The following is a 922746-nucleotide window of genomic DNA, read 5'->3' as shown; positions in this document are numbered from 1 at the left end:
ACATCTTCTGTTCCTGCGTTTGCTTCTATTGCCTCAACTGTCTCAGCCACTGGGTGCTCATCGCGCCATATCACGAAAGGGACCCAACGCGATTTACCCGGCTCCTGTCCGCCCCGCTCACCCTCACAGCAAATGATTTCTCGGGGCTGCTCAGCAGCAACAGCATGAATTCGCAGGCCTGCAGTGGCATACCGATATGTCCAAGAAGCCGTTTTTTGCACTTTAGCTTTGCGTAACGCCTTCATCCAGCCGTATCCAGGCTCTGAATAAAGTGCGATCTGCTCACCAGCTAGCGTGCCGCTTAACGGAAACCATTCGTGTTCCTCAATACCCTCGAAGCTTACCTGCTCAAAGCCGATATCCAGACCCATCGTATTGTAATCAAACGTTCTGCCTCCCGAAACTCCGAATCCATCAAGAATATATGCATCCACGCCGTTTGGACTACTAACGACCCAGCACCAACGTTCGAGCTGAGATCCGATATTTGCATCCTCATTTGCCATGCCTGCACCTTGCAGCAGCCGACCTTCATAGTGACCCAACTGACGTGAATATGAAGGTTGCTGATTGTGTCCGTCAACGACTACCAAGGAACAAGCGGCCGTATGTGTCTCCCAGGCATCAAATTTCGGATTCATCCACGTGAACGGATATCCGCCTGCCGCTGCTAGCAAATGATATCCATAAGCACCAATCCACAGGCCGAGCTTGTCGCCATGCATATGGCCAGCGGAAGGCGGTCCGTAAAGGACGACATGCTTGCAAGTCCTTGAGTCGGAACCTGCTCGCAGCACGCTAATCTGCGAGTCCTGTGCCAAGTAGGATCTAGGTACACGTCCGGCACCACTGCCTCTGTCGTCCGAAAAGGCTGACAGTTCAGCTTGATTCGGCGCCGTCGCTAATAACAGGAGCGCATGCTTCACGTTCGTACGTTCCACGCTCTGGATCCTCGCCGTAAGCAGATCTTGCTCCGAAAGATTTGCCAGCAGCGCACCGAGCTGTTTGCGCAGGGAAGGCATTCTTCGGAATGCAATGTCGTAGGCGGGGCTGTATCGAATCCCTCCGGCTGCTCTGCTCGGATCTATCGGCTCCGCGTTGTCGGCAAGGGTATCACCGAACATCGGATTCAGCTGCCCACACATTGTGTTTACGGTGAATTCGATGACAGATCGTATACCATATCGGGGATCCTCGAACATATCGATACCGCTTGTCGCATAACTAGCATTGAGAAATCGGTAATTATTGTTCGCCAGCAGCGCCACCTGCTCGCCGATTTGAGCCAAATAACCGAAGGAGTCGTAAATATAACGACCATCACGGAAGAACAAATTGCGAATTTTGGCTAACAACGAATGAGGGCCGCTGCCTAGCACCTCTAGCATGAGGGCGCTATTTTCAAATATGGAGGCGATTAGCAGTTCAAGATTTAAATAGCGCAGCGACCAATCGGCATTTCGCGTTCTTTCGATTTCGCAGCTATACACAATATACGGCACCATCTCATGGATGGCTTTATTGATGGAGAAAGGCACAGACCTTCGCTGGCGCTCCGCATCGGGCTTGTCGGCAAAGAATGCTTGAAGCTTCGGCTCCTGCGTTTCAATAACGTCAAATAATAGATCATACGCCTCAAAAAAATTGACAAGCCAATGGCACTCCGTCGTTGTCGGTTCAGAAATCTGAACTGTATCGTAATAGCCGGAACCCCAGTTGCCGTTCATATATGGGATAAGTTCCGCCATTCGACCGATTAGCAGGAGTGCTTTGTACGCATAAATCGGTTGCCGGGTAAGCTGATAGGCAAAAGCCAGATTCGGGATGGCGGCTGCGAACCGGTCACCAGTAGTCTCCGGACAAACAGACGTATCCGTCAGTACAGCGCAATATGGCTTGCCAAGGAGCATCGACCAAAGAAATAGCCGGTATGAGGCTGTGAACATATATCGGGCTCCTGGAACGGGAAAACCGTCCGGCGCGACGAAGCCGCGACCGTCATCCCATAGGACTAACTCTTCGCCGGTCGTTGGATTTACGAGCGTCATCCCATTGCTCCACCAGGTGCGCGTCGACGGGTTGTAATAGTGATAGGGACGTTCCAGACATAGCTCAAAAGCGGTTCGTTTGCCGCCATGCAGCGGGTCGCCAAAAAATTGACCAACTGATAGCGCTCGAGGATTCCCGTCCGGAACGAGCGCAAACAGCTCGTCATCGGATTTCGCTGCCCAATAATCGGCTACCTCCAGCACGGTAGAGCGAATTCCTTGTCCCCATGACGTCTGTTCAGCATTCGCACGCGACACTTGAAGATCGTCAGCGTTAAGCCTCCCAGTCAATCCGCGCCTTTTTATTGCCATCAAGTCGTAAATGCGCTGCGGAATATGCCGCTTTTCCCACCGGGTAAAAAATAGGCTGCCTGCCTCTCCCGCTTTGGATGCCCAATGACCAATTTCATCCTGATTAAGTCCGTGCGTCAGCAATAAGTTCCCAGTACCGATGCCACTTGCAGGCCGGTCTCCGCGAACCCCGGACCAAGAGATGAACGTTCCGCTCAAATTGTTTGTTCCTTGCGTTTCCAGCGTTCGTACGACATTAAAACCGACAATCCTCTCATTTGCACTGCCGATGCGCAAATGCTCCATTGGAACTACAAGCTCGGCGATTGGATCGGCCCCGACCGTACTCCGCGATACCTTGATAAACGGGGGTAGCGAAAGAACCTCTACTTCATACCGGTGCTCTAGGTACTGGACGCTTTCATCCGGCAGAAGCTTGATCTCGAACATATTGTGCCTTTTCCGTTTTGTTGCTCCACGGTCGAATTGAATGGCGATTTCCCCGCCTTCTGTTTCGTACCGTACCTTAATCCTAATTTCATTGCCACTCGTAAAAGCCATGAAAGCGATTCGGTGCTCAGAGCGTTCAAGCTGAGCTTTGCTCCCTCGAAACTGCTGATCTGCAACCACGAAAGGTGAAGACCACTCCGCTTCCTCCTCCCTTTCTGGAACAAGATAGACGGGATAATCAAAATTCCGATACTCCGCCATTGCCATCCTCCTATTCTCATTTGTCAGCTGCGGCCTGGCACAGATCCCTTTCCAGAAATGATATACGAGCTTCGTTTACAGTCAACGCCGAATCGGAGCTCAGTCAGATGATCGTCAATGCTTTTACACTCTCCCTCGTCCAGCGGTTCCCAGACGACGAAGCGAGGTACCGTTGTACCCGAATCATCACCACGTAGTAAAACATCGCCGTTTGCATCTCGTCCAATAATAGTAAAGCTGCGGCGTAGCTGCAGCCATTCAACGATCGCTTTGCCAGTCCAAAAATCAAAGCCTTCTTCCTTGGCCGTCAGAACGAATCTGTGCAAGGAATTCCGCACAGCCGGATCGCTGTGAATGCGTCCTTGATGAAATAAAAAATGAGCGACGCCGTGGACTCTCGCAACCTGACGTAAAAGCGGTACAACAACGCTGAAATCGGTGAAAGAGCCAAGGTCCTGCGATAAAAATCCGATTTCTAGTACATTGTACAATCGATTTTGCTCATCCGACCACGCTATAGGGAAATAAGGATGACAGGTACCGAATAAAAAACCGACGGTTCCCCGCTTGCTCGGCCCCCGTGTTTGATCACTTGCAAGTCCGCAAGCTTCGCACCATCGATACAGTTCGCCCCAACCCTCGAAGCGCGTAAAATGATTTTTATTGCTTACCACAGCCCCATTGCCGACCGTTCGCACAAACCATTCGTGTTGACGCTGAAACGCCGCTTCTGACCAGCTTCCTCCTTCATTCTCATTGGCATTGAAATGGAGGGCTAACTCATGCCCCGCCTTCTGAATACCATCATACAGAGATACGCTGTACCCGGGCTTCATCATGCACCAGGTACTCGTAACCCCGCAATCTGCCAGCTCACGAAGAGTCGTGATCGCATCCTCATCGTGATTGCGGTCACTGTCATGAGAAATTAATGCGACCTGCCCAACGCCGTCAGGCCAGTACGCGATAAATGGAAGTGTCCGTCCGATGGAGAGAGCGCTTCGGAGTAAATGGCCAATGATCGACTCCTTCCACAAATCGGCGTATGGATAAGCAAAGTATGTCGCACCCGTCTCCGTTTGCACGCGATCGTGCTGCCAATCAAGCGTTATCGTATCCTCGGCTTTGAGCAATCCATCATCTAAACCTGCAGTGCCGTCCGCAGCCGGTGCGCCGTCCTCTAACAGAGGACTGAGACCTTGCTGCAGCCCGACAAGTGTATCGGCAACACGGACGGACCATCGCTCAATTCTGCCGCGATCAACCGGAATTTGCAGCAGCGTCGCTAAAGGCGTCTGACTAACACTTTGTCTACTGGGAGGAGATAAGTAAAGCTCACCAAAAGCCTGATGCGTCTTTGGAGAATCGTCTCTTAATGCCCACGGCTCGGCTGCCAGAAAACGTAATGGCCGATCTTCCGCATGCACAAACGGCATGCTGGCATACCCCGGCCCGATAGAGCCGCAGCGCCGAAAGCCGAGGCTCCGCGCAAGCCCATTCAAGCCACCATAGGAGATCACAATACCGCCACGTGCCGCAAACCGCATCAACGTGTCCAAATCATCTTGTTCCTCTCCAGGCAAAGCTGCGATTACAATATCAATTCCTTGCTCTAGCACTTGCCTCGTTTCATCCAGCCACTCAAACGGCAAGCCGGCATGCGCTAACATTTCGCCGACCCAGCGGTCGAAAACGTTCAAACCGTAGGCCCACCGGCGCATTGCTGCCCGCCGATCGAGCAAGATGGCGATTCGAGCTATTTTTCGGGTCAAATCGCCTCACCTCTCCCTCTCGTCATGACGTTCAGCCTATTGAAATCTCCGTTTGATCTCGAAAGAGTGGAAGCAACAGCTTGCTAACACGCTCCGCTTCTTCCAAGTGCGGAAAGCCAGAGATAATGAAATGACTAACTCCGGCATCGATGTACTCTTGCAGTCCTTCCTTCACCTGCTCGGGCGTGCCGACGACCGCGGTTCCGGCTCCTTTGCGCACACGCCCGATACCTGCCCATTTATACTTACCGAATCGATAATCACCTTGCAGGAGACGGCTCATTCGGCCTTGCGCCACCGAATCGGCTTGCTGGTAGTAGCGCGACATACGCGCTTCCACTTCCGGATCAATTTCCGATACGAGACTTTCGGCGAATTCCCAAGCTTCACGTTCCGTTTCTCTAACAATGACGTGTATCCGCACACCGAACTCCACCGTTCGACCCAAAGCGGCTGCTCGCTGTCTCACGTCCTCTATCTGGGCCTTCACTTCTTCAATCGGTTCGCCCCATTGTAAATAAACATTACCGAATTCAGCGGTAATCTGTTTAGCTGATTCCGAGGAACCACCGAAGTAGATGGGGATTTTTCCTTGCCGATTCGGTGGCACGAGGTTACCATCCTTAATCGCATAGTGCGATCCTTTATAATTGAAGCCTCGTTCTTCCCACAGCTTGTTTAAGACAGTCATAAAATCCCGGGCACGCTCATAACGCTCGTCATGTGAGACAAAATCTCCGTCTTGACCAAGCTCGTGCGGCGAGCCTCCAGCTACAATATTAATGTCAATTCTGCCACCGCTAAACTGATCTAGCGTAGCCGCCATTTTGGCCGACAACGATGGGGCAATGAAGCCGGGCCGGATGGCTATAAGAGGCCGGATCCGCTTCGTATGGTGCACAAGAGCTGATCCGACCATCCAGGAATCCAGAAACGGGGTGCCGACCGGCACAAGAATACCATCAAAACCTGCCTGCTCGGCCGTTTGAGCGACTCGAATCAAATAAGACAGATCGGGCTCCCGCTCCGGTTGTTTGAGACCAATATGAGCGCCGTCACCATTCGTTGGCGTAAACCAAGAAAATCGAATACTCATCTAGAGTACCTCCCTTTCAGTAGCTGTAAAGATTTCTAATGACGTACTTCACAGATAAACCGTTTTGCCGGTTAACCGGCTTTCGTTAACCGCTTCGATAAACCGAATCAACTCCAGCGTTTCTTCAGGCGCAATATCCGGTACTCCGCTTTGAAAAAATACAAGCAGCCGTTCTAGCAAAGTTGCATATTTAGACTTTTGCTCAACGGCTGTATCGAGCCATACGGTACCTCGCTGGCGATGCAGCAGCAGCCCGTGGTTGTTATTGGGCCCGCGGTTGCCGCGTAATTGAACGGTACGGCCATCCCCCCACACGCCAGTAACTACTTCTTGCCGCTGATCCGCCGTAGCTGTCACTTTCTTGCATCCCGTTCCAAGTGCCGCATACGCGGTTTCCACAATATGAATGCCATACCAGTACCAGTCCGGAAGTTCCGGCAGCAAATCAAGCGGGCCGTAGGCTTCGGCCCCTACGACTTCTCCGCCTTCAAGTGAAGCAAGCGCCTCAACTAGCGATGCGGCATAGCGGCGTACGGAGCTGCTCATCCAGGACAGCCCATAACGGGAAGCCACTTCCGCCATGCCCTGTGAGTCGCTCTGCGAGACAGCGAACGGCTTATCGACGAATGTCGGCTTGCCGAAAGGCGCGATGCGGCGGAACAGTTCTGGATGCGTTCGTCCGTCTACGGCTGTCAGGAGCAGGCCATCCACCTGCTCCGCTACCGCTTCCGGCGAGTCAAGCATTTCAATGCCGTATGCTGTACGCAGCTCCTGCTTGTATCCTTCGACACGGTTGGCGCTTACTTGAACATCAGGCGAACCGCCAGAAAAGGCGGCTACAATTCTTGCGCCAGGCACATAATGCGGGTGATCGGGATTCATGAGCAACTCGCTGAACAACTTGACATGCGATGTGTCTAACCCGATCAAGCCAAGACGAAGCACACTGGATGATTTTAAGCTTTCGTCCATTGGTCAACCCCCAGCCCTTCATAGACTTTGACAACGGCTTCTGCAATATCTTCAGCATCTCGTTCCGTCAGTGTCGGACTAATTGGGATGTGAACATAGCGGGACAGTAGATCCTCTGCAACCGGACACATCCCCGGTTTGTAAGCCACCGGATGACGGAACGGAAAATCAAACGGAAAATTATTCTTTTCCGCCGTGCGTTGATGGAGCAAAAACGGTGTCATATAGATGGGACGGCCCCCGTACATGCGGAAGCATGTGACGCCCTCGGCTTCGACAGCCTGCGCGAAACGCACCGCTGTTTCTGCATCTGGCAGAAACAGGCCGAGTACCGAGCCGGTATCTCCAGCGGGGTCAGGAGACTTTCGAAACCGCACCTGTGGCAGGCGTGCTTCGATTGCTCTACGGGCGGCCTGTTGTCTATGACGCATGACGGATATAATCGGGTCCAGCTTCTTCCATTGAGCGAGCAAAACAGCTCCGGTTAATTCGCTCATCCTGTAGTTCTGACCGGCGAACGCCTGCTGCTCGCCAGTTTCGAAGCCATAGCGCATTTTTTCCCGGAAGCTGCCTTGATCGTGGTAGCGCACGGCCCGCTCAAACAACCCAGCGTCGTGCGTAATGATAGCTCCGCCTTCACCGGCGGTAATGGTTTTTTGCATTTGGAAGCTAAAGGTTCCGATATGGCCGATCGAACCGGCAAATCTACCCTTGTACGTCGTTCCGAGTGATTGGGCCACGTCCTCGATCACGTAGATTCCTTTCTCTCGGGCAAACGCCATAATGCCATCCATATCACAGGGGGTCCCGTTGATGGGCACCGCGATAATCGCCTTAACCTCGTTATCATACACCCGCTCTAAATCATGGGGATCTAGATTCATAGATTCATCGATGTCGGCGTATACCGGGACCGCATTCGCGCAGATGACCGCGCCCGCTGTTGCTGTAAACGTATTCGCAGGCACAATGACTTTGTCTCCGTATCCAATGCCTAACGCCTTCAACGCAACGATGAGTGCAGCAGTGCCGGAAGTTACGCCCAGCGCATAAGGAACGTTCGCTTCTTGGGCGATCTGGTGTTCCAGACGCTCGACGCAGTGCTGCACATCATTGCCGTAATATCGGAATAAGGCTTTACTGTCAATGACCCGGTCGACTTCCTCTTTCTCCTCGCCGCCGATGACGAGCGCTCCGCGCAGCAATGGAGGCAAGGGTATACTGCGAACGGCCGTTCCTCCATGGATAGCTAATTTTGGGTTCATGCTGTCTTTCCTCCCCGCAAGTCTATTCTTTTAAGGATCCCACATAAGCGCCTTTGACGAAATATTTTTGCAAAAACGGATATACCGCAACAATAGGCAAAATAGCGACTATGATGACGCCTGCCTGAAGCGTTTCCGCAGAGTATGTCGTGTCAACATTGACGACCCATCCGGCCATATCCGCATTGACAATCATGCCACGCAAAACAATTTGAATCGGGTACAGCTCCTTCGAGCGAATAAAAATCAGCGCATAAAAATAAGAATTCCATTGTCCTACGGCATGAAATAAGCCGATTGTTGCAAAGACTGGCTTGGAAAGCGGAATTGCGAGCCTGTAGAAAATTCCGAATTCGCTGCAGCCGTCAATTGAACCGGCATCGAAAATTTCACTCGAGAGCCCTTGAAAAAATGTTTTCATAATGATGACATTGAAGGCACCCAACGCGGTAGGCAGCATAATGGACCACAACGTATTCAACATATGGAGCGAATTCACTGTCAAGAAATACGGAATTAGCGGCACCGAGAAAATAAATGTAATGACGATTCCTTTCATAATAAGCGGTTTGCCTGGCATACGGGGGCGAGATAATGCATAGGCAAGTGTAGATGTAAAAAATAACGAAATCAGCGTGCCTAAAACCGTGATATATACAGTTACACCTAGCGAGCGCCAAATTCGGGTTTCGCCCATGATCTTTTTGTAAGAATCCAGTGTAAATCCTTGAGGCAGCAGACCAATGTGTCCCGTTGTGGCATGATGTGAATCGCTTAACGATAACGCGATCACATGCAGCATCGGTACCAGCATAATGATGCCCATGACGATGAAGAACAGTGCTAGCCCCGCCTGAAACCAGCGTTCCGATCGGTAAATTGGCATGTGCTCAGCCTCCTTTTCTCAATAGATGCTCTCGCCTGTCGTTTTCTTGGCCAATCGGTTCAAACCGACGATCAAAATGAAGCCAACGACAGATTTGAACATCCCGATTGCCGTTGTGTAGCTATACTGGGCGTCCATCAAACCGACCCGATATACGTAAGTATCGATAACTTCGGCCACATTGCGCACTAACGGATTGGAGAACATCAGCACTTCCTCTGCTCCAGAGTCAAGCAAATGACCGATCCGCAGTAATAAAAGCACGATGATAGCCGGCATCAGCGCCGGTAAGGTCACATGCCGCATTCGCTGCCAGCGGTTGGCGCCGTCTACCATCGCCGCTTCGTATAAGTTTGGATTCACACCTGCAATAGCAGCCAAATAGATAATCGTTCCCCAGCCCGCTTCCTTCCATATGCCTGACGTGACAAGTATCGTCCGGAAATACGCGACCTGCTGCAGCCAGTAGGTGCGTTCCAGCCCAAAGAGCGAAAGCAAGTCATTCACCATTCCATCAAAGTGCAGCAATCGGATAAATATTCCACCGACGATGACCCATGATAAGAAATGCGGGAAATAAAGAACCGTCTGCACTGTTCGCTTAAACGTCGTATGAATAATCTCGTTGAGCAGCAGCGCTAGAAGAAGCGGAGCAGGGAAGGCGAACACCAGCCGGTAAAAGCTGAGAATGACCGTGTTTTTCAAGATGTTCGCGAAATCCGCATATTGAAACATCGTCACGAAATGGTCCAAGCCGACCCAAAGGCTGCCGGATATGCCCCGGAACATGTCATATTTCTGAAAAGCGATGACGTTCCCGAGCAGTGGTACATATTTAAAAATAATAAAGTGCAGCATCCCCGGCAGCGCGATGATGAACAGCGCGAGCGGAGCGTTCGATTGCAGTTTGCGCAGCATGTCAGTACTCCTCCCGCCGTCTGCGTCGGCCCTTATTTTTTCTTCGTTTTGTTATACCAGTCCGTCGCTTCCTTGATGGCGTCGTCGCCACCGCGTTTTTTCCAGTCGGACACAAATTTATCGAAAGCGGTGTCCGTGTTTTCTTTTCCAGATACGACTTTGGCGAACATATCTAGGAACAGTGATCCGGCATCAATGCCTAACTCCGGCTTCGTTTTAATCGACTCCAGGGCCGGCATGTTAAGCGCCTGATTGTCCCCCAGATTCGTTTCGGTATATCCTATTGCGCGTTGTAGCGCAGCTTTATCCACGGTTCCGGTTTTCTCGACGACAGCTAAATCCATACGGGCATCCCAAGACGGGTTCATCATCGTTTGATAAAACACTTTGTCGTCCTTGTTTTCAGGACCGAATGCGTTCCATTCAATTTTTCCGTCTTTTTTTGCAAAGTTTTGACCTTCGATCCCAAAATCGAAGAATTCCGTTTTCTTCGCGTCATCCGAATAGATCCAATTCATATACTCGACGAACCGTTCCGGATTTTTCGATTTGGCGTTAATCATAAATACTTTCGCGACGCCAAGACCTCGGTCGCCGATATTAATTTTCCCTTGCGCGTTTTTCGGACCTGGCAGAAAGTCGACCTTCGCTGATTTGCCGGCGAATTTCTCAGTTGTATAATCGGCAACGTTACGCAGATCGTACGTCCAAAGCGCCGCCTTATCGGACAAGATCAGCTTAGACCAGTCGGCCGCATTGATCGTTGCGAAATCTTTGTTGATGTACCCTTTGTCATACAACTGTTTATAAAAGGCGATCGCTTGCTTCATTTCCGGTCGGATAATGTCCGGGATGAATTTCCCGTCCGTGAAGGTCCAGCTGCCTGGATTTGCACCGAAATAACCGAAGAATGAATCGCCAAAGTTGATTCCGCCACGCAGTGGATAGCCGATTTCATCGGCTTGGCCGTTGCCGTTCGGGTCTTTCGTTTTAACCGCTTCGAAATAGGCGAGATAGTCTTCCAGTGTCTCAGGCGGTTTCAAACCGAGCTTATCCAACCAGTCTTTGCGGTAGTAAAGCCCTTTGGGATTGAGCGGGGTCAGCAGCTTCGGAATCGCGTAAATTTTACCGTCACGGCTGATGCTCGGATTATCCCAAACATATTGCGGCACCTTTTTCTTAATATTTTGGCCGTATTTGTCTAGCAGTTCGTTTAGGGGTAAAAACGCACCGTTCTCCACTGCAGTCGGATGACCTTTGTCGGTAATTGACGTAGAGGAGATGACTTCCGTCAAATCGTTCGATGCGAATCGGACCGATAACAACTGTGAGTAGGTTGCAGCATCCAGATACTGCCAGTTAACCGTTGTCGGCTTGCCGCTGAATTCGCTGAACAGCCGTGACGCTTCCTTAAAATACTTGTCATCCGGTTTGACTTGTTTGGCATATGGATTTCCGCCGTCATTCGATAATATTGTAAAACTCGCAGGCTGTGCGGGTTTGCTGGTGGCTGCTGCCTGACCTTGAGCTGGTTCGTTATTTGAGGATGTGCATGCGGTCAATACGCTTGTCATTAGGGCAGCGGCCGTGACGCCGGTCCATATGCGTTGATTTGCTTTCATTGGTATCTCTCCCTTGATTAGACTGAATAATAAGGCTGAATACTAAGACTTTTCCTGTGATTCGTTAATAAATTTTGACGTTTTGCCGGATAGCGTCGACGGCGGCATATATACTGCCAATTAATTCCGCGTCCACCCCGAACCGGGCCGTTTCCAATTGCGGAGCCCGCCCGTTGATCCGCTTCAATATAGTGTTGATCCGATCTATCGCACCTCCCCGGCCAATGAGCAGTTCGCCACCGATGAAAAGCCGATCTGGAGCAAACAGACAAACGATATTAGCCAAGCAACAAGCGATTTTATAATCGAGATCCTCGCCCTGACGCTCATTCATCCAGCGTTCGAAATAGCCGCCTTCCTGGCTATAGCCGCTCGCGAGCTGCCGTTCTGCGCTAACCAGCATATCGCCGATTTCACCTGCAGCGAATTGGCTGCCCCGGTACACTCGGCCGTCGATCCACATGCCTAGGCCGATCAGATTGTCGATGCGGACAAAAGCCAAACTGCTGCCGCTTGCGGCAGAGAGGGCGTAAGCTTCACCATATACGCCCATATAAACATCATTATCAATCAAGATGGGCACGCGGTATTGTCGCTGCAGCGCCGCTTTCAATCCCGTCCCTACCAGAAAGGGGAAATTTCTTGAACTGACGATGCGCCCTGTTCTTGCATCTGTGATCCCGGCGACCGCTACACTGACGGCCGCGACGGTGGAATGGGTTATGCCCGCCGAATGGAGCAACTCACTCGAAGCGTTGATGAGCACATCCATCATTTCCTGAAACGTCCCCGGCGTTGCAAGCTCTTGCCGCACAAGCACGTTGCCGAGATTATCGACAATCGCTAATTTGACAGAAGGATAAGACAAATGAATGCCGATCAGATGCATATTCCGATTGAGCTGCAGCAGGATCGGCCGCTTGCCCCCCTTCGATTGTCCTTCCCCAATTTCCACAATGACACGTCTGTTCACGAGCTCCCCAACCAGCTTGGAAATCGTCGGCCGGCTAATCTGCAGCGCTTTAGCGATGTCAGCCCGAGAAATCGGGCCTTCCTGTCGGACAAGATCCAGAATCATCGTCTCATTGATCTTTTTAAGCAAAGCAGGTTTGCCCGTTAAAATAAGTTGCCACCCCTTTCGGCATTCGATTGTTAGCTTTACTATCAAAGTTGGCGTAAAACAAAAAAAAGACACAACAAGGGATGTCGTGTCTCTGGTTTACCAGTCAACTCTTTCGTATTTTTCCTATTGGAATAGTATGTTATGAATCTTAGCACCGCAATTTGATTTCGTCAACCCTAGTTTTTCTTTTTTTCTTGATGAAGAATTGCTCTGGATCTGCTGCAGCGGTAACAATTCGAATCTGTGCAAAGCAAGGCGTTTTTGTCTTTCTGAAGCAAGTCAAGGGTGACATCGATTACGGCTTGCCCTGGCATCCACTGCGCTAGCGCTTTGCCGATGAGCCCGTCTTTTATTGACCCTCTTTGGCGAAGTGGAGCCTCCACGGTACCGAATGCCCTGCTGCAGCCCGGATGTTCGTCAAGGTAAACTTCCAGCTGCCCTCTCCCTTGGCCTGCAATTTGAATTGGATTCGGCCAATTCGGGGTAAAAGGAACGTGTAGGAAAGGCAGTCTGGCATAGGATTCACCCACATGAATGGTAGAATTGGACGTATGCCCTACCCCGATTAGCAGAACGCCCCCCCCTTCTTTCGCCGCTCGATCCAACGGGCTATCGATGCCAAGACCTGGCACTTGATGATGGCCCTCGCAGATGCGAGCTGCCTCCTTCCCGCTAGCTGCAACCGAGTGGGTGGGATGCAGCGAACGTACCGAGGGGCTGCGTTTGCGGAAAACTTCCGTTAATGCACCGGTCAGGCTCTTTGATTTATCAGGATCAAAGCCAGGATTGTCATAAGTAAAAGTAGGCATGATTAGCAGCCCGTCTTTACCTAAATATGCTAGTAAGGCATCCAGCACCGTATCCGCCCCGCCATCAACTGGCCCCAAACTACGCAGAGAACTGTGGACGACAATCGGTTTTCCCTGCTGGATTCCTATCCGTCTAAACGATTCAATGAGTGCTTGTTGAGTCAGCATGCGATTTACCTGCTTTCCGCGTTTCCATTTTCTGCATGCTTGACGTCCGTATACGTAGCGTGAATCGCAAGCTTACCTGTAATACCTGTTAAATCAATCGTTTCTGTGTTTGGATCGAATTGCAAGTAAGGCTTTCCGTTCACTTCTACGCCGGTTAACCGGTTGCCTTCGGGAACCCGCAGCCGCAGCTGCAAGCTGTTGATCGGCAATCGATCTGGCAGCTGGAGATCGGCATTCACTTGTTTGTGCTTGATTTCAGAGCGGATTGTATAGCTAACCGGCCCAAACAGAGTCGGGGAGGATTGTACCTTGATTTGCTTACCGTCCTCTAACCAATCTCTCGGTGTGGAGAACGCGAGATTTAAGCTTTGCGGATCTCCTTGATCATTTGTCACTTCATGAATCAGAATGCTTCTAAGCAGCTTTAGAAAGAAGCCATTGTTTGCGCTGTTGGGTGACAGGTACATACCTCGGTAGTATTCACCTGGCAACCAGCCGTTTTCGTAGGTTGGCGGCGTGCAGGGAGAGTAACCAGTCGCACAATATGAATCGTGTTTTGATCTTTTTTCTTTACATCCAGCGTATAATCGAGCTCATTCTGATTGAAAACGGCGCCAGGGCTAAAATAAAGGTGAGTGCGGCCCTGATCGTCGACCAGTCGATTGCCTTCCGGATGCAAATTGCAGTTCTCGCACACCTGGACCCGAACATGCGTGGACGACTCCTTCGACTTACCGCGATCTGCTGTTATTTCCACAAAGCTAGCTATATAATCTGTACCTGGCAGTAAGGTCGCTAAGGACTCTTGTTGGTACTCGATCGAGTTAGCATCTTTATAATGAAGCTCGAGCACAGGTAAATAATTGTTATACAACTCAGGCGTATCGAGATTTGCCAGGCACGACCCAAATTGTTCTTGACCGCCGGTTCCTACAAAAATCCGCGTGCTCAGCCCGCCAAATTTATTGGAGATGATCTGGCTACCGTCCGCAACGGTTAAAGCGACATCGCCGGGAAGCGTCGACTGCTTTGGCTGTCCGAAGGGTATGTAATACACACCTGTATCCGTTTGAAATCCACCTTGAGCGGCTGGCGCTATTGAATACATAATTGGCGACAGAAAATCCTTAACGCCATTATATGTCGGTCCTCCCGGCGCCTCTAACTGTTGCTGTCCATACACGTCTTGTGCGGTTGTCAACGCTCCGGCAATACGGCTCTTATATGCATCATTTAGACTCGGGAGGCTTATGCCCTCCGGGCAGCCGACGGAACTCGGCCGAAGGCCGAAAGCATAAGGTTCCGCCGCATATGCTGGTAAAACGGTTACCAAACTTATGCAGAAGAGAACTACATAAATAAGTGCAAAACGGCGTATTGTTCTCATTGCTTAGAATCATCCTCTCTAAGTTATTAGGGTGTGAGCCTGGAATAGCTGCTTATGCTTACTCCGATACGACCTTACCCAACGTGCGTGGATCGCTCTCACCTTGCGCCCAGCCCGTTTCCTGATTGAAGGCAATGCCCTGCAGGGTTCCGATCGCCGGCTTGATCAGCACCTCATGCCCTAATTCGGTTAAGGCTTGGGTAATTTGTTCATCACCATCCTCAATCCAGACTGGCTCCATCGTCTCCACATGGAAGCGCGCTGCCGCTAATGCTTGCGATAAACTGTACCCGAGATCAATGACATGGGTTAGTACTGTATAAATCGTGTTCAGGATTGTACGCCCACCAGCAGCACCGAGCGCAAGCGATGGACGGCCGTTATGGAGAGCTAGCAGCGGCGCCATGTTGTGGAGCGGCTGTTTATGCGGAGCGACGGAATTAGGCCAGCCAGGACGGGGATCGAATCTGCACATCCCGTGACCAAGCACGATCCCTGTGCCAGGAACAGCCAGCAGAGAGCCGAAACCAGCGCCATGAGTAGTTGTCAGCGACACGACATTTCCTTTGGCATCCGCTGTAGCGAAATGGATCGTACCGGTTCCCGGATCAGGCGCAATGATCCTTCCCTTCTGGGGATTCTGCAGCGCTACCGCAACTTCTTGACGCAGCTGCTCGATCAGCGTATCGCCAAGCTCTTGTTCGGTCAGCGTTTCCGCTGTCGGGAGATCGCCGTACTTGGTAAGCCGTTCGCGGAATACCACCTTGGCGACTTCAATGAGTAGATGAAGCAGCCGTGCTCCGCCGCCTGTAGCCGCTACATCGAAGCCTTCAAGCACTCGCAGCGCTTGGAGAACGGTTAGACCGCCTGCAGAAAGCGGTGGTGTGTAGATGTCATGTCCCCGATATTGGATATGAATCGGCTTAACGATGCGCGCTTGATAAGCAGCCAAGTCCTCCAAGGTCAACAGCCCACCATGCCCTTGTACTGTCTCAACGATTTGCTGTGCGATCTTTCCTTCATAGAAGGCTGTTGATCCGCCTTCGGCGATAAGCTCGAGCGTGTCCGCCAGTTCGGAATTCGTAAGAATTTCTCCCTCCAGAGGAGGTCTACCATTAATCGTATGAAGACGATAAACCTCGGGAAACGCATGTGCGTTTGCAGCGAGCGTGCCAGCAATGGACGCGGCTAGAGCCTTACAGACCGGGAAGCCCTCGCGAGCTGCGCGAATTGCCGGTTGCAGGACGGTGCGAAGCGGCAACGTACCGAACTCTCGCTGTGCCAGCACGAGTCCAGCTACGGTACCAGGCACATCCACGGCTAGAGCTCCATGCGCGTTCACCTTCTCCGGTACCCGGAACCCGCCATCATCATGATGCTCAACGGGAAATAGATCCTCACGGGCGGAGCCTGGCGCTCGGCTGTTGTAATCAATGGCCAGCACCTCTTTCCTATCGGCTAAATAAAATACAATTGCACCAGCATAGCCCGCGACTCCGCAATTATCGGGCGTAACTACTGTATGCATAAAAGCCGCAGCTACAGCCGCATCGATGGCGTTCCCGCCGGCCTTCAGGATCTCCATTCCTGCATCGGCGGTAAGGGGATTCGGTGTGGCAACAACTCCATAGGATTGTTGCTGTAGAGTTGACCTTGTCATTCTAGAAATCACTCCTTCTTTTTAACTTAGTTAGATTTACTACCAAAGTCGGCACAAAAAAAAGACATCGCAGCCCGCTCGTCAAATGCAGGTTTCGTGTCTCCGGTGTTCCGGTCAACCAATTATTCAGTTGGATTTCTGCTCAGTCCCTACCCAGAAAGCGTCTTACGCGTTCAGAACCGGCACTTGGTTGTACTGATATACTTTATAAAGTGCATGTGTGCCGCTATTTTCTTCACCTATCTCAGCAAGCTGTTCGTATAAAGCCCGCGCGAGCGACAATCCTGGCAGCTTCAATCCCAACTCTTTCGAGGAATCCAAAGCGATTTGCATATCTTTAATAAAATGTTTGACATAAAATCCTGGCGCATAATCCTCTTGGATGATCCTTGGAGCGAGATTGCTCAGCGTCCAGCTGCCGGCCGCGCCAAATTCGATGCTGCGAAGCACAGTAGCTGGATCCAGCCCAGACGCTTCTGCGTATTTTATCGATTCGCATACGCCAACCATTTTGGCAGCGATGGCGATTTGATTACACATCTTGGTATATTGTCCGGATCCGGAAGGTCCTTGATGAACAATTGTCGTGCCAATCACTTCCAGTACAGGGACTGCATTCTCAAAAGCTTCCTCGCTGCCTCCAACCATGATGGACAGTCGAGCTTCTCTCGCTCCGATATCCCCTCCGGATACAGGAGCATCCAGAAATTGAAGCTCACGCTCTAGTGCTTTGCGTTCAATTTCCTTAGCTAGAGCTGGAATTGAGGTTGTCAGATCAATGAGTAGGCTGCCGGGTCGGACGTGATGGATAACTCCGTGCTCACCCAGATACACATCCTCAACGTCTTTCGGATAGCCTACCATTGTCAAAATCACATCGGCTGCTTGCGCTAACGAAGCTGGTGAATCATGCCAGATGGCTCCCTGTTGAATAAGCGATTCAGCTTTCGCTTTTGTTCGACTGTAGACATGAAGCGAAAACCCATTTTTGAGTAAATGACCAGCCATACTCAGTCCCATTACCCCCGTACCTATAAAACCAATTACCGAGTTGTCTATGGTTCGTTTCAATTAAACTGCTCCTTTCCCTTTCTTTCGATCAACCAGAAGCAAAACAAAAAAAGGCCCTTCAAATCCTTTAACGCAGGATGTGAGGACCTTCAGTGAACTGATCGGCATCGTTTTTTTTCATATCTCTCTTAGTTTATTCGTACTAATCCTACTTGTCAACACGGAAATTATAATTCAATTGCCTTGCTTGGCTATCCTTAACTCATCAAACTTACTAATCCTTCTAAGGAATGGCGGTACTCAGTCGGAGAAAACTTGTAATACTTCTTAAAAACTTTAGCAAATGAGCATATTCATAGCCGAACGCATAGGCAACCTCATACACCTTATTGTTCCGATCACTCAAAAGCTCGATCGACTTGTTCATTCATAATTTGACTATATACTGTGTGTAACTAATGCTAGCATTGGGCTTCAGTTATGGGCTCAAGGACTTACTTGAAGCACTGTTGGATGATGCGGTCGAGGATGCATGGGGCGCCAAGCGGTCTCATTTTACCGTTATCTTTTTCGATAAGCTTCCGTCTGACATTCTTGGGACAATAATTTTTCAGTCTGTTTTGGATTTCACTCACTGATTGGTTAGTCCATCTGTACCTGGTGACTTTGATCCTTTATTGGACTTTATCGTAAGGTAGCTAACAAGATGTTGTCTCTGGATGTGACGATTTCATAGAGACGCGAAAATATCTCATTGTTAGCTGATCTTTCTTTGCAACGTCCCTTACTTTCCAAGTACTTACAGCCTAGCTATCTTTTCGAACTTAGGTGCGCCCTCTAGCCTGTGAGATGATCCGCCATAGTTCGGCATAGCGTATTTCATAGAGAAAAGTCTTACTTTACGCCTCTCCACCCCATCGTTTGACGGTACATACGTTTCTGCATGCTCTAACTTTAGACCTTACATTCGAAGTTCGTCATGCCGCTTCATTGCGAAAATTCTCACCATATCCAGTTTTTCAGCCGCGCGACATATCCGTTGGCATACCTTTTTTATTCGAATAGCTACAGCCTTCGCTCTGTCGAATCTACCTGTACTTCACACTGATGTTCTGTTAAACATGACGCGTGCAGGAGTATTGGCGGGATGATCAGGATATATGGTTCCGTCATTCTCATCCTCGGTTGAAAAGTTAAGATTACTGATGTAATCTCCTGCTTTTCGCAGGAATACATTGAACAAACGGGCTCCGACCCATTCCGTTAGAAAGACCGACCTCCACCCCTTAGATAGATATGACGAAAGATTGTAAGGGAAATGACCCGTTGAGACATGGGAGTGAAAATCGCTAAGGGCACCGGGGAGAATACGTGCAGCATTTGGAATGAATTGGGTGATTCAAACTCACCTCTGTTCCCGCATGCCTTTTTAACGAAACATTCTAATATTATCTCGGTAACCTTTATTCATCTTCGAAATCTAAAGGATGAAATCCTGCGAATAGACGAGCTTGCGTGAGAGAATTAGATTTTACCGAGGGAGTTTAACACTGCCGCGTGAGTCTAATACTTTTTCCTCAGTCTACATCTTTTTTCCCTAGTCTTTATTTTCTTTCGACAGAAAGAGCGATAATATTGCTGATCAAATCGGCTATATGTCACCCAGCTATTTCACCAAACATTTTCATGCTTATACAGGACATACACCTATGCAGTTCAGACAGCTGCAAGAAAATAAATAAACCAGTCGCCGATTTACATATGAAAAGGGTATGTCCTCTGTTTCCAGAGAAAACATACCCTAATTTTCATTTATTTTAACCGGGCTAGCAGCGGCTCCATAAACTTGGCGAGATTATACCCAATTTCAATCATGCCGTGATCTCCTGGGTGCAGGATGTCACTGGATAAACCTTTCATGGATTGAAGCAAATCCCGACCATCTACATAGTGCACATTGCGTCCCTTATGTGCTTCAACTCCAGCAATTCTTTTCAGAGCCGTGCGGTATTCATCTGGGGTCGAAACTGGATTACGCTCCGGCCAGCGGTAGTTCAGGTCCAGAAAAGACGGAAATATCCCAATGCAGACAATGGGTTTGGTAGGATGCGCGGAGGCAATAGACTGGACCATATTGCCAGCAGCCAGCTCAAAATCTTCCACTGAGACGCCCTGGTTCAGCATATTGACAGATGCGCAAATCGAGGCGATGTCCCAATCCTGTAAGGAAGCCATGTACTCCGCCAAGGCGGGCTCACAATAGGCAGTCCCCGCCATGCCGAGATTCATGACATCCGCCCCGATGCGCCACCCTGTCTGACGAACATAGGTCAAATCCGGCTGGGTAGCCGATTCGCCCTGTGTAATGGAAGTCCCATAGGCGAGATAACGAAGTGCAGGCAATTCTTCCGGCTTCGGCGGCCTGACAGAGACTCCATCCACATCGAGCAAATGCAGTTCGCCTCCCCCGCTTACTAGACGCATCACTTTCGGATCAAACCTTAGCGACAACTTCGTCACAGGAAAGTCAGGACTCTGCAAAAATGCAGGAGTAGGCGGAGTCAGTTCTATGGTAACCGGTTCTTTACCGACCGTGTAGCTGCGCACGGCAAAATCTCCACAGTGATAGTACACACGTGTTGGCCCGCTGTAGCTCACCAGTGTCACCTTGACCGGATTCCAATCACTGACGAATCGTATCTCACAGCCTGCCGCTTCACGGCATTTCATTTGCGTAGCCTCCCGCGTACGAATCCGAACATCTTCGGGAACCCGTTGCAGAAGCACGCCCTCTCTACCCGGCACTCGTATGGCTTCAGCTACATTATGCAATTCGACTTGCCCATAAATCATCGAAGCTCCCCCTAAAGTAACATGATTAAGCCCTGCTTACTGAGCCTCCAACATGGAAGGTTCGGATATACTATACTTAATCAGACTTCGGAAGTCTACCCTTCGTATCTATATTCCTGACCTTCTTCCCCCCACCCACTTTTCCTGACGCCACTGCGTTGGTGTTCTCAGCTTTCTGCGTTTGAAGCTGGTAGCAAAATGCTGACTTGTCGCAAATCCGAGCTCCATCGCGATCTCAGTAATTCTAAAGTTCGTTGTCTCTAGCAGACGGCAGGCTTCCTCTATACGTAAATTATTCATATAGTCCCATGGTGTAAATCCGGTGTGCTCCTGAAAAACTCGGAAGAAATGAGCTTCACTCAGACCCATATGCCGCACCATCTCCGGAACGGACAACGGTTCATGCAGACTGTGGGCCATACGACAGCAGAGCTCGTCGATAAGATCAGCTGTCACCGATGTGTCATCGTTCACATGGTCTCTGCTACGAATCAAAAGCAATATTAGCTCCAGGACGGCGGTGCATGTCTTCATCCGAGTGAGCGGGCCTCCTTGCTCTATCGCTTGACGCATGCGACGAAAGATGACCCCTGCCTCCGAACCTACGTTAATCACTCTGGGCAACGCCCACATCTCATTAATGAAGGAGGCTATTTCCGACTCGTCTGGCTGGAGCCACCATCTCGTAGGGTAATGGAGTGCTGGAGCCTCCAGGATGAGCCACCAGAACCGACTAGGCTCGATAATGTCATATCGTCCCTTATGTATCTCATCAGGCTTGGTAATGAATACCTCCCCAGCTCCTGTCCCGTAGACTTGCTCCTCTACTTGCCAGGCTGCTCTTCCCCGCTCCATCCAGACGAATTCAAAGGCACCCTCATGACTATGCTCCTTGAGTCTGATCGCTTCGGTAAGGTCATCATATCCGACTAACTTAATCTCTGGAAGGACGTCGCCTCCCCTATACGTCCAACGGTTCATTTGTTCTCCTTTCTGTTTTTTTGTTTCAAATTCTATCACTTAGTGAAATGGACGTCAAAGACTGTGCTTTGAGATAAGCTACATGTAGATCAAAATAAGGAGGAAATGAGTAGATGTCCATCATTACTACGACCATGACGAACGATGATCTTCACTTTTATCGGGACAAGGGCTATTGGATCTCCCCTAAGCTGTTAACCGACGAACAGATTATCGCATTACGCCAAGCCCATGACCGAGTGTGGTCAAATGAATATGATAGCCATGGCTATCCTGTTGGAGGATCCTGGAGTCCTTCCAAGGATCCGTTGAAAATTAGAAAGAAGGACAATGGGTGGCTTGTCAATGAAACGATACGCCAGGTCGTGACTAGCAAGGAACTCGGGAGGATAGCTGCTTTCCTCATGGAATGTGACGGTGTGCGATTATGGCATGATCAAGTCATTCTGAAGCCTGGGGCCGGTGAACAAGAGACTGCCTTAGGTAATGTCGGCTGGCACCAAGACTACGGCTATTGGCAATGTGCCAGCACCACCAATATGGTAACTGTATGGATCGCACTACAAGATACGGATTTGACGAATGGCGGAATGAAAACGATTGAAGAATCTCATCATTGGGGGTTAATTCCTGATAGTAACACCTTCTTCGATCAGGATATGGATGCCTTGAAAAACAAATATGCAAGTAACGAGCACCGTTGGTCCGAGGTACCCACGATTCTTAAGGCAGGGCATGCGAGCTTCCACCATTCCCTTACCTTCCATGGATCAGGCCCTAATCTGACCAATCAGGACCGATTGTCTATCGTCGCACATCTGATGCCTGACGGAACCTGCTATCGCTCGGGAATCCAGTGGCATCCGAATATACCTTTGCTGGGACCTTGGCCTGCCGAAGGCCAACCGTTCGATGGACCAAATTTTCCACTGTTATACAGCAAGCATCGGGACGATCTATAACAGTTATATGAACCCGTCAAACCACATTGTTTTTTCTGTTCCAAGGCAAAGAGCAGCAACCAAATGGGTTGCTGCCTTTTGAATTTTTTGTAGAGCAAAAATTAGACAATATATTCCACCATTCATAACAATAATTTCCATCGTCACTAGATGGGTTGATTTCTTATAATCGTTTTAGTAAACGTTTTCAAATTTGTGCAAACGTTTGCTTTGAAGAAAAAGGTTCGAATTCCCCAAATCTTAAGGAGGTATTAGTTCATGTTTCAAGTTATGCGATCATGTGTTAACCGAATTCGTAAGTATGCAGCTGCACCGCTCACTGTTATTCTTGCAGCTTCCATCGTCTTACCGGCAACTCAAGCCGATGCATCCAGCATCCGCAGTGATTACAAAGCTTATGTGATGGCTCCGCTTACCAAGATAACGGATTGGAATGCATTCCGCAACCAACTGACGACACTTAAGAATAACAATGTTTATGCCCTCACAACCGACGTCTGGTGGGGTGATGTTGAGAATGGCGGCGACAACGTATTTGACTGGTCGTACTACAAAACTTATGCCGATACGGTGCGCGCTTCGGGGCTGAAGTGGATTCCGATTATCTCCACGCATCAATGCGGAGGCAACGTCGGTGATGATTGCAATATTAAACTTCCTTCCTGGCTATGGAACAAGGGCACGCAAGATCAGATGACGATGCGCAGTGAAACCGGCTATTACAATAACGAAACATTGTCTCCTTGGTGGACAGGCACATCGACGCAATATGATGAGCTCTTTGCCTCGTTTGCATCGAATTTCAGCTCTTACAAAGATATTATCTCCAAAATCTACCTCTCTGGAGGCCCTGCGGGTGAGCTGCGTTTCCCATCCTATAATGCGGCGGACGGCTGGAGCTACCCAGGGCGTGGCAAGCTGCAAGCGTACACGGATACGGCAAAGCAAGATTTCCGGAATAGCATGCAATCTAAATACGGCACCATCTCAGCTCTCAACAGCGCTTGGGGAACGAGCCTAACTGCTTTCTCTCAAGTAAATCCGCCAAGCGATGGGGATAATTTTTTCATCAACGGCGTAAAATCCACGTATGGTAAGGACTTCATGAATTGGTATCAAGGTGTGTTGGTGAAACATCTGAGCGCCATTGCTTCTAAAGCTCACAGCCGTTTCGATTCCGTATTCGGTGTTCCAATCGGTGCAAAGGTGGCCGGAATTCATTGGCTGATGAACAACCCTTCCATGCCGCATGGGGCTGAATATGGGGCAGGATACTACAACTATAGCACGCTCTTAGACCAGTTTAAGACATCAAATCTAGATTTGACTTTTACCTGTTTGGAAATGACCGACAGCCAAGCTAATACAAGCCCTTACTATTCCGCCCCTAAATCGTTAGTCATTCAAGTAGCGAACCTGGCGAACCAGAAGGGTATTCGCATCAATGGAGAGAATGCATTGCCGATCACCGACGGAAGCGGCTATCAAAATGTGGCAGAAATGCTGTTCAACTACAATTTCGGCGGTTTCACCCTCCTTCGCATGGCAAACCTCGTCAATGCCGATGGCTCAAAGACCAGCATGTTGGATTATTACCGGGATGCGATTGCAATGACTCCGATTCAAGTCACGTTTATTGTGAAGAACGCGCCTACTGCAACGGGGGACAACGTATATATTTCGGGAAGCCGTTGGGAAATGAGCAACTGGACAACTGGCCTTTATCCGCTCAAGCTGACGTACAGCAGCTCCACGGCAGATTGGCGAGGTACAGCTTACATCGGAGCTTCCCGCTATTATGAATTCAAAGCAATCATTAAGGATAGCGGAGGCAATCTTAAAAGCTGGGAGCCTGGAGCCAACAATACATGGACGACGCCTACAGCAGGAACGAGCTATACCATTACTTGGTGATTTCATGCAACTGCAAGAGCTTCCGTAGAGCTTAGCAAGCGTCTTTTTAAAAATTTGCAAAGGTGCCCTGGTTCAGAGAACGCTCGACGTTCTTGGAACTGAGGCACCTTTGCCTGTTTTAATCCCTTACTTTTCGTTTGCTGGTTGTCGCTCTCATCCTTGTCTCCCACCTTAGTTTGTCATCTTTGCAGCTTATATGATGATGGAGCCGCCCCCCTGCATGGTTCTTCGAAGCTCCTGCGTGTCAATGTCGGCAAAGCCCTTCTCCTGCGTCAGACCAAGATATGGGCCTCATCGTCGATATCGAGCATCCGCCCTGCTATGATGACATTGGAATAAGGACCTAAAGGCAGCAGGCTGCGGTAAGGGATTTGGTAAAACGTCGGATTAGTCGGAGTCGGCTCTCTCCACCGGCTAATTTCTCTTGGATAACCGGGACGAAGATACGCTTGCTGCCCATCCAAGTATTTAAACGTCAGACCCGGCTTCTCCTGATGATGAATATCGATGCGAAAGCAGTAATAAGAAAAGTTTTTGAAAATCAGTATTATCAGGTATATCTTTATATCCCTCCGAAAAGACCACTGTCGTATCAGAATTATCAATTATGTTTTCGGCAATAATCTCGTACTTAAAGTTATATTTCCCGTGAAGAAGTGATGATAAAAAATAAGGATATTGATTTTCTATTTCGACCGTATTTAATTGTCCGTTCCAACTCACTTTTGCCCCAAGTGCCTCAGCAAGAGTTCTCGTTGAAGTCATTGTCGTTCCATCATCAGATACTTGAACATTGGTAGTGAGCAACTGACCATTAATAAAAACCTGTCTCACGGCTTGAATAGTGTCTGAAGCATATACTGCTGTCGTTGCAGTTAAAACAATGCCAAGGGTTAAACCGATAGCAAACTTTTTCAAGAATAAATCACTCCCACTATTAATGTCTAATAAGTTAGACGGAGGGAATAAGTAAAAAGTTTCCATTTCAGAACTTTTCTTTTTTGCAAGCTATTTCACAAAACTGCCCGTTAGCCATTCATGCAGCGCAAGAGCAGCGCTGCACCACAGAGGATGAAAATGGATAAAATCCGTCAATACTTCTACTACGGCTGGGTGAGGAAGGTCGATCAACTATGGTGCGTTAGAGCCCAACCGTTAGTCTGACCCCACCAACCACGGTGCATCACAGAATGTCGCTCCTTCGGGAAGCACTCATGGTAGATTAATCCTATTTTGGTTGTTGCACCAGCCCATATTCAGGCTGTAGAAAGGAAAATTTTAATGGATATTATCATTGAGCGAGCATGTGGCATGGATGTTCATAAGGATTCTATTACTGCATGTACAATGACACCAGAAGGAAAGGAGATTCAAACATTCTCTACTAAAACAGTATTTCTCCTACAGTTAATTGACTGGATTAAGAAGCATGGATGTACTCATGTTGCAATGGAGAGTACAGGCGTATTCTGAAAACCAATTGTTAACTTGTTAGAAGCTGAGGATATTCAGTTTCTTGTCGTGAATGCTCAGCATATGAAAGCTTTGCCAGGGCGTAAAACGGATGTCAAGGACGCGGAATGGATTGCCCAACTTCTTCGTCATGGTCTTCTCACAGCTAGTTTTATACCAAACCGAATTCAACGTGAATTACGTGAATTAGTTCGTTATCGCCGAAGCATTATTGAAGAACGTGCCAGGCATCATAATCGAATTCAAAAAGTGCTAGAGGGTGCAAACATTAAACTCGGCTCTGTGGTTACAGATATTATGGGAGTCTCATCTAAGGACATGCTTCATGCCATCGCAGAAGGTGAAGATGATCCAAAAAAACTAGCCAGCCTCGCTCGGCGATCAATGAAAAAGAAAAATGATGAACTTGAACTCGCTCTTCGAGGTTACGTTAATCCTCATCAACGTATGATGCTTAAAACCATTTTAGCTCATATTGACTTCCTCACTGAGCAAATTGAGTTATTAGATCAAGAGGTTTCACAGAGTGTTGTCTCAAATCAGGAGGACATCGAGCGATTAGACTCTATTCCTGGAATTGCCACTCGAATGGCTGAACAAATTTTAGCTGAAATAGGAACAAACATTAAAGACCAATTTCCAAGCGCAGCTCACTTGTGTTCGTGGGCAGCACTCGTACCTGGACATAATGAGAGCGCAGGCAAAAGAAAGTCTTCTAAAGGCAAGAAAGGAAACAAATATCTTAAATCTGCACTAACAGAAGCCGCACACTCCGTAGGTGCCTCCAAAAATTACCTTGGGGCTATGTACAGGCGAACATTAGCACGAAAAGGCAGGAAACGAGCAGCTATTGTAGTAGCACATGCCATGCTAAGAATTGCATATTATCTGCTGACAAGAAAAGAAATGTATGTAGATTTAGGTGAAGATTATTTTGATAAGCAAAAGCTTGGATCTATTGTAAGGAATTCAGTCCGAAGACTTGAAACCTTAGGCTACAACGTAACAATTTCTGAAGTCTCCTGATCTCTCGGTTTACCAAGATACTAAACGCGCAGTTTTTTAAAAAGAGACTGAGCCGCGTTTTATTTAGTGATGTCTTTTTCTTCGACTGCCAGCTTTCTAATTTTCATGGTAGTTGAGCAAAATCAACCGAATATGGCCGTATATCCTTTGTATTTGTTTGAGCCTGTATTTCGCATCGCTTTGTATCTATATTAACTTGTATGAAAGCTGAATTTTGGGATATGAAGATGTATAGTATTATGTTAATTAGACCAATAATCTGTATCGTTTTACTACTACGGGGAAGCTAACAACTTAGTGTCCTTTATTGGAAAACAATACAACTTCTTATCTTTTAGAAAAGACAAGAAGTTGTATCCATAAAATAAAAAATCCGCTCAAATTGCGGATTCAAATGGATATATGATCTTGTCCTCCTACATTTTTTGATTGTTACTAGTAATAACACTTAAATAATGCTTTAAAATTCCCAAATGACATCATTAATTTGCTTTGCGTTTGAATCTAGAAAAACTTCGAATATCTCCACATCACACTCTAATAAAAGATTTAATAATGCAAGAGTTCTTACTTGTGCTGTATTTAGTTTGTCGTTGGTATCTTGTCTCTTCACTTCAACAAACTTAATTTCTGAAAAATCAGGTTTATAAATAAGTAAATCAGGTAACTCAAGCCTAACTTTTTCGTTAAATGAAGGGTACAACGTCCTGCTTTTAACAAAAAAATCTTCTCCGAATCGATTTTTAATAACTAAATCTCCATCTGGGAATGTACCAATCTTATTGCCACCAAAAATGCCAAACCTATGCAGATATTTATATCCGCGATCTTCGTAATGTTTTCCAACGATATATTCTCCAAAACCCTTTGTTCCAGACAAAGTACGCAAATATTCATCGGTACAATTTTCTCTTAATCCATTACGCCAATCATCCCTCTCTGATGCTTTGAATGTTAATAGCCGCGTTGGAATTGTTATTTTGATTCCCACATTTGCACCTCATAAAATTAAATCTTAATGAATCATTGAAAGTAATGAATCATTGAAAGTATTATTTCATTCCTAACGATCCCTCAAGTTTCGTTAAAATTATATTGTATGCTTTCTCTAGATCTTCACCGAACCAAAGAATCTTTTTTGGTCGATCTGCTTCATACAGTACGTACAACTCGTGCGATTCTGAAACAATTACTTTTTCATCAACTTTTCACTGTATAATTACAATAAAACTATCCTTTTATTAATTATTTAATACACCAATAAAGTCCCATCTAACATAGTTGGAGATCTCATATATTTGATTATATTCTGTAATGAACCTCTTACCAAATACAACTTTGTTGTGTTCATTTTTAATAACTTGCTTCATTTTTCTTTCAATTAGCTTCCCACTGTATCGAGCTGAGGAAGTATTGGTGTTGATGGCAGTTAATTGCATTCCATGAACGTTTGCATCTTTTTCTTTTAGCATTACAGACTTTTCATTAGGCTTTAAAAGCATATCAACAAATAATGGAACAACAGTTATTTGATCATTGTCATTATATTTTTTCGCCCATTCAGTAATGAATTTATCCATATCATAGGAAATGATCTTAGTCTTACCTTTATTTTCTCTATAAGAAATTTTATATGGCATTGTCATGTAGCAAACTACTTTTGAACACAACTTATTTTCCAAACATTTTTGACCCAATTGAATCATTTGTAATATATCAAGTCTCAACTTAGGCTCCTTAGCTCCATGGTAATCTAGACTCGATTTTGCCATCCCAAGAATAAGAGTACTGTTATTGTTGTTCATTAGTTAACTCCTCTCATTAAAATATCTATTTCATAGTTACTTCAATAAATCATCAAGACGATTTTTAAATTCTTTCTATCTGCCTCTGATATCCAGTATAATTCCGACACATGCATGATTGTGAATCAATTCCCTTATTTTGAATGGCCCTTCGGTTTCTTGCCGCTCCATCTTTCGTCTACCTCCTCGTTCATCGACTGATATCTCGCATCCACACTGATCCGGTACTGGTTCGTCGTATTTTCAAGGGAACAGTGCATCAAGAACATTCCAAAAATGAGTACATCGCCTGCTTGAAATTCCGTTGTTGCCCATTGGCCGCCAAATTTCTCAGTAATGACCAGAGGATCATCTGAATAGTGACTAACCCCATCACGATCAGAATCCTTGGAACCGTAGGACGCCTTCAAATTCTCGAAACGATGTGAGCCGAGGCAGATCGCTAGACCGCCCATTTCATAAGGTACATCTCCCAGTGGGGACCACACCGTATATACATTATGGGTTCCTCTCCCCATGTACACAATATCGTAGTGAGCCCCTGTGAAATCACCTTTCCCGACGGCTCGCAGCCACTTGTAATGATAGGTTAACGATTTGTCTCCAAGAAAATCATCAAAGAAGCGCATAATATGGTCGCCATTCAAGACATTCAAGAGCGCGGGCAAATCTTCATTCGTGCCCCCCATGAAAATGGATTTGCTGCCGTCGGCCATCACGCCATCTTCAAGAAGTGTGTCGCGATTCAGCTTCCCCATCTGACCCATTTTCAGTAAAATACTCGTACGAGCTTCCAACACCTTCTCCCGATCATGAAATCCACGAATAAGTAAGTACCCATCCTCCTCCATTCGTTCACGCAATGCTCCGATATCATGTAAAATATCATTGGAGCTTCTTAGTTCAGTTAAATGCTCTCCATGCATTTCTAATTCGCGGCTGCCTACTTTTACTAACATCTTGATACGCTCCTTCGTTATTTCCTATTACTTATAAGCTAAGTATAGGGTGAATAGCGGGTTTCAACCATGGATTTGCGTAATCGTTTCATGTATAATCGTACAATAATACTAAACGGAGGAGTACGCCATGACCTTTATCAACATCCCCTATGAGTTAGAAAAGAAGGACGTTCCTCTACCCGTACTTCACTCCATCTGGAACGTTCATGCCGATAAGAGCTACGATGTATCAAAACGGGATGGCTTTGAGTTTCCATGCCTATTCATCACTTATGATGGGAATGGCAGCGTTACACTGGCTAATCACACATATGAGCTGCAGAAAAACACCTTTTTCTTCGTGGAGAAAGGCATTCCTGCCATGTACAAATGTCTTAGTAACGATTGGAAGTTTTATTTTCTCGATTTCAACCAACTGAACATGACCCAATATCTTCAACTTCCTGTTAGGGAAGTCATCTCTACCGGGAAAATAGCAGAAGCTATGCAACTATGTGAGCGGATGATCGATAGCTTAATTGTTCAGAACATTGGCTACGAATATGCTTCCAACATCCTTTTGCAAGAAATCATTTTGCTGTTTACAAGAGAACATACCGTGGTTGGACTTACTTATCACACGGAACTCAATAAAATCCTCATCTACATGCATCGGAATTTGGACAAACAAATTCGAATTGAAGACCTGCTTCAGCTCAGCGGTTGGTCGAGAACGACCTTCTTCTCACGATTCCGTACACTGACAGGCTTGTCTCCTACTGATTATCTGTTAAAACTAAAGCTTGCGTCAGCGAGAGTTTTTCTTGAAACCACTAGCTTATCTTTGAAAGAAATTGCAGTCAAACTGCAATTTTATGATGAGTTTCATTTTTCCAAATTATTTAAGAAAGCATTCGGTCAGTCCCCCAGCACGTACCGCAAGCTGAAAGTAATGGTTTCTGAGAACTTCTGATGCTCCGCTTCCTAAACCTTTGGGTGGAATATAAGCTGTGAAAGGTACCAGCTGAAGCCCCAGTGTACGAAAACTACTGCAGGTCATCGCGAAGTTAAAGTGAGCATGAACTATTTGAGATTAAAGAATCATGCACGTGAAAAACTCCGTAGCGAATACGGTTACGCCCTAGCGGTTCGACGAATGATCGAGCCTGAGCCTGTGTTTGGTGATATGAGGAAAAACCGTGGATTTAGGTGATTCCTGCTTCGAGGCTTACCCAAAGTAAATCTGGAGGTCGGGTGGCTTTCCCATGCCCATGCCCATATAACCCTGGCTATCTATGTTTAGCTCCTTACCTGCAGCTTGATTCAATTGAGTTCAATAATCCATGTCCAATCAACATCCTCATAAGGCAACATTGATACATGCGTTCTACCAAGCAATTCCGTCGTAACAAGACTGCGATTTCTTTATAAAAAAGTAGGTGTAAGGACATTGGACTTCTTAAGCTATCATTTCTATGCCAGCGGCAGTGCGGAGGATAGTGATGCTTACATTTACAATAGGATATATAACGGGAGCAGTCCGATGAGTGGCGGACTCGCCAAGCATACGAAGGATATTCGTGATATTTTGACAGCTGAAAGCCCGAAACGGTCGATTGGTTTATGGCTGGATGAATATAACATCAGCTGGTCTTGGAACATCAACGACTCACGGATGCGTAATGTGAAAGGCGCCGTGTTCGATGCCCTCGCGATGATTTATGCACACAAGAACGGAGCGGACGCGACGATGGCATGGAACGAGAAGGATGGCACCTACGGAAAAATCGACAGCGACAACCATCTGCGGGTCTCAGCGCAGGTATTTCATTTGTTTAATAGCTTTTTAATTGGAAAGCAAGTAGTGGACAAAACCTCGAATGAGGAGAATATTGTGTCATTCGCAGTTAAAAATGCAGATTCCAAGCAATACGCTACAGCATTAGTTAACCGCGGAGCGGAAGATCGAGTGGTACAGTTGTCCATGTTGAACTGGAAGCCCGCAGACATAGTAATTAGCGGATAGCGCTGCTTTAATTTTCGCTTCGTCCCAGCGCTTATTCGCATAGTCGATCCATCCATCGGGAGAGGTTGCAGAATCCCCCATCATGGAATAGCTATGGTAGCGCACAATTCCGGGATTCAGCGTCCCCAGCGCTTGCAAATAAGCCGGGTTGGACAACGCAACTGGATTATAAGCACTAAAGAGATTAATTCCATACTGCAGAGGAGAGACATTCCCCACATCACTTGCCCAATCAACGACTACGTCGACGGGTTTCAGACGGGTACTAAGATCAGAGAACGTCCCCAAACGTAATTCTGAATTGGAGCCGCTGCTCATAGCAATTCCGTAATAGGCAGTTGACGGGAGCTCTATGATAACGGGATTCCCAGCTTGCTTCCATACGACACCATCTGCCGAATAATAGCCGATGACGGAGCCACCGTCACGCACCAGCTTTAAGTATTGGGGTGTAAATGCTGTTTGCACGGGAAGCATCGTGGTGTCCCCGCCTTTGACCGCACGATTCTGAAACTGCAGCTTTCCATCGGCTGTAATTGCAAGCATGACGTTCGCACTATCATATGCAGACACATCGCTGCGAATCATAAGACCGGCTTTGGCACCTGTCTTATCTGTGGCCTGCAGGCTGCCAATTTTCACTTGGATGTCGCCTGAGCCGCTCAGCGGCATATTGGCGAAGCCGAAGGAATCCTCTGTCCCACTTATATCTGTGCCAGCACTTTTACCCGTAATCACACCATTCTGAAGCACATAACTCCCAGGAGGTGTTGTCAACACTTGCATCTCAGCCAAGTTTACATAACCTTCTGGCTTTGAATAATAACGTATGTATCGATACGGCGTTGGATCCGTAATAAGTAACTCATTCCAACCATCTATAACGCTTTCCACCGTTGCCAAATCCTTATAATCGTCCGTCGCACTCGTATTGGAGCCTTGAAATTTACCACCGACAACACGTCCGTTGTTGCCTACCCGTGCGGCAAATTTGATCTTCGTGACAGTCTTTGCCATGCCAGGTCCGAAATCTAGCCCAACATAACCGTTGCTGCCGTATAGATAGTCATAGAATGTATTTAGATTTCCGTCGAACACTTTGTCATAGGTACTCTCGTTCCAATGCTCGGGTAAGCCGAACGGGGTTCCCGTCGTCACATCCCTCACTAGATCACTGACGCTCCAAGGCTTGGGAAGGGCCAATACATCAACATTATGACTCTTTATTTTCCCATTCGTGCTTATCGTCACAGTTGCTGTACCAGGTCCTGCAGCCATAATTAAACCTTGGTTTGATACGGAAGCAATTTCCGGATGGTTGGACGAATAGCTTGCTGTATTGGTCAAATTCAATTGTGAGCCATCTGAGAAGATACCACTGACGGCAAGCTGCTTTGTTTCGCCGATTAAGAGTTCTGCGTTGCTGGGGTTTACAACCATTTGATTCATTCGAACTGGAACCGGTTGGTCAGACGTATAGAACTCGGCTTCCGCCAAGTTCACATAACCCCCATCTGCAGATAGGTACCGCAAATACCGATACGTGCTGTTCGATGAGAGATAAATCTCATTCCAGCCACTACTTACACTACTATCTAGTGTATACAAGTCCTCGAAGCCGCTGCTTGGACTTAGGTTAGAGCCCTGAAACTTTCCGCCTACCATACGGTATTGAATAACCCAATCCCCTTCACGCGGGTAAAATCGAATCTTGGTTACCTTCTTGGCAGCATTGGCGCCAAGGTCAATTCCAGCATAACCGCCGCTTCCTTCTTTGTAATCGTAGAAGGTATCCGTCTTACCATCGAACATGGTATCAAAGGAGCCTTCACCCCAATGTTCAACTAAACCAAATATAGTACCGCTTAGCTTATATTCCTCTGTAAAAGAGGTGTCGATTTCTGCGAGCGCAACTGGAACAGATGACATTAATAAGGAACAACTCAAAATCATACAAAGCAGCCAACGATATATTTTTATTTGTTTAATTTTCAATGTATCTCCTCCTGGACTATTTTTATAGAATAAAGCCCTGTCTCTGTCAAACTTGCAAAATGGCAACACCATGGGCAGGCAACTCGATATTTTGGGTAACACGTTTCCCGCTTAAGAGCTCAAATGAGGATGGCAGGCCCGTATTAGCAACGAATGAAGTGTTATTGTGGTTGATGAGAAACAGATAGTTCCTGCCATCCTTTACCCTTCTTGATGCTTCAATTCCCTGCTGTTGAAAAGGAAGGAGTGACTCAATCCCTTTTTCCTTGCAAATATACTCCAGCAATTTAACTAAGAATGGCTTTTCTGGGCTCGTAGCTACATAATAAGCCAACCCTTGTCCGTACCGATTAACCGTCAATGCAGGCATGCCCGCGTAGAAATCCTCGCCATAAGTGGCCATCACCTCCGCGGTCTCCGTATGAATAAGTTCACATAGGAAGGAGCAGGAGAATGTGCCCTGAAGCTCTTGGATAGCTCCGTTCATGACGAGTTCATTCGTATCTTCAGGATACAGCGCATCGATCTCTTCCGCCCAAATACCAAGAACCTTACGGAGCTCACCCGGATATCCTCCCGTCACGGCAAGGTCCGTTTCATTGACAATACCGCTGAAATAAGTCGTCAGGAAAGTGCCACCCGCTTCAACGAAGCTCTCTACCTTGGCTGCGAAGCCCGGCTTGATCATGTACAGGAGTGGCGCAATAATTACCTCGTATCGGTTGAAATCCCCATTCAAACCCACCATATCTACGGGGATATGCAAATCGTACAGCGCATCGTAATATTTGTGTACCTCCTTAACATAGTTAAGATCGTTGCTGGGGCCGCTGGACAACTCTACCGCCCAACGATTCTCCCAATCGTATAAAATGCCAACCTGTGCATCGGGTCGTGCGTCAATCAGCACATCGCCGAGCCTGCCGAGCTCTTCCCCAAGCTCGGCGCATTCCCTGAACACCCGGGTGTTGCCATGTCCAACATGCTCAATGACCGCTCCATGCATCTTCTCGCACGACCCAAGCGATTTACGAAGCTGAAAGAACATAACCGTATCTGCACCATGAGCCACTGCCTGATAGCTCCACTTTTTCATCTCCCCCGGACGTTTCAGCTTACAATATGGCTGCCAATTGGCAACACTCGGCGTCTGCTCCATCAGCATGAACGGCTGGCCATCTTTTAATCCACGCATGAGGTCATGCGTCATTGCATTCATACTTGGAGGCTGATTTGGTGCCGGGTAGCTGTCCCAGGATATGACATCAATATAAGGTGCCCAGTCAAAATAGTTCATTTCCTTATATGTCCCCATAAAATTCGTTGTGATCGGAATGTTTCTTGAATGCTTGCGAATTGCTTCTACTTCAAGCTTGTAGCACGCAAGGAGGCTGTCGGAACCGAATCGGAAATAATCAAGCGAGATACTAGTTTGGTTGCTGCGTTGCCAGTTCCAGTGCACCCCCTCGCTTAATAGATTTGGCGGAACGATCTCATTCCAGTCGTAGAAGGTATGTCCCCAAAATGCGGTATACCATACTTTATTCAGTGTTTCGATCGTACCGTAACGTTTCTTAAGCCATACTCGGAATGCCTTGGCGCAATTATCGCAATAACAATATCCTCCCATTTCATTGTTGACGTGCCAGAGTAGCAATCCGGGATGATTGCCGTAACGCTCAGCCAGCTTTTCGGCGAGGGCAGCAGCATAATTGCGGTATGTGGGGCTGTTTGGACACGAATTATGCCGACCGCCATAAGTGCGCTTACGTCCCTCCCAATCTACCCGAAGAATATCTGGATATCGGGCAGCCATCCATGCTGGATGTGCAGCCGTGCTGGTGCCAAGAATTATGCCGATATTACCTTCCTGTAATTTCTCCATGATGCTATCGAGCATGGAAAAATCATATTCGTCTTCCGCCGGCTGTAAGAGCGGCCAGGAGAATACATTGACTGTAGCTACGTCAATTCCTGCAAGCTGAAACAATCGTACATCTTCATCCCAATACCTTTTGTCCCACTGCTCTGGATTGTAATCTCCGCCATACCAGACTTTTTTCAATTTATTGTTAATCGGCATTTCAACTATTCTCCTTTATGGATACAGACAGAATGGGAATCACTTAGAAGTGTGTTTATCGGAAGAAGATCGCCGACCACTAGGCAAGCCAGATGGTTCGAGGCAATCTTCCTCGTCCTTTCAATTCAATTTACGAACCGAATGCTTTCAGCTCATACAAGCTCGCCCATACACCCCAGGGCAATCCTGTCACTGTAACTCGTAGGTATCGCTTGCCATTTTGAGTAAAGGATAAGTTTTGAACGATACTTGAGCTAGTAGTGGCTGTATTATCCACAGCCAAAGTCCAATTCACATGATCTGCTGATACCTCAACTTTGTACTTATAATTCGCAGACTGCTCCCATACCAATTGGGCACCGGTTAAATTACGGCTTGTTCCAAGATCGACTTCCAACCAATGTCCTGTACTGCTATCTGCTGCGCACCAGCGGGTACTCGTACTTCCGTCAGTACCGTTCGAGGCGGGATTCCATGATTCTGAGCTGTCCGCTGTAGCTGTCTTGCCCTTGGCGAGGTTGCTCTCCAAGCTTTTATTATTTTCATCGATCACAAGTACAGCAACAGAATCTGCACCAAGCGGGAAGCCTGCGCTTCCAGTCAGTTGATCTAATGTGGTGCTTTCGTACACGACACCCCATCCGTAAATTCGCTTAACTGTAAATTTCGTATCCGGCGACATGGTAGTGGACCAGCCTCCGATCGATAACTGAACCGACTGGTCCAACCCCGACCGGTTGATTAGCATTACTTTCTTCCAGTTGTTCGTCATAACAGCAAGTAAATCAATCTTAGAGGAATCGCCTACACTGCTTGTAACGATGTCACCCTTCATATCGGTGTTCATGATCTCATAGAGGAACGAGGAAGCCCTACGATTATAAGGAGCCCAACCTTCCAGCTTTCCGTACCAGCCATCTGATTCATTCCAAGCCATTGAACCCGCAGCACCTGCTTTAGCAATTGCAGTCACGGCAAGTGCATCGTAAATCATGCCCTTCTCATTGTTCATTCGGCCATCGGGTGGATTCCAACTTATATTGAACTCGTCATGGAAAATTGGGATGTTGGCGGTCGTATAGCTGGCAATAATCGATTTGAAATCGGCTGTATGCGATCCTAGTGCTTGTGCTTTCGTCCAAATAGTTGCATTCGTGTCAGCCGTGCTCCCACTGCTATACGTATGGAAAGAGATGAAATCCAACTTTGTGTAAGCGTTTGCTACAAAGGTAGTAACACGAGCCGTTAAGTCAGGTCTGGCGAAGGCCGGTCCTCCTATCTTAATTGTGGCGCTCTTGGCACGCATAGCGGTATAAACTTTATTGTAAATTGTGGCCAGTTCCACCATATTTGTGCTGTAGGTGTCATCCTTTTCGTTCAACACTTCGAAATATTGAATGCCAAGCCCAAGATTAATGTTTGTAATCTGCACCAGTTGTGCACAGAAAGCCGCATAGGCATCATACATGTCGGTACGCAGCTTCCCTGTTCCATCATCCATGTAGGAAGGCCAATTTGCGATATTTACCATACGCACCGGATTGTTGCTGAACGTTTGCGACAATATATTGTTGATCTTGCTGGAATCCCATGCATAGGTTGAAATGCCAGGATTAGTTACCCAACCATTGCCCGTAGTCGATTCGCCCATCTGATCCGCGCGGTGATACCGTACGATACCTGGCTTCATGGCCGCAACGTTATTTTTGTAGGTGGCATCTGATGCAACGCCTTCTTGTGCTTTGTAAATGTTGAGACCATACGCATAATCGCCTGCCGTCTTGCCTGTGGGGGAGCTCCAATTAATTGATCCGCTCACACTTGATGCAGCAGCTGTCTGTGGAGAAGACAACGAGACTGCCCCTATCGCTAAAGTAACTGCCATTGCAATAAGCGATGTTTTCTTCCAAGTGCGCGCTAATCCAAATCGTTTGGTCCGTTCTTGATCCATTAATACAACACCCTCCATCCAAATTCTTACTTGGCATTAAGAACCCAGCCTAACTGAAATCAATCCGTAAGTGTCCCTCCATTTCTTCGATTCCGAACTATCGTTCCCATAGAGGTTAGGCTCTCTCGGAAAACTCAGTTCGTGTACTAACTATATCAACCTACATTCCTGGCAACAACGGAGGTAAATCAACGAATATCTACACTAAATCCATGTGATATAGAGAGGCAATGGTTGCGAGGCATTAATCCTTGTTGAATGGCTCTTCAAATTAGAAAGGAGGTGCACTTATCTCTCATAAGTACACCTCCTTATCGTTATCTTGGAAAATACTATTTACCCAGCTTCTTCAAGTTGCTTGCCCAAATTTTCGTACCGTATTGAAGCAGTTTATCGTACCCGGCATTGTTAACGTCATTCTTCCATGTGTCGAACAGCTTGTTGAATTCATCGTCGCTCTTGGCATATACGATTTTGGCAACGTAATCCTCATTTATTTTCTTAATCGTTTTCCAAATCGTGTCTTCTTCGGAATTCGTCGGATAATTGCCAGTTCCCTCTAGCTCGTTGCCTAGGTAACGGTTGTACTTACCGTAGAATTCACCTGCTTTATCGGACCATTTCTTATTAGAAGCGTCCTGATTGATGGCTGCTTGGCTAATAACGCCGTTCCTCCATGATCCTTCTGGTGTAAAGTCACCGAACTTCAAGTTAGCCTTCTGATCGCTCGTCAATTGCTTATACTTATCGTTCCAGATTGGGACTCCCTTATCTCCTTCTTGATCATAGTACACACCCTTCGGACCGTAGTTCAGGAACTTGATACCTTCGTCACTTAACATCCAATCAAAGAAAGCAAAGATCTTCTCCGGATTTTTAGCACTCGTAGTAATCACATTGAAGTTCCAACCCGTCGTGCCGCCGGCTTCAAGAATAATATTGTCAGGATTGACACCAGCCTTATGAATCCAAGGCCAGTAATCATAGCCTGCATTCGGATCTTTGGCCTGAATAATATCATTGGCTTGCTGACCATGCGATGGCGCGTCGTAAATTCCCGCTATAGCAATCTTGCCCGTGTTCAGCTTTTCTTTGAACTGTTCTAGTTTTTGTGTAAACGTGTCCTGCGTTAACAGCTTCTCGCGGAAGAACAGATTCGTCCATTTGAACGACTCCCTCAACGCAGGGTCATCGAATACAGACGTATACTTCTTGTCGTTAAAATTCGGAATCCGGAAATCGGCGTCTGGCTTCCCCCAGTAAATTTGATGACCCTCGGCCGCTCCCACATAGAGCATGTTCTGCACCTGAACAGTCGGACCGCCTGCATTGCCTGTATCTAGAGGTACTACGTCAGGATATTTAGATTTAACCATTTTCAAATAATTATATAAGTCATCAAAGGTTTCCAGCTTAGGCTTGCCTAACTCCTCATAAATCTTCCGATTTACAAGCCAGCCTTTGTTGTTGGACTGCGTACCTTGGCCCTTCGGGGCTCCGAACCAATTCGGAATGCCGTACAGCTTGCCGTCTTTGCTCCGAAGCATTTTGTCCGCTTCCGGATCCAAAAACTTCTTTAAATTTGGATACTTCGGGTCGTTTAAGAACGGATCAATGGCAACAAGCTTGCCCTGTTCCACGAGCTTCTCGAAGTTCGCTCCACGGTCCATCTGCATGACATCCGGGAATTCATTGGAAGCGACGATTGTGCCAAATTTCTGGGCATCGTTTCCATTGGAGCTAATTTCCTCAATATCAAGCTTGTATTGATCTTTGAGGGCTTTGGTAACGAATGTATTGCCATACCCTTTTGGCGCATACCAGCCATAATTCACATAGAAGCTGAATTTAAGCGGTTCTGCTCCGAAAGTGTTCTTGCCAGAATCAGTAGGTTTAGCTGAGGTTTGAGGAGCCGACTGCGTAGATGTCGGAGCCGGTGTGTTACTGTTGCCATTGCTGCATGCAGCCATGATGGACCCCATGCTTAACAACAGTACAAGAGCTGTAGAATATGTAAGAAATCTCTTTTTCATGTGAATCCCCTCTCTATTTCGTAAAATAGGGATAATCGCTGCCGCTCCAGACGTCTTGAAGCACACGCGACCTTGCCCATTATTTAAAAGCCTTTCGGCTCTTAAAGTCTTAATAATGGCTCTGCGTCAGCCCTTCAGGGAACCAACGAGAACACCCTTGACAAAATACTTCTGTATGAACGGATATACCAGCACAATCGGAAGTGTCGACACCATTAAGGTAGCCATCTGCAGGGAACGACCAGTAACTGTCGTCTGCTGCAAGCCTGATGAGATTCCAGTCATCTGCGCCATCTGCGAAGCGTAATTGCTGGAATTAAGCACGTTAAGCAAATAATTCTGTACAGGCAGCTTATTCACATTGCTCATATAGATACCAGCATTAAACCAGTCATTCCAAAGACCAACTGCTGTGAACAAAGATAGGGTAGCGATTACGGGACCCGATACGGGGATAACAATTCGGAAGAAAATACCGAAGGTGCTGCAGCCGTCCAACTTAGCTGACTCTTCCAAACCCGCCGGAAGCTCCATGAAGAAAGTCCGGAAAATAATCATATTGTACACACTAACCATACCAGGTACGATCAGCACCCAAAATGTATTCAACATATGCAGATCACGAATGAGCAAATACGTAGGGATCAGACCTCCGCCGAAGTACATTGTGACAAGGGAGAGGATCATATAAAATTTGCGATTCGGAAGCTCCCGTCGTGACATCCCATAACCAAACATGGCAGTGAAGAAGATAGAAAGCGTTGTACCCGCAACCGCTCTTGCCACAGAGATACCCATTGCCCGGAAGAATGCAGGATCTTGGAATACGGCCTTATAATTATCAAGGGTAAACGCCCTCGGCCAGACTGTTAACCCTCCCGTTGCTGTGTCGAGCCCCGAATTGAAAGATATAACAAATGAATTCCAAAACGTATAAACCGTAATAACGGATAACATCGCCAGGATAAGATAACAGAACCATTCCAGTAATCGATCGCTTAGGCTTAGTTTCATAATCACCATTCCTTATCAGTATTCGGCAGTTTCAGAAAAGCGAGCTCCGCCCTAGCCTTCGGGCGACCCCATTTGCCGCAAACAGAAGGAATACGTTAATCACCGATTTAAAGAGCCCCACCGCAGCGCCGTATGAATACCGCTGATCCCCTAGTCCGATTTTGTAAGCATACGTATCGATCACTTCAGCAACATTATTGACAATAGAATTGATTCCATTATTAGTGAGCACAAGGATATCTTCAAAGCCTGCATCGAGAATTCGCCCCAATTGAAGGATCAGGAATACCGAGATGACCGGAGATATACAAGGAATCGTTACTAGGAAAATCTGTTTCGTCCGGCTCGCTCCGTCAACGGATGCAGCCTCATACAGATGCGGATCCACTCCTGCAATCGCTGCCAGATACACGATAGAACCGAAACCAACCTCTTTCCATAGGTTCGTGCTAATCAATATGGTCCAGAAGTAATTCGAAATGGAGAGCCAATTCATCGGTTCCTGAATCAAATTCAGTTTCATCAGCGTTATGTTCAGGGTCCCGTTGTCCACAGCCAAGAACGAAGCCACGAACCCGCCGATAATAACCCAGGAAAGGAAGTGGGGCAAATATGTAATCGTTTGCACCACGCGTTTGAAAGATTGTTTACGAATCTCGTTAAGCATGAGTGCAAGAATGATAGGCGCCGGAAACAGGATGAGCAGCCGTAGGAAGGAAATCACCACCGTGTTCCTCATAATATCCCAGAATACAGGTGCATCCAGGAGTGCTCTGACATGCTTTAGACCCACCCATGGACTGTGAAGAAATCCTGCGAATATATCATAATCCTGGAAAGCGAACAGCACTCCCCACATCGGGATATAGCTCATAATAAGGATGAAAACAATTGAGGGCAGGACCATCACCTGCAATTCCCAATGACGTAATATTCTGTGTCGTCCTTTTTTCTGAATTCGCTGCTTGAAAGACGTTTTAACCATCTCCATCGTTTGTTTTCACCTCCTCTCTCAACTTGTCTGTAATTTAAGTATATGAGATGGAAGCTGCGCCGACAACGAAGGGAATTCAACGATAACCTGCATGAAATCATCGTTATTCAAAGTCTGGGAGAAAAGGATACTATGTCGGTTGATAGTCCAGCTCCCCCAGCTTCAGATACAGTAAGAACGCCAATGTGAATCCGTTTATCGCCGTCATCAAACATTGCGCCATCCAATCCTTTCAGCTGGTTACGCTATTCTTTAATGGTAAAGTTCTGGCTGTCACCCTTATTTTCCCTATTCAAAGTATCTTTCAGCGGCTTCGCGGTACGTACGATTCGGTTCATCTGGTAGACACGTTCGGCGAATTTACTGATTCTTGTATCATGCTCGCCCGCAACAGTAGAATGAAAAGTGTCCCGCACGGGCTCCAGCCATTTCTGAGGCAAATTCCGATAGCCCGCCATAACACCCGCTATACAACCGGCCGTTGCGCCAGAGCTATCGCAATCCCAGCCTTGCATAACCTGCATGCAGATTACTTTCTCAAAGTCTACTTGTCCGTAAGCATCCACACCGTGAACGATGGAATTCACGATGGCCGCACTCTCGTTAAAAGTCCCGTTGAAGCCTAAATAGCCCCATTTGTCGTTGATTCTGCTCCATACCTTCAACCAATCCGGTTCATTCACAGACCAATCGAGCACCTCTTGCATGGCCTCATAATATCTAGATCGCTTAGGAAGCTGTGCATTGGCTGCTTGAATCACTTTTACCGGATCCGTCTCGTGGAAGGCGGCTGCCACTGCCGCTGCGACCCACATCTCCGCATAAAGTCCAGTCTTGCCATGGGTCAGTCTGCCGTCTCTCCAAGCTAACTCTGCTGCATAGGCCGTACGTCCCGGGTTGACCAATCCGAACGTATCCCCGCGTATCATCGCGCCAATCAGTTCTTCTCCGTCATTGAATAATGCTACAAACTGATCCCACTCCTTACCTTGCGGAATATGTCCGTACCCCCACCACAAGCAAGAAAGAAGACACAGCCTCGTATGCTCAGGCCCCCATGTCCAGCCGTAAGGGATGTTCTCTCTCCACATCCAGGCCATATCCTGCGTGGTGAAATCAGGTCCGAACTGCTCCAACACCTTTAATCCCATGATCATGTAGTTAATATCATCATCCGATTGGACATGGGTAACGTGCCCTTTGGTGCTTTCGATACAATCTCTGCGCAGGTGGGTCACCTGAGTCGGACTAAACGACGGGACAAAATCATTTAGTGGCCACGCGCCCGCACCTTCCAGGTAACCCTGGATGAGTGGCAAATCCCAGCCCATTTCCAGCGGCTTACCCAGTATGCATCCTAGCATTTTTCCATACACTCCGCCAAATACGCGATCTCGAATCTCTAATTCATTTAAATAACCGGGAATGACATCCACAGCCCCCTCGGGACGCTCCGAATGAATCGCAACAAGATCATTGGGCTCATCATAAGGAAAATCTGCACGCATCGGAACCTCATTCAACTCATATCCGAATTTCAGAATAGCATCGTAGCCAGCAGGTATTGCATCTAGCTTCTCCTTCAGTCCTGTCACATCATGACCTTGCGTTTCAAGCATTCGGATTCGGCCTTCGCAAGAACGTCGTAACTCGTGTATAGGTATTAACATGGTTTTATCCTCCTAATGGTATCGTGATCGATCCAGTTAACGTATATCTATCTTTAAAAATCGTTAAGCTTTCAGCTGTAGTTAATGGCAAACGAATGTCCAGTGCAGAGGGCAGACGCTCCAATTCATGGAAAGTAACATGCAATTCGAACTGTCCATGGTGAACACCCTCGATGCTAACATCAACATAACCAAAAGATGTGGGCATATGCTCGAAAGCAATTCTGGCATCTAGCGCAAACCAATCCTTCGGAATGCCTGCTCCAATAATTAGCCGATCCTCGCTCTCATACAGCAACATATCTCTTAGCAGCATATGAAGTTCAGCGGATACCCAACCATGCGGTTGACGAGACGGCAATCGATACCATCCTTCGATTTTACTCCAAAATTCAGCAATATCATGATTGTCTTCCAGCCAGCCGTACAAGCCCTCGACATCATGATTCGCGAGATAATGATCTACAGTTTGATTCACTTTTTCTCGCTCTCCGAGAAGCAAATAATTATGCGCCTGTCCAAGTTCGAAATACTTCCACATTGGCTCCGCACGATAGTTCCCATCCTTTTGCCGCATTGTGTTCCACCACTGCTCATATTCGGAACGAATGTGCGGATCGTTTGGCGAAAATGTTCGGCTCGGCCATATAGCACAAACCAGGTCTCTCTCATTGCGTCCAAACTCCTTATTCGCGTAAGAAGTCAACGCCTTATTCAGTTTTAGGGCCTCTGAGGCATACAATTCGGCTTCCTGCTCATAACCAAGCTTTGCTGCAATTTCTGAAGCCGCATTCAATCCCATGAATGAGAAGGCATTCACCCAAATCAAAGGCCGATGTCCGTCCATTCTCCCGATCATCAAGCCTTCCCGAGCTGGCTCAACAATAAGATCATTGTCAGGGGCATGGCGGTCACCAGGTACACGCATATCCGTATCCGCATACAAATATTGCTCCGTATGGACGCACTTAATAATCCAATCGGCGCGTTTCTTCACATATGGATACACGTCCGAGAGCCACGATACGTCACCTGTTAATTGGTAATGCCTGTGAAATGGCCAAATAGCTTCTCCGAAAGCATCCGGTTCGGCCCCGAAGCCGCCTGCAAAGATTCGATCCTTGAGAATGTCCAGTTGCTTCCTTGCCTCTTCATGAAATCCTGCCTGATCAAGGGATACGGTAATGTATACACCATCACGAATCCACAACAAGGGGTAAGTAATCGTAGCGATTCTCGGTTGATGATCCACAGTTGCCATCAGCATTTGGGCCAATGTAGAATAGTATGCTGCTGCAAAAGCTTGATTAGGCAACTGTAGCTTAACCTTATGCAACAACTTTTTCCAATTGTTTACAAATTTTGTTCTTTTACTCATGTAATCTTGTTGATGGTAAGCCTCGAAAGCCAACATGTATTCCTTCTCCAAGGGGTGTACATAGAGGTCAAATTCGAGTTCAGCCGTTTCCCCTGGCAGCAATTGTAGTTCATACGCCAACGCGCCGCTGCATAAACCATCCCGATCCTTCGCACGGGAGTTGCTTGGAAACAATCCTTGTTTGAGCATGGACGATATTTCCATCCCATCGTATTCATAGCTCAATGCCCCGAACATGTGGGCTTTTGTTTTAGCTAAAAGCACGGTTTTGCCATTGACCGAAATCGAGCTTTCACGTCCCACTAAATCATGGATGCGACCTCCCGCTGGTCCATAGGGGCGTATGACGGCATAGACCGTCACTGTTTGCAGCTTAGTTCCATGATTAGTTAAGGTAGTCCTCCACGAATTCACGATATTGTGCAAATCCTTCAGGGAGGTGGAGAATAGCTCCTGCTGAACTAGACAATCTCCTGCCAGCCAAGTGGATTGGAGCAAAGGCACATAGCCCTCATACCAATTCCAATCAAGCCCTTCGGCAGCATAAAGCTCGGGAGCAAGGAGCTCCTTATTCTGATGGTCATAAATCCAGAGTGTGATACCGAAGCTGGCAACGCCTGGTGAGAAGCTTCCACCTGGTTCGGCGAAAGTTTTGCGATGATCTCGCGTATTGGGTACAGCCAGCACGGTATGCTGGTCTGAGCGAGGCTGTATCCATTCCGGATGTTGTTCAAGCAAGTTTTTGAGAATGCTCATTGGATGTTTGATCCCCTCCTTATTTCACACAAGTGTAGCTTAGTGCCAAATCAATTGTCATTGTACGGATGTAACAAAGCATTATACAAATGTAGTATAATTACGATGAGAATAGGAGGATACGAATGATACGCTTCGAACAATTACCTCTATCCGATTTAGATCATCTATTCCTGAGCACTCACTTGCAATGCGTCTATATGCATCTTGCCGAGCAAGATGACCGTTGGGAGTGCACACGGCATACTCACGACCATATCGAGTTTGGGTATATACATAAAGGCCATGGACAATACCATATTGGGGAAATAGAGTATCGCGCCGAGACTGGAGATATCTTCGTCATCCCCCCTGGCGTTACTCATTTCGAGGTGCATGATGCAGAGCACCCCTTCGAAATCATGTTTCTCATGGTGAAGCACCACGGAGATCGAGCAGCAGAGTTAAGTCAACTTATGGAACGATTGCAAGGCAAAATCCGTGCTAAGCAACAACACAAGCTGAAGCAGATTATGAATGATATATATGCTGAAATTATGAATCGCGAGCAAGGATATGTTTCATCCATCGATGCCAAGTTAAAAACACTATATGTGCAGTTGCAACGTGAAGTATTCCCCCATCAGCCGCGCCTTGCTGCTCCTTCCGCCTTCGCAGCAAATGAGGAACGCAATTCAATCATTTTGACTGAAATCAAGGAATTCGTTTCATCACACCTGGATCAGAAATGTACAGTCGCTCAAGTGGCTCAACACTTTTTTTATCATCCTAAATATGTATCCCTGCTTTTTAAGAAAGAAACAGGCCAGTCCCTTTCCGATTACATCATGGCTGCCAAACTAGAACGTGCTCGCGAGTTGCTGACCCAGACGAACGAATCTGTTGAAACAATTGCCAACATGCTCGGATTTTCCAGCCTGCAGCACTTGTACAAATGGTTTAAGCAGCATACATCCATTACTCCTTTACAATATCGGAATCAATATAAGTCATCGAAAAGCAACCAATCCGAACAATGAGAAAAGCAGCTATCCAATGATCAATCATGGGATAGCTGCTTAGCTCTCTAACATTACATATACTTAAATCACTCCTTGCTTTGGTATCGTAATGCGAACGGCTGTACCAATACCAGGACCGCTGCATATGGTGACACCATAGCCCTTGCCGAAATGCAACTTAATCCGCTCATCTACATTGCGAATACCGTATCCGCCCCCATTTACAGCCTGCGGCTTAAGCAACTCATCAGCCTTCTCCTGCTTCATTCCTACTCCGTCGTCGATTACGCTCAGTACAATCGTTCCCTTATGCTCCCGAGCGGTGATTCGTATGTTAATTGTATCCTCAAAGAGCGCATGTTTGGTGACATTCTCTACAAAGGGTTGCAAAATCAACTTTACCGTATAATAGGATAGAACACTCTCCTCCACATCATAGGTGACGCGCAATCGATCAACATATTTAACCGATTGAATATCCAAATAAGTGCGCACCTGAGCCAGTTCGTTCTCTAGTCGAATCATAGTCTTCCCGTCATTTAACGTTAGTCGATAAAATTTTGCAAGCCCTACGATCATCTTCACCAACTTGTCGGTATCGCCAAAGGTAGCCAAGCTTTTCATAGTGGACAAGGTATTATAAAGAAAATGCGGACTAATCTGGGACTGCAGCATCTCCAATTCGGTCTCCTTCTTGCGGATACCGCTTATGTACACTTCCTTAATCAGCCTCTCGATCTCGTCAGCCATCCTGTTAAAGGCCATAGCAATGCGAGCAAATTCGTCCTTCCCGGTGAAATACGCTCGTTTATGGAAATCACCCTCCTGAAAATGGGACAAGCTTGAGACGATTTTCTGTACCCTGCGGGAATAATGGCGCGACAACAGCCATACTGCAAATGCGATTAGGATAAAGCTGACGAAACAGATAATTAGGGTCACATTGCGAACTCTTTTCGCCTCTTTCATTAACGGATCTTTAGGTACTATCGCGATGAGCCGTAGACCCGTCTTATCCAGTTCTTCTTGAAAATATAAAAAGTGAGGGTCATCTTCCTGCCTGTAATCGGTTCCAATTCGGTCCTTCAGGTTACTGTAGATGACTCGGCCTTGTTCTCCTTTCACTACTAACAGCGTTGTCCCTTCGCTGACCGTAAAGGAATGAACAGAGCTAAAAAGCTTGTCCATTTTGGCGGTTATGCGAAGCAGTCCAATTGGTTCCGACGTATCAAAATAAATCATTTGCCGAACCAGCGACAAATTGCCAAATATATCGTCGTTGTCTACCTGCTCCCATACATTTTCAAATTTGTGTGACTGCTCTATCGATTTAAACCAATCTGCTTGATTAATGCGTGTCAAATAGTAAATGCTGAAACTTCTCCCGAATGCTACGGGATCTCCTAAGGTTTGGTAGATTTCATTAAACCTCTTGTTTCGAATATAAAGCGATACACTCATATTATTAATAGGCATTTGTACAACCGTCTGAAGCCTTGGAAACAGGTTATTAAAGGATAATTGGTGAATGGCATAGCCAGTCTCGCTCGTCTGTAAAATTTGCTGAAGATTCACGTCGTTAAACAGTTGTTCAGAAATACGACCCATGTCGGCAAATTGATTGGTAGCGTTTTCACGAATTTGTTCCAGCGATCTGCTAATGTTAACTTTGGCATAATCGGTTTTGGATTGAATTGAGCTGAAATATGCATAATATCCAATCGTCATGACCGCCAACAGTACCAAAAAAAGGTTAAGTATCATGAATTTGTAGGCAAATGGCAAGTAACGGATGTTCTCTTGGGGTTTGAGCATTCCCTTATACCTTCTGTTTCTTGCGGAATTCACTTGGTGTCAGTCCAACATAATCCTTAAATTGCCTGCTAAAATAGATAATATTCTTATATCCAACACGATGGGTAATCTCATAAATCTTTATGCTCGGATCCATCAGCATCCCACGTGCTGCTTCCATCCGTGTCCGTATTAGGAAATCACTAAATGTCTCACCCGTCTCTTCCTTGAAGAGAAACCCCAAATAATTCGGTGAGAATGCAAAGCGGTTTGCTACGTCCTTTAGCGTGATTTTGCCATTAAGATGCTCCAATACGTACTCCCTTACCTTATGAATAATAATTCGATCCTGACTCCGGCTCTTGATCATCATCTTCTCCGACAGCTCGAACAGTTTCCGCCGCAGCCAAGATTTAATATCTTCCGTTGTTTCTAGGCGATAGAGCTCGTCTAGCTTGCCAAATGGAAGCTCCCAAAGCTCGTGCTGTTCACCGCTTTTATTGTTATTCATGTCCTCAAGTCTTGTAAGTACATACATAACGAAATTATAAACGCTAAGCCGTGTTCCTAATGATTTTACCTGCCGGAACATGTCCTCCAAGCAATCGTCAATACCGACCAGGTTGTAGCTCTGCAAGCAGTCAAAAATCGCATCAAGCTTGCGGTTCACTTGACCGAGTTGCTGCTCAAAACCTAGCTCGCCTTGCGGATCGTACACGATGATTCGGCTTTTGCCTTCGAACATCTTTTGGTCTAATGCTTTCTTCGCCTGTTCGTAGGATACGATCCACTGCTTGGCGGTACTAGCCTCGTTTCCAAAACCTATCGTTATGGTAAAATGGGTCTCCACCCGCACCCTCTCTACCAACGATGCCAATCGACTCCACACTTCCGATTGCCTGCCTTTAAAAAGGCCCACATAACGATATGGAGAGGACCGGAACGCGATGCCGTTTGATGGCGTGAATAATAGGTTCTTTTGCATGAAATCGTGGAACTGCTCCAACCGTTGCTCTCGTTCGTCAACGTCCATAGCGGCTAATTTCCACTGTGCATCATCCAGTTCGATAACAACGACGATGACTTCTCCCTCATCTTTTAATTCCTTGTGCAGCTGCAAAAGATCGGCTCCTTCACCCTCCGGGAGCGTCCCCTCAAGCCATTGATGAAGCACTTCATGTTTTATAATTGGTAGTGCTTTCTCAACAATCTGTTTCTCTTGCTCTCCCAATCTCTCTTGCATTAGCTTTGCTGCCAAAGAACGAAGCATTTGGTGAAGTTCCAGATCGTCCACAGGCTTTAGCACGTAACCGAACGCTTGAATAATAATCGCCTGCTTAGCGTATTCGAATTCTTCATGACCGCTTACAAAGACGACGCTAAGCTTAGGTTGAATCTGCTTCGCTTTACGCGCTAGTTCCAAACCTGACATGATCGGCATTCGAATATCCGACACCAAAATATCGATTGATTCCTTCTCCAATATCTTCAGGGCGTTAAATGCACTGTTTGCAGTCCCGACCAACGTCATCCCCAAATCGTCCCAAGGCACTGTCCTCTGCAAGTAGTTTAAATCAATCATTTCATCATCTACTAATAGCACTCGGAAGGTCATTCAGTTCACTCCTTCATGAATCAATAAAAAAATATACATATTCAACATAAGTATATCTCTTTAACGGAAAAACGTGGTAAATAACTTAAGTATAGCCGTAACCAAAACCTAAAACAACGATACGAATTCAACGATACCGGTCACTGATTCAATGATAACGAAAGGATTGAGCAGCCTTCTTTGGTTGAAATTGAACTAATGTGCTTATGTTAGTTGAATGTTGGATGAATATTTAACGATGAGATAGAACACTTACTCACCACCTTAGTACATCACCTTATTAAGTTATCTATTTCAGTAAATAGCGACCTGCGTAACCAATTTTTGCCTGTCCACACTCTCTACATATTCAAGGAACCAAATCTTTATTTGGTCTCCAACTTTAACGGTATTAACTGCTGAGAGAACCCCATCTTTCCATACTTGCTGAGGTGCTGCCGCGAAGCAAGCCCCTCAACTATCGTTCTCCGTTCGATGAATCCCTTCTACTGTTCACTCTATATATACCTGAATTTGAGAAATTGAGTTGTTTTCATAGCCCATTACATTCCATTCCGCTTGAAGGGGCTGGATATTACCCTTGTCATCAGTCGCCTTTACCATAATAAGGTAGGTTCCAGGTACAGGTACATTCCAATCCCATCCCCACCTTCTCCAGCTGTACTTTTCCTCTGAATCAAGCCATGTCACTAAGTTCCATGTTCCTCCATGATCAAGACTAATCTCAACCATTTTAACAGATCCCTGACCTGACCATGCTGTACCTGTAATGAAATGCTTTCCTCGTCTCAAAACAGTTTGATCCGTGGGTTGGGATATAACGGAATTCACCTTCATTAGAGTAACTGGTCTGCGCTGAGAATCTTTCTTCGAACGGTATACTACATAATCAATATTTTGAAAGGGACCTTTAAAAACTTGATCTGTAGCCACTATACGGTAAAGCCATTTGACCGAAGCCATACCGTACCAATTCGGAACGATTAATCTTGCTGGGTGTCCATGTTTGTAGGAAATAGGTTTTCCGTTCATACAGAGAGCAATCAGTGTATCGGGATGCATAGCTTTTTCTACAGGAAGGCTTCGGGCAAATCGGAAAGTGCCTGGGAGGTCTATTCGTTCACCTGTATCCATTCCTTCAAATATGACTTCCCGAACATTAGGCATTATTCCAGCTACCTGTAAAAGAGTTCGAAGTGGCACTCCAGTCCAGAGCGCATGGCTGACAGCCCCCTGTTCCCATTGAACCCCTCTGGCTTTAGGTTGGAAATACGCTCTTTTGTTTCCTGAACATTCCATAGTAACTGGCAATATGATTTGAGGAAATTGACATAACGCTTGATAATTCAGGAGAATTGGCTTTTGAACAAGTCCCTCTATTTTAAGCGCCCAATCATTTAATGGCAATGCGGGATAAGGGAAATGATTGCGGATATAATACTTGTTTTCTGGTGTAACCCAGCTTGAAAGAGATAACATGGGAAATTCCTGATTCTCAGGAATAATAGAGCGGGGAATTCGCTTGGGGTCATACAGATTCATTTAAGGCTCCTTTCCTAAGCAAGGATTCCCTATTTTATGAAATTCTGGCTCCATCCATTCTTGGTTGGCCATAATTGTTTGATGGTCAAACTATCCAGCCAGTAGAAGGTAGTAAACGTGACTGACCTCATAGAAGTAACTACCCTCACTATTTTTGAGAATGTGAATACCAATAGAAATGCCATCAACGTTAGCTTTCAAACTTTGAACAACCTCGTAAACAGATTCAATATCCGCATGAACATTCTCCAGTTCGGATAAATTTTACATGATCTATGCCCCTCCAATTCTCATCAAAAGACCAGTATTCTGCAATCAGCGGGATCTTGGCTCATTACTTTACAACAGCGATTCGGCACCGTCAATGAACAATTCCGTACCGGTAATATGATTAGAAGCGTCTGAGGCAAGAAAAGCAACCAGATTGGCAACTTGCTCTGGTTGTCCTGGCGCGTGTTCCAATGGCTGGCTGCCCTCCGGGTACTTGATCGGAATTTTAATTTTATCGAGCTCCGGCGTTGGTTGCGTATTTTCTCCAATATTTGTCTTGATAGAACCCGGGCAGATCGCATTGACGCGAATTTTATATTGGGCCAATTCTAACGCAGCCATTTTTGCAAATGCAATTTGCGCTGCTTTTGATGCGCTGTAGGCCGTCATACCAAATCCAGAGAAGGTTCGACTTCCGTTAATCGAACTCGTGATAACGATGCTGCCACCCTTTTCTTTCATATGAGGAATTGCATGTTTCACGCAAAGAAACGTTCCTTTTAAATTAACGTTAAGCGTGCGATCCCAGTCCTCTGAATTCAAGTTTTCAATGGGTGCCAAAACCCCGTTAATGCCGGCATTCGCGAAAACAAAGTTTATCCTCCCCAATGTTTTGGCCGCTTGCTCAAACGCCTGTTCAACGCTGTTCGGATCAGAGATGTCGATGTCAACGGTGATTGCCTTGCCACCTGCTAATTCTATCTCTTTCTTCGTCTGCTCTAGTCGGTCGTCTTTTAAATCTACGAGGCATAAGTTCATTCCTTGCTGTGCCAGCAGTATGGCGGCAGCCCGTCCAATACCGGATCCTGCTCCGGTGATCAAAGCAACCTTGTCCTTTAAATCCGGCAGGACCATCAAAGATTTCTGTAATGTTTGCACGCTCATGCTTTTCACTCCTAACCTGTATGGGTGGTCCAAAGAAACCCTTCTTGGTTTTCCCATTTCGTCTAGAAACCATGTAAAAAATGGGACGGTTGTACTGAGCTTTAATAATGATTTCGTTGGACATGATTATTTGCTCCCGTCTCTATAGAAGATTAGGCATTCACCCTGCATAAGGCGAATATCTTAATGGGAAGTACATTTTTTAAAATTGAGGTGATACAACACTTGGGATACTTCGTAACTGTGGAACCAGGCGTAAAAGTATTTATAGAGGACATCAATCCGAAAGGAAATAAAACGATACTTTTTATACATGGATGGCCGTTAAATCATAATCAGTTCGAATATCAGTTCAATTTCCTTCCTAAGCTCGGATATAGGTGTATAGGAATGGACTGGAGAGGATACGGCAATTCGGATAAACCATTCGACGGCTACGGTTTCGACAGATTAGCAGATGATCTTCGAATGGTCATCGAAGCGTTACAGCTAAAAAACATAACACTTGCAGGACACTCTACAGGAGGCGCGATCTCGATTCGCTATATGGCTCGTTACCAAGGGTACGGGGTATCTAAACTCGTCCTGATCGACGCTGCCTCTCCATTAAGCGTTCCAAAAGAATTTACGAATAAAATCATCGAAGAAACAAACAATGACCGTCCGAAAATGCTGCAAGACCAAACGGGAATTTTTTTCTTTCAGTACAATTCCGTACCGAAATCCGAATGGTTCTTTCTAATGGGTTTACAAGCTGCGAATTGGTCGACTTCCGCCATTATGGTCACGCTAAGAGACGAAAATGTTTACAACGATCTTGGACAGATCGAAGTGCCCACATTAATTATTCATGGCATTCATGATAAAGTCGTTCCGTTTACCCAAGCTCAGGAAACAAATAAGCTGATTAAAAATTCGCAGTTAGTTCCGTTCCAATACAGTGGCCACTGCCCTTTTTTGGAGGAGCGCGATAGATTCAACCAACTATTATCTTCTTTTGCATGAGCGCCTCGGATCAAGCTCTTGTCAATAACAAAGGGATTGTGAGTCCTGGCGACGATATTCTAGCATGCAAATAGAGCCTGCCCGATCGCTTAGCGTGGGTAGGCTCTTTGCATATTTCGCATGTGGGATAGGACAAATATCATCAATCAGTACTTCGCCAACTATTACCCCTTTAAAGATCCTGCCATAACGCCCGCTACGAAATATCGCTGCAAGAACAGGAACATCACAACCATCGGCACTGCAGTAATGACAACACCCGTTAGCAGCATGGGGTAATCCGTCATATATTCGCCGCGGAACTGCAGCATGGCCAAAGGCAGTGTTAATTTGGATTTACTATTGATCAGCAGCATTGGAATTAATAAATCATTCCAAACCATAACGAATAAAAACGTGGCTGTTGCTGCTAAGGATGGCGCAGACAATGGCAAAGCAATGCGTGCGTATAGTTTCCACTCGCTGGCCCCATCTATACTACCCGCTTCCAAAATTTCTTTATTCAGCACCTGCATAAAGCCCTTTAGCATGAAAACCGTCAAAGGCATGAGCATCGCCACTGAGACTAGAACAAGTCCATATAAATCATCCGACCAGCCAAGCTTGTGTGTTAATGAATAAATTGGCAGCATGTTAACCTGGGAAGGCACGATAAGTCCTGCTAGGAATATGCCGAAGACTAATTTGGCAATCAGCCCTCCAAAGCGAAATATCGCGTAAGCGATCAAGCTCCCCAATGCAAGCTCAATAACCACGGTTCCTAGGGTTACTTCCACGCTGTTGAAGAAGTACTTCCCCATCGTTTGTCCCTTGAAAATACCCTCAAAATTGCCAAACGTGAACGGCTTTGGCCAGCCGAGCGGCGAGGCGAAGAAGCGTTGTGTCATTTTGAAGGAAGAGACGACTACAAAATATAAAGGCGCTGCGATCAATAAAGCGTACAGCCCTAAGATCAAGCGACCGAACCATTTCATCCCCATAGTGGTTAGTACCTCATTTAATTTAGTAGGAAACACGATCCGCCCGCAACGCTTTGAACTGCAGGATCGTTAATACGGATAATAAAATGAGAAACAAAACTGAACCCGCTGATGCCATGCCGAACGAATAGTTCGCAAAAGCTGTGTGATAGATATAGGTAGTCAAAATTTCTGTTGCGTAATTAGGTCCACCGTCTGTCATGGTAAAAATTAGATCAAACGCTTTAAAAGATTGAATCGTTGTATAAGCAATCACAATCGTCGCAGAAGGCGCGAGAAGCGGCCAAGTGACCTTACGAAATATTTGAAACCTATTACCTCCATCGATCCTCGCAGCTTCGTAAAGTTCCTCAGGGATAGCGTGCAGGCCTGCTACAAATACAATCATCATCTGCCCCGCATGCGCCCAAACTTGGACACCCGCAATGGCATACAGAGCAATTTTTACGCCGCCAATCCAATTTTGACCGTACGCACCTAATCCGATTTCCTTCAAAAGCGTATTAATAAGCCCTAGCGACGGGTCGTACATAAATGACCAGATCAACCCTACAGCCACGGAGGATAGAATCGTCGGAAAAAAATATAGCGCACGCAGGAATACGTTAATTTTCTTATTTTTAACGAGAAGAAGTGCCAATGCAAGCGATATGACCGTCTGTGCAATGACAACCGCAAGCATGAATTTCGTGTTATTCCATAACGCTTTTTGAAAAACGATATTATGCAAGGTTTTCGCGTAATTGTTTAGACCAACAAGCTGATAGGACGGCGAGATGCCGTCCCAATCAGTGAAGGAGTAAAACAATCCGTATAGTGTTGGTACCATGAACAATGCCAGATAAAGCAGCGTACCCGGCAGGAGAAACAACCATAAGACGGATCGATTGTGACTCATCTTATTTCACGAGGTGCTGATCGATAATCGCTTGCGCTTCTTTCGCTGCATCTTGAGGCGATTTACCGCTTAGCACGGCTTGAATGGAGTTGGTAACGGCTTTTTGATTGTCCGCATTGGTGATGCTGAAACGCGGTTGGAACAATGTTTTCTTGCTTGACCATTCCGTCGCCACTTGCAGCTCAGGCGTGGTATATTGCACATCTTTCACAGTCACGTTCTGCCCGGTTTCGTTGGCGTAGGTCCCTGCAATGTCCTTTTTGCTCAAAAACTCAATGAATTTCTTCGCTTCCGCAGGATGCTTAGACTTGCTGTTCACGGCTAACATAAATGTACTTGTATGTACACCTTCGAATTTCGCCTGGTCTGCAGCGACAGTGATTGGTGCTAATAACTTTTGTTCCAGGTTCGAATTTTGCTTTTTGTTTTGAGCCAATTGATAGGATCCACTAGCGAGAATGGCTGCTTTTTCTTGAATGAACAGCGCGCCGGCCGCTGCATCTTTCGTACCAAGGGCATCAGGCTGCAAATAGCCTTTGTCATTTAACTCTTTAAACTGCGTCAACGTTTTCACCCAGAACTCATCTGTTAGTTTCGCTTGACCTGCTTCTACTTTGGTGAAAATATCTGTGCTTGGTTCATTGTTCATGACCATCGTGTTCATGAATTGACCAGGACCGATATCCGCGCCTGCAAATGCGATCGGGATGATGCCATTCTTTTTCAATGTTTCACAAAGAGCCAAGAAGCCAGCCCAATCCTTCGGTGGTGTTAGATTATATTTTTGGAACAGTTTCACATTGTAAATGGGATCATTGTAAACAAGCTGGTACGGAACAGCTACCTGTTTGCCGTCTTTTTTACCCACTTGAATCAAGGTGTCGTTAAAATTACTTAGAAACTTTTCGCTGGATAGATCGGTGAAAATGCCCGCTTTCGCCAACGCCTCGAACTGTGCGCCTGGGAACGATGTGAACACATCGCCTACTGAACCGTCAGCAAGCTTCGCTTGGGCTGTCGATTGATATTGCTCGGATGGCATCGTCTGCATTTCCACTTTGATGTTAGGGTTCTCAGCTTGGAATTTCGTGATAATGCCATTCAATGAGTTCACGTCCTCCCCACGCCAGTGTAGGAAGGAGATTGTCACGGGCTTTGCGGACGTTGTTGCCGCCGCCGTGCTTGATGCTGTAGATACCGCTGAAGCCGCAGGACTAGCTCCTGTCGAGGAGGATGAACCGCAAGCCGTAAGAAAGGAAATGATAGAGAGTGAGGCAACAAGGAAACTGTATCTTAAACTGGATTTACGCATGAGTTAGACCCTCCTAAATAATTAAATGGTAGTGGTGGATTGTTCATCTTGTATGGCAAGTTTGTGCTGCCATTTCTCTCTGAAAAGAGGAAGAGCCCCCTGCCCGAAGGTTTCTGCTTCTTCTAAATGGGGATACCCCGATAAAATGAAGGATGAAATGCCCAGCTCGGCATATTCAACCAAACGATCGGCAACTTGATCAGCCGTACCGACAATGAGAATGGCGCCGCCCGAGCGAACGAGTGATAACCCTGTCCACAAGTTAGGACCAACGACAAACTGTTGGTTCTTCGACTGCTCGCGAAGATCGTTTTGACGCTGTTGATTCGTTGCATCTGTTTTGGCAAAAGCCTGCTGTGCTTGCTCGATTGCTTCTGGAGATACCTTGGAGATGCACTCCCAAGCCGCCGCCCAGGCATCTTCCTCGGTGTCGCGCACTAAAACTTGTGCGCGAAGCCCGTACCGAAGGGGCCGGTCTATCCCCGTTTCTTCGCGGTACGCTGTCCGTACCGTTTCGATTTCAACCATTTGCTGACGAATCCAATCGTGCGGTTCGCCCCACATGAGGTAGGTATCCGCAACTTCCACAGCCAAGCGCTTGGCAACAGGGGAACTTCCCCCTAGATAGAAGGGCGGATGCGGTTTCTGCACCGTTAGCGGCGAACTGACAGGACGATTAAACTGATAGTATTTTCCTTGATACAGCTTCTGCTCTTTGGCGGTTCCTGTTTTTGTGGTGTCCACAAACTCAGAAGCAGAGAGAATATCGGTTTCTGTCCAAGCCTGCTGCATAACTTCTACATATTCTCTAGCTCTTGCATATCGCTCATCATGCGCATGCGCTAGCGGGTCACCTAGTTCTTCCAAATCCTGTACGGAGCTGCCGGTCACCACGTTAATCATTGCACGACCACCTGATAGAACATCCAAAGCCGCCCCCATTCGAGCTGCTAACACGGGAGCTACGAGGCCTGGTCGCACCGCAACCAGTGGACGTAAGGTTGTTGTGTGACTCATGATGGCCGATCCAACGACCCACGCATCCAAACATGCTCCGCCTGTAGGAATAAGGACAAATTCAAAACCCGATTTCTCTGCGGTTTGTGCAACTTGGATTAAGTAATCTAATGTTGCTTCTCTCTCTGGGGCAACCCCTACATACTTGCCATCACCCGAGGTTGGTAGAAACCAACCAAATTCAACTTCTTTATGTTGTGTCATCTCAGGCTCTCCTGTCGACTAGATAGTATTGTGCAATCTGCTGTGAATGTTAGTTATTCTCATATCTACATGCAATGCGCGCTCATTGCCTTCACCAGTTATCTGGTAGAAATGGACTATATCCTACAAAAAAGGTAGGAATAGAATGTATTAGTATCATATCAGCGGTTGCCCTCTAGGGTCAATGTCATTTCGTGTTTATTTTCATTTGTCATTTTGTGGGTTATCAGCTAAAGGAATGATTGTCATCCTCTACTTTTCCCGTTACTATGAGAAGAAAAGGGATGTGAAAATGAGTTGTTTCCTTTAAAGAAAGATATGCGGGAAGACTATCATGAATTCTTAGAAATTCATTTTTTTACTCCCTCTGACTTTGAAAAGACAGGGAACGTCTGGCCAATTCGACTCGGAACGAATATCGCCAAGAGCAATTATCATATCGGTCCGCGGACCACGCCTTACTATTATTTGATATTCGTGCTAGAAGGAGCGGGTACTTTTACGCAAAATCATGTGACGTATCACTTAGGCAAAAATGATATGTTTTGTCTCCTGCCAGGCGTAACGCATGAATATTTCACTGAAGAAGATCACCTGCTTCAAAAGATTTTCGTTGCTTTTGACGGCAAACAAGCCCTCCATCTCCTAGAGCGTATTGGACTTAGCCCTCAATCGCCTTATCGAAAAGGCGGACTTACAGATGAAACGAATAAACTGATGTGGGAGTTCATGAATCTTGTGAGAGATGAGCGTCAAGCGAGTGATTTGTCGCGGTTAGCACAGTTTTATCAGATTTTCGATAAACTCTCTATTGCTTATCACTCCCTTTCTACGCAGGAGAACCGTTCCCTTTCCTGGCTGCAGCAAGGTCTTGACTATATTCAAATCCACTATGCAGAAGGAATTACGGTTGAGCGAGTTTCGGCCTATGTCGGGGTGGAACGAACGCATTTCACGAAGCAGTTCAAGAAGGTGTATGGGGTGCCGCCGATGCAGTACATGCAAGATTTGAAAATGAATGAAGCGAAGCATCTCTTAGTCCAAACAGACTACACGCTGACAGAGATAGCGAACTCCGTTGGTTATCCTGATTTATTTAGTTTTTCAAAAGCGTTTAAGAAACACCTTGGTGTGCCTCCAACACAGTACCGGCGTGACCAAGCCATGACATAACCATATACCAGATAACGTCACGCCACTTTGCTAGTGTTGACTTCGTATGCGAAACTCTTTAGTTGCAGTTTTTACACCAATATGTCCTGTCTCCATTTTCTGAATAATGTCAAACTTCTCCGAAGCCGTATATTTCCTTTGGTACATAAAAATGCTCCCCTTAACAGTAACAGGTTTTTATTATTTCACCTGTCTACCGTATGGGGAGCATATCACTTATGGGACAGCCGCCTCTTTTTTTACGATCCTAACCTAACTCTCGAAATACAACTAAGCATCCTGCTGCATCGTTCGGTTGAACCCAAACATCACCTTGTAATCCTAAGTGGAACACTACACCAGAAGTACGCAGGATATCCTTTACTAGCCCTAAATCGTTAACAGCCAGAACAATTCCTAAGAAACCAGTACTCGCCTTGGTTACCAACCCTGGGAAACGTAATCGAATACCATCTGTATTCAGAATAGTGAGTTTCTCACACCAGGTTGGGGTATCCTTTAAGGGGTTTACCTGACAATTAACATAAGACATTTGAGCATATCGTTCGATTGCCTCATCTAAGTCATTGACAAGAAGTAAAACCTCTACAAGTCCATACACGCCGTTCGGTTGAACAATCCGTTTAGGCTGATAAATCAATTCAGGTGTATGATGTTGAACCACACAGACGAGCCCCTCTGGAAATGTCTGTTCATTAAAGCCAAACCATTCGAAAGCAGCAGTTCCGGTTCGCTCTCCGTGTGCAGCATACCGAGTAGAAAGAAATACCTTTCCAGGGTCCAAACCATTTCGCTTAAATATCTCAAAGCTAGCCTGTGCCTGTCCAGATGCCATAGCCAAAATATGCATGCCCTCATACTTCTGCACATAATCAGCCAAGTGATCTGTCCCTTTGGAAGCAATTAATTCCATATAACCAAAATTAAAAACAAAATGTGCATTTTGCGAAGCTGGCTGATCGTTGGTGTCTCCTAGGTCTAAACTTGTGACTCCAGTTGTATGAAATCCGAGCTTAGCAAAAGCGTTAATCATAGATTCGAGGTTACTTCCAACAATCCCAATATGATCGATGGGAATATGCAGTATGTGTTCACCCATTAAATAACAGCGATTGCTTCCATTTCAAGAAGCAGTTCAGGATAGTAGAGACCATTTATAGGAATTGTACCACTTGCGGGAACAGCGCCTTTGAACATTTCGTTGCGAATTTCAGCTACAATTGGCATATGCGTAATATCTACCAGATACCACGTCGTTTTTACAACATCAGCTAACGTAGCTCCAGCGGCTTCCAATATAAGCTCTAAGTTCTCTATTGTTTTCCTTGTTTGCTCACGAATATCTCCAGCGCCAACAACATTCCAATTCACATCTAGTGCAGTAATTGTTCCTGTATAGATGGTTGAGCTTACATTACTCACTTTGATGGCTTGCGCATATGGACCTCTTGGTGGAAGTACCTTTGGATTAAAAACAACTTCTTTATTTGCTGCCATGATGCTTCACTCCTTAGATGTTAGTTCTATTTCCAATAATCTGGTTTCGAAAAGCCTTTTGCTTTCTCATCATTTTCTACGAAAGTTCTGAATTCTTTGGATTTATACGCTTCAGCAAGATCTTTGGCAAACGGCTTATCTTTATCTGCTCCACGCACTGCAAGAATAATTTGATAGATGGCCGGTGGATCTTCAAGAAGTAATGAATCTGAAAGCTTCATACCGGCTGCGATGACATGATTGCCAGTAATTATGGAATAATCAACGTCAGCTAAGGAACGTGGAAGCTGTGGTGCATCTAACGGAACGATTTTTATTTTCTTAGGGTTTTCCGTAATATCTTTTTCTGTTGCTTTTAAAGGATCAATATCGGGTTTAATTTTAATCAAACCTGCTTGCTGTAACAGAACTAACGACCTTGCTAGGTTCGAAGCATCACTAGAAAGGGATACTTGGGCGCCTTCTTTTAATTCTGATAATTTTTTAAACTTGTTGGAATATATACCTAAAGGCGCAGTAGGAACTTTAATCAATTCAACGATATCGGATTTATCTTTTTCATTAATGCCTTTGAGATAACCTATGTGCTGAAATACGTTAGCATCGATAGAACCATCGGTTAATGAAGAGTTAGGTTGGACCGCATTGCTGAATTCAACGATCTCTACTTTGTAACCCTTCTTTTCTAGAATAGGCTGGACAGCGCGCTTGAACTGATCACTGTAAGGTCCAGCCAAAAAGCCAACTTTAATGTTTTTCTTTTCTGAGTTTTGATTTGTTTTCCCACATGCGGTCACACTTAATGTAAGAGCTAACGCAAGTACAACTACGGATACCTTTTTACAAAAGTTGAATGAGTTCATTTCCTTTGTCCCCTCCAGGAATATTTTAATTTCTTTTATCTAAGCGGCTGGCTAATGATGTGCCAACCGATTGTACCAATTGCACGAGAATCAACAGCAGTACGATACATGCTACCATAATGTCCGTCTGAAAACGGTAATAGCCATAACGGATAGCTAAATCCCCAACTCCTCCACCGCCAACGGCACCTGCCATTGCCGAGTAGGAAATGAAACTAACAATCGTAACGGTGAGTCCCGATACGAGACTTGGACGGGCTTCGGTTAACAATACCCGACGAATGATAAACCACGTATTAGCTCCAGTAGAAATCGCAGCTTCTATAATGCCTCGGGGAACTTCGCGCAAGCTTTGCTCGACAAGTCTGCCAAAGAATGGAATGGCAGCAACGGATAGCGAAACAGAAGCAGCAATAGGTCCTATCGTGGTACCTGTTACTAATCTTGTTAACGGAATAAGGGAAAGTAATAAGATAATAAACGGAAAGGAGCGAATGAGATTTACTAAATAATTCATAATGCGATTTAAGGTACGACTCTCATGTAAATTGTTCTCCGATGTTAAGTACAGAAGAATACCTAGCGGTCCACCGAAAATGACAGCAGCGGAAATTGAGATGAGCACCATGATAATGGTCTGTTCAATCGCTTTTAAAATCTCAGGGAGCATGGATATAATATTATTCATAAGTTACCATCTCCTTCGTCCATCCTCCCGCTGTTTCAAAAAGAAACTTTCCTAGAGATGTATAGGGTTGGACGTCGCCATTACTTAGGTCTAGACGTTCAATAATACTTCCATTTTCCATAACGGCAACCTTGTTGCAAATATACTTCACAACATTAATTTCGTGTGTAACGATAACAATCGTGACATTCATTTCTCGGTTTATTCGTTCTAGAAATTTCAGAATGGAAAGCGTTGTGTGGGGGTCAAGTGAAGATGTAGGCTCATCACATAACAATACTTTGGGATTGTTTGCAAGTGACCTCGCAATGGCAACACGCTGCTTCTGACCTCCGCTTAATCTCGCTGGATACTCATGTGCTTTGTTTGAAAGACCAACGATATCCAAACACTCAGCAGCACGCTTCTTCCTTTCCGTTGATGGTATACCCGCTACCTCAAGCGCAAACTCAACGTTTTGTAGGCACGTCTGATTGCTCAATAAGTTAAAGTGCTGAAAGATCATGCCAATGGAATGTCTCGCTTCACGAAGCTCCTTTGGAGAGAGAGACGTCAGATCTTGTCCATTCACATAAATCGTTCCTGTCGTCGGCTGTTCCAATCGATTAATAAGCCGAAGCAACGTTGATTTCCCTGCACCGCTGAAACCAATAAGTCCATAGATATCGCCTTTACTTACCTCAAGTGATGTTGGAGAGACAGCTTGCAAGGTAGTTTTATCGGTGATGTAGGTTTTACTCACATTATGCAAGTGAATCATTACTAAATACCGCCTTTTCTTATGAAATTACTTGGCTTTAATTAAGTTATCATGAAAATTGCATTATTTCAACTAAATTCGTCATTATATGTCGAAAAATAAAAAAATTATCTGAATACCTCTATTAATTTCTGTATTACTCATTCTGGCTTGTTACCTAATTTGAAGATCTGCAATGGAATATAAAACTGCCGATCCGCTGATGGTTACCCTGTCACTAGCAGCAGGATTTCCTTCAAATAATTTCTCAGCAAACGCATCTACGACGTAACATTTCATTATTGAATTAACCTCCTTTTTTTTAGCGTACCATATTTAGAAACAATATTGCAGAAATTTCTCTTTTGAATACCCGATGCCTTCGGCAAATTTGCAAGATCCATATTCTTTGGCTTTTTTCTATCTCTGATTTAGTTTAGTTACATGCGTTTAGATTCTGACAAAAATGGACAAAAAGATACGTATTACAAACAAGGAGCACTTGCTCATGGATTCCAATTCCAAATCTATGGACTCACCCCAATATATCTCTGACAAACTTGAAGACAATCTACGTGAACTCAATACTATCTATAATAAATGTCATGATATCCACATTCACACATTTGACATCGGTCAAACTACCAAAGCTTTTGTGATTTATATTGAGGGGCTGGTTGACCTTGAAATATTAAACAAAGACGTATTAACACCTTTAATAAGAGAACCCGAAGCCGAATGGGATCATACCGTCAAAGATCTATCTGCACTCATCTCTATCTCCAATATCAGCGAAATTGTGCGTATGAATGAATTGGTCTCGCATTTGTCTTTAGGCTCTGTAGGACTTTTCGTGCAGGGCGTCTCTTCCTGTTTCGCACTTGGCATTGCCAAGTGGGAAAAGCGCGGTATCGATGAGCCAAGTGCAGAATCTGTCGTACGGGGACCGCGCGAGGGGTTCACAGAAACGTTGGCTATCAATACCTCTATGCTTCGCAGGAAAATCAAGAGTCCTGCAATGAAAATGATCCCCTACAAAATTGGAACTCACACGCAAACCTCGGTTATTGCTGTATACATGGAAGGAATTGCTAGAGACTCGCTTATCGAAGAGGTCCATCAGCGAATTAGTGACATTCGAATCGACGGTATTTTGGAAAGTGGGTACATTGAGGGGCTTATCGAGGATAGTCCTTTTTCCCCATTCCCACAAATTCAAGTGACCGAGCGTCCTGACGTTGTTTGTGCTGCACTTCTAGTAGGTAAAGTTTCAATCCTTGTAGATGGCACGCCTTTCGCTTTGATTGCACCCGCGACACTTTTTTCCATGCTTCAGTCACCTGAAGACTATTATCAACGGTTTATGATTGGCACATTAATACGCTGGTTGCGATATGTATTTTTCATCATAACCTTATTGCTTCCGTCTCTTTATATAGCAATTCTGACCTTCCATCAAGAGATGGTGCCAACTTCCCTGTTGCTTAGTATTGCGAAGTCGCGAGAGGACATTCCATTTCCCGCACTGGTAGAGGCGTTACTCATGGAGGTTTGTTTCGAAGCATTGCGTGAGGCAGGGGTGCGCCTCCCTAAGCAAGTTGGCGCCGCAGTCTCCATCGTTGGGGCTTTAGTCATTGGACAAGCAGCTACTTCAGCTGGGTTAGTTTCCGCTCCCATGGTCATGGTTGTAGCCATTACCGGCATTGCGTCATTTATGATGCCACAATATGCGACCGGAATCGCACTTCGCATGCTGCGTTTCCCAATAATGTTCCTGTCTGGCATGTTAGGGTTATTAGGTCTGATGTTAGGGTTTATCGTGATTGTTATCCACCTTTGTTCACTTCGTTCATTAGGCGTACCTTACCTTCAGCCTCTCGCTCCTATGAAAGGCAGCGAAATGAAGGATGTTCTCGTCCGTGCACCGATTTGGTATATGAGAAGAAGACCGCTATTTTCCAATAAAGTGAACATCAAACGCCAGCCCATAGGGCAGAAACCAGAACATATCAAAGGGAATGATACAAATGATCGAGAAGGGTAAAATATCCCCCCAGCAAATGGCGCTCATTATGCATCCGACAATTCTATCTACGGCAGCGCTCATTGTACCCTCTATTACAATGAGACAGGCAGGCTCAGATATGTGGATATCACCAATCCTGTCTTCGTTTGTCGGCTACCTAACTGTTTATATTTTGTACCGCTTGCACACCCAATTTCCAAGCGATACGTTTGTGCAATATGTTCCAAAAATTTTGGGGAAATATGTAGGATTATCGATTTCCATAATGTACCTTGTAGCTATTTTCTATTCCAATAGTCTAACAATTAGAGAATATGGCGAGTTTATCACTGGTAATTTTTTAAATAACACACCAATGATCATTGTCGTCATTGCAATTATTTCCGTGTGTGCTTATGCGTTATATGAAGGTTTGGAAGTCATCGCAAGATCCACACAAATTATGGTTCCTATTGCTATTTGTATCATTCTCCTCATGGTGGTTACCTTAATCCCAGACTTTCATATTAAAGAAATGATGCCCATCTTCGGAAATGGGTTGTTGCCACCGATACTAGGATCTATCGTGCCCGCATCATGGTATTCCCAGTTTTTCATCATTTCCTTTTTATTTCCTTTTCTAACGAAAAAGGATTTGGGAATGAAATGGAGTTTGTTTAGTGTAACCGTCGTTTTGCTCACCACGTTAGCCATTAATGTACCAGTTTTACTCACCTTTGGTTCACTAACAACTTCCTTTAATTATCCATTTCTAGTTGCTGTTCGTTATATAGCTCTTTCTGATTTTATTGAACACATCGAATCCCTATTGATGGCTATTTGGATTATGGGTATCTATATAAAAATTTCGATCATTTATTATTTAGTCACCATTGGAACCGCTCAGATCTTTAAGCTGGATGATTACCGTACCTTAATTATACCAATGGGTTTTCTAATCATCCTCGGCAGCATTTGGGTGTCGCCTAATTTCCAGGAAATGAATCATGCTTTGAGCACGACGATACCCTTCTTCGCCTTATTCATGCAAGTCGTTGTCCCAGCTCTTCTTCTAATTGTGGTAATGATAAAGGGGAGACTCAAGCGATGAGGGCTTTTACAATGTACCATGTCCTCTCCATATCCCTTGTATCGTGCCTTCTCCTTATCCTCACTGGATGCTGGGATCGAACGGAGGTTAACGATGTAGCACTGATTACAGGGGCAGCCATTGACAAAATTGATGAGTCCTCTATTCTGTTATCAGTTCAAATATTTATCCCACGTACCGCCTCAAGTGGCGGGATGAGTGGACAGTCGGCGAACGTTGGTAATCAAGCATCCTTTGTTTCCTCTGCGAAGGGAGCAAACATTGCAGATGCCCTTTCCCACATCCAAGAGAAGCTACCAAGGAAACTTTTTTGGGGGCATGCTGAGGTGTTTATTTTAAGTGAAGAGGTTGCCAAGGATGGTATTCGTGATGAAGTCGACTATTTAATGCGTGCACCTCAACCTAGAGAGAGAGCCTACATGTTTGTTGTTAAAGGAAAAGCTCGCCAATTACTTGATGCACAATCCATGCTTGAAAGAAACACAGCAGAAGTTATGCGCGAAGTCGCGAAGAGTAAGCTTTCCCTCAGTGTGACATTAGCTGATTTAGCACAAATGCTTGTCGATGAAACTGGCGCCGCGGCAATTCCGTGGATTGAGCTATTGCCTGCATCCTCTAGTCGTAACAATGACAAACTACCTAGCCCCGTTATTGGCTCTGCGATTTTTAAGGAAGGTAAAATGATTGGTAAAATCGATGAGTTTACAACGAAGGGCGTCCTTTGGATCAAGGACGAAATTAAACATGCAGTTATTACTGTGAATCCAACGGAAAGCTTTGGCACCGTTTCTCTCCGACTTTTAACAAGTCGTACCAAACTAAAGCCACTCATTAAAGATGGTAAATGGTCCATAAACATCCAAATTCGAGCAGAAAATAACGCCCTTCAAAACTCAACTTCACTCAAAATAAGTCAGGACCCCCAAGCGATTAAAATTGTTGAAAACTCTATGAACAAGGATATTGAAGAACGCATCCGTGTCGCACTGAATAAAGTTCAGAAGGAAATGGGTGCAGATATTTTTGATTTCGGAGGGACGTTTCATCGAGCTTATCCTAAAGAATGGAAACTAAATAAGGCACATTGGGGCGAGATTTTCACTAATTTAGATGTAACCATTAACCCTCATGCCACGATACAACGCCCAGGGCTTACAAGTATTAAAGATGTTGAATTGAAGGAGGAAACAGGTAAATGACGCCAACTGTCATTCCCTGGCTCATGTTGATTTGTTTCATTATCTCCGTCTTTCAGTGGTTGCATATACGACAGATGCCAGTTAGGGTGAGAATAAGTTATCTATCTGTTCTGAGCTTATGTTGGATTCTTGCAATAGCTCTCTTTATTAATCCAGGGCTACCAAGTCCAACAAGTTTGATTAATTTTATTTTCGCTCCATTGGGTAACCTTATTAATGAGTAGAGGAGAATGGAATTGCGAATTAGTGGAACACAATTATTTTGGATGATAGCCACCATGCAGGTCAGCATGACCATTCTGCTTACCATTAAACCCGCTATTATGACAGCTAAGCAAGATTCATGGATATCCATCTTAGGTGCGACTTTAATCGGCATGTTTATTGCCTTTGTGTGTACACGTATTAATCGTGAGTATCCTGGTCAAACCTTGGTTACTTATTTGCCAAAGATCGTAGGTAATTGGCTCGGCAGATTTATCATTTTCATCTATGGTGCCTTCTGGTATATCGTGCTTGCGATGGTATTACGACAATATTCGGATTTTATTGTTTCTACCATCCTTCCGCGAACACCAATCATGATTCCTGTATTCGCTATGCTCCTTGCAGCAGTCTATGTAACGCGAATTGGAATCGAAGGGATTGCAAGATGCAGTCAAATATTAGGTCCATTCCTATTGATTATAATAACCTTAACTTTGCTGCTGAGTATAAGAGATATACAGTTAAAGCGTGTTCTCCCCTTTTATGTCGATTCAGGGTGGAACGTAATTCTTCAAGGCGCTCTACCCACTGCTACATTTCAAGGAGACTGTATTCTGCTCCTCATCTTGCTAGCCTTCATTTCCAATCCTGATCAAGGGACAAAACCCGCTGTATTCGGGGTTGCACTTGTAGGATTACTCACTTGTGCAGCGACGTTCGTCATTGTGACTGTGTTTGGGGATAACATGGCCGCTGCACAAACCTATCCCTATTTCAACTTAGTTCGCTATATTTCTATTTACAACTTCTTTCAAAATTTAGATGCCTTCCTTATTCCGATATGGATTATTGGCGTTTTCATGAAAGTATCTCTATACTTTTTTGTATGTACGTACGGCACCGCGCAAGTATTTAAAGTGACGAAATGGCAGCGTATGCTTTGGGTCGTAGTCCCTATCATCTTACTCCTGTCCATGGTGCCGCGTAACTATTATGATAGCTCCTTATTTTTTCCGCAAAAAATCGCTGTTCCTTTCCTATTTCCCATACACATGCTTGGGGTTCCACTTCTTTTATGGATAATATCATGGCTAAAAAACAAGAAAAAACGCACTACTCACCCGTGAACGAGAACTCTGGCTAAGTGCCGTCAACCAGATCGTTGCAATCAATTATTTGACTAGAGCATCGAACACATTCGCTTCACCTGCGCCGTAAAAGGCATCATTACCGGTTGGGCCGTAATCAATCGCCACCGAGGAAGTTAGCTTTTAAATCGGGATGATTGGCATCAATACCGCTGTCGATAATGCCTGATTGCATTAACCATTTATTCCCGTTTTTTTACCGAGTTAATTTGAAGGATTGGTGCATCCTAATCTTGGAAACGAACTAAAATCAGGAGGCAACAATGAGAACGATCCTAACTTTTTGTATTTGTTTTTTCGTATTTCAGTCTGTTGGTTACGCTGCTCCTCAAAAAGACCGGTTTTATTATGAAACGCGTGGAGAAGTCGTCTGGGAAGTATCTACCGATGAGAAAGTGATCGCCTTAACATTCGATGACGGACCTCATCCGAGTCAAACACCGCAGATCCTGGACTTGCTCAAACAGTATCATGCTAAAGCCACTTTTTTTGTGGTTGGGAATAAAATAAAACTGTATCCTGACGTGCTCAAACGAGAAGTAGACGAAGGACATGAGATAGCCAATCATACATATACCCATGCTTTTCTTTCTAAACGGACAAACATGAAAAAAGAAATTAATAAAACAGATGAAATCATTTACTCCGTCGCTGGGATTCGGTGTCATTTATTTCGTCCCCCTGGGGGCTTTTATAACGAGAGGTTAGTTAATATAGTCAAGCAAGAAGGACATAAAATGATCATGTGGTCATGGCATTTGGATCCGAGGGATTGGAGTACGCCAGGGGTTAATAAAATTGTAAATAAAGTTTTAAACAACTCGAGCAGCGGGGATATCGTACTGTTCCACGATTACGTGGAAGGTAAAACACAGACCATCGAGGCGCTACAAGAGATTTTGCCTGAATTGGAAAAGAGGGGGTATCGGTTTGTTACCGTCTCCGAGTTGTTAACCTATCGGAAGGCAGTCCCTGCTAAGAAACCGTGAACGATCAAGAGGCATGCCGCTGATGCGGCATGCCTTATTTTATATCCTAGTTCGAGAAGTTAATAATGGCTCAATCTATACCCGTTGTGCTGGTTTTCAACTCTTCACCTTTGTTTATATTCAGTTTAAATTACTACGTTACAATCCATGTATATCAAATAGATTTCGATCAAGGAGGAATGACAAGTGGAATTCAAAAAGGAAAACAACACCGACTGGGCCGTTGAAGCTCGTGGTCTCGTCAAAGCATTTGGCGAGAATCGCGCGGTGGATGGCGTGAATTTGAACGTGCCTACGGGTTCGATTTACGGGGTGCTTGGTCCTAATGGTGCCGGCAAAACAACAACAATTAATATGCTGGCGACACTGCTGCGTCCTGATGCGGGGACAGCGAAGATTTTCGGGCATGATGTGGTGAAAGAATCACAGATTGTACGTCAATTAATTGGGGTTACTGGTCAATATGCCTCTGTCGATGAGTCGCTTAGCGCAACGGAAAATTTAATGATCTTCTCTCGCCTACTCGGCTTGAGCCGTGCGGAAGCTAAAAAGAAAACATGGGATCTGCTCGAAGAGTTCGGATTAACCGAAGCAGCCAAACGCCCACTGAAGAATTTCTCTGGCGGGATGCGTCGCCGTCTAGATTTGGCGGCAAGTCTCATCGCGCAGCCTCCCCTCATCTTCCTAGATGAGCCAACGACTGGCTTGGATCCGCGAACGCGTTCACAGATGTGGGAGACGATTCGCCGTCTGGTGAACACGGGATCGACGATCCTCCTGACCACGCAGTATCTCGAAGAAGCCGATCAATTAGCTGACCGTGTCGCCGTTATTGATCGCGGCCACGTTGTTGCGGAAGGAACGGTCGATGAGCTGAAAGGATCTGTCGGCACGTCCTCCCTACACTTGCACGTTCAGAATACATCGGATATCGCGAAAGCTAGCCGTTTAGTGGAGCAGGTGCTCAAGGCTACAGCGAATGTGTCCGGTGGCAAAATCACTGCTCCAATGACAGATGCGGATCGCGTCACGGATCTGCTCATTACCCTGCGCGAAGCAGGTATTCACCTGGCTGAATTAAGTGTGCAGAAGCCAACGCTTGATGAAGTATTTTTAACCATAACAGGTCACGGCGCTGAGGAACAAACTTCAGGTTCTGAAGAATTCAAATCCTATCAGGAGGCACGTGCATGAATACGACATCTATTAAACCAGGCGCCGAGCGGCAGCTGAAAAATCACACAAGTTTCTCCCAATCCGTACGTAATTCCTTAACGATGGCCTTTCGCGGCATTCTCAAAATTCGCCGAACACCCGAACAATTATTTGATGTAACGCTGCAACCGATCATTTTTACACTAATGTTTACGTACATCTTCGGTGGTGCCATCTCGGGCGATGTCGCAAGCTATTTACCCGTCATTATTCCTGGTATTCTCGTTCAGACGGTGATCACTACGTCGATTGTCACTGGAGTCCAATTGCGAGAGGATATGGATAAAGGGGTCTTCGACCGATTCAAATCGCTGCCGATCGCGCGAATTGCGCCTCTAGCAGGCGCCTTGCTGGCAGACACCATTCGTTACACAATCGCAACGGTACTTACTTTTTCCATGGGCTTCATTATGGGTTATCGACCTGAAGGCGGGCTAGGAAGTGTTGCTCTCGCCGCGTTACTCGTCATTTTCTGCTCATGGGCGATCTCCTGGATCTTTGCGTTCTTCGGTGTCATTGCACGTACAGCTTCGAGTGTGCAAGGGATTTCCATGCTCGTATTGTTCCCTTTAACGTTCCTATCTAATGCGTTCGTACCTGTTGAAACAATGCCGAATTGGCTGCAATGGTTTGTCAAACTCAATCCGATTTCCCATCTCGTCTCAGCTGCTCGACAATTAGCGAATACAGGAACCGTCGGCTGGGATCTCACGATTTCCTTAATCGGAGCTATTGTCATCGTCGCGATTTTCGCACCAATCACAGTGGTCGCCTACATGCGCCGCACATAACAGAAACAAAAAAGATCTCCATAGCGGAGATCTTTTCTCATTATTCCGTGTAATAACGAATAAAAGCAACGAGTGCTAACAAGCCAGCAGCAATTGAAACGACATACAGCGCAGTTAGACGCACCCATTTGAGACCTGTTTTCTGAAAATACGTCTGATCCCCTACTCGATTCTTATTCGAAAAGCCGATCATCACCGTAGCGATTAAGCCAACCAGGAGAATGATGGAGAAAATCACAAAATAGATGGTCGTATTCATTCCGCTTCCTCGACGTTATGATAGACCTGTTGCACATCTTCAAGGTCTTCTAAAGCATTAATAATTTTATCAAATTGCACTTGCGCATCATCAGCGAGCGTTATGTAGTTTTGAGCCAACATGCTTAACTCAGCTACGGCAAACTCTGTGATTCCGGCATTTTTCAATGCGTCTTGAACGACTTGGAACTGATCTGGCTCCGCATACACCATCACCATTTCGTCCTCTTCCGTCAAATCACGCACATTGGCATCCGCTTCCAGCAGAATCTCCATTACTTGGTCAAGTGACTTGCCTTCGATACCGAATACAGCTGTTTGGTCAAACATGTACGTAACAGAACCGCTGACACCCATATTTCCGCCATTTTTGCTAAAAGCAGCACGCACCGTCGAAGCGGTACGATTCACATTATTCGTTAACGTATCCACGATAATCATGGAACCCGCTGGACCATACCCTTCGTAACGAAGCTCCACGTAATTTTCTTCCGAGCCGCCTTTCGCTTTCTCAATGGCACGATCAATGATAGCACGCGGCACATTATACGTCTTAGCTCTCTCAAGAACAAAGCGAAGCGCTTGGTTTGATTCTGGATTCGGCTCGCCTTTGCGAGCAGCAACATAAATTTCTAGACCGAATTTGGCATAAATTCGACTCGTATTCGCATCTTTCGAAGCTTTTTTCTCTTTAATATTATTCCACTTGCGTCCCATTGGATCTACCACTTTCTTTTCATTTTTATCTATTATACCGCTTTCAGAGCAGGAAATAAAACTAGTACACACAAAAGTCACGAATTTGAAATATTTTCTTTCATATATTTGGTGTCGAACGGTGTAAAATAAAGAGAAGTTATGGCCTCATTACCCGATTTTTGTATAGCGCAAAGGAGGATTATTCGAATGTCACAAACAACTTCGGTTCAAGAAGTACCAACTACACTAGCTGCTCAGTCTAAATCTCTAGACGTTCTTGACCAATTATTAAAACCAGAGGTGCAGCAATCCCTCACGGTATTGGTAGATAATTTACCTAAATTGGCTGAAATGGTTACTTTGTTGACCAAAGCTTACGATTTCGCTCAAAGTGTTGCGACAGACAAAGTGTTGATCAACGATTTTGCTCAAGGGATTGGCGAGTTCGTTAAACCTGTACAGGAAAAAGCGAAAGACATTACATCCGCGGCAATTGAAGCAAGTGAGCGTTCACAAGCTGATGCTGGCGCAACGATCGGCCTTTTCGGCATGCTGAAAATGTTGAAAGACCCTGAAGTTCAGAAAACGCTCCGCTTTGCACAAGCATTCTTAAACGTACTTGCTGAACGTAAAAACTAACACAGACAAGGGATGATAACGAATGGCTAAACACATACTTATTTTGGGCGGCGGTTATGGCGGTCTCTTGACAGCTCTAACAGCTCGTAAACATTTGACGGCTGCAGAAGCCACAATTACAATCATTAATCGTTTTTCTACCCACCAAATTATTACGGAATTGCACCGCTTAGCTGGCGGTACGATCAAGGAGAAAGCCGTTGCTCTTCCGCTTCAGAAACTACTTGGCGACAAACAAGTTAACATTGTTGTTGACAATATCTTAGAAATTAAACCCAACGAGAAGCAAGTGTTAACGAGCAGCGGCGCAGTACATACGTATGATCAACTTGTCGTTGCACTTGGAAGTGAAACGAACTATTTTGGTATCCCTGGACTTGAAGAGAACAGCATGATTCTGAAATCAGCCCACGATGCGAACCGTATTCGCGAGCACGTTGAAGCTCGTCTAGATGCTTACAAAACTTCGGGTAACAAAGCTGATGCGACTATCGTAGTTGGCGGCGGCGGTCTGACAGGCGTTGAGCTAGTTGGTGAGTTTGCTGATAAATTGCCTGAAGTTTGCCGCAGTAAAGGGATTGATTTCAACGATGTTTCCATCTACTGCGTGGAAGCTGGCCCAGCGATTCTTCCTGTGTTCCCTAAAGTGCTGATCGAGCGTGCGGTATCGAGCTTAGAGAAACGCGGCGTGACATTCTTAACGGGTGTTGCCATTACGGAAGCTACGAAAAATACCGTTTCCTTGAAAAGTGGTCAAACAATCGAAACGAACACCATCATTTGGACTGGCGGCGTAAAAGGAAATGCAGTCGTTGGCTCTTGCGGAATTGCTGAAGATCGCGGTCGTGCTACTGTAACATCAACGCTTCAATCGACATCGCATCCTGATGTTTTCCTTGCTGGCGACTGTGCCGTTGTATTCCCAGAAGGCAGCGAAAGACCTTTCCCACCAACAGCCCAGCTTGCATGGCAAATGGGTGAAACGGTTGGTTACAACCTCGCTGTCGCGCTTAAAGGCGGCGTTATGGACAAGTTCTCCCCTGTGTTCTCAGGTACGCTGGGCAGCCTTGGCCGTAAAGACGGTATCGGAACAATTGGCGGTAACAACACGCAACTCAAAGGCTTACCTGCAACCTTAATGAAAGAAGCGAGCAACGTTCGTTACCTTTCCCATATTCATGGACTGTTCGCACTAGCTTACTAATTTATATAAAGGTGCTCGTTCCGAGTCGATAGACTTGGTGCGAGTATTTTTTTGCTATTTGAGATCATATTGTTGTAATTTCCGAGCAAAAAGTTCCGCTGAAACGTAAGGCATGCCAACGCTTATGCGCATAATTTCATCGCTGCTCCCCGTATTGATCCCTTCCTTGGTCGTGAAAAATAACGAGAACCCCAGTACTCTCGCCTCATTGAGCGTCGTCTGGTTGTATTCCCCCATTGGAAAACAGAACAAAGAAAGCTGATTATGAAGCTTCGCTTTCAAGTACGCTTCCCCAACGAGCAAATCCTCCCGAACGCGTGCCTTCCGTTCTTCTTCCGTTTCCGCTCTGCTTTGATTAGCAAGATAAAGCCGATTTGTTAGGGGTGGGACCAGATTGCCAGCTTCGTCACGCTTCTTCTGATGGAGATCATAACTATGCGAGTAAAAGCTAAAACCATCTCGCTTCATTTCCAGGATCTGCTCCCACGACAGGAACGGCAAGGACGGATAATCAGAATTAACGTCGTTAATTATTAAGAAATTGGTCGCGGGATAGCCCGTTTTTTTCAATAACGGATATGCTTTTTCATAAAAGGACCGATAGCCATCATCAAACGTAATAACAACCGCATTCGGCGGCAACGTTTTCCGATGGTTATGAAAGCAAACATAATCCTCAATGGGGATTACGTTATAATGTTTGTCTTTTAACACCTGTAGGTGCTGTTTAAACTTCGCTGGTGTAATCGTAATGTACGATTCCTGTTCGTCCAGATGATGATAGGTCAAGAATAGTGCTTTATTCGTGTAATGAATGACGGACGTGTCGATCGGAGGCTGCTTGGCCGCAGTTGCCGATTGTACGGTACAAACATCGTTTACCGCTCGTTCCTGCTGCTGTGCAGGAGACAAACTGCCCATGAGCAATACCATGAGGAGCATGTAAACTGGCACGTGTTAATCCCCTCCTCCATCTAACTTCAACTAGCAGCTAAATTAGATTGGAACTTCCCTACAATATACTCGAACGCTCATGAGTTAGAACGATGAGGATCATGTAATTTTCGGAAGCTGTAAAAAAAGCTGACATAACTTGTGTTATGTAAACAAGAAAAAGATTAGCCACATTAACTTTACTTCGATCAACAAAATAATTAATCTCATTAATTAAAAATTAAGTTTACATAAAATAAGTTATGTAAACTTTACTTCGAAAGAAATACCCTTACCACACGTAAGGGCACGTTTTATAATGATTTATCATTAACTTTCTCTATTTACTCGTGTTGTGTTATAACCGCCGTCCATTTCTCGCTTTCCCACGCGATTTCCGCCCCCAATGCCTCACTAACGAAGCGAAGCGGCACGTAGGTAGAACCTTCGGCCGATAGGAATGGCGCTACTGACAAGCTGTGCCAGCTGCCATTCATCCAAGCTTGGCTAATCCCAATCGTCAGAACAATTGTTCGCGCCCCCTTAGTAATGGTAATTTCCTTCCGTGTTCCATCCCAAGTGACAGAGGCTCCCATCTTCTCGAACACACCGCGAAGCGGAATCATCGTGCTGCCGTTTATGATTTTCGCTTTTGGCGAGAGCGTAATGATCGTGCCATTCAATCGAATTCCCACGTCATTACTGTTGAATTGTTTGGGCAGGTCCGTTTTTACAGGACTCGTTACAGGGTCTTGTTTAGGTGCATTCGGGTTCTGCATGGTTGTGAACGACCACGTCTCTCCTTCGACCGTAACGGTATAGGTTTCACCGTAGGTGAGCACGTTTTTCGGGATCATATGCCAGGCATTCGTATCGCCCAGTTCTTGTTTCAACGTTAGAATATCGACAGGTTGATTACTTGAATTTATTAAGGACGCCGAAATCGAGGTTTTCTCTTGAGCGACGCCCGCGTACGTAATAAAATAGCCTGATTGCGACAAATGAAGCTGCTCCAGCGGATTCGGCATTTCAAAACCGTAAAACCCAATTGGAACCCCTGTTTGCCCATCATACGGATACTTCCCGACTCCTGAGTGCGTGTACCATTTTTTAGCAGGATTCATTACGATCGCGTGATTGTTATACCCAACACCTAATAGCGTCATATCCGGCAAAATTAAACTTGATCGATGCAGCGGCGCATCTAAAAGCGACTGAACGCCAGCTTCTGGCGAATCCGTATTGAATGAGACATCCTCGAAGACTCCGAACGATTCCGTATCAAACCCTACAGCTGACGCCCGATCCCATGGCCATTCACCTGTGTACCCTTGCTTGCCTGATGTTTCTGAGTGACCGTTCTCGTCGTTTGCGAGGAGATAATTCGCATGATTGCTAGAAGCTTTCGTTAGTTTCGCATCTAACGACATGACTGGAATGCCCATCTGCGAACGTACCCCATTCAAATATTGAATGGCGGCATTAGCAGGATCCGTGGCTGACGAACCTCCAGCCGCCGAAACCTCGAGGCCAGGGTAACTTAGTAGAAGTGAGCTTGCAGCGAGCACGACTATCAGTGCCATTTTCATCTTATATGAACGTTTCATAGTTCCTCCACTATGTTTTACTACTCTTTTCAACTCCTCTTTTACTTCGACATATTCCTTTAAAATCCTGCATTTTTAGCTCTTCGGCTACTTACAGAACCACGCTGTGAAACGTAAAAACCCACAGAGCAAGGGGCTCTGTGGGTGTGAGACTAACCATTTTTCGTTCAAAATGCTGCGCCTTCCACTCTCGCTTTCCGTATGCGGTCTTAATAATGAAGTGTGGCTTTCCATTTCGTTGCTCAGTCAGTAACATAGATCCACTTGCCATCTGTACTCGTTCCAATAAAATTTTCGTCAGGCTTTAGGAGAATGTTCATAGGGCTAATTTGTCCCGTGTCTGCATCAAAAATCGACAGCTTACTCCCCCTATCCGCCAGAAATTCAAGTATGAGCAATTGATGTGAGTTGTTAACCCAGGTCCCGTACATAACGGGAGTTGGTTGTTTCTGCTTAACGCCATTTTTATAAACCTCGCCCCTCCCAGAGAGCCGATAGACGCCGTCACTCGTCATATTATTTTCCCACCAAATTTCACCGTCCGGGGATACCCATGGCTGTACCGTGCGATTTTCCCAATTGAATGCGTACTGTTCGTAACCCCAAGGATTTTTGTTCTCCATCATGAAAGTGACCTGCTTGCCGTCATCTTGAAACGTGATGGGCATTGTACCGTCACTGACTTGGTTCGCAGGAGCATATCCTTTCATTGCTTTTGCGTATACGTCTTTCTGACCGGTCTCTAAGTTTAGAAAAACCAAATCAAAGTCGGTTTTCTGATCTTTCTCTCCGACCGCGACCAACGCATAACGGCGGTCTTTGCTGATGCCAGTGCCAAATATATAACCATCCAGCGAAATGTGATACTCCGTACTGCTCTCTGGCATTTTCAAATCTTTGGGATTTCTATAGAAAAATCCTTTCGAGTCAGCAAAAAAATCGCCTTCTCCACTGTAACTATAAAACAGTTCAACCGGATACGATACATGTGTTTGCTGTTCGTAATCAAACAAATCGTACAGCACTTCGCTTCTCGCATCGCACTCACAGTAATATGTTGACTGTGTGGTGAAGATATAGCCAGAATCATTCAGCACCTTATTAAACATATAGGGTTTATCAAACGAACTTAACTTCTCCCTGGACTTTCCATCGAACGAAATTCGGTAAATTTGCTTGATTTCACCTACGATTGCCCTGAACACACTGGCGCCTGCCAACTTATTCCCTGTAGAAGTCAACGCATCGTTAACGGATAATGTGAAAATAATTCGGTTGTCCTCCAGCTCAGTTGACTGTAATGACGTTGTGACCTTCAACTGCCGATCATTCACCCACTCAAATTGGATGTTGACTGCGTTTATTTTGATGTCTTCTGGCAACAGGTTTCGTTTCATCGTGTCTTCTACGGATGTTCGATTCATGGGTTCGCTGAACTCGATAATCCAATGTTTCGGCGTACTCGACACGCGTGCAGAGGCATTCGTTGGCATGCGCGGCTCTTCCTGTAGCGTAATCTTTACTTTATCAATGGATAAACTCGATGGTTGCGGTATTGGGGATGTGGTTAGTTCTGTCGGTCGTGGAGGAGATGGAGATACGTTTGCTGTTGGCGAAGAAGTGGCGGTGGGCGTTGCTGTTGAAAGCGTTTCGGTACGATCCTCACAACCCACGAGACAATATATCGTTGACAGCATAAAAATAAAGCCTCCCAAGTATTTACGCAACGGGGCATCCTCCCTCTTATTCACTTACATGATATTGACGTTATATCTGGCATCTAAGTTTCAGTTTTTACAAAAATAAAAGGAGTTGCCCCAAGGCAATCTCCCATGCGCTCACCGCCGAATCGTAACCTGCGTTCCGATGGGAACAAGCTCTGCGAGCTGAAGCACATCCTCATTGTACATGCGGATACAACCGTGACTAACTTCCCTTCCGATCGAGGATGGAACATTCGTTCCATGGATGCCGTAGTGCGGTTTAGATAAGCCCATCCAGAAAGCTCCGAATGGCCCCCCAGGGTTCTCTTGCTTATTTATAATCGTAAATTCGCCTCTCGGCGTTTTCGTTAGCATTTTACCGACTCCTATAGGAAATCCCCGGACTACGATATTTCCATCTAGCAAATATAGCATGCGGTCAGATAAATCGACGATAATACGATACTTTGGCATCTTTTTCCCCTCCTAACACCCATGCTATGCATGATCCGATGAATCAGTCCGAGGAAAAAATGGGAAGATTATAATGGAACAATCTACCCCACTTTGAAAAAGCGAGGCTATTATGAATTCAATCAATCACATTCGATTATTTGTCGCAGTGCCCATTCCCTCCAGCATTAAACAAGCGATCGACACCTGGATGGAAGAAATCAAACCGCATTTTCCATTTCGAAAATGGGTCCACCCCTCTGATCTGCATATCACGCTGCAATTTCTTGGGGATACACCGGCGGATCTTGCCCCTCAGATCATGCTAGCTCTGGAGCAAATATCAAAAGAATCGTCTCCACTCACGTTACGTTTGGCACCTCTCGGCACATTCGGCCGACCGCCCCATCCTTCCGTACTTTGGGCTGGTATTAGCGGCGACGTTGAAGGACTGCACAGCTTACAACAACAGGTTGTCAGAGCCCTTATACCCATGGGCTTCACGCCAGAGGAGCGTACCTTTCACCCGCATATGACGCTTGCACGCAACTACGCTAGTACGATTCCCTTTGATCGTACGAAGTTGAGTGATTTTCCAGTGCCTTCTTCGCCTGAAGGTAAAGGTCTCCAGTGGACAGCCGACGAGATTACGCTGTATCGGAGCCATTTGAACAGGAGGCCTATGTATGAGGTGGTGACCTCATAATAAAAGGGTGGACTATGTAAACGTCCACCCATCATAACCATTTTCTATTCTTCTTCTGTTTCAGTAACCCTAGCCCATTTCAGCTCCCACTCAAAACCAAACGAGGGGAAGAAAACGCCATCAACGTTCGGTTTCTTTACATAAAGCCGGCTGCGGAAGTACAAAGGTCCGATCGGCATCTCTTCCATCAACAGCTTCTCGGCATCGACAAGCAGCTTAGATCTCGTTAATGGATCGTCTTCCTGACGAGCAGCGTTTATTAATTGATCATATTCTGTGTTGGACCAATCGACTTCATTAAATTCAACCCCTGTTTCCCACATATCAAGGAACGTCATGGGGTCGTTGTAGTCAGCACCCCATAATGCAAGGCTCGCATCGAAGTCGTGTTTGAATTGATTATCAACACGTTTTGTATGCGGTAATGGCTCTGTTGTCACGGTAATACCGAGATTTGTTTTCCATTGCTTCTGAATAAAGGTAAGCGTACTCTTGCCTGTCTCCGTGTCATCTGCGGATAGCTTAAATGGCGGCAACGATGTCAATCCAAGCTCATGTAAACCTTCAGCAAGCAACTCCTTGGCGATCTGCGGATCGAACTTCGGTTCAACGTCATCCCCCGCAATTGAACGGAATAGATGATTGTTGCCGTCAAGCGTTCCGTTAGGGATATATCCTGTCGACGGAAGTGATCCATTTGTAATTATCAAAGCAATAAGTGCCTCACGATCAATGCTAGACATTAACGCTTTCCGTATTTTGGCATTAGCGAAAGCAGGGAATTTCTCTTCTTGAAACATCACATACGATGTGGTTAATTCAGGCTTTCGAATCACATCAGGCTTTCCTTTATACAGATTCATGATGGACGAATTGATCTCTGAGATATCAGCGATATCCGATTCATAAAGCACGATGCCCGTAGTTGCGTCTTTCACGATGTTGACGACAAACTTGTTTAGTTTTACATTAGCTGCGTCCCAATAGTTCTCATTTTTCACAAACTTTAGAGATTCACCGTGATCCCATTTGACTAATTTAAAAGGACCAGCACCCATCACTTTATCTGCTTCGGCGCCATATCGGTCACCTTGCGCGGCGATAAAATCTGCCCTTTGCGGAAAAAATATTGGAAATGCAAGCATGCTCGTAAAGTAAGTAATCGGACGTTCTAAATTGATTTCAAGCGTCTGATCGTTAATTGCTCTTACACCAAGCGCATTTTGTGCTTTTTCTACGTCGGAAACGGATCTGGCTTTCGTTACAGCTTCTCCGCCTTTAATCCATGTCAGTATAAAACTGTATGACGCTCTGGTAGCAGGATCGAGAGTCCGTTTCCAAGAAGCTACGAAGTCTGAAGCCTTGACTGGAGTTCCATCATTCCATTTCGCATCGCGCAGAGTAATGGTGTATGTTAAGCCGTTATTTGTTATTTTCGGCAAATCCTTCGCGAGCCCTAGTTGTACTTTCCCGTCTTTATCCAGACGATACAACCCTTCGTTAAACGCATTTATCATGGAGAAGGCCGCAGTTGCAGTTGCTTTAGAGCTATCCAGAACAGGGGGTTCAGCCGAGAAGTTAATGCCTATTTCCTGCGTCTCTGCTTTATTAATGACAGGAACACCGTTCTTGAATAATCCTTTAAAGGCAATACTGCCATCCTCTTCGTATTGAACACCTTGTCCATTCGCTAAATCATTATGGAATTCACCTTCAAAATGGATCTTTCCATTGGCGTAGTAAGATTTCCCCTGCCCTTCTAATTGAAAGTCCTTAAATTGACCGTCAAAGGCAAGCGTTCCGCTTGGATTCAATAATTCCCCTGTACCAGTGCCAGATCCATCCACAAATTCACCTTTATAAATCCAACCGTTACTAAAATATAAAGTCCCATTACCTTCTATGCTGTTGTCGAGCATTGTTATTTTTTCGTACAAAAGGGTTCCGTCTTCATTGTAGATATTTCCCGTTCCGTTCATAAGATCGTTATACCATTGACCTTCATAGCGTTTCTGACCACCCAGCCAAAAAAGAGTGCCGTTACCGCTCCTCTTATTATCTTTGAAATCGCCATCATACACAATTTTTCCGTCTGCGGAGATGGTACCATGACCGTCTTTCTGATTACCCGTATAGGCCAGATGGTTACTTGGCTGATTGAGGGTATTCCTCATATAACTAGATAGCCCATCACGAATCAAAACTGAGTGACGTTTATCATCCCAAATCACTTTCTTACCGCTAGTTTCACTAATGAATCGAAGCGGGACAAACGTGTTCCCGTCTTTGATGATCGGAGCTGTGGATAGCACTTTGGATGAGCCATTCACCCTCGCGGAAGTACTGCCAATTTGGAGTTTAATGATTAATTCACTGGTAGAACCTGTAACCGTCTGAGACTCCCCACTCCAATTCACGTCAAAGCCTAGTTTTTCGAAAATAGTCCGAAATGGCACCATCGTTGTACCATCTTCAATAAATGGGGGTACTTCAAAAACGAGCTCTTCTCCATTTAATAGGACGGGAATTGACGTTGCAGCCTTCGATATGTTGGGGGTGCTGACAAGCAATGCTAAAGATAGTAGAACTGAGATGAGCTTCTTTTTCACACAGACAACCCTTTCGATCATTTTTTGCAAAAAACTAGGCGTAACTTGCACCGGTTCTTTGTATGCCAAGTATTACATAGTTCTTGCAAACGTGTAAAGATCATAGAAATAAAAGCTGACAAACGAATTGTGTCCACGATACGATTTCGAAAAATTAGAAACTTTTCTCAATTTTGTACGTAATAGTTAACGGAATCATTTTCCAAAATATAGAAAATAGGAGTGAATGGATTGAAATTAATGAAACGAACGTTAAGAACGGTCGGAATGTCAATGTGTATAACGGTTATTGGAGTAAGTGTCCTCTCCTCACAGGCACTGGCCGCTGATATCGGTATTGCGACGTCAACAAAAGCTGCGGCTTCAACGAACGCTCCGAATACGAATGCAAATCCTGTTGATGCGAAAATTTCAAAAGATGAAGCCGTTGAGCGGATAAGAAAACTTTTTCCTCTGTTACAAGATGCTGATACGCAATCTGTAAATTTCGGAGATCCTTACACATACCCTCCAAGTAAAGACAAAGTATGGACCATTCAGTGGCAACTCAAAACAGAGAATGGAGGTTTTGGTTTCAGCAGCAAAGTGGATGCGATGAATGGCGATATCCTGCAAATGTATGTTCCAACTTTGAACGATCCGCGCAGCAATATCAGCCATTTCCCTCCCAAGGTGACCAGAGAACAAGCGAAGCAGCTAGCTAAAGATTATGTCATACAGTTAGCTCCTTCCATTACGTCCGATGCTTTGCAAATAAATGATGATTTTACACCCTATCAAGGCTTGACTTCCTTGTTTGCTCCTGTTCAATATGCATTCAATTTCAATATAATGATTCATGGCGTGAAATTAAATGATGGCGGTATTCAAATAACGCTAGATGGAGAAGGTAATGTCTTAAATTTCCACAAAAACCCGCAATTAGACAGTTACCCTTCCACTGATCCGAAAATAACGTTGGAACAAGCAACGCAATTCGCAAAGGAACATCAAGCTGTAGATTTACAATACATACCGATCCGTAAAGGAAACAAAATTGAATCCTGGTGGTTGGGATACGTGCCCCTACTTCCACCAATTGATGGACAAACGGGACAATTTGTAACACTTGGTATGCCACGCAACGCCCTAGGGTCAAACTATGTTCCCATTTCTAAAAGAGACAAAGTATTCACCCCTCTCACGAAAACTGGGGAAATAACAGTCGAAGAAGCTGCTCAAATCGTAGAAAATGCTTTCCCTCAACTTAAAGAAAAAAAGTTACAGCAAAAATCCCTAAATGATGGCTGGAACGGTGATAATCATAAAGTCTGGACGTTATCTTGGGGAAATAACGAGCCTATGATGGGTCCAATCGGATCAAATAGCGCGACCTTAGATGCGCAAACTGGCATTATACTAAATTATTCAACAAATACCTTCGGTCCTTACCCGCCTGCTGCTGCAACGGCATCAACTGAACCCGCTATCTCCAAGGATGCAGCTCAGCAGCGTGCTGAAGAAGTGATTAATCTGGTTTATCCTAATGCAAGCGAAGACTTGAAACGGATCGATCCTGCCATTAGCTTGGTCGTTTCAACGAACCCGCCGCAACAATATTCCTATACATTTCAGCGATTTTATAAGGGGCTTGCTGTCAGCGGAGATACAGTGAATTTAATTTTAGATTTAAGTGGGAATGTTATGAATTATTTCGCCCATATATCCACTCTGGATGACCAAGTTATGTCTAAATTAAAGCAAAATGTATCCAAGGAGCAAGCACTGGAGAAAATTTGGGAATCTGAGAAACTCGAGTTAAATTTAAATTCTTTTGGTGGATACGTATCCAATACGACGTATGAGCAGCCAGTTGCTAAATTAGTGTACAATCAAGTTTTGAAAAGCGGCAGCTTGAATGCCGAAGCCTTGGACGCAACGGATGGCACATGGAAACCTGTTTGGTTTGAGAAGACCTCACAGCCTTCTGTAAACCCAAGCGATATAGCTGGCCACTGGGCACAACAAGATTTGGAGACCATGCTGCAATATCAAGTCCTTACGACGGATGACTCGGGTCATGTAAACCCAGACCAAACGATCACAGTTGGAGATTGGTTGACGATGATGTCTTCAGCCTGGTCGCCTCAATACAAAAATTTCTACAATGGAAACCGTAACGATAAGCCCTATTTTGCCGATATCAATGAAAGCAGCCCTTATTATGATGCTGTCCGAACTTTCATACAACTGAAATGGCTAACTGCGGAGTCGACTCGAAATTTTAACGCAGATCAAGCTTTAACACGCGAAGCCTTGGCATCCTCCGTTATTCACATTCTTAAATACAATAAACTGTCAAGCCTCTTGGCTCCAACCGTAACAGAATTACCTTTCACAGACAGCAATTTGATTACAAATAAATCAGATGTAGCATTAGCCCTTGAATTAGGAATTATGGAAGGATCCGATGGTGCTTTTGAGCCATTAGCTACAGTAACCAAAGCGCAAGCAGCCGTTGTCCTGATGCGTCTAGTCCACTTGCAAGGCAAACTTGATCAGAATATCGGACAATAATAGAAAAGAAAAAGAGCTGATCCTCAAGTCACTTTTTGACGAAGATCAGCTCTCTTCCTATTCAATATAAGTACGCTAACCCTCAATCCCTACCCCGCTCCGTTTCCTTCGCAATAGGATCATTCCGCCGAACACAACCACACACGTGAGTGAAACGCCTGAGCTATACAGGAACACCTGCCGCATTCCGTACGCTGCGCTCAATATGCCGCCCAAGAAACTGCCGATAATTCGCGCAGCGCCGAGGCTGAGCAGGCCGTTAAGCGTTTGACCGCTAGCCTTCCACTCGGGAGGCACCTCGCGATTGATGAACGTGGCGAGTGTCACGGACAACACGATAAAGATGGCACCGTGCAATACCTGGACAGGCAGCAGCCAATGCGGATCGTAGATTTGTGAGAACAAGTACCATCGCAGTGAAGAGGCTAAGCCTGCCATGAGCAGAAGCACGGATATCGGAACTCTCTTGAAGATTTTGGCCGAGAATAGGAGAAATGGCAGCTCACTCATCGACGAAATCACCATCGACCAGCCTAACAATGCGCTATCTCCGCCAAGCTCTTTCATGTAGATGGGGAAAAATGCATAATAATAGCCTAATGTAATTTGGATAATAAAATTAATGCTTAAGTAGAACATCAGTTTGCCATTGTGGAATAGCTCTCGAAACTTCTTCTCCATGACATTCGTCACACGACCGACGGCTGGAGGGAATCGCCATAAACACACCAAAGCAGCAGCCATTGTGCCCGCATACACGAGGAACATCGTATCAATATGCTTCTTGGCAACAAGGCCGAAAATGAGTGACATCAGAGCGAAGCCCACTGTGCCTCCCAAGCGAATCCACCCGAAGTTCCACGTAGGACGTCTATCTAATTCTTCTAGCGTGATCGCATCGCTCAGAGCGAAGATCGACGTTTGGAAAAAGGTGAATAGGCAGAGCATCGCCATCACAAATACGAATTGCGTCGAAAGCGGTAAGAATAACATCGACACACCGCTTCCGATGAGGAGAAGTGTTAGAACGCGATTTTTCGTCTTCGCGCGATCCCCTAGTGCCCCCCAGATCGGCTGCCCGATCATGGCAATCAACGGCCCAAAGCTTAATAAAATACCAATTTGCTCCTGCGAAAATTTCGCATTGTTTAAGTACACGGGCATGAACGTCCCATACACCGCGTTCCCCATATAAATGAGGGCATAAAAGAGTAAGAATGCGATCAGCTTCGTTGTCAGTTCCTTCTTTCTGTTACGCCTCGATGTGAATGCAAAGTTAACGGCGCTTTATTTTAAACAATACGATGTGCTCACCTGTGCGCGTCACAAAAAAAGCTCAACCGATGTGGATGAGCTTTCGTTGGGCGCTATTAACGAACATGCGCATGTAATCGCGTCTCAAGGTGAAAAATGCCTTTATCCTGTGACGCATCTTTCGCCATCTGCTGAATACGTTTCAACCAGTCGCTAGCCGTGTAATTCAACGTTTTGGCTTGGACCAGACGCTCCGCGTGATCATAACAGGTGTCATAGCCACCTAATTTACGAATGACCTCGGCATAATCTACAACAAGCTTGCGAGCACCTTGCGGACTGAAGCCGAAATGCTGAACCAGTGCTTCAACAATACCGCGTTCATACAGATTCAGCCGAACTTGTGTTGTCATGATAGGTCCACCTGCCTCCCGTAAAAATGTTATAACCAACGAAACGAAGCGAAGTCGCCCATTTCTCCGAGGAGAAAACCACCTGATTGCCTAGTCGTAAGGCATCCAGTTTCCTGCCGCGAGTCGTTCGTAAAATTTGATCATAAAACCAATGTACATCTTTATTTAATTGTACTGCTTCTTCAATAATTCGTCCAGTATCCCCATCAGCCATTGGGCCAATAATGATGTCTGGATGTGCTTTGCAAGGGTCGGGTTGACTTTTTATCGTCACCTTGCGATGAGCCATAACAAATTCAGCCCAAGCCAACGAATCGCTGAGAAAAATTAACGGCACCATCGAAGCTGGCACTTGCGTGAGCTCAATTTCCAATACGCAGGGCCGCTCATCGCCACGCAGTGATCTGCTTGCAGCTCGATGAGCCCAGATACGCGCTTGCGCCGCTGAGATCGTGGTGTAGAACCCTTCTCCGAAATCGCGGCCAGGCCGCCAGTAACATTGATCGAGCAATCTTTCCTTAAAATGCCCGACAAGATTATGGGTAGTGCCGTGAAACAAACGCTGTGGTGTTATTATATCCATCTTGCGTCCTCCTGAGACGGGGTGCTTACCTTGGTTAGTAAGGGCCTCGAATATGATTCTTCACGGCAGAATCATAGAAGTCTCTCAAGCGAGCAAGTTCAGTCTCAGAGTAACTCTGTACTTCAAGTGTCGCAAGATTAGCTTGGATCTGGTTCACGCTCTTGAAGCCCGGAATGACACACGTAATGTGGGGGTTGTCCAAAATCCAACGTATGGAAGCCGAAGCCATCGTCTCACGGCCATCTGCAATCCAAGCGAGCTGGTCAGCAAGCTCCACACCTTTCGCAAATGGAAGACCTGCAAACGTTTCACCTACATTAAAATGTTCTCCATTGGCATTGAAATGGCGATGATCATCTGGCGCAAATGTGCTGTCTGTCTTGAACTTGCCAGTGAGCAGCCCGCTAGCCAGCGGCAGACGAACGAGAATGCCTACACCTGCTTGATGAGCTTGCGGAAACAGGTGTTCTGATGGCTTTTGACGGAATAAATTATAGATCACTTGCAGCGCTTTAACGCTTGGTACCCCGAGGCAAAATAATCCTTCCTCTACGGTTTCCACGCTCACGCCGTAATGACGAATTTTCCCTTCCGCTTTCAGCTTATCCAGCACTTCGAAGACGCTGCCATCTTGCAAGATCGCAAGCGGAGGACAATGAATCTGATACAGATCAATCCGCTCTCGATCTAAACGCTTTAAGCTACTCTCACAGTAAGCGCGCACCGTTTCTTCCGAATACGTCTGCGGATCATAAATATCACCAGCCCGGCAAAACTTCGTCGCTATGTAAATGTCATCTTCTTTCCCTTTCGTTGCTTGGGCTAGCAGTTCTTCCGCATGACCCGCGCCGTATACATCCGCTGTATCAAAGAAATTAACGCCAGCCTCCATCGCAGTCTGTAACCCCCGAATGGCCTCCGCATCGTTCACATCTCCCCAGCTGCCGCCGATGGCCCACGTCCCAAAGCTAACTTCACTAACCTGCAGTTCGGTATTTCCTAATTGACGATATTTCAAATGATTTCCTCCTTCGCATGCACGTAATCATAAGTGTAAACAGACTGACCTTTGAGATCAAGTTTTGTTGTGCTTGCGTCGATTATACCCTGCCTCATCGTACGGCTGGAGCTTCTCCAGCCAGAGTTCCAGTAAAGCATCAACCTCACTGCGGTAATTTCGCAGCTCTGATGCATCTACCATGACGTCCTCCCGCGGCTGAATACGATCCAACTCTTCAAAAACAAAGCTGTCCGCACCGTAAGTCAGCCAATCCCTCTGAATTTCATGTGTCGTGTTCAGCCTCGTTTGCTGACAAAATTCAAAGCGATTGCGGGCGCCATCCAAATCCATTGTCCCAGCTACGAGCACCTTGTTATTTTTCACATTGCGAATTTGGTATACACCCATTAATCGAAAGGTTTGCGTATAGTCCGCAGCCAGTTCCTTTTTCTTCTGTTTATCTAACACGATCGATTAATACCCCATTTCTTTTAAAATGCGTGAAAGCGTCCGCAGACGTTCTCCGATCAGCTCATCGTCATCGCTTAAACTTTGACTGAACAAACGGATGTCTTCGTTAATTTTCTCGTTATCCGTGCAGACCTCAACCGTCATGGCATCGCCTTGCAGTCCGATCCGGTCAATGACAGGTTGATTCTCGTCGTAGAAGTTCTCATAGCGATATGCCTCTTGGAAGTGCAGCTTAGCGCGGCTAATCAGAATGGCCAGATCTAACACGCGATGAAGTGGGAGCTCCTCAGATTGTCTCGACCACTTCTCACCTGTGTAGCGCCATACTTTGGCGGAAATGTCGACTTTCCCGCGATCATTCCACTGCGCTAATCCTAGGGAAAGTCCCTCGGCGTCGGATTTATCCGCGTATCTGCCATCAATCTGTTTATAGTTCTCCGAAACGATGACGGGTTTATGTTTTAAAGTCGTTGGAATTTTCATCGTGATTCCTCCTAAAATGGGGTTGCGCTACACTTTTATTTAGTAATTTACTAATTTACTAAATAACTAAATCTAAAACAAAGTATACGCATGCCGGTTCCAGAAGTCAATGTTCACTAAAGAAAAGCGTGAATCAAAAACAACACAGCAAATGCTAGTCCACACCTCATATGCCATTTCTTATCGAGTCTTCTGTATCGAAACATACCCGAAATCGGTACTGGTAACAGAACGACTAGAGCAAGAAGGCCGCTAATGTTGTTGAAATCCCATTTAAAACCGTACATAAAAACGGCAACTGTATGGAGAACAATAAGTGCAATAGCTAGAATGGCGATAGAAGTATGATATTTTTTGACATAGCGAAGCAGCACGACCAAACCTTTTTTCAGATGAGCTAATCTCCCCCATATGCGCTGTTTAATAAGAAATGCTAAAACGTAATTTGCTAAAACCACGAATAAAGCGATCCGGGCATTGGAGCCATAATCTTTGAAGGTATGCTCAAAACGCCGGTTATGCCATGTTGATGACGGTAAATGAAACAAACTCCAAAGCTGCCACATTACATAAATTGCAGACACTGCCATCGCACCAAATACCCATATGCGTTCTTTCTTAGGAATCCATGGTTGTTTTACTTCTTGATTTTGCTTAGCAGCCATTTTACTTTCTCCTCTTCTTATTAATAGTTGTACTATACCCCATCATTCTGAAAATGAGATGAGAAACACAAAAAACAGCCATCAAAGTAAATGGCTGCTCTCAATCTAATTATATGTAATTTTCAAGCCTAATTCTGCAGCCCGGACAAGAGCCGTGTCAGAGAATTTCGGTTTTTTGTAACGCTCTTCAAACTCTTCTTTCGTGAGGGGAACCCAAGTAAACTCACGGTTCTGATACACATACGTCTTTTTTCCCCAATCCACATGAACCGTACGGCTCGCTACCTTTTTCACAACACCGATTTCAAGAATGACACCCGTTTTTCCAAACATTTTGGCACAGTATTTCCCAACCATTTCGCTCATGCCCGCACCTCTTTACTTTGTTTCAAATCTGCGATGATGTGACCTGCAACCTCAAGCGACTCCCCGCTTGGGACGTACAAATCTAGGAATGCTTTCGTTATAATGCGATCGATGGCTTGTGCCAAAGCAGTTTCATCCAGCGCATCCAAATGCTTGGTCACATAAATCGTAATGCTGCGAGATTCCGTATCATACTCATCGTCCTGCCCGTCCATTTCAATAAAATGAACAGGATCCCACGCATCGATACGCGCCTTCACGATCTTCATGATCGGAGATGGATCGTAGTCTAGCGATGCTAGATACTTCTCTTCTTTTCGTATCTCTTGCTGTAAACTCCACATCATATAATTCATTCGCGTTTCTGGCGAAACCGCTCGAAATTTCAACTCGATTTCCCTCCTAAAATGGCACTTAGAACATACAATTACCTGGCTACCTTATGATTCCAATAGTTTACCATGAACCGCAAGGAAATGCGAAAGCTTGTCCATCCGCTTGCACTAAATGAAAGGAGCAAGCCTTTCCATCAAGGCCTGCTCCTGCCAAAATCACGCTAACTTCACGTATATGTGTAAAATCCTTGGCCCGATTTCCGGCCTAATCGCCCTGCTTTTACATACTTCCGAAGCAATGGACATGGTCTGTACTTGCTGTCTTTAAAGCCCTCATAGAGGATATCCATGATCGCCAGGCACGTGTCCAAGCCAATTAAATCCGCCAATTCCAATGGCCCCATCGGATGCCGCATCCCCAGCTTCATAACGGTATCCACCGCTTCAGCGGTTGCTACTCCTTCATAGACGGTAAAAACAGCTTCGTTGATCATCGGCATCAGGATTCGATTCGAAACAAAGCCTGGGAAATCCTGCACTTCTACGGGTGTTTTGCCTAGTTCAAGGCTGAGTTGAACAATTGAATCATACACCGTTTGTGTGGTTTCCAATCCGCGTATAACTTCAACTAAGCGCATGACAGGCACAGGATTCATGAAATGCATCCCTATCACATGCGAAGCGCGGGACGTCACCGCTGCGATTTCAGTAATGGGCAATGATGAGGTGTTCGTTGCTAGAATGGTGCCTTCTGTGCATACCTCATCGAGTTCACGAAATAGAGCTTGCTTCACCGACATGTTCTCGGCGATTGCTTCGATCACAAGCTCACATTCACTAGCTTCCTGCAAGGAGGCCGTAAGCTGTACCTGGGACAGAATTGCGGATTTGTCATCCTGATTCCGAATCCCTTTCGCAACGCTTCGCTCCAGCTGTTGATCTAGATATGCTATGCCTTTCCCGAGCATCGCGGATGAAATATCCATCCATCGCACCTGTTTTCCCGCTTCGGCCGCAACCTGCACAATGCCGCGACCCATCTGCCCAGCGCCGATCACCATAATAGTACCGATGCTCATGACTTCTCACCTCGAATCTAAACTCTGCTTCTATCATCTATATCTGATGCGGTTGTTGGCTTATACATCGACACGTACTAAGATGGCATCTCCCTGCGCCGTTCCGCTGCAAATGGCAGCAATTCCGTACCCGCCTCCATGTCGGCGCAGCTCGTTAATTAATGTCAACACAATGCGGGTCCCGCTGGCTCCGATCGGATGCCCCAAAGCAATGGCACCGCCGTTCACGTTTACGCGGTCCCGCTCCCATCCCAGTATGTGCTCACAGGTGAGCAATACGGCGGCAAAAGCTTCATTGACCTCAAATCGGTCAATTTGCTGGGAGCTCATCCCTGCTTGATTCAGCAGCTTGGCAACCGCAAGTGCTGGCGCCATGGCAATGTATGGCGCTCGCTCACCAACCGTGGCATGCCCTACAATGGTTGCCAGCGGTGTAAGCCCTTCGGCATGCGCACGCGCTTTGTCCATAACGACCAATGCAGCGGCGCCGTCATTGACGCCCGGCGCATTCCCAGCGGTAATGGTACCGCCGCTGTCAAACACAGGCGAGAGCGCCGCGAGCTTCGCCAGACTCGTGTCGCTGCGAGGACCTTCATCGCGATCTACGACGCGCTCGCCTTGCTTACTGACGACGCGTACAGGCACGATTTCCTCCGCGAAGTAGCCTTTCGCCATGGCCGCTATCGCTCGCTCATGGCTGCGTAACGCCCAAGCATCTTGCGCACCACGTGTGATGCGAAATTCCGCAGCGACTTGGCTGCCGTGATTGACCATATGCACGCCGTGAAACGGGCAGGTTAGCCCGTCACGCAGCATACTGTCGACCAGCGTTTGATCGCCCATACGTGAGCCCCATCTCGCTTGCGGCACGAGATAGGGGGCCTGACTCATACTTTCCATGCCTCCTACAACTAAGAGGGAAGCATCACCAGAACGAATCATCTGATCGGCTAACGTGATACTCCGCATGCCTGATGCGCAAACCTTATTGATCGTCTCCGAAGTAACCGGCCAATCCAGACCCGCACGACGAGCCGCTTGCCGAGAGGGGACCTGGCCTGCACCGCTCTGCAGAACCATGCCCATCACCACATGCTCGATGGCTTGCGGATCAGCGCGCGATCGGCGAATCGCTTCTTGAATGGCGATGCCGCCGAGATCGACCGCTGCCATCTCTTGCAGCGCACCGCCGAACTTGCCGAAAGGCGTTCGTGCCCCCCCCACAATAACCGTTTCTCTCATAGGAATGTCCACGCTCCCTTACGTTTGCAAGTAATGCGAGATCGTGATTCTTAACTCTTCCTGCATGGTTTCAATAAGCTGAAGCATTTTGGCATCCCGCAGATAGCGCTCCACTGGGAAATCCTTGGTGTAGCCATAACCGCCGAATATTTGCAAGGCTTCAATGGCGACATTGACGGCTGTTGTACCAGCAAAATGACAAACAGGCACATAGTCCACCTGTGGTGTTGGATGCTCTTGGCAAGCCGTTTGATACATTAGCAGCCTTGCCGCTTCAATTTGCGTTGCCATATTCGCCAGCTTGAAGGCAATCGCTTGCTGGGATGCTATCGGCTTCCCGAATTGCTTTCGCATCGATGCATAGGCCAAAGCCGCTTCCATAGCAGCCTGGGCCACGCCAATCGCTTGCGCAGCGAGTGAGCTGCGTGCGTTATGAAGGGTCGCTGCGGCGATCCGTAAGCCGTCCCCTTCTTCACCAAGACGCTGACTGGCGGGTACTCGGCATTGCTCAAAGTGAACCTGTCTCATCGAAGAGGAGCGGGTTCCTAATGTGTTCTCTTTTTCCCCAAGTCGAACCCCGAACTGGTCTTTCTTGATTACGAAAGCGCTGCAACCTCTTCCTTTCAATGAGGGCTCCGTCCAAGCGTAAATGACCCATATATCCGCATCTCCTGCGTTCGTTAGCATATTTTTAATGCCATTAATTATATACGTATCCTCTTCACGTAACGCGTGCAACTGCCCTAGTCCATTCAGCGTTTCCATCTCAGCGGCGGCTCCAAGCAGCTTTCCTTGTGCTAACGGCTGCAAATAGATTTGCTTCTGTTCTTCCGTCCCGAACTCTGCAATCGGTGCACACGCCAATGCTGAATGCACATACAGGCTATGAGCCGTAGAAGCACAGGACTTCGCAAGCTCCTCCAGTACCAAACTCAGCGTGATACGATCTGCACCGAGCCCTCCATCACTCTCCTTCCAAGGGATGCCGGTTAGTCCGAGTTCCGCCATAAGTATATACAGACGCTGATCGAATCGTGCCTGCTCGTCACGCTTTGCCGCACTTGGCGCGACTTCATGCTGGGCAAAATCACGAACCATCGTGCGAATCATGTCCCATTCATCCTCGTAACTGAAATCCATGCCAGTCACGCCCCTTATGCAAGTCACACTAGCTCACGTTTGACGACGCTATATTCACAGATTGCTGCTCACGGGGGCTTGCACTTGCACTTACACTTACACATACACATACACTTACATTTACATTTACACTTGCTCATCCAGAATCGTCTTTGCAATCCGCCCGTCCAACGCTTCATATTCCTCATAACGAATCGCTGCGTACAGCTCCTTACGGGTTTGCATCGACGGTAGGGAGGATTGCTGTGACCCATGTAACCGAATGTCGTCAAATACACGTTCAATCGCCTTAGCGGCAACGCGAAGCGAGGTGACGGGATACAAAATCATTTGAAAACCGAAGCTCGCAAACTGGTCTGCTGTCCAATACGGCGTTCGGCCGAATTCGGTCATATTAGCCAGCAACGGCACATCAACAGCGGAACGAAATAAGCGAAACTCCTCTTCGCGCTCCAGGGCTTCAGGGAAAATCGCATCTGCGCCAGCTGCCACATATCGTTGCGCACGTTCGATGGCATCCTGCATGCCCGTCACACCTTTGGCATCCGTACGCGCAATCAGATACAGTGTCGGAGCGACTTCCTTAATTGTCTTTATTTTCTGCACCATTTCATCGGCGGTGACAAGCTTCTTGCCATTCAGATGCCCGCATTTCTTTGGCATCTCTTGATCTTCAAGCTGTACAGCGGCTGCTTTAGCTTCAACCATCTCCTTCGCTGTCCGGGCGACTTGCAGGATGCCGCCGAATCCCGTATCAATGTCGACGAGAAGCGGGAGTCCAGATGCCCGAACTAATTCACGTGCGCGATCAGCAACCTCGTTCGAATAATGCACGCCAAGATCGGGCAGCCCTCGACTCGCGCTGAAAGCCGCACCAGAAAGATAAATAGCTTGGAAATTCGCAAGCTTAGCTAACCGTGCTGACATCCCATCGTGGGTGCCAGGAATTTGCACAATCGGACCTGCTGTCACCAGCTGCTTGAAATCGGCCGCAAGACGACGCTGATCCGGCTCTTCTTCAATCAGCCAGGACATGGCGACCTCCTTTCATGGCATGGAAATGTGCTACTTCAAGCTTCCGAAATCCACCACATGGCGCTGGCTCGGTAGGCTTGTTGTACGCTGTACAACATGATCGAGAAATAAGCACATTTGACTTGTATGCTGTAAACGGTACAACATTTTCGCCGCAAATGACGCGGTTAGCTAGATTGATGTTCTTTTTTGTTGCACAAAGTACAAGATGGGGCACCAATTGAGCCTCACACAGCACAAAATGTTGCACATGCAGCAACATAGCGCTTCACCACCAATAATCCGTACAGAAAATCCTATGTCGATGTCGTAAACAAAGAAAGAAACGCCGGCGCAGGCATCGCAAGCAGCTCCTCATAAGCAAGCGACACATCCTCGATGACTTGCGTCTGCTCAGGAGTATATCGGCTCAGTAGATTCGCCTTGTATTTCGCAATAACCTTGGGCAGTCCCTCCTCCCTCCGTCGTCGATGACCAATCGGATACTCGCACACGACTTTCTCTGACTTGGTGCCGTCCGTATACACAATCTCAATCGCATTGGCGATTGACCTCAGTTCAGGATCCAAATAATCTTGGCTGTACCCCCTATCCTCCCCCACGGTCATTTTGGCTCGTAACTCGTCAATACGCGGATCAGCCGCTGCTTCATCCTCATAGTGCTCAGCCGTTAGCGTCCCGTACAGGAGCCCGATGGCGACCATATATTGCAGACAATGATCCCGATCTGCCGGGTTATGCAGAGGGCCGCGCTTATCAATAATCCGTATCGCCGACTCATGCGTGGTTAATCTAATTTCTTGAATCTCAGCGAACCGATTTCTAACCTGCTCATGAAGCTCGAATGCGCACTCGACTGCGGTTTGCGCGTGGAATTCAGCTGGAAACGAGATTTTAAATAAAATATTTTCCATCACATAGGAACCTAAGGGTCGTGCTAATGTCAGGGCATTGCCCCGGAACAGCACATCCTGAAAGCCCCATTGCTGTGCAGTGAGGGCGGAGCTATAGCCCATTTCTCCTTTCATCGTCATCAAAGCCAATCGAACGGCTCGGCTCGTTGCATCGCCAGCGGCCCATGACTTCCGTGAACCTGTATTCGGCGCATGTCGATACGTCCGCAAGCTCGCGCCATCGATCCACGCGTTAGATACCGCACTGCACACTTGTGTGCGCGTGCCGCCAAGCATTGCGGTTGCGACCGCAGTTGAGGCTATTTTGACCAAATGCACATGATCCAGACCTACCCGATTCAAGCTCGTATTCAGCGCGAGGACACCTTGAATCTCATGCGCTTTGATCGCCAATGTAAGCACATCATGGATCGTAAACGGCGCTTCGCCGCTTTGCATGCGCAATCGACTTAGATAGTCGGCTAATGCCAGAATACTGCCCAGATTGTCAGAAGGGTGTCCCCATTCCGCTGCAAGCCACGTGTCATTATAATCCAGCCATCGAATCATACATCCGATATTGAAAGCAGCCTGCACAGGGTCAAGCTCATACGAAGTACCTGGTACACGCGCTCCTCCTGGCAATTCACCTCCTGGAACTAGCGGTCCTAACAGCTTCGTGCAAGCAGGAAACCGTAAAGCAAGCAGCCCCGTGCCAATGGAATCCAATAACACATGGTACGCAATCCAGTAGGCTTCATCACTATCAATCTCTGCGTACAAGACATAGTCAGCAATTTCTTCAATCAGAGAGTCGAAACGAGACACATCTGAAGGATCATGATTAGCTGCCGAGCTCATCCCTCCTCCTCCTCTTCACTACCCAGATCATCCTCCACCACAGGCGGATGCAAATCTCGCGGTCCTGTATAGCGAACCCGCGGGCGGAAGAGTCGGTTATTCGCATGCTGTTCCATCACATGTGCCGAAATTCCCAACGTTCGCGCAGCCAGAAACACGGGCGTGAACAATGAAATTGGAATGCCAAGCAAGTAGTAAACAGGAGCAGCATAGTAATCCAAATTCGGATGCAGCCCTTTCTCCCTTCGCATGACCTCTTCACCTCGCACACACATGTGATAGAGATCAGGTTGATTCAAATGTGCCGCTAACAGGGCTAAAGCATCCTTCATCAGCAACGCGCGCGGATCAGGCCTTTTCATATACACCCGATGGCCAAATCCCATGATTCGCTCACGTTTTGCTAACTTGGATAGAATCAGCGGTTCCATTGCTTCTTCACTGCCTGCCTCCAGCAGCATTGCCATAACCGCTTCATTCGCGCCGCCGTGCAGCGTTCCTTTCAAAGAGGAAACCGCACCCACTAGCGCACCGTACAAGTCGGACTGCGTCGACGCAATCACTCTGGCGGTGAACGTCGAATTCGGCATTTCGTGTTCGCTGTACACAATCAAGGACTGATCGAAAATCGACTCTTCCAGCGGTGAAGGCACCTTCCCCGTCAACATATACAAGAAATTTGCCGTATACGAAAGGCTCCTATCAGGCTCGATAAAAGGCTGCTTCGTCAACGCGCGATGCCCATAGGCAACAATTTGCGGCACTTTAGCGAGCAACCGAATCGCTTTACGGCGATTAGCCGCTGGAGATCGATCATCAAGCTCTTCATCGAAGCTGGCCAGAGCTGAAATCCCCGTACGTAAGACGTCCATAGCATCGGTATGCTCGGGCAGTAGGTGAAGAATCGCGCGCACATTTTGCGGCAGCCCATACGCAGATATAATACTTGCTTGCAACGCAGCGCGAGCACCTCCATCTGGCAGGATGCCATCCAATAGTAGAACCGCCACATCCAGGAACGTCACCTGTACCGCAAGTTCCATTAAATCATAGCCTCGAATGACAATTTCTTCTTTCTCGACATCCAGATAGGAAATGCTGGTTTCGCTAGCTACAATATTTTCAAGCCCTGGCAGATAGAGATCACTCATGTTATCGCTCTCCCTTCCTACACACGTTCGGTTAGCAGCATGCGGGAAATCACAATACGTTGAATCTCATTCGTCCCTTCATAAATTTGCGTCACTTTGGCATCTCGAAAATATCGCTCAACCGCTTGCGTTTGCATACAACCTAACCGGCTTAACATCTGGAGGATCTCATTTGTCACCCTAACCGCTGTATCACTGGCAAAAAGCTTTGCCATAGCTGCCTGTTTCCCATAGGACATTCCGTTTCCTTTCCGCCATGCGGCTTGATACATCAGCAATCTTGCGCCTTCCACTTGTGAAATCAGTTCACTAAGCGTATCCGAATAGCGGAACAAATGCGCCCCATTCGTCCCTTTCGCCTTTGTGGCCCTCCCTTCATTGACATAAGCCAAACCAGCGTCCAAAGCGCCTTGAGCGATCCCAACAGCCTGCGCTGCAATCCCAATGCGGCCCCCATCCAAGCTTCGCATCGCGATGCGAAAGCCTTCACCCTCCCCCCCCAGTAAGTTGGCAGCAGGAACGCAGCATTGCTCGAAACGAAGTTCGACGGTCGTGGAGGAACGTATGCCTAATTTCTTCTCCTTTTTCCCAAAAATAAGTCCCGGAAAGCCCTTCTCTACGATAAAAGCGCTAATACCTTTCTGTCCCTGACCAGGATCCGTCAAGGCAAAAACAATGTACACCTCCGCCTCACCGCCATTGCTGACGAAAAGTTTCGAGCCGTTCAGTTCATACTGGTCGCCATGGCGTGTAGCTGTCGTACGCATAGCGCTTGCATCGGAGCCCGATTCGCTTTCTGTCAAGCAGTACGCACCAAGCAGCTTTCCTTCAGCCATAGGGCGCAAATAAGCCTGTTTCTGCGCGTCCGTTCCGTATGTCTCCACCGCCCAACTGGCGAGCGAAGTATGAACGGAAAGCATCACGCCTGTCGAGGCACAAACACGAGATAATTCTTCGATCACCATGGCATAGTTGAGAAAAGGTTCATCTTTGCCGCCAACGGCTGTCGCCCAAGGTATGCCGGTGTAGCCCAATTCTCCGAGTCGCCCAAAAATGTGGCGATCAAACCGCTCCTCCTCATCTCGTTGCGCCGCAGTCGGAGCTAATTCGGATAGAGCGAATTCTCGCACCCGCGTGCGGAGCAGATTTTGTTCCAGCGTATAAGTCAATTGCAAGTCCTCACCTCCTTCGTCGCAGATGTTGAGCTGACATACGTTGCGGAGGATGTTGAAACGTCGCGAACCTTGCATCGGACAAGTTGTAATCGCTTACAGTTATATGATATATATACATCCTTTTCGGCGGCATTAGACTGAAAGCAGGTAAAAAAAAGACCCCAACATCCGCATGGACGTTAAGGTCTTACTTGTATTTAGGAATCTACGCGTGCTTCCGACTTCATCTCCACACCGCTTGGCAGGATACGCTCAATATGTCCGCGCAGCTCCGCATTCGCATGTATCTCACCCGCGAAAATGGCAATGATGCCGCTATCCTCGCGCGTTCGGATCAAGCGCCCCATCCCCTGCCGTAAGCGCAGCAGCATGTACGGAATGTCGACCTCTTCGTATGGCGCGTTCGATGCTTCACGCTTCGCGTTGAACACAGGGTCGTGCGGAGGAAACGGCAAGGACCACACGATAACGTTCGACAACGAAGGTCCTGGAATATCGAGTCCTTCCCATAAGGAAACAGCTGCCAGTACGCTGTGCTCATCCTCTTGGAAAGCTGCAATCGCATGCGTAATTTCTTGATCGCCTTCATAGATGAAACGTAGATTGGCACAAGCCGCTTCGTTCGAAATCTGTCCCTTGAACGCATGCAATTCCTGGTGCGTCGGAAACAAAATTAACGCTCTGCCTTCGGTCTTCTGCAACAGTTGGACCGCTGCGTTCATCTTCTCTTGGAAGCTTCCGCCTTGTTCCCAAGCAGGCACGATCACTTCCATCCGTTCCGCATAATCATACGGCGATTCGACAGAGAAGGATAAGTACTCTTCCAACCCTAAGCTATTCGCGACATAGTCGAAGCTGCCCTCAACTGAGAGCGTTGCGGAGGAGAATACGATTGGCATTTTAGCCGAAAAAACATGCTCTTTCAACACTTCTTTCACCGTTCGAGGCATAATGACTAACGACAATCCTGTGATACTTTCCGTCGCCCAGCAGATGAATGAATGCTTGTTTCGGAAAAGCGCCAGCGCCTTCTGCATCATTTCCAGATGCTCTTCCACGATTTTGAGCTGATAATCATTGAGTGTGAACATTTCCCCCTCGAAGACGAGTTCCTCCTCAATCTCCGATAAAATATCACACAGCAAATGAATCTCCTGCAGAAGCGCGTCATTCATCACGATTTGCTTACGCTCCGAGCCAGGAATCGGCTGACAACAGCCTTCCAGCACCGCGAACATCCGCTCACTCTGATCAATGGCACGGTCAATGCAGACAGCTAACGTCTCGCGCACTTCGCCTTTTAATAGCCGAACAATCAATTCTTCAAAAACGATATGTTTGAGCTTGTACGTTAGCGCTTTCTGCGCGGCGGACTCCATCAGATGGCCTTCATCAAAGACAACCGTACAATGTTCTGGGAGCAAGGGCAGCTGCCCTTCTCGCTTCCGGCTATCATAAGTCCATACATGCTCCATATAGAAATCATGCGAACAAATGATCAGATCCGCCGAGCGCCGATATGCTTCACGTGATAACGTTTGACCGCAGCGATGCCGCTTATCACAGACGAAGCAATCCTGGTAAGCATCCCAGTTCATGCGCTGCCATTGCTCATCGTTCAAGTGCGGATAATTTTTGCGATCCCCATAGGCATAGAACGTTTGCAGCGCCTCGCGCGAATGCACGAAATCAGGCAATTCTGCATAAATATCCCGATAAAGCTCCATATCGTCGTGTCCGAATCTCGCTTCATCCAGCTTCATCAGACAAGCGTACTGATCTGGCGACTTCGCGAGTCTCGCATCGATCTCCATATTCAGATGACGTGCAATTTTATCAATATCTCCGCCAGGCTTCACCAATTGCTCAATCAGCGATTCGTCCGCACAGGCAATTATGGCTGGTTTATTCCGATAACGTGCATAGCAAATGGCGTAGAGCAAGTACACGAGTGTTTTGCCCGTACCAACGCCAGCTTCTGCAAAAATCGTCATTTTATCCGCATACGCCCGCTCAAGCTGGAACGCCATGTAGATCTGTTCATCTCGGATTTCAAATCCTGCCTCAGGCAGAATGTCATAAAAAATATCCGCAATCCAATCGGATACTTGCTTCATATAAGGCTGACCACGATCATATGCAAAAGGATAACGTCCCACCTAGGTGTGCCTCCAAACATCTTAAGGAATCAAACTTGTATTATCTCACGATTTTGCACTAAAAGCAAAAAACTCATCCACCTGCGCACGAGCAGCATGGATGAGCCTCATGATTTCCACTTTTTATACTAAACTAAACCGTTCCCGATACCCGCATTTTTTGCAAAGTTCCTCGACCACTTCACGTCTAGAAAAGCCTTCGAACAATCGATTAGCTCGCTCACCTTCGATAATATCCGAGAATGGCGTCTGATTAATATTCCCGAGGTTAATAACCCCTTCCCCATCCAAGCAGCATGGAATGACGGTGCCGTCTACGAGAATACCCGCTTGATTACGAAGTGCATGGCAGAAGCCTGGCCCCTCAATCTCTTCCGCCTTCAGATCCGGCCATTGGAACTCATGGTCCTGGTTCAAGTACACACGATCTGCCAGCTTCAACCCCGTGCCGCGAACGAATTTCTCATCGATTTGGTAATCAAGCTCGAAAGTTCGCTCTAACATGTCCAGCACTTCACGGTTGCGCTTGCGCTCCTGATTCGTCTGATTGTCTTGCGTTAGATTCCACAAACGGAACGAAATGATGACATTCGAGTTCGCCACGATTTCCTTGGCAAAGTTCAGAATGCTCATCACATAGCCTTCTTTGTCCTCGGATCCTTCATGGCCGTCAAAGCTGTGCAGGGAGAAATTCATTTGGCGCAGCGCCGGTTTGCCGAGCAGCTTGTGCCGATTTTTGTTAATTAGCGTGCCGTTCGTCGTAATATTCACTTTAAAGCCCTTCTCATGGCTGAGATCGAGCAGTTCATCGATTTTGGGATGGAGCAGCGGCTCCCCCTTCACATGCAAATAAATATGATTCGTATGCGGCTTAATTCCATCTAAAATATTGGAAAACGTATCGAGCTTGATAAAATTCGCCTGGCGCTTCGTCTGCGGACAGAAGGTGCAAGCCAAGTTGCAGACGCTCGTAATTTCGATATAAAACTTTTTGAACTTCTTCATCGTAGGTAAATCTCCGTTTCTAGCTGAGCTAGTAGCTATTATACCAAGCTAGCCCGTCAATGGAAAGCCGTGTTCCTAAGTTAGAAAAGATTAGAAAAGCAGCTTCACGATCCAACCGATGAAATAAGCCGATGGCACCAAGAAAAACTGCGCTAAAAGCGTGCCAAGGAAGCGGGTCGTCATTAGCAGCGCGTAAATTTTGCCGAGCTGTTTTCGCTGGGCTTCATCATGCAGCGCTTTATCCGTAATGAGTCCGAGCTGCGGATCGATGAAAATCGTCAGCAGGATCGTCGCGATCCCGTTGATCAAACCAGAAGCTTGGGACGCCGTTGTTGCATACGTTGGATAGAGATGTGCGGCATACAAGGATGACAGGACGCCAACTGAATAAAATGCAGTTACAACAATATTCATCGCTAGAAATCGCTTCGATACGCCCAAATAGCGGAATTGGCTGAGCTTGAATGTCGGTTTTTTGATGTATTTCGTCGTGTTCTTGAGCTGCTGGACCGTGACTCCGGAGATTAGTTTCGGGATGGAGCCTGCAACCTCCAATCGGGTAATGACACGTGCGCTCAATCGTATGCAGGATGGGAATAATGCGATGCCGACGATCGTCCCGATGGACGAGGCGAACAATGAGATGCGAAGAAAGCGCAGCAGATCGAAGCTCCCATCCGTCTTAGCAAAATCCACAAAATGAGCCGTCATCGGCGCTTGAATCAGATTTGCGGTCCGAGACACCAGTACAACGATACCGACAAGCGATAGGGCAACAGCCAGCTTATTCACCCGAACGCCTGCATAGCGAATTGAGTATGAAAGCGTCTCAGCCGTATGAATGATCATGGTTAAAAAGAATACCAAAAGCAGCGTGTTTAGCATGCGCGGTTCTCATCCTCACTTTGTAAAATGACGGCTCATACGAAAACCCACCTGGTGTTATTACACATAGGTGGGTTTCGTGTCTGTAAAAACTGTATTCGCTGTATTGGGCGTATTCCCTTTATTTGTTGCTGAGTAATTGTGTGTGCAAGTGCCTGGCGGGCGGGAGTTAGGCGGATTTTCCGACTATCTCGGCTACTTATTGGCCTTGTGTACGGGAGATAGGCGGATTTTCCGTCTATCTTGGCTGCATATTGGCCTGGCGGGCGGGAGATAGGTGGATTTTCCAACTATCTCGGCTGCTCATTGGCCTGAGGCGCGGGAGATAGGCGGATTTTCCGACTAACTCGGCTACTTATTGGCCTTGTGTACGGGGGATAGGCGGATTTTCCGTCTATCTTGGCTGCTTAGTAGCCTGGCGGGCGGGAGTTAGGCGGATTTTCCGCCTATCTCCACCTCCCACCTGCTCACGCGTCATCCCTTCCGTTTATCGCCATACCAAAGCTCGCGGAACGTCTGGCTTCGCTTCAGAAGCTCCGCTGACGTCCCTTCCGCCTCGATCACACCATCCTTCATTACGATGATGTGATCGGCGCGGGTCAGCGCCGTTTTGCGATGCGACACGACGAGGCATGTCGCATCTTCGCGCCGCTCGAACAGGCGCGCCCAGAGCTTCTGCTCCGTTTCGACGTCGAGCGCGCTCGACAAATCGTCGAAGACGTACAGCTCGGCGTCGCGCACGAGCATACGGGCAGCCGCCGTCCGCTGCGCTTGGCCGCCGGAAAGTTTCACCCCGCGCGGGCCGACGACAGTGTCTAGCCCGAGGGGCAGCTGCGCCACGTCCTGCTCCATGACCGCGGCATGCAGCGCCTGGGACAGCGCCCCGCTTTGCTCAGCCTGCCCGAGCAAAATATTGTTCCGCAGCGTGTCGCTGTACAGCCGCGGCACCTGCGCCGTGTATGCACTCTGCGGCGGCGCAAAAAATGTGCCCGGATCCTCAACGGGCACCCCGTTCCACGTGATCGATCCCTCTCCTTTGGGCAACAGCCCAAGGAGGGAGCGAATCAACGTGGTTTTGCCAGACCCGATCGTTCCCGTCACAACGGTGAACGATCCACGGGTCAAACGCAGGTGAATGTCGCGGATACCCCTCCCTGTATCGGGGTAGGCGTAGCTAAGACCATTCACCTCAAGCTCTTGCAGCGGAGTCGCTTTGACCCCAGGATCAGCGTCCGTCTCCTCTTGGGCTTCATCCTTGTGCAGATGAAGCGAGCGCACCATCGTCAGCACCTTCGCTGACGCTCCCTGCAGCAGGAAGGTCAACCGTTCCAGCGAGACGCTCATTTGCTTGAAGTAGGTTATGAACTTCCCTACATTCGAAATAAACTGTGTCACGAAGGTCAGATAATACACGAACAGCGATAAATCGCCGACCGTGAACGTGCCTGCTCTCATTTTGGCACCCGCTAGCAGCAATAACAGTCCTGTACCCAGGTTTACAGAATTCGTGAACACCGAATCGAGCAGCTCCCCCATCAGGCGGTCCTTGATCATCGCTTTGCGGCGTTCGTCGCCTAAATCGCGGAATCGGCTGATCACGCGCTTTTCCGCGCCTGCAACTTGAATCGCTTGTACGTTGCCGAACATTTCGCTGATCTCGCCCGTCACCTTGGAGGTGGCTTCACGACTAGCAGCGCGATACTTCTGCAAGCGAACTGTAGCGAGCTGAGCCGCTGTAATAACAAGCACAATCGGCATAAAGACAAGCAGTGTCATTTGGGCATCGATGCGAATCAAAATATAGCCCGATACAAGCGCGAAGCAGGTCATGCCGAACACGTCGACCGACCAGCTTGCCGCTTCCTCGGATTGATCAACATCATCGCGGAAATGGCTGATCGCTTCACCAGGTGCAACAGGAATAGCTTGCGCGCCAGGCTGTTTCAGTACATGTTCTAGTAAGTTGCGGCGCAGCAGCATCCCCATGCGAAAGCGGAAATGCACATCCGTGATAAACCCAAGAACAATGAGCCCAATTCGGCCAAGCGCGGCCGCCATCAGTAACGCAATCAGCCCCCATACGGTGAAGCCCAGAGCGGCATGCCCTGTTAGTGTGTCGAAAAACTGCTTCGTCACCAAACCAGGTACAATCGGAGCCAAATAAATAAGCGTCCACATAACCGCGTTCAAAATGTAACGCATTGGCCTATATGTAATGAGCCGCCATAAGTAATGAAAAGTCGTCATGCCAGCACCTCCTCTAGTCCTGTTGTCAGCAAGTGCGCGAAGCGGGAGTTCGGATCCGCAGCGAGCTGCTCTCTTCGTCCCGATTCGATGACACGTCCTTGCTCCAGGATTAAGATGTGATCGGCGCGCTGAACCGTCGCTAGACGGTGGGCAATCATGATGCAGGATCGCTCGGTCAGCAAGCGGGATACGGCTTTCTCCATGCGCTGCTCCGTGTAGGGATCTAGGCGTGATGACGCTTCATCCATAATGACAAGCCCTGGTTTCGTCAAGAATACGCGTGCAAAAGCAAGCAACTGCGCCTCTCCAGCGGATAGACTGCCTCCGCCAGAGGCAAGAATCGTATCGAGACCGTAAGGCATCGCTTCAAACCAAGCGCTCAACCCAACATCATCAAGAACGGCGATGATCGCTTCATCGGAGATACGCTCATCATAGAACGTCAAATTATCGCGAATCGTGCCTTGCATGATTTCGATGTTTTGAGTAACAAGGGCAACATGCTTGCGCAGATCTTTCAGTTTGCAATCGCGAATATTCGTCCCCGAAAGGGAGATTGTGCCTTCCTGCGGATCATAAAAACGCAGCAACAGCCGTGCGAGTGTAGATTTACCGCTGCCCGTTCGGCCCAGCAAGCCGAGGACTTCGCCTGGCTTCAACGTAAAAGTGATGCGATCCAACGTCGGCTGATCGCCATCGTAGCTGAAGAGCACGTCATTGAACTCGACGCCAAGCGGTCCTTGCGACAGCGGCGCGCCGTGGCCATCTCGAATGTTCGATTGAATCGCGAACAGCTCGCGAATTCGCGAAATACTGGCATCCGCCTTTTGCAAATCTTCCATTTGCGTACGGATTTTCTCAATCGGCTTTGCCAACAATTCCGTGTAAAAGAAAATCAAATACACCGTGCCCAGACTTATTTTCCCTTGGTGCCATAAATACGCGCTGATTGCGAATGCCAACGCATTCCCCAATGCGAAGACGAAAATCGACGTGGTCCACATCGCGCAAAAGCCGAGAAACGCTTTGACGCGCAGCGGCAGCATTTTCCGCAGCATCGAATAGAAACGCTCCATAACGAAAACCACCGCACCATTGGCACGAATGTCCTCCGTTCCTTCCAGATGCTCGCCGATGAAGCCGTAAAATTCCGCGTTCGCTTGGCGCCATTTTCCCCACACAGGTACTGCGAACTTACGAATCCACTGGATCATGTAAATCGCGAACACGATAAACATGCTCATCCCCACGCCAATCAACCAATTCTCGCGAAACAGCAGCACGATAATTCCTGCCATCAGCAGCACATTTCCAACCAGATGAATGATCATACTGGAGAAAAAATTCGCCAGCGCATTCACATCGCCATCCACTCGCTCGATCAGGGAGCCGGATGTATGATTTTTGTGAAAGGACATATCCAATGACAGGCAATGCGCCGCCAGATCGACACGCAGTTGATTCGTCGTTTTCCAGCCGACATTCTCGCTGAAGTAGGTTGCAATTACAGAAACGAGCTGCTGCACCAGCGCGAAGCCAATGAAGAACAAGGATGCGTAAAACAGCGGTTGCATGTCGCCTTGCTGGCCAGCCGTATCGATGAAATATCGGATAATTTGCGGATTGATGAGCTGGAGCCCAATCGAGGCCAATAACAGAACGGTCAGCGTGAGCAGCGTCCCCCTCTGAGGAAGCAAATAGCGGCCTAACAGCTCCCGATAATGACCAGCGGATATAGAGCGGGTCTTCTTTCTTTTCATCGTAAAAATGTCCTCCGAATTCAGCATGACGTGACCTCCATCATACTAAATTGACCAGCGGACGACAACGGATTGTTTGATTGAAGTGAATCCCGCCTAACGAAAAAGACCCCACGAACCTCCTCCGCAAACGCGGGTGCTTCCCGTAGAGTCCCCAACAAACTCGCTTCCATTAATAGTAACGCGACGTTATCATTTTCTTTTTCGTATAAAACTCCACGCCGTCCTTGCCGTTCGCATGCAAATCCCCGTAGAAGGAGTCCTTCCATCCCGAAAAGGGGAAGAACGCCATCGGTGCCGGCACGCCGACATTCACGCCAAGCATGCCCGCTTCCACCCCTTCGCGGAATTGGCGAACGGACTTGGCATTCTCCGTGTAGATCACAGCCGAGTTGCCAAAGCGCGACTGATTCACAAGCTCCAGTGCACTCGTCAAATCTGCTGCACGGAATAACGACAGCACGGGTCCGAAAATCTCCTCCCGCGCGATCGTCATCTCTGGCTGCACGTGATCGAACAGCGTCGCTCCGAGGAAATACCCCTCGCCACCGTACGCTTCCGCCGTCCTCCCATCGAGCAGCAACGTTGCTCCTTCGGCAACGCCCTGCTCGATAAAACCTTCAATCCGCGTACGATGCTCGCCGCGAATGACAGGCGTCAGCGTCACCTTCTCCTCCATGCCGCTGCCTAGCACAAGCCCTTTCGCTGCGGCAAGCAACGCTTCAACGAATGTGTCGCCATCGCCGACGACGACGACCGCTGAGCACGCCATACAGCGCTCACCCGCACTACCGAACGAGGACATGATTATGTTCTCAACGGTCTTCTCCAAATTCGCATCGGGCATGACGATGTGATAGTTTTTGGCCCCAGCGAGCGCTTGCACACGCTTTCCTGCTGCTGACGATTTCTCGTACACAACTTTCGCAACGGGTTGTGAACCTACGAACGATACCGCTTTAATCCCAGGATGTGTCGTAATGCCGTTGACAACGTCATGGGCCCCATGGACCACATTAAGCACCCCGTCAGGCAGACCAGCCTCCAGCATCAATTGCGCCAGCTTATTTGCGGTTAGCGGCGTACGCTCCGACGGCTTCAAGACGAAGGTGTTGCCGCAAGCAATCGCCAGCGGGAACATCCAACACGGCACCATCATCGGGAAGTTAAAAGGTGTGATGCCGCCAACGACGCCGAGCGGTACGCGAAACATTTCGGAATCCATATCCGCCGAAATATTCGCTAAAGTTGCTCCCATCAAATGAGATGGAGCGCCCGCAGCGAACTCCACGCATTCAATACCACGCAGCACCTCGCCTAGCGCTTCCTTATAACTTTTCCCATTTTCCAGCGTAATGAGTTCTGCAAGTTCCTTCTCATTATCTTGCAGGAGCTGCCAGTAATGAAAAAGCAAGCGGGCACGCTTAGGAACGGGGGTATGCCTCCAGCTATCATACGCGTTTTGCGCCGCATGGACGGCTAGATCGACATCCACCGACGTGGAAAACGGTACCTGGGCAATCACTTTCCCTGTCGCTGGATTGAAGACGTCGCGCAGCTTTCCACCTGCCGAATAGACCCAAATGCCGTTAACGAGATTGCGAACGACTGTCATATGCCTCATCTCCTGTTGCATGAAATTTTTTCCATAAGATCATGGTCAGCATGTATACTAGAGCCCATACGTTTCGCGCAATAGATTGTCAACTTTTCTGACGTAAGGAGGTTGTCTCGCCACCAAGACGCATCGCGCTCGAACTTGCTTTATACGGCTACGCTTACCTGCATGGGCTTATCCGTTAACTCTTAGAGCGGCCCTGCTGGAGCAAGACATTGACATAATATTTACGGGCATTGGCCGTTTTCAAATGCAATTTCGCGGTTTCACCGCCAGGGTGCTCCAGATCGAGCCATGCCCCTTCTAGATCTTCTTTGACGCCGACTATGCGAAATTTCTGTGAGACGTAGCCGTCCAGCTTCAATTTCTCCGCCTGAAATTGCTCAAATTCAGACATACCCTGCACCTCCTTTTTTCGGATCGCCGGCGTAAGCAGTGCCCTTATACGTTTTCCGCTTCAAGAATTGTCCTGTGCCTGGCTGACCCACGAATTGCTTATCGCGAATGACGAATTCACCTCGGGACAAGACAGTGACAGGCTCGCCTGTTATAGCGATTCCTTCGAATGGATTATAGTCCACATTCATATGGTGAGTTTGCACCGATAAGGTTCGCTCTGCCTCAGGGTCGAAAATCACAAGATCAGCATCACCGCCAACCGCGATCGTCCCTTTCTGCGGAAACAAGCCGAATAACTTCGCGCTGCGGGTAGCCACAATATCCACGAACTGATTCAATGTGATGCGCCCCTTTTTCACCCCTTCCGAAAATAAAATAGAAAACCGATCCTCGATGCACGGTCCGCCATTCGGGATTCGGCTGAAATCGCCGCGACCGAGCTCTTTTTGACCTTTGAAATTAAACGAGCAATGATCAGAGCCGAGCGTCTGCAGCTGTCCTGTTTTCAAAGCCGTCCACAGCGCATCCTGATGCTCTTTCGGCCGAAGCGGTGGCGACCAGACATATTTCGCACCCTCGAAATCGGGTTTTTCCAGATGCGTCTGATCTAACATTAAATATTGCGGACACGTTTCTCCCCAAATGTCGACCCCTTTATTGCGCGCTTCTGTAATTTGCTGTACGGCTTCTTCACATGTCACATGCACAACGTACAGCTGTGAATTTGCCATCCCAGTAAGCTTGGCGGCTCGGCCAGTCGCCTCGCCTTCAATGACCGAAGGACGTGTCAGCGCATGATAAATCGGGTCCGTCTGACCCGCTTCCAACGCTTCCTTGATCAAATAGTCGATCACATCGCCGTTCTCCGCATGCACCATGACCAGTGCGCCATGCTTTTTCGCCTCCAGCAGCGTCCGATACAGCGTCCCGTCGTCGGCCTGGAACACGTTCTTGTACGCCATGAACACCTTAAGCGACGTAATGCCCTCGTCGTGAATCATTTGCGGTAGCTCGGCCAACACCTCATCGGTAATCTCTGCGATCATGAGATGAAAACCATAATCAATCACCGCCTTGCCCTCAGCCTTCGCATGCCAGGTTTGAACGGATTCATGCAGCGGCTTCCCTTTGTTCGTGAGGCAAAAGTCAATGATCGTCGTCGTTCCGCCGAAAGCGGCTGCTCGCGTTCCTGTCTCGAAATTATCAGCCGTCACCGTGCCGCCAAACGGCATATCCAGATGCGTATGCGGATCAATTCCCCCTGGGAACACGTAGTGCCCCGTCGCATCAACGACCTCAGCTCCTTCAACATGGAGGCTTTTCCCGATTTGGGAGATCTTCCCCTGTTCAATGAGAATATCGCCTTGATAGATATCAGAAGCGGTGACAATGGTGCCATTCTTTATTAGTTTGGACATCGCTACACTGCCTCCTTCTTGTTCGGTCCCGGTCCGCCTTCCAGCTCTGCCACGGCTTTTTGCCGCTCATTCCATGTCATTGGCGCTTCTGTTCCTTGCACTTCAACCATCGTAATAGCTCCCTCCACAGGACACACAATGGCGCATAAATTACAGCCCACACAGTCTTCTTCCCGTACTTGTAAAATGGCCTCTCCTTGCGCGTTCGTCACGCGCTCAATACATTGATGCGACGTATCTTCGCAAGCAATATGGCATTTGTTGCAATTAATGCAGGTGTCGGTGTCGATGCGGGCAACGACTGCGTAATTCAAATCCAAATTGCCCCAGTCCTCATAACGATGGACCGATTTGCCTGTCAATTCGGTGACACTTGCAAGTCCACGCTCATCCAAATAATTGTTTAACCCGTCGATCATATCCTCGACGATGCGAAAGCCATGATGCATGGCAGCCGTGCACACCTGGACACCTGTTGCGCCCATGAGCATGAATTCCACGGCATCCCGCCATGTCGAAACTCCGCCGATCCCAGAGATCGGCACAGTTACCGCAGGATTACGGGCGCAGTCCGCCACCATATGAAGCGCAATCGGCTTCACCGCTGGGCCGCAATAGCCCCCATGCGAGCCTTTGCCACCGACGTGTGGAATCGTGTGCCACGTATCGATATCGACACCAGCCAGCGAGTTAATCGTGTTGATCAGCGAAATTGCATCCGCGCCGCCACGCACTGCCGCTTTTGCCGTGCTCGTAATATCGGTGATATTCGGAGTTAGCTTCACAATGACAGGCGTTTGTGCAACCTCCTTGGCCCACATCGTCTGCGCTTCAACCAAGTCAGGCTGCTGCCCAGAAGCTGAGCCCATGCCGCGTTCCGCCATCCCATGCGGACAACCGAAGTTTAGCTCGAGACCGTCTACGCCGACAGCTTCCACTTTTTTCACAATTTCATGCCATTTCTCCCGCTTCGGCTCCACCATCAAGGACACCACAAGCGCATGATTTGGGAATCGCTTCTTCGTCTCGTAAATTTCTTTCAGATTGATTTCCAGGGGACGATCCGTGATCAGCTCAATATTGTTAAAGCCCGCCACGCGCTGACCATTGAAATGGACCGCCGCAAAACGGGACGAGGTGTTAATGATCGGGTCACCGAGTGTTTTCCAGACCGCCCCTCCCCAGCCCGCTTCGAAAGCGCGTTGCACCTGATACCCCGTATTCGTCGGTGGTGCGGAGGCTAACCAGAAAGGGTTAGGTGATGCGATACCTGCCAGATTAATACGTAAATCAGCCATGCAGAATCCCTCCTGATCGTAGAGTAGACTTCCCGTCACTTGCCAAATCTCAAGCTGAAGCTTCCTGCCCCTTCACCAACTGTTGATAGATCGCATACGCTGCACGTTTTCCTTGCTGGGAGGCCGACACCACCATCGCCTCTCCCTGTCCATCGCCGAAAATCACATCGCCTGCGGCATATACTTGCGGATGTGACGTCGCTCCTGTCTCAGGGTCCACCGTGACCGTTCCCTTCACATGAACAAGACCGAACTGCTCGATGAGCGCCGTGTGCTTCGTCTGGCCGATCGCCTTAATGACGGCATCGACTTCGAGCACGAATTCGCTCCCAGGTATGGCGATGGGTCTTTGACGACCATCGTCGCTGATGACGAGCTCCATGCGCAAGCATTCGACTCCGGTTACGCAGCCTTCCTCGTCTCCGATGATCCGTTTCGGAGCGGTCAGCCAGCGAAATGTAACGCCGTCCCCTTTGGCGAATTCGTATTCAAAATCGTACGCAGTCATCTCCGACTGTGTGCGGCGATACACGATCTGCACCGCTTCCGCGCCGAGTCGGACGGAACACGTAGCTGCATCGATCGCGGTATTCCCCGCGCCGATCACAGCGACTCGCTTGCCGAGGAGCGAAGTGTCAAGTGCAGCATTGTCCGCTACTTTCGTGCCCTCGACGAAATCGATCGCATCGAACACGCCATGCAAGTTCTCACCTTCAATGCCGAGCATCGGCACCTTCGCCATGCCGACCGCCAGCAGCACCGCGTCGTAATTCCGCAGCAGCTCCTCACTGCTGACATCCACACCGACGCGCGTGTTTAACCGAAAGGTGACGCCGAGCTGCTTCACCTGCTCCACTTCCCAGAGCGAAATTTCCTGCGGAAGCCGGAACGAAACGATACCGAATGTATCCAAACCGCCTGCTTGCGCTTTAGCCTCAAACACCGTCACCTGGAATCCGAATCGCGCCAGCTCTCTTGCTGCTGAAAGTCCAGCGGGCCCGCTGCCGACAACCGCAACAGACTTGCCATTGCTTGCCCCCGCTTGAAAGAGCATCTGTTCGTTCTTGATCGCCCAATCCGTTACATAGCGCTGAAGCTGACCGATCAAGATAGGCTTGGACGACTGATTTAGCACGCATGCGCCCTCGCACAATTCTTCCGTCGGACATACTCTTGAGCAGGAGGCGCCGACAGGGTTGGCTTCCAGAATTGTTCGAGCCGAGCCTTTCAAATTGCCTGTGGCAATTTTTTTAATAAAAGAAGGAACATCAATCCCTGTGGGACAAGCCCGCGTACAAGGAGCGTCATAGCAGAACAAGCAGCGATTCGACTCCTCGATCGCTTCCTTTGGCTTCATGCCCGCTTTCACCTCTGCGAAATTCCGCTTCAAATCAGTCAGTGATATGAATGTCGTACTCATCCTCGCTCCTCCTTTCTCGCTCATCGTTCCATGCCTAAAGCGATTCGGCGCGCTGTTCGGTACAAAAGTTCAGTTCCCAGCGCAATATCTTCCGGACTTGCATATTCCTTGGGATTATGGCTGATGCCTTCGAGGCATCTGACAAAAATCATCCCGTAATCGCACACATGCGACATCGCTAACGAATCATGGAAAGGTCCGCTCATGAGCTCTGGCGGCTTGTATCCAAGTCCCTCCGCTTCATCTCGCAGCATGTCCTTGATCCATGTCGCGCAGTAACGAGGCTCACTGTTCGTGTCTTCGCGAATGGAATAGGTCAAACCATGCTCGCAGGCGACTTGCTCGAGGATGGAAAGCAGCTCCGCCTCCAACGCATTGCGCCGTGACAGGTCAATATCCCGCAGGTCCACCGTGAAACTCACTCTCTCCGGAATGATATTCCGCGAATCTGGAAATACCTGCAGCGAGCCCACTGTCCCGACGGTCGGCGCTCCAGGCTCTCGTCTCGCCAATTCGTTAAGCGCGACGATGATTTTTGCTGCGCCGAGCAGCGCATCATGCCGCATCCCCATCGGCACGGACCCCGCGTGTCCAGCGAAGCCGGTCATTTCGACCGTGAGCCACAGCGGTCCCGAGATGCCACTCACGATGCCGATCGGCTGATCCAGCGATTCGAGCACAGGTCCTTGTTCGATATGGAGCTCCAAGAAAGCGCCAATTCGCCCTTGTCTAAGCGGAGGATATCCCTCGATTGCAGCTGGATCGCAGCCAAATGCGAGGAGTGCTTCTCGCCGAGTGATGCCATTTTTATCCGTACGCTCCAGTTCATCCGTTTCTAACTTCCCTGTCATGCCCCTGACGCCAAACAAACCTTTGTTGAAACGGCACCCCTCTTCATCACAGAAAGCGACCACTTCCACATCACATAGCGGCTGTATGCCTTGTTCTTGCATCGTCTGCACGACTTCAATGGCCCCGAGCACACCGATCGCTCCGTCGAATCGACCGCCGTAAGGCTGTGAATCGACATGTGAACCGAGCATAAGTGCAGGCTTCTGGGGATCAAGTCCCCGCCAAACGCCTATCAAATTCGCGAACGGATCGATGCGTGTTTCCATACCCGTCTCTTCCATCCAGGACCGGACGAGCTCAACGCCTGCACGGTCTTCTTGCGTTAACGCCAATCGACAGACGCCAGTCTCACCAAGTTTGCCAATCTCAGCCAGCGCCATAATACGTTGATGCAGACGGGCTGTGTTAATCGTAATCGGCTGCAGGGTCGACACGGGACATCATCCTTTCGGGCGGAGTTGTTTGAAATACGGAAAGCAGCGTCTCGATAATAAATTCAACATCTTGATCGGTTGACGAGAACGGTGGACTCAAGGTCAAAATATTAGCAAATCCCTGAACGGTGTCGCCATTCTTACCAATGAGCAGACCTTTGCTCTTGCAAGCTGCGATTAACTGGGCAACACGCTCTGGCGTTGCAGGTTCTTTCGTCCCCTGATCTTCCACCAGTTCAATGCCCATCGCGGAGCCGAAGATGCGAATATCCCCGACATGCGGATGCTCAAGCAAGGGAGTCAGTCTAGCGCGGAAGGCATTCCCAATATCAGCCGAACGGCCGACAAGTCCCTCATTTTCCAAAATCTCAAGATTTTTCAGCGCCACAACGCAAGAAACGGGATTACCCCCAAAGGTGTTGATATGCCGAAAATGGCTCGTAGGCCCCGCCTGCTGAAACGTGGCATAGAGTTCCGCCGAAACCGCCGTTGCGGATAGCGGAGAATACGCGCTGGTAAGCCCCTTAGCCATCGTGACAATGTCGGGTTTCACGCCGTAATTGTGATGTCCGAACTTTTTACCCGAGCGCCCGAAGCCGCAAATGACCTCATCTACAATGAGCAGCACATTGTATTTCTTACAAATTTGGCTTACCATCGGTAGGTATCCTTCGTGCGGGACAATCATGCCTCCGCCCGTGATCGTCGGTTCTACTATTACACCCGCGACAGAGTCGGGTCCCTCCCAAACAATCGCTTGCTCAATGGCTTTGGCACATTGCAAGCTGCATGAATCCTTCGTCTGTCCGAATGGACAGCGGTAACAATACGGCGGCGGCACATGGCTGAAGCCCACACCTAGCGGCTCATATTTAAGCTTGCGTTGCGATTGCCCTGTCGCGCCCAAAGCACCCATCGAATTGCCGTGATATGCACGATGCCGCGAAATAAATTTATGCTTCGTTGGATTCCCGTTCTGATGATGGTATTGGCGGGCGATTTTGAACGCGACTTCGTTCGCATCTGAGCCCGAATTCGAGAAAAAAATCCGATACTCACCCTCCAACCATTTATTCAGCTTGGCAGCCAATTCAATCGAAGGAATGTGAGCTTGCACCATCGTCGCATAGGCTAATGTCATCATTTGCTGAGCAGCCGCTTCCGCAATTTCTTTCCGGCCATGCCCCACATTGACGCACCAGAGCCCTGACATCCCATCCAAGTAACGCTGGCCATCCACATCTGTGACCCAGCTTCCTTCACCAGATGCAACAATCATCGGATTGTCATTGTGTGCCGTCATGTGATGCCACACATACTTGCGATCCAGCTCGAGCAGCTCCTCTTTTCCCCTAGGAGTATCAGTTTCCATATCAGCCACCCCTTCATTGTCCCTTATCTATACCTATGTCTAAATAAGGGATGTCATCCCTTCCTAAGCCCATTAAATGTTTGTCCTACCCCATTCGGACGTCAAAGGGCATCACTCCCTTCGGGCAAGCAGTTTCGAATGGCTTTGGTCAGATCATGAAAGAGCTCGGATTCTCGGGTTTGCGGCGTCCTTGACACACCCAAATCAATATGATGCTGCGAGTGAACACGGCCGGGATGTGCGGAAATTACGATAATACGATCAGATAAAAATACGGCTTCGGATATGCGATGGGCAACAAAAACGATGGTTTTATTCGTCTTTTTCTTAATCTCAAGGAGTTCCAGCTGTAGTTTCTCTTTGGTGAATTCATCTAACGCGGAGAAAGGTTCATCCATAAACAGGACGGGAGGATCGAGGGAGAGTGCTCGCGCAATCGCAACACGAATTCGCATGCCGCTGCTGAGCTGCCAAGGGTAATAATCACTGAACTTCATTAAGCCGACGGTGTCGAGCAGGTGGTCCATCCGCTCCTTATACAAGGCACGGCTATGACCGATCAACTCAAGGGGGAGTTCCATATTCTCGCGCACCGTCCGCCATTCGAACAAAGTGGGATTCTCAAGGACGATGCCAAACTTTCTCCGCAGGTGGACTTCCCTGGGATGCTCTTTCTGGATCGTAATGTGTCCTTTCGTCGGTTGGAGCAAGTCGGCCATCAAGCGCAGCAGCGTTGATTTCCCACAGCCCGCTGGCCCGATCAGGGACACGAACTCATGCTGCTTCACATCAAACGTAATATCTTGAAGCACAACCACTTGCTTACCTTTTTTGCCAAAAACCATGGAGACGCCTTCCAGTGAAATTTCCACATTGTGTCGTGCAAGATCTGAATTCATGGAGCTGGCCCCTCCTCATTCAAACTCGTACATGCGTTACGTCAAGGTCAAATAAAATACCTGTATATGTTATATTATATAACTCCTGTTGCCTTTTTTGTATACAAAATGTTTCAAATTTAGAAGATGCGTGTTACATAATGTATAGTTTACAGCACTGTTTTGAGCGGTGGTCGGTTATTAGTTTACATAACATATGTTATGTCGTGATTTTATCTTTTTCAATAAGAACAATCTCTCATTTCCCCTTTAACCGATTTCCTTTGCTTTGTACTGGTGTTCCAATATCGAGGCCATGTCTTGTGAACGGTCACGACCTTCATAATACGCCAGCACCTGCGGATCGGAGAGCCAGTTCACAAGCAATGCAGCATCTTCTAGTTCTAACGTTCTAAGACGAATATCGTGATTTTGAAAAATGTTCATGGCTTAAAGCTCCTTGTTTGCATATAAGTCTATCACCCATATATTGTTCATTTTCTCTGTTTCTGCAATTTGATAAAATGAAAACGTAAACATATCAGACACCTAGGAGGAAAATATGAAAAAGATCATGCTTACCACTGTCGTCGCTACTAGTCTTATGTTCGGAGGAATTGCAAATGCAGCGCCTGCCAATACTTACATAGCCACCGATTCGGACACCTTCTGGTCCATTGCCAATACATTTAATATTCCGCTCTCTGAGTTGATTGCCAATAATCCGAATGTAAATGCTGATAATATTTATGAAGGCGTTATCATCAAACTTCCAATTAAGGCTCCTCAAAAAGCAAGCTGGGAAGTAAAAGCAGATGCGATCATCGCGACTGGCATGGGGCAGCTTGGCGTTCCTTATGTTTTTGGTGGCAGCACGCCCTATGTTGCTTTCGATTGCTCTGGCTTTGTTCAATATGCGTTTAATCAAAATGGATTCAATCTACTTCATTCAGCATCACTTCAAAGTCAATCAGGAACGCCTGTCGAAAAGAGTAATCTTCGTAAAGGAGACCTCATCTTTCTCCAAGGAACCTATACAACTGGCGTTTCTCATGTCGGAATCTACCTTGGTAACAACCAAATTCTACAGGCAGGAACGATGGGTACACGAGAAGTTAAAATTAGCACGTTCTTTGGCACACCTTACTACGATACGCATTATTGGGGGGCTCGTCGCCTAATTAACTAAAGAAGAATGTAAAATAGCCGCGGTCCATGCCGTCGGCTATTTCTTGTTCAATCATCCATTGACAGTCGGTTCAAGTACCGTAAGTGTGCTCGTGTAAGTATTGAGATTAATTAAAGCCCCGATGGGAATCGCTGCTTTGTAATAACTGTGAGCTGTACTTAAGTTGGTTAAAAGCGGTTTTCCTAATGGAACAATGAGACCTGCAATTAAATCATTATAGGTAGTGAAATACGAAGTAGAGCAATCGGTGCATTGCCCCATCACGATCCCGACACAATCCCGAAATTTACCTGCCATAATTAATTGTGTGAGATAGCGGTAGATCGTATTCGTTGGTTCATGTGTCTCTTCAAGGACGATGATTTTCCCCTTTGTATCCACTTCGAATGGAGTTCCAAGCGTTCCGACGAATGAGGTGAGGTTCCCACCTACGATTCGCCCGCTCACATTTCCTTTCACTAAGCTATTCAATGGCATTCCCTGTGGATTTTGTATCACTCTCGGACTTATATGTGTAGATGTTGCAGCGTAAAATTGATCGTAGTTATACGCAGGTGTATTTGGGCTAAAGTCAATCAACAATAAACTTTGAAATGCAATTAAATTCGCAAATTGATATAAGATATTTAATAAGATCGTAATATCGCTGTATCCCGTTACAATCTTAGGATTGCTCTGTATGATTGGGTAGTCCAGATAGGGCAAAATATCCTTAACCCCTGTTCCCCCTCTTGTTGGCAAAATCATTTTCACATTCGGATTGAGAAACATAGACATCAGGTCATCCGCACGCTGCTGAGCGGTAGTCGCCACGATTCCCCCGTAAGCATAAGTGTATTTACCCACGATAACTTGAAAACCCATATCTTCAAGCGTTTGAATTCTTGCATCAATCGTGTTTGCATCCAGGGGACTTCCTAATGTAACAATGCCAATGGTATCTCCACTTTGTAATCTGGGCGGACGTATAGTAGCCATCATATACCTCCTACCAAAGACAGTTTAGAATGGAATATCTCTCCTTTGCCTTATATGCCCGAAATGTTAGAAATATGATACGACACATCGACTTCCTTAAATCCTCATCCCCACTGGTTATGGTTTGTAAACATACAGCCAACATTTCTCCGTTCATTGTATGCCAAATTGCGTTAAATATAGATTTAGTGCGATTTTATCATACCTATTTACGTCAGAAAATGAGAAAAAACCGCGATGCTCGCGGTTCTTCTTTATTCCCCCTAATCTCGCGGGTACTCCACTTTCATAATATCCATGAACGGGACTTTATCGATCTCTCCGTTACACTTCATGTGCACTCTCCCTGTTCGGGAGTCCATCGCTTCAATCGTGCCACGGACGATCTCTTCTCTCCCCCATACCGTCAAAACAATTTCGGAATTCTCCATCTTCGCTTCCGACAATTGATTGCCGATTTCTTCGAGTACGAATTCGTCGCGTGTCGGCCGCTTGGCTACTTTTTGTTTTGCCATCTAACAACTTCCCCTTCGTCTTCCGTCAGCTGGACGGCGAAATAATTTCTTTCACACGACCAACTTGTCCATCGGTGAGTCTTACTTTGATCCCATGCGGATGCGTTGGGGAATTCGTCAGAAGATCTTTCACGATCCCCCGCGTTAACTTTCCGCTGCGCTGATCCTGCTTTAACACGATGTGTACCTCTTTGCCAGGTACGACATCTTTTCGATTTTGTCCATTCATGCTGCAATCGTCCCTGCCTTCATGCCATAATGGTTTTCATTATACCATAGTTTCGTCAACTACCCTATTGGAGCGGCATTTTTGGGGTCATTCATTTAGTTAATACTATTAAATATATATGGAGTTAACTTTCCGTCTATCCCCTTCTCCAGCTGCCATCTCAGAAAGACGTAAGGAGGAGTGCGGTCGTTATATCATGTTGATCTCACTTTCTGCTCGGTTTTTTTGGTAAAATAAGAAGGACATACTTTGCCTCGCACATCAGAGATGAAAGTTAATGCGTATTAACTTTCATTGTCATATCACGTAGACATCTTGGAAGGAATGCATGTTATGCCTAGATTCATGGACAATACGATAAGCCCCTATCCGCTTCGTATCATTACACTGCCTATTGATGCTAGTAAATTAAAGCTGCAATCCCTTCGAATATTAAATGTCGGTCATTTACCTGGGCGTATTATGTATCGGGAACATGCCACTTTCGAGAAGTGGGCTATCGTCTATATTGCTGGAGGCAGCGGCACATACCGTGTAAATCAGGGACCTGTTCAGCAGGTTGAAAGCGGCAGTTTATTTGTTTTTCGCCCCAATTGCACATATCATTACGGCCCTGCGCCTGGCGGCTATTGGGATGAATTTTATTTCTCGTTGGAGGGTTCACGTATCAAAGAATGGCAAGAAAGCTGGCTGACGCAACTCGATCAAGTTAAGCAAGTTGGAACGGAAGATGCCGCGCAGCAGCATCGCATTGAGCGCATTTTTAACCTGATGGAAAGCGGTATTCCGGGCAATATTGATCGTGCTGCTTTGCTTGTTGAATCCCTATTATTTGAATTCATACAAGGTGCGGAAGCATCCTCGGATACGCCAAAATCTCAGCAGCATAGTAATCTGATAGAAGATCTCACACTTTCCATCTATCAAGCTTTTGATGCCCAAGCATTTGCTAATCGGCACCATATTTCATTATCAACACTGCGAAGAATTGTGAATGACTACTCGGGGTTCCCATTAAATACCTATATACATAGGATGAAAATGGCCGAGGCCAAAAACATTTTGCTTAACACGACGGATTCCGTAAAAGTCATTGCAAGTTCACTTGGCTATAAGGATGAATTTTATTTTTCGCGGATATTCAAGAAATATGTCGGCGTTTCTCCACTTCTCTTTCGAAAGTCCATGCATACGTAACGTTGCTTTTTTTCGGGTGACCTAGCACGACTTGTCAACTCCATGCATAGAATGTAACGAAAGCAAATCTTCGTATGTGGAGGTGAGTCAAACATGACACTTACACTGACGGGTTTAATGCTTTACACAATGTGGCTTGTCTTAGGGGTCATGGGTCTGAGCTTTGTCGTTGATTTTGTTAAATCACTCACAACAGGCACATTCTCGAGCTCTATGATTATGTCTTACTTGCAAGGTCTCTTGTATTACGTATTCCCTTTATTCCTATTATCCAACATGATGCCATTAGATCATTCCGATTTCATTATCAAAGTCTTCTACTACATTGGTGCATTAGGGGTCGTTTACAAGTACTTGTCCTCACATTTTAAAAAGTAATCTGTAACCGTATCCATTAGCTGCCGAGCTTGCTCAGCAGCTTTTTTTAATGCCAAAAAGCCGCTCACCATTGGCAAGCAGCTTTCTAGATCAACACGTTTAGAACCGCGGTAAGTTCGATAAATTATTGCTCGGATCGCCATCAGGATACGAACGCAGCGTTTTCTCTCCTTCGCGATTCACACCCGTATTTGCATCTTCGATTAAATCCGCTTCGGTCATCTCGATGGCTGTTTGGACATCGACGACCTGACCATTCTGAAACTTCACCGCTTGAATACTCCCGTCCTCATAATGGACTTCTTTAATCATCGCTTTGTTCGGATCAATGGTATGTGGTCCACTTCGACGTCTCGGCATGCTTATTTCCTCCTTAGGACTGTGTAGATTCCTTCGTTGTCTTTAATTCATGCTTTAGTTCTTCTGTTTTTTGCTGCGCTTGTTTAATCTGCCCTTGTAACGCTTCAAGCTCCTGCTCGGCTTCCGTTAGGGCTGCGGCCGTAGCCTGCGAATAAATTTGCTGTGCGACTTGTAGTGTTTGTTCGGCGGCTTGCTCCGCTTTTTGAGCTACTTCCTTCAATTGGTCTAAACCAAGTTCCTCTTGTTGCGGCATGGTAATACCCCCAGCTGTTGTTGATCCTACCCAATTAATGTAGACAACCGTGACTGTTTTTATTCGGGCGAAAGATAGGCATGTGTACTCAATTGTTCCGAAATCAGATTCGTTGGAATGACGAATTCGACGACGCCCATATACCCTGGAGTGACCTCATACTTTTGAAAGACGATGACCAATTTATTCTGAGCATTGATATAGAAGCTTTGATCTTTCTTGATGGTTTTAAAAATCGCCATTTTCGCGTCAATGGGAGCTCCCTCCACCCAGTACACTTTGGACGGGTCATCTTTCATGCGCTGCAGCATTTGCTCTTTAATATTTTGACTTATCGTTTGAACGTAACTTTCATCTCTAAACAAGCTTGGTAACGTAATCAGCAGCTGGTTTTTCTTATCGATCGTGTCATATTGGAAGGTCGTGGACGAAGATCCAACCGTATTGACCACATATCGGCCTACAGCCAAAATAAGATCATTGTCCGTTTTGACGACATATCCACTATCCACACCTAGATGCCCTTCTTTTCCGCTCGCCTTCATCTTCTCCATATCCGTCATGAAACTAGCGTACAGCTCCTTACTTTCCTCTAAATACTTCGTATTAAGGGATTCCTCTAACGTTTTATTATCTATGTTCGTGATGATCGGTACTTCGATCTTCGCGATGTGCGCACCATCATCAAACGTATAAGCACGGAAGGTTAACACTTTCATGATTTTACCTACATATGGTACCTCAGATAGTGATTGTGCAAGCGCTGGGCTCGTATTCAAACCTGCTACAAGGATCACGACGGCTGCTGCTGCCGCGGCAACCCATTTCATGCTGCGCTTCGACTTTTTCTTATGGAGCTGAATCGCACGATTCACAATAAAATCCAGCTCAGCTGGGATCGGAATGTCCATATATTGTTGTTTCATTTGTTCAATCTTCTCGTCCATAGTTAGTTGACCTCCACTAGCGAATCATCGAGCAATTTGATACGCAGTAATTTCAAAGCGTGATATAAGCGTGTCTTGATCGTACTTGTATTTTCTTTTAACACATCAGCAATTTCATCGATCTTCAAATCTTCAAAATATCGAAGCGTAACTACGCTGCGATACATCGTTGGCAATTCGTCCAAAGCCTTTTCCAAATCGATATTCGCATATGTATCTTCACTGCCAGGCGTCATCGCTTCCAGCGTGATGTCATCGATAATGGTCAGCTTCTTATGCTTCCGTAGAAAATCAAGTGCCGTGTTCACCACGATCCGGTAAAACCAACTCTTGATGTATGTCGTATTCTTGAGTGTGCCCGAAGCCGATAGCGCCTTCTGAATCGCATCTTGCACAATATCGAGTGCATCTTCCTGATTCTTGACGTAGGTGTAGGCTAAACGGTACACATTGGCTTTATGCTCGGTGATGCAAGCGATTAGCTCCGCTTCTAATTGATCTTTGATAGCCATATGATGACTGACACTCCTTTTACCGCGCACGTTTTCATGAATTGCTCTTGATGTAGATATAACGACTCACCCTGATGAAAAGTTTGCTTTCCATGCCTACCAATTTCACATTACCACTGGTATACTATCAGCATGACCGTGAAGAGGTGACCGACTATGAATATTATTAAGGTGAAGGATCGGCAAGAACTGGATCGGCGCGTCCCCTCCATGCCTTGGTTTATTGAGAAATTCATCAATTATAAGCTCCCCGACCTCTCCCCCTCATCGCTGCTCGAGTATGTCCGAGATTATGAAATCTTCTTGTCCTGGCTACTGGCAGAAGGCTTGAGTACAGCGACAGCGATGAATCAAGTAACACTAGATGATCTAGAGAAATTACATATGGACAGCATCAATAATTTTCGCATGTTCTTAGCTACACGTAAAGTGCAAGCAAATGGCAAAACAACGATTAACCGCAAGCTCTCGGCGCTTCGCTCCTTATTTCATTATTTGAGCCAAATTGCCGAGGACGATGACTTCTACCCGCTTCTGAAGCGGAATGTGATGGCCAAGGTCGAAATTAAGCGCTCCCATAAAGCGAAGGATAGTGCGGCCAAGCTGGAAGGAAAGCTGCTGCAAGAAACCGAAATCGTGGAGTTCATTGACTATGTCAAGCACGGGTATGAGCACGATGTTGCGACCAATAAACAAGCGCTCTATGCGTATGAATTAAATAAAGTTCGCGATGCTTGTATCATCACGCTGATTCTTAATTCTGGTTTGCGTGTATCCGAAGTGTTCAACTTGAATGTCGATGATATTGATCTGAAAATGAAGCTCACCCACGTATACCGTAAAGGTAAAAATGACGATACATTCAAAACGCCCGTCTATTTCAGACTCGATGCGATTCAAGCTTTAACTGATTATTTAGCCATTCGTTCCACACGCTATAAGCCTGTAAAAAGAGAAAAAGCCCTCTTCCTTGCCATCGCAAATGGCAAAAAAGAAGGCGAACGAATGACGAAACGCGCCATTCAAGAGCTTGTGATCAAATATGCCAAGCGTTTCGGCAAACCTTTTCTGTCTGTACATAAGCTGCGGCATTCCTTCGCCACGGATTACTACTTACAGAATGACTTGTACAAAACGCAAGAACAACTGGGACACGCGTCGCCAGAAACGACGCAAATCTATGCACACCTCACGGACCGCACGATGTCCGAGGCCATCGATCGACGATTGGAATCCTGAAGATTACTTCAGGATTTTTTCGATTGCGTCGAGTTCTTCCGGAGCGAACTCCAGGTTTTTCAAAGCAGCCACATTTTCCTCGATTTGAGAAACGCGGCTCGCCCCGATCAATGCAGACGTCACACGTCCGCCGCGTAACACCCAAGCTAGCGCCATTTGCGCCAAGCTTTGACCGCGTGAACTTGCGATTTCGTTCAGTTGATTGATTTGGCTTAGCTTCTCTTCCGTAATATCATTTGATTTCAAGAACGTGCCCGGACGTCCAGCTCTTGAATCTGCCGGGATACCACTTACGTATTTATTCGTTAACAATCCCTGCGCTAGTGGACAGAAAGCGATACTGCCTACACCATTTTCATCCAGCACATCTTGCAAGCCATCCTCAATCCAACGATTAAACATGCTGTATACAGGTTGATGAATTAACAGAGGTGTCCCCATACGTTTCAGAATAGCAGCAGCTTCCTTCGTTTGCTCAGGCGAATAGCTGGATATTCCCACATAGAGAGCTTTCCCTTGACGAACGATTTGATCCAGTGCAGCCATGGTTTCTTCAAGCGGTGTGTTCGGATCTGGTCGGTGAGAGTAGAAGATATCTACATATTCAAGACCCATGCGCTTCAAACTTTGATCCAAGCTGGAAACGAGATATTTCTTGGAGCCCCACTCCCCGTATGGCCCTTCCCACATGTAATACCCTGCTTTAGTGGAGATAATGAGCTCGTCACGGTACGCAGCCAGATCACTCTTCAGCACGCGACCCATCAGTTCTTCCGCAGATCCTGGCGGAGGCCCGTAGTTGTTCGCTAAGTCGAAGTGGGTAATTCCCAAATCAAAGGAACGAAGCAGCATCGCCTTCCCGTTCTCATGCAGGTCTACCCCGCCGAAATTGTGCCATAGCCCCAACGAAATGGCTGGCAGTTTAAGCCCCGACTTACCCGAACGATTATATTTCATTTCTGCATAACGCGTAGAACTAGCTTGATAGACCATGATTGTCCTCCTTCAAATGTCACTGCAAACAGTTTTCACTGGAAAGCAGTTGTCTATGTACAGTATAGTTGAAGGTTATGTGCCTGAAAAGAACTGAAAAAAACGTGTCTTACTTACCTAAAGGTGAGTAAAGCGGTCTATTTCATCTCCCGCGTAGTGAAACGCAGCAGCGTATCGTGAACGTCAAGCCATTTCGTTTTTTCATATGTATTCTGAATAATATCGACAAGAACGCCTTGCGGATCAACGCCATCCATATATCGGCCTAGAAAATGAATAAACACATCCAACCTCCGAAGCTCGATTAATAGAGGTAATACTCGAATCTCATCATCGCCAAGCTGGATGTAGGATTGATAGCCTTGATAGAAAGCTGTACACCGCGCTCTAAGTACCTTTTCATCCATGGCAGGATCAATTAAATCGGATAGACACACAGCCAATTCCATGACTCGCACGTCCATCGTCACGAATTCGAAGTCTAGAATAGCGGCAATGTGCCCATTCTCATTCACTAACATATTCGACCCATTGATATCGCCATGCACAAGCTGATGCGGTAACTTGCGGATCGCGGGAATTGCGTCATACAACGCCATATAGCGGCTGTAAATGTATTTCAGCTTATTCTGCTGCTTTGTGAAGGGCTCTGGCGCTTGCAGGCAGAATGCACGAATTGCTTCTGGTGTGCAACTTGGGTGTATATGCTCAATCTCATAGTAAGGGTTATATTGCGGCTGAATATCGACGGATATTTGGGCTAAACACTTGGACAACTGGCCAACAGCTTGCCCCATTTCCGTGAGATGACGTGAGGAAACTTCGATCGGATTCTGACCTTCTGTGAAAGTGAACAGCGCCGCCAGCTTCCCTCCTTCCTCACCAAGCGTAACAACCGTTTCGCCATTTGGCCTTTCGAGCGGCCGCGGGATTTCAAAAGCTAATTCTTCTCGGATTGCCGCTAATTGGAGCAGCACTCGATGTTCAAAGGCAATCTTATTCCTGTCACGATGTGTCTCGTACAGTCTCAGTACGTACGTTCGATCATCTACATCAACGAATCGTGTTGTATTGTTCATCCCGCCTGTTCCAATGCGAAGCTTCCAGGTCTGTGTTGGGAACCAATGAGAAGGTACCTCCATTAAACGTTCTTCTTGATCTTTCACACGCATACTACCCTTGTCAGCTCCTCGTTCTATACTTGATTATCGTCTTCCACGACAAACTCGAAATCCTCTACATCACACGTCTCAACAGGAATGGCCATCTCGATAATTCTGTCGATAAATTCCATTTGATCGGTCAGAATCACCGCTTTTTCTTTCATTGCAGTTAGAATCAATTCCGTTTCGATGGGATCCAGATGATCGCCATAAGCCTCATTATCAATCGCATTAACAATTTGTAAAATCACATGTTCATTGATCGGCAATGGCGGGCTTTTTCCCCATGGCATCGTCAACGCTTTTTCAACTTTTTTCTTATTAAAAGATTCCTCAAAGAAATGAATCAGCTCGCCAATCATCCCTTTGACAAAACCATCGTCTTCCGTGTGTACCATAATCGGTTCATCGCTCGTTTGCAACTCATATAACTCCTGAATCGTTGTATACGGGATGAGATACGTCACAGGCTTCACAGGCAGCATTAACTGACCATGGACAGCTAGCATGACAGCTTCAATGATAAACGTTTTGTTCATGGTATTCCTCCTAGTGACATGCAGCATCTACTTAGCCTACTTCGTTAATTCATCGCTAAAATCCTTTTCAAATGTACCACGTGATCTGCAATTATAAAACCGTTAGCTCTCTTGATCTCCATGACCATCTGAGTTAACGGTTTTATTCCATACTTATAAGCTGCCATCCCTAACCTCATTCTCCTCATATTGGGGTCGGTACGGTTTCTTCGAGAACCGGTTCGCATACGCAGAAGCTACATAGCAATCTGGCTTAATCACAGGCACCATGCCCACTGACTCGACACGTCTTACCATTTCTTGAACGAACTTGGCGGTTCGATTGCGATTCTCGTCATCTCCCGCATCAATATGAATATACATATCGAACGTAGCGCCTTGATATACGTGCGGCATAATAATATTTTCCATCTCTGAACGCTTATTCTCGTCAAAATACATCGCAATTTCTTCACTTAAAGTGGTTTCCATCGACAGTTTCTCTTTAATGGAGTAAAGGGCTCTGGGCACGATCACTTGCCGATAACACGCCCATGCGCCTTTCCCTAGTCGCTGAATAACCACGCCAGTAATGAATTTCGTATGCCCTGTGTGCACTTGACAGTCAGTGCCGATAATAAATTTGTAGGTTGCTACAGGGTCTTGTCGCATAAACTGAAGAATCCGTTCGTGCACGGTATTCAGGTTAAGTCCTCTTTCCGTTGTGTTCCTAAATTCCAGTGACTGGTTGGTCGTTGAAAATTTGTTGGAAAATTTCAAGATTAGACCCTCCCTTCTCCATAGAATCAAGGAAATACACATGCCTCGATGTGTAAGAAAAAGGCGGATGCTAAGGCAGCATCCGCCTCTTTCTATAGTATATGGCACACATGGCCTGTTCGAACCATCAACTTATCGTAAAACACTGCCGCCATACAAAAATCGATTTTCCCACTGCTTTCCATCGATCGTATCGATGCGAACGCCACCTGATTCAACGGAGTAGGTATGAAGCATTTGACCGTTTCCTAAATAAATGCCTACATGTGTAATCGGTTCTGTCAAAATATTAACACCTGCATAATCAGAAGCTTTGGCGCCTTTGTAGCTGCTGAAGAACATTAGGTCCCCACGTTTCAATGTTGTCCAATCTTTGACAATAGGTCCCAGGGACCGAACATAACTGCCTTGAGCGGCTGAATCACTTGGCAAGGATAAGCGAAGCGCATCCCAGAATATCGTCTGAATGAAATCAGAGCAATCAAATGTGCTCGGATCATTCCGTGCAGAACCATATTCATATGGTGTTCCCATGTATCCTTGGCCCGCCGAGATGACAGCTTCGATTTCATCGCCTAGCGGCATATTCGGTTTTATGACTGAGAAATCAGTGATAATATATTTCGAACTGGAGCTCACATATCCGATGACACCGTTACCATCTTCAATTTTGTACCAATTGTCGTTTACTTTATCCGTAACTAGTACTTCTTCACCTTTCGCAAGCAAGCGAATCACCTTGGAGCCTGAACCCGCTTCCGAAGTCGGCATTGTGCGAAAGTTAACGCCATAAATAATTTCAGCATTACTAATGATGTTTATGTATTTACTATTGGTCGATACGTATCCTTTGACACCCTGTGCATCCTTAATTTGAAACCAACTAGGCGTCGTGTAATCCGTTACCGTTACGATCTCATTGGCTTTCAACATACGAATGACATTGCTTGATGTGCTAGGTTGATCTCGAAAACTGACACCTGCCACAATCTGACCTTTGGTGGTGACCCCATCCTCAGCTTGTGATTCCTTCGGTACTACTAACGTCAATATAACCATGAGTGCTGCAACTAAGGTTGTCCACTTTTTCATCGTCGTTCCCTCATCCTCTCATAAGTTGCCTATCGTCTTGCTGTTAGATGTTAAAATTTGTTTTCGTAACCTTATTATAGTTTGAGGGGGCCGAACGCGAATATAGGTGAAAGGTTGTGATTATTGTCCCATTGTGCATGGCGTTATGCCTATTGACGACACGGTTTAAATTTCCAGTTTCCGCACCTCGGGCTTTCTGGTTTCCAACGACCAGTATAGCTGCCATTGAGCAGAATTACGCAGCTTGACATTGCATATCTTCATCTCGTTTTCCTGGATCTCCATGAGCTGCCATTGACTTGGTTCATCTACCGATTGCGATGCTAAAAATTCGGGTGCACCTGTCTCTGCTTCCTCCCATTCGTTCCAGAACTTCACCCCATAGTAGGCCAATCCATAATGATTAACGAGCATGCATGTATATAGTTGATTAGTTGATGTGTTATGTAGTACTAAGGGCATTGGGTTTCCTCCTTTAAAAAGGCACATTCACCACAAGGGGAATGTGCCTTTCATTTCGCTTATTAATGCTTATAGATAAGCATTCTCATGCTTCGCTTTTAACATATTCCACCTGCGGTCAACCTCGGTCTCAAACGACTTTAGTGAACCTTCATACTCTGGCTTCGTGAGATGCTTCGTTTTACCCATCGTCTTCAGCCAGTCGGACAGCGGAATCTTCTTGCTCTTTTCTTCAGGATTATACGTAATGGTCGTGACACCATGCTCCACTTCGTATAGTGGGAAGAAGCAAGAGTCAACGGCAGCCCCCACGATATTGGAGCCTTCCTGATCGTCCGACAGCCAGTTAAGCGGGCAGGCGATGAGAATTTTGCCGTATACGAGGCCTTCATGTTGAGCATACCATTGTGCCTTTGCGGCTTTTTTCACCAAATCCTGCGGGTACGCTTCCGAGCCTGTAAACACATAAGGAATATGCGTCGCGGCCATAATTTGCGCGGTATCCTTGTGATGGAACACCTTCCCGCCTTGATGCTTCCCTACGTTGGACGTCGAAGTCCGATGCCCCATCGGTGTCGAGTAGCTCAGTTGCGCGCCTGTGTTCATGTATCCTTCATTATCGTACTCCAGAATGATCATCTTGTGGTTACGCAACGCAGCCCCGATCGCTGGCCCCATGCCAATATCCATCCCGCCGTCGCCCGTAATCATCACGAAGGTGAAATCGTCCTTTAACCCCAGATGATCAAGCTCACCGCGGCGCTTACGCTCCCAGAACATTTCGACCACCCCAGACAGCGTCGCAGCACCATTCTGGAACAGGTTATGGATATACGTAGCTTTATGCGCTGAATAAGGGTAACCCGTCGTGACAACCATCGCACATCCTGTGTGGAAAATGGAAACGATATCGCCTTCGATGCCTTTAAAGAACAGCTCCAGACCTGAGAAAATACCGCACCCTGGACACGCGCCATGCCCTGGCGCAATCCGCTTCGGCTTCTTCGTCAGTGAGCGCAGCGGCGGGATCCGCACATTCAACTTCCCTGTATTCTCATCTGGTGTAACCGTGATAAGTCCTGTATTCAAATCTTCATACTTCATCGGTGTCAACACGCGCTTCGGTGCTTTCGATGGATCTCCAGGTGTATGCCCGTAGTAATCGAAAGGCACTTCGACCTTGCCGCTCTCCATCGCGTCGATGGCGAATTGGAACAAGTTATGCCCATCCTCGGCATAAAAGTCCTTCCCGCCTAAGCCATAGATTCGGCTTATGACAAGCGTGTCCCTATTCCCTTCAGTGAACAGGGCCGCCTTAATTTCATTGACCATGTTACCGCCATGTCCGCCATACGAATCCGCGCGATCGCCTACGGTGATCGCCTTTACGTTCTTCAGCGCCGCTGCAATCTGCTTCGCTGGGAATGGACGGATCAAATTCGGTGCGAGCGCACCTGCTTTAATGCCCTTCTCGCGTAGCTGGTCGACGACGTCTTTGATGATTTCGGAGGCCGAATTCATCAAGAACACCGCGACTTCCGCGTCTTCCATCCGATACAAATCAAGAATCGGATAGTCACGACCCGTCAAATCGGCATATTCTTGCCGAATGCGGTCAAACACTTCTTCGGCGTTATACATCGCCACCGATTGTTGATAACAGTTATTGATATAATCCGGCTCATTCATATACGGTCCGACCGTTATCGGATTATTTCGATCTAAGGTATCTGGGAAGCCTTGCGGCTTCTCGCCGATGAAGGCATGCACATCTGCCCGATGTGCAAAAGTTTGTACACGACGCTTCTGGTGAGAGGTGAAATAACCGTCCGAAGCAACCATGACAGGCAGGCGCACCGCTGGGTCTTCGGCTAATTTTAACGCCATAATATTCATATCATATACCGCTTGCGGATCGCGGCACATCAGGATTGGCCATCCCGTATTCAAGGCATAGTACAGATCTGAATGATCACCATGAATGTTCAGCGGCCCCGATACAGATCGGCACACCAGGTTTAGAACCATTGGGAACCTTGTTCCAGATTGCACTGGCATTTGCTCTAACATGTACAAATAACCGTTGGCGCTAGTCGCGTTGAATACGCGGCCGCCAGCAGTTGATGCACCATAACATATACCCGCGGAGCCGTGCTCCCCGTCAGCAGGAATAAGAACAATATCATGCTGTCCATTGGACTTCATGAGATCTAGAAACTGAGCAACCTCCGTGGATGGTGAAATCGGAAAGTAACCCATGACGTGATAATTAATTTGATGAGCTGCATAAGCCGCCATTTCATTCCCTGATTCATACACGATGCGCTGCTCGACTTTGGCTTGCCCTAATTCCTTCTTGATATCAATGGACATGCGAGTAGTTCCACCCTTCTCCCATAAATACTCTCTAAGAGTTTATAGCTAGATTGAAACGATGAGGCATGCGATGAAGATCAGCATAACCATCTTCTTCCCGCTCCTGTGAGAGCGCTTCGGTTGGACAAGCCTGTACACATTTCAGACAGCCTTTGCAATACTGATAGTCAATACCTTGCAGGAACATTTGCGGACGGCCTTTTTTGTCAGGGAGCTCATCCCAAACAAAGCAGAAGTCAGGGCACACATTGTCGCAGGAAGCGCAATGAATACATTTATCTTCATGAAAATGTGGCATCATACCCGCGCGGGAAATGCTCAAATCTTTCAAAATACTATTACCAGGATTCGTCACAACACCGCCGATCGGCTGGGTTGCAAACCCAAGAACCGGTGTATCCATTCGTACAAAATCAGGCATGGACTGCCCTTCTGGAAGCGCATACGTTTGAAATTTAACCTCGTTGTATCCGCGGTCAAATGTGCGCAACGCTGGAGCTACCGCAAGCGGATACTTCTTCTCTAACGACTTCCGAATGACGCCGCGCATCACGTCGGGATCAAGAAAATCACATAACCGGAACAAGGCTCCCAGCATCGCCATATTGACCCGATTTTTCTCCTCCAACGAAATACCGATCGCATCAATAACAGCAATCGTTCCTCCTCGAAGCTTCATCTTTTCTTTCAGCTCATCCGGAGACTTTGTAGAATTTACTAGTACAGTACTATCCTCATAGATGCCACTGATAACGTTTACAGTTTTGGAAAGCGATTCATGAAAAACACCAACAACATGCGGTCGTTCAACGGGAGACGTATCCCGAATCTGCGTATCCATGTCACAAAAACGAATATGCGCTTTTACGGCTGATCCTTTCTTCTCTGATCCATAGGATGAGAAACTAACACCGTTCAAACCAACGCCAACGACTCCTGCTTCTGCCAGCATCTTGCCTGCTAGATTTGCGCCTAGACCGCCGATGGATTCCAGCCTAATCTCGAAAAAACCGAGATCGTTCAATTTAGGTAAAGTTACCATGCTTGGTCTCCTTTCAAAAATGGAACTGCATAAAGAGTGAATAGTATGAATAGTAAATCTACTATCATTGTAACAAGAAATGGCTGGTAATCAACCTTTTTTTACAGAAGTGCATTACAGCAAATAATCTATAATAAGTCCGCAGGCTCCCAAATAATAACTACTGGAAGCATTGCAGTCATCCTCGGCCTGATCCCCTCCCTCACAATCCTCGCATACGTCAACATAATCGTCTTCAATCGGATTAAATACAACACCGCAAACCTGTGAGCACGTCCGCATTCACATCACTCCTCGGCATAAACCCTACTATATTGTAAACGTTTGCAAGTCGTGTTTTCTTCATTATACAGCTTGGTATAAGTCATGACCATAAGTCTTTATCAAATCTTTAGCTTTTGATCGCCTCTTAACTCTTGATTAGATTGCGATCTGTGAGATAATGTAGAAACAGTTACCATACTGTCGAATTATGGAAAGGATGGTCATGTTTGCTTTATTTAATCGCTGCCATCGAGCTGCATGGTGTCTTTTATATGATGAGCGCTGCCCTGCTCCACCTTGTCATTGCTCCACATTTTATTAACAAACCCGTACAATTAAATATATTATTCACCTGCATTCTCAGTACGTTTATCCTGCTTTACTGGAACTTCTCGGACATTGAGCCGTTAATATACTCTTTGCAATTAGCGCCTGTCTGCTTAATCTTCGTGACCCTCTGCGTTGGTATGATACCGTCAATCCTGACTTGGGTGATGTTCAATTTAGGTTGTATGTTTGTTTTGAACTACTATTGGGAACCTGCACTACTTAGCAGTACTTTTACATTGATCATTTCGTTACTATTCAGAAATCATATTGCCACTGCCTCTTTGAAAATCAAGCTAGCCTATGCCACGGGTATTCTCATTATGTATGAGCTCCTGTATGCACCTTTGACGCCTTATTTCAGATCATCCTTTTCCTTCTATACGGGTTATGTCGTCTTATTTGCTTTCATATCCTTATGGGTCATGATGGGCTTGCTCTACTTCATCAACAACTATGAAATCCAGAAAAAAAAGATTGCTCAATTGGAGAAAAATCGCATGCTCGCCGAGTTATCCGCGACGATCTCTCACGAAATTCGAAATCCGCTTACCTCAACACGCGGTTTTTTACAACTGTTGAAACAATCCAATCTCACGGATGCTGATCGCAAACGATATCTCGATATGGCCCTATCTGGCGTCGATCAATCCACAACGATTTTGACAGATTTCCTGAATTATGCGAAGCCTTCAAAGAACTTGCTAGAACAGCTCAATATCCAACAGGAATTGGATCATACCATTCGATTTATTACTCCATATGCAGCGGATTCATTAGTCTCTATTGATGTATCACATGAGAGTGACACTCCGCTCTTTATTTTGGGTGAATCTCAGAAACTGCGGCAATGCTTCCTGAATATAATTAAAAATGCAATTGAATCCATGCCCAATGGCGGAAAGCTTTCCTTACGCACCTGGAAACACCCGAACGCTGTTCAAATCTCGATTACGGACACAGGTGTCGGCATGACCCCCTCTCAGTTGAATGCGATCGGCAAGCCGTTTTTCACGACCAAAGAACACGGAACAGGACTTGGGCTCGTCGTCGTCATGAATATGATTCAGAAAATGAATGGCAAAATCTCTTTCTCAAGCAGTCTTAACTGTGGCACAAGGTGTTCCATTAGCTTTCAACTCAAATAAAAAAAAAAAAAGCAAGACGAAGAAGTAAACTGAACCCTTAGTCAAGGACACTTTGAAAAAAAGGAAGCTATGCTGCACTTAAGAGATGATTCCTGTACTGTACAGGAGTCATCTTTTTTAATCCCCACTGGTATCTGTGATGATTGTAATAATGAACATATCGGTTAACTTCTCGTTGCAATTCTACCAAAGTTGTGCAGTTTAAGCTCTTTACATGATCTTTCATATGACCGAAGAAGGACTCCTGTGGGGCATTGTCCCAGCAATTCCCTCGTCTTGACATTGATTGTCCAATGCCTTTAGTCTTCAATAATTTCTGGTAGGTCGGGCTCGTGTAATGGCTCCCTTGATCCGAGTGAATGAAGGCATCCTTATGGAGCTTCAAACGCCTCTGCCTCATTAACGTTTCAATGGTTCCTGTTGCTAGTGGCAAATGGAGGGATTCGGAGAGGGTATGTGCTAGAAGCTCTCCTGTGGAGGCATCCAAAATAGTCGACAAATAAGCCGTCTGCGATTTGCCATACGGAAGATAGGTTATGTCGGTGAGCAGCACAAGACCTGGAATTCCTTTCTTGAAATTCCGCTGTAGCTTATTGGGAAGCGTGCGGTGTTCTTGTGTTGCTTTGGCCATAAGCCGATACGGGTTAGGCTTTCGATGAGGACATACGAGGTCAAATTTTTTCATGAGCCTTCGTATACGCTTCAGGTTGTAACAGGTATTATATACGTTCTCCAACGTCATCTTAATGGATCTGGAGCCCTTTTTGTAGCCTTTTCGGTTAAAAGCTTTCTTAATGAGCGCACCTGCTTGCTCGTCCGCCAGCGCACGCTTCTGGCGCTTGTCCGCAGAGTTCAGGTAATTGTAAAACCCAGATCGAGACACATTAAGCAATTGGCAAAAGTAACGTGTCATTCGCCCCAAGCCTTGCTGGGCAGCCTCTTGAATCAGTTTGAAACACTCACTTTGGTTTAGGTTTTCCCCGTTTGCTAACAGCCTCCTTTCGTTCCTGTCTGACTTTTTTACGTATTCTAATTGAGCCTCCAAAAGTCTAATCTTCGCTTCTTGTCTAGCAATGATCTCATCAGGCGACAAGGCACGTCTTGAAGGACGCAGCACGGCTTCTTTACGTGAGTCTGCAAGTCCAATGATTCCGTCTTTCTCGTAGGCTTTCTTCCATCGATCTGCACACTGTTCAATACGCTTCAACCCGAGGACTTCCACATGAAACCCACATAATTCAAATATCTCTCTAGGCGTTCTCTTTAACAGGTACTGATCGATGAACAAACGTTTGAATTCATCTGAATACGTAATTGATTTTTCACTGACTCGTAAGACATATCGGTTGTTCGTTAATTGCTCCCGTTCGATATGATTAAAGTGTTTTTTACTCATAAGCTCGCCCCCACTGTTCACTCAAGTATACAAAAAGGTACCCATACACTAAACACTTTTTTTCAAAGTGTCTAGTACATGGGTACCAGTTTAAAGAAACGCTCTTCTTTCTTGCTTTTTTACTATTCCGCGATTATTCCGCTAGCGATTCCTTTTGAACGATGTAAGCAAGCAATTGACGGCAGCTTTCTTCGACCAAGTCATATACCTCTTGAAACTTACCTGTATAGTAAGGATCTGGCACTTCCGTTTCATCACGATTGCTTGAGAAGTCCAAGAGCTTATGGATCGATGCCCGCTGCTCTCCTTGAACAGTCTTTGGCGCGAAGGAAGCCAGATTGGTTACATTACTATCATCCATGGCAATGATGTATGTGAAGTCATGGAAATCGTTTGGGCGAACCTGCCTTGCACGCATGCCTTCATATGAAATCTGATGTTGATCCAGTATTTCTCTTGTCCCCTGATGCGGCGGATGTCCGATATGCCAATCCCCTGTTCCTGCAGAATCAATGGAAATGACATTTTGTAAGCCAGCAGCCTTTACCTGATGACGAAATACTGCTTCTGCCATCGGGGAACGGCAAATGTTACCTAAACAAACGAAAAGAACTTTAATCATCTTAAATTTCACCAAATACGAGCTTTTTCTCACGCAACGTAAGCGGCCTAGCTGGAATATCCAACACGATTCTACCCTCAGATACGCCCCAAATGCGGGTAGCGAATCGTTCCGCTAATTCAACTTTGTGTAAGGTTGCAATCACGCTCATGTTCCGATCTTTGCAAAGTGATTTCAGATCCTGCAGAATATACTCGGTAGATTTCGGATCAAGTCCAGAGACAGGCTCGTCTGCAACGAGAATCTTCGGTCCTAGAATCAGTGATTTCGCGATTGCCACACGCTGTTGTTCGCCACCGCTGAGTTGGCCTACTTTCTTATCACCTTTATCGAGCAAACCTACTTTCTCCAGATAGTCCATGCTATCCACGTGTTCATTCCGAGAGGTTAAGCCTGTAAGTATGCGCAAAGGTGCTTGGTAAACGCGCCCCATCAACACATTCTTGACAGCGCTTTTATTTCGATTCAACGTAGGCTTTTCTTCCAAATAGGCAAAATCTTTTCCTAATTTAAATCGATCCCACGGACCTGGCTTCGTAATGTCATTGGAGTTATAGATGAGCTGCCCGCTAGACCATTTCTCTTGATGGCTGATGCAGCGCAGCAAGGTTGTCTTCCCGCTTCCACTGCTTCCAATAACCGCAATAAATTCACCGGCATCGACCTGAAAACTAATCTGCGATAATACTTGGTTGTCTGGAGGAAATACTTTACTTAAATTACGAACTGTCAGCATGACAACTCTCCTTCATGTAAGTCTAGTGGTCAATTTGGCAAAAATCGCCGCTCAATTCAAGCGATTGCCTGCTTATTGAGGGCGATTCCCTATACGCAGAAAGCAGATCCTTAATCACATGATGTAGGTGCTTCTGCCGCGCCTGCTTCTACATTAATTTTTTCGGAGATCGTATCACGGACAACAGACATCACAAGTTGCAGCAAATAATTGATGTCTTCTTGTGTCTGTTTGAACTCATTCACGATCGGAATTTCATCGAGTTGATCTTGCAGCACTTCAATTTCATTCTCGATTTTTTCGACCATCTTCTTGTTTTGGAACGTTTCAAACGCAACGATTTCCTTTTGCTTTTTCTTAATGGCACTAATTAATCCCTGAATATCAGGATTTGAGGCGATTTGCTTTTCAGCTTTTTGATAAAACTGAACTTCATTCGATGTTGTGAGCAAATTAGCGAGTTCTTTCGCTTTTGCCAAAATATCTTCACGAACGATCATTTCCGTATTTGTAAACTCTTCAACTTTGAACGCGTGAGGCTGATTATCATCATGTGTGTGATCACAGTGGGACATTTCTAAACACACTCCTATTTATCTTGATTATCGAGTTTAAACAGAAACTTCTAACGGCTTAGGCACAATCTCGCCTTTCAAAATCCACGTTTGCGCCTGCGTCACTTTGACGTCAACCATTTGACCAATGAGGGATGGATCGCCAGTGAAGTGGATCAGCTTATTCGTACGCGTACGACCCGCAAGTACATCCGGGTTGTTCTTACTTTCGCCTTCAACCAATACTTCAACCGTTTGATTCAACAGCTTCTCATTGCTGTCTTTACTTAACTGATTAACAAGCTCATTGAGACGGTATAAACGCTGCTTCTTCACTTCCATCGGCACGTTGTCTTCCATTTCCGCTGCCGGCGTTCCTTCTCTCGGAGAATAAATGAAGGTGAAAGCGAAGTCGAATCCGACCTTTTCGTACAGCGTCATCGTATCTTCGAACTGCTCATCCGTCTCACCAGGGAACCCAACGATGATATCCGTCGTAAGGACGGCATCTGGAATGGTTGCACGAATTTTATCAACCAGTTGAAGATAGTGATCCCTGGAATACTTCCGGCTCATTCGTTTCAGTACTTCCGTGTTTCCTGCTTGCACTGGCAAGTGAATATGTTCAACAAGGTTGCCTCGTTTACCTAACACTTCGATTAAGTCATCATCGAAATCGCGAGGATGCGATGTTGTGAAACGAATACGTGGAACATCAATTTTTCGTATATCATCCATCAAATCAGCGAAGGAGTACGTTATATCTTCAAAGTCTTTGCCATAGGCATTGACGTTTTGTCCAAGCAGTGTAATTTCTTGAAAGCCTTGGCGAGCTAAGTCCCTCACTTCTGCCAGCACATCTTGCGGTCTGCGACTTCTCTCTTTCCCACGTGTGTATGGGACAATACAGTAGGTACAGAACTTGTCACAACCGTACATGATGTTCAACCAAGCGCGGATCCCCTCCCGTTTTTTGGGAAGATTCTCAACGATATCGCCTTCCTTCGACCATACCTCAACAACCATTTCTTTGTTAAAAAAGGCATCCTTCAAAAGACTCGGCAATCGATGAATATTGTGGGTTCCGAATATCAAATCTACAAAGGCATGCCTTTGCATAATGCGATTGACGACAGATGCCTCTTGGGACATACAACCGCAAACGCCAAGAATAAGTCCAGGCTTTTGCGCTTTCAATGTCTTCAAATGACCTAGCTCACCGAACACTTTATCTTCCGCATTTTCACGTATCGCACACGTGTTTAGAAGGATGACATCTGCTAATTGCTTGTCCTCTGTTGCCTGATAGCCCATTTGCTCGAACAGACCCTTCATCACTTCGGTATCATGCTCGTTCATTTGGCAACCATAGGTCGTTATAAGATAATACTTGTCCTTACCAAATGCCTGCATATCTTCAGGAATTGCAAAATCGTAATGAACCTGAATATCCTCTTTCCCACGTTGCTTCTCATCTTTATAATTCGGTGCTGAATTGATCTGAATATTTCGTCCTTTAATGCGATACGTCGTTTTATCTTCATCTTGACTTACTACCTTCGCATCAGAGAAGTCAAAGTATTTGGAGTAATCCTTAACCTTGTCGGATTTTAAGTCCGATGTATTCTGGTTCTCCTTTGACATGTTGCATTCACTTCCCTTTATCTTAAAGATTAGCTCTATAGTTGTATGAACCCAATATCAAATTATAGCATAAAACCTGGCTATATATCCATATACGCTTCATGTTATCTCCAAAACAACAAAAGCCTTCTCTATTGAGAAGACTTTTGCGTATGAGTTAACCATACGTATATGGGTGCTTGATCAGCTCTGATATCGCATGTGCAGGAAGCGGTCTACTAAATAAGTAACCTTGTGCTTCATTACACTGACGCTGTGATAAAAAGGCAAGCTGAGCTTCGGTTTCAACACCTTCTGCAATTACCTTTAAGTCCAAATTATGAGCCATTGAAATGATGGTATGTACAAGCGCAGCATCTTTATCATCTTCGAACATGTTGCGTGTAAATGATTGATCAATTTTGAGACTGTCAATTGGAAATAGCTTGAGGTAGCTCAGTGACGAGTAGCCCGTCCCAAAATCATCAATTGACAAGTAGATCCCCATCTGCTTCAACTGATGCATGGTCATGATCGCATACTTGGAATCTTGAATAATACTTTCCGTTAATTCCAACTCAAGATAATGCGGCTCAAGTCCTGATTCTTCTAACGCTTTACTTACAATTGCAATTAAATTACTTTGTTTAAACTGACGTGATGATATGTTAACCGCCATCCGCATCGCAGGGAACCCTTGGTTCTGCCATTCTTTGTTTTGGCGGCACGCTTCTTTGAGCACCCATTCCCCTATCGGGATAATTAAGCCTGTTTCTTCGGCAATAGGAATGAACTCTACTGGTGAAATGAACCCAAGCTTTGGATGCTCCCAACGAATTAAAGCCTCAACACCAATAACCCTGCCAGAATTTACATCGATTTGGGGTTGGTAATACACCTCAAACTCCTTACGCTCCAAAGCTTTGCGCAATCCGATTTCGAGTTGCATTTTCTTAGACACCATTTCATTCATTTCAGGTGTATAAAATTGAAAATCATTTTTGCCGATCTCTTTCACACGATACATCGCGGTGTCGGCATTTTTGATTAACGTATCCATATCACTGCCATCTGCTGGGTAAAGACTGATCCCAATCGAAGGTGTCACGAATAATTCGTGATCTTCGATTGAGAACGATTGTGAAAACAATTCCACAATACGTTGCGCCTTTTTCATCATGTCATCTTCCGACGTATTCGTCCACAGAATTATGAACTCATCACCGCCTTGGCGAGATAGCGTATCACCTTTTCCAACACAAGATTGAAACCGCCCTGCGACCTCAACCAAGAGTCGATCGCCCATCGCATGACCGAGTGTGTCATTAATGTATTTGAATCGATCAAGATCAATAAACATAATGCCGATCACTTGTTGATTCGCGTCAGCTTGATTAAGGGCTAGCATCAGCCGATCATTTAAAAGCAGGCGATTAGGCAACCCCGTTAAAGGGTCTCGATAAACCATTTGATTTATTTTCTCTTCCGATTTTTTACGTTCAGAAATATCACGAATGATATTGCTTAAGAAGTAACTTCCCTCTTCTTCCCATATAGCAATCGACACTTCAATCGGCAACTCATTTTGGTCATTTCTTAGTGCATGCATTTCCACCGTATGCCCCAGCAATTCTGATTTACCTGTCTGCAGTGCTTTCGCGATGTCTGCTCGATACAATAAATTATATCTCTCTGGAAAAAGAGTACTCATTTGCTTACCGATCATTTCATTCTCTCCGTAGCCTAACATACGATGAGCGCCTTGATTCCATAAGATAATGCGACCTTTATTATCCGCTAAAATGATCGCATCGACGGCTGATTCGACCACGGAGCGGAAACGTTTCTCCAGTGTTTTGGATTGGGATTCGAAGCGGCGATCAATAAACGTACTTATGAAAGCTAAGCCCAGAATAAATAACACACCGAATCCAATCAAATACGCCAAAAATAAAGTGTCCAAACTACTTGTCGATACTTCAAGGGTATGGTCATGATGAAACGTTGCCGCTGCCATGCCCGTATAATGCATCCCGCAAATCGCAAGCCCCATAATGATGGAACTCACCAATTTGCGCATCCATAAGGTACGAGTACCTGCATGCAGCCTTACCGAGAATAACAATCGTAGTGCAACAAGTGAAACGACATACGCTATGATCGCAGAAAGTGCCCATAAATATGGATTATACGTAATGGTTGCTCCCATCACCATTCCTTCCATGCCGATATAATGCATGGAGACGATGCCTGCTGCAATGAAGGTTGCTCCAATGAACACATGAGAAGCTCGCATAGACGGTCGACTAATGATATGTAAAGCTATCCAGGATGCGAGTAGTGCGGGTATAACCGAAAAAATGACCGTGGAAAGCTGATAAGTTATGCTGATGTTTAAATGAAAAGCCAACATCGCAATGAAATGCATGGACCAGATGCCCATCCCCATCGCAAAAGCTCCGCCTGCTAGCCATGCTTGCCTTGCAAATCCCTTCGCTTTATGTATCCTAATGCCAAGGTCAAGTGACGCGAATGATGCAATGATGGCTATCAAAATTGAAAAGGTGACAAGGGAAGTATGATAGCTGCTTGTGATAGTCTCCACATAGTTGTCTCCTAACTAGTTACTTACTCGTGGAACTATATTACCATGATTTACACCTTGCACTCTAGCGGTATATGTCGAGTTACGTTGAAATTCCACATAAATTTGCATGCATATGTACCAATTATGCAAGATCTAGCAAAATAAAAACCGCAAGCTGCAAACTTGAGGCTCTTATCTTGATTTTTAGAGGAGAAGTTCCGCTTGATCCCCTGTTTTGACACCTGCAGCATTACCTTCATCTGTATCGATATGCAAATCCAAGGCAAACTGGTCAGATACCCTTGCAATCACATCTTCGAAAATCAAAGGACGCTCTCCGCGTAGTTGAACACGCAGCAGCTGTTTGTCTTGAATCCCCCATTTTGCCGCGTCCGACGTATGGAAGTGGATATGCCTGGCGGCAACGATTACGCCGTTCTCAAGATTCACTTCACCTTGAGGGCCGATGACTCGAAGGCCTGGGGTGTCTGCGATTTGACCAGATTCGCGAACTGGGGGATGTATCCCCAATGAAAAAGCGTCCGTGCGTGAAACTTCAATTTGCGTCTGCGGGCGAATCGGCCCTAGAATGCGAACTTTCTCAAATTGACCTCTAGGACCAACGATAGCTACCGTCTCCTGTGCAGCATACTGTCCAGGTTGTGAGAGATCCTTAAAATTCGTTAATTCATACCCCTCCCCGAATAATGTAAATAGATCTTCTTTAGAGAGATGTATGTGTCTGGCTGAAACGCCAATTGGAATCAGTGGCATGTAGGTTGCATCCTTTCGGTTCTATGAAGTAACTTGTGGGTGAAACATATTGACAGTATTACCGCTGAGCAAAAAAGGCATACGGAATTTATCCATATGCCTCTATTGGTCATTTTATTATTTGAATTCAGTAAGCAATTTGCTGAAGTCAGCTTCAGACAGCTTAAGATCTTGTTTCGTAAGACCTTCTTTTGCAAATGACGGAATGGAATCTTCGTAGCTCTTCTTATCTTTGTTTTGGTAGATGATCCCTGTCAACATGGAGTTCGTTTCCATGATCTTCGTCATCGCCATAACGCGGTTCGTGTAGTCATAATCAGGAATCTCATCCAAATCAACGATGTTCTCTTTGAACCAGTCATACGTGTTCACTTTATTGAACGTTACGCATGGGCTGAATACGTTAATCAAGGAGAAACCTTTGTGATTCAAACCAGCTTCGATTACAGCAGTCAGCTGTTTCAAGTTACTGGAGAATGATTGGGCTACGAAGGAAGCGCCAGCTGCCATTGCGATTTCCAATGGAGAAATAGCTGTCTCAATCGTTCCAGTTGGAACGCTTTTCGTTTTGAAACCTTCCGCACTACGTGGAGATGCTTGACCTTTTGTCAAACCGTAGATTTGGTTGTCCATTACAATGTAAGTAACATCGATGTTACGACGAATAGCATGAACAGTGTGCCCCATACCAATTGCAAAGCCGTCCCCGTCTCCGCCAGAAGCGATAACTGTCAAATCGCGGTTTGCCATTTTCACGCCTTGTGCGATTGGCAGAGATCTTCCGTGAATACCGTGGAATCCGTATGCATTGATGTATCCAGAGATACGACCTGAGCATCCGATCCCTGATACGATAGCTAAGTCTTCTGGTTCCAATCCAACATTAGCTGCAGCACGTTGAATCGCTGCTTGAACGGAGAAATCTCCGCATCCAGGACACCAGTTAGGCTTTACATTGTTACGAAAGTCTTTTAATGTTGCCATGCTAAAGTCAACTCCTTACATTTTTGTTCGATTTCTGCTGGCAAGAAAGGATTACCATTATATTTCGTTACATTTTTGATTTTATCTGCGTGACCCACATGCAGCTTGATTTGATCTGCTAATTGACCTGTAGCGTTGTTCTCAACAACGATAACTGTTTTTGCTTTTTCAACATAAGGACGAAGTTGTTCAGCTGGGAATGGGTGAATCAAACGTACGGTTGCATGGTTCGTTTTGATTCCTTCCAATTCCACACGACGTCTAGCTTCGTCAATTGTTCCACCTGTTGAACCCATACCGATAATAAGCAGGTCTGGTGTTTCGTGTGGTGCGTCAACTTTAATGGCATCCGTCACTTGGATATGTTTCAATTTCTCAAGACGTTTATCCATCATACGTTGACGGTTTTCAGTGCTTTCAGAAGGACGACCAGTTTGGTCATGCTCAACACCCGTTACATGGTGAATACCATGTTTAACACCTGGAATTACACGCGGTGAAACACCGTCAGCAGTAAACTCATAACGTTTGAACAATTGATTCGCTTCTTGTTCTGGAGCTTCTGTTACCAGGGCGCCGCGGTCAATTACGATGCGGTTGTAATCCAGCATCTCAGCGGATTGTTTACCAAGAGAAAGTTGAAGATCCGTCATCAGAATAACTGGAACTTGATATTTCTCAGCAAGGTTGAACGCTTCGATCGTATCGTAGAAGCACTCTTCAATCGTGCTAGGTGCAAGAACGATTTTCGGAATTTCACCGTGAGTTCCATAAACCATTGCGTTTAAATCGGATTGTTCTTGCTTCGTTGGAAGACCTGTACTTGGACCACCGCGTTGTGTATCGACGATAACAACCGGTGTTTCTGTCATACCTGCCAAACCGATTGCTTCCATCATCAAGGAAAGACCTGGACCTGCGGAAGCTGTTAATGCACGAGCACCTGCATAGTTAGCGCCGATTGCCATCGTACAAGCCGCGATCTCGTCTTCCGTTTGGATAACAGTTCCACCTAGTTTAGGAAGTACTTTTTGCAAGTATTCCATAACTTCGGAAGCTGGTGTAATAGGGTAAGCAGGCATGAAACGGCAACCTGCAGCAACGGCTCCAAGAGCGATCGCGTCATTACCGATCATGAACAATTTTTGTTGACCATCAGCAGGCTCCAATTGGAAATCTGCGATAGGACCGCCAGCCAATTCAAGTACGGATTCCGCACCTTTACGAACAGCCTCGATATTTTTCTCAACAACTGCCGCACCTTTACGGCCAAATTCTTCTTCAACCGCTTTATTAAACACGTCTAGTGGCAAGCCAAGAAGAGCCCATGAAGCACCTGACGCGGCCATGTTCTTAAATAGGGAAGTTCCTAATTCTTCTGCAATCGCAGTAATAGGCACAGGGAACAATCTAGCTTTAATTCCTTCTGGCAGAACTGGATTGAATTTCGCGTCCGCAACAATAACACCGTTATCGCGAAGCTCGTGAGCATTGAAATCAATACTTTCTTGGTCAAAAGCAACAAGAATATCTAAATCATCTGAAATTGCGCGAATCGGTTTGGTGCTGATGCGAATCTTGTTATTTGTATGTCCCCCCTTAATCCGTGAAGAGAAATGACGGTACCCATACAAATAGTAACCGAGACGGTTCAATGCAGTAGAGAAAATACGGTCTGTACTTTCGACCCCTTCTCCCTGCTGACCTCCGATTTTCCAAGATAACTGACTAATCACCGTACGTCCACTCCTTTTGATTGTAGCTGCATAAAGAACATTTGATAAGCTAAATAGTTAGTAATTAAGGATGATGCAATAAAAAAATTCTTTCACTTGTCAACCAAATTCTATGCCTTTACAGAGTAAATTGCAAGAGGTTTCAGCGTTTCTAAAAGATAGAGTTTTTAGATTGTATCCATATCAATATTAGATTGATTCCCTTCTATTATTGCGGAAGATTAGCCAACATGAAATTGCGCCAATTCCCGTACAGGAATGCCTCCACTTGGGACTCCGTATAGTTTTTACACAATGCATCTATAATATTTCCGTATTGGCCTGTATGTCTCAAATCTTTTACCCAGTGTTCAATCCCGTCAAAATCAGAGCCAAAGCCTACATGCGACTCGCCACCTAACGAACCGACATGATCAATATGCCGAAGAATCGAGGAAATCGGAACATCTGTCATCGAATTTTCCAAAAAGTAAGGCACAAAGGTAATCCCCATTAATCCCTTACATGCGATGATAGCCTTGATTTGTTCGTCTGATAAATTTCTTGGATGAGGACAAAGGCTCTTCGCGTTCGAGTGCGTTGCTACAAATGGCTTCTTATAGATATCCACCAGCTCCCAGAAACCTGCCACCGACAGATGGGATACATCGACTATTATGCCCATTGATTCGATTTCTTTTAACATGCGCAACCCTTTTTTTGTAAATCCACCATTTCTCGGTTCCATAACCCCGTCCGCAGCCCAATTCGCATAATTCCAGGTCAATCCCATCGAACGCACACCTAAGTGATGCAAGATACGTAAATACGTCATATTTCCTGCCAGTATGTCCAAGCCTTCTAAGGTTAAAATCGCCCCAATCTTCTGGGATTGCTCCAAGGCCCGCCAATCAGCTGCGGTACGAATAAACATCATCTCTGGATGATTTAGTAAACGCCTATAGAAAATATCAACCATCTGCAAAATATGATCAAATGATGGATTCGTGATCGACTCTGACAAATACATCGCGAAGCATTGCACCTTCACCCCCGCTCTTTTTAATTTTGGAAAGCAGACATCCAATTCCGTTTCATCCGCGTGAAAATCCAGTCTGTCATTCTGGAACAACTTCGTCAATGCATCACAATGGCCGTCTACGATTCTCATCTGATCCACCCTCCTATTAAACGTACATCTTCCGTTAACAACACAAAAACCTCTATACAGAGGTTTCATAGGTACTGCGAAGTATGAAGTTTTCTCGATCGGCTAATTTAATACGGATTCCATTATGTAGAATGAAATTTCTTATCTTGGCTCGACAATGAGTTTAATCGCTGTCCGGTCCTCCCCATCAATCACAATATCCGTGAAGGCAGGTACGCAAATTAAATCGACTCCACTAGGCGCCACGAATCCTCTTGCGATCGCTACCGCTTTGATGGCTTGGTTCAACGCGCCTGCGCCAATCGCTTGGAGCTCAGCGGCCCCACGTTCACGCAATACGCCTGCCAATGCACCTGCTACGGAGTTTGGATTAGATTTTGCTGAAACTTTTAATACATCCATGAATAGTACCTCCTCGGAAATGATGGATAGCTTCCAATACCCATCATATTCACGGGGCTGTAAAAACATGCTATTTTTAATCCATGAACACTTGATCTTCATCATATCGAATCAAATGAATGGATTTGGCTAACCCTGTTGCATCATTCAACTCAATAACGACAGCATGGAAATGCCATTTTCCTTCATCCGTTACGAATCGAACTGGCAACTGAGTCTTAAACTTCTGAAGCACAGCATTACGCTCAACACCTAGGATACCATCACGAGGGCCCACCATCCCAACATCCGTCACATAAGCCGTTCCTTGAGGCAACACTCGGTTATCATTCGTTTGCACGTGTGTATGCGTTCCTACAACGGCTGAGACCTTACCATCTAAATGCCAGCCCATCGCGATTTTCTCTGATGTCGCTTCCGCATGAAAGTCCACAAACACGAATTTATGCTTTTTCTTCGTATTTTCCAAAATTTCATCCACTTTACGGAATGGACAATCAATCGGCGGAAGGAAAGTACGGCCTTGCAAATTAATAATCAGAATCTCTTGATCTTTCACTTTAATGACCGTATGTCCTTGTCCTGGTGTACCTGGTGGAAAGTTAGCAGGGCGAACCATTTTCTCATCACGATCAATCCAATCAAAAATTTCTTTCTGATCCCAGGTGTGATTCCCCATCGTAATTGCCTGAATGCCCATTTCATAGATTTCCTTGGCGATAGCCGCGGTAATCCCTTTACCCGCCGCTGCGTTCTCCCCATTTGCGATAAACACCGCATTAGGATGCAATTGTTTTAGTCTTGGCATAATATGTTTCAAAGCTTTTCTTCCAACCGAACCTACAATATCACCAATAAATACAATTTTCATAATTTCAATAAAACTCCTTTACTTCTGCCCAAAGGTGCACTCGCCGTTTATTCATAGTATTGACTTACTGCCATGAAAATAACGAAAAGTGGCTGTATCAGCCACTTTTCTCATGTGTAACTTATTTTGCGTATTCAACGGCGCGCGTTTCACGAATGACCGTTACCTTAATATGTCCTGGATAATCGAGTTCACCCTCGATTTTCTTCGTAATATCACGGGCTAAACGGAATGCTTCAGTGTCATCCACTTTCTCAGGTTGAACCATGACACGAACTTCGCGGCCAGCTTGAATGGCGTATGACTTCTCAACACCCTCAAATGATTCTGAAATTTCTTCCAATTTCTCAAGTCGTTTGATGTACGTTTCAAGAGTTTCTCTGCGTGCTCCTGGTCTTGCTGCTGATAAAGCATCGGCAGCGCCGACTAGCATAGCGATAACAGAGGTTGCTTCCACGTCACCGTGATGTGAAGCGATACTATTGATAACGACTGGATGTTCTTTGTACTTCTTACCTATCTCAACACCGATTTCAACGTGCGATCCTTCAACTTCGTGATCTAACGCTTTACCAATGTCATGAAGAAGCCCGGCACGTTTCGCCAAAGTTACGTCTACCCCGAGCTCCCCAGCCATTAAGCCAGCTAGATAAGCTACTTCCATGGAATGTTTCAACACGTTTTGTCCGTAACTTGTTCTGAACTTAAGGCGTCCCAGAATTTTAATCAAGTCAGGATGTAATCCGTGTACCCCAACTTCAAACGTCGCTTGCTCCCCATACTCGCGGATACGCTCGTCCACTTCTTTACGAGACTTCTCGACCATTTCTTCGATACGTGCTGGATGGATACGTCCATCAGCCACTAATTTCTCCAAAGATGTACGAGCAATTTCACGGCGAATCGGGTCAAATCCTGATAAGATTACCGCTTCAGGCGTATCATCAATAATAAGGTCAATACCCGTCAACGTTTCTAAAGCACGGATATTACGTCCTTCACGACCGATAATACGGCCTTTCATTTCTTCATTTGGCAACGAGACAACTGAAACTGTTGTTTCTGCAACGTGATCCGCCGCACAACGCTGAATAGCGAGTGTGATGATTTCTCGTGCTTTCTTCTCGCCTTCTTCTTTGGCTTGCTGTTCGATCTCTTTAATTAATTGAGCCGTTTCATGACGAACTTCTTGCTCTACATTAGTAAGAATAATACTCTTCGCTTCTTCCATTGTAAGACCAGAAATCCGTTCCAATTCTGAGACTTGGCTTTTATAAAGCTGGTCAATCTGTGTTTGTGTATCCTCGATTCGTTTCTCTTTGTTGGCAACTAACTCTTCTTTACGCTCGAGAGACTCTAATTTTTTATCCAGCGATTCCTCTTTTTGCAACAATCGTCTTTCTTGTCGTTGAATTTCATTCCGACGTTCACGAATGTCTTTTTCAGCTTCGGAGCGAAGCTTATGCACTTCGTCCTTCGCTTCCAGAACCGTTTCTTTTTTCAGTGCTTCCGCTTCTTTCTTAGCAGATTCTTTGATCTGCTCAGCGGCAGTTTCTGCACTGGAAATTTTCGCTTCTGCAAGAGATTTACGGATAAAATAACCAATCCCTAAGCAAGCAGCTCCAACAACGAGAATGATCGCGATCCAGATGGCAGTCATCTTGTTCACCTCCTCGTTGGTTTCTCCAAGGTGTTAGCTTGGGACTCCTTCGGTTTTTTAATCCGATTCAATTGTTAACTAGTCATTACATACCCTTCTATAACGAAAGAGTATCGCTTTTAAATGAATGCGCACTGTGCGATAGGGCACTCTAGTGCTAATAATCCATAATCAACAGTGTAAAAATTGGCGGTTTTTACAGCTGTCCTATCAAAATCAATGAAATTAGTATGATTTTGAATACATTATGAAAATATACATTGTTATTTTATCTTTTGTCGAAGAAGCTTGTCAAGCGAATGTCCAAGAGTTGAACAATTAGGCCCAGTTTTTCCAGTTGAAATTATTTAATATCATTAATAAAAAAGAAGCATTAATTAATGACATTAATCATATTCGGTGAATTCTTCGAACAAGTCGGAATCTTCATCACCTAACTCGCTCATGATTACCGCGAAAACCTTCGAAACAATTGCCCCCGTATAGCCCCTCCGCATTAGAAATGCTGCAGTCTTTCGCTTCTTATCCATCGTCTCTCCTGATGATTGTTTCCATTTGGTTCGGGCTATTTTCAAAGCTCCCTCGTATTCATCCTCCGGATTGATGTCTGCCATTGTACTCTTCACAACATTGGGATCAATCCCTTTATACTGGAGTTCTTGCCGAATCAGATTTCGTCCTTTGCGCTGCGTTAGGACACGATTGTCTGTCCACATCTTTGCAAATTCTTCATCGTTTACGTATTTGTTCGCGATTAGTTTCTTACACGTCCAATCAATGATGGGAGCTTCGAACCCCTTTTCCTTTAGCTTCCGTTTCACCTCAGAAATGGCATGCGGACGTCTTCCAACCATAAACAGCGCCTTCACATAAGCTAAGTTTCTTTCCTCATCCAGCAGGATGGCTTCAATACTATGAAGTAACAAGGTCTCCCCTTTATGTAATCGATGTTTCACGAGAATATCTTCATGAACGGAAAAGGCATACGCTTCGTTTAGAAATATATTGTATCGATGTCGGCCTTGTTTCTGCTTCTCTACTTTCGTTATAATTTGCAACTGTTCTTCTTCGCGGTCCAACCTAAGTTCACTCCTCTGCATGAAGAAAGCACCTCAACGCAAGGTTCAGGTGCTTCATCAACTGGCTACTTAATATTTATTCTGTTTATTCTTCAAAAGCTGTGTCCAGCTCATCTTCGTCATCAGTATTTGGACCAACAACTTTAATCAAGTTACTGTTCTCTCTGATTCGCAATTCAATCGTTTCCGAGATTGCTTTGTTCTCTTTCAGGAACTGCTTCGCATTCTCACGGCCTTGACCTAGACGCTCACCTTCATACGAATACCATGCACCGCTCTTATTCACGATATCCATTTCGGTTGCGATATCAATAATACTTCCTTCGCGTGAAATTCCTTCACCATACATAATATCAACTTCAGCTTGTTTAAATGGTGGAGCCACTTTATTCTTTACAACCTTAATTCTCGTGCGATTCCCAACCATGTCATTCCCTTGTTTGATTGTTTCCACACGACGCACATCCAAACGAACAGAGGAGTAGAACTTAAGTGCTCTTCCACCCGGCGTCGTCTCAGGATTACCGAACATTACGCCGACTTTCTCACGCAATTGGTTAATGAAGATGGCAATAACCTTGGATTTATTAATCGCACCAGACAATTTACGTAGGGCTTGCGACATAAGACGCGCTTGAAGTCCAACGTGGGAATCCCCCATGTCGCCTTCGATTTCCGCTTTCGGTACAAGAGCTGCAACGGAGTCGATAACGATGATATCAACTGCACCACTGCGCACGAGTGCTTCTGCAATTTCAAGTGCTTGTTCACCTGTATCTGGTTGGGAGAGCAATAATTCATCGATATTGATACCCAACTTGCTTGCGTAGGATGGATCCAAAGCATGCTCCGCGTCGATAAAAGCGGCTTGTCCGCCAACTTTCTGTACTTCTGCAATCGCATGAAGGGCAACTGTTGTTTTACCAGAAGATTCTGGTCCGTAAACTTCTATAATTCTTCCACGAGGGAATCCACCTATTCCAAGAGCAATATCAAGTGCAAGTGCACCTGAAGAAATCGTTTCAACTTGCATATGTGTAGATTCTCCAAGTTTCATAATGGAGCCTTTTCCGAACTGTTTCTCAATTTGACGTAAAGCATTATCAAGTGCGGCACGACGATCTGACAAAACGACCACTTCCTTCTATGATTATAGGTATATGATAACTTGTTTTGGCACGTTTGCCAAGCATTTTTTCGAACATACATTCGTTTTTTTGCGAACAAACAAAAAACCGTAACAAAGTTATCGCTTTGCTACGGTTCTTCCGTTAACACTCTCTTGATTATAGTTGATTTCTAGTTTTCTTTCAACTGTTTCCACAATTCATAGAGTGCTCTCTTCGCGGCTCTAAGTTTAATCGTTTCTCGATTTCCAGATAGATTTAGCGTGAAAACTTGGGTTATTGCATTCTTTTGAGCTAATCCGAGGTAGACTAGACCAACAGGCTTACCCTCAGACGGGCTTGGACCTGCCACACCCGTTAGGGAAACGCCGAAGTCACTTCCTGTACGTACGAGCAATTGCTCGGCTAGAATGACTGCCGTCTCGCTGCTCACAGCACCAGGAGCTCCCGCTCCCTCCAAAACTTCCATGGGCACACCAAGAAGCTTATGTTTCAACGCATTGGAGTAGCAGATGATGCCGCCAATGAAAGATTGCGAGCTGCCAGGGATCGACGTAAGCAGATCACTTAATAAGCCACCCGAACAGCTCTCTGCAACGGTTAGCGTTAACCCTTTTTTACCAAGAAGCTCTAGAACGATAGTTTCGATCGGCACATCCTGTTCGGCATACAGGTGATCCCCTAAACGTTTCTGAATCTTCGTGATGGTTGATGCTATTTTACGCTCACCTTCCATCTCTGAATGCGCGCGTGTCGTTACACGGATAGTAACCTCACCTTCCTTAGCATAAGGAGCAAGGGTAGGGTCCGATTGATCTTGAATCAAGTCGATTAATTGATACTCAAGGGCAGACTCGCCAATCCCTGCAAACTTCAACATTTTAGAATACAACGGAACCTCATCGGTCATATGTGCTTGCAGCCATGGAATCGCCTGATTCATAAACATTGGCTTCATTTCTTTCGGCGGTCCAGGCAGCAAAATAAAATGTGTTCCCTCATAGGTCAATGCGTTACCTACGGCCAATCCTGTCTCATTATGTAAGGGATCGCTGCCTTCAATCATATTCGCCTGTCGGCGATTGCTTTCAACCATATGAATCCCGCGGGAAGCAAACATCTCTGATATAGCTTGCATGGAAGGTTCATGAATGAGCAGTTGACGCCCCATCCATGCTGCAAGTGTGTCTTTGGTCAGATCATCCTGTGTTGGGCCCAGCCCGCCTGTACAAATGACAACATCGGCACGTGAAGCGGCAAGTTGAAGGCTTGATAAGAGTCGCTCTTGGTTATCTCCGACAACCGTTTGCACATAAACATCAATACCTTGAGCCGCGCATTCTTGTGAGATGAACTGAGCGTTCGTATTCACAATTTGCCCTAAGAGCAATTCTGTACCTACTGCAATAATTTCAGCTTTCACATCGTTTCCCTCCTACGCATAGAAAAAAACAATAGGTTGCCCTATTGTGATTTTTCTGAAAAGTCAATAACATGCTTATTCTTAACAAAGTATTCAATACCAGAGTAAACAGTAATAATTGCTGCTGCCCAACTTGCAACGACATCAAAAGGAAAATGTACAAACGTAAACGGAAAATTATTGATTAGCAAGGCAATAATTGCTGTAATTTGTGCAGCTGTCTTCGCTTTGCCCCAGTTGCTTGCTGCCATCACTGTACCCTCAAGTAAAGCAATTTGACGCAGTCCAGTAACTGCCCATTCTCTACTGATGATCACGATAACGATCCATGCATCAACTTTATCCATTTCCACTAAAGATACAAGCACAGCAGTTACAAGCAACTTGTCCGCCAAAGGATCAAGCAGCTTGCCTAGATTCGTAACCAGATTACGTTTTCTGGCAATGTAACCGTCCAAACTGTCTGTACTTGCAGCAATTATGAAGATTAAGGCAGCAATAATTTGATTATACGTAATGCTAAATTCCTCGATCCGTATATGAGGAAATTTCACCTTTATCAATAGAAAGAACATGATAATGGGTACTAATAAAATTCTCGCTACGGTGATGCGGTTGGCCAGATTCATGCAATGACCTCCCCAGATAAGTCAAACTCATAGGAGTGGGTAATACGTACTTTGGCAAGTTCACCAATGTTTAGCTTCGCGTTCGACACGAATACCTCGCCATCGATCTCAGGTGCATCGAATTGGGAACGGCCAATATAAACATCGCTTCTGCCATCGTATCTTTCAATCAAGACATCAATCTCTTGTCCGATACGGCGTCCACCGCGAATGTTGGAAATTTCTCGTTGAATCTCCATAATAACGTTCGCGCGATATTCTTTCACATCATCTGGAACTTGATCTGGCAATCTCGCTGCTGGTGTATCATCCTCTTTGGAATAAGCGAATACACCAAGACGGTCAAACTGAACGTCACGAACAAACGCCTTCAAGTTTTCAAAATCTTCTTCTGTTTCACCAGGGAATCCAACGATCAGCGAAGTACGCAACGCAACATCAGGAATGGCTTCACGAATTTTACGCACAAGTTCACGTGTATCCTTCTGACGGCCAGGTCTGCGCATTCTTTTCAAAATCGAATCTTCACTGTGCTGTAAAGGCATATCGATATATTTGCACACTTTCGGATTCGTCGCCATCACTTCGATTAGTTCATCGCTGAAGAAGCCTGGATACGCATAATGCAGACGCACCCATTCAATGCCTTCCACTTCACTTACTTTGTTCAGCAGCGTTGGCAGCATGAATTTATCGTAAAGATCTGTGCCATAATTCGTAGAATCTTGCGCGATCAAGCTAATTTCTTTGACACCTTGCGCTGCAAGTGTAGCCACTTCGGCGACGACCGACTCGATACTTCTACTTTTGAACGCACCGCGCATAATCGGAATACTACAAAACGTACATGCGTTGTCGCAACCCTCTGCAATTTTCACATAGGCCGTATAGCGTGGAGTGGTCATCAGTCTAGGTAGATCAGCGTCATAGTTAAATACCGGATTCCCAATTAGAACCGGTTTCTTTCCTCTAAGCGCTTCATCCACAATGTGATTAATTTTGTCAAAATCGCCAGTTCCTACGATCCCATCAATCTCTGGCATTTCTTCCATCAATTGCTGCTTATATCTTTGTGTTAAACAGCCTGACACAATAAGCGCCTTAAGATTCGCCGTTTGTTTTAGGTCTGCCATATCCAAAATGGTATTCACGGATTCTTCTTTCGCCGCATCAATGAACCCGCAAGTGTTCACGATAATAACAGTCGCTTCTTCCTTGTTCTCGACAAGTTGAAAGCCACGGCCATGAATTAAGCCTGCCATAATCTCGGAATCAACCAGATTCTTCTCACATCCGAGAGTTACTACTTTAACCTTTTCTGTCATGAATGAAACAACCTCCAATAGTCCTAGAAAACACTCCCTACCAGTATAATACATGCCCCATAGGGTGTCAAAATGTAAAAACCCCCTACATCCAGGGGGTTTTCTTCCTCATTCAGCTATGACTAGCTCTATTTCATATTAACAAATTGCAAGTCTAACGGAATATCTGCTTTACGAAGAAGGGCAATAACAGCTTGCAAATCGTCACGGCTCTTCCCTGTTACACGGATTTGATCCCCTTGAATTTGAGTTTTTACTTTAAGCTTGGAGTCACGAATTAAAATATTAATTTTCTTCGAGTTTTCTTGATCCACGCCTTGCTTCATGCTAATTTTCTGTCTTACGGTTTGGCCAGCCGCTGGCTCAACCTTGGAATATTCGAGATTTTTAATCGAGATGCCGCGTTTTGTCATTTTGGCATGCATAATATCAAGAACGTTCTGAAGCTTGAACTCGTCATCCGAAGTCACAACCAGCTGATCTTTATCTAGTTTAATACTACTCTTGCTACCTTTAAAATCAAAGCGAGTTAGCATTTCTTTTTCCGCTTGTTGAATGGCATTGTTTAATTCTTGCATATCCACCTTGGATACGATATCAAATGAACTCTCTGAACTCATATTTGGTCAACATCCCTTCCATCAAATTACAATAGCATTATAGCAAGAACATACAAAAAAAGAAATATCCGCTGCCACTAGGCTTCGAATATTTCCTATACCGTCATTTCATTACCCGGGAAAGCGCAGGAATTGCCAAAATGCTAGCTTTTCTGCAAATTCAATTGTACTCGCTTCGGATTCGGTGTATCACCGACAGGAACCAGCGTCCCATTGACCATAAGCTGCAAAGCACTTGCTGCGCCTACATTTAAATAGGCAGAGCTTGGTATGTCAAACAAATCCGTGTCACCATCATTATACAGCTTCTGTCTAAGCAACGCCCCTTTGTCTCCCTCGGGAGTCAATGCGTTAACAGCTATCCAACATGATCCCTTAATTTTAAACTGGATATTTAAATTGGCTGTGCCTGTTATGATGTAGTTATCCACGCCCTTTTCATTGCTGCTAAACTTCACTTGAACCGCAGGCGGTGTCGGCGTTGGTGCAGGAGTTGGCGTCGGAGTGGACGTAGCAACGGTCGTTGCTTTCCCCTCACCTGTCGCGTTCACAGATGAATTCGGAGAGGGGTTCGTCGAATCAGTAATCCGCGGCGTTTGCGTTTGCGTCGGCTTCTCATCCGCAGGTGTGCCTTTATAGTTCTTATATGTATAGTAGTACACAATTCCGAATATTAGCAAAATAAAACAGACAAACATCAGGCTGGAAGCCCATCGGCTCATCTTTTCCGTATTACGGACTCTTGTTCTATTCGAACGAATCACTTCGACGACAGGCTTCTCAATCGCAGGGGACGGATTCGTTGATTGATACATATTCAGAACTTCTGTAGGATCTAATCCTACAGCTTCTGCATAGCTCTTGATAAAAGCACGTACATAGAAACTGCCAGGCAATACTTTATAGTTTCCTTCCTCAATGGCTTCAAGATAGCGTTTGCGAATTTTCGTTACTTCTTGAAGATCATCAAGTGAAATCTTTTTTTCCTGGCGTGTTTTACGCAAAATATAACCTAAATCAGACATATGGTCACCTCCCCGAAGGAATTATTGCATCCTGTTAATGACGTTCAAAGTATTAAAATGGTTCAGATGTATACGTGAAAGAATCATAATTAATTTCTTCATCTGGGCTGTTACGCAGCTCGATAATATAATCAAAGTGATTATAGGTATATTCTGACTCGCGAATAAAAATGTCTGGGTGCTCAATGACCTTCGTCGACGGCATTCCCATAATATCTTGCAGGAGGCTATAATGCTTCTCATTGGAACGAATCGTGGAGACGATCCCGTCAATGATATAAACATTGTTTGGAGCCATTTCATCCTCAGATAATTGACTGCGAACCGTTTGTCTCAACAGTGTTGACGATACGAAAGTCCAGCGTTTATTGGCACATACGCTGCCTGCGATGATGGATTCTGTTTTACCTACACGCGGCATACCGCGCAGCCCCACAACCTGATTCCCTTCTCTTTTGAAAATCTCACCAAGAAAGTCAACAAGAAGTCCTAATTCGTCGCGTGTAAAGCGGAACGTTTTGCGATCATCAGAATCGCGCTCAATGTAACGCCCGTGACGAACTGCCAGAATATCAACCAATTTAGGTGGTCGTAAAGCTGTAATAGTAATATTATCTACTTTTCTCAACATTTTACCCATTAAATCAATTTTTTCTTCATCATTCGTTTGGAGAAGCATGCCTCGTGTACGATCTTCTACCCCGTTAATCGTCACAATGTTAATATCCAGCATCCCCATCAATGAAGCTATATCACCTAATAAACCAGGGCGGTTCTTGTGAATTTTATACTCCATATACCATTCTTTAACGTCCAATTGTTCCACCTCATCATGATCTCTGTGACTCTTCTCTGTCGTCAAACCAGACAATTTACGCCTAGTTAATTAAATTCTACAAATTCCGTCATTTTCCTTCTCTATATGTAGAAATACGTAACATTATTTCATTTTTAGTTCTTTTAGCTCTTGTACATTATAATTCTGAACGCCGCTCTTCCAAGATTTCGATTTCATTACAGCCAAACGGTTGTTCATAATTTGCGGCCAGTTGAGCTCTGCCGTTACAGCGCCTGCGAAATCCATAACAGACACACCCATATTCTTCACCTTTTGCATCTGATCGGCATCCGCTGGACTATAGAAAATGACCCAAGACGCGTGATGCTGAAGAATTTGAAACGATAGTTGTTGATACCACTGAGGATTATTATCCAAAAGCACAATATGATCAGCTTCTTCAGAGGGCGCCCAGGTAGAAGGAATCGGTCGATCGCTGCGCGTCACCCATTCAATAGCCAAGGGTTGAAACACGAGGTCTTGAACAGACTTGTTCTTCATCGTTTCCAATTGTTGCGTATCCACCTGTAGTAATGTCGCTTGGTCACTGACAGCATTCCCCGTTCCAACTGCGAATGGCTGACTCTGCAGAAACGTCCACTTCGCTGAACTCTGACTTGATTGCAATGTCTCATTCGCTGATGGAAAAAGTTCATTTCCCGCTACATATATATAATCATATGATTTCGTTTTCAACTTCGTGGTCACATCTTCATTCAGCGCATTCAGATCCTTCACCCAATCGAATGCGATCGCATTCGAATCTTGCCAATCTTTCAAAGATTGCGCAATCGCTTCCTTGGATGAAGCAGTTAAAGCTGAACTCGTTAACATGAGCACCGACAATTTTTTATCCAGTAACTCTTGTTTTATCACGGGAATCCCGCGATCTCCACAACCCGTAAACAGACAAGCCGTTAATCCTAAAATGAGTGGCAAATGCCATTTCTTCGACATGACGTATGATTCCTTTCCTGCTTAGAAAGCATGCAAAAGCCTCCGAAAGAGGAGGCTTTCACATCGTACTAATAGGATTGTAAAACGGTTATTAACCTTTGTCTACTAATTTTACCATGAGGCGGGCAAGTGTACGTTTGTCCTGCTCGTCCCCAGCATCCCACAACTCTTTGAGTACACGTTCTTGCTCATTTTCTGGATCCACTTTGTCAGCCAAAAATTCACCAATTTGAAAAGCGAGCTTCGCGATCGTTTCCTCACTCATCCCTGCATGTCCCGCCTGACTCACGCGTTCAGCCAAAAACTCTTTCCATTTGTCGAACACCTTAAGTACAGTAGCCATTGTAAGAAGCCTCCTTTGAGTTATGAGAAATGGTCATTACATACGTAATATTCACTTCCCTGAACTGAAATATGCGTGGGCTTCATTTCCACTGACTTTGCTGTAATCATTTATGTAAGCCAACCACCATTAGGGCTGATGATTTGACCTGTGATGTAACCAGATTCAGGCAACGCCAAAAAATAGACCAATGATGCCACTTCATCAGGTGATGCTAACCGGCCTGCTGGAATTTCGGAAGTAATTGCTTCAATTTCATCGGATTGAAAGCCTGCCATCATATCCGTTTGAACTGCTCCAGGAGCCACGGCATTCACCGTAACCCCTGATGGAGCAAGCTCTTTCGCTAATGCTTTCGTGAAAGCATTCAGGCCGCCTTTGGCAGTAGAATAGAGTACTTCGCAGGACGCGCCTGAAATCCCCCAAATCGAAGATACATTAATTATGCGTCCGTACTTCATTTTAATCATCGGGGCCATGAACGCTTGTGTGCACAGAAATGAACCTTTGAGATTCACATCCATGACACGGTCCCAATCTTCCTCGGTGACATCGGAGAGCAGTCCGTAGTGCGAGATCCCCGCATTATTGACTACGATATCCGGCATCATATTCATTTGCTCTAATTTATCTCTCATCTTGAGAATCTGCTCATGCGATTGAATGTCAGCAGATACGGTGAGTACTTTGGCGCCTTGCTTCATACAGGCTCGCGCAATCTCGTTCGCGGCCTCATGGGATTCACGATAGTGTATTACGATCTGCATGCCTACCGCGGCGAATCGCCGTGCGATTGCAGCTCCAATTCCTCTGCTTGCGCCAGTAATCAGCACCGTTTGTTCGCTAAATGGCGTAGGTGGGTTAAACGTCACGACTGTTCACGACTTTGCACGATCGATACGGCAAGTTTGCTCCAGTCAAAGTGCTCGCGGAATCTGCGATTGACGTCCTCTAACGTGATTTGCTCATACACAGGCAAAATGTCGAACAAATCGATTCCTTTGAAGCGATACTTTGTATATTCATTAGCGATCGACTCAGGAGAATTCATCATCCGTAGGAACGATCCGATTTTCTTCTTACGGCTGCGCTCGAAGGTAACTTCATCTAAGCCAGACGCTTTTCTCTTTTCAACTTCTTCACGAATGCGTGCAATCAGTTGCTCAGGATCTTTGGTATCTCCCCCTACAATGGAAAAAGCATAACCATCACTGCAGTTGTATTCATGACCGAAATTATCCGAAATAAGTTGATCATCATACAGGGATTGATAAATCTCAGAGCTAGAGCTGAACAGCACATCCAACATTAATTTCGTAGTAAGTTCTCTAACTAGCAATGGTTTACCCGTCACATCGGGCGCTTCTTCCTTGAAGCCCATCAAGCATTTCGGCAAAGAAACGGGAAGAATAATGAGTCTTCGCGCTTCTTTCACCTCGGCAGGTTCTTCAGGGAAGAACCGCTTGATCTCACCTTGAGGCGGGAACGTTTTCGCTGCCTGATTTTCTTTGACAAGTGTAATCACTTCTTGCGGATCTACGCCTCCAACGACGAACAAACTCATATTGCTCGGATGGTAAAACGTGTAATAGCACTCATATAGCGTCTCCTTCGAAATTTCAGCGATGGATGCTACAGTACCTGCGATATCAATATGAATAGGATGCTTCGCATACAACGACTCGATTAATCCATAATAGCTTCGCCAGTCCGCATTATCCTCGTACATTTTGATTTCTTGCCCAATGATCCCTTTCTCCTTCTCCACATTTTCGTCTGTGAAATAAGGGTTTTGAACAAAATTAATTAATGTCGTTAAATTTTCTAAGTAGCGGTCCGTAGAAGAGAACAAATACGCCGTTCTATCAAAGCTCGTAAACGCATTCGCCGAAGCGCCGTTCGTCGCAAACGTTGCGAAAATGTCTCCTTCTGGCTCCTCAAACATCTTATGTTCTAAGAAATGCGCGATGCCATCTGGCACACGAACTTCCTCTCTTCCTTGGACCTGAAAGTAATTATCAATGGAACCATACTTGGTCGTAAAGGTCGCATAGGTTTTCTGAAATCCTTCCTTGGGTAACACAAACACATGCAGCCCATTATCAAGAATTTCATGATAAATGGTTTCATCGAGCTGTGGATATGGAATACTCTGCATGGCCTACTCCCCCTTCTGATCCCGTAAAAAGTATATCGTATCCAATTGCACGCCTTTGGCTGCTTCTGCGATTGCAGGTATATCGACTTGCTCTACAGCCGAAATCAAGCCTGCAACAGAGCGCTCTTTTCCCGACAAGATCGCATTGAAATCAAATGAAATTAATTCGAAGGCTGAGTCTTGAATCTCTCGCAACTGATTGGAAATCATTGCGCGTGTTTGACTCCATTCGATCTCACTGATCTCACCCTGCGCCATTGCTGCAAGTTGTTTCCGAATAATATCAACGGCTTTCTCATAATTCGCCATCTCAATGCCAGATTGAATCGTGAGGATGCCTTTGTGTCCATCATAACGAGACGATGCATAGTAAGCCAGGCTAGCTTTCTCACGTACATTGGTAAACAATTTGGAATGCGGATAACCGCCAAGCACGCCATTGTACATGAGGGCAACTGGATATTTGTCATCCGTGTAAGAAATATTGGTTCTTAATCCCATGTTCAACTTCCCTTGGTTCACATCCAAACGCTCGACAATCGTTTTCACTTCACCTGTAACGCCCCGTGGCGGAGTTGTCGCATAATTCGCTTCGGACGATCGATCGATGGCAAATGATTGCTTCACAATCTCTTCAACTTCATCCAGCGTTGTGTGGCCAACCACATAAATATCCATCGGCGACGTTTGCAGCCATTCTTTATATTGTTCGTACAAATGATCAGCATTCATACCGTCGAGATCTTCAATTTTCCCTAGTGGATGAAGACGATAAGGCTCATTGCTGCACATTTCCTCCATACAGCGCTCAGCCGCGTAGCGAATTTTATCATTAATGACGGACTCAATTCGTTTGCGCAGCGTCATCTTCTCAGCATCCACATACTTATTGCGGAAATGATTATCTTCTAATGCTGGTCGTGTAAGTGTTTCACCTACAAATTCAAGACCCTGTTTCAGCAAGGAATTGGCTGATTTCACAAAACGATCGTTAATAATGTCCATCCGAAGCTGAACGATCTGATAATCGCCTCTTTTGTAAATATCAAAACCAAAACCCGCACCATACAAATCATCTAAGTATTCGCGAAATTGCTTCGTTTCTGGGCGCAGTTCAGTGCCTCGCCGAAGGATAAAAGGTGTGAGTGCCGTGCTTGTAACAGATTCTTCCTCTAATTGACGGCCTATGTAAACAGATATGGCAAACGTTTTGAAACGGTCTGTAGGCATGACGTGAATACGGATGTGCTTCCAGGTACTACGCTCAAATTGAGTAGGCTCCAAAGGTCAGTCTCCCTCCTATGTCCATGTATTAGTTCCATTATATTCCTATACGAAGAGGAGAAGCAACCAAAGCTGGTCCCTTCTCCTTGTCCACATTTAAATTAAACGCAAAAAATATGTTTACCGATGTTTTTCACTTGTTTACGTGTCCAAATCCACTTGGACGTTGCCGTCTCTGGGTTAAAATAATAAATACATCCTCCTGTCGGGTCCCAGCCGTTTAATGCGTCTTTAACCGCCTTTTTCGAAGATTCATTCGGTGTTAACCATATCTGGCCATCGGCTACGGCTGTAAAAGCCCCTGGCTGAAAGATTACACCAGAAATCGTGTTCGGAAAACTGGCTGATTTCACACGATTCAGAATGACAGCAGCCACAGCAACTTGCCCGACATAAGGCTCGCCGCGTGCTTCCCCATTAACGGCATTCGCCATCAGATTAATATCTTGTTCCGAATACCCTAGATTGTTCGAAGGTGTTAAATTGGCTGGCTTTTGATCCACTCCACTCGTATTCGTACCGCCTTGCGCACTCGACGATTTCTCTGGTGCAGTAGGTTTCCAGCTTTTTGTAGCTTCCCACAGCTTGAGCTTCGTTTTGGGGCCAACAACCCCATCTACCTTCATCCCAAATTCACCTTGGAATCGCTTCACCGCGGTTAACGTTTTATAACCGAAATCCCCATCGATACCGCCGCCATAAAAACCAATAAATTTCAATCTGCCCTGTAATTCATATACATCTGTGCCTGTAGCTCCATAACGCACTTCATTTTTGCTAAAAGTTTCTTCTGTTGGCGGATTCATTCGTCCCTTCAATTGAAAGGAAACTACCAAGACAAAAACAAGACAAAACGCAATGACGATTAGTCGTTTATTCATTCCCCTGCTCAACCTCGCTTTTCAAATTACAGCCTTTTCTTGCTTATTATGAGAAAGGGAGTCCATGATTATACAACAAAAAACACTCTCCAATGGAAAGTGCTTTTGTCAACCGATTATGAGCTAATCCGATTATGTTGGTATTGCTCCAGTGAAATCAGAACTTCACGTGGCTTGCTTCCTTCATACGGACCAACGACACCCTTGGCTTCCATGGCATCGACAAGTCTTGCCGCACGCGTATAACCTACTCGCATACGTCTTTGAAGCAAAGATACCGATGCTTGTTTGGCCTCTAACACAATTTGCACAGCCTGATCGTACAGCTCGTCCTCAAATTCATTCTGCTGTTCAGGCATCTCCTCAACCTGTGGCACTAATTCTTCGCGATAGTTCGCTTGTTCCTGCGTACGGACGAAACTAACGACCTGTTCAACTTCGCCATCGGAAAGAAATGCGCCTTGCACACGAACTGGCTTCGATGCTCCGACAGGAAGATAAAGCATATCCCCGCGACCTAGCAGCTTCTCAGCGCCAACCATATCCAAAATCGTCCGCGAATCCACCTGGGACGATACTCCGAAAGCAATCCGCGAAGGAATATTCGCCTTAATGACACCAGTGATAACGTCAACGGATGGCCGTTGGGTAGCAATAATGAGATGAATCCCTGCCGCCCTTGCCATCTGAGCAAGTCGGCAGATCGAATCTTCCACATCATTCGCAGCAACCATCATCAAATCGGCTAACTCATCGACAATGACCACATAGTAAGGTAAAGGCGGTGCTGTTCCGCTTTCAGTCAACAAGGCGTTATACCCTTCAATATTACGTGTTCCACTCTTCGAGAATAGCTCGTAACGTTTCTCCATCTCGACGACGACTTTCTTAAGTGCCAGCGAAGCTCGTCTTGGATCTGTGACAACAGGTGCCAGCAGATGAGGAATGCCATTATACACATTCAACTCAACCATTTTGGGGTCAATCATTAGAAACTTTACTTCATTCGGTTTCGCTTTATACAGGATGCTCGTAATAATCCCGTTAATACAAACTGATTTCCCTGACCCAGTGGCTCCAGCAACGAGCAGATGGGGCATTCTCGCCAAATTTCCAAAGATAGGCTGACCAGAAATATCACGACCAAGAACAACGGACAAACGTGAACTAGATTCTTGGAAAGATGACGTTTCCATTACTTCTCGCATCGTAACGACAGAAACTTCCAAGTTCGGAACTTCGATCCCAATCGCGGATTTACCTGGGATCGGTGCTTCCATCCGAATATCCTTCGCAGCTAATGCAAGCGCTATATCGTCCGTCAACGACACAATCCGGCTAACCTTCACACCGACATCGGGTTGAATTTCATATCGTGTTACGGCAGGACCTCTAACAACTTCCAAAACTTTGGCACGCACGCCAAAGCTTTCAAGTGTTGCTTCAAGCTTTCTGGCATTGGCCTTATAGTCCGCCATCTCGCTGCCCTTCCCTAATGCTGGCCTCGCTAACAAGTCCAGGGAAGGCATTTCATACGGTCTGGAAACAACTGCAGGTGCATCTACTTGAAATTCAACACTAACTGGTTCATTCAAATCCGTTTCTCCGGCGCTTGTTTTCGATGGTTGAGGTGTTGGTGATGATGTTGCAGTCCCTTCTGGGGATTTACCAGCATGCTGTGATTCTTGCATCACCTGCTCTTGGAAATCGCGTATAATCGGCGCGGGCTGTTCACCTTCCGTCTCATAATGGTCAATTGAACTAGGTACTTGAGTGGAATAAACCACTTCCTCCTGCGCCTCATCACTGGGCTGCGTCTCAACCTCTACGTCATCTCGTGCAACAGCAGAATGTTTCTTCCGATTTTCCTTAATGGGACGAAGCAACTCCATAAAGAGCGGTGCAGCTCGTTTCGTTCGCTTTACAGGCTGGAAAACCTCTTCGTCAAACTCATCGTCGATAGGGACATACGTTGACTTTTTCGCTGATTTTGTCACATTAGCACTAGTAGCTGATGCCGTTGCCTGCGGCTGAACATTGCGATCCTGCAGCCATTCTTTCATGCGATCCTTGATATTTTGACCAATATTACTGAACCGCCCCTTTAAGATGTTGCCTAGATCCACATACGAGATGCCTGTTGCAAGAATAAATCCCATAACAAAGAGCATATATTGGATTAGCCTTGCCCCTAAGTAATCAAATAGAAAATAGAGGATGCTGTACAAGAATGCTCCGATCATCCCGCCGCCAATTCCGTGTTCTAATGCTGCTCTCCCCGCATCTGTGGGATGTAGGCCTTCCAGCATTGCTTTCCAAGTCGAAGAAATGACTTTCCCCGATGAGAAATCATGATTCGGATACAGCTGATTGAATAAATCTATGTGATTCTTAATCAATAACCCGAATATAAATAGCAGAATACCTGCCTTCTTCAGGGTTAGCATTGGTGGCCAGGCTCTTTTGATCATGGCGTACAAGGCCACATAAATGAAGATGAGCGGAATGAGTGAGTACCACGTACCCACAAAAAAGCGAAACAAATAAATCAACGAATTTCCCACATGACCCTGATGGGCAAGAGCGATGACTGAGAAAATCAAGATCAGTATGCCGTAGAGTTCAAAAAGCAAACTACTTTTTATTGCTTTGGTCTTTTTTCTGCGTTTCGCCAAGATTGTCACCCCCAAGTCCACATTATACCATATTTGACTTGAGGGAAGATACGGGAACAGGACTTACAGACCCGAATACGTTTCGACCTGAGGGCGATAAGAAATCATCGTACCTGGGGCATATTTAGCATTCAAATAATCCTGTGGATTACAGCTATACAGCCTTACAATACGTGCTTGAAATCCGCTTAAAGGCTCGATTTGCATCATGAACCCATCCTGCTCAATGTCTACATACGAAGGAGTAAATTTGTCATAATCTTGAAATATATCTTCAAGCGGAATGACCGAATAATGGATCATTGGACAAGCCCTCCACTGTTTGAGGCTTTCTTCGCATCTATGCGGCGATTGAGTTCTTTAATGGCATCTCCGATCCCGCCGACTTGATCGATTAATCCATATTTTACCGCATCGCTGCCAATGACAGTTGTTCCAATATCTCGTGTAAGCTCGCCAGTTTTAAACATAAGCTCTTTAAACTTCTCTTCTGTCACATTGGAATGTTTCGTCACGAAGCGCACCACGCGCTCTTGCATTTTATCCAAATATTCAAATGTCTGCGGTACCCCAATGACCAAACCGTTCAAACGAATCGGATGAATCGTCATCGTCGCCGTCTCGGCAATGATGGAGTAATTCGCGGAAACAGCAATTGGCACACCGATACTGTGACCTCCCCCTAATACTAAAGCAATGGTCGGCTTGGACAAGGTAGCAATCATTTCGGCAATAGCCAAACCAGCTTCCACATCTCCGCCGACGGTATTGAGAATAATCATGACGCCTTCAATCTTCGGATTTTGTTCGGCAGCCACAAGTTGCGGGATGAGATGTTCATACTTCGTTGTTTTATTCTGTGGAGGCAGGACCATATGCCCCTCTACCTGCCCGATAATTGTTAGACAAAAAATGTTCGATTCCCCTGAAGCCGTGTTCGTCTGGCCTAATTGCTGAATATTCTCAAGGACCGCATTTTTCTTGACTTCTTCTGTCCCTGCTCCTTGTTCCTGTTCTTTCTCGCCTGGTTCTGGTGCCACGTTGAAATCCCCTTTCGAATTTTGCCTACAAGACAAGTCCATCCATATCTCCCATAGTATGAATAAACCCCATGGCTTTCATTCATCCTAGCTAGGCTAAACAACAAGAACAAGAAAAAGCCCTCCCGCTAGGAGAGAGCTTTATTATTTGCATAGGCTCAAGTGACTTGTTCGAGTACCTAAACTTCCATGATGATCGGAAGGATCATTGGTCTTCTTCTGGTTTGTTCATATAAAAAGCGTCCGAGAACATCTTTCACATTTGTTTTTAAAGATGCCCATTCATTCACATTTTCGTTCATTAATTTTGTTAACGTATTCGTAACAATACGGTTTGCTTCTTCAAGCAGGCCTTCGGATTCACGAACATAAACAAATCCACGTGAAATAATATCAGGGCCAGATAAAATTTTGCCATCTTGCTTACTAAGTGTAACCACGACAACAAGAATTCCATCTTGCGATAATAATTTACGGTCACGCAATACGATATTGCCTACATCCCCAACACCAAGTCCGTCGATCAGAATGTTACCGCTCTGCACTTTGGAACCTTTGCGAGCAACCCCATTCTGCACTTCAACCGTGTCACCGATATCACAGAGGAAGATGTCCTCTTTTGAAACACCAACTGATTCGGCTAGGATCGCATGTTGACGTAACATCCGATATTCCCCGTGAATCGGAATAAAGTACTTCGGCTTCATCAGGTTCAGCATCAGCTTCAATTCTTCCTGACTGCCGTGTCCTGATACGTGAACACCTGTCACAGAGCCTGGACCATAGATCACGTGCGCACCAATACGCATCAGTTCATCGACTGTTCGTCCAACATAACGTTCATTCCCTGGAATCGGCGTTGCAGCAATAATGACCGTGTCGCCTGGCAAAATGTCAATTTTGCGATGCGTTGAACGGGCCATTCTTGTTAGCGCGGACATCGGCTCGCCTTGGCTTCCTGTGGATAGAATAACAACACGATCAGCTGCGAGTTTATTCACTTCTTCCGGCTCAATTAACATGCCATCTGGAATGTGCAAGTAGCCTAACTCACTCGCGATCGATACCACGTTCACCATACTGCGACCGATTACCGTAACTTTGCGGTTCGTTGCTGCAGCTGCATCAAACACCTGTTGAACACGATGAATATTGGATGCAAATGTTGCAATAACCACGCGTTGTTTCGCCTTACGGAATACTTCTTCGATCTCAATTCCAACTCCGCGTTCAGAGCCCGTGAATCCTGGGCGCTCTGCGTTCGTACTGTCTGAGAGCAAGGCAAGAACGCCTTTCTTTCCAATCTCAGCCATACGATGCAGGTCAGCGTATTGATCGTTCACTGGAGTTTGATCAAATTTAAAGTCTCCCGTATGAACGACAACACCTTCCGGCGTATCAATCGCGACACCCACGGAATCTGGAATACTGTGATTAGTTTTGAAGAAAGTAGCCGTAAGAACGCCTAAGGAAAGAACAGATTCCGAATTGATTAGAATTCGGTTTGTTGTGCCGAGCAGATTCGCTTCCTTTAGCTTCGCTTCAATAAGTCCCATTGTTAGCTTCGTAGCATATAGCGGAACATTAAGATGCTTTAATACGTAAGGTAAGCCACCAATGTGGTCTTCATGACCATGGGTGATGATAATGCCGCGCACTTTATCGCGATTCTCTGTTAAGTACCCGATATCCGGGATGACAATGTCGATACCGAGCATGTCCTCCTCAGGAAATTTCAAACCACTGTCAATGACAATAATGTCGTTCGCATACTGAACGCAATACATATTTTTTCCGATTTCGCCCACGCCGCCAAGAGCGAAGATCAAAAGTTTATCAATATTTTTTTTGGACAAGAATATACCTCCTTCATAGATTGGACGACGAATTTTACATGAAAAAACCGAACTAGTCACTTGCAACCATTATACATGAAAAAAAACCGCAAATACAAGTTAATACTGAATATGCTTAGATTCCCCAAAAAAATAAAACCGATGCCGGAAGCACCGATTCATTAGGCATGATCATACAAAAAGTGATTGAATGAATTGACCTTCTTGCTCGGATACAGATACCAACGGAAGTCTGACCCCGCCTGTATGAATGCCTTTCAGTGAGAGCGCATACTTAATTGGCGCTGGGCTTGGTGCACAGAAAATCCCAGTAAACACTGGATGCAGCTTGCGGTTAAGTTCAGCTGCTTGCTGAACGTTGCCATCTAGGTAATACTTTATCATAGTTTGCATTTCTTTTCCAATCACATGACTTGCAACACTGATAATTCCTTGACAACCGATCGCCAAAGCAGGCAAAGTGCTGCTATCATCTCCGCTGTAAACGAGGAAACCAGGCGCAGCATGTGTAAGAATGCGTGTCATCTGATCCGTGTTCGAGCAATCTTTGGTTGCTACGATGTTCGGAATTTGAGAAAGGCGTATGGTCGTATCGGCATCTAAATTAACACCTGTGCGACCAGGCACATTATAAAGCATAACGGGCGCCTCAACAGCCTCCGCAATCGCTTTGAAATGCTGATACAACCCTTCCTGGGAAGGACGGTTGTAGTAAGGTGCAACAAGTAGCAGTGCGTCAACACCCAGTTGCTCTACTTTACGCGAGAATGCGATTGTATGAACGGTATCGTTACTGCCAGTGCCAGCGATGATTTTACAGCGGCCTGCAGCTACGCGAACGGATAGTTCGATCAATCTTAATTTCTCGTCCTCTGATAATGTCGGCGACTCCCCTGTCGTCCCACAAATCACCAGACTATCCGATTGTTGATCTTCAATTAAATAGTTAATTAGTGGTTCGACTTGCTCCCAATTGACTTGCAGCTGCTCATCAAATGGTGTAACCATTGCTGTGACTACTCTCCCAAAACTCACGGGTACGCCTCCTGACTATGACTTCTTCATTTATATAAGTTGAATTTCCGATGAAGCGCACGTACTGACTTTATCATATCTACACCTTGCACAAGCACCCAAATGGTGGTATTCGAATCTGCCGATTGGAGAATCCGAATATCTTCGATCGTCAAGGCTTCAACAATATGTGCCATAATACCTGGAACGCCATTCATACCGCCGCCGATAACCGAAACCTTCGCACAACCGCTTACAAACTTAGGGTCATAGCCTTGGGCACGCAGCAACTGTATGGCTCGTTCTGCCTCATGATCGAAAACGGTGTAAATAACGCCTGAGGGATTAACATTAATAAAATCAACACTGATCTGATGCTGTGCCATCGTTTTGAATACGCGTAATTGAAGATCGAACTCGCCATCAACGGCTGCAACTTGGATCTGTGTAATATTCGTAAAATGAGCAATACCTGTGACGAATCGATCTTTCACATGATTCATCTCAGCGGTTAAGTTGTCCGATGCGGTAACTAACGTTCCCTCTTCTTTGGTAAACGTAGACCTTACACGAATCGGAATATTGGCTTGCATGGCAACTTCAACAGCACGCGGATGAATAACCTTGGCGCCGTTATGAGCCATATTGCAAATCTCTGTAAAGCTTACACGCTGCAAGGGTTTGGCATCTTCGACAATTCTTGGATCCGCTGTCAAAATCCCATTCACATCGGTAAATATATCTACAATCTCTGCTTTGACCGCAGCACCGAGTGCTGTTGCTGATGTATCACTGCCGCCACGGCCAAGCGTCGTCAATTCATCTTGACTTGTCTTCCCTTGGAAACCTGTGACAATGACAACTTGGTCCTGTTCCAACAATTCGAGAATCCGATTCGGCTTCATCGCGATGATTTGCGCGTTCCCATGGTTCTCATTCGTGATCAGACCTGCTTGCCCACCTGTCAAAACAGTAGAACGTATACCCGTTTTTTGCAATAAACTACACAAAAGTACTGCAGATATTAATTCTCCGCAGCCCATTAACATATCGAGTTCCCTAGCTGGCAGCCCATCTCCGTTCTTCCGAACAAGATCCAGAAGCGTGTCCGTTGCGTAGGGTTCACCCTTTCTTCCCATCGCTGAAACGACAACAACTAATTTGTAATGTTGAATAAGTGCATCTTGAATGTGTCCAATAACATGTTCTCTAGCCTGTGCGGTGGAAAGCGAAGTACCTCCAAATTTCTGGACAAGAATTCGCATGCTTTTCCTCCAATTTCATGCCTGGATGGGGAAATTCCATTCGTCCACGAGATGGAAGATGGCTCGCCGATAGCGCGGGAAGCGCCCAGTAGAGCGATGTTAAAGAGAACCTGGTTCGATAATGGCTGGTCTCTCCCCTACAAGCAATCTCTATACATTAGTATTGAAATCTCTCAATAATCATCGGCTGCAACTGCTTTCCTTCCAATGCAGCTTCACAAGCCTCCATAATCAAATCCATCCGAGCCACCAACGAATTTGGCTTAGCTCCAGGTGCATCTTGACCATAAGGTACGAAGTAAATGTTTTTGGTAATCAGCAGTTTTGCGATATTCATCGCATTTAAACCCAAACCATCGTTCGTAGAAATCGCCAGAACGAGCGGTCTCAAGTTTCTCATTTGGGCTTTCGCTGCCATAAGTACAGGACTTTCTGTCATTGCATTCGCTAGTTTGCTAGTCGTATTCCCTGTGCAAGGTGCGATAACCATCACATCCAGCAGCTTAGAAGGACCGAGCGGTTCAGCATCAACAATCGTAGAAATAATTTCATTTCCAGTAATATCCCTTAACATCTGCTGCCAATCAGCAGACTTACCAAATCGTGTGTCCGTCGTCATAATCGTGTTCGAGACAATCGGAATCACACGTGCACCAGCGTCCACAAATCTTTGAATTTGCGGCATTACTTCTTCAAGCGTACAGTGAGAACCGGTTAATGCATAACCGACTGTTTTCCCCTGCCAATTCATTCCACATCGCTCCTGTCAATGAAGTCTTCCTCGATCAGCTGACTTAACGTGTTAGCCATGATACGGCCAGCTGTTTTGGGGGCGACGATTCCAGGTAAACCGGGCGCTAGCATCGCTTTAATTCCTCTCTTCTCGGCAAAACGGAAATCCGTCCCGCCAGGCTTGGAGGCTAAGTCGATGATTAACGCGCGATGTGGGATATTGGTAATAACTTGCGCTGTGACTATCATAGTCGGAATTGTGTTAAAAAGCAAGTCAATATTCCCCACTTCCGGGTACAAATCCTTCGTATAAAAAGGCTGAAAACCCATCTCCCACGCCCTTGCAAAGTGCTCCGGCTTCCTGACGCCAACCTTCACGGTTGCCCCTAATCCTTGTAATGTTTTGGCCATGGTAAACCCCGTTCGACCAAAACCTAATACCATACAAACCGAGCCATGAATCGTAATATCGGTGTTCTGGATGGCCATCATGAGCGCACCCTCAGCAGTTGGAATAGAATTGTAAATGGCAATATCATCGCGATCTAATAATTCCACAATTTCGATTCCATTCGTCAAACCTAGTTTCTTCAAATAACTTTTGGCCATTCCTGTATACACCTTGGCATGCTTCGGCAACGCAGCGATGTGCTCATCGGTTAGAATCAATTCTTCGCTTGAAAAAATTGATTCCACATGCCCAACCTCATCTGTGCCTACAACTGGCAAAATAAGTGCATCCACATGCTGAAACAACGTAGTATCTAACTTTGCATTCGTAACACCGTTAAATTGCCTCCCGAGATTGTCAAATCCGAGTAGTAACACGGTAGCATCTAGCTCAGTAAATTTCTGTATTACTTCAAGTTGCCGGGCGTCTCCCCCCATAATAGCAACCGAAATCCCAGTAAGCATTCTTGCTTACACCCCTTCCTCGGCCCGCTTCGATACGTTATAGTATGCGTTCGCCTAAGGATGGGTGACTTTCACTTCGCTCCCGGCAAAATAAGAAGAACCCCTTCCTAAGAAGAGGTTCTTTATCCTTAACGACCTGTATGTCCGAATCCGCCAGAACCGCGTTCTGTTTCGGTTAATTCCGTTACTTCGCGAAGCCCAATCTGCGGAACGAGTTGAAATACCATTTGCGCAATGCGTTCATTCCGCTGGATAACGAAAGGCTCCTGACCATGATTAATCAGCAGCACCTTCACCTCGCCGCGGTAATCCGCATCAATCGTGCCAGGAGAGTTCAGTGTCGTGATTCCATGTTTGAAAGCGAGCCCGCTCCTAGGGCGTATCTGCGCTTCGAGCTCAGGCGACATGCTTAACGCGAAGCCTGTCGGGATCAGTTTACGTTCACCTGGCGCGAGCACAACAGGCTCACTTACTGCAGCATGCAGATCGAACCCGCTGGCCGCGGCCGACATTTTCTGTGGTAACAGAATATCCTCTTGGCCTTCCATTCGTTTGATTTGCACTTCAAAATCAGAGAGAGACAAGCTGATCCCTCCTGAAGCCACCAATTACATCATCCGAATTCCCTACCATGGATAAGGCGAATGGTGTCGAGAACAGGTTTTTCGTGAGTTGACGAATATCCGACATTTGCACACTTTCAATACGCTCAATCATTTCATCCAAACTATAATGTTTACCTGTCATCAACTCATTTTTTCCGTAGCGATTCATACGGCTGCTTGTGCTTTCCAAACTTAGAATGAGGCTTCCCTTCAGCTGTTCCTTCCCTTTCACAAGCTCTGTCTCAGTCATCCCATTGACAGCAATATCATGAAGCAGTTCCATCGTTACTTTCAGAACTTCTCCCGTCTGCTTAGGAGCAGTGCCTGTATAGATCGTAAACATGCCGCTATCAATATGAGAAGAGTGATACGAATACACCGAGTAAGCTAGGCCGCGCTTCTCCCGAATTTCTTGGAACAATCGCGAGCTCATGCCCCCGCCGATCGCATTATTCAATAAGACCATCGGGTACAAATTCTCTTCTTGAAGCGATAATCCAGGCAAGGATAGGCAAATATGATTTTGCTCCGTTTTCTTCGCATGGAAGATCAACTCACTTAGAAAATCTGGTGCATCATAACTTGTCTCCACGCCCGTTTGTGCAAAATCACCAAAGTGCTTCTCGATAAGATCCTTGACCTGATCGTTAATGTTGCCTGCAATACTAAGCACGGTATTCTCCGTATTATAGTTTTGCTTCATGTAGCTGCGCAGATCATCGGATTTCATTTTGGACAAATTATCCTGCGTTCCAAGAATGGTATAACCTAAAGCATGTGATCCGTAGGAAGCTTTCGCTAACAAGTCATGAACTAGATCATCCGGTGTATCTTCATACATGGAGATTTCTTCATAGATGACGTTCTTTTCTTTCTCCAGTTCACCCTCATCAAACGTTGAGTGGAAAAACATATCCGAAAGCACATCCATCGCTAATGGCAGATGTTCATCCAATACTTTGGCATAATAACAAGTGTATTCTTTGGAAGTGAATGCATTCACATTCCCCCCAATGCCGTCAAAAATCTCAGCGATATCTTTCGCCGAATGACGTTCTGTCCCTTTGAACAGCATATGTTCAATGAAATGTGAAATTCCATTACCAGTTGGGGACTCGTTGCGTGAGCCTGTCTTTACCCAAATTCCGAAAGTGACGGATCGAAATGTTGGGATTTGTTCCATGACGACTCTCAAGCCATTATGTAAGCGATATTTGATCACCAAGGTTCCTCCTCGAAATGTTACGGCTAAAAGTCTTTTTCTCCCATTATACTTTCTCAGTCTAACAAAAATGTTCCGCTGACTCAAATTACGCCAAATAAAAGGCGATATCCCTACTTCGTGATATGCCCTTCACTGGTAGCTATTCGTTTGGACGATAGAGTTTCAGAAACAGTGCCTAAGGATAAGCCCTTTTTCTTCATCATGGCAATCATGCCAGGAAGCGCATCTCGCGACGATGAGGTCGGATGCATAAGAATTAGCATGCCTGGTTCAATATTTGTGGATAACCGTTCCAAAATACGACTTGCGCCAGGATTTTTCCAATCAATTGTATCAAAGGTCCAAAGCACGGTTTGCAATTTGAATTCGGAAGCAACTTGAATCGTTTCCTGTGTGAAATAGCCAGATGGCGGTGCAAATAACGTGTTTTTGACGCCTAGCTGCTTGAGGAGCTCTTCTGTTTTGGAAATTTCCTCAACCGCTTTGCCGCGGGAGATCGTCCGCATATCTTTATGGGAATACGCATGATTCGAAATCTCATGACCCTCACTCAGTATTCGTTTGGCCATCTCCGTATTTTTCTTTAGCCACGATCCATCGAAAAAGAACGTCGCATGCACATTTTCTTTGCGCAGCGATTCCAGCATGCTGGGCAAGTACTCATTGCCCCATGCCACATTAATCATGAGCGAAGCCATTGGCTTCTTTGGATTGCCTTTATAGACAGGATTTGGGCCTAAGTCATCCAGCTGAATACTGGGCTCTACTTCTTTCATCACATAATGAATGCTTGCTGGTGTTAACTGATGTTCGGCTAATTTCAACGTTTCATCAATGTCGACTTCAAGCCCGTTATAACCAGGAATCGCTTTCCACACGGGATCTAGCTTCGCATTAATCGGCGCAATTCTCCGTTTCTCGGCTTCTTTCATTATCGTTTCCATTAGAACAGATTGGGAGGATGAGGCAAACACAGGACGTGCGGCTTCGCTCATCCAGCTATTCTTAGTAGGTATAGATCCATTATTGTCTTTGACGCTTGCAATATAAGTACCTAGCCCAGGTAATATGCTCATACTCCATAGAACCATAGCAAAAAAACTCCCGAAAAGCAGCCATTTTTTGTGGAGCATACACAGGTCCCCTTTCTCATTTCCTGATTTTATGCAGGCTAGGACAAGAGTAGAACAAGTGCGTGTCCACACGAATAGAAAAGCAAAAAAGAGACAGATAGATCTGACTCTTTATCCTGAAACTATGGATTGAAACGGCTTCACGAGGAAAAAATTCTAGCTTTGTGCTGACACTTGTGAAGTTAACGTAGCTTTGCGTGAAAGGTTAACTCTGCCTTGCTGATCGATTTCTGTGACCTTAACTGTAATCTGATCGCCAACATTCACGACGTCTTCTACTTTTGCTACGCGCTCTGTAGATATTTGTGAGATATGAACGAGACCTTCTTTACCAGGTAAAATCTCAACGAATGCGCCGAACTTCTCGACGCGCTTCACTGTACCCAGGTACGTCTCGCCTACGATCACTTCTCGCACAATACCTTCAATGATGGAACGAGCTTTCTCGTTCATTTCTTGATTCGAAGATGCGATAAATACGCGTCCGTCTTGCTCGATATCAATTTTCACGCCAGTTTCTTCAATAATTTTGTTGATGATTTTACCGCCAGCCCCAATAACATCACGGATTTTGTCCGGGTTGATATTCATTGTAAGGATTTTAGGCGCATATTGAGATAACGATTTGTTCGGTGTAGAAATTCGTTCAACCATTTTGCCCAAAATGTGCATTCTGCCTTCTTTGGCTTGCTGTAACGATTGTTGAAGAATACTGCGATTGATACCATCAATTTTAATATCCATTTGTAAGGCTGTGATGCCTTCAGCTGTACCCGCAACTTTGAAGTCCATGTCGCCAAGGTGATCTTCCATCCCTTGAATGTCCGATAGAATGGAGAAATGATCTCCGTCTTTGATTAGACCCATCGCAATACCCGCAACAGGAGCTTTGATCGGAACACCCGCATCCATAAGTGCGAGAATACTTGCACAAATACTTGCTTGGGAAGTTGAACCGTTGGATTCTAAAACTTCAGATACAAGACGAATTGTGTAAGGGAATTCTACTTCATTCGGAATGATTGCCTCAATTGCTCGTTCACCTAATGCACCATGTCCAATCTCACGGCGGCCTGGCGGACGCAACGGTCTTGCTTCCCCAACGCTGAATGGCGGGAAGTTATAGTGATGCATGAAACGTTTCGTTTCCGTTAAGTCTAATCCGTCTAAAATTTGCACATCACCTAGTGCACCCAGTGTACAGATACTTAGCGCTTGCGTTTGTCCGCGAGTGAATAAGCCTGAACCGTGTGTGCGCGGCAGCAAGTTGACATCGCACTCGATTGGGCGGATTTCTTCTAGTTTACGTCCATCTGGTCTAACTTTATCATGCGTAATCAAGCGGCGAACTTCCTCTTTTACGATATCGTAAAGAGTTTCCTTCACATCGCCCATTAGGCCTGGCGTTTCCGCATATAGCGTTGTGAAATGATCAACTGCGTCTGCATTCACAACATCAATCGCTTCTTGTCTTGCATGCTTCTCGGCAATTTTGATCGCGTCAACCAAACGAGCTTGTGCGAACTCGCGCACGGCACTGTTCACTTCTGCGTCTACTGCGTGAAGTTTTACTTCCATTTTTGGTTTACCCACTTGAGCAACCAAATCTTCGATTAGAGCAACGATTTTGCGAATTTCATCATGACCGAACATGATCGCTTCAAGGACAACTTCCTCAGAAACTTCTTTGGCACCCGCTTCTACCATCATGATCGCATCTTTGGTACCTGCAACCACAAGGTGGAGATCACTCTTATCCGCAACTTCGCCAGTTGGGTTAATGACGAATTGACCATCAACACGACCAACAATAACGCCACCAACAGGCCCATTGAACGGAACATCGGAAATCGCAAGCGCCGCGGAAGTACCGATCATCGCTGCCATTTCTGGCGGACATTCTTGGTCTACGCTCATGACGATTGATACGATTTGAACATCGTTACGGAAGCCTTCCGGGAACAACGGACGAATCGGACGATCTGTTAGACGACTTGCAAGAATCGCTTTCTCGCTCGGGCGTCCTTCACGTTTAATAAATCCGCCAGGAATTTTACCGACGGCATATAATCTTTCTTCATAGTTAACTGTTAACGGAAAGAAATCTAAATCTTTCGGTCCGCTGGAAGCCGTCACTGTGCTGAGCACAACCGTATCACCGTAGCGTACAGTTACTGCTGCATTGGCTTGTTTGGCTAGTCGGCCTGTTTCAAGTATGAACGGCTTACCGCCAAGTTCCATTTGTACCCTTGTCTCCATAATATCCTCCTAAGGCATAGTTTGTTTGCCATTTTTATGTGTTTGATAACATGTACAGAAATCAGAAGATCCTCAGCAATGTATCGGAATCTACTCCGTATGTATGGTGGCCAAAGTTAACTGTGTGGAGTATTCCTCTATTTCTGCGTAATGTCTAGTATTTCCTTCTTTTGCCGTTTTAAAAATACAAGAAAAAGCAACCTTTTGCCGCTCTTCGCCAAAGCTTTATCAAGCCCAGCAAAGGAGCAACAGGTTGCTTCTCATTGTCGGTTTTATCGACGCAAACCAAGCTTCGCAATCAAAGCACTGTAACGGTTAACATCTTTGTTTTTAACGTATGCTAGCAACTTACGACGTTGTCCAACCATTTTAAGCAAACCACGACGGGAGTGGTGATCTTTCTTGTGTGTACGCAAGTGATCAGTTAGGTTAACAATGTTTTCTGTAAGAATTGCTACTTGTACCTCAGGTGAACCTGTGTCGGTATCGTGTACTTTGTGTGTTTGAATCAGTTGCGTTTTGCGTTCTTGTGTTAATGCCATGATCAATTCATCTCCTAAATTCGATTAGTATCCCCGCTAGCCTAGAAATCGCCGATGATAACGAACATCCAAGCTAAGGTTCATGCCAAAGGAACAAGTCCATTTGACAACGTTAATCAGTATATCATAGTTGACTAGCAGAAGTAAATGCTAAATCAAGGTTCAAGCGATAATTGTTGCTTAGCAGCTTCGGCATCCATCTTGATTTGAGTAACCAATTCATCCAATGACGCAAATTTGCGTTCAGGACGTAGGAATGCAATGAGCTCAACAGTGACTAATTCCCCATATATTTGCTCCGAAAACTCGAATAAATGAGCCTCGAACGATGGCTTGAGCTCACCTGTATCGAATGTTGGCTTAATTCCAATATTCATGACTCCTTGATAAATCTCGCCGCGAACATGTGCCTTAATCGCATACACCCCATGAGTTGGACTCACATACGGTTCGTCCAATTGGAGGTTAGCCGTCGGAAATCCTAAGGTTCTTCCTCTTTTGGCACCATCAACGACGATACCGCTAATGCTATAAGGACGGCCAAGGAGCCTTGTTACGGTATCGAGTTCACCTTGCTGCAATGCTTCACGAATACGTGTACTGCTTACTTTATCACCATTCATATGAAAAGGTCTCACCACTTCAACAGAAAATTTGCCATGACTCAACTCACAGAGTGAATCTGGCGTGCCCCTACCCTGAAAACCAAAAGTAAAATCAAAACCGCAAATGACGCTGTCCACGCCAAGTCGATCTAGAACGCCGTCTACAAATTGTTCCGGAGACAATCGCATTAAGGAAGCATCAAACGTGACAACGTACGCATGATTCACACCCATGTTTTTAAAAATCTCCATCTTTTTCATCAGTGGCGTTAAAAGTTCGTTGTATTTATCTTGACCCATGACCGCTCTAGGGTGCGGGTTAAACGTCATAATCGCTGCATCTAATCCAAGATGGTTAGCTCTTCTTAACGCTCGTCCAATCACTTCTTGATGCCCTAAGTGCACACCATCAAAGTCACCGATCGCGACAACCTGTTTCCCAACAAATTGGATTAATCGATCCATATCCATAGGGTATGATATTGGTATTATATGCATATAAGTTCGTTCACCTACCCATTTCAACCCGACCTGGGGACGTTATGATCAAGGATAAATGGAGTTGCCATCTTTAATTGCAATTTACCTTAGCGAAGCAAGGAGAATTGTCAAGTGTAAGACGGTATCCGCTTATCACTAAAGGAAAATTTTGGCCGGGACCATAACGCGGCTTGCGCTTTTCCATTCAAACAGACCAAGAAATCGTTCATCCGGTGAATAGGCCCGAAATATGGTTTGTGAATCATCTGTGTGAACCACTCGATTCGCAGCTAGAGCTATCTTCTTACCTTGTAAGGCATGAACCGATTCTTGTTCAGATAAAGCTACAGAAGGAATGTGAGCAACGGCGATGTCCATTGGAATCACGTGCTGCTGCAGTAAACCTTCTTCTTTTAACGAGATGATTTGTTCAAATGTTAAGCATTGTGCCTGACGAATATTCCCCGTTGACGTTCGAATTAAGCTTTCCATCACCGCAGGATAACCGAGCGCTTTGCCGATTTCCACACATAGCGTTCTAATGTAAGTTCCCTTTGAGCAAACGGCACGGAAGCGGATTTCAGGATGCTTCTGATCGAGATTCATCGCAACAATTTCTAACTCGTGAATCGTTGCTTTGCGGGCTTTACGTTCGACTTCTTTACCCTCTCTAGCTAACTCATACAATCGTTTACCATCAATTTTCACGGCCGAGAACATCGGTGGGACCTGCTCAATCTCCCCGATAAAAGCCTGGAGAATATCGCGAACATGATCTTCCTTTAGGGAAACATGTTCAACCTCTTCTAATACAGTTCCCGTCATATCTTCCGTATCCGTAGAAAGACCAATTCGTAAAACGGCCTCATATTCTTTGGGCAGCTCTTGAATAAACTCAACCATGCGTGTGGCACGGCCAATGCATAGCGGCAGTACACCCGTCACTTGTGGATCGAGTGTGCCTGTATGACCAATACGCTTAATTCCCAAAATTCTTCGAACCTTAGCGACAACATCATGCGATGTGAAGCCTGCTGGTTTCCATACAGGAAGAATACCTTCTAGTGTCATCTCAGCTTGTCCCCTACTTCCTGAACCATTTTGGCAACAGCTTCATCAAGCGTCCCAAGGATTGTACACCCTGAAGCTCTCACATGCCCGCCACCACCAAGTGATTGTGCGATCGCTGCCACATCAACTAATCCAGATGATCGAAGACTTATTTTAATTACACCAGGTGCTTTTTCTTTAATTAACATCCCGACTTCAACACCCTCAACGTTACGCGGGTAATTCACCAAGCCGTCTAAATCGTCGCTAGATGCACCTATCACTTCCAAATCGGCCAGAGACACAGCCAGCCATGCAAGCTTGCGCTCATAAGCAAATGACAGCGTTGATAATGCCTTCTGCAAGAGAACGATTTGCGAATACGTCATCCGTTCCAGCACTTCCTCGGCAATTTCGGCTCCTCGGACTCCTAATTCAAGCATCGATGCACCGATCTTCATGACTTCTGACGTCGTATTCGAGTAGCGGAAGCCACCTGTATCCGTGAGTAGTCCTGTATAAATGCACTCGCCGAACGCAATATCTGGCTCCAAGTTCATAAGAATAGCCAAATCGTATAAGATCTGAACCGTGGCGGCCGCGTCATGCTTAATCAGATGACAGGAACCGAAACAGTCATTGGTTGGATGATGATCAATATTGAGTAATTGTGCCTGCTCATCAAAAAGAGTGCTGATCCTACCCATTCTGGAGAAATCAGCACAATCTACACTTATGATGGTCTGGAATTGTCGCGTCGGTGCCTTCTCGGAATAATCAATTGTCTGCTGACTTCCTTGTAAAAAGGAAAATTTTGAGGGCATTGCGCCCTCATTGATCATCGTAAATGACTTGCCTAGTTGCGTTAAAATCCAGCCTGTTGCATACGTTGAACTGGCAGCATCCCCATCGGGTTGGATGTGAGATACTACCAGGAAATCATCATGCTGCTCGATAAATGCAGCTGCTGCTGCCAGCTGCTGCCCGTATTCGGTGGCATGGAGCTTTCCAATGCTCATACGTTTGTATTTCCTTCCTGATTGAGCTTATACAACAATTGGTCAATGTGACTGCCATAGTCGATGGAAGCATCAAATTTAAACTGCAGCTCTGGAATTTTACGCAAACGAATTCGTTTACCTAGTTCTGAGCGAATATACCCCGAAGCAACAGAAAGCGCCTTAAGTGTGGCAGCCTTCTCTTCTTCGGTTCCCATTACGCTAAGATACACGCGAGCCAATGATAAATCATTCGTCACTTCGACCCCTGTAACCGTCATGAATCCGATACGAGGATCTTTAAGTTCCGATTGAATAATTTGGCTTAACTCTTTCTTGATTTGCTCGCCTACGCGACCCACTCGAACTCTAGCCATATGTTATCACCTCTCAACGGACTCCATGATGAAGGCTTCAATGATGTCGCCCTCTTTAATATCATGATAACGCTCTAGAGATATACCACACTCGTAACCTTGTGCCACTTCTTTTTGATCATCCTTAAAGCGTTTCAAGGAGTCAATCTTACCTTCATGCACGACAATGCCGCTGCGAATTAAGCGAGTTTGCGCATTACGTGCGATTTTACCAGAAGTAACATAGCAACCAGCAATCGTACCTGAACCTGTAATTTTAAAGACGTTACGAACTTCGGCTTGACCGAGAACAACTTCTTTAAATACAGGATCCAGCATCCCCTTCATGGCTTGCTCGATTTCTTCAATTACGTTGTAGATAATGTTGTGCAGACGAATGTCCACTTTCTCTTGATCTGCCGTTGCTTTCGCGGCAGGCTCAGGACGAACGTTGAAGCCAATAATGATCGCATTGGATGCGGAAGCCAGGATAATATCTGATTCCGTAATAGCACCAACACCATTGTGAAGGATTTTAACACGAACGCCTTCGACTTCAATTTTCTCAAGTGAGCTTTTCAGCGCTTCAACAGAGCCTTGAACGTCACCTTTGATAATGACATTCAGATCTTTAATCTCGCCATCTTTAATATGTTTAAAGAGATCATCCAATGTAACGCGTGAGTTTGCCGTCATTTCGGATTGACGAAGAGCTGTCGCACGACGATCGGCGATGTCTCTTGCTTTGCGCTCATCTTCATAAGCTAAGAACGGATCCCCAGCTTGTGGAACTTCTGTCAAACCAGTGATTTCTACTGGCGTGGAAGGTCCCGCTTCTTTCAATCGCTTCCCTTTATCGTTCACCATCGCACGTACACGACCAAAGCATACGCCGGCAACGAAGCTGTCCCCCACTTTCAAAGTACCGTGTTGGATTAGGACACGAGCAACCGGGCCTCTTCCTTTATCCAACTCAGCTTCAATGACAGTTGCTCTAGCACGTTTGTTAGGGTTCGCTTTGTACTCCTGCACTTCAGCTACCAGCAAGATCATTTCGAGCAAGTTTTCAAGACCGATACGTTGTTTCGCGGAAATTTCACAGAAAATCGTATCGCCGCCCCACTCTTCAGGAACCAATTCATAAGCCGTCAGAGCTTGTTTGATTTGATCAGGATTCGCGCCTTCTTTATCAATCTTGTTCACTGCTACAATGATCGGTACGCCAGCCGCTTTAGCATGACTAATGGCTTCAACTGTTTGTGGCATAACACCGTCATCAGCCGCAACAACGATAATCGTAATATCCGTCACTTGAGCACCGCGGGCACGCATTGTTGTAAACGCTTCGTGACCAGGTGTATCCAGGAACGTAATTTTCTTCTGGTTAACCTCTACTTGATAAGCACCGATGTGCTGTGTGATCCCGCCTGCTTCGCCTTCCGTTACACTCGTTTTACGAATGGCATCAAGCAAAGTCGTTTTACCGTGGTCAACGTGACCCATGATCGTTACTACAGGAGGACGCTCTAGCAAATCAGCCTCATCATCGATTTCTTCGAACGTTTCGAAGTTATCTTCTTCGACTTTGATTTTCACTTCAACCTCAACACCAAATTCCGATGCGATTAATTGAATTGTCTCCAAGTCTAGTTCTTGATTGATCGTAGCCATCGTTCCAAGGAACAAAAGCTTTTTAATCACTTCAGAAGCATCTTTGTGAAGCAATTTCGCTGTTTCACCAACAGTCATGCTGCCACGAACGATAATCTTCTTAGGTGTGTTATCCACTTTTTCTTTTTTAACCATTTCTTGCTGATAACGGCCTCTATTGTTGCCGCGTTGGTTGCCTCTATTGTTACCACCAGGACCGCGATTTCCACCCGATCTGTTGTCATCAAAACGTTTAGGGGTCGGTTTGGATTTCTTCGTTGTAATGACGCCTGCTTTCGCTGCTGCATCATCCAACTCCGCCGCTGTTGCGCCTACGTGGAATTGCGGTTTCGCCTCTTGGATAACCGGTCTTCCGCTTTGGTTGTTATTGCGGTTCTCAAATGGCTTATTCTGACGGTTAGGTCCTGTACTACGGTTTGGACTGGATTGTGGACGACCGCTATTCGCGCTTTGACCACTTCCTGCACCAGGGCCGCCAGTACTTGGACTTGGACGTGAACCTGCGTAGTTGCTATTCGAACGCGGCGCTCCACCTTGTCCTTGACCTTGGCTAAAGCCTTGACCTGCTGGTCGACTGCTGTTGTATCCGCCGCCGCTGTTACCGCCAGAAGGACGACCATCGTTAGAACGGAATGGAGGCCTGTCGCCAGAACGCCCACCTTGACCTTGACTGGAACCTTGGCCGCTTGGACGACCGCTATTCGGATTTGATCCTTGATAGCCCGTGCGTTGACCGCCTTGGCTGGAACCTTGACCACTTGGACGACTGCCTGATGAATTCGAACCTTGATAGCCAGGGCGCTGTCCACCTTGACCTTGACCACTTGGACGCCCCCCACCTTGGTAAGAACCTTGACCGCTTGGACGACCATCACGTTGTTGTGATTGCGGGCGGTTATTTGAATGTTGGGAAGACTGACCTTGTTGTGGCGTTGATGTAGCCGACGTTGTCGTTGGCTGACTGCTCGATTGTTCTGTAACGGAAGACGGCTTAGCCGCTGGCGTTATTGCACCTTTATTTTCTTGTGCTGGAGCCTGCGATGCAGGACTCTGATTCGTCGTAGATGAACTCACATTTCCTCCGTCCGTAGCTGCTCGTTTGGCAGCCGCATTTGCTTTAATATCTCTAAAAAACTTTTCTACACTGCTGACCGCGTCATTTTCCATTACGCTCATATGATTGTTAACAGGAATGTTCAATCGCTTAAGAATCGTAATGATTTCTTTGCTACTCATATTGAGTTGTTTCGCGTATTCGTAGACGCGTGTCTTATCTTTATTATCTTGTTTATTGGTCAATATGTTTCACCTCCGCAGGATTTTCTTGACTCTTCTGCAGCATCTGCGCGAAGCCTCCGTCCAATACACCTATGGTGACACGCATTTCTTTCCCAATGCTGCGGCCCAATTCATATTTCGTACCAATTTCCATCAGGGTGACCCCATAGAAGTGGCATTTATCTTGAAATTTCTTACGTGTATTCGCCGATGCGTCCGCCGCCATAATAACAAGCTTGGCTTCACCCGCGCGAATGGCTTTGAAAACTCCTTCATCACCCGTTACGAGTTTCCCAGCTCTCATCGCCAATCCAAGTTGTGATAAAAACTTAGGATTCATCTTCCGATTCCTCCTCTTTCAGAGAAAGGAATTCATCTTCCACACGAATGAAATCTTGTTCCAACTGGTCATAGATTTCTGCACCAACGGCCTGCTTGAGAGCTCTATCCAGGGCTTTGCTTTTCTTTGCCAATTTAAAACAAGAAACCTTCCCGCACAGGTAGGCACCGCGCCCAGACTTCTTCCCCTTAAGATCAATGAGAATGTCATCTTCAGGCGTTTTGACGACGCGGATCAAGTCCCTCTTCGGCATCATTTCCTGACAGGCAACACACTTTCTCAGAGGGATTTTTCTCTGCTTCATTCCGATCACCCCTTGTTCGAAAACAAAAACTTAATCAATACTTACCGAATCCTGATGCATTTCTTCCGAATAAGTTTTCACGCGGCCAAACTCTTGTTCAGCTTGTGTTTCACTTTTAATATCGATTTTCCAGCCTGTCAACTTGGCAGCAAGTCGAGCATTTTGCCCTTTGATACCAATGGCTAGTGAAAGTTGATAATCAGGAACAATAACACGTGCCATTTTTTCATTTTCATGAATTTGAACTTCAAGCACTTTAGAAGGGCTTAGTGCATTCGCAACGTACTCTTCCACGCTCTCCATCCAACGAACAATGTCAATTTTCTCGCCGCGAAGCTCCGTAACGATCGTTTGAACGCGCAGACCTTTCGGGCCAACGCATGAGCCAACTGGATCTACTTCCGGATTACGGGAATGAACCGCAATCTTTGAACGGAAGCCAGCTTCACGAGCAACGGAACGAATTTCAACGACACCATCAAAGATTTCAGGAACTTCCAGCTCGAAAAGACGCTTTAACAAGCCAGGATGCGTTCTTGATAAAATGATTTGAGGACCTTTAGTCGTGTTCTCAACTTTCGTAATATAAGCTTTGATACGATCTCCTTGCTTGAACTTATCCGTAGGCATAAGCTCTGTAAGTGGAAGAACAGCTTCTACTTTACCTAGATCAACATAAATATTACGTTGGTCTTGACGTTGGAGAATCCCCGTAACGATATCTTCTTCTTTGTCGATAAATGCATTGTAAATCAAACCACGCTCAGCCTCGCGAATACGTTGTGTCACGACTTGTTTAGCTGTTTGTGCCGCGATGCGTCCGAAATCACGTGGCGTCACCTCGATCTCAACAATATCATCCAATTGATAGTTTGGATTGATTTCACGAGACGCGTGAAGAGAAATTTCCAATCTTGGATCCAATACGTCCTCAGTCACTGTTTTGCGTGCATATACCTTAATGAGACCCGTATGTCGATTGATATCCACGCGCACGTTCTGTGCCGTGTTGAAATTACGTTTATAACTAGAAATCATCGCCGCTTCAATAGCATCAATAAGTAACTCCTTGGAGATACCCTTCTCACGTTCAATTTCCGACAGCGCTTCAATAAAATCCGAATTCATTTGAACTGAGTCCCCCCTTTCAATAAGTAACGTTGCTTAGAATACGATAGCTAGACGTGCGCTAGCTAGCTTCGCAACGGGTATGCTGATTCTCTTCTTTCCAATCTCAATCACGAGTTCTTCCTCGTTATATGACTGCAACAATCCCTCAAATTCCTTAGAGCCGTCAATAGACTCATACGTGGTAACAAATACATGACTGTTTACGGCTTTATAGAAGTCTTGAGTTTTCTTAAGTGGACGCTCCGCGCCAGGAGAAGAAACTTCCAAGAAATAAGCATCCGAAATCGGATCTTTCTCATCCAATTGACCGCTTAAATACTCGCTGATGCGACCGCAATCATCTATATCAATTCCGCCTTCTTTGTCCGCGTAGACGCGAAGGAACCAATTGCTGCCTTCTTTGACATATTCAATATCCACGATTTCAAACCCATTTTGTTCAACGAAATCCTTCAGCATGTCCTCAATGATGGATTTAATTTGCAATTGTGTAGCCACAGATATCTGTACCTCCTATTGTGACTCTTTCCTATCGCTAGTGAAAAAAGTCCTATATCAAAATGTAAAGAGTGGGTTTCCCCACTCTTTAATCACAAGATGATATCCTCATTATTACCAATAAAAATTATACCATAACCATTCTTTGCATTACAATAGCAAACTTGTTAATGATTTTCACTTGACAGCTGGAAGTTTTTCGAGCCTTTTCATTGTTTTTCGAAGAAAACCGAGTCAAGTTTTACGCCGATCCACTAAAACAAAGATAGCTGATTGGACTCAGGCAGACCGCGGAAGCACCCCATCGAATTGAGCAGCTCGATCACGGTTTTAGAAGCCTTCGATCGATTCTGGAAATCCTCAATTGATAAGAAATCGCCATCATCTTTGGCTGCGGCAATATTTTTAGCTGCACTCTCGCCAATCCCAGACATAGCTGCAAATGGTGGAATGAGCGCTGTACCGTCGATCGTGAATTTAGTCGCATCGGAACGATAGATATCAATCGGCTTAAAGCTGAAGCCGCGGGACGTCATTTCCAAAGACATTTCGAGAATGGAAACCATTGCTTTTTCCTTAGGCAACGCCTGAAAGCCCTTCTCTTCAATTTCAATCAAGCGACGCAGAATCGCGTCATAGCCCTGGCATAGCAATTCAAGATCGAAGTCCGCTGCGCGTACACTGAAGTAAGTCGCGTAATAAGCGATTGGGTGATACACCTTGAAGTATGCCGTACGGACGGCAGAAATAACGTAAGCTGCCGCATGCGCTTTTGGAAACATGTACTCAATCCGCTCGCATGATTCTATATACCAAGCTGGTACATTACAGCGCTTCATCTCATCTTTCCATTCGTCGGTGAGTCCCTTACCTTTCCGAACGCTCTCGGTAATTTTAAAGGCAAGTCCCGCATCCATCCCAGCTTTATAAATCAAGAACAACATAATATCATCACGACAACCGATAACCGTCTTAATGTTACAAATGCCTTTCTTGATCAGTTCCTGGGCATTCCCTAACCATACACCAGTTCCGTGTGACAAACCTGAAATTTGCAATAAGTCAGCAAAGGATGATGGCTGTGTCTCATGTAACATTTGACGAACGAATTTGGTCCCCATCTCAGGAACGCCATATGTCGCAACGGGAGAGCGAATTTGATCTGGACGTACGCCCAATGCATCCGTTGAATTAAAAATGCTCATCGCTTTCGGGTCATTCATCGGAATGGTCGTTGGATCGATCCCCGTCAAGTCTTGCAGCATCCGCATCATCGTCGGGTCGTCGTGTCCCAGAATATCGAGTTTGAGCAAGTTTGCATCGAAGGCATGGTAGTCAAAATGCGTCGTTTTCCATTCGGAGTTTTTGTCATCAGCAGGGTATTGCACTGGCGTGATATCGTCAACCTCCATATAATCAGGAACGACGACAATCCCCCCTGGATGCTGACCTGTGCTACGCTTAACCCCTGTACACCCAGCGGCCAAACGGTTCAGTTCAGCTCCGCGCCATTTCTGGCCGATCTCCTCTTCATACTTCTTCACGAAACCAAACGCCGTCTTTTCCGCTACTGTACCAATCGTACCAGCACGGAACACGCTTCGCTCACCGAAAAGAACTTTCGTGTAATTATGAGCAATCGGTTGATACTCACCAGAAAAGTTCAAGTCGATATCGGGAACCTTATCTCCCTTAAAGCCTAAGAACGTCTCGAACGGGATATCATGCCCGTCACCTTTTAAATTGCCACCGCAAATCGGACATGGCTTATTTGGAAGGTCGAATCCACTTGGCACACTGCCGTCGAGAAACCATTCGCTGTGCTTACAATCTGGCGTTGTACAGAGATAATGAGGAGGTAACGGATTAACTTCAGAAATCCCTAACATCATGGCGACGACTGAAGAACCAACGGATCCACGAGAACCAACGAGATAACCGTCTGCATTTGACTTTTTCACGAGACGTTCTGAAATTAAGTAGTTTGCCGAGAAGCCGAACTTAATAATCGGCACAAGCTCTTTCTCAAGACGAGCCACAATAACTTCAGGCAGCTCATCCCCATACATATTTTTAGCTGTCGTATAACAGGTTGTCCGAATTTCTTCGTCAGCACCCTCAATAATTGGCGTGAATAACTTGTCTGGGAAAAGCTCAATCGTTTCGAAGCGTTCCGCAAGTTCGTTCGTATTTCGAACAACAACTTCGAGTGCTTTTTCTTCCCCTAAAAAAGCAAATTCCTGAAGCATCTCTTTGGTGGTTCGGAAATGTGCATCTGGCTTCTTCATGGCTTTCAGCGGACTGAAACCCGTGATCCCGTTAATCGTAATATCGCGACATATTTTCTCGCGTGGATGCAAATAGTGGACATTGCCTGTGGCAATAACGGGTTTGCCTGTTTTATAACCAATTTCGCAAACACGTCGAACCGCGTTCTCCAGATCTTGAGCTGACCCCACAAGTTCTTTTTCTACGAGATGCATGTTATAGCTCACAGGTTGAATTTCGAGAATATCATAGAATTCAGCAACCTGCTCTGCTTCTTCAATCGACTTATTCAGAACTGCTTCGAAAAACTCGCCCTTCTCACAACCTGATGTGATCAATAGTCCATCTCTATGCTCGACCAATACACTTTTCGGAATTGTAGCTGAACGCTGCAAGTACGTTGTATGAGATAAGGAAATCAGTTTAAATAAATTTTTCTTACCTGTAGCATTAAGAGCGTAAATACAGGAGTGAAAAGGCCGCTGGTTAGATAAATCTTTACCTACATAATCATTCAACTTGGCCAAGCTCGTAATTTGCCGATCATTAGCCTCATTAATTAAATGATAGAGCACATACCCCAAAGCAATGGAGTCATCGATCGCACGGTGATGGTTGTCCAAGCTTACTTTAAATTTATCCGATAACGTATTTAAACGATGATTTTTCATGGATGGGAAAAGAAATCTCGCCAGTTCCAACGTATCCAGCACGGCGTTCGTCACTTCGGGCAGGTTCATACGCTTCAAGTTGGCTTGAAGAAAGCCCATATCGAAACGAGCATTATGAGCGACTAACACACAGTCTCCTATAAACTCGACAAATTTCGGCAGTTCCTCCTCGATATCCGGCGCATCCTTGACCATATCATCATTAATATTCGTAAGTTGTTGAATGTTATATGGGATCTTTTCATGAGGATTAATGAACGTGGCAAACCGATCAATTTCCTTACCGTCCTGCATCTTTACACCTGCAAGCTCGATGATCCGATTATTCGTTACAGAAAGACCCGTTGTCTCCACGTCAAAAATCACATACGTAGCTTGTTTCAGGTCAATGTCTTGCGCATTCATTACTATCGGTACAGAATCATTCACGATGTTCGCTTCTACACCATATATTACTTTAATGCCGTGTTTCTTAGCTGCTTTACCTGCATCTGGGAAGCATTGAATATTACTGTGATCGGTAATCGCGATCGCTTTATGACCCCATTTGGCTGCCATTTTCACATATTGATCAACAGAAGTGAGGGCATCCATCGTACTCATATTCGTGTGCAAATGAAATTCGACACGTTTTTCTGCCGCATCGTCCATGCGATCTCTAGGCGCCATAACCTCATACAGATCATTCGGAATCATGACGAGCTCAGGAATTTGCATGAAGCGATCGTATTCCACTTTCCCTCTTGCCCGAATCCATGTGCCGTTAGCAAGCAAGCTCATAATCTTAACATCGTCTTTGGTTTTGGCGAAAACTTTCATCGCGAGGGAGTCAGTGAAATCCGTAATGTTAAACGTGTACAGCGTATTCCCATTCCGCAATTCTTTGACATCCAAGCCGAATACCGTGCCTTGAACAGCGATTTTCTTCTCTTCTTCTTGAATATCTTTGAGTGGAGTCGGGACTTCCTTAATATCAATCCCCATGACAAGCTTCAGTTCACCTTCTGGCAAAGAGGACTCTTCCTCCTCCATATCAATGGACATCATAAGTTCTTGGGTAAACGATTTCTCGCCTTGCTCTCGCTGCTTTGCGAATTTCTCATACTCTGCTTCGATCTCGGAGGACTCGCCCATGGCATATTTAACGGATAATTCCGTTTGAAAAAAATTATGGAAAAAGTTCCGTATGAACATATCTACGTTTTTCTTCTTTGCTAATTCAAGTCCAATCGCATCCAGCATAATCAGGGATAAGGCCTGGCCGTGAACTTCGAACCGCGCTTTGGTCATCCACCCATTGATCGAAGGAACTTCACGCATTAACCAATCCATGAAAAGACTCCAGTACTCCTCCACAAGAGCTGCTGGCTCTACTTGTTCATACTTCCAAATAAAGCGAATCTTCGCAATTGGCGCGAACTTCTCTTGAATCATTTTACAGAATGAACGATAAACATTCAGAGGAACCAAGTCATTTTTAACCAAATAAAAGGTCCAGTCGCGGTTTTTTCGACTTATTTCTACTTGATCAATATAACCTTCTGCAAAATAAGACCGTATTACATCGGCTGGAATCTCGGCTTGCTGCATCAAAAGCTCAAAGCGATTCCGTTTATCAGCCAAATTACTCATGAACAGCCTCCCCATAAAACGTACCAAGGGCCATGGAGAATGTTCTCCATATGCCCTTGAAGGTCATTAATAGCTGCGACCAAACACGACCGTATGCTTCGCCGCGTCACCGCAAACGAGACATGTCGATTTGGTTTCAGATGGTGTGAACGGGATATTACGGCTTGTGGCGCCTGTTTCTTCTTTCACTTGTGATTCACAAGCGTTGGAACCGCACCAACCCGCCAAGGCAAATCCGCGTTTCGTCTCTAAGAATGTCTTGAACTCATCAATTGTATCTACCGCAATGTAATGCTCATCACGGAATTGCTTCGCTTTATCATACATCTGCTGATGAATCTCAGCAAGTAAATTTTGAACTTCTTGGACGAAATTAGCTTGTTCTACCACTTTCTTCTCTCCACTCACGCGAGAGACAAGCACAACTTGTCCATTCTCCATATCACGCGGCCCTAACTCTACTCGGATTGGCACTCCACGCATCTCGTACTCGTTGAATTTCCAGCCTGGGCTTTGGTCTGCACGATCGTCCACTTTTACGCGAACCCCAGCTTTCTTCAACTCCGCGTACAATTCGTCAACACGCCCGATAACTTGTTCACGCGTTTTTGGCGGACCGATTGGAATCATGATAACTTGCGTAGGCGCCACTTTTGGTGGCAATGCGAGACCTCGGTCATCACCGTGAACCATGATCAATGCACCGATCAGACGCGTACTCACACCCCACGAAGTGGTATGTGCAAACTGATGTTGATTCTCACGATCCAAGAATTTAATGTCAAAAGCAACAGCAAAATTCGTTCCCAAGTAATGAGACGTACCTGCTTGAACGGCTTTACCATCTTTCATCATCGCTTCGATGGAGAATGTATCAATGGCACCTGCGAATTTCTCGGATGGTGTTTTTTGACCGACGATAACTGGAATCGCTAGGAATTCTTCCGCAAACTGACGGTACACATCCAACATCTGCATCGTTTCACGGCGAGCATCCTGCTCGTCTTCATGCGCCGTGTGACCTTCCTGCCACAGGAACTCAGTCGTACGCAGGAACGGCAAAGTCCGTTTCTCCCAACGTACTACATTTGCCCATTGATTAATTAGTAATGGCAGATCACGATAGGAATTGATCCATTCCGCGTACATATGGCCAATCATCGTTTCCGATGTTGGGCGAATCGCCAATCGCTCTTCTAGCTTCTCGCCGCCTGCTTCCGTTACCCATGGGAGTTCAGGATTAAAGCCCTCTACATGCTCTTTTTCCTTCTGAAAGAAACTCTCAGGGATAAACAATGGGAAATAGGCATTGCGGTGGCCTGTTTCTTTAAATTTGCTATCCAGCTCGCGCTGAATATTTTCCCAAATCTCATAACCGTCTGGTTTGAACACGATACAACCGCGCACTGGCGAGTAGCTCATAAGATCCGCTTTCTTGATGACATCTATGTACCAACGTGAGAAATCTTCCCCTTGTGGTGTAATTTCTTTCACAAATTGCTTATCGTTTGACATAAACCCTCCCGCAAATTAGGACTAGCCCTTTATTAATCGTAAAATATCGTTATACGTCACGGCTATCATCAGCAGCATCAACAGTGCAAAACCGACAAAATGAACCATACTTTCCCGGTTGGGATCAATCGGTTTCCCTCTCAGTGCTTCTAATCCCATGAATAACAGCCGACTGCCATCAAGGGCAGGAATAGGAAGCAAATTGAAAATCCCGAGATATATACTTAAAGTGGCCGTCCATGAAATTAAGTAGGTAATACCCATTTTAGCAAATTCAGCCGATACTTGAGCCGTTCTTACTGGACCACCGAGGTCATCCAATTTGAACTGCAGCAACACCAACTTTTGTAAGCCAGTAATAATTCCTATCGTTGTACCCACAACCTGATCATAGGTTCCCGCAATGACCTCACTGAATGTGGCACTTCTACGATCACCGCTGATGACAACACCAAGCTTGCCCGCTCCTGCTTCCATTTCTGGTGTTACTTGCAACGTTATTGGCGTTCCCGCACGATCAATCACCCATGTCATCGTCTTACCAGCCGAAGATTGAATCGAACTTACGAGCTTCTCACGATCATCACCAATTGGTTGCTTATCGATCGACATAATAATGTCGCCTTTTTGCAAACCAGCCTTCTCACCCGCTCGACCTGCTTGTACAGTATCGAGCTTCACATTCGTAAACACACCCGACATAATCACAACAATTAGAAACAGTACGATCGCCAGAATAAAATTCATCACGGGTCCCATCACGATGGCTATTGCACGCTTCCCAACCGATTTAGAACCAAATTGGCGATCGTAAGGTGCGATTTGCGTTTCTGTACCTTTCGTGACCATCATCGCTTGCGGATGAATGGGATACGTTACTTTCTCTCCATCGACATCCAGCGTCAAACGAAGCGCTTTCTCAATATCAATGTGCTCGACGACACCCATAATAATACTGGAACGACGATCTAATTGATCCAAATATAAAAAAGTGACTTCATTCTGCTTATTCAATTTAATCGCAATGGTTTGCCCAGAATTAACTTGGACGATTTCCGGGTCTTCCCCTGCCATCCGAACAAATCCCCCAATTGGCAAGATACGCAGCGTATAGCGGGTCTCCCCTTTTTTATATGAGAAAATTTTGGGTCCGAAGCCGATTGCAAACTCACGAACTAGAATGCCTGCCCGTTTGGCAAAGTAAAAATGACCCCATTCATGAATCGTAACAAGAACGAAAAACAACAAAATAACCTTTAATCCAACTTCAATGGCCGACAAGTCGTATTTCCTCCTTCGGGGTTTCTTCGGAAAACTTACCATTACTGCATGAATCATGCGCTTTCAGAAGAGAACCTACCTTCTAAGCATCCACTCTAGGACAGCATGTTCTTAGATTACCATTATTGAACTGCTGAATACAAGCTATGCCCGCTCAGGACAGTATACGAACTTATAGATCGAATTAGACATTACAATCACTAGTAACTACCAAGCCGCTGTGAAAAAAAAGAGCTGAGCCCATCAAGATGACTTTAGCTCTTTGATCCTTTTTAGAATTGAATGGATGCAGCGAACGCTCTTGCCCACTCATCTTGCTCAAAAATACGTTCAATCGGCGGATTCGCATACGATTCATGCTTGTCCAGTGCAGCAGCGATAATATCTTCGATTTGCAGAAACGATATCTCTCCACGAAGGAATCTGGCAACTGCAATTTCATTCGCAGCATTAAACACCGTTGGTGTCGTGCCACTCTGTCTCCCGCTCTCAAACGCCATTCGTAAACAAGGGAAACGGGTGTAATCCATCTCACGGAAGTGAAGTTTCCCAATCGAAGCAAGATCAAGTCTTGTTGTTGGTGTTGTAAAACGGTCTGGATACGTTAAAGCGTATTGGATGGGAACGCGCATATCGGGATTACCTAGTTGCGCAATTACACTGTGATCAACAAATTCAATATACGAATGAATGACACTTTCAGGGTGAATAAGCACATGAATTTGATCATAAGGCAAGCCAAACAGCCAGTGCGCTTCCATTACTTCAAGCCCTTTATTTACCATGGTAGCCGAATCGATCGTAATTTTCGCACCCATTGACCAATTCGGATGCTTAAGCGCATCTTCTACCGTAACGCCTACGAGCTCTTCTCTTGTACGATCACGAAAGGATCCGCCTGAAGCCGTAATCGTAATTTGTGCGATTTGCGACCGCTTTTCCCCGTTCAAACATTGGAAAATAGCCGAATGCTCACTATCGATTGGCAGCAGTGCGACACCTTTGCGAGCAACAGCTTCTGTGACGATATGCCCTGCGCTGATTAACGTTTCTTTATTCGCAAGACCAATATCTTTACCTGCGTCAATCGCGGCCAACGTTGGCTTCAAGCCTTGACTTCCGACCAAAGCACTCACCAGCAAATCTGCATCGGTTGAAGCAGCTACTTCCATTAATCCTTCTTTACCATAGAGTACTTTGATATGGGATGGAATTTGGTTAGCTACATCTTCCGCCAATTCCTTCGTAGCCACAGAAATTAGTTTGGGTTGAAACTGATTGGCTTGTTCAATCACTTTGTCACGGTTATATCCAGCCGAAATGGCTTCAACTTGAAACATCTCTGGCGCATGCTGCACGATATCCAGTGTTTGAGTTCCAATCGAGCCTGTTGATCCCAAGATGGCAATTTTCTTCATTTGTTCCACCTCGATGATGAAATTTTAATTAGGAAGTAAGTCAAGCAGATAGATGAATGGGAACACAATGAGCCAGCTATCCATCCGATCAAGCACACCGCCATGTCCTGGCAGTAACGTGCCCGTGTCTTTAATTCCTTTTACACGCTTATAGGCAGACTGAATGAGATCTCCAACTTGTCCTACGACCGCTATAACGAAACCTAAGAAAAGTGCTCTACCCACGCTCAAAAGCTCTGGGGAATACCATGCAAAGCCAACTGCGATGATCATCGCGATGATGACTCCACCAAGAGCACCTTCAATCGACTTCTTAGGGCTAATTTGCGGCCAAAGCGGGTGCTTCCCAAGTTTGGAACCAACAAAATAAGCGCCTGAATCCGAAGCCCAGATACAAACGAATATCATAATGGTCCAGAAGAGTCCATGCGGAGACAAACGTGCTTCAATCATATAATTAAATCCAAATCCGATATAAATCGCACCAAGTAAAATCACAGCAATCTGATCGATTGTAACTTTATTTTTGGATGACACGGTCACGAAGAACAACAAAAACATCGCAAGCCATATGACGGCTGTGAAAGATAGCGGTGCAGTAAGTCCTAATAGTCCCCAAGGAATGGTTAAGCATAGTAATGCTACTAAGCCGATGGCTGATGTCCATTTAAATGACATGTACCCATTCATTTGCATATACTCACGATAACCTATGATTGATACGAGCACGATAAGCCCCGCGTACCATAAGTCTCCCAGCACTAATAAAGTAAGAAAAACAAGACCAGCAATGACACCAGTAATTATTCTTTGCTTCAAGTTCAATCCCCCTAGATGAACTACGTTACTCTCTAAGCCATTCAATCATCATGAGACGAAGTCTCATCTGTAGCAATTAAATTCCACCAAATCTTCTACCGCGGCGTTGGAATTCAGCAATGGCTTGCAGAAACAAGTCCTCGGTGAATTCAGGCCAGTAGGCGTCTGTAAACCAAAGCTCGGAATAAGCTAATTGCCATAATAAGAAATTACTGATTCGTAACTCTCCACTTGTTCGAATTAGCAGATCGGGATCAGGTAAATCGGATGTTAGCATATAGGATGAGAAACACGCTTCATCAATCTCAGTCGAATCCAAGCTCCCAGCTTTCACATCCTGAATCATATTCTGAACGCCTACTAGCATTTCTTTCCGACTGCCATAGTTTAATGCAAAATTCAAAATAAGGCCCGTATTGTCCTTTGTCCGTTCAATGGCGCCTTCAATCGCTTTCAGCGTGTAATCAGGCAAACCTTCTTTCCAGCCCGTCATCCGGATTCGAACGTTATTCTGAATCAACTCTTCTATTTCTAATGGAAAAAATTCTTGTGGAAGTTTCATTAGAAACTCAACTTCTTCTTTAGGCCTCTTCCAATTTTCCGTCGAAAAGGCATACATGGTCAAAACCTTAACACCAAGTTCATTGGCTGCCATCGTAATTTTCTTCACATTTCTCATACCTGAATGGTGCCCTGCGACACGTGGAAGGCCTCTTTGTTTAGCCCAACGACCGTTCCCGTCCATAATGATCGCAATATGTGCAGGAACTTTGTCCAGATCTATCTCAGGCGATGTTGAAGCGGCAGGCTTCGTCTTCTTGTTTAACCACATCTTGAATAGTTTGAGCACAGTTGTTCCTCCCAACAGGGAAAGATGAAAAACCCCCAGCAAATACCCGGGGGCATATCTATCTTAGACTTCCATGATTTCTTTTTCTTTAGCAGCCAAAACTTTCTCAACTTCAGCTACGAATTTATCTGTGAACTTCTGAATATCCTCTTGATGCTTACGGGATTCATCTTCAGAAATACCAGCTTTCTCTAGCTTCTTAATTTCGTCATTTGCATCACGGCGAATATTACGAATCGCAATTTTGGCTTCTTCGCCAAACTTCTTCGTCATTTTTACCAGATCACTACGACGCTCTTCTGTTAATGCAGGAATAACAATACGAATCACGATACCATCATTCGATGGTGTTAAGCCTAGATCCGATTTCATAATTGCTTTCTCAATCGAAGACATGGAACTTTTGTCCCAAGGTTGAATGAGAAGTGTACGAGAATCAGGTGTTGTCAGATTGGCAAGCTGATTAACAGGCGTCATAGCCCCGTAGTATTCAACTTGAATGCGATCCAAAAGAGATGGTGTTGCACGTCCAGCACGAAGAGATGACAAATCTCTTCTTAACGCACCGATCGCTTTGTCCATACGATCTTCAGCATTCTTTTTAATGGATTGTGGCATGATTATACACTTCCTTTAACTGTTGTCCCAATTTTCTCGCCAAGGACTACTCGTTTGATATTCCCTTTTTCCGTGATGTTAAACACAACTAGTGGAATGTTGTTATCCATACATAGGGAAGATGCAGTGGAGTCCATGACACCAAGATTTTTGCTGATAACTTCCATATACGTCAATGTTTCGAATTTCTTCGCAGTTGGATCTTTAAATGGATCGGCAGAATATACACCGTCCACTTTATTTTTGGCCATAAGAATAACTTCAGCTTCAATTTCAGCAGCTCTTAGTGCAGCAGTTGTATCTGTTGAGAAGTATGGGTTGCCTGTGCCAGCAGCGAAAATAACAACTCTGCCCTTTTCAAGGTGGCGCATAGCTCTTCTACGTATGTATGGCTCTGCAACTTGTTGCATCGTAATTGAGGACTGGACGCGTGTCGGTACCTCGATGTTCTCAAGCGCATCTTGCAGGGCTAGTGAATTCATGACCGTCGCAAGCATCCCCATGTAATCCGCCGTTGCTCGATCCATGCCCTTCTCGCTACCTGCGATACCCCGCCAAATGTTCCCGCCGCCTACAACGATAGCTACCTCAACGTTTAATTCTACTACATCCTTCACTTGTTGAGCAATGGAGGTGATAACTTCTGAATCAATGCCATATCCTTGCTGACCAGCTAAAGCTTCGCCGCTTAATTTAAGCACTATTCGTTTATAAAATGGTTGACCCAACTTGGATGACCTCCGTTTCCATGCATAACCAATCTGTTTAAGGGCTAAAAAAGAAGGAACACCAAGTGTTCCAACTTTTTTGAAATCCTATTATAGTTTAACTTGTGACATAACTTCTTCAGCAAAGTTTTCTTGTTTCTTCTCAAGACCTTCACCAAGACCAAAACGAACAAAACGACGGATGGAGATGTTCTCGCCGATTGCAGCGATTTTCTCATTCAACAATTGATCGATTGTTTTATCTGGATCTTTAACGAATTGTTGCTCCATCAAGCAGAACTCTTCGTAGTATTTGCCGATGCGGCCTTCAACCATTTTCTCAATGATTTTTTCAGGCTTGCCTTCGTTCAAAGCTTGGTTACGAAGAATTTCTTTCTCTTTCTCCAAAGCCTCTGTTGGCACTTCTTCACGACGAACATAAGTTGGGTTTGCTGCAGCGATGTGCATTGCGATGTCTTTGCAGAACGTTCTGAATTGCTCTGTTTTACCAACGAAGTCAGTTTCACAGTTGATCTCAACAAGAACGCCTACTTTACCGCCAGCGTGGATGTATGACTCAACAGCGCCTTCTGTAGCAATACGTCCAGCTTTGTTAGCTGCCGCGGAAAGACCTTTCTCACGAAGAATCTCACCAGCTTTGGTGATATCGCCGTTTGCTTCTTCAAGTGCTTTCTTGCAATCTAACATCCCTGCACCTGTTTTTTCACGTAATTCTTTCACTTGTGCTGCTGTAACTGCCATGGAAGAAACCTCCTGATAAATAGTTATGGTCAATATGTAACGCTTATGGACTCTTTAAAAAAAGGGTGGTGACAGGCTGTTACACCTTCCAACCACCCTTTTCAAATTTCTATCAATTAAGCTGTTGTTTGCTCGCCTTGGTGTGCTTCGATAACCGCATCAGCAATTTTCGCAGTCAACAATTTAACCGCGCGAATCGCGTCATCGTTACCTGGAATCACGTAATCGATTTCGTCTGGATCACAGTTTGTATCTACGATACCAACGATTGGAATACCCAATTTGCGAGCTTCTGCTACAGCAATACGCTCTTTACGAGGATCGATAATGAAAAGTGCGCTTGGCAGACCTTTCATGTTCTTGATACCGCCTAGGAATTTCTCAAGACGTTCTTTCTCTTTGCGAAGGATGATAACTTCTTTCTTAGGAAGAACTTCGAAAGTGCCATCCTCTTCCCATCTTTCAAGAGTTTTCAAGCGATCGATACGTTTTTGAATTGTTGCGAAGTTTGTAAGTGTACCGCCCAACCAACGTTGGTTAATGAAGTACATGCCACAACGTTCTGCTTCTTCAGCAACGGAATCTTGTGCTTGTTTCTTAGTTCCTACGAAAAGAATTGTACCATTATCTTCGGAAACAGATTTAACAAAGTTGTATGCTTCTTCAACTTTCTTAACTGTTTTTTGTAGGTCGATAATGTAAATACCGTTTCTTTCTGTGAAAATGTACTTGTCCATTTTCGGATTCCAACGACGTGTTTGGTGACCGAAATGTACGCCAGCTTCTAAAAGCTGTTTCATGGAGATAACTGCCATCCCCAATCCCTCCTCTAAAATGGTTTATTTGGTATCCGCCGCCCCTCGCATCTTCGCATAACACTTACCGCAGTAAGCACCATTATGCAAATTGACGGGCGTGAGTTTTTAACACCGTGAATAAATATACCACAACTCAAAAACCGATGCAACCATTTATCCTGAATGTCATTTTACCCGTTAATTGGATAAATTATGTCCAAACAAACAAAAAAAGATCTTATTAAAAGATCCTTAAATGATACCTACTATTGTACGGTGATAAGATTTGAAACAATTTTTTGCATATCCATGACGCCTTCAAATTCGTGATAGCCAATCTGAAGTTTCGTGCTTCCACCATGCTTGTCCAATTCGGTGACAAACGCCTTTCGATCCGTTACAACACCAGATTTAACAAGTAGATCAGCCACGGCAGTAGCATCGAGGTTTGGCTGAATGTAAATAACAACTTTTGATGTCGAGGTTTGCGCTGTTGGTTGTGGTGACGCTTGTGGAGATGGTTTAGATTGTTCTTGCCCCTTGGAAGCAGCAGCTTGCTTATCCGCTTCATCCTTGAGCTTCTTCTGCACCGCGACATCCAACTCAGCTTGTGTATACATTTTCACATTTAGATCAAAAACTTGAAAATATTTCGATGTCTCTACCTTTAATTTCTGAGGATCCATTTCATCCATCGAAATACCCGAATTGCCTGGTGCGCTTGAACGCCCCAGCATCACTTGAAGGAGCAGTGCCCCCACAATAATACCGATCCCCATGCCTGTTACCAATGAACGATTCTTAAACACGTGTCCGTTCCTCCTGTCTTGCAAGCTGAAGGATCAAACTAACCTCGCCCTTGTTCATATTTAATTTTTTAGCTATCGCTTCCACACTCTTCCCCTGATCATGTAACCCAAACAGCTCAACGTATCTGCTTTTCATGCTTAAGCCTTGATAAACAGGCTCCTCTGGAACATTTTCCGCTTCTACTGGTGCAACTGGGTTTACTTGCTGGATCGGTTGTGATATCGGCTCTTGTAGATCATTAGCCACTGTAGATAAGGTTGACTCAGCTCGATTGGGTTGCTGTTGGTTAACACTCAGCGTAGTAAGCTCTCTGGACAACTCATGCTTCTGTCGTTCCAACGTTTCTAACCGTCCTGCTAACTTGGCTAATTCTACTTCATAATCTTGTTTTGTTTTGGAAAACAGATCAAGCATCGCTTGATTCTGCTCATCCATTTCCGCGGCAAAATGTTCAATTGTATCTTCTATTTCTTTTACAACAGTCGTCTTCGCATCAGAGACGTTCCCCTGGCTTGCAGGAATAAATCTGGCGTAGACGATTAGTAGAAGGCCTAGAAGAATGACATACAACACAGGTTGCATAGCCATGATCTTCACCTATTTCTATAGCAAAATTATAAGGATAAATCAATGTGATGGCCTTTATAGGGATGGCTCGACTGTGATTCTGAAACGAAAGAACTCGATAAAGCATCCGTTGCCGAAGTTTCACGCTTCTTTTTAACCCTTTTAGCGTGTTTTTGCTCTCGACGATCTTTGATATCAGCTCTTGCACTCTCTTCGAGCTTACTGCTGCGATATCGATCCTTCTCCGTCGCCTGAGATGCCTGATTCTCAAGAATGGCTTCGTCTTGCCGAGGCTTCTGCATAAGCTGATTCTGCTTAATCCCAGCTTCATCGTTCTTGTGCACAGCGAACTGTAAATCGATGGCTTTGAAACTCATCGCTTACTCCCCCTTCACTTACACATTGGTACTAAATGTAATGTCACCTTCATGCAATCGGAACGTCACGCGGCTCGTAGGATCCTTAATAAACTTGGTGTATCGACCAATCACAATTTTAGTTCCGCCATAAATGGTTGAGACGATTTGAACCTTCGCATTTTCCGAATCTTCAAGTGATTTCTCAATCTCTAAGATGCGTTCCTTTATGGCACTCTGTTCATCAATTGCCTGCTTTTTAGTGTTGTTTAATTTGATCCTCATTGCAAGCTTATCTGGGCTTAACTGACCCACCGCAGCAAGTTGATCCAGAATGGAAAGCGCTTTATCGGTCTTCTCTGAGTTTTCCATTGTTACTCTGAGTTGATTTCGAAGGTGCAGCATTTCATTGCGAAGTTCTGGTAGCACTCCCACTTCAATGATGGTTGTCGTTGACATGGAATTCCCTACCGTTCTTGCGGAAACGAGCTCTCCTGCTTGAATCGTACCACCAACAATGAGACCTTTGGAGCCTACACAATGAACCCCTCTGCCTGCTCGAACTGTTGAATGCATAATGCTTTGTGTAACAGTAAGATCACCAGCGACTTCAATCGTTGCATCTTGGATAAACGAACTCTTGATGTTTTTGCCAGCTTTGATAAAAGCTTTATTCTGACCTACGATACCAGCAGAAATATCAATCGAGCCTTCGGCTTCAAGCTCCGCAGCTTCAACGCCGCCTGTTACTCGAATGTCGCCAGCAGCACGGATCTTAAAGCCTGGTAATACATTGCCGCGAATGACAACAGTGCCTATAAAATCAATATTTCCTACATTATAGTCCACATTCCCGTTAATTTCATAAACAGGGAACACATTAATTTTGTCCCGATCTGTCCGAACGACCATACCATCAATCGTCGCATACAAACCATTCTGCTCCGCATCGGTTACAACATTTTTTCCAAGCTTAAACCGAACATCCTTGCCTGCTTTCGTAAATAGAGTTTCTCCCGTTACCGCGCGCCCAGGTGTGCCTGCAGTAGCCAAGAATCGTTGGCCAATCAATTGGCCCTTACGTACATTATGAAGTGAAACAACTTCTTTATAATTGACCTTGCCGTCTTCCAGCTCTAAAGGTTTTTTGTCATTGTCATCAAAATCAAATGTTAATTTAATAAAGCCATTTTGACCTTCTACTGGCTTTGTACCTGATGCAATAAGTGTCTTCTTGAGATAAAAAGACTTTGGATTTGCTGCAATTTCAGCAATAAGAACGTGATTTAACCCATGTTGAATATGGTTCTTCTGAACAAGATCTGCTAATTGACCTGCAGTAACTTTAAACTCGTCATAAATATTACTGATCTGCATATAGGCTGACAGCTTATCATCGGAGACAGAAATACTAATGTAGAAATCCAAGGGCATGTTCCCCTCAATCATGGACACACCACCTTCCATTCTTTCAAAATTATTTTATTCTTGAAAAAGTTGAGTCTTGAAACGTCCAAGTACGCCTTTAAGCCTTAATATTGCTTTCGAGTGAAGCTGTGAAATTCGTGATGGTGACAAACACATAACCTCGGCAATTTCACTTAAAGATAACTCTTCGAAATAAAATAAAGATACCACTGTTCTCTCTTTTTCAGTTAGCCGATCGATCGCTTTGGCCAATGACTCTTGCAAATAAAATTGATTAACTTGATATTCAGGATTCTTCGCTTTCTCGTCAATAATCAAAGAAAGCCGAGTTTCCGAATCCTCTTCACGTATTGGGTCGTCAATCGAACACACCGTTGTAATCGAAATGTCTTGCAGCATCTGTTGGAAATCTTGTTCACTTATTTGTAAATATGCACTTATTTCCTGATCCGTCACAGAACGCAGATGTTGCTGCTCCAGCTTCTGATAGGCGTCTTCGACCTTCTTCGCTTTTTCCCTAACAGATCTCGGCACCCAATCTCCTTGGCGCAATCCATCAATAATTGCACCGCGGATTCTCCAGGAGGCGTAAGTTTCGAATTGAAGTCCCCGTGCGTAATCGAACTTCTCGATGGCATCAATAAGACCCATCACGCCGAAACTTGATAAATCATCCTTGGAAACACTTTTGGGAAGTCCAATGGCCATGCGCCCAGCAACATACTCAACCAAAGGCAAGTAGCTCTCAATAAGAGCTTGTCTTGCAGCAATTAAGTTCTGTTCCTTCCATTGCTTCCACAACTCCATATTGGCAAGTTGAACTTGCTTTTGATCGATCATGATTTAAGATTCACCATCCTTAATCTTCAGACATACGCCTTAAGGCACCGGCCAGTTGTTCAGGGTCCAAATTATTCTTGGTGACTAGCTTTGGTGGGTTCAGTGGTGAAAATTGCATGTCAGTTGCTGATTGAGCTTGATTATTCGCCATTTGCGATTTCATCATCTCGCGGGTAACATCATCCTCATCCGGCGTAATCAAATCCAACGTTTGACCTACCGATGAGGAGTTCTCATCAGTTCCAGGATGTGCTCCATTCTCGGGCATGGGAAACGTTCCAAGTAAAAATCCCAGCACCCATCTGAAACCAAATGTAACAATGAATAAGATGAGAAAGCTGTATAACGCCTTAAGGCAGGAAGTCAAAAATAAGTTATTGCCAATCGATAATGCAAATGTAAATAAACACGCCAATGATGCAATAATGACATTTATACGAATAGATCCGATCATCTTACATTTCCTTTACGCCTAATTGAACACTTCGGATTACTAAGACGCCAGTCTCACTGTAAAATTCGATTGTGCGTCCATAGTTCGCTCCAGTGTCCTCAGCAAGAATGGGAATCTTATAGCGATTCAACATTTCTTTACAAGATTCTACATTTCTTGGTCCAATTCTCATCGTATCATTATTTCCTGCAAATGCAAACATTTGCGCACCACCTGCAAGCTTCGCTTCCAGCTTGTTGATGTTAGCGCCTAGCTGTTCCATTCGCTTGATGAGCTCTGGAATTGCAGTATCTGCATATTTGGCAATATTCAGGGAACCCTCGCGAGCAATCTCTGACGATGGTAACATCACATGTGCCATTCCTGCCACTTTTGATCGGCTGTCGTAGAGCGTTACGCCTACACACGAACCCAGTCCCGTTGTCTTCAACACTTCTGTTTGGCGAGCAACATTCAGGTCAGCCATTCCCACTTTGATTATATTTTCTTGCGTCATGGAGAGACTACCCCTAATGCCGAAAAGATTTTACCAAACGATTCTGGGTCAGGAATTAAGAAGAAATGCCCTTGCACTTCATTTTCCCCTTCCAGAAATTTAGTATCAATGAGAAGAGCTTGGTCCCCCATTTGACCAAATTGCAATAATCCATAGCTTAGAATTGCACCAGCCATGTCAATCGCCAGCGCTGGAACCGTCGGCTGCATATTTAAATTCGTGAAATCAGCAAGTGAAGATAAATAAGAACCAGCAAGAATGTTGCCTATTTCGTTCAATGCCGATAATTCAAGCTCTGAATATTCTTCATGATCCGAAATCGATAGTCCGACTAGGTCTCGAAGCATGTTTTTGGCTGCAACCAGATCCAAGATGAAAAACATGTTGCCAGGTGCGTCCCCTTCAACTCGTAAGAAGATTGCTAAAACGACTGTTTCTGCTCCGCCAACACTTTCACAGATTTCTTCAAACGGCAGCATTCTCACTTTTGGAACAAGCATATCAATGGGCTTATCCAATAAGGTTGAAAGCGCCGTCGCTGCATGACCAGCACCAATGTTCCCTACTTCTTTGAGAACATCTAGTTGAAAATCCCCTAAAAAATCCTCCAAGTGACTAAAATCGTTCACGGATTAATCCTCGAATCTTTCTAACTGTTGAATTTCACTGCGGTTTAAGACTTGCTCAAGGTTTAGAAGAACCAATAAGCGGCTTTCACCTACACGTGCGATACCATCTAAGTATTTGGCTTTAATACCGCCAACAACTTCTGGTGGAGTATTAATATTGTCTGTATCTACATCAATAACATCGTTAGCAGAATCCACGATAAGTCCTACTTCAAATTCAGCTGCAGATACGATGATGATCCTTGAAGCATCCGTCGTTGCCACTTCTTGTAGGCCAAATCTTGCACGCAAATCGATAATCGGAATAACAAGGCCGCGCAGGTTGATAACACCTTTAATAAATTCTGGTGCTTTGGGAACACGCGTCATTGGTTGCATTCTTTCAATAGTTCTTACTTTTTCTACTTCAACACCATACTCTTCCGATCCAAGTGCGAAGACAATTACTTTTTTTTCTTCTCCCATTTTGAAATCCTCCTTATGAATATGGTTTATTTGATAAGAGCGTTTGGATCAATAATCAAAGCAACTTGTCCATCACCGAGAATGGTTGCCCCAGAGATTGCAAACGTGCCAGTTAAATATTTACCTAGCGTTTTCAATACAATCTCTTGTTGGCCGATGAACTCGTCCACCATCAATGCCACTTGCTTATCGCCTTTACGCACAACAACGATTTCTGTTTCGTCCTCTGCATCCTCATTGAAATCTGGTACATCGAACAACGAGCTGACGGATACCAATGGAATAACGGATTTACGATAGTCAATCATTTTGGAACCTTGAATATTGCGGATTTGCGATTTCTGAATCGACGACGTTTCAACAATCGATGATAATGGAATCGCATATTTCTCGCTGCCAAGACGAACTAACATTGCGGAGATAATCGATAGCGTCAATGGCAGTTGAACACTGAATTTACTTCCGAAACCTGGTTTGGAATCGACTTGAACGTGACCACCAAGCATCTGAATTTTCGTCTTCACGACGTCTAGTCCTACGCCACGGCCTGAAATATCAGAGATTTTCTCGGCTGTACTAAAGCCTGAAGCGAAGAGCAAGTTATAAACCTCTAAATCAGTTAGCTTTGCAGCTTGTTCTTGCGTAACAAGTCCATTTTTCAAAGCTGTTTTCAACACTTTATCGCGGTAAATGCCTCTGCCGTCTTCTTCGATCTCGATGAATACATGGTTACCGCTATGGAAAGCGCGAAGTTGAATCGTACCATGCTCTGGCTTGCCCGCAGCAATCCGATCACTGATGGATTCGATACCGTGGTCCACGGCATTCCGCAATAAGTGGACGAGTGGATCGCCGATTTCGTCAATAACAGTACGGTCAAGCTCTGTTTCCGCCCCTGTAATCACAAGATCCACTTTCTTATCCAACGATTTCGCCAAATCCCGAATCATACGTGGGAATCTATTAAACACGGAATCTACTGGCACCATGCGAAGTTTCAAAACAATATTTTGCAAGTCACTGCTCACACGTGACATATGCTCAACCGTTTCTGTTAAATCGTTTCTTCTAACTTCGCTCGCTAGTTGTTCCAAACGAACTCGGTCAATCAGTAACTCACTGAATAAATTCATTAACGTGTCTAGACGCTCAATGTCTACACGAATTGTCCGACTTGCAACAGGTGCTCCGCCGCCTGCAGCTGGTTTCGCTGCAGGAGCCGCGACCTCTGCAACTTTAGGAGCCACGATTTCTGCTGTTACCGCAGTCGCTGCGACAGCTGCTGCAATCTCTTTACGAGCGGTTTCAACTTCCGTTACTGGGCGTGACAATTCTGCAAGTGACTCTGTGTCTACGGCAATAATGACCGCAGAAGCAATTTCCGATACATTCAGAATCTCTTTCTCTAACGTTGCTTGATCTACTTTGGAGATAAAATATAACGAAAAAGAGCGATCAAACTTCTCCTGCTCAATATCTTGTACGGAAGGTGTCGACTTAACGATTTCACCCATTCTTTCCATCGCATCGAATACCATGTAAGCACGAGCTGCTTTTAAGACGCAATTCTCATTTACACTTACCTCGATATAAAAGACGAGAAAACCAGAGTCAATCGATTGTTGCAGAATGGAGTATTGGAACTCGTCCACTTCAATGCCCTTAGCAGGTTCCTTCACAGCTACTGCAGCTGCTGCTGGCTGAGCTTTCTTGTATTCACCTGTTACGATGGATCCTAATGCGGTAACAATCGGAGCGACATCTGCGCTTCCTGTTCCACCTTGGATAATGTCCTCAACCATTGTTTCCAGGGCATCTAAGCTTTTGAAAATACAGTCGAAAATGTAAGGATCCATCTCAATTTTCACATTACGCACGAGATCAAGCACGTTCTCCATCTCATGAGTAAGTGAAGCGATGTCTTCGAAGCCCATTGTCGCTGACATCCCTTTTAACGTATGTGCTGAGCGGAAAATGTTATGTACAATGCTGACGTCCTTCGGACTGCTTTCCAAGTTTAATAAGTTTTCATTTAATGATTGCAAATGCTCTTTTGATTCATCAATAAACATCGATAAATATTGATTAAGTTCCACTACCCTACACCTCCAATAGAATCGTCCAGTACCCTACATTGCTTCAGTTTTATTCATTCGTCACACATCTGGATAAACGAACAGCAATTTCCTGCTGAGGTAGCACATGCATCGCGGCATGGTTTTCTACAGCGGCTCTTGGCATCCCATAGACAACACACGTTTCTTCTGCTTCGGCGATTGTTGTTATTGCACCCGATTGCCTCAGTGATAACATGCCTTTGGCTCCATCACTTCCCATACCGGTCATTAAGACCGCATGTCGTTTCAAATCATGGATGTTGACTAAGGAATCAAACATCACATCGACGGAAGGCCTGTGGCCAGAAACTGGGTCATCTTTCGTTAATCGAATTTTGTACGTACGATTTACATCCTTGTAAACGACCATATGCCAGCCTCCCGGTGCCACGTAAGCAGTTGCTGTTTGCAGTACCACACCGTCCTCTGCCTCAACGACCCTGATTTGAGAAATATCATTCAAACGTTGGGCAAGCGATTTGGTGAAATTCGGCGGCATATGTTGAACAATTAAGATTGGTGCTGGAAAACCTGCTGGAACGTTCGATATGACCTGATGCAGAGCTCTGGGACCGCCCGTGGAGGTACCGATTGCGACAACATGGTCAAAATGCGTAGTAGGTTGACTAGCCAATATCTTCGAATCCATTTGCTTCATTGTGTCAGTTGCACTTCTAGTTGTCTGTGAGAATTGAACATTCGACTTAGCAGGCGCAGTCGGTTGTTCATATGTAGGCTGTACCGCTCTCATTTTCGTACGGACAGCCATGTGTAATTTCTCATGCAATAGCTGCTTTACTTTATACAAATCTAGCGAAATGGATCCTGATGGTTTGCGAATAAAGTCGATCGCTCCCCACTCTAACGCTTGAATCGTCTCCGCTGCACCCTCCTGGGTTAAAGAGCTGAGCATAATGACAGGGGTCGGATGCTCTTTCATAATGTGATGAAGCGCATCCAATCCATTCATCACGGGCATTTCCACATCCATCGTAACAGCGTCTGGCCGAAGCAGTCGAACTTGTTCTATGGCTTCTTGCCCATTTTTCGCTGTACCAACGACATTATATTGGGAATTTTCAGAAATCAAATCACTAACGATTTTTCGCATAAAGACGGAGTCATCTACGACAAGAATGTTATATATTGCCATGCTGTATCCCTCCTCTATCTGCTTATTCGACATGATTTGCAAAAATCCTATTTCAAAAGATTCATCATTTTATTTAAAAAGCTCTTGACACCGGATGATGGTGTTTCGATGACTCGATATCCTTTTAAATAATTGTCTGCTAAGGTTTGAATACTCTTCGTTGCAGATGAATATGGGTAAGCAATTGTGAAAGGAATTTGCCTTTTCACTGCTTTGGAAACGACAGGATCATCATCTACGAAACCTAGTGTCGGAATCTGTAGATTTAAGAATTGCTTCGCTACCAGCGATATTTTATCAGCTGTTTGTTTACCTTCTTTGGAATCTGTCACCCGATTGATGACAAGTTTAAATGAGACGTCGTGCCCCATGGTATTGACCATTTTGATAATGGCATAAGCATCTGTGATGGACGTTGGTTCAGGTGTCGTGACGACTATCGTATCTTCGGCTGCAAGAATGAATTTCAGTGTTTCTTTGGACAAGCCTGCACCAGTATCGAAAATAATGAAATCCACATATCCATTCAATTGCATAACCTGGTCAGCAAAATAATTCAACTCATCATCCGTTAAGCGAAGCAAATCGTTGAATCCAGAACCGCCGGCAATAAATTCGATGTCATTGGAACCTTTTTGGATGATATCCCAAATCGTTTTATCTTTTTTTAGTAAATGATAGAGGCTGAACTTTGACGAAACCCCCATCAGTACATCAATATTGGCTAGCCCGATGTCGGCGTCAAAAACAAGTACCTTATAACCTTGAGCCTGTAATGATAAAGCGAAGTTTAGTGTAAAATTGGATTTACCTACGCCACCTTTTCCACTGGTTACGGTAATGATCCTGGTTGACCGAGTGCCTTTTTCCGTCTGCGTTTGTACCAGATTCCGCAACCCTTCTGCTTGATCCTTCATGTTCGAGGCTCCTCCAGTAATAAATCAATGATTTGCCATTCATTCATTTCAGCAATATCATCAGGAACACTTTGACCCATGGTTACATAGGAAAGTTGCAGTGAAAATTCATGAACAACATTCAAAATCGCCCCATAGGAATCTGTTTCATCCATTTTGGTGAAGAGAACTTTATCCAGCTTGAATTTACTGAAATTGTTGGTAATTGCTCTTAAATCGCGATATTTCGTCGTAAGACTAAGGACGAGAATGGTTTCACTGTTCCCCTGCGTACGCAGCAAGGAATTCAATTCAGACACATACATTTCATTTCGGAAATTACGGCCAGCCGTATCCATGAATATGATGTCGCACTCGGATAAGTTTTGAAAAGCTTTAGTTAAATCTTGCGGTGAAAAAACGACCTCAATGGGCACATTCAAAATTGTCGCATACGTTTTCAATTGTTCAATCGCCGCTATCCGGTACGTATCGGATGTGATGAATCCCACTTTACGGTGATATTTCAGCACTTGCTCCGCGGCTAACTTCGCGATCGTGGTTGTTTTGCCAACACCTGTCGGCCCAACAAAATGAACAACACGTGTTTGTGCGGAAATGTGCTTGCTTTGATCGCTTTGGAATATTTGTCCTAACTTATTACGAACGAGTTGGTGCGCAGACTCTTCAGTAACTGGCTCATCCGCTAACTCGAAATCAGCCATCACCTCATCCATAATTTGACGAACCAACGTAGGATTCACTTCTTGGTCGTATAACCGCTGTTCAAGCTTCTGCAGTGCTTCTGGAAGTTTGTGCTCGTCAGCGGCTTGAGTGAGTTTCTTCATCATATCCTTCAACTGCTTGAGCTCATCCATCATTTGCTCATCTTTCACGGCGGCTGGTCTCGCAGTAGCATGAACCGATGAAGGTGAGTAAGCTTGTTGTTGTACAAGAGTTGAAACTTTCTCAGGTCTCGCATGTACTGGAACAGGCTCACTTCGAACCGCTGCGGGTACGAGCACATCAGGCACTTCAGGAAAATCCGATTGATGAACTGGCGGCTTTGTTAGCACTGGCGCTTGTTGCGGTTTCGGCTGAACGGGTATCTCAGCAACCATTCGAGGAGGCGCTTGAGGCGCTTTCCCCGCAGTGCCATCGATAGCGGCAATGACTTCGATTTTCTTTTTCCCGAACATTCCCATAAATCCACCGGTACGAATTTCTTTGGTGTTGAGAATGACCGCATCCTTACCTAGATCAGTGCGAATTTTTTGCAAAGCGTCAGGCATGGAATCAACGACATATCTTTTCACTCTCATAAATTGACTACCCCCATGCTTTGGATTTCAACGCTTGGCTCTAATTCACTGTAGGACAATACGGGAATATCTTGCAGCGTTCTCTCAAGAAGCTGTCGGACATACATACGAATCGTCGGTGATGTTAAAATGACAGGCTGTTGCCCTGATTGAATTAATTTAGTAACTTGCTCGGTTACACGATGATAAATAATTTGAGACGAAGATGGGTCCAAGGCTAAATAACTTCCTTGATCGGATTGCTGAACAGAATCCGCAATTTTCTTCTCCACCGATGGTCCAACTGTGATAACTTTCAATGAATCACCTATGGAAGTGAACTGCTGAGTAATTTGTCTAGACAATGCTTGTCTAACATACTCTGTCAAGATCTCTGGATCTTTGGTATAGGAACCATAGTCAGCGAGTGTCTCAAGAATCGTAACCAAATCTCGAACGGAAATTTTCTCACGAAGCAATTTGGACAGTACTTTCTGAATATCCCCAATCGATAAAACAGATGGAATCAAATCGTCAACAAGCGCTGGATATGATTCGCGAACATTTTCGATAAGCGCCTTCGTTTCTTGACGACCCAGCAGTTCGTGAATATGTTTCTTAATAATTTCTGTCAAGTGTGTCGCTACAACGGAAGGCGGATCTACGACGGTATAGCCCGATAGCTCGGCTCTTTCTTTATTCATTTCATCTATCCAAATAGCTGGCAAGCCAAACGCAGGTTCTGTCGTCTCAATACCAGAAATGGAATCATCATCAAAGCCTGGACTCATGGCCAAATAGTGATTGAGAAGGAGTTCGCCGCGAGCTACCGTATTGCCTTTAATTTTGATGATATACTCATTAGGTCTTAATTGGATATTATCTCGAATGCGTATAACGGGTACTACAACCCCAAGTTCTAACGCACATTGTCTTCGGATTAAAATGATGCGGTCTAACAAATCGCCGCCTTGCTGCGTATCAGCAAGTGGTATGAGACCATAACCAAATTCAAATTCGATTGGATCCACTTGAAGTAAAGAAATCACACTTTCAGGACTACGAACTTCTTCGATTTGTTTCTCCTCAACCAATTGTTCTTCTTTGATCGCTTCGCGTTCCAAATTCTTCTGCATCTTGAACGCTGCATACACCAAAAGACCTGCGATTGGAAACGTTGTAAACCAATGAATCGGTGTGAATAACCCTAGAACGACAAGTGTTCCAGCAACAATGTAAAGAAGCTTAGGTTGAGCTGTAAGCTGCTTCGTTACATCGTGACCCAAATTCCCTTCAGAGGAGGCACGCGTAACGATAATTCCTGCTGCTGTAGAAATCAATAGCGCTGGTATTTGACTAACCAATCCGTCACCGATCGTTAAGATGGAGAACGTCTGAAGCGCTCCTTGAAAGTCCATGCCCTTCATCGTCATCCCAATGATAAAACCACCAATGAGGTTAATCACGAGGATTATGATTCCTGCAATTGCGTCACCTTTAACGAATTTACTGGCACCGTCCATAGCTCCGTAGAAATCAGCTTCTCGCTCGATTTTTTGTCTTCGTTCTCGGGCTTGAACCTCATTAATTAAGCCGGCGTTGAGATCAGCATCGATACTCATTTGCTTACCAGGCATCGCATCGAGTGTAAATCTTGCGGCAACTTCGGCCACGCGCTCAGAACCTTTGGTAATGACGATGAACTGCACCAAGACAAGGATAAGAAACACGACAAATCCCACGACGATATTACCTTGTGCAACGAAAGAACCAAAAGTTTTGACCACGTCTCCTGCCTCAGCATGAGATAAGATATTCCGTGTCGTCGATACGTTTAATGCTAAGCGGAAAAGAGTCGTTATCAATAGCAAGGAAGGAAAAATCGAGAATTGCAGTGCTTCCTGCGTGTTCATAGCAACCAAGATGATCATCAATGCAATCGAAATATTAATAATTAACAAAAAGTCCAGCAAAGGGATCGGGATCGGTACAATCATCATCAATACGATGCCAATAATACCAATCAGAACTAATAAATCTTTGATTTTCATCAGATTGCACCTCCCTTAAGCTCAATTCGTTTTACCTTTTATTTTGTATACGTACGCCAGAACCTCAGCTACAGCTTGGAATAGATCCGCGGGAATCGAATCACCGATTTCAACCTGAGCAAAGATCGCACGCGCAAGCGGCTTGTTTTCCATCGTGATGACGCCATGTTCTTTCGCAACTTCTTTAATCTTCAATGCGACGTAATCTGCCCCTTTGGCAATAACCGTAGGCGCTTGCATGTTTTTCGAATCATACTGAAGAGCTACTGCGAAATGGGTTGGGTTCGTAATAATCACATCCGCTTTGGGGACTTCTTGCATCATGCGCTGCATCGCCATTTGACGCTGTTTCGCTCGAATTTTCCCTTTGATCAAAGGATCCCCTTCACTCTTCTTATACTCATCTTTAATGTCTTGTTTAGACATTTTGAGACTCTTCTCGTATTCATACTTTTGGTAAATGTAATCGGCCACCGCTAATACGATTAGGATTGCCCCTATTTTAATCCCAAGCTTTAATGTCACTGAGGCAATAAAGGAGAACGTATTTTCAATTGGCGTATGTCCAAGACCTAATAATTGAGCCTTCTCACCAATTAACGTTGTATAAACCACATAACCGATAATTAGCATTTTCATCGTTGATTTCAGGAAGTCCATCACGGTTCGCATCGAGAAAATTCGTTTAAAACCTGAAATCGGATTAATCTTATCGAACTTCATTTTCAAAGGATCACCTATGAACATGAAGCCAATTTGTGCGTAATTCCCAATAAAAGCAATCAAGACAACAAGAAGGAAAATCGGCGCCATAATCATAATACCTTGTTGTACGAGATCCATGAACAGAACTTGTACATTCCCCTTCGTGATGTCCATGGTAAGCTGATTCTCATAGACGTTGCGGAAAATATGGATGATTTTCCCTTTCATGTACGAACCAAACATAAGAAAGGCTACGAAGCTAAAGAGTAAAATGAATGCCGCGGGCAAGTCCATACTCTTTGCAACTTGACCCTTTTTCCTGGCATCTTGTCTTTTTTTCGCTGTAGCAGGTTCCGTTTTTTCCCCAGCAAACCATTGTAGGTCAAGCTGAAAACGTAATTGTTGGGTCACGGTGATCCTCCTACTTATGGTGATAGCTGCTGCGCTCCCCCAATTAATTGAAGCATTTTCTCCATGTAGTCAAAAATGATGCCAAATAATTGTTGAAATTGTGAAATCAATTCTGGGAATAGAATAACGAGAAGGAAAAATCCTAGAATCATTTTCAATGGTGCACCGATAACAAAAATATTAAATTGCGGGGCCACCCTCGTTAATAGCCCTAGTCCTAAGTCTGTTAAGAAAAGAGCTGCTACGACAGGCGCAGCCAATTGAAATGAGAGATAAAACATTTTGGAAAGCGATTTAAACAAAAAGTCTGAGACCTGACCGTTATACATACGGCTGAATAATTGATTATCAATCGGAACCCATTTGTAACTGTCAATAATGGCTTTGATCAGATAATGATGTCCGTCAAATGAAAGAAACAGCAGAACAGCAATCATATATTTCAAATTACCGAGCATTGGTGTAGACACCCCAGTTAAGGGATCAATCACGCTGGCCATACTGAACCCGATTTGCATGTCCATAAACGATCCAGCCATTTGTACAACCGTAAAGAAGATATAAGCTAGAAAACCAAGTAAAATACCGATCAGCATTTCACGAATAATCAAAAGTAAGTAAACGCCATCCACAGGAATAGTCTTATTCGTCCCAATGGTTGCGAAGATGATTAAGGAGATAAATACCGATAGGCCCACCTTAAACATCATCGGAACATTCCTTGAGGAAAGGATCGGAACCACGACAAAAAATGATGTGATTCGACAAAAAATAAGCAGAAAGATAGGAATTAACGGAAAAATCGATGTCATATTACTCACAACCTATCCAACGAATTTGTAAAGGTTGTTGAGAAGATTATACGTAAAATCAACCAAAGTGTTCATGATCCATGAACCGAAAATGAGAATGGACAGAAGCACTGCAATGATTTTAGGAACAAACGCAAGGGTTTGCTCCTGAATCTGAGTTGTAGCCTGAAATATACTAATGGCAAGTCCTACGATTAATCCGATAAGCAGCATTGGTGCGCTGGCTTTCAGAACGGTGTAAACGGCTTCGCCTGCAATTCGAATTACAAATTCCGAACCCATCTAGGTCCCCTCCGATATCTTGGTCGTTATCCGTAGCTTAGCAGCAATGATCTCACCACAAGATACCAACCATCTACAAGAATGAAAAGTAGGATTTTGAATGGGAGTGAAATCATCACGGGCGGGAGCATCATCATCCCCATGGCCATCAACGTACTTGAAACGACCATATCGATAACTAGAAAGGGAATGAAAATCATGAATCCCATCTGGAATGCTGACTTTAATTCACTAATCGCATAAGCAGGTACTAACGATGTAATTGGGATGTCTTCCACACCTGTAGGTGCTTTCGCTTTGGTATAATCCAAAAACAGCTTCAAATCCTTCTGACGCGTATGCTTGAACATAAATTGTTTCATCGGGAGTGAAGCCGCCTTATAGGCTTGCGTTTGATTGATCTCACCCTTCAGATAAGGTTGAAGTGCCTTGGTATTAACTTCCCCTAAAGTTGGAGACATAATAAAAAAGGTTAAAAACAGAGCGAGTCCGATTAAAACCTGATTGGGTGGCATTTGTTGAGTTCCTAAGGATGTACGAACAAAACCCAGCACAATGACAATTCGAGTAAAGCTCGTCATTAATATTAAGAATGAAGGAGCTAAACTGAGTACGGTTAGCAACAAAAGCAGCGTTACCGTATTCGTAGATCCACCTGTTGCCGTACTTGTACCGATATTGACGTTTAATCCAGGAATTGGATTCGTCAAATCAGGTTCAGCAGCAGAGGCAGTTAATGAGAGTAGAAATATGGAAATCCCTGCTAACAGCAAAATCGCAGCTAATTTATTTCGTTTCATTCTTCATTCAACCGATCTTTCTGTTTTTGATCAGACAGCCATTCTTCCACATTCTTGTTTCGATCTGTAACTCTCTTCAATTTATCATGGAACACCTGTTGAAATGATGAAGTCAGTTCTACCTCTTCCTCAACGACAGTTTTCCTAGATGGAAGCTTACTGATCCATTTACTCAGAGAGGCTATCCCCATTCGTTCATCTTGTGAGGATTGTAAAAGCTCAGTGATATACGCAACTTCATCGGCGTCAATGATTTTATCCAGCAATTGAATATTTTCACCAACGCCAACTACGAAGAGCGAGTGCCCAATTTCAACAATTTGAATCGATTTATTGGGGCCCAGGGGAACTCCACCTATCGATCGGATCGAGTTCCCGAACAGTGAACCTTTATTTTTCTTCGCGAGATATCTCATAAGTACTAGGAAGAGTCCAATAATGAGAACAAGCACAGAAATAACTTTTGCCACCATGAAGAAGGAATCCATTGAACTCGTTGATCCTGGATAGTCCACGATGGTAGAGTCTGTACTCGAATCCGTATCCGCATGGACGAATTGTGTAGTTGCTAAAAGCGAATATAAACTTAGTGCACCTATAACCAGTTTCGATTGACGTCTTTTCATAAGAACAACCCTTTCGGTTTATGTAAGACTCAACCGAATGTGGACGGTTTAACCTAGAGTCTTTTTAATTGCTTCAATAACACGGTCAGCTTGGAAAGGCTTCACAATGAAATCCTTTGCTCCAGCTTGGATAGCGTCGATAACCATCGCTTGTTGCCCCATCGCGGAACACATAATCACTTTTGCATTTGGCTCGATTTTCTTAATTTCTTTCAAAGCTTGAATTCCGTCCATCTCTGGCATTGTGATATCCATTGTGATGAGATCAGGTTTCAATTCTTTATATTTTTCGATAGCTTGTGCGCCATCATTCGCTTCGCCACAAACTTCATACCCATTTTTAGATAAAATATCACGAATCATCATTCTCATAAAAGCTGCATCATCCACAATAAGAATACGGTTAGCCATTGAAAAAATCCCCCTAGAATTAAATTATTGTAATTTTTGGATTCGTTCCCATTGATTCACAATGTCCGTAACACGAACCCCAAAATTCTCATCGATGACTACAACTTCACCCTTGGCAATAAGCTTATTGTTAACCAAAATATCTACGGGCTCACCAGCAAGCTTGTCCAATTCAATGATCGAACCCTGAGACAATTCTAAGATGTCCTTAATCACCTTATTTGTCCTACCTAGCTCGACGGTTACCTTAAGAGGAATGTCTAACAATAGGTTCAAATTCGTATCATCTGCTTGTGTAAATGAACCAGACTGTAAATTACCAAACTGTACAGGTTGAACATTCACATTACGATTAGGCATTCCACCAAAAGCAGCTGGAGGCTGCGCATACATCGGTTGTTGTGGCGGATACATCGGCTGCCCCATAGGAGGAGGCTGCTGATACATCGGCTGTTCATACACTGGCTGTTGGTACAAAGGTTGCTCATACACAGGTGCTGGTTGCGCTTTAGGCGCTTCTTGCACCGGTGCTGCTACTGGAGCAGGCGCTTGCGCAGCAGGAGCAACTTCCATCGCTGCCTCTGTCTCACCACCACCCATAAGGATTGAAACCATTTCTTTGGCGAAAGGAACAGGTAATAACTGCATGATATTGGAATCAATAAGGTCGCCAATCGCAAGTCGGAACGATATCTTAATAAATACGTCCTCATCTGGCAGTTTTCCTTCTCCTTTCGACAAATTTAATATGTCGATTCCTGGTGGAGAGATATTGACAAATCGATTAAAGATGGTAGACATCGATGTCGCGGATGATCCCATCATTTGATTCATCGCTTCCTGCACCGCACTGATATGAATTTCACTTAGATTTTCATCCCCGCCAGTGCCATCTCCACCCATCATGAGATCCGCAATGACTTGAGCATCGCGCGTTTTGATGACTAACAAATTGATGCCATCAAAGCCATCTACATAATTGACATGTACAGCAACGTGAGGTTTTGGAAATTGTTCTTCCAACTCTTCTTTGCCGATGACAGAAACCTTGGGCGTCGTAATGTCGACTTTTTTGCCAAGTAATGTAGACAAAGCTGTCGCCGCGCTGCCAAAGGTGATGTTACCAATCTCACCAAGTGCATCCTGCTCAAGCGGTGATAAAAAATCTTCCACTTGTGGAGGCCCATGAAAAGAAGATGTCGAGCTTTCTTCGGACGACTGTCGTAATAAAGCATCAATCTCTTCCTGCGATAAATAATCTCTGTTATTCATCATAGTCTTCTTCTCCTTCATTCACGATTTCTGTAATCTGTACAGCCATCTTCCCTTTTACAGTACCCGGGCTTCCGAGATATTTCAGCTTCTCGCCTACTCTGACTAAAAGCGAATCTTCGACGGATTTATGCAGCGGGATTACATCACCTGTTGTCAAACCAAGGAAATCTCGGATTGATATCTCAGACGATCCCAGTTCTGCAATTAGAGGCAACTTGGTTTTTTCCAAGCGCGATTGAAGTGCTTCCACTTCCTCAGGAGCTCTCGTCTTCTTCTGTGAAACAAACCAGTGATGCACGGAAAGACGAGGCATGATTGGTTCAATGACCACGTGGGGAATACATAAATTAATCATTCCCGTGGTATCCCCGATTTTCGTGCTTAACGAAATCAAGGCAATCGTTTCATTCGGCGAAACAATCTGCATAAATTGCGGATTCGTTTCGAGTGCCTCTAATCGAGGCTGTATATCGATGACGGTTTTCCAAGCTTCTTGCAAGCTGTCAAAAGCTCTGCTGAAGATTCTTTCCATAACGATGGTTTCAATCTCGGTTAACGCATTAATTTTGGTTGGAGTTGTACCTGCCCCACCAAGTAATCGATCCAACATAGCGAAAGCAACATTGGGATGAACCTCAAGTACCATTCGACCCTCTAAAGGCTCTGCTTCAAAGATGTTCAAAATGGTCATTTTCGGGATCGAACGAATAAATTCATCATAGGGTAGCTGTTCAACCTGGACAACATTAATTTGTACGAATGTGCGCAGCTGTGCTGAGAAATACGTCGTTAAAAATCGCGCAAAATTTTCATGAATCCGAGTTAAGCTCCGAATATGATCCTTCGAGAAGCGCACGGCTCTCTTAAAATCATAAGCCCTTACCTTCTTCTGTGTTTCCTCCTTCTTCAGCTCATCTGCATCCATTTCGCCAGAGGATAAAGCAGCTAATAAGGCATCGATCTCATTTTGCGATAAAACATCAACCATTCGAGTCACCTCCTTTAAGCAAAATCATTCATTGAGTTACTGTAGGACTTTATCAGTTATCCAAATTTGTTTGATTTTACCTTCATGCAGCAATGGGTTTAGTTTGTTCATAATAGTCGAAGTTAAACTATCGGACCCTTTGCTTCCTTCAATTTGTTCCTTCGTCATATCGCCTAAAACTTGAACGATCGTTCCTTTTACAGCGGAATCAAGCAGGCTGTCGAATTCGCCTTTCGCTTTCGTGTTTTCCATTTCAAAAGCAAAGCTGATTTTGATGAAATTTTGGCTGCCCGATAAATTTGTCAAAATATCTTTGATAATGGATGTATTCGCTTTTACTATTTCTGCTGACGGAGCTTTCGTTGGTTTCACACTGGCTGCAGCATTTTGGGCTTGTACAGCAGGATCTTTAGATTGAGAATTCTTCTCCATAAAGTTCCAAAGTACAAAAGCCGCTGTTAAGATAAGCGTGACAGCTATCAGAATGGAAACAATAAGAATAAATATTTTGTTCTTAAACACTTACGAACCCTCCGTATCCCTGGACTGTATTGTCGCTCGAACGGATCCAATATCCTGCATGTAGGTCCGAACTAAGCTTACCACAACCTCTGCCTTTTCGAGAACTGTGATTTTCTTGCCTGTCGTCAATGTAATCATCGTATCCGGCGTTTCTTCAATAAGCTCAATCAGAATTGCATTCAAGATAAGTGGCTTACCATTTAAACGAGTGAGAGAAATCATCTTGCTCCTCCTGGTCCAGAGTAAGAGGAGGAAAACTCCCCCTCTATTCATCTCTGATTAGTGCTTAAGATTAACGACTTCCTGCAGAATTTCATCTGATGTTGTGATAATACGCGAGTTCGCTTGGAAACCACGTTGTGCAATAATCATCTCGGTAAATTCACCCGTCAAATCTACGTTAGACATTTCCAATTGACCTGAGATAAGCGTTCCTGTACCTGTTTCTGGATTCCCAGCGGAGCCAACTTCAATAGCACCTTCTGGATTGGCATTGGCAGTCATTTGATATAAATTACCGCCAATTTTCTCAAGTCCAGCTGGATTGATAACTTTGACAACACCAATTTTCTGTCCCGTATTGACCGTCGCGCCTTCGGCATTAACACCGATAATGTCACCATTTTGCGCTATGGAGAAGGAAACGATGTCATCTGGAATGACGATTGGTCCTGCACCCTCTGCGCCCATGACATGTAAGCCTTCGGAATTCACGAGGTTACGATTCGCATCTACCGTGAAATTACCTGCTCTAGTCAAATAAGGAGCATCCACTTGCTCTGTGGTACCAACCGCGAAAAATCCATCGCCGTTCACACGCAAATCCGTAACGACATTCGTCGTCATTGCGCTACCTGCTGTATGTACGGTATCGATTGCCGCGATACTAACCCCTAGACCAACTTGCTGAGCATTCACACCGCCGCGATTTTCATCTGCTGCACTGACACCAGCGACCGTTTGACTTAAAATGTCTTTGAACATAACACGTCCGCCTTTAAAACCGATCGTATTAACGTTCGCGATATTATTACCAATAACATCTAATTTGGTTTGAAAACCGCGCATACCTGAAACGCCTGAGTACAAAGATCTTAACATGTGTAGGCCTCCTGAATCGGATGTAGTATTACTGATTGAGTTGCTTCCTTCGTTCCACAACTCCAGGCTTCCTGATCGGTCGAGCCTGTTACTTATGAGATGAACATCGCACTATCGATTTGTGTAAAAACATGTTCATTCATGGATTGCCCATCTAAGGCGGTGACTACTGTGCGGTTTGGGACATTCACGATATACCCATTGCCAGCGACAATCATAAGTGCATCTTTCGCCCCTTTGGAGGCTGCTTTATCAATCGCTTTATTAAGTTTCTCAAGCTGTTCCGGCTTCAACTGAATACCGCGTTCTTTAATCCTAACCTCTGCATGGTGACTGAACCTAATAAATTGATCTTGAAAAATCTTCTGAAAGGTTGAACTTCCGGGTGACGAAACTTGTTGTTGCTCTGGTGTTCGTCTAGGTGCAGCAGGAGAAACCGTACTAGGAAATAATTCACCTATGGTTACTCGTTGTGTCATTTTGTTTCTCCAACATTTTCAATTTTCTTTAGTTTATCAAGCGCAATCTCTACGCCGTTGACATTCGCATACTGATTACCGTCTTTAAATGTAATGGAATCTACGACACCTGTATGATCACTGGAAACACCAGATGAATCGGTTCCAGTCCATGTAATCGACTTGCCGATCAAACCAGATACGAATCCAAGCGATTGCCTCATCAACTTCATCTCATTCGACATGTTTGTCAACTGCTCGACGGAAGTAAATTGAGCCATTTGTGCGATGAACTCTTTATCCTGAAGAGGCTGAGTAGGGTCTTGATTTTGAAGCTGTGTAATTAAAATTTTCAGGAAATCATCTTTACCCAAGGTGTTATTATCTTTCTCCTTGGTTTTCGAGGAAGTCCCCGTGTTAATCAAGTCCGATACGTTTCCTAGAATAGGGCTTGTCGCCATTCATTTCACCTCCAACTTAACAACGGAAACCTGAATTAAGCTGTTACGTCCAAAGAGCTTCCATTTCCGTTTGTTTGATTGCTTATCTGAGTCAATTGCTCAACATCTTCATTAAATCCAATCGCATCCACATCAATCGCATTTGATCGATTCTTAGTAGACTGACGATTTGACTGATTGAAGGATTGAGGCTGGCGCTGCTCTTGAAACATACCTGAAGGCATTTGCTCACTTTGTGTTACTTCAAGCTTCTCTACTTGTAGACCCTGTGTAAGCAATGCTTGTCTTAGTTGCGGAAGCTGACTTTCAAGTAATTGCTTGCCTGCTAAGGAATCAGCTGCGAACTGGGCAAAAAGCTGTCCATCTTGCATCGTGATTTTAACATCGATATGGCCTAAATTTTTTGGAAATAACGACAATTTTGCTTCTGAGAAACCTTCAGACAATGTAATCTTCATGTTTTTCAATACATGGGTTGTCATCTCTTCCGTGAAGTTTGCTGCTGTAATGACAGTTGGTGCTGTTTTGTCAGCAGCTATTGCAGCTTGCTGCAACTTCTGCAGGTCACCTATGGTAAGGATCGGATTGGCTATTACATCCGTTTCAATCGGGAGATCAACAAGCGGTACCGTTGATTCTGTGCTGGATGGAGCGGATTGTTCTTGCATGATCGTTGGAACATTTTTCAGTGCAAAACGCTCTTGTTTAGGCAAAGCTACTTGTCCATTCCCGAGCACATCGCTTTGTACGCTTGGATCAACCTCACGTTGGTTTATGTACTTGTGGTGAGATAGTCTGTCAATCGCACTCACTTGTTTCTTAGAAGCAGTGACCGTTTCATTTGACCCTTTGAGATTAGCTTGATCAGTAACAACTGCTGTAGACTGCGGATCTTTCAATCCTGCCAACAACTCAGGCAAAATTGGTTCAACCGCTTTAGCCAAATCCTCTTGGAGAAACTTCAGAATCAAATTATCTGGTTGTTGTTTCGATAATGTAATTAACGATAACAAAGTGTTCTGAACTTTCAGTGAGTCTGTCGTCGATTGTTGCTGAACGAGAAAAGGCATGTTCACTGCATTTGAAGTTCCTGTCGTTGCAACTGAATTCCCTAACGCGGCTAGCAGCTCATCTGCATTTTCAAACCACTTCTTCAGCTTTGGATCTTGCATAATCGTATCGGCAAGCGCAGGATTTGCGTTCATTGCTTCTAAAAGAAGTTCTGGAAGCTTCGTTTCATCCGATTGACTTGCATCGCCTAGCTCAACGATTGGTTGAAGCGGATTAATTAATGTCTGAAGCATTTGCAGCATCATGCTTAGTGATAATTCTGCATCAGTAGGTTGACCTTCACCCTTCGAAGCACCATCTTGATTCGTTTGACCAGCAAGAAGTACCGAGAAAGAATCCGTCGTTGGTGATCCTTTTGCAGAACCTTTGCCAGTAGCTGCACTGTTCGTTGTTCCTGTTTGTACGGCTGGTACTGAAGCCATCATAGCGTCCATTTTTTCACCTCCCTTCATGTAGTTAATTATGGTGCCAGTTTCGCAGTAATTAACGCAGCTATCTCCTTATTTGCATCGGATAATGCAGACATGAGTTTGGAACGAGAAGCATTGTCCATCGAGCTGAGAATGCTTAACACCTTATTGGGATTAGATTTATTCATTTCTAATAATACATTGGCAGCACTTTTCGGTGTCATATTAGCAAATGTTTGTCCAAGATCGGATGAGCTTACCGTACTTGAAGCCGCTTTCGTATCTTTGGTACCATTAGTCGTTAAACGCTCTTGCAATGCGGCAATTTCTTTGTCGCGCACAGGCACAACATCTTTGAGGCCGATAGAAGCAATTGCAGCTTTCCCTGCGTCCATCTTCTCTAAAATAGCCCCGCGGCTATCGGATTTCATCCTCGAGAAAACGAGAACCATTTCGCTAGGTGTCAAAGCTTCAATAATCGGCGCTGCTTTGCTGGGACTCATTTTGGCATACATATTTGCGAGTTGGGTAATTTGATTGTTATACTCTTCTTCCGATTGTGTCTTATCCTTCAACTTCTCTTCCAGCTCTGTTACTTTGGCTACAGCATCCTTCAATGCACGATCCTTTTGCTCAGTTGTTGCATCAGATTTCTGTAAGGCAGAAGCAAGTTCATTGACTTTAGCGTTGAGCTTCGCAACCTCTTCTTCCTTCAACTTCAAGCCCTGCTCTGTCGTTGGTGCCTTTCCAACAGCTGTTTCCGTTACTTTCTCCTTCGGTGCTGGAACCACAAGCCCAACAATAGGTGTATTATGCAAAGCCTTTTGAACACTGCTTTTGATGTCATAATCAAAGATCGAAAGCAACACGAAGAGAAGAACTGCTGTGAACACAAAGGGAATGACAAACCAGATCAGAAAACGTTCCAGTGCGCTATAGGAATTACTCTCTACACTTGCATTGGCCATCTCCGATTCCCTCCTTTGTTAACTTAGTACGAAACCCTTTTATACCGATTCGTCGCCATCTCATCAAGTGCGTCTTGTTCTTTCTTGGCGATCATCAATTGGAACTGGTTGTGCGCTTTCTCTCTCGCTTTTGTCCACACTTTTTCATCAATCATTTTTTCTGAAAGATGATTCTGTTTTTGAGAAACGACAACCTGTGCATGGCGAACATCTTGATGCTTTTTGGCAATCTGTTTATCCACATGATTCATGTAATTTTGCATCATAAGCATATTGGAAATCGAAACGGAATGCATGGAGGCTTGTACCATGTCGTTGTGCAAGCTTTCTTTTTGCTCAAACAGGCCATGTAAGTTCGTTTCTTCATTCCTCAACTGTCCCATTGCTTCAGATAAAATCCATTCTGCTTGTGCGCGTTCATTATTTTTCAAATCGACAATTTGCTGGAAAGAGTAACGAAAACTCATCTAGGACCCTCATCCCTTATAAAATTCTTGGATTAATTGTGCTTGAGCCTCTTCATATGTCAGCTTTTCACTTGTCTTCTGTTTCGTAAAATTCCAAATTGCGTCGATATTTTCCATCGCGATATCAATATTTGGGTTAGATCCCTTTTGGTACGCCCCAATATTGATTAGGTCTTCCGAATCTTTATATATAGAGAGAAGTCGCTTTAATTGGTTAGCTGCTTCGCTATGTTCAACCGGAACAATTTCTTTCATTACACGACTTACACTGGCTAATACATCAATCGCGGGATAATGCCCCTTGTTCGCAATACTTCGATTTAGGACGATGTGACCATCCAGAATCCCTCTGACTGCATCCGCGATTGGTTCATTCATATCATCACCATCAACGAGAACGGTATAAAAAGCAGTAATTGAGCCTTTAGGTCCTGTTCCTGACCGTTCCAGCAATCTTGGCAGCATGGCAAATACGGAAGGTGTATACCCTCGAGTTGCCGGCGGTTCACCAACAGCTAGACCAACTTCCCGTTGTGCCATGGCAAAACGTGTAACGGAATCCATCATCATCATGACGTTTAAGCCGCGATCACGGAAATACTCCGCGATACTGGTGGCGATCATCGCACCTTTGATCCGAATCAAAGCCGGTTGATCCGAAGTCGCTACGATCACAACAGATCGTGCTAAACCTTCAGGACCTAAATCGCGTTCGATAAAATCCAATACCTCTCTGCCTCGCTCTCCGATCAGGGCAATAACGTTGACATCGGCTGACGTATTTCGGGCAATCATGCCCATTAATGTACTCTTACCGACACCAGAACCTGCGAAAATACCTACACGCTGTCCTTTCCCAATTGTCAGTAAGCCGTCTATACAACGGACACCGACTGAGATGGGGTGAAGCACTCGAGGACGTGTTAATGGATTACTGGGCGCATTATTGGTCGAGTATTGTGCCATCCTAGAAGGTAAAAATGAACCATCCAATGGCTGACCTAACCCGTCCAGCACCTTGCCTAACAGTTCATGACCAACTTGTACAGTAAGCGGCTTCCCCGTTCCTACAACGTCACAACCAGGCCCAATCGCATCGAGATCGCCAAGTGGCATCAGCACGACTTTGTTACTCCTAAAACCAACGACCTCTGCTTTCAAAGGCTTGTTCGATTTGTGCGGATAAATGTAACAAAGATCGCCGATACTTACATCGGGTCCCTCTGATTCAACGGTTAAGCCAATGACTTGCGTCACCTTACCATTCACACGGATGGGATCAATGGTATGCAATTGTTCAAGGTATTTATCCACTTTCGGCAGCGATGAACGCATTAGTCTGATTCCTCACTTTGTATGGCAACTTGTTGTAACGCAGACTTAATTTCCTTCAACTGCGTATCAATTCTTGCGTCAATACTTCCGTAAGAGGAGCGAATTACACAGCCTTGATCTTGCACCGAAGAATCGGGAATAATCTCTAGCTCTGCTTGGGAATCAATTGAAGTAACTAGCTCTTCCCTAGCGTCTTGTACATAAGCGAATTGTGAAGGCGATACACATAAGGTGATAATGCCTTTCTCTCGTCGACGTGCAAGCACTTTCTGGATAAGCTCAGTGACCCAAGTTGGTTCCAGAGAAAGTTGTCGGCCAATAATTTTCTCAGCAATGGAAGTGCTCAGCTCAATGAGAAATGGTTCGGATTCTTGAATGATTTGTTGCTTCAGCTTGTAAGATTGCTCCAGAATCTGTCTGGCTTCCGTCAACATGTTACCATATTCATTGCGGATCTCTTCTTCGGCATGTGCTACACCTTGCTGATAACCTTCTTCATATCCATTTTGTCGAGAAAGTTGAACATGTTCAGCATCCTCCACACGCTTGCCATCCCACCATTGCTTGATTTCGGCTTGCGTCTGTTCACGTAGCTGCGCACATTCTCTCATCGCTTGATCAATTTGATCACTTGCAAAAGCTTCCGCATCCTGGATAATTTGATTCTTTAATAAGTGAGCATCATGAATTTCTTGCTGCATTTCTTCCGTTAGCCCATTACTGTCATCGTCGGCCGTTTCTGACTGTGGCAATAGATTTTCAACAAGTTTTTTATCTTCAAGAGGATAATAAGCGAATGATTTAATGACATTAGACAATAATATCATCTCCTCCACCGCGCGCGATAATGATTTCACCTGATTCCTCTAAGCGACGAATGGTCGCAACGATGCGGGTTTGTGCTTCTTCTACGTCACGCAAACGCACAGGCCCCATGAATTCCATTTCTTCTTTGAACGTTTCTGCCATACGTTTGGACATGTTCTTGAATAAGACATCACGTACTTCTTCACTGGCAACTTTAAGCGCAAGCTGCAAATCAGCATTTTCGATATCACGAATGATTCGTTGAATTGAACGATTGTCAATATTGACAATATCCTCAAAGACGAACATCCGTTTCTTGATTTCTTCAGCAAGCTCGGGATCTTGAATTTCCAAGGAATCTAGAATGGTACGTTCCGTTCCACGGTCTACACCATTCAAAATCTGTACGATGGAAGCAATACCACCAGCATTTGTGTAATCCTGCGTAACTGTTGAAGACAATTTCTGTTCTAATACACGCTCAACTTGAGAGATAACCTCTGGCGAGGTACTATCCATCAATGCAATCCGTTTAGCCACATCGGCCTGCTTCTCTTGAGGAAGCGACGACAGAATGATGGATGCTTGTTCAGCTTGCAAATAGGAAAGAACAAGCGCGATCGTTTGAGAATTTTCATTTTGAATAAAGTTGAGAATTTGTGCAGGATCTGCTTTCCTAGCAAAATCGAATGGTCGAACTTGAAGTGTGGCCGTCAAGCGATTAATAATATCCAGTGCCTTCTGAGAGCCGAGTGCTTTCTCCAAAATATCTTTCGCGTAAGCAATACCGCCTTGCGAGATAAACTCTTGAGCTAAACAAATTTGATGGAACTCTGCCAAGATGGCATCCTTCTCTAAAGAATCAACTTTTCGTACATTCGCAATTTCTAGCGTTAACTGCTCAATCTCCTCTTCCCGCAAATGCTTGAAGATTTGTGCAGAAACCTCGGGGCCTAAGCTGATCAAAAGAATAGCAGCCTTTTGTCGTCCTGTTAACCCTTGCATACTGGCTCTGGCCATGAAGTGCACCTCTATTCATCTACTAACCAAGTACGAAGCAGATTGACGAAATCTTCTGGGCGCTTTTTGGCAAGCGTCTCAAGCTGCTTTCGCACTTGATTGTCATTCGTAACATTTTCGATATCAACAGTAGGAAGTTCAGGTTTCGCAGTTGACATTTGCAACTCTTGTTCTGCCAACAATTGCGTTGCTCTTCTGCGCTTCCGTATAGCAAAGCCAGCAATGGCACCAATGGCAAGTGCAGCGAGTGCTAAACCACCGTATGTCAGATATGTCGTCGTTTTCGTAGCACTTGTATCTGTCGGCCTAGCAAAGGCATGGGCAAGTACGGTGACTCTCTTCTGTAATTCTTCATCTGTATACGTTGTTTTGTTATCTGCTAGTGCTGTTCTAACAATGTTCACCAAGGCATTCTGAATGGCCGTTTTGGTCTCAGCTGTCAATGAATTAGGATCGTCTTTCACAGGTGGCTCAATGCCAACATTGATATTTAAGTCCTTGACAACATATTGTTGTGAAATAATATCGTTCGTAATGTGATTCAGTTCATAATTAATTGTCTTACTCGTTTTCTCCGAGTTGGATTTCCCTGAATTAGATGAACCTGGGTAACCTGGAACATCGGATTCACCAGTACCAGGAACGCCGCCAGAATCCGCACCGTTATTCGTATAAGACTCACTGGCTTCTGCCAAGGAGCGTTCTAAACCTTTTTGATCAGCTGCATTTGGAGCTGTAAAAAAATCCTCTTTGGATTTCTTCTGATCAAAATTCATCGTTGCAAACACGCTGACACTCACTTTATCTGATCCAAACATCGTACCCAACATCGAGGTAATGTTCTTCTGCAATTCACTACGGAATTGCTTATTAATCTCAGCTTGACTCGAAGAAACATTCGACGATGTGTTACCGTCATTTTTCGACGAATTTAGACTCTGACCATTTTGATCGGAAATTGTAATATTCTCTAACGGTAAGTTCTTAACGCTATGTGAGACTAAATTATAAATTGTATCAACCTTTGATTGATCAAGGACATAGCCTGGTTTCACTTTCAAAACAACAGATACTGAAGCTTTTTCAGCTTGCTGTTTTAAAAAGGGGCCTTCTTCAGGAAGAGAAACGTTAACCTTTGAACTTGAAATGGCTTGGATGCCATTAATCAACTGTTGCAGCTCGCCTTGAACTGCATTAATATATTTCACTTTAAACTCGTTATCTGTTATACCGAATTTACTGCTGTCGCTAAATTCACCAAAACCAAGTGATCCATTCTTATTTAAGCCTTGAGATTCAACCCCCAGCTTAACATTCGCGACTTCGTTCGTTGCCACTTCTATACTTTTTCCATCTGCACTTAGATGGTAAGGAATTTTTGACGTATCAAGATAAGATTTAATCGCAGCAGCATCACTTGGCTGCAGATCTGTAAATGCGAGTGAATATTCCGTTTTTGATAAATTAATACTGATGATTGCGGCAGTTAGTATTAGTAATAGCACGGTAGCTATAATTATAATTTTGTTCGTTCGATTAAAACGATTCCAGTATTGCTTCACCTTTTCCCAGTACTGGAGCAGGTTCTCGTTCACTCTGTCACCTCATTGACCCAAATTTAGCAGCATCTCTATGAATTACAGCTGCATTCTCATCATTTCTTGATAAGCTTCTAGCGCTTTATTTCGAACTTGAACGGTTAATTCGAGTCCTAACGATGCTTTCTCAGCTGCAATCGTCAACTGATGCACATCCGATAATTCGCCTTTAATGAAGCTTTCATTCAACTGATCAACTTGTAATTGCTGCGTATTTAGATTTGTAATCGCGTCATTGAGGAATGAACCGAATTTCTTCCCTAAGTCCGCGGCGCCTTCACCACTATTATCTTTGGGTTGAACCGAACTCATGATATTAATTGGGCTATAGCTAATCTTATCTATCATGCCGTAACCTCCTGTCGTAATTATCTGCCGATCTCTAAAGCTTTGGATATCATGGATTTGCTTGCATTTAAAGCGGTTACGTTCGCTTCGTACGACCGTGTCGCCGAGATCATGTCCACCATTTCTTTGGTAATATCAACATTCGGCATAAAGACGAATCCATTCGTATCCGCATCTGGATGCGTCGGGTTATACACTTGTTTGAGCGGCGAACGATCTTCAAAAATTTTATTCACACGGACACCCTCACCTGTACCATCTGCCATAGCTGAGTTTAGGGATTGTGCGAATGTTGGTTGTGACTTGGTCTCAAAGGAAACTAGTTTCCTAGTATAAGGCACCCACTTGCCATTCACGAATTTCGCTCTCGTTGTGTCCGCATTCGCAATGTTCGAGGAAACAACATCCATCCGTAATCTTTGTGCTGTTAACGCGGAAGAGCTGATATCAAATCCGTTCGTCAATCTCATTTATTATCTGCCTCCCAGCACTGTGCGCATTTTTTTAAATTCACTGTTCATTTGTTGAATCATGGCGTTATATTTAAGCTGGTTTTTGGCCATTAACGACATTTCATAGTCCATATCGACATTGTTTAAATTATTGTTGATTGCTGTCGATTTATCCTCAATTACTTCAGAGTTCGGTATATGGGTCGAGTTACCTATTACAAAATGTCTTGGATCCGTCCGTCTTCCCTCAATCGAAGGCGTACCTGCATGCATTTGGTCTTGCAATAACTCCTCAAAAGCAACATCAGACCGTTTAAATTTTGGGGTATCCACATTGGCAATGTTATTCGCTATTACTTTTTGTCTTAACGCCGATGCATCTAGCGAGCGCTCCATTAAGTTCCAACTTGGCTTATCCAATAAAGACATGAATGATTCCCCTTCGCTCTAAAAAATATTCGATGTAACTAATTCAACAAGATCTGATTCGATTCCTTCTTGTTTCGACATTATTTTCGTTAAGCACACCAAAATAGTTCTTTATGTAGAAATTTGTAAACCTTTGGATTCTACTACCTATCATCTAAGATATTACGTTAAGTTACAATAAGAAAAAAGCCCTATCTTTTTACCAGATAGGGCTTAGATAACCAATTACTATAATTTTGTTTTCATTAGTTCAATGCTTTGAATTAATTGCTCATTTAGAATACGGATATAAGTGCCTTTCATACCAAGTGAACGTGTTTCAATAACTCCTGCACTTTCCAACTTACGTAGTGCATTAACAATTACCGAGCGAGTTATTCCTACACGGTCCGCGATTTTACTCGCCACCAATAACCCTTCTTTGCCATCCAACTCTTCAAATATATGCTCCACGGCTTCCATCTCACTAAAGGACAAGGAACCGATCGCAACTTGTACAACGGCTTTACTTCTAGCTTCTTCTTCGATTTCTTCGGCACGTTCTCTTAAAATTTCCATCGCAATCACCGTCGATCCATACTCAGCTAGAATGAGATCATCATCGATAAAGTGACCTTCACTGCGGCTCAAAATCAGCGTCCCTAGTCGATCGCCACCTCCAATAATCGGAACTAACGTCGTATGCGTAGCTGGGAACATATCTTTCATTTGATCCGTGTAATAAAAGTAAGGGCTATCCGGTTCGGATGTAGATGCCGTCTCCTCAATTTTCAACAACAAATTATTCGACTCCGTCGGAAATCTCCGCTCCGTAAGAATCGCTTGATTCATCTCAGGCGACACGGGATCATTCGTAACCGCATAACCTAAAATTTTGCCTTTTCGGCTGACAACATAGATATTGGCGATAACAATATCGCGCAATACTTCAGCCATATCCATAAAGCTAACCGCATTGCCCGCTTCCTTCTGAAGCAACCGATTCAGCCTTCTTGTTTTCGTTAATAAACTCATGTAACTGCCTCCTACTTGCTACAACCTGCTGTTTCTATAAAATGTATTGACTCAAATCTCGATTCTGTACGATACTGTTTAACTTCTCACGGACATAAGCCGGATTGATAACAATAGACTCCAACGTGATATCAGGAGCTTCAAAGGACAAGTCCTCCAGCAATTTTTCTAAAATGGTATGTAACCGTCTAGCCCCAATATTCTCCGTCTGCTGATTCACTTCAACGGCAATGCGAGCAATTTCATGAATAGCTTCTTCTGCAAAGTCCACTGTTATACCTTCTGTTTGTAATAAAGCTGTGTATTGCTTCGTCAAGGCGTTCTTAGGCTCCGTTAAGATCGAAACGAAGTCCTCCAAAGTCAAATCGCTTAACTCGACACGAATCGGGAAGCGACCTTGAAGTTCTGGGATAAGATCGGATGGCTTGGCGATATGAAAGGCACCAGCGCCTATGAATAACACATAGTCCGTCTTAACGGGACCATACTTCGTCACAACCGTCGATCCTTCCACGATTGGCAAGATGTCACGCTGCACGCCTTCCCGAGAAATGTCAGGCCCACTGCCGCCGCGGCTGTTACTTGCAATCTTATCGATTTCATCGATAAAAATTATACCGCTTTGTTCAGCACGCTGAATCGATTCCTGGATAACATCATCCATATCAATTAATTTTTGCGCTTCTTCTTGAGTCAAAACTTTTCTAGCTTCTTTAACGTTTAACTTCCGCTTTTTAGTTCGCTTCGGCATTAGATTCCCGAGCATCTCTTGCATATTCATTCCTACTTGGTCATTGCCTTGGCCGCCTAGCATATCCAGCATTGAAGGTGCAGCATCTTCAACTTCGATCTCAACAAGATCATTCTCTAATTTACCTTGGGACAATTGTTCCGCGATCTGAGTTCTTTTAGAAGCAAGAGATGGATCTGGCGTCACTTCCTCAGGATCATCCTTATTGTTGCCGCCAAACAGCATCTCCAGCGGATTACGCTGCGATTTGGGCCTTGTAGCACTCGGAGCAAGCAAGGTAACCAACCGCTCATTGGCAAGCTTCTCAGCGCGATCCTTCACTTTCTCCATGCGTTCAGCCTTCACCATCCGAACGGCTGTCTCGATTAAATCACGAACCATTGATTCTACGTCACGACCAACGTACCCAACTTCCGTAAATTTGGTAGCCTCAACCTTTATGAAAGGAGCTCCAACCAACTTAGCCAGTCTGCGCGCAATCTCTGTCTTTCCTACACCTGTCGGACCAATCATGAGAATATTTTTAGGGACAATTTCATCCCGCATACTCTCTTCCACCAAGTTGCGACGGTAACGATTTCGCAAGGCGATTGCAACAGACTTCTTTGCTTTTTTCTGACCTACAATATATCGATCAAGTTCCTGGACAATTTGTCTTGGCGTAAGAGAGCTAGTTGCCATCATGGACCCTCCTTGAATGTAGGCGATTAGCCAATTGAATAATGTATAGCAAATCTACTCAATTTCTTCAACAATAATATTATGGTTAGTGAACACACAGATTTCAGCAGCTGTCGTTAAGGCAGCATGAGCAATTTCTTTGGCACTCAGATTTGGTGCATGTCGATGCAAGGCTCTGCCAGCAGAAAGCGCGAAGCTCCCGCCTGAACCAATTGCCAATATACCATCATCCGGCTCAATTACTTCACCGTTACCGGAGAGGAGTAACAATCCTGTAGCATCCATCACGATCATCATAGCTTCCAATCTGCGAAGCACACGATCTTGACGCCAATCCTTCGTAAGTTCAACAGCTGCGCGTTGAAGATTACCATGGTGCTCCTCAAGCTTGCCTTCGAACTTCTCGAATAGTGTAATGGCATCAGCAACGGAACCAGCAAATCCAGCAATGACTTTCCCTCTATGTAAACGCCTTACTTTCTTGGCCGTGCTTTTCATAATCATACTATTGCCAAATGTTACTTGACCATCGCCCGCAATCGCGCCCTTTCCTTGATGACGGATGCCAAAGATCGTAGTCGCATGAAACGTTGCTTGATTCGGTTCCAATTGCAATCACCCCTCTATCATAATTAGATCCATTCACTTGATGTCCACATATTGGTATGAGCCGCAAAAATGAGAGAAACCTCTAGCGAGGTCCTAATGTCTGAGAAGACCGCATCTAGAGGTAAATGTATGATCAAAAGAATGAAAAATGCTACAAAACATAATTATAGTAACATAGGGAATCATCTCATGACAACTTATTCGGAAACTGTTTTCACAAAATTCTGAATATGATCAATGGCGCGATTAGCCAGCTTTTCATACTTTTCTTTTTTATTGCGAATACGCTCTGGCAAAGCTGGCAGCAGTCCAAAGTTGGCATTCATCGGTTGAAAATGCTTGAAATCAGCCGTAGTGATGTATTGCGCCATACTTCCTAACGTCGTTTCAGCAGGTACAACTACTGGCTCCTGGCCTTTGGCCATCCGTCCTGCATTAAGCCCTGCGATCAAGCCCGAAGCAGCAGATTCTACATAACCCTCTACTCCTGTCATTTGCCCTGCGAAAAATAAATTCTCGCGACGTTTATATTGATACGTTGGCTCTAACAACTTAGGTGAGTTGATAAACGTGTTGCGGTGCATGACACCATAACGAACAAACTCAGCTTGCTCCAAACCAGGAATTAGCTGAAGGACCCGCTTCTGCTCGCCCCATTTCAGATGTGTTTGAAAGCCTACAAGATTATACAGCGTACCTGCTGCATTATCTTGACGAAGTTGAACGACGGCATGCGGCATTTTGCCTGTATGCGGGTTAATGAGGCCAACAGGCTTCATCGGCCCGAAAAGAACTGTCTGTTTCCCTCGCTTCGCCATTACTTCTAGCGGCATGCATCCCTCGAAGTAGATCTCTTTCTCGAATTCCTTCAACTCAGCAACCTCTGCCGTAATTAGAGCTTCATAGAAAACATTAAACTCTTCCTCCGTCATTGGGCAGTTGAGGTAAGCTGCTTCGCCCTTGTCATAGCGTGAAGCCAGGTACACCTTGTTCATGTCAATGGAATCTTTCTCTACAATCGGCGCCGCCGCGTCATAGAAGTAAAGATACTCCTCTCCCATTAACGCTTTAAGTTCAGCCGCCAAATCTGGCGATGTCAGCGGACCTGTGGCCACCACAACAATACCCTCTGGCAGCGTTTGAATTTCTTCATTACGCACCTCAATTAATGGGTGGTTACGTAACGTATCCGTTACCGCTTGTGAAAAACCGTCACGATCGACGGCCAATGCGCCACCTGCAGGCACTGCATGCTTGTCAGCACAGGAAAGAATGAGAGAATCCATCCGTCTCATCTCTTCTTTCAAGACACCTACTGCATTGGTGAGGCCATTTGACCGTAGTGAGTTACTGCAGACAAGCTCCGCGAACTTATCCGTAATGTGCGCGGGAGTTTTACGTTTATTACGCATTTCATATAAGGTAACAGGTACGCCTTGGCGGGCGATTTGCCAAGCAGCTTCACTGCCTGCCAATCCTGCGCCGATGACTGTTACTTGTTGATTCTCTGGCAAAATCAGACACCTCTAATCTTTCATTCATCTGCGTGATCGGAATCTTCTTGCGCTTCTTCCTTATGATCACATTGTGTACATTGAATGGTTACACCATTCTTGGTTCGTTTCTCAATCATCAACGAGCTGCAGGCAGGACATGGCTTGTTAACTGGTTTATCCCAGGAAACAAAGTCACATGTTGGATATTGGTCACATCCGTAGAAGACACGGCCTTTTTTGCTTCTACGCTCAACGATTTTGCCTGCATGACAAGTCGGGCATGTCACACCGACATCTTTCACGATCGGCTTCGTATTGCGGCAATCCGGGAATCCAGAGCATGCCAGGAACTTGCCGAATCGTCCCATTTTATAAACAAGATGCTTGCCGCACTTCTCACAGAGCTCATCCGACACTTCATCTTGGATTTCAATTTCCTTCATTTCTTCTTCCGCGAATTCAAGTCGCTTCTCAAAAGAGGTGTAGAACGTATCCAAGACGCGGACCCAATCCTCTTTCCCCTCTTCAACAAAGTCTAACTCTTCCTCCATATGAGCCGTAAACTCGATATCGAGAATTTCCGGGAAAAATTCTTGCATAAGCTGGATGACAAGCTCTCCAAGCTCCGTCGGAACGAACTTCTTCTCTTCAATCGCCACGTAGCCACGCTTCTGAATCGTTTCCAGCGTTGGTGCATACGTACTTGGGCGTCCAATACCCATTTCCTCAAGTGCGCGAACTAAGCGGGCTTCTGTGTACCTCGGAGGCGGTTGTGTAAAGTGCTGTTTCGGCTCAATGGTTTGTTTTTGCAACGAATCGCCTTTGGATAGAGGAGGCAATAACTTATCCTCTTCCGTGGTGCCATCATCATTGCTTTCCACGTACACCTTCATGAACCCGGCAAACTTCATTTTCGAACCATTCGCTCTAAAAATCGTTTCCCCTGCACTTAGATCAATCGTCATCGTATCTAAAATCGCTGAAGCCATTTGACTCGCAATAAAGCGATCCCAAATGAGCTTGTACAAGCGCAACTGATCTCTGCTCAGGAATTCCTTCATTTGATCGGGTTCACGAAGTACAGACGTTGGCCTGATCCCTTCATGCGCATCTTGTGCATTCGCGTTTTTCTTCAAATATTGACGAGGCGTTTCTGGGTAGAAACTCGGGCCATATTTGGTCAAAATGAACTCTCTCGCTTCATCTTGGGCGACTGGAGAAATACGCGTTGAATCCGTACGCATATAGGTAATTAACCCGACGGTTCCTTCTTTACCTAAATCGATTCCTTCATATAATTGTTGTGCGACAGACATTGTCTTGGAAGCACGGAAATTAAGCTTTCTCGCAGCTTCCTGCTGCAGGGAGCTTGTAATGAAAGGCGGAGAAGGATTACGCTGACGCTCTTTCTCCTTTACTTCTTTCACAACGAAGGCATCGTTCCCCATCGCAGCTAGGATCATATCAACATCCGCTTGCGAGTGCAGTTCCTTCTTCTCACCGTTATGACTATGATATTTGGCTTCGAAGACGGTTTTACCAGCATCAAGAACGGCCGTGATGGACCAGTACTCTTCAGGCTCAAATGCTTTAATTTCATTCTCACGATCTTGAATGAGTTTCACAGCAACGGATTGGACTCGTCCTGCGGATAGCCCCTTCTTCACCTTTTTCCAAAGCAAAGGAGAGATCTTGTAACCAACAAGTCGATCTAAGATACGTCTGGCCTGCTGCGCATTCACCAAATCTTGATTAATGCGTCGCGGTGTTTTGAAAGCGTCCTTCACGGCTTCTTTCGTAATCTCGTTAAATACGACACGGCATAGTTCATCTGGACCCACATCCAAATAATGTGCCAAATGCCAAGCGATCGCTTCACCTTCACGATCCGGATCCGCTGCCAGATAGACTTTCTTCACTTTTTTGCTGGCATCCTTTAGTTCTTTAAGAATAGAACCTTTACCGCGAATTGTTATGTATTTAGGCTCAAAATTACGATCGACTTCTACGCCAATTTGGCTTTTCGGAAGGTCGCGAATATGACCCATCGAGGCTTTTACGATAAACTTACTGCCTAAATATTTGCCGATGGTTTTGGCTTTTGCTGGTGACTCAACAATGACTAAAGAATCTGCCATGGTTCGTCCTTCCTCCCCTCTTAGTTTCAAGGTAAAGTTACTTGGCGAGAAGCAAAACTTCGTGATTAGCCTAAGCTCGAATGTAAGTTGAACCCGGAAGCTGTTTAATCGCCTTTTTCAATACCAAAGATAACAGAACTGCATGCAAATGTCCAAACGTAAATTGTGTGTCTTCTAATAAAGTGTCAATCGAAATCGGTGTCTCCGACACCATTCGAACTATTTCGACTTCGTCATTGGATAGACTTAAAGACGTTTCTAGCTTGATTTCCTCATTTATTTTAACCTTAGGATGAATGTGTTTATATTCTTCGACAATTTCTTCAACCCGTGTAACTAATTTCGCGCCATCCTTCAAAAGCTTGTGAACGCCGCTGCTTTGCCTCGAATGGATCGGTCCTGGAACCGCGAACACATCTCGTGATGCATCAACCGCAAACTCAACCGTGATCAGAGAGCCACTATCCTCGGCCGCCTCCACAACCATTACGCCTAACGACAAACCAGCAATAATTCGATTCCGCTGCGGAAACATGCCTGGCCTCATCCCCGTACCGATCGGGTATTCCGAGATAATCGCACCACCTTGCTCAATTTGGCGATATAGCAGGGCATTCTCACGTGGATAAATCGTATTAATGGCGCAGCCAAGAACAGCTACCGTTTTCCCGCTTCCTTGAAGTGCACCAATATGTGCTTTACTATCAATTCCACGTGCAAGTCCACTCACAATGCTAAATCCAGACCGCGAGAGCGAAGCGCCCCACTCTTCAGCAATTCGCTTTCCATATAAGGTAGGCGTTCGTGTGCCTACAATTCCGAGATGTGGACGCAATAACTGCTTTACATCACCTTTTACATACAAAACCCATGGCGGTTGAGCAATTTCTTGGAGCTGCGCTGGGTAATCCTCGTCTAAACGAGTAACAATCTGGATCGCTTGCCTATGATACATCTCTAACTTTTGTTCAACAAAAAATGGCGTCAAGTACTGCGCAATCCCCTCAGCAACAGCAGTCCTGATTCCGCTTGCGATCATTTCATCGACAGAAAGCTGCAGTAACACACTTGGTTCGGGGAATCGACGCAATAGCCCATCAATCGTTTTCCAGCCAACCCCTTCCAATTCATGCAAACCAATTAAACAATGTCGATTATCCATTAGTATATACACTCCTTTCATGAATGACAAATTTATGCATCATTTCGAAAAAAGAAAAAACCTCCCAAATCCCTATTCAGGGAGATGGAAGGTTGCTTACCTTCGTGAAACGAAGACTATTTTTTTGTAATAACTTTGTCTAGCATGCCTTTTTCTTCAAGTACGCTAACAAGTGTTGAACCCATTTCGGATGGTGTAGCCGCTACGCGGATTCCACATCTTTCCATTGTTGCAACTTTCTCTGCTGCTGTACCTTTACCTCCGGAAATGATGGCACCTGCGTGGCCCATACGTTTGCCTGGAGGGGCTGTTTTACCGCCGATGAAGCCAACAACTGGTTTCGTCATGTTTGCCGCAACCCACTCTGCTGCTTCTTCTTCAGCCGTACCGCCGATTTCACCGATCATGATAACTGCGTACGTATCTGGATCTTCGTTAAAACGTTTCAGGATATCGATAAACTCGGATCCTTTAACTGGGTCCCCACCGATACCAACTGCGGAGGATTGTCCAATCCCGCGCGTCGTCAATTGGTGAACAGCCTCGTAAGTCAATGTCCCAGAACGGGAAACAACGCCTACGTGACCTGGTGTATGGATGTAACCTGGCATGATACCGATTTTGCACTCGCCTGGTGTGATAACGCCTGGGCAGTTAGGTCCGATTAGAACGGTATTTTTGCCTTCAAGGTAGCGTTTCACGCGAACCATATCAAGTACCGGAATACCTTCTGTGATACAGATAACAAGCTCAAGCTCAGCTTCGATTGCTTCAATAATCGATTCAGCTGCGAATGCTGGAGGAACATAAATAACAGATGCTGTTGCACCCGTTGCTTTTTTCGCTTCAACAACCGTGTTGAAAACTGGCAGCTTCACTAGTTCGCCGTTTTCCAAAGTGATATCTACTGTCGTACCGCCTTTACCAGGAGTTACGCCACCCACCATTTGTGTGCCGTAGTCCAAGCCGCCTTTGGTATGAAACAAACCCGTAGCGCCGGTAATCCCTTGAGTAATGACTTTTGTATGTTTATTGACCAAAATACTCATGATCGATTGTTCACATCCCCTATATGATTCTAAACCGCGCGGGTTTAGTTTTATTTAACTAGTGCAACAATTTTTTGTGCGCCATCCGCCATGGAATCAGCAGCAACAATGTTCAAGCCAGATTCGTTAAGAAGCTTTTTACCTAGCTCAACGTTCGTACCTTCAAGACGAACAACAAGCGGACGGGAAAGTCCTAGCTCTCTAGCAGCAGCGATAACGCCCTCAGCGATAACGTCACAACGCATGATACCGCCGAAAATGTTAACGAAAATCCCTTTCACTTGCTCGTCGGAAAGGATGATTTTGAAAGCTTCCGTAACTTTCTCTTTCGTAGCACCGCCCCCTACGTCTAGGAAGTTAGCAGGGTCTCCGCCGTAGTGCTTGATAATGTCCATAGTGGCCATAGCAAGTCCAGCGCCGTTAACCATACAACCGATGTTGCCATCAAGTGCGATATAGCTAAGGTCATATTTGGAAGCTTCGATTTCTTTTGCATCTTCTTCTTCAAGGTCACGAAGCTCAACGATATCTTTGTGACGGAAAAGAGCGTTGGAATCGAAGTTTAATTTCGCATCAAGCGCCATAACGTCGCCAGAGCCCGTTACAACTAGTGGGTTGATTTCAGCGATCGAGCAATCTTTTTCAACAAAAGCTTTATAAAGAGCAAGCATGAACTTCACTGCTTTGTTCACAAGCTCATTCGGAATATTGATGGAGTGTGCAAGACGACGTGCTTGGAAAGATTGAAGACCAATCGCTGGATCAACGACTTCTTTGAAAATTTTCTCAGGAGAGTGCTCAGCTACTTCTTCAATTTCTGTTCCGCCTTCTTCAGAAGCCATCAGAACAACGCTGCCTGTTGCGCGGTCAACAACAACACCAACGTAGTACTCTTTCTTAATGTCACAGCCCTCTTCGATCAAAAGGCGTTTCACTTCTTTACCTTCTGGACCAGTTTGGTGAGTGACAAGCACTTTACCTAGTATTTCGCTAGCATATGTACGCACTTCATCAAGGTTTTTAGCTACCTTAACGCCGCCTGCTTTACCGCGACCTCCGGCATGAATTTGCGCTTTTACAACAACGACGGACGTTCCGAGTGCTTTCGCAGCTTCAACAGCCTCGTCTACGGTAAATGCAACCTTTCCGTTAGGAACGCTGACTCCGTACTGTCTCAGGACTTCTTTGCCTTGGTACTCATGGATATTCATTTCCTAAAATCCTCCTATCAGTATGGACTTTCTATACGTGCTATACAAGGAAAAGTGTAATTTCCAATTGACGTTGTGCACGAGAATATATCTTGCTACCGGAATTAGTATCACACTTCTTCGCAAGCCCTAACCATTGTATCACATTATTTTCGACAGTTTCTTTATTTTTTTCATGAAGTCATTCAAACTTTCCTTTCACTGTGAAAAACTTTAGCTATCACCTTAGCTTAAAAATAAAAAACGTATTTTCTAAATTATAGAAAAATACGTCGTTTAGGTAACTTATCTAGGAATACGAAGTTGGTGTACTATCCATCCGCGGCTCACGCTCTGCTTGCTTAATAAACCGCATTTCATTGCCTGTAAAGTTGCAAATTAGGCATTGTATCGTCGGTTTCAGGCTCAGGGACCACATTGGGATCATGAAATTCCATAAAATGACCTGAATGCGCATCCTTCATAAAGGATTGTGCATAGCTTGTAATTACGTTGAATTTAATTCGATTCGAACGGCAGTTCGGACAAAAATATGGCTTTTCCTGCATATCATCACCTCATCTTCCAGTATGCGCATGTCACAGATTTTTAAAACCTGCCTATATAACGTACCGTTTGCTTAAAATAACGATTTAGGCGTATAATAACCATATATTGGATTAATAAGGAAGCACCTTTTATCCGTAGAGAGCTCAGTTCGCTAGAACTGCAATCCTAAGGAGAAGAAGGTGTTTTTCTGTGTACGGTAAAGTATTGAGCGCATGTTTACAAGGTATTGAAGGTCAGCCCATCGAGGTTGAGGTTGATATATCGAGCGGTTTGCCGCAAATTAATCTAGTCGGCCTACCTGACTCGGCCATTCGTGAATCCGTGGAAAGAGTTCGCTCCTCGATCAAAAATTGTGGTTACACATTCCCCATGGATAGGATTACGGTGAATTTAGCTCCAGCAGATTTGCGCAAGGAAGGCTCCTCCTTCGATCTTGCCATTGCGGTGGGCATTTTGGTCACAACAGGCCAGATCCATATGAACGGTTACGCGAACACGTTATTTCTCGGCGAACTCGCTTTGGATGGGTCCCTTCGGCCTGTTCCCGGCGTTCTTTCTATGGTCCATGCTGCTAAAAAAAGAGGGATTACACGTGTATGTCTAGCAGCTGTCAATGCGCCGGAGGCAGCTCTAATCGCAGATACAGAGGTATGTGTGATCCGGAATTTATCTGATTTCAAAAATTGGAATCAGGGAGCCTACCCTAATGCGATTTTCCATGCTCGGGAGCAACTCGGTGATGACTTGTTTGAAAATGAGCTGGCTACATCTCCGTACATAGAAGACTACGCGGATGTAAACGGTCAGCATCAAGTAAAGCGTGCCATGATGATTGCAGCTGCTGGCATGCACAACTTAATTCTCCTTGGACCGCCTGGAACTGGAAAAACCATGCTCATCAAGCGTTTGCCCACGATTCTCCCACCGATGACCGACCGGGAAGCGCTAGAAGTGACGAAAATTTATAGTGTATCGGGTAAGCTGACTGATCGGTCCACCTTAATGCGCTCGAGATCATTTCGCGCTCCACATCATTCAATTTCGTCTGCTGGACTCATTGGGGGTGGGAGCATCCCGAAACCTGGCGAAGTGAGTCTATCGCATCGAGGTATTCTTTTCCTAGATGAACTCCCTGAATTTTCGAGAAATGCACTAGAGGTACTGAGACAACCGTTAGAAGATCGGCAAGTCATGATCGCTCGGGCCAGAGCTGTCTATACCTTTCCAGCACATTTCATTTTAGCTGCAGCGATGAATCCCTGTCCTTGCGGTTACTATGGCGCCGAGACAGAGACGAACGCCTGTACATGCAGCCCTGCCAAGATTCTCCATTATCGGTCCAAAATTTCAGGCCCGCTTCTCGATCGCATCGATCTCCATATTGAAGTGCCCAAACCAAGCTACACTCAACTAAAAGATACGACTTCGAATCTATCCTCCGCCGAGATGCGTCATCAGGTTATGCAGGCTCATCATCGACAGATGCGCAGATATGCTGGCACAGATATTCAACATAATAATGAATTGAATGGCAGACTGATGAGAGAGATGTGCCGATTAACACCTGATGGTGATCAACTGTTGCGTGCATCTTTTGAAGCACTGGGTCTTAGCGCACGGGCGCATGATCGCATTCTAAGACTAGCCAGGACAATTGCGGATTTGGATGGAAGTGATCCTATTCTTCCTGCACATTTGGCAGAAGCAATTCAATATCGGAAATTGGATAAGAATCAGCGCGTTGAGGAAATGTGAGCGGGGAATTACAACGGAATGACAGAAGCGGTAAGATAGATGCCTGAAGACAAATGCAAAGACAGATGCGGAAGACAAATGCAAAGACAGATGCGGAAGACAATAAGAGCCTTTTGAACCTATCACGTTGTGACGGTTTAAAAGGCTCCTTGAATATGAACAATCTTCGGTTCTTGCTGACCATCGCCAAGCTCAACTGTTATGACATCGAATTGTACAGAAATGCCATACTTCTGATAACGATGCATATACACTTGCGCAATTTCTCGCACTTTCATTTGCTTACGGTAATCGACTGACTCAATCGCCGTCCCGAATCGGCATGATGGCCGCCGTGTACGTACCTCAACGAAAATGAGCTTGTGATCCATTTCGGCAATAATGTCAACCTCGCCCGAACGACAACGCCAATTGCGCGCAACAATGCGATAATGGTGATCAATTAAATAGGATTCAGCCAGATCCTCTCCGCGCTTCCCCACTATTTTTCTATCATCTTTGCGTTGTTCACCCATTACACGTGCCTCGTCGGTTTCATTCGCTGATCAGAGCGATAAATGAAACTCAAGATTTCCGCTACCAACTGGTAAAGCTCCGGCGGAATTTCTTGATCAAGATCCAGCTTAGAAAGCACCTCAACCAACGATTTATCCTCTTGAATGGGGATGCCGTTTTCCTTCGCTTTCTGTAAAATCGTTTCCGCTAGATGACCCTTGCCTTTGGCGATCAAAGTCGGGGCCTTCTGTAATTCTGGTGAATATCGCAATGCGACAGCTTTCTTCAGCGGGGTTGCCTCGGCAATCTCGTTGTTTTTCTTCAGAGGACTCATGCGCGAAAATCAACCCCTCGATATGTTTTCGGCTGATACAATTCTCTCAGATCTAGACGACCTTCCAGTGAAAATGATTTCCCAGCATCATCATTACCCATCTGAACCTCGGAAGGCTTCGGATACGACGATACCTTTAAGGAAATAAATTGATAGCCTACGGCATTCATCGCGGCTGCAATTTCATCTTTGGATGACTCCATGAGTGCTGCCAATGCAGGGTGATCATTATGGACGTTAAGCGAAACAATTTTGTTCACTACTTGCACGTCTAGTAAGGTATTTCCCATCATTTTCATTTGTAGATCAAACAATAATCTACAATTGTTCGCATCCACTTCCCCGCGGCTCCCTTTGCGGGACTGGATGTGGATCGCGGCAGTTTGCTGACCCGATTGATTTAAAAAGGGAACGAATAATGTCATTTGTGTAAACATCGCATTTTTGTCATTCGTCAACATCAACTGTTGACCTGTGATTTGCCCGATGGCTTGCTGCGCAGCTTCCTTAAGCGGTGCTGGGGCGTCATCGGAAGCCGTTAACTGTAAGAGCAGACTTTTTAGGTTATCGCCTACTGGCTTTTCACCTTCCGCTGCTGGTTGATCCACAGTGTTAGCTAAAAATGACATCACATCGTCCGCTGATGACGGGCCGATTTTTGCTGTGCCTGCGGCAGGTCCCTCGCTCAGCTTACTGGCTAAGTGCGATTCATGCTCGACACCGACGGCTTTGAGCATTCGGCTGATCCAGTTAGGCGCTGGAGCAGCTTCTTGCGGAGGCGCTGCATGCTGCGCCTCTCCGGTTGGTTGAGCCCCTTCGTGCTTCGCAGGGGGCTTTAGTGCTGGCGAACCCGCTTGCAGCGGTTCGCCTTGGGGGGCAGGCTCAGCGCTGCGCGCCTGAGCCTGCTGAGCGGCCACCGGCTGCGCAGCCGGCGCGGGGGCCTCGCCCGCTGCTGCGCTAGCGGCGGGCGCGGTGCTGGCAGCGGCCGCAGGCACGCTGCCCTGCGGCTGAGGCGGCGCAGCCTCAGCCCTAGCGCCACCGCCAGCCTGCGGAGCAGCTGGCGCAGCCTTGGCCGCGGCGCTCGGCGCTGGCGCCGCCGCGGGCTTTTCCGCGGAGCCCTGCGCAGCAGGCTCCGCAACAACAACAGCAGCTGCGGCGGAAGCCCGCAGCTCTCTCAATAACGACACAACCTGCTTGGCGGTATCCGCCGCAGGGTGTGTCGGGTCTTGCTCGAGCAGCGCGGCAGCCTGCTGCTCCAGCTGCTCCAACACCTGCCCCGCAGGCGGGCCTTGTGTGACCTGCTTGACCGCGTCCACCGTTGCCTTGGTGAGCGGCAGCCCTTTTTTACTCACCAATACGACAGCTTGCAGCCACTCCTCTTTGTCCACACCCTGCGGAATGTCCCGCATGACAGTTTCGAAAGCTTTCACATTATCTTTGGTAACGGGAACGCCTTCCTGCTGCATTTTTTGTACCATTTGACGGGTGGTTACGGAATCTTTCACTTCAAAAGCGTTAAGAAGCTCGCCAAGCGAGTCATCTGTAATTTGCACATCCGAAGCCGCAAGCGGTTTAAGCATGATTTGCCCGCGGCCTGACTCAGGCTGCACCTGCAGCATCGTGACATCCCCTTGTTTCAAAGGCGTCTCCAGTTTCGCACGCACCTGGGTGCCCCCAATATTTAAAAGTGCTTCCTGATCACTCAATAATTGAAGCACGACACCTTTTACAATTTGTCCAACTTTTAACTCAAGCACTTTGGGCTCAGACGCTGTTAAATCGCCTACCAGGCTTCGAATTAGTCCGCTAATATTCACTCCGCTCACCTCAAATTGAAATGCTTCTATGTATGTTATCGGCCAATGCGCACCATTTCGTTACATGTGCAGGGCTATATCCAGTCAAATACAAGTTGTTCGTTCTCATGCACAATCGCTTGCTCGTCCAATTGAGCCATAATCTTACGTATAAATAATTTCCGATGTAACGGTGTCGGACCATAACGCAACAGCATCTCTCTATGATGTTTGGTCGCATACCCTTTATGTACACTAATTCCGTACTCTGGATATTGCTCGTCCCATTGCAAACACATCCGATCCCTTGTGACCTTGGCAATAATCGAAGCCGCAGCAATGGACTGACTTAACGCATCTCCATGAATAATGGCAGCTTGCGGCAAATCTAGCGCTACATTTTCTGCATCCACCAGCAAAAAGTCAGGTTTAACCTGCAACTGCTGGGCGGCTATCTTCATGGCAAGTCTTGAGGCCTGCTTGATATTTAATGCTTCAATCTCATCTACACTGACAATCCCAATACCAATCGAGATCGCTTCTTCCCTAATTTGATCAAACAGCAAATCACGTTTCTTCTCCGTCAACTTTTTAGAATCATTGACACCTTCAAGAACATGCCCCTTCGGAAGAATGACGGCCGCTGCCACAACGTCTCCAAATAAACACCCTCGCCCTACCTCATCAATTCCAGCAACGCTGCAAAATCCTTGTTCCCATAAATCTTTCTCATAATCCAGCATGAACTACGCCCCTTTTCCATGCCTTCATTATATAAGATCGGCGCTTCGTCAAGCCACACCCATTTTTCTCCTGAGAAAAAAGAAAAGAACCTAAGGAGTCACTTCTCCCCAGGTTCTTCCTGTCCAGTTTAAAATGGCTTTTCTAACGAGATACGTCCCATTTTCCCTGCTCTTAAATCACGAATAATGATTAGGGAGGTTTTGTCTAAATCAACTTTACCTCCACTTACAATGCACCCGCGCTTGCGCCCGATGGCCTCCATGACCTTCACCATTTCTTGAATATTATCCATATCGTCTGGCAGGTCTTGAACGCCAAAACGTTCCTGAATCCCTGCTCCATAATGCTGGACCATATATTTAATGACAAAGAGAGCAATTTCATCCAAATGTAAAAGCTCTTCCTTAATCGCACCCGTGGCTGCCAAACGCATACCGACCATCTGGTCCTCGAACTTCGGCCATAAGATTCCCGGTGTATCTAGCAGGTCCATTTCGGTGCCAACCTTAATCCACTGTTGCCCCTTGGTAACCCCAGGTTTATCGCCAGTGGCAGCAATCTTCTTGCCTGCAAGTTGGTTGATTAGCGTAGATTTCCCGACATTCGGAATCCCGACGATGAGCGCTCTGATCGCGCGAGGATTAATCCCTTTGCGCAGCATAGCTTCAATCTTATGCGCCCATAGTTGTTTCACGCGCGGCAAGATTTCCTTCACGTTCGTACCTGTCGCAGCGTCAATCGGAAACGCGGGCAAGCCTTGATCGGCAAAATATTGCACCCACTCTGCTGTAGCTTTCGGATCGGCAAGATCGTTCTTGTTCAGCAATACGAGCCGCGGCTTACCTTTCAAAATCTCATCAACCATCGGGTTTCGGCTGGAAAGCGGGATGCGGGCATCTAGGAGCTCAATCACGACATCAATCAGTTTAAGCTTATCCTCAATCTGCCTGCGAGCCTTGGTCATATGACCAGGAAACCATTGAATGGTCATGTCTCTTCACCTCAAAAATGTATGAACCTAATTTTGTTTACCGGCCAGAAAATTACTTCGGCGCGGCCTACGATTTTATTGTAAGGCACAAAGCCAACACTTTTCGTTCGGCTGTCCTTGGAATTCGGACGGTTGTCCCCCATTGCGAAAAGCTCGCCTTCCGGCACCTTCGTTTCAGGGAAATCCAATAACGTATTATACGGATGACCTTCTTTTACCGCTTGATCAATGGCGTCTTGAATATAATTCTCATGCATTTCTTCGCCATTAATAAAAACTTTATCTCCCGTGACTTTCACAGTCTCACCAGGAAGTGCGATTACACGCTTGATATAATCTTTGCCTTCAGGCGCATGGAAAACGATGACTTCACCGCGCTTCGGATCACGAATATCGTACACAATTTTGTTAACAATCAATCGCTCGCCCGTGAAGAAATTAGGATGCATGGAATCCCCGTCCACGATAAAAGGCGAGAATAGAAACCAACGAATCACAATAACAAGTACACCTGCGATAATTAACGCTTTAATCCATTCCCACGTTTCCTTCTTCACCTGTGTGCCCTTCGATTCCGTTGCACTCATTGGCGGATTGGGCTGAATTTGATCATTATGTTCCATCACTGACGGCCTCACTTCCAGTTTTGGTGTTATCGTTATTATGTACAGAAAAATGAAAAGGAGACTTGACTGAACAAGCCCCCCATTTTTACTATCGAATTTCTTTGATTCTTGCAGCTTTACCGCGAAGACCACGCAGATAATAAAGTTTCGCACGACGAACTTTACCACGGCGAGCCACTTCAATCTTGTCAATCTTCGGAGAATGGAATGGGAAAGTTCTTTCCACACCCACACCGTAAGAAATTTTACGAACTGTAAACGTTTCGCTGATTCCACCGCCGTGGCGTTTGATAACAACACCTTCGAACAGCTGAATACGCTCACGAGTACCCTCGATAACTTTTACGTGTACTTTAAGTGTGTCTCCTGGACGGAAATTAGGAATATCCGTACGGAGTTGCTCTTTCGTAATCTCTTGAATAAGATTCATAGTTGACTCCCTCCTTCCACACAGGTGTTCATTCCGCTAATAGTTAGTATATCTAAGTTGTTATGCGTAGAGGACCACCAGACTCGAACTGTTGAAAAAATCACAACAGAATATATGATATCACAGTCCATTCGAAAATTCAATAGAGAAGTTAGTAAGGAGTTATTTCTCTTGAACTGTACTTTCTTCCTGTCTCATCTTCTGCCACTCGTCTACCCATTTCTTCTCTTCCTTGGACAAGACGCGATCCTTAAGCAAATCAGGACGCCGCTCCAACGTACGGATCACCGACTCCTTTAAGCGCCACTTTTTCACATTTTCGTGATGGCCCGATAGGAGCATTTCTGGAACTTCCCACTCTCTAAACTTGGCTGGCCTCGTATAGTGAGGGTATTCTAACAGCCCTGTTGAGAAGGAATCCGTCACAGCGGACATCTCATTCCCAAGCACACCAGGCAAGAGCCTTACTACGCTGTCTATAATGACCATGGCTGGGATTTCTCCACCAGTCAGTACGTAATCACCAACGGAAAGCTCATCTGTCACCAAATGCTGTCTTATACGCTCATCATAGCCCTCATAATGGCCGCAAATAAAGACCAAATGCTGCTCGCCCGCCAACTCCTCGGCTTTCTTCTGCGTGAAAGTTTCACCTTGCGGACACAGCAGAATAACACGCGGCTTTGCCGGCGCCCCTTCTGGCGTTGTGTACGTAGGCAAATCTTCAACCGCACCGAAAATCGGCTCTGGCTTCAGCACCATACCTCCACCACCGCCGTAAGGATAATCATCGACCGTATTATGTTTATTCGTGGAATAGATCCTGAAGTTAACGGTATTGAGTGACACGATTTCCTTATCACGAGCTTTCCCCAAAATGCTGGAGGAGAATACCCCCTCGAACATTTCAGGGAACAAGGTTAATACATCAATTCTCATTCCATTAACCCTTCCATCAGATGAATCCGTATCGACTTGTTAGCAACATCGACATCAAGAATGACGTCGTCAATGACAGGAAGCAAGAGTTGTTTCCCTTTTGGGAGACCAACCACCCAAACATCATTTGCACCTGGGGTCAATACTTCTGTGACAAGTCCTAATTCTTGCCCCTCATCTGTAATCACCTTACAGCCGATGATTTCATGATAATAGTATTCTCCCTCCTCAAGCGGCTGTTGATGCTTCGCTTCAATTTTCACAAGGGAGCCTTTGAATTTCTCCACATCATTGATATTGGAAAATTGGTCAAATTGAACAATAAACAGGTTTTTATGTAATCGGGACGTCTTGATCGTCACCGGCGTTTGCTTATTTTGAGCGTCCACAATCAATAATGAACTGCCTTTGTCGAACCGTTCTGGGAAATCCGTTTCTGGCACAATCTTCATCTCACCACGAATACCATGTGTATTCGCTACTTTACCCACTGTAACTAGTTTCTCTGTCATAACTACGCAACCCGACCTCCACTATAAGATACCTTCATGCCTTCCTCACGATACAAGAAAAAGGCTAGGAATGAATCCTAACCTCCTTCATTATGAAACGATTTCAACGGCCACCCGTTTCGTTTCTTTCACAGCTGCCGACGTAACGACCGTGCGGAGCGATTTCGCAATCTTGCCTTGCTTGCCAATCACTTTCCCGACATCGTCGGGATGAACAGACAGCCTGTACTCGATCTTGTCCTCTTTCTCCACCACAGCGACACGTACCTCTTCCGGATGATCGACAAGAGCCTTAGCAATAACGGTGATAAGATCCTTCATGAACCCACCCTCCGAAAGATAACAGATTACTTCTGTAATTTCAGCTCGTGAAACTTAGTCATCAAACCTGCTTTGGAGAACAGGCTGCGAACTGTATCGGACGGTTGAGCGCCAGTTTGAAGCCATTTAAGCGCTTTTTCCTCATCAAGAACTACAGCTGCTGGTTCAGTGATTGGGTTATAAGTCCCGATTTCTTCGATAAAACGACCATCACGCGGGGAACGGGAATCCGAAACCACCACACGGTAGAAAGGAGCTTTATGAGCGCCTACACGTTTAAGACGAATACGTACTGCCATTGAAAATTCACCTCCTACATAGAATTCATATTAGTTAAAAAGGAAATTTAAATCCTTTGCCCAGCTTCTTCATTCCTTTGGCACCCTTAGGTCCCATCATGCCTGAGAATTGCTTCATCATCTTGCGCATATCATCAAATTGCTTGATGAAGCGGTTGACTTCTTGCACTGTATTCCCGCTTCCTGCTGCGATCCGTTTGCGACGGCCCGCATTGAGCAGTTCAGGTTTACGTTTCTCTTCGGTTGTCATCGACTTCACGATCGCTTCAACGCGAGCCATCTGTTTCTCGTCGACCTTCATGTCTTTCATGCCTTTGATCTTATTCGCACCAGGCAGCATATCTAGAATTTGGTCAAGCGGACCCATCTTCTTCACTTGCTCCATCTGCTCAATGAAATCCTCGAAAGTGAATTCGGCGTTGCGCATCTTGCGCTCCATCTCTTTCGCCTTATCCATGTCGATTCCCGCTTGCGCTTTCTCAATCAGCGTAAGCATATCACCCATGCCGAGAATTCTTGAGGCCATACGATCAGGGAAGAATGGCTCAAGTGCATCCATTTTCTCGCCGCTGGCTACGAACTTAATTGGACAACCCGTTACAGCTTTAACTGATAACGCCGCACCACCGCGAGTATCCCCATCTAGTTTGGTTAAGACCACGCCAGATAATTCAAGCTGCTGATGGAAGCTTTCCGCAACATTGACCGCATCTTGTCCCGTCATCGCATCGACAACTAACAAAATCTCATCTGGGCTCGTTGCAGCCCGTACGTTCTTGAGCTCGTCCATAAGATTCTCATCAATGTGCAGGCGACCTGCCGTATCGATGATCACATAATCATTGCCGTTATCTTTGGCGTGTTGTAGACCCGCCTTCGCAATCTCAACAGGGTTGACTCCATCTCCCAGTGAAAAAACAGGTACCTTCAACTGCTCGCCAAGCACTTGCAATTGCTTGATCGCCGCGGGGCGATAAATATCACACGCGACAAGAAGCGGTCTGTGATTTTGTTTCAGCAACATTTTAGCTAATTTACCTGAGGTTGTTGTCTTACCAGCCCCTTGTAAACCCGCCATCATAATGACCGTCGGCGGTCGATTAGAGCGAGCCAGCTTGCTTTGCGTTCCGCCCATAAGCGCTGTCAGCTCTTTGTTCACGATATCAATGACGACCATGCCTGGCGTGAAAGATTTCAGGACTTCTTGCCCGATCGCTTGCTCTTTCACTTTGGCAATAAAGTCCTTGACGACTTTAAAGTTAACGTCCGCTTCAAGCAGCGCCAATCGTACTTCGCGAAGCGCTTCGCCCACATCTTCTTCCGTCAGCTTACCTTTGCTTCTCAGCTTGCCGAACACATTCTGCAATCGGTTTGCTAATCCTTCAAATGCCATGCGCTTCACCTCCTGCTTCTGAACTGCGGTTAATCAATCCCTACTATTGTATCAAAAAGCTCAGTCACTTTCCTCTTCAGCTCAGGCTCGCTGTCTTGCAAGCAGGCAGCCAAATCTTGACGCAGCTTCATGCGTTGTTCATGTTTATGTAGCAGCTGTAACTTACTCTCATATTCCTGCAGTGTTAGTTCCGCACGCTTAATATGCTCGTAAACCGCTTGGCGGCTTATGGTAAAGTTCTCTGCAATTTCCCCAAGGGAGTAATCATCATGGAAATACAATTCTAGGAACGTTCGCTGCTTATCGGTCAACAAGGGTTGATAGAAATCAAACAGCAAATTAATGCGATTCGTTTTCTCCAAATTCGGATCGACAGTTGTCATCATCTACCTCCGTAAAGGTTGCACACTTGACAGCAGCACAACAGAACCTATCATACTGAATTCCATGACGATTGTCAAGCATTATACCTTGTCACTTTGTTCGCCTATCCATTTGCCGAAAAGCGCATGAACAAACTGTTCCGAGTCGAACGCCTGCAAGTCATCCATTTTCTCACCAAGGCCTACAAATTTAACCGGCAGCGACAGCTCCTGACGGATCGCCACAACGATCCCGCCCTTTGCCGTTCCATCCAGTTTGGATAAGACTAACCCTGTAAGTCCTGTTTTATCGCCAAAAAGCTTCGCCTGACTGAGCGCGTTTTGCCCTGTCGTTGCATCTAGTACCAAGATAACCTCATGAGGAGCGTCTGGGACTTCCCTTTGAATAACACGGTAAATCTTATTCAACTCTTCCATCAGGTTCACTTTATTTTGTAATCGGCCTGCTGTGTCGCATAAAAGGATGTCCACTCCGCGCGTCTTTGCTGCTTGTACCGCATCGAACATCACCGCGGCAGGATCCGCGCCGGATTGTTGCTTAATGACATCAACCCCAACGCGCTCTCCCCACGTTTCCAACTGCTCAATGGCGCCGGCACGGAATGTATCGCCAGCTGCCATGAGTACCTTTTTACCCTGTGACTTGAACATGTGGGCCATTTTGCCGATCGTCGTCGTCTTGCCGACACCGTTAACACCCACGAAGAGAATGACAGAAAGACCGTTCGGATTCAGGTTGAGACCTGCATCCGCATCCCCTTTCAGCAATTCAATCAATTTCTCGGACAGGATTGGCTGCAGTTCAGCAGGATCTTCGATCTTCCGTTTTTTCACTTCTGCGCGAAGTCCGTCAATCAGCTTCAGAACGGTATTCACGCCTACGTCTGCGCCAATCAGAATTTCTTCCAGCTCTTCGTAGAAATCTTCATCTATTTTTTTACGGCGGGAGAACAAATCGTCCACACGGTCCACGAACGCATCGCGCGTTTTCGTTAAACCTTCTTTGAACTTATTCGTTACTGCCTCTGCTTTACCAGAAATACTTTCTTTCAACCGTTTAAAAAAACTCATATTGCCTCCTAGTTACTTACCTTATTTCGCATTACGATGCGCTCATTGCTGCTTCTTCGTCTTCTAAACGAACCGAAACCAGCTTGGACACGCCGCCCTCTTGCATCGTTACGCCGTACAGCACGTCAGCCTCTTCCATCGTTCCTTTTCGATGCGTGACCACAATGAATTGTGTCATTTCCGAGAATTCACGCAAGTACTCAGCAAAACGCGATACGTTCGCTTCATCCAGCGCAGCTTCTACTTCATCTAAGACGCAGAAAGGAACAGGTTTTACCCGAATAATCGAGAATAGCAAAGCGATCGCGGTCAACGCGCGCTCTCCACCCGAGAGCAATTGCAGGTTTTGCAGCTTTTTACCAGGCGGCTGAGCCACGATTTCAATACCCGTATCCAGCAAGTTATCCGGCTCGGACAGAATTAGATCTGCACGACCACCGCCAAACAACTTCGCAAAGACGACGCCAAAGTGGGAGCGGATCGCATCAAATGTTGTTTTGAACCGTTTGGACATCTCTTGGTCCATCTCGCGGATCACTTGATATAACGTTGTTTTCGCTTCAATCAAGTCATCTTTCTGCGAGCTTAGGAATTCAAATCGCTCGGATACACGCGCGTACTCCTCGATAGCCCCGAGATTGACATCACCTAATGAGGCGATTTCTCGCTTCAGCTCTCGGACCTTACTTTGTGTACCTACGATGTCCTCTGGAACTGGATAACGCATTTTCGCCAGCTCATAGCTGAGCTCATACTCTTCTCCCAGCTTCTTAAGAAGGTTCTCCAACTCTACGTCTAAACGCGTTACGCGCACTTCGGTTTGATGGAGATTCTCTTCCACTTGTTTCAGCTGTATGCGTTGTGTGCGTGTCTCATTTTCACCTTGCTCGAGCTTCTGCAACCAATCTGTACGTTCCGCTCGTTTGAACTCAATATTTTCTGAACATTGTTGCTTTCTCAGCTTCAAATCATTCAGGAGCTCAATTTGCCCCACAATTTCTTGCTCAAGGGCCGCCATTTCGTTCTCCAATTGGGAGAGGAGACCACGGTTCACTTCAATTTCTCGCTCAGCATCCCCTAGATCTTGTTGCAGGCGACGTTGTTGATCTTGCAGCGATTGCTTCTCTTGTGAAGTCGAAGCTACCTTAACCTTCAAATCGGTCAGTTGACCTTGCAGTTCTTCCTTCTGGGACTCGCTCGCTTTACGAGAACTTTCCGCGTCGCGAATCGCTTGTTGGAGCGAAGCTTCTTCCTGTTGAAGTTCAGCGAGCAAAGCTTCACTTTCATCCTTTTTACGGCCAAAATCCGTTCTCTCTTTCTCAAGAGCCTCGCGATCTTGACTATCCAGCTTCAACTGTTCCTCCACCGTTCGGTTCTCGGATTCCAACGGATTTAATTCGGCGCGAATCTGCTGTTCGGCAATACGTTGTTGCTCACCCAATTGACGAAGCTGCTCCACTTGGAGCATCTCATCGGTAATTTCACGCTTCAAGGCACTGGATTGACTGCGTAGCCCGCCTAACTGCCCTTCTGAACTTGCAATTTCGGCATCCAACTCTTCAATCTGACGCTGGCGACCTAGCAAATTCGTCGATTTCTTCTGTAAACTTCCGCCTGTCATGGAACCCCCAGGGTTCACGACGTCCCCTTCCAAGGTAACAACACGGTAACGGTATTGCGCTTTGGCCGCGATATGGTTGGCATCTTCAAGCGTTTCGGCAACGACCACATTGCCTAACAAGCTGGAGAATATATTCGTATACGTCGATTCGAAGGAAACGAGATCAACCGCAATTCCTACAAAGCCCTTCGATGCTTTCAATGTCTGGCTCTCATGGTCAGAAATCGAGCGACCTCGAATGACATTCATCGGCAGGAACGTCGCTCGTCCCATTTGGCGGCGTTTCAAGAAGGCGATCGCTTCACGACCGTCAGCTTCCGTTTCTACGACGATGTTTTGCAGGGCTCCGCCAAGTGCAGTCTCAATCGCGATTTCCACGTGGGCTGGCACCTTAACAAGCTCCGCCACCGCACCGCGAATGCCGCGCAAATCTTTGCGGGTCTTCGCTTTGAGCACTTCTTTGACGCCTTGCTGGAAGCCATCGTAATCGTTGGCCATTTCCTTCATCGTGTCGCGACGTGAAATTAACGCATCGAGCTTCTGCTCCCATTTCCGCACCATCGTTTGCGCTTCATCCAGAAGTCCTTGCTTGCTTTTCAGCGCTTGGGTCAACTGGACATATTGCTGTCTAGCTCGCTCAATGTCCGCAACCGTTTCTTCCAACTTAGCTGCTAGTTCTTGTTTACGGCGGGAAATGCTTTCCCGCTGATCCGCCCACTTCTGGCGTTCTTCGTCCAAACGATCCAAACGCCGTCCGATGCTTTCAATCTGCTGCTCCGCGTAGCGAATTTCATTCCTGGACTGCGCCATACGATTGAGCGTTTCCAACAATTCGCCTTTCAATTGATCCTCAGGCGAGGAGCTGATACCGCCGCTGACGCCTTGCAAACGCTGTTCTTCCGCCGTCAACTTTGCCTGAAACTCAAATAATTGGGCGCCGATTGCAATGATTTTGTCCCGTTGCTCTGCTAATTCTGCTTCTTTATCTTGTTTACGCTGCTCCTGCATCGCAATTGTTGTACTTAGCTGCCCGTGGTTGGTCACATAGTTCTTCCTACGTTCTTTGAGAACCTCGCCGTGCCCCTCACACTTCTCGAACTCTTCACTTAACCCAAGCAGACTCTCTTGGAGTGCTTCGAGCTCTTCTTCCAATCTCCGCGTCTCCCAGCGATGCTTCTCCAAATGGGCATCATGCTGATTCACAATCGTTGATAGCTCTGTCTGTTCTTTCGTCAACTTCTCGAGCAATTGCGTCGCTTCGTTCCATGCCACATAGATCCCATCAATCTGATGAACATACATCGAAATTTCACTGCTCTTCAGCGTTTCCTTCAATTCCTTGAAACGAATCGCCTTCTCTGACTGCTCGCGCAGCGGCCCGACTTGATCCTCCAGCTCGGAAACCAAATCGTGAATACGCAGCAAATTTTGCTCGGTGTCATTCAACTTCTTCTCGGCTTCGCGCTTACGCGATTTATATTTAACAATCCCCGAAGCTTCTTCAAAAATCCCTCGACGATCTTCTGATTTCGTGCTCAAAATCTCTTCAATCCGGCCTTGTCCGATAATGGAATACGCTTCCTTACCGATCCCCGTATCCATAAACAACTCAGTGATGTCCTTCAACCGGCAAGATTGCTTATTGATTAAATATTCACTGTCGCCATTCCGATGCACGCGGCGTGTCACCGTGACTTCATTGAAATCGAGCGGCAGCGATTGTGACGTGTTATCCAACGTAAGCGAAACTTCGCCATAATTCACAGCTCGACGTGCGTCGCTGCCTGCGAAGATAACATCCTCCATTTTACCGCCACGCAACGACTTTGCGCTCTGTTCCCCTAATACCCAACGGATCCCATCTGAAATGTTACTTTTCCCACTGCCATTCGGACCTACAACCGCGGTAATGCCTCGCACAAATTCGAGTTCCGTTCGGTCCGCGAATGATTTAAATCCAGCTAATTCGATCCGCTTCAAAAACATGGTCTCACCTCAAAAATTATTGTACCATATCACCTATCAAAATAAGAGAAAAATACAAAAAAGGCAGCAATCGCCGCCTCTTCTGGTTGTTTCCGTTATCGCTGAGCCGTTACGTTCAGTTTAGAGAGGGCACCCGCAGCAGCTTGCTGCTCCGCCTCTTTCTTCGAACGACCTACACCCGTTCCCAGCAATTCGCTTTCCATGTGTACCTCAGCAACGAACTCCCGCTCATGCGCAGGCCCGCGCTCGCTCACAATGCGATATTCTAACGAACCCATATTGTGATGCTGCGTATGCTCTTGCAGTTGCGTTTTGTAATCAATAACAAGGAGCTTGCCCTCATTGGATATTTTAGCGAAAACATGCTTCTGAAGGAATGATTTAACCGTATCCAAGCCTTGATCGAGGTACAGTGCGCCAACAAAGGATTCAAACACATCGGCAAGCAGTGCTGGCCGCGTTCGTCCGCCTGTCAGCTCTTCCCCTTTGCCCAGCAGGACAAACGAACCAAACTCCAAATCTTCCGCAAACGTCACTAGCGAAGGCTCACAGACAATCGATGCCCGCAGCTTCGTTAGTTCACCTTCTGAACGCCCTGGATAAGATGCATATAAAAATTCCGAAACCGTTAATTCCAGTACGGCATCGCCAAGAAATTCAAGTCGCTCGTTATCTTTATGTCCAGCAATTCGATGTTCATTCACATAGGAAGAATGGGTGAAGGCTTGCCTCAACAACTCCATTTTGCGAAATGAGATCCCGATCTGCTTCTGTAAATCTTTAATATCACGGTTCATGCCTTACTTCACCACCCCGAGAGAATGATATTCCGTTATCTTTCTTCGCAGGCAGGTAAATTATGCTTCGAACTTCTTCATGATAATCGTTGCATTGTGACCGCCAAAACCGAAGGAGTTGGACATCGCAACCGCTACATTCGCTTCACGCGCTGTGTTCGGTACATAATCCAAATCACACTCTGGATCTTGATTGTCCAGGTTAATCGTTGGCGCAATCACACTGTTCGCGATCGTTAATCCACAAATGACTGCTTCCACGCCGCCAGCAGCTCCAAGCAAATGTCCTGTCATGGACTTCGTAGAGCTAACAGCTACTTTGTAAGCATGCTCGCCAAGCGCTTTCTTAATCGCTGTTGTTTCGGATTTGTCCCCGACTGGTGTCGATGTGCCGTGTGCGTTAATGTACGTGATCGCCTCAGGGGCAATCTTCGCATCTTTAATCGCTTTCACCATACAACGAGCTGCTCCGTCTGGATCTGGATCTGTCATATGATACGCATCGCCGCTCATGCCATAACCGATTACCTCGGCATAGATACGTGCTCCACGTTTCTGTGCATGCTCTAGGGATTCCAAAATCAGCACGCCCGCACCTTCACCCATAACGAAACCATCACGATCTGTATCGAATGGACGGCTAGCCAAATGCGGCTCTTCGTTACGTGTCGACATTGCGCGCAGCGCACAGAAGCCTGCCACACCAATCGGCGTAATTGTCGCTTCAGCACCGCCGCAAATCATGACGTCTGCGTCGCCGCGTTGAATCATTTTGAACGAGTCGCCAATGGAGTGAGTACCTGTCGCACAAGCTGTTACAGCCGTGGAGTTCGGTCCTTTCGCTCCTGTTACCATGGAGACATGACCAGAAGCCATGTTGGCAATCATCATCGGGATGAAGAATGGCGATACGCGTTTTGGCCCTTTTTCGAGCAAAATACGATGCTGCTCTTCCCACGTATTCAAACCACCGATACCAGAGCCGACGGACACGCCTACGCGTTCTGGATCCGCATCTTCTTGAATGTTCAAGTTCGCATCTTTCAGAGCGTTCAACGCTCCTGCCACAGCGAATTGGACGAAACGGTCCATACGGCGGGATTCTTTGCGATCCACATAGTTTTCGATATTAAAATCTTTGATCTCAGCCGCAATACGAGTTGGGTACTCGCTTACATCAAAGTTTTCAATGTTGCTAATGCCGGATTTCCCTGCTGTCAGGTTCCCCCAGAACGTTTCTAAATCTTGACCAAGGGCAGTAACTACGCCCATACCTGTAATTACAACTCTGTTCATTTGTACCACCTTCTATGTAGTGTTTCCATATTTGTATTGATTGAGAATGGAGAGAAGTCCCGTCTTTATTAGAAACGGGACTCGGTAGACTATTACGTATGAGATTTTATGTAATTCGTAACTTCTCCTACAGTCGTAATCTTCTCAGCATCTTCATCTGAAATTTCTAAATCGAACTCATCTTCTAATTCCATTACTAATTCAACTACATCGAGAGAATCAGCACCTAGATCTTCTTTGAAAGATGCTTCGAGGGTGACTTCAGCCTCATCAACCCCTAGACGATCGACTACAATTCGTTTAACACGATCCAATACGTCGGACATCCGGTTCACCTCCTCATTTGGTATTATACGAGAATCTTTGACAGATTGCCAGTAGTCAATTTGCGATTCTCGTTTTGGAAGAAACTTACATGTACATCCCGCCGTCTACATGGAGCGTCTGCCCTGTCATGTAAGAGGCATCGTCAGAAGCCAAGAACCGAACAACCTTCGCGATTTCCTCTGGCTGCCCAAGGCGTTCCAGCGGAATTTGCTTCAGCATTTGTTCACGCATCTCGGCAGACAATTTGTCTGTCATATCGGTTTCAATAAAGCCTGGCGCCACTGCATTCACGGTAATGCCACGGGAGGACAGTTCCTTCGCCGTCGCTTTCGTAAGGCCAATTACGCCAGCTTTCGCTGCTACATAGTTAGCTTGTCCCGGATTCCCGAGTACACCAACTACAGAAGATATGTTGATAATTCGACCGAAGCGCTGCTTCATCATCGGACGCGTTACGGCTTTGACACAGTTGAACACGCCTTTAAGATTCGTCGCAATCACTTGATCGAATTCTTCTTCTTTCATTCGCATGATTAAATTGTCTCTTGTTATGCCTGCATTATTCACTAAGATATCAATTTTACCAAAAGTTTCTATTGTTTGCTTGACCAACTCTTCGGATTCTTGATAGCTGCTCACATCTGCACGCAATTTAATCGCTTTACGCCCCATCGCTTCGATTGCAGCTACAACCTCGCTTGCAGCTCCTTCGCTGCCTGCATAGTTCACAACCACATCAGCGCCATGCTCAGCCAAATGCAAAGCGATCGCACGGCCAATCCCGCGGGAAGCCCCTGTTACTAATGCTACTTTACCCGTTAACATGATCGTGAACCTCCTGGGTGAACTTCTCTAGCGCTTCCAAACTGCCGATGGATACGGTTTTCACCGTTCTGTCGACCTTCTTGATTAGACCTGCAAGTACGCTTCCCGAACCAAGCTCGATGAACGTATCGACACCTTCACCGATCAAATACGTGATCGTGTCTTCCCACAGAACAGGGGAATACACCTGTTCCACCAGCAAGCCGCGAATATCGCTCGGCTGTGTAACAGGTCTCGCCGTCACGTTGGCCACGACAGGAACGGCGGCCTCTTGCATCTCTATGGACGCGAGCACATCCGCAAGGCGCTCCGAAGCCGGCTTCATGAGGGAAGAGTGAAACGGCCCGCTCACTTCAAGCGGGATGGCACGCTTCGCGCCAGCTTCCTTGCAGCGTTCGACAACCGCTGCAACGCCTTCTTTGCTGCCCGAGACGACGATCTGTCCCGGGCAGTTCACGTTGGCGAGCTCCACGACGGAGCCGCTGCTCGTGATAACCGTGCAAAGCTCCGCCAACGCTGCGCGTTCGGCTCCGAGCACGGCTGCCATGGCACCCAGGCCGCCTGGGACGGCCTGCTCCATGAACTCGCCGCGGGCCCGCACGGTGCGGACCGCGTCTTCGAACGCGAGCACGCCCGCTGCGACGAGCGCGCTGTACTCGCCTAGACTATGTCCAGCGACATAGTCTGGCGTAATGCCCGCAGCCTTGAACGCTTCCAGACAAGCGATGCTTGTCGTGAGCAGCGCGGGCTGCGTGTGGTACGTGATCTTCAATTGGTCCTCTGGACCTTGGAAGATCAGATTAGACAAAGAGAAGCCCAGCGCAGTGTCAGCACGGTCGAAGTACGCTTTCGCTGCTGGCAGCGAGTTGTACAGGTCTTGACCCATACCTACGGACTGGGAACCTTGTCCAGGAAATACAAATGCTATTTTACCCATACGAGAAAAGGATCCCCTTTCGCGATATCATCATATTTTAGCTAAATTATAACTACCAAACCAAAGCCGTCGCACCCCAAGTGAGTCCGCCGCCAAAGCCTACTAAGATCAGTCGATCGCCTTCTGACAATCGGCCTTGCTCCACGGCTTCTGCCAAGGCAACAGGAATCGAGGCTGCCGACATATTGCCATATTTATCTAAATTAATCATACATTTATCTTCCGCTAATTCCAACCGATTTAATGAGGATTGAATAATCCGCATATTCGCTTGGTGAGGGACGAGCAGATCGATATCTGTTTTCTCCCAGCCTGCTTTGCGAAGCGCCTCATCTGCTGCGTTGCCCATGATGCGAACGGCAAATTTAAATACTTCAGCACCCGCCATGTAAATATAATGTAAACGTTGATCTAATGAGGTTTGTGAAGCTGGATTTCGAGAGCCTCCGCCTTCGATCTTCAGCAATGGACCACCTGTGCCGTCTGCGCCTAATTCAAAAGATTTGAAACCTCTTTCCTGAGGCACTTCGCCAATTACCACAGCCCCTGCGCCATCTCCAAAAAGAATGCATGTGTTACGATCTGTGTAATCGGTAATTTTTGACAGACAATCTGCGCCGATAACCAGCGCGTATTGGTAGGTGCCTGTTGCAATGAAATTTGTCGCATTGGCAAGCCCATAAACAAAGCCTGAACAAGCTGCAGAAAGGTCAAAGGCCGCAGCCTTCTTCGCTCCTAGCTTTTCTTGCAGAATACATGCTGTGGATGGGAACGACATATCAGGTGTAATCGTCGCTACAATGATTAAATCGAGTTGATCCGCTGTAATTCCCGCGTTCGACAACGCCAACAAAGAAGCCTCATAGCACAGGTCTGACGTAGCTTGTCCTTCCCCTGCAATTCTTCTTTCCTTGATGCCTGTACGCGTTACGATCCACTCATCATTCGTTTCCACCATGGTTTCTAGTTCTTGATTCGTTAAAATACGTTCTGGGACATATTTACCCGTTCCGAGTACCCCAACTGGTATTAGGTTCATGTTGATATATCTCGCTTCCCGCGGCTAATTTCGGCAGATATGGTGCCAACCAAATCATTTTGTAGAGCTATTCTCGCTTGTCGAACAGCGTTTTTTATCGCATTTGCATCGGATGAGCCGTGGCTCTTGAGCACAAGTCCATCGATACCCAGGAACGGAGCTGCTCCATGTTCATTATAATCTAATTTTTTGCGAAATTGTGTCAAACCTGGCTTCAAAACAGCGGCAGCCAGTTTCGTAAATATCGATTTCGTAAACTCTTGTTTCAAAGCTGAGAAGATCGCGGAAGCCGCACCTTCTAGTGATTTCAACATGATGTTGCCCGCGAAGCCATCACAAACAATGACATCACATTTGGCTCTAAGCACCTGCGAAGATTCCACATTGCCGATAAATTGAATCGGGGCTTGTTCCATTAAAGGATATGCTGTTTTGGTTAATTCATTCCCTTTGGCCGACTCCGTTCCGACGTTCAACAAACCTACGCGCGGATTGGAAATCCCATCGACTTTCGAACGATAAATGCTGCCCATAATCGCATACTGAATGAGCTGCTCTGGGGTTGCATCCATATTCGCGCCTAAGTCTAGGGCGAGCACACCCTTGCCGTCCATCGTTGGAATCATCGGGGCTAACGCTGGGCGTTCAATCCCAGGAATTCTTCCTACAACCAGCAAACCCGTTGTCATCAGCGCCCCTGTATTACCAGCAGATATCATGGCCTCAGCTTGTTTCTCTTTCACCAGTCTTCCTGCTACAACCATCGATGCGTCCTTCTTGCGTCGAACTGCTTTAACAGGCTCATCTTCCGCTTCGATCACTTCTTCCGCATGATGAATCGTCAAATTGTCTGGTCTCTCTGTCAGGTGAGCTTCAATCGCAGCGCTGTTGCCTACCAGAATAATATGTACATCTTTCCACTCTTTGGCCGCTGCGAGAGCACCCTCTACTACGATCTTGGGCGCATGATCCCCACCCATTGCATCAATCGCGATCCGCATGGTGCTTGTCCTCCCTATCTAGATGTTGCTCTTTCTTCGAATGAAAGATGACAAAATTACCTCGGAACACGGTTTCATCGCCCACATACGTGAACACTTCCACTCTTGCTTTTCCTTTGGAAACAGACCGCACATACGCCTTGGCCACACACTTCTCTCCGAGCTTTACAGAACGAATAAAACGAATATCTGCTGACGCGGTTAGCGCGATCGGGTCGTCGATGACGGCAACAGCCAAGGAATTAGCTTGCGAGAAAATATGATGTCCTCTGGCAATTTTGGTTCTTGAAAAAATATGATCTTCTTTAATTTCAAAGATTGAAATACCGCTTTGATCCAGCTGTAGATCAATCACTTCGCCAATAATTTCGTCAATCGGAAGCGAACGCACATGATCATAGGTTTTGACAGCCATATGCTTCATACGTTCCCGCAGTTCAGGAATACCGAGCTCTAATCGATCTAAGCGGACAGTCTGGATACTAACCCCAAATGTTCGCATCAGTTCCTCATCCGTCATAAAAGGGTTCGCATCAATGGCTTGCAGCAGTTGCTGCTGCCTTAGTCGTTTGGGAAGGCGTTCGATGGTAAGCACCACCTTATCTTATCTCGTGAGATCTCATCTTATTACCAGATACTAAACTGTAGTATATTAAATTTACAACCAAAAAGAAAGCAAAAAAAAATAGCACCTCACACTAGGATGAAGTACTATGTCTATTCTTATGCTTTTACGATCTCTCTGCTTTTGTATGTTCCGCAAGATTTACAAACGTGATGCGCAAGCTTAAGCTCTGCACAATTTTCACATTTCACCATGCCTGGAACTTCCAATTTAAAGTGCGTACGGCGCTTGTCGCGACGAGTTTTGGACGTTCTTCGTTGAGGTACTGCCATTTCAAAACACCTCCTTCATTGAATTTCGGATATTGCTTTATTCTTTGTTAAAAAAGTCCGCGAGACCTGCAAGGCGAGGATCAATCTTCTCCGTCTTACAGCCGCAATCATGCTCATTGCGATTTCCTCCACACACCGGACAGAGACCTTTGCACGCTTCGTCACAAAGTGGTATGTACGGTAAACCGACCACTACATTTTCTACGACGTAAGGCTCTAAATCGACTTTATCCCCAACCACCAAATGAATATCCTCATCAAGCTCTGGATCTTCTTCCTCTGGCTTCTGCATAAAGACTTCCTGGAAAGGAAGCTTAATAGTTTGGTTCGTGTGCGTTAAGCAACGTGAACAGCTTAACTCCAAGTCTAGCGTTATCGTACCATTAACTTTGGCTGCTCCGTCTTCATACGTTGCATGAAGATCGACATGTACAGGTCCATGATTAAGAATGTCAGGAAGGCCTTCAAAAGGTTCCTTCACATCTAAAATCTCACTCATATGGACGGGTTGTCCATGAAGAGCCAGCTCTCTAAAACGAATTTGCATGATATCACCCCAAACAAACAAAGATTATTATATCCATTGCGTTTACCATTTGTCAATTCAAATCATATCCATCTTGCTAGATTCGGCTTATTTCGGAGGCAACGCTGCTAGATAGTTCAAGGCCTCTTCCATCGTGCCAATTTCTACAATTTTCATCTTCGTCTTGATCTGTTCCGCTCTTTTGACTGCATCAGAATAGTTCTCAATCTTGGTGCCGTCTTTGTAGGTGATATTCTTGGGCGCAAAGAAAATTTCTGCTTTTTCGCGGTCCGCGGCAATAATTTTATGCTGAATACCGCCAATTGGACCTACATTCCCATCTGTATCTATCGTGCCCGTGCCTGCAATTCGGTAACCCTTCGTAATATCCTCTGGCACCAGTTGGTTGAAAATCTCCAAAGAGAACATCAAGCCTGCGGAAGGCCCGCCAATATCTCCAGCTTTGATCGACACCTGTTGATCCGCTTGGTCGGCTTTGACTGATTGCATGTCCGCAGGAACGACGCCAATCCCTACCCGCTGCTCAGTTTCCCCTTGCCCAAGCGGAAGCTGGCCTAATGTTAGTTCGGCTTGTTGTTGAACCTTTTTCCGCATATAGGTAATCGAGATCGTTTCGCCTGCTTTTCTGCCTTTGAGGGAGTCTAGCAAGTCTTGCGCCACCTTAATCTCTTTATCCCCAGCTTTCAAAAGCACATCGCCTGGTTTGAGCGCTTTCTCTCCTGATAAGCCTGCAACGGTTTGCAGGACCATCACACCCTCATGTTCAATGTGGTAGGGGATCTTAGCTTCTGTGTACGCGGCTTGCATCGCACTTGCTTGCGAAGTGAGCATTACATATTCTTGCCGCTGTGTATACTCCTGCTCTGACTCCCCTTTTTTGAGGACGGATGTTTTCGGTTGTATTTCTTCATATGGATGAACGAGTCCTACTAAATAGTTAACCAAATTAGCATCTGCGACACGAACGGTCGTTAACATTAACGTTCCTTGCTCTGTTCCCGTGCTTTTGGCGATGGACACCATCGGTTTGATTTCTTCCGCCGTGCCTGGCATAAAAATAAAATAAGGTAGCCGCACAAAAAACAATAGATACACAATGATGATGCCAACAAGTGCTGAGATTAAGTAGCGTCTCGTTGCAGAGCTTCTTGGATACCGATAAGAGTCATTGGACCATGTGGTTATGGTACTCTCTTCTTCCCTCTCCATGCAAACTTCTCCCCCTTCCTGTTGCGTGGTTGCTTGGTCTAATCCCCTACCTTCTTGCGTACAATGAAGCATGTTCGATGACGAGGTGATGCTATGCAGCCTATTCAGGCAAGATTCAAAGCCAAACTCACAACACTGGTGCTAGGCGCCTTGGCTGGCCTTGTCGTGGTGTCTATCATTCTATTTCCCGATAAAGCGTTCCAATCCTCACTTGAGGGGCTTACTATTTGGTGGAAGCTTGTTTTTCCCGCATTCATGCCTTTTCTCATCATGACCGAGTTGCTGATTGGTTTCGGTGTAATTCATGGGACAGGCGTGCTGCTGGATCCTCTGATGCGGATTGTATTCCGACTCCCTGGTGTCAGCGGTTGGGCTGTCGCTTCTGGCTTTGTTGTAGGGTTTCCTGCTGGAGCAAAAATTACTGCATCTCTGCGTGAAAAAAATCTCCTTACTCGCACTGAAACGGAACGCTTAACGGCGCTCTCTCACCTCTGCAGCCCGCTGTTCCTGATCATGGTGGTCGGCATCGGTTTCCTGCATAGCGCCAAGCTAGGCATTATCTTGACGATCGTACATTATTTGTCCGCTATCGTCACCGGTTTCCTAATGCGGCTTCGTAAACAGCCCGTTAGTACTAAGGAATTCACCGCCGCTGCGCCTGATCTATCTCATGACTCTTTATGGAAGGCGGCGTTAGCCGCTATGCGTCAGGCTTACTGGGACGATGGTCGCACCTTCGGTAAACTCCTGGGCGATGCAGTTTCCAACGCCGTACAAACACTTCTGTTAATTGGCGGATATATGATGATTTTCTCCGTCCTCATCAACGTCGTTTCCATTATGCATGTGACTGAACTACTCCGGCCTATTACGCAATTATTGTTGAGCACTATGAATATTTTCACAGACACGACTCCGCTTTGGATCAAAGGATTCATGGAGATTCATCTCGGTTCTTACGCCTTCAGCCAAGCAAAAGAAATCCCCCTCTTGCCTCAAATGGCCCTGCTCAGTGCATTCCTAGGCTGGGGCGGATTGTCCGCCCATGCACAGGTTGCCGGCTTTCATCAGAAGTCCGATGCACGTTATTTATTTTTCCTACAGTCGCGCGCGCTTCACGCTGTCTTAGCGTTGTTTACAACGATCATGCTCTGGAAACCGCTCCAACTGCTCTTCGCGGAAGATGAGCCTTCTTTTCTTTGGTTGGACCGAGCACCTAGCGAGGCGAAAGCCGCGGTATTCCCTGTAAACGGCGAATCAGCATGGGGCCTATGTGGACCGATGCTGACACAATTCCTTTTTATTTTCAGCGTGATGCTGCTGGTTTCTGTTGGTTTACGACTTTTCCAGAGAAAAAGTTAATCTGGCTGGCGTTAGGATTGCGGATATTTCTTACGCAATTCCTCTTCCACTTCTGCTGGCACCAGATCTTCCACAGGTCCGTGGAATTTCGCAATTTCTTTCACAATGCTGGAGCTCAAATATGAGAACTGCGGCTTCGATGTCATAAAAAACGTCTCCACATCGGGATTTAACTTGTGGTTCGTTGAGGCCATTTGAAGCTCATATTCAAAATCCGATACGGCCCGAAGCCCACGAACGATCAGCCGCACATTGCGCGCTTTCATGTAATTCACCATGAGATCCCGAAAACCGTCAATCTCGACATTGGGGAGGTCCGCCGTGACTTTCCGCAGAAGCTCCATCCGTTCTTCCAAGCTGAATAACGCATTTTTGGAAGTATTGTTTAACACCGCTACGATTAGCTTATCAAATACTTTTGCAGCTCTATGTATAATATCAAGATGCCCGTAGGTAACTGGATCGAAACTTCCTGGGTATACCGCAACTGTGATCCCGTGTTCTTGCCTCATCATGCTGTTCATCTCCTTATATCGATGCTGTGTCAAGCTCTCGTTTATAAATCGTCACCGCGGTATCACCGTAGTCAGCCCTGCGCTGCTTGAGAAAACCACCGATCGTTTCGTCTAGAACATCTTTCGCATCGTGTTCCACGACGACAACCGCTTGCTCATCCACTAGCGCCTGTTCCTCCATCGTACTTATTAACTCTGCGATCCCTTTCATGCGATACGGCGGATCCAGAAACACCAGTTGGAACTGCTCTGCCCGCTTCGCTAACACTTTCAACGCCCTCGTTGCATCAGTACGATAAATCTCCACCTGATCCTTCAGACCTGCTACTTGCACATTATGCTGAATGGTGTCGATGCTTTTCTTCTCGATATCAATAAAAATCGCTTTGTCCATCCCGCGGCTGAGCGCCTCGATTCCTAGTCCGCCTGTGCCTGCGAATAGATCAAGCACTTGCCCTCCGTCGAAATAAGGCCCGATCATACTGAAGATCGCTTCCTTCACTTTATCCGTTGTCGGACGTGTACTTGTCCCTGGTACCGCCTTCAACGACCGGCCTTTCGCCGTGCCAGAAATTACTCTCATCGTACGCATTTCCCTTCTTGCCCATTCATTCTTTTGTTATCGTACCACAAGCCCTGAATGGACACAAAAATTTTATCCCTGCGATGTATAAATTTACCGTAAATCGGTCATCCTTGAACTATCGACATCAGAGAATGTCGTAGACAACCGCGGAGAAGGCTTACGTTTCCCCATAAGCTCTTCGTCCGGTTTCTCCTCTCCCATGAGGCGGCTGCGCAAGCAGCCGCCGTTATTATTTTATAGGACAGTTTTCTAAACCCCCTATTATATAAGGGGTTATTTGACTATAACAGATCCTTGAAACTATATAGTACAGCTTGCATTTAAAGCTAAATCTCCGATGTTCAACTCAATCCGATAATACCTCATCCATATCGTACCCATAGTTATCAGAGTCCTTTTCATTCCAATCTCCATCTTTGCGTGTCAGGCAAAGCAACATTCTCATCGAATACACCATTGCCATTTTGTTGAACGTTAAAACTATTCTCTAAGGGAGTTAAACTTCGGCAAGTTTACTCCTGTCCGCTGTAGTTGAGCAATCGTGCTCGACAAGTTCAGATTTCACATAGTTTGAATATTTTCCGCGGTTCCCTTCCGATTCTTCTGTCCATAGGTGCCATCGTTCATCCTTCACGATACACAAATTTACATTTTTCATTAAATGCTCTTTTTGACATTAAACGACTTATTTCTTTCATCAGAGGGTGATGTTATTATATTGGCATACTATTCTAAAAAGGGGAACCACTCTATGTATCTTCTATTTATCGTACTTATTTATTTTTTCATTAAGTATCTTCGTCGCAACAAAATCAAGGAAATCCGCAACCCGGAGTCCAAAACTATTTGGAGCAGAGTCCCCAAGGATGTAAGAAAAATTGTGCACACTTATATGAAAAATATTAATAAGCCGCTTGCTTGGAGTAAGTTATCGACGGATTCTTTCATCAAAGAGGTTTATTATGCAACAACAAAAGATCGTTTGAATACACTTCTTACCATAAACCATATGGTTCAAGTGATTAAAGAAACCAATAAACAAAGAAAGAAGATGAAAAAATTCGAGATTGATGATTTTAGGACGCTTGATTTTGACCGTTGCTACATAGGCGTTAGAAGATATGATGCAACTGGCGATACAAGTAGAGTCACTTATTTACTTACTCAAGCCTCTGGTAATTGGAAATTCGACCATATTACTCGTGATTGTAAAGGCACAATTGTTGAGAAGTTGCCCCATAAGCAGAAAATAATTTATGTCATTTCAACGCAAGGCATGTATATGTTCTTTGCAGTTCCTAAACACGAAGACCGTCACCAACTAAACGATTTGGTCTATGTTGACGGATACCTTGAAGTTGAAGATACGTATCATGATGATTTCTACTATCTTGTACATAATATTGTTTCTATTCAGTAATGCTCGTCGAGTGCATGGTAGAAACATATCAAAAAGAACCTCAACGGGTTCTTTTTTAAATTGTTATTAATATTCGTTCCGCTATCATTTTTACTTCATAATTACTGCTGCTCATACTTCCACTGGATCTTGATTGCTCAGCCCCTTCTTAGCCAAACAACATTTGCACTTTTCTTCCATTTTATGCTATAATCAAAAAAAGAGAACATACATTCCCTTTATTTTACACTTATCCTACAGTCAGAAAAGAAGGTCAGCTATGAAAGATCAACCTGTATTTGAGAATTTGCGTGACAAGTACGCGGATGAGGATCGTGCCAAGCTAGTGATGCTGCAGCTACGAACATTAATGGGGCAGAAACAGAAGAAGAAGTGGTATCAGAAGTTGAACAAGTCGACGAAGACGCAGCCGTCCAGTTGGAGTGACTAATCGTGAGTGAAAAAGAGACTCCCCTTCGTTGAGCTTCTACGAGGAGAGCCTATAGCTTTAGCGATTTCTTTTGCGCCAAAAATAATTCACGCCGATGTAGTGCGCACCAGTAAACAATGTTAAGATACCGAAGAACAAGAGGAATCCACCATTGCGGTCTCGGAAAAGCAATTGCACAACGAACAATGCCAAGGAGACTTCGCTCCATAAGAGCGTTCTTTTTTTGAGTTGTGTCAAATCTGCTGTCGATTTGCTTATTTTGCGAAGATTCATGTAGGTCAGGCCAGCGAGTACGATGACTCCGATGACGATCACAAGAATATAACTTAAATTACCTGACACTTTGACATCCCCCTAATTCTAGTAGATATTATTTCTAAGATACATGAATTCGGTTAGAATGTCGATTTGAAATTGTCCAGCTACGCGAGGTGCTCATCCTATGTCTACGCCTGCTTTTAAACAGCTAGAAACAACCGATATCCCTTTTCTCATGGATGTTTACAATTACTTTGTTGTCCACTCGACTCACTCTTTCCATACGGAACCCGTAACATTGTCCGAGTTCACAGACAGCGTAATTCACCCCAATTCCCGTTATCAGACCTACGTAGTACAACTCGACGGAAAACCCCAAGGTTACGTGCAAATCATGCCCCATAAGAAAAAACAAGCCTATGATCCGACTGGTGAAGTTACCATCTATCTTCATCCCGAATGCGTTGGCAAAGGGCTGGGCTCAGCCTCCATTCAGTTTATTGAAGCGATTGCCCAGAAACGCGGCTTCCACTCTTTGATTGCTACGGTATGCGCGGATAACGCTGCCAGTATCCACATGTTTACGCGAAACGGCTACCAACAATGCGCCTATTATCGAGAGGTCGGCTTTAAATGGGGGCGTTTTCTAGATATTGTAACGTTTCAGAAAATCATTTCATGAACCGTCGCCGTTCCCTTAATTTGCACAGGATAATAAACCCCTCCTATACAAAACCTAGAGCATATTCATAATGCTCGGAGGGGATTGCCATGACCAATCGGCTTTGGTCCTTAAGCATCGTTTGTCTGCTTGTAAGCAGCTGCGGTGTACCTTTAGCAAAGCCTTTGCAAGATCAAAGCTCAACCCGCCATTCCAATCCAGATACCACCTATTCATCCACCCAAGTTAGCCGCGGCCTTGTGGAATCCCAGCTAGATAAAGAAACTACGCGGTTGAACGCTGACCTTTCTATGTCACCTACTAGTTTTCCATTGTCATCCACGACCCCAGCAACTACTTTCGCCCCACGTTCACCTAGTCCAAACGAAAGATCAACATCGAACGTGAAATCTAAGAGTAGTCCGAAAAAAGCAACTTCACAGCCCGAATCTTCTAAGCGACCTTCGTTGCCTGTGCAAAAAAATCAAGGCCAAGCGAGGATTCTTCAAAAGAAGCTTACGCTTTCACAACTGGTCGTGAAGTATCCAGACACCTTTAAGCTTCGGGGCTCAAGTCAGGAGAAGAAAGTAGCATTAACCTTTGACGATGGACCTGATACAAGGTTTACCCCCAAGGTGCTTGATGCACTAAAAGCTAATGGGGTGAAAGCCACTTTTTTTGTGTTGGGCTCTATGGCCTATACGCATCCAGATATCATCAAACGAATTGTTAATGAAGGTCACGTGATTGGTAATCACTCCTATAGTCACGAGAATCTGCCGAAGCTTTCTGCGGATAAATTTCAGAATCAAATCGTCAGTACGGAAAGTATTTTACAAGGCATGATCGGCTATGCTCCTAAATTAATCCGCCCGCCATACGGGGCTATCAATGAAGAGCAAGTAAGGTGGATTGCTGATCATCACTATTTAATTGTGAACTGGAATGTGGATTCTTTAGATTGGAAATCACTGAAAGCTGAACAAGTCTTGCACAACATTATGCAGCAGACGAAGCCAGGATCCATTATTCTCCAACACTCTGGCGGCGCTGACAGCCAAGATTTGTCGGGTACGGTTCAAGCCATTTCGCCGTTAATCAGCAAGTTAAAAGCAGCGGGCTATACCTTTGTTACCGTTCCGGAACTCCTCCACGTGACCAAAGGCAAATAATTTCGATTCAAAAAGGAGCAGTCTTACGAGGCTTCCCCCCGCAGACTGCTCCCTCCATATTTCCAAACATTCCGATTACTCCCCTACTTGCGAAGCAGACACATTTGTTTTGCAATCCGCACAATAACCAAATATCTCAAACCGGTGACTTTGAATATCAAAGCTTTCTGGCAAATCTTGCACAAGCTTCATCGGGCAAAACTCAAAGGTCACTGTCTTCTCACAGCTCAGACAAATCATGTGATGATGATGGTGTGACAAACAACTCGCTTTGAATTTGAGGCCATCAGCCAAATGAAATTGTTCCAGAACACCCATCTCACTTAATAATCGGAGATTACGATAAACCGTTTCAAAGCTTATGCCTGGATATTGCAATTTCATATGATCATAAACATCCTTCGGCGATAAGTAACTGCCCGACTCTGCGAATAGGGTCGCCAGGCTTCTACGTTGCTCTGTAATTCGCCAGCCTTGCTGCGACATCGCTTTGAGCATCTCATCGATCGTATGTGTATGCGCACTCACTTGCATGACCCCTCTGTCTTAAAATCTTATCCTATTATAGTGCAGCAAATGAGCCTCTTGCGTCAAGTGTGGTACCCTTTCTGTAAATGCATTTCCCATCCCTATTTTGTATCCGTTGGATCAGATGACTTCTCTAGCCTCAACAACTCCGAACGTATCGCATCCTTTGCGAAGTTCTCTCCGATAAAAACGGCGACATCAGGCACATTGCCTTTTGGGGTAATTTTCACGAAATCCATTTCTCTATATGCGTATTGGAATAGGAACCGACTTGATGTATCTGAAAAGGTGAGAACTCCCTTAGCTCTGTATACTTCCTGCGGAAGCTTGCTTATGAATTCTTCAAATGCTCCACTATCCACCGCCCGCTCGAAAAAATGTGTATACGCCATTACATGCCGATGAGAATGATGATGTGCCTCATGCGTATGCTTATCATCCGATTCCACAGCATGATCGTGTACAGCTGCCGTCCGAGCCTCGTCCGAGGCCTCGACATGAATATTCTCGATTAGCTGGAGATCAATTTGGCTGAACACCGTTTTGTGCAAGTCTGCGTAGGGATTCCATTCCCTCACCAGCTCATGTACTTCTTCAAGTGCTTCTTCTTGGAGCAGATCAGTCTTATTGAGCAGCAGCAAGTTGGCACACCGAATTTGATCCCTCATCAACCTGAATGTTTTGCCGCGACTAGTACGATTTAATTCAAGCAACTGTGGTGCATCCACGACTGTAATCATCGCAGATAGCTCGATCGGGAGCACGAGTGAAGCATCGGTTACTTCATCGATGATTTCCATTGGATTTGCGACGCCTGTCGACTCCACGAAAATCACATCGATCTGCTCCTTTGTCACAAGATCATTCAGCGCTGTCGCCAGATCGCCGCGACTGGAGCAGCATATGCAACCACCAAGCAGATCAGACATAGGCACTTCTTCCGCTATTAATTGTCCATCTAGATTCACTTCACCGATTTCGTTCATAATAACAGCTGGCTTGCGCCCGGCTTCCGTGAAATATGTAATGGCTTTGGTCAATAAGGTCGTTTTGCCACTCCCTAGGAACCCAGACAAGATATATACGTTGACTCGTTTGTTAGTCATTGTTTGTCATAACCTCAAATCTCACAGCTAGAACGGGCCATTTTCCCACGATACCAGCTAAAAATGGAAATAATTTTGCCCACAACAAACTCGTAGCGGGATCCACTGGCTTCAGTGGAAGATCGATGCGTTCATATAATATTGTCGTTGCTTCCTGGACAAGCTCTAGCGCTAAGTCTGCTGGCTGCCTCTGGGCTATCGCTTCCAAACGAGGGAGGTAATCGTTCGCGATCGATTCAGATAAGCGATGCTCCACCAAATTCTCCGAAGCCATAACCTTTCCCATTCCTTGGCTGACTAGTCGCGCTGTTGCTTCCTCAAAAGCGTGAGGAATGCAGTAAATTTCTAAGGCTAACGCCGCTACGTAAATGTCACGCACCAACTCGTCTTCTTTGGCCATCGTTAACACAGGAGTAGATAAATACGCCAGTACGGCTGGCTTTAACGTCTCCCAGCTATTCTCTATACTTTTCATGGTTAGCTGCATCATTGCTGCTGCCAGCTCCACAGGAGTAATTTGTTTTTTATCAGCCTCTTGCATAAGATTTAACCCTCTTCTCTCTCGTTTGTAAAATGTATGATCAACTCAATGATTTCGGACTGGCTGCCTAATCGAATCGGCGGTCCCCATGTCCCGAAGCCTGAGGATACAATTGCGTGCAGATTGCCTTTACGCAAGTAGCCCCAATCCAGCTCAAAAAGCCGTTTCGTAAACAAGTGATTCGGCGCAATCTGACCTCGGTGTGTATGCCCTGACAGCATCACATCCGCTCCTGCCTCTACCGCTTTGTTCAGTTGATGAGGTTGATGATCCATAACAATGATCGGCTGCGTGCCGTCAGTGCCCGCCAATAAGGAAACCAACGATTTACGCCCTTCGGCGGATTGCTCCGCTGTTTTATCTTTACGCCCTACGATGTACACCCGTTCTTGTAAATGAACAACTTCATCCATCAGCACACGAATGCCAATTTTTTCCATTTGTTCCACGAATGCAGGGACATGTCCCCCGTAATATTCGTGGTTGCCCAGCACAGCATAAATGCCGAGCGGCGCCTGCAGCTGCCCTAGGGTCAGTCCCATTTTTCCCTGAATAAAGGGCCTAATATCATCATCAATAACATCACCTGGCAGCAAAATCAAATCTGGCTTCATCTCATTTACATGCTGGACTAACTTGCGCAAATGGCGATTACCGACAATGACGCCGAGATGGATATCCGAAGCCACAGCGACACGCAGCTGTTTCCAGTCTCCTGCACGTTTGGGGATCGTAATCTCGTACTTGCGAACAATCGGCGTTCTCGCGAAATAAGAGCCTATCAGTAGGAATACCAGCAGGAGCACGACGTCAATCCAACCCAGAACTGGCACATAGGTCGCCGAACGAACCGAGGCTAAGTAAAGAACGATCGCCGCGATATCTGTAACTGGCAAGAGAAGTACACCGAATTGGATAAGGGCAAACCAGTAGGATCCTACAATTTTAAGCGTACGTGAAACCCTGGCATGCAGAATGCGTGAGCCCAACCAAGCGAGTAAATAAGATAAAGCAAGGATCCAATATACCACCCAAAACAGTACTGGCTGAAACGACGCCTTCATCAAGTGGGATAACCATACGTTCACATGCCAGCCTATATAGCCATTAATCCCGATGACGGTGGCGAGCATCATAACAATTCTTATTATCATACCGTTCCTCATGTGACTAGATTCTCCTTTTTAGCTGCCATCTGTGCTAGAGTAATAAGCTTATCGGCTCAATACACAACTCATCATCATTGCGCACATTACCGACCCGGTTGGACACGGGATACGCCATCATGTGTTCCGACGGATACGACTGCAGCAAAGCCTGCAGTTGATTAACGCTCCTGTTCGTGCGATCCAGCCAAAGCGCTTCCTTCTCCCGCGGTAAAATAACGGGCATACGATCATGAATCTCCTTCATCATCGTGTTTGACTCTGTTGTAATCACCGTACAAGTGGATATTCGCACGCCATCTGGAGACGTCCATGTATCGTACAGTCCAGCCATGCTGAACAACTCCCCAGTGCGAAGCATGATGCGCATCGGCTGCTTTTGCTTTCCTGTCCCTTTCCAATCGTAGAAGGAATCCGCAGGAATCAGGCAGCGCTTACGTTCAAAAGGCTTGCGAAATGCAGGCTTGTCCGCCAAGGTCTCGGCTCTTGCATTAAGCATTTGGTAGCCGATCTTCTCCTCTTTGGCCCATTCGGGAATCAATCCCCAGCGCAGCTCTCCCAGCTTGTTCTGCTGTCCGTCATGAACGATCGCCATCACCTGTTGTCCTGGTGCTACGTTATATTTAGGACCATACCTTGGCATATAGGTGTCATACATGTCATAACGCAGCATCAATTCTTCTAATGTTACCGTAATCGTGTAGCGTCCGCACATCGCTAACATCCTTCTCCTTCACTCACGGTGTTCCTGTTCCTCTTTCTCCATTATGGGAAAAAGAGAGGCATACGTCAATTCGCACAGCCCGAAGCATCGTTCTCCTTCAAACTGTGCGAATTGATGTAGCGATATTCTTGAACTGACTCACGGTTTCTTCTTGTTCTCTGCCGCCTCTAACACGCTGACGCGCGAATCCATCCCATAAATCGTGGCAACCAAACTATCGGCATACCGGCCGATTCTTACACCAATCTCCGCGCGCATATAATCCCGCGTCATCGTAAACCGATCTTCGTGTTCCCGGCACGTGTAGCGGTAACGAATCATGCAATCGTCTTTCTCCTCTTCCTGCACATGCATGCCGTTCTCCAACATATGCCGCTTCACTTTGGCTAAATCCGCATACATCTGTTTGGCCAGCACCTGAGCCACTTTCGCATACAGTGTTCGCAACATTTCCGACGAGCGCTCCACTTCATGCGACCTTCGCAGCACGATCGTATGCATCATCGGCAGCAGGACCGATTCTCGCATAATACCAATTTCATCCGCTGTCGGACGCTTCGTGGGCATTGATTTATCGTGACGCCAACTTTGAAAAGCTTCTCGATGCTGCGGCAGCATCATCCGACTGGATTCCCACAAGCCGTTCTTCTCCAGTTTCTTGCTCATTTATAGTGACCTCCAATTTTGAGTGAGCGAACCTGCGCTTGACCAGCCGCTGTCAAAGAGGATGCGCGAACGATCGCCGCATTGCCGAACCGATCCTTGATGCTGTCTGTCACCTTTTCCAGTGCCCTTGCCTTAACTTGATCCTCAAAAAGCGTAAGCTGATAGGTCTGATCATCCACAAACTGGCTCAACATGACCCCTGCTCTGCGAACAGGCATGGTGTCCCAGAACTTATAGAACAGCTGCTTGACAGCCTGAAAGACAGTCCCTGTATGGTTCGTAGGATCTGGCATTTTCATCTGGCGCGAAAAGCCTGTCGGCGCATCAAAGGGGCTGCACATGCAGCTAACCGTCACAATAGACGCCATATATCCTTTGCGGCGGCAGTCACGGCACACTTCCTCCGTCAGCTCCATGAGGATGGTGTTGACTTCCGACGACTCCGCATAGTCCCTGGGCAGCGTCATCATATGGCCGATCGATTTCGGCGGCGTATCAAACGTACCTGGTGTAACGGGGCTATCGTCCAAACCATTCGCCGTTCGCCACATGACTTCCGCGTGAATGTCCGATTGCTTGCCGAAGCGTGCACGAAATTTCTGCTTCAGCTGCGGCAACGGTGTTCGGGCCACATCACCGATGGTATACATGCCCAACTTGGCAAAATGCGCCGTCATCCGCGAGCCTACACCGAACATCTTACTAACCGGCTCTGCCCATAACTGTCCGATCGCCGACGGGTGCAACGTAAAAATGCCGCTTTGATTTTTTTTAGCCCATATATCGGTCGCGATTTTGGCTAGTATTTTGTTGGAGCTGATCCCGATCCGGACCTTAACCCCTGTTTGTTTAAGCACCTTTTGCTGCAGTGTCTGGGCAATGAGAACAGGATCTCCGAAGATCGCCAGACTTCCGGTAACATCCAGGAACTGCTCATCGATACTGAACACTTCCACCAGATCCGTAAATTCTTCATAAATGCGGGTAATCATCAGGGAAACATCGATGTAATGCTGCATGCGCGGGCGCATGACGACCAGCTCAGGGCATTTCTTTAGCGCTTCTCCCAAACGCTCGGCGGTGGATACCCCAAACTGCTTAGCGATGGGGCAGGCCGCCAAAATAATTCCCGACCTCAGCGCAGGATCTCCTGCGACGGCGACTGGCCTATTCTCCAGGCCTGGATGATCAGCCTTCTCCACACTGGCATAAAAACTCTGGCAGTCTGCCAGAAAGATCGTTCGCTCTCCGCCCTTGCTCCCTTGGCTCATCGCAATTCCCCCCGCATATTCATCAGCGTTGTCATAAGCTCAGCCTTGACCAAACTGCGCAGCATTGTGAAATGGTGAATATAACCTCGCACTTTGTACTCGATCTGAATGCCGAGGGCATTCGTTTCCGTGTGAAGCACTTTAATGTCTCGCTGCTTCATCACACTTTTTAACCGCTGTAATTCTGGGTAAATCGCCATCTCAACCTCTCTCAAATAAAAAAGGATGTGATTGTAGATGATCTTATCTTTATAAACCTTCAGCTCTTCCATATCTCTTGCCAGCATATCCAGCAAAATCGGCAGCAATGTGTAATCCTTAATCATTTGAACATCCTCTTCTGTCTCAACTCGTGATGCACCACTCATGTCCTCACCACCATATGCGAACATATATTCGTTTTTACATATTATATACCGAACACGTATTCGTTATGCAAGTGAATTTTTTGGAATTTTATTTTTATGAAAAAAGAAAGATTTTCTGGTTAATCAACGAAAAACGCCATTTGCAGCGCATCCTCCACGCTGCAAATGGCGTTTTCATTGTCATCCTAACGGAACATCGTCCATAGCTTAATCAAGTGAAACGTGTTATTCGGATCAATTTTTTGTGCCAAAATAAACGTGACAATCTGATTCGTCTGACTCCCCGACAGTGCCTCTCCCAAAATACCAGCAGCTAGACCAACTAAGCGTGTAACCTTCGCCACATTTTGCAAATCTGCCTTCGTGACGCCCTGCAGCAGCATCTTAATCCGTTCTTTGACCTCTGGATTTTTCATTTTAAACTTTACACGCTCCACGAGCGCAGGATCGATGCCATATTGCTGATAACTCATGCCCGCACCTCCGATACCCGTCATGCTCCTATCCTATGAGTAAAAGTAGGCAAACTTGACTAAGGGAACGGGATATAAGAAAAACAGCCACTGTTTCCGGCAGCTGTCCCTTCACTTTACATATACATCGCAATCAGGATAACACAGATACAATTCAGCGCAATGAGCAGCGGGAACCCTACAACAAACGAAGTATGCTTCGTCTTATGCCGCCACACACGCATGCCAAGCCAGCCGCCTATACCGCCGCCAAGGGCAGCGAGCCAGAATAGCCGCTTCTCTGGCACTCGGCGTCCGCCTTTCTTGGCTTGTCCTTTGTCATGCCCCATCTCAATAAACGTAATGATATTCATCAGCAATACATAAATGAGAAAATAAGTCATTGGCGGTACCTACTCTCTACTAATCTAGCACTTCACTATCAAAAATATGAGCCCGCTCCAAATACGCCCGCAGCGGCATGAAAGACGCTCCCGTCCAGAAGGACGAGTCGCCGACAAGCTCAGCCGCGTCATCACGCGCCTGCTCCATCACTTCGAAATCCGCCATCATATCGGCGATACGGAACTCTGGCAGCCCGCTTTGCTTCGTGCCGAAGAAATCACCGGGCCCGCGCAGCTCTAGATCGCGCCGCGCAATCTCGAAGCCGTCGGTCGTCTCCGTCATCGCCTTCATGCGCTCCTTCCCGACCTCGGTCTTCGGGTCGGCAATGAGCACGCAGAAGGACTGATGCTCGCCGCGGCCCACCCGGCCGCGCAGCTGATGCAGCTGCGACAGGCCGAAACGGTCGGCGTCGTAGATCACCATCAGCGTGGCGTTCGGCACGTCCACGCCCACCTCAATCACCGTGGTCGATACAAGCGCCTCCACGGTGCCTTCCTTGAAAGCGCGCATAATCGCTTCTTTCTCCTGCGCGCTCATCCGGCCATGCAGCAAGCCGATCCGCAATTGCGGGAAGTGCTGCTGCAACTGAATATGGACGTCGATGGCATTCTGCACGTCCAGCTTGTCCGACTCTTCGATGAGCGGACAAATCACATACGCCTGCCGGCCTGCAGCCACCTCGCGCTGGATGAAGCCGAGCACACGCTCCAGCATCGCGTGCTGAACCGCGTACGTTTTGATCGGCTTACGCCCCTTCGGCAGCTCGCGCAGCGTCGACACGTCCATGTCGCCGAAGGCTGTAATCGCCAGCGTGCGCGGAATCGGCGTCGCCGTCATCGTCAGCACGTCGGGATTCATCCCCTTGCGCCGCAGAATGCTGCGCTGGTTAACCCCGAAGCGATGCTGCTCGTCCGTCACCACCAGACCCAGCTGGCGGAAGTAAACGTCCTCTTGGATCAACGCATGTGTCCCCACCAAGACGTGGATCAAGCCCATCTGCAGCGAGGCCAGCAAATCCCTCCGCTGGCGGTCCGTTGAACTTCCAGTCAGCAGAGCGACCTGCAGCCCATACGGCTCAAACAAGGCGCTCAGCGAGCGATTGTGCTGCTCAGCGAGAATTTCCGTCGGCACCATCAGCGCGCCTTGGTAACCGGCCGTGACCGTCGCGTAGAGGCCGATGGCCGCGACGATCGTTTTCCCCGCACCGACATCGCCCTGCAGCAGTCGGTTCATCGCGTAGGGCTCCTGCATGTCGTGCAGGAGCTCTCCGACGACCTTCTTCTGCGACTCCGTCAGCTGGAAGGGGAGCGCGCGCACGAAGGCGCGGACAGCAGGCAGATCGACCCCCTGCTTCACCCCATCCGTGCGGCTGCGCGTCACGGCACGGTATGCCTGGAGCTTGAGCTGGAAGAGGAACAGCTCCTCATACACCATGCGCCTGCGTGCCTGCTTCCCTTCCTCCACGCCGCTCGGCGTGTGGATGACAGCCAGCGCCTTGCTGCGCGGCATGAACCCGTACCTGCCAGTAATGCCCGCTGGCAGCACTTCACTGATCAATGCGCTGTACTGTGTCAGCGCCTGCTGAATCACCTTACGCATCCATTTCTGTGTAATCGAGCCTGCAACCGAATAGACCGGCTGAATCGTGCCGGTATTCGAATCCCCCTGTCCAGGGAACTCCGAATCGGACACACTCATTTGGCGACGCTTGGCGTCCCATTTGCCAGTAAGAATAATCTCCTGCTGCGGCCGCAAGCGATCCTTCAAGAAATGGCGGTTAAACCACACCGCCGTCAACAAGAAATCATCGACCATGACCTTGCAGGATAATCGAGACTTCCCACTGTACCGCTGGAGCACTGGCTCGCCGATGATATAGCCCTTCACGGTGACGCGGTCGCCATCCTTCACGCTTGCCAGATCACGAACGGTATAATCCTCGTAACGAAAAGGCACATACTCCAATAAATCCATAACCGTAAAAACGCCCATGGCGTTTAGCTCAAGTGCTTTCTGAGCGCCAACTCCATGGACTTCACGTACTTGACATTGATTTAAATCCATCTCTTACACCGTACTCACGAATGCTGCGATCGTCCCAGGTCCAGCGTGTGCACCAATAACAGGACCCAATGAAATATACCCTGTATGCGCCACACCGAATCGTTGTTCGATGGCCTCACGCAGCCCCTCCGCGCCTTCCAAATTATTGGCATGAGCAATATGCAGCGTACGAATCGTCTTATCTGACACATCCGCAGCTAACAGCTCGAGAATGCGCGCAATGGCTTTCTTATTGCCGCGCACCTTGTCCACAACCGTCACTTCCCCTGCCCCATCCAAAGAAAGAATCGGTTTAATATTCAGCAGCGAACCGAGCAACGCCGACGCCTTGCCGATTCTGCCGCCCTTTTGCAGAAACTCCAGTGTGTCTACAAGGAAGTAAATATAAAATTGCGAACGCATCATCCCAACCATCGCAACAATCTCGTCAACAGACTTTCCTGCGCGAGCTGCCTCGGCTGCTGCAACAACAAGCGCGCCAATCCCGTACGAGGCTGAGCAGGAATCCACCACGTGAACTTTGCCAGCCTGCTCCCCTTCGAGCATCGTAGCGGCTAACTCCGCCGTTCTGCACGTGCCGCTTAACGCGGAAGACAAATGAATCGAGATCACTTCTGTATCTGGCTCTGTGAGCAATCGTTCATAGAAGTTCAGAAACTCACCAGGAGACGGTGTTGAAGTCGTCGGGAAGTGCGAGGAGGAAGTCAACTTCGGATAGAAATCCTCCGACTGCAGCGTCACGGCATCTAGAAACTGCTCTTCCCCAAAATTAATTTTGAGCGGCACCATGTCAATGTTTAACGCTTCTCTGACAGCCAAAGGGATATCAGCTGTGCTATCCGTTACAATACGTATGTTGGTCACAGGGCTCACTCCCATTTACGAATTTACAACAACTGAACGCGCAGATTACTCAACCGAGAACAAGTACGCGTAGAGAGGCTGTCCACCAGGATGAAGCTCAACTTCCACATCGGGATACATCGTTTGAATGAAGGATTCCAGCTCGTCCGTCCCTTCCTCTGTCGCATCTTCGCCCGTCAGGATCGTGACAATTTCACAGCCTTCGTCGATCATTTCCTCCAGCAGCTTTTTGCACGCATCCAGCAAGCTCGGTTGTGAAGAGACAATACGCCCATCTTGAATCCCTATAAAATGTCCCTGCTTAATCGCAATGCCATCCATGTTCGTATCGCGTACCGCATAGGTAACTTGTCCTGATTTAACACGGCGGAGCGATTCGCTCATCGCTTCCGTATTCGTCTTCGCATCTGCTTTCTCTTGGAAAGCCAGAATCGCGGCAAGCCCCTGTGGAATCGATTTGGATGGAATCACAATCAGTGTTTTGTTATCGACAAGATCAACTGCTTGCTGCGCGGCCAAAATAATGTTCGAATTGTTCGGAAGTACATAAATCGTGTCCGCATCAATACGATTTACCGCGTTCACGATGTCCTCTGTACTAGGATTCATCGTTTGCCCGCCTGAGAGTACGACATCAACGCCTACACTGCTGAAAATGTCCGTGATCCCGTCGCCTAGCGCAACAGCCACGAAGCCGTACGGCTTATTCGCTACTGCTACCGCTGCCGCAGGCACTGCAACAGGAGCCTCATAGCCGCTCGTCACATCTTCAAGAATATGTGAATGCTGATCGCGCATATTTTCAATTTTAATCCGACTGAGTGCGCCATATTTCATAGCGTGGTTCATGACCTCACCTGGATATTCCGCATGGATATGCACCTTCACAAGCTCATCATCAGCGACAACAAGGAGCGAATCTCCTAGTTTGCTAAGCTGCTCGCGAAATGCGCCTTCGCTAAACGTCATCCCTTTGACCTTGCCAGGGGCAATGGTCAACATGAATTCCGTGCAATAGCCGAATTCGATATCTTCCGTAGCCAAGTGCGCTTGAGCTGGCAAATGCGGATGTACTTCTTTGGCCAGAACCAAGCCAGGCAGCACAGAGACTTCGCCTAAATTCGTATCCATTGTGGCAAAATCCTCATCCACTTGAACCAATCCGCCGCTTAGCGACGCAACGAAACCTTCATAGACGCAAACTAGACCTTGACCGCCTGCATCGACAACGCCTACCTGTTTGAGGACGGCAAGCTGATCAGGTGTTTTGGCAAGTGCATCTTTGGCCTTGTCCAACACTTCCTGCATCAAATCTAGCAAATCGCCGCCGCGGCGATATTGCGTGGCATGTTTAGCCGCTTCTTTGGAAACGGTCAAAATCGTTCCTTCCACTGGCTTAACGACCGCTTTATACGCCGTTTCAACCCCTTGCTGCAACGCAGCAGCGAATTGCTGTACATTCACGGTCTCTAGATCGTGGACATGCTTCGCAAATCCGCGGAACAATTGAGACAGAATCACACCAGAATTGCCTCTTGCGCCCATCAGTAACCCTTTGGATAATGCATCAGCGGCTTTCCCAATATGCGAAGATGGCTTCTTCTTAAGTTCCTCACATCCAGCTGTGAGTGTTAAATTCATGTTGGTGCCAGTATCTCCATCGGGTACAGGGAATACGTTCAATCCATTAACCTTATCAACATTCCTGCGAAGGTTATCCGCACCCGCCAAGACCATGGCAGTGAAGTCATTTCCATTTATTGAAATAAAGCGCTTACTCAAAGTGATTCCCCTTCCTGATTATCGGGCTTCTATTTAGCAACTCGAACACCTTGAACAAAGATGTTCACATCGTCCACTTGCAACCCTGCAACGTCATTCAAAATATATTTGACTTTCGTTTGGACATTCCCTGCTACTACGGATATTTTCGTTCCATAGCTGACAATAATATATAGATCGATTTCAAGTCGCCCGTTCTCTCTGCGAACCTCAACACCGCGGCTTAAATTATCTCGACCCAGCAGCTCAGCTATCCCGTCTTTCAATTGTTTTCTCGTTGCCATGCCAACAAGCCCATAACAATCTAATGCAGCAGAACCGGCCAGAGTTGAAATCACTTCATTCGTAATATACACTTTTCCATACTCGGTTGTGAGTTCAATCGGCATTATGTAACAACTCCTTCAAGTTTCGCTATACCAAGACTAATCTACATTCTACTATAACATACTTCATAAATAAACGGCAAAAATGAGGCATGGCAACGTTGACTAGGCTCCTTTCGCTATGCTATTATGTTTAAGTGTGTTTTTGCTGGTTGAATCACGTATAGCAAGAAAGTTCTAAATTTGAGGAATACTGTCATGTCAAGCTTAGGCTTGCCACCCAGGCTTCTTTGTATACTGCCGAAGGAGGTGTCAAACATGTCCCGCAAATGTTTCATTACAGGTAAAAGTCCTAAATCAGGAAATCACGTGTCCCACGCTAACAATAAAAACAAGCGTACTTGGGGAGTTAACGTTCAAAAGGTTCGCATCCTCGTTGATGGTAAACCGAAACGGGTTTACGTAAGTACTCGTGCGTTGAAATCCGGAAAAGTGGCTCGCGTTTAATTCGTGCTGCGGATACTTAACTTACTTATGTGAATGACAAAAAGCACCTAATCGGTGCTTTTTTTGCATTCCTGGGAGAATGGCATAAGTAGGGACATCCTTAGTTTTTACTAAATGTATTCAGTACGGCTTTCACGAATCCTCCCAAAAATCTCGGCAGTTTGATCGTGTAGAATTTCATTCTCTACCCCTCCTTCAAGTTTTCGCCAGCGTGCCGCCCTGCAGCCATTCACTGACTTCTTGAGCAAACGCTTCACAACGTGCATGACTGCTCCTTAACATCATTACAACAGTGTATGCCCAGAGCGTAGAAAAAGTGCCTTCTATTTTTACTTCCTCCCACAATTCAGTTGCTTCCGGAAAGCAAAAAAAGCTACAAGAGCGTATCACTCTTGTAACTATATGTATGCAGCTATGAGGCCGTTATGCCCGCCTGTGTGTAAAGCGCAACAATTACACTAAAAATAAAATAGAATAGGACCGAAATCACGATAAACCAGATCCGAAACCCGATTTGCTCAAAGCGGCGAAAAAACCGCATACCGACGTAAAGAGCGCCTAACGAGAAAACATACTTAATGAAATCGTGAATCGTTGAAAAACACGTCAATAATACCGCGCAAAGCAGGCTGTACATCATCAGCCATAGAAATCGCATCGTCCTGTCCCCTTTAGCCGCGTATTCGCCTGATAGCCTCGGCACGGTCCCCTTGCCCGAAAACCGCATTCCCAGCAACCAAGACGTCCGCACCCGCTTCGATGACCTGACGAGCCGTCACCTCGTTAATGCCCCCATCTACTTCAATATGAAGCCTATGGAGACCTTTCGCATTCGCTTGCTCGCGCAGTGCACGAATTTTATTCAGCATCCCTGGGATGAAAGCTTGTCCGCCGAAGCCTGGGTTCACGGTCATGATTAGCACCAGATCCAAGTGCTCATCGAGCACGTGCTCAATGAGCGAAATTGGAGTAGCCGGATTTAGCACGACGCCAGCTTTAATTCCCTGTTGTTTAATCAGATCCAGCGTACGGTGCAAGTGCGTGCAAGCTTCAACATGCACCGAGATCAGATCTGCACCTGCTTTCGCAAAGTCAGGAATATATCGATCTGGCTGTTCAATCATTAGATGCACATCAAGCGGAAGCTGGGTCACTGGGCGAATCGCATCAACAACCAGTGGCCCAATCGTAATATTCGGCACGAAATGGCCATCCATCACATCCACATGAATCCAATCCGCCCCACCTTGCTCAACGTCCCTAATCTCATCGCCTAGCTTAGCAAAGTTGGCCGACAAGATCGAAGGTGCTACATATCCCATATTTGCCTAATACCTCCTCTTCCGATCTTTGATTTCAGCTAAAAATAGCAGGTAATGATCATAACGGGAAGCTGCGATCGTACCGCTGGCAACCCCGTCCCTTACTTTGCAATCCGGTTCGTGCAAATGCAAGCATCCTCGAAAGCGGCAGCCCTCCGCCACCGCGGCGAACTCTCTGAAGCAGCTGCTTAGCCCCTCCGCTTCAACTTCCATGAAGTCCAGCTGGCTGAAACCTGGCGTATCGGCAACAAGGCCGCTGCCCGCAAGCGGCAGCAATTCAACATGCCGCGTCGTATGCTTGCCTCGTCCCAATCTTTGCGAGATCGCATTCGTTTCAAGATCGATCCCGCTGATCATTTTATTCAGTAGAGACGACTTGCCTACACCCGATTGTCCAGCAAATACACTCACTTTGCCTTCCAAATGCGCGAGGATCGCCTCTACGCCTTCTTCTAATCTAGAACTCGTTGTTACAAAAGGGTAACCGATTCCCTGATACAGCGTGGTGATCCGATCAAACTCGGCGGCCGTCATTTCTTTCACGTGAGCAGCTTCTGCCGCATCTGTGAGCAGATCGCTTTTGGTAAAGCATAACAACACATCAATGCCCGTATTCTCGATATGCACTAGAAACTTGTCCAACAGCTGCGTATTGAGAACAGGCTCGGTCACTGAAAACACAAGCACAACAACATCCACATTGGCAATCGGCGGACGAATCAACTCAGAAGAGCGGGGAAGGATTTCCGTTACGGTTCCTTCCCCATTCTCCGTTGCTTCAAACATCACGCGATCTCCAACAAGAGGCGTAATTTTTTTGTTTTTGAACACGCCTCTTCCACGGCAGGTCACGGTATTCCCCTCATGAAGCACTGTTCCTTCAGGCAATACATAGTAATAACCGCTAAGCGCTTTGACGATGAGACCTTGCGGCATTAATTAGCCCCTCCAGCCGGTTGTTTAGAAGGCGTTCCGCCAGTTTGCCCTTGTCCATTGCCGCCTACAGGAATAGCAGGCCCTGAATTTTGCTGCTTCGGCGATGGGGAAGGACTTGGCGATACCGTCTTGCCATTCTTTTGATCCAAATAATCTTGATAGGTGCGTGTAATTGAATTAACTAAGGTGTCCCCTTCTTTAATCAAGATCACGGCTTTTTTGTCGGGAGAGACAATGACTTTGACATCCAAATTTTGCGGCTTCGATACTTTTTCCGTCTTGTATTCGAAGTTTTCATATTGAGCGTCGCTCACAATGATTTTGAACTCCGAATCCTTACCTTCTGTCGTAGGCCTCACGGCCACACTAACGGTAAGCTGTCCAGCATCCTCTGGCAATCCATCACTGATGACTAACGAAATTTCAGAGCCTACCGAAACATCGGCGTTCTTATCAAAAGGAAACTGCTGAATGACCTTCCCTTTGGCAACCTTGTAGCTCTTCTCACGTGTAATGCCATTAACCGGGAGCTTCAATCCCAGCTTCGTGATTTGGGCTTTCGCTTCTGCTTCCGTGGAGCCAACCAGATCCGGCATTTTGAACGTTTCCTTCGCTTTGCTCACCGTAAACGCAATGGCAGCCTTTGCGACTTCGAACTCTTCACCCGCCAGCGGCGATTGTTTCAAGATCATATCCGGCGCATTCTCTGATGTCTCTTGGGTAATCGTGATTTGCTCATCCTTAATACCAAGAGCTAGGAGCTTTAATTTAACATCCTTAAGGGATTGCCCCGCGTAATTATCCATCTTGACTTTAGGAACACCTTTGCTCACATACAGCGTCACTTTGGTGCCTACATTCAATCGCATGCCACTAGGATCCTGACTTACGACAATATCTTTGGCCAGCTTGCTCTCTGCGTCATACTCCACTTTAAATGTTAATTTGGCCGCTGTTAATTCAGCTTGCGCTTGTGTCAGCGGTTTGTTCACGACATTCGGCACCTCAACGGTCTCCACCGCGAACATCCCTTTCACATAGCCAACCAGGTACCACATCGCACCCAGCACGATTAACAAAACACCAATCCATATCAGCGGCTTGACCCAGCCTTTACTCTTGGATGGGGCAGGCTCATCCCGCCAAGCAGGCTTGTCTGGTTCATCCTCATCCTCATCGAATTGTGCCAACTGATCGGCGCGAATCGCCGGCATCACCAGCGTACGCTCTTCATCCATGCCATAAGCGTCCCAGAAAGCGATTTTCGTTTCATTCCGGCGATCTGGATTCAAACACGTATCGAGATCCGACATCATCAATTTCGCAGATTGATAGCGTTCCTCTGGCTTTTTGCGCATCGCCTTCAGAATAATGTTCTCCACACTTTGCGGAATAAGCGGATTCACCTTGCGCGGCTCTTCCACATCCTCCTGCAAATGCTTCAATGCAACCGAAATCGGGCTTTCTCCCAAAAATGGAAGACGGCCTGTCAGCATTTGGTACATCACAATCCCGAGGGAATACAAGTCAGATTTCTCGCCTGTATTCGTGCCTTTTGCATGCTCAGGAGAGAAGTAATGCACTGAACCGACGACGGACCCCGTTTGCGTAATGGTGGACGACGTCGCGGCTCTCGCGATACCAAAGTCCGTCACCTTTACACGGCCATTTTTGCCAATCAAAATATTGTGCGGCTTAATGTCACGGTGAATGATTTCGTTATGATGCGCATGATCCAAGGCATCTGCAATTTGACTGGCATAATGAACAGCATCTTCCACCTGCAGCGGCGCTTTTTCTTTAATCAAATCGTTCAACGTCTTGCCTTCGATATATTCCATCACGATGTAATGGACATCTTCTTCTTGTCCCACGTCATAAATACTGACCACATTGGGATGAGATAGGGAAGCGGCTGCTTGAGCTTCTCTGCGGAAGCGACGAATGAATTCCTCATCGTGCACATACTGCTGGCGAAGCACTTTGACAGCGACTTTGCGATTCAAAAGCAAATCATGCCCTTTGTAAACTAAAGCCATGCCGCCTCCGCCAATACGGTCTAAGATTTCATAGCGGCCTCCAAGCTTTCTTCCGATCAATTCCCATCACCCCTCTTTTCGTCCGAATCCTGATCATGTGCAAGTAAAAGGACCGTTACATTATCATCTCCGCCTTCGCGAAGCGCGCTCTGGATTAACTCTTCCGCCGCATCCTCCAGCTGCTCGTAAGAACGAACAACTCGCAGGATATCGGCATCGTCAACCAACCCGCTCAAACCATCCGAACAAATAAGAATAACATCGTCTGGACGCCACGTGTACTCATAGAGATCCACTTCCACGCTAGGCTCTGTACCTAGTGCGCGCGTAATCCAATTCCGTCTTGGATGGTGATCCGCTTCTTCAAGCGTAAGTTGACCATTCTTGACCAACTCATAGACCAAAGAATGATCTTCGGTCAGCTGTTGAATGGATTCCCCTGTCAGCTTATATGCACGGCTATCCCCGATATGTCCGATGATCAAAAGCTCCTGTGAAGCAATGACGGCAACGACGGTCGTTCCCATCCCGTGGTACTTCTCTTGACCAGACGCAAAAGCATAAATCTCCTCGTTCGCCTTCTCAATCGCTTCCCTCAGCAATTGCTTACATGCTTCCACCGACATTCCCCAATGGATGGACTGCAACTGTGCTCCTATCGTATCAATGGCCATCTGACTGGCAATATCGCCAGCCTGATGCCCGCCCATGCCATCCGCTACAATAGCCAAAGACAGGCCATTCAGCTGATGATGGATGGCGGCACGGTCCTCATTGACTAAACGGACTTTCCCAATATCGGTTCGACTTACCATCTTCATCCGGATCTCACCTCATTACTTGCTCTCCATATGCTTCGCTCGCAATTGTCCGCAGGCTGCAGCAATATCGCTGCCTTGTTCACGGCGTATGGTGGCATTGATTTTGCCCTTCTCCAAAATGCGTTGGAAGGTGAAAATATCATCCCTTGGCGTACGCTTGAAATCCCGTTCTGCCACGAAGTTGACTGGAATCAAATTCACGTGGCTCAGCGGCATTTCCTTCAAAACAAGCGCCAATTCCTCCGCATGCTCAGGCTGATCGTTCACTTCACCCATAAGGGCATATTCAAACGTAATCCTTCTGCCTGTCTTCGCAATGTAGTACTTGCACGCTTCGATCAAATCAACGAACGGGAATCTGCGATTAACAGGCATCAGCTTCGAGCGAAGCTGATCGTTCGGCGCATGAATCGAAATCGCCAAATTCACTTGCAGGTTCTCATCAGCGAACTTATAGATGTTCGGCACAATACCGCTCGTAGAAACCGTAATATGGCGTTGGCCAATGTTGAGCCCCTTCGGATGAATCATGACGCGCAGGAAATTCATCGTCGCTTCATAGTTCTCGAACGGCTCGCCAATACCCATGATCACGATGGAAGAAATACGCTCCCCCGTCTCATCCAGCAATTTCTGTGCTTTGACAACCTGAGCTACAATCTCGCCTGGTCGCAAATCGCGCTTCAATCCGCCCAGCGTGGAAGCGCAGAACGTGCAACCCACTCGGCATCCGACTTGTGTCGTCACGCAAATACTGTTGCCGTAGTTATGCTTCATCACAACGGTTTCAATCGCATTCTTATCTTCAAGCTCAAACAAGAACTTCACTGTGCCATCCTGAGATTGATATTTCGTAATCTCGGACAGCGTAACAAACTCAAACTGTTCCTTCAGTTTGTCACGAAGTGTTTTGGGCAAATTGGTCATTTCATCGAAGCTGAACACGCGTTTGATATACAGCCAGTCGAAAATTTGACCCGCACGGAACGCGGACTCTCCGTTTTCTTTAACCCAGCTCTGCCACTCATCCCAATTCAAATCATAAACAAATGGTTTCTCTTTTTCATATGGCTTTAAACCCACTATTATCACAACCTGTTGTTATTTCGTCTATTTGTCCATAGTTTACCACAAAGCAGGAACGAACACACGTCCCTGTCCGTTACACCTCGCGCTTGCGAAGCCTTGCGATGAAAAATCCGTCCGAATGGAACTGCTGCGGCAAAATTTGCACCATGCCTCGGGCAGCCGCTTCTGGGGCAAATCTAGTGAAAACATCCTCTGGCAGCGGAGCTAGCTCAAATTCGCTGTGTTCCGCAAGGAAACGCTCCACCATCCCCTCATTCTCCACCTGTTCGATCGTGCACGTGCTGTAGACCATCACGCCCCCCGGCTTCAACAGGCGATGAACACGGCTCAGTATCGCATATTGAATATCGCTTATTGCTTCAATTTCGGCTTCCTGCTTCGCCCATTTGAGATCGGGCTTGCGGCGAATAACCCCGAGGCCCGAGCAAGGCGCATCCAGTAGAATGCGGTCGAACGACGCCTCGGCAAAATGCTCATCCAGCGTCGCAGCATCCATCACCAACGTCTGAATCGACGATAAGCCCAGACGCTCGGCTTGGTCTGCGATTAATTGCTGTTTGTGGGCATGGAGATCACACGCCCAGATCTGCCCGACATCGTCCATCTTCTCGGCGATGTGAGCGGTCTTGCCGCCAGGGGCGGCGCAGCAGTCCAGCACCTTCATGCCTGGACGCGGATCCAGAGCTTCGGCGACGAGCATCGAGCTCTCGTCTTGAATCGAGAAGTCCCCTTGCTGGAAGCCGGGGACTAACGCCATGTTCCCGGCCCCCTGCACAAGGATCCCGGCCGGGGCCAGCTCTGACGCTTCCGCGCTGAGGCCGCTGCCTTGGAGCTGCTGGAGCAGCTCCAAGCGGCTGCGCCGCCTCGCGTTCGCGCGGATGCTCACGTGCGGCGGCTCATTGTTCGCCGCACAGATCTGTTCCGTCAGCTCAGGACCGAGCTGACGGATCCACCGGCGCACGAGCCATTCCGGATGGGAATGGCCCAGCGCGATGCGCTTCACGTCGCCGAGCGCAGCCGGCAGCGTGAGCTCGTCTTTGCTGCGGATGATGGCGCGCAGCACGCCGTTGACCATGCCCGAGATGCCTTGGTGGCCTCGGCGCTTCGCGATATTGACCGCTTCGCTGACGACCGCATGGTCGGGGATGCGGTCCAAATAATGCAGCTGATAGAAGCTCAGCCGCAGCAAGCACCGGACCCACGGCTCCAGCTTCGCGAGCCCTTTGCTGACAAAGCGCTCAAGGAAGAAGTCGATCGTGTTGCGACGTCCGATCGTACCGTACACGAGCTCTGTCGCCAGACCCGCATCAGCCCGCTCCAGCGCATGCTTCTGCAAGACTTGATTCAGCAATAAATTGCTGTACGACTGATTCTCTTCAACCCGAACAAGCACATCCAGCGCCGCATCACGGGCAGAACGCATAACAGCGCTGCTCTTCGCAGCGCCTGAGGATGAGTTTGACGCAGAGGACTTGCCCGTTCTCTGCGATTTCTTTTGTCCGCCTTGCGGACGGTTTGATTGTTGTGTAGACAAATCTATACCTCATTTGTGAAATGGCATTAGTTCATACTTGGATCTTATATGGAGTTAGTCGAAAAAATCGACGATCTCTCGGTTTTTATAGGCTCAATATTTGCCACTTGCTGGAATTAAGACCCCGCAGAGGTCTTATCCAGCAAAATTAGCCAGCCCGAGGAGAAATAGGCCCCCTCAGGGGTCTTATTCTCTGCCGATTGGCTCGAAACGATACCATTTGCTTGAGTTCACTATCATCCAGGCTCACCGCTCAAGGTTAGTCGAAAAAATCGACTATCTCTCCGTATTCCGAGGCTCGATTCCCAGCACAGTCCCCGCAGGAATCTGCACACCGCGAATAAACTCGGCAATAGGCATCGCCTTTTTGCCAGCGGGCTGAATCTCCGTCAGCCACAACGATCCTGCCCCAGTCATGACTTCTATCCCCTGCTCACTACAGCTAAGCACAGTGCCTGGAGCAGCTGACTGCTCACGGCCAGTCACAGCTTGAGGCTTCAAGCTCGCCCAAACCTTCAGGACTTCCCCATTCCAGAAAGTATATGCGCCTGGGAACGGGTTCAAACCTCGAATGTGATTCCACAGCTCGAGCGCAGGACGCGACCAATCCAGAAGCTCATCTTCCCTGCGAATGTTCGGTGAGTAGACCGCATCCGCTTCATTCTGCGGAACAGCTTGGATCCGACCCGCCAACAAATCTGGCAATGTCCGCTTCAGTAGATCAGCACCTGCAATGCTCAGTTTTTCAAAAAGCGTCCCCGTCGTATCCGTATCCTCGATCGGCAGCGCCACATGCGAAATCATATCGCCTGTATCCAGCCCAACCGCCATATACATGATGGTTACGCCGGTTTCGGCCTCACCGCGCATGACAGCATGATGAATCGGCGCTCCCCCCCGATATTTCGGAAGCAGCGATGCGTGAATATTAATACAGCCGAATTTCGGCAAATCCAGCACCGATTTCGGTAAAATTTGACCATAAGCCGCTGTAACGATTAAATCTGGCGCAAGCTGGCGAATCTGCTCAACAGATGCTGCTTCACGCAGCTTCACTGGTTGAAGCACGGGAATCCCGTGCTTCTCCGCCTCTACCTTCACTGGCGTCGGCGTCAAGACGCGCTTGCGTCCTTTCGGCCGATCCGGCTGTGTAACGACGGTTGTCACATTGTAGCCTTCCGCAAGGAGCAGCTGCAAGGACGGCACCGCGAAATCAGGCGTGCCCATGAAAATAATGTTCACTATTCTTCTTCCTCTTCGTCGGCTGTATAGGTTTTGACCGCTAGATCTGTAAATAAGACGCCATTCAAGTGGTCAATCTCATGGAAAATACAACGAGCCAGCAACTCTGTGCCTGTCACTTCAATCGGATTACCATGACGATCTTGACCTTTCGCCGTTACGGTCATGGCACGCAGCACATCACCGCGAAGACCAGGAATACTTAAACAGCCTTCAGGGCCCATTTGCTCGCCGCTGGATGTTACGATTTCAGGATTCACCATTTCGATCAATCCGCCATGCTCTTCGCCGCAATCCATCACGATTACGCGCTTCAGAATACCGATTTGCGGAGCAGCAAGGCCTACGCCTTCCGCTTCATACATCGTGTCTGCCATATCATCAAGCAATTTATGCAGATTGGAATTAAACTTCGTAACTGTGACCGCCTTCTCGCGCAGCACAGGATCTGGATCTTTAACAATAATACGAATAGCCATGAGTGTGCACCTACCCTTTAAGTCATTTCGATTAGTGAAAATAGCTAATATTACATCAAATATTGCGGGTCAACATCTACGCTGATGAGCAGTTTTTCTTTGGTTGAGCGTTCCTCAAACCAGGCCACGGTCTTGGCAACAATGTCAGCAGCCAGATCTTCCCCCGATATTTTACCACGCATTGGAATCGATATCTATCTTTGATTCGGGAAATTGGCGATGCGACAGGTCCCAACACATCAAATTGGAACGAAGCATCCAGCGGTACAGCCTCTGCAAAAAGATCCACCTGCTGAGTTGTATAAGGTTTCGCAATCTCTTTGAGCCTCGTCACGAAAGCTTCCGCCAAACGAACCAACAGAGGCGCCTGCTCATGTGAGAAGGTGATCAAGATTAATCGCTGATACGGCGGGTAACCAAGGTTCGCCCGAATATCCAGCTCATGATTGGCAAATGCCAAATAGTCATGATGGCTCGCATACTGCACACTGTAATGCTCAGGCGTGTACGTCTGAACGAACACTTCCCCCTGCTTTTCATGCCTGCCAGCCCGCCCTGCAACCTGCGTTAGCAGTTGGAATGTGCGCTCCGCCGAGCGAAAATCAGGAATATTCAGCACCGTATCCGCCGCGATCACCCCAACGAGGGTTACATCAGGAAAATCCAGCCCTTTTGCCACCATTTGCGTCCCCAGAAGAACATCCGCTTGCTTCTCACGAAACATCGTCAACCATTTCTCGTGAGAGCCCTTCTCCGTCGTCGTGTCTACGTCCATACGAATGACCCGTATGCCAGGGAAAATTTTGCTAAGCTCTTCCTCCACACGCTGCGTTCCCGTTCCAAAATGGCGAATATGTTCCGACTGACAGCTCGGACACTGCTTCACCTCACGCTCGGCATAGCCGCAATAATGACAGCGAAGCATGTGAGAACTCTGGTGATACGTCAATGAAATGTCGCAATGCGGACACTGGGACACGAACCCGCAAGTTCGGCACATGACGAATGTCGCGTACCCTCTGCGATTCAGCAGTAAAACAATCTGTTCCTTCTTGTGTAACCGATCTTCAATCGCTTTATACAAGGACTGGCTGAACATCGAACGATTGCCGTTCTTGAGCTCCTCGCGCATATCCACAATCATGACGGGCGGCATCGGTCTGCTCGCGACACGTTCTTTCATCGTCAACAGGGTAAAAGGTGGCTGAGACCGGTCACGGCGGCGTCTCGTTTTCTCCATACTCTCCAAAGACGGCGTAGCGGAACCAAGCACAACCGCAGTTCCCATCATCTTCGCTCTTTGTATCGCCACATCCCGTGTGTGATATTTAGGACTTTCCTCCTGCTTATACGAGGATTCATGCTCTTCATCTATAATAATCAGGCCGATTTTCGTAAAAGGGGCAAAAATCGCTGAACGCGCGCCAATCACGACCTTCACTTGTTTGCGCGTAATTTTACGCCATTCATCGTATCGTTCGCCATTGGACAAACGGCTATGAAGAACAGCAACAAGGTCGCCAAATCTCCCTTTGAAACGTTCCACCATTTGCGGTGTTAAGGAAATTTCCGGCACAAGCACAATCGCTTCCTTACCCATATCCAAGCATTGCTGGATGGATTGCAGGTATACTTCTGTTTTGCCGCTTCCAGTCACCCCATGAAGCAGGAACACTTCGTGCCGCTCTTCCGCTACCGCGTCTCGGATCGGTGCAAACACACGGCTCTGCTCCTCCGTCAGAACGAGCGGTTTCGTCCGTGCGAAAGATCGCCCCGAATAAGGGTCGCGCATCACTTCCACCTCGCGCAGCTCAATCCAGCCACGATCGGCTAAGCTTTTGACCGTGCTCGCACCGACCTCAATTGTATCCATCAACTCGGTCAAGCGAATCGCATGCGGATGCTCCATCAAATAGCGCAGCACCTCTTGCTGCTTGTTCGCTCTAGCAGGTAACTCGGCAAGCGCCGCTTCCAAGCCTTCCCCGCCAGGAGGAGGAAATACGGTCAACGCCTTCTTGGTAGACATCCGATCCTTTACGAGCTGCACTTCTGAAAGCCTGCCCGTTGAAAGCAACTCTTTAATGAGCGCGCCTTCCTTGGAAAAACGCTCCAACAGCACGTCCATTGAGACGGACTCTTTACTCTTCACAAAATCAAGGATCGCCTGTATATCCGGCATATCTAAAAGCGCCTGATCCTCGTCCACTTCGTCGCCGGCGATGATCACTCGCTCATATTTTGCCTTAAGCGCCGCAGGAAGCATCGCTTGCAGCGCCGTCACTTCATGACACAAGTACATGCGGCTAATCCAACGACCTAAGCTCACAAGCTCGCTTGTGAGCGGCGGCACCAAATCCAGCACATGCTGAATCGGCTTGATACGCTTCGCATCCACATCTGTTGTCTCATGCAGCTCCACTACAAAACCTTGTAAAACCCTCGGCCCGAAAGGGACGCCGACTCGGCTTCCCACCTCGACCCACTTGCTCAGCGATGCAGGAACTTCATAGTCGAAAGCCCGATTCGTTTGCTTTGCGGGTACATCGACAATGACCTTAGCGTACATCAGGACTCCTCCGGAGCGGCAGACATGCGATCCCCTGCCAGTTCCAGCAGCTTACGAGCCACATCCGACTTGCTTTGAATCGGCAGCGCCTGTACAAGTCCGTTCTTGTCGTAGAAACGCACGACATTCGTATCCACACCAAAGCCTGCGCCCTCCTGCGACACATCGTTCCCCACGATGAGATCACAGTTTTTGCGCTTCAGCTTGTCCAATGCGTGCTCATCCAGCCGCTCTGTCTCGGCAGCAAAACCCACAACAAACTGATGCGTCTTGCGTGTGCCGAGCTCCTGCAAAATGTCCGGATTCTTAATCAGCTCAAGTGTCAGCGAGTCCGATTTCTTTTTGATCTTCTGCTCCGCCACGACAGCAGGGCGGTAGTCCGCTACAGCAGCCGCTTTAATCACGAGGTCGCTGTCCTCGAAACGAGCCAATACGGCTTCTCGCATGTCCAGCGCGGACTGCACGCGAAAGATCCCTACGCCGTCAGGTACAGGAAGTGCCGAAGGCCCCGATACTAGCGTAACCACGGCCCCCATACGAGCAGCTTCCTCTGCGATCGCATAACCCATTTTGCCTGAAGAGTCATTCGTCAAATAACGAACGGGATCTAGACGCTCCACCGTGCCGCCAGCCGTCACTAACACACGCTTACCTGTTAAGCGCGCCGTCTCTCCTTGGAAAAACGCCTCGACCGCAGCGAAAATTTCCTCTGGCTCCGCTAGGCGACCCTTGCCCACATATCCGCAAGCCAGCTGCCCTTCCCCTGGTTCAATGAATCGAACACCACGGCTTCGAAGTGTTTGCATATTGAGTTGAACCGCAGGATGCGCATACATATGAACATTCATGGCAGGGGCTACCCAGACAGGCGCCGTCGTTGCCAGCAGGGTCGTGCTCAGCATGTCATCGCCTAACCCTAAGGCCAGCTTGCCAATCGTATTCGCCGTTGCGGGTGCGATGAGCACTAGGTCTGCACTGTCGGCCAAATGGATGTGTGAAACGACCTCGGGATCCTTCTCATCAAACGTATCGACAAACACATGATGCCGCGACAACGTTTGGAACGTTAACGGGGCAACGAATTGTACGGCCGAACGGGTCATAATGACGCGCACCACGGCTCCGGCTTGAGATAATTTACTCGTTAACGCCGCTGCCTTGTACGCCGCAATCCCACCGCAGACACCGAGGACGATCGTTTTACCTTGCAATACACCCATGGGAATCCCCTTTCGTAAAGCCCAATTGAGAAAAAAATAACAACCACGAGGGTTGTTGGGAGGAGCATTTATTTCTTCTCGTATTTCTCAGACTCTGTCGCATTAATTTTCTCATAGCCGATAAAGTTGCCGTACAATTCTTCCAAAGCTAGACCCACGTTTTTGTGGGATTTCTGACCTTTCAAATCCGTTTTCGCGCCATCGCGAAGGGATCTTGCTCTTTTGGAAGCTGCAACAACCAACGAATATTTGCTATCCACGATATCAAGCAGTTTATCAATTGAAGGGTATAACATTCAATTCACCTCATCCATCCATTGTACAATTTTGGGAAACATACGATCTTTTTTGCAATGTTCAGCCGCAAGGATCGCCTGAATTTTCGCACACGCCGTATCGACGTGATCATTCACAATCGCATAATCATAGTGCTCCATCAAGCGGATTTCGTCAATCGCCACAGACATACGGCTACGGATCACTTCATCCGTTTCTGTACCGCGTGTAACAATGCGATTCTCCAACTCATCCAGCGATGGCGGCAATAAGAAAATAAAGACACCTTCGTCAAACTTCTGTTTGACTTGCAGTGCACCTTGCACCTCAATTTCCAAAATCACATCATGACCTGCACGCAGAGTTTCCTCTACGAAACGTCTTGGCGTTCCATAGAAATTCCCTACGTATTCAGCCCACTCCAGCACTTCATCGGTCTCGATGAGCTGTTGGAACTGCTCACGGGTTTTGAAGAAATAATTAACCCCGTCTACTTCACCTTGTCTAGGAGAACGCGTTGTCGCTGATACTGAATACACAATATCAGGAGAAATCTTGCGCAGCGCTGCACACACCGTGCCTTTACCGACGCCTGACGGACCGGATAAAACAATTAGTATACCTCTCTCACGCTCAAGGGTATTCGTATTACTCGTCATGATCATCGTCCTTATTCGAAAGTCTATGCGCTACCGTCTCTGGTTGTACTGCCGACAAAATCACATGATCGCTGTCCGTGATAATAACGGCACGGGTTCTTCTACCATATGTAGCGTCAATCAGCATGTGACGATCACGCGCTTCTTGAATGATTCTCTTGATCGGAGCCGATTCAGGACTAACGATCGAGATAATGCGGTTCGCCGATACGATGTTGCCGAACCCGATATTAATTAATTTGATAGCCATCTAGACTTCCTCCTCGCAAAGCTGCATGCACGCTTCACTCGATATTCTGTATTTGTTCCCGCATTTTCTCCAGCTCTGCTTTCATCGCAATCACTCTAGCCGTAGGCTCTGAATGGTTGGACTTCGAACCGATCGTGTTCACTTCTCGATTCATTTCTTGAATCAAGAAGTCAAGCTTTCGGCCCACAGGCTCTTGGTCCATCAATAAAGCCTCACATTGCCCAAAATGACTCTTGAGCCTTGTCAATTCCTCATCTACATTGGAACGGTCTGCAAAAAGCGCAATTTCCGTCGCCAACCGCTGCTCGTCAACAGGAATCCCGTCTAGAACAAGAGATTGGATCCGGCTCGTCATTTTCACAGCATACTCTTGAACGACTTGAGGCGCTAACGCTTCCAGCTCCAGATGAATTCGCTTCATCTCGGAAAGCCGGTCACGAATGTCCCGCTCCAGGAAGTCCCCTTCACGGCGTCTCATCGCGGATAATTGAGCGACGGCCTGCTCCAAACAGGCACATAGCTCCTGTTCGATTTCGTCATCCCACTCTTGTCGTACCTCTTTCATCTGTATCAACTCAGGCAGCCTTAGTAAATCCTTAAGTTCAACCTGACCTGCCATCCCATAACGCTGCTTGATCTGCGCTGCTGCTTCCAAGTAAGCATCAGCTAGTGCAAAATTAACGATTATGTTCTTAGGAGAAGCCGCTTCGCGCTCTGCTGTCACGAAGACATCCACACGTCCGCGCTTGACAGACTGCAATACCGTTTTCTTCAAAGCGTCCTCGAACGCCGCCCATTCCTTAGGCAGCCTGATTGACACTTCACTATACCTATGATTGACCGATTTCACATCGATAAACACGTTGTATCCCGCAAAAGAACGATTCGCTTGTCCGAACCCGGTCATACTGCAAATCATTCTAATCACATCCATTAATCTATTTTAATTCATTTTGAAAGTGGGTACAAGTGGAAATCATGCCGATTCGACTTTTCCCACACATACTTCGTCAAATCTACGCACATTTCATAGGCTAAGAATGGGGTCATGAGGTAGATGCCATTGAAGTATTCCATCGCTGTATCGAGCAGTTCTTTGGCGATCTCCACCCCCATTGCGCGGCCTTCCGCACCCTTCAAGCCATCCATACGCGCTCTAACTTCGTCGGATAACCGAATACCCGGCACTTCATTATGCAAATACTCCGCATTGCCGCCGCTTGCCAGCGGTGCAATCCCGATGAAGATCGGAATGTTCAAATGCTTCGTCGCTTCATAAATTTGTTCAATTAATTTACTGTCGTACACAGGCTGCGTCATGATGTAATCCGCGCCAGCTTCGATTTTGCGTTCTAGTCGCTGAACGGCTTTATCCAAATGCTTTACATTCGGATTGAATGCCGCGCCTACAACGAAATTAGCCTTCTGCTTAAGCGGCTTGCCCGAGAAAGCGATGCCTTCGTTGAGCTGCTTGATCATCCGAATGATTTCGAATGAGGTCAGGTCGTACACCGAGCTGGACCCGGGGAGATCGCCAAACTTGGCGGGATCGCCAGTCACGGCCAGCACGTGGTCGATGCCCAGCGCGTGCAAGCCCATGAGATGGGACTGCGTCCCAATCATGTTGCGGTCGCGGCACGCGATGTGAATGAGCGGACGCGCGCCAAGGCGCTCCTGCACGAGGTAGCCGAGTGCCAGGTTGCTCATACGCGTCACGGCAAGGGAATTGTCAGCCATTGTAATGGCGTCCACGTGGGCTTCCTGCAGGGCCTTCGACCCCTGCATGAACTTCTCGATGTCGAGATCCTTCGGAGGATCCAGCTCGACAATAACGGTTTTGCGCTGCTTGACGATGTCCAGCAGCGACGGTATGCCCGCCGGCGGCGCAGGCTTCGCTGGCTTAGGCTCGATCACGAGCGTGGCTGGCGCGCTCGCTGTGCCTGGCGCAGCTGGCACATAGCCTTGCAGCGCCTTCGCCACAGCGGCGATATGCTCCGGCGTCGTGCCGCAGCAGCCGCCGATGATGCGCGCGCCGAGATCGGCGAAGCGCAACGCGCTTTCGGCGAAATACTTCGGCGTCGCCGCATACGTATATTGCCCGTCTACGTAGTCGGGCAATCCAGCGTTCGGGAACGCCGAGAACGGGATGCCTGGAATCGGCGCAAGCTTCTCCATCGAACGGAGAATCCCGTTCGGGCCGACGCGGCAGTTGAAGCCGATCACATCGGCGCCCTCATCGCGCAGCCGCAGAAACGCTTCCTGTAGCGGCACACCGTCTTGCGTGGAACCTGTGCCCTCATTGGCAAATTGGCAAATAACAGGAAGCTCGCTCATACTGCGGATAATCCGCAGGGCTAGCTGCAGCTCTTCCAGATCATAGAAGGTTTCGAGCAACAGCCCGTCCACTGGCGAATCCAGCAGGATGCCGATTTGTTCGCGCAGCGATTCCTCGACATCAGCGGTACGTACATTTTTACGTTTACCCGCACGAATCGAACCAATCGCTCCAACGACATACGCATCATTCCCGACCACGTTGCGAGCTAACTCAACACCCGCACGGTTAATCGCCTCTACATCGCCTTCTAATCCATACTTCGAAAGCTTCTCCCGATTCGCCGAGAACGTATTCGTTTCAATAAGACGAGCACCTGCCTCGAAATAACGGCGGTGCACGTCAGCGACCGTTTCGGGCCTTAGCAAATTCAGTTCTTCATATGAAATACCGACAGGAAAGCCCATCTGATATAAGTATGTCCCCATTGCGCCATCACCGGTCAAAATCTCCCGTTGCAACGCCGATCGAAGATCCAATTTCATAACACAATTCCCCTATCTACCCGACATGTCAGCCGTCTAATCGTTTGAATCTACCCTACAAATCTATGGCAACCGTACCTGTAAACACTTCTTCCGCAGGTCCTGTCATATATACGTGATTATCCTCTTCTCTCCACTCAATCAACAGATCCCCGCCTTTGAGCGATACAGTCGCTTCGCGATCCGACAATCCATTCAAGACTGAGGAGACGAGAGTAGCGCAAGCACCCGTTCCGCAGGCAAGCGTTGGTCCCGCGCCTCGCTCCCACACCCGCATATCCGTAAAAGTACGGCTGCGTACCGTTGCGAATTCGACATTGATTTTGCGTGGAAACATGGGATGTCTTTCGAGTTTAGGTCCCCAAGCTGCGAGGTCGAAATTCACGGCATCGTCCACGTAAATCACACAATGCGGGTTCCCCATGGAAACCGCCGTGAACCGAAAAGCTTGCCCATCCACTTCAATCGGATAATCAATGACTGTGTCGGCATTTACCGTCGTCGGCACTTGCAAGCCTTGCAGAATCGGCTGACCCATGTCAACACGAGCCGTTACGACGACCCCATCTTCTACTTGTACTTGAACTTTCTGAACACCAGCGCCAATCGTCTCGATCGTAATTTCGGTGGCATCAATCAGCTTGTGGTCGTACACATATTTGGAAACACAGCGGATCGCATTGCCGCACTGCTCGGCCTCGGATCCATCCGAGTTAATAATTCGCATTTGGAAATCTGCCTTCTCTGAAGGAAGAATAAACACTACGCCGTCAGCGCCAATGCTGAAGAATCGGTTGCATAACCGAATGGCTAACTCGGCCGCATGAGAAGGAAGCTCTTTCTCACCCGCTACGACGATAAAGTCATTGCCAAGTCCGTGCATTTTCGTAAAATTCATGTCAAGCACCCCTAATGTAAGGTTTAGCCATTATCATAGCGCAAAATGCGCCCTATGCATAGCCCTGACCCCGCCACAGCCCCGTATCGTCCCAAAATCGCCTTACACCAGGATAAACGGCCGCGCCGTCTTTGGAAAAGACGGTATCCGTTTACCAAGTTTGATGCGAAGCTATAAGTTGCAAAACTTATATATTCTTATCAAATGCGAAAAAGCTGCCTCTCGGCAGCCCTTCCAATTCCCTATCTAAAACTAGGTTTCGACGATTTATTATAGAGCGAAGAGCTTGAACCACGCGATCCTTTAGTACGTTTAGGCGACAGCATGCTGCCCAGACCCATGAAGAACGTAGGAATGCCTGCGGCGATCAGAACGAGAATCCAATCCTTCCAGCCGAGCGGAACGGTTTTGAAAATCGGTTGAAGGGCATCGACATACATAACACCGAGCATAAGCACAAGGGAAGAGAGAACAGCCAGCACGAGGTAGCGATTTTGCAAAGGATTCCGATGAAAAATCGACCGTGAGCTGCGGCAATCGAATACATGGATGAGCTGAGCCATGACTAGCGTTGCAAACGCGACGCTTTGCGCTTTCAATAACGTATCTGCATCCGACGGATTTGCGCGCAGGATAAGCCAGAAGGCGCCCAATGTGCACACACCGATGAGCATACCACGGGAAATAATTTTCCAACCTAGACGTCTTGCGAAAATGCTTTCCTTGGCTGAACGCGGCTTGTGCTGCATCAAGTCTTTCTCAGCTTGATCCACGCCCAGCGCCATTGCCGGCAGTCCATCTGTGACCAAATTCACCCACAAAATTTGGATCGGCACGAGCGGCAGCGGCAGACCAGCCATCATGGCGATGAACATCGTCATGATTTCGCCTACATTGGACGCGAGCAGATAGCGAATGAATTTGCGAATATTCTCATAAATACTGCGCCCCTCTTCAATCGCTGCAACAATCGTCGCGAAGTTATCATCACTGAGAATGAGCGAGGAGGCTTCCTTCGATACGTCGGTGCCCGTAATCCCCATGGCAATCCCGATATCCGCCGCTTTAATGGCAGGCGCATCATTGACCCCATCCCCCGTCATCGCTACAACGTGTCCATTGCGCTGCAAAGATTTGACGATCCGGAGCTTATGCTCAGGGGATACCCGAGCGTACACATACGTATCATTGACTTTCGCATCCAACTCATTGTCCGACAGCTGCGCAAGCTGTTGACCGCTCATGCTGACCCCGTTGGCAGGAATCATACCAAGCTGCTTCGCAATCGCTTCCGCCGTCGTTTGATGATCACCCGTGATCATCACCGTCTTAATGCCTGCCTTGCGGCATTTGGAAATCGCTTCACGCACTTCTTTGCGTGGAGGGTCGATCATTCCAGTTAAACCGACGAAGATCAAGCCATTCTCAACATCTTCATGATCTTCATAGCGATCGCTGCCCTTCAGCTCTTTGTACGCGATGCCCAATACGCGGAGGGCGGATTTCGCCATGCCTTCATTGGCTGAAATCACCTTCTGCTTCAGCGTGGATGTGAAGGGGATTACCTTGCCATCCCATAAAATGTAACTGCAGTGCTGCAGAAGCACGTCTGGCGCACCCTTGGTACAAGCCATTCGGCCACTCTCGGAGGACACCAGGACAGACATTCTTTTACGCTCGGAATCAAAAGGAAATTCGGCGATGCGTTTATATTTTTCCCGCAATGAATCTTGGGTAATGCCGCTCTTCGCACTGAGCACAACAAGCGCGCCTTCGGTGGGATCGCCTTTGATATGCCAGACAGAAGCAGGTGCCTCGGCGCCGTCTTTGCCTTTCTTCCGTTTCGACTCCTGCTTCTCTTCAATTAAGGTGGCGTTGTTACACAGCGCAGACACATGGAGCAGCTTCGAGAGCGAAGGATGCTTATGCACATCCGTATGCTTACCGCTATGCAGAATATGACCAACTGGGGCATAGCCGTCCCCTGTTACCTCCAGTACATCACCGCCAACCCATAAATGTGTTACGGTCATTTTGTTCTGTGTCAATGTGCCCGTCTTATCTGAGCAAATGACAGAGGCGCACCCCAGTGTTTCTACGGAGGGGAGTTTCCTGACAATCGCTTTGCGCTTAATCATTCGCTGTACGCCGAGCGCTAACGCAATCGTCACAATCGCAGGAAGCCCTTCTGGTATGGCTGCGACCGCTAAGCTGACACCCGCCAAGAACATCGCATAAGGTGGTTGTCCATGCATAATACCAGCGACAACGACCAAAATCGTTAGAGCAATCGCAACGATAATCAAAATTTTCCCCAGCTGTTCTAAGCGGTGCTGAAGAGGTGTTTCCATGGATTCTGTATTTTGAATGAGATCCGCAATTTTGCCCATCTCCGTATTCATCCCAATTCGAACGACGACCGCCTTGGCCGTGCCTCGGGCAACCATCGTTCCCATGAACCCAAGATTCCGTTGATCACCCAGCGGTACATCATCTTGCGGAATGGGTGATGTGATTTTACTTACGGCAATCGACTCTCCGGTCAACGCTGATTCCTCAATATAGACACCGTTCGTCTCCAAGAAACGGACATCGGCCGGCACCCTGTCACCGCTTTCCAACAGCACAATATCGCCAGGCACCAAATCACGCGCTGGAATCTGATGAACGGCTCCTTCCCGCCATACATTCGCATTCGGTGCAGAAAGCTCCTTCAGGGCACGCAGGGAGCGCTCCGCACGAAATTCCTGCGTAAAGCCCAAGATGCCGTTCATCACAATAATGACAACGATCGTAATGGCATCCAAAAATTCACCAAGCAAGCCGGAAATCAGGGTCGCCCCCAATAAGACCAGCACCATGAAATCTTTAAATTGATTCAAAAGCAAAGTGATCGGCGATACACGTTGCCCCTCTGAGAGTTCGTTTCGCCCTACCTCGGCTTGACGTTTCCAAGCTTCTTCCCAGGGCAATCCTTGCTGCAAATTCACTTGCTGCAACTGCAAGACATCCTCCGAGTTCAACTGGTACCACTTATTCTGACTCATCCGCCCTTCTCCCTCCTACATCCACTTGATCTTGTCTCACACAATTGCTTTATACGTATGTCTATTCAGACAAGCAGGAAAATATCCCTCTAATCATCTTTCCTCCCTGGCACCCCTTAAGTTTTTACGAAAAGTATGGCATCATAGGAAGTAGCACGAATTAGAATGGAGTTGTAATCATCATGGCATTAGACGGACTCGTCCTTCACGCAATTGTACACGAGCTTCAAATGGTTGTAGGGGGCCGAATTAATAAAATTCATCAACCGAACGAGAATGATATCGTCTTACATATTCGTACTCAAAGGCAAAATGTAAAACTGCTGCTTTCCGCAAACCCAACTTATCCCAGGGTTCAACTGACAGAACAAGTCACGATGAATCCCATGGATGCGCCGATGTTCTGTATGCTGCTCCGCAAGCATTGTGAGAACGGCGTGATCGAGGTTGTTGAGCAAGTCGGCATGGAACGGGTTCTGCGCTTCCAGATTCGCCACCGAGACGAGCTAGGCGACTTGTCCCTCAAGACCATTATTGTTGAAATCATGGGGCGTCACAGCAACATCATTCTCCTCGACCCTGCGACAGAGACGATCTTGGATGGCATCCAACATGTCACACCTGCGATTAGCTCGTATCGTGTAGTTATGCCTGGAAGCAGCTATGTGACTCCGCCTGAGCAGGATAAACAGAATCCATTAGAAATTGATGCTGCCGGATTCTCTCTGGCATTAGAGAAACCAGATGCGAACGAGGAAACTGGCCAAGCACCAAATCCCGAAATGAAGCTCGTCGCCGCTTTCAGCGGATTAAGTCCGTTGATTGCGAAGGAGATTGTGCATCGGAGCCGACATGGACATTTCGGAGACGGCGAAGCGCCATTATGGCACACTTTTAATGAAGTGATGACCGACATGCGTGAGCATCGCTATGAGCCCGTGATCGTCGAGGCTACTGCAACAGGCAAGCTGTTCTTCGCCATGACTCCCCTAACGCACATCGAGGGGATCACGAAAGCTTATCCAACACCAAGCGCGTGCTTAGAGCAGTTCTATGGCGACAAGGCGGAGCGAGATACGGTCAAGCAGCGCGTGTCGGATTTATTGCGCTTTTTACAAAACGAAGTCAACAAAAATGTTAAAAAATTAGAAAAACTCCAAGATACGATCGAAGATTCCAAAGAAGCGGATAAGTACCGCATTCTCGGCGAGCTACTAACCGCGTCCCTGCATACGATCAAGAAGGGGGACAAGGAAGTTGCGGCCATTAATTACTATGACGAAGACCAAGCCATGATCACCATTGCGCTCGATCCCCTGCTTGGACCCGCTGAGAACGCGCAGCGTTATTTTAAAAAGTATACGAAATTGAAAAATAGCACGGCCATCGTCGAGGAGCAAATTGCGCAGACGCATCAAGAAATTGACTACCTCAGGGCGCTTCTTCAGCAGCTAAGTGTCGCTTCCTTGCCCGATATCGAAGAGATTCGCGACGAGCTGATGGAACAAGGCTATGTTCGAGATCGCAATAAGAAGCAGCGCAAGAAAAAGAAGAAAGACAAGCCGGCTTTAGCTTGTTATGAATCCTCGGAAGGCGTTCCGATCTATGTCGGGAAAAATAATACCCAGAACGAGTATCTCACGAATCGGCTAGCTTCCTCGATGGATACGTGGCTGCATACGAAGGATATTCCCGGTTCCCACGTGGTCATTCGCGGCGACTATTCCGACGCCACCTTGCTAGAAGCAGCCCAGCTAGCCGCCTATTTCAGCCAAGCCAAAAATTCGAGCCAAGTGCCCGTCGATTACACACAGATTAAGCACGTGCATAAGCCGAATGGCGCTAAACCAGGTTTTGTCATCTATGTGAATCAGAAGACGTTATATGTGACACCACAGGAAGATGACATTAAGCAATTAAAGGTTACGATAAAGTAGACTTATGTAAAAAAGAGCGCAACAGCTATTTGGGCTGTGCGCTCTTTGGACGTTGTCTATTTCCTGTCCCACTGTTCAATTAATGAAAGTAAATAGGCCTTCACTTGATCTTGCAGATCAGGACGCTGAAGCGCAAGCTCGATCGTTGCTTCAATGTACCCCATCTTGTCTCCCACATCATAACGCTTCGCCTGCATCAAATAGGCAGCCATTTGCTGCTCGCGATTGAGCACACGCAGCGCATCGGTCAATTGAATTTCACCGCCGCGGCCAGGTTCCTGCCGTTCCAAAATGCGGAATATGTCAGGCATAATAATATAACGTCCAATGACAGCTAGATTCGAAGGAGCCTGCTCGCGATCTGGCTTCTCAACCAAATCCTCGATTAAACGATAGTTGTGATGTTCTGTTGCTGGCGAGATAATCCCGTATTTGCTTACATCCGCCCAAGGCACTTCCTGCACAGCAATGACGGACGTTTCCGTCTGCTCATAAATGTTCATCATTTGCTTGAGCCCTGGCGGCGAGGATTGCAGAATGTCATCCCCCAACAACACGGCGAAGGGCTCGTCCCCAATGAATTTACGCGCACATAGAATGGCATGACCGAGACCAAGCGGCTGTTTCTGACGAATGTAGTGGACATCAGCCAGATTAGAGACCGACTGCACGATTTCGAGCAGCTGGGTGCTTCCTTTTTCTTCAAGCATCATTTCTAACTCAACGGATTTATCGAAATGATCTTCGATTGCCCGTTTATTCCGTCCTGTGACGATAATGATATCTTCAATGCCGGACTCGATCGCTTCTTCCACAATATACTGGATAGCTGGCTTATCTACGATCGGCAGCATTTCCTTCGGCTGCGCTTTCGTTGCGGGTAAAAAGCGAGTGCCCAGCCCTGCGGCAGGGATGATCGCTTTGCGAATTTTTTTCACACCTGCTCCTCCTTCTGTGGGCTTATACGTAACTGCGCAAGCACATCCATGCCAATCCGTTTGGAACCGATGGCGCCGTGGAAGGTGACACCTTCACGTTCGCCATGGAAATCGGAGCCAGCTGTCATGAGAAGCCCTTTGCTCTCGGCTAGAAGACGATATTTCTCTTCTTCCTCTGGCGAATGGTCCGCATGATACACTTCAATACCATCAAGCCCCTGCAGCGTAATTGCCTCTACAAGTGCATCATTCTGATAAATACCAGGATGTGCAAGCACAGCGCTGCCGCCAGCTTCGTGGATCCACGCAATGGCCGTCGCTGGCTCGATACGTGGTGGATTCGCATAAGCCGCGGCACCTGTCGCCAAATAACGGTCAAAGGCTTCCGTAATGGAGCTTACATAGCCTTTATTCAAGAGCACCGCAGCAATATGCGGCCGGCCTACTGTGTCGCCTTTTCGCTTCACATTAGCGACTTCCTTATGTACGTCCTCCATCGTGATCTCCATCCCGAGCTCCTGCAGCTTGGCAACGATCATCTCATTGCGCGTATCTCGCGTATCGCGTAAGGATGCCAGCCGCCCCAAGAAGGTTTCATCGGAGATGTCGACATAATAACCAAGCACGTGTATGTCTTGACCGCCGGCTACCGTTGAAATTTCAACACCAGGAACGACGACGATCCCTAGTTCAGCTCCCGCCGCAAGTGCTTCAGCAACACCAGAGATGGTGTCATGATCGGTAATCGCTATCGCGCCTAGACCCGCATCAACGGCCATTTGTACATTCGCTCTGGGCGATTGTGTGCCGTCCGACGCCGTTGTATGTGTATGTAAATCCGCCTGCAAATGATTCTCCATGGCAATCCCTTCTTTTCCTTAACATTTTAAAGAAAGCGACTTAAATTCTCTTGTCTCAAAAAGGTCATAAAACTAACCGCCGAAATCGGCAGCAATGTCGAATTCAAGTAAATCGCATAAAAACTGCGTTCAAAAACAATATTCTCAATTTTCTTCACTTTGAAGAGACCTAACGTCACCTCATGCTTCACGGACGATTGTGACAAGATCGAAATACCCAGCCCCGCTTCGACAGCCGACTTAATTGCACCTGTGCTGCCCAACTCCATCACGATCTTCATCGTAGAACAATCCATGTTACAGCGCGCGAATTCTTCTTCCATGACCCTTCTCGTTCCTGAACCCTGTTCACGCAGTACAAATGGATACTTCAACATCTCCTCTAACGTAACCACTTCTACGTCCGCAAGCGGATGATCCGATGGAACAATGAGGCGCAGCTCGTCGCTAAGAATCGCTTCTGTGTGCACATCAGGATGATGAATAGGCGCTTCGACAAGGCCGAAGTTAAGTTGATGGCTAAGCACTTCATCTAGAATTTGGGTCGTATTCATCACTTTCATCGACACCGAAATGTTCGGGTAGTCCTTGCTGAAAGGGCCTAGAAGCCGCGGCAAAATATATTCGCCCATCGTCAAACTGGCCCCCAATTGCAGCCGTCCTTCGATCATCATCGTAAATTTCGACATGGCGACATCGGTGTCGCGGATGAGTTCAATACTGCTCTTGGCGAAGGGTAACAATGCCCGTCCAGCCTCAGATAACTCAATCTTCTTCGTGCTTCGGTGGAATAGCTTAACACCAAAATAATCTTCAAGCGATTGTACCTGCATCGTCACAGCAGGCTGTGTCATATGTAACGCACCAGCAGCGTGCGAGAAACTTCCTTTTTCTGCAACCGTGTAGAAAATGTGCAATTGATGAAAATTCAGTGCCATGATTGACCGCCTCTCTTTGTTCCATTATATGAAATGAAGCGCGATCAGTCCATTAAACACAAAAAAGAGTATGTCTGCCACAGACATACCCTACTCATTGTAATGAATTAGCGACGCTTGCGACTATTTTTGATCAACGTCATGCGACGGGAATGCCGCAGCCAGGAATAGTACGATTTCAAATCGCGCAATTCCATCGTCTCTGACATTTTGCCAAGAAAGGTGACGATAATCATTTTGTGCAACGGATTACCGACAAGATCGGTTTCGTGCTCCAAATGGGAGAATTCAGCGACCACAACGAGATCATCATCAATCAAATACACATCTTCTTCATTTCTGTAATAAGGAACCATGTTATTATTTTTAAGCTTTTCCCACAGAAAAGCGCAAATTTCTTCAATTGAATTGTTACTGCTCGAAATACGATCTGTCCATCTCAGCTTGGCATGATTCGTGATCACGATATCCGCTACCCGCTTATCCCCTAGCTCTACGAAGAACGGTTCATACGTACTCCATCTCCCCATAACCTTATCCTTCATGATCACAACCCCTTCCTTATTAAAATAGGACTAATTGCCTATCCATAGTAGTATGTAAGTTATATTTTACTGTATTATAACTTTTTTTCCCATGGAAGAATATATAAAATTATTAATAAGTATTTATGAAGACAGCAAACTATACCTAATTATCGGAAAATTAAGAAAACTTAATCTCGTCTGGTGATAAATCAGATAAAAAACAAAAAAGCTTCTCACGAAGCTTCCCATTTTGCACATTAGCCCTAAAGCGTGTAAAATCTTGTCTTGTCAGGAACGTCACTGCTGTATTCGGTTTTAATTTCGTTGCGATACGATTTCTCCACTTTCTTCACATAAGGCAGCTTCAAGAGGCTGCGTGTCGTCTCCTCCACTTTACTTGCGTGGGTATATAAGACGGCGTAATTCATTTTCTTCGATATGTAATGAAGGGAACCGAAACGCTCCAAATTTCTGGCAGCTTTGATATCGTTAACCCAAATGATTAATCCGCTACGCTCAATCATCATGATTGCAACCTCTTTTCATTAATCCTAGTATGGAGTGATCTCACAACATGAAGCCCTCAGACGCCATTGTCCGCGTAACCCGCGGCGCTATTACGGAAAGCATACACCGTGTCCACCTCGCTGTTGTGGACACCCGCGGAGCGCTGCTGCATCGCGCAGGCGATCCGCAATTCTTGACCTTCGCCCGCTCGACGGCGAAGTTGATACAGGCGCTGCCGGTAATTGAATCCGGCGCCGCTGATCATTTCGGCCTAACGGAGGCCGAAATTGCCCTGTGTTGCGCTTCCCATAACGGGGAAGCGGATCATGTCAGCGCAGCCCACAGCATCTTGGGCAAGCTGGGGTATCATTCGATGCACCTGCAATGCGGTGCACATGAGCCATATCACGCGCAGACCGCGCAAGCGATGCGTGATCGAGGCGAAGCCCCTTCTACGCTGCACAACAATTGCTCGGGCAAACATTCGGGTATGCTCGCGCTGAGTGCTCATCTAGGCGCCTCGCCTGAGCATTACATGAGCCCTGAGCATCCTGTTCAGCAGTTAATGCTGGATGCCGTAAGCGCCATGTCAGGCGTACCTAAAGAGCAAATGGAGCTAGGCATCGATGGCTGCGGCGTGCCCGTATTCGGCATGACGATCGATCGTCTCGCTCTAGCCTTTGCCCGACTAGGCCAGCCCGATGAACTATCCAGTGAGCGTGCAAACGCTTGCCAGAGAATTGTCAATGCGGTTAGAAAATATCCAGAATATCTCGCAGGAAACGATCGCTTCGATACGCAACTTATCCATGTCACGCAAGGACGGATCATCGGGAAAATGGGAGCAGAAGGCATCTTCGCACTGTCCGTTCCCGATCAAGCGCTCGGCTTCGTCCTTAAAGTGGAAGACGGCAATCTGCGTGCCCTATATCCTGCGGTCATTGAAGCGTTAAAACAGCTCGCACTGCTGACAGAAGATGAAGTCCATCAGCTGGCAGCCTTCCATACGCCTACTGTCCATAACTGGCAAGGAACCGAGGTAGGACGCATCCTCCCCGATTTCTCCTTATAGTAGTTTCTCGGTGGTGAAAACCCGACTTTTTGAACTAATATTTCGTGTTAACCGCAATTCCCGCTGCAGCTTCCACCGGAGCTGCAGCCTTTGCCGGTTGGCAAAGGATTGTTGCTAGGCACTTTGATGGAATCCGATACCGCGTGAGCAATCGTCGTTGAAACGGTAAACAACAAATCGTCTAGGCGATCTTCCGCCTCTTTGAACTTGCGGACTGCCTCCACCGCGTGCAGCTTCTCTTGAACTGCATTCACTTCCGCCAGCGCGTCGTGATAGCTCGGATGATAATGTCCGAATCGCTCGCACTCCTCGAAAGCATCTTTCTTCCTAGCAAATACTGCCAGCAAATCTTTTACTTCCGCACTGTTCTCCACAGCCGTCTTCCAATATAAATACTCTGCAACTTCCGCAGAAGAATTAATCATGTCCCCCATGTCATAGGCCTGCATGAGGATGGCCGACATATCCAGTGTTTCGCTTTCCATCGTTTGCAACATTACGACAACCCCATCCTTCTCTCAAAAAAGTCTATAACACCACTATCATATCACAGTTTGCGAAGAGTTTCTTCCTTTTCTCACAAGGCTCCGTCGTTGATGCCTGGTAAAATGATCTTCATCTCGTTCCACTCATCCTCCCGAAGTGAAATCTCTCGATAGTGTTCCCAACCTTCGAGCATCCAACCTGACCGTTCTTCCCGTACCATCCGAGGAATGATGAAGCAATCACGTCCTTCTTTCCTAACTTGGAGTAAGCTTCGCCACTCAATAGCTTTCCGAATCATATCCTTCCGTGTGGAAGGGTGATAGTCTCGAAACTCCTGAATCCAGCTCGCGGGAATGTGCGCCATGTTGGGATACAAGTCCTCTTGACGCGGCAGATGCGGATCGATGTCATAGATGGCAATTGTATCCCTCGAGTAGCACGGCCCAGCGATCGGATCTAGCGCAGAAGTAGGCTCGCAAGAAGCGGTGGCATTTATCGGACTCCGTGCTGCATCGCCAGTTTGATTGGGTTTAGGTTGTCGCTTGGCATTAGGATGGAAGCCCATCGACTCTAGACATTTCGTTACATGTTTAAGAGAGGCTTGCGGAACGATAAAAGATGACTCTCCAATGCGCTCCCCTAAATAGGAACGGCATTTCTCATGGCGAAGCAAAGCGTCCGCGATTTCGACTGACTTGCAGCGGAGCAGGGTCACGTCCTCGATATATAGCTTGTCTTTCTGCTCCTCCCACTGCTGCAACGTTAAAATAAAACCAGAAGGAATGTCATAATACGCATGAGCTTGCAAAATGCGAATGACATCGGTGCTAGCCCAGCCCAGATCGAGTGCACGTTGAAAGCTTTCTTTGGTTAAGCGATACATCCTCACCCCATCAGAGCTAATCAGATCAGCAAAAGCCGCGATCTCCCACTCCGTATGAAGCGTGGCATCTGGCGTTATTAGTATTTCAAAATCAGGCTGAACATACATCGACGGTGGACTCTGTTCACGTTGACCAGATACTATAGCTAGCTCTTTTTCGGGCTGACGAGGCTTAAGCTTAATCAGCCAACGAAACCAAATCTCTTGATTTACGCCTCTAGTCAGTTCAACGAAACGAAAATCTCCCAAAGGCGACAACCAAGATGCCATCAATTCCTCACGAAGGACCGTGTCCTCTATTTGCTGATATCCGCTTGAACTCGAACATCCCTCATGAATCACTTGAAGCAGTTCATTCACGGAATACCAACGCTCATCCACTGTACGTTCCATGAGAGCCATCGCATGCTGCAGCCAAACAAATGCAGGACTCATCATCCCCCGCCAAATGTCGTAGAGCTGCCCTTGTTGCTCCACAAATGAACCGTGCAGCCACCTGCGAAGACTATCTTCATGAAGCAGAAAGCGGTCCCCCTGCTCATTCTTATATAGAAAGCCCATTCGAATCGCGATTTCAAGTAGAAACGCCGCGGGTTCATCATACACGTCCATAAATGCATATTTCAGTCCAGAACGTGACAAAATCGTGCCCGGCAAGCTCACATGTTCAGTCAGTTTACTCAGTTGCTTCTTATGGAGGGTACCTTTATTCGTTAAAGGAAGCACCGACTGACGTGAACAGCTTTCTAGAAAGTGAAACAGTTCCTGCGCCAATCCTCTTGAGTACGTCATACTGGCATCAAAGTCACCATGACTCCCTAATTCAATCTCGGTAACACCGCTTTGCAATAAGCAAGTTGGAAACAAGAGCGCTTGCCATGCATCAAAAGCATCCTCTGGCAGAATGAACAATTGATCTCCCCATGATTTGCGAAAACCAACAAGAATCCCATAGCGGCGAAGCCCTAGCAGGCTTAAGCTCACTTGAGCGCCTGATAAGGAGAGCGCAGCTTCCCTCTCCAATTTCTCTGCCGTAAAAGGCATACAACCGAAGCTTGACATAACGAGCTGAAGTGTTTTTCTCTCATTCGACGTAAGTACTTCAAGCAGCATGGCCAATTTGTCAGGCGTCGTTAGCAAGTCTGCCAAAGATTTGTCAGCTTGATGCAGATTTGCGCACCAACTCTGTGTGACGATCAGCTGCCTCCAAGCATGCGGCATTTTTCTCTCAATTTGCTCATATCTCATGATGTACCCCTCCCCCGCTCGCAGACGGATCCCAAGTCTGGATTTCATAATGGTAGCCTTGTTCAATGAGAAAAAGCTGCCGCTTGAGAGCAAAATCCTGTTCCTTCGTGTCTGAACTCACCAAGGAGTAGAAGACAGCTTTATTATCGCCATGACGCTTGGGCCGCAAGATTCGACCTAGCCGTTGGGCTTCCTCCTGCCTCGACCCGTAGCTTCCCGATACCTGAATTGCAATCGCAGCATCAGGTAGATCCACGGCGAAGTTAGCTACCTTAGACACGATTAGCAGCGGAAGCTGGCCGTTCTTGAATTGCTCATAGAGCTCCTCTCGCCGATCGTGCGGAGTCGTACCACAAATCATTGGCGCACCTGTATGTGCCGCGATCTGCTCCAATTGATCAATATATTGACCAATGATCAGTGTAGGTTCTTCGGGATGAAGCTTGAGCAGGTGATCAATGACTGCCAGCTTAGTCACATTCTCCCCTGCAAGACGGAACTGATGCCTAGCGCTGGAAGCGCAATATAAGTCACGGTCCGGGGCAGAGAGCGGCACACGCACCTCTTGGCATGTCACTTTAGCGATCCAGCCCATGGTTTCAAGCTGTTTCCAAGCCATGTCATATTTCTTAGGCCCGACCAACGAAAACACATCACTTTCGAGACCATCTTCACGGATGAGCGTCGCCGTTAACCCAAGTCTGCGAATCGCCTGGATCTCCGCTGTTGCCCGAAAAACGGGAGCAGGCAGCAAATGGACTTCGTCATAAATAATGAGTCCCCAATCCCGCTCGCGAAATAGTCGCAAATGCGAGAAGTCACCCTCCTTGCTGCCGCGGTGCGTAAGGATTTGATACGTAGCGATCGTAATCGGCTTAATCTCTTTCGTAGAGCCGTTATATTCGCCAACTTGATCGCTCGTGAGGCCGGTCTTACTCAATATTTCCCGCTTCCACTGCTTCACCGATGTCACATTCGAAGTCAGAATCAATGTGGCGCAGCTCGCCTTAGCCATCGCAGCAATTCCGACAATCGTCTTTCCAGCTCCGCAAGGCAGCACCAACACTCCGCTCCCGCCATGCCCCACCTGCCCGAAGGCGTCTACCGCTTGCTTTTGATAATCGCGAAGTTGAAAAGGTTCATCGACTTGGTCTTCCTCCCGCCATGCAATCTTGAGAAATTCACCCTCCTGATAGGACGCTAGGTCTTCAACGGGATAGCCCAGCTTGGTCAGTTCTTGCTTCAAAATCCCGCGATACTGCGGTGAAATAGCAATAGCCCGTTCGCCACGGGTATCCATTACATATTTTTGAATCGATTCGTGCGCACGGATTTCCTTGAACACCACGGTATCATCACTGACTAAGAAGAGTTCATCCCCCACATGCAGTAAACGCAGAAGCCCGTAACGATTCGTATATTTTCGAATGAGATTGATTACAGACGGCGGTACGCCAAATTTCGCATACTGTTGCAAGCAAGACGTCATTTCTTCCAATTTCATTCCTGCCGCTGCGGCATGCCATAGCGATAAGGGGGTAATGCGATATGTATGGAGATGCTCCGGGCTTTTGACTAAATCCGCAAATCTAGCCAGCTTGCCCTGGAGCTTTTCAAATTCGGGATGATGCGTTTCGAGCAGAACAGATAAATCACTTTGAATCATCAGAGGCTTGGAAGGATCATTCATAAATCGCATACTCCCTTCTTTTTCCTTAGTATGAAGGGAAAGTACTTGATTTAAACATGGCCCCCGTGCTAACGTATCTCAAAAGAGTTCAAAAACCGTGAAAACGCCGATGAGGATCATCGCGATGAACGACACCCAACGGACCACAGCACTAGGTAGAAGCGCTTTTCTATCCTCTTTAGCGTACACGTACCAGTGAGCTTGCCTCGCACGGTGTTCAACCTCTTTCATATGAGCCTCGTATCTTTTCTCTATATCGTATAAGTTCCACATGGTAAATCCCCCCATCCTTTGGTTGGGAATGATTGTATCATGACTGGAACGATACGAGTTATCTATAATAAATGATCGATTCGATCGAAATTTCTGATAATTGGGGGTGCGGACTTCATGGATTTAACGTTGTACAAAACTCTTCTTGAAGTTGCCAAATGGCAAAACTTTACGAAAGCTTCCGAAAAGCTGGGCTACGCACAATCGAGTGTAACCTCACAAATTCAAAAGCTGGAGCTTGAGTATGGTGTGGAAATTTTTGAACGTATTGATAAAAAGATGAGACCGACGCCTGCGGGGGAAATTTTACTGCGGTATGCGGCCAAAATGATGAAAATGTTCGAAGAATCGAAAATTAATGTGGCGGGCCAAACGACGGGCAGTTTCATGATCGGGACGCACGAGACGACCCTCTTTTCCTACATGCTGCCTCCGTTCCTTGGCGCTTTCAAGAAGAATTTCCCGAACATTACAATCTCGATCAATGAGTTATTGGAAAATGATACGACACGCGCATTGAAGGCGGGAGAATGCGATTTGGGGTTTATCGTCGATCGTGAAATGAACGATCCCGATTTAATTTTTCGAACGATACAAGAAGAAGAATTTGTCATCGTCGCGGCTCCAGACCATCCCTTGGCCGTCCATGGGGCCATCGTCCCTGAGGATCTGAACGGTGCTGAAATTCTGATGTCCATCTCTGGCGGGCGCTGCCGCAAATTGTTTGAAACGATGCTGCGCAAACACAATGTGCAATATACACTAACTTACGAGATTAATAACTATGAAACGATTAAAAAATGCGCCATGCATGGTCTTGGGATCTGCTTGCTGCCTCGCACCACGGTTACTTCCGAAATCAAAAACGGGCAGCTAACGATCCTGCCGTTAAGCTACCCGCATTTTAAATTAAGTGTGCAATTATGCTATCATGCCAAACGGCAATTATCTGTGCCGATGAACAATTTCATTCATCTGATGTGTGCAACTACTCCACACGAACAGCCTTATCTTGAGCAAGCAAGCAAAGTTCTGCCGCTTTAAACGTATGTGCCTGCGTCATCGCATTTTCCGTACGATGGATGCAATCCAGAATCAACTGACCGAAGAAAGGAAAGCCTACTTGTCCATGCAGACTGTAGTGCTTTTCTCCTTGTTGATTGACGAGATACAGCTGATCCCCTTGCGGATCACGCGCAATATCAATATATTTACGCAGCTCGATATAGCCTTCCGTTCCAAGAATCAGCGTTCGTCCGTCTCCCCATGTCCCCAAACCGCTTGGTGTCAGCCAGTCTACTCGGAAATAGTTCGTTGCCCCATTGTCGCCAATCAGCGTAGCATCACCGAAATCCTCAAGCTCAGGATAATCCTTCGCATTGTAATTCGCTACCTTACTGCTAACGACCGTCGCATCTTTACAGCCCGCATAATACAGGAATTGTTCGATTTGATGACTGCCGATGTCACAAAGAATACCGCCGTATTTATCCTTCTCAAAAAACCAGTGGGGACGGCTCGTCGCATTCAACCGATGCGGCCCAAGTCCAATGACTTGAACAACGCGCCCGATCGCGCCTTCTTCGATTAATTGACCAGCAAACACGGCGCTTTCCACATGTAGTCGTTCACTGAAGTAAACCGTATATTTACGTCCCGTCTCTTCAACCGCTGCTTTGGCATCGGCTAGTTGAGCTAAAGAAGTGAATGGCGTCTTGTCCGTAAAGTAGTCTTTGCCAGCCTTCATCGACCGAATACCTAGCGGTCCACGTTCGGAAGGAACTGCGGCAGCGGCGATTAATTTCACCTCAGGATCATCGAAAATCTCCTGCTCAGAAGCTGCGACTTTCACCTGCGGAAATTTCTCTACAAAAGCAGCAACTTTCGCTGGATCTTGGTCGTAAACCCATTTCAGCTCCGCACCCGCTTCCAGAAGACCGTTGCTCATCCCATAAATATGACCATGATCCAGCGCGATCACCGCGAAGGTGAACTCCCCTTTTTGAACAACGAGGTTCGGCTTCCCCTTCGGGGCGTAATTCATGCCATCATTTTTTTGCATATCGGATTTCCCCCACGCTCTTCGTTCTTAGACTTCCAGCGTTTTGAAGCTGTTCGCTTCTTTGGTCGCTTTGGAGTTCTTGATTTTCTCTTGCAAATGCTGCTCGAACAAATCTTCGTCAATCGGCAGATCAACCCAGTTATCAGTCCATGTGGACAACATGATCGCATTGGAAATCATTAATCCTTTGATGCCTTCTGCGCCAGGAGCCACTAGCGGTGTTCCGTGCAGGATGGCGTCAACGAAGTTTTGCGTAATTCCCTTATGACCAGTTTCCGTTCCTTCAACAGGGATTTCACATTTCCAACATTCCGGCTGGCCGAAGCCGCCTTTGTATGTTTCGTTAAATTCTCTTTCGGATACGCGTAAGCGCCAGAACGTTAATTTCCCGTCTTCAATCACGATTTTGCCGCGGTCACCGGACAGTTCAAAACGGTTTGTCCCTGGAGCCTCACCTGTCGTTGTTACGAACAGGCCCGTTGCCCCATTTTCATATTCAACGAATGCAGTTACATCATCTTCTACTTCAATATTGCGGTGCTTACCGAAGTAGCAGAATCCGCGAACACGCTTCGGCATCATGTCAATTGTCCACTGCCATAGATCCAGTTGGTGAGGGTCTTGATTGATAAGTACGCCGCCGCCTTCACCAGCCCAAGTCGCGCGCCAGCCGCCTGAATCATAGTAGCTCTGGGAGCGATACCAGTTCGTGATGATCCAATTCGTTCTGCGGATTTCACCGAGTTCACCAGAGGATACTAGATCTTTTAATTTTTTATATAAAGGATTCGTACGTTGATTGTACATCATGCTGAATACTTTGCCAGAAGCGGCTGCCGCTTCGTTCATTTCTCGAACTTGCTTCGTATACACACCTGCCGGCTTCTCACAAATAACGTGAAGTCCCGCTTGGAAAGCGCGAACGGCTGTACCTGGGTGATCATAATGAGGTGTTGCGATCAGTACCCCATCAACCGTACCTGAAGCGAAGAAATCGTCCAAATTATCGAATAACTGAACACCTTCGCCTAGGTTTTCTTTGGCCCATGTCAGACGGTCTTCACGCGGTTCACAAATCGCTGTAAGTACAGCGCCTTTAACTTCATTGTTCACCAAATATTTGGCATGTGCCGTTCCCATGTTGCCGAGACCAATAATACCAATTCTTACTTTCTCCACTGTACGTCACCTTTTTCTTGTCAGATTCACAATGATTATGCTCGTTTTCACTTTAGCATATTTAAGAATAGGCATCTTGTCGCAGATTGACTACCTTATTGCGAACTTTGACAGTTACACGCAAATCGTGGATTCCTTCATGGTAGAACAGCAGGCAGCTTAATATGGACCGTCGTACCAACGCCCACTTTACTTTGATAGCTAATGTGACCATGATGCTCTTCGATGATCGCGAAGCTAACCATTAGACCCAGGCCTGTCCCCTTCTCCTTCGTTGTATAAAAAGGTTCCCCGATACGTGGCAGTCGATCTTCCGCTATGCCCTGACCTTGGTCAATAAAGTCCATCACGACGGAATTCCCTTGCTTCTGAACATGGATCGTAATTCCGCCGCCTTTCGGCATCGCCTCAATGGCATTTTTGATCACATTGACAAAAACTTGCTTTAATTGATTTCGCTCGCAATTCACATAAGGTAATTCTGTGATCGCTTTCAGCTCAATGATCACATTATTCAAAATCGCTTCGGTACTGAGTAATTGAATGACCTCGTCCAATATGGCTAGCGGATCATGCGGGCGATAGTCAACCACTTGCGGCTTCGCCAAAATCAGCAGCTCGCCTAGAATCAACTCAATGCGATTAAACTCCTCCTGCATGATGTGATAGTAGCGCTGCTTATTTTCTTCATTAGCGGTACACATCAACTTAGCAAACCCTTTAAGTGCCGTTAACGGATTACGGATTTCGTGTGCAATACCCGCCGCCAATTGACCAGCCACATTGAGCTTCTCTGTTTTGCGCAGCAGCTCTTCCGTCTGCTTCTGCAAGGTAATGTCCTGCACAGTGCCAAAAAGCCGCAGCGCCCTTCCCCATTCGTCGTAGGACGTTCTTGCTAAAGTATGAAGAATACGTACCTCATCTCCTATAATAATGCGATAGACGAGATCTAATGTCCCTTCCTGCAAGGCTTTCTTTAATGCGTTTCGCATTAGAGTATCATCATCTGGATGTAGACAATACAATAGAGCATCTATGGGCATGTTCTGAAGCGGAACTTCATAGCCAAATATGAGCAGGAGCTCGTCTGATATCGTCACTAGATTGTTGATAACATCCCATTCGTAATGACCCAGTCCTGCAATCTCTTGTGCGATTTCCAGCCTGGCTTTGCTTTGAAGAAGCTCATCTTCGATTTGTTTGAATTCGGTAATATCATGAGCGAGTCCGCGAATCGCTACTTGTCCTCCGTCCAAGAAAATGCGTTCAATCTGGCTATGCAGGTGCCGGATTTCATTGGATTGACGCAGTATTCTGTAAGTTACATCAGACTCGCCTAGCAGAACAGCTTCCTTCACAGAAAGAGCAACCTTCTCCCGATCGTCAGGCAGGATGTACGCATATACCTCATTTAAATCGATACGAGATGATGTCGGTTGAATGCCATGAATGCGGAACATTTCTTCCGACCAGGTCATCATATTGCTATGCAGTTCTCGTTCAAAGCTACCAAATTGACCTAAGCGCTGTGCCTGAATAAACCGTTCCTCTTCCTGCTTCCGTGCTGAGATATCCCGCCAAATACCCAGTTTCTGCGAACGACTGCCATCGGCATGGAATAACCATTTGAAGTTATTTTCAAACCATACGTACCAACCATGCTTATGTAGGAAACGACAGGTGATTGTGCCCTGATCTAACTCCATTTGATTATGATCGAAAATGCGCATCAGAGCTTCCAGATCTTCAGGGTGGCAAAAGGAAAAAACGTTGGCACCGTACATATCCTCGGCACCGAAGCCCAGCAGTTGTTGGATGGAAGGTGATACATAAAGTATAATCCCATCCTCGGAAGTGAGTGTGATCAGGTCTTGCACATGATTCGTATAGTTTTCAAATACTTCATTTTCATTGAGAGGCTGATTCTCCATGTGATACGTGCTTTGGAAGATAATATGCAAATTCCCATCCACAGGGTACACACTCACATGCACCCACTGATTGGATGGTTTCACGAATTCTTTAAAAGTGATTTCTTTATTGTCCTTCAAAGCCTGATGAAAGTAATTGTAGCAAGCATGGCGAATCGCGGCCGGAAATACCGTCCACGCCATTTGACCTTTCAATTCTTCTTGGGATCGATTCAAAATAGCAGCACCATATTGATTGGCATAAATATAATAAAAGTTTGCATCAAAAATAACAAAACCAATGGAAGCGCTTTCTCCGTTATCTTTCATATTCTCTAACGGCCTCCTTCATTCTGTTTCGCTTCTATTATCGCTTACTTAAAGCTCTTTCGTAAAGTTTAAAATAAAAATAGCAGCTTCCCCAGATATCTGGAAAAGCTACTATTCCTATCCTACTTCCTTAAGCATGGCTGCCTACAAGTGTCTTTTCTTGTGAGATTTGACTTAAAGCTTCTCCTGCCTCATCCTCAAAGTTGCCGCGAATCGCCAAATCGCCTATTGCAACGATCCCGACCAGTTCCCCATTTTCGAGTACAGGCAAGCGTCGTACTTGATTTTGCGCCATAATCTTAGCAGCTTCCTCCACTGTTGTAGAAGGAGCAATTGTCTTCATATCCTTCGTCATGACGGTCTCAACAGCCGTAGACCCCGAATGCTTTTCAGCATAACCCCGAACTACGAGATCACGATCCGTCACGCCTCCGATGAATTTCTTGCCGTCCACCACGCCAACAAAGCCAATATCGTGCTGCTTCATTTTCAGCGCAATTTCAAATACATTGTCCAGCAGCGTAACTGTAACGCAATCTGTGCTCATAATATCTTTCACTTGTTTGTTCGCCATTTTTTACATCCTCCTTCAGCGTCATGTGTGGCAGACAAATGATTGCTACACTAGCATTCGCCAAAGCGGGGACGTTATTCATGCCATATAATCCAAAGCCATGGCGAGCAGTAAATTGGCTGCCTGCAACATGGATCGTTCGTCGATGTCAAATCTCGGGTGGTGATGCGGATAAATGATTCCTGACTCCACGTTACCAGCACCAACAAATATAAAACACCCAGGTCGCTCTTGCAAATAATAGGCAAAGTCTTCTCCGGCCATAATAAGGGGAGATTCGTGCACATGCTCAGCACCAAACATGGCCGTGCTTACACGCGCGAAGCGTTCCGCTTCCTTGAGGTCATTAATCACGGTTGGGTAGCCTAGCTTATACTCGAACTCATACGTGGCCTGTGCTATCTCACATGTCCCTTTCACGATGCGTTCCATCCGCTCTCGAACGTCATCTCTCAACGCTGGATTGAAGGTGCGCACAGTGCCATTAAGCACGCTCGTTTCCGCGATCACATTAAAGCTAGTACCTCCGTGAAACGAACCAACACTCACGACACAGGGGTCAACAGGGTCGACTTGCCGGCTCACAATGGATTGCAAATTAACAACCAGTTGCGATGCGACATACACACTATCGATCGTCTGATGCGGTAGTCCGCCATGTCCGCCTTTTCCTTGAATGCGAATCGTAAATTCATCGGGAGCAGCCATGAAAGCTCCAGGGCGCGTGTACACATGTCCAACGGGGAAAGGTGTCCACAAGTGAACGCCGAATACAGCGTCTACCTCGTCTAAGCAGCCTGCTTTAATCATGGAATCCGCGCCGCCAGGTGATATTTCTTCCGCATGTTGGAACAGAAACACCAAGTTGCCTTTGAGCTCTGCGCGACGGACGCTAGCTACCTTCGCAATCCCCAACAGCGTCGAGGTATGTGCATCATGCCCGCAAGCATGCATAATTCCTTTCTTGGTTGACGTATATGAGCAACTCTTCTCATCTTGAATCGGCAATGCATCCATATCAGCGCGAAGGGCAACCGTAGGACCTGGTTCACCGCCGCGGAGCAAACCGACAACACCGTTTCCTCCAACGCTTGTCCGAACTTCAATCCCCCAACTCTCTAGGTGCTTAGCGACGAATGCCGCTGTGTCATATTCCTGATAAGATAGCTCTGGATTTTGATGTAAATAACGTCTCCACCCTACCATTTCTTCATATATGGCTTGGAGATCATCGTGCATATTGTTCATATGGAACCTCAACCTCCCGTTCTCACTCTCTTGCATTTCTGTACGAATCTTGTCTTGGCATCTATTCTATCAAATATAAGTTCGCGTTTCATCTCTAAAGTGCCATCAAATATTAGAATTTACACTGGGTAATCGACTTGCAGAACCTCTTGAAACATACTATCATGAGTAAAGAATGCATACGTACAATATGGAGGCGTTAAAATTGATTATTGAAGCAACTGGCCTAAAAGGTCTAAAAAGTGATTTGGCTCACCTGGATGAAGTCACAACTAAACTTGGTTTCGTACGTTGGCAGTGGGAATATACACGTGCAACTTACGATTTTAAAATGGAAGATAAAGCAAGCAAAGCTGTTTACTTCTTGCGTGTGAATGCCCGTGTAGAAACAGGCAAATTGGAGTCCCCTTATGCTGTGCTCTATCTAGAAGAAGCTTACATAGGTAAAGAAACGTTCCCTCACGGTTTGGATTACAACTCACCAATTCCTGAGAACGTATTGAAAATCACCAAACAAAAACTAGATCAACTGCAACAATTACTAAAAGACTAGGCGAGGGCTCAGCATGAATCCACCTCGCAGAGGAACACCGGATTTTCTGCTGCTCTTATTAACTTTCGTACTTGTCTGCTTCGGACTTGTCATGGTATTCAGTGCAAGCTCAATGACCAGCGCCTACCGGTGGGACGACCCCTGGTTCTTTACGAGAAAGCAGCTGTTCGCGGTTGCGATCGGGACCATCGGAATGTTGTTTTGCATGAATATTCATTACACCAAGCTGAAGAAATTCGTATTCCCAGCCTTCTTCTTCGTCATACTCGGATTAATTTCCGTTATTTTTACGAGTAAGGCAAACGGTGCGAGCAGTTGGTTCTCGTTGGGAAAGTACGGAATTCAACCTACCGAGTTCGCTAAATTAATTGTCATTCTCTATTTGGCGTCACTCATTAGCAAGAAGGAAGACAAATTTCGAAATTTCCGTAAGGGATTATTCCCTGCCATTGTGATCGTTGGCTTTGTGTGCGGATTGATTCTACTTCAGCCCGATTTCGGCTCTTGTATGATTCTGCTTTCCTGCTCAGCGATCGTCATTATGGTCGGCGGTTCCAATCTGAAGCATATCTTTTTTCTAGGCATGATCGGCGCCGTCGTTGTCGGCATTGCCGTGCTTATGTACCTTGCATTTGGCAATACGGATTCGAACTTCCGGCTCAATCGGATTACCTCGTTTATGGATCCATTCGCCGATCCGCAAGGAAGTGGCTTACAGGTCGTGCAATCTTTGTACGCCTTCGGCCATGGCGGTCTAACCGGCGCTGGATTCGGACAAGGCATTCAGAAGCTGCATTATTTACCAGAAGCGCATAACGATTTTATTTTTGCCATTATCGGTGAAGAGCTTGGATTTATCGGCAGCGTGGTATTCCTGCTCGTCTATCTCATTTTCATTTGGCGAGGGATCGTCATAGCTGTGCGATGTCCAGATCTATTCGGGATGCTAGCCGGTGTAGGTATTATGGTCATGTTTGCGATACAAGCCTTTATTAATATTGGCGGTGTGACGAACACGATTCCGCTTACAGGCGTAACGCTCCCCTTTATATCTGCGGGAGGATCCTCCATGATGGTTTCCCTCTTCAGTATGGGCATCATCCTCGGCATCTCCCGCGAGCAATCGCAACCTCTAGGGCAAGCGCGCAAAGAGGCACCAGCGAAAACCAAAAAAAGACCCGTTTCGACATGATTTTTTCACGTCGAACGGGTCTTTTCTTCTTGAGCGCCTTATTTTACACGAAGCTGCTCTTCTATTTCTTCTTCCGTAAAAGCGACACCTTCCACTTTCACATTCACTTCGACTACCGTTAAGCCTGTCATATTTTCAACAGCTTCCCGTACGTTCTCTTGGAGGTCTCTGCATACATCCTGAATACGGGAACCATATTTCACGATAACACGTAAGTCAATCGCAGCTTCAACTTGTCCAACTTCAACGGATACGCCGCGTTGTACATTCTTGCCGCTAAGACGCTTAGCCAAGCCTTCCGAAATGCCACCAGACATTCCTGCGATGCCTGCTGTTTCTAGCGCTGCAAGCCCTGCGATTGTCGATACTACGTCATCAGAAATACGAATTAAGCCAGTTTGATTGTCTTCGGACATACGGATCACTCCCTAAACTTGGTATAAATCTATTGTAATAAGAACAAAAGATGAAAGCAAGATCAGCGCAAGAGTCTCCATTTTAATTTACTTTAGGGCGTAAAGTCGGTATAGTAAAAGAAGTTAAAAAGTTCCAATACATACGATTCGGAGGGTTATCATTGAAAGGAAAATTGTTTTACATCGGGTTGATCGTGTCCTTTCTTACCGCTGGCACAGCACACTACGCGCACCTCAATACGACAACACAATTCGTTATAGCTTGTATCGCGATCGTTTTCGTGGCTGGCTTCCTGGGCAAAGCGACGGAAAGCGTTGCACATTACGCGGGCGAACGAATGGGAGGCTTCCTCAACGCCACCTTCGGGAACGCGGCGGAGCTCATCATCGCCTTCTTCTTAGTTCGAGATGGACTTTATGACGTGGTAAAAGCCAGTCTTACTGGTGCCATCATCGGGAATTTGCTGCTCGTTCTAGGACTCAGCATCTTCGCTGGCGGCTTAAAATTCAAAGAGCAGTCGTTCAATATTAAGCTCGCTTCTCACAACTCTTCCTTGATGATTCTCGGCGTTGTCGCCCTCTTCATACCCGCGATCTTCACAGGCGGCCTAACGACCAGTGAAAACTCCTCCATGAGTATGATCGTCGCGATTATCTTAATCGCAGCCTACCTGCTCTGGCTCCTGTTCTCGATGGTGACGCACAAGAATGTGCTCTCTGATGAAGCGATTGAACACGGTGAAGCTGCTTGGTCCAAAGGAGTGTCCATCCTATTCCTCATTCTAGCTACTGTGATGGTTGCTTTTACGAGTGAATGGCTGGTCGGAACACTGGAAGAAGTAACGCACAAATTCGGGTTGTCCGAGCTGTTCGTCGGTGCCTTCCTCATCGCGATTATTGGGAACGCAGCTGAACATAGTGCCGCTGTCATGATGGCGATGAAAAACAAAATGGGCGCAGCTGTTGAAATTGCGATCGGAAGTTCTTTGCAAATCGCGCTATTCGTTGCGCCAGTGCTCATTCTGCTCAGCTTTTTCGTCAGCAGCACACCTATGAATATTGTATTCACCAAATATGAAATTGCTGCGATTGGTGTCTCGGTGTTCATTACGAAGTCCATTACCCAAGATGGCTCTACGAACTGGTACGAAGGATTACTGCTGTTGTTCGTCTACATCATCCTTGGCGTTGTATTCTTCCTCGTATAGTAAGGCAGTCCCGTACTCGTGGACAGGGATCCATAGTAATTTAAACAAAAAAAGTAACCCCTATGGGTTACTTTTTGTTGTTTAACGCTTCATACAGTTGCGCAAGGTTACGTTCAAGCTTATGGAGAATTTGTTTACCAGGCGTCTCTGTAATAAGTCCCGCTCGAATGGCAAAATCAATCTCTCTCGATAGTCCATACATTTGCGTATCTAATACCTCTTCGTATAGCGGACATTGACGTGTCGTCAAGTTCTCCATCTGTACTTCGATCAGCTTCTCGATTTTATCTGCATCTTCTTGAAGAAGATTAAGCGCCTTTTGATTCATGTCTAACAGTAGATCAGATGAAGACATTCCCAACTTCCCCCTATACGCAAAGTCATCCGTCCTTATATGATCTATATTAAGCGAAATTGGAGTAATATACAAGAGAAGGTACCCTCAGAGATTCTGAGGATACCTTCTTTTCATTAAAAACTAGTCTTGAACGACGTTTACACCCAAATTGTGCTTCGCAAACACTTCAGCCATCGCTGCTTTCGCTTCTTCCGCATCTGGACCATGAACGTGCAAATCATAGTTGCTGGAGCTGATTAACGTTGTGAACAAGCCTAAAATACTTTTCACATCGATATACTTATTGTCATATTGAAGAACGATGGATGATCTGAATTTATTAGCTGTTTGGGAAATCTCAACAATTGCTGCATTATTAGCGCTTGGCATATCTCATTCCTCCATTATAGTCACAATTGGTCGTCTTGCTTTCTCTATGATAACTTGGAATCCCAACGGAAAGCAACTAGAAAATTTCCTGCATTCTCCAAGAAAGCCCTTTATTTCGCCTTGGTCGCAAGCGCTCTCTTGACGCTATTACCAAGTAGTAATAACAGAACTAGAATACCAAGCAGAACGAGCAGTCTTCCTTTATATTTCTGGAAATGGAACAGATCATGCGCAATCATGGATTCCAGGAATACGATGGGAAATTTCCCGAGAAGGGTTCCCCAGAGGAAATGCCGAAACCGCATGCGCGTTAGCCCTGCTGAGAAGTTGATTGCGGAAGAAGGCAGAATGGGAATGAGACGTCCAATCAGTACATAGAAGAAACCGTGTCTCTCCATCCGTTTGCTGAATTGGGTCACTAGTGGGAAGCCCTCGAGCTTCTTCTCTACCCAGTCATGTCCATAATATCGGGCAAAATAAAAGGAGGCTACTGCTCCTAAACAAGACATGACATAGTTCACTAGAAACCCCATTTTAATGCCGAAGATCGCGACATTCGTGCCGGCCACTACAACGAACGGGATAAAAGGAAAAAAGGTCTGAAAGAAAATCAATGCCATTCCAATAATTTTGCCTGGCCACCCAATCTCCCTTAAATGCACGGCCAACTGTCGCATGTTACTATGCGCTAACTTAATCCCCACAGGATTATAGAAGAAGAAATACAACAAGCCTATGACAACGATGCCTAATAGGATTAGAAATCCAGTGCGTTTACTTTTTAATATTGCCGACAAAATTCGACCATCCTCCCCTAGACCAAACCATTGTAACACTTAACAAGAAGTTCAGGAAAGAGAAAACTGGGGACATCTTTATCCAACTTCATTGACATATTTCTAAAGAATGTCTACCTTCTGTTTGCATCAGTTTTCTCAACATTATCACATTGTATGAAATGAAAGAAACGCTTGTCCGAGAACAAGCGCCTCCTTGCTTACCCGATTCGAATTTGATTGCGTCCATTATTTTTCGCTTGATATAGCGCCATATCAGCACGATAAAATAGCGATTCGACACTGATCTTATCCTCTTCCCAGTTCCAATCCGATACGCCGCACGACACAGTGACTTGTGGATGCGTTTCCTCAAACACTCTTTTTCGTATCCGTTCGGCTATCCGAATGGTTTGATCTTTTGAAACTTGAGGCAAGTAGATCGCGAGTTCCTCTCCACCCCATCTTGCCGCGATATCGCTGTCACGAATACAAGATTTAATTATCTGACTCACATGGATTAGAATCTGATCACCAATTTGATGACCGTACGAGTCATTCACGCGTTTGAAATAATCGATATCAACTACGATCAGGGATCCGCAGAAGTCTTTCTTTTGCATCAAATTCGCCTGTTCGTCTAAATAATGCCTCGCATACAATCCTGTCAAATTATCGGTAATGACCATTCTTCGTACCTCTGCGTGCAGAGAAGCATTGGTCATAGCCAGTCCGATATGGCTAGAAAGCACTTGCAACAGCTTGTAGTTATCATAAGAGAAAAAGTTCGGCAGCCGGTGAACGATGAGAATGACGCCTTCAACTTTGCCATTGACCAAGATAGGAGAACCAATCAATGATCTTGCATTCGTACGCTGCATGAAACTCGACTTCACCTTATTATTACTCCAATAATCTGAAATAATAATCGGCTCTTTCGAAGAGTAGATCAGCCCCGAGAATCCTTGATCCAAGGTGAACGTCTCGTGAAACATTGCCGGCAGATTCGTTGCTTGAACAATGAGCTGGTCACTATCTTTGGCGCACTGCAGAATACAGCTATAGTCCGCTTCAAATATGCTTAAAATCTCACTTGATGCTGAATTGAAAATCTCATTTAGACGCAAACTTTGATTAAGCTGCTTCGTTATTTCATTGATGAGCCGCAGCTCATTAATCATGAGATTTGATTGTTCGTACAATTTGGCATTTTCGAAAGCGGAACCTGCCGAATCGGCGAGTAATGAGATGAATTGCAAGTCGGAAGCATCGATCGGGTCATCGGTTGATTCCATATACAGAACACCGTAAACCCCTTGCTTGCCTGATAAAGGCGCCGCGATGTTGCCAGGCCTTGGACCGCTGCCCTCTGTGGTCGGCTCAAATATGACTTGGCCTTCCATGAAAGCCCGTGTCCGCAAGTCCGACTCCGAACGATCAAAGTTTAACGGCTTTACGGATACATTATTGGAGTCATTATCTTGTGAGAGTAAAATTTTGACGCGAATGTTCGGATAAACCAATCCTAAACAATCAATCACTTCGGTCAAAACAGAGTGAACATCGATCTGCGCATGCAATTTCTTCGAAGCTTCGAACAGGATCGTGTGCTTCTTGGTTTCCGCTTCCCTAGCATGATGCAGCGTTTCCAAATGTACGTATCGGTTGTTTTCCGCGACGAAGCGAAGGGAGCTTTGAATCGAAAGTGCAAGACGGTATAACGTTTGCACAGTCTCATCCAAATTAGCAAGGGATTGGGTGAATAGTCCCAAATAAAAATGAATCTGATTTTGCGCATCAAAGACTGGCGTAACGCCAATTAGGTAAGGCTCAAATGCTTGCTCAGGACATTCGTTACCTGGCATATACAGCGCTTGTCTCTTATTCTTGCAATGATGGAACGGGTTATCTCCACACTTCTCTCTAAGCCAAGAGAAGCCAGTTTGTAAGTAATCTTGAATCGACGATGCTCCATTCGAACAGGCATCCACAACACACATTTGCGTATCTACGCAGATCAATGCGCTTTGTGGCGGCAGCATCATGGGGCCAAATTGATCTTGCCAGTTCGCGAAGGATTCCTGCAAACTTGGGATCGTCAACAATCCCTCGAATGGCAAGTTGCCAGAAAGTAAAAAACCTTGATGAAGAAACACTTCATAGTGTTCATGGCGGCTATGCTCTTTTATGCTGCGAAGTTCTCTCATAGGCTCTCCTTCACTCACACACAATAGTCCTTAAGTACCAAAATCAGAATTAGCTTCTTCTATCATACTATTTTTCCTTGTCTATTGCACGATATTTTACGTTGTTGCTTGCAAGATGAGACTTGACACTAGCCATAGTTTTTAATAAAATTAGAAGTCGAGTAACACCATGATTTCGGTGAATGCCATTTGTGATCACCCTCACTGCTTTTGCTCCTGCCAAGACAGCGGCTGAACTACTCTTGACAGGGAATCACATGTTGATTCGTAAGCAAAATCGGGCACTTGTCTTCACCCTGACATCTAGATGCTATTTACTAAACTAATTGTCATGAGAAGGAGTTTTCCCTAAATGTCACGTTATACAGGACCTAAATTTAAACTAAGCCGCCGCGTCGGTATTTCCTTGAGCGGTAACGGTAAAGACTTGAAACGCCCATTCCCTCCAGGTCAACACGGCCCAGGACAACGTAAAAAAATGAGCGGTTACGGCGTACAATTGAATGAGAAGCAGAAGCTTCGTCACATGTACGGCTTGAACGAAAAACAATTCCGCAACTTGTTCGACAAAGCTTCCAAGCTTAAAGGTATCGCGGGTGAGAACTTCATGGTCTTGCTTGAGAGCCGCCTTGACAACTTGGTTTACCGCCTTGGTCTAGCTAACTCCCGTGCTGGTGCACGTCAATTGGTTTCCCACGGTCACGTAACAGTTAACGGTAAAAAAGTAGACATCGCTTCCTACATCGTTTCCACTGGCGACGTTATCGCACTTCGCGAAAGAAGCAAAGGTCTTTCTTCCGTTAAAGAAGCTCTTGCAAACCGTAACCACCTTCCAACTTACCTTGAGTTCAACGACGCAAGCGTAGAAGGTAAATACATCCGTTTGCCAGAACGTTCCGAACTTCCACAAGAAATTGACGAGAAACAAATCGTCGAGTTCTACAGCCGTTAATAAGAGCAACCCCCTTAGGGAATTCCCTAAGGGGGTTTTTATGTTGGTATGCGGCTATGCCAGCTTCACTAGGTAGTAATTCTTTTTCCCGCGGCGAATAATGAGGTACGACTCGCCTAATCGGCCAAGCTGCCCAGCCGTCACTTCAAGATCTGTGACTTTCACGCCGTTGACGGACACCGCACCGCTTTCCAAATCTTGTCTAGCTTGACGCTTGGATGGCGCTGCACCAACGGAGATTAACAGGTCAATCAACGGCACATCTGCTTGTTCAAGTGTCGTGGACGGCACATCTTTAAACGCTTCCTCAATTTCTGCGCGCGTTAGCTCTTGGAGATTCCCGCTGAATAGCGCTGAAGTAATGTTAAGCGCACTTTCTAATGCCTCTTCCCCATGCACCAATTGCGTTACCTCACGAGCCAGCAATTTCTGAGCTTCACGCTTCTCAGGCTGAGCTTGCACTTCACCTTCTAGACGCTCAATTTCTTCATGGCTGATGAAGGTGAAATATTTCAAGAAACGAATCACATCATTGTCAGCTGTGCCCAGCCAAAATTGGTAGAACTGATACGGGGATGTTTTGGTTGCATCCAACCAGATCGCGCCGCCTTCAGTTTTCCCAAACTTCTGCCCATCGCTCTTCGTTACAAGCGGCAACGTCACACCAAAGGCACGACGGTCCGTCGATTTGCCAATCAGCTCCAGCCCCGCTGTAATATTCCCCCACTGATCGCTGCCCCCGATTTGCAAGGAACAATTTTTCGTTTCGCTCAATTTCAAGAAATCGTAAGATTGCAGAATCATGTAGCTGAATTCAGTAAAGGAAATTCCTTTCGTAATCCGGGAATCTACAGAATCCTTCGCGAGCATGTAGTTCACAGTAAAGTTTTTACCCACATCACGTAGAAACTCGATGACATTCAAGGAACCAAGCCAATCGTAATTGTTGACCAATTCAGCACTGTTTTCAATGTTTCTTGAGAAGTCGAGAAAACGGGATAGTTGATTTTTAATGCTTTGCGACCACGCCTCAACGACCTCAGGGCCATTCAGCGTTCTTTCATTCGCTTTTCCGCTTGGATCGCCAATAAGTCCCGTCCCGCCGCCAACAAGCGCCAAAGGAATGTGACCAGCAAGCTGGAACCGTCTCAATGTTAAAATAGGCAGAAGTGAGCCGATGTGCAGGCTATCCGCCGTAGGGTCAAAGCCGCAGTACAGAACGACACGCTCTTCGCTCAACTTCTTGTCTAAGCCTTCTCTGTCTGTGATTTGATGAAGCAAGCCACGAAATTCAAGATCCTTCAAGATACTCATAATCATCCATCCTTTTTCTAAAATAAAAATACAAAAAAGCCTTCTTATCCACAAGGGACGAGAAGACTAGCTCGCGGTACCACCCTAATTAAAACAGCGCCTACGTATTTCTATACCAGAAGGGATCGACGTAATGTGCTGTTTTCACTCAACAACCGATAACGAGGTTTAATCGGCAAACACTACTGATACAGGCATGCCTGTACGTTCCCATTCGCTGCTCAAGACCGTAATTCACTAACTTGCAGGTACCGGTTCTCACCCACCACCGGCTCTCTGAAAGCAACCACAAGCTACCTACTGCTGATCCATCTTCGCATTTGTAAAAGTTATAACATAGGTTTCAACAGCTTGTCAAACGTCTGCCACACCTTTCTCTCGTCTGAATTACCGCAAAAGTTGCAAATATGGTATACTATGAGGGTTCATGTAAGGAGGATATTGGAACTTATGCGCAATTTTTTCGCGAAATGGAATCAACCTTGGGTTAGAACAACGTTAAAAGTTACTGGGATTACCTTAAAATGGGCTGTTATCTGCGCTTTTCTGGCTGGCCTGCTAGGTGGTTCTGCCGCTTTTGGATATGTAAGTGCACTTGTAAAGAAAGATCCAATCCGAAGCGAGGAAGCCATACGCCAACAGATGCAAGAAAACGCGATTACCGGGTTCGCTTATTTCAATGATGATTCGGTTATCGGTCAATTACGGACCGAGGAAGATCGACGGCTTGCCAAACTAGACGACATCCCTCAAATTTTGCTAGATGCGGTGCTTTCTATTGAAGACACTGACTTCTACAACCATCGCGGGATCGATTTCCGCGGACTTTACCGCGCTGTGACGCAGAAGCTTCTGAATGAAGACGTGCAAACGGGCGGCAGTACCATTACTCAACAGTTGGCTCGACGCGTCTTCCTAACATTAGATCGGGACGATGGTCGTAAAGCAAGGGAATTACTACTGGCACTGCGTATGGAACGCATCATGTCTAAGGATGAAATTTTGCTCGCCTATCTGAACAAGATCCCTTATGGGAACGGAGCGACGGGTTACAATCTGTACGGCATTAAAGCGGCAGCCAAAGGGATTTTCAACATTGATGACTTGGAAAAGCTAAACATTGCGCAAGCAGCTTATCTAGCTGGACTACCGCAATCCCCTTCACAGTACTCGGCGTTTACGAGCAAACCTTCCTTCGATGAGGAAGGCTACAAGAAAGCTGTTGCTCGTCAGCAGTTAGTTCTTAAACGGATGCTTGAAGAAAACAAAATTACGAACGATCAGTATCAAACAGCACTTAAATTTGATCTGAAAGCGGCTATGCCAGCAGCGGCTCAAAAAGCGTACACCACTTATCCGTATCTGATGATTGAAACGGAACAGGAAGCTGCCGAAATCCTATTGAAAATTCAGCGACCTGAGTTAGATCCGAAAACGAACGCAACCGCTTATAATGATGCATTGAAAAATATACATACGCAATTGTTACGCGGCGGCTACCAAATTTACACAACCATTGATAAAACGATCTATGACAGTATGCATGAAATTTCAAGCAACGAGAAGAATTTCGCCCCAACGGATGAGAAAAAAGGCGGCATTGAACAAGTTGGCGCCATCATGATTGATTCCAAAACAGGCGCGATCAAAGGAATGATTGAAGGTCGTGACTTCTTCGACGAACAATTGAATCACGCAACGCAAGCCTACAGACAGCCTGGATCTACAATGAAGCCTATCGCAGCTTACATTCCAGCTCTCGAGAAAGGCGCAATTCAGCCAGGAAGTACCGTAGATGATATCCCGATCATTTTGAAAGACGGCGTGAAAGGTTTCCATTTGCCTGAGAACTGGGATCATAAATTCCATGGATTAATGACCGCACGGAAAGCTTTGAATCAGTCCTACAACATTCCAGCTATCGATATTTTCCTGAATAAAGTCGGTATTGGCCCAGCATGGGACTTTGTGAAGAAGCTTGGCATCACGTCACTAACGAAAGCAGACAACGTCGCTCAGACTGGTGTAATCGGAGGGCTGGAACGAGGAACATCTGTGAAGGAAATGGCTGGCGCCTATGCGTCTATTCCGAATAAAGGCGTGTTCAATGAAACGTACTTAATTCGTGAAATTAAAGATTCGAACGGCAAGACCATTTATGCACATGAACAAAAGCCGCAGACGGTTTACTCGCCGCAAACAGCTTACCTCATTACTGATATGATGAAAACGGTCGTTAAAGAAGGTACTGCCACTGATCTGATGGCCAAATTCAAATCATATGGCAAAATTGAAATTTCGGGTAAAACGGGATCAACACAAGATGATGCAGATGCTTGGTTCATGGGCTTCACCCCTGATATTACAGTTGGCGTGTGGATCGGTTATGATCAGCCAATATATAAATTGTCTACGGCAACATTAGTAAGTCCTACATTCGGATCAACGAAACAAACGTATCACGCCAAAGATATTTGGGCGCTGATCATGAACAAAACAATCGAGAAAAAGCCTGAACTCTTCCCGAACAAAACGTTTGCGAAGCCAGATGGCATCGTATCAGCAACGGTCTCCAGCTTATCTGGTCTACTGCCGAGCGAATTAACTACAAGCTCCGATCATCTCGTAACGGATATTTTCAACAAGAAGTATTTGCCAACCGAAACCGATAACGTGATGGTCAAAATGAAAATTAGCTCGTTTAACGGATTGAACTACATGGCGCAAGAAAGCACACCAGCTGACTTCGTACAAGAGAAAGTCGTGATCAAACGTCAGAAATCGATTACGCAGTTGTTGAAAGAAATCGACGAAGCGATGCTAAAGCTGCCTGAGAAAAACAGAAAGCCCATCGAATTCTACAAACCAACCGATTATGACGACGATGCTCCTGCTGATCCAGATCCTCGGGTCGATGACGGCAAAGTGCCTCCTGCTCCAACCAATGTCGCCATGACCAAATCAGGTGATACAGCGACGATCACATTCCAACCGAATGCGGATGCCGATATTGTGGGCTATCGGATTTATCGCTCCGATAATAATGGCAAATTCATGCTTCTGGGAGGCAAAGTTGTGCTTGCTGGAGCTGAAGCCAAATTCGTGGATCAGCCTCAAGCGACTAACCTAATTACAGGGTATTATGTAACGGCTGTCGATGTCGCTGGCAAAGAATCAACGCCGAGTCGCTCCACTTACTCAGATGGAAGCTCGCTAGATTCACTCATCATCCCTGGGATCGATGGAAGCGGAAACTTGCTGCCAGGCGCATCAGCGCCGCCAACAGGCACGAATAATGGCGGAGGTACAAGTACAAGTACATCCAAACCAACGGCTAAGGATGCGCCAGCAGCCCCAACAGGCATTAAGGCGAAAGCTGATGGCGCAAGCCTCGTCTTGACCTGGAAAGCCAACGACGCGAAGGATAAGGTGAAGCAATATGTCGTTTACTTCAGCGACAAAGAAAAAGGCACCTATACGAAACTCGGAACTGTCGAAAACGGAACAGAGTATCACTACTACGCAGCGGCCTATAATGGGTACTACAAAATAACAGCAATTAATGACGCAGGCGAGTCCAAATATTCTGCTACAATCGCTTATAATCACTAATAGAAAAAGCTCCCTCTACACCATAACGGTGTAAATGGAGCTTTTTTACTTAGTCTTCGATTGTCGATAAATCGCCTGTCGGCAAGTTAAGCTCCCACGCTTTCAGAACGCGGCGCATAATCTTACCACTGCGTGTCTTCGGCAGCTTATCTTTAAATTCGATCTCGCGCGGTGCAGCGTGCGCGGAAAGACCTTCTTTCACAAACTTGGAAATCTCCGCTTTCAGCTCATCCGAAGGTACGAAGCCTTCACGCAACGCGATAAACGCTTTAATGATTTCTCCACGCATCGGATCCGGCTTACCAATTACGCCTGCTTCCGCTACAGCTGGATGCTCAACAAGCTTGCTCTCGACCTCAAAAGGACCTACGCGCTCACCTGCTGTGTTAATCACGTCATCCACACGGCCTTGGAACCAGAAATAACCATCTTCGTCCTGGTAAGCGGAATCTCCAGATACATACCAGCCTGACAAACGGAAATACTCTTCGTATTTCGCAGGATTATTCCAAATTTTGCGCATCATGGACGGCCAAGGTGTTTTGATGGCCAAATTCCCCATACGATTCGGAGGCAACACGTTGCCCGCATCGTCAATAATGGCTGCTTCAACACCTGGAATCGGACGACCCATGGAACCTGGTTTAATAGCCATCGCAGGATAGTTACAAATCAACTGTCCACCCGTTTCCGTCATCCACCAAGTATCATGGATGCGTTGGTTGTACACTTTCATCCCCCAACGAACAACTTCTGGGTTAAGCGGCTCACCTACGCTCAATACGTGACGAAGTGCAGACAAATCGTAACCTGCAGATACATCGTCGCCAGCTCCCATCAGCATACGGAACGCTGTCGGTGCACTGTACCATACTGTTACTTTATATTTCTGAAGCGTGTTGTACCAATCTTGCGGGGAGAAACGTCCGCCGCGGATGACATTCGTCGCCCCGTTCAACCAAGGCGCGAAAATCCCGTAAGAAGTTCCTGTTACCCAACCTGGATCGGCTGTACACCAGTAAATGTCGTCTTCTTTCAAGTCAAGCACGATTTGTCCCGTGTAGTAGTGCTGAAGCATTGCATTTTGTACATGGAAAACGCCTTTTGGTTTCCCTGTTGATCCAGAGGTATAATGTATAATTAAGCCATCCTCACGGTCTAACCATTCGATTTCTAACTCCGTTGATGCGGATGCCATTTCTTTATAGTAATCTACTTGACCTTCGCCAAGCTCGATATTCTCGCCTACGAGGATGACATGTTTCAAATGCGGCAATTCACTATAAGGCACGCGTGAAAGCTGACTAGGCGTCGTAATGATCGCAACAGCTTCACTATCAGCCAAACGGTCTTTGACCGCTGTTTCCATGAATGCTTCAAATAACGGCCCTACAACAGCGCCGACTTTGAGCGTACCCAGCAATGAGTAATACAACTCTGGCGTGCGAGGCATGAAAATGAATACACGCTCTCCTTTGCCTACACCAAGACGGCGAAGCACGTTACCAAATTGGTTGGAACGCTCTTTCATTTGACCGAAAGTAATCGCTTCCTCACGTGTGCTATCGCTGTAATAAAGCGCGATCTTGTCCTTCTTAACACCTTCTGCATGGCGGTCAATTGCTTCATAAGCCATATTCACTTTGCCTGTTTTGTACCAGGAAAAGCTTTTCTCGATCTCTGTCCAATCAAATGTCGCATGTGTTTGTTCGTAGTTGTCCATGTTAGGATTAAGGGATACTGAGTTAATGATTTCATCTTTCATCGGATCCATAAACGTAAAACCCTCCTCACGAGATAAACCGCTTTCATTTCGCCTTCATTTTACTGATGTATTCGAGCAAAATGTGATCGATTTTTGACCTATTCTAGTATAGCATAATCAGAAAATTTCGCCTACGTTTAAGTTTCACTATGATTTGAGTCAAAATTTTGGTATATAGTTACTATGACATCAAGTAGAGGATACGCTTATTATGTTGTTTTTTAAAAGGAGAGCTAAGGTTATGCAGCATATCAAAATTTATCACTCACAGCTCCTAAGTCCTGCAAATGACCAGCCGAACATCATCATCGAAGGTCCTGTCCCAGCTGAACAGCTCCGGGAACTCACGATGCACAGTAAACTTGACGCGTTCCGACGCCCTAAAGAGCAGTTGGAAGCACTGATTGAAATTTCAGAATTGCCTGAGGGGCGCATTATTCTCGCTCGAGACGGCGATACGATCGTCGGGTATGTCACCTTTCATTATCCCGACGAAATTGAGCGCTGGTCTCAAGGAAATATGAAGGATTTAATAGAGCTCGGGGCGATTGAAGTCGCAGATGATTACAGATCTATGGGTCTAGGCAAAAAAATGATTGGCCTCGCTTTTGAAAGCGAGCAAATGGAAAATGTCATCTGTTTCACAACGGAATATTACTGGCATTGGGATCTGGAAAACAGCAAATTAACTGTTTGGGAATATCGTCAGATGATGGAAAAGTTGATGAAAAGCGTGGATATGGTCTGGTTCGCCACAGATGATCCCGAGATTTGCTCGCATCCTGCGAACTGTCTGATGGTGAGAATCGGCAAACAGGTTCCCATCTCTTCGATCGAGCAGTTTGATCGTGTCCGTTTCCAGCAGCGATTCATGTATTAAGATCATGGGGAGTAAGCCTTACCTGCTTCAAATTTGAAAAATGGTTAGCCAATTCGGGGGAATTTGGAAATGAATACGAAGTCAATGTATCCTGTGTTTATTTATGACGATCAAGAAATTCAATATAAATTCAATGATACCCATCCCTTCAACCAAGATCGACTTATCATGACGGTAGACCTGCTGCGCAAGTCAGGCGCGCTTGCTGACAGCGCCATGATGACCTCTCGCTCCGCGACCGACGAAGAGCTGCTCCGCGTCCACTCCGCGGCCTATATTGAAGCGGTTAAGGCACTAAGCGCCTTGGCGCCTGAGGAACGTTGGGTGCGCGAAGCCGCCCGCTTCGGCCTGGACACGGACGACACCCCCTTCTTTCCGGGGATGCACGACATCACAGCCAAGGTAGCTGGAGGCTCCATCACAGCGACGGAGCTCGTCATGTCCGGCAAGGCGCCGCACGCCCTCCACTTAGGGGGAGGCCTGCATCACGCCCTGCAGAGCAAAGGCGCAGGCTTCTGCGTCTACAACGACGCCTCCGCCGCCATCGCGTATGCCAAAGCCGCATACGGCGCGAAGGTGCTGTACATCGACACGGATGTCCATCATGGCGATGGTGTGCAGTGGAGCTTCTATGCCGATCCGCGGGTTGGCACGTTCTCCATTCACGAGACGGGGAAATATTTATTCCCCGGCACAGGCGCCGTGAACGAACGCGGCGAAGGCGATGCGTTCGGAACTAGCGTGAACCTTCCGGTGGAGCCCTACACCGAAGACGACTCCTGGCTGGAATGCTTCGGCGAGGTGCTCACCGAGCTGATTGCCCGCTTCCAGCCAGACGTCATTATCTCGCAGCATGGGTGCGATGCCCATGCCTTCGACCCACTCGCGCATGTGCACTGCTCTATGCGCGTGTACAAGGCCATGCCCGAGCTCATCCACAGCCTTGCGCACCAATGGTGCGAAGGGCGGTGGGTCGCGCTCGGAGGCGGCGGTTACGACATCTGGCGTGTCGTACCACGGGCTTGGAGCCTGCTCTGGCTCGTGATGAGCGAGCAGGCGATCTTGGGTCAGCTGGCGGCGGAGCCCCAGCTGAGGCTGCCCCAGGCGTGGCTGGACGCCTGGCAGAGCAAGAGCCCCGTCCCGCTCGTGGAGACGTGGATGGACCCGGTCGAGGCTTGGGCGCCGATTCCAAGGCGCGACGTCATTACCGAGAAGAATCGCCATACCAAAGAGTTGGCGATGCTGTATTTGAAATGAGAAAAAGCTCAGCGAGGTTCACCGATTCGTCGGACGAACAACGCTGAGCTTTATTGTTGGATTACAGCTGTTTAATCATTTCTTCAACCATCTTGTAGGAATTCTCCGATGCGATAACAGTAAACTCCGCGAAATTCACATGCGCAGAGCCATCCGCTTTATCAGACATCGAACGTAGGACTACGTATGGAATTCCATTCATACCGCAAACCTGCGCGACTGAGGCTCCTTCCATCTCCACACAAACCCCGCTAAGTTCTTGGTGAAGGCCTGCTACCACCTCTCGGCTAGCGATGAATTGATCGCCAGACAAAACTCTCCCTTGTTTCACTTTCCCTGGGAACAATTTCTCACCTGCAACAGCAGCCAGCTCAACTAACGTGCGATCCGCTTCGAAAACAGAGTTCTCCTCGTAAGGAATAACACCTTTTGCATAGCCCAGTGCTGTCACATCCATATCGTGCTGAACGCATTCCGTGGAAATAACGAGATCACCGATGTTCAATTCAGGCGCCAGCGCCCCAGCCACACCTGTAAAGATAACCGCTTCAACCTTGAATTGATCTATGAGTATTTGTGTCGTAACCGCGGCATTTACTTTACCTACACCTGTCCGGCATACAACAACGTCCTTACCAAAATAAGTTCCCTCACGGAACGTAATACCTGCTTTCACGGTTTCACGTACATCGGTCATGTGGGCGACAAGCAGCTCAATTTCTTCATTCATTGCCCCAATCAGAGCAATTTTGTTCCACGACATAAGTCTAATCCTCGCTTTCATTTCTACATGAGAAAACCTCTACCGCCTCTTCCACTTCGGGAAGCATACGATTAGAGGTTTATTTTTTTGCTTACGCTTGAGCTTTAACAGAATGACGGTTAATGATTTCGTGCGGTAAAATCACTTGCATATTATCCGTTGATTCTTTGTTCATCAACTTCGTCAGCAAACGCATCGAAACAGCACCGATATCATACATCGGTTGAGCCACTGTCGTTAATGTAGGTCTAACCATAGACGCCATGCGGATGTTATCTACACTAATGACGGCAACATCTTCAGGAACGCGCAGTCCATTATCTTGGATCGTATGAATAGCACCAATCGCCATTTCATCCGTCGCCGAGAAAATGGCTGTCGGTCTTGGTGAAAGCCCTAGGAAGTAATTCACCGCGTCCACACTGGACTCATAACGGTAATTTCCGATGCGCACGTATTCATCACGTACTGGAATACCCGCCGTTTCAAGCGCACGCTTGTAGCCTTGATATCTCGCAAAGCCATTCGCTGGATCTTGCAGCGTACCAGAAATCATCGCAATGTCACGATGTCCTGCTTCAATCAACACGTTGACCGCATCAAAAGCAGCTTTCTCATGATCGATATCCACCGACGGCATCGCTTGGTTCTCATCTTTCGTACCGCAAAGGACAACTGGAACCGATGACGTACGGAAAGCTTGAATGTGATCCTCCGTCACGACGCCCCCCATGAACAGCAAGCCGTCCACTTGCTTCTCAAGAAGCGTATTAATAACACGAATTTCTTTTTCTTTCTTCTTATCGGCATTACACAGGATAATATTGTAGTGATACATATTCGCAATGTCTTCAATCCCACGAGCAACTTCAGCAAAAATGGAGTTCGAAATATCGGGAATAACTACGCCGACAGTCGTCGTTTTTTTACTAGCCAAGCCCCTTGCAACTGCATTCGGGCGGTAGCCTAGTCTTTCGATCGCTTCAAAAACTTTCTTACGCGTTTGCGGCTTCACGTTCGGGTTGTTATTAACGACCCGAGAAACGGTTGCCATGGATACGCCTGCTTCTCTTGCTACATCATAAATGGTTACGGTCACGGCTGCTCTCTCCATTTTCACAAGTATTCTGCGAACCTAGTATATTATCGTTATGATACGACAAATTAATCCATCTTGCAATGCAAAATGAAAATGCTTTGAAAATTATTTTCATTTTGTTTTCAAAACTTCACAAAAACAATAAAGGCCAATCCTGAGATGCGGATTGGCGCATATAAGTTAGGTCGAAATTGCACTTTGTGTGATTTGGGATAATCGCTTACGAATTTCATCTGCCCAAGGTTCATCTCCCAGCGATTGCGCTAGCAATAAGATGTCCAATAGCTCATTAATTCGCTCCTCTACAATTTTCTCCATCGAATCATTCATACGTTCTTTCTCTGTTACTTTCAGCAGCAAGAAGGCCACTTCGGACACTTCATGGAAGAAGAACTGCTGCTTCTCCGGCTTGCTCCCAAGTCTACCGATTAGCCCTGTCAGCTCCGGCTTAACATGCGGCACAACTTCACTGTGTCCACAAACTTCACAGGAGTAGATTGGAACATTCTCGATATCCACTTTACTCTGATAAATAACCGTACGCAGACGAAGGTTCATCGTGCGTCCGCACTTACAATACTTTTGCATTCTAACACTCCTTCTACTTTGCAGGCGGCATGTACATTGCTTTTTCTGTATACATGATATTCTACGATGGGGGCAGATTTCCTTCTGCTTTCAGCATAGTAGTTTTTGCCACCTCTGGGAGGGAAGAGTTACTTTGCCTGTTTCCTTGCTGAATGTGACAAGTTCATCCACAAAACGTTTGGAAAACGCTGGAAGATCTGGCGGTCGACGCCCTGAAATGATATTTCGATCCACGACAACTTCTTCATCCAGCCAAGTAGCTCCCGCATTTTCAAGATCATCACGAATGCCTGGTGTCGAAGTCATCGTGTAGCCTTGTACGATTTTCGCCGAGATTAGAACCCACCCTGCATGGCAAATCTGCGCGATTGGCTTCACATCCGCATGGAACTCTTGTGTAAGACGCAGCACGTCTGAATAACGGCGAAGCTTGTCAGGGGCCCACCCGCCAGGAACATAAAGACCGATATAATCGGACGATTTCACTTCATCGAAAGCAAAATCTGTTGTAATGGGAACCCCATATTTGCCGTGGTAAACAGTTTTGGCTTTTGGACCTACAATGTCTACAATGGCGCCCGCTTCACGCAAGCGAAGCACAGGATACCACATTTCCAAATCTTCAAATTCTTCATCAACGAAAGCAAGCACTTTAAGCCCTGTTAATTCCATACTAGTTACCTCCAATGATAGATTCAGTTTGTTCGGTTTGCGCTAATAAGTTAATGATTTCATCACTTGTGCCGCACAGTAAAATGCGGTCCACCAACTCTTTGCATGCCGCAGAATCACTGCTTAGTAAGCGATGTTTAACTTGCAGCAGCGTCTGAACGGAAATGCTTAACTCCTCTATACCTAGACCTAGCCAGATCGGAAGTGCACGAATATCGGCAGCCATCTCTCCACATACCCCTACAGGTATACCTACACGTTTCGCTGCATCAATAACCGACTTCAGCAGCCGAATAACGGCTGGATGATAAGGATTATATAAGTGCGCGATATTCTCATTCATGCGATCAACTGCTAATACATACTGAACAAGGTCATTGGTCCCAATACTTATAAAATTCACTTCCCTCGCAAGGACGTCCGCAATAATGGCCGCGGCTGGTACCTCAATGGTAAGCCCCACCTCAATATTGGCGTTAAACGGAATACCAAGCGCGCTTAAATCCATTTTCGCTTTCTCAAGCAGCTCTTTAGCACGACGGACTTCACCCAATGAGGTAATCATCGGATACATAATTTTCACATTGCCATAATGACTTGCTCTTAGAATAGCTCTTAGCTGAGTCATGAATAAATCCGTACGATCAAGCGAGATCCGTATCGCTCTATAACCTAAGAATGGATTATCTTCTTTGGCCAGCGGCATATAATCAAGCTTCTTGTCGCCTCCAATATCAAGCGTACGAATGATGATTGGACGACCTTTGAGCTGAATCGCGGCGTGGCGATACACCTCGAATTGTTCCTCCTCGCTGGGCAAGGAATCGCGATCCATATATACGTATTCCGTGCGGAACAAGCCTACGCCTGAGGCACCATTGCGCAGCACTTGATCAATTTCCATCACAGAGTTAATATTCGCATGCAAATTCACCAAGCTCTTATCCAAGGTCAACGGTGCAACATCCGCAATCTCTTGCAAGCTTTCTTTGAATTCCAGCCAATTTTGTTTACGTGCTTGGTAGCGTTCGATCGTGATTTTATCCGGATTAATATACAACGTGCCTTCTTGACCATCGATAATGAGGAAATCGCCATTTTGAATAGGTCGAAGCAGCTTGCCTTCCAGCCCTAACACATAAGGAACGGACATAGCCCTAGCCATGATCGATACATGGGAATGCGTACCTCCTAAGATGGTCAGCAGCCCCAACACGTTCGATGGGTCCAAATGGGCGAGCTGTGAAGGCGTCAGTTCTTTGGCAACAAGGATGTATGGATGGTCAACGGGCGGCACTGTCGTGTTCGTATCCCCTAATAGATGCTTGAGGAGTCGATTGCCGACATCTTTGATGTCCAGCGCTCTTTCCTTCATGTATTCATCATCGATTAGATTAAACATCCCGACGAATTTATCAATGACTTCCTTAACCGCAACCTCAGCAGCTTTGTACTGCAATTCAATAATGCCTTGGATCTCATTCATGAAAATGGGATCTTCCAGAATAGCCAAATGCGCGTCAAAAATATACGCTTGCTCCTGCCCAACAACCTCTTTGATCTCTTGCTTGATGAGCTCCAACTCATCCTTGGAAGACCGGATGCCATCATATAAACGCTCGAATTCATACGCTAAATCGGTGACATCGATCATTTTCTCTGGAAAGTCCCACTCCCATGTTGGAATGACAAATGCTTTCCCCATCGCAATCCCTGATGATGCGCCTACGCCTCTAATCATCCGTTCGTCCCCCCTTCGGATTTAGTTGGTTTCAGCACTACGGACATAACAGAGCCTTGACCTTTCTTCACAGGCTTAAATGGCGCAAAGCTCCATGACTTCACAATGTCTGGATTCGTAATAATCATCGGCGTCGCCAAGGAAGAAGCGAATTTCTTCACTTTGTTATAATTAAATTTCACGAGCAGCTGACCTGCTTCCACGCGATCGCCTTCCTTCACTACCGCATTGAAACATTTCCCAGGTAGACTGGACGTATCGATACCAATGTGCAGCAGTACCTCAAGCCCTTCATCGGTCAAAATCCCTAACGCATGCATGGTTGGATAAATGTGCATGATTTTACCTGCCACAGGCGAAACGAGTTCTCCTTTTTCAGGAATAAACGCAACCCCATTCCCGACTAAGCGGGAGGCAAAAATGCGATCAGGCACTTCCTCGATCGGAATCATGCGGCCCTGCATCGGTGAAGTAAATAGCACAACATGAATATCTTTACGTAAAACTTTCATAATCTCTTCGCGAATTAGCTCTGAAAATGTTCCAAACACGACTTGAACATTGCCTCCTCCAAGACGTATGACGCCTGCTGCTCCTAAGTGTCGTAATGCCGTGATGTCCATCAAACGATCATTAACAAGCGTAAGTCGCAATCGGGTAATGCAGGCTTCAATCTTCTTAATATTGTCTTTGCCGCCAAGTGCCTGCAAAATTAATGGGGAACGATACGGAATATCTCCCGCCCACTCTTCCAACGAAGAGCCTTCCTCCCTGCCTGGTGTAGGGATTTGGAACTTCTGGATCGCCCAACGAAATAGAAAATAATACAGTAGTCCATAAACCAACCCAATCGGAATTAACAAGAAACCGTTATGGGATAAGTGTAAGTTGATGATGTAATCGATCGCGCCCGCTGAGTATGAGAAGCCATGGTGGATATTCAACTCATAAGCGATCCACATCGCAGCACCTGACAGGATGGCATGTATCACAAACAGATACGGAGCTACGAAAAGAAAAGCAAATTCGATCGGCTCTGTAACACCTGTTAAAAAAGATGCCAATGCCGCTGTCAGGAAAGTGGCCTTAATCTTCGGCTTTAAATCTTCCCTCGCTTCGCCAATGATCGCAAAAGCGATGGCAGGCAGAGCAAACATCATGATGGGATACAAGCCTGCCATATACATGCCAGCAGTGGGATCACCCGCAAAGTAGCGCGGCAGATCACCATACACTTGATCGCCTGAAGGTGATTGGTATTCGCCGACTTGAAACCAAAAGAAGTTGTTCAGGATATGATGTAGGCCCGATGGTACAAGCAAACGATGAGCTATACCATAGATGAATGCACCGAAACCGCCTAGTCCAAGCAATCCGCTGGATATCTTGCTCATCAGCGTCTCTAACGTGGGGCCAATTGCAATCATGACATATGAAACAATGAGCGTTGAAAGCCCCATCACCAGCGGAACCATGCGCGGTCCACCGAAAAATTGTATGTATTCGGGTAGCTTAATCTCTTTACAGCGATGATAAATGATGGCAGCTAGCAAGCCGATCAGAATACCGCCAGAAACCCCTAGTTGAAATTGCGGGCCTATTCCATGCTCGATCAGTCGAGTAAACATAAAATAGCCCAACATGGCCGATAATCCAGCGATGCCAGCACTCTCTGTTAGCCCCAATGCCACACCAACGGCAAAAATGATAGGTAAATAATCAAATATGGTATTCCCAGCCAGCAATAGCATGTCCCCAAAGCCAGAAGCATGAATGACATCCCAAGGCAAGTCACCGAGACGAAGCAGCACAGCAGCAATAGGTAGCGCAATGGTAGGCAGCATTAATGAGCGGCCAAGCTGTTGTAAGTTCCCCATCCAGTTCAAACGGATGCTACCTCCTTAGCGAGTTCAAGAGTCTCATTCTCTTCATCATAAGATTCTCTTATCAAATCGTAAAGCTTGTTTGCCCTTTTGTCAAAACAAAATCAGCTTTATTCTATACAAAAACCGCTATTCGTCGCCCTCATCAGCGAACAAATAGCGGTTTTCTTCATTAGGTACAACCTAGTTGTTCCGTGGATTCAAAATGGCGTCTTCGACCTTAATACACCGATCCATAATTACAGTCAAACCCCCATCACTGGCAATGCGCCCTGCTTCTTCGTTCAAGATATCAAGCTGCAACCAGAATACTTTCGCCCCGATTTTAACGGCTTCTTCCGCTACTGGCACAGTTTGATCTGCCCGACGAAACACATTGACGATATCGACAGGTTCAGGAATATCTGATAAGGAAGCGTAGCAAGTCTCACCGAGAATTTTATCTGCATTCGGATTAACAGGGATAATTCGGTAGCCTCGGCTTTGCATGGCTGCCGAAACCATGTAGGACGTGCGATCTGGTTTGTCTGATAAACCGACGACAGCAATATTTCCTGAATGCGCTAGCAACGCTTTGATTTCTTCCCTGGATGGATTCTGAAATGTCATATTCATCGCTCTCCTATTTGTTCATATAGGTTAGGCCTTGTTTCCCCATCTCTGACCAACTGTCAAGAAATTGGGCTTTACTCACTTTCACTTGCTTGGTACCACTCAAAGGATCATTGAGATACACATTAGATTCATCATAGCCAACAAGCACGACTGCGTGCTCGGAATAAGTCGTCTGAATCGGTCCAATCGGCGTATCCCAGGTTACCCATTTATACGGTTTATTATAATCAATTGTTGTCCAAACAATGACAGGAATGCCGTTTGCAATTTGCTTCTCGTACAACTCAAAGCTTTTACCCGTCAGATCTAAAGCCGTAGGAACATATTGCTTAAGAAGTGGGAATAAACCTGCGTGATAAATGCCGAATCCTCTTAGCTTGCGTGTCACATCGCCAACGAAACCAGTGTTCGGATTTCCCCAATACCCGATCGAACCGTCTGCATTCAACGACGCAGGCGTGTTATCTCGCGGCATTTCAGCCACAAGCTCCATCTTTGATTTATTGACGCCATAATACTGCAAGAGCATCGTTAAGCTTGTGATCTCACAGCCAGCAGGCAATTCAGGCAACTGTTCAATCAGAGGCACATCCAGCATCGCTGACTTCTTAATCTGTGGTGTTGCAGGCGCTGGTGTTGGTTTCACAGTCGCCTTCGTCGTTGCCACAGGTTGATCAGCAGCAAGGACTACTGGATTGGATGCGAAGAAGGCAGGCTCTTTTCCCGTTGCTTTGGCATAAAGCAAGACAGCAAAAACACTGCTTGCGAACGTGAGCCCCGCAACGAGAAACAATCCAAATGTCACCTTTAATCCTTGCCAAATAATCCTCATGCTGACTCACCCATTCGTTGTAATTGAGATTTAGGACTCGCTCACAAGCTCAACCTGCGCGCCAATCGAACGTAAATGGTCGAAATATTGCGGATATGACTTGGCCACATGATGGGCATCTCGAATCGTTAATCCTTGCTTGGAGCGTAGACCAACAACCGTCAGCGCCATAATGACACGGTGATCAAAATGGGCGTTTATTTCAACGCCGCCTTCTACACCCTCAGGTTTCCCGTGAACGATGATCTCACTTTGACGTTCCTCCACGTCCGCACCTGCTTTGCGAAGCTCATTCAAATAATCTGTGATGCGATCACACTCTTTATACCGCAGATTCTCAACATTATAGAAGCGGGAAGTACCTTCCGCGAATACCGCTGCTGCAACCATTGCAAGAACGGCATCTGTAAAGTGATCCCCGTCAAATTCACCTGCTACAAGACGTTGATTACCGCGAACATGAACTACGCCATTGTCGTGTGTTAGATTAACACCCATTGCACGTAGAACATCAACACACGCCTTCTCTCCCTGCTTGCTGTTCTCTTCAAGACGCAGTACGCGAACATCGGAGTTCGTCACCGCAGCTGCTGCAAGAATAGCAGCCGAACCTGGATAGTCGCCTTGGATAACATATTCTTTGGCTTGGTAAGATTGTCCGCCAGGAATACGATAGTGCATAAGGTCTTCACTCGCGTGAACAACAATTCCTGCTTGCGCAAGTACTTCCAACGTTTGACCCACGATAATTTTGGATTTCAAATCATGAAGAACTTCGATTTCACTGTCTTCTTCCAGTAAAGGTGTCATAAATAGCAAGGAGCTCAAGAATTGGGAGCTGACATTACCTGAAACCGTAAGTTTGCCGCCGCGAGGTTGTCCGCCTTTTATCGTAATGGGCAAACGTCCGTTATTATGTTGAACTTCCACACCCATTTGCTGCAACGTATCAATCAAATCATCATGAGGACGTTTACCTAAGGATTCTGGATATGTATTAACAAATGTGACGTCTGGACAAAATGCAGCTGTTGACATCAGAAAACGCAGCACTGCACCTGCATTGCCAACATTCAATTCATTGACATGCTTAGGATTTTTACCGAAACCTGTAATCACAATTTTCTCATCGTCTTCTTCTATAATCGCGCCTAAATCGCGAACACAACGTCTCATTGCATCACTATCTTCACTATGCGCAGGGTAATAGATCGTGCTTGTTCCATTCGCAAGAGCACCGATTAGCAAGTAACGTGTCGTATAGTTTTTGGAGGATAACGCATTAATTTCCCCTTGTAAATGGGAGGTAGGTTGAACGATGGCTTTCATGTCGGTTGATAACTCCTTCGCAACAAATAATTATGTAAATAAGAACGATCCAAAGATTTATTGACAGTGTACCATACGAAATCTATCTTGAAAACCTGCTGAGAGCGTCGATTACGAGACTAAAGTTGTACAAGTTTGGACAAGTTTGACATCACGACCGGATATTTTTATCATGATTAAGAGGGGTTGCTCCTCTAACCAACAAATGGAGGTCACGAAATGGAAACCATCCTACCAACTGAGATTAAAGCGAGACTGGCCCAAGGCGAAAAGTTAACAATTGTCGATGTGCGTGAAGATGAAGAAGTCGCAGAAGGCATGATTACAGGCGCTATTCACATCCCGCTAGGGCAAATCCCTGAGCGACTAAGTGAAATCCCTAAGCATGATGAAGTCATCCTCGTTTGCCGCAGCGGAAACCGCAGCAGCCGCGCACTAGGGTATTTGGAAGCTAATGGATTCAAAGGTCTCAAAAACATGACAGGCGGGATGCTAGCATGGGAAGACGAAGCTAACTAGCTTGTCTCTCCCTTCTACGCTAGGCCTGCTTGAAGCAGGATGCTTTCCACGATCTCATCCTCTGACATCGAGGTTGTGTCGATCTTAATATGAGCGAAATCATACGCTGTCTTCCGCTGCTCTATTAAAGTATGAACGCGTTCCTCGAGATTACCTTGGAGAAGCGGTCGGTTCGTATCCTTTTTCACACGCTCAATAATCGTCTGTGCTGTGGCTTGCAACGCAATGACTAAGCCATTGTCCATCATGGATGTCCGATTCGCTTCCGCTAGAACCGCACCACCGCCTGTAGCGACAACTTGATGTCTGCCTGTCATAATGCGGGCAATCGTCTTGGTCTCCAATGCGCGGAAATAATCCTCGCCTTTCATCCGAAACAACTCCGAAATACTCGTTTTCGCATCATTCTCAAGCACGGCGTCGGAGTCTCTGAATTTCCACTCTAAGCGCTCTGCCAGTCTTTTGCCCACAGTGGACTTCCCAGTCCCCATGAAACCTACGAGTACAAGATTGTCTACTCTCACATGAATCCCCTTTTCTCAAAAAGTAAGTCCTACAAACATTCCCAACATCATACCATAGTCCTTTGGGCATGAATACAATTCCATACAAAATCATATAGTAGTGTGAATAAATTTCAGTCCAAACAGTTAAGATTCGTAATAAACGACTACTCCGTCCTCTATTGCAATTCACCTTTGCGAAGCATAGGAGAATTGTCAAATGCAGGACGGGAGCGTTTATCCAGAAATATAAGACAATTTAGCAAGTGAAACTTACTTATAAAGTCCTATATTTTTAGAGAAACCATGCCGACAAGGAGAGATGGAGCTTTGAACCAAACTGTGATGAACCAAACTGTATCTTTCACGAACCGCACGCAACGCAAATTGGAGCAGCTGCTTCACCCGAGTTATTCGCTATGCAAGGAAGATGTCGTTTGGATTCTGGAGTTTATTAAGAAAAAAGTGGCTGAAGAAGACCCGATGATGCAAGGTCTTAGTCAACCACGATTAATGCGAAATTTCCGTTATTTTGCTGAGGTCTCCCTCATGCTCATCCACCGTCGCAACGGGTTTGACCAAGAAGCAGACCGCTTGAAGACATGGCTTCGAGAGGCCGCATATGGCCTGCAGGAAGAGGCTTGACGCCTGCCCTACTCGTTACCCATCCAGTTGTAGTGGAAGGAACCTTCTTTATCAACACGTTGGAACGTGTGCGCACCGAAGTAGTCACGTTGTGCTTGCAACAAGTTAGCTGGCAATCTTTCTGTGCGGTAGCTATCGTAATAAGCAAGGGCGGAAGCGAAGGATGGAACAGCAATACCGCGAGTTACCGCTTCTGCGATTACTGTTCTCCAGGATTGTTGATAGTTCTCAACAACTCCTGTGAAGTAGGAATCAAGCAGCAAGTTTTTCAACTCAGGATTGCGGTCGTAGGCATCCTTAATATTTTGAAGGAAGCGAGCGCGAATGATACAACCGCCACGGAAGATCATGGCGATGCTGCCATATTTAAGATCCCATTTATATTCTTCTGATGCTGCTCTCATTTGAGCAAAACCTTGTGCGTAGGAACAAATTTTACTTGCGTAAAGCGCTTGACGAACGGCTTCAATGAACGCTTTGCGATCGCCAGTAAACGCTGGAGCAGAAGGTCCTTTCAGCACTTTGCTAGCTGCAACGCGCTCTTCTTTCATTGCGGAAATAAAGCGAGCAAAAACAGACTCTGTAATAATAGATAGCGGTACGCCTAGGTCCAGGGCACTTTGACTGGTCCATTTTCCTGTACCCTTTTGCCCAGCGGAATCCAGGATCACATCAACCATCGGCTTGCCCGTTTCCCCATCGTATTTCGTGAAAATATCACGTGTAATTTCGATCAGGTAGCTGTCCAGCTCCCCGTTATTCCACTCCGTGAAAATCTCATGCAATTCTTCTGTGCTTACATTCAGCACGTCTTTCAGCAATTGGTAAGCTTCACAAATCAACTGCATATCGCCGTACTCGATGCCGTTGTGGACCATTTTCACATAGTGACCTGCACCGTCAGGTCCGATATACGTACAGCAAGCATCTTCGCCAACTTTGGCAGAAATCGCTGTAAGAATTGGTTCAACCAATTTATATGCGTCTTCTTGACCGCCTGGCATAATAGCAGGACCTTTCAACGCGCCTTCTTCACCGCCGGATACACCTGTTCCAACGAAACGGATACCGTGAGCTTCGAGCTCTTTGTTGCGGCGTTGCGTGTCAGGGAAGAATGCATTTCCGCCATCGATCAAAATATCGCCTTTATCCAAGTGCGGAAGCAATTGGTTAATTGTATCGTCAGTTGGTCCGCCTGCTTTGACCATGATCAAAATTTTGCGCGGCACTTCAAGTGATTGCACGAATTCTTCCACACTGTATGTACCAACAAGTTGTTTACCTGGCGCTTCTTGAAGAAGCTCTTTTGTTTTCTCAGCAGAACGGTTGAATACCGACACTGTAAAGCCTCTGCTCTCAATGTTTAACGCCAAGTTTTTCCCCATTACCGCTAGACCCACTACACCAATTTGTTGCTTAGACATGTCTCTCATACACCCTTCCGATATAAATGTTTAAATCGTCATCGCGCCAAAACCGCCGTCCACTCGGAGCACTGTTCCTGTAACGAAGCTCGATGCTTTCTCAGAAGCTAAATATACCGCAGCACCTTGAAGCTCTGAGGCTTCACCAAATCGATTCATCGGCGTGTGTCGCATGATGGATTCAACTCGTTCTGGCGACAAAATCTTACGGTTCTGCTCCGCTGGGAAAAATCCAGGAATAATCGCGTTCACGCGAACTCGACTTGGAGCAAACTCACGAGCTAGATTCTGCGTAATATTATTAACAGCTGCTTTCGAAGCGGAGTAAGTGAATACACGAGAAAGCGGTGGATCCGAGGATACGGATGAAATATTAATAATGCTTCCGCCTTCCCCGCGTTCAACCATGTATTTCCCGAACACTTGACAAGCTAACACGACACTTTTCAAATTGACCTCCATAATAGAATCCCATTCTTCCATGGAAATGTCAAAGAAAGGTGTAGCACTATTTTTGCCTGGGCAGTTCATCAAGATGTCCGCTCTGCCTGACCATGCAAGGACTTCCTTCAGAACTTGCTCAATATCCTCGCGTTTCGTCGCATCCGCTTGAAAAGTCTGTGCCTCGCCGCCAATGTCTTCAATACTCTCACGAACTTGGTCACTCTTCTCTTGGTTGCGGCCAACGATCGCTACCTTCGCACCATGTCCAGCCAACGCAAGCGCCATAGAGCCGCCAAGTGTGCTGTTTCCTCCAATAATGACAGCTGTTTTCCCTGTAAGATCGAATAAGTTCATTTGTCGTCATCCTCTCGATTGTTGTGTGCTTAGCAAATAATTATATTGCCTAAAGCCTACTTATGATTGAGGACTCCGTAGGTGCCCACCTTGAAAAGCGGTGATCGCGTCGAATTGATCTTTTAACTGATGATATACGCTTGTATAAATAGATGTCAATTGTTGATAGACGCGATAATCGTTTTGGTTCACCTCGTGAGCCTTGCCAACTTGGATCCATTGGTGCGCATGTGATAAATCTTCGATCTCTCCCATTGCGAGTAAACCTAGTAAAGCAGCCCCGATTCCGGAACTCTCGATCGAGTCAGGAACGGTAACGGCTGTGCCCAGCATATCCGTCATCATTTGGCGCCAGAACTCGGATCTTGCGAAGCCGCCTGAGGCACGGATCACTTTGGCAGGTCCCATCATTTGCTCCAAAGACGCAGCGACAGCTTGAATGGAAAACATAACGCCTTCCAATGCTGCGCGAATCATGTGCTTCTTTTGATGGCTAAGGGATAAGCCGAAGTACACGCCGCGTGCATTCGCGTTCCAGTAAGGAGCGCGTTCACCCGAGAGCAGCGGCAAGAACAGCAGCCCGTCAGAGCCAGCGCTTACTTCAGAAGCAAGTGCCGTCAAGTGATCATAGGGATCCATGCCCTTGAGACGAGCTTCTTCTGCTTCGGCAGCAGCGATATGATCTCGCACCCAACGGAACACGATACCTCCGTTGTTAATCGGTCCGCCCACGACCCAGAAATTTTCAGTGAGCGCGTAGCAGAACAATTTCCCGTCCGGGTCGGTTTGCGGCTTCGTCACAACACTGCGGACTGCTCCGCTTGTGCCAATCGTGACCGCAACAACGCCGGGCTCGAAGGCGCCAACGCCGAGGTTGGCAAGGACACCATCCGATGCGCCAACGATAAACGGCGTATCTGTGGACAAGCCCATGGCAGCGGCATCTGCGGTAGAAAGCCCTTGGACGCGATGCGTCGTTGGAACGAGTGTCGATAACTGATTCGGTGTCACTCGGGCATAATCCAGTGCGCCTTGGTCCCAATCCAGTTGTTCCAAATTGAACAAGCCAGTCGCACTCGCCAGTGAGAAGTCAATGAGATATTGACCGAACAATTTTGCGAAAACATACTCTTTGATGCCAATAAATTTATGTGTTTGTTGTACGAGCGCAGGTTCATGCTCTGCAAACCATTTCAGTTTCAAGAGCGGTGACATCGGATGAATTGGCGTACCTGTTCGAGCATAAATTTGCTGGCCTAAACCGCTTCGCTTCAGCTCATCCGCATATTTCGCACTGCGGTTGTCAGCCCAAGTGATACAAGCTGTCAGTGGCTCCATGTGCTCATTCACCGCGATTAAGCTGTGCATGGCTGAACTAAATGATACGCAAAGCACCTGCTCAGGTGTGACGCTTAGTTTACGTACAACTGCGCCAACCCCCTGTACGACAGCTTGGAAGATTTGATCTGGATCTTGCTCGGCCCTATCTGCGGCAGGTGTAAATAAGGGATATTCAATCGAATGCGATGCAAGTACACGGCCGTCGCGATCGATGACAAGCGTCTTCATACTTGTCGTACCGATATCGGCTGCGATGATGTAAGGCTTCTGACTTGGCGTCATTGGCTAAGATTCCCTTCTTCATCGAATGTAAGATCGTAAGGCTCGGATAAGATCTCGATATCAGGATGCTGACGAGCAGCTTCCAGTAAGTTCACCGAGATTTCGATCTCACCGAGGTGTAAGGTATCTTGAATGCGAACCAACTTACATGTGGTGTAGTCAAGAATATTACATGTTTTGACTGCTGCTTTAATCGCGTAGTAGTCATTCTCAAGTGTTGTCGCAATTTTCGTAGGGGCACATACGGTGGAAGTTAACCCATTGGCATAGGTGAATTCCAGATTCGTTTTATCCACAAGGCGCTGTGTTGTGAAATCAGCCGTACCAACGCCGTTGGCATTCCCCTTCGTCTCCGGTGTAAGGTCGAGGACAACCATTTTCGCCACCTCAGGTCCCCCGTGCGCGTAAGGCGTCGGATAGCGGCCCGTCACGTTCGGGTCCATGCCGTCGCCGCTGATGTTTTTACCGATGTAATCAATGACAAGCACATCGATTTCATCGAATAAAATTTTCGGCAAACGTGACTTCGCTTCAACTAGCAAAAGCTCCTCCCGAGCTTCGATTTCCGCTGCAGGCAGCACTTCCACCTGGCATGTCTCATCATAGGCATTCTCTACGAGAGCTACACCAAACACGATCGGCAGCTTCTGGATCATAAGATTGGCCATGGCTGGGACATTCTCAGCCATGTATTTAAAGCCCAATTGGTGACAGGCTTCCGCCCCTTTTTGCTTACCAAGGCCGATCGCGATCATCTTCATGATGCCGCTCTCGATACGACCGCGGAACGCGGTATGCGGCTTGACGCGGTTAATCACCACAATGGCATCCGCTTCGGAAGCGATGCGGTCTACATACACAGGCAACCCGTTGGGCAATTGGTCGATTTGCACAACTTCCATCGAGGAACGGATCGGCGCGCCCATGGATTCCTCTGTGATGCCGAAATGCAGCAACACTTCTGTTTGGCCTTCTGCTGTAGCACCGCCATGACTCCCCATGCAAGGAACGATGAAAGGGTGTGCCCCTCGTGCTTTAATCGCATCCAAGGTTGTTTTCGTGAAGCCTGCAATATTCGCAATGCCTCGGCTTCCAACGGCTACTGCGACTTGCTGACCAGGTAAAATGCTGGCCATAACGCCGCTGCTTTCTAATTTATCCGCGAGCTCCTGCTCCGGATTGCTCAGGATGGTACGGTCAAATTTCTGGCGAATTTTGACCATTTGCGGGATTGGAATATCTTTTAACAGTTCACGTAAAACGCTCATTGTCTTCTTCCTCTCATTAGGTATGCAGGGCTTTGACCGATTCACGAATAATCAATTCCGTTCGCAAAAGCACCTGCTCGGTTTCATGAAATTTGTTCTCTATATTGCCTAGGAGACGCAAAGCGCCTTCTGTACTAATTTGTTCAATCGGTCGTCGGACCGTCGTAAGCGCTGGCGTAACATACGCTGCAAAAACCGTATCATCAAAGCCAACTACCGAAATATCGTCTGGTACTTGCAGCCCCGCCTCAAATACCGCTTTGATCGCACCGAGCGCCATTTCATCATTACAGCAAAATACAGCCGTCGGTTTCGCGTCCAAGCTCAGAAATTGCTGCATCGCCTTGCGGCCGCTTTCCAGATCATACATCCCTGGCAAGCGATACATCGCGGGGACGGTAATCCCGTAGTGCGCCATGGCTCGTTCGAAGCCCTCTTTCCGATTCTGTGCGGACTTGAACCCTTTGCGTCCTTCAATCAATGCGATCCTGGAGTGACCTTGTTCGACGAGATAAGCACCCGCGAGAAAAGCACCTTGCTCTTCATCCGAAAGCACATTGAGTACGCCTTCAGTATCGACAGGCCGGTTAAGCACAACAAGCGGTATCTCTTTCTTGACAATATGCTCAATGATCGCTGAATCGTCATCACTTTGACTAACGATGATAATACCGTCGAAGCTTTTCTTCGTAATGGTATGGAAGCTGGTATAATCATCAATCCCTTTAACGATCAATTGATAACGATCTTGAATGACGGAATTGACGCCACGAATCGCCTCGTAGAAGAAACCGGCAGACGTTCCCTTGCTTAGTGTGGTAAAGAAGAGACCCAAGTTATACGACCGATCGAGAACCAGGCTTTTCGCATTGTAATTCGGCGTATAATCGAGCTGCTCGGCGATGATGCGAATGCGCTCCTTCGTCTCCTCTTGAATGAGTGGACTGTTGTTCAGCGCTCTAGAGACGGTCGTGTGGGACACGCCTGCCAGCTTCGCAATATCTTTAATTGTTACACTCATTCCATCACCTCTAGAAGAAGCATATCACAATCATGCACACGTTAACAATAACATTTTTACAATGAAAAAAACTCCCCTTTCAGGGAGCTTGTGCGTCAACTTTCCAATCGGAATCGATGTATATCCAGCAGAAAAATGCTAAAGTCGCTGGCTTGAATCCATACATCGTGCAAGCCCGCATCTTTCATTGCATGAATATAGCCAAGTTCCCGTTCTTTACTACGCAAGAATGGCTCTGGACCCCGGATATGAGCGATCTCCGTATGACCAAGCTCAATCAAATGCTTCGTCGCTTCATAGCCATCTGTAAAGTTATCCACAATGATAAAAGAAGCAGACTCACCGCTTGATTAATGACTCGCGAGACGGTAACAACGGAGAGTCCGCTCTTCTTCGCAACATCAAATATACTTACTTTCATGGATTCATCTCCTGCTTTTGAACAAAAGTTTAAGCGCTTTAACTTTTATGAAATAATTATAAACAAACCATTTTGAATACACAGGACTTGATTCTAAGCCCTAAAAACACATAAAAGAGAGTCCCGTATACATGCATACAGGCTCTCTTCTATTCCAGCAAACTATTCATTCTCACATCTCCAATAGCAACATTTCTTGTCTCAGTTCAATCAATTTAACCTTACTTTCCATAGCAGCCTTCACATCACCTGCAGCCAGCGCATCTTGCAACGTCGCAAGCTCATAATCCAATTCCATTCGTAAAATAGGGATACGCTCATCTGTCCGCTTCGATCTTAGTGCTTGCATGACTTCTTCTACGGTCACAGCAGGCTCCTTCTGATACAGCACCTTATGTTCGATTCCGCTAATTTCGACCATTCGGATAATTTCACCGAACATAATATTCTCAATGAGAATTTGCCGATCCTTAAATCTTTTCACCACCGCATGACCGCGCGTATCTCCGATCAGCTTCTCCATCATTTCAGCGAGCTTCTCGTCTTTAAACGAATAATTGCCAACGATTTTGTACTTCTCTCCTATACGTTCGAATTTCAGCTTGATCAGCTTACGTCCCGTCCGTATGGAAATGATGAATTGCAGCTCACTTTCGTTCCAATACAGAGAATAACCTTCTTGAATGAGTGCTTTAATGAAGTTCCGGATTAGCCGGCGATCAAATCGTAACTCTAGGTTGCAATATTCGACTTCATGACTCTTACTCACGGCAATCCCCTCCATAATGGCACAGAACCATTTGTTTAAATATTCAGACAACTTGTGTTGTTACTGTTATCTTATTATGAATTCTATGTTTTAGCAACTTGGATTATGGATATTTTTTTATGAGAAAACGTCCAAATTAAACGACTGCACCGCCCAACTTGGACGGCAGCGTTTATCGAGATCGTATGCTGGCTTAATGCCAGCCCCAGAAGAATCCGTCGCGTTCCCACGCGGCTCTTCCACCATGCAATTTCTTAAAAATTTTCTTTACTTCCTTGGAAATGGCTTGATTGCCATTCTCATTCACGTAAATAAAGGATTCCCCGAAATGTTTAATAATATAGTCTACGGCCTCTTTCTGATGCAGGATTCCTGCGGCTTTCAATTCCTGCAACATCCATTCCGCGACATCGTTCGCTGTCATCGTTAACCTCACTCCATTCCTTGTCCATGTCCTCATTTTAACATAATTACAAAAGAAAAAATCGCCCAGGAACTATTCCTGAGCGAAGGTACGGTGCAGAACTATAATTCCTCATTTCCCAGACTGAATATCGACTTTCGAAGAACTCCCTACCGAATAATCCAGAGTAGAATTGGCATTGGTGATTGGCGTTAACTTGATCGTTGTTCGGTAGTAATGACCGTTATCAGTCAACAAGTAGCTGTACGTATTTTCTTCCGTCAATTTATCTAGAATGATTGGATTGGACATGATGACGATATCATTTATTTTCAAATACCGGAATTGATCCACAAAGCTTTTCAATGCTTTCAATTTAGCAGGGTCCTTCTCTCCGGTTACGACGAGCGGCTCATAATTCGAATATGACATTTGCGGGGGCTCGTTTCCCCACACATTTCTTAATTCTGCCTCGCTGACATACAGCTCCTCCGTATACTTCTCCTTCGCTTTCCGCAGACCATCCGTACGAATTCCCATCCGCTGAACATCCACTAAACGATAATACGTCTGATCTGCCATATTGACGAGAACAGGATACGTGGCACCGCGATAGTCCATAAATTGCGCATACGGGTACTGTAAAACGATTTCAGAGTAGTTCGTTTGATTCCCTTCCGTTGGTTGATTCGGATTCACACGAGCATTCACATATATCGTTTTCGTGCTTTCGGTCCAATTGACCGTTGCGCCGAGGTAACCCGCCAATTCCTTCACAGGTAAATAGCTGGAATTATTATATATCAATGGTGGATTCGTTAGCTGAATTGCCTGTCCATTCACGACAACCTTATAATCACTTCGGAGATACGCATCGACACGCTGCAGCACATCCTGCGCATACACCCCTGCGCCAAAGCACGTCCCCATTAAGGCCCCGAATATTGCCACTTTTGACCATTTCGGCATTTTTTTCATCGTTTCTCCTCCTGTTCACTTCCATCTCGTCGTCCTTACTATTCGACAAATTCCTGAATTTCCCTGCCTATCCGACAAAATCAGTCCTATCCTCTATTGGTTCATACGAAACTCGCAATGCATTGCGAGATGGTGTAATTTACATTAGAATAGTTGAAAAATAGGATTTTGAAATGAGGTCTTTTCCAATGAGTTTTACAGGATTTACACAACATGATTTCGATACGTTCCATATTGAAGGATTAGACCGACGAATGGCCGCCATCCGCGAGCGCATTCAACCAAAATTTAAAACATTAGGCGACACCTTAGCTGCCGATCTGTCCGTGCAATCTGGCACTGAGATGTACTTACATATTGCCAAACATTTGAGACGCAAAATCAACCCGCCTGTTGACACCTGGATGGCCATTTGTCCGCATAAACGCGGTTATAAGCAAGTGCCTCACTTCCAGGTCGGCCTCTTCGATGACCGTGTCTTTATCTGGCTGGCACTCATCTACGAACTGCCGAATAAGAGCAACATCGCGACCACCTACATGAACCACCTTGACCAAATTCGCGCGGAGGTGCCCGCTGATTTCTTGCTTTCCTTTGATCATATGAAAAAGGATGCAACCCCCGTCGCAGAGCTTGACGTGAACGGCTGGAACGAATCGTTGATTCGTTTCCGTGATGTCAAGAAAGCGGAGCTGCTTATCGGCCGAAATATCAGCCATACCGATCCTGTTCTCGCTAATGGTGCTAAGCTGGAGCTGCTCATCGAAGAAACGTTTCAGAAGCTGCTTCCACTATACAACCTTGCCGTGAACACACCCTCCGCTTAATTTTCAGCAAAAATTTATGTTACATTAAGGTTATTTTCAATTAAAATGAGGCACTCCTGCACAGACTATGTCTGTACTTCCCATAAATAGGAAAGGAGGCCCGATTTGATGAAATCGACCACAATCAGACATCTGCTCGTTAGCTCCATCGCCTTCACTTGTATTTGGAGTGGTAGCCTAGCCGCTGCCGCAGCGCATCCAGATGAGAATCTGCAGCCTACTTTGCAAGTGCAGCAAGATGAGATGGATGCTGGGGGACACCATAAGCGAAAATGGCCCATTATTGAAGAATCCGCCACTGTCATCGGCGTTGACAAAGAAGTGCTTTTCAAATCGCTGAAGAGCGGAAAAAGCATTGTTGAAGCTGCTGCAGAAAAAGGCGTCTCCGAAGCAGATTTAACTGCGAAGCTGCATCAGATGCGGACGACGAAGATTGATGCTGCTGTGAAAGACGGCAAGCTGACCGCTGACCAAGGTGAACACATGAAACAAAAGCTGAGCGAGCACCTCAAGTTCATTCTCAATGAGAAGAACTTGCTGGCAGGTCATCCCGGCCATGGCAAGCACAAATTCGGTTTGAAGCCAGATACTGAGAAGCTTGCCAAGTCGCTCGGCATGACGAAAGCAGAGCTTCATACACAGCTGCATGAAGGCAAGTCACTCACTGAAATCGCACAAGCGAAAGGCATTTCCAAGGATAAGCTCGTTATCTCGATCAAAGATCAATTAACACCCTCGATTGAGAAATGGGTAGATCATAAGATGGAAACAAAGTCGAAGAAGTGAGACATAGCAAGGGTTTAGGGGCATTCTTAGGGATGCCTCTTTGCTATTTTACAAAAATGAGTGATTACTCACTTCACAAGCACATAGAAATAGCTTATGATGAGGCTAAGATTCAAAATGAGTGATTACTCACTTTATTCTCACTTAGAAAGAGGTGCCGACCATGTCCATGCAAGCATCAATTGAAGTCCATGGTGTCCATAAGCAATTCGGTGACAAAGTGGTTTTGAAAAACATTACGTTAACTGTGCCCCGCGCACAAATTTTTGGACTTCTGGGACCTTCCGGCTCAGGAAAAACGACGCTCGTCCGTATGATTTCAGGCATTGATGCAACCACCTCTGGCCACGTCTGCGTACTAGGTCAAACGATGCCGCAATTAGCCATGTTCTCTCAAATTGGCTACATGGCGCAATCCGATGCGCTATATGCGGAGTTAACAGCACAAGAGAACTTGTCCTTCTTTGCTACTCTGTACGGGCTTAGTGGGGCAAAAGCGAAACAACGAATTAGCGACGTGATGGAACTAGTCGATCTCAGCGCCCATTTGAAGAAACAAGTCAGCAACTATTCTGGCGGAATGAAACGGCGCTTGTCGCTTGCGATTTCCTTACTCCATGAGCCGAGAATCCTTATTCTAGATGAACCGACAGTAGGCATCGATCCCCTCCTCCGCAAATCAATCTGGACGGAGTTAATGAATCTAAGTCGTAGTGGGACTACGATATTATTAACAACACATGTGATGGATGAGGCTGATAAATGTGATCAACTCGGCTTGATTCGCGAAGGAAGTCTGATCGCTGTCGGTACGCCTGACGAACTCAAACAGGCCACTTCCACTTCCACAATTGAAGAAGCATTCTTAGTCTATGGAGGTGCCCGAGCATGAGAATTCGCGCCATTGTCGTTCGTATTCTTCGCCAATTTTTCCACGATAAACGCACATTGATGATGATGTTAGTTGCACCTATGCTCATTCTGTTTATGATGTCATTGGTGTTTAATGGCAGTACCTATGTGCCGAAACTCGGAGCTGTCGATGTGCCTGCACCTCTCATTCAGAAACTGCAAGAGAGCGGTGCTGAGGTGACGAGCTATACACTAGATGAAGCGCAGAAGGAGCTGGAACATGTCAAGCTGGACGGCGTACTCCGTATGAATGGAGCTTCCCCTCAGTTAACACTGGAAGGCAGTGATCCTAGCAAGAACAAGGCTGTACTGTTCCTTTTCCAGAAAGCGATGCAGAGCGCGGCTCCTGCTACAGCGGCATCGATCATGCCAACGATCGCGTATTTGCATGGTAGTGCAAATATGGCCGCTTTTGATAATTTCGGACCTGTGTTGATTGGGTTCTTCGTCTTCTTTTTCGTCTTTCTGCTCTCTGGCGTTTCCTTCCTTCGCGAACGAACAGGCGGAACGTTGGAACGATTGCTCGCGACACCGCTTCGCAGATGGGAAATCGTTGTTGGTTATATTCTTGGATTCGGTATTTTCACCGCGCTGCAGGCTACATTGATTGCGTGGTTCGCAACATCCATCCTTGGCCTTATGATGATCGGCTCTTTCTGGTATGTGCTTCTCATAACGCTACTCCTTGCACTTGCCGCCTTGTCATTAGGGACACTAATTTCAGCTTTCGCCAATAATGAATTCCAGATGATTCAGTTCATCCCGCTCATTATCGTGCCGCAAGTCTTTTTCTCTGGCTTATTCAGCTTGGATACCATGTCTGACTATCTCCGCTGGATCGGGCATCTCATGCCGCTGTACTACGGCGCCGATGCACTGCGCAATATTATGATTCGCGGGGCAGGCTGGGATCGCATTTGGCTGGATGTCATCGTGCTGACTTCCTTTACGCTCGTGTTCATGATCTTGAATATAGTGGCATTGAAGAAGCACCGTAAGATATAATGAGTGGATGTTCCTGAATGGGTGAAGAGGTGAATTATGTGTCAGAAATCGAACCCTGGCTTACAGAGCTGCTGCGGCTAAATGATGAAGAAGAGAAAATGACGGATAAGCAGATAAAAATTGTGCAAGCGGCGGTCGAAATTTTCTCGGAAAAAGGATTCGCTGGCTCCTCCACGAGTGAAATCGCGCAAAAAGCGGGTGTTGCAGAGGGAACGATTTTCCGCCATTATAAAACGAAAAAAGAGTTGCTCCTCTCGATCGTCGCTCCTATGATGACGAAGCTCATTGCGCCATTCGCCGTTAAGGATTTTACGAAAGTGTTGGAAGCGGACTATCCCGATGTGGAACAATTTCTGCGTGCGATTACCGTAAATCGCTTAGAATTTGCCCGTAAGCACTTTCCTGTGATCAAAATTTTCATGCACGAAATCCCATTTCATCCTGATCTGCGTGAGCAATTCAAAGAAACCGTTGCTTCGCTCGTCTTAGAGAAGGCATATAAAGCCATTCGGCATTTCCAAGCTCGCGGGCAGCTCATTGAGCTCCCCGCGCCGACAACGATGCGGCTGATCACGTCTACGATCTTCGGCTTCCTCATCGCTCGCTTCCTGTTGCTGCCTGATCGGGAGTGGAATGAAACCGAAGAAATTGATCGTACGATCAACTTCATCCTCTACGGTCTTGCACCGCGATCATAATGCAAAAAAAGCTGTACACCAACCCTAGCGGGAAAAATGGTGTACAGCTTTTTGTCTTAGGAAACGGCTCTCTGAGCGGCAGTTTGACGATCAACCAACATGAAGCGCTGCAGCAGCAGAATCGCAGCGAGGCAGAGCACGCCGCCGATGATGAACGGCAGCGAGTGGGCGATCGCGAACACCGCTCCACCGAGCAGCGGGCCTGCTATGCGGCCCAGGCTGTCCATGGAGGAGCTGAGCCCCGTCGCGACGCCTTGGCCAACCTTCGTACGCTGTGTAATCAGCGACGTCACACAAGGCCGTATCAGCGCGTTCCCTGCGCCGAATACGGACAAATAAATTGCAGCGGTTACGACGCTGCTCGAGTAGAGCAGCAGGAAGAACCCTGCTGCGGAGAGCAAGAGCCCTACGCCGATCACCTGCTGCTCGGCACCTTGCTTCACAAGGCGGCGGACAACGCCGCCTTGGATGAGCGCGCCGACAATGCCGCTCGCCAGGAACATCATGCCGATATCAAATGGCGTTGCACCGATTTTATCCATTTGATAGTACTGAAGTGTCGCTTCAAGTCCCGCCAATGTGAAGGAAACGAAGAACGACAACACATACAAGTATTTCGACGCTCCAGCGAAAGCGGTCCAACGTGAGGGCGCCTTCTCCTTCTGCGATCTGCGCTTGTCCACTGTCAAAGATTCCTTCAGAATCGCTGCTGCAAATAAGAAGGAAGCAAAAGCTAGCGCTGAAGCCACAAAGAATGGCGTGTACGTCCCCCATTTGCTAACAATGCCGCCAAGTGCAGGTCCAAAAATGAAACCTAACCCAATCGACATGCCAACCATACCCATGCCTTTGGTACGATTCTCTGCAGTTGTAATATCTGCAACATAGGCAACCGCGCAAGCTGTAGCTGCGCCTGAGAAGAGTCCGCCAAGGATACGGGATACATACATTACCCATAACTGATCGTTCGCAAAGCCGAAAATCAAGAAGCTAACGCTGAACCCGAGTAATCCCACTAAAATGATCGGTCTTCGACCAATACGATCGGATAAGCCTCCCCAAATCGGGGACATCAGGAAGGAAGCTGCCGAATACACCGATAGTAGCAGCGCATTGTGATATTGAGCACCTGCGTCTTTCACTACTTCAGGCAGTACAGGAATAATAATTCCGAAGCCGATAAAGATCGTCATCAGCAACAACATGATGATTCCAATCTGTTTATTCATGATGCTTATAGCCTCCAAACCAATTCTTTTACCTTATCGTACCATACCTTTTTTGGGGATGGAAATGAACATTTGAAGAACAAGGAGTCCGACAAGGACGAATCCGCTCAACAAGAATGGCGCGTGAAACCCGTATACATCCCACATTTTGCCCGAAACAATAGGACCTATAATCATGCCAAGCCCTTCAATTGTCAAAAAGAACCCCCAGACAGCCCCTCTCTTCTCAGGAGGAATAGCTGATGCAATCAGCGCATTCCAGGACGGGATAATGAAGGCATATCCCACGCCAAGCGTCGCAACAATGACATACAAGAGTCCCATTGTGTGTACATAACTAAACAACAGCAGCGCTGCAGCGCTCAGTGAGAAGCCGATCAGCAGAAAGGGGCGTATGCCCATTCGATCGACCATTTTGCCCATAGGAACTAGAAAGAGTACCGTCACGGCGCCTCCTGCGACTAGAAACATACTGTACTGAAACGATGTCAGCTTCAACACATCTCTTGCGTAAAGCGTCAGAATCGGCGTTAAAATCCCTAGGGCGAACGTTTGAGCAAACATGGCAGGAAACAATAAAGGGCTCACCGACATCGATCTGCGAACTTCACTGAGATAAGCGGAAATACGGTGAATCTTAGAATAGTTTTGTCTCCCCATTGTATCCTTTGTCGCTATCGGAGTCCCTGCACTCTTCTGCTCCTTTGATACCGCTTTGCGAGGAAGCAGCAGAGCAACGAGGACAACAACCGTCATGCAGCCAATTAGCAGCTTAAAAGCTAAGCCATACCGATTATCTCCGATAAAGAAATTAATCGCAACAGGGCCGAGCCCAACGCCTGACAGCCAAGCCATGTATACCACGCTCATGATCGTCGCTTTGCCCTCGTCCCCTGCTACCTCCGTCGTCCCTGTAATAACACACGGCCATAGCGGCGCCGTCCCGAATCCGAGCAATGCACATGCCAAGATCATCCAGCCATACCCCGATGTAATCGCCATCAGAACGACCGAGATGAACGTTAGCAAAACACCCGTCAGCATGGTCACCCGATACCCTAATTTATCAATAATCCAGCCAACGGGAGTACGCAGGACATTATCACCAATATATTGCGCGGCCAACGTCCATCCGATAATAAATGTGGAAGCGCCGAGCGCGGTTTTCATATACACCGGCAATATGGTGATGAGCAGTGCACCTTTCACAAATTCAACAACAAACATAATTATTAACAATTCGATCACAAAGGGCGAAAATAGCCGATTTTCACGCCATTTTAGGTTGCTAATCATCCGAATTCTCCTTATATTCACCTTTTTACATATGTTGGTGTTAGTTTGACCTTCTTTGGTACAAACTATTTTTTAAAAATTAACTTGCATGAAATCTCTGGTTTGATATACTCATTTTGTTTGTTGTAACTTCAGGACAAGCAATCCACGATAGAAGGGAAGCGATAATCAGGTGGATCATACCCGTACACCCCTGTTCTCTGCACTGCTTCGGCATGCTGAAAGAAATCCAATTCAGTTTCATATTCCTGGCCATAAAAAAGGAGTCGGCATGGACCCGGAGTTTCGCGCTTTCATTGGCGACAACGCCCTTTCCATCGATCTTATCAATATAGCACCTCTGGACGACCTCCATCAGCCGATGGGCGTCATTGAAGAAGCACAGAAGCTCGCTGCCGATGCTTTTGGCGCAGATCATACCTTCTTCTCCGTACAGGGCACAAGCGGCGCGATTATGACAATGATTATGACGGTCTGCTCGGAAGGCGATAAAATCATCGTGCCACGGAACGTACATAAATCTGTTCTTGCTGCTATTATTTTCGTAGGCGCTAAGCCTGTCTTCATTCAGCCTGCACGTGATAAAAATCTAGGGATAGATCACGGCATCCCGACACGATCCGTGCGAAGAGCGCTCGAGAAACACCCTGATGCCAAAGCTGTACTCGTGATCAACCCGACTTATTACGGCGTTTGCACGAACTTGAAGGAAATCGTCGACCTCGTACATAGTTTTAACATTCCTGTGCTTGTGGATGAAGCGCATGGCGTCTTGATTCACTTCCACGATAAGCTGCCGATGTCTGCCATGGAAGCTGGCGCGGATATGGCTGCGACTAGCGTACATAAGCTAGGCGGCTCCATGACGCAAAGCTCAGTGTTGAATGTCAAAGGAAACCGTGTGAATCCGAAGCGTATTCAGACGATTATTTCGATGCTGACGACAACGTCAACTTCTTACATCCTACTAGGATCCTTAGATACTTCACGCCGACACTTGGCGTTAAACGGTCGAGACATGGCGGAACGCACGATTGAGCTTGCGCATTACGCACGGAAACAAATTAACGAAATTCCGAATCTGTATTGCTTTGGCGAAGAAATTCTTGGCGAAGAAGCAACGTACGCCTATGATCCTACTAAAATTTGCGTACACGTTCGTAAATTAGGTGTAACTGGCTTTGAGGTCGAGAATTGGCTGCGTGACCATTACAATATTGAAGTCGAAATGAGTGATATGTATAACATCCTCTGCCTCTTCACCCCAGGTGATACGCAAGAGAATGTGGATATTCTACTGACGGCGTTGCGAGAGTTGTCACATATCAATGATGATGTCGTTGAGGTGAAAGAAGTCGTGATCAAGGTACCTGCGATCCCGCAGTTGACGTTAACGCCGCGCGATGCGTTCTATGGCGAAACGGAAACGTTGCCGTTTAAAGATTCCGCAGACCGCATTATCGCTGAATTCATTTACGTTTATCCACCGGGAATCCCGATTCTGCTTCCTGGCGAAGTCATTACTCAAGAGCTCATTGACTACATTGTGGAGCATGTCGAAGTCGGTCTGCCTGTGAAAGGGCCTGAAGATCGCAGCGTCCAACAAGTCAAAGTGATCGTGGAAACACAAGCGATCTTCTAGACTCTCTCTACCATGAGGGAGTTATTGTAAAACCGTTTACATGGTGCTATGATAGGGTTGATGTTCAGCGAATGAGGTGATCAAGGAATGGCTCAAAGCGCTTATATTAAATTCGTAACAGGCTCTACGGTTGCCTCACTTACCTTGGATGAATTGAAGGAGAAGTTGTTGCATTACCGCGATCAACTTAGCTTGACAGCCAAGCAGCTTGGCTGGGAGTATGATGAAGCTGGGTTCCCTTATACGATTGAGACGAAACCCGAAGGCGAAGGCAAATGGTTTTACCTGAAAGGCATCAATCCACTGTACAAATATATCGTGGTGGGTGTCGGTTCGGAGCAAGATCAAGAACAGGAACGTCCCTTCGTGCAATTCGTCTTACCTGAAGACGCTACCCATGGCGACAAGAGTAAGGGCAATGAATTTTGTAAATACCTCGGCAAACTTCTGAAAGCTGAACTTCATTTATTCAATGGACGAATCATGTATTTCAACCCAAGAAAATGACGTAAACACAGAAACCCCCTAACAGATCACTCTGCTAGGGGGTTCTTATGTCTTATGTATCGCGCTTATTCTTCGCCTTCTTGAGCCACGATTTCATTGTAAATCGTTACGACACGTTCCCACTCTGCTTCATCTTCAATGTTCACTAGGAACGCATCTTCGTCTTCTTCCTCAACACGGAAAATGACGCCATCTGCTTCAGGATCATTGCGATCAAGTAGAACCGCATACGCTTGCTCTTGAGATTGGAAGGTATATACCATGACCATTTCATGCTCTACACCGTTCTCGTCCGTTACGATAAAAATGTCTTCCCCTTGCTCGTCGTGATCGTGGTCACAGTCCGGGCCGTGCACATGATGCTTCTCATCGCTCACAGGCAGAACCTCATTTCATCAAATAATAAGTTACGTAAATATCCTATCATTTTCAGAATTAGAGGTCAAACAAGAGGTCTTCACATCAGCTTATTCGGATTGAATTTGTTTTTCAGATACAACTGTATACTCGCTGCTGCCATCTTGCTTCATCGCGAATTTGACAACATAGGTACCCGACTGATCGAATGAAACACCATATACAGGAACTTTCAGCCAGAAGGATTCCTTGGAATCCGAGATCGATTTTTCCACAGGTGTAATCACATTGCTGCCGCTTGGCGAGACGATGGAAACGCGAACGGAGTTAATGCTTGTTTTTAGATTATCAACCTGAGCAAACACGTAAAAGTTGGCCTCTTCCCCACGCTCAACAACACTAAAAGGAACGATGGAAGAATCTTTACGAATTTCTGTTGTGAAGAACATATGGACATTCGGTTTGTACAAGTAAGCTGTTTTGCTTGAATCTTCCCAGCGCAGCAAAGATTGCAGTGCTTCGCTCATCGCGCGAAGAGGTAATACCGTCTTGCCATCTACAATCAATGGCGGCACATCGGAATCTCCGAATTCTTTGGTTTGATTGTTTACGACGACACGAGCAATATTGAATCCCTTATATTCCCCCCATATCGATGAGGCCACCACCGCAGCCGTACTTAAAACAAAGAACGCGACCATCAACGTAAAAATGCGTTGAACTTTCATCCCCATAAACCTCCAACCTCGTTAGTCATCTGTATGTCTGCATCTATATACGCCAATGAATTCGAAGAGTTGCGATGATCTTTATAATTTCGTAATAAAATTAAGAACTCTCTTAATATAAGCCTCGGATTGCAGTTGAAATGTGCCAACATGGTCTGCTTTAGTCGTTACCCATAGCTCAAAATCATCTGGAAAACGCTTATACATCTCGATGCTATTGGAAGCAGGTATGGCTGAATCATCCTCGCTATGAATGAAGAGCACTGGCCTAGGCGCAATTTCCTCCAATGCAGTAAGTGCATCCACCTCATCTGGATTAACACCGATCAACCTTGGCAATATCGTCAAGATTAACGGAGTAAACGGATAGCGCGGGAGCTTTGACCAGACAGGCAGATTCGCTTTCAAATATGGACCTAATTGGCTAAAGGCGCTGTCTGTGATGACGCCTGCAATGGATTTATCTTCTGCGGCAGCTAGGAGTGATGCAGTGCCCCCCATGGAGAACCCAAGGAGACATATGGTCGCCACCCCATCCGTTTCCGATCGGACCCAATCGATAGCGCCATGGATGTCTTCTTTCTCCAACAAGCCAATTGTCGTCGTCGTCCCTTCGGAGAGTCCTGAGTTTCTAAAATCAAACATGAGCACATGGTGCCCTGCTTTCACAATGGCTTCTGCCAGCGCTAAGGCGGGGACCCCTTTCTCCAGCCTTGTTCCCGCATAACCATGCGAAAAGATCACCGTCATCGCTTTCGGACCCGAAGGCGCATAGGGGGATTCCAGGTACCAACCGTCCAACATGACGTCTTCTTTACGACTAAGAAATTTCACATCCTTGTGAGCAAGCTGATAGTTCTCTGGCGAATCATCAACAGGTTTGCGTTTGGGATGCGTCAATTGCCATCCGACATACGTCGAAACACCAACGATTAAAACAAGGCACACAATTAGAAGGACAAGTACAATGACTAGACGAATCATTAAAGAAATCACACCTTTTTTATGAATTGTGCTACGTGACTTTTCGGGAAGATCGCTCCAATAGGTTGAAAGACACTAACTTCCCATGTTACTCTAGAAAAAGATGGATTTTTGTCGAAAATTGGAGGCGGACTGAATGAGTTTGCAAATTCAAATGTTGGGAACTGGCAGTGCGTTTGCCAAGTCCTACTATAATACGAGTGCATTAATCCATACTACCGAACATAAGCTTCTCATCGATTGCGGATCAACGACCCCTAAATCTCTGCACGAGCTTGGCATTGAACTAGATCAAATTGATGGTATCCTCATTTCGCATATTCATGCCGATCATGTTGGCGGACTAGAGGAATTGGCCTTCAGACTCTATTACCAATATAAACAGAAACGAACGAAACTTTATGTGACGGAAGCACTGGCCACGATTTTATGGGAAAACACGCTGAAAGGCGGATTATATAACCCCGCGGAGGCATTCAACAACCTTCATGACTATTTCGAGGTTGTTTACGTGCAAGAATACGAACCCTTCGCCATTTCACCAGAACTAACAATTGAACTTATCCCTACCCATCATATTATCGAAAAGCTGAACTATTCGATCTTCCTGAATGAACGGATCTTCTATAGTGCAGATATTTTATTTAATGCGGAATTTCTCATCAACGAAGTGGTTGCTACTCGAAATTGTCACACCATTTTTCACGATTGTCAATTGATCGGGCCAGGTTATGTTCATACAACGTTAACAGAACTGCTCACCCTTCCTGTCCACGTTCAGAAGCTCATCTATCTCATGCATTATGGCGATGATATGCCGAGCTTCATAGGCCGTACGGGGGAAATGACGTTCGTGCAGCAGCATCAAACCATTCAACTTCCTGAATAGACGCCATTCGACAGAAGCTTTGAGTAGTCAGTTACTCAGGGCTTTTTTCGATCTTATTTTTGTTATTTTTCACAAAATTCGTTGGTAGAGAAGGGATTTTACGACAAACAGAGAAATTGTCACAGATGTGTTCGCATAGGACAAACCATTCGGGAGATGATAGGGTGAATATTAATTGGGTTTACTACTTGTATGTCATTCTGTACAGCGCTTACGCGCTTTATTTAGATTCCGTATCCAATACCCTCTTTTTCCTGACTGCTTCTTGTTTATTCATTCTCTCTATCCGATTTCCAGCCTCACTTATTGCCACACCTTGGGTACAGCTTGTCAATGTGGCCTTGATTCACGTATTAGGTCATTCGGATTTAAGCTATCCCCTCTACTTACTCGCACTAGCACGTCATACATACGCTGAAGAAAACCAACGCAAAGCTTGGATCTTCACGACAGGTTATGCGCTCACCTATCTGGGGATTATCAATTTGGTACAGCATGCTGAACCACGACTGTGGATGTACGGGATTAATTGTCTTCTTGATTTCTCAGCCGTGACACTCCTAACGCAAAATGTCATATTACGTTCTGGGAAGTCTGACCGATTTCGCAATGAACGTTATCTGATTGCTCACAAGGATTCCTTAACAGGCCTTTATAATTACGAAGAATGCCACAGGAGACTGGAGCAGCTCATCCATCAGGAACAACCGCTCGTCCTTTTATTAATTGATTGCACGGATTTGAAAGCGATGAATACGACGGGGGGCTTTCAAGCAGGAAACCTCGTACTAAAGCAGATGGCGGACCTTCTCCAAATATTATTTAAAGACGCGTTATTTATTTCCCGCTTCGGCGGGGATGAATTCGCGGTGGTGATGCCGCATCTCACGGATCGCATGACCATCACCTCGTATCAGCAGAAATTGGATTCGGAACTCCCGAAATTGACGGGTATTCAAAATACATACGGCATCGCCACATTCCCTAAGGACGCGGGCTCCAAAGATGATTTAATTTTACATGCAGAGCATGATTTATTTACGAAGAAGCGGGATTCATTGATCAAAAGGGAAGAACAGATGCAACGCTCCGAAAGATTGCGTGTGATCGGGGAACTCGCTTCTGGGATGGCTCACGAAATTCGAAACCCCTTAACGACCATCAAAGGATTCTTGCAACTTTCAAAAGCAAGCGGTTACAACATTGAGAGCTGGTATTCGCTCATTATGGATGAAATTAATCGAATGAGTGATCTAACGGGGGAATTCCTTCAATTCTCAAAGCCGCATCGCACGAACTTCCGAACGGAATCCCTGAACGAATGTGTACTGAAAGTAATCTCTCTTATCGAGTCAGAGGCAGCAAGCTCGGGGCACGAAATTCATTTTCATGAATTGACAGACAACATACATATGATGATGGATCAGGATAAAATGATTCAATTATTGCTGAATATGATGAAAAATGCGTGCGAAGCGATGGTTGCCAACGGCTCCATCCACATGCGATTAAGCCGCGATCAGAAGAACGCGACTTTAATCATTGCAGATAACGGGCCAGGCATTCCGAATGACCAGTTGGATATGATTTTCCACCCGTTCTTCACAACGAAAGAAACGGGAACAGGTCTCGGTCTATCCATTTGTTACAAAATCGTACAAGATCATCAAGGTACTTTAGAAGTCGAAAGTGAACTCGGAAAAGGAACCCGATTCATTCTTACTTTTCCACTTGCAGGCAGTTTACATCAGGAAGAAGATAATTTGGCTGTGGGTTAAAGGGATTTCTTCATTCGAACATGAAGGATCCCCGCGTCATAGAAAGGCTCCTCGGAGATCACCTTATACCCTAATTGCTTATAAAACCCCTCAGCCTGACACTGAGCATCTAGAATTGCATACAAACATCCCTGCTCTTTGGCTTGTTCTTCCATCGCAAGGATTAATAGTTTCCCCAGTGATCTTCCTCTATATGCTTTTATCACAGCAACCCGCTGCAATTTCGCTGTACCTTCTTGATACTCATACCATCTCGCCGCTCCGACTGGGATCTCCCCATCTTGAATTAAGAAATGATGACAGGATTGCGGTGACTCGTCTTTCTCATCCATTTCTAGATGTGCGGGTACTTGCTGTTCGTCTACAAACACGTTGAAACGAACAGCAAAGCAAGCCTTCAGCTGTTCCATGGTTGTTACGCGGATTGTTTCCATGTGGACTCTTCCTTTCTAAGAACATTTCTTGATCTTATCCCATTCCAGAAGTGTTGTCCACATGTGATACACTAAGCTTATTTTCTCTCCAGTAAATAACTGCAGGCGCCAATGGCTAGCCCTAGTAGCGCACCTGCTGCTACTTCACGAGGTAAATGGCCCAAACGTTCTTTCAACGCTTTCCTGCGTTTGGCATGATATAAGCCAGGGTGCTGCCTTGAAAGGCGCTCCACCTGTTCATCTAAATCATTCACTTCTACGGCAATCTCCCCTGCGGATCTTCGAATGCCCATCGCATCATACATAACCACAGCACCAAATACAGAGCTTACTGCAAAATCAATAGCCGAATAGCCTCTTTTCAGGCAGATATAAGTCGCAAGTGCCGTTACACCGCAGGAATGTGAGCTTGGCATGCCTCCTGTTTGGACCATCTGAGACCAGTCCCATTTTTTACTTAGCATATACGTTAAGGGAACTTTGATCACTTGAGCAGCTCCAATGCCTAACGCGGCTGTCGTTAATGCTCGATTCATTCACATCACCTCTCTTCTAGCATCCTTCACAAATTTAGATTCTATTCGCAAAGTTTGTTATACTAGAGGCATTGATTCTGATGTTAGGAGTGTTTCTAATGAATATCGCTTTTTTCCTATTACCCAAATCCGAAGTCATTACCGCGACTCCACAAGCTACCCTTCGTCAAACATTGGAACGCATGGAGTATCATCGATATACGGCCGTCCCTATTCTGTCTGATCAAGGTCATTATGTTGGGACCGTCACAGAAGGTGATTTATTGTGGTTTCTTAAAAATAATGCTGAGCAAGTTGGCTTTGACAACGCCCATCGTCATGTACTCGCGGAAGTCCCGCTTCGAGTTAACAATAAACCCGTTCATATTCACGCGGATATGGTTGATCTCATTGATCTAGCCAAGGTTCAGAATTTCGTCCCTATTGTAGATGACTCAGACAAGTTCATCGGAATTGTCCGACGAAGCGAGATTATTGAGTATTGCGCAAAGCAAATGCTTTTCAAATCGGCATCTCCTTCTTCGTCCTAATCCATATTTATTTTTAAAAAAACAAAAAGGCTGAGCACTTCTCAGCCTTTTAACTTTGTGAGCCAATTCCTATTGGAGTTGGCCATTTGAATTTGCTTTTGAGGAGACGAACTCACTCGCCCAATCTACCATGCCATTCATTAACGTAAGAATCAGATTGACCGTATCTTTCTCCGTTAACGAACCGTTCGATTGGCTGCTCACATATTGCGACGTTTTCTGTTCGAGCTTCACGACCATGTCCTTGATCTTCAAAAGTTCATTTGCAAGATCAGAAACTTGCTTATTCCCTCCGTTTTGACTGGATGGACTCGCATTGCTGGATGAATTCTGACTCTGTTGATCTTGATTTTGATCTTGGGATTGACCTTGAGCTTGATGCTGTGATTGACTTTGATTTTGGTCTTGACCCTGGCTCTGTTCGGATTGCTGCTTGCCAGAATTGGAATCATCCGAACTTGCGGATTGCTGGTTGGCTTGACCATTTTGTCCGCTCTGTGACCCTTGGCTGCTAGAAATCAGCATCTTTTTAACCTGTTCCAGCTCAATAAGAACCATATCATTTTGCTTCGTTAACTCATCCATTTGCAGCTTGAGATCCTGTGTTTTAATCATGGTGTAGCAAACCTTCCTTCCCTATTTCACAGCACCGCAAGCAATGCGCTTGCCCGAATTACCAGACGGATCCGTCTTCAGATCATCTGCTTTCTCATGTATAACAACGCTAACTCCCCCAGGTTTATGGAGCGAATTCGGTTGATCTGGCGCCAGTGTAACAGACTTCGTCACCGCACTGAAATGTCCATTACCTTGGGCATCTACGATGAGATTCGGCAGATCGCCGGCATGTGCGCCTTTGGGATTCATGAAACCGTGTTCCTTCATTTGCGGATTGAAATGAGCACCTGCGGAATCAAATGTTGGCGCTACGCAGGCACCTTTCTCATGGATGTGTAACCCATGTACGCCAGGAGGGAGTCCAGTCACTTGAACGTTCAAGTATACACCCTCTTGGACTGCTGTAAATTCAGCCTTGCCTACGGATTGATTGTTCGTTCCGATTAAAGAAACCGCGATGGTGGAAGGCGGTGATGCCGCTTCATTGAGAGAGGTGGGTTGGACGGACTGACAACTTGTTAAAATAAGCAACCCCACGCTGGCTGCTACGATGTTCTGAACTGCTTTCATCTGGGCCTGACCTCCTGTTAAAAACTTACATTGACACTTCTCCCCCTAGGATGTACAAGTGACACGCATGGTATACCAAATCCAAAAGCCCGTAATCTCTCGATTACGGGCTGGAACTTACGCCATCTGTTCTTTTATAAAATCGTCATCAGCTTCGCGATGATTTGCAGATTTTCTAATTTTCGCTTATAAAAGTGAAAATCCACTTTGGCATGTTCCACAGCATCTTCCATTTGTAAAACCTGTTTCTGCAAATCTCTCGTGTACGGCCACATTTCCGCTTGCCGTTGAAGCTCATTTTTGCCAGTCACATGGCCTTCACCAATCACTTCGTATTCCTTGGAGAGAAGCATATGCTTCGCCCAGTTTAATTCCGATACTGCATCGACATACATCGCTTCGGCTTGCTTCAAAAGCTCTGGTACAAGTTGTAGCTCCAAAATAACATCCGACCTGTTCATTCGGATTCCTCCTATTGCGTTTCATAGAATGATAGCCCATAATCTCTGTTCTAACTCATGTAAGATTGCTGTGTTGCCTCATATATATTCGTCTAAAAGTAAAACATGACTCGTTGTCCAACTCGGCGAAAACCGCTGAAAATCGGGCATAAATCGACTTTTAATTCCCAACAAAATCAACACCAACTGACAATCTCATCAAGATTACATTAAATCTACTAATCTGGCTCTCAACCTACTTGTATAAGCCTATAGACCTGATACAATGATACTATACGTATCAGAGGAGGTGACAATACCATGAGCCAAGACGAAGAAATCGTTCAACAAAACGAGGAAGAAATCTCTGCCGAAGCTGAATCCGCTGAAGAAGTGGTCGCTCAAGAGGCTGAAGAACAAATCGCGGAAGCGATTGAAGAAGCAGCTGCCGCTGAGGAAGAAAAGGAAGAAAATGAAGTATCCCAAGATGAATAATGAAAACGCTATCTTAATATAATAAATTCCCCCCCCGACTTAACGGTTGGGGGTTTATTGATGTTTAGAAAATTTTTTTATTTTTTTTGAAATTCATGAATAAATAATCTGAACATTCAAATAATACTGGTGTACCAAAAAAAAGGAGATGATTTTGAATGGCTAGATCTAACACTTTAGTCGTACAACAAGCAAAGGCAGCACTTGATCAAATGAAGTATGAAGTCGCTCAGGAAATTGGTGTCCCTCTCTCCCCTTCTGGTTACAACGGTAATTTGTTATCCCGTGATGCTGGCTCAATTGGTGGCAACATCACAAAAAGATTAGTGCAAATGGCTGAACAATCACTCGGCGGCTACAAACGCTAATCCTTTGATGTAGGAGCAAGCTCAAAAAGACTGAATCACTCGATCCTCCTTAGAGTGACCTTCAGTCTTTTTCTTGTTTTCTTGAAAATCCTCATTTCCCTTCAATTTCCTATCCAGTTTACCCAAAACGGTATTAATCAACTCCACCTTTTAGTATGATTACCTTGCTTGGATATCAGATAAAAGGAGTGTTGAACGATGAACCAGTATGAAATTTTCCGCGATCCTTACCGTATGTTAATCCTCTTGGCCACGTTAGTCAGTGAAAAACAACATGAACCTGCTCTCCAATTTGATAACGTCCCCTACTTCGAGAACGATCTTTTCCTCATTCAGCGTGACAAATTCTTTTACAAAAAAGATGCCACCGAGATCACCTGGTTCGAATTTCTTGGGCGCGACATCGCCTGCAATAAAGACCTCTCGCGTGAAGCGTACAACAAAATGTTCGTGGATTGCCTTGCTTCCTTATACAACATAGCATGAAAAAAAGGAGCCCTACGCTAAACTGAACCCTTAGTCAAGGACACTTTGAAAAAAAGGAAGCTATGCTGCACTTAAGAGATGATTCCTGTACTGTACAGGAGTCATCTTTTTTAATCCCCACTGGTATCTGTGATGATTGTAATAATGAACATATCGGTTAACTTCTCGTTGCAATTCTACCAAAGTTGTGCAGTTTAAGCTCTTTACATGATCTTTCATATGACCGAAGAAGGACTCCTGTGGGGCATTGTCCCAGCAATTCCCTCGTCTTGACATTGATTGTCCAATGCCTTTAGTCTTCAATAATTTCTGGTAGGTCGGGCTCGTGTAATGGCTCCCTTGATCCGAGTGAATGAAGGCATCCTTATGGAGCTTCAAACGCCTCTGCCTCATTAACGTTTCAATGGTTCCTGTTGCTAGTGGCAAATGGAGGGATTCGGAGAGGGTATGTGCTAGAAGCTCTCCTGTGGAGGCATCCAAAATAGTCGACAAATAAGCCGTCTGCGATTTGCCATACGGAAGATAGGTTATGTCGGTGAGCAGCACAAGACCTGGAATTCCTTTCTTGAAATTCCGCTGTAGCTTATTGGGAAGCGTGCGGTGTTCTTGTGTTGCTTTGGCCATAAGCCGATACGGGTTAGGCTTTCGATGAGGACATACGAGGTCAAATTTTTTCATGAGCCTTCGTATACGCTTCAGGTTGTAACAGGTATTATATACGTTCTCCAACGTCATCTTAATGGATCTGGAGCCCTTTTTGTAGCCTTTTCGGTTAAAAGCTTTCTTAATGAGCGCACCTGCTTGCTCGTCCGCCAGCGCACGCTTCTGGCGCTTGTCCGCAGAGTTCAGGTAATTGTAAAACCCAGATCGAGACACATTAAGCAATTGGCAAAAGTAACGTGTCATTCGCCCCAAGCCTTGCTGGGCAGCCTCTTGAATCAGTTTGAAACACTCACTTTGGTTTAGGTTTTCCCCGTTTGCTAACAGCCTCCTTTCGTTCCTGTCTGACTTTTTTACGTATTCTAATTGAGCCTCCAAAAGTCTAATCTTCGCTTCTTGTCTAGCAATGATCTCATCAGGCGACAAGGCACGTCTTGAAGGACGCAGCACGGCTTCTTTACGTGAGTCTGCAAGTCCAATGATTCCGTCTTTCTCGTAGGCTTTCTTCCATCGATCTGCACACTGTTCAATACGCTTCAACCCGAGGACTTCCACATGAAACCCACATAATTCAAATATCTCTCTAGGCGTTCTCTTTAACAGGTACTGATCGATGAACAAACGTTTGAATTCATCTGAATACGTAATTGATTTTTCACTGACTCGTAAGACATATCGGTTGTTCGTTAATTGCTCCCGTTCGATATGATTAAAGTGTTTTTTACTCATAAGCTCGCCCCCACTGTTCACTCAAGTATACAAAAAGGTACCCATACACTAAACACTTTTTTTCAAAGTGTCTAGTACATGGGTACCAGTTTACGCAAGTAGCGAGTAGAGGCTCCCTTTTCCAAACTACTTCTTCTTCACTTCTTCTACAAATACGTCGCTGGCATCACGTGTACTGCCAAGCTCTAAAATCGTGTATTTCTTCTCACCAATCATAATCACATCTTCCACTTCTGGAAGCGGATCTCCCAGATAAACTGTTCCTAAGTACATATTGCTGCTTTTCAAGCGTAAATTCCAACGATGTTGTTGTTTCGTCATTCCTGTATCCTCCCAAACTCTAATGTTCTCAAGTTACCATAAAATCACGCAAGATGAAAGCTATCCGCCCAACTATTGACAATCCCTTGTTTCCTTGGTATATTACTAATTGTCTCCAAAAACGACTTGTTAGCTCAGCTGGGAGAGCACTATCTTGACAGGGTAGGGGTCAGTGGTTCGAGCCCACTACAGGTCATACTTAACAGAAAGCCGCGAAGTCTCGTGCTGCGCGGCTTTTTTTATTTTAGCGGCATGAATGGGCATCGAACGGAACGTCAGTGCGTTAAACCACCTCAATTAACTACTTTTACAACCTAAGCGGAACGTCGATGCCTTATTCAAGCTAAAATCTACCCAAAGCCGACAAAATTGGGTGAATAGAGCATCCACGTTCAGCCTGGAGTCAAATATTGCTCATTTCGGCGAAATAGAGCATCTACATTCCGCTTGACGAATGATAATTACGGACCACTCACTCCGTTTCCCCCAACATCCTCCGAATCACAAGCTTCGTCTCTGTAATTGCTGTCCGCAAGCTTTCCGTCTCTCCTGCGAATGGATGCACGCTGCCAAAGGTATGATTCCCCCCAGGTACCCTCACCCACTGTATCGTTGAATTGTTCGCGACTAATTTGGCTGACCCGCGAGTCAGATGCTCACCATCTTCGGTGCCTTGAATCAGCGTAATGGGGAACTGCGCTCCCGAAATACGCTGAATGATATCAAACCTCTCTCGATTACGCTCCATATCGTCCAAAATCTCAATATCCAACGGCATCTGCTGCTTGGTTCGGCCATTGAGCGTGTAGGTACGTCCCGATTTCCGCATCTCTTCTTTATTCGCGTCCGTCAGCAAATCCACATTCGTAATGCCATTCCAACTAATCACGCCAGCGATTTCACCAGGATGGTCCAGAGCATAAATCAAGCTAACGCCCGCTCCACGACTATGCCCCAACAAGATGATCGGCTTGGCCGCTTCGGTCGAGCCTTGTATTTCACGGATAACAGCTTCTAGATCCTCAAGATCCTTCGTATAGGTTGCCTTTGCAAATTTCTCCAGCTCCGTGAATTCGAGCCCGTCTTCACCAACGCCATTGTGGGAAAAATTAATCGCCACCACATCCACCTGCTCTGCAAGCTCACGCGCAACAAGCGGAAACATCCCCCAATTTTTAAAACCTTTATACCCGTGACAAAGAATGATCGTCCCTAGACTCCTTTCAGACCTAGCTTGATACCAATCTCCCCGAATGATCCAATCATCCGCGATTTGTAATTGAAATGGTGTGCCACTTGATTGCTCCGCCATAGGAACACGTCCTTTCTTCTACCCCAAGCTTGTATTAATTTTAAAATGATTGTAACACATTTCCAATATGAACATGGATGAATGGCCGTCAGGGCGACAAAAACATAGATGTTCCGCATGTGGTAAAAAAACGCGAAATTGCAAACACTTAGCTAGGATATTCAATATAAACTTAATCAGGAGGAAGTCCATATGTATGCAAGCCAAACAAGCAGAAAATGGCGCCAATTACTTGTCGCCTTCCTTCTAACGGCAGGGATAAGCGGCAATATCCAGGTACAGGCGAATGCTCCTTTATCTCAAGAGGCAGCAGCAGCGGAAAAAGGCACAATTCAATTAGTGGTCAAGTCATCCCCCCGTGCTCAATATCAAACCGAGGCGAGCTTTGTGGACAAATCGGTGCAACGCGCTTTGGAGGAGGCAACGGAAGGAGCCCCTTTCACCGAGCCTCTCATTCCAGACACTTCACTTATCTATTACGCAAAGAATCAGTCTCACCAATTAGGGGTCACCCCATCGGGTGAGCTTGTTGATTGGTCAACCAAACATACCGTCCAGCTAAGCAGCCAGGCGCAAGCAGCACTCCGCAACCAAGTGCAGTCACTTCGCGCCAAACACTACGGCGAACTTCTGACATGGGAGGACGCAAGTCGTGTGCTCCCGAAATTTAGCTCTTTTACCGTGCTCGATGTGGAGAGCGGACTCAGCTTTGAAGGGCAGCGGCGAGCGGGCTCTCATCATGCGGATGTACAGCCGCTTACAAAAGCAGACTCCGCCACGCTAAAAAGCATATATGGCGGCAAATGGAGCTGGAACCGCCGCGCGGTTCTCGTGCAGCTGGGTGGCCGCTCACTCGCCGCCTCCATGCACGGCATGCCGCACGGCGGAGATGGCATACCTGGAAATGACTTCGATGGTCATTTCTGCATTCACTTCCTCGGGAGCGTGACGCACGGCTCCCGCTCCGTTGACCCGGCGCACCAAGTCATGGTGCACCGAGCTGCCGGCTTGCTGACCGACTACGTCAGCAAGCTTTCGCCCTGGGCGCTGATCGACGTGTGGATCAGCGGCGCCCATCAAGGTGACCTGCAGCTGCTGCAGGTCACCACGGGACAAGAACAGGCGTTGCATGTGCGCAGCATGCGACGCCTGTCCAAATCTGAGGAGCGTGATGTGTCACAGCTCCTGCAGCTCGACACGTCCGTCGACGTCGCGACGACGCCGGAACGAACGAACGCGCTGACGCGTCGGCGCGTGCAATTCCACCTTGAACGCGCATCGCTTCAAGACCGTTGGTACATCAAGAGCGCAATCATCCAATGAAAGAAGCCCAACCGTACGATGTCTTCACATCACGGCTGGGCTTCTTTCTGTATTCAAACGCTAGTAATACGGCGCAACTCATTCGCTAGCCTGTGAAATTCCGTTTGTGCGGGCAACGAAGATGTCGCATTATATCCCGCAGAAAGGAACCTGATCATCGCATCTGCATCCTTTTCTGAAATCGTGTAGATAGGCGGTGTCGGATTCTCTACCACGCGCCACCACCCCTCATTCCCATAGGATTCATCATAATCCACCGCGATACCGTTTGCCATGACATCATTCAGATATTGATAAATTTGAATAAACGTAGACTTCTTCCCTGCACTCCATGCGTAGGTTTGCCAGAAGTGGGAGCAAGCACCAGCGGCTCGTACCGCTTCCATGACGGCATAAGAGCCATAGACCCCAGTTGTGAAGGTTGGAGTAGCCTCACTCGCACCTTGAATATACGCAATAACCGCCGCCATTTGAGATGGCGTGGCATCGAAATCTACCGCAAAGTAAATGCAACTACCCTCGGGTTGTCCAACCTGTGAAGCTACTTGCAAAGCAATAGCCCCGTCTTCCAATCCCGCATCTCTGCCGCCTAATGCTCGGTTCGCTATTGTTTCATAGACAGAAACCACGTTCATGCCAGCTGCACTGATCGCAATTGCTTCTTGTTTCGTTAACGCCTTATATCCGCTTGGCACCAAATATCTCGCTACAAATTGATAACCATTGCTCGCGAAAGCAGTTGCTTTTTGTGCCGTAAGCGGTGTTGAACAATCAAACCCTTTCGTCACTGACAATCACCTACTTCCCCTTTGATACCAACAGCATATGCAAATCGTCGCACAGCTGTCACGTATGCTTATCCAGCTTGTCGTTAAGGGCCACGAAAAAAGGCTCTTTTCCGAAGAAAAGAACCTCTGGATGATTAGAGCTTTAGACCTCTTTGGTGCCAAAACGTATCGCATTACGTTCCCGCGACTTCTGCGCTTCCACCTCTCGATTGCGAGGTTCGGCGTTCGTGACTAACGTGTCCATCAGCCTCTGAGCAATTAACGTAATATCCTGTACAGCCTGCTCGAACACTGCCTCATTCACCTTGGAAGGTGCCGTAAAGCCCGAAATTTTACGGACAAATTGCAAGGAAGCTGCTGCTATTTCTTGTTCAGTGGCGACGGGCTCAAAATTGAAAAGCGGCTTAATATTTCGGCACATAGGCGACTCCCTTCGGGATAATTGTTTTCTCACTATAATCGATGTCTTATGTTATTACAATGCTTTCTTAAGCTCTCCGGTATGCTGAATATAAACATGGACATCGATTCGGTTAAGTGATGAGGAAGTTAGCTCAATATCTTGCCAGTTTTTCATTTTTTTCTTAAACATCACATTTCTGAAATTGTAAATATCAGCGTTTATTCGCAGCCCCTCTTCAAATGTAGATCGGATTTCCTTTTTAATTTGATCCTCCGCTTCTTTCTCCATTTCTTGCTCGGATGGATGGCTGTCACGTAATTCAACAATATTCCCCCTGACCTTAACCTCAATATTAAAAATCGGGTTACCCCCTTGTTCTGTAACCATTATTTTAGGTTTGGGTTTTTCAAGTGAGATGATCGCGGGCTTAATCTCAATAGGTGATCTCGAAGTTTCTTTCTCCATCCATCGCAATCCGTTAAGTTGATTGTTTGCCATCCAGCCTTGAAAGCCGCTTTTTCGAACGACAAACGCGCCGTTTATTTTCAATTTATCTTCAGATTTCTTATCCTTATCTGACTGCCATGTTGTTTTATCAATGCTAAGGGTTGGAACGATAGCCGTTTCACCAGGCTCATTGAGATTAATTTGATATTCTTGCGCAAGCAAAGGCTTTACAAACGATTTCTGAAGATAATTATCTTCCGGTTGGCCAAGAATGTTTGTAATCGGCGATAGTTGAAAAAAAGAGGGGGCTTTAAAGATGTCCTCAATGGATCCTTTGGTGCCGAATATCCATGGCGTATACCTAAACTCCCTGTATCTCTTTAAATTATCAAAGTAATTCTCGCCGCCAGATTGCATCGCATTTTCGGTAAATAGATACGAGCGAACATGACTCCAATATATTCTTCTTTGTACCGTATTATAAATATCACCTAATGCCAAAGCGAGTGACTTCCCTTTCCCTTTGCCGACATACACTTGCGGACCGTTCCCTCCGCCTCCCGATTCCGACTTAGCTACATTGTTAAAGTTTACTGATTGAATGTAGACCTCATACAGATCATTTTTATAATCGACCCCTATGGCTGAAACGTAAAGCAACTCTTGAATATTTTTATTGTCCCAACATCCGGACAGGCATAGCATACAACAGAGTGTGATTAAGAGCGACACTGGTTTCATTGTCTCTCTCCTTGCGACGTAGCATCTGTCGGTTGTAGCATGCTCGGTCTTTTGTTTTTGGATTTGAAAGGTCGATTAAATAGCGCTATTATGGACGACCTAACATTGAGTTCTGCGATCGGAGACCAGTAAGATATACCGAAAGAGGTTAGTGTAGAGGTATACGCCACCACTGAAATTAATCCGATAAAAAATCCGTAAATCCCCAAACAAGATGATATCAACAATAGGTAAATTCGAATTAGGGTTACGGTACCTGTTAAAGATTGATTGACCAACGTAAAGGATGCAACCGCAGTTGCTGCCGTAACCATGAGCAGAGCCGAAGAGGCAAGTCCTGAACGTATCGCAGCATCCCCAATAATAAGACCCCCGACTACCGTAACCGTTTGTCCCACCGGTTTCGGCAAGCGTATGCCGGCTTCACGAAACAATTCGAATAGCCCCAAAATCAACAGGTTTTCTAACGTTGTTGAATAGGGGATGCCCATTCGTGCTACAGCTATGGTTGCGAGTAAGGGAAATGGAAGTTGGTCAATATTAAAACAGGTCAATGAAATATAGAAGCCAGGCAGAAACATGGCCGTAACTAAACCAAAAAGACGCAAAATGCGTTGAAATATTGTGTAATAGTAAGCGGAATGAGCATCTTCTGGAGATTTTAATTGCTCGGTAAGATTGGAAGGACCGATGATTGCCATCGGAGATCCGTCCAAGAGGATCACAAATCTGCCCCGAAGCAGCGCCTCAGCAGCAAAGTCAGGTCTTCCAATCGTATCCACTAAAGGAAAGATGGAATCACTTGAATCACTTAAATATTCTTCCAACTGCGCACATCCAATTATGGAGTCTACTTCGATTTGTGAAATCCGACGCTTCGCTTCTATGATGATTTCTGAGTTCATAATATCTTTGATATACAGAATGGCTAAACGTACATTTCCCCGTTTACCTACAATGAAATGTTCATATTGAAGGGAATTGGTTTTTAATCGTTTGCGAATGAGGGCAACGTTGGTGATTACTTCCTCTGTAAAACCATCACGCGGGCCGCGAATGGATATTTCGCTGATGGATTCTTCGGGCTGGCGTTTTGGCGGATTTGAAATATCTGCTTCATAGACGTGTGTTTCATTCTCATGGAAAAATAAAACAATCACATTCCCTGAAAAAACACGCAGTTCGATTTGACTAAGCTCTTCATTCTCGTCTATAAGCTTCAACTCATCGTTTCGAATCATTTCAGTCAATCGCGGGAGTACATTTTCATTTAATTGCTTGCTATCCACCATGCCTTCGCAATAAACAACCTGAGTTCCGCTGCGTGTCTGAAATTTCACATCGTAGCAGGAAGAAAATAAAGCCCTGAAATCCGCTTCTTTTGCATGTTTGATGGTCATGACAACCCTCTTTTTCTTGTTGTAAAGTAGGCTAAAGTCGTCCAACAGAGAATAGATAATGTGGATATTGGATAAAAGTAGTATTTAGTAAAAGCTAAAAAATCACTATCGTTTAAACGAAGCTCTACACTGATAAATAAGGCGGTCGCGCATGTCATAATCGCAATTTTATGAGGTCTTTGCCTAGATGTTAGCAAATCGCCTATTAAGAACAAACCCAAACTGATTTGAATGGTTGTACTACTAAGCCACTGGTACATGGATAAAAAATCAAGATGCTCCAGGAAACTGCTGATCCTAACTAATCGCCACTGCGTAAAGAGAGGGAATCGTTGTAACGAAGCTTCATAAGGGCCGAATATCGTCAACATACTCACAGCACCATTTATAATAAAAAACGAAAAAACAGACACCTCCGCTACAAAATGCTTCCATTTAAAAGTGCCTTCCGTATAAGGTTTTAGTAATAATAATAGGAAAAGTTCCATGCCAGCCCTAACGGTGGTTGTCACGCCTTCTAAGATGGGCCGCGCTCCTTCGCTGAACAGTGGGAGAAGCAGGTCAAAATGTCTGTATTTATAAGTAAACACCGCCATAAATACAGTCAGAAACAAAAAAGCCGGCATTAAAACAGAAATGGAAATAGCAATCGGTTTGATTCCTTTAACAGCTAAGTAGGCACAAACGATCAAGAAGGGCAATGAAATTGCCCAAATTGGTGTATAAGGCAGAATTAATGATTTAACCCATGTGACAATATTTTTGTCAATAACAAACAGTTCACACATCAAATATAAGGCAATCCAATATCTTACTGACCACGCAAATAAGCTCCCCATTTTAAGTTCAAGTACATCGAGGAAGGATTGGTTAGGCGCTTGATTGTTTACGATTCGATAAATCCAAAAAGCATATAAGAGGTACGCTATACAGCCGATCAAACTGCTGACAAACGTATCCCGTTTTGCTTGTTCAATTGAAATGATTGCGCCTGATATTTGGGCTAAGGCTGTAGATGCGCTCATACATAGGATAAGACCTTGAATGGGATTGATTTTGGGATTGGAAAATGACGACATTCTTCTCACCTCCTGTCCCTATATTTTCCTATAAGTTATTTTTCTATCCCAAAAGGTAGCAGCACCTATCAAAATCAATGTGCACAAAACGTGAACAAGCCCCTCATCTCCATCATAATCATGATGAAAACGAGAGGCTTATTATGTCTCTAAAATAAATAAAAACCCTTATCTACCAAGGGTTTACGTGCTATGGGCCCAGAGGGACTCGAACCCCCGACCAATCGGTTATGAGCCGACCGCTCTAACCAACTGAGCTATAGGCCCTAATGAAAAAATTTGGTTGCGGGGGCAGGATTTGAACCTGCGGCCTTCGGGTTATGAGCCCGACGAGCTACCGAGCTGCTCCACCCCGCGTCATGACGTGCCGCTCAATAGCGACAAAAATAAATATACACTAACGGCGCGAGCTTAGTCAAGAGCTAATTTCCACGTTTTGCAATCGATTCAGGTGTTAAAACGCACACCGAATCGTCCCTTTTTCGACTTATAAACTTCGACTTCTTGCGGGCATTCATACCCATAAATCCACCAATCTTCTTCCATTCGTTTCGCTAAACAACCCGCTTGAAACTTCGAGTCGTATAATTTTGCCCAATAGATCCAGTTCATGCCTATCACTCCATTATATTCAGTTCGATATCTCTAGCTTATCCATAAATGGATTCTCTTATGAGCATGGAAAAAGCCATCTGGCTGTGAACGTACCACATCACCAAATGGCTAAATATTAAACGGATTCCACGACAACCTGCGCTTCTTTGCGCTGCCGCTTCTTAAACAATAGTTCATACATAATCGGGACGATCACTAGCGTTAGCAATGTCGACGTCGTCAGCCCCCCAATAACAACAACGGCGAGACCTTTGGAGATGATCGTACCTTTGGATAGTCCGAGACCCAGCGGCAGCAGAGCGATGATCGTAGCCCCCGCGGTCATAATAATGGGACGTAAACGTGTAACACCCGCTTCAATTAAGGCCTCACGAATCGAATGACCTTGCTCTCGGAGCTGCTGCACCCGATCCACAAGCACAATCGCATTCGTTACAACGATACCAATCAGCATCAAGAAGCCAATCAGTGAAGTAACATTGATGGATTCCCCCGTGATCAATAAGCCAACCAGCCCGCCAATGGCCGCAAGCGGCAAAGAGAACAGAATCGCTAGCGGTGCACGTGCGTTTCCGAAGGCAATGACCATGACAATATACACGATACCAACGGATGCGATAATGGCGATAAACATTTGCATAAAGCTTCGGTTTATATCATCAGAGACGCCTTTCACTTCTTTGCTCACTCCAGCTGGCAGCTGCAGTGTCGTAAGCGCTTCTTCAATCTTCTTACTCACGCCACCCTTATCTGTGCTGTTAATCTTGGCCGTCACACTAACAACCTGCGCTTGATCTTCGCGATTAATGATATTCGGAGCAGCGATCTGCTTGACCGTAGCAACGTCCTTCACTTGTACAGAACTTCCTGTCGGTGTTGGGATCATGAAATTGCCGATTTCCTCAACAGAGTCCTTGAATTTGGCGTCCACCATAAGCTTGGTCTCATACGTGATATTGTCCAGCTTCAAATCACCCAGCTTGTCATCCGAAATCCATGTATGGACGGTTTGCAAAATGTGAGCTGTCGTTAGCCCTTTCGAGCTCGCTTTTTCCCCATCGACAGTAATTTCAACCTCGGTTTTGGCATCACTCCAGCTATCTTTAATGTCGGATACTTCCGAGAAGGGCTTGAGGGCATCTTTAACTAGCTGTGACGCTTGCTGGAGCGCTTGCGGGTCATCCCCTTTTAGCGCATAGGAAAAGTCAGCACCTGTCGAGGTTGGCGGGCCGCCTGTAAACAATTCAATATTCACGGTAGAACCTTCTGGCAGCAGCTTGAGCATGTCAGTTTTATACGTTTTAATGGCTTCCGGGCCATTCGTTGCATCGGATAATTCAAAATACATCATCGTTCTAAAAGGGTACGGATCATTGCTCTCATTGTAACCAACCAATGTTTCAATATAGTTAAACGAAGGCTTTCCTTTAGAATCGACTTGAGCTTTCAACGTTTTAACGAGCTCTATAGACTTCTCGTTCATCTTCTGGATGGACGTTTCACGAGGCATTTTAATATGAATAGCCCCTTGTTTCACAGCTTCACTATTCGGCATGAAGGCAACCGCCAAATTCGGTATCGTCAAGCCAATGGACAAAATGAGAATGAGTCCCGCAATCAGAAGTGTTTTCATCCGATGATTTAACGACCATACAATCGTTCGTTTATACAATTGCCCCATCCCGCTCACGTGCTGCTCATCATGCGTTTTAAGCCTTTTGCTTTTTAACACCATCAGCTTCGCGAGCATCGGAATGACCGTCAGCGCAACAAGCAATGAAGATAGTAAGGCAACGACTAGTGTAATGGCAAAAGGTCGAAACACCTCGCCTACGACTCCGCTTACGAACGCGATAGGTCCAAATACACCAACGGTCGTAATGGTTGAGGACGTGATGGCATTCGATACCTGTGCCGTCGCTAAACGAATCACAGATTCGTTGCGTTCTTGCGCTTTTTGCAGTTGACTATAAATGTTTTCTATGACGACGATACTGTCATCCACGACTCGCCCTACGGCGATCGCCATTCCGCCAAGTGTCATGATATTGAGGGAAATCCCCAAAGGCCCCATCACAAGCAACGTTACCAGGATGGAAAGTGGAATGGAAACAAGCACGATAATCGTCATGCGAACATTCCGAAGAAACAGCAAAATCATGAGGGAAGCTAATATAGCCCCTAATCCGCCCTCCTGAATCATGCCATGGATGGAATCCTTAATGTCGTTCGCGGAGTTATACACCTTGTGAAACTTCACTTGGGGTAGCGTTGTCGCCCAGTCTTCCATCAGTTCATCTGCGCTATCTGCAAATTCAACGGCATTCGCCGCTTTCGTTTTGTATAAAAGCACCCCAACGGCAGGCTCATCATCTAATCGGGCAATAAATTTCGACTCGCTTACGGCTTCAATGTTGGCGAGCTGCTTGAGGGGCAATCTCTCGCCTGTTTTGGTCAATATTTTCAATTGATTCAATTGATCAATCTTCTCGATCTCACCTTTAACGCGAACCATCTGAGTATTCCCGTTCAATTCAACTGTCCCTGCAGGACTTGACATCAAGGAAGCTTTGATTTGATTAGAGACATCAGTAGGCAGCAGTCCATGCGTATTCAGTGCCGCCGCATCTAACTTCAACGTGAGTACAGCTTCCTGATTGCCGACAGAATCAACGTGGTCAATGCCTGTAAGGCCATTAAAACCAGGAAGAATGGTTTGCTTGTAGGCGGCGTCGAGATCCGCTTGTTTCGTGCCTGGTGCGCCATATACGGCCAAATAATAAACAGGCTCCGAGGCAAATCCTGCAGTTAATACTCTCGGCTTCTCCACACCTTGTGGCAGCCTGACATTCGCTATGAGGCCTTCTACCTCTTTTTTCACGTCTTCGGGCTTCTTACTCTGTGCAAGCTGAAGTACGATCTGGGAGTAGTTGTCTTGTGAGCCAGAGCTGAGTGTTTTCAACCCGTCTATGCCAGCAATTGCTTTCTCTAATGGCTTCGTGACGTTCTCCAAAACATCTTGGGGTGGAGCGGTGTAAGTTGTACTTACAATGACAACGGGAAACGTAATATCCGGAAAGCTTTCCACCTTGAGTGTTGTTGTCATGTAGGTACCACCTACGACTAGCAGCAGCATCATAATAAAAATCGCCGCCACATTTTTCATTGAAAAATTCGTTAATTTCGACATGCTCACGACTCCTTCTTACGGTTTAATCGGTAATGCCCGACCATCCTTACGACCTACAATCATACTACTGGGTAAAGATTAACAAAACATAAAATCCAGCGAAATTTTTTATAATTTCATGACTCAACTGTATTATATCGCTGATTTTGGATAAAAACAGGTGAGAGCAGTCACATCCAAGTCATATGATTGGGATTACATCCAAAAAAAGGTAATATGACTGCACATGACTTTTACTTCGCAATTGTGACGGTTTTCGAAAGGGGCAGGAATTTCCCTCCTTTTGGGGAACTTAAGAGAAGTAACTTATTTTCGGAAGTGGAAAAAGGAGTCTATACGTATGATGGAGTCAATCACAGCTTATTTGCAAACACACAGAGACGAACATATGGAAGAACTCATGGCGTTTCTGCGCATCCCCAGTGTAAGTGCGTTACCTCAGCATCAGCCTGATATGCAGCGATGTGCGGAATGGACGGCCGCTTCCCTGCAAAAGGCGGGGCTAGAGCATATTGAGATTATGCCGACGAACGGGCATCCAGTCGTATATGCAGATTGGCTGCATGCGCCTGGTAAACCAACGGTATTAATATATGGACATTATGACGTTCAACCTGCGGAGCCGTTAGAGCTCTGGGAAACACCTCCATTTGAACCGATCATTCGTGATAATAAATTGTTCGGACGCGGCAGCACCGATGATAAAGGGCAATTGCTGCTCTATGTAAAAGTCGTTGAAGCGTTTCTCAAGACGCAAGGCACGCTGCCTGTGAATGTGAAATTTTGCATCGAAGGCGAAGAAGAGATCGCGAGCAAGCATCTGCCTGCTTTTGTAGAAGCGCACGCGGATCTACTGAAAGCCGATTCCATTGTACTGTCAGATACGCAAATGCACGGGCCTGGCAAACCGGCGCTAATGTACGGGCTTCGCGGACTTGCTGGCTTCGAAATAACAATCGAAGGTGCGAATAGCGATTTGCATTCTGGGCTATTTGGCGGAGCGGTTCAGAACCCGATTCATGCCTTGACGAAGTTGCTCAGCTCCTTCCATGACGAGAATGGCAAGGTTGCTGTAGAAGGGTTCTATGATCGTGTCATCGCCTTGTCCGACAAAGAACGTGAGGCGTTCAAGCTTGTTGAACCTGATGAAAATAAAGTGCGCAAGGATCTGAACGTTCGCGAACTGTACGGGGAAAAAGGCTTCTCCTTCTATGAACAAACAACGTCCAGACCAACACTAGAAATTACATCTGTCAGCGGCGGCTTCCAAGGAGAAGGCATTAAACCGATCATTCCGAACCGCGCATCGGCCAAGATTGCGTGCCGCCTCGTTGCTGCGCAAGTACCAGAGGAAATCATGGATGGTGTAGAGGCACACATCCTTGCACAATCACTGCCAGGCGTCAATATCACGCTTGATCGTCAGCTGCGCGGCAACCCTTTCATCACCCCGATCGATGATCCTGTTATGGTTGCAGCGGCACAAGCCTATGAAGCAGCTTACGGCGAATGGCCAGTCTATACACGCAGCGGCGGCTCGATTCCAATCGTAGAGGTCTTAGGCCGTGTATTGGATGCTCCTGTCGTTCTTATGGGCTTCGGTCTGCCTGGCGAGAATCTGCATGCGCCTAATGAGCATTTCCATTTGATGAATTGGGACAAAGGGACAGAAACGATCTCACGGTATTGGCTGAACCTTGGCGCGATGTCAACACAGTACATGAAGAATTAACATCCGAAGGGGTACATCATATGGGGAACAACTTACATCTACGCGATGCACGCATCGAGGATTTAGCCGAAATCGTGCGTATCTACAACTCAACTGTCGCTGGTCGCATGGTCACGGCAGATACGGAGCCCGTAACAACGGCAAGCCGGGAGCCTTGGTTTCACGTCCATTCCCCTGATTTTCGCCCCCTATGGGTGCTTGAAAATGAGCTCGGAAACATCTGTGGTTGGCTGAGCTTTCAATCCTTCTATGGCCGCCCTGCTTATAACGCGACTGCGGAAGTGAGCATCTATGTGGATGAATCCTGTCGCGGGCAAGGAATCGGTCGATACCTGATGGAGCAAGCCATCGAGGCATGTCCAAGGTTAGGACTCAAGTCGTTGCTGGGCTTCATCTTTGGCCACAATGAGCCGAGTCTTCAGTTGTTCCGCAAATTCGGTTTCACGAATTGGGCGCATTTGCCTGGCGTAGCAGAGTTAGACGGGGTAGAGCGAGATTTAATCATTTTAGGTAAACGTGTAGGTTAAAAAAAGGGCTTTCCCTCTGCTATTCATCTTAGCAGCTGGGAAAGCCCTTTCTATACCTTATGCGGCTACGTCTCTCTTGGTAAACACGAGCCATGCGGCGAGATTAAATACAATAAAGTACACGCTCAGTGTCACAATGGAGAATTGCAGCGTCATCCCAGTTTGATAAGGACGACCGCTGAGATATTGCGATAAATCAATATTGGCGAACAGCATGTATTTGCTCCACTCGTACGGCTGCAAGATTTCCATACAGATCGCTCCCGCGAAGAGAGCAAAGATCGAGAAACCAATCGCCATAATACTGCTGCGAAAGGCAGAAGAGATCATGAAGGCCATCGTGACGAAAATAATCGTGGATACCCCATTGAGTAAGTAGGTTTTCCACAGATTCGCAATCATACTCTTCTCTACAATCAAGCCCGCACTATTCGTGGTGACAAGCGGTAGGTTCATGAATTGAAACTTATATAGGAGTCCGTTTAATACAACTGAAACGATGAACAAAATAACTAACAGGAACAAGCCAAATACAATCATAGAAGCATATTTAGAAACTAAGATTTTGGTGCGATTCGCTGGCCGAATCAACAGCAGTTTAATCGTTCCTGACGTGAATTCACCAGCCAAACTGTCTCCTGCTACAATAACGGTGAATAAAGTAATTAACACAATCAACTGTGCAGAACCATTAATTCCGTTCCACATCGTACCGCCCGTCGGGTGAATATCATGGTCTAAATGATAATCATACACGGCGATGCGCTCTTGAATATTCTTCTTGTTCTCTTCACTCAATTTCGGCTGTTTCAGCACTTCCGCAAGCTCTTGCTTCTGCTCGATCACATGATCCCGCCAAGCCACTTTCTCTCCTGATTTGCCATCGTAATACCAGTCCAAGAAACTGCCAAGGAACACGATACCAATCATGATGGCGACCATGAGCCATGTACGTAAACGGCGATAGAGCTTCATGTTTTCATTGAGAAATAAGTTAACCAACTTGTTCACCTCCCGTTATTTCCAAGAATCTATCCTCTAAGGATTGTCGCAGCAATTGAACACCGTAAATGCGGACATCCTTACGCATGAGTTCAGCTAGAATGTCAGGTATACAATCCCGCTCCGTCACGATTTCTACACCTTCTGTCACGACCTTCGCTTCTTTCACATGACACATTCCGCTAACTGCCGCGTGAACCTCATCAACTGGCGACGCTTCAATCAAGTAGGTCTGCGTGCCATCCTTCGAATCGGCCATGAATTCTTGAATTGTCTTTACATCGATAAGTTTCCCTTGTTGTAAGATCGCCACCCGATCACACATGAGCTCCATCTCCGTCAACAAGTGGCTGGAAACGATGACCGTTATTCCTTCAGTACGTGTTAAATACCGCAAGTAGTCACGTAGCTCGCGAATCCCAGCAGGATCAAGACCGTTTGTTGGTTCGTCCAGGATTAGCAGAGATGGTCGATGCAGCAGCGCCTGTGCGACGCCCAATCGTTGACGCATCCCGAGTGAGTACTTTTTCACCTTGTCATGAATCCGTGTCTCTAGCTTAACTAAACTGACTACCTCGTCGATCCGTTCCTTCGTAACACCAGGCACCATGCGCGCATAGTGAACTAAATTATGATACCCGCTCAAATACTTATACATCTCGGGATTCTCAACAATGGCGCCGACATGGCGGATAGCCTGTTCGAATTCATGCTTGATGTTCTTCCCTTTAATTACAATTTCGCCTTGTGAGATGGACATCAAGCCAACCATCATGCGGATCGTTGTCGTCTTTCCTGCTCCATTGGGCCCTAGGAATCCAAATATTTCACCTTGTGGTACATCGAACGTCAGATTATCAATAATCGTTGTACGCCCGATGCGCTTCGTCACGCCGCGAAGACTTACAATCGGTTCATTGCTCATGTGTAGCGCTCCTTTTCCATGTTTAATTGACTTGGAAGGTAATGTCACCGGACTTCACCTTGGCTTCGATTTTTCTTGTACCATTCCCCACGACACCGTTCATATGGGATTCATACTCGCTGTCTTTCACCTTCTGAATTGGAAGGGTAAGAAGGGATAGAATTCTGCCCCCATTCACTGCGGCATCCAACGTATACCCCTCATCTTTGGCTAAAATAAAGGTCAGCTGTCCTCCTGCATTTGACACCACTCGTGTATCGCCTTGCAATTGATCGAATTGCATATCAGTGCTACGACCCGTGACATCGATTGAACCCTTCAACTCACGAAACAACATCGAGCCGTACTCCGCATTCCCTGTGATTTTGCCTGTGAGGGACGTCAAATTGGTATGACCCGACTGATGGTCGAGCACCAAATCGCCTTGGGTATGATGAACATTTACTTGGCTAGAGCGGTTGACTAGGTTGATATTCCCCGTAATGTCTGCGAGATAGAGACTTCCATAAGAAGATTTCACATGAAGCTCTCCTTTGACATCCACGATTTCCATGATGCCGTTAACAGAAGAAGCCGTTATGCCCGCCCGAACACCACTGATTCGCACAGCCCCATTCTCGTTCTGGATCGTAACCTTCATCGCATCAGGAATCGAGAGCACATAATCGATGGAAATGTCGTCTGGATCGATCGGTTTGCCGTTAGCTCCAGTGACAAGAGTTAACTGTCCGTTCTGAACTTGCTGATCGACCTTCACAGCGTCTCGTTTGCGATTCGCTGCTTCTGTATCCGAGGCTGTTGCGGTAACGGTATACTTCACCCGGATTGCAGAAGATTCCGAACGCTGGACGGATACTTTGCCAACTTGACTTGCAAGCATCACTTCCTTGAGTTCAGGCAGATTGATTTCCGCTTGATGCTCCACGGTAGCCGTTACAGCACGCCTTGCCCCTAAATACGCATCCATCTTCTCTTCATTCACAAATTGCTTGCTAAAAGCTTCAAAGACCTCTTCCTTTCGAAACGTTATATCCAGTATCGAGAGTAAGAATAAAAGCCCCACCGTGGATAGGAGAACGATTCTTTTTTGTCGAAAAGACATCTTCACACCTCCACTTCTTTCTCAAAAATAAATCCGTTCAGCACAACCAGCCCGATAATCAGCAATCCGAGCACGATGAACGGGCCAGAATGCAGGAACGCCATATCTGACTCCTTCTCTCCGATAACGATCTCTGGTGTCCACACCAGAAGATGGGAAAACAGCGGACTAATACGCAGGACAAGCCAACTAATACCTAGAAATGCACTGATCATCACAAGCCACTTGAATTTGGCGACAAGCTGTCCACAAAGAAAAGTAAACTGCAAAACAACGAGCAAGAACGTGATGAGCAACAGACACATCCAGAAGCTGTTGATCAACAGACTAAAAAGGGTAGGAAACTGTCCTGCCCAATCTTCATTTCCAACTAGCTCATCCCATTTGACTCGAAGCAAAATAACCGCAAAGCTTCCCCCAATCCATAGGCACACTAGAACAAGCATCGATAGCACCGCCGCCAGCTTAGCTGTTAGCACCTTCCATCCGCGGATTGGCAAGGAAAGGAGAAGATAAATCGAATTCGTTTTCCATTCGATAAAGAGTTGGTAGTAACCCGTACCAACGGCAATGGCGGCGATAAATAGGTACGGTAATAAAATAGCAAACACCATCGTTATGTCCATGTCCAGTACAGCTCTTTTGTACAAAATAATCAGATGTACAACCGTGACGAGCAAAGCAAATACACCATATAGAGGGAAAATACTCTTTACTTCCTTCTTGAATAAGTTCCAGAGTCCCATCTACCCGTACACCTTCTCCCATATGTTCTCTAACGAACAACCGTAGGTCGCACGCAAATTTTCAGTGGAGTCAAACGTGTGGATCTGACCCTTCTGCAGGAAAATGACATCGTCAAACATCGGCTCAGATTCATTCACCGAATGCGTGGACAACACAATCGTTTGCTCCTCGGACTGGAATTCACTAATGATGGAGCGAATGATTTTAGCCCGAGATGACGGATCAATGCCTGAGAACGGCTCGTCCAGCAGAATGAGCGGAACTTTGCGCGACAATGCTACGATCAACTTCAATCGAGCCCGCATCCCCTTGGAAAGATTCCTAACTTTCTGATGCTCATCCAATTCCATCTTGACCAGCATTTCTGCAGCTTTATCTGCCTGCCAGTCCTTGTAGAACCCAGCAACAAAGTTCAGCGTCTCTTTCACCGTCATCCAGCCATAGAGATGGTCAATCTCAGGCAAATAAGCGACATGCTGCTTATTATGTACATCCGGCTTTCTGCCGCCTACGAGGATGCTGCCCGCGGTGGGATAAATGAGACCGGCCATCATTTTGAGCAAGGTGGATTTCCCGCTGCCGTTTGGCCCCAGCAACCCAACAATCGTGCCTTTCTTGATCTGCACATCAATCCCTCTTACGGCATGCTTAAGTAAATATTTTTTATGTATATCCTTCAGTTCAATAATAAACGGATTCTCTGTATTGGACACGGTCTACCCCTCCTTTGGTCCATTTTGCAACGTATCTTGCAGCAGCTGCGCCATTTCTTCTGGCTCAATGCCGAGGGCGCGCATTTCGACAATGAATTGCTCAACGGCTGATTTCGCCATCTCAGAACGAATAATGGATAGAATCGCAGGATCGTTTTTGATAAAAGTACCCTGACCCCGTAACGTTTCCGTCAATCCCTCGCGTTCCATCTCTTGATATGCCCGCATCACGGTATTGGGATTCACCTGCGAGATTTGCGCCCTTTCCTTGTGGGATGGAATTTTATCACCTGGTGAGAGCTCACCACGGGCTAGAGCCTTCTTGACTTCATCTACCATCTGCAAATAAATCGGTTTCGGGCTGTTAAAATTAAGTTGCACGGTCCTACCCTCCTCTGCACAAGAACCAGTACACTATTGAACTAGTGCACTATAACTCTAAATCCATTTGTGGGAATTGTCAATACCACTTCAGAGTCACACAAATTGTCAAAATGAAAAAGCCTGACGCTCTGGCCGTTTGAACGGCACTTGCGACAGGCTCCACTATACATATTTCAAACCTATATCTCCTCATCGGCTACAACCGCTTCAACTTCAATCTCGATCAACAGCTGCGGATCAATCAGCGCCTTCACTTCAACCATCGTCGCCACAGGCTGCACCTCTCTAAAAAATTCACCATGCGCCTTCCCATACGCTTCCCACTGCGAAATATCGGTCACGTACATCCGTGTTCGGATGACATCTGACATCCCAGAGCCTAGTTCTTGCAGTGCGCTAGCGATCGTCTCGAGTATAAAGCGCGTTTGAGTGTACGCATCGCCGATGCCGACAACTTCGCCGTCTTTCATTGCGGTTGTTCCTGCGACTTCAATCCGATTGCCAACGCGAATTGCTCGGCAATACCCGACAATCGGTTCCCATGGTGAGCCTGTAAACACTCTAGTACGATGCATCTGGACCAACTCCTTAACACTTTAGATATAGGCAGCTAATTTCGCTTGCAAGCTTTCCGTGATCGGCAGGAGCGGTAGACGTAAAGTTTCCGATGCAATTACGCCTTGTTGTTGCAGTAACCATTTGATCGGAGCGGGATTAGGTTCTTGGAATAGAAGTTGCGCAAGAGGCAGAAGCTCATCAAATTGTTGTCTACTCTGTTCTGCGTCCCCCCGCTCAAAACTGCGAATAAATTGCACGAACCGCTCAGTTTCTACGTTCGCTGATGCGCTCATTACACCTTTAGCTCCAGCCTGCAGCGCCGCAAATAGCAAGGTATCTTCCCCGCAAAGCACGGGTTTTGAGCCTAGATGCGTTAACGCTGTGACCAGTTGCGTGTTCGGTGTGCTGTCCTTTATCCCAATGACACCATCCAAATCCAGAATCGTACGAACGGTATCTAGTTCCAACGTGATACCCGTGCGATGAGGTACTTCATACAAGATAACAGGAACTCCTACACTTGCCACGTGACGAAAATGTTCAATGATCCCCTGCTGACTTGGTCGGTTGTAATACGGCACAACGACGAGCGCCGCTTCCGCTCCCAGTTTGCCTGCTTCTTCTGTTTTTCTCACCGTGGAACGCATATCATTCGTACCTGTGCCCACAATCAAAGGCGCCGTAACATGAGCAGCTTCCCGCGCAGCTTGTGCGGCAGCGAATACCACGCCTAGCTCATCCTTCGTAATCGTAGGCGACTCTCCTGTTGTGCCATTGACGACAAGGCCATCGATCTCATCTTGAAATAAATTATAAGCTTGATTATAAAAGGATGCAGCATCTACCTCGCCTTCTTCATCAAACGGTGTAATGATCGGCACATAAATCCCGTGTAGATCTTGTTCTCTTAGCAAAATAACCAACTCCCAGCCTCGTGTGTTTGTACATTTACTTTAGCATGGAACAATCCATCACTGTTAGCTATAATAAATGATAGAACTCATCAAAAATTTTGATAATAAAGCGAGGCCGTACATGGATCTGACTTATTTCCGAACGTTTCGAGAGGTGGCACGCCGCAAAAGCTTTACACGTGCTGCTGAGGAATTAGGCTATGCGCAATCCAGCATTACGATGCAAATTCAGAAGCTGGAACGAGAATATGGCGTTCCACTCTTCGAGCGATACGGACGGCAGCTGCGGTTGACTCCTCCAGGAGAAACCTTGCTAGTTCTTACTTTGCAAATGCTGGAGCTCTATGATCAATCCAAAGAAATGATCGCAAGCCAAGTCTCTGGCACATTGACGATTGGCACGATTCATTCGCTTGCCGCTTATTATTTGCCGCCTTTTCTACACGAGTTGAAAAAGCTGTACCCTACACTTAATATCCAATTATTCCCGGACAGTGAAGCCTCCATTCTAGCCAAAGTCAAAGACGGCGATTATGATATCGGGCTGCTGCTGGACCAGTATCCTGCGGATCCGTCCCTCGCCTGTACGAAGGTCAGGGAGGAACAGCTCGTTGTCATCGCCCCTCAAGATCATCCACTCAGTCGTGAGTCGCACATAAGCATCAGCGCTCTTGGCGCCTACGAATTCATCGTGACTGAGGAAGGCTGCATCTACAGAGGTAAATTTGAGAGACTGCTCAAAGAACAAGCTATTGCCTTACAAATCGGGTTCGAATTGGGCAATATCGAAACGATTAAACATTGTGTGATGAGCGGCCTCGGGCTTGCGCTGCTGCCCCTGATCACGGTGGAAAGCGAGCTAGAGTTGGGCAAGCTGGTACGGCTTCCTTTTACCCATACACAGTTAGCCATGGACTTACAGTTCGTCCTTCATCCGAAGAAGTGGATGTCGCAGCCTTTACAAGCGTTCATCAACAACTTCACCTGACAAGTAGTGTCGGCATAAGAATAGACAAAAAAAGAAGCTCACCTTTACGAAAAGGAAGAGCTTCTTATCATTTAGACACGGATGTCTAGATTTGCACCTAAGTGAGGCGCCGCTGGTGCGGTAACCTGCGCTTGATTATTCGCGAAATCTTGAATAAGTGTCGTGGTTAAATCCGTTTGCGTATCACTTGTCTTCTTCAACATCTGTATGCCGACCGCTTGTTTCAGACCGTCGGTGCTGTTGATGGCAGTAAGCGCGCTATTTACATTCATGCTTTTGTCTCCTCTCCAAGTTCGATAGCTGGCAAGCATTCGGTTTGATCCGATTAGCCCCTGTAGCTTTGCGTCTGACGCTTTCGCATCATTTGCCCTTTCGCTGCTGGCAGGAATGATCCAACCACCCTATTAGTATAGAGGGATTCTACATAATCCGTCAATTCTCGCGTTCTATGATTCGACGATTACACACCGTACGCTGCTGGATTCGTTCTCCAAGCGCGCAGCAATTCCATATCCGCTGCTTGAATTTTGCCTTTTTCCAAAGCAACTTCAAGCAAGGTTGAATAATTGGAAAGCGTGTGAAGTGGCATATCTGCCGCCGCGAACGCATCTGTTGCTTTGTCTAACTGGTAGGAGAAGATCGCCAATACGCCAAGCGCTTTCGCACCCGCGTCATTGACTGCCAACGCCGCTTTAAGCGAACTGCCGCCTGTCGAAATCAAATCCTCGATGACGATAACCTTCTGACCTGGCTTCACAGTTCCTTCGATCAGGTTTTCTTTGCCATGACCTTTCGCTTTATCGCGAATGTAGATCATCGGAAGTCCGAGCTTCTGAGCGACCCAAGCTGCGTGCGGAATGCCAGCTGTTGCTGTTCCTGCGACAACCTCAGCTTCTGGGAATTTCTCTTTGATCAACGCAGCGAACCCGTCTGCAATCGCTTCGCGAATCGCTGGGTGCGACATCGTTAAGCGATTATCGCAATAAATCGGGGATTTCAATCCTGATGTCCATGTAAAAGGTTGTTGTGGACGAAGCGCAACCGCTTCGATATCTAATAACGACGCGGCAATGTGCTGCGCGATGGTTTCAAGTTTACTCATGTCTCTTCCACCGATCCTTTCAAATGTTAAAATCTTGGGGCCCGACACCTTATACGATTGATTCGATAATCGCTTCAATCGCAGCTCGTGGATCCGCCGCCCCTGTGATCGGACGCCCGATCACGACGTAGTCCGTCCCCTGCGCGAACGCCTCAGCCGGCGTCATGATGCGCGACTGGTCGCCCATATCCGCCCCCGCCGGGCGGATGCCTGGCGTCACGGTGACGAAGCTGTCACCGCACGCCGCCTTAATCGCCGTCACCTCAAGCGGTGAGGCGACGACGCCTTGCAGCCCCGCGGCATGCGCCGTGCGGGCATACCGAATGACGGCCTGCTCGACCGTACCGGTCAGGCCGATCTCGTCATTCAGCACGGGCTGCGAGGTGCTGGTTAACTGCGTCACGCCGATGACGATCGGACGTGGAGCTCCACCGGTAAGCGCCTTGTCGACACCCTCCAAGGCCGCTTCCATCATGTGCTTGCCTCCGGCGGCATGCACATTGAACAAATCTACCCCAAGGCGCGTCACGCTCTCCGAGCCGCCTTTCACCGTGTTCGGGATGTCATGCATCTTCACATCCAGGAACACCTTATAGCCGCGATCCTTCAGACTCGCGACAAAGGTAGGACCTGCAGCATAAAACAGCTGCATTCCTACCTTTACATAGCAGGGGATGCCGTCAAGCTGCTTTAGCAGCCCTTCGGCACCTTCTGCGTTCGCGTAATCTAAGGCGACCATAATGCGTCCGGTAACATCTAATCGTGTTAACGCACTCATGTTTGGCACCATCCCTTAAGCATAAATTGGCATTGCACGTGAGGAGAAGTTAATCGCTTCAAGCATATTTACTAGCGCTCTAACCGTATCGAGAGATGTCATACAAACAACACCGTTCTCAACTGCTTCACGACGAATGCGGAAGCCGTCACGCTCAGGCGTTTTACCTTTAGTCAATGTGTTCACGACAAACTGTGCATCACCGCTGCGGATGAGGTCAAGAATGTTCGGTGAACCTTCGCTGAGCTTATGAACCGTTGTTACAGGAAGTCCTGCTGCTTCAATCGCTTCAGCCGTTCCGCCTGTTGCAATAAGTTTGTAGCCTAAGCGGTAGAAACCTTTCAAAATCTCAATCGCTTCTTCTTTATCTTTATCCGCTACGGTGACCACGACGGAACCAGCAGCTGGAATTTTCATACCTGCGCCGATTAAGCCTTTGTAAAGAGCTTTCGCGAAATTCACATCACGGCCCATAACTTCACCCGTGGATTTCATTTCAGGTCCAAGTGTTGTATCAACGCGGCGAAGCTTCGCGAAGGAGAACACCGGCACTTTGACGGAGACATAGTTGTCTTCCGGCCATAGACCGCTTTGGTAACCCATATCCGCAAGCTTCTGCCCCATGATGACGCGAGTCGCGACATTCGCCATTGGAATGTTCGTTACTTTGCTCAAGAATGGCACGGTTCTGGAAGAACGCGGGTTAACCTCGATCACGTACACTTGATCGTTGTGAATAACGAACTGGATGTTCACCAGACCGACTACGTTCAGTTCTAGACCGATTTTCGTCGTAATGTCGATGATTTGAGCTTTAATCTCATCCGAGATCGATTGTGGCGGATACACCGCGATGGAGTCGCCGGAGTGAACTCCTGCGCGCTCAACGTGTTCCATGATTCCTGGAATCAGAACCGTTTCACGGTCACAGATCGCATCAACTTCAACCTCTTTACCAAGCATATAACGGTCGATGAGGACTGGGTGCTCAGGGTTGATTTTAACCGCGTAATCCATATAGTTCAGCAACTCTTGGTCGGAGTAGACAATCTCCATCGCACGTCCGCCTAGGACATAAGAAGGTCTTACGATCACTGGATATCCGAATTTCGCTGCCGTTCCTACCGCTTGGTCAACCGATGTGACTGTACCGCCTGGAGGTTGTGCAATGGCTAGTTTGCTCAGCAATGCTTCGAATTTCTTACGATCTTCCGCTGTATCGATACTTTCCAGATCCGAACCTAGAATGCGTACGCCTGCTTTGTGAAGCGGCGCTGCCAAGTTAATCGCCGTTTGACCACCGAATTGAACGATAACACCGATCGGTTGCTCACGTTCAATTACGTTCATGACATCTTCGAAGAACAATGGCTCGAAGTACAGGCGATCCGATGTATTGAAGTCTGTGGATACCGTTTCTGGGTTGTTATTGATGATAACCGCTTCATAGCCCGCTGCTTGGATTGCCCAAACCGCATGCACCGTGGAGTAGTCGAACTCGATCCCTTGACCGATACGAATCGGACCTGAGCCCAGAACAACAACTTTCTCTTTCGTTGTCTCCGTTACTTCATCTTCTTGCTCATACGTGGAGTAGTAGTAAGGCGTTGAAGCTTCGAACTCAGCTGCACAGGTATCTACCATTTTAAACACAGGCTTAATGTTTTGCTGCAAACGGAATGCTCGTACTTCCGCTTCTTTTGTAAAGGTGGAACAGCCAGCCAGTGTGCGGATTTCCGCAACTGCGCGGTCTGTGAAGCCTTTGCGTTTGATTTCGAAAATAAGCTCCGCTGTCAAATCCTTCGCTGCAATTTCAGCTTCATACGCGATAAGTGCGCTTAATTTGTTCAGGAACCACCAGTCAATTTTCGTGATGTCTTGCAATTGTTCTACCGTATAGCCTCTGCGGAATGCTTCAGCTAGCAAGAACAAGCGCTCGTCATCTGGCTTTTGTAAGCGTAATTCCAATGTCTCTTTATCTAGAAGATCCGTTTCTTTCAAGAACAAGCGGTGTACACCGATTTCAAGGGAACGAATCGCTTTATGAATGGACTCTTCGAACGTACGGCCGATCGCCATGACTTCGCCAGTCGCTTTCATTTGTGTACCTAGTTTACGGTTTGCCGCTGTGAACTTATCGAACGGCCAACGCGGAATTTTGGATACGATGTAGTCTAGCGCTGGCTCGAAGCAAGCATACGTTTGTCCCGTAACTGGGTTAACGAGCTCGTCAAGTGTGTAGCCAATCGCAATTTTCGCTGCCATTTTCGCAATCGGATAGCCCGTTGCTTTGGATGCAAGTGCCGATGAACGACTTACACGCGGGTTAACCTCGATCACATAGTATTGGAAGCTGTGCGGATCTAAGGCGTACTGTACGTTACATCCACCTTCGATGTTCAAAGCGCGAATGATTTTCAGGGATGCGGAACGCAGCATTTGGTACTCGCGATCTGACAGAGTTTGGCTTGGCGCCACAACGATACTGTCGCCTGTATGTACACCAACTGGATCAAAGTTCTCCATGTTACATACCACGATACAGTTGTCGTTCGCGTCACGCATAACTTCGTACTCGACTTCTTTCATCCCTGCGATGCTGCGCTCAACGAGACACTGACCGATTGGACTGTAACGAATCCCGGAAGCGACGATATCTGTCAATTCTTCCATCGTGTTGCAGATACCGCCGCCTGTACCACCTAGTGTGTACGCAGGACGAACGATGATAGGGAACCCGATCTCATTGGCAAAATCAACCGCTTGCGCAACTGTTGTTACGATAACGCTGTCTGGTACTGGTTGCTCCAGCTCTCTCATCAAGTCTCTGAAAAGGTCACGATCTTCCGCCTTCTCAATCGCTGTTAGTTGTGTTCCTAAAAGCTTCACATTCTCGCTTTCAAGTACGCCTGCACGAGCAAGCTCAACCGCCATATTCAGACCCGTTTGCCCACCAAGTGTTGGAAGCAAACCATCTGGACGCTCTTGACGAATGATTTGCGTAACAAATTCTAAAGTAATCGGCTCGATATAGACTTTATCCGCCATATTCGTATCCGTCATAATTGTAGCTGGGTTACTGTTGATCAAAACAACTTCCATGCCCTCTTCTTTCAAGGCTTGGCAAGCTTGCGTACCTGCGTAATCGAACTCTGCCGCTTGACCAATAACGATTGGACCAGAACCGATAACGAGAATCTTTTTGAGTGTATTATTTTTTGGCATATTGCAGTTCCTCCTTCACAGATGTCGATGCCGTGGAAGCATTCCACTGAGCAAGCATTTGCGCTTGGCGCGGCTGCTGTGGGTTATCGATTTTGTGCTGACGAATCAGCGAGATGAAATCATCGAACAGGTAGCTGGAGTCAAATGGACCAGGTGCTGCTTCTGGGTGATATTGCACGGAGAACGCCGGGTATTGCTTATGGCGTAAGCCTTCGATCGTGCGATCGTTATTGTTGATGTGCGTCACTTCAAGGTTCGTTCCTTGGATGGAATCTTCCTTAACCGTGTAGCCATGGTTTTGCGATGTAATGTAGCAACGACCTGAAATCAAGTCTTTCACTGGGTGATTTCCGCCGCGGTGTCCGAATTTCAATTTATCTGTGTCTGCGCCGCAAGCGAGTGCAAACAATTGGTGGCCTAAGCAAATTCCGAACAATGGAATGTCGCCAAGCAAGCCTTTAATCATTTCAACCGCGTGAGGCACATCTTTCGGGTCCCCAGGACCATTCGACAGCAAGACACCATCAGGTGCAAGGCGGCGAATTTGTTCAGCTGTTGCATTTTGAGGCACAACGACAACGTCGCAATCACGTTTGCTAAGGTCGCGGATGATCCCGCTTTTTGCGCCGAAATCGACAAGAACAACGCGTTCCTTATGCCCAGGAGCACCGAATACGCTTTTCGTTGAAACTCGGGAAACTTGGTCCGTCATCAGCGGTGTGCTTTTAAGTGTAGCCATCAATTCTTCAACGGATTTATTGGAAGTTGTAATGATACTTTTCATAACGCCATAATGACGCAGTTTACGAGTCAACATACGCGTGTCGATCCCGCTGATTCCCACGATGCCGTATTCTTTCAGCAGGCTGCCTAGTGTGTATTGCGCTCTCCAGTTACTTGGGATTTCTTCATGCTCACGCACGACGAAACCGTGGATGAAAGGACGCACGGACTCGAAATCATCGCGGATCACACCGTAGTTCCCTTGCAGCGGGTACGTCATCGTCACGATTTGACCGCAGTAAGAAGGATCCGAAAGCACCTCCTGATAACCTGTCATCCCTGTATTGAATACAACCTCGCCGACGGATTCACCTTCACTACCGAACGATTTACCTGTAAAAAGTGTGCCGTCTTCCAGCAACAATCTTGCCTGCATGTTCCCTCAACTCCTTCGCTATTGTCAGGCGGCTCTCACGAACCGCAGATGTCATCTTCCTCGTAATCCATATCTTGGACTTGCATAAAGATTAATCATTCTGTATAAATATACACGATTTTACGATCATCGTATAGATGCTTCCCTTGATTTAGCCCTCAAAATGCGGCTTTTTTGCGAACTTTTAAGACCAAACCACTTTACCAGAGGCAATCGTCACAACTGGCCAACCTTTCAGTTCCCAACCGATGAATGGTGTGTTCTTGCTGCGCGAAACGATCTCTTCTTTCAACACAGGGCGAGTCGTTTCCAAGTCTACGATTGTAATATCTGCCGCGCTGCCAACTTCTAAGGTTCCGTATGGAAGTCCGAATACGTCCGCTGGTTTCTTCGTCATGCGATCCACGAGGAAGCCCAGTGTCCATTTGCCAGTCAGAACAAATTTCGTGTAAAGCAAAGAGAATGCTGTTTCGAAGCCGAGGATGCCGAATGGCGCTAACATCATGCCTTTCGCCTTCTCTTCTTCCGTGTGTGGGGCATGGTCAGTAACGATGATGTCGATCGTGCCATCTTCTAGACCTTCAATCACGGCCTGTACATCACGCGGCGTACGCAGCGGCGGGTTCATCTTCCAGTTCGCGTCCATACCTGGGATATCTTCTTCAGACAGCACCAGATGATGCGGGCAAACCTCTGCAGTTACCTTGATACCGAATTGTTTCGCATGACGGATCAAACGAACCGATTGCTCGGTGCTGACGTGGCAAACATGGTAGTGTACGCCCGTTGCTTCTGCCAGAAGCACGTCACGGCCAACATGAATCGCTTCGGATTCATTCGGGATCCCTTTCAAGCCATGCTTCTTCGCGAAAGTTCCTTCTGTCACTGGAGCGCCTACAACCAAGGTATCATCTTCACAGTGTGCAATGATTGGCATGCCCAAGGATGCTGCTAGTGCCATCGCATCTTTCATCATTTGGGCGCTTTGGACGCCAACGCCGTCGTCTGTGTAGCCGATAACGCCCGCTTCCTTCAACGCTGCGAAGTCTGTCAGCTCGCGACCCAGCTCGTTTTTCGTGATGGTGCCGTAAGGGATAACGCGGATGACGCCTTCTGTCGCTGCTTTATCTAGTATGTAGTTGACTGTATCAACCGTATCGATTACAGGCCTTGTGTTCGGCATGCAAGCGATCGTTGTGAAACCGCCGCGAGCCGCTGAACGTGTGCCTGTTGCGATGTTTTCTTTATGCTCGAAGCCAGGCTCTCTCAGATGCACGTGCATATCGATGAAACCAGGTGAAACCAGCTTGCCAGCGGCATCGATCACTTCATGCCCTGCGGTTTGCGGCAAATCGCCGTTTGAAGCGTCAACGACCTTGGCGATTTTATCATTTTCTATCAAAATGTGTTTCTTCGTTTGTACATTATTCACATCAACGGTTTGTCCGTTTAGAATCCAAATTCCCATGCTGTGTAAATCCTCCTCGATTTCTGAGAGACTTTTGACTTCGTCAAAAGATCCCTATATTAGGATAACGCTCGTTCGATCACGGCCATGCGAATTGGCACGCCATGTGCAATTTGTGTGAAAATCTTCGATTTCGGATGTTCCACGAGTTCGTCATCCAACTCAACGTTGCGGTTAACAGGTGCCGGATGCATGATGATCGCATGCGGCGCCATGCGGTTAGAACGTTCTACCGTTAAACCATAGTGCTCGCGGTACTCTTCTGCCGACTTGAGCAATCCGGTGTCATGACGTTCCAGCTGCACGCGCAGCATCATCACGACGTCCGATTGCAAAGCCTCTTCGAACGTGACGTAAGGCGCGAACTCGGCAAGCTCAGGCGCTTGCATACTTGGCGGCGCACAAAACTTCACTTTTGCTCCCAGTGCAAGCAAGCCCCACAGATTCGAGCGAGCAACGCGGCTGTGCAAAATGTCTCCGACGATCGAGACAGTCAATCCTTTAATTGCGCCGAAATGCTTGCGCATCGTGTAGAAGTCAAGCAGCGCTTGTGTCGGGTGCTCGTTGTTGCCGTCTCCTGCATTGATGAGCGGGATTTTGATTTTCTCAGCAAGCTCCTGCAACACACCATTCGGTTTTAAGCGAATGACTCCAGCGTCGATGCCCATCGATTCCAGCGTGCGAACCGTATCGTAGATGGATTCGCCTTTTTGCACACTGGATTCCGCAGCCGAGAAATTCAGGACGTCCGCGCCTAAACGCTTTTGCGCCAGCTCAAAGGAGAAGCGAGTTCTTGTACTATTTTCAAAAAAAAGATTGGACACGAATTTCCCTTGTAAAGGATTGTTCACTTTATTCGGATGCCCTTCCCAATACGCTGCGCGGTCAAGCAGACTTGTAATTTCCTCTGCACTTACGCCTTTCAGTCCCAAGAAATGTCTAGATGTCGATACGCTCACATTACTCACTCCTGTTTCCCCCTCAGCCATCGGATCATGACTTCATCTTTATCATCAATTTCAGTTAGCTTGACTACAATGCTTTCACTTTTGGACGTTGGTACGTTTTTGCCGACATAGTCAGGTCGGATCGGCAGCTCGCGATGACCTCTGTCCACTAAGACGGCGAGTTGAATCATTTGCGGTCTACCCAGATCAATCAAGGCGTCCATCGCGGCCCTTACAGTTCTTCCTGTGTAGAGTACATCATCGAAGAGGATAATTTTACGATCCTGAATTTGGAGCTTGCCGCCTTCTTGCACGTTCTCTACCGATTTGACCTTCACGCGATCATCGCGATAGGAGGTGATATCGATCTCCCCTACTGGAATTGGAATCCCTTCAATCTCAAGAATCCGTTCTGCGACTCGCTTCGCTAAGTAAATGCCTCGGGTCCGAATCCCAATCATGGTACAATTCTCTACACCTTTATTCTTTTCAAGTATCTCGTGTGCAATCCGTGTTAGTGCTCTACGAATTCCCATTTCATCAATAAGGGTGTGTTCCGCTGTTTCACTCAATGTTCTCGCCTCCCTGGCGCCATGTTCTTAGCAATTTTCACTGTGATTTCCCGTGTGGAAAACCAAAAAACTCCTTGCCCATGGTTCGGCAAGGAGTTGCGAGTGCATAAAAAGATAGAGCGGGGCTGTAGGATGCGCACATCCTCAAGCGTACTGAATCGCAATTCAGTATTCCCGACTTTTCTAATCGTTTTACCTTGCCAGCCTCTCTGGACTGTTTTTAAAGGCACATATGTAATTAAAGGGATTATCCCACTTTCGACACGATAAGTCAATATTTTTTTGCCTATTAAATCACTACAAATTTTGGGCAACGTGAAAAGCATGTGTTATAATTTACATATGAAAATGCGCATCACCTCATCATTCATGAAGTTGATGCGGCTACTACGCGAAGGAGGAAGTTATGTTCAAATTGTTTAGGTTTTTGAAACCTTACCGCGTTTCCGTGATTGCCATCATTACCTTAATGCTCCTGCAATCACTGGCCCAGCTCTACTTGCCCACCCTGCTCTCTGACATCGTCGATGTCGGGGTTGTCAAAGGCGATGTTAGCTATATTCTGATGTACGGCGGTTATATGCTGCTTGTCGCCATGGGCGCGATGGCTTGCGTCATGGTCGCCAGTTACTTGCTGGCGAAGACGGCTACAGGTTTTGGTCGTGACTTGCGACGCAATTTGTTTGCGCATGTTGAGAGCTTCTCTTTGCATGAGTTCGACAAGCTAGGAACCTCTTCCCTCATTACAAGAACGACGAACGATATTGCCCAAGTTCAGCAATTAGTCGTGATGACGCGGATGTTCATCGGTGCGCCAACGATGCTGATCGGCGGTGTCATCATGGCTTCCTACAAAGATGCGCATTTGGCGATCATCCTCATTGCCGTGATCCCGATTCTTGCCCTAGTGATTGCAGGGATTATGCGGACAGGTTTGCCGTTATTTAAAACACTGCAAGTCAAAATCGACGGCATCAACCTTGTGCTGCGCGAACATTTGACTGGGATCCGTGTTATTCGTGCCTTTAATCGTTCTGAGCATGAAAAGACCAAGTTTGAACGTGCTAATCAAGATTTCACCCAAGTTGCGACAAAAGTAAATACAATCATGGCTTCGATGATGCCAGTGATGATGCTTATTTTTAACCTTGGGATCGTGGCAATTCTTTGGTATGGCGGGATTCGTATTGATCATAACCAGATGCAAATCGGTGATCTTATGGCTTTCATTCAATATGCCATGCAAATTATGTTCAGTATGTTTATGATGACGATGATTTTTATGATGATTCCTCGCGCGTCAGCATCTGCCGTACGTATTAATGAAGTGCTCGCGATTCAAACAAACATACATAATGCCCCGCATGCTGAAAAGCTTCATGACAATCAAACAACGATTGCTTTCAACCATGTGACTTTCAGTTATCCAGGTGCTGAACAGCCAGCTGTTCAGGATATTACGTTTGAAGCTGCCCCTGGGGAAGTCACTGCGATTATTGGCGGGACCGGTTCGGGTAAAACAACGCTCATTAATTTGCTGTTGCGGTTTTATGATGTGGATTCTGGCTCCATTACGTTAAATGGGCTGCCTCTTCCATCCCTATCTTTAGAAAGCGTTCGGAATCAGATGGGCTATGTGCCGCAGAAAGCGGTGCTGTTCTCAGGTACCGTGACAGACAATTTGCGTTTTGGCGCAGATGTTGCCTCTCCTGAAGATCTGGCACATGCCGCAGCTACCGCACAAGCAGCTCAATTCGTGGAAGAAATGAAGGACGGCTACGCGTCTGTGCTTGCCCAAGGCGGCACAAACCTGTCTGGCGGTCAGAAGCAGCGACTTTCGATTGCACGTGCACTGGCTCGTAAGCCGAACATTTATATTTTCGACGACAGCTTCTCGGCACTCGATTTCAAAACCGATGCCAAGCTGCGCGCTGCACTTAAATCAGAAACCGAACGAGCAACGATGATTATCGTTGCACAGCGGGTCAGCACGATCATGGATGCACAGCAAATCATCGTTCTGGATGAAGGACGTATTGCTGGCAAAGGAACACACAGTGAGCTCATGAAAACGTGTGAGGTTTATCAAGAAATCGTATCTTCTCAGCTGTCAGAGGAGGAAAGTGCATGAGTAACAAACCAAAAGAGCCTCAACAACCCGCTGCTGGCTTTAATCCCGGCAATTTTGGCCGTGGCGGAATGGTTGGCATGGGTAGACCCGTTCAGAAGGCGAAAGATTTCAAGGGTACATTAAAGCGGCTTCTCACCTATTTAAAGCCGTTTCGTGTTTCCATTTCTACCGTATTGGCTGCAGCCATTCTCAGTACGGTATTCAGCATCGTCAGCCCGAAGCTCATGGGGAATGCGACAACAATACTTTTTGAAGGTGCGATGGCGAAGTTTAATAAGGTCGCTGGCGCAAAAATTGATTTCGACGCGATTCAACACATCGTTCTCATTCTAGCTTTGCTTTATATCGTCAGTTCGGCACTGACCTATATCCAACAACGCGTGATGGTTGGTGTTACACAACGTATCGTTTTCCAATTACGACAAGACATTAGTGAAAAGCTGACTCGTGTGCCGTTGTCCTTTTTCGACGCTAGGAGCCATGGGGATACGATGAGTCGAGCAACGAATGATGTCGATACCATCTCCTCCACCATGCAGCAAAGCTTAACACAGTTGATAACGTCCATTGTTACGTTGCTCGGGATTATCGTGATGATGCTGACCATTTCTCCTCTGTTAACATTGGCGACGATCATTACATTGCCGTTAAGTATTTGGGGCACGAAAATGATTGCTTCCCGCTCACAGAAATATTTCATCGGGCAGCAGCGTACACTAGGCGAGCTCAATGGACATGTAGAAGAGATGTTCACAGGTCACACGATCGTGAAAGCTTTTGGACAGGAACAGCAATCGGTTGACAAATTCAACGCCATCAATGACCGTCTATACCATTCTGGTTGGAAGGCGCAGTTTATTTCAGGTTTGATTTTCCCCTTGATGTCCTTTATCGGGAATATTGGCTATGTGCTCGTGAGCGTGATTGGCGGGATCATGGTTACCCACAATGCCATCAAAATCGGTGATATCCTAGCGTTCATCCAATACTCTGGTCAATTCGGTATGCCGATTACGCAAGTTGCGAATATCGCGAACGTGATACAATCTACGATTGCAGCAGCCGAACGTATTTTTGAGTTGCTGGACGAGCCCGAAGAAGTGTTAGAACAGAAAGTGACACAGCCCGTTCATCAAGTGAAAGGTCACGTACAGTTCGAGCATGTCGCCTTCTCTTACAAAATAGATACACCGCTAATTACGGATATGAATATCGATGTGAAGCCTGGTCAAACCGTTGCGATTGTAGGCCCAACAGGTGCTGGTAAAACGACCATCGTTAACCTGCTCATGCGTTTCTATGAATTGAACAACGGCCGCATCACTATTGACGGTGTTGACTCCCGCGACATGACGCGAAGTCATCTTCGTTCCTTGTTCGGCATGGTACTGCAGGATACATGGCTGTTCAACGGCACAATCCGTGAGAACATTGCCTATGGACGCAAAGGTGCTTCAGAAGCCGACATCGTCGAGGCAGCTCGCGCTGCATATGCAGATCACTTCATTCGAACGTTACCCGACGGGTACGATACGATTCTTAATGAAGAAGCTTCCAATCTGTCTCATGGTCAAAAACAATTGCTTACCATTGCCCGCGCCATCCTTGCGGATCCACCTATTTTGATTCTCGACGAAGCTACGAGCAGTGTCGATACCCGAACAGAGGTATCAATTCAGCATGCGATGAATCATTTGATGGAGGGTCGCACCAGCTTCGTGATTGCACATCGGTTATCTACGATTAAAGAGGCCGATCTCATTCTCGTTATGAATCAAGGAACCGTGATTGAACAAGGCACGCATCGAGAGCTTCTCGAGCAACATGGCTTCTATGCCGACCTCTATAACTCGCAATTTGCTCAAAAAGCTGTGTGAAACGATTGGCTCTCACGCCCCCTTTCTGCTAATATAGGAGAGTCAATCATAAATTTGAAGGAGATGTCACCATGTCTGAAATGAATACCCTAGAAATTATCCAGTTTATCAAAGAAAGCAAAAAGAAAACTCCCGTGAAAGTATATGTAAAAGGAAACCTAGACGGTCTTGAGTTCGGCGAAGGCAGCCAAGCGTTTATTACTGGCGGCAGCGGTGTCGTTTTCGGTGAGTGGAGTGTGCTTCAACCGATTCTAGAAGCTAATAAAGATAAAGTTGTTGATTTCGTAGTTGAAAATGATCGCCGCAACTCTGCTATTCCTATGCTAGATTTGAAGCACATCAACGCTCGTATCGAGCCAGGCGCTGTTATCCGCGATAAAGTACATATTGGCGATAACGCGATTATCATGATGGGCGCTTTGATCAACATCGGTGCGTCCGTTGGCGACGGTACGATGATCGATATGAACGCTGTGCTTGGCGGACGTGCGCAAGTAGGTAAAATGTGTCACATCGGCGCTGGTGCCGTTGTAGCAGGTGTTATTGAGCCACCTTCCGCACAACCATGTGTGATCGAAGATGACGTGCTTGTTGGCGCTAACGCGGTTATCCTTGAAGGTGTACGCATCGGTAAAGGTTCCGTTGTTGCTGCTGGCGCAATCGTAACACAAGATGTGGAAGAGTACACAGTTGTTGCGGGCGCACCTGCTCGCGTCATCAAAAAAGTAGACGACAAAACGAAATCCAAAACGGAAATTCTTGCAGATCTTCGCACCCTGTAAGGTGAGTTGGAGGACATCGTTATGCTAAGCCCTTTCGTAGAGCTGCGGCGCCAGCTTCATCAAATCCCAGAGCCGGGATTTCAGGAGTTCAAGACGCAGCAGCTGCTACTTGACCAGCTAGCAAAGCTGCCGCAGGATCGATTAACGATCCGTACGTGGCGGACAGGCATTCTGGTTTATATCAAAGGTTTGAATCCGAGCAAACGCTTCGGCTACCGCGCCGATATGGACGGACTGCCGATTACGGAAGAGACGGCGCTTCCTTTCCCCTCTCAGCATCCTGGATATATGCACGCATGCGGGCACGACTTTCACATGTCGATTGGCATGGGGGTCGTGAGCCATTTCGTTCAGCATCCGATGCAGGACGATCTTGTCGTGTTGTTCCAGCCTGCTGAGGAAGGGCCTGGCGGCGCACTGCCGATGTTATCGGCGGAAGAACTGCAGGACTGGATGCCTGACCAAATGGTCGCGCTGCATATTGCGCCAGAATATCCAGTCGGAACCATTGCTGTCCGACCTGAAATTTTGTTCGCCAACACATCGGAGCTGTTCATCGATTTGCTCGGCAAGGGTGGCCATGCGGCCTATCCGCATCAAGCCAATGATATGATCATCGCGGCAACGCAAATGGTTGGTCAGCTGCAAACGATCGTTTCGCGGAATGTAAATCCGTTAGATTCCGCCGTCATTACGATTGGTAAGATGGAAGCTGGCACGAAGCAAAATATCATCGCGGAGAAAGCACGCTTGGAAGGTACAATTCGCACCTTATCGGCAGCATCCATGGATAAGATCAAAGGACGCATCGAGGCGGTTGCCGCGGGTATTGAGGCTTCCTTCGATTGCAAAGTTGCAATCGATTGGGGCTCCAATTATCGGCAAGTGTACAACGATCCTGCATTGACCGTTGAATTCATGGAATGGATTCGCGGGCGCGACAATGTGACGCTTTTCCAATGTACGGAAGCGATGACGGGTGAAGATTTCGGCTACTTCCTCGAGAAGATCCCAGGCTTCATGTTCTGGCTTGGCGTGGACACACCGCATGGCCTTCACAATGCGAAGCTTGATCCGAATGAGGATGCTATCGACATCGCGATTGATACTATTACGGCTTATCTGCGATATAAATCCAGCTAAGATTGAATACACAAAAACCCTCCAAATCTCACTGCAGTGGGAGTTGGAGGGTTATGTTTGTCATGCTACGCAATCGGGAGATTGTTGGCATGTGGGTGAATTAATGTGAGTGCTGAGACTGCCGTTTCGGGCGTCTCAGTGTTACATTGCTGCGGATGGGCTGCCGAGACGCGATTTTGGGAGGCTCAGCTCGCGAAGCCGGCGGTTCGGTGTCACGACTGTAGAACCGCCTGCATAAAAGCCGCTGCTATCAACATAGCAACGGCTTTTGATCATTTCAGCTTACTCACGAATCGCTCGAGTCGATCCAACGATTGCTCAAGAACATCTTGCGCATAGGCGTAGGATATTCGTATGTAACCCTCTCCATACGGAGTAAACGCATCCCCTGGCACTACCGCGACATGCTCCTCTTGCAGCAATCGCATCGCAAATTCCTGCGAGGATAGGCCAAACTTGGCGATCGACGGGAACAAGTAAAACGCCCCATCTGGCTTTTCCAATTTGATGCCCATCGCCACTAAACGTCCGTAAACGTAGTCTCTGCGAGCTTCGTACGCTTCGCGCATCGGGAGCGCATCATCGATACCAACGGTCAGCGCCTCCAATGCTGCATATTGGCTCACGGAGCTCGCACAGGTAACGTTGTACTGATGCACCTTTACCATGTGCTCCGTAATATACGCAGGTGCCATCGTAAACCCAATCCGCCAGCCTGTCATCGCATGCGATTTGGACAAGCCGTTAATCACAATCGTCTTCTCACGCAGTGAGCCGACCGTCGCGATGGACTGATGACGAACACCATAAACGAGCTCGCTATAGATTTCATCCGATAAAATGAACAAATCACGCTCAGCCAGCAACTTGGCGATATTGACAATTTCCTCAGACGACAGCACTTGACCTGTCGGATTAGAAGGATAGCAGAGAATGACGCAACGCGTCTTCTCTGTTAAATACGGCTTCAACAGCTCAGCCGTCAATTTCAAGCCATTCTCCCTCGTATCCACATAGACGGGAACGCCCCCCGCCAAGCGAATTAACGGCTCATAGCCAGGGTAAATCGGTGCTGGAATAATCACTTCCGCACCAGGCGTAAGTATCGTCCGCAGCGTAATATCCACCGCTTCACTCGCACCAGCGGTCACAATGATTTCATCCGCAGCGCGATACGTTTGACCGTACTTCACCTTAACGAAGTTCGATACGGCTTCACGCAGTTCGATCAATCCTGGATTTTGCGTATAGACCGTTTTGTTCTGATCCAGCGCCCTCTGACCCGCTTCAATAATGTGCCGCGGCGTCGGGAAATCTGGTTGACCAATGGTTAATGTCAAAGCGCCTGGGATGGTGCTGACAAGATTTGAAATTTTGCGAATACCTGAAATTTGAATCTCTTTCACTTGCGGATTAATCAAGTGCTCCAACATCTGCAGCTCTCCTCTCCCATGAACCGTAACAACGACTAAGTTGTCCGTATTGTTTGCAGCAAATTGTCCATATCTGGCGGGATTGGCGCTTCGAATTGCATCCATTCCCCCGTACGCGGATGTTTAAACCCAAGAATTGCGGCATGCAGGGCTTGACCCTCCATTAACATGCCTTTGCTTTTCCCGTACATCGGGTCTCCGACCAGTGGATGACCAATGAACTTCATATGCACCCGAATTTGGTGCGTACGGCCCGTTTCAAGCTTCAGCTCCACGAGCGTGAAGTCACCAAATCGTTCAATGACGACAAAGTGCGTAACAGCGGTTTTACTATTTTTCTCCGTAACGGTATACATCTTGCGATCATGCGAATCGCGGCCGATCGGCGCGTCGATGGTTCCTTGATCATGCTGCAGATTGCCGTGGACGAGTGCGATATATTTACGATTCACCGTATGTGCCTTCAGCTGTTCGGCAAGACTGGCGTGTGCCCTATCATTTTTGGCTGACATAATCAGACCTGAAGTGTCTTTATCAATGCGATGAACGATACCAGGACGCAATTCACCGTTAATCCCAGAAAGATCTTGACAATGAAACATCAGCGCATTCACCAGGGTGCCCGAGTAATGACCAGGTGCTGGGTGCACGACTAGTCCTCTTTGCTTATTAATCACGATGACATCGCTATCCTCATACACGACGTTCAGCGGAATGTCCTCACCTACAAGCTCCACGCCCTGAGGCTCTGGAATTTGCAGTGAAATAAGATCATTGACGGAGAGCTTGTGATTTGCTTTCACTGTCCGCCCATTCACCGTTGCATGCCCGTCTTTCACCCATTGCTGGACTAGCGTTCTCGAAATATCCTCTTCCAAGGCTTCCGTAATAAACTTATCAATCCGTTCATTGGCAAAAGGCGGTTCAACTGTCCATTCCATCGTATCTGGAGATATGGAATCAGGTGAGGTCTGGTTTGTGTTCATGTAAAGCTCCTTTTTTCTCTTTTCTTGCTGTTAGGATTGAATCGAGGAAGATGAGAATAACCCCCACAACAATGCAGGAATCAGCTACATTGAAAATTGGGAAGATATAATCGACGTCCGTGCCAAAAAAGCTGAAAACAAAGGTAAATTGAAAGAAATCAACGACCTCCGCAAATAAGGCGCGATCTACGAAATTCCCGAAGGCTCCGCCTAGCAATAAGCTTAACGCAAAAGAAAGTAGTACCTTATCTTCTCTCGCTGTTTTTCTTAAATACCAAACAATCCCAATCAGGACAATCGTCGTAATGACGATAAAAAACCAGCGTTGGTTTTGCAAAATACCGAAAGCAGCTCCCCGATTGCGATGGGACGTAATCATGAAAAAATCACCGATCACGGGATGTTCTTCACCTAAAGTTACTTTTTTGACAATGATCCATTTCGTGACTTGATCCAAAATAAATGCGATGATCGCGTATAAATAATATTTCATGTATTTCATTTCAAGATTCCTCCTAAATTTTTGAAAGCTGTCACCATGCCTTATTTACAAGGAATTACCTCACTAAAAAAAGCTGTCACTCGGCATGATAAACGGTATGAGTAAGCTGTTTGAAGGGAGCTGAATGACCTATGAGCCATTTAACTGAGGAACAATTGAAATCACTTTATGTACAACTGTTGGAGGAAAAGGTTGCACTTGAAAAACATTTTGCCGCCAATGATCAATTCGGACTGGCCAATTCCTTCTCCGATTCAATCGGAGAGCTATCCATGTATGACAATCACCCAGGAGATATCGGGTCCGAAATTTTTGAACGCGCCAAAGATATTTCACTGAACGAACACGCCGAGATGCATTTGCAACAAGTCAATGAAGCGCTGGCACGTATGGAACGCGGCGAATATGGTGTGTGTGTATTCAGTCATCAGCCCATCCCATTTGAGCGATTAGAAGCTATACCTACAACGCTTTACAGCATCGACCATGTGCCTGATCCAGATCAATCCTTCCGTCGCCCCGTTGAGGAGCAGGTGCTTTATCCGCCATTTGGCCGTACGAGCTTCGACGAGAGGAACGATGAAACCGAGTTCGACGGTGAGGATGCTTGGCAAATTGTTGAAAGCTGGGGCACCTCGAATACGCCTGCTTTTGCTGAAAGCAATGGAGTGGAAGACTACAACGATATGTACATTGAAGCCGATGAAAAGGAAGGCTATGTCGAATCATTCGAAAGCTTCGTTGCCACTGATTTGTATGGCGAGCACGTCACGATTGTACGAAGCAAAGCTTACAATGACTATATGCATAGCGATGAAGGCGACCCTTTCCTTGAACCAGATCAAAATGCGGATCTTGACGAGTAAGATATCCCTAGGATAAACAGGACAAACGAGCCTCGCACAACGCGTAAGCTCGTTTGATTCCTTTACTCGTGATAGTGAGCAGTCACAACATCCGTACATCTTACACATAGGGTTGGATGTTCTTTACTGTGCCCTACCTCAGGAGTCACTATCCAGCAGCGTTCACATTTCTCACCTTCTGCAACCGTGATCGCAATAGCCACATCTTTGGATTGAAGAGCCCCCTCAGGAGCCGTCGTTCCCGCAGGATATAGATTCACTCCAGAAACAATGAACAACTGATCCAATTGCTCGAATTGGTTCAATAGTGCGAACATTTCTGCATTCGGATACAAATTCACCGCTGCTCCGAGTGAGTTCCCAATAACCTTCTCCTTACGAGCTTCCTCTAACGCCTTCAGAACATCATCACGCACTTCCAAGAAGCTATTCCATTTATGTTCAAGTTGCTCATCGTAAATGCCCGTTTCTACTTCTGGCAGCTCAGCTAGTTGAACACTGCTTAGCGTAGTCGCTGGGATGTAACGCCATACCTCATCAGCTGTATGAGGAAGAATTGGCGAAATCAGCTTCGTAATCGCCGTAAGCGCGGCATAGAGTACTGTTTGAGACGCTTTACGCGCTGAATCTTCTGGTGCATTCGCATAGAGACGATCCTTAATGATATCCAAGTAGAACGAGCTCATTTCAACTGCACAGAAATGGTGAATCGTTTGGTACACCAAGTGGAACTCGTACGCATCATACGCATGAATAACTTTCTCAATCATACGATTCAGACGGATTAACGCATAGCGGTCAAGCTCAGAAAGATCTGCGTAAGCAACACGATCTGTTTCTGGGTTAAAATGACTCATGTTCCCCAACAAGAATCGCATTGTGTTACGGATTTTACGATACACTTCGGTCGTTTGGTTCAAGATATTATCCGAGATCCGGTGATCGGACTGATAATCCACTGATGATACCCATAGACGAAGAATATCTGCGCCTAGCTTGCCGCATACCGCGTTCGGATCAATTGTATTACCGATGGATTTGGACATTTTGCGTCCTTCGCCATCGAGCGTAAAGCCATGACTTAAAATCCCTTTGTACGGAGACTTCTCTCTAGTCGCTACACCCGTGATCAGTGAGGAGTTAAACCATCCCCGGTATTGGTCAGAGCCTTCGAGATACAAGTCTGCTGGCCATTGAAGCTCAGGACGGGACTCCAGCACTGCGATATGACTCGAACCCGAATCAAACCACACATCCATAATATCCGTTTCTTTACGGAAGTCGCCGTGTCCGCACTTGGAGCAGCACGTTCCTTCTGGAAGCAGGTCCTTCTCTTCCTTGATAAACCAAGCATTCGAACCTTCGCGCTCAAATAATTGGGCAACATGCTCAATCGTTTGTTCGTTCACGAGCGGCTCATTACAGCTGCGGCAATAGAAAATTGGGATTGGAACGCCCCATGCCCGCTGTCTGGAAATACACCAGTCTCCACGATCTGCAATCATGTTATGCAGACGAACTTCGCCCCACTCTGGCGTCCATTTGACTTGCTTAATCTCATCGAGCATCGCTTGTCGGAACAGATCAATCGACGCGAACCATTGCTCGGTAGCCCGGTAAATTACAGGCTTCTTCGTACGCCAGTCATGTGCGTATTGATGCTGAATATCAGCTGCTTTCAACAATAAGCCATTCTCTTGCAGCTTCTCGATAATGAGCTTGCCGCCTTTTTCATAGAACAAACCTTCATACCCTGGTGCTTCCGCTGTAAAATGACCTTGATCGTCCACAGGGCACAGCACGCCGATATTGTAGCGCTGCCCGATCGTAAAATCATCTTCCCCGTGACCTGGCGCCGTGTGAACGCAACCCGTACCTGCTTCAAGCGTTACGTGTTCGCCAACCATTACAAGGGATTCACGATCATAGAATGGATGTTGGCACGTTACGAACTCCAACTCGCTGCCTTTCACTGTGGACAATATTTCGTATTCGCTCCAGCCGATATCCTTAGCTGCTGCTGCCAGCAAGCCTTGTGCCAATACATATTTTTTGCCTGCTGCTTGCACAATCGCATAATCGAATTCAGGATGCAAGGAAATCCCTAAGTTCGCAGGAAGCGTCCACGCAGTTGTTGTCCAAATGACGATTGCTGCGTCTTGTGGCAATTTACCTTTGCCGTCTTTGACAGGGAATGCGACATAAAGCGAAGTTGACGTTTTCTCTTTATACTCGATTTCCGCCTCCGCCAACGCACTCTCGGATGATGGAGACCAGTAGACAGGCTTCAAGCCTTTGTAGATGTACCCTTTCTGAACCATCGTGCCGAAAACACGAATTTGCTGAGCTTCATACCCTGGTTGCAGGGTAATGTACGGGTTTTTCCAATCGCCGCGGATACCTAGACGTTGGAATTGGCTTTTCTGCTTCTCCACCGATTGGAGGGCATACTCCGCGCAATATTGACGGAACTCAGGAACCGTCATTTTCTTGCGATCCACTTTTCCGCTGTTCGTGATCACTTGCTCGATCGGCAAGCCATGTGTATCCCAACCTGGGACATACGGCGCGTCAAAGCCTTGCAAGGTTTTGAATCGAACGATAATATCCTTTAAGACTTTGTTCAGGGCATGACCAATATGAATATCGCCATTCGCATACGGAGGACCATCATGTAAAATGAATTTCGTTCTTCCTTTGCGGCTCTCTTGTACTTTGGCATACATGTCTTCGGATTCCCAGTGCTCTTGCATTTTCGGTTCCGCTTGTGGCAAATTGCCTCTCATCGGGAACTCGGTTTGTAATAAATTTAACGTTTTGCCATAATCCATACGTCCCACTCCATCCTGCTTCAATCTCGTTTACGTTCTTAGAAAACAAAAAAAGCCTCTCATCCCCAAAAAGGGACGAGAAACTCTACTCGCGGTACCACCCTCGTTAAGAGCTTAAGAACAAACGCCCCTGGCGATTGAACACAGCTACTTCACTCGATCATGTGTAACGGCATGACCCGTTTCTCTCTACTTCATTCAAGAGACGCTCCTGGGAGATATTCGGTACGCTGCAGAGATTAGGCTCACACCAAAACCCTAATTCGCTGACACTGCTTATAACGTCCTACTCGTTCCAGTCATAGCTTTATTGCGATACATTTAACAGGAGTATACCCAATTCACCAGGCATAGTCAATATACGATCAGCCTAGATCAAATTTAGCTCTCTTCAGCATGTTCAAACTGCATACTTTGCCAGCCTTCTGTGTTCAATAACTCAAGCTGCGCTTCAAGCAAAGTCCGGAAGCGTGTCCGATAAATCGAAGCTTGCTTCTTCAATTCTTCGATTTCGAGGGCAACTTTGCGGGAACGAGTCAAGGATTCATTAATAATCCGGTCTGCATTCTTCTCCGCTTCCTTCAGAATCAGCTGCGCTTCTTTCTTGGAATTGTTTCTGACCTCATCGGCCGCTTCTTGCGCCACGATAATCGTCTTGCTGAGCGAATCCTCGATATGCGTGAAATGATCCAAACGTTCTTGTAAAGCTAATGTCTGATTTTGCAAATCCTTATTTTCACGGATTAGAGCCTCATAGTCCTTGATGACTTGATCCAGGAATTCATTCACCTGATCCTCATCATATCCGCGAAATGAACGAGAAAACTCTTTATTATGTATATCTAACGGTGTTAATGGCATCAGTGCCCCTCCTTCGCGTTTTGCGCAGCAAAACTGATTTCGTAAGTGCATGCTTAGCGCTTGAACGCCAGCCTACACCTAGGTCTATACAGTTCAGTTCGACAGAAAACTAGCAATTCCTGCAAAGTTCGTGGATAAATTATCCACGATCATGCATACTTGCCAATTTTCACACGAATTCGACCCTTTTTCGATATGCCCTCCACTTCAAGCACCTTAAACCTGCCGAATCCTTGCAACGAAATCAGATCTCCCTCTTTCAAAGGTTTGCTCGGATCCTCTTCCAGTTTCCAATTCACACGGCATCGGCCTGCTTGAATCGGCTGCAAAATTTTCGCCCGGCTGAGCCGAAACACATCGCTGACGATCCCGTCCATACGCATCGATGCAACGGACAGATGCAACTCTTCCAACTGCACTTTCGCAAGCTGCAACTGTTCCAAAGGAAGCAACTCCGTCTGAACGTGCACACGGTGCACTTGGGACAGGTTCAAATGCAAATAATCTGCGGCATCCTGTGTCACCAGACAATGGCAGCCGCCTTCTATAACATGAATATCGCCAACCTTGTCTCGCTTCATGCCGAGTCCAAGAATGGCGCCCATGTAATCTCCATGTTCTAATGTTAGAAATTTGCCATCCCCCGAAGAAACCGATAACACCGCCATCGCCATGTCTTCGCCTTCCAAGACGCGATAGTCTGGAGCAATCAATGCTCGTCTCCGTTCTGCAGCATCATACCCGCCATCGAAGCGGCAATGCACATCAGCGTTTCGGTTAACGAGAGAATTCAAGATAAAGGCTTGTCTGGGGTCTAGAAAATCGGTTAATTTCACAACATGCTGCCCAGCAGCACGTTCCACCCAATCTAGAGCCTTATCCACAAAATGATGCTCGTCGGAATGAAAATGTCCGTAAATGTCTTTCAAGATTAGAAAATCCCCACAATGAATTGAAGTACCGCAATAATCCCCATAAACACGAATTGTAACGCAATCAGCGCCACGATTGGCGAAAGATCGATGAAACCAATGCTCGGAATGATTTTACGGAAAGGAGCTAAATAAGGTTCAACCAGCTTCGCAAGCAGTCCACCGACAAAACTGTCACGAGCATTCGGAAACCAAGATAAGATCAAATATCCAATAATCATGAAATAATAAATTTCTTTAAGCAAGCTTAAAACACTGATAACGTTACCCACCTAGTCATCCACCTCTGTCTTAGGATATACGTCTATTCTTCGCCTATCATCTCGGAGATGTGACCGTGAATATCGACTGAATCTGGCGTGCAGAGGAAGATATTCGGTCCAAGCTTAGAGATAGACCCATTCAATGCGTAAACGGTTCCGCTCAAGAAATCGACGATTCGAATCGCTTGGTCGCTGCGTACACGTTGCAAATTGACAACAACTGCTCTGCGCGAACGTAAATGATCGGCAATGTCTTGTGTTTCCTCGTAGGTACGAGGCTCGCTGAGCACAACACGGGAATTTTTCTGAGAATGAATACTTACGACATTCGCCTTATTTTTATTACGTAATTCATAAGGATTGGTTTCAGGTTCTTCCGTCGTTTCAATAATTCGTTCGCGCTCTACAATTTCTTCTTCTTCCTGGAGGCCAAGAAAATTCATAAATCGGTTATATACACCCACAAGTGTTCCCTCCTAACAAAATATGAAATCCGATTACCTGCCTGATATCAGGTTTCCTTGCCGACAAGCACAGTTCCTAAGCGCACCCAAGTGGCTCCCTCTTCAATAGCAACTTCGAAGTCGCCCGACATGCCCATGGATAGCTCTGTCACTTCATACGGGAATAGCTTCCGCTCATTCAGTCGATCCCGCAGCTCACGCAAGCCACGGAAGACAGGCCTCGTTTCCTCCGCTTCCAGCTCATAAGGAGCCATCGTCATCAGACCGCACACGCGAATATTCGAAAGCTTACTGACTTCCTCGGTGAAGGCAAAAAATTGGTCAGGCGCAACGCCATACTTCGTCGCTTCTCCCGAGATGTTCACCTGCAGGAAGCAGTTCACGACAAGTCCAAGGGCAGCCCCCTGCTTGTCCAATTCCTTCGCCAGTGACATGCGGTCAAGCGAGTGAATGTAAGCAAATTTACCGATCACATCTTTCACTTTGTTCGTTTGCAAATGTCCAAGGAAATGCCAAGTCCCACGTTCATGCAGCGCTTCCCACTTCGGTTTCACATCTTGCCAACGATTCTCACCTATATGCTGTAATCCCATATCCAGTACTTGTTGCGTCGTTTCCAGTGACACATACTTGGTAACAGCGATGACTTTAACGTCCTCTACTTGCCGATCCGCTCGCTGACAAACGGCTGCAATGCGTGCTTCAACCTCTTGCTTTTGTTCGGCAATGCTCATTCTTCAACACCTCAATTCAACACAGCTTGCCCCATCATGCCAACAAGCCGATCCATGCAATCATTCGACCGGTAGAGCCCTCCTCTTTGCGATGCGAAAAGAAAAGGTCATTTCTGCAACTCGTACATAACTGTGTTACTTCGATATGGGACGACAAAATTCCTGCTTGCTCGATCAATTTCCTATTCATGACTTGCAAATTCAGCATATACTTCGAATTGCCTTTATCCGTTAAAATAGCTGCTTTCTCTTCTTGTGAAGATTGCATTTCATCCAGAACCTGCTTAACTCTCGAAGCAACCGTTTCATCCACCTCGTAGCAGCAGGCGCCAATTGAAGGCCCTACGACCGCATAAATGTCCGATGGCTGGCTACCAAAAGTATGTGTCATTAAGGATATTGTAGCCATGGAAATGTTTAACACCGTTCCTTTCCAACCCGCATGCGCAAGCGCAACGACTCGCTTCACAGGGTCATAGAAGAACAGCGGGACACAATCCGCGAACTGCGCACAAAGCACGATTCCTTTTTCCTGGGTGATAAAACCATCCTTCGCTTGCAAGGCCGTCTCCCTTGCCACTCTGCCGCTTCCTTGCTCGTTCAGACTCACAATCGCGACGTCTTTCCCATGTACCTGCTCCGCATAGGTGAAAGCATCAAATGGAAGCCCTAGGACGTCTGCTATGCGCTCACGATTGATCACGACGTCCTTTGGATCATCATTGACATGTAGACCACAATTCAACGAATGAAAGGGCGCCCGACTCACGCCACCCCAACGGCTTGAAAAGCCTGCCGTGACCTCAGGAAATTTTCCACTCCATGGTTCGATATGTAAAAGGACTGGTCGGTCCTCTCGGCCTGTTATCGTTTCTGATTTCACCACAAATGGTTCCATGTCCATTCTCTCCCATTCTCAGATCTACTCTCTACTTTAGCATACAAAACAAAAAGACACACGGCCTCCCGTGCGTCACCCGTCAATTCCGATATTGACGGTTAAACTCATAAACACTGTCCGTATCGTCCGTTTGCCGGTACGGTCGCACATCCTCAAGCTTCACGAGTACTACATCAGCACCAATTTTCACGATATGCTTCCAAGGAATGATCACATCGGTTCCAGAACCGAAAAGTCCGAAAAATCGGGTTTGATTCGGCACAACGATAGCATCGATCCGTCCTTGCCGCAGATCAAGCTCCAAATCACTGATTTGTCCAAGCTTCTTGCCGTCCACAATATTGATTACGTCCTTCGTCTGGAAATCAGATATTTTCATGTGCTTTATCACCACGCATCTCATTATCAAAGTGAAGGGATTTGATATTAGTATATGTGCCTGCCCAGCAAAATGTCCTGTGTAGAAAAAAAAGACCTTCACAGCTTGTCTGCACAGGCCGATCCAGTCTTTGTTGATTGCCATTTACGTTTTCACATGTTTCTGCATTTGGCAGATCGCGGATTTTTCAAGCCTTGACACTTGCGCCTGCGAAATACCGATTTCATCCGCAACTTCCATTTGGGTCTTACCTTCAAAGAATCGCATAGAAAGAATCATTTTCTCTCTGGCGTTCAGCTTATGCATCGCCTCGCGTAAGGCAATACCTTCAATCCAGGACATGTCCTTATTTCGCTCATCACTAATTTGGTCCATGACATAAATGGGATCTCCCCCATCATGATAGATTGGTTCAAATAACGAAACCGGATCCTGAATCGCGTCCAGGGCGAATACCACATCTTCTTTCGGAACATTGAGCGCTTCGGAAATTTCATAAATCGACGGCTCGCGCGAATTTTGATTCGTTAAGCTGTCTCTCACTTGTAAAGCTTTGTAAGCAATATCTCTCAAGGAACGAGAAACGCGAATCGGGTTATTGTCTCGTAAGTAGCGGCGTATCTCACCTATAATCATCGGAACCGCATAGGTCGAGAATTTGACATTTTGACTCAAATCAAAATTATCGATGGCTTTCATCAAACCAATACAACCAACTTGGAAGAGATCGTCCACATACTCTCCACGATTGTTGAACCGCTGAATCACACTCAGAACCAACCGTAAGTTGCCATTGACCAATTTCTCTCTTGCAGTTCTTTCCTGTTTAGTTTGCAAGTCAGTGAACAACTCACGCATTTCTGCATTGGTCAGAACAGGCAGTTTGGCGGTATCAACTCCACATATCTCAACTTTATTTCGGGTCATCGTGATTACCTCCCAAGGAGAAACATTACTGTTAATTATCCCCGTGAGCGGTCGATTTATTCCTACCCCATCCGTCCTCCAGCCACTTGACAAAAGGGTACTAACTTGCTCCCTCCCGTGACTGTTGAACAATTTCGATATGACCTCGACAAAAAAATTTTTAGACCATCTTATTAAATTCCTTGCGCAGACGTTTAATGATCCTTTTTTCGAGTCTGGAGATATAGGATTGAGAAATACCCAATAAATCAGCAACGTCTTTTTGGGTTTTTTCTTCCCCATCTTGTAGACCGAAACGGAGCTCCATAATGATGCGTTCACGCTCACTCAGTCGATCCAGCGCTTTATGCAGCAGCTTTCTATCTACCTGCTCTTCGATATTGCGATAAATCGTATCATTTTCTGTGCCGAGCACATCCGATAAGAGCAGTTCGTTGCCATCCCAATCGATATTCAGCGGTTCATCGAAGGAGACCTCCGTTCGGATTTTACTATTCCGGCGCAAGTACATCAGAATTTCATTCTCAATACACCGCGATGCATAGGTCGCCAATTTAATCTTTTTCTCAGGATCGAAGGTGTTCACGGCTTTAATAAGCCCAATCGCACCAATTGAAACTAAATCCTCAATGTTAATCCCGGTGTTCTCGAATTTCCTCGCTATATAAACAACCAATCTCAGGTTGCGCTCGATCAGCATGGCACGAATAGCCGCGTCCCCGGATGGTAATTTCTCCAGTAAGTATTCTTCTTCTTCACGTGTTAAGGGTGGTGGCAACGCTTCACTGCCGCCTATGTAATAGATTTCCTCCCCTTTGAGACCGAGAAACATCAATACCCGATAATACGCTAGTTGAACAAGCAGTTTCCACTTCAAGAACATGTTAGTTTCCTCCTAAGAGTTTTGCTATGCAAAACTTACTTCGTACGATTTAGTCCGTGTTCCATAGGAAAACTGACTTCTGTGAAAGCGCTATACAGCAGAAATTAAAGCAGGGTGAATAATCGCTTGGTAAGTGCCATCGCTACACAATTTTCCACCATCGAGTCCAATGAGCACCTTGGTCGCTTCCAACTGGGAATCATTATGATTGATCACCACCTTATCTGGCTTAATAGCCAGCATAAATTGGGTATTTCGGTTCACACCTCGATAAGGAACGAGTCGCAAGCGATCCTGCCAGACAAATTCTTCAACACCAATGCCGCTGATGATTTGATCGACTTCCGCGGAACGAATACGTTGCAGCCACGCCTCAGGCACTACATCCCCCAACTCCGTCACCTCCAATACCATGACTGGGGTCCGCGTCAGCGGGTCATACAATTGATTTCCAGTGTCAATTAGTCCTTTACAAGTAGCAATAAATCCTTCCACATAGATCGTGACTTCGGCCAAATACGTCGTCATCACCTCACGTTGCTTACTACTCTGGAACACCATCCTAAACCACCAGATCAAAGGCAGAAGCAACAGTAGGACGAACATGACACTGCCAATCTGGAATTGGAACGCTGACACACCCGATTGGGTGAATACGATACCTTCCATCACATCCGAAGAGGATGCCAACACATAATGGATCCCGAACATTCCGCCAGCGACCGCGAAGTTAATTAATAGGAATGTTCCCATATTGCGCAACAAATTTTGTAAGGATCCATAGCCGAAAGCAGTCATAATCATACCTGTACACCACATACATTTCACAGAAAATGTAAATAGCATGGTAGGAACTGGTGAAAACATCATGACCACATAGGACGCTCCTAATGCCGCTGAAAGTGCTATCCTCCACCAGTTAAACGCTATTTTCCGTGTTTTTGCTGTCACCACTAATAGGATGCCATCCACTAGAAAGTTCAGCAGGAAAATGAGATCCGCATAGACGACCATACGATGACTCACCTCCAGGTGGGACACTCTCTAGCAATTTCATTACGAAACTTGCTGCTTCTGAATCAGTATAGGGGATTCTAACTTCAAAGTCTGTCTAAACATGCTAGTCGGCGGCTACTTTTTTTGTCAGTTGACGCGGCATATTTCACTCCGTAAATGCTGGTAAAACAACAAAAAACCGAAGCTTCTACATGTAGTAGGGCTTCGGTCTCTAGACAGATATTGTGTAATTATTTGTCAGTATTCCGTCCGCGATTGCGTAGGAACGTCGGAATATCTAATTGATCATGGGATGGCTGAGCGCCAAAAGGTTTGAGATTATTCAATCTGTTATCGGATGGTGGTGCTGACTCCGTTTGATTCTGTACAGGACGCTTCATCGACTGATGCATCGGCGCTTGCTTATGTTCAAAGCCAGTCGCAATAACTGTAACCAGAATCTCATCTTTCAGCTTATCATCAATAACAGCACCGAAAATCATATTTACCTCGATGTCCGAAGCCGATGCTACGATATCCGCAGCTTCATTGACTTCGTACAAGCTTAGGTTCATACCGCCTGTGATATTCATAAGAACTCCACGAGCGCCTTCGATCGATGTCTCCAACAATGGCGAGGAGATCGCTTTCTTCGCAGCTTCTGCTGCACGATTCTCACCGGTTGCAACACCAATTCCCATCAGGGCTGAGCCGCGCTCGGTCATAATCGTTTTGACATCTGCAAAGTCCAAGTTGATAAGACCTGGCACAGCGATCAAATCGGAAATACCTTGTACACCTTGACGAAGAACGTTGTCGGCTTCACGGAACGCTTCCAGCATTGGCGTTTTCTTATCAACGATCTCAAGAAGACGGTCATTCGGGATAATAATCAAGGTGTCTACTTTCTCTTTTAGCGCAGCAATCCCTTGCTCTGCTTGCAATGAGCGTTTCCGCCCTTCGAATGTGAACGGACGCGTAACAACACCAACCGTCAGCGCACCTACCTCTTTCGCGATTTCGGCGATAACAGGTGCAGCTCCTGTACCTGTGCCTCCGCCCATTCCTGCTGTTACGAATACCATGTCAGCGCCACGAAGCGTATTCAGAATCGTCTCCCTTGACTCTTCCGCTGCTTTCTTCCCGACTTCTGGATTGGCACCTGCGCCAAGTCCGCGCGTAAGCTTATCCCCGATTTGCAATTTATGCACGGACTTCGCGAGGTGAAGCGCTTGTGCATCGGTGTTAACTGTAATAAATTCTACACCTTTAACACCGTTTTCGATCATACGATTAACCGCATTGGAACCGCCGCCACCTACACCGATGACTTTGATTTGAGCCAATTGGTCTAAATCCATATCAAATTCAAACATATGAGCCATATCCCCCTACCTTAACAATTCTACGAAATGAGGTTGTACGAACTAAATAAAATCACTGAAGAAATTTTTAACTTTTTCAAACCAACCTGGCTTTTGACTATCGGAGGATTTTTTGGTAGTCTTTGTAACCAGCTTCTTGACCATGCCTGAGTTACGATTCTTCATGTATTTGGATACAAATTGAATAATACCGACACCGCTTGTATAAGAAGGATCACGTACACCAATAAAATCAGGCACTGCGATACGAACAGATGTGGCCAACTCGGATTGTGCAATGGCCAACATCCCTGGCATACAAACAGTTCCGCCCGTAAGCACATAGCCGCCAGCTAAATGGCTGAAGCCGAGACGGTGAACTTCTGCGCGAATCAATTGAAAAATTTCTTCGACACGTGGTTCGATAATGTTAGCAAGGTCTACTTGCGAGAATTCCTTTTCGACATTGCTTCCCATTCTCGTAATTTTGAACACTTGATCAGCCGCGGAATCTTCGACAGATGCACAACCATATTTCAGCTTGATTTTCTCAGCAATTTCCAATTGAGTGTGAAGTCCAATCGAAATATCGTTTGAGATAAATTCGCCGCCGATTTGAATGGTTGAAGTCGCAACCAGGTTCCCCTGATCAAACACAGCAATCGTCGTTGCACCGGCGCCGATATCAACCAGCACGGTCCCAACAGCTTTCTCATCTTTGGAAAGTGCCAAATTTCCAGATGCGAGGGACATGAGGATAAGTCCAGAAACCTTCAGTTCGGATTTTTCCACAACGCGGATTAAATTATGTATGCCTGTCTTCGCTCCAGTAATAATCGTTGCTTCGACTTCCAAGCGAACTCCGATCATACCACGCGGATCGTTAATACCTTCTTGTCCGTCCACTAAATATTGCTTAGGTACGACTCCAATTATTTCACGTTCGGGAGGTAATGCGATGACTCTTGCCGCTTGAATTACGCGATCAATATCTTCCTCACCAATCTCACGGTCTTCATTGGAAACGGCTACAACGCCGTGACTGGATTGTAAAGAAATATGATTCCCCGAAATACCAACGTAAACCTCGGAAATTTGTATGCCGACCATACGTTCAGCATGATCAATAGCACTGCGAATGGATTGCACAGTTTGATCAATATCAACGATGGCGCCCTTACGAATACCCTCTGACTCGGCAGATCCCACTCCTATTATATTAATGGTTCCGTTCACGACTTCCCCAATAATAGCTCGAACTTTGGATGTACCGATGTCTAAACTAACAATGATATCATTGTTGCTCAAGCCCCTGGCACCTCCTGTAACTTAGGTAATATTGCGAAAATTTCATAAAGACTCCTATACGTATTCCACACAACCGCCATTTTCCCTCTTTTTTCTACATTTTTTTTACTTTTTAGAAAAGCTGCAAATTTCACGTGTAATTTTTGTAGAATTCAGATGTTCTTTGCTTATGCAGACAAGAACAAATTGAGTGAACAGATATATCCTATTTAACCATAAAACTAATTTTAACATTTATTTCAGAGATTGAGTAGTCTATTCCGCTTTTTTTTGTCAGTCTTCACGCGCTGTTCACGTTTCTATGGTTTCGGCGTTACTTTTGGCGTGGACTTGGGATCACCTTTCGAATCCGCTTTAGACACCGCATTTGAACCAAATGGTGTGTGATATTCCGCTTCCAACATCGTAATCGCGCCGCTCATTATGTGATTCTCTTGCAAGCTAGCAATATAACCTGGGAGGTTATCAATTTTGTCAGGCAAATAAGAGATCGTTGTAAACACTTCGTATTGTGAACGTGTGTACAGCTTGATTTTATCCGGATAAGACTCGGATGGATCTGGCTTAATTTCAGAAATATCGGACAAGGCACTCTTGGGAATCGTATCCAATGCTTTACATAGCGCAAGCTTATTCGGATCCTGATCATTCCAGCCCGATAAGATGGGCATATCCAGCGGAATACTGCTGCCAGCAGGCAAAGCAATGAAACTAGCATCTGCCAGGATGGCATATTTCTTCCCTTGCGCATCAACTTGGAAAGCTACCTTCGGATATTCCTCCACATGAATGCGGATGACGCCTGGGAAGGACTTCTTCACCTCGACATGTTTCACCATTGGCAGCGCAGCGATGCGATTCCCGATCGTAGAGGAACTCACTGCAAAGAACCGGTCACCTACTTTGAGCTGACTAGCTTGTCCAACTGTATCTGGCGCGAGCAGTTCATTTCCCTCGATTTCCACTTGGCTGATTTTACTGAGGGAAGATTGAAAAAACAAGATGATCAGGACGGTCATAAAAAAAAGTAACAGTAAGACGAGCAGTTTCCGATTCGTACGCGATCGCGGCTTAGGAACTGGTTGTAATGCAGGCACTTTCTGATCTTCGGACAAGAGGGGCACCACCTAGTAGAAATGAAAATGACATTTTTAAATAGAAATCGTGTATCCCCTCCTGCATGCAGGAAGGGATACGCGATGAATCTGCAAGATTACTCACTCGGAACTGGAGCTTGACGTAGTACTGAGGCACCTAAACTAGTCAGCATATGCTCAATTCTATCATATCCTCTATCAATATGATGAATTTGTTCAACGATCGTCGTGCCATGCGCGGCCAAACCAGCGATTACAAGTGCGGCACCAGCCCGTAAATCAGTTGCCTCAACTGTAGCGCCATATAGTCGAGGCACACCGCGAATAAAGGCTGAACTCATGTCTACGCGAATATCCGCCCCCATACGAGCCAGTTCATCCACGTGCTTAAATCTACCTTCAAATATCGTTTCTTTCATTACACTTAATCCATCTGCTAGCGACAGCAGTACCATAACCTGTGATTGCAGATCTGTCGGAAATGAAGGATGCGGCGATGTTACTATACGCTCTACAGCCTTGGGTCTTGTCGGACAGCTTACATGTATTATATCACCGTCCGCGATGATTTGAACACCTGCACGCTTAAGCACATGGATAACAGAGGTTAAATGCGCAGGATTTACACGTTCCAATGAAATATTCCCTTTGGTCGCTGCTGCTGCTACGAGAAAAGTACCGGCAACGATGCGGTCTGGAATAATCCGATACGTGCCTGGCGTAAGCGTTTTGACACCACGAATGGTGATCGTATCCGTCCCCGCGCCAATAATGTCGGCCCCCATGGCATTTAAGAAGTTTTGCAAATCTTGAATCTCAGGCTCACGAGCCGCGTTATAAATGGTCGTTATGCCTTCTGCTCTGACAGCAGCCATCATGATATTCTCAGTTGCGCCAACACTTGGAAAGTCCAGGAAAATCTCATTGCCTTGCAAGGATTCAGCGGTACACACGATCCGGTTCGAGAACTCTTCAATCTCCGCGCCTAGCGACTGTAAGCCTTTGAGGTGCAAGTCGATTTTCCGTTCTCCAATGGCACAGCCGCCTGGTTGGTAGACAGTGACACTTCCGAATCTTGCGAGTAGTGGACCCATTAGAAAAATGGAAGATCGCATCTGACCCATTAATTCTTCTGGGATATGGGAGGAATGTGCTGTGGATGTTGTGATCGTCACCGTATCTCCTTGCTGCTCGGCCCGACAACCTAATGCGCGCAGTATGCCCAGCATTGTGTCGATATCGAGCAGATTCGGAACATTGTGCAGTGTATGCGTGCCGCTAGCAAGCACGCAGGCAGCTAAGATTGGTAATGCGGCGTTTTTCGCGCCGTGTATCTGGATGGCTCCTGTAAGAGGTTTTCCACCTTCGATAACGAGCTTCTCCAAAATTCCACCTCCGATTTACCTCTCACCCATTACCAATACCTCGGGTACAAGCTTAATACCGTACATGTTCTCTACGATGAGCTGTACTTCGTTGATAAGAGCAAGAACGTCCTCGGCTGTAGCATCTCCAGTGTTCACAATGAAATTGGCGTGTAGCGTTGATATTTCTGCTCCACCGACACGTTTGCCTTTCAGGCCTGCTTCTTCGATAAGCTTCGCTGCGAATCCCCCTGCGGGGTTGCGGAACACACTGCCAGCGCAAGCTAATTGAAGCGGTTGCGTGCGAAGACGCCGATCCCGATAAGCCGCCATGGCTCCAGCGATTTCGTGGCGATCTCCCGCCTGTAGTTCAAAAACAGCCTCTGTTACGATGCCAGGCAACGTATGCAAAATCGAATGACGATAGGCATACTTTAAGTCTTCTGCCTGCATGACGACCAATTCCCCAGTGTCTAGGATGACTTCAGCCTGCTTGAGTATGCGTGACACATCGGACCCGTGGGCCCCTGCATTCATGTAAACGGCGCCTCCCACTGAACCTGGAATACCAGAAGCGAACTCCATTCCAGTTAACCCTTCTTTGGCCGCCAAGACAGACAATTTAATGAACGAATAGGAACCGCCCGCATAGACCGTTGTGCCGTCAAAGCGGAGTGTATCCAGCGCCTGGCCTAGCTTAATCACAACACCGCGAATCCCTTTGTCACTGACAAGCAAGTTGGAGCCTCGACCGATAATCGTCCAAGGGACGCCGCGTTCATGAAGAAAACATATGGCAGCAACAACTTGCTCTTTGGAATAGGGAATAATCAAGCAATCAGCAGGTCCGCCGATTTTCCAAGTGGTATAGGGAGCTAGACGTTCATTCGTTCTTATCTCGCCAAAATTGGATGCCTGTAAATCGGATATTAACTTCTGCATGGGAAACCTCCTTCACAGAACGCATGGTAAGAAATGATAGGACTTACCGAAGGTAGTCTCCTCATTTCATCCATAAGGACCTTCTCGAAGTTGGCCTTTTCTTCGCTAATCAGGTGGCTTATGGAGCCTTAGGTGTCTGTCACGGTTATAGTGTAGTTTATGTAAAATCGGATAGAGTGTGACAATCGCCTATACGCTTTAACAAAATCATGACGTACGGCTATGTGCTTCAATGAGTTTGACGATGGCGGAGACAGCATCCGTTACATCGCGTGATTGCATCGCGGCTTTATAAGTCTCACGATTGTTATATAGTGCCTCAACGCGCTCAACCAACACCTCAGCGGTTAGATCTTCTTCTTGTAAGACATCGGCGTATCCAGCTTTCTGGAAGGACGCTGCATTTAGAATCTGATCACCACGGCTAGCTTGTAGCGATAATGGAATGAGCAACATCGGCTTCTCCAAGCCCAAAAATTCAAAAATTGACGTGGCACCCGCACGTGAAATAACGAGATCCGTCATTGCTAATACATCGGGAAGCTCTTCATTCAAGTACTCGAATTGCTTATAGCCGCGTGTGTGAAGCAATTCCATGTCGATGTTGCCCTTGCCGCAAAGATGAATCACCTGAAAACGGCTAAGTAAACGCCCTAGATTTGCTCGTACAGCTGTATTCAGCACTTGAGACCCTAAGCTGCCTCCCATAATAAGAACCACTGGCTTCTGCGTGTGAAAGTCGCATAACTGCAAAGCGCGGGACGCTTTCCCGCTGTTGATTTGTTCACGGATCGGCAGTCCCGTCAAGATCGATTTGCCACTTTGGATATGCGAGAGGGATTCAGGAAAAGTCACACATACCTTCGTTGCAAAAGGAATTGAAATTTTATTGGCCAGTCCAGGCGTCATATCAGACTCGTGAATGATGACCGGAATCTTATTCATTCGACTTCCCAGAACGACCGGAACAGAAACGAACCCGCCTTTCGAAAAGACGATGGCGGGCTTCAAACGTTTCAGCAATCGATACGATTCATACACACCTTTCATCACTTTGAAAGGATCTTTTATATTTTTTAAGTCGAAATAACGGCGCAGCTTTCCCGAAGAAATCGGATAAAAGGGCACCCCTTCTCGATCAATAATGTCTTTCTCAATACCAGTGTCCGAGCCTATGTAAGCAATCTCCCAACCATGCGCTTTCAGCCTATGGATGAGTGCTAGATTAGGCGTCACATGGCCTGCGGAGCCACCTCCGGTAAAAACGATCTTTCTCATTCCCCTGTCACCTCGAATAGCGGGATATATTAAGCAGGATGCCGACGGATGTCAGCATAAGCGTCAAGGACGACCCCCCTGCACTTATGAACGGCAATGTTATGCCGGTTACTGGAAACATACCAATAACTACACCAATATTAATAATTACTTGAACGGCGATCATGCCGATAATACCAACTGCAATAAGACTAGCAAATGTGTCTGGGGCGGTAATCGCTGCACGCATGCCTCTCCAAACCAATATCGTAAATAACAACAGCACGAGAGCGCCGCCAATGAAACCAAGTTCTTCACCTATGATGGAGAAAATAAAATCGGTTTGCGGTTCAGGTAAATAACTGTATTTCTGCCTGCTCATCCCGAGCCCCAGCCCAACTAAGCCGCCTGGTCCAATCGCATATAAAGACTGAATCGATTGATAGCCAGCGCCTAACGGATCTTGCCATGGATCAAGGAACGCAGTAATTCGTTTTAGTCGATACGGCGCAGCAATAACCAGACCTACAAAACCAGCAACTCCTATCATACCTAGATACGAGAGATGAAGCAATCTCGCACCTGCCGTATAAATGATAAGCAGCGAAGCGCCAACAAGTACGACACCTGTACCAAGATCAGGCTGCAGCATGATGAGACCAAAGGCCAACCCCATGATTCCTAAAGGCGGCATAAGCCCCTTGGTCAGCAGCGTAACTTTGGATTGATTTTCAGAAAGTAGCTTGGCTAGGAAGAGAATCATCCCAATTTTCATAAACTCAGAGGGCTGAATCCCGAATGCGCCAATCCCTAACCAACTTCGGGCGCCGCCGCGCACGACGCCGATTCCAGGAATAAGCACAATAATGAGCATACCGAAGCAAACGAACAACGCCACTTTGGCAAACCGCTTCCATACCAAATAATCCACATTCATGGTGAAAAACATGGCTACAATACCAAGCACCGCGAAGATCAATTGTCTTTTTAAATAATAAAAAGAATCGCCAAATTCACGAAAAGCAAGCACACTGCTTGCGCTGTAAACCATAATAACGCCGATCGTCAGCAGCAGCAAGGTCGGAATAATAATCCAAATGTCAGGAGCGGAGCGAGCTTTACCCATTACAGACACCTCTTTGTCAGTTGTGGGCCTCCGCCTAACCACGTACTCGCAACAAACAACAAGTTCGCTGAATTGGATAAGCCCTACTTAAAGGTTATGCACGGACTCCTTAAACATGCGTCCCCTGTCCTCATAGGATGGAAACATATCCCAGCTCGCACAAGCAGGTGAAAGAAGGACGATATCCCCTTCCTCACTCATCTGCCAAGCAAGCTGAACGGCTTGTGAAACCGCGTCCGCTGCATCCTTAGCAGTATCGACCGTTTGGATAGCGCTAATCCCTGCAAGTTCGGCAATATGTTTAATTTTCTCTTTCGTTTGCCCTAACGTCACAATGCCTTTGATCCGCTCTTGGAATGTCGGGAGGAGTTCCATATAATCAGATCCGCGGTCAAGTCCGCCTGCTATGAGGATAACTGGTTGGTTGAACGCCTCGATGGACTTCACTGACGCGGCTGCATTCGTCGCTTTGGAATTATTATAGAAACCGACACCATCAATTTCTCTCACGAGCTCTAGTCGATGCTCTACACCTTGGAAACTCTTCAATACACCTGCAATCGTAGTCAGATCTACGCCTGCTGTTATCGCCGCTGCAGCGGCTGCCAAGGCGTTTTCTACGTTAAAGCTGCCAGGAATCCCCATCTCCGACGCCGAAAGGATCGGGTGGATCTCGTTCCGTCCATCTGCATACACCAATTGATTGGTTTCCGCATCCAAATACACACCAAATGCAAGTTTTTCCTTCATAGAAAAAGGAAAAAGCTTTGCTTTCAAGCTTGGCATCAGGTTTCGGCACACTTCGTCGTCCGCATTCAGAATCGCTGTGTCCTCAGCGGTTTGATTCTCAAAAAGCTTGGCTTTCGAGGCGATATAATCCTCCATGGTGCCATGATAATCCAAATGGGTCTCATATAGATTCAATAGTAAAGCGATGGATGGGCGGAACGATGTTGTCCCCTTTAGCTGAAAACTGCTTAATTCCACAACCATCCAATTCTCAGCCGTTACCTCAGGCGCTGCTTCGGTTAAAGCGCGTCCGATATTCCCTGCGACAACGGGCTTCAATCCAGCCCCATCGAGCATTAAGCCAATGAGCGTCGTCGTTGTGGTTTTGCCATTAGAACCTGTAATCCCAATAATCGGAGCCTCACAGAACTGATAAGCGACCTCAACCTCGGTTACAACCTCTATGCCCAGTGCCTCCGCTTTACGGATCGGCTCAACCGAATAGGGAATTCCCGGGTTCTTCACGACAAGAGAAACGCCTGGATGAACGAGAGACTCGGGATGATACCCGCAAACAACAGAAATACCCAGAGCCGTAAGTTCGTCGGCTTCAGGGCACAGGTTTCGTTCCTTTTTGTCGTTAACCGTGACGATTGCTCCTTTTTGATGAAAAAGCTTAGCTGCAGCGACACCGCTGCGAGCCAAGCCAAGTACGACCACTTGGAGTCCACGATATTCCCGCGGATGCTTCATGTTCTACAACACCTCATTCATATATAGTCCGAGAATGGCAAGCAGGAGTCCAACGACCCAGAATGTAATGACTACACGCCATTCCGACCAGCCTACCAATTCAAAATGATGATGAATCGGGCTCATTTTGAATACACGCTTGCCTCGAGTTTTGAAAGAAACGACTTGGATGACGACAGATAAAATTTCCACTAGGAATACGCCGCCAACAATGGCAAGCAACAGCTCCGCTTTCGTTAATATCGCGACAGCGACTAGACCGCCGCCGATTCCTAATGAACCTGTATCGCCCATAAACACTTTGGCAGGATGTGCATTAAACACAAGAAAACCAAGTACGGCTCCAACCATCGCCGCTGAAAAAATCGCCGCTTCTGGCTGCGTATTGTTCATCGCGATAATCGTGAAAGCACCAAATGCAATCGCACTTGTCCCTGCTAACAAACCGTCCAAACCATCTGTAAAATTGACCGCATTCGATGCGCCTAGCATCAGGATGGCCATTAACGGGAAATACAGCCAACCTGCGTTGAGATGATACGAAACGAACGGTACATAAATATCTGTGCTGTGCCCTTGACTAATAAGTAAATAACAGACGATGGCCGAAATCAACAATTGACCGAAAAGTTTTTGCTTGGCGGTTAAACCCAATGACCGTTTAAAAATTATTTTAATATAATCGTCTAGAAATCCAACAAGTCCGTAGCCTAGAGAGGCTAATAAAAGAATGAACAAATCGGTGTTCTTATCTGCAAAACGAAGCGTCGCGAGCGACAGCGCGATTAGAATGATGATCCCGCCCATCGTCGGTGTCCCTTGCTTCTTCAAATGTCCTTGTGGGCCATCCTCACGAATTTGTTGACCGAATTTCATGCGCCTCAAAATAGGGATACAAAGCGGCCCCATGATTAGCGCAAGCACAAAAGCCACACCCATTGTTAATAAAACTGCGTTTTCCACGTTCGTTCCCCCTGCTCGTGTCCATCACTCTAGTTTAGCTGCCTTGCTTGATCCTGTTAATCAAGCAAGCAGACTTTGTACGACTTGCTCCAGCCGCATGCCGCGCGATCCCTTCACAAGCACAAGATCCTGGGCTCGTGCCAGCAAGGCGAGCTCCGCTGCGAGCTCCGCCTTGTCGTCGTAGGCGCGCACCTGCGCCTCCGGAAAGTGCGCAGACGCTTCCTCTGCGATGAAGCGCCCGAGCCGGCCGAACGTGAAGACGTAGTCTACACGTTCTGGCGACAACATCGCGCCGATGCCGCGATGGAACTGCTCTTCGTGCTCGCCAAGCTCCAGCATGTCGCCGAGCACGAGGAACTTCCGACCGAAGCCGCTCAGCTGCTCGGTCAAAGCAATCGCCGCCCGCATCGAGGCGGGGCTGGCGTTATACGCATCGTTGAGCACGGTCAGCCCATTGGCTGCCGTGAGCTTCTCGATGCGCATGCTTGTCATTTGCAGCGAGCGAAGCCCCGCTGCAATGGCACTTGGCGAGGCGCCGAAGGCCTCGCCGACAGCGATGGCTGCCAGCGCATTGATGACGTTATGCGTGCCGAGAAGTGGAATGAACATTTCCCCGAAGGCCGAGTCATTAAGCGTGAAAAAGGCGCCGTCTGCATCCATTCGGATATCCAAGGGATAGCGGTCATTGCCTTGCTCGCGACCAAACCGAAGTCGGCGTAAGCCTGCTGGCAATTCTAACTCCCCTAGAGCTTGTTCAATCAACGGCTCATCCCCGTTATAAATGAGCAGACTGTCCCTTGGCATTCCCGTTACGATTTCAACTTTGGCCCGTGCAATTTCATCACGAGATCCTAATTGTAGCATATGCGATTCGCCGATCATCGTGATAATTGCCGCTTCTGGCTCCGCGATCTCCGAGAGCAGCGCAATCTCGCCGCGACCGCTCATTCCCATTTCAACGACGGCGAATTGCGTCGTTTCCGTTAGCATGAGAAGGGTAAGCGGCAAGCCGATATGGTTGTTCAAATTGCCCTTCGTTTTATGAACCTCATAGGTGCTGCCAAGTACGGCAGCCACCAGATCTTTGGTCGTCGTCTTCCCGTTACTGCCTGTAATGCCAATAATCCGTACTGGCAGCTCCTTGCGATACGCTTTGGCTAATCGTTGCAGAGCCGTAAGCGTATCCTCCACCACAATACATGGAACGTCTCGTGGCGCCGCACCATGATCGGCTTGCCATAGAATGGCTGCGGCTCCTTTATGATAAGCCTCTTCCGCATAGTTGTGTCCATCGAAATTCTCGCCGATAAGTGGGATAAACAAACTGCCAGCGTGAATCGATCGTGTATCTGTGGAAACGCCGTGAATCGAAATGTCCCCTTGCGAGCCTGACACCTCGCCTCCCAGCATCGTTGCTACTTGAACTAATGTGCGCTGTATCACTGTGTTCTCCCCTTTATCGCAGCCTTAGCCACCAACCGATCATCGAAATCATGTTTGACCCCCATGATATCCTGATACGTTTCGTGGCCTTTTCCCGCTATCAATATTACATCTTTAGGGCCTGCCCCATCAATAGCCTGATGTATCGCTTTTTTGCGATCTGCCACTAATGTATATTGATTTGCTGGGTAATTGACTTCCAGAAGGCCAGGCTCAATATCGTCAAGGATTGCCTCGGGATTTTCGGTACGCGGATTATCAGATGTCACATAAATATAGTCGCTGTACTGCGCAGCAATTTTCCCCATCAGGGGACGTTTCGTACGATCACGATCACCGCCGCAGCCAAATACCGTAATCACCCTTCCCTCAGCAAACTCGCTAACCGTCGAAAGGGCGTTCTCTAACCCGTCAGGCGTATGGGCATAATCCACCAAGACCAAGTAATCTTGACCTTCGTTCACCACTTCCATACGGCCATCAACGGAGGTAATTCGTTCTAGACTCGCCTTGATGTCTGCCAACAGGAATCCTTCAGCAAGTGCTGCCGTTATCGCCCCTAATGCATTATACACATTGAATTTACCAACTAATTGCATGCGAAATTGGGCTTCACCCGCGAATGAATTCACGTGAAATTCCGTGCCTTTGGATGACATGCGAATATCGGAAGCACGAACATCGCATTCATTGTCGATGCCATAAGTAATGACTTGCGCAGCTGTAACACGCTGGAACATTTGCGAAGCCTCATCGTCTGCGTTCAGTATCGCATATTGGCGAAGGTTCGGATCCGCTGAGAAGTCATTACCTAACCGCGCAAATAACAACCCTTTGGCCGCCGCGTAAGATTCCATCGTTTTGTGATAATCCAAATGATCCTGCGTTAGATTCGTGAAAATACCCGAACGGAAATGGATCCCTTTCACCCGCCCCATGTCGAGACCGTGCGAAGAGACTTCCATCATGCAGTATTGCGTGCCCGCATCAGCCATCTCCCTCAAAATACGTTGAAGTTCATGCGCTTCCTGCGTATTGGTCGCTGTATTCTCTATGTAGGCGTCGCCAATTTTGATATGAATATTGCCCATCAGCCCCGTAGTGAAGCCGCGATCCGCAATAATTTTTTCCAGAAGATACGTGGAGGTAGTCTTCCCATTCGTGCCTGTGATGCCAATCATTTTCAAAGACTTGCTCGGATATCCATAAAAATGCGCCGCTAACGCTGCCATCGCGTAACGGGCATCCTTCACCACAAGTTGCGGGACAGGAACATCGAGCACTCTTTCCGTTACAAGCGCAGAAGCCCCAAGCGCAATCGCTTTTGGGGCATAATCATGACCATCTACTTTGAGGCCAGGGATACATAGAAACAAATCTCCTGGTTTTACTTTGCGAGAGTCTGCCTCAATTCCCGTAATTTCCGTGTCGATATCGCCATGTATGCGGGTGATCAGCAGTGCGGAAGCAAGTTCCTGCAGCTTCATGTGCAACCCTCTCTTCCTAAGAAATATAAGAAAGTACCCTATCTATTATGGACAATTTTATGCGAGTAGAAAAGCTTAAATGTAAATATTTTTAAAATCATAAGCAAAACCGTTTATTTCTCTGGATCAACATCAGATAAGAAAATGCGAATCGTCGATCCTTGATCCACACGTGAACCCGCCTTCGGCGCCTGTGAAATGACATATTTGCCATTCCCCGACTTCGCAAGTCTAAAATTCATGTTCAGGTCTTCTAATATATCATCAACTGACGCGCCAACCAAGTCCGGCACTTCGACAACAGGAATTTCCCCGTAGCGATAGTCTTTATCCAGTTGATTTTTATTTGGTTCCACTTTCATGTAACGCAGTGCATCAGCCATCATATTTTTGACGAGCGGCGCTGCGATGAGACCTCCGAATTGAATGCCCTTCGGATCGTCCACCGCTGCGTAAATAACAACCTTCGGATTATCCGCCGGTGCGAAACCGATGAAAGATACGATATGTTCGTCCGGTGAATAACGGCCGTTAATTACTTTTTGTGCGGTACCTGTTTTACCGCCAACACGATAGCCGTCAATGAAGGCATTGCGCCCCGTTCCTTTCGCGACTACGCTCTCCAGCGCTTCACGCACTTCTTTGGACGTGGACTCCGAGATCACATTGCGCACTAATTGAGGCTCAACCACATCGACCACTTCACCTGTATCGGGATTCGAGAACGATTTGGCCACATATGGTTTGAAAAGCTTGCCGCCATTAATCGCTGCAGAAACAGCCGTAATTTGTTGAATTGGCGTCACGGATACCCCTTGACCGAAAGCGGTTGTTGCCAACTCTACAGGACCGACTTGGGATGGTTTGAACATAATACCATTCTCTTCTCCACCAAGGTCAATCCCTGTCTTCTTACCAAAACCAAATCGGGATATGTAGTCGAATAGCTTCTCTTTGCCTAAACGCTGTCCCATCACAACGAAGCCTGGGTTACAGGAATTTTGTACAACTTGGAGCATCGTTTCACTGCCATGACCGCCGCGCTTCCAACAGCGTAGTCTAGCCCCTCCAACTTCAATGGCGCCTGGATCGAAGAATTGCTCGTTCTTAAGATCGACTTTCTTTTCTTCAATTGCTGCAGCTAACGTAATGATTTTGAAGGTTGAACCTGGCTCATACGTTTTCCAAATTGGTAAATTGCGATTATAGGTTTCCGCTGGTGATTCCATATATTTACTTGGATCATAGGTCGGACGGCTTCCCATTGCTAAAATTTCACCCGTATTGGGGTCCATCATAATCGCAATAACGTTCTGCGCTTGATATTGCACCATCGCTTGATCCAGCTCGCGTTCCATCACGGTTTGAAGGTGGCTGTCAATCGTCAGCTTCACATTCAACCCATCTTTGGGCGGTGTGTACGTATCGGTTGTCCCTTTCAAAAGCCTGCCCGCAGCATCCGTCATGTACGAAATGCCGCCTTCAATACCCGTAAGCTGGCTATTGTATTTGGCCTCGATGCCTGTTAACCCTTTATCAATGCCCGCAAAACCGAGAATGTGCGCAGCTAAGGAGCCATATGGATAATAGCGTTTATTATCTTCCGCTACCACGATGCCAGGCAAATTCAGCTTCCGCACCTCTTGCGCTTTCTCGAGCGTAATTTTACGTCCTGAAGGTTTTATATAGTTTTGAGACGTTTTTTTCGTGATTTGCTTATAAATATCATCGGCATTGCCATCCAGCACCTCGGCCAGCTTAGCTGCTGTGCTCTGTGCATCTTCGATTTGCACTGGTATCGCAACAATCGTTGGCGTACTCATGCTATATGACAGCGTTAGTCCATTGCGATCCTGAATCTCGCCTCGTTTTGGCGCGAATTCAATATTACGCCGCCAGCTTTCCTCGGCTTTAAGCGCCAAGTCTTGTCCAATCCAAAGCTGAACATAAGCTAAGCGAACGATCAGTGCTGCAAAGATGACAGTGCCAATAATTAACGCAGTAAATAATCTGCGACGAACGGTAACGTTAGAAGCCCGCATGAACGTTCAGTCTCCCTTCCCTACTCAGGTCAAGTTCATTCCTAACATGACTATTCGGGACAAACAGGGGTTAGAACAAGCTATTCCTTAACGTGCTGAATTGGCTGTTGTGCGTTGCTGATCCGATTGCGAATTGGGCGAAGATTTCGGTGTCGGCTTCGGCGTTGGCTTAGGTGTCGCTGTTGACTTCGAAGCTGGCGTAGCCGTTGCACCAGGCGTTGGAGACGCTGCTGAAGAATCCTCTGACTGATCGCTAAGGGGCTTCAACTGCAACGTAACACTGCGCCCATCCGTTGCAGCTGATTGCTCTGACACATAACCCTCGCCTGTGGTCTGGCAATCCCATTTGAAGAAAGAGCACGCCTCAACCGCATCGCGAAGCGACTTGCCGACAAGACTTGGGAGCTGCATCTCATCAACGGGCTGTAAGGCCGCATAGATGCGCTGCGTCGACAAGATCTGTGTGCCTGCCTTCGGAAATTGATCAACCACCGAACTTCCTTTCCCAAATACCTCGAGAGAAAGACCGTTGTCCTTCGCAGTAGCCTTCGCACTGTCGACAGGAACGTCGAGCAGATTCGGCACATTCAGCTTATTTGCTTCTTTGGTTACCGTTTTCGGCTTCTTACTAGAAGCAACGCCCATATATTGAAGTGATTCCCCAACGATTTCTTTGAAAGCTGGAGCGAGCACCTGTCCGCCCAAGTGGTAGTTACCGCCTAGATCAGGCTGATCGGCAATCAGCGTGACTAGGATTTTCGGATTCTCCACAGGCGCATAGCCAATGAAAGAAATAACCCAGGTGTCCGGAGAATACCCACCACCACCTGGCAATACGATATTCGCAGTTCCTGTTTTCCCAGCAACTCGGTAATCTTCCATGAAAGCAAGCTTACCCGTACCAATCGCCTGATCCGATACGACTTGTTCCAAGTAATTGCTGACTTGCGTCGCTGTTTGCGGGCTTACGACTTGGCGAATGACTTGAGGCTCGAACGAAGTGATCGCCTTGCCTGTTTTCGGATCCAAAATATCCTTCACAATGTGCGGCCACATGAGCTTACCGCCGTTCGCCATCGCTGCGTAAGCAGCCGTTTGTTGAATCGCCGTAACAACGACTTTCCCTTGTCCATACGTCGCTGTCGCGAACTCAGACGGATATTTCATATCAATAAGTCCAGACACTTCGCCTGGCATGTCAATATTCGTTTTTTGATCAAAACCAAATTTCGTGATGTAATCCCGTAGCTTCGGCTGGGTCAGTTTCTCAATCCCCAATTTAACAAACGCAACATTACTGGATCGCTTAAGTCCCTCAAGGAATGTGATTTTTCCCCAACCGACGATGTTATGGTCATGGAGTGTACGGTCAGAAACTTGAATCGCACCCGATTGATAGGTTTCATTTGGATTGAATAACCCCTCTTCAACCGCCCCTGCCAGTGTAACAAGCTTGAAGGTAGATCCAGGCTCATAGCGAGAAGCGATCGCACCGTTCCTGAAATCACTCTGATCCTTAATGGTCCAGTATGAATTCGGGTTAAAGGTCGGCGTATTGGCCATCCCTAAAATTTCCATCGTTTGCGGATCAACGGCAATGGCCGTCAAGCTTTTCGGATGCCACTTCTCATTCACTTTCGCCAAAGCGCTTTCCAAATAAAATTGAATATTCTTATCGATCGTCAATCGCACATTACTTCCGTCTTCCGCAGGCTTGAAGTTCACCTTCGCGTCTGGCAATTCGACACCTTTACCGTCCTTCTCATAGCTCAACATGCCAGGGACGCCTTTTAGGATATCGTTCAATTTGAGCTCCATCCCGAGTGCCGCTTCGCCTTCTTTGTTCGTGTATCCCAAAATATGAGAAGCCAACGTCTCACCTGGATAATAACGCTTCTTATCTTCTAAAATGGAGATCCCGATATTCGCTTTGGTGCCCAGTTTCAACTTCGTCTGGATCGAACTGATCAGTTCACGAACCTTATCCGCTTTCTGCTTCTCAATCTTCCAGCCTTCATTACGCACTTCCACATTCGCCGCAAAGTCCGTACCATCCTGATTCTTCTTGGTCGCCCGATCCCGAATCTTGTTTACAAGCTCCGCCCTGGAGGCTTCGGATTCTTTCAGAATATCGGCGAGCCCTTGTGTAACATCCTCGGCAATATGATAGGTGTCAATCACCTTTGGATTAAGTGCAATGGTGTAAGCTGTTGCCTCAACCGCCAACACTTTGTCATTACGATCCAAAATAGAGCCACGAACAGGCATCAACACTTTGTCCGTTTCCCATCGCTTCTCTGCCTTCTCTAGCAGCCAAGAAGCTTCTACTACTTGAATCCAATAGACTTTTACCATGAGCACAACAAAAAGAAGGGTAAAGAACCCTCCGATTAACAACGATCTAAGCTTAATTTTTTTTGTCATAAGAGTACCTGCCTGTTACGGTTTAGAAGCGGATTTCGTAGTTTTCACGCTGGATGCCACCGCGGTAGCACTCGACTTCGTTTTCGACGTTGCGGTGACTTGTGCCACTGTATTTCCTTGCTTCTCCTCTTGTATATTAAACCCGAGGCGTGCAGCTTCCTCTTTTAAACGATCAGGACTTTGCAGCTTTTCCACTTCTTGTTTGAGCGCACTATTTTGTGCTTGGATCTCGCGGATCTCGCCTTGCATTTTCAAGATATTCGCATTCATCTGATAGATTGCAGCAAACCGCCAGATAATCACCCCGGCCACGATGACACAAAGCACAACCGTAAATAAGTAAAGCATTTTCTCCTGCGCAGGCAAGGAGGCATTTCGGTAAACGACCTTAGTCGTTTCTTTTATTTTCACACGTTGCTGTGGATTCGGTTTGCGTTTCGGATCAAGGGCCAAATTGCCTTGGATATATGCTGGCATTGCTGATTCCTCCTCAGATTCAGAGCTTCTCTGCAATTCGGAGTTTCGCAGATCGTGCTCGTTGATTCACTTCTAGTTCATGTTCACTAGGAACGATAGGTTTGCGTGTAACTAATTTCAATTCTCCTGCTTTCGTGCATACGCACATCGGAAAAGCTGGAGGGCATGTACATTTCGCCACATGTTTCACGAAATATTGTTTACAAATGCGATCTTCAAGCGAATGGAAGGTGATGACGGCTACGCGACCTTGAGGTGCTAGACAACGTAAGGATTGCTCTAACGCTTCTTCAAACGCGCCTAACTCATCGTTCACCGCGATACGCAGTGCTTGGAAGCTCCGTTTGGCAGGATGCCCACCTGTTCGACGAGCTGCCGCAGGAATCCCTTCTTTAATGAGCTCAACGAGTTCACCTGTTGTTTCAATCGGCTGCTTTTCTCTCGCCTCAACTATCACATTCGCAATGCGGCGGGAAAATTTCTCTTCCCCATATTCAAATAAAATTCGCGCAATTTGGTCAGCGGACCATTCATTGACGATCGTTTTGGCCGTTAAGGTTGTTTCGCGATCCATTCTCATATCCAGCTCAGCGTCCTGATGATAGCTAAACCCCCGGTCTCCATCGTCCAATTGCGGGGAGGAAACGCCGAGGTCGAATAAAATCCCATCCACTTGAGACTTCCCATCTCGCATTGCTTTCGGCACAGTCCGCAGCACATGTTCCAGTTCGCGGAAGTTGCTCTTGATAATCGCTACACGGTCAAGGTAAGGCGCTAGCACCGTCTTTGCATTCTCTAGTGCGACATCATCTTGATCCAGTGCAATGAGCAGTCCCTCTGGCCCTAGCTTTGAGGCAATCAAGGAGCTGTGTCCTGCGCCCCCCATGGTACAATCGACATAAACGCCATCTGGTTTTATATGTAATCCTTCAACAGATTCTTCTTTCAGTACAGTCACATGATGAAACACTTGTTGTCCTCCTAAAAGTTTTGCTGGAGCAAAACTGACTTCGTAAGCATTGGCTCTAAAACTATAAGTCAAAATTAAAATCGACCAGCTTTTCTGCTATTTCATTAAATGATTGTTCAGACTCATTGGCATAGCTTTCCCAAACTTGCTTGCTCCAAATCTCTACACGGTTGGAAACACCAATTACGACACAATCTTTCTCTAGTTTGGCGTGCTCGATCAGGTTGCTCGGAATATTGGCTCTTCCTTGCTTATCCAATTCACACTCTGCTGCGCCTGAGAAGAAAAACCGGGTAAACGCGCGTGCGTCTGACTTCATCAATGGCAATGCTTTCAGCTTCTGTTCGAGTATTAACCATTCGGCTTGGGGATAAACGAATAAACATTGATCTAAACCACGTGTGATGACAAAGGATTCGCCAAGGGCTTCACGATATTTAGCCGGGATAATCATTCGGCCTTTCTCGTCAATGCTATGTTGATATTCACCCATAAACATAGCATCTCGCCCCCCTTTCCCTCCACTTTGTACCACTTTTCACCACATTTTAATGATAATTCGCTAAAAACGAAAGAAATCCTGCTTAATTAGCAGGATTAATTAAATTTATTTTTCAATTTAGTTCTTTTTTGTGTCGTTTGAGTCTTTTACTCATTATCGTTCGTGTTTTCTAATTGTTCCTGATCCTTTAGTCCCAATCGGATCTGTTGCAATTTCATTTTTCGTTTGCGACGGTATACCCCAATAGGTATAGCGAGAAGAAGCAAAATGATCAGAACAGGAACCACTGCAGCTAAAAACACAAGAATGCCTTGCAGAACGGCAGCCAAAACATTCAAGCTGGAGCTCCACGCTTTTTCAATTCGCTCCATTAAGGTTAATTCGTTCGGATCAGATAACAGCGGCTTCTTCCCCGTCTGTTGGTACATACGAATCTCTATTGTGGAATAGGACACATTCTGATCCAGGTATCTCATTCTCCCCTTAATTTGCTCAATCGTTTCTTGGACTTTCGCCAATTCATTGGAGAAGGCAAGGAGATCGTCTGTTTTAGAGGCTTTCTCCATAAAACTGAGAAGTCGCGTTTCCACAAGCTGTTTGGCTGCGAGTCGCGAGCTTAAATCCACATACTCCTCGGTCACATCCTGCCCCTGTACATTTCTCTGAATCGATGGACTCAACTTCTCCAAGCCATCTAACAACGAAACAAAGCCTTTCGCCGCCACCTTGACGGTAAATGTACCACCTTTTTCATTCGTACTCGCATTCTCGGAAAATTGCAAAATGTAAGCTCCGCTCAACGCAACTAAGTCGCGCAAAGCGGTTTGCGCTTTCACATAATCCTCTACAGGCATCACTATATTCGCATGATAAATCAATTTTCGGTTAAATCCAGCATCCTGTTCACTCCCTGTGGCAGCTAATACAGCATTTGGTGCAGAGCTAGGCGCAGCCTTCAAATCCGAAGTTTCAGACTGCTTCTTATTAGCGTCAGCCACACTAGCCATAGCTGCAGGAGCCACTTTGGCAGCAACCGAATCCTTAGCACCGCCAGCCTGATTCATCGACGTCGCCACTTCAGGTTGCACCATTTTCATCTCAGAGCTTGAAGCTGTTGATGGGCTTCGATCTTCCTTGGACGAAGTTGAGCCGCAACCGGTCAGCACCCCCACCACCAAAACAATAACTGCGATCCATCCGCCTAACTTTACACTCACTTTTGCCCCCATACCTCGAACCCCCATTTCCATTTTTAGGTTATTCCCCCTCTAAACGGTGCTTGATCTCGGAAAGTTGCAGTGGTAGATGATTCAGCAAAAAGAAAAAAGCCCTTCCGCCCATGAGAAAGGGTCGAAAGGACTTTTCGTTAGCTTTTAATGCTCATCCCAGCTGTCTAGGTAAGCTTTTTGTTCGTCAGAGAGCGCATCAACGCTTGTGCCAAGGGATTCTAGTTTGTAGCGAGCTACTTGCTCATCCAGCACGTACGGAACGTTTACTACCGTTTTGCCTAGGGATTTGTATTCATCATTCACGTGCTTCAGGGACATCGCTTGCAACGCAAACGTCATATCCATAATTTCAGCAGGGTGACCGTCGCCTGCAGCTAGATTCACTAAGCGACCTTCTGCGAGGACATAAATTTTGCGGCCATCAGTCAATTGATACTCTTCGATGTTGCGGCGAACTGTGCGCTTCGAGGAGGACTGCGCTTCAAGCTCAGGTTTGTTCACTTCAACATCAAAGTGACCCGCGTTCGATAGGATTGCGCCATCTTTCATCACCTTATAGTGCTCGCCGCGAATGACATCGCGATTTCCTGTTACAGTCACGAAGAAGTCACCCAATTTCGCAGCTTCGATCATCGGCATAACTGCGAAACCGTCCATATAAGCTTCTACACCTTTAATCGCATCGATTTCAGTCACGATTACGTTGGCACCTAAGCCTTTTGCACGCATCGCTACACCTTTACCACACCAGCCGTAACCAACGACAACAACTGTTTTACCTGCAACAACTAGATTCGTCGTACGGTTAATGCCGTCCCATACGGATTGGCCTGTGCCGTAACGGTTGTCAAACAAGTATTTACAGTACGCATCATTCACAGCGACCATCGGGAAAGCCAACTTGCCTTCTTTCTCCATCGCTTTCAGACGTAAAATACCCGTTGTAGTTTCTTCCGCGCCGCCGCGCACATTCACAGCCAAATCTTTGCGCTCAGAATGCAGCAAAGATACGAGATCCCCACCGTCATCAATGATCAGATCAGGTTTCGATTCCAAAGATTTGATGAGAAGCTCTTTGTACTCTTCTGGCGTTGGGTTATATTTCGCAAACACGGTGATGCCATCCTCAACAAGCGCTGCACACACGTCGTCTTGCGTGGAAAGTGGATTACTCCCCGTAATCGTCACATCAGCTCCACCTGCTTTAACTACTTTCGCCAGGTAAGCTGTTTTCGCTTCCAAGTGCAAGGAAATCGTCACTTTCAAGCCTTTGAACGGCTGTTCTTTCTCAAACTGCTCGCGAATGCGGTTCAGAACCGGCATATGCGCTTGCACCCAATCAATTTTCAAATGCCCCTCAGGCGCCAACGCCATATCGGTCACAATACTTTTCGTTCCAGTTGTCATGTTCGTTCCTCCTACAAATAAAATACACGGTGCAACCCATCTACGGGGATCTGTGTCTCTAGCAAAGTATGTAACCAAGCATGCCCATATCGATTCAGATAAGCACACCCATTATACACTCTTTCTTGCGGCTTGGCTAACGGGAAAATGGTAAGTCGCACTCTCTCCAATTGACGAATCGCGGCATCGAATTGGGTATTGGTCGCTTCTGCAGCCTTATGCTGCAAGTAATCGATCTGCTCCACGATTTTCGCCAAATTCGTATCTCCGAGTTTCTTAATACCCGGGTTAATCGTTTGCAGCGACTCGACGAGTGGTCCATAGCTGCTTACAAAAGACGCCTTCACGCGTTCGAATTGCTCGCCCAATTTCAGCGTATCTTGCTCATCCAGCCAAGCTTGCTTCTTCTCATCAAAGCGCTCCAGCACATCAGCCAAGCTGAAATTGTATTTATCCATCTGCTTCTTGATCATACCTTCAATAAGTGTAAATTCAAGCCGCGGAGCCACAATCGGCATCTGCAAGCCGAAATGTTCGAAAGCACGCTTCGTAAGTGCCCAGTAAGCAATTTCACCTGGACCGAGTACAGTTGCGAGTACAGGGAATAAAAACTCCTGCATCAGCGGACGCGACATCACGTTATTACTCATCAACTCCGGATGGGTGAATGCCCGATCGCGAAGCTCAGCTTTCGTAAAGTGTACGGTCGACTTTTTATCCGTGAACAAGTCTCCCTCGCGGTGCAGCAGCAATCGTTGTCCCTCTGCAAAAGTGAACAAATTTGCGCCATCGGGATGGATTTCTGCTTGGATGGCATAACCCGCCGAGCTGACTTCTGTCTGACTGTGAACAAGCGCAGCCGCATAAGCCTCATTCTCATCAATGAGTCTGCCAAACATCGCAGCCTCGAGCTTGCGCAAATGCGGGTCATCGGCGTCGATCAGCACTAGACCGAATTCACCGAAAATCAACGCCATCCAACGTGCAAATGCATCACTAAGTGTTGCATCTCCGGCCGTGACAGCGCGCATTCTCTCCATTAATCCCGCCTTGAATTCGGTATCCATCAGGGAATGATCCAACTTGTTCAACGCGTCTTCCCACACTTCAGAAGCAATCGGCAGCCGACTAACTGCCGTGCGCTGTCCGGTCGGGTGCTCGACTTTGATTTTCTCGATCTGCTGCGTGTTGGAGAGCAGTTGGATGTGATTCACTTCATCGAAATCGTGATCCTCGCCTGCGATCCAGAATATCGGCACAACGGTGCGATCTAACTTCGCACTCCACTCGCGTGCCAATTGAAGAATCGTGACGGCTTTATAGAGGACAAGCAACTCACCGCCAAATAGGCCTGCTTGTTGACCGCCAACGATGGCCAGCGTCTCATGATCAACAAGCTTTTGCACATGATTTAGGGCGGCATCATGATTACCTACACGCGTATTGTAAGCGCGAAGTACCTCCGTAAGCTCTTTGCGATCTGCATGGGGTTCATGTCCACCGTCCAGCCACTGAACACGTTTCTGCCAGTCTGCTTCCCTGCCATAATGAGAAGGAAATAAGGATAGGGCCTTCTCAGTTCCCAATATATATTCTTCCGATAATTGCTGATTCTTCTTCCAATGAAAAGATGCCATTTGCATACGCGACTAGTGTCTCCTTTTCAACCCATATAAAACGACTATCCGTTAATTGTACACGTTCGCTATGTAATCGTCAAAACTGTATTTATTAAAATTACAATTACGATGACAACTCCAGCCATCGCCGCTATGTACGACGAAAAGCCGCCCCTTTCGGGACGGCTAAGACCATTAGTATAGGTGGCAAGCTACGAAGTGATTCGGTTCCACTTCTTTGCTAGGCGGCATAGAATCCGCACATTTCGCCATCGCTTGCGGACAACGTGTACGGAACGGACAACCGCTTGGCGGGTTGAGCGGACTTGGCACGTCACCTTGAAGAATGATACGCTCACGCGTACGCTCTACTTCTGGATCCGGAATCGGAATCGCAGAAAGCAGGGATTGTGTGTATGGATGTAAAGGCTTCGCATACAACGCATCAGACGTTGTTACCTCAACAAGATTCCCTAAGTACATAACACCGATACGATCGGAGATATGCTTAACCATCGCCAAGTCATGCGCGATAAACAAGTACGTTAAGCCCATTTCTTTTTGTAATCTTTTGAAAAGGTTAACGACTTGCGCTTGAACGGATACGTCCAACGCAGAGATCGGCTCATCGGCGATGATGAACTTCGGTTCGATCGCAAGTGCTCGGGCAATCCCGATACGCTGACGCTGACCGCCTGAGAACTCATGCGGGAAACGACTTGCATGCTCATCGTTAAGCCCAACAGCACGAAGCAGCTCCATAACGCGCTCTTTACGCTTTGCGCCTGTATATAAACCGTGAATATCAATACCTTCGGCAATAATATTCCCGACCGTCATACGCGGGTTCAAGGAAGCGTAAGGGTCCTGGAATACCATTTGCATATTCCTGTTAAATTCTTTCAGCTTTTTCCCTTTTAACTTATGAACATCTTCACCGTCAAAAATAACTTCACCCGAAGTTGCTTCATACAGATTGATGATCGTACGCCCAGCTGTGGATTTCCCGCAACCGGACTCGCCAACAAGACCGAACGTCTCGCCGCGTTTAATTTCTATTGAAAAGTTGTCAACAGCTTTCAGAATCTTGCCGTTTCCAAGATTAAAGTGCTTCTTCATATTGCGAATCTGCAAAATTGGTTGATCAGACTTCGACATCGTCTTAGACATGCGTCCTACCTCCCACTCCTACAGGGCGTTCAACCTTCGGTGCGTCAGGGTGCAGCAACCAGCATGCTGCTGAATGCGTATCAGATAGCACGGTATGTGCTGGATCTTCTTCTAAACAGTGATTCATCGCATATGGACATCTCGCTGCAAAAGCACACCCTTTTGGCGGAGCGAATAGATCTGGAGGTGTACCAGGAATCGGCACAAGCTCCTCGTTCGTATTCGTATCCAACCGTGGCACAGAACGAAGCAAGCCCCATGTATATGGATGCTGCGGCTCGTAGAAGATCTCATCTACGGTCCCTTGTTCGATAATTTTTCCTGCATACATAACCACGACACGTTGTGCCATATCGGCAACAACACCAAGGTCATGCGTAATTAAGATAATGGATGAGTCCGTTTTCTCCGAGATCGTCTTCATTAAGTCAATGATTTGAGCTTGGATCGTAACGTCTAACGCTGTTGTCGGCTCATCGGCAATAAGAAGCTTCGGCGAACAAGCCAATGCGATGGCGATCATCACACGTTGACGCATACCACCAGAAAGCTCATGCGGATATTGGTGAATACGCCCCTCAGGGGAGTTAATACCAACCAGCTTGAGGATCTCGATCGCTTTGTCTCTTGCTGCTTTCTTATTTAAACCTTCGTGCTTGATCAAACCTTCCGTGATTTGATCACCGATTTTCATCGTAGGATTCAAGGAAGTCATTGGATCCTGGAAAATCATACCCATTTCAGAGCCACGGATTTTCTCCATTTGTTTATTGGAAAGCTTCGTAATATCAACTTTCCCATCGAACATAATGGAGCCACTTTTTATATAACTAGGCGGAGAAGGAATTAAACGCATGAGCGTTTGTGCCGTTACAGACTTACCGCAACCGGATTCCCCTACAATCGCCAACACTTCACCTTTTTTCAAAGAGAAAGATACGCCGCGCACAGCTTGTACTTCACCCGCATAAGTACGGAATGAAACTCGCAGATCTTTCACTTCTAGCAAATTGTCTTTGATGCTCATCAATGATTCACCCCTTCTTACTTGCGCATTTTCGGATCTAGCGCATCACGAAGCCCGTCACCGAGAAGATTGAAACTCAACAAAATCAAGCTGAAAATAATGGTTGGGAAAATAAGGCGATGCGGATATAACCGGATATAATTAGCACCGTCTGACAGCAAGTTTCCTAGGGATGCCAGCGGTGGTTTAACACCAAGACCAATAAAGCTTAGGAAAGCTTCGGTAAAAATCGCAGATGGCACAACGAATGTGATCTGTACAATGATTATACCAAGCGCATTGGGGATCAAGCTACGCATAATTATTCTCATGGGAGAAGCTCCCAGTGTGCGTGAAGCTAGAACAAATTCCTGTTCTTTCAACGTGAGCATTTGCCCCCGTACAAGCCGCGCCATCGGCACCCAACCCGTAATACTATAAGCAATAATAATCGAGGAAATCCCAGAACCGATTACCATAATTAATAGAATCGCAATCAACAAGAACGGTATCGCGTACACAATTTCAATGGACCGCTGCATGATTTCATCGACTTTTCCACCATAGTACGCCGAAATCCCGCCATAAATAACACCTATAACCAAATCAATTAATGCCGCGACAATCCCGATAAACAGGGAAATCCGTGTTCCCCACCATACACGCGTCCATACATCACGCCCGAAGTCATCTGTACCGAACAAGTGAGAGGAACTTGGAACAGCATTTTTAAGTTTTAAGTTTTGTGTCTGATAATCGTAGCTTGAAACCCATGGCACAATAATCGCAAGAACGATTAAAGTTACCAGTATAATTAAGCCAGCCATAGCCAGTCTATTTTTTTTAAGTCGTCTCCATGCGTCCTGCCAATAATTGAGCGAAGGTCTTACAATCACTTCACCAGTTAAAGATTTCTTTGAAACGGGAGCAAACTTGTAGTTAGTCTCAGTTGATTCATTTGGAGTTTGCATGAACTATTTCCCGCCTTTCCCAAGACGAATTCTAGGGTCTACTAAGCCATAAACAACGTCAGTAATGAAAATAACAACAATTAAGATACTCGAGTAGAAAATAGTTAAACCCGATATCATCGTATAGTCATTTGAAGATACAGATGATACAAAATGTTTACCCAATCCTGGTACACTAAAAATTTGTTCAACTACCAACGTACCTGTGATGACATTTACAAATATTGGACCGATAATCGTAATAACCGGTAATATCGCGTTTCGAATGGTATGCTTAACAACAACTGTAAAGCTGGCCAAACCTTTAGATTTCGCTGTTTTAATGTAATCTTGATTTAAGACATCCAACATGGACGTACGCATTAAACGGGCAAGAATCGCAATCGTTCCGAACGATAGAGCAATAGCTGGTAACACTTTATAACTCGGTCCTTTCCATAGCCCAGCTGGTAGAATGCCCCATTTAACACCAACGTAATAGGAAAGCATCGGTCCCAAGACGAAAGAAGGAATGGATACACCAATAATCGCGATGAACATCGCTGTATAATCGCCAGCTTTGTTATGATTTAAGGCTGCAATAATCCCCAAAGTCAAACCAACTACAATGGCAATGACAATTGAAATCAATCCAAGTTCTAAAGAAGAAGGAAATGCTTGTTTAATAATATCGGTTACTTTGTGAGCAGGGAATTGAAAGGAAGCTCCTAGATCGCCATGGATGATGTTATTCATGAATGTCAAGTACTGTTGCCATAACGGCTTATCCAAACCATATTGCTTCAATAACATATCTCTCGTCGCTTTAGGAATCTTCTCAGCACCTTCTCCTAACGGATTACCTGGTAAGTTTTTCATCAAGACGAAAGTAACTGATGCAATGAGCCATAATGTAATAAGCGCATATAGGAAACGGCGAAGAATGAACTTAACCATATTGCTCCTCCTTTATTAGAATATAAAACAAGAAAGTTAGAAGGGGCCGCTCCCACGAGGTGCGAACGGCCCCTTCTGCACAAATACAACTAGTTGGAATTACTTAACGGAAGTCCATTTCAATTCCCACTCTTGACCGAATGATGGAAGAATCAAACCGTCAATGGATGGTTTTTTCAAGTAGGCACGAGTACGGAAGTACAATGGAGCTACACCTTGATCATCCATAAGGATTTTCTCAGCTTCCACTAAACTTTTCGCACGTTTTGTAACGTCTGTTTCGGATTGAGCTGCTTTAACAAGTTTATCGTACTCTGGATTGCTGTAGTCGCCTTCGTCAAACTCGCCGCCTGTTACCCACATATCCAAGAATGTCATTGGATCGTTGTAATCTGCGCCCCATAGGGAAAGTGCGATGTCGAAATCATGTTTGGAGGACAACTCGATACGCAAAGCATGCGGAACTGGGTTTGCTTCAGCTACATACCCGAGATTCTCTTTCCATTGTGCAAGGATGAACTCAAGTGATTTCTTAGCCGTATCTGTATCATCTGCGTTTACTTTCATTTTTGGCAGAGCAGACAAACCAAGTTCTTTCAAACCATCAGCTAGCAATTGCTTCGCTTTAGCTGCATCGAACTTCGGTTGAGTGTCACCTGCTGTTTTACGGAACTCGCCGCCAGCACCGTCAGAAGTACCGTTAGGTACTAGACCTGTGGAAGGAACGGAACCGTTAGCAAGTACTGTGTCAACATAAGCTTGACGGTCGATTGCCATACCAAGCGCTTGACGGATTTTTTTGTTCGCAAGTGCTGGTTGTTTCTTAACTTGGTACATGAGGTAAGAGTTCGTCAACTCTGGTTTAGGCAGGTTATCTGGTTTACCTTTGTACAATTTCAGTTGGTCGCGGTTAATCTCAGCCAAGTCAGCCGCGTCTGTTTCATATAGGTTTAGACCTGTATTTGGATCTTTAACGATATTGATTGTTGCTTTTGTTAATTTCACATTAGCAGCATCCCAATACTTTTCGTTTTTAACAAGCTCAAGTGTTTGGCCGTGATCCCATTTGCTCAAGATGAATGGACCTGCACCGATAACTTTGTCAGCTTCAGCGCCGTATTTGTCGCCAGCTTTTGTAACGAAATCTTCACGTTGCGGCAAGAATGTACCAAATGCAAGCATTTGCGTGAAGAATGCAACTGGTTTTTCAAGAGTAATCTCAAGCTTTTTGTCGCCAAGAACTTTAACGCCTAGAGCGTCTTGCGCTTTTTTCACTTCATCAGGAGTTTTAGCTTTAGTAACAGCTTCTCCACCTTTAATCCAAGCTACTACGAAGCTATATTGCCCTTTTGTAGCAGGATCTAAAGTACGTTTGAAGGAATAAGCGAAATCTTGTGCTTTAACTGGCGTACCATCTGACCAATTCGCATTGTCGCGGATCTCGATCGTGTAAGTAAGACCGTCAGCAGAAATTTTAGGGAAGTCTTTTGCAAGACCAGGAGTCGCTTTGCCGTCTTTATCTGTACGATATAGACCTTCGTTAAATGCGCTAATGAATGTAAAAGCAGCATTTGCTGTAGCTTTGGAGCTATCCATAACAGGCGGCTCTGCTGAGAAATTGATTTTGATTTCTTGTGGCTTTTTGGATGGTGCAGGAGTTGCAGTACCCGATGTCCCATTTGGGGATGTTGTTGGAGTTGTTTCCTCTTTTTTACCGCAACCAACCGCAACGCTACCCATGAGCGTTAATGCTACTGCTGTAGTAACCCATTTTGTCGCTTTCATATTAACTCCTCCTTTAAAATATGTATGTCTAAACATCTATGGTTAGGTGTATGTTGTCAGCTTTATTCACATAAAGACCACACCGTAAACCCGTAAATCAATGAAACCGCTTTTTCAATGTTATATTACATTACGCATATCTCTGGTAAAAAAAATTACTAGAGTCTACGCAAGGAATTATAACATATTCAGAAGGTTTGTCCACAAATAATTTACCTTTGTTTAATTGAATGGTAAAAAAATTTACCCTCACGAGTATTGATTATACAACCATCGGTCAATAAAATCTAGACGATTTTATTTGTTATTTTCTACAAATATCATAGAAATATTACAAACGCTCAGAACAATATTGCCCTGAGCATCTAAATACAGCTAATTCAATTGAAATCTAGGCGGCAAATAAGTAATTTTTTCCAATATGTACGAAAAACAATACGATGTATAAACTAGACAACCCTAGAAAACTAAGTCGCCAAACTACCCGACCAACCTTAAGTAAGTTCGTTTGCCCCTTCAAATGCGTTTGATAGCCACCAATGATGCCAAATGAAATGAGAAGCAGAAGCACAATCAGCCAAAAGCCGAATTGTGTATGGAACAGTTTATTCCACATCAAGGAAACAGACCCTAATAAGAATATCGTCGTTACATCCATGGTGAGTCTCGTTGTCATCTTCTTATCTTTTAGAAAAAAGAAGACAATAAACCATAAGACGATAAATGTTATAAATGGCGCAACAGCAAGCGCAGCATAGATCGTGGACAGAAAATTCAGGATGCCATTCATGCTTAGCCCTCCTCTTTAGTATTCGATCGCTTTTATCATCCGATACACGAAGTCGTTCATAGGCAGCTTTAGCCCTTGCTCTTTAGCAAACTGAACGAGACTGCCATTCATATAGTCAATTTCGGTTTGGCGTGAAGCTTCAATATCCTGAAGCATGGAGGAGTGATTCCAACTTGTTTTCTCACATACATCAAGGATGGATGTCCATAAATCACCTGGTAGGTCAATCTGCAGTGCTTCGGCTACGGATCGCGCTTCCTCATAGAGATCTTTCATTAAAGAAAGTGCCCATGAAGAGCTAAGCAATCCCCCGTTATTCACGCGCAAAATAGCCGTCAACGGATTAATAACCGCATTGATAACTAACTTGCTCCACACCCTTACTTCCATATTTTTCGACAAAATCGTATGGATTCCTTCTCGTTCCAGCGCTTGCGCGAACAAAAGGTGGTGTGGATTGGCGTCGATTTGCGAGCTTGGATCCATGCTACCTAAGTACGTGATGCCGCGGCCAGTATGCGCCACTGAAGATGCCGTCAGCCTTTTGGCCCCCTCTGTCGTTACCGACAGTAATACGCGCTCCTGTCCGATGAGTTCACTGAGCCTTCGTTCATGTCCGATCCCATTTTGAAAGCCTATTACGTACGTATTGGGAGACATTTGACGCTGAATCTGATCAATCAACTCATTGTTTATTGCAGCTTGTTTCACCATGAGACAGATATAGTCAATGGGAGACGATTGATTAGAATGAGCATTTAAGTCATCTATGGTTATAAACTTGAACTTGTTATCCCTTGTCAGCACAAGCTCTTCGCGATCCGGCTCTACCACCGTAATCCCGCGTGCTTGAAGCTCAAGGGCTTGCTCTTTCGTTCTAGTGACAACCGTCAAATCGTGCCCGCTTTGTGCAAGCTTTCCTGCAAATAGCAGTCCTAGCGAACCCCCGCCAATGATCATGATGCGCATTGTAATCCTCCTAAAATGATTCCATGCTTCTATTATGTGAAAAACTTCTTTTGATGTCCATCTAGGATATGCGTCCGCGTGTAACAAAAAGCCACAGTCCAAGGACTCCCTGGACTGCGGCTCTTCAACATTTTATTCATTATGCTGGTCGTTCAGCTATTCTACTCTTTCTAAATTCCCGTTCGCATCCATCTTGAAGCGCGGCTTCTCTTCTTCCTCTTCTTCCACAAGGAATGCCATTTTCCTAGCCCGGTCCATAATTTGAATAAGCGCTTTATAATCATCATTCACAACGCGATAATCCGTTTCCACTTCATTCACTTGCTTATTCAGCTTGTTATTTTCTCGGCCAAGTCTATCGAGTTCGTCCTCTTTGTCCTGCAATTCTTTTTCTAACGATTTAATATGACGATTCATATCCTGATACGTACTGCGCCATTGACGCAAGAAGCGAATAACCGCATCGATCGAAAGCGTTTCTTCGGTAAATGATTCATTTTTCCCAAGAGCTGCTTCCGTACTTTCCAGAAGTCCAATAGAATTGGAACCTGAAATAGAAACAGGAGCATGCTTCTTCAATTGTGTTCGTTTCTGACGCTGAGCTTTGGCAATCTGAATAGCCGCTTCATACTTCTTTCTAACAAAACTGTTCCAACGAAATCCGCAAGCGGCTGCTGTTCGTCCAATGCGCTCTCCAACTTCCTCAAAAGCAGATAATTGTGTACTGCCTTCACGGATATGACGTAATGTCAACTCCGCTAAAATTAGGTCGTCTTCATCGCTCCATGCATCTTGTCTAATTGCCGACATAAGGTCAAACCTCCTAAAATGATATAGGGATCTTGGTCGGAGAGCAAAGTCTCTCCGTTTCGGGAGCTTCAGAATCAGATAAAGCCTCTCCTATTGCAGTTGCATCAATAATTAAGAATCAATTGGGCTAGACATTATCCATTGATTCGTTCCATTATTACTATTTCTATGCCCGTACTAGAGTTCATAGAATCTATTTGATACTAAATGGTATTGCCAAATTTTTTGACACTCATACATGGGATTTGGATAAAAAGACATACTACCTCTATCTGATGAAATGTTTTCAATTTCGTCACCGTTTGACGGTTTACACCACTTGGATCAAAAGGTATAATGTGATGTAGTTAAAGTGCAACGTGGTACGAGAGGGGGATATAACGAGAATGGATCGCATGTTTCGGGTTCTAGGTTTTTGGACACTTGTTATCGCACTAATGAGCTTAGCTGGCGATATGATACCTATGTCTCTGATTTTCTTTTTTCAAACAGCCGTATTCGTCATTCTAGGCTATATGCGCTTGTCTGAACGTACTTACATATTGTTGTTCTGGGGATACATGATTCTCTCCTTCAGCGGATTTACGTACTGGTCATTTTTCAAAATGTCCATTTAATCCGAAAACGCGCAACAAATTAAAGGTGGATCGGCTATTTAGCCGACCCACCTTTTTTCGTTACAATACACACTTTAAACAACTCACTCATGCCATCGCTCAAAAGCAATTGACGAATCGTTCGGTTACGTTTAGATACCTCACTGAAAGGATTCGGATCAAAGTGGTTTTGCAACTTCTCTAATATCCCCTGTTCCACTAGGAATTGACGTTGAGTCTGCAAGGGCGAAACTTCAAATCCACATGCCGCCGCGGCTTTCATATAGGAGCTGAAATCCACGTGTGCGGTAATGTCCTGCTCACCTTGATAGATGAAAGGATTATCGTGCGCCTCATGCTTGCGATAACACATCAGCGTCCCTTGATGACGGTGAGCCCCGAATATTTCGTCTGCCACATCGCCATAATCAATCATAATGACACTGCCGCTGCGAATGCGAGCGGAGATCTGACGGATCCAATCGCTGCCCGCGAGATTGATCTCAGCAATTTGACCCTCCGACCATTGAACCTTAAGCGATTCCAGGTAGTCTACTATTCGTGGATGTTCAAGCGGGAACCAATCCTCTCGAAAGCAGGGTTCCTCGGGATGCCAACTCACGAATGATTCTTGGAATTCTCCCCCCCAAAAGCGGATTCGATGTACAGGGAAAGCATCCACTAACTCATTTGCCAACACGTAGACATGATCTTCCGGCTCCTCTTGCAGCCACACTGCTCCATCGATAAAGCGAATCTGCTTAATATGCTCAGATAGACTCTCCGCCTGCAGCTGACGATGATAGGGACTTGATTCAATGAGGGTATACGTCGTTCGCCCATAAATAGCTGGTTCAATTCGACGCAGCTCATCCAGCATCTGCTTGGCCATGCGCCCATTGCCCCCTCCCCATTCCACGACTTGGAGATCCTTTTGCCACTCTGGGAGGCTTTGAAGTTGTTTATGTACGAAAGCTGCAATCATTTCACCCATCACCGTGCCGATGGAGGAACTCGTATAGAAATCGCCTTGTTTGCCAATTTTGATCTGCTGGTTCCGATAATAGCCATGAGGTTCCTGGTAGAGACAAATATCCATGTAATCGCGAAAAGAAATGCGTTGATCCCTCGTGGACTGAATCGCGTCCTGCAAGGCTGCAACAACCCCTGAATGACCTAGTTGATACGTCAAATGAAATCCCCCAGTTCTTTACTTACAGACAAATGAATGCGAAACTCGTATAATGAAAAAGGATTATGGAAGGAGAGAAAAAATAGCATGATGAAGAAGTGGATTACCCTAACGGCCATATCGGCGATCAGCCTAGTTTCGTTAACGGCATGTACCGATAACACCAAAGTGAAAGAAACATTCCAACAATCGATGGACAAACAAGCGGAAATGAAGTCATATACGTTCGATGGAAGTACGACACTCGCCATAAGCGACGGACTCATGAAATCTGCTAACCCTCTTACGAATGGGTTATTATCGCTAATTCGTGAAAGCACAATTACGTGGAAGGGGATCAGCAACATTGACCCGCTTCAATTTCAAACGGATCTGCATGTCACACCTAAGGGATCTACATCCCCAATTGACATCCCAATTCTCATTAAAGATAGCAAATTGTTTTTCAATATGCCAGCCTTAAATAAGACAGCCGATGAATTTTACTCGATTGATTTACAAAAGATGAGCGGCTCTTCGTCAAGCCCATTGAACGCCGATACGCTGAAGAACACGCCGCAAGTTTCCAGCGCATTAAGCAAGCTATTATTCGAAGGCATTGACGCAAAATGGTATAAGGAAGCCAAAGAGCCTGTTAAATTGGCTGACGGGACGTCGGCCAAATCCATTGAAGTTGATGTGACGGCAAAAAATAGCAAAACCATTAACGAACAGCTGCATACGAAATTGCCAGAGTTCCTTTCCACTTTACAAACCAACGGCCTCCTAGCAGCCGACAAAGTCGAAACACTCAAGAAGAACCAATTCAATTCACTTACGATCAAAACTCCAAGTTCCATGAAGGTTGCAATTGATGAAGCTGGCTTCATTCGTGATCAATCGCTCGATCTCACCTTCACGGTTACCGTAGATGGCAAAGCACTTGATAATCACATTGTGCTCCATCAAACCTATGATGCTATCAATAAAAGCACACCATTAACCAAGGAAATTCCGGCCAAAGTAAAGAGCTTCGACGATATACTTAAGCTATTGGCGCCAGCTGCAAAGAAATAGCTTGTCATCGAAATACTTACCTTTCCCCGAAGGTAAGTATTTTTTTGTGCTTCATTTAATAGAAATATGATAATCTATGCATAGGGGGAGAGAATCATCCATGAAAGCTAATAAACTCACAGCACTGCTGTTAACTATTGTTTTACTTACACTATTCACCTTGCCATCTGCCTCAGTGACGGCGGAGGAAACCAAATCCCCGCAGGATGAAGCCAAAGAGCTCCTCCAAAAAGGATTGACGATTTTCGAAATCGATAAAGAGGTCGCGCGTTTAAACGAGCAAGACGCCAAGATCGTCGAGCAAATCAAGCAAAACGAACAAGACATCGCAAAACAAAACAATAACGTTGAATCGACGCGCAAACACGCGGGTAAAGTGCTAAGAGCCTATTACACTGGTGACCGCGATTCGATCTGGATGCTGCTCTTCTCAGCCAGTTCCTTCACCGATGCACTCAAGATGCTCGAATACTTGCAAATGATTGTTACAAATGACCATCGAGCGCTTACAACCTTCACCGATTCTGTTCAAAAGCTGAATAAACTGCAAGGCGTACTAGCAGATTCGCGCACCGAGTTGCAGAAAACGAAAGATAAATTCCTACAACAACGTGAACGACTTGTTACGCTGCAGGAGGAACTGGACAAACAGCTGGCCGCTAGCACGCAAGCCGCAGCCATCACAGCCCAAATCAAGAGCTTAAATGATCAATGGAAAGAGGAAGGTCTTCCGCTCGCTCGTGATTATTTGGACAATTTGTCCACTGCATTTCGCGAACTGCCGCAATATTTGATAGGTAATTCGTCGAAGTTTCTGAACACTTCTACGAAGCCGCCTACCATAACCCTGACAGACACAGACTTCAATACATACCTCCATTCTAAGAGCGAGCTGCTTCAATCGCTTAACTTCGAATTCCGAGATGGGTCCATGTTGGCCACAGGGAAAAAAGATTCGCTGCAGATCGTCATTCAAGGCAATTTCGTTTTGTTGAAGAACGCAGGCTTGAACGAAGTGAAATTTGTCGTGGATAACCTAGAATTCAACGGATTTAAGCTGCCCGATACGACAATTGAAGATTTTACCAAAGAGTTTCAGTTAGGCTTTACGCCTAAAAAGGTCGTAAGTTATCTCGATGTGCTTGGCGTGGAAACTAAAAAAGGCGTCGCAGTTGTAAAAATTGAAATTTCTTTTTAAAATAGAAGGCACCACGAACCGAAACGAGGACGATTCACAATGGAAATGAAAATAGGTCTCATGATGGACCTGCCCGACGGTAAGATCCCTGGCTTCTATGCGCAGATCGTAAAGGCGCTTGCTGGGAAAGTCGAGTTATTTGATCGCGATAAAGAAATGCTAATTGTCAGCGATGAAGAACAGCAACGTGCCGTCCTTCAGGTCATGACTCAATTCAATATCGAGACTACCGCCATGGCACTTCGCTTACTGCCCGAAGACGCGGAATTGACGGACTTGTTCAGCGACTACGGTTTCACTAGCCGATCTGATCGTCAATATCTCTATGATAAAATCGTCATTTCCTTCCGCTTCACTAAGGCAAGCCCGATAGTAGAAGTCGATCAAGCTGCGCTTCAAATCGAAGAACATCTGATTGCCCTCTACACGGTTGACGGTCAAGACGTATACATCGTCGATCGACAACTCGAAGAGTTGATGCACGGAATTGCCAAAGCTTATCGATGCAGCATTGAAGTCTTGTAAGCTCTGTAACTACACAAGCAAAAGCCCACATCGCTTGAATGTGGGCTTTTCTTATTTTTCGGCCTACAGCAGATCCGCCGCCAATTGCGCGAGATGCGAACGCTCTCCACGCTCCAGCGTGATGTGACCGCTGATCCCCTCTTGCTTAAAACGCTCCACAACGTACGTTAAACCGTTACTGGAGGCATCAAGGTAAGGATGGTCGATTTGATCTGGATCCCCTAGAAGAACAATTTTACTGCCTTCTCCGACACGCGAAACGATGGTTTTCACTTCATGCTTCGATAAGTTCTGCGCCTCATCGATGATGATGAATTGTCCTGGAATGGAGCGTCCGCGAATATACGTTAGCGCTTCAACTTGAATACTGCCTAATCCGGCAAGTATTTTTTCAATGTCTCCCGGTTTCTTCGTGTCGAATAAATACTCTAAATTATCGTAGATCGGCTGCATCCATGGGCGCAGCTTTTCATCTTTTTCACCTGGCAGGTAACCAATATCCTTGCCCATCGGAACAACAGGACGAGCAATTAACAGTTTCTTGTATTTCCGATCATCCTCGATCTTCATGAGCCCAGCAGCTAATGTGAGCAGCGTCTTACCAGTACCCGCTTTCCCAGTCAGGGTGACGAGCGGGATATCGTCGTTGAGCAGAAGCTCAAGTGCCATTCGCTGCTGCGCATTGCGCGCGGCAATTCCCCATATGGGATCATTGCTCATATAAAGCGGCTCAAGCTTTTTGGCATCAGGCGTTACTTTCAGCAGCGCCGATTTGGATGAACCTAACTCATCGCGCAGGATGACGAACTCATGCGGATGGAGCATATAGCTCAAATTTAAGGAGGTCACTGTTAAGAATCGGTACGAGTAGAATTCATCAATAATGGATGGATGGACGAACAGTGTAATATACCCTGTGTACATGTCGGTTTGAGCTACGATGCGGTCTGTCAAATAATCCTGTGCAGGAATCCCAAGGACATCTGCTTTAATACGAACTAACGTGTCTTTACTGACGATGACAACAGGTCTAGCAACCTCATTTTCTTGCTCTTCCAAATGGTAGTTGAGGGCAACCGCTAGAATGCGGTTATCATTCGTTAACTCAGCAAACGTATCTTGCAGCTTCGCAAAACTTCTGTGGTTAAGCTCGACTTTAATGCTTCCACCATGTTCCAATGTGATGCCATCGGACAAGTTTCCTTTCGCTCTTAACCCATCCAGTAACCTGGAGACATGCCTCGCGTTGCGACCTATTTCATCCGCATTTCGTTTCTTCGAATCGATTTCCTCCAACACCACGGCGGGTATGACTACTTCATTATCTTCAAATGCGAATAAAGCATTAGGGTCCTGAAGCAGAACATTGGTATCCAACACGTAAATTTTTTTCATTGGTGTGTCCCCTCCCAGATTTGGCGTTAGATCAATGGTTATATTCATACATACAACCTAACCGTGCAGGACAAACTAAACGCGAGATTCAAGGACAGAAAGGAACGATTCTGGTGAGACTAATATGCGTATGTGTACTACTACTGACCCTCGCGGCAGGCTGCAGTCAAGCGCCGAAAAGTGGTGCCCCCTCTCAAAATCCGAATCAAAAACAAGTAAAAGTTCAACAAATTGCTCCGCAAAAGCTTGAGATTAAAGATTCGAAAGCCGTTGCAGACCATTTGGAAAACCTAGCCTTGGGTATCCCGCAGGTGGAAAGCGCACATTGCGTCGTCTTCGGCAACACAGCTGTCGTCGGTATTAACATTAAGAAGGATTTGGATCGTTCCAAGATTGGCACCATTAAGTACTCTGTCGCTGAAGCGCTCAAGAAGGATCCTTATGGTGTGAATGCTATTGTGACGGCCGATATGGACTTAGATCAACGCCTGCGCAACATTCGGGATAACATAAGAGCTGGAAGACCGATAACAGGCTTCGCCGAGCAAATGGCCGATATTGTTGGCCGAGTCATGCCTCAGTTGCCGCGCGATATCCGCAATGAACCAAATATTGATCGTGCAGGCCCTGAAAGCAACAACCCCGCTCCTGGAGGTCGGGCCCAATAAGCGCGAAAGATGACAAAAAGCCTGACTGCATAAGCAGATCTAGGCTTTTTTTATCGCGTCAAAAACTCGGCAGCACATCGCATTTCTAAGTCTGCACGCACAAGTTTTCACATATTGAGTTCCAAAAGACGGTCGGGCGCTGTCCATCCATTGCTTCGGTGTAGCTGTTAGGTGTTCAGCCATAGTCGTTTGCGCCTCCTACTAGGTGGTTGAAAACGCTGCTTACACTTATAGTATATCATAGCGAGTGCCGAGCGTTCCACCATTATGTATCTATTTTCAAATAGTCTGAGGTCAACTTCCCTGCCCAGATATACTTAAGTGTACGTCGATTTATCCAACTTATGTCCGTCAACCAGCGCATTGCGCGCTTATTGATTGTTATAAATAGGGTTGGAGTTGATATCATCCAACAATTTCTCAGCGCTCTCCCGATCAAAACAATGGCGGTGATACTCCCCTTCTTGTTCGTATTCGATCCAAATCCTTGCTGGATCTTCTTCATTCAGAATCGTAAGTTGACTGACACCATGGTCTTCTCGCAAAATAAGAGCAAAAAAATCAAGCGTATCTTTCGCCGCTTCATCATCAGGCCTAGCATGAGACACAATATGCATTTGCAACCAGTTAAAGAAGGCATCCCCAAGCTTCATATCACTATCCATCCTCTCTCAAAAGAACAACGTCATATCCCGCTTCCAACCAACCAAGCCATAGCTTGATCCACGCCAAATGACTGCTGCGATCCGCAGTTGCGGACGCTTCTAGCTGCTTCACTAGCCCCACAGCCTCTTTCACAGGGAGCAAACGGTCCATAAAGGCCTCTGCACAATGTGAAAGGTGCAAAGGGGACCCATCAAACACAACGTCTCCAGATTGCGTTAAATCGAGTTCTACGAGGTCTGAACCACAAAGGTCTTCGTCGTCACTCAGCAGCAAGCTCGCTTTGAACAAGGTGAGCAGACGCGGATGCTGCTGACTAGCCGCACTGCGGAAAGCGTCAAGCTCCTCACTCGCAGGGACGCAGAATCGTTCTGCGCCCAGCCTCAAAGGGGCATAACCCAGGATTGGCGTGAACCAATACCTTGTCATAGCGGCCTTTTACCCGTGCGTTTCTCGATAAAATAACGGATTCTGACCATAAACATCAAAGAAATAGCAACAGCCAAGCAGAGCACGATCGGCAAGCCTACAATTTGAAAAACAAGCAGCATGACGGAGCCTATCGCCAACAGCACATAGATCAGCGCCGCCTTGAGAACAGGCAATTTGCGTGTGCGAAACACTTTATTATACACATACGACATGAAAATAAAAATTAATAAATATGTGATCAGCAAGTGATCGGCAAACCATTCATTCAGGGCAGTCAACGAACATGCACTCCGTTTCATTATGTAGTTACATTATTCCTCATTATCGCTTAAATCGGGAATGAAAGAAAGGGAAATGCGGCATAATCGCCGGCATTTCCCTTATTTCGAACATTTTGTGACTTAGGCGTTTGTTTCCGCCATTTTGCGGTGTTTCTCCGCACGCTCGCGCTCGCTCTTGTTCAAGATCTTTTTACGGATACGAACAGACTTCGGCGTGATTTCACAATATTCATCATCGTTCAAATACTCAAGCGCCTGCTCCAAGGAGAATAGACGAGGAGTTTTCATTTTAACCGTTTCTTCTTTGTTCGCAGAACGGATGTTGTTTACTGCTTTTTCTTTACAAATATTTACGATAATATCGTTGTCACGTGTATGCTCACCAACAACCATACCTTCGTAAACTTCTGTTTGCGGATGTACGAACAGAATACCGCGATCCTCAACAGAAAGGATTCCGTAAAGTGTGGAAACACCGGATTCGCTGGAAACTAGTACGCCTTCGTGACGACCACCAACGCCTGCGCCTTGGTAAGGACCATAGCTATCGAAAGCATGGTTCATGATTCCGTAACCGCGAGTCAGTGTCAAGAAGTTTGTTCTGTATCCGATCAAACCACGAGCAGGAATTAAGAACTCAAGACGAACGTTTCCGCTGCCGTTGTTGATCATGTTCACCATTTCGGCTTTACGTGAACCAAGGCTCTCCATAACTGAACCCATGCTATCTTCTGGAACGTCGATGATCAAGCGCTCAATCGGCTCCATACGTTGTCCGTCAATTTGACGAATGATAACTTCTGGTTTGGACACTTGAAGCTCATATCCTTCACGACGCATGTTCTCGATCAAGATACCTAAGTGAAGCTCACCGCGGCCAGAAACGACGAATGCATCTGGGCTGTCTGTGTCTTCAACGCGTAAGCTTACATCGGTTTCAAGCTCTTTGTATAGACGTTCACGAATCTTACGGGAAGTAACCCATTTCCCTTCACGACCAGCAAATGGCGAATTGTTGACGATGAACGTCATTTGAAGCGTAGGCTCATCAATTTTCAATACAGGCAGTGCCTCTGGGTTAGCTGGATCTGCAACAGTTTCACCGATGTTGATTTCTTTGATCCCAGCAATCGCAATGATATCCCCTGCTCCTGCTTCTTCGATCTCAATCCGTTTCAAACCGTTGAATCCGAACAACTTCTCGATTCTTGCTTGCTTTTGTCCGCCTTCACGTGTCATAACAGCAACGGATTGCCCTGCGCGAATTTTACCGCGGTTCACACGGCCTACACCGATACGACCCAAGTACTCATTATAATCCATCAATGTAACTAGGAACTGAAGTGGTTGATCCACATCTTCTGTCGGGTGCGGAATGTGGCTAACGATCGTTTCGTAGATCGCTTCCATGTTCGCATCTTGCTTCTCAGGGTCAAGACTGGAAGTACCTTGCAACGCAGACGCGTATACAACGTGGAAATCAAGCTGCTCGTCAGTTGCGCCAAGTTCAATAAACAAGTCAAGCACTTCGTCAACAACTTCTTGCGGACGTGCATTCGGACGGTCAATTTTGTTCACCACAACAACTGGTGAAAGGTTGCTCTCTAAAGCTTTACGTAAAACGAATTTTGTTTGTGGCATCGTACCTTCAAACGCATCGACAACAAGCAAAACGCCGTCAACCATTTTCATGATACGCTCAACTTCTCCACCGAAGTCAGCATGTCCAGGTGTATCTACGATATTAATCAAATAATCTTTATAATTAATGGCTGTATTCTTAGCAAGGATGGTAATACCGCGTTCTCTCTCAAGATCGTTTGAGTCCATCGCTCTCTCTTGAATAGCTTCATTCTCACGGAATGTACCAGATTGTTGAAGCAATTTATCTACGAGTGTTGTTTTGCCGTGGTCAACGTGTGCGATGATGGCAATATTGCGAATCTTGTCTCTTGCATGCATGAATGTCAAACCCTCTCTACCCTATAATTTTCGTCTCTGTTCATAGAACAAGCGTCGGACGAAAGCGCCGACGCTTGACATTTACACTTATTATACGCAGTTTCTCGACATTATGCAAGGTAAAACGCGAGCTTCATCAAACTTTTAAATGGAAAGACACCCAATTACAAGAGTCTTCTCTTTCGGAAAATCATGGAAAGCCCAGCAATGACAAGGATCAAAGCGATTACATAAATGCCTAGCTTAAACAGTACAGTTAGGGCGAAGAAGCCAGCAGAGATACCGCCTAGAACCATTGCTGCCATCCAAATGCTGCGATCACGGCTCCGTTCAAATAATTGAAGCTCATACAACCCAATCGCAATACCTAATAGAAAGCCTGGCCACAGATAGCTCATGGATCCCCAGCCAAACAAATTGCAGAAGAAAAACATAACCGCATACGTGATAAACATGCCCCCTGGTACAAGAGCACCCGCAGAGATTCTGCGATTAAAGTAGAAGACATGCAAAAGCAAACCAGGAACAAGTAAGAGGAGCGGCCAGAAGAATGAAAAGATGAGTTGGAAGACTCCTAATTTACCTAAAAGCAAGACGACAGCCAAGCCAATAAATACGATGCCGATGGAGTAGCTATTTCTAGCGATACGAATCCCTCCTATACAAGTTCAAGTCACAAGAGCGACGAATCGACACTCTTCTACAAATAGTTTATCTCACCTGACAGCAAATTGCTAGGTGTTAATCACATGAAATGAACGCGTTCGATTCTTAATGCGTGGGTATACTAAAACCCATGCTGATTCTGCCATTCACGTGAAGATGGATAACAGGGAGGTTACATGGACCAGACGACTACCGCAAGAGCAAAAGGGTCGCGAAAACCCCTTTGGACCAAGGACTTTCTAATTACCGCGTTAGCGAATTTGCTGCTGTTTTTTAGCTTTCAAATGCTTATTCCAACGATCCCAATACATCTCTCACAATTGGGAGGAAATAATGTTCAGGTCGGTTTAGTGATCGGCATTTTTACGATTTCATCGTTGCTTACACGCCCCTTCGCCGGACGCGCACTGGATATACTCGGGCGAAAGCACGTTCTGCTTGTTGGATTAACGATCTGTGCACTCACTATCGCTGGCTATACGTATATCGCGGCCGTGACCCTCATCTTAGCTGCGCGATTCGTTCACGGGATCGGTTGGGGCTTGTCGACGACGTCCTTAGGGACCGTCATTGCCGATATTATCCCTCCCGAACGCCGCGGGGAAGGGATGGGGTATTACGGCTTATCGAACACATTTGCTATGGCAATTGGACCGCTTACAGGACTATGGATTATGCAATCCTACGGATTCTCCTATGTGCTGCTCATTTCCACGATCCTTGCCATTCTCTCCATCTGCAGCTCGTTGTTTATCGCCTACCCTAAGCCAATTCCGCCAACGAACCGAGCCAAATCTCAACGATTCACAGATCGATTATGGGAACGATCTGCCTTACTACCCTCCTCTTTACTGCTATGTACAGCAATTTGTTATGGAGGCATCGTAACCTTCATTACCTTATTTGGCCATGAGGCGGGAATTCCGAATGTTGGCTTTTTCTTTTTCTGCAATGCAAGCATGGTACTCCTTGTCAGACCGATAACAGGCGTTCTCTTTGACCGCAAAGGCCCCGAATGGGTACTACTACCAGGTGCCGCGTTTACCATAACAGGACTTCTGTTACTGTCTTATGCGAACTCCAATCTTAGTCTCGCAATAGCTGCGTTGTGCTACGGCGTTGGTTTCGGCTCCATCCAACCTGCCCTGCAGGCATGGACCATCTCGCGAGCCGCGCCAGATCGTCGCGGAGCAGCCAACGGAACTTTTTTCTCCGCCAACGACCTCGGCATTGGACTAGGTGCCATGGTGCTCGGAGCAATTGCGAATTGGAGCGGCAGCTATGCGCTCATGTATCGCTTCTCTTCGACCCTCATCATTGTTTTCCTGCTGATCTATGGCTGGTCAATTTGGTCCTACTCTCTACACAAAAAAGCAGCACACTGACGAATTGTCAATGTGCTGCTTTTTTATTGATTACGCGTTTTTAGCGCGAACAATCGAACCCACTTCGTAATGACGCCTGTTGCTAAGACGATCAAGGTTGCCATGATCGGAATCCACACATGCAAATACTCATAATCGTGGAGCAGCCAGTCAATCATTTTATCATCCTTAACGAACATTTCGCCTGCCGTATAACCCAGAATTCCAGCGCCTAAATAGACCAAGATCGGGAACTTCTGCAACAAGCTCATGACCATCGTACTCCCCCAAATGATGATCGGGATACTAAGCCCTATCCCTAAAATAATGACGGTATTATTCCCATTTCCCTTAGCCGCAATGGCGAGAACATTATCCAAACTCATCACGAAATCAGCAACGATTATTGTCCAGATCGCTTTGCCTAGTGTGGCTGCTTCTTTGACATGAGAATGCCCCTCTTCTTCCGTTAACAGCTTAATCGCGATCCACAGCAGCAAGACCGATCCTCCAGCTTGTATAAAAGGAATATCAAGCAAACTGACAGCCACAAGCGTCAAGATCAACCGCAGCGCAATGGCCCCAAATGCCCCCCACCAGATCGCAAGCTTTCGCTGCTCAATAGGTAAGTTTTTGCTCGCCAAGGCAATGACGACCGCATTATCTCCGCTAAGCACGATGTTAATTAACATAATTTGCAGGAACAAAAAGAGCGCTTCAATCATGCTTCTAACCTCCCTGGTCTGAGCATGGCATGCAGTTGATCGGAAAGTCAAATTCGATTGCTGCGATGAAGAGCTAGAATAAGTGAGCGATAGATTCCTGTTTCAATTGCCCATGCACAATCTCAATCGTTTCTGTTTCTAGGACAGCTTTGTCAATCAGAGCTTGCAAGAATTCCATGCTCTCTTCCAATTTCTCCACAAGTCGCAGATTCGGATTTGTACTTGGTGACGGGGGTAGAAATAAGGAGCAGCAGTCTTCATAGGGTAAAATCGAGATCGGGAACGTGCCGATCTTCTCGGCCACACCGATAATTTCTTGCTTGTCCATCATCATCAACGGCTGGAGCAGCGGAAGTGATACGACTTGCCCAATGGCATGTAAGCTCGGTAAGGTTTGACTGGCCACTTGACCTAAACTCTCTCCGGTAACTAGTGCCCCTAACCCTTCTCGCTCCGCAATTCGCTCTGCAATTCGATACATCGCTCTTCGTATTAATGTCACAAGCAAATCGTCCTTATACGCTTGATGGATCGACGTTTGAACATCTGTGAAAGACACCAGGTGCAGCTTCAAGACATCCGTGTAACCTGCTAATTGATGCGCAAGCGAAATCACTTTCTCCTTCGCACGCTCGCTGGTATAGGGATAACTATGGAAATGAATCGCCTCCAGTGTCAAGCCTTTGCGCATCGCCATCCAACCCGCTACGGGACTATCAATACCGCCAGACAGCATAAGCAAGGCTTTGCCGCTCGTCCCTGATGGGAAGCCGCCAATCCCCTCAATCACATCGCAATAGAGCAGAACTCGATCCTCGCGAATCTCTACACGAAGCTCTACCTCAGGACTACGCACATCTACTTGTAAGCCTGGCATCGCTTGCAGCACATAGCCGCCAACGAGATGATTTATTTCTTGCGAGTCATGCGGAAATTGTTTATTGACCCTCCGTGCCGTCACTTTGAAAGTCGCTGGCCGTTTTGGCAATGCCTCCATGATCCCCAGCGCTGCACGCTGAATAGCGGCCAGTTCCATGTCTGCATGATAAGCTGGACTCCAGGAGGCAAGTCCAAAAACTCGCTCAAGCGCCTTCGCCGCCAACACATAATCGGTATCCCCTAGCACCACATATACGCGGCCAAACTCAGGAATATACCTGACGTCTGGAAAAGAACTGAAAACCATGCGGATTTGAATCATCACACTATGTTCAAATTTTTTACGATTTTTCCCCTTCAACATCATCTCGCCAAATCGCAAAATCAAACAATCCGGTTTCATACTCGTTTCTCCTTTCGCACCACGGGCTGGTTTCTCAGGGGAGCAAGATCCCTAACCACATTCTGTAATGCGCTTATGAATTGCTCAATCTCCTGCTCCTGATGGTCAGCTGAAAAGCTCACTCGCAGACCGCTCATGGCCATTTCACGGCTTGCACCCAAGGCTAGCATGACCTCACTCGGTTCAGATTCGCCTGACGTACATGCTGACCGCGTCGAAATGTACACACCTTTCTGTTCCAGCGCATGTACAACAACTTCAGCCTTCATTCCTGCAAATATAAAATGAACGATATGCGGCGCCGCCTCATGGTCTTGATGTGCCCCCGTCACAACCAATTCAGGCATGGCTGCGATACCTGATACTAGACGTTGTCTCAGACGATAGCTATGTGCCATTTTGTCCATTTGATTATCCATGCTCATCCTTAACGCCTTCGCCATCCCAACAATTAAAGGGACATTCTCAGTACCCGACCGAACGCCATATTCTTGTCCGCCGCCTGCTAGCAACGGTTGTAAGTTAATGCCTGCTCGCCGATACAGAAACCCCGCTCCTTTCGGTCCGCGAAATTTATGAGCTGAAGCGCTGCATAAGTCTATGCCCCATGCTTTGGGCTGTAAGGGTAATTTCACAATGCCTTGAATCGCATCCACATGAAAAATAATTTTCGGATACGCCATTAACAGCTGACCGATTTCCTGAATCGGCTGAATGGCCCCCATCTCATTATTGACATACATGATGCTCACAAGCGTCGTATCCTCACAGATGGCTGCGCGAAGATCCTCAAGTTGAACCCTTCCTGTAGATGACACAGGCAAATACGTTACCCGAAAGCCTTCTTGCGCAAGCTGGGCAAACACTTCTTTCACGGAGGCATGCTCTACTTGGGTTGTAATTAGATGCTTGCCGCGGTGTTGATACCCATAGGCTACACCTTTAATTGCTAGGTTATTACTTTCCGTTCCGCCTGACGTACATATAATCTCATTGGCTGATACACCAATTGCTGTTGCGATTACACCTTTTGCTGTCTGCACGAGTTTCTCCGCCTCTACACCCAGACGATGAATTGAGGAGGGGTTCCCGTAATGCGTCCGCATGACTTCCGCAATGGTTTGAATGACTTCTTCATACAGCGGTGAAGTTGCCGCGTAGTCCATATAAAGCATAACTTACCAAATCCCCTTTATAGCCAACTATGTTTTGTATTTGCAATGCTTGCGTATACCATGCATTAAACCAAAAAGCTGATCCCGCAGCAATAAGCGGAAATCAGCCTTCATCCTAACGCTATTGTGAAAAGTTTTGACGATGCTCGAGCACCTTCGAAACATAAGCTTGTGTTTCTGTCGGTAGAAAGGAAAGCTTCTTCGCGAGATCTTGATCAGTCTTGATCCCCAGACGGTCAATCCGACCTGGCCCAGCATTATAGGCAGCAAGCGCAACGCCTTCATTCCCGTTATATTTCTTGAGTAATCCGCTTAAGAAATGGGTCCCTGCATCCACATTTTGCTGAGGATCGAATGGGTTTGTCACACCGTAACCGCTGCTCGTCCCATCCATAAGCTGCATCAACCCTTTGGCGCCAGCTGAGGATACAGCTCGATGATTAAACGATGATTCTTGCTGAATCACTGCTTTCACTAGCGAGGCGTCTACCCCATATTTCTGGCTTGCTTGACCAATCAACGCTTCGAACTGTGTACCTCCCGATGTCTCAGGCACGAGTTGCAGCGGTGTATATGATTTATTCATTGCGCCTAGCTCATTAGGCAGTTTGCTTAAAGATTGCGTTAGTACATTGGCGTCCAAGTTAAGCTCATTCGTGCTAGTTCCGCCTGTTTGTCCCATTAACGTATTCAGCAGTTCACTGAATTCATTTGAATCTTCTGTACGCGAAGTCGATGAATTATCAGAGAACAAACTTAGTTTACTCAATGTTTGAAGCTGCAGCAGCTCTTTCAATACCCTTGGGTCAATACTGTTCGTATTCGTGATGTTACTCATCTGTTAGACCTCACTTCTCTCATAATCATTGCTCTTATTGTACACGGTTTGGCCCCAGACGACCATCCTTTTATTCGAAATGGACAAAATCTACGAACATAAAGAAAAAAGGACAGTCTAATGACTGTCCCCTCTTGCCCTTCAAGAAATATTTTGCTGCAGCATATCATCATCATTCAATAACTTTCGGACAACGACACGTGATATCCGGAGATGATCCGTTTCTTCGACAATGAACTCAAATTCATCGTTATATCGTACACGCTGGTTACGGCTTGGTGGAATTTCTGTTTGCGAGTAAATCCACCCGCCAATTGTATCATAATCGTCCGATTCAATTTCTAAACCGAAGTAATCGTTCACTTCATCGATGAGCAACAAGCCGTCAATTGAGAACGTATGCTCATCCTTGATCTCAATCGTTGGGCGTTCTTCATCGAACTCATCTTGAATTTCGCCAACGATCTCTTCCATGATATCTTCCAACGTAACTAACCCTGAAGTTCCGCCGTACTCATCAATAAGCAAAGCCATTTGGCTTTTGCGTTTCTGCATCATTTTCAGCAAATCACTGATATGAATCGAATCAGGCACCGTCGTGATCGGACGGATGATTTTCTTAATGCCTTTCAAATTCGCATCAGGCTTCAGCAAATCCTTAATGTGCACGAAACCGATGATATTATCCTTATCCGGATCACATACAGGGTAGCGTGTGCGCATTTCTTTGATCGCAATCGCTAAATTCTCTGCATAGGAAAGTCCTGCATACAAGCATTCCATCTCTGTACGTGGAATCATAATTTCGCGGGCTGTCGTTTCTGCGAATCCAAATATATTATCAACAAGCGCGAGCTCTGTATTATCAATTAGTCCGTTTTTGTGGCTCTCTTGCATCAAAACGCGAATCTCATCCTCCGTATGAGCCGATTCATGCTCGGTTGTGGGTTCAATCCCTGCTCTGCGCAGCAACCAATTGGAGATTCCGTTCAGGAGCCAAATAAATGGATACATGAGTTTATAAAAGAGTACCATGGGGCCAGAAGAAAGCAACGTAATTTGCTCTGCTTTTCGAATGGCATACGTCTTCGGGAATTGTTCTCCCAACGTAATGTGAAGAGTTGTCATTAAGGAAAACGCGATAATAAAGGTAATCGTGTGAAAAACGGAATCAGGCAAGTGGAGCGGTGCGAATAATGGCTCCAAGATCTTAGCGAATGTTGGTTCCCCAACATAACCAAGTCCTAATGATGTGAGCGTAATACCCAATTGGCATGCACCTAAGTAAGAATCGAGATTGTTCATAATGCGTTGCGCGAATTTCGCGTTACGGCGGCCTTCCCCAACCAGTGAATCAATACGGGTACCCCGCACTTTCACCATAGCGAATTCAGCTGCGACAAAAAAACCGTTTAACAACACCAGTCCAAACATTAACAGAAAACTGATTAACGTTTCGGGCAAAGGATCTTCCAATACCTTACCTATCCCCGTATAGGCACATCTAGCAGCACCTCGGAGAGTAGGTACACCTCCCTTAATTTTCGATTTGAATGATTAGAAACATTACTATTCATTATATAATAATACTCTAAGCATTCAAAGGTGCGAATATGACTCTTGAAGGTAAATAGTACGAGCAAATGGGCGCAAACATAGGAATATGAGCTTATTTTGCGTCGAAAACCTCTAAAAATGGTCTCTCCATGCTTATTTTTACGTTTTTTTCACCTGCAAATAAAAACAAGCCGATTTCTCGGCTTGCTTCCATCCTAATTATGCATAATAAGGAACTAATAAAAAATAGGCGGCTACGGCAATAAATCCGAGTGCCACGGACCAAGAACCTAACGCTTTGTTCCCCATAATGAAAGCAATTATCCCCAAAACGATGCCAGAAATGCCAAGAAGGACCGGCCAAACGAAAAGTGAAGCAAGTGCAACGAATAGGGCTACATACCCTACCGCTTTATTGCGTGTCACCGCTTCGACTAAGTCGGCTACTTCCTCATCAGAAACTTCTGAGTCAGCATGATATACAGATTTCATGCTCGTCCTAGGAATGGCAATTTCGGCTGCATATTCCTCCTGGGAATGCAATCCGCTTTCAATGCGAAGCTGATCCTGCTGGAATCGCTTCTTGTTGGCATTGTCGAGAGAATGATCATCCATCTTCATGCTGCCTCCGCGTTGCACATGCCTAATGTTTGACCGCTGCTTTGAACGTGTGGCAACACGTGTTAGCGGCTTTCGTCGCTTCGTCTTGATGAGTGGTATCGAATGAGTCCTCTGAGGCAAATTCTTCATTGTAACTGGCATTGGCATGCTTATCAATTTCAATCATGATCGTATCTGCATGACAGTTGTTGCCTTGTGTCCAATATTCACAATTAGCAACGGCACATTTGACTGCTGGCATCATCATCACCCCCATTAACATTTTGCTCGCCACAAGGGGGATCTATCCTTGCCTCAGTCTGTCAGATAACACCAGAAACATAGCATGTGACCATAAGAGCGGATGCGCGGGTTGCCCATGCTCCCTAGTCCATCTCTCAAACTCCGCAGGCTCTCTCAAATTATCAGCTACTTGCTCTGGAAGTCGACCTAACTCATCCGCTTTGCTCGCGATCCACATTAAGCAGCGCTGAGCCTCTTCGAGATTCCCAAGTTCTACTTGCGCCAAACCGTACCATGCTGTGAGCAACAGCCACTCACCGCCTCCATAATACCGATCTTCTATATAACGTTGAATGCCTCCGTGGGCTAAATCTTTTTCGATGGCTTGAATCGTGCGAATCATGCAAGGATCATCAACTTGGCATACCCCAAATGGAAGCGCGAGCCAGAGTAAGCTAGCGTCCACACCGGGCAGAGCAGGAAGCCACTCTTCATTGACACAATGAATCGATTTTACAAATCGTCCCTCATGAATCGCATTCTTATGTATAAAATGTTGGATGAGAGCTGCTTTCTCGGTAAGTGCTGGACGGGATTCCAACTCACCTAACGCTTTCAGGCCGCCATATAAACAAGCCAATGTAGCTGGATGCACATAATCGGGATATTCCTCCCAGCAGTCGAAATTCGGGAAATGCCAGAATGCCATCACATAATCTACCGTAATCTCGATGCTTTCTCTGAACTCTGTCAGGAGCTCTGTGAGGCCCGTTAGACGAATATGTTGGACGAGTCCCCATAACCAAGCGCCATAACCATCAAGCTGGAAATGTCCCCATTCCGAATGATCATCCCTTCCGTCCAGATGATACCGTGTACCTAAAAATTCAGAACGATCAATCCATTCCTGATTGGCATGTTTCTGAAGCAATTGATTCAGACGCGGTCGCTTGTCTTTCAAGACTTGATGTACCCATCGATAAAATTTTTCCGCACTCTCGACTTCGCCTACACGGTCCATCGCATTTGCAATGAATGTTCCATCTCGCAGCCAACTGTAAGAATAAGCTGGAAACAGCGGAGAAGCCACATATCCGCCGCTGGCATGTTGATTTAACTGAATGACATCAATACTTCTGCGAATAAGTTGCGCAATTTCCATCAAGTCAATCCCCTTTGCTAATAGAAAAGAGATGCGTTAGTCGCATCTCTTTGTAGTCTGATTAGTATGATTTGTATTAAACTTTTTCGCCTTGCATACGGCGTTGTGTAATGTAATCTGTCTCGTAGTAAGCAAGATCTTCACGAAGCTCTTCAAAGATCTTGGATAATTCAATCGTTAAATCACGAACTTCACGAGATGGTTTTTTGCGAAAACGGATTGCGTCTTGGCCTGTGTAAGCGTAACGTCCGTCTTCCGAGTAACACTCATTTTTCGGATAGAAGAAGGCATTAACACATGTATGATATACCTCGTAGAGCACTTTTTCCGAAAAATCAACATTGAATGTAGGGCGTCTCAAGCTCACGCCTAATTTCTCATAAGCAACTTCACAGAAAACTAGCAAATGACGAGTGTCCTGCAAATATCCGCGGTAAAATTCATCCATTGCAGGATCATTTTCCACATTTAACTGAGAGAGAGAATGTTGATTAAGAAACAGCTCCATTTTGGCCGTCGTTTCTTTGAGCTTAGTACGCGTGGAATCACAAATATTTTTCACATTAAAAACAGCCATGTAAGAAGACCTCCTATAATTGCGCTACTTCTATCCTACCATAAATGTTCCCGAGATGGTATATGTAAAACACCTCTTACCATGTATAAAACATTCCCGCTCGCCTAACCCTAACCTTAGTTAACTTGTTTTTCTATGACGAGCAGCCATTTCATTTGAAGTAACTAGGAGGGTCTGACTATGTGGCGTTTTCTCTCTACCCTTGCCGTTGCGCTTGGCTTGGGCATATTTCTTTTCCCCCATCATACCTCGCATCGCACCAAACCTGGACCTGAGGTCTATAGTGCGAAGTATGAAACAACGTCCAAACTTGCCCTATTGGAACAGGATGTCAAACTAACCGATGAACTATGCAGAAGCCAATGCTCTATTGATTATACCCGGATGCTACATGACATTGAAAGCGGTGCGCCAGTGACGAATGTGCTGAAAAATATGCGCGAGCATCACGAGAAAATGGATGTCCTCATTTGGTCGAAACGGTCTCAACCTTGGGAGCAGGGAATTAAATCCGGTGATGTGCCAGCAGCCAATAAGGATCAGGCAATGGCCTATCTGAAAGAAGCGAAAGCTGCTGTGGATGCAGGCAAATCCTATCAATCCCCGAAATTTGGGGCAGGCAAACAAGTTTATTTTGTCCAAGGGACTCCATCGACTAAGGATGATTCATCTCTTATTGGAGTTATTCATCAAGATGTCTTAGCATCGGTCACCGATCATCAAATGAAAAATTTACGACTCGAACCTTATCCAAGTGAACATCGATGGAAAGTAGAATCCGTAGATACGAATACATTAAAAGATAAAGTCGTTGATCATCCTGAGGATAATCAAGGAACAAGCCATTATCACCAAAACGAAGTCGTTGTTCGTTTTAAGACCGACCCTACCGAAGCGCAGCTTCAGCAGATCAAATCGGAGATTAAAGCCATTTCCTCTCAAAAGCTAGGATATACGTATGTATTCCGAACGGAAGGCATGGATGCCAAAGCGTTAATGTCTTATTTCAACAAATGGAATGTCGCATATGTGGAACCTCATTTTCTATATATGACAAATGATGTCGATCCTGCTCTAGATACAACTGTTACAGATTCCAGTTCAACACCTATCTCTACGAATTTTATACCAAATGATAACTTATTTCAGAGATACCAATGGAATTTGCCGCTCATTGAAACTACGCAAGGCTGGCAGCTAAGCCGCGGTGCGAATGATGTGATCGTCGCCGTTGTGGATACTGGGGTTGATTTGCAACATCCCGACTTACAAGGGCAATTATTGCCTGGTTACAATGTGATCAGCGCCAATTCTTCGCCACAAGATGATGTTGGGCACGGTACTCATGTGACAGGCGTCATTGCCGCGCTCGTTAACAATGAGCTAGGTGTAGCTGGCATGACTTGGTATAACAAGGTACTGCCTGTCAAAGTGCTCGACCAGACTGGCGCTGGCAGCACGTATTCCGTAGCGCAAGGCATCATATGGGCGACTGATCACGGCGCAAAGGTAATGAATTTAAGTCTTGGCAACTACGCAGATTCAGGCTTCCTACACGATGCGATTCAATATGCGTTTGACAAGGATGTAGCCTTAATCGCGGCTAGCGGCAATGATAACACCGAGCAGCCTGGTTATCCAGCAGCTTATCCAGAGGTATTCGCGGTCGCCGCTAGCGATTCTAAGAATGAGAAAGCTCCCTTTTCCAATTATGGGGACTACATCGATGTCACGGCACCAGGCGTTAGCATCGCCAGCACGTATCCCAATAACCAATATGCGGCATTATCAGGTACATCCATGGCGAGTCCGCATGTGACGGCACTGGCAGCATTAATTCGTTCCGCCAACCCAAATCTCAAAAACACAGAAGTATATGAGATCATGCGAAAATCCGCCCAGGATCTTGGCGATGTGGGTCATGATAAATATTTTGGCTACGGCCTCATAGATGTCGTAAAAGCCATTCAAATGGCGAAGCAAACAACACCGCCATTCTCCTATTAGCCGTCGGATTTGGCCCGTCAACTGCATTTGGTGCCTAGGAAGTATGCTTGGTAAGATGTCGGTGAAATGCATAAAATTAGGTGTACATCCCATGAACTTCCCTCTCAATAGACAGTACAAAAATTAAAAGTCAGTTATACGACCTCAGCCCTGAATTCCATGGGACTGAGGTCGTTTAACTTTAATTGTTGATCAATAGCGCCCTTTTAGCCGTTAAAGCCCAAAAAGGGGCTTAAGGTGTGAAGGCTGGATAATCCAGCTTCAGCGATGGGAGCGGGGAGTCTGGTCCGTTCAACGTTGGATTATCCAGCGTCTGGCAGGTGGGCTAGCTAGAACAAGCATACTAAGGCTGGATTATCCAGCCTCAGCGATAGGGAGCAGGGAATCTGGTCCGTTCAACGTTGGATTATCCAGCGTCTGGCAGGTGGGCTAGCTAGAACAAGCATACTAAAGCTGGACTATCCAGCTTCAGCGATGGGAGCGGGGAATCTGACTTGTTCAACGTTGGATAATCCAGCGTCAGGCAGGTGGGCTAGCTAGAACAAGCATACTTAGGCTGGATTATCCAGCTTCAGTAATTGGGTGCGGGGAATGTGCGGGGAATCTGACTTGTTCACTCACGATAGATTATCCAGTGTTAGGTAGAGTGGACAGGCTAGGTGGACAATGCATACCAAGCGAGTTCTCTGCTACAGGCAGGATTTGAAACATTAATACCTCTTTCTGCCGTTAATGCAATGCTCCTTGCTCATGAATTCGCGGTCCATGAGGGTCTTAATGTGCGGTGAATTCGCACTACCGTTGGAAATGGAGTTTTTTAATACAATAGCAAAACCCGCAAAGCCTAAGCCTTGCGGGTTAACCGACTGAATGGAAAGTTTGCCGTAAGCCGGGTTCTGTACTTCCTGTGGTCATAACGGGCGTCTGATCCCCTGCCACTATGGAAGCGACAATCATCTATCTAGGCTGTACATTGCTGAACAGCTCAAGCGACCAACCCGAACGCGTCTCAGGCGAAGACTGCCGCCTCGAAAGCGGCTAGCGTTCCATTAGGTCTTGCTCCAAGTGGGGTTTACCAGGATCTATGTCACCATAGAACCTCGTGGTCTCTTACACCACGGTTCCACCCTTGCCTGTGCTATATTTCAAGCCATCGGCGGTCCATTTCTGTGGCCCTATCCTTCAACTCGCGTTGACTGGACGTTATCCAGCACCCTGCCTTGTGGAGCCCGGACTTTCCTCTCGCTATGGCTTACCCATAGCCAGCGATTGTCTGTCAAACTTTCCAGTGCAAGAGCTAGTATACTAGGAATGTCTTCGAATTACAACATAGGATCGTTTCCTCGATTACCAATTCGATGAGAAGGCGTTTATACGAACTGGAACGGTTCTGTTTCAAGGGCAGATGCCAGGACTTGCGTATCTGTCTTGGCGAGCTGCGCGGCGAGGTAGTCTGCGACGCCGCGCTTCATGACCTTCTCGACGTTATGCCCCACGTCGAGGAGAGCGATCCCCGCTGCGAGCGCATCGTGCGCAGTGTGGTAGTCAATGTCGCCGGTGACCAGCACATCGGCGCCAGCAAAGATGGCGTGCCGCACGTAGCGGCCGCCAGAGCCCCCCAGCACTGCCACCTTGCGGATGGGCCGTGCCAGATCGCCGACGACGCGCACCGTCGGCACGTCGAACACCGCCTTCGCGTGCTCCGTGAGCTCGCGAAGCGTCATAACCGCGGGCAGCTTACCCACGCGGCCCAAACCGAACACTCTACCCTTCAGGTCCATCGGGTAGAGGTCATAGGCCACCTCCTCGTAGGGGTGGGCCTTCAACATTGCAGTAACCGCTTTGCGCTGTACGCTCGCGGTTACGATCGTCTCCACGCGTACCTCTTGTACGCGTTCCAGCTTCCCGACTTCCCCGATAAACGGGTTTGCTCCTTCCTGCGGCAGGAACGTTCCCGTGCCGGGGATGTTGAAACTGCAGGAGCCGTACTGACCGATACCGCCAGCTCCAGCCTTAAACAACGCGTCCAGCACCGCCTCGTGATGCGTCTCAGGAACGAACACGACCAGCTTTTGCAGCTTCTCCGTATGCACATCTTCCAGATGTGCCAAATCCGTTAAGCCCAGCTGATTAGCTAATAAATCATTCACACCGCCTTCAGCCACATCGAGATTCGTATGTGCAATATAGACCGCGATGTCATGTTTAATCAATTTCTCATATAAGCGACCTGCTGGCGTTTCCGTCTGGAGGTGTGCAAGGGGCCGAAAAATGATCGCATGATGTGCGATGATTAAGTTGGCCCCGACGTCAATCGCTTCATCAACGACCGCATCTGTCACATCCAGCGCGATTAGAACCTTGGTAATATCCTTTTGAAGGGTGCCTAATTGTAAGCCAATTTTGTCACCTTCCATGGCATAATGCTTGGGAGCTAACTGTTCAAACATTTGAATTACGGTTTGACCTTTTGCAAGCAAGCGAGAACCTCCTTAATGTCTCTGATCTCTTGACTAACTTGCTCCGCTTTGGCAACGGACGCCTCGGTATTCGACAGTTTCAACTGAGATTGGATCATCGCTAGCTTTTTCAGCTCGCTCTCCCATTTTACAAACCAGATGTCCGCTGCTTCTTTGAGTAAGTAAGGCCCCATCAACAGTAGGCGATCTTTGTTTACGCAAACCCCGCCTGGGATTTGCCATGTTTGATACAGTACTTCAAGCTCAAGCTTTTCCGCTTCAGACGCAGCTTCTGCTGTTAAGATCTCATAGATCTTTCCATCTTCTTCTAAAATCACTTCCGATGTCAATTTCCAGCCGTTCTCCAATAACCAACGACGTACTTGCTCTTCGCCCACATTCGGCTGAAGAATGAGATGCTGAACGCCTGCCAGCTTGGATTTGCCCGCCTCGAGAATGCTAGCCATCAGACTGCCGCCCATACCGGCGATCGTGATGACATTCACTTCTCCCGCCTCGATTACTGCAAGTCCATCGCCAGATCGCACCTGAATAATTTTAGATAAACCCGTTTCCATCACTTGCCGCTTGGCTGCTTCATACGGGCCTGGATTGACCTCTCCCGCAACCGCATACACGATTTGGCCCTTCTGTGCTAAATACGTCGGAAGCAAAGCATGATCGGAACCTATATCAGCAACCTTGGAACCTACAGGCACGCGATCTGCAATCATTTGAAGTCTTTTTGATAATTTCACCATATGCTACATTACCCACTCTACCCATTTTTTACGCAGCAGAAATAACGCCGCGCCTACTGATACTAATTTTGCTGTAAAAGATAATTGAATCATTTTCGCGCTCATCTCTACGTCCATGACGAAGGACATGGCTTCTGGAATAAACCAAACCAAGCCTCCAACTAGCATGAGCACACTTGCCGCTTGCTTATTCGTATGATGTGCAAGCCAAGCCATCCATATAAGCACAACACTCACTGGAAGCCAACTTAATTCAAGCGAAAACCAAGAAGCTTGCGTAAGCTTATGCATCAATAACCAACCATATGTAGCAATAAGTCCAAACCAACCGCAAATTTGAAAAATCGCCATACGGGCAATTAACCCATTAAATAACCAAATACAACTACAGAAAGCTAAATAACCCACATACGTCGTTGAAGCTTGAATGCCTGCTTGATTCATAATATAAATGCCAAGAAGCAACAATGCAATTGAAGCGATACCGCAAAACACAAAGGAAAGCAGCGGCGCCCGTTCAAATTGTCTCTTGGCAATGAAGTAACATATGATGACAAAAAGTGCCGAAATCCCAATTTGCAATGGTAATCCAAAAGAGTTAAAATTAAGAGCAGATAAGGCAAGAGCAGTTACAATGGATAAAATGCTTAACCATATTTTCCAAGAACTGTTTGTCACAGCAGTTGAAGATACACCCAAGATTGAAGCTGGTTTCTCTGTCGTTTCATCTACATATAAATTTAATAGAAAATCACAATACTGCGCGGGAAGCAATTTACTTCTTCGCCAGTGATCAATTTCTCTTACTATGATTTTTCTTTTCTCAGCATCCATTAGATAGCTCACCTTCCTAGCTACATTATCGGTGATTTCATTCGCAGATGTTAGACTATCTTACAAATTATCGCAAAAAAAGACCCCGCCGAATCTGGCAGGGCCCACTCATAGCGATGTTATTCCAAAAAGTCTTTCAATCGTTTACTACGGCTAGGATGTCTCAATTTGCGCAACGCTTTCGCTTCAATTTGACGAATCCGTTCCCGCGTAACACCGAAAACTTTTCCTACTTCTTCTAATGTTCTTGTACGTCCATCATCCAGTCCGAAACGCAAGCGAAGCACATTCTCTTCTCTTTCCGTTAACGTATCAAGCACATCTTCTAACTGTTCTTTCAGAAGCTCGTATGCCGCTGCATCTGCAGGTGCTAATGCCTCTTGATCCTCGATAAAATCCCCTAAATGTGAATCATCTTCTTCACCAATCGGAGTTTCTAAGGAAACAGGCTCTTGGGCGATTTTCATGATTTCACGAACTTTATCTGTGCTCAAATCCATCTCTTTAGCAATTTCTTCTGGCGTCGGTTCGCGCCCTAATTCTTGCAGCAATTGACGGGAAACACGAATCAATTTATTAATTGTTTCCACCATATGTACCGGAATCCGAATCGTTCTCGCTTGATCGGCAATTGCGCGTGTAATCGCTTGACGAATCCACCAGGTCGCATAGGTACTGAATTTATACCCTTTGGTATGATCAAATTTCTCAACGGCTTTGATCAGACCCATATTGCCTTCTTGAATCAAATCGAGAAACAACATGCCACGCCCGACATAACGTTTGGCGATACTTACAACGAGTCTTAAGTTTGCTTCAGCCAAACGACGCTTGGCTTCTTCGTCCCCGTTCTCGATACGCTTGGCCAATCCAACTTCATCTTCCGCAGAGAGAAGCGGTACACGCCCAATTTCCTTCAAGTACATCCGAACAGGATCATTAATTTTAATCCCTGGCGGCAAAGCCAGATCATCATCGAAGTTAAATTCGTCGCGCTCGTTTTCTTCTGGATTCATCGAATCATCATCGGACTCGTTCCCAACATCGATCCCTTGCTCGGAAAGTTGTTCAAAGAACTCATCGATTTGTTCAGGATCCTGATCAAAAGGAGCTAATTTCTCCATGATATCCTTGTAAGTAAGTGAAGACCGCTTCTTCCCTTGTTCGATAAGCTGGTCTTTCACCTGTTCCAAGGTTAATTCTGTCTCTAGTTCTGTACGCTGATCATTCGCCATGGTACGGACTCCCTCCTCCCTAGTCATATCAGTCTATCTAAGATGACTTCAACCGTTTTTCTAGGGCAATAATTTCAATTGCTATTTGTGCAGCTCTAAGATGGTCGCCCGCGCGTTCTGCGCGAACTTGTTCTTCTTTCTTGCGTTCTACTTCTTCTTGCATGGGAACTTTACGAATTTGGCGAATATAGTCGTCAATCACTTGTTCGTTCATTCCATGGCCTGCTCCCATCATAACGATGGAGCTTGCCAAGCTCTCCAGCTGTTCGTCTTGCAGCATGGCAATGTACCGGCTTGCATCGGGCTCTACATACTGAGCGTAGTAAGCATATAAATAAGCAGCTAAGACTGCGTGAGCTTCAACATTAAACTGATCACCCAATTGCGCTTCAACGTGCGCACATACGTCACGATCATGCATCATCACAGCCAAAATTAACCTTTCGGCGTTATGATAGGCTGGTAGTAACGAGGGGGTCTTTTTCCGTGTTCGTTCCGCTGTTCTCCCATTATTCATAACATTATTCCACAGAATTGGTTTATTATCCCCATCCCACCGTTTTTTTTCCGACTGCAGCAAGATTTCATGAAGATCCAACTTCATCGCTTCATACGAGGAATCTGGGAACTCAGATGCTAGCTGTTTGAGATAATGTTCACGTTCCATTGGAGATTGTAAATGACTAATCAATTTCACAGCAGATTGCAGATAACGAAGTCGTTCATCGTCTTCATGCAATTTAAAATTCCTACGGATATATAACAGCTTATATTTCATCGATGGCACGGCAGATCCAATGATCTCCCTTGCGAATCGGTCAAACCCATAATTGCGAATATAATCGTCGGGATCCTTCCCATCTGGCAGCATCGCGACCGTGACTCGGCTACCTGTCTCTTCCAATAAAGGAATGCTCTTATAAGCAGCGGATTGCCCTGCATTGTCGCCATCATAACAGATGACGATTTCATCAGCATTTCGGTTGAGAATGAGTGCATGCTCTTTCGTAAGCGCTGTTCCCATCGAGGCAACACCATTCATGACGCCAGCTTCCCAAGCTTTAATTAAGTCCACATACCCTTCGAAAATAACCGCCTGCTGCTGCTTGCGCATGTTAGGACGAGCTAAATGAAGATTGTATAAGGTTCGACTCTTATTAAAAAGAATTGATTCTGGACTATTTAAATATTTGGGCTGAGCATCTCCCATGGCTCTTCCAGCAAAAGCAATTACTTTACCCGTAGAGTCGCAAATAGGGAACATGATACGTTCGCGGAATTTATCCACGTAACCATGACCTTCATGTTTGGCGGAAAGGAGTCCACCCTTTTCCATGAGTGCTAAATCGAATCCTCGCTTATCCAATTGCTGAACGAGCGTGTCCCACATTAACGGTGCATAACCAATCTGGAAAGTGTCAATCAACTTATCGGATATCCCTCTTGAGGTGAGATAGCCTTTGGCCGCTCTCCCTTGATCGGTGTTGCCCAATACGTAATGATAGAACTTGGCAGCAAACTCATAAGCTTTCAACAATGTTGCTTTCTCCTGTTGCCCCTCGCTCTGTTCCTCGGATAGTTCTTCCCACGTAATGGGGATATCCGCATCTTCTGCGAGCTTTGTAACAGCTTCAGCAAAGCTTAGCCCTTCAATCTCCATAATAAAACGAATCAAGTTTCCGCCTGCCTGACACCCGAAACAACGATAAATTTGTTTCTCCGGCGTCACGGTGAAGGAAGGACTCTTCTCTGAGTGAAAGGGACACAGCCCTTTCATATAATGCCCTTGTTTACTTAAATGTACGTGCCTGCCAATGACATCTACAATATCATGGCGCTTCAGTACAGCCTCAATTACCTCTTCAGGTATGCGTCCGTACCTCATTTCAATCCACCTACAATTCAGGTCGCTTTTCCGACTAAGAAGTATTCGCTACTTCTTTTCGATTTCCTGCAAATATTTTAAAAGTTTTGTCAAACCATGTAGAAAATTTTTACGATCTTCCTCGGTAAATGGCCTGGGGCCTTTTGTATGCTTTCCATTTCTTCGCATTTTGGCAGAGGCATGACGGCGCTCCAGGAGGTAATCAATTGAACTATCGGTATATTCTTGCCCCCGATTCGTTAGACAGATCGAACCCTTCGCTAAGCCTAAGGCGGCAAGCCCGAAGTCCTGTGTCACCAAAATATCTCCTGACCGAATCTGATTCGCAATATATAAATCGACAGATTGATCGGAACGATCGACTTGTACAACCTTAACGCCGGTACTTTCCTTCATCTTGTGATCGTAAGAAGCAACTAGCATAACTTGTACACCAAATTCTCTGCCCGCTTGTTCAATTTCCGCCTTTACAGGGCATGCATCGGCATCCACAATAATAGTTCTGGCAACCACTTGACAGCTCCTGCCTTTTGTTGAAATCTCACCGTACTATTATATACGATGGACATACAAAAAATCCTGCAAGACATGACATAAAAGGAGATTAAACATGTTCGATATGATCCATGATCAAACTTGCCGTTTCTTCTACCGCGCGATTCGATACATCGAAGATGACGCACCCGATTTTACTCATAATTTTATCAGCAAAATCCAGTTCTAGTTTAATACGTTCTACATTGGCATAGGTTGCATTTTCCGCTAAACCTAATGTGCGCAGCCGTTCTTGTCGAATCACGTTCAATTTATCGGGGTCGATACGAAGACCTATAATTTTATCTTTCGGCACGGTATAAATGGCCGCTGGCGGCTGCATTTCAGGTACAAGCGGCACATTGGCTACCTTTAATCTTTTGTGCGCGAGATACATCGATAACGGCGTTTTGGAAGTGCGGGATACGCCCAGCAAAATGATATCTGCCTTCTGAATGCCGCTGAAATCACGGCCATCATCATATTTTACAGCAAATTCGACGGCTTCCACTTTCTTGAAATAGTCCTCATCCAACGGATGAATCATGCCTGGCTGCCGACGCGGCTCTTGGTGCAGCGCATGCCCTAGTGCGGTAACGACAGGTCCCAGTAAATCGATATAAGGAATATCGTACTGGTTGGATTTCGCAATTAAATCATCCCGCAACTCTGGGATAACAAGCGTAAAGACAACAATTCCACCGTGTGTACGAATGGCGTTAATCACTTTATCGATGCCTTCGAAATCATGAATAAAAGGAGCACGTACAATTTCAACAGGAACAGGATGAAACTGCATCGCCGCTGCTCGAACGACGGATTCCCCTGTTTCCCCGACAGAATCCGAAACGACATATACACGCGTAGGTTGTGTGTTATTCATCCATTTAACCCCTTCCAACAGGGACAAGACCCTAAACTGAAAAACCTCACCGATATGCGACTGCACAAGGGCGAGGTGATTTCCAACCATCATATCAAAGCCAGAATCACATGTCAATTTGGCTAGCAGCCGCTAGATATTGTATTTCTCCATTTGTTCAATAAACCCTCTTGATTTCCATTGAACGCCGATATGTACATCCATATAGGTACGCATACAGAGTTTCAGCTGCGCCTTCGTTTCTTCCTTCACCTGTACGGAACCTAATCTGCGCATATCCATCCTTGGAAATAGCCGAAGCAGTTTGTAGGTTCCTTCGCCGATTGGAATCGTCGAAGGGTCTTTATGTCGACAACGCAAGCATAATGTCCCGCCTAACGTTGGGCTGAACGTCGTTAAACCAGCGGTTTCGCCACAAGAAACACAGGCATCAGTGACAGGTAAGTACCCCGCCAAATCAAACATTTTCATCTCATAGAGATGCGTAATAATTTGCATGTCTTTATCTTCTTCTATGGCCATCAAACCCGCACGAAGTTGTTCGAAAAGAAAGGCATTCCCCTCTTCATCCGCTAACATGCGATCGGTCATTTCAGCTAAATAAGAAGCATACGCCGATTTGTGTAAATCTTCGCGAAGCGCATGATGAGCCTCAATGATTTCCGCACCGTTTAATGAGCCCATCTGTCCCCGCTGTTTGAAAAAAACAAAATCGCCGTACGTAAACAGCTGCGTAACGGCGCCATGCTTGCTTTTCAATTTCTTCGCTCCGCGAGCCATAATGCCAACCTTCCCCAGCTCGGGGGTGAATAAACGGATAATTTTGTTCCCTTCACCGTAGTCCATGCTACGAATGACAATTCCCTGGACACTTTGCAGCAATTGGCTTCCCCCATGAAAGCCGCTAACGCCTTATAATCACGTTACATCGTTAGACCGTCGAGCGGCTCTTCGTTACTTTGATCCTCTTCCTGAACTTCCGTATCCATGCCAGGCTCTCCCGTTACTTGTTTGTACAGCAGATAGGCGTCTACATCACCGGTCTTTGAAAAATACGTCCACGAAAAATCTTTCATGTTCAGCATCCTCCCCATCGAACGTGATGTTCATAGGATGTGCAATGGGGGCTTCACTATGCGAATTAAAAACTGGTACTCTCAGGGAATTATGAGCGGTGTGGATTAATCGTGACGGAAACCGAGATCACGCAGAACTCGATCTTGATTTCTCCAATCTTTCTTCACTTTGACCCACAGCTCCAAGAAGGTTTTGGAGCCAAGCAGCGTTTCAATGTCGCGGCGCGCTTGCGTAGCCACTGACTTGAGCAATGCGCCTTGCTTGCCGATAACAATCCCTTTTTGCGAATCGCGCTCGACGAAAATAACAGCAGAGATATGAACAACACCGTTCGATTCCACGCGCATATCTTCGATTTGTACCGCGATCGAATGTGGAATTTCTTCCCGTGTCATATGCAAAATTTTCTCACGAATGAGCTCCGCGCAAACAAATTGCTCTGGATGATCGGTAATTTGATCCGCAGGATAGTATTGAGGACCTTCTGGCAAATAACGAATAATCTGCTCAAGCAGCGTAGTCACGTTATTCCCTTTCAAAGCTGACACCGGAATAATTTCCGCGAAGTTATATAAATCTTTGTACTTTGTGATAATTTCAAGCAATTGCTCTGGTTGGATCAGATCGATTTTGTTCAGTACCAAAATGACAGGTGTTTCGACATTCTTCAATTGCTCAATAATATAACGGTCTCCGCCGCCAATGCCATCCGCAACATCAACTAGGAAAAGTACGGCATCGACTTCGCCCAGTGTTCCATGAGCAACTTTGCTCATATAATCCCCAAGCTTAGACGTAGGTTTATGGATACCAGGTGTATCCAAGAAAACAATTTGACCATTAGCTGACGTATAAACGCCATGAATCTTGTTTCTAGTTGTCTGAGGCTTGTCGGACATAATGGCGATCTTCTGGCCGATAATTTGATTCATTAGCGTTGATTTCCCAACATTAGGCCTTCCGATAATTGCAACAAAGCCTGATTTAAATTCTTGTTTGGCCACTAGTACTTATCCTCCGTTTGTGTGCAAATCTTTCGTTGTAAAAGCGCCAGGCAATAATGCTCCCACGGTCGTTTGAACGAAAGCTCCTTTGAGATTACTTAAATAGACGGGCATTTCTGGACTGCATAGCTCAATCAAAACTTGACGGCAGACCCCGCAAGGTGAAATCGGACCTTCTGTATCTCCTGTTACCGCAATGGCTCGAAATGACCCTTGCGCATGCCCATCTGCTATCGCACGGAACAAAGCTGTTCGCTCTGCACAGTTCGTAGGACCGTAGGCCGCGTTCTCGACATTACAGCCGAAGTGAACATGTCCATTGGCATCCAACAGCGCGGCGCCGACCTTAAAATGAGAATAAGGCGTATAGGCACGCTTCATCGCTTCTTTGGCGAGTTCAATGAGTTGTTGAGGTTCCATCTCCATACCCCGATCCGTTTATTTTGACTAATAGTTAAGTTATAGCATGTTTAGGCATGAAAAAGCGAGGAGCGTCACTACAATGCCAATTAATGCGCCTAAAAATAGCGCGGGGAATGGTCTTGTTTTCTTATCAAATAAGACAATCAAGATAATAATAGAGAGCGTGTAGGCGAGCAGTACGACGATCGTTTGCGCAACAAACACTAGGATAACTGTCGATATGGCAAAAGCAATCGCTGTCAGCAAGCTAGGACGGACGAGCTTCCCTTTGTCAGCAAAGCGTGTCTCAATCACGATCACCGTCAGGATGACTAACGCGATCAGCACCCAGATGGTGCCTGCTGAAATCGGAGTCTCTTCCAATCTCGCATGCCGCAGCAGGCGATCGATCGGTTCATAGAATATAATCATGCCTACGACTACGGCAAATACCGCAGACACCAAAACTGACGCCGCGGCGACGTCCTTGGCGATTTTGGCAAGCGGATGCTGATCAGGCATCGCAAGATCTACCGCTTTTTCAACAGCTGTATTAATAAGTTCGGTAACGATCATTAATGTGACAGCAAGTAAGATAAACAAGATGTCTGTCTTCGATAAATGAATAAGAAGTGCTGCCAGTAGGACCAAAAACGCAACGGTGAAATGAAATTTCATGTTCCGCTGCGTATCTAGTGCATATTTGATTCCTTCATAGGCGTATCGAAAGCTGCTGCGCCATTTCCGGAAACCGCCGGCCATTAGCGCGTCAAGCCTGCCTTCTGTAAAATGTCCTCCTGCTTGGCGAACATCACTCCCTCTTCCTCTTCACTTTGGTGATCATAGCCAATTAGATGCAAGAAACCGTGAACGAATAGGAAGCCAAGCTCCCGTTCCACGGAATGACCGTAATCTTCCGCTTGGGCAATCGCTCGAGGCACCGAAATAATAATATCCCCTAGCGGCTCAATGAACGCCTCAGAAACCGTTTCACCTTCCTCAAGCTCCCCTTCGGCGTCATCCCCATCATCTTCGTAATTAATCTGAATTTCATCATCACCGAACTCGCTCATCGCAAAGGATAGCACATCCGTTGGTTTATCCAAATTGCGATATTGTTTGTTCAAGTCTTGGATCGTTTCATCATCGACGAAAGTGAGTGCAACTTCGCCTTCCGTAACGCCTTCCAGCTCACCCGCGAGCTTCAGAAGCTCTTCTAACTTTTCAATAAATGCAGGAGCGATTTCTTTCACTTCTTGCTCACTGCTCCATGCTAATGTCAAATCAACACTCGCCATGTTAACAACCTCCCTATTTGACCTTCCGCTTAGGCGCCTGGTTTTTTCGTTGTCACTTCACTTGGATATTCAATGCGTGAATGGAAAATGCCGAGCAACGTTTCATTCAGTGTCTTCGCGATCGTATCCAGTTCTTTCAGTGTCAAATCACACTCATTGAACTGTCCGTCATCCAAACGAGACTTAATAATCTTCGTAACCATGGAGTCGATTTGCTCAAGCGTTGGATTACGCAATGAGCGCACAGCGGCTTCAACACTGTCCGCGATCCCTACGATTGCCGCTTCCTTCGACTGAGCTTTCGGACCTGCATAACGGAAATCTTCCTCACGAATTCCTTTCTCACTATTCTCTTCTTGCGCTAGCTTCATCGCTTTATAATAGAAAAAGTGCAGGAGCGTTGTTCCATGATGCTGTTCCGCGATGTCCCGGATGGGCTTCGGCATTTTGAAATCCTTTAGCATCTCAACACCATCACGCGGATGTGCGACAATAATGGACTTGCTCAAGTTCGGATCGATCTTATCGTGCGGATTCTCAATGTTCGTTTGATTTTCGATAAAGTAGCTAGGTCGTTTCGTTTTTCCAATATCGTGATAATAGGAGCCAACCCGGCATAACAAGCCATCTGCGCCAATCGATTCAGCAGCCGCTTCAGAGAGATTCCCCACCATCACACTGTGATGATACGTGCCAGGCGTTTCTGTTAACAACTTGCGCAGCAAAGGATGATTCGGGTTCGATAGCTCCACGAGCTTAAGCGGTGATAGAATGCCGAATGAGGCCTCAAAGAATGGCAGCAGTCCGATCACAAACACAACCGTCGCCAATCCCCCAGCCGTTGCAAAAGCCAAGGACATCAGCACTTCCTTCTGTTGGAAGTGATCCTCCAATAACAGCATCGACGTGATCGTTAACATGGAGAAAAAGGCAATCATGAGACCGGCTTTCAGGATCGTTGCACGCTGACTCGCACGTTGGATCGTAAACACTGCACTAAAGCATCCCACTAAGCTAACCAAACCGAAACGGAAATCAAACAGCAAATCATGCTCGGTGTTGAAAATGATGCTAGCGATAAACGAGAAGATGACTGAAGCGATGAACGCTAGAGGCGCGTCCAACAAAATAGCGATCAGGATGCTTCCCAGTGCGGTTGGTGCCAAATAACCGATAATTGGATACTCTACATTTTGGAGAAAGGAAATAATTTTCATACCTGATATGTTCATGGCGAAAATTAAAATTAACATAACCAATTGGGAATTGTTGTACTTGAGTTCCATCATACTTTGCTTAACGAACATAAACATCACGAAGCATAGAAGTACAGATAGAATACCTAGGCCGACTTGAGGCAAATGATTCGCTTTATCTTTCAACAGCTTTAACTTCTCGAGTCGGGTATAAATTTCTTCCGTGATGACGTCGCCCGCTTTGACGAGCACATCGTTCTTATTGATATAGACAGGCTTCATATTTTCACGAGCTTGTCCTTTGGCATCATCTGTACCCTTTTGATCGAAAAATTTGTTCGGCGTAATCAGCGCCCTTGCAATCTCCGTAACCATTTCACGTGACGTATTCTTGGCCAGCTTCGATGTGTTTACGACTTCGGCAACTTTCGCTCGTGCGGTTTGGGCATCTAAAATCTGATCATTCATCAACTTCGTAACGATATCTTTGGTGACCGGCCGCATTTCCGCCAAGTCTTCTTTCGTTAGCCTTGGCAGTTTGAAATAGACCTCTTCTGGCAGTGGATACTTCTGCTCGTCAAGCCCTGACTGCATTTGCTCCAATAGCAAATCGTTGTATTGACCGCTATTGCGAAGCGTTTTGATCGCATCGTTCGTTAAATCACTGATGATTTGCGGAATCACCCGACGGTAAATGCTAACCTTATCATCGAATTTCACTTCTTCATCGGCATTAATTTGAGATAATTTATCAAAAATAGCATCGCTAATTACTTCATTTTTCAAGTTGACGATTCGGTAGACAGGCTGGACACGTTTTGCAGCATCTTCCTTGGCCTGCTCTGTCGCGACGGCGTTTTCAATTTGTTCAGGGGCATAAATCGTCTTCTCACTCTTCATCCCTAGCGTAATATCAAAGACTTGAGGAACAAGCTTAGCATAAAGAGCGGTATAGAAAATTACCCCCAGCAAGAGAAACATGACCACCCTTATGCCTGTATTGTATTTCCATCCGCTCAGCCGATAATGAAATTTGCCTTTCATCTGCACTTCATTCTTCATTACGGAGGTCATTCCTCTCTGTCTCTCCAACCTAACTTACTTCGTCGTTTCTGCATTATAGGCAACAATTATTTTCTGAACGAGCGAGTGACGAACGACATCCCCCTCATCGAAATGAATAAACCCAATCTCCTCAATGTTGCTGAGTATACGAGATGCTTCAACTAACCCCGAGGACTTACCACGAGGCAAGTCAATTTGCGTAACATCGCCCGTAATAACCATCTTCGAACCGAAGCCCAGCCTTGTCAGAAACATTTTCATTTGCTCTGGCGTTGTGTTCTGCGCTTCGTCCAAAATGATGAACGAATCATCTAACGTACGGCCACGCATATAGGCTAATGGCGCAATTTCGATAAGTCCACGCTCTAACGATTTAGCCACTTGTTCAGGACCTAGGACGTCATTAAGAGCATCATACAATGGGCGTAAATAGGGGTCAACTTTTTCCTGCAAGTCACCTGGAAGGAAGCCTAGACTCTCTCCAGCCTCTACCGCAGGGCGCGTTAGCACAATGCGTTTTACTGCGCCCTCTTTCAATCTAGTGACAGCAAGAACAACAGCCAGATACGTTTTCCCCGTTCCTGCGGGACCAATTCCGAACACTACGTCTTTCTTCCTGATCGTTTCTACATATTTCTTTTGTCCAATCGTTTTGACTCGAATTGGCTTGCCTTTGTGGGTGGACGTGATCTCTCCTTTAAACAAATCAAGCAGTTGTTCTGCTTTCATCTGCTTCGCTAGCTCGACAGCATAATGGACATCACGCTCAGTCAATGTGTAATTATTACGGATGAGCTGCAAAAGAACTTCAAAGAGCTGCTGAAGTGAGTTCACTTCGGCAGCCCTGCCTTGTATCGATATTTCAGCTTCGCGCGTAAAGATTTGAGCATTAATTTCTTGCTCGATAATATATAGAAATTTATCTTGCGGCCCAAATAAAGCAAGTCCCTCAGCCGGGTTTTTTAACGTCATTTTCACAGTTTGCACATTGTCTATCAACAGGCCTCATTCTCCTTGTGTCACAATTGGTTGTACTTCGGCTATATTCTCTTCGACCTCAAAATGAACGTCTATATAAATTTTACCATTCTCTGTTTTTTCATGCAAAATCTTTTCTCCGACAATCCTAGCATCCTCACCTGCGGCCGCGAGCAGTTTGGCCTTCGCTTGATCAATGCCCGTCTGTTTGGCCACTGCAGGTTCCACGGGTTCCTTGATTAAATGAACCTCCTGTACCTTCTCGTGTAGCCAGCCTAGAGGTAGTGAGAATGATCGCCACGCTAACGTTTTGCGCTCTGGAATCGTCTCGAAATGCTCAAACGAAGTTTTGCCATAACCTGTGAGTTGTAAGGCTCTTGTCCCAAAAACGAGATAGCTCCGATGTACAGCTTCGCCTGTGAAGACTTTATATTGTTTCGTAAGCGGAACTTCAATTCGGGAGGTATACCAGACGACTCCCCTTATCTTACCATCTGCGACGACCACTTGGCTATTTTGCTCATCGCCAATCGTACCTGAAATCAGAATGGTCCCTTTTCGCACATACGTATTGGGTTTGACCATCGGTTTGCCTTTCTGCGCTTGGATTACAGTTACTAAGGCACTCTTGGATGCAACGATATTTCTCGGATCACGCAGCTGTGATTTATCTGGAATCGTGGCCTCAACCACCTTGATTGTAATGTGCGTACCGCGAATCTCGACGCCAACCCACGCTGCACGCGGCAGATCTTGCTGAATGGCTCGAGAGAGTTCCTCTGACTTATTCAGTTTGAATTTCCATTGAAATTTATGAATCCCCTGCTTTGAAGCAGCCTGCAAAATATCCCCAGACGCAATCCGGTCGTTACCTTCTACCGACACTTGCCAGACAAGTGAAGTCAGTACATAGATGCCTATGACGAAAGCTATAATCCCTCCAAGGAACACTTTCCTACGGCCAATCCTCTCCATAAAAAAAGGCATACCGAACCGCTCCAAGACATGCAATCTGCAGCCTGTCCTTTTTAGGAGCGGACGAAGTCGAAAGAAATCCTTAATCAGGATGCAGAGCTCGAGCTTCCCCTCTTGGCCAGCTTGAATATCCCAAATGGAGAAACCATCCTCCACCATGGGACGAATCAACCTTTCGCAGTCCTTGCCTCGAATTTGTATGCGCACATAGCCTCGCAATCGGGCAATGAATAGGGATTGTTTCATGATTCAGCCTCCAGTTCCTCGTTCAACCATTACGGTATATATTTCACGTTATCGATAATTCCCTCGATGAAAACTTCCTCCGATAGAATCGCTCGAATGACTAGTTGCCTACCGAATACTTCGAGCGTTCCCTTTGTTAATTCAAGCTTCAGGTTCTCACTGGAAAAATGAAGTACGCCACGGTGATTCTCTACATACAGCTGTACGTTGCCGATCATCGTAATCCGCGGTAAATCCTGTACAACATCTTGGGGAAGATCAAGGATCTTGGCCGTGAACTGGTTCCATTTGCGGGACAAGCGACGCATAGCTGGGCAGTACCCCCTCAACTCGAAGATCGAACATGTAAAATAAACGACTACGCCGCAGCGCATAGACTTTCTACCAAATTATGCGAGTGTGGCTGTTTTTATGTCCGCGCAAGAACTAAAAAAGCACCCTGCTCCAATTCAGTTGGAGAGAGTGCTTCGTGCTTATCGTTTGCGGAAAGGCTTCTTCGATCGCGGCGGGCCCAGAACCTCTGCCCATACGATACCTTGCAGCAATTGTTCGCGATTGGGCCCAGCGGGGAAAACTGACGATTTGGAAATGTCGTTCTCGTAAATAGGTGAATCAGCTGGAACTGCCTTCGCTTTTGGTTCGGTAAACGGTGAAACCTTCGGATCGGTCCGAACTGTCTGTTGAACAGGCGGCGGAGAAGGTTTACGCTGAGAGGGCCTCCTAGCGACCTCTGGGTTGCCACCGAAAGAAGGCATACCTGGCGTCGTATTTTTCGACTGCGAGTGCGCCCTGCGGCTCTGAAGGCGATAAAAGAAGGCAACAGCGATAATGGCCAGGTACCAGTTTTTGAAAAGAAATACGAGTAGCGATTCCATGGGATCACCTCATTGCGTTATTCTTTCTCTGGCTTCCCATCATTCATTTTGCCCAGAGATGATCTCATTTGGGTATCTGATTCAATGTTTTTCAAATTCATATAGTCCATGACTCCTAATTGACCGTTTCGCAGCGCTTCGGCCATCGCAAGGGGAACCTGTGACTCTGACTCGACAACTTTGGCACGCATTTCAATTACTTTAGCCTTCATTTCTTGCTCTGCGGCAACGGCCATTGCGCGGCGTTCTTCGGCTTTCGCTTGCGCGATACGCTTATCTGCTTCTGCTTGTTCCGTTTGCAGATGCGCACCGATATTTTTGCCTACATCCACATCGGCAATATCAATGGATAAGATCTCGAAGGCTGTACCTGCATCTAGTCCTTTGCCAAGTACCGTTCGTGAGATCAAATCTGGATTTTCCAACACATCTTTATGAGATTGGCTGGAACCCACTGTCGTGACGATCCCTTCGCCTACACGAGCGATAATCGTTTCTTCCCCTGCGCCACCAACAAGTCTGTCAATGTTAGCGCGCACCGTTACACGGGCAATAACCTTTACTTCAATCCCGTTTTTCGCTACTGCCGATACATTCGGCGTCTCGATTACGCGCGGATTCACGCTCATTTGCACCGCTTGTAACACATCACGTCCTGCTAGATCAATCGCTGCCGCGCGTTCAAACTCCAAATGAATTTTGGCCCGATGCGCTGCAATCAACGCATTCACGACGCGATCCACATTACCACCCGCTAGAAAATGACTTTCGAGCTGGTTGACGCTCAGATCAATGCCTGCCTTCGTCGCTTTAATCATCGGATTCACAATACGACTGGGTGTTACACGACGCAACCGCATAGCAATTAACGTTATAATGCTAATACGTACACCAGACGCTAAAGCCGAGATCCACAACATGACAGGCACAACACTAAGTAATACCGATAATACAATAATAATGATGGCTGCGAGCAGTACCAAATACAATGCTGGGTCAATCGTCATCGTTTCAATTCCTCCTAGAATGGTAGGTTATGAGTCTAATTCCTTCACGACGACACGAACGCCTTCCACTTGGACAACGATAATGTTTCGTTGCGTGTCGATAAAACTGCCATTCGTGACAACGTCCACACGTTCTCCTTGAATGAGGGCCGTGCCCGCTGGTCTTAATGGTGTAAGCGCCAGCCCTGTTAATCCGATTAATTGTGATTTATCTGGTTGCGAAACAAAACCCTTGCTTGTTGTTAGCTGCTCTTTCAAAATAAACCGATTCCAGACACCGCGATGCTTCCAGTATTTGATCGCTATGCTAACCGCTATGATTGCAACTAGTAGTGCAATACCCAACATCAATCCTGCTTCTTTCGGGTCGGATGACGCCAGCAGCACGCCGCCGAATAAACAGATGGCACCGAGAACACTGAGAATACCGAAGCTAGGAACGACCAATTCAAGGGCAAGCAACACGATGCCGATGATGAACACGGCCAAATCTCCATAGCCTGCAATGCCTGCTAAGTAATAGCCTAGGAAATACAGGGCAAAGCCTGCAACCCCTGCAAGAGCCAACAAACCACCACTGAAAAAAAGCAACTCAAGCGCGATACCAATGATTCCTACCATTAACAATACGGTAGCTGTTACAGGATGAGTCAGAAAGGCGGATAAGTTATCAAGAAACATCTTTCTTCACTCCTTTCCCAAAGACTTCCATCATAAGGTATGTACGTAATATTGTATGACTTGTTTCAAAATTTATTAGATGAAAAAAGACCGAGTGGAACGATCCGCTCGGTCTTTAACTAACATATTTGGGATTAACCTAATAATTGTTGAACTAACTGATTCAAAACTTTACCATCAGCGCGTCCTTTAACCTGAGGCATCAAAGCCGTCATCACCTTGCCCATATCCGCTTTGGAAGAAGCACCAATTTGCTGGATGGTCTGCTGTACAATGGCTTTCACTTCTTCCTCAGAAAGCTGTTGCGGCATGTACTCAGCTAGAATAGCAAGTTCCGCCGTCAGGTTGTCGGCTAGATCGTCACGACCTGCCTTCGTAAATTCTTGGAGGGAATCCTTACGCTGTTTGATTTCACGAGTTAGAACATCAAGCACTTCATTGTCGTCTAAGGGTCTTTTCAGATCAATCTCAGAATTCTTAATCGTAGAACGCACCATTCGAATTACAGAGAGCTTAAACTTGTCCTGACTCTTCATCGCTTGTTTCATATCTTCGTTCAATCTATCGCTTAAGCTCATGTTGCCTCCTAGAACTTTCTTTTGCGAGCAGCCTCAGATTTAAGCTTACGCTTAACGCTAGGCTTGTCATAATGCTTACGTTTCTTAACTTCTGCAAGAACGCCATCCTTAGCGATGGAACGCTTAAAGCGACGAAGTGCAGCATCTATAGTTTCGTTCTTACGAACTCGAGTTTCTGACAACAGTTTTCCCTCCCTCCGAACAGACCATCTAAGACAAAACGGTTCATCAAATCTCATTATAGGTGATAGTAATTAGGGTGTCAATCGCAAACCTAATGTTTCCTAATAGGAATGTTTAGTTATGAACACCTAGAGGAGCTAATCTTGCGCCAGCCATCAAATGATAATGCAAATGGTGAACAATTTGGCCAGCATTATCTCCAATATTCGTAACTACACGATAACCAGACTGTTCGACGTCTAGTTCTCTAGCAATTTGCGCAGCAACGCGTTGCATTTGCCCAACTACCGCCCAATCCTCCGTTTCACCTGCAGCCAAAGATGCAAAGTGCTTCTTCGGAATGATGAGAACATGAATCGGTGCTGCTGGCTGGATGTCATGAAAAGCTAGAATATGCTCATCTTCATAGACTTTTTTAGAGGGAAGGTCCCCGGCAATAATTTTACAAAAAACACAATCTGACATGGATCCGATCGTCCCCCCGACATTGGATAACTACTTACTTATAAGTTTATCGGAAAGCCATCAAAAAATCCAATCCAAATTATATTGCATTAACGGTGAGGTTGGCTTTTGAGGGATTGGTGAATCTTCTTCCACTTCGCTTTCTCCGCGGCTTGCAAGCCCTTGTCTTCCTTCCGAGCTAAATAGGCTAATTCCTTCTGCAATTTCACATAACTCTGGAATCGCTCAGCAGCCAACGCGCCTTGTTCTAAAGCAGCTTTCACAGCGCACTTGGGTTCATTCTCGTGCTTACAATCTTGGAAGAAACATTGCTCAGTGAGCTCCTCAACATCTTGAAAGGAGGTCCCTATTCCTTCTGAGGCATTCCACAATTGAAGTTCCCTCATACCAGGCGTATCTATTAAAATGCCCCCATCCGGCAGCAAAATAAGCTCACGATGCGTTGTGGTATGTTTTCCTTTGTCATCACCAAGACGAATATCACCTGTATTTAAAATATCCCTGCCATAGACTCGATTGACTAAGGTGGATTTCCCAACACCTGACGACCCTAGCAGAGCAACCGTGCTGCCAGGTGACATATAGTCTCTCAATTCATCCAAGCCGCGGTTTTCCGCAGAAGAGATAATATGAATTGGAACACCAATCGCCACGGAAGCGACTTCGGCAGCCAGTTCATTTGGATTGGGGCAAAGATCGGCTTTACTCAATACAATGACTGGATTGGCCCCGCTTTCCCAAGCCATAACCAAGTACCGTTCCATTCGGCGAACATTAAAATCTTGATTAAGTGCCATGACGAGAAAAACGGTATCTACATTCGCAGCAACGATTTGTTCTTCAATGACTTGACCCGCCACTTTGCGGGAAAACTTACTTCGACGAGGTAGAATGCCATGGATGACCGCGCGCTGCTCTCCTTCCCTGAGGGAAGCCACGACCCAGTCGCCTACGGCAGGATAATCCTCCCGTCGTTCAGCATTGTGACGCATTTTGCCAGACACTTCAGCTAGCATTTCACCAGCTTCCGTCTGAATTCGGTACATATGCTTATGCTCCAATGAGACGCGGCCTGCCACATAGCCTTCTTCATTCCATCGCGACTCCCAGCTTTTTTCAAAAAAAGAATGCCAACCTAGTTCGACTTTGTTCAAGTGGTACTTTCATCCTTTCGAGCTGATCTTACTCAGAGTATATACCTATCCACTGTACCTCACACGGGAAAGAATGGTTAAGGCTAAATTATCCTTTACATCTGCAACGCCATTCGAACAGAGGTCAATTCATTTGTAGACTCTAAGTCTACTTTTGCATATAATAGGGATAAATGGATCGCCAGAATGGAGTGATCGGATGAGCCAGTTCATGAGAGCTTCCACCCGCAAAAAGCGGGATGTCATGATGGATGTCGCCCTTGCCATGTTCATGGAGAAAGGCTATGAAAATGTGTCGGTTGACGATATCATCGCCGCTACGAGCACATCAAAGGGTACCTTTTATCATTATTTTAAAAGTAAAGATGCCATTATTTCCGCTCTATTTAGCAAGCAGATTCAATTGATCCAAGACTGGGTAAAACAACCTCCCTCGAAGGTCCAATCGCTTGAGGGACACATCAATCGTTTGTTTTTAGACTTAGCGTCGAACATTCGACTCTCCCCAAGACTGATACGCAGTTTGCAGGCTCTTTCCCTACAAAATGAAACCGTGAAGCTGGAAGAACAGCATCAACTCGATGTTTTAACCGAAAGCTTGCTGCACTGGCTCCCAGATCCAACCAAAATTGAATTACTCGTCTGCATGTATGCAGGAACGATTCGCACATGGTGCAATCAGGAACATGCCGATCTCGTCACGATGATGAGAAACAATCTAGCCTGGTTATGGGTAGGTCTTCGTTCTGAAGCCCCTCAGGCGTCCCTGCAAGTAGATCTAGTCCCCAAGGAGGAAAACATCATGAAAATAGCTATTATTGGCGGAGGACTTGCCGGCCTTACAGCTGCTGCTTATTTATCCGAAAATCCACACGTAGAAGGGATTCTATTCGAGAGAAGTCCGCAACTTGGCGGGCGCGCTTTTACGTATGAAAAGGCTGGATTCACACTTAACTACGGGGCTCATGCGATTTATGGCATCGATCGTCATACAATTACGAATATGGAACGAGAACTGGGGCTTTCTTTTTCCTCCAAACAAGTTGATAAACGCAAGGTTGTATATGCGAAGCATGACCAACTGACAACTGCACCTCTGGATGCGATCAATCTGCTGAGAACGGATCTGCTGAACACCGCCCAAAAGGTTCGTTTTGTAGGTGAAATCGCCGCGATTATCGCGAATATACACAATATCAAAAATTATGCAACATTAGCTGACTACTTGGCGGAATCGAATGCAGATGAAGATGTAAAAGAGCTTTGGGAGCACCTGGTTTGCTCGAACTTCTTTATCACCCCAGAGGATGCGCGGAACGTTTCTGGAGCGGTAATCAGCGAGTATTACCATAACTTGTTCCTTTCCAGTAAGCCCGTCAATTATATTCTTGGCAGCTGGGCTGTGATCACGAATCAGTTAAAACAAAAGGTGACAGCAACCGGCAAATGGGAAATCGCTCTTCAAGAAGGCGTCGATGGCCTGCGGTATGAAGATCGCAAATTCGTTTTGAAAACAAAAACTCGTGAAATGGCGTTCGATAAGGTAATTTTCGCTATGCCTGTTCAGCAGGTTGTAAAATTGTTAAAAGGCACGGCATGGGAGCCATTCCTCGCACCATATGAGGCAAACACAGCTACTGAGGTTATGGTTTATGATATCGGGCTTAGCCAAGTTGTCGCAAGACCGTTTAGTTATATCAGCGACATGGATAACAAATTGTTCATCAGCGACGTTTCCGCGACTGACCATACGCTCGTTCCTGATGGCGGCCAATTGCTGCAAGGGATCGCTTACCTCAGTGACCAATTCGAGAGTGAAGAAGAACGGAAAGCATACTTGGATAATAAAACAGCACAGATGGAAAATCTGTTTGATAAGCACTATCCTGGCTGGCGCGATGTCACAGCGGTTAAGCGTGTCTCCAAAAAAGCGATGGTATCCAGCGTAAAAAACATTTCTACCAACCGATTGCTCCCAATCCGCGTTGAAAATATTCCTTTCTACTTCTGTGGCGACGGCTGCACAGGGAAAGGCGAGCTCGCAGAACGTGCTTTCTCGAGTGCGCGTACCGCGGCGTTAGCGATTGTGCAGGAAGTTGAGCAAGCTTTGCAGCATGTGTAGGAAGAGCTTTGAATAACTAATAAACGCGTATATTTAAAAAGCTGCTCATCTCTGACTTGTGTCAGTAGGTGAGCAGCTTTTTTAGTTTGCAGGTTTATTTCGTTGTAATCGTCACCGTACGGCTTGAACCATCCCAGTTTACGGTACCGCCAAACGTCTCACCGACGAATCTTGCAGGCGCAAGCGTATACCCGTTCACTAGTCTTGCAGGCTCTTCCAGTTGTTTGGCAACACCATTCACGTAAACTGTACTCTGATCTAACGTCAACTTAACAACTGTGCTGCCTTTGGTCGCTGTTACCGTTCTCGTTGAGGCTTCGTAATCCACCTTGGCTCCCATAGCTTCGAAGATCGCGCGGAGCGGCGTAAACGTAGAGCCATTAACGATAACTGGCGGCTGCTCGAACTGTTGGGTTGCCCCATTAATGTCAACCGAAACCTGTGAGGATAGGCTGAAAGTTCGGAGGGCAACCTGCTGTCCTGACTTATTAAGAATGCGTAGTTGGAGCACAGAGCCTTCCGGCACTTCCCCTGCTTTAAGCTCCAATCCATAAGGTAAGCTGGTTTGCGAGCTGATCACACGGCCATTCAGCAAGTATTCCACTTTGCCTATGTACACATCAGGAATTTTGATAAAAGGAACAATTCTAGTTTGCTTCGTAAATGCTGGATGATTTGAATCAATCGGCACATAACCTACATGATCCGTTGGTTTCGCGGCATCCTTCACATCCGAAAGTAAGTAAGGATTTGCAATCAATCCGCTGTAATAGCTTTGAATGTCAGAGGATGTTGACAATGAATAATCATTCTTCGCATTACTCATACCCTGATCTACGTTAAAGTAAGTAATGGCTTTCAACCGCGGGTACTTATAAGGCATAATTTCGTACAAACGTTGCAGGTTCAACTTCGCCCATTCTGTGTAATCTTCGCCAGCCGAATGTGAATAATGGGGCACGCCCGTTTCACTCATCATAAGCGGCTTCCGATCGGAATATGTATTGTACAACCTTGTTAGACGCTCCACATTACTAGTGGCAAGCATCGATGGCAGTGAAGGGTCCCCATTCTCATACGGCTCGATGTATAAGCTAACCCCTACCCAGTCTACGTAGGCATCCCCTGGATAATACGGATCAATATCATTGGCTGGCACGTCTCCTGGACTCCATACCATCGCTACATTTGGCGCTTCTGCAGCAAAGACATCATGCAGCATACGGAACTTTGCTATATACTGAGCTGGATTCCCATGCCACTTGACCCATGCACCGTTCATCTCACCCGCAAAACGCAAGAAGATTGGAATACCTGCCGCTTTAGCTTCTCGCGCCCAGCTTCGTAAGTACGCCCCGTCTGTTACAGGGTCTAAACCATCATCTGGCTCCCATGCGATTTGCAAGGCACCACCTGCGTCCTTGGCACGCTTGGCATAAGAGGATGGGAAAGTTTGTCCCCAATGCGCATAAGCCAAATAAATGGCATGCTTTTTGCCATAGACCGATTGCATTTTGGTGAAAATATTACCGACTTTAGGATCTTGTTCAGAGTAGATACCCAAATACGTACCGTATGCAGGTTCAAATTTGGCAAGCGAGCTGCCTTTAGGCTGTGTTAGCGCCTGAACGATAGATTCGGAGCTTTCTTCGCGATAAAGCTCAACCGTTGTACGAATCTGATCCGCACGTTGTAATTTAACTGCGCCCCAATCCTTACCCGCATTCACCCAGAACTTGTTTTCCTGTTCATAGTAATAAATCGCTTGATCATAATCACCAATTTCATCAAAATAGCTATCTAGCTTGCCGCTAAAAAGAGCCGCATTCTCCCAATCCCCATTGCTAGCATAATAATCGGTAAGGAATTGCCAGTGCGGAACAGCCCCTTTGGAATTACCTGCAGCTTGCAGAGCATCCGCTTGGGTCCAATGATCCCAGACGACATCTGCACGTACAGGTGCTGGTGATTGTCCAATGCCTGCAGCCAAAATTCCAACTGCTAGTGAAATGATGCCAATTCGTTTGTGAAAGTTCAAGTAAAACAGTCTCCCTCCATCAAGTTGTAAAAAGTTCCCTGTAGTAGATACGCTGCAATAAAAGAAAAGTCGCATATAAACGACAAAAAAGTCAGCGGATTCGACAAAATGTGATTCCGTTTAATCGTCGTATGAATACTACGGACTATGTAGTGACATGCCGTCCACTTTGACAACCCAGTTTAATCAACTCAGTACAAAAGTGGAACAGCGTCGCAAATTGCGTATATTAGAAGCATATAGAGGGTGAAATATGTTAATTGGATGTTCTAACGCGAATCGCTCGATTGCTTTTTCTTTGACTTGCCGTCAAGGGCTGAACATAGGACTGATCTCCGATATGTGCCGTCCCTTTCACGCTCCCTTTCCGAAACGAGCCACCAGCTGCAGGAACAGCGATTCGTATCCCATAACTATCCATAACTCGAGCAATGGGATTGCTAATTGAACGCCGACCATCTGCTGTTCCCGCGAAATTAAGCGCTGCTGCAAAACGATCGTTGGCACGAAGCCAGACAGAACCTGAGTCACCCGGAAGTGAGACGGGACCTGAGTTGCCGACTATGACGGATTGATTACGAAAAAGTAAAGTACCTAAGCTTCCTCCATACGATACACGCACGTCCGCATTATTCGCTTCAACGGTTCCCCTCACATATCCCGAAGTGCGACCTGATTTGACGACATGCATGCCCACAGGATAACTAATTAAATGTCCTGGAACCGTAATCAACAAACCAGAGCTTCGCATATAACGAGGAGTTAGCAATCGATTCAATAGCGGTTTCGAGATGGAGGAGTCTTGATAGTTAACGTGACCTTTGCGCAATGGGACAAATTGATAAGCTCTTCCGATCCGACTCGAAACTGGCAATCCGCCATCTGCTGGACCTGGTTGAACGGTTCTAGAGTACGCTGTGGCATTATTTCGGATTAAGACGTGATTATTGCTCAAAACGAACAATTGATTATTTTTCGTAACAATCACACCGGCTGTACCCGTTGCAGATGGACCTGTTTTTCCAATACTGACACCACCGGGTACTGGGCGGAATCTCCCCCGAAAGCTTGTTATTTTAATGGCTTTGGGCTTGATCGCTGTTGTCGCGTGCGATTTAAACGTGCCAGAAGGCAGGAACCGCACAGGTACACTGGATCCTAATTTTGCTGCGGTACTTTTGAGAGAATTCAGCCCCGACGGCACGATTTTATGATGTGTGTACACGATCACACTGGCTCCTAAGCTCGGTTTCAAGGGATCAACATAGCCAACCCCAACCGCCATAACACCTGCTCTTTTCAGTAAGACAGGCGAAATTCGGTTTTTATGCTTCAATGCTTCATGAAATGTAGCCATGCCCATTCCCCTTTTCGTCATGTTGCAGCAGTGTATGCTAACTTGTACGAATCGGCTTGATTGCTTTACCTAAGGGGTGGGTAATGATTGAAAAAGGGCGGATGAAACCTAAAGACCCTCAAGAATAATACGGCTTCCTCGTCCAGAAGGCTCAGCTGGATGTACGATTAGCTTACGTACTAGACGCGCCCTCAGCTCAGGTACGTGCGAGATCACCCCAACAGCTAATCGATCCATATGAAGTTTTTCCAAAGCACCAATCACCATATCCAGCAGCTCTTGATCCAATGTTCCGAAGCCCTCATCTAAGAAGAAGAACTCTAATGGATATTCGCCTTTCAACTGAATCTGTGCTGAAAGCGCCAAAGCTAAGGCTAATGAGGTGAGGAAAGTTTCCCCTCCTGATAACGTTCCTACAGGACGCTTCACCCCGCCATTAGCGTCATCGCGAATGACAAATCCACCGCCAGAATCCACTTCGATGCCGTACCTTCGTCTGGTCAATTCACCTAGTCGTTCGGAGGCTGCTCGACTCACTTGCATTAACTGCTCTTCCGCCAAATATTCAACAAAAGCGTTGGCCTTGAGCACAGATTGCAGCTTGCCAAGGCGCTCCAGCTGTTTCGCTTGCTCGAGGCGCAGCGCCTCGAGCTCGCACCAGCGCTGGTGCCGCGCAGCGAGCTCGCTCGCGCCCTGCGCCGCCTTGGCCCGCGCTTCGAGCACAGCCTCGGCGGCAGCCTTCGCTGCCTGCAGCTGCGCCTGCGACTGCGCCCACTCGGCCGCGCTCAGCACGCGGCCCTGCAGCTTCGCTGCCAGCTGCGCCAGCTGGGCGCGCAGCGCCTGCTCGCGCTCGCGGTGCTCCGCCGCGAGCTGAGCCCATTGGCGGCGCAGCTCAGGCGCAAGCGCCGCCGCCACGACGGCTTCGCGCGACGCGAAGCCGTGCTCTGCGAGCGCGCTATGCAGCGCGCGCTCGGTTTGCTCGAGCTGCCGCGCAGCAGCAGCAGCAGCTTCTGCGGCGGCGCTGTAGCGCTGCGCCGCCAGGGACTGCTCGCGCTGCGCAGCAGCGTGCGCGAGCTTGGTCTGCTGCGCGAGCTGCCGCAGCTGCGCAAGCGCGGAGCTCGCCTCCGCGATGAGCTGCGGCACCGCTGCGCCAGGCGCGCGCTGCGCAAGCTGCCGCGACTTGTCGGCGGCAAGCTGCGCTAGCCCTTGCAGCCGCTCGTGCAGCTGCAAGGCGGTACGATCTTGCTCTTGCGTCGCCGTCTGGAGACGCTCAATATTCGCGGACAGCTCCTCAAGAAACGGAACACTTTTCTCAATTCTGCCTCTCAACTCCTCAGCTTGCTGCTCCTTCTCCAACAAGAGCTGAAGCTGTTCATCCACTTCTTCCCAATGGAATGAAGGATATCTTTGATGCCATTCAGCAAATTGATTCTTAATAGCTGCTGCTACATCTACAAATCTTCTTTCAGCTTCCTCATAAACACCAATTGCAGCTTGCATTTGCGTACGTATCATAAGTTCTTGCTGCGCAAGATCCCGATGCGCTTTATTCAGGTTTTGGAAGGCATTTTCCAAATCATTTGCCTGTGAAGTACATGATTGTAGGGATGTCTCCAGAAGGTTCCATTCCTTAAGCAAATCCGCCATGTTCTTCTCTTCAATAGCTTTGCTCTTCGTATTTATCATAACAGCAGCTTGACCCGCTGCAGCCTCTAAGAACGCGAGATCAACACTGCTCTCAGAGTTAGCAATTGATTTATCCTTGTGTTCACGTGCATCTGCCAACTCAAGTACGAAAGCTAACGATTCAGAGAACCTCCGCTCCAACTGAATCCCTTGAAACTGCCCCTCTTTTACACGCTGCACGAGTTGTTCACCTTGATGCAGGAGTTCCTCCCAATGGCTTTCTTGAGTGGCATTTGAACGCGTTGAGGCTGATTGTTGGCCTGGATGATCAAGAGACCCACAAACGGGACATGGTTCACCAACTTCTAATTCAGCAGCAATCCTTAATGCCAGTGCGTGACGTTCTTGTTGCTTCCATAGTCTCCTTTGATGTTCCATCCAATTCTGCACTTGCGACAAGAACTCCGTAAGTTGACTAGATACACGCTTGTGAATCTCAGAACAGGTTGCATGCGTCTGAAGCCAATTGGATAATCGCAGCTGCAAAGCTGATTTTTTGTTCGCAATCACTTCTAACGCTTGTTCCAGCGTTACTTTCGCCTGAAGCTTATCGTCTTTATTTTTCTGGGCATCTTGCTCTTGGGCCTGAAGCTGCACGATAGTCTTTTTTTCATGAACAGCACCTTGAAGCAGTTGTCTTGCCGTTGTCTCGATATGAACGAGCTTCAATTGCGCTTTGAGTTCATTTTGTTTCGTGATAGCTTTGTTTTTGGTCTCGACCGCTTTCGTAAGATCCGCTTGCAGCTTGGATAAAGTAAGCTTCACTTCTATTTCTTGCGTTTGAGCAGTCCCCATCTGAAGTTGAACTTGCTCCAGTTCTTTCTGGATAACGAGCGCCTGTTCTAACTGATCCAAACGCAGTAAGAGCGGCCCCTCTTGCAAAGTTAAATCCGTTTGAGCCTTCTCAAAAGCTTCTGAGGCCTGCCCAAACGCAGTTTCAGATGCCACGTGAGCCTTCGTCGCTTCTTCCAAGTGAACCTTCCTTGCGACAACCTCTTTTGATGCAGTTTCATATTGCTGCGCAAATGGCAATACCCGCTCCGCACGTTCTGCATCTTGGAGTTGGCGCTCTTTCTCCGCAATGGCTCCGCTCTGTTCTCGATGCTGTATAAGTTGCGATTCCAGCGCTTCTGATTCCTTTAACCACTCATGAACTTGCTTGTTTTGCGCATAGATCGTTTCTTGCTGCTCTAGCGAGATACGCGTTCGAATCGCTTCCTCTTCCGACTCTTGAAGCCTGCGATTCGCCTCTTCCAAAGCCGTAGAAGATGCCTCACCAAGCCCTTGCTGTTCCGCGCCCAGCTGTTTCACCAGACTGTCCGTTTCTTTGACTTTCGAACTCACTTTGATACTCAGTTGATCCCCATAAGCTTCAAGATGAAAAAGCCTTTGCAGCATTTGCCTGCGATCTTTGCCCGTTAACGTCAGGAATTCAGCAAACTTTCCTTGGGGAAGAACAACAGCTCTTGTAAAGTCTTGCATGGAAAGGCCTAAAATGTGCTGTACCTGTTGGTTAACCTCGCCAGCTTTATCCGCTAGAACAATCGTCTCATTCCCTTGAATATGCAAGAATCGCGCTATGGTCCCGTTAATTGACATTTCCGTGCCTCGTTTGAATTGTCGTTCAACACGATAGCGTTCCGTACCCACAGCATTCGTCAGTTCAAATGTAAAAGAAACGAACAGCGTAGATTCCGCATGATTCATAATTGCTTGCGTCCCACCGCTAGCTCTTTCTACTTTGCCATATAGCGAAAGGGTGATTGCATCTAAGAGCGATGACTTCCCGCTTCCTGTCGGTCCAAAAATACCAAACACACCCGCATCCACTAACTGACTAAAATCGATCGTTTGCAATTCGCGATAGCTCTGTAAACCCGACAACTGTAATTGAATTGGACGCATCCGTTTCTCCTCCTTCCATTACCCGAGTTATCCACAGGTACTCATTGGGCATAGATTTGTTATTCTCCTGATGCCTCACCATGATCTTTCTCCTGTAGAAGCTCCAAAAATAATTGAATAAGTGCTGGCTCCGGCTGCGCTCCACCCGTTTGACGCGCATAGAAGCGCGTGAAATGTTCTTCCATCGATAAGGCTGCTTTCGGCATCGAAGCGCGTGCAACTTCCATTTCTGGATAGATCGGCCTTATGTGAATAAAACCATCATAAGCTTTGCGCAGCGATTGGATTTGTTCGATGGACATCGCAGATGTCATCGTTATCTCCAAATCTATCCATGCGTTACCCGCCTTTTGCTCATCAAGCCATTGATGAACTTGCCCAATGCCTTCTTTCGCTCTCCAGCTCACAAGCGGACGTCCTGAGCTTAAGAAAATTTCTTTCGGCTCTGCCGTTTGACCAGGAGAAAGATCCAGTATGGTAACGGATTTGGCCTGACCCTCTTCCGAAAAACTATATGCGATAGGAGAACCGCTGTACCTGATCGGTGAAGCTGCCTTCACGTTCTGAGGGCGATGCAAATGACCCAGTCCCACGTACTGGGCACCTGCCGTCAATGCAGATGTATCCACGGTATAGGCGCCTCCAACTTGAATCGGGCGCTCTGATTCCGTCTCATGCCCCCCAAGTACATAAAGGTGGCTCATGATTAAATTCACGGTGCTCGGCTCGAAATGCGCCGCCTGCTTGCGAATGAGTGCGCCAACACGCTCCGAATATTTGCTTCTGAGGACTTCTTCCTCGGCGACTTCAGATAGCAATTCCTTTAACCGAGACTCCGAGGGATAAGGCAATGCGATGAGTTTGGCAAGCTCACCCGTTCGAGCGATGCCAATCGTTTGGATGTCTGGAACTGGCAAGCCAATTAAGGTAATTCCTTGTTTGGCCGCAAGTGGACCAGAAGCTGCTAAGCGATCGGGATGATCGTGGTTACCTGAAATAATAGCCACTTGCCTCTTAGCGCCATTCGCTAGTCTTGCTATTCCCTCATAGAACAACTGCTCCGCAGCAGCTGGCGGATTTACGCTGTCATAAATGTCGCCGGCGATTAATACCAAATCAATCTCTTCATCCTGGACGATACGGACAAGCTCATCCATAAAGGCAATCTGCTCTTCCAATCGGCTGCGCCCCTCTAGTGCTCGTCCAAAGTGCCAGTCCGCTGTATGCAAGATTCGCATAAGCCACATCTCCTTTCTCTTACATCTCCACGAGCTTAGCACCATCAAAGAAATACAAATATTTCCCCGTAATCGGACGCTTCCAAATATGTTCCACAGCCCGCGCATAAAGCTCGATTTGCTTCTCGTAACGCTTTTGAAGCTCTTCGTCACTACTTCCTTTGACGACATCCGTTTTATAATCAACAAGAACAAGTCCCAGCTCATCTTCAAATAAACAATCGATGACACCTTGAATCAGCACGGTCTCTCCAATGGTTGTAGAATCTGATTCAGGATAAACCTCGGATGCCGGCAATCCAAAGCTAAATGGCACCTCACGCTGGATCTGTTTAGCTTCTATCATTCGTTTACCTACATGTGTCTCAAAAAATTTCAAAATAACAGGAATATCAACCACATCACGCTGATCCTGCGTCATATTCTGTTTATCCATCATCTCTTGAAGCGTAGTCGTAATACTCATTTCCGTTGGCCTTTCATGCAGAGACAGATTTTGCATCACCGCATGAACGACAGTGCCTTTCTCAGCGGCAGTCAGCTTCTTCTCTTCCATAAATCGCGGCCTTCGCCAAATCATCGATTTCGTCTGGCTCCCGTTATTATCCAATGAAGGGATGCCCGCTTGAATTGGGAATTCCATCTCATTTACGATTCGTTGAGCCTCTGATAATCGTTTTACCTCGGATACCGTCGTTTTGGCAAAACGTTTTGGCGCATCGCCATAGGCGTATTCCCAGGAGAGTCGATCCCCTAGAATCCCTTTCCAAGTATCGTTCGTCGGAACAGATGCAAGCTTTAGAATGGCTGCTAGTTTATCATGATCAGGCAATTGTACTTCGTCTTCCAGATCAGCAACCTCTTGTAAACTTTCTGGTGTAATGACAGTTAGTTTCCAACGCGATGAATCCTGGAGCAATCTCAAGTCTGACGCTGCGTCGGAAATGCCGAGACGTTCCCGCCACAACACGGCATCTGGATGACGAAGAAGCGCAGGACCTACCCAATCCAAGTAGCTTTTCGCCTTTGCAAGTTCAAAATCTGGCAAATACCAGTTTTCACGCGTAAGATGTCTTCCCCAGGCCCGTAATAATTTATCTAGCGACTTCACCGTGCCTAGCAAATATAACTTCTCTCTCGCCCGTGTGAGCGCCACGTATAGAACACGCATTTCTTCTGCTAGAAGTTCTAGCTTCAGCCTCTTCTTGATTGCAAGTGAAGGCAGCGTCGGATAGCTAACACGAAGTGTCGTATCTACAAAGCGAGGTCCAAAACCAAGCTCCTTATGCAATAAGAAAGCATCATTCAAATCTCGTTGATTGAACATTTTGGCCATACCAGCAACAAATACGACAGGGAACTCTAGCCCCTTACTCTTGTGAATCGTCATGATGCGGACAACATCTTCTTGTTCACCGAGCGCTCGCGCGGTACCCAAATCTCCTCCGCTCTCTTTCATACGCTCGATAAAACGTAAAAAGCGAAATAAGCCTCGCAGAGATGTACTTTCATATTGCCTAGCACGATCGTACAGCGCTCTGAGATTGGCTTGCCTTTGTAAGCCGCCAGGCAAACCGCCAGCGTAGTCATAGTAACCTGTTTGTCTAAAAACGTGCCAAATCAGATCTGCTAATGAACCTTGTCTTGCCTCGTTGCGCCATTGCTCCAAGCGCTCTAGAAACAAGTTAAGTTTGGTTGCTAAATCGTCTGATTCTCCGTCTATTGTTAAAAGCTGCGCTCTAGCCAAAACAGACTCATAGAACGGCTTAGACTTGTCTACTCCACGAATTTGCGCTAATTCCTCCGCATGCAATTGAACGATTGGCGATCTTAATACGGCTGCTAATGGGACGTCCTGATAAGGATTGTCGATCACTTTCAACAACGAAAGCATCGTCTCGACCTCAGTGGCTGAAAAATACCCCGTACTCAACTCTGCATAGGCAGGGATTCCCTGTTTTTTAAGTTCCTCGATGATAACAGGCGACCAAGCTTGTGTCGCTCTTAACAAAATGACGATATCACGATACGTGGCTGGACGATTCCCACCCGACTTTTTATCAAACACTTGGAAAGCTTCTTGACCGCCGCCACCTAACAGTTCACGAATTTGACGAGCTATTGTACGAGCTTCCAGTTGGGCAGTTTCCAATTCTTCCGCTTCAATGGCTGGATCAGCAGTACTTTCTCCTGACTCTACTTGTGTTTCGACTTCAGCATCTTCCACTTCTTCAGCGAATTCATTCGAATCTCCGCCTTGCTTGCACCGGTCTACAAGGAGCATTTCAACTGCACAGTCTGATGTAGAAGGAGGATAGCCCGCGCCATACACCAATTCCGCTCGCTTGTCGTACTCAATTTCACCGACCGTTTCATTCATCATCTGTTTAAAAATGAAATTAACGGCATCGACAACCTCAACCCGGCTGCGGAAGTTTTTCGCCAAATCAATCCTTCCACCTGTAAGAGGTGTACCTGCAGGCGCTTCCTTGCTGGAACGATACGCTTTGTATTTCTCCATAAACAAACCTGGCTCGGCCAGACGAAACCGATAAATACTTTGTTTCACGTCGCCAACCATAAAACGATTCCCTGGCTTAGGTGCGGATATCAACTCTACAATGGCTTCTTGAACGCGATTCGTATCCTGATACTCGTCGAGAAGCACTTCCGCAAACTGCTTTCTGTATGATTGCGCTGCCTCTGAAGGAGATAACTCCCCAGGTGCCGCGTCTTGCGAGGTCAAGATTTGCAAGCAATAGTGCTCCAAATCAGCAAAATCAATTAAGCCTTTCGCTGCTTTCGCGGATTGGTATCGTTCACCAAAATCAACAATCAGATCAACCAGAACGTGCAATAAGGGTGCCATCTCCGCGATTTCTTGGTGAAACTGCTCGGGTGTGCGACCGAACAATTCTTCCTTGAGCTTGTTAATGCCATCCTTTGCTTTATTGCGCAACTCTTTCACTTCTTCTTGCAAAGCTTTATCATAATCGTCACCTTTACAGGCTTTGAGTTTACCGAACTCAACCGTTTGAAATCCTCGGTACAGAACAGACCATGGATATGTCGTCGTTTCTTGTAAATTCTGAATTAGCTCTATATCTTCACGCAAATTCTCGAGATAAGGCGCTGGTCCGCCTGGGGATTCTGCAAGGTCATAAGCTTGTCTTAACAAATCCGCAGCGCCTTCAAGTTCAAGTGAAAGGTCACGAATCAAGCTTTGCTCCCAAAGGGAATAATCCACAGGAGCAGCACCCGCGGCAACATAAGGCAATGACGCCTCATATGGCGCATACTCCATTTCCTCTTGATCTGCCGCAGGCTTTGCATCTGGCGGACCAAACATGGAAGCCGTTCCTCGCAGCCACATCTCTGGCCAAGGATGACTGCGTGACACATCATAAAGTTTTTGAATAAGATTCATGATCGCTTGATCGTTTCGCTCACCACTGAAAGAGTCTACCAACCGCCAAAACGCACTATTCTCATCACTTGCCGCGTAGTATTGCTCGAGCATTTCAATGAGCAAGTCTTGGCGAAGCAAATCAGCTTCTGTTTCATTCGCGATCCGAAACCCTGGATCCAGCTTAATAAGGCTGAAATAACGCTGAACAACCTCTAAGCAAAATGAATGAAGTGTTGTAATCGATGCTTTCCCCATTAACGCCAACTGTTTGCGTAGATGCTGAGAGTTTGGCTGCTTCGTCAGTTCTTTCTCCAATGCTTCACGTATACGATGCTTCATTTCCGAGGCAGCAGCCTTGGTGAACGTAGCAACCAGAAGGCGGTCTACGTCGATAGGCTCCCACTCATTGGAAATTCGACGAATAATACGTTCTACGAGTACGGCCGTTTTACCTGAACCAGCCGCAGCGGCGACTAGCATATTCTGACCTTTCAACGTAATGGCGTCCCATTGATCATCCGTCCATGTACTGCCAAGGGGTTTAGGTTCTTGCCCTGTTATCATTCGTAGTCACTCCTCTCCGCCCTCATGACTGGCTGGCTTGCTCAGCCAAATCCGTCCATATTTGGTCTTTGGCACGCTGACGAAATACTTGAATGTCATTCCCTTCAAATAAGGGATCTATTTGACATATAGCTGTATACGAACAATGTTGACAGGCTGATTTCTTGCCTAAACGATAAGGCGCGATGTCAACATGACCGTTCGTAATATTCGTGCCGATTTGTTTCACTTGCTTGCGCACATAGGTCCGAAGCGTATCCCATTGTTCATCCGTAGCCACGGAAGAAGTGGCGTAGAAAGTCCCGTCTTTTTTAATACCGACTGGAATCAGCTGCGAATTTCCCGTGCCTTGGATAAGTTCATCATCCATCAACCCAGCAACTTCTGAATCAGCTGTTACGAGGCCTTTCATTTTATAGCGTTTGCGAAGTTCCTTCTCAACAGCAGCAGCATCTAATGCGTTTTTTTGCTGCAACATCGGATTATGCACGTGGAAATATAGCACACCAGCAGGCTTTGCCGGGGCACCGAGCCATGTCTGGGCATGCGTAAGTACAACATCTAAATACGTCAACATTTGGAGGGACAGCCCATAGTAAACTTCGGATAACTGCAGCGCCGTTTGGCTAGATTTATAATCAATCACGCGCAATAACACACCTTGTTCACTATCCGCGCGATCTACACGATCAATTCGCCCAATAATCTCCATCGTACACCCATTGTCTAATTCAAAGGTAAGTGAAGGCAGGTCCTTACCAGGTCCGAAATCAATTTCTAAGCCTAGCGGCTGGAATTGACCATGCTTGGCATGTTCGCCGAGAATGACCGCTGCTTTCCCTACTACTTGCTTCAACTTCCTCGCAATATAGGCATATCGGCTGGAGCTCAACAGTATTTCCCCTTGGAGTCTTGGCGCTAACTCATCGACAACCACAGCAGATCGCTCCATACATTCCGATGCTGAAAGTGAACCCCAATCCAACTGATCCTGCTGCAGATTCCGAACGAATTGATTCAACGCAGCGTGGAACAATTGACCGATATCCGGGGCATCCAAACGATATACATGACGCTCCTGCAGTCTCAGACCATGTGAGACAAAGTGAGAAAACGGACATGCTACAAACTTCTCCATCCTAGACACACTTGCTCTCAAATGCTGCCCGTATAGCTGTATACTCGTTGCAGGCGACAGTCCCTTCTCTTTATTCGTGTAATGAAGAGCTTGTACAATCGCTTGCAGCTTAGGCTGCCATTCAGGATGCTCTGCATACCAGTTGTACGTCTCCCACCAAAGTTCAGACATTCGCCCACCTAGCATCCAGTGCTTCAAACGAACTGCCAAATGTGAGATCGCTTGTCTCGGATGAGACAAATAAGCAACTTGCTCCGTTTCCGAAGACTCTAGGGATGGTTCTGCAAGGAGCAACGGCCGCTCCGTCCCTGGAAACAGTTGACGAATTTGCTTGATTAATTCAGAAGGCAGCAACGACTTTCCTTCTTCATCCGCCAGGGGATAGCTAAGCCACAGTCGCTTCCCTGGAACTGATAGAGATGTGTAAATGATAAATTGCTCGTCCATCAACTTGCGCCGACTGCCATCAGCCATAGGTAGACCCGCGTCCATTAAAATGCAGCGCTCTGCCTCTGTTAGAACGCCTTTTTCAGCCATTTGCGCGGGGATGACCCCTTCACTTACGCCAAAAATATACGCATAGCGAATACCGCTAGAGCGCGTTCTGTCCATGCTTCCGATCAATAATTGGTCCATCGCTGGGGGAACTAGTCCCAATTTCATACTTTCCATGCCCGTCTCAATCAGTGAAGTGAACAATTCAAGCGAAGTCTCATCTTCGCCCATGGATTCCACTAATTGATCTAACATATCCATCACGCCGTTCCACATTTGCCCATGTTCACGAGCCTTTTCAGGATTGCCTGCCTCTGTCGCTAGGTCTGCCCATGTCTGCAATCTTTCTGGCACCTGAACCTGTACAAGGAGTTCATAGATCGCTTCTACTTTTTGTTTGACAGTACGTGCTTGATCAAGTTTCTTTGAAAAGGCTTGAAGCGGACCAACAACCCATGATCTGCTCCGATTCAACGCTTGCAATTCCGCGGTTTGTTCCAGCTGTAAGTCATCAGACTGCTCCAAATTCGCACGCAATGTATAGGTCCAAGGCTTGCCATCGGTCCATCGATATCCTTGAATACCGAAAGCCAGCACATAATTTTCTAATTTATCAAGTTCAGTCCGCTGCGACTCCGCCTCCATTGGAAGCAGTAAATCCGTTTTGACACAGCGAAAAACCGCATCATAATGCCAGTTATATCCTACGACCTCAAGTGCGGAGCGAATAAACTCTACCAAGGGATGGTGCAGAACTGAACGTTTCTGATCAAAAAAATGAGGAATCTCGTAATCCGTCAGCACCATATTCAATAAATCCTGGTAGCCTTCCATATTCCTCACCATAATCGCAATTTCACGCCAGCGAACACCATGTTCTCGGACTAGTTGCAGCATGTCTCGCACTGCACCCTCAACTTCCGCACGACGATGGACAGCTTCCCGAATCACGAGTTGGTCAGAAAGCTTTTCATCACCAGTCACGCTGTAAGGCGATACCCTGCCGCCGATACGACGATCGAAATTTCGCTCAAGAAACGCTAGGGCAGGACTGTCTTCAAATCTTGGCGCGTGCTCAGGCGCAAGTTGAATAACCTCGGCAGATCCGAGTCCAAGCTGCCACACCATCTCTTGCAATCGAATCATCGTGGTGGCAGTCGGATGGAAAAGATCCAGCTCATCTGGCACGTCGCCAGCTTGCAGTTCCCTATTTAAGCATAACGTAATGGTCACTTCCTTACAGACAGCTAACAGCGCTCCTAAGACTTGAAATTCTTGCGGCGTAAAGCCATGAAAGCCATCAATCCAAATGCTGGCATCGCGCAAATAAGCAGAGTTCTTCACTTGCTCAGCAAGCAATGTTAAATAATCCTCACCATCCAAATATTGCTGCGCTAACTCCGCTTCAAATTGACGATACACCAGTTGAATATCGTGCATTTTATCTCGAAGTAATCCCTGTTCACCTAAACTAGTTACCCGTTTTAGCTCATGTGCCTCCAACCCTTCCGCAGACACGCAATAACGTTTCATCTCTGTAAACAGCTGATTCAATCGATCGACGAAACCCATTTGTTCAGCGGAATGACCGAAAATGCGAAGTTCATCTTTCCTCCTATGTAAAATACGCGTCAGCAGCAATTTCTTACCCGTATCATCAATTGGCAGCCTTGCCGTCCCGCCTTCTTCTTGCATAACACGCCATGCTAAACGATGAAAACTCAAAACTTGCGCACGAATCATCCCGCGAATCGACGGATCCGATACGATGGCATGTTCATCTTGGAAAGTTGCTTGTTCGGGTACTAATAAAATCAACGGTGCACCCTCAGGTGCCGTTGTTAACTGTTGTTTGATTTCGGACAGACAACGCTGGCTCTTGCCGCTTCCCGCTCTACCAATCACGAATCGAATGGACATTCAGGCCTCCTACTGCTTCCAGATTGAAGCATCGCTACGCTAGTTATTCAAGATTAATATCTCTCTATTCTATCATAATTTGAGTAGAGAGACGGTGTGGTAGATGATGGGGTAGAACAAAAATAAAAACAGGCAACGTCACTCGGACGGCCTGTCTCTACATAAGGCTTATTTACTTCTGACTTCAAAAATCGCAAACTTCAAATAATGCCCTTCATCAACGCCAAGAATCCGAGGGTGATCCATCCCTGCCCCGCGGAACTCAATCAAACGAAGAATTTTCCCGGCATCGGTAGCCGCTGCATGAATCGTCTCCAGGAATAGCTCAGGGTGCATGTGGTAAGAGCAGCTTGCCGTTACGAGGTACCCACCCTCATTCACAAGCTTCATGCCATGCAAATTGATATCTTTATAACCGCGGCATGCGCCTTCAACCGCGCTTTTCGTCTTCGCAAAGGCAGGTGGATCGAGGATGACGACATCCCATGTGCGTCCGCCATTTCCAACAGGCTTGGATGTGTCAACCTTTGATTGACCAGCGGCCCCTGCTTGTGCGCGCAGCTTCCGCTCGTCTAGCCCTTTCACTTGCATGCGCAAGTATTCAAAGGCATCCGCCACAACGAACTCTACGCGATCTTCAAATCCGTTCAGCGCAACGTTCGTACGCGCACTTTCAATGGCATGCTCCGAAATGTCGAGGCACGTTACTTTTTTAGCACCGAATTTACAAGCATTCAACGTAAAGCTTCCTGTGTGGGAGAAGCATTCTAGCACAGAAGCGCCATCCCATAGCGGAAAAGTGACAACTTTGCCATTTGCATTGACAGGTAGTTGTTGTCTCACACCGTTTTCTTCAACTTCAGCCAATTGAATCCCGCTTCGGTGACCCCAGCCCGTCATTAGCGGAGCAATTGCGGCACGATTCTCACGTTGGTCGAAGAAATATCCCGTCTTCTGACCTTCCTCAATATCAACGCGAATCCGAAGCCCATTTTCCAAAATATCCACATGTTTGGAGCAATCCCCGTACAGCAACCCTTTGGTCTGTTTCAGCCCCTCCAGCTCACGAATAGAGACATCGCTCCGTTCAAAAATCCCAACTGGCTTCATGACTTGCACCAAGGCCTCGACGATCTGCTCTCGGCAGCGGTCCATCCCCAAGGTTAACAATTGAACGACCAAGGTGTTCTCGAATTTATCAACGATTAAACCTGGTAAAAAATCAGCTTCACCGTAAACCAATCGATACGACTGGGCGCCTTTCACGAAGCGCTGACGATGCTGCAAACACCGCGTAAATCGTTCTACGAAAAAGTCCGTCGTCATCGCTTCAAGCGGACTATATGCAACGATTCGTACAGTTAGTTGTGATGCCTCGTTGTAATACCCTGTCGCAAGGTATTTGCCTTGATGCGTTTGAACAGCTACAAGCTGTCCCGGCTCAATATCGCCTTCAACACGCTCGATCTCACTTTTGTACACCCAAGGATGTCCTTGCTCTAAGCGTGGTTTCCGTTTTTTATGTAAAATTACTGCTGCCATTTATATTTTGCCGTCCTTTGTTTGAAACCGTTCGCCTGAATCCGCTCGCTTGTCATGCTTGTCTGTACGGTCACATATATTGGTTGAAAAACGTTGCTCTCTCACGAAAAGGAGAATCCTTCCATGATCCATGCCATTATCTTGCCTGTTGCCGCAGGCTTAACCTTGTTTCTGATCGGAATGAAGCTGATGGAATCATCGCTTCAAGCTTGGGCAGGCCCCCGCCTTCAGCAATGGCTGGAGCGGTTTACCCGAACGCCGGTGCGCGGCCTTATCACCGGCACCGTACTTACCGCGGCGCTCCAGAGCAGCACCGCGATCACCGTCATCGCCATCGGCCTCGTCGGCGCTGGCGTGCTGTCCTTCCCGAGAACACTTGGCGTGATTCTCGGGACGAACATCGGCACCTGCCTCACCACCGAGCTGATTGGACTCAGCCTCGGTGGTATCGGTGTGCCGATCCTGCTCGCCAGCGCCAGCGTCTGGCTGTCGAGCTGGCTGGCTGGGCCCTTGAAGCCTGCGGCTCAAGGGCTTGGCCTAGACCAGACCGCAGCGCTGCGCCGCGGTCACACATGGCTGCCCAGCGTCCGCTACGGATCGCTGGCAACGGCCGGCTTCGCTCTCGTGCTGCTCGGCATCGAGATCATGCAAACGATCGGGCCTGCGCTGCAGTCCCGAGGTCTGTTCGCCTGGTTCGTGCACCAGGCGCAAACGAGCCTGCTCTGGGGCATCCTCGCAGGCGCTGCAGTGACAGCGCTGGTGCACAGCAGCGCGGCCGTCATCGCGATGGCGATGGGCCTCGCCGCCGGCGGAGGCATCCCCGTCGAGCTGGGCATCGCGATCACGATCGGCGCCAATGTCGGCACCTGCGCGACCGCAGTCATCGCGGGCATTAGCTCCTCGCGCGCGGGGCGATACGTCGCCTGGTCACACGTGCTGCTTAATGTGGGCGGCGCGATCCTCTTTTATCCTTGGATCCATCAGCTTGCCAGCCTCTCGGAACTGCTTGCACATGACGCCGCATCTCAGATCGCTCGTTCCCAAACGATCTTCAATATCGTTGGTTCACTGGTAGCACTGCCGCTTTGTTATCTTAGTATGTGGAAGCGCCTTGAGTTCCGTTCACAATAGCAACGCCAGAGCTTGTACCCAAACGTGTCGCGCCCGCTTCGATCATGGCCAAAGCGGTTGCCGCATCGCGTACGCCGCCAGATGCTTTTACCCCAATCGTGCTCGATACGTTTTGGCGCATTAAGCGAACATCTTCAACTGTCGCTCCGCCAGGACCAAAACCAGTCGATGTTTTCACAAAATGTGCCCCCGCTTCTTCGGAAAGGCGGCATGCCGCTATTTTTTGCTCATCATTCAGAAACCCTGTTTCCATAATAACCTTAACGATCGCTTTTCCTTTAACCGCGTCCACAACTTGTTTAATATCCGTACGAACTGCATCCAATTGACCTTCCAAAAGCAAACCGATCGGCAATACCGTATCAATTTCAGCGGCGCCATTATCAACCGCTTTCGCTGCTTCGAAAGCCTTCACTTCACTTAAACTCGCGCCAAGCGGGAAACCAACAACAGCTGCAACCTTAACGCCAGTTCCCTCTAATGCTTTTGCCGCTGTGGCAACAAACTGTGAGTTCACACACACGCTGAAAAATTGATGCTTCGCAGCTTCCTCACACAACGTAAGAATTGCCGCTGTACTTGCATCTGCTTTCAATAATGTGTGGTCAATGTAACTCGCCATTTCTTTCGCATTTAATGTCATGGGACATGCACCTCATCTATTCTAAATTAAATAACATCCTACTGCCTCACGTGAGAAAACCTCTACAAGGGCATTCTCCAGAAGAGAAACCACAGGTAGAGGTATTGTTGCCTGCACCGGATTACAAATTCACAACAGTCGCTGTTTCTAGCACACGTACAAGCTGACCTTTGCTTTCGTTCACACCCGCTTCAGTTACTTTCACACGGCATACTTCACCGATCATATCCTCGGAACCTTCGAAAACCAACTGAACATAGTTGTCGGAGTATCCACTGTATAAACCACTGTCTGGCGCACCTTTGTACGCACGCTCTGGAATCACTTCCAGCACTTGACCAACGAATTTCTGTGCATACGCTAGCTGCATTTTTTCAGAAAGATCAATGAGCTCATGAACGCGTGCATTTTTAATTTCCTCATCCACTTGATCCTCCATCCGCGCAGCAGGCGTACCTGTTCGTTTCGAATACGGGAAAACGTGCATTTCGGAGAATTGCATGCGCTCCATAAATTCAAAACCTTCGCGGAACATCTCATCGGTTTCACCTGGGAAACCAACGATCACATCCGTTGTGATGGCCACGTCAGGCATAATTTCATGCAGACGCTCGATTTTACGAGCAAATTCAGCTGTTGTATATTTGCGGCGCATCCGCGCCAGCACGTGATCATTACCCGCTTGCAGCGGGATATGCAGATGACGGCACATTTTGTCTGAAGACTTGAGCACCTCAATCACTTCATCCGTAATTTGGCTCGCTTCGATGGAGGAAATACGAATTCGCTTCAGTCCTTCAACCTTGTCCAAATCCTTCAAAAGCTTCGCCAAACTGTAGTCCTCAATATCTTCACCATAGCCGCCCGTATGAATACCCGTTAGTACAATTTCCTGATACCCGGCTGCTACTAGCTGTTCGGCTTGCGCAATAACGCTTTGCGGTTCACGGCTGCGCATCAAGCCACGGGACCAAGGAATAATGCAGAAGGTGCAGAAGTTGTTGCATCCTTCTTGGATTTTTAAGAAAGCCCGCGTACGATCGGCAAAATCAGGCACATCCAATTCCTCGAAGGAACGAGTTTTCATAATGTTTCTTACGGCATTAATCGGTTGGCGATCGGATTCAAACTGTTTCACAAGCGGAATAATTTTGTCCCGGTCTTGTGTCCCGATAACCATGTCAACGCCTGGAATAGCCATAATTTCAGCTGGCGACGTCTGCGCGTAACAACCTGTTACGGCGACGATCGCTTCTGGGTTGCGACGAATGGCGCGGCGAATCATTTGGCGGCTCTTCTTGTCCCCTGTGTTTGTCACCGTACACGTGTTAATTACATAAACATCTGCCGTTTGTTCGAAATCGACTTGCTCATAGCCCTCATTCTTGAAAAGCTGCCAAATCGCTTCTGTATCATAAAAGTTAACTTTACATCCTAACGTATGAAACGCTACCGTTGCCATTTGCTTATCCTCCCATTTCTCCGGTTTCATAGAACAGACAGGTCAAACCGACCATCGCCGCCGTCTCTGTCCGTAAAATGCGATTCCCCAGCGAAACCGAGCGAAAGCCAGCTTCTTCAGCTTGCTTAATTTCTTGCTCTGTGAATCCACCCTCGGGGCCTACCGCAATAACCACTTGCTTGCCTGGTCCTAGTTGTCCTGCTGCTAATGCGGCCTGAATCGCTGGTTTCAGCTGCTGGCCATCTTCCTTCTCATAACAAATCCAAGCGACATCCGCTTCCTTCGCTCGCTGCAGCAGTTGCTTCCAGGTATAGACGGCTTCAATCTGCGGTACACGGTTGCGGTGTGCTTGCTCAGCCGCTTCTTTGGCAATTTTCTGCCAGCGCTCGGTGCGTTTCGCTTCTTTCTTCGCATCATACTGCACAATCGTTCGTTCCGATAAAAAAGGAAGAAACCGGGTTGCCCCGATCTCGGTCCCTTTCTGAATAATGAGCTCCATCTTATCGCCTTTAGGCAAGCTCTGAGCAATCCATACGGATACAGACGCTTCCGCGTCCATTGCAAGCTCTTCCACGATATCTGCGGTGACGATCCCTTTATCCAACTGCGTAATCCGAACGAGCACCTCGCGGTCCACGCCGTTGCTGCAGATCACTTCATCTCCAACCTCGGCGCGCATGACGCGGCCTAGATGATGTGCATCGTCCCCTTCAATGGTGACGGTATTGGTATCCCCATGGAACTGCTCCACTGGCAGAAAATAACGCTGCATACGAACTGCCTCTCTATCTACGTTCAATTAAAAATCTACGTGTCACTTGAAACTTCCACACACCATCATACTCTTTTTGTGAGCGAAAATCTATATGGAACTGTTTGGTGAAATTAAATTCCTAGGATCTTTGCAATCCATTTTAAGAAAAATCGAAGAATGTCATTCCCCAAGCCTAAATAAGGATCAAGTGTAACACGACGCAATGGACCAACAAATACAACTAACAAGAAAATAACAGAAGCCCATTGTTCAAACTTTTGCACGGCTTCCGTATATCTGAAATCAACCAGATCTTGAATAATCCGATAGCCATCGAGGGGTGGAATTGGGATCAAATTAAACAGAAACAATGTAATATTAATACTGATCATTTTATTTAGGAACTGAATGATCGCATCGCCGCTCCCCTTGGACATCCCATCCAACCAACCGTATTTCTGACAAAGTACTAAAACAAATAAAGAAATAAAGGCCATAATCAAATTACTCAATGGTCCTGCAGCGGTAACGATAATCCCATACAAGCGTGGGCGTTTGAAGTTCCCTCGGTTTACAGGCACTGGCTTTGCCCAACCAAATCCAGCGAGCAGCAGCATAATCGTTCCGAAAAGGTCCAAATGAACCATCGGGTTGAGCGAGACACGACCGAACTTATAAGCGGTGTTATCTCCTAATTTGAAGGCACTGTACGCATGCGCCCATTCATGGACCGTGAAGGAGATAATGAGCGCAAGAATAACAAACGGCAACGTATTCCAATCGTAAAACAATAAGCCTCCCATTACTTGTCACCTACAGCTTTCTAGCTACGATCGCAACCCAATTCGAATCATAGTTTTTCTCTACAATTATAAAATTAGCTGCAACCAGCGCTTGTTCTACATCCGCTTCTTTATTCGTAATAATCCCTGATGTGATGTAATAGCCGCCTTGCGCGAGCACGTCATACACATCTTTCACGAACAGCACAATGACTTCAGCTAAAATATTTGCAACAACGAGTTGTACCGGAATGGACACACCTAACTGTGCGTCGCCTTCCGTCTCGCTCTCTTTTAGTACGCCTAGAAGGTCACTAAGTTTCACTGTAATTTGATCTTCTAAATGATTCTGCCTTGTATTGTCCAAAGCGCTGTCAACAGCAACTGGATCGAGATCGACTGCCAGCACATGTTTTGCGCCAAGCTTGGCAGCAGCAATGGAGAGAATGCCGGAACCCGTTCCCACATCTATGACGTCGTCACCTGGTTTCATTACTTTTTCTAAGGTCTTTAAACACAATGAAGTTGTTGCATGTGTACCCGTTCCGAACGCCATCCCAGGGTCGAGTTCAAGAATGATTTCACCTTCGGAAGCTGTGTAATCTTCCCACGTAGGCTTAATTGTTAAGCGATCCGAAATGCGAATCGGTTTGAAATACGTTTTCCACGCATGCGCCCAATCCTCATCATCCACCTCTACGACTTCAAACGTCGGATTGCCAGTATCAATATCGAAATCCGTCAATTGTGCCACAGATTCCTTCAGGCTTGCCAATACGGGCTCCATATCCGTCCCCTGATAGAAATACCCCTTAATGACAGCTCTGCCCTCAGGAATATCGTTAAAAGGCGCCTCGTACAATTGGCCAAAAGACGTGTCTCTTTCTTTATTTAAGGTGCCGGATTCCTCGATAGAAACACCTCCAGCGCCTAATTCATGAACAAAGTTCGTAATCATTTCTATCGCTTCTTCTGTTGTATGTACAGTTAATTCTTGCCAAAGCATCGGTATGGCTCCTCCTGTCGGTTATTCCGTATGTAAACTCCAACCCCAATGGGCTAATTTCACAATAGACATTGTACTACACTTCGCTTCGCGGGTAAAATGAGACCTTTTCGGAGCTTTCAATTTCTTATATTTTCCTAACAACTTTCTAATAATTACGTGTTACAATGAAAACGTTATCATCCTTATTAGTTATCGTACGAACGGAGACTTCTTATGCGCAAAACACTTCTGTTACTTCCCGTTTTCTTAACCTTGGCCCTCACATCACCACAAACAACGCAAACGATTATCGCAACCAATTACAGTCAAGTAACGGCACACCGCGGCAGTTCAGCGGATGCGCCGGAGAACACGCTAGGAGCTTTTCGACAAGCGATGCTTGACCATGCTGGCTATGCGGAATTGGATGTGCAGGAAACAGCAGACGGCGTCGTCATGCTCATGCATGATGATAATGCCTTACGCACAACAGGCTTAGATAAAAATATGTGGGAAGTCACTTCCACAGAGTTAAAGCAGGTTAGCGCTGGCAGTTGGTTTCATAAAGATTTCAAAGATGAGACCGTTCCTACATTGGACGAAGTCATTTCGCTCGTCAAAGGGCACATGCGGCTGAATATTGAATTGAAAAATAACGGACACGGTGTTGGGCTCGCCCAGAAGACGGTTGATCTCATTCAAGCACACGACTTTGTCAAAGAATGTACGGTGACTTCGTTTGACGTTAATCTTTTGCATACCGTGAAAGCGCTTAATTCTTCGATTAAAACAGGTCTCATTGTTAGTCAAAAAACCGAAAACGTGGAAGAATCCATGAAAAGCGCTGATTTCGACGTCATATCTGCCGCCTATCCGATCGTGAATGAATCTTTCGTGAAGATGGCTGAGGATCATCATAAAGAAGTCTATGTTTGGACGGTCAACGATGCCAGAATGATGAAACGCATGCTTGCGCTAGGCGTCTCGAGCATTATTACGAATGAACCTGCGAAACTAGTTAATCTTATGAGTAGTGAATAAATATAGCACTATATTGAAAAGCACCTGCTCCGCCATGCCTCATCAGAGGATGTTGGGACAGGTGCTTTACTAATTAGCGGGTACCGCCCGCCATCTCGATGACACGACAAGCTTGTTCATAGCTTTGCTCGTCCAGCACAGCCGTTAACACGATATCAAGACCAACGTCGTGTAGCTCACCTTCGTGACTCATCATACTATCGGCCATGGCGGATTCTAGACCATGCCCTACATCATTTTGGAAGCGATCTACTTGAACTTCAACTGCTCGCAAAGCTTTCAGCTTCGTCGCCGCCGCTTCCGCTTGTTCTGGAGAATGGAAATAGGCAAGAATCGCTTTCTCTGCCATTACTGATTTTCCTGACGCTGATCAGCTGCTTCTGCACGCTCTGCAGCTTCAAAATCATCTCGATCCGCTACTTCCGATGAAAACTCGACATCTTCTTGCTTAGCAACGGGCAGATTCCGATTCGCTTGGTTGTTTGGATTACTCATGTAATTGCCTCCTATAAACCATGGATTAAAAACCAGTTTATAGTTTGCCTAGCATCCGTTCTTTTATACAAACAACAAACATCTCACTCAAACGGCATCCGAAAAATCGAATGTCAATTGAATGAGATGTTGGGTTATTTGCTTAGTCGCCTAAGAAGGCTCTTTTCATACGTTCAAAAATAGACTGGCTTTGTTCATGCGTATGCTCGCCGCTTTGTTTACCGAACTGGCGGAGCAAATCTTTCTGCTCTTCGGACAAATTAGTCGGTGTCATGACAATTACCTTCACATGCTGATCGCCTTGGCCGAAGCCGCGAAGATGCGGAACCCCTTTGCCTTTGAGTCGGAAATACGTATCCGTTTGCGTTCCAGCCGGAATTTTTAACTTCACTTTTTCCGTCAAGGTAGGGATTTCGATCTCATCGCCAAGTGCTGCTTGCATGAATGTTAGTGGCACTTCACAGTAAATATCATTTCCTTCACGTTGGAAAAACTCATGATTCTTCACGCGGATAACAACGTACAGATCCCCAGAAGGACCGCCGCGTGTACCGCTTTCCCCTTCACCAGAAACACGAAGCTGAGCACCATCATCTACCCCAGCAGGGATCTTGATGTGGATCGTGCGGGTTTTCTTCACTTTCCCTGCGCCATGACAGGTTCCGCATTTCTCTTTAATAATTTTCCCCGATCCATTACAAGACGTACACACACGACGATTGACGATACGGCCAAACGCCGTATTCTGAACCACTTCCTGCTGCCCGCTTCCGTGACAGCCGCCGCAAGTTTCTGGCTTAGTTCCAGCTTTCGCGCCTGAACCATGACACGTATCGCAATTCTCGGTACGCGGAATGTTAATGTCCGTTTCTTTCCCGAACACCGCTTCCTTAAACTCGACTGTCATTGTATACTGCAAGTCATTCCCACGCTGCGGTGCATTCGGGTTACGACGATTGCCACCGCCGCCGCCACCGAAGAACATATCAAAGATATCCCCGAAGCCGCCGCCGAAGTCTTGACCGCCAAATCCTTGATTTGGATCGACATGTCCGAACTGATCATATTGCGCTTTCTTTTGATCATCGCTCAATACATCATAAGCTTCCTTCGCTTCTTTGAACTTATCTTCCGCATCTGCCGCTTTATTCACGTCAGGGTGATATTGACGCGCCATTTTGCGGTAAGCTTTCTTGATCTCATCCTGTGACGCATTTTTGCTGAGACCTAACACCTCGTAGTAATCACGTTTACTCATTGTTCCACTCCCATGTTCAAGACTACAAACGGAAAGTCAAAGCCACTGAGGGGATCCCCAGTAAGCTTTGACTCGTACGTTAATTCACATTAATCATAACCAACCCATAGAACGAACTTCTATTTAGTTAGAATATGTTTACTTTTTAGTTTCGTCAACCACTTCGTAGTCAGCGTCTACAACATTCTCTCTGCCTTTAGGAGCTTCACCAGCGCCTGCGCCAGCACCTGCATCAGGTCCTTGTGCTTGGGACGCTTGCTCATACAACTTCACAGACAATTGTTGAATCACTTCAGTCAACTCTGCAGTAGCTGATTTGATCGTTTCAAGATCATTGCCTGCTAGGGCAGTTGTCACTTTCTCTTTCGCTGCATTTGCTTTATCGATCTCACCTTGGTCCACTTTGTCACCAAGATCTTTAATCGTTTTATCAACGGAGTACACCAATTGATCCGCTTCGTTGCGAGCTTCTACAAGCTCTTTACGCGCACGGTCTTCTTCAGCGTGAGCTTCCGCGTCTTTCACCATTTGTTCAACTTCCGCATCGCTCAAGCCGCTGGAGGAAGTGATTGTGATTTTTTGGCTTTTGCCTGTACCTTTATCCAAGGCAGATACGTTAACGATCCCGTTCGCATCGATATCGAAGCTAACTTCGATTTGCGGTACGCCGCGTGGAGCTGGAGGAATATCACCTAGCATGAAACGGCCAAGTGTTTTGTTCCCGCTAGCCATGGAACGCTCACCTTGAAGAACGTGAATTTCAACGCTCGTTTGGTTATCTGCATACGTGGAGTACACTTGGGATTTCGTTGTTGGAATCGTAGTGTTGCGGTCGATCATTTTTGTGAATACGCCGCCTGCTGTTTCGATACCAAGGGAAAGTGGTGTTACGTCTAGAAGAACAACGTCTTTCACTTCACCTGTCAACACACCCGCTTGAACCGCTGCACCAAGGGCAACAACTTCATCTGGGTTAACGCCTTTGTGAGGCTCTTTACCGATTAATTTTTTGATCGCTTCAACAACCGCAGGAATACGTGTGGATCCACCAACAAGAACAACCTTGTCAATTTGGCTTGTGGACAAACCAGAATCTTGCAGCGCTTGACGAGTTGGTCCTAGTGTTCTTTCTACCAAGTGGTGGGAAAGTTCTTCGAACTTCGCACGCGTCAAGTTTACCTCCAAATGTTGAGGAACGCCGTCTGCAACTGTGATGAACGGAAGGGAAACTGTCGTTGTCAGAACACCGGAAAGTTCTTTTTTCGCTTTTTCAGCTGCATCTTTCAAACGTTGAACAGCCGCTTTATCTTTGGAAAGGTCAATGCCTTGCTCTTTTTTAAATTCAGCTACGAGGTAATCAATGATCACTTGGTCAAAGTCATCGCCGCCTAGTTTGTTGTCGCCGCTAGTTGCTTTAACTTCGAAGAAACCATCGCCAAGCTCAAGGATGGATACGTCAAAAGTACCGCCACCTAGGTCATAAACCAGGATCGTTTGGTCTTCTGTTTTCTCCAAACCGTATGCAAGTGCTGCTGCTGTAGGCTCGTTGACGATACGTAGAACTTCTAGACCAGCAATTTTACCAGCATCTTTCGTCGCTTGACGTTGGCTGTCATTGAAGTAAGCAGGAACTGTAATGACCGCTTGTGTTACCGTTTGACCAAGGTAAGCTTCTGCATCAGCTTTCAACTTTTGCAGGATAATTGCAGAGATTTCTTGTGGTGTATATTCTTTACCATCAATGTTCTCTTTGTGGTTCGTCCCGATATGGCGTTTAATGGAAGAGATTGTTTTATCAGGGTTTGTGATTGCTTGACGTTTTGCTGTTTCACCAACAACACGCTCGCCATCTTTCTTGAAACCTACAACGGATGGTGTTGTGCGGTTACCTTCTGGATTTGGAATTACAACGGCTTCTCCGCCTTCCATTACGGCTACGCAAGAGTTTGTTGTACCTAAGTCAATACCAATTACTTTACTCATGTAGAGCTGCCTCCTTATGTTCCTATGGAACGTGATTAGTTTATTTTAAGTGATAATGTCAATTAAACGCTGACTTTAACCATGGCTGGTCGGATGACCTTATCTTTGAGAATATAGCCTTTTTGCAATTCTTCCACGACGATACCTTCTTCATGATCCTCAGATTCCACTTGCATAACCGCTTGGTGGAATTCAGGATTGAACGGGTGACCCACTGCTTCGATTGGCTTAAGCCCTTCAGCCGTCAGCAATTGATCGATGCCGCGGTATGTCATGTCCAAGCCTTTCACTAATGCGTCGAAATCCTTCGTCTCCTTGCTTGAAGACAGCGCGCGATCGAAGTTATCCACAATCGGTAAAAGCTGTTCAATCAATTTAAGCGAAGCGTATTTCGCGAAATCTTCCTTCTCCGCTCTAGCGCGGCGACGGAAGTTATCGAAGTCCGCTTGAACGCGTAATAAACGCTGATAGTTTTCTTCGGCTTGCACACGCGCCTGTTCCAATTCGCTGTTCGCTTCCTCGGAAACCACTTCCTCTACGACTTCTTGCTCTGTCGTCGGTTCGTTCTCGGCTGCGTATGTAGTGTGATCTTGATCTTGTTCGACTGTTTTGTTATCTCCAGTACTCAATTGTCCTTCACCTCCTAAACATAATACAATACTCAGTTGTGGCTTAGTTTGCCCATCTTCAGCTTTCTTCAAAAGGCTGTTTCATCTTGATCACGGTATGAATACGCAGCACTGCGGCAGCTACTTCGCCAGCCGCTTGCAAAGCGTGAATTTTCACGTGGGTCGGGTCAACGATACCCGCTTCAACGAAATCCGTAATCAACCCTGTATCACAATCAATGCCTAGGCTGTCCGTCTCTTGTGCTAGCTGGGCGGCCTTGAGCTCTTCTACCTTCTCCAGGGGATTATAGCCCGCGTTCACAACGATCTGGGACAACGGCTTCCTCAGCGCTCCCGCGACCGCGGTCACACCGAAGCCTTCCATGCCCTTCATCGTCTCGCGCAGCCGCTCCAGGTCGTGGGCGACGGCCAGCTCGGCCGCCCCGCCGCCAGGCAAGTACCCGCCGCGCACAGCGGCTTGGACGGCTGACGCCGCATCCTTCGCAATGCGCGAACGCTCGTGCGCCGCTTCGCGTGTCGCGGCGCCGACGATCACGGTCACGTGTTGCTCACCGTGACCGTGCGCCACGCGCACGCGCTCCAGCCGCTCGTCATACGCGGCATAGCCCGCGTGACCGAGCGCGGCGCTCAGCTCCGGCGCGCTCTTTCGCAGCGCCGTGCGCCGCACCGGCCTAGCGCCGGTGTGCTCGCTCAGCAGCTGCAAGTCCCTGCGGGACAGCCGCTGCATCACGAGGATCCCGTGATCGGAGCAGAATTGCTCCGCCTCGGGGTCAACCCCGCGGTCGGACGCGATGAGTCCGACCCCAAGTTCCAGCAGCTGCGCGAGGCTGCTGCGGAAGAGTTCCCGGAGCTGCATGTAGCGCTGAAAGCCTGCCTCGGTGACCAGCGATTCCTCGCTGACCGCCTCAGGCTCCAGAGCATCATGCAGCACGAGAATACGGGCATCTCGGCGTTCTTCCGAGATGTGCAGGTTCATCGGCTTCTGGTTCAGCAGAATGCCGGTCCAGACCTCACTGCTCGCTTCTTCGTGGGCGAGCACGCTGTCCGCGAAGCGATAGCCCTCTTCGCGCAGCTTCTCTTCACCTACGGCTTCAGCGGCCTGAATGATGAGCTTCGCGATATCCATCTGCTCGCGGCCAGCCGTAACGGCGATCCGCTGCAGCGCTCGGTCTTGCAAACCTATAATGGTACGGCTACGGCTTTGTAGTTGCTGGGTTGCCAGCTCAATACCTTGCTGCATGCCAGACACGATTTTCGCTACAGGTACACCGCGGGTTACTTGCGCAACACCTTCCTGTACGAGAGCACCTGCCAGAACGGTTGCTGTCGTCGTTCCATCGCCAATCTGGCGTTGTTGACTACGCGCGACTTGAATCATTAACCTGGCAGCAGGATGGGTCACATCCATTTTCTCTAAAATCGTAACGCCGTCATTCGTAATAATGACATCGCCTTGACCGCCTACAAGCATCGTATCTAAGCCTTTAGGTCCTAGCGTTCCCTCGACTGCAGAGCAAATCGCTCTTACAGCCGCGGCATTATTCACCAGTGTGGAGTAACGCTCTTCACTATCGCCATGCAAGGGTTTCATTCCACTCATTTGCCGTACCAACGTCCGAGGACCACTTCCAAATGCTTCGATAAGTGCTCCATCAATCCGATCACACGCCCGTACTCCATGCGCGTAGGTCCCAAAATACCAATCGTACCGAGCGGTGTTCCGCCAATCGAATAAGACGCGGTAATCAAACTGCAATTTGAGATCGCTTCAAGACTATTTTCAGCACCAATTTTAATCTCAATGCCTTCATTTGACGGTGTAAATAATTTAATCAAGGTTGGTGCTTCTTCTAATAGATCGAAGATGCTTTTCACTTTATCTACATCTTTGAACTCTGGCTGTGTGAGCATGTTCGTCATGCCGCTAAGGAATACACGATCCTTCTCATTGCTCTGAAGAACACCCTCCACCATACCCAGTAATTCTTGATAGCCGCTGACGTATTTACTTAATTCATTCGAAATTTCGTTATAAAGCTTCGATTTGAACTGAATCAACGGGACGTTCTGTAGTCTTTTATTCAATATGTTAACGACCTTCTCGATATCAACCATCGAGATGCCTTCTGGAATCGTCACCGTTTTGTTCTCAACATGCCCTGTATTCATCACCATGATCGCAACAGCCGACGTCTCTGATAGCGGAACAATCTGGATATGTTTCAAGGTCGTGCTGAACACCTCGGGTCCCAGTACGATGGACGTATAGTTCGTAAGACTTGAGAGCATACCAGCAACGTGCTGAATAACGCCTTCCATCTCTTGAATACGTTCAGCAAATGCACCCTTCATGGAGTTCAAATCTTGCGAGTGCAAGGAACCATGTTTGAGCAAATGATCGACATAATAGCGATACCCTTTGTGAGATGGAATACGACCTGCGGACGTATGAGGCTGCTCCAAATAGCCCATTTCTTCGAGATCAGACATCTCGTTACGAATGGTCGCCGGGCTGAACCCAACATTCCCTCGCTTCGAAATACTGCGCGAACCAATTGGCTCCGCTGAACGAACGTAATCATCTATGATAGCACTTAAAATCATGCGCTGACGCTCTGTCAACATGAGTACCTCTCCTCCTCACTAGCACTATTTGCCGTTTCGTTAGCACTCGTATTTAGTGAGTGCTAATTCCTAATACAAAAATAACAGACCCTAAGGTCTGTTGTCAAGTCAATCCAAACGTTTAAGCACGGCGATTTCGTCGCAGCAATACTGTTTTTTGCAATGCATGCAATCTCTCCAAACCTTCTCAGGAAAAATCTCCTTCGGCACGAGTGTAAACCCGTTCTTTTGGAAAAAGGCAACCTCATACGTTAGCGCCATTACCTTGATAATCCCTTGGCTTCTCGCTTCTTCAACCAAGAAATTGACGAGCTTGCCGCCAATGCCTTGCCCTTTGAAGCCAGGCGTCATGCCTAGCGAGCGTATCTCGACTAAATCGGGTCCAAGCCGTGTCAATGATCCGCAGCCGATTAAAACTCCTTCGAATTCAGCCACGACGAAGGTGTCGATCCCATCCTCCAGCATCTCTCTCGTCCGTGGGAGCATAATGCCTTGCTTCGCATAACCTTGTATAATGTCATAAAGCTTCTCGATATCATCCACCGAAGCTTTTCTTACGGATACTGTAGTTGATGTATTCACGCTTATCCCACCAATCGCAAAAAAATGCATAAAAGCCACGCTAGCGTTCTGCGGCTTTCCGCTCTTTCGCTTGTGGATTCATGTATAAATATACAACATGACGTATAAATGCACAAGCGTTTTTTACTTGGGAATGACCCTCGTTAGGATAGGAAGGACGCAAACACTTCGTTACCTAATAAGATGCCTTGTTTCGATAGTCGATAGCCATCGGTTGTTTGTTCGAGCAACTTCTTTTTCAACCAACCTTGAAGCGTCTCGCCAAATTGCGATTCGATCGTTGTACCGAATTGCGCAATGAAATCTGCGTTGCGAACGCCTTCCATCAGTCGTAAGCCAACCATCATGAAGTCTTCCATGGCCTCCTGAGGCGAAACCTCGTTCGTTTCCAGTATCGGCAGCCCTTTTTCTGTTGCATCGATATACGGCTGTACGCCTTTTATATTGATGTGACGAAGACCGTCTATATATCCGTGAGCACCTGCGCCAAGCCCATAATAGGAGCGATTGCGCCAGTACATCGTATTATGCCTGCTTTCGCGGCCGGGTCTGGCGAAGTTGCTGATCTCATACTGCTTATATCCTGCACTCTCCAGCCTGCGCATAATCAACTCATACATCTCGACTTCTTCATCCTCACTCGGTAGTGGGAGCTGATTCTTATTGAACAAGGTGTGGAACAGTGTGTTTTCTTCTACTTTTAAGCTATAGATCGAATAGTGCTGCAAATCGAGGGACAACGCCTCGTCTAGTGTTGCCTGCATAATGTCAACCGTTTGCTTCGGAAGTCCGAACATCAGGTCGATGGACAAGTTATCGAAGGCCAGCTTCTTGGCGTTAGCAATACTTCTGTGCACATCATCTGTATTATGAATGCGGCCAATGGCCGCCAGGATATCATTATTAAAAGACTGCACACCAAAACTGATGCGGTTTACCCCGCCTTCCTTCATGACAGCCAGCTTATCCTCGTCGGTCGTCCCTGGATTGGCTTCCATCGAGAACTCCACTTCCGCATCCACAGGGAAATACGTGCGTACCATACGCAGAAATCGCTCCATTTGATGGGGAAGCAGCACGGTTGGCGTTCCGCCGCCCACGAAAATCGTCTCCACCTTATGCGGTGGATGTTGACGCACTGTAAGCGCCATTTCGCGCTCCAACGCGTCTAAATAAGCCATAACAGGCTGGCCTTTGAGCACATACGAATTAAAATCGCAATAATGACATTTGTTCGTGCAAAACGGGATATGAATGTACACCGCTGTTGGCGCTGCATACGTAACTAACATAAGGGCATTCCTTCCTAGGGGCTTCATTGACAAAAAGCCAAGGGACAGCGTACGCTGCCACCCCAGCTTTTCATGCCATGGATCTATTCGTCGATTTTTAAAACAGCCATGAACGCTTCTTGCGGCACCTCGACGCTGCCGACTTGCTTCATGCGTTTCTTACCTTCTTTTTGCTTGTCTAACAATTTACGCTTACGGGAAATGTCACCGCCGTAACACTTCGCGAGGACGTTCTTGCGCATCGCTTTAACCGTCTCACGCGCTACGATTTTCTGTCCGATCGCCGCTTGAATCGGCACTTCAAACATTTGCCGCGGGATGAGATCCTTCAGCTTATCACAAATGATTTTACCACGGTTATAAGCCGTATCCCTGTGAACGATAAAGGAAAGAGCATCTACCTGCTCGGAATTGAGCAAAATATCCATCTTAACGAGATTGGACTTCTTGTAACCTGAGATTTCGTAATCAAAGGATGCATATCCTTTGGTACGCGACTTCAGCATGTCGAAGAAATCGTAGACGATCTCGGATAACGGAATATCATACGTCAACGTGACGCGATTCGTATCCAAATACTCCATATTCAAATATTCTCCGCGCTTGCCTTGGCACAGATCCATAATCGTACCAACAAAATCGTTAGGCACAATGACCGACGCTTTGACAAAAGGCTCTTCAACGAAGTCAATACGTTGCGGATCTGGATAATTGGACGGATTATCAATCTCGAGCACATCGCCATTCGTTAATGTAATACGGTAGATAACGCTCGGCGCCGTTGTAATCAATGGAATGTTGAACTCGCGTTCGATCCGTTCCTGAATAATCTCCATGTGCAACAGTCCTAGGAAACCGCAACGGAATCCAAAGCCCAATGCCGTTGACGTCTCTGGCTCGAAACGCAAGGACGCATCATTCAATTCCAGCTTTTGCAGCGCTTCGCGCAAATCGTTGTAATCCGTTGTTTCGATCGGATACAAGCCGCAGAATACCATCGGGTTAATGCGACGATAACCTGGCAGCGCCTCTGGTGCAGGGCGGTCTGCTTCCGTTACCGTGTCCCCTACGCGGGTGTCTCCAACATTTTTAATACCAGCCACGATAAAGCCTACATCGCCGACCTCTAGGGAAGGAACCGATGACATTCGTGGTTTGAATGCCCCTACCTCGATGACTTCGAACACTTTGTTCGTCGCCATCATTTTAATTTTGGAACCCGCTTTGATGGAACCATCCACGACACGCACATACACGATAACACCTTTGTAACTGTCGTAGTGAGAGTCGAAGATCAAAGCTTTCAACGGATTGTCCGGATTTCCTTGTGGCGCAGGCACTTTCAAACAGATTTGCTCGATGATGTCTTTAATCCCGATACCCGCTTTCGCTGAGGCAAGAACGGCATCGCTAGCATCAAGCCCGATCACTTCTTCAATCTCGTTCTTAACTTTCTCTGGGTCCGCACTTGGCAGATCAATTTTATTAATAACAGGTAAAATTTCTAGATTATTCTCTAACGCTAGATACACGTTTGCAAGAGTCTGAGCTTCTATCCCTTGTGCCGCGTCAACGACGAGCAACGCGCCTTCACAAGCCGCAAGGCTTCGTGATACTTCGTACGTAAAGTCGACGTGTCCAGGTGTGTCGATGAGGTTCAGGATATAATCAATACCGTCATCCGCGCGATAAGCCAATCTTACCGCTTGCAGCTTGATGGTAATGCCCCGTTCGCGCTCCAGATCCATCTGATCGAGAACCTGCTCTTGCATTTCACGTGATGACAATGCACCTGTATACTCCAGAATACGATCCGCTAATGTTGATTTACCATGATCGATATGAGCGATAATTGAAAAGTTGCGAATTCTTTGTTGTCTTTCTCGAATGTCCGTCATGCTAAAGACTAACCCCCACTACATGCAAATAATTTTCATTATAGCAGTTGTGAGTACGCGGAGCAATGGACACCCTACCCTTTGCCCAAAACGGCGTCGAATATGGAAACAAACAATTTAATGCCATGGTGCATCGTAATTTGCAGAAGATCGCCTAATTTATTGCCCACACGGTTCAACGAATTATCGTGATCTGCTACGACAGGAGCAGGTGTGGCTCCCCCTGTTGGGTTAGCTTTCCCTGTTGTGTCTTTCACAACAGACGTAGGCTGAGGCGCTGATTTTACAACTGTTGCCCCTGTTTTACCTGGTACAGGTGTGGCTGTTGCGCTCACTAACACTGGCTTTGACGAAGGCTGCGCTCCTTCAATCCGCTCCATACCGCCTGATGCCAAACTGACGCCAAACAGCACACAGAACAACAGTAGTAAACCGAACAAGCCAACCTTTAGATAAAAGTCTCTCAGCCTCATTTTACCTATCTCCTTGCCTTTACGATTTATTCGTCGATGCGGCTGGCGCATCCACTTTCTTCGCATTCATAATTACTTCAGAGATCGCTTCAGCCAACCAATCGGTTGTACGGTAGCACTCTTCCAGTGTGTTATAGGGACCGCCTACTTCTATTAAAATGCTGTTGGGCGAAATGTTCTGGTTATACAAGCCATTGCCCTCGCTTGCTTCTTTCGCATGAATCCCTTTGGAAACGCCAGGGTGTTTCTCTTCCAGTACTTGATGAATTTTGCTGGCAAATTCCTCATTCTTCTTCCAGTTCGGATTTTTGCCGCCGATGATAAAATACACCTGTGCAACATCTTTACCATCAATGGTGGCAGTGGTTTTGCTGCGAGCTGCCGAATCCCGATGGATATCGAAGAAGTATGTTAAGTCTTTATGCGCTGACATCGCTTCTTGCAACGTTTTGAGTGAGTACTTGTAGGAGTACGGATACTCGAAGTTTTTCACCGTACTTGGATACACGGTTTCGGAGTGCACAGCACCAATCCCGTCTTTTTCCAAATTTTGAGCCAAACGTTGACCTACCGAAATGATATTGACTTTATCGCTATAGGCCATATCTGGATCTGTAACCCCTTTGAGTTCAGGCAAGAATGACTCATTACTATGGGTTTGATAAATGAAAGCAATATTATCGCCAGCCGTTTTCGGCGGTTGCCCGACCGCGCTAGGAGAAGGTGTTGCAGAGCTATTCGGTGACGGTTGCGCTGAAGGCGAAGGGATCGGCACTCTGGCTTCCGCTTCTAAATTATTGGAACCCGGATTGTAATCAATGGGCGAACTGGGATTCGTCTCACTCCCTTTTACCAGCACAGTTGATCGATTCGTGTCCATGCCTGGAACCTCGCTGGCAACCAAGCTTTTGGGATCACTCGGATTGATGTTCGTCATGAATTGGAAAGCAAAATGAAACACGTTGCGTTGGGAAAAGGTGAATTTCTTATGGTTCTTATTTAAATGAGGGACTTCCATTCCGATCATATCAATGAAAAATTGATTGGTGACAGATGCGGCGAGACCTTTCATGGATGAAACCGGCGAAGTGGTCATCATGCTACTTTGTAGAACGCTTCCCAGCCCGATGAGTACGAATAGCGCTAAGGTCGAGGTGCTGAGAATGATAAAGGTTTTCCCGACGGAACTGGCGCTTTGAAAGGTTTTGCGAACTTGGCTGAAATTCCATGTAGCTGTTGTCCATTTCATAGTTACCATGCCTCCTAAACTATCTTAATTCAATCTATGAAACGAGCCCGGCCGATAGAACCAGTTTTCGCTAGATTTTTGGATAGTAGCTTCATAGGAGAAATGTCTGATGGAGTTTTCATGCCTGTAAAACGCAAAAAGAACTGCCCACGCAAGGCGGGTTCAGTTCTTCATCCTGCATTAATGCGTGTAGGCAGCCACATTATCAACATCAACAGCGTCGTGCAAGGCTGCATTCAATCCGCTGGCAATGATATTGGCGATATCTTCAATAAACTGATCAATCTCTTTCGGTGTGACGAGCAGATCGTGCCCGACAGGATTGAGCACTTCTTTGACAAGCTGCAGCCGCTCATCCTCATTAATGTTGTCCAATAGACCTAGAATTTTACCTGTAGTGTTCGTTTGATCATTAAAATGCTTCTGCATAAGGTCAAAGGCAAAATTGACGATGGTGGACGCGTAAACAACAGTCGGTACACCGATGGCGATGACGGGGATGCCAAGATTCTCTTTCGTCAAGCCTTTGCGCTTATTCCCGATCCCTGAACCTGGATGAATGCCTGTGTCCGCAATTTGAATCGTTGTATTGACACGGTCCAAGGATCGGGATGCCAGCGCATCAATGGCGATTATGAAATCTGGCTTCGATTTGTCAACGATCCCTTGCACGATATCGCTGCTTTCAATGCCTGTTGTACCAAGAACCCCAGGTGCTACGGCACTTACCGCTCGATAACCTGGACTCACATCTTGGGGAACTAATTCGAAATAATGCCGCGTCACCATCACATTCTCGACAACAAGAGGCCCTAACGCATCCGGCGTCACATTGGCATTACCAAGACCGATAATAAGTGCTTTTGCGTTTTTGGGAATGCCTATTCCCTTCAGAAATTGTTCAAACTCCTGTGCTAGCTTCGTCGCGACTCGATCTTGAAGCTGGCTGTCTTTCTCCCGAAGTGCAGGCACCTCGATGGTTATGTAATGACCGAGCATCTTGCCAAGCGCTCTAGAGCCTTCTTCGTTCAATACATTAATTTTCGTCACGCGAATGCCATTTTCTCTCGTAAACTCCTGTTCAATACCAGGAATTGGCTGCCCTTGATTAGCGGCCTGGGCCATATCCCTCGCATCGAGCGCAAGATCTGTATGTGTATTATAAAAGCCTAAGTCCATGGGAGAACCCCTTTCTGGGCATTTTAGAAGGTTGATGGTATCCCTTATTGTGCGACAGATTCCAGCCCCTTATACAATGCGCAAAGACCACTGAAAACCTATTGACAGCTCTTGCAATTTCAATTTGTGCGTGGTAGAATACTTAAAGTTGTCAGCAAACATACAAATGTAACGTTGAACGTGTTTTGTAAGTAGGAGGTGAATTTCATGCCAAACATTAAATCCGCTATTAAACGAGTTAAAGTTAGCGAAAAGCGTCGTCTTCGTAACGCTTCCCACAAGTCCGCTTTGCGTACTGCTGTGAAAGCTTTCGAAACAGCTTTAACCCCTGAAGCTCTAGTTTCTGCTTCCAAGAAATTAGATAAAGCAGCTTCTAAAGGTTTAATTCATAAAAATGCCGCTAACCGCAAGAAGTCCCGTCTAGCTAAAAAGCTGAACGCTCTTACGGCTCAAGCGTAATTCCCGGACATAAAGCAAAAAGACTAATTCTAAGCGAATTAGTCTTTTTTTCTTTTCTCCCTAGGCAGCCAGCCTAAGGAGGAATAGTTCCAAACCTAACACTTTATCAATTTTCCCCGTTTTCATCTGCAAATCAAGGTCCGCTAACTCGCCCATAATTCGGCTCAGCTTGTCTATATCGTACTTACGCGCCTGACCTTCGGCTACCTTGACCGCAAAAGGATGTAAGCCGATCTGAGACGCCATCTGCTGCCCAGAATACCCTTGCTTGCCGAGCTCCTTTACTTGCAGCATAATCCGGAACTGTCTGGCGATGAGCGAAGCAATTTTGATCGGCTCTTCACGCTGCTTCAAGAGCTCCTCCAAGATGACAAAAGCGCGATCTAAACGAACATTGACAATATCCTCAATAAGAATAAAAACGTTCTGCTCCGTGCTTCTCGCGACCAATTGATCGATAACAGCCGGCGTCGCTTCTCCCCCCGCGCCTACGAATAAGGAGATTTTCTCTAATTCAGCAGAGAGGGATTGCAAATTGCCGCCTGTGTACAGGATAAGTTGATCCGCGGCCCCTCCTGTAAACGTAAACCCCAATTGACTGGCTCGCTTGGCCACCCACTGAGTAAGCTCCTCAGGGCTTAATGAAAGGAACGGCACCGCGGCTTCCATGTCCTTCAAAGCTTTCACAATCTTCTTACGCTCATCCAGCTTATCCGCGTCTACGGTGAATACGACAACCGTATGCTCAGCCGGCGATTTCAAATACGCGGTTAACCGATCCAAGTTATGGTCGAGCTTGGCATTTTCCTTCGCACCCGTGAAGAAGAGCGCATTCTTGGCGATCACCAGCTTTTTTGGCACCATAAAAGGCAATGTCTCCGCATCATCCAAGACAGATGTGAGCGGGATTTCACTCAAGTCAAATTTGCTGAGGGCAAACTCTCTATCTTCAGGTTCCATTAACGCGTCCGTTAAAACTTGAATGAATTCACGCATTTTATATTTCTCAGGACCGTAGCACAAATATACTGGCGCTGGCCGGCCTGCTGCTATGTCTTTTAATGCTCGTTTCGCATCCATCGCTTGCCTCACCCCTCCACCTTATTCTAACAACAACAAAGGGATTACGTCAAAGTCCTAAGACCTTGATGCAATCCCTTTGCCAGTCTATTTAAACACAGATATAAGGCCCTAGAAACCTTAAACCATGTGGATGAATGAACTGTCTAGTAGCGATGTACTATAACTTACGCAGGCGAAGATCAGTTGGTGCATATCCATCCAACTTTATTTATTGGCTTCTGTCTGCGCATTCACATCAATTAAAATCGTTTGAATGGTTCCGTTGCTTGTCACTTGATAGAACAGCTTATCATCCTTCGACCATTCGATCAGCTTGATTTCATCATTCCCTTGCCATACTTGTTTGGAAGCAAAAACAATCTCCAATGTTTGACTGTTCCGAATCACAACATGTGCATCTTCAACAGATGCAGCGTATGCCCCTGAAGCCGACTTCAAGATGGAAGGGTTCTGAAGTTCATTATTCGGAAGGATGCTCGCCATCGAACCGATCTTGAACCCTTCACCAGCGGACGGTGTCAGCTTCTTCGAAACAGCATCTGGATTCGATTCATTCGGTGTCGTAGTTGGTGTTGCTGAGCCGGAAACGGCTGACATGTCCTTCGTGTCGGTTGCATTTTTCGCCATATTCGAATCCGTTGGTATTTTCATTTTTTCTGGCGCTGACGTAGAAGGAACCTGTGGCTTCACCAATGCATCTTGCCCGCTGATAGGTGCTGTGTAAGCACTGGGTTTCTCAACCATTGCGTCCATTGGTTGTGTCTGATTACCGCTAGCTGCGGACGCTTGGGGGATCAGATCTTCCTTCCCCTTCGTCTTAGTATCCGACATTGACGACTTCGGCACCGCCTGGTTTGATGTTGACAGCTCCTGTTTATAGATGTCGGCACTGTCTAGCGCACGGCTCTGACTCGAAGTTGCTGCACTAGGTCGGTCTGCTTTAGACTCAGAGCTGCTTGATGTAAAATTGAAGATGCCATCCGCATTATCTAATACAGGGTGCTTCATATTAAAGGCAAAGAACCCAATAATGAGCCCTGCGGCGACAACTCCGCTTGCGATTTTCCAGGAAAATTGCTCTCTGATGCGACTTCGTTTCGTTATCTTCCGCCCCGCCATAGACTCCGAAGCGGCTTGGAAAGGTACGACGACCGGATTCACAGGTTGTTTATCTAATTCAAGCAGCTGCGGCATGATAGCATCAACCAAAGAGAAAGGCGGCTTTACCTTCGGTAACTGGGATAACTCGTCGGACAGCGATTGCAGACGTTCGTACATCTGAGCACAGTCCAAACAATGCATAAGGTGAGCATGCAGCTCATCTTCCTCATTAGGAGTTAAATCTCCATCTAGCTGTCTTTGCATGTAGATCATCACCTCTTGACATTTCATCCCCGAACACCTCCTTTCTGATAATCTTGGAGCATCGACTGCAACGAGTGTCTAGCTCGGAATAAGTAAGACTTCACCGTATTCAGCGGTAAACCAAGCGATTCTGCGATTTCATGATACGAAAAGTCTTGCAAATAACGAAGCACAACGACAGTCCGGTGGTGTTCGGGAAGCTTATCGATTGCCTCTCGAATATCTTGCGCTAAATAGCCAGTCATAATTTCGCGTTCAACGTTATTCTCAGCTGTAAACGTCATCTCATGCTCATCCATTGAAACCGTCGGTTTCGCCTTGCGAAATTTATCGATGCAAATATTCGTAACAATCCGCTGCACCCACGTTGTAAACAGTGCTTTCTCTTCATAGGAATGAATTTTCGTATAAATTCGAATGAGTGCCTCCTGCGAAGCATCCAGCGCGTCTTGTTCATTATTTAACAAATAAAATGCGGTTCGATAAACGTGAGACTCAATCTCTCGCAACAGGGTAATGAGCGCATCACGATCACCGGCTTGTGCTGATCTTACCAGCTCGGGTGCTATCACTGGGATCCCTCCCCCTTGCACTCTTATAAACGCGAACACGTCTCATAAGGTTGCAATTCTTTTAGAATAAATATCATAGAGCGTGCAACTACCAGAATAACAAAAAAAAGACGATTTCACATCTTTTAGACGCAAAAAGGCGATTATAGTTTCAAATAACTAAAAAGCCCTAAGCAAACGATCCCATTGGGCACGTTCACTAAAGGCTATTTTTAAACTTTAAATTTGGACTAAGAGTTCTGCAAGGCGTTAGATAGCACCTCCAGTTTCGTAGACAAGTCTACTATTTCGTCAATGATTCTTAATTGCTCAGAGCTTAATGCCGCTACTTGTTCCGAAGTGGCTAACGATTGCTGGGAAACCGCACTGACATTCATCATCGATTCGCTCAGCAGGATCTGCGACTCTTCCATCGTTTGTTTCGTCATGCCCCTCAAAATGTCGTTCCGCCTGAGTCGCTAGCCCAGCGGCACCGCCAGAAATTTCAAAAATTTTGAAATAAAAATACCTGTGACCTACGACCTTTCACCTATAGAAGACTTGAACTTCTAGTTTTTTAGCTTCATCCGTGTATAAATGCCTGATCGTCGCACTTCCATTTGGATTTCCCCCATTTGATCAGTTCGAAATACGGCAGCATGCACATCATCCAAATGTTCGATAGTTTCGGGAGACGGGTGTCCATAGCTATTCATGACGCCTACTGAAATCACAGCGTAATGGGGCTGCCAATAGGCGAGCCACTCGGGTGTTGAGGAGGTTTTGCTCCCATGATGTGCGACTTTAAGTACATCGAGTTTTGTATTTTTGTTATTGGGTTGGATAGCAGTATTCTGGTTTAAATATTGAAGGACCTCCGCTTCGGATTCTTTCTCCATATCGCCTGTGAACAACCAATTCGTTCCGAGCATCTCCAACAAAAAAACAACGGATCTTGCATTTTGTTCTTTCACAAGCTCAACCTGATGATGCTCTGTTTCAAGGGGAAACAGCACTTGTAATCTTGTGACAGGATCAATTACGATCCAATCACCAACCTGTGCAGGCAGCAAAGGAACACGATGTTGCAAAAGCGTAGAAAACAGCTTCTTCATACTTTCCCCTTCTTTAAAAGTACCGTTAAATAAAAATTGTTTCACAGGAACTTGTTCCACAACAGCTTGCAACCCCCCGCTGTGGTCAGCATCCTCATGGGTAAGCACAAGCAGGTCCAGTTGTTGAATACCTCGCTTCTTCAACAATGGCGTTAGCAATTTTTTGCCTACTTCGTAAGGATCGTTACGCTTCTTCCATTCGTCTCCAGGCTTATGAAAGGTGAGCGTTCCACCCCCATCAATTAAGATATGTTTACCATAAGGTGTACGAATTAAGATCGAATCTCCCTGTCCTACGTCGAGGAATTGAACTAGACCTGTTCGCTGGAAGTGATGCGGAGAATAACCGATCCACAGTAAGATTCCAAAGCAGCTAGGCGCAACCAATAGGCTTATTTTACGGTAGCATGTGCTAATGGTTCGTTTCACCTTAGGCTCGAGCATGATGGGCAGTTCATCAGTTTCAGATTGCACATTTCGTTTCGCAAGGAAATAAAGGAGAAGAAGTGCCAAATAATACAACACCATCCATGGCAAGCTCGGGCTTGGCCAAATCATTTTGAGATGAGGAAGCTGCTGGAGGTGATCGGTCATCCAAAATATGGCTTCGTTTAACTTGGCAATCAACCACCCGATCGTTCGGCCAATGGGCACATAAATCAAGCCAAGTGCAAGTGCAACCAAGCCTGCAGGAAAGACAACCATGGAGATAACGGGCACCAGCACCGCGTTAGCGAGCCATGACAACAACGAAAATTGATTGAAATAATAGATCGAGACAGGGAAAGATACGGCTTGCGAGACGAGGGTTATGGCGATGGTGTTTTGAATTATCGGTGAATCGATATATCGCGAAAGCAGGTCAGTAACTCGCTGTACGCCAAGGATTAGACCCAGCGTAACTAGAAAGGACAATTGGAAGCTGACGTCGAGCAGGTAGTACGGATTCCAGATCAGCATCGCCCAGGCGGTAACAGCGAGGATGTGCAGAACATCCTTGAGTCCTCCCTGGCGTGCCGCAAATATGGCGATCATCGACATTAGCCCTGCGCGGATAATGGATGGGGATGCGCCTGTTAGAAGTATATAGAGCGGCAACAGGCAAAGACAGACGAGGAGGTACTTCTCTTTCGTGAGGCGCAGCCGTCGCATGATCCAGATGCAAACCGCAAGGAAAACAGCGATATTAAGCCCCGATATAGCTAAAATATGGGTCAGACCCAGCTCAGAAAATTGCTGGAAGCGGTCGGGATCTAGATCGTCGGTGAGGCCGATCAGCATGCTTTTCATGAATCCCGCCTGCGACGCGGGAAAAATGCTATCCATGCGCCTGCTGAGCGCAGCGCGCAGCTCGTCGTTCCAGCGCAGCAGCTGAACGACGCTTAGGCGCGGTGCCGCAGGCTGCACCTGCGCCTGATCCACCCCTTTGGCTGACAACAGCCAATGGGTGTGGTGAAGTCGCAAATATCGGCGGTAATCGAAGCCGCCGAAGTTGCGGGCAGGGGACGGGCTGCGCAGCGTCCCCTTAATTGTTAGGGCGTCGCCGCGGCGCCAGCCCGACGGCATGGCCTGCTGCTCCTGCTCCGTCAGGCGCAGCGAGACCTGCACGCTTTCCCCGCTGAGCGGGAAAGCGGTGTCCTGGAAGCGGACGGACGCCGCTTCCACGGTAAAGCTGGCCCTGTCACCGTCGAGGGTGACAGGGCTGGCGAACCGGCCGAGCAGCGTGACCTCGCTGCCGCTTTCGTTGACCTGCCCCTGCTGCGCGAGCGGCAGGGCTGTGATGTTGCGCTGGTCGGTCCCGTGGTAATAGCCGTAGGCTATGACGACCAGCAGCAGTGGCCCTAGCGCCTGCCGGCCAGGCAGGCGCAGCGCGAACATGACGACGAGCGCTGCGAGCAGCAGCGCGCTCGTCGTCCAAGTCAGCCATGCGATTTCGGTGAATATCGCAAGGGCATAACCACTTATCCACAGACAGCATCCTAGAACAACTGGTCTTCTCATGCGGGCACTCCCTCCATTTAACAAATAAATTGCAAAATCATGTTTTTCATCACTTTAGCGTTTGGAAAGCCAACTTTGGGTGCTGAAATGATGTTTTTCATCTTTTCAGATAAGACTGGAGACTCAGCGGTGGTCGGGGGTCAGTGGTCCCTGGTTGGGTTCGGGGTTCGGGGTTCGGGGTTCGGGGTTCGGGGTTCGGGGTTCGGGGTTCGGGGTTGGGTTTCAGCTTTCAGGCTTCAACGTTCATCTCCCACACAAAAAAACCTCCCCCCCAGCACTGCCCGATGGGCAACTGCCAGAGAGAGGTTCTTCCTCTCAGAACATTTATTTAATTCACAACTTCCGACACGGTGCCCGCAGGAGGTTCATAGCTTGCCAGCTGGCGGAACGAAATGCCTCTTGCCAACATTAATTCGCTGACTTTCTCGTGATCCTTCGGATAACCCCTATGAAAAACGATTTCCGTCACACCGCTGTTCGCTAACATATTCGCGCAGGTCCAGCATGGCTGGTCCGTTACGTACACCGTTGAGCCTTCACGATCCTCGCGATCCGTAAACAACAGCAAGTTTTGCTCTGCATGAATGGTACGAATGCAGCGATGTTTGCGCACAACTTCCTCGATATCGGCAATCATTTTCAGTTCGATTTCCTCAACCAGCATACAGCCCGCTTCGGTGCAGTCAGGTACACCCATGGGTGCCCCATTATAGGCGGTTCCCAGCAGTTTTTTGCCTTGTACCAGCACAGCACCAACATGTCTCCGATTACAACGCGAGCGCGTAGATGCCATATAGGCGATATCCAAGAAATACGTATCCCAATCCTTTCGAATGCTCATTTCGATGAACCCCCTCCTGATGACGTGATCGCTATTCCCCGATTAGAAACGATGTCCATAACTATTTCTAGTATTCTCTCATACTTCTATCGAAATGAAAAGATAGACTAGGAAGGCGCAACATAGACGAGTTCTCGCAGCTTCGCAAACATTTTGTCACCAATCCCCTTGACGTCCTTTAGCTCTTCGATCCGTTTGAATTGCCCCTTCTGCAATCGATAGGCAAGAATTGCTTTCGCTTTACTTTCGCCGATACCTGGCAGTTTATCTAATTGCTCGAGCGTTGCTGTGTTCAAATTCAAGCGTCCCTCTTTCGCCTCTTGTTTTTGATTCGGAGCTGCAGCCTGCGATGTCGGCTGGCTAGCGTGCGTTACCACAGCAGGAACGGTGGGAGAGGGAACGGCCGAACTCGAGGATGCTACTCGATTGGAGGCACTCGGACTCGCCGAAATCACTGGCCTTGCTGACTCCGGAGACACCATCTTTGGTTCAGCGTGCGGTTCACTTTTTTCCATCTCCAACAAATCCGCCATCGCATCATTGATCGGGACAAAACCCGTTTGGATCAGCGGCTGGCCCCCTCGCAAAAAAGGCCAAACAACCCCGACAATCAGCGACGCAACGCCGATCATCAAAAGTATTTTCTTTATTTTGCTACCAAAAAAAAACACGGACTACCTCCTTACTAAGCATAATTTCAGACGTGCAGCCATATACATGAAAAAGCGTCCCATTGACTATATGAATTGGTGAATAAAGAGAACATTCTTATCGGGAGGGATTACTTGATGAAAGCTGGATTCATCGGTACTGGGAGTATGGGAAGTATTCTGATCGAAGCATTCATTCATTCTGGGGCATTCAATCCCGAGCAAATTCTAGCGAGCAATCGAACGTTACGTAAAGTAGAGCTGCTTGCGGAGAGATATCCTGGACTGCAGGTTGCTGAATCCAATCGAGATGTCGTGCGGGGCTGCGATCTTATTTTCCTATGTGTGAAACCTTCTGAATTCAGAAATGTTATTGACGAAATTAAAGAGGACGTGCTCTCCTCTCAATTTATCATATCCATTACGAGTCCGATTCTGATCAAGCATCTGGAAGGGATGCTGCCTGCCAAAATCAGCAAAATCATTCCTAGCATTACGAACTATGTACTTAGCGGTGCTACCCTTTGTATTCATGGAAATCGTATGCAGCCTGAAGATAAAGAATGGCTCGAAAATATTTTCACACACATCTCCACACCTATTCGTGTTTCAGAAAATTATACTCGGATTTCATCCGATTTATCCAGTTGCGGTCCTGCTTTTCTATCTAGCTTCATTCAAGCGTTTATCGATGCGGCGGTGGAAGAAACAGGTATTTCGGCTGAGGAGGCTACACTGCTTGCCAGTGAAATGACTTTAGGTACAGGCAAACTGCTGACAACTGGCGGCTTCAATCCGGCTTCATTGCAAAAGCGTGTCTCTGTTCCTGGAGGAATTACTGCCGAAGGCTTGCGTATTTTGGAGAAGGAGCTTGCTGGTGTATTCTCTCAAGTGATTCGTGCCACACATGGTAAATATGAAGAAGACATCGAGAAGGCCGAACAGCTCTTTACATCCAAGCAGCAGTAGCCTTCTCTTTTGTCCTTTCTTAGGTATTACCCAACGACGATATTAACTAACTTACCTTTCACAACAATCAACTTGCGAACGGCCTTTCCGGCGGTCGCTTCTTTGACTTTGTCGAGGTCAAACGCCAATTTCTCCATCGCTGCTTCATCTGTATCTTTGGAAATCATCAAACGGTCAACGATTTTCCCATTGATTTGTACAACGATTTCGATTTCGTTATCCACTGTCCATGCTTCGTCATACGTTGGCCATGGCTCATAAGTGATGGACTCCACACCGCCGAGTTTTTCCCAAAGCTCTTCCGCCAAATGCGGCGCAAGTGGAGATAGCATCTGTACGAAGTTTTTCATCGCTTCAAGCGGCAGACGTTCTGTCTTGTAAGCTTCGTTGACGAAAATCATCATTTGGCTAATCGCGGTATTGAAGCGAAGCGCTTCGAAATCTTCTGTAATTTTCTTGATCGAACGGTGCCATGTACGTTTGAATGCATCACTGCCCAACTTCTCATCCGCGCTGATTTTAGCATGAACTTGGCCATTGTCATCTATGAACAAGCGCCATACACGGTTCAAGAAACGGTTAATGCCATCCACACCCGTTGTGTTCCATGGTTTCGTTGCTTCCAGCGGTCCCATGAACATTTCGTAAATACGCAGCGTATCAGCACCTTGATCGTTCACGATGTCGTCAGGATTTACAACATTACCGCGTGACTTACTCATTTTTTCCATGTTCTCGCCAAGAATCATCCCTTGGTTGACGAGTTTGTGGAACGGCTCTTTCGTGTGCACAAAGCCTAGATCGTACAGCACTTTATGCCAGAAACGCGCATACAACAAGTGAAGTACTGCGTGCTCTGCCCCACCGATGTAGAGATCAACAGGCAGCCATTGCTTCTGAAGCTCATCGGAGCAGAACGCTTGATCATTTTTCGGATCAATGAAACGCAGGTAGTACCAGCAGCTTCCCGCCCATTGCGGCATTGTATTCGTCTCACGGCGAGCTTTCATTCCTGTTTCAGGATCAATCGTATTGACCCATTCCGAAACGTTGGCAAGCGGTGACTCACCTGTTCCAGACGGTTTAATCTCATCCACTTGCGGAAGCAAGAGTGGCAGTTGGTCCACAGGGACAGGCTTCATTGTGCCGTCTTCCAAATGAAGAATCGGAATCGGCTCACCCCAGTAACGTTGACGGCTGAACAGCCAGTCTCTCAAACGATACGTCACCTTGCCGCGGCCTTTGCCGTTTTGCTCCAACCACGCGATCATATGTGTGATCCCTTGCTCAATGTTCATGCCGTCGATTGGGCCGGAATTCACATGTTTACCATCGCCTGCGTAAGCTTCCCTGTTCACGTCTCCGCCTTGCACGACTTCGATAATCGGCAAATCGAATTGCTTCGCAAACTCCCAGTCACGTTGATCGTGTCCTGGAACCGCCATAATCGCGCCTGTACCGTAGCCGCCAAGGACATAATCTGCGATCCAGATTGGCACCTTCGTGCCGTTTACCGGATTGATTGCGTAAGCCCCTGTAAACACACCGGATTTGTCTTTCGCCAAGTCGGTCCGCTCCAAGTCGCTCTTACGTGAAGCTTTCTCTTGGTATTCTTTGATCGCAGCAGCTTGCGCATCTGTCGTGATGCTGCCAACAAGCTCATGCTCAGGCGCCAGTACGCAGTACGTAGCTCCGAATAGTGTATCAGGACGTGTTGTAAACACGGTCAAACTTTGATCCGCATGCCCATCAATCGCAAAGACAACTTCAGCTCCTGTTGATTTGCCAATCCAATTGCGTTGCATATCCTTGATGCTTTCTGACCAATCCAATTCTTCAAGGTCTTCTAGCAAACGCTCTGCATACTCTGTAATTTTCAAAATCCACTGACGCATCGGCTTCCGAATGACTGGATGATTTCCACGCTCACTCAGACCGTCAATAACTTCCTCATTCGCAAGCACGGTACCCAGTGCTGGACACCAGTTAACCGGTACTTCATCGACATAAGCAAGTCCTTTATTGTACAATTGGATGAAAATCCACTGTGTCCACTTGTAGTACTCTGGATCTGTCGTGCTAATTTCGCGATCCCAATCATAGGAGAAACCGAGGGATTTGATTTGACGACGGAATGTGTCAATATTCTTCTTCGTGAACTCACGTGGATCGTTCCCTGTGTCCAGCGCGTACTGCTCAGCAGGCAGACCGAACGCATCCCAACCCATCGGGTGAAGGACATTGAACCCTCTCATCCGCTTGAAACGTGAAACGATATCTGTCGCTGTGTAGCCTTCTGGATGTCCTACGTGCAATCCTGCGCCTGATGGGTAAGGAAACATATCCAACGCATAAAATTTCGGCTTATCCGAATTTTCCAGCACCTTAAACGTTTTCTTCGCATCCCAATATGCCTGCCATTTCGGCTCAATCGCTTGGGGGTTATAACCTTGCTGTTCTCTTGTCTCTTTCAATTCCTGTGTCATGACCCATTGCCTCCTTCAAGTTGCCCTTATCTGCCTATGCGCACAAAAAAACCTCACATCGCTAGCGGATATCGCTAGGGACGAGAGGTATAATTCCCGTGGTACCACCCTAGTTAACACAAGGCATTCTTTGCCCGTGTTCACTCTTCCCCTTAACGCGGGTGAGACGATCCAGCTAGCGCATCTGATCTAGGATCAGGCGGTTCACCTTCTAGCTCCGAGGCGAGTTCTCAAGACAAACATCTACCGGCTTCCACCTAATCTCCGGCTCTCTAAAAGATGCTGTACAAGGTACTATTCCTCATCTAAGCGTTGATACAACTAATTAAATTAGATTATATGTAAAATAATGCCGCACTGTCAAGCCGCGAACGCACGCCGCACACTTATTTTTTTGCAATAAAGAAAGCTCGTTCCGTCATTATAGTCGGTTGCTCCCACGTAAAGTCTGCAGCCAAATGTACTTCTCTGAAGCCCACATCGAGCAGCGTTTGCTTCAACCATGACAGCGGATACGCTCGTTGATGATGCGTCTCGTCAATGCGTCTGAACTTCGCTCCAGCCCCTTCATCTTTGACGAAGATCGTAAGATCGTGTTCAATTTGCACCCGGTCTTCATCTAATTCACTTGTCCAAATATAAGCGACATCGTCTTCATTCAGAAAAAAAGGCTGGGAATCCGCATACGCAAACAATTGCTCTGGTGTATGAACATCGAACACAAATAGGCCATCTGACTTCACACCTGCATAAGTTTGACGGAAAGCGTCCACAATGTCCGCTTCTTCCAGTAAATAATTCAGGCTATCACAGAATGACATGGCAACATCCACCTCTTCACCAAGCTCCCATTCACGGATATCTTGCTGAATCCACCGAATCGTACCGCCGCGCAATTGCCCTTGTGCGTCAGTTTGCTTCTGCTCAGCGACAGCCAGCATGTCCTCCGAGAGATCAATACCCGTAAGTTGATACCCTTGTACAGCAAGAGGAATCGTAAGATTGCCAGTTCCACAACCAAGGTCGACCAGTGTTGTCGGTTTCATCTCAAAGCGCTCGAAGCACTCTTGCAAGAAGCGCAGCCAATCCTCATAAGGCATGCTGTTCATCAGCCTGTCATACGTGTAGGCAAATTGTTCATAACTCATATTAGCCCTGGCTCTCCTCTTGCTTCATGTACGTCCAATCCTCTTCCTGATAGACGACCCCATCTTTCATCAGCTTGCCTAATGCGCGTTTAAAAGCTGACTTACTGAGTCCGAAACGGTCTTTAATAATATCGGCCTGCGTTTTATCAGAGAATGGCATGGCGTTTCCAGGTCGAGAACGGAGTACTTCAAGAATACGCTCGGCGTCCTCATCTCTTCCCTTTTCCTTCGGAAGCCGCATGGTCACATTCACACGTCCATCTTCTTCGCGCACAAAAGCAACCCTAACATCCACTAGCTCACCTAGTCGAAGCAAACGTGTCCGTTCTGTCGGCGCAATCAAGCCGATTACCCCAAAACCTAGAACGCCTGCTTCACATACCACAAATGTTCCCATTTGAAGCGGTCTGTAAACCCGTGCCTTTACCCACTGATGCTGCCAACTTGATGGTGCTCGTACACAAAGCGGTGCCAAGTCATCTTCCAGCGCTACCTTAGCAATTAATCGGCCTTGTCGATCATGCGTCAAGGTGACGAACACCTTGTCCCCAACGACAGGACGAAGTTCATCCAGTTCAGGTACTTGACGGTAGGGCAGCAGCAGATGCCGGCCTAGTCCCATTTCTAAGAAATAGCCGAAACGTGGATGGATATCCACAACCTCCAGCAATCCCACTTGACCCATGGTTAGTAAAGGACGTTTCATCGTCGCCATGATGCGATCCTGTGTATCGTGGAATAAGAACACTTCCACTTTGTCTCCAGGTTGAATGCGACTACCTACGATTTCCGCATAAGGCAGCAGAAAATCCTGATACCCATCACTCAGGAAAAAGCCGTTTGGCGGAACTTCCCTTGCTACCTCTAGCGTAACAAGGGATCCTGCTTCCACTCTCATACGCGCTCCACAACTTTCGCATCCGACCAAAGTTTCTCAATGTTATAATACTGACGATCATCGCGGTGGAACACGTGGAGAACGACATCTCCGAGATCAAGCAGAACCCATCTCGCGGTATCGATACCTTCGAAGCCTCGAATGTTCACGCCATGCTCATGCGCTTTCTTGCGTGCTTCACCAGCAATAGCCTGTACTTGTGTTTCCGAATTTCCGTGGCAAATAACGAAATAGTCCGCAATTAAAGATACGCCTTGCAAATTCAAACTCACGATGTCTGCAGCCTTCTTATCTTCTGCAGCCTCTACCACGAATGCTAATATTTGTTCTGGGGTTTTACTCATGCAATCATCCTCCATGTCATTGTTTCTGAACTTCCTCAATTAAATCATTTCGCGTCAAAATCGTAAGTGGATAAATTCGCTTCCCTTTGGAAAGTAAAAAGGAAATCGTGGAATCAAATCCCGCGATTAACGCCTTCTCCAGGCTGCTCTTCGCGAGCTCTCGAATAAAATCGACCCCAGGAAAGTCGCGACCTGGCTCCATATAATCCGCCAAGCAGACGATTTTGTCGAGCTGGGTCATCCGTTCACGACCTGACGTATGGTACCGAATCGCATCCAAAATTTCCTCATCATCGATTCCGAATTGCGTCTTCGCGATGAAGGCGCCTGCGTGCGAATGCCACAGTTCTTTATCGAAAGCCAACAAATCCTGTGGTAATCCGTTCTCGCGAATAATCTTAGCTTGCTCTTCGATCGGCCAATACTTGCAATAATCATGCAAAATTGCAGCAATGTCTGCTTTAACCGCATCACCGCCGAAACGTTCAGCGAGCATCACGCTCGTTTCCATCACACCCAGTGTGTGCTGCCAGCGCCTTTCAGGCATTTGCTCCTTCACAGCAGCCATGAGGTTCTCACGATTCATATAAGTGATTCACCTCCATGAATTGCCTTACCTTATCAGGCACAAGGTACCTGACAGGATCTTGTTTCTGTCTCAGCGCACGAATGGCTGTCGATGAAATTTCCACCTGCGGCATGGGTACAATGTGAACACGATTTCGAATCGATTCCGCCAGTAGATCCACATCTAATACGTAGCCAGGACGGGCTAATCCAATAAACTGAATTTGCCGCACGATGTCATCAATGCGATGCCACTGCGGCAAATATTGAACCATGTCGGCACCGATGATATAAAAGAACGTGTAGTCCGGGTATTGAGAGGTTAACAGCTCAATCGTCTCGATACTATAGGATACGCCGCCTTTGCCGATTTCGATATCAATTGGACGAAAAAAAGGATTGCCTTCCGCTGCAAGGCAAACCATTTCCCAACGCTGCTGGCTTGTTGCCTTCGGAGCATTAGGCTTATGCGGTGGTGTATTGGCGGGCATGATCCATACCTCGTCAAGACCAGCTTCAACTCTCGCACGCTCAGCTGCGATTAAATGCCCAGTATGGATGGGATCGAACGTGCCTCCCATAATTCCGACAAGCATGTGTCCACCTCTTTAGCGCGGCAGTTCGATTTTCTTCTTGTCACGCGATTCTTTGTACAGAACGACGATTTTACCGATGACTTGAACAAGCTCTGCGCCTGATTTCTCGGATAATTCATTCCCAACTTCTTGACGGTCTTCACCGCTGTTGTTCAATACTGTGATTTTAATCAATTCGCGAACTTCTAGCGCCTCTTGGATATGGCGAATTAAGTGTTCGTTCACACCGCCTTTGCCCACTTGAAAAATGGGATCCACATGGTGCGCAAGCGAGCGCAAATACCGTTTTTGTTTGCCTGATAACATTGCTGTCCCTCTATTCATTCTTATTCAGATAACGACTGTTCTACCACCTGTCTCATCGCCGCAACCGGCGCAGGGGTACCCGTCCAATACTCAAAGGCATACGCGCCTTGATAAATAAACATGCCGAGCCCGCCATGAATGCGTGCTCCGATCGCTTCCGCTTCACGAAGAAACCGTGTAATACGCGGATTATAAATTAAATCACTGACGAGATGATGCGATCGAAGGAGATGAATTGGCATCGGAAGCTCATCCACGTGCGGGTGCATGCCCGCTGAAGTTGTGTTCAGCACGAATTCTACCTGGTCCACAACGTCAGCTAGTTCATCCATGCCTAACCCGACCGTTTGCGTAAATGCGCCGATCGTCTCGGCAAGCTCTAAAGCACGCGCCTTTGTCCGGTTTGCCATATAAATGCAGCTTGCACCTTCCTTGGCTAGCGCATACGCTACGCCTCTCGCTGCACCACCTGCACCTAGTACGAGAACACGTTTCCCCTTAAGCTCAATCCCTGTCTCTTCTTTCAAGGATCGCACATAACCGATGCCATCTGTGTTGAAGCCTTTGAGCTTGCCCTCGTCATTCACAATCGTATTGACTGCGCCAACTATCAAAGCCCCTTCATCGATCTCATCGAGATAGTTCATCACATCGACTTTGTGAGGAATCGTCACATTGATACCGCGGTAGCCCAAAGCACGAATTCCCTTGACCGCTTCTCCGAGATCTTCTGGCTTCACATGAAAAGCAGCGTAAACACCGTTAATGCCCGCTTCTTGAAAAGCGCGATTTAACATAATCGGTGAACGGGAATGCCGAATGGGATCCCCAAAAACACCGTAAAGTACCGTATGGCTGTCAATTTTCCGTTGTTTCTCCATGATCTCCCACGTCCCCCAAACGTTAAATCAACGACTCCCGTGTAATCACTTTAATGCCTTTCGGTGCATGAACAGCAAGCTGTGCTCCAGCCAAGCTGTTAACTTTGATCCAGCCTAGACCTGAAATCAACACATCCATCGATTTCCCCTTCGGAATGTGCAGCGGGTGTTTCACCAGTTTAGGAAGCTCCTCTAAATCAGCAAGCTTTGGTGGTGTTAACATTACGCCTTTATGCTCTTCGTATAGAGTATCAGCCTTCTCCAGCTTCGTCCGATGAATCTGGATCGCATTCGACGTATAACAGGTAAAGGATTGGTGCTCACCTTGCAGGAAATCAAATCGAACCAAAGCCCCGAAGAACAAGGTTTGTTCTGGATTCAACTGAAATACCATAGGTTTCAGCGGCTTGTCCGGCATCAAAAGTGTTAGATCACGCTTCTTCACAACCTCAGTGAGACGATGTTTGTAAACAATCCCTGGCGTATCGATAATAAAACGACCGTCATCCAGCGGGATTTTCACAAGATCAAGCGTCGTTCCTGGATATTGCGAAGTCGTCAACTCGGATTCCAGATCACTATAATCACTAATGAGTCGGTTAATAAGCGTTGACTTCCCAACATTCGTAGCGCCGACAACATACACATCCATATTGCCGCGATACTCTTGCACAGCAGAAATAACACGCTCGAAGCCCATGTTTTTCTTTGCGCTGCACAGCACAATGTCAACCACCTTCAAGTTCTCTTCTTTTACTCTGCGCTGAACCCAGTTAATAATCTTGTTCGCATTCGTTACCTTGGGCAATAGATCAATCTTGTTAACAACGAGCAAGACTGGGTTATTGCCAATAAAGCGAGCCAACGAGGAGATCATACTGCCCTCAAAATCGAAAATATCGACGATTTTGACGACCAATGCCTTCGTTTGACCGACACTTCCTAATAATTTCAGGAAATCATCCTGTTGCAGCGTAATGCTCGATGATTCATTGTAATGCTTAATTCGGTAGCAGCGTTGGCAAATCAACGGCTCCTTCTGTAAGGCAGCCTCAGGAATAAACCCCAGCTTCTGTTTGTCTTCTTTCTGCAGCGTAATGCCGCACCCCGCACAATGTAGTACTGTTTCTATGCTCATGCATCCTCCTATTTCTTCATCCTTGCCAAAGCCCACTTCTCAATGAGGCGATTAATTCTTGTAAAGAAGCCTTCATCTTTTCTGGAAATAGGTTGTACAAGGATCGTATAAAGCCCCATTCGGTTGCCGCCAAGGACATCGGTCAGCATCTGATCACCGATCACCGTCGTCTGCCTAGCATTCGTTCCGAGCAGCTTCATCGCTTTATGGAAGGAAGCGTTCGTTGGTTTTTTGGCACGGTGAATAAATGGAATGCCCAGCGGTTCAGCAAAAGTCGAAACTCTCAACCGATGATTGTTCGACACGATCACGATTTTGAATCCAATCCCTTGCATGTTTTTCAGCCATTCTATCAACTCAGGCGTCGCGTGAGGATCGCGTGCACCGACAAGTGTATTATCAAGATCCGTTATAATTCCGCGAATACCGAATCCCCACAGGTGATTGGCATCGATATCATAAATTGTATGAACAGACTGTCTAGGTACAAGCTTCTTCAACAAACAAATTCCCTCCAACTGCTTCCTTGACATATACGTGAAACTATACCATAGTGCCCCGATTGTTGCAAAACGAAAAGAACATATTTTCCCACTAGACGCGTTCAGGCAGCGGCAGCCAGTTTAAGACGCGTTGAATCTTCAAATCCCAATAGCCCCATTCATGCTCGCCAGGCTCTTCTTCATACGTAAGCGGAAGCTCTAGTGCACGGCAATAATCGCGAAACCGCAGGTTATCTTCATATAAAAAGTCTTCCGTGCCGCAGCACTGATAGAGCATTGGCGCTTTCTTTTCGCTGGCGACGAGCTGGTTGGCAAGATGAAATAAGTCATTAGACCCGCCTTTAACAGTCGTTACATCCCCATAAATCAGTTGAAAATCAGCGGGAAATGTAGTTGCTCGCGTTACGATATCAACAGCTCCCGACAGGCTCGCTGCTGCTGCGAAGCGCTCCGGATGCGTCAGTGCTAATTTCATTGCGCCATAACCTCCCATGGAAAGACCCGCAACATAATTGAGTTCTCTTTCTGAAGCTAACGGGAAGAAGGAACGTGCCAAGGCAGGCAACTCCTCACTAATGAATTCCCAATACTTTGGACCATAAGCCATATCGGCATAAAAGCTGCGATTCACCGCTGGCATTACCACGGCAATCCCTAATTGCGATGCATATCGCTCTATGGACGTTCTCCGCATCCAGATCGAATGATCATCGGATAAACCGTGCAACAGGAATAAGGTCGGATGCTTACCTCCGTATTGCTGTGAATCAAGCCCAATCTGGCTTCTTGTCGCTTGAGGTACAATTACATTCATCGATGCGGAAACCCCGAGAGATTCCGAATAAAAATTACATGTCATAAACGCCATAATAAATATCTCCCTTCTCATAGGAAGCCACCCCCCAGGATGGAGAGTGGCTTCGCTCACCTATTTCATTTGTTCTTTAACTCGAATAATTAATTGATTCACTTGCTGGTATTCTACTTCTGTGAAGGCAAGCTTGCTGTATTTCGCTCTTTCGAATAGTTCGATTAACGCATCCAGCTCTTTCTTCAACCACTTGCTCTGCGTCGACCATCTGGTGGTTGCTTCACGCAGAGTTTCGTGCTCGTGTCGCGTGTATCCTTTTCGGCGGCTTGAGCGGAGCATCCTCTCAAACTCAACAACAATCTTCTGATTCCAGTTCACAACTTGCATCTGTTTGCGACGTTCTCGCCAATTGTGCCAGGCTTCGCTTCTCATGAGGAAAAATAAACCAACAGCTGCAAGACCTGCTGCAGCCACACCGCTAAGCGTCAGCCACAACCAAGTTAAACTCGGCGCATCGGACGTCGTTTCTGGCGTAGTGCTCACATCTGAATCCGGCAACTCATCAACTGGAGGCGGCGCAGCTTCAGGGAATACATTCGGCAGCTTAAAGCCAGATGTCGGTTCGAAAGAGATCCATCCGAAACCTTCGAAATACACTTCAACCCATGAATGCGCATCCGAATTGCGGATCGTATACGTGGCGGCTCCATCCAGGTCGACGGATGCCCCAAGCTGGCTCAAAATCCCTTGTTCTCGAATCTCGTTTGCTATCGAAGAGGAGCCAGATGAGTAGCCTTTCACCCAACGAGTCGGCAATCCAAGTGAACGCGTCATGACTGCCATCGCTGTGGAGAAATAATCACAGTAACCCTGCTTTACTTCAAATAGGAACCGATCTACGAAATCCTTACTTTTCGCCTTGGAGTCATCCGGTGTATTTGTGTACGGGAAATGCTCTGATAAATATTTCTCGATCAGCTTCGCTTTATCATAGGGATTCGTTGCTGTTTTCGTAATATCAGCAGCGAGCTGCTTCACCCGCTCAGGAAGGTCCGCAGGCACTTGCAAATACTCCGCCCATTCAGGCTTGTTCGCATAGTCCGCCTTTACCGCACGGAGTAGATCCTCCTCAATAATTGGTTCTTGAGTTACCAGCTTATAGTCTTTGGGGTAATTGTTGCGCCCCGTAAACCGCAGCTCCGATTGGCGCGGAGCCCAGACGATTCGCTGCAGGGGATTCTCCCCTTTGTTTACTTCTATAATTCTCTGAATGGTCGTACCCCCAAATAAAACAGGGAACACCTCGTCTCGCTCCATGACAACACTTTGCGTAACTTCCTTCGTCTTCAATTGGGAAAGGTCAAAGCGCGGATCTGGCGGTAAGGGATTTAAATTCACCCGATAGAGCGGCAATCTTTTCTCTGTCGGTGTGAGCTCCCATCCTTTTCCGTTGTACAGGCTCCTAGTTTCACCACGGAAGTAAGTGCGTTTACTAGATTCAACCGACATGACCGGCGTGTAGTCAAAACGAAAGCCGCCGCCAAGTTGACTGTCATCACGGCTATAACCCGAAGACGCATCAGCCGTTGAAGTGACTACGCTGACACCTTTACCAAGCATCGGCACCGTTTCCCCGCGACTCACTTTCCAAGCCGTATAAGGGTCTGTCAGCAAAGGATTCACTGTCGGCGCGAAAACACCAGCAACGGCGATCACCCCTACCAAGATGACGATCGGAACGATAAAGGAAGAAGGATAGTCGGAAATCGTCTCCCAGATGTCAGGCGCACGCTTCTTGAGCAAAGTAAAGTGCCGAACAATTAAAAGCAGAAAACCGCATAGTAAAATCATGGCGACCTGCGGCCATAAAAAGATCGTACTGAACGAATCGCGAACGGCAAAAAATAAAATACTGATAAAAATAAGAATCACAATGCGATATCGCTCTTGAATGGACCACATCGCAAACAAAAATGTGATCCATGCCCCTATACTGAACCAAATATAAGGCTCAAGTTGCCCCGCATTTAGTCCAATCCATCGAAGGGCATCCCGCCAAACTTTTACTTCGACTGAGACCCAATGATAACCCATACCTAAACCATGCAGCCAAATGATTAAAACGAATTGGATAAGTGCTCGCCAACCCGTCCGAATGCGCGGAATGAGAAATGTCGCTACACTCAGAACGAGCGTCCATGTCACAAATGAGACGGTTTCAGGCAGCCAGAGGCCGTCCTCTTTCATAATCCAAATTACGAATTGATACAAATAAATCCCGACAATGAGCGCTGATACACGCAACGCCCATTCTTTGAGCAACAGGCGGCTCCACCAAGTATTAGGCATATCGTTTCGCCCCTCCCAGCTGGTTAGGCAAGTCTGCTAACTGACCAACCTCATACCCCATATAGCCTTGAGAGCGAATCGCTTTAATGTAATCCTCCTTCGTGGATACCTGCGGCTCTTCCTGCGGTTGTAGATCTGGGACGGATGGTGCGTGAATCCAAATATGACATGGCTTCATTTGGAGAAGCGCCATTTGTTGAAACATTTGCAGCATCGCAGTCCCTTTTTGCGGGGAAATCAACACGATCAAGCTGCCAGCAGGCCATTCCTGTGAACGCTCTTTCAACGTTTGCTTCAGCGATTGATAACCGTCTGCTTCGACACCGACAAGATGCTTTACAATTTCTTTGTAATGTTGCTGCGTATGCTTCGGTTCAAAATACGTAAATTCCTTGCCGATAGATAGCAAGCCTAGCGACATCTCCCTCCCTGTCCCGTAGCGGAACAAGGAGGCAGCGACAGACACGGCAAGCTCAAACTCCGCTTCGTCCCTATAGGATCGAGCCGTACGATCCAACAGCACAATCGTTTTCGGCAATGACTCCCGTTCGAATTCTTTCGACTTCCACGTCCCCGTTTTGGCCGTTGCATTCCAATGAATGCGAGAAAGTCGATCGCCATAAATGTATTCGCGAACCCCATTAATTTGCGTCGTTTCACGCTGCGCGTTCGTTGCGGTAGAGTGATGTTGCAAGCCTTTGAGCATATGGTGAAATTGCGCCCATTCGCGAATGGCAACCGTTTGTGGATATACGGTAATCGCTTGCTCTAGTTCGAGACGGCCTCGATGCTGGAAAAACCCAAAAATATCTTCCGTTAAACACTCCGTCGATGCGAAACGATAGTAGCCTCTGCGCAGCGGTGGTGTACTGTACGTAAACTCGCCTCTGCGCTTCCAATCAGGAACGATGGAGCCTTCGAAGATCGCCTCATCCCCATTTTGGCGAATGAGTTTATCCTTCATTACGACGTAGGGAATCGGCCAAACCCCAGGAATTTGCAAGCCGATTTTAATCTGAAGCGATTGTCCCGACTCAAATTTCGTTTCAATGCCCGTGTTGGTCAGCCTGCGCGTACCTTGTGAGCGCTTAATTCCGCTCCAATTTCCTGACAATAAATAGACGGATAAGAACGTCATCATAATGAAGAGCATGGAGGCAAGCTTGCCACCCTGATACAACATGAACATCAAGCTAGCCGCAAAACATGTCAAGAGCAGCCAGAAAGCAGCCGGAAACCTAGGAATTTTCCCTATGCGTTGGAATACCGGTTGTTTCATAGGCTCACTTCTCCAATCTGACCGGAACACGAACTCCCTCAAAAATCGTCCGCAGCACAGAAGCTACTGTCACGCCATCCATGCGCGCTTCCATCTGCAGTATCATCCGATGTCCGAGAACGAATGGCGCCAAATACTTAATGTCATCCGGGATGACATAATCGCGACCGTGTAAGAAGGCATAAGCTTTCGATGCTAGAACGAGTGACAAGGTTGCGCGCGGACTCGCGCCTAAGAAGACAGCTTGATGATCCCTCGTTTTTCTGGATATCGTTACTAAGTAATCGGCAACCGCATCATCCATATGGACTTGGCGGACTTGCTCCTGCATCTCCAGAACTTGATTCGTATCGATAATCGCCTGAAGGGCTTCCATCGGGTGAACTCTGCTTTGTGAGGCAATCATTTGTTTCTCTGCAGCTTCATTCGGATATCCAAGACTGAGCTTAATCATGAAGCGATCCAATTGCGCTTCGGGTAATGTATACGTGCCCTCGAAATCAATGGGGTTCTGCGTAGCCAGCATCAGAAAGGGAGATGGCAGTTCATGCAAGTCGCCGTCTACCGTAATGTGCCGCTCTTCCATGGCTTCTAGCAGTGCGGACTGTGTTTTGGTGGTGGCCCGATTGATCTCATCGACCAACAAAATGTTGGTCATAATCGGACCTGAACGAAACAAAAATTTCTCTTCTTTGGGATGATATATAGAAACACCAGTAATATCTGTAGGTAATAAGTCCGGATTACATTGAATACGGCGGAACTGGCCATGTATAGATCGCGCGAGCGCCTTTATAAGCACGGTTTTGCCTGTGCCAGGAACATCCTCAAGCAGTACATGACCACCTGCCAACATAGCGGTTAGTAACAATTCAATTTCAGCACTTTTGCCCAGAATACACGACTCCAAATTCGATTTCAGCCTAGCTAAAGTTTCTACATGTGATTGAGTGGCAGTTTCCATGTGTGGTTCCTCCTTAGAGTTTGCGTAGAAAAATTCTTCGTCAATTCGTTAGTTCGCAGAGGTGCAAAAAATGAAGGAAAATGTACATAAATCTAGTTTACAGGAAAGTTTTTCTTCCGTATACTTGTAAATCCTCTAAAGTTATTTGTTAAAATTACCCATCGAGTGCAAGGTGAAAATAGAAATAAAAAAGACGCCTCACGGCGTCTGCGTCTCCAGCAGTTATCCTTTTGGTTTAACGAATAAAGCGGCCAAGAACGAGAAAATAATCGCGGACGATACACCCGCCGAGGTGACTTTGAAAATCCCAGTGATAATCCCGATGTAGCCGTCCTTCTGAAGCTCTTCTAGTGCTCCGTGTACTAGCGCATTCCCGAAGGAAGTAATCGGTACGGTTGCACCTGCTCCAGCCCATTTAATAAACGGATCATATAAACCCAAACCATCGCCAATCGCACCTAACACAACAAGTGTGCTCATTGTATGTGCAGGTGTCAGCTTGCCAACGTCCATCAAGAGCTGCCCCAACACACAAATCGCGCCGCCAACGATAAAAGCCCAAACAAAACTCATACGTACACCCCTCCAGACTCTATGGCAACCGCGTGCGCGATACAGGGAATGCTTTCTCCTTGCTGAAACGATAAAGGTGATAACAAGGCGCCCGTCGCGACAACAAGGATTCGCTTCAATTCCCCCGCAGCGATTCGCTTCAGCAGATGACCGTAGGTCACCGTGGCTGAACAGCCGCAGCCGCTGCCGCCAGCTTGGACCGTTTGCGTTTCCCGATCGAAGATCATGAGCCCGCAATCGGAGTAGGTAGTTTGCTCAATCGGGAAATGATGCTTCTCGAAAAGTTCGCGCGCAATGCTTGTCCCGACGGCTGCGAGATCCCCAGTCACGATCAGATCGTAATACGATGGATCGCGTTCCAACTCGCGGCAATGTGTTTGGATCGTATCGACCGCAGCCGGCGCCATCGCTGCGCCCATATTGAACGGATCGGTAATGCCCATGTCCACGATCCGCCCTATGGTTGCCGCGGTGACCACGGGACCGTCACCGCTCTTCCCGAGCACGGCGACGCCAGCGCCCGTGACCGTGTACTGCGCTGTCGGCGGCTTCTGCGAACCGTATTCCGTCGGATAACGGAACTGCTTCTCCGCCGTGCAATTGTGGCTGCAGGTACCCGCCATCACATAGTTGGCGGCTCCAGAATCCATCAGCTGCGCGGCAAGCGCAAGACCTTCCATCGACGTGGAGCACGCACCGAATATGCCGATATACGGCATATTTAAGGTGCGTACCGCGAAGGTGTTGGAGATGATCTGGTTCATGAGGTCGCCGCCCACATAGAACTGAATCTGACCATCCGTCAGGCCTGCCTTCGCCAAGGCGCGCTGCGCTGCTTCTTCCAGCAGTGCCTTCTCTGCTTTTTCCCACGACTTCTGCCCAACGGTCAAATCATCATGGACGATATCGAAATCCGCAGCGAGTGGCCCTTTCCCTTCATCTGGACCTACCACAGTTCCCGTAGATAAAATGACAGGTCGATTCTTAAACAGCCAACTTTGATGACCCTTTAACATCGCATCAGCTCCCGTTCATGAAGATCAGATGGGCAATTCCAACGAAAAACGCTGCTACCGTACCGAATACGATGACAGACCCCGCTAATTTGAACATATTGCCGCCGACGCCCAGCACTAAACCTTCTGAGCGATGCTCGATCGCCGCGGAACAGAGCGAATTGGCAAACCCCGTGACGGGAACCGAGCTTCCAGCGCCTGCCCATTGAGCAATTTTGTCATAGATACCAAAGCTGGTGAGGATGACCGAGATGATGATCATACAAGCAACGGTAGGATTCCCAGCCGTTTTTTCAGTGAATCCGAACCATTTAATGAACATTTGCATAAAGCATTCACCAATGAGACAAATCGTCCCGCCAACCAGAAAGGCGCGACAGCAATTTTTAACCACAGGCCGCTTCGGTTCTTGCTTTTTGGCTAGCTTTTGATACTCTTCCTGCGTCATGGTCATATTTTTTTTCTTGTTGTTAGCCATATCTTACACCAATTCCTTCCGAGGCTACATTTTCAAAAGCACTCCAATTTGTTGAATCACCTTGGTTAGCTGTTCGGAACTTGTTTCATACATTTGTTTAGCTTCCTTATCCTGCGTTGTTAACGAGTACAGTTCCAAATCAGCTTCACATTTCTTCAGCATGGCCAGCAACGCAGGCCGCTCCGTCGGTTGCGGGACTTGAAGCTTGTCGTCATACAAATCAACCGTGAGCTCGCCATGTGTGTCGACTTGCCCGAGGAACACATTTTCCTTGATGACGCCCAGCTTCTCTAACTCGTTTAACAGCCAGCCTTGACCTCTGCCAGCCGCGGCTAATGGTTCATTTTGGATCACGCCATCCATCATTACAGCTTGTGTTGGCTTCTCCGTGACAAGCTTCATGCCCAAGTGCTTGGGCGTCAGCGGCTGCAGTTCGCTTTTCAGCAGTACACTTAAATCTCCACTGGATTCCAGCATCGCAAATTCGACATCAGCCACACGAAAAATGCTTTTCGTTCGGAGCTGTTCCAACAACTCGTCGCCGGTATACCGTTCTTTCTTTAAATTGTCTTCCAATATCTTTCCATCTTTAATTAAAACTCGGCCTCTTCCTTCAAACCAAATGCGTAACGTTTTGCTTTTCAGGGTTAGGGTCTCCAAGATAAAAGGAACAAGCACCCAAACCAGAATCGCAATGATACCATGCCAGTAATTCGATTCAACATCGGTAGAAATGTTCCCCGCCAAATCCCCTAACGTAATCCCGATCACATATTCAAAGAAAGTAAGCTGGGATATTTGCTTTTTGCCTAGAATCCGTGTCAGAACAAATAAAAACACTAAGGTGGATAACGCTCTTACCGCAATATGTAACCAATCTGACATCTCGTTCCCCCTTCTCAACAATCCCTCATTACGTTCATTATGTGCCATTTCTGGGCGAACTATCATTGATCTCAATTGGATTTAATTGTTATATTGATTCGCTGAAAACGCGGGCATATTAACAACCGCAAACCAGAGAGCAAGGACGAACTGTTCTCATCCCATCACAGCGATTAAAGGAGTGCAAGTCCCATGACAGTTGCCACACAAGTGAAAACCACCCTAGCTTCTTTAAAAAGCGCCCAAGCCAGCTTAGAATCCTTCGCGCTAAGCACGCAAAATCAAGAAGCGAAGCAGCTGTATGAGTCAGCAGCACAATCCACGCAGCAAATTGTGGATCAAGTCTCTTCTCGTGTGCAGCAATTAGAAAGTGAAGAGCCGCAGTACAAAGGATTCTAGACATAAAAACAGCCGCTGCGATGAACTCGCATACGGCTGTTTTTTACATGAATAAGGCTAGAAAAAGAACTAGCAACACGTATAGAACAAGAATACATAAACGTAACTGTTGAATTGGCATCGAAGCCGCCCTCGTTTCTTTAGGTTTCAAGGTTTCAAGCCCCAGGCTTACTCAGCTGGCTGACCTGATGCTTTACGCAATTCGTTTGCAAGTCGATTGAACTCTTTTCTAGCTTCCCCATCATCGGTAGCGAAGTAAGCTGCCGACAAAAATGCAATGATCTTGTTTGCATCCTCCACACTCAACATAACTTAACGCCTCCTGAACTGCCTAAATTACCTGTCAAGTACTCCAGTGTATTCACCCATGGGCAGGTGCGTGCACAAAAAAGAGCTCGACTTCATCCCTGAAGTCGGCTCCTCGCTAGGTCCAGCTTATTCGGTTACAGTTACCGTAATTGGCGACCATTCACCAATAATGGTCTGTCCATGCAGGGACGTGCTCCCTTGCGGCGACAAATCTTTCTCCGTCATTAAACCAAGGGCTACGGTGAATCGATTGAATTTGATCGGCACATGTTGTTCACGTCTAACTTCCTGACCGTTTACATAGAAAATGACTTCATCATTTCCACGGTCATACGTAATTTTGTATGTGTTGAATTCACGCGGCTGGAAATTCGTTTCCTCTTTGAAAATACAGAAGAAACGCGTTTTATCTGTCTCTGGTACTTTAACGCCCGGGAATGGCAGAACCGCATACACACTTGCATATTTATCATTGCCTGCGAAGAAATCAAGCGCTGCCCCTGTCGTGAAGTCAAGCAGGTTCAACGAAACGAAACCATCGTAGAGATCATTCGGCTCTGTATTTTGCGTGCGCGCCCGGATTTGTAGCTCGAATGAAATTTCACCTTCCTCGGGAACGTCAACTTCCTTCGCTGAATAGTACATATGCTTCGCATTATCTAGAAATTGCACATAATCGTTCTTGCGGCTTAACGGCGCGCGTGCATACAGAATGCCATTACGCACAATAATCGTTGCGTTAGGCTCTCTAAACTCCCAGAACGATCCGTCAGGCATCGGGAATCCCCCGATTTTCCAAACTTCGCCTTCTGATAAAATTGTATGAAAATCACCCATCGTAAATTGTCTGCTCATCGATTAGCCCTCGCTTTGTTGTTAGTTTGTTTGTTAGTTAAGAATAGCTTGTACAACCAACGCCAGCATCATAATCAGGCCGCTTCTGGTCGTAGCCTTTAATGACGCTCCCATCAAAGGAAGATAGGCAGGAGATGGATTCTCTGACTTCAAATTCCGATACACCTTGATCAAAGGCACGGCTGTTAGCAAAGCGATCAGTGTATAATAAGGGAATACGCCAACGAGCACACAAGTAATAAGTACGATATACGAAAGTGCACATAAGGATTTGGAAAAGAGCAATGCTCTTTTTTCGCCCCAGACAACAACTAGGGTTCGTTTACCTGCGGTGCGATCTGCTTGCCAATGAAGAAAATGATGATTAAATAAAATCAAAGTCGTAAATAAGCCGATCGGTAGTGATAAGAGAAGTGGACGGTAATCGACCTGCATCGTTTGAACATAATAACTACCTAACGTAGGCAAAATACCAAAAGATAAGAGAATGGCAATTTCACTATAGCCTTTACCGCGGTAACCAAATTTAATAGGCGGCGCTACATAGAAATACGCGATCAATCCACCTAACCCGCCAAATAAAAGCACGAGCCAGCCGCTGGTAAGACTTAAAATAAGCCCGCAAACAAGAGCAAGAGCGAATATGGCCCACGTCACAAAGCTAAATAAACGTAACGTTATCGTTCCATTCGCCAAAAAGCCCGAGTTTGTTGAGATTGCAGATGCTGTCTCCTTGGCTGCTGTGTCGATACCATTACGAAAGTCCCACAAATCATTAATCATATTGGAGAATAAATGCGCAGCAATTGAACCGATAAACGTTAAAACAAATAAATACGGATGAAACGTATCGTTCCATACAATAGCTCCTAATCCACCTAGCACAACGGGAATGACCATGACGGGAATAACCCGAAACCGGGATGCTTTCAGGAACAATGATAGGTTATTCATTTCTCTCAATCCTTTCGATAAAACTCGCTATGTCCCTCATACTATCCCAATCTTACTAGATTCTCAAGTAGGTTTGGTTTCCCTCTCAACCACCTGTTGCCAACTGTGGCAATTGCGTGAAAACGCAAAAAGATGACTAGCATTTCGCTAGCCATCCTCATCTACTATTTTATTATTTGAGATAAAAAACTTCACGCATCGGTTGAATCGGTACCGCTTCTCGAAAATCGAAGGAACCTACGACCATCTTAGAAGTAATTGCGTTCCAGCGGTTGCAAGCTTCACTTTCAGCCAAGTAAGCGAATGCTGCGTCCAAATCATCACAGAGGAAACAATAGAAGAATTGATTCCCATTTTGAAAAATGGAATAATCCCGAATGCCCGCTTTAGTGTGCTCTTCCAAAATTTCTGGCCACGGTGCCAAGTGCATGCTTACATATTCTTCTAAATCTTCTTCGCGAATCGTCCACGTCCACGCGAATTTACCACTGTTCGTCAACGGAAACATCCTCCCCAGGTTGAATTTCTATACCTATTTCAAGTCGAATGACTTATAATCCTTTATGGTTACAAGAATTATGATAGATAGACATCTAGATGGGAGCGATCACATTGTTCAGCACGGTTGTACATGCCTGTCTGCTCGGCTTCGGACTTATCCTGCCGTTAGGCGTGCAAAATGTATTTGTATTCAATCAAGGAGCCAGCCATCGTACTTACTTTGGCGCACTTCCTGTCATTCTCACTGCTGCGGTATGTGATACGATCCTCATTAGCGCTGCCGTATGCGGCGTTTCGCTCATGATACTCACATTCGATTGGCTGCAAACTGTACTCTATGCGCTGGGATTCTTCTTCCTTCTCTACATCGGGTGGATGTTGTGGAGAAGTCAATCACAGCCCGAAAGCCATCAGGTTCAAGAGAAAATCAGTCCCAAGAAGCAAATGCTGTTCGCAGCCTCTGTCTCATTATTGAATCCTCACGCCATTATCGATACGGTCGGTGTTATTGGAACCAACTCCATTCAATATGCTGGCGGAGAGAAGTGGGCGTTCACGATCAGTATCATTCTCGTCTCTTGGATTTGGTTCTTCACTCTAGCCCTAGCTGGCCGCTTCGTAGCTTCTCGAAATGGTAAGGGTACGCTCATGAGCAAATTAAATAAAATCTCAGCCGTGATTATCTGGGTTGTTGCCATTCAGATGGCTATTCATCTCCTCTATACGTAGAAGAAACTAGCGTTTAACAAGATCCTCACGAATTGGCGTAAAGACGTCTAGCAAGGCAGAATCCTCCAATGCGGTAACGCCATGTCTAGCTCCGCTCGGTATGTAAATCGTTTGACCTTGCTCAATCACGGTCACAACGCCATCGATAGTAAACTCGATTTTTCCTTTTAAACAATAAGACATTTGCTCATGCACATGACTGTGCTGATAACCGACGGCACCAGGTTCAAAGTGGACCTCCATCATCATAAGGCCACCTTCAGCCTTCAATATACACCGTGTTACACCTGGTTCTGCTGCTTCCCATACGCCGATATTAGACATTCGATATACTCCCTTCCCCTATAAGCACTGTTAATTTGAATGCAAAAAAGGGCCGCAAGCGGCCCTTCACTTACCTAATCATTATATCTTAGAAGAACCTAAATGAACATACTTGAAAACAAATGAACGTTACGCCGTTGTAGCTGCACGATCTTTTCCTTTGTCGGCCTCGCCAGCGTTCTTGTTCGCCGCTTCGCGATCCAACTGCATCTCTTCCACCGATTTCACCTTCACTCGAGCTGCCCCTTCATAATCCCTCGTCGGAATGAGCTTGCCTGCGGCCAAACGCTGCTTTGCTTCTGCAATAGCCGAGCTATACTGTGGCAGCCACGCTTCTTGGGCGACCAGCATTTCATCCACCATCTGCCAAATTTCCTTCGGATTACAGACTGCGCCTACAAGCGGATCCATCATGAACGCTTGACGCAACAGCTTGTCGTCCCCATGAACCGCTGCTTCTACCGCTAAACGCTGAACCGAGATGCTGACATTACACACAGCCGCGGGACCTAAAGGGAGATCACCAACAAGCGGCATAGAAATTCCGTTGCGATCCACATAGCCTGGCGCCTCAATAATCGCATCGTCTGGCAAGTTCGAGATGACACCTTTGTTGACCACGTTGAAATGTCCGCGATAAATACGGCCTGTTTCAAGCCCCTCAATGATGTAGGAGCCATGCTCTTCACTGCGCTTCTCACTGGAATAGACGAATGCAGGATCCCTCATCCAGTTCGGGAAATCTGTCTCGAACCAGCGGCGGCCTTCGGTGCATACACGCAAGTATCCGCCTGTTTCCCCATTAATCCAGGAGCCCATGTCAATCCAATCTTGAATTTCACTAGCGCGTTTGCGATACCATGGCACGTATTCACTGAGATGCCCATTCGATTCTGTGCTGTAGTACCCAAAACGACGCAGCATATCGATCCGTACTTTCTCCGTACGTGCGTATTCGGTATGGTTTTCGAACGCTTCCAGAAGTCCAGCCGTTAAATCCTTACCTTCATGTGTTGCTTGGATATACCAGGTTTGATGGTTAATCCCCGCACAAATAATGTCCACGTCTTTCTTATCCAGCCCATAGACATCCGCGATTTGATGATGCCCATGCTGAACGCCGTGACAAAGCCCGATCGTGCGTACACCGCCGTATTTGTTACATGCCCAGGTCAACATCGCCATCGGATTCGCATAATTCAAGAGCAGGGCATCGGAAGCTGCAACTTCCCGAATATCCTCGCAAATCTGCAGCATTTCAGCAATGCCACGCTGTCCGTACATGATTCCGCCTGCGCATAACGTGTCACCGACGCATTGATCCACCCCATATTTCAATGGAATATCAACATCGGTCGCAAACGCCTCCAGACCTCCAACTCGGATCGTGCACAAAACATACTTAGCGCCTTGCAAGGCCACCCTGCGATCTGTTGAGGATTGAATTTGAATAGACAACCCATTCTCTTGAATGTCCCTTTGGCAGAGCTCCGTAACCATATCCAAATTGTGTGAATTGATGTCAGTAAAAGCAACTTCCATATTGTGGAATTCAGGAACCGCGAGTAAATCTCTCAACAATCCACGTGTGAAACCAATGCTTCCTGCTCCAATAAATGCAACCTTAAATGACATATTCATCGCCCTCTCTATCAACTCGTCTATGTTTCACATTGTACCAAGTCGATGAGAGAAAACGTTATCAAATTCCTAACCAGAATGATCTCCATGTGTCAAAAATTCTAACTTCCTTCTGGATACATGAGCTTATGCGTATTCATGGAATTGCGATATTCCGTCGGGGTCGTGTTCGTATGCGCTTTGAACAGCATATGGAAATATTGCCTGCTGCCGATCCCGACATACTCCGAAATATCCGAAATGGGGATATCCGTTTCAAGCAGCAGCATTTGCGCTTTCTCCATGCGTATCGCAGTTAAATATTGGACAAGTGTTTGTCCTGTAACAGCTTTGAACACACGCTGCAAGTACCCAGGATGAAGATTAACCGCTAGGGCGATATCTTTGACTTGAATCTCACGATCATAATTTTGAAGCATATAGTCCATGCTTTGTCTGACATAGAATTCACTCTGTATAAGCCTGCCGCTGACTGTTTCACGCTGCAATCGAGCGATTCGAATTAAGAGCTGCGCGAGTAAAAGTTGAACCATCGTCTCGCTTCTCTCTTGCCCTTTATCCAGCTCTAGTACAACGCTTTTCATCACATGATAGACTTCATCTGGATCACGCAGTACCAAATATGGCGTCTCCACCTCTAATAAGGAGGCGAGTTGCGACTCATTCGAGGCTAGCTGCTGGATGGATGGCATCAACCCTTGCTGCGCCGCGAAGCGGAATTCGCAATTTAGCATACGGCACGGCTCGTCGTCCCCGACGATCAGTCGATGAGGAACATTCGCATCCAGAAGAATGAATTCTCCTTTTTTAAGGCGGACGGTATCGGTCTGATCGGGGGTACGATCCATTTCAACATCGCAAACCCCTTGGATCGTATACATAATCTCTGTCGCATCGTGTGTGTGAAACGCCATATGGAAGCCTTGCCACTGTTTAAAATAATACGCAACCACTTGGGGTTGGACGGGATGATTCGTCGTAATCGTTGGGAACAGACGTGAACGTCGCTGCATAGGAGCTCCTTCTGCCTTCTGATGGGATCTTATGGTCATTGTACTCCCGCCTTGGCAAAAAGAAAATCCCTTCCTGCGCCTGCAGAAAGGGATTCTGATGTTCAACATGAACTTTCCTATTCTTTTTCTCTACTGGTTTTCGAAGAAAAAGGATGCCGTAAATTATCCACGATTTCTTCAACAGCTTCACTGATCAAATCCGTTGCTGTCGTCGCTTCCTCTTCAGGCAGGGTTGGAATCGTGTCATTGCATACATGATCGAAATAGTGACTCTTATCCATCATTGATCGCCTCCTGTTTCGAATATCTTCATTGAATTGTTTTGTGTCTTTACCGCCATTTTTATACATCCAAGTGTGACTAACCCCTAAATTCATCTTGCCTAATTGCCTTTTATGGAGTAAATTAAACCTATATGAACGTATATCAACATAAATAAACCAATTTTAAGGAGAAATGAACCCATGGAAATCCGTTATGCCTCACACCCGAATGAAGTTAAACAATTTGATACAGAGCGTCTTCAAGCTGAGTTTCAAATTCAATCCTTGTTCACACCTAACCAAGTTACCTTAGTATACTCTCACGTTGACCGTTTCATCATTGGCGGTGTATTACCAACAACAGAAGCTGTTCAACTGCAAGCTGATACAAAAGAAATGGCAGCTGACTACTTCTTAGAGCGCCGCGAAATCGGAATCATTAACGTAGGTGCACGCGGAACCATCACGGTTGATGGTACTGTTTACACGATGGATTCCAAAGATTGCATCTACATTGGACTAGGTTCCAAAGAGATCACTTTCGCGAGTGATGATGCCGCTAACCCTGCAAAGTTCTACTTCAACTCGACACCTGCTCACAAAACATACCCAACGGTGAAAGCCGCGATCAGCGAAGCGACACCTGCACACCTGGGCAGCATCAATACATCGAATGAGCGTACGATCTATAAATACATCCACTTGGACGGCATTCAAAGCTGTCAGCTTGTAATGGGGATGACGTTGTTGAAACCAGGCAACATGTGGAACACAATGCCGAGCCATACACACAACCGCCGTTCCGAGGTTTATTTCTATTTTGACATGCCAGAAGATGCGGTTGTGTTCCACATGATGGGTGAGCCGCAGCAAACTCGTCACGTGGTTATGCGTAATGAGCAAGCGATCATTTCCCCTAGCTGGTCCATCCACAGCGGTGTCGGCACGAACAACTACACATTCATCTGGGGCATGGCTGGCGAAAATCAAATGTTCAATGATATGGACGCCGTGGCCATGCAAGATTTAAAATAATCGGTAATCCCTTAAATAAGAAACGGATGATAACCGATGAATCCTTTGCGCAGATATGAAACAATTATGGAAGTCCTCCTCGCTCAGAAGGAAGTTTCCGTGAATGAATTGAGCGAACGACTCGAAGTCACAGGTAAAACCATTCGCGAGGATTTAGCTAAACTGGAGGAAAAAGGACTGCTCATCCGCATCCATGGCGGTGCCATGCTTGCTCAGAGTGATCAGCTCGGGATTCTTTCCGCGAAAGAACCGAATATCAAGCATGCAGACAAAAAGTCGGAAATCGCGACCCTTGCGCTTCGCTATATCCAGCAGCGCGATATTATCGCGCTGGATGGCGGCAGCACCACGCTTGAAATTGCTAAGCGGCTGGACAATCAGCCGCTTACCGTTGTAACGAATGACCTCTATATAATCTCGGAGCTCGTTCACAAAGATGAAATCCGGCTTGTTGTTCCTGGCGGCTATCGCATACGCAATATGCTGGCAGGCCCGGAAGCCGTAGAGTATGTGCGCGGGCTGAACATTCAGAAATCGTTTATTTCAGCTACTGGTGTGCATTTGCAGCACGGATTCACGATCTATACGAATGATCTGGTTGAGTTCAAACGTGCACTTATTAGTTCAAGTGCGACTGTCTACGGCGTGATTGATCATTTCAAATTCGGTCAGTGCGCTTTGCGCACGTTCGCCACGCTGCCTGAGGTTGCTAAGATCCTAACGGACAGCGCATTGCCTCCAGAAACGGCGCAGCTTTACCGCGATAGCGGCATTCAGATTGAAACCTTATAAAACGGCTTAGACTATAGATTGTTAAAGGAGAACGTTATGACACTTTTTAATCTTACAGGCAAAACAGCATTCGTTACTGGCGCGTCAGGCGGTTTAGGGCAAGCAATGGCCATCGGACTTGCGGAAGCAGGAGCTAATGTCATTGCCGTGTCTTCATCAGAAAGCGTTCAAACCGTTGAAGCCATTCGTGCGATTGGCGGCAAAGCCGAACTGATCGCGGCTGATCTAAGCAACGAAGACATCCTGGAAGATGTTGTTGCGAGAGCTATCGGCATTTACGGCGCCATTGATATTCTTGTCAACAATGCGGGTATCATTCGCCGCACACCTGCCGTGGATCACGCGCGTCAAGATTGGCACGATGTGATTGACCTGAACTTGAATTCGGCATTTTTCCTATGCCAGCTTGTTGGTCGCCATATGATCGAGCGCGGCAGCGGCAAGATCGTCAATATCGCATCCATGTTGACGTACCAAGGCGGCATCAATGTCCCTGGCTATACGGCAAGTAAACATGCGATTGCTGGTGTAACCAAAGCACTAGCGAATGAGTGGGCTGGCAAAGGCATTCAAATCAATGCCATTGCACCTGGCTATATGATGACGAACAATACAGCACCTATCTTAAAAGATGAGAACCGCACGAAATCCATCACGGAGCGTATTCCAGCAGGTCGTTGGGGTGCACCAGAGGATTTGAAAGGCCCAGTAGTCTTCTTATCTTCCAGCGCTTCCGATTATATGAATGGTCATGTGCTTTGTGTTGACGGCGGATGGATGGCACGATAGATGGGCATCGGAACCCTGGCTCACACCGTCGGGCATTTGCCGTTGAAGGAACTCACGCAGAAGCTTAGCGGACGCGGGATTGACTTCGTTCAGCTTGCACTAAGTAAAGCGATTAGCGACTATGATACGAGTCTTGGCAAGCTAAGTCCAGCTCTCGCCAATCATATTGGCGAGCAGTTTGATCGCGCGGGGGTCCGTATCGGCGTATTGGGCTGCTACATCAACCCGATCAACCCCGACGTGCAGCAGCGTCGCTATGAAATTGACCGTTTCAAGGAGCATCTGCGCTATGCGCGCGACTTCGGTACGTCGATTGTGGCGACGGAGACAGGTGATCTTGCTACGTATCTCACGCAGGATGCGACCGGGTATGAAGCGATCGGATGGTCGATCTTGAGACAAACCGTGGAGGAATTAGCAGAAGAGGCCGAACGATGGGGCGTCCATATTGGGCTTGAGCCCGTGTATACCCATACCCTTTCTAGTACGGAGAAAATGGCACGCATCCTGGACGAAGTGCCGTCCAGCACGTTAGGTGTGGTGTTCGATCCCGTGAATCTGATTCCACCAACGGTGGTTGAACCACAGGATCAAGGAAAATTTCTGGATCATGCTTTTGCTGCATTTGGCAGCCGCATTGTGCTCGTACATCTGAAGGACTATATTGTGAACAATGGTCAAAAGAATGAGCTTGCCTCTGGTAAGGGTATATTCGAGACCACTTCCTTCTTATCCAAGCTGCACAAAGCTAAGCCTGGCATCGACATTTCCTTGGAGTGTCTCGAAGATCAGACCATTGAAGAAACGTTCCGATATGTGCGCAATCTGCTAACATAAGAGCCAAAAACCCCCGAAAGTCTCGTGTTTCGAGCATTCGGGGGTTTTCTCATTTTTTAATATTAGGATCCGTTAGAACTTGATAACTCTCACCCAAATGACTTTGCAGCGCCTTCAGGGCCGCAACGCCGACAGCGATGTCATCCTCGCCCGCGCCGCCGCTCACACCAACACCGCCAATGACTTGCCCGTTCACCACAATGGGAAATCCGCCTACGAAAATCGCAAACTTCCCTGGCATCATCGCATGGATGCCAAATGCTTCACCGTGAATCGTCGCTGGCCCCCCTGGCTGATTGAATAAATGCGTCGAACGCCGATGTCCGCTTGCTGTAAAAGCCTTGGCAATCGCAAGCTCGGGGCTTGTGTTACGCGCTCCATTCATGCGCTCAAGTGCCAGGAGATAGCCTCCTTCATCCACGATACAAATGGTTTCGACAGCCTTCAGCGCTTCTGCCGCGGCAATACCAGCAGCTATCATGACTCTAGCTTCTTCCAGTTCCAGTTTCAGTGTCGTTCGCAAGTTGCACATCCCATCCTTCCAAGCACATTTTTCCATGTATATGGATAGTGCTTGGGAAAAAGTCCATTAAAAAAGCCTAATCAGCCCCCGAAAATGGGACATGATTAGGCTTTTTTTAGCTTTCTTGGTCGTGGGCTTAGTCCTTCGTTGGACTATTCCGCACTACTCGCGTCGGACGCTCCACCCAATTCTCACGGTTCATGCGTTTAATCTGATTAATCGGATTAGCTGCATCTATTACTTCAACTTGCAACTCTGTCTGTGCAGCAGCAAGCTTTTCTTTATAGCCTGTTCCAGGCGCGGGTCCACCGCCGCCATTGCGTTTTCCTTTGTTCCACACGCGATTCTTGCTCATGCCACCACTCCACTTTTTTAGGTTTAAGTGTAATAGCAGAACCTCCAAAACGCAAATGTTAGTTGCGCGAATGGTTACAGAGCAAATGCTTTGGCCAGCAATCGATACGAATGCAAGCGAGACTCCACGTTGTGAATGGGTGAAACCACCATGATTTCATCTGCATGATACGCCTCATTCAACTTCATGATTTCTTCCTTCACTTGCTGTGGCGTGCCAACAATGCGTCTATGACGGCCACTGCGGATCATCGCATAATCATTCTCGGTATACGGATAATCTAGTGCTGTACGTACCGAAGGGAACCATGGCAATAACTTGCCTTTCCCAAGCGATAGGAAAAATAAATCCGTGCTCAGCGCAAGCTGATTCGCTTCTTCTTCCGTGTCCGCACAGATGGCCAGCACGGCTGCCAAGGAATACGGCTTCGCATTCAATCGAGACGGCTTGAAATGCTCCCGATATATGCGCAGCGCTTGCTCACAATCCGCATTCCCAAAAAACTGGGCAAAACCAAATGCAGCCCCTTGATCCGCGGCAATCCTCGCGCTGTCATAGGACGAGCCGAGCAGCCAAATTTCTGGCGCCGTCGAAATTACAGGTGAAGCGTGCAAACCTGCGAAGCGGTGCCCCGCTGGCAAATCATCATAGAGATAACCCGTCAAATCGGCGATTTGCTGCGGGTATGAATCAACGCTTGTATATTTACCCTCTTGCAGCGCACGTGTAGAGATTGGCATGCCGCCAGGCGCACGGCCTAATCCCACATCAATACGCCCAGGATGCAGGGCTTCTAGTAAACGAAAGTTTTCCGCAACTTTATAGGCGCTGTAATGAGGCATCATGATACCTCCTGAACCTAAGCGGATGCGTTCTGTTTTGGCAGCCAAATGTGCAATCAGAACTTCTGGGCTGGAATGCGCTAAGGCTTGGGAGGCATGATGTTCGGACACCCAAAAGCGGTGATAGCCGATCCGTTCTGCATCTTGCGCCAGCTCCGTCGTTTCAGCTAAAGTCTGAGCGGCGTTACGACCTTCCCCAATTTGTGACTGATCTAAAATACTTAGTTTCAACATACAAATTCACCTCCAGCTAACTGTAACATATAAAAGCACAGAATAGCAAAAGCCAATTCTGCACACGAGGATGACGGTGAAAACGGTTAACGTAAAAACATTATAATATTTTAATCCAATTAGTCTTAAAGTGACAAAATCTCACATTTTACACCTCTATCAAACGGTATCAATAGATGGTAATTTAAGATATACATCCTAGTGAGGGAGAGATTTCCATGAAAACCATTTACGAGAATTATAGAGGTTTTAAGATTCATAAAGACGACAGTACGTATAAGGCGATACAAGCGGATCAGATCATGTTCGCTCAATCGCCGCTTAGTGAAGTTCTGGATTCCATTGACCATTATATCGACGTGACGGAAAGCACAAATACAGCCCATCTAACGTCTACCTTACCTCAAAATTAACACTTATCTCTGCCCGAGCAGTTGGAGATGGCTATGTTGTACCCTGTACAACATAGCGGCTGAGATCGGCACTGCCAGCCTGCAAGTTGTAGTCCTGTGAGACAGCCCCATCCAAACGCAACACACAAAAGCCCGCTCCTCCAGCCATAACGGCTGCGATAAGCGGGCTTTTCGCTATAGAATTACATGGTTCACCTTCATCAATTCGGCTACCTTCTGAAACAGCGACGCATTGTGTCCGATGGACATCGCGCAGTGATGCGTCGGCGCCTCCGCGAACCAACGCGTCATATAAGCGTCTGGATGCTCACGGAACTTTACCGGCGTCTGCGTGTTGCCGATCTTCATGATCGCTCCGTTCGTCGACGTCCCTTCACTGGAGATCAGCTTCAGCCTGCCATCGCCCGTCTGTGTCACATTCAGCGTTGTGATCGCGCCAGTCTTCACTTTCGCCTCAACGGATACGCCTGTCCCCTGCTTCCCATGGTACAGCCCCATGCCGCGCAGAATGGGCTTTCCTTCGGAAATCGCGATGTGGAACGGCCCGTCATGGCCGAGAAGGATCGTCTCGTCGAAATAGTCGACCACGACGATCTCGGAGAAGCTGCCGCCGACGCCGAGAATGTCGCTGATTTTCATTGCGACTGCCGTCTTCAAGTCGCCTTCGCCTGAGCACGGGATGCCTCGCGCTGTGAGCAGCGAGTGCCCCACAATGAAGCCGCCTTGCAGCTTCTCATACTCACCGCCTGGCGCTCCGTGGTAGTAATACGACAAGGCGTCCAGATCGTAAGCGCGCACGAGCTTCTCCTGCGCAGCCGCGACTCGGCAGGACCATTCGAGCTGTTCTTCCGTCGGCTTCTTCGCGATGGGATCGGAAGGCGAGTCGCCGCTTATTTGGAACATCGCATGGATTTCCTCCAGCTTCTGCTTCACATCCTGGGCAGTCACTTCCTTCAACATCCGGTCCAGATCGCACATTTCCAGCACTTCCACGTGCAAACCTGTCTGCGCCGAAATCATTGTGAAATCGCTATACATATCCAGCATACCGCTGTAGGTATTGCCCAGGAAGCCGAAACGGCTGCGCAGAAGGGTTCTAGGCACGGCAGCAGCACGGACCCACTCCTCGATTTCCTTCCATGCGCGAATCGCCTCGAAACGCTCATGGGTCACTTCATCCGTCAGTGAAATCGCCGGCGTATAATCCAAGCCCAAGAGGCCGTTCACAACTCGGAAAGGAATGCCTGCGCGATTGAATACATTCGCAAACTCTGGTACAGGACAAGCTCCGCAATGCGCTAACCACTCACCTGTTGTCGATTGCTCATAATTAAGCCTCGCTGTTGGCTGCAAGTTCAAGAACACGACAGGTGCCTTGCAAATCTGATGGACAGGCAGCACCGTTGAGCTAGTGGAGTAGGTTGCTGCGTGGCAGAACACAAGATCAACGTGACGTTCGGCTAACCACTCTCCCGCTTTCCGCCCCTCGCCTTCGGTATCCACAAGCCCATAGTCATACACATCCGCCCAGGCAGACATCTTTTTCTCAATGAATCGTCCGTACGCTTCCAAACGCTCTTTCAATCCAGGAAATTGCTCCCAATAGGCACGGAGTCCGATTGAGTACAGCCCAATACGCGGTTTTAAACTTGCTTTGATAGGTGGAAATATCGACATCGCAGCCACTCCATTCGTTCATAAAAATAATAACTTTATAAACTTATTGTAACGGCTTACAATATAGATAACATCCAATAATCTTGGTTAAAAATCATAGAATCTTGCTAGGGCATGGTGACATCACACATGAGAGAAAATTATACGACCGCCTGGTCGGACGACTCGATCCGTTTCATTTCCAGCCCCTCTACGTTCGCAGCAACGAATTTGTATTATGTTCAGGAAATCGGCCATTTCCACACCCTCCCCGGTTATTTCACGGAGCGTGAAGGACTTGATTCTTACCTGATCGTGTACATCCAGAGGGGCAAGGGGAAATTGATTTATCAAGGGCACACATATACCTTGGAAGCTCGTCAGCTGTTTTTTATCCATTGCATGCCCTATCATCAGTACACTGCTGATCCTAACGATCCGTTAGAACTGCTGTGGGTCCACGTGTACGGCAGCTCAATTAGCGCCTATTACGAACAATATGCTGATCAGTATGAGCCTGTTCTTCCGCTCGCCAATGAGAGGATTCCCGAATTAATCACGCGCACGCTCCAAATACAGCAACAAAAAAGTGCGGCCACAGAACTGCTGACCTCCCAGTTGCTCGTGGAATTGCTGACGACCATCCTCCTGTCCTCACAGGAAAAAGACCTGTCCGAATCGGACAAGCCTGCCTATATTCATGCGATTCGTCAAACATTGGAGCAGCGCTTCTCGGAGCCTATATCCCTAGACCAATTAGCGCAAAAGCATGCGGTCAGCAAATACAATATGGCCAAACGATTCAAGCAGTTCACAGGCTTCTCGCCGCACGAATATTTGATTGGTATTCGCATGGTTCATGCGAAGGAGAAGCTAAAGTATTCCGATATGCCGGTCTCCGAAATTGCGGCTGCGGTGGGTATCCATAACGTCAGCCATTTTATCAACCTTTTCAGAGATCGCACAGGCGACACACCGCTTGTCTATCGGAAGAAGTGGCAGCGGCCCAGGTAGACAATTATTTCAGCTCTGCTTCATCCAGAATGGCTGGAATTTCAATTTATTCAAACTCCCCGTGCGCTATGCGGCTATCGTTCTTCCCATTTATGAATGATAGCTGCTACAATTTCCTCTTTCGTCTCCTCCGTTAACCCATTCCGAAGCTCAGTAATAAATTCAATGAATAAGAGCGATAACAGCTCATGCAGCTCCATGTTCAGCGACTGGTGATGCTTCCATTGCAAATCGTCGAAAAAGACACGCATCCGATTCACCTCTGCTGGGTGCAATCGGACATTTAACGTTAAATAGGATGCTCGGTCATGGCTGCTCGATTGGAAAGAAAGTCCCCATTGAAACCCAGGCACACTGCCTGACGAAGTTCGACCTGTCAACGGTGAGTTCGCATTCGAGCTGGATACGATCCCTCCAAATTTACTTCTCAACTGCAGCATATAGGTAAACAGATCCTTCCCTTTACGGACGTGATCCATGAAATTATCAAAGAGCAGCTTCACGAGAAATGTCTTATTGATGCCGTTAAGATCCTCTTGCGAGGTATAGACGATATCTTCCAAAAAGGCGTCTGCCCGTTCAAAATAATCACGAGGCGCCCGCACCTTGAACGTTGGGTAGACGTCTTCGGTCCCCCTGTGAAATAAGCCCGTCCATGATTTTAATGTGAGCATCCGAATCCCCCTCTTCTTTTCCCTCTTAAACTACTATTCCGAATCTAGTAAGAAAATGACTAGCCTGAAGCAATATCGTCCAACTTTGCAGTAAATTTTAACTTTCAGCGCATGACTTGCATACACATAGTACTTATAAGCAAAATGAAAGGAGTGCACGTCATGAGGTTAGATGAATTGCGAGGGCGGATTGATGAGATCAATCTGGAGCTCTTGAGCCTGCTGACAGAGCGCGCACAGACAGTTCAAGAGATCGCTTCCGAGAAGGAAAAGCAAGGCGTGCCTAAATTTGACCCGCTTCGCGAGAAGAAAATGCTAGAAGACCTAGTTGCTAGGAACACAGGCCCTTTTACCGATGAGACCATTCGCCAATTATTTAAGCAAATTTTCCAAGCCTCCCTGTCTTTGCAGCTCATTGACCATAAGCAACAACTGCTCGTTAGCCGATCTAAGCAAAAGGCAAACACCGTAATTCAGCTGGGCTCCACGGTTATTGGCACTGGAAAGCCTGTGATGATCGCTGGCCCCTGCTCCGTGGAAAGCTACGAGCAAGTGCGCACCGTTGCTGCCGCGCTTAAGGCGGCAGGTGTCACTGTGATGCGCGGAGGTGCGTTCAAACCCCGAACTTCACCTTACGATTTTCAAGGCTTAGGACTAGAAGGGTTGCAAATCCTCAAAGAAGTTGCCGACGAATTCGGGCTGCGCACGATCAGTGAAATCGTTGACCCTTCCCATATTGAAATCGCAGATCAATACATTGATGTGATCCAAATTGGCGCAAGAAACATGCACAATTTCGAGTTGTTGAAGGCGGCGGGCGATGCGCCAATCCCGATTCTGTTGAAACGCGGACTCTCCGCTACAATTGATGAATTCATTCACGCGGCTGAATATATCCTATCCCGCGGCAATACACAGGTGATGCTGATCGAACGCGGCATCCGCACGTATGAGAAGGCCACTCGGAATACGCTGGATATTTCCGCTGTTCCTATTCTCAAGCAGGAGACCCACCTGCCTGTTTTGGTTGATGTGACGCACTCGACAGGTCGCAAAGATATTTTTGCACCATGTGCCAAAGCGGCCCTAGCCGCAGGTGCAGACGGGATTATGGTCGAGGTCCATCCGACCCCTGCTACCGCGCTTTCTGATGCCGCGCAGCAACTGACCATAGACGAATTCAACACCTTTTTCGAGGTGATTCGGCAATCTGGCTTATTTTGAATAGGAGCGCTGCAAGAAGCAAAAAGCCCCCAACACCACAATCATACTGTGGCATTGAGGGCTTATGTCATTAAACCGTTTTATCAACAAAAGCGACGTGATTCTGGTCAGCGAACTTTTTCAATTTCGCTGCCATGGCTGGGATATCAAAGCGATTGAACGTGCGGTTGTACACCCAACGCGGCGATTTGCCTGTGAGTTCAATAATAATTTGACCTGGAACGTGAACGATTTCTTTAATATTTTCAGCCTCAAGAACAAGTTCTCTAGCTAAACCGCGCTTCGCGAGATTCGTCTTAGATACTCGTAAATACGGTCTGCGCACGGTATAAATAAGCAATCCCACTACAAGATAACTCAACGTTGTAAACCAATACATCTTGTCCCCGTCTGTCTTCGTCAGCGTGAACAATAAGAAAATGGCGACGACGATGAAAAACGCTGATAATAAAATACTTCTGCCTTTGAACACTTCTGCACGATCAGGATCTGTTGAAATCGGGGCTTTGCCCTGTTTGGCACGGACCAGGTTGGCCTTTTTTGAATTTTTGCTAACCATTCTTTCCCACTTGCGAGACATGTCTGTCACTCCTTGGCTAATATCGTCCCATTGGCTTCTTTCCTGCGATTCTAGCCTCTGAACACTCTGATCTCATAATCCCATATTTCCAGGCGAATGTCGATATTTGTGTTTAGGAAAAAGTACAGCCACATGTCTTCGACAAACGATTGCAGAAGAACCTTGTCGAAATCAAACCATTAATATCTAGGGCTTTTCCCTCATTGTTCCGCGTGTTTCTTTGGGCTATAGTTGCCTCATGGCATATTGGTTAGGCATATTCCCCGTCACCCTCGCATATCTTGTATAGTTGCTTATTTCTGAAAACCCAACTGAAATTTTACAGAAAATTAAGTTCAAACTTGAAGGGATGTTGATTTCCAATTCTTACACTCGCGCAAATTCAAAGTATCGAGACACAATGCCTGAATCCGCAAGATGCCATTATTCTCCGCCTGCTTATCGAGGGTGTTGCCCCTCACGAGATTGTGTATTTGAGAAGTAATTCCTTAGATGAATTAAAACAAATACTTACGGTAACCGATGCGTTCGGCGCCACCAAGCAGATTCAAGTTTCACGAACGTGTGTGGAACGGTTTCATGCCGCATTGAAACAAACGAAGTACTATATGTGCGGGGATGGGAAGAAGCAAGTGGCGTCTACACCTACACCGTTAAGAGAGAGTTCTTTTCTGATCAAAATGAGCATGTCCGACTACGTGGCGAACCGTGCCATGATCACGGAATTGGATTCCGTGATTCTGCGAACAATCTATATGCGGCTTCGCCGATTAGCCGAATATTTCAAAATGCCGGAGCTCACCCATCTAACCACGGTGAAGCTAGAATTGAAGCAGCTTGCGCACGCATAACCTGGGATGATGTGAGGGCCGATTGGCTTTTTTATAGTTAAAATTGTATGCAAAAAAAGAAGGCGGATCCCCAGTTTCACTGGTCATCCACCTTCTTTTATTTCGTTTGTGCGCCTTGCAGCACATGTCTTCGTTTCTTTAGCTCCGGCCATGCAATGCCGAACATCGTAATGGTGACACCGCACCATTGCAGTGCATTGACCGGTTCATGCAAAACGATAAAGGACAAAATGACCGCGGTCGGCAGCTCCGCCGCGCTCATAATCGTGGCCATGCCTCCACCGATGCGCGGCACGCCAATCGCGAAAAATAACGGCGGGATGACCACGCCGAACAGGGCTAATAACAATGCCCAAGGCAATAAAGATTCATGCAGCGAACCGTTCCACAGGAAGTGTGGCGGGAAGATCAGCATGATAATCACGAAAGAGCCTGTCTGCATCACAGCGCTTCGTGTGATCGGTGCAACATGATTCACTACTCGGCCGTTCATCGCAATGAACAACGCGTAGGTTAACGCAGATAGCAGCCCAAGCAGCACACCTACCAATGACGGCGCCTCTAAGTGGCCTTGTAAATAACCGCTCGCCATCATAATACCGATAATTAAGAAAATAAGGGCAATAAGCTTGTCTTTACTTGGTCGCTTACGATCAATAAGAGCCTCAAGTACGATGCCGATCCAGGTGAATTGGAACAATAGAAGAATAGCAAAAGAAGCCGATACATATTGCAGTGCTGCATAATAAAAGATACCCGTCAAACCAGAGCTTGTTCCAACAAGCATGAGCAGAAGCGTTTGCTTGGGTGAAACACGAAACGTTGGTCTCTCGGCACCTGCCTTCGCTGACTTAGACGTCACGAAAGCCATCAACCACAGCATCATTAATCCGAATAAAATTTGACTGCCAACGACATCACCTACATGAAATCCAGCCTCATAAGCTTTCTTCACGAAAGTTGATAGAAGTCCGAAGCTGATAGCGCCAGTTAGGACGTACACATAATACTTCATGCTAACGACCTTATCAGAATATCGCGCACGCTGTCTCTCGTCATCACTTTATACTGTCCAATGCTCGGTTTCATAAATGATTTATGAACTAATTCTTCAATTCGCTGATCGTCGATGCCATAATAGCCCAATCGATTCGGCGCCCCTAATGAATCCCAGAACTGACGCAAGGCCTGAATCCCTTCCATCGCAATTTCGTAGTCGCTCCTGCCTCTCTCTTCAATACCAAAAACGGTCATTGCCAGCTTCTTCATCCGACTTGGATCTTCCTCCGCACAGTGGGCCATCCAGTTCGGAAATACAATCGCTAACCCACCGCCGTGCGGGATATCATAAACAGCGGACAACCCGTGCTCGATTTGATGTGAAGCCCAATCCCCTCCGTCTGTTCCGCAAGAGAGCATACCATTAAACGCGGTCGTCCCCGCGTACATGATCGTTGCTCGATGCTTGATATTCTGCAGATCGTCAACCAGCTTAACGCCCGCTTCCATAACGGTTAGCAGCACAGATTCCATGAACCGATCCATCATTGGCGCATGTTCGGTTCGGTGGAAATACTGCTCGAGGACATGGGACATCATATCGACGATGCCATATACCGTCTGATCACGCGGCACAGATACCGTATAGGCAGGATCTAAAATGGAGAAAGCAGGATAAGCGAATGGACTGCTCCAACCGCGTTTCTCATTTTTTTCCCAATTCGTGATCACGGAGATATTATTCATTTCGGACCCCGTCGCAGCTAACGTTAGTACCGTCCCAAGTGGCAATGCGCGCTCTGGCGTTGCCTTCCTTGTGATAATGTCCCAAACATCTCCGTCATAAAACACCCCTACGGAGATTGCTTTGGCGCAATCGATGACACTTCCCCCGCCTACGGCCAAAATGAGATCAATGCTCATCTCACGGCATAACGCTATGCCTTTCTTGACGGTCGTCAACCTAGGATTCGGTTCAACGCCTGGCATCTCGATAACCGTTGCTTCACACTCACGTAGCTGCTTCATCACCGCATCATACACGCCATTTTGTTTAATGCTTCCGCCGCCGTACACCAGCAATACACGCTTGCCATGTGTGTCTACTTCCTGCTGTAATTGCTTGATTTGGCCTTCACCAAACCATAATTTGGTTGGATTATACTGCATAAATGATTCCATGTGTGGGTAAACTCCTTCGATGACTGATATCTACAGAAGTATAGCACATGTCGAATTCAATAGCATTGGTAACAAAAAACCGCACATCTCTCTGTAAGATGTACGGTTTGCTCTCGTTATATACGATGCATCGGGAGTGAAAATGAAATGCTGCACCCTTCTCCTAAACGACTCTCTGCCCATATTTGACCGCCATGGTACTGGACAATTTCTTTGGCGATCGCGAGGCCTAGCCCACTTCCGCCCGAGTTGCTGCGGGATTTGGAAGCCTTATAGAAGCGCTCGAAAATATGCGGTAAATCTTCATCACTAATCCCGACACCGCTGTCGGTTAGCCGTATGACAAGCTCGCTTGGTTCATCTCTAATTTCGACTTTCACCGTGATAAAGCCGCCGCGACGAGTAAATTTAATCGCATTATAGACGATATTCGCATACACCTGTTCAATCCGATCCGAATCGACGGTAAGCATCAGCTCATGCCCCGCTGTCAGCTTCATATCTAGGGTGTAGGTGATTCCTGCGTTGGCAGCGTCTAATTCATACTTCGCGAATAGCTGCCGAACCATCGTCACACCAGCTGTAGGGACAAGCTGAAAATGAAACTGTTTCGTTTCTAGGCGGCTCAGCTGATATAAGTCCGTAATGAGCCTTTGAATGCCTACAATCCGCATATGGACGACAGATAAATACTTCTTCTGCTCATCGGGTTCTTGAATAACGCCGTCCAAGATTGCTTCGACATAGCCCTGAATGGAGGTCAACGGTGTTCCCAGATCATGCGAAATGTTAGAGAGCAGATCGCGCCGCGACGTTTCCATCAAGATCAATTCATTCGTTCGCTCTTTCACTTTGGACTCGAGATCATTGTACAGCCTCGCATTCTCAATGGAGATTGCAGCTTGCGCTGACAACAATTTAATGACATCCAAACGGTCGGAAGTGAAGGCATTGCGTGTCAAATTATTTTCCAAATAAAACACTCCGACTAAATTGCCCTGATGCAAGATCGGCTCGCAGAAGATCGATTTACTTTCCGTCTGACGAATATAAGGATCGTGCATGAAAAATCCAAAATTCTCCGCATCGTCCAGCACGACCCCTTCCGTCAATCTCGCGGCATATTGAATCACCGTCTGAGGGAGATCGTCGCGTGATTCAAGCAGAACTGAGCAAACTGTGCAGGAGTTTTTCCCTTCACTTGCAAGCATCTCAGCTTCCACATATAAGCTGTCTTTATCCTTAAGGACGAGCACGCTTCGCTCAGCCCCAGAGGAATACGTAACAATTTCCATCAGTCTCTTGATGAGTTGTTCCAAATTGACTTCACTGGATAAGGAGCGCGATGTGTTCATAATCGTCTTGAAATCAAGCGCCTGCAAGGAATAATCACTCAGCTTCGTCGTCGCCCATTCTGGGGCTTGTCCGATATTGCCTGGGTTCCGCAGGCGCAAATTGTCCGCTTTGGCTTTCGCCCCCCAGTTCATATACCCCATATAAGCATCAAAGAAGTACAATTTCGCAAATTTGTCTTTCCCCATCTGCTTGTAATACTTGCCTGCAAGCTCGCTCGCTAACGCTTCATACTGAATGAAGCCTTCTTCCTTAGCTTTCCGAATCGCCGCCTCATAGCCCTGCTCCGCTTTTAAACTGCGTCCACAAACACGATCCCACTCTGCTTGCATGAGATGAGTCATATGCAAGAAATTTTCTGGACAGTTTTTGGCCCATTTGTCCATCTTCCGCATCATCTTCTTAACTTGTTTGGCGTATTTCTTACGATCAATGACCGATGCGTCCTGATACACAGCTGCGATGGATAACACATAATAAAAATAATTTTCTGGGATATGAAACAATCCGAAAGAAACGCCTTCATACATTTCGGACATCTTGCCCATTTTCACAGCTTCCTCATAAGAGCCAAACAAGTAATACAGCATCATTTTCTTAATCGTATACACATGCATGATGACTTGGTTCGGATGCTCTTTCAGCTTTGTTACGAACAGTTCTTCCTCTTCTTGGTGGTTGCCGAAAAGAAGCGGATTGACGCTCATTCCCTCCAAATTCATAATCACCATGCGAATGATTTCCATCATAAGCAGCGTATCGTGATGATTCGTCTGTTCTAAAATCCGATAGCTTTTTGCCAGCTCCTCTTTGAGCTCTGACAGAACTATACCTTGAAAATCTTGAACCAGCACTTGGTAAGTTAACGCATAGCCGGCAAAAACTAAATCGCCATCTTCGATGCCGCTGCGAAACGACTCCCTTAGACGCTCTGAGCTTAGCCTCATCGATTTCACCCAAGGTGTAATGAACAGCCCTAAAGCGAAATAGCTTTTGCTGCGATACGGATGCGATTGAAAACGTGCATTCATCCGCTCACCCAGCTGACCGAACAGATAACCGCCTTGATAGTCGCCAAAGCCCGAACCAAGAATAAGTCCATACGCGCTATACACATACGCCATTGACGGTGTGTTCCCGTATTTCAAGGCGTTTTTGATCATACTAAACATAAAAGGTCCGAACAATTTCGTATCTACAAAATAGGCGGAAACGGCCACATTGATCATCAAATTCATGAGCTTGATTTGAAACGGATCGGCCATAACGGGCAGTTCATACAGATCAAGTGTCGTTCTTCGCCCAATCCTTCTTTTCACATCGAGAAAGTTGACGAGTACATAAGGTGTCGATGGGGAGTCAGATATCCGGATGCCATACTCGGCCAATGCTTTAAGCCCGACTTGCACGCTCTGATGCTGTTTGCCAATATTCGTATATAAGACAACTTGCAAATTATATACTTCCAGCTTCTGCTCACGAGATAGTGGCTCTTGCAGCAGCTGCTCGTATAACTTCGCCGCTTCATCGGCCTGCCCGTTCAGATACAAGCCCTCCGACTTCTCTAATCGAATGTCATAGCTGCGCTCATCGAGTTCATCGCCGTCGATCAATGCCAGCACATCCAGCGCCTTATCCAAATATTGAATCGCCGATTGATACGCATTCGAAGATTTCGCTTTGCGTCCTGCATAATGATTGTAGGCAAGCAATTGTTTAAGCTCCTGCTGCTCCCGAATCAAGGATGACCCTAAATTCAAATGATGGACAATCTCCAACAACCGTTCATTCAATTCTTTCTCGCCCAACGCTTCGATCAACATGCGCGCAATCGTGAGATGCATATCTGGCAGCATGGACTCCTCTATGGAGCCATAAACAGCTTCTTGAATCGAGTCGTGGATAAAGGTGAAACGAATATCTCTAGCTTTGGAATCACTCTGACCTTCTTGAAAAAATTTATAAGCTGTCCCCACAGGGATGATTAGTCCATTTTGGATGGTCAATTCCAGTTCATGCAGCGTCTCTGCAAAAGATTTCTGCATAATAATGCCAAGGGTTTCCAGATCAAACGATACGCCTAAACAGGCGGCTAAACGCATTAAATGCTGTGTTCTAGCGGGCATTCGTTCTAGTTTCTCCGCGAGCAGGAACATGAGATTATCCGTAATGCGCAGAAGCTGAATTTCGTCCAAATCCCATGTCCAACGATTCATCTCATAGTCAAAGGTAAGTACGCCCTGCTCATAAAGCGCGGTCAAGAACACCTTGATGAAGAACGGATTTCCCCCTGTTTTCTGCAAAACAAGCTGCGCCAAGCCTTCTACCTCATCTGCACTCGTCGCTAAGGCTTCGGCAACTAGGCTGCGGACGTCTTCGGTTTTCAGCGCTTGCAATACAATCCGTTCAGCAACTAATCGCGCAGGCAGCTTATCCAGCAATTGCACATGCATCGAGGACAACCAGTTCGTATCGTACTCTCCGCGATAGGCTCCAATAAAGAGGAAATAACGCATTTGTGAATCATTCAGCATTAAATTAAGGAATTGTAACGATGCTGCATCCGCCCACTGTAAATCGTCCAAAAACAAGACGATAGGGTGATTTTTTCCCGAAAATAAAAATAAAAATTGCTGCAGCAAATAGTTCAAACGCTTCTGGGCTTCTTGCTGAGGCAGCTGTTTAGCGCTCGGTTGTTCCCCAATAAGTAAAACAAGCTCTGGAATAAGATCAATCAAGACGCTGCCGCTTGTCCCGACGACCTCTAACAATCGTTTGCGATAATCGTCAATTTCCCGATTTTTCCCTGTCAGAAGCTGTCGTACCAATCCGCGCAACGCATTCGAGAGCGCCTGATACGAGACATGCTGTTTATTCGGCTCAAATCGACCCGAGAGAAACCAACCACGATCTTTCATGATCGTTCGCATCGTTTCACCGATCAGAAAGGTTTTGCCAAATCCGGATTCACCTGTTACCCATACCGCTTCAAGAGAGCCATGCGTAGCTTGCTCATACACGTGAAGGAGTTTCGTAGTTTCATTCTCTCGGCCATACAACCCTTGAGGGATTTGAAACATATCGGTCAGATCATAACGACCAGCTTGAAAATCGTCTAAACGTTCACCCGCCGTAAGTTGGGTCAAACAATGCGTTAAATCTTGTACGATACCATATGCGCTTTGATAGCGATCTTCTGCATTTTTGGCAAGCAATTTCATCACAATGTCAGAAACAGCCTTAGGAATGCCTAAGTCCAAGCTATCAGGCGCAGGAGGCGTTACAGCCAAATGACAATGGATCAACTCGATCGGATCGTCCGTTTGGAAAGGCAGTCGTCCTGTAAGCATTTCGTAGCAGGTAACACCTAAGGAATAATAGTCCGTCCGGTAATCGATGATGCGATTCATTCGTCCCGTCTGCTCAGGAGACATGTAGCGAAGCGTCCCTTCTAGCAGCAGGGGATCGATGATTTCTTGCCGCTCCCTTGTAAACGAAGCAATGCTGAAATCATGTAATTTCATCATCTTCGTATCCACATTGACGAGAATGTTACTTGGGTTAATATCTTTATGGATCACATACCTTTGATGTAAATCGCCAATTATTTTGACTAATTGAATCGCCCCAGCTAAGAAAGCTGTGATGGATTGTGTATACAACGGCAGCAGATCGGCAAGCGGCACTCCGTCAAAATCCTCGAGAATCAAAGCCACATTCGTAGGATTTTGCCACAATGTCAAAGGCTTGAGAATGCCTGGGATGTCCAACGGACTCCCTACCTCGTGTTCCCGTTTCAGCTTTGCGATATCGGATGAGCGCGGGAAGTCTGAGCGCAGTGCTCGGATCATCACCTTCTCCATCGTTACCTTATGAACTGCGCGATAGAAAACCGTCCGTTCATTCCGACTGATCTGTTTGATGAAATCATAATCTGTAAAAACCACCACTCACAGCCTCCTACTTCCTAACGCAATTTACCATTCCAAGGCTGCCCTTGTTCAAACCGCTTCTTGTCATGCTCACGGAAACGCTTCAAGATATCGATATTGCCAATTTCAAATGTATACATATCCCAGATCTCACAAGGCTGCTCCAACGATTCATCTTGTTGTAAAATGGCATTGACCGCTCGTCGCGCCGCTTCGTTCGCGCCTTCCATCGTTGCGAGATTCGTGTTCGTGCGCACATAATCGGATGCCAAGAACAAGTTAGGAATACGTGTATAGGCTTCTGGACGATCTTTCCAAGTATCCTTGCGATTAATAAACAATGGTGAATTATTTTTGCATCTTTGATCGACAGGATCATATTGGATTTCACTGTCCAAGAACCAGGAATGAAGCATGTCATCTTTTAAGATAACAGAATCTCCCGTATTCAGGCTACGCTTTAATTGCTCCCAGACTTCTTCTTTTACTTCTTCCAGCGTGCAATTTACAGCGGGTTTTCCATATAAAATGCCAGGCATGTCCCAATCCGAAATATCTACAGACAATATGCCTTTTACACGGCCGTCCCCATATTCACTTAACTCGATGTCTGGCCAGAACTGTTTTTGGGATACCGAGGTTAATGCCCATGGCGCATCCAAATAGATGACGTGTCCGTGTGTGATTGTCACATCTTCATTCAGATAGAATTGGATGCCATTCATCCACTCGACGGAATCAACCAGTCGTTTCACTCCATAGAGTGAAGGGTCCGCTTGCAGCATTTCTGGCGAAATTAGCGGGCCCATGACCTCAACAGGAAACGCAGCAATATAGTAATCCGCTTCAATTTCGATGGATTTCCCATATTCCGTAACTTGGACACCTATGATTCTGCCATCCTCACATCGGAAACCTTCCACTCTGGCTTCCAAATGATAATCGACACCTTGATCCTGCAGATAGGTCATCCAAGGATAAATCCATTTATCATTCGTTGGTCCATTCAACAGCCTTACGAAGCTCGTCCCTGGCGTTGTGAGATCAAGTGTCATTTGGGCCGCAACAGGACCCACGGTTTGCGTACTCGCCACCTTCGATTGGCATGCGACTAAAGTCGTGGTAAATCCCGCGAAAATTTTCAAAAAGGCCTGAGACTGCTCTTTCGCATGGATGAAATCCCACCAATCAACCCCATCATACTCTTCGCGAATCCGCTCTTCACAACTGGTCATCACTTGCCATAATCTGCGTCGATATTGCCTCAAATCGCTGTTGGTCAGCCCTAGTTTGTGATCAATCAAACCTTTCAAAATTGACAAGTTTTCTATGTTCAATGCCACTTTAGCAGGTAGAGGTTGAATCGGATCTGTAAAAGAAGCAATGTCTAAACGCGATACTTCGGTTAAATTGTCGTACACTGTCTTATCCCCATAAGGGATTCGTTTCAAGGTATCAATGACATGTCGGTAAAAGCGAGGGAATAGTCGGAACCCATGCTCGCCTGGCAAATCACGTCTTCCTCCTTTACCGCTGCCTTTGAAAGGCATACTTCTTGCCTTCCCCCCTGGAATATTTCGACTCTCGTAGACAGAAACCTGGTAGCCTCTTAGAATTAGCTCATGAGCAGCACTAAGTCCCGCAACGCCTCCGCCCAAAATTGCGACCTTTTTCAACAAATTCACTCCTTATAATGGCTTTTTTTGTCATATCGTAGATTGACCTAATCATATCATTCTAGGGCTAATGTCGCATAGTAGAATCATATAAAGTCCTATAAAAAGATAGACTTGCCCGGTTTGGTTTCATTTTTCACAAGATGATTCCCATACGTCGCAAAAAGATGTACAGTATAGAGAATGAATGTGCAGAGAGGTAGGTTATTCCATGTCCGATCGAATTGGTTCACGATACGTGCCAAGTACACAAATCGTCTCTTTCCCTCATGGAACACTCCATTACGGTGATGATGTATTCCTGTCACGTAAGGTACTCCTGTATCGCAAAACAGTTCGCCATCCCCAACACGGCGATATCTACATACGCTCCCTACATGATAAAGCCGCCTTCATCCATGACGGTTTCCATCACATCTTAGATACGTCAGTAAGCGAAGATGCGGTCACAATTATTTTGCAAGCGAAGTCAGGTTCCCTTTTCTCTTCGCTTATTTCCAATCGTAAATGGCCCTTTAGCGCCGTTGTCGAGATGATTAGCGATTTAGGTGTATCTTTGCTGGATGCACTGGAAGAACGGATTACAGGCTTTTCTGTGCGACCTGAGAACTTATGGCTATCCGATCACAATAAACTGTCGGTCATTAACTATTGGGAAGATGACGAAGACCAGGAGCAAAGCGCGATTGGGCTGTGCAGACTGATGATTGGGCTCCTAACTGGCGGCGAGCCGATTACGGACACTTTTGAGGTTATGCATACGACCTTGGAGCGTACTCCAATCCCAAGCGCAACGATGGAACAGAAACAAGCGTTAATTCGGGTGATCAAATTTATTTGCCACGGACAGTCATCGCTCTCATCGCTTGTGTTTGGCTTGCGTAGCTTGCCGCCCACTATTACATCTACAACTACCGTCGCTTCTGCGGAATCATCGAGTCGGGAGCAAGATTGGGTTATGGACTCGTCCCAGCCCCCTGATCCACTTCCACCGCCTCGAGATCTCGACGATGTTGATCGTATACACAACAACCATACATTCGCTAAGGTTGCCTTGAGCGCAGCAACAACGCTCGTTGTTGGCGGGATTGTCGTCTGGGCCGTCTGGCCATCGTCCTCGCCGAAGATCGTTGAGAAGGTCGTGATTGTATCGCCTTCACCAACGGCAAGCATCGTCACGACAGCTAGTCCCAGCGCATCAGCGAAACCTGTTCTCGCAGGCGCCGATTCCGAAGAGACTGTTGTTCCGAATCTCGTCGGTCAAACACAAGAAGCCGCGGAGAAGATGGCACTAGCTGCTGGGCTTCATTACAATTTCTTTATTGAGGCGAGCACCTTGCCCAAGGGGACGGTCAGCAAGCAAGATCCGAAACCAGGGACTAATAGCCTGCAAGGGGAAAATGTGACCTTCTGGGTGAGCAAAGGCTCGCAATAAAGCACAAAAAAAGGCAGTCAAAAGTGTTAGCTACTTTTGACTGCCTTTGTCATCTTATTATGCGTGGAAATCTTGACCCGAACGAACTTCCTTTACATACCCTGCACGAATCACGAAATCTCCGAAATGTTCATCCGCTTGACGCTCTTTGGCGTAGTGCGGAATGATCGTTTGGAGGGAATCCAGAATTTCGGATTCACCGATGTTTTCTTTGTATAGCTTATTCAAGCGGTTTCCAGCGAAGCCGCCGCCAAGATACATATTGTACTTACCTGCAGCTTTTCCGATAAAGGCAAGTTCCGCCAGCATCGGACGCGCACATCCATTCGGACAACCTGTCATCCGAATCGTAATTTCTTGCTCACGAAGTCCAACGCTCTCAAGGATCGCCTCAACTTTCGTAACCAGCGAAGGCAGATAACGCTCCGATTCCGCCATTGCAAGTCCGCACGTTGGGAATGCCACACACGCCATCGAATTACGACGCAGCGCGGAATAGTGTAAGCCATCCGTGATGCCGTGATCCTTGATCAAATCTTCGATCTTCTTCTTTTTCTGAGCGCTCACATTGCCGATAATCAAGTTCTGATTCGACGTCAATCGGAAGTCGCCGTTGTGAACTTTAGCAATTTCACGAAGCCCTGTCATCAAACGGTAGTCGCCATCATCCATGACGCGGCCGTTTTGAATAAACAGCGTGAAGTGCCATTTTCCGTTGCTGCCTTTCACCCAACCATAACGATCACCATTGGATTCGAAATGGAAAGCACGTGTCGGCTCCAAGTTCCAGCCAAGACGCGTTTGCAGCTCGTTCACGAACCACTCGATACCGCGATCATCGATCGTGTATTTGAAACGTGCATGTTTACGAACGGAACGATCGCCGTAATCGCGTTGGATCATTACCGTTTTCTCAGCCAAATCAACCGCTTGCTCCGGCTTGATGAAACCAATAACTTGACCAACCTGCGGATATGTCTTCGTATCTCCATGGGACATCCCCATACCGCCGCCAACGGATACGTTGAAGCCAACCAAACGACCGTTTTCAACAACAGCAATATAGCCTAGATCTTGGGAGTATACGTCAACATCGTTAGATGGCGGAATTGCGATTCCGATTTTGAACTTACGCGGCAAGTACACAGGTCCGTAAATCGGCTCCTGCTCTTCATCGTCGCGGCTGTCCACGATTTTCTCACCGTCAAGCCATATCTCATGATATGCTCTCGTGCGCGGATCCAAGTGGTTGGAGATGCGATTCGCCCACTCATACACTTCACCGTGTACATCTGATTGGTATGGGTTCGGGTTACACATCACGTTACGGTTAACGTCACCGCAAGCAGCAAGTGTGCTGAGCATGGACGCGTTCACTTCTTGAATCGTTTTCTTCATATTCCATTTGATAACACCATGCAATTGGAATGATTGACGCGTCGTCAAACGAATTGTGCCGTTCGCATACTTCTGAGCAACACGATCCATCATCAACCATTGATCAGGCGTAACGATCCCGCCCGCTGCTCGTACGCGGAGCATGAATTGGTAAGCAGGTTCCAGCTTTTGCTTCGCACGCTCGTTACGCAAGTCACGGTCATCCTGCATGTAGCTTCCATGGAATTTCATCAAACGGTTGTCATCCTCTGGGATGGAACCTGTGATGCGGTCTTGCAGCGTTTCTTCCAAGCTGCCGCGCAAATAATTACTGCGGATTTTAATATGTTCAACATCACTATGCGGTGCACTATTCTTCGATAGCAAATTATTTTCTGACATCGTGAGCTTTCTCCTCTCGTGATCGCGGGGATCGTGAATTAATAAACATCCCGTTGATAACGTTTTTGCTGTTGCATATTAGCTAAATATTGCAAGGCCTCATCGTTGCTTAGTCCGCCTTCTTGCTCAAGAATCGAGACTAACGCGGCATTCACATCGTGTGCCATTTTCTTCTCATCACCGCAAACGTACACCACTGCGCCTTCTTGCAGCCATTGATAAAGCTCACGGCTTGACTCTTGCATGCGATGTTGTACATAAACTTTTTGATCCGTATCACGGGAGAAAGCGACATCCAGCTTCGTCAAGACGCCATCTTTCAGCCAACGCTGCATTTCAACTTGGTATAGGAAGTCTGTCGCGAAATGTTGATCGCCATAGAACAACCAGGATTTCCCTTCTGCACCTGTTTCTTCACGATCTTGAAGGAATGCACGGAACGGCGCTACGCCAGTACCAGGTCCGATCATGATGATTGGCGTTTCTGGGTTTTCAGGCAGTTTGAAGTTCGGATTGCTTTGGATATACACAGGCAGTGTTGAACCAATTTGTGTACGTTCAGCCAAATGTACGGAACAAACGCCGTAACGGTTACGTCCATTCGCTTCATAGCGTACAGCGCGAACGGTTACATGTACTTCATCCGGATTCGCCTTGGAGCTGCTTGCGATCGAATAAAGGCGAGCAGGCAATTTGCGCAGAATCGCAACGAACTGGCTGGCAGGAATGCCTTTCAAAGCGAAATCCTGAACCAAATCAAGCAGATCACGTCCATAAATATAAGACTTCAACTCTGGTTCATTCCCAGGGGCAACCATCTCTTGCAGTTTCTCATTCGAAGAAAGTTTCGCCACTTGCTCAAGCAATGGTTTCGTCAGTGCTGTGATCTCATAGTAACGAAGAAGTGCTTCTTGCAAAGGACGCTCTTCCCCATTTTTGTTAACAGCCACTGGTGTGCTTCCATTCCATTCCATCGCCTGAATCAGTTCATTGACAAGACGCGGGTGATTCTCAGGGAATACCCCGATGCTATCGCCTGGTTCGTATTGCAAGTTGGAGCCTTCCAAGGAAATCTCCACATGGCGCGTTTCACGGTCAGAACCGCGGCCATTCAAATTCAAGTTCTCAAGCACTTCCGCTTGGAACGGATTCGTTCTGGAATACTCGGATTCAGGGGATGCGCTTCCTACTGCTGCAGCTGCTCCAGCAACTGGCGCAGATGCGGAAGATGCTGCATTCAAAGCAGCTAATACATTGCTAACCCAAGCCGCTGCCGGCTCATCGAAATCAACATCGCAATCTACGCGATCGGTTAATGTTTTACCGCCAAGTTCTTGCAAACGCTTGTCGAAGTCTTTGCCCGTTTGGCAGAAGAACTCGTAGGACGTGTCGCCCAAGGAAAGAACAGCATAGCGCAGATCATCCAATTGCGGCGCTCTTTTGCTATGAAGGAACTCATAGAACGAAATCGCATTATCCGGCGGATCGCCTTCCCCATGTGTACTTACAACCATGAGCAGGTTTTGTACCTTTTTCAAGTTATTCGGCTTGAAGTCGCTCATCGATGACAATGTCACAATAAACGATTGTTCTTCTAATTTTTTAGCAAGCTTTTTGGCAAGACCAGCAGAATTCCCTGTCTGGGATCCAAATAGCACGGTTACTTCTTTGGAAATGGCAGGTGCGGCCACAGTCGTTGGTAATGAAGCTGTCGGCGCTGCCGCTGCCTGACCTGCTCCTTGCTGGGCTGTCAGATATCCGCTCAGCCAAATACGTTGGGTGTCGGTTAACGACGGCAGGACACGATTAAGTAATTCAACTTGCTCTTGGTTAAAAGGACTGTTTATGACTTGAAGTTCCAACAAAATCCACCTCATCAGCATGTATTGATAAGCTTTGCTATTTTTCGCACTTTTTTTACTCTCCATTGAAACCTATCATAGAGAGCACCACAGGTCAATTAGAATCATCTTATGATACTTATAAGCGTTCTTGATATATGGGGAATTGAGCACTTTTCATGCAAAAAATGACCCTCAAGGGGTCATTTAAGTGCCATATTTCCCAGTATTATCCTTTTACAGCACCATCCATCAAGCCAGCAAATACATACCGTTGTGCAAATAGGTAAATTAGAATGGTCGGCAGCATGATGATCAGAATCGCCGCAGAGAGTTCATTCCAGTAAGAAGCGCGCTCTCCGACGAAAGACATCAGCGCGGTAGACAACGTGTGAAGCTTCTTCGCTGGCATATAAAGAAATGGAATGTACATGTCATTCATAATTTCTACCGTTTTGATAATCGCCAGTGTTGCGGTTGCTGGCACCATAAGCGGGAATATGATGGAACGGAAAATGCGGAAATAGGATGCACCGTCCATCATGGCACTTTCATCCAATTGCACGGAGATTTTCTCCATGAATTGAAGGTAGATGAAAATTTGCAGGAGATCCGTTCCCGCGTAGATGAGTGTTGGGGCGTACAACGTGTTGTACAAGCCCAGTGCTTTAATGATTTGAAACCTAGCTACCTCTGTGGTGTAAAAAGGGACAACCATCGCGACGGTGAACAGTGCGAAAATCACCTTTTTCAACCGAAAATCGAAACGATTCAGAATATAGGCCGTCATTGTGCCTAGAATCATGTTTAATACAACAGAGACAACGATGAGGATCAACGTATTCTGAAAACCAGTCAGTATATCCCCCTTCACAAACGCCGTCTTCAGATTTCCCCAATACAAACTGCTTGGAAGGGAAATGGGAGACGATGCGGCCAGCTCTGACGCTGGCTTCAGAGAAGCAAACAGCACCAACACTAAGGGAATGAGCACAATGACTGTGATAATCGCAAAAATAAGGTAATAGAGCGGCTTGAATTTTGAGCCCATTGTCATGATTCACCGCCTCCAGCCGCACGGAATAGCGTCTTCTGAATGTAACTAAACACGATGATCATCACCATAAGCAGAATCGCCATCGTCGACGCTAAGCCATAGTTGTTGAATTTGAAAGCTGTATCCACGGTGTATAAGGTAAAGGTCGAACTGGCATTGGCAGGTCCCCCTGTGTCATCAGGAACGGGATATCGAACACCTGTAAAGCCCCCCGCACGTTGAGGAACAGCACGATTTCAATGACACGACTCATGCCAGGCACGGTAATGTGCCACAGTTGTCTCATCGGACTCGCTCCATCCATGCGCGCTGCTTCGTATAAATCCTCAGGTATAGACTGCAAGCCAGCTAGAAACAAGATGACATGCAGGCCGCAATATCGCCATAAGGAGACGAAGATTAAGGAGTAATTGACAACGGCGGGATCACTGAGCCAACGCTGAATCCAGGCATCCAAGCCTACCGCTTCCAGAAATAAATTGAGTGGCCCGTTAATCGGATTATATAAATAGCTGAACACGTACGCCACCGCGACGCCATTAATGACATATGGAAGAAACACAATGGAGCGAAAGAACGGATTCGCCTTCAATTTGGCGTTCAAGAGCACAGCTATCATAATTTCGAGAGGAAGAATCAAGGCATGTACAAGGAAATACTGCCAATTGTGGTAGAGTGATTTCCAAATTTCCGGCATATGAAATGCCTGCACATAGTTATCCCAGCCTACATAATGAAATGTTCGACTGATGCCATTCCAGTCCGTCAAGCTTAACTGGATTAGTTTGAGTGTCGGATACATGAGCAGCAAGAGTAACAGAAATACGGGGAAGGCTAGAAATAATACGATAATCAACTTCTTTTGCATGTTGTAACTCATGTAGGTCTCACCTCCAAGCACGCAGCGGAAACACGGCCTCCACGAAAGAACCGCATTTCCACCGCATTGCCATCTCTATGCTATCCTATTTCTTAGCGTCGCGAGCCTTATTCCATTTGTCATCCAATTGCTTGGAAATGTCACTGAGCTTTTTACCTGAAATCATATCTTGACCGACGGTCTTCCAATCCAATTGCGTGGCGTTAATGAGATCGGTGTACTTCTGGTTACCAGGCACATAGAGGAACGGCGTGATTTTATTGTTTTTGTAGAAATCATTTAAGAACGGCACATTGGCTGTAACGCCATCGATCACTGCGCCAAGCTTTACTTTATCCACATATTGTTGGTGAACCGCTGGGCTATAGAACCACTCCATGAATTTCTTCACGGCTTCTGTGTTTTTACTGTTTTTGTTAATCGCGTAGAAATGATCGGTAAACGTCATCACAGTTAACGGCTCCGATTCACTGTCGCGAACTGGCATTGGGAATGCTGCTAGATCATCCGCATTGCCCACTTTGGACATATATGTATCCAAGTACCATAGCCCTGCTGCAACCACTGCAGCTTTCTTACTCTCGAACAAGCCTGTGGCTTGATCCCAGCTCACGCCAAGCGGGTCTGGACCCATAACTTTTGCACTGTACAGAGTTTCAATCTTGCTGTACGCCTTATAGAAAGGCGTGCCTTCCGCGAACGGGTGAGCCGCAGTCGCCAGGTTGCTCAAGTAATTCTCATCGCCTGAAGTCAGGTGATGCATGAATTCATTGAATGGATAATCCGGCCAAGCGTCCTTGCCGCCCATCGCATAAGGAATGTACTTCTTGTTATCTTTAATTTTGTTCAGCACATCTAAGAATTGCGGCCATGTCGTCGGAACGGCGAGACCAAGTTCTTTAAAAATACTTGGGTGGTAGTACACCATCTCAGGGAATTGAACGGTTGGCATCGCCAACACTTTGCCGTCTACGGCGTATTTTTTGGCATATTTATTTTTAGCTGTTGTACTGAGGTCATCAAGCGGAAGCAATTCAGATTTGAAATCATTAATGAAATTCGGCTTCAATTCGAAGAAATCCGGCATTTCGTTCGCAGAAAGACGAACCTTCATCGCTTTCAAGTAATCGCCATCGTTCTTGAATGCTTCAACTTCCACGTTGACATTAGGATCAACCTTGCTGTATTCCTTTACTTTTGCGCTGAGAAAATCAATAAATGACGCGTTGACATCCCACATCGCCATTTTAATCGTAACTTTATTGCCGCTTACCGCTTGCTTTGGTGTATCCGTACCCGTTGGTGTTGCCTTGGTGCCGCTCTCTGATGACCCACAACCGCTTAATACAACTGACATGGTCAATACGCTTGCTACAAGTGTCCCTGCCCATTTTCTTTTCATTTTGTCTTACCCCTCCATACGGCTATTGTTTGCGCTTACAACTCTAATAATAAGAGCACAGAGACGGCAAGGACATGACGATTCTTGTGCTTACTTGTGCAATTTTTGTGCTTTGACGAGTCTACTCTAACTTGCAGGATTCTCGGTATTGCTGCGGTGTCTGACCCGTCACTTTTTTGAACATACGACTGAAATGTCCTTGATTGGGATATCCGACCCTCTCTGCAATTTCGAACAACTTCATCCCTCCCCACATCAACTGAATCGCTTTCTCGATCCGAATTTGCGTCACATAGGCGATGAAGTTTTCTCCCGTTTCCTTCACGAATTGTTTGCTCAAATGACTTTCCGTCACACCCACCCATTCGCTCACATCCCCTAAGGATAACGGCTCATGATAATGAGCGTTGATATACGCTTTGGCCTTATCAATCAATCGAGGAGATTGCTGAATGGCTAATCGCCGAGGGTCCAAATGCGCTGCAAGCTTACCTACCAACCCTTCCAGCCAAAAATGAACATCAGCCATGCTTGTTAGAGCTAACAATGTTTCATAGGGAGCCTCATGATGACCCAGTACCTCTGGCCAATCACATTCACGAGCATGGAGCAGTGCTCCCAATTCCCATAGAAAGCCATGGTACATTTTCTGAATGTCTTTCATCGGCTTCGTCTGCATGGATCGCCAATAGCCAAATCCCTTCTCCAACTCCTCTTTCCAAGGTTGGCCTGTTTCTATACAACGGAATAGATCCTTCCGATTCCATGTTTCCGTGCCTAATGCTTGCAATTGCGCTCGATTCAGCGCCGCATGTTCAGGAAAGAACACTCTTCCCTCCCTCGTAAAAAAGCGTAACTCCGCAAGTTGCTGTGCTTGCTCATACGCTGTCCGCCATTCGTGTCGCGACTGTATGAAATCAGACACACCAATCGATACCCCTTGATTCACATACTGCTTGAGGTGGCTAATAATTCGTTCCATTCCCTCTGCCAGGCGGTTGCGGATGTGATGTCGACCTTGAGCAGCCTCCTCACCAAAGTAAATCATGAGCGCATACTCCTGCTCTGTTATTGGCAGAACCGTCAATTGAGTGAAATAGCCTTCTAACGACTGCCGAATCATAGGCACGGTATAGGTGGTCGCCTGGTTAGAGGCACCTATATGCACACAAGCGATGATTTGCTCCCCCTGTGCATCGCTTTCCCCGATGGAGATCTCATCTTGCGTGCTCGTACCGCGTAATTGCGCCGTCCACGAAGCCTCTACCACTTTCGTATGAAGCGCTCGCTGTTCTCTTTCTTCGCGTTCCGCTTGAAGCATACGAGCTTGAATACCAGCCACAGCTTTGGCAATAACTACCGTCATCGGCTTCGTTTCCATACGGGTTTTCATCATATAATCAATGGCCCCGAGCAGGAACGCTTGTCGAACATAGTCGTACTCGGAATAGGCACTTAACACAATGACGGTTGGTTTCTGGACATCTGGAAGTTCTCTCAACTGCTCCAAACAGGTAATACCATCCATCCCTGGCATCTGAATATCCATGAGCATCAAATCAATATCACCTTTATTCTGGAGCAAATGCAGTGCCTCTTGACCATCAGAGGCTTCAGCCACAACCTCGCACTGGAAGTCTTCCCAGGCAATGAGTTCTCGCAGGGCCAGCCGAATGAGCGGTTCATCATCCACAAGCAGTACTCTAATCAATCTAATCCCTCCAGTTTCAACTAGTTGGAACCAAGCGAGCCTTCATTTAAAGGTAGGAATAGTTCCATGTTCGTACCTTCGCCAGGTACACTACTCATCATAAACTTGCCTTCGTGTCCATAGTGGAGTTCGATGCGGCTTTGCACATTACGAAGTCCAATGCCGTTAAAGGAATCCCGCGCAAGCTTATGCACCGTCCGTTCCTTCTCTTGGACGAACCCGTTACCGTTATCACGAATCGTGATACGCAGATGCCTATCGCCATGCTTATGAACCCCTATATGAATGACACCTCTGCGATCAAGCCCATGAAAACCATGAACGATGCTATTCTCCACCAGCGGCTGCAATAAGAGCTTGAGTATCTGCGCCTTACCAACGTCATCATCAACATTGCGATAAACGTCAAAACGATCACCATATCGAATACGCATAATCGTGAAATAGTCATCAAGCAACGCCAGCTCCTCGTGAACCGTAGTCAAGTTGCCCCCGCGATTAAACGCCGAAGCAACCAGATGCATGAGGGACTCCGTCATGTTCTGAATGTGCGGTGCTTTGGCCATGAGCGCCATTATTTTAATGGCATTTAACGTATTCACGAGGAAATGAGGACCAATTTGCGATTGCAGCGCAGCCATCTCTGCATGTAATCGCGCTTCCTCCTTCAGCTTCCGTTCTTTCATTAATTCTTGGATGCGCAGCGTCATTTCATTAAAACTATGGCCTAACACATAAATTTCAGTAGGTCCAGATGCTTCTAATTGCGCTTGAAAATTACCCATTTTCACCCGATTCATTTGTCTCACTAGCGTTAGAATCGGTTTCGCCATACTGCGTACCCAGAACCAGGAAGCCAGCAGGAATACAATTAGCGCAACCGTGGAGAGAAGCATTGTCCGGTTATACACATGTTTTACGCTCGCAAGCATTTGATCATAGGGCATAACATGAACGTATTTCCAGCCCGTCTGTGTGGATGTTAAGTAGCTAACGAAAGACCGTTTGCCCCCTTCGCTTTGCACATAGTTTCCCGTCTGTTCGCTCATCGCTTGCGCCAGCAAAGTTTGACGCGAAGTATGATTCGCGATCAATTCGTCCGAAGAGCTTGTAATCACGCTGCCGCTAGGAGAAATCACAAGGAAATAGCCCGCTTCCGACACTTGGGTGCGAAGCAACTGCTGCAGAACACTGCCGCGGAAAATAAAGTATACGTTCTCAACGTTGTTAAACGCGTCAGGAAATTTCGGTGAAATGGACACCGTAATTTCCATGTGTCCGCTTGTACCTGGGAGCAGGTTATCCTCCGCGCCAAAGATTTGAACTTTGTTGACTTGACGCAGCGATTGACCGTACCAACTCGCTTGCCGCAGCGCAACTTCATGCAAGCCCAGGCTTTGCTTATACGCATAAGTCCCGCCGTCTCGATAAAAAAATAAGGCCGCAATCACATCCGATGTATAGTGAAAATAATTACTAAGCTGATGATCCAAATCTAACGTAGCCTCATGGCTGGCTTGTTGATTGCGATCCGCTTGTGTATGTATCGTTGTCGCCGTGGCAAACAATTTATCGTCGTTGGCGATCGTAGCAACCGTATGAACCATCCGGCTCGCTTCCGTATCAACCGTATACGAAACTTGCTCCAGGGTTTGCATGGCTCGCGTCGTGACATTGTCAAACAGCACATCATTAAAGGACCTCACTGAAAACCAGGTCACAATGAAAATTGGCAGTAGAATGAATATGACGAAAGAAACATATAAGACGGTGGCCATATGCCACCGCCTTGTGAAGGAGAATCCTTTTATCATTCCTTATCCTTTCACAGCGGACCCAACGGTCATCGCCTTCTCCACCTGCTCACTAAACAGAACGTAAACCAAAACAGTCGGCAAGCTCGCAATCGTCATCGCAGCCCCCATCGCGCCCCAATTCGTGGTGAATTGTCCTTGGAAGAACAAGAGACCGAGTGGCAAGGTTTTGAGCGATTCTTTCGTAATGAGAATGAGCGCCATCGTAAATTCATTCCATGAAGAAAGGAAAACGAAAATCACCATCGTTGCCATCGCAGGCTTAATTATCGGCAAAATAATCGTGTAAAACGTGCGATAAATGCTGGCGCCATCCATACATGCGGATTCTTCCAGTTCCACTGGAATGCTGCGGAAGAAGCCATAGAATACCATACTAGAGAAGGAAATATTAAAGGCGATATAAGGTACGATGAGTGCCCAATACGTGTTAGCTAAATGAAAATCACGAACGAGAATCGCCAGCGGGATCATGATAACTTGGACAGGGATAAACATGCCGATCACGACATAAATGCGTGCCGTTTCCTTCAGGCGCCATTGCATCCGAGCGACCGCATAGGAAAAAGTCACAGAGAGAACGATCGTACCAATGACCGTAGCAACTGCAACGAGCACGCTGTTCGTGAAATAAGCAGGTACATTAAATTTGGACCAAGCATCCACATAATTCTCAAACCGGAAATGCGTTGGAAGCCCGAACGGATTCGTGACGAAAATTTCGTTATTATTTTTCAATGAATAGAAGATCATCCACAAGAGCGGATACACCGACAACCCCGCATACACCCAGAGCAGGATGCCGAGAAGCGGATTTTTATTGCGTAGTTTCCAGATGCCGTTCATCTGTCATCACCTTCTCTTAAAAAGTAATTCGTTCACGAGCAATGAGCTTATTAATCGCTAAAGTCACGATCAAGCACTCTATGACGAGGAACGCTGCAGCCGCGCTGCCGTAGCCGAACTCGCCCACACGGAAAGCGGAACGGTACATGAGATACGTGAGCGTATACGTGGAGTTACCTGGACCCCCGCCTGTCATGATGAACATATTGGCAAAAGCATTCAACCCGCCCGTAATCGCCAGCACGAGGCAAAATTTATACGTTTCTGCCAGCATCGGGATGGTGATTTTGAGATGTGCTTTGAATTTCGAAGCCCCATCAATGCGCGCAGCTTCTAGGTATTGCTCTGGGACTGATTTGACAGCGGCAAGGAGCAGCGCAAACTGATAGCCCATGTACTGCCATGCGTTCACGAACGCAATCGCGAAAATCGCTGTTTTACTATCCGTCAGCCAATCCTGTCTGTAGGAGATGCCAAGTGCTTCGAACACTTTATTAATCAAACCGTACTCACTGTTATACATCGCTAGCCATAGCTGGCACACGACTGTGATGGACAGGACGACAGGAATGAAATACGAGATACGGAGAATCTTACTTCCTCGAAATCCTTCTGCTACGGCAAAAGCAAGGACGGTCCCGATCCCAATTTGAACGAATGCTAGGATCGCGGCGAACACAAGTCCATTGTAGAGCGACGTATAAAAAATACTGTCCTGAAACAAGCGAATGTAGTTGTCCAAAAAGATAAACGTGCCTTCGCTTAATCCGTCCCACTCGAATGTACTACGATAGAAAGTTTGAAGAATAGGATAGAACACGATCACTGTATACAAAAGGAGAGCAGGCAGCGTGAAAAGCAGTATCGCCGCTTTATTTCCCAAGAATTTGCGCATGTCATCACTTCCCTTATAAAGTAGGAGACTCATCTGGTATCAAGCGTTCCAGAGTGAGTCTCCTTGCCATGAATTACGTTTATTTCGCTGTCACTGCTGCTTTATTCAAATCTTTGACGAACTGATCTGCGGTATAGTTACCCGTCATTAAGTTTTGCGATGCATCTTCCAGTGCTGCTTTGAATTTCGGATTGGACAAGCCCCATGAGAAAGCCGTTGTGCTTGTGATTTTCGGAATATCTTTGGACAGCTGCTCCATCATTGGAGGGAACTGTTTCACGACGGGTTTATCCACTTTCGTGGCTACAATTGGGTTGCTGCGGTTTGTAAATTTGTACTCAGCGTATTTCAAGGAGATGAAGGAAGCTACTTTGGCTGCCAGTTCTTTATCCTTCGTATTAGCAGATACGGCATATCCGCCAGGCCCGCCGCTGCCGCTGAATGCTGTCTTGCCTTTATCATACGCAGCTGCATCTGCCGCCGGGATGTACATGTAGCCGGCTTTATCGCCTAGCGCTTTCGTCGCGGCTTCAATTTCCCATTGGCCGTTGATGAACATTGCTGCTTTGCCTTCATGGTAAAGTGCTGCTGCTTGGTCATAGTTCAAGTTCGTTGCACCTTTTGGCAACATGCCTGCTTTCACAAGCTCAATAATTTTTTCAGCTGCTGTTTTGTACGCCGCGTCTTCCGCTTTTGCCGTACCTTTATCCAGCTTATTGATCCCGCCTGGCTCAGCACGTGTGACGAACATGTCATACAGGGCTACGCACGGCCATTTCTCTTTGGCGAAAATGGAAAGCGGTGTAATGCCTTTCGCATTAAATGCTTTCACTGCCGCCATCATTTCATCGTACGTGGTCGGCACTTTGACGCCATTTTGTTGGAACAAATCTTTGTTGTAGTACAGCAAAGCAACTTCATTCCCCGCGTACGGGAACGCATACGTGTGGCCATCATCGGTTACTAATGTATTCATGGCACTCGGCTGCATCTTGTCCTTGAAGCCAAACTTCGTTACATACTCATCCAACATAAGGATGTTATTGGACTTTTTGAACGTATCAATGATGTCCAAGCCTGCTTGGAAAATATCCGGCAGGTTACCTGTTGCCGCATACGTTTTCAACTTTTGACCATCATCTTGTGCTTGAATATCCAGTTCTAGCTCTACGTTCGGCATTTCCTTCTTCAGTTCTGCCACCGCGTAGTCGTAAGGGGTTTTCGTATCTTCATCTGCGTATTGTGCATAGATTCTCAGTTTGACGGGTTTGGCATCTGCCTTGGCTGGTGCCGTCGTTGCTGCTGCCGTTGGTGCTTTTGTTGCACTGCTCGTTTCCTTTGGTTCACTTGTGGATCCGCATGCTGCTAATGTGGTTGCCGCGAGCAAGCTCACGAGCGTTACTGCCATCTTTTTCATGTGTAGACCTCCCTGATTTCAAGTGCGTTTCGCCTCTTTACACCCTCAGTATAGAAGGAAAAACCCTCAGTGATAATGGAATAACTGAGGGGTTCTTGTAAAATCCGCACATTGGAGATAACGGTTTTTTAGAGGCATCTTATAGTCGATTATTCTCATATTCGCTAGGTGAATATCCGAAAAATTTCTTAAAGCTTTTGCTAAAATAACTAGGATCACTTACGCCGATTTGCTCGGCAATATCCGAAAGTCGAATGTTGCCCTTGCCCAGCAGCTCCTTCGCTTTATGCATACGAACATGGGTCACATAGTCAGTCACCGTCATTCCGATCTCTTTCTTAAACACAGCCCGTAAATAACTCGGATTAATATACACTTGCTGCGCAATCTGATCAAGCTGAAGCTCGGTATCGCCATAGTTCGCTTCGATGTAGTCTTTGGCGGATTGTGCGATTTTCGATGAACGCGTTTTCTTATGCTTATGGGTATACTGCATCGCTTTCCCGAACAACTCTTTAATCCATGCCGATGTACTCTCGATCGAACCAAGGCGCTTGATTTCACTGTAAGGATAAAAGGCTTCGCCAAAGCAATCCGCGATCGGATGTCCCATCTCCGTTATATACGAAAGACATACCGAAATTAACCCCATTGAGATCACGTAGGTGTATTCCAAAGACAACCGTTGTTCACGGATCGAATGGAAAACTTCCTCCAGCTTCTCTTCCACTTTATCCCCTTGATGCATGCGGAGCAGTACAAGCAATTCTTCGTTAATCTCTGTTGGGAAAAGTGCTTCCTTGCCTGAATCCAAAGCATTCGTGCCATAGGCAATCACACGATCGTTCCCGAGGACGAACTTGTTTTGCAACGCTTCGAGTGCTTCCAGATACGATGTCCGAATGCCTGTGAAACCCGACTGACTACGACCGACACCGATCGTGATCGTGAATTTCAAATATTTTTTAATGAGAAAAATAAGCTTTTCATACCCGTCCAACGCTGGTACCTCCAACTCCCTGCTCCCAAGGTGCTCAACAAGACAAATGATCCGACCTTCAGGTCCGTTGAAAATGAGATGATGCCCCGTTTCCTCCAATGCTTCGTTCAAAATGTTAGTGACCGCATATTTCCAAAGCAGCCTTTCACTCACCTGATTCCATTTGACATCCATATGGTCAATCTCAATGCACGCCACAACAAATAACGAGGAGGTGAACGACTCCCCTAGCTGCTGCAGGCGCAATGCGGTTTCCTCTGAGGATTGATGATATTCCGGACTTAACAGATGATTGAGGTAACTCTCCTTCATCAGTTGCTGATTTTCAATCAGGGTCGAACGTTCTTCCCGTGCTTTCTCATGTTCTTTCTGCAGTTTCAGCAGGGTAAGCACGAGCTCGTCCTTTGAGAAGGGCTTGAGGATATAATCTTCAACGCCGAGCTTTAACGCTTTGCGCGCGTAATCGAATTCATTATGACCCGTGATAAGCACCACACTCGTTGCTGGGTATCGCTCCTTCAACTGCTCGGTCAGCTCCAGACCGTCCATGAATGGCATGGTGATGTCGACGAGCGCAATATCTGGCCGGTGCAATTCCACCTGTTCCAAGGCTTCTAGGCCGTTCTTCGCCTCCGCGCAAATATCAAAACCATACGCCTCCCAATCGAGGACGGTACGCAAGTATTCACGAAAAATCGATTCATCATCGACAATAATAATTTTCTGCATCGGTTATCCTTCTTCCCGTTGAAAAGGGAGCCACAGCGTGACGACCGTGCCCTGCCCCTGCTCACTCTTGATTTGCAAACCATACTCCTCGCCAAAATAAAGCTGGATGCGGTCATTCACGTTCTTGAATCCATAGCCGACTGCCTCTTGTGAAGAAGCTGCCTTCTTCACAATGGCTTCGAGGCGTTCAGCATCCATGCCTACGCCGTCATCGGCGACGACGATTTTAATTTTATGATCGACGATTTCACCTGTTACGGTTAGAAGTCCCAGGCTGCCCTTCGTTTTAAGACCATGATAAATCGCATTCTCAACTAACGGTTGAATCGTGAGCTTCGGGATTTGACCCTGCAGCACATCGTTGTGGATATCGAACTCATACGTAAACACATCGGAATACCGAATGCGTTGAATCGATAGATAATCTTTGACGTTCCTAATTTCTTCCTCAAGCGAAATCGTTTCACGGCCTTTACTTAGTGCGGCGCGATAGAAGTCCGCCAACGCTTTCGTTGTGCGCTGCACATCGCGAGCTCGACCCATCTCGGACAGGGTATAGATCACATCGAGCGTATTATACAGAAAATGCGGCTTTATCTGCGCTTGGATGAGCGCGAGCTCGTATTCACGTTTCTTCTTTTGCTCCCAGTTAATGTTCCGAAGAAGCTCTTGAATTCGCCGGATCATGGCATTGAATCCTGAAGAGAGCATACCGATCTCATCCTCCGAGTTGACTTGAAATTCCATGTCCAAGCTGCCTTCTTTTACCCTTTTCATATACTTCGTCAGCCCCATGATGGGCTTGGCAATGAGCTGTGACAGCATGCTCGCGCCAAGCAAAGCGAAAAATAAGCATACGACACCCAAGAGAACAATCAGCAATGTGATTTTGCGCGTATCTTCCGTGAGAGAGGCAAGTGGAGCCATGGAAATAAGCTTCCAGCCGAAGCTAGGCAGTTCTGAGCTAACGACAAGCGTTTTCTCATATTCGAAAGAAGCGGATCCGCTTCGAGGTGCGTTTGACGTTACCCATGCCTTAATTTCAGGAATAGCGACCTCCTCTAACACATCCTTTGCATGCTGAGATGACGTGACAACGCCCGTTTCGTCCACAATAAAGTAGCTGCCGTCTTGGATCGAACCGATCTTTCTGTATATCGCGGACAGCGAGCTTTCTTTGATATTCAGTACGAGGATACCGAGCTTCTGGCCCGTATAAATATTCACTATACGCTTGCCCAGCGTCATAATCGTCTCCTGCTCGCCATTGGTCAAATAATTCCTTCGCTGCATGGGAAACCAAATATTGTTCCCGCTGGAGGCATCGATTTGTTTCAGCATCGTGCTGTCCACAATCCCCTCTTTATTTCGTTCCATGAACAGATTGGAGCCATAAATACGATTATTCGTGTCGATGAACGCTGCCGACTGAACATCTGGAAAGACGAGCAAGGCGAAGCTAAGCTGATTCGTAATCTGGGTGTACATTTGCAAGCTTGTCTCTCGCTCGCTTAACGATTGCGGATCTTCCACGATGACCTTATTGAGATTGATCGTCAACATATTCGCGCAGCTCTCCACATTCGTTAACATGCCTGAAATGCGCGTAATGATTAAGGAGGAGTTGTCCGAGACGTTCTTAATCGTTTTCTTGACGATCGCATTCGTATACACTTGGTTGGAAACGAACGCCAGCACAAACAATGGAACGAAGATGAGCGGAAAATAAATGAGTATAATTTTGGTCCGAATCCGTTGATTCCGAAACCAATGGGTTGGTAGTATTTTTCGAAAAATAGCCATGCCTTCTCTTCCTCTCTGACCATGCCGTACGACAACAAAAAAATCCTCTACCGTCGAACGTCAGGTTTCCCTGTCCGTATCATTGTAAAGGATTCATGTCTTGAAATAAACTTAGTATTAGCCATTGTCTTCAAAAAGCGAAAGCTGCCTTGCTTGAATTTCAACAAGTAGAAATACGAGAAACTCCTTGCTTAATTTCATTCTGCTTGCATTTATATAAGCATCGACGAGAGTGTCATTGGAAATGTACTTCAAATTGTCGCGATCATTCATTTGCCATCAACCGCTTCTTGTTTTCTTCTAAAACCGACATCATACGTTTCATCGACTGTTGAATTTGTTCCTCGGAGGGCAGGCACGTGTTACCATAGGATTGCTGCACAACATCGGTTAGTACGGAATCAAAAATACCATTAAACTGCTCTGAATTCATTCGAACCCCTCCTAATTTTCATTTATTTGGAAATTCTAAGTTCTATTTTATATCGAAGAGGGTGGAATAACAGCGCAATTTTTTTTGCATTACGCGTTGCGTGAATTTCTATTTTATGTATTTTTTTTGCATTCCGAGGTGTTCAAAAGAGGGAAAATCAGGATTTTTCCGAGGGGAAACATGGGCCGCAAGCCCTACTGCATTGGGGAAAACTGTCGAAAATTGAGCAATGTGGAGAACACATTGTCGGCTCGGTAGCAATTGGTAATTTTTCGAGCAAATTTGATGCAAAAGGAGAGGGAATTTGCGTCAGATGCGTTTCATCCTTTGCGCTAATGTGCAAGTACGCGCAAACGCGAATGCTGAGACACCCATTTTGGGAGGCTCAGCGCTGCGGGGCTGGCTTTGGGGGGGGAGTTGGCGGGGCGAGCCTCCCAAGCTCGTTGCCAAGATCAACAAAACAAAAAACAGCATCTCCCTAAGGAGATGCTGTGCCATCGCGATGATGTTGGTGGCTCTCAACAAAAGCAGCAGCAGCTATAAGCTCGCGCATGACGTCGGATTGCAATTGTTGGTTCGTATATTCACCTTTGACAAACAATTGTCCCTTTTCACTAGAGGTATACCGCGGGGGTATGCGATTCAGAACGAGCGCCATCATATCCTCTTGGCACGTTTTGCAGTCACATTTCAACTCATAGCTTTTCCGAAACTCTTCGAACAATTGGGCAACCACGGTTTCCATTGCGTTGAATACACCCATGCGCAACTCTCCCTCTTCAAACTTCGATAGGTTTATTATAGCCTATAAACCTAAAATGAAAAAGTTTAAGAGTTTGTAACGTCCACTTGCACCTGATAATGGCCCGATCCGAGCTCGATTCTCACATGGCCATCCCGATCCTCAAAAGAAGTAACCCCTTCTGACTCCGCCAACTTATGTCCATTGCATGTGATGTTTGCCAGCGTCGTACTGCGCAGCACGACTTCCCCCGTCGTATTCGGCGGCAGTTGGAACACATATTGTACCGCACCATTTTCCGTCAGATGCCATTCGCTTCGAACCTGACCATAACTCGTCACAAGCGACGCTTTCGCATACGTAAGTGCCGAATCCGTGCGTGGGCGGAATAGCAATCTTTGATAACCCGGCTGACGATCATCCGAATCTAATCCTGCAACTTTGCGATACAGCCAATCGCCGATCGATCCGTAGGCATAGTGATTATAGGAATTCATATCATCGCTCCAGAATGTACCATCTGGCTTAATCCCGTCCCAGTGCTCCCAAATCGTGGTCGCGCCTTGATGAATTGCATATAGCCAAGAAGGATAATCCTCTTGCTGCACTAGCTTCACGGCAACATCATGATAGCCATTCTCGGTAAGCACGTGACATAGATAAGGCGTACCCACGAACCCTGTGGTTAGATGGTAGTTCTGCTCTTTCACATACTCTGCGAGTGTAGCGGCGAACCGCTCACGCGTAGCTCCTTGCACCAATCCGAACATGAGTGGAAGCACGAGCGACGTTTGAGTATGGCCAGCAAGCCTGCCTGTTGGCGTCACGAATTCCGCATGGAAAGCTTCCACGATTCGCTCGTAGAGCTCAGAGAACTCAGCAGCGTCTTCCTTGCGTCCAAGCACTTCCGCAGTTTGGACCAGTAAGGATGTCGAGTACGCGTAGAAGCATGTCGCAATCAAATCTTTTGGCGTCGCGCCGATATAACTGCCCTCTTTGGCATCTAGACCGAGCCAATCCCCAAAGTGGAAGCCCGTTTGCCACAAGTAAGCTTGGTCGCCTTGGTTACGAATATACCTCACCCACGCCTTCATGCTGTCATACTGCTCCTCCAGCACGCGCGTGTCCCCATAAACCTGGTAGAGCGTCCATGGACAAATGACCGCTGCATCCCCCCAGGCGGACGATGAATGCTCGTTCGGACCGAGCACATGCGGAATGACGAAAGGCACACCGCCGTCCTCACGCTGATCCGCTTTAAGATCCCGCAGCCATTTACGGAAGAAGAGGGCAACCTCATAATTGAATGCAGCCGTGCGAATAAAAACTTGCGCATCCCCCGTCCAACCAAGCCGCTCATCACGCTGCGGACAATCTGTCGGTACATCAAGGAAATTGCCCCGTTGTCCCCACACAATATTGCGCTGAAGCTGATTCAGTAAAGCATGCGAGCATTCGAAATCTCCTTTGACCTCCATATCCGTGTGAATGACTTGACCCGTAAAGCAGCTGGAATCGAAAGCCGACTCAGCCGGCCATCCTACCACTTTCACATAGCGGAACCCTTGGAAGGTGAAATGCGGCGCATAGACCTCTTCCCCTCCACCTTTGCACACATAAGTGACCGTTTGCTTCGCTTTACGCAGGTTCCCCACATAGAAATTGCCGTTCTTATCCAGAATTTCGGCGTGCTGGAGCTCTAAGCATGTTCCTTTTGGCAAGTTAACGCGCAGCTGGACTCTTCCAACCATATTTTGACCAAAATCAAGCAAAGTCTCGCCAGCCGGCGTTTCTATCACAGCGATAGGCTTCAATATTTCGGTTACACGTGAGAGCTCATTCTCCTGCATAACGAGATTACCCAATCCGTGCACAACCTCAATGACAGGCAGCCAGGCATTCGTATCATACGTGGGGCTGCTCCAATCGCTCCGCTCTAATCTCGCATCGTAAGTTTCACCATGATACAGCTCAGACATCCGTACGGGTCCTAGCCCAGCTTGCCAAGAAGCATCACTCACAACAAGCTCTTCTGTCCCATCGGCATACGTAATATGCATTTGGAAGAGGAGTGCTCTTTCACTGCCGAAGATGTTTCTACGGTCGCCCCACGCCAAATTCCCCTTATACCAGCCATTAGCGAGTACCCCACCGATCGTGTGCTGAGCACCCGAATTTAGCAGATGCGTGACATCATACCGCTGCACTTGCAAACGATGCTGATAACTGGTCCAGCCAGGTGTTAACTCCCCGTCTCCGACACGTACCCCATTAAGCTCCAGTTCATAAACACCATGGCATGTCGCATAAATCGTGGCTTGTTGAATCGACGGTCTTACGCGGAACGACTTTCGCAAGTAATACGCTTCCTCCGCGTCTGCATCGATCTCTTTCGGATCGGGCGTAATCCAACGTGCTTCCCAATCGGATGCGTGCAGCAGTCCCATCTCCCAGTAAGCAGCTTCACTCCAAGGCGATTCTTGCCCCGTTTGATCCCATACTTTCACCCGATAGAAATAACGAGTACGAGACTTTAACTCAGGTCCTCCATACGCGATCAGCACCGATTGATTCGATTCGATCCGTAAAGTATCCCAAATCAGATTCCCCGTATCAAAATGCTGCCCATCCCTGCTTACTTGAATCTGATAAGCTGTTTGCTTGATGGCAAATCCTTCAGCTTCGAGCTGCCAAGTAAAGCGGGGACGCAGGGTGTCGAGCCCGACAGGATTAACCCGATACTCACATTGCGTTGCTAAAATTCGAATCGTACTCACGGAAATTTCCTCCTCCAAAGATAGACAGTTAATTGGCTAATAATCTGATGAATTAACTAGATTACGTCCTATTTTAAGGGATGAATCCGCTTTCTTTTACGGTCTTTCACGACATTTATATAGGTCATTCGCGACAAAATTTCTGAATTCGCAACATCCCCTTAATTTCCAAGTAACTTTCGAATAGTATAAAGTTAAACGGACATTTTGAAATGGAAAGGCGATCTCCTATGTTGCAAAAAACACACAGCGTTGCCGGCATGATTGCTGCCGAAGTGGTTCTCATCCACGGAAACACCAGTTACTTCACCTGGGATGCAGTCGGGGCCTTATTACTCGGATGTTTGGCAGGAACTTTAGCCGATGTCGATAAACCAGGTTCCACGATGGCAAAGGTCTTATTTCCCTTATCGGCCTTACTTCACGTACTCAAAATTAAACATCGCACCTTGACGCATTCCTTGTTGTTTATGGCTCTGCTGGTTATGCTAAGCCTTTCGCTGAGTCCGCTCTACTTCTGGGTCTTCATGCTTGCGTATGCTTCCCATCCGCTCATCGATCTCCTGAATGATCGCGGCGTTCAATTGCTTTGGCCGATTCCGCTCAAGGTACGCATTCTTCCGAAATGGCTAGCGATCGACACTGGCTCAACAAGTGAAACGGCTTTCCGCTGGCTGCTGCTAATAATTTGTCTGGTACTGCCTTTTGGGAATTACGTGTTCCCTTATCTCCACAGCCAATAATGGTTGTGGTTTTTATTCGTTCCTGGTGCTGCGACTTTACTTGCCTGCAGGACTTTAGTAGTATAGCTAATATCGAATGAAACGAGGTGCTTACTTTTGTCCAATGATGAAGTCATATTAACCCCTGAGGGTTTGCGCAATTTAGAGCTTGAGCTGGAAGAATTGAAAACCGTAAAGCGCAAAGAGCTGGCCGCTCGTATCAAAACCGCGATCTCCTACGGCGATCTCAAGGAGAACAGCGAGTATCACTCTGCCAAAGAAGAACAGGGTTTCATGGAAACTCGAGTAATGACCATTGAACGGATGCTCAAAAAAGCCAAGGTTGTCACGAATACGAGCACATCTACCGTACAAGTGGGTTCAACCGTTGTGTTAAACGATATCGAATTTGCTGAAAAAATTGAATACAAAATCGTTGGATCTTCGGAAGCGAATGTCAACGAGAATAAAATTTCATACGAAAGCCCGCTCGGCGCTTCCCTCATGAATAAATCCGTTGGAGATACGATTAGCGTGAATGCGCCAATGGGTATCATCAGTTATGAATTACTGGAGATTCGTGTATAAGCGAAGTCGGAAGTATAGTAAAAAGCAGTCGGTAACTAGTCTCTATCTAGTTATTCGACTGCTTTTTTTGTTTTTATGAATGGGGAGCAGCTTGGAGGAAGGCTAATGCCTTCTGCATCTTCTGCAAGTAAGCTGGATCCGAGTTAGAGCACATCCATCTGACATTGGAAGAACCCGCTCCTTGCAATTGGTCGCTCTCTTGAAGCACCTGTATCAATCGATTGACGGTCCCTCTGCTGCCATCCACAATCTGGATGTGAGCGGGAAGGATTTGGCTTAACAGCCTTTTGTAAAAAGGATAATGCGTGCAGCCAAGCACAACGGTCCCGTATGTACGCAGGTCGTAGTCTTTCAGCTTCGACAAGAAATAATCTGCCATCCGAGCGCCTTCCAGCTCAAGATTTTCACAGAATTCAACGAGTTCAGGCAGCGGCAGCGAATCCACCATGCCCATATCATCGATCCGAGACACGAGTTCTCGATACTTTGCTTCCTTCAAGGTGAGCGGCGTAGCGAATACGAGTACTCTGAGCCCTGATCCGCGATTCATTTCCAGTGCAGGCTTCACGGCAGGCTCCATCCCAATGATGGGCATGTTATAAATATTCCTTAATTCGGCGATCGCGATGCTCGTAGCTGTGTTGCAGGCGATCACCAGCGCCTTAATCTCATCTTGAATGATCGTATCGACAGATTGTTTGACGAACGTCAGGACCTCCTCTTTCGATTTGGTCCCATAAGGCACATGCGCGGTATCGGCAAAGTAGAGGAAGTCCTCCTGAGGCATTCGCCTCATGGCTTCGTCTAACACCGTGATTCCGCCAAGGCCTGAATCAAAAAAAGCTATTTTCATCGTATTCACCCTGTTTAGTTTCGATCTGTCTGTACTAACAAAGAAGTCCCGCCGTAATTAAGCCGTTTCGGACACCCTCTTCATCCACATGTGTAGTCACATGGTCTGCGTAAGGCAATAAATCTTGATGCGAGTTGCCCATCGCAATGCCGAAGCCGACATAGGATAGCATCTCCATATCATTTAATCCATCGCCGAAAGCAACGGCGTCTTCAGGCTTTAAGCCTAGAAGCTCCAGCATTGCAGCAATGCCCTGTGCTTTGGAGCCGCCTGCAGGGAGTACATCCATGGCATGCGGGTGCCATCGAATGAGTTTAAACTCATTCTGAATGCTCTCGTACAAATGCTCATCCTTATCTTCACAATGGAGGAAAATTTGATAAATATCGTTCGTTTGCCAGAAATGCGGATCGTACTTAGGCAAATCCACTTTCAATGACGTGACGGAACTGTTCACAAATGGATGATCTTCCGCATCGGTCGCATACGTATGCTGCCCTTCAAACACAAGCGAATGCCCGTGCTCACCAGCTAATTTGACCAAAGCCTCGATTGCGCTCTTTGCAATGACGCGATGATACAAAGGCTCTCCTTTGTAAACCGCATAACCGCCATTTAAACAGACATACGAATCAATCCCCAGTAGTTCTGCTAATGGTTTGATAAAATAAGGAGCTCGTCCCGTCGCAATAACAGGCTCGATGCCGCTTTCCTTCAATTGGTGAATCGCCTTTACGGTACTTTCGGGAACCAGCTTGTCTTCATTGACTAGTGTGCCGTCGATATCAAAAAATACAATTTTATACACAGTAGGAATCTCCTTTTCCGCGGAGTCAGCCCCTGCTGCTCCATCTCTCTTTCTCTCAATTAAACACCAAAAACCGAGAAAAAACAAAGAAAAAAGAGAATCCCTTGGGCTTCTCTCCTGCCATGCCTAAACGATACCGTCGATGATCCCGTAGGCCATTGCCTCTTCAGGACTCATATACCAGTTCCGTTGGTGCTCCTGCACGCGATGCAGCTCATCCTCTTGCAAATTTGTTTTGGATAAAAGGTACTCATCATACATGTTTTGAAGCCGCTGAGTCTCATCTACCCGATTTTTCAAATGCTCGAGATGCCCATCAATATGTGTCGAAACCGAATGATACATAAAAGTGCTGAGACGTCCTGAGTACCGCTTGTGACCGCTGACTGCGATCAACAGGCTCATGCTTGCGGCAAGTCCATACACGTAGGTATGAACAGGGGTTTTGCTGTTTTCAATCACGTTGATGAGACCTAGGCCATCGTAAACGCTCCCACCGTTACTATTGATGATGAGGTCAATCGGCACGCGTTTGAAATCTTTTTCCTTCTTATCTTTGTCTTCATCGAATTGATTCACTTTCATGATCTGCTCAACAATCGTCTTCACAGAGCTCTTGTTGATGCCATCGAAGAGATACAACGTTCTGTCCAACATAACACGCCTCCTGTCCGTAAGGCCTTGTATTACACTAGTCTATTCTCCGCTTTTTCACTTTGTAACCCGAGCTCACGCTATTTTCAGATATTTGGGCGAAAATAGGCGGGGGAAGAGTTGCCCCTGTGTAGTAGATTTGAGATAATGCTCCTAGTTAGACAAAATAAACGACTACGCCGTCCTCTTAGGAACGGGAGCGTTTATCTAGAAATATAGCCAACTTTTTAGGTGAAACATATATATTCTGATATTTAGAGATGAATGGGAGTGACCACTGTGGACAAGCCGCAACAAACAATAGCTTTTATCGGTTCCTATGCCGATGCGAAAAATCCAGGCGTTTATACCGCTCAATTTAATTCTGACAAAGGGAACTTTACACTTACCCATCAAGTTGATGGGCTGCAGAATCCGACCTTTTTAGCGATTGATGCTATGCATGGAAGATTATACGCTTTAGGTGAGGGAGTCGGTGAGCAGGGGCAGAAGTGCGGCGCAGCGAGCGCCTATACCATTGATAAGACGAACGGTGAGCTGACGCTGCTCAATCAAGTCAACACGCTGCCTGCAACAACCTGTCACATCCAGCTCGATAATACAAATCAGGTCGTCATGGTGGCAAGTTATCATGGCGGTATGGTCGGGCTATCACCGATCTTGTCGGATGGCACGCTAGGTATGACGGCTGATATTCAGCAGCATAGAGGGGCAAGTTTATTGCCCGTTCAAGATCGACCGCGTGCGCATTCCGTATTCGTCGATCGTGCGAATCAGTACGTTGGCGTTTGCGATTTAGGCCTAGATAAAATTATCTTGTATAAGCTCGATCTTGCTAAAAAGCAACTCATTCCACAAAGTGAAGTCTCGGTTGCGCCTGGTTCAGGTCCAAGACACTTTACGTTTCACCCTTCGTACAAATTTGGTTATGTAATCAATGAGCTAAGTTCTACCGTAACCGCATTTGCCTACGATGAGGAACTGGGTAGACTGAGCGAAATTCAAACGATAGCAACACTTCCTGACTCCTATGAGGGAGAAAATGCTTGCGCTGATATCCATGTGTCCCCAGATGGACGCTTCCTCTATGGTTCGAATCGTGGACATGACAGCATTGTGGTATATGCGATTGATGAGGTGTCGGGGAAACTCACAATTGTCGAGCATGCCTCCACTTTAGGCAAGCATCCGCGAAATTTCGGGCTATCGCCTGATGGGCGATTTGTTCTAGTCGCGAATAAAGATACCGATAATATCGTCAGCTTCGCACGGGATGAGGCAAGTGGGAAATTGGTGCCAACTGGCGATCAACTCGTGTTGTCGCAGCCCGTGTGCATCAAGTTCCTGACCGTCTAATGACACCTTTTACAGAAAAGGTGATTGCGATCATTTGCGCCATCCCCGAGGGACAAGTCATGACCTACGGACAAATCGCGCGGCTTGCCGGCAGTCCGAGAGCTGCACGTCAGGTTGTTCGCGTCCTGCATGCCATGAGCAAAAAGCATCGGCTTCCTTGGCACCGCGTCGTCAATGCGCGAGGCGAAATCGCCATCCAAGATGCTGAGGGGGCGGAATTGCAGCGGTTTTTGCTGGTGAGCGAGGGAATCGACATATCGGAGGGTGGGCTTGTGGTTTTAGAGCAGTATCAATTGGCGACTAAGGAATAGCTCCAATGTTGCGAGTCGAGCTGGTTAGAACTGATTGAATGAAAACTGTTGTTTGGATTCAGTATACTTAGATAAAATAATAGACGTTGGTCGTGAAGCACACGCCGCTGTCAACTTCGTTGGTTAGGAGACTCCTCCTTGCTGATGAGGATGAGGGCGGCGTTTTGTTTTGCGGTTATCATTGAGGAGAGGAGATGACGATGATGAAATTCGAGCAGGCTTTTGAACATTTTATGGACGAGCAATTGGTGAAAGAAACAAACCCGTCGCAAGGAACGGTTAGCGCGCGGCCTCGGCCACGCAGAAATGGCATTTCTTCGATCCGTCTGGTACCCTATTGTCGGCAATTTCAACGACTTGTACCTGGAATGGGAAGTTCGTGACTTCGCAAATGGGTATCGCTATTTGGATTTTGCCTACATGCCGCGTGATGCGAAGGCCGCAATTGAAATTCAAGGCTACAGCTCGCATGCGCGAGATCTGGAGCTTTGGCGGTTTAAAGATTTGTGCAGCAGACATGCCCATTTGGCCTTGGTCGGTTGGCTTGTCCTCCCCATCGCCTACCCATCCATTGTCGAAGCGACGAAAATGTGCCAGCACCTCATTCTTTCGTTGATCGGAAAGTTCATCTCTACCGATATGCACGCGGACTTGCCTTGGCTTGAGGCTGAAACCGTTAGGTTCGCTCGAAGAACTCCGCGTGATTTCACCGCGAATGAATTGGCAGCGCATCTGAATATCAGCAGTCGGCACGCTAGAACGCTGTTGCATACGCTGTGTGACAAACAATTACTAGCTGTTTCTAGCGGAAAAGAACGTGCGCGGAGCTACATTCTTCATTTGTAGCATGGTTGACGGAACGTGGGTGCGCTATTCGTTGCAAATCGGTTGATTGGTGGGTTAGGCGGAACGTAGATGCTCTATTCGTCATGGAATCAGTCATTTTGACGTAATTTGAGCGAAATAGTGTACTGACGTTCCGCCTAAGCATAAAAATAGCTGAAAACTGCCAAATAGCACATCGACGTTCCGTCTGGGCTACCCCACCCAACAGCAAAAGCCCCACCTCTCATCGAAGTGGGGTCACGCCGTCTCATGGACAGCAACTATTTTTACACCTTGCGGGATGTCAATTTCGCTTGCGTCAGCAACATAAGGTAGTCGTAACCGCCAGCTTTGGAGTCAGTACCTGACATGTTGAATCCGCCGAATGGATGTACGCCAACCAATGCACCTGTGCATTTACGGTTGATGTACAAGTTGCCGCAATGAACAGTTTCCAATGCTTCCGCGATGCGGTCTTCATCGGATGAGAAGTAAGAACCTGTCAATCCGAACTCCGTATCGTTGTACATCGCAATCGCTTGTTTCCAGTCTTTCGCTTTAGCAATCGCAAGCACAGGTCCGAAAATCTCCTCTTGCATCAAACGGGCTTTGCCGCTCACATCGCCGAACACAGTTGGCTGAATGTAGTAGCCATTCCCTTCAGCTTTACCGCCGCCAGCAAGCAGTGTACCTTCGCTTTTACCGATTTCGATATAGTCCAAAACTCGATCATACGAAGCTTTATCAATCACTGGCCCTGCAGCAAAGTTCTCCTCAGGCAGACCGCTTTGCAATTTGTTCGTGTAAGCAACGACCTTCTCCACCACTTCATCGTAGACAGATTCCACGATGATGGCACGGGAGCCTGCGGAACATTTCTGACCTTGGAAGCCAAAAGCTGAAGCCACAATTGCAGCCGCTGCTGCGTCCAAATCGGCCGTTTCGTCCACGACGATGCCGTCTTTTCCACCCATCTCAGCGATTACGCGCTTGATCCAAATTTGACCTGGCGCCACGTCCGCCGCAAGTTTGTTAATGCGCAGTCCAATTTCTTTGGAGCCTGTGAAAGAGATGAAACGCGTTTTCGGATGCGTCGTCAAGTAGTCGCCAACTTCAGCCCCGCTTCCCGGAATGAAGTTAATAACGCCTGCTGGCAGACCCACTTCCTCCATCAAAGCTACGAATTTATGTGCAATCACAGGTGTTGTAGACGCTGGCTTCAACAATACTGTGTTACCAGACACAACGGCGGATACCGTCATCCCTACACAAATCGCAAGCGGGAAATTCCACGGGGGAATGACAACGCCAACACCTAGCGGGATGTATGAAATTTGATTGTTTTCACCTGGAATTTTCACCAAAGGCTGTGTCTCGTTGATTTGACTCAAACGAATCATCTCACGCGCATAGAACTCGATGAAATCGATCGCTTCCGCAGTGTCGACATCGGCTTCAACATAATTTTTGCCTGATTCGAGAATCATTAAAGCTGAAAACTCATGCTTTCTAGCGCGCATTAGTGCAGCCGCTTTGAACAAGTATTCCGCGCGCTCACGAGCGGATACCTTCTTCCAAGACTCGAACGTTTCGAGTGCGGTATTCATTGCTTTTTCAGCCAAAGCCTGATCCGCTTTACTAACGCGACCGATCACTTCATCCACATTCCCAGGATTGATGGACGTAATTTTCGCTTCTGTCATGACCTTCTCTGCACCGATGTACAGCGGGTAATCTTGACCTAATTCACCTTTCACCTTCGCAATCGCCGCTTGCATCGCCTTTACGTTCTCCTCAAGCGCAAAATTCGTAAACGGTTCATTCGCATAAGGTTTTACAATAGTATTTGTATTCATCTCTAGTATCTCCTCTCCAATTTGGGGACTTGCCTATTATTTGAACATATTTTTAAGAACAAACCAGACATTTGCTGGGCGTTCGGCTAGCCTTCTCATGAAATACCCGAACCAGTCCACACCATAAGGGACATAAACGCGGACACGATAGCCCTCCTTGACGAGTTGATTTTGCAGATCATCACAGATACCATACAGCATTTGGAATTCGAATTGATCATTAGAAATTCCATGCTGCTTAACAAAATCTTTCGTAAAATCGATAATCGCTTTATCGTGACTAGCAACTGCCGTGTAGTGTCCACCAAGCAAATGCTTTTGGATGATGTTCACATAGTTCTTGTCAACGTCGCTTTTCTCTGGAAATGCAACGCTCGGAGACTCCTTATAGGCACCTTTCACTAAACGCAAATTAGCGCCAATGGCTCCTAAATCCGCAATATCTTGCTCGGTGCGATATAAATATGCTTGAATAACAATTCCGACGTTATCATACTCCTGACGAAGCTCACGGTAGATATCAAGTGACACTTGGCAATGCGCATAATCTTCCATGTCAATGCGAACGAAGTTGCCATACTGCTTCGCGCGATCAAGAATGCGTCTCATGCTTTGCATGCAAAGTTCTTTGCTAATATCAAGACCTAATGAAGTCATTTTGAGTGATAAATTGGAGGTAACATGGGATTCTGCAATTGCATCCAGCGTTTGAAGGCACATGGCAGCCGACTCTAACGCTTCTTCCTCGCTAAATACGAATTCTCCTAAATGATCCAAGGTGGCGACGCGGCCACTTTGATTCAGACTGCGAACCGCAGCGATCGATTGAGCAATCGTTTCCCCCGCTACAAAACGAGCAGCTCCGAAACGCAAACCATATTTTTTGGCAAGACGATTTGCCGAACGACTTTTGCCTAAGGATTGAAACATATTTCTCATGATGAGTTCCATCTGTGCATTCCTCCACAGGATAATTGTACAATAGTGTTCAATTGATAATTTAACTATACACTATCTCGATTAGTTTGAACACATTTTGTTTAAAATAAAATAAATGTTGTACAATCCACCTATTTCAGCATCTTTATGTACACTATTCACCGATCGCGCATCATGTGTTGAACCCAATATGTTTTTCATGGTAAATTAATACCAAATATCTCAGATCGAATGAGGGTTATTATGTTCAATTTTGAACACTTTTCGTTAAACACACAGTACATTAGTATACCAGCATCAACAACGATCCAAGAATTAACTTCCTACTTACAAAATGGAACGGCCGTTATTGTCGGGCAAAGCACCGATTTCCATGTGTTCACACCTGAGGATAAGGAGTTGATGGGCTGTTTTTCAGCACAGAACATTCAAGCGTTAATTGAACACAATCGTTTCTTTGTATCTCCCGTTTTGAGGGAATCCTCCGACCTGCTGCCTCTACATGCTTTTAAACAAGAGGGAAATCGACCCTACCTGATAATGGATAAGATGGGTGAAATCAAGGGATACTTCACTTGTGTGCAGCTCCTGGAAATAATCCATCGGGAACAGCAAAAGTGGGCAGCCTATTTTGAAGTCTTAGCGGATACCGTAACGGACGCCGTGACGGTCGTCGATCGAGATGGCGCCGTCATCTGCTGGAATGCAGTGGCCGAAGAACTTTACCAGCTTCCTAAGGATCACATTATTGGTAAGCGAATAGGTGAGCATTTTGACATTGAAACGCTTATGGTGCTCAAAATTTTGGATGAGGGGCGCATGATCCGCAATACGTATCACCGACCTCGGTCTGACACCCATGTTCTCATCAATGCATCGCCGATTCGAAATGAGGAAGGTCAAATCATTGGCGGTATTGCCACTGAGCAAGATATCACGAATCTTGTACGGTTGAATGAGCAATTGACGACAGTGGACGCATTTGGACTTCCAAATAAGGAGCAAACCGAAGATTTATTTACCTTGATTAAAGGAAAAGGTCCAGCCATCGGCAAAGTCGTTCAATGGGCCAAGAAAATTGCAGCAACCGAAACCCCTGTCCTCCTGATCGGAGAATCGGGTGTTGGCAAAGAACAATTAGCCCATATCATTCATCAATCTAGTTCTCGATCCCACCAGCCCTTCCTGACTGTGCACTGCGGGCTTATCCCAGCAGGCTTACTTGAAACGGAATTGTTCGGTTACCAAGGCGGAGCATTTAGCGGGAGTGAAAGCGGTCAGCCTGGTAAGCTGGAGTTGGCGAAAGAGGGAACCTTATTCATTAACGAGATTGAAAAACTGCCCGTAGAGCTTCAAGCCAAACTATATTTATATTTGACCCAACAAACGATTGTACGACCTGGTGGTCATCAACCGATCAACGTTCGAACACGGATCATCGTAGCGACAACAGAGGATTTGGCCAGTCATGTCGCTAGTCACGAGTTCCGCTCAGACCTGTATTATGCACTTAATGTAGTCTCCATTCGGATTCCGCCGCTGCGCGAGCGAAGCGAAGATATTCCTGCGATGGTTCAAATGTATGTAAAACAATTTGCTTTGCAATATCAAAAGCCTGCACCTGCTCTATCACCAGAGGTTATTCTAGCCATGACACAATATGCGTGGCCCGGTAATATCCAGGAGCTAAAAAATGTAATTGAGCGTTGTTTGATTTTGACCGACGACGGTTTAATCACACTCGAACACTTGCCAGTAACTTTGCAGGAGAAGCAGCCAAGTCTAGTACATTTGGAATCGGAGACATCACGAGAATTGCTGCAAGAGAAAATGACTGAAACGAACGAAATGAGTTTCATAGAAGATGCGTTGAGGAGAACCGCGGGGAACAAAAGCGCAGCGGCCAAGCTGCTCGGTATTTCTCGAGGGACATTATATAACAAAATGAAAGAGTTTGAGATGGAGTAAAAAAGGGGGCCGCCCACATGAAAAGTGAGCAGCCCTGTTTCCATTATACGATTTCTAGACCTGCGCTTGCGTAACCGATGATCGTATTGACAAGACTTAAACCAATAGCTGTAGCAGAGAATACAAGCAATAAGCGTGTTCCTGCTGTAACTGGAATTGACAATCCTGTCGCAACATCGGCCGTAATATCACCAATGTTAATAATACCAGAGAATGCAGGTAATGTTACCAAACCACCTGGTACAGGATTAAATATATTATTAGGCGTTGTAGATTGATATAGTTGTGCCGTAATCGTTAGCGATGAATTTAATAGGTTCAATCCAAGAACCGTACTGAAATATGCCGCCAATGAAGTAATAGTACCATCTCGAGGCACGGAGAATGCAAAGTTAAGCAAAGCAATGGTTGAACCCGTTAGATCGATCGATGGGCCTGCTAACAAGCTGACACCTGGAACGCTGCTACCGAATCCTACAAGTGTTGACGTTCCCACAACTCCACCTAGAACCGTTGTGAGTGTTGCAGGAAGACCTGAGGCAAACGGTATGATTGAGCCTGAACCATTCAGACCAGTTGCTCCTGTTGGACCTGTTGGACCCGTTGCTCCTGTTGGACCCGTTGCTCCTGTTGCTCCTGTTGCTCCTGTTGCTCCTGTTGCACCAGCTGTCCCTGTCGCTCCTGCTGTACCCGTTGCTCCTGCAGGACCAGTCGGTCCTGTTGGTCCTGTTGCGCCATCTGCCCCAGTTGCACCAGCTGTCCCAGTTGCACCAGCTGTCCCTGTCGCCCCTGCCGTACCCGTTGCTCCTGCAGGCCCTGTTGGTCCTGTCGGTCCTGTTGGTCCTGTTGGTCCTGTGCTACCTGTGGCTCCAGGTGCTCCTGTTGGTCCAGTTGCTCCTACTCCTGGTCCTGTTGGACCTACTGCTCCAGTCGGACCTGTCGGCCCTGTTGCTCCTGCTCCAGTTGGTCCTGTTGGCCCCAACAAACCTTGCGGACCCGTTGGTCCTCTTCTTCCTCTGTCACCATCGTCACCTTTTTTACCTCTTGGTCCAGTTGCTCCGGTTGCCCCAGTTACGCCTGTTGCTCCGATCTCTCCAGTTGCTCCTGTTGGTCCTGTTGCTCCTGTTGCTCCTCTACAGCCTCTAAATCCACGTGGTCCACGATCTCCTTTGGGACCTTTCTTACAGCATCTGTGCTCGCCATTCACTAGAACGGTTTTGTGAGTACGTTTTTTGCTTCTAACTTTCGCTTTGTGACATCCACAACTACATCCACCAATTCTGTGGAGCCTAGCACTACTTTTTTTAAGAGCTATACGCTTTTTCGAAGAATTTGAATTTTTCTTTTTGCCAGCTAAGAGACTCATTCCAACACCTCCTGTGATGCTTCATCATACGAATTATCCACAGGGTTTGTCTGTGCTTTTTTCCAATAGATGGTTGTCCAATCCAAAATATGCATTTAACTAGATGTCCAAATAGGCATAAAAGATATGTAGTTGATAGGCATTTCGTATATTAAAAAATAAGGACTGACCACAGCGTCAGCCCTTCAAATGTCATCTTAATAGATTAGGAGATGCGGAAAACCGACCAGTACATCCCTGCTGCATTGTTACCGCCAAGATTCAGAGATACTGTGATTCCATCAGCTTCATAGAAGAGACCGATGACATCATTTTGTGTAAGATCAAGCGTACCTACCATCGTTACCGTACCGTCGCCAAGGATTACTCTAACATTTAGAACGGCAAGAATGTTAACATCTAAGATTGGGAATATCCCTGTTATTAAGTCCGATGTAGTTGGTGAAGTTTTACGTAGAACAAATGAAGGATATACCCCCGCCCCCGTTGCCACGGTTATCGTCGCAGACGCAGAGTAGCTTAGCGTTGCTTCAAATTGATACTTTCCAGTTGCTGGAACCGTGAAGTTCCCAGTAGTCGGGTTAAATGTTGTATTGTTATAAAAGGGATTGGCTACAGACCAGTTCGTAATTTGCGTGGAAGCTGCTGTTGTTAAAGAGCTCTTAAAGGCCGAGAAAGAATCGGTAAGCACATTCGGACCTGTCGCTCCTGTTGCCCCAGTTGCTCCTGTTGCACCCGTTGCTCCTATTGCTCCTGCAGCTCCTGTTGCACCCGTCGCTCCTTCAGCTCCTGTTGCACCCGTTGCTCCTGTCGCTCCTTCAGTTCCTGTTGCACCCGTCGCTCCTGTTGCTCCTGCAGCTCCTGTTGCACCCGTCGCTCCAGCTGCTCCTGTTGCTCCTGTTGCTCCTGTTGCTCCTGTTGCTCCTGTTGCTCCTGTCGCCCCATCTGCACCTGCTGCTCCTGTTGCTCCTGTTGCTCCTGTTGCTCCTGTCGCTCCTGCTGAACCAGTTGCACCTGTCGCTCCGGTCGCTCCTGCTGCCCCTGTTGCTCCTGTTGCACCTGTTGCCCCTGTTGCTCCTGTTGCTCCTGTTGCACCAGTTGCTCCTGTCGCTCCTTCTGCTCCTGCTGCTCCTGTTGCCCCAGTTGCTCCTGTTGCACCCGTTGCTCCTGTTGCACCCGTCGCTCCTTCAGCTCCTGTTGCTCCTTCTGCTCCGGTCGCTCCTTCAGCTCCTGTCGCACCAGTTGCCCCTGTTGCTCCTGTCGCTCCTGCTGCCCCTGTTGCTCCTGTTGCTCCGGTTGCGCCTGTACTTCCCGTTGCTCCTGTCGCTCCTGTTACCCCAGTTGCTCCTGTTGCCCCTGTTACCCCTGTTGCTCCTGCTGCTCCAGTTGCTCCGGTCGCACCTGTTGCTCCTGTTGCTCCTGCAGGCCCCGTTCCACCTACACCGTAAGGCCCTGTCGCTCCTGTTACCCCAGTTGCTCCTGTTGCCCCAGTTACCCCTGTTGCTCCTGCTGCTCCAGTTGCTCCGGTCGCACCTGTTGCTCCTGTCGCTCCTGTTACCCCAGTTGCTCCTGTTGCCCCAGTTACCCCTGTTGCTCCTGCTGCTCCAGTTGCTCCTGCAGGCCCCGTTCCACCTACACCGTAAGGCCCTGTCGCTCCTGTTACCCCAGTTGCTCCTGCTTCCCCTGTTGCTCCGGTTGCTCCAGTTGCTCCGGTTGCTCCAGTTGCTCCGGTCGCTCCTGTTGCTCCTGCAGGCCCCGTTCCACCTACACCGTAAGGCCCTGTCGCTCCTGTTACCCCAGTTGCTCCGGTTGCTCCTGTCGCTCCTGTTGCTCCTGTTGCACCTGCTGCTCCTGCTGCTCCTGTTGCTCCTGTCGGACCAATCGGGGCATTAGGAAACTCCATTTCGATCTCATCACTATTGTTCAACTCAATTTGAATTTGTTCAACTTGAATCCAATCTAAGCCATCTAGGAATGTTGCAAGCTTCGTTTCTCTTACCAACACGCCATCTATTGCGAGGAATTTCAGTTTAAATTCACTTCCATTGAAGTACTCTATCTCGATTTTTTTGATGTTCATGATTCCCACGTTATTGATTTCAGCCATTAATTGAGCCAGTTTACTCAAAATCCAACACCTCCTATGAATGTTATTCTAGTTTTCTGCATGTATCTGATAGACATCTACTTCGATCTGTCTCTACCTCCTTTCATCTATCGAAACTGCTCAAGTTTCCTTCTACTACTATATGGATACTATCTACTTGTGCATGGACGAATGAGAGAGGACATATGATTGAATAAACAATTTTTGTAAATAAATGATGATATTAGTAGAGCGAAAAACAAAAAACAGCCACTGATCCCCACATACATGGGTGTACAGCCACTGTTTCTCAATTTTCAAACTTTTCATATGACCACTAACTATAAACCCGAGGAATCGATGATATACGAAATGACCGTCTCCATCTTCTCATCACTAGGAAATAGAATGCCTAGCCCATTATTCGTGTATAAACGATGAAACGTTATCGGAAATGATGTGACTTTCAGGAAATCTTCGATCGCTGTCAAAACCCCGTTCTTATCTCCATACTCGTTCCATGCATTGCATTGATCAGCATTGATGCCCCCTGATTCAACGAGTTCGTTGGATTCCGCTAGAATTCCCTTTTTCGCATACCGATGTTGATATTGGGCTGGGATGGCTTCTGGAAAATAGTACGAATCCCGTCTGCCATATGGCCACTCCGTGTCATGCAGGATCACGATAGGAAATGTGCCCTTACGGATCGCGCTTTGCTCAATAGCCATGAGTTCATGATACACCGTGTACCAATTGTGATCTCCGTCAATTACATATAGATGCGCTGCTTGAATCTCGGGCAGCACTTCCAGACTATGCTTTCTATGAATGTCCACTTCGTCTGAGAAAACCGCTTTATACGCATTCGTATCGAATCCTGGTGCAGGATCAATTACGGTTAGTTTACTGTTCATCATTTTGCAGAACTCCAGCAATTTAATCGTTGTACGGCCAGATAGGTAAACGCCAATCTCTACAATGTGAGCAGGCTCATATTTAACTAGAATGGGCTTTATTACCTTTTCCATAAATCGATTCATACCGCACCTCCTCTTTGATCACCATATTCTCTCGATGCCATTTTGGTTCAATATGTCCTATAACTGCCGTGCCCCAACCAGAAACGAAGAATAAATTAGAAAGAATACGATACCGAAACGAGGTGGGACGAAAGAAATGAACATTGTCTTATCCATCCTGATACCCTCTGTACCAGAACGTTTGGCTTGTCTGTCGCGAATGATTGAGCAATTATCCCTACAAACAACGGGCTTGCCTGTAGAAATCCTAGTCATTTTAGATAACAAAAAAAGTACGATTGGTACAAAACGAAATACGTTAATCGCGCAGGCAAAAGGGACATATATCGTGTTTGTCGATGATGACGACCGCCTAGAACCGCATTATGTTCATACACTTTGTGCACAAATCGAAGCTGAGCCCAATGCAGATTGCATCGTTTTCGATGTCGCCGTTTATTTCAATGGTCGGTTTAATAAGCTGTGTAAATATGGCATTGAGTACTCCTTTGGTGAAGGTCACACTTCCTACTATAGGAAACCTAACCACATCATGTGCTATGCCAAAAGAATCGCCGAGCAGCATAAGTTCCGTGATATTAGTTTCGGTGAAGATGATGAATGGGGAGGCCGCGTTTCCAAGGATATTGTTAACCAAGTCAGAATCCCTTCTGTCCTCTATCATTATGATTGCGACCTAACGAAACCCATGAGCTGGTATTCGACCAGTTGATTAGAGAGGATGTGAACCATTGATCACGATCAGTCTTTGCCTAATTGTTAAAAATGAGGAGGACACCATTCGTGCTTGTTTATCCTCGGTCGCTCGAGCCGTTGATGAAATCATCATTGTCGATACAGGCTCTACGGACCAAACGAAGCAAGTCGTCAGCGCCTATACGGATCGCATTTACGATTTCAAATGGATCGATGATTTCTCGGCCGCGCGCAACTTCGCATTTCGTCAAGCCACTAAGGAATATATTCTTTGGCTGGATGCGGATGATATTTTAAAAGAGGAAGATTGCAATAAGCTCATAGCGTTAAAAGAAACGCTCGACCCTTCGGTAGATTCGGTCACGATGTTCTATAATTATGCATTCGACGAATATGGCAACCCGATTAGCCGCTTTAAGCGAAACCGTCTTGTGAAACGGGAGAACTACTTCCGCTGGATTGGAGCCATCCACGAATATTTGGAGGTAAGCGGCACGATTTTCGAATCGGACATTACGGTCACACATTGCAGAATTCATCATAAGAGCGATCGAAATCTTAAAATTTTTCAAAATAGGCTAATGCGTGGAGTCCAATTTACTCCAAGAGATTTGTACTATTATGCGAATGAATTAATGGATCATAGAAAATATGCCAAAGCGATTCAGTACTACAATAAATTTCTCGCCACTGGCAAGTGCTGGGTCGAGGATGCCATCTCATCCTGCAGTAAGTTGTCCGATTGCTACCAGTATCTTGGCAATCGTGAAATGGAATTAGACTCCGTATTCCGATCTTTTCGGTATGACAGCCCTCGTCCTGAGTTCTGCTGTCGGCTTGGTTATTATTTTCTAACGCGTCAGCAATATGAATCTGCCGTGTTCTGGTATACCTTAGCGACAACCGCACCTGGCCCTGCACATAACTGGGGATTTGCTAATCCTAGCTTTTCAACCTGGCTCCCTCATCTGCAACTCTGTGTGTGTTATGATCACCTCGGGGATTATGAAGCAGCCTATCGGCATAATGAACTCGCCCGAGGCTACCGTCCGCAAGACCCAAGTATTTTGCACAATAAAAAGTATCTAGAATCCGTTTTGCATCTCGCCACAGGCGACGAATCTGCTCCAATTGCCTAGTTAAGAGCCATCTTGGCGCACAAAAAAGATCGCCCATTAAGGCGATCTTTTAATATAATGAGTGGATATTATTTTTTATGAATTGGTGCGGGGACATGAGCGACGGGCTTATGGCTAGATACAACAACCTTTGTGTATTCTTGCCCTTTAGAAGTTTTAACCACTTCATTTTTTATGACTTTGACTGCCATTAGTATCGCCTCCTTATGTAAAATTATACCACGGACATTAAATTCTTGTCTAGTTGTGCAAGATGGTGAATCAAGCTTGTTGAAGTTATAAATGCTCTTTGTGTTCTCTCCGACTCTACTTTATTGTTCTCCATAAAAAGAACTGCCACCCCAAATTTGAAATCTCCAATATTTTTAATAAAGGCGAACTCTTTTGCATCTGTTTTATACAACAGGTATCGGTTGATTTGATTGCACACGAACACGATAAAATTCTTTTCCAAGTGGTGTTTTTACTATTCCACTTTCTATGATAGTCACTGACTCTTTCTGTTGTTCATCAAAATTAGGCAGCCAAACCACCTCCAACCCATGTTTAATTTTATGGTTTTATTCATAAAAAAGAACTTATTACACTCACCTTGTTTAGAATTTAAATACTACAATTATTTCCCTGAAAGTTATTATGTAACCTTGAGGTAAGCTCTGCTTACCCCAAAACTTATAATTTCCGACATATTAATTTGAAAGGACGCTGGTGCGTTCAACTCTCTTGTTCGATGATGCTTTGATAAATGGCTAGGTACTGATCGGTCATCGTACTTGTTGTAAAGTGCTTCAGTACATAGTCACGGAGCTTGTGGGGTTCTGGCAGCTTTTCATGCATTAATTTATGCGCCATCTCTTGGACATTGCGGCAAATCAATTGCGGGAAGCCGCTCATCACTTCGGGCACAGAACCGTTTGGCAACGCCAGGACTGGTGTTCCGCAAGCGAGCGCTTCAATCATGACGAGACCAAATGGCTCTTCAACTAGCGTAGGGAACAGCATACAGCGAGCATGCTTCAATAAATTTTGGCGATCTTGCCCGCCAACCTCGCCTACATATTGAATGTTAGGATTCGATAGCGCTTTGGACATGATTTCCTTCTGGAAATAGTCGTAATCATAGAGGGGTCCTGCAATGATTAATCTCTGATTAGCGCGCTCCGCCGCTTCGATCGCATGATGAACGCCTTTATATGGAAGCAAAGCCCCGATGAAGAGCAGATAGTCACCCTTTTGATCAGAGAATTGAAACTCATCCGGGTTTAATCCGTTGTACACAACGCTGTCTTGCGGCGTGCCGAACAAATCTCGATGTCGTTTGCTCAAATAGACAGGATGTTTGACGGGATTCGTTAACGGATTGTGAATCGTACAAACGGTGGGAGTTCGAAGCTTCTTCTGCCCGACTACGGAGAGCTGGGTATGGTCGTGGATGATATCAACACCTTTGGGCAAGGTCAGTTTCACGAAGCCTGGGATTTGCCACATATCATGACCCTCATGCAAATAAGGCATCAACTTCCCTCTGGTCTGGCTGCCGATAGGCGCATAGAGGATGACCTCATGTCCGCGAACTACCAGTCCCTCAGCCAACGTATAGACAACTCGCTCGATACCACCATATTTAGGTGGCGGAACGGGCAAGTAGTCAGGACTTATCAGTGCAATCCTCATGAACTTTGCCTCCTATCGGGACATAATGCCGTTCGATACGGAAAGGCTTTTCCCGTTCCACAAGCTCGGAGGGATTATAACCGAATTGATCAAGCTCTAAGCCAGTCATGCCAAGCGACCACTTTCGTGAGAACCGTTCGGCATTGGCAAAAGCACTTGCTGAATAATTCGTTTGGTTCGATTTGAACGTACTTCCGCCATAATGATGAACATACACGTCGTTCGCTACCCACAGAATTTGTCCGCTGACGCGGGCACGTAGACAGAAGTCATCATCTTCATAATTGCCAGGGAAAAATCGTTCATCAAGACCGCCAATCTTCGTGATCAAATCCTTGTGGAACAACATGCAATGACCGATCAATTTATGCGGGAAAAAGCCTTGATCTCGGTTCAACTGCGACCAATTGGCGGCGAACGCCTCCATCTCTGACATGGATTTGTAGGGAACATTGTAGACGAGCTGTGCCCATGCCACATTGTTGGACCTTGGTCCTACGATAGCTATGGCAGGATTTTGCTCTAAGCATGACAACAATCGCGTCAACCAACCTTTGGTCACGACGGTATCATTGTTTAACAAGCAAATATATTCACCGTCTGCGACCGCAAGCCCTTGATTGTTCCCAGCGGCAAATCCCCGATTCACCTGATTGCAGATCAGCTTAGAGGAAGGCACGCTGCGTAAGTACTCCACAGTCCCGTCCGTCGACCCATTGTCTACGAACACAAATTGAATCTGAATACGCTTATCGGCATGACGCAGAATACTATCTACGCACTCTTTCGTATAATTCAAACCATTCCATGTCAGCATCACAATGGAAATCAGCGTAGACATCGTTCCTCATCCCCCCTGATGATCAAAATAACTCTCTTACTACATATTCATTTGTTCACATATGGTGTAGGCTGTTCGGGAAATGAAAAAATCCTCTCTCCGCGTTCGGAAAGAGGATCATTTAACTAACACTCCGCATTGCTCATTTCATTCGTAAAAAAGCGTTTATACTCCTTGGGCGTCAACTTCGTCGCTGATTCTCCTGCGTAATGAAATTGTAAGGCGCGACGTTTCTTCGGTGATAGGTTATAAGGTGTTCCATGTTTAAGCAGCCCGTGAAATAGCAGGATACCGCCAGGCAATAAAGGCACCGCGACATCCTTCTCAACTTGGACATGCGCATCGCATAACTGCCAATCCCTGATAGCATAATGAGGTGTTGCCCCATCTGCGTGTGAACCAGGGATGACATGCATGCAGCCATTATCGAGACCAGCCTCATCTAATGCGATCCACACGCCGACCACTGCTTTCTCAAACGCTAAATTACCGTATGCCATATCTTGATGCCAAGGTTTCTCGCCTCCACCATGAGGCGGCTTAAGTAGTGCCATATTCTGAACTAGACGCGGTGTCTCACCGAGAATATTTTGTACCATAGCTAGAATCGCAGGATGCTCAGCAATTCCCCTTAAACAATCATCCACTTCAACAAAATTATGGACCTTCCGAATGGCCAACTCCATCTCTTCCTCTGACTTCAATTCACTTCTTGGCTTTGTAAATTGAATCTGTGCGCCTTTATCATTCTTAAAGATTAGATCATACAGTGCTAGTTTCGAATTCTCAATTTCATCTTCATTTAGAATATGCTCAAGAGCTACATAACCATCTTTACGATAGTTAGCTAGCTGATCTTCGTTCCAATTCTCAACCCCGATCACTTTTTCAGCAATACGATTAAATCGATATAACTTAGCTGAAATTTCTTCCGGCGATAGTGAAATAGGTTCTTTTGCAGCCATGATTTGCATCCCCTTATTTAAATTATTCGACGTTTCATATCTTTATTATATAAACAGAAAGTAGTAATATAAATACATTATACCACTAGAGTATTTGCACTATTTTACATAAAGAGGTGTTTGGTTATGCCATCCCAATTATCATACGAAATAATACTCAATCCCTTTTTCGGCAAAGTCAATTGTGAAGTTAATTGGAAGTGGAGTCGTGACAGTGAGCCGTTCGTTGACTTCGATTTCTGGTATGTATGGGAAGGCGAAGGTGAGGTCACTTTAAATAATGGGATGTACCCAGTGAGAGCGGGAGATTGCTTTCTATTTAAGCCTGGCGATCTTGCAAGTGCGAAACATAATTCAGCGCGGCCGCTAACCGTAACCTACATCCATTTCACCGTGCAAGGGGACGCGTCAAAGCTCATGTCCTTGCCATCACTCGTCCACTTTGATCCGGCAGAATTTCATGAATCTTATCTAGACCGTTTCGTTCATGTAAGGTGGGCCGAAGGGTATGGTCATGATGACGAAGCAATTACACTGCTGAAGTTGTTACTACTTCTATTTGAGCGTCAAAGCCCTGAACACGCGGCGGTTGGTGATCCTGCTCGTCGCACATTAAACCGCGTCATGCTGGAGATTGCTGCACGCATTCGGCAAGATCCTGGGCGCCATTACCGCATTCATGAGCTGGCAGAAGCTGCCCATCTCTCCCCGCGCTATTTCTCATTGAAGTTCAAAGACACCATGGGCCAAACGATCGAATCGTATCTTATTGACAAAAGAATTGAACGCGCCACCTACTTGCTGAAACTCGGTATGAACGTTAGTGAAGTGGCGGAAGCACTCGGCTATCGCAGCATTTACTTCTTCAGCCGCCAGTTCAAAAAAGTGACAGGAACGAACCCTTCCGAGATTCGCCCTTGAGAAAATTTTTTTGACTGTTGGGGATGTCATGTTAAAATGGAGCTTTACAGCATCTAGGCGTATTTCATCAAGGAAGGTTAGGTCATCATGAATTCTGCTCACTTACTTCGCTCTTTTAACTTCATCTACTTCGCCTTATTGGCCTTGTTCGTCTCCTTTTTACCTGTCTATCTGGACGCCCAAGGTCTTCCCACTTCTAAAATTGGACTCATTATCGGAACTGGCGGATTCATCGCCATTTTCTCTCAACCCCTCTGGGGCATGATTAGCGATCGGACGAAAACGATCAAAAAAGTAATGCTTGTTCTCTTGTTATTCTCAACGATCGTCGGATTTCTACTGTATGATTCCAAAAGCTTTGTCGTACTCCTGCTCTTTACGATGTTGTTGTACTTCTTCCTATTACCGCTGGATCCCTTAACGGAAAGCCTTAATTTCCAAACGGCGGAAGCGCTCGGCACCAGCTATGGATCCATTCGAACATTCGGAGCTGTCGGCTATGCAGTGATGTCTCTGATCGTTGGCTATGCCGCGCAATACTTCGGGATTCAAAGCTTGGCTTACTTGTTCGGCGGCTTCGGGATTCTCTCCCTGCTTATCTGTCTGGCTCTACCTGATGCGCCTGTCACAAGCAAGCCGATTTCACTGCGAAGCCTGCGTAATTTCCTAGGCAATCAAGAGACGATTTGGTTTATGATTTTGATTTTCATCTGCGCGGTGCCGCAACGGATCAATGATACTTTTCTAGGGGTGTATATCCGAGAATTAGGCGGAAGCAACCATTTGGTCGGCATTGCGTGGTTTCTAGCGGCGGGGAGTGAAATTCTCGTGTTTGCTTTAAGCTTCTGGTGGCTGCGAAAAGGCAAGGAACTCGCCATCATTGCGTTCGCTGCCCTCTTCTATTTCATCCGGTTTCTATTAACGGCATGGATTCAAGAACCTCACTTGCTAGTCGCGATACAGTTGCTGCAGACGTTCACTTTCCCGATTTTTTACTCCGCCGCGATTCAGTACTTGTATCAAATCGTGCCGGAAGAATGGCGGGCAACTGGCCAAACCGTACTTGCCATCATCTTCTTCGGCATCTCTGGGATTGTCGCCTCGTATCTGGGCGGATGGATGTTTCAAGCCTATGGCGGCCATCAATTGTATATGTTTGTCTCGATCATGTCGTTCACTGGGTTCCTATTCAGCGTGGTACTCCGTGCCGTCTATCGTAAACAGAAGCTGGCAACCTAAGTATTTTCTGTTAATATAAATAGGATAGAATCGAAACGGGGGCCCGCATCATGGACTACATTATTTTGGATATTGAATTTAACGGGCGCAAATTTGCCAGTGAATTACCAATGGAAGTCATCGAGATTGGTGCTGTTCGCTTGGATGCGGATCTGCAAACGGTTGATGAATTTTCAGCCTTGATTAAACCGATTTATTTCGCTAAATTAAATCCTTTTATTAAGAAGAAAACAGGCATACCTCAAGAAGATATTGATGTCGCGGCAGGCTTTCGGACCGTGATCGCCAATTTCTTGACATGGCTTGGTAAAAGCCAGGAACTCATGCTCGTCACGTGGGGCGGCGAAGATGTGAAGCGTATCGTATTCGATACCCGCATGCATAAATTGGATGATGCTTATTGGATGGCGGTGCCTTATTTCGACTTGCTAAAGGGCTACATCCGCTTTAAAAATGTCACCAACGACGTCAGCGTAGAAGCTGCCGTTGCCGATCTGAATATCGTGGCGGAAGGCTCCGCACATCGGGCTTTGGACGATGCTCGCATGACGGCCGATGTCTTCCGTGCGATTTATAACGAGCTTGACTTCGAACGGAAGCAGTTCTACGTCGACATGTATACGAACGCTAAGGAACGCCGCTTAATCAAAACCGCGGTTAAAACGATCTCCACACAGAAGATCACCCCTACCTGGGAGCTATTCGTCGAGAAGTATTTCGCGGACAAAATCGAAGCCGCCGACGACAAAAAAGTCGCCGAAATGCAGACGCTTTTCGCCGCCGAAGTGGCGAAAAAAGCGACTACAGGCAAGCCTGCAGTCGCTGTGGAACCAGCAGAATAGTTGAAAGTATATGCCAAGAGGCAGATACTTCCCATAGCGTAGAAGTCATATTTTCCATTGGCGCTGAAAGCAGAGAAGAAGTAGATACTTTAATTCAATAAGTAGAGTTTACCGGAGGAAGTATCTTTTGCAAGCCAAGTGAAATTGACGGCTGGATGTACGGGGCTGGATTTGAAAAAAAATTGGAAAAATTTACAAACAGATCCTCCTGTGCATTTAGATTGAAACGATTTCATAATAACGAGCTTGATAAGTACCCTTAAAATGAACAGTTAACATGCGTGTACGATCATTATAGTAAAATTGACTCTCATGTCCGTTTGAAGGATAGACTTGTCGAACAACTGCGCGCCCAGGAAGCCACTCGTCTAGTGGGATGTCAAAATAGTTATCAGGCGCATTCATCCGCCATACAGCTAATAGAATTTTCTCGTTATCTGGTGATACGATGCCTAGGGAAGCCCAAGTCAACTTATTTTTAATGGGGATGAACCCTGTTGGATAGATGGGATAACCTTTATGAATATGGGTTCTCTCCTTCTTATAAAGCTCCACAGCTTCTTGAATAAGGCTCATATTCATGGGGTCCGCCGCATGGAAGTGACCTGCCAGGTACATGTTACCGCACAAGCCATTGACCATATTGAAAATGGTCATCTCGCCGTCTCTCATTTGAGCCTGATAGGCTTCACTGAAAATGATGTCTGGCTTCGATTTATCGTGCCACAACAGCGGATACGGATACGCCCATATCCCTGCTTGTTCTGGCAGCATGCCGGCAAGAGACCCTTGAATAATGGATGGATAATTATGATAAATTTCCTGGTCACTCGTGCTCTGAATATGAAAATGAGCCAATACCCCGTTATCCTCCCGCATGCCCCCCGATCCACAATTCTCCAGGATCAATCGCGGATGGCGACGACGCACCTCATCAATAAACGAATAGAAGCTTTCGTTATTGGCTTGAAGCCCATCCGTTGACATATTGTCAGAACCATTGTCCGCAATGGCAATGAAATCATTATAATCGTTTTTGATAAAACCGATGCCCATGGCAACCAATCGTTCAATTACGCTATGGAGATAGTCGCATACCTCAGGATTCGTGAAGTTGAGGAAGAAGCGGTCGGCCCCGCCCACGCGAACACCCCCATGCATGTTGAACCAATCATCAGGCTTAAGAGCTAGATCGGAGCCTTCGCTAGCCATCTCCATTTCGAGCCAGATGCCTGGCGTCATTCCCTTAGCCTTAATATAATCTAACACACCCTGTAAGCCACCATCGCCAAAACGCTCTTCTTTGATTGTCCAATCACCTAGAATATAGACCATTGGATCCACATCGTCGGCAAACCAGCCTGCATCGATGCAGAAGCATTCAGCGCCAGCTTGCGCAGCTGCATCGATCAGAGGAATTAGCTTGGAACGATGAGGATTGCCCCAAATGCCATTCATAAAATCATTATAGGTCACGGGAAACTCGCCATCCCATGCGTTCTTTGGCTTCAAGAAACTGCGGCGGTACTTCGTCAGCTCACGAACAGCCCCGTTTACGTTCCCATTCGTGCAGCCAAATGCGGTAGGTATCGTCGTATAGGTCTCGCCAGGGAGCAGCTGCTTCTTCCAACCTCCGAACCTTTCACTGCCTCCGTCGGTATGCACATATAGCGATCCTGATGCATCATCCCATGAGCCGCGAAACCCAATCTCTAAATTCCATGAGGAGGAGGTCTCCATCTGAAAATACCAGATCTTATTGGTCTCGCAGTCCTCAATGAGAACCATAGGTAAATATTTCGCTGTGCTGAAGCTGCCTAAGGATGAAAAGCGAATCGTACAGGCCGGTGGATGGGGTGAAGCATGGTACAGCCCTAACTCTTCCAATCCTCCAGAGCGCCACTGACCTTCTCCATGCCAGGTTTGCATGACATAGTGGATCTTGATTTTGCTTGGATCCTGCCAAGGACGAAGTCCATCCGTCGCTATGCCATTCATCAGCATGGAGGACAGATGCGTTAGCACAATGGGCTTCTCACTCTCGTTCGTAACGATGGTCTTCTGCCGAATAACTGATGTGCCGGGAACAAAGTGCATCTCCGTCGTCACCGCGAGGCCGAGCCCATCATGCTTATATCGAATCGACAGATGATCATCTGTGCGAATCGCCGATTCTTGCTTCATTTCATGGGGGAGACTCGTCATCCCGTTCAGAGGAACCGGTCCTAGCTTGCGAGGGACGCCAAGAACACCCAATTGAAAATTAAAATAAGGAATCGGTGCCTCCACATCCTTGCGATCCCGCTCTGTATTTAATACGTTCTGAACGATACCATTACCACCGTCCAAAAACTCAAGCACCATACCTCCGTGCTCATAGACAACTTTTTCTACGTTAGGTTCCATCATTCGATATCCTCATTTGCAAGTGGAATGTGATAAATGCTGTGTGCATTTCGGTACATGATGCGCTCCGCGAATTGTTGCGCGTCCTTCAAACGAAGGAAGCCATCGTCCACCTTCTCAGCCAGCACTTTTTTGAGTATGAAGCGAAAGGCCATCGATGCGCCAACGGACTCTTCTGATGTCCAATTGTCACCACCCCAGGCTATTTTGTCCCAGCGGGGGAGAACCTCCATGTAAACATGCAAGGCTTGGCAAGCAGCTGTGGTCGAGATGAGCGGCAACCAGTTAATATCCAGATAAACATTCGGATAGTTGTGGGCCAGTGCGGCTGTTTCATAAATCCAAGGGAATCCCCCATGGAACAAAACAAATCGTGTACCGGGATAGTCTCTCAGGACACTCTCCAGCAGCATGGGACTAGATCCACTCAACTGAGCTAAACCGGTATGCAACTGAATAGGCAGATCAAGCTCCCCTGCGACGGAAGCCGCAAGACGGAACATATAATTTCCGAATGCATTTCGCTCCCCTTCGGTCAACGAGGATTTCTCTCGTCCGAAGACCGCTGCAGCCTCATCACGATGTGCCTCATCAAATCGCAAATTTCTGAAATAAGCGACAGAGCACTTCAGTGCAGCTACGCTCGGTCTTCTGCGACGAAGCTCGTCCGTAAATAATTGCTCATATGTGTTAAAATCCGTAATCTTTTCCCCATATATACGATAAGGATTCCATCCATCATTATCGAGAGAATCGGGATGATAGCCGATAATCCACATATCGATGCGATACACAGGAGTGACAAAATCAGGATGACCTAAGTCTGTACCCGTATTCCAGAACGCATCTTCCAGAAAACCTTGATAACCCGCATACTTGCGTAGAAGCTGCAGGTGGTAATTGGGATCCTGATGCGCTTTACGAATACGCTCCGATAAGGAATCCCAATTCGCAGCTGTGATCTCTTCTTCTCCGTAAATGGTGCAAATGGCTTTCTCCAACCATACATAGTAAGAATTCATCTTCATGCTATTGATCCAGTGCTGACGTTCTACCGCAGTTGAATCCCCCGCAGGGACTGCCCCAGACCAACCTACGTAAGACCAACTGAACAGCGTAGAAAGATCGAGCTGCGCATACAGCTCATCTTCCCGATGATGCTCATGTGTGCTGAATATGGGGGTGAGGTCAATGAAGGTGGACAACGCCTCATAGCTGCTTGTCATGTCTTTCTCCTCCTTAATATGGCTTCTCTTTATGTTTGGGGGGATGAAGCCGCTCCAATCTGTTTAGCCAGATGGGCAATTCTCTCAAAGTCACCCTTCACGAGCAGTTCCCCGTAGCTTACAAGCTCAGAACCGCCAATATGCCGCCAGAATTCCCAAGGACCGATATGTCTCCAGCCCTTCAGCTGCTGCTGGATCAGCGCGTGCTCACTCGCTGCAAACGCATATCTAGTTTCTTCATCCCAACCCACCATCGCTTGGGCCACTGTTGCCAGCCTGTGTGTGATCAGATCCGCATACTTCTTGCCGAGTTCAGGGGAAGAGCCCTTCTCAATAATGTCATCCACGCCGTAATCAACATCCCCACGGATACGTTCAATCTCGACTAACTCAGGGTGAAGATGCCAAAGGAGGGATGTTTCGCCAATACCAGCATGGTCGCCGAGGTATCCCGCATCTAGGGCAAGCCAATATTCAGGCGTTCCCAGGACAGGAATTTGCAATCGCTCCGTCATTCGTGCAGCCACTTCTCTAACCACAATCTGCTGATTATGGCCATAGTGTCCGGTTAACATAATAATCGCCTTGAAACCGATACGATGAAACTCGCTGCACAGCTTTTCAAGCCAAGGCCGCAGCAAGTGATTATCCCAAGTCAGTTCATCTTCCATAATGACAGTAGCGGGTTTATCCAAGCCTCCCATGCCCCCGTAAACAGGCGGATGGACGATTCCACCACCAATTCTAGCCGCATTCACACATAGTTGGTGTGCTTTAAGTGCGTCTAAGCCTAAGGCATTATGCTCGCCATGCCACTCGACGGTTCCAAGGGGCAGGTACAAGACAGGCATGTTCGCCATAGCTGTTCGAAATTCTTCTGGCAGCATGCGCTCCCATTGAATGGTATCTTTGCTCATTCTGTTTTTCACTCCTTATGTAGGCTCTTTCCCAATCATATAAGAGTTCCTATTTGTCGTGGAGAGCAACATCTTTACAATCCGTAAATATATTTACAAGATCATTTCGCTTATGCAAAACGGGCAGCCTATGGCTGCCCGTTCCCCACTCCTATACCGACTGAATATGAATCCCTTCCGGATAGCCCGCCTCTTTCTCCCACGAGAACTCTTTCGGGATTTGCACGGTTCCGCTTACCTTTTCTCCTAGTGCTGACCACGCTATACGAATGTCCCCGTGCTTGGTTGGAATGACACCGCTAGCCTCTCCCTCCTGCAGCGCAGGCGTCAGTAGTCTAACCTTGCCCGTTCCTAAATCCGATATGTCGACGCCGTGAAGCATTCTGCCCAGTATATAAGCAGGGGAAGCACCCCATCCGTGGCACATACTCACTAGCGGACCCTCCCATAAGTAGGTAGGAACATTGCCTTGATATGTGCTTGGTATTGTACATGAAGGACTCTCCGGATCAAATGTTTCCCACCATGTCTTCGCTCCCCGATCTACCATCCCTCCCCAGAAGCTCCGAATCAACCCCATTGCGCGGTCTTGCAGACCCAAAGAAAGCAGTACTTCAAGTACCAGATGTTGAAAGAATGCACCTGTAATCCGTGGCAGCTTCTCTCCGTCATAATAGGTATGAATGAAGCTAAGTGCCTCTTCTTTCGTCATCAAATCGCACCATATTGCGGCAAAATTGGTTTGGAGCGACAAGTGCGACGAAACCTCCGCACCGTCCATACAATCTGCATACGCCCCCTTATCGCTAAGCCATAAGTGCTTCCTGACAGCTGCCGCAATCCCTTCCGCCTGATGCTGCCAATTCAGCGACTGGTCCGTATGGCCAAGTACTTCGGCCATAACTGCCGCTGCCTTCAGTGCTTTCACATACAGAAGTGAAATAACGGTTACTTTATCCCTTCGGTCGATATGGGGTGTCCAGTCAATAAAACAAAAAAATCCAGGCCGCGTTGCGCCTGCAAACAGCCCATACGCGTCCTCCTGCAGCTTAAACCAACTCACCAATCGTTCAACGGCACCCCACAATTCGCGGAGCAGTTCCACATCTCCCGTATAACGGAAGTAGTCATGCACGCCAAGCAGCCAATGCGCACAGAAGTCAGGGAGCAAATGCGAATTAGACTCCGGTCCTGTCCCAGGAATAGATCCATCTGCATTCTGAATTCGAGCCCCTTGAAGCAGGCATTTGCGCAGCAGCTTAGTGTCACCGTAGACATGATAGATCACCTTGCCCATAACCACTGCATCCGCCACCCACAACGCTTTTTCACGCCATGGACAGTCCTCTAGGTGCTCCTGGCTATTCTGCGTGGTCGTAACAACACTGATATCCCAGATTTGCATCAATCTCACATCAGTGGTCTCGAGCTGACCGGCAGGCCCGAACGCATAGTGACCAGCATCGAATTGTACAGACGCAACCTGAATGGGCACAGGCAATGCCATAAAGGTAAGCTTCATATATCGGCAAGCCCTCCGACCAAAGGGCTGAAGGACATTTAATCCTTTTTTAAGAATAAACGTATCAACATCCTGCAGCTCCAGCGATTCCCCGTAAGCAATTCGGATCGTGCCTCCTTCAGGTGCCTGTAACCGAATAAGAGGTCTGCCTACGACTTCCTTTTCAAAATCAAACACGACTGCTGGCATGGCACCAGGACGATCCGCTACAACCTCCATTCTCCCCCTAATCTGGTCACTCTGTAACATCATTCGCGGATTGCTTATCCCTCCATAATTCGTTTCCACACGGACAAGAGAAACTGGATCACTCAACTCCGAATACAGGAATGGAATTTCTCTGGGGATAACGTGTTGCCAAGGACTCTTGGGATCTGAAACGGATGCCCGCACACTTGATTGGGACCATCCGCTGTCATCATAGCCATCATGCTCCCAACCATCCTCATCGGCCACTTTATAAATTTCATTAAACCCGCTCCAACGGCTTATTCGATTGTTTATATGCGCCCAACGTAGAGAACGTCTGCATAACCAACTCTCATCTGTTGATGCGACCGTCTCCCTGTCTATGTCTAACTGAAGCAGAAACCCTGCCTCGCCTTGCATTTGTTCAATTACGATATCCTTTTCACCGAAATGATAACAAACAACCCCAATTACATTCCGGCCAGGTTGCAGCCAATCCTCTATTTCATACGTATCGTAATATTGATACTTAGGTGTGCAGGGTGAAGGCCCCCTCCCCCTTAACACGCCATTGATATAAAGCGCATATTCTTGGCACGCCGATATATGAAGAAGGGACCCCTCGTACGAATCGGCTTCTATCACCTTTCGAAATTCCGCGTAACAATTACTCTCCTCTTCCAACCCTGGCACCCATACCCATTTCGCTGCCCATTCCATCACATATCCTCCTCTGTGTGCCTATCCGTGCTTAATCTCTTACACTCGCTCAGACAGTTGGTTCCAAACCTGTCTTACATGATCCTTTGTCCATCGGCATATGTGGAATAAATCTGCCACCGGCTGCTTCGTATGCGGAATGGTAGGCATGTAAGGGGATGGACCAAATTCAGGCGTAAACGTCATGATTGACGCTCCTTCTGAGCGGCGCTCGCTTAAAATTTCCATCCACCACCCTAGATGCACCTGAAGCTCATTGGCATATTCAGGCGCACTGGGATCAGGTACCTGCGGACCTTGTGCATGACCGACTCGACCATGGATATGAATGGTTCGCTGGCAAGCAAGCTGTACAGCCTGGTGATGATGCTCAAGCAGGGATTCGCAGACGCAGCACCAATGACTGAAATCTGCTGTAATTCGTAAATCTTCGACTTCCTGAAGAAGCTTGCTTGTCACCCAAGGAGTAAACATAGCCCTCCCCCTATGGGTTTCATGTCCGACTGAAATGCCATAATACCGTTCCATGCGAACAGCTTCCTTATAGAAGTGAAGTTGCTCTTCATAAGGCATTGCATCCTTAGCACTATGTGCGACAATAACCAGCGGATCAAACCTGGCCGCCGCTTCGAGTCCATAGCGAAACGTTGCTAAATGATCATCCCCCGTGAATATCATCGCTGCATACTTAAAGTTATATGCTTCTAGCAAAGAACGGAACAATTGTTCATCTTTTTCTAGGGGTAGCGGGGACTCTATACCATCGTAGCCCGCTTCTGCTATCGCAGCGAATTGCTCCTCCATGCTGCCTCCCATGCCCCATACCGATTTTAACCACTTCATTTCCATTGCGATATCCTCCTTACAATCTGATCTTCTTTCTTCATCATACGAGATCACTCTAAGCTGCGGTTAGAGAAAGATGTTTACGTGGGGACAAATTCTTTACCAAAAAAAAGAGTCACCTCCACATGGGAAGTAACTCTTCGTTTATCTCGAATGGGCGATTCGGTAATCAAGTGGTGCTGCTCCTGTTGCTTTTCGAAATACTTTGGCAAAATAATTGGGATTATCAAAGCCGACACGAGCCGCAATTTCATTGACCTTTAATTCTTCCTTCTCCATTAGAAGCTGTTTAGCCAGTTCGATCCGTTTGCGAGTCAGATAGACACTGAGCTGCTCCTTCGCGACCTGACTGAAAATGCGTGATAAATAGGAAGGATTCACATGTATTTTCTGGGAAAGTGCATTTAAGGAAAGATCTTCGTTTAAATGACGGTCAATATACAGCTTCACTTGCATGACAAGTGCATCTGAAGGATTACTCGGTGATTGATTTAATTGTGTGAAAATCACATGCAGGATCTCCATTAAGAAGGTTTTGAAAGCTTCGGCATTCTTGTGCATGTATAAATTGGTGAGCTTCTCCACCTCAATCGGTCCAAGAAGGGAGGAAATACCATTTTGAAGTGCGATATTGATTACATTTGCCGAAATAGACATCAGGAGCACAGACAACCTATGAGAACTGTCGGTTGGTGCGCTCTCCGCATAAGCAATCAGCTTACCAATCCCGCGTTCACAATCCCCATAATGACGAAGGTTCATGGATTGAATAATCGTTTGAATAAGCTGTTTGGCCTCACCTAAGTCGTGATCATTTCCCATCTGGTGTGGAATGATCATGCGTCCCTTCCCAAGTGTTTGTTTCACATAGGTGATTAGCAGACGCATCTCAGTTGCCCATTCTTCCCATGAAAAGGGCTGCGGTGAGACCGCAACGGAAACAACCACGCCTATGATGTGATCAATGGCATCCTGGATTTCCATAAGTTTAGATTTCAAAATAGTAGCGACATCATACTCCGAATCTATGAACTGGGGCTGCAACGTAAGCGCGATAAATCCATTTCCGATTCGGAATGACATATTAACCTTCGTGGATGCCAGCATTTCACTAATCATATTTTGAACAGCAAATTCAACTAACGTTTCGTCATGCGAATGAAACTTTCCTCTCCACTCATCAATACGAACCACCAGAGCCAGCACCTTGGTCCCCGCCTGAAAAGGGAATTGAAGTCTACGAAACTCGGTCTCCAATTCCTCTAATTTGGGTGGCGGCTTCGATGAAGAGAGCATATTTTTAAGATATTCGGTTTGATGAGCCTGCAGCAACTCATCGCTTCGTAACTTCGCCTGTTCCAACATCATCATTTGTTCCATGCTATGTTCAATCGTTCGAATGACTTTATCAAGGCTTCTCAGTACTTCCTCATCCTCTGCAGGCTTTAATAAATAATCACTCGCACCGAGCTGAAGCGCTTGACGAGCATAATCGAAATCCATGTATCCCGTTAGAAAAATGAACTGTGTATCCTTATTGTAGGCACGAATGTTGTCCATCATCTCTAACCCGCTCATATGCGGCATCCGAATATCCGCAATGACGATATGGAAGGGTTCCTCTTCGAAGAGTTCAAGAGCTTCTTTCGCAGAGTAGGCTAGTCGGATGCTCTTCAGGGGAAGCTGCTGCAGCTCCACCATCTCTGCCAATCCCTCCACAATCGGCGGTTCATCATCTACAATTAGCAATCGGTACATAAGCTTCCTCCATTCTATGAAACTTCATGCTGGACTTCAGATGCCATAACTGGGATCGTAAAACGGACAACCAAGCCAGAACTACCGTCTGTGCGATTCAATAATTCGAGCCCCTCGGTACCTTTGAAACGATGCTTTAATCGCCAATGTACGTTCCATAGCCCACAGTGGTCAGGCTCATGTGCCGACTTCTCAAGTTGGTGTCTAAGTTGACGTTTCTGCTCCTCTCCCATGCCGACACCATTGTCCTCTACCGACACTTGAACGCAACCTTCCAAACGCTTTACTTTAATCTCGATCATGCCTGGATGATCGATCTTCTCAATACCGTGAAGAATGGCATTTTCGACGAGAGGTTGTAAAATTAAACCTGGTACTGCAGCAAGACTAGCCTCATCCTCCATGGAAATCGCATAGTCGAGTTTATAAGTGAAACGCATTTTCTGAATTTCCAAGTAAATACTCGCGTATTTCACCTCATCAACGAGGAGTACTTCGTGCATCGAGCGATGCGTAACGAATCGAAAATAATCACCTAAATATTTGCACAGCTTAGCTACATTCTCCGTTTCACCTGACTTCGCCATGCGATAACCGATATAGAAACAGTTAAAAAGGAAATGAGGATTAATTTGCGATTGCAGTTGCTTCAACTGAGCCTGCTGGAGCTGGATTTTACTCTCCAGCACCTCTTGAATCAGCGTCCGAAGCTGATTCACCATGCGATTATATTGACGATGCACATAGCCAAATTCATGATTTGGCACGTGTAAATCACTTGTCTGAAGATTACCGCCTTCTACCAATCGCATCAATCGTACTAATTCACGCAACGGCTTATGAATTTGGTTATAAATGAGCACAGAAAGGAGTAGAAATAAGGCCAATGATCCCAGAAAGACTAGCCAAAATAGGTAACGCAGCATGTAAATCGGTGATAAGATTTTTTTCTCAGGAATGTAGGAAACAAGCGTAAAAAGGCCGTCTGGCGAAGTATCGGATTGAACCATATAGTTCTCACGCTGATACGTGACTGTCTTAAGCTTTGGATCCTGTTGAATGCCTTCATATACTTTTTTTCCGCTGTCTGGCACTTGGTTAGCCCCCACCAGAAGCTTGGATTGATTATTAATCAGCAGCATTTGATGATCGGAGTTACCACGGAAGCTGCTTAGTGCCTTTAAGATCCGCTCTTGAGAAATTTCGACACCGAGCACATAACTAACCACTTTCTGCTCTGTCTGCTGATCCGGAAAGGAAACAGAGAAGGACACGGTATCTTGTTTAACATAATGATCTGTCTGTTGAACAGAGGCAGCATGTCTAGCTAATATCCCTCTCTTCCTGTCATCCAAATCGGATTCCCCGTTATTGAAGGTAATTTGCTTATTCGTTTCAGGAAGCAGCAAGAAGACATCAGAAATATAGTTACTGGAGTAATAAACAATGTTCATTTTGCTCTTAATTACCTGATAAAGCGTATATTTCTCATGAGAAAAAGCAGCACTCTGTTGCAGATAATAGAGCGGGACGTCCACATCATTATTCAGCGCCATCATCATTTGTTTCACATTCTGCATCTCTTGTTCCAAGAAATCCACGTAGAACTGCAGTCTCGACTGATTGGTCATCTCTACTTCCTTCGTGATCACGTCCGAAGCCTTAGAGGCTGCCAGGAAAGTTAGCCCATAGAAGGGAATAGACACGAGGACAAGTCCAAAAAACAATCGCCACAGCACACTTTTTCGGGCTACAGCCAGTTTAAAACGCATGCTAATCATGGTGTTCCTCCCCTAAGGGATGTATTCGCACGAGCCCATGCATTCACTTCGGTTGTTATATCATCCCCGCCATAGGTTCGCCATAAGGCCGTAAAATCATCAAACTTAGAAAGCGGCGCTCCCATAATAATTTCGTTATACATTTCGTATTCAAGCTTGGCAAGTGCGTTTCCTTTTACGATCATAGTTGGCGTAGGAGCTCCAAAAAACATGGAGTATTGCACTTTGTCGTATTGGGCAAGAACACGCTCCGCATCATAGAACACCTTACGAAACCCCCACCCCGATAATCCCCCCGGCTTAATATTCTGGAAGTAATTATCTTTCGCTGCTTGCGTCTTCAGATAGGACTCGTCATTATGGTCAATCGTCTCTAGAATTTGCTTACCTGTCTGCATGTTGCGATTGGGCGAATCGAAGGCATATGGTTTGGCATATAAATGAATCGACATATCCTTGTAAGTGCCAGAATTGGCCTCTCGCCAAAGTTGACCAACCTCTCCGATCCCCTCCTGCATCGCAAAATATAGGTTCATTGACTTTACCAGCGCTTCCGGATGCTCATACCCTTTACGTACAACAACCCAGTTATTCGTGGAGATGACGGAGCGCGGAACCACCTTCTCTCCTCCCTTTCCTGGAATCGGAAGAACAAGCCAGTCTGCCTTAGGATCATTCTGCAGAGTATCTTTTAGCGGCCATAGTGGGTAGTAGAAGGGTCCGAATACAATTCCAACTTTTCCGTTAATTACTCGCTGCATGGATTTAGGCAGATCATGAATGGGAAACTCCGGTTCTATGGCGCCCATCAGATAAAAGTCCTGGACCGCTGCTAGCGCTTCCTTCATCTCTGGCTGAATGCCGCCATAGGCCGCAGAGCCGTTGCTTTCCCGAATCCAGCTGCGAGGATAGGCATGAAATGCAGCAGCAAGCGCTTCAAAGGTAAAGCCGCCAATTCCTCCCTCCGCGGACCCTTGATCCATAGAGAAGGCAAAGGTATCATTCTTGCTATTTCCATCGGGATCTTGCTCGACGAATGCCTTCGCGACCGCACGCAACTCTTCATAGGTCGTTGGTGGATTCAAACCAAGTTTAGATAACCAATCCTTGCGAATATACATCATGGCCGTATGATTACCAGCATCATAGGGAAGTGGAATCCCATATATTTTTTTGTCTTTCGTTGCAGGAAGGAACGCAGCATTATCCTGGTAGCCCATATTTTGCTTGAGGGCCTCGGAGGCATAATCCTCCCATATTCCCGTTAGATCCTGTATCTGTCCATTTCGAATCAAACGGTTTAATTGGGAAATATCCACTTGAATCACATCAGGCAGATCATTATTGGCAATAGCGAGATTTAACCTTTCGTTAATTTTGCTGCCATCGGCTACCCATTTATTGATGTAATGAATGTTTAAGTACTTCATTTGGATGCGTGTATGGAAATTATCATCGATCGATTCATTGGGAGCGAATTTCATCACATCATTAATTCCAGCGTAGACGGTCATATCGATAGGTTTATCGTATTTCCCAAATAGATCATGATCAGCTGAGGAACTTAGGGGAGCAGGATTATTCTTGGTAGGATGAGCTCCTGTGTTCGTCTGTGAAGGGTCGATAATATACTGGTAGAATAACGCCATTCCCCCAAGGAGAAACAGTGTGCCAAGTACATAGATGAGCTGGTTACGCTTCTGCATATGGGGCTACCTCCATGGTTAGCGATTTATGAAATCTCTACCCTCATCATAATATGATTCCCCCTCCGGAACAAAGGAAAAAATATTTACCGAAAGGGTAATATCTTTACATTACGATTACCAGTGGGGATGCTTATATAAAAAGAAAACCTCCACTTGCAGCCACTCCAATGAGTGATTGCATATAGAGGTTAGCCCTACCCTTTAACAGAACCAAGGACAATTCCTTTGGTGAAATACTTTTGCAGGAATGGATAAAGAATTAAAATAGGGAGAGTGGTCACGAAAATTTGTGCGCTTCGCAGCGTCCGACTCGAGACATCACTATAATTCTTGGCATCTTCCAACGATTTGATGTCTGCTCCCTTTAAGACAGTTTGAAGCGTAGTCTGTAGGGGATAGTTCTTGAGATCGTTCATGTAAAGCAGACCTGAGAACCAATCGTTCCAGTGGGCAACAAAATGAAATAAGGTAACCGTCGCAATGACGGGCATGGACAGCGGAATGATCACATAGAGTAAACTTTTCCAGTAAGATGCCCCATCGATAAAAGCAGCTTCTTCTATTTCGTTCGGCAGCTGCTTAAAGAAATTCATCATGAGAATAACGCTGAAGATGGGCACGGCACCAGGAAGAATAAGTGACCATATTGTATTGATAAGATGAAGATCTTTAACAAGAATGTAGGTGGGAACAAGTCCCCCATTAAATAGCATAACGAATATGATCGTCCACATGTAGATATTTCGTCCACGGAACCGCAGGCCTGATTTGGACAACGGGTACGCCATGAAGACCGTTAGGATGTTGTTAAGCAGAACGCCCAACACCGTCCGTTCAATGGAGATCACAAATGCGTCATGAATCTCCTTCCTGGAGAAAATTAGTTGGTAGGACTTTAGCGTAAAATCTACAGGCCATAGCTTTACAAGGTTTGCGTTGGCCGCGTAGCTCGAGCTGAGTGATACGGACAGCACGTTAAGCAGTGGCAATAGGCATAATAAGGCTATTGCGGTCAGAAAGAGGTAATTACCGATAGCAAAGACTCGAAAGCCCCATGTTTGATCCCATTTTCTCATCGTGTACTCCCTTCTGCCTTTTAAAATACCCGATAATCCGTCCACTTATAGGCCATCCAGTATCCTGTAACGATGAGCAGGCTGTTTACAACGGATTTGATGAGTCCTACCATCGTACTCAAGCTCCAGTTGGCATCATTGAAAGCTACCCGATACACATACGTATCAATAATGTCGCCCGTCTTCATGACAAGTGGATTATACAGATTAAATATTTGATCAAAGCCCGCATTTAGAATATTCCCCATACTCAAGATGGCTGTGAGCATAATAATGGGAACGATGCCGGGTATGGTAATATGCAAGGTTTGTTTCCAGCGGGATGCCCCATCCATAATCGCAGATTCATATAGTGAGGGGTCGATGCTCGTTAAGGCAGCCATATAGATGACCGTTCCCCACCCGAAGTTTTTCCAAATATCTGTAGATATAATTATGGATCGAAAATACGTGTTATCCCCTAAAAAATAAATAGGTTCTATGGAGAAAAACTTCAGAAAACTATTAACAAGTCCGCCATTCACCGCAAATACATCCAAAATTAAGCCCGATAAAATGACCCAAGATAAAAAATTCGGTAAATATACGATCGTTTGAACCGTCCGCTTAAACCATGACCGTCCTATTTCATTTAATAGCAGTGCAACAATAATCGGTACAGGAAATCCAAGCAATATTTTAAGACCCGCGATAATGATTGTATTTTTCGTTACTAACCACACATCTGGCAATTGCATCATAAAATCAAAGTATTGCAAGCCCACCCACGGTGAGTTCCATATTCCTTTACTTGGAATAAAATCCTTGAATGCAATGAGAATGCCGTACATGGGGACAATATTAAAAAGGAATAGAAGCAACATACCTGGAAATATCATGGTGTGCAGTTGCCAAGCCTGGTTATTGCGCTTAGCTGACCTATGAGGGCGACGCTGGAATCGGGTAAGTGCTCCTTCTAAAGAAATCCTCATGCGCTTGCTCCTTTATATTCTCTGCACCGGATAAGTTGCAGGGGGTGCAACTTACCCGACGGAAAGAATAAGTAAATTAAATACACGTTATTATTTCGAAGCAGCGTTCATCTCATCTAGAATTTGTTGACCGCCTTGTTCTTTCCACTGTTTGACAAAGGCATCAAATTCGTCAACCGGCTTCTGACCAACGATGATGTTAATGATCGCTTCGTCTTCCAATTTCTTAAGCGCAGCGCCTTTTAGCTTGCCCGTTGCCGTAGGGGAACCAATCCAATCGTTCCGGACTACGTTTTTATAGCTGCCTGCGGAAGGTACGCCTTCCAAGAACGTTTTGTACCATGCCCAGTTATTCGGATCTCCTTCCATCCCTTTCTTCACATTCAGGAAGGTTGTCCGTTGATCCTCTGGCATCTTCGTATCATCTTTATTATCAATCGCATATTTAAACAAATTATAACGGTTTAGGTTAGCATCAGGACGATCTAAAAATACCGGTAACCAGTTATTGACGCCTCCTAGAGCTGCATACTTCTCGTTTTTATTTATATCCGCATAGCCCTTCGACCAGGCATTGTTCAAGTTGTTGTAGCTCACTTCGGCTTCATTATTCAGAATTAACATAAGTGCCTCTGGATGTTCAAAACCTTTGCGAACAACGAAATAGCCATTAGCGTTGATTGGCACATACGGCTTATATTCCTTGCCGCCAAGACCTGGAACCGGTATACCAATATAATCTGCACCTTTAACATTCTTTAGTGCATCCTGCAACGGCCATAGCGGTGAGAAGAACTCGCCTAAGAAGATACCTACACTGCCTTTGGATACACCCTCTGCCATTTTCGGCATGTTTTGTGTAACAAACTCTTTGTCAATGGCACCTGCTTTGTACAACTCCGCCAGCTTCGCAAGACCATCCTTCATCTTCGGATCGATACTTCCATAAGTGAATTTGCCGTCTGCACCTTTCATATAGACCTTTGGATACACGCCATATGCATTCATAAAGGACGTGTAGCGTAGATCCAACTCATTATTAAAAGCGAATCCGAGTGTATCCGCTTTACCGTTTCCATCCGGATCTTTCGTGGCAAAATCCTTACCAAGAGCAATAAGTTCTTCAAAGCTGGCTGGTTTTTTGCCACCTAGCTTCTCCAACCAATCCTTACGAATGTAAGCTGCTGGTACACCATTCTGTGCGTCAGACACATTCGGCATGCCATACAATTTACCGTTCTTGGTGGCTCCTTTAAAAAGCACCTTATCGCCGTAAGAAAGGATTTTCTTCGCGTTTTCTGTTTCATACTTCTCATAGTACGGAGTTAAGTCAGCCAGCATATCATTCTTAATTAACTCTTCCAGCATTTCTTGGTCGGCATAGAATATATCCGGAATATCATTAGAAGCAATTCCCAGCTTAATTTTCTGCTGGTACGTATCAAATGGAACGGCAAACTTGTTCTTGGCTACGATGTTAATCGTGGTGTTCATCAACTTGTAAACAGCGTTATTCTCTGGATCCTCGCCCTCCGCGTATTTCTTAATGTCCACAACGCTCTTGCCAAAATTGACTGTTACGGGATCCTTAAATTTAAATGGATCGATGTCCGGTAACGCCTTCGCAGGTTGTGCTGATGCACTCGCAGCTGCCGTTTCAGCTGGAGCATCCGATTTCTTCGTAGAGCAAGCTGACGTAAGCAGCAACGACAAAGATACAGCTGTAACCATTAACACTTGCAAGTTCTTCTTCATTTGACTCCTCCTATGAACGCTGTTCTTCTTTACAAATTCATCATATCTCATAGCCGTAGGGCCTCTGTAGACAAACATTTTTACATAGGGCAATTATCTTTACGATCTGATAAACTTGCTTTTCGGGTTAATAAGCAGCCTAAATAGCCAATCCCAAACGAGAGCTCGTTTGGGATTGACGACTGAAACGTTTAATAGGATATTTGTGGATTCCACCAAATCGATTCGCTTGTCGCATCTGTCTTCGCATTTACTCTGAAGTAGATGACATCTCCTTGATTAACGGCAACCGTTAGAGAATGCGTCGCGGATTCTGTTGCGTAACTAGTCGGGGCAAGGGATGCGGACCATAATTGAGTGCTATTTTTTAGAATCTTCAGGTCGGCCCCATCTCCCTGTGTTCGGTTCGAGACGATATATTCAGGCCTTCCTGTTATCGTAATATTGCCTGTGCTCGGAGCAACCCATTTCAGAACAGGATCATTACCAACGGCCGGATTCATGGATACCCGCGAAATTTTAGCTCCGCCTCCACTCCAATAATCGTTAAAGCTTTGGTCATGTACATAGGTCATATTACTGTAAGTACTGCCATTATACACTTGATAATACCAATTTCCTGTACCGCTTATATACTGGGTGAAATTGGGTTCGCGCAAAGTTATCGTTCCTGTGGAAGGGGTCATGGCCCCTGTTGGCCTTGTCATGATACCCGATCCCAACCAATTCGTATATTGAAGCTTATAGTAATAGGTCTGCCCATTCACAGCTGTAGTATCTTGATAGTGCATGGAGATCGGGGCGTCATTGATTTTGGTATACACACCATCATAACTGGTGCTTCGGTACACATTTGCCCCCGTATCACCACGGTTCTGTGCCCAATACAAATCAACCTTGCCATTGCCTGGCATGCCAAAGGTTACAGCATTGGATACAGGAAGACCTGCTCCGAATACGAGCCGATCGATATCCATCGTACCGCTCCACGTTGTTGTTCCATCGCTTGTAATCGGATGTAAACGCAGCTGCCTAATGGTCCCTGTCCACGTAGAGCTAGCACCAACAGGGAAGTTGTAATCGGTAAATCCGCCATCATTGGGATTGATGGAAATTGTCGCACTCTTCGCCTTATCCCATGTCGAATCGGTATCCGTAATCCACTGCAGGGTTGCCTGATGAGCACCTGTGCTATTCTTAGCAAGCATGCGAAGGGATTGGTTTGGACGAGCCGTTATTTTAAGATTATCTAAGGAATTGACGGTTGGATCTGTCCGATTCGTAAATGAAAGTTGGAATACCCCGCTCGTGACGGTTGAACTGTCTACTTGGGCTTGGGTGACCCACCCCTCTGCATTGCCATTCGTATTAAATTCCCAGGCGTTCAACTCAGAACCGTCAACAATCTCAATAGAATCAATGTTAGCTGACCCTGAGCTTGCATTCCAATCCAACCTTATATTCTGCAGAACACCCGCAAATTGATAGAGATCGCCAATATTAAATAGGTATGTGCGATATAAAGTATCATTTGGGACAAGGGGAACTACTAACGTTTGAGAGCCTGAGAAGTTGGGATTCTGGTCGGTTGTCCAGAACAATTGAGCAGACGTAGCTGGTGTATTGTTCTTCATCACCACTTTCACATAATGACTGCGCTTGCCACGTAAGTTTAAATTCGTTGTGTAGGTGATATATGGATCAGGTCCAGATAACGTGACATTGAGCTGGCCATTCACTGAGGTGCTCGTCACATCGTTCGCCATGTTCCAACCTTCGTAATTGCCGTTCGTGTTAAAGGACCACAGTTTGGAATTACCAGGTACCGTTACGGAAACGGTACTAGATACGGCACTGCAAACATCATTGGTATTACAAGCGGTAATTTGATAATAATAGCTTTTGTTATCAAACAGGGCATAATCGGTATACGATGTCGTTGATCCCGCTGTTACAGAATCAATGAGCTGTGTCGCATCCGCTGTAAACGAGCTCTTCGTACTGCGATAAATGTTATAGGTTCGAATATTACTCGCACCACTGGCAGCCCAAGATAAGGCAACAGAGTCTTTCGAGCCGCTTAGCGTGGCTGTAACACCGGTAACTTGCGGCGGAGCCGTTATATTATTAGTGCCGGAAGCTGAAGACGCTTGCGCAGAAGGAGTGCCTTCGTTCCCCGCATCATCTATAGCCGAGACCTTATAATAATAGGTTGTGGAAGGTGTTAAGTTCGTATCAGCGTACAGCGGCTTATTACTGAATCCGACCAAATTACTTTGACCTGGTGTGAAACCTGAGGTTGTGCTGCGATATACTTTGTATTCCGCAACTCCTTGGTTGGAAATCGGGCTCCAGCTCAGATTGATGCGATGACTTCCTACAGCTGTTGCCGATAACCCTGTAACTTGGCTTGGCGCCGTATAATCAGGTGTTCCCTTATAAATCGCAGGGGTACCAAAGACAATCCAGTCGTAGTTGCTATTGCTGTCCCCCTTCTGGGAGGCTAATGTCACCTGTACGGTCTGACCTGCATAGGCGGTTAAATCAATCATGGCTGGTTCCCAGCGATGCCAAAGACTATAAGCCGGTACCGAGTAATCACCGGTAAATACATTCGTTCCGTTCACAAGCACTTTTACTACATACCCATCCGAGCCGTTGGCTCCATCCACTAGTCCCGAATATAGGGCCAGCTTTAAGCGATCTCCATTGGCAACGGTCGGAAGTGCAATATTGTTGTACACCGCTGTCGCATCTCCAGTATTAGGGGCATGCAGAAAGATGCCGTTTTTCGATTCGCCGCCAACAATCTGCGAGCCACTGCTGGCAGCAGGAGAATTACTTACCACAGCTTGATTAAAATTCGATACAAAATCATAAACTAGCGTTCCTGGATTTTCAATATCGAATTGAGTAGGACGACGCTGCCCCCCATAGTTGGCTATAAAATCTTTAATGGCTGCTTCATATTGCGTATTTTTGATTTCGTAAGGCGATGTTGCTGGATCGTTCCAACTTAAGGGAGAAATATATTGCGCGCCACCCTCATAGGTCTTTTGCAAGCCTGTGTAAGCGGAAGCTTTATCCGTTTTCTGCTCGGGATTATACTCAGGTGCCCCCCAATTCTTGTTATATCCAAGCACTTGCGCCATATAACTGGAATCTTTTGTAGCATCGCCATAAAGCGTTACGCCTAAGGAACCAGGGGATAAATCAGCTGTTGTTAAAATGGAAGATGTTAGATAATACCCCTCAGTCCCTGATGGATTGTAATTCTGATGAGAATATACCCGATTAGCCGGCAGCCCGGCATCAATGAGTACCTGCGTCAGATCTTGCAGATGATGCTTGAGCAGCATCGTCCGCCAGCGGGTCCATTCCTCCCAGAAAGGATTCCCATCATTACGCGTGCGTGGAGGATCGACTTGGCTCCAGGATGCGAAACTTGTTCCCATCGACGTATTAAACTGAGCAATCGACGTAAACACAGGACTCCGTGCTTCTCCCTTGTAAGCACCGTTCGTTGGATCGTAGATGCCCGTGGCTGTTAACCATTCAATCCACTCCGAGATTGAATAGGGATTATAGTCGGAGTAACGCGTACCATCCCATACATATTCCCAATCCTCGGAATCCAGGCTGACACCTACGAGAAGATCAGGATTCTGCGCGCGCCATTCCACTAACCGATTAGCGACCTGTTGCAGGTTCCGCTTCTTGAATGCATAATGCTTTAGGTTCTTCCGCGAGTAAGACATATAATTGTGCTGATCAATGCTCCGATACATATCCCAGTTGTTGGTATCCCACGTCGTGACACGCGTATCATCCGATAATGCATTCATCAGTCCTTCATGCCCAGCCCATCCACCTGCGTTAAGCTGAATAAGGACGGGCACATTGTTATCATGCGCAAATTGCAATTGTTCGTTTAAATTAAAGGGATCCCAATTATAATTCTGTTGGTGAGAGTACGTGTCTAAGCTTAAGTATTGCGTCTGCATGCTCAATCCCGTTTTCACATAGTTCGATTGGCCAAAGGTGTTCACCACATCGTTAAATTCTACATTCAAACGTGATAAGGGACCTGTTGGTGATACGTTAGGCAGAATATAATAATTCTCGTCAAATGTGCCCGCCTGTGCAATGCCAGTGCCTATTCCGCTAATCAACAAAGATACAGACAGAAAGAAAGCGCTTACCATTTTCGTTTTACTCATCATTTCACTCCTCTAATTTTTTTGCCAAAGCCATGTCATCAAACAAGCTCCGAACTTAGTTGACATCTAGCAGACATCTATCATTACTCCCTTCCTCATCCCATTTCGCTTACCCGAGATGATGATTTCATGTTAAGCCATGCGAATCAACCTCGAAAGGAAAACTTCTTTACGATGGGATAAAATCTTTACCACTACAGTCTTCGCCGTCGTGCCCGATACTGGGATGGCTGTTCGCCCGTATACGCTTTAAATCCCCTTGAAAAATAATGAATACTGGAAAAATGTAATCTCTCTGCGATTTTCGTTATCGTTTGGTCTGTTTCTTGCAGTAACTTACCAGCCAGATCCAACTTTCGGCGAGCGTGATAGATATGTGGAGACACCCCGTAAACTCTTTTGAACATACGTGAAACATAGTCATGACCGTAGGGAGATTGGTCTTCTAACCAACCTACTTCGTAAGATTCTTCTGCATGATCTTCTAAAAATAGTCTAATTTTCTTTATGAATGCATGGTGGGGCGAGGATTCCTCGAAAGAGAGCTGCATTTGCCGAAACAATCTACCTACTAAAAGAAGCACAAGTCCTTGTAAAATAGCCTGTGCCGCCTGATCCCCTTTGCGATACTCATAAACGGCTTCTTCAAACAAAGGACGTAACCAAGCACCTGGTTTACAGCTAACAGGTATGTCAAGAATGCGAGGCTGAGCATCCTCAATGGTATATAGGGCTTGGAGATCACCAGCAGGGTGAATACCCCACACGCTTTTCTTTCCCACCCCGCTGTTCGGTAGAAAATGCAGTCCATATAAGATAAAAGGATCATGGCTATCAGCCTGAAATCGATGGGGCTCACCAGGACCATAATAGAACAATTGTCCGGGCATGGCGTCGTATTCTTGCCCTTGGATATTGACTGTTCCTCTCCCTTTGTCAACGAAAATAAACTGGTGATCCTCGATATACCGAGGTCCGAAGATCTCATTACCTGAGCAAACCAATCGATTGACATAATGAACATTCGGCTTCATGTCATTAAGATTCATGTGTTTCCCCTCTTTCCCTTAGAAAAACCGATAAAGTGCAAATCAACAGGTTAAATTCTAAAGACTTCTAATCCCTTTCTAAGTACGATTATCATAGTCCAATTCAAGGAGGGAAATCAATGAGCAAGCCTAAAATCATCGACAACAATAAGAAACCCATTACTTCTTATTTAGAAGACGCTACCCCGCTATTATCGGATCCGGAACAACTGCGCAAACGAGCTGAGGAGCTTGGATACTTGTACTTCCGCGGATTTCTTGCTAGAGAGAAAGTGCTTGACGTTCGTCGTTCTATTTTACAGATTTTAGACGAACAGAAATTGTTGGATGGTAAAAAGGATTATATGGATGGGGTGGCTGATTTAACCGAAGTTCATCGTTATTCCAAGGAGGACATTTCATCGAACGGGGTTGGTGTGCCAGAAGACATCTACCGTAAAGTACAAAAACTTGAAAATTTCCATGCACTTGCTCACAGCCCTGATTTATTAAACTTATATAGGCTGCTCTTCGATGCTGATCCATTTGTACATCCCCGAAGCATCGGTCGGATTATGTTGCCACATAAGGAACTAGCTTCAACACCCTCTCATCAAGATTATCTGCACATACAGGGAGCAGAACAAACCTGGACGTGTTGGGTTCCCTTAGGCGATATTCCTCAATCCTTAGGAGGACTTGCTGTGCTAAAAGGGAGCCAAAAAAGCGGCTTGTTAGGAGTCACGAACGCTCCCGGGGCCGGGGGATTGGAAACGATTCTATGCGGTCTGGACTACGAGTGGCAAGGCTGTGACTTTACCGCAGGCGATATTCTGACATTTCATAGCCACACCGTGCACAAGTCGTTGCCGAATCAACACCCCGATTTGATACGACTATCCTGCGATTTCCGTTATCAACCCATTCACGAACCCATTGAGCAGGCATCTTTGCTGCCACACGGCACCTTCACTTGGGAGGAGCTTTATGAGGGATGGAAAGAACCTAACTTGCAGTACTATTGGAAAGACAGCACATTCGAAATGAAAACATTTGACGACTCCATCCGATGGCAAAAAGAGAAGATTTGTTAAACCTCAGAAAGAATGGAGATTCACAGCTCTCGGTTTATATGGAAGAAGCCATGAGCACAAACGAAGGAAATTCTCTTCGTATTGGCGATTCTGCTTATTACAAAGTTCTTAATCAGAAAGTTAACACTTGGCGAGATCACGCGGGTATGGCACGCTATACTTCGCACCCAAAGATAGCCCAAATTGCTTTGGAACTTACTGGAGCTACGGGCATTCGATTGTTCCACGACCATGCCCAAGCTGCACCTTCCACAACGGTCTTACCTTTCATTACGCACATGCGAATATGAGTGATCAGCCACGACGAGTGTTAGCCACCATTTATATGCCCGACGGTACTACCTTCAATGGCAAAGAGCATCCTTGCACAAGAGAGTTAGGCTTAGAGTCGAATGCTCTATTAGCAGGCGGATTATTCCCAGTGTTGGCAAAAGTCTAAGAATGTACTCACGTTGCTATGTGCCAACCATTATTGTCAATATTAATCAAAAAAGCCAACCAACTGCCACCTTGTTTAGCAAGATGGCAGTTGGAATGGCTTTTATTTATATTACAACGTGCCTACAGTTGATCAACACCTAATCGGTTCTTGAAGAAACCTTGAGCCACTTGCGTAGGTTGAACACTGGACGTTTTTGCCTGTATGGCATGCAATGTTTCGGTGAGCTCCATGAACCACTTCTCATCCTTCAAAGAAAGGGCTACATCAATGACACTTCGGATGCTCTCATCGGTATCCCATCCACGCACTGGCAATTTCTTAATCGTAGCAAGTTTCACTTCCATGTGATGCCCAATAATCTCATCTTGATCAGACGCGATGACTTTGACGAACGCGATACCTAGCTGCCCTGCAACGGATTCCACATAGCCATGTACCATTTCATCATCGCTGGTTGTTGCGACAACCCAATCTCCAATTGCAACATTCAACATACGCCTCGCCACCTTTATCTTGAAAATGAAAAACTATACTGTAATTATAATGATTACAGTATAGAATGTCAAGATTGGCAGCTTGGTAACTCCACCCACTCCTACTTCAACGGTTTCAGTATTCCATCTTAGTAGCTTCTATTTGTTTTCCACTAGCTCGCTGCACTTCGTACTAGTCGACGTAATCCCATCAATGAGAAATTTACAAGTTGATCTCGACATTTTATACTTAAGGAATGTCCTAATATCGTCGAAATTTAAAGGAGCATTGGCATGCCTGCTACAACCGTTTTGAATGATGACCAATGGTCGAAATTACTCGAATATGTAGCGGAAACCTATAACGAGGTTACGTTAAGTCGAGGTTTTCATTTCTATAAACAACAGATGGTGACCTCTCTCAAAATTCTTGATTCGCGTTCCATCGATGCGCATGTAGAAGAGTTTGGGGAGACTTGTCAGGTGCTCATCGACTTTGATTCGCTTAAGGCGAGCATCTGCACGTGTCCCGTCCACAAATCCTGCAAGCATTTAGCCGCTTCCCTCATGGAATTAGCTGATCGGCAGGGCTATCCTGCTTCGCAAATCATGAATGCCAAGATGGCCCTAAAGCGTGTTGCCGCCCAAGCTACGAAAGCCTCCACATTAGAGCAATTGCCAGGAATGACGGTCGATGGCTGGCACAAATTCATGGAGCACTATACGTATTTGATTAAATCATCCTTTGATCAGGGTGGCTATGTGCAATCGCTGCGTGGCCAATTCTCACAGCTTCACGCCTCAAAGGCAGCACTTTCGCCAGTGGACGCGCTCTATTTCGAGCTGCATGAGAAGCTCTTCATTTTGCGTAAAATTGTGGAGCAGAACGCGCAAACCGGCGTTACTTTCTACACCGCAGCAACCATTTATAACTTGAGCGATGAGCTCGAGGATTGGTTGAAAGAAGCTGCGCCCCGCGCCGCTTATCTCCAAGCTTGCTTGGGGGAACGCATGGCGCAAACGTTAGCCTATATTCGCGCTCAGCAAGAAAGTGAAGCCCCCAATAAGCTTACCCATTTCCGCGTGTTCACAACGATATGGACGTATTGGATCTGTGAAGTTGCACAGCCGCAGAACACCAAAGATCGGGCACTTTCGCCCGATGTTCTGTCTTTCATGGAGAAGGAACTTGCCGCCTACGAGGCGATGAAAGCTGCGGATCTATCCCTTTCCTTATGCGCAAGCCGCGCGTTCCTAAAGTTATATCAGCAACAGACCGAGTCTGCATGGGACGTGCTGGACGCGCACAGTTCTTTCAAGGATGCGCCGACGGTGCTGTTTGTTCCGTTCTTATCTTATTTGGAAAACAGCCGGGAGTTAATTGTTTGGCTGCAGCGTTTACTTCCTTTTTATGCGAGGAAAAGACAGCTTGAGGTTGAAATTTACTTCGGCTATTGGAAAAAGGCTGTCGCCCAGTTTCCCGAAATGGAGGCTGAGATGTGGCTAGCCCTTGGTGAGCTATTGCCGAGTTCGTATCGGCTCATCGAGTCGCTTCTATATGAGCAGCGCAAGTGGAAAGCATGGATCGAAATGCAGATCGTGCAAGGGTATGATCCCTTCGCACACCGCGTCAGTGTACTGCAACCGATCGAGAAGGAATCACCGGAGCTCTTACTCCCCTACTATCATCAAGCAGTGGAGCATTACATTCGGCTCAAAAATCGCCACGACTACAAGTCTGCCGTCCGACTGCTGAAGCGTTTGGAAAAAGTGTATAAAAAAATGAAGCAACCCGAACGTTGGGAAGCCTTCTTCACGCGATTCGTGAGTCGGTACAGCCGCCTTCGCGCCTTACAGGAAGAATTGAAGAAAGGGAAGCTGCTAGAATGAGTACCAAATTGCATGAATTAGCCTTATCCCTGTCGTTAACCGAGGGCGGAGATGCTCTACTTTGGGGATATCGAGACGGACGAGAAGTATCTGGCGAGCATTTGCGGAAACTGTTGTTCACCTGGCATGAGCCTTCTTGCTATGGCACATTGTTAGAGACACAGCTAGCGGGAGACCTGCCCATCGTCATTCTGCCTGCTGAGCAGGTGTTACCCTATTTCGCAGCGCCAAGCTTCATGGATATCGTTACTTGGACCATGGATACGGATGCTGCTGAGCAGTTAGTGAAGTTGGCGCCTGCACTATTCGAAGCGGTTCAAAATGGACACTTCCAGCCCAGCTATGAGGCGTTCCGCAGCGGTCGCTTACTATGGACTTGGGATGCGGCAGCGCCAGAGCTCGCCGACTTTGATTGGGAACGGGTAGCCGACATAGACGGGCTCGGCGAGGGCTTGAGCGGATTGCGCGCAGCTTTCTCCGCTGTCGTCGTGGAGAGCCATTATGCGACGGATGCCGCAATGGCGGATTTACGGAGCGAATTCCCCGCGCTTTTCGGAGCAAAAAGAGGGGAGTTGGCGGACTCTCCTGCCGCCTTCACTGAGAATGAATGGCTGTCTGCCATGGGCTGGCGACCGGATACAGCGCCATTCCGCCCTGCGTTGCAGCTGCTCGAGCCTGATGAGTTCGAAGACGAATGGCGGCTTCGACTCGTGCTGCAAGCGAAGGAAGACAGCACGCTGCTTACGCCGATTCGGCTGCATGTGGACGGCACAGCGTCAGGCGCTTGGCCTACGGATTGGACGCCGCATGTCGTCGAACGCGCCCCTGGCTGGGTGACGCGCTTGCTTCAAGCGCTGCCGCGCATGGCCGATGACGGCGAGTTGCTCGCGCACGGCATCAGCGATGATTCCGCTTGGCAGTTTTTGACGAAGGACAGCCGTGTCTTATTAGAGGATGGCTGGAACGTCATGCTGCCCGCGTGGTGGGAAGCGGCTGCGAAGCGGAAGCCACGGCTAAGCGCGAAAGTGAGCGCAGAGGCTGGCGCCAATGCAGGTGGACGAGGCCAGTCGCTGTTCGGCATGAATTCGCTTGTGAATTTCGATTGGCGCATTGCTATCGGCGATTCCGAGCTCAGCGAAGCCGAATTCAACAGCTTGCTGAGCCGCAATGAGCGACTAATCCGTTTCCGCGGGCAATGGGTGTATCTCGATCCTGCCTTCTTGGAACAAATCCGCAAGCTGATGGATAGCATCGACCCTGCAGAGGGTTTATCTTTGCAAGACATTTTCCAGCTGCACTTACTAAGTGAGTTGGAGCGAGACAAGGTTCATTCTTCGTCACAGCTGCGTGAGGACGCCGACTTCATTGACGAGGAAGAAGAAGCTCGTTTGCAGCTGGAGGTTCAGCTGAACGAGCATTTGTTATCTTTGATCAGACAGCTTGGTCAGCCCTCCGATCTAGCGCTGATTCCCGTGCCTGATGGACTTCGCGCAGAGCTGCGCAGCTATCAGCACCAAGGCTTCACGTGGCTCAGCTACCTGCGGAAATTCGGGCTTGGCGCCTGTCTGGCTGATGATATGGGACTTGGTAAAACCGTCCAATTCATCACCTATTTGCTCCATCATAAGGCCGAATCGGAGCAGCCTGCCCTGTTGGTCTGCCCGACCTCTGTGCTCGGCAACTGGCAGAAGGAGCTGGCTCGATTCGCGCCAGAGCTTCGCGTGATGCTGCACTATGGGAAAAGCCGTCTCAGCGGCGGAGCTTTGGATGATGCGTTGGCACAGACCGATATTGTCTTAACGTCATATACGACAGCACTTATGGATCAAGAAACGTTACAGCCTTACACGTGGAGTTCGCTCTGCTTGGATGAAGCGCAAAATATTAAAAATGCGCAAAATAAACAATCCGCTGCGATTCGCTCGTTGAACGCACAGCATCGGATCGCTTTAACAGGGACACCGATTGAGAATCGGTTGTCCGAGCTGTGGTCCATCTATGACTTCCTGAACCCTGGTTACCTCGGGAACCAGCGCGGCTTTCAGATTCGCTTCGCGAATCCGATCGAGAAGCATCAAGATGCAGAGCGGACCGCGCAGCTGCAGCAGTTAGTCAAACCTTTTATGCTGCGCCGCAAAAAGAAAGACCCTGCGATTCAGCTCGATTTGCCTGATAAGCTGGAGATGAAGGTGTACATCAATTTGACCGCAGAGCAAGGTGCGATGTACGAGCAGACGGTGAAAGAATTGATGGAGCGGATGCAGAAGCTCGAGGGCATGGAGCGCAAAGGCGCCATCCTCGGCGCATTGACACAGCTCAAGCAGCTGTGCGACCACCCTGTTCTGCTGACGAAGGAAGCGGATACGGTGGCGGCGCTGATGGCGAGCGAGGATGGCCGCGGCGAGTTGGTGCAGCGCTCTGCGAAGCTGGAGCGGCTTGTTGCGATGGTCGATGAGCTTCGCGATGAGGGCGATTCGTGCTTGATCTTCACGCAGTATGTGGGCATGGGCCGCATGCTGGCGGATGTGCTCTCCGCGGGGCGCGGTGAGCCCGTGTACTACCTCAACGGGAGCACGCCGAAGCAGGAGCGCGACCGCATGATTGAACGGTTCCAAGCCGCGGATGGCGAGGGACCGCATATTTTCGTGCTGTCGCTGAAAGCCGGCGGCGTTGGGTTGAACTTGACCGCGGCGAATCACGTGTTCCACTTCGACCGCTGGTGGAATCCCGCGGTCGAGAATCAAGCGACAGACCGCGCCTATCGGATGGGCCAAACACGGAACGTGCAGGTCCATAAGTTTATTTCACTCGGCACGCTCGAAGAACGGATCGACGAGATGCTCGAGAGCAAGATGAGCCTCAGCGACAATGTCATTTCCTCCTCCGAGGGCTGGATTACAGAGCTTTCGAATGATGAGCTGCAGGATTTGTTTACGCTGCGGAAGTCGTGGTAGTGGTGTACATCCCATAAATTGAAGAAACGACAGACAAGGACAAGAAATAAGTCCTGACTGTCGTTTTTTCTTTATAAGTTAGAACCATTTTTTCTTTTTGAAATAAAAGAGCATTGAAATTGTAATCAAAACCATTAGTCCCCATACATAAATATAACCGAAGTTCCAGTTTAATTCAGGGATATCTTTGAAGTTCATCCCATAAATCCCAGCAATAAATGTTAAAGGGAGAAATATGGTGCTGATTACAGTTAACGTCTTCATTGTTGCGTTCATTCGATCGGATTTCATACTAATCTGCATTTCCAATAGGCCAGTCATTGACTCTCGAAACATATCAATTGAATCCACAACCCGTGAGATGTGATCAAAGATATCTACAAAATATACATCTGCATCGGGATGGGAATAAGGAAGATTTTGATGGCTAATGGATCCCAGCACCGTTCTTTCTTCAACGAAAATTCGACGAAGACTATGTGTGATTCTTTTCATTTGAAAAATATCGCGGGATATCTTTGCATATGGATCTTGATAAATGATCTCTTCCCAAGTTTCTATTTTATCTTCAATCTGATCTATAATTTGGACATAATCATCTACACATCTGTCCATGATATGGTAAAGAATCTGCGCCGGGAATTTCATTTTCCCCTCGATCTCTTTGAACTCCTCATATAAATTATCTAAGATTGGAATATCTTCTTTATACAAAGAAACAACATAGTTCTTCCCTATCACTAGAGCAATTTCCATAGGTTCGAAATCATTATTTATAGCAAAAAAAGAAATGAAAAAATTATTTTTATATTTATCCATTTTAGGTCGTTGGTTTAATTTAATACTATCTTCTACCAAAAGATGGTGACTTTCTAGAAGATCAAAGAGAATATGATTGGTCTCCAAAGGATCCGGATTACGAAGGCGAATCCAAACAATCTCGTGCTCCTCAGGTTTTCTAACTTTTTCTGTCGTTGTTTGGTTAGTCAACGTATTATAAATTAGCATATGTATCCTCCAAGTTCCATTTTGGCACCCTAATAATACCACATTTAAAACGTTGCGTCCTAAACCCATCAGCTAGTCCGAATGGTATACGAGTAGATTATTTTCTGCACTTTTGGACATTCAACCCGTTGAAGGAGATATCGTTATGTTACGTCGCAAACTTCTCATTCCGACTACTGCCCTTCTGCTCAGCGCAGCGCTTTTCGTTGGCAGTGTGCCTGCCTCTGCCTTGTATTCCTCATCCGTGAACGCGTCTACGAAACTCGTCTACGCTTCAGGTCGAAACTTCACTGTCAACGTTGTAACAATTGACCTCACAGATCCTACCCTGGAGCTCGCTCCCGCATTGGCTGACGGCGGCATCGGACACGATGAATCGATGCAAGCGATCGTAGAACGCGAAGATGCAGTTGCCGCGATTAACGGCACTTTTTTCAATGCCTACGAGTCCGACCCCTATATTCGTTACCCGAACGGAACGTTGTTAGCCGCTGGCGAACCGATGCATTCGGGCGAGAATCAGACGCTGTTCCTCAATAAAGATAAGGTGCCAGACATTCAGTTTGTCGATCTTGATCTTTCCGTGAAAACGAGCGAAGGCGGCGGTACGTACACCATTAGCCCCTGGGGGATTAATAAATATTACGGTGACTCAAGTACCGATCAGGTCGTTTGGTATACGCCGGATTTTGGCCGATGGATCGGCTTTCCAGGAACCAAAGTGGTGATTAATGACGGTCTTGTCACCCGTATCACGACAGATTCCGTGCCTGTGCCAGATGGCGGCTATGTGCTGTTTGTTGGCAACAGTGCGAACAATCGCCAGTACGTTCTGCCCAAGCTGGACGTAGGTGATCGAATCACCAAGAATATTGTTGCAAAAGGTGAAGGCGGCACCGCCCTCGACGCCAAGTCCTGGCTGGCTGCAATCGGCGTAGGTCCGAAGCTAGTGACGAACGGCGCTTCCGATATTGATGTCAAACGGGACGGCTTCTCCGACCCTAAAGTGACGCAGTCCTCCGCAGCCAGAAGCTTCGTCGGATACGATAGCGCAAACCGTCTCGTCATGGGCACAGTACCTAGCGCTACCTTGTCTGAACTTGCTGCGATCTCGATTGCGCTAGGTCTCAAGGAGGCAATGAACATGGACGGCGGGTCCAGCTCAGGTCTATATGCTAACGGCACGATGATGACGTATCCGGGTCGTAAGCTCAGTAACGCACTCGTCGTGCGCAAATTGGATAACCCTAAAGTTCAGATCGAAATCAACGGACAATATGTGTCCGATTTCAGCGGTTTCATTGTAAACGAAACGACGATTGTTCCAATTCGACCATTCATCACGGCGATGAATGCTGATTTCTCTTGGGACTCAGCTACTCGAACAGCTACCATCACCGACGCTGGCGTCACCCTAAAGCTGAGGGATGGAAGTTCAACAGCCACGGTCAACGGAGTATCCGTCTCAGTGCCCGTTCCTCTTCGAATTATGGCTGACAGCCGCATGTATGTCCCGCTTCGCTTTGTGAGCGAATCACTGAAAAGCAATGTCCAATGGAACAGCAAGCTGTACCGCGCGTCGGTGCAGCTGCCATAAGAAAAGGCAACCCGTTCAAGTAGGTTCATCTACTCGAACGGGTTGCCTTTTTCCTATTAGTGCAGACCTTCTAGCGCAACATCAGCACGCGCTTCTGGATGTGCTGCCTGCTTGCCGCGGCGAACGAAGAAGCCGAGAACGATGCCGCACATTGCGATGATCATCATCACTTTAAAGGTGTAGCCAAACGCATCTGGCGCAACGGCTAGCATGGATTTGTGCATATCCGCAGGAGTTCCGACTGGAAGCTTCTGCTCCGTAATCATCGTGGTCACACGCGAAGTTAGAATCGTTACGACGATAGCAACACCGAACGAGCTAATGACTTGCTGCATGGCACTTGTCAACGAAGTTACACGGCTAACTAGATCTTGCGGAGCTTTTTGGATCAAATGGGAATTAATCGGCATCATCATCAAGCCCATACCCGAACCAGCCATCGCAAGCGGCAGAATTAAATCTGTTCGCTCTGTTAACAAAGTCATGTGCGAATATTGGAATATGGCTCCTGACACTAAGCTTAATCCGATTACGACAAGCCAACGCACACCGATTTTATCGAACAAATAGCCGCCAACCGGCATCATAATTGCTGAGGCAATCGCTTGTGGGAATAGCGTTAATCCCGTATCAAATGCACCGTACCCGCGGGCTTGCTGGAGGAATTGCGGAAGCAGGAAGATCGCCCCGAACATACAGAATTGGATCACCCATTGAATGAAAATACTAAATGAAAAATCAAATGATTTAAATACGCGAAGCTCAAGCAATGGAATCTTGGTTCTTAGCTCAATAATGACGAAAACAAGCAAAGCAAGGGCACCGAAAATAATGCCCCCCAGCGCTTTATCGGATGTCCAACCAGACGCACCTTGGGTAATGCCATAGGAAAGGGATGCGAACGCGATTGGTCCAAGAATCATCCCTGGCAGGTCAAAACCAGCCACTTTCTTACGAGCAACAACAGGCAATTTCCATAAGCCGAAAATAAAGCTAAAAATACCGACTGGCAGGTTAATTAAAAAAATCCAGTGCCAGGAATGATATTCAACCAACCAGCCTGACAAGATCGGTCCAATCGCTGGCGCTAACAAAATGGGAACACCCAACATCCCCATCACTTGCCCGATTTTATTCGGAGGACTAAGTCTATATACATAAGCCATTGCAACTGGCATGACGAAGCCGCCGCCTAGGCCTTGAAGAATACGAAACGCAATCAACATCTCTGCACTATTTGGCGTTGCGCACAAAAGGGAAGCAATCGTAAATAAGAGTACGGATGTCAGGAATACATTTTTCGCCCCAAAACGATCCGATAACCAACCTGCCAAAGGAATAACAGCCGCTGAAGCCAGCATATATCCTGTTACTGCCCACTGAATCGTCGGCAAGTCTGTTTTGAAATCAACGACTAGCTTAGAAAGGGCAACGTTCATAGCTGTCGTATCAAGAATAACCATGAAAATGCCTGTGATAATGGCAATTAAAGGCACCAAAATGCTTGTTAATTTAAACTCTGGTTCTGTTCCACCGCCGTGTACAGCTGTTTGACTCATACTCCATGCCTCCTTAGACAATCGCTCTCTTCTCGTGGTACAATGATTACGGACAATTGTCCGCTACCCCATATTACGGACAATTGTCCGTAAAGTCAAATTATTTTTTTATGAACGATCTCTCTCAGGAGGCATGGTAGATGAAACATCCAGATGAACACGCTATTTTCAGTTGTGAACCTGATAAAGAAGAAACCCCGCCACCCATGGGCCGGCGCGAAGAGCGGGATACGGAGTACCGCCGCCGCATTCTGTCCGCTGCAAAGACGCTCTTGGCGACGCATGCGATTGACTCCGTTACGATGCATCAAATTGCCAAAGAATCCGGTGTTGGTCAAGGCATTTTGTACCGCCGCTATACCCATATTGGGGATGTGTGCAGCGACTTATTCAAATCGACAATGGTGCGGTTTATTGAATCCATGGAGATCAAATATTCGGCGAATACACTCCCAGGCACAGGATTGGAGAAATTATCGGCCTGTATTCATGATGCCATTGATTTTATCGATGCGAATGTCTCTCTCCTGTCTGTCATCTCGACGATGCATCTGGAGAAACACCGCTACATCATTTATAAGAAACCTATCTTTATCCGACTTCATAACCTGATCGTTCCTTTATTTGAACAGGCGATTCAGCAAGGAGAAATGAAAGAAATGGACGTCACCCTCGCGACAAATACGCTATTGATTTCCCTTTTTCCTGACCAATATTTATACCACAAAGATGTGCTTGGGTATTCGAAACAGCAATATACAGAGGGGATCTGCCAACTTTTCTTAAAAGGCGTATAAATCGATGAAACCGGGTATGAATGCGAGCCAACGGAACTTTTGGAAGAAGTATATCGCCAGAGCGAATCTCGACGTCGACTATGCGGCGCACACGAAAGTACACAAAACATGGACAGATGAAATTCCCTCCTGCCCCGTGAATCGGCTGTATTATTTTGTTGAAGGTGAGGGTTATGTCAAAATAAACGGCCAAACGTATTATCCGCGGCCGGGTGAGCTGTACATTCTCCCTGCGGGCAGCGACCAAGCCTATGGGACGATTAGTGACAACACGTTTGGCAAGTATTGGTCTCATTTCACCGCAAGAATTGGGGATTTGGATTTGTTCCAAATTTTGCACACGTCACCATCTATTGTTGTCAAGGATCCGGAAACGATGAAACACTCATTTGAGAAGCTTATTGCCTATAGGAACAGTGACACATTAACTGCTGAATTCAGGGTTCAAGGGATTCTCAGTGAAATTATCGCGGAATTTATCGAGGAGAACGCCTCGGTTAAATTAAATCTAGCTACTACGCCTACGCATGAGAAAATGGACAAGGTCCTTCGCTACATGGAGCAGCATATGGCCGATCAAATCTCGATCGAAACGTTGGCCCAGCTGGCACACTATCATCCAAATTATTTCATCAACGCGTTCAAACAGTTTACGGGATACTCCCCGATCCAATATATGAATCACCTTCGCTCTGAAAAAGCAAAGCACCTGCTCCTGACGACGGAGCTGAATGTGTCCCAAATTGCCGATTCTTTCGGCATGGAGTTGTCCTACTTCTCCCGTATGTTCAAGGAACAGACGGGATTCAAACCGACGGCGTTCCGGGATTTACGGCCGCAAACCCATAGCGATGCTGGCAGATGAGACAGGTGATAGAATGCAAGTAAGCCTCCCAGGGATGGGAGGCTTTTTGAGTTTCGTGTTATCTAGGCGATAGGATTACGGATAAAAAGCGTTTTTCGCAGTGGTGGTTGGACACCACCGTGCGTTGAGCAGGAACCGAATGAGCGTGTTCTTCGCCCTCTCGGTACCGATGTAACTTAGCGTTTCTGCGGCATGAGCGCGAACATAACGGTTCTCGTCGTCCATGGCGATTTCCAACTGCGGAATCGCAGCCTCGGCATACGCGCCAAGCCTAGACAGTGCAAGGCTTGCCATAAACCTCACTTGCGCGTTCTCATCCTGCAAGGCTCGCGCTAAGCAAGCTACCACGTCATCGTGCTGAGCTTCCATAAGCCCCAGCGCATCCACAACTGCGCAGCGAACTTTTGCCGAAGGATGCTGCATTTGTGCAACAACTGCAGGGATAGCCTCGCTCGCCAAGCCCCGCAATTCCCCAAGCGCGAATACGGCGTGAGCGATCACATCATCGTCCTCACTTGCTGCTTCAGCTATTGTCGCAACTAATCCTGCAATTGCCTCACGACCCGCTGCGGATAAGCCGTACGCAGCCGTTCTGGACACTTGCTTTTCTCCGTTGCGAAGCGCTTCTAGTAGCACATCCACCCCAGCCTGACCGCTTGCCGCAAGCTCGTAGGCCGCATTGATCGCAACGGGCTCGAAGTCCCCTAGCCCCTCTCCTAATTCCTTGATCCGCGCTGCGTCTGGTGCAGTCGTATTGGCAAGACTGCCAACTTGTCCTGACAGCCAGTTCCAAGTCTCTCTCCACATCACATCGTGCTCCGCGATTGGCAGCTTCAATCCCGCAGGGCGCCGCCATTCGCTCTCCTGATTGTTCCAGCTTGGTGCTTGCGGCATCTCCGTTCGCATGAATTCGAACTTCAGCATATAGCGAGGTTGTCCCAATACATTCGGCGTGGATCGGTGCCATATATCATAATGGATCAAGGCGAAAGTTCCCGCCTCCCCATTGGCCAACACCTCCGCTTCCTGCTCATCGGCTTGGAACGTGCGCGATTCATAATTTTGCGTGCCTGGCATTACGCCAGTTGGTCCTAATTCCATGGGAGTATCCTGCGGAAAATACATAATCATGGCCCAGTGCGGATGGTGATTCCGCATTTTTTTATATCCCCAATAACTATCTTTATGCCAAGCGCCAGCTGTAGAAGAAGCATTATAATGACCATGCCGATGCGCATGCATCATATAATTCGGCCCTAGCACACTGGTCAAGGCGCCTGTCACAACCGGGTGCTCGAACACTTTGCGCAGCTCCCGAATGCGCGGCAGCAAATTGTTTCCCGGATTCCCTTCCGCGGTATACACCGTGTTCAGTTGCTCGACGAGGCTCTCGTGAAACTCACGCGGAAAATCCGTTTTGAGAATCAGGCACCCCTTCGTAATAAAATTTCTCATTTGTTCATCCGTCAATAATAAAGGCGAGTTGTTCAGCATCGTTTTGCCTCCTTGGCACGTAAGATGTGAGGTTCATGCCTTTATTATAGTGACGGCCATCCGGTCATGAAATAAACAATGTTAATTCAGAATAGCACAAAATTAAGGTGTTTTTATCCTGCCTGTATCATTTATAACATCAGCCTTAGCTTATAAAAGCGCAGGCATCACATAGCTGTAGACAGCTATAAAATGACAAGCACTTCCGCCGAGTACGAAAAGGTGCCAGACCGCATGATGAAAGCGTAATTTTTGCCAGAGGAAAAAAGGAACACCTGCCATGTAACTCGCCATGCCGAGTGCCAGCCAAATAAAAGCCATGTGGGGCAGTCTCACATATAAGGGGACGAAAAAAAGCATCATGAAGGCGCCCATGCCCAAATAAAACAGCAAACCCCACGGCATAAACCGCTGAATAATGAGATGCACGTACCGCACGCCAGCGAATGCTAACGCCCAAATGACGATTAGGAGCTCTGTCGCCATGCGGCTTTGCCAGGTGATCAGCAGAAACGGCGTATAGGACCCTGCCATCGCGATGAATATCGCCGCATGATCCAGCATTTCGAAACGTTTACCCCATTTCAGAGAACGAGTGCCGTGCAATAGTGTCGATGAGACATACACCAAGCATAAGGACGCGCCGAAAATGACGTTGCTAACCATGTATAATCGGTCTTCAAATAGTGCGGATCGCTGCAATAACAGGAAGAGACCGTACACACTCAAGCATACGCCAATTCCATGGCTAAAAGCATTAATGCGTTCTTCCTGAAGTGCGAACTTATTTTCCATTGGGCAGTCACCTCTATGTCCTAGGTTTTCCCAAGACACAGTGCCGTATGTAGGCGCGTTGCTTGACCTATGAGAAAGAAGGATCCCCGGATCTTAATGCGGAGATCCTTCTTTGATATCGCTTTTTCGATGGAGAAGGGCTTTCACTTCTTTCCGATGTTTCACTATAAGCAGCAGTGAGTTGCCCATCCACACCCATATTTCCGCGGCGGAGGCATCCCTCACGTACAGATAGATACCCAAGAGCAGCATTCCGATCACTACCTGCTGCCCGTCCGTCTCCGACGAAATCGGCTTCCACTGGTTGACGATTTTCATAATGCCCAGCATGATCGCCAAGATGACCGCAAGCGCAAGCGACACTTCGAACTGCGTCAACCCGCTCCAGACGCCGAAGGTGACGGCGATGGCTTTGCCCCCTTTTCCAAGCAGGAACGGAGAAAACGCATGCCCTACAATCGGAGCAAGTGCGATCGGAATCACGGCATATCCCGAGATACCCCCAGCTTCAAGCGCAAATCGGACGATGAGATATCCTTTGAGAAAATCCAACAGCACCCCTAGAATCCCAAGCCGATACCCAGCTGCTTTCCATAAGTTAAGGGCACCAGGATTTCCGTCGCCAATGGTTTGTAGATTTTTCCGAGCCAATCGACCCAGCCAATAACTGAACATGATCGCACCTGACACAAATGCCCCAATCGTCCAAACGATGATCATTACGCTCGCCTGCTTCCTACTTTGACGTGCCGCCCTTTCCATGCAACATGCCCGAGAAAGACGACCTGATACACCGAGTACAACATGACTACAATGAAAAATATCGTGGAAAACACGTAAAACACAGGCATCACGATGCCGAAAATCCCCACATATTTGACGAAATAAAATAGCTGTGCCATGTAAAGCAAATACCCGATGAATAGTGGAAGCCCCCAGTTAGTCGATAAGAAAAAGGGAAATGTGCACGCTAGGATCAAGCCGATGGCCCATATAGCAGTCAGGGTGAGCGTGCCTCCTTTGAGCTTCGACGTCCCTAGCACCGCACCTTTGCCGAATCCTTGCACCTGACTTTCCATCCCCTGCGGGTACATCCGAAAGGACACGAGGCCGTAGCCGATGTAATTGTTGACCGGAATGCCTGCCCTGGCGTATGTTGCGCCGAGATTCAGGTCATCCAGCATTTCCGACTTGATGCCTTCATGCCCTTTCACTGATTCGTAATCAGCCCTAGTCGTTAAAATGCAGGAACCGTACAGACCCTTTTGCCCATTATTTTTTTCAAAAGGTGACGTAAACGCGAACACCCCCAGCACGTTAAAGATCAACGCGAGTCTCTCGCGCAAATTTTCGGTGTAATGGTAGGGTACGATGGAAAGAACGCCGCCCAGCTTATTCCGCGCTTTCACCAGCAGTTCCAGAGCCCGAGGGGCAAATCGGATATCCGCGTCTAAGAACGCGATCAGTTCTCCTGTTGCATGGGAATAGCCATTCCATACGGCCCAGTTTTTGCCCGTCCACCCTTCAGGCAGCGGCGAGTTCGCTATCACCGTAACGCCGAAGCTCTCCGCGATCTCCCTGGTGTTGTCTTCTGAAAAATCGTCAACCACAATAATCTCATAGGGTTCTAGGGTTTGAATTTTCAAGGTGTGCAGCAAATGGGGTAGATTGTCCGCTTCGTTCCTAGCTGGAATAATAATAGATAGCTTGACCTCATTCAGAGCTTGGTCAGCGCTGCGCGGTATCACGTTCCTTCTGAAAATCACGAAACCCGACAGGCAGCCGAGAATGCATATAACTAGAACCGCCATCCTTCTTACTCCTCCTTCGCTTTCCGTTGTTAACAGAACCCGGGAAATACAGACTATAAAGATGTATATGAAAGATCATTCACGGTTCATGCGAACAATTCATTCGGTATGCTATAATAATCCTTATCACCAATTAGGAGGCACACCTTGCCTATGAAAATCTATGTCATCCTCTCATTTGACGGGGAAACGCTTGAGAATGTGTATGTCGGTCCAGACGAGGAAAAAGCGCTCGGCTTCAAACCAACTGATTTCGAAAATTGTGATGCCCTCTTCGTGGAAATTTGGGAAGACGGCGAAAAGACGGATGATTTCCGTTTAGAAGAAGAGGACGAAATTGGCGAAGAGGATGCCACTGAGAAGGAAGAACAAGACGTGTAGGTGCATTTGCACCTGCTGAATCCATAAAATGCGTGTTCAAAAAGTCGACTTTCAGCACCGAGAAGGTTGCGAAAACCTGAAGAAGGAGTAGCGGAGTGTAGGCAAACCTACATGAGCAACGGACTTCGAAGGTGAACGCAAGATTCGATGTCGAATAAACTTCATGGCTTGCTTCGTGATCAAAGGCGACTTTTTGAACAACCTCTTATATATAGAAAAGAAAGGTTGATACTTGATGGAGTATGCGTTTGCCATCCAGCCTGGCGCTTTCACTCGTTTCGATGATGAAGCTGAGCTGCTGGATCAATGTAAAGAATGGGGATTAGTTTCGGAAAAAGCGTCGAAAGCCAAAGCTTTCTTCTACAAAGGCAATAACCTGAATGTGCCTTGCAACATCGTTGGGCTTGTGGATCCGATGACCGCCGTCATCGAATTGGACACGGGGCAGCTGCACTGCATCCATCCTTCCTATTTGAAGGAGATGCAAGCCGCGAATTACAGCCAGCGCGGCGCGGCTTTCACGGAGGATGGCGTTGTAGACGAGATTGAAAGTGAAGCGGAAGCAGCTGTGGTTGAGGAAAAAGCGTCCAAGCCTGCGAAAGCTCCCAAGGTTGCGGAGCCTGCTGGCGGCGGCGATGGCGAGGCAGCGCCTGCGAAGAGCAAAGTGAAAAAAGAGAAAGCGCCGAAGCTGGAGCTTCCGGAGGAGAAAGTGAAAATGAAGGCGACGGTTATGGAGTTTACGACTGTGCCGAACAACTTCTCCGATACCGATGATGAGGTGATCATCTATGAGGCTGTGTCCATTCTCGAGCCAGCTATTGAAGTCGGCAGCGCGTGGTCCAGCCATAGCGCAACGCTCAAAAAGCTGGAGCTCGCGGTTGGCGACATCGTCACGTTTGAGTGCAAAATCGTCGCCAAGAAGCTCAGCAAGCACCCTGTGGCGTACAAGATTAACAATCCTGGCAAGATGCAAAAAGTGACGGAGTAAACGATTAGGACTTCAGCCTCGTGAGGGGCTGGAGTTTTTTTGTTGTGGGGGTTGCCAAAGGCACTCCGCAACTCCCCGCCTTAATGCTACAATGAGAGTACATAGAAAGGTGATGATGCCATGGCGCCTAATTTGACCACCATGCAGCCTGCAGAGACGATGGATATGCTGCAAGATTACTATTTCCCACCGTATATTACACTAGCTCATATGTTCCACGCTCCGCAAGGGTGGGCGATCCGCAATCGGCTGATGTCGCAGTATATTTTGCAATACGTGGTCGATGGATTTGCCGACTATCCAGTAGGCGATCAGCCGTATGAGACGCATCGCGGCGATCTGCTTTTCCATCGGCCGAACGAGCTGCACTCGATCATCAAGGCGGACGATCGTCCGTACGTGTGTATCTCGTTGGTGTTTCACTTCGGGACGTCGGCCTTCCCGTACGAGGAGTTGTTCAAGGGAAAGCATCTGCTCGGCAATTTCGCAGATCATCCCGTCGAGACGATGCTCTCGCAGCTCGTCACGCATTACCGCCAGCCAGGGCTCGTTCATCAGATGCACTGTCAGAGCCTGCTCATGAGTATCCTTGCCCAAGCGGCGCAAGGGAACGAGACGAGCACTCGATCCGACGCCATCACCATGCCGAAGCTCGTTCTCATCAAGAACTATCTCACGGAGCACTACAGCCGCGAGATTCAAATTAAAGAGCTCGAGGACGTGTCGGGCCTCAGCAAGAACTATATACTCACCCTCTTCCGCCAGCATGTGGGCATGTCACCCATGCAGTATTTGACGTGGATTCGCATCAACAAGGCAAAGGAACTCGCCATTCACAGCAACTTGTCGTTCAGCGAAATTGCGGATCGGGTCGGCTATTCCGACGTCCACACCTTCGGACGAATGTTCAAGAAAAAAACTGGGCAAAGTCTCACCCAGTTTTGTGCCAATTTAATTTATTCCTAACCCCGCCAATAATCCCCATGCGCATAGCGATATGTGGCTGGCTTCACCTTCGCCCCAAGCGCGAAAGCGCCTACAGGGAGATAGTCATAAGCCGTCTCCCCTGCGGAATAGGCGACTTGCTTCCTCTGTTCAATGCAATCCACGAGCATATGCTGCTTCAGCGCCAAGTACTCGAGCGTATGCGGCCCGAACTCCGCTTCAATTTCACCTGGTCGGAACTCGTAATAGATGGTGCGACGCAGCGCATTGCCATCCCCTTCAGGCGACCCGTGAAGAAGCTGAATGTTGTGGAAGATCACATCCCCGGGCTGCATCGGGACAGGTACCGCATCACTGAAGTCGAAGCCAGGACGCGCACAGCGCTCTTCAGCCGCTTCGATCGACCAGTGATTGCTGCCTGGAATGACCCACAAGCAGGACTTTAAGTCCGCTTCATCCAAATAAAAATCCACATTGAAAATCGGCCGAGGATCGGTACATCCTCTAGGAACTAACGCATCTCGGTGCCATGGCACGCTTGCGGCTTGATTTGGTATTTTCACAACGAGGGAATCCCAGGTTGGTATGAAGTTAACGCCTTGAATCTTCGCAACCGAACGCAGGATGAATGGATGTGCCAGCAGCGCCTTGGGAGCCTCTTGCTTATCGATGATGTACTCCGTACGCCAGTACTTACGCTCGCCATTTTTCCGAACACGGTACATATAATCCTCATCGCCGCTGCCTGCGAGTCCACTCTCAACTACTTGCATCGTTTGCTCCTGCAGCAGGCGCAGCTCTTCGCCAACTACGACATTACGGATGATCAAAAACCCATTTTCCAAGAAAAATTGCGCTTGTTCACTTGTGATTTCATCTTGCCGTAAAGCATCAGCTTCAGGAATGTGCAACTCTTGTTTGCTCATGAGAACTACCTCCTCGAATATCCTTCACACCTTTACTTTACGGCTTTTCACTTGAAAAATCTTTAGTCTAAACAGGCATTATGGTTGCCAAAAGCACGTTGGTTTAAATATCATTCTCTCACATGGTGAGTGCCGCGAAAAAAAGCACCAGCTCTCGAACCTCGAGATCTAGTGCTTCATTCTTCTACGCGATTCAAGCTCCTGTTTCAGGGCTTGCTCTACCAATTCAGCCATCTGGTCAAACTTCTCAGCGACGGTGAAGGTTATCTTAGCCCCGCAGTAGGGACAGTTCTGGAAATGGGGCTCGGTTCGTTTGGAACAAGATGGGCAATTCTTCATCCGAAGTCGCCTCCTTATGTATAGATAGTTCTATTATACACAAGTTGAGCGCATCTCACACTTTTCTAGCGTCCATCTATTGCCAAAACCAGAAAAACAGCAGCAGCATGGTGAAACGAACGATTTCATATGAAGTATCAACGGCCACGACGACCCAACTTTTGAATTGCCACACCTTTTTACCGACCGTAAATGGAAGGGTGTATCCAGCAACTAGCAGCATCGTAAACCAGAAAGCATTCAATAACCGATCGCCATCATACCCAAATGCTTGTCCGCCAGCACGCCATAGTTCTAAGCAAATTGCGAAGGCAATAGACGTCACGAATGACACAAGGATATAGATGACAAAGGATTGGATTTTCGTGCTTTTGCTAACGTCTAACTGGCTATCTTCCTTCTTGCCGTACATTAACCCTTGATAAGGTTTGGCCCAAATAACCGCCATCCAAAGAAATCCCAAGACTAAGGATAATACGCCAGTTACAAGCACAGCCCAGTAATTAATCGAACTTAACATCGTGATCTCCTCAACTTTCTTCAAAATAATACGAAACCTTTTGGTTACACTTTGGATTATATACAACCATTTGGTTTCATGTCAATCCAAATCTTTTACAAACTCCACTCTTGTACATATCAACACTTCCCCTAATGACATATGCATAGGAATAGATACACCTAAGCTGTTTCTGTTTGCGTCGTACAATTCACTTAAAATATGTGATGGAGTGATGGTGGTGGAAAATTATCAAATCGTCCCTTGGCTTGATGTGCTCTTAGATCCAGGAATCGTTGCCGAACAATATGTACCTCCTGAGCTAGAGCAGCTTGCCCGCGAGGTTATGACCCACTATGACATGGAGGTTCATGACATGCTCTTGGTTACTTCCAAACCAGATAAAGGCGGAGCTATTTGGAAAATAGCCACAAACAAGGGCAACCTGAGCATTAAATGTTTGCATCGCAGGCCCAGAAGAAGTCTTTTCAGTGTTGGCGCGCAAAAATACATGTCCGAACTAGGACATCGTGTCCCTTCTTTCATCCCTACTAAGGAAGGTAATTACTTCGTCGAAGCCGGAGGTAAACTCTGGATTGTGACGGACTGGATCGAACCGCTCATCCCTGTTTCCAAAATTGATTTGGAAGGTGCCTCTCAGCTGTGCTACGGGTTAGGTGAGTTCCACAAAAACTCCAAAGGTTACGTCCCTCCTGTTGGCTCTGAGAAATCATCCCGTATTCATGGCTGGGGAAAATATTATGAGAAAATCATCGCGAAGATCGGCTGGTTTCAGGATATTGCCCTTGCTTATCCAGAAACTGGCGGAAGTGGAAATCTACTTGCCGTTGTCGAAGATTTCAAACGTCAAGCGAATGAGATCTACCAACGGTTCCAAAACTCTGCTTACACCAAAATGGTTGCAAAGGGCGGCCCGCATTGGGGGCTTGCACATCAGGACTTCGGCTGGTCCAACGGTCAAATGGGTCCTGGCGGTATCTGGGTCATCGACTTAGACGGGGTTTCGTATGACCTGCCTATTCGCGATCTGCGCAAATTGATTACGAGTACCATGGATGATATGGGAGTATGGGATCTCACTTGGATCCGTGGCATGATTGACGCTTATCATCAGGCAAACCCGCTTGATCAAGAAACGTTCGAAATCTTATGGATCGATATGGCGTTCCCAAATGAATTCTACAAGCATGTGAAGGAAATTGTGTTTAATCCCGTTCCTTTCCTTGATCTTGAATTGACTCCCATTCTTCAGCGCGTACTCGCAACGGAGACAAGTAAATGGCAGGCTCTCTCCGAATTAGAGCAGGATAAGGCCAAATATCCTGCTGGAGATTACACGGCCGAAGTCATCGCTCCTTTTGTTTACGAGCGCCCTGCTTCTACACTTCCAGGCGATCTTATCGCACCGCCTGCACCTGTATTTACAGAGATCCCTGTTCCAGAACCCGTGGTGGTCCCAGCTATTCCAGCGCCACGTGTTAGACGACCTAGAGTCATCATTAGAAAACCTGCCCGCCGTCGTAAAAGAGTTAATCTGCGTGTGCCTAAAAAACGTGTGGTTTCAGGCGCAAGAAACACGAAAAAAGTGCTCCCTGTCAAAAAGAAACAGCAGCAAAAAATTATTTATTGGAGATTCAAACCACGCTATAAATTGGTTTGGAGTACCAAAAATAAACGCTATGTAAAAATTCTTCTTCCTGCTCATAAACCTTTACAAAAACTTGTGAAGCCAGCAAAACGCATCACTCCGCCGTTGAAGAAAAAAATCAATACACCTACGAAAAAATCGACATTCAATTCGCAAAAGCTCCAACCAATGAAAAAGAAGCAGTTAAAACTAAAACCGAGGACTGCTTGACGAAAGGAAGCTGTTAACCTGTGAACATTCTGATGATTTGTACAGAAAAGCTGCCTGTTCCGAACATTCGTGGCGGAGCCATTCAAACGTATATTTGTGGCGTGGCTTCACTACTGCGTAATCATCACACCATTACCATACTGGGCAGAACTGATCCTGATTTACCGAATGATGAAGTAAGAGACGGTATCCGTTATGTGCGCGTAGATTCAGAAGGTTTGCTTGAGCCTTATACGACAGGGGTTGTCGGTTTTCTCGCAAATACAAAAGAACATTATGATCTTATCCAAATTTATAATCGCCCCTTGCTTGTCTTGCCTGTCCGCAGTGTAGCGCCGACTTCTCGCATCATACTCAGTATGCATAATGACATGTTTACCCCAGCCAAACTCCCTCACAACATTGGCACTGAGGTGCTTGAGCAGACGGAACGCATTATAACCATCAGTAATTATGTTGGACATTCAATCACGGATTATTACCCGCAAGCTGCTCCTAAGCTCAAAACGATCTATTCCGGCGTTGACCTCGATCGGTTCGCGCCTTGGATGGAATCTGCAAGCGCCAAGAGCGCGAGGGAAAGTATCCGAGCGGAATATAACTTATCTAATAAAAAAGTTATCTTATTTGTCGGTCGTTTGACCCGCAATAAAGGCCCGCATGTCTTAGTTCGGGCGATGTCAGAAATTAACCATTCGGATGCTGTCCTGGTCGTTGTAGGCGGCGCCTGGTTTAATGACAATACAGTCAGCGATTATGTCGCTTACGTGCGCGCCTTGGCTGACCGCTCCCCTCTGCCTGTCATAACGACTGGCTACGTGCAAGCACACGACATTCACCGTTGGTTCTGTGCGGGAGATGTCTTTGTATGTACGTCCATATGGCAGGAACCATTAGCACGTGTACACTATGAAGCCATGGCAGCCGGTTTGCCTTTTCTCACATCGGCTAGAGGCGGCAATCCAGAGATCGTCATGAACAATAATGGCGTGCTGGTTAACAATCCAGAGGATCCAAATGAATATGCGCAGAAATTGAATAGCATGCTTTCGAACGTCAACAATGCGCGTCAGATGGGGATTAACGGACGACGCTTGGCAGAAAAAAACTTTACTTGGCATCGTGTAGCTCAAGAAATACTCGCTGTGTGGGCTGGACACTAGGCACTGTCTAGTGTTCCCCCAGCTCAATTAGGGCTATCCACATGTAGATCACAATCTACGTGCGGATTAGCCCTTTTGCTACAAAATGAACCAACGAGAAAAACCCGATTCTCTGGTTCCTTCTGCTACAGCAGAAGCAATCAGAAGATGTCGGGATTTTTCATTCATTAATTTTCTTCTTCCTCATCGTCATCGTCGTCTTCATCTTCATCTTCATCTTCATCTTCATCATCGTCATCATCGTCATCATCGTCATCATCGTCTTCATCGTCATCATCGTCATCATGCTCGTCGTCGTCATCGTCGTCTTCATCTTCTTCTTCTTCTTCGTCTTCATCTTCTTCTTTTGTTTCTTCTACTGGTGTTCTTATTTCTTCTTCATTTTCTTCTTCATTTTCTTCTTCTTCATTTTCTTCTTCATCATCGTCTTCGTCTTCTTCGTCTTCTTCGTCTTCTTCGTCTTCTTCGTCTTCTTCGTCTTCTTCGTCCTCTTCCTCTTCCTCTTCACCACCGAGAGCTGAAACCATTACTTCGCCTTCTTCGTCGTCGTCATCATCGTCGTCATCATCGTCGTCATCATCGTCGTCATCATCGTCGTCATCATCGTCGTCTTCATCTTCTTCATCTTCTTCATCTTCATCTTCTTCATCTTCTTCGTCTTCTTCTCCAAACACTTTCTTAGATCCGTCAGCAAGTTCTGCTTCTACTTCATCAACTTGACTCCAATCAAGTTCTTGCAAAAAGGCATGCAAAGCCTCTTCCGACTCAACTTCATCGAAATCAACCTTGTCCCCATTCATGTACTCAACTTCTACTCCTTCTAGTTCTCCCAAACTTGCTAAGAAACTTTTAATTGCTTCTAGGTTCAAATGAATCATTCCTCTCTCGCCTTCTATTGAGAAACTTTTATTGTCTCCATGTATACTATGATGTTTCTTTTTCTATGCTTAGACGATTGCTCGTGTCTATTGGCGGATTATATGTTCCATTTTAAACATTCGTAAAAAGAGAAAAGACCCAACCTGATTATGCCTAGCAAATTAGCCCTTCCATTTACTAAAATTCATCATAAATTAATAATATGTCTACATGCAGACAAGGAGGTCGTAGCAATGAAAGGATTAATTCTATGTGCTGGTAAGGGCACAAGACTCCAACCATTTTCCAATATTAAGCCCAAAGGGTTGCTTCCTGTAGCGAATAAACCCCTTATCTTTTATGGGATTGAGAAGCTGGTTGAGTTAGGAATTTCCGAGATCGGTGTTGTCATTCGACAACCCTATTATGAGATGTTTTTAGAGGAAGTAGGCATGGGCGATAGATGGGGCGTTCACATCACGTATATTTTCCAAAAGAACCCGCTAGGCATCTCGGATGCTGTGAAGTACTCGGAATCTTACATTCAAGGTGAACCGTTTATTTTGCTCCTTGGTGATAATCTCATTACAGAGACTTTGCATCGCATGAAAGAGGCCATGATGGAAGAAGGACATGACGCTTCTATTCTGCTGCGCGAGGTTGCCAATCCCAAAGCATTCGGCATTGCCGAAGTCAATGAAGATAAAATTATCGGACTCGAAGAAAAACCGGCGATGCCCAAGTCAAATTTAGCCGTATTGGGCGCCTACGCATTTAAACCTAGTATTTTTCAAGCTATTCATGCCATCAAACCATCCCCACGTGGTGAATATGAAATCACCGATGCTATCCAGTGGTTAATTGAGAAGCAGTATTCCATTTCGTATCAGATTACGCACAAAAACTTCTCCGACGTTGGAACCATGGAAGGCTGGTTAGGAGCGAACCAATGGATGCTGGATCAGATGGAAGAAGAAGGCCTGTTGGATTATACCTTCAGAGATTCACATGCTGGAACTACCTTTATTCATCCCGTATGCATTGATCCAACTGCAGAAGTCATCGATTGTGTCATTGGACCTTATGTGACGATTGGACCCAATGTACGGCTTAACAGTTGCAAATTAGAAAACAGTATTTTACTCGAATACGCCATCCTCAACCCTCATCATTATCCGATGACGAACTCGATTATTAGTCCACAGTCCGTTTTCATCCAAAACAGTGGAGGTTCAGATAAATGAACATTTTAATTATCGGTATGGGCTATGTTGGGGTAACGACCGGTTTGGTTTTTGCCGAGCTCGGATGGAAGGTGACGGGATTAGATACGGATGCAAATAAGATGAAATCTTTATCGGAGGGCAGGCTTTCGTTTTATGAACCTGGGCTGGACAGCTTATTGCGCAAACATCTCCTAACGACGAACATCCAATTTACCACAGATGTTGAAGGGGCGATTCATGACAATTCGATTATTTTTCTTTGCGTGGGAACCCCCTCCGATCAGGATGGCAGCGCGGATCTCCGTGCTGTTCGCATCGTGTCTGAGCGAATTGGCTCTACCATGAAGGACTATAAATTAATTGTGGTGAAAAGTACGGTTCCAATTGGGACGAACGCGAACGTCACACAGTGGGTCAAAGCTTCACAAACGGATAGCTATCCCTTCGATGTCGTTTCCAATCCAGAATTTTTGCGGGAAGGCAGCGCTCTGCATGATTCTTTGCATCCAGACCGAATTATTATCGGCAGCACGAGCGAGCACGCCACCCAGGTCATGAAAGCGTTGTATGCTCAAATGAACGCTCCTCTATTAATAACGAAACCGAAGACGGCAGAAATGATCAAATACGCCTCGAACGCTTTCCTAGCAACTAAAATTTCTTATATCAATGAATTGTCCAGGCTTTGCGAGAGTTTAGAGGTGAATGTCACAGAGGTTGCGAAAGGCATGGGGCTGGATCATCGAATTGGACCTCATTTCTTGCGCGCTGGCATCGGCTATGGCGGATCCTGCTTTCCCAAAGACAGCAAAGCCCTGCTATATACAGCGAAAGAAAATAACATGGAGTTAAGCATTCTAGAGAAGGTCACGCAAGTGAATGAGACACAATCCAGACACTTCCTGGATGTCTGGGAGGGGCAGCTTGGCGGTTTCACACAGAAAACGGTAGCCATCCTCGGTCTCTCTTTTAAACCCGATACAGACGATCTGCGCGAAGCACCTTCCATTTCAATTCTGCATCAGTTGATGGAGAAACAGGCCATTGTTCGTGTACATGACCCTGTCGCCAAGCTTCCTGCCTCTTTGCTCGCTGAACGCGTTTCCCAATTCGATACTGTCGAAGAGACGCTGCAGCAATGCGATGCTGTGATTCTTTGTTCCGAATGGGAGACGTATATTCGTGCGGATTGGGCGCATCTACGCAATGTGATGAATGCTGGGTACATCTTTGATGGTCGTAATATGCTGAACGGCGAACAACTAGCGACATTAGGCTATCACTATTACGGCATTGGCAATCGATAAGGTGCAAGTACAAAAGGGAGGATATTCATCATGAAAATACTCGTTACGGGAGCTGCAGGTTTTATCGGGTCACATCTGTGTGAGCGATTGCTTCAAGATCCGAATCACGAGGTCATTGGGCTGGATGCCCTTCTGGAGACATCACCCACACCTATTGCCACTCGAGAGCATAACCTGCGTCATCTCCTGCTCCACCCCCGTTTTACATTTATCAATCGCAACCTACTCCATGTAAGATGGGAGGACATTCTGCCTCATATCGATATCGTCTATCATTTGGCGGGCATGCCGGGTGTTCGCTCAAGCTGGGGCGAAGATTTCAAAACATACATTTCGAATAACATTGAGGCTACACAGCGATTGTTGGAAGGCTGCCGGCAGTTCCCCGTTTCAAGGTTCATTTACGCCTCCACATCGTCCGTCTACGGCGAGCAGCTCAATCAGGTGAATGAAGATGCCATAACGATCCCTCTCTCTCCCTACGGCGTCAGCAAGCTGACTGGTGAGCAGCTATGTAAAGTGTATGCGCACAATCTGGGCGTCCCCGTCGTCATTCTGCGTTTCTTCACTGTATATGGGCCGAGGCAGCGGCCTGATATGGCCTTCCATCGTTTTATAACACACATCATGGCGGATAAACCGATCCCGATCCATGGGGATGGCCTGCAAACACGCGACTTTACTTATGTCGAAGACTGTGTTGATGCGATCGCAGCAACCGCGTATGCAGCCAATATTATCGGTGAAACAATCAACATTGGTGGGAAAGAGCGCGCGTCCGTGCTAGAATGCATTGCCATTTTAGAGGAGCTTTTTGGGAAAAAGGTGGAGAGACAATTTCTCGGCAAAGCAACAGGTGAGCCTCGTCATACGTGGGCAGATATTAGCAAAGCGCAGCGCCTTCTAGGCTATCATCCGATTACGGACCTACGCACAGGGCTTCAAGCCGAGATGTTGGATCTCCTTTTACCAAAATAATCCCTTTGCAATTTCTACGCCCATCGTTTATATTCTTATATTGCTGGCTATCCTAGAACCATAGAAATGGGTTATTCGGGATAGTAAGTTAATTAAATGATGAGGTGTACATAAATGACATTGAAAAAAACCGCAGCAGGACTTCTTATCCTATCCTTGGCAGTAACAGGCGCTGCTTGTTCCTCCACCAAAAATACAGCTTCCCCAAGTCCAGCTGCAACTGTTTCTGCAGCACCACAAGCAACAACTGTTTCTCAGGACGCTACAAACATGAAAGGCTACATTGCGGCGAGAATCGCTCGCGAGAAAGTCGATTATTTATTTGCTGAAGCCAAATCTGCAGACGGTGCCTTCATCGTGAATCCTGTCGCAGCAACTGATAAAGAATCAGCTAAGAAATTCCTTTCCAGCTACTTCGACGCTTCCATGTTGGATACGTTAGTGAATCATTACATCACCGATGCGAAGGCAGGCGCTGCGTTCTTAACGAACAAAACTTCCTATTTCAAATCCAATATCTTAGCAACGAAAAAAGAAGAAATTACCTTCGACAAGGCAAATACCGCTGATCTCGTGAAATTCACGACCAAAGACGGCGTTACCTATACAACGAAAAAAGTGAACGATAAGTTCCTTGTCTCTGAGGTCAAATAGGAATTAAATCGGAATTCAAAAAAAGCCCGCTTCGAGTAGATGAATCTACTTGGAACGGGCTTTTTTCTGTATTCCGATTACCGATTAGCAAAATAATTGCTCTCATGCAGCCAATTGGCGATCTTGAATGATTGCAGCAGATGATCTTCCTCCGCATCGTTCGGCTGGCCGACCAGCGTGCCGTCGTTCAAGATCGTGAAATTTTTGCGCGTATTCACCAGTACTTTCCCCATGGCCGTTGTCTCAAACTGCGCTTTATCCACGCCCATCACGTAGGCAAGCGTAGGCAGTGTATCAATTTGCCCGCCAATCGTGGCAATTTGTTCACCTTGCATGCCTTTGTTATAAATAATGAACGGCAGCTTCAAGGAATGTGTGCGCCACTCTTCATTTTCCAAAGCCGGGATTGCATCCACTTGATCCTGGTAGTATTTATGCACGCCCGTATGATCGCCATAAATAGCGATGACGGATTGGTCTAACAGACCCAAGCTATCCAGCTTGTCCATGAAGGCGCCGATTTGTTGATCTGTATAATGGATCGCCTGGAAATACGCCCCCATGATCGTGGAATCCAAGCTAGGATCTAAGTGCAGGGTTTTCGTTTTGTCAGGTAAATCGAAAGGACCGTGACTGGACAACGTAACCGCATGCAGCATGAACGGTGCGCTCAGCCCTGCCACTTTATCCCCGAGTTGTCTGAGATAGGTCTCGTCAGACAATCCTAGACCTACGTGATCATCTTCCTTATAAGTGCGCAAATCCCAGCTCGTTTGGTAGCCGATATTATGATGAGCTTCCACCCAATTCCAGCTTCCCGCAGGCTCGGAGTGCGTCGAAATCGTTTGATACCCCATGCCCTGCATCAGCTTAGGCAACGAATTATAGGTGTTGGTCGGATAACGGAAGAAATTCGCCCCCGTACGAACAGGGAACACCGACGTCGTCGTCATCAGATCGCTGTCAGAACTCGTTCCGTTATTCACTTGCTCATAGAAGTTCGTGAAATACAAGCTGTTCCCCAACAAACGATTGATGTTTGGCGTAATATCTTGTCCATTCACCCTTTGGCCGATGACGAAATTCTCGAGCGATTCGACTTGAATCACAATAAGGTTTTTGCCTTGAAACATACCCTTATACGCATTATCTGGCAGCCCTTCGGCATTGCGCGTCAGCCATTGCTCGACCTCTGATTGCTCAGACCCGGCAAGCTTGATTTGCTTGGCTTCACCGAACAATCGCAAGCCATCGAAGAAGTGATAGCCGATCGGCGACATGTCCGACATCGACTGAAACGGCGCCCAGCTTAGCTTAAAGAACATCATTTCACCCTTCGTTGTATCCTTCACATCGATTCGGTAGTGGTCGTAATAAATAACACTACTTGCAAACAGCAACAGAAGGAACGCCAGCACGGGATGACGGGGACGCTCTTTGCGCCGCGACAGGATGGGTGCATTTTTCCATTGGTAAAAAGCGATGGCGCCAAGGAGCACAAAGTCAATCAAAAACCAGCAGTCGAACGGTCGAATGAACGACCACAAGTTGTAATCCAACGGATTAAACCCGTTCGGATGCGGGATGAACCGCAGCGACAGAAATGCGGAATAAGCCCGATAGTAGACGACATCTCCTACCAACAGTAAGCTAATGATGAGATGAATCACAAGTAAGTAGGCGCGGCGTCCGCTTTTTTTGAAAAACTGACCGATGACAACGACGAACAAAATCAACATCAGATGGGAAAGTACTGGCGGATATGTAAAGTACATTTGACCAATATTAATGCCATCGACATCTGGTGCATGTAACGCGGCGAGTAGTAGCTGCGACTTAAGTAAAATTGCCACGTACGTATACAGCGTTAATTTTTCACTGCCGAGCAGGAGTTGCAGCACTTGTTTAACTTTGGAGCGGAACGTTTTTCTTTTATAGGATGTTACATAATGCAAAGAACATTCACCTCAAACGTCATGAATTAGACCGATTTTTCCATTTTAGCACAAGTTCAGGACGTATGTAGCCTACAAATATTGCAAAACAGCAAAAATAGAGCCGCGATTGCGATCGCAAGGCTCTATTTCACTTTAGCGAGTACCTTTTTGGATATAGGTCAGTAGGTTATGAATGAGAACAACCGCCTGGGCGCGATTCGTCGTTTCTTGCGGATGAATGCCATCCGCGAAGCCGTGAATCAGACCGCTTTCGACGAGCGCCGCGACGCTTTCGACAGCATAATCCGAGATTGTGTCTGCATCGTCAAATGAGGCTAGCTCAGATACCTTACTCGCTGCCTGGAGGTACTTCGTTGCTCGCAAAGCTCTATGGGTCAGCACCATCATATCTTCACGTGTAATCGACGCCTTCGGGTGGAACTGATTGCCCTCATCCCCTTGCACGATGCCTAGCTCCCTTGCGGCAGCGATCGGCTGCGCGTAGTAAGCCTCGTTATCAACATCCGCAAACGGCTCGCCGCCTCCACCTTGCAAACCAAGCGCTCTCATCAACAAGACGAGATAATCCGCTCTTGTCACAGCAGCACCTGGACTGAATGTCCGGTCCCCCGTTCCGTTCACAATGCCTTTAGCAGCTAAGGCTTCAATTGCTTCGATTGCCCAATCGAAATCGGCCATATCGTCAAATGACAGCGTACTAAGGATGTTCAACATCGTGCTCATATCAGTCAACTTCGTAGTGCTAACAAGTTTGGAGTCAACGACTCGAACATTGCGCAAAATCACCTCCGCTTTCCCGTTCTGCAGGGCTTTGAAGCGAAGCTTCATCAGCGTTTGGTCTCCTTCAAGTCCCTTGTCTTTCCCTACTTGCGTATGCGCAAGCTGAATCTGCTTATCCTTCAGAATTGGCGGCACCGAAAATCCAGGTACACTCGTTTTGGCATCTATAAAGGTTAACCTAGTAGGATCGTACTCCACATTAATTTCAAAAGCATAAACATCCACTAATGCATGACCTACTATGATGACTTCAATCGTTTCATCTTTGGCAGGCAGCTTATTTGAAACAACCATCGAATACGTACTTGGTGAACTGGCCTCAGAGGCCCATGCTGCGGTTGGAGAAATGAGACTCATTAGGATTACGAGAGATAGACAGGTGTGCAACCATTTGCGCATAACCATGTGCGATTTCCTCCTTCAGCGTTTACCCAGTAACACGCTATCTAAGGCGGAACCGCCCGCTATTATACTACAAAATGTATCATAGCGGGCATGTTTCACCCTACATAAACCAATGATTCCTATTCCGCAAGGATGCGCTGAGCAACAGCCGCCAAGTCAACCAGATCCACTTTGCCATCTTTGTTGAAGTCAGCTTTTGCAAATTGAGCCCAATCACTATCTGCAGATGTTTTGCCATATGCTGCAACCACATTCGCCAAATCAACGACCGTGAAGTTGCCATCGTTGTTCACATCGCCTGGATCTCCAACATACTTCATCGTTGCAAAGAGATTTAATGCTTCTTGAAGGTCAGCAATCGCGTCTGCAACTTGAGCCCTTGTCACATCTGGATTCGCCACAACCGCTCTCGCCGTACTAATGGCGGACAGTAAGGCGGTTTTCGAGCCAGGTGCATATTGACCATTCGCATAGCCCTCTACAGCCCCATCGTAAATGGATTGAGCAGCAGTGATCTTATCGTTCAAGATCGTCAAATCAACGATTGCTTTAATGAGAACAACTTGGGAATCAGGTCCGAGCCCCGTCGCTGTTTGCAAATCAGCTAGTGCCAGACTTGTAAGAGTAATCGTTGTTGAAGCATTATCAGCTGGCGCCTTCGCTCTCCAATGCAGCGTCAATAATGGACCATTCACATTAGCTTGGGATAGGTTGGCTGTTAGGAAGCGAAGCTGGCCTGCCGTGTCCGACTGTCCCACTTTCGAAATCGCTGGATTTACGAAATCAACTGAGACGAACTCCAGTAAACTGGTGTCATAAGTGAAACGAATATCCTGCGCGTACACAGCTGACACGACATTCGCTAAACTAACCGTCGTATCGAACGTTTGACCGCTCGTGACCATCGAAGGGCCGTCGATGGAGGCAGTTGCTGGCAATAGGCCGTAGGCTCTTACTTCATGAACGGACCACCAGCTGGAATTCGTGCCCGTTTGAACGACTTTGAGATAGCGTGCTACTTGTGGGGCAAATTCAACCGTAATAATTTTGTTCGTGCCCGTTCCTGTGGCGATTGGACTGCCCCACGTCACGCCGTCCATTGAGACGTAAACCGCATAACCACGCGCATAGTCATTATTGCTGCCGGTGGAATCCATCTCAATGCCATTGAGCGTCGTTGGCACCTTCATATCGATCGTGAAGGATTGCTCTGGCGATGGCGACATCGGTTTGCCCGAGCTCCAGCGAGTCCCCATATCGCCATCCAGAAGCCGCGAGACAGGATCTGCAGACGTTGATGTTCCCGTCCATGTTGAGCGATCCAACGCCCGCTTCGGAGTCGTTACACTTAACGAGCTGCTGAAAGCGGATTGATTTCCGCCGCCATCTACAGCTTTCACCGTATAGCTATAGGTCGCCTTTGGCTGGACACCCATATCTAGATATTCCGTTGTGGTTGTATGACCGATCAGCGTACCATCGCGATACACGTCATAACTCGCAACATTGAGGTTATCCGTCGATGCGTTCCATCCGATTTTGACGCGATCATAAGCAGTTTCCTTCGCAACTAGCGTCGTAGGCACACTCGGAGCTTCCGTATCTCCAACATCGGTACCATAGAAATTTATCGTCTGTCTTTGCGCACTGCCTGATGTACCATAGACACGGCCCCCGACACCGTTCACGATGTGCGTGATCTCACTGCCAGCAGTCCCGTTCAACCAAATCGTCGTGGCATGATGAATCTTGACGCCCGCTGCAATCGGCACTTCAATCGCATTGTCTAGCTTCACAGCCGCATCTCTGAAATAGGAGTACACACCAAGCCCCCATGCTTCATGGGTCGTAACCGAATCCGCTACTTTGTAAGAGGCGAATCCTTTCTTGCTTCCATCCATCCATGCCGCTTGGTTCGGAACATCATAAGGAATTTCGGATTGATAGAAATACACACGTCCGCCGTTCCCATTCCATAGCGTTTGATACTCGTTGTGATGCTCGTTAAATAATCCGTATAGGGTGACATCATCGCCGTTGACGACAAGTCCGTTTTTCGAAACGTTATCTGTCCAGCCTGCACCCGCACCGTGATCCGCACGCCACATCCAGAAATGATCGCCAATCACATCGTCACTGTTGATCGTCATTTGCGCTAAATTCTCACCAACGACCGCACCGCCTGTACGGAAAAATAAATCGTGCAACGAAGTCGGATTTGCCGCATGATCCGCCGAACTGCCGGCAGGTCCTACCTCGACGAGCGAAGACGTTTCATTCGGTCCCGCTTCAAACAGCAGTCCCGCAAGCTTCACGCCATCCACATCGGCTACCTTCATCGCTGGTTTATCAGTAGTTGGGATTAGCGTAGGCATCCCGATGCCGAGTACGACTGTATTCGCGTTATTGATCCGAATTGTATCATTCAAGGGGTAGATACCTGGTGTAAACAACAAATTCTTCCCATCCGCTAATGCGGCATTAATGCTTGCTGCGCTTGATGTACTTGGTTGATCCGCACGAACGATGTGGAACTGGCTGATTGGAATCGATGTGCCTGGCGTCGGTCCATTCGCCCAACTCGTTCCTTGCGTATTCTGCGAAAGTGAAGGTACGAACACTTGGTATTGATTCGTATTGTCGAGATACAAATATGGCTTTTCGCGCATTAGAGATGTATTCGGCACGACCGTATACGGTGGATCTGGGAATTGTCCTGTAGGCGTATTCTTATCACCGACGAAAACCATGTTCCAAACCCCATTCGACCAGCTCGCCCACTCACTGTTTCTGGAAAACCATTGCTGCTGTGAGGCTGGAATCACTTGACCGTCAACTTTGGAATCAGCGAGGAAACCACCGCTTGCCCAGCCTGCACCCCAACCGCTGTCAAAATCAAACAAATTCAATTTCCCTTTGATATGCAGACGTCTAAGAGGTGCCGCTTGCGAAACCGCGATCTGCGTCGTCCCCGCTGAGAAGTGCGCTGGTGCTGGTGGTGTATAATTGAACGTTGGGTTAATGCTCAAGTTCTCAATCCCTCGCCAAAAGTTGCGTGTTGCATTTCCATTATCCCAGTCTGCGTTGACATTCAATCCGCCATTGATTAATACATCGTCCGGATTTTGCCCAAGACCTGACGCTTGCGTATTAAAGCCAACAAAAATATTCACATTATACGTGCCTGGCTTGAAAAGGAAGGCATCTCGTTCCGTGCCAAATTCATTCGATTCTTGTCTTACAAATACGGCACTTGCTGCGCTTTGAATATCAGCTGCTGGCATATCAGGATCAAACACATACACATTAGGCCCGAAAATCGATGAATTTGCATCCGTGATCGGAGTTGCCGCATGGGAAACGCCAGGATTCCATAAACTGAGGACAATTGCTGCCATGGATATCGAAGAACTTATTTTTTTCAAAATACGCATCGTATTCCTCCTTAGATTACAAGCAAACCTCTCCACCTATATCCGATAATCTCATCTTGGTAAGCGATTACATATTTGATTTTCTGTTCCGATCACCCTCTATTCCAATATTAAAGTAGGATGCAAGCTCGTCGTTGATATCTTCATCATAGGCATGAAGCGCTTACATGGAAAGCGGTAAACTTAAGAAGAAAGGGAGGGGAAATTAAGGTATTCCACAATTTTAAGACGAGTTTGCAACCCCGTAGACAAGAAAAGACCTGAATCGATAGGGCTCGACTCAGGTCGCTATTTCTTGCAATTAACGAGATTGAAGTTCCTTCGCAACTGCTCTCCCTGCCACTCTGCCTGTGAACAGACAGCCGCCGAGAAACGTGCCTTCCAAAGCACGGTACCCATGAAGACCGCCCCCGCCGAATCCACTAGCTTCGCCTGCGGCATACAGTCCTGGCACCACCTCACCAGCCTGATTCAAGACGCGCCCTGAAAGATCAGTTTGCAGTCCTCCTAATGTTTTGCGGCTGACGATATTTAAACGAACGGCGATGAGCGGTCCACTCGCTGGATCCAGCAAGCGATGGGGCTTCGCCACACGGATCAGTTTATCTCCCACATAGTTGCGAGCGCCTCGAATGGCGGTAATTTGCGCATCTTTCGTAAACTTGTTTTCGATTTCCCGATCTCTCGCTTGGATTTGACGCTCGATCTGAGCAAGATCTAATAACTTCTCCTCGGTTATCGCATTCATTCCCTTAACAAGTTCGGCCAGCGTAGAGGCTACGACGAAATCTTTTCCTTTATCCATAAAAGCTTGAACGGGAGCCATCGCCCCTGGCAGTGCGCGAGACAGTACTTGGCGAATGCTTTTCCCAGTCAAATCGGGATTCTGCTCGGACCCTGAAAGTGCGAATTCTTTCTCAATAATCTTCTGAGTCAAAATAAACCATGAATAGTTATAACCTGTTTTCTGTATAGCTTCCAGGGTACTTAAAGTATCAAAGCCAGGAAAATTCGGCGCCGTAAACCGCTGCCCGCGCGCATCGAGCCAGAGCGACGATGGCCCTGGCAGAATGCGAATTCCGTGTCGCTCCCACACGGGATTCCAGTTCTCAATGCCTTCCGTGTAGTGCCACATCCGATCACGGTTCACGATCCGACCGCCAGCTTGCTCGGCGATCGCCAGCATCCGGCCGTCCACATGGGCTGGGACGCCAGACAGCATCTTTGCCGGGGGTGTGCCCAGCCGGCTCGGCCAATATTGGCGAACCAACGCATGGTTCGCCCCGATGCCGCCGCTGCTGACGACGACCGCCTGCGCGCTGTACACGAACTCGCCAACAGCGTCGCGCGAGCTCGCTTCGCCGCGTGCAGCTGTGCTCGGCGCGAGCACGTCGCCGCTTACCCCAACGATGGCGCCGCCAACTTGGAGCAGCTCGTTCACACGGTGGCGGGGCTTGTATTGCACCATCCCCGTCACCATATGCGCTCTTAGGCGCTGCTCGAACGGCGCTACAATCCCGGGGCCTGTCCCCCACACGATGTGAAATCGGGGGACAGAGTTGCCGTGCCCATCGGCCAGCTGGCCGCCACGCTCAGCCCAGCCCACAACCGGAAAGAAGCGAATGCCTTGGCTGCGCAGCCATTCGCGCTTCTCGCCTGCGGCGAACTCTACGTAGGCTTGGGCCCATTTTCGCCCCCAATAGTCCTCGTCGTCCACGCGGTCAAAACCCGCCGAGCCCTGCCAATCCTGCCAAGCCAGCTCTAGTGAATCCTTGATCCCAAGGCGACGCTGCTCGGGTGAATTCACGAGAAATAACCCGCCGAACGACCACCAGGCTTGTCCGCCCAAGGAAGCTTCCGGTTCTTGATCGAGCAGTAACACCTTTTTCCCAGCATCCGCGATCTCGACGGTTGCCACTAATCCTGCGAGCCCTGCTCCAACGACGATGACATCATAGTCCATGATCGAATTCTCCTTTTGTTGTTTTACATGATGGCCGCACATAGAAATTGCCCCCCTTCTGACCATTATAGCCAAAAAGGAGGCAATCATTGTTCACATGCCGTTTGTCGGCCATGTTAGCTGTCCTTCAAATCCTCATCGAAATCGTTAAGGCCATCTGCTGGTTTTTCCAGTGAGAGCGGCTTTTTCAGAGGTGCAGGTTTAACCTCAATCGCCCGAGGACGCGAGTCTCCATACAACTCTGTGAAAATATCTTCAATTTCATCGCCTGTCAAATCTTCACGTTTCAGGAGCTCTTCCGCAATCTTATGAACGAAATCTGCATAATCGAGTACAAGTTTCTTCACTTCTTGCATCTGATCTTTCAGAAGCTCATTAATCTGTGGTCGAAGCGCCTTGAGCCCATCGGTACGAGAACCGACCGCTAAGAAGCTGAACAGTTCATCTCCCATACCTAGCATACCTAAGTAGGCTCCAGCAATTTGAGTAGCATGCTGCAAGTCGGAGGTTACACCATTTAATTTCTTGTGAAGGAATTCATCCTCCACCGCACGAGCTGCCAGACACACCTGTATCTCAGCTAACATCTCCGAATCAGTTCGGTTATAACGCTCGTGTGTCTCTTTCGTTGCCGAAAGTCCAAGCGCTCCGCCACGCCTTATGATGGTCACTTTCCACACACGTTCATGTGGTTTAAGCAGGAACTGCGCCACCGCATGACCCGCTTCGTGATAGGCGACATTGCGCTTCTCGTCGTCCCGCATGGAGCGAAGCGGCTGCTTGAGCCCCCACTCGTAGGTCTCCATCGCAGCTCGGAAGTCTTCGTAGCTGGCCGCTTGCGCACCGCGTTGATGCGCGATAACAACAGCTTCATTGACGATATGTTTGATTTGAGCAGGGCTATATCCAATGGAATCGAGACCCGCTTTCTCTGCGGTTAGCGTTTCGTCCATTTTCACCTTTTTTAAATAGTATTGGAAAATGTCGACCCGACCGTCATAGTCAGGAACATCTACCCATAGTTGACGATCGAAGCGGCCTGGTCGTAGCAAGGCTGAATCAAGAACATCTGGCAAGTTAGTGGCTGCTATGGTTAAGACTGGCGGTCGTTCTGCCTTTTTACGACGTAGACCAAGCGAACGCAACAGCTTCACAATTTTAGAGTTATCGATATTTGGCGGGTCCATTTGCAAGAGCAATTCGTTCAGTAGGCCTGAGCCGCCGCCCATTCCCATCATGCCCATCATACCGCCGCCAGCACCGCCGCCTTGACGGCTCATCCCGATGGCATCGATTTCGTCAATAAAGATGATACAAGCGCCATAAACGCGCGCAAGCTTGCGAGCTTTTTTGTAAATGCCCATCACCTTCAAGTTACCGACACCGAAGAACATGTTTTGAAAGCTAGGTGCGGATGCATAAGCAAATGGTACCTGTGCTTCATTTGCAATAACCTGTGCCAAGTAGGACTTCCCCGTTCCAGGAGGCCCGCAGAGCAGCAATCCGCGAATCGCTTCTCCACCCATTTCTTTGAACGACTTGACGCCTTTGAGGAGGGTCACGATCCGTTTTGCATTCTCCACGATTTCAGGGTTTCCACGATAATCATCCCACGTCGAGCCCGTCTCTCCAGGCAGAATCCAATACGTTCGCCCGCGAGCAAGGAACCAGAACAAGGCAACAAACTGAATAATCATGAACACCATTGCGAAAAGCAATTGCATCAGAAGGCTGGCTATACTAAGCGCAATCCCCCAAGCTGTCGGCCCACCTGCCCATAACAGTCCGCCAAGCAAAACAACGGCTGCTAGCCAGAGGATGAACTTTCGCCATTTAATCCATTGATATCTCCTCATGGCTACACTTCCTTTATATATAAGTTTGAAATTCCACATTGCATACACAAGTTCGACTTCTGGAGAAAGAATTCCTTCCAAGCCCTGCCTAGGGCAGGGCCCTGGCACAACTATTGGAATCTTCGAATAACATCCAACACATACTTGGCCATGATCGCCAGACCGCCGATGAAGTAAAAAACGATGATCGTGTAGTACGTTGGATCAAACGAAACCATAGAAAGTAGAACGTTCAGTGGCAGCACGTAGTATAAGACATCTTTTAAATAACCTAACACGATTGTTGGACCGAAAGATCCTTGCCAGAAGGATTTGAAAAAAGCGATTAGGAAATCAATCAGCATAAAGCCAAAAACTCCCCATAACGTGTAAATCATCCAACTTTCAAGTGTAAAAGTCACTTGTCATCACCACCTTCCTACATACTATGCTAGGAATTTAGCTGGGTGATAGCTGATTGGACGACATTTGACGTGCTAGGCAAATTTCACATCTATTACTTATCTCTTCGTCTGTTATTTTCCTTCTAAGCAACCTCGTTTTAAGAAAAATATATTAATTTTTTTTGCAAATAAGACCGAATCTTCTCCTTAATCTTTGAAAATGTCATGCATCCGCTAGACAGTGAGGCTATGGCGCTTGGAAGCGGATTCTCTTCTAATTTGAATTATTTTACAAATGACACCCAGAAAAACCCAACTTCTTCCGAATCCTGTAATATGTTTTACCTACGCAACAAGCGCTGCATAATCGTTATTCCATCTCATTTAATTTATGAAGGAGAGAAGAGAAAGATGAAGCATTCGCGTATGAAAAAATGGATCGTCCCCGCACTCGCCGTCACACTTGCACTAGGCATGGGAACATCCGCTTTTGCACAGGGAGGCCGTGACAACAAGGATAACGATCACAAGAATAATGAGCGGCGGCTGCCTGACAAAAACCAGACGATTCAGCTCAAGATTGACTTCAAAGATACGCAGGGCAAAGAGTTTGAATGGGCTTTGCGCTACATCATGAGCCTTGCAAATCGAGGCATTTTCGATGGATATCCCGACGGTTCCTTTCGACCTCAGGAAACGGTTTCTCGGATCGAAGCCATTACAGCCGCTGTTCGGTTAATGGGACTTCGCGACCAAGCGGAGTCAGCGGAAGAGAAAGCGACGAAGTTGAACTTCAATGACGCCGCTGCCATCCCGTCATGGGCTGTCGGCTATGTGGCTGTTGCCCTGGAGAACGATCTCTTTGGTGAAACGGATACGAATGTGAATCCGAACCAGCCCGCAGATCGGCTATGGGCCACGACTTTGCTTATTAAAGCACTGAAGCTTCAGGATGAAGCCGAAGCCAATATGAACGCAAAGCTTCCGTTTGCAGATGCGAAAGCCGTGCCCGCTGGTTCTGTCGGCTATGTGAAGGTAGCGGTCGATAAAGGGCTTGTGAACGGCTTCGAAGATAACACGTTCCGCCCTAAACAGCTGGTCACCCGCGCGCAAATCGCCGCGCTGCTCGATCGAGCTGGCAATCAATTGCCGAGCAACAATGACGGGCTGATCACAGGAACGGTGTCCACGCTGGTAAGTGGAAATGTACTCACGTTCCGCAACAGCGTGAACGGGCAAACGAGCAGCATGACGTTGGATGCGAATGTGTTTATTTACCGCAATGGGGCCCGTGTAAGTGCATCATCTTTACTCGCTGGAGATTCCGTGAAAATTCGCTATTATAACAATACGATTATTTATATTGAGGTTACACAGCTCAGCGGCGGGACGCCAAGTACCCCTACTCAGGCTGTTGGAGTCAAAACGGGCATGGTCGCCGCAGCAGTTACGGGCAACACGCTTACGCTCGTAAGCGGCGGGCAGACGATTACGTTGCCGCTTAATGCAGGCGTGCTATTCTTCCGCAATGGCGTGCAAATCCAAGCCTCTGGCTTGCAATTAGGCGATATCGTGAGCACGCGTTCCTACAACTACGGCGTTAGCTTCGTTGAAGTGACACAGCCTGTAGGAACAACTGGAACGCCAACGAACTATGACAGTGTTGAATCTGGAACAATTGCTTTCCCGATTCGTGACAACGTTCTGCTAATGAACACGAGCAGCCAGGTCAAAGGGCTTCCGCTTAACAGCAGCGCGGTCGTCTATCGCAACGGCTCGCTGACGAATCTGGCTGCACTGCAGGTTGGCGATATCGTGACCACTTATGCCTACAATAACTATGTCGCGGTCATTGAAGTGACGAAAAGTGTGGCACAAGTCACCACGACAGGCGAAATGACAGGCACCGTTGTGGGTCCCATAGCGAACAATCAGCTAACACTGACTAGCGGCGGCCAGTCGTATCAGCTTCAGCTCCATGCGAATTCGTTCCTCTACTTAAACGGTGCAGCTAGCTCAGTGGGCATTCTATTGCCGGGCGACGTCATCAAAGCCCATTATTATAACGGCCTTCTCGTCTCAGCAGAAGTTACTCAGCGAGCCGATGGATCTGCCTCTTCCCAACCGACGATTACGGAGAAAACGGGCACAATTATCTCCGCTTCGAACAATGTGCTCATTCTCGTCAGCGGCAATCAAGCTGAAGCCATTACATTGAATGACAAAGCTTTCGTCTATCGCGGCGGCTCCTTGATCAGCGCCTTTGCCCTGCAGGCAGGCGACGTAGTCAAGGTTCGCTCGTATAATAATTCAGCGCTCTTCGCTGAAGTGACTCAGTTGACGAACGCGAATAATCAACAGTTTAGCGTATCGGGCACGTTCAACAGTGTAACCTTTACGAATCAAGGGAAAATTGCTACGATCACGATTAACCAAACAGGCAGCAATGGCAGCAACGTAACCACGACCTACAATGTGTCGTCGAGTGTGACGATTACAGGCAACATTGCGAATTTGGTGTCCAATCACGCCATCGTTCTGCAAGGTGTAGGTGCTGTCATTAATCAGATTACGATCCAATAAGAATCAGCAAAGGGTGTCCCCACTGAGGGACACCCTTGTTTTATATCCGTAGTCATAAGATCCGTCGTCGAGACGGAACGTCGGTGCGCTCACCTCAAATACCTTCGAGCGTATTATGTTTGCGGCAGCGATGGAAGGGATTTTCCAGTGAAGTTCCATGACTTTTCCGACTTTTTAGCTGGATGGGACAAAAAAAAACAGGCCGCTTCGCTTGAAGCAACCTGTTCGATATGTTTTAACCTTGTTTTGGTTGAATGTAACCTTCGGCTTTCAATAATTCAGCGATCAGAACCGCTCCGCCAGCTGCGCCGCGCAACGTGTTGTGCGATAGTCCAACGAATTTGAAATCATACAGGGAATCTTCACGCAATCTTCCAACGGATACACCCATTCCGCCTTCGATGTCGCGATCCAATTTGGTTTGAGGTCTGTTCTCTTCTTCAAAATACGTCACGAATTGCTTCGGCGCACTTGGAAGACCCAGCTCCTGCGGACGGCCTTTGAATTGCTGCCAACGCTCCAGAATGATGTCTTTCGTTGGTTTATTCTCAAAGGATACGAATACGGTCGCCAAGTGACCGTCAGTCACTGGTACACGAATACATTGCGTCGTAATTTGCGGCTCGCTTGCTTTCACGATTTCATCGTTTTCGATAGCGCCCCAGATCCGCAGCGGCTCTTGCTCGCTCTTCTCTTCTTCGCCACCGATGTATGGAATCACGTTATCTAGCATTTCTGGCCAGTCGGTGAAGTTTTTGCCTGCACCTGAAATCGCTTGATAGGTCGAAGCCACAACAAATTTCGGTTTGAAATCCTTCAACGCGTGAAGCGCTGGAACATAGCTTTGAATCGAGCAGTTCGGCTTAACCGCGATGAAACCTGTCTCCGTACCAAGACGTTTTCTTTGTGCCGCGATGACTTCGATGTGCTCTGGGTTTACTTCTGGAATGACCATCGGAATGTCTGGCGTCCAGCGGTGAGCGGAGTTATTCGAAATAACAGGAAGACCTGCTTTCGCGTAAGCTTCTTCCAGCGCTTTGATTTCATCTTTCTTCATATCGACTGCGCAGAAAATGAAGTCAACGTTCGCTGCAACTTCTTCCACTTTGGATGCGTCTTGAACGATGATTTTTTTCACAGCATCTGGTAATGCGAAGGATAGCTTCCATCTGCCTTTTACGGCTTCTTCATATGTTTTTCCTGCAGATCCAGCACTAGCTGCGATTGCTGTTACTTCAAACCATGGATGCTGATCAAGGAGCTCAATAAAGCGCTGCCCCACCATACCAGTTCCTCCGACGATACCTACTCTTAATTTTGCTGACATCACTAAGTCAAATCCTTTCCACGTAGTATGATTTGTTTTATTCTAATTACTATTCAAACTGAATGAATTGGTGTGTTACTTCTCCCTGAATAAAAAAAATCCCACCCCTAAGACTTCATCAGTCTCAGGGACGAGATTTATATCCTCGTGGTACCACCCAGTTTCACTCATATGTCGCCATATCAGCCTCTTCAAGTACGGCATTTCTACGAAATGCGATTACTTTAGCTCTATAACAGGAGCTCCTGGCTCACCATCCCCGTTCAGAACGGTTCCGATTCGCTGCTCAGAGGCTTTGTTCAATAAATAATTCTTTACTCCTTTTCAGCTAACGGAGCTCTCTGCGAAAGAATTCAATTATTTACTCTTCTCTTCGTTGCATTTGAATATTGCGATAATAGTATCAAATTCCGAGCGAAAGGTAAACCCTTTTTTTGAAAAAAGTGAGGCTCAGTTGGACTTGGCGGCGAAGAAGCCGCTGAGACGGCGATTTCGGGAGGCTCAGCGCCGAGTCGTGCTGAGTTGGGGTGGTTTGTCGACTGAGACGCCCATTCAGTGTGCGTGTCCACCAAGCCCACCCACCTGAGGCTGGATTATCCAGCGTCGGTATGCGCGTTGCACCTAGCCCATCATGCCTGACGCTGGAATTTCCAGCGTTAAACGAGTCGTATTCTCAGCATCCTGTAGCTGAAGCTGGATTATCCAGCGTCGGTATGCGCGTTCCACCTAGCCCACCCACCTGACGCTGGAATTTCCAGCGTTGAACGAGTCGGCTTCCCCGCATCCTACAGCTGAGGCTGGATTAACCAGCTTCGGTGTGCGTGTTCCCCCAAGCCCACCCACCTGACGCTGGAAAATCCAGCGTTGAACTAGTCCGATCGCCGCTGAGGCGGCCATTTCGGGAGGCTCAGCGCCGAGTCGCGCTTGCCTTCGCCATACTCCTTACATTTTAGGTAGCCGCCGAGCGTTGCCTTTTCTGGATCGCGTTCACACCCATAATGACGGCAACAAGCTCGTAGGTATCCAACATCTCACTTTGATTGTTCAAACGAAACGCACCCGAGGCAAAGAAGCCATTTACTTTCTCGAACATGGCCACCTGATTCTCAGATTCGTCCAGGATTTCATATTCGCTTGAAAATGCGGGAGAAACAATCTCGTAGCTCCCACGTCGATCCGTTTCATACGTGTATTTCTTGGAGAAAAACGCCATTCGACTTCGCAGCACGCCGAGCTCTTCTCCGCCAGCACCACTCACTACCCATTTGCCTGATAAAAATGGAAACTCACCGCTGCAGACCAGCTTGCCCTGCGGTCCAAACACATCAAGCGCGGAACCAAATAAGCTCTTTAAATCCAAATGGCCGACCTGATCCTCCCGCTCATTCAAAATCTCTGTCACACCCGCATTAAAAAAGTTATCGCGAAAGTATAAATCCATTTCACATACCTCCCTGGCGCCTGGCCCCATACTTTTTCCATAATATGTATTAGACGTGCGGCTACGGATTTAGTTGCACGAAAAGCCTCCAAGGCATAGTTCCTTGGAGGCCACAGTGGCTGACGAATCTGTTAAAATGAGTCTACCAAACTCCGAATCTTCACTTGCTGCTTCAGTTCTTCAAGCGTCGCAGCCGAAGAAAGATTCGACTTATGAAGCACGATACGTTTCGGCTGACCAGCGGAAACATGGAAGTAATTATTGCTAAATTGCGCATCCAGCGCTTGGAAATCAAGCTCAACGAACAAGGCTAAGGAATCCGCTTCAATGAGTAAATTGAAATCTTCCCCCACATCCTGAATGGAAACTCGCAGTCCTGGCTGCGCTTGCAGCGCCAAGTGTTTCGGCTTCACGAACAGCACATACCCTTCGCTCACGATGCCCTCGTTCGTACCCCAAGCATACTCAAGATACGCCCGATCCTCGCGGCCCCGAATATCTTCAGCAAAGTCAAACTCAGCACAACAGCTTGCAGATAACGGCTCAACTTCCGTGTCAATAACTCCTGACCGAATTATCGTCCCATCCACTTCTCTTAAACGCCATTCTACATGTCCAGAAGCCAATGCTAAGGTATCATTCGTCACCGTCAGCTTCACCCGTGTTCCCGTCTCTTCCGCGGACACGATGAGTGGCGCATAGAACCGCTTCGCCGCATAATGCAGCGCTTTCCAACGGCCAAAGTAGTCAAGGCTTGACCATGAAGCGACAGGCCAGCAATCATTCAGCTGCCAATACACAGAGCCCATGCATCTTCCGCGATTGCGGCGCCAGTGCTCGACCCCGTAACGCATCGCTTCCGCTTGCAGCAGTTGAGAAACGTACAACAAGGAATCGAAATCTTTCGGATACAAGAAATTTTCACTGATTCCGCTCAAAATTTTACTATTGCCGCCTGCGTTTTTCTGATGACCCTCCATCACCGCTGAGAAAATATTACGATCTTCTGGGTTCGTCACCGCTTTAATTGTTTTCAAGGACGGGAACGATTGATACCCGAATTCCGAGCAGAAGCGGAAATAATGCTTGCGATATTCGGTGAATGGCTTATTCCCATGCCACACCTGCCAGTAATGCACGTCACCGCGCTCTGAAGCGTTCGGATCATCGAACCCGCCGCCAGAGGAAGGCGAAGCCAACCAATAGAACGTCTCTGCATCATGCGCTTGCGTTACTTCTGGAATAACTATTTCAAATTGTTTGATGTAATCCGTTTTTAATTTGCTGCGCTTCGGGAAATCCCACTCCACCCAAGCCCATTCCATTTCGTTATTTCCACACCAGATGCCTAGGCTGGCATGATGACGGATACGGCGCACATTGTCTGCGACCTCAGCTCTGATTTCGGCTGTGAACTCCGCTGTCATTTCATACTCCGCGCAAGCGAATAAATGATCTTGCCACACGATAAGCCCATACTCGTCGCACAAATCAAAGAAATAATCGTCGGGATAGAAGCCGCCGCCCCACACACGAATGCAATTGAAGTTGGCGCTCACACAGTCCTTAATCAATTTCTCCGTGCGTGCCCGACTCTGCCGATCACGAATGTTATCTTCGGGAATGTAATTGGCTCCCATCGTAAAAATGGAATGACCATTGATTTCGAATTCGAACGTTTCTCCCCATTGATCAGGTTCTCGCTTCACCATCAAGGTGCGAAGGCCGATGCGGTACTCGCGCGAATCAATGGCGGATTGCGCCTCACGACCTCCCGTGAGCTTCACTCGCACTTCATAAAGCGGCTGCTCACCCAAGCCATTCGGCCACCATAGCTGTGGATTCGCTACGTTGAAACGCACTTGCTCCTTGTCCTGTGTGACAGCGATCGTTTCAGCAGCGACCTCTGCGCCTGTTGGTGACACTAGCACTAGCTCGAGCGACAAACCTGCATCCTGACCACGTTCAATCGTCACATTAGCCTGCACAACAACAGGCTGATCAGCCACATGTTCCTGCGTAAACGAAACATCCGCGATACGGCTGTCATACGCGCAGACATAAATATCACGCCAAATCCCGCTATCTGGCACTTTTGGGCCCCAGTCCCAACCAAACATATGGTGCGCTTTCCGCAAATGCGGATAGCCTTGTACGACATAATCGTCATTGGCCGCCCATAGAAAGCTTTCCTTCTGCTTATTCTCAACAAACGTTACAGGTGAGCGAAAAACAATGCGAAGCTCATTTTCGCCAGCATGGGCTAGCGCTCGCAAATTAAAAGCATACGTACGATGCATATTGCGGGTTTCTGCCAACAAGCAGCCGTTCACATAAATCTCTGCAAGCGTATCCAATCCTTCGCAGATTAATTCCAGATTGGCGTGCTGCAACATCTCTTCATCTAATGCAAATTGCTTCACATATTCATAATCGCGGCGAAACACTTCAAATGCTTCATATTGCTGATTTCGAAAATAAGGATCTACCATCGCACCCGCACGTAATAAATCCGATGCGACAGAACCTGGTACGACCGCAGGCAGCCACGCTTCCTGGGCCGTATCCTTCATTTGCCAACCTTGATGTAAGTCTAATCGTTTCATATCAAATCACACTCCCTTTAAGAAATATGATAAAATAAGGACGACTCGATTTACTCTCATTTTGGCAACAATGAATCTCATTTCGAAAAGAGGGACCTGTGATGACGTACCCACAAACCTATGACGCCTCCTTCTTTCCGATTCTTGCGTCTGACATTCCATTAGTGGTGACACGCAATACGATTCATCATCATTTTCCTTTACACCGCCATGATGTGATGGAAATATCACTCGTCCTGAGCGGAGATGGCGTTGAGACGATTAACGGAATGTCGCATCCGATGACACCAGGCACGGTGACCGTCATTATGCCTTATCAATTTCATGAAATTCATTCCACAGGGTCCACGCCCCTGGTGCTGTTCAATTGCATGTTCGGACTCGAACTCTTGCTGGCCTCACCTACGAATCAAGAACGGGCGATTGTCGATTCCTTGCTAGCCACGGATTCCACAGAACCTTATGTGTTGAAGCTCGCACCAACAGCCCACCGCAAAGTAGAATCACTACTAGGTGATCTGCTCGTAGAATTCAATCGTCACAATCCTTATAAACATACGATGCTGAAGTCGAAAATGCTGGAATTGTTAATTCATTTGGAACGTGAACGCACCAGCTCTGCACAGCCTTCACAGCTGCGGCCCGAGAACACCGATCCGCTCGCAAGCAAAATACTGTTGTACCTGCATCAAGCGTACCGAGAAGAAATTTCGCTCGAAGATGCAGCCAACCATTTCCATATCAGCACAACCTTGTTGGCATCCACCATCCGTCGGAGCGTTGGGAAATCATACTTGGAGTTACTGCATGAAATAAGACTGCGCCATGCCTGCTCCCTGTTGCTTTCTTCCGATATGAGTGTAGCTGATCTGGCGCTGGAGGCGGGTTTTCAGTCGGCGCAAACCTTTTTCCGCGTATTTAAACAGGCGAAAGGCATTACGCCGAATGCGTATCGGAAAGCGAATGTTTTCCCTATTTCTTAGCCGCCGCGTACAAGTCGCTCATTTCCTTTACCAAATCATCCCCGCCTGATTTTGACTTGCCTTCTGGGCGATTTACAGTCGGTCGCTTCAAGCATAAGGTAATTCGATGGGAATGCGCAGCTAAAATCCTAACCCATCTTACACGGCCATAGGTAAACACACAGACAAGCAGGTGCACACCCGCATACGCTGTCAAAAAGAGGTGATCTCCCTATGGCCGCAAAGTATAAAAGCCATTCTATTAGAAGCAAATGGCGGAAAACCAAATGGCTGCTGAAGCAACCCAATTTACGCCGTTACGTCCCCCGTACCCTGCTTTTTACGAGAAGTCATTTAAACACTATGCTGGCTTCCTATTCTACTGTTTTCTTCAAGCCAACGGGCGGTTCCGGCGGTAACCATATTATTAAAATCACGAAGAAATCAGGCAGCGGTGGTTATCACACCCAATTAAATAGAAAACGATCCTTTCACAAATCGGTTGATCAGCTTCATCGATATCTCGTCTCCTTCGCGAGAGGACGCTCTTTCTTACTGCAGAAGGGCATTTCCCTTGCCAAAACACGCGGAAGACCGTTCGACATTCGTGTTATGGTGCAGAAATCGAATGCAGGGAAATGGATTAGCACTGCCCTTTTCGCCAAAATCGGCAAGCTTGGTAAAGTGGCGACGAATTATAACCAAGGCGGGACAGTCGGGTATTTCCATCACACGCTACAAGGGGCAGGATATTCCGTAGCCCGCAGCAGACAGAAGGAACGAAGCCTCAATTGGCTAGGCGTCGAGGTTGGGAAGAATTTTGACCGCAACTATAAGGGGTTCCGTGAATTGGGACTGGACGTGGCGTTAGATCACCATGGGAGGCCATGGATTCTTGAAGTGAATACACGGCCTCAATTCTACCCTTTGAAGCATATGAGCAATCGCTCCTTGTATCAACGCATGCTCAAAAGCGGCAAGCAGTACGGGCGCACCCGATAGGGGTGCGCTTTTTTGCTTGTAAAAAAGGTAACCCTCTGCCACCTGCACAGCACTTTTCTCAAAATAAAATTGATAATAATTCTCATTTATATTGTCAAGAACTACCAGAATACGACACCGTCATTCGAGCGACATCGCAAACGAACTGCGTTATTCTATGAAAAATGATTCATAGGAGGCGTACTAGGATGATGCAAAACTTGCAAATCTGCGGATTAGGTTTTCTCAGCATTAGTATTATGTACTATCTCATGATCGATATTTTTGAGAAGAGTAAGCGCCTCAGACAGAACACTCCCTCCTTGCAGGAGCTACCCGCTCAGGTTGTTACGACTATCGTTCCTCCTTCCGTACACGAAGGTGTTTATCCGATGTATATTGATTGCAGCCGTCTGCCGCGCGGTTCCGCGTCGCACACGAATTCGGCCTTAACCCCTGCGGCTATATGATCTCAATAATAAAGGAGCTAAGCAGCCTATATCTGCTTAGCTCCTTTGCATTTGGCTCGCCAATTAACGCCAACAGGTTTAGATATAATCGAAAATAATTTGTTATATTGATTTATAATCAAATAGATAGTTTTCACAAATCGGAGGGAAGTACATGTTTCGTTTAAGCAAGATTAGTTATCATTTGTCATATTTCGTTTTAGCTGCATTGGTGATTACAGGATGTGCAAAAGCAGAAACGTCTGCTGAGAAGATCGAATTAACGATTTCAGCCGCTGCAAGTTTAACGGATGCTTTGAAAGAGATTCAAACTAACTATGAAAATAAGAACAAATCGATTAAAATTAATTTTAACTTCGGTGCTTCCGGCGCGTTGCAGCAACAAATCGAGCAAGGTGCACCTGCGGACTTATTTTTTAGCGCAGCAACCAAAAATATGAAAGCTTTAGTAGATAAGCAGTTGATTGATTCTGCCCAACAAAAAAACTTGTTAGTGAACGAACTCGTCGCTGTCGTGCCAGCTGATGGCAAAGTCAGCGTGCAAAAAGCAGAGGATCTGAACAACGATGCGATTAAGCACCTTGCTGTTGGTGAGCCGCAAACGGTTCCTGCGGGAAGTTATGCCAAGGAAGCATTAACGAACGTGAAACTATGGGATACGCTGCAAGCCAAAATCGTGCAAGGCAAAGATGTTCGCCAAGTCCTGACTTATGTGGAATCTGGCAATGCCGAAGCAGGTTTCGTCTATAAGACGGATGCGCTGACTTCCAAAAGTGTGAAGGTCGCGTTCAGCGTTGATCCGAAAACGTACACGCCAATTCAATACCCTGCTGGAATTGTTAAAGCGACGAAGCATAGCAAAGAAACGCTGGACTTTTTCACCTATTTGCAAAGTAAAGATGCACAAGATGTGTTCGTGAAATACGGATTTACGATTCCCCAATAAGGATGTCACCCATGAACTGGACTGAATTCACTGCTCCAATCTTGCTTTCAATAAAAGTTGCCATATGCTCAAGCCTAATCGTTCTGGTCCTAGGCGGATTCACCGCATGGCGGATGACTCGGCGCACATTTCGAGGGAAACTTTGGCTCGAAACGGCCTTTATCCTCCCTCTAGTGCTTCCTCCGACGGTCGTCGGGTTCATTCTGCTTGTTCTGCTTGGTAAAAGGAGCTGGATCGGTTCTGTGATGGAGCATCTCTTCCACCAATCCATCATTTTCACTTGGGGAGCAGCTGTGATCGCCTCGATCGTGGTTGCTTTTCCCTTGGTTTATCAAACCATGAAAACGGGATTTGCGCTCGTTAGTCGCGACTTGGAAGATGCGGGGAGATCGCTTGGCGCCTCGGAGTGGCAAGTGCTCCGCTACATTACGTTGCCGCTGGCGTGGCGGTCCGTCATGGGCGCTTATATTCTAGGTTTCGCCAGAGGGCTGGGGGAATTTGGCGCAACACTTATGATTGCGGGCAATATTCCGCACAAAACGCAGACACTGCCGACCGCCATTTATATTGCCGTTGAATCGGGGAATCCGTCCATGGCATGGTATTGGACAGGATCCATCATTCTGATCTCGTTCGGACTCTTATTTATCGTCAATCATCGTTCGAGAAACGCCACATAGAGGAGGACCTTATGCTAGGACTCGCCATTTTATTGATTTTTAACCTGATTGGGATTGGGCTTCAGACGAGTCTGCATCTACCTTTACCAGGCAATGTCATCGGACTTATTCTGTTCACGATCGCGTTATTTGCGAAAATCATAAAGCTAGAATGGGTCGAAACGACAGCCAATTGGTTCACGGGCAATATGATGCTCTTCTTTCTCCCTTTCGTTGTGGGAACGATGGCGTTCTTCCCGTTGATAGGGGCAAACTGGCTATCCATTGGCGTTGGCGTCGTTGGAAGCACGATGGTCGTGCTGATTGTGACGGGTTGGATTACGAAGACATTGCAGCGTAAAGAAACGAATGCAGGCATGGATAAAGCGCCTCCACAGAAAGGAGTGAGCGTATGAGCGTTCCTTCTTGGGTCGCGAACCCCATGTTTGGTATTACGCTAAGCGTCGCTGCCTATTCCGCTGCACAGCTGATTCATAAGCGCTGGTCATGGCTGCATCCGCTTTTCGTATGCTCATGCTTTATTATTTGCCTGCTGCTCAGCTTTCGAATTCCTTACTCTGCCTACAAGGCAGGCGCTGATTACCTTACCCTGTTGCTTGGACCCGCAACCGTTGCCCTCGGCGTCCCGCTGTACAAGCACGCGGGCCTGATTCGAAAGCAGCTGACGGGCATCTTGATTGCCGTCACGTTTGGTTCGCTCGCGGGCATCGCTGGCGCCGCTGCGCTGATAGGCTTACTCGGCGGCAGCCGCGAGATTCTGCTCAGCATGCTGCCGAAATCGGTCAGCTCGCCCATCGCGATCGAGATCTCCAGCCGACTTGGTGGGCTGCCAGAACTGACAGCCGTGCTGACGGTGCTGACCGGTCTGTGCGGAAGCATGATTGGCAGAAAACTGCTATTCTGGCTTGGGTTTCGCAATGCGTTACCGATCGGCATCGCCATTGGAACCGCTGCGCATGGCATCGGAACCGCTCGGTTGATTAAGGATTCCGAAATCGAAGGCAGTATGAGCGGCTTCGCCATGGGCGCTGCGGGCATTATCACCTCGATTTTATTTATACCGATTTACTGGTGGATTGGTTAAGTGTGGCGGATCCAAACGGCCATCTCACCCACACCTCGATTGCCCCATAAATAGTAAGGCACCGCCTTTAGCTTAACCAGTTCTGCGTCACGACCTTGCGAAAGCGGGCGATAAGGCGTATGCGCTTGCCAGGAAGAGGTCTCCGCCCTAGATCCATGCGCTTCAATTACGACAGCTCCACCTAGCAGATTCCCCTCGAAATGCGCGTGGAGCGGTTGATTGCTCGATATCGTTAGCGAAGCGAGCGGCATGTGATTATCCTTTCGGCTGGCCTATCACATGACACAAAAAATGAGCCTCCCCAAATCGGGGAGACTCATTTCACAATTACTGATACGTAATGCGATACGTCATATTTTTCACAGTCTGGAACTGCATAATATCCTGCTCACTCACGCACGGTACCTCATTTCCATTGGCATCCACAACACGCAGTGGTTTGCTCGCGTATAGGCGGCACAATCCCCCCTGCTTGGACACAATTTCCGCCTCCACCATCTCACGGTTCTCCCAGCGCAGATTTACCTCGAACCCGCCTCTAGCACGAAGTCCCTTTACGCTGCCTGATGGCCACGCATTTGGCAATGCAGGGAGCAGCTCGATATAGCCCTGATATGACTGCATCAACATTTCCACAATGCCTGCCGTCACGGCGAAATTTCCATCAATTTGGAAAGGAGGATGCGCATCAAACAGATTGGCGTACACACCGCCAACGTGGTAGTTTTCCTGCTCATTGTCAACGAGCTTTAATAGATTCGTAATAAGCCCCAAGGCGCGATTGCCATCGCCGAAACGTGCCCAGAGCGAGATTTTCCAACCAAGGCTCCACCCTGTTCCGCCATCTCCACGGCGTTCTAACGATTGCCTAGCCGCATCGAACAGTTCAGGCGTCCCCTTCGCCGTTAGCTGGCGTCCTGGGTAGACACCGAATAAATGCGAAACATGACGGTGGTGGATATCCTCATCCTCGAAGTCCTGCGACCACTCCTGCAGTTGACCATATTGGCCAATTTGCATCGGGAACAACCGAGCACGCGCCTCCACGAGTTGACCTCGGAAGTCCTCATCCAGCTCTAAGAGCGTTGAAGCCTCGATACAATTTGAAAATAAGTCCCAAATTAACGCCATATCCATCGTGGATGCGATGCTGACGCCGACTTTGGCGCCATCTACAATGAATTTGTGTTCTGGCGATGTGGATGGCGAAGTGACAAGTGTCCCCTGCTCATCCTCGATGAGCCAATCCAAGGCAAACAACGCTGCCCCCTTCATAATTGGATAGGCGCGTTCACGCAAGAAGTTCTGATCTAAACCAAACGCATAATGCTCCCATAGATGTTGTGAAAGCCATACCCCGCCGAGCGGCCACAGCGCCCAAACGGGATCGCCATGCCCATAATTACCGACAGGCGCCGTCTGCGCCCAAATATCGGTGTTATGATGGGCTGTCCAGCCGTTGGCACCATAGTGAATACGCGCGGTATCTTGTCCGTTATGGGACAACCGTTCGATCAGATCGAACAATGGCTCATGGCATTCCGCCAAGTTACTGACCTCCACAGGCCAATAATTCATCTGCGCATTAATGTTTAATGTCCAGTTGGAACTCCAAGGCGGCCGTGTTTCCTGATTCCAAATACCCTGTAAGTTCGCTGGCAACGAACCAGGCCTGGAGCTCGTGATCATCAGATATCGTCCATATTGGAAAAGCAGCTGTACAAGCCCCGCATCCTTCGCTCCCAGGGAAACGATGCGTTGATCTGTCGGCAGGGATTCATTTGCCGATGTAGTTTCGATATCACCAAGCTGCAGCTCTACGCGATTGTACAAACGCTGATAATCCGCTACATGCCGCTCTCGCAGATCAACATACGAGTGCTGCATCGCACTTGCCAGTACTTCTCGTGCCTTTGCACCTGGATCTATGCGATCCTGTGTCGGCGAGTAGCTCGTTGCTGCGCTAACAAAGAGCGTAACCGCAATTGCCTCTCGAATATGCATGCCGTCTGCATCTACGACACATGTCCCGCCTTCCAGCTGCGCAGCTAAGCGCACCTCGAACGTCATCGCCTTCGTCGTTTTCGGGTCTCCATACACGATCGGATGACTCGTTTCGTAATAACTTGGATCTACATGTTCAGGAGCGTAGCCCTTCAATAACAAGCTGGACTCCTCAACAGCCGTTCGAAACCGCAACGGGCTATTTAGATGCGCATGCAAGTTCAACATGCCAGGTTCACTTGCGCGAAGCGAGACGACTAGCACCTGATCCGGATGCGAAATGAACATTTCACGTGTATAAGTAACGTTACCAATACGGTACGTCACCCCAGCCACACCCTCTTGCAAATCGAGGCATCGGTTATAATCTTTATGGATTTTTCCATGATCCATTTGCAAGCATAGATGTCCTAAAGGCAAATAGGACTGGGTGTATGGCCCCATCATTTGTTTGGACAAGCGGTCGGCCTCAACGAACTCTCCCTCTTTCAGCAGTTCGCGAACACGCGGGAGGATGCTGAGCGCGTTGGGATTGTTTTCATTTTTCGGCGCGCCTGACCAAAGTGTTTCCTCATTGAGCTGGAGCTGTTCGTTCTCCACGCCCCCAAATACCATTGCACCGAGACGGCTATTGCCTATCGGAAGCGCCTCCGTCCATGCTTTTGCCGGGTTATTATAGCTAAGTTTCATTACAGATTCCTCCCAGGTCATGAATCTAGTCAAGCATTAAACTTAGCTTAATGGATTAGGAAAGCAAGTAGGAAGGACAATTCTCATGCATCCTGGTACAAAATTAAGATGATTTTGTGAGCACACCCATATAAAAAAAGCCTTGTCACATAGGACAGGCTCTCTTGAAATTAAATCGTATATTTCGTCCGTATGCGTTCACCGATCCAGTGATTAACCTGAAACAAATCTGCGATCGGCTGCTGAGTAAACGGAATAGTCGGCATATAGCCTGGAGGCCCGAACTCTGGCGTAAAAGTCGCATTCGGCTGCGAAGCAATGAGGGGATTGTTCAGTATGTCATCCCACCATTGCTCGAACTGCTCCAAATATCTCGCAAATTCTGGTGCTGCTGGATGCGGTACCTGAGGCCCTTCTTCAAAACCAACTCTGCCATGCACATGCAGGGCACGGCTCTTAATCAAGGTAAGCTCCTCTTGCTGATCTTGAAGCAGGGATTCGCAGACACACGTAAAATGACTGAAATCTGCCGTTACTTTCAGTTCGGGAAACAAGAGAAGGTTTCTAGCAGTTGCCTTAGGTGTAAACAGAATGCGCCCGCGGTGCGTTTCGTGTGCAACTTGAATACCTGCTTCCTTCTCCACTCGCAGTGCAAATTCGAAAAAGCGCGCTTGCTCCTCCTCAGACATATAGTCTTTACCACTATGGGCATTTATGAAAAGGGGCCGATACGTCTTGGCTTGCTCGACTTGCTCTTGAAACGATTCTTCGTGTCGGCCTGCAGCTGTGAAAATCTGAGGAATAAAAGAAAGCTGAAGCTGGTCTATCAGCTCAATAAACTCACTACGTTCCTCTTGACTTGGAAGAGGCGCTTCAATGCCAGCATAACCATGATCCTTGGCACGGTACAGCTTCTCGCTGAGTGTTCCCGTCATTCCCCATAGTGCGTGAAAAAGTTGTAATTTCAACATAATCCCTCCTGAAAACCCAATTTAACATCAACTCTAATTATTGCGTTAGTGTTTGAACTTGGTCAAGTCCGTTAACTATTCTCGTGACAAATTTTCATCATATTCCAAGTAATATTCCGCTTCTCTTACAGCTTCTTCAATAGTTCTTCTATTAAAATGCCGTTTATCTTTAAGCCCGTAATGTCACAATCTATAATCTCCATATTGGTCAAGTTACAATTCTTAAATAGAATCGGTCGATAGTCCCCTTCAGGATTATAATTCCCGTCCCCTTCTACAGGAAGTATAATATTTGAAAATTCAGTGCCCATTAAATGAATATGTTCAATTTTCATATCACTCATATTTGCATTCTGAATACATGACTGAGATAAATTAATATCTGTAAGTCTCCATCCAGACGCATTTACATTATTTAGTGCCATTTCACTCAAATTAGCGTTGTTTACCTTCGTTTTAGATAGGTTTACATTATCAAAATCTAGCTCTTGTGCATTCACTTTCTTGAACGTAGATCCTGAAATATTCTTCATTTCAAATTCCAACTTGTTTGGTTCTAATTGCATTTTCATTCTCCTCTGTTGTTTTTGGTGTTTTTGCAATAAGTGAACTCACCATTCAAAAGCCACTTCTACTTTTTTTCTTTTCCTCTCTTATATATATCCAGAATCCAGGAAGCACGAACGGTATTGAAATTAGCATATATATTGCAAAATTCTTAAATACGGAAAAAATCCTCTCCGTGAAATCTGCAATTAATGTGAACCTTAGTGCATCAATATCACTAAAATCTTTAGTGTTAATCGATATTTCATATTGATCTTGACGATCCACTTTGAAGCTAATAATCGACTCTCCAACATTCTGATTAATTGAATAACTTAGTGATGAATCACCTTTCAAACTTAATTCATTCCCATGATTCTTGACCGAAATTTGAAGCCAATCCGTAAGTTTTACATTCTTATTGTTACTTGTAATTGTCAATGGACCAAACTGTTTCGTTGATTGATTGTATTCATAGAAAATTGTATACTTCCCAGGTACAAGCTCAACAGCTGTTTTGGCATTTACAGGTATGAAATTTCGCCCACTAATTGGATTATCTTTAATTATAGAAATTGCACTAATTACAATCCCTATTGAGATAATACTACCTGCAAGAATAAGTAATAAATATTGCCTAATAAATGGTTTCAAAATATTCTCCTTTACTCTCTCGTATCGTTCTCTTCCATCTATTGATCCACAATTCCAACACAGCTTTCTATATCAGGTTTCAATGCCCCTCTCCTTTATTCAATCAATCCCATAATATTCCTGCAAACCAGACAAAAAAAGACAGCCCCCCCAAAGAGTTACTGTCCCAAGGCTCTGTCTTCCATCACTCACTATGCACTTTCCGATAATCCCCAGGCGTCGTACCGATCATTTTCTTGAATGCCCGAATGAAGGACATTTGATGCAGGTACCCGACCTTCTCTGAGATGTCTTGAATCGGTAACGAAGTCGAGCGCAGCAATTCCTTCGCACGCTCCATGCGGATTTGGCAGAGATAAACAACGAACTTCTCACCAAATTCCTCTTTGAATAACGTACTTAAACTCGATGAATTCATGTTAAATTGATCACTGAGGCTCGTTAAAGAGAGGTCGGGATCATTGAAATTCGCCTCCAGATAATCTCGGACCTTTTGCACCACACCGTGATTGCCTTTGCTGGCACGTATGGCTTCCATTTTTCTCGCACAGGAGGTTAAGCTCTCGGAATAGAAAGACTCCAGCTCATCCAACGTTTCGAGCGCATCCATATTCTCATCCCACGGAGTTCGGAACTCCTTGTTCCAGAGGTCTTGATATTCGGGCGGCAACTCCATCATTTCTCTATAGAAATAGTAGTTCATGTAGCTTAGAATACCGCTAATCTCCTCTTTAGGGAGTAATAATCTGCGCAATCCTTCAAAAAGCAGCTGAAGCTGCTCCCGCCACCCCTCATTGCCGACGCGGAAAGCTTGCGCAATGGTCCGAACATACTGCAAGTAAACGTACAGGTCGTCATGCGATAATAGCTCGATCTCCCAGTGCCCGATGATCCGATTGCTGCCAAGTGCGGATTTGTAATCCAATGCCCTCGCCGCCGATTCATACGAATGAGATATCGCATTCACATCCGTGACCGTAACCCCCAGACCGATCGTCACCGTCAGTTTCAAATTTTCCTGCATCCATTGACGCACCTGTTCCATGAGCCCCAACAGCACGGACTTCGTCTGAATGTCATCTTGTTCTTTGAGCACGATCAGACATAGCCGATGATTCGTAGCCCACTCGTGCCAAATGTGCAAACCGTTCGCTTCGGATGTCTCTTCGATCACCTTTTTCAAAATATATTTAAATAACCCCTGATCCTGGCGGGAATGGCCGCTAATGAATTCAATATACTTATCGATTTCAACAATGCTGACCGAAGCGCTGCCGAACTGCTTCATCCCCAGCTCCTGCAATTCACTCTTCCACTCCGCGTCATCAATCCGCCGGCTTCCGTCCACCAACTCATGGAATAACTGAATCCGTCGATATTGGTCATTCACCTGACTCTGATTCTGATATTCACGGCTGACCTCAATGATACTGCTTAACGTATAATCGATATAACTAAGTTCATCCCCGGTCGGGCCCTGAATGGGACGCTCTTTATGCGCCTGATTGTATTTCTCGATCCGAGACATAATCGTTTCGATCGGCTTGTAGTTTTTACGTGAAATATAGACGATCCAACCGATACCTAACAATAAGCCAAGGAACCCGACAATAAACCAACCACTTCGCATATAGCTAAAAATATCGCCAAGTTCCTCTTGCTTGAGGGAACTCGCAATTGTCCATCCGGTATACATTGAAATTAACGTAATGTCATTAGACTTGGATGGTTTTCCTGGTTGTTCAAACAGTTTTTTGCCTTCACTATCATAAAGCGCAATCTGATTGACCTCTGATGTGCCATATTTGCTTAGAAACTCTTGAATCGCGCCCACTTTCACATTAATGACGAGCATAGCAATGCCTTTACTCTGCAAAGGGACGCCTTTAGCCATGGAAATGACCGTGCCCTCTGAATTCCCATCTTTCACCGTTCGATATGCACGAGGCAGACTCCATGAAGCCAACTCGGGATGGTTTAAATGGCTTTCAATGAAAGTCCGATCACCAAACTGCTCAATATTCAATTTGGTTTTATCACTAATAACGGTTCCATCCCCTGCCCTATACAAATAAGCGGAGTCAATCCATGGATGAGTAGCCGTCAAATTCTGGAGCAATTGTGAGAGCTCGATCAGAAAGACCGAATCGCTTTGCATGCCCGCGAAAGTCGTTAATTTCATATTCCGCGTAATCGTCTCCAGCATCATCATTTCGATGGAGTTCAGCGACATATCGATGCTGTTTTGAATATTTTGAACATATACGTTACTCGATTTCAGGGCTTCTTTCCGTGATAAGTCATTGAGCTGCACAACCCCGATAAATACAAATAAGCACACAATTAGAATAAGCACAGGTACATAGGAAAGTAGCAAGCGACGGAACCAATTTCTTCTCAAGATGAGCCCTCTCCCTTATCTGCAATGAAAAATCTATATTCATATTCTAATCGTGTTGCTGGCATCGAGCAATATACAACCTTTCGCCGAGTTAACATACATCTGGTAACAGGGTGAAAAAGCCTCCTCCGCGTATGCAACACTGGAAGAGGCTGGAAGAGATAGGGAGAGTCAGATCAGAACGATGTTATTTCGTCAACAATTTATAATAATCTTTCGTGAAAATAACGTCTTTTTTGTTATCCGTATAGGCCTTTGTCAAGAAGTCATCGACTTTCTTACCGCCGCCTTTATCCCAAGCATCTTGTGCATCTTTCATTGCTTGTTCAACCGTATAACTTGATCCGCTGACAACAGCTTTCGTATAAATATTCGTTAGCGTATTCTTCAACGTGTTTTTGATGACTGTTAGATCTTCCGTCAATGTTACTGGAAGCACGACTTCAGACGTTGTAGGACGATCCGGTGTGATGTAAGCAGCTCTAGCTTGCTTGACTAAATCCATATACGCTTTATCAATCGGCTTCGAGGGATCCAAGGTGTTCGTATACTCTACACATTTCCCCATCGTGCCTGTCTGAGACATCATTTGGAAATCACCATTCCAATTTAATTCTTTCTTGTTTTTCTCCGTATCGATTGGTTTTGGACAACCGTCTACCATTTTATAATGAACGCCTTCAAAACCGTACATCAATGTCGTTTGAACCTCAGGTTGCATCAGCCAATCGACATATTTCATAACAGCTTCAACGTTCTTCGCTGTAGCATTAATGGCCGTTGTAAATTGCATCGGCACCGCACCAGCAGGTGAGAATTGCCCGAATTCAGACTTCGGAAGCGGTATAACCGTCACTTTCGCGTCTGGATTATTTTTGATTAGCGCACTGTAAACATCGTATCCTTTAATTCCTTCTATCACATCAGAACCATAAATGCCAAGCTTGCCGTTTACCCAATCCTGTTGCGCTTTCGCACCATTTTTATCTGTGAACGTATCTTTATCTACAACCCCAGCATCATACAAACTCTTTCTAAATGCTAAATCTGCCTTTGGACGATCCCATGTCCGCACATATTGATCATTGATCAGATGATAGGACGTGATCATAGGCAATGTCTCATCACTTGCTTGATATAGTTGGAAGAAAGCATCCACATCATAGAAAGTTGAACCGAGTGTATCTTTCTTGCCATTACCGTCAGGATCTTGCTCCGTGAAGGCTTTAGCAACTTGGAGATATTCCTCTGTTGTTTTTGGCACTGGAAGCTTCAATTTATCTAACCAATCCTGGCGAATCATCACATAATGGTTGGCTGTGAATGGCAAAGTACGACCCATAAAGTACGTTTTCCCATTAAATCTCGTTAATTTTTGTAAGGACTCATTGCCAGCAATCACTTTTTTGTAATTCGTGGAATACTTCGCAATCGCATCATCAAGCGGAATAATTTGCCCTTTGGCTGCCAAGTCCTTCATATAAGGATTCGAGAATTCCATAACTAAGTCAGGAGCTTGGCCTGAAGCGAACAGGACATTCCACTTCTCCGAAGAGTTCGTACGTGGAACAGGGATAAACTCAACTTGAACAGGCGCATTCTCATTAATCCACTTTGTCCAGCGGTTATTCGTAATGGTTCCTTCACCTTCAGGTACATTGTTACGATCATAAATAGAAACCGTAATTTTTGGTTTAGGTCCTGCTGGTGTCGCACTTGCCGCAGTCGTGCTCGCTGTGCTTGGCGTCGTTGTTGCACTATCCTTTTTATCCGATGCACAAGCCGCAAGTAGCGTCGTGCTTGAGATTGCCAAAGCTAATGTAACTGATGCTGCTTTCAATGTGCTGATTTTCTTCATATGAATAAGTCACCCCTCAAGTTATGTACGTGCAATTTTTAGATACGATACCCCGATTAATTCATGTACATGTAAACTTAGACTACCATGTTTTAGCGCTTCGCATCACCTCCTTTAAGGAATTACCATTATCCTTTTACAGCACCAATTAAGACACCTTTGACGAAAAAGCGTTGTAGAAACGGATACACGATCAACATCGGTAATGTAATCACAATGATCCCTGCCGCTTTAACACCCTCTGGCGTAATCGCTGCTGCTAATTCAGGCTGTGTATTCGTCAGCTCCTGCAGCAAACTTTGATTCTGAATCATTTGTTGCACGAGTACCGCTAAATTCAGCTTGCTGGAATCATTGATATAAATCAGTACATTCACGAAGGCGTTCCAGTGGCCGACTCCATAAAATAAGGTTAACGCTGCTAGAACCGGTAATGACAATGGCAACACGATCTGAATGATCAAGCGCCATTCGGAGCAGCCATCAATACGTGAAGCCTCTTCCAACTCTTCCGGTAATCCTTCGAAAAAGGTTCTCAAAACCAAGAGGTTATATACCGTGATCAAGCCAGGCAGCCACAGAGCGCCGTAACTATTGATGAGCCCCAATTTTTGGACCAATAAATAGGTAGGAATGAGACCCGCTGAGAAAATCAAGGTGAAAATAATGGCGAATGAATAGAAACTACGTCCGATAAAATAACGCTTAGACAAGGGGTATGCAGCTAGGATGGTGAACACCATGTTTAAGAATGTCCCAACCACCGTAATAATCAAACTATTGGTAAAATCCTGGACAATCGGACTTTCCTTGAACAGCGCTTTATAGCCATCAAGGCTGAAATCAACAGGCCAAAAGCTAACCGTTCCCGACATTAACGCATGCTTATCACTAAGTGACATTGCAAAAATATGAACAATAGGTAACAAACAACTGAGACCAATGATCAATAAAAATATATAGTTGAGGTTGTAAAATAACTTCTCTCCTTGGGTATGTTTCATATGCTTCTCCTTCCTACCATAAGCCTTGTCCAAAGTGGCGTGCAATGCGATTGGCGGATAATACCAAGATTAACCCTACTAAGGATTCGAACAATCCCATTGCTGTCGCAAGACTGAAATTCGCTTGCTGAATACCGATTTTGTATATAAATGTACTAATGACCTCAGAGACTTCAAGGACGGCATTATTTTGCAGGACATACACTTGATCAAATCCTAGCTCCATGAGATGTCCGATTTTCAGAATTAATAAAATAATGATGGTTGGCGTGATCGCCGGCAGTGTAATGCGAATCGTTTGCTGCCATCTATTAGCACCATCTATGCTGGCTGCTTCATAGAGACTTTGATCGATGGCTGTAAGTGCAGCGAGGTAAATAATGGCGTTCCAGCCGGCTTCCTTCCAAACACCTGATGTCAGATAGATGGTAATCCATGAGAATTCTTTGTATAAGAAGGGATACGACTCACCAAACATCTTTTCAATCACATGATTGAGCGTACCTGTACTCTGTGAGAACACAGTCACCACGATTCCCCCAACAATGACCCAGTTGAGAAAATGCGGTAGATACACTAATGTCTGTACCAACCTTTTAATCTGTAACTTCCTAACTTCATTGAGCAGAAGCGCTAATATAATAGGAATCGGGAAGCCAATGATGATACTTAACCCACTCAGTTTTAAGGTGTTCCATATGATATTAAAATTCTGCTTAGTCTGAAAAATCATTTTGAAGCTATCCAAGCCTGCCCACGGGCTGCCCCAGATCCCTTTAATAAAGCTGTATTTCTTGAAAGCAATGACAAGCCCCGTCATCGGGTAGTATTTAAATATAAGGTAGAAAAGGATGACGGGCACAAACATGATGTACAAAGGAATATTTTGTTTAAGTACGCGTTTGCCATACTTCCTAACTAACCAATTGCTTTTGGTTTTAACTGGGCTCGCCTTCTGATTAATCATAGCGGAGGTTGAAGACGGGTTTGCTTCACTCATCGATGTCACATCCTTGCTCTGTAATTTGAACTCATCGTACCTGCTCAGCCGTCATCCGTACAATATACATGATTTCGATCAGTTAACAGGCTTGCGCTTAGCGGATTTGCGGGTTGTGATATACCTTTTTTCATGCCATATACCTTTGTAAAATATGCGGTTACGCCTCGTCAGACAAGCCTGCTTCGGAGAAGGAAGGGTAGCCCTGCAGCTTCGCCAATGCTTCCATATAATAATAATCGCCATAGATGAGCGGCTTGTTCACATTCTGGTTACTCGGCAGGTTACCTGTGCCAGATAGGAGGATAGCTTCTTCAGAATCATCCCCCTGGTAGTTGTTCGCTAGGGATTGCAAGATCGCACACGCTTGTTCCTTATAAAAGAGGGCTTTGTCGCCAGCGCATACCGCTGCCAGATCGAGAAGTCCGCATGCCGCAATCGCCGCAGCGCTCGTATCTCGCGGTGCCGCCTCGAAGGTCGGCAGGCGGAAGTCCCAGTACGGCACCTTATCCGCAGGTAAGTGTGACGTGAAGAATTGCGCAGCGCGCTCCGCCCCTGCTAAGAAATCGGCACGGCCGGTATGGCGGTAGCTAAGCGCTAAGCCATAGATCGACCATGCCGATCCGCGAGCCCATGCGGAGTTCTCCGCATAGCCTTGGCCGCCAAGAGCGCCGACCCGCTCGCCTGTCTCCGGGTCGAAGCACACGATGTGATACGCGGAGCCATCCTCGCGAAGGAAATGCTTGGCCGCCATGTTCGCGTGCGCCTCTGCGATATGCTTGAATCGCGGGTCGCCAGTCTCCTTCGAAGCCCAATATAGAAGCGGCAAATTCATTAAACAATCAATGATGGCCCATCCGACCCGTTCAGGATGATTCCATGCCCGAATGAAGCTTCCTTTCAAGTTGAGGCGACCTGCTAGATGGCTTGCGACCGTCAAGGCTCGACGTTTGGAAGTCTCATTCTGTGTGAGGCGCCAGTTCGTGATCGACGTTAATGTCCACATGAAGCCCATATCATGATCTAGTGTATGGATGTTGGCTAGAACGGCATCCATCTGTTCCTCGCAACTCTCGGCAAGTTGGCGTAAGGAGTCATTCTTTTGATCGCGGTAAATGAGCCAGCAAATACCTGGCCAGAAGCCTGAAGTCCAATAATGCGGTGATGTCATTTGAAATTGACCGTCGTTCGATCCGTGCGGGAATTCCGCTCCTACGCGAATACTTGTGTGCAATACTTTGCGAACGCCCTGTTCCCAGGCGTCTTGTATCCATTGTTCCTGTGTCATCGTTGAACACCCCTATCCGTTGAATGCTCCAAGCATACCGACAACCTGGGTGCGGCTCAATATACATGTTTTCGAGAGGTTAACAGGTGAGAAAATATGTGAGGCAGGCCACTGAGACGGCGGGTTTGGGAGGCTAAGCGAGGAAAAAAAAGAGAAAGGGATAGCTCCCCTCCTCTCTTCACTTTAACAATTAATTAATCGTCCACTGCTGATTATTCCCGCCATTCCACGTCCATTGGATGCTCTGACCGCCATCGGCTGTGGAGCTTCCGCTAATATCCATGAATTTTCGGCTGTTCCGATTCTCCAGCGCATAATATCCATTCCCCAGATCAACCAGCAACCATTCTTGGTTTTTACCGCCGTTGCTCGCATATTGAATATTGATCGCGCCATCCGCCGTAGATTGTCCGTTCACATCCATATATTTGCCGCTTTGTTTATTCACGATACTGTAATAGCCATTCGCTTTTCTCACGAATTGCCATCTCTGATATAGATTTGTCGTGTCGGTAAACTGCTGAATCGGTGCTGCGCTGAGATTTTTGTCCGTGCCGCTGACAGCGAGTGATTTGTTGCTGTTTCGAATCGTTCACGATGCCGCCCCACGCCCCAACCCATCTGTCCCTTACCACGTTTAGTCGCCGTCAATTGTAGAGGAGTAGGCAACCGCTGCTCTTGCTTCACTGTAATCGGTCCCGTTTTCTTTGTGCATCCACATGACGAATTGACCTGTTGACGCATTATAGATGACTTTCGGCCGTTCAATATTCGCTGTCGCCAATTCTGCAGCAGAAGAATGCTTCAACACATTGTTGCGGAATTCCAATGTTTTGAGATCTGTGGAACGGTAACACGCAACTAAGTTATCACCGTTTCTGTTCTCTCCAAACCAGTAGTAATATGTGCCTACTTTAATAATGCCGCCGCCATGGGCTTGCAAAATATTGCCTGCGGAATCCTTGATTTGAACGCCATTGCTAGGAATCGTAACGCTTGCCGCCTCTGGGCAATCTTAATCGATTGCACGGGTGCCTCCTAGTGAACTTTTCCAAGTTATATGAACAATCACAACGAAACGCTTCACCACTTTTCACATATTCCTGAACAATTTGTTTGTCCCTCTTAAAAATGAAAAAAACGGAGTCACGCAAGATGCGTGCTCCGTTCCTATGTTCTAATGTGCACTCTCGACTTCGTCCACGTGTTTCAAATGCTTCTGATTCATCCATAAGTAGATGACTGCCAACACAACACAGCTGCCGCCAACGATAAATGGCATATGCGGGTTAAACCATTCCGCCAACTTTCCAGCTAAGAACGGAGCAATTGCCCCGCCGATGAAACGCAAGAAACTGTAGGCTGCTGATGCAGTTGGACGTTCAACAGGCGCAGCATTCATGACCGCCGTTGTGATCAACGTATTATTATTTCCCAGGAAAGCGCCAGCGATAATTACACACACGATAATGACGGTTTTATCTGTCGTCCACTCCGCCATGACGAACAACGTAACTGCAAATAAGAATAATTGCACACACATGGACGGTAAAGTACCATAACGCTTCTGCAACTTCGGTGCCGTAAACACGGATGTAAATGCCAGCATAAGTCCCCAACCCAAGAATACATAACCAAGCTGATGTTCATCTAAGCCTAGTTTCCCTAAAACTAAAGCCGCATATACCAATAATGTGAAAAATCCGAAGTTATACAGCGCCGCTGCGATCCCAAACGTACGTAAAGCCTTGAACTTCAAGGCGCGAAATGGATCAGCCAAGGAAGTTTTGGTTTTACGAATTTGAGTTTGCGGTTTTGGCATAATAAATAGAATCATTAAGAAGGCAATGATCATCAGACTTGCTACGCCGAAGAATGGACCTCTCCAAGAGATGGCACCAAGCTCTCCACCAAGCAATGGACCTACAGAGATCCCTAAACCAACGGCTACTTCAAACAAAATAATCGATTTAGCGACACCTGTTTTGGACATGGATACGATCGCGGATAACGCGGTTGCGACGAATAGCGCATTCCCGAGTCCCCAGCCGCCACGCAGCCATACAAGGCTCCAAATCCCATTCGACATACCGCCCAATGCGGAGAAAATGGCAATGATGACGATACCCGCAAGCAGTGTTTTCTTGATGCCAAGCCGCGATGAGATAACTCCTGTAATCAGCATCGCAACAGCCATAACGGCGTTGTAACTCGTGAATAATAACGTTACATCGCTATGAGAAGCATGCAGCTTCTTCGCAATGGCAGGTAGGATCGGGTCAACAAGACCAAGACCCATGAAAGCAATAATACTGGCGAAGACGACCGCCCATACCGCTTTCGGTTGACTAAACATACTAACTTCCTTGGTATGTGGTTTCGTCTGTGCGGCCGTTTGGGCCTTGTTCATAGCTGAGGGTTGCATGTTTCATAAGTCTCCTTTATGTGGTTATTTTTGTAATCTCGTTGTTAATACGGGTTTGAATCTGTTCAATCTCTTTGCGAAACTCCTTCATTTTGGCAAGCTTCAGATCCACCATGCTCAATTGCTGATCGACCATCGCCTTGACTTCCAGCAAGTGCAACAGCTTTTGTTGGGCTTCCTCCGTTTGGAGATACCCATCTCGCTGCTCGCCGATCTTCTCGCGAATCGCGACGAAATCCAATATTTCGTTAAGCGAAAAGCCAAGGACATCGCGTGCGGTTACGATTTGCTTTAATCGTTCGATATGCCTCGACGAATATAAGCGGATACCGCCTTCGCTGCGCTCAGGAGGGAACAAAACGCCGATCTCCTCGTAGTAACGAATCGTTCGTTTGGTCAATCCGCATTCCTTAGCAACCTCATCGATTTTGAATGTGTTCACGCAAACACTCCCTTCTGACAGATCTGGCAGTTGAATGAATTCATCATAATATTTTTGGACGTTAACGTCAACGTTAACTTTATGGCAGTGCTTTCAAGTTGAATTATAGAGAACCGCGCGCATTCCCACTCAGATCTAAAAAAGCTGGATAACGAGATTTCTCGTTTCTCCAGCTTCTTTTTTATTTTTCCATTATGTTCAAAAAATGTTATTTGATCGTATACTCTGGCTTCACCTTCGTGAAGTGGGGGTTTTCCCCAGCGACCATCAGACCCATCCCCCAGTCAAAGTGGACGTTATCTGTCGGGAAATCACTTGGGTCACGATATTGGAATAGCACGTTTCTCCGCGTTCTCACACTCCGATTCGGCTCTGATCCGTGAATCGTTAAGTAATTAAAGAAAAGCACATCACCAGCTTCAGCCACGCACGGGGTTCCATCCGTAATCGGATACTGTTTATGATTTAAATAATATGTTCCAACGTGCGGCAAAGTACCTTCGCGATGCGAACCCGGAATGACGCGCAGACAGCCATTTTGCTCATCGGCATCATCCAAATGTACGCTCGCCGCGAGCATCGTATGCTTCTCATGCGGGAAATACGGATAGTCCTGATGCATCGGGAAAGCTGCGCCGACCTCTGGCGGTTTGACTAGCATTTTCGAGTGATGAAGCTGCACATTAGGCCCAATAATTTGAGTGAGTACTTCACGCATACGGGAATGAACAGCAGCTCGCGTGAAAGCGGCATCATGATAGTGTACATCGTGAAATCCTTTCAGCACCAGCTTCTTCAATTCCTCTTTCGGAAGGAAATCTCCTTGCCAGGCATGATTGCCGTCCGACTTGGATTGGGCTGCGCGAGTAATAATTTTCTCTACAGCTTCTCTCATCTCAGCCACTTCTTGCTGATTGAACACACCTTTGACTAACAAATATCCATTTTCTTTGTAAAATTCCGCATCCCTCGATTGAATCATGTCCACGCCTCCAATTTATTGATTAGCATAATTCCCTTATCACACTTATAATTATAGGAGGTTGGACTGACCTATGTCTTTTTCGAGAGCGGACTTATTTTTGTAAAATAAGGACATCTTCAGTAAATTTGCACGAGAGGTGCCAATATGTATTTATGCAAAGAAACGATGGCTATGTTGAGTGATATTGCGCTTGTGTTGAATGGCCGTGAAGCCAGCTTTAAAGTGTACAATTGGGGTATTGTATCCCCTTTATTCGATAACCCCGTCCATAAGCATTCCTTCTTCGAAGTGTGCTATGTGATGGACGGCGAAGGAGAATATACGGATGATGGTATCCATTACCTTTTGAAACCAGGAACACATTTCATCTCTCGCCCAGGGGTCACGCATCAGATTCGTACGGCCAACGGGTTATTCCTACTGTATGTAGGATTCGAGCTGGATCATGCCCAATCTAGTGAGACGATGCGCGAAAGCTTCCAACACCTCGCTGAGCACGCTGTCGTCGTTGTGGAAGAGGCAGCGCAGCATCCCACTGCTTTGCTCTGGAAATCGCTCTTGCTTCAAGAAAAACCCGCCAGCAACCTGCCGCAAGCCGCCATTCCATCCATTTCCTATTCGTTATTGTTGTCGTTTCTCACGCTATTTGGGGGGCGTGTGAATCGAACAAGCCAGCCTCGCCAACATTCGAATCACTACCTTCAGCAGGCCAAGCTATTTATCCGTGATAATTTATCGCAGCCGCTGAGTTTACAGCTTGTCGCCAACTATTTGAATGTATCGGAGCGCCACTTGTCCCGTTTGTTTGCGTCTGGCATACATGAAAACTTTACTCAATTCGTTCGCGACGAACGAATTCGTCAGGGATCACACTTATTAATGAATAGTGAGCTTTCGATCAAGGAAATCGCCGAAGCAACAGGCTTTTCTTCCGTTCATTATTTCTCGCGACTGTTTATGGAGGTTATCGGCCTGCCCCCTGCGAAGTTTCGCAAGCAGCATCAAACCTCCCAGGCATGAAGCGAGGCAAAAGAACATCAAAAAAGAGACTGTCAAGTGACAGTCTCTTCTCCGTTCCAGTTCATAAGCTTATTGAGCTTTTACAATCTCTCTACCCTTATATGAACCGCAGTTTTTGCAAACGTGATGTGCTTTCTTAAGCTCTGCACATTGTTCACACTTCACCATGCCTGGAACTTCCAGTTTAAAGTGAGTACGGCGCTTATCGCGACGTGTTTTGGACGTTCTTCGTTGAGGAACAGCCATCTTCAAAACACCTCCTGTTCATTGCATAAAACAACAAGAGTTATCATAGCCTTATTGAATTCATTTGTCAACAATTATCACAATAATGTCATGGGTTTGACAGACCCACGCATATTCATTGGTCAAACCGCAACCCGTTCAATACACCAATGAATTGCTTTTTGGTTGCCGCTTCTTTATCATGATTTGAAAATTCCAGCACGTAAATAATTTTATCTTGTATCGGTATGACAGCGAAATAAACGTCATGTGTGCCAGTCAGACCGGAGGCGGCTGTACCGTTGTCAGCGTCGAGAGTATAAAGCTTAATGCTTCCGATGGGAGTATCGATCACCTCTTCATTCGTAATTTCGCTATGGTTGGGTTTATACAATTTGAAATCAAAATCATCCGTATACGGGTACTTGGCAACACGCCCGAGGTCTGCCCCGTTCTCATCGGTTAGGAGCGCGTCTAATCGGTCTTTGGTTAACAACTGCTCTGTAGATTCTACGTTATTGTTGGTTGCTGAATATAAAGCACGTCCCCATTTACCAATAAGAATCAGATCATGATTAGTACGAGGATCTCCGTTACTATATACGATAAGTGAGCCTGGTCCATCATCTGCTTCTTCAAAATAATCCCCTTTTTCACATTTCACGTAACCGAATTTCATTCCAGGTTCTGCTGACGTGTTTTCGGTTTTTATTTGGTACACCTTTCCAACCCAAGTAATCGTCTGCGGTGGAACTTCACATGAAGTAGAATTACCGATTAGTTCGGACTTCGAATTCTGATTGATTACTTGTTCAGTTGTTGGCGAGGGACTCGATGGTTTTTGAGTAAACACCGAGCTTGTTTGTTCCAAACTCGGAGAATCAACTTTAGACTCACACCCAGATGCGAAAAAGAGAAGAAAATTAATCATAAGTAATAAACCCAGCAATTTCAAACCTTATCACCACCATGTATGAATGCCTTTCATCATTTTAGACGAAACTAATTTACGAAAAGTTATAAATATCCAGCCCTTTTTAATAGGAAAAACCTTCACTCCCACGTATGATGCGGAAATGAAGGTTCTACTTATGTACTCACCGTTCGCCGACCGTACGAATCCCTAACCGCGCGTACTTAATCCGCTCCATCGCCTGTTCTAGTCCTTCCGATGCATCGACGGATGTTTGAATGCCTTCATAGTTCTGGAGCATAAATCTATGTATAATTGCTAGAAAATCTTTCGCCTCTTCCTTGGTAAAGTCGAAAACGTCCCCCAATGTCGTGGAGTGATAGGACGATTCCAGCTTCCGCAGTTCGTAGGCGTCTTCCCCAAGAACGTGATACAAATGATATTTATTTTCCTGATACGAAAATTCCAGCATGTACCGACCTGCAATGGGAGGCAGCTTCGTCGTATTTGTCAACACAATCGGCCCTTTATCAAAGCCGTGTGAAGCCAATTGACTTGACCATGCACGGTTGAGCTTGTCTAAGTACATGTGCGGGAATCTCCTTCCGTTTTAAATGACCATTAAAAAGTTAGTATTTCATTTACCTCCATATTTATACTTTTCCTAGCATACAACAACAATAACAACAATAAGCACCCCGGAGGTGCCTATTGTCCTCATTACAACTATCTATTTACCACAAAATCATAAATTCCTTTGGTGTCGTTAATTTAAAATATGCGTTGTTCCCACCCAAGCAGCTTGGCAATCGCTTCAACATAATAATAATCGCCATAGATGAGCGAAACGTTTATGTTCTGTCCCGCTGGTTTATTCCCTGTGCCCCCCAAGAGGATGGCTTGATGATCTGGCTGATCCCACGTACCGTAATGCTGCGTCAGAGAGAGCAGCATCCGCTCGGCTGCGCGGCGGTACACAGCGCCTTCTTGGTCTGGCAGGGCAGCTGCCAGATCGATCAAACCAGAGGCAGCACATGAAGCTGCTGATGTATCCCTCGGCTCGTTATCCAACGATTGGCCGGCGCGGAAATCCCAATGCGCCACATCGTCGTCTGGCAGACAAGCCAGGAAGTAGTTGGCCACTCGCTGAGCCGCTTTTAAGTACTGTGTTTCCCCAGTGAATCGGTATACATTCGCCAAACCATGCAACGCCCAAGCCGCTCCTCGGCTCCAAGCCGATTGTGGACCAACACCTTGACCGCCAAGCGATTCAATGAGCTCGCCAGTCCAAGGATCGAAACTTAAAATATGGTTCACAGAGCCGTCCTCACGAATGAATTTGTCGACAACCGTATTCGCATGCGCTATGCCGATATGTTCAAAGCGCGGATCCCCTGACACCACAGAGGCCCAGAATAGTAGGGACAAATTCATCGTTGAATCCACGATCGCCCAACCCAGCTTATCCTGATTCCAAGCACGCAGAAATTTGCCTGCGAGATTGAATCGCCCTGCCAAGAAATTAGCCGCTTGAAGTCCGCGCCGCAAACCGTCCGAATCCCCTGTCAGCTTATGCTTAATGACGGCAGTCGGCAAATACTGAAAGCCGACATCATGATGGAAATTGTTATCACGGATGCTCGCTTGTTCGAATTTACCATCCCATTCCCAAGCTGCTTCCTTGTAATGCGCTTTGCCTGTCATGTCATGCATAATCCACAAAATCCCAGGCCAGAAGCCTGACGTCCACCAATCGAGTCGCAAATCATCATAGATGCCATCTTCCTTGGCAACATGCGGAGATTTCTCCCCAAGCTGTTCCATCATCCGATCGACCTTCACTTGCAGCGCTTCCCACAGTTGGGGCAAAATTTCTTCAAGCTTCTGAGCTTCTTTCCATCTGCCAGTATCTATAAGTTCTCTCACGCTGACGTCCTCCTCAAAGTAGTTTCATTTCATAACTTCGATAATGGCGGTTACTGTAGACATCCCTTCACACGCTGCGCTGATCACGGATATGTATCTCTGCTGGGCAGCTCGTTTAGAAACTGCTATGGAAGATGCGGGACCGCCTGCGCTTACGAAATCCGTTACCGTTATCCCAGCCGGTAAGCCACCACACGTATCTACATAAATTCCTGCACGTCCCCCAGCTAGCTGCACTTGTCTTGAGCCTCGAATCGTGCCGAGATTATCAAGCAGCTTCCCATCCCCGGCCAATCCAAATCGAACAAATTCAGACGCGTTCGGGCAAAATACACCGTTCGCGTCATACGCCCGAACTTCCACGTAAACACGGCCATCTGTCAAAGTTTCCGTTGTTAATTTGATCTCATTCGGCTCTCCCCAAGCCTCGGATTGATACGTGAATCTCAGCTCATCGCTCACAATTTCGCCGTTACATACCGCTTCCGCACGCAGGTGATACTCGCCTGCTGTAAGCACCGTCTCCCAGCGAAGTCCTGCGCAAGGGAAATCTTGCGAATCACGCTGCTTCGCGCCCAAGCTTTGTCCATTCAGGAACAACTCAACCTGCTCGGCATTCGAGTAGACTTTAATCAGCTTACGTTCTCCCTCCATGCCCCAACGAACGGGCATCGTATGCCCATAAATGCGAACCATCGGCTTGTCTGACCAGTATGATTGGAACACATAGAAGGCTTCCTTCGGCGTCAGGTCACGCTCGACAATCCCCTTCATGTTCAGGTAAGGAATCGGTGAATCCGGCCGTACTGGCGTAGCAAAATCCTTGAAGGACCACTGTGCTGCGCCTGTCAGCCACTCCATCTTCTCCTGCGATTTCAAGTACCAATCGATCATTTCACAGAAATACGTTTCCGACCAATCGCCATCTCGCGATACACGCGGCTCACCGCCGGTTAATAAATAATCGCCATCGCGTTCATCCGTAACACCATCGGCATTCTGCATCAATGAAAAGCCCGTGTACGGCTTCTCCACATGACGAGTCGGCAAATTATCTGCACCCCATTCCATATGGAAGAAGGAGTCGACGTTTTCGAATGCGGTCTGACAGCTTGATTCATAATCCGTATAGACGCCGCGATACCATCCTGCCCAGATGGAAGGCGAGTATATATCGATAATATCTTTGCAGAATTCACAACGGCGAATTGCTGTTAATCGATTAGGGTCAAGCTCATGAGACAGATCGTGCAAGCGCTTCATGAAAGTACGAATCTCCTGCTGATCGAAGTAATCGAAATCGCATTCCCAATCGTTCTCATTGCCTAGTCCCCATAGGATAACCGAAGGGTGATTATAATGCTGAGAAATCATCGCTGTCAGCATATCGATGCACTGCTGGCGATAGGCAGGACCGCCAAGCCCGCCGCGGCACCAAGGGATTTCTTCCCAGACTAGAATACCTAGCTCATCACATAGATCCAGCACAATACGAGACTGCTGATAATGCCCAAGGCGAATAAAATTAGCGCCCATCTCCTTAATAAGCTGCATTTCTTCACGAATCATGTTCTCTGTCATAGCAGCTCCGACTGCGGCATGATCTTCATGCCGGTGCGTACCGCGCAGCAATAATCGCTCTCCGTTCAGCTTGAACGGGCCCTGTTTGACAAATTCAAACGTGCGGAAGCCAAACCTTTCTTGGCTTGTCATCTCACCATCCTCGCAGCGAAGCGTGACAGAGATTTCATATAAATACGGATCCGAAACGGACCACAGATGTGGGTTAGGTACTTCAAAGACAGCGATCTCCTGCTCGTCTTGCCAAGTTGGCGATGAAAGCTCTGCTTGTTCAACGACCGATCCGTCTTTCCCTTTTAAAACAATTGTAAGTGAAATGTTCTCGGTGATCCCAACAGGATTGTACAGCTTGGCGCGTACCTTGACCTGCCCGCTTCTTGCCTTCTGTGCAGATACATTGTCCACATGTGTTTCCACATGCACCTGAGCCAGCGAAATTTGCGGCACATAGACGAGATTCAGATAACGGTATACGCCGCCATACAGATTGAAATCACTCGCATCCGAAGGGATCGTCTCCAGTTCTCGGCTATTATCGCAAGCAATTGCAACGGGTACTTGTCCCGCATAGCGATCAATGCCTTGAGCCCGTTCGATCGCCTCCGAAATGTCCACCGTGAACTCATCATATCCGCCAAGGTGGGAACCCACCTTTTCCGTATAAATGTACACGTCTGTTCGTTGCCCCGCACCTTCAAAATGGAGCAGCGTCCTTCCCTTTGGGTAAGGGTTGTGTATATCAAGCTTGTTCCGATACCAACCTTGTCCTTGATAATAGGTATGATCGGGGTCCATCACATCATACCCGTTGTATGTATGTGGAAGCGTCACTGACTCCCAAGGGACATTATAATGATTTTGCAGCTTATCGGAACGCCACACCTCCCAAACACCGCCTAAAGATCCGCGATAGTGCTCCCAATGCTCCGTTAATCGTTGTTTCATCTTGCTCCCTGTCTCCTTCTAGTTGCGCTTTAACCTGTTTTCATCGTACCAAAAAAAAGGCTGAAAAAGTGTAGCCTACTTATGATAAAATGTTGTTATATTACGATGAGGAGTTCTCCCATGAAGCTGATGAATTACTTAAACCTTAACGTGCACCCTGTGCAATTATCGTTTTTCAAAGATAGAACGCATACATTCGAAGAAATATTTCATGCACATCAGGGCATGGAGCTTCTCGTCGTTCATGAAGGTAGAGGAATTGTCATAATTGAACAACAAATTGTTGAACTTTCGCCAGGGTCGATTTTCTGCTTCAGACCCTTTCAGCTGCATCGCATCCGAATTCACAATCTGCCCGAGGATCGCTATGTCCGATCACTTTTCGTGCTGGAGCCTGCCGTTCTGGACGCGGCGCTCACCGCATTCCCTGCTCTGCGCGAGTTCTTCAGGCAATTATGGCAGGATCCGCTCATGCCGCAGGCATTACGAAGCGATAATTTGTTGGACCTTGAGGCTTTGTTACGCAGTTACGAACCGAAAATTACGGCTGCACGAGAGCACGGTCCTGAGCGATTGCTGGAGGAACAACTCCTTTTCCTCACCGCTTTCTTGCATCAACTCCGCGCTGACTCGGAAAAGGCCAGCCATTCACCATCGCATGCGGGGTTGAAGCCTTCTAGCAAAAGCTCCACAACAGCTGAGCGAATGCTTGCGTGGATTGAAGCGCATTACATGGAGCCGTTTAAGCTGGATGTGCTTGCGGAGGCGGTACACCTGACACCGAACCATGTCTCGGCCACCTTTCGTCAATCCATAGGCAGCACCATCACCGAGTACTTGACCGCTCGGAGGATCCGACAAGCGTGCTGGCTTCTGCGCACGACTGACATGTCCGTACAACAAATCGGAGAAGCCGTCGGGTTGGGTGACTTCTCCTACTTTTGCCAGCTATTTAAGAAACATGTAGGAGTTTCGCCTTATAAATTCAAGAAAAAGCCTTATGATTTCTCGTAAGGCTCTAACAAACAAGTTTTTTTCTTATCCAGCGCAACGCCGCCCATCATATCTTGCCCAAGCTTTTTCCAATCCAACTGAATGGCCTGTTGAATATCTTCGGGCTCGATTCCTTCTTGTAAGGAGTTTAGGTCTACCCATATAATTTGGTTAAAGTGTAAAGATGCAGGAGGTTATAATTATGATTAACAACCGTTCCGTACCACCCAATGATTTGCTCCCACACCTTTTCTATGAAGATGTTGAAGCAGCAAGCAACTGGCTAAATACTCGGTTCGGCTTCAGCGAATATTTCCGCTTCAAACAACCAGACGGACAACTCCATGGCGTAATGATGTATTATGGACGTGCATGGATCATGCTCAAAAATACGAGCCTCTCCTTAACTAGTCCAATCAAACTAGGCTCTTCAACCCAGTCTCTCATGATATTCGTTGAGGATATCGAGTCGCATTACGAACATTCCAAATCGTCTGGCGCTAATATCCTGGAAGAACTTATGGAAACGGAATATGGCGAACGGCATTACGTAGTCCTAGACCTCGAGGGACACCAGTGGATATTTGCGAAGCACATAAAAGATGTTAGTCCCATTGAATGGGGAGCGGAGATTAGAAGTTTACCAATTGGATTCTAAAAAGGAGTAATAAAGATCAGTACGTAAAAAACAAGCTACTCTTCGCTTTTCGATAGAGCAGCTTGTTTTTTTATTATTTATTTAATTACACACATTGAATTCATGGACCGACCAGTAATTCGCTGGAGCCGTGCCTGTTTGGACGACCTTGATATATCTAGCTGAAACGGTGAAATACTGCCCTGGCACTTGCGCCCCCCCCTGTGCTCCAGCGCGTTAACAAATTGTTGCTCCGCAGCTACCGTAGGTGTTCATCCGATTTTCATAGGTGCCATGTAGACCAGCGCTTTCTGATCGCCCATAGCAAGTCGAATGAAATTCATTTTTGGGAACCGTCCGATTTTTTAGGTAAAAAAAATGAGTCAATGCCAATAACAGCCTTGACTCGTTTAATTAATAGAGCTAACTATCTATTGCAACGAATATACTAATCTTTCCCCATCAAATGCCAACTTCATCCGTCCAGTTGGAAGCGATAGATGTAAATCAAACGGCTGCATACCTTCGGGAAGATGGGCAGTGCATCCGAACTCCTGCCATCCTTCAGCCAGTGGATGCAGTCCGATTAGATCTTCGATCAGCACTGAAATCGGCGCGCTCGCCCATGCATGGCATAAGCTCGTGTTCCACTTCTGATCTTTCCCCCAAGCCTCGAAGGCAGTCGTTGCGCCTTCACGCAGCATATTTTGCCACGAGTGCTCATCGTCAGACATGATTAACTCATAGATCAGTCCGTACTCCCCAACCTTAGCTAAGCTTTTAAGCACAAAATAAGACATATAGACGCCGCAACTGAAGCGTTTCTGACGGATTAATGCCACGATGGCCGCAACGGATTCCTCAGGTGCAATGCCATAGAACATTGACAGTACATTGGCATGTAAGGATGAATGTTCCGTCAGCTCAGAATCCGCGAACAAGCGTACTTCAGGACGATAAAAAGCAGAACGAAAAGCTCGATTCAATGCTGACGTTTGATCTTCGTAAGCAATCCCAAGTACGTCCTTGATCTCTTGCACAGATCGGATAGCGCCGATATAAAAAGCGTTCATAACCGCATGGCAACCGTCGCTAACAGGTCGAGTCAATGGGAAATCATACCCGTCTCTGAGATTGTCCGGCCAATCGACCAGATTCCATTTTTCTTTGACGTGTTCAATCAATCCGTCCTCCCGCTGATAGCGGTTAAAATAACTTACGACTCCCTCGGCATACGGCAGCATGTCCTGGAGAAACGCTCGATCACCAGTCAGCTTGTAGTACGTCAACAGCTGCAATGGCCACAAGCAGGAAAAGTCCGCAATCTCCTGCATCAGATTCCCTGGCACGACCGCCATCAGACCTGGGCACACGGCAGAGCTTGAGGAGAACTCATGCAGCGCCTTCTTCCACATGCGCGGATCGCCGCTAACGTACAAGTGGGCATGCCCGATCACCGTATTGTCACCGAGGTACTGCCCCTTCTCCCTGCTAGGACAATCGAGGTACGATTCCTGCGTACAATTGCGCAGCGCCCGATCGCAAATATCCCAAATGCCTTGTAGGATCGGATCCTGACTTTTAAAGACGGCATAACTTCCCTTCAATTGCGGATAATGACGAACAACCGCCGAGATGGAATGGGGATCAACCAAGGATTCGGTCGAAATAACCTCGACATAACGGAATGTTTTATAATCAAAATTTTCCAATACCTGCTCGCCGTCCGACAACGTCCAAAACTCCTGATAGTCGCAATTGCACCGCATTTGAAAGCGTACCGTGCCATCTTCATGAAGCTCCTCACCGCATCTGACCTCAATCTGAGCTCCCGCAGTGCCGGATGCCATAAGGGATACCTGACCGGTTATCTCTTCCCCGAAATCGATGATGAAATGACCTACGTCTAGTATTGTAATCTGCGCAGGCACCATTTGATACGTATCCACCACCGGTGTAGGCTGGCAGTAAAGTGCATAGTCATGCTTCGCTAATGGAACGGCACGTTCCCAGCTGGCATCGTAAAAGCCCGGCATGTTCCAGCCGGGAATATCGAGCCGGTTATCGATGTGCTCCAAATACTGCGTCTCATAACCGACAGTCGCCGCCTGCGAGTCGCCATACTTCCACAATCGTTTGCAGGTCCAGCTTGCGTCGCTCTGACACAACACCTCATCCCCTGCCTTCAGTTCGGCAATAAGTCCCTGCCTTAAATCCCCGCTGCTGTAGGCTCGGTTCACAAGCCCCTGATAGTACACGTGAACCGCAATAACATTTACACCTTCCATGACAAAAGGAGAAATATCGAGCTGGTTGTAATAATAATGAAACTTGTAGTTTTGAGCGGGGCCCTGCGCGACATAGCGGCCGTTCACATACAGCTTGTAATAATCGTCGGCGCTCAAATCAAGCAGCAGGGGAACTCCGCAGCTTGCAACCCGCTCCAGGAAGAACTCCTTGCGGAACAAGGCGTGATGATGCTTGAGCTGAACCGGGTGCTCGAAAGGCTCGGGCGGAAGCGTTTCTTTGTAGAGAAGGTCAACGGGACTCGCGTCGATGAAATCGGGATGCTGAATCCAAGTCGCTGCCCAAGCTTTATCCATGTTAGAATCTCCCTTATTGATACATATTCGTTATATGCCTTTACAATAATCGCTTGGCGGGAAGCCTGTCAACTCTTCAATTCGACTGACCTTTGGCTGTGCGTTTTTGAACTTTACATTTTAAAAAAAGCGGCTGCCAAGGACGAAAAGAAGTCCTTAACTGCCGCTTTATGAAGATCTAAGCTTATTTCAAATACTCAACCGCTGCGCGCTCGATAGCCAAACCTTCACGGTATCTCTGCATGAAATCTTCAAACCCTTCAACATCTGTTGACTCAGGCAACACGGTTTTACCTGCTTTGGCCGCGAATACCTTCGTTTTCAAAAATGCCTCTAAGGTCTCTGTCTCCTCTTTGTTCATCATGTAGGAAGCCAATAACGCGATCCCCCATGCTCCGCCCTCACCGGCGGTTTCCATTACGGAAACAGGCACATTCAATGCAGCCGCCATGATACGCTGACCGACTACTTCTGTCTTGAAGAAGCCGCCATGTCCAAGGATTTCTTCTAGTTTGACGTTTTCCTTTTTGAGCAGAATGTCCATCCCTATTTTGAGTGCGCCTAAAGCGGTAAACAAATGGACGCGGATAAAATTGGCCAAATTAAATTTCGAGTGGGATGAACGAACGAATAATGGACGTCCTTCTTCAAAATGTGTCATATGTTCGCCAGAGAGATAGCCGTAAGCCAACAAGCCGCCGCAGTCTGGATCGCCCTGAAGCGCTAAATTATACAGCTTTTCGTACAATTGACTTCGATCCAGATCGAGCCCCATTGTTTTCGCAAACTCATCGAACAGGCCTACCCAAGCATTAAGGTCCGAAGAGCAATTATTGGAATGAGCCATGGCAACCAAGCTGCCAGCCGGGGTGGTTACGAGATCAATTTCGTCATAGACGCGAGAGAGCTCCCGTTCGAGTACAACCATGGCAAAGACGGAAGTTCCCGCCGATACATTCCCTGTCCGCTCTGCAATGCTGTTCGTTGCTACCATACCTGTCCCCGCGTCGCCTTCAGGCGGACAGATCGGAATACCAGCTTTTAACTCACCCGTCACATCCAGCAACTTAGCTCCTTCTTCTGAAAGGGAAGATTTCTGTTCTCCTGCCACTAAAACTTCGGGTAAAATATCTTCAAGCGACCAGGAAAGATTATGTTCTGCAATCAACGCATTAAATTGCCCTATCATGTTGGCATTAAATTTTTTGGTAGCAAGGTCAATCGGGAATACGCCAGATGCTTCCCCTACGCCGAGCACCTTTTGCCCAGTGAGTTTCCAATGTATATATCCTGCGAGCGTAGTTTGGAAATGAATCTGGGAGATATGCTCCTCTTGATTCAGAATCGCTTGATACAGATGGGCGATGCTCCAACGCTGAGGGATTTGAAAGTTAAATTGTTCCGTCAACACTTTGGAGGCTTGTTCCGTTATATTATTTCGCCAAGTACGGAATGGAACTAACTGCTCGCCAGCTTCATCAAACACCATATAACCGTGCATCATACCGCTAAACCCGATGGCTCCAATCGTCTGTAATGGAACGCCGTAACGAGCTTTTACCTCGTCAGCCATCTTCCGATAACAATCTTGCAGCCCCTGCCAAATATCATCAAGGCCGTATGTCCAAATGTGATTCACATAGCTATTCTCCCAATCATAACTGCCAGAAGCAATGGGGGAGAAATCCTCGCCGATTAGAACGGCCTTAATTCTCGTAGAACCAAACTCAATACCCAGAGATGTTCTTCCGCTTAGAATAGCGTCTTTGATGTCATAACTCACCGATCATTCCTCCAATCATGTTAGGTACGCAACAACGCGACTACTCTCATTATAACTTGTACGTACAAGTTAATCTAGTGTTTTTCACATTGTACATACAAACTTGAAACGGAATTTCATGTCCTCCTCAAACCACATGCGGAAATCGTAAAGGAGCACATCGTAAAAGCAACCGTCACTTCATTCGCAAACTCCAGATTGACGACCTGATGGTCGACCACATTGTAGTCGCAACGATACACACATCTACCGTACAGTCCCTCCTTCAATGCCTGAAGAAAGCCCTCATCGCTTAGATCATGGCATACCACTTTACGCAGCACGTTGCCGACCCAATCCTTCCGCTCCAAGTACATCTTTGGGGCAAAATAAGGGCATTCATTCTGTACTAGATAGCCGTCCGTTTCGCCAGTTCCCTCTGACAAAGCTATGTGCTTTATGGCGTTGCTCGACATTTTCGGTATGCGTAATTGAGATCAGGAGACCAATCGTGCCATCTGTCAGCAGCCACTTCATCCCCTAATCACACATTCTTCAGGGCTTGGAGACATCGACTTCTCCAGCAGCACATGATAACCTTTCTTCAGTGCGCGGATAGCAGGCTCAAAATGCATCTTGTCCCTCATGTTATATGCTTCTTCCCAAACCATTCCCGAAACGACTCCCAAAGCTTTCCCAGACTTTTCCCAGCGATGTCTCTAGGAAAGTGATTTGCAGGCATTGTAAGATAATGCCAGAAGCAAATTCGAGTTGGGAGGAACATTATCATGACTAAAAAAAGCAAATCAATCATTCACTCCGTTGGGCTAAGCTCAGTGCTGGCCGGTGTAATCGCGTTTGGAGGGATCGCAGCCGCTTTTGGCGAAACGGTGCCGACAGGCGTTGAAATCAAAGAATTCAGCCTGCTGGATACCGCAAGGGATGTTGTTGGCGCTGCCGATTTTACCCCGGAAGGAAATAAGGATGGCCACTTTAAGCTGCTGCTGAACCTCGCGAATAAAACAACGATTAAGTCTGTTGTTTTGCGGTCAACTGATGATTACGGCAAAGATAACTATCAAGGCGTTTGGCGAACAAACCGCGTCACAACAGGTTGGCTGTTGGGCATTGTGCAGGATAAAACCGTAGTTACACCTAGCGGAACCACCCATATAAGTGAAATTATCAACCCAGGCTTCCGCAAAGATGTGAAAGAGCCCGTGGGCGAATTTGCAGGTAACCTTACGTTTGATTTGTACGCCAGCAATAACGGTACAATCAAAGAAACCCAATCTTATGTGCTTGAGATTGAGACCCCCGAAGGTACGGTTGTTTCGAAACCAATCAAGTATAATAAGCCAATGACAAGTGGCGGAACATCTTCAACGCCATCGCCTACATCAACGCCAAGTCCGAGCCCGACACCTGTACCGACGACACCAACACCATCACCAACACCAATTCCTAGCCCGAACCCTTCCAGTCCGCCGGTACCTGCTCCAGCACAAGGTCCGACGATTCACGTATGGCTGTTGGGTCAAGAACTCCAATTTGAAGACGCCAAACCCATTATTAAAGACGGATCTACACTAGTTCCATTTCGCAAACTATTTGAAGCTCTTGGTTTCTCTGTGACTTGGATCGATAACGGAACTACACAAAGGGCGATTGGGACGAAAGATGGGCTAACAATCGAACTCACGATGAACAGCGCCACAGCCAAAGTGAACGGCAAAGATGTCAGCTTGAGCATCCCAGCTCAAATCATTGATAATCACACCATGGTACCGCTTCGATTTGTTGCGGAAAACAGCGGTTATCAAGTCACTTATGCGAGCGATGGAACTACCGCAACAATCCGGATTGATGAGCCTGAGGACACAAGTTCAACACCCGAACCAACACCTGTACCCGTACCAGCACCGATTCCAGATTTCCCAAAAGAAACCGCTGAGCCTTATGTAGCAAAAGGCTATGTGCGCGACATGCAAGGTCACCCGCTGTCTGATATTGTGGTGTATGCCGATAACACGTTGTTATACGACAGTAACATCATTGGTGTCACCGATGAGAATGGTCATTATGAGATCGAATTGCCGCAACTAGCGACGTCCTGGTCGATGTCAGCTGATATCACCAAATCATTTAACGGCAAAAAATACAAATTCCATCTTGAACCAGAAAATGAAGTTCCATTAACGGGAAGTAAAGGCGGGGTTCGAAATTTTACTTGGACGGATTTTAACGGACAAATTTATATTTATCCATTTTTCACATCTTCCAATGACTCGATGCCAGAATTCGATTTGAGCGATCTGGAAGTGACACTCACACCGGTTGGTCCGCTCCTTGATGGCAGCACTGGACAAACGATCATTAAACGTGGCGGTCCGGTTATTGGCGGCGGAGGTATTGATGGAATTCCGATCGGTAAATACAAGGCAACGGCTCGATGGATGCCCGAAGGATACGCTCCGATCCCTCTGCAAATTAGCGATGGCGGTGTCTATTCCAATTCTGTCGAATTCGAATTTCGTGAGCCTAACGGCGTAAACACGTCCAAATATCTAAGCGAGCTTGAAGTCAAAATTCCATAAAAAAACAAGCCCGAGGATCCCTTCCTTCGGGCTTGTTCACTAACTACAACAACTTCCTAGCAAAAACATCCAGGTGTGCATCTAAACTTTAAATTTAGAGACGGTATGGGATAATTCTCTGGCTAAATATTCAAGCGACTGTGAGGATGAGGCTGTCTCTTCAGCTGCAGCGGCGGTTTCCTCACTAACAGCTGCAACCGATTCGATCGCTTCCATGACTTGAGCCGTGTGTTTAATTTGAGATTTACTGGCCTCAGAGATTTCACTTACCTTAAGCGAAGACTCTCTAACCTTTTGCATGATATGGTCAAAAGATTCGAAAGTTATGCGTGATTGTACGACTCCTTCAGATACAGAAACGACGCTTTTCTCTGTATTTTGCTGCATCAGCTTAATAATTTCTGTGATTTCGTTCGTCGCTTGACTGCTGCGCTCTGCGAGCTTTCTCACTTCATCCGCAACAACAGCAAATCCTCGGCCATGCTCACCCGCACGAGCCGCTTCGATCGCTGCATTCAGCGCAAGAAGGTTCGTCTGTTCGGAGATTTCATCGATTAAATCAATAATTTCGCCAATTTTAGCGGAATCTCTTTCAAGCAAGGTCATGTGCTGCTTCACTTGCTCCATACCTTCTATGGAAGTATGAACCGCTTCACTGCCTGAACGGGCTATGGCTACGGTTTGTTCCGATAGGATGGAAGCTTGGGACGCAACTTGATCAATTTTGTTAATAGCACGGGACAAATCTTTAAACAGCGCAGCCATCGTTTGCGAGGCCTCCGCTTGATTCATGCTGCCCTTAGCCACTTCTTCCGTACTTTGTGAAATTTCTCTACATGCATAAGCGACACTGTTGGAGGTTTGTAAAGCACTCCCGATCATGGTATGCATGGAATCGAGCATGAAGTTTACATTTTTCCTGAGTACGCCAATTTCATCATGACCAAATTCATCCAGTCTCCTTGTCAAATCGCCTTCTGCTACCGATTCCATAAGTCCGCTAAACTGAGCAATTGGCTTTAAGATAAAACGGGCTACGACCAATGCTATCATGATAACGCCTAGGATACAGAGAACAACGATAATCGCGGTGATCCACGTTATACTGTGAACTTGCTGGAACAATTCGGACTGCGGGATCGTCACAACAACTTTCCACCCTGTAGCTCCGATCTCGGCAAATGCCGTGCCACGTGCTTCTTGATTCCAAGTGTCCGTGAAATAACCACTTTTTTGCTTAAGAACGAGTGTTTCGAATTGCTTCGCCGTATCTGCCGTGGCAATTTCCGATATATTTTTACCGATAAAATCAGCATTCGGGTGTACAAGTATCGTGCCAGAAGGCGACACCAGGTAACCAAAGCCTCCCTTACCAAATTGAATATGTTTCATGCGTTCAAGAATTTGATCAGCGGAGATAATCGATTGGATAATACCGCGAAACTCTCCCTTGTCATTGACGAGGGGATTATCCACGACAACAATCTTCTTTCCTGTCCCTGCTTCAGACAGCAACTCAGATACTTGCAGGACCTTGTTGGTTTGGGCTTTCTTGACATTAGGGAAGCTCGAGCCGTCAAAACCCTCCCCTTTGGTATTCGTTAAGAATTTATTTGCATCGATATAACCGAAGCCATTCACTTCTGCATCACTCTGAACAAGAACCTTCAGAACTGAAAGCACATCTTCTGGCTTTCCATTCACAAATTCAGGATGAGCCTTCGTCACGTTCTCGACCATTTTAATTTTCTGAGATAGCCAAGTATTCAAATCATTTGTATTCAGTTGTGCTCGCTGCTGCAAATTTTCTTCTGCGTTTTTTTGCAAATTTCCATTGGTCATGTAGCCTAATAGCGAGGAAGCAATCAATAATGGGACTAGTCCTACGACAAGCAGGAGGAGAATAATTTTGGATTTAATGGATTGAAACCGGCGCAGCATAAGAACCTCTTTTCTCTAAACGATATTGGTTTTATGTGTCCTAGCTTAATCCATAACTATTAAATGAAAATTTGGTTAATGTTAGAATTGTATGTATATATACTCACAATAATCGTCCGGTAATATAACGGATGATATTCCTGATTTCATCCCTTCAAAAGTCCGAGTTATATAAAATTAACTTGCATTAGAAGTGTTAGAATTCCCCGAATTGTCGAGAGAAAATCCTTGATTCTCACGTTTCGTATATGATTCGTCCAACAACTTTTTAAAATCAACCCAACGATCTACTTTATTTAAGCTTGCAATTTTTAAAGAATCAAATAATACGCCCATTTTATGTCCACTCCTTTTCGAAAAAATATTAAAAAGCATGGATGCAATGATCCATGCTTCCGGATGTCCAGTCAGCTTGTTAATTCCGATTAATTCAATGTGTTTTATAAGTTTTAATCTAGCATGGCTTTACTTAATTGTCAATCTCCTTAATCATAGACAGTTCCCCTACCATCGTCATCTTATGAACATACGTGCATTTGGACAGATGCTTCCTCCAAGGAAGTGCGCAGCTCCCCCTCTGGGTGCCGGTCAGAAATAATACGATGAACCGTACCTAAATCAGCGAATGAAAATAAATCCCGAACGCCATACTTGGTGTGATCCATCATGATATTGACTTCAGACGCTTGTTCGATAACAAGTCTTTTTATTTCGGCTTCATGCATATTGGAATTGCTAAATCCATGTTTGATTGTAAGGCCTGTAGTTCCAATAAATACGCGGTCAAAAGCCATTTTTGCAATAGCAACGGCTGCGACAGGTCCGACCAGCGTCGATGTTTTTTCCAACAGCATGCCACCTACGACAATCGTCGAAATATGCTTACCTTGAAGCTCCGCAGCGATATTAAGCGCATTCGTAACCACAGTGATCGGCATGTCGGGCGTTAAATACTTGGCAACTTGAAGCGTAGTCGAGCCTCCATCGAGAAAAACCGATTCACCTTTTTGAATCAACTGTGCTGCACGGAGACCCATCTTCATTTTCTCTTCCATCATGACGCCTGTACGATCCTGAAGAGCTATATCCTTGCCTATAAGGATGGCTCCTCCGAAAGTTCGTCTAAGAAGTCCCATGCCTTCAAGTTTCTCCATGTCACGTCGAATTGTCATCTCCGTGACATCAAACATTTCTTTCAGTTCTGCTATTTTAATCTCACCATCAAGTGCCATACGATCCAGTATTTGTTGCTGCCGCTCATTTATCTGATTCGTTATCATGAGGAACCCCCGTTACGTTGAATGCGAGGATCGGTAAATCGATCAAACTCATCCCGACTGGTGCTAGAAAATTCAGATACAATGGCTCCGTCATCACCCGCTTGAAACCAATGTTTAATCCCTGGTTCAATCGTATATTGCTCGCCAGGATGCAACACGATTTCTTTCAATACGGTGTAGTACTCCTCACTCCCTGAGGGTAAAATAGCCGAAATTTCTGACGTCGGTTCTCCCTCCACATAGAGATATACTATCCCTGTACGGCAGCGAAAGGTTTCCATTTTACCTGTTTCATCACCTATATCAGGATGAAGATGTTCAGGGCATGTCTGTCTAGGAAATAAAACTAATTCCTTGGCACAATAACGGTCAGTATTGATATAGGTAATAAGCTCAAGCCCTTGGACCTCAAGCTGGCCCAGTCCAAAATCTGCAATTTCGATATGCGCGATCTCATGCTCAGTTAATTCAATTCCTGACGAATTCAACATCTGTTCTGCACGCAGCTGAGCTTGACTTATCTCAATTTGCCTCATTAGCTTTCCACGCTCTCTTTCTTAGACTTATGGTGGGGACCTATCCAGATCTGATCTTCATTCAAAATCCAATTTTCCAACTTCAACTTCATTTCTCGTTTATTCCAACCCTTATTTATTCGTTCCACAATTACTGCCCATTTCGGAATACCGCTCGTAGCATCAGCATACTCAACATTACAGGCACCAACCGCCACAGCCGTCTGAAGTGAATCAGTCAGTGTTAACGTTCTTGTCAGTCCCAGGAGGAAGCCTGCTATTGTACTATCACCTGCACCCGTCGTTCCAACAACATCTACCTCATAACAGGAGGAAATAAGCTCGCAGTTTAACCAATCACCGAGTTGGTCTTGCGGAGGGGAGCATAACCCCATTTGTGCGAATCTCTTCTCATCTGACGTTGTTCGAACATATAACCCATGTTCCCCGAGTTTAATGACAACAATGGCAGCCCCCATTTGAATGAGTTCAGAGGATAGTTGAGCTAATAATTCTCCATTGGCAAATGGAAGCAGGTCTCCCCCTCTAGCTTCTTTCATCATGAGATCAAAACGCTCGTGATCAAGCATATACACAATTTCCTCGAAACTAGGCAGGAATACATCCACAAAAGGAAGTGTTCTCGTCAAAATAGTGCGCCAATCCGCCTTACCAGCGATGGATTCTGGATCAGGTTTAGCCATATCAAGGGAAACTGTCAATCCGGTATCTTTGGCTTTCTTCAATAGCGTTGCAAGTTCTGTACCCTCATGTTCATACATGGTCTTCATTAAAGGTGGGTAACCGAAATGAAAAAGTTTTGCCCCATGCAACTGATCCTGCTTCAAATCAGAGGCGGAAAAGGTATCATTTGCTCCCGTCGCATGTAGAAATGTACGATCCATATTCGGCGGACTAATGACAATGGAGTAGGAACTGTGCTCATCTGGCGAGACAATCATCCCACTGGCTAATGAAGGTTCTAACTCGCGAAGCAAAGTAAGAATCGCTTGCCCAAATTGATCGGCCCCGATCTTCCCCATAAGTTTAACATCACACCCGAGATGGTGAAGCGCTATTCCCGTATTGGATACTGCGCCTCCTGTGGAGATAACAGCAGGTCCGACGTTTACAAGCTTTCCAGGTGCAAGCAGGGCATCCATGCTCGTTCTCTTTTCATACAATGTGGGAATAATATCTAAGCAAATATGTCCAGCCACGATGACCTCTGCATTTCCGTTCACAGTCATTCCTCCCAATGAAGCGCAATCGTTTGACCCGTTCGGCTCGATTCTAATGCTGCAGTAAACACAATATGACTCGAAGTCGCTTCTTCTGGCGTTGCACAATAAAAGGGTTGCATCATCTCAGCGCGATTAGTGAGCTCATCACAGAAAGCAGCCCACATTTGCAAGATAGAATCCGAGAAGCCGAATTCAAAGATGCCTCCTGTTATTGTTCCATAAGCTGATTTATAGGGAGTATCAGTTATATGCCATGACTGTACCCCACCTGACCGATATGGTAAAGAGGCAACTTGCTTCGGATTCTTGGTTGTGAATTCGGCAGACAATTCCGTGCCCGTGATGCGAATAAACCAAGTATTGGCATGCCCTGGAGCGATACGCTTTGTCGATAAAACCATTGGAAATTGTTGCGTACTGGTTTCAACCTCACAAGCTAGTATCGCATTATCCCAAGTTTCACAAGGGACTAATTCCCCTTTACCATCTGGACGCTCGGGTACGATTTTGGAAAGCAAAGCTCGAACTGATTTCGGTTTCCAACCTAATCGAATAGGCAAGTGAAGCACATGCATACCCAGATCGCCCATACAACCATATTCTCCATTGGTAGCAATTCGCCTTTTCCAATTAATAGGTTTCGTTGGATCCAAATCACTTGAATGCCAAAATCCAGCCTCAACTTCAATAATCTTCCCAAATTTATTCTCTCTCACCCACTGGACAATTTGCTGTGCACCAGGGAAAAATGGGAATTCAGAGGAACATCTGACGATGACATTTGGATTTCGTGATATCGCTTCAGTAATCAACGCGTTGGCTTCCTTATCAATCCCGAACGGCTTTTCACCAAGCAAATGTTTACCTGATTCAATAATATCGATATAAATCTGCGCATGAAGATTGTGCGGAACAGCACAGTAAATCGCATCAACCGTGGGGTTAGCAAGCAACTCCCGATAATCGGTATATGTCGCTTCCACACTTGCTAAGCTGTTTTTAAACCATTGTGTGGCTTCAGGATTTGCATCACAAACCGCTACAATTCTCGGCTCACTATTCATATTAGTAAGATGACACCATCTTGCTGCAGCACTTGCAAATTCTCTGCCCATTAATCCGCAGCCAATAACGCCAAAACGAATGATTTTCTTATTCATGAGTAGATGATCTCCCCTTGGTCATTTATTGAAGTAATAGGGCAAGTGCCTGCTCTTTTGAATCTCCATGATGAACGATGGACATTAAAGCTTTGGTCATGGCCGCTGGATTCGGATGCTGGATGACATTGCGACCGTATACGATACCAGATGCGCCTTGCTTCATCAGTTCTACCGTACGGCTCATAATTTCCTCATCACTTGCTCGGCCTCCGCCGCGGACGAGGACAGGAACACCAGAAGCAATCTCAATCACACGATGATACTCTTCGACATGATCACAAGGGTCCGCTTTAATGACGTCTGCCCCGAGCTCAACAGCTTGCCTTACAAGAGGCAGAATTTTGTTGATATCACCATCCACCATATAGCCGCCCTTTGCTTCGTTGGCAAGCATGACTAACGGCTCTACCATAAGCGGCATGCCGTACCTCTCACATTCTGTCTTGAGGAGCGATACATTCTTCACACATTGATAGTGGAGTTCAGGCTGATTAGGCAATTGCAGCAGATTTACGCATACAGCCACAGCATCCATACGGACCGCTTGCTCAATCGCTTTATCAATCCTTTCGCTGAAAAGAAACGAAGAAAGCTCATGCCCATAAATATTAGCGACATCTGTACGAAGCACAAGTCCAGGTTTATTGCTGCCTGGAATGTCTTGCAGATGTTTGGCTTGACCAATGCTAAGTTGAATACAGTTAGGCCCCGCATCAACAATGGTTTCAATGGCTTGCTTCATATTTTCAATACCGGATAAAAAAGTAACTTCATTAAAAAAGCCGTGGTCAATCGCAACATCAAAACATTTTCCCTGTTTACTAAACATGCGGTTTAATCTTGGCTGAACTGACATGAATACCATCCCCTAAATGTGATTAAATTACACAGAAAAGTTTATATATAACATAAATATAAGTTATTTTGTAACATATGTCTATTGTTTATAAAAAATCAAAAGCCCTACGATATTTATCGCAAGGCCGGTTTGATAACTATTTTTATTTATCTAAGCAATTGTCTTGGGTTTTAAACGTCGGTCCTCCAGTGTACTTAATTTCCAGCTTCCATCATTTACTCTAATAACAGCGTACCTCATACACGCCTGCAGAAGGATCCCCATTTGTAGCCAAAATCGTAATACGAAGACGATCCGTCTGTATGGCATGATCAAGCGTATGCCTAACCAACCTTTGATAATTGTCTTCCACATGAACGAGTGTGGTCCAGGTATCACATATGAATGCTTCAATGATGTAATCCTTAGGACATTGCGGATCTCGATAAAAAGGCTCATATTTATGATATTCTTGAAATAAATGACCAGGAAAAACAGCTTGAATTTCATGAATGGTTTGTTGTTTTTCCCACCCCAGCTGAACGAATGGGGAAACAGGATCAGAAGGATCCGACAACCACAAATTGGTATATTGGTACGGACGCGTAACACCGCTAACGATATTATCACCATCAAAAGATTGCTGAGGCGGTGTAATACGGTAGCTTAGCGTACCGCCATCGGATAAATAACGGCGCATTCTTCCAGCGCCCATGTCAAAGGCAGACACATGCCCCGGAATTACTGTCCCCGCGGAATGCCACTCGACGGATGGATTAGCTTCAAGCTGAAGCCTGATATAGCGATGCGCTGCTGAAGCATGACGCCAATCCACCTTCCACTCCACCCATTGTTTTGTGCCAACTGGTACGATAAGGTCCGTAGTGGCATATACTTCACCTGTGTCAACGCGGTAATCCCATATATGGTCTACGGGAACGATGCTTGCTTGAATGCGTTGTGGACGCCCTGAAGTGTTGGTCAAACAAACGGAGATCGAATCGATGTACCCCTGATTGATAGCAATCCATTGTCCACGCATATGGGTTAACGGCTCCGCCAATTGCTTTCTTAGTTGCTGCTGTTGACTGGAACGGAAACCGTTCGTAAAATCTCGATTTTCCGGACCAACACCATAGGCTAAAGCTGAAGAGCTTACGCTAATTGTTGCAGTTCTGGCTAGGTCGTTGTTATCCTCATTTTTATAATTTGGAAGGAAGCAACCATCCCGAAGCAGGCTTTGCTGAATATTAACCATCGCTGAACCTGTGAGCTCGTCTAAACCGAGTTGATGTTTGACCGCATAAGCTGCGCCCGTGCCTGCGGCTTGTCCCATCAGCGCAGTCGTTGACATCACGCGAACGGTTCCTAGTGCAGCGTGTGTCACACTCACATTGCGCCCAGCCATCATTAAATTGCCCACATCTTTAGAGAGCATAATGCGAAATGGGATACCATAAGGTCCACAATAACTTTTTTGTGCATACTCACTGGTCTCGCTGTAGCCCTCTGCACTCGCAGGCTCCGCCGTTTCGGCAAGAAGTCCTCCTGGCGTGTGAAGATCGACGAACCATCCCCCATAGGCGATTTCGTCTGAGAATACAGTACGATTCTGAATATCGTGCTCCGTCATGAAATAACGTCCTAGAATCCGCCTACTCTCCCGTTTGCCAGGGACTTGGCCAATCCAATCCAGTGCTAAGTTCGCCGTTTGCTCTTTTAATACGGGGTCTTGATTTTTCATCCAGTCCCAGATGCCAAGGGTATGTCTCGTAAGTTCATGACGAATCGTTTCATTGTCATAGACGGTATTCCAAGGAATGCCGATTTCAATCCACCAGAAGCCTGATTCCGTGTCATAGAAGGTGCGGCCCTGCTTGTAAAAGTAATCAGGATCTTCATGTTTAACTGCCCAAGAAGGCGCTTTGAACGGAACAGGACGTCCCATATCTTTGGCTCGAAAATGGATGGAGTTGCCCATGGTATTAGAGCTTGCTTGAAGCGGCGCGTGCGGCTCTCCGAACTCATCTTTTCCCTCGGATCCCCAGCGCCATTCACAGCCCGCCATATCCGCAACCATGCCATCTCCTGTACAGTCAATGAAGACATCACCTTGTATCTCAAGTTCGGTCTCTGCATTCGCAATGACAGCACGCACGGAACTGATCTTGTCACCCGTAAGCTGAACGCTTGTGACAGACGTATTTAAATGGAAGGTCAAGTTGGGAGTCCTAACAGCCATATCATACATGACCATATCCCATACACTATTCGTCCAGCCATTTTCACGAATCTTCTCATGATTGATAGCGCGTTCCTCAATAAGCAGCTCCGAAATGGTACCCGTTTCCCTTGCATACGCATGGAAATTGGCCGCTCCATGTGGGGTAACACGAATTTCAGAGGAACTGTTCCCTCCAAATACGGGTCTATCCTGAATGAGGCAAGTGCGGGATCCGTGCCGAGCGGCAGCAATCGCTGCACAGAAACCGGCAAGACCACCGCCGCAAACGACAACATCGAAAGATTGTTGTATTTTTTTCATAGGTAGAATCTCCTTTATTCCCGCTCTGCAGGAAACTGAATTAGAATCGTCGTTCCCATTCCTAAATAACTATGTACTTGTACACCATAATTTGAACCATACTGAAGTTTAATACGTTCATCTACATTACGGATCCCGTACCCAAGCGCTTCTTCCCCCAAATTAGATAATTGTTGACTGGTATGTTTATCCATACCAATGCCATCATCAATGACCTTAAACTCGATCATATCGTTCGTAAGTCTCCCTATAATTCTTACATTCAAATTATTGTTCTTATACCACGCGTGCTCTAATGCGTTTTCAACGAACGGCTGAAGAATTAATTTAACTGTCTGCATGGGCAATAGATTCGGGTCTACATCATAGCTAAACCTTAACTTCTCGTCGTATTTGATTCGCTGAATTTCAATATATAATTGAACCTGTTCCAATTCTTTGGCTATCGTTATCAACGATTTCCCGTTATTTAACGTCAGTCGATAAAACTGGCTCAATTTTATGATCATCTGACGCATACGTTCGGTTTGACCTAACTGCCCTAGTGTACTAATCGCAGATAACGTGTTATACAGGAAATGTGGATTAATCTGTGCCTGCAAAGCGGATAATTCTGCCGAGGCACTTCTAAGCTTTGTTTCATAGACCTCTTTAATTAAATGATTAATTGTCCCTGCCATATGGTTAAATGAATCTGAAATCTTACCGAATTCATCTTTATCGGTAACAGGAATTTGCTCTAAATAATGGCCATTATGAAAACTGTTCAACGCATTTACGATTTTTGTTACTCTCTTCGAAAAATATTGCGAAATGAAAGCGCCAAGGATAAGTAAAACAAGCATACTGATCAAGCAAGCCACGAGTGTGGCTATTTTAAGTTTCCTAGCCTCCGCTTGCATTTCATGCATAGGAACATATAAAAGCATTTTGCCTTGAATATCTGGAAGCTCTTCCTCAACTTTTAAATAGGAATGCTCATTCTTAAGGGTATCTAAAGAAATGGCTCCCTGTCCGGCTGGCTCGCTTTTGTAAACAATATCGCCTGCATGGTCGAGAATGATCATCACACTCTTGTTGCCTGGTTTTTCAATATTGGCCGTATCGAATAATTCATCAATTGGGATTTGAATACGCAGCACACCCAAATTTTCAAGAGGAATTCTAGTGATATTCAAGAGTGGACGAACGACAGAAATGGTATGGTATTCCTCATCATCAAAAAACTGTCCCCATTGGGATTGATCCTGTGTTAGTTTTAGTTGGTTATACCAGGGGGTATTCTTAATTCTTGAGCTATGATAGATGCTGAATTCTTTGGCGCTGAAACCAAAAGGTCTATTTGTCGTGTAGACCTCAGGCAACGTTTCATTATTGATATACATCGCAATATGAATCGTATGTGTGGAAAGCAGCAGTGCAGATCCAAGCTTAGGCTGCAAATATTTCGTATATTCTTCCCATCCCGTAAGCGGAGACTGTCCGTTGTCCAGCAGTTGTTGTGTTCTTGTATCCCAAAATAGGAAATCCGAAACTTGCTTAATATTAGCGATTCTAAACTCAAGGTTACTGCGGAGTTGTTGAATGACCAATCTCGTGTTCTCCTCTGTCTGCTTCGTCAAACTGTTTAAGGACACAAGATATGAGAAATTACCTACGGCCAGAATAGAGATTAGGACAAGGATAGAAAAGGCGAAGATTAGTTTATTCCGAAAGCTCACGTTTTACCCCTTCTTTCGATAGTCCCCTGGCGAGATGTTAAACCTTTTTTTGAATAGTCGATAAAAATGGGTCATATTCTTGAATCCTAATCTGTCCGCTGCTTCATAGATTTTCATAGTGGGGTCATCTAATAGCTGTTTAACCCGATCCAGCCTCTGATTCAACATATAGTCAGAAAAGTGCATCGATGTCTCTTCCTTGAATAATTGTCCTAAGTGATTAGGCGAATATAAGAAATGCTTAGCTAAATCTTTGAGTGTAATCCCTTCCTCTAAGTGCTCTAGGATATACAACTCAACTTTTTCTATCAACTTCTTATTCCGTTTCGCCAATTTGTTCTGCAGCAATTCTGATATTTCAAACATCTTCTTCCTTAGCCAATCACGCAGATCCTGTACGGTTTCAAACTGATAAATAATATCTAGATGGTGGAAATCCCATTGCAGCAGGTTGTAGACATCTTCATTCTTTTCGTGCAAGAAATCGTTTGCCTTTCCCAATACATAGATCGTGAAATGGTAAACGGAATTTCGGCTCTCTAATTTTAGAATAAGGTTGCCTAATTGCTCCATGATGTCATAAATGTCCACCAACTGATAATTCTGTATAGCATTAAAAAGCTGTGATAACAGCCCATCTGCATCTCCTAGAATTTGTTGGGAAGATTCAAGATTCAACTGTGATGATGCAAAGGGCAGTACCCTTCCTTTTCCGTTGAACATTTTCTGTCCTAATGCTTGCGTAGCTTCACTATAAGACTTTTTGATTACATCTAAATGGTTAACCGGGGTTCCTAATCCAACAGTGATGGTGAAAGCGGAGTTTTGATTAACGCCTTGAATCAAGTTCTCAATCCATTCGAGCGTCTCCTCGTAGGATTTCTCAGGAATTAAAATGCCCAGTCTCTTATTTTCAAGCTCCGCAAACAAATAATTGTCCTTCTGAAGCATGGTTGTCAGATAGGATAAGGCTTCTTTGAGCAATTGATGATGCTCGTCTGAGTCAAGCATATTCAGCCTTCGATCGACATCATCCAACTCTAGAACGGCAGCTCTCCAATTTACAGCGTCCTGGTCCGAGAAGCGATTCATAATTTCATACCTATATACCAAATCGGAATCGCCTTCTAGCAGCTGCTTAACGGCATTATTTTTGACAATATGTTCGGATGTGCTCCATTGCGTCTTTAATTGAGTAAAATCCCGTTCTCTTGCAATTCGTTGAACAGCATTCCCCAACGCTTCTAGAAGCTCGTTATAATCAATCGGTTTAAGAATGTATCCTTCTACACCAAACTGTATGGCTTTCTTGGCATATTCAAAATCCTCGTAGCCGCTAATCATAATAAAAATGATCGAGGGTTTGATTAGTTTCGTTCGCCTAGCCAACTCTAGTCCTGACATAATAGGCATCTTAATGTCCGAAATGACAATATCCAGAGGTAGTTCATTGATATAGTCCAACGCAGTAAACCCGTCATTTGCTTCAGCAACTAGCTTTAAATTAAGCTTCTCCCAAGGGACGAATGTGCGCATTCCCATAATTTCTAATGGTTGATCATCGACAATTAATACATTTAGCATTAGACATCACCCTATCGAAATATCTCTTCCAATTAAAATGGAGGATATACCAAGTATACCCTCCTATATGGCCTTTTGCACAAAAATACTTACTAGCCTTTCATTTTCTTGAGGTTTTCCTGCCATTTGTCCGTCATATATTTCAATACTTTATCATAACCAGCTGCTTCAGCATTGCTTTGAGCCTTATTGATAATTTGAAGGGCTTCGTCACTATTCTTAGCAAACACAGCACGTGCATAAGCCTCTTTCATCAAATCCTTCACTTGTGTATAGATAATTCCTAAGTCTGAGGACGGCAGCGGGAGTATTCCCTCGAATTCAGTTGTATCATAGGAGCTTGCTTTCAAAATTTTATTTGCAGCAATACCGTCAAATTGACCTGGCTTTTTATCGCCATAGCGCTCTTCATCTAAATTAATCAATTTTTGACGCAAGTTCGTATTGGCAAAGTAGTTGCCTGCACCAATTTTCAATTTATCTTTATCGGCTTTCGCGATGGTCTTCGCTTTCTCATTCCGAATCGGTACACCGTCTGCATCAGCTTCATCCCACAGCAAGCCCTTCGGCCCGAAGGTTAACACTTGCTGTCCTTCTAGACCCGTTGCCCAGTCCATATAGGCAAAGAGCTTCTCAGGATCCTTGGCACTCTTCGTAATGACACTGACGTTCCAACCTAGCGTGGAGAAGTTGGCCGGCTTAATCTTTGCTGCGTTCAACCCTTGTTCATGAATTGGCGGGATAACGACGTAGCCAAGATCTTTATTTTTCTCAGCCAAAATGTTATGACCTTCTTGCACGTTAAAGATGTTATTCAATGCCACGACAGCTACGCGTCCTGTTTTTAATTTTTCCTTTACTTGATCACTTTTTTGCGTAAATGCATCCTGTGTAATCAGCTTCTCATTAAACAATTTATTCGCTTCTACCACCGATTTCACAAAAGCAGGATCTTTGAAAATCGATTGAAGTTGATTCTTATCTGGGTACGCTTTTAAGTTGTCTGAGAAGATCAAGGTTTTATCTTCACCATACCCAGCATACAACAGATTGCCCGCCTGCAGCATGCCATTCCCAGTCAATTCACCCGCTTCCAATGGAACTACATTCGGATATGCCGCCTTCACTTTACGTAGATAATCTTCCAGTTCAGCAAAGGTTTCAAGCTTAGGTGAACCTAAGGCCGTGTAGATTTCCTTATTGAGAGCCCAACCTGTATTTCCGTTTTCTCCCCCATAGTAGTTAGGGAAACCATACAATTTGCCGTCTGAAGATTTCAACATGCCCAGCGTTTTATCGCCTGCCCATTTTTTTAAATTCGGATATTTTTTGACATATTCATCGAGTGGAACCAATTGGCCAGCCTGAATCAATTTCTCCAGATCAGCAGCGCGATCTAACGTAATCAGATTCGGCAAATCATTGGATACAATCATGGAATTAAATTTCTGAACTGCTGCTCCTCCGGATTGTACAAAGTTGACATTAACCCCTTTTTGCTCCTTGATCCATTGCGTTGGCGGATCTTGCCCCCAAGGCGTGGATACAGCCCAATCATAATGAATATACCAACTGAAATCCAAACCTTTGAAATCGACCGCAGGAGATGTTGTAGCTTTGGCCACATTGGTGTTAGCAGCCGTTGCGATTGGTTGCTCAGTTTGAGTTGATTTACTGCAACCTGACGCTACCAGACTTATTGCCGTTAACGCGACTGCTGGTAATAAAAACATTCTTTTCGATCTTTTCATTTCTTATTTCCCCTCTCAATCTAATTATATATCAAAAAAGGCTAAGCCTTTGTTGACCACTTGCTATTCTTTCAATGAACCGATTAAAACACCTTTCACAAAAAAACGCTGCAAGAACGGGTAAACCATGATGATTGGTAAGGTTGTCACAATCATTGTTGCCATTACAAGTGATTTGGTGGAAACGCCCTGTAGTTGGCGCACAAATTCACTGGCTGCTCCCCCTGCGGATGATAATTGTTCCGACAAGGCATTGGAATTCACAATCTGATTCAGCAAAGTCTGAATGGGCATAAGATTCGGATTATTAATGTAAATGGAAGCTGTAAACCAATCATTCCATAAACCAACCGCTGTAAACAGAGACAACGTCGCGAGCACTGGACCTGAAATAGGAAGGATAATCGAGAAGTAGGTACGGATATGATTGCAGCCATCCATCTTAGCTGATTCCTCCAGCCCAGCTGGCAGCTCCATGAAAAATGTGCGAAAAATAATAACGTTCCATACGACGATGATGCCAGGCACCACAAGCACCCAAAACGTATCGATCATGTGCAAACTTTTAATTAATAAAAAGGATGGAATCAATCCCCCACTAAAAAACATGGTGATGATACACATAATCATATACACCTTGCGGCCAATTAAATGTTTTTTGGTTAAGCCGTAGGCGAACATAGAAGTAAAGAAGATCGATAAAAACGTTCCGACTATTGTCCTGAGAATGGAAACGCCGAAGGCTTGGGCCAAGCGGTCGTCTTTAAACACCACTTCATAGTTCTCCCATGTAAAAGCTCTTGGCCAAAACGTAATGCCACCAAGTGCTGTGTCTGTTCCCACATTCAAGGAAATCACGACACTGTTCCAAAATGGATACAGCGTCACGAAAGAAAGAATGACAAGAATAATAATAACCGCAGTATCATAACTTTTATCCCATATCTTCAACTTGAACACCTCCTACCATAAGCTTGCTCGGCCCATACGACGAGCCAATACATTTGCAAGGACAAGTAATATGACACTAATGAGCGACTTGAATAGCCCCACTGCAGTTGCATATGAATACCGCTGTCCCAATATCCCCACTCTGTACACATAGGTGTCTAAAACATCGGATACAGGTCTTAGTAAAGTATTCGCTCCATTATTGGTTAGATTTAAAATATCATCAAAGCCAGCGTACAGAATGCCACCAATATTCAAGATTAAGAAAATCATAATCACGGGCGTAATGCCTGGAATCGTAATATGCATAATCTGTCGAACTCTTCCTGCTCCATCCATGGCGGACGCCTCATACAGATGCGGATCAATTCCCGCAATAGCCGCGAGATATATAATGGCTCCAAAGCCAACATCTTTCCACACCCCGGTTGAAACCAATATTCCCCAGAAGTATTCGGATCGTGATAGCCAATTTATTGGTTCATCGATGAATCCTAGTCGTTGCAATAAAATATTAATACTTCCGTTATCTATGGAAAGCATGGAGATAACAAAGCTTGAAACGATGACCCATGACATAAAGTGGGGTAAGTAAGAAACCGTTTGAACAAATCGCTTGAAACCTAAGTGTTTGACTTCGTTCAAAATTAATGCAAGCACGATGGGAGCTGGAAAGCCGAAAAATAGCTTTAGCAGTGAAATCGCAAGCGTATTTCGCATGACACGAAAAAAATCAGGCGAATGGATGAACATGTTGAAATGTTTAAGTCCCACCCAATCACTATGGAAAATACCCTTAAATAAGTCGTAATCTTGAAAGCCAATCAAGACTCCCCACATGGGCACATAGCTAAAAAGGAGAACCAATAGCACCCCAGGGAGCACCATTACTTGCAAATCGATTTGAGCTAAGAAGGATCGGAGCCTTCCTTTACGCGTAGTATGGCGCTTTTCTTTATATGTTGCTGCTTGCAACTCTGTATCCATCATGTTCTCTCCTTACTCCTTTTGTTATCTTTATTATATCTGTCCCGATTTTCATAGACTATGTTCCCAGCCAACGATAAGATATACGAAAAATCGGGATTCCTGATATAAAAGAAGCTGTAACTACGCAGCTTCCGTAGTTACAGCTTCTTTAATTAACAAATCTTAAGGATTATAGCCGTTGAATGCGCCAATATTCGGGTTATTCGTTGCCGAAACCGTAGTACCCCAATAATCTTTACCACCGTTATTGGCAATAACCACACCGGCATGAATGACTGGAGACGTATTTTGAAGCTTATATCCGTCAACTGTCGTTCTTCCTGTCCCTCCGCTTCCAGGATTCACAAGTTTGGGATCCACAGTAAAGGTTCCTGAAATGGTCACGTTGCTGCCACTTGGAGGCGTTACGCCATAAAAGTTATTGGTTTTAAAGTTCAAGTTGGTACCATTGGCAATTGCGTAAGACATGGCCACCGTGCTGTATATAATGTTATTGCTGAACGTAATATTTTGGGCATAACCAGACCAATTAATGATATCCATTACTTTAACCTGGCTATTCGAGTTGTAGACCGTATTATTATACACTTGCGTATCCGTAGTTGGACCGTACCAGGCAAAGATGTGCGTTTTATCATTTTGGCTGATGTTGTATCGAACCACCGAGTTCTTATTAGACTGAGGCGCCCAACTTCCGTCCGTATAAAGAGCTGCAAATCCTCCTTCATTATCGTGACTGTAATTGTATTGATAGATGGCCCCCGTCTGTAGATAATCCAAGCCAAATCCAAGACCGTCCTTGGTTGTTCTTGTTAAATAGGCTTCATTGTATTGGACTTTGGCATTCGTGGCGTTATACGTCCAAATGGCGTTATTGTAGTCTCCTGAACGAGCGTTGGCATCATGAACCACATTATATTCCACAATCGGAGAAGTGGTATCCCGAATGCTAATGCCATCTCCCCCCAAGCTGTACACGAAATTATTTCTAACCACTACATTGGTAGAAGGTACATAAGCTGGGCGATTAGCGCAAGTGACAACATCCGGATTGCACCACCAGTCTGAGGTCATTACGATACCTGCACGGTCCGTATTGTACACCGTTGTATACGTAATTTGGACATCGTTGAATTTGCTCTGCACCGCATTGCCGTAGGTGTGCACCCATATCCCGCCGTTTTGCTTGTCGGTCTGAAGTCCATTCACATCATGGATGACCAAAGCATTTAAATAGATGTGATTCAACGTCCCTATATCTTTGGCTTCGATCGATACGCCCATCTTTTGTCCAGTAGCGGTACCCTTGTTCGTGATCTCTAGATTGTTGATCTCCCAATACTGCTGATTATACAAGCGTAAGGTACCTGTATTTGTAAGCCCTCCTCCATTAATGATCGGCTTGTTCCCTGTTCCGTATTGGTTGATGATAATTGGACTTGTACTACTTCCAGAGCCTTTGGGACTTAGTTGTCCCGTCCAGATGCCGCCTGTTTTGAATAGAATCTGGTCACCAGGCGCGAACGTAGTTGCATTCACTTTACTCAGTGTTTGCCAGGCAGCGCTCTGCGAGGTTCCACCGTTCCGGTCATCACCACCCAGCGAATCTACATAGTAGATCGTTCCAGCTGCATAGGTAACAGGGACGTGGGAATAGCTCAAAACCAGCATCAGCATGACCACCAACGAAACCAACCTTTTTCTTGCCATTTCCTTCAACATAAATTCCTCCTAGTAAAATGTGTATCCGGAGCAGGTATGCCCAGATTATCTACATCATAGATAAAGCGCTTACAAATTTAAAACATCTCCTATCAACGATTTTATGTGCGTGAAATAAGATTTGAGCTTTAGTTAGTTAAAACTTTAGGAATTGATGGAAAAAAGAGGTTAAGCTACTATTTCTGCTCAACCTCTTTGAGATCTTTCATCCATTTCCTTCTTATGAAGACACGAATCCTTGAGAATACTTTATGTCAAAATTTGAAACAGTCTGTAAAGTACTACTGCTGCTTGTGCTCTAGTTGAGGTGCCTTTCGGATCAAAATACCCCTCCATTATACCGTTCATTAAGCCAGCTTCCTGCAGGGTAGTAACAGCAACTTTCGCATAGTCTGCTGTTTGGTTCAGATCCTGAAACGGTGTGCTATGCGTACCACTGGCATTCAGTTTACCTACTTCCAGCAGCTTCGATACTCGGAAAATCATTACTGCCATGTCTTCTCGGGAGATTCTGTCGTTCACACCGAAGCTGCCGTCTAATTGACCATGGACAAGTCCGGATTGTTGCGCAGAGGCAATTGCGCTATAATACCAAGCACCTGGCGCAACATCAGTGAAAGTGGCTGCTGCGGCCGAGTTTTTGAGGTCAAATAGTTGCACGAGCATTTGTATAAATTCAGCTCGAGTCAGATCCCCATCTGGCACGAAACTGCTTTCGCTTCTGCCTTGAATGACCTTACGGGCAGCTAACCCGAGCACCGCTTCGTTCGCCCATGCAACTCCGTCCATATCTCGGAAAGTGACCTGCGTGTAATTCGCTGCATATTTACTAAAATGGTTTGGTCTAAACTCTACCATGCCCGTAGCCGCATTATAGTGTCCATTCTTCACGACCTCAAGTGTTCCATCGCCCGCAATATAGTAAATAACGACCTGATTCGGTTTCTCGCCAGGTGCAAGTACATATGGTAATTCGACTTTGATGTCCCCTTTAAAAGAGGGCAATTTCTGGTCACCCAGACTCAAGCTAAAATCATACACAATATTAGTGCCTGTTACTTGTCGAACATCGCTAGGAAGTGCAGCAGGCGATACCCGCTCTACTTTGAGAAGTAATTCAGGTGAAGCTCCAGTCATTGGTACCTTGTCAAACAACTTCGTATCCATCGATACCCTAGCCAATCCCGTTTCCACCCTAATCATAGAAACGCTGCTGGTATCCGATTTGGCTTGATTCCATTCACCTATAGGCAGACTGACCGCCACAGCGCTCGCACTAGATGCATTATTGACATGAATCAGAACCGATTTATCCTGTGAGGACGTCGCTGCTAATAGCAACTCCTTGGTGGATACGCGGACAGAGGCAGTTCCATCAGTAGAGGGAAAAGCATCAACTGAAACCATTCCTGGTGGAGGTGTTGCAGGTGGGTCTATGTTGCTTCCATTTGAAGGTACGTCTGTGGTACTCCTGGTTGCTACGGATAATTTCACTTCATTTCCAAACGTTCCAACCACAGGTTGCTTCTGACTGTTGAGTACAGTTGTTGGACTCAGGCTCAACATCGTTTCACCCGTCCCAACAGCTTTAAACGAAAGTGATAACAAATTCAAGTCTCCGTTTCAGTCCTGCTCTCTGAGATTGAAGTGTAAATACAAGCAATAACTTATTGTCACTGACTGTAATAGCCATAGGAAAGGTGTTTTTTATTGAACTAGACACGTCCTCATATTTCAGTTTTGTTGCGTCAAAATTAAGCTCAAACTCCGCCCCATACAAGTCTGCCAGTGTTTTCCCCGTAACGGTAACCGTTACGATATCTCCTACCTTCACACTGTCTGAGGAAGTATGCATGTAAAAGCTGCTTGCAGTTTGTGCTGCACCAGAGACAGGCCGAATTGTAACGAAGAGCAAAAGAGCCATCAATACAATATGAGAAAAACGTTTCATCCTTACATGCCCCCAACTAGGAGGGGATGGGAGATGACACCCTGTCATCTCCCATCCTCCCATCAAATGATTAATTCAGTATCCGTTGTGCCATTGTAACAAGATCGTATAAATCCAGCTTCCCATTCTGATCAAAATCATACATCCGGATGACTGGCCAGTTAGGGTTGTTGCTCGTTGCATGGTAGTTCGCTGCCAGCAAGGCCAAATCGCCAATCCCAGCGGACTGATTTGCCGAAGCAAGGAATACCGATAAGGCTTGTGTGAGTGTGTTTTTGGCCACATCTAATTGCGATTGCGTCACGCCAACTTGGTTAAATACCCCATTCGCATTCGCATAAGCAGCTTTGAGCGCATCAATCTTGTTCTTTGGATAGTAGCCAAAGTGCGGTGCTAAAGGATTTAGTTCTTTAGCGGCTGCGATGGCTGAAGCAGTCTCTGTTAGCGCTGCAGACAGTTCCGACTTATCGACTGGAATAAACTCGATAATGTTAATCCCAAGAGCGTTGCCGCCATTAACTATTTTCACGCTCCCAAACTGGTCACCCAGGACGATATCCGTCATGTACACATTCGTGCTCACCGTTCGGTCTATTGCTCGGAACGTTAACGAAAGCAGGTTTAACGTGCCAGTCAATGGACTTGTAGATCCTGTGCTCGCTTCTATGATCCTGATGCTCCCTGGTGTTGTTGTACTAGCGATCACATTAAAGCCATTGAGCAGGCTTTCTACATTAATGTACTCCAACTTAGCAGGGTCATAATGGACTGTCACTGACTTGGCGTAAACGCTTTCGGTGACATTGGCCAGACCGTATGTCAACTGGAACGAATCTCCCGTCACAACAGCGCTAGGACCTGTCAATGTGTATGCCGTATCTTGCGTCACCGTTACCGTCCACTGCTGCGTAGTGCCATTCTCCCCAGTCACTGTGTAGATAACCGGATTGGTGAAATTCTGGGCAGCCCCATTGCCTGGTGTTACAGTGGCCTTATTCGATACACTAATGACTGGTGTCAACGATGTTATATCGGTTCCATAAGGCACTTTTACACCAATCTGATAGGTCGCCGCTGTTACCGTACCTTGCTGATTGCCAATCGCGAAGCTGGTTATGGACTTTTCACTGCTTAAGGGCAATTGAACCGTCATCTTATTATTCGCTTCGTTCACTTCAACGACTTGATTCCATGTATCGCCATCCCCCATCAGAGAGAATTGAGCTCGGTCAACTTTCCAGCCTTTTTTGGACACTAGTGTAATGGTGCCACCGGGGTTTAATGTATACCCTGCATCAGGCGTGCCTGACCAATCCACCTCAGTGGTAGCCCCATCTAAGTAAAACCTTGCACCAAACCATTCATTAACGATCGGGACATTCCCTTGATTCTTCACAGTTAAAGTGAAATGTATGGTGGACCCTACTCCCCAATTGGATTCCTGCACACCTAACGAAACGGGTACAATATCCTTGCCTACGACAAGGTTGATATATTGCGACATCATATTATTGTCTTCTTGAACCTCAGCGATAACATTGGATGCATCCGCCACAGCCTTCAATAAGAACCCGGACTTGGTTGTATTCCAGGCCGATGAAGTAACAGTGATAGACTGCCCTGGACTTAGATTGATTAAATAAGGCTCGCTTTTTACGGTTTGACCATCCACCATAAATTGGTTTGTGATCGTCTGGCTTCCTGTTGCAGTCGTTCCATTATTACGAACCGTTAATTGGAAATGAATCGAGTCTCCTGGAATAAAACTTGATTCTTGCACTTTCACTGCCGAAACCTGCAAATCAATTCCTGACAAAGACTGACCAACTCCATTGTAAGCCCCAATATTAGGTGCTAATGTCGTTGAAACGGAATTCCCCCAATAATCTTGTCCTCCATGATTCGCAATAAGCGTTCCTGTTGCCAATGCTGGTGAGCCATTCAATAGCTTATATCCATCGACTGAGTGTATGCCGCTCCCCCCGCTTCCAGGGTTCACTAACAACGGATCGCTCGTTATTTTGTTCGCATCTGCAGGTTCACTAGCAGGATGAGCGCCATAAAACAAATTATGATCGAATGTAATATTTGAACTTTGGCCCCAAACGTAGTTTCCAATTCCCAAGTTGTAAAAAATGTTATTTTTAGAGGAAATGTTTGACGCGTATCCGCCCCAATTATTAAATTTATATAGGGCTGGGCTAGAATCTCCTTTGACATACACAGTGTTGTTGTAAATTTCTCCATTAACGGCTGGTCCATAGAAACTATAAATAGCCGCACCATCATTCTGGCTAATATTATATCGAATCTTAAAATTCCGGTTGGATTGGGGAGCCCACGTTCCATCCGAATAGATGCCTACTGCACCGCCTTCATTGTCGTGTGTGTAATTATACTGAAGATTGGCACCATCCTGTAAATAATCCACACCTAATCCATAACCGTCTTTTGTCGTTCTTGTTAAATACGCTTCATTGTATTGAATCTTTGCATTTGTAGCGTTATACGTCCAGATTGCGTTATTGTAGTCACCAGAACGGGCATTGGCATCATGGACCACATTGTATTCGACAACTGGGGAAGTGGTATCTCGAATACTAATGCCATCTCCCCCAACGCTGTAAACGTAATTATTGCTTACCACTACATTCGTGGAAGGATAGTAAGCTGGGCGTGTCGTACCGCAAGTGACGAGATCCGGATTACACCACCAATCCGAGGTTACGACGATTCCCGCACGGTCGGTATCATACACCGTATTATTCATGATTTGAATGTCATTAAACTTAGTCTGAATGAGATTGCCGTAGGTATGCACCCAAATCCCACCATTTTGCTTATCCGTTTGAAGTCCATTCACATCATGAATGACCAAATTTTTCAAATAGATGTGATTGAGTATGCCTACATCCTTGGCTTCTATGGATACACCCATCTTTTGACCAGAAGCGGTTCCCTTATTCGTGATCTCTAGATTGTTAATCTCCCAATATTGTTGGTTATATAACAAGACTGCGCCCGAATTCAAGATGCCTCCCCCATTGATGATTGGTTTATTACCCGTCCCATACTGATCAATAACTATTGGGCTAGTGTCGGTACCAGATCCTAAGGGATGAAGTTGTCCAGACCATGAACCTCCTGCTTTAAACAAAATGTGATCACCTGGTTGAAACGTAGTTCCATTAACCTTAGCCAACGTTTTCCAAGCAGTTTGCTCACTTGTACCTTCGTTGTTGTTATTTCCATTAATATCATCCACATAATAGACATTGCCTGCCCCATAACTTGTACTTGCTGTCAAAAAAACAAACAAGCAACTGGTCAACATCAGGCTAAAGCAAAAAATAAAAAGCATCTTCAACCACTTCATCATAAAATGAATCACTTCTCTTTCCGCGATGTTTTAATTCAAGCTTTAAACGATTAACTGTTTTTTATAATATCTGTATCGTTTTTCATAGACTATGTTCCCAGCCAACGATAACATATACAGAAAATCGGGATTCCTGGTAAAAAGAAGCCGTAGCTACGGAGCTTCAATAGCTACAGCTTCTACTAATAACGAATCTTATGGATTATAGCCGTTAAATGCGCCAATGTTCGGGTTATTCGTTGCGGAAACCGGAGTGCCCCAATAATCTTTTCCTCCGTTATTGGGAATAACTACACCGGCATGAATGAGTGGAGAAGTATTTTGAAGTTTATATCCGTCAACCGTCGTTCTCCCTACCCCACCGCTTCCAGGATTCACTAGTTTGGGATTCACAGTTGTGGTTCCTGTAATGGTCACATTGCTTCCACTTGGTGGCGTTACGCCATAGAAGTTATTGTTTTTAAAGTCTAAGTTGGTACCATTGGATATTGCGTAAGACATGGACACCGTGCTGTATAGGATGTTATTGCTGAACGTAATATTTTTGGCATAACCCGACCAATTAATGATATCCAACACTTTAACCCGTCTATTCGAATTATAAACCGTATTATTATACACCTGCGTATCCGTAGTTGGACCGTACCAGGCAAAGATGTGTGTCTTATCGTTTTGGCTGATGTTGTATCGGATCACCGAGTTCTTATTTGACTGAGGCGCCCAACTGCCGTCCGAATAAACGGCTGCAAATCCTCCTTCATTATCGTGACTGTAATTGTATTGATAGATGGCACCTGACTGTAAATAATCCAGTCCAAATCCAAGGCCGTCCTTGGATGTTCTAGTTAAATAGGCTTCATTGTATTGGACGACGGCATTCGTGGCGTTATACGTCCAAATGGCGTTATTGTAGTCTCCCGAACGAGCGTTAGCATCATGAACCACATTGTATTCCACAATCGGAGAAGAGGTATCCCGAATGCTTATGCCATCTCCCCCCAAGCTGTACACAAAATTATTACTTACCACTACATTGGTAGAAGGAACGTAAGCTGGGCGTGTAGAACCGCAAGTAACGACATCCGGATTGCACCACCAATCCGAGGTGACGACGATTCCTGCACGGTCCGTATTGTACACCGTATTATTAGTAATTTGGATATCGTCGAATTTACTCTGCACCACATTGCCGTAGGTATGTACCCAAATCCCGCCGTTTTGCTTGTCGGTCTGAAGTCCATTCACATCATGGATGACCAAATTTTTCAAATAGATGTGATTCAGCGTTCCTATATCTTTGGCTTCGATCGATACGCCCATCTTTTGTCCAGAAGTGGTCCCCTTGTTCGTGATCTCCAGATTGTTGATCTCCCAATACTCCTGATTGTACAAGCGGAAGGCACCTGTATTTACAAGTCCTCCACCATTAATGATCGGCTTGCTCCCTGTTCCGTATTGGTTGATGATAATTGGGCTTCCACTGCTTCCAGAGCCTTTGGGACTTAGTTGTCCCGTCCAGATGCCGCCTGCCTTGAATAGAATTTGATCGCCAGGCACAAACGTAGTGGCATTCACTTTGCTCAGCGTCTTCCAGGCAGCACTTTCCGAGGTTCCACCATTCATGTCATCACCGCCCAGCGAATCTACATAGTAGATCGTTCCTGCTGCATAGGTAACAGGGACATGGGAATAGCTCAAAACCAGCATCAGCATGACCACCAACGAAACAAGCCCTCTTCTTACCGTTTTTTCCAACAATATCTCCTCCTCGTTAAATATGTATCCGAAGAAAATTTTCGGATTACCACCATAGTAAAAAAGCGCTTACATTCCTGAAACATCTCGTATCAACGATTTTATGTGCGTGAATCACTATTTCATCGAAAATTTGTATTTTCTGAAAAAAAGAGGTTGAGCAGACTATTTCCGCCAAACCTCTTTGCATGTATTAGTGGAATTCTGATACGTAAAAGTCTTCGCCATACGTGGTGCCTGAGTTATTGTAGATATAGATGAGAGCACTTGTGTTAGCTGCGCCAGTAGTGAAGGTAATCGTTTGACCCGTGTACATGTTCGTATTGACAACTGCACGCAATTCAGTTCCACCATAATTTTTCACACCAATATATCCTGAATCGCCGGATGTGACTTTCCCCCATCCTGTCAATGTATACATGGTATTCGGCTTTAGTCCGGTAATCGTTTGCTCACATGCACCTGTCCAACTAATTTTACAAGAATGCGTACCGCCAAAAGCACCTTTAACCACTTCATCATAAACTGAATCACTTCTCTTTCCGCAATGTTGTCATGTAAGCTTTAAATGGATAATGCCTCATAGATATTCTGATTTATTTTTATTTGGGCTTGCTTCACCCTCTCTTGGATGATCAAACCCAATTGCTGCTCGATGTATTGATTTTTCACAGTATCTTTCACCTTATCGTAATTCTGATAGGTACCAAACTGCCTGTCCTTTACATAAAAAATCACCCAAGCAGATCGTTCATCTGCAATCTCACTGGCTTCACCAGCTTTTACATCCTTGATGGCATTCCAAATGGAAGGATGCATCGATTGGGCCGAATCTTGTCCTGGGGTATACGTAATCTCTTCATAATGCGCATGATATTGTTCAGATAACGTTGATAACGAATCCCTATGATTCTTAAGTGAATTCACTACTTTCTCCATTTGATGAAAGGAAGCCTCTCGATTACTGTCGTTATAAGCAAGTGACATGATTGCCAATTGGAAGTGATCGGGCTCACGATAAAGTTCATTCTTCATTGTCTCGTATTCCGCTTTTAGCTTCTCCTCACTCACTTGTTTGGAACTGGCCCAAGCATCCTTCAGCTTGATCTTCATGTTAGAATGGCTGTATTCGAAATATTGCTTTTCGTCAAATTCAACCGGCCCATAAATGACCCCACCTTTGGCTACCGTCTCTTTCCTGCGCTTATTTTCAAGCGTCCATTCCGATAAGAAGTCCTTGTAATCCATGGTTTTTATCAGATGCTCATCATAGGCAAGCTTATCTTCAACTTTGATTCGGACGAGTGTATCCAACGCATTCTTCTTCAACAGTTCCTTTGGAACCTCTCCACCAATCTTTCCTTCCCAAAAATCCGAACTGTTCTCCACACCGTATTTTTCATGGAAATAATTGAATACTAAGCTTCTATTTTGGTTCATTACCCTGAGCATCTCACCTTTCTCGATCGGAATACCGTCTACCCAAGCCACGATGGATGACTGAGAAGAATTCCCGCAAGATGTAAAGAGCAGGCATAACAAACTAATGATTAGGAACCGTAAACGTAAACTCCTTGTAGGAAATCCCCGATTTATTACCCTCATCTGCACTTGATTCCCATCTCCTCGCTCGCTAAGTATGCGCTTTCAAATTAGTTTGAACGGCTTATATCTATTCTATAAGACATCTATCTGGATATCTATGTTCGTAAACAATGAAAAGGTATTCCTATACATGGCACGTTATCATTCATTCTTGCAATAGCAAAAAGGGTGACGAAGTTGTTTAACTATTCGCCACCATTGATCCATGCAAATGTAGTTTTAACTGTTGCTTAAATACGATGAAACCAGAATAACGAATCCTCCGAGAAGGTGAATAGTATTTGACTCTTAATGATATTCGTAGGCACCCCGGTCTACTATACCTCCCACAGGTCTGCTTACCCCATCAAAATCTAACGATGCTGAATACGTATTATCTCCGCTATTTATGGCAGGTGAGGTACTCTGTAAGTGAAAGTTTCTAAGCGACAAGTTAGTAAATAAGGGATCCGCGGTTAAATTTCCCGTACCCGTTTTAAGAATAGCTCCGTTATAGAAGATATTACTGTTAAAATAGACCGATGGGATCGGCACGCCATTGGCATCGTTCGCTTTGCTGACTGTTTCACCATTTGCGTACATGATATTGTTCACGACATACACATTGCTCGATTCATTGCCCATGATCTCGGCATAGTCCAAGTGTGGACTTTGAGAGTTCGCATACGTCGTATTATTGTTGACATATACGTACTGCGAGCTGAAGATATTGATGCCAGATCCCCCATTGGAGTAAGAAATATTGTTTTCCACGATCGTCTTCCCCGTATAAGGCGTTCCACCAATTAATAAATTTTTATTATCATCTATAATGATGCCATTTCCATCGGAATACTTATTCTGACCCTGCCATTTATAATTCGCTTGGTTACCATAGACCCGATTGCCGGATATAAAAATTTTGTAGCCCGTATTACTGTCCGTATTTCGCGAATGATTGATGCTGATGCCGCTCTGCGCATAGGCTGAAAACCAACAATTGTTATAGACTGTATTGCCCGAAATGTTGATATAATCCGCATCCATGGCTCCAATACCTTGACCTGGTGCATGATGCACTTTGTTGTTGCGGACATTAATATGTGTTGCATACACGGTTGGACTTACATCCGAATTTTTGACGATACTGATTCCATTTGTATTGAATTTGCCGATGTTCCCGAGCGTATTTGTATTTTCGTAGGATTGCGCTTCTGTATTCGATAAATTTTCGCTCCATCCATAAATCTCCAAGCCTTCAATGTTAATGTATGAAGCACCTTTCACCATAATATGGTTCCATGCGCCTTGGCTGACACGCAGTATTGGCGTATGACCTGGGTAAGCTTTATACGTAATATAGGCATTTGCCGTTCCTGAACGAGTAATCGTTAAGATCGGACTCCCATTATCCCAATACGTGCCATTCATGATATAGACAGTGTCACCAGGATTCGTCTTATTGGCAGCGGTTTGAATATAACGCAGAGCCTTCGAGGGCTCAGGCCCTAGCCCTGTGTTGCCGTCATTGCCATCGACACTTACATAATAATTGACTGGCGTTGCTGCATGCGCTTTAGTTGATAGCAGCATGCAAACTGCCCACAATCCAATCACAATCATCATCCATTTGAATACACCTAGGTTATATGTTCTCATCATCACATTTTCTGCCTCCTTATAATTGTAATCCTACCGCAAAAGAACTCTCGAAAACGAACAGCACTTTCACTACTTTCACTTCTTTCTGGAATTCGTAACATCAACTCCTTTCCGAGTTATTTAATAAAAGCTGACGCCGGTGAAGTACCGACGTCCGCTTAGATTACATCATATCCGACCGAGTACTAGAAATGGTTCGTCCGGAAACTTATTGATTGTGTAGAGAAATCATAGTCGCATCTTTTAACTTCCAAATTCCCTATATCATCTAAGTAATAAATAAGAATCGAGTGAGGATTATCGCTGGTTTGCAGCGAATAGGGCCAAGTCATCTGGATAGTCCCGCCTTTGATATCAGAGATCGTCTGATTACCTGCTGTAATACTCAGGTTATAGATGGGCCTGTCACCGATGTTCTTCAAGTTCTTTGCTGCTGCAGGATGCTTTGTAATGACGGATTGCGGATCTAATTGCGAGAAATTAATACTTACTTTCTCGGAGGCATTTCTTCCTGCAAGCGAGCTATTGATTCCCTCTAGTGCTTTTTTATCCAAGCTCATGGTGATTGAACCTGTTGTCACAATTAGCGAATCTACTTTGCTATTTGTTAGAGCCGCGATAGATGCTGGTGACAATTCTAGGGATATTCCTTTGATAGGATCGGTTGCATTTTTAATCTGAATGACGATAGGAGCAACTTTTTTGCCTCCTTGTGCCGCCTCAATAACTTTGGCCAGAGCCTGCGTAAGCTGATTGTCCGAAACAGCAGCTTTAGCAGTTCCAGCGCTGTCTACGGATACTGTAACCGAAATCGTTCCTACAGGACCTTGATTCGAAGGTGTGACAGTAACATTCGCTGCCGCTTTGATTGAAGTCCCATTTACAGTGCCGTTCACCGTGAAGCTGCCTGCTTGCGCATAACTCTGAAGAGCAACGGCATCCCACACTACGCTTACGGAAGCAGTCGTTGCATTGCTATAGTCAACGGATACTTCAGATGGCAGTATTGGTGCAATTCCCTCTGTTGTCGTCACATTGACGGGCTGGATGGCTGTTACTACAACCGGTTTGGGGTTGACAGTAACATTCGCCACCGCTTTGATGGAAGTCCCATCTACCGTACCGTTCACCGTGAAACTGCCTGCTTGCGCATAGCTCTGAGGAGCAACGGCATCCCACACTACGCTTACGGAAGCAGTCGTTGCATTGCTATAGTCAACGGATACTTCAGATGGCAGTATTGGTGCAATTTCTTCAGTTGTCGTCACATTGACGGGCTGGATAACTGTCACTACAACTGGTTTCGGATTAACCGTTACATTCGCTACTGCTTGGATCGAAATCCCATTTACAGTACCGTTCACCGTAAAGCTGCCTGCTTGCGCATAGCTCTGAGGATCAATGGCATCCCATACAACACTTTCAGAAGTAGTCGTTGCATTACTATAGACAACTTCTACGTTAGATGGCAGTGTTGGCGAAATTTCCTCTGTTGTTGTCACATTGACGGGCTGAATGGCTGTTACTACAACTGGTTTCGGATTAACCGTTATATTCGCTGCCGCTTTGATCGAAGTCCCATTTACCGTGCCGTTCACCGTGAAGCTGCCTGCTTGCGCATAGCTCTGAGGATCAATAGCATCCCACACGACACTTACGGAAGAAGTCGTTGCATTACTATAGACAGCTTCTACGTTAGATGGCAGTGTTGGTGCAATTTCGGCTGTTGTTGTCACATTGACGGGCTGAATGGCTGTAATGATTACAGGTGGCTGCGCTAGCAGCGTCAAGTTGCCCCATCTGGATGTATTGGAATAACCCACGCCTTTTGTATCACTCCAGATCGCTGTGCTTGTTCTTGCACCAACGCCGTTGTCATCGTTAACTTGTGCATCAAAACCGATGACTTTTCCTTCAGAGCCTTTTATTGTTTTAAAAGGAATCTTAACTTCTACGATGTATCCATCCGATGTTAGTGAAGTTGCACTCGTAAATTCCGAGATGTTCCCTTGACGTCCTACTGTCTTTTCATTGTCATAATTAATTCGATACTGTCTGTCATCCCCCTCATGAGAGGTCGTTTTCCCGTTATTCTCATCCAAGAAAATTTCCACAGAATCTTGTTCCCATGGATTTACATTTGTTTTTCGCAGAACAGGGTCTGTAACATCCGCTAAGACATACAAATTGTCTGCATCCCATAGGACACGTACCTTGGCAGTTGCACCCGAAGTTACAGGAGCCGTTATATTATCGATATATTTGTTAGCATTTAAGACAGGCGCCGTGTTCCAAATCCCGTCAACAGCACCATCAACCGTAGGTGTACCGTAGCGTGCCGCACCATTTTCTGGCGTGAAAATCATGGTTTGTCTAATGGCTTCTATATCTGTTACATCATTAACAATTGGTGTCGCGCTTGTATAACTGGTTTCGTAGGCTCCTATGTCGTACTTTGCCCCTTGCGGACGTGCTGCACGGACAATATCAAGGGCTGGCGCCAGGGTTTTGGTACCTCGATCAATGGCTGGTGAATCAGCTTGGAGACGGAGGAAATTCGGATCCGATGGATCAAGTGATACAAATTTAGGGTCAGCTAATACATCGTTGATTCCCATCACTTTCGGAGTTCCGCCGTTATAGTAAATATTGTTAGCAAAGACAACGAATTCACTACCGTTTGCGTTATTAATGTTGTAATTCGTTTCCCCTGGACGCAAATCCCTGGAATAAACAATGTTATTAAAAATATTAATCTTATCCGAGGTGCTAGCGAACAGCTGGGAGTACGACAGACGCGGATTTTGATTATTGTTATATAACGTATTGTTAATAATATCTACATTGGCAGAGTTAAAGGAATGAATGCCTGATCCTCCATTATTATAAGAGATATTATTTTCAACCAACGTTTTTCCTTTATAAGCTGGAAAAGTTCTTCCTGTGTTTTTATTGAAATCGATAATGATGCCGTTACCATCGGAATAACTCTTCGTTTGATTCCATTTCACATTCGTTTGATTATCATGAACGATATTATTGCGTACGATACTTTTGTAACCCGTCTGAGTGTCGATATCTACGCCGCCTAGGACGCTGATCCCGCTGCAGGCATACATCGTGTACCACGCATTATTGTAGACTTGATTATTCTCAATGGTGATGTAATCTACATTTGCGGAACCGATTCCCCCGCCAGGCATATCATGAACGACGTTATTTCTGATGGTAATATGGTGGAATGGCGGCAAGCCGTTGGCTAGGTTGGTTCCACTGTTAACACTGATTCCATTGGCATTTGCTCTAGTAAATCTAGGGTCGCCATAGTTAACCGGCAGTCCAGCCTGGGTTTGCTCGTACCAATAGTTATAGGCGGCCTCCCCGTCTGCGACAGTAAGATTCTGATTATTCCCTTTAATCTCAAGCCCCTCAATGATAATATAGTTAGCTTGAATGAGAATGACATCCCAAGCATTATCGGTGAAAAGAATAGGATGTGCCCCTGGTGCTGGTTTGTACGTGATATACGCAGGTTGATTCGTTGCAGTATTGAATGCACCGGATTTGGTGATCGTTGCCATTCGTCCTCCGCCGCTGTAGGTAAATGTGCCATCCATTAAATATACTGTGTCGCCAGGTGCTGTCAGACTCGAGGCCTTTTGGAGCGTCAGAAGCGGTGTACTCGGCGATTTCCCATTATTGGCATCGCTCCCTGTTGGACTCACATAATATTCGATTGGAACACCGATTACAGGTGCAGCGTCAAGCAAAGCTCCTGGATTAGGATTAATTATTGGGGCTGATCCCGCAAGGTTGGATACTGATATTTTAATATTATCTACCAAAATCGTAGATTTGCTATGCGTACCTGCATCTACGTTGAGCATGAGTGCGGCTAAGCCATTTGTTGTAAATAAATTTGAATTTTGAATGGGCTCGTTGTTCACCAGCCTGGTTGAAACGCCATCCTTCACATGATAAAGATCGTAACTTAACGAATCTGCGTGAACGACCAATTTGAGAGAGAAAGCCTTATTCACTTCCCACGTTGTTCTGGCTGCAAATGAGCCATTTCCCGTAGCAGAGGAGCGCGCATAAATGTTTCCATTTTTAGAGAACAGCAGCGTGTTGCTCTTTACGCCCCAAGAACCGTCTATCAGTCTTAGGTAGTAATCTGCAAAATTGTCCTTTAGCATAAAATCTGCTTCTAGCGTATAACTTTTGTATTTCGTATCTGCCATCCAGGATGGGAATATCGGAAAACCAATATCTCCTGGTTCGTCTTGCGTCGTCGCCACCTCTACCCATCTACTGGAGTTCTCATAAACGATCTTCATTACAGAAGGTGATTTGGCATCAAGAATATTCGTTTTAATGACAGCCCCCGTAGCCGTTCCTGCAATCGCTGTGTCTGTATCCGTCGTTTCAAAGGTGGTTGTTCTTAGTACAGTCGTGTCTGCAGGAGGGAGATTGGTATCTCTGACATCATTGGAGTAGGAGAGTTTCACATTATCATAACGAACACTCGTGCTGGATGCAGCGGTTGTGCCAATTGCTTCGATATTGTAATAAACGACTCCTAATTCTAAGAACCCGTGGTTATCATAATTCATCAAGGGCTCGCCACTGGCTAGCATCGTTGTGACCCCTGTGGTTGTATCTTTAAGGAACAAATCATATTTATTGATGTCTTTGTAGAGATCCAGCTTCACCACATAGGTGGTATTTGCTGCCCAAGTCCCCCGCTTTGCCCAAGTCGTTTGCGTAACCGTACCTGATTTGACTTGAATATCTCCATTAGGCAAAAATTTGGCAAGAGGAAGGTTTTGCTTCCAATCCCCTGGGATAACCTTTAGATCGAACTCTTTGGCCTGGTTGTTGAATGTAAGTGACCCTTCAAATGAAAACTTGTTTCCAGTTGCTTGCAAGCCTGCGTTGGCGCCATAGTAAAAACGAGTTTTCCCCTGTGCGTCCGCTGGTACTGTTACTTCTAACGATCTGTTTCCGGTAGCATCACTTACTATTTTTCGTGAAAAAACAGGTTCTACTGCCGTCATTGTTGGAAGCGTGTTTATTTCTGTTCCAACGGCAAATGAACCGAAATTAGGATCTGTCGTCTCAAAAGTATGATTCTGAGCAACAGTTGCAGCGGCAGCAACCTTCCCGCTAAACTGCGGAATTCCCATGTTTATAATTGATATCATCATGGTTAGCATAACGATGTATGACGTGATTTTTTTCACTCTTTTTTTCCTCCTCCTAATATGGATGAAACAAGTCGTTCCAAATCAAAATGAAATTACACTATTCTACACCTCCAATGATAGGCTAGATTCTTAGAGTCAAATATTGTATGTCAGAAACCGCTTTCAACCATATTCTACATGATTGTACATTTTTGAAAATGAAGGATATTTCGATTCATGTAAATATATTAGGATACAGTAAAAAAAATCAGAAGGAAGACTTAGCTCCATCTGATTTTTTTAGGTTTGCTTACAATTTATCAGTTTTCGCGACTTGTTCAAATACACATTCAAATGATCCTTGGCTGGCTTCTACTAGACAGCTAAATGTAATTCGATATATATACTCGCCCCAAACCTTGGTCATCCATTTATCCTTTGTTTCGATTCGTTCCTTCATGATTTGAAGCTGATCTGACGGATACACCATTCGAACAGAGCTTCCCTCTCTAGCTTGGAAAAAGAGCTCTCCTGACCGAACTTCCTTCACCTCGCAACAGGTCATGAATTGCCATTGCAATGCGTTCTTGGTTGATAGTAGGTCATAGGTATCCAGTAAGGTGACGCTTGCAGGTGACGATCGATTCAGTGTTACGGTACGAATCCACTCCCTCACACCTGCCTCAGACGGATAGGCAGGAGCAATATCTAGCGTAAGCCGGGCATAGTCTTCATTCGTTGTGTATACCACCGAACTTGCTTGGTATTCACGGCCATGATGCTGCTCAACCCCATTAATCGTTGGCACATTATGATACGTCGAGCGCATGGTCCAGATTTCATATCGTTGATCGCTGAACGTTTTCTTATTGTAAGAGTTAACTCCAGCGTCTATGATAATGGGGTTTCCATCTGAATATAGAATAAATTGTCCGATATCATTATGATTGTGGCTTTCCTCGTTGTGACCCCCTTTGGTTGCTAGATACAAGCCTGAAGGAGAGCCGCTATGCTCTCTTGCGGCCATTACTTGAATACCGTCTAACCACACATCCCGTAAGTACGGAGGAGCGCTATTTTCTGTTAGTAATGCTGGATAATATTTGATCTCCGAGAGACTACGCAGCATCGGAAACCATGGATGTTGGGTAAATTTGACCGATTTCAAGCGATATTGATTTGCAGCCTGACTGCATAAGTTCTGATCATGAATTAACAACCCATATTTGAATGCTTGAACAGATTGAAAGTCGTTAATTTTGGCAGAACCGTCAGCAAAATTAATAAAATACGTATCATGAATATGCGCACGGTAAATATATCGGCCAATATTCTGAATCAATGGTTCATTGAAAAGATCGACGAATCCTCCTGTTGCATGCTTTAGCAGTTCCAGGCAATCCAATAAAGCTCCGCCTGCCCGATCCCAATACGTTGTCCCTTCATCACAGCCTCCATCGGAATGATAGCTTTCTAGAAAAACATCCAAACTAGCAATAAATTTAAGGAGCCCTTCCATTCTACGGTTTGGATCTTCCTCCACCAGCATTAAGGCGGTTAAGAAACAAGAATTAATCCAAGGATTCCAGTTGTTAACAGGTTTCTTCACGAATCCCATCCAAAAGTAATCGTCGCGGCCCATATACGAATCTAGAATGCGTCTTTTAACTTCCAACTCAATTCGCTGTGTAATATGAGGCGTCATGTTATTTAACTCATCACGAAGTAAATAGGACACCCATGCCAGCAATGAACCTGTCTCTGCTGCCCTTAAGTCCAGTGAATACCCCTGCCCCAAAGGAAGATCAGCTTCTTCACTATGCATGATGCCGATCCAGCTTGTCTCTTCGCATATGGCCCAAATCCCATTTACAATGTCATCGAGGAATCGCCCCTGACCTTCGATGCACTCGGCTACGACCAACGTTCCAAGAGCCGTTCTTCGCTTTAAATAGGTTTCATCACAGAGATCAAATGAACCCGTTCGTGAAATCTCCAACATCATGCATGCAGAAACAATTGGCCAATTATAGCCTGCATATATTTCCCCTTGTTCAATTAGTAATTTCCGAACTTCACCAGGAACATTTCCCCAATACACTCTATCACCTGCCGACGGGAAGAGCTGGAACTGCTCCCGGCTGATCATATGCTGCTCTTGCAGGATGTTGCGGAATTTTTCACTAATCACAGTTGTTCTACTCCTCTGCTATAAGCCGAATTACCTGTCCCGGCTGCATATTGAAATCAATGGTATGATTGTCTCGCTCCATATTCAATCTCTTGTTCTCTTCATCTATAGCAATTAAATGGGCGTGTGCATGAACCCGGCAGCTTCCGCCATGATGGGAGCGAATCGTTGCTATTTGGAGCTGCCCCTGCTCCCATTGCATGTCTAGCTCATAGCCGCCACGTGCCTTCAATCCAGTTACACTACCCTTTTTCCAGCTTGAAGGAAGAGCAGGAAGCAATTCAATAATGCCATGATGGCTTTGCAACAGCATTTCCGCAATCCCTGCTGTGCCTCCGAAATTACCGTCGATCTGAAAGGGTGGGTGATTATCCAGTAGATTCGGCAATGTGGAATTGCTCAGAAGTTCTTGCATATGAAACGCAGATTGGTTGCCATCCTTTAACCGAGCATAGAAGTTGATCATCCATGCTCGACTCCAGCCTGTTTGTCCTCCGCCATGAGCTAATCGTCTCTCTAATGTCTTTCTGGCTGCTTGAGCTAACTCCGGTGTACGACTAACACTTATACCCGTTCCAGGATGCAGCGCGAACAAATGAGAGATATGCCTATGACCTGGATGCACTTCCTCGTAATCCTCGAACCACTCTTGAATTTGCCCATATTTACCTATGCGGGTTGGAGGAAGCTTACGCAACGCATTCGCCGCTTGAATTTGAAAATCCTCATCTGTCTCTAAAAGATCAGCTGCTTCCATGCATGCGGAGAATAACTCGGTTAAGATTTGATTATCCATGGTTGGCGAGAAACATAGGATCCCTGTTTCTCCATTAGGCAATATGTACCTATTCTCAGGTGATAGAGAAGGCGAGCTAATCAAGTACCCGCTATCATCTTCAATCAAAAAATCCAGGAAAAACAGTGCGGCTTCTTTCATCGTGCCGTACGCGTTTTTCAGAAAATTCCTATCCAGTGTATATTGATAATGCTCCCACAAATGTAGACTTAGCCAAGCCGCACCAAGCGTCCAATAGGTAGCTGGAAGATGCATGTCCTGCGGCGCTGTATCCGCCCATAGATCGGTATTGTGATGCGCAACAAATCCGCGACACCCATACATGACTGCAGCTGTTTGTCTGCCGTGTTCCCTCATTCGTTCGATCAGATCAAATAGTGGTTGGTGACATTCCGACAAGTTACACGTTTCCGCCAGCCAGTAATTCATTTGCGTATTAATATTAATCGTATATTTACTGTCCCATGGCGGCAGCATGTGATCATTCCATATTCCTTGAAGATTGGCAGGCAGTGACCCAGGTCGACTGCTGGCAATGAGCAGATAACGGCCGAATTGAAAATAGAGTGAGATTAATCCTAAATCCTCTGCACCTTGCTTCACCAATTCGAGTCTTTCTGAAACTGGCAGGGTCATCTTATGTTCCGGTTCATCCTCTTTAAGATATAAGGACACACGATCATACAACATACGATAATCGGTAACGTGATCCTCTACTAATTGTTCATAAGGCTTTACCACTGCTAGCTGAATTAGATCATTACAAGCACTTTCCGGATCTTTATATCTAAAAGTTGTCGCAATAGACAGTAATAACGTGACCGAACGTGCACCTTCAACTACAATATGCTCGCCAATCGTCTGAACCTTACCGCCATCTGTAATGGCTTTAAGCATCATGACATAATCCGTGTCTGACATTCCATAGCATTGATTACGCATGACAATCGTATCGGCACTTATTTTCCCTGTACAATCTACATACTTGCCTTCTTTGCGATCCAATCTGGCATAGAAAGAAAGGCCCTTTGGACATGTGGTTTCCAGCCGTGTAACCAATACACCATCAGGAAAGCTCGAGAAGGTTTCGCGGACATACGCATAGCCATCTCGTTCGTAAGTCGTGGTCACTACCGCGCGTTCTAGATCAAGCTCTCTTTTATAGTTGCTTATACTGCTCTCAGTTTCATCTATAAAAAGCAGTAAATCTCCTGCTGGTAGGTAATGACGCTGGCTGTTAGGCGTTCCTGAAAAAGCCAACTCCGCCAGTCGATGAGCTTCACCAGCTCTTCCTTCTTTAAGTCGTTTCCTCATTTCACCGAGCTGTGACAACGCATCTCGGTTATTGCGATCACGAGGACCGCCGTACCAGACCGAGTCTTCATTCAGCTGGATTCTCTCTTTTCGGATTCCTCCGTATACCATGCCTCCGAGCCGTCCGTTGCCCACAGGTAACGCTTCATTCCAATCACTAGCCGGCTGCTTAAACCATATGTTTTGGCTCATCATCTTCCCGCCCTTTGTTAGGTGAAGTCAATATAACGCCACCAGTTACTGGGGATTTACCGATATGGCAATCCTCAACAACGGGTGGCGCTTCTTTCGTTCTACACCTTATTTTTTGCTTTTCATGAACTCATCAATTTGACGTTGCTTCTCAGCGATAACCTTGTCGCTTCCCGCTTTTTTCAGCTTGTCGTTGAATTCCGGCAAGTATTTATCAGGATCCAATACCCCACCGCTGAGGCCATCAATATAGGATTTATAGACACTTGCTAAAGCAGCCTCTTCATTTTTCGTGCTATCGCTGTTATATGTGAAGCCAAGAATCGGTGATGCTATGCCAGCTGCGTTGAATGCTTTGAACTTTTCCCATTTCTGTGGATCTTCATTTTGGAACAGGTAAGTCAAGAACTGATTCCCCACTTGCCAAGTGTTTCCAGGGTAATATCCTGTGTCCTTCGAAGTTGCGAAGCCATCAGGGACCTTGATCACGTTATCTTTACCAGGAACCTTCACGTAGTGCTTACCTTCAATCCCAAAGTCCATCAGATTGACGATACGCGGATCACTATGCATCAGGTTCAAGAACATAACCGCTCTCTCTGGATCCTTTGACGTTCTGGAAACGGCAAGCATGGAGTTGTTTAGGTCATAGGTTGCTACATATGGCTGTGAAAATTCGACCTGAATGAGCGGCTTTTTGCTATTATTACTTGCTTCTAGGTCTCCGCCTGGTTTAAGTTGTGACCATCTTGCTGCGACGAGTCCTTCGTCCGTTTGTGCTTTCAGATTCGTATTCGTGCCTGGATCTTTTTGGAAATACCCCTTTTGATTCCAGTTGTAAAACAATTTGAACATATCTTTCATTTCAGCTGTTTCAAAAATATTGACAACCTTAGGGGTTTTTTCTGTTTTGGAAATGACACCTGGGCTTGTAAATCCGCCGATATTTTCATAAGGAAGCAAATTGAGTAAATTAGAGCTTGCTTGAAATGGAATGACATCCGCAGATTCACCCGCTTTTACTTGCTGCAGGAATGGCTCAATATCTTCCAGTTTTTTGATCGTTTTCAGATCCAATTTATACTTTTCTACAAGGTCTTTGCGTAAAAACAAGCCTTGCATGGACGCCATTTCTTTTTGAGTAGGAAGCGCATAATTCAACCCTTTAATCGTTGTGCCGCTTAATAACTTTGGATTCATTGACTTTAAAATATCTTTACCGTATTTCTCCAACAAATTATTAGCTGGATCGTTTAAAGCAACATAAGCGCCTTTGGCCACATTGATACTTAGATCGTTACCCGAAGTAAACATAAGATCAAAAGGCTCACCGGAAGCAATCATCAAGTTCGTCTTTTGCGGATAATCTCCCCAGCCCAAGTGATTGATTTTTACCGTAGCATTAATCTTCTCTTTTGTAATCTTGTTGATTTCTTCCTCAACCAGTTGCACATCTTTCTGTGCAGTAGGTCCCGCGAAATAAATCGATATTTCACGCGGTTCCAATTTTTTGGCAGGTGCCGCAGTTGTTGCTGCCGATGAAGATGCAGGTGCTTTTGTTTCTGTTTCTGTACCCGATTTCGAACAAGCGGATAGAAGCAGTGCTGGTAACGATACAGCTAATGCAATTGTGTTAAGTTTTTTCATTTTACTCATGTACGAACCCTCCCAGAATGATTTACTTTTTATATGCTTAGCCAGAAAGTCTGGTTATAGCCAATTAAGCATTGTTACCCTTTTACGGAGCCTACAGTTAGGCCCTTAACCAAATAGTTCTGCAAGAACGGATATACCATAATAATAGGACCAATGCCTATGACCGCCATGGCCATTTTTGCAGTTTCAGAAGGAAGTGTCTCTTGAACTGCATTAGCAGCCTGAATAGTGGCAGTACCGGAGTTGATATAGTTAAGATCGCTAATGACCTTATACAACAAGTATTGTAAACTTACTAATTTGGGATTGTTAATAAAAATTAATGACGTATACCAATCGTTCCAGAACGCTAACATTTGAAACAGCCCGATTGTAGCAAGTACAGGCAATGACAACGGCAAAATAATTTTGCTATAAATCCTTAATTCGCCCGCACCATCGATTTTGGCTGATTCTATTAGCGCATGCGGTATCGTATTCGTGAAGAAAATTCGCATAATAATGACATTAAACGGAACGACAAGATGTGGAATGATAAGCGCCAAAAGCGTATTTTTCAAACCAGCTTGTGTATAAAGCAAATACCAAGGGACGAGTCCACCACCGAAAAGCATGGTAAAAAAAACAATGAAAGAAAACTGATTTCTATAAGGGAAATCGGGCCGTGACACCGGGTAGGCGAATAGTGATGTGACTAATAAACTCAGGAACGTACCTACCACTGTCACTAGAATAGAAATGCCATAGCCCGTTGTTATTTTATCCAAATCATCAATGAGGAACCTGTAGGCTTCCACGGAAAATACCTCAGGAATAAATCGATATCCATCCCTCAAAATGTTACTTTCCGCAGAAAACGAAACCGAAATGACTAGTAGCAAAGGCAGCACACAGAGTAAGCTGGTAAGTCCCAACAGTGTCACCAAGACGTAATAACTAACGGGTGACATGGCATTGGCGTGATAAATTTTGGATTTTCTCCTTATAACCGCACTCGATTTAACGACTTCTTCCATCATAAATCCCCCTAGAATAACGCATTTTCTTTGCTAACTCGTCTGACGACGAGATTCGTCAACAGCACCAGTACAAAGCCCACCGACGCTTGATAGAAGCCAGCCGCAGCTGACATACCGACATTACCGTTCAATAGGAAATTCCGGTATACGAACGTATCAATAACTTCTGTAGCAGGCAATAGTGAGCCGGAATTGAGCGGCGCCTGATAGAATAGTCCGAAATCAGCATTGAATATTCGGCTAATTTGGAGCAGCACCATGACGATCACAACGGGCGCAAGCATGGGCAGCGTAATATGAAGCATTTGTCTAAACTTGCTAGCGCCATCAATTAAAGCAGCTTCATAATACTCGGTATCAATGGATACGATAGCTGCTAAGTAGACAACAGCAAAGTAACCTACGTGCTTCCAAGTGTTGACGATTGGGAGAATAAAGAACCATGTTTTTACTTCCGCATACCATGAGACGGCATCCATTCCAAAGAATTTCAAAACCGTGGAATTTAAAAATCCAGCTTGACCAAGAATGGCATACAGGATGTAGCTTACAGCTACATACGAGATAAAATAAGGAAAAAGGATTGTGCTCTGAAATGTCCTCTTAAGCTTCATTCCGCGAATTTCGTTCAATCCAATCGCTACCGCAACAGCTCCAAGTGTGTTTAAAACAATAAAAACGGCATTGAAGCCAATCGTATTGCGCGTTGCCGTCCATGCGACATCGGTTTGTACAAGATATTTAAAGTTTTCCCAGCCTACCCAAGGACTGTGCCAAATGCCATCCTGGAAATTATAATTTTTAAAAGCAAGAACAACACCGAACATCGGGATGTAATTATTGAAAATTACAATGGCTAATGCTGGCAGCATCATTAAGAATAAAACTCGGAAACGTATTATATTTCTCATGTGTTCGGAAAGTCTAAGCATATGTATTCTCCACTCCATTCTCTCTTCTGTATATTTACATTCTATCTTTTTACACAATTTTGAAAATAAAGCATCTTAGGATTTATGTAAAAATATTTAGGTGCACATATAAAAAAACGAAGAATGTCGACATGTCACATTCTTCGTTGATTTACTTTGCTATTCTTGTAATGGGTGTTTCATATCGAAAGATTCTTGCATATACCCTTGAATGGAGATAGAGCCCATTTGTATAGCCCCTTGCAGCATAAGGTTTAAACGTTGCGTTTCGGATTGAAGCGTGTCATGGACAGATGCTGTTCCTGAAGCAATTTCTCGATAAGCCTTTAGCCGATTATTCCATCCAAAATGATCCTGATTAAACACAGTTGGGGTGATTGTACTGTCCAAAAGTATCGGCTTTTTCGGATAAAATGACTCCGCATCCGTAGGCTGAAAGTTTCTAAACTTCGACTTCGTTAGTACCAACTCGCTCGGATAGTCTTGTCGAATTCGTGAGGAAACTGGTATCAGGGCCCCCTTTTGATACAACTCCTTAATCACACGTTCCGAATGAAGATACTGCCAGAAGTGAATAGCTGCTGTACTATGCTTGGTCGCACTGTTGATTCCGATGACAGGTTCTGGCACTAACATTAATGCGCCGCTGCTTGCTTTTTGTTCGTCCATAGCGGGTGGCATCGTGACCCCCCAATCCACATTGAGGTTGAGTTCATTCTCCAGTCTATACACATCACTGCTAGATAGCAGCATCATTCCGACATTTCCTTTCGCAAACTGAGTTAACGCGGTGTCGTATTTCATAGTCAGATTCCCGGGGAACATACTTCCGTTCTTATTCATCTCTAGCATCGTTTCCATCCATGGTTCGTAACCCGAGGCATCAAACCTGCCTGCCTTAAAATTAAACACGGAAACGCCGCTATAGGTCAACGGAATCTCCATACTTTGCATGAACCCATACCAATCTTCCGCGAGTGGCCACACAAATCCGTATTTCTGATTGCCAACTTGCTTCTGACTGATGATTGTCGCCATCGATTTCAAATCCGCAAGTGTCTTTGGCGGTCGATTCTCATCCAAGCCTGCAAGCCGAAACAGCTCTTTATTGTAACCAAGCCTAACTGTGCTGAGTCCATAAGGAATCGCATACTTTCTACCATTGAAGCTGCCATAATCTAGCGCCCAGTTGGAATAATCAACTTCTACAGCTTTTGAGATATAGTCAGTAAGGTCTTTGAACCAGTTTTTATACATGTATGTTGTGATCCAATCCGATTGTACAGCAAAGAGATCTGGCCCTTCACCTGACGTCATGAGCATATTTAAGGTTCTCGTGTAATTCTCACGTGGAATTGTTAGCATCTGAACAAACGATTGATCCGGATTGGATTGGTTATACCGATCTATTAATTTCTTCATTTCCGCATCCGAGCCAAAAGACGTGAATGAGAACGTAATAACCTCTTTCGATCGTTCACTCTCGGGTTGTACAGCTAGCGTTCTTGTCGCGATTGTACTCCGAAAAAGTTGGACGCCTGCGATCATTAAACTCGCAATGAGCAAGATCCCTGCAACGAAGAACCATTTTTTTTGTTTCATTTCCAAACTCCTTCCCTTACAATGGGGATATCTAAGCCATGAAGAAAGGAGATTGCATCATGTGGGCACGTCCCCTTAAGCAGCTTTTCCTTAATAATATCAGCATTAAAAACAGACTGCTCATCTATTTTTTATCACTCGTCCTCATTCCATCAACGATCATTGTTACCTCTTTGTATCATCAGTCAAGTTCAACCATCTCTGAAAATATGACCGATTCCATTGATCGAAGTATGCGTATGATGGAACTTAACATTCTGGAGACATTAGAACAAATTGATGATATTACAACGAAGATATATACAAGCAATACCTTGCAAGGCATTCTTTCTAGTGATCGCCCTGGCGATGATATCGGGATTATTAATGAAATGACGCAGTTAACTACGCTGCTTGACAGCTATAGCTTATCGAACCAAGGTCGTACTAAATTTACACTCAATTTATTCCTCATGAATCGGCCGGAATATCACCTATTCCCCTTTATCCCGCATGTATATAGTGTGGAATCTGTTCAGAACCTAGAATGGTATCAATCTATGCCCTATAAGACCCGATTTAAAGTGCTCGGCCTATACCAAGAGGACAGTAAATCTGGCATCCTTCCCATGTATTACATACGAACGGCGAAACAGCTCTATGAACTTGATAATTTCGCGGTACCTTATGCCGGAATGATTACAGCTGATGTGAATATTACAGATTTCGGTAAAAACTTGGATAATTTAAAGCCATCTCCACATAGTGAAGTGTATATTCTAAATGCAGCAGGCGAAGTTATGATTGGAAATCGCATAGATGAGGTCAATCAGCCATTCATTGTCTCTGATCTGTTCAAGGATAACCCCACCGAAGAAAAACAAGATTTCCAAGCACAATTCCGATCCTTCCATGGGGAACAAACGCTCATTGCTAGTAAGTTCATACCCCTGTTAAACTGGAAAATTGTAACCGTTTCACCGCTCAGGGATTTGAACGGCAAGCTTCTTTCATTTAGGAACGTTATGATCATAGTCATTCTCATTAGTATGGTGATGGCTCTCATCCTTGCCCTATTCCTATCTAACAATATTACGAACCCCATTCGTAAGTTTGTACGCGCGATCAATACAACGGACTCTGAATTGTTCAATGTTTCGATCAATTATAAACGAAATGATGAGTTCTTATATTTATTCCAGCGTTTTAACAAAATGATCCGACAAATGAAAGAACTGGTTGATCAGCTCTATGTGTCAGAAGTCAAGAAGAAGAAGGCGGAGTTGGAAGCTTTGCAGGCTCAGATTAACCCTCATTTTTTATATAATACATTAGATTCAATTAACTGGATGGCTCTCAAAAAAAAGGTACCGGAAATCAGTTTAATGGTCACCTCTTTGTCCGATTTTTTCCGATTATCGCTGAATAAAGGTCGGTCCATCATCTTATTGGAAGATGAGTTAAATCAAGCACAGGCCTATCTAACCATTCAACAAATCAGGTTGAGTAACAAACTAACATTTGCCATAGAGGCCCCTTCTCATTACTTACAATTTGTAACCGTTAAGTTAATCCTTCAGCCATTAATTGAAAATGCAATCATTCACGGGTTTAATGCTAGTAAAGGACGTGGTCATTTAGTGATTAACGTATCCTTAGAACAGGAAATCGTAACGTTGCGTATTTCAGACAACGGCAGCGGCTCTGAGGCAGAGGTTCTTAAAATGCAAGAGTTGCTTAACGGTACTGGGGGAGACACAGCCTCATTCGGTATACGTAATGTTCATACACGAATTCAACAATGGTTCGGCGAACAATATGGTTTACAGTATGAAGCCAATCTCGATCAAGGACTTACAGCCATTATTCGTATTCCTGCTAGGAAAACAGCAGACGGATTATCGAATGATCACCTATTAGATCATAGTGAGAACAAGCAATGAGGAGGAATTGGCATGATTACGATGGTTATTGCTGACGATGAGGAATTAATACGCGACGGTCTCCATTCCATTGTGGATTGGTCTGAATTTGGCATTGAGGTCATTGGTTTAGCCGAAGATGGACAGGAAGCTTATGATTTATGTATGAGACTCAAACCGGATATCCTCTGCACTGACATACGGATGCCAATTATGGATGGTCTTGAACTATCACAGAAGCTGCGAGATGAGGGAATGACAGCGAAAATCGTAATTATTAGCGGTATTCAGGACTTTCATTATGCCAAAACAGCACTAAGCATGCATGCCGAAGCTTACGTATTGAAGCCTGTTAAGCTCCATGAATTAACCGAAGTCTTTGGGCAGGTAGCAAACAAAATTACCAGAGAACGCGACAGTGAGGCTATGAACACGAAGCTCCATCAGCAGCTGCAAGATAGTATTCCAGCACTGCGTGAAAAGCTTCTCATCCAGCTGCTATCGCGTTATTACACTCATGAGAATGACATTTACGACAAGATTGCCTATTACCAAATCCCTCTATCTAAAGGGGAATATGCCGCTATTGGCATCCTGCAAATCGATGATTTTGAGAAAGCGATTCAACACTACAGTGAAGAAAATAAGCAGCTATTATTTTTTGCCATTCATAATGTTGTTGCAGAGATTCTAACAAACGCCGCTTGTGGGTTTGCTTTTACAAATACCATGGAAAATGAGCTTATCCTTATTTTCAACGAAAAATCACTTATCGGACACAAATATATGGATCTCGCTGAGGAAATGATTCGATGCATTCGCCAGTATGTGAAAGTTTCAGCATCCATCGGCATTGGCTCATCGGTAAGCTCTGTTCTTCAGCTTAGTTACTCTTATCAAGAAGCCAAGGAAGCTCTCCAGCACACCTTCTTCACAGGAACAGAATCCGTCGTTACCATTGGTGATATTGAACATAATAACACGGAGTCCAAGCTTCACTTGCAGCTTTATGAGCTTGAAAAACAACTGATTCAGCAGCTGAAGCTTGGCGATTCTCAAGGTGTAACGGTCTTGCTCAACAAACTATTTGATGAAGTGATTCTCCCAAACAGTGCCCAGGTCGAGCAAGTCTACTTCCACGCAGCAGAGCTCGTTTTCCAATTGGCACGCCCACTTCATGAAACGGAAGAATCCTTTGAATCTATTCTAGGCAAATCTTCTATTGAGATTATACAGATCATTCAGAATACTAAGGACATTGGCAGTCTCCGTAGCTTTATGACAAGCATGATTGAAGATATCGCACGCTACATGCAGAATAAACATAATAGCAAAAGCCAAAAGGTTATCTCACGCATCAAACAGTATATCGACCAAAACTATATGAACAATATTACGATCCAATTACTAGCCGAGGAAGTCTTTCTCAGCCCAACCTATATGTGTCAAATCTTCAAGCAAGAGACTGGTGAGACTATTATCGAGTATCTAACGAAAGTACGTATCGATAAGGCGAAGGAGCTATTAAAATCACCAGATTTAAAAATCTTTGTGATTGCTGAGATGGTTGGTTTCGAAAATGCGACCTATTTCACGAGCGTATTCAAGAAAATTACCGGATTAATTCCCGGGAAATATAGAGAAAGTCTTTGAGATGTGCGGATCGTTGAATTCTGCATATTTTCAAAATTTATCTCCCTATGTACTGCACAATATTCAAATATAATGGTAGTAGGTTAACCATCCATCATCCTTATTTCTAAAGAAGGTGCACCCTTTGGAAATTGACACTTTTGCATTCTTTTATCCACATCTCATTCATGTCTTCCATCGGAATGAGGATTATTGGTTTAACCCCCAATAAAAATAGATGACCCCTGATTCAATACAGGAATCATCTATAATCGGCTGCTTACTCTTTTTTCAATTAATCAATTCTTCAACAAGCTCACATCGTCAATAAACAAGTTGTCGGTTGAAGCTGTCGTCTCGACCAGAAGCGTCGCGCTCGTTAAGGTTCCGGTCCAAGTGACCGACTGCAAGCCGCTGATTCGGTTCCAGACGGTACTCGCCAGGCCGGTTGCGCGAATGTAGCGGGTTCCTGAGCCATCTACGAGCTTAAGCGTAACCGATGCGGTGTCGGTGGCGGACTCCAGCTTGACGGCGGCGGATAACGTGTACGTGCCCTGCCCCTTGTTCGTCAGAATAGTTGTCACATCTTGTGCTGGAGCGGTCCATGTATTCGTTCGCCCATATAGCTTCAGTGCCTTCATCCCGCGATACACCGTCGGATCGATCGACAGATTGCCAACCCATCCGGTAACGGCCAGATCGAATTCGTTGTTCGTCAGGAGCTGACGGGGAATCGCCGACTTCGTGAGCTTCACTTCGTCGACATAGAGGTCTGCGGTTGAGCTCGCGGTCGTCACCATGAAGTACGCTTGCTGCAGTCCGTTCAGGGCAGGGATCGTCTGCGTTCCGGAAACGCTCTTCCAGGAAGTATCGCCACTTAGCTGAACGTCTTGGTAATAATTCGTCCCGTTGATGTCAACGATCTTGATTCGGCCATAGATCGTATCTGTTCCTGAGGCAAGCCTTGCCGAGAAGCTTAATTGATAATCACCGCTGCCATACGTCGCTAGCATATTGGTGATATCCTGCATGGGACCGTACCAGTTCGCTGTTCTTCCCGTTGTTACAAGCTCTTGATCACCGTCCTTCCTGTAGGACCGTTTCGACGGACTCGACGAGAACCAATATTGCTGCGAATTCGATTCGAAGGTGGAATCGAGCGTCGCTGCCGCTTGACTCTTTGAGAGGTAGACGTCGTCCGCATAGAAGTCCACGTTCGTGTTCGTTGTCTCGAGGTATACCTTGGCGGAACTCAAGGTTCCGGTCCATGTCAGCGACGGGCTTCCGGATAGCTGTGTCCAACCTGTACTGAGCGCGCCAAAGAAAATGGTAGACGTGTGTGTGCCCCCGCTATCCGTCCATTTTACATAAAGCTTGCCGGTGTCCGTTCCGGATACGAGCCGCACCCACGCGCTTAGTGTATACGTTCCCTGACCAAATTCCGTCAACCGCGCCGTTACATCTTGTTGAAGCGAATCGGTCGCGCCGGCTCGGCCAGTAAGTCGCAGCATATAATTTCCGGAATGCGTCGAATTGGCGGCTGCAGAGACTGTACCCGCAGAAGGGAACCACTTGTTTGATCCCTCATTCATTGCCCCGTTTTGGACCAGATTGATCGATCCGGTGCTTTTCACGGAAGCACTATCAACATCGAAGGAGTTTGTCGTCGATGTGGTTTGAATAAAGAAAGAAGCACTCTGAAGCGTACCGCTCCATACGATATCGAGCGTATCTCCCACGGATGTCCAGCTCGTATCCACGTTCTTGTTCGTAAAAATAACCTTCGTTCCAGTGCTGTCCACCAGTTGCACACCTAGCTTTACTGTATCGCTTCCGCTCAACATTCTCACTTGGCTGCTGACAGTGTATTGTCCCTTACCGTTGTCGAGTAAGCCTTGCTTAATGTCCTGACTGATGCCGTCCGTCACTGCAGTCCTTGACTTCACCTTGGCGCCATATCCGCTGTTAAAGGCAGGATTATCGAGAACAAACGTCCCGGTACCCGTGCCGCTGCCTTGTATATACCAATTACTAGAACCATTCTCGAAGGAGTTGTTGGTGAGAAGCTCTGAGTTGCTGTTCAAGTACAGAATATATGTTTTGTGATCATAGGCTTGGGGGTAATTGATCGAAACCGTAGAACCGCTGATCGTCAGGTCGGAGCCGGCATCTATCGTTGGCTCCATATATTCGTTCACCCGTACTGCCTTCGCCACGGACTCCCCGGCATTCAGCGTCACCGTTCCGGTTGAGTCAAGGAAATGAACATACAGCATATTCGTCTCCGGTCTTCTCGTGTAGATGACATGAGGATCTGCATGGCTCTTGGTGCTATTGTAAGTCAACGTGCTGAGATTCCAGGAGCGGCTTGCAAGGGGCACCTGATTGACATTGTCCCAGTTCGCAAGGACGCGCGTCAGCTTGCCGGAATCATCGAGATTCGGAATATTCCCCTTGAAGCCTGGAGGACCGGGACGGCCAAACCAGTTCATGAAGCGGCCGTTTATTGCAGCTTTGCCGAGCAGAGGCAGCCCGTATGACACGTACCCTTGCGCATCAGGTACAAAATCAGGGGACGACACGCCTACATCCTCCAAACTAAGAATGCCGGAGGACGTCACTTGCGGGTTCAGGAAATCGTCCGTAATCGCTTCGCTAGTCAAGAAGTCGCCCATGAGCGTCTTCTTGTCCGTGCTCGAATAGCTGCTGGCATTGACGTTAGCCATCCAATCGGTCATGACGCGATAAGGCTCAAACCAGTACTTCATGCTGCGGGTCGGGTACTGGGCGCTCAGATCGTTCTTCAGCTTGATCAGGAAGCGCTCCCAGCCTTCCTTCAACGTCGTATATTGATGGGTGATGGAATCGTGGAGCAGCGTGGTCCCGCCAGTCATCGGGTTGTAGTTCGCTTCCTTGTCGTGATCGGGTACGTCAATCGAGATGCCGGCGAACAGGAAATCGTCGTCGGCGCTCTCGGTCTGCGAGATGACGGTCTTCATTCGATTGACCAGATTGTCAATGACCCATTGCTGTTGAAAGTCATAGAACGCCTCAAACTCAATAGATCCCCAACGATAGCCCATCAAATTTTGCGGGAATGGTTTCAAGGTATCTGTAACCGCATACCACTTTAAATATTCCGTCTTTAAATATGACCAAAGAGCGTTGTCATTCTGCTGAAGCTCGTCTAACTCGTCGATCCGGATACTGCGAGACGCCTCCGGCCAGTTGGCGAACGTAGCAGGGTATTTGACCTTGTAGTTGGCCAGTTGCTGGGCCGTAAGCGAGTAGTTCAGAAGCGGCCTTATATTTTTGTGGGGATCGTTGTAGTAGAACCTCAAGCCCTTCTTGTAAGTCGACGCCGCATTTTTGTAATACTGATCGAGGAATACATACTTGAAACCCATCGACTGCGCGTAGCGCAACTCCTGCTCGCCGATCTGCCACCAGCCGAGGCCATGGACATTGCGATACTCTGAGGAGAGCGACTGATACGGAACTGCGAATGCTTGGGTTGTAACCCCAACAAGTAGAGAAAGTGAGCACGTAATAAGCGATCCGATCCGGGCCAGCTTCTTCCAATTCATGAATAATCCCCCTTCAAGCTTAAAATAGAGATAAAAAAAGAAGCGGCAGGTCCAGTTGTCCCCCTTATGGGATTTGCTCTTCACCTGCCGTTACTTGCTTACTTCCCTGTCGAAGCCTTATACCAAGCGTTGACTTCTTCCGTAATCTTGTCGCCGCCCATCGACTTCCAATTCTTCACAAATGTGTCGAATGCGTCGATCGGCTCTTTACCGTAGACGATCTTGAGGAACGTCTCGCTCTCCATCTTCACAAGCGATTCCCATTTGGACTTCATTGTCTCCGTCTGCGGACCGTTGAACAGATTTTGAATGGAGGCCGATTTCTGATCCAAAGTGACCTTAGCCGCGTTCCATTCGTATACCGTCTTCGGACTTTTCCGATCCGCTTCTGGTACACCAGCGAATGTGTTGATTTCGTACGGAGTAGTTGGCTGCTCACCGTTATAGAATTTAAGTTGTGTCTTCAGTTCCAAATAAGGATCTTGGAACAACTGGTTGCCGATATAATACTTGAAGGAGGATGCCTTTAACTTATCAGGGAAATCTGCTTCAACAAAGCTAGCCTTGCCATCCTTCATGATGTAATCGTAGCCTTCGAAGCCGCCGTTCTCAAACTCGCTGCCCTTGGCTGGATCGCCAATCTCGTACATCTTGTTAATGTATAGGAAGAACGCCTCTACATTTTTGAAATCCTTATTGATCAAGAACGCTCCGTTCGTAGCCGTAGTGCCGTGTCTGCCCGCCTTGCCGGATGGACCAGCCGGAATCGGAATCGGCTTGGCAACGGCGGCCGGATTGTTCTTGTTCAGATTCCCCCGGATTGATCCGCCAGCAAACACAGGACCTGCGGTGATACCCGCCTTTTCATTGCGGAAAGGATCTTCGGACTTACCGACGTCGATCATGCCCACGTCTTGTGCAATGTACCCCTTCTTAAACCAATCCGCAAGACGCGCAAGTGCTTGTTTCGTCTCCGGCTGGATGGAGCCGTATTCAAGCTTGTCGCCTTTCCACTTATTCCAGAAGTGCGGCATCACGCCGTAACCGCCGAATACCCAGCTTAAATCTCCGCGCCACTGCGCAAACGGCATGAGTGGATCCTTGATGCTTGCCGCTAGTGGAGCGCCGATCGCTCCCTTGCCGAAGTCGGTCTTCAACATCGCATCCATGACCTTCTCCAACTCGTCGAAGTTCTTCGGTTCAGGCAGATTTATCTTCTGCAGCCAGTCGGTGCGAATCCACAAGACCGGGTCGTTCTGTTGAGCCCGGGTCAGCATCGGTAGGCCATAATTTTTGCCACCCTTCATGACCTGGGACCAGTTGCTCGGATCCTGATTGTAAATCTCCTTCACCTTCGGCGATGCGTACTTATCGAAAGCCGCTTTAATATCCATCATAGCGCCAGAATCAATAAGGTCGCTAATCAACTGCACGTTTTTACCATCAATGTAGGTCACGTCCGGCAGCTTGTTGTTTGCCGCCATATCCAAGCGAAGTTTCGTCGCAAACTGATCGTCCGACGTCACCCAGTTGTACTTGATGTCGATCCCCAGTTTATCTTTGACCCACTTGGTGTGAACGTTGTTCTCAAGCGACTCCCCATTCTTAAACTTGAACGTCGAATTGATGGCTCCTACCGTCGTCATGGTAATCGGCGGATCGAATTTCCCTTTACTGAAACCGTTGTCTGCTTTCACTCCGGTTGGTGAAGCCGTCGCTCCTCCCTCCTTCGTGCTGCATGCCGTGATCGTCATAGTCGCCGCCATGAGCAAGACGGTAGCCTTTAAAAATGAACGCTTCATAGATTCTGCCCCTCTCATTGTTTTGGATCAAGCTACTACTTCATCGTAATTGAGTTGTAACCGAATTCATAGAGTACTATTTTAAGCTAGCTTGACTAATTTCAAGTTTGTTTGCGCTCTATCCCTTCACCGCGCCAAGAACCATCCCCTTCACAAAATACCGTTGAAGGAACGGATAAACTAACAGGATTGGGGCCGTGCCGACAAATAGCTTTGCCGCCTTCAGGGTGCGCTCCGTCAGCATCATCGCTTCCTCCGCAGTCATATGTTGGCTGGGATCTGGCGCTTTGACCAACGTTTGCAACAGCGTACTCATTGGCCACTGCTCCTTCTTCAGATATATCAAAGCATCAAACCAAGCATTCCAGTGTGTAATGGTGATAAAAAGCACGATGGTCGCGATTGAGGGCATTGAGACCGGTACATAAATACGGAACAAGGTGGCGTAGTGGCCAGCGCCGTCAATCAGACTTGCTTCTTCCAATTCCTTAGGAATGCCCCGGAAGAAGTTCAACATGAGAATCATATTATAAATGCCTAGCGCGTTGGGCAGTACAATCGCCCAGATTGTATTCATGAGGTGAAGCTTCTGAATAACGATGTAGGTCGGAATCAAGCCTCCACTGAACAGCATCGTAAAGACAAAGAACCAAGCCAGAGGCTTACCGCCCTTCAGTTTTTCCATTTTGGAAAGCGGGTAAGCCGTCAGAACTGTAACAATAATACCGATGCTGACTCCGAGTACAATGCGGAGCAACGAGTTGATGAAAGATCCGACGAAATCGGAGTCGGCGAATGTTCTTTTATACGAATCGATTGTGAATTCGACCGGCCAGAACGTAACCTTGTTGGCATCGACCGCTAACCCGCTGCTGAACGAAATCGCCAGCACGTGAATTAAGGGAAGAATGCAGGCGATGGAGATAATGCTCAGGAACACAATATTGGCAACGTTAAAGATACGATAGCCTGTTGATTTGTAATACATGGATACCCCTCCTAGAAAATTCGGTAGTTGGCCAAACGTTTGGCCAGAAAATACGCTAAGGCGATCATGACGAAGCCTACTCCTGATTTAAACAGTCCGACTGCGGTTGCAAGACCGAATTGGCTGCTGAGCAAACCGACCCGATAAACGAACGTATCGATGATGTCCCCTTTTTCATAAACGAGGGGGTTATACAAGTTGAAGATCTGATCGAAGCCTGCATTCAGAATTGAGCCCATGGCCAGTGTGCCAATCACCACAATGATGGGAACGATTGCCGGAAGGGTTACCGTTAGCGTCTGCTGCCAGCGGTTTGCTCCATCTACCTCTGCTGCCTCATATAAGGAAGGATCGACGTTCGAGAGCGCCGCAAGGAAGATGATCGTCGAGAAGCCAAACTCCTTCCAGTTCTCCGTCACCACGACAATGGCACGGAACCAATCGCCGTCAGCTAGAAACAGATAAGGCTGAAGCCCCAGCAGTGGCATGAGAAGTTTGTTAATCACTCCCTGCGAAGACAGCATATCCGTAATAATTCCCCCCAGAATAACCCAGGACAGGAAATGCGGCAAATATACGAGCGTTTGTACCGTTCGTTTAAATGCCACCTTGCGAATTTCATTCAGCAGCAGGGCAAACAGCACGGGAACCGCAAGATTGACGATAATTTTCATGCACGCAATGATGAAGGTATTCCAGATGACCTGAAGCGCATCCGGCCGAGTAAATGCCGTCCTGAAATGGTCGAGACCTACCCAAGGCGATCTGCTGAACCCGAGCCACGGTTTATAGTCCTGAAAGGCAATCACGAGACCGGCCATCGGCAGATAGTGAAACACGATGGTAAGGATAATACCGGGAACGAGCATCCCGTACAGCGCCAAATTTGTTTTAATTCTCATCACACTCATCTCCTATTTGTAAATCTCTCAACTGGCTTCTTATCCCGACTATACTATATCCGATCCCTCCCCTTATAGAGTAAGGATTCAAGATAGGCTATCTTATTTCAATGAAATCGCCTCTTGTATTTACAGCCCCTTGGAATTCGTTTAGCATGAGAGAACAAGCTACAACTCGCAGCCAGGAGGGATTTTTTTGCTGGAGAAATTTAACGGGCTTAGCACCTTCGCCAAAATTAATGTTATTTTGCTCGTCATGCTCACACCGCTGGTGTTACTGAACTATTATTCCAACCATACCGGGAATAAGGTGGTGCGAGGTGAGATTCTCCGCTCAAGCGAGACGAATTTGGCACTGCTGACAAATCAAATCGACCATATGGCCGATCAAATTTCGGTTTTTGCCCTGACGATGATTCGCGACAGCAGCGTTCGCACGTACCGCAATCAACAAGAGCTGCAGCAGCCTTATGATAAGCTCCATTTAATGTCAACTATTAATGAGAAGTTGCAATTGAACGGCTCTTCTTTACTGTGGAATAATCAGATTTCCATTTATTTCCCATCTTCTAAAGAGGTCGTTTCGACTACTGGAGGGGTCCTCTACGATGAGCAATTTATTCAAAACAACTTTTCCCCTTCATGGACGTACCTCCCGAGCGATTACCGCTATGGGCAGCCATACTTTATTCGCCATCTGGCCGACCCCATGTATGTTCGCAATCAGCCGATTAGGGACTATCAAGTTATTACGGAAGCGAGCTTCACCAGCTATAATCTTGTGAAAATGCTGGATGAATTCAAGACCAAAGGCAATGTGCATGACCCCTTCCTGTTCAAGCCTGGTTACAAACCAATTTTGAGCAACACCTCGGATACCGGAATGATTGCTGAGCTAGAGCAGCATTTGCCCGAGTGGCAGCTCCAAAACTCTGGCAGCGAAACGATTAGGGTCGGTAAGGGCAGTTTTCTCATCACCTATAAGCTCTCGGAGACACTTGGCTGGTACATGGTCGACTACGTTCCTCTTAGCGAGGCTCTCGCTCCGATGGAGCGCTCGAGCCGTATTTTCATCGGTTCAGTCGTGATTCTGATTGCACTCGGACTGACGCTGTCTTACTTCATCTATCGTCACGTTCAAGCTCCAATCATGCTTCTCGTAAGCAGCGCTCGTGCGATTGCGAGAGGGGATTTCACCTCCAAGGTTACGTATCACAGCAAGAATGAGTTTTATTTTCTCATCTCCCAATTCAATCATATGGCTTCGCATATTAAGGAATTAATTGAGACCGTATATCAGTCGAGGATACATCTCCAAGAAGCTTCCTTAAAGCAGCTGCAATCTCAAATCGATCCTCATTTCCTTTACAACAGTCTTAACTTCATCCAATACAGTGCACGCAGTGGAGACGAGGAGGCGATTATCTCCATGGCTCTTCATTTGGGAGACTACTACCGGGCCGCAACCCGGCTGGAGCAGCCGCTCACCACGCTGGACGAGGAATTGAAGCTCATTCGCAGCTATCTGGAGATCCATAAACTGCGCATGCACGGTATGCAGTATTCGATCGAATTGGAATCTACATTGGGACAGCTGGAGGTACCGCGTTTGATCGTCCAGCCACTTGTCGAGAATGCGATTGTTCACGGCATCTCCAAACGCAATCACCCGGGCGAGATTCGGATCGTCGCTGAACAAACCGAATCCGGATATCGGATATCCGTAGAGGATAATGGTCCTGGACTTTCCAAGGCAGAACGAGCAGAGCTCCTCGGCAGAATTATGAATTCAGACAACGAGCACAATATGTGCGGGTTGTGGAATGTAGCTCAGCGGCTGGTACTGCATTACGGGGAAGCTGCGAGCGTCGCGATAGAAGAGTCGGAATTAGGCGGGTTCAAAATCTCTCTCCACTGGCCGGCAACCAAATAGAAGGAGGATGGCACACATGGCACAATTATTACTTGTCGATGATGAGCGAGTAGTCGTGAATACACTGGCGGACTCGCTGCCTTGGGAGGAGCTCGGCATCAGCCATATTTATCGCGCGTATTCGGGACAAGAAGCATTGCAGTTGCTCGCCACGCATTCGATCGATGTTGTCCTTACGGATATCAGAATGCCTGAAATGAGCGGTCTTGAGCTGATCCAGCGCATTCGGGAGCTAAGCGGAAAGACGAAGTGCATCATTCACTCCGGCTATGCGGATTTTGAATATGCGAAGCAGGCGATGTCCTCTCATGTGACGGAATATGTTATTAAGCCAGCACGTGACCTCGAAGTAATGGCGGCCGTAAGGCGGATGCTAGAGGCTCTTAATGAGGAAACAATCGCTCAATATTCTCTGCAAAACCTGACATCTGCGGTGCGCGAGCAAATCCCGCTGATGCGATCGCAATTTGTCATGGAGCTGATCAAGGGAAGGCGGTGGAGCGAGGAGGAGTTTGCCAGCAAGCTGACCATGATGCAGCTCCCGTTCAACGCCAAGGATCAGATGGCGCTGATCGTCATCCGTTTGGAGGAGGGCATCTCGAGCCTCGACGCGCAGAGCATCGCGCTGTACGAATACGCCATCGTGAACATCGCAGAGGAGACCCTCGGGGATCATTTCGATGTGCTAAGCGGACGTGACCCCTACGACTACCTGATTCTGATTGCGAAGCTGAAGGAATCCAAATCCATGGAGCTGAAGGCGCTTGGCGTAAGAGAAAACTCTTACATGTCACTGCTGGAGCAGACCGCAGCCAAATTCCAGGAAAACGTAAAACGTTTTCTGAAAGGGAATATTTCCTTGATCATCAGTACGGACGGTTTGTTCCCATATGATATCCCAGAGCTTCATCAGGAGTCGATATCGGCGATCCGACGGAAAGTCGGAAACGATCGGAACATGTTCCTTACACTGCAATCACCGCATACCAGCAAGCCAGTCAAGTCGCTGAAGTCTTTATACGAGACACCTACCTTGATCCAACTGCTCGATATGGGCCAGCATAAGCAATGTCTGGCAAAGCTCGAATCCATTATCGAGGAATTGGAAGAGCTATGGGACGAGTCACAGGAGCATCTGCTCGAAGTGTTCCTTTATCTCGGTTCCGTGTTCACCTACGCCTCCCATCGAAACGGGAGGCTGCTTGAGGAGCTGATCGGGCAAGATTATGAACTGTTCTTTACACGCAAACCCTTCCTCAGCGTACGGCAGTTGAAGGAGTGGGCGTTCAAAGTAACGAATCTGCTGTTCGAAGATTTGAATCGGGAGATGGTTGATGCAAAGACCGCTTGCATTCTACAAATCCAGCAATTCGTGACGGGCAAGCTGTCTGATCCGATCTCACTCCAGGACATCGCCGACCATATCTATATGCACCCGGTTTATTTGTCCAAGATTTTCAAGGACCGAACCGGCGAGAACTTAAGTGATTACATCACTCGGCTCAAAATGGAGAAAGCTGCGTTTCTGCTCAAGCAGACGGAAGAGCGGATTTATCAGATCTCGACGATGCTCGGCTATCAGAGCTCGCCCTATTTTATCCGGATCTTCAAGAAGTTCTATGGCGTGACTCCGCAGGAGTTTCGCGGTTCGTAGGGGAATAAGGGTCCATGAATACCTGCTTCACGCAAAATAAGAGCCCGTAAACAGGCTAAGCTAGCCTGTTACGGGCTCTATCCGTATTTTTACACCAGCGATTCCAAGATCTCGTCCAACGAAAGCTCGGCGTAGGCTATGTAGGTATCGGATGCGCCATAGTAAAGCTTCACCACACCGTCTTCAACCAAGACGCCGCAAGTGAAAACGACATTGCCGAAGAACCCTTCCTTCTCATACGAGGCTTCGGGTTTCATAATCGGATTTTTGCTGCGGGCCAGCACGCGCCATGGCTCTTCAAGATCTAGCAACAGCGCCCCTAGACTATACTCCTGATTCGAGTCTACCCCGTGGTAAATTTCGAGCCAACCTTGCTCTGTGCGGAACGGGACGGCACTGCCGCCTACATGGCCACTGTCCCAGCCATCGACAGCACGACCGATCAAGTGGCGGTGATTGCCCCAAGCATGCAGATCCGGCGATTCCGCCAGCCATATGTCCTTCTTGCCCAGGAAAACAGGGGACGGCCGATGAAGCGCATAGTATTTTCCGTTGATCTTCTCGGGGAAGATCGCGATATCCTTGTTCGTCGGATGGAAAATCACACCATGCCTCTCAAAGGCAACAAAGTCCTTCGTGGAGGCCATATACCCAGTTATACCCATGCGCGATACTGCCGCATAGACAATGTAAAATGTGTCTCCGATCTTCGTAACCCGGGGGTCTTCAATACCGAACTCCTCGTACTCGTTGGCAGGAAACAGGGATGGTTGTTCGGGGATGTCGAAACGAATGCCATCCCGGCTGCGGGCCACACGAAAATGAGACAGGGAGGTCAGGTAGGTCCCCTCTGGTGTTCGAAAAAAACGCGAATCCGAGAAGTCGCATCCCGGCATGGAAGCGTGGAACGACTTCACCTCGACTTCGCCTGTTTGCGGGTTATAGATCGGCGCGTCATGCCTGTCTGCTCTCGAGCCGCGAGGTCGCTCGGCAACTCGGAGTAACAGGATGACCTCCTCTCCAAGTCTGGCTACTCCCGCATTGAATACGCAAACAACTTCAAAGTCACTCCGGGACGGCACAACGTCGCTCGGCTTGATAATTGGATTATCGGTATGTCGTATTGGCGGCATATGTTGGATCCTCCTCTTTCTATGCTTAAGTCTAATTGTACCGTCTGCTCCCGCGTTTGAATATTTGACATTCTTAAGATCGATTGCACTTTCTAAATATAAAATAATTAACCCTCCCCTTCATAATCCTTGAAAAGGAGGGACAACCGATTATTTCGACAAACTTACTTGATCAACATACAAATCCACAGTGGACGTCGTCGTCTGGAAATAAAGCTGGGCGTCAGCTAAATCGGTCGCATTCACCCCTGAGAACGTCCCCTTAATCTCCTGCCATTGGGTGTTCGCCCATGGAATTTGAATATCCTTGTAAATGACGGACCCACCGCTGTAGCTCAGCTTGAGAGTAGCTTTGGCCGCCTCGCTCCCAGAGCCCAACTTCACCCAGCCGGAGAAGATGTAGTCCCCGCTCCCCTTGCTCTGGATGGCGGTCGTCACGGTCTGATTCGGGCTGTGGTACGCTTGCGTACGCCCGCTCATCTTGATCGCTTTGTTACCGCTGAGCGTATTTTCTACAATGGAGATGGCACTGCTGGCGGCTGTCCATCCCGATGTGCCGCTCTCGAAATCTCCATTCGTCACCAATAACCTGCCGATCATCGGCTTGCTCAGGGTAACGTCATCCACATACAAATCGACTGTAGCATTCGTCGTCTCGAAGTAGAGCTGAGCGTTCGTCAAGCCGCTGAAGGGGATCGTCACCTTGCCCGATACGCTCTTCCAAGAGTTCGTTGCGGCCAGCCCAGCAGGGAGACGATAGTAATTCGTTCCGCTGCTATCCACAATCTTGACCACCGCTTGGATCGTATCCGTGCCCGTTCCGACCTTCCCCCAGAAGCCAAGCGTGTATTCGCCTGGTCCGTTATCCTTGATCAGGGCTGTGATGTCCTGCGCCGGGCTGTTCCAGGTGCCGGACCTTCCCGTATGCACGATCCCGGTGTAGCCCCTTGGCAAATAACGACCAACGGACCCGGTTCCGCTCCTCCACCAGTATTGCGCGTTGCCGAATTCGAAGTCCCGATCGGCGAGCGCCTCCGCTCCGTTCTTGTTTAACGTCATACTGTCTATCAGCAAATCTGCGGTCGTGCCGACCGTATCGATGGTAACGTATGCGTCCTGAAGCGTCGACGACCAAGTCAGGTTAACCGTCCCCGTGAAGGCCTTCCATGTCGTATCCGCCGCTAAGGTCGGACCATTCACAACGGTCGTCCCCGAGCTTTGCTGGAGAGACACTGCCGTCTTCACCGTTCCCGTCCCGGACGACAGCCTCACCCAGCCGCAAAGCGTATACGTTCCGGTACCAAGTTCCCGCAGTTTCTTCGGTACGTTGGCGTTAATGGAATGCGTCGCCGCCGTGCGATTGGACTGGCGATAGAAGCCCGACCCGCCTTGGGACGAAATGGACTCGCTTGTTATGGTACCCGTGCCGCTCGTATACCAGGAAGAGGTGCCGTTCTCAAACGTGTTGTTCTTGACCACACTTCCGGACTCTGCACGACTCACTGCAACATGATCCACATAGAAGTCATTCGTGGTGCTTGTTGTCTGAATATACAATTTGGCGTTGCTCAGCGATCCCGTCCATGTGACTGGAGGGTAGCGTAAATGGTGGTCCAATCCGTACCGGTTACGCCGGTCGTATTGAAGTCAACGGTTCCGCTTAAGTCTGTCATCGTCAGGCCGATTTTCACGGTATCGCTTCCAGTACTCATGCGAACCCGGGCCGAGAGCGTATATTGCCCCATTCCCGCTGCGCTGAGGCCGCTGGTAACGTCCTGCGTAATACCGGCTGTGCTGCTTGTGCGACTGGAATCCTTGAGTGCTTTCCCCGTGTACGTATACTTGTCAAGGAGACTGACAGAAGGGCCCGACGGGTACCACCAGCCGCTTCCAGTACCGTTCTCGAAAGAGTTATTCGTTAGGATCTCATTATCGGACGACGTATAGATAATATAGGTTTTACGATCATAGGCTGAGCTCCAATTAATGCTAATCGTGCTTCCTGACACCGTCAAATCAGACGCCCCGCTTACGGTAGGCTCCATAAATTCGTTAACACGCATCACCTTCGCTACGGATTCTCCGGCATTCAGCGTCACCTGTCCGGAGCTATTCAAGAAATTAACATAAATCATGTTAGTACCAGGTCTTCGTGAATAAATGACATTCTGGTCCGCTCGACTCATGGTGCTGGAATACGCTAAAGACACATTATTCCACGATCTGCTTCCAAGCGGTACGCCATTGATGTTATCCCAATTCGCCACAACCTTAGACAACTTCATCATGTCTGGCAGCATGTAAATCGGGTTGTCGTGGGGAGCATTCGATGTCGAGTAAGGATCGGGCCCCGGCCGACCGTACCAGTTGACGAAACGGCCATTTTTTCCCGCCTCACCGATCAGCGGCAATGCATAAGGCACATAGTAGGGGGCTTCTGGGCGAAAATCTGGCGTCGACGATCCAAGATCCTCGCTCGCAAACAGTCCTGTGCTTGTAATTTGCGGATCAATATAATCATACTGAATGGACTCGGCTGCAAGATAATCGCCTGCGATCAGCTTCTTGTCTGCGAGGTTATAGCTTGTTGCATTCACATCGTTCACCCAAGCAATTGGATTATAAGGCTCGAATATATACTTGATTGATCGGCTTGGAAACTGCGTGTTCAGGGCATTCTTTAATTGGCGGAGAAAATCGAACCAACCGTCCTTATAGGTTGCGTACTCATGTGTCTTCCCCCCAGGAACCGGCGTTCCACCGTTCGTAAAGCTATTGTAACTGGCTTCCTCGTAAATTTCCGGAACGTCGATCATCAGGCCCGCAAACAGAAAATTGTTCGCCGTATCATCGTACTGCAGAATTTCGGATTTGGTTTGATTGATCATGAACGTTATGACAGACTGTTGTTGGAAGTCATAGTAAGGCTCAAACGAACCGTTACCCCAATTCAGACCCAGCATGTTCTCGGGAAATTCTTTACTGGAATCGGCAATCGCCATCACATTCTCATATAGCGATTTAATTTCATTATAAACAGCAAGGTTGTAATTCTTAAGCGCTCGTAGCTCCTGTATGTTGACGCCTCGGTTCATCGCCGGCCATTTCTCAAATGTTCCGGGGAATTTGGCTTTCAAATCGAGCAGCGTAGCTGCGCTAAGTGACATGGTGGATACAGGACGCACATTCTTATGAAAATCGTTATAGTACCACTTCAAATTTTTCTTGTAAGGAGAATTTTGTATTTTTTCAACGTATGGTCGATCGAAAAAGACGTACTTTAAGCCCATTGCCTGCGCATAGCGCAACTCCGGTTCCGGCTCCGACCACCAACCGAGCCCGTGGTAATTGCGATATTCCGTATCCATAGATGACTGCCAAGCAACGGCTTCCGCTTTATTGGGCTTGAAGCCGCTAGGTGAGATGCCCAAGAGCAGGCACATGGCCGCTGCTCCGATCACAGTTTGCCTTATCCATTTTTTTATCATTCATTCTGCCTCCTAGAATGTTCGTTACCCCTTCACTAGGCTTACCTGATCGATATACAGATCCGCTGTATTCAGGGTATCGGTCTGGAAATATAGGTCGGCCGCTGTTAGTCCCGATGTGTTCACATTGCTGATCATTCCCGCAAGCTCCTTCCATTCCGTATCCGCTGATACCGTTACCGACTTGTACACCGGTGATCCCGTCCCATACTGCAGCTTAATTGTCACCCTAACCGTATCGGTGCCGGACCCCAACTTCACCCACGACGCCACCTTGTAATTTCCGCTCCCGCTTGCTTGCAGCGTATTCAACACCGACTGATAGGCCCCTTGATAGTTCTGCGTCCTGCCACTGATGCGAAGCGCCTTGTTGCCAAAGTAAACCGAGTCGTACGTGGAGATGCTGCTGCCGTTCGCCGTCATGCCCCCCGTTCCTCCCGTAAAGTCCGAGTAACCGAGCAGCGTGGCGGCAACCGTCGTCTTGGTGAGCGAAACCTGGTCCACATACAGATCGGCTGTCGCCGAGCTGCTCTCGATATACAACTGGCCATACGTCAGGTTGGACCATGTCAAGTTGACGCTTCCCGTCACTTTGCCCCATGCAGTTGTCGCATTCAAGGTCAATGGGAATATTCGGCTTCCGTTCGCATCCACAAGCTTCACCTTCGCCGTCATCGTTGGTGTCCCGCTGTCCACTCTTCCCTCGAAGCTGAGCGTATAGTTCCCTTGTCCGTTCGTAAGCAGCATATCTTGTATGTCCTGAGACGGCCCATGCCAGGTGATGGTGCGTCCCGTATGTTTGAGGAACGTGCGTGGCTCCGTATCATATTTCAAGACAGCGCCCGTGCCGGTCTTCCACCAATACTGGTTCACGCCGAACTCGAAATCCCGGTCCGTCAGCAGCTCATTGCCGCCTAGACTGAGGTCATCTAGCGATAAGTCGTTCGTCGTTGTTGTCGTCTCCACAATGGCATACGCATCCTTCAGCGTCCCCGTCCAACTCAGAGCGATCGTGCCTGACATCGACTTCCACGATGTATCCGCCGAGAACGTCGGGCCGTTTACCTTGTGCCAGCCGGTGTCATCGGTAATGGCCACGGACAGCTTCACATTATCCGTACCTGCCGACATTCGGGACCAGCCGGAGAAGCTGTACGTCCCCATACCGAGCTCGAGCAGCTTCTTATAGATGGTCATGTTAACGGCAGCAGACGCCGATTGCCGTCCAGTCAAGGTCACGTAACCGCTTCCTTGCTTTGGCCCCTCTGCGCCCGCCGCGATAGTTCCAGCGCCGCTGACATACCAGCCTGAGGTTCCACTCTCGAAATCACCGTTACTGACCACGTCTCCTCCCGTATCCTTCTTAACCGTAATTTCATTAATCTGAAAATCGTTCGTCGTCCCCGTCGTCTGGATATAAAACTTCGCATCGGTGAGCGTCCCGCTCCAGGTGACCGGAATCGTCTCGATGAGCGTAGTCCAGCTCGAGCCGACTGGAACGGTCACGCTGCGGTCGACCGTTCCCGCACTGGTCGTAAGCGTGAAGCCCAGCTTCATCGTATCGGACCCAGTCCCCATCTTGACCCTAGCGCTCACGTTATAATTAGCCATTCCTCCTGCTTGAAGGGCGGCCGTCACAACTTGCGTAACGCCTGAGGAAGCGCTCGTTCGGCCCGTTACGTTCAGCGCCTTATTGTCATATGTGCTACCGTCTATGGCCGCTTGCGAACCTCCCGCATATGTCCAGCCCGTGGTCACGCCATCCTCGAAGGAGCCGTTACTTAACAGCTCGTTGCCGACAGACGTGTAAATGATATACGTCTTACGATCATATGCCGAAGCCCAGTTGATGCTGACCGTCGAACCACTGACGCTTAAGTCGGCTGCGCCGCTAACCGTCGGTTCCATGTACTCGTTCACCCTCATGACCTTCACAACCGACTCCCCTGACTGCAACGGGATCGTCCCTGAACTGTTCAGGAAGTGAGCGTAGATCATGTTCGTCCCCGGCCGTCTTGCGGCAATCACATTCTTGTTCGCTACGCTCTTCGAGCTGCTATAGCTGAGCGTCGTCTTGTTCCAGGAGCGTCCGCTAAGCAAGACACCGTTCAGGTTCTCCCAATTCGGAAGAATACGGGCCAGCTTCATCGCATCGGATAACAGCATGATCGAGGCATCGTGGTCTGCCTTCGAGGTCGAATACGGCTCTGGTCCTGGCCTCCCGTACCAATTAAAAAACTTTCCGTTACTAGCAAGTTCTCCAAGCAACGGCAGCGCATAAGGCGTATAATTCAGTTCTGTCGGGTTAAAATCCGGCGTCGAGCTGCCAACGTCCTCGTTAGCCAGCAGGCCCGTACCAGTTATGGCTGGGTTCGTGACGACATCCTGAATGGACTCAGCTGACAGATAATCGCCAAGTATTTTCTTCTTATCCGCACTACTGTAGCTCGTTCCGTTTACGTCATTCACCCAATCCAGGACCCGGTAGGGTTCGAACACGAACTTGATCGAACGTGTCGGATAGCTGGCGATCAGATCGTCTTTGAGCTGCCGCAGAAACTCGAACCAGCCCGCCTTATACGTCGTATTGTTAGCCGGAAGAACGTTGTAATCCGCTTCCTTGTACATCTCCGGCACGTCCTGCATGATGCCGGTGAACAAAAAATTGTTGGCCGGGTCATCGTACGCCGTCACGTCCTCCTTGATCCGATTGATCAGGAACGTGATCACGCTCTGCTTCTGAAAATCGTAAAAAGGCTCATACGCTTCGCTTGACCAACGTAAGCCGAGCAGATTGTCTGGGAATGACTTAGTTGTGTTGGAAATGGTGAAGTAGGTTTCATAGAGGTTCTTTATCTCCATATAGACGGCATTGTTGTAGGACTTCAGGCTGTTGAGCTCCGGAATATTCAGCGCACGTGACATTTCTGGCCAATCCACGAACGTATTCGGGTAGCGGGACTTGAGGTCACTCAGCGTTCCGGCACTCAAGCTCATGGAGGAGAGAGGGCGCACATGCTTGTAAACGTCGTTGTAATACCAATTGAGATTCTTCTTGTAAGGTGAGTTCGAGATCTGCTTCGCTTGACTCTTCTCGAGAAATACATACTTGTACCCCATCGCATGCGCATACCTCAGCTCGTTCTCAGGCTCCTGCCACCAGCCAAGCCCATGGTAGTGCCGATATTCGGCTTCTTCCGTCGGCTGCCAAGTGACGGCATCGGCTTGTTTAGGCTGCAGTACGAACGGTATGACGCCCATAGCCGTAATGCCGACGAGCAGCAAAATGGCGATTCGTTTGGACCATGCTCTCATCTTCTGTCCTCCTTTTTAGTAAGCGCTTACAAATAGAAATGTGAACTCGCTTATCAACGCTCCTTCCTCCCCATAACTTTCCACATAAAGTCAATGTTGACCACTCCGAGCATGCGAGACAGCGCATGGTTTCACTTCCGTCTCATCTGTATTATAAGCGTCACTTCGGCGCGTCATCTAGCATACGAATTCAAGATGTATTGTACTATTTTAAGAAAAGTAGAGAAAAACGAGGTTCTGTAAGGTGATATTGTTGAGGGGGGAACAAGTAGAGCAGACTTTAGTTTCATGCCTGCTCCCTACTTCCATCGCCTACTGCTAGTCTGCTCTAAACTTTTCGGACATTACTCGGGAGCATACCCGTCTGCTGCTTGAAAAATTTACTGAAATATTTGTCGTCATCGAAGCCCACTTGCTCGGCAATCCGATACACAGGCTCTTGGGTACTAAGCAGCAACTCGCACGCACGCTCTACTCGGATGTCATTAATCACCTCTTGGAAGGTTTGTCCTGCGTATTGCTTAAAGCAGTGACTGAAGTAGCTGCGGGTAATTTTTACCTTTGCAGCAACCTCCGACTGGTTAATCCCAAGGTGGATGTCTTGCCGTATCATATGTATCGCTCGCAAGATGCTGATGCACACTTCATCCGAGAATTCCTGGCGGCGAAGCTTCGGACGTATAAGGCTGAGCCAATCAACCCATTGCTCCCAATAATACAAAGCGCTCGTTTCCACGTGCCAGTTGGCGGAGCCGTCAATTGCAACTAGGTGCCTCCACAAGCTGACTGTTTGCTGCAGAACTTCTTTCCAGGCAGCAGCTGGCGACTGGCGCTCCTTCACGTCCTGCACCATCTGCCGAAACAGATTGTCGTCATATACCCACAGGAATGATTTCCACTGCTGAGTCAGCTGATGCAGCGCCTGATTGGCTTCGGGAGATGGCTTGCGCTCGCCATTCAGCGAATGCCAATCGACCTCATACACAGGCGTATGGCAGGTGTACTCGTAGAACAGTTTATTTTTCCAGTAATCGTTCAGCTTATCCAGTGTAGATTTGTCGGCATTACGGCGCAGATTGTGGAGAATTGTGATTACCCAGCTTGAGCCGTCCACCAGATCAAGAATTCGCTCCTTATCGCGATATCCTAGCTTCAGTTCATGACTCGGGATAAAGCATCCGCCATCTGGCAGCATAAGAGGCGCTGCGCTTTCTAGGGTGAGTGCCAGTACTTCGCTCAGCCCTGCCCCTTTACGCAAAGGGGTCAACAACAAGCCCCAAGATTCCGAATGTATCGGTACTTCGGGCTCTTGAGCAGGCCCCACTTCGTTGCGATTTGCAGCCTGCTCCTTCACCCGCATGACGAATCGCGATATCGATTGATGCAGCGTGTCGTTCTCTAGCTCTGTCTTTACGATATAGTCAATCGCCCCCAAACGCAGGGCATCTTGAACATAGTGAAAATCTTGATGGCAGGTCAGCACAACAATGGCCAAATGTTCGTAGCGGGGCTTAACCGCTTTGATTAGCTCGAAGCCGTCCATAATCGGCATTGAAATGTCGGTGATCAACAGCTGAATCGTATGATTCTCCATGAATTCTAGAGCTTTGGCCCCGTTGGGCGCTTCTCCGGCAATCCGGATGCCGAATTCCTCCCACGGGAACATGTGCACGAGACCTTTGCGGACAATATATTCATCATCGACGATTAATGCTTCTATCATGGCTCTGTTCCTCCTTAATTTCCGAAGGGACCCGAATGATCATCACGGTGCCTTCGCCGAGCGTACTCGTAACCTGAAGTCCATAAGTCTCTCCGTAGTGGGACTTTAACTGGTTGTTGACGAAGCTGAGTCCAATCCCCATACCCCGCTTGGACGAATCCGACTGCTCCTCAAACAGCGTTCGCAGCTTGTCTTCGGAAATGCCTTGCCCGTTATCTTCAACCGTCACTTGCAGGAAACCATCCGGCAGCAGCACGCAGCGCACGAGAATACGTCCTCCGTCATCCTTAAAGGCGTGATACAGCGCATTCTCGACAAGTGGCTGCAAGATGAATCGGGGCAAATTTTTCGTTAGCGTTTCAGGCTGCGCCTCAATGTCAATTTGGAAATTGTAATTGTACCGAATCTGCTGAAGCTGAATGTAATCTTTCAACGCTTCGATTTCCGCACTTACCGTCACGATCGTCCCTTCTTTGCCCAGGTTGTAATGCAGCACCCGTGAGAACGCTTTGGCTAACGTGACGATTTCCTTATGCCCGATCATCATGCCGTACCACTGGATGGTATTCAGCGTGTTATATAGAAAATGCGGATTGATCTGATACAGCAGCTTCTCGATTTCCAGTTGCTTCTTTTTCTTCTCCTTCTCCTGCACTTCCTGCAGCAAATCGGTGATCCGAAGCTTCATATTCATGAAATTGCTCAGCAATTCGTCGAATTCCCTAATCCCCATCTTTTTGACCGGACTGTCCCACTGATTGTTGGACAGCAGCTGAATCTCGCGCTTGACGTTCACGAGCGGCCTGTAAATCGTCCTCCACAATGCATAAGCGAGAATTAAGGAGATCGTCAACGAAAAAAAGGCAATGAGGCTATAAGAGACGATCCACTGATTGATTTCGGCGTTGACTTCATTTTTCTTGACGAAAACGGCTATTTGCCAACCTTGCTTGCCCTTATCCTTGAATATATAATGACTGTCTCCGATTTTCTCCGACAGCTCGTCCGAGGTAAGTCCCACAGGAAGAAGCTTCATATTTTCGGAGTATACGACCTTCCCCTCCGAGCTGAGCAGTGCCCGAACGGCGTTAAATCCGTATTGCTCGTTGCGGAAGACGCCTTGATATGCCGCCCCTGTCGTCTCCAAATACGCATAAACTTCTCTCTTCTTATCCCCATCGGACAGTTTCAACTTTCTGGTAATCGAGAGCACGAGCGGCTTGGTCTCGATCACATTCATTGGCGGATGCGGAGCATAATAAGCGACATCCTGACCGCTGCCCAGCTCGTCGAATTGCAGGGGGTTGATGTTCTTCAACTGGAAAAAATTAAACAATTCTTCACCGGTGGCTGGCAAATAATAAAACATCGTGCCGATCAGCGGGTTCGTATACGTTGTTGTTTCGAGCGATTCTGTAATATTTTTGGTAAATTCGTACTGATCGTAACTGGAGGAACTAAGATAGGAATTAATTCTGCTGCCGATGGAACCGTACACCAGCTGTTTGGAAGCGAAGTCCAAATTACTGATTAAGTTCTCCACGTTCAACCTTTCCACCTCAAGTGAGTTGCGGATGCCCCGCTCCACTTTGTTCTCGAGAAGCATATAGATTGTATAATAGGATGTTAGACCTAGCAGAAGGAGCGGTATCAAGGCGCTCACAATAAGAATGGAAAAGAACCGGCTGCGAAGTGTGTATGGCGGCCTTATGGAGAGTTTACCCAAGCTGATCCCCTACCGTTCGTTTAAATGGCGATGCTGTCCCTATTATGACATTATTCGATATAAAAAGCATCCCTTCCCAGTCTATGGAGAGGCCTGCTACCCAAGATCGGAAAGGGATATCACATTACTCCTTGACGGAGCCAAGCATGATGCCGTTAATAAAATAGCGCTGCAGAAACGGGTAAACGAGCATGATAGGAATCATCGTAACCATGATTTTAGCGGCGTTCAGTGTCTTGTTGGAGATGTTCGCTAAATACGCCGTATCACCGCTGGCGATACGAGTCGGGTCGATCTGCACGATAATTTGTTGAATATAGGTCTGTAGAGGGATCTGCGCTTGATTCTGCACCATAATCAATCCTAGAAAATATTCATTCCACGTGTTCACGATATTGAATAAGGTAATAGTCGCAAGCACTGGCACCGATAGCGGGAGGTATACGGCATACAGCACTTTCCACGGTCCCGCTCCGTCGATACTGGCGCTTTCGTCCAGCTCCTTCGGGATATTCCGGAAGAAGTTAATGACCAGGATAACGTTGAAGACGTTGATGACGAGCGGTATTACAAGCCCCCAGAAGCTGTTCGTTAAGTGAAGCTTTTTCATCGCGAGGTAGAACGGAATCAGTCCGCCGTTAAACATCATGACGAACACGAGCAGCCATACGAAGACGCTTCGCAGGGGAAACTGTTTCGCGTCCCGTGACAGAGGGAAAGCGATATGAACGGTAAGCAGAAAGGCGAGCACTGTTACAAAGAACACCCGCTCGATCGACACCCACAGCGCTTGAAAAAATTTCTCGTCCTTGATAATTTCCAGATAGGACGACAGCGTAGGTTGGACTGGCCACACCGTGACTAGACCGGCATTGGCAGGCCCTTGCGAGCTAAAAGAGACGGCTAAATTATGCAATAACGGAAACATGCACAGGGCTGATATCACGATCATGGCGCCTATAATGACGAGGTCGGCGGTAGACGTTTTTTTGCGGCTAAGCGCGGTTGCGGTACTCATGGTTGAACCTCCTTGTCAAAAGATCCGATAGTTTGCATATTTGGAAGCCAATTTATAGGCGATTATGATCAATGCCATACTGATTACGGATTTAATTAAGCCAACAGCGGTCCCGATTTCGTATTGCAAATTTTCCAGACCCATCCGGTACACATACGTGTCGATAATATCTCCTGTATCGTAGACCAAATTGTTGTACAAGTTAAACACTTGGTCGAAGCCAGCGTTTAATACATTTTGCAAGCTTAAGGTAGCTAGTAGAACGATCGTAGGGGATAGACTCGGCAGTGTAATGAAACGAAGCTTCTGCATGCGGGTGGCCCCGTCCATATCCCCTGCTTCATAGAGAGATGGATTGATCGCCGTCAACGCAGCGAGATAGACGATGGCCGCAAAACCGAATTCCTTCCAAACATCGGTAAGGATAATAATCGGCCGAAACCACGTGTTGCTGCCAAGAAACATGATGGGCTGGAGTCCGAGAGCGATCACTAACTTGTTGATGAGACCGTCAAGCGAAAGCATATCGCGGATAATGCCGGCAAGAATAACCCAAGATAAAAAATGGGGAAGATAGACCACGGTTTGGACTATCCGCTTGAACGATCTAATCCTTACTTCGTTCAGCAGCAAAGCAAATGCAAGTGGTACGATTTGACCTGCAATAATTTTCATCACCGCAATCACAAGCGTATTCTTTATCACCTTGAAACTGGACGGATTGCGCAAGACGGCATCGAAATTTTCCCATCCTGTCCAAGGAGACTTCCACACGCCAAGACCTACGTTAAAATGTTTAAATGCAATGAGAATCCCGTACATCGGCAACAAATTAATAAGAGCAATGACGATAAAGCCTGGAGCCAGCATCAGCAAATAATGAAAGGTATTGGTTCGCAGCATAGTTTTTTTTCTGTCCATGGATTTTCGAACGACGACGGCTTCCATACGTTTCCCTCCTCGGATAGACAAAGGGCGCCAAGCCAAACTCGACGCCCCTTGTTCTGCCGCTTATTGTTTATAGTTCTGTACTTCTTTAGTAATCGCTTCGCCGCCCATTTCGTTCCAGCGCTTCACAAAAGTGTCGAAGTAGCTGATCGGTTCGCGACCCATAATAATTTTCAAATAACTTTCTTTGGTCAAGTCCTGCAGCGACGTCCAGTTCTTGGACATGGAATCCGTCGTACCGTTAAATCCATTGTAGATGATCGATGTCGGCGTTTTCGTCGTCGGTGCAAGACCGTACATCCAAGCCGCATGTTGCTGCCAATCCGGGACTAGCTCCTTCGCAACCGGTTTTCCGACGTTCGGCTCAAACTTCTTGATTTTGTCGTAAATGGACTTCTCTTCTTGGTCCAGCTTGGACACGTCCAGCTTGCCGCCAATAACATCCGTAATTTTCTTCTGTGTTGATTCTACCGTAAACGGATCGATGACTTGCGCTCCGCCGCCTACGAAGCCCCACTGTGCGCTCGAGGAAGCCGCACTGTAATCTTCCAAGCGCTTCTTCGAAATGTCGGGATACTTGTTCATCTTCATAGCGGTCGACAGGTTAGCCAGCTTGACAGCAAGCTCCGGATTCTTAAACCCCTTCTTGACTACGAGGTATTGCGTCGCCAGCTTATCGAAGGTTGCGTGTATCTTGCCGTCCTTACCTGGCAGACTATACGCTTTCCAGTTCGCGTTCGGGTTATTTTGCAGCGTGTTGCCTAGCGGATAAAGCGGTGCCCACCAAGGCTGGAAGACTAGACCCGATTTACCTGCGCCAAGATCAGCGGTCGTCTTGCCGTTATCTTTAACGCCGAATTCGGGGTCAAGCTCTTTGTTCTTGAACATGTCCGCCATAACGGCCAAAGCGTCTTTCACTTCGGGCTGAACGCCGCCCCACACGAGCTTACCGTCTTTATCTTTTAGCCAAATGCTCGGGTATGCGTTGAAGTAGTTGAAAATCACATCCAAGGAGTGCATCGAACCGGACGGTGCCGTTAATGAGTTTACTCCTGCTACGGACAGACCAACCGTATCGTTCTTGCCGTTGCCGTCCGGATCGCCGGTTGCGAACGCTTTGGCGATTGCTCTGAGATCATCGAGTGTTTGCGGCGGCTTCAACCCTTGCTTGTCGAGCCAATCTTGGCGAACCCAGATGACGTTCGTCTGCGCAGCATCGCTGCTGTTCGGGATCGCCATCAGCTTGCCGCCGAACGTCGCGCTGTTCAAGGCGTTGTTCTGTCCGAGTTCGAAGTTTTTCTTGACATCATCGGAAGCATAATCTTTGTATACTTGCGTTAAATCCTCGATCTGGCCCGCATCAATGAGCTGCTTCAGTAAAGCTGGAGCCTTGTCTGTATCGATGGAGAAAATGTCCGGCAGATCACCACTCGCGAACGATATGCTCAGCTTCTTGAAATATTGCTCGCCATCCGTTGGAGCCGTCCACAGCAACTTTTGCTTAACATTCAGCGTGTCTTGGACGAAGTTCAGAAATGGGTTGTTCTCATACGATTGACCCGCAGGGAACTTGGGGTCTTGGTTAACGCCCATAACGGCTGTGAATTCAACCGTCTTGTCATATTTAGCAAAAGGACCTTTCTGGACCGGCGTTTGCGTCGAGGAAGATGACGGTGCCGGGCTTGTCGTATTGCTGCTTCCTGAATCCTTGCTGGCGCATCCTGATAGCGAAAGTGTCAGCGTCAAGGCGAAAGCGCTGATGATAACTTTTTTCATGGTTTTAGCCCCTTTTCATTTATAGTGTTGAGCTGCTTGACAACTTTATCTTAGCATGAAGCTTCGTATAACATGGTGTGTAAATCGTACAACTGAAGTAGGATGCCTGTCTATCGCACGGGTGGCCTGTGGGGGTGTTTTTGTCCGATCGACAGTGTAATTTTGTTCGTTTGTCTTCTCTTCAGCCGAGACAGCTTACTGAATACTTCGGTACAGCCTGTAGAGAAGCACAGCGGCTTCCGCTCGGCTGAACGATCGTTCCGGATGGAGCCCTTGCGAATCCCCTTCTAGGTAGCCGCCACGAATGAGCGCCTCGGCGCTTACCTTCGCGTAGTCGGCGACTTGGTCCGCATCGGCGAATGCCTGCAAACCGATCTCTCCATGCACGGCAGGTGCCGCTCCGGCTAGGCGCAGAGCACGCGCTGCGATGACCATCATATCCTGTCTACTGATCAACGCGTCTGGCTCGAACTGGTTTGCCGCAACCCCGTCGATCAGACCTGCGGTTTTGGCTAAGCCGACAGCGCGCGCATAATAAGCGCCAGTGCTAACGTCTACAAAATCTGCTTCCGCCGTCCCTTCCAGTTCCATCACCCGGACGAGTAGCTGTACGAACTCGGCTCTTGTAATTGAGGCGCTGGGATCGTAAGCTGTTTCGGATCTCCCATCGATCAAGCCTTTGGCAGCCATAATCTCGACGTCTTGTCGTGCCCATTCGGCTTGAGTTAGATCGGTGAAGGTCTTGTCCACAAACGCGACCGCATAACGACTAAAGTGGCTCGTGCTAAAACGAATGACGCCATCCTCATAAGAGGCGTTCGGTACGGGAACTGGCTTGCCGGCGTCATCGATGAACCATACGGTCAGCTTCTCCTTCTGCTGCATTTCTTTGTCATTGGGCTTGTAAGGAATGTGCACCTCAACTTTAGCGCCGGGTCTATTCCATTCCAAGCGCTGGCCGCCAACTGCCAGCTCTAGATCCACGACAGGACGGTTGCCTAGCCGGGACGACAATTCCTGCGAGAGCTCCACCGACTGCACGGCTTTGACCTGGAGGGAGATTACACTATCTGCCGTTGTCGTTTGATCGCGGAGCAGGTCACTACTAAGCGTTAGCGAAGCGAGTTCCGTGCGAATGACCACCGTTTGGCCAGCAGGCAACGCTTGAATCGGGAGTTCCACCTCATACACTCGTGCACCGTCCGCTTTCGGGAGCTCAATAAAGACGTGCGACCGTTTCTCTTGGCCGCTAAGCTGCCCGAGCGCTTGCTCCATTAGGTCGGACGAAATCGTCAGTTTCGATCTTCCCTTCACCGCTTTCCCAGGCAAGGACGATATAATACCCACGCTGCCGTCCGCACGCTTCACGACTTTAACCGAAGCCTGTGCGGGGGTTGGAAGCGGTTCATGAAACGGCGGTTCGACCTGCGGACTCTCGTCAGGCGTCTCTTCTACAGGAGGCGGATCCTCGCCAGGCGTCTCTTCTACAGGAGGGAGCTCTGTTCCGAGCTGCCTTTCCGAATTGAGGATCGCGGCATTCGGCGCTTCCGTAAGCACGATGTCGTCCACGTAGAAGCTAGGCGCTGACGTTTCGTCCTTCCAAATGAAAAACTGCGGCGCCGACATTTCAGCCGGTGTTGTGAACACCAACTGCTTGAATGTATACTGCCCTTCCGTAAATGAGAGCTTATGCTGCCGCTTCACGCCTGCGACCATGTATTGGAAGCCGAGCTCCGTCGGATTCGCCGCACCGATAGCTTGATCGTGCTTGCCCCACGCGCTCAAATAATAGGTCGTATTCGGCTTGAGAACGACATCCATTCCCCCGCCATCGCCTGCCTCGGGATTGCCCCCCGTACCGATTCGAAGCGCTTTCGCACCGCTTGCGACTTGCTCCGACCCAGATACCGCCGATAAGGTAGGCGTCCACAGGTTCCAGCCGGACAACCCATTCTCGAAATCGGGGTTGGTTACGGCATTTTTCAGTTCAGTAACGACAACACCATCCGCGTAGAAATGAAAGCCGGGTTCACTCTTTGGCTTCCAAATGAATAACGTTCCATTACCCGCTAATTGCTCGGGCGTCGTAAATACAACCTGCTTGTATGTGTATGCCTTCTCGGTAAACTTCACCCGATGGTGAACTTCGTCGGACAGCCCCGGCACCGGATATTTCAGCCCGACTTCCGTTTCTTGTCCCGCCGCCGCATCACCGTCGTTTTTACCCCATACACCCAGCACGTAAGTTGTGTTCGGCTTGAGCGTTACGGACTGACCCAGCCCGTCACCATTCCCCCCGGTGAAACCGACTTGGACGGCGGCATTCCCGACGGGAGACGTTCCAGTTACGATCGTGCTGGAATTCGTCCAGTTGCCCCAGCCAGTCAAACCGTTCTCGAAGCTGCCGTTCGCCACCAGACTGCGAACTTCCTTCAAGACGATATCGTCAACATAGAAATCATACCCCGGATTTGCGGCTTTCTTCCAAATGAAAAACGTTCCTCCGCTCAGCTCATTTGGAGTCGTAAATGTGATCTGTTTGTACGTGTAGCTGTCTTCTGCAAACCACAACCGGTGGTGCACTTCTTCGCTCACACCGGGAACGGTATATTTGACTCCGACTTCCGTCTCCATACCCGCTGGTGCGGCAGCCGTGTTCTTCCCCCAGGCGCCGAGGACATACGTCGTATTCGGCTTCAGCTGGACGCTTTGACCGCCTCCGTCACCGTTGCTGCCAGTATGACCGACTTTGAGCGAGTGCGGGCCTGCTTGCCCATTGGTTTCATCGACGCTGATGGAGTTCGTCCAATTGCTCCAACCGGTCAAGCCGTTCTCGAAGCTTCCGTTCATCACCACATTCGGCGAATCGTTCTGCAAAGTCACTTGCCGGAAATTCGTGTTGTTGTCCGGATTCGCATCGTCATTCGAGATTAATTCGGCAGTGATCACAAAATCGCGTTCTTGTTCCACTTTGTAAGGGACCACTGAGGTCACCGTCATCTCCCCGCCCGCCGGAATAGAAGCGAGCTGGATGGACCACCCTGCAGGAATACCGTCCACCTTGAAACCGACATGGACATTCTTATCCGAATACGCCGTGAGGCCCCTATTCGTTACTTTTGCGGTCAAGGTTAATGAATTTCCGGAAGCAACCGCCTCTGTCCCAGTGCCAATATCCGAGATGACAAGGTCTGCCCCTGAGCTCGGCTGTGACGTGGAATAGCTCACCGTTTGCTCATTGTTCGCCACTTTCGTATCTTGGGCATATGCCAGAACAGCGCGAACCGCAGCGGTTTGACCTTGCATGACCCACTCATCCGACACGACGCTGGCGCCGTCTAGGAATCGAATCGGACCCGTGTATGTTTTGCTGGAGACTAGAGCGTTGTTAACATAAAATTTTACCGTGAACGCCGTTGATTCCGGCAGATTTTCTCGTCCCAAATTGCGTACGACTGCAACGGCCTGCATGTTGCTGCTGGAAGTACCTGGCGAGCTGGAATGCAGTGATATGGATTCAAGGCTTAGGTCGATCCCATCCGTGTTGTATAGCCCATGCGTGTCGTCCCAAATCAACTTGCCTTGCCAGGATAAATTCGTAGGCTCCGCACCATTGATCCGGTTCACTCGCCAGCCGCCCGACTTTTCTCCTCCGGTAGTCAGGTTAAATCGGTCTTCGCCGTCCCAATGCCAAAACATTCGGCCTGCATGACGGGATACCGCAGCGTCAAACATCGATTTGACAGCACCGGTGTTCGCCGGAGTCCCCTCCGTGCCGAATTCTCCGATGATGATCGGCAGGTTCAAGCTGTGAATCTTATCGATATAACGGGCTAGCCGCTCGGAAGCTTGATTCCATTCCCCATACATATGTAAGGCGTATACAATTCCGCCGAATTGCGAGGTCAGCCCCGGCCCTTTGCGAATGACCGCGCTGTCCTCATCGCCATTCTTATAGCCGTACCCTTGTCCCCAATTGTGCTCGTCCAGCATAATCAAGTTGTTTGCACCCTGCGCGCGTACCGCTTGAATGAGCTGTGTGTGGACGGTATTCCAGCGCTCGATTGAATCTTGCTTCGAAAGGCCGCCTACCCCCGGTTCGTTCAAGAAATTAAACCATACGTAAGGATTATCTTTGTACGTCTCGGCCAAGCTCTTCCAATAGTCGGTCAATTCGGTCATGCTCGGATAATAGTTGACGGTACCGTCTTGTTCCGTCGTTTGAAACGCGGTATCTTTCGGATATTGTCCCGTGAAATCATGGTCTTCTAAAATGACCACTACCTTTTTCTTCGTAAACCACGTCACGAGCTTGTCCAGATCGCCGTTATTGTTCGGCACACCGTTCCTGGCCAAGCGCGGAAACATGTTGACCCGCACCGTATTGAATTTCCACGTATCTGTCATGAGATCCATATCCTGCAGCGTATCGCGTGACCACGGCCAGCGAGGACCGTTCACGTTCACTCCCTTAATGAGAAACTCATGTCCTTGCGGGTCGAGAATTCGGCTGTCCGCGGTCGTGAAGTTCCCGTTAGCCATCGTCGGCACGTCTCCAACAGGCTCCGTGGGCGCTGGTACGATCGGGTAAGTCGACGGAATTTCCGTCAGCGAGAATTCGTCTAGTGTGAGAACCGCCGTACCGTTCTTCCAGATGCCGATCTGCGATTTAGCCGCATTGTCCGCACCGTTCTCCGCATCGGCGGGCATCGTGAACGTCGTTTCATAGTGAGTGTAGCTTCCGCCCGAGACGGTTACCGTTTGAAAATCTGACGTTTGAGCGACATCTTTCCGCTTCAGCTTAACAATAACCCAGGCATCACCGGACGTAATTTTCCCCCAAAAGCTTAATTTGTATGTCTTGTTCGGCTCCAGCGACACGAATTGTCCTGCACCGCCGCTGCCGACATCCGTAATTTTCAGCGAATGTGCGCCAGCCTTGGCATCGCTGCCAATCTCGGCGTTAGCCCAAACCATCCACGCCTGCGCTGGGTAAGTCAGCCTTGCGTTGCTTTCAAAGCTGGCGTTGCTAATCAGTGTGTCGGCAGTAGGGGGGCTGGTTACTGTCGGCTCCGTCGGAGTCGGTGTCGGCGTCGGTGTCGGTGTCGGCGTCGGTGTCGGCGTCGGTAAAGTAGGCGCACCAACTGTCAGCTCAGGTGTTGGACTGCTGGTCACGGTAATGTTGTCAAAGCTGCCTACACCGCTTCGATTACCGATTCCAATGTAGCCGCCTAGCTGATCACTGAGTTCAACATCGCTGAACACGACAACCGAAGTTCCGCCTTGCGGAGTAGCTGCAACAGTTATTTTACTCCCAACAGGATTGTAGCTTATTTGAAAGCGGACGGTGGTAGGCGAGCCGTTCCCGGTATAAAAAGCATATCGCGCATTGGAGCGAATGCTGGAGACTTCATTCCCGCCGGTCACTTTTTGCAGCTCCACATAATCGCCTGCTCCTCCGCCATCGTAGAAAGGAATTAGCAACGCGTAGTAACTTCCATCATTATAGTTACAAATAATTCGTCCTGCGTTCCAGTTCGAGCCATGCTTGACGGCGCTTACATCTACAGCGTACGTATAGGGCTCGTCTCCGCCGAAATAAACGGATTCATAGACGCTGAGTCGGGACTGAGACGTTTCCGTCACCCTCAGGCTCCCTTGCTCGACAACAACCCCCTCGCTTTGCGACCAGCCTTCTGCTAGATTATCGGCAAAATCTTCCCCATACAGCAGAGCCGCCGCTTCCGCCTTTTGCGGTGCGATTGGAATCGCAACGGTCAGCAGCGAGACCAGCATCATTAGGGCAAGCAGCATACACATACGACTTTGGTGCTTCCAGCTGTTATAGATCATAGTGTCTAATTTCCTCCCCGTAAAATAAGATAACTCCCGCTATTATTGTACCTATCGCAACGGTAACGAAGGATAGATAAACACAAAGATGGAGGTTGATTTTTGTCAGATGTACAGCCTCACCATTCACCCATCATACGATTTTCACCCTGGGGTTGAACAACATCCTCTCTATGAAAACGGATTCATTATCATATACTAGGCTTATTACTGGTTTGGGGGTGATGGGTGTACCGGAAAGATCGCGTTTTATTCGCTTTTTGTAACCGCATACAAATAATTACTTTTGGAGGAGAACATTAATGAATCTTTACAGAGTGAACAGGAACACTTTTTACTTGCTGCTAGCCTTTATGATTGCCCTATCCACATTGGCCTTCGGTTTCCCCGGACTGAGCGGCAAAGCCCTAGGCGCCGGTACCTTCAGCGTTTCGGGAACGAAAATTGTAGATCGAAACGGAGCTGAATTCGTCGTGAAGGGAGTCAACGTCAACGGAGAGTACTGGCCGTGGACTCGCAATACCGCAAACGACGCGGGCCTAATCGTCGATAACTGGAAATTCAACACGATTCGGGTGAACATGTACCCGCGACTGGCTTACAATGGTGTAGCCAAAACACAGGATATTAGTGCGATCGTTAATGCGTATACAGCAAAAGGCGCTATTGTGATCATTGAGAACCACGATGTGACTGGCCGCTATCCAGAGGCCAGCCCGGTGACCGAGGGAAGCGACCGCTATCCGTCCTTAAGCGAAATGGTTACCTGGTGGAAGGACATGGCGGTTCGCTTTAAAGACAACGACCGCGTTTGGTTTAACCCAATGAATGAACCGGGAATCGGCACCTATTCACTCGCAGACTCCGTCAACAAGTGGTATAGCACTAACGACACGCTGATCGGCGCGATTCGCAGCGTGGCTCCGAGCAATATCATCGTCGTCGACGATCATGACTACGGTCAAGGCAACGGCTTCGTCAATGGTGCGAGCAGCAACGACAGCGCCATCGTCAGCAAAGGCACACAGCTAAAGAGCAAGTATACAAACCTTGTTTTTTCCGTTCACATGTATGAAAAATGGACCTCTGGAGAAACTCGCTTCAACAACTATGTGAACACAATCAGGACGAAAGGATTGCCGATTATCGTCGGGGAATACGGGGTCGGTAACAATGCGGACGTTTCCGTCGTGGACAGCATGTTTGCCGTGGCGGTGCCGAATAATGTCGGCCGAATCGCTTGGGCATGGACAGGCGATGACATTTTCGACCTCACGACTGGAACCACGCAAGGCGGCGGCTATGAAATCAACAGCACGACGAGCCCGACCAATCTCAGCTGGTTCGGCGACAAAACCTGGAAAGACAATCGAGGCACCCTTTCCGTTCCTCTTTATACTTGGGTCGCTCCACTGGACAACGGTGATTTCGAAGGAGGCTTACGCAACTGGAACAATTGGAGCGGATCGAGCGATGATACATCTTTGAAATACGCTGGCTACCATTCGTTGAAGATCGCTTCCGGCAGCGCCGGAGGTGCAGGCCAATTTGCCGTCCTAAAGAAAAACAAAACTTACAAATTAACCGCTCGGGGCAAACACAGCGCAACTGCAAGTACCGCTACGGCCCTCGGCATTAAATGGACAGTCGGCGGAGTGGAAACCAACTACCCGCTCAATTTCACCTCCAGCAGCTGGGATTATAAAGAAGTGACGTTCACAACGCCGAACAGCGAAATGGGCGATATGATCTTGTATATTTGGAAAGCAGACAGCGGCGTACAATTTAATGCTGACAACATTACGTTGACTGAGCAGTAAGCCGTACCAGCAAATAGGCCACTGCCACATGAAGCCGTTGAGGCTTCAGTGGAGGTGGCCTTTGCTTCGTGACGAGTCATTGCCTTAGTTAGCTTCCACTAATTATTTCTCCTTAACTCCGAAGGAATATGGGATTCGGCGATTACTTCGCAACGTCATTGAAAACTGACATCCACGGCCAACTCCACGACCATTCTGGCGTCGTTGGCCGATTTCACAGGCTCTCCATGGACAGTGAGTCCTTCGAAGCGGATGTTGCGGATCATGTGCTCCTCACTCCATCCGCGAATGATAGAAACCGGGAATAAACCGTCGATCACCTGGATATTCCGGAAGGTTACGCCGTCCACCTGCCCTCTGATGGTGTCCCGTGAATATTTGGAATCGAGCACTTTGATGTCGACCAGCTTCTCTTGCGCGTCCTCCACCCGGATATCCTCGTACAAGATGTCCTGAATGACGGCTCTGTCCCCATTGTGGATCGTGAACACGCCGCCAGACTGATGCCCTTCAAACTCGCAACGCATGACATCGATGTTCCGGAATGTGACACCGCTAATGGTGTCACAGCGAGTCTCGTAGCCGATTTCCATGCAATTGCCCCACTCCGCATTCCAGAACACGCAGTTCTGCACCAACACGTTCTTCACATTGGCAAGACCGGCTTCGTGGTGGTAATCGACTGCCTTAACGGCTAGACAATCGTCTTTGGCCCGTATGAAGCAATTGTCAACCACTACATTCTCGCACCCGACAATATCGCAGCCGTCCCCGGTCCCTTCAAACGTGATGACATTGAGGTTGCGGATCGTTACGTTATGACTGCCGATCGGTACGACATGCCAGTTTGAACCGTCGACTACCGTAATTCCTTCGATTTCTAGGTCATTGCAGGAAATCGCTTTGATCATTTGCTTGCGTTTCTCGTAAGGTTGCAGTCCCGTCGTCCGCCAGCCCGATCCGTCCAAGATGCCACGGCCCGCTATCCTAGCGCCGTTTGATTCCGGAGCCGTAATATGCCCGCGCACCACAGCCCCTTCTTCGATATACACAGTTTCACCAGAGTTTAAGATGATTTCGCCCGCATCATAGACCGCTCCGCCTCGGTAGTACTTGACGCTAAGGTCCGACGGATCCGGCCGGTTGTTCTCCGGCGGGTTGATCAGAAGGAACAGCGGCTTCCGAATATCTCCTCCGAACTCGATAGACAACTTGATGGGGGCCTGCACCTCCAATGTGATGCTCCCATTCGCTGGCTTAGGCTGGATTCCCTTGCTCAAGGGACGTACCTTCACCTGCTCCACACAGAGTGGGGTTTCGATCTCCACTGTCACTGGTCCTTCTCCACTTCCTATCACATAGCTAGCTGACTCACACACATAAACGAAACAATCCGTTCCGTTAATACGCACTTTGTAGTCTATTGAAGCTACGATTTCCGATGCGGGCATCCCGCTTGTAAATTTGCTTGTTATCATCAAAAGCTACCTCCTTGTTGTTATATGAACCTAGTTCTGAATGTGCCAACAGCACTCATATACATCTCTCCGCATAGAAGGCCCCGTTCCCGCAACTGACCGCTTGGACGGTTCCCGTTTTGCGGTTGACTGCAATTCCTTTCCAACGTATAGCACCAAGCGATTCATCGTAGATCTCCGACCACGATCGCCCACGGTCAGGACTGTACAGCACAGAGGACGGGCAAGGGCTCCACGCCAGCGGCTCGCAGGCCATGTAAAGTTCATCCGGCGTAACCCCGCCGACTGCTAAGGCGCTAGCGTTATAAGCGCCATCTCCCAGCGGGTACAGTTTCGTCCAAGTCCGCCCGTCATCTTCGGTTCTCCATAATCCTTCCCTGATAAATCCTGCGTACAGGACGCCAGGCCGTTGATCGTCGCCATTTAAATTGACCAGAATTGAGCTGGGACTTGCTAAAAACGGCAACTGGTCAGATATCTTTGTCCAACTGGCGCCTCCATCGCGGGTCACAAAGATTCCCTCCGTCCACTCTCCGACGTAGAAGGTAGAGCGGGAATGCGGTGAAACGTAGAGAAGCTGATTCGATCCGCAAACATTTTTCTCTTGATAAAACACAACGGACAATATCTCACGTTCCACCAGATCTCTACGGTGAGGAACGGTCTCGACGTGCGGCGGGTAGGGAGAGCGCAGCTCTTGCCAGGTGAGTCCCTCATCATTGGAACGATACAAGCCAGCACCGCCCCCCTGTTTTCCGTCTACAGCAGCGTAGAAGACGCTGAAATCAAAAGGATCGTCTCGCAACGCCTGCACGAAGCAGCCTTGCGGAAGTTCCCATACGGCCTCCGCCATTAGCCCGCTGTCCTCCGTTCGGTAGATCGCGCTTTGTCTTGCGTGGCTGTTGCTTACCCCGTATACGACGAGTCCTTTCCTATGCCGGGATGGGGCTATCGCAGTACTGCAAAAGTACGTATGGGCCGAATGTATATAAACAAATTCTTTATAAGATCTGCCGTTATCCCTCGTCATCTCAATCTGCTTATCCGCTGGAGCGTAGTAAAACGTATCCGGGTCCAGGGGGTCCGCCGCTATTGCTTCGATGCAAATATTTTCGATCCCTTGGAACCTATTCCCGCTCCAGGTCCTGCCCCCGTCCTCACTCACCGACACGCCGTACCAATTGCACATATAGAGCCGTCCCGGCACGTGCACATCTGGCTTCAGCTTGGCAATGGCCCAGCCGATCGGCCGAATATCACCTTGCGCAAACGGGTATTGGCTGAAATTGTCCGGGTCGTAGTCGCGCAGCAGGTGCCAGCTTTCGCCATCGTCACGAGTTACGTACAAAGGTATGACCGGAATGTGAACCTGATCCGGCCAACGGCAAATTCCCGTATAGAACGTGCCTGGCTGAAACGGGTCCGCTGCGATATTGGAACAGACGGCAGGTAACGGGAGCCCGGCTGACGCCTTCTCGAAGCTCAGCCCCCCGTCCGTACTCCTCCAAATGCCCGTTTCACCTCCTGCCACAAGCATCAGCCCGCGTGAAAATGCCAAATCCGCGAAAGCGATATCCTCCCGTTCATATAGCAATGACCACGTTGCTCCATGATCCTCGGATACGTATAATCGCCCTCCGTGCTTGCGAGGCGAGAACTGGGGATTCAAATAATCCAAGTGGGCCATCTCCGTCATCGTACCTGCATAGACTTTACCTGGAAGATCGGGATGAAACGCGACCGCCTTAAACGGTTCCCCTTTCAAACCAACAGAGTGCCATGTCTCACCAAGATCCTCACTACGGAACAGTCCCATGGAGAAGCTGGCTGCCACAACATTATTCGGGTCGTTCGGATCAACGGCAATCATTTCTCCGAAATATCGATGATTGCCGTTTCCAATATAATCTGGTTCCCTGGTAACCAACCTCCAAGTGAAACCTCCGTCCGTACTCTTATGAATAAAGCCGAAAGTTCGCCGATCTCTTGCTTCACCCGAACAGCGAAACCAAACGTTACTGTCGTGGGGGCTAGTTGCAAAACTTTCCACGCTGTGATGGGAAGACTCCGACATCCCATGGTTGATTGCCTCAAAGCTCTCTCCCCCATCTCTGCTGACCAAAACTCCTGCCACATCGCATCTTGCAAATAGCATGCCAGGCAGGTCGGGATGCTGAAGCAGCCCCGTAATATAACCTCCCCCGCCAACACGGGATTGGGCCCATTTGTAGCGTATGTTGGCATCATTTTGAGATATCATGGTGATTTCCCCTCCCTCTTATTGATGAAAATAAAGACGCCCACTCCATTATAGGAATAGGCGTCTTCAGAAAATATAGAAAATGGTCTGGTATCACGTGGTATTTTGTCCTATTTATTGTGGTTGCGGTTATACTACCATCTCATCTGGCCAATGCATCTCCACACCGGCATCGGTCAACCATTGCTGATACGATTTCAAATGCTCATTATTCTCTCTAACTTCACGAGCAGTTAACCCGTTCTGAAGTGCATAAGCAGCTAAATAGCCTACAGCTTCGCCAATATTCCACTCGGTAGGATGCAGTCGATAACAACCATTGGAGATTTGAGTGGTTCCGATATTTTTACAAGCAGGAAGTACATTCGTAACACGAACGGGGATGAGCGAGCCCAATGGAATCTCATACGGGTAGCTTGGTATATAAAAGCCCCGCTGAGACACCGTTGTCGGATGCAGATCCAAATGGTAGCTGCCCACGCCAACGCTATCCGCATAGCGTAGAATCCCTTGATCCCCGCGAATTTCGCGACTCACATCATTTTCTGTAATTGTATATAAGGCTCGAATCCGTCTGGACTCTCGAATATAGGCTGCCTTCGCCAAGCCGTCCTCGGTACCGAGTACATCTCCCCGAAGCCGAACACCTGGATAACCAAAGCCTCCATCCAGTCGCGGAGCTTCCGTTTGCAACCAATACACGAGAGATAGGCTAAGCTGACGCGCACCTTCAAGATGGTAACGTTTCTCTTCCTCGGTGACACCAATAATCGGACCGACATAGTAATCATTTTGCGGCCAATTCAAAAGGGTTAAAGAACCCTCATACAGCGACCCATCCGCTAAATGCGCGGGGTTAAGGATCATCCGATAATCCCATAATGAAACAATGCCTTGATCATTGGGAAACATCGTATACGCTTTAATAACCGTTGTATCATCGGGATCCATCGCCTGCCAGCTAAGAATAGAGTAGTCCGAGAAGCTTGGTATATATTCCTTCCACACCTCATACATCGCTGGTTTCTCAATGGTAAAATTGCCACCCTCGACATAATCCACAGCCACTACGTGGGTAATCGATTGCATATCGAGTGGATCTGCTACGCTCAGCGCATGCGGTTCACCGGTTTCATCACGCGATTCAGCACCAGTGACATGCTCAATCCCAGCCAGAGGCAAAAGCTCACCGGTTTCTGTCGCATCTAGAAACATGGGTGCTTCAAGTCGGATGCGGCTGCCATCCATGACGGAAGCAACGGTAACACTTTTCACCGTGTCACCTTCGACCTCGGCTTGCACCGGCTGGTGTTCCAGCAGTAAGGTCAATTTCCCGCTGTTCACAAACGGCGCTAACATATCTTCAAGCACGCGCAGCGCAACTCTCGGCTCATGCGCGATATGACTAACCCAACCGCTGCCTGGATTCAACGTTGGGTTATTCCTCGCTTCATCTGTGAGCGGATAATGATCGCGATAATAGGCGCGAACACGCTCGCGAAACGTGCGGTATGATCGCGTGCAACCGAAGGATTCGATCCAGCGGTGTTCGTCTGGGGGCACCGCTTGCGAGGTCAATTGACCGCCAATCCAATCGGTTTCCTCGGTCATCAATACGCGCAAACCGCGTCGTACAGCAGCCATAGCTGCCGCACAGCCGCCAAGCCCCCCTCCGATGATAATCAAGTCATATTCGCGATGTAGCAGCATGCCGTTCATCCTTTCACCCATGTGATAGCTAGCGTTACAATTTCCTTCGGACCTACGAGAATTCCTTGATTAATGTCAAGCTTGCATACCATAGTTCCATCGAGCTGAACATGATGAAGGGACCCAAGCTTTAATCCAGTGCGCAGACGGAACGTCTCGCTTCTCTCACCGACATTGACTACTCGCAGGAGTGTCTGTCCATCTTGCCGATATAAAGCCGTCATTACGATCGCGGGATTATCGATTTCGATGAACTGAATTCCCGTTGTTTGATACGTATCTTTTTGACCAAAGCTCCCCTCAACAATACGAGGCTTGCGGCGGAAGCGCAGTGCTTCATTCAACACCTCGCCGTTGCTTATAGCCGCATTACCAGGCCGCATCGCGTATTCGAACGTATATGTGCCGATACATTGCGCATCCGGCGTTTCCATTTGCGGGCCCGCTCCGCCTCCACGTGAGGCGAAATCATCTCGTGACAGCCAACCTACACTCCGCAGCACAGTAAGTTCCACAACATCGCCGTCCCCGCCAGAAACAACCTGATATTCCTGTAGCCCACGCTGTAGAACAACAATGCCTTGCCCGTTTTCTTCCGCTTCGGCACGAATTAGAGACAGGGTAGGCTCCACAACGACAGGCACTTCCTTCTGTTTCTCTGCCTTCCGTTTTTCTTCCCGCTTCACGGGGCGAGCTACAACATCAAAAGCGGAATCACTCAGCGTTTCCTTTAAAATAGCTCCCGTTGGAAACTGAAGCCGCAGACGTTGATCCTTGGCACGATTAGCCACGGTTAATCGAACTTCGGCAAACGGACTGTTGTTCCCCAAACGAATCTCGAAGTTAAGTTCTGTTTTTACTTTGACGTCACTAACAGATAATCGATCCGCGTTCAAGCTCTCTGGAAGCCATATTCTCAAGCAATACTTCATGATTTGTACATGCTCAGAAACCTCAATAGATGGTTCACCGACAAGCTCGCCGTAGCTTGTAACTTCATCCTGCAAGCGGGAGAAGTTATAGGAATCCCCTGCATCTGAAACGCTGTAAAGCCGATTCCAATCTGTATAAGTGGTCCCTGTTTGGAGGTCGACAACATGCAATGTCCCCTGATCTGTAAGTGTCCAAATGCCCCAGGCATTACGAATGGTTCGACCTGTACTTGTGACAAGTTCGCCTGCTTTCCCTTTCGCCTCAGCTTCAACTTCCTGCAAACTGTAAGAGGTTAGGGAAACACCTGGTAAATCCTTAACTTCCATTGCTAGTTCAAACCACCGAGCATCTTGAAACTGCGGGAAATCATCCAGTGGTGAATTAAAATAACGCGAAGCCTCACTCCGAACAATTGTACAAGGTACAACTTGTCCGTCCGCATCCACAACCTTAAATCCGTTTGTGGCGAGATTGCTTTCTTTTTGTAACCAAATGCGCCCCTGAACGATTCCCGTGTACGGTTGCGCGTGAGGTTGAAAAACTGTAAATGACGTCATATCTTGAAATGGCTTCACGATGCCATCACCGCTCGCTGCCCGATCCTTCAAGCCTAGTCGGCTCAGGGCACCATTTTGCATAGATAATAACCGTTGCTCAAGTTTCATCGTACGCGTTTCCATTTCCTGATGAACGGCATCCACACTACAGCCACAAATGCTATCATGCGGGTGATTATGCAGCAGAGATTTCCACGTGTTGGTAAGATACGCCTGCGGGTATGCCGCTGAGCTGAATGCTGCTGCTACTGCCCATAAAGGCTCTGTGAATCCAAGCAATTCATCCTCAACCCGTTGATTCTGTTCCTTGAGATAGCTGCGCGTGGATAAGACATTCGGCAGCACATAAATGTGCGCATTATCTCGCATTTCACCACTATGCGTCTCCCATTTCACACCAGACTTTGCCGCAGCTTCACGAACCTTCGCTACATAGTCGGAATAGTCACTCTCAACGAATTCAACTTTGCCTTCAAAACGTTCATTCAACTTGGCAATCCGCTCCGTTAACGAGCCATACTGCGGCATCAAGTGATCGCCGCCGTTCGTTAACAGTACATGCTCTGTGGTCGCATAAGGAACAACTTTATCCACATAGGTTTTCATATCCTGCTCATACGTTGGACGATCCACAATTGGCTGATAATAGCCTTCCGGCAAGAAGAACGTGTCGATCTTCGAACCATCGGGTGATTGCCACACCAATTCTGCCTTATGCCCAGCCAGCCCGCGCCACAATATCGCATTATCGATACCGAATTGACGCAGTAACTGTGGCATTTGACCAATATGGCCGAACGTATCTGGTAAATAGCCGATCATTTGCGGTTGACCGAATGTACCTGACGCTTTCATGCCAATCGCTAAGTTTCGCACCAAAGCTTCACCATGAACAAGGAACTCATCCGCTAGGACATACCAGGGGCCAATAATCAGTCTGCCGTCTGCAATGAACGCCAGCACTCTTTCCTTATCCTCAGGTTCACACACTTCTAAGTAATCCTCTAATGCGGCAACCTGCCCATCGAGTACAAACCGCGTCATCTCTGATTTATCCAAGCCATCCAAGATCCGTGCCATCACTTCTGTTAACCGATATCGAAACGTCTCCAGTGGTTCATACCACTCGCGATCCCAGTGGGTCTGATTCACAATGGAGACGATAGGTTTCCTTGCTATTGAAACATCCTGTTCCGTCTTCATAGATGAGTCTCCTTCATAAGGCCTAACTTCTCTAAACCTAACTTAGCGGCACCTATGGACCCTGCATAATTGCCTAGCGTAGCCCAGCGCACATCGATTTCTAGTCCTTCTTCTTTCAGCTTCATAAGGAAATCATCCCACCAGTACGACTTCGCGTCTACCACGCCGCCACCGATAACAATGGCTTGTGGATTAATAATCCACGCCATGTTCATCACGGCAATAACTAGATGTTGCTGGAATTGTTGCAACACCGAAGAAGCACCCAGCGCCCCATCAGCAGCTGCCCGCAAGACCTCTTCTCCGTGATCATATGTCTTCCCCTCTGCCTCCGACGCATCTCGCACCAATGCCGAGCCTGACAAATACTGCTCCATACATCCTTTACGTCCACAATTACATGGTCGTCCTCCTGGGATTAAGGTCACATGGCCCCACTCACCACCGCGCCAAGTCGCGCCGCGGTGCACATTTCCCTCAATAATATGCGCGCCGCCAACACCTGTACCCAGCGTGAGCATACCTACATCCGTTAACCCGCGCGCAGCTCCTGTCCATGCTTCGCCAACCAGTGCCACATTGGCATCGTTATCAACAGCTACGGGCAAGCAGAACTGCTCCTCAACCCAGTCGGCTAGCATGAACCCATGCCAACCAGGTAAGTTATCCGTCGCATAGACGACTTGTCCTGTTTGTACGTTAACCTGCCCCGCAGTTCCAATACCAATGGCTCCAACATCCGGATGCTGCGTCTTAAGCTCAAGGATCACTTGACTAACTGCTCTAAGAATGGCGTCTTTTCCGAGGGAGGCATCCGTTGGCACCCTCGTTGTCATAAGAACCTCGCCCGAAGTATTGCAGACAACACCTTTAACGGAAGTCCCGCCAATATCTACACCAATCGCCTTCCCCTTCATGCTGCCGTCATCCCTTTCACAACCTACATGGCTTGCTGCCTCAATTCATTAATGCATGCGATCTATAACCGCACGCGCCGTCAAGCCGCGCATAAGCATGTCGCTCTCTGTATTTTTACGTGCAAGTCCTGTACACAGAAGATCCACAACGAACAATTGGGAAATTTTCGCCATAATCGAACCGCCTTCCAGCGGGCTCTCTCTTCCTGCCGTCAGCAAAACAACGTCAGCAATCCCCGTAATAGGGCTTTTCGCATGGTTCGTTATCGCTATCACCTGTGCACCAGCCTGCTTCGCTTTATCCAATAAGCCGATCGTATCGAGCGTACTCCCGGATACACTGAACCCAATCGCTACATCGCCAGGACCTAGAGTAACAGCCAGCATCGCCTGCATATGGGAATCAACAACAGCCTCCGAACGACGCCCAATGCGAAGCAGCCGATTCTTGGCATCCTGTGCGGTAATTGCAGAAGATCCAACGCCGAAGAATTGAATGTTTTTGGCGCCATCTAAGAGATCAACCGCTGTTTGCAGCTTGTCTCGGTCCATAACATTTAAACTGGCTTCAATCACTTTTTGTGCATTTTGATAAAGCAGCGACACGTAATCATCTGAATCTACGGCTACGGCTGCTTCATCTCTCTTTTGGCCCCCTTCTTGCGCAAGGGCAAGCTTGAAATCCTGATAGCCTTTGAAACCGATTTTGCGGCAAAAACGCATGATGGTCGCTTCACCAACTTGCGCATATTCGGAAAGCTCTGTCACGGAGTGATAAATGAGCTCTCCTTCCTGCTCCAAAACCACATTAGCTACTTTCTGTTCAGACTTTGATAAAGAAGGAAAATAACTATGAATGCGGGATCTCATATCCATGCTTCGGTTCCACCTTTCGAATGGCCTGAACATAACGCTCTGCGATCAACTGGGGTCTCGTAATTGCTGAACCTACCACGACGGCAAAAGCTCCGGCCTTTAACGCCCCCGCAGCTTGATCTGGGTGCCAAATACGTCCTTCGGCTATCACCGGAATGCGAAGCGCTTCAGAAGCTTCTTTCACCAATTTTATATCAGGATCCTCTTGTTGGGAAGAATAGGATGTATATCCTGACATTGTGGTTGATACACAGTCTACGCCAATCTCTTCCGCATACTTGGCTTCTTCAAAAGTGGAGATATCCGCCATCACGGGTACACCCCGTAGTTTCATGTAGCTAACTAATCCTTCTAGCGTCTCGCCTTGCGGCCGCGGGCGGCAAGTTCCATCAATCGCGATCATCGTCGCTCCCGCTTCAATCAATTCATCGACTTCACGGCGGGTTGCCGTAATATAGATCTCGCTATCGGCATATTCACGCTTGATGAGCCCAATAACAGGCAGATGCGTATGCGCTCGTATCGCTTTGACATCCGCTGCCCCATTCGCCCGAATACCGACTGCACCAGCTAGTTCAGCCGCTTGTGCCATCTTCATCATGGTATCTGCACCATGCAATGGTTCATCCTCTAATGCCTGACAAGATACGATGAGGCCCCCGAATAGATGTGAGAATAAATCTTGTGTCATGCCTCTTCGCTCCTTACAACCTCTATAGTTAAACCAACTTCAAACATCCGATTCCACGGCAGCAGGCAATCTTGGATCGTTATGCGGTACTCGTCAATCGAAAGATGATCCCTAATAAACTGTTCCAATCGTTCTTGCACCTTGCCTGCAATCTGACCACGCTGACCGTCCACGCTAAAATAAGTGTAACCCAGCTCTCGAACGAGCCCTTCGGTTACTTCTTTCCGAACCTTCGAACAATAGCCTGCATCCTCTACAAATCGCAGCGCTAGGAAATTCCGATGGGCCTCTGTCTCACCGAATATGGTGAAGAGCATACTTTGCGCAATCACCGTTCCCAGAGTATTCGAGCTCGTGTTCCAACCGGCATACCCTGCCAAATCGAATAAATAGCCTGCTCGCCGCAATATATCTAGCAATTGGAGATCTGCGCCATTTGCAAATGCGACATCTGCCACGGCAATAGGCAACTTATATTTACGGCTCGCATAACGGCCGTATTCAACCAGTTCGACTATATTGCGCGAAACATTCATGCCCGCTGTCGTTGTTAACTGTTCTGCTGCTTCTAGCATCGTTTCACCTGGCGTGTTGACCAGAAGCACGAGATCTGCCTCCAACACAGACTCCACGAGCATCCCACCTGCAGCTAAAATTTGATATTTTAAGCTCTCATAGAAAGCTCGATCTTCATATAAAGGTGTTAGATAGGGTCCTTGCACACTCGCAAGTCGCGGGTAAATAGCTGGTGTACGCTCAGCAAAGTGGTTGACCATCCTTGCCAATAATGTGCTTCCTACTTCGTCAGCACCTGGATACATATAGACCTGAAGTTCCAAGCCTTGTTTGCGAATTTCGTCGCGGATACGCTGTTGATCTATGGCTGTTAAGCCGAATGGCGCGGAATCATCTTGTGGAATGATATGGAAATCGACGATTTCTTCTTTAACGACATGCAGGAACGACAGATTCGCTTCCATGTTGATATGACGACGCTCCAAATAGTCGCGACGAACCCCCGCTGGCAAGCGATCATAAATCACAGCCAATTCTTGCTTCTCGGCCTCATCTGCATATCCCAATTGTACGCGGTGCCCTAAGTAGCCCGATTTGAAAATGTCTTCGCCCCATAACTCGTAATAATTTGGTTCCTCATCATTGGAATTATATTTCGGGCAACGCATGATTAACTGAAAGGTATACAGCTTCAAATTAGGAAGCCCTTGCTTCCAAGTTTTCAGGCGATTGATCCTAGCTTGAATCTTGGAGAGCGTATCTTCATGCAATCGTGAAGGAACGATACCACCGTAAAGCAGCGTATCCATCGCAAGGATAGCCCCATCCGCGTCCGCCCCTTCTTTTTCCAACCACTCCCAAAGCTTATTAATCTGTCCTGCCGTTTTCTTCTGACCCATCAGTGCCATAGGCGGGACAACCAACTGGATGCCACTTCCTTGGACCAGTTTTTGCGGGAATTCATAATTGCACGGTCGTTCGTCGAGCGGAATATAGATGATTTTTCGCTTCATTTCGGTTCTCTCCCCTCTCTTCTCTTCTTGATTAACACTATCCTTTCACCGATCCACTAATGCCTTCCATATAATAACGCTGTGTGAACAGAAACACGATAATGATGGGAAGTACCGAAATCACAGTCCCTGCGGCAATCCAGCCAAAGTTATAGGAGAATTGTCCATTTAAAAAAGTAAGTGCTGACGCCAGTGGATATTTCTTCGGATCCTCCAAAATAATCATTGGCCATAAGAAGTTATTCCACATCGCCATGAATTCAAGCAAAGAAATGACCGCGATTGAAGGCTTCACAAGCGGTGTTACCAGTTGGAACCAGATGCGCAGCTCCGAGGCCCCGTCCATTTTCCCTGAATCCCTTATCTCACCTGGCATACCCATATACGATTGACGCATCAGAAACACATTAAACACGGTAATTGCGGATGGCAATACAACGCCAAGATAGGTGTTCGTTAAGCCAAAGGCTTGGATCGTCAAGTAGTGAACAACCATCCCTGCTGCCGCTGGGATAATCATGGTCGCAACGAGTAGGCTAAAGATAAGATTTTTGCCTTTGAACATCAGCATGGCTAATGGATACGCGGTTAAACAGGATAACAACGTATTTAAAACTAAGCCGATCACAACGATAATGAGCGTGTTCAAAATATAGTTGGGAAAGTCCATGAACTGCCATACTTGCACATAGTTATCGAACTTAATCGTGGTTGGAAGAAACTTCGGTGGAAATGAGAAAGCATTTTCCCCTGGCATTAGGGATACACTCAGCAGCCACAGGAAAGGCCCCGTCATAAATAAGGCAAACATAATCATCAGGACATAAGTTGGAATCAAACGCAGCTTTTTCAATATGGATTGACACCGCCTTTCTTATTAAAGCGGAAGATGAAAATGCTAAAGACAAGAATAATCGCACTCACAATGAGACCCATCGCAGACGCATATCCGAAATCAAATTGCTTAAATCCACGATCATAAATATACACACTGGATGTTAACGTGGCTGTCCCAGGCCCGCCAAGGGACGAACTATTCGTCAAGACAAATACTTCATCAAAAACTCGGATTGCAGACATCATCGAAATTAAGGTACAGAAGAACACATAAGGTTTAAGCATAGGAATCGTCACTTTCACAACCTGTTGCAATCGCGTAGCCCCATCAATCGATGCTGCCTCATACAGATCTTTGGGAACTGCTTGCAGCCCAGCCAAATAAATCATCATATAATAACCGAGACCCTTCCACATGGTCACGAACATAATCGAAGCTAATGCTGTTTTCTGCGATGAGAGCCAACCGATTTTATCCGAGATAATCCCCGTACTCATGAGCACATAGTTCACAATGCCGTTTGGACTATATAACCAACCCCAAATAATCGCTACTGCCACCATCGAAGTCACAACAGGTAAATAATAAGCCGTACGGAAAAACTTTACCCCCGGCAGCTTGCTGTTCATGAGAACAGCCATTAGAATGGCAAAAATCTGAATGAACGGCACAATAATGATATACACCATGGAGTGCCATAGAGAGATAAGAAAATCATGATCATGAAAAGCTCGTCGGAAATTTTTCAACCCAATATAGTGGGTGTCACTAATAACCGAGTAATCTGTAAAGGATAACGGTACGCTATAAATAATAGGCCAGAAAACGAAAATTCCGATAAGCAGCAGGCCTGGAAACATAAACATCCACGCCGTTAACGACTCCTTCTGAAACCACTTGCGCATGGTGAACACTCATCTCCAGTCCGTTGAAGAGAATAGGGCGGGCTAAGCAGCCCGCTCCTTGATTCCCGTATATGTCTCTAAAAGATCTTATTGTGCTAGAAGGTCATTAACTTCTTTCGCAGCAGCGTCTAATTCTGTTTTCACATCAGCATTGTTCAAGAACACGTTTTGCAAATGCTTTTGAACAGCTTTGTTCACGTCAGCTGCTTTCTCAACACCTAGCAACGCATCAGTTGCTTTATCCAATCCTTGAACAGAAGCTAATTTCGCTTGTGCTTCAAGCGTACCGTCTGTTTGTGTAAAGAACACGTCTTTCGCAGAATCTTTTGTCGAAGGCAATGTGTTAGCAGCTTTGGAGAAGTCCAGCTGTGCTTTCGCATTCGTTACGAATTTCGCGAATTCAACTGCTTCTTTCACGTTCTTGGATTTCGCAGGAACAGCAATGTTCATCGTGTTGGATGTACGGTCACCTGCTTTACCAGTTGGAATTGGTGCAGCCAATGTGTTTGCATAAATTTCAGGAGCGGCTGTCTTAATACGGTTAATGAAAGTTGATCCCGACAGTTGGAATGCCACTTGCTCAGAAGAGTAGTACTGAACTTGTTTGTCGAAGTTCGCATCTTCTTTCGGGTTGATGCCATCTTTGTATAACTTCACTTTCGCTTCAACTGCTGCAATACCTTTGGCATCGTTAAATGCAGCTTTTTTCTTGTCAGCGGATAGAATTGGAACGCCTTCAAGTGTGAAGAATTTTGCACCAACTTGCTCAGCCCAGCCGCTAGCGCCTGTTTTTGCTTTAATTTGAGTTGCCCAAGAAATCAACTCATCCATCGTTTTCGGTGGGTTTTTCGGATCCAAGCCAGCTTTCTCAACAAGCTTCTTGTTGTAGAACATCAAGCTCAAGCCTGTGTACCAAGGAAGGCCATATGCTTTGCCATTTAGTACCGTGGAGTTGAAGATCCCGTCGAAGTACAGGCCTTTCTCTTCCGGCTTCAAATATTGATTGAAGTCAACTAATGCGCCTTTGGAGCCCATTTGATTACCAAGCTCTGTATTTAAGTTGACAACGTCAGGTGTATTCCCACTTGCAACACTAGTAAGGAGTTTGCTTTGCAGAGCATCGTAGGGAAAGTCTTTCCAGTCAATGCTTACATTAGGATGAATAACTTTGTAATCAGCAATCAATTTGTTGAAATAATCGTTGAACTTCGGTTGAAGGGAAATGGTCCAAAATTCGAGAGAAACAGGCTCTTGTTTGGCTGCCGATGTTGCTGTCGCTGCTGCACTTGGAGCTGATGTACTTGCTGTTTTCTTATCTTCTGCTTTACCACAACCAACAACCATCGCTGATGCAACAACACCTGTCATACCTACCATCATCAACTTTTTATAATTCACTGTCATATTGCTTCCCCTTTCGATTCACACAAAGTAGACTTGCTTACAAATGCTATGATAGCACCTTTCGGAATGTTGCGCCACTATTTTTTTATTTTTTGGAGTATATTTTCTAAAACTGTTTTTTAGCACAAATAACGAGCCTTTTTTATGATGAAAATTACAAAAAAACACTTCGTTAACGCTATGATTCCACTTTCACTCCACATTCCCGAAAATAATTGATTGAATATTTCATTTACATTGTTTATATTGGAATCATTCTCCAACTGTGCGCACAAGTTTGAGAACACCACTATTCCATGAATGGAGTGTCATTATTATGTACCTAGGCCTTCGTAAGCTCCTTCTTACTTCTTTCGTCACCGCCATTGCAACAGCAAGCCTTGCTTCTTATGCATCTTCAGCTAGTGCCGCTACCGCCGTTTCTTACACGAAAGTTGCATCACGCACACTACTTTTTGTGAATAATCCAGAGCAAATCTTCAATGAGGATCTCGGAGACGCAACGCTTGGCGATAAAGCTATATATCGAGAAACATTATCTGCTGGTAACTACCGCAACTTCTACGAGCATGTCAATCGCAGCGGTTCCACCATCGGCTACGGTATTCAGTTGTATAACCCTACCGCATCTGCAATTACGATTACCGTTCATGGCAGCAATCAAGAAGCTAGTGTTCAAGGCGGACGTATCTTCACTTCCCTCTTCAATAGCTACTCAACAACAGGTACAACTTACACCCTTAATGCAGGAGCTTCCTTATGGGTCATGCGAAAGGACGCATCCATTACCAATGGTACATTCTTTAGCGGTGTCATTGATTTTGATACAACAGGTCAAGTCATTCTAAGTAATGTCGCTTATAATTCCTTCGCAGCGCTAGATGCTTCCCGGACTTATATGGGTTATATTCAGCGCATTGAAACAGACGGCACACATGAAGCGCGGATGTATAAGGGCTCCAGCCCTTATTCAGAAGTAAAAGCCAACAACGTGAACTTCACGATCAACAATGCAACCCCCATTGGCGCTCTAGCCGTTGAATATCCGAACTATGATCTCTCCACTTCGAGCTATGGAAGTCCTATTGTACGGAATGGCTGGATTGCGAATATTGGTCCTTCTCCAGACGCCAATGCGATTACCTCAGATATGATCGACTTTAACATGCCAGGTTGGGGAAATATTTCCGCTCTTTCCCTCTCAGACGGTGAAGGAAAATATGCAAACTTAGGCAACTGGGGTATTGTTTACTCCGTTTCTGGCGCTATTACAAATACAGGAACCACAGCACGTACTGTGTCAATCAATTTAAAAGGCCATCCAACACAGAATGCGTTCCTTTCCTACCGTGGCAGTGATGGTGTTTGGCGCAGCCTTCAATTAACACCAGCCAGCAATGTGCAGTATTACTCTATGACGGTTCCAGCAGGATCGACGGTGAATTATGATGCCCGCTTCATTCTAGGCGGACCTAGTGCAGGGGATCTGCAGCAATCGATTACTGTTAATAATTAATCGCGATAAGCGGACTAAGTTGGAAGCTCTAGCTTAGTCCGTTTTCATTTCAAACCATACTCAGGAGGTGAACCGCGTGAAAGTTTCATCATGGATCCATGAAATCCGTAATGCTGGCTCCATTTTATCCAAACCACCGCAAACAATCGTGCATCGCCGCACCCTATTTCGCTCTATCGGCTTCAAATTGTTGCTTGCCATCGCAGGTTGTTCGCTAGCCCTCGTTCTTATTGTTGGCTTATCCAGTTACGCCCAATCTCGCAAACTAATTGAGAATAAAGTGGCCACCGCCACTCAAGACACCATTCAGCTGCTAAGTGACAAAACCGAGGCCCAACTCTCCGAATTTGATGCGATGAGTAATCAACTCTTGCTCGATACGGATTTCATGACAGGCGTCACGGCTTTAACGAACCCCAAAGCATCTGCCCTAGATAAGCAAAATGCCAAGCGTCTGTTGACCGATAAATTGACTGCACTTGTCATTGATAAGCCGACATTGAGCAACATGACGCTCTTCAATTCTCAAACTGGCGAGTCACTTCTCTCTTATGATGCGACGAAAGCAGCTCCTACGAGTTCTGCTATTTCTAAAATGGATTGGTTCCAACGTATTGTCACCGCAGGGGGGACACCGCTTTGGTTACCTACGTTGAAAACAGGATATTATGCTGCCGGCGAACCAAGCTTTGCGCTTGGACGCGTATTGGATAGCGGCAATAACACGGTGGTTAGCGCTATTCTGCTTATTGAACTAAAGCTTAGCTCCTTGGATGAGTCGCTTCAGAAGTTCACATTAGGCGACCAGCATCCCGTCGTCATTATAGATGAGCAGGGACACCTTATTCGTTCAGGCAACCTGGATCAATTGGGAACAACCTTCTATTTGCCTCATACAACAAGCAAGGATGCCACCATTCAATCCGAACAGGACACCTTGTATATTAGCAAAAAAATGCAAACCGTCCCTTGGACGGTCGTGGCCTCAACGCCAGTCGAAGAGCTCGTAAGCGAGACGAAAGACATGCTGCACTTAACCTGGCTGATGGTCTTACTGGCAATCATCGCTGCTTCACTCGTTGGTTTCTGGGTGTTTAGAACGATCGTCCGTCCACTCGTTCACTTGCGGGATCTCATGCAATTAGGCGAATCCGGCAATCTACAGCTCCAAACCACTTTCACCAAAGGAAGAGACGAGATCGCGCAATTAGGTGCCAGTTTTAATCAAATGATGGCTCAAATCCACCGTTTAGTCGGTCAAACAAAACAATCAACAGCCGAAGTACTAAGTACCGCTGAGACGCTCCTTCATGCGTCAAACCAAACGACGCATACGGCCAGCGAAATTGCCATGGCCAATGAGAACATTGCTCATGGCTCAACTGGCCTTGCAACGGAAGCAGAAACCGGCAATTTGCTTGCACAGGATATGAATGAGCGCATGCAGCGAGTCACACTTGCCAATGAGCAAATGAGCCAAACCGCTGCAAGTGCCCAACACGTTAGCCAACAAGGTACAAGCTTCATGAGTGAACTCAATGCCACGAGCTCCGATTTGGAAAGCTTAACCAATGTGATGACCACTAATATTCACCGGTTATCCACCAGTACCTCATCCATAGACAAGATTGTCGATGTTCTGAATCAAATCGCCAAGCAAACCGTCATCCTGTCACTGAATGCCTCCATTGAAGCAGCACGCGCAGGTACCGCTGGACGCGGATTCGCGGTTGTTGCCGAGGAAATTCGCAAGCTCGCTGATCAATCACGCGACTCTATCGACCAAGTCGCCAACATCACAATGGCCATTCGGAGTGATGTGGATCACTCTGTGACCGCACTAACACGCGTCTCACCTGTCTTTGCGAAACAGTTCACTTCCGTCAAACAGGCTGAGCAGCTGTTCCGGCACATCCACGAGCAAATGAATGAGCTGATGGCCCATCTCCGGACCTGTACAACCTCGAATGCCGAGCTGGAGAAGGTCCAGCAGGAGCTCTTTATGACCATGTCCACGGTCAGTGCGATCTCGCAGGAAGCTGCTGCCACCTCCGAGCAGGTATCCTCCTTAAGTCAAGAGCAGCTCCATGTAAGCGAGCGGCTCGTCGGCTTCTCTCATGACTTGGAGAAGCTAGCTGGAAATCTAAACGATCAGTTAGCCCAGTTTAAGTTGTAACACGTATAGGGGCTGTCAAGAAAGTCATCTCACATGACTTTCTTGACAGCCCCTATTACAACTTGCCTCCACTTACACCCTTTGCTTACGCATCGAGGCCACCGGAATAGACAGCTCCTCTCGATATTTAGCAACAGTTCTTCGCGAAATGGGAACTCCCTGTGCAACAAGAAATTCTGATATTTGCTGGTCCGAGTAGGGATTTGTTTTCAACTCTTGCGACACAATTTCTTTCATTTTATGTTTCACCATAGAAATGGAAACCATGTTGCCTTGCGGCGTCTGAAGTCCCGTTGAGAAAAGAAATTTCATTTCAATTAACCCTTGCGGGGTTTGAATGTATTTATTTTGGACGGCACGAGAAATCGTGGATTCATGCAGCCCTAACTTTTCAGCGACAGCCTTAAGATTCAAGGGCCTGAGGTGCTCCAACCCCATATGTAAGAAGGTCGATTGTTCATCAATCAATACTTGAAGTACACGATGCAGTGTGACATTCCTTTGTTCTAAACTTTTGATAAGCCAGCTGGCTGATTTAAATTTATCCTTGAGATACATGGAGGCATCTGCCTGCCTGTCATTCACCCATTGTGTATAGTCGGGATTCATCGAAACACGCGGCGTATACTTCGTATTCACCTGAATGGAAAACCCGTTGGGATCCCTGCGAATATAGGCATCGGGAATAATATAAGCCGGCTGAACTGAGGAGGGGTACAACCCTCCAGGCCATGGATTTAATGTTTTGATATAGGAATGAATCTCCGCAATTTGCTGCTCTGATCGCTTCAGCTTCACTCCGACCTCTTTATATTTCCCTTGAGCAAGCTGGGGCAAGTAATGTTCTACACAGGCCAAAGCGCCTGAACAAGCCCGACTATCCTTCCGAATTTGGATAAGCAAGCATTCTCGAACATCTCGAGCACCAATACCTGCAGGATCCAGCGCTTGCAGTGCTGAAAGCGCCTCTAAGGCAACCTCCATGGTCTCTCCCAGAATGTCACAGCATTCCTCCAGTTTCAGACTGAGATACCCCTTCTCATCCAGATTCCCCGCGAGAAAGATAGCAAATTTACGCACCTTCGTCGTCAGTTGTTTTTGGACTCGCAACTGTGAACATACATAGTCTTGAAGCGACTGCTCATGCGCCCGAAGGAGAAGCAGCGGATCTGTCTGTGAAGCATCCATAGAACCAGTGGAACGTATATGACGATACAAATAAGGGGACTCTTCCACTTCAAGTATCGGATTTTCTACGGACTGTTCCAGCAAGAACTGATTCAGCTCATACCCGGATAGCTGCAAAATATGAATAGATTGCCTCAATTCCGGTGTCATCGCTAATTTGACCTGCTGCGACTGTTTCTGCTGCATGCTCATGGACATCACGCTCATCCTCCTTTGTGTCGGGTGGGTAGGGACTCTAGTTGAAGAATTAGCGGAATTCCCTCGGAATTCGTCTCGCTATTCCTGTAGCAATAGCTGCCTGTACGACGCGATCGCGTACTCTTTTGACAACCTGATCATTAAAAACACTCGGTATAATATATTGTTTACTCAGCTCATCCGCAGTGACAATGGAAGCGATGGCTTCCGCAGCTGCAAGCTTCATCTCTTCATTGATATCTGATGCACGGCAATCCAGTGCGCCTCGGAACATCCCTGGAAAGCATAACACATTATTAATCTGATTCGGATAATCAGAACGGCCAGTCGCTACGACCGCAACAATATCTTCGATGAGATCAGGAATAATTTCCGGCGTAGGATTGGCCATTGCAAAGATGATTGGATCCTCTGCCATACTTTGTACATGTTCCCTTTTCAAAATACCACCTGCAGAAACACCGACAAACACATCAGCACCCATTAAAGCATCCTGTAAGCTTCCCTCACGTAAGAATGGATTCGTATGTTCAGCATACCACTGTTTCATAGGATTCGCATAGGTTTGCGTGCGGATAAGTATTCCTTCGACGTCTACCCCCACCAAATCCTTCACCCCTGCTGCTAGTAAAATTTTACTGACAGCGATGCCTGCTGCGCCAATCCCAGCAACAACAACACGCACATCGTGAATCGATTTCTTCGCTAGTTTCAGTGCGTTAATTAAACCCGCATAGACCACGACGGCCGTCCCATGCTGATCATCATGAAAGACTGGAATATCGAGTTCCTTACGGAGTCTCTCTTCAATTTCAAAACACCGCGGAGACGAAATATCCTCCAAATTGATGCCTCCGAAGGCTGTTGAAATATGTTTGATGGTGGTGATAATTTCTTCCGTATCCTGGGTCTCCAAACAAATCGGGAACGCATCAACATCTCCTAGTTGTTTAAAAAGCATCGCTTTTCCTTCCATAACAGGCATAGCCGCTCTAGGTCCAATATTGCCAAGTCCTAGAACCGCACTGCCATCTGAAATGACAGCAACCATGTTACGCTTGATCGTAAGACTAAAAGCTTTATTGGGATCCTCATAAATCGCCATACTGACTCTCGCTACATCCGGCGTGTACACACGTGATAAATCATCCCGGTTCTGGATCGGTGTTTTGGGGATAACGGAAATCTTCCCGCCTAGATGCAGTAGGAACGTACGATCTGAGATATGAACGACTCTGACGCCAGCCGTTTTTTTCAAAGCATCGGTCAAGTCTGTCGCAGTAACGGAATCCGGCATATTGACGGTAATATCCCTAACGGTAACGCCTCCGCCATTACTAATGATATCGATCGCTGTGATATCGCCGCCAACCGCTGCCAAGGAAGTAACGACTTCACCGAAGGCCATGCGGTCGACCTTCATTTCTAACCGAATAATAACACTATTTCCCCTATAGTTCGTTGTCCGTGACTTTTCCATTTTATCTCGATTCCTCCTTAGATGTAGGCAAGGATAGCCTTAACTACTTCTAAGCAAAAACGATGCCAACAACGTGGATCGCGATAAGAAGGCAGAATTACTTGAAAGATTCATTCTCCATCGTATGAAATCTCCACGTAGATGGAATAGCCTCTTTATGGTGATTATTGGTTGTTAATAGTGAGCAACCACCATTAAAGAACATCGCAAATAAATAAAAAAACACAAGTTCCTTCTGGCACGCTTTTTGCTAGGGAATGTATAGAGCAGTCCCCTCCCTCATTTGCCTACAGAAAGAAGGAAAAATGCATGACAAAGGAAAGCATAGCTTCATTTATTGAAACAAATAAAGACATCTGGATTCATGCCTCCCGAACGATTTGGGAAAATCCAGAGCTCGGACACCAAGAATTTAAAGCGTGCGAGCTGCTCACTCAATTATTAAAGTCTTATGGATTTCACGTTGAGATTGGCACAGCCGGCTTACCGACTGCCTTTCAAGCCATATATGCCTCTTCACTTCCTGGACCGACCATTGCTTATTTAGCCGAGTATGATGCACTGCCTGAGATTGGACATGCGTGTGGACATAATCTCATTGGTGTGATGAGCGTAACCGCTGCAATCGCGTTACAGAAAGCTGTTGATCAATTCGGAGGTACCGTCATTGTTTTTGGTACTCCCGCGGAAGAAACCAGCGGCGGGAAAGTAACGATGGCGGAGCAAGGTCTCTTCGATGGCGTCGATGCTGCCCTCATGGCGCATCCTTCTCAATTCTATGAGCGAAGTGGTGTATCCATGGCCATGGAAGCTGTCCAGTTTGACTTTATCGGAAAAACAGCCCATGCTGCGGCAAGACCTCAAGATGGTATTAATGCGCTGGATGCGGTTATTCTATCGTTCAACGCCATCAATGCCCTTCGCCAGCATCTTTCATCTGATGTCCGCATCCACGGCATTATCACGCAAGGAGGAACTGCTGCGAATATCGTTCCCGACCACGGACAGGCGCAATTTTATGTGCGAACTCGCACGAAGAGCACACTCGCGACCACGGTTGAAAAGGTCAAAGACTGCGCACGCGCAGCCGCGCTTGCGACAGGGACGCAATTACAGATATCTAATTATGAGCTCGGATATGATAATCTAATTACCAATGAAGCTTTATCTGAAGCTTTCGTTCAAAATCTGATTAAGCTCGGTGTGGATCCCACACAGATCCATCACGGACTAGACCACGGTTCCATTGATATTGGGAATGTGAGTCAACGGACAGCCGCCATACATCCCTATATCCAAATCCCCAATAGCCCCTATGGCGGTCACACCATTGAATTCAAAGAGGCAGCTGGGAGCGAGGATGGCATGCAGGCTCTTTTGTTAGGTGCCAAGTCACTCGCATGGACTGGATATGATCTTTTGAGCAATCCAGATATATTGCTTGAGATTCGTAACGAGTTCCTTGCAACGATAACCACACTTAAGGAGGAGATCTAATGAGCATTCAACAGAAAATCGCAGCTATTACCGTTCCCTTTGATCTAGGGGCAGGTCGTCGCGGTGCCAGCCAAGGCCCCAAGTCCATCATGCAAGCGGGCTTAATTCGTAGTATCCAGCAGATGGATTTGACCATCGATTCCATAACGGACATCAGCTTAGGCGAAGTAACCGCAACAGCTATAGATGCCGAACAAGATATTACCAATCTGAATTATCTGGCAGAGGTTATAGAGATCAACACTCGACTATCAGAACAAGTTTCTCAAGCCGCCCAACGAGGCGATTTCCCGCTGATCATTGGCGGCGATCATAGCATCGCTATTGGCACACTTGCTGGGCTTTCCTCACATTACACGAATTTAGGGGTCATTTGGATCGATGCGCATTCCGATCTAAACACAGCAGATACAAGTCCCTCAGGCAACATTCACGGTATGTCACTCGCTGTTAGTTTAGGCATTGGACATCCGTTGCTGACGAATATGAAAGGCTTACAGCCAAAATTGAAGCCTGAGAATATTGTCCTTATCGGCTGTCGTTCCCTGGATGAAGGGGAGAAAAAGCTTATTCGATCACTGGGTATTAAATGTTTTACCATGTATGATATCGACCGCAAAGGAATGGCACATGTGATGCAGGAAGCCATTGATTACCTCAAAGACCGCACGGATGGCCTGCACGTTAGCTACGACGTCGATTCATTGGATCCGAACGAAGCGCCAGGAACAGGTACCGCGGTGAATGGCGGACTGCATTTCCGTGAAGCCCATCTTGCTGTAGAAATGCTGCATGAAGCCGGTATTGTCACTTCCGCTGAATTCGTAGAAGTCAATCCACTGCTCGATGTGAATAATAAAACCTCCCAATTAGCTGTCGGCTTAATTAGCTCTTTGTTAGGAAAGCAAATTTTATAAGATGGACGATGCTATGAAACATATAAGATCAGGCAGTATCCTCCTTGGAGGAGGCCACTTATTGGACGACAACAAAGCCGTTTGGGGCGCGCTTTACGATGCCGCAGTGGGAGGCGGTTTGTCTAGCATAGGCGCAGAGCATCCAACGAAAGCAAACCAAAGACCGCAAATTGCTGTGTTCTGCTCGGCTGCTCCAAGCCTGCGGGCCGCAAGCCTTGCCTATCATGTAGATGATGACGGTTTTTCGGGCTATGGCAAGCTGTTTCGGAAGTATGGCTTTGAACCGCTGTTCATTCCAATCGCCATTGATAACTATCAGCGGGCTGCTTATGATGATGAAAACATCGAGCAGCTCGCCAATGTGCAAGCGGTTTGGCTAAACGGCGGGGATCAGGCTAAGCATGCGCGTTGCCTTCTTACCGATGAAGGCGAGGACACCCCTCTGCTCCAGGCAGTCCGCGAGGTTTATCATCGCGGAGGGGTAATTGGGGGGTCCAGTGCGGGTGCGGCCATCCAAGGTACGTGGACGTATGGGGAGGGAACCCTGAACGGTTATCGTGCAGGGTTGGAGTTAGTACGAAAGCCGATTGCCAGCGCGACGCTCGTCGTCGAGGGGCAGCCCGATGCCGGCGGCTGCATGAAGGGCTTTGGCTTCGCAAGCGAGCTTAATGCTTGCGTGGATACGCACTTCCGCGAGCGAAGCCGGGAAGTGCGGCTGCCCTTGGCTGTTCGCTCGCTGAACAGCCGGTACGGGATCGGCGTGGACGAGAACACGGCGATCTTGATTCGGGCTGGACAAGGGCATGTCGTTGGCGATAATCAGGTACTGATTATCGCCAACGAGCAGGCCCACGGCCAGCTAGGCATGGGGTATCCCCTGAGCGCAGGGGATACGTTTGATTTTGACCTGTGCGTCGCTCGAGACGCACAGGGGCGCGCGCGGGAACCGCGCGCCTTCTGAGCGACTGCTTAGACATAGGATGTATATCAAACACCGCTTCTCCAAGCTCAGCACACGCTGGCTCGGGTGGCGGTTTATTTATTAACAACCTTTAACCATGCTTCCGCCATGCGTCTTCCCAGTTCCTCTGCGGATTCCGTGTCATAGTGCAAGTGGTCGCCCTTGTGAGAAAGCCCCTTTGAGACTACGAGGCTATAGAAGGCAAATGAATCGCTCGCTGCTGCAAGTGCTTCATTAACAAGGTTTGTATACGGATAGGAGTCCGGTAAAATAAAGCCACCCAACTTGGAAGCAATAAATGGAACATTATGCGCTTGTAAATCATTACGCAAGTCAGATATTAGGCTAAATAATCTTTCCTTATAGGACTTAGCATCAAGGAAATCTGCAGAATCACTCTCCCCCTGTGCCCATAATATGCCACTTAGCTTACCACGCTGCATAGCTGATCTTGCACGCGAAACGGCCTCCCTATACAAGTCTCCCTTAGAGATCCACCGTTCAATCTTCGTCCCCCCAACAGCACAGGGAATCAATCCGATCGATTCTCCATCCATGAAGGGCTTAATTGTTCTGGCAAACGAAAGCCCAGGACCGACGCCAACAAGTTCAGGCTTGTCAAAATGAATGGGTTCACACGCAGTCTGCCAATTCATGTCCGCATCCAGCATGTAAATATGTTTTTCTACTTTAGGCTGCTGATGGATTTCGCTCAGTTCGCCTCTTCCAGCCATATTCGATTGGCCGATTAATAAAAATAAATGCATGAACTACGATGCCTCCTGATTTAAACTATGAGATGGTATCCTTCTATCTCCTAGCATGGATGATACCATATCCCAACAATACCCTCTATACCGCATAGCCCATTCGGCACTTAAACCCTATAATTAATTAAGCCCATGGGCGCATACCCAAAGGAGCCTCCCATTTAGGGAGGCTCCTTAAGTAAATACCTTTCCTTCTTACCACCAGCTATTCCGCCGGACTTAACAATCGCTCACCAGCGATGCCCGGTGTGGTCATCTGAATCGGATTTAGGATTTCATTGATTTCCTGGGCTGTGAGCAGACCACGCTCAAGGATTAGCTCTTTCAGCGTCATACCCGTGTTCACCGCTTCTTTCACCAATTGCGCAGCCACTTCGTAGCCAAGGTGCGGGTTTAAGGCGGTGACAATGCCAAAGCTTTGCTCGACGTACGTTTTGCAACGTTCGCGGTCAGCTTCCAAGCCTTCGATCGCGAAGCGTTCGAAGACGTCGGCTGCGTTGCGCAGTATTTTGAGTGACTGGAGCAAGTTAAATGCCAGAACAGGTCCCATTACGTTCAGCTCGAATTGCCCCGCTTCGCAGGCTAGGCAGATGGTGTGATCGTTACCGATGACTTGGAAGGCCACTTGGTTCACAACTTCTGGCATTACCGGGTTTACTTTCCCTGGCATGATGGACGAGCCAGGCTGTCGAGGCGGCAGCTTAATTTCACCTAAACCAACACGCGGTCCTGATGCCATCAATCGGATGTCGTTGCAGATTTTGGACAAGTTCACTGCGCATACCTTCAACGAGGCCGATAACGCTGTGTAGGCATCCATATTCTGCGTCCCATCTACGAGATGTTCCGCATTCTCAATAGGGATACCAATTTGTTCACGCAAGTGGAACATGACGCGCTCCACATACTCTGGTTTCGCATTCAAGCCCGTTCCAACGGCCGTAGCTCCCATGTTCACGGTCAACAGCCCTACCGAAGCTTGCTTAATTCTATTGATATCGCGCTGCAAAACGCGCGCATATGCGCCAAATTCTTGTCCCATTCGAATCGGAACAGCATCCTGGAGATGAGTACGCCCCATTTTAATCACATCGTCAAACTGGGCTTCCTTCTTAGCAAAAGCACGTTGGAGTGACGAAAGCGCCTCGATTAGATCCTCAGTTAAACGATAAGCTGCGATTTTAATCGCAGTGGGGATCACATCATTCGTTGATTGGGACATGTTCACATGATTGTTCGGATTGCAGTGAAAGTAGCTGCCCTTCTCTTGACCCAACATGTCCAAGGAACGATTCGCCAATACTTCGTTCATATTCATGTTAATGGAGGTACCCGCCCCACCCTGAATGGAATCGACAATAAATTGTTCCAGCCAGCGTCCGCCTCTCACTTCAACAGCAGCTTTTACAATGGCCTCCCCTATTTTCTTGGGCAGCATATGGGTATCCATATTTGCCAGTGCAGCCGCTTGTTTCACCTCGGCCAAAGCTGTGATCAGCTCTGCATGAATTTTGACACCTGAGATAGGAAAATTCTCTACAGCGCGCATCGTTTGAATACCGTAATATGCATCTGCTGGCACTTGTTTTTCACCTATGAAATCTTTCTCAACCCGATACACCATTATAAACACCGTTCCTTTATCTACAGAGTAAACTGCTCAATATTGCGTAGTAGGTGTTCCGAAAAATATTCCAACTGCACAGCGGCCTCATTAATTTCTTCCATAGCTACTAACTGCTCGCGGCTTGATGCGGCAACTTCTTTGGCAGCCTCTTTGGATTGATGAGAGACAACCTGTACGCCGTTCATCGCGTCTGTAAGCTCATTGGTGGAATTCGTAACGAATTTCAGGGAGTCCTGTACACGGCCAACATGCTCTCGAATCCGTTCAAGCTGCTCCGCAATTTGAACAAAGGCAACCCGTGTTTGAAGAACAGCTTCTCCTTGAATCTTTCCGCCCGCTTCCAGCCTTTTTGTATCCTGCTCGAGCTCATTCATCATTCCAAGCATAAGTGCGGACATTCTGCGCATATCCAAACTTTGCGCCTTCGTCCGTTCCGCCAAATCCTTCACGGTTTCCGCGATAACGGCGAAGCCGCGTCCAAACGAACCTGCTCTAGCCGCTTCGATGGATGCGTTCAAGGAAATGAGCCCTATTTGACTGGAAAACTCCTCAATACCTGCAATCATTTTTACCATTTGACTGATATGCTGTTCCACACCTTCGACACGTTTAAACAACGATTTACCCACACCCATATAGTCGAGGTACACCTTTTCCAAATCAGCCACAACCGCCATACCTTCCGCACCTTTATCTGTAGACCGATCGGCCTGCAAGGCGATTTCAGCAACAGCTTCTTTCACCTGCTGCGTTTGGAGGTTCATATCACGAAGCAAATGGAAGCCTAGCGCGATCTGATCCGCTTGATCAACCGTACCTTCTTCTACTGTCGTTGCTATACGGCTTACTTCCTGGGTATGTGCCGAAGTTTCCTCGGAAATAGCGAGAAGGTTACTTGAAGCTTCGGATAATTGCCCCGATACATCCACCACATATTTGAAAGCCTTCTGCACTTCACCAGCCATTTCATTAAACGTTGCAGCCAGCTGGCCAATTTCATCGGACGATTGTACATCAACACGATAAGCCAAATTACCCCCGCCAATAATACGTGTACCTTCCTGCAGCTTTCGCAGGGAGCGATTCATCGAGCTTGCCAACATCGTGCCTATGGTGATCATCGCTGCCGTCATCATAAACGTGAAAAGGAGGAGAATGACTTGCATCGTCGATTTTAGCTTTGACTTACTGGCTATGGAAGCATCTGTTTCTGTTTTCAAATAGGTATTCAAGCTAGTGATTTTAGCTGAAATTTCTTCATTTAACGCCGCGAACTTCCCAAGCAGTTTCGGCTGCTCTTGATAGAGGCTCGTCATTTTGACAAAAGAAGCTTTGTATTTATCCATATTTCGCAGCAAAATATCCTGCGAAGCCCCTGAAAATGCACTACTTTGTCGGACGGTTTTCTCGATAGCCGCGACATTTTTATCAAATACGGTAAGTAAATCCCCATCTCGTCCAAGCAAATAATCTTTCTCGATCTGGCGAATCATATACATTTGCAACAGTAGACCACTCTCGTTTTTATTCTCAACAATGCCGCGGAAAGCCTCTGCCGCGAATACCATATCCGTGGTCAAGCTTTGTGTTCCCGTCACATTTTTCATCAACTCTTCAAACCGATCTTGGTACTCATTGGATAAAGACATCAACTTCTCTGAATTCATATGAATTTCATCGGTAGAAAGTGTCGCCTGCAGATCTTTAATATGTCCTTGCAAAGCCGCTATTTGCTCTTTCACCGCCGAACTTTGTTCAGGCTTTTGGGTTCGCACGAAATCCGATTCATTCTTACGCGCAGAAAGCATATCTGCCTCGATACGATCGCCGAGTGCCTTCGATTGCTGCAAGCGATTTTCTTGACGGTCGATACTCGCCATTTTGTACATCGTAACCGACACCACAATGGCCAGAATGACCATGGAAACGGCAGCTAATGCAACTAACAAGGTTATTTTCAACTTAATTGTCGGCGATAGGCGTAAGAAGGAAATCATGCTATTTCGCCCCCTTTTCAAAATGAAGAGAAAATACTGGCTCAATGCCGCCAACGATATGTCCGCTGCGATTTGTAACCGGAGGGTAATGGTACCCATGAAGTAATTGCTTCTCACGCTGATCAATGAGGCCGAGTTGCGTGAGTGTTTCAATTGCAGCTGGATAGGCTGCCCGATAGTTGCCATCATCGATTTTGAGTGCAATGCCAATCCCTTTATCCACGAGCCCCATACAATACACACCTTCGGCTCCGCCCTTGGCAATAATGCGGTGCGGCAGCGCGTTCATCAAATCCGTACAAAGCACATCCGAACCTCCAACCATTTCCGGTTGTTCCATCATGGAAGCTGCAATTTGTCTTACAGCTAATTTCAAAGAATGACTCTCAATGCCATTCGGATTGGCAAACAACTGAAAAACACGCGCTAATTTATGCAGGGGTACGCCAAAAGTAGGTAAATTACAGCCATCCGTTCCGATTTGAATTTCCTCTGGCAGCAGCTCGGCTAATTCACAAAGCGTATGAAAAACGCGCTGTTGAACGGGGTGCTGGAGTTCGCCATAGCCTTCGATATCGCTGTGTAAATGAAGAGCAAGCGCCAACATGCCTGCATGCTTCCCCGAACAATTATTGTGCAGCACTGTTGGCTTCTTCCCTTGTGCCAGCAACGCCTCATAGCTGGCCCCATCGTAAGGCGCGTGTGCACCGCAACACAGACGATGCTCATCGAGTCCAATCCGCGATAGCAAGGAAAGGACCGTTTCAACGTGCCGTTCCTCTCCATTATGCGAGCCGCAGCAAATGGCGATATCCTTGGCACTCATCAAGAATCGTTCCGATGCGCCAGATTGAACGAGCGGTATAGCCTGAAGCGGTTTCAGTGTAGAGCGAGCAAATGTGATCCGCCTAGGATCGCCCAGGCTTGCAATAAGCTCACCCGAAGCATCCACAACGGCAATATGACCCGTGTGCTCGCTTTCAATTTGATCTCCTCGTTTGACAACGACTAACCTTTCTCCCACAGTCCTCACCCCTTTATTAGGTTTTGTTTATTAAGAATCGTATAAATGGCAAGCAACCCTATGACCAGATGAGCCTACCTCTTGAAGTTCTGGGCGAACTGACCGGCAGCGATCCATTACATGAGGACAACGGGTAGAAAAGGCACAACCCGATGGCGGATTTAGTGGTGAAGGAACTTCCCCTTGCAAAATAATCCGTTCTTTCGCTTCACGAGGGCTCGCTTTCGGAATAGCTGAAAGCAGCGTTTGCGTGTAAGGATGCAGCGGTGTCTCATACAACGACTCGACAGGGGCAATTTCTGCCATCCGACCTAAATACATCACGCCTACTCGTGTACACAAATGTCTAACAACCGCTAAGTCATGGGAAATAAATAAATACGTCAGCCCAAGCTCTCGCTGCAAATCTTGCATGAGATTCAAGATTTGAGATTGAATGGAAACATCTAGCGCTGAGACAGGCTCATCGGCAACAATCAGTTTAGGCTTCAAAATTAACGCCCTTGCAATACAGATCCGCTGCCGCTGTCCGCCTGAAAATTCATGCGCGTAACGGTTGATATAGGTGCGGCTAAGTCCACATAACTCCATGACTTCGAGGATTTGAGCCCTGCGTTCTTCCTGACTGCCTTTGCCATGTGCTTGCAGGGGCTCTGCTAGTATACGCTCCACTGTTAATCTAGGGTTTAAGGATGAATATGGATCTTGGAACACCATCTGCATGTTCTGCCGTTTCCGCCTTAATTCATCAGCCTTCAATCCAACTAACGATTCGCCTTCGAAATGAACAAAACCTGAAGTTGGCGGGATCAACTGAAGTACGGCTCGCCCCGTTGTTGATTTACCACACCCCGATTCACCCACAATACCAAGCGTTTCACGTTCATTTACATCAAAAGAAACATCATCTACAGCTTTGACAAATTTCTTCGCGCGCTGGAAAAGACCGGATTTAACTGGAAAATACACTTGTAAATTTCTAACTTCAAGCAATGGCTTATTCATGAACATTGGCCCCCTTGCCGTGATGAAGTAAGCAACGGCTGCGATGCTTCATGCCCACTGAAATGAGCTCTGGACTCGTCGTTCGGCAAACATCCTGCACTTCCGAACAACGTCCAGCAAATTTACAGCCCGAAGTAATGGTTCCGGCTGGCGGCACTTGCCCCGGTATGGAATACAAACGATCACGCTTTTCACCCAGTCTTGGGATGGAGGACAGCAACCCTTTGGTATACGGATGCTGAGGATCATGAAACAACGTATCGACATCCGCTTCCTCAACGATTTCGCCGGCATACATGACAACGACATAGTCGCACATTTCGGCGACAACACCGAGATCATGCGTGATCAGTAAGATGGAGGTATTCGTTTTCTGCTTAAGCTGACGCATCAAATCTAGAATCTGGGCTTGGATAGTCACATCGAGCGCCGTCGTTGGTTCATCGGCAATTAACAGCTTTGGCTCACAAGCAAGCCCCATCGCGATCATGACCCGCTGACGCATACCGCCAGAGAGTTGAAACGGATAGCTCGCATAAACCTGCTCAGCTTGTGCAATGCCAACCGTGCGCAGCATCTCAATCGATCGCTCCTTAGCCGCTTTCTTCGATACCGCATTATGAAGCAGGATGACTTCATCCAGCTGCTTACCCACGCGGAGGACTGGATTCAGTGAGGTCATTGGCTCTTGAAAAATCATCGAGATGTCATTACCGCGAATTTTCTGCATCTGACTTTCCTTTAGCTCGAGTAAGTTCTGCCCATTATACGTAATCCGACCTTCGGCAATGCGCCCTGGAGGACTTGGAATAAGCCTCATGATGGAGAGTGAGGTTATGCTTTTCCCGCACCCCGATTCACCGACGACACCTACCGTTTCACCCTCCTTGATGCCAAAGGAAATACCATTCACAACCGAAACTTCCTTGCCGTCAACTTTAAAATTAACCCGTAAATTTTCTACTTCAAGTAGTTTTTTGTCCATGGTGTAAGTCCTCTATTCCTTGAGTTTCGGATCTAACGCATCCCTTAGTCCGTCCCCGAGTAGATTAAAGCAGAGTACCGTAATCACGATTGCCATACCGGGAAAGAACAATGGAAAAAACTGCTGCATACTGTTATTTTTCGCAGCATTCAGCATCGATCCCCATTCTGGCGCTGTTACATCGCCGCCAAGTCCGAGATAGCTAAGCCCAGCTCCAATGAGAATCGCGCTTCCGATACGCATCGTAAGATAAATCATGACAACGGACAGCGTACCTGGGAAAATGTGCCGAAAAATAATGACCGAATCCTTCACACCAATGGAGCGAGCGGCTTCCACATACGTCATCTCTTTAAGGGAAAGTACACTTCCGCGAACGATCCGTATAAAAATCGGCACCGTAAAAACAGCGACAGCCATAATAATATTGATCATCCCTGGACCAATCACGGCCACGACGAAGATGGCGAGCAAAATACCTGGAAAGGAAAGCAAAATATCAGAACCGCGCGAGATTAGCATATCGGTCCAGCGACCGTAGTACCCTGCCAACAAACCAAACACAATACCAAGAAGGGCGCCGATACAGACAGAAACGAATCCGATGATTAAGGTTTGACGCGTACCAGCAAGTACCCGGCTGAAAATATCACGGTTCGCGTGATCGGTCCCAAACCAATGTCGAAGGGAAGGTTGTTGATGCTTGTAAATCCCTTCTAACGCAATCTTCCCCTCCGATAGCTTGAGCTGCGTCAATCCAGGATACGTATTTCCTGCACCAACTGCGAGGGGCACCAGAGAAGAAACGGAGCCATAAGAGATCTTGATAAGTCCCGCTCCTTCTCTAACAGCGCGAACCTTCCCATCCTTATCAACCGTCACAATTTGCGGCGTCATGGACTCGAATTGCAAACCAGACTCCGCTTTCTTAGCGCCGCCGGTCACAAAGCCATTATCTTCGGTCTGCGCCTTCTGCCCATGTGACTTCGAGTAGTCAGCAATGGCCTCTAAACCCGATAACTTTGTGCCATCCGTTAGAAGAACCTCAGGCTGAAGTTGATCGGTATCACCAACTTTATGTTCCTTTACCAGAGTCGACGCTGATACAAAAGCAGGAATGGGCAGACCGCTTTGATCCGATACGCCTACTTGTAAGGCCGAGCAAGCACCCTCCGAGCAAAATAGGATCGCAGCTGTTCCACTTGAAACCGCCTTCACTTTCGCGGTCTGATCATTGAGGGATGCCTTCGCGACCTCGGAGTGGTCACTGCTCGAAGTGAGCTTCACCAAATCTTTCGCCGCTATCTCCGCTCCCTTGCCCGAAATCCCGATGATTTGAACATCACGGCTTGTCAGATCCTCCACAGAAATGCCTTTGTCTGCATACTGCTCAGTTACAGGAATGGCAGCATCGTAAGGTGCAATCCATGTGCCAAACAGTCCAATGAAAATAATGAGGATGATCATACATCCAGCGATAACCGCTAGACGCTGCTTCATAAATTTATTAAGAAAGAAACGAAAAGGAGAGTAAGGCTTCGTATCATTTGCGTGCATGTGAATCTCCTTTACTGATAACGAATTTGCGGATTCAAAAAGCTATAACCAATATCTACAAGTAAGTTAATCACGAGAAATTGGAACGAAAACAACATAATCAGTGCCTGTACAACGGGATAATCTCTGGTCACGATAGCGTCTACCATAAAAGATCCTAAGCCCGGATAAACAAAAACCGTTTCAACCACGGAAGCGCCGCCAATTAGAAATCCAAATTGTAAGCCTGTCATCGTTAATACCGGAATTAATGCATTTCGAAGCACATGAATCCCCAAAATTTTGGACTCTTTTTGCCCTTTAGCTCTCGCTGTACGCACATAATCCTCACGAAGAACTTCCAATACACTAGAACGAGTAAATCTCGCAATGACCGCAGCAACCCCTAGTCCAAGCGTTAAAGAAGGCAGTATTAAATGCGATATGCCCCCTGCGCCGCCAGAAGGCAGCCAACCGAGTTTGACAGAAAACACTTCAACTAGTATGAGACCAAACCAAAATTCAGGTACACTCAGCGATGTAATCGAGGCAATCATTCCCACCCGATCCCACACCGAATTGCGTTTTACAGCCGAAATCATACCAATTACTAGACCCAGGATAACAGCCCAAATCATGGCCATGAGTGTCAGTACCGTTGTCGCTTTAAGACGTTCCATAATTTCTTTGGACACATTGCTCTTAGAATTATAAGACTTTCCGAAATCGCCTTTTACCAGCACCTGATACATATACCGTCCATATTGGACATATAGCGGATCATCGAAGCCTTCCAGCTGCTTATACTTCTCATAGGTCGCTTTATCCAGATCGTTTCCATAAAGGATCCGAATGGGATCAGATGGCGTCAGATGGATGAGCAAAAACGAAATGATGGATACGGTGAGTAAAATAGGAATCATGCCTAATGTGCGTTTGATCATATAAAAGTACAAGCTGCTCACTACTTTCCTCGTGGAAATGGTGGAAGAAAAAAGAAACCAGATCCCTGGCTCTCACCAAGGATCTGTTGTTGCCTATTTTTTCACGGCATTGTTCACATCAATATAGCCTGTTGGAAGAAGTACAACGTTGCTAACGTCTTTGCGTTTGCCAATAATGGATTCCGGCTCTAACAGATATAGCCATGCCGCGTCTTCATACACGATTTTTTGAATTTTGTCATAGTTTTCTTGCGTTTTCTTCGAATCAGATGAGCTTAATGCACCGTCTAGCAAATCATCCACTTCTTTGTTGATATAGAACGTATCGTTATTATAGCTTGGCGGTATGCGTGTGGAATGGAAGTTTGGACGAAGTCCCCAATCTGCCTCGCCTGTTCCCGGTGACCAACGACCAATATACATATCGATATCTTTACCTGAATCCAGTTTATCAAATAAAGTTCCGGACTCCATTGGTACTACTTTGGCGTTAATGCCGATTTTACCTAATTGAATGGAAACATTCTCCGCGATGGCAACGAATTCGGTGTCATTACGAGTCCAAAGCGTCGCTTCAAAACCTTTCTCGTAGCCGCCCTTTTTCATAAGCTCTTTTGCTTTCTCGAGATTGAACTCATAAGGCTTTTGAGGCGAATAGCCAATGACGTTAGGAGCAATAGCGGAATCTGCAATGCGGCCATACCCATTTTCAACCTGTGCAATTAACTGTTCTTTGTTTACCGCATAGTTCATCGCTTGACGAACTTCTTTGTTATATTGCGGCAGCTTATTATTCGCCCCCACATAGAAAACGTCCATGCTTGGATTTTTGCTGATATCAATCGTTGTATCTGTGCTAAGCTCTTTCGCACTTTGAGAAGGGACATTTTTGACAACATCCAGCTCGCCGGTTTTCAACATGTTCACACGTGTGCTAGCTTCTTTCACCGGTTTATATGTTACGCTCTCTAATTTAGCTTTATGTTCGGCATCCCAATAGCCATCGTAAGGAACCACTTTCACGTATTGTCCATCTTTCCACTCTGCAAATTTGAAAGGACCTGTTCCAACTGGATTGCGATCCATGTTATAGTTCGGGTCGTCTTTCTTCTTTTTCAGCTCAGCTGGGGAAAGAATGGATGCAGCGGAATGCGCCATATAGGCAGCCATTGCAGAATTAGGAGCTTTGGAAGTAATGGTTACATGCGTTTCATCAACCACAGTAATGGATTCTACAAACTCAAAGAAGCTGGCACGCGCTTGTTTATTCGCTTTATTGCGCACGAAATCTAAGCTATCTTTAACACCTTGTGCCGTGAGTTTGCTGCCATCATGGAAGGTTACATTGGGACGAAGGGTAAACGTAATCGATTTAGCATCTGCACTTAGCTTATACTCGGTTGCTAACTGAGGAACGACTTTCATATCGGCACTCAATTTCAACAATCCTTCAAACATGCTGCCCTGGACACCAGAAGAGTTGCCGTCAGTTGCATTATAAGGGCTCAAGGATTTCGGCTCTGCTTCAATACCAACAACAAGCGGTTTAGCTACAGCTTTTGGAGCTTCAGTAGCCTTAGAGGTTGCAGTCGCTGCGGGCGTCGTGCTAGTTGCTGGTTTGTCCGTCGAGCTACATGCGCTTAATCCGATTAACAAAAGCATACTTGCAAGTGCGGTGTTCATGACTTTCATCTGTTTTTTCAATGTAATCTCCCCTTTTCCGTGTTTTCATAATAGAATACCTTACCTAACAGCCTTAGTTCTCAGGAAGCATTCCTTACACATACAATCAAAGCAAAAACCATGCCAACTTTAGTGAACGAAAAAAATATTTATTAATTTTTTTTAAATTCAATAACAACGCATCCATTTTCTAACCTGATAAATATCTATTTAGCCATCATCTACCCAAGTGAGCCAATCCCCGTTATAATGGGTTTGTTAATGGTTTTTAATGGGGAGTCCAATTCCTTTAATTATAACACACGAGGTGAAGGGCCATGTCTAATCGAAAGAAAGAGCTCATTTTATTAGCTGGAACAAATGACACGCGCAAGACCCTTTCCGCACAATTAGAAGAGGTTATTGGTGATTGGTTTGAAATTGAAAGCTATTCCTTAGAAGAACAGTTTCCTTCACCCTTCGAAAATAAGCTCATCATTCTCACTTCCTATTTATTAGAAGAAGACTTCAAAAATGCGATCGGTGAAGGCTGTCACGTATTGATTGCCAAGCGTGTCATCAATTACGAACATATCGATAAATTACTTGCTATTCCCGAAGGAACACGTGCGCTCTATGTCAGTGATTATGCACAGAACTGCTATGATTCCATCTCCATGCTTCAGCAATTAGGTATAGATCATATTGATTATATTCCGCATTATCCAGGCTGCAAGGCCTCACCTGACATTACGTATGCAATTACACCAGGCGAGATCGGCTTAATCCCGCCATTTATTACAACCGTTATCGACATTGGGACCAGACTCATTGATCTTACAAGCATGATGGAAATCCTGTCACATATCGGTCTGCTTGCCGAGAAAGGTGAAAGTATTTCTTTCAAAAACATTCGCAGTATTATCGATCTAAACAAAAAGCTTGCGCGATCGAACCGAGATTCTGAGCATTTGAATAAACACTTTAAACGTGTACTCGATGGCGTTGATGACGGGATTCTCGCGATTGATGAGTTAGGTCGGATCACCGTGTTTAATGAGATCTTGGAAACCGTGTTTAAGGTAACTTCAAGGCAGGCCATTGGGCGCCTTTTAAAGGAAGTCATTCCTAATCAGGAATTGGTCGCTTTTATCCTCGCGGATAATACGGAAGAAAGTCGCTGCTTTACACTCATACAGAATGAGTTTATCGTACAGCGCTTCATGCTGCAAACAGAGAATTCGATCGTCGCCACCTTCAAAGACATGAACCAGACGATTAAAATGGAACGAACTTTGCGGCGCGAGCTGGTGAAGAAGGGTTTTGTCGCTAAATATACGTTTCAGGATATTGTAGGAAGCTCCGCTGCCATTCAGAATACCAAACTCATTGCGGGCAAGCTGGCTAAAACGGATTTAACCGTACTCATCGAGGGTGAAAGCGGCTCAGGAAAGGAACTGTTCGCCAGTGCGATTCATAACGCTTCGTTCCGCAACAACGGTTCCTACCTTGCTCTTAACTGCTCCTCCTTGCCTGAGGATTTAATGGAGAGCGAGCTTTTCGGATATGAGGAAGGCGCATTTACAGGTGCAAAAAAGGGAGGAAAAACCGGGGTATTCGAGCAAGCGAATGGCGGCACCATTTTCTTAGACGAAATTGGCGATATTAGCCTCAAGCTGCAAGCCAGGTTGCTGCGCGTCCTGCAAGAGAAAGAGATCATGCGCATCGGCGGCAGTAAAATTATTCCGATTGATGTCCGGGTCATCGCTGCTACGAATAAGGATTTGCTGAAAATGATCGAGCTTGGTAAATTCCGAGAGGATTTATACCACAGACTTAAAGTATTATATCTTCACTTACCTGAGCTTCGTAAACGCAAAGAGGATATCACGGAATTAATCCAACATATTATTCATCTGAGCGGCCGTAATAACGTCAAAATTTTACCCGAAGTGATGATTAGGCTCTCGCAATACGAATGGTATGGCAACGTTCGAGAATTAAAGAATACCATAGATTATATGTTGGCTGTTTGCGATAACTATACGGTTACTTTGAATGATATCCCAGACACCCATTTCTTCCAGCGTGCTTCGTCATCTGGGGTGAAGGGGGATCTCATGTATCGTATTGAATCTAGTATCGCAGCAACTGCAGAAGCTCCGATGAAGAAGCCTGCGGGCGGTGTTGTCGACGATAAGGACTTACTCATGATCCTGCAAACGATCTACAGCTTCAACCAATCTGGGGAATCCATAGGCCGCAAAAAAATCGCCGAACAGACACGCTGGTGGAACAAAGAGCTGACCGAACAGCAAGTCCGCCACCGCATTGAGCTGTTAGAGCAGCATGGGTATATCTTGATTTACCGCGGGAGAAGCGGTATTAAAGTGACGCAGACCGGGCTGGACTGGATGAACTCCCTGACTGCGGAGTAACCCATTTGGCATGAAATTTGCTTACGTACAAATGGGTACCAAAGCCGCGCAAGAAGGCAAACTTGACCAGGCTGTACGCGAAGGAGGACATACCAATGGAAACCAAGAGCAGCAGAATTATCGAACAAACCGAAAAATACGGGGCACACAATTATCATCCACTGCCCATCGTCATATCGAAAGCGCAAGGTGTGTGGGTCGAGGACCCCGAAGGAAATAGGTACATGGATATGTTGAGTGCTTATTCAGCGCTCAATCAGGGGCATCGGCATCCGCATATTGTGAAAGCCTTACTAGACCAAGCTGAAAAGGTCACGCTCACCTCACGCGCATTTCACAGTGAAACACTAGGATTATTCTATGAGAAATTAGCAAACTATACGGGAAAACCCATGATTCTCCCCATGAATACAGGTGCCGAAGCCGTCGAAACCGCGGTGAAGGCCGTCCGACGCTGGGGTTATGACGTGAAGGGCATCCCCGCTGATCAGGCGGAAATCATTGTGTGTGAAGGGAATTTCCATGGTCGCACGGTGACCATTACCTCCTTCTCCTCATCGCCGGAATATAAGCGAGGCTTCGGTCCCTTCACGCCGGGCTTCCGCATCATCCCTTACGGGGATGTGGAAGCGCTTCGTGAGGCCATCGGGCCGAACACGGCTGGGTTTATCGTGGAGCCCATTCAGGGCGAAGCCGGGATTGTCATTCCGCCGGATGGTTACCTACGGGCGTGTTATGAGCTATGCCAAGCGAATCAGGTGCTGTTCGTGGCGGACGAAATCCAGACAGGATTCGGCCGTACGGGCCGCCGCTTTGCCAGCGACTGGGAAGGCGTTACGCCGAACCTCTATGTCATGGGCAAAGCCCTTGGCGGCGGTGTATTCCCGATCTCGGCCGTAGCCGGAGATCGCGAGGTTCTGGAGGTGTTCGAGCCGGGCTCTCACGGCTCGACATTTGGAGGCAACCCGCTCGGCTGCGCCGTCGGAGTTGCTGCTCTTGAGGTGCTCGAAGCCGAACAGCTCGCAGAGCGTTCGGCTGAGCTTGGGGCTTATTTCCTGAAGCGGCTTCAGGAAATGGAGTCGCCGCGAATCAAGGAGATTCGCGGTCGCGGACTCTTTATCGGTATTGATCTGACGGTTCCAGCGCGTCCCTATTGCGAAGCGTTGAAAGAAAAAGGACTGCTGTGCAAGGAAACCCATGAGCACATTATCCGCTTGGCGCCTCCGCTTACGATCACAAAGGATGAGCTGGATTGGGCTTGGCAGCATGTGAATGATGTGCTGAATGTGGAGGCCCTAAGTTCCACGACTAAGTAGTAGACTGGTACTCACAGACCGGACACTTTAAAAAGCGTCCAGTTCTGTGGGTATTTTTTTGTATGCTAAATTTAAGCCTCTAGTCTCATGTCATATAAGTTGACACAGTTTTACTTATACTCTCATTTTCCTAATAAAATTTGATCTAGTTTATTGCTTATACAACCATTTTAATGGTTAAAACTTCTTATTGGTTCTTATTTTATAACCCATTAATATCCCCATTGAATGGTTTACGACCTGGAAATCCCTTATAAAACCTGCATTTACTCCCCCCCTCTTCCTAAAACCAATATGTTAAATTTAATGTTAGATTTAGTGACATAATGGCACGCTTCTTGCTTCTTCCTTACATGTACCCAATCTTAGAGAAGAGGTGTTTTTATGAAGGAGAAGTTTGTTAAGTGTTTAGCTCCAACTGCAGTAGCCTTCGGGATGATGATGTCGCTATTCCCAGCGGCAGTGTTCGCCGCCCCATCCGAGACGACAACAACTGGAACCAATTACACGTATTACCGCTACAGCAATAACACATCTGATGTTGTCAAAACGACGACATTCGGCGAAGTGTACATGGGTGGCGGTACCGATGTTGATGCAGCCTTTAATTGGATGATTAACAAAGCAAACGGCGGCGATTTCCTGATCATTCGAGCAACTGGCACGAGCGCTTATGATCAGTATGTTTACGATCTTGCTACGGCTCAGGGCAAACCGCTAAACTCTGTTTCCACACTCCTTCTCAAAGGCGGGGATAATGCCAAACTGCAAGCTGCAGCAACCGATTCCGCTGTTGTCGACAAAATTAATAAAGCTGAAGCGATTTTCTTTGCTGGCGGTAATCAAGCTGATTATGCTCAGTTCTTAAAAATAACAGGAGCAAACAGTGCCAAAGTTGCTTTAAACAACCGAATTACCACAGGTATTCCTTTTGGAGGCACAAGCGCTGGAACCATGATTCAAGGTCAGTTCACCTACGATGCCATCTCCGCGGGCTCCTCATCCTTAGATTCAACTGCTGCGTTGAGCAATCCCTATAACAGCCTAATGTCCTTCACAAAAGATTTAGTAACAACACCCGTGAATGCCGGTATTCAAACGGATACCCATTTTGAGCAACGGGATCGTATGGGGCGTTTCCTTACCTTTTTAGCTAGAAATATAAAAGATGGTTGGACAACGACTGCCAAAGGGATTGCAGTAAATGAACAATCCGCACTTGTGGTAGAAGCAAACGGCACGGCTCAATTACTCACACAACCAGGCGCACCGAGCCCAGGGGCCTACATTGCGAAAAGTACAACAGCACCTACAACGGTCGTTAGCGGATCACCGCTTACCTTCACCAATATTTCTATAACCAAATTGTTCAGTGGCAGTACATTTAACTTCAATACCTGGACAGGAACTTCGGTGCTTCCTTACACGTTGAATGTAAATAATGGAACGGTTACTTCATCGACGGGGAATATTTATGGAGGTACTTCTCCAAGCGGGGGCGGAGGTGGGGGCAGTATACCAACAGCTACCATCGTTGGAACAAGTGGTGCCGATACGTTGAATGGCACTAGCGGTAATGATGTAATTGATGGAAAAGCTGGAAACGATGATTTAAATGGCGGAACAGGTAACGATACGTATCTATTCACAGGGAGTTTCGGCTACGATTATGTCGACGACTATGACACAAACTCGTCCAACTCGGATACGATTATTTTCACGGATCTAAACTCTTCACAAGCGACATTTACCAGATCAGTCGACGATCTCATCATCACATTCTCAGGTACAGGATCTTCGCCTTCGAATAAAGTGAAAATCATCGACTATTTCTACACATGGAAAAGTGAGATTGAAAACATTAAATTTGCCGATGGTATCGTGCGTGACTACACATGGGTAAGTGCAAATTACCAATAATTTAATTAAAAAGAACGTACACAACAGCCTCTCTACATTTTTGTAAAGAGGCTGTTTGTGTTTCACATGTTGAAAACTATATCTAAAAAGGGAAGCATTTTACTATGTAAGAACCCCTATCTTACAAACCGAGCATAAACGTGAAGGTCTTATCATAAAAACCTGGAAGGCCTTCGTGACCAAAATCCGGGTACAATTCGTAGCTTTTTTTCGATTTAATTTTATTAAATGCAGCAAATTGCGTGGATGGAGGACAGATGGTATCCGACTGACTGATCCCCATCATAACTTCCCCTTGAATACGCCCAGCTAAGTGCTGAATATCAATGTAACCCAACTTTGTGAAAAACTCTTCTTCCCGCTTATGTTGAGGGTCATGACGACGGAAATAATCCTTAATCTCCTGATAGGAATCTTTGGCCAGATCCATATCCCATACACGTTTATAGTCGCTTAGGAACGGATATACTGGTGCAAGCCGCTTTATTCTAGGCTCCAGCGCGGCACAAACCATCGATAGAGCCCCACCTTGCGAACCGCCGATGGCTCCTACTCGGCTAGCATCTACCTCCGGCATATCCATCGCAATGCCTGCTAGTTGAGCGGCATCAAGAAAAACATCTCGAAACAACAATTGATCAGGGTGATCATCGATACCACGAATGATATGTCCTCTGAGCGTTGTTCCTTTCGTACCTCCAACATCTTCTGATCGCCCTCCTTGACCGCGGCAATCCATAGCGAACACAGAGTATCCCAAAGAGGCATAGGGAACTTTATCAATCCATTCCCCCGAACTGGCAGAGTACCCATGAAATTGAACAATGGCGGGATGAGGCTCAGCTATGCGCTTGGGACGAATATATTTGGCATAAATGCGAGCGCCCTTCACACCTGTAAAATAAAGGTCAAAGCAATCAGCATATGGAATCTGGAATTCACTAGGAAAAAGCTCGAGTTGAGGTGAAATCGATTTCATCTCAGCAATCGCCCGATCCCAGTACGCATCAAAATCTTCAGGACGTGGATTACACCCTTGATAGGTAAGCAGTTTAGCTAATGGCATATCGAATGATGGCATCTGATAACCTCTTCTCTTTAATCATGCTAATAAGATTTACCTAGGTGTTAACCTTCTATAGTGTTCAAGAGACACTTGACCGAGCAATGCCTCGCCTTTCACAAAGCGGTGAAGCTCATCCACAATAAAATCACACAGTTCTCGCTTTAGAAGTCCATGATAACCGCCGATGTGAGGCAAACAAAGAACATTTGGCAAGGTCAACAGTTCATGATTCTTAGGAAGTGGCTCATGCTCATAGACATCAAGTGCTGCAAAAATTCTCCCTTTCCGAAGCTCCTCCACAAGTGCTCGCTCCTGTACAATTGGCCCGCGTGCTGTATTGACGAAGAGAGTGCCATCCCGCATCAGTTTCAGTTGATCCCTTCCGATCATACCTTCGGATTGTGAAGTCCACGTATTGTGTAACGAAATAATATCACTGCGCTCAAACAACTCATTCAGACCAACAAGCTCAACACCTCTCGCAATTGCTTCTTCCCTGCTGCAGTAACTAGAGTGGAGCAGAATTGTAACATTAAAAGGTTGAAGCATCCGAATCACTTGTTTGGAGATTTCACCGTAACCGATTAAACCAACCACTCTTCGCGTTACGCCAAGAACCGTTTCACGTGTATTATTGCTCCACTGCCCTCCTTTAAGTCTTGCACTGTATCCGGCATGATCCCATGCTCCTGCAAAAAATAACGAGACCGCACACTCTGCGGTCGAGAGCGCAAGAACTTTGTTAGCTGAAGTCACGGCGATCGGTGTATGAAACACATCTTCATTGACGATGGCAGCCACACTTCCTGCGCCATGTCCAATAAACCGCAATTTCTCGGCACGAGCAAGAACATTGGGCGTGAAAGAAGGGGAGCCCCAGGAAGTGATACAAGCATCATATTCGCCAATGATTTCAGCAAGGTCTTCGCTTGTAAATCTTTCATGGAGTGGAATGATGTCCACCTGTGAGAAATTCTCAAGCTTTTTCATAGCAGCTTCCTGCCAAAACAGGTCTCGTAGACCTTCGTTTGCAATGGTTATAAGTGTTTTCATCGTATATTCCTCATTCATCTCAGAATTAAAAATACTTCTCATGAGCTCCAAATAGGCAGGAAAAATGACTGCTGGTTCCATGCCTGGCACTTGCAGTTCTTTCCTCCACTTTCGTTCCCACTCAAGGGAATAGCAGCCGCTGTAACCCGCTTCCTCCAATTGATTGACAATGGTTGTAATGGGAATCTGGCCTTCGCCTAGTTTCGTATATATCCATTCAAGGTCCATTGGATCTGCACTCGGTGCACCATCTTTAATATGCACATGGACGCATTGCGCCCCTAATAAAGTAATTGTTTCCAGCGGTGACTCTCCAGCTTCCAGGGGATGAATAATATCGTAAATGACAGCACAATTCGGCATATCCACATCATCTAGAAGTTTTCGAAGCTCTCTACCTGTTGCAAATTCATTATGCGTTTCAATCCACACCTGAATACCGAAGGATGCTGCCCAAGCACAAGCTTGCTTGATTCGGGTTACGATTGTATCATACGGAATTGGAATCATGCGATTATCCTTGCGTTTATTAAAGTAACCTAGAAATATCCGTACCCCTCTTGCCTGCAAGTCATATGCGAGCGAAACAACCTCCTGGAAATTTGCAAACTGCTCCTCATCTCCTGAACTTCCAGTAAAACAGACAGCCGAGCCAATATTCGTGATCTCAAGACCTGCTTCCTTAAACTGTCGGAGCACCTCTCTCCGCTGATGTTCAGTCATTTCACTGGAAATGCCCCAGCCTGCCCCCTCCCTGAGCTCTATTCCGTTAAAGCCTAACGACTTTGCGAGCGCAATCATTTCTTCAATAGACCAACCCTCACAGGGTAACGTGCTAAATGCCAGACGCCTCATGCCGATTTCCTCCTTTGCTTTCATTAGCTCCCTCTTATCTCTCATCAATTATGGCATGCACTCTTTTCAAACGCCTTTCGTTTTCCACGAACTTTTTGCACATTTCAACGATTACGTGTAGCATAGAAGAGAAGCACATCAATTTCTAGCGGTGGTGAATATCATGCAGAGCTTTCCAATCTATCCGTATAAGGACATGCTAGACGAAGATTTTCCCTTTAAAATTGAAGTGCGCTCGCCAGCCTATATGAATCATGCCCTACATGCGCACGAGCATCTTCAACTTTGTTATATGTTGTCAGGGAGCTGTCTGCATTGGGTGGGAGAGCAGTCCTATATTCTAATGAAGGGAGACTTGATCTCCATACCTCCCTGTCAGGAGCATCGCCTCGAAGTACGTGACTCCATGGATTATGTCATGATTCAGGTGGATTTCATGCCCCATGCGATTAATGAAAGCTTACGAGATCTTTCACAAATGCAGACTTTTCTCGATTTTGCCTATATTAGACCTTTAATTGCCAAAGATAATCTGATTCCGAAAATGTCCCTTAACCCCCCGGCTCAATCCTCGGTTGAAGCTGTGTTGAACACAATTCTAGCTGAATGGGAAGAGCAAGAGGAAGGATTTCGACTGGCCATCAAAGCTGAGCTGCTAAAACTTCTAGTAATTATTGGCAGACAGTTTACAAGATTTGCCCTATTGCAGGATCAACATGAACAGCATCAGGTCTTGCTGCATCGCAAAGCTTTATTTCAGGCCATCTCTTATATGGAAAAGAACTTCAGCGAAGATCTACGACTTGAGGACATTGCCTCAATCGCATTGATGTCACCATCGTACTTCAGCTATATGCTGAAGCTTATGAAAGGTAAAACGTATATTGAACTACTAACGGAACTTCGTGTTCAAAAAGCGATCGAGCTCTTGCGCAATAGCGACCTCACCGTGACGGAGATCGCGCTGCAAGTTGGCTATAATCACATCAGTCATTTCAATAGAACCTTTAAGAAGTTCACGCATCTAACGCCAGGATATTTTCGCAAACATCATATCTAGAATAAAATCCTACATTCGCAAACCGGATGTAGGATTTTCACACTCATTTAACATTCTTATGTTTTGTTTAAAAACGCTGTAGGCAGCTTACCTGCATGAATGACATCTGTTAATTGCTTGTGCCATTCGACGTCCCGCCACATGCCCACGAACTGCGGTCCACAGAAATTGCTTGTCGAGATTGCCACCCAGATCCCCTTAGAGGCTGCCCTGCGAGTACCAATTTCACACATTTCCTTGATCATCTTCCAATCCAAGAGCGGCCAATCTTTCCAATCAACAACTCCCCAGCACTCCGTTGTAATTAGCGCTTTCTCTGCCTTTATAGCCCAATCCGCAATCCGATCAATACCCTCAACGATCTTGCTGTCCCAATATTCCTTCTGTCCGTAGTATATCTTTTCGGCGTTCAGCGCGAGATTGTCATACCCGGTAGACTCGAATGCCTCATAGCTGTAGCCAACCTGCTGATCCCAATCGGTAAAGGAGGCAAGCCAGATGTGCGGCTCCATAAAGTCCAAGAAATCGGTTTCACGCTCCTCTATCCCGGCATATTCATAGTCAGAGAATGTGTAATTCAAATCAGGATAGCTCGTCCGCAAAATAGCAAGTGATTCCTTCATCCACTGCACACTGATTGCCGAATCACGTGTCAATGTATCGGTTCCTGCAGCTGCATACAAGAAAGGTGTCCAAGGTTTGGCGGGATATTCATTTACAGGATCCACGAACAGCACAATATCCATTAATCCTGCTTCCTCGACGACATCCAGCGTTGATTTCCAAATTCGTGCCAAATCGGCAGGAGTCTTCAGTTTCATGCGCGTGTCATCTTCATCCTGTCGAAACCAAGTTGACAACCCTACAGCAATCCCTTTGCGCTTGCATATCTGCATAAATGCAATTAAATTGCGTGCGATGTGACTAACTCGCGTTAGTGAAGCAGCCCCCCATACCTGCTGATTCCAACGAGGAATAAGCGTCCATTCCTTCTCGGGATCAGCATCAATCAAATGGGGATAGGCGTCAATTCGTACGGCGTCATAGCCTCGCTCTTTCAATTCATCCAGCACTTGGTCCCAGTCCTCGTAGCCTGCTCCTGGCCAGCGTCGTTCCAACCAGGAGAAGTCCCACATGGTAATGGCTAAAGGTTTGTCATAATGAAATTTCATATTCTTCAAAACCTCCAATTTTGAAATTACCAGTAAGCTTTCGTACAATTTGCTAATCTTGCCACCGCTTCAGCGAAATAATAGTCACCATAGATGAGCGAACAGTTCGTCTGACTATTCTCTGGCTTGTGACTGCACGCCTGTTCAAGAAGCCCCTCATGTTGGGGATTATGCCGTGTACTATACTCATGAAATAGCGTATCAACGATGCTCTTTGCCTTCTCTCGGTACCTAAGACTGTCTGCTGCAGGTACATACGCAGCTAATTCCAGCATACTTGCTGCCGCAATAGCTGCTGCTGAGGTATCTCGGGGCTCTCCAAGTCTCGAGGGCAGATCAAAATCCCAAAATGGAACATCATCGCCCCCTATTTTCGCAAGAAAAACATCCGTGCACTTTCGTGCCATTTCTAAGAAAAAGGGATTCTGTGTATATTTGTAGGCATAGGTAAAACCTCCCATAGCCCAAGTCTGGCCGCGAGACCAACAGGAATCATCGGAATACCCTTGAAATGTTCTCCCGTATTTAGGCTCTCCGTTTACAGGGTCAAAAACATACGTATGAAACGTCGTATAATCCGGCCTGATGATGGTTCCTGCACAGGTTTGTGCATGAGCAGTTGCCACTTCACGGTAGCTTTCATCGCCTGTTACCTCTGTTGCCCAGAAGAGCAGCGGAAGATTATACATACAATCAATGATGATTCGCCCACGATTCTCTTCAGAAAAAGCTTCGCCTGGCACCCAAACATTCCAAGCCTGAATGAATTTACCCGCCTCATTAAAACGTGATTTCAACAAATCAGCCGCTGCCAGCGCTGTACGCTTTGCCTCTTCATTACCAGTGAGCTTATAATCAGCAACAAAGGAAAGACAGTAGAGGAATCCGGCATCGTGATCTAGCGTTCCAGGAGCCTCATAAACTCTCTTCCGGAGACGTTCACCCCCACCTCGAGCAGACTTCATGAAGACTTCCTCACCTGTCATCTCGTAGCATAACCAGTTTAGGCCCGTCCAAAATCCTCCCGTCCAGAAGCCATTTTCTTTAAACATGTACACGCCATCTTCCGTATGATCAGCCAGTCGATCGCCAAATCGGATGCCGTTGTTTTTTGTCTTCTTAGTGATGAACTGTTTCATCGTTTCCATGCTCTTAACTCTCTCCCATTCCAGATAAGATATTGTTATTATTTCATTTTATCCTAAGCATAACTTTACTTTTTCTATGTTTTTTTTGATGATTTCCGTTATTATAATCACGTATTTTAAACTTTCTTGAGCGAATGAAAAGTCTCCAGCTTAGGTGTTTGCTGACCACCTGAGCTGGAGACAAGTCAATTGTCAATCAATTTTTGGGCACAAGCTTAATATAATCTATACCCAGTTGGTAGCCTGATCCGCTTGTTCCCGTGACATAAAATTTAAACCGCCTATCGCCTGCGGACAATTGAACATCACTGGCTATGGTTAACTCTGTATACTGTGTGGTGGCTGAATACAAATCCTGCACAGTCCCTTTGTTCACTCCATCTACAGAAAACTGAAAGATCCCGCGTGTGCTCGTTTTTTTGACGCCAACCTTGATATCGTATTTACCGTCATGCGAAACGTTTGCAAAATAATTCATGTAGTCACCTGCGCTATTGCTGTCAAATATGTGGCAAACGCCGCCACTGCAATTCGCATCGCTGGAAGAGGTTAGCGTCTCTCCGGATGTCGTTCCTAGCGTCATCGCCTCAGCCTCATACAGATTCGGCGGCCAGCCATTCCACAGCTCGAAGTTATCCCAGTAAAGCTGCATAACCCCTCCATTATTCCGGATATGGTTAATGTACAACTCACTTGTGTACAATTTAAGTGGATTAAAATTTGCCAGACCTACAGGAGAAGGGTTGCTAGGATGATACGTCCAGTTCACTTCATCAAACAAGATTTGACGGGAACCACCTTGGGGCGTAACGGCTACGTAGAATCGGCCTGTGGTTGCATCGCCTTTCTTGTAGTAAAACTCTAAGGTCATCCACTGATCATAGGGTACGGTGAAGGAAGATTTGGGTATTCCGTTCCAAATGATCTGACGGCCGTCCATCTTCTCTCCCACGAGATGAAAATATAAAGGTTTATTGGATCCGTTGTTGGCATCCTTGTTTAAACCAAAAGTAATCCGGAAGGGATAAGGAGCGCTATCCCACGCTTTATTATTCCAGAACTCGGCAAGCGTTAGCCATGGAATCGCATCGTTGAAGCTTTCCAGCTTTTGCATGTCAGGATGAAGTTTCAAACGAACTTTGTAATACATCTCGTTTAACGATTGTTGGTTGTTATCCGCTTCATTATAAATATTGGTTTGAATTCTTCCTTTCATAAAACCGTTATCTTGAACTGCAGCATTCTTCAACCAATAATGAAGCACTTTATTGTTAGAATTAGTAGGATCCGTAATGATGCTAGCGTATCGATCCGTGGCTGCACCGTCTTCATATTGAATTTCAAATTTACCAATTTGTGAATTGCCTTCCAGATCGTTAACCCAATTGTTTTTAGTGCTAAACGTGCTATCCGTTCCAGTAATATCATCGAATTGAGCAGAAACAGTCGATAACGTAGAGCCACTTTCAAATCCAGATTGAAAAATGAGGTCGCCGGGTGCTGCAAACGCCGGCGCAGCCCATAGTGTTAGAGCAATAAAGCATGCTCCGCCTAAAGATTTCAACATGTTCAGCCATTGTAATTGCATCAAATAACACTCCATTCTCAATTTTTTTTGTACTTGTTAGCATGTTTTCTTTTTTGCTTGGTACAAACGCTATGCCTACATTCCTCCCCTCTGCTCGTTCATTCTGTATATGATCACTTGACATGATGGCTATTGTGCGTAGTGGCATCATGCCAAGCGAATACAGTGCTTTTATTTATTCTTATACACACGATACAGGAGCACAGCTGCTTCAGCTCGCGTTGTATATCCTGTTGGGTTCAGTCGATTGCCATCCCCTTCAATTAGTCCCTTTCGGAGGAGGATGCTGAGACTATCATTCGCATAACTAGACACTTGTGCCCAATCCTGAAAAGAATGAAGGTCCGTTATATTCGCTGTACTCATTTCCTTTTTACCAATACGCATAGCACGCTCTACTAGCACCATCATATCCTGCCTTGTGATAAGTTCTGTTGGATGCAACGTGTTGCCGCCAACACCTTGGCTGATTCCAAGCGTTTTCGCAATCCCCGCGGATTCGTAGAAGTAATCCTCCTTACTTACATCTTCGAAGTTAGCATTAACATCGGCGGTCAAGCCAAGGGTACCGATCAATAATTGGATAAAATCTGCCCTAGTGATACTCGCATTCGGTGTAAAGGTAGTTTGCGACGTACCGTTCACAATCCCCTTGGAGGTCAATATTTCGATTGGCTTCTTCGCCCAATCCAGATCGCGAATATCTCCGAATGTGGTGATTTCGTAGCCAATTGCGTACTCGCTAAAGTGGGTAGTAGAGAAGACGACCGTTCCTGTAGCAGGATTATACACACCGGAAGGAACTTTCTGCACATTGCCTGCTCCATCTACATACCAGACGGCGATATGCTCAGGGTCCTTCAGTTCTTCTGCTGTCGGGGTGTAAGCCATATGAACCGTAACTGGCGCTTGATTATTTTTCCAGTTAATCACTTTGCCATCCATGAATACATTCAATTCAATAACAGGCTTTTTACCGATCTTCGTCTTTAGTTCCTCCTTGAACTTGCTGGTGTTTGCCGAAGCTATGGAAATGGTTATCGTCGAGACACCCTCAACATCCTTTGACTTAAACATATTAGGAGGAATCATAATATCCCCTATGGGAGTCATAATGTTAATTTTCTTCTCCTCACCACTATGACTTGGGGCTGACTCTTGAATCACGTCTTTTGGCAGTTCGAGCGCATACGTTGCTGCTCCCTCAATTTCCTTCAGAATCACACTAACAACCTTAGCACCATCGTTGTCTAATGCGGCTCCCTGTAACGCCTTATTGAAAGATGTTGCATTAAGCTGAGCCTTAGCCGTTGTGGCTTGCAAGACTGGCGAAAGTTCAATTGTCGCACCTGATTCAGCTGGTGGCGACGGCGGTGGTGGTGGCGGCGGTGGTGGTGGTGGTAATGGAGGCGGATCCGATGTCCCAGCGCCAGCCGGCAAACTAATATTCACAGTACCAGTTGCTCCCACAACAAACTTCGTTTCTTCTAATTTGATGTTGTCCAAAGCCTTTACATGAACGAGTGTTACATTTGCTGCACCAGAAGCTTTTCCACGGAAAACTGCTCGCACAATTGGAACTACTCCATTGCCAGTAGCCTGTGTGGTAGACTTCGTGATTCCGAGCCTTATGCGCGACTCCTCCTTCTTATCTGCTTGTATTGCAAACTCGTTTATGTTTGTTTCTGTTTGAACAAGCTCCAGCTTCTCTTTGTCATAGACAAGCTCCATATCAAATGCGAAGTAGGGACTGATATTTTCACCTTTTACGGTAACAGTCACGAGATCGTTCGTCGTTATTACCGCTTGATCGGTTTCAATAGCAAACGTTGCTGCCTGCTCTGCACCCGCATTGCCGCCAGCAGCTACAATCCCTATCACGATTGCTGCCAACATCATCCATGTAGCCACTGTTTTTCTCATTGCATGGAATCCTCCTAATACAGATAGGAAGCGCCAATCTCCGCTTCCTATCCGTTTTCTTGATGAAATCCTAGTTATTCAATAGTCTTTTGGCAATAAAGGCTAGCTCATATATACCTATCTCGCCATCGTTATTGATGTCAAACCGCTTAATTTGATTCCAGTCACTGGAGTTTTTTGTCTTGCCGAAGTGAGGAGCCACCATACTAATATCGCCGATATCATATCCTTGCCTTTGGCTAAAATCGCCTGTACGGCTAGTTATAATCAGGCTTTGGAACGTGCTTAAAGCTGCAAGAAGTTCGGTTGTTGCTTGGCTAATTTGTGCATTCGTCGCTAACCCATTGTCCCTTATCACAATAGAAGTTGAAATAACTGCCTGCAATTGTGCCTTCGTACCTGAAGGATATTGGCCGTTCATAATGCCCTCAACAGCAGCGCTTAAGATTCCTTGTGCTGAAACGATTGCACTAGTTAATGCAGATGTATCTTGGCTAATGGTAATCATTTTACTAGCCGTGCTAGCATTCGTCATTTCTCCGTTCGCATCGGATAGTTCCACCTGTGTCACTTCAATCGTTCCTGTACCACTCGCTTTTGCCTGAAAAGTAAGATTCAGCAAGTTGGCAACTTCGCCATTAATTCGATTAATTCCCGTGCTGACCAATACATAACGAATCGTACCTTGTGCAGGATTGTGGTTTACATCTTGGATAGTTGTTCCATTTACGCCAGCAGTTGCACCAACATAGGTAAATAGTGCTGGATCATAGTGCACCGTGACATCCTGCCCATTCACTTCGATCGCACCTTGTAAACCGTAGCTGATTTGAAATGACGAATTCTTATCTACAGTAGTGCTGGATGTAAGCGTTGCTGACGTAACATCTTCTCCCATCACACCAATTTCCGCGAAGCTGTTCCATCCGCTGATTGAATTCCCATGTCCGACAACGCGCATGTATTTGGCATTGACAGGTGCGAAGGAAAATGTTTGCGCTTGAAGCGTCGTTCCACTGCTTACACCTGAGTAAACTTTCGTCCAGTCTGTTTTATTCGTTGACACCATAATGTCAAAGTTGGCAGTTCGTTTATCACCGCTTGCAAAAGCAATTAATACTTGATTAATTTTTTTCAGGGAACCAAAATTATATTGAATCCAAGCGCCATCTGGAAGAAGCGCCCAGTAGGTAGGTAAGCTTTTGTCCAAGGTTAGGTAATCACCTGTACCTGTAAGTAGTGTACCCGAGACCTCAGACTCCTCAACAAAATCAATGTGGACATTCCCTAGTCCTGTATTGGACACCACATTATAAGCGAGGGTGTATATCTTACTGCTGCTGCCATCTTCCGAGGTAATCTTAATTTTAAACTCACCAGGTAATTTGCCAGGTGCCGTTATTTCTACAACTGCATGACTATCTGCAGGAATGACAGTCAATTGTGGAGGAACGGAGGATTTAACCGTGAAGGCATAATTGAGCGTTTCTGGAGCTATGCCATTCATAAGAACACCATTGGAATAAACACCCGCAAGATTTGCATCCGAGCCTTTCACCCGCTCGCTTACGGTTACATTGGATACAGATGTTGTCATGGTATCAATATCAACAGTTACTTTCTTCCCTTCCACTTCAAACGTGTAGAGAGATCCATTTTGACCAGTAAGACTCACTTGCTTCGGTGTTCCCGCTTTATCGGACCAAGCAAATGCAGATACATTTCTCCAAGCATTCGTCGTATTCTGCAAACGGTAGGCCAGTTTTTGAGACGCCACATTATCCCTATTATAGTATTTTACATTTTCAGCTTTAACCGTAACGTTGGTCGGCGTCAATGGTGTGAATTCAAGCTTGGATGTCTTTCCTACGTTCAAGTATTTAGCGCCAGTTTGAATAAAGCTGTTTTGCTCGGGAAAGAACCGTAATTCAAGAGGTTTTGGAGCATTGAGCGTGATATCATCCACTACAATTAGAACGTCGGGCTTTAAATAAATCATATGCCTTTTGTACTTCGTCAGCCCTTTATTTACGTGGTATTGCGAAGTCGCGTCACCGACGAAATAATCCAAGGCAGGTGTTGACACGTGCTTGTCAATGGTTGGTGCACTTCCTTGTGCTAGCATTTGCTGTGTATCTCCACCACCCCACAATGGACCGTTACCTAGATCACCATTCGCATTCTGATCACCTAGTTGACCCAGACCATCTATTAAAAGCGTGTTATGGTTGCTTGTATACTTCGCAGCGTAACCATCATCTCGAATCTGCCATTCACCGTTGCCGAAAATCGTAAAGTTATTCTCATCAGGATGCACATGACCGCCATTTGCATAGCCAGCTACACTCCCTGGATTTAAATCAATCGATTTTTGTCCAACATAAGGTCCTGATTTAAATGTAACCAAGGACTCATTCCCTGACCAGTCACTTCTCGCATAGACAAGACCTAAATCTTCAAAGATTTTAAAAGAAGGTTTATTTGCTGCAGCAGGATCAAGGGATTGAACGGCGTTATCATAGAAAATTAAATCGCCAAAATCCAATGTATATCTAGAATCAATGCCCTTTAAGGTAAACTGGTCTACCAGCCATTGTGCCGTTTCATCTTTGTATAATCTTGCTAAATTTCTAATCAAAGAATTATTTGTTTGTCCAAAATTATCTCTAAACGTATCCGCAGTATCCACCATAAAGTTCAAATTGGTACTGACGTTGATAGGAAGTTGGTTATATAAACGATAATCAAACGCATTCTTTACCGCTTCAGAATCAAAATAATTAATCCCAAGTATGCTCTTGGCTACTTCCATGTACTTTAATAACCCATTGGTGCCATAATTCCAATACCCTGGTCCTTCTTGCGTACTTCCATCCTCTGCTAGGTAGCCCATAATGTTATCCAACTTATCTACCGCTAAGTTAAACCACCTCTTAGCCCCAGGATAATCGCCATAAATGGCTGCCCCAGCGACTTCAAGACCACCTACCGTTAGCCAAAGATGGTTATTCAAATACCCGTACATAAACCAGTTGTATTGACCGTTCTCTCCAGCTAATGAATCATACATGTATTCGCCCATATAAATTAATTTATCGAGAATTAATTTACGATCTGCCGTATTAAGGCTATCATGCAACCAGTCATAGACCGATGCGAGTGATTCAAGTTGATGTGCTGGAGCCAAGTCCCTATTAAGACCCCATTGTCGATTAAGCGGATCCTGCGTTTTTCCCCAAGTATTGTATCCAACAGAAGCTTTAGCCCACTGAATGGCTGCCACCAAGTATTTATTGGGGTCATTAGGTATACCAGCCGCTGTGTCCGAGGATACCAAGATCGTATCGAATTTCAATTTAATATGTTTAAATTTGATTGCCAACGTATGCGTGCCTTTTGTCAGTCCATTTCGTGTTGCAATCTTCACCCACTGCCACTCTTGTGCTTTATCAATAACAGGAGCTGCCACCGAGTATGCTCCGCCATCCATGCTGTAATAGAAACCGTTTTTGGCAACGTTCTCTGTCTTCACTCGGACCCAAACATCATAGTTGCCTTGGCTTGCTTGAAACGAATATTGGATATCCCCTGTTGCTCCATTTGCAGGAACTGTATTCGCATCTGCCCCCGATTTGACGGCAGCATATTTGTTACGAGAAGCTGTTGTATCATCCGAATATACACTCATTGGCGCGGTAAGCGTTGTATCCTCAACTTCTTTCCAATGTTGCTCCGTACCCATGCCAGACGGAATGAAAGCCCCATCGGAAGTAACGATAATTTTATCAAGCTTTGCATTGGTCATAAATTTAAAGAGATGTTCTCCTTCTGCCAAGGACGAGAATGAAGCTGCTTTGATCCATTTCCATCCACCCGATGTGAATGCCGGGGCTTGTTGATAATCACCAATGTCAGCTGCTAGATGTAAAACAGGATTAATCGAGTCTGTAGCTACGCGAGCCCAAACTTGATAGGCTTGCGTCGCAGGAAGCGTAGCCTTGAACTCTATATCTGCCTTTTCAGCAGGATTAGGAAGATTCGTAATCGATGTTTTACCTGTGTCCACATAATTGGTCCCTGAAGCTCCATCATCTCCGACTACTAGGGTAGATGCGGATAGATTTGCTTCCTCCGCTTCGAACGATCTTGTTTCCACAACGGATTTCCTTTGTGTAAGCATCGCTGCTGCTGCTAGATTTTGCGTTGTATAAGCAACGTTTCGTTGCCATAGTTCATATTCATCACCATCTGTATAGTTAACGGCAGGGGGTACTTTCAACAACTCTGCATCCATCTGCTTCAGATAGCGCTCCCATATTTGATTGTGCGTACCGCCTGGTAGAATGGCATTTCGCAGCTCATTCACTCTGTTAGCATCCACGAATAACTTGGGATATACATTGGCCTTATTGCCTAGCATAGTTTGGCTAATATTCGGAACATTAACAGAAAAGTCTCTTGTAGGCTTTACAGGTGCTAGTGTTGGATCAGGAATAGGACCTGCTGCAAAAGTAGATGTGAGGATGTCAGCAGTTTGACTATTTCCTTGGCTATCTTTGAGCGAATTACCCAATATTTTAATTTTATTACTAATGCCTAATAATGGATTCTGAAAATCAATGATGAATTGATTCCCGCTCAAGCTTACATTATCCCAAGGTGTAAGTGGCTGATAGCTTGTTCCATTATCCTTAGAAACCATTACTTTGTTTCTAAGATTACCACCAGTTTGATCGACAAGCGTATTATTAAATGTAATAGCAACTTTTTTCTGATAATTGCTCACGTTTACGTTGGTTGGTGTTAATGGCGGCACAACTACCGTCTTGGAAATGGCAAGATAGGGTTGTTGTCCTACAGCTCTCTCTTTTGTCTTTAGGATCCTCTGAGGAGCTCCCAGTGAATTCATCAAGACTATGTTAGCCTTTTTTCCGCTCGCTTTCTGGGCAAGCACATAAGAAGTAATATCAGCTTCATAGTAGCCAATTTCCGGCGCAATAACGAACTCGGCTACTTTGTTACCGAAGGCTCCTGCGTCTGGTCTAGTATTCCAAGTAATGGTCGCTTCGTCCCACGTATCCGTTGTTACAGCATACGCATAGACGTTTACTGTAACTGCTGGAGGTGGCAAAGCCTCTGCATACACCCTCAGCGTAACAGTTACACCTGTGGTATCCGTAGGCACCTTCGATAAGTCAAACCGCATATAGGCCCTTTTTGAACTGGTCTCTGCCAAATTGTCTTCTCTAAGCACTAGTTGATTGGGGGAGGTTGCACCATTATAGGTAGTGTCTCGTTCTCCCGTTTTACTGGATACATACGCATCCGCTTCTGGCAAGATCGTATCAATCACCGCAGCTTGAACAGAGGGGGTAAATACAGGAATAATCGTAAGCAGCATTCCCAACACCAATTGAAAGATAATTATCAAGCTTAATACTCTTTTCGTTCTTGAACCGAACATGAACATTGCCTCCTTAATTAACGTACTAGCTTTGCAATTTTCGCCTCGTCAATACTATGCACGGGGTTTATTATGTACGATCACCTCACCACATATAATGTAAACGCTATCTTTTTTATCCTGATTGAAGCGGGAGCCCTACGGCTCCCTGCTTCTTGTTATGATGATGTTTCTTATTTCTTTTTATTTGCGTTATACCATTCTGTCGCTTGTTTAATAAGATCATTCCCGCCTTGAGCTCTATAATTTTTCACAAACTCATCGAAATAATCAAGTGGCTTGTCGCCAAGCGCAATGCGTGAAGCTGTTTCTAAAAACATAGTCGATGTAGTACCGTTATTCAATTCACCGATTTCAGGCTGAGTGGACTTAAACGGATTCGAACCAAGCAGCAGATCTGGAATCGACTCCTTCTGACCTACCTCGTATGCCGCTTTCAACTTGGCAACTGCTTTATCATCACCCAACTGTACTTTTAGCAACTCTTCATTGAAGCCAACCAAGTTTAAAGATAATGGTCTCCAGCCTGCTGTTTTGTCGTCTGTATCTTTTTGTTTGTTATAGTTTATTTTCCCGTTATCTTTGGTGTATGTCACATTTGGGACACCGAAGTTGACAAACTCTTGGCCTTCTTGTGTTACTAACCAGTCAAAGAACTTGACAATCGCTGCTGGATCTTTTGCTTTTTTCGTTACCACAAACGTTTTGTTAATTGGTAAATCTTTACTTCCGGCATTCTGTACACCTGGTGCTCTTGGTGTCATGATAGCAATAACATCTGCTCCCTTGCCTGGTAAGGATTTATTTAGTTTATCTTGCCAATCCCAAGAAAGTGATGGGTCATGATTCCACATACCGACCAAATCCTGCTGAATCTTCTGCTCCCAAATAGCTCGTTTGTTTGTCAGGAATTCACTATCCATGAGTTTCTCTTGAACCATTTGTCTAATAAATCCAATTCCTTGCTTCATGTTGCTTGTGATAATGCCAGGAATGAGTTCATTGTTCTCGTATTTGACTGTATACTGGGTTTGACCATACATACCTAGCAAATTTTCTACCCAAGAGAAATTCTCACGAGCGGAATATGGAATTTCGTCTTTCTTGCCATTGCCGTTGGGATCCCCATCACGGAAAGCGCGAAGAAGTACTAGCAATTCTTCAGGCGTCTTAGGCGCTTCTTTAATGCCTACCTTGTCCATCCAATCTTTACGAACGAATAACATCCGGTTTTCTTTGGTGTTTCCTTTGGCTGCCTCAGGTATCGCATAAATCTTGCCATTACGTGTAACGGCATCCCAAGCGGATTGAGGAATAACCTTTTTTAAATTGGGACCATACTTATTCAAATAATCATCAAGCGGGACGAGTTGGTCATTGACCAGTAAATCCCCGTTAATCCCCCACCCTTGAACAACATCGGGCATATCGCCAGAGGCAAATCTTGTTTTTAATTGCTGATCATACTGACCGTTTGGAAGAAAAACGACATCTAGATTCGTGTTCGTCTTCTGCGCTGCGTACTTAAAAGTTGGATCATCCATTGTTGCTCCGCCTGGTACTGGTAAACTGCTGTCCGTCATAAACATCCGGATCTTGGCTGGCTCGGAACTTGTCGGCGTCGGTGCTACACTTGATGCAGCACCCTCTTTCTCTTTACTTGTACATGCAGATGTAACCAAAGTTAAAATTGCTACTGCTGTTACTAGCGAGACCCACTTTTTCTTATTCTTCATTTTCGAGATCCTCCTCGGCTTAGTTGACTATATATGAAGACCTTATGGTCAGCATATCACATTTACTCTTTCACGGAACCTAGTGTAGCGCCTTTAATAAAATGCTTTTGTAGAAAAGGATATAGAATAACGATTGGCGTCGTAGCTAGCACGATCGTAGCCATTTCAAGCGCTTCTGGCAGTAACTTAATTCCTGCTTCTGAAGCGGCGGCGACGGCCATATCATTACTATTTCCCATAGCAATTAGAGAATAAATATACATTTGAAGCGTTTGCAGATTCTTATCAGTGATATATAAGAGAGGTGCCATATAGTTGTTCCAATGTCCTACTGCATAAAACAAGAGTAGTGTTACGAGTATGGGTTTAGATAAAGGAATGACAATTTGCCAAACGATGCGGAACTCTCCCATACCATCAACTTTCGCAGCATCAAACAATTCTTCAGGCACCGAACGAAAGAAAGTCAGACATAACATCATATTAAATGCTGATATAGCACTAGGAATAATCAAAGACCACATACTATTAAGTAAGCCAAGATTCTTCACAACCAAATAGATTGGAATAAGTGGCGCTTGAAAGACCATGGTAAAAACAATGAATAACAGGATTAGTCTTCGGCCTCTAAGATGCATTTTAGATAAGGGATACGACCCAAAGACTGTAAGGACCATATTAATAACTGTGCCGATTGCTACTACTTTAACTGTCATCCAACATGCCTTCCAGAAGTAATCTGTCTGTACAACGATTCTAAAGTTCTCCAATGTTGGCTCTACAGGCCATAGTGATACACGATTATGAATAATAGCTTGTGGAGAGGAAAATGACCCAGCAACCACATGCATAATTGGAACCATTGCAATAACACTAATTAAGGTGAGTAAGAGGATATTGAGTATATCAAAAGCTCTCTCTCCTGAAGTTAAACGAATATTCATCTGCTATGATCTCCTTTCTAAAATAATCCTTCTCCCGTGACTTTCTTACTCAACTTATTAGCCCCCACAAGTAATACAAAACCGATCACTGATTTAAAAAGTCCAATCGCGGTTGTTGCACTAAATTGCCCGTTTTGAATCCCAATTCGGTAGGCATACGTATCCAGAACCTCTCCCACTTCATAGCTTATAGGATTAAGGAAAATGTAGATTTGCTCGAAGCCCACATCCATGACGCTGCCAATTTTGAGCAAGAGAAGAATCACGATTGCTGGCAGCATTCCTGGAATCGTTACATGCAGAAATTGCTTCCAACGGTTTGCACCATCGATCTTAGCCGCTTCGTAAAGAGATGGTGAAATACCGCTCAAGGCTGCTAGAAATATGATTGTACTCCAACCCATTTCCTTCCAAATACCTGATGCAATGACAACTGTTCGGAAATATTCGGCAGATTGCAGGAATGGAATAGCCTCTCCACCTAACCGTTCAATTACACCATTGACTAATCCTGTCTGCGTGGATAGCATCATATAGGCTAGACCATATACCAATGCCCAAGAAAGAAAATGAGGCAGATAGACAATCGTTTGTACGGTGCGTTTAAAAGCAGACTTTCGCACTTCGTTCATAAGAACAGCCAGAATAATCGGTGCTGGGAATGCAAGTACGATTTGATAAAGAGAAATAATCAGGGTATTTTTAAATAATCTAAAAAACTGTGGTCTCGTAAGGAACTGCTCAAACCATTGCAGTCCCACCCATTCGCTGTCCAGGAACCCGCGAAAAATGTTGTAGTCTTGAAAAGCAATAACACTCCCCACTAAAGGCAGGTATTTAAATACAATGAAATACATAAATACAGGTACAAGCATGATATATAACGGCCAATTTTTGATCATATAACGCCACATTGACTCTTTCAATACCGTTTTTTGTTTACTTCCCTGCAGTTTCATTCCTTCTAGAACCTTTGCCCTATCCGCTTGAATTTCCATCTGGTTACACTCCTTTAAACATCTATGTCTCTCTCTGTCTTGTCTCTAATTGTAGAATAATGTTATAGAAGGGACTAGGTACGAATCTTTCGATTTCGGGTGGGGATCTTTCGGAGTTCTTATTTCACCCCCTCCAATGTACAAAAAAAGAGACCTCTCGGCCCCTACGATTAAGATTTCATTCTTCGTTTATAATCTAGCGGACTGAGTCCATAATGCTTCTTGAACAAGCCAGTGAAGTGTTTCACATTCTCATAACCTGTCTGATTGGCAATTTCGTACACTTTTAGAGATGAGTCCATTAACAAATCGCGTGCCGCAATCATGCGTTCAGCCACAATAAAATTCCATACGGTCGTACCTGTTTCTTGTTTGAATAACGTGCACATGTAGGTCTTGTTCATCGAAACGAGTTCAGAGAGGCTCTGAAGGCTAATATCTTCGGTGAAATGGACCCGAATATAATTCTTTATTACATCAACGACTCGGACCGTTTGTTGATCGCGAACCCCTTTCATTGCACTGATCAATTGATTGGCGCCTTCTTCCAGCCTACGAACTGCACACAATCGAAAATAGCTGCGGATCGAACTTATCTCTAATCTTTTCTCTCCCATCTTGAGGTCTTTGCCTTCTTCGAGTTGAAGGACAATTTTGTCGTCAGTTAGCTCTTCGATAAGCATATGTAACCAGGCATTTGATAGCTCATTCAGCAGATAATATTTCCCTTCTACCCACCCTTCCAGCAATTCCAGCGTTTCCACAATCAATAATGGCATCGTCTCTGTATGTGTCGTACGAATCTGCTTCAGCCAGCGTTCGATCCATGATCGATGATGGGGAAGCTTCTTCAGCAATATGAATGCTGCGTCCCGACGGCGACTCTCTGAAAGTTGTTCGGAAGCTGTCGACAAGGCTGCCTTCATCTGCTTAAGATTGATTGGTTTTAAAATATAATCAAGTGCTCTTAGCTGTATACTGTGCTTGGCGTAATCAAAATCATCGTAAGAAGAAACAACCATAGACATCATCCAAGGATACTTTGCATTAATTTGTTCAATGAGTCCCAGCCCGTCCATGACCGGCATTCGAATATCTGTAATACATAAGTCAGCATAATACTCTCCTAACCAATCCAGTGCCTTTTGACCGTTAGATGCATTACCTGAAACGACAGTCGTATCGTTGAAACCCTCAATTAATTTGGTTAAGCTCTCCCTTATAAGGGGTGTATCATCTACCACTAGAACCCGTATCATAATATAATTCCCTCCTTCGTTTGATAGGGAAAACGCACAGTGATGCGTGCCCCCCCAGTGTCAACATTTGAAATAGAAACACCGCTCATGTCATCATGATAGATTGTTCTTAACCGATAATGCACGTTCAAAACCCCCACTCGTTTTAGCTCCATCACATCCTTGACTGGCTTATCCATCCGAAGGTGATTCCGCAGTTCGATCAGTTTGTCTGGTGAAAACCCTGAACCATTGTCCTCAATGATTATGCAAATATAACGGGCGTCCACTTTTGCTGCTGTAATCATAACCGACATCGGCTCACCCGTTTTCTCATACCCATGTTTAATACTGTTCTCAACAAACGGTTGAACGATGGCCTTCAAACATCGTGCTTCCTTAATCCCCTCTTCAATTTGACACGTGAATTGCACCTCATCCCGATACATCGTTTTCAATATACAAATGTAATCAAATACATGGTTCATTTCTTCATTTAGCATAACAAGAGATTCCTGATAATTGGATGTATAACGGAGCATATTTGAGAGCGCGATTGTAGTCTCATGGATATCCATCTGACCAGCTAAATGAGCCATGCTATTAATGGATTCCAAAGCATTATATAAAAAATGCGAATTCATTTGTGCTTGCAAAGCCGATAAAATAGCACGTTGCTGCATTAATCTAGATTCAGCAAGCTGATTAATCGATACATCGATGCGATCGAGCAGATGATTGTAAGCTCCTCCGAGTTCTGCCACCTCATCAATACCTTTAACCTCCATCCTTATATCTAATCTTCCCATGCGCGTCTTTGCTATGGTCCTTCTCAAATCTTTTAACCTACTGGTGATCGAGGAAGCCACAAGAATGACAAGTATACTGGCGATTAGAACGCCAATAACCATCATTCCAATGGTCCAGTATCTAATATGGATAATGCTTCGTGCCAAATCGTTATAAGGGACCATCGCTAACACCCTCCAGCTAGTGTTGGGGATAACCCTGTAAACAATCATTTGTTTGGTCTTTTCCATATAATGCGAGCCAACGGAAGCGTTACCAATTGACTCCAGTATCGACGCCTCTACGGAACTTCCGATGAGATTGAGTTCAGGCGCTGAAATAATACTTCCCTGCTGATCGATAATAAACGTGCTCCCGTTATTGCCCAATTCAATTTCATTCAGAATAGATTGCGTTGGAAGAAGCGAGAGATCCAAAACCATATAGGCTATTTTGGTACCTATAATGAATTTTTGGGCATATGAAATCACCGGAATCTTCTCTAATTGACCTTCACGGTTATAATAAGAGCTACTGACTGAAACTGTACGCTCTGGTTTACCAGATAAAGATAAAAGTTTCCCCCATGGCTCCTCTTTGAAATCGTACTTGGGAGTCAATACATTACTTTGCGTGCTATTTCGAAATACGTTTTGATAACCAAGTTCACTATAGAATACGATTGACAGTGTTTCTGGATGGTAGGCAATGAACGGATCAATAAATCGATCATTCATTTCCTTAAAATGCTTGAGAATTGTATACTCGTTTCCGTCTTGAACGCTAGCCCATCGTATAAATTCATCGCTTGCACCTAAATTTTGGAAAAAGTGCTCGTTATCATCAATATATCGGCTTAAATTGAAATTAGCCTGCTTCAGGATTTGATTGCTGAACCTTTCCACATCAGAGTTGATGGCTTGAACGCTTTTATAATAGCTAAAGCTGCCGATGGACGTAATAACAAAAAAGATACTTACCGATATCAAAGAGACCAACTTCCATTGCAGCGAGCTCCTCAGCTTCACAAACATCTGCTCCCCCTACCTTTCTACTAACAACTATAGCTAGATAGTATGACTAAAGGAAGCAGAAAAGCAATACAAAAATAATTTGACTTATCAATCTTCATCAGGCATGTGTAGATTTTTATTGAAGAACTGCTTACTTCCCTTTTGTTAGCCGCGTAGTCTCAACCAAATAAATGCTGTTACGAAATATTCTCGGCACGATGCAATTGATGATGCGATTATGTTTGTTTTGTTTTTATCCTTCCAATTACCCATAAAAGTATGGGTAATACATAGCCAAATACCATCGCATAGGAAGGCCAAATCGTTATAAACTCATTTAAATAAGTCAGATTAGGCCATACAACATCAGCCATAATGAATGCTATCCCAGACAATGGAATTAATAAAGAACGATAGTTCTTTATTGACAATGACTCTGATAAACCTTTTGCTGATATATACATTAATAAACTAAGTCGACAAAACATTGAAATAAACCAGATGACCGCGACAAGCACCTCGAATCGCTCATAAAAACTAGCGAAACTAATGGTTCTAATGACAAAGTAACTTGGAAACACCAGATTTTCTGTTAATTCGGGACTTAGTACAACCAATACAGATCCAGTAATGATGAAAAAGAAAATTCCGCTAATCATCGTGCTTTTAATTAATATCTTTTTTAGGATTTTACCACTTTCTACGAATGGTACGAAAAACAATAATAATACACTTTCCATAAAAGGAAAGGCTGCTAAAAGTAAGGAAGCACGTATGGGAGGTTTCCATCCATGCTCTAACACTGGAAGTATCTGATCTACTTTATAGTTAGGAATGACGGACACAATCAGGATAAGCATTAAGAACATTGCAAGTGGGAAGAAGATTTCTACTGATCTTACTAATGGTTGAATGCCCAAATAAAGTGCATATACCACAGTAAACAGCATGATCGCGTAAATGACCTGAGCGGGGGTTTGCGGGATGATTGAGGTAGTTACAAAGTCGCCTAAATTTCTTAATGTCAAAATGAAAATGAGAAAGGGGAACATGAAAATGAAAAGGGAAAGCAGTGTTCTTCCTCCTACATTTCCAAAAAGTGCTTGAAAATAAAGGAATACCGACTTCATTTTCATTTGGTTACTAATTGCCACATAGAGCGGAATGAAAAGGAAACTTATAGCTATTGCAATTATAACTGCAAGCCATGCATCCTGTTTGGCTACAGCGGCTAATCCTGCAGGTATAATTAACATTGAACTCCCCAATTGATATAAGATGATCCATAACGTGAGTTGCCTCGATGTCACATACATTGTGATTATTTCTCCTTATTTCAGCATGGCATCCATGATAGCACTAACCGGTTTAAAGGCAATCTTAATCCCCTCGACAGGATTAGGTATCTTAACCTGGAACAGACTAAGCATTGCAAAGATTAATGCAACTGTGTACGAACTTCCAACAACGAGAGTCTCCGTACGTTTTTTTTGTTTCTTAATTACGCGAACCTCTTTAATTCCAGCAATGATTAAAATAGAAAGTATAATCAGCTGAATGGTCATTTCTCTTCTACTCCTCGATTAAGTCTATTTTCAAGTGAATTTATAGTTTTCCCAATTTTTTGTAGTTTATAATCAAGCTCAACATCGATAGGCATCTTCTTGAAGTTTTCATTCCAATTTGTTTTTAGGACGGCCCACTGTTTAGGAAATTTGTGGTGAAATGCAATACCAAATCCAAAGATGTCAACACCATAATCATCCTGAACATGTCTAATTCCTTGATCCACGATCTGATACAGCCTCTCCTTTCCAGCTTGCTGTAATTGGAGAAAATCCTCTTCTTTATTTAAGTCTACATTACAGTGTAACTCACCAATGTTCCCCTCCGTTTTCAGTACAATGCGAACGGCTGGCACACCACTGCGCATCTCAGGCTTAATTTTCGCTTTCGACTTTGTGATCTCAACAACAAACTCATTAGATCCGTTTGGACATGCGGCTTTTCCGACTGTATTTCTAACTTTGTTCACAATGTAATTATAAGCTTTACTGTCTGACTCCCCTAGCCAACCTAGAAATTTGTCTTCACGAAAAACGCCAATATCTTCGAATTGGTATTCTGCATAGGATTTTGGCTGTTTAACATTATCCATCTTGGAGCCTTTGACCGAATTACCGCGAATGGTTAATCCGGTTAGAACGGGTTCAATGCCTTCCTTCACAAGCATTTGGTATAGTTCGACAATCGTGATGGCCGCTGTTGGTGCCCACACCTTTTCAGATAATTTCAGAGAGCGATAGAGTTCTATGGCTGGCAATACTTCCGTTGGTGTAACCAGGGATAATATCTCCCGAGGCGAATATTTTTTGGAAAGAACGGTATAAAAATCGGGGCGCGGTTCATAATCGCGGAGGATCTGATCTAACGCATCACGAATCCCCTTTCTTGCTACTTTTTCATCCAGAATAAGAAGACGAAGATGAGCTCCGTACATTTTACGCGACGTTTTGGTTGTTATTTTCCGAATGGCTTCGTAGATCGTTCTCTCTTGCTCTGAAATGACTAGCGTTGGTGAGCGATCAGCTTTGCGATTTGAAGACATTTGTGAAGTATCTACAACCTGCATGGTTACCAAATATTCCTCATTCACCATTTCAATACCCATACCAATAACTACAGAAAGATCATTGAGTTCTTTTCGATTCCAGCAACCAGTCAAGATTTCAGAAAGTACAACTCCCATTACTAATAGAATTACCCTTCTTTTAGCTGCCAACCTTTCATTCAACTCCTACTGATTCGATTAATTTTTATTACGAAATGCCCAATATGGAAAACGCAGAATGGCATCTTTCTGTTTTTGCAGGTGGAATGGAGCAGAAGGGCTTAAATAGGGAATACCGAAAGATTCCAAGCTGTTGAGATGTAGGATCAGGACAATCATCGCAATGGTAATTCCATAGACACCAAAAGATGCAGCACTCGCCATAAAAGCAAATCGAAGCATGCGTAAACCGATAGACATGCCATAAGAAGGTATCACAAAACTTGAAATGGCGGTAATCGAAACAATAATAACCATGGCCGCTGACACAATATTGGCCTCTACTGCAGCTTGACCGATAACAATAGTGCCCACAATTGAAACAGCTTGACCGATTGTTCTTGGCATACGGATACCAGCCTCCCGAAGGATTTCAAAGGTAACTTCCATTAACACAGCCTCTATAAAGGCTGGGAATGGAATGCCTTCCCGCTGGGCTGCCAGACTAAGCAGAAGATGGGTAGGTAGCATATCCTGATGGAAAGTAGTCAATGTAATATAAATAGCTGGTGCAAGTAAACAAATCAACAAAGCCAAATAACGAAGAAGTCTAATCGCATTACTATATAAATAGGGTTGATAGTAATCTTCTGCGGATTGGATAAAATCAACAAATAATGCAGGTACCAGAAGAACAAATGGCGTTCCGTCAATAAAAATAGCAATCTTTCCGTCAAGTAATCCTCCTGCAATCGTATCTGGCTTGTCCGTATTATAAATGGTAGGGAATATCGTTTTGGTCTGATCTTTAAGAAACCACTCTTCCAGATATTCCCCTTCCAATACTCTATCTAGGGGATATTTCTCGATAAGTTGGAGTAGAGTTTGGAGCATATTTTCTTCAGCCAAGCCTTGGATATACATGACCCCAATATCCGTCTTCGTCATACTGCCTGCCTTTTTTGAGATTAATTTGACGTTAGGATCTTTAATTCGCTTGCGTACTAATGTTGTGTTGGTTCGGAGGGTTTCAGAAAAGGCTTCCTGAGGACCACGTACGACAGATTGCGTTTTAGACTCAGTGACACCTCGATCTTCCCATCCAGGGATAGAAAAACATAGCCCTTGTTGGGAGCCCTGCCATAGCAAAAGCACCTCGCCTGACAGCGTAGCTTCAATCCCTTTTTCCCAGTGATCTACCATGAGTACTTCGCTTACATCAACAATACTATGCTGAATGAGAGATAGGACTTCGCTATGATCCACTTCAATCCTATGTCCACAATTTAAAATTGAAGGAATAACACATTCCTGTAAGGTTGGCTTATCAATCATTCCGTCAAAATAGAACAAGGCCAACCTTACTGGTGGGAGGATTGGCCGCTGAATGGTAAGCTCCCGAATTACAAAATCAGCGCTATCTCCAATCATCGATTTAATTTGCTTCATTCTAAAATTGAAATCGCTGATAAGATCTTTACCTGGAAGGTCCTCATCCATATAATATCACCTGCCAATTATTGGTTTTTATATGTTTTCCAGTTGGGTACAATTTTATGTATTTCCATCAAAATTGGATGTTAAATGCATCAGGGCGAACCTGTGTATCCGTAGTAATTAATAAAGGCACACCGTTAACTAGGTGTGCTTTTCGTTAATCCGGCTAAAAGGTCTCCTATTTTTTACTGCCGGCTGTTAGTTTAGCTAGAAATAATTTGTCTGACATATAAGGAGAACCACCATTAATTCGTTTTATAAGTTTATCATTACTTGAATTTATGCCTTCAATCCCTGTGAAAATAAACGGAATTCCAATTTGTTTGGCTTGATCAATAACATCCTGATTATATTGGCCATGCGGCAAGCAAAGCAAATTAATGGAATTACCCAATTTGGCGTTGAGAATATCATCGGCTTTCTTAAAGTCATTTTTAATTCTTGCCTTATATTCGGTATCCGTTTCAGGTATATGCGTTGTTGGATTTACTGTCTTGGTTACTAGTTTAGAAATTTCTTTTCCACTCACGAAAATTGAATCATGGGAATTATAGGTATGAGAATAAAAACTGAATCCCTCCTTATGCATGTCTTCAATTTCGGACCAAGTTAAAATTGGCGGTTGTCGAACGGTACCATCCTCGATATAGCTAACGATGAGAAACATAGTCGCCGTCATGCCCTCTTTTTTCAGCAATGGATAAGCATATTTGTAAAAAGACTCATAGCCGTCATCAAACGTAATAACGACTGCATTCGGCGGTACAGACTTCTTTTGTTGCAGAAAATCTATGAAATCCTCTATTGAAATGACATGAAAACCATTTTTTTTTAGTAGTTGCAGATGCGAATCAAACCGTTCCGGTGTAATGGTTACCGAGGATTCATGCGAATCAATGTGATGATAGGTTATGACTGCAACCTTGTCCCGATAAAAAACCGTGGAAGGAGCACTAATTGTTTGAGATTGTTGTGCTATTTGGGATGAAACGGCTAGGTTAACTTCACTAAAAGCCTTTTGTGTTGCTTCAAGGCTAGGCATTTGTTGAGCGTTTGCTGTTGGGCTTTCTGTTGCTTCAAGGCTAGGCATTTGTTGAACGTTCGGCATCGGACTTTCTAGTGCCTCTGGGTCATGTAGAGCGGACTTCTCGGAAACGACCTCTGGTGTTGGTTTTACAGTTTGCATAGAGTTCAATAAAGGATGTTGAGTTGAATAATGATGTACAATACCAAGTAAGACCCATACGACCGCGATAATTAGAGAAAGTCTACGCCATTGGTTTTCTGTAAAAATATTCATCTGTTAAGTGCCCCTTAAAAGCTAGTTTCTCTCATTATAGCGCTTTCATATGGAAACAAGAATGGATCAGAATTTTCCATATGTAATTAAAGGCAGACTCAGATTGGGCAAGGCGAGACAAAAGCCCTGAAAATATCCTGCTAATAAAGCTCAATTTTGCACGATTCGAGCACCTTCAATTGACAATTCTAATGGGCAATAGATATACTAATTTCTACTCGATTGCACAAGGATGATTACTCTTGAAAACGAATTACATTACGCAAAAATCTCTGTTTACCATCGGAAATATCAGCTTTATTACCGTACAACGCCCCCAAGGACATAAAATATCGTATTCCGAGGGCAGAAGCCAGCATTCGTTCATCTATACGTTCAGCGGCACCATGTGCTATAGTTTTGAAGACCCTGCCACCAGCAATATTATGGCCCCTGCAGGACAATTAGTATTTCTTCCTTCGGGGACCCGTCACGCGAGTACCTATCTGGATACCGAGAACGAGGTCGGAATTGCACAATGGGATCTAATCAACGGGGAGCTTCCTTATTACATTGCCGCACCGACCCTGATCACATTTGATCATGCGGAAGAGATCTTCTCTTCTTTTCGTACGAACTTGAAAGCTGGAGTCGGCGATCATGCGATGTATTATTTTTATCGAATGTATGAATTGCTATGGCATCTCTCCAGGAAAATTCAGAACATTCCTTATAAGTACAAAAAACTGCAACCTGCTCTAGATGAAATGACTGTGAATTTTGCAGACCATCGTAAAATCAGCTATTATGCGAATATGGCTGGGATGAGCGAGCCGGGATTTCGCCGGCTTTTCACCGAATTTACCGGATTATCTCCGATTGATTACCGCAATCAAATTCGACTCCAAGAAGCAAAAAAACTGCTTCGCAGCGGGGAATACCGCATTGACGAAGCAGCAGAAGCCATAGGATTTACCAATCTGTCTTTTTTTTGTCGATCTTACAAAAGGTTCTTCGGGCATAGCCCGGGAAAAGAGAAATAATCGTTTGGTCAAATAGGCAATTACTTCATACTTATTAAAGTTCTGTCCACAACGAGTATGGGAGAATCATATACGGGGATATTCTTAAAAGTATAAACGTCACCTTGTTTTCTCCATTGTTCGGCCGGTATTTCATAAACTCCACCCGTTATCATATCCACATAAACAGGCTCATCGAAGTTTCCATTTTCAACATTAAATTCCAAACAGTTCAGTTCATGCTCGTCTCTTGGTATAGCGTCATCTGCCCACATGGCATATAGCTGCTTTTGTGAATCCTTATTTCGGTAGCCATATACTGAAATACTTCTGTCCGTATTTAGTGAATATGCAGAGCGTGACCCGCTTGGAGCAATGTGATAGGTGTGCTTTAACATTTTCAATCTTTCCAGTGTATGGTCAAAGATCGAGGTCACATGTTGGATGGCATAATAAGCGATCTTTGGCCTTACGGCCTGATTATCGAAAGCAGATTCAACAATTCCTTTCGTATTCTTTCTTCTAATCGGGCCATTGCCGGAATAGTTCATGTCAATTATACCAAAAATGCTGCACTCAATGTCGTTACCAAGGTTCTCAAGCATTCTTCTTATATCCCACTTGGCTTGTGTTACTTCACACCAGTTATAATTGGAAAGCGCTCCTCCTGTACCACCTACGGAAGGCGCACCATTTTCACCTTGCCTCATGATCATACCCGGAGCAAATTTTTCTACGATTTGTCTCATCTTGTATACAGCAAGTTTATTGGCATCAGGATTATAGACATAGTCATGATAAGTGACATTGTGGAATAATTCGATTGACTTCTTCTCGCTCAAATAGGCAAAAAATCTTTCTACATATTCAACATCGATATGTCCTAAAGCAAGGGCTGAAATTCTTGCATCTGGTTGAATCCTTTTAATAATGGTTGCTGTGCGAATATTGAAGTCGGCCGTAATTTCAGGCGTATTGACCAAGTTATCACTAAAGTTGGGTTCATTCCATACTTCCCAATCTTTCACTTTTTCTTTATATCTTGTTACCAGTGCCACTACCCAATTCTCATAGGCCGCTAGCGCTTCTTGAGATAACGGCATCCCTGCTCCCAGATTTTCACCGCCACCGCCGGGATAAATAGGATTTCCATATCCGGTTTGCAACCACGGCATAAAACCTCTGTCAACCGCATCATGAATAATGTTATCCATCCACGTCCAATCATATATCCCTTGGACTTTTTCAGTTTTTGCCCATCCCCCTTGCATACGAAGCACTTTAATCCCTAATGCAGAAATATACTCCTTATATTGATGATAATCCGCATAATCGCGATCTAATGTTTCGCATCCAAGCATCCAATTGGAGGATTCTATTTCATCTGTTCTTCTAGATCTCACACAACCAATATATGGAAGATCAATTGGAAGATCAGGCTTTTTTATATGGAATCCATCTACGTTGTCTGAAGCCCTTGGACTGACATAGAACGTTCTGTCAGATCTTACTGAAGTCATGTATATTCTCTCCCTAACCCGTTAGTACCATCTCAAATGCAAGACAGCTTTACATCTAGCATACAGAGATATCCTTCAACTGGTCAATGACAGATCCGATCTATTTTTGCACTATTCGAGCATTGTGGTTCTCATTAGGGTCCGTAACCTTTGAGAATGAGTTGTTAAAGAAGCTAACCAGGAATGCTGCACCACTCAACAATCCGAGAAGACCAAAAAGAACGGACGGTGAAGCCCTAATAAGAAGAATACCTGCTCCCATGCTGGTAATAAAGCCGCACAATCCGGCTGCAGCTGCGCTTACACCGATTGCGGTTGCACGTATTTTCGGCTCCACTATTTGTGACAGATACTCCATACTTGCTGTAATAAACAGAGTAAAGGCTATTCCCAAGAGATTATTGACCAACGTTATATGTCCGATATTTCACCAAAGTGCGTATTGAAACGGCCAAAACCCTTTTAAAGACATCTACCATGAAAATATTAGAGATCTCCGAACATCGAAAACAAGCAGCGTTTCTTTAGTAGATTACTATAAAGATTATTGATAGTTGATTCGCCTGGGCCAACTCCTTGTTTGCCGACTTTGTCCTCGATGTGCTGAGACTGCGTCCTTTTTAACACATGTCTATTATTCAAAAGGGAAGCGAATCCGCTTCCCTTTTGACATTCGGCCGATATCCAACTCAAAAACTATTTCCTCGGGACAGGTAGGCCATCACCCAAACTTAGAGGTTTCGAGCAACGTAAGCCCGTCTTCAAGCTGTTCTTAAAAGTATGAGAACCCAATCGTTGCCAAAAATGCCTTAGCGATTACCATATGCCCCACCACAGACGGATGAACACGGTCCCAAGCAAGAGTAGCCGGGTAAATCTCCCGCAAAACTGGTTCGAACGCAGCTTGCGTATCCACGAACAAGCAGTCACACTCCTCCGCGACACGCTTTACGATCTCCCCGTATTCATCCATCGTCTTCCGCATCGCGTCCTCCCTGTTGGGCTCGATGTAGAAAGGAGTCATCAAAACGATGCCTTTTACTTGTGGCTTGGTTCGTAACACAAGCTCTCGCAACGTAGCCTCATACTCCTCCGAGTATACATGAGACTCCCTAATAGTAGGTTGATCATATTGCCGCCAAACATCGTTGATCCCGATCATGATTGAAAGCCAGTCAGGTTTTAGATGCTCTACATCCGTAGCCCAACGCTCTTTTAAATCTCGGATGGTGTTCCCACTATTCCCCATATTTATAACCCGAATTCCCTTCTCGGGATAGGTACTTTGAAGGAACGCATCTACCAGCGAAACATAGCCTTTACCAATTCCTGCAAATAGTCCTTCTCCATATGGATGCTTACGTTCACAATCCGTGATTGAGTCTCCAATCATGATGAGTTTTTCGCCTTTTTGTAAGAGCATGTCTAAAGCTCCTCCTTCATTTATAGTGACCTAATACCAAATTTCCTCATGAAAAGAAAAATCCCTGCGAACTGGCTTTATCTGGGGCTAATTCTTCAACCAGTCTTTCGTAATCATACATAGCCAGTCGAATCTCGTCCATACTTACATCCAAATAATAACATATTCCCCCACATTAAAACTCGTTAGCACAAAAGGCTGCCCGCGGCAGCCTTTTTACGTTTTTTCACTATTGTTCGCCGTTAGCTTTATAAGCACGCGCCCTATCAACACCTATTGAAGGGTAGCCCCATCCAGACTGCTTACTCATCTTCCTTAAAAACCGGGGTGATTTCCAGGTTAAATGAAAACGTATCCTCACGCAACTGATAGGTCTCCAGTAGCTGCGGTCCGCAGGAGCCTGAGCCTACACCGCTCATTCTGTAATCCAGATGAATGATCGTCTCCTTACGTTTGACAAGTTGATAATTGTGAGTCGTGTTTGTTAAATCACTAGGCGTGAAATGCGAAGCATGGAAGGAAAATGGGTGTTCTGCTTGAAATCGCAGTCCCATTCCCAATGTGTTCGTGACCGATGACCACGCTGTCCCAAATCGCGATCCGTTCTCCTGAGGCCTGATGTAATCCTCATGCATCCCGTCAACGGTAGTTGTATACTTGCCCTTTCGAACGCTTTGCCGCTTGTCCTGATAACTTTCATGCGGACCGAATCCGTAGTATTCGACCTCTTCCGATCCTTCCGGCATCGTAAGTTGCAAACCGAAACGAGGTAAGAAGGGCAGCCCTTCACGAACCTGAATATTGGCCTTCAATGTAATTTTACCAGTTTCCGTGATCGTCCATTTTGCTTGACCATGAAGAATTGGATAGCGAATGTAGCCACCTAATGAGAAATTCACACTAATTTCAATTTTTCCATCCAGGCTTCTATGCCACTCAGAGTCGTAAACCTTCATCGTTGTCCGATCGAAACCTTCCTCCATCCACGATTTTTTTATATACATATCGTTGTCTGTAGGGGCACGCCAAATGGTGAAGACCGCCGGACGAGTCAAGAGCTGGACGCCATTCCTGGATAACCCAATAAAGGTACCCGCCGTTATATCGAAGGTATGCTCGAAGTCAAACCCTTCTATGCGCAGAACATCTCCTGTTTCGTGCACGTGAATCTTCTCATTGGCACCGATAACCACACTAGCGACTCCCTGAACCTGTACGGGTAAAATAAACTGCTCGAAGCTCAGCTCGTGTCCCTGATCGGCCCACAAGGTTTCCAGCTTGTTTCGGAAGGATAACGTTAGGACAACCTCATGATCCGATGAAGCCGGGAGTAGGTAAGGAATATGGATTTCAGCAGCACTCTGAGCTTGCACATGAAGTTCGCTTAGCCAACCTTGCTCAAGGAGCTCTCCCTGACTTTCGATTTTCCAATATAAAGAAATCTGGGATAAATCTGAAAAATCATAACGATTCATAAGAAGGAATTTTCCCTTCAGCAGATTGATCTCCTTCGTGCGAACAGGTGCAATGACCTGCTTCAGCTCAAGCAACCCGGTATGAGGCTTCCGATCCGGGCTTACAAGTCCGTCGATACAGAAGTTGCCGTCATTGGGAAGATCGCCGAAATCCCCACCATAGGCATAATGAGGAATGCCCTCCTTCGACACGGTTGCAATCCCATGATCACACCATTCCCATACACATCCTCCCATCAAATTGGGATAGCGATGAATCACTTCCCAATAATCATTTAAATCGCCAGGTCCATTCCCCATCGCATGACTGTATTCACATAAGAATAAAGGCTTGCTATTCGATGGCTCCTTCGCATATGACTCCAAATATTCAACTGAAGCATACATACGGCTTTCAATATCCAGGCACTCTACTGGAGCGCTGCTCTTGTAATCAGGTGCAGCTCCTTCATAGTGAATCGGCCTAGACGGATCGCGCCGTTTTATCCATTCTGCCATTGCAATATGATTAGCACCGTAGCCAGACTCATTTCCCAGCGACCACATGATGATGGAAGGATGATTTTTATCCCGCTCGACCATTCGCTCCGCGCGTTCCACAAAAGCGTCTCTCCAGTCCTCACGCTCGGAAAGCTTGTGGAAGGCTCCATTCTCCCAGTTCTCCGCAATCCCGATGCCATGACATTCCAGATCCGCTTCATCAATAACATAAAAACCAAGTTCATCACACAGGTTCAAAAACCTGGGATCATTCGGATAGTGCGCGGTACGCACCGTATTGATATTATGCTTCTTCATCAACAGCAAATCTTGCTTCATATGCTCTAATGGGATGGTTTGTCCCAGAACCGGATGGGAATCATGCCGATTGACACCCTTCAGCTTCACAGCGACACCGTTGATCTGAAATACCCCTTCCTTAATGTCTATGCTTCGGAAGCCCACTTGGAAATACAGAATCTCTTCACCTGCATACAGGTATAATACATAGAGATTCGGCTGCTCAGCGTTCCATAGTAACGGGTTCTCAATTCGTAAATGAAGGATGCCCTTGTCAGACACAGTGCCGGTCCCAATATCAACCATGAGATTGTGAGCGTCACGCAGCTCAGCTTTCACCTCTAAGAGCCCCGTGGCTTCCATAGCAATATGAAGCTCAGCAGACTTACTATCATGGGCAAGCTGCTGCTTGATATGCACATCTCTTAGATGGGCTTTGCTTCTTGCCAGTACATACACATCACGGAAAATGCCTGAATATCTCCACGCATCCTGATCCTCTAGATAAGTACCATCGCACCATTTTAGAACCATTACAGCAATTCGATTGCGTCCTGGTTGAATAAACGAGGTGATATCGAATTCTGCGGGCACACGGCTTCCCTGGCTGTACCCCACATAGCCACCGTTCACCCAAACATAAAAGCACGCATTTACACCTTCGAAAACCACATACTTTTGTTTATCTGACCATCGCTCCGAAATATTGAAATCCCTTACATATAAGCCCGCCGGATTCACATCAGGCACAAAAGGCGGATCACAAGGAATTGGATAATTGACATTCGTATAATGCTGTTGATCGTAGCCATTCACTTGCCAGCAGGATGGAACCAATAGGTTATCCCATGTGCTAACATCCACATCAGGCTGGTAAAACGCCTCGTTTACTTCGTAAACACTTTCCTTGTATTGGAATTTCCACATGCCGTTTAATGTTTGGTAGTACGGAGAGCTTCCCCTACGACCACGCTGAGCTGAGGACAAATCCGCATAGGGGATAAATGAAGCTCTCGCAGGCTGACGATTTTCTTGCAATATGTTGGGGTTTTCCCATAATTTACGCACTGGAATCATTTGGTTATCTCCTTGTTTTTAAAGTTTGGGCTTGTCTTTATTATAGTTGTGCTATACTGGAAGCATATAGAACAAAACGGACATTCACCCAAACAAAAAAGACATATTGAAAGCGAGGCATCGGCTTGCTAACCCTAAGATCTAATCTAATCCTTACATCCCAGGATCTCCCTTTAACTGTTTATACGGTAGGGACGGAGCGACAACCCCCAATAACTCGACTTCATGGCTTTTCAGCCAAACAAGTTCTTCTCACTTTAAATGGACATGGACAGTTCCGCTGCCTAGGAGAGGATAAATGGGACATCCTTGCTCCTGGCTCGCTGTTATTTATTCCGGACTCGTTGCCTCACGAGTATATGCCGCAAGGCACTTCGCCATGGCATGTTGGATATGTTACTTATCTGGAGAAAGAACCCGGGATAAGCACAGGGCTTGGTTACGAGCACGACTGTTTGTACTTCGAGCCTCAAGACACTAAACGGATATATGCCTTAATTGAGAAGATTTGGCAGCACTCCGGACCTGATTATGACCGCTGGGTGACAGCTGAAACCATGTTTGCACTGCTCATGGAAATGAATAGACAAACGCAGCCGAAGCATGTAGATGCACAAAAAAGACCCATCCACTACAGGGATAAGGTCGTAGATCGAGCTACACGTTTTATTCACGATCATTTGCAGAGAGAAATAACGGTAGCAGAGCTTGCCACTTATGTTGGATACTCCACCAAGCAGTTGCTTCGTCTATTTGTTAATGTGTATGGCACAACACCGCTGCAATATTTGCTTAGAGTTCGTATGCAGACAGCAGCCACTTTGCTGGAGCAGCACCCCTCGATGCCCATTCAGGAGGTGGCTGCCCTGGTGGGTATGGAGCCTGTTTATTTCAGCCGCATTTTCAAAAAAATCAATGGGACTAGTCCTTCAGGCTATAGACTTGGTGGGAAATGAAAAAAAGAAATTACTTGCGAAGGCAGCAAACATTAACAAATGTGTCCAAACTCAATGAATCCCTTAAGACGCTCTCGGAAATTCACCGAGAAGGGCTGCGATTCATCCAAAAGCTGGAGCAGCGTCTCCTTGCGTTCGCCCCTGCAGTTATTCTTACTCCATTAAATTTAGACCTAAACATAATACCTCCAATTTACCTTAAGAAAATAGTTATCAATAAGAGTAAATTGCGAGAAAAAGGAAGCTATTTCCTCCCATTGCCCGCGGTCTTGATTATGTTTGTTCCAATTCACCCCAGTAATCTCATCCCCTAATAATCAAATGAACCCGTCTCTTCAAATAGCGGGTTCATTTGCTGTCATTGCTATTGTTTACTTTGTTTTTTTGTCCTTGTCTTTAGATTTGACCATGTCCGGTTCATCATTCCCATTAATATGAATTTCCGGCGAAATAGTCTTCACGCTCTCATTGCCTGCGGCATCAATTGCTACCACAGTCAGCTCGTACTTACCCTTGGCCAGTTCGACTGCCTCGATAATCGTTTCGATGTTGCCAGCACCGATGCCACGACCGATCTCGTTTTGGTTCCAAAATACCTTAATGGTGCTGCCCTCCTCTGCCAAGAAGCGGAGAACCAGCGTACGATCCTTCGTATGGATGGGGTTCGTAGGAGCCATGATCGTCGGAGCCGCAGGCGCGTTCGTGTCCACCTTGATCGTCGGGATAACCACCGGTTCGCTCTCATTTCCTGCCGCGTCCGTTGCAGTCGCAGTCAGCGAGTACACGCCGTCCGCAAGCGTCGGGAGCGTCACGCTCACCGCATTGTCGCCTGCGCCCACCAATGTCGCTACCACTTCCGCCCCATTGCGAACGAGGACAGCCGTGCCTTGCTCCGCTTTCAGCATCACCACGATGCTCGCCGACTTCGTCAGCACTACAGCTGATGGTGATACCACCGTCGGAGCCGCAGGCGCGTTCGTGTCCACCTTGATCGTCGGGATGACCGCCGGTTCACTCTCATTGCCTGCCGCGTCCGTTGCAGTCGCAGTCAGCGAGTACACGCCGTCCGCAAGCGTCGGCAGCGTCACACTCACCGGATTGTCGCCTGCTCCCACCAATGTCGCTACCACTTCCGCCCCATTGCGCACCTTCACAATCGCATGCGACTCAGCCTTGAGCGAGACGACTACCTGCCCAGACTTCGTCAGTACAATACCTGCTGGAGATACAATAACCGGTGCAGCAGGTGGCAGAAGTGGTTTTACAGTAAGCAGGGAAGCTGCGGAGTGCCCACCTTCCTCCGTTGTAACGGTAATTGTCGTTATTCCCACTCCAACGGCTTTAACTTTCCCTGTCAGGGGGTCAACCACAGCGACAGCGGGGTCGCTGCTGCTCCATACGATGGCCGGATTATATGCATCAGCGGGAGTCACCACCGCCTCCAAGACCCGCTCACTGCCCACTGTCAGTTCGAATTCGGTTGGGCTAATCGAAACACCTGTGGTCGGAATCAAGGGATAAGAAAACAAGATATAAGCTCCATTTACACCTTCACGGCTCTCCAGCCCTGCTAATGTTGCATTGGAGGTGCCCACGATTTCCAGACTGATCATCTTATCTCCAAAAGCAAGCTGATCATTCACATAGGGAGTTATAACTACTGATTTCCAACTCCCGGATCCAATACTAAACTTCACTTTGCCTACGATAGGGTTGCCCTGTTGTTGCGGCATGCTCTGGTAGGTTAATCCTCTTTCCGTCCATGCGTCACCCACACCCCAAATGGTGCGGCTGGACTCCGACCTGGCGACGACTGAGAGCGGTATGTCATGGTTGGTATCTCTTGGCAGAGACAGCAGCGGAACGATAACAGGAAGAGCAGTTCGAATGGAAATAGCGGATAATGGACAATTGAAATATTACAGCGGCAACAATGCAATGAAGGCGAAAACTGTTAGCAGTACCGATTATAAGCTTGTTAAAGGATCCTATTACACCTTAGCGGGGATCATCGATTACAATACAGACCAATATACCTTGTCCATGAGTCGCCCAGAACAACGGCAATTGGATCGCTGCCAATGATTCGAATCTGGATGAATTCGGCGGAGTCTACATTACGCAAGGCGGTACTTTACAATATAAGCAACTCACCGTTGACAATCTCAAGCTTAAGAAGCTTCCTTAGAACCAGACCCCTCCAGTCCTGGACATTGCTGGTCCCAAGTTCCAAATGCACCAAGACCAAAGAACCCGTCTCTTCATTGAGCGGGTTCTATTTGAATCATAGGGCTAATTTACTTGAAGTTTTTGAATACAGAGACGGTATTGATGCCGGAAATACCCATCAACTCTTTAAATAGTTTGCAGAAGTAGTCTTCTGCTATACCTGATATCAAAATGGTTTCTTTGTTGAACAAGAAACAAGCCTGCTGGACCCGGCGGGCGCTGACATAAAGGGATATACTGGTGCTGGTTGCCTCGCTGAACAGATGCGAGAGATGGTAGGAAGACATGTGAAGCACACCCTCCGACTTTCACAAGGCAGTATTTTCCTTATTGCTTCAACGATAATCCTTCGGATTGACACCGACATATTTCTTGAATATTTTGGAAAAGTAGGTTCGATCACTGTATCCTAGCTTCAAGCCAATGAGCTCGATATTGTCGCTCTTGGACTTTAGCAAGTGACATGCTACTCTCATCTTGTACTTATGAACATAGTCGGTGAAATTCATGCCAGTCTCCTGCTTGAAATAGCGAGATACGTAGCTCGGGTTCAGGAACAAGTATTCCGCTATATCCACAAGGGAGATGGTCTCGGATAAGTGCTCCGATATATACTGATCGATCAGATGCATCTTCGGCTTCTTATTCGAGCTCTTCAGTTGTACACGATGCATCAGTTCGATCGATTTGTACACTAGCAGCGCTTCAAGGTCGGCCGCAGTCTTCGCATGCAGCAGACAGTGGTGATATTCTTCCTCACTTGGTTCGTCGACGTCCAACTCGAACATCCTGAGCCACTGCGAGCATTTAATCTCCCATGCTATCGGCTCGATCCGGCACTTGGCTGCCGTCTGTCTCATCCGTTCAACTCGTTCCCGAACAAGCAACTCATCTCGTTCCTTGAATGCCTTGAGAAGCAGCTCCCATTCCTCTCCAAGCGCCCCTTGTACATCGATTGAAAAGGTCTTGCCTGAGCTGGGGGCCTCCCCATAAAAGGATGAGTAGGATTGTGCCAGAAGCCGCTTGTACTCGCTTCTCATCTGGTTCATCCCTTCGAACGGCTTTCCGACGACATAGCTGATGTCGAGCTTCAAATATTGCTTAATCCTGATCGTAAGCTCCTCTATGAACTCATGAAAGCCTCTCTGATAATTATGGGATAGATTTGGCTGATAATTCATTACGCAAATAAAGTTCAGTTCCCCGTCTAGAAACGAATGAACCAGCTTCTTGGCTGAAGACAGCTCCTCGGCTATATTACAAATCGCGTACAGCAGGAGCGGAACATCCGCATAGTTGTACTGCTTAGGAAAGCCGGTAAACCGGATATGGCCTGCAGCCATCATGAAGTGAGAATGCGGCCATTCGATGCCAAGGCGCTTCCCATAATCCTGAAGCCCCTGTGCGGAGGATGACTGTATGATCTGCTCGAAGAACCGCTGCTTCAAGAGCTCTTTATTCTTAATCACATCCTGCTTATACGACCACTCTCCCCGTTGCTGCAAGGTCTCCTTGTGCTCGCTCACCGCCTTCTTGAGGCTCTCCCTGAGGGCTTCATCCGTTAAGTCATCTTTAATTAAATAATCAGAGGCATCAAGTTGAACAGCCTTCTTGGCGTAGTGAAAGTCTTCGTGACAGGTCAAGAATATAACTTTCGTCTCCGGCTTAATCCTCCTTACCTCTGCAGCGAGCTCCAGCCCATCCATTCCCGGCATCCCGATATCCGTAAGCAGCAGATCGGGCATCGTCTGCCGAAAAAGATGAAGCGCCCGCTCACCGGAATGAGCAATCCCGACTATCTCCAGCTCCAACTTGTTCCAAGCGAGCCGCTTGCTCATATATTTCAGCATAGGTACGTCATCGTCCACGAGAAGAATCGTGTACATTTCAAAGCCGCCTCCCTTTAATTTTGTGGTAGGGGAATGGTCAAGATCACACTGACACCGCCGTACTCATTGCTGACGAGCTGAATTTCCGCGTCTGAACCATAGGTCATCCGTAATCGTTTCATCACATTCATGATCCCGATTCTTCGATAAGAGCTCTCATCCTCCTGGTCGGTGCCTGCTTTCGCAAGAAGCTCATTAATCTCCAACAACTTGAAGCGCTCACACCCCACACCGTTATCCTTCACGACAATCACCAGCTGCCGCTGCCTTGTGATTTGAGCTCGCACCCAGAGGGAAGGAGTTCTCGTATCCTCTTGAAACCCGTGGACGATCGCATTTTCTACAATAGGCTGAAGCAGCAAACGGGGCAGTTCAAACGCCTCCGTATCCGGTTCGAGCTCAGCAATATAATTGATTTCCAAATCATTGCGAATTTGCATGATATCCACATAATGCTGAAGCAGCTTGCATTCGCTTCGGAGGGTCGACGGCTCATTAAATTTCAGATAGGCACGCAGCAGACTCATCAGTGAATCAATCTTTTGACTATGTTTAATATCGTCCTCTAACACAAGGCTGTATTTGATGGAATTTAAGGTGTTCAGCAGGAAATGCGGACGAATCTGGGAAAATAAGGCTTGCAGCTCTAATACCCGCTTCTGCTCCTGTTCCGTCTCAATATCCGTAATGAGCGTATGAATTTGGTCCAGCATCTGATTCAAGGTTCGGCCTAAGTCCGCAATCTCATCATTGCCCCGCGCCTCGAATCGAAGCTGACGGTTCCCGTCACCGAACTGTCGAACCCCTTGTTGCAGATTCCGAATAGGCCGATGCAGTCTTCGTGCCAAAACAATGGAGATAACGAAGAATAGGAGGAAGAACGGTACAATTAAAATAACAGATACATAGAAGGTTCTGGAAATTTCACCAGTCACGGTGGAATCGTCTGTTTCAAGAACGAGTTTCCAGTCCGCTTTTCCAATGGAAATCTCATTTCGAATGGCATGGCTCCCTGTCGCAGCCGGGGTGTAAGCGATCCGTGGATTCCCTGCAATGAGCCTGCCGTTGGCGTCGAACAAGGCCAAGCTTCCCACCGTTGCTTGCTCGAATAGCTTGGAGAAATAACGTTCAGGCATCGCTATGTAGAGAATTCCTAATAAACTGTAATCAATAGGGTCCCTAATCACTCTCGCAATGAAATAGTCATTTGCAGTAAAACTATCGTTACCAGGCAAGGGACCAAGCCACTGAAGAATTGTGGCACGCTCTGGGTCGACCATTCGTTGTAATAAGGCTGCTTGCGCCTCTACCGTCGACGGATTTCCCCCGGAATAGATATCATTAGCTTGGACGATGAACCCATGCGTATTCACCAAAAACATAAATATATTCGCATTCTGCGTCTTCGCAGAGATGAAGCTAAACCATTCCTTCATCTCCTTGTAGCTCTCATAATCTGTCGAAGAGATAATTCGGGAAATCCCGGCGAAGGAACGAATCTGCTTGATGGCAGCAGGATCTTGTGTGTAAAGATTGGTTGCATAGGTCATATTATCGATCACCTGAGAGATATCTCGGGCCATGACAGAAAGCAGCGCTTCATTACTAATCCCGATTTTCTCCCTGACCGTATCTCTCGTGTTGTAGTAATTAACAAGTGAGGCAGCAAGCGTCGGAAGCAGGATCAGGAACAGGAAGGAAATCTGGATTCGGCGATAGAAGGTAAATTGAACCAGACCTTTGTACTTCGTCATCCATTTCATGTTCAATCAGCCCCGCTCTCTCTGTATACTTCAACCTGTTGCTAACCAATCGTAGCATGTTTCGACAAAACCCGCTATAGACCAAAGGGACGCCAGCAAGGGCGCCCCATCCGTTATTTATTTCGTATTTTGCTTGATGATCTTGTCTGCTTGTTCCGTCATCGATTTCTGTGCATCTTCTGCCGTAGTGTTGTCCAGAATAAACTTGCTGAAGCCATCCTCCATGACCTTCTTCAGCTGGCTTGCATAAGGAACGGCGATGTCGGTAGAAACAGAGGTTTTCACCCGCTTGTCGTACAACGTGCTTTTCAAGGAAGAAAGGTCCACCAGTTCCTTGTTATTCCCATAGAGTCGCTCGAGCAATGCTCCGGAGTCCACCTTTTTCCAACCGGACAGATTCGTTCTTACGGAACTATCTGTGGACATGTATCGGATGAATTCAAACGTTTGCTCTTTGTACTTGGAATTCGCGGCGATACCAAAGTATGTGCCTCCGATATTCGTCAGCCCTTCCGGTGCGTTCTTAGAGGAGCGAGGAACCGGAGCGAACACCGTTTTAAAGTTATGCGGATACGTCTTCCCATCTGCTACGTTAGCAATAAGAAAGCTTCCCGTAAGCAGCATGGCCGTCTTCTCCGTGACGAACTCCGTACGGTAGTTCAGCTTGGCCCCAATAACATCTGCGAAAGGCCTCACACTCTTATCATCCTTCTCCATCGCTCTTCGCAATTCGAAGAATTGCTTAAATGAAGGGTCGTTGAATGCTGGTTTCAAATCCTCTGTCAAATAAGGGCTTTTCTTATCCGTATAGGCAATCGTATTGGCATATTCGCCCCAATTGTGAAAGTATGCCCCATACCTTTTGTTCGGTCCGTCGCCCTTACTAAGCTTCTTCGCATACTCGCGGAAATCATCCCACGTCCAGTCGAAGGAAGGCAGCGGCAAGCCCGATTCCTTCAGCGCCTGTTCATTGATCGCTACAAGCCAATTCGTCGTGGCATTCATCATACCATAATACTTGCCCTTATACTTCGGGTTCACATAGTACTCTTCCTCT

The 922746-nt window shown here is 46.5% G+C and carries 809 protein-coding genes, 3 tRNA genes, 1 other RNA gene, 4 pseudogenes, 1 riboswitch and 4 other annotated features (2 of these 822 running past the window's edge); of the genes and pseudogenes, 148 read left to right on the top strand and 669 right to left on the bottom strand.

What is annotated here, in order from left to right:
* The 14 genes from MJB10_RS12370 to MJB10_RS12305 form a co-directional block, all read right to left on the bottom strand.
* Window positions 1-3050 carry the 5' portion of a heparinase II/III family protein gene (locus tag MJB10_RS12370; protein WP_314805249.1) on the bottom strand. The gene continues 712 nt to the left of window position 1, outside the view, so the window shows 3050 of its 3762 coding nt (coding positions 1-3050); its start codon is at window positions 3048-3050; its stop codon lies beyond the left edge, outside the window.
* A 23-nt stretch (window positions 3051-3073) separates the two neighbouring features.
* Window positions 3074-4822 carry a polysaccharide deacetylase family protein gene (locus tag MJB10_RS12365; RefSeq protein WP_314805247.1) on the bottom strand — a complete coding sequence of 583 codons (1749 nt, stop codon included), beginning with the start codon at window positions 4820-4822 and terminating at the stop codon, window positions 3074-3076.
* A gap of 31 nt (window positions 4823-4853) precedes the next feature.
* Window positions 4854-5918, bottom strand: a complete 1065-nt coding sequence (locus MJB10_RS12360) for an LLM class flavin-dependent oxidoreductase (protein WP_314805245.1) — start codon at window positions 5916-5918, stop codon at window positions 4854-4856.
* Window positions 5919-5966: 48 nt separating this feature from the next.
* On the bottom strand, window positions 5967-6890 hold the full coding sequence (locus tag MJB10_RS12355) for a Gfo/Idh/MocA family protein (protein ID WP_314805243.1): 924 nt from the start codon (window positions 6888-6890) through the stop codon (window positions 5967-5969).
* Entirely contained in the window at window positions 6875-8155 is a 1281-nt protein-coding gene (locus tag MJB10_RS12350) for a DegT/DnrJ/EryC1/StrS family aminotransferase (protein WP_314805241.1), read from the bottom strand. Before MJB10_RS12350 ends, MJB10_RS12355 begins: the two co-directional genes overlap by 16 nt.
* Window positions 8156-8177: 22 nt before the next feature.
* Complete coding sequence (locus tag MJB10_RS12345; protein ID WP_314805239.1) at window positions 8178-9041, bottom strand: carbohydrate ABC transporter permease; 864 nt, start codon at window positions 9039-9041, stop codon at window positions 8178-8180.
* A gap of 18 nt (window positions 9042-9059) precedes the next feature.
* Complete coding sequence (locus MJB10_RS12340; protein ID WP_314805237.1) at window positions 9060-9959, bottom strand: ABC transporter permease; 900 nt, start codon at window positions 9957-9959, stop codon at window positions 9060-9062.
* 32 nt (window positions 9960-9991) lie between these two features.
* On the bottom strand, window positions 9992-11581 hold the full coding sequence (locus tag MJB10_RS12335) for an extracellular solute-binding protein (RefSeq protein ID WP_314805235.1): 1590 nt from the start codon (window positions 11579-11581) through the stop codon (window positions 9992-9994).
* 64 nt (window positions 11582-11645) lie between these two features.
* Window positions 11646-12683: an ROK family transcriptional regulator gene (locus MJB10_RS12330; protein WP_314805233.1), complete on the bottom strand. Its 1038-nt coding sequence runs from the start codon at window positions 12681-12683 to the stop codon at window positions 11646-11648.
* A 197-nt stretch (window positions 12684-12880) separates the two neighbouring features.
* Complete coding sequence (locus tag MJB10_RS12325) at window positions 12881-13681, bottom strand: AAC(3) family N-acetyltransferase (RefSeq protein ID WP_314805232.1); 801 nt, start codon at window positions 13679-13681, stop codon at window positions 12881-12883.
* Between the two features lie 5 nt (window positions 13682-13686).
* Window positions 13687-14076: a hypothetical protein gene (locus MJB10_RS12320; protein ID WP_314805230.1), complete on the bottom strand. Its 390-nt coding sequence runs from the start codon at window positions 14074-14076 to the stop codon at window positions 13687-13689.
* A gap of 29 nt (window positions 14077-14105) precedes the next feature.
* Window positions 14106-15068 carry a hypothetical protein gene (locus MJB10_RS12315; RefSeq protein WP_314805229.1) on the bottom strand — a complete coding sequence of 321 codons (963 nt, stop codon included), beginning with the start codon at window positions 15066-15068 and terminating at the stop codon, window positions 14106-14108.
* A 58-nt stretch (window positions 15069-15126) separates the two neighbouring features.
* Window positions 15127-16728, bottom strand: a complete 1602-nt coding sequence (gene ggt, locus MJB10_RS12310; RefSeq protein WP_314805228.1) for a gamma-glutamyltransferase — start codon at window positions 16726-16728, stop codon at window positions 15127-15129.
* A 165-nt stretch (window positions 16729-16893) separates the two neighbouring features.
* Complete coding sequence (locus MJB10_RS12305; protein ID WP_314805227.1) at window positions 16894-17799, bottom strand: NAD(P)-dependent oxidoreductase; 906 nt, start codon at window positions 17797-17799, stop codon at window positions 16894-16896.
* A gap of 1574 nt (window positions 17800-19373) precedes the next feature.
* Here MJB10_RS12305 and MJB10_RS26710 point away from each other — a divergent pair.
* Window positions 19374-19481, top strand: coding sequence for an AraC family transcriptional regulator (locus tag MJB10_RS26710; RefSeq protein ID WP_397386628.1), 108 nt, complete (start codon window positions 19374-19376; stop codon window positions 19479-19481).
* Window positions 19482-19551: 70 nt separating this feature from the next.
* Here the strand turns inward: MJB10_RS26710 and MJB10_RS12300 are convergent, their stop codons facing one another.
* Together MJB10_RS12300 and MJB10_RS12295 are read right to left on the bottom strand one after the other, a co-directional pair.
* Entirely contained in the window at window positions 19552-20592 is a 1041-nt protein-coding gene (locus MJB10_RS12300) for an SGNH/GDSL hydrolase family protein (RefSeq protein WP_314805226.1), read from the bottom strand.
* A gap of 108 nt (window positions 20593-20700) precedes the next feature.
* A complete protein-coding gene (locus MJB10_RS12295) occupies window positions 20701-21573 on the bottom strand; it encodes an AraC family transcriptional regulator (RefSeq protein WP_314805225.1) in 873 nt (290 codons plus the stop codon).
* Between the two features lie 113 nt (window positions 21574-21686).
* Between MJB10_RS12295 and MJB10_RS12290 the strand changes: the two genes are divergently transcribed.
* Together MJB10_RS12290 and MJB10_RS12285 are read left to right on the top strand one after the other, a co-directional pair.
* Entirely contained in the window at window positions 21687-22535 is an 849-nt protein-coding gene (locus tag MJB10_RS12290) for a phytanoyl-CoA dioxygenase family protein (protein WP_314805224.1), read from the top strand.
* Between the two features lie 258 nt (window positions 22536-22793).
* Window positions 22794-24449, top strand: coding sequence for a family 14 glycosylhydrolase (locus MJB10_RS12285; protein ID WP_314805223.1), 1656 nt, complete (start codon window positions 22794-22796; stop codon window positions 24447-24449).
* Between the two features lie 272 nt (window positions 24450-24721).
* On the opposite strand, the gene MJB10_RS12280 is transcribed toward MJB10_RS12285, so the two are convergent.
* A complete protein-coding gene (locus MJB10_RS12280) occupies window positions 24722-24913 on the bottom strand; it encodes a hypothetical protein (RefSeq protein ID WP_314805222.1) in 192 nt (63 codons plus the stop codon).
* A gap of 4 nt (window positions 24914-24917) precedes the next feature.
* Window positions 24918-25433, bottom strand: a complete 516-nt coding sequence (locus MJB10_RS12275) for a stalk domain-containing protein (RefSeq protein ID WP_314805221.1) — start codon at window positions 25431-25433, stop codon at window positions 24918-24920.
* Window positions 25434-25730: 297 nt separating this feature from the next.
* On the opposite strand from MJB10_RS12275, the pseudogene MJB10_RS12270 reads away from it, so the two are divergent.
* Window positions 25731-26948: pseudogene (locus tag MJB10_RS12270) on the top strand (IS110 family transposase).
* A gap of 460 nt (window positions 26949-27408) precedes the next feature.
* Here the strand turns inward: MJB10_RS12270 and MJB10_RS12265 are convergent.
* From MJB10_RS12265 to MJB10_RS12255, 3 genes are all read right to left on the bottom strand, one after another.
* Window positions 27409-27939, bottom strand: coding sequence for a hypothetical protein (locus MJB10_RS12265; RefSeq protein WP_314805220.1), 531 nt, complete (start codon window positions 27937-27939; stop codon window positions 27409-27411).
* A 250-nt stretch (window positions 27940-28189) separates the two neighbouring features.
* A complete protein-coding gene (locus MJB10_RS12260; protein ID WP_314805219.1) occupies window positions 28190-28753 on the bottom strand; it encodes a hypothetical protein in 564 nt (187 codons plus the stop codon).
* Between the two features lie 134 nt (window positions 28754-28887).
* Window positions 28888-29712 (bottom strand): phytanoyl-CoA dioxygenase family protein, encoded by an 825-nt coding sequence (locus tag MJB10_RS12255; protein WP_314805218.1) that lies wholly within the window; start codon window positions 29710-29712, stop codon window positions 28888-28890.
* Between the two features lie 130 nt (window positions 29713-29842).
* Here MJB10_RS12255 and MJB10_RS12250 point away from each other — a divergent pair, with 130 nt between their 5' ends.
* From MJB10_RS12250 to MJB10_RS12240, 3 genes and pseudogenes are all read left to right on the top strand, one after another.
* Window positions 29843-30667 carry an AraC family transcriptional regulator gene (locus MJB10_RS12250; protein WP_314805217.1) on the top strand — a complete coding sequence of 275 codons (825 nt, stop codon included), beginning with the start codon at window positions 29843-29845 and terminating at the stop codon, window positions 30665-30667.
* Between the two features lie 33 nt (window positions 30668-30700).
* Window positions 30701-30997 (top strand): annotated as a pseudogene (locus MJB10_RS12245) (transposase); the annotation flags it as partial.
* Between the two features lie 147 nt (window positions 30998-31144).
* Window positions 31145-31720 carry a hypothetical protein gene (locus MJB10_RS12240; RefSeq protein ID WP_314805215.1) on the top strand — a complete coding sequence of 192 codons (576 nt, stop codon included), beginning with the start codon at window positions 31145-31147 and terminating at the stop codon, window positions 31718-31720.
* On the opposite strand, the gene MJB10_RS12235 is transcribed toward MJB10_RS12240, so the two are convergent.
* The 8 genes from MJB10_RS12235 to MJB10_RS12200 all read right to left on the bottom strand — a co-directional run bounded on the left by MJB10_RS12235 (window position 31637) and on the right by MJB10_RS12200 (window position 45594).
* Window positions 31637-33715: an Ig-like domain-containing protein gene (locus tag MJB10_RS12235; RefSeq protein ID WP_314805213.1), complete on the bottom strand. Its 2079-nt coding sequence runs from the start codon at window positions 33713-33715 to the stop codon at window positions 31637-31639. The genes MJB10_RS12240 and MJB10_RS12235 overlap by 84 nt on opposite strands.
* A 46-nt stretch (window positions 33716-33761) precedes the next feature.
* Window positions 33762-35798, bottom strand: a complete 2037-nt coding sequence (locus MJB10_RS12230) for a beta-galactosidase (RefSeq protein WP_314805211.1) — start codon at window positions 35796-35798, stop codon at window positions 33762-33764.
* 130 nt (window positions 35799-35928) lie between these two features.
* Window positions 35929-37749, bottom strand: a complete 1821-nt coding sequence (locus MJB10_RS12225; RefSeq protein ID WP_314805209.1) for a discoidin domain-containing protein — start codon at window positions 37747-37749, stop codon at window positions 35929-35931.
* Between the two features lie 332 nt (window positions 37750-38081).
* The gene (locus MJB10_RS12220; RefSeq protein ID WP_314805207.1) at window positions 38082-39782 is read right to left on the bottom strand and encodes a type 2 periplasmic-binding domain-containing protein; all 1701 of its coding nucleotides are present in this window, start codon (window positions 39780-39782) and stop codon (window positions 38082-38084) included.
* 126 nt (window positions 39783-39908) lie between these two features.
* Complete coding sequence (locus tag MJB10_RS12215; protein ID WP_314805594.1) at window positions 39909-40799, bottom strand: carbohydrate ABC transporter permease; 891 nt, start codon at window positions 40797-40799, stop codon at window positions 39909-39911.
* 28 nt (window positions 40800-40827) lie between these two features.
* Window positions 40828-41781: an ABC transporter permease gene (locus MJB10_RS12210; RefSeq protein WP_314805592.1), complete on the bottom strand. Its 954-nt coding sequence runs from the start codon at window positions 41779-41781 to the stop codon at window positions 40828-40830.
* Window positions 41782-42035: 254 nt separating this feature from the next.
* Window positions 42036-43460, bottom strand: coding sequence for an ADP-ribosylglycohydrolase family protein (locus tag MJB10_RS12205; RefSeq protein WP_314805205.1), 1425 nt, complete (start codon window positions 43458-43460; stop codon window positions 42036-42038).
* Window positions 43461-43464: 4 nt separating this feature from the next.
* Window positions 43465-45594 carry a glucosidase family protein gene (locus MJB10_RS12200; RefSeq protein WP_314805203.1) on the bottom strand — a complete coding sequence of 710 codons (2130 nt, stop codon included), beginning with the start codon at window positions 45592-45594 and terminating at the stop codon, window positions 43465-43467.
* Between the two features lie 125 nt (window positions 45595-45719).
* Here MJB10_RS12200 and MJB10_RS12195 point away from each other — a divergent pair, with 125 nt between their 5' ends.
* Entirely contained in the window at window positions 45720-46613 is an 894-nt protein-coding gene (locus tag MJB10_RS12195; protein WP_314805199.1) for a helix-turn-helix transcriptional regulator, read from the top strand.
* 63 nt (window positions 46614-46676) lie between these two features.
* On the opposite strand, the gene MJB10_RS12190 is transcribed toward MJB10_RS12195, so the two are convergent.
* The 4 genes from MJB10_RS12190 to MJB10_RS12175 form a co-directional block, all read right to left on the bottom strand.
* On the bottom strand, window positions 46677-48410 hold the full coding sequence (locus MJB10_RS12190; RefSeq protein WP_314805197.1) for a sensor histidine kinase: 1734 nt from the start codon (window positions 48408-48410) through the stop codon (window positions 46677-46679).
* A 4-nt stretch (window positions 48411-48414) separates the two neighbouring features.
* Entirely contained in the window at window positions 48415-50004 is a 1590-nt protein-coding gene (locus MJB10_RS12185; protein WP_314805195.1) for a response regulator, read from the bottom strand.
* Between the two features lie 492 nt (window positions 50005-50496).
* Complete coding sequence (locus tag MJB10_RS12180; protein WP_314805193.1) at window positions 50497-51546, bottom strand: sulfite oxidase; 1050 nt, start codon at window positions 51544-51546, stop codon at window positions 50497-50499.
* 339 nt (window positions 51547-51885) lie between these two features.
* Complete coding sequence (locus tag MJB10_RS12175; protein ID WP_314805191.1) at window positions 51886-52701, bottom strand: SDR family oxidoreductase; 816 nt, start codon at window positions 52699-52701, stop codon at window positions 51886-51888.
* A gap of 225 nt (window positions 52702-52926) precedes the next feature.
* Here MJB10_RS12175 and MJB10_RS12170 point away from each other — a divergent pair, with 225 nt between their 5' ends.
* Window positions 52927-53706 carry an alpha/beta fold hydrolase gene (locus tag MJB10_RS12170; RefSeq protein ID WP_314805590.1) on the top strand — a complete coding sequence of 260 codons (780 nt, stop codon included), beginning with the start codon at window positions 52927-52929 and terminating at the stop codon, window positions 53704-53706.
* Window positions 53707-53870: 164 nt separating this feature from the next.
* On the opposite strand, the gene MJB10_RS12165 is transcribed toward MJB10_RS12170, so the two are convergent.
* From MJB10_RS12165 to MJB10_RS12150, 4 genes are read right to left on the bottom strand one after another with little or no spacing between them, the layout of a single operon-like run.
* Window positions 53871-54686: a carbohydrate ABC transporter permease gene (locus tag MJB10_RS12165; protein ID WP_314805189.1), complete on the bottom strand. Its 816-nt coding sequence runs from the start codon at window positions 54684-54686 to the stop codon at window positions 53871-53873.
* Between the two features lie 22 nt (window positions 54687-54708).
* Window positions 54709-55584: a carbohydrate ABC transporter permease gene (locus MJB10_RS12160; protein ID WP_314805188.1), complete on the bottom strand. Its 876-nt coding sequence runs from the start codon at window positions 55582-55584 to the stop codon at window positions 54709-54711.
* Window position 55585: 1 nt separating this feature from the next.
* On the bottom strand, window positions 55586-56896 hold the full coding sequence (locus tag MJB10_RS12155) for an ABC transporter substrate-binding protein (RefSeq protein WP_314805187.1): 1311 nt from the start codon (window positions 56894-56896) through the stop codon (window positions 55586-55588).
* Between the two features lie 21 nt (window positions 56897-56917).
* Window positions 56918-58117 (bottom strand): LLM class flavin-dependent oxidoreductase, encoded by a 1200-nt coding sequence (locus MJB10_RS12150; protein ID WP_314805186.1) that lies wholly within the window; start codon window positions 58115-58117, stop codon window positions 56918-56920.
* A gap of 297 nt (window positions 58118-58414) precedes the next feature.
* Between MJB10_RS12150 and MJB10_RS12145 the strand changes: the two genes are divergently transcribed.
* Window positions 58415-59290 (top strand): helix-turn-helix domain-containing protein, encoded by an 876-nt coding sequence (locus MJB10_RS12145; RefSeq protein WP_314805184.1) that lies wholly within the window; start codon window positions 58415-58417, stop codon window positions 59288-59290.
* 247 nt (window positions 59291-59537) lie between these two features.
* On the opposite strand, the gene MJB10_RS12140 is transcribed toward MJB10_RS12145, so the two are convergent.
* The 6 genes from MJB10_RS12140 to MJB10_RS12115 form a co-directional block, all read right to left on the bottom strand.
* Entirely contained in the window at window positions 59538-60389 is an 852-nt protein-coding gene (locus tag MJB10_RS12140) for a VOC family protein (protein WP_314805183.1), read from the bottom strand.
* Entirely contained in the window at window positions 60389-60787 is a 399-nt protein-coding gene (locus MJB10_RS12135; protein ID WP_314805181.1) for a RidA family protein, read from the bottom strand. The genes MJB10_RS12140 and MJB10_RS12135 overlap by 1 nt, the downstream gene beginning before the upstream one ends.
* A gap of 26 nt (window positions 60788-60813) precedes the next feature.
* Window positions 60814-61650 carry a MetQ/NlpA family ABC transporter substrate-binding protein gene (locus tag MJB10_RS12130; RefSeq protein ID WP_314805179.1) on the bottom strand — a complete coding sequence of 279 codons (837 nt, stop codon included), beginning with the start codon at window positions 61648-61650 and terminating at the stop codon, window positions 60814-60816.
* A gap of 25 nt (window positions 61651-61675) precedes the next feature.
* Window positions 61676-62338 (bottom strand): methionine ABC transporter permease, encoded by a 663-nt coding sequence (locus MJB10_RS12125; RefSeq protein ID WP_314805177.1) that lies wholly within the window; start codon window positions 62336-62338, stop codon window positions 61676-61678.
* Window positions 62331-63098, bottom strand: coding sequence for a methionine ABC transporter ATP-binding protein (locus MJB10_RS12120; protein ID WP_314805176.1), 768 nt, complete (start codon window positions 63096-63098; stop codon window positions 62331-62333). The genes MJB10_RS12125 and MJB10_RS12120 overlap by 8 nt, the downstream gene beginning before the upstream one ends.
* Window positions 63099-63251: 153 nt before the next feature.
* A complete protein-coding gene (locus MJB10_RS12115) occupies window positions 63252-63377 on the bottom strand; it encodes a hypothetical protein (RefSeq protein ID WP_314805174.1) in 126 nt (41 codons plus the stop codon).
* Window positions 63378-63585: 208 nt separating this feature from the next.
* Here MJB10_RS12115 and MJB10_RS12110 point away from each other — a divergent pair, with 208 nt between their 5' ends.
* The 7 genes from MJB10_RS12110 (at window position 63586) to MJB10_RS12080 (ending at window position 71742) form a co-directional block, all read left to right on the top strand.
* Window positions 63586-65121 (top strand): spore germination protein, encoded by a 1536-nt coding sequence (locus MJB10_RS12110; RefSeq protein WP_314805172.1) that lies wholly within the window; start codon window positions 63586-63588, stop codon window positions 65119-65121.
* Window positions 65105-66193, top strand: coding sequence for a GerAB/ArcD/ProY family transporter (locus MJB10_RS12105; RefSeq protein ID WP_314805170.1), 1089 nt, complete (start codon window positions 65105-65107; stop codon window positions 66191-66193). Before MJB10_RS12110 ends, MJB10_RS12105 begins: the two co-directional genes overlap by 17 nt.
* Window positions 66190-67392: a Ger(x)C family spore germination protein gene (locus MJB10_RS12100; protein ID WP_314805168.1), complete on the top strand. Its 1203-nt coding sequence runs from the start codon at window positions 66190-66192 to the stop codon at window positions 67390-67392. The genes MJB10_RS12105 and MJB10_RS12100 overlap by 4 nt, the downstream gene beginning before the upstream one ends.
* Window positions 67393-67622: 230 nt before the next feature.
* On the top strand, window positions 67623-68726 hold the full coding sequence (locus MJB10_RS12095) for a GerAB/ArcD/ProY family transporter (protein ID WP_314805166.1): 1104 nt from the start codon (window positions 67623-67625) through the stop codon (window positions 68724-68726).
* 284 nt (window positions 68727-69010) lie between these two features.
* Window positions 69011-69736, top strand: coding sequence for a polysaccharide deacetylase family protein (locus tag MJB10_RS12090; RefSeq protein ID WP_314805164.1), 726 nt, complete (start codon window positions 69011-69013; stop codon window positions 69734-69736).
* A 186-nt stretch (window positions 69737-69922) separates the two neighbouring features.
* Window positions 69923-70930: an ATP-binding cassette domain-containing protein gene (locus MJB10_RS12085; RefSeq protein WP_314805162.1), complete on the top strand. Its 1008-nt coding sequence runs from the start codon at window positions 69923-69925 to the stop codon at window positions 70928-70930.
* Complete coding sequence (locus MJB10_RS12080) at window positions 70927-71742, top strand: ABC transporter permease (RefSeq protein WP_314805160.1); 816 nt, start codon at window positions 70927-70929, stop codon at window positions 71740-71742. The genes MJB10_RS12085 and MJB10_RS12080 overlap by 4 nt, the downstream gene beginning before the upstream one ends.
* 40 nt (window positions 71743-71782) lie before the next feature.
* Here MJB10_RS12080 and MJB10_RS12075 read toward each other — a convergent pair whose 3' ends face one another.
* Together MJB10_RS12075 and MJB10_RS12070 are read right to left on the bottom strand one after the other, a co-directional pair.
* Entirely contained in the window at window positions 71783-72001 is a 219-nt protein-coding gene (locus MJB10_RS12075; protein ID WP_314805159.1) for a hypothetical protein, read from the bottom strand.
* A complete protein-coding gene (locus tag MJB10_RS12070) occupies window positions 71998-72717 on the bottom strand; it encodes a YebC/PmpR family DNA-binding transcriptional regulator (RefSeq protein WP_314805157.1) in 720 nt (239 codons plus the stop codon). Before MJB10_RS12070 ends, MJB10_RS12075 begins: the two co-directional genes overlap by 4 nt.
* Before the next feature lie 189 nt (window positions 72718-72906).
* Between MJB10_RS12070 and MJB10_RS12065 the strand changes: the two genes are divergently transcribed.
* A complete protein-coding gene (locus tag MJB10_RS12065; RefSeq protein ID WP_314805155.1) occupies window positions 72907-73338 on the top strand; it encodes a DUF1641 domain-containing protein in 432 nt (143 codons plus the stop codon).
* A gap of 22 nt (window positions 73339-73360) precedes the next feature.
* On the top strand, window positions 73361-74542 hold the full coding sequence (locus tag MJB10_RS12060; RefSeq protein ID WP_314805154.1) for an NAD(P)/FAD-dependent oxidoreductase: 1182 nt from the start codon (window positions 73361-73363) through the stop codon (window positions 74540-74542).
* Window positions 74543-74596: 54 nt separating this feature from the next.
* On the opposite strand, the gene MJB10_RS12055 is transcribed toward MJB10_RS12060, so the two are convergent.
* From MJB10_RS12055 to MJB10_RS12045, 3 genes are all read right to left on the bottom strand, one after another.
* Window positions 74597-75496 (bottom strand): polysaccharide deacetylase family protein, encoded by a 900-nt coding sequence (locus tag MJB10_RS12055; RefSeq protein WP_314805152.1) that lies wholly within the window; start codon window positions 75494-75496, stop codon window positions 74597-74599.
* Between the two features lie 323 nt (window positions 75497-75819).
* Window positions 75820-77082 (bottom strand): stalk domain-containing protein, encoded by a 1263-nt coding sequence (locus MJB10_RS12050; RefSeq protein WP_314805150.1) that lies wholly within the window; start codon window positions 77080-77082, stop codon window positions 75820-75822.
* A 242-nt stretch (window positions 77083-77324) separates the two neighbouring features.
* A complete protein-coding gene (locus MJB10_RS12045) occupies window positions 77325-78575 on the bottom strand; it encodes a hypothetical protein (protein ID WP_314805148.1) in 1251 nt (416 codons plus the stop codon).
* A gap of 37 nt (window positions 78576-78612) precedes the next feature.
* On the opposite strand from MJB10_RS12045, the gene MJB10_RS12040 reads away from it, so the two are divergent.
* Window positions 78613-78888, top strand: coding sequence for a hypothetical protein (locus MJB10_RS12040; protein ID WP_314805146.1), 276 nt, complete (start codon window positions 78613-78615; stop codon window positions 78886-78888).
* Window positions 78889-78920: 32 nt separating this feature from the next.
* Here MJB10_RS12040 and MJB10_RS12035 read toward each other — a convergent pair whose 3' ends face one another.
* Entirely contained in the window at window positions 78921-79259 is a 339-nt protein-coding gene (locus MJB10_RS12035; protein WP_314805144.1) for a L,D-transpeptidase, read from the bottom strand.
* 112 nt (window positions 79260-79371) lie between these two features.
* Here MJB10_RS12035 and thpR point away from each other — a divergent pair, with 112 nt between their 5' ends.
* The gene (gene thpR, locus MJB10_RS12030; protein WP_314805142.1) at window positions 79372-79944 is read left to right on the top strand and encodes an RNA 2',3'-cyclic phosphodiesterase; all 573 of its coding nucleotides are present in this window, start codon (window positions 79372-79374) and stop codon (window positions 79942-79944) included.
* A gap of 44 nt (window positions 79945-79988) precedes the next feature.
* Here the strand turns inward: thpR and MJB10_RS12025 are convergent, their stop codons facing one another.
* Window positions 79989-82574, bottom strand: a complete 2586-nt coding sequence (locus tag MJB10_RS12025; RefSeq protein ID WP_314805141.1) for an ABC transporter substrate-binding protein — start codon at window positions 82572-82574, stop codon at window positions 79989-79991.
* A 219-nt stretch (window positions 82575-82793) separates the two neighbouring features.
* Here MJB10_RS12025 and MJB10_RS12020 point away from each other — a divergent pair, with 219 nt between their 5' ends.
* Window positions 82794-85109 carry an S-layer homology domain-containing protein gene (locus tag MJB10_RS12020; RefSeq protein WP_314805589.1) on the top strand — a complete coding sequence of 772 codons (2316 nt, stop codon included), beginning with the start codon at window positions 82794-82796 and terminating at the stop codon, window positions 85107-85109.
* 75 nt (window positions 85110-85184) lie between these two features.
* Here MJB10_RS12020 and MJB10_RS12015 read toward each other — a convergent pair whose 3' ends face one another.
* The 30 genes from MJB10_RS12015 to MJB10_RS11870 all read right to left on the bottom strand — a co-directional run bounded on the left by MJB10_RS12015 (window position 85185) and on the right by MJB10_RS11870 (window position 117447).
* Window positions 85185-86333 carry an MFS transporter gene (locus tag MJB10_RS12015; RefSeq protein WP_314805588.1) on the bottom strand — a complete coding sequence of 383 codons (1149 nt, stop codon included), beginning with the start codon at window positions 86331-86333 and terminating at the stop codon, window positions 85185-85187.
* A gap of 146 nt (window positions 86334-86479) precedes the next feature.
* The gene (locus tag MJB10_RS12010; RefSeq protein WP_314805139.1) at window positions 86480-86776 is read right to left on the bottom strand and encodes a hypothetical protein; all 297 of its coding nucleotides are present in this window, start codon (window positions 86774-86776) and stop codon (window positions 86480-86482) included.
* The gene (locus MJB10_RS12005) at window positions 86745-87359 is read right to left on the bottom strand and encodes a DUF3990 domain-containing protein (protein WP_314805137.1); all 615 of its coding nucleotides are present in this window, start codon (window positions 87357-87359) and stop codon (window positions 86745-86747) included. The genes MJB10_RS12010 and MJB10_RS12005 overlap by 32 nt, the downstream gene beginning before the upstream one ends.
* A 34-nt stretch (window positions 87360-87393) precedes the next feature.
* Window positions 87394-88377, bottom strand: coding sequence for an aldo/keto reductase (locus MJB10_RS12000; protein ID WP_314805136.1), 984 nt, complete (start codon window positions 88375-88377; stop codon window positions 87394-87396).
* 57 nt (window positions 88378-88434) lie between these two features.
* Window positions 88435-88827 carry a GIY-YIG nuclease family protein gene (locus MJB10_RS11995; RefSeq protein ID WP_314805134.1) on the bottom strand — a complete coding sequence of 131 codons (393 nt, stop codon included), beginning with the start codon at window positions 88825-88827 and terminating at the stop codon, window positions 88435-88437.
* A 6-nt stretch (window positions 88828-88833) separates the two neighbouring features.
* Window positions 88834-89313, bottom strand: a complete 480-nt coding sequence (locus MJB10_RS11990; protein ID WP_314805132.1) for a DUF6530 family protein — start codon at window positions 89311-89313, stop codon at window positions 88834-88836.
* A 116-nt stretch (window positions 89314-89429) separates the two neighbouring features.
* On the bottom strand, window positions 89430-89978 hold the full coding sequence (locus MJB10_RS11985) for a hypothetical protein (RefSeq protein ID WP_314805130.1): 549 nt from the start codon (window positions 89976-89978) through the stop codon (window positions 89430-89432).
* Window positions 89979-90083: 105 nt separating this feature from the next.
* Window positions 90084-90344: a hypothetical protein gene (locus tag MJB10_RS11980; RefSeq protein ID WP_314805128.1), complete on the bottom strand. Its 261-nt coding sequence runs from the start codon at window positions 90342-90344 to the stop codon at window positions 90084-90086.
* Window positions 90341-90733, bottom strand: coding sequence for a hypothetical protein (locus tag MJB10_RS11975; RefSeq protein WP_314805126.1), 393 nt, complete (start codon window positions 90731-90733; stop codon window positions 90341-90343). The genes MJB10_RS11980 and MJB10_RS11975 overlap by 4 nt, the downstream gene beginning before the upstream one ends.
* 173 nt (window positions 90734-90906) lie before the next feature.
* On the bottom strand, window positions 90907-91758 hold the full coding sequence (locus tag MJB10_RS11970) for a 3-hydroxybutyryl-CoA dehydrogenase (protein WP_314805124.1): 852 nt from the start codon (window positions 91756-91758) through the stop codon (window positions 90907-90909).
* A gap of 60 nt (window positions 91759-91818) precedes the next feature.
* Complete coding sequence (locus MJB10_RS11965; protein ID WP_314805122.1) at window positions 91819-93000, bottom strand: acetyl-CoA C-acetyltransferase; 1182 nt, start codon at window positions 92998-93000, stop codon at window positions 91819-91821.
* A gap of 18 nt (window positions 93001-93018) precedes the next feature.
* Window positions 93019-94140: an acyl-CoA dehydrogenase family protein gene (locus MJB10_RS11960; protein ID WP_314805121.1), complete on the bottom strand. Its 1122-nt coding sequence runs from the start codon at window positions 94138-94140 to the stop codon at window positions 93019-93021.
* A gap of 126 nt (window positions 94141-94266) precedes the next feature.
* Entirely contained in the window at window positions 94267-95175 is a 909-nt protein-coding gene (prpB, locus tag MJB10_RS11955; protein WP_314805119.1) for a methylisocitrate lyase, read from the bottom strand.
* Between the two features lie 296 nt (window positions 95176-95471).
* On the bottom strand, window positions 95472-96929 hold the full coding sequence (locus MJB10_RS11950; RefSeq protein ID WP_314805114.1) for a bifunctional 2-methylcitrate dehydratase/aconitate hydratase: 1458 nt from the start codon (window positions 96927-96929) through the stop codon (window positions 95472-95474).
* Entirely contained in the window at window positions 96926-98080 is a 1155-nt protein-coding gene (gene mmgD, locus MJB10_RS11945) for a citrate synthase (RefSeq protein WP_314805112.1), read from the bottom strand. Before mmgD ends, MJB10_RS11950 begins: the two co-directional genes overlap by 4 nt.
* A 17-nt stretch (window positions 98081-98097) precedes the next feature.
* Window positions 98098-99255: an acyl-CoA dehydrogenase family protein gene (locus MJB10_RS11940; RefSeq protein ID WP_314805105.1), complete on the bottom strand. Its 1158-nt coding sequence runs from the start codon at window positions 99253-99255 to the stop codon at window positions 98098-98100.
* Window positions 99256-99452: 197 nt separating this feature from the next.
* A complete protein-coding gene (locus MJB10_RS11935) occupies window positions 99453-101414 on the bottom strand; it encodes an ATP-dependent DNA helicase (RefSeq protein WP_314805103.1) in 1962 nt (653 codons plus the stop codon).
* 123 nt (window positions 101415-101537) lie between these two features.
* Window positions 101538-102419, bottom strand: a complete 882-nt coding sequence (locus MJB10_RS11930; RefSeq protein ID WP_314805098.1) for a radical SAM/SPASM domain-containing protein — start codon at window positions 102417-102419, stop codon at window positions 101538-101540.
* A 90-nt stretch (window positions 102420-102509) separates the two neighbouring features.
* The gene (locus tag MJB10_RS11925) at window positions 102510-103304 is read right to left on the bottom strand and encodes a lipid II flippase Amj family protein (RefSeq protein WP_314805096.1); all 795 of its coding nucleotides are present in this window, start codon (window positions 103302-103304) and stop codon (window positions 102510-102512) included.
* Window positions 103305-103778: 474 nt separating this feature from the next.
* Window positions 103779-105551 carry an ABC transporter ATP-binding protein gene (locus MJB10_RS11920; RefSeq protein WP_314805094.1) on the bottom strand — a complete coding sequence of 591 codons (1773 nt, stop codon included), beginning with the start codon at window positions 105549-105551 and terminating at the stop codon, window positions 103779-103781.
* A complete protein-coding gene (locus MJB10_RS11915) occupies window positions 105548-107311 on the bottom strand; it encodes an ABC transporter ATP-binding protein (protein WP_314805587.1) in 1764 nt (587 codons plus the stop codon). The genes MJB10_RS11920 and MJB10_RS11915 overlap by 4 nt, the downstream gene beginning before the upstream one ends.
* 172 nt (window positions 107312-107483) lie before the next feature.
* Window positions 107484-108926 (bottom strand): CoA-acylating methylmalonate-semialdehyde dehydrogenase, encoded by a 1443-nt coding sequence (locus MJB10_RS11910; protein WP_314805092.1) that lies wholly within the window; start codon window positions 108924-108926, stop codon window positions 107484-107486.
* Window positions 108927-109110: 184 nt separating this feature from the next.
* Window positions 109111-109326, bottom strand: coding sequence for a hypothetical protein (locus MJB10_RS11905; RefSeq protein WP_314805090.1), 216 nt, complete (start codon window positions 109324-109326; stop codon window positions 109111-109113).
* Window positions 109319-110746 carry a dihydropyrimidinase gene (gene hydA, locus MJB10_RS11900; protein ID WP_314805088.1) on the bottom strand — a complete coding sequence of 476 codons (1428 nt, stop codon included), beginning with the start codon at window positions 110744-110746 and terminating at the stop codon, window positions 109319-109321. The genes MJB10_RS11905 and hydA overlap by 8 nt, the downstream gene beginning before the upstream one ends.
* Before the next feature lie 2 nt (window positions 110747-110748).
* Complete coding sequence (preA, locus tag MJB10_RS11895) at window positions 110749-112044, bottom strand: NAD-dependent dihydropyrimidine dehydrogenase subunit PreA (RefSeq protein ID WP_314805087.1); 1296 nt, start codon at window positions 112042-112044, stop codon at window positions 110749-110751.
* 49 nt (window positions 112045-112093) lie between these two features.
* Window positions 112094-113464: an NAD(P)-dependent oxidoreductase gene (locus MJB10_RS11890; RefSeq protein ID WP_314805085.1), complete on the bottom strand. Its 1371-nt coding sequence runs from the start codon at window positions 113462-113464 to the stop codon at window positions 112094-112096.
* Window positions 113465-113484: 20 nt separating this feature from the next.
* On the bottom strand, window positions 113485-114750 hold the full coding sequence (locus MJB10_RS11885; protein WP_314805083.1) for a M20 family metallo-hydrolase: 1266 nt from the start codon (window positions 114748-114750) through the stop codon (window positions 113485-113487).
* A complete protein-coding gene (locus tag MJB10_RS11880; protein WP_314805081.1) occupies window positions 114722-116122 on the bottom strand; it encodes an aspartate aminotransferase family protein in 1401 nt (466 codons plus the stop codon). The genes MJB10_RS11885 and MJB10_RS11880 overlap by 29 nt, the downstream gene beginning before the upstream one ends.
* A 101-nt stretch (window positions 116123-116223) precedes the next feature.
* The gene (locus MJB10_RS11875; RefSeq protein ID WP_314805079.1) at window positions 116224-117021 is read right to left on the bottom strand and encodes an ABC transporter ATP-binding protein; all 798 of its coding nucleotides are present in this window, start codon (window positions 117019-117021) and stop codon (window positions 116224-116226) included.
* Window positions 117022-117270: 249 nt separating this feature from the next.
* A complete protein-coding gene (locus tag MJB10_RS11870) occupies window positions 117271-117447 on the bottom strand; it encodes a GNAT family protein (protein ID WP_314805077.1) in 177 nt (58 codons plus the stop codon).
* A 115-nt stretch (window positions 117448-117562) separates the two neighbouring features.
* Between MJB10_RS11870 and MJB10_RS11865 the strand changes: the two genes are divergently transcribed.
* Entirely contained in the window at window positions 117563-118189 is a 627-nt protein-coding gene (locus MJB10_RS11865; RefSeq protein ID WP_314805075.1) for a C40 family peptidase, read from the top strand.
* Window positions 118190-118240: 51 nt separating this feature from the next.
* On the opposite strand, the gene MJB10_RS11860 is transcribed toward MJB10_RS11865, so the two are convergent.
* The 3 genes from MJB10_RS11860 to MJB10_RS11850 all read right to left on the bottom strand — a co-directional run bounded on the left by MJB10_RS11860 (window position 118241) and on the right by MJB10_RS11850 (window position 119911).
* Window positions 118241-119167 carry a S66 peptidase family protein gene (locus tag MJB10_RS11860; RefSeq protein ID WP_314805074.1) on the bottom strand — a complete coding sequence of 309 codons (927 nt, stop codon included), beginning with the start codon at window positions 119165-119167 and terminating at the stop codon, window positions 118241-118243.
* Between the two features lie 263 nt (window positions 119168-119430).
* A complete protein-coding gene (locus tag MJB10_RS11855; RefSeq protein WP_314805072.1) occupies window positions 119431-119682 on the bottom strand; it encodes a YolD-like family protein in 252 nt (83 codons plus the stop codon).
* Window positions 119683-119707: 25 nt separating this feature from the next.
* On the bottom strand, window positions 119708-119911 hold the full coding sequence (locus MJB10_RS11850) for a YwbE family protein (protein WP_314805070.1): 204 nt from the start codon (window positions 119909-119911) through the stop codon (window positions 119708-119710).
* 333 nt (window positions 119912-120244) lie between these two features.
* Here MJB10_RS11850 and MJB10_RS11845 point away from each other — a divergent pair, with 333 nt between their 5' ends.
* A complete protein-coding gene (locus MJB10_RS11845) occupies window positions 120245-121108 on the top strand; it encodes an AraC family transcriptional regulator (protein WP_314805068.1) in 864 nt (287 codons plus the stop codon).
* 93 nt (window positions 121109-121201) lie between these two features.
* Window positions 121202-121486, top strand: coding sequence for a hypothetical protein (locus tag MJB10_RS11840; protein ID WP_314805066.1), 285 nt, complete (start codon window positions 121202-121204; stop codon window positions 121484-121486).
* Between the two features lie 99 nt (window positions 121487-121585).
* Here the strand turns inward: MJB10_RS11840 and MJB10_RS11835 are convergent, their stop codons facing one another.
* The 4 genes from MJB10_RS11835 to MJB10_RS11820 are packed head-to-tail and all read right to left on the bottom strand — an operon-like array spanning window position 121586 to window position 123558.
* A complete protein-coding gene (locus MJB10_RS11835) occupies window positions 121586-121846 on the bottom strand; it encodes a DUF3892 domain-containing protein (RefSeq protein WP_314805064.1) in 261 nt (86 codons plus the stop codon).
* Window positions 121847-121859: 13 nt separating this feature from the next.
* Window positions 121860-122099, bottom strand: a complete 240-nt coding sequence (locus tag MJB10_RS11830; RefSeq protein ID WP_314805062.1) for a hypothetical protein — start codon at window positions 122097-122099, stop codon at window positions 121860-121862.
* 59 nt (window positions 122100-122158) lie between these two features.
* Window positions 122159-123046, bottom strand: coding sequence for an RsiV family protein (locus MJB10_RS11825; RefSeq protein ID WP_314805061.1), 888 nt, complete (start codon window positions 123044-123046; stop codon window positions 122159-122161).
* 2 nt (window positions 123047-123048) lie between these two features.
* Window positions 123049-123558, bottom strand: coding sequence for an RNA polymerase sigma factor (locus MJB10_RS11820; protein ID WP_314805058.1), 510 nt, complete (start codon window positions 123556-123558; stop codon window positions 123049-123051).
* A gap of 156 nt (window positions 123559-123714) precedes the next feature.
* Between MJB10_RS11820 and xerS the strand changes: the two genes are divergently transcribed.
* Window positions 123715-124797, top strand: coding sequence for a tyrosine recombinase XerS (gene xerS, locus MJB10_RS11815; protein ID WP_314805053.1), 1083 nt, complete (start codon window positions 123715-123717; stop codon window positions 124795-124797).
* A 3-nt stretch (window positions 124798-124800) separates the two neighbouring features.
* Here the strand turns inward: xerS and mgrA are convergent, their stop codons facing one another.
* The 9 genes from mgrA to MJB10_RS11770 all read right to left on the bottom strand — a co-directional run bounded on the left by mgrA (window position 124801) and on the right by MJB10_RS11770 (window position 133505).
* On the bottom strand, window positions 124801-125790 hold the full coding sequence (mgrA, locus tag MJB10_RS11810) for an L-glyceraldehyde 3-phosphate reductase (protein ID WP_314805044.1): 990 nt from the start codon (window positions 125788-125790) through the stop codon (window positions 124801-124803).
* A gap of 137 nt (window positions 125791-125927) precedes the next feature.
* Window positions 125928-126962 carry a phosphotransferase gene (locus MJB10_RS11805; RefSeq protein WP_314805042.1) on the bottom strand — a complete coding sequence of 345 codons (1035 nt, stop codon included), beginning with the start codon at window positions 126960-126962 and terminating at the stop codon, window positions 125928-125930.
* 23 nt (window positions 126963-126985) lie between these two features.
* Window positions 126986-127492: an ADP-heptose synthase gene (locus tag MJB10_RS11800; RefSeq protein ID WP_314805041.1), complete on the bottom strand. Its 507-nt coding sequence runs from the start codon at window positions 127490-127492 to the stop codon at window positions 126986-126988.
* Between the two features lie 153 nt (window positions 127493-127645).
* Window positions 127646-128251, bottom strand: a complete 606-nt coding sequence (locus MJB10_RS11795; RefSeq protein ID WP_314805039.1) for a ribonuclease H-like YkuK family protein — start codon at window positions 128249-128251, stop codon at window positions 127646-127648.
* A 132-nt stretch (window positions 128252-128383) separates the two neighbouring features.
* Window positions 128384-129343: a C40 family peptidase gene (locus MJB10_RS11790; RefSeq protein ID WP_314805037.1), complete on the bottom strand. Its 960-nt coding sequence runs from the start codon at window positions 129341-129343 to the stop codon at window positions 128384-128386.
* Window positions 129344-129508: 165 nt separating this feature from the next.
* Window positions 129509-129805, bottom strand: a complete 297-nt coding sequence (locus MJB10_RS11785; protein ID WP_314805036.1) for a hypothetical protein — start codon at window positions 129803-129805, stop codon at window positions 129509-129511.
* Window positions 129806-129874: 69 nt separating this feature from the next.
* Window positions 129875-132178, bottom strand: a complete 2304-nt coding sequence (locus tag MJB10_RS11780) for a thiamine pyrophosphate-dependent enzyme (RefSeq protein WP_314805035.1) — start codon at window positions 132176-132178, stop codon at window positions 129875-129877.
* A 34-nt stretch (window positions 132179-132212) separates the two neighbouring features.
* Window positions 132213-133223 (bottom strand): 2-oxoacid:acceptor oxidoreductase family protein, encoded by a 1011-nt coding sequence (locus MJB10_RS11775; RefSeq protein ID WP_314805034.1) that lies wholly within the window; start codon window positions 133221-133223, stop codon window positions 132213-132215.
* Between the two features lie 114 nt (window positions 133224-133337).
* Window positions 133338-133505, bottom strand: coding sequence for a hypothetical protein (locus MJB10_RS11770; protein ID WP_314805033.1), 168 nt, complete (start codon window positions 133503-133505; stop codon window positions 133338-133340).
* 209 nt (window positions 133506-133714) lie between these two features.
* On the opposite strand from MJB10_RS11770, the gene MJB10_RS11765 reads away from it, so the two are divergent.
* Complete coding sequence (locus tag MJB10_RS11765) at window positions 133715-134962, top strand: HAMP domain-containing sensor histidine kinase (protein WP_314805032.1); 1248 nt, start codon at window positions 133715-133717, stop codon at window positions 134960-134962.
* Window positions 134963-135029: 67 nt separating this feature from the next.
* Here MJB10_RS11765 and MJB10_RS11760 read toward each other — a convergent pair whose 3' ends face one another.
* The 105 genes from MJB10_RS11760 to MJB10_RS11240 all read right to left on the bottom strand — a co-directional run bounded on the left by MJB10_RS11760 (window position 135030) and on the right by MJB10_RS11240 (window position 243035).
* Window positions 135030-136358, bottom strand: a complete 1329-nt coding sequence (locus MJB10_RS11760; RefSeq protein ID WP_314798311.1) for an IS3 family transposase — start codon at window positions 136356-136358, stop codon at window positions 135030-135032.
* Between the two features lie 133 nt (window positions 136359-136491).
* On the bottom strand, window positions 136492-136980 hold the full coding sequence (locus tag MJB10_RS11755) for a low molecular weight protein-tyrosine-phosphatase (RefSeq protein ID WP_314805031.1): 489 nt from the start codon (window positions 136978-136980) through the stop codon (window positions 136492-136494).
* Window position 136981: 1 nt separating this feature from the next.
* Complete coding sequence (locus MJB10_RS11750) at window positions 136982-137716, bottom strand: phosphonate ABC transporter ATP-binding protein (RefSeq protein ID WP_314805030.1); 735 nt, start codon at window positions 137714-137716, stop codon at window positions 136982-136984.
* Between the two features lie 110 nt (window positions 137717-137826).
* Window positions 137827-138291 carry a RicAFT regulatory complex protein RicA family protein gene (locus MJB10_RS11745; protein ID WP_397386600.1) on the bottom strand — a complete coding sequence of 155 codons (465 nt, stop codon included), beginning with the start codon at window positions 138289-138291 and terminating at the stop codon, window positions 137827-137829.
* A gap of 36 nt (window positions 138292-138327) precedes the next feature.
* On the bottom strand, window positions 138328-139914 hold the full coding sequence (gene miaB, locus MJB10_RS11740; RefSeq protein ID WP_314805028.1) for a tRNA (N6-isopentenyl adenosine(37)-C2)-methylthiotransferase MiaB: 1587 nt from the start codon (window positions 139912-139914) through the stop codon (window positions 138328-138330).
* A gap of 157 nt (window positions 139915-140071) precedes the next feature.
* On the bottom strand, window positions 140072-142498 hold the full coding sequence (locus MJB10_RS11735) for an EAL domain-containing protein (RefSeq protein WP_314805027.1): 2427 nt from the start codon (window positions 142496-142498) through the stop codon (window positions 140072-140074).
* Between the two features lie 186 nt (window positions 142499-142684).
* Window positions 142685-143254 carry a phosphate propanoyltransferase gene (gene pduL / locus MJB10_RS11730; protein ID WP_314805026.1) on the bottom strand — a complete coding sequence of 190 codons (570 nt, stop codon included), beginning with the start codon at window positions 143252-143254 and terminating at the stop codon, window positions 142685-142687.
* Window positions 143255-143371: 117 nt separating this feature from the next.
* Complete coding sequence (locus tag MJB10_RS11725; RefSeq protein WP_314805024.1) at window positions 143372-144238, bottom strand: 2-oxoacid:ferredoxin oxidoreductase subunit beta; 867 nt, start codon at window positions 144236-144238, stop codon at window positions 143372-143374.
* Window positions 144226-145974: a 2-oxoacid:acceptor oxidoreductase subunit alpha gene (locus tag MJB10_RS11720; RefSeq protein ID WP_314805023.1), complete on the bottom strand. Its 1749-nt coding sequence runs from the start codon at window positions 145972-145974 to the stop codon at window positions 144226-144228. The genes MJB10_RS11725 and MJB10_RS11720 overlap by 13 nt, the downstream gene beginning before the upstream one ends.
* A 208-nt stretch (window positions 145975-146182) precedes the next feature.
* Window positions 146183-147124, bottom strand: a complete 942-nt coding sequence (locus tag MJB10_RS11715; RefSeq protein ID WP_314805021.1) for a dipeptidase — start codon at window positions 147122-147124, stop codon at window positions 146183-146185.
* 141 nt (window positions 147125-147265) lie between these two features.
* On the bottom strand, window positions 147266-147526 hold the full coding sequence (locus tag MJB10_RS11710) for a stage V sporulation protein S (protein ID WP_028558349.1): 261 nt from the start codon (window positions 147524-147526) through the stop codon (window positions 147266-147268).
* A gap of 76 nt (window positions 147527-147602) precedes the next feature.
* The gene (locus MJB10_RS11705) at window positions 147603-148397 is read right to left on the bottom strand and encodes a TIGR00282 family metallophosphoesterase (protein ID WP_314805018.1); all 795 of its coding nucleotides are present in this window, start codon (window positions 148395-148397) and stop codon (window positions 147603-147605) included.
* Between the two features lie 121 nt (window positions 148398-148518).
* Window positions 148519-150057, bottom strand: a complete 1539-nt coding sequence (gene rny / locus MJB10_RS11700; RefSeq protein WP_314805017.1) for a ribonuclease Y — start codon at window positions 150055-150057, stop codon at window positions 148519-148521.
* 386 nt (window positions 150058-150443) lie between these two features.
* Window positions 150444-151136, bottom strand: coding sequence for a regulatory protein RecX (locus tag MJB10_RS11695; RefSeq protein WP_314805016.1), 693 nt, complete (start codon window positions 151134-151136; stop codon window positions 150444-150446).
* Window positions 151137-151221: 85 nt separating this feature from the next.
* On the bottom strand, window positions 151222-152265 hold the full coding sequence (gene recA, locus MJB10_RS11690) for a recombinase RecA (RefSeq protein WP_314805015.1): 1044 nt from the start codon (window positions 152263-152265) through the stop codon (window positions 151222-151224).
* 170 nt (window positions 152266-152435) lie between these two features.
* Window positions 152436-153686 (bottom strand): competence/damage-inducible protein A, encoded by a 1251-nt coding sequence (locus tag MJB10_RS11685; protein WP_314805014.1) that lies wholly within the window; start codon window positions 153684-153686, stop codon window positions 152436-152438.
* A gap of 41 nt (window positions 153687-153727) precedes the next feature.
* Entirely contained in the window at window positions 153728-154315 is a 588-nt protein-coding gene (gene pgsA / locus MJB10_RS11680) for a CDP-diacylglycerol--glycerol-3-phosphate 3-phosphatidyltransferase (protein ID WP_314805012.1), read from the bottom strand.
* Entirely contained in the window at window positions 154312-155640 is a 1329-nt protein-coding gene (rimO, locus tag MJB10_RS11675) for a 30S ribosomal protein S12 methylthiotransferase RimO (RefSeq protein ID WP_314805006.1), read from the bottom strand. Before rimO ends, pgsA begins: the two co-directional genes overlap by 4 nt.
* A gap of 128 nt (window positions 155641-155768) precedes the next feature.
* Window positions 155769-156260 carry a YajQ family cyclic di-GMP-binding protein gene (locus MJB10_RS11670; protein ID WP_310500257.1) on the bottom strand — a complete coding sequence of 164 codons (492 nt, stop codon included), beginning with the start codon at window positions 156258-156260 and terminating at the stop codon, window positions 155769-155771.
* Window positions 156261-156403: 143 nt separating this feature from the next.
* Complete coding sequence (locus MJB10_RS11665) at window positions 156404-157285, bottom strand: helix-turn-helix domain-containing protein (protein WP_314805001.1); 882 nt, start codon at window positions 157283-157285, stop codon at window positions 156404-156406.
* Window positions 157286-157337: 52 nt separating this feature from the next.
* On the bottom strand, window positions 157338-158081 hold the full coding sequence (locus MJB10_RS11660; protein ID WP_397386627.1) for a DUF3388 domain-containing protein: 744 nt from the start codon (window positions 158079-158081) through the stop codon (window positions 157338-157340).
* Between the two features lie 144 nt (window positions 158082-158225).
* Complete coding sequence (locus MJB10_RS11655) at window positions 158226-159080, bottom strand: hypothetical protein (protein ID WP_314804997.1); 855 nt, start codon at window positions 159078-159080, stop codon at window positions 158226-158228.
* A gap of 91 nt (window positions 159081-159171) precedes the next feature.
* Window positions 159172-159423: a DUF3243 domain-containing protein gene (locus tag MJB10_RS11650; RefSeq protein ID WP_314804995.1), complete on the bottom strand. Its 252-nt coding sequence runs from the start codon at window positions 159421-159423 to the stop codon at window positions 159172-159174.
* Between the two features lie 110 nt (window positions 159424-159533).
* Window positions 159534-160295 (bottom strand): elongation factor P 5-aminopentanone reductase, encoded by a 762-nt coding sequence (ymfI, locus tag MJB10_RS11645; RefSeq protein ID WP_314804993.1) that lies wholly within the window; start codon window positions 160293-160295, stop codon window positions 159534-159536.
* Window positions 160292-161581 carry an EF-P 5-aminopentanol modification-associated protein YfmH gene (gene yfmH, locus MJB10_RS11640; protein ID WP_314804991.1) on the bottom strand — a complete coding sequence of 430 codons (1290 nt, stop codon included), beginning with the start codon at window positions 161579-161581 and terminating at the stop codon, window positions 160292-160294. Before yfmH ends, ymfI begins: the two co-directional genes overlap by 4 nt.
* A gap of 3 nt (window positions 161582-161584) precedes the next feature.
* The gene (yfmF, locus tag MJB10_RS11635) at window positions 161585-162865 is read right to left on the bottom strand and encodes an EF-P 5-aminopentanol modification-associated protein YfmF (RefSeq protein WP_314804989.1); all 1281 of its coding nucleotides are present in this window, start codon (window positions 162863-162865) and stop codon (window positions 161585-161587) included.
* A 101-nt stretch (window positions 162866-162966) separates the two neighbouring features.
* Window positions 162967-163746 (bottom strand): spore cortex-lytic enzyme, encoded by a 780-nt coding sequence (sleB, locus tag MJB10_RS11630; RefSeq protein ID WP_314804988.1) that lies wholly within the window; start codon window positions 163744-163746, stop codon window positions 162967-162969.
* A 116-nt stretch (window positions 163747-163862) separates the two neighbouring features.
* Window positions 163863-166421 carry an FtsK/SpoIIIE family DNA translocase gene (locus tag MJB10_RS11625; RefSeq protein WP_314804986.1) on the bottom strand — a complete coding sequence of 853 codons (2559 nt, stop codon included), beginning with the start codon at window positions 166419-166421 and terminating at the stop codon, window positions 163863-163865.
* 63 nt (window positions 166422-166484) lie between these two features.
* On the bottom strand, window positions 166485-166724 hold the full coding sequence (locus MJB10_RS11620) for a YlzJ-like family protein (RefSeq protein ID WP_314804985.1): 240 nt from the start codon (window positions 166722-166724) through the stop codon (window positions 166485-166487).
* Entirely contained in the window at window positions 166721-167503 is a 783-nt protein-coding gene (locus MJB10_RS11615; RefSeq protein ID WP_397386599.1) for a ClpP family protease, read from the bottom strand. Before MJB10_RS11615 ends, MJB10_RS11620 begins: the two co-directional genes overlap by 4 nt.
* 137 nt (window positions 167504-167640) lie before the next feature.
* Window positions 167641-169317, bottom strand: coding sequence for a ribonuclease J (locus MJB10_RS11610; protein ID WP_314804983.1), 1677 nt, complete (start codon window positions 169315-169317; stop codon window positions 167641-167643).
* 171 nt (window positions 169318-169488) lie between these two features.
* On the bottom strand, window positions 169489-170352 hold the full coding sequence (gene dapA / locus MJB10_RS11605) for a 4-hydroxy-tetrahydrodipicolinate synthase (RefSeq protein WP_314804982.1): 864 nt from the start codon (window positions 170350-170352) through the stop codon (window positions 169489-169491).
* 26 nt (window positions 170353-170378) lie between these two features.
* Window positions 170379-171596 (bottom strand): aspartate kinase, encoded by a 1218-nt coding sequence (gene dapG / locus MJB10_RS11600; protein WP_314804980.1) that lies wholly within the window; start codon window positions 171594-171596, stop codon window positions 170379-170381.
* A 157-nt stretch (window positions 171597-171753) separates the two neighbouring features.
* Window positions 171754-172347 carry a dipicolinate synthase subunit B gene (locus tag MJB10_RS11595; RefSeq protein ID WP_314804978.1) on the bottom strand — a complete coding sequence of 198 codons (594 nt, stop codon included), beginning with the start codon at window positions 172345-172347 and terminating at the stop codon, window positions 171754-171756.
* Entirely contained in the window at window positions 172344-173243 is a 900-nt protein-coding gene (gene dpsA, locus MJB10_RS11590; RefSeq protein ID WP_314804976.1) for a dipicolinate synthase subunit DpsA, read from the bottom strand. The genes MJB10_RS11595 and dpsA overlap by 4 nt, the downstream gene beginning before the upstream one ends.
* A 128-nt stretch (window positions 173244-173371) precedes the next feature.
* Window positions 173372-173827 (bottom strand): dUTP diphosphatase, encoded by a 456-nt coding sequence (dut, locus tag MJB10_RS11585; protein WP_314804974.1) that lies wholly within the window; start codon window positions 173825-173827, stop codon window positions 173372-173374.
* Window positions 173814-175070, bottom strand: coding sequence for a M16 family metallopeptidase (locus tag MJB10_RS11580; protein WP_314804972.1), 1257 nt, complete (start codon window positions 175068-175070; stop codon window positions 173814-173816). Before MJB10_RS11580 ends, dut begins: the two co-directional genes overlap by 14 nt.
* A 113-nt stretch (window positions 175071-175183) precedes the next feature.
* The gene (locus MJB10_RS11575) at window positions 175184-176149 is read right to left on the bottom strand and encodes a polysaccharide deacetylase family protein (RefSeq protein WP_314804970.1); all 966 of its coding nucleotides are present in this window, start codon (window positions 176147-176149) and stop codon (window positions 175184-175186) included.
* A 213-nt stretch (window positions 176150-176362) separates the two neighbouring features.
* Complete coding sequence (gene pnp / locus MJB10_RS11570) at window positions 176363-178465, bottom strand: polyribonucleotide nucleotidyltransferase (RefSeq protein ID WP_314804968.1); 2103 nt, start codon at window positions 178463-178465, stop codon at window positions 176363-176365.
* Between the two features lie 272 nt (window positions 178466-178737).
* Window positions 178738-179007, bottom strand: a complete 270-nt coding sequence (gene rpsO / locus MJB10_RS11565) for a 30S ribosomal protein S15 (RefSeq protein ID WP_314804966.1) — start codon at window positions 179005-179007, stop codon at window positions 178738-178740.
* 155 nt (window positions 179008-179162) lie between these two features.
* Window positions 179163-180083 carry a bifunctional riboflavin kinase/FAD synthetase gene (locus MJB10_RS11560; protein WP_314804964.1) on the bottom strand — a complete coding sequence of 307 codons (921 nt, stop codon included), beginning with the start codon at window positions 180081-180083 and terminating at the stop codon, window positions 179163-179165.
* A 165-nt stretch (window positions 180084-180248) separates the two neighbouring features.
* Window positions 180249-181163: a tRNA pseudouridine(55) synthase TruB gene (gene truB, locus MJB10_RS11555; protein WP_314804962.1), complete on the bottom strand. Its 915-nt coding sequence runs from the start codon at window positions 181161-181163 to the stop codon at window positions 180249-180251.
* Window positions 181160-182161 (bottom strand): DHH family phosphoesterase, encoded by a 1002-nt coding sequence (locus MJB10_RS11550; protein WP_314804960.1) that lies wholly within the window; start codon window positions 182159-182161, stop codon window positions 181160-181162. The genes truB and MJB10_RS11550 overlap by 4 nt, the downstream gene beginning before the upstream one ends.
* A complete protein-coding gene (rbfA, locus tag MJB10_RS11545) occupies window positions 182158-182517 on the bottom strand; it encodes a 30S ribosome-binding factor RbfA (RefSeq protein ID WP_314804958.1) in 360 nt (119 codons plus the stop codon). Before rbfA ends, MJB10_RS11550 begins: the two co-directional genes overlap by 4 nt.
* Window positions 182518-182523: 6 nt before the next feature.
* Window positions 182524-185466: a translation initiation factor IF-2 gene (infB, locus tag MJB10_RS11540; protein ID WP_314804956.1), complete on the bottom strand. Its 2943-nt coding sequence runs from the start codon at window positions 185464-185466 to the stop codon at window positions 182524-182526.
* Window positions 185456-185785: a L7Ae/L30e/S12e/Gadd45 family ribosomal protein gene (locus tag MJB10_RS11535; protein WP_314804954.1), complete on the bottom strand. Its 330-nt coding sequence runs from the start codon at window positions 185783-185785 to the stop codon at window positions 185456-185458. Before MJB10_RS11535 ends, infB begins: the two co-directional genes overlap by 11 nt.
* Entirely contained in the window at window positions 185775-186089 is a 315-nt protein-coding gene (rnpM, locus tag MJB10_RS11530; protein WP_314804952.1) for an RNase P modulator RnpM, read from the bottom strand. Before rnpM ends, MJB10_RS11535 begins: the two co-directional genes overlap by 11 nt.
* A gap of 30 nt (window positions 186090-186119) precedes the next feature.
* Entirely contained in the window at window positions 186120-187217 is a 1098-nt protein-coding gene (gene nusA, locus MJB10_RS11525; protein WP_314804946.1) for a transcription termination factor NusA, read from the bottom strand.
* A 36-nt stretch (window positions 187218-187253) separates the two neighbouring features.
* A complete protein-coding gene (gene rimP / locus MJB10_RS11520) occupies window positions 187254-187718 on the bottom strand; it encodes a ribosome maturation factor RimP (RefSeq protein ID WP_314804944.1) in 465 nt (154 codons plus the stop codon).
* Window positions 187719-187972: 254 nt separating this feature from the next.
* Window positions 187973-192289 (bottom strand): PolC-type DNA polymerase III, encoded by a 4317-nt coding sequence (locus tag MJB10_RS11515; RefSeq protein ID WP_314804942.1) that lies wholly within the window; start codon window positions 192287-192289, stop codon window positions 187973-187975.
* Window positions 192290-192355: 66 nt separating this feature from the next.
* Window positions 192356-193804, bottom strand: a complete 1449-nt coding sequence (gene proS / locus MJB10_RS11510; RefSeq protein WP_314804940.1) for a proline--tRNA ligase — start codon at window positions 193802-193804, stop codon at window positions 192356-192358.
* A gap of 21 nt (window positions 193805-193825) precedes the next feature.
* The gene (rseP, locus tag MJB10_RS11505) at window positions 193826-195085 is read right to left on the bottom strand and encodes an RIP metalloprotease RseP (protein ID WP_314804938.1); all 1260 of its coding nucleotides are present in this window, start codon (window positions 195083-195085) and stop codon (window positions 193826-193828) included.
* Window positions 195086-195357: 272 nt separating this feature from the next.
* Window positions 195358-196503 carry a 1-deoxy-D-xylulose-5-phosphate reductoisomerase gene (locus tag MJB10_RS11500; protein WP_314804937.1) on the bottom strand — a complete coding sequence of 382 codons (1146 nt, stop codon included), beginning with the start codon at window positions 196501-196503 and terminating at the stop codon, window positions 195358-195360.
* Between the two features lie 24 nt (window positions 196504-196527).
* Entirely contained in the window at window positions 196528-197322 is a 795-nt protein-coding gene (locus MJB10_RS11495; protein ID WP_314804935.1) for a phosphatidate cytidylyltransferase, read from the bottom strand.
* Between the two features lie 76 nt (window positions 197323-197398).
* Window positions 197399-198154, bottom strand: coding sequence for an isoprenyl transferase (locus tag MJB10_RS11490; RefSeq protein ID WP_314805583.1), 756 nt, complete (start codon window positions 198152-198154; stop codon window positions 197399-197401).
* Window positions 198155-198235: 81 nt separating this feature from the next.
* Window positions 198236-198790 carry a ribosome recycling factor gene (gene frr, locus MJB10_RS11485; RefSeq protein ID WP_314804933.1) on the bottom strand — a complete coding sequence of 185 codons (555 nt, stop codon included), beginning with the start codon at window positions 198788-198790 and terminating at the stop codon, window positions 198236-198238.
* Window positions 198791-198792: 2 nt separating this feature from the next.
* On the bottom strand, window positions 198793-199518 hold the full coding sequence (gene pyrH / locus MJB10_RS11480) for a UMP kinase (RefSeq protein WP_314804931.1): 726 nt from the start codon (window positions 199516-199518) through the stop codon (window positions 198793-198795).
* A 90-nt stretch (window positions 199519-199608) separates the two neighbouring features.
* Entirely contained in the window at window positions 199609-200259 is a 651-nt protein-coding gene (tsf, locus tag MJB10_RS11475) for a translation elongation factor Ts (RefSeq protein WP_314804929.1), read from the bottom strand.
* Window positions 200260-200375: 116 nt separating this feature from the next.
* Window positions 200376-201074: a 30S ribosomal protein S2 gene (rpsB, locus tag MJB10_RS11470; protein ID WP_057315675.1), complete on the bottom strand. Its 699-nt coding sequence runs from the start codon at window positions 201072-201074 to the stop codon at window positions 200376-200378.
* Window positions 201075-201322: 248 nt separating this feature from the next.
* Entirely contained in the window at window positions 201323-201865 is a 543-nt protein-coding gene (locus MJB10_RS11465) for a hypothetical protein (RefSeq protein ID WP_314804924.1), read from the bottom strand.
* Window positions 201858-202454 carry a DUF6115 domain-containing protein gene (locus MJB10_RS11460; protein ID WP_314804922.1) on the bottom strand — a complete coding sequence of 199 codons (597 nt, stop codon included), beginning with the start codon at window positions 202452-202454 and terminating at the stop codon, window positions 201858-201860. The genes MJB10_RS11465 and MJB10_RS11460 overlap by 8 nt, the downstream gene beginning before the upstream one ends.
* A 26-nt stretch (window positions 202455-202480) precedes the next feature.
* Window positions 202481-202810 carry a hypothetical protein gene (locus MJB10_RS11455; RefSeq protein ID WP_314804920.1) on the bottom strand — a complete coding sequence of 110 codons (330 nt, stop codon included), beginning with the start codon at window positions 202808-202810 and terminating at the stop codon, window positions 202481-202483.
* 18 nt (window positions 202811-202828) lie between these two features.
* Window positions 202829-204238, bottom strand: a complete 1410-nt coding sequence (locus tag MJB10_RS11450; protein WP_314804918.1) for a FapA family protein — start codon at window positions 204236-204238, stop codon at window positions 202829-202831.
* Window positions 204239-204271: 33 nt separating this feature from the next.
* Complete coding sequence (locus MJB10_RS11445) at window positions 204272-205057, bottom strand: FliA/WhiG family RNA polymerase sigma factor (RefSeq protein WP_314804916.1); 786 nt, start codon at window positions 205055-205057, stop codon at window positions 204272-204274.
* Between the two features lie 19 nt (window positions 205058-205076).
* Window positions 205077-205511 carry a hypothetical protein gene (locus tag MJB10_RS11440; RefSeq protein WP_314804914.1) on the bottom strand — a complete coding sequence of 145 codons (435 nt, stop codon included), beginning with the start codon at window positions 205509-205511 and terminating at the stop codon, window positions 205077-205079.
* A gap of 1 nt (window position 205512) precedes the next feature.
* Window positions 205513-206007 carry a chemotaxis protein CheD gene (locus MJB10_RS11435; RefSeq protein WP_314804913.1) on the bottom strand — a complete coding sequence of 165 codons (495 nt, stop codon included), beginning with the start codon at window positions 206005-206007 and terminating at the stop codon, window positions 205513-205515.
* On the bottom strand, window positions 206004-206636 hold the full coding sequence (locus MJB10_RS11430) for a chemotaxis protein CheC (protein WP_397386598.1): 633 nt from the start codon (window positions 206634-206636) through the stop codon (window positions 206004-206006). The genes MJB10_RS11435 and MJB10_RS11430 overlap by 4 nt, the downstream gene beginning before the upstream one ends.
* 3 nt (window positions 206637-206639) lie before the next feature.
* Window positions 206640-207101 (bottom strand): chemotaxis protein CheW, encoded by a 462-nt coding sequence (locus MJB10_RS11425; protein WP_314804911.1) that lies wholly within the window; start codon window positions 207099-207101, stop codon window positions 206640-206642.
* Between the two features lie 26 nt (window positions 207102-207127).
* On the bottom strand, window positions 207128-209197 hold the full coding sequence (locus MJB10_RS11420) for a chemotaxis protein CheA (protein WP_314804909.1): 2070 nt from the start codon (window positions 209195-209197) through the stop codon (window positions 207128-207130).
* 49 nt (window positions 209198-209246) lie between these two features.
* On the bottom strand, window positions 209247-210371 hold the full coding sequence (locus MJB10_RS11415) for a protein-glutamate methylesterase/protein-glutamine glutaminase (protein WP_314804907.1): 1125 nt from the start codon (window positions 210369-210371) through the stop codon (window positions 209247-209249).
* Between the two features lie 47 nt (window positions 210372-210418).
* Window positions 210419-211288 (bottom strand): MinD/ParA family protein, encoded by an 870-nt coding sequence (locus MJB10_RS11410; RefSeq protein ID WP_314804905.1) that lies wholly within the window; start codon window positions 211286-211288, stop codon window positions 210419-210421.
* On the bottom strand, window positions 211285-212589 hold the full coding sequence (flhF, locus tag MJB10_RS11405; protein ID WP_314804903.1) for a flagellar biosynthesis protein FlhF: 1305 nt from the start codon (window positions 212587-212589) through the stop codon (window positions 211285-211287). The genes MJB10_RS11410 and flhF overlap by 4 nt, the downstream gene beginning before the upstream one ends.
* A complete protein-coding gene (gene flhA, locus MJB10_RS11400) occupies window positions 212586-214619 on the bottom strand; it encodes a flagellar biosynthesis protein FlhA (RefSeq protein WP_314804901.1) in 2034 nt (677 codons plus the stop codon). The genes flhF and flhA overlap by 4 nt, the downstream gene beginning before the upstream one ends.
* Before the next feature lie 21 nt (window positions 214620-214640).
* A complete protein-coding gene (gene flhB, locus MJB10_RS11395) occupies window positions 214641-215735 on the bottom strand; it encodes a flagellar biosynthesis protein FlhB (protein WP_314804900.1) in 1095 nt (364 codons plus the stop codon).
* Between the two features lie 14 nt (window positions 215736-215749).
* Window positions 215750-216547: a flagellar biosynthetic protein FliR gene (fliR, locus tag MJB10_RS11390; RefSeq protein WP_314804898.1), complete on the bottom strand. Its 798-nt coding sequence runs from the start codon at window positions 216545-216547 to the stop codon at window positions 215750-215752.
* A 12-nt stretch (window positions 216548-216559) separates the two neighbouring features.
* Window positions 216560-216829: a flagellar biosynthesis protein FliQ gene (gene fliQ / locus MJB10_RS11385; RefSeq protein WP_314804896.1), complete on the bottom strand. Its 270-nt coding sequence runs from the start codon at window positions 216827-216829 to the stop codon at window positions 216560-216562.
* 26 nt (window positions 216830-216855) lie between these two features.
* On the bottom strand, window positions 216856-217629 hold the full coding sequence (fliP, locus tag MJB10_RS11380; RefSeq protein WP_314804895.1) for a flagellar type III secretion system pore protein FliP: 774 nt from the start codon (window positions 217627-217629) through the stop codon (window positions 216856-216858).
* The gene (locus tag MJB10_RS11375; protein WP_314804894.1) at window positions 217626-218255 is read right to left on the bottom strand and encodes a flagellar biosynthetic protein FliO; all 630 of its coding nucleotides are present in this window, start codon (window positions 218253-218255) and stop codon (window positions 217626-217628) included. Before MJB10_RS11375 ends, fliP begins: the two co-directional genes overlap by 4 nt.
* Before the next feature lie 48 nt (window positions 218256-218303).
* Entirely contained in the window at window positions 218304-218666 is a 363-nt protein-coding gene (locus MJB10_RS11370; protein ID WP_028558282.1) for a response regulator, read from the bottom strand.
* Window positions 218667-218690: 24 nt separating this feature from the next.
* On the bottom strand, window positions 218691-219938 hold the full coding sequence (gene fliY, locus MJB10_RS11365; protein ID WP_314805579.1) for a flagellar motor switch phosphatase FliY: 1248 nt from the start codon (window positions 219936-219938) through the stop codon (window positions 218691-218693).
* On the bottom strand, window positions 219931-220929 hold the full coding sequence (gene fliM, locus MJB10_RS11360) for a flagellar motor switch protein FliM (RefSeq protein WP_314804892.1): 999 nt from the start codon (window positions 220927-220929) through the stop codon (window positions 219931-219933). The genes fliY and fliM overlap by 8 nt, the downstream gene beginning before the upstream one ends.
* 36 nt (window positions 220930-220965) lie before the next feature.
* Window positions 220966-221451 (bottom strand): flagellar basal body-associated FliL family protein, encoded by a 486-nt coding sequence (locus MJB10_RS11355; RefSeq protein ID WP_314804891.1) that lies wholly within the window; start codon window positions 221449-221451, stop codon window positions 220966-220968.
* Window positions 221452-221673: a flagellar FlbD family protein gene (locus MJB10_RS11350; protein ID WP_314804889.1), complete on the bottom strand. Its 222-nt coding sequence runs from the start codon at window positions 221671-221673 to the stop codon at window positions 221452-221454. It abuts the gene before it with no gap.
* Window positions 221674-221730: 57 nt separating this feature from the next.
* Complete coding sequence (gene flgG / locus MJB10_RS11345; RefSeq protein WP_314804887.1) at window positions 221731-222552, bottom strand: flagellar basal body rod protein FlgG; 822 nt, start codon at window positions 222550-222552, stop codon at window positions 221731-221733.
* A 92-nt stretch (window positions 222553-222644) separates the two neighbouring features.
* Window positions 222645-223031 (bottom strand): TIGR02530 family flagellar biosynthesis protein, encoded by a 387-nt coding sequence (locus MJB10_RS11340; protein ID WP_314804885.1) that lies wholly within the window; start codon window positions 223029-223031, stop codon window positions 222645-222647.
* The gene (gene flgD / locus MJB10_RS11335; RefSeq protein WP_314804883.1) at window positions 223028-223471 is read right to left on the bottom strand and encodes a flagellar hook assembly protein FlgD; all 444 of its coding nucleotides are present in this window, start codon (window positions 223469-223471) and stop codon (window positions 223028-223030) included. Before flgD ends, MJB10_RS11340 begins: the two co-directional genes overlap by 4 nt.
* 35 nt (window positions 223472-223506) lie before the next feature.
* Window positions 223507-224976, bottom strand: coding sequence for a flagellar hook-length control protein FliK (locus MJB10_RS11330; protein WP_314804882.1), 1470 nt, complete (start codon window positions 224974-224976; stop codon window positions 223507-223509).
* 26 nt (window positions 224977-225002) lie between these two features.
* A complete protein-coding gene (locus MJB10_RS11325) occupies window positions 225003-225920 on the bottom strand; it encodes a MotE family protein (protein ID WP_314804880.1) in 918 nt (305 codons plus the stop codon).
* 23 nt (window positions 225921-225943) lie between these two features.
* Window positions 225944-226387, bottom strand: a complete 444-nt coding sequence (fliJ, locus tag MJB10_RS11320) for a flagellar export protein FliJ (RefSeq protein ID WP_314804879.1) — start codon at window positions 226385-226387, stop codon at window positions 225944-225946.
* 9 nt (window positions 226388-226396) lie between these two features.
* On the bottom strand, window positions 226397-227722 hold the full coding sequence (gene fliI / locus MJB10_RS11315) for a flagellar protein export ATPase FliI (protein ID WP_314804877.1): 1326 nt from the start codon (window positions 227720-227722) through the stop codon (window positions 226397-226399).
* Window positions 227722-228540, bottom strand: coding sequence for a FliH/SctL family protein (locus tag MJB10_RS11310; protein ID WP_314804876.1), 819 nt, complete (start codon window positions 228538-228540; stop codon window positions 227722-227724). The genes fliI and MJB10_RS11310 overlap by 1 nt, the downstream gene beginning before the upstream one ends.
* Window positions 228533-229549 carry a flagellar motor switch protein FliG gene (gene fliG, locus MJB10_RS11305; protein WP_314804874.1) on the bottom strand — a complete coding sequence of 339 codons (1017 nt, stop codon included), beginning with the start codon at window positions 229547-229549 and terminating at the stop codon, window positions 228533-228535. Before fliG ends, MJB10_RS11310 begins: the two co-directional genes overlap by 8 nt.
* Before the next feature lie 11 nt (window positions 229550-229560).
* Window positions 229561-231144 (bottom strand): flagellar basal-body MS-ring/collar protein FliF, encoded by a 1584-nt coding sequence (gene fliF / locus MJB10_RS11300; protein WP_314804872.1) that lies wholly within the window; start codon window positions 231142-231144, stop codon window positions 229561-229563.
* A 42-nt stretch (window positions 231145-231186) separates the two neighbouring features.
* Window positions 231187-231495, bottom strand: coding sequence for a flagellar hook-basal body complex protein FliE (gene fliE / locus MJB10_RS11295; protein ID WP_314804870.1), 309 nt, complete (start codon window positions 231493-231495; stop codon window positions 231187-231189).
* 20 nt (window positions 231496-231515) lie between these two features.
* A complete protein-coding gene (gene flgC / locus MJB10_RS11290) occupies window positions 231516-231965 on the bottom strand; it encodes a flagellar basal body rod protein FlgC (protein WP_314804869.1) in 450 nt (149 codons plus the stop codon).
* Between the two features lie 3 nt (window positions 231966-231968).
* Entirely contained in the window at window positions 231969-232376 is a 408-nt protein-coding gene (flgB, locus tag MJB10_RS11285) for a flagellar basal body rod protein FlgB (RefSeq protein ID WP_314804867.1), read from the bottom strand.
* A 228-nt stretch (window positions 232377-232604) separates the two neighbouring features.
* Window positions 232605-233390 carry a GTP-sensing pleiotropic transcriptional regulator CodY gene (gene codY, locus MJB10_RS11280; RefSeq protein ID WP_314804866.1) on the bottom strand — a complete coding sequence of 262 codons (786 nt, stop codon included), beginning with the start codon at window positions 233388-233390 and terminating at the stop codon, window positions 232605-232607.
* A gap of 34 nt (window positions 233391-233424) precedes the next feature.
* Window positions 233425-234822, bottom strand: a complete 1398-nt coding sequence (gene hslU, locus MJB10_RS11275) for an ATP-dependent protease ATPase subunit HslU (protein ID WP_314804865.1) — start codon at window positions 234820-234822, stop codon at window positions 233425-233427.
* 54 nt (window positions 234823-234876) lie between these two features.
* Window positions 234877-235431, bottom strand: a complete 555-nt coding sequence (gene hslV, locus MJB10_RS11270; RefSeq protein WP_314804863.1) for an ATP-dependent protease subunit HslV — start codon at window positions 235429-235431, stop codon at window positions 234877-234879.
* Between the two features lie 197 nt (window positions 235432-235628).
* Window positions 235629-236945, bottom strand: a complete 1317-nt coding sequence (trmFO, locus tag MJB10_RS11265) for an FADH(2)-oxidizing methylenetetrahydrofolate--tRNA-(uracil(54)-C(5))-methyltransferase TrmFO (protein WP_314804862.1) — start codon at window positions 236943-236945, stop codon at window positions 235629-235631.
* 20 nt (window positions 236946-236965) lie between these two features.
* Window positions 236966-239065, bottom strand: a complete 2100-nt coding sequence (gene topA / locus MJB10_RS11260; RefSeq protein WP_314804861.1) for a type I DNA topoisomerase — start codon at window positions 239063-239065, stop codon at window positions 236966-236968.
* A gap of 70 nt (window positions 239066-239135) precedes the next feature.
* Window positions 239136-240227 carry a DNA-processing protein DprA gene (gene dprA / locus MJB10_RS11255; RefSeq protein WP_314804859.1) on the bottom strand — a complete coding sequence of 364 codons (1092 nt, stop codon included), beginning with the start codon at window positions 240225-240227 and terminating at the stop codon, window positions 239136-239138.
* A 116-nt stretch (window positions 240228-240343) separates the two neighbouring features.
* Window positions 240344-241276, bottom strand: coding sequence for a succinate--CoA ligase subunit alpha (gene sucD, locus MJB10_RS11250; protein ID WP_314804857.1), 933 nt, complete (start codon window positions 241274-241276; stop codon window positions 240344-240346).
* Window positions 241277-241326: 50 nt separating this feature from the next.
* Window positions 241327-242487, bottom strand: a complete 1161-nt coding sequence (gene sucC, locus MJB10_RS11245; RefSeq protein ID WP_314804856.1) for an ADP-forming succinate--CoA ligase subunit beta — start codon at window positions 242485-242487, stop codon at window positions 241327-241329.
* A 356-nt stretch (window positions 242488-242843) separates the two neighbouring features.
* Window positions 242844-243035 carry a hypothetical protein gene (locus MJB10_RS11240; protein ID WP_314804854.1) on the bottom strand — a complete coding sequence of 64 codons (192 nt, stop codon included), beginning with the start codon at window positions 243033-243035 and terminating at the stop codon, window positions 242844-242846.
* Window positions 243036-243225: 190 nt separating this feature from the next.
* Here MJB10_RS11240 and MJB10_RS11235 point away from each other — a divergent pair, with 190 nt between their 5' ends.
* Complete coding sequence (locus MJB10_RS11235) at window positions 243226-244791, top strand: YifB family Mg chelatase-like AAA ATPase (RefSeq protein WP_314804852.1); 1566 nt, start codon at window positions 243226-243228, stop codon at window positions 244789-244791.
* A gap of 137 nt (window positions 244792-244928) precedes the next feature.
* Here MJB10_RS11235 and MJB10_RS11230 read toward each other — a convergent pair whose 3' ends face one another.
* From MJB10_RS11230 to MJB10_RS11105, 26 genes are all read right to left on the bottom strand, one after another.
* Window positions 244929-245306, bottom strand: a complete 378-nt coding sequence (locus tag MJB10_RS11230) for a YraN family protein (RefSeq protein ID WP_314804850.1) — start codon at window positions 245304-245306, stop codon at window positions 244929-244931.
* On the bottom strand, window positions 245306-245620 hold the full coding sequence (locus MJB10_RS11225) for an EscU/YscU/HrcU family type III secretion system export apparatus switch protein (RefSeq protein ID WP_314804849.1): 315 nt from the start codon (window positions 245618-245620) through the stop codon (window positions 245306-245308). The genes MJB10_RS11230 and MJB10_RS11225 overlap by 1 nt, the downstream gene beginning before the upstream one ends.
* Window positions 245617-247446 (bottom strand): hypothetical protein, encoded by a 1830-nt coding sequence (locus MJB10_RS11220; protein WP_314804847.1) that lies wholly within the window; start codon window positions 247444-247446, stop codon window positions 245617-245619. The genes MJB10_RS11225 and MJB10_RS11220 overlap by 4 nt, the downstream gene beginning before the upstream one ends.
* Window positions 247447-247511: 65 nt before the next feature.
* Entirely contained in the window at window positions 247512-248159 is a 648-nt protein-coding gene (locus tag MJB10_RS11215; RefSeq protein WP_314804845.1) for a ribonuclease HII, read from the bottom strand.
* Between the two features lie 128 nt (window positions 248160-248287).
* Complete coding sequence (ylqF, locus tag MJB10_RS11210; protein WP_314804843.1) at window positions 248288-249151, bottom strand: ribosome biogenesis GTPase YlqF; 864 nt, start codon at window positions 249149-249151, stop codon at window positions 248288-248290.
* An 11-nt stretch (window positions 249152-249162) separates the two neighbouring features.
* Window positions 249163-249774: a signal peptidase I gene (lepB, locus tag MJB10_RS11205; protein WP_397386597.1), complete on the bottom strand. Its 612-nt coding sequence runs from the start codon at window positions 249772-249774 to the stop codon at window positions 249163-249165.
* A 91-nt stretch (window positions 249775-249865) separates the two neighbouring features.
* Window positions 249866-250207, bottom strand: a complete 342-nt coding sequence (gene rplS, locus MJB10_RS11200) for a 50S ribosomal protein L19 (protein WP_028558249.1) — start codon at window positions 250205-250207, stop codon at window positions 249866-249868.
* 162 nt (window positions 250208-250369) lie between these two features.
* Window positions 250370-251146, bottom strand: coding sequence for a tRNA (guanosine(37)-N1)-methyltransferase TrmD (trmD, locus tag MJB10_RS11195; RefSeq protein ID WP_314804840.1), 777 nt, complete (start codon window positions 251144-251146; stop codon window positions 250370-250372).
* A complete protein-coding gene (rimM, locus tag MJB10_RS11190; RefSeq protein ID WP_314804838.1) occupies window positions 251143-251658 on the bottom strand; it encodes a ribosome maturation factor RimM in 516 nt (171 codons plus the stop codon). The genes trmD and rimM overlap by 4 nt, the downstream gene beginning before the upstream one ends.
* A gap of 90 nt (window positions 251659-251748) precedes the next feature.
* The gene (locus MJB10_RS11185; RefSeq protein ID WP_028558246.1) at window positions 251749-251979 is read right to left on the bottom strand and encodes a KH domain-containing protein; all 231 of its coding nucleotides are present in this window, start codon (window positions 251977-251979) and stop codon (window positions 251749-251751) included.
* Between the two features lie 26 nt (window positions 251980-252005).
* Window positions 252006-252278: a 30S ribosomal protein S16 gene (gene rpsP / locus MJB10_RS11180; protein WP_314804835.1), complete on the bottom strand. Its 273-nt coding sequence runs from the start codon at window positions 252276-252278 to the stop codon at window positions 252006-252008.
* Between the two features lie 34 nt (window positions 252279-252312).
* Window positions 252313-253671, bottom strand: coding sequence for a signal recognition particle protein (gene ffh / locus MJB10_RS11175; protein ID WP_314804833.1), 1359 nt, complete (start codon window positions 253669-253671; stop codon window positions 252313-252315).
* 29 nt (window positions 253672-253700) lie between these two features.
* Complete coding sequence (locus MJB10_RS11170) at window positions 253701-254054, bottom strand: putative DNA-binding protein (RefSeq protein WP_314804831.1); 354 nt, start codon at window positions 254052-254054, stop codon at window positions 253701-253703.
* 81 nt (window positions 254055-254135) lie between these two features.
* Window positions 254136-255125 carry a signal recognition particle-docking protein FtsY gene (gene ftsY / locus MJB10_RS11165; protein ID WP_314804829.1) on the bottom strand — a complete coding sequence of 330 codons (990 nt, stop codon included), beginning with the start codon at window positions 255123-255125 and terminating at the stop codon, window positions 254136-254138.
* Window positions 255126-255156: 31 nt separating this feature from the next.
* The gene (smc, locus tag MJB10_RS11160) at window positions 255157-258732 is read right to left on the bottom strand and encodes a chromosome segregation protein SMC (protein WP_314804827.1); all 3576 of its coding nucleotides are present in this window, start codon (window positions 258730-258732) and stop codon (window positions 255157-255159) included.
* 95 nt (window positions 258733-258827) lie between these two features.
* On the bottom strand, window positions 258828-259529 hold the full coding sequence (gene rnc, locus MJB10_RS11155) for a ribonuclease III (protein ID WP_314804825.1): 702 nt from the start codon (window positions 259527-259529) through the stop codon (window positions 258828-258830).
* A gap of 60 nt (window positions 259530-259589) precedes the next feature.
* A complete protein-coding gene (gene fabF / locus MJB10_RS11150) occupies window positions 259590-260825 on the bottom strand; it encodes a beta-ketoacyl-ACP synthase II (RefSeq protein WP_314804823.1) in 1236 nt (411 codons plus the stop codon).
* Between the two features lie 92 nt (window positions 260826-260917).
* A complete protein-coding gene (gene acpP / locus MJB10_RS11145) occupies window positions 260918-261151 on the bottom strand; it encodes an acyl carrier protein (RefSeq protein WP_028558238.1) in 234 nt (77 codons plus the stop codon).
* 85 nt (window positions 261152-261236) lie between these two features.
* Entirely contained in the window at window positions 261237-261977 is a 741-nt protein-coding gene (gene fabG / locus MJB10_RS11140; protein ID WP_314804816.1) for a 3-oxoacyl-[acyl-carrier-protein] reductase, read from the bottom strand.
* Window positions 261964-262914, bottom strand: a complete 951-nt coding sequence (gene fabD, locus MJB10_RS11135) for an ACP S-malonyltransferase (RefSeq protein ID WP_314804815.1) — start codon at window positions 262912-262914, stop codon at window positions 261964-261966. The genes fabG and fabD overlap by 14 nt, the downstream gene beginning before the upstream one ends.
* 52 nt (window positions 262915-262966) lie before the next feature.
* The gene (locus MJB10_RS11130; RefSeq protein WP_314804812.1) at window positions 262967-263953 is read right to left on the bottom strand and encodes a beta-ketoacyl-ACP synthase III; all 987 of its coding nucleotides are present in this window, start codon (window positions 263951-263953) and stop codon (window positions 262967-262969) included.
* On the bottom strand, window positions 263950-264954 hold the full coding sequence (gene plsX, locus MJB10_RS11125; RefSeq protein WP_314804810.1) for a phosphate acyltransferase PlsX: 1005 nt from the start codon (window positions 264952-264954) through the stop codon (window positions 263950-263952). The genes MJB10_RS11130 and plsX overlap by 4 nt, the downstream gene beginning before the upstream one ends.
* The gene (fapR, locus tag MJB10_RS11120) at window positions 264938-265552 is read right to left on the bottom strand and encodes a transcription factor FapR (protein ID WP_397386596.1); all 615 of its coding nucleotides are present in this window, start codon (window positions 265550-265552) and stop codon (window positions 264938-264940) included. The genes plsX and fapR overlap by 17 nt, the downstream gene beginning before the upstream one ends.
* 125 nt (window positions 265553-265677) lie before the next feature.
* Entirely contained in the window at window positions 265678-265851 is a 174-nt protein-coding gene (gene rpmF, locus MJB10_RS11115; RefSeq protein ID WP_028558232.1) for a 50S ribosomal protein L32, read from the bottom strand.
* Between the two features lie 37 nt (window positions 265852-265888).
* Complete coding sequence (locus MJB10_RS11110; RefSeq protein ID WP_314804807.1) at window positions 265889-266398, bottom strand: YceD family protein; 510 nt, start codon at window positions 266396-266398, stop codon at window positions 265889-265891.
* A gap of 87 nt (window positions 266399-266485) precedes the next feature.
* Window positions 266486-267607, bottom strand: coding sequence for a SepM family pheromone-processing serine protease (locus MJB10_RS11105; protein WP_397386595.1), 1122 nt, complete (start codon window positions 267605-267607; stop codon window positions 266486-266488).
* A 93-nt stretch (window positions 267608-267700) separates the two neighbouring features.
* Between MJB10_RS11105 and MJB10_RS11100 the strand changes: the two genes are divergently transcribed.
* Window positions 267701-268969, top strand: a complete 1269-nt coding sequence (locus MJB10_RS11100; RefSeq protein ID WP_314804804.1) for a nucleoside recognition domain-containing protein — start codon at window positions 267701-267703, stop codon at window positions 268967-268969.
* A gap of 11 nt (window positions 268970-268980) precedes the next feature.
* On the opposite strand, the gene coaD is transcribed toward MJB10_RS11100, so the two are convergent.
* Window positions 268981-269481 (bottom strand): pantetheine-phosphate adenylyltransferase, encoded by a 501-nt coding sequence (gene coaD / locus MJB10_RS11095; protein ID WP_397386626.1) that lies wholly within the window; start codon window positions 269479-269481, stop codon window positions 268981-268983.
* 16 nt (window positions 269482-269497) lie between these two features.
* Window positions 269498-270067: a 16S rRNA (guanine(966)-N(2))-methyltransferase RsmD gene (rsmD, locus tag MJB10_RS11090; protein ID WP_314804801.1), complete on the bottom strand. Its 570-nt coding sequence runs from the start codon at window positions 270065-270067 to the stop codon at window positions 269498-269500.
* A 754-nt stretch (window positions 270068-270821) separates the two neighbouring features.
* Here rsmD and MJB10_RS11085 point away from each other — a divergent pair.
* On the top strand, window positions 270822-271490 hold the full coding sequence (locus MJB10_RS11085; RefSeq protein ID WP_314804800.1) for a hypothetical protein: 669 nt from the start codon (window positions 270822-270824) through the stop codon (window positions 271488-271490).
* A 259-nt stretch (window positions 271491-271749) separates the two neighbouring features.
* Entirely contained in the window at window positions 271750-271920 is a 171-nt protein-coding gene (locus MJB10_RS11080; protein ID WP_314804799.1) for a hypothetical protein, read from the top strand.
* Between the two features lie 57 nt (window positions 271921-271977).
* Here MJB10_RS11080 and MJB10_RS11075 read toward each other — a convergent pair whose 3' ends face one another.
* The gene (locus MJB10_RS11075; protein ID WP_314804797.1) at window positions 271978-272262 is read right to left on the bottom strand and encodes a hypothetical protein; all 285 of its coding nucleotides are present in this window, start codon (window positions 272260-272262) and stop codon (window positions 271978-271980) included.
* Window positions 272263-272362: 100 nt separating this feature from the next.
* Here MJB10_RS11075 and MJB10_RS11070 point away from each other — a divergent pair, with 100 nt between their 5' ends.
* Window positions 272363-272860 carry a GNAT family N-acetyltransferase gene (locus tag MJB10_RS11070; RefSeq protein ID WP_314804795.1) on the top strand — a complete coding sequence of 166 codons (498 nt, stop codon included), beginning with the start codon at window positions 272363-272365 and terminating at the stop codon, window positions 272858-272860.
* An 89-nt stretch (window positions 272861-272949) separates the two neighbouring features.
* Window positions 272950-274011: a polysaccharide deacetylase family protein gene (locus MJB10_RS11065; RefSeq protein WP_314804793.1), complete on the top strand. Its 1062-nt coding sequence runs from the start codon at window positions 272950-272952 to the stop codon at window positions 274009-274011.
* Between the two features lie 75 nt (window positions 274012-274086).
* Here the strand turns inward: MJB10_RS11065 and MJB10_RS11060 are convergent, their stop codons facing one another.
* From MJB10_RS11060 to MJB10_RS10995, 14 genes are all read right to left on the bottom strand, one after another.
* Window positions 274087-274509: a Fur family transcriptional regulator gene (locus MJB10_RS11060; RefSeq protein WP_314805573.1), complete on the bottom strand. Its 423-nt coding sequence runs from the start codon at window positions 274507-274509 to the stop codon at window positions 274087-274089.
* Between the two features lie 131 nt (window positions 274510-274640).
* Entirely contained in the window at window positions 274641-275645 is a 1005-nt protein-coding gene (locus MJB10_RS11055) for a CobW family GTP-binding protein (RefSeq protein WP_314804792.1), read from the bottom strand.
* Complete coding sequence (locus tag MJB10_RS11050; protein ID WP_314804791.1) at window positions 275638-276186, bottom strand: hypothetical protein; 549 nt, start codon at window positions 276184-276186, stop codon at window positions 275638-275640. Before MJB10_RS11050 ends, MJB10_RS11055 begins: the two co-directional genes overlap by 8 nt.
* A gap of 5 nt (window positions 276187-276191) precedes the next feature.
* Window positions 276192-277340: a metallophosphoesterase gene (locus tag MJB10_RS11045; RefSeq protein ID WP_314804789.1), complete on the bottom strand. Its 1149-nt coding sequence runs from the start codon at window positions 277338-277340 to the stop codon at window positions 276192-276194.
* Between the two features lie 46 nt (window positions 277341-277386).
* Window positions 277387-278067, bottom strand: a complete 681-nt coding sequence (locus MJB10_RS11040; protein WP_314804787.1) for an SOS response-associated peptidase — start codon at window positions 278065-278067, stop codon at window positions 277387-277389.
* A 147-nt stretch (window positions 278068-278214) separates the two neighbouring features.
* Window positions 278215-278742 carry a hypothetical protein gene (locus tag MJB10_RS11035; protein ID WP_314804785.1) on the bottom strand — a complete coding sequence of 176 codons (528 nt, stop codon included), beginning with the start codon at window positions 278740-278742 and terminating at the stop codon, window positions 278215-278217.
* Complete coding sequence (locus MJB10_RS11030) at window positions 278739-280013, bottom strand: DNA polymerase IV (protein WP_314804784.1); 1275 nt, start codon at window positions 280011-280013, stop codon at window positions 278739-278741. Before MJB10_RS11030 ends, MJB10_RS11035 begins: the two co-directional genes overlap by 4 nt.
* Window positions 280010-280381: a hypothetical protein gene (locus MJB10_RS11025; RefSeq protein ID WP_314804782.1), complete on the bottom strand. Its 372-nt coding sequence runs from the start codon at window positions 280379-280381 to the stop codon at window positions 280010-280012. Before MJB10_RS11025 ends, MJB10_RS11030 begins: the two co-directional genes overlap by 4 nt.
* 185 nt (window positions 280382-280566) lie before the next feature.
* Window positions 280567-280854, bottom strand: coding sequence for a stage VI sporulation protein F (locus tag MJB10_RS11020; protein WP_314804780.1), 288 nt, complete (start codon window positions 280852-280854; stop codon window positions 280567-280569).
* Between the two features lie 116 nt (window positions 280855-280970).
* Window positions 280971-281237, bottom strand: a complete 267-nt coding sequence (locus MJB10_RS11015; RefSeq protein WP_314804779.1) for a DUF1294 domain-containing protein — start codon at window positions 281235-281237, stop codon at window positions 280971-280973.
* A gap of 19 nt (window positions 281238-281256) precedes the next feature.
* Window positions 281257-283302, bottom strand: a complete 2046-nt coding sequence (gene recG / locus MJB10_RS11010; protein WP_314804777.1) for an ATP-dependent DNA helicase RecG — start codon at window positions 283300-283302, stop codon at window positions 281257-281259.
* Between the two features lie 3 nt (window positions 283303-283305).
* A complete protein-coding gene (locus tag MJB10_RS11005) occupies window positions 283306-284166 on the bottom strand; it encodes a DegV family protein (protein WP_314804776.1) in 861 nt (286 codons plus the stop codon).
* Between the two features lie 45 nt (window positions 284167-284211).
* A complete protein-coding gene (locus MJB10_RS11000) occupies window positions 284212-285948 on the bottom strand; it encodes a DAK2 domain-containing protein (RefSeq protein ID WP_314804775.1) in 1737 nt (578 codons plus the stop codon).
* 29 nt (window positions 285949-285977) lie between these two features.
* Entirely contained in the window at window positions 285978-286337 is a 360-nt protein-coding gene (locus MJB10_RS10995) for an Asp23/Gls24 family envelope stress response protein (protein ID WP_314804773.1), read from the bottom strand.
* 255 nt (window positions 286338-286592) lie between these two features.
* Here MJB10_RS10995 and rpmB point away from each other — a divergent pair, with 255 nt between their 5' ends.
* Window positions 286593-286781 carry a 50S ribosomal protein L28 gene (rpmB, locus tag MJB10_RS10990; protein WP_028558211.1) on the top strand — a complete coding sequence of 63 codons (189 nt, stop codon included), beginning with the start codon at window positions 286593-286595 and terminating at the stop codon, window positions 286779-286781.
* A gap of 100 nt (window positions 286782-286881) precedes the next feature.
* Here rpmB and spoVM read toward each other — a convergent pair whose 3' ends face one another.
* From spoVM to MJB10_RS10895, 19 genes and pseudogenes are all read right to left on the bottom strand, one after another.
* On the bottom strand, window positions 286882-286962 hold the full coding sequence (gene spoVM / locus MJB10_RS10985) for a stage V sporulation protein SpoVM (protein WP_036634233.1): 81 nt from the start codon (window positions 286960-286962) through the stop codon (window positions 286882-286884).
* Between the two features lie 231 nt (window positions 286963-287193).
* A complete protein-coding gene (locus MJB10_RS10980) occupies window positions 287194-287439 on the bottom strand; it encodes a hypothetical protein (protein ID WP_314804768.1) in 246 nt (81 codons plus the stop codon).
* A gap of 13 nt (window positions 287440-287452) precedes the next feature.
* Window positions 287453-288103, bottom strand: a complete 651-nt coding sequence (gene rpe, locus MJB10_RS10975) for a ribulose-phosphate 3-epimerase (protein WP_314804766.1) — start codon at window positions 288101-288103, stop codon at window positions 287453-287455.
* A gap of 6 nt (window positions 288104-288109) precedes the next feature.
* Complete coding sequence (gene rsgA, locus MJB10_RS10970; protein ID WP_314804764.1) at window positions 288110-289039, bottom strand: ribosome small subunit-dependent GTPase A; 930 nt, start codon at window positions 289037-289039, stop codon at window positions 288110-288112.
* Entirely contained in the window at window positions 289039-291138 is a 2100-nt protein-coding gene (gene pknB / locus MJB10_RS10965; protein WP_314804762.1) for a Stk1 family PASTA domain-containing Ser/Thr kinase, read from the bottom strand. The genes rsgA (MJB10_RS10970) and pknB overlap by 1 nt, the downstream gene beginning before the upstream one ends.
* Window positions 291135-291899, bottom strand: coding sequence for a Stp1/IreP family PP2C-type Ser/Thr phosphatase (locus MJB10_RS10960; RefSeq protein ID WP_314804761.1), 765 nt, complete (start codon window positions 291897-291899; stop codon window positions 291135-291137). Before MJB10_RS10960 ends, pknB begins: the two co-directional genes overlap by 4 nt.
* Window positions 291900-291914: 15 nt before the next feature.
* Complete coding sequence (rlmN, locus tag MJB10_RS10955) at window positions 291915-292982, bottom strand: 23S rRNA (adenine(2503)-C(2))-methyltransferase RlmN (protein ID WP_314804760.1); 1068 nt, start codon at window positions 292980-292982, stop codon at window positions 291915-291917.
* Window positions 292983-293061: 79 nt separating this feature from the next.
* Window positions 293062-294411, bottom strand: a complete 1350-nt coding sequence (rsmB, locus tag MJB10_RS10950; protein WP_314804758.1) for a 16S rRNA (cytosine(967)-C(5))-methyltransferase RsmB — start codon at window positions 294409-294411, stop codon at window positions 293062-293064.
* A gap of 387 nt (window positions 294412-294798) precedes the next feature.
* Window positions 294799-295764 carry a methionyl-tRNA formyltransferase gene (fmt, locus tag MJB10_RS10945; protein WP_314804755.1) on the bottom strand — a complete coding sequence of 322 codons (966 nt, stop codon included), beginning with the start codon at window positions 295762-295764 and terminating at the stop codon, window positions 294799-294801.
* On the bottom strand, window positions 295764-296243 hold the full coding sequence (gene def, locus MJB10_RS10940) for a peptide deformylase (RefSeq protein ID WP_314804753.1): 480 nt from the start codon (window positions 296241-296243) through the stop codon (window positions 295764-295766). Before def ends, fmt begins: the two co-directional genes overlap by 1 nt.
* Before the next feature lie 50 nt (window positions 296244-296293).
* Window positions 296294-298809 (bottom strand): annotated as a pseudogene (priA, locus tag MJB10_RS10935) (primosomal protein N').
* Complete coding sequence (gene coaBC / locus MJB10_RS10930; RefSeq protein ID WP_314804751.1) at window positions 298809-300029, bottom strand: bifunctional phosphopantothenoylcysteine decarboxylase/phosphopantothenate--cysteine ligase CoaBC; 1221 nt, start codon at window positions 300027-300029, stop codon at window positions 298809-298811. Before coaBC ends, priA begins: the two are co-directional and overlap by 1 nt.
* A 68-nt stretch (window positions 300030-300097) precedes the next feature.
* Window positions 300098-300325 carry a DNA-directed RNA polymerase subunit omega gene (gene rpoZ / locus MJB10_RS10925; RefSeq protein WP_314804748.1) on the bottom strand — a complete coding sequence of 76 codons (228 nt, stop codon included), beginning with the start codon at window positions 300323-300325 and terminating at the stop codon, window positions 300098-300100.
* Window positions 300326-300964: a guanylate kinase gene (gmk, locus tag MJB10_RS10920; protein WP_314804746.1), complete on the bottom strand. Its 639-nt coding sequence runs from the start codon at window positions 300962-300964 to the stop codon at window positions 300326-300328.
* On the bottom strand, window positions 300954-301214 hold the full coding sequence (gene remA, locus MJB10_RS10915) for an extracellular matrix/biofilm regulator RemA (protein WP_009672664.1): 261 nt from the start codon (window positions 301212-301214) through the stop codon (window positions 300954-300956). Before remA ends, gmk begins: the two co-directional genes overlap by 11 nt.
* A gap of 34 nt (window positions 301215-301248) precedes the next feature.
* Window positions 301249-302148 (bottom strand): YicC/YloC family endoribonuclease, encoded by a 900-nt coding sequence (locus tag MJB10_RS10910; protein WP_314804718.1) that lies wholly within the window; start codon window positions 302146-302148, stop codon window positions 301249-301251.
* A gap of 14 nt (window positions 302149-302162) precedes the next feature.
* Window positions 302163-304034: a bifunctional homocysteine S-methyltransferase/methylenetetrahydrofolate reductase gene (locus MJB10_RS10905; protein WP_314804714.1), complete on the bottom strand. Its 1872-nt coding sequence runs from the start codon at window positions 304032-304034 to the stop codon at window positions 302163-302165.
* 55 nt (window positions 304035-304089) lie between these two features.
* Window positions 304090-304932, bottom strand: coding sequence for a diaminopimelate epimerase (dapF, locus tag MJB10_RS10900; RefSeq protein ID WP_314804713.1), 843 nt, complete (start codon window positions 304930-304932; stop codon window positions 304090-304092).
* Between the two features lie 242 nt (window positions 304933-305174).
* Window positions 305175-307979, bottom strand: coding sequence for a calcium-translocating P-type ATPase, SERCA-type (locus MJB10_RS10895; RefSeq protein WP_314804712.1), 2805 nt, complete (start codon window positions 307977-307979; stop codon window positions 305175-305177).
* Between the two features lie 182 nt (window positions 307980-308161).
* On the opposite strand from MJB10_RS10895, the gene MJB10_RS10890 reads away from it, so the two are divergent.
* Window positions 308162-309916 (top strand): Rqc2 family fibronectin-binding protein, encoded by a 1755-nt coding sequence (locus MJB10_RS10890; protein ID WP_314804710.1) that lies wholly within the window; start codon window positions 308162-308164, stop codon window positions 309914-309916.
* A 56-nt stretch (window positions 309917-309972) separates the two neighbouring features.
* On the opposite strand, the gene galU is transcribed toward MJB10_RS10890, so the two are convergent.
* The 5 genes from galU to MJB10_RS10865 form a co-directional block, all read right to left on the bottom strand.
* Window positions 309973-310854 carry a UTP--glucose-1-phosphate uridylyltransferase GalU gene (gene galU / locus MJB10_RS10885; protein ID WP_314804703.1) on the bottom strand — a complete coding sequence of 294 codons (882 nt, stop codon included), beginning with the start codon at window positions 310852-310854 and terminating at the stop codon, window positions 309973-309975.
* A complete protein-coding gene (locus MJB10_RS10880) occupies window positions 310851-311714 on the bottom strand; it encodes a PHP domain-containing protein (RefSeq protein WP_314804697.1) in 864 nt (287 codons plus the stop codon). Before MJB10_RS10880 ends, galU begins: the two co-directional genes overlap by 4 nt.
* Before the next feature lie 26 nt (window positions 311715-311740).
* A complete protein-coding gene (locus MJB10_RS10875; RefSeq protein WP_314804691.1) occupies window positions 311741-312652 on the bottom strand; it encodes a selenium metabolism-associated LysR family transcriptional regulator in 912 nt (303 codons plus the stop codon).
* Between the two features lie 107 nt (window positions 312653-312759).
* Window positions 312760-313197: a hypothetical protein gene (locus MJB10_RS10870; RefSeq protein WP_314804689.1), complete on the bottom strand. Its 438-nt coding sequence runs from the start codon at window positions 313195-313197 to the stop codon at window positions 312760-312762.
* 245 nt (window positions 313198-313442) lie between these two features.
* On the bottom strand, window positions 313443-313706 hold the full coding sequence (locus MJB10_RS10865) for a YlbG family protein (RefSeq protein WP_314804687.1): 264 nt from the start codon (window positions 313704-313706) through the stop codon (window positions 313443-313445).
* 47 nt (window positions 313707-313753) lie between these two features.
* On the opposite strand from MJB10_RS10865, the gene MJB10_RS10860 reads away from it, so the two are divergent.
* Complete coding sequence (locus tag MJB10_RS10860) at window positions 313754-314758, top strand: asparaginase (RefSeq protein ID WP_314804685.1); 1005 nt, start codon at window positions 313754-313756, stop codon at window positions 314756-314758.
* Between the two features lie 47 nt (window positions 314759-314805).
* Here the strand turns inward: MJB10_RS10860 and MJB10_RS10855 are convergent, their stop codons facing one another.
* The 4 genes from MJB10_RS10855 to MJB10_RS10840 all read right to left on the bottom strand — a co-directional run bounded on the left by MJB10_RS10855 (window position 314806) and on the right by MJB10_RS10840 (window position 319338).
* Window positions 314806-315252: a YlbF family regulator gene (locus MJB10_RS10855; RefSeq protein WP_314805570.1), complete on the bottom strand. Its 447-nt coding sequence runs from the start codon at window positions 315250-315252 to the stop codon at window positions 314806-314808.
* An 83-nt stretch (window positions 315253-315335) separates the two neighbouring features.
* Window positions 315336-317375, bottom strand: a complete 2040-nt coding sequence (locus MJB10_RS10850) for a helicase-associated domain-containing protein (protein WP_314804684.1) — start codon at window positions 317373-317375, stop codon at window positions 315336-315338.
* Complete coding sequence (locus MJB10_RS10845; protein ID WP_314804683.1) at window positions 317365-319074, bottom strand: DNA repair helicase XPB; 1710 nt, start codon at window positions 319072-319074, stop codon at window positions 317365-317367. Before MJB10_RS10845 ends, MJB10_RS10850 begins: the two co-directional genes overlap by 11 nt.
* Window positions 319075-319143: 69 nt before the next feature.
* A complete protein-coding gene (locus MJB10_RS10840; protein WP_314804681.1) occupies window positions 319144-319338 on the bottom strand; it encodes a hypothetical protein in 195 nt (64 codons plus the stop codon).
* A 117-nt stretch (window positions 319339-319455) separates the two neighbouring features.
* On the opposite strand from MJB10_RS10840, the gene MJB10_RS10835 reads away from it, so the two are divergent.
* Window positions 319456-320382 (top strand): LysR family transcriptional regulator, encoded by a 927-nt coding sequence (locus tag MJB10_RS10835; RefSeq protein ID WP_314804679.1) that lies wholly within the window; start codon window positions 319456-319458, stop codon window positions 320380-320382.
* Here the strand turns inward: MJB10_RS10835 and MJB10_RS10830 are convergent.
* From MJB10_RS10830 to MJB10_RS10810, 5 genes are all read right to left on the bottom strand, one after another.
* Window positions 320327-321400 (bottom strand): Gfo/Idh/MocA family protein, encoded by a 1074-nt coding sequence (locus MJB10_RS10830; RefSeq protein WP_314804677.1) that lies wholly within the window; start codon window positions 321398-321400, stop codon window positions 320327-320329. The genes MJB10_RS10835 and MJB10_RS10830 overlap by 56 nt on opposite strands.
* A 27-nt stretch (window positions 321401-321427) precedes the next feature.
* Window positions 321428-322579 (bottom strand): Gfo/Idh/MocA family protein, encoded by a 1152-nt coding sequence (locus MJB10_RS10825; protein ID WP_314804675.1) that lies wholly within the window; start codon window positions 322577-322579, stop codon window positions 321428-321430.
* A gap of 137 nt (window positions 322580-322716) precedes the next feature.
* On the bottom strand, window positions 322717-324819 hold the full coding sequence (locus tag MJB10_RS10820; RefSeq protein ID WP_314804674.1) for a PAS domain S-box protein: 2103 nt from the start codon (window positions 324817-324819) through the stop codon (window positions 322717-322719).
* A 130-nt stretch (window positions 324820-324949) separates the two neighbouring features.
* Window positions 324950-325393, bottom strand: coding sequence for a CBS domain-containing protein (locus MJB10_RS10815; RefSeq protein ID WP_314804673.1), 444 nt, complete (start codon window positions 325391-325393; stop codon window positions 324950-324952).
* A 78-nt stretch (window positions 325394-325471) separates the two neighbouring features.
* Window positions 325472-326641: a M20 family metallopeptidase gene (locus tag MJB10_RS10810; protein WP_314804672.1), complete on the bottom strand. Its 1170-nt coding sequence runs from the start codon at window positions 326639-326641 to the stop codon at window positions 325472-325474.
* A gap of 205 nt (window positions 326642-326846) precedes the next feature.
* Here MJB10_RS10810 and MJB10_RS10805 point away from each other — a divergent pair, with 205 nt between their 5' ends.
* Window positions 326847-327194 (top strand): YugN family protein, encoded by a 348-nt coding sequence (locus MJB10_RS10805; RefSeq protein ID WP_314804671.1) that lies wholly within the window; start codon window positions 326847-326849, stop codon window positions 327192-327194.
* A gap of 13 nt (window positions 327195-327207) precedes the next feature.
* Window positions 327208-328386, top strand: a complete 1179-nt coding sequence (ftsW, locus tag MJB10_RS10800; protein ID WP_314804669.1) for a putative lipid II flippase FtsW — start codon at window positions 327208-327210, stop codon at window positions 328384-328386.
* A gap of 38 nt (window positions 328387-328424) precedes the next feature.
* On the opposite strand, the gene MJB10_RS10795 is transcribed toward ftsW, so the two are convergent.
* Window positions 328425-328802, bottom strand: coding sequence for an Asp23/Gls24 family envelope stress response protein (locus MJB10_RS10795; protein WP_314804668.1), 378 nt, complete (start codon window positions 328800-328802; stop codon window positions 328425-328427).
* 161 nt (window positions 328803-328963) lie between these two features.
* Between MJB10_RS10795 and cax the strand changes: the two genes are divergently transcribed.
* A complete protein-coding gene (gene cax, locus MJB10_RS10790) occupies window positions 328964-330010 on the top strand; it encodes a calcium/proton exchanger (protein WP_314804666.1) in 1047 nt (348 codons plus the stop codon).
* Window positions 330011-330077: 67 nt separating this feature from the next.
* Here the strand turns inward: cax and MJB10_RS10785 are convergent, their stop codons facing one another.
* The 4 genes from MJB10_RS10785 to MJB10_RS10770 form a co-directional block, all read right to left on the bottom strand.
* The gene (locus MJB10_RS10785) at window positions 330078-330365 is read right to left on the bottom strand and encodes a YlaN family protein (protein WP_314804664.1); all 288 of its coding nucleotides are present in this window, start codon (window positions 330363-330365) and stop codon (window positions 330078-330080) included.
* A 123-nt stretch (window positions 330366-330488) separates the two neighbouring features.
* Window positions 330489-330737, bottom strand: a complete 249-nt coding sequence (locus MJB10_RS10780; RefSeq protein ID WP_314804663.1) for an HPr family phosphocarrier protein — start codon at window positions 330735-330737, stop codon at window positions 330489-330491.
* Window positions 330738-330847: 110 nt separating this feature from the next.
* Window positions 330848-331534, bottom strand: coding sequence for a TVP38/TMEM64 family protein (locus MJB10_RS10775; protein WP_314804661.1), 687 nt, complete (start codon window positions 331532-331534; stop codon window positions 330848-330850).
* 200 nt (window positions 331535-331734) lie between these two features.
* The gene (locus MJB10_RS10770) at window positions 331735-333720 is read right to left on the bottom strand and encodes a diguanylate cyclase domain-containing protein (protein ID WP_314804659.1); all 1986 of its coding nucleotides are present in this window, start codon (window positions 333718-333720) and stop codon (window positions 331735-331737) included.
* Window positions 333721-334072: 352 nt separating this feature from the next.
* Between MJB10_RS10770 and rpsD the strand changes: the two genes are divergently transcribed.
* Window positions 334073-334672, top strand: a complete 600-nt coding sequence (gene rpsD / locus MJB10_RS10765; RefSeq protein ID WP_314804658.1) for a 30S ribosomal protein S4 — start codon at window positions 334073-334075, stop codon at window positions 334670-334672.
* A 54-nt stretch (window positions 334673-334726) separates the two neighbouring features.
* Here rpsD and tyrS read toward each other — a convergent pair whose 3' ends face one another.
* Entirely contained in the window at window positions 334727-335986 is a 1260-nt protein-coding gene (gene tyrS / locus MJB10_RS10760; protein WP_314804657.1) for a tyrosine--tRNA ligase, read from the bottom strand.
* A 50-nt stretch (window positions 335987-336036) separates the two neighbouring features.
* Window positions 336037-336310 (bottom strand) — a binding site (T-box leader).
* A 126-nt stretch (window positions 336311-336436) separates the two neighbouring features.
* Here tyrS and MJB10_RS10755 point away from each other — a divergent pair.
* Complete coding sequence (locus MJB10_RS10755; protein WP_314804656.1) at window positions 336437-339598, top strand: transglycosylase domain-containing protein; 3162 nt, start codon at window positions 336437-336439, stop codon at window positions 339596-339598.
* 49 nt (window positions 339599-339647) lie between these two features.
* Here MJB10_RS10755 and acsA read toward each other — a convergent pair whose 3' ends face one another.
* Complete coding sequence (acsA, locus tag MJB10_RS10750) at window positions 339648-341372, bottom strand: acetate--CoA ligase (protein ID WP_314804654.1); 1725 nt, start codon at window positions 341370-341372, stop codon at window positions 339648-339650.
* Between the two features lie 232 nt (window positions 341373-341604).
* Between acsA and MJB10_RS10745 the strand changes: the two genes are divergently transcribed.
* Window positions 341605-342243 carry a GNAT family N-acetyltransferase gene (locus MJB10_RS10745; RefSeq protein ID WP_314804652.1) on the top strand — a complete coding sequence of 213 codons (639 nt, stop codon included), beginning with the start codon at window positions 341605-341607 and terminating at the stop codon, window positions 342241-342243.
* Window positions 342244-342312: 69 nt separating this feature from the next.
* Complete coding sequence (locus MJB10_RS10740) at window positions 342313-343500, top strand: acetoin utilization protein AcuC (protein WP_314804650.1); 1188 nt, start codon at window positions 342313-342315, stop codon at window positions 343498-343500.
* A 61-nt stretch (window positions 343501-343561) separates the two neighbouring features.
* Here MJB10_RS10740 and MJB10_RS10735 read toward each other — a convergent pair whose 3' ends face one another.
* The 9 genes from MJB10_RS10735 to aroA form a co-directional block, all read right to left on the bottom strand.
* Window positions 343562-344263, bottom strand: coding sequence for a 5'-methylthioadenosine/adenosylhomocysteine nucleosidase (locus MJB10_RS10735; protein WP_314804648.1), 702 nt, complete (start codon window positions 344261-344263; stop codon window positions 343562-343564).
* Window positions 344264-344354: 91 nt separating this feature from the next.
* On the bottom strand, window positions 344355-345362 hold the full coding sequence (gene ccpA, locus MJB10_RS10730) for a catabolite control protein A (RefSeq protein ID WP_314804646.1): 1008 nt from the start codon (window positions 345360-345362) through the stop codon (window positions 344355-344357).
* Between the two features lie 180 nt (window positions 345363-345542).
* Window positions 345543-345950, bottom strand: a complete 408-nt coding sequence (locus MJB10_RS10725; RefSeq protein WP_314804645.1) for a hypothetical protein — start codon at window positions 345948-345950, stop codon at window positions 345543-345545.
* 90 nt (window positions 345951-346040) lie between these two features.
* Window positions 346041-346622, bottom strand: a complete 582-nt coding sequence (locus tag MJB10_RS10720) for a type 1 glutamine amidotransferase domain-containing protein (protein ID WP_314804643.1) — start codon at window positions 346620-346622, stop codon at window positions 346041-346043.
* Between the two features lies 1 nt (window position 346623).
* Window positions 346624-348363: a phosphoenolpyruvate--protein phosphotransferase gene (gene ptsP, locus MJB10_RS10715; protein WP_314804641.1), complete on the bottom strand. Its 1740-nt coding sequence runs from the start codon at window positions 348361-348363 to the stop codon at window positions 346624-346626.
* Complete coding sequence (locus MJB10_RS10710; protein WP_314804640.1) at window positions 348360-350249, bottom strand: glucose PTS transporter subunit IIA; 1890 nt, start codon at window positions 350247-350249, stop codon at window positions 348360-348362. The genes ptsP and MJB10_RS10710 overlap by 4 nt, the downstream gene beginning before the upstream one ends.
* Window positions 350250-350429: 180 nt before the next feature.
* The gene (locus MJB10_RS10705; protein WP_314804638.1) at window positions 350430-350855 is read right to left on the bottom strand and encodes a CoA-binding protein; all 426 of its coding nucleotides are present in this window, start codon (window positions 350853-350855) and stop codon (window positions 350430-350432) included.
* Between the two features lie 13 nt (window positions 350856-350868).
* A complete protein-coding gene (locus tag MJB10_RS10700) occupies window positions 350869-351693 on the bottom strand; it encodes a C39 family peptidase (protein ID WP_314804636.1) in 825 nt (274 codons plus the stop codon).
* Between the two features lie 30 nt (window positions 351694-351723).
* Window positions 351724-353022: a 3-phosphoshikimate 1-carboxyvinyltransferase gene (gene aroA, locus MJB10_RS10695; RefSeq protein ID WP_314804634.1), complete on the bottom strand. Its 1299-nt coding sequence runs from the start codon at window positions 353020-353022 to the stop codon at window positions 351724-351726.
* Window positions 353023-353241: 219 nt separating this feature from the next.
* Between aroA and MJB10_RS10690 the strand changes: the two genes are divergently transcribed.
* Window positions 353242-353541, top strand: coding sequence for a rhodanese-like domain-containing protein (locus MJB10_RS10690; RefSeq protein ID WP_314804633.1), 300 nt, complete (start codon window positions 353242-353244; stop codon window positions 353539-353541).
* A 14-nt stretch (window positions 353542-353555) separates the two neighbouring features.
* On the opposite strand, the gene MJB10_RS10685 is transcribed toward MJB10_RS10690, so the two are convergent.
* A complete protein-coding gene (locus MJB10_RS10685) occupies window positions 353556-354065 on the bottom strand; it encodes a shikimate kinase (protein ID WP_314804631.1) in 510 nt (169 codons plus the stop codon).
* Window positions 354066-354389: 324 nt separating this feature from the next.
* Here MJB10_RS10685 and MJB10_RS10680 point away from each other — a divergent pair, with 324 nt between their 5' ends.
* Window positions 354390-354689, top strand: a complete 300-nt coding sequence (locus MJB10_RS10680; protein WP_314804628.1) for a hypothetical protein — start codon at window positions 354390-354392, stop codon at window positions 354687-354689.
* Between the two features lie 8 nt (window positions 354690-354697).
* Here MJB10_RS10680 and gndA read toward each other — a convergent pair whose 3' ends face one another.
* From gndA to MJB10_RS10635, 10 genes are all read right to left on the bottom strand, one after another.
* Window positions 354698-356113 (bottom strand): NADP-dependent phosphogluconate dehydrogenase, encoded by a 1416-nt coding sequence (gene gndA / locus MJB10_RS10675; RefSeq protein ID WP_314804626.1) that lies wholly within the window; start codon window positions 356111-356113, stop codon window positions 354698-354700.
* A gap of 30 nt (window positions 356114-356143) precedes the next feature.
* Window positions 356144-356911 (bottom strand): SDR family oxidoreductase, encoded by a 768-nt coding sequence (locus tag MJB10_RS10670; RefSeq protein WP_314804625.1) that lies wholly within the window; start codon window positions 356909-356911, stop codon window positions 356144-356146.
* A 60-nt stretch (window positions 356912-356971) separates the two neighbouring features.
* Complete coding sequence (gene gntK, locus MJB10_RS10665) at window positions 356972-358534, bottom strand: gluconokinase (protein WP_314804623.1); 1563 nt, start codon at window positions 358532-358534, stop codon at window positions 356972-356974.
* A complete protein-coding gene (locus tag MJB10_RS10660) occupies window positions 358531-359802 on the bottom strand; it encodes a nickel pincer cofactor-dependent isomerase, group 22 (protein WP_314804621.1) in 1272 nt (423 codons plus the stop codon). The genes gntK and MJB10_RS10660 overlap by 4 nt, the downstream gene beginning before the upstream one ends.
* Before the next feature lie 16 nt (window positions 359803-359818).
* Window positions 359819-360823 carry a LacI family DNA-binding transcriptional regulator gene (locus MJB10_RS10655; protein WP_314804619.1) on the bottom strand — a complete coding sequence of 335 codons (1005 nt, stop codon included), beginning with the start codon at window positions 360821-360823 and terminating at the stop codon, window positions 359819-359821.
* A 95-nt stretch (window positions 360824-360918) separates the two neighbouring features.
* Window positions 360919-361143 (bottom strand): type 1 periplasmic-binding domain-containing protein, encoded by a 225-nt coding sequence (locus tag MJB10_RS10650; protein WP_314804617.1) that lies wholly within the window; start codon window positions 361141-361143, stop codon window positions 360919-360921.
* Entirely contained in the window at window positions 361101-361244 is a 144-nt protein-coding gene (locus MJB10_RS26705; protein WP_397386594.1) for a LacI family DNA-binding transcriptional regulator, read from the bottom strand. The genes MJB10_RS10650 and MJB10_RS26705 overlap by 43 nt, the downstream gene beginning before the upstream one ends.
* Window positions 361245-361416: 172 nt before the next feature.
* The gene (locus tag MJB10_RS10645; RefSeq protein ID WP_314804615.1) at window positions 361417-362013 is read right to left on the bottom strand and encodes a hypothetical protein; all 597 of its coding nucleotides are present in this window, start codon (window positions 362011-362013) and stop codon (window positions 361417-361419) included.
* A 193-nt stretch (window positions 362014-362206) separates the two neighbouring features.
* Entirely contained in the window at window positions 362207-362437 is a 231-nt protein-coding gene (locus MJB10_RS10640) for a DUF6953 family protein (RefSeq protein ID WP_314804613.1), read from the bottom strand.
* A gap of 111 nt (window positions 362438-362548) precedes the next feature.
* Entirely contained in the window at window positions 362549-363394 is an 846-nt protein-coding gene (locus MJB10_RS10635) for a stalk domain-containing protein (RefSeq protein ID WP_314804610.1), read from the bottom strand.
* A 188-nt stretch (window positions 363395-363582) separates the two neighbouring features.
* Here MJB10_RS10635 and MJB10_RS10630 point away from each other — a divergent pair, with 188 nt between their 5' ends.
* From MJB10_RS10630 to MJB10_RS10610, 5 genes are all read left to right on the top strand, one after another.
* Window positions 363583-364221 carry a YktB family protein gene (locus MJB10_RS10630; protein WP_314804608.1) on the top strand — a complete coding sequence of 213 codons (639 nt, stop codon included), beginning with the start codon at window positions 363583-363585 and terminating at the stop codon, window positions 364219-364221.
* A 108-nt stretch (window positions 364222-364329) separates the two neighbouring features.
* Entirely contained in the window at window positions 364330-365007 is a 678-nt protein-coding gene (locus tag MJB10_RS10625; protein ID WP_314804605.1) for a hypothetical protein, read from the top strand.
* Window positions 365008-365170: 163 nt separating this feature from the next.
* A complete protein-coding gene (locus MJB10_RS10620; RefSeq protein WP_314804603.1) occupies window positions 365171-365899 on the top strand; it encodes an ABC transporter ATP-binding protein in 729 nt (242 codons plus the stop codon).
* Window positions 365896-366924: an ABC transporter permease gene (locus tag MJB10_RS10615; RefSeq protein WP_314804602.1), complete on the top strand. Its 1029-nt coding sequence runs from the start codon at window positions 365896-365898 to the stop codon at window positions 366922-366924. Before MJB10_RS10620 ends, MJB10_RS10615 begins: the two co-directional genes overlap by 4 nt.
* A gap of 98 nt (window positions 366925-367022) precedes the next feature.
* Window positions 367023-367622 carry a TetR/AcrR family transcriptional regulator gene (locus MJB10_RS10610; protein ID WP_314805568.1) on the top strand — a complete coding sequence of 200 codons (600 nt, stop codon included), beginning with the start codon at window positions 367023-367025 and terminating at the stop codon, window positions 367620-367622.
* 56 nt (window positions 367623-367678) lie between these two features.
* Here MJB10_RS10610 and MJB10_RS10605 read toward each other — a convergent pair whose 3' ends face one another.
* Window positions 367679-368851: an MFS transporter gene (locus tag MJB10_RS10605; RefSeq protein ID WP_314804600.1), complete on the bottom strand. Its 1173-nt coding sequence runs from the start codon at window positions 368849-368851 to the stop codon at window positions 367679-367681.
* A gap of 33 nt (window positions 368852-368884) precedes the next feature.
* Window positions 368885-370147 (bottom strand): MFS transporter, encoded by a 1263-nt coding sequence (locus tag MJB10_RS10600; protein WP_314804598.1) that lies wholly within the window; start codon window positions 370145-370147, stop codon window positions 368885-368887.
* A gap of 172 nt (window positions 370148-370319) precedes the next feature.
* Here MJB10_RS10600 and MJB10_RS10595 point away from each other — a divergent pair, with 172 nt between their 5' ends.
* Both MJB10_RS10595 and MJB10_RS10590 read left to right on the top strand, forming a co-directional pair.
* Window positions 370320-371789 (top strand): aminotransferase class I/II-fold pyridoxal phosphate-dependent enzyme, encoded by a 1470-nt coding sequence (locus MJB10_RS10595; RefSeq protein WP_314804596.1) that lies wholly within the window; start codon window positions 370320-370322, stop codon window positions 371787-371789.
* Window positions 371790-371876: 87 nt separating this feature from the next.
* Window positions 371877-372296: a DUF1885 family protein gene (locus MJB10_RS10590; protein ID WP_314804595.1), complete on the top strand. Its 420-nt coding sequence runs from the start codon at window positions 371877-371879 to the stop codon at window positions 372294-372296.
* A 65-nt stretch (window positions 372297-372361) separates the two neighbouring features.
* Here MJB10_RS10590 and MJB10_RS10585 read toward each other — a convergent pair whose 3' ends face one another.
* The 3 genes from MJB10_RS10585 to MJB10_RS10575 form a co-directional block, all read right to left on the bottom strand.
* A complete protein-coding gene (locus tag MJB10_RS10585) occupies window positions 372362-372673 on the bottom strand; it encodes a DUF1292 domain-containing protein (protein ID WP_314804591.1) in 312 nt (103 codons plus the stop codon).
* A gap of 90 nt (window positions 372674-372763) precedes the next feature.
* The gene (locus MJB10_RS10580) at window positions 372764-373381 is read right to left on the bottom strand and encodes a stalk domain-containing protein (RefSeq protein ID WP_314804589.1); all 618 of its coding nucleotides are present in this window, start codon (window positions 373379-373381) and stop codon (window positions 372764-372766) included.
* Between the two features lie 81 nt (window positions 373382-373462).
* Window positions 373463-374365, bottom strand: coding sequence for an alpha/beta hydrolase (locus tag MJB10_RS10575; protein WP_314804587.1), 903 nt, complete (start codon window positions 374363-374365; stop codon window positions 373463-373465).
* A 136-nt stretch (window positions 374366-374501) separates the two neighbouring features.
* On the opposite strand from MJB10_RS10575, the gene MJB10_RS10570 reads away from it, so the two are divergent.
* Both MJB10_RS10570 and MJB10_RS10565 read left to right on the top strand, forming a co-directional pair.
* Window positions 374502-375254, top strand: a complete 753-nt coding sequence (locus tag MJB10_RS10570; protein WP_314804585.1) for an MBL fold metallo-hydrolase — start codon at window positions 374502-374504, stop codon at window positions 375252-375254.
* A gap of 164 nt (window positions 375255-375418) precedes the next feature.
* The gene (locus MJB10_RS10565) at window positions 375419-377032 is read left to right on the top strand and encodes an ATP-binding protein (RefSeq protein ID WP_314804583.1); all 1614 of its coding nucleotides are present in this window, start codon (window positions 375419-375421) and stop codon (window positions 377030-377032) included.
* Here MJB10_RS10565 and MJB10_RS10560 read toward each other — a convergent pair.
* Window positions 377029-377466 carry a GNAT family N-acetyltransferase gene (locus tag MJB10_RS10560; protein WP_314804581.1) on the bottom strand — a complete coding sequence of 146 codons (438 nt, stop codon included), beginning with the start codon at window positions 377464-377466 and terminating at the stop codon, window positions 377029-377031. The two genes, MJB10_RS10565 and MJB10_RS10560, sit on opposite strands and share 4 nt — an antisense overlap.
* Window positions 377467-377543: 77 nt before the next feature.
* Window positions 377544-378002, bottom strand: coding sequence for a divergent PAP2 family protein (locus MJB10_RS10555; protein ID WP_314804578.1), 459 nt, complete (start codon window positions 378000-378002; stop codon window positions 377544-377546).
* Between the two features lie 98 nt (window positions 378003-378100).
* Here MJB10_RS10555 and MJB10_RS10550 point away from each other — a divergent pair, with 98 nt between their 5' ends.
* Window positions 378101-378532 carry a CBS domain-containing protein gene (locus MJB10_RS10550; RefSeq protein WP_314804576.1) on the top strand — a complete coding sequence of 144 codons (432 nt, stop codon included), beginning with the start codon at window positions 378101-378103 and terminating at the stop codon, window positions 378530-378532.
* 69 nt (window positions 378533-378601) lie between these two features.
* On the opposite strand, the gene MJB10_RS10545 is transcribed toward MJB10_RS10550, so the two are convergent.
* The 3 genes from MJB10_RS10545 to MJB10_RS10535 form a co-directional block, all read right to left on the bottom strand.
* On the bottom strand, window positions 378602-379147 hold the full coding sequence (locus MJB10_RS10545; RefSeq protein WP_314804575.1) for a hypothetical protein: 546 nt from the start codon (window positions 379145-379147) through the stop codon (window positions 378602-378604).
* Between the two features lie 21 nt (window positions 379148-379168).
* Window positions 379169-379720, bottom strand: a complete 552-nt coding sequence (locus MJB10_RS10540; protein WP_314804573.1) for a superoxide dismutase family protein — start codon at window positions 379718-379720, stop codon at window positions 379169-379171.
* 134 nt (window positions 379721-379854) lie between these two features.
* Complete coding sequence (locus MJB10_RS10535) at window positions 379855-380181, bottom strand: hypothetical protein (RefSeq protein ID WP_314804572.1); 327 nt, start codon at window positions 380179-380181, stop codon at window positions 379855-379857.
* A gap of 300 nt (window positions 380182-380481) precedes the next feature.
* Here MJB10_RS10535 and MJB10_RS10530 point away from each other — a divergent pair, with 300 nt between their 5' ends.
* From MJB10_RS10530 to MJB10_RS10520, 3 genes are all read left to right on the top strand, one after another.
* Window positions 380482-380655: a hypothetical protein gene (locus MJB10_RS10530; RefSeq protein ID WP_314804570.1), complete on the top strand. Its 174-nt coding sequence runs from the start codon at window positions 380482-380484 to the stop codon at window positions 380653-380655.
* 158 nt (window positions 380656-380813) lie between these two features.
* Window positions 380814-381023, top strand: coding sequence for an alpha/beta-type small acid-soluble spore protein (locus MJB10_RS10525; RefSeq protein WP_314804561.1), 210 nt, complete (start codon window positions 380814-380816; stop codon window positions 381021-381023).
* 198 nt (window positions 381024-381221) lie between these two features.
* Window positions 381222-381509, top strand: coding sequence for a hypothetical protein (locus tag MJB10_RS10520; RefSeq protein ID WP_314804555.1), 288 nt, complete (start codon window positions 381222-381224; stop codon window positions 381507-381509).
* A gap of 60 nt (window positions 381510-381569) precedes the next feature.
* Here the strand turns inward: MJB10_RS10520 and MJB10_RS10515 are convergent, their stop codons facing one another.
* Window positions 381570-382898, bottom strand: a complete 1329-nt coding sequence (locus MJB10_RS10515) for an IS3 family transposase (protein ID WP_314798311.1) — start codon at window positions 382896-382898, stop codon at window positions 381570-381572.
* A 126-nt stretch (window positions 382899-383024) separates the two neighbouring features.
* Window positions 383025-383219 carry a hypothetical protein gene (locus MJB10_RS10510; RefSeq protein WP_056612572.1) on the bottom strand — a complete coding sequence of 65 codons (195 nt, stop codon included), beginning with the start codon at window positions 383217-383219 and terminating at the stop codon, window positions 383025-383027.
* Between the two features lie 123 nt (window positions 383220-383342).
* Here MJB10_RS10510 and MJB10_RS10505 point away from each other — a divergent pair.
* Window positions 383343-383415 (top strand) — tRNA-Val (locus MJB10_RS10505).
* A gap of 276 nt (window positions 383416-383691) precedes the next feature.
* Here the strand turns inward: MJB10_RS10505 and MJB10_RS10500 are convergent.
* Window positions 383692-384531 (bottom strand): alpha/beta hydrolase family protein, encoded by an 840-nt coding sequence (locus MJB10_RS10500; RefSeq protein WP_314804545.1) that lies wholly within the window; start codon window positions 384529-384531, stop codon window positions 383692-383694.
* A gap of 192 nt (window positions 384532-384723) precedes the next feature.
* Here MJB10_RS10500 and MJB10_RS10495 point away from each other — a divergent pair, with 192 nt between their 5' ends.
* On the top strand, window positions 384724-385854 hold the full coding sequence (locus MJB10_RS10495) for a hypothetical protein (protein ID WP_314804542.1): 1131 nt from the start codon (window positions 384724-384726) through the stop codon (window positions 385852-385854).
* 53 nt (window positions 385855-385907) lie between these two features.
* On the opposite strand, the gene MJB10_RS10490 is transcribed toward MJB10_RS10495, so the two are convergent.
* The 9 genes from MJB10_RS10490 to MJB10_RS10450 form a co-directional block, all read right to left on the bottom strand.
* A complete protein-coding gene (locus MJB10_RS10490) occupies window positions 385908-386642 on the bottom strand; it encodes a glycoside hydrolase domain-containing protein (RefSeq protein ID WP_314805566.1) in 735 nt (244 codons plus the stop codon).
* Window positions 386643-386784: 142 nt separating this feature from the next.
* Window positions 386785-387063 carry a DUF2277 domain-containing protein gene (locus MJB10_RS10485; protein ID WP_314804539.1) on the bottom strand — a complete coding sequence of 93 codons (279 nt, stop codon included), beginning with the start codon at window positions 387061-387063 and terminating at the stop codon, window positions 386785-386787.
* Between the two features lie 54 nt (window positions 387064-387117).
* Window positions 387118-388233, bottom strand: a complete 1116-nt coding sequence (locus tag MJB10_RS10480) for a Ger(x)C family spore germination protein (RefSeq protein ID WP_314804537.1) — start codon at window positions 388231-388233, stop codon at window positions 387118-387120.
* Entirely contained in the window at window positions 388230-389633 is a 1404-nt protein-coding gene (locus MJB10_RS10475; protein ID WP_314804536.1) for a spore germination protein, read from the bottom strand. The genes MJB10_RS10480 and MJB10_RS10475 overlap by 4 nt, the downstream gene beginning before the upstream one ends.
* Window positions 389630-390712, bottom strand: a complete 1083-nt coding sequence (locus MJB10_RS10470; RefSeq protein ID WP_314804509.1) for an endospore germination permease — start codon at window positions 390710-390712, stop codon at window positions 389630-389632. Before MJB10_RS10470 ends, MJB10_RS10475 begins: the two co-directional genes overlap by 4 nt.
* Window positions 390713-390905: 193 nt before the next feature.
* Window positions 390906-390979, bottom strand: a tRNA-Ile gene (locus MJB10_RS10465).
* A 13-nt stretch (window positions 390980-390992) separates the two neighbouring features.
* Window positions 390993-391069 (bottom strand) — tRNA-Met (locus tag MJB10_RS10460).
* Between the two features lie 90 nt (window positions 391070-391159).
* Window positions 391160-391324, bottom strand: coding sequence for a hypothetical protein (locus MJB10_RS10455; protein ID WP_314804506.1), 165 nt, complete (start codon window positions 391322-391324; stop codon window positions 391160-391162).
* A gap of 118 nt (window positions 391325-391442) precedes the next feature.
* Complete coding sequence (locus tag MJB10_RS10450; protein WP_314804504.1) at window positions 391443-394517, bottom strand: efflux RND transporter permease subunit; 3075 nt, start codon at window positions 394515-394517, stop codon at window positions 391443-391445.
* A 340-nt stretch (window positions 394518-394857) separates the two neighbouring features.
* On the opposite strand from MJB10_RS10450, the gene MJB10_RS10445 reads away from it, so the two are divergent.
* A complete protein-coding gene (locus tag MJB10_RS10445) occupies window positions 394858-396249 on the top strand; it encodes a dipeptidase (RefSeq protein WP_314804502.1) in 1392 nt (463 codons plus the stop codon).
* 20 nt (window positions 396250-396269) lie between these two features.
* Window positions 396270-396776 (top strand): GNAT family N-acetyltransferase, encoded by a 507-nt coding sequence (locus MJB10_RS10440; RefSeq protein WP_314804500.1) that lies wholly within the window; start codon window positions 396270-396272, stop codon window positions 396774-396776.
* 57 nt (window positions 396777-396833) lie between these two features.
* On the opposite strand, the gene MJB10_RS10435 is transcribed toward MJB10_RS10440, so the two are convergent.
* The 8 genes from MJB10_RS10435 to dapA (MJB10_RS10400) all read right to left on the bottom strand — a co-directional run bounded on the left by MJB10_RS10435 (window position 396834) and on the right by dapA (MJB10_RS10400) (window position 403121).
* A complete protein-coding gene (locus tag MJB10_RS10435; RefSeq protein WP_314804498.1) occupies window positions 396834-397778 on the bottom strand; it encodes an ABC transporter permease in 945 nt (314 codons plus the stop codon).
* Window positions 397771-398703: an ABC transporter ATP-binding protein gene (locus MJB10_RS10430; RefSeq protein WP_314804496.1), complete on the bottom strand. Its 933-nt coding sequence runs from the start codon at window positions 398701-398703 to the stop codon at window positions 397771-397773. The genes MJB10_RS10435 and MJB10_RS10430 overlap by 8 nt, the downstream gene beginning before the upstream one ends.
* 22 nt (window positions 398704-398725) lie before the next feature.
* Window positions 398726-399805 (bottom strand): DUF4097 family beta strand repeat-containing protein, encoded by a 1080-nt coding sequence (locus MJB10_RS10425; protein ID WP_314804495.1) that lies wholly within the window; start codon window positions 399803-399805, stop codon window positions 398726-398728.
* Between the two features lie 2 nt (window positions 399806-399807).
* Complete coding sequence (locus MJB10_RS10420) at window positions 399808-400551, bottom strand: hypothetical protein (RefSeq protein WP_314804487.1); 744 nt, start codon at window positions 400549-400551, stop codon at window positions 399808-399810.
* On the bottom strand, window positions 400552-401265 hold the full coding sequence (locus MJB10_RS10415; protein ID WP_314804481.1) for an ABC transporter ATP-binding protein: 714 nt from the start codon (window positions 401263-401265) through the stop codon (window positions 400552-400554).
* A 3-nt stretch (window positions 401266-401268) separates the two neighbouring features.
* Complete coding sequence (locus MJB10_RS10410; RefSeq protein WP_314804479.1) at window positions 401269-401646, bottom strand: GntR family transcriptional regulator; 378 nt, start codon at window positions 401644-401646, stop codon at window positions 401269-401271.
* 182 nt (window positions 401647-401828) lie between these two features.
* Window positions 401829-402224 (bottom strand): RidA family protein, encoded by a 396-nt coding sequence (locus MJB10_RS10405; RefSeq protein WP_314804476.1) that lies wholly within the window; start codon window positions 402222-402224, stop codon window positions 401829-401831.
* A 21-nt stretch (window positions 402225-402245) separates the two neighbouring features.
* Window positions 402246-403121 (bottom strand): 4-hydroxy-tetrahydrodipicolinate synthase, encoded by an 876-nt coding sequence (gene dapA, locus MJB10_RS10400; protein WP_314804472.1) that lies wholly within the window; start codon window positions 403119-403121, stop codon window positions 402246-402248.
* A gap of 121 nt (window positions 403122-403242) precedes the next feature.
* Here dapA (MJB10_RS10400) and MJB10_RS10395 point away from each other — a divergent pair, with 121 nt between their 5' ends.
* The gene (locus MJB10_RS10395; protein WP_314804469.1) at window positions 403243-404109 is read left to right on the top strand and encodes a LysR family transcriptional regulator; all 867 of its coding nucleotides are present in this window, start codon (window positions 403243-403245) and stop codon (window positions 404107-404109) included.
* Between the two features lie 71 nt (window positions 404110-404180).
* Here MJB10_RS10395 and MJB10_RS10390 read toward each other — a convergent pair whose 3' ends face one another.
* The 8 genes from MJB10_RS10390 to pyrR form a co-directional block, all read right to left on the bottom strand.
* Window positions 404181-404381, bottom strand: a complete 201-nt coding sequence (locus MJB10_RS10390) for a putative motility protein (RefSeq protein ID WP_314804464.1) — start codon at window positions 404379-404381, stop codon at window positions 404181-404183.
* Between the two features lie 20 nt (window positions 404382-404401).
* Window positions 404402-404488: riboswitch (cyclic di-GMP riboswitch) on the bottom strand.
* Between the two features lie 81 nt (window positions 404489-404569).
* Window positions 404570-405211 (bottom strand): orotate phosphoribosyltransferase, encoded by a 642-nt coding sequence (gene pyrE / locus MJB10_RS10385; RefSeq protein ID WP_314804461.1) that lies wholly within the window; start codon window positions 405209-405211, stop codon window positions 404570-404572.
* A gap of 49 nt (window positions 405212-405260) precedes the next feature.
* On the bottom strand, window positions 405261-405989 hold the full coding sequence (gene pyrF / locus MJB10_RS10380) for an orotidine-5'-phosphate decarboxylase (protein ID WP_314804458.1): 729 nt from the start codon (window positions 405987-405989) through the stop codon (window positions 405261-405263).
* Window positions 405990-406004: 15 nt separating this feature from the next.
* Complete coding sequence (gene carB, locus MJB10_RS10375) at window positions 406005-409214, bottom strand: carbamoyl-phosphate synthase large subunit (RefSeq protein WP_314804454.1); 3210 nt, start codon at window positions 409212-409214, stop codon at window positions 406005-406007.
* Window positions 409201-410373 (bottom strand): glutamine-hydrolyzing carbamoyl-phosphate synthase small subunit, encoded by a 1173-nt coding sequence (gene carA / locus MJB10_RS10370; RefSeq protein ID WP_314804451.1) that lies wholly within the window; start codon window positions 410371-410373, stop codon window positions 409201-409203. Before carA ends, carB begins: the two co-directional genes overlap by 14 nt.
* Window positions 410374-410557: 184 nt before the next feature.
* Entirely contained in the window at window positions 410558-411841 is a 1284-nt protein-coding gene (locus MJB10_RS10365) for a dihydroorotase (protein WP_314804447.1), read from the bottom strand.
* A 59-nt stretch (window positions 411842-411900) separates the two neighbouring features.
* Window positions 411901-412809, bottom strand: a complete 909-nt coding sequence (locus MJB10_RS10360) for an aspartate carbamoyltransferase catalytic subunit (RefSeq protein WP_397386593.1) — start codon at window positions 412807-412809, stop codon at window positions 411901-411903.
* On the bottom strand, window positions 412806-413360 hold the full coding sequence (gene pyrR / locus MJB10_RS10355; RefSeq protein ID WP_314804442.1) for a bifunctional pyr operon transcriptional regulator/uracil phosphoribosyltransferase PyrR: 555 nt from the start codon (window positions 413358-413360) through the stop codon (window positions 412806-412808). The genes MJB10_RS10360 and pyrR overlap by 4 nt, the downstream gene beginning before the upstream one ends.
* A gap of 406 nt (window positions 413361-413766) precedes the next feature.
* Here pyrR and MJB10_RS10350 point away from each other — a divergent pair, with 406 nt between their 5' ends.
* The 4 genes from MJB10_RS10350 to MJB10_RS10335 all read left to right on the top strand — a co-directional run bounded on the left by MJB10_RS10350 (window position 413767) and on the right by MJB10_RS10335 (window position 419293).
* Window positions 413767-415491, top strand: a complete 1725-nt coding sequence (locus MJB10_RS10350; protein ID WP_314804434.1) for an ABC transporter ATP-binding protein — start codon at window positions 413767-413769, stop codon at window positions 415489-415491.
* Window positions 415488-417368 (top strand): ABC transporter ATP-binding protein, encoded by a 1881-nt coding sequence (locus MJB10_RS10345; RefSeq protein ID WP_314804431.1) that lies wholly within the window; start codon window positions 415488-415490, stop codon window positions 417366-417368. Before MJB10_RS10350 ends, MJB10_RS10345 begins: the two co-directional genes overlap by 4 nt.
* Before the next feature lie 71 nt (window positions 417369-417439).
* Window positions 417440-418150: a 2,3,4,5-tetrahydropyridine-2,6-dicarboxylate N-acetyltransferase gene (gene dapD / locus MJB10_RS10340; protein ID WP_314804428.1), complete on the top strand. Its 711-nt coding sequence runs from the start codon at window positions 417440-417442 to the stop codon at window positions 418148-418150.
* 21 nt (window positions 418151-418171) lie between these two features.
* Window positions 418172-419293: an N-acetyldiaminopimelate deacetylase gene (locus tag MJB10_RS10335; RefSeq protein ID WP_314804426.1), complete on the top strand. Its 1122-nt coding sequence runs from the start codon at window positions 418172-418174 to the stop codon at window positions 419291-419293.
* Window positions 419294-419434: 141 nt separating this feature from the next.
* Here MJB10_RS10335 and MJB10_RS10330 read toward each other — a convergent pair whose 3' ends face one another.
* From MJB10_RS10330 to lspA, 4 genes are read right to left on the bottom strand one after another with little or no spacing between them, the layout of a single operon-like run.
* Window positions 419435-419569 (bottom strand): hypothetical protein, encoded by a 135-nt coding sequence (locus MJB10_RS10330; RefSeq protein ID WP_314804423.1) that lies wholly within the window; start codon window positions 419567-419569, stop codon window positions 419435-419437.
* Complete coding sequence (locus tag MJB10_RS10325; protein WP_314805564.1) at window positions 419566-420723, bottom strand: aminotransferase A; 1158 nt, start codon at window positions 420721-420723, stop codon at window positions 419566-419568. The genes MJB10_RS10330 and MJB10_RS10325 overlap by 4 nt, the downstream gene beginning before the upstream one ends.
* Window positions 420724-420761: 38 nt before the next feature.
* Window positions 420762-421712: an RluA family pseudouridine synthase gene (locus MJB10_RS10320; protein ID WP_397386592.1), complete on the bottom strand. Its 951-nt coding sequence runs from the start codon at window positions 421710-421712 to the stop codon at window positions 420762-420764.
* Window positions 421687-422205 carry a signal peptidase II gene (gene lspA / locus MJB10_RS10315; RefSeq protein ID WP_397386625.1) on the bottom strand — a complete coding sequence of 173 codons (519 nt, stop codon included), beginning with the start codon at window positions 422203-422205 and terminating at the stop codon, window positions 421687-421689. The genes MJB10_RS10320 and lspA overlap by 26 nt, the downstream gene beginning before the upstream one ends.
* Before the next feature lie 140 nt (window positions 422206-422345).
* Between lspA and MJB10_RS10310 the strand changes: the two genes are divergently transcribed.
* Window positions 422346-423080, top strand: coding sequence for a TraR/DksA C4-type zinc finger protein (locus tag MJB10_RS10310; RefSeq protein ID WP_314804413.1), 735 nt, complete (start codon window positions 422346-422348; stop codon window positions 423078-423080).
* A 62-nt stretch (window positions 423081-423142) separates the two neighbouring features.
* Here MJB10_RS10310 and ileS read toward each other — a convergent pair whose 3' ends face one another.
* The 38 genes from ileS to MJB10_RS10120 form a co-directional block, all read right to left on the bottom strand.
* On the bottom strand, window positions 423143-425911 hold the full coding sequence (ileS, locus tag MJB10_RS10305) for an isoleucine--tRNA ligase (protein ID WP_314804410.1): 2769 nt from the start codon (window positions 425909-425911) through the stop codon (window positions 423143-423145).
* Window positions 425912-425979: 68 nt separating this feature from the next.
* Window positions 425980-426223 (bottom strand) — a binding site (T-box leader).
* 69 nt (window positions 426224-426292) lie between these two features.
* Window positions 426293-426772, bottom strand: coding sequence for a DivIVA domain-containing protein (locus tag MJB10_RS10300; RefSeq protein ID WP_314804408.1), 480 nt, complete (start codon window positions 426770-426772; stop codon window positions 426293-426295).
* 149 nt (window positions 426773-426921) lie between these two features.
* Entirely contained in the window at window positions 426922-427704 is a 783-nt protein-coding gene (locus MJB10_RS10295; protein WP_314805561.1) for a YlmH family RNA-binding protein, read from the bottom strand.
* A complete protein-coding gene (locus MJB10_RS10290) occupies window positions 427704-427976 on the bottom strand; it encodes a YggT family protein (protein ID WP_314804405.1) in 273 nt (90 codons plus the stop codon). Before MJB10_RS10290 ends, MJB10_RS10295 begins: the two co-directional genes overlap by 1 nt.
* A 32-nt stretch (window positions 427977-428008) precedes the next feature.
* The gene (locus tag MJB10_RS10285; protein ID WP_314804403.1) at window positions 428009-428431 is read right to left on the bottom strand and encodes a cell division protein SepF; all 423 of its coding nucleotides are present in this window, start codon (window positions 428429-428431) and stop codon (window positions 428009-428011) included.
* Window positions 428432-428478: 47 nt separating this feature from the next.
* Window positions 428479-429165, bottom strand: a complete 687-nt coding sequence (locus tag MJB10_RS10280) for a YggS family pyridoxal phosphate-dependent enzyme (protein WP_314804394.1) — start codon at window positions 429163-429165, stop codon at window positions 428479-428481.
* Between the two features lie 34 nt (window positions 429166-429199).
* Entirely contained in the window at window positions 429200-430063 is an 864-nt protein-coding gene (pgeF, locus tag MJB10_RS10275; protein ID WP_314804391.1) for a peptidoglycan editing factor PgeF, read from the bottom strand.
* An 82-nt stretch (window positions 430064-430145) separates the two neighbouring features.
* Complete coding sequence (locus tag MJB10_RS10270; RefSeq protein WP_314804388.1) at window positions 430146-430445, bottom strand: YlmC/YmxH family sporulation protein; 300 nt, start codon at window positions 430443-430445, stop codon at window positions 430146-430148.
* A 144-nt stretch (window positions 430446-430589) separates the two neighbouring features.
* A complete protein-coding gene (gene sigG, locus MJB10_RS10265; RefSeq protein WP_314804385.1) occupies window positions 430590-431372 on the bottom strand; it encodes an RNA polymerase sporulation sigma factor SigG in 783 nt (260 codons plus the stop codon).
* A gap of 160 nt (window positions 431373-431532) precedes the next feature.
* On the bottom strand, window positions 431533-432255 hold the full coding sequence (sigE, locus tag MJB10_RS10260) for an RNA polymerase sporulation sigma factor SigE (RefSeq protein WP_314804383.1): 723 nt from the start codon (window positions 432253-432255) through the stop codon (window positions 431533-431535).
* 90 nt (window positions 432256-432345) lie between these two features.
* Window positions 432346-433296, bottom strand: coding sequence for a sigma-E processing peptidase SpoIIGA (gene spoIIGA / locus MJB10_RS10255; RefSeq protein ID WP_314804381.1), 951 nt, complete (start codon window positions 433294-433296; stop codon window positions 432346-432348).
* A gap of 206 nt (window positions 433297-433502) precedes the next feature.
* On the bottom strand, window positions 433503-434627 hold the full coding sequence (gene ftsZ, locus MJB10_RS10250) for a cell division protein FtsZ (protein WP_314804378.1): 1125 nt from the start codon (window positions 434625-434627) through the stop codon (window positions 433503-433505).
* A 51-nt stretch (window positions 434628-434678) separates the two neighbouring features.
* The gene (gene ftsA / locus MJB10_RS10245; RefSeq protein WP_314804375.1) at window positions 434679-435923 is read right to left on the bottom strand and encodes a cell division protein FtsA; all 1245 of its coding nucleotides are present in this window, start codon (window positions 435921-435923) and stop codon (window positions 434679-434681) included.
* A 299-nt stretch (window positions 435924-436222) separates the two neighbouring features.
* Window positions 436223-437038, bottom strand: a complete 816-nt coding sequence (locus tag MJB10_RS10240) for a cell division protein FtsQ/DivIB (protein ID WP_314804372.1) — start codon at window positions 437036-437038, stop codon at window positions 436223-436225.
* 98 nt (window positions 437039-437136) lie between these two features.
* The gene (gene murA / locus MJB10_RS10235) at window positions 437137-438405 is read right to left on the bottom strand and encodes a UDP-N-acetylglucosamine 1-carboxyvinyltransferase (protein WP_314804369.1); all 1269 of its coding nucleotides are present in this window, start codon (window positions 438403-438405) and stop codon (window positions 437137-437139) included.
* Window positions 438406-438420: 15 nt separating this feature from the next.
* Window positions 438421-439326: a UDP-N-acetylmuramate dehydrogenase gene (gene murB / locus MJB10_RS10230; RefSeq protein ID WP_314804366.1), complete on the bottom strand. Its 906-nt coding sequence runs from the start codon at window positions 439324-439326 to the stop codon at window positions 438421-438423.
* A gap of 207 nt (window positions 439327-439533) precedes the next feature.
* Entirely contained in the window at window positions 439534-440604 is a 1071-nt protein-coding gene (locus MJB10_RS10225) for an undecaprenyldiphospho-muramoylpentapeptide beta-N-acetylglucosaminyltransferase (protein ID WP_314804364.1), read from the bottom strand.
* 7 nt (window positions 440605-440611) lie between these two features.
* Window positions 440612-441709, bottom strand: a complete 1098-nt coding sequence (gene spoVE, locus MJB10_RS10220; protein ID WP_314804357.1) for a stage V sporulation protein E — start codon at window positions 441707-441709, stop codon at window positions 440612-440614.
* Window positions 441710-441796: 87 nt separating this feature from the next.
* On the bottom strand, window positions 441797-443191 hold the full coding sequence (murD, locus tag MJB10_RS10215; protein ID WP_314804355.1) for a UDP-N-acetylmuramoyl-L-alanine--D-glutamate ligase: 1395 nt from the start codon (window positions 443189-443191) through the stop codon (window positions 441797-441799).
* A gap of 3 nt (window positions 443192-443194) precedes the next feature.
* Entirely contained in the window at window positions 443195-444130 is a 936-nt protein-coding gene (mraY, locus tag MJB10_RS10210) for a phospho-N-acetylmuramoyl-pentapeptide-transferase (RefSeq protein ID WP_314805559.1), read from the bottom strand.
* 84 nt (window positions 444131-444214) lie between these two features.
* On the bottom strand, window positions 444215-445597 hold the full coding sequence (locus MJB10_RS10205; RefSeq protein WP_314804351.1) for a UDP-N-acetylmuramoyl-tripeptide--D-alanyl-D-alanine ligase: 1383 nt from the start codon (window positions 445595-445597) through the stop codon (window positions 444215-444217).
* Window positions 445594-447084, bottom strand: a complete 1491-nt coding sequence (locus MJB10_RS10200) for a UDP-N-acetylmuramoyl-L-alanyl-D-glutamate--2,6-diaminopimelate ligase (RefSeq protein WP_314804348.1) — start codon at window positions 447082-447084, stop codon at window positions 445594-445596. Before MJB10_RS10200 ends, MJB10_RS10205 begins: the two co-directional genes overlap by 4 nt.
* 113 nt (window positions 447085-447197) lie before the next feature.
* The gene (locus MJB10_RS10195; protein ID WP_314804344.1) at window positions 447198-449126 is read right to left on the bottom strand and encodes a stage V sporulation protein D; all 1929 of its coding nucleotides are present in this window, start codon (window positions 449124-449126) and stop codon (window positions 447198-447200) included.
* 87 nt (window positions 449127-449213) lie between these two features.
* Entirely contained in the window at window positions 449214-451550 is a 2337-nt protein-coding gene (locus tag MJB10_RS10190; protein ID WP_314804339.1) for a penicillin-binding transpeptidase domain-containing protein, read from the bottom strand.
* Between the two features lie 15 nt (window positions 451551-451565).
* Window positions 451566-452027 (bottom strand): cell division protein FtsL, encoded by a 462-nt coding sequence (gene ftsL2, locus MJB10_RS10185; RefSeq protein ID WP_314804333.1) that lies wholly within the window; start codon window positions 452025-452027, stop codon window positions 451566-451568.
* Window positions 452028-452046: 19 nt separating this feature from the next.
* Complete coding sequence (rsmH, locus tag MJB10_RS10180) at window positions 452047-452997, bottom strand: 16S rRNA (cytosine(1402)-N(4))-methyltransferase RsmH (protein ID WP_314804331.1); 951 nt, start codon at window positions 452995-452997, stop codon at window positions 452047-452049.
* Between the two features lie 61 nt (window positions 452998-453058).
* Window positions 453059-453496 carry a division/cell wall cluster transcriptional repressor MraZ gene (gene mraZ, locus MJB10_RS10175; RefSeq protein WP_314804328.1) on the bottom strand — a complete coding sequence of 146 codons (438 nt, stop codon included), beginning with the start codon at window positions 453494-453496 and terminating at the stop codon, window positions 453059-453061.
* Window positions 453497-453645: 149 nt separating this feature from the next.
* A complete protein-coding gene (locus MJB10_RS10170) occupies window positions 453646-454728 on the bottom strand; it encodes a DUF4349 domain-containing protein (RefSeq protein ID WP_314804326.1) in 1083 nt (360 codons plus the stop codon).
* Between the two features lie 144 nt (window positions 454729-454872).
* Window positions 454873-456135 carry an adenosylhomocysteinase gene (locus tag MJB10_RS10165; protein WP_314804323.1) on the bottom strand — a complete coding sequence of 421 codons (1263 nt, stop codon included), beginning with the start codon at window positions 456133-456135 and terminating at the stop codon, window positions 454873-454875.
* Window positions 456136-456146: 11 nt separating this feature from the next.
* Window positions 456147-457778, bottom strand: a complete 1632-nt coding sequence (gene bshC, locus MJB10_RS10160; RefSeq protein WP_314804322.1) for a bacillithiol biosynthesis cysteine-adding enzyme BshC — start codon at window positions 457776-457778, stop codon at window positions 456147-456149.
* Window positions 457779-457949: 171 nt separating this feature from the next.
* Entirely contained in the window at window positions 457950-458924 is a 975-nt protein-coding gene (locus MJB10_RS10155) for an ABC transporter ATP-binding protein (protein ID WP_314804321.1), read from the bottom strand.
* A complete protein-coding gene (locus tag MJB10_RS10150) occupies window positions 458917-459951 on the bottom strand; it encodes an ABC transporter ATP-binding protein (protein ID WP_314804318.1) in 1035 nt (344 codons plus the stop codon). Before MJB10_RS10150 ends, MJB10_RS10155 begins: the two co-directional genes overlap by 8 nt.
* 17 nt (window positions 459952-459968) lie before the next feature.
* A complete protein-coding gene (locus MJB10_RS10145) occupies window positions 459969-460901 on the bottom strand; it encodes an ABC transporter permease (protein ID WP_314804311.1) in 933 nt (310 codons plus the stop codon).
* 3 nt (window positions 460902-460904) lie between these two features.
* On the bottom strand, window positions 460905-461837 hold the full coding sequence (locus MJB10_RS10140) for an ABC transporter permease (RefSeq protein ID WP_314804305.1): 933 nt from the start codon (window positions 461835-461837) through the stop codon (window positions 460905-460907).
* Between the two features lie 99 nt (window positions 461838-461936).
* Window positions 461937-463622, bottom strand: a complete 1686-nt coding sequence (locus MJB10_RS10135) for a peptide ABC transporter substrate-binding protein (protein WP_314804299.1) — start codon at window positions 463620-463622, stop codon at window positions 461937-461939.
* 391 nt (window positions 463623-464013) lie between these two features.
* Window positions 464014-464412 carry a DUF3397 domain-containing protein gene (locus MJB10_RS10130; protein WP_314804296.1) on the bottom strand — a complete coding sequence of 133 codons (399 nt, stop codon included), beginning with the start codon at window positions 464410-464412 and terminating at the stop codon, window positions 464014-464016.
* 15 nt (window positions 464413-464427) lie between these two features.
* Window positions 464428-465381, bottom strand: a complete 954-nt coding sequence (locus MJB10_RS10125; RefSeq protein ID WP_314804293.1) for a ketopantoate reductase family protein — start codon at window positions 465379-465381, stop codon at window positions 464428-464430.
* 156 nt (window positions 465382-465537) lie between these two features.
* Window positions 465538-466191 (bottom strand): RsfA family transcriptional regulator, encoded by a 654-nt coding sequence (locus MJB10_RS10120; protein ID WP_314804290.1) that lies wholly within the window; start codon window positions 466189-466191, stop codon window positions 465538-465540.
* Between the two features lie 386 nt (window positions 466192-466577).
* Between MJB10_RS10120 and MJB10_RS10115 the strand changes: the two genes are divergently transcribed.
* The gene (locus tag MJB10_RS10115) at window positions 466578-466808 is read left to right on the top strand and encodes a DUF2626 domain-containing protein (protein WP_314804288.1); all 231 of its coding nucleotides are present in this window, start codon (window positions 466578-466580) and stop codon (window positions 466806-466808) included.
* Between the two features lie 34 nt (window positions 466809-466842).
* On the opposite strand, the gene MJB10_RS10110 is transcribed toward MJB10_RS10115, so the two are convergent.
* The gene (locus tag MJB10_RS10110) at window positions 466843-467979 is read right to left on the bottom strand and encodes a class I SAM-dependent methyltransferase (protein WP_314804283.1); all 1137 of its coding nucleotides are present in this window, start codon (window positions 467977-467979) and stop codon (window positions 466843-466845) included.
* 87 nt (window positions 467980-468066) lie between these two features.
* On the opposite strand from MJB10_RS10110, the gene MJB10_RS10105 reads away from it, so the two are divergent.
* From MJB10_RS10105 to MJB10_RS10095, 3 genes are all read left to right on the top strand, one after another.
* Window positions 468067-469035, top strand: a complete 969-nt coding sequence (locus MJB10_RS10105) for a hypothetical protein (RefSeq protein ID WP_314804281.1) — start codon at window positions 468067-468069, stop codon at window positions 469033-469035.
* 100 nt (window positions 469036-469135) lie between these two features.
* Complete coding sequence (locus MJB10_RS10100; RefSeq protein ID WP_314804278.1) at window positions 469136-470233, top strand: coiled-coil domain-containing protein; 1098 nt, start codon at window positions 469136-469138, stop codon at window positions 470231-470233.
* A 39-nt stretch (window positions 470234-470272) separates the two neighbouring features.
* The gene (locus tag MJB10_RS10095; protein ID WP_314804275.1) at window positions 470273-470758 is read left to right on the top strand and encodes a hypothetical protein; all 486 of its coding nucleotides are present in this window, start codon (window positions 470273-470275) and stop codon (window positions 470756-470758) included.
* A gap of 63 nt (window positions 470759-470821) precedes the next feature.
* Here the strand turns inward: MJB10_RS10095 and MJB10_RS10090 are convergent, their stop codons facing one another.
* Window positions 470822-472153 (bottom strand): PhoH family protein, encoded by a 1332-nt coding sequence (locus MJB10_RS10090; protein ID WP_314804272.1) that lies wholly within the window; start codon window positions 472151-472153, stop codon window positions 470822-470824.
* Between the two features lie 113 nt (window positions 472154-472266).
* Between MJB10_RS10090 and MJB10_RS10085 the strand changes: the two genes are divergently transcribed.
* Complete coding sequence (locus tag MJB10_RS10085; protein ID WP_397386591.1) at window positions 472267-472821, top strand: YhcN/YlaJ family sporulation lipoprotein; 555 nt, start codon at window positions 472267-472269, stop codon at window positions 472819-472821.
* Between the two features lie 371 nt (window positions 472822-473192).
* Here MJB10_RS10085 and MJB10_RS10080 read toward each other — a convergent pair whose 3' ends face one another.
* The 5 genes from MJB10_RS10080 to MJB10_RS26700 form a co-directional block, all read right to left on the bottom strand.
* Window positions 473193-473486 (bottom strand): hypothetical protein, encoded by a 294-nt coding sequence (locus MJB10_RS10080; RefSeq protein WP_314804269.1) that lies wholly within the window; start codon window positions 473484-473486, stop codon window positions 473193-473195.
* Complete coding sequence (locus MJB10_RS10075; RefSeq protein ID WP_314804266.1) at window positions 473479-473913, bottom strand: hypothetical protein; 435 nt, start codon at window positions 473911-473913, stop codon at window positions 473479-473481. The genes MJB10_RS10080 and MJB10_RS10075 overlap by 8 nt, the downstream gene beginning before the upstream one ends.
* On the bottom strand, window positions 473910-474185 hold the full coding sequence (locus tag MJB10_RS10070) for a YlaH-like family protein (RefSeq protein ID WP_314805556.1): 276 nt from the start codon (window positions 474183-474185) through the stop codon (window positions 473910-473912). The genes MJB10_RS10075 and MJB10_RS10070 overlap by 4 nt, the downstream gene beginning before the upstream one ends.
* A 132-nt stretch (window positions 474186-474317) precedes the next feature.
* Entirely contained in the window at window positions 474318-476159 is a 1842-nt protein-coding gene (gene typA / locus MJB10_RS10065) for a translational GTPase TypA (RefSeq protein WP_314804261.1), read from the bottom strand.
* A 164-nt stretch (window positions 476160-476323) separates the two neighbouring features.
* Window positions 476324-476779, bottom strand: coding sequence for a hypothetical protein (locus tag MJB10_RS26700; protein ID WP_397386624.1), 456 nt, complete (start codon window positions 476777-476779; stop codon window positions 476324-476326).
* Between the two features lie 222 nt (window positions 476780-477001).
* Between MJB10_RS26700 and MJB10_RS10055 the strand changes: the two genes are divergently transcribed.
* Complete coding sequence (locus MJB10_RS10055) at window positions 477002-478210, top strand: MFS transporter (protein ID WP_314804258.1); 1209 nt, start codon at window positions 477002-477004, stop codon at window positions 478208-478210.
* 23 nt (window positions 478211-478233) lie between these two features.
* On the opposite strand, the gene MJB10_RS10050 is transcribed toward MJB10_RS10055, so the two are convergent.
* From MJB10_RS10050 to MJB10_RS10010, 9 genes are all read right to left on the bottom strand, one after another.
* On the bottom strand, window positions 478234-478914 hold the full coding sequence (locus MJB10_RS10050) for a TerC family protein (protein WP_314804255.1): 681 nt from the start codon (window positions 478912-478914) through the stop codon (window positions 478234-478236).
* A gap of 73 nt (window positions 478915-478987) precedes the next feature.
* Complete coding sequence (thiI, locus tag MJB10_RS10045; RefSeq protein WP_314804251.1) at window positions 478988-480196, bottom strand: tRNA uracil 4-sulfurtransferase ThiI; 1209 nt, start codon at window positions 480194-480196, stop codon at window positions 478988-478990.
* On the bottom strand, window positions 480193-481371 hold the full coding sequence (locus tag MJB10_RS10040; RefSeq protein WP_397386590.1) for a cysteine desulfurase family protein: 1179 nt from the start codon (window positions 481369-481371) through the stop codon (window positions 480193-480195). Before MJB10_RS10040 ends, thiI begins: the two co-directional genes overlap by 4 nt.
* A gap of 121 nt (window positions 481372-481492) precedes the next feature.
* Window positions 481493-482209: a lytic transglycosylase domain-containing protein gene (locus MJB10_RS10035; RefSeq protein WP_314804244.1), complete on the bottom strand. Its 717-nt coding sequence runs from the start codon at window positions 482207-482209 to the stop codon at window positions 481493-481495.
* 141 nt (window positions 482210-482350) lie between these two features.
* Window positions 482351-483643, bottom strand: coding sequence for a hemolysin family protein (locus MJB10_RS10030; protein WP_314804241.1), 1293 nt, complete (start codon window positions 483641-483643; stop codon window positions 482351-482353).
* 342 nt (window positions 483644-483985) lie between these two features.
* The gene (locus tag MJB10_RS10025; protein WP_314804239.1) at window positions 483986-484381 is read right to left on the bottom strand and encodes a hypothetical protein; all 396 of its coding nucleotides are present in this window, start codon (window positions 484379-484381) and stop codon (window positions 483986-483988) included.
* 28 nt (window positions 484382-484409) lie between these two features.
* Window positions 484410-484628, bottom strand: coding sequence for a DUF1540 domain-containing protein (locus MJB10_RS10020; protein ID WP_314804236.1), 219 nt, complete (start codon window positions 484626-484628; stop codon window positions 484410-484412).
* Between the two features lie 42 nt (window positions 484629-484670).
* Complete coding sequence (locus tag MJB10_RS10015; protein ID WP_314804233.1) at window positions 484671-485771, bottom strand: glycoside hydrolase family 15 protein; 1101 nt, start codon at window positions 485769-485771, stop codon at window positions 484671-484673.
* 76 nt (window positions 485772-485847) lie between these two features.
* On the bottom strand, window positions 485848-486348 hold the full coding sequence (locus MJB10_RS10010; protein ID WP_314804230.1) for a YpuI family protein: 501 nt from the start codon (window positions 486346-486348) through the stop codon (window positions 485848-485850).
* A gap of 180 nt (window positions 486349-486528) precedes the next feature.
* Here MJB10_RS10010 and MJB10_RS10005 point away from each other — a divergent pair, with 180 nt between their 5' ends.
* Entirely contained in the window at window positions 486529-488355 is a 1827-nt protein-coding gene (locus MJB10_RS10005; protein ID WP_314804227.1) for a S8 family peptidase, read from the top strand.
* Between the two features lie 870 nt (window positions 488356-489225).
* Here the strand turns inward: MJB10_RS10005 and rnpB are convergent.
* The 25 genes from rnpB to rsgA (MJB10_RS09880) form a co-directional block, all read right to left on the bottom strand.
* Window positions 489226-489640, bottom strand: an RNA gene (gene rnpB / locus MJB10_RS10000) — RNase P RNA component class A.
* 85 nt (window positions 489641-489725) lie between these two features.
* Complete coding sequence (locus MJB10_RS09995) at window positions 489726-490835, bottom strand: Nif3-like dinuclear metal center hexameric protein (RefSeq protein ID WP_314804223.1); 1110 nt, start codon at window positions 490833-490835, stop codon at window positions 489726-489728.
* Window positions 490811-491575, bottom strand: coding sequence for a tRNA (adenine(22)-N(1))-methyltransferase (locus MJB10_RS09990; protein WP_314804220.1), 765 nt, complete (start codon window positions 491573-491575; stop codon window positions 490811-490813). The genes MJB10_RS09995 and MJB10_RS09990 overlap by 25 nt, the downstream gene beginning before the upstream one ends.
* Before the next feature lie 3 nt (window positions 491576-491578).
* Window positions 491579-492409, bottom strand: coding sequence for a hypothetical protein (locus tag MJB10_RS09985; RefSeq protein ID WP_314804217.1), 831 nt, complete (start codon window positions 492407-492409; stop codon window positions 491579-491581).
* A 119-nt stretch (window positions 492410-492528) separates the two neighbouring features.
* Window positions 492529-493644: an RNA polymerase sigma factor RpoD gene (gene rpoD / locus MJB10_RS09980; protein WP_314804214.1), complete on the bottom strand. Its 1116-nt coding sequence runs from the start codon at window positions 493642-493644 to the stop codon at window positions 492529-492531.
* A gap of 37 nt (window positions 493645-493681) precedes the next feature.
* A complete protein-coding gene (gene dnaG / locus MJB10_RS09975; protein ID WP_314804211.1) occupies window positions 493682-495529 on the bottom strand; it encodes a DNA primase in 1848 nt (615 codons plus the stop codon).
* A 48-nt stretch (window positions 495530-495577) separates the two neighbouring features.
* Complete coding sequence (locus MJB10_RS09970; RefSeq protein WP_314804208.1) at window positions 495578-496042, bottom strand: YaiI/YqxD family protein; 465 nt, start codon at window positions 496040-496042, stop codon at window positions 495578-495580.
* A 91-nt stretch (window positions 496043-496133) separates the two neighbouring features.
* A complete protein-coding gene (locus MJB10_RS09965; protein WP_314804206.1) occupies window positions 496134-496946 on the bottom strand; it encodes a pyruvate, water dikinase regulatory protein in 813 nt (270 codons plus the stop codon).
* Between the two features lie 132 nt (window positions 496947-497078).
* On the bottom strand, window positions 497079-497828 hold the full coding sequence (recO, locus tag MJB10_RS09960) for a DNA repair protein RecO (protein ID WP_314804203.1): 750 nt from the start codon (window positions 497826-497828) through the stop codon (window positions 497079-497081).
* A gap of 41 nt (window positions 497829-497869) precedes the next feature.
* Window positions 497870-498022: a YqzL family protein gene (locus MJB10_RS09955; RefSeq protein WP_314804199.1), complete on the bottom strand. Its 153-nt coding sequence runs from the start codon at window positions 498020-498022 to the stop codon at window positions 497870-497872.
* Window positions 498023-498127: 105 nt separating this feature from the next.
* Window positions 498128-499027, bottom strand: a complete 900-nt coding sequence (era, locus tag MJB10_RS09950; RefSeq protein ID WP_314804196.1) for a GTPase Era — start codon at window positions 499025-499027, stop codon at window positions 498128-498130.
* A 6-nt stretch (window positions 499028-499033) separates the two neighbouring features.
* Window positions 499034-499447 carry a cytidine deaminase gene (gene cdd, locus MJB10_RS09945; RefSeq protein ID WP_314804193.1) on the bottom strand — a complete coding sequence of 138 codons (414 nt, stop codon included), beginning with the start codon at window positions 499445-499447 and terminating at the stop codon, window positions 499034-499036.
* A gap of 39 nt (window positions 499448-499486) precedes the next feature.
* Window positions 499487-500191, bottom strand: a complete 705-nt coding sequence (locus MJB10_RS09940) for a diacylglycerol kinase (protein WP_314804190.1) — start codon at window positions 500189-500191, stop codon at window positions 499487-499489.
* Complete coding sequence (gene ybeY / locus MJB10_RS09935) at window positions 500191-500727, bottom strand: rRNA maturation RNase YbeY (RefSeq protein WP_314804186.1); 537 nt, start codon at window positions 500725-500727, stop codon at window positions 500191-500193. Before ybeY ends, MJB10_RS09940 begins: the two co-directional genes overlap by 1 nt.
* A gap of 29 nt (window positions 500728-500756) precedes the next feature.
* Window positions 500757-502985: an HD family phosphohydrolase gene (locus tag MJB10_RS09930; RefSeq protein WP_314805554.1), complete on the bottom strand. Its 2229-nt coding sequence runs from the start codon at window positions 502983-502985 to the stop codon at window positions 500757-500759.
* Window positions 502986-503021: 36 nt separating this feature from the next.
* Window positions 503022-503960, bottom strand: coding sequence for a PhoH family protein (locus MJB10_RS09925; protein ID WP_397386623.1), 939 nt, complete (start codon window positions 503958-503960; stop codon window positions 503022-503024).
* Window positions 503961-503993: 33 nt separating this feature from the next.
* The gene (gene yqfD, locus MJB10_RS09920) at window positions 503994-505187 is read right to left on the bottom strand and encodes a sporulation protein YqfD (protein ID WP_314804164.1); all 1194 of its coding nucleotides are present in this window, start codon (window positions 505185-505187) and stop codon (window positions 503994-503996) included.
* A 29-nt stretch (window positions 505188-505216) separates the two neighbouring features.
* Complete coding sequence (gene yqfC, locus MJB10_RS09915; RefSeq protein WP_314804162.1) at window positions 505217-505495, bottom strand: sporulation protein YqfC; 279 nt, start codon at window positions 505493-505495, stop codon at window positions 505217-505219.
* A 165-nt stretch (window positions 505496-505660) separates the two neighbouring features.
* Window positions 505661-506062, bottom strand: a complete 402-nt coding sequence (locus tag MJB10_RS09910; RefSeq protein ID WP_314804159.1) for a hypothetical protein — start codon at window positions 506060-506062, stop codon at window positions 505661-505663.
* Between the two features lie 17 nt (window positions 506063-506079).
* Window positions 506080-507069 (bottom strand): flotillin-like protein FloA, encoded by a 990-nt coding sequence (gene floA / locus MJB10_RS09905; RefSeq protein WP_397386589.1) that lies wholly within the window; start codon window positions 507067-507069, stop codon window positions 506080-506082.
* 27 nt (window positions 507070-507096) lie between these two features.
* Window positions 507097-507750, bottom strand: a complete 654-nt coding sequence (locus MJB10_RS09900; RefSeq protein ID WP_314804156.1) for an NfeD family protein — start codon at window positions 507748-507750, stop codon at window positions 507097-507099.
* Between the two features lie 134 nt (window positions 507751-507884).
* Window positions 507885-508328, bottom strand: a complete 444-nt coding sequence (locus tag MJB10_RS09895) for a GatB/YqeY domain-containing protein (RefSeq protein WP_314804153.1) — start codon at window positions 508326-508328, stop codon at window positions 507885-507887.
* An 8-nt stretch (window positions 508329-508336) separates the two neighbouring features.
* Window positions 508337-508510 (bottom strand): 30S ribosomal protein S21, encoded by a 174-nt coding sequence (gene rpsU, locus MJB10_RS09890; RefSeq protein ID WP_028558020.1) that lies wholly within the window; start codon window positions 508508-508510, stop codon window positions 508337-508339.
* 115 nt (window positions 508511-508625) lie between these two features.
* Window positions 508626-508976, bottom strand: coding sequence for a histidine triad nucleotide-binding protein (locus tag MJB10_RS09885; protein WP_314804146.1), 351 nt, complete (start codon window positions 508974-508976; stop codon window positions 508626-508628).
* Window positions 508977-509065: 89 nt separating this feature from the next.
* Window positions 509066-510130, bottom strand: a complete 1065-nt coding sequence (gene rsgA, locus MJB10_RS09880) for a ribosome small subunit-dependent GTPase A (protein WP_314804144.1) — start codon at window positions 510128-510130, stop codon at window positions 509066-509068.
* A 211-nt stretch (window positions 510131-510341) separates the two neighbouring features.
* On the opposite strand from rsgA (MJB10_RS09880), the gene MJB10_RS09875 reads away from it, so the two are divergent.
* Complete coding sequence (locus MJB10_RS09875; RefSeq protein ID WP_314804142.1) at window positions 510342-512252, top strand: FAD-dependent oxidoreductase; 1911 nt, start codon at window positions 510342-510344, stop codon at window positions 512250-512252.
* A gap of 94 nt (window positions 512253-512346) precedes the next feature.
* Here MJB10_RS09875 and MJB10_RS09870 read toward each other — a convergent pair whose 3' ends face one another.
* The 7 genes from MJB10_RS09870 to MJB10_RS09840 form a co-directional block, all read right to left on the bottom strand.
* A complete protein-coding gene (locus MJB10_RS09870) occupies window positions 512347-514290 on the bottom strand; it encodes a stalk domain-containing protein (protein WP_314804140.1) in 1944 nt (647 codons plus the stop codon).
* 256 nt (window positions 514291-514546) lie between these two features.
* Window positions 514547-515647 (bottom strand): chymotrypsin family serine protease, encoded by a 1101-nt coding sequence (locus MJB10_RS09865; RefSeq protein WP_314804137.1) that lies wholly within the window; start codon window positions 515645-515647, stop codon window positions 514547-514549.
* 108 nt (window positions 515648-515755) lie between these two features.
* Window positions 515756-519238, bottom strand: a complete 3483-nt coding sequence (locus MJB10_RS09860) for an SMC family ATPase (RefSeq protein ID WP_314804134.1) — start codon at window positions 519236-519238, stop codon at window positions 515756-515758.
* 59 nt (window positions 519239-519297) lie between these two features.
* Window positions 519298-520476 carry an exonuclease SbcCD subunit D gene (locus tag MJB10_RS09855; RefSeq protein ID WP_314804130.1) on the bottom strand — a complete coding sequence of 393 codons (1179 nt, stop codon included), beginning with the start codon at window positions 520474-520476 and terminating at the stop codon, window positions 519298-519300.
* Window positions 520477-520495: 19 nt separating this feature from the next.
* Entirely contained in the window at window positions 520496-524449 is a 3954-nt protein-coding gene (gene addA, locus MJB10_RS09850) for a helicase-exonuclease AddAB subunit AddA (RefSeq protein ID WP_314804127.1), read from the bottom strand.
* A gap of 22 nt (window positions 524450-524471) precedes the next feature.
* A complete protein-coding gene (gene addB / locus MJB10_RS09845; protein WP_314804124.1) occupies window positions 524472-528002 on the bottom strand; it encodes a helicase-exonuclease AddAB subunit AddB in 3531 nt (1176 codons plus the stop codon).
* A gap of 168 nt (window positions 528003-528170) precedes the next feature.
* Window positions 528171-529544 (bottom strand): class I SAM-dependent rRNA methyltransferase, encoded by a 1374-nt coding sequence (locus MJB10_RS09840; protein ID WP_314804122.1) that lies wholly within the window; start codon window positions 529542-529544, stop codon window positions 528171-528173.
* Between the two features lie 123 nt (window positions 529545-529667).
* Between MJB10_RS09840 and MJB10_RS09835 the strand changes: the two genes are divergently transcribed.
* Window positions 529668-530675: a Na/Pi cotransporter family protein gene (locus MJB10_RS09835; protein ID WP_314804121.1), complete on the top strand. Its 1008-nt coding sequence runs from the start codon at window positions 529668-529670 to the stop codon at window positions 530673-530675.
* On the opposite strand, the gene deoC is transcribed toward MJB10_RS09835, so the two are convergent.
* The 5 genes from deoC to prmA form a co-directional block, all read right to left on the bottom strand.
* A complete protein-coding gene (deoC, locus tag MJB10_RS09830) occupies window positions 530638-531318 on the bottom strand; it encodes a deoxyribose-phosphate aldolase (protein ID WP_314804119.1) in 681 nt (226 codons plus the stop codon). The genes MJB10_RS09835 and deoC overlap by 38 nt on opposite strands.
* A 121-nt stretch (window positions 531319-531439) precedes the next feature.
* A complete protein-coding gene (gene mtaB / locus MJB10_RS09825; protein WP_314804117.1) occupies window positions 531440-532780 on the bottom strand; it encodes a tRNA (N(6)-L-threonylcarbamoyladenosine(37)-C(2))-methylthiotransferase MtaB in 1341 nt (446 codons plus the stop codon).
* A gap of 4 nt (window positions 532781-532784) precedes the next feature.
* A complete protein-coding gene (locus tag MJB10_RS09820; RefSeq protein WP_314804115.1) occupies window positions 532785-533552 on the bottom strand; it encodes a 16S rRNA (uracil(1498)-N(3))-methyltransferase in 768 nt (255 codons plus the stop codon).
* 113 nt (window positions 533553-533665) lie between these two features.
* Entirely contained in the window at window positions 533666-534337 is a 672-nt protein-coding gene (locus MJB10_RS09815) for a site-2 protease family protein (RefSeq protein WP_314804113.1), read from the bottom strand.
* Between the two features lie 10 nt (window positions 534338-534347).
* Window positions 534348-535322, bottom strand: a complete 975-nt coding sequence (gene prmA / locus MJB10_RS09810) for a 50S ribosomal protein L11 methyltransferase (protein WP_314804111.1) — start codon at window positions 535320-535322, stop codon at window positions 534348-534350.
* A gap of 216 nt (window positions 535323-535538) precedes the next feature.
* Between prmA and MJB10_RS09805 the strand changes: the two genes are divergently transcribed.
* Complete coding sequence (locus MJB10_RS09805; RefSeq protein ID WP_314804108.1) at window positions 535539-536345, top strand: glycerophosphodiester phosphodiesterase; 807 nt, start codon at window positions 535539-535541, stop codon at window positions 536343-536345.
* Window positions 536346-536418: 73 nt separating this feature from the next.
* Here the strand turns inward: MJB10_RS09805 and MJB10_RS09800 are convergent, their stop codons facing one another.
* The 13 genes from MJB10_RS09800 to gpr form a co-directional block, all read right to left on the bottom strand.
* A complete protein-coding gene (locus tag MJB10_RS09800) occupies window positions 536419-536694 on the bottom strand; it encodes a hypothetical protein (RefSeq protein WP_314804105.1) in 276 nt (91 codons plus the stop codon).
* Entirely contained in the window at window positions 536694-536840 is a 147-nt protein-coding gene (locus tag MJB10_RS09795) for a YfhD family protein (RefSeq protein WP_314804102.1), read from the bottom strand. Before MJB10_RS09795 ends, MJB10_RS09800 begins: the two co-directional genes overlap by 1 nt.
* Before the next feature lie 142 nt (window positions 536841-536982).
* Complete coding sequence (gene dnaJ, locus MJB10_RS09790) at window positions 536983-538098, bottom strand: molecular chaperone DnaJ (protein WP_314804100.1); 1116 nt, start codon at window positions 538096-538098, stop codon at window positions 536983-536985.
* Between the two features lie 138 nt (window positions 538099-538236).
* Window positions 538237-540081, bottom strand: coding sequence for a molecular chaperone DnaK (gene dnaK, locus MJB10_RS09785; RefSeq protein WP_314804097.1), 1845 nt, complete (start codon window positions 540079-540081; stop codon window positions 538237-538239).
* A gap of 62 nt (window positions 540082-540143) precedes the next feature.
* Entirely contained in the window at window positions 540144-540710 is a 567-nt protein-coding gene (gene grpE, locus MJB10_RS09780) for a nucleotide exchange factor GrpE (protein ID WP_314804095.1), read from the bottom strand.
* Window positions 540711-540768: 58 nt separating this feature from the next.
* Window positions 540769-542310 (bottom strand): TCP-1/cpn60 chaperonin family protein, encoded by a 1542-nt coding sequence (locus tag MJB10_RS09775; protein ID WP_314804093.1) that lies wholly within the window; start codon window positions 542308-542310, stop codon window positions 540769-540771.
* The gene (hrcA, locus tag MJB10_RS09770; RefSeq protein ID WP_314804091.1) at window positions 542307-543335 is read right to left on the bottom strand and encodes a heat-inducible transcriptional repressor HrcA; all 1029 of its coding nucleotides are present in this window, start codon (window positions 543333-543335) and stop codon (window positions 542307-542309) included. The genes MJB10_RS09775 and hrcA overlap by 4 nt, the downstream gene beginning before the upstream one ends.
* Window positions 543336-543443: 108 nt before the next feature.
* Window positions 543444-543917 carry an N-acetyltransferase gene (locus MJB10_RS09765; protein ID WP_314804088.1) on the bottom strand — a complete coding sequence of 158 codons (474 nt, stop codon included), beginning with the start codon at window positions 543915-543917 and terminating at the stop codon, window positions 543444-543446.
* A 143-nt stretch (window positions 543918-544060) separates the two neighbouring features.
* Window positions 544061-545209, bottom strand: a complete 1149-nt coding sequence (gene hemW / locus MJB10_RS09760) for a radical SAM family heme chaperone HemW (RefSeq protein WP_314804085.1) — start codon at window positions 545207-545209, stop codon at window positions 544061-544063.
* A gap of 83 nt (window positions 545210-545292) precedes the next feature.
* The gene (gene lepA, locus MJB10_RS09755) at window positions 545293-547107 is read right to left on the bottom strand and encodes a translation elongation factor 4 (protein ID WP_314804083.1); all 1815 of its coding nucleotides are present in this window, start codon (window positions 547105-547107) and stop codon (window positions 545293-545295) included.
* Window positions 547108-547181: 74 nt separating this feature from the next.
* The gene (locus MJB10_RS09750) at window positions 547182-547580 is read right to left on the bottom strand and encodes a DUF3679 domain-containing protein (RefSeq protein ID WP_314804082.1); all 399 of its coding nucleotides are present in this window, start codon (window positions 547578-547580) and stop codon (window positions 547182-547184) included.
* A 19-nt stretch (window positions 547581-547599) separates the two neighbouring features.
* Window positions 547600-548829 (bottom strand): stage II sporulation protein P, encoded by a 1230-nt coding sequence (gene spoIIP, locus MJB10_RS09745; RefSeq protein ID WP_314804080.1) that lies wholly within the window; start codon window positions 548827-548829, stop codon window positions 547600-547602.
* A gap of 180 nt (window positions 548830-549009) precedes the next feature.
* Window positions 549010-550008, bottom strand: a complete 999-nt coding sequence (gpr, locus tag MJB10_RS09740) for a GPR endopeptidase (protein WP_314804077.1) — start codon at window positions 550006-550008, stop codon at window positions 549010-549012.
* A 207-nt stretch (window positions 550009-550215) separates the two neighbouring features.
* On the opposite strand from gpr, the gene rpsT reads away from it, so the two are divergent.
* Window positions 550216-550467 (top strand): 30S ribosomal protein S20, encoded by a 252-nt coding sequence (rpsT, locus tag MJB10_RS09735; RefSeq protein ID WP_065850436.1) that lies wholly within the window; start codon window positions 550216-550218, stop codon window positions 550465-550467.
* Window positions 550468-550527: 60 nt separating this feature from the next.
* Here the strand turns inward: rpsT and holA are convergent, their stop codons facing one another.
* The 7 genes from holA to MJB10_RS09700 form a co-directional block, all read right to left on the bottom strand.
* Window positions 550528-551547 carry a DNA polymerase III subunit delta gene (gene holA, locus MJB10_RS09730; RefSeq protein ID WP_314804071.1) on the bottom strand — a complete coding sequence of 340 codons (1020 nt, stop codon included), beginning with the start codon at window positions 551545-551547 and terminating at the stop codon, window positions 550528-550530.
* Window positions 551548-551754: 207 nt separating this feature from the next.
* A complete protein-coding gene (locus tag MJB10_RS09725; RefSeq protein WP_314804068.1) occupies window positions 551755-552942 on the bottom strand; it encodes a zf-HC2 domain-containing protein in 1188 nt (395 codons plus the stop codon).
* Window positions 552939-553487, bottom strand: a complete 549-nt coding sequence (locus MJB10_RS09720) for an RNA polymerase sigma factor (protein ID WP_314804066.1) — start codon at window positions 553485-553487, stop codon at window positions 552939-552941. Before MJB10_RS09720 ends, MJB10_RS09725 begins: the two co-directional genes overlap by 4 nt.
* A gap of 230 nt (window positions 553488-553717) precedes the next feature.
* Window positions 553718-553915, bottom strand: coding sequence for a hypothetical protein (locus tag MJB10_RS09715; protein WP_314804063.1), 198 nt, complete (start codon window positions 553913-553915; stop codon window positions 553718-553720).
* Between the two features lie 120 nt (window positions 553916-554035).
* Entirely contained in the window at window positions 554036-556582 is a 2547-nt protein-coding gene (locus tag MJB10_RS09710; RefSeq protein ID WP_314804062.1) for a DNA internalization-related competence protein ComEC/Rec2, read from the bottom strand.
* Window positions 556583-556910: 328 nt separating this feature from the next.
* Window positions 556911-557423 carry a deoxycytidylate deaminase gene (locus MJB10_RS09705; RefSeq protein ID WP_314804060.1) on the bottom strand — a complete coding sequence of 171 codons (513 nt, stop codon included), beginning with the start codon at window positions 557421-557423 and terminating at the stop codon, window positions 556911-556913.
* A 107-nt stretch (window positions 557424-557530) separates the two neighbouring features.
* Window positions 557531-558094, bottom strand: coding sequence for a ComEA family DNA-binding protein (locus MJB10_RS09700; RefSeq protein WP_314804059.1), 564 nt, complete (start codon window positions 558092-558094; stop codon window positions 557531-557533).
* Window positions 558095-558211: 117 nt separating this feature from the next.
* On the opposite strand from MJB10_RS09700, the gene comER reads away from it, so the two are divergent.
* On the top strand, window positions 558212-559042 hold the full coding sequence (comER, locus tag MJB10_RS09695; protein WP_314804056.1) for a late competence protein ComER: 831 nt from the start codon (window positions 558212-558214) through the stop codon (window positions 559040-559042).
* Window positions 559043-559068: 26 nt separating this feature from the next.
* On the opposite strand, the gene leuS is transcribed toward comER, so the two are convergent.
* The 18 genes from leuS to MJB10_RS09605 form a co-directional block, all read right to left on the bottom strand.
* Entirely contained in the window at window positions 559069-561528 is a 2460-nt protein-coding gene (gene leuS, locus MJB10_RS09690; RefSeq protein WP_314804053.1) for a leucine--tRNA ligase, read from the bottom strand.
* Between the two features lie 73 nt (window positions 561529-561601).
* Window positions 561602-561845, bottom strand: a binding site (T-box leader).
* Window positions 561846-561914: 69 nt separating this feature from the next.
* Window positions 561915-562676: a class I SAM-dependent DNA methyltransferase gene (locus MJB10_RS09685; RefSeq protein ID WP_314804050.1), complete on the bottom strand. Its 762-nt coding sequence runs from the start codon at window positions 562674-562676 to the stop codon at window positions 561915-561917.
* Between the two features lies 1 nt (window position 562677).
* Complete coding sequence (locus MJB10_RS09680) at window positions 562678-563574, bottom strand: CvfB family protein (RefSeq protein WP_314804048.1); 897 nt, start codon at window positions 563572-563574, stop codon at window positions 562678-562680.
* Complete coding sequence (gene rsfS, locus MJB10_RS09675) at window positions 563571-563918, bottom strand: ribosome silencing factor (RefSeq protein WP_314804045.1); 348 nt, start codon at window positions 563916-563918, stop codon at window positions 563571-563573. Before rsfS ends, MJB10_RS09680 begins: the two co-directional genes overlap by 4 nt.
* Window positions 563919-563934: 16 nt before the next feature.
* Complete coding sequence (gene yqeK / locus MJB10_RS09670; RefSeq protein ID WP_314804042.1) at window positions 563935-564504, bottom strand: bis(5'-nucleosyl)-tetraphosphatase (symmetrical) YqeK; 570 nt, start codon at window positions 564502-564504, stop codon at window positions 563935-563937.
* Window positions 564494-565081: a nicotinate-nucleotide adenylyltransferase gene (locus MJB10_RS09665; RefSeq protein ID WP_314804039.1), complete on the bottom strand. Its 588-nt coding sequence runs from the start codon at window positions 565079-565081 to the stop codon at window positions 564494-564496. The genes yqeK and MJB10_RS09665 overlap by 11 nt, the downstream gene beginning before the upstream one ends.
* Before the next feature lie 12 nt (window positions 565082-565093).
* Window positions 565094-565387, bottom strand: coding sequence for a ribosome assembly RNA-binding protein YhbY (yhbY, locus tag MJB10_RS09660; RefSeq protein ID WP_314804036.1), 294 nt, complete (start codon window positions 565385-565387; stop codon window positions 565094-565096).
* Window positions 565388-565407: 20 nt separating this feature from the next.
* Window positions 565408-566268, bottom strand: a complete 861-nt coding sequence (locus MJB10_RS09655) for a shikimate dehydrogenase (RefSeq protein WP_314804033.1) — start codon at window positions 566266-566268, stop codon at window positions 565408-565410.
* Window positions 566269-566290: 22 nt separating this feature from the next.
* Window positions 566291-567406 (bottom strand): ribosome biogenesis GTPase YqeH, encoded by a 1116-nt coding sequence (gene yqeH, locus MJB10_RS09650; RefSeq protein ID WP_314804032.1) that lies wholly within the window; start codon window positions 567404-567406, stop codon window positions 566291-566293.
* Window positions 567407-567414: 8 nt separating this feature from the next.
* Window positions 567415-567909, bottom strand: coding sequence for a YqeG family HAD IIIA-type phosphatase (locus tag MJB10_RS09645; protein ID WP_314804029.1), 495 nt, complete (start codon window positions 567907-567909; stop codon window positions 567415-567417).
* 91 nt (window positions 567910-568000) lie between these two features.
* A complete protein-coding gene (locus tag MJB10_RS09640; RefSeq protein WP_314804027.1) occupies window positions 568001-568777 on the bottom strand; it encodes an alpha/beta hydrolase in 777 nt (258 codons plus the stop codon).
* A gap of 60 nt (window positions 568778-568837) precedes the next feature.
* Complete coding sequence (locus MJB10_RS09635) at window positions 568838-571069, bottom strand: transglutaminase TgpA family protein (protein WP_314804025.1); 2232 nt, start codon at window positions 571067-571069, stop codon at window positions 568838-568840.
* Window positions 571062-572348 carry a DUF58 domain-containing protein gene (locus MJB10_RS09630; protein WP_314804023.1) on the bottom strand — a complete coding sequence of 429 codons (1287 nt, stop codon included), beginning with the start codon at window positions 572346-572348 and terminating at the stop codon, window positions 571062-571064. Before MJB10_RS09630 ends, MJB10_RS09635 begins: the two co-directional genes overlap by 8 nt.
* 4 nt (window positions 572349-572352) lie before the next feature.
* Window positions 572353-573312 (bottom strand): AAA family ATPase, encoded by a 960-nt coding sequence (locus MJB10_RS09625; protein WP_314804021.1) that lies wholly within the window; start codon window positions 573310-573312, stop codon window positions 572353-572355.
* A 222-nt stretch (window positions 573313-573534) separates the two neighbouring features.
* On the bottom strand, window positions 573535-573885 hold the full coding sequence (gene spoVAE / locus MJB10_RS09620; protein ID WP_314804019.1) for a stage V sporulation protein AE: 351 nt from the start codon (window positions 573883-573885) through the stop codon (window positions 573535-573537).
* Window positions 573882-574901, bottom strand: coding sequence for a stage V sporulation protein AD (spoVAD, locus tag MJB10_RS09615; RefSeq protein ID WP_314804016.1), 1020 nt, complete (start codon window positions 574899-574901; stop codon window positions 573882-573884). Before spoVAD ends, spoVAE begins: the two co-directional genes overlap by 4 nt.
* Window positions 574902-574905: 4 nt before the next feature.
* Complete coding sequence (gene spoVAC, locus MJB10_RS09610; protein ID WP_314804013.1) at window positions 574906-575379, bottom strand: stage V sporulation protein AC; 474 nt, start codon at window positions 575377-575379, stop codon at window positions 574906-574908.
* A gap of 24 nt (window positions 575380-575403) precedes the next feature.
* Window positions 575404-576264, bottom strand: coding sequence for a DUF421 domain-containing protein (locus MJB10_RS09605; RefSeq protein ID WP_314804010.1), 861 nt, complete (start codon window positions 576262-576264; stop codon window positions 575404-575406).
* Between the two features lie 192 nt (window positions 576265-576456).
* On the opposite strand from MJB10_RS09605, the gene MJB10_RS09600 reads away from it, so the two are divergent.
* Window positions 576457-576663, top strand: a complete 207-nt coding sequence (locus MJB10_RS09600) for a DUF1657 domain-containing protein (RefSeq protein ID WP_314804008.1) — start codon at window positions 576457-576459, stop codon at window positions 576661-576663.
* Between the two features lie 168 nt (window positions 576664-576831).
* Here MJB10_RS09600 and MJB10_RS09595 read toward each other — a convergent pair whose 3' ends face one another.
* The 4 genes from MJB10_RS09595 to MJB10_RS09580 all read right to left on the bottom strand — a co-directional run bounded on the left by MJB10_RS09595 (window position 576832) and on the right by MJB10_RS09580 (window position 579289).
* Window positions 576832-576972 (bottom strand): N-acetylmuramoyl-L-alanine amidase, encoded by a 141-nt coding sequence (locus MJB10_RS09595; protein ID WP_314804006.1) that lies wholly within the window; start codon window positions 576970-576972, stop codon window positions 576832-576834.
* Window positions 576973-577098: 126 nt separating this feature from the next.
* Entirely contained in the window at window positions 577099-577827 is a 729-nt protein-coding gene (locus MJB10_RS09590; RefSeq protein WP_314804003.1) for a DUF6081 family protein, read from the bottom strand.
* A gap of 33 nt (window positions 577828-577860) precedes the next feature.
* The gene (locus MJB10_RS09585; protein WP_314804000.1) at window positions 577861-578781 is read right to left on the bottom strand and encodes a prenyltransferase; all 921 of its coding nucleotides are present in this window, start codon (window positions 578779-578781) and stop codon (window positions 577861-577863) included.
* Window positions 578782-578953: 172 nt separating this feature from the next.
* The gene (locus MJB10_RS09580) at window positions 578954-579289 is read right to left on the bottom strand and encodes an L-rhamnose mutarotase (RefSeq protein WP_314803997.1); all 336 of its coding nucleotides are present in this window, start codon (window positions 579287-579289) and stop codon (window positions 578954-578956) included.
* Window positions 579290-579393: 104 nt separating this feature from the next.
* Between MJB10_RS09580 and MJB10_RS09575 the strand changes: the two genes are divergently transcribed.
* Window positions 579394-580011 (top strand): LysE/ArgO family amino acid transporter, encoded by a 618-nt coding sequence (locus tag MJB10_RS09575; protein WP_314805550.1) that lies wholly within the window; start codon window positions 579394-579396, stop codon window positions 580009-580011.
* A gap of 6 nt (window positions 580012-580017) precedes the next feature.
* On the opposite strand, the gene MJB10_RS09570 is transcribed toward MJB10_RS09575, so the two are convergent.
* From MJB10_RS09570 to MJB10_RS09555, 4 genes are all read right to left on the bottom strand, one after another.
* Window positions 580018-580335 (bottom strand): cupin domain-containing protein, encoded by a 318-nt coding sequence (locus tag MJB10_RS09570; protein ID WP_314803994.1) that lies wholly within the window; start codon window positions 580333-580335, stop codon window positions 580018-580020.
* Window positions 580336-580464: 129 nt separating this feature from the next.
* On the bottom strand, window positions 580465-581970 hold the full coding sequence (melA, locus tag MJB10_RS09565) for an alpha-glucosidase/alpha-galactosidase (protein ID WP_314803991.1): 1506 nt from the start codon (window positions 581968-581970) through the stop codon (window positions 580465-580467).
* Window positions 581971-582077: 107 nt separating this feature from the next.
* On the bottom strand, window positions 582078-582989 hold the full coding sequence (locus MJB10_RS09560; protein WP_314803989.1) for an AraC family transcriptional regulator: 912 nt from the start codon (window positions 582987-582989) through the stop codon (window positions 582078-582080).
* A 116-nt stretch (window positions 582990-583105) separates the two neighbouring features.
* Window positions 583106-583270 carry a hypothetical protein gene (locus tag MJB10_RS09555; RefSeq protein ID WP_314803987.1) on the bottom strand — a complete coding sequence of 55 codons (165 nt, stop codon included), beginning with the start codon at window positions 583268-583270 and terminating at the stop codon, window positions 583106-583108.
* Window positions 583271-583453: 183 nt separating this feature from the next.
* On the opposite strand from MJB10_RS09555, the gene kduI reads away from it, so the two are divergent.
* Genes kduI through MJB10_RS09535 form a run of 4 tightly spaced genes read left to right on the top strand, consistent with a single transcriptional unit; the run spans window position 583454 to window position 586705 of the window.
* Window positions 583454-584287: a 5-dehydro-4-deoxy-D-glucuronate isomerase gene (gene kduI, locus MJB10_RS09550; RefSeq protein ID WP_314803985.1), complete on the top strand. Its 834-nt coding sequence runs from the start codon at window positions 583454-583456 to the stop codon at window positions 584285-584287.
* A gap of 36 nt (window positions 584288-584323) precedes the next feature.
* Window positions 584324-585079 carry a DeoR/GlpR family DNA-binding transcription regulator gene (locus MJB10_RS09545; RefSeq protein ID WP_314803983.1) on the top strand — a complete coding sequence of 252 codons (756 nt, stop codon included), beginning with the start codon at window positions 584324-584326 and terminating at the stop codon, window positions 585077-585079.
* Window positions 585080-585115: 36 nt separating this feature from the next.
* Entirely contained in the window at window positions 585116-585868 is a 753-nt protein-coding gene (kduD, locus tag MJB10_RS09540; RefSeq protein WP_314803979.1) for a 2-dehydro-3-deoxy-D-gluconate 5-dehydrogenase KduD, read from the top strand.
* Window positions 585869-586705 carry a sugar phosphate isomerase/epimerase family protein gene (locus MJB10_RS09535; RefSeq protein ID WP_314803977.1) on the top strand — a complete coding sequence of 279 codons (837 nt, stop codon included), beginning with the start codon at window positions 585869-585871 and terminating at the stop codon, window positions 586703-586705. It abuts the gene before it with no gap.
* Between the two features lie 49 nt (window positions 586706-586754).
* Here MJB10_RS09535 and MJB10_RS09530 read toward each other — a convergent pair whose 3' ends face one another.
* The 3 genes from MJB10_RS09530 to MJB10_RS09520 all read right to left on the bottom strand — a co-directional run bounded on the left by MJB10_RS09530 (window position 586755) and on the right by MJB10_RS09520 (window position 588659).
* Complete coding sequence (locus MJB10_RS09530) at window positions 586755-587264, bottom strand: heme-binding protein (RefSeq protein WP_314803974.1); 510 nt, start codon at window positions 587262-587264, stop codon at window positions 586755-586757.
* A gap of 100 nt (window positions 587265-587364) precedes the next feature.
* Complete coding sequence (locus MJB10_RS09525) at window positions 587365-587583, bottom strand: hypothetical protein (RefSeq protein ID WP_314803971.1); 219 nt, start codon at window positions 587581-587583, stop codon at window positions 587365-587367.
* 74 nt (window positions 587584-587657) lie between these two features.
* The gene (locus MJB10_RS09520) at window positions 587658-588659 is read right to left on the bottom strand and encodes an LLM class flavin-dependent oxidoreductase (protein ID WP_314803968.1); all 1002 of its coding nucleotides are present in this window, start codon (window positions 588657-588659) and stop codon (window positions 587658-587660) included.
* A gap of 218 nt (window positions 588660-588877) precedes the next feature.
* Between MJB10_RS09520 and MJB10_RS09515 the strand changes: the two genes are divergently transcribed.
* Entirely contained in the window at window positions 588878-589072 is a 195-nt protein-coding gene (locus MJB10_RS09515) for a hypothetical protein (RefSeq protein WP_314803965.1), read from the top strand.
* A gap of 174 nt (window positions 589073-589246) precedes the next feature.
* Here the strand turns inward: MJB10_RS09515 and MJB10_RS09510 are convergent, their stop codons facing one another.
* On the bottom strand, window positions 589247-590749 hold the full coding sequence (locus MJB10_RS09510; RefSeq protein WP_314803962.1) for an L-fucose/L-arabinose isomerase family protein: 1503 nt from the start codon (window positions 590747-590749) through the stop codon (window positions 589247-589249).
* Window positions 590750-590878: 129 nt separating this feature from the next.
* On the opposite strand from MJB10_RS09510, the gene MJB10_RS09505 reads away from it, so the two are divergent.
* On the top strand, window positions 590879-591742 hold the full coding sequence (locus MJB10_RS09505; RefSeq protein ID WP_314803960.1) for an AraC family transcriptional regulator: 864 nt from the start codon (window positions 590879-590881) through the stop codon (window positions 591740-591742).
* A gap of 74 nt (window positions 591743-591816) precedes the next feature.
* Here the strand turns inward: MJB10_RS09505 and MJB10_RS09500 are convergent, their stop codons facing one another.
* The gene (locus MJB10_RS09500; RefSeq protein ID WP_314803958.1) at window positions 591817-592416 is read right to left on the bottom strand and encodes a hypothetical protein; all 600 of its coding nucleotides are present in this window, start codon (window positions 592414-592416) and stop codon (window positions 591817-591819) included.
* A 162-nt stretch (window positions 592417-592578) separates the two neighbouring features.
* On the opposite strand from MJB10_RS09500, the gene MJB10_RS09495 reads away from it, so the two are divergent.
* Window positions 592579-593640, top strand: coding sequence for a bifunctional 3-deoxy-7-phosphoheptulonate synthase/chorismate mutase (locus tag MJB10_RS09495; RefSeq protein ID WP_397386588.1), 1062 nt, complete (start codon window positions 592579-592581; stop codon window positions 593638-593640).
* Window positions 593641-593710: 70 nt separating this feature from the next.
* Here MJB10_RS09495 and MJB10_RS09490 read toward each other — a convergent pair whose 3' ends face one another.
* A complete protein-coding gene (locus tag MJB10_RS09490) occupies window positions 593711-594220 on the bottom strand; it encodes a hypothetical protein (protein ID WP_314803955.1) in 510 nt (169 codons plus the stop codon).
* 473 nt (window positions 594221-594693) lie between these two features.
* On the opposite strand from MJB10_RS09490, the gene MJB10_RS09485 reads away from it, so the two are divergent.
* Window positions 594694-595071 (top strand): hypothetical protein, encoded by a 378-nt coding sequence (locus MJB10_RS09485; protein ID WP_314803952.1) that lies wholly within the window; start codon window positions 594694-594696, stop codon window positions 595069-595071.
* A 97-nt stretch (window positions 595072-595168) separates the two neighbouring features.
* Here MJB10_RS09485 and MJB10_RS09480 read toward each other — a convergent pair whose 3' ends face one another.
* The 5 genes and pseudogenes from MJB10_RS09480 to MJB10_RS09465 form a co-directional block, all read right to left on the bottom strand.
* The gene (locus tag MJB10_RS09480; RefSeq protein ID WP_314803949.1) at window positions 595169-596086 is read right to left on the bottom strand and encodes a DMT family transporter; all 918 of its coding nucleotides are present in this window, start codon (window positions 596084-596086) and stop codon (window positions 595169-595171) included.
* The gene (locus MJB10_RS09475) at window positions 596083-597252 is read right to left on the bottom strand and encodes an iron-containing alcohol dehydrogenase (RefSeq protein WP_314803946.1); all 1170 of its coding nucleotides are present in this window, start codon (window positions 597250-597252) and stop codon (window positions 596083-596085) included. The genes MJB10_RS09480 and MJB10_RS09475 overlap by 4 nt, the downstream gene beginning before the upstream one ends.
* A 116-nt stretch (window positions 597253-597368) precedes the next feature.
* A complete protein-coding gene (locus MJB10_RS26695; protein WP_397386621.1) occupies window positions 597369-597881 on the bottom strand; it encodes a sensor histidine kinase in 513 nt (170 codons plus the stop codon).
* Window positions 597876-602552 (bottom strand): annotated as a pseudogene (locus tag MJB10_RS09470) (AAA family ATPase); the annotation flags it as partial. The pseudogene MJB10_RS09470 and the gene MJB10_RS26695, both read right to left, overlap by 6 nt.
* Before the next feature lie 20 nt (window positions 602553-602572).
* A complete protein-coding gene (locus tag MJB10_RS09465) occupies window positions 602573-604222 on the bottom strand; it encodes a hydroxysqualene dehydroxylase (RefSeq protein WP_314803940.1) in 1650 nt (549 codons plus the stop codon).
* A 202-nt stretch (window positions 604223-604424) separates the two neighbouring features.
* Here MJB10_RS09465 and MJB10_RS09460 point away from each other — a divergent pair, with 202 nt between their 5' ends.
* A complete protein-coding gene (locus MJB10_RS09460; RefSeq protein WP_314803937.1) occupies window positions 604425-605648 on the top strand; it encodes a PASTA domain-containing protein in 1224 nt (407 codons plus the stop codon).
* Window positions 605649-605705: 57 nt separating this feature from the next.
* Here MJB10_RS09460 and cysI read toward each other — a convergent pair whose 3' ends face one another.
* From cysI to MJB10_RS09385, 16 genes are all read right to left on the bottom strand, one after another.
* Window positions 605706-607427: an assimilatory sulfite reductase (NADPH) hemoprotein subunit gene (cysI, locus tag MJB10_RS09455; protein WP_314803936.1), complete on the bottom strand. Its 1722-nt coding sequence runs from the start codon at window positions 607425-607427 to the stop codon at window positions 605706-605708.
* A 38-nt stretch (window positions 607428-607465) separates the two neighbouring features.
* Window positions 607466-609289: an assimilatory sulfite reductase (NADPH) flavoprotein subunit gene (locus MJB10_RS09450; RefSeq protein WP_314805545.1), complete on the bottom strand. Its 1824-nt coding sequence runs from the start codon at window positions 609287-609289 to the stop codon at window positions 607466-607468.
* 208 nt (window positions 609290-609497) lie between these two features.
* Window positions 609498-610325, bottom strand: a complete 828-nt coding sequence (locus MJB10_RS09445) for a carbohydrate ABC transporter permease (RefSeq protein ID WP_314803933.1) — start codon at window positions 610323-610325, stop codon at window positions 609498-609500.
* Window positions 610326-610416: 91 nt separating this feature from the next.
* A complete protein-coding gene (locus tag MJB10_RS09440) occupies window positions 610417-611205 on the bottom strand; it encodes a carbohydrate ABC transporter permease (RefSeq protein WP_314803931.1) in 789 nt (262 codons plus the stop codon).
* An 85-nt stretch (window positions 611206-611290) separates the two neighbouring features.
* Entirely contained in the window at window positions 611291-612607 is a 1317-nt protein-coding gene (locus tag MJB10_RS09435) for an ABC transporter substrate-binding protein (RefSeq protein ID WP_314803928.1), read from the bottom strand.
* A gap of 121 nt (window positions 612608-612728) precedes the next feature.
* The gene (locus tag MJB10_RS09430; protein ID WP_314803925.1) at window positions 612729-614318 is read right to left on the bottom strand and encodes a response regulator; all 1590 of its coding nucleotides are present in this window, start codon (window positions 614316-614318) and stop codon (window positions 612729-612731) included.
* A gap of 20 nt (window positions 614319-614338) precedes the next feature.
* Window positions 614339-616024 (bottom strand): sensor histidine kinase, encoded by a 1686-nt coding sequence (locus MJB10_RS09425; protein ID WP_314803923.1) that lies wholly within the window; start codon window positions 616022-616024, stop codon window positions 614339-614341.
* Between the two features lie 111 nt (window positions 616025-616135).
* A complete protein-coding gene (locus tag MJB10_RS09420; RefSeq protein WP_314803918.1) occupies window positions 616136-616978 on the bottom strand; it encodes a carbohydrate ABC transporter permease in 843 nt (280 codons plus the stop codon).
* 16 nt (window positions 616979-616994) lie between these two features.
* Entirely contained in the window at window positions 616995-617873 is an 879-nt protein-coding gene (locus MJB10_RS09415) for a carbohydrate ABC transporter permease (RefSeq protein ID WP_314803916.1), read from the bottom strand.
* A gap of 79 nt (window positions 617874-617952) precedes the next feature.
* Window positions 617953-619290 (bottom strand): ABC transporter substrate-binding protein, encoded by a 1338-nt coding sequence (locus MJB10_RS09410; protein ID WP_314803914.1) that lies wholly within the window; start codon window positions 619288-619290, stop codon window positions 617953-617955.
* A 139-nt stretch (window positions 619291-619429) separates the two neighbouring features.
* Window positions 619430-621019 carry a response regulator gene (locus MJB10_RS09405; protein WP_314803909.1) on the bottom strand — a complete coding sequence of 530 codons (1590 nt, stop codon included), beginning with the start codon at window positions 621017-621019 and terminating at the stop codon, window positions 619430-619432.
* Window positions 621020-621022: 3 nt separating this feature from the next.
* Window positions 621023-622822, bottom strand: coding sequence for a sensor histidine kinase (locus MJB10_RS09400; protein ID WP_314803905.1), 1800 nt, complete (start codon window positions 622820-622822; stop codon window positions 621023-621025).
* A gap of 117 nt (window positions 622823-622939) precedes the next feature.
* On the bottom strand, window positions 622940-623095 hold the full coding sequence (gene sda / locus MJB10_RS26690; RefSeq protein ID WP_397386587.1) for a sporulation histidine kinase inhibitor Sda: 156 nt from the start codon (window positions 623093-623095) through the stop codon (window positions 622940-622942).
* Window positions 623088-623255: a hypothetical protein gene (locus tag MJB10_RS09395; protein ID WP_314803902.1), complete on the bottom strand. Its 168-nt coding sequence runs from the start codon at window positions 623253-623255 to the stop codon at window positions 623088-623090. Before MJB10_RS09395 ends, sda begins: the two co-directional genes overlap by 8 nt.
* A 478-nt stretch (window positions 623256-623733) precedes the next feature.
* Window positions 623734-624018 carry a late competence development ComFB family protein gene (locus MJB10_RS09390; RefSeq protein WP_314803899.1) on the bottom strand — a complete coding sequence of 95 codons (285 nt, stop codon included), beginning with the start codon at window positions 624016-624018 and terminating at the stop codon, window positions 623734-623736.
* 65 nt (window positions 624019-624083) lie between these two features.
* Window positions 624084-626774 carry an alpha-L-rhamnosidase gene (locus tag MJB10_RS09385; RefSeq protein ID WP_314803896.1) on the bottom strand — a complete coding sequence of 897 codons (2691 nt, stop codon included), beginning with the start codon at window positions 626772-626774 and terminating at the stop codon, window positions 624084-624086.
* A gap of 230 nt (window positions 626775-627004) precedes the next feature.
* Here MJB10_RS09385 and MJB10_RS09380 point away from each other — a divergent pair, with 230 nt between their 5' ends.
* Both MJB10_RS09380 and greA read left to right on the top strand, forming a co-directional pair.
* Window positions 627005-627517 (top strand): metal-dependent hydrolase, encoded by a 513-nt coding sequence (locus MJB10_RS09380; RefSeq protein WP_314803893.1) that lies wholly within the window; start codon window positions 627005-627007, stop codon window positions 627515-627517.
* A 96-nt stretch (window positions 627518-627613) separates the two neighbouring features.
* Window positions 627614-628084: a transcription elongation factor GreA gene (gene greA / locus MJB10_RS09375; protein WP_314803891.1), complete on the top strand. Its 471-nt coding sequence runs from the start codon at window positions 627614-627616 to the stop codon at window positions 628082-628084.
* Window positions 628085-628157: 73 nt separating this feature from the next.
* On the opposite strand, the gene murI is transcribed toward greA, so the two are convergent.
* From murI to MJB10_RS09360, 3 genes are all read right to left on the bottom strand, one after another.
* Window positions 628158-628937: a glutamate racemase gene (gene murI / locus MJB10_RS09370; protein WP_314803888.1), complete on the bottom strand. Its 780-nt coding sequence runs from the start codon at window positions 628935-628937 to the stop codon at window positions 628158-628160.
* A 34-nt stretch (window positions 628938-628971) separates the two neighbouring features.
* Window positions 628972-629745, bottom strand: a complete 774-nt coding sequence (locus MJB10_RS09365) for a Cof-type HAD-IIB family hydrolase (RefSeq protein ID WP_397386586.1) — start codon at window positions 629743-629745, stop codon at window positions 628972-628974.
* Window positions 629746-629871: 126 nt separating this feature from the next.
* Window positions 629872-630402 (bottom strand): ATP-dependent Clp protease proteolytic subunit, encoded by a 531-nt coding sequence (locus MJB10_RS09360; RefSeq protein ID WP_314803885.1) that lies wholly within the window; start codon window positions 630400-630402, stop codon window positions 629872-629874.
* Between the two features lie 276 nt (window positions 630403-630678).
* Here MJB10_RS09360 and MJB10_RS09355 point away from each other — a divergent pair, with 276 nt between their 5' ends.
* The 3 genes from MJB10_RS09355 to MJB10_RS09345 all read left to right on the top strand — a co-directional run bounded on the left by MJB10_RS09355 (window position 630679) and on the right by MJB10_RS09345 (window position 632912).
* A complete protein-coding gene (locus MJB10_RS09355) occupies window positions 630679-631755 on the top strand; it encodes a lactonase family protein (RefSeq protein ID WP_314803882.1) in 1077 nt (358 codons plus the stop codon).
* On the top strand, window positions 631755-632066 hold the full coding sequence (locus tag MJB10_RS09350) for an MGMT family protein (protein ID WP_314803879.1): 312 nt from the start codon (window positions 631755-631757) through the stop codon (window positions 632064-632066). The genes MJB10_RS09355 and MJB10_RS09350 overlap by 1 nt, the downstream gene beginning before the upstream one ends.
* Before the next feature lie 306 nt (window positions 632067-632372).
* Window positions 632373-632912 (top strand): transcriptional regulator, encoded by a 540-nt coding sequence (locus tag MJB10_RS09345; RefSeq protein ID WP_314803878.1) that lies wholly within the window; start codon window positions 632373-632375, stop codon window positions 632910-632912.
* A gap of 266 nt (window positions 632913-633178) precedes the next feature.
* Here MJB10_RS09345 and pruA read toward each other — a convergent pair whose 3' ends face one another.
* Together pruA and MJB10_RS09335 are read right to left on the bottom strand one after the other, a co-directional pair.
* Window positions 633179-634747 (bottom strand): L-glutamate gamma-semialdehyde dehydrogenase, encoded by a 1569-nt coding sequence (gene pruA, locus MJB10_RS09340; protein WP_314803876.1) that lies wholly within the window; start codon window positions 634745-634747, stop codon window positions 633179-633181.
* 36 nt (window positions 634748-634783) lie between these two features.
* Complete coding sequence (locus tag MJB10_RS09335; protein ID WP_314803873.1) at window positions 634784-635698, bottom strand: proline dehydrogenase; 915 nt, start codon at window positions 635696-635698, stop codon at window positions 634784-634786.
* 231 nt (window positions 635699-635929) lie between these two features.
* Between MJB10_RS09335 and MJB10_RS09330 the strand changes: the two genes are divergently transcribed.
* A complete protein-coding gene (locus MJB10_RS09330; RefSeq protein WP_314803871.1) occupies window positions 635930-637654 on the top strand; it encodes a sigma-54 interaction domain-containing protein in 1725 nt (574 codons plus the stop codon).
* Window positions 637655-637697: 43 nt separating this feature from the next.
* On the opposite strand, the gene MJB10_RS09325 is transcribed toward MJB10_RS09330, so the two are convergent.
* From MJB10_RS09325 to MJB10_RS09315, 3 genes are all read right to left on the bottom strand, one after another.
* The gene (locus MJB10_RS09325) at window positions 637698-638861 is read right to left on the bottom strand and encodes an exosporium glycoprotein BclB-related protein (RefSeq protein WP_314803869.1); all 1164 of its coding nucleotides are present in this window, start codon (window positions 638859-638861) and stop codon (window positions 637698-637700) included.
* 364 nt (window positions 638862-639225) lie between these two features.
* Window positions 639226-641148, bottom strand: coding sequence for a collagen-like protein (locus tag MJB10_RS09320; RefSeq protein WP_314803867.1), 1923 nt, complete (start codon window positions 641146-641148; stop codon window positions 639226-639228).
* A gap of 299 nt (window positions 641149-641447) precedes the next feature.
* The gene (locus MJB10_RS09315; protein WP_314803866.1) at window positions 641448-642149 is read right to left on the bottom strand and encodes a class I SAM-dependent methyltransferase; all 702 of its coding nucleotides are present in this window, start codon (window positions 642147-642149) and stop codon (window positions 641448-641450) included.
* Between the two features lie 136 nt (window positions 642150-642285).
* Here MJB10_RS09315 and MJB10_RS09310 point away from each other — a divergent pair, with 136 nt between their 5' ends.
* Together MJB10_RS09310 and MJB10_RS09305 are read left to right on the top strand one after the other, a co-directional pair.
* The gene (locus MJB10_RS09310; protein WP_314803864.1) at window positions 642286-642861 is read left to right on the top strand and encodes a glycosyltransferase family A protein; all 576 of its coding nucleotides are present in this window, start codon (window positions 642286-642288) and stop codon (window positions 642859-642861) included.
* Between the two features lie 19 nt (window positions 642862-642880).
* Window positions 642881-643984, top strand: a complete 1104-nt coding sequence (locus MJB10_RS09305; RefSeq protein ID WP_314803861.1) for a tetratricopeptide repeat-containing glycosyltransferase family 2 protein — start codon at window positions 642881-642883, stop codon at window positions 643982-643984.
* A 68-nt stretch (window positions 643985-644052) separates the two neighbouring features.
* On the opposite strand, the gene MJB10_RS09300 is transcribed toward MJB10_RS09305, so the two are convergent.
* The 4 genes from MJB10_RS09300 to MJB10_RS09285 form a co-directional block, all read right to left on the bottom strand.
* Window positions 644053-644175 (bottom strand): hypothetical protein, encoded by a 123-nt coding sequence (locus MJB10_RS09300; RefSeq protein ID WP_314803859.1) that lies wholly within the window; start codon window positions 644173-644175, stop codon window positions 644053-644055.
* 523 nt (window positions 644176-644698) lie between these two features.
* The gene (locus MJB10_RS09295; protein WP_314803857.1) at window positions 644699-645658 is read right to left on the bottom strand and encodes a glycosyltransferase family 4 protein; all 960 of its coding nucleotides are present in this window, start codon (window positions 645656-645658) and stop codon (window positions 644699-644701) included.
* On the bottom strand, window positions 645633-646499 hold the full coding sequence (locus MJB10_RS09290) for a glycosyltransferase family 2 protein (RefSeq protein WP_314803854.1): 867 nt from the start codon (window positions 646497-646499) through the stop codon (window positions 645633-645635). The genes MJB10_RS09295 and MJB10_RS09290 overlap by 26 nt, the downstream gene beginning before the upstream one ends.
* Before the next feature lie 125 nt (window positions 646500-646624).
* Window positions 646625-647464 (bottom strand): phytanoyl-CoA dioxygenase family protein, encoded by an 840-nt coding sequence (locus MJB10_RS09285; RefSeq protein WP_314803851.1) that lies wholly within the window; start codon window positions 647462-647464, stop codon window positions 646625-646627.
* 126 nt (window positions 647465-647590) lie between these two features.
* Between MJB10_RS09285 and MJB10_RS09280 the strand changes: the two genes are divergently transcribed.
* The 3 genes from MJB10_RS09280 (at window position 647591) to MJB10_RS09270 (ending at window position 650466) form a co-directional block, all read left to right on the top strand.
* Entirely contained in the window at window positions 647591-648385 is a 795-nt protein-coding gene (locus MJB10_RS09280) for an AraC family transcriptional regulator (RefSeq protein ID WP_314803849.1), read from the top strand.
* 87 nt (window positions 648386-648472) lie between these two features.
* Window positions 648473-649624: an MFS transporter gene (locus MJB10_RS09275; protein ID WP_314803847.1), complete on the top strand. Its 1152-nt coding sequence runs from the start codon at window positions 648473-648475 to the stop codon at window positions 649622-649624.
* 50 nt (window positions 649625-649674) lie between these two features.
* Window positions 649675-650466: a 3'-5' exonuclease gene (locus MJB10_RS09270; RefSeq protein WP_314803844.1), complete on the top strand. Its 792-nt coding sequence runs from the start codon at window positions 649675-649677 to the stop codon at window positions 650464-650466.
* Window positions 650467-650682: 216 nt separating this feature from the next.
* On the opposite strand, the gene MJB10_RS09265 is transcribed toward MJB10_RS09270, so the two are convergent.
* The 13 genes from MJB10_RS09265 to MJB10_RS09205 all read right to left on the bottom strand — a co-directional run bounded on the left by MJB10_RS09265 (window position 650683) and on the right by MJB10_RS09205 (window position 672611).
* On the bottom strand, window positions 650683-652875 hold the full coding sequence (locus MJB10_RS09265; RefSeq protein ID WP_314803841.1) for a glycoside hydrolase family 36 protein: 2193 nt from the start codon (window positions 652873-652875) through the stop codon (window positions 650683-650685).
* Window positions 652872-654098, bottom strand: a complete 1227-nt coding sequence (locus MJB10_RS09260; protein WP_314803838.1) for an amidohydrolase family protein — start codon at window positions 654096-654098, stop codon at window positions 652872-652874. The genes MJB10_RS09265 and MJB10_RS09260 overlap by 4 nt, the downstream gene beginning before the upstream one ends.
* A gap of 29 nt (window positions 654099-654127) precedes the next feature.
* Window positions 654128-655015, bottom strand: coding sequence for a creatininase family protein (locus MJB10_RS09255; protein WP_314803835.1), 888 nt, complete (start codon window positions 655013-655015; stop codon window positions 654128-654130).
* Between the two features lie 151 nt (window positions 655016-655166).
* The gene (locus MJB10_RS09250) at window positions 655167-657446 is read right to left on the bottom strand and encodes an alpha-L-rhamnosidase-related protein (RefSeq protein ID WP_314803832.1); all 2280 of its coding nucleotides are present in this window, start codon (window positions 657444-657446) and stop codon (window positions 655167-655169) included.
* A gap of 39 nt (window positions 657447-657485) precedes the next feature.
* Window positions 657486-658295 carry a sugar phosphate isomerase/epimerase family protein gene (locus tag MJB10_RS09245; RefSeq protein WP_314803829.1) on the bottom strand — a complete coding sequence of 270 codons (810 nt, stop codon included), beginning with the start codon at window positions 658293-658295 and terminating at the stop codon, window positions 657486-657488.
* Between the two features lie 141 nt (window positions 658296-658436).
* Window positions 658437-660050, bottom strand: a complete 1614-nt coding sequence (locus tag MJB10_RS09240; protein ID WP_314803827.1) for a response regulator transcription factor — start codon at window positions 660048-660050, stop codon at window positions 658437-658439.
* A 14-nt stretch (window positions 660051-660064) separates the two neighbouring features.
* Window positions 660065-661831: a sensor histidine kinase gene (locus MJB10_RS09235; RefSeq protein ID WP_314803824.1), complete on the bottom strand. Its 1767-nt coding sequence runs from the start codon at window positions 661829-661831 to the stop codon at window positions 660065-660067.
* Window positions 661828-663537 (bottom strand): extracellular solute-binding protein, encoded by a 1710-nt coding sequence (locus MJB10_RS09230; protein ID WP_314803820.1) that lies wholly within the window; start codon window positions 663535-663537, stop codon window positions 661828-661830. The genes MJB10_RS09235 and MJB10_RS09230 overlap by 4 nt, the downstream gene beginning before the upstream one ends.
* A 197-nt stretch (window positions 663538-663734) precedes the next feature.
* Window positions 663735-664616 (bottom strand): carbohydrate ABC transporter permease, encoded by an 882-nt coding sequence (locus MJB10_RS09225; RefSeq protein WP_314803818.1) that lies wholly within the window; start codon window positions 664614-664616, stop codon window positions 663735-663737.
* Window positions 664617-664636: 20 nt separating this feature from the next.
* Window positions 664637-665479 (bottom strand): ABC transporter permease, encoded by an 843-nt coding sequence (locus MJB10_RS09220; protein ID WP_314803815.1) that lies wholly within the window; start codon window positions 665477-665479, stop codon window positions 664637-664639.
* A gap of 198 nt (window positions 665480-665677) precedes the next feature.
* Window positions 665678-667342 (bottom strand): type 2 periplasmic-binding domain-containing protein, encoded by a 1665-nt coding sequence (locus MJB10_RS09215; RefSeq protein ID WP_314803813.1) that lies wholly within the window; start codon window positions 667340-667342, stop codon window positions 665678-665680.
* A gap of 191 nt (window positions 667343-667533) precedes the next feature.
* The gene (locus MJB10_RS09210; protein WP_314803811.1) at window positions 667534-671562 is read right to left on the bottom strand and encodes a fibronectin type III domain-containing protein; all 4029 of its coding nucleotides are present in this window, start codon (window positions 671560-671562) and stop codon (window positions 667534-667536) included.
* A 194-nt stretch (window positions 671563-671756) separates the two neighbouring features.
* Window positions 671757-672611 carry a helix-turn-helix transcriptional regulator gene (locus MJB10_RS09205; protein WP_314803808.1) on the bottom strand — a complete coding sequence of 285 codons (855 nt, stop codon included), beginning with the start codon at window positions 672609-672611 and terminating at the stop codon, window positions 671757-671759.
* 119 nt (window positions 672612-672730) lie between these two features.
* Here MJB10_RS09205 and MJB10_RS09200 point away from each other — a divergent pair, with 119 nt between their 5' ends.
* A complete protein-coding gene (locus MJB10_RS09200) occupies window positions 672731-673684 on the top strand; it encodes a phytanoyl-CoA dioxygenase family protein (RefSeq protein ID WP_314803805.1) in 954 nt (317 codons plus the stop codon).
* Window positions 673660-673974, top strand: a complete 315-nt coding sequence (locus MJB10_RS09195; RefSeq protein ID WP_314803802.1) for a hypothetical protein — start codon at window positions 673660-673662, stop codon at window positions 673972-673974. Before MJB10_RS09200 ends, MJB10_RS09195 begins: the two co-directional genes overlap by 25 nt.
* Before the next feature lie 271 nt (window positions 673975-674245).
* On the opposite strand, the gene MJB10_RS09190 is transcribed toward MJB10_RS09195, so the two are convergent.
* Window positions 674246-674620, bottom strand: a complete 375-nt coding sequence (locus MJB10_RS09190; protein WP_314803799.1) for a hypothetical protein — start codon at window positions 674618-674620, stop codon at window positions 674246-674248.
* Between the two features lie 273 nt (window positions 674621-674893).
* On the opposite strand from MJB10_RS09190, the gene MJB10_RS09185 reads away from it, so the two are divergent.
* Together MJB10_RS09185 and MJB10_RS09180 are read left to right on the top strand one after the other, a co-directional pair.
* On the top strand, window positions 674894-676489 hold the full coding sequence (locus MJB10_RS09185; RefSeq protein ID WP_314803797.1) for a hypothetical protein: 1596 nt from the start codon (window positions 674894-674896) through the stop codon (window positions 676487-676489).
* A complete protein-coding gene (locus MJB10_RS09180) occupies window positions 676486-679443 on the top strand; it encodes a DEAD/DEAH box helicase (RefSeq protein ID WP_314803795.1) in 2958 nt (985 codons plus the stop codon). Before MJB10_RS09185 ends, MJB10_RS09180 begins: the two co-directional genes overlap by 4 nt.
* A 78-nt stretch (window positions 679444-679521) precedes the next feature.
* On the opposite strand, the gene corA is transcribed toward MJB10_RS09180, so the two are convergent.
* Window positions 679522-680451: a magnesium/cobalt transporter CorA gene (gene corA / locus MJB10_RS09175; RefSeq protein WP_314803793.1), complete on the bottom strand. Its 930-nt coding sequence runs from the start codon at window positions 680449-680451 to the stop codon at window positions 679522-679524.
* Window positions 680452-680596: 145 nt separating this feature from the next.
* Here corA and MJB10_RS09170 point away from each other — a divergent pair, with 145 nt between their 5' ends.
* A complete protein-coding gene (locus MJB10_RS09170) occupies window positions 680597-682048 on the top strand; it encodes a stalk domain-containing protein (RefSeq protein ID WP_314803790.1) in 1452 nt (483 codons plus the stop codon).
* A gap of 56 nt (window positions 682049-682104) precedes the next feature.
* On the opposite strand, the gene MJB10_RS09165 is transcribed toward MJB10_RS09170, so the two are convergent.
* A complete protein-coding gene (locus tag MJB10_RS09165) occupies window positions 682105-683607 on the bottom strand; it encodes an MDR family MFS transporter (RefSeq protein WP_314803787.1) in 1503 nt (500 codons plus the stop codon).
* 140 nt (window positions 683608-683747) lie between these two features.
* On the opposite strand from MJB10_RS09165, the gene MJB10_RS09160 reads away from it, so the two are divergent.
* Complete coding sequence (locus MJB10_RS09160) at window positions 683748-684404, top strand: TetR/AcrR family transcriptional regulator (RefSeq protein ID WP_314803785.1); 657 nt, start codon at window positions 683748-683750, stop codon at window positions 684402-684404.
* A 4-nt stretch (window positions 684405-684408) separates the two neighbouring features.
* Window positions 684409-685269: a helix-turn-helix domain-containing protein gene (locus tag MJB10_RS09155; protein ID WP_314803782.1), complete on the top strand. Its 861-nt coding sequence runs from the start codon at window positions 684409-684411 to the stop codon at window positions 685267-685269.
* A 75-nt stretch (window positions 685270-685344) separates the two neighbouring features.
* On the opposite strand, the gene MJB10_RS09150 is transcribed toward MJB10_RS09155, so the two are convergent.
* From MJB10_RS09150 to MJB10_RS09135, 4 genes are all read right to left on the bottom strand, one after another.
* A complete protein-coding gene (locus MJB10_RS09150; protein WP_314803780.1) occupies window positions 685345-686763 on the bottom strand; it encodes a HEAT repeat domain-containing protein in 1419 nt (472 codons plus the stop codon).
* A 150-nt stretch (window positions 686764-686913) separates the two neighbouring features.
* Complete coding sequence (trhA, locus tag MJB10_RS09145; RefSeq protein ID WP_314803777.1) at window positions 686914-687558, bottom strand: PAQR family membrane homeostasis protein TrhA; 645 nt, start codon at window positions 687556-687558, stop codon at window positions 686914-686916.
* 93 nt (window positions 687559-687651) lie between these two features.
* Window positions 687652-688278: a glycerol-3-phosphate acyltransferase gene (locus MJB10_RS09140; RefSeq protein WP_314803776.1), complete on the bottom strand. Its 627-nt coding sequence runs from the start codon at window positions 688276-688278 to the stop codon at window positions 687652-687654.
* On the bottom strand, window positions 688278-689369 hold the full coding sequence (locus tag MJB10_RS09135) for a glycosyltransferase family 2 protein (protein WP_314803774.1): 1092 nt from the start codon (window positions 689367-689369) through the stop codon (window positions 688278-688280). Before MJB10_RS09135 ends, MJB10_RS09140 begins: the two co-directional genes overlap by 1 nt.
* A gap of 153 nt (window positions 689370-689522) precedes the next feature.
* On the opposite strand from MJB10_RS09135, the gene MJB10_RS09130 reads away from it, so the two are divergent.
* From MJB10_RS09130 to MJB10_RS09120, 3 genes are all read left to right on the top strand, one after another.
* On the top strand, window positions 689523-689750 hold the full coding sequence (locus tag MJB10_RS09130; protein ID WP_314803773.1) for a hypothetical protein: 228 nt from the start codon (window positions 689523-689525) through the stop codon (window positions 689748-689750).
* A gap of 235 nt (window positions 689751-689985) precedes the next feature.
* Entirely contained in the window at window positions 689986-690738 is a 753-nt protein-coding gene (locus tag MJB10_RS09125) for a hypothetical protein (RefSeq protein WP_314803772.1), read from the top strand.
* A 120-nt stretch (window positions 690739-690858) separates the two neighbouring features.
* Window positions 690859-691704, top strand: coding sequence for a helix-turn-helix transcriptional regulator (locus tag MJB10_RS09120; RefSeq protein WP_314803771.1), 846 nt, complete (start codon window positions 690859-690861; stop codon window positions 691702-691704).
* On the opposite strand, the gene MJB10_RS09115 is transcribed toward MJB10_RS09120, so the two are convergent.
* From MJB10_RS09115 to MJB10_RS09105, 3 genes are all read right to left on the bottom strand, one after another.
* Complete coding sequence (locus MJB10_RS09115) at window positions 691701-692609, bottom strand: phytanoyl-CoA dioxygenase family protein (RefSeq protein ID WP_314803770.1); 909 nt, start codon at window positions 692607-692609, stop codon at window positions 691701-691703. The genes MJB10_RS09120 and MJB10_RS09115 overlap by 4 nt on opposite strands.
* 168 nt (window positions 692610-692777) lie before the next feature.
* A complete protein-coding gene (locus tag MJB10_RS09110) occupies window positions 692778-692948 on the bottom strand; it encodes a hypothetical protein (RefSeq protein WP_314803769.1) in 171 nt (56 codons plus the stop codon).
* Between the two features lie 76 nt (window positions 692949-693024).
* Window positions 693025-693468: a DUF1761 domain-containing protein gene (locus tag MJB10_RS09105; protein ID WP_314803768.1), complete on the bottom strand. Its 444-nt coding sequence runs from the start codon at window positions 693466-693468 to the stop codon at window positions 693025-693027.
* A 214-nt stretch (window positions 693469-693682) separates the two neighbouring features.
* Between MJB10_RS09105 and MJB10_RS09100 the strand changes: the two genes are divergently transcribed.
* Together MJB10_RS09100 and MJB10_RS09095 are read left to right on the top strand one after the other, a co-directional pair.
* Complete coding sequence (locus tag MJB10_RS09100) at window positions 693683-695326, top strand: CotS family spore coat protein (RefSeq protein WP_397386585.1); 1644 nt, start codon at window positions 693683-693685, stop codon at window positions 695324-695326.
* A 20-nt stretch (window positions 695327-695346) separates the two neighbouring features.
* Window positions 695347-696489, top strand: coding sequence for a glycosyltransferase family 4 protein (locus MJB10_RS09095; protein ID WP_314803766.1), 1143 nt, complete (start codon window positions 695347-695349; stop codon window positions 696487-696489).
* Window positions 696490-696656: 167 nt separating this feature from the next.
* Here the strand turns inward: MJB10_RS09095 and MJB10_RS09090 are convergent, their stop codons facing one another.
* Window positions 696657-697367 (bottom strand): hypothetical protein, encoded by a 711-nt coding sequence (locus MJB10_RS09090; protein ID WP_314803765.1) that lies wholly within the window; start codon window positions 697365-697367, stop codon window positions 696657-696659.
* 234 nt (window positions 697368-697601) lie between these two features.
* Here MJB10_RS09090 and MJB10_RS09085 point away from each other — a divergent pair, with 234 nt between their 5' ends.
* The 4 genes from MJB10_RS09085 (at window position 697602) to MJB10_RS09070 (ending at window position 701512) form a co-directional block, all read left to right on the top strand.
* The gene (locus tag MJB10_RS09085) at window positions 697602-698591 is read left to right on the top strand and encodes a sugar phosphate nucleotidyltransferase (RefSeq protein ID WP_314803764.1); all 990 of its coding nucleotides are present in this window, start codon (window positions 697602-697604) and stop codon (window positions 698589-698591) included.
* On the top strand, window positions 698588-699880 hold the full coding sequence (locus MJB10_RS09080) for a UDP-glucose dehydrogenase family protein (RefSeq protein ID WP_314803763.1): 1293 nt from the start codon (window positions 698588-698590) through the stop codon (window positions 699878-699880). The genes MJB10_RS09085 and MJB10_RS09080 overlap by 4 nt, the downstream gene beginning before the upstream one ends.
* 30 nt (window positions 699881-699910) lie before the next feature.
* Window positions 699911-700858, top strand: a complete 948-nt coding sequence (locus MJB10_RS09075; RefSeq protein WP_314803762.1) for an NAD-dependent epimerase/dehydratase family protein — start codon at window positions 699911-699913, stop codon at window positions 700856-700858.
* Window positions 700859-700972: 114 nt separating this feature from the next.
* On the top strand, window positions 700973-701512 hold the full coding sequence (locus MJB10_RS09070; RefSeq protein ID WP_314803761.1) for a hypothetical protein: 540 nt from the start codon (window positions 700973-700975) through the stop codon (window positions 701510-701512).
* 77 nt (window positions 701513-701589) lie between these two features.
* Here MJB10_RS09070 and MJB10_RS09065 read toward each other — a convergent pair whose 3' ends face one another.
* From MJB10_RS09065 to MJB10_RS09040, 6 genes are all read right to left on the bottom strand, one after another.
* Complete coding sequence (locus MJB10_RS09065; protein WP_314803760.1) at window positions 701590-703467, bottom strand: LTA synthase family protein; 1878 nt, start codon at window positions 703465-703467, stop codon at window positions 701590-701592.
* A gap of 135 nt (window positions 703468-703602) precedes the next feature.
* Window positions 703603-704655: an S-layer homology domain-containing protein gene (locus tag MJB10_RS09060; RefSeq protein ID WP_314803756.1), complete on the bottom strand. Its 1053-nt coding sequence runs from the start codon at window positions 704653-704655 to the stop codon at window positions 703603-703605.
* 119 nt (window positions 704656-704774) lie between these two features.
* Window positions 704775-708089: a discoidin domain-containing protein gene (locus MJB10_RS09055; protein ID WP_314803753.1), complete on the bottom strand. Its 3315-nt coding sequence runs from the start codon at window positions 708087-708089 to the stop codon at window positions 704775-704777.
* A gap of 301 nt (window positions 708090-708390) precedes the next feature.
* Window positions 708391-710052, bottom strand: coding sequence for an FAD-binding dehydrogenase (locus tag MJB10_RS09050; protein ID WP_314803749.1), 1662 nt, complete (start codon window positions 710050-710052; stop codon window positions 708391-708393).
* Window positions 710053-710168: 116 nt separating this feature from the next.
* Window positions 710169-711908, bottom strand: coding sequence for an AAA family ATPase (locus MJB10_RS09045; protein WP_314803746.1), 1740 nt, complete (start codon window positions 711906-711908; stop codon window positions 710169-710171).
* Window positions 711909-712018: 110 nt separating this feature from the next.
* Window positions 712019-712309, bottom strand: coding sequence for a hypothetical protein (locus MJB10_RS09040; protein ID WP_314803743.1), 291 nt, complete (start codon window positions 712307-712309; stop codon window positions 712019-712021).
* Between the two features lie 393 nt (window positions 712310-712702).
* On the opposite strand from MJB10_RS09040, the gene MJB10_RS09035 reads away from it, so the two are divergent.
* Complete coding sequence (locus tag MJB10_RS09035) at window positions 712703-714874, top strand: S-layer homology domain-containing protein (protein ID WP_314803740.1); 2172 nt, start codon at window positions 712703-712705, stop codon at window positions 714872-714874.
* A gap of 235 nt (window positions 714875-715109) precedes the next feature.
* Here the strand turns inward: MJB10_RS09035 and asd are convergent, their stop codons facing one another.
* From asd to MJB10_RS09015, 4 genes are all read right to left on the bottom strand, one after another.
* Window positions 715110-716201, bottom strand: coding sequence for an aspartate-semialdehyde dehydrogenase (gene asd / locus MJB10_RS09030; protein WP_314803735.1), 1092 nt, complete (start codon window positions 716199-716201; stop codon window positions 715110-715112).
* A gap of 123 nt (window positions 716202-716324) precedes the next feature.
* Window positions 716325-716587, bottom strand: a binding site (T-box leader).
* A gap of 340 nt (window positions 716588-716927) precedes the next feature.
* On the bottom strand, window positions 716928-717098 hold the full coding sequence (locus MJB10_RS09025) for a hypothetical protein (protein WP_314803732.1): 171 nt from the start codon (window positions 717096-717098) through the stop codon (window positions 716928-716930).
* A 52-nt stretch (window positions 717099-717150) separates the two neighbouring features.
* Window positions 717151-717642, bottom strand: coding sequence for a hypothetical protein (locus tag MJB10_RS09020; protein WP_314803729.1), 492 nt, complete (start codon window positions 717640-717642; stop codon window positions 717151-717153).
* Window positions 717643-717773: 131 nt separating this feature from the next.
* The gene (locus MJB10_RS09015; protein ID WP_314803726.1) at window positions 717774-720248 is read right to left on the bottom strand and encodes a beta-mannosidase; all 2475 of its coding nucleotides are present in this window, start codon (window positions 720246-720248) and stop codon (window positions 717774-717776) included.
* A gap of 101 nt (window positions 720249-720349) precedes the next feature.
* Between MJB10_RS09015 and MJB10_RS09010 the strand changes: the two genes are divergently transcribed.
* Entirely contained in the window at window positions 720350-721231 is an 882-nt protein-coding gene (locus MJB10_RS09010; RefSeq protein ID WP_314803724.1) for a helix-turn-helix transcriptional regulator, read from the top strand.
* Here the strand turns inward: MJB10_RS09010 and MJB10_RS09005 are convergent.
* Window positions 721221-721427: a hypothetical protein gene (locus tag MJB10_RS09005; RefSeq protein ID WP_314803721.1), complete on the bottom strand. Its 207-nt coding sequence runs from the start codon at window positions 721425-721427 to the stop codon at window positions 721221-721223. The two genes, MJB10_RS09010 and MJB10_RS09005, sit on opposite strands and share 11 nt — an antisense overlap.
* Before the next feature lie 17 nt (window positions 721428-721444).
* On the opposite strand from MJB10_RS09005, the gene MJB10_RS09000 reads away from it, so the two are divergent.
* The 6 genes from MJB10_RS09000 (at window position 721445) to MJB10_RS08975 (ending at window position 725371) form a co-directional block, all read left to right on the top strand.
* Window positions 721445-722212 (top strand): YheC/YheD family protein, encoded by a 768-nt coding sequence (locus tag MJB10_RS09000; RefSeq protein WP_314803719.1) that lies wholly within the window; start codon window positions 721445-721447, stop codon window positions 722210-722212.
* Between the two features lie 188 nt (window positions 722213-722400).
* On the top strand, window positions 722401-722661 hold the full coding sequence (locus tag MJB10_RS08995; RefSeq protein WP_314803717.1) for a hypothetical protein: 261 nt from the start codon (window positions 722401-722403) through the stop codon (window positions 722659-722661).
* 154 nt (window positions 722662-722815) lie between these two features.
* Complete coding sequence (gene modA / locus MJB10_RS08990) at window positions 722816-723607, top strand: molybdate ABC transporter substrate-binding protein (protein ID WP_314803715.1); 792 nt, start codon at window positions 722816-722818, stop codon at window positions 723605-723607.
* A gap of 2 nt (window positions 723608-723609) precedes the next feature.
* Window positions 723610-724287, top strand: coding sequence for a molybdate ABC transporter permease subunit (modB, locus tag MJB10_RS08985; protein ID WP_314803711.1), 678 nt, complete (start codon window positions 723610-723612; stop codon window positions 724285-724287).
* An 11-nt stretch (window positions 724288-724298) separates the two neighbouring features.
* Window positions 724299-724682: a CidA/LrgA family protein gene (locus tag MJB10_RS08980; RefSeq protein ID WP_314803708.1), complete on the top strand. Its 384-nt coding sequence runs from the start codon at window positions 724299-724301 to the stop codon at window positions 724680-724682.
* On the top strand, window positions 724679-725371 hold the full coding sequence (locus MJB10_RS08975) for an LrgB family protein (protein WP_314803705.1): 693 nt from the start codon (window positions 724679-724681) through the stop codon (window positions 725369-725371). The genes MJB10_RS08980 and MJB10_RS08975 overlap by 4 nt, the downstream gene beginning before the upstream one ends.
* On the opposite strand, the gene MJB10_RS08970 is transcribed toward MJB10_RS08975, so the two are convergent.
* The 15 genes from MJB10_RS08970 to MJB10_RS08900 all read right to left on the bottom strand — a co-directional run bounded on the left by MJB10_RS08970 (window position 725368) and on the right by MJB10_RS08900 (window position 741636).
* Window positions 725368-725622, bottom strand: a complete 255-nt coding sequence (locus MJB10_RS08970) for a hypothetical protein (protein WP_314803702.1) — start codon at window positions 725620-725622, stop codon at window positions 725368-725370. The genes MJB10_RS08975 and MJB10_RS08970 overlap by 4 nt on opposite strands.
* 76 nt (window positions 725623-725698) lie before the next feature.
* A complete protein-coding gene (locus MJB10_RS08965) occupies window positions 725699-728065 on the bottom strand; it encodes a glycoside hydrolase family 95 protein (RefSeq protein ID WP_314803698.1) in 2367 nt (788 codons plus the stop codon).
* 170 nt (window positions 728066-728235) lie between these two features.
* The gene (locus MJB10_RS08960) at window positions 728236-729036 is read right to left on the bottom strand and encodes a sugar phosphate isomerase/epimerase family protein (protein ID WP_314803695.1); all 801 of its coding nucleotides are present in this window, start codon (window positions 729034-729036) and stop codon (window positions 728236-728238) included.
* Window positions 729037-729161: 125 nt separating this feature from the next.
* Window positions 729162-729602: a pentapeptide repeat-containing protein gene (locus MJB10_RS08955; RefSeq protein WP_314803692.1), complete on the bottom strand. Its 441-nt coding sequence runs from the start codon at window positions 729600-729602 to the stop codon at window positions 729162-729164.
* Window positions 729603-729654: 52 nt separating this feature from the next.
* Window positions 729655-730236, bottom strand: a complete 582-nt coding sequence (locus tag MJB10_RS08950; RefSeq protein ID WP_314803689.1) for a hypothetical protein — start codon at window positions 730234-730236, stop codon at window positions 729655-729657.
* 184 nt (window positions 730237-730420) lie between these two features.
* A complete protein-coding gene (locus MJB10_RS08945) occupies window positions 730421-732637 on the bottom strand; it encodes a helix-turn-helix domain-containing protein (protein WP_314803686.1) in 2217 nt (738 codons plus the stop codon).
* A gap of 187 nt (window positions 732638-732824) precedes the next feature.
* Window positions 732825-734495 carry an extracellular solute-binding protein gene (locus MJB10_RS08940; RefSeq protein ID WP_314803683.1) on the bottom strand — a complete coding sequence of 557 codons (1671 nt, stop codon included), beginning with the start codon at window positions 734493-734495 and terminating at the stop codon, window positions 732825-732827.
* 128 nt (window positions 734496-734623) lie between these two features.
* Window positions 734624-735499, bottom strand: coding sequence for a carbohydrate ABC transporter permease (locus tag MJB10_RS08935; RefSeq protein WP_314803679.1), 876 nt, complete (start codon window positions 735497-735499; stop codon window positions 734624-734626).
* A gap of 13 nt (window positions 735500-735512) precedes the next feature.
* Window positions 735513-736499, bottom strand: a complete 987-nt coding sequence (locus tag MJB10_RS08930) for an ABC transporter permease (RefSeq protein ID WP_397386584.1) — start codon at window positions 736497-736499, stop codon at window positions 735513-735515.
* Window positions 736500-736659: 160 nt separating this feature from the next.
* Complete coding sequence (locus MJB10_RS08925) at window positions 736660-737787, bottom strand: glycoside hydrolase family 88 protein (protein ID WP_314803677.1); 1128 nt, start codon at window positions 737785-737787, stop codon at window positions 736660-736662.
* A gap of 190 nt (window positions 737788-737977) precedes the next feature.
* On the bottom strand, window positions 737978-738376 hold the full coding sequence (locus MJB10_RS08920; RefSeq protein WP_314805539.1) for an RICIN domain-containing protein: 399 nt from the start codon (window positions 738374-738376) through the stop codon (window positions 737978-737980).
* A 48-nt stretch (window positions 738377-738424) separates the two neighbouring features.
* Entirely contained in the window at window positions 738425-738730 is a 306-nt protein-coding gene (locus MJB10_RS08915; protein WP_314803675.1) for a glycoside hydrolase family protein, read from the bottom strand.
* A 234-nt stretch (window positions 738731-738964) separates the two neighbouring features.
* A complete protein-coding gene (locus tag MJB10_RS08910) occupies window positions 738965-740212 on the bottom strand; it encodes an MFS transporter (RefSeq protein WP_397386583.1) in 1248 nt (415 codons plus the stop codon).
* Window positions 740213-740228: 16 nt separating this feature from the next.
* Window positions 740229-740654: a MerR family transcriptional regulator gene (locus MJB10_RS08905; protein ID WP_314803673.1), complete on the bottom strand. Its 426-nt coding sequence runs from the start codon at window positions 740652-740654 to the stop codon at window positions 740229-740231.
* Between the two features lie 208 nt (window positions 740655-740862).
* Window positions 740863-741636, bottom strand: coding sequence for a phytanoyl-CoA dioxygenase family protein (locus tag MJB10_RS08900; protein ID WP_314803671.1), 774 nt, complete (start codon window positions 741634-741636; stop codon window positions 740863-740865).
* Between the two features lie 147 nt (window positions 741637-741783).
* Between MJB10_RS08900 and MJB10_RS08895 the strand changes: the two genes are divergently transcribed.
* The gene (locus tag MJB10_RS08895; protein ID WP_314803668.1) at window positions 741784-742659 is read left to right on the top strand and encodes an AraC family transcriptional regulator; all 876 of its coding nucleotides are present in this window, start codon (window positions 741784-741786) and stop codon (window positions 742657-742659) included.
* A 69-nt stretch (window positions 742660-742728) separates the two neighbouring features.
* Here the strand turns inward: MJB10_RS08895 and rpmF (MJB10_RS08890) are convergent, their stop codons facing one another.
* The 5 genes from rpmF (MJB10_RS08890) to MJB10_RS08870 form a co-directional block, all read right to left on the bottom strand.
* A complete protein-coding gene (gene rpmF / locus MJB10_RS08890; protein WP_028553571.1) occupies window positions 742729-742905 on the bottom strand; it encodes a 50S ribosomal protein L32 in 177 nt (58 codons plus the stop codon).
* 115 nt (window positions 742906-743020) lie between these two features.
* Entirely contained in the window at window positions 743021-743563 is a 543-nt protein-coding gene (locus MJB10_RS08885) for a hypothetical protein (protein WP_314803649.1), read from the bottom strand.
* Between the two features lie 418 nt (window positions 743564-743981).
* Window positions 743982-744386, bottom strand: a complete 405-nt coding sequence (locus MJB10_RS08880; RefSeq protein WP_314803647.1) for a hypothetical protein — start codon at window positions 744384-744386, stop codon at window positions 743982-743984.
* A 182-nt stretch (window positions 744387-744568) separates the two neighbouring features.
* On the bottom strand, window positions 744569-745624 hold the full coding sequence (locus MJB10_RS08875; RefSeq protein ID WP_314805535.1) for a glycoside hydrolase family 88 protein: 1056 nt from the start codon (window positions 745622-745624) through the stop codon (window positions 744569-744571).
* Between the two features lie 123 nt (window positions 745625-745747).
* A complete protein-coding gene (locus tag MJB10_RS08870; RefSeq protein ID WP_314803645.1) occupies window positions 745748-748249 on the bottom strand; it encodes a glycoside hydrolase family 2 TIM barrel-domain containing protein in 2502 nt (833 codons plus the stop codon).
* Between the two features lie 120 nt (window positions 748250-748369).
* Between MJB10_RS08870 and MJB10_RS08865 the strand changes: the two genes are divergently transcribed.
* Window positions 748370-749263 (top strand): AraC family transcriptional regulator, encoded by an 894-nt coding sequence (locus MJB10_RS08865; RefSeq protein WP_314803644.1) that lies wholly within the window; start codon window positions 748370-748372, stop codon window positions 749261-749263.
* Window positions 749264-749444: 181 nt separating this feature from the next.
* The gene (locus MJB10_RS08860) at window positions 749445-749900 is read left to right on the top strand and encodes a VOC family protein (protein ID WP_314803641.1); all 456 of its coding nucleotides are present in this window, start codon (window positions 749445-749447) and stop codon (window positions 749898-749900) included.
* A 410-nt stretch (window positions 749901-750310) separates the two neighbouring features.
* Here the strand turns inward: MJB10_RS08860 and MJB10_RS08855 are convergent, their stop codons facing one another.
* The 3 genes from MJB10_RS08855 to MJB10_RS08845 form a co-directional block, all read right to left on the bottom strand.
* Window positions 750311-752482, bottom strand: a complete 2172-nt coding sequence (locus MJB10_RS08855; RefSeq protein ID WP_314803640.1) for a family 78 glycoside hydrolase catalytic domain — start codon at window positions 752480-752482, stop codon at window positions 750311-750313.
* 184 nt (window positions 752483-752666) lie between these two features.
* Window positions 752667-754265 carry a xylulokinase gene (locus MJB10_RS08850; RefSeq protein WP_314803637.1) on the bottom strand — a complete coding sequence of 533 codons (1599 nt, stop codon included), beginning with the start codon at window positions 754263-754265 and terminating at the stop codon, window positions 752667-752669.
* 116 nt (window positions 754266-754381) lie between these two features.
* Window positions 754382-754621: a hypothetical protein gene (locus MJB10_RS08845; RefSeq protein ID WP_314803634.1), complete on the bottom strand. Its 240-nt coding sequence runs from the start codon at window positions 754619-754621 to the stop codon at window positions 754382-754384.
* 411 nt (window positions 754622-755032) lie between these two features.
* On the opposite strand from MJB10_RS08845, the gene MJB10_RS08840 reads away from it, so the two are divergent.
* Entirely contained in the window at window positions 755033-756841 is a 1809-nt protein-coding gene (locus MJB10_RS08840) for a copper amine oxidase N-terminal domain-containing protein (RefSeq protein ID WP_314803631.1), read from the top strand.
* Window positions 756842-756922: 81 nt separating this feature from the next.
* Here the strand turns inward: MJB10_RS08840 and MJB10_RS08835 are convergent, their stop codons facing one another.
* The 28 genes from MJB10_RS08835 to MJB10_RS08700 all read right to left on the bottom strand — a co-directional run bounded on the left by MJB10_RS08835 (window position 756923) and on the right by MJB10_RS08700 (window position 800305).
* Window positions 756923-758782, bottom strand: a complete 1860-nt coding sequence (locus MJB10_RS08835) for a methyl-accepting chemotaxis protein (protein WP_314803628.1) — start codon at window positions 758780-758782, stop codon at window positions 756923-756925.
* A gap of 177 nt (window positions 758783-758959) precedes the next feature.
* Window positions 758960-759118 carry a hypothetical protein gene (locus MJB10_RS08830; protein WP_314803625.1) on the bottom strand — a complete coding sequence of 53 codons (159 nt, stop codon included), beginning with the start codon at window positions 759116-759118 and terminating at the stop codon, window positions 758960-758962.
* Window positions 759119-759300: 182 nt separating this feature from the next.
* Window positions 759301-760062, bottom strand: coding sequence for a DeoR/GlpR family DNA-binding transcription regulator (locus MJB10_RS08825; RefSeq protein ID WP_314803623.1), 762 nt, complete (start codon window positions 760060-760062; stop codon window positions 759301-759303).
* Complete coding sequence (locus tag MJB10_RS08820; protein WP_397386620.1) at window positions 760059-760589, bottom strand: D-lyxose/D-mannose family sugar isomerase; 531 nt, start codon at window positions 760587-760589, stop codon at window positions 760059-760061. The genes MJB10_RS08825 and MJB10_RS08820 overlap by 4 nt, the downstream gene beginning before the upstream one ends.
* An 8-nt stretch (window positions 760590-760597) precedes the next feature.
* Window positions 760598-761821 carry a carbohydrate kinase family protein gene (locus MJB10_RS08815; RefSeq protein WP_314803619.1) on the bottom strand — a complete coding sequence of 408 codons (1224 nt, stop codon included), beginning with the start codon at window positions 761819-761821 and terminating at the stop codon, window positions 760598-760600.
* Window positions 761822-761823: 2 nt separating this feature from the next.
* Window positions 761824-762981, bottom strand: coding sequence for a Gfo/Idh/MocA family protein (locus MJB10_RS08810; RefSeq protein ID WP_314803616.1), 1158 nt, complete (start codon window positions 762979-762981; stop codon window positions 761824-761826).
* Between the two features lie 25 nt (window positions 762982-763006).
* Complete coding sequence (locus MJB10_RS08805) at window positions 763007-763840, bottom strand: class I fructose-bisphosphate aldolase (RefSeq protein ID WP_314803614.1); 834 nt, start codon at window positions 763838-763840, stop codon at window positions 763007-763009.
* A gap of 223 nt (window positions 763841-764063) precedes the next feature.
* On the bottom strand, window positions 764064-766367 hold the full coding sequence (locus MJB10_RS08800) for an FAD-dependent oxidoreductase (protein ID WP_314803611.1): 2304 nt from the start codon (window positions 766365-766367) through the stop codon (window positions 764064-764066).
* Window positions 766368-766381: 14 nt separating this feature from the next.
* A complete protein-coding gene (locus tag MJB10_RS08795; RefSeq protein WP_314803608.1) occupies window positions 766382-768004 on the bottom strand; it encodes a cache domain-containing sensor histidine kinase in 1623 nt (540 codons plus the stop codon).
* A gap of 87 nt (window positions 768005-768091) precedes the next feature.
* Window positions 768092-769672 carry a response regulator gene (locus MJB10_RS08790; protein ID WP_314803605.1) on the bottom strand — a complete coding sequence of 527 codons (1581 nt, stop codon included), beginning with the start codon at window positions 769670-769672 and terminating at the stop codon, window positions 768092-768094.
* A gap of 92 nt (window positions 769673-769764) precedes the next feature.
* Window positions 769765-771423: an extracellular solute-binding protein gene (locus MJB10_RS08785; RefSeq protein WP_314803602.1), complete on the bottom strand. Its 1659-nt coding sequence runs from the start codon at window positions 771421-771423 to the stop codon at window positions 769765-769767.
* A gap of 63 nt (window positions 771424-771486) precedes the next feature.
* Window positions 771487-772383, bottom strand: coding sequence for a carbohydrate ABC transporter permease (locus MJB10_RS08780; protein WP_397386582.1), 897 nt, complete (start codon window positions 772381-772383; stop codon window positions 771487-771489).
* Between the two features lie 3 nt (window positions 772384-772386).
* Complete coding sequence (locus MJB10_RS08775) at window positions 772387-773361, bottom strand: ABC transporter permease (protein ID WP_397386581.1); 975 nt, start codon at window positions 773359-773361, stop codon at window positions 772387-772389.
* 165 nt (window positions 773362-773526) lie between these two features.
* Window positions 773527-775086 (bottom strand): right-handed parallel beta-helix repeat-containing protein, encoded by a 1560-nt coding sequence (locus MJB10_RS08770; RefSeq protein WP_314803596.1) that lies wholly within the window; start codon window positions 775084-775086, stop codon window positions 773527-773529.
* 249 nt (window positions 775087-775335) lie between these two features.
* Complete coding sequence (locus MJB10_RS08765) at window positions 775336-776493, bottom strand: S-layer homology domain-containing protein (RefSeq protein WP_314803594.1); 1158 nt, start codon at window positions 776491-776493, stop codon at window positions 775336-775338.
* A gap of 181 nt (window positions 776494-776674) precedes the next feature.
* Entirely contained in the window at window positions 776675-777037 is a 363-nt protein-coding gene (locus MJB10_RS08760) for a cohesin domain-containing protein (RefSeq protein WP_314803593.1), read from the bottom strand.
* A 70-nt stretch (window positions 777038-777107) separates the two neighbouring features.
* Window positions 777108-780371, bottom strand: coding sequence for a CARDB domain-containing protein (locus MJB10_RS08755; protein ID WP_314803592.1), 3264 nt, complete (start codon window positions 780369-780371; stop codon window positions 777108-777110).
* 240 nt (window positions 780372-780611) lie between these two features.
* Window positions 780612-782171: a right-handed parallel beta-helix repeat-containing protein gene (locus tag MJB10_RS08750; RefSeq protein WP_314803590.1), complete on the bottom strand. Its 1560-nt coding sequence runs from the start codon at window positions 782169-782171 to the stop codon at window positions 780612-780614.
* Between the two features lie 193 nt (window positions 782172-782364).
* Window positions 782365-782685, bottom strand: coding sequence for a carbohydrate binding domain-containing protein (locus tag MJB10_RS08745; RefSeq protein WP_314803589.1), 321 nt, complete (start codon window positions 782683-782685; stop codon window positions 782365-782367).
* 50 nt (window positions 782686-782735) lie between these two features.
* On the bottom strand, window positions 782736-783662 hold the full coding sequence (locus MJB10_RS08740; protein ID WP_314803586.1) for a peptidylprolyl isomerase: 927 nt from the start codon (window positions 783660-783662) through the stop codon (window positions 782736-782738).
* Between the two features lie 402 nt (window positions 783663-784064).
* Window positions 784065-785417 carry a choice-of-anchor Q domain-containing protein gene (locus MJB10_RS08735; protein ID WP_314805531.1) on the bottom strand — a complete coding sequence of 451 codons (1353 nt, stop codon included), beginning with the start codon at window positions 785415-785417 and terminating at the stop codon, window positions 784065-784067.
* Between the two features lie 185 nt (window positions 785418-785602).
* A complete protein-coding gene (locus MJB10_RS08730; protein ID WP_314803585.1) occupies window positions 785603-790660 on the bottom strand; it encodes a sugar-binding protein in 5058 nt (1685 codons plus the stop codon).
* Window positions 790661-790913: 253 nt separating this feature from the next.
* Window positions 790914-792794 (bottom strand): heparinase II/III domain-containing protein, encoded by a 1881-nt coding sequence (locus tag MJB10_RS08725; RefSeq protein ID WP_314803582.1) that lies wholly within the window; start codon window positions 792792-792794, stop codon window positions 790914-790916.
* 7 nt (window positions 792795-792801) lie between these two features.
* Entirely contained in the window at window positions 792802-795096 is a 2295-nt protein-coding gene (locus MJB10_RS08720; protein ID WP_314803580.1) for a glycoside hydrolase family 95 protein, read from the bottom strand.
* A gap of 108 nt (window positions 795097-795204) precedes the next feature.
* Complete coding sequence (locus tag MJB10_RS08715) at window positions 795205-796752, bottom strand: ABC transporter substrate-binding protein (RefSeq protein WP_314803577.1); 1548 nt, start codon at window positions 796750-796752, stop codon at window positions 795205-795207.
* Window positions 796753-796826: 74 nt separating this feature from the next.
* Entirely contained in the window at window positions 796827-797768 is a 942-nt protein-coding gene (locus tag MJB10_RS08710; RefSeq protein ID WP_314803574.1) for a carbohydrate ABC transporter permease, read from the bottom strand.
* 11 nt (window positions 797769-797779) lie between these two features.
* A complete protein-coding gene (locus tag MJB10_RS08705) occupies window positions 797780-798682 on the bottom strand; it encodes an ABC transporter permease (protein ID WP_314803571.1) in 903 nt (300 codons plus the stop codon).
* Between the two features lie 180 nt (window positions 798683-798862).
* Window positions 798863-800305 (bottom strand): ABC transporter substrate-binding protein, encoded by a 1443-nt coding sequence (locus MJB10_RS08700; RefSeq protein WP_314803568.1) that lies wholly within the window; start codon window positions 800303-800305, stop codon window positions 798863-798865.
* A gap of 59 nt (window positions 800306-800364) precedes the next feature.
* Between MJB10_RS08700 and MJB10_RS08695 the strand changes: the two genes are divergently transcribed.
* Window positions 800365-802227, top strand: a complete 1863-nt coding sequence (locus MJB10_RS08695) for a sensor histidine kinase (RefSeq protein ID WP_314803566.1) — start codon at window positions 800365-800367, stop codon at window positions 802225-802227.
* A gap of 12 nt (window positions 802228-802239) precedes the next feature.
* On the top strand, window positions 802240-803859 hold the full coding sequence (locus MJB10_RS08690) for a response regulator transcription factor (protein WP_314803565.1): 1620 nt from the start codon (window positions 802240-802242) through the stop codon (window positions 803857-803859).
* A 278-nt stretch (window positions 803860-804137) separates the two neighbouring features.
* Here MJB10_RS08690 and MJB10_RS08685 read toward each other — a convergent pair whose 3' ends face one another.
* From MJB10_RS08685 to MJB10_RS08670, 4 genes are all read right to left on the bottom strand, one after another.
* Complete coding sequence (locus MJB10_RS08685) at window positions 804138-807425, bottom strand: carbohydrate binding domain-containing protein (protein ID WP_314803563.1); 3288 nt, start codon at window positions 807423-807425, stop codon at window positions 804138-804140.
* 98 nt (window positions 807426-807523) lie between these two features.
* Window positions 807524-809227: a type 2 periplasmic-binding domain-containing protein gene (locus tag MJB10_RS08680; RefSeq protein ID WP_314803561.1), complete on the bottom strand. Its 1704-nt coding sequence runs from the start codon at window positions 809225-809227 to the stop codon at window positions 807524-807526.
* Between the two features lie 118 nt (window positions 809228-809345).
* On the bottom strand, window positions 809346-810215 hold the full coding sequence (locus tag MJB10_RS08675) for a carbohydrate ABC transporter permease (protein ID WP_314803560.1): 870 nt from the start codon (window positions 810213-810215) through the stop codon (window positions 809346-809348).
* 11 nt (window positions 810216-810226) lie between these two features.
* Window positions 810227-811117, bottom strand: coding sequence for an ABC transporter permease (locus MJB10_RS08670; protein ID WP_314803558.1), 891 nt, complete (start codon window positions 811115-811117; stop codon window positions 810227-810229).
* Between the two features lie 196 nt (window positions 811118-811313).
* On the opposite strand from MJB10_RS08670, the gene MJB10_RS08665 reads away from it, so the two are divergent.
* Together MJB10_RS08665 and MJB10_RS08660 are read left to right on the top strand one after the other, a co-directional pair.
* Window positions 811314-813050: a sensor histidine kinase gene (locus tag MJB10_RS08665; protein WP_314803556.1), complete on the top strand. Its 1737-nt coding sequence runs from the start codon at window positions 811314-811316 to the stop codon at window positions 813048-813050.
* A gap of 16 nt (window positions 813051-813066) precedes the next feature.
* Window positions 813067-814704, top strand: coding sequence for a response regulator transcription factor (locus MJB10_RS08660; RefSeq protein ID WP_314803554.1), 1638 nt, complete (start codon window positions 813067-813069; stop codon window positions 814702-814704).
* An 89-nt stretch (window positions 814705-814793) separates the two neighbouring features.
* Here the strand turns inward: MJB10_RS08660 and MJB10_RS08655 are convergent, their stop codons facing one another.
* The 10 genes from MJB10_RS08655 to MJB10_RS08610 form a co-directional block, all read right to left on the bottom strand.
* Window positions 814794-815837, bottom strand: coding sequence for a glycoside hydrolase family 130 protein (locus MJB10_RS08655; RefSeq protein ID WP_314803552.1), 1044 nt, complete (start codon window positions 815835-815837; stop codon window positions 814794-814796).
* 150 nt (window positions 815838-815987) lie between these two features.
* Window positions 815988-817394 (bottom strand): carbohydrate binding domain-containing protein, encoded by a 1407-nt coding sequence (locus tag MJB10_RS08650; protein WP_314803551.1) that lies wholly within the window; start codon window positions 817392-817394, stop codon window positions 815988-815990.
* Window positions 817395-817405: 11 nt separating this feature from the next.
* Complete coding sequence (locus MJB10_RS08645) at window positions 817406-819325, bottom strand: carbohydrate binding domain-containing protein (protein WP_314803549.1); 1920 nt, start codon at window positions 819323-819325, stop codon at window positions 817406-817408.
* Window positions 819326-819349: 24 nt separating this feature from the next.
* Entirely contained in the window at window positions 819350-822640 is a 3291-nt protein-coding gene (locus tag MJB10_RS08640; protein ID WP_314803547.1) for a carbohydrate binding domain-containing protein, read from the bottom strand.
* Window positions 822641-822968: 328 nt separating this feature from the next.
* The gene (locus tag MJB10_RS08635) at window positions 822969-824363 is read right to left on the bottom strand and encodes a response regulator transcription factor (protein WP_314803544.1); all 1395 of its coding nucleotides are present in this window, start codon (window positions 824361-824363) and stop codon (window positions 822969-822971) included.
* Window positions 824338-826026, bottom strand: a complete 1689-nt coding sequence (locus MJB10_RS08630) for a sensor histidine kinase (RefSeq protein ID WP_314803541.1) — start codon at window positions 826024-826026, stop codon at window positions 824338-824340. Before MJB10_RS08630 ends, MJB10_RS08635 begins: the two co-directional genes overlap by 26 nt.
* Before the next feature lie 187 nt (window positions 826027-826213).
* Window positions 826214-827107 (bottom strand): carbohydrate ABC transporter permease, encoded by an 894-nt coding sequence (locus MJB10_RS08625; RefSeq protein ID WP_314803540.1) that lies wholly within the window; start codon window positions 827105-827107, stop codon window positions 826214-826216.
* A 15-nt stretch (window positions 827108-827122) separates the two neighbouring features.
* Window positions 827123-828055 carry an ABC transporter permease gene (locus MJB10_RS08620; protein ID WP_314803538.1) on the bottom strand — a complete coding sequence of 311 codons (933 nt, stop codon included), beginning with the start codon at window positions 828053-828055 and terminating at the stop codon, window positions 827123-827125.
* A gap of 63 nt (window positions 828056-828118) precedes the next feature.
* Window positions 828119-829831 (bottom strand): extracellular solute-binding protein, encoded by a 1713-nt coding sequence (locus tag MJB10_RS08615; protein WP_314803535.1) that lies wholly within the window; start codon window positions 829829-829831, stop codon window positions 828119-828121.
* A gap of 195 nt (window positions 829832-830026) precedes the next feature.
* Window positions 830027-835684, bottom strand: coding sequence for a carbohydrate binding domain-containing protein (locus tag MJB10_RS08610; protein ID WP_314803532.1), 5658 nt, complete (start codon window positions 835682-835684; stop codon window positions 830027-830029).
* Between the two features lie 302 nt (window positions 835685-835986).
* Between MJB10_RS08610 and MJB10_RS08605 the strand changes: the two genes are divergently transcribed.
* The gene (locus tag MJB10_RS08605) at window positions 835987-837504 is read left to right on the top strand and encodes a cellulase family glycosylhydrolase (RefSeq protein ID WP_314803529.1); all 1518 of its coding nucleotides are present in this window, start codon (window positions 835987-835989) and stop codon (window positions 837502-837504) included.
* 155 nt (window positions 837505-837659) lie between these two features.
* On the opposite strand, the gene MJB10_RS08600 is transcribed toward MJB10_RS08605, so the two are convergent.
* From MJB10_RS08600 to MJB10_RS08550, 11 genes are all read right to left on the bottom strand, one after another.
* Window positions 837660-838982: a glycosyl hydrolase family 28 protein gene (locus MJB10_RS08600; protein WP_314803527.1), complete on the bottom strand. Its 1323-nt coding sequence runs from the start codon at window positions 838980-838982 to the stop codon at window positions 837660-837662.
* A 55-nt stretch (window positions 838983-839037) separates the two neighbouring features.
* Window positions 839038-841242 (bottom strand): WD40/YVTN/BNR-like repeat-containing protein, encoded by a 2205-nt coding sequence (locus MJB10_RS08595; RefSeq protein WP_314803524.1) that lies wholly within the window; start codon window positions 841240-841242, stop codon window positions 839038-839040.
* A 129-nt stretch (window positions 841243-841371) separates the two neighbouring features.
* Window positions 841372-842973, bottom strand: coding sequence for an FAD-dependent oxidoreductase (locus MJB10_RS08590; RefSeq protein WP_314803522.1), 1602 nt, complete (start codon window positions 842971-842973; stop codon window positions 841372-841374).
* Window positions 842958-845645, bottom strand: a complete 2688-nt coding sequence (locus MJB10_RS08585) for a glycoside hydrolase family 38 N-terminal domain-containing protein (RefSeq protein WP_314803519.1) — start codon at window positions 845643-845645, stop codon at window positions 842958-842960. Before MJB10_RS08585 ends, MJB10_RS08590 begins: the two co-directional genes overlap by 16 nt.
* Window positions 845642-846562 (bottom strand): ROK family protein, encoded by a 921-nt coding sequence (locus MJB10_RS08580; RefSeq protein ID WP_314803517.1) that lies wholly within the window; start codon window positions 846560-846562, stop codon window positions 845642-845644. The genes MJB10_RS08585 and MJB10_RS08580 overlap by 4 nt, the downstream gene beginning before the upstream one ends.
* 48 nt (window positions 846563-846610) lie before the next feature.
* Window positions 846611-847438, bottom strand: a complete 828-nt coding sequence (locus MJB10_RS08575) for a MurR/RpiR family transcriptional regulator (protein ID WP_314803515.1) — start codon at window positions 847436-847438, stop codon at window positions 846611-846613.
* Entirely contained in the window at window positions 847413-848129 is a 717-nt protein-coding gene (locus tag MJB10_RS08570) for an N-acetylmannosamine-6-phosphate 2-epimerase (protein WP_314803512.1), read from the bottom strand. Before MJB10_RS08570 ends, MJB10_RS08575 begins: the two co-directional genes overlap by 26 nt.
* Window positions 848126-849658, bottom strand: a complete 1533-nt coding sequence (locus MJB10_RS08565) for a DUF4127 family protein (RefSeq protein ID WP_314803509.1) — start codon at window positions 849656-849658, stop codon at window positions 848126-848128. The genes MJB10_RS08570 and MJB10_RS08565 overlap by 4 nt, the downstream gene beginning before the upstream one ends.
* A 37-nt stretch (window positions 849659-849695) precedes the next feature.
* Window positions 849696-850475: a carbohydrate ABC transporter permease gene (locus tag MJB10_RS08560; protein ID WP_314805529.1), complete on the bottom strand. Its 780-nt coding sequence runs from the start codon at window positions 850473-850475 to the stop codon at window positions 849696-849698.
* Window positions 850476-850507: 32 nt separating this feature from the next.
* Complete coding sequence (locus MJB10_RS08555) at window positions 850508-851401, bottom strand: carbohydrate ABC transporter permease (protein WP_314803506.1); 894 nt, start codon at window positions 851399-851401, stop codon at window positions 850508-850510.
* A gap of 87 nt (window positions 851402-851488) precedes the next feature.
* On the bottom strand, window positions 851489-852805 hold the full coding sequence (locus MJB10_RS08550) for an ABC transporter substrate-binding protein (RefSeq protein ID WP_314803504.1): 1317 nt from the start codon (window positions 852803-852805) through the stop codon (window positions 851489-851491).
* 316 nt (window positions 852806-853121) lie between these two features.
* Between MJB10_RS08550 and MJB10_RS08545 the strand changes: the two genes are divergently transcribed.
* Together MJB10_RS08545 and MJB10_RS08540 are read left to right on the top strand one after the other, a co-directional pair.
* Window positions 853122-854321: a hypothetical protein gene (locus tag MJB10_RS08545; RefSeq protein WP_314803501.1), complete on the top strand. Its 1200-nt coding sequence runs from the start codon at window positions 853122-853124 to the stop codon at window positions 854319-854321.
* Between the two features lie 76 nt (window positions 854322-854397).
* Entirely contained in the window at window positions 854398-856497 is a 2100-nt protein-coding gene (locus MJB10_RS08540; protein WP_314803499.1) for a methyl-accepting chemotaxis protein, read from the top strand.
* Window positions 856498-856569: 72 nt separating this feature from the next.
* On the opposite strand, the gene rpoN is transcribed toward MJB10_RS08540, so the two are convergent.
* Together rpoN and MJB10_RS08530 are read right to left on the bottom strand one after the other, a co-directional pair.
* Window positions 856570-857883, bottom strand: coding sequence for an RNA polymerase factor sigma-54 (gene rpoN / locus MJB10_RS08535; protein ID WP_314803496.1), 1314 nt, complete (start codon window positions 857881-857883; stop codon window positions 856570-856572).
* 49 nt (window positions 857884-857932) lie between these two features.
* The gene (locus tag MJB10_RS08530) at window positions 857933-859363 is read right to left on the bottom strand and encodes an NAD-dependent malic enzyme (RefSeq protein WP_314803495.1); all 1431 of its coding nucleotides are present in this window, start codon (window positions 859361-859363) and stop codon (window positions 857933-857935) included.
* A gap of 309 nt (window positions 859364-859672) precedes the next feature.
* Between MJB10_RS08530 and MJB10_RS08525 the strand changes: the two genes are divergently transcribed.
* From MJB10_RS08525 to MJB10_RS08515, 3 genes are all read left to right on the top strand, one after another.
* Window positions 859673-860860, top strand: a complete 1188-nt coding sequence (locus tag MJB10_RS08525; protein ID WP_314803493.1) for a M20 family metallopeptidase — start codon at window positions 859673-859675, stop codon at window positions 860858-860860.
* Window positions 860860-861777: an arginase gene (gene rocF, locus MJB10_RS08520; RefSeq protein WP_314803488.1), complete on the top strand. Its 918-nt coding sequence runs from the start codon at window positions 860860-860862 to the stop codon at window positions 861775-861777. The genes MJB10_RS08525 and rocF overlap by 1 nt, the downstream gene beginning before the upstream one ends.
* A 61-nt stretch (window positions 861778-861838) precedes the next feature.
* Entirely contained in the window at window positions 861839-862738 is a 900-nt protein-coding gene (locus tag MJB10_RS08515) for a cyanophycinase (RefSeq protein WP_314803486.1), read from the top strand.
* Window positions 862739-862812: 74 nt separating this feature from the next.
* Here the strand turns inward: MJB10_RS08515 and MJB10_RS08510 are convergent, their stop codons facing one another.
* From MJB10_RS08510 to MJB10_RS08470, 9 genes are all read right to left on the bottom strand, one after another.
* Window positions 862813-863505, bottom strand: coding sequence for a sialate O-acetylesterase (locus MJB10_RS08510; RefSeq protein WP_314803484.1), 693 nt, complete (start codon window positions 863503-863505; stop codon window positions 862813-862815).
* A 208-nt stretch (window positions 863506-863713) separates the two neighbouring features.
* Complete coding sequence (gene aspA / locus MJB10_RS08505; RefSeq protein ID WP_314803483.1) at window positions 863714-865132, bottom strand: aspartate ammonia-lyase; 1419 nt, start codon at window positions 865130-865132, stop codon at window positions 863714-863716.
* Between the two features lie 20 nt (window positions 865133-865152).
* The gene (locus MJB10_RS08500; RefSeq protein WP_314803480.1) at window positions 865153-867132 is read right to left on the bottom strand and encodes a methyl-accepting chemotaxis protein; all 1980 of its coding nucleotides are present in this window, start codon (window positions 867130-867132) and stop codon (window positions 865153-865155) included.
* Window position 867133: 1 nt separating this feature from the next.
* Complete coding sequence (locus MJB10_RS08495) at window positions 867134-868156, bottom strand: asparaginase (RefSeq protein ID WP_314803478.1); 1023 nt, start codon at window positions 868154-868156, stop codon at window positions 867134-867136.
* Between the two features lie 30 nt (window positions 868157-868186).
* Window positions 868187-869161, bottom strand: a complete 975-nt coding sequence (locus MJB10_RS08490) for an ABC transporter ATP-binding protein (RefSeq protein WP_314803476.1) — start codon at window positions 869159-869161, stop codon at window positions 868187-868189.
* Entirely contained in the window at window positions 869154-870146 is a 993-nt protein-coding gene (locus MJB10_RS08485; RefSeq protein WP_314803474.1) for an ABC transporter ATP-binding protein, read from the bottom strand. The genes MJB10_RS08490 and MJB10_RS08485 overlap by 8 nt, the downstream gene beginning before the upstream one ends.
* Before the next feature lie 12 nt (window positions 870147-870158).
* Window positions 870159-871703 (bottom strand): ABC transporter permease, encoded by a 1545-nt coding sequence (locus MJB10_RS08480; RefSeq protein WP_314803472.1) that lies wholly within the window; start codon window positions 871701-871703, stop codon window positions 870159-870161.
* Window positions 871704-871714: 11 nt separating this feature from the next.
* Entirely contained in the window at window positions 871715-872626 is a 912-nt protein-coding gene (locus MJB10_RS08475) for an ABC transporter permease (RefSeq protein WP_314803470.1), read from the bottom strand.
* 93 nt (window positions 872627-872719) lie between these two features.
* Complete coding sequence (locus MJB10_RS08470; protein WP_314803466.1) at window positions 872720-874330, bottom strand: glutathione ABC transporter substrate-binding protein; 1611 nt, start codon at window positions 874328-874330, stop codon at window positions 872720-872722.
* 296 nt (window positions 874331-874626) lie between these two features.
* Here MJB10_RS08470 and MJB10_RS08465 point away from each other — a divergent pair, with 296 nt between their 5' ends.
* The 3 genes from MJB10_RS08465 to MJB10_RS08455 all read left to right on the top strand — a co-directional run bounded on the left by MJB10_RS08465 (window position 874627) and on the right by MJB10_RS08455 (window position 879962).
* Window positions 874627-876726, top strand: coding sequence for a sigma-54 interaction domain-containing protein (locus MJB10_RS08465; RefSeq protein WP_314803464.1), 2100 nt, complete (start codon window positions 874627-874629; stop codon window positions 876724-876726).
* 95 nt (window positions 876727-876821) lie between these two features.
* Window positions 876822-878042 carry an ornithine--oxo-acid transaminase gene (locus MJB10_RS08460; protein WP_314803461.1) on the top strand — a complete coding sequence of 407 codons (1221 nt, stop codon included), beginning with the start codon at window positions 876822-876824 and terminating at the stop codon, window positions 878040-878042.
* Window positions 878043-878426: 384 nt separating this feature from the next.
* Window positions 878427-879962 (top strand): Type 1 glutamine amidotransferase-like domain-containing protein, encoded by a 1536-nt coding sequence (locus MJB10_RS08455; RefSeq protein ID WP_314803453.1) that lies wholly within the window; start codon window positions 878427-878429, stop codon window positions 879960-879962.
* 121 nt (window positions 879963-880083) lie between these two features.
* Here the strand turns inward: MJB10_RS08455 and MJB10_RS08450 are convergent, their stop codons facing one another.
* Together MJB10_RS08450 and MJB10_RS08445 are read right to left on the bottom strand one after the other, a co-directional pair.
* Window positions 880084-881043, bottom strand: a complete 960-nt coding sequence (locus tag MJB10_RS08450; RefSeq protein WP_314803451.1) for an acetylxylan esterase — start codon at window positions 881041-881043, stop codon at window positions 880084-880086.
* A gap of 36 nt (window positions 881044-881079) precedes the next feature.
* Window positions 881080-882960: an NAD(P)-dependent oxidoreductase gene (locus MJB10_RS08445; RefSeq protein WP_314803449.1), complete on the bottom strand. Its 1881-nt coding sequence runs from the start codon at window positions 882958-882960 to the stop codon at window positions 881080-881082.
* Window positions 882961-883099: 139 nt separating this feature from the next.
* On the opposite strand from MJB10_RS08445, the gene MJB10_RS08440 reads away from it, so the two are divergent.
* Complete coding sequence (locus tag MJB10_RS08440; protein WP_314803446.1) at window positions 883100-883996, top strand: AraC family transcriptional regulator; 897 nt, start codon at window positions 883100-883102, stop codon at window positions 883994-883996.
* Window positions 883997-884052: 56 nt separating this feature from the next.
* Here MJB10_RS08440 and MJB10_RS08435 read toward each other — a convergent pair whose 3' ends face one another.
* The 15 genes from MJB10_RS08435 to MJB10_RS08365 all read right to left on the bottom strand — a co-directional run bounded on the left by MJB10_RS08435 (window position 884053) and on the right by MJB10_RS08365 (window position 907576).
* Entirely contained in the window at window positions 884053-885168 is a 1116-nt protein-coding gene (locus MJB10_RS08435; protein ID WP_314803443.1) for a cellulase-like family protein, read from the bottom strand.
* Between the two features lie 26 nt (window positions 885169-885194).
* A complete protein-coding gene (locus MJB10_RS08430) occupies window positions 885195-886316 on the bottom strand; it encodes a glycoside hydrolase family 88 protein (protein ID WP_314803440.1) in 1122 nt (373 codons plus the stop codon).
* A 196-nt stretch (window positions 886317-886512) separates the two neighbouring features.
* On the bottom strand, window positions 886513-887904 hold the full coding sequence (locus MJB10_RS08425) for a carbohydrate-binding protein (RefSeq protein WP_314803438.1): 1392 nt from the start codon (window positions 887902-887904) through the stop codon (window positions 886513-886515).
* A gap of 171 nt (window positions 887905-888075) precedes the next feature.
* Complete coding sequence (locus MJB10_RS08420; RefSeq protein ID WP_314803436.1) at window positions 888076-889827, bottom strand: S-layer homology domain-containing protein; 1752 nt, start codon at window positions 889825-889827, stop codon at window positions 888076-888078.
* Between the two features lie 70 nt (window positions 889828-889897).
* Window positions 889898-895291 carry a CBM96 family carbohydrate-binding protein gene (locus MJB10_RS08415; RefSeq protein WP_314803435.1) on the bottom strand — a complete coding sequence of 1798 codons (5394 nt, stop codon included), beginning with the start codon at window positions 895289-895291 and terminating at the stop codon, window positions 889898-889900.
* 173 nt (window positions 895292-895464) lie between these two features.
* Window positions 895465-897027, bottom strand: a complete 1563-nt coding sequence (locus tag MJB10_RS08410; RefSeq protein ID WP_314803434.1) for an extracellular solute-binding protein — start codon at window positions 897025-897027, stop codon at window positions 895465-895467.
* Window positions 897028-897089: 62 nt separating this feature from the next.
* A complete protein-coding gene (locus MJB10_RS08405) occupies window positions 897090-897971 on the bottom strand; it encodes a carbohydrate ABC transporter permease (RefSeq protein ID WP_314803432.1) in 882 nt (293 codons plus the stop codon).
* A 17-nt stretch (window positions 897972-897988) separates the two neighbouring features.
* Window positions 897989-898969, bottom strand: a complete 981-nt coding sequence (locus tag MJB10_RS08400) for an ABC transporter permease (RefSeq protein ID WP_314803431.1) — start codon at window positions 898967-898969, stop codon at window positions 897989-897991.
* 170 nt (window positions 898970-899139) lie between these two features.
* Window positions 899140-900228, bottom strand: coding sequence for a response regulator transcription factor (locus MJB10_RS08395; RefSeq protein ID WP_314803428.1), 1089 nt, complete (start codon window positions 900226-900228; stop codon window positions 899140-899142).
* Window positions 900225-902030 carry a cache domain-containing sensor histidine kinase gene (locus MJB10_RS08390; RefSeq protein ID WP_314803425.1) on the bottom strand — a complete coding sequence of 602 codons (1806 nt, stop codon included), beginning with the start codon at window positions 902028-902030 and terminating at the stop codon, window positions 900225-900227. Before MJB10_RS08390 ends, MJB10_RS08395 begins: the two co-directional genes overlap by 4 nt.
* A 215-nt stretch (window positions 902031-902245) precedes the next feature.
* Window positions 902246-903325 carry a GerAB/ArcD/ProY family transporter gene (locus MJB10_RS08385; RefSeq protein ID WP_314803423.1) on the bottom strand — a complete coding sequence of 360 codons (1080 nt, stop codon included), beginning with the start codon at window positions 903323-903325 and terminating at the stop codon, window positions 902246-902248.
* Window positions 903326-903340: 15 nt separating this feature from the next.
* Entirely contained in the window at window positions 903341-903574 is a 234-nt protein-coding gene (locus tag MJB10_RS08380) for a hypothetical protein (protein ID WP_314803420.1), read from the bottom strand.
* Window positions 903571-904791, bottom strand: a complete 1221-nt coding sequence (locus MJB10_RS08375) for a Ger(x)C family spore germination protein (RefSeq protein ID WP_314803418.1) — start codon at window positions 904789-904791, stop codon at window positions 903571-903573. The genes MJB10_RS08380 and MJB10_RS08375 overlap by 4 nt, the downstream gene beginning before the upstream one ends.
* A 27-nt stretch (window positions 904792-904818) precedes the next feature.
* Window positions 904819-906279 (bottom strand): spore germination protein, encoded by a 1461-nt coding sequence (locus MJB10_RS08370; protein WP_314803416.1) that lies wholly within the window; start codon window positions 906277-906279, stop codon window positions 904819-904821.
* Window positions 906280-906454: 175 nt separating this feature from the next.
* The gene (locus MJB10_RS08365; protein WP_314803413.1) at window positions 906455-907576 is read right to left on the bottom strand and encodes a polysaccharide deacetylase family protein; all 1122 of its coding nucleotides are present in this window, start codon (window positions 907574-907576) and stop codon (window positions 906455-906457) included.
* 242 nt (window positions 907577-907818) lie between these two features.
* Between MJB10_RS08365 and MJB10_RS08360 the strand changes: the two genes are divergently transcribed.
* Window positions 907819-908598 carry a helix-turn-helix domain-containing protein gene (locus MJB10_RS08360; RefSeq protein WP_314803411.1) on the top strand — a complete coding sequence of 260 codons (780 nt, stop codon included), beginning with the start codon at window positions 907819-907821 and terminating at the stop codon, window positions 908596-908598.
* Window positions 908599-908618: 20 nt separating this feature from the next.
* Here the strand turns inward: MJB10_RS08360 and MJB10_RS08355 are convergent, their stop codons facing one another.
* From MJB10_RS08355 to MJB10_RS08345, 3 genes are all read right to left on the bottom strand, one after another.
* On the bottom strand, window positions 908619-910097 hold the full coding sequence (locus MJB10_RS08355) for a hypothetical protein (RefSeq protein WP_314803408.1): 1479 nt from the start codon (window positions 910095-910097) through the stop codon (window positions 908619-908621).
* Between the two features lie 772 nt (window positions 910098-910869).
* Complete coding sequence (locus MJB10_RS08350; protein WP_314803405.1) at window positions 910870-911520, bottom strand: SGNH/GDSL hydrolase family protein; 651 nt, start codon at window positions 911518-911520, stop codon at window positions 910870-910872.
* Window positions 911521-911822: 302 nt separating this feature from the next.
* Window positions 911823-914852 (bottom strand): glycoside hydrolase family 2 TIM barrel-domain containing protein, encoded by a 3030-nt coding sequence (locus MJB10_RS08345; RefSeq protein WP_314803403.1) that lies wholly within the window; start codon window positions 914850-914852, stop codon window positions 911823-911825.
* Between the two features lie 125 nt (window positions 914853-914977).
* Here MJB10_RS08345 and MJB10_RS08340 point away from each other — a divergent pair, with 125 nt between their 5' ends.
* Window positions 914978-915808, top strand: a complete 831-nt coding sequence (locus MJB10_RS08340) for an AraC family transcriptional regulator (protein ID WP_314803401.1) — start codon at window positions 914978-914980, stop codon at window positions 915806-915808.
* A 371-nt stretch (window positions 915809-916179) separates the two neighbouring features.
* Here the strand turns inward: MJB10_RS08340 and MJB10_RS08335 are convergent, their stop codons facing one another.
* On the bottom strand, window positions 916180-917592 hold the full coding sequence (locus MJB10_RS08335; protein ID WP_449591715.1) for an Ig-like domain-containing protein: 1413 nt from the start codon (window positions 917590-917592) through the stop codon (window positions 916180-916182).
* Between the two features lie 40 nt (window positions 917593-917632).
* On the opposite strand from MJB10_RS08335, the gene MJB10_RS08330 reads away from it, so the two are divergent.
* The gene (locus MJB10_RS08330; RefSeq protein ID WP_314803397.1) at window positions 917633-917893 is read left to right on the top strand and encodes a hypothetical protein; all 261 of its coding nucleotides are present in this window, start codon (window positions 917633-917635) and stop codon (window positions 917891-917893) included.
* A gap of 212 nt (window positions 917894-918105) precedes the next feature.
* On the opposite strand, the gene MJB10_RS08325 is transcribed toward MJB10_RS08330, so the two are convergent.
* The 4 genes from MJB10_RS08325 to MJB10_RS08310 form a co-directional block, all read right to left on the bottom strand.
* Entirely contained in the window at window positions 918106-918324 is a 219-nt protein-coding gene (locus tag MJB10_RS08325; protein WP_314803393.1) for a helix-turn-helix domain-containing protein, read from the bottom strand.
* Window positions 918325-918372: 48 nt separating this feature from the next.
* Window positions 918373-919923, bottom strand: a complete 1551-nt coding sequence (locus MJB10_RS08320; RefSeq protein WP_314803391.1) for a response regulator transcription factor — start codon at window positions 919921-919923, stop codon at window positions 918373-918375.
* Between the two features lie 17 nt (window positions 919924-919940).
* Window positions 919941-921689 (bottom strand): cache domain-containing sensor histidine kinase, encoded by a 1749-nt coding sequence (locus MJB10_RS08315; RefSeq protein WP_314803388.1) that lies wholly within the window; start codon window positions 921687-921689, stop codon window positions 919941-919943.
* Between the two features lie 117 nt (window positions 921690-921806).
* Window positions 921807-922746 carry the 3' portion of an ABC transporter substrate-binding protein gene (locus MJB10_RS08310; protein WP_314803386.1) on the bottom strand. Its footprint extends 404 nt past the window's final position, so 940 of the gene's 1344 nt are visible here — the last part of the coding sequence; its start codon lies off the right edge, out of view; its stop codon occupies window positions 921807-921809.

The sequence above is a fragment of the Paenibacillus sp. MBLB1832 genome (assembly GCF_032271945.1).
Taxonomy (GTDB): domain Bacteria; phylum Bacillota; class Bacilli; order Paenibacillales; family NBRC-103111; genus Paenibacillus_E; species Paenibacillus_E roseopurpureus.
This window is presented reverse-complemented; position numbering and strand designations above follow the sequence as displayed.

What these genes read in the sequence shown, in the direction of transcription:
- MJB10_RS12360 (WP_314805245.1), bottom strand. Translation starts at nt 5,918, where the DNA reads ATGAGTATTCGATTTTCTTGGTTTACGCCAACGAATGGTGACGGCGCT.
- MJB10_RS12355 (WP_314805243.1), bottom strand. Translation starts at nt 6,890, where the DNA reads ATGGACGAAAGCTTAAAATCATCCAGTGTGCTTCGTCTTGGCTTGATC.
- MJB10_RS12350 (WP_314805241.1), bottom strand. Translation starts at nt 8,155, where the DNA reads ATGAACCCAAAATTAGCTATCCATGGAGGAACGGCCGTTCGCAGTATA.
- MJB10_RS12345 (WP_314805239.1), bottom strand. Translation starts at nt 9,041, where the DNA reads ATGCCAATTTACCGATCGGAACGCTGGTTTCAGGCGGGGCTAGCACTG.
- MJB10_RS12340 (WP_314805237.1), bottom strand. Translation starts at nt 9,959, where the DNA reads ATGCTGCGCAAACTGCAATCGAACGCTCCGCTCGCGCTGTTCATCATC.
- MJB10_RS12335 (WP_314805235.1), bottom strand. Translation starts at nt 11,581, where the DNA reads ATGAAAGCAAATCAACGCATATGGACCGGCGTCACGGCCGCTGCCCTA.
- MJB10_RS12325 (WP_314805232.1), bottom strand. Translation starts at nt 13,681, where the DNA reads ATGCTGACTCAACAAGCACTCATTGAATCGTTTAGACGGATAGGAATC.
- MJB10_RS12315 (WP_314805229.1), bottom strand. Translation starts at nt 15,068, where the DNA reads ATGAGAACAATACGCCGTTTTGCACTTATTTATGTAGTTCTCTTCTGC.
- ggt (WP_314805228.1), bottom strand. Translation starts at nt 16,728, where the DNA reads ATGACAAGGTCAACTCTACAGCAACAATCCTATGGAGTTGTTGCCACA.
- MJB10_RS12300 (WP_314805226.1), bottom strand. Translation starts at nt 20,592, where the DNA reads ATGATTTATGGGCAAGTCGAATTGCATAATGTAGCTGAAGCCATACGA.
- MJB10_RS12295 (WP_314805225.1), bottom strand. Translation starts at nt 21,573, where the DNA reads ATGAACCGTTGGACGTATAGGGGAGGCGACGTCCTTCCAGAGATTAAG.
- MJB10_RS12290 (WP_314805224.1), top strand. Translation starts at nt 21,687, where the DNA reads ATGTCCATCATTACTACGACCATGACGAACGATGATCTTCACTTTTAT.
- MJB10_RS12285 (WP_314805223.1), top strand. Translation starts at nt 22,794, where the DNA reads ATGTTTCAAGTTATGCGATCATGTGTTAACCGAATTCGTAAGTATGCA.
- MJB10_RS12275 (WP_314805221.1), bottom strand. Translation starts at nt 25,433, where the DNA reads ATGGAAACTTTTTACTTATTCCCTCCGTCTAACTTATTAGACATTAAT.
- MJB10_RS12260 (WP_314805219.1), bottom strand. Translation starts at nt 28,753, where the DNA reads ATGAACAACAATAACAGTACTCTTATTCTTGGGATGGCAAAATCGAGT.
- MJB10_RS12255 (WP_314805218.1), bottom strand. Translation starts at nt 29,712, where the DNA reads ATGTTAGTAAAAGTAGGCAGCCGCGAATTAGAAATGCATGGAGAGCAT.
- MJB10_RS12250 (WP_314805217.1), top strand. Translation starts at nt 29,843, where the DNA reads ATGACCTTTATCAACATCCCCTATGAGTTAGAAAAGAAGGACGTTCCT.
- MJB10_RS12230 (WP_314805211.1), bottom strand. Translation starts at nt 35,798, where the DNA reads ATGCCGATTAACAATAAATTGAAAAAAGTCTGGTATGGCGGAGATTAC.
- MJB10_RS12225 (WP_314805209.1), bottom strand. Translation starts at nt 37,749, where the DNA reads ATGGATCAAGAACGGACCAAACGATTTGGATTAGCGCGCACTTGGAAG.
- MJB10_RS12220 (WP_314805207.1), bottom strand. Translation starts at nt 39,782, where the DNA reads ATGAAAAAGAGATTTCTTACATATTCTACAGCTCTTGTACTGTTGTTA.
- MJB10_RS12210 (WP_314805592.1), bottom strand. Translation starts at nt 41,781, where the DNA reads ATGGTTAAAACGTCTTTCAAGCAGCGAATTCAGAAAAAAGGACGACAC.
- MJB10_RS12205 (WP_314805205.1), bottom strand. Translation starts at nt 43,460, where the DNA reads ATGTTAATACCTATACACGAGTTACGACGTTCTTGCGAAGGCCGAATC.
- MJB10_RS12200 (WP_314805203.1), bottom strand. Translation starts at nt 45,594, where the DNA reads ATGAGCATTCTCAAAAACTTGCTTGAACAACATCCGGAATGGATACAG.
- MJB10_RS12195 (WP_314805199.1), top strand. Translation starts at nt 45,720, where the DNA reads ATGATACGCTTCGAACAATTACCTCTATCCGATTTAGATCATCTATTC.
- MJB10_RS12190 (WP_314805197.1), bottom strand. Translation starts at nt 48,410, where the DNA reads ATGCTCAAACCCCAAGAGAACATCCGTTACTTGCCATTTGCCTACAAA.
- MJB10_RS12185 (WP_314805195.1), bottom strand. Translation starts at nt 50,004, where the DNA reads ATGACCTTCCGAGTGCTATTAGTAGATGATGAAATGATTGATTTAAAC.
- MJB10_RS12180 (WP_314805193.1), bottom strand. Translation starts at nt 51,546, where the DNA reads ATGAATCTGTATGACCCCAAGCGAATTCCCCGCTCTATTATTCCTGAG.
- MJB10_RS12175 (WP_314805191.1), bottom strand. Translation starts at nt 52,701, where the DNA reads ATGAGCGTGCAAACATTACAGAAATCTTTGATGGTCCTGCCGGATTTA.
- MJB10_RS12165 (WP_314805189.1), bottom strand. Translation starts at nt 54,686, where the DNA reads ATGGGGATGAAATGGTTCGGTCGCTTGATCTTAGGGCTGTACGCTTTA.
- MJB10_RS12160 (WP_314805188.1), bottom strand. Translation starts at nt 55,584, where the DNA reads ATGAGTCACAATCGATCCGTCTTATGGTTGTTTCTCCTGCCGGGTACG.
- MJB10_RS12155 (WP_314805187.1), bottom strand. Translation starts at nt 56,896, where the DNA reads ATGCGTAAATCCAGTTTAAGATACAGTTTCCTTGTTGCCTCACTCTCT.
- MJB10_RS12150 (WP_314805186.1), bottom strand. Translation starts at nt 58,117, where the DNA reads ATGACACAACATAAAGAAGTTGAATTTGGTTGGTTTCTACCAACCTCG.
- MJB10_RS12140 (WP_314805183.1), bottom strand. Translation starts at nt 60,389, where the DNA reads ATGGGTGAACACATACTGCATATTCCCATCGATCATATTGGGATTGTT.
- MJB10_RS12135 (WP_314805181.1), bottom strand. Translation starts at nt 60,787, where the DNA reads ATGGCAGCAAATAAAGAAGTTGTTTTTAATCCAAAGGTACTTCCACCA.
- MJB10_RS12130 (WP_314805179.1), bottom strand. Translation starts at nt 61,650, where the DNA reads ATGAACTCATTCAACTTTTGTAAAAAGGTATCCGTAGTTGTACTTGCG.
- MJB10_RS12125 (WP_314805177.1), bottom strand. Translation starts at nt 62,338, where the DNA reads ATGAATAATATTATATCCATGCTCCCTGAGATTTTAAAAGCGATTGAA.
- MJB10_RS12120 (WP_314805176.1), bottom strand. Translation starts at nt 63,098, where the DNA reads ATGATTCACTTGCATAATGTGAGTAAAACCTACATCACCGATAAAACT.
- MJB10_RS12115 (WP_314805174.1), bottom strand. Translation starts at nt 63,377, where the DNA reads ATGAAATGTTACGTCGTAGATGCGTTTGCTGAGAAATTATTTGAAGGA.
- MJB10_RS12110 (WP_314805172.1), top strand. Translation starts at nt 63,586, where the DNA reads ATGGATTCCAATTCCAAATCTATGGACTCACCCCAATATATCTCTGAC.
- MJB10_RS12105 (WP_314805170.1), top strand. Translation starts at nt 65,105, where the DNA reads ATGATCGAGAAGGGTAAAATATCCCCCCAGCAAATGGCGCTCATTATG.
- MJB10_RS12100 (WP_314805168.1), top strand. Translation starts at nt 66,190, where the DNA reads ATGAGGGCTTTTACAATGTACCATGTCCTCTCCATATCCCTTGTATCG.
- MJB10_RS12095 (WP_314805166.1), top strand. Translation starts at nt 67,623, where the DNA reads ATGGAATTGCGAATTAGTGGAACACAATTATTTTGGATGATAGCCACC.
- MJB10_RS12090 (WP_314805164.1), top strand. Translation starts at nt 69,011, where the DNA reads ATGAGAACGATCCTAACTTTTTGTATTTGTTTTTTCGTATTTCAGTCT.
- MJB10_RS12080 (WP_314805160.1), top strand. Translation starts at nt 70,927, where the DNA reads ATGAATACGACATCTATTAAACCAGGCGCCGAGCGGCAGCTGAAAAAT.
- MJB10_RS12075 (WP_314805159.1), bottom strand. Translation starts at nt 72,001, where the DNA reads ATGAATACGACCATCTATTTTGTGATTTTCTCCATCATTCTCCTGGTT.
- MJB10_RS12070 (WP_314805157.1), bottom strand. Translation starts at nt 72,717, where the DNA reads ATGGGACGCAAGTGGAATAATATTAAAGAGAAAAAAGCTTCGAAAGAT.
- MJB10_RS12065 (WP_314805155.1), top strand. Translation starts at nt 72,907, where the DNA reads ATGTCACAAACAACTTCGGTTCAAGAAGTACCAACTACACTAGCTGCT.
- MJB10_RS12060 (WP_314805154.1), top strand. Translation starts at nt 73,361, where the DNA reads ATGGCTAAACACATACTTATTTTGGGCGGCGGTTATGGCGGTCTCTTG.
- MJB10_RS12050 (WP_314805150.1), bottom strand. Translation starts at nt 77,082, where the DNA reads ATGAAACGTTCATATAAGATGAAAATGGCACTGATAGTCGTGCTCGCT.
- MJB10_RS12045 (WP_314805148.1), bottom strand. Translation starts at nt 78,575, where the DNA reads ATGCCAACGAATGCCTCTGCACGCGTGTCGAGTACGCCGAAACATTGG.
- MJB10_RS12040 (WP_314805146.1), top strand. Translation starts at nt 78,613, where the DNA reads ATGGATAAACTCGATGGTTGCGGTATTGGGGATGTGGTTAGTTCTGTC.
- MJB10_RS12035 (WP_314805144.1), bottom strand. Translation starts at nt 79,259, where the DNA reads ATGCCAAAGTATCGTATTATCGTCGATTTATCTGACCGCATGCTATAT.
- thpR (WP_314805142.1), top strand. Translation starts at nt 79,372, where the DNA reads ATGAATTCAATCAATCACATTCGATTATTTGTCGCAGTGCCCATTCCC.
- MJB10_RS12025 (WP_314805141.1), bottom strand. Translation starts at nt 82,574, where the DNA reads ATGATCGAAAGGGTTGTCTGTGTGAAAAAGAAGCTCATCTCAGTTCTA.
- MJB10_RS12020 (WP_314805589.1), top strand. Translation starts at nt 82,794, where the DNA reads ATGAAACGAACGTTAAGAACGGTCGGAATGTCAATGTGTATAACGGTT.
- MJB10_RS12010 (WP_314805139.1), bottom strand. Translation starts at nt 86,776, where the DNA reads ATGACAACACAAGTTCGGCTGAATCTGTATGAACGCGGTATTGTTGAA.
- MJB10_RS12005 (WP_314805137.1), bottom strand. Translation starts at nt 87,359, where the DNA reads ATGGATATAATAACACCACAGCGTTTGTTTCACGGCACTACCCATAAT.
- MJB10_RS11990 (WP_314805132.1), bottom strand. Translation starts at nt 89,313, where the DNA reads ATGAAAATTCCAACGACTTTAAAACATAAACCCGTCATCGTTTCGGAG.
- MJB10_RS11985 (WP_314805130.1), bottom strand. Translation starts at nt 89,978, where the DNA reads ATGGCTGCTAAGCAAAATCAAGAAGTAAAACAACCATGGATTCCTAAG.
- MJB10_RS11980 (WP_314805128.1), bottom strand. Translation starts at nt 90,344, where the DNA reads ATGAGCGAAATGGTTGGGAAATACTGTGCCAAAATGTTTGGAAAAACG.
- MJB10_RS11970 (WP_314805124.1), bottom strand. Translation starts at nt 91,758, where the DNA reads ATGAGCATCGGTACTATTATGGTGATCGGCGCTGGGCAGATGGGTCGC.
- MJB10_RS11965 (WP_314805122.1), bottom strand. Translation starts at nt 93,000, where the DNA reads ATGAGAGAAACGGTTATTGTGGGGGGGGCACGAACGCCTTTCGGCAAG.
- MJB10_RS11960 (WP_314805121.1), bottom strand. Translation starts at nt 94,140, where the DNA reads ATGGATTTCAGTTACGAGGATGAATGGGACATGATTCGCACGATGGTT.
- prpB (WP_314805119.1), bottom strand. Translation starts at nt 95,175, where the DNA reads ATGTCCTGGCTGATTGAAGAAGAGCCGGATCAGCGTCGTCTTGCGGCC.
- MJB10_RS11950 (WP_314805114.1), bottom strand. Translation starts at nt 96,929, where the DNA reads ATGAGCTCGGCAGCTAATCATGATCCTTCAGATGTGTCTCGTTTCGAC.
- mmgD (WP_314805112.1), bottom strand. Translation starts at nt 98,080, where the DNA reads ATGAGTGATCTCTATCTGCCAGGGCTTGAAAATATTGTAGCTAGCGAA.
- MJB10_RS11930 (WP_314805098.1), bottom strand. Translation starts at nt 102,419, where the DNA reads ATGAAGAAGTTCAAAAAGTTTTATATCGAAATTACGAGCGTCTGCAAC.
- MJB10_RS11925 (WP_314805096.1), bottom strand. Translation starts at nt 103,304, where the DNA reads ATGCTAAACACGCTGCTTTTGGTATTCTTTTTAACCATGATCATTCAT.
- MJB10_RS11920 (WP_314805094.1), bottom strand. Translation starts at nt 105,551, where the DNA reads ATGACGACTTTTCATTACTTATGGCGGCTCATTACATATAGGCCAATG.
- MJB10_RS11915 (WP_314805587.1), bottom strand. Translation starts at nt 107,311, where the DNA reads ATGAAAAGAAAGAAGACCCGCTCTATATCCGCTGGTCATTATCGGGAG.
- MJB10_RS11910 (WP_314805092.1), bottom strand. Translation starts at nt 108,926, where the DNA reads ATGACAGTCGTTCGCAATCTCGTTAACGGCATTTGGGTCTATTCGGCA.
- MJB10_RS11905 (WP_314805090.1), bottom strand. Translation starts at nt 109,326, where the DNA reads ATGTCTGAATTTGAGCAATTTCAGGCGGAGAAATTGAAGCTGGACGGC.
- hydA (WP_314805088.1), bottom strand. Translation starts at nt 110,746, where the DNA reads ATGTCCAAACTAATAAAGAATGGCACCATTGTCACCGCTTCTGATATC.
- preA (WP_314805087.1), bottom strand. Translation starts at nt 112,044, where the DNA reads ATGGCTGATTTACGTATTAATCTGGCAGGTATCGCATCACCTAACCCT.
- MJB10_RS11890 (WP_314805085.1), bottom strand. Translation starts at nt 113,464, where the DNA reads ATGAGTACGACATTCATATCACTGACTGATTTGAAGCGGAATTTCGCA.
- MJB10_RS11880 (WP_314805081.1), bottom strand. Translation starts at nt 116,122, where the DNA reads ATGGAAACTGATACTCCTAGGGGAAAAGAGGAGCTGCTCGAGCTGGAT.
- MJB10_RS11875 (WP_314805079.1), bottom strand. Translation starts at nt 117,021, where the DNA reads ATGAATTCAGATCTTGCACGACACAATGTGGAAATTTCACTGGAAGGC.
- MJB10_RS11870 (WP_314805077.1), bottom strand. Translation starts at nt 117,447, where the DNA reads ATGAACATTTTTCAAAATCACGATATTCGTCTTAGAACGTTAGAACTA.
- MJB10_RS11865 (WP_314805075.1), top strand. Translation starts at nt 117,563, where the DNA reads ATGAAAAAGATCATGCTTACCACTGTCGTCGCTACTAGTCTTATGTTC.
- MJB10_RS11860 (WP_314805074.1), bottom strand. Translation starts at nt 119,167, where the DNA reads ATGGCTACTATACGTCCGCCCAGATTACAAAGTGGAGATACCATTGGC.
- MJB10_RS11855 (WP_314805072.1), bottom strand. Translation starts at nt 119,682, where the DNA reads ATGGCAAAACAAAAAGTAGCCAAGCGGCCGACACGCGACGAATTCGTA.
- MJB10_RS11850 (WP_314805070.1), bottom strand. Translation starts at nt 119,911, where the DNA reads ATGAATGGACAAAATCGAAAAGATGTCGTACCTGGCAAAGAGGTACAC.
- MJB10_RS11845 (WP_314805068.1), top strand. Translation starts at nt 120,245, where the DNA reads ATGCCTAGATTCATGGACAATACGATAAGCCCCTATCCGCTTCGTATC.
- MJB10_RS11840 (WP_314805066.1), top strand. Translation starts at nt 121,202, where the DNA reads ATGACACTTACACTGACGGGTTTAATGCTTTACACAATGTGGCTTGTC.
- MJB10_RS11835 (WP_314805064.1), bottom strand. Translation starts at nt 121,846, where the DNA reads ATGCCGAGACGTCGAAGTGGACCACATACCATTGATCCGAACAAAGCG.
- MJB10_RS11830 (WP_314805062.1), bottom strand. Translation starts at nt 122,099, where the DNA reads ATGCCGCAACAAGAGGAACTTGGTTTAGACCAATTGAAGGAAGTAGCT.
- MJB10_RS11825 (WP_314805061.1), bottom strand. Translation starts at nt 123,046, where the DNA reads ATGGACGAGAAGATTGAACAAATGAAACAACAATATATGGACATTCCG.
- MJB10_RS11820 (WP_314805058.1), bottom strand. Translation starts at nt 123,558, where the DNA reads ATGGCTATCAAAGATCAATTAGAAGCGGAGCTAATCGCTTGCATCACC.
- xerS (WP_314805053.1), top strand. Translation starts at nt 123,715, where the DNA reads ATGAATATTATTAAGGTGAAGGATCGGCAAGAACTGGATCGGCGCGTC.
- mgrA (WP_314805044.1), bottom strand. Translation starts at nt 125,790, where the DNA reads ATGGTCTATCAAGCTAGTTCTACGCGTTATGCAGAAATGAAATATAAT.
- MJB10_RS11805 (WP_314805042.1), bottom strand. Translation starts at nt 126,962, where the DNA reads ATGCGTGTGAAAGATCAAGAAGAACGTTTAATGGAGGTACCTTCTCAT.
- MJB10_RS11800 (WP_314805041.1), bottom strand. Translation starts at nt 127,492, where the DNA reads ATGAACAAAACGTTTATCATTGAAGCTGTCATGCTAGCTGTCCATGGT.
- MJB10_RS11790 (WP_314805037.1), bottom strand. Translation starts at nt 129,343, where the DNA reads ATGAAAAAGTGGACAACCTTAGTTGCAGCACTCATGGTTATATTGACG.
- MJB10_RS11785 (WP_314805036.1), bottom strand. Translation starts at nt 129,805, where the DNA reads ATGCCCTTAGTACTACATAACACATCAACTAATCAACTATATACATGC.
- MJB10_RS11780 (WP_314805035.1), bottom strand. Translation starts at nt 132,178, where the DNA reads ATGTCCATTGATATCAAGAAGGAATTAGGGCAAGCCAAAGTCGAGCAG.
- MJB10_RS11775 (WP_314805034.1), bottom strand. Translation starts at nt 133,223, where the DNA reads ATGGTAACTTTACCTAAATTGAACGATCTCGGTTTTTTCGAGATTAGG.
- MJB10_RS11770 (WP_314805033.1), bottom strand. Translation starts at nt 133,505, where the DNA reads ATGCGGACGTGCTCACAGGTTTGCGGTGTTGTATTTAATCCGATTGAA.
- MJB10_RS11760 (WP_314798311.1), bottom strand. Translation starts at nt 136,358, where the DNA reads ATGAGTAAAAAACACTTTAATCATATCGAACGGGAGCAATTAACGAAC.
- MJB10_RS11755 (WP_314805031.1), bottom strand. Translation starts at nt 136,980, where the DNA reads ATGATTAAAGTTCTTTTCGTTTGTTTAGGTAACATTTGCCGTTCCCCG.
- MJB10_RS11750 (WP_314805030.1), bottom strand. Translation starts at nt 137,716, where the DNA reads ATGCTGACAGTTCGTAATTTAAGTAAAGTATTTCCTCCAGACAACCAA.
- MJB10_RS11745 (WP_397386600.1), bottom strand. Translation starts at nt 138,291, where the DNA reads ATGTCCCACTGTGATCACACACATGATGATAATCAGCCTCACGCGTTC.
- miaB (WP_314805028.1), bottom strand. Translation starts at nt 139,914, where the DNA reads ATGTCAAAGGAGAACCAGAATACATCGGACTTAAAATCCGACAAGGTT.
- pduL (WP_314805026.1), bottom strand. Translation starts at nt 143,254, where the DNA reads ATGCCACTGATTCCAATTGGCGTTTCAGCCAGACACATACATCTCTCT.
- MJB10_RS11725 (WP_314805024.1), bottom strand. Translation starts at nt 144,238, where the DNA reads ATGGCAACATTAAAAGACTTTCGTAACAATGTAAAGCCTAACTGGTGT.
- MJB10_RS11715 (WP_314805021.1), bottom strand. Translation starts at nt 147,124, where the DNA reads ATGAGAATCGTAGACGGCCATTGTGATGCATTGACGAAGTTGTTCCAG.
- MJB10_RS11710 (WP_028558349.1), bottom strand. Translation starts at nt 147,526, where the DNA reads ATGGATGTATTAAAAGTTTCAGCAAAATCTAATCCAAACTCCGTAGCA.
- MJB10_RS11705 (WP_314805018.1), bottom strand. Translation starts at nt 148,397, where the DNA reads ATGAAAATTGTATTTATTGGTGATATTGTAGGTTCGGTTGGAAGAAAA.
- rny (WP_314805017.1), bottom strand. Translation starts at nt 150,057, where the DNA reads ATGACTGCCATCTGGATCGCGATCATTCTCGTTGTTGGAGCTGCTTGC.
- pgsA (WP_314805012.1), bottom strand. Translation starts at nt 154,315, where the DNA reads ATGAATCTGGCCAACCGCATCACCGTAGCGAGAATTTTATTAGTACCC.
- rimO (WP_314805006.1), bottom strand. Translation starts at nt 155,640, where the DNA reads ATGACAGAAAAGGTTAAAGTAGTAACTCTCGGATGTGAGAAGAATCTG.
- MJB10_RS11670 (WP_310500257.1), bottom strand. Translation starts at nt 156,260, where the DNA reads ATGAGTTCAGAGAGTTCATTTGATATCGTATCCAAGGTGGATATGCAA.
- MJB10_RS11665 (WP_314805001.1), bottom strand. Translation starts at nt 157,285, where the DNA reads ATGTCTGATTTAGGTTATATTTTGCGTAAAACACGCCAGGAAAAAAAG.
- MJB10_RS11660 (WP_397386627.1), bottom strand. Translation starts at nt 158,081, where the DNA reads ATGGAGTATAAAATTCACAAGAACCGCCCTGGTTTATTAGGTGATATA.
- MJB10_RS11655 (WP_314804997.1), bottom strand. Translation starts at nt 159,080, where the DNA reads ATGTCGAAGAAATGGCATTTGCCACTCATTTTAGGATTAACGGCTTGT.
- MJB10_RS11650 (WP_314804995.1), bottom strand. Translation starts at nt 159,423, where the DNA reads ATGGCTACTGTACTTAAGGTGTTCGACAAATGGAAAGAGTTTTTGGCT.
- yfmH (WP_314804991.1), bottom strand. Translation starts at nt 161,581, where the DNA reads ATGCAGAGTATTCCATATCCACAGCTCGATGAAACCATTTATCATGAA.
- sleB (WP_314804988.1), bottom strand. Translation starts at nt 163,746, where the DNA reads ATGAATAAACGACTAATCGTCATTGCGTTTTGTCTTGTTTTTGTCTTG.
- MJB10_RS11620 (WP_314804985.1), bottom strand. Translation starts at nt 166,724, where the DNA reads ATGATCCATTATTCGGTCATTCCGCTTGAAGATATATTTCAAGATTAT.
- MJB10_RS11615 (WP_397386599.1), bottom strand. Translation starts at nt 167,503, where the DNA reads ATGGACTTGTCTTGTAGGCAAAATTCGAAAGGGGATTTCAACGTGGCA.
- dapG (WP_314804980.1), bottom strand. Translation starts at nt 171,596, where the DNA reads ATGCGAATTCTTGTCCAGAAATTTGGAGGTACTTCGCTTTCCACCGCA.
- MJB10_RS11595 (WP_314804978.1), bottom strand. Translation starts at nt 172,347, where the DNA reads ATGAATTGGCAGGGGAAAACAGTCGGTTATGCATTAACCGGTTCTCAC.
- dpsA (WP_314804976.1), bottom strand. Translation starts at nt 173,243, where the DNA reads ATGCTTACTGGGATTTCGGTTGCTATTATGGGGGGAGACGCCCGGCAA.
- MJB10_RS11575 (WP_314804970.1), bottom strand. Translation starts at nt 176,149, where the DNA reads ATGAGCATATTACCTGGGCTAGGTACTTATATTGCAAGCGTCAAAGAC.
- pnp (WP_314804968.1), bottom strand. Translation starts at nt 178,465, where the DNA reads ATGGAGACAAGGGTACAAATGGAACTTGGCGGTAAGCCGTTCATACTT.
- rpsO (WP_314804966.1), bottom strand. Translation starts at nt 179,007, where the DNA reads ATGGCATTAACACAAGAACGCAAAACGCAACTGATTCAAACACACAAA.
- MJB10_RS11560 (WP_314804964.1), bottom strand. Translation starts at nt 180,083, where the DNA reads ATGGATATGGATCGATTAATCCAATTTGTTGGGAAACAGGTTGTCGCG.
- truB (WP_314804962.1), bottom strand. Translation starts at nt 181,163, where the DNA reads ATGACACTAGAAGGTATTCTTCCTGTATGGAAACCAGCAGGCTTCACA.
- MJB10_RS11550 (WP_314804960.1), bottom strand. Translation starts at nt 182,161, where the DNA reads ATGAGCATTGGAAAGCTCCATGCCACCGAATACGGGCAGCAGCTGGCA.
- rbfA (WP_314804958.1), bottom strand. Translation starts at nt 182,517, where the DNA reads ATGGCTAGAGTTCGAGTGGGTCGCGTAGGCGAGCAAATCAAGAAAGAG.
- MJB10_RS11535 (WP_314804954.1), bottom strand. Translation starts at nt 185,785, where the DNA reads ATGAATCCTAAGTTTTTATCACAACTTGGATTGGCGATGAGAGCTGGG.
- rnpM (WP_314804952.1), bottom strand. Translation starts at nt 186,089, where the DNA reads ATGAAGCAGAGAAAAATCCCTCTGAGAAAGTGTGTTGCCTGTCAGGAA.
- nusA (WP_314804946.1), bottom strand. Translation starts at nt 187,217, where the DNA reads ATGAATTCGGATTTTATTGAAGCGCTGTCGGAAATTGAACGTGAGAAG.
- MJB10_RS11515 (WP_314804942.1), bottom strand. Translation starts at nt 192,289, where the DNA reads ATGAGTAATTTGGCTGATAAACGGAATCGCTTTGAGCTTTTGATGCAG.
- proS (WP_314804940.1), bottom strand. Translation starts at nt 193,804, where the DNA reads ATGTCAAACGATAAGCAATTTGTGAAAGAAATTACACCACAAGGGGAA.
- MJB10_RS11500 (WP_314804937.1), bottom strand. Translation starts at nt 196,503, where the DNA reads ATGAAGAAAATTGCCATCTTGGGATCAACAGGCTCGATTGGAACTCAA.
- MJB10_RS11490 (WP_314805583.1), bottom strand. Translation starts at nt 198,154, where the DNA reads ATGTGGTTAAACAAGAAGACGAAGCCTGCCGCTTCAACATCGCCTGAG.
- frr (WP_314804933.1), bottom strand. Translation starts at nt 198,790, where the DNA reads ATGCCACAATCCATTAAAAAGAATGCTGAAGATCGTATGGACAAAGCG.
- tsf (WP_314804929.1), bottom strand. Translation starts at nt 200,259, where the DNA reads ATGGCAGTTACAGCAGCACAAGTGAAAGAATTACGTGAAAAAACAGGT.
- rpsB (WP_057315675.1), bottom strand. Translation starts at nt 201,074, where the DNA reads ATGGCAGTTATCTCCATGAAACAGCTTTTAGAAGCTGGCGTACATTTC.
- MJB10_RS11460 (WP_314804922.1), bottom strand. Translation starts at nt 202,454, where the DNA reads ATGGCTATGCAACCTGTGTTGTATGTCATTCTTCTAGGCCTTCTACTA.
- MJB10_RS11455 (WP_314804920.1), bottom strand. Translation starts at nt 202,810, where the DNA reads ATGAGTTTCAAAGCCATCGATTTACAGTTCGCTGTGCACAAGAACGAT.
- MJB10_RS11450 (WP_314804918.1), bottom strand. Translation starts at nt 204,238, where the DNA reads ATGATTGAGGGGAACATGCCCTTGGATTTCTACATTAGTATTTCTGTC.
- MJB10_RS11445 (WP_314804916.1), bottom strand. Translation starts at nt 205,057, where the DNA reads ATGATCGATCAAAAGCAAGTTCAACTTGCCAATATGGAGTTGTGGAAG.
- MJB10_RS11440 (WP_314804914.1), bottom strand. Translation starts at nt 205,511, where the DNA reads ATGATCGGATCTATTCGTATAAATGTCATTATTGCATCATTGGCGTGT.
- MJB10_RS11435 (WP_314804913.1), bottom strand. Translation starts at nt 206,007, where the DNA reads ATGACGCAAGAAAATATAATCAAAGTGGGAATGGCTGACCTGAATGTT.
- MJB10_RS11425 (WP_314804911.1), bottom strand. Translation starts at nt 207,101, where the DNA reads ATGGGAGAAGAAAAAAAAGTAATTGTCTTCGCACTTGGATCGGAAGAG.
- MJB10_RS11415 (WP_314804907.1), bottom strand. Translation starts at nt 210,371, where the DNA reads ATGGCAATATATAACATTCTTGTCGTAGATGACTCCGTCTTTATGCGA.
- MJB10_RS11410 (WP_314804905.1), bottom strand. Translation starts at nt 211,288, where the DNA reads ATGAAGGATCAAGCAGAAGGGTTGCGGAATCTGGTACAAACGCAGACG.
- flhF (WP_314804903.1), bottom strand. Translation starts at nt 212,589, where the DNA reads ATGAGAGTGAAAAGATATGTCGTTGATTCCATGCCTGACGCTTTGCAA.
- flhA (WP_314804901.1), bottom strand. Translation starts at nt 214,619, where the DNA reads ATGAAAATCAAAGATTTATTAGTTCTGATTGGTATTATTGGCATCGTA.
- fliR (WP_314804898.1), bottom strand. Translation starts at nt 216,547, where the DNA reads ATGACATCGATTTTTCCGTTAATTCCTATCTTTCTGCTTATTTTTTGT.
- fliQ (WP_314804896.1), bottom strand. Translation starts at nt 216,829, where the DNA reads ATGGGTTCGGAATTTGTAATTCGAATTGCAGGCGAAGCCGTTTACACC.
- fliP (WP_314804895.1), bottom strand. Translation starts at nt 217,629, where the DNA reads ATGAAACGAAATAAATTAGCTGCGATTTTGCTGTTAGCAGGGATTTCC.
- MJB10_RS11375 (WP_314804894.1), bottom strand. Translation starts at nt 218,255, where the DNA reads ATGAAAAGACGTCAATCGAAACTGGTTATAGGTGCACTAAGTTTATAT.
- MJB10_RS11370 (WP_028558282.1), bottom strand. Translation starts at nt 218,666, where the DNA reads ATGGCTAACCGTATTCTTATTGTGGATGATGCAGCTTTTATGAGAATG.
- fliY (WP_314805579.1), bottom strand. Translation starts at nt 219,938, where the DNA reads ATGAATAACAGAGATTATTTATCGCAGGAAGAGATTGATGCTTTATTA.
- fliM (WP_314804892.1), bottom strand. Translation starts at nt 220,929, where the DNA reads ATGGTTGATGTTTTATCGCAAAATGAGATCGATGCCTTATTAGCTGCT.
- MJB10_RS11350 (WP_314804889.1), bottom strand. Translation starts at nt 221,673, where the DNA reads ATGATTTCTCTCACTCGTTTAAATGGTAAGCCACTTATCTTGAATGCA.
- flgG (WP_314804887.1), bottom strand. Translation starts at nt 222,552, where the DNA reads ATGTTAAGATCTTTGTACTCAGGCGTTTCAGGTATGCGCGGTTTTCAA.
- MJB10_RS11340 (WP_314804885.1), bottom strand. Translation starts at nt 223,031, where the DNA reads ATGACACAACGAGTAACCATAGGTGAATTATTTCCTAGTACGGTTTCT.
- flgD (WP_314804883.1), bottom strand. Translation starts at nt 223,471, where the DNA reads ATGGCGACAAGCCCTATTCTAGGAAACGTATCGGACTTGATTAACACG.
- MJB10_RS11330 (WP_314804882.1), bottom strand. Translation starts at nt 224,976, where the DNA reads ATGGACGCTATGATGGCTTCAGTACCAGCCGTACAAACAGGAACAACG.
- MJB10_RS11325 (WP_314804880.1), bottom strand. Translation starts at nt 225,920, where the DNA reads ATGGCCAATGCAAGTGTAGAGAGTAATTCCTATAGCGCACTGGAACGT.
- fliJ (WP_314804879.1), bottom strand. Translation starts at nt 226,387, where the DNA reads ATGAGTTTTCGTTACTCTTTCCAGCAAATTGTCGATTTGAAAAATAAT.
- fliI (WP_314804877.1), bottom strand. Translation starts at nt 227,722, where the DNA reads ATGCGTTCATCGCTGCCGAAAGTGGATAAATACCTTGAACAATTGCAT.
- fliG (WP_314804874.1), bottom strand. Translation starts at nt 229,549, where the DNA reads ATGGCCAGAGCCAGTATGCAAGGGTTAACAGGACGACAAAAGGCTGCT.
- fliE (WP_314804870.1), bottom strand. Translation starts at nt 231,495, where the DNA reads ATGATAGATAAGATTAGCTATAGCCCAATTAATATCATGAGTTCGGTT.
- flgC (WP_314804869.1), bottom strand. Translation starts at nt 231,965, where the DNA reads ATGAGATTGACGAACGGATTTGATATCAGCTCTTCCGCGTTAACAGCA.
- flgB (WP_314804867.1), bottom strand. Translation starts at nt 232,376, where the DNA reads ATGTCTTTATTGGATAAGCCAAGTTGGAACTTAATGGAGCGCTCGCTA.
- codY (WP_314804866.1), bottom strand. Translation starts at nt 233,390, where the DNA reads ATGAGTTTATTAACGAAAACAAGAAGGCTGAATCGGTTGCTTCAGAAG.
- hslU (WP_314804865.1), bottom strand. Translation starts at nt 234,822, where the DNA reads ATGGCAACTAGCTCTCTTACGCCAAGACAAATTGTCCAGGAACTTGAT.
- topA (WP_314804861.1), bottom strand. Translation starts at nt 239,065, where the DNA reads ATGGCAGATTCTTTAGTCATTGTTGAGTCACCAGCAAAAGCCAAAACC.
- dprA (WP_314804859.1), bottom strand. Translation starts at nt 240,227, where the DNA reads ATGGATAATCGACATTGTTTAATTGGTTTGCATGAATTGGAAGGGGTT.
- sucD (WP_314804857.1), bottom strand. Translation starts at nt 241,276, where the DNA reads ATGAGTATTTTGGTCAATAAACATACAAAAGTCATTACTCAAGGGATT.
- sucC (WP_314804856.1), bottom strand. Translation starts at nt 242,487, where the DNA reads ATGAATATCCATGAGTACCAAGGCAAAGAAGTCCTGAGACAGTACGGA.
- MJB10_RS11240 (WP_314804854.1), bottom strand. Translation starts at nt 243,035, where the DNA reads ATGCAGGAAAAGCCATATTTTTGTCCGAACTGCCGTTCGAATCGAATT.
- MJB10_RS11230 (WP_314804850.1), bottom strand. Translation starts at nt 245,306, where the DNA reads ATGGGTGAACAACGCAAAGATGATAGAAAAATAGTGGGGAAGCGCGGA.
- MJB10_RS11225 (WP_314804849.1), bottom strand. Translation starts at nt 245,620, where the DNA reads ATGAGTCCTCTGAAGAAAAACAACGAGATTGCCGAGGCAACCCCGCTG.
- MJB10_RS11215 (WP_314804845.1), bottom strand. Translation starts at nt 248,159, where the DNA reads ATGCTGGATTATGAGAAAGATTTATGGGAACAAGGATTTTGCAGCGTT.
- ylqF (WP_314804843.1), bottom strand. Translation starts at nt 249,151, where the DNA reads ATGACCATTCAATGGTTTCCTGGTCATATGACCAAGGCTCGCAGGCAG.
- lepB (WP_397386597.1), bottom strand. Translation starts at nt 249,774, where the DNA reads ATGGAACATAATGATCAAATTCAGCCCAATCCGCCAATGAGTGCAACG.
- rplS (WP_028558249.1), bottom strand. Translation starts at nt 250,207, where the DNA reads ATGAATCTTATTCAAGAGATTACGAAAGAGCAACTCCGTACGGATATT.
- trmD (WP_314804840.1), bottom strand. Translation starts at nt 251,146, where the DNA reads ATGAGAATTGATGTATTAACCTTGTTCCCTGAAATGTTCGAGGGGGTA.
- rimM (WP_314804838.1), bottom strand. Translation starts at nt 251,658, where the DNA reads ATGACAGAGAAACTAGTTACAGTGGGTAAAGTAGCGAATACACATGGT.
- MJB10_RS11185 (WP_028558246.1), bottom strand. Translation starts at nt 251,979, where the DNA reads ATGAAGGATCTTATCACCGTTATTGCTAAGGCTCTTGTCGATCATCCG.
- rpsP (WP_314804835.1), bottom strand. Translation starts at nt 252,278, where the DNA reads ATGGCAGTACGTATTCGTCTTAAACGTGTAGGCGCTCATAAAGCTCCT.
- ffh (WP_314804833.1), bottom strand. Translation starts at nt 253,671, where the DNA reads ATGGCATTTGAAGGATTAGCAAACCGATTGCAGAATGTGTTCGGCAAG.
- MJB10_RS11170 (WP_314804831.1), bottom strand. Translation starts at nt 254,054, where the DNA reads ATGACAACTGTCGATCCGAATTTGGAGAAAACGAATCGCATTAATTTG.
- ftsY (WP_314804829.1), bottom strand. Translation starts at nt 255,125, where the DNA reads ATGAGTTTTTTTAAACGGTTGAAAGAAAGTATTTCTGGTAAAGCAGAG.
- smc (WP_314804827.1), bottom strand. Translation starts at nt 258,732, where the DNA reads ATGTTTTTGAAGCGGATCGAATTAGCTGGATTTAAATCATTCGCGGAC.
- rnc (WP_314804825.1), bottom strand. Translation starts at nt 259,529, where the DNA reads ATGAACCGTGATATTAAAGATTTACAGAAGCAGATCGGGATCTCATTT.
- fabF (WP_314804823.1), bottom strand. Translation starts at nt 260,825, where the DNA reads ATGAACAGAGTTGTAATTACAGGTATGGGCGTAGTTACTGCCCTTGGT.
- acpP (WP_028558238.1), bottom strand. Translation starts at nt 261,151, where the DNA reads ATGTCCGACGTATTGGATCGTGTTAAACGAATTGTAGTCGATCGTCTA.
- fabG (WP_314804816.1), bottom strand. Translation starts at nt 261,977, where the DNA reads ATGTTAACGGGTAAAGTAGCATTAGTAACAGGGGCTTCCCGCGGGATT.
- fabD (WP_314804815.1), bottom strand. Translation starts at nt 262,914, where the DNA reads ATGGGTAAAATAGCATTTGTATTTCCTGGACAAGGTTCCCAGTCCGTA.
- MJB10_RS11130 (WP_314804812.1), bottom strand. Translation starts at nt 263,953, where the DNA reads ATGAACCTAATACCAGTTGGGGTACTCGGAACGGGTAAATATGTCCCA.
- plsX (WP_314804810.1), bottom strand. Translation starts at nt 264,954, where the DNA reads ATGCGGATCGCGATTGATGCAATGGGTGGGGATCATGCGCCCAAGATC.
- rpmF (WP_028558232.1), bottom strand. Translation starts at nt 265,851, where the DNA reads ATGGCAGTACCTCAACGAAGAACGTCCAAAACTCGTCGCGACAAGCGC.
- MJB10_RS11110 (WP_314804807.1), bottom strand. Translation starts at nt 266,398, where the DNA reads ATGCAAATTCGTTTTAGAGAGCTGGCTCTTCATGGACAACCCGTCCAT.
- MJB10_RS11105 (WP_397386595.1), bottom strand. Translation starts at nt 267,607, where the DNA reads ATGGAGAGGGAAGAAGAGAGTACCATAACCACATGGTCCAATGACTCT.
- MJB10_RS11100 (WP_314804804.1), top strand. Translation starts at nt 267,701, where the DNA reads ATGCAGCCTATTCAGGCAAGATTCAAAGCCAAACTCACAACACTGGTG.
- coaD (WP_397386626.1), bottom strand. Translation starts at nt 269,481, where the DNA reads ATGAGGCAAGAACACGGGATCACAGTTGCGGTATACCCAGGAAGTTTC.
- rsmD (WP_314804801.1), bottom strand. Translation starts at nt 270,067, where the DNA reads ATGAGAGTAATTTCTGGCACGGCGAAAGGCCGGTCGTTGAAGGCGGTA.
- MJB10_RS11085 (WP_314804800.1), top strand. Translation starts at nt 270,822, where the DNA reads ATGTATCTTCTATTTATCGTACTTATTTATTTTTTCATTAAGTATCTT.
- MJB10_RS11080 (WP_314804799.1), top strand. Translation starts at nt 271,750, where the DNA reads ATGAAAGATCAACCTGTATTTGAGAATTTGCGTGACAAGTACGCGGAT.
- MJB10_RS11070 (WP_314804795.1), top strand. Translation starts at nt 272,363, where the DNA reads ATGTCTACGCCTGCTTTTAAACAGCTAGAAACAACCGATATCCCTTTT.
- MJB10_RS11065 (WP_314804793.1), top strand. Translation starts at nt 272,950, where the DNA reads ATGACCAATCGGCTTTGGTCCTTAAGCATCGTTTGTCTGCTTGTAAGC.
- MJB10_RS11060 (WP_314805573.1), bottom strand. Translation starts at nt 274,509, where the DNA reads ATGCTCAAAGCGATGTCGCAGCAAGGCTGGCGAATTACAGAGCAACGT.
- MJB10_RS11055 (WP_314804792.1), bottom strand. Translation starts at nt 275,645, where the DNA reads ATGACTAACAAACGAGTCAACGTATATATCTTGTCTGGGTTCCTAGGG.
- MJB10_RS11050 (WP_314804791.1), bottom strand. Translation starts at nt 276,186, where the DNA reads ATGCAAGAGGCTGATAAAAAACAAATTACTCCTGTGGAGCTGGCAGCA.
- MJB10_RS11045 (WP_314804789.1), bottom strand. Translation starts at nt 277,340, where the DNA reads ATGATAATAAGAATTGTTATGATGCTCGCCACCGTCATCGGGATTAAT.
- MJB10_RS11040 (WP_314804787.1), bottom strand. Translation starts at nt 278,067, where the DNA reads ATGTGCGGACGCTACACGATTACGGTAACATTAGAAGAATTGATGCTG.
- MJB10_RS11035 (WP_314804785.1), bottom strand. Translation starts at nt 278,742, where the DNA reads ATGAGCAAGAAACTGGAGAAGAACGGCTTGTGGGAATCCAGTCGGATG.
- MJB10_RS11030 (WP_314804784.1), bottom strand. Translation starts at nt 280,013, where the DNA reads ATGAGCCAAGGGAGCAAGGGCGGAGAGCGAACGATCTTTCTGGCAGAC.
- MJB10_RS11025 (WP_314804782.1), bottom strand. Translation starts at nt 280,381, where the DNA reads ATGAGTGGTGCATCACGAGTTGAGACAGAAGAGGATGTTCAAATGATT.
- MJB10_RS11020 (WP_314804780.1), bottom strand. Translation starts at nt 280,854, where the DNA reads ATGAGTTATCAGCAATATGGCATCGATCCTGCGCTCGTGGAGCGTGTA.
- MJB10_RS11015 (WP_314804779.1), bottom strand. Translation starts at nt 281,237, where the DNA reads ATGACTTATTTTCTCATTTATGTATTGCTGATGAATATCATTACGTTT.
- recG (WP_314804777.1), bottom strand. Translation starts at nt 283,302, where the DNA reads ATGGATTTAAATCAATGTCAAGTACGTGAAGTCCATGGAGTTGGCGCT.
- MJB10_RS10995 (WP_314804773.1), bottom strand. Translation starts at nt 286,337, where the DNA reads ATGCCGATTGAACTCACAACCGAGTATGGAAAAGTGTATATTACGAAT.
- rpmB (WP_028558211.1), top strand. Translation starts at nt 286,593, where the DNA reads ATGTCCCGCAAATGTTTCATTACAGGTAAAAGTCCTAAATCAGGAAAT.
- spoVM (WP_036634233.1), bottom strand. Translation starts at nt 286,962, where the DNA reads ATGAAATTCTACACGATCAAACTGCCGAGATTTTTGGGAGGATTCGTG.
- MJB10_RS10980 (WP_314804768.1), bottom strand. Translation starts at nt 287,439, where the DNA reads ATGCGATTTCTATGGCTGATGATGTACAGCCTGCTTTGCGCGGTATTA.
- rpe (WP_314804766.1), bottom strand. Translation starts at nt 288,103, where the DNA reads ATGGGATATGTAGCACCTTCGATCTTGTCGGCCAACTTTGCTAAGCTA.
- rsgA (WP_314804764.1), bottom strand. Translation starts at nt 289,039, where the DNA reads ATGCCGCAAGGTCTCATCGTCAAAGCGCTTAGCGGTTATTACTATGTA.
- MJB10_RS10960 (WP_314804761.1), bottom strand. Translation starts at nt 291,899, where the DNA reads ATGAAGATGGTAAGTCGAACCGATATTGGGAAAGTCCGTTTAGTCAAT.
- rsmB (WP_314804758.1), bottom strand. Translation starts at nt 294,411, where the DNA reads ATGCGTTCTGCCCGTGATGCGGCGCTGGATGTGCTTGTTCGGGTTGAA.
- def (WP_314804753.1), bottom strand. Translation starts at nt 296,243, where the DNA reads ATGGCTATTCGTATTATTGTTAAAGATCCAGATCCTGTGCTGCGCGAG.
- coaBC (WP_314804751.1), bottom strand. Translation starts at nt 300,029, where the DNA reads ATGGGTGTATTGCAAGGTAAAACGATCGTCCTCGGTGTCTGCGGTGGG.
- rpoZ (WP_314804748.1), bottom strand. Translation starts at nt 300,325, where the DNA reads ATGTTATACCCTTCAATTGATAAACTGCTTGATATCGTGGATAGCAAA.
- gmk (WP_314804746.1), bottom strand. Translation starts at nt 300,964, where the DNA reads ATGACGAGTAATACGAATACCCTTGAGCGTGAGAGAGGTATACTAATT.
- remA (WP_009672664.1), bottom strand. Translation starts at nt 301,214, where the DNA reads ATGGCTATCAAATTAATTAATATCGGGTTCGGCAACATCGTATCGGCG.
- MJB10_RS10910 (WP_314804718.1), bottom strand. Translation starts at nt 302,148, where the DNA reads ATGGATGTGATTAGAATGATTTGCAGTATGACCGGGTTCGGACAAGCG.
- MJB10_RS10905 (WP_314804714.1), bottom strand. Translation starts at nt 304,034, where the DNA reads ATGAAATTGGATCTTCGATCGGCGTTGCAACGGGAGATTTTGACCGGT.
- dapF (WP_314804713.1), bottom strand. Translation starts at nt 304,932, where the DNA reads ATGAATTTTACGAAAATGCACGGACTTGGCAATGACTTTATCGTCGTA.
- MJB10_RS10895 (WP_314804712.1), bottom strand. Translation starts at nt 307,979, where the DNA reads ATGAGTCAGAATAAGTGGTACCAGTTGAACTCGGAGGATGTCTTGCAG.
- MJB10_RS10890 (WP_314804710.1), top strand. Translation starts at nt 308,162, where the DNA reads ATGGCATTAGACGGACTCGTCCTTCACGCAATTGTACACGAGCTTCAA.
- MJB10_RS10880 (WP_314804697.1), bottom strand. Translation starts at nt 311,714, where the DNA reads ATGGAGAATCATTTGCAGGCGGATTTACATACACATACAACGGCGTCG.
- MJB10_RS10875 (WP_314804691.1), bottom strand. Translation starts at nt 312,652, where the DNA reads ATGGCACTGAATTTTCATCAATTGCACATTTTCTACACGGTTGCAGAA.
- MJB10_RS10870 (WP_314804689.1), bottom strand. Translation starts at nt 313,197, where the DNA reads ATGAAGGATAAGGTTATGGGGAGATGGAGTACGTATGAACCGTTCTTC.
- MJB10_RS10865 (WP_314804687.1), bottom strand. Translation starts at nt 313,706, where the DNA reads ATGATGATTGAGCGTAGCGGATTAATCATTTGGGTTAACGATATCAAA.
- MJB10_RS10860 (WP_314804685.1), top strand. Translation starts at nt 313,754, where the DNA reads ATGAAGCCCTCAGACGCCATTGTCCGCGTAACCCGCGGCGCTATTACG.
- MJB10_RS10850 (WP_314804684.1), bottom strand. Translation starts at nt 317,375, where the DNA reads ATGAGATATGAGCAAATTGAGAGAAAAATGCCGCATGCTTGGAGGCAG.
- MJB10_RS10845 (WP_314804683.1), bottom strand. Translation starts at nt 319,074, where the DNA reads ATGCGATTTATGAATGATCCTTCCAAGCCTCTGATGATTCAAAGTGAT.
- MJB10_RS10840 (WP_314804681.1), bottom strand. Translation starts at nt 319,338, where the DNA reads ATGTGGAACTTATACGATATAGAGAAAAGATACGAGGCTCATATGAAA.
- MJB10_RS10835 (WP_314804679.1), top strand. Translation starts at nt 319,456, where the DNA reads ATGGATTTAACGTTGTACAAAACTCTTCTTGAAGTTGCCAAATGGCAA.
- MJB10_RS10830 (WP_314804677.1), bottom strand. Translation starts at nt 321,400, where the DNA reads ATGCAAAAAAATGATGGCATGAATTACGCCCCGAAGGGGAAGCCGAAC.
- MJB10_RS10820 (WP_314804674.1), bottom strand. Translation starts at nt 324,819, where the DNA reads ATGAAAGATAACGGAGAAAGCGCTTCCATTGGTTTTGTTATTTTTGAT.
- MJB10_RS10815 (WP_314804673.1), bottom strand. Translation starts at nt 325,393, where the DNA reads ATGGCGAACAAACAAGTGAAAGATATTATGAGCACAGATTGCGTTACA.
- MJB10_RS10810 (WP_314804672.1), bottom strand. Translation starts at nt 326,641, where the DNA reads ATGAACAATATGCACGATGATCTCCAAGCCATATATGAAGAAATGGTA.
- ftsW (WP_314804669.1), top strand. Translation starts at nt 327,208, where the DNA reads ATGAATCCACCTCGCAGAGGAACACCGGATTTTCTGCTGCTCTTATTA.
- MJB10_RS10795 (WP_314804668.1), bottom strand. Translation starts at nt 328,802, where the DNA reads ATGTCCGAAGACAATCAAACTGGCTTAATTCGTATTTCTGATGACGTA.
- MJB10_RS10785 (WP_314804664.1), bottom strand. Translation starts at nt 330,365, where the DNA reads ATGTCTTCATCTGATCTACTGTTAGACATGAATCAAAAGGCGCTTAAT.
- MJB10_RS10780 (WP_314804663.1), bottom strand. Translation starts at nt 330,737, where the DNA reads ATGCCAAGCGCTAATAATGCAGCAATTGTTGAGATTTCCCAAACAGCT.
- MJB10_RS10770 (WP_314804659.1), bottom strand. Translation starts at nt 333,720, where the DNA reads ATGAGAGAACTTCGCAGCATAAAAGAGCATAGCCGCCATGAACACTAT.
- rpsD (WP_314804658.1), top strand. Translation starts at nt 334,073, where the DNA reads ATGTCACGTTATACAGGACCTAAATTTAAACTAAGCCGCCGCGTCGGT.
- tyrS (WP_314804657.1), bottom strand. Translation starts at nt 335,986, where the DNA reads ATGAGTATCTTGAAGGATCTTGAATTTCGTGGCTTGCTTCATCAAATC.
- MJB10_RS10755 (WP_314804656.1), top strand. Translation starts at nt 336,437, where the DNA reads ATGCGCAATTTTTTCGCGAAATGGAATCAACCTTGGGTTAGAACAACG.
- acsA (WP_314804654.1), bottom strand. Translation starts at nt 341,372, where the DNA reads ATGGATCCGATGAAAGATGAAATCATTAACTCAGTATCCCTTAATCCT.
- MJB10_RS10745 (WP_314804652.1), top strand. Translation starts at nt 341,605, where the DNA reads ATGCAGCATATCAAAATTTATCACTCACAGCTCCTAAGTCCTGCAAAT.
- MJB10_RS10740 (WP_314804650.1), top strand. Translation starts at nt 342,313, where the DNA reads ATGAATACGAAGTCAATGTATCCTGTGTTTATTTATGACGATCAAGAA.
- MJB10_RS10735 (WP_314804648.1), bottom strand. Translation starts at nt 344,263, where the DNA reads ATGTCGTGGAACAAAATTGCTCTGATTGGGGCAATGAATGAAGAAATT.
- MJB10_RS10725 (WP_314804645.1), bottom strand. Translation starts at nt 345,950, where the DNA reads ATGCAAAAGTATTGTAAGTGCGGACGCACGATGAACCTTCGTCTGCGT.
- MJB10_RS10720 (WP_314804643.1), bottom strand. Translation starts at nt 346,622, where the DNA reads ATGGAATTAACAGGGCTTAAAGTGCTTGCTTTCGTTGATGAAGAATTT.
- ptsP (WP_314804641.1), bottom strand. Translation starts at nt 348,363, where the DNA reads ATGATTAGAGGCGTAGGCGCATCATCAGGGATTGCGATGGGGAAAGCA.
- MJB10_RS10705 (WP_314804638.1), bottom strand. Translation starts at nt 350,855, where the DNA reads ATGACATTTCAGAATCCATCCAGGGAAGAAATCAAAGCGTTGCTAGCG.
- MJB10_RS10700 (WP_314804636.1), bottom strand. Translation starts at nt 351,693, where the DNA reads ATGAGGATTATTTGGCAAGGATTAAAGGTGACATTTGGATTGTTTCTC.
- aroA (WP_314804634.1), bottom strand. Translation starts at nt 353,022, where the DNA reads ATGAAAGCCATCGTTCAACCTACCTCCCATTTACAAGGGGAAATTAAT.
- MJB10_RS10690 (WP_314804633.1), top strand. Translation starts at nt 353,242, where the DNA reads ATGGAAACCATCCTACCAACTGAGATTAAAGCGAGACTGGCCCAAGGC.
- MJB10_RS10680 (WP_314804628.1), top strand. Translation starts at nt 354,390, where the DNA reads ATGAACCAAACTGTATCTTTCACGAACCGCACGCAACGCAAATTGGAG.
- gndA (WP_314804626.1), bottom strand. Translation starts at nt 356,113, where the DNA reads ATGTCTAAGCAACAAATTGGTGTAGTGGGTCTAGCGGTAATGGGGAAA.
- MJB10_RS10670 (WP_314804625.1), bottom strand. Translation starts at nt 356,911, where the DNA reads ATGAACTTATTCGATCTTACAGGGAAAACAGCTGTCATTATTGGAGGA.
- gntK (WP_314804623.1), bottom strand. Translation starts at nt 358,534, where the DNA reads ATGACGCCAAGTCAGAAGCCTTACATCATCGCAGCCGATATCGGTACG.
- MJB10_RS10660 (WP_314804621.1), bottom strand. Translation starts at nt 359,802, where the DNA reads ATGAGCGTTTTACGTGAACTGTTAAAAGATATTCCAATCCCGCAAATG.
- MJB10_RS10655 (WP_314804619.1), bottom strand. Translation starts at nt 360,823, where the DNA reads ATGAGTGTAACAATTAAAGATATTGCGAAGCTGGCAGGCGTGTCCCAC.
- MJB10_RS26705 (WP_397386594.1), bottom strand. Translation starts at nt 361,244, where the DNA reads ATGAAAGTAAGTATATTTGATGTTGCGAAGAAGAGCGGACTCTCCGTT.
- MJB10_RS10640 (WP_314804613.1), bottom strand. Translation starts at nt 362,437, where the DNA reads ATGACAGCGAACGATGTCGCGGAATGGATGTTGCAGGAATTGAAAGCC.
- MJB10_RS10635 (WP_314804610.1), bottom strand. Translation starts at nt 363,394, where the DNA reads ATGAAAAAAATGCCGAAATGGTCAAAAGTGGCAATATTCGGGGCCTTA.
- MJB10_RS10630 (WP_314804608.1), top strand. Translation starts at nt 363,583, where the DNA reads ATGAGTTTTACAGGATTTACACAACATGATTTCGATACGTTCCATATT.
- MJB10_RS10625 (WP_314804605.1), top strand. Translation starts at nt 364,330, where the DNA reads ATGAAATCGACCACAATCAGACATCTGCTCGTTAGCTCCATCGCCTTC.
- MJB10_RS10620 (WP_314804603.1), top strand. Translation starts at nt 365,171, where the DNA reads ATGTCCATGCAAGCATCAATTGAAGTCCATGGTGTCCATAAGCAATTC.
- MJB10_RS10615 (WP_314804602.1), top strand. Translation starts at nt 365,896, where the DNA reads ATGAGAATTCGCGCCATTGTCGTTCGTATTCTTCGCCAATTTTTCCAC.
- MJB10_RS10610 (WP_314805568.1), top strand. Translation starts at nt 367,023, where the DNA reads ATGACGGATAAGCAGATAAAAATTGTGCAAGCGGCGGTCGAAATTTTC.
- MJB10_RS10605 (WP_314804600.1), bottom strand. Translation starts at nt 368,851, where the DNA reads ATGAATAAACAGATTGGAATCATCATGTTGTTGCTGATGACGATCTTT.
- MJB10_RS10600 (WP_314804598.1), bottom strand. Translation starts at nt 370,147, where the DNA reads ATGATTAGCAACCTAAAATGGCGTGAAAATCGGCTATTTTCGCCCTTT.
- MJB10_RS10590 (WP_314804595.1), top strand. Translation starts at nt 371,877, where the DNA reads ATGGCTCAAAGCGCTTATATTAAATTCGTAACAGGCTCTACGGTTGCC.
- MJB10_RS10580 (WP_314804589.1), bottom strand. Translation starts at nt 373,381, where the DNA reads ATGAAAGTTCAACGCATTTTTACGTTGATGGTCGCGTTCTTTGTTTTA.
- MJB10_RS10575 (WP_314804587.1), bottom strand. Translation starts at nt 374,365, where the DNA reads ATGATTCGTCTAGTCATTGTACTTGTCCTTCTAATTGTGTGCCTTGTT.
- MJB10_RS10570 (WP_314804585.1), top strand. Translation starts at nt 374,502, where the DNA reads ATGAGTTTGCAAATTCAAATGTTGGGAACTGGCAGTGCGTTTGCCAAG.
- MJB10_RS10560 (WP_314804581.1), bottom strand. Translation starts at nt 377,466, where the DNA reads ATGGAAACAATCCGCGTAACAACCATGGAACAGCTGAAGGCTTGCTTT.
- MJB10_RS10555 (WP_314804578.1), bottom strand. Translation starts at nt 378,002, where the DNA reads ATGAATCGAGCATTAACGACAGCCGCGTTAGGCATTGGAGCTGCTCAA.
- MJB10_RS10550 (WP_314804576.1), top strand. Translation starts at nt 378,101, where the DNA reads ATGAATATCGCTTTTTTCCTATTACCCAAATCCGAAGTCATTACCGCG.
- MJB10_RS10545 (WP_314804575.1), bottom strand. Translation starts at nt 379,147, where the DNA reads ATGATTAAAACACAGGATCTCAAGCTGCAAATGGATGAGTTAACGAAG.
- MJB10_RS10540 (WP_314804573.1), bottom strand. Translation starts at nt 379,720, where the DNA reads ATGAAAGCAGTTCAGAACATCGTAGCAGCCAGCGTGGGGTTGCTTATT.
- MJB10_RS10535 (WP_314804572.1), bottom strand. Translation starts at nt 380,181, where the DNA reads ATGAACAGGTCGGATGTTATTTTGGAGCTACAACTTGTACCAGAGCTT.
- MJB10_RS10530 (WP_314804570.1), top strand. Translation starts at nt 380,482, where the DNA reads ATGAGCCAAGACGAAGAAATCGTTCAACAAAACGAGGAAGAAATCTCT.
- MJB10_RS10525 (WP_314804561.1), top strand. Translation starts at nt 380,814, where the DNA reads ATGGCTAGATCTAACACTTTAGTCGTACAACAAGCAAAGGCAGCACTT.
- MJB10_RS10520 (WP_314804555.1), top strand. Translation starts at nt 381,222, where the DNA reads ATGAACCAGTATGAAATTTTCCGCGATCCTTACCGTATGTTAATCCTC.
- MJB10_RS10515 (WP_314798311.1), bottom strand. Translation starts at nt 382,898, where the DNA reads ATGAGTAAAAAACACTTTAATCATATCGAACGGGAGCAATTAACGAAC.
- MJB10_RS10510 (WP_056612572.1), bottom strand. Translation starts at nt 383,219, where the DNA reads ATGACGAAACAACAACATCGTTGGAATTTACGCTTGAAAAGCAGCAAT.
- MJB10_RS10500 (WP_314804545.1), bottom strand. Translation starts at nt 384,531, where the DNA reads ATGGCGGAGCAATCAAGTGGCACACCATTTCAATTACAAATCGCGGAT.
- MJB10_RS10495 (WP_314804542.1), top strand. Translation starts at nt 384,724, where the DNA reads ATGTATGCAAGCCAAACAAGCAGAAAATGGCGCCAATTACTTGTCGCC.
- MJB10_RS10485 (WP_314804539.1), bottom strand. Translation starts at nt 387,063, where the DNA reads ATGTGCCGAAATATTAAGCCGCTTTTCAATTTTGAGCCCGTCGCCACT.
- MJB10_RS10480 (WP_314804537.1), bottom strand. Translation starts at nt 388,233, where the DNA reads ATGAAACCAGTGTCGCTCTTAATCACACTCTGTTGTATGCTATGCCTG.
- MJB10_RS10475 (WP_314804536.1), bottom strand. Translation starts at nt 389,633, where the DNA reads ATGACCATCAAACATGCAAAAGAAGCGGATTTCAGGGCTTTATTTTCT.
- MJB10_RS10470 (WP_314804509.1), bottom strand. Translation starts at nt 390,712, where the DNA reads ATGTCGTCATTTTCCAATCCCAAAATCAATCCCATTCAAGGTCTTATC.
- MJB10_RS10455 (WP_314804506.1), bottom strand. Translation starts at nt 391,324, where the DNA reads ATGAACTGGATCTATTGGGCAAAATTATACGACTCGAAGTTTCAAGCG.
- MJB10_RS10450 (WP_314804504.1), bottom strand. Translation starts at nt 394,517, where the DNA reads ATGTCGAAATTAACGAATTTTTCAATGAAAAATGTGGCGGCGATTTTT.
- MJB10_RS10445 (WP_314804502.1), top strand. Translation starts at nt 394,858, where the DNA reads ATGATGGAGTCAATCACAGCTTATTTGCAAACACACAGAGACGAACAT.
- MJB10_RS10440 (WP_314804500.1), top strand. Translation starts at nt 396,270, where the DNA reads ATGGGGAACAACTTACATCTACGCGATGCACGCATCGAGGATTTAGCC.
- MJB10_RS10430 (WP_314804496.1), bottom strand. Translation starts at nt 398,703, where the DNA reads ATGAGCAATGAACCGATTGTAAGTCTTCGCGGCGTGACGAAGCGCATC.
- MJB10_RS10425 (WP_314804495.1), bottom strand. Translation starts at nt 399,805, where the DNA reads ATGTCTTTTCGACAAAAAAGAATCGTTCTCCTATCCACGGTGGGGCTT.
- MJB10_RS10420 (WP_314804487.1), bottom strand. Translation starts at nt 400,551, where the DNA reads ATGGGACTCTGGAACTTATTCAAGAAGGAAGTAAAGAGTATTTTCCCT.
- MJB10_RS10405 (WP_314804476.1), bottom strand. Translation starts at nt 402,224, where the DNA reads ATGCATCGTACTAGAGTGTTTACAGGCTCACCATGGGAACCGATTGTC.
- MJB10_RS10395 (WP_314804469.1), top strand. Translation starts at nt 403,243, where the DNA reads ATGGATCTGACTTATTTCCGAACGTTTCGAGAGGTGGCACGCCGCAAA.
- MJB10_RS10390 (WP_314804464.1), bottom strand. Translation starts at nt 404,381, where the DNA reads ATGAATGTAAATAGCGCGCTTACTGCCATCAACAGCACCGACGGTCTG.
- pyrE (WP_314804461.1), bottom strand. Translation starts at nt 405,211, where the DNA reads ATGAGTAAACTTGAAACCATCGCGCAGCACATTGCCGCGTCGTTATTA.
- pyrF (WP_314804458.1), bottom strand. Translation starts at nt 405,989, where the DNA reads ATGAGTGCGTTAACACGATTAGATGTTACCGGACGCATTATGGTCGCC.
- carB (WP_314804454.1), bottom strand. Translation starts at nt 409,214, where the DNA reads ATGCCAAAAAATAATACACTCAAAAAGATTCTCGTTATCGGTTCTGGT.
- carA (WP_314804451.1), bottom strand. Translation starts at nt 410,373, where the DNA reads ATGCAGGCAAGATTGTTGCTGGAAGACGGCACACTTTTTACAGGTAAA.
- MJB10_RS10365 (WP_314804447.1), bottom strand. Translation starts at nt 411,841, where the DNA reads ATGGGAATTTGGATTCTAAACGGACAAACCGTTGATGTGAATAATGTA.
- MJB10_RS10350 (WP_314804434.1), top strand. Translation starts at nt 413,767, where the DNA reads ATGTTCAAATTGTTTAGGTTTTTGAAACCTTACCGCGTTTCCGTGATT.
- MJB10_RS10345 (WP_314804431.1), top strand. Translation starts at nt 415,488, where the DNA reads ATGAGTAACAAACCAAAAGAGCCTCAACAACCCGCTGCTGGCTTTAAT.
- dapD (WP_314804428.1), top strand. Translation starts at nt 417,440, where the DNA reads ATGTCTGAAATGAATACCCTAGAAATTATCCAGTTTATCAAAGAAAGC.
- MJB10_RS10335 (WP_314804426.1), top strand. Translation starts at nt 418,172, where the DNA reads ATGCTAAGCCCTTTCGTAGAGCTGCGGCGCCAGCTTCATCAAATCCCA.
- MJB10_RS10330 (WP_314804423.1), bottom strand. Translation starts at nt 419,569, where the DNA reads ATGATCAAAAGCCGTTGCTATGTTGATAGCAGCGGCTTTTATGCAGGC.
- MJB10_RS10320 (WP_397386592.1), bottom strand. Translation starts at nt 421,712, where the DNA reads ATGAACACAAACCAGACCTCACCTGATTCCATATCTCCAGATACGATG.
- lspA (WP_397386625.1), bottom strand. Translation starts at nt 422,205, where the DNA reads ATGAAATATTATTTATACGCGATCATCGCATTTATTTTGGATCAAGTC.
- MJB10_RS10310 (WP_314804413.1), top strand. Translation starts at nt 422,346, where the DNA reads ATGAGCCATTTAACTGAGGAACAATTGAAATCACTTTATGTACAACTG.
- ileS (WP_314804410.1), bottom strand. Translation starts at nt 425,911, where the DNA reads ATGGATTATGGCAAAACGTTAAATTTATTACAAACCGAGTTCCCGATG.
- MJB10_RS10300 (WP_314804408.1), bottom strand. Translation starts at nt 426,772, where the DNA reads ATGCCATTAACACCGTTAGATATACATAATAAAGAGTTTTCTCGTTCA.
- MJB10_RS10280 (WP_314804394.1), bottom strand. Translation starts at nt 429,165, where the DNA reads ATGAGCATTGCCGAACAAAAGCAAGAGGTTGAAGCACGCATTGCAGCC.
- pgeF (WP_314804391.1), bottom strand. Translation starts at nt 430,063, where the DNA reads ATGGAACCATTTGTGGTGAAATCAGAAACGATAACAGGCCGAGAGGAC.
- MJB10_RS10270 (WP_314804388.1), bottom strand. Translation starts at nt 430,445, where the DNA reads ATGAAAATATCTGATTTCCAGACGAAGGACGTAATCAATATTGTGGAC.
- sigG (WP_314804385.1), bottom strand. Translation starts at nt 431,372, where the DNA reads ATGACCCGAAATAAAGTTGAGATATGTGGAGTTGATACCGCCAAACTG.
- sigE (WP_314804383.1), bottom strand. Translation starts at nt 432,255, where the DNA reads ATGTTCTTGAAGTGGAAACTGCTTGTTCAACTAGCGTATTATCGGGTA.
- ftsZ (WP_314804378.1), bottom strand. Translation starts at nt 434,627, where the DNA reads ATGTTTGAATTTGATATGGATTTAGACCAATTGGCTCAAATCAAAGTC.
- murB (WP_314804366.1), bottom strand. Translation starts at nt 439,326, where the DNA reads ATGCAGAAGTTAATATCCGATTTACAGGCATCCAATTTTGGCGAGATA.
- MJB10_RS10225 (WP_314804364.1), bottom strand. Translation starts at nt 440,604, where the DNA reads ATGAGAAAGATCGTTTTTACCGGAGGTGGCTCCGCAGGCCATGTGACG.
- spoVE (WP_314804357.1), bottom strand. Translation starts at nt 441,709, where the DNA reads ATGGGTAAAGCTCGCTCCGCTCCTGACATTTGGATTATTATTCCGACC.
- murD (WP_314804355.1), bottom strand. Translation starts at nt 443,191, where the DNA reads ATGAAGCATCCGCGGGAATATCGTGGACTCCAAGTGGTCGTACTTGGC.
- mraY (WP_314805559.1), bottom strand. Translation starts at nt 444,130, where the DNA reads ATGGGTGTGGCTTTTGTGCTTGCGCTAATCATGGGGCCGCTTTGTATC.
- MJB10_RS10200 (WP_314804348.1), bottom strand. Translation starts at nt 447,084, where the DNA reads ATGAAGCTGCAGGAACTTGCTTCCGCACTGCTGATCACCCGCATACAT.
- MJB10_RS10195 (WP_314804344.1), bottom strand. Translation starts at nt 449,126, where the DNA reads ATGCGGGCTTCTAACGTTACCGTTCGTCGCAGATTATTTACTGCGTTA.
- MJB10_RS10190 (WP_314804339.1), bottom strand. Translation starts at nt 451,550, where the DNA reads ATGACAAAAAAAATTAAGCTTAGATCGTTGTTAATCGGAGGGTTCTTT.
- ftsL2 (WP_314804333.1), bottom strand. Translation starts at nt 452,027, where the DNA reads ATGCCAGCATATATCCAAGGCAATTTGGCCCTTGATCCGAAACGCAAA.
- mraZ (WP_314804328.1), bottom strand. Translation starts at nt 453,496, where the DNA reads ATGTTTATGGGTGAATATCAACATAGCATTGACGAGAAAGGCCGAATG.
- MJB10_RS10170 (WP_314804326.1), bottom strand. Translation starts at nt 454,728, where the DNA reads ATGGGGGCAAAAGTGAGTGTAAAGTTAGGCGGATGGATCGCAGTTATT.
- MJB10_RS10165 (WP_314804323.1), bottom strand. Translation starts at nt 456,135, where the DNA reads ATGACAACTGGAACGAAAAGTATTGTGACCGATATGGCGTTGGCGCCT.
- bshC (WP_314804322.1), bottom strand. Translation starts at nt 457,778, where the DNA reads ATGCAAATGGCATCTTTTCATTGGAAGAAGAATCAGCAATTATCGGAA.
- MJB10_RS10155 (WP_314804321.1), bottom strand. Translation starts at nt 458,924, where the DNA reads ATGTCTAAGACGATGTCGAAGTCTGATCAACCAATTTTGCAGATTCGC.
- MJB10_RS10150 (WP_314804318.1), bottom strand. Translation starts at nt 459,951, where the DNA reads ATGAGCATCAAAGACAATTTGCTAGAAGTGAAAGATCTGCGAGTTTCA.
- MJB10_RS10145 (WP_314804311.1), bottom strand. Translation starts at nt 460,901, where the DNA reads ATGCAAACTCCAAATGAATCAACTGAGACTAACTACAAGTTTGCTCCC.
- MJB10_RS10140 (WP_314804305.1), bottom strand. Translation starts at nt 461,837, where the DNA reads ATGGTTAAGTTCATTCTTCGCCGTTTCCTATATGCGCTTATTACATTA.
- MJB10_RS10135 (WP_314804299.1), bottom strand. Translation starts at nt 463,622, where the DNA reads ATGAAAGCGACAAAATGGGTTACTACAGCAGTAGCATTAACGCTCATG.
- MJB10_RS10130 (WP_314804296.1), bottom strand. Translation starts at nt 464,412, where the DNA reads ATGAATGGCATCCTGAATTTTCTGTCCACGATCTATGCTGCGCTTGCT.
- MJB10_RS10125 (WP_314804293.1), bottom strand. Translation starts at nt 465,381, where the DNA reads ATGCGCATCATGATCATTGGCGGGGGTTCGCTAGGACTGCTATTTGCA.
- MJB10_RS10120 (WP_314804290.1), bottom strand. Translation starts at nt 466,191, where the DNA reads ATGTCGGCAATTAGACAAGATGCATGGAGCGATGAAGACGACCTAATT.
- MJB10_RS10115 (WP_314804288.1), top strand. Translation starts at nt 466,578, where the DNA reads ATGGATCGCATGTTTCGGGTTCTAGGTTTTTGGACACTTGTTATCGCA.
- MJB10_RS10105 (WP_314804281.1), top strand. Translation starts at nt 468,067, where the DNA reads ATGATGAAGAAGTGGATTACCCTAACGGCCATATCGGCGATCAGCCTA.
- MJB10_RS10100 (WP_314804278.1), top strand. Translation starts at nt 469,136, where the DNA reads ATGAAAGCTAATAAACTCACAGCACTGCTGTTAACTATTGTTTTACTT.
- MJB10_RS10095 (WP_314804275.1), top strand. Translation starts at nt 470,273, where the DNA reads ATGGAAATGAAAATAGGTCTCATGATGGACCTGCCCGACGGTAAGATC.
- MJB10_RS10090 (WP_314804272.1), bottom strand. Translation starts at nt 472,153, where the DNA reads ATGAAAAAAATTTACGTGTTGGATACCAATGTTCTGCTTCAGGACCCT.
- MJB10_RS10080 (WP_314804269.1), bottom strand. Translation starts at nt 473,486, where the DNA reads ATGGATAGTGATATGAAGCTTGGGGATGCCTTCTTTAACTGGTTGCAA.
- MJB10_RS10075 (WP_314804266.1), bottom strand. Translation starts at nt 473,913, where the DNA reads ATGACAAGGTATTGGTTCACGCCAATCCTGGGTTATGCCCCTTTGAGG.
- typA (WP_314804261.1), bottom strand. Translation starts at nt 476,159, where the DNA reads ATGCATGCAAGAGACAAGATTCGCAATATTGCCATCATCGCACACGTT.
- MJB10_RS10055 (WP_314804258.1), top strand. Translation starts at nt 477,002, where the DNA reads ATGGACCAGACGACTACCGCAAGAGCAAAAGGGTCGCGAAAACCCCTT.
- MJB10_RS10050 (WP_314804255.1), bottom strand. Translation starts at nt 478,914, where the DNA reads ATGATTGAAGCGCTCTTTTTGTTCCTGCAAATTATGTTAATTAACATC.
- thiI (WP_314804251.1), bottom strand. Translation starts at nt 480,196, where the DNA reads ATGAAACCGGATTGTTTGATTTTGCGATTTGGCGAGATGATGTTGAAG.
- MJB10_RS10040 (WP_397386590.1), bottom strand. Translation starts at nt 481,371, where the DNA reads ATGCTTTATATGGACTACGCGGCAACTTCACCGCTGTATGAAGAAGTC.
- MJB10_RS10035 (WP_314804244.1), bottom strand. Translation starts at nt 482,209, where the DNA reads ATGAGTAACATCACGAATACGAACAGTATTGACCCAAGGGTATTGAAA.
- MJB10_RS10030 (WP_314804241.1), bottom strand. Translation starts at nt 483,643, where the DNA reads ATGTTTGGACTGGTGTTGTTAAACGGTTTTTTTGTCGCAGCTGAATTC.
- MJB10_RS10025 (WP_314804239.1), bottom strand. Translation starts at nt 484,381, where the DNA reads ATGGATGATCATTCTCTCGACAATGCCAACAAGAAGCGATTCCAGCAG.
- MJB10_RS10020 (WP_314804236.1), bottom strand. Translation starts at nt 484,628, where the DNA reads ATGCCAGCAGTCAAATGTGCCGTTGCTAATTGTGAATATTGGACACAA.
- MJB10_RS10015 (WP_314804233.1), bottom strand. Translation starts at nt 485,771, where the DNA reads ATGGAAATTGCGCAACTTATTCGCAGAAGTATTGATGTCATTCAGTTA.
- MJB10_RS10010 (WP_314804230.1), bottom strand. Translation starts at nt 486,348, where the DNA reads ATGGCTGTTTTTAATGTGAAAAATATTTGTGATTCCACGCGTACTAAG.
- MJB10_RS10005 (WP_314804227.1), top strand. Translation starts at nt 486,529, where the DNA reads ATGTGGCGTTTTCTCTCTACCCTTGCCGTTGCGCTTGGCTTGGGCATA.
- MJB10_RS09990 (WP_314804220.1), bottom strand. Translation starts at nt 491,575, where the DNA reads ATGGTGAAATTATCAAAAAGACTTCAAATGATTGCAGATCGCGTGCCT.
- MJB10_RS09985 (WP_314804217.1), bottom strand. Translation starts at nt 492,409, where the DNA reads ATGGATGCTGAGAAAAGAAAAATCATAGTAAGAGAAATTGATCACTGG.
- rpoD (WP_314804214.1), bottom strand. Translation starts at nt 493,644, where the DNA reads ATGGCGAATGATCAGCGTACAGAACTAGAGACAGAATTAACCTTGGAA.
- dnaG (WP_314804211.1), bottom strand. Translation starts at nt 495,529, where the DNA reads ATGAGGTACGGACGCATACCTGAAGAGGTAATTGAGGCTGTACTGAAG.
- MJB10_RS09965 (WP_314804206.1), bottom strand. Translation starts at nt 496,946, where the DNA reads ATGAATAACACACAACCTACGCGTGTATATGTCGTTTCGGATTCTGTC.
- MJB10_RS09955 (WP_314804199.1), bottom strand. Translation starts at nt 498,022, where the DNA reads ATGAAAGATTTTTCGTGGACGTATTTTTCAAAGACCGGTGATGTAGAC.
- cdd (WP_314804193.1), bottom strand. Translation starts at nt 499,447, where the DNA reads ATGGAACCTCAACAACTCATTGAACTCGCCAAAGAAGCGATGAAGCGT.
- MJB10_RS09940 (WP_314804190.1), bottom strand. Translation starts at nt 500,191, where the DNA reads ATGGCCGGCGGTTTCCGGAAATGGCGCAGCAGCTTTCGATACGCCTAT.
- ybeY (WP_314804186.1), bottom strand. Translation starts at nt 500,727, where the DNA reads ATGGCGAGTGTTGATTTGACATTAGCATGGAGCAGTGAGCAAGAAGTG.
- MJB10_RS09930 (WP_314805554.1), bottom strand. Translation starts at nt 502,985, where the DNA reads ATGAAGAATGAAGTGCAGATGAAAGGCAAATTTCATTATCGGCTGAGC.
- MJB10_RS09925 (WP_397386623.1), bottom strand. Translation starts at nt 503,960, where the DNA reads ATGACGTTAAAAAACCCGGCTGAGGGACTTGCTTTATTTGGGCCGCAA.
- yqfD (WP_314804164.1), bottom strand. Translation starts at nt 505,187, where the DNA reads ATGAAACAATCCCTATTCATTGCCCGATTGCGAGGCTATGTGCGCATA.
- yqfC (WP_314804162.1), bottom strand. Translation starts at nt 505,495, where the DNA reads ATGCGTCGCTTGTCCCGCAAATGGAACCAGTTCACGGCCAAGATCCTT.
- MJB10_RS09910 (WP_314804159.1), bottom strand. Translation starts at nt 506,062, where the DNA reads ATGGAATCGCTACTCGTATTTCTTTTCAAAAACTGGTACCTGGCCATT.
- floA (WP_397386589.1), bottom strand. Translation starts at nt 507,069, where the DNA reads ATGACGATTGACCCAGCATTGTATTTGGTACTGCTCGCAGCCATCATT.
- MJB10_RS09900 (WP_314804156.1), bottom strand. Translation starts at nt 507,750, where the DNA reads ATGTTTCTTGATAACTTATCCGCCTTTCTGACTCATCCTGTAACAGCT.
- MJB10_RS09895 (WP_314804153.1), bottom strand. Translation starts at nt 508,328, where the DNA reads ATGAGCTTAAGCGATAGATTGAACGAAGATATGAAACAAGCGATGAAG.
- MJB10_RS09885 (WP_314804146.1), bottom strand. Translation starts at nt 508,976, where the DNA reads ATGTCAGATTGTGTTTTTTGTAAAATTATTGCCGGGGACCTTCCCTCT.
- MJB10_RS09875 (WP_314804142.1), top strand. Translation starts at nt 510,342, where the DNA reads ATGAGAGCTTCCACCCGCAAAAAGCGGGATGTCATGATGGATGTCGCC.
- MJB10_RS09865 (WP_314804137.1), bottom strand. Translation starts at nt 515,647, where the DNA reads ATGGCTACATTTCATGAAGCATTGAAGCATAAAAACCGAATTTCGCCT.
- MJB10_RS09860 (WP_314804134.1), bottom strand. Translation starts at nt 519,238, where the DNA reads ATGCGTCCAATTCAATTACAGTTGTCGGGTTTACAGAGCTATCGCGAA.
- MJB10_RS09855 (WP_314804130.1), bottom strand. Translation starts at nt 520,476, where the DNA reads ATGCGAATCTTGCATACAGCGGACTGGCACTTTGGACGAGCACTAGAG.
- addA (WP_314804127.1), bottom strand. Translation starts at nt 524,449, where the DNA reads ATGATAACAGGGCAAGAACCTAAACCCCTTGGCAGTACATGGACGGAT.
- addB (WP_314804124.1), bottom strand. Translation starts at nt 528,002, where the DNA reads ATGTCCATTCGATTCGTGATTGGTAGAGCGGGAAGCGGCAAGAGCCAG.
- MJB10_RS09840 (WP_314804122.1), bottom strand. Translation starts at nt 529,544, where the DNA reads ATGGCAGCAGTAATTTTACATAAAAAACGGAAACCACGCTTAGAGCAA.
- MJB10_RS09835 (WP_314804121.1), top strand. Translation starts at nt 529,668, where the DNA reads ATGATCCATGCCATTATCTTGCCTGTTGCCGCAGGCTTAACCTTGTTT.
- deoC (WP_314804119.1), bottom strand. Translation starts at nt 531,318, where the DNA reads ATGACATTAAATGCGAAAGAAATGGCGAGTTACATTGACCACACATTA.
- mtaB (WP_314804117.1), bottom strand. Translation starts at nt 532,780, where the DNA reads ATGGCAACGGTAGCGTTTCATACGTTAGGATGTAAAGTTAACTTTTAT.
- MJB10_RS09820 (WP_314804115.1), bottom strand. Translation starts at nt 533,552, where the DNA reads ATGCAGCGTTATTTTCTGCCAGTGGAGCAGTTCCATGGGGATACCAAT.
- MJB10_RS09815 (WP_314804113.1), bottom strand. Translation starts at nt 534,337, where the DNA reads ATGGGAGGCTTATTGTTTTACGATTGGAATACGTTGCCGTTTGTTATT.
- prmA (WP_314804111.1), bottom strand. Translation starts at nt 535,322, where the DNA reads ATGCTTTGGCAAGAATTAACTGTACATACAACAGAAGAAGCGATAGAA.
- MJB10_RS09805 (WP_314804108.1), top strand. Translation starts at nt 535,539, where the DNA reads ATGCGCAAAACACTTCTGTTACTTCCCGTTTTCTTAACCTTGGCCCTC.
- MJB10_RS09800 (WP_314804105.1), bottom strand. Translation starts at nt 536,694, where the DNA reads ATGGCAGAGAAAGCGATTCTTGCCTATTTCCATTCTCCAGAACAAGCG.
- MJB10_RS09795 (WP_314804102.1), bottom strand. Translation starts at nt 536,840, where the DNA reads ATGAGTAATCCAAACAACCAAGCGAATCGGAATCTGCCCGTTGCTAAG.
- dnaJ (WP_314804100.1), bottom strand. Translation starts at nt 538,098, where the DNA reads ATGAGTAAACGTGATTACTACGAGGTGTTAGGTCTCAGCAAAAATGCG.
- dnaK (WP_314804097.1), bottom strand. Translation starts at nt 540,081, where the DNA reads ATGAGTAAAGTAATTGGTATTGACTTAGGTACAACAAACTCTTGCGTA.
- MJB10_RS09775 (WP_314804093.1), bottom strand. Translation starts at nt 542,310, where the DNA reads ATGAGTGGAATGAAACCCTTGCATGGCGATAGTGAAGAGCGTTACTCC.
- hrcA (WP_314804091.1), bottom strand. Translation starts at nt 543,335, where the DNA reads ATGTTGACAGAGCGTCAGCGCATGATTTTAAGTGCTATCATAGATGAT.
- hemW (WP_314804085.1), bottom strand. Translation starts at nt 545,209, where the DNA reads ATGTTAGTTACGTATGCAGCGCCAACAGCGGTGTACATTCATATCCCG.
- lepA (WP_314804083.1), bottom strand. Translation starts at nt 547,107, where the DNA reads ATGACGGACATTCGAGAAAGACAACAAAGAATTCGCAACTTTTCAATT.
- MJB10_RS09750 (WP_314804082.1), bottom strand. Translation starts at nt 547,580, where the DNA reads ATGAGGCTGAGAGACTTTTATCTAAAGGTTGGCTTGTTCGGTTTACTA.
- spoIIP (WP_314804080.1), bottom strand. Translation starts at nt 548,829, where the DNA reads ATGAAATGGACAACAGCTACATGGAATTTCAGCCAAGTTCGCAAAACC.
- gpr (WP_314804077.1), bottom strand. Translation starts at nt 550,008, where the DNA reads ATGGACTTAGGCTTTTATAATACACATACAGATCTTGCGCTCGATGCG.
- rpsT (WP_065850436.1), top strand. Translation starts at nt 550,216, where the DNA reads ATGCCAAACATTAAATCCGCTATTAAACGAGTTAAAGTTAGCGAAAAG.
- holA (WP_314804071.1), bottom strand. Translation starts at nt 551,547, where the DNA reads ATGGATGCGAAACGAGCATTAAAAGACATAGCAGCAGGCCGGCCAGCG.
- MJB10_RS09725 (WP_314804068.1), bottom strand. Translation starts at nt 552,942, where the DNA reads ATGAAATGTCAAGAGGTGATGATCTACATGCAAAGACAGCTAGATGGA.
- MJB10_RS09715 (WP_314804063.1), bottom strand. Translation starts at nt 553,915, where the DNA reads ATGACGAAACAAACGATGGAAGAGTCGCAGATCCTGCTGAGCGAATCG.
- MJB10_RS09710 (WP_314804062.1), bottom strand. Translation starts at nt 556,582, where the DNA reads ATGAGAAGACCAGTTGTTCTAGGATGCTGTCTGTGGATAAGTGGTTAT.
- MJB10_RS09705 (WP_314804060.1), bottom strand. Translation starts at nt 557,423, where the DNA reads ATGAGCATTCGAAAGGATTGGGATACGTATTTCTTGGATATCGCCTAT.
- comER (WP_314804056.1), top strand. Translation starts at nt 558,212, where the DNA reads ATGAAAGCTGGATTCATCGGTACTGGGAGTATGGGAAGTATTCTGATC.
- leuS (WP_314804053.1), bottom strand. Translation starts at nt 561,528, where the DNA reads ATGACACAGGAATTGAAAGAGACAAGAGAACAGCAAGGTTATAACCCC.
- MJB10_RS09685 (WP_314804050.1), bottom strand. Translation starts at nt 562,676, where the DNA reads ATGAGTTATGAACAATTTGCCTACACGTATGACAGGCTGATGAACAGC.
- MJB10_RS09680 (WP_314804048.1), bottom strand. Translation starts at nt 563,574, where the DNA reads ATGAGAGTGGAAGCAGGATCCCTTGTTACGCTAGAGGTAGCAAGGGAA.
- rsfS (WP_314804045.1), bottom strand. Translation starts at nt 563,918, where the DNA reads ATGAGTAAAACCCCAGAACAAATATTAGCATTCGTGGTAGAGGCTGCA.
- yqeK (WP_314804042.1), bottom strand. Translation starts at nt 564,504, where the DNA reads ATGAATCGTGAGAACCTCATGGCTGCTGTGAAGGAGCAAATGCCTGAA.
- MJB10_RS09665 (WP_314804039.1), bottom strand. Translation starts at nt 565,081, where the DNA reads ATGCTTGTCGGAATTATGGGAGGCACGTTCGATCCCATCCATACTGGG.
- yhbY (WP_314804036.1), bottom strand. Translation starts at nt 565,387, where the DNA reads ATGTTATCAGGCAAACAAAAACGGTATTTGCGCTCGCTTGCGCACCAT.
- MJB10_RS09655 (WP_314804033.1), bottom strand. Translation starts at nt 566,268, where the DNA reads ATGGAGAAACAACGGAAAATTGACAGCCATACGGTACTTTACGGTGTT.
- yqeH (WP_314804032.1), bottom strand. Translation starts at nt 567,406, where the DNA reads ATGAGCATAGAAACAGTACTACATTGTGCGGGGTGCGGCATTACGCTG.
- MJB10_RS09640 (WP_314804027.1), bottom strand. Translation starts at nt 568,777, where the DNA reads ATGGCGTTTATGACATGTAATTTTTATTCGGAATCTCTCGGGGTTTCC.
- MJB10_RS09635 (WP_314804025.1), bottom strand. Translation starts at nt 571,069, where the DNA reads ATGCCTAATACTTGGTGGAGCCGCCTGTTGCTCAAAGAATGGGCGTTG.
- MJB10_RS09630 (WP_314804023.1), bottom strand. Translation starts at nt 572,348, where the DNA reads ATGAAACAACCGGTATTCCAACGCATAGGGAAAATTCCTAGGTTTCCG.
- MJB10_RS09625 (WP_314804021.1), bottom strand. Translation starts at nt 573,312, where the DNA reads ATGGAAACTGCCACTCAATCACATGTAGAAACTTTAGCTAGGCTGAAA.
- spoVAE (WP_314804019.1), bottom strand. Translation starts at nt 573,885, where the DNA reads ATGAGTTTTGTTTGGGCTTTTATCGTTGGCGGCGCGATTTGTGTGTTG.
- spoVAD (WP_314804016.1), bottom strand. Translation starts at nt 574,901, where the DNA reads ATGTTAAAGGGTCATCAAAGTTGGCTGTTTAAGAATCGACCTGTCATT.
- spoVAC (WP_314804013.1), bottom strand. Translation starts at nt 575,379, where the DNA reads ATGGCTAACAACAAGAAAAAAAATATGACCATGACGCAGGAAGAGTAT.
- MJB10_RS09605 (WP_314804010.1), bottom strand. Translation starts at nt 576,264, where the DNA reads ATGTCAGATTGGTTACATATTGCGGTAAGAGCGTTATCCACCTTAGTG.
- MJB10_RS09600 (WP_314804008.1), top strand. Translation starts at nt 576,457, where the DNA reads ATGACAGTTGCCACACAAGTGAAAACCACCCTAGCTTCTTTAAAAAGC.
- MJB10_RS09595 (WP_314804006.1), bottom strand. Translation starts at nt 576,972, where the DNA reads ATGTTGAGTGTGGAGGATGCAAACAAGATCATTGCATTTTTGTCGGCA.
- MJB10_RS09590 (WP_314804003.1), bottom strand. Translation starts at nt 577,827, where the DNA reads ATGAGCAGACAATTTACGATGGGTGATTTTCATACAATTTTATCAGAA.
- MJB10_RS09585 (WP_314804000.1), bottom strand. Translation starts at nt 578,781, where the DNA reads ATGAATAACCTATCATTGTTCCTGAAAGCATCCCGGTTTCGGGTTATT.
- MJB10_RS09580 (WP_314803997.1), bottom strand. Translation starts at nt 579,289, where the DNA reads ATGTTTCCGTTGACGAACAGTGGTAAATTCGCGTGGACGTGGACGATT.
- MJB10_RS09570 (WP_314803994.1), bottom strand. Translation starts at nt 580,335, where the DNA reads ATGTCTAATATCGGCGTATGGGAAGCAGCAGAACCAGGTGTAACACGG.
- melA (WP_314803991.1), bottom strand. Translation starts at nt 581,970, where the DNA reads ATGTCATTTAAGGTTGCATTTATTGGAGCAGGAAGCATTGGTTTCACA.
- MJB10_RS09560 (WP_314803989.1), bottom strand. Translation starts at nt 582,989, where the DNA reads ATGCAGCGACGTTCACGTCTGTTCCCAACGATTACGACGAATCATCCC.
- MJB10_RS09555 (WP_314803987.1), bottom strand. Translation starts at nt 583,270, where the DNA reads ATGGATAAGAGTCACTATTTCGATCATGTATGCAATGACACGATTCCA.
- kduI (WP_314803985.1), top strand. Translation starts at nt 583,454, where the DNA reads ATGGAAATCCGTTATGCCTCACACCCGAATGAAGTTAAACAATTTGAT.
- MJB10_RS09545 (WP_314803983.1), top strand. Translation starts at nt 584,324, where the DNA reads ATGAATCCTTTGCGCAGATATGAAACAATTATGGAAGTCCTCCTCGCT.
- kduD (WP_314803979.1), top strand. Translation starts at nt 585,116, where the DNA reads ATGACACTTTTTAATCTTACAGGCAAAACAGCATTCGTTACTGGCGCG.
- MJB10_RS09535 (WP_314803977.1), top strand. Translation starts at nt 585,869, where the DNA reads ATGGGCATCGGAACCCTGGCTCACACCGTCGGGCATTTGCCGTTGAAG.
- MJB10_RS09530 (WP_314803974.1), bottom strand. Translation starts at nt 587,264, where the DNA reads ATGGAAAAATGTGCTTGGAAGGATGGGATGTGCAACTTGCGAACGACA.
- MJB10_RS09525 (WP_314803971.1), bottom strand. Translation starts at nt 587,583, where the DNA reads ATGAGCAAGAATCGCGTGTGGAACAAAGGAAAACGCAATGGCGGCGGT.
- MJB10_RS09520 (WP_314803968.1), bottom strand. Translation starts at nt 588,659, where the DNA reads ATGTTGAAACTAAGTATTTTAGATCAGTCACAAATTGGGGAAGGTCGT.
- MJB10_RS09515 (WP_314803965.1), top strand. Translation starts at nt 588,878, where the DNA reads ATGAAAACCATTTACGAGAATTATAGAGGTTTTAAGATTCATAAAGAC.
- MJB10_RS09510 (WP_314803962.1), bottom strand. Translation starts at nt 590,749, where the DNA reads ATGTCGATATTTCCACCTATCAAAGCAAGTTTAAAACCGCGTATTGGG.
- MJB10_RS09505 (WP_314803960.1), top strand. Translation starts at nt 590,879, where the DNA reads ATGAGAGAAAATTATACGACCGCCTGGTCGGACGACTCGATCCGTTTC.
- MJB10_RS09500 (WP_314803958.1), bottom strand. Translation starts at nt 592,416, where the DNA reads ATGCTCACATTAAAATCATGGACGGGCTTATTTCACAGGGGGACCGAA.
- MJB10_RS09495 (WP_397386588.1), top strand. Translation starts at nt 592,579, where the DNA reads ATGAGGTTAGATGAATTGCGAGGGCGGATTGATGAGATCAATCTGGAG.
- MJB10_RS09490 (WP_314803955.1), bottom strand. Translation starts at nt 594,220, where the DNA reads ATGTCTCGCAAGTGGGAAAGAATGGTTAGCAAAAATTCAAAAAAGGCC.
- MJB10_RS09480 (WP_314803949.1), bottom strand. Translation starts at nt 596,086, where the DNA reads ATGAAGTATTATGTGTACGTCCTAACTGGCGCTATCAGCTTCGGACTT.
- MJB10_RS09475 (WP_314803946.1), bottom strand. Translation starts at nt 597,252, where the DNA reads ATGGAATCATTTATGCAGTATAATCCAACCAAATTATGGTTTGGTGAA.
- MJB10_RS09460 (WP_314803937.1), top strand. Translation starts at nt 604,425, where the DNA reads ATGTCCGATCGAATTGGTTCACGATACGTGCCAAGTACACAAATCGTC.
- cysI (WP_314803936.1), bottom strand. Translation starts at nt 607,427, where the DNA reads ATGTCAGAAAATAATTTGCTATCGAAGAATAGTGCACCGCATAGTGAT.
- MJB10_RS09445 (WP_314803933.1), bottom strand. Translation starts at nt 610,325, where the DNA reads ATGACAATGGGCTCAAAATTCAAGCCGCTCTATTACCTTATTTTTGCG.
- MJB10_RS09440 (WP_314803931.1), bottom strand. Translation starts at nt 611,205, where the DNA reads ATGAGTTACAACATGCAAAAGAAGTTGATTATCGTATTATTTCTAGCC.
- MJB10_RS09435 (WP_314803928.1), bottom strand. Translation starts at nt 612,607, where the DNA reads ATGAAAAGAAAATGGGCAGGGACACTTGTAGCAAGCGTATTGACCATG.
- MJB10_RS09420 (WP_314803918.1), bottom strand. Translation starts at nt 616,978, where the DNA reads ATGAACGGCATCTGGAAACTACGCAATAAAAATCCGCTTCTCGGCATC.
- MJB10_RS09415 (WP_314803916.1), bottom strand. Translation starts at nt 617,873, where the DNA reads ATGCGCAAATTCTTGGGAAATAAAGCGGCGATACTGCTTTTCACGCTG.
- MJB10_RS09410 (WP_314803914.1), bottom strand. Translation starts at nt 619,290, where the DNA reads ATGAAAAAGATGGCAGTAACGCTCGTGAGCTTGCTCGCGGCAACCACA.
- MJB10_RS09405 (WP_314803909.1), bottom strand. Translation starts at nt 621,019, where the DNA reads ATGCAGAAAATTATTATTGTCGATGATGAATCGATTTTTCGTGAATAC.
- MJB10_RS09400 (WP_314803905.1), bottom strand. Translation starts at nt 622,822, where the DNA reads ATGGCTATTTTTCGAAAAATACTACCAACCCATTGGTTTCGGAATCAA.
- sda (WP_397386587.1), bottom strand. Translation starts at nt 623,095, where the DNA reads ATGAATGATCGCGACAATTTGAAGTACATTTCCAATGACACTCTCGTC.
- MJB10_RS09395 (WP_314803902.1), bottom strand. Translation starts at nt 623,255, where the DNA reads ATGAATTCAGAGCAGTTTAATGGTATTTTTGATTCCGTACTAACCGAT.
- MJB10_RS09390 (WP_314803899.1), bottom strand. Translation starts at nt 624,018, where the DNA reads ATGGGTGTATTCAACGCAATGGAAACCGTGGTTGCCCAATTGTTCGAA.
- MJB10_RS09380 (WP_314803893.1), top strand. Translation starts at nt 627,005, where the DNA reads ATGTTGCAAAAAACACACAGCGTTGCCGGCATGATTGCTGCCGAAGTG.
- murI (WP_314803888.1), bottom strand. Translation starts at nt 628,937, where the DNA reads ATGAAAATAGCTTTTTTTGATTCAGGCCTTGGCGGAATCACGGTGTTA.
- MJB10_RS09360 (WP_314803885.1), bottom strand. Translation starts at nt 630,402, where the DNA reads ATGTTGGACAGAACGTTGTATCTCTTCGATGGCATCAACAAGAGCTCT.
- MJB10_RS09350 (WP_314803879.1), top strand. Translation starts at nt 631,755, where the DNA reads ATGACACCTTTTACAGAAAAGGTGATTGCGATCATTTGCGCCATCCCC.
- MJB10_RS09345 (WP_314803878.1), top strand. Translation starts at nt 632,373, where the DNA reads ATGGCATTTCTTCGATCCGTCTGGTACCCTATTGTCGGCAATTTCAAC.
- pruA (WP_314803876.1), bottom strand. Translation starts at nt 634,747, where the DNA reads ATGAATACAAATACTATTGTAAAACCTTATGCGAATGAACCGTTTACG.
- MJB10_RS09335 (WP_314803873.1), bottom strand. Translation starts at nt 635,698, where the DNA reads ATGGAACTCATCATGAGAAATATGTTTCAATCCTTAGGCAAAAGTCGT.
- MJB10_RS09330 (WP_314803871.1), top strand. Translation starts at nt 635,930, where the DNA reads ATGTTCAATTTTGAACACTTTTCGTTAAACACACAGTACATTAGTATA.
- MJB10_RS09315 (WP_314803866.1), bottom strand. Translation starts at nt 642,149, where the DNA reads ATGAATCGATTTATGGAAAAGGTAATAAAGCCCATTCTAGTTAAATAT.
- MJB10_RS09310 (WP_314803864.1), top strand. Translation starts at nt 642,286, where the DNA reads ATGAACATTGTCTTATCCATCCTGATACCCTCTGTACCAGAACGTTTG.
- MJB10_RS09300 (WP_314803859.1), bottom strand. Translation starts at nt 644,175, where the DNA reads ATGGCAGTCAAAGTCATAAAAAATGAAGTGGTTAAAACTTCTAAAGGG.
- MJB10_RS09295 (WP_314803857.1), bottom strand. Translation starts at nt 645,658, where the DNA reads ATGAGGATTGCACTGATAAGTCCTGACTACTTGCCCGTTCCGCCACCT.
- MJB10_RS09290 (WP_314803854.1), bottom strand. Translation starts at nt 646,499, where the DNA reads ATGTCTACGCTGATTTCCATTGTGATGCTGACATGGAATGGTTTGAAT.
- MJB10_RS09285 (WP_314803851.1), bottom strand. Translation starts at nt 647,464, where the DNA reads ATGGCTGCAAAAGAACCTATTTCACTATCGCCGGAAGAAATTTCAGCT.
- MJB10_RS09280 (WP_314803849.1), top strand. Translation starts at nt 647,591, where the DNA reads ATGCCATCCCAATTATCATACGAAATAATACTCAATCCCTTTTTCGGC.
- MJB10_RS09275 (WP_314803847.1), top strand. Translation starts at nt 648,473, where the DNA reads ATGAATTCTGCTCACTTACTTCGCTCTTTTAACTTCATCTACTTCGCC.
- MJB10_RS09270 (WP_314803844.1), top strand. Translation starts at nt 649,675, where the DNA reads ATGGACTACATTATTTTGGATATTGAATTTAACGGGCGCAAATTTGCC.
- MJB10_RS09265 (WP_314803841.1), bottom strand. Translation starts at nt 652,875, where the DNA reads ATGATGGAACCTAACGTAGAAAAAGTTGTCTATGAGCACGGAGGTATG.
- MJB10_RS09260 (WP_314803838.1), bottom strand. Translation starts at nt 654,098, where the DNA reads ATGACAAGCAGCTATGAGGCGTTGTCCACCTTCATTGACCTCACCCCC.
- MJB10_RS09255 (WP_314803835.1), bottom strand. Translation starts at nt 655,015, where the DNA reads ATGAGCAAAGATACCATTCAATGGGAGCGCATGCTGCCAGAAGAATTT.
- MJB10_RS09250 (WP_314803832.1), bottom strand. Translation starts at nt 657,446, where the DNA reads ATGGAATGGGCAGCGAAATGGGTATGGGTGCCAGGGTTGGAAGAGGAG.
- MJB10_RS09245 (WP_314803829.1), bottom strand. Translation starts at nt 658,295, where the DNA reads ATGGAAATGAAGTGGTTAAAATCGGTATGGGGCATGGGAGGCAGCATG.
- MJB10_RS09240 (WP_314803827.1), bottom strand. Translation starts at nt 660,050, where the DNA reads ATGTACCGATTGCTAATTGTAGATGATGAACCGCCGATTGTGGAGGGA.
- MJB10_RS09235 (WP_314803824.1), bottom strand. Translation starts at nt 661,831, where the DNA reads ATGATTAGCATGCGTTTTAAACTGGCTGTAGCCCGAAAAAGTGTGCTG.
- MJB10_RS09230 (WP_314803820.1), bottom strand. Translation starts at nt 663,537, where the DNA reads ATGCAGAAGCGTAACCAGCTCATCTATGTACTTGGCACACTGTTTCTC.
- MJB10_RS09225 (WP_314803818.1), bottom strand. Translation starts at nt 664,616, where the DNA reads ATGAGAAAATGGGATCAAACATGGGGCTTTCGAGTCTTTGCTATCGGT.
- MJB10_RS09220 (WP_314803815.1), bottom strand. Translation starts at nt 665,479, where the DNA reads ATGTTGCTTCTATTCCTTTTTAATATTGTCCCCATGTACGGCATTCTC.
- MJB10_RS09215 (WP_314803813.1), bottom strand. Translation starts at nt 667,342, where the DNA reads ATGAAGAAGAACTTGCAAGTGTTAATGGTTACAGCTGTATCTTTGTCG.
- MJB10_RS09210 (WP_314803811.1), bottom strand. Translation starts at nt 671,562, where the DNA reads ATGAGTAAAACGAAAATGGTAAGCGCTTTCTTTCTGTCTGTATCTTTG.
- MJB10_RS09205 (WP_314803808.1), bottom strand. Translation starts at nt 672,611, where the DNA reads ATGAATCTTAATGACATGAAGCCGAATGTTCATTATGTCAATCGATTG.
- MJB10_RS09200 (WP_314803805.1), top strand. Translation starts at nt 672,731, where the DNA reads ATGAGCAAGCCTAAAATCATCGACAACAATAAGAAACCCATTACTTCT.
- MJB10_RS09195 (WP_314803802.1), top strand. Translation starts at nt 673,660, where the DNA reads ATGGCAAAAAGAGAAGATTTGTTAAACCTCAGAAAGAATGGAGATTCA.
- MJB10_RS09190 (WP_314803799.1), bottom strand. Translation starts at nt 674,620, where the DNA reads ATGTTGAATGTTGCAATTGGAGATTGGGTTGTCGCAACAACCAGCGAT.
- MJB10_RS09185 (WP_314803797.1), top strand. Translation starts at nt 674,894, where the DNA reads ATGCCTGCTACAACCGTTTTGAATGATGACCAATGGTCGAAATTACTC.
- MJB10_RS09180 (WP_314803795.1), top strand. Translation starts at nt 676,486, where the DNA reads ATGAGTACCAAATTGCATGAATTAGCCTTATCCCTGTCGTTAACCGAG.
- corA (WP_314803793.1), bottom strand. Translation starts at nt 680,451, where the DNA reads ATGCTAATTTATAATACGTTGACTAACCAAACAACGACAGAAAAAGTT.
- MJB10_RS09170 (WP_314803790.1), top strand. Translation starts at nt 680,597, where the DNA reads ATGTTACGTCGCAAACTTCTCATTCCGACTACTGCCCTTCTGCTCAGC.
- MJB10_RS09165 (WP_314803787.1), bottom strand. Translation starts at nt 683,607, where the DNA reads ATGAGTCAAACAGCTGTACACGGCGGTGGAACAGAACCAGAGTTTAAA.
- MJB10_RS09160 (WP_314803785.1), top strand. Translation starts at nt 683,748, where the DNA reads ATGAAACATCCAGATGAACACGCTATTTTCAGTTGTGAACCTGATAAA.
- MJB10_RS09155 (WP_314803782.1), top strand. Translation starts at nt 684,409, where the DNA reads ATGAAACCGGGTATGAATGCGAGCCAACGGAACTTTTGGAAGAAGTAT.
- MJB10_RS09150 (WP_314803780.1), bottom strand. Translation starts at nt 686,763, where the DNA reads ATGCTGAACAACTCGCCTTTATTATTGACGGATGAACAAATGAGAAAT.
- trhA (WP_314803777.1), bottom strand. Translation starts at nt 687,558, where the DNA reads ATGGAAAATAAGTTCGCACTTCAGGAAGAACGCATTAATGCTTTTAGC.
- MJB10_RS09140 (WP_314803776.1), bottom strand. Translation starts at nt 688,278, where the DNA reads ATGATCATCGTTTGGACGATTGGGGCATTTGTGTCAGGTGCGATCATG.
- MJB10_RS09135 (WP_314803774.1), bottom strand. Translation starts at nt 689,369, where the DNA reads ATGGCGGTTCTAGTTATATGCATTCTCGGCTGCCTGTCGGGTTTCGTG.
- MJB10_RS09130 (WP_314803773.1), top strand. Translation starts at nt 689,523, where the DNA reads ATGAAAATCTATGTCATCCTCTCATTTGACGGGGAAACGCTTGAGAAT.
- MJB10_RS09125 (WP_314803772.1), top strand. Translation starts at nt 689,986, where the DNA reads ATGGAGTATGCGTTTGCCATCCAGCCTGGCGCTTTCACTCGTTTCGAT.
- MJB10_RS09120 (WP_314803771.1), top strand. Translation starts at nt 690,859, where the DNA reads ATGGCGCCTAATTTGACCACCATGCAGCCTGCAGAGACGATGGATATG.
- MJB10_RS09115 (WP_314803770.1), bottom strand. Translation starts at nt 692,609, where the DNA reads ATGAGCAAACAAGAGTTGCACATTCCTGAAGCTGATGCTTTACGGCAA.
- MJB10_RS09110 (WP_314803769.1), bottom strand. Translation starts at nt 692,948, where the DNA reads ATGAAGAATTGCCCATCTTGTTCCAAACGAACCGAGCCCCATTTCCAG.
- MJB10_RS09105 (WP_314803768.1), bottom strand. Translation starts at nt 693,468, where the DNA reads ATGTTAAGTTCGATTAATTACTGGGCTGTGCTTGTAACTGGCGTATTA.
- MJB10_RS09100 (WP_397386585.1), top strand. Translation starts at nt 693,683, where the DNA reads ATGGTGGTGGAAAATTATCAAATCGTCCCTTGGCTTGATGTGCTCTTA.
- MJB10_RS09090 (WP_314803765.1), bottom strand. Translation starts at nt 697,367, where the DNA reads ATGATTCATTTGAACCTAGAAGCAATTAAAAGTTTCTTAGCAAGTTTG.
- MJB10_RS09085 (WP_314803764.1), top strand. Translation starts at nt 697,602, where the DNA reads ATGAAAGGATTAATTCTATGTGCTGGTAAGGGCACAAGACTCCAACCA.
- MJB10_RS09080 (WP_314803763.1), top strand. Translation starts at nt 698,588, where the DNA reads ATGAACATTTTAATTATCGGTATGGGCTATGTTGGGGTAACGACCGGT.
- MJB10_RS09075 (WP_314803762.1), top strand. Translation starts at nt 699,911, where the DNA reads ATGAAAATACTCGTTACGGGAGCTGCAGGTTTTATCGGGTCACATCTG.
- MJB10_RS09070 (WP_314803761.1), top strand. Translation starts at nt 700,973, where the DNA reads ATGACATTGAAAAAAACCGCAGCAGGACTTCTTATCCTATCCTTGGCA.
- MJB10_RS09060 (WP_314803756.1), bottom strand. Translation starts at nt 704,655, where the DNA reads ATGGTTATGCGCAAATGGTTGCACACCTGTCTATCTCTCGTAATCCTA.
- MJB10_RS09055 (WP_314803753.1), bottom strand. Translation starts at nt 708,089, where the DNA reads ATGCGTATTTTGAAAAAAATAAGTTCTTCGATATCCATGGCAGCAATT.
- MJB10_RS09050 (WP_314803749.1), bottom strand. Translation starts at nt 710,052, where the DNA reads ATGGACTATGATGTCATCGTCGTTGGAGCAGGGCTCGCAGGATTAGTG.
- MJB10_RS09045 (WP_314803746.1), bottom strand. Translation starts at nt 711,908, where the DNA reads ATGAGGAGATATCAATGGATTAAATGGCGAAAGTTCATCCTCTGGCTA.
- MJB10_RS09035 (WP_314803740.1), top strand. Translation starts at nt 712,703, where the DNA reads ATGAAGCATTCGCGTATGAAAAAATGGATCGTCCCCGCACTCGCCGTC.
- asd (WP_314803735.1), bottom strand. Translation starts at nt 716,201, where the DNA reads ATGTCAGCAAAATTAAGAGTAGGTATCGTCGGAGGAACTGGTATGGTG.
- MJB10_RS09025 (WP_314803732.1), bottom strand. Translation starts at nt 717,098, where the DNA reads ATGGCCGCCTCAGCGGCGATCGGACTAGTTCAACGCTGGATTTTCCAG.
- MJB10_RS09020 (WP_314803729.1), bottom strand. Translation starts at nt 717,642, where the DNA reads ATGGATTTATACTTTCGCGATAACTTTTTTAATGCGGGTGTGACAGAG.
- MJB10_RS09015 (WP_314803726.1), bottom strand. Translation starts at nt 720,248, where the DNA reads ATGAAACGATTAGACTTACATCAAGGTTGGCAAATGAAGGATACGGCC.
- MJB10_RS09010 (WP_314803724.1), top strand. Translation starts at nt 720,350, where the DNA reads ATGACGTACCCACAAACCTATGACGCCTCCTTCTTTCCGATTCTTGCG.
- MJB10_RS09000 (WP_314803719.1), top strand. Translation starts at nt 721,445, where the DNA reads ATGGCCGCAAAGTATAAAAGCCATTCTATTAGAAGCAAATGGCGGAAA.
- MJB10_RS08995 (WP_314803717.1), top strand. Translation starts at nt 722,401, where the DNA reads ATGATGCAAAACTTGCAAATCTGCGGATTAGGTTTTCTCAGCATTAGT.
- modA (WP_314803715.1), top strand. Translation starts at nt 722,816, where the DNA reads ATGTTTCGTTTAAGCAAGATTAGTTATCATTTGTCATATTTCGTTTTA.
- modB (WP_314803711.1), top strand. Translation starts at nt 723,610, where the DNA reads ATGTCACCCATGAACTGGACTGAATTCACTGCTCCAATCTTGCTTTCA.
- MJB10_RS08980 (WP_314803708.1), top strand. Translation starts at nt 724,299, where the DNA reads ATGCTAGGACTCGCCATTTTATTGATTTTTAACCTGATTGGGATTGGG.
- MJB10_RS08975 (WP_314803705.1), top strand. Translation starts at nt 724,679, where the DNA reads ATGAGCGTTCCTTCTTGGGTCGCGAACCCCATGTTTGGTATTACGCTA.
- MJB10_RS08970 (WP_314803702.1), bottom strand. Translation starts at nt 725,622, where the DNA reads ATGCCGCTCGCTTCGCTAACGATATCGAGCAATCAACCGCTCCACGCG.
- MJB10_RS08965 (WP_314803698.1), bottom strand. Translation starts at nt 728,065, where the DNA reads ATGAAACTTAGCTATAATAACCCGGCAAAAGCATGGACGGAGGCGCTT.
- MJB10_RS08960 (WP_314803695.1), bottom strand. Translation starts at nt 729,036, where the DNA reads ATGTTGAAATTACAACTTTTTCACGCACTATGGGGAATGACGGGAACA.
- MJB10_RS08955 (WP_314803692.1), bottom strand. Translation starts at nt 729,602, where the DNA reads ATGCAATTAGAACCAAACAAGTTGGAATTTGAAATGAAGAATATTTCA.
- MJB10_RS08940 (WP_314803683.1), bottom strand. Translation starts at nt 734,495, where the DNA reads ATGAAGAAAATCAGCACATTGAAAGCAGCATCAGTTACATTAGCTTTG.
- MJB10_RS08935 (WP_314803679.1), bottom strand. Translation starts at nt 735,499, where the DNA reads ATGAAACATACCCAAGGAGAGAAGTTATTTTACAACCTCAACTATATA.
- MJB10_RS08930 (WP_397386584.1), bottom strand. Translation starts at nt 736,499, where the DNA reads ATGAGTGAAGCAAACCCGTCTTCAACCTCCGCTATGATTAATCAGAAG.
- MJB10_RS08925 (WP_314803677.1), bottom strand. Translation starts at nt 737,787, where the DNA reads ATGACACAGGAACAATGGATACAAGACGCCTGGGAACAGGGCGTTCGC.
- MJB10_RS08910 (WP_397386583.1), bottom strand. Translation starts at nt 740,212, where the DNA reads ATGCAACCCTCAGCTATGAACAAGGCCCAAACGGCCGCACAGACGAAA.
- MJB10_RS08900 (WP_314803671.1), bottom strand. Translation starts at nt 741,636, where the DNA reads ATGATTCAATCGAGGGATGCGGAATTTTACAAAGAAAATGGATATTTG.
- MJB10_RS08895 (WP_314803668.1), top strand. Translation starts at nt 741,784, where the DNA reads ATGTATTTATGCAAAGAAACGATGGCTATGTTGAGTGATATTGCGCTT.
- rpmF (WP_028553571.1), bottom strand. Translation starts at nt 742,905, where the DNA reads ATGGCTGTTCCTCAACGAAGAACGTCCAAAACACGTCGCGATAAGCGC.
- MJB10_RS08885 (WP_314803649.1), bottom strand. Translation starts at nt 743,563, where the DNA reads ATGAAATTCGGTTACGTGAAATGTGAAAAAGGGGATTATTTTGAAGAA.
- MJB10_RS08880 (WP_314803647.1), bottom strand. Translation starts at nt 744,386, where the DNA reads ATGTACTTAGACAAGCTCAACCGTGCATGGTCAAGTCAATTGGCTTCA.
- MJB10_RS08875 (WP_314805535.1), bottom strand. Translation starts at nt 745,624, where the DNA reads ATGATGGAACAGCTTGGGGAGAAATCTCCGCATGTTGCCAAGGAAGAT.
- MJB10_RS08870 (WP_314803645.1), bottom strand. Translation starts at nt 748,249, where the DNA reads ATGAAACAACGATTAACGGAGCATTGGGAGCACTATCGCGGATCTTTA.
- MJB10_RS08865 (WP_314803644.1), top strand. Translation starts at nt 748,370, where the DNA reads ATGAAGCTGATGAATTACTTAAACCTTAACGTGCACCCTGTGCAATTA.
- MJB10_RS08860 (WP_314803641.1), top strand. Translation starts at nt 749,445, where the DNA reads ATGATTAACAACCGTTCCGTACCACCCAATGATTTGCTCCCACACCTT.
- MJB10_RS08855 (WP_314803640.1), bottom strand. Translation starts at nt 752,482, where the DNA reads ATGGATAAAGCTTGGGCAGCGACTTGGATTCAGCATCCCGATTTCATC.
- MJB10_RS08845 (WP_314803634.1), bottom strand. Translation starts at nt 754,621, where the DNA reads ATGTACTTGGAGCGGAAGGATTGGGTCGGCAACGTGCTGCGTAAAGTG.
- MJB10_RS08840 (WP_314803631.1), top strand. Translation starts at nt 755,033, where the DNA reads ATGACTAAAAAAAGCAAATCAATCATTCACTCCGTTGGGCTAAGCTCA.
- MJB10_RS08835 (WP_314803628.1), bottom strand. Translation starts at nt 758,782, where the DNA reads ATGCTGCGCCGGTTTCAATCCATTAAATCCAAAATTATTCTCCTCCTG.
- MJB10_RS08830 (WP_314803625.1), bottom strand. Translation starts at nt 759,118, where the DNA reads ATGGGCGTATTATTTGATTCTTTAAAAATTGCAAGCTTAAATAAAGTA.
- MJB10_RS08825 (WP_314803623.1), bottom strand. Translation starts at nt 760,062, where the DNA reads ATGATAACGAATCAGATAAATGAGCGGCAGCAACAAATACTGGATCGT.
- MJB10_RS08810 (WP_314803616.1), bottom strand. Translation starts at nt 762,981, where the DNA reads ATGAATAAGAAAATCATTCGTTTTGGCGTTATTGGCTGCGGATTAATG.
- MJB10_RS08805 (WP_314803614.1), bottom strand. Translation starts at nt 763,840, where the DNA reads ATGTCAGTTCAGCCAAGATTAAACCGCATGTTTAGTAAACAGGGAAAA.
- MJB10_RS08800 (WP_314803611.1), bottom strand. Translation starts at nt 766,367, where the DNA reads ATGAAAAAAATACAACAATCTTTCGATGTTGTCGTTTGCGGCGGTGGT.
- MJB10_RS08790 (WP_314803605.1), bottom strand. Translation starts at nt 769,672, where the DNA reads ATGCTAAATGTATTAATTGTCGATGATCAACCATTAGAAATTATGGGA.
- MJB10_RS08785 (WP_314803602.1), bottom strand. Translation starts at nt 771,423, where the DNA reads ATGAAAAGATCGAAAAGAATGTTTTTATTACCAGCAGTCGCGTTAACG.
- MJB10_RS08775 (WP_397386581.1), bottom strand. Translation starts at nt 773,361, where the DNA reads ATGGATACAGAGTTGCAAGCAGCAACATATAAAGAAAAGCGCCATACT.
- MJB10_RS08770 (WP_314803596.1), bottom strand. Translation starts at nt 775,086, where the DNA reads ATGTTGAAGGAAATGGCAAGAAAAAGGTTGGTTTCGTTGGTGGTCATG.
- MJB10_RS08765 (WP_314803594.1), bottom strand. Translation starts at nt 776,493, where the DNA reads ATGGTTTCAGTTGATGCTTTTCCCTCTACTGATGGAACTGCCTCTGTC.
- MJB10_RS08760 (WP_314803593.1), bottom strand. Translation starts at nt 777,037, where the DNA reads ATGAAACGTTTTTCTCATATTGTATTGATGGCTCTTTTGCTCTTCGTT.
- MJB10_RS08755 (WP_314803592.1), bottom strand. Translation starts at nt 780,371, where the DNA reads ATGTTGACCAGTTGCTTGTTTGTTTTTTTGACAGCAAGTACAAGTTAT.
- MJB10_RS08735 (WP_314805531.1), bottom strand. Translation starts at nt 785,417, where the DNA reads ATGATGAGAACATATAACCTAGGTGTATTCAAATGGATGATGATTGTG.
- MJB10_RS08720 (WP_314803580.1), bottom strand. Translation starts at nt 795,096, where the DNA reads ATGAGCCAAAACATATGGTTTAAGCAGCCGGCTAGTGATTGGAATGAA.
- MJB10_RS08715 (WP_314803577.1), bottom strand. Translation starts at nt 796,752, where the DNA reads ATGAGTAAAATGAAAAAACTTAACACAATTGCATTAGCTGTATCGTTA.
- MJB10_RS08710 (WP_314803574.1), bottom strand. Translation starts at nt 797,768, where the DNA reads ATGGAAGAAGTCGTTAAATCGAGTGCGGTTATAAGGAGAAAATCCAAA.
- MJB10_RS08705 (WP_314803571.1), bottom strand. Translation starts at nt 798,682, where the DNA reads ATGAGAAATATAATACGTTTCCGAGTTTTATTCTTAATGATGCTGCCA.
- MJB10_RS08700 (WP_314803568.1), bottom strand. Translation starts at nt 800,305, where the DNA reads ATGAAACAAAAAAAATGGTTCTTCGTTGCAGGGATCTTGCTCATTGCG.
- MJB10_RS08695 (WP_314803566.1), top strand. Translation starts at nt 800,365, where the DNA reads ATGTGGGCACGTCCCCTTAAGCAGCTTTTCCTTAATAATATCAGCATT.
- MJB10_RS08690 (WP_314803565.1), top strand. Translation starts at nt 802,240, where the DNA reads ATGATTACGATGGTTATTGCTGACGATGAGGAATTAATACGCGACGGT.
- MJB10_RS08685 (WP_314803563.1), bottom strand. Translation starts at nt 807,425, where the DNA reads ATGAATTGGAAGAAGCTGGCCCGGATCGGATCGCTTATTACGTGCTCA.
- MJB10_RS08680 (WP_314803561.1), bottom strand. Translation starts at nt 809,227, where the DNA reads ATGAAGCGTTCATTTTTAAAGGCTACCGTCTTGCTCATGGCGGCGACT.
- MJB10_RS08675 (WP_314803560.1), bottom strand. Translation starts at nt 810,215, where the DNA reads ATGTATTACAAATCAACAGGCTATCGTATCTTTAACGTTGCCAATATT.
- MJB10_RS08670 (WP_314803558.1), bottom strand. Translation starts at nt 811,117, where the DNA reads ATGAGAATTAAAACAAATTTGGCGCTGTACGGGATGCTCGTTCCCGGT.
- MJB10_RS08660 (WP_314803554.1), top strand. Translation starts at nt 813,067, where the DNA reads ATGGCACAATTATTACTTGTCGATGATGAGCGAGTAGTCGTGAATACA.
- MJB10_RS08655 (WP_314803552.1), bottom strand. Translation starts at nt 815,837, where the DNA reads ATGCCGCCAATACGACATACCGATAATCCAATTATCAAGCCGAGCGAC.
- MJB10_RS08645 (WP_314803549.1), bottom strand. Translation starts at nt 819,325, where the DNA reads ATGATAAAAAAATGGATAAGGCAAACTGTGATCGGAGCAGCGGCCATG.
- MJB10_RS08640 (WP_314803547.1), bottom strand. Translation starts at nt 822,640, where the DNA reads ATGAGAGCATGGTCCAAACGAATCGCCATTTTGCTGCTCGTCGGCATT.
- MJB10_RS08635 (WP_314803544.1), bottom strand. Translation starts at nt 824,363, where the DNA reads ATGATAGAAGCATTAATCGTCGATGATGAATATATTGTCCGCAAAGGT.
- MJB10_RS08625 (WP_314803540.1), bottom strand. Translation starts at nt 827,107, where the DNA reads ATGAGTACCGCAACCGCGCTTAGCCGCAAAAAAACGTCTACCGCCGAC.
- MJB10_RS08620 (WP_314803538.1), bottom strand. Translation starts at nt 828,055, where the DNA reads ATGGAAGCCGTCGTCGTTCGAAAATCCATGGACAGAAAAAAAACTATG.
- MJB10_RS08615 (WP_314803535.1), bottom strand. Translation starts at nt 829,831, where the DNA reads ATGAAAAAAGTTATCATCAGCGCTTTCGCCTTGACGCTGACACTTTCG.
- MJB10_RS08610 (WP_314803532.1), bottom strand. Translation starts at nt 835,684, where the DNA reads ATGATCTATAACAGCTGGAAGCACCAAAGTCGTATGTGTATGCTGCTT.
- MJB10_RS08605 (WP_314803529.1), top strand. Translation starts at nt 835,987, where the DNA reads ATGAATCTTTACAGAGTGAACAGGAACACTTTTTACTTGCTGCTAGCC.
- MJB10_RS08600 (WP_314803527.1), bottom strand. Translation starts at nt 838,982, where the DNA reads ATGATAACAAGCAAATTTACAAGCGGGATGCCCGCATCGGAAATCGTA.
- MJB10_RS08595 (WP_314803524.1), bottom strand. Translation starts at nt 841,242, where the DNA reads ATGATATCTCAAAATGATGCCAACATACGCTACAAATGGGCCCAATCC.
- MJB10_RS08590 (WP_314803522.1), bottom strand. Translation starts at nt 842,973, where the DNA reads ATGGGTGAAAGGATGAACGGCATGCTGCTACATCGCGAATATGACTTG.
- MJB10_RS08585 (WP_314803519.1), bottom strand. Translation starts at nt 845,645, where the DNA reads ATGAAGACGGAACAGGATGTTTCAATAGCAAGGAAACCTATCGTCTCC.
- MJB10_RS08580 (WP_314803517.1), bottom strand. Translation starts at nt 846,562, where the DNA reads ATGAAGGGGAAGGCGATTGGTGTAGATATTGGCGGGACTTCCGTTAAA.
- MJB10_RS08575 (WP_314803515.1), bottom strand. Translation starts at nt 847,438, where the DNA reads ATGGATATGAGATCCCGCATTCATAGTTATTTTCCTTCTTTATCAAAG.
- MJB10_RS08570 (WP_314803512.1), bottom strand. Translation starts at nt 848,129, where the DNA reads ATGACACAAGATTTATTCTCACATCTATTCGGGGGCCTCATCGTATCT.
- MJB10_RS08565 (WP_314803509.1), bottom strand. Translation starts at nt 849,658, where the DNA reads ATGAAGCGAAAAATCATCTATATTCCGCTCGACGAACGACCGTGCAAT.
- MJB10_RS08560 (WP_314805529.1), bottom strand. Translation starts at nt 850,475, where the DNA reads ATGATTATGTTTGCCTTATTTATGACGGGGCCTTTCCTGTGGCTGCTG.
- MJB10_RS08555 (WP_314803506.1), bottom strand. Translation starts at nt 851,401, where the DNA reads ATGCGCAAGTGGTTTCAGAAGGAGTCGTTAACGGCGTGGATGTTTATG.
- MJB10_RS08550 (WP_314803504.1), bottom strand. Translation starts at nt 852,805, where the DNA reads ATGACAGTGAATTATAAAAAGTTGATGATGGTAGGTATGACAGGTGTT.
- MJB10_RS08545 (WP_314803501.1), top strand. Translation starts at nt 853,122, where the DNA reads ATGTACCTAGGCCTTCGTAAGCTCCTTCTTACTTCTTTCGTCACCGCC.
- rpoN (WP_314803496.1), bottom strand. Translation starts at nt 857,883, where the DNA reads ATGTCCATGAGCATGCAGCAGAAACAGTCGCAGCAGGTCAAATTAGCG.
- MJB10_RS08530 (WP_314803495.1), bottom strand. Translation starts at nt 859,363, where the DNA reads ATGGAAAAGTCACGGACAACGAACTATAGGGGAAATAGTGTTATTATT.
- MJB10_RS08525 (WP_314803493.1), top strand. Translation starts at nt 859,673, where the DNA reads ATGACAAAGGAAAGCATAGCTTCATTTATTGAAACAAATAAAGACATC.
- rocF (WP_314803488.1), top strand. Translation starts at nt 860,860, where the DNA reads ATGAGCATTCAACAGAAAATCGCAGCTATTACCGTTCCCTTTGATCTA.
- MJB10_RS08510 (WP_314803484.1), bottom strand. Translation starts at nt 863,505, where the DNA reads ATGCATTTATTTTTATTAATCGGCCAATCGAATATGGCTGGAAGAGGC.
- aspA (WP_314803483.1), bottom strand. Translation starts at nt 865,132, where the DNA reads ATGGTGTATCGGGTTGAGAAAGATTTCATAGGTGAAAAACAAGTGCCA.
- MJB10_RS08500 (WP_314803480.1), bottom strand. Translation starts at nt 867,132, where the DNA reads ATGATTTCCTTCTTACGCCTATCGCCGACAATTAAGTTGAAAATAACC.
- MJB10_RS08490 (WP_314803476.1), bottom strand. Translation starts at nt 869,161, where the DNA reads ATGAATAAGCCATTGCTTGAAGTTAGAAATTTACAAGTGTATTTTCCA.
- MJB10_RS08485 (WP_314803474.1), bottom strand. Translation starts at nt 870,146, where the DNA reads ATGGACAAAAAACTACTTGAAGTAGAAAATTTACGGGTTAATTTTAAA.
- MJB10_RS08480 (WP_314803472.1), bottom strand. Translation starts at nt 871,703, where the DNA reads ATGCACGCAAATGATACGAAGCCTTACTCTCCTTTTCGTTTCTTTCTT.
- MJB10_RS08475 (WP_314803470.1), bottom strand. Translation starts at nt 872,626, where the DNA reads ATGATCAAACGCACATTAGGCATGATTCCTATTTTACTCACCGTATCC.
- MJB10_RS08465 (WP_314803464.1), top strand. Translation starts at nt 874,627, where the DNA reads ATGTCTAATCGAAAGAAAGAGCTCATTTTATTAGCTGGAACAAATGAC.
- MJB10_RS08460 (WP_314803461.1), top strand. Translation starts at nt 876,822, where the DNA reads ATGGAAACCAAGAGCAGCAGAATTATCGAACAAACCGAAAAATACGGG.
- MJB10_RS08455 (WP_314803453.1), top strand. Translation starts at nt 878,427, where the DNA reads ATGAAGGAGAAGTTTGTTAAGTGTTTAGCTCCAACTGCAGTAGCCTTC.
- MJB10_RS08450 (WP_314803451.1), bottom strand. Translation starts at nt 881,043, where the DNA reads ATGCCATCATTCGATATGCCATTAGCTAAACTGCTTACCTATCAAGGG.
- MJB10_RS08445 (WP_314803449.1), bottom strand. Translation starts at nt 882,960, where the DNA reads ATGAAAGCAAAGGAGGAAATCGGCATGAGGCGTCTGGCATTTAGCACG.
- MJB10_RS08440 (WP_314803446.1), top strand. Translation starts at nt 883,100, where the DNA reads ATGCAGAGCTTTCCAATCTATCCGTATAAGGACATGCTAGACGAAGAT.
- MJB10_RS08435 (WP_314803443.1), bottom strand. Translation starts at nt 885,168, where the DNA reads ATGAAATTTCATTATGACAAACCTTTAGCCATTACCATGTGGGACTTC.
- MJB10_RS08430 (WP_314803440.1), bottom strand. Translation starts at nt 886,316, where the DNA reads ATGGAAACGATGAAACAGTTCATCACTAAGAAGACAAAAAACAACGGC.
- MJB10_RS08425 (WP_314803438.1), bottom strand. Translation starts at nt 887,904, where the DNA reads ATGCAATTACAATGGCTGAACATGTTGAAATCTTTAGGCGGAGCATGC.
- MJB10_RS08420 (WP_314803436.1), bottom strand. Translation starts at nt 889,827, where the DNA reads ATGAGAAAAACAGTGGCTACATGGATGATGTTGGCAGCAATCGTGATA.
- MJB10_RS08415 (WP_314803435.1), bottom strand. Translation starts at nt 895,291, where the DNA reads ATGTTCGGTTCAAGAACGAAAAGAGTATTAAGCTTGATAATTATCTTT.
- MJB10_RS08410 (WP_314803434.1), bottom strand. Translation starts at nt 897,027, where the DNA reads ATGAAGAATAAGAAAAAGTGGGTCTCGCTAGTAACAGCAGTAGCAATT.
- MJB10_RS08405 (WP_314803432.1), bottom strand. Translation starts at nt 897,971, where the DNA reads ATGAATATTCGTTTAACTTCAGGAGAGAGAGCTTTTGATATACTCAAT.
- MJB10_RS08400 (WP_314803431.1), bottom strand. Translation starts at nt 898,969, where the DNA reads ATGGAAATTCAAGCGGATAGGGCAAAGGTTCTAGAAGGAATGAAACTG.
- MJB10_RS08395 (WP_314803428.1), bottom strand. Translation starts at nt 900,228, where the DNA reads ATGATACGGGTTCTAGTGGTAGATGATACACCCCTTATAAGGGAGAGC.
- MJB10_RS08390 (WP_314803425.1), bottom strand. Translation starts at nt 902,030, where the DNA reads ATGTTTGTGAAGCTGAGGAGCTCGCTGCAATGGAAGTTGGTCTCTTTG.
- MJB10_RS08385 (WP_314803423.1), bottom strand. Translation starts at nt 903,325, where the DNA reads ATGTATGTGACATCGAGGCAACTCACGTTATGGATCATCTTATATCAA.
- MJB10_RS08380 (WP_314803420.1), bottom strand. Translation starts at nt 903,574, where the DNA reads ATGACCATTCAGCTGATTATACTTTCTATTTTAATCATTGCTGGAATT.
- MJB10_RS08370 (WP_314803416.1), bottom strand. Translation starts at nt 906,279, where the DNA reads ATGGATGAGGACCTTCCAGGTAAAGATCTTATCAGCGATTTCAATTTT.
- MJB10_RS08365 (WP_314803413.1), bottom strand. Translation starts at nt 907,576, where the DNA reads ATGAATATTTTTACAGAAAACCAATGGCGTAGACTTTCTCTAATTATC.
- MJB10_RS08355 (WP_314803408.1), bottom strand. Translation starts at nt 910,097, where the DNA reads ATGACTTCAGTAAGATCTGACAGAACGTTCTATGTCAGTCCAAGGGCT.
- MJB10_RS08350 (WP_314803405.1), bottom strand. Translation starts at nt 911,520, where the DNA reads ATGCTCTTACAAAAAGGCGAAAAACTCATCATGATTGGAGACTCAATC.
- MJB10_RS08345 (WP_314803403.1), bottom strand. Translation starts at nt 914,852, where the DNA reads ATGATTCCAGTGCGTAAATTATGGGAAAACCCCAACATATTGCAAGAA.
- MJB10_RS08330 (WP_314803397.1), top strand. Translation starts at nt 917,633, where the DNA reads ATGTCATGGTTGGTATCTCTTGGCAGAGACAGCAGCGGAACGATAACA.
- MJB10_RS08325 (WP_314803393.1), bottom strand. Translation starts at nt 918,324, where the DNA reads ATGTCTTCCTACCATCTCTCGCATCTGTTCAGCGAGGCAACCAGCACC.
- MJB10_RS08320 (WP_314803391.1), bottom strand. Translation starts at nt 919,923, where the DNA reads ATGTACACGATTCTTCTCGTGGACGATGACGTACCTATGCTGAAATAT.
- MJB10_RS08315 (WP_314803388.1), bottom strand. Translation starts at nt 921,689, where the DNA reads ATGAAATGGATGACGAAGTACAAAGGTCTGGTTCAATTTACCTTCTAT.